This is a genomic window from Comamonas testosteroni (assembly GCF_014076415.1).
Lineage (GTDB): Bacteria > Pseudomonadota > Gammaproteobacteria > Burkholderiales > Burkholderiaceae_C > Comamonas > Comamonas testosteroni_F.
Window position 1 is genome coordinate 3869839 of the sequence record NZ_CP043568.1, and the last position, 922746, is coordinate 4792584.

Below are 922746 nucleotides of genomic sequence, written 5' to 3' on the forward strand. Positions count from 1 at the left end.
CAAGGACTTTGGCTACATCGTCGATTACAAGGACTTGTTCAAAAAGGTGGAGAAAGCCATTGCGGTGTACACCTCGGAGATCGACCACAGTGCAGGCGGTGCCGACCCCGAAGTGATGCTGCAGGATCGGCTGACGTTGGGCCGGGAACGGCTGGATGCTGCGCTGGAAGCCTTGTTCTTGCTGTGCGAGCCAGTACAGCCGCCCAAGGGTGAGCTGGAGCACATTCACTACTTCTGCGGCAATACCGAGATTGCCGACGACCTGAAAACCCACGAACCACAGCGCGTAGCTTTCTACAAGGGTGTGGTTGCGCTGCTGCGTGCCTATGCCAATGTGGCCGATGAAATGGCTGCAGCCGGGTACAGCGAACAAGACGCCAAGTCCATCAAGACCAAGCTGGATCGGTACCTTGCCATCCGCGAGATCATCCGCAAGGCCAGCGGCGAGACCTTGGACCTCAAGCCTTTTGAGGCAGACATGCGGCACTTGATAGACACCTATATCGAAGCCAGTGAGCCACGCAAGATTTCGCCATTTGACGGCATTGGATTGCTGGACTTGATCGTGAAGACAGGCATTGCGGATGCGATTGCCAACAAGCTGGCCGACATGCAGGGCAACCAGCAAGCTATTGCCGAGACAATTGAAAACAACGTTCGCAGCAAGATCATCAAAGACAGCCTGACCGACCCGGCCTACTTTGAAAAAATGTCTGCCCTGCTCAATGAAATCATCACGCTGCGCAAGGAGCGCGCCATCGAGTACGAAGAGTATTTGAAGCGCATTGCAGACATTGCTACCAAGGTACAGACAGGTCCAGCAGACCCCACATCAGGCAAGCTCGACTCACCCGGCAAGCGCGCCATTTTCAACAACCTACAGAACTCGCCGGTGCTGCATGCAGTGAAAGTAGCAGAGGCGGATGCACCTTACGGCCCCGCATACAGCGATGAAGACCCTGCTGTGTCCCTGGCGCTCAAAATCGACAAATCGGTGCGGCTGGCCCGTCCAGATGGCTGGAGAGGCGTACAGGCCAAGGAGTTAGTGATTAAACGTGCGCTGTATGACACACTCAAAGACGTGGACGAAGTAGAGCGCCTGTTTCTCGTCATCAACGCGCAGCAGGAATATTGATGCCAGAGAGCATTGATCTGGGCGGCATCGCTGCCGAGGTGATCAGAAAGCGCATCAAGCATGTGCACTTGAGCGTGTACCCACCCGCCGGTCGCATACGGATTTCTGCGCCCGAGCACATGGCATTGGACACGATCCGGGTGTTTGCGATTTCCAAGCTGCCATGGATCAAAAGCCAGCAGCGCAAAGTGCGCGCACAGAAACGCGAAGCCCCGCGCGATTACATAGACCGCGAGAGCCACTATCTGTGGGGCAAGCGGTATCTGCTGACCGTGATCGAACGCGATGCCACGCCCGCCATTGACCTCCAGCACAAACGAATCGTGCTTGGTGTTCGCCCAAGCACCAGCACGGAACGCCGCGAGGAACTGCTGGATGCATGGTATCGCGAACAGGTCAAGACGGCATTGCCACCGCTGCTGCAAAAGTGGGAAGCATTGATGAACGTGAAAGCCTCCAAGGTTTTTGTGCAGCGCATGAAAACCAAGTGGGGAAGCTGCAACCCCGACAGCCGCGCCATTCGGCTGAACACCGATCTAGCAAAAAAGCCGCCCGAATGTCTGGAATACATCATCGTGCACGAGCTAGCTCATTTAATTGAACCTAGTCACAATGCACGCTTTATTTCAGTAATGAATTTATTTATGCCAAAGTGGGAATATTTCAGGGAAGAACTTAATAATCTACCCGTTCGACATGAAAATTGGTCTTATTAAAAATTAATCCTTTTTTTGAGATTTTTTCATCTTCCTGAGTTCGCCTCGATAGTCATCGAAATATGCCATTTTCCGATAATCTGCATCCCGAATAATGAGCGCTTCATCATATCTTTTCTCCATGGTTTCAACATAATTATCATCACTTCTAGATCGAGCAAAACCAGGCTCAATAGATATAATATCCTTTTTACTCTCCCCCATCAAAATTCTATCAAGAATTTTCAAATACTCTTTATATACACCTCCTTTATTTATGCTACCTTTCCCTTTGTACTCAAAATAAACCCCTCCTTTTTCTCTTGAAAAATAGTCGGGCTTCAGCTCCATTATCTCCAAGACAAAAGCTCTTTGCTCTTTTACAATCTTCTCCAATTGCTCCTTAAGATAATGCATTGGCTGCATTACATCTATTTTCAGAACAACTTCAGTTCTCTCTATATCCCCCACAGATATAGAACATGGCTTATTGCGAAAGTGCTCTGACTTTAAAAATTCTGCATACACCTCAAATTCTAGTTCTTCAAAAATATCAGTATCTGACTCAGGAAGTGGTGAGACCTCTGGATCAATCCACTTTTTCAAGCCAAATCTTTCTCTCGGCAAGATAGATGAAGAATGGCAAATTGTGAATCCCACCTCTTTTCTTATCTCTAGAGTGCGCTTATGCCATTCCTTTAAATTCTCCCCAGGCAAGGGCTCCACCCCTTTCTTTGGATGAAATGGACTAACAGCCGCGAAATCCTCTGCCTTACTCTTGCCACTCAGCTTCTCATGCCACGTGTCATCAAGCTGCTGCTGCTCTTCAACCACAAAAAAGGACATAGGAATTTCGTCGGACAGTGATCGGCAAAGGTCCTGTGCGTTGATGTTCAAGTTACGAACAGCCTCCGGAAGCGCCATCCACTGCGCATACGCATCTCTGTATGCAGGGTTGCGTCTAAGAAATTCCCAAGCCCATTGCCTGGATGACTTCGGCCCCACTGGCTCTTTGTCTGCTTGCACTGCGCTCATCGTGCCCTCCCAAGTTGAAAATCTATAGCCGTATCAGGTGGTCTGAATCGTGCCAAAACAGGGCCTAGACGCAAGCCCTCCGTGTCACAGCTATGTCACAGTTGAGGAAAAATTTCGGCACTATTCGGCATCAATGCGGGATGCTAAAATTGGTTTGTCTCGAGTGAAGACAGTAGTGAGCATCAATCGACGATACTTCGCGCCAGAGTTCGTAATGAGAAGGTCGCGTGTTCGATTCATGTCTCCGGCACCAGAATAAAAGCCCCAGGTTCGCAAGAGCCTGGGGCTTTTTATTTTGCTGCGCCTCGGTTTCATCACGATTTGCGCATAAAAGAACAATGCTTTATAATCTTCGGATTGCTGCGTGGCACTTGCCCTACGCAGTATTTCTCAGGCAGTTCTCACGTTGCCCACGCTTGGCTCCATACAGTCATAGCACTCCATGGCAAGAAGCTTAAGCCACCCGCAAGCGGCTGGCTTATTTGATCCCGGCTCATCAGAGCTGGACTCCTTCATTTTTCATTGGTCGGCATGCCCTGCCCTGGGTTTGTGCCGCCCGTTGACTCGATATGCACACAGAACAAATCACAGAGCGTGTCGGCAACTACATTGTGACTGCCCTCACCCAAATGACTCACTCCGGCAAGGTTGCTGCAGCGGTTTCCATCCGACGCGGAACCTATGACCGGATTTTCAGGTTTATCCGCCAGTTCGACACCCCGGATATGGCCAGCAAATATGCCCTCGCCGAGGGGCGCAGCATGGTGCTGGACAACCAGTTGAACTGACCTCTTTGTAGAAAGGAAATATTTTGGCCAAAGAAGAATTGATTGAAATGCAAGGCAGAGTGGACGAGGTTTTGCCGGACGCCCGTTTTCGTGTGACGCTGGACAACGGCCACCAGCTGATTGCCTACTCCGGCGGCAAGATGCGCAAGCACCGTATTCGCGTGCTGGCAGGCGACAAGGTAACGCTGGAGATGTCTCCCTATGATCTGAACAAGGGTCGCCTGACCTTCCGTCATATCGAGCGTTCCAACAACAGCAACCCTGCGCCGCAGCAGCGCCGCCACTAAGCCTCGGTGGTTGATATGGTGCGCTACGGCCACCAGTTCTGACATGCTTGCATCAGCTGCAGGATCACGGGGCCGCGCAAGCACCCGGCCTGCAGCTCAATTGCAAGCTCTGCCTGCTCCAGATGCAGATCGCAGCGGCCAGTTCTGGCTCTTCGATGCTCGCACTGCCTTCAGCGCGTGTCGATATGGATCGCTGAGGCACTCTCACGCCATTTGCTTGAGATTCCCACAGCCTGCACATCCAGCCTGACCAGCCTGGAATCAGGCATGCACAAAGTCTGCCACCAGTCATCGGTGGCGTTGCCATTGCCGACCTCGCCCCAGCGCCGACCCCTCGCAGCAAGTGTTGAACTTCCTTGTAGATCTGCGACCGTCCAGCGCGTAGCGCTGGCGTCGATGCAGGTCATAACCCTCCGAGTCAGCATCAACAAGCATCTACATGAAGCCCTGTCGTGAATCATGCGATAGGCCAACCTGCCTGCCTTCGCGGGCACCAGTGCTCAGGCCAGATATTCGCAGGAATACGCTAGCCGGCTCCGGTGCTTTTGCTGTGTCCTGCGCCGACCTCCTGACCATGGCTCGACAAATACCTCCAGGCAGCGCTCCCCTTTGGCAAGACTAGGGATTTGAAATGACGGCTCGCGCCCTCAGTTTGTCTGAATGTCGTCTAAGGATCCGAGAGACCAGCTCCGACAGTTCAGCACTCGACACGATTGCGCCCAGCCGCCTTGGCCCGATACAGAGCTTGATCGGCCGCTTCAACCAGATCCAGCGGACTCGTCAGTCCATGCCTGCCCTGCATGCTTGCCGCTCCTATGCTCACAGTGACATGGCCGAATTGGCTGGACTCATGGGCAATATCGAGTCCCCGTATGCACTTCAGCAACTCCTCGGCAACGCGCATGGCCCCCTCAAGCGCGGTATTGGGAAGAATGATGGCAAGTTCCTCCCCGCCGTAACGTGCTGCCAGATCCCCTGAACGCTTGGCCGACAGCTCCAGCTGCCGCGACACCGCTTTCAGGCATTCGTCACCGGCGACATGACCATAGCGGTCATTGAAGCCCTTGAAATGATCCAGATCGATGAGCAAAAGCGAGAGCACCGTCCCGTCACGCGCGGCACGCCGGACCTCCAGTTGCAGTACCTCATCGAAGCGTCGCCGGTTCGCCAGCCCTGTCAATGAATCCTGAGTGGCCAGCCGCTCCAGTTCGAGGTTGGCATCCAGTAACTTCTCACGCACTGCCATCAAGGATGTCTCGGCCTGCGCACGCTGTCGGATGAGCAGGATCAGGCGCCAGCCTATCAGTGTGACAACTGCCAGCAGTCCTAGCACCACACCTGTCGTCAGCAGCGCCTGGCTTCGCCAGGCTTGCAGTGCCTCATACCGCCCCCGGGCAACCACCGTGAAAACTGGATAACGATCATTGCTCCTGAAGGCATATAGCCTTTCCGTTCCATCTATGCCGGACTCAAACGACGCCGTGCCGGATTTCAGGTTTGAGTAATAGCGCAGAAAGTTAGGGGAACGAGAGAAGTCACGCCCCAGATCCTGTTCACGAAATGGATAACGCACCAGCAACTGTCCGCTGGTCGTTGCGAATCCAATAGACCCTTGCTCGCCGACATCGATCTTGCCGAACAAGTGCAGAAAGTTCTCTATCCCCAGCACGACAACAATGACCCCGGCAAAGTCGCCCTCTTGGTTCTCAAATCGCCGGCTGATGGTAAGCACCCATTCCCCCGTAGAACGGCTACGTATGGGTGCACCGATGAAGACCTCGTGCGACGGGTTATCGCGGTGGTATGAAAAAAAGCGACGGTCAGCGCTGCTGGTTCCCTCGAGAAATCCTCCTCTCGACGACATGAGCCATTTACCGCTCGCATCGAGGACGAGCAATTCATTGAGCTGGGAAAGCAGATGTTCCTGGCGACCGACCAGTTGCTGCATGCGCACAAGATGCCCAGGCGTGGTGCCCTCCACCTCCAGGCGCTCAAGCATGCCGAGCAGCAGCATGGAGCTCTGGGTGAAGACCCCCTCGGCATAGGTGTTCAGCGTCTGTGCAAGATTGCGATTGTTGGTATCAATCTCGCTCAGAGTGCGTTGATGCGCCGACCAGATTTGCCAGCTGGTGGCTACCAGTACAGAGACCCAGATTACCAACAACAGACTGGTCGCCAGCTGTGCATCGCGCTTGGCAGCCAGAACTTTGCACCCGCCATCACGACTGGTGACGCTGGCCTCCCTCTTCTTCTTTCGACACCACACCTCGACACTCCTCTCAACGTCAACCTGGCAAGAACAGCACTTTTGCATTGCCTGCAGCTTCCCTGCTTAGATTGGACAGGGTCGGACGGATTTTCCACCATCTCGTGAAACGACATGGGACAGAGCAGCAGACGAGGCCGAACATGAAGCAACGGTTCGGTCGCTGCCACCGAGGCCGCAGCGGTCATTCCTGCCCAAAGAAACTCCGACACAGCCCCAGGCCTGCAACCCAGCATGTTCAAGGTTTCTTCAGGCGCAAACGTGCCTCGAGCGGAAGCCGGCGATCCGATCCAACCCTGAGCGGCCTAGCGAGGCGCAGCTAACCGCGGTATCGGTTTGCGATGTCAATGCCCGATCCCAGAAGCCATGGCGTTCAAGTAGCTGCGTCTACCAGGGTCCAGGTCAAAACAGACATCCATTGAAAAGCTATCTTTTGAATAGCTTGTTTCGCCTGAATTTACTTAATTTCAGATAGAAATCATCTCGAAGCGAATGTATTTCAAGCGCAAGCAGCTCTCTTTCTTATAAGAACCAGCACCTCACGCACGTCCGGCGCACAACCACATCACAAGTCTCGCTCATGAATTGATACAGTCTCTTCGGTGCATTGCGCTTATGCTCGCAGCGTTTTGAAACCGATGCAGCCATGGCTCGGACCATGGACTGCCCCACCCACAATGAAGAAAATCCTTGCTCTTGTTTCCATCTGCCTGCCTGTGGTGCTGATTGCCACGCCACTGAGCAGCCAGGCACATGACCGCCATCACCACCACAAGCGCGAGCACAAGGAAGAGTACTGGGACGGCCACTGCAAAGTGGAGCGCAAGTGGAAGAGCAATGGCGAGTACAAGGAAAAGCGCAAGTGCAGAAACCGTCCAGATGCCTACTATGCGCCACAACCGGTTTATGCAGCCCCGCCCCAGCCGGTATATGTCGCGCCGCAGCCCCAAGGGCTGGTGATTGATTCACGCATCGTGCTCAGGCCCTGAGCCGCTATTCGCCCAGCAGGCCGACTGCCTCCGCTGCAATCAGGTCCCAGACCAGGTGCGCGACGGGCGATAGCTCGCGCTGCTGGCGCTTGACCAGCATGATGCTGCGCTGCACCTTGGGCACCAGGGGACGGCTGACCAAAGCGGCACTGCCAGCTGCCGCAGTCGTAGCAGTCCGAGCTGCCCAGGCCGAGGGAACGGCGAGACGCGGCACCACGCTCAAACCCAGACCTTGCTGCACCATGCTGTAGATGGTGGCCGTATGCCCCACCTCCTGCACCACCGATGCAGTCGCGCCATGCGCCTGCAGTGCGGCATCGATCAGGCGTCGGCTGCCTGATGCATGATCGAGCAGCACCAACGATTCACCAGCCAACTGTGCCCAGTGCACCTCTTTCTCACGCGCCAGGCCATGCGAGGAAAGGCAGATCAGACAAAAAGGCTCGGTCAGGATGGTCTGTGCATTCAGGTCCTGTTTCTCGGATGGGTCGATCACCACCCCAAAATCCACCTCCCCACTGCGCACGCTGAGCAGCACATCGCTTTGAATACGATCGAGCAACTGGATATTGACGCCCGGTGACAGTTGTCTGCCACGCGCAATGCATTGCGGCAACAGGTTGGCGGAAAGCGTGGGACTGCTGGCCACCTTCACGCGGCCCTTGCGCTGAGTCGCCAGGCCTTGCACTTCGAGCAGGCAGGCATCGAGATCCTCAAGCACGCGCGAGAGATTGCCCAGCAGCAGACGGCCGGCCTCGGTCAGTTCCACCTCACGCGTGGTTCGATGCAGCAGCAGCAAGCCCAAGGCCTGCTCCAGATCCGTCACATTGCGGCTGACGGCAGGCTGGGTCAATGCCAGGGCATCGGCAGCACGACTGAAACTGCTGCTTTGGGCTACTGCCACAAAGGCACGCAGTTGACGCAGACTTATATTCATATCAAAAAATTATAGGTCTATCGAATAAATCCATTTCTCTTTTAAATGGATTGCGTGTCCAATACGCAGCCATCGCGCACCGGCCCGGTGCTTTGCATGGATGGCTTCAGTTCAAGAATATGTCTCGCCCCCGCTTTGTCCCCGATAACTTCACGCTGGCACTGATTGCCACCGTCGTCCTCGCCAGCTTTCTGCCCGCCTCGGGCCAAGTCGCCAAATATGTGGAACTGACCACCACCGGCATCGTCAGCCTGCTGTTTTTTCTGCACGGCGCCAAGCTATCGCGCCAGGCCATCCTGGCTGGCATAGGTCACTGGCGCCTGCATATCTGGATCTTCATCGCCACCTTTGTGCTGTTCCCCGTTCTGGGACTGGCACTGCGCCCGGTGCTTTCGCCCATGGTCACCACCGAGATGTATATCGGTGTGCTGTTTCTTTGCACCCTGCCCGCCACGGTGCAATCGGCGATTGCCTTCACCTCCATGGCGCGCGGCAATGTGCCCGCCGCCGTGTGCAGCGCGTCCGCCTCTACCCTGCTGGGCATTCTGGTCACGCCGATCCTGGTGAGCCTGATCCTGCACAAGAATGCGGAAGGCGGCGACGCCTTGCATGCCATTGGCAAGATTGCCATGACGCTGCTGCTGCCCTTTGTCATCGGTCATCTGATGCGCCCTGTGATCGGCGGCTTTTTGCAGCGTCGTGCCTCCATCATCAAGCTGGTGGACCAGGGCTCCATTCTGTTTGTGGTCTATGCCGCCTTCAGCGCGGCCGTCATCAGCGGCCTGTGGAAGCAGACACCCATGCCCTCGCTGCTGGGCTTGATCGTGTTGTGCTGCATTTTGCTGGCCGTCGTGCTCTTCATCACCACCTGGGGTGCACGCCGCCTGGGCTTCAGCAAGGAGGACGAGATCACTCTCGTGTTCTGCGGCTCCAAGAAAAGCATGGTCAGTGGTATTCCCATGGCCAATGTGCTCTTTCCCGCCGCCTCCGTGGGTGCAATCGTGCTGCCGCTGATGCTGTTCCATCAGATCCAGCTCATGGTCTGCGCCGTACTGGCGCAGCGCTATGCCAAGCGTGTGCAGATCGCCGATCAGAGCGAAGCTCATTAAGAGCACAAGACCCATAAAAAGGGGCGCTTCATGCGCCCCTTGTTCTTTTCACGGAAGATCCATCATTTCAAGTAAGCAGCGTCAGCGCGTTTTGCTGACGCAGCAGCTTCGCAGCCTCCGTATTGACGACATCGGTCACCACCACTTGAATTCCAAGCCCGGTCGCAGTCTCGACGATGGCCTGCAGCAGATGCAAGGCACCAGGGCTTTGCGCAGCCTGCTCCGAGAATTCACCACCCAGTTTCACATAGCGCAGCGGCAAGGTATGGAGCTTGGTCAGGCCCATGGGCTGCTGATCCAGACGGCGCAGTCCCACGCCGACACCGGCCAATGCCATGGCCCGACAGAACTCGGCCACTTCCTCGGGATAAGCCGTCAGTCCATGCGCATCCAGCTCCAGACAGAGCAGGGACAGGCGATGCTCCCACTTCTGTGCACTCAGCTCTTCACGCAGCCGGCCCAGGAAGTCCGGCTGGGCCAGCGAGGGCAAGGAGATTCGAATGACCAGCTCGCAATCGTTCTGCTCAAGCCATGCAGCCCCGAGGGCCACCGCTCGCAAATCGAATTCTGCCGACAAGCCCAGGCGCACGGCGACCGGCAAGAACAGCGACCCCATCAAGGTCTCGCCGGAAGCAGTGCGCAGCGAGAGCGACGCTTCGCCGCGCTCCTGCATCCCGTTTCGGCCCTTGAATTGCAGTAGTTGAACGGACAGGGAAAGCGCATCCTGTGCCTCCAGGGCGGCAATCAGCATCTGACGCCACAAGGTTTCTCCGGCCAGATCGGAAACCACCTCATCATCGCCGTAGGCTACATATTCCACCTCGGCCTGGCCCGAACTCTCGGCTCGCATCAGACCGTAGTCCAGCCGCGCAAGCACACCTGTTACCGAACTCGATGCCGAGTAATCGGTCAGGGCAAAGCTCCAGCGGCACCATTGGCCGCTGCTCAAGGTCACACGCATGGACAGCAGCACCTGTCGGATCTGCTGCACCAACGACATGGCCTGGGGCCCGGCCAGGGCCGGCATGAGAACCACAAAGTCCGAGCCATTGAGGCGTGCCAGCTGAGCCTTGCACTCGGCATGACTCTTCAACACCTGATTGACCTGTTCACCCATCGCAGCCAACCATGCATCGGCACTGGCCCGGGACATCTGCGCATTCAGAGCCAGCAGATCACGCTGCCTGAACAGCATCACATGGCCATGTGCCGCAACGCCATCAGTTTCACTGAGCGCGCGACGCAACTCATTGACAAAGTACTTGCGATTCGGCAGCTGAGTAACTGGATCAAGATTGACCTCCAGCTCCAGTGATTCGATACGCTCCATTTGCTCCTGCGCCGTAGCCTGCACCCGCTCTCGGGTGTCTGCAATGGCGCTGAGTACGGGCACCAGCTCGGCAACCGCGGCCTTGACGGGCTTCGCCGGTGCCTCACTTCCTGCCTGACGTCCAATCGCTTGAACCTGCGCCGAGATTTCCTGCTGCAAGACCTTGCGAAACCATCTGAACAGCAAGACTACAAAGAAAGCCCAGGCCAGCCCGGCCAGCACCACCACCCCCGTCAAGCGCACGCTGCTGCCCCACAGTGCCTGGCTCGCATAGCTGTCGTCCACAACCAGCGTCAATTGCCCAACCTGCTTCCAGCCATCGCTGATCACACGCTCTGCCTTTGGCGAACGCAGCGGCAGCACCTCCACAAACCACGGCGGAGCAGCACCGTCCTTGAGCTTGGCAGAACTATCGGTAATGCCGTTGTCGCGTCTGCGCTCGAACAAGGTCTCGCCCTGCGGGGACGCCAGGCGGATCAGCTTGAACTGCCCGCCATCGAACAAGGCCATCATCAGCAGCTCCTGCGTGACCGGATCCTGGTTGGCCGGCTGCGACAGCGACAAGGCCAGCGAAGATGCGGCGTTCTCACTCTCGGACTGCAACTGCCCATCCAGATACTGACGCGCAGCACCAATGCTGAAAGCCAGGGTGCCGATCAGGATGGCCACGATGGCCACCGTCACGCTGATCAAAAGTTGTTTTAACAACGACATCTTGCTGCCTTATCTGTGTGGACCATTCAACATGGCTCCGCTGCCCGCACCGTCAAACATGGCATTCATGGCAAAAAACCTTCCTGCTTCATGCGCGCCAGCAGATCGCGCCAGCGCGTAATCCTGTCCACCGAAGCAGGCTGTGCGCCCGCGACATATACACCCTGTGCATTGAAGCTGAATACAGGAGTCAAGTCCTTGCGCTGGCTTGCCGGCATGATGTTGTCCAGCAGACTGTCCAGCACCAGCGGTTCGGCTGCAGGTGTCTCGTAGTAGCCCAGCACCATATGCGCAATGCTCTGCGTACTACCCACGCCCCCCAGGCGGGCACGCACATAGATCAGGCGCAGTTTCTCTACCGCGACGCCCAGGCGCAGCAGCGAGAAATACTTGCCAATCACGTAATCCTCGCAGTCTCCAGCACCCCTACCCAGGGTTTCAAGAGGCGTTGCCCAATAGTCCGACTGGGACCAGAGGACGCTGTCCTCCGACTGCAGCACTGCGCGATTCCAGAACGTGTTGACGGCCGGCAGTTGCTGCTGCAGCGACCTGTCTTTCTGGGCTTGCAGCATCGCCAGCCACTGACCCAGTCTCTGGACACCTGCGGCGCCATAGCGGGACTGCATGCTGCTCTGCAGCCGCTCGCTGTCGAAATCCAGCGCGACGGCTTCAAACCCCTTCTGCAGCGCCCAGGCTCCGAGAATCGCCGAGCCATACAAAAGCATGCCTCTGCGCGACAGACGCTGCATTTTTTCCACGGGCTGTGGAAACAGGAGGCTAGGCGAAGTACTCAAGCGAGTTGCAAAAAGGGCAAGCGCGCAAGACATAAATAGCTTGAGACGCCTGTAAATACTGTGATGACCGCTATGAATCTTGAAAGGTTGACGGGAACACAGTCAAGGTCCAATGCTCACAAATGTAACCAATCAAGCAAGCTCTTGAAACAACCTGCCGATCACAGCCGAGCGAAGAGGTAGAAGACTTGATATTTCAAGACTTCTACCTGACCTCGCCGGGGGCTGCTTATCAGCTGTGGTCGATCTTGAGCTTGCCTTGATCGATCAGCTCCTTGATCAAGGCGTTCTGATCCGCCGTGGTGGTCAACGAGTGCCCAGCGGTGAGATCCACTCCCTTGAATGTGATCAGTTGATCGTAGTTGGAGCCTGCAGCACCCAAATTTCCATCGGTAGAGACCTTGAGTACGGTATCTGCACCACTCTTGGAGAAATTCAGGAACTTGGACAGATCCTTGCTGCCCTCCTCCCCTTGCAGCAGATCATGCAGGTCCAGCACATCATTGCCGTTGGTGTCGGAGCCGCCTTTACCGAAATCGTTGATCACATCCTTGGCAGGAGCCGCAGTGGTTCCCTGATCGCCCTTGAACCACAGGAAAACATCATCTCCTTCGCCGCCAATCAATGTGTCATCGCCCTTGCCACCGACCAGCACGTCATTGCCCTTGCCGCCACTCAGCGTGTCATTGCCGGAGCCAGCCATCAGGATTTCGCTATCGTTGGTGCCCACCAGGTGGTCACCCGACTGGTAGCTTACTGAGACATTAGCGCTGTCGCTGTGACCGTCGGCCGTCTGTATGGTGTACGAGCTGTTGGCGGTAGCGCCGTCCAGGTTGACGTTGCTGTAGTCGACGTTCATCGTCAGCGTGTAGGTCTCCGCGGCGTTGGAGCCATTTCCGTTGTCGAGAACGTTAACGACGTGGATCTCATAGTCGCCCGACTCCGTCACCGGGATCTTGCCGCCACTCGGGACGACGGTATATTGATCGCCCGAGCCGGCTAGGCGGTACTCCACCCTGATCCAACCGCCGTTCAGGTTGTGGCTCAGCGTCAACACCTCACCCGCAACCAGCGGAACCAGCAGCGTATCCTGATCGTTGCCGTTACTGGCGCCGACCTTGTCCAGATAGCCCTTGACCGCCAGTTGTGCCTTGTTCTCGCCTGCGCCAGTTTTCGTGAACTCGCCGCGCGCGATCGTCAGTTCCTTAGTGTTCTTGTTGTTGGAGATGTCATAGGTCCTCAACGTGCTGCGCGTGAAGTCCTTGCCTTGATCCCAGCCCGTATTCACTGTCAGCGGGCCCATAGTCAGCGCACCCGTACCGCGCACGTCGTTGGCCAGCAGTGCGCCGGACTGAACCGTGAGCTGCGTGCCCAAGATGTTGGTAATGATCTTGTCATTCACCGCATCCGGGGTCTGGTACACCGGCGGGGTCACGTTGACCGTGATGCTGGAGCTTGCCGTGTCGCCGTCGCCGTCCTGCACCGTGAACTGGATGATGTCGGTGCCGGCCGTCTTCGGCACGTAGCGGTAGTTGCCCAGATTGTCGCCGGCCAGGTCCAGCGTGAACTTGCCATGCGCGGTGGTCACGGTCAGTTCGGACGTGGCTGCGTCGAAGCTATACGTGGCGCCCGAGGTGGCGGTCACCTTGTTGGTTGCGGCATCGTAGTTGTAGGTCTTGCCTTCGATGACCAGCTGCGTGATGCGCGCGCCGCTCAGGTCGGCGCCCAACGTGCCGCCCGCGGCGATGTCGCCGTTGATGGGTGGTGCGATGGTGCCGTCGATCGCAGCGTCCAGACCGTTCAGGTTCGTCACCAGGATGGTGTTGCTGTCGCCGGGACGGTCGGGATTGTAGGAGACCGGATCAATGTAGCCGCCAGTCGCACCAGTGCCCAAGCCGATGCCATAGGAATTGATATGGTTGTCGGTGAGGAACGTCTCCCAGGCCGCCTGCTGGGTCGAACCAACCGAGCGATTGCTGTCTGGTTCCCCGTCGGTAAAGAAGTAGGAGATGTTCTGGACGTTGTTTCCTTCAAGCTTGCCCGTGGCAGAGCTGTTCCAGGCGGCCATTGCCTTGTTCAGCGCATCCTGATAATTGGTGCTGCCGCCATAACCTAGGGCATTCACAAACACCTTGGCTTCTGCCAGGGACATCCAGCCGCTGCCCTTTTGCGTGGCACTGCTGTTGAATTCCAGAACCAGAACGCGCACGTCGCCGGCCTCTCCGTACTTGTCGAGCAGGCTGTTGACCGAGGACTTCAGCACGGCCAGGCGGGACAATTGTGTCGAACCGTTGTACACGCCGCTGGCGTAATTCATGCTGCCGGACGTATCCAGCGTCAGCATGATGTTGGTGCCGTGCGAAGACAGCGCCGAGCTTTCCGCGATCGGTTTGAGGCTGGGGGCCGTGTCGGTGATCAGCACGCCCAGGTCGCCCGTTGCCTTGCCGCCGAACTTGTCTTCCACCGTAATCTGGAAGTGGTCCTGCACGTTGGTGTCGTCACCGGTGTGCGCCTGCTGGCCGCTGGTCTGGTAGGTGTAGCTGACCTTGCCGGTCGTGGCGTCGTATCCGGTCAGCGTCAGCGTGCCTTTGCTGGTCGTCAGCGTGACCGGATTGTTCACCAGGTCGGCCAGACGGTCCAGCGTCAGGGACGCGTCGGCGTTGCCCGGGCCGTCGAGCGTCAGCGACTTCAGGCCTGCGCTCGCGGTGATCGTGAACGTGCCGCTACCGGAGGCCAGGGCTTCCGACACGCTGATGGCGCCCGGCGCAGCGAGGTTGTAGTCCTCGATGTTGACGCTGGGAGCAGGAGGTTCCACACCCGCCACTTCGAAGTGGCCAGCAGTGGAGTCACCGTCGGCATCCGTCACCTTGTAGGTGAAGTCGAGCTTGCCGTCCGCAGTGCCTTGCATCGGCTTGTATTGATAAAACTCCCACTTGCCGGTGGCCGGCGTCAAGCGCATCTCGAAGATGAGGTTCCCCGACGGGTCGCGGCCTTCGATCAGATTGCCGTTGCTCAGCGTCGTCGTGATGTTCGCGCCTTCGCGCGTCTTCAGGCTACCTTCCGCGCCCGTCAACTCCAGACGGCCTGCGCCGTCGGCGCCGTAACCGTAGTTCAGCGTGCCTTCGCCGTAGGCGATGGCCTGGACGGTATTGCTACCCAGGAAGGTGATGCCGGTAACGGTGAAGTCGCTGTTGTCGCTGGACGAGTTCTTGTGGTTGTCCGTGGCCGAAATCACGATCGTGTCGAAACCGCCTTCTTCGACGCGGAAGTTGGCTGCGTAGTCGCCGCCGTTCTGGTCGGAGGTGAAGGTGCGTTCGGCGATCAACACGCCATTGCGGTAGAACTTCGCGACGCCGCTTTCCACCTCGCCGCCGTACATGGCGCCGAAATCGATAGTGGCGCCATAGGCAACCTTGCCACCAGTCAGGCGTATGGTCAGTTCTTCGGACGCGCCCTTGCCATCCGGTCCAACGCGGTAGTCGATTTCGTTGGCGATGTTGTGATACGGCGCATCCTTGCTTGCGACACCCAGGCCGGTCTTGCTTTGGTTGACATTGGCGTCGATCAGCGTCAAGTCAGACTTGGACGTGAAGCCCTTGGCCGTGACTTCGATCGCGCCATTGCCGAAGGTCATCTTCATCTGGTTGGTGCTGGTCTGGGAACCAGCGAAGCTCACCTTGCCCGTGTAGACATCAGGGATGTTGGTGGTTTGCACCGAGACGGGGTCGTTCGGTTGCACCACCGGCGAGTCGTCCTCGATCGTGATGTTGATGTTGGTGGACACCGCCGGATTGACGCCATCCGACACCTTGACGCCGACCGACAGGCCCAGCGTGTCTTCACGCGAGGTGTCGGGGTGGTCGACCGGAGCCAGCAGCTTCACGTTGTAGGCGCCGTTATCGTCGATCATGATGACGATGGCGTCCGTGCCGCCCGCGCGGCCCGTCAGCGTGTGTCCATTGTCGGACAGCGTCCAGACTATGGGCGTGCCGTGGGACGTCAGGGCGCCATTGGCGGGCGCAACCAGCGTAATGCTGTAGGTGGTGTTGTTGTCGTCGGTGATCGACAGTTGGCCGTTCGCCTGGGGCGAATCGGTCGTATCCGATGTGCCGTTGCTGTCTTTGATGCCACCAGCCAGGCCTTCTTCGGAGACGGCCGTGTTTCCACCTCCAACGACAGGCGGCTTGTTGATGTCGACGATTGCGGCGTTGCCGCCATCGGTGATGCCCGAGGGCAGCGCGGTGCCGCTGGCGGTGGCACCGGTCAGCGTCGCCGTCAAGGTCATGCTCTCACGGCCTTCGTAAATGCCGTCGGGCGTGGTCGGAACCGTGACCACGATGCCGCCGGTGGTGCCGGCCGGGACCTGGAAGCTGTAGGTGCCGTCGCCGTTGTTCACCAGGGTGACCGTGGTGCCACCGATGGTGACCACGGGCGTGCCGATGTCGTCGGATTCGATGTCACCACCCAGCTTGAAGGTGATGGTGGTGGCGGCGTCGACGGCCTTGCCCAGCGTGATGTTGAACGTGGCGTCGGAGCCTTCGTGGACATTGCCCGGATCGGAGACGTCCAGGGTCGGGACGTCAGCGCCCGGACCTTGGCTGTCGACGATGGCGGCGTTGCCGGTGTCGGTGATGCCGGCGGGCAGATCCACGCCGCTGGCGGTCTTGCCGCTCAGCGTGGCTTCGAGGGTCAGCTTCTCGCTGCCTTCGAAGACGGCGTCGTCGGTGGTCGGAACGGTGACCACGATGCCGCCGGTGGTGCCGGCCGGGACCTGGAAGCTGTAGGTGCCGTCGCCGTTGTTCACCAGGGTGACCGTGGTGCCACCGATGGTGACCACGGGCGTGCCGATGTCGTCGGATTCGATGTCACCACCCAGCTTGAAGGTGATGGTGGTGGCGGCGTCGACGGCCTTGCCCAGCGTGATGTTGAACGTGGCGTCGGAGCCTTCGTGGACATTGCCCGGATCGGAGACGTCCAGGGTCGGGACGTCAGCGCCCGGACCTTGGCTGTCGACGATGGCGGCGTTGCCGGTGTCGGTGATGCCGGCGGGCAGATCCACGCCGCTGGCGGTCTTGCCGCTCAGCGTGGCTTCGAGGGTCAGCTTCTCGCTGCCTTCGAAGACGGCGTCGTCGGTGGTCGGAACGGTGACCACGATGCCGCCGGTGGTGCCGGCCGGGACCTGGAAGCTGTAGGTGCCGTCGCCGTTGTTCACCAGGGTGACCGTGGTGCCACCGATGGTGACCACGGGCGTGCCGATGTCGTCGGATTCGATGTCACCACCCAGCTTGAAGGTGATGGTGGTGGCGGCGTCGACGGCCTTGCCCAGCGTGATGTTGAACGTGGCGTCGGAGCCTTCGTGGACATTGCCCGGATCGGAGACGTCCAGGGTCGGGACGTCAGCGCCCGGACCTTGGCTGTCGACGATGGCGGCGTTGCCGGTGTCGGTGATGCCGGCGGGCAGATCCACGCCGCTGGCGGTCTTGCCGCTCAGCGTGGCTTCGAGGGTCAGCTTCTCGCTGCCTTCGAAGACGGCGTCGTCGGTGGTCGGAACGGTGACCACGATGCCGCCGGTGGTGCCGGCCGGGACCTGGAAGCTGTAGGTGCCGTCGCCGTTGTTCACCAGGGTGACCGTGGTGCCACCGATGGTGACCACGGGCGTGCCGATGTCGTCGGATTCGATGTCACCACCCAGCTTGAAGGTGATGGTGGTGGCGGCGTCGACGGCCTTGCCCAGCGTGATGTTGAACGTGGCGTCGGAGCCTTCGTGGACATTGCCCGGATCGGAGACGTCCAGGGTCGGGACGTCAGCGCCCGGACCTTGGCTGTCGACGATGGCGGCGTTGCCGGTGTCGGTGATGCCGGCGGGCAGATCCACGCCGCTGGCGGTCTTGCCGCTCAGCGTGGCTTCGAGGGTCAGCTTCTCGCTGCCTTCGAAGACGGCGTCGTCGGTGGTCGGAACGGTGACCACGATGCCGCCGGTGGTGCCGGCCGGGACCTGGAAGCTGTAGGTGCCGTCGCCGTTGTTCACCAGGGTGACCGTGGTGCCACCGATGGTGACCACGGGCGTGCCGATGTCGTCGGATTCGATGTCACCACCCAGCTTGAAGGTGATGGTGGTGGCGGCGTCGACGGCCTTGCCCAGCGTGATGTTGAACGTGGCGTCGGAGCCTTCGTGGACATTGCCCGGATCGGAGACGTCCAGGGTCGGGACGTCAGCGCCCGGACCTTGGCTGTCGACGATGGCGGCGTTGCCGGTGTCGGTGATGCCGGCGGGCAGATCCACGCCGCTGGCGGTCTTGCCGCTCAGCGTGGCTTCGAGGGTCAGCTTCTCGCTGCCTTCGAAGACGGCGTCGTCGGTGGTCGGAACGGTGACCACGATGCCGCCGGTGGTGCCGGCCGGGACCTGGAAGCTGTAGGTGCCGTCGCCGTTGTTCACCAGGGTGACCGTGGTGCCACCGATGGTGACCACGGGCGTGCCGATGTCGTCGGATTCGATGTCACCACCCAGCTTGAAGGTGATGGTGGTGGCGGCGTCGACGGCCTTGCCCAGCGTGATGTTGAACGTGGCGTCGGAGCCTTCGTGGACATTGCCCGGATCGGAGACGTCCAGGGTCGGGACGTCAGCGCCCGGACCTTGGCTGTCGACGATGGCGGCGTTGCCGGTGTCGGTGATGCCGGCGGGCAGATCCACGCCGCTGGCGGTCTTGCCGCTCAGCGTGGCTTCGAGGGTCAGCTTCTCGCTGCCTTCGAAGACGGCGTCGTCGGTGGTCGGAACGGTGACCACGATGCCGCCGGTGGTGCCGGCCGGGACCTGGAAGCTGTAGGTGCCGTCGCCGTTGTTCACCAGGGTGACCGTGGTGCCACCGATGGTGACCACGGGCGTGCCGATGTCGTCGGATTCGATGTCACCACCCAGCTTGAAGGTGATGGTGGTGGCGGCGTCGACGGCCTTGCCCAGCGTGATGTTGAACGTGGCGTCGGAGCCTTCGTGGACATTGCCCGGATCGGAGACGTCCAGGGTCGGGACGTCAGCGCCCGGACCTTGGCTGTCGACGATGGCGGCGTTGCCGGTGTCGGTGATGCCGGCGGGCAGATCCACGCCGCTGGCGGTCTTGCCGCTCAGCGTGGCTTCGAGGGTCAGCTTCTCGCTGCCTTCGAAGACGGCGTCGTCGGTGGTCGGAACGGTGACCACGATGCCGCCGGTGGTGCCGGCCGGGACCTGGAAGCTGTAGGTGCCGTCGCCGTTGTTCACCAGGGTGACCGTGGTGCCACCGATGGTGACCACGGGCGTGCCGATGTCGTCGGATTCGATGTCACCACCCAGCTTGAAGGTGATGGTGGTGGCGGCGTCGACGGCCTTGCCCAGCGTGATGTTGAACGTGGCGTCGGAGCCTTCGTGGACATTGCCCGGATCGGAGACGTCCAGGGTCGGGACGTCAGCGCCCGGACCTTGGCTGTCGACGATGGCGGCGTTGCCGGTGTCGGTGATGCCGGCGGGCAGATCCACGCCGCTGGCGGTCTTGCCGCTCAGCGTGGCTTCGAGGGTCAGCTTCTCGCTGCCTTCGAAGACGGCGTCGTCGGTGGTCGGAACGGTGACCACGATGCCGCCGGTGGTGCCGGCCGGGACCTGGAAGCTGTAGGTGCCGTCGCCGTTGTTCACCAGGGTGACCGTGGTGCCACCGATGGTGACCACGGGCGTGCCGATGTCGTCGGATTCGATGTCACCACCCAGCTTGAAGGTGATGGTGGTGGCGGCGTCGACGGCCTTGCCCAGCGTGATGTTGAACGTGGCGTCGGAGCCTTCGTGGACATTGCCCGGATCGGAGACGTCCAGGGTCGGGACGTCAGCGCCCGGACCTTGGCTGTCGACGATGGCGGCGTTGCCGGTGTCGGTGATGCCGGCGGGCAGATCCACGCCGCTGGCGGTCTTGCCGCTCAGCGTGGCTTCGAGGGTCAGCTTCTCGCTGCCTTCGAAGACGGCGTCGTCGGTGGTCGGAACGGTGACCACGATGCCGCCGGTGGTGCCGGCCGGGACCTGGAAGCTGTAGGTGCCGTCGCCGTTGTTCACCAGGGTGACCGTGGTGCCACCGATGGTGACCACGGGCGTGCCGATGTCGTCGGATTCGATGTCACCACCCAGCTTGAAGGTGATGGTGGTGGCGGCGTCGACGGCCTTGCCCAGCGTGATGTTGAACGTGGCGTCGGAGCCTTCGTGGACATTGCCCGGATCGGAGACGTCCAGGGTCGGGACGTCAGCGCCCGGACCTTGGCTGTCGACGATGGCGGCGTTGCCGGTGTCGGTGATGCCGGCGGGCAGATCCACGCCGCTGGCGGTCTTGCCGCTCAGCGTGGCTTCGAGGGTCAGCTTCTCGCTGCCTTCGAAGACGGCGTCGTCGGTGGTCGGAACGGTGACCACGATGCCGCCGGTGGTGCCGGCCGGGACCTGGAAGCTGTAGGTGCCGTCGCCGTTGTTCACCAGGGTGACCGTGGTGCCACCGATGGTGACCACGGGCGTGCCGATGTCGTCGGATTCGATGTCACCACCCAGCTTGAAGGTGATGGTGGTGGCGGCGTCGACGGCCTTGCCCAGCGTGATGTTGAACGTGGCGTCGGAGCCTTCGTGGACATTGCCCGGATCGGAGACGTCCAGGGTCGGGACGTCAGCGCCCGGACCTTGGCTGTCGACGATGGCGGCGTTGCCGGTGTCGGTGATGCCGGCGGGCAGATCCACGCCGCTGGCGGTCTTGCCGCTCAGCGTGGCTTCGAGGGTCAGCTTCTCGCTGCCTTCGAAGACGGCGTCGTCGGTGGTCGGAACGGTGACCACGATGCCGCCGGTGGTGCCGGCCGGGACCTGGAAGCTGTAGGTGCCGTCGCCGTTGTTCACCAGGGTGACCGTGGTGCCACCGATGGTGACCACGGGCGTGCCGATGTCGTCGGATTCGATGTCACCACCCAGCTTGAAGGTGATGGTGGTGGCGGCGTCGACGGCCTTGCCCAGCGTGATGTTGAACGTGGCGTCGGAGCCTTCGTGGACATTGCCCGGATCGGAGACGTCCAGGGTCGGGACGTCAGCGCCCGGACCTTGGCTGTCGACGATGGCGGCGTTGCCGGTGTCGGTGATGCCGGCGGGCAGATCCACGCCGCTGGCGGTCTTGCCGCTCAGCGTGGCTTCGAGGGTCAGCTTCTCGCTGCCTTCGAAGACGGCGTCGTCGGTGGTCGGAACGGTGACCACGATGCCGCCGGTGGTGCCGGCCGGGACCTGGAAGCTGTAGGTGCCGTCGCCGTTGTTCACCAGGGTGACCGTGGTGCCACCGATGGTGACCACGGGCGTGCCGATGTCGTCGGATTCGATGTCACCACCCAGCTTGAAGGTGATGGTGGTGGCGGCGTCGACGGCCTTGCCCAGCGTGATGTTGAACGTGGCGTCGGAGCCTTCGTGGACATTGCCCGGATCGGAGACGTCCAGGGTCGGGACGTCAGCGCCCGGACCTTGGCTGTCGACGATGGCGGCGTTGCCGGTGTCGGTGATGCCGGCGGGCAGATCCACGCCGCTGGCGGTCTTGCCGCTCAGCGTGGCTTCGAGGGTCAGCTTCTCGCTGCCTTCGAAGACGGCGTCGTCGGTGGTCGGAACGGTGACCACGATGCCGCCGGTGGTGCCGGCCGGGACCTGGAAGCTGTAGGTGCCGTCGCCGTTGTTCACCAGGGTGACCGTGGTGCCACCGATGGTGACCACGGGCGTGCCGATGTCGTCGGATTCGATGTCACCACCCAGCTTGAAGGTGATGGTGGTGGCGGCGTCGACGGCCTTGCCCAGCGTGATGTTGAACGTGGCGTCGGAGCCTTCGTGGACATTGCCCGGATCGGAGACGTCCAGGGTCGGGACGTCAGCGCCCGGACCTTGGCTGTCGACGATGGCGGCGTTGCCGGTGTCGGTGATGCCGGCGGGCAGATCCACGCCGCTGGCGGTCTTGCCGCTCAGCGTGGCTTCGAGGGTCAGCTTCTCGCTGCCTTCGAAGACGGCGTCGTCGGTGGTCGGAACGGTGACCACGATGCCGCCGGTGGTGCCGGCCGGGACCTGGAAGCTGTAGGTGCCGTCGCCGTTGTTCACCAGGGTGACCGTGGTGCCACCGATGGTGACCACGGGCGTGCCGATGTCGTCGGATTCGATGTCACCACCCAGCTTGAAGGTGATGGTGGTGGCGGCGTCGACGGCCTTGCCCAGCGTGATGTTGAACGTGGCGTCGGAGCCTTCGTGGACATTGCCCGGATCGGAGACGTCCAGGGTCGGGACGTCAGCGCCCGGACCTTGGCTGTCGACGATGGCGGCGTTGCCGGTGTCGGTGATGCCGGCGGGCAGATCCACGCCGCTGGCGGTCTTGCCGCTCAGCGTGGCTTCGAGGGTCAGCTTCTCGCTGCCTTCGAAGACGGCGTCGTCGGTGGTCGGAACGGTGACCACGATGCCGCCGGTGGTGCCGGCCGGGACCTGGAAGCTGTAGGTGCCGTCGCCGTTGTTCACCAGGGTGACCGTGGTGCCACCGATGGTGACCACGGGCGTGCCGATGTCGTCGGATTCGATGTCACCACCCAGCTTGAAGGTGATGGTGGTGGCGGCGTCGACGGCCTTGCCCAGCGTGATGTTGAACGTGGCGTCGGAGCCTTCGTGGACATTGCCCGGATCGGAGACGTCCAGGGTCGGGACGTCAGCGCCCGGACCTTGGCTGTCGACGATGGCGGCGTTGCCGGTGTCGGTGATGCCGGCGGGCAGATCCACGCCGCTGGCGGTCTTGCCGCTCAGCGTGGCTTCGAGGGTCAGCTTCTCGCTGCCTTCGAAGACGGCGTCGTCGGTGGTCGGAACGGTGACCACGATGCCGCCGGTGGTGCCGGCCGGGACCTGGAAGCTGTAGGTGCCGTCGCCGTTGTTCACCAGGGTGACCGTGGTGCCACCGATGGTGACCACGGGCGTGCCGATGTCGTCGGATTCGATGTCACCACCCAGCTTGAAGGTGATGGTGGTGGCGGCGTCGACGGCCTTGCCCAGCGTGATGTTGAACGTGGCGTCGGAGCCTTCGTGGACATTGCCCGGATCGGAGACGTCCAGGGTCGGGACGTCAGCGCCCGGACCTTGGCTGTCGACGATGGCGGCGTTGCCGGTGTCGGTGATGCCGGCGGGCAGATCCACGCCGCTGGCGGTCTTGCCGCTCAGCGTGGCTTCGAGGGTCAGCTTCTCGCTGCCTTCGAAGACGGCGTCGTCGGTGGTCGGAACGGTGACCACGATGCCGCCGGTGGTGCCGGCCGGGACCTGGAAGCTGTAGGTGCCGTCGCCGTTGTTCACCAGGGTGACCGTGGTGCCACCGATGGTGACCACGGGCGTGCCGATGTCGTCGGATTCGATGTCACCACCCAGCTTGAAGGTGATGGTGGTGGCGGCGTCGACGGCCTTGCCCAGCGTGATGTTGAACGTGGCGTCGGAGCCTTCGTGGACATTGCCCGGATCGGAGACGTCCAGGGTCGGGACGTCAGCGCCCGGACCTTGGCTGTCGACGATGGCGGCGTTGCCGGTGTCGGTGATGCCGGCGGGCAGATCCACGCCGCTGGCGGTCTTGCCGCTCAGCGTGGCTTCGAGGGTCAGCTTCTCGCTGCCTTCGAAGACGGCGTCGTCGGTGGTCGGAACGGTGACCACGATGCCGCCGGTGGTGCCGGCCGGGACCTGGAAGCTGTAGGTGCCGTCGCCGTTGTTCACCAGGGTGACCGTGGTGCCACCGATGGTGACCACGGGCGTGCCGATGTCGTCGGATTCGATGTCACCACCCAGCTTGAAGGTGATGGTGGTGGCGGCGTCGACGGCCTTGCCCAGCGTGATGTTGAACGTGGCGTCGGAGCCTTCGTGGACATTGCCCGGATCGGAGACGTCCAGGGTCGGGACGTCAGCGCCCGGACCTTGGCTGTCGACGATGGCGGCGTTGCCGGTGTCGGTGATGCCGGCGGGCAGATCCACGCCGCTGGCGGTCTTGCCGCTCAGCGTGGCTTCGAGGGTCAGCTTCTCGCTGCCTTCGAAGACGGCGTCGTCGGTGGTCGGAACGGTGACCACGATGCCGCCGGTGGTGCCGGCCGGGACCTGGAAGCTGTAGGTGCCGTCGCCGTTGTTCACCAGGGTGACCGTGGTGCCACCGATGGTGACCACGGGCGTGCCGATGTCGTCGGATTCGATGTCACCACCCAGCTTGAAGGTGATGGTGGTGGCGGCGTCGACGGCCTTGCCCAGCGTGATGTTGAACGTGGCGTCGGAGCCTTCGTGGACATTGCCCGGATCGGAGACGTCCAGGGTCGGGACGTCAGCGCCCGGACCTTGGCTGTCGACGATGGCGGCGTTGCCGGTGTCGGTGATGCCGGCGGGCAGATCCACGCCGCTGGCGGTCTTGCCGCTCAGCGTGGCTTCGAGGGTCAGCTTCTCGCTGCCTTCGAAGACGGCGTCGTCGGTGGTCGGAACGGTGACCACGATGCCGCCGGTGGTGCCGGCCGGGACCTGGAAGCTGTAGGTGCCGTCGCCGTTGTTCACCAGGGTGACCGTGGTGCCACCGATGGTGACCACGGGCGTGCCGATGTCGTCGGATTCGATGTCACCACCCAGCTTGAAGGTGATGGTGGTGGCGGCGTCGACGGCCTTGCCCAGCGTGATGTTGAACGTGGCGTCGGAGCCTTCGTGGACATTGCCCGGATCGGAGACGTCCAGGGTCGGGACGTCAGCGCCCGGACCTTGGCTGTCGACGATGGCGGCGTTGCCGGTGTCGGTGATGCCGGCGGGCAGATCCACGCCGCTGGCGGTCTTGCCGCTCAGCGTGGCTTCGAGGGTCAGCTTCTCGCTGCCTTCGAAGACGGCGTCGTCGGTGGTCGGAACGGTGACCACGATGCCGCCGGTGGTGCCGGCCGGGACCTGGAAGCTGTAGGTGCCGTCGCCGTTGTTCACCAGGGTGACCGTGGTGCCACCGATGGTGACCACGGGCGTGCCGATGTCGTCGGATTCGATGTCACCACCCAGCTTGAAGGTGATGGTGGTGGCGGCGTCGACGGCCTTGCCCAGCGTGATGTTGAACGTGGCGTCGGAGCCTTCGTGGACATTGCCCGGATCGGAGACGTCCAGGGTCGGGACGTCAGCGCCCGGACCTTGGCTGTCGACGATGGCGGCGTTGCCGGTGTCGGTGATGCCGGCGGGCAGATCCACGCCGCTGGCGGTCTTGCCGCTCAGCGTGGCTTCGAGGGTCAGCTTCTCGCTGCCTTCGAAGACGGCGTCGTCGGTGGTCGGAACGGTGACCACGATGCCGCCGGTGGTGCCGGCCGGGACCTGGAAGCTGTAGGTGCCGTCGCCGTTGTTCACCAGGGTGACCGTGGTGCCACCGATGGTGACCACGGGCGTGCCGATGTCGTCGGATTCGATGTCACCACCCAGCTTGAAGGTGATGGTGGTGGCGGCGTCGACGGCCTTGCCCAGCGTGATGTTGAACGTGGCGTCGGAGCCTTCGTGGACATTGCCCGGATCGGAGACGTCCAGGGTCGGGACGTCAGCGCCCGGACCTTGGCTGTCGACGATGGCGGCGTTGCCGGTGTCGGTGATGCCGGCGGGCAGATCCACGCCGCTGGCGGTCTTGCCGCTCAGCGTGGCTTCGAGGGTCAGCTTCTCGCTGCCTTCGAAGACGGCGTCGTCGGTGGTCGGAACGGTGACCACGATGCCGCCGGTGGTGCCGGCCGGGACCTGGAAGCTGTAGGTGCCGTCGCCGTTGTTCACCAGGGTGACCGTGGTGCCACCGATGGTGACCACGGGCGTGCCGATGTCGTCGGATTCGATGTCACCACCCAGCTTGAAGGTGATGGTGGTGGCGGCGTCGACGGCCTTGCCCAGCGTGATGTTGAACGTGGCGTCGGAGCCTTCGTGGACATTGCCCGGATCGGAGACGTCCAGGGTCGGGACGTCAGCGCCCGGACCTTGGCTGTCGACGATGGCGGCGTTGCCGGTGTCGGTGATGCCGGCGGGCAGATCCACGCCGCTGGCGGTCTTGCCGCTCAGCGTGGCTTCGAGGGTCAGCTTCTCGCTGCCTTCGAAGACGGCGTCGTCGGTGGTCGGAACGGTGACCACGATGCCGCCGGTGGTGCCGGCCGGGACCTGGAAGCTGTAGGTGCCGTCGCCGTTGTTCACCAGGGTGACCGTGGTGCCACCGATGGTGACCACGGGCGTGCCGATGTCGTCGGATTCGATGTCACCACCCAGCTTGAAGGTGATGGTGGTGGCGGCGTCGACGGCCTTGCCCAGCGTGATGTTGAACGTGGCGTCGGAGCCTTCGTGGACATTGCCCGGATCGGAGACGTCCAGGGTCGGGACGTCAGCGCCCGGACCTTGGCTGTCGACGATGGCGGCGTTGCCGGTGTCGGTGATGCCGGCGGGCAGATCCACGCCGCTGGCGGTCTTGCCGCTCAGCGTGGCTTCGAGGGTCAGCTTCTCGCTGCCTTCGAAGACGGCGTCGTCGGTGGTCGGAACGGTGACCACGATGCCGCCGGTGGTGCCGGCCGGGACCTGGAAGCTGTAGGTGCCGTCGCCGTTGTTCACCAGGGTGACCGTGGTGCCACCGATGGTGACCACGGGCGTGCCGATGTCGTCGGATTCGATGTCACCACCCAGCTTGAAGGTGATGGTGGTGGCGGCGTCGACGGCCTTGCCCAGCGTGATGTTGAACGTGGCGTCGGAGCCTTCGTGGACATTGCCCGGATCGGAGACGTCCAGGGTCGGGACGTCAGCGCCCGGACCTTGGCTGTCGACGATGGCGGCGTTGCCGGTGTCGGTGATGCCGGCGGGCAGATCCACGCCGCTGGCGGTCTTGCCGCTCAGCGTGGCTTCGAGGGTCAGCTTCTCGCTGCCTTCGAAGACGGCGTCGTCGGTGGTCGGAACGGTGACCACGATGCCGCCGGTGGTGCCGGCCGGGACCTGGAAGCTGTAGGTGCCGTCGCCGTTGTTCACCAGGGTGACCGTGGTGCCACCGATGGTGACCACGGGCGTGCCGATGTCGTCGGATTCGATGTCACCACCCAGCTTGAAGGTGATGGTGGTGGCGGCGTCGACGGCCTTGCCCAGCGTGATGTTGAACGTGGCGTCGGAGCCTTCGTGGACATTGCCCGGATCGGAGACGTCCAGGGTCGGGACGTCAGCGCCCGGACCTTGGCTGTCGACGATGGCGGCGTTGCCGGTGTCGGTGATGCCGGCGGGCAGATCCACGCCGCTGGCGGTCTTGCCGCTCAGCGTGGCTTCGAGGGTCAGCTTCTCGCTGCCTTCGAAGACGGCGTCGTCGGTGGTCGGAACGGTGACCACGATGCCGCCGGTGGTGCCGGCCGGGACCTGGAAGCTGTAGGTGCCGTCGCCGTTGTTCACCAGGGTGACCGTGGTGCCACCGATGGTGACCACGGGCGTGCCGATGTCGTCGGATTCGATGTCACCACCCAGCTTGAAGGTGATGGTGGTGGCGGCGTCGACGGCCTTGCCCAGCGTGATGTTGAACGTGGCGTCGGAGCCTTCGTGGACATTGCCCGGATCGGAGACGTCCAGGGTCGGGACGTCAGCGCCCGGACCTTGGCTGTCGACGATGGCGGCGTTGCCGGTGTCGGTGATGCCGGCGGGCAGATCCACGCCGCTGGCGGTCTTGCCGCTCAGCGTGGCTTCGAGGGTCAGCTTCTCGCTGCCTTCGAAGACGGCGTCGTCGGTGGTCGGAACGGTGACCACGATGCCGCCGGTGGTGCCGGCCGGGACCTGGAAGCTGTAGGTGCCGTCGCCGTTGTTCACCAGGGTGACCGTGGTGCCACCGATGGTGACCACGGGCGTGCCGATGTCGTCGGATTCGATGTCACCACCCAGCTTGAAGGTGATGGTGGTGGCGGCGTCGACGGCCTTGCCCAGCGTGATGTTGAACGTGGCGTCGGAGCCTTCGTGGACATTGCCCGGATCGGAGACGTCCAGGGTCGGGACGTCAGCGCCCGGACCTTGGCTGTCGACGATGGCGGCGTTGCCGGTGTCGGTGATGCCGGCGGGCAGATCCACGCCGCTGGCGGTCTTGCCGCTCAGCGTGGCTTCGAGGGTCAGCTTCTCGCTGCCTTCGAAGACGGCGTCGTCGGTGGTCGGAACGGTGACCACGATGCCGCCGGTGGTGCCGGCCGGGACCTGGAAGCTGTAGGTGCCGTCGCCGTTGTTCACCAGGGTGACCGTGGTGCCACCGATGGTGACCACGGGCGTGCCGATGTCGTCGGATTCGATGTCACCACCCAGCTTGAAGGTGATGGTGGTGGCGGCGTCGACGGCCTTGCCCAGCGTGATGTTGAACGTGGCGTCGGAGCCTTCGTGGACATTGCCCGGATCGGAGACGTCCAGGGTCGGGACGTCAGCGCCCGGACCTTGGCTGTCGACGATGGCGGCGTTGCCGGTGTCGGTGATGCCGGCGGGCAGATCCACGCCGCTGGCGGTCTTGCCGCTCAGCGTGGCTTCGAGGGTCAGCTTCTCGCTGCCTTCGAAGACGGCGTCGTCGGTGGTCGGAACGGTGACCACGATGCCGCCGGTGGTGCCGGCCGGGACCTGGAAGCTGTAGGTGCCGTCGCCGTTGTTCACCAGGGTGACCGTGGTGCCACCGATGGTGACCACGGGCGTGCCGATGTCGTCGGATTCGATGTCACCACCCAGCTTGAAGGTGATGGTGGTGGCGGCGTCGACGGCCTTGCCCAGCGTGATGTTGAACGTGGCGTCGGAGCCTTCGTGGACATTGCCCGGATCGGAGACGTCCAGGGTCGGGACGTCAGCGCCCGGACCTTGGCTGTCGACGATGGCGGCGTTGCCGGTGTCGGTGATGCCGGCGGGCAGATCCACGCCGCTGGCGGTCTTGCCGCTCAGCGTGGCTTCGAGGGTCAGCTTCTCGCTGCCTTCGAAGACGGCGTCGTCGGTGGTCGGAACGGTGACCACGATGCCGCCGGTGGTGCCGGCCGGGACCTGGAAGCTGTAGGTGCCGTCGCCGTTGTTCACCAGGGTGACCGTGGTGCCACCGATGGTGACCACGGGCGTGCCGATGTCGTCGGATTCGATGTCACCACCCAGCTTGAAGGTGATGGTGGTGGCGGCGTCGACGGCCTTGCCCAGCGTGATGTTGAACGTGGCGTCGGAGCCTTCGTGGACATTGCCCGGATCGGAGACGTCCAGGGTCGGGACGTCAGCGCCCGGACCTTGGCTGTCGACGATGGCGGCGTTGCCGGTGTCGGTGATGCCGGCGGGCAGATCCACGCCGCTGGCGGTCTTGCCGCTCAGCGTGGCTTCGAGGGTCAGCTTCTCGCTGCCTTCGAAGACGGCGTCGTCGGTGGTCGGAACGGTGACCACGATGCCGCCGGTGGTGCCGGCCGGGACCTGGAAGCTGTAGGTGCCGTCGCCGTTGTTCACCAGGGTGACCGTGGTGCCACCGATGGTGACCACGGGCGTGCCGATGTCGTCGGATTCGATGTCACCACCCAGCTTGAAGGTGATGGTGGTGGCGGCGTCGACGGCCTTGCCCAGCGTGATGTTGAACGTGGCGTCGGAGCCTTCGTGGACATTGCCCGGATCGGAGACGTCCAGGGTCGGGACGTCAGCGCCCGGACCTTGGCTGTCGACGATGGCGGCGTTGCCGGTGTCGGTGATGCCGGCGGGCAGATCCACGCCGCTGGCGGTCTTGCCGCTCAGCGTGGCTTCGAGGGTCAGCTTCTCGCTGCCTTCGAAGACGGCGTCGTCGGTGGTCGGAACGGTGACCACGATGCCGCCGGTGGTGCCGGCCGGGACCTGGAAGCTGTAGGTGCCGTCGCCGTTGTTCACCAGGGTGACCGTGGTGCCACCGATGGTGACCACGGGCGTGCCGATGTCGTCGGATTCGATGTCACCACCCAGCTTGAAGGTGATGGTGGTGGCGGCGTCGACGGCCTTGCCCAGCGTGATGTTGAACGTGGCGTCGGAGCCTTCGTGGACATTGCCCGGATCGGAGACGTCCAGGGTCGGGACGTCAGCGCCCGGACCTTGGCTGTCGACGATGGCGGCGTTGCCGGTGTCGGTGATGCCGGCGGGCAGATCCACGCCGCTGGCGGTCTTGCCGCTCAGCGTGGCTTCGAGGGTCAGCTTCTCGCTGCCTTCGAAGACGGCGTCGTCGGTGGTCGGAACGGTGACCACGATGCCGCCGGTGGTGCCGGCCGGGACCTGGAAGCTGTAGGTGCCGTCGCCGTTGTTCACCAGGGTGACCGTGGTGCCACCGATGGTGACCACGGGCGTGCCGATGTCGTCGGATTCGATGTCACCACCCAGCTTGAAGGTGATGGTGGTGGCGGCGTCGACGGCCTTGCCCAGCGTGATGTTGAACGTGGCGTCGGAGCCTTCGTGGACATTGCCCGGATCGGAGACGTCCAGGGTCGGGACGTCAGCGCCCGGACCTTGGCTGTCGACGATGGCGGCGTTGCCGGTGTCGGTGATGCCGGCGGGCAGATCCACGCCGCTGGCGGTCTTGCCGCTCAGCGTGGCTTCGAGGGTCAGCTTCTCGCTGCCTTCGAAGACGGCGTCGTCGGTGGTCGGAACGGTGACCACGATGCCGCCGGTGGTGCCGGCCGGGACCTGGAAGCTGTAGGTGCCGTCGCCGTTGTTCACCAGGGTGACCGTGGTGCCACCGATGGTGACCACGGGCGTGCCGATGTCGTCGGATTCGATGTCACCACCCAGCTTGAAGGTGATGGTGGTGGCGGCGTCGACGGCCTTGCCCAGCGTGATGTTGAACGTGGCGTCGGAGCCTTCGTGGACATTGCCCGGATCGGAGACGTCCAGGGTCGGGACGTCAGCGCCCGGACCTTGGCTGTCGACGATGGCGGCGTTGCCGGTGTCGGTGATGCCGGCGGGCAGATCCACGCCGCTGGCGGTCTTGCCGCTCAGCGTGGCTTCGAGGGTCAGCTTCTCGCTGCCTTCGAAGACGGCGTCGTCGGTGGTCGGAACGGTGACCACGATGCCGCCGGTGGTGCCGGCCGGGACCTGGAAGCTGTAGGTGCCGTCGCCGTTGTTCACCAGGGTGACCGTGGTGCCACCGATGGTGACCACGGGCGTGCCGATGTCGTCGGATTCGATGTCACCACCCAGCTTGAAGGTGATGGTGGTGGCGGCGTCGACGGCCTTGCCCAGCGTGATGTTGAACGTGGCGTCGGAGCCTTCGTGGACATTGCCCGGATCGGAGACGTCCAGGGTCGGGACGTCAGCGCCCGGACCTTGGCTGTCGACGATGGCGGCGTTGCCGGTGTCGGTGATGCCGGCGGGCAGATCCACGCCGCTGGCGGTCTTGCCGCTCAGCGTGGCTTCGAGGGTCAGCTTCTCGCTGCCTTCGAAGACGGCGTCGTCGGTGGTCGGAACGGTGACCACGATGCCGCCGGTGGTGCCGGCCGGGACCTGGAAGCTGTAGGTGCCGTCGCCGTTGTTCACCAGGGTGACCGTGGTGCCACCGATGGTGACCACGGGCGTGCCGATGTCGTCGGATTCGATGTCACCACCCAGCTTGAAGGTGATGGTGGTGGCGGCGTCGACGGCCTTGCCCAGCGTGATGTTGAACGTGGCGTCGGAGCCTTCGTGGACATTGCCCGGATCGGAGACGTCCAGGGTCGGGACGTCAGCGCCCGGACCTTGGCTGTCGACGATGGCGGCGTTGCCGGTGTCGGTGATGCCGGCGGGCAGATCCACGCCGCTGGCGGTCTTGCCGCTCAGCGTGGCTTCGAGGGTCAGCTTCTCGCTGCCTTCGAAGACGGCGTCGTCGGTGGTCGGAACGGTGACCACGATGCCGCCGGTGGTGCCGGCCGGGACCTGGAAGCTGTAGGTGCCGTCGCCGTTGTTCACCAGGGTGACCGTGGTGCCACCGATGGTGACCACGGGCGTGCCGATGTCGTCGGATTCGATGTCACCACCCAGCTTGAAGGTGATGGTGGTGGCGGCGTCGACGGCCTTGCCCAGCGTGATGTTGAACGTGGCGTCGGAGCCTTCGTGGACATTGCCCGGATCGGAGACGTCCAGGGTCGGGACGTCAGCGCCCGGACCTTGGCTGTCGACGATGGCGGCGTTGCCGGTGTCGGTGATGCCGGCGGGCAGATCCACGCCGCTGGCGGTCTTGCCGCTCAGCGTGGCTTCGAGGGTCAGCTTCTCGCTGCCTTCGAAGACGGCGTCGTCGGTGGTCGGAACGGTGACCACGATGCCGCCGGTGGTGCCGGCCGGGACCTGGAAGCTGTAGGTGCCGTCGCCGTTGTTCACCAGGGTGACCGTGGTGCCACCGATGGTGACCACGGGCGTGCCGATGTCGTCGGATTCGATGTCACCACCCAGCTTGAAGGTGATGGTGGTGGCGGCGTCGACGGCCTTGCCCAGCGTGATGTTGAACGTGGCGTCGGAGCCTTCGTGGACATTGCCCGGATCGGAGACGTCCAGGGTCGGGACGTCAGCGCCCGGACCTTGGCTGTCGACGATGGCGGCGTTGCCGGTGTCGGTGATGCCGGCGGGCAGATCCACGCCGCTGGCGGTCTTGCCGCTCAGCGTGGCTTCGAGGGTCAGCTTCTCGCTGCCTTCGAAGACGGCGTCGTCGGTGGTCGGAACGGTGACCACGATGCCGCCGGTGGTGCCGGCCGGGACCTGGAAGCTGTAGGTGCCGTCGCCGTTGTTCACCAGGGTGACCGTGGTGCCACCGATGGTGACCACGGGCGTGCCGATGTCGTCGGATTCGATGTCACCACCCAGCTTGAAGGTGATGGTGGTGGCGGCGTCGACGGCCTTGCCCAGCGTGATGTTGAACGTGGCGTCGGAGCCTTCGTGGACATTGCCCGGATCGGAGACGTCCAGGGTCGGGACGTCAGCGCCCGGACCTTGGCTGTCGACGATGGCGGCGTTGCCGGTGTCGGTGATGCCGGCGGGCAGATCCACGCCGCTGGCGGTCTTGCCGCTCAGCGTGGCTTCGAGGGTCAGCTTCTCGCTGCCTTCGAAGACGGCGTCGTCGGTGGTCGGAACGGTGACCACGATGCCGCCGGTGGTGCCGGCCGGGACCTGGAAGCTGTAGGTGCCGTCGCCGTTGTTCACCAGGGTGACCGTGGTGCCACCGATGGTGACCACGGGCGTGCCGATGTCGTCGGATTCGATGTCACCACCCAGCTTGAAGGTGATGGTGGTGGCGGCGTCGACGGCCTTGCCCAGCGTGATGTTGAACGTGGCGTCGGAGCCTTCGTGGACATTGCCCGGATCGGAGACGTCCAGGGTCGGGACGTCAGCGCCCGGATTGGGGTTGCCCGGATCCGTGCTTTCGGTGTCGACGATTACGGCATTACCCGAGTCGGAGATGCCGGACGGCAGCGTGCCACTGGACGTTTCCCCGGTCAAGGTAGCCGTGAGCGTCATCTGCTCACGGCCTTCAAAGACTGCGTCGTCGTGGGTCGGAACCGTGACCACGATGCCTCCCGTGGTGCCAGCGGGAAGCGTGAAGCTGTAGGTGCCGTCGGCATTCGCTGTGACCTGGACGGTCTGGCCCCCGATGGTGACCGTCGGCGCTCCGTGATCGGCCGTTTCGATCTGGCCGTCCAGCTTGAGCGTGACCGTGGTGTCCTTGTCAAGGTCGACCGTGTTTTGCAGGCTGATGTTGAACGTGGCCGAGGAACCTTCGTTCACGTCACCGGCGTCGGAGACGGTAATCGTGGGTACGTCGAGGACCGGCGTGACACCGATATTGATGATCGAAGTGGCTTTGCCGCCATTGCCGTCGTCGACGATGACCGTGAACTGGTCAGGACCGTTGTAATTCTCGTTCGGCGTGTAGGTATATTCACCCGTGGTCGGGTTGAACACCAGCGTGCCATTCTCCGGCTGCTTGTCGACCGTGTAGGTCAGGTTGTCGCCATCGACGTCGGTGCCGACGACCTTGCCTCTAACGGGCTGTTCCTCGGGCGTCGTATGCTCATAATTGGGAACCAGCGGTGCGTCATTGACCGGGGTGACGCCGATCTCGATGACGGAAGTGGTCTTGCCGCCGTGGCCGTCATCGACGATGACCGTGAACTGATCGGGGCCGTTATAGTTTTCGTTCGGCGTGTAGGTGTACTCGCCGGTGGTCTGATTGAATTCCAGCTTGCCATGCTCGGGCTGCTTGTCGACCGTGTAGGTCAGCGTGTCGCCATCGGGATCGGTGCCGGTGACCTTGCCGCTGACGGGCTGGTCTTCCGGCGTGGTGTGCTGATAGTTGGGCGCCACGGGCAGATCGTTGGTGCCGGTGATGGTGACGGTGATAGTCTGAGTCGCTGTGCCGCCGTGACCGTCGTTGACGGTCACGGTGATGGTATCGGTGACCTTCTGACCTTCGGCCAGGGCCTGGACCTTGGGGTCTTCGTTGTTCAGCACATAGGTCCACTCGCCGTTCTGGTCAACCGAGAAGTTGCCGTACTGGCCCTTACCTTCGTTGCTGACGCTCCAGCTGTGGGTATCGGTGATGTCGACATCGGCCACGTCGAGCTTGCCGGTGACCACCGACACGCCGTCTTCGGCCAAAGCCCCGTCGGCCTTGCCGGTGAGGACTGGATCGTCGTTGGTGCCAACGATGGTGACAGTCAATGTCGAGGAAGAACTGGCCCCGTCTTTATCGATCAGGGTATACGTAAAAGTTTCGACCAGGGTCTCACCCACACCCAATGCCTGCACAACATTCAAGCTGCTATCAAGCTGATAGCTATAGCTGCCATCGGAATTGAGGGTAATCTTGCCGTACTGCCCTTGATCTGCGCCAACCAGAACAACTCGATGCTCTGTCAGAGTCCCCTCACCCAACCTATCGTTGGCGAGCACATTGCCTTGCAAGGCAGATACGGCATCTTCGAAGATCACACCCGAATCAGCACTTGCCTGGGGAATGCTTGTGGCAGGCTGGATCGGCGTAACTTGATCCGTGCTGTCCGCCAAAGCGCCCACCCCACTAAAAAGTGGAAGTACCGTAGTCGCTGGTACAGAACGTCCGTACTCCAGCGCCAGCGGCGACACTGCCTCAATGATGCTGGAAAGGCGCACAAAAGTGCTGCCACCCTCGCTGCCGCCAGACAATGTGGCCGCCGTGGGATCCAGCTCATCGAACGGATCCTGGCCGGCGTTGATGGCCGCAATGATCTGGTCAATCTCTGCACTCGCGGGACTCGCTACAGCAGCCTCTTCCACTGTAGGCGGCTGAATCAGGTCTGCGGTGAGATGCACATCCTGGTTCTCGCCCACCATCAGCGGTGGCTGGCCGTCCGCCTGCAACTGCACGGTGCTGCCGGAAGCCGTCACTATCTCGGCGTCAGCGGGAATGCGCATGCCTTCACGGAGCACCGTCAGATTGCCATCAGAACCACGCATCCAAGCCTGGCCAGTGAGTTTGGTAACGAGAACGGTTTGAGCTGCCATGAGGGTCTGCCTATCCAGTCAGATTAAAAAGTGAAGGTGCACAAAGGCACCTCTCCAATATTTCAGCTGAATGGTAGAAGCCAAGGCCCCACAGCACTATTGGCGCCAAAGCCAATCGGGATCTGTTTTATTCGATCTCTGCTGCTGTAAATCAAAAAAAGCCTGAAGCCTGCATATTGCAGGCTTCAGGCTTTTCAGCAACAGGCACTCCAGAGGAAAGAGGTGACTAGGTATTCATCAGTAACCCAAAAATCAGGCTCAAGCCAGCTGCTTGCGCCCGATACCGTGAACCTTCAATGTCAGCATCAATCGATCCTGTACCTGCAGTTTCTCAAAAACAGCAGACAGATGGGCCCGCACAGTACGCTCGCTGATGGACATGCGTTCGGCAATCTCCGCATTGCTGTCACCCAGCGATGCATAGCGGGCAACCTCCTGCTCGCGTGCAGACAATGGTTCGGCCCAGTCCGACTCATGCTCAGGCAGACGGGCGTCCACATCGCGCAACAAGCGCTGCAACAGAGAACGTCCAAGCCAGATGTTGCCGCCAGCCATGCTTTGCAGCATCCGCGATAACACCTCCGGGCTCGATTGCGCATGGGCATAACCACATGCTCCGCGGGACAGCAGGTTTCGACCCTCCTCATCGCTGGGGCGGTTGCTGAGAACCAGAACCTGAAGATCCTTCAGCAGCTCAATCCAGCGGGCCGCAGTCGACTCTGGCAAGGATGGCAGGGCTGCATCCAGCACCACCACACTACGACCTTGCTGCTTCCAACGTTGCAAATCGGCCAGGCTCTGGCCGCGCGCAGGCATCCACTGAGGGCCTGCGATCTGCTGCCATTCCTGCCACAGCGTGGCATCCTGAGTCAGCATCAATACAGGCAAGGCATTCATAGAGTTCCTTTGTAATTGTTGGCGATCCATGAACTAACGTTCGATCAATGCATTGGACTTGGCACGCAGAATCGGCTTGAGCAGATACTGCATCAAGGTGCGCTTGCCCGTGAGGATATGCACCTCGGCCTGCATACCGGGAATGATGGGGCGCGAGTCATCGCCCACGTGAGCCTTCTCCGTGCGCACCTTCACGACATAAAAGGAGTTCCCCTTTTCGTCGGTAACGGTGTTGGCACCGATCTGCTCCAGTTTCCCCTGCAGACCTCCATAGATGGCAAAGTCATAGGCAGTGAACTTCACTTCAGCCTGCTGACCAAAATGCAGGAAGCCGATATCGCGCGGATTGATCTGCACTTCCATCAACAAGGTGTCATCCAGCGGCACGATGTCCAGGATGTCCTTGCCCGGCTGCACAACACCGCCGACGGTATTCGCCATCAAGGTGTTGACCGTGCCGCGCACGGGTGCGCGCACTTCGGCCAGCTTGACGCGATCCTCCAGCGCCACCTTGCCCTGCTCCAGGGTCCCCAGTTTGGCCTGGGTTTCCGAGAGCTCGGAGCGAGACTGATTGCGCATATTCAGCTCCGACTCCTGAATCTTGCGCTCTGCTTCCTGAATCGCAGCCTGAATGCGCCCGATCTGCGCACCGGCCGCCTTGGCCTCGCCACAGAAGCGAGCCACATCACGCTGCAGGCGCAGCAAATCCACTTCGGACACTGCTCCACTCTTGAGCAAGGGGCGAGTCACCGAAAGCTCTTCTGAAGTCAAACTGCAGCTGGACGAGGCCTGATCGCGGTTGGCCTGGGTTTCACGCAGCTCTTGCTGACGTTGGCGCAACTGGTCACGCGCAATATTGACGTTGGTGTTGAGCTCCTGGGAACGGCTCTCCCACATGCGCCGCTCCATCTCCACCAGCTGAGGTGCCAGAGCCTGCACATCTTCCGGAGCCTTGAAAGGCTCGCCCGATGCAAGGGCCTGAAGACGCGCGGCTTTCGCCTTCAACGCCAGAAGTTCGGCCTTGTTCTCGCCCAGGGACGAGCTGTAGCGCGTTGGATCGATGCGCAAGATGACCTGGCCCTGCTCCACATGCTCGCCGGGGTGCACCAGAATTTCCTTGACGATGCCGCCATCCAGGCTCTGCACCACCTGAACCTGACGAGAAGGAACCACCTTGCCCTGGCCTCGCACCACTTCATCAATGCGCCCCAGGCAAGCCCAGAGCAGCAGAACCACCACGGTGACCAGAGATACCCATATCAACAGACGCGAACCACGCGCCTGCTGCTGCCCTGCAGCCCACTGCGCATCTGCCTTGAGGTCATCCGGCTGATGCGTTCCGACAACCTCGCTGCCGTCAAGCAGCCACCGCTCCAGTCGCGTCCAGCGCGCCTTGAGCGCATCCTTGAAGTGCGACGGCTTTTTTTCTGGTTTGGACTCGCTCATGCTCGCCCTCCTACTCCACCAATCCGCCCCTGCTTCAGGGCCTCTATCACCTGATCCTTGGCTCCATCGGCAACAATTCTGCCGCCATCAATCACGATCAGCCGGTCAACCAAGGTCAACAGGGCCGTGCGATGCGTGACCAGCAAAATGGTCTTGCCCTGGGAAGCCTCTTCCAGGCGACGCTTGAGTTGTGCTTCGCTCTGGTTGTCCAGATTGCTGCTGGGCTCGTCCAGCAGCAATATGGCCGGGTCGTTGATCAGGGCACGAGCGACAGCGATGGATTGACGCTGGCCGCCAGAAAGTGACTCGCCCCGCTCGCCAACCAACATGTCGTAGCCCTTGGGATTGCGCGCCGCAAAATCATCCACACCCGCGATGCGGGCCGCATGCAGCATGTCTGTCTCATCCGCAAATGGAGCCCCCACCAGCAAGTTGTGCTTCAAGCTGCCATAGAACAGCATCGGGTCCTGAGGCACATGCCCGATGGCCCGACGCAGATCCACCGGGTCTATCTGGCGGGCATCCATGCCATCGATGAGAACCGAGCCTTCACTGGGCTGATACAGGCCCAGGACCAGTTTTTCAAGCGTGGTTTTGCCTGAACCGATACGCCCAATGATGCCAACCCGTTCTCCGGGTCGAAGCGAGAAGCTCACCCCCGAAAGACTGGCCTGCTCGCTTCCCGGATAGCTGAAGCTGACATTGCGAAACTCGATGGCGCCACGCAGATCCGGACGTGAGACGAACTCGCGCTCAGCTTCGTGCTCGACCGGCATCTTCATATAGTTGTCAATGGAATTGAGCGAGGTGCGCGCATTGTGAAACTGCATCATCAGCCCCGCCACCTGACCAAAGGGGGCCAGACAACGCCCTGCAATCATGGAGGCGGCAATGATGCCGCCCATGGAGAGCGCCGAATCCTGCACCTGGTACACGCCGATGACGACCACCGCTATGGTGACCAGTTGCTGCAAGGTCTGAACGAAGTTCACCGTACCGGACGAGATGAACTTGATCTTGCCCCCCATATAGGCGATGTACTGAGTGGAGCTCTCCCACAGACGCTGCACTCCGCTTTGGGCATTGAGCGTCTTGACCGCCTCCAGGTTCGTCAGCGACTCCACGAGCAGCGCGTTGCGCTGAGACGAAGCCTGAAAGGTCTTGAGCGTCAGACTCTCCATGCGCGCCTGAGCCCAGAAGGAAACCAGCAAGATCGCTGCGATCGCCACCACAGGCGGGATCAGCATCCAGGGCGAAACCCAGGCAATCGCCACCAGAAACAGAAGCACGAAAGGCAGATCCACCAGGGTCGTAAGACTTGCAGACGCAATGAAGTCACGGACCGATTCAAACGAGCGCAGATTGGCCGCAAACGAACCAACGGATGCGGGTCGGCTCTCCATGCGCAAGTCCAGAACGCGCTCCATGATCTGCGCGGACAACTGCACATCCACACGCTTGCTCGCGGCATCCACGACATAGGCACGCGTCGTCGTCAGCACAAAGTTGAAGATCAGCACCAAAGAAATGCCGATAGTCAGCACCCACAATGTTTCCACCGCGTTGTTGGGCACGACCCGGTCATACACGTTCATGCTGAACAAGGGCATTGCCAGCGCGAAGACATTGATGAGTACGGCTGCCAGCAAGGCATCGCGGTACAGGCGCCGATTCTCCAGAATCACAGCCCAGAACCAGTGACTGCTGCGAGGCTCCAAGCCTTGCTGCACGGAGCGCGGCTCGAAGCGAAACTGCGGACGCACAAAGCACATCAGCCCCGAGTAGTCCTGCAGCAAAGCCTGGGCCTCTACCTCGACCGGCCCCTCCGACTCCGGATATTGCAACAGGAAGCGACCGCTCTCCAGCGCTCTGAGCAACAGACAGGCACGATCTCCATGGAGAATCAAAATTGCCGGCAGCAAGCCCTGAGGGACATCGTCAAGACTGCGCTGCACGATACGCGTGCTGAACTGCGCGCGAGCCGCAGCCCGAGCCAGCAATGAAGGCGTCAGGCGCTGATCCACCAACGGCAGACCATTGCTCAGTGCCTGCGCGGTGTAGGGCTTGCCATGCAGGTTGGTGAGCTGCACCAGGCAATCCAGCAAGGGATCCGCATGGGTCTCATGGGCCGGCATGCGCCAGCCCTCCGCCGGTTTACGCGCCGAGCTTCGCGCCCCCAGAAAGGCCGGGCCGGCCTGCTCCGCCGCCGCTGCGGCTTCCGGCAAAGAACCTTGCCCGGCCTTCTGAGTCGCATCCGTACCGTTGCTCGATGCCAATGAAGGCTCAAAGTCTGGTCTGCTCATCTTCAACAATCAACCTATAAAAGCTCTTCGTCGTCATCAATCAAGTCCAGCGAATTACGCATACGCTGGCGCGCCCGCTTGCGCTGGTTCAGCTTCTCCAGCGCCTGCGGCGGAAGATCCGTCAAGCGCAGAGTCCCATTGGCAAGCAAGGCGTCAATCAAGTCCTCGAGAACGCGGATGAAATCCGCATCCAGTGCCGACAACTCCTGCCGGGAGGACTGCTCCGAAGGTGGTGAATCGCTTTTATCCATCTTGTTCATCAACTCCCACTAAAAGGTGCGCCAGGCGCCACCGGCTATCACTGGCGGCCAGCCGCACCAGATACCGGCGCTTGTGCTGGAGCTCCCAGATCAACCGCCGCGCTGGCGGGCACAGGCGTCAGATTGCTGGTGTCCGGCACCGAGGATTTGCAGCTACGCAGCAGATCATCCGGCAAGTTCAGCGCCTGCTGCTCATCCGGACGGCTGTCGTCATGCGGCTGCGCAAGCCCCAGCACAGGCAGAATTTGGCTGGACAAAGTCAGCCACTGGTACTCGGCCTTTTTCAGGTCATATTGAGCGTTGACCAGAGCGCGCTGGGCATCGAACAACTCGTTTTCCGTATTGAGCAGATCCAGCAGCGAACGCTGACCGATCTTGAATTGCTGCTGATACGCCACTCGGACTTTGGCCGTGGAAAGAACATGCTCACGCAGGAACGGCGTTTGCTGACGCAGGCGGGCCATGTTGTTCCAGGTAATCGACAGCTCCTGCTGGAGGTTGCGGCAGGTGTAATCGCGCACGTCCTGTGCGGCATAGCCCTGGGCAATCGTCTGACGCAGGCGTGCCTCGTCCGCACCACCGCGATACAGGTTGTAAGTCAGCATCAGCTGCACTCGCGAGCTCTGCACATCCCAGTAGGCTGGCGAGTTCTGATCACGATCACGCCCCGTGGACGCCAGCAGCTCGAGCTTGGGCATATGCGCCCCCTTGGCAGCCTTCTGACCGGCCTCTGCCGCCTGCACCAGAGCCTGCTTCGACAATAGCAGCGGACTCGCGCGCAGCGACTCGCCGAAATCCTTGGCCACCCCGGAAGCTGGCAGCTTGGCACTCACATCGGGCACCGGGTCCAGCGTGGCCGCAGGATACTCCCCCACCACGCGGCGGTAGCGCTGCAGCACATCGTTGAGGTTGTTGCTCTCGGTCATCAGATTGGTCTGCGCCAGCGACAGACGACCACTTGCCTGCTCCAGGTCAACACCGCGGCCCACGCCAGACTGCTGGCGTTCACGCAACTGCCCCAGCGTCACCTGGTGCGTGCCGAAATTCTCACGGGCCAGCTTTTCCATTTCGCGATAACGCTGCACGTCCAGGTAGGCGGCGACAACATCATTGGCCAGATTTTCAGTGGTGGCGCGCAGATCGTAGAACTTGGCCAGCTTCTCAAAGCCCAACTGACGGATATTGCTGCTAGTGGTGAAACCATCAAAGATCAACTGACGCAGCTGCAGGTTCCAGCCCGGACGATTCCAATTCTGCGATGGAGCATCCTGAATATGGCTGCGCCACTCGCGACCGACCCAACCTTGCGCGGTGACTTGTGGACGCCAACCTCCCCGGGCCACGTTCTGACCTTCAGCGGACGAAGTGAAATCCTGAAAGCGCGCCTGCACTTCCGGATGAGTCATCAGTGCCTGCTCGACAACCTTTTGCAGTGCAACACCCTGCTCGTTGGCTTGTTGCGCATTCATGGTCGTCTGAGCCATACCCCCCATGGCCCACGAGGCCACACCCAGAGTGGCTACCACTTGTGCAATCTGACTGAATTTCATTGTTATCCCTCTTGTTTGACTCCGACAGGGCAATGCGACGCCTGGCCCGCCAACAAATTGGCGAGAGCAATCGGTGCGACTTCTACAAATCGTTCCCGCGGAAGCTGGTTGTTAATGTGGATCGGCTCGCTGCCGCCCGACAAGGCATCGCATACGGCCTCAGAACTCGCAAAATGGAATTCTGTAACTCTCGTGCTCACAGCCTTTGGCGTCATGCCAACACCGCACAGGAGACTGACGGTCAGGTCAAGCTTGTTGCCTGATCGAAAAAACTCACTATTTTTGCTTGACGAGCCACCACGTGGCAGTGGTGAAGGGATGACATCGCCAACCCCTTGGCCAAACAAATCGCGCGGACAGGCTGTGGAGCGTCTACAGGCTAGACACAGCGCATTTGGAGATGTTCCTTTCCACGATAGCAAGGCGGAGCCTCCGGTTTCCGGCCGGTGTTCTTGACGCATAACCCTGCATGCGAAGCCGTGCGTTGATGGCAGATCTCCTGGCAACACCATCAAACAAATGGATTCGGTTGCAAATCTAGCACAAGACATGCAATGATTTGTTTCAAAAAACCACTCAACCAGCCGAACTTCGAATTTTTTACCGGGAATTGGCAATTCTTTTCATTTCTTCTTTATATCAAAGAAATTAAGAATCAATACCGCTTCTGGCACTGCAACCATAGCAGCGTACGCGTTCCAAAGTGAAGTCAGCCTACGTCCAAAGCCTTAATCGAACAATTGACAATGGATTGAGCCGCAATAGAAAAAGGGCTCCTGACTGAATAGTCAGAAGCCCTTGTCTAATTGGTCGGAATGGCGGGATTCGAACTCGCGACCCCTTGCACCCCATGCAAGTGCGCTACCAGGCTGCGCTACATTCCGAAGACTTGAATTATACACAGAAATTCGACTTCAAAGAGAAAGCAGCGCCCTGATCTGCAAAAGCTCTTCTTTGACCTCCTCCATGCCCATTGCACCTGCAGGCTCCGAGCGGCCCTGCTCCAGCATTGCAGTCAGCAGATGGCTTTGCGCCAGCTCTTCACCTCGCAGGGGCAGGGCCGGATGCACAAGCACCGGCTGCGGCTCGACTGCCCTGCCGTGACCCGTCACCAGTTCACGCAGACGGTTTCGTGCGCCGCTGATGGTGAAGCCCTGCTCGTAAAGCAGCTCGCGAATGCGACGCACCATCAACACCTCATGATGCTGGTAGTAGCGACGGTTGCCACGACGCTTCATGGGCTTGAGCTGCACAAACTCCTGCTCCCAATAACGCAGCACATGAGGCTTGACGTCGCAAAGATCCGCGACTTCACCGATGGTGAAATAGCGCTTGGCGGGAATTGCTGGCAAAGAAGAAGCCATGGCTGGTTGCAAGCGGTCAGTGAAGGAATGGGTGAAAGATATGCAATCACGATTTGCGCAAATCCGGATCAGCCACGGTGTTTTGTCGATAGAAATGCCCGCTATGCATTCCTGTTTGCGCAAGTCCTAGCAATATAGCGCGAAGAGCTGACAGGACCTTGCACCGCGCGCGACGCAAGACTGTCAGCTCTTCAGTGACCGATGCTCCGCTTGACAGTGCATCAGCCGTGTGCCAATCGCCTTAAGACCCCGAACTCTCGCCCTGGATCAGCTCCTTGAGCTTGCTGCTGGCATGGAAGGTCACCACGCGGCGCGCAGCGATGGGAATCAGCTCGCCGGTGCGCGGGTTGCGACCGGGCCGAGGCGCCTTGGTACGGATCTGGAAGTTGCCGAAGCCCGAAAGCTTGACATCTTCGCCGTCCACCAGCTTTTGCGAGATCAGGTCGAAAAATGCATCCACCATGTCCTTGGCTTCGCGCTTGTTCAGACCGATTTCGTCAAACAGCAGATCGGCCAGCTGCGCCTTGGTCAGCGCGGGGCTGTCGATGCTCTCTACGGCAAGCTCCATGGGTCGATCTCCTTGTGGATTGAACATATCAGCGCAGACGAGCCGCAACGCGTTCAACCAGAGCCGCAATTGTGCCCTGCATGGCGGCCTCGATTTCCGCATCGGTCAGCGACGCGGTGTCACTGCCCAACGTCAGACGCACGGCCAGGCTCTTTTCGTCCTGAGCCAGGCTGCCCGGCGCCGCCTCCTCGCCCGCCTTGAGCTTCTTGGGACGGAATACGTCGAACAACACGGCCGAGCGCAGAATGCCGCCCTGCACACCTTGCTGTACGGCCTCCATCACCTGGGCGTGGGTCACGGCTTCCTTGACCACCACAGCAATGTCGCGCTCCACTGCCTGGTGCTTGGCCACGGGCTTGAACACAGGGACCTGGCGGGCCAGCACGGCATCGAGCTCCAGCTCGAACATCACGGGAGCCTGGGCCAGATCCCATTCCTGGCGCCATTGGGGGTGCAGCTCACCGACAAAGCCGATGGCCTTGCCGTCCAGCAGCACGCGCGCGCAGCGGCCGGGGTGCATGGCGGGGTGCTCGGCAGGCTCGAACACGGGCTTGGCCGGAGCCAGCAGTGCTTCCACATCACCCTTGACGTCGTAGAAGTCGACCTTGGCTTCTGCCCTGCCCCACTGCAGCTGGTCGGCAGCGCCGCAGGCGAGACCCGCCACGCGCATGGGCTGATAAAAGCCCTTGACGGTGGTGTCGGAGTCGACCACGGACTCGTCCTTGAAGAACACGCGACCCAGCTCGAACACGCGCACGCGCTGAGCCTTGCGGTCCACGTTGAACTTGAGCACCTGCAGCAGCGAACCCAGCAGGGACGAACGCATCACGCTCAGATGGCTGGCGATGGGGTTGAGCAGCTTGATGGCGTTGTTGTTGCCGGCCAGCTCCTGCTCCCACTTTTCTTCTACAAAGCTGAAGTTGATGGTTTCCTGGTAGCCCAGGCCCGCCAGCTCGTGGCGCACGGCATAGGGGCTGCGCTCGTTCTCGGCGCGCAGCTTGGGCGAGATCGGGGCCAGCGGCTTGGTGGTCGGCAGGTTTTCGTAGCCGATCATGCGGGCCACTTCCTCGATCAGATCTTCTTCCAGATTGATGTCGAAGCGGAAGGTAGGAGCAGTCACCGAAATCACGCCTTCCGAAGCCACGGAGGCGGGCAGACCCAGGCCGTTCAGGGCGTCCAGGCATTGCTGCTGCGTCACGGCCATGCCGATGACCTTGGCCGCACGCGCCACGCGCAGTTGCACGGCCTTGGAGGCGGGCATATTGGGCTGGTGGTCGTCCATGGCACCGACCTGCGTCTCGGGCGTGCCGCAGATTTCCAGCACCAGCGCAGTGATGCGCTCGATGTGCTCGGTGGTGAACTCGGGGTCCACGCCGCGCTCGAAGCGGTGACCGGCATCGGTCGAGAAGTTGAAGTGGCGCGAACGGCCGGCCACGGCCTTGGGGAACCAGAACGCAGCTTCGATGTAGATGTTCCTGGTGCCGTCGGACACGGCCGTGGCGTCGCCGCCCATGATGCCGGCCAGCGATTCGACCTGCTTGTCATCGGCAATCACGCCGACCTTCAGGAAATCGTCGATCTTGATGGTGTTGCCATTGAGCAGCTTGAGCGTTTCGCCCTCCTTGCCCCAACGCACATTCAGGCCGCCGCTGATCTTGTCCAGATCGAAGATATGACTGGGACGGCCCAGCTCGAACATCACATAGTTGGAGATGTCCACCAGCGGGCTGACCGAGCGCTGGCCGCAGCGCGCCAGACGGTCCACCATCCACTGGGGCGTCTTCACTTGCGTGTTGACATTGCGCACGATGCGGCCAGAGAAGCGGCCGCACAGGTCGGGGGCTTCAATCTTGACGGGCAGCTTGTCTTGCGAAGCCACAGCGGCAGCGGGGAAGGACAAGGCTTTGAGCGGCGTGCCGGTCAAGGCCGACAACTCGCGAGCCACGCCATAGACGCTCAGGCAGTGCGCCAGATTGGGCGTCAACTTCAGCGTGAACAGCGTGTCGTCCAGGTTCAGGTACTCGCGCACGTTCTGGCCCAGAGGCGCATCGGCGGGGAACTCCAGCAGGCCGCTGGCGTCTTCGTCGATGCCCAGCTCCTTGGCCGAGCACAGCATGCCAAAGCTCTGCACGCCGCGCAGCTTGCCGATCTTGATCTTGAAGGGCTTGCCATCGGCACCGGGTGGCAGCTCGGCGCCCACGGTGGCGCAGGGAATGCGGATGCCCACGCGCGCATTGGGCGCGCCGCAGACGATGTTCAGCAGCTCGGGCTGGCCGTCCACATCGACCTGGCCAATATCTACCTTACATACGCGCAGGCGGTCGGCGTCGGGGTGCTGCACGGCTTCCTTGATTTCACCGACCACGATGCCGGTGAAGGGAGGCGCCACAGGATCCAGCACTTCCACTTCCAGACCGGCCATGGTCAGGGTATCGGCCAGTTGCTGGGTGGTCAGATTGGGGTTGCAGTATTCGCGCAACCAGGATTCAGGAAATTGCATAGTCAGACTCTTTGGCGTTCATGCCAGTCGCACCGCAGGCGGTCTGCAACTGGCTGGGCATGCGTATTTCAAAAAGATGAGCTATCAGCGCTCGGCGTATATAGATTTCATCATCAAAACCATCTGAAATCGTTTCAGAGTATGCGCTAGCAGCTCACTTTTCAATTACTGAAACTGCGACAGGAAACGGATGTCGCCGTCGAAGAACAGGCGCAGGTCGTTCACGCCATAACGCAGCATGGTCAGGCGGTCGGGGCCCATGCCAAAGGCAAAGCCGATGTATTTTTCGGGATCCAGCCCCATGTTGCGCACCACATTGGGGTGCACCTGGCCGGAGCCCGCCACTTCCAGCCACTTGCCGGCCAGCGGGCCGCTCTGGAACTGGATGTCGATTTCGGCCGAAGGCTCGGTGAACGGGAAGAAGCTGGGGCGAAAGCGCAGCACCAGATCATCCTGCTCGAAGAAGGTCTTGCAGAAGTCGGTGAACACCACCTTCAGGTCCTTGAAGCTCACGTTCTCGCCGATCCACAGGCCTTCGCACTGGTGGAACATGGGCGAGTGGGTGGCATCCGAGTCCACACGGTAAGTGCGGCCGGGGGCAATCACGCGGATTTCGGGCATGGTCTGGCCGGCGTCGAGCGCGTTGCGATAATTCTTCACATGCTGCACGGCATGGCGCACCTGCATGGGGCTGGTGTGCGTGCGCAGCAGATTGGGCGCGTGCTGGGTGCCGCCTTCGACATAGAAGGTGTCGTGCATGGAGCGCGCAGGATGGTCTTCGGGCGTGTTCAGCGCCGTGAAGTTGAACCAGTCGGATTCGATCTCGGGGCCCTGGGCCACGTCAAAGCCCATGGAGCCGAAAATGCCCTCGATACGCTCCATGGTGATGGAGACAGGGTGCAGCCCTCCTGCGCCACGACGGCGACCAGGCAGAGTCACATCCAGCACCTCGGCCTTCAGATGGGCTTGCAGCTCGGCATCGGCCAGGGCCTTGCGGCGGGCGGTCAGAGCCGCTTCGATCGCCTGCTTGGCCACGTTGATCGCAGCGCCGCGCGACTTTTTCTCTTCGACGGAAAGCTGCGCCATGCCCTTCATGAGCTCGGTCATCTTGCCCGACTTGCCCAGAAACTGCGCCTTGGCATTTTCCAGATCAGCGGGGGTGTGGGCTTGCGCAAACAGTTGCTGTGCGCTTTCGACCAGAGAATCCAACTCGTTCATATCGACTCTTTATCGACTTGTAAAAATAAACAAGGGCTAGTGCCTTTTCAAGCCCTAGCCCTTGCTGTTTGTGCATCAGCAGCTACTGAACAAGACACGACTTCTGCAATCAGGTTCAAGCAAGATGCTCGCCCATCGGCAAATGCCTTTGAGGATTCTTGTCTGCAAAAGTCCTACAAGAGTAACTACCGATCGTGACCTCAGGCAGCCAGCTTGGCCTTGACTTGGTCGACGATAGCTGCAAAAGCAGCCTTGTCGTGCACGGCGATATCGGCCAGCATCTTGCGGTCGATTTCGATGGCAGCCTTCTTCAGGCCGTTGGCGAATTGGCTGTAAGTCAGACCCAGTTCACGTGCAGCAGCGTTGATACGAGCGATCCACAGCTGACGGAACACGCGCTTCTTGGTACGACGGTCACGGTAGGCGTATTGACCAGCCTTCATGACCGCTTGCTTGGCAACGCGGAAGACGTTACCACGGCGACCGCGGAAACCCTTGGCCAGATTCAGAACTTTTTTGTGACGGGCGCGAGCCGTTACACCACGTTTGACGCGAGGCATGTGTTTTCTCCTAGTTCGTCAGTGAATTACAGGCCTGCGGAAGGCAACATCTTTGCGATGGAGCCCATATCGCCGGAATGCACGTTGACAATGCCACGCAGGTGACGCTTGTTCTTCGTGGTCTTCTTGGTCAAGATGTGACGCTTGAAGGCTTGACCGCGCTTGACGGTACCACCGGGACGAACGCGAAAACGCTTCTTCGCGCTGCTCTTGGTCTTCATTTTGGGCATATGAATGCTCCTATTGAATTTGTGCTCGCAAGGCGGTGTGCAACCCGCACACACTTCGCTGGCCTCCGAGGCACTTGTTTGTCAGTCCGGCCAGGCCGGGCTGACGTCTTGCAGGCAAGCCTGCAAATTCTTTATCTGCCGCACAAAACAAAAGTGGGCCAAGCCCACTTTTGCCGACAAGGCAAAACCGCAATTATGCCTTATCTGCAGCCTCAGGTGCAGCTACGGCACCATCAGCCTGTGGTTTTGTACCACCGGCAGGCTTCTTGCCGCCTGCACGAGCCGGCGCAACCATCATGATCATCTGACGGCCTTCCAGCTTGGGGAACTGCTCCACCTGGATGGAATCGGCCAGGTCGTCGCGCAGACGGTTGAGCAGATTCAGACCCAGCTGCTGGTGCGTGATTTCACGGCCGCGGAAACGCAGCGTGATCTTGCACTTGTCGCCCTCCGCCAGGAAACGGCGGATATTGCGCAGCTTGATGTTGTAGTCACCATCATCCGTACCAGGGCGGAACTTCACTTCCTTGATTTCGATGACGGTCTGCTTGGCCTTGGCTTCAGCAGCCTTCTTCTGTTCCTGGTACTTGAACTTGCCGTAATCCATCAGACGGCAGACCGGAGGAGATGCGTTGGCCGCAATTTCCACCAGGTCGACATCCAACTCGCCGGCCATGCGCAGCGCTTCTTGCAGCGGCACGATGCCCAGAGGCTCGTTGTCGGGACCAGACAGACGCACTTCAGGCGCCATGATTTCTCGGTTCAGTCGATGCTTGCGCTCTTCACGGTGGCGCCGATCGCGAAATTCAGTAGCTATGGTTTTCACCCTTGGATTGAAATGGCTACAACAGCGTAGCCGGCTAGCGTGCCTTGCACGCTGACCGGCCCGCCACAAAAATTAATCTGCTTCAGGACTTGGCCGCGATGTCCTTGGCGAGCAATTCAATGAATGCATCGACCGACATCACTCCGAGGTCTTTGTTACCCCGGGCGCGCACTGCAACCGCACCAGCAGCCTTCTCCTTGTCGCCTGCGACAAGGATGTAGGGCAGCTTCTGCATGGAATGCTCGCGTATTTTATACGTAATCTTTTCATTGCGCAGATCTGTCACCACTCTAAGGCTTTGATTCGGCAATGCTTTTTGCAGCTTCTGCGCAACTTCCTGCGCATAGTCGGCCTGAGCGTCCGTGATATTGAGCACGGCAGCCTGCACGGGAGCCAGCCAGGCAGGCAGCGCGCCCGAGTGATGCTCGACCAAAATGCCGATGAAACGCTCGAGCGAACCCAGAATCGCGCGGTGCAGCATGATGGGTCGATGGCGCTCGCCGTCCTCGCCCACGAATTCCGCATCGAGACGCTCGGGCATGTTCGGGTCCACCTGGATGGTGCCGCACTGCCATTCGCGACCCAGCGCATCCTTCAGGGTGTACTCGATCTTCGGGCCGTAGAACGCACCCTCGCCCGGCAGATACTCGAACTCGCAACCCGATGCGCGCAGACCTTCAGCCAGCGCGTTCTCGGCCTTGTCCCAGGCTTCATCGGTGCCGATGCGCTTCTCGGGACGGGTAGACAGGCGATACAGGATGTTGGTGAAGCCAAAGTCGGCATACACCTTCTGCAGCAGCGAGGTGAAAGCCGTCACCTCGGCCTGGATCTGGTCTTCGGTACAGAAGATGTGACCATCGTCCTGCGTGAAGGCACGCACGCGCATGATGCCGTGCAGCGAGCCCGTGGGCTCGTTGCGGTGGCAGTTGCCGAATTCGCCGAAGCGCAGCGGCAGATCGCGATAGCTCTTGATGCCTTGCTTGAAGATGATGATGTGGCCCGGACAGTTCATGGGCTTGAGGGCATATTCACGCTTTTCCGAATCGGTGGTGAACATGTTTTCGCGGTACTTGTCCCAGTGGCCGGTCTTCTCCCACAGACCCTTGTCCAGAATCTGCGGAGCCTTGACTTCCTGGTAGCCGTTGTCCTGATAGACGCGGCGCATGTACTGCTCGACCTGCTGCCAGACCGACCAGCCCTTGGGATGCCAGAACACGGTACCGGGCGAGTGTTCGTCGATGTGGAACAGATCGAGTTCGCGCCCGAGCTTGCGGTGGTCGCGCTTCTCGGCCTCTTCCAACCTGAACAGATAGTCCTTGAGCTCGTCTTTGGTCGCCCAGGCGGTACCGTAGATGCGCTGCAGCATCTCGTTGCGATGGTCGCCGCGCCAGTAGGCACCTGCCACCTTCATCAGCTTGAAGTGCCTGAGCTTGCCGGTGCTGGGCACGTGAGGACCACGGCACAGATCTTCAAAAGCGCCTTCTCGGTACAGGCTCACATCCTCGTTGCTGGGGATACTGGCAATGATCTCGGCCTTGTAGGCTTCGCCGATGCCCTTGAAGTACTGCACGGCCTCGTCGCGCGGCAGCACGCGGCGCACCACCTGCTCGTCCTTGTTCGCCAGCTCGGTCATCTTCTTTTCGATGGCGGCCAGATCTTCGGGAGTGAAGGGACGCTTGTACGAGAAGTCGTAGTAGAAGCCGTTTTCGATAACGGGACCGATGGTGACCTGCGCATCGGGAAACAGCTCCTTGACAGCATAGGCCAGCAAGTGAGCGGTGGAGTGGCGGATCACCTCCAGACCGTCGGCATCCTTGGCGGTAATGATGGACAGCGGCGAATCCTGTTCGATCACAAAGCTGGTGTCCACGACCTTGCCGTTGATCTTGCCGGCCAATGCGGCCTTGGCCAGGCCGGAGCCGATCGAAGCAGCGACTTCAGCGACCGAAACCGGGCCCGGATATTCGCGCTTGGAGCCATCGGGGAGCGTGATATTGATCATGAAATTCCTTGTCAAACCAAATTTGTGTGGGGGAGGGCCAGCGCCAGAGCTTTGGAGTTGCCTGAAAGCAAAAAGCGCGGAACCAGTCCGCGCTTTGATGAGGGTGTCGAAAAATCTCGGGCAGGCGCGAACCGCCAGCTGCCATCAGCAGCTGAAGTACATCTCCGATGTAGTTCGCGGTGTCATAACCGTTGATGCCTTTCTCGCCCTTGTGAATTGAAGTCGCGACATTTTAACCCGGCAAACAAAAAAGCGCCCGAGACTTTCGCCCCGGGCGCATAACCCCTTTTTTACCTAGACAGAATCACGATTCATCGTGGCTCAATGGAACTGCTCTTCCTCGGTGGAACCGGTCAGCGCCTTGACGCTGGAAGAGCCGCCCTGGATCACGGTGGTCACGTCGTCGAAGTAACCTGCGCCCACTTCCTGCTGGTGCGAGACAAAGGTGTAGCCCTTGTCACGTGCCGCGAATTCGGGCTCCTGGATCATTTCCACGTAGTGCTTCATGCCTTCGCCGCGAGCGTACTCGTGAGCGAACTTGAAGGTGTTGTACCAGTTGCTGTGAATGCCGGCCAGCGTGATGAACTGGAACTTGTAACCCAGTGCGGACAGGTCTTCCTGGAAGGAAGCGATCTGGCTGTCGTTGAGGTTCTTCTTCCAGTTGAACGAAGGCGAGCAGTTGTAGCTCAGCAGCTTGCCGGGGCAGGCTGCGTGCACGGCCTGGGCGAATTCGCGGGCAAAGCCGATATCGGGCACACCGGTTTCGCACCACACCAGATCCGCATAGGGAGCGTAGGCCACGCCACGGCTGATGGATTGCTCCAGACCGTTCTTGACGCGGTAGAAGCCTTCCTGGGTACGCTCGCCAGTCAGGAACGGGATATCGTTCTCGTCATGGTTGCTGGTGATCAGATTGGCCGCTTCGGCATCGGTACGGGCCAGCACAATGGTGGGCACGCCCATCACGTCGGCTGCAAAACGGGCGGCAATCAGCTTCTCGACCGCTTCGCGGGTGGGCACCAGTACCTTGCCACCCATGTGGCCGCACTTCTTGACGGCAGCCAGCTGGTCTTCGAAGTGCACGCCGGCAGCACCTGCCTGAATCATGTTCTTCATCAGCTCGAACGCGTTGAGCACGCCGCCGAAGCCGGCTTCCGCATCGGCCACGATGGGCAGGAAGTAGTCGATGAACTCCTTGTCGCCAGGGTTGATGCCCTTGCCCCACTGGATTTCATCGGCGCGCTTGAAGGTGTTGTTGATGCGGCGCACCATGGTGGGCACGGAGTCATAGGCGTACAGAGACTGGTCGGGGTACATGGTCTCGGAGGTGTTGCCGTCGGCAGCTACTTGCCAGCCCGACAGGTACACGGCTTCCAGACCGGCCTTGGCCTGCTGCATGGCCTGGCCTGCAGAGATGGCGCCGAAGGCGTTCACATAGCCCTTCTTCGAGCTGCCGTTGATCTTGTCCCACAGCACTTCGGCACCGCGCTGGGCCAGCGTGTACTCTGGCTGCAGGCTGCCACGCAGACGCACCACATCGGCAGCGCTGTAGCCGCGCTTGACGCTCTTCCAGCGTGGGTTCTGTGCCCAGTCTTTTTCGAGGGCTGCGATTTGCTGTTCACGGCTCAGTTGCTGAGTCAGGGATTGGGGCATGGTGCACTCCTTAGCGGTTAAAACAAGATGAATTGGTGTTCGTCCTTGGGATCTACTTTATGTCTGCAACGCTCTTCCACAGAGTCTTATGTCTTATAAAAGACTGAAATTTATATTCAATAAAATCAATGTCTTATTTTTATTTTTCACAATAAGAAAACGAATTTCTCATATTGAGAAATTTTGCGGCAGCGCAACATTTACATTTTTCATAATAAGAAATCGGAATCTTGCTTCATGAAAAATTTGCGCAAGCACGGTCACCGGAGTCGGCATCCTTCAAACGCAGTACGAAAAAAGTCCCGACGCCTGCCTTGATCTGCTCATTTACCCGGCACGAGACAGGCCAAGACACTTGAACAAAAACAGGTGACACGACAAAGACACAGCGCCCAAGGCGGCGAGAACCAAAAAACAACAGTTCCCTCCTCTGGGTCAAATGCATGCAACAGCCCTGCCACACTGCTTTGCATCACCTTCTCCTGTCATTGAAATCCATTTCGCCATGCACACGCCCAGCCGCCCCATCGCCTATCTCTGCCTGGCGCTCAGCATGTCTCTGGTAGGAAGCTATGTGGCCTTGTCCAAGCCTCTGGCTGCCATCTTTCCGGTCATGCTGCTGGCTTGGCTGCGCTTTGGCATCGGAGCCGTGGCCATGCTGGGCTGGCTCAGGCCACCAGCGCACGAGACAACTCTGACCAGACAGACCAAGTGGCTGCTGTTTTTTGAGTCCTTCTTCGGCAATTTCCTTTTCACGCTCTGCATGATCAGCGGCGTGGCCTTGACCAGTGCGGTCACGGCGGGCGTGACCATGGCCGCCATTCCTGCCGCAGTCGCCATCATGAGCTGGCTTTTCCTGCGCGAAGCCGTTGGCGCGCGTACATGGACAGCCATTGTTTTCGCAGTGGCCGGCATAGGGCTGAATGCCTTGAGCAAGACCGAAAGCAGCAGCCTTGCCCCGCACCCTCAGCAAGGCCTGGGTCAGTTGCTGCTGATTGCCGCCGTGCTGTGCGAGGCCGCATATGCCGTGATCGGCAAAAAGCTCACCGCCAGCGTAAGCCCCAAGCGCATTACGGCGCTGATCAATCTCTGGGGGTTCGTGCTTTCCACGCCCGCCGGGCTGTATCTGGCCTGGCAGTTTGATTTTTCCCGGGTTTCGGTGCCTGCATGGGGTCTGCTGCTGTTCTACGCCCTGGCCGCCTGTGTCTGGACGGTGTGGCTGTGGATGACAGGGCTGCGCGCCGTGCCCGCATCGCGAGCCGGAATTTTTACCGTCCTGCTGCCCATCAGCGCCGCTGTGGTGGGTATGCTGGCCCTGGGCGAGCGCATCGGCAGCATGCAACTGCTGGCCTTCGGCATTGCCCTGACCAGCGTTGTGATTGCAACCTGGCCCGGTTCATTACAGATCAGGCGCTAGGCGCCATCGATTTCAATCAGGAAAGCAGGTTGCGGCGGCTCAGCACAACGCCGTCGGCGTCGGCATACAGCCAGTCGCCCGGGCGAATCCACAGGCCTGCGATCTGCACATAGACATCGCGCAGTCCCTGGCCTTGCTTGACGGTAGGCATGGGGTTGAGCGCCAGCGCATACAGACCCACGGGCGTGGATTTCAGCTCGGCCACGTCACGCACGCAGCCATAGACAAGCACCCCGGCCCAGCCGTTCTGGGCCGCTGATGTCGCCACATTACCCCCCACCAGAGCCCGGCGCAGCGAACCGCCGCCATCGACCACCAGCACACGACCACCCCCCGGCTCGGCCAGCGCCGCTCGCACCAGGCTGTTGTCATCCAGACACTGCACGGTGCTGACCTCCCCCGTAAAGCTGACATGCCCGCCATAGCTGTGGAACACGGGCGGCAGCACACGGAAATCGCTGCTGTCGTCGCTGATGTGCGCATCGCACAAATCGCAGGTGCTGAAGCCAAGAGAAGCCGAGGAATCGCTCATGAAAATCTCCACAGAACCAAGTTTCCCGCATCTTGCCCTGAGCACCCGACATAGCACAAGCACCAGCGGACACACACAGGGAGCAACTTTTTCACAACACTCTCGAGGAAAAACCCGTGAAAACGGACACTAAAGGGCCTGAGAGCAACAAATCGAGGCAAAAAAACAGCCCACTAGCTTGGAAGAGCGATTTTTTGCCATTAGCATCAGACTCAGCCAGTGGATTGCAGCTGTATTTCGCTGGTGATAAGTCCACTACCCAATTAGGAATAAGCAATATGGCAACTGCAAAGAAGGCACCCGCTGCAGCACCGGCAGCAGCTCCCGCCGCTAAGAAGCGCACCCCCAACGCTGCCTTCATGAAACCTCTGACCCCCAGCGCCGCTCTGGCTGCCGTGGTTGGCAAGGACCCCCTGCCCCGCACTGAAATCATCAGCAAGCTGTGGGTCTACATCAAGGCCAACAACCTGCAAGACGCAGCCAACAAGCGCATGATCAACGCTGACGCCAAGCTCAAGGAAGTCTTCGGCAAGCCCCAAGTCTCCATGTTCGAGATGGCCGGCCTGATCGGCAAGCACGTCAAGTAAGCACTGCGCTTGCGCTGACCACAAAAAAGCTGGCCCGAGCCAGCTTTTTGTATTTCTGAGGCAAGTGTCGCGTGCAGGCCGGCGCGACTGGGGCTGCTGCACCGCAGCAATGCATGCGTGCATGCCTCGGTCTCGACACCGACGGAATCACGGCCGCGAACGCTGGTCAGGACGGAAGCAGCCAGCAGGTCTTTCCGACAACCGCGCGGCCCACCGATTGGCGCAGCCCTCACGAAGCTCACCCCGGGCTATCTCCGGCATCGTGCCCCGCCATGCTTCCACCCTGAACCACACAGGCCTGCAAGACTGCAGCTGCCGAGCACCCAGTACATGGGCTCCAAAGACATGGAGACGCGTGCGCGGGTTCGGATTTCGGTGCGGCGAACGCCTCCCCGGCAGCCCCGGTCATGGGAGGTGCCCAAGCGAGCGCTGTCCCTCAGTAACCGTCCAACGCCGTCACGACGCCGGCAATACCCATGAGACATCCGCTGAGGAGACCGGCCAAGAAAATCAGTGCTGCAATTCCAAAGCTCATTGAATTCCTCCCCTGCCGCGCAGGGCGGTGTGATTGCGGCACGCCGTGCGACTCATGGTGCCCCCCTTGCGATACGCGCGTCCGCGCCTTCTGGGCGTGTGCAGCGCAGTGCATGGCGCTCGTTGACAGGCGGCCAGAGCATGTCGACGGGCATGCCTGTGATTTCTGCAATGCGCTGTCGAATGCGGGCCGATACCGCACGACCGCTGATGACTTGCGACACGCTGCTGTTGGCCACGCGCATTTCGGACGCCAATGCCGTGGGGGAAATGCCTTTCATGCGCAGCGCCGCTTTGATTTGCTCGGGATGCATCTGGTAGCCTTTCGCCTAATTATTTAGGTGAAAGCACGTCGTCGTGCTTTTGGAGAATTATGGGAAAGATTTCTTTCCCATGCAATAGATCTTGGACAAGTTTTTATGACCCTAGGGGAACGGCTGCGCGAAGAAAGAAACCGGCTGGGCATGAGCCAGCCGGCCTTCGCTGCACTTGCTGGCACTACGAAGCAAACTCTTTTTTCCTGGGAATCCGGCAAGACAGCGCCGGATGGCTTTCAGATGACCGCGCTAAGCGCACACGGAGTGGACCTGTTGTATGTGCTGGCAGGACACCGCACACCGGCGGTTCACCCTGCAGAGGCTCTGTCAGAGGATGAACTCCGCCTCCTCCACCGGTATCGCAGGTGCAACGCGGATGGAAGACAGCACCTCATACGATCCGCAGAACTGCTGTCTGCGGCCCATGCCATCTCCGCCGAAGACCGCAAGCAGCCCCCACATCTATCGGGTGAAGACGCCCTCTGATCCGTCCTGCCCGATGTCCCAGCGGTGCGGCACCGGAAGGATTCGGTGCAGGTCTGCTCCAGGACGGTGACAGCGCCTGCTGCCATCCCCCGCCTGGACGTGCTCAGTAAACATCTCGCCGGTAGCGGCCCGAGCCCAACAGCTCGGCCACCTTGGCCTCGCCCAGAATGGCCTGCAGCGTCAGATGTACGCCCTGCCCCATGCCGTTCAGGCTGCCGCAAACATAGATGGCCGCGCCACGCTCCACCCATTGCCGCACCTCCTCTGCGTGGCTGCGCAGCAGATCCTGTACATAGCGAGAGTCCTTGCCGTTGCGCGACCAGGCCTGATCCAGACGCGCCAGCCTCCCCTGCTCCGCCCAGGCCGCCAACTGGTCGCCTAAGATGGCGTCATGCCGAGGGCTGCGCTCCCCGAACAACAGCCATTGATCATTGCAGTCTTGCTGGACACGCGCCCGGATATGGCTTAGCAGACCCGCCAGTCCTGAGCCATTGCCTATCAGAATCAGCGGTCGCCCGGCGTTGTCACCGAGCCGGAAGCCTCGGTGCTCGCGCAAGGTCAGCGGCAGTACATCCCCCTCGGCCATGCCGCAGCACAGCCAGTGCGACGCAAGGCCCGGTGAACCATCGGCACGCGTGCTCTCGCGCACCAGCAGCTGCAGGCTGCTGTCGGCCGTGATCGAGGCGATCGAATAGTCGCGCGCACGCTCAGGGTCGGCAGGCACGCACAGAGACACCAGATCGCCCGACTCCCACCGCGGCAGCTCGCCGGACTGCGGCGTCCACTCCAGCAGGTACAGCGCCCCGCCTTGACTGCCGGGATTGAGCAAACGCCGCCGACTGAGCACAAAAGGTATGCTGGCCGGCGTCTGCAACCAGTCCGAATCCAGCTCCTGGGCTGGCGCAGACTCGCCCAGCAAGCCCTGCCGCATCTGAGCGACCTGGGTCTGCCAACTCTGCAAGCTCGAGGCATCCATATTGTCCACGCAGACCAGATCGCTGCGCGCGCCGCTGGTCTGCAACCACTCGTGCACTTGCACACCAAACGCACAGAACTCCTGGTATTCACGATCACCCAGCGCGAGCACCAGGCTTTGGTGCCGGGTCAGCGCAGGCGGCGTGGCCATGAGCTGCTGGACAAAGCCCAGCGAATGGTCGGGTGCATCACCCTCGCCCGTGGTGGACAGCAGCCACAGGCTGTGTGCATATTGCTGCAGCATCTCGGTCGTCAGCTTCTCGACGGGCAGTAGCCGCACCTGCAGACCGCCATCGACCAGCATCTTGACCGTGGCCCGGGCCAGAGCCTCGGCCTGCCCCGTCTGGCTGGCATAGGCGACCAGGACGGCAGGCGCAGCAGCATCTCCCTGCGAGACATTGCTCTCGGCCTCATCGGCCAGGCGCTGCTTTCGTACCTTGGTGCCAATACCCCAGCACATGCCTGCATAGGCCGTGACCAAACCCATAGCCCCATAGATGCGCTCCGGCGTCAAAATCCATTCCACTGTCATGCCTCAAATTGGTTGATCCAGGCCGGTGTCTTGAGCACCTGTCTGCGGGCCTCATTGCCATCGGATGCGAGATGCGATGTGAGCACGGCTGCAATCTCATGTTCACGGGCAAAGTCCATGCCTTGCTGCGGACCCAGCACCGTGAGCACGGTGGCCAGCGCATCGGCGTGCATGCATTCCTCATGGAACACGGTCACGCTGGCCAGATCATGTGTCACCGGCCAGCCGGTGCGCGGATCCAGCGTATGCGAGTAGCGCCTGCCAGCCTGCGTGAACTGATGCCAGAAATCGCCCGAGGTGGCAAAGGCGCCCTCCCTGCAGGCCACGACCAGCGACTCGGCATCGGCAGAACCGCCCGTGCCCAGCTGCACCCGCCAGGGCCGCCCATCAGGGCGCTGCCCCCAGCTGCGCAGCTCACCGCCGATTTCGAACATGCCCGCCGCCCAGCCTGCGACCTGCAGCTTTTGCACTACCCAGTCCACGGCAAAGCCCTTGGCAATGCCACACAAATCCAGCTCCAGACCACCGCTCTGCTGCAACTGCCGGGTTTGCGCATTCCAGCGCAGATGACCATGGCCGCTGCTCTTCAGCAAGCGCTCGATCTCCTCGCTGGGCGGTGCCTGCCCCGAATGCGGCTGCAGCGGGTTCTGGCGCGGCCCGAACCCCCATAGCGAGACCAGCGCTCCCATGCAGGGGTCCACCGCCGCACCTGAAAGCCTTGCCCAATGCAAGGCCGCTTCAAGTACCTGAGCAAACTCCGTAGGCAGAACATATATTTCACCGGGCCTTGAACGATTGAACCGGGTGATCAGCGAATCCGCCTCCCAGTTGCTCATCTGGGCAATGACATCCTCAAACACCTGCTCCAGCAGGGCCTGCACCGGCTCCGTGGGCAGGTAATCGGGATTGACCAGACGCAGCGACCAGTGCGTGCCCATGGTCTGGCCGGACAGGCGGTGAATGCGCCCGTCCTGCTGGTGCTGCAGGCTTGCAGGTCTCCAGCGCTGCACGCCGAAGTCCGGCGCCGGCGTCCGGGGACGAGCCTGACTCTGTGCCGCCGACGAGGGCAGTTGCCAGAGACTGGCGTCAAAGCGTACGCGGGGGGGGGTGGGCATGGGCATCCAGACAACGGCGAAAACAGCAGCGAAAACAACGACGCGCCCGGATCGGGCGCGCGTATTCATCCATCAAGCGCCAACGCTTAAGGCAGGACTTCCAGAGTCGCGATATAGCCCAGGCGGCGTTCTGTTGCCTTGGCAATGCTGGTCTTCTTGTCCGTGGCATCGGCATTCAGCCAGAACAGACCTGCACGGGGGAACTTGATCTTGACCTGACCCTTGGCATCGGTCTTGAGCTTCATGGCGTCCACACCGTCGCGATAGCGGATGCCATCAGCCACCAGTTCCAGTTCCAGATCGGCGGCGGGCTTGCCGTCAAGATGGAATTCGAAGGTCGCCTCTTCGCTGGCCACCAGGTCATTGGGGTGGGTCACGGGCTTGAGCTCCAGGCCCTTGCCGGTCAGCGCCAGCGCCGAAGGCTTGCCCAGAGACACAAAGGTTTCCATGCGGCGCAGATTCTCGGTCACGCGCACTTCCTTGGCATCGGCAGGAATCTGCTTGAGCACTTCTTCCACCGAGCCGCGCAGGCGCTTGGGCTGGCCGTTGGCATCCTTGTAGCCGCCCATCACGCCGGTCATCAGCATGGTGACGCGGTAGGTGCCGGTCTTTTCTGGCTTGAAGTCGAACATGCTGCGCAACTCGCCCTTGGCGACATTCTTCATTTCCACGGCTGCGCCATCGGGCGCGGTCACCTTGACGGCTTCCAGACCCAGCGGGCGGTGGTTGAAGAAGAACACATCGTTGGACACAGCGGCATCCACCGTCACCCAGTCGGACTTGGACAGCACGGTGCTGGAGGGCTTGAACCACAGATCATGCGCCTGGGCGCCCAGTACGGTCAGAGCCAGAGCGGCTGCAGCGAGAGCACGTGTTTTGAACTTCATATCGGGTCCTTGAGAACAAAAAGGGTGACAAATCAAAAGAGAGAGGTGTGACGGCCAAGCAACACCCTAAAACTGGCGCTACGCAGGCAAGAGACACCAAGGAAGGGCCGCCCCGCACCGAGCGTGTCGTCCCCTCCCGCGAAGCGAGAGAGGGGGAAGCGGCGGGGCAGCCTAGGCAAAGCCCCTCAGGGGGTGAGAATCAAGATCAAGGCTTCAATTCCAGCTTGATCGCGCCCAGCTCGGTGCTGCCATTGGCGCTCAGGCTGGTGGCCTGCTTGACGGGCCACTCGAAGGGAATGGACACCAGCTCGCGGCCGCCGACTTCACGCGCGGCTTCCACCATCAGCTTGTACTGGCCGGGAGCCAGCTGGGGCAGCGGGTTCTTGCCTTCGGCAAAAGACAGCGCATGGGTGCCCACGGGCTTGGTCGGCTGGGTCACGCCGTCGATGGGAAAGCTCAGCTCGCGACCGGTACGACGCCACCACTGGCGCATGTCCTTGAGCCACTTGGTGCCCTCGGCATTCTTCATCTTTGCGTCGTACCAGACGGACAGATTGGCTGCCACGCCACCATCGGCCTTTTCCAGCCACACAGCAACATAGGGCTTGTGGTATTCGGCCACCTGCAACTGGGGCACGGTCACCGCCACATTCATGCCGCCGGCGATTGCCGGCAGGCCCACCACGGCGCTCAATGCCACCGAGGTTTTGAAAATCCGCTTCGCCATTTTCTCTTCCTTCACAAAATTCTTGGACTCAGTGCACGAGCAGCAGAACCAGCAGGGCCGGCAGCACCAGCCCCAGACCCACCATGGGCCAGGTCATGGGCCGGCGCTGTGCATGCATCTTCAGGATCAGCAGACCCGTGATGCAGAACACCAGGCAGCCAATCGCAAAGACGTCTATGAACAGGCTCCAGGCTCCGCCCGTATTGCGCCCCTTGTGCAAGTCGTTGAGGTAGGAGATCCAGCCCCGGTCGGTCTTCTCGTACTCGACCAAGCCCTCCTTCAGATCCACACGCAGCCAGGCATCGCCTCCCGGGCGCGGCATGGGCACATAGGCCTCGTCTTCGCTCCACTCCACGGCAAAACCCTCGGCACTGACCTTGATCTGCTGAGCCAGCCAGCCATCCACCTCGGCAGGCAAGCCCACGGCATTCTTGTCCGCCGCTTCCACGCCCTGCCTCTGGGCTTGCTGCAGTTTTTCGAGCAAATCCCGAGGCAGTTGCGCATCACGCGATTCGACCCTGGGCTTGGACTCGATCTGCCCGGCGTGATTCAAGGTGAATCCCGTCACGGCAAACAGCAGCATGCCGATCAGGCAGATGGCGGAGCTGATCCAGTGCCACTCATGTAATTTTTTGAGCCAGTACGCCCGCTGCGGGGCGTTGGAGGAAGCCGCGGTCATTCAGAACTTTCTGGGATTGCGTTGCCGCCGGGCCGGGCCGAGCCGACCTTTGGGACATAGCGCCACAAGGCCAGGCCTTGCTTGCACAGCAAGGCGGCATTCTAGTTGTGCAAATTCTAAATGCATCTCACTTTTATTTACTTTACTTGACGTAAACAAAGCGCCCACCCAAGGCCAGGGCGTTTACGCCACCTTGAAAACTCGTGGCTGCATAGATCGGCAGGACCAGCACCACCTATCCAGACAGCCTGTCTGTTGCCGTACTGCAACAAAACGTAGATTGCCGGCACTCATTATTGAATGGTATCGAGAATTATTATCAATATCACCTAGAATCCGCACGCTTTTTCAAAAAACCGACTCTTCATCAAAAGCATGTCCAACAACCATCTGACCCCGACCGACTCCAACGGCTTGCGCTGCGAGCTCAAGCAAATCGTGATTGCCGCAGGCCTGTGCCTGATTGGCGCCAGCGCGATGGCTCAGCAGGAAACCACCTTGTCCACCGTGAATGTGGAAGCCACCGCCGACGCCAGCTTCAAGACCGAAGCCAGCCCTCAAGGCAAGTTCACCGCCCCTTTGCTGGACACGCCCAAGACCGTTCAGGTCATCAATGAAGAGATCATCAAGCAGACGGGGGCAACCAGCCTGCAGGATGCCCTGCGCTCCACCCCCGGCATCACCTTCGGCAACGGCGAAGGCGGCAACCCCACCGGCGACCAGCCTTTCATCCGCGGCATGGACGCCCAGTCCAGCACCTTTGTGGACGGCATGCGTGACATCGCCTCCGGCACCCGCGAGCTGTTCAACGTCGAAGCCGTGGAAGTCATCAAGGGCGCGGACTCGGCCTATGCCGGTCGTGGCGGCGCTGGTGGCTCCATCAACATCACCACCAAAAAGGCCAAGAACGAGAACTTCATCTCCGGCGATGTGGGCCTGGGCACCGACAACTATCTGCGCGGCACGCTGGACATCAACCGCAAGATCAACGAGACCACCGGCATTCGCCTGAACGCCATGGGCCACAGTGCCGACGTTCCTGGCCGCAACGGTCCTGACAACAAGCGCTGGGGCATTGCCCCCACCGTGACCTTCGGCATGGGCACAGCCACCGAAGTGACCCTGTCCTGGCAGCATCTGCAGACCGACAACACCCCCGACGGCGGCGTGCCTTATCTGTATAGCAACGGTGTCAACGCAGCCGGTTCAACCAACGCAACGCAACTGCCCGGTGGCTCCAAGATTCGCCCCACTTACGGCAACAGCCGCGACAACTGGTATGGTCTGAACAACCGTGACTATGAGAAGGAAAAGAGCGATCTGTTCACGGCCTCGGTCACCCACAAGTTCACCGACACCAACAAGATCCGCAACAGCCTGCGCTACAGCAAGACCAAGCAGGACTATGTCTGGACACAGCCCGACGACTCCAAGGGCAATGCCCTCAATGGCTATGTCTGGCGCCGTGGCAACTATCGTGTCTATGACACCACCACGCTGCAGAACGTGACCGAATTTACCGGCAAGGAACAGACCGGCTCCATCGGCCACAGCTATGCCTTCGGCCTGGAACTGTCCAAGGAAAAGGCCGACGGCAGCTCCGGCGCAATCCAGAGCGGCACCGGCGTGTGCACCTCGGTGTCCGACCCCTGGTGCACCACTTTGAGCAACCCCGGCGGCGCCAATGCCCCCTGGAACTTTGCCTGGTCACTGCCTGCGCAATCCACCGTCAACAAAATCGACACCATTGCTGTCTACGGCTTTGATACTCTGAAGCTCAACGAGCAATGGCTGGTGAATGCCGGTCTGCGCGTGGACCACTACAAGCTCAACGCTTCCGGCCCCGCCGGCGGCCGTGGCGCCAGCGCCTACCCGGCGTATGACCTGAGCCGCAGCGATACGATGTTCAACTACCAGCTGGGTGTGGTCTACAAGCCCGCATCCAATGGCAGCATCTACGCCAATATCGGCACCTCTTCGCGCCCCGGTGGCTCGACTCTGGGCAACGGCAGCGAGGACCTGACCACGACCACAGATGCGCTGATCAGCCTGAAGCCGGAAAAGACCAAGTCCATCGAGCTGGGCACCAAATGGGACCTGCTGGACAAGAAGCTGAACCTGACTGCCGCAGTCTTCCGCAATGAAGTGACCAATGTGCGCATCAGCGATGCAACCGGCACGTACATGGGCGGCAACAAGGAAGTCAATGGCATCGAACTGGGCTTTACCGGCCAGATCCTGTCCAATCTGAGCGTGTTCGGCGGCTATACCTATATGGATAGCGAATTCAAGAACATGGGCAAGGACGATGTTCGCAATGGCCTGCCCTTCTACAACACGCCCAAGCACAGCTTCAGCCTGTGGACCAGCTACAAGCCCATGGCCAAGCTGACCTTGGGTCTGGGCATCTATGCTCAGAGCGACGTTGCTGCCAGCTACATTCAAGGCAAGGGGGGCATCGTGACCAAGGGCGCTTCCGGCTATGCCCGTTACGACGCGATGATGGCCTATCAGATCGACAAGAACCTGAGCTTCCAGCTGAACGTCTACAACCTGGGCAACAAGGTGTACTACACCGGCGTGCGCTCGCCCCACTACGCCAATATGGGCGCCGGCCGCTCTGCCGTGGCTTCGCTCAAGTTCACGTACTAATTCATGTACTGACAGGAGCAATGACAGTCCTGCCTGCGCTTGATCTGGCGCAGCCTGGCTGCAAACCATGCCCCGAAGCCCCGCAGATTCCTGATGCCAGCGGGGCTTTTTACATGCACACTTGGCGGGTCAAGCGCATTGCCGCTGGCTCGCAAAGCCTGATCTTCGCCATCAAAACCATAGCTGGTAGCACTTTTCCATAAATGTTTTCAAGCCAATAAGTCATTGAAAGCTATAGGTATCAAACGCTACCAGCTATGGTTAATGATGTAACCCAGATCATCAACAGATAGATATCGCCTCACTTCCGCCATGTTGCTACGCATCCCCTGCCTGCTCACTCCCGATGAAGTACGCCACTGCCGTCAGGCGCTGGAAGCCGCCAGCTGGCAGGACGGCAAGGCCACGGCCGGTCATGTGGCCGCGCAGGTCAAGCGCAATCTGCAGCTGCCGCTGGACAGCAAGACCGGCCAGCAGATAGGCGATCTGATCCTGGACCGACTGGGCCGCAACCCACTGTTCATGTCGGCAGCCCTGCCGCTCAAGGTCCTGCCACCGCGCTTCAATCGCTATGAGGGCGGAGGTACCTATGGCAACCATATCGACAACGCCTTCTTCACCATTCCGGGCACGGCCATCAAGGTCAGAACCGATGTCTCCACCACGGTGTTCTTCAGCGATGCCGACGAATACGAAGGCGGCGAGCTGATCGTGGAAGACACATTCGGCCAGCAAAGCGTGAAGCTGGCCGCCGGCGACGCCATCGTCTACCCCGGCACCAGCCTGCACCGAGTCAACCCCGTGACGCGCGGCACGCGCTATGCCTCGTTCTTCTGGACGCACAGCCTGGTCAAGTCGGCGGAGCAGCGCCGTCTGCTGTTTGATCTGGACCAGAGCATTCAGCAACTCACGCAAGAGCAGCCCGAGCACCCGCGCATCGCCGCCCTCTCGGGTACCTATCACAATCTCTTGCGCATGTGGTCTGAAAGCTAGCCCCTCCTGAGCGGCTTTGCCGCCTCCCCTCAAGGGGGTCTGCAGCCTTTGCCGGGGCTGCCTTCGCTGGCTACCCCACTGAGCCATGCCTCTGCTTTGCTGCCTTGTCCCCATCCAACCGGCTTGATTTATGACTGTTGAACCTTTGAATGCCGCAGGCCAGCCCGTCAAACCGCCACTGACGCAGATTTCCGCGCAGATAGGCTCCCTGGCGGACTACGCCCGGCTGGCCCGCGAGCATATGGAGGCTCAGGCCTGGGCCCACCTGGAAAGCGGTGCGGACCAGGGTCTGACCCTAGGCCACAACCGCCAGGCCTTCGACCGCATCCGTCTCTGCCCTGAGCCGCTGGCCGATCTGTCCGCCGCGCATACGCGGCAAAGCCTTCTGGGTCAGAGTCTGGACTGGCCGTTGCTGCTGGCACCGGTTGCCTATCAGCGGCTGGCGCATCCCGAAGGCGAACTCGCCACGGCGCGAGCGGCCATGGCCATGCGCACCGGCATGGTGGTCAGCACCCTATCCAGCTGCACGCTGGAGGAAATCGCCCAGGCCGCGCAAGCTGCAGCGCAGGAGCTGGGGCGCAGCGGCCCACTGTGGTTCCAGCTCTACCAGCAGTCAACGCGCGAGCATACGCTGCAGCTGATTCGCCGCGCCGAAGATGCCGCTTATCAGGCCCTGGTCTGGACGGTGGACGCCCATATCAAGCGCTCCAGCTACCCGCTGCCGCCAGGCGTGGAGGCCGTCAATCTGCGTGGCATGCCCCAGCAACGGCAGAGCGGCGATCTGATGAGCGAGCACATTCTGTTCGGCAGCGAGCTGGCCCGAGGCGTGCCCACCTGGGACGACCTGGTCTGGCTGCGTCAGCAAACCCGGCTGCCCCTGATCGTCAAAGGCCTGCTCTCGGCCCGCGCCGCCGCGCAAGCCGTGGAGCTGGGGGCCGATGCCATTGTGGTCTCCAACCATGGCGGGCGAGTGCTGGACACCGCCGTTTCCGCCCTCGAAGTGCTGCCTGCCATTCGCGCGGCCACGCCTGCCCATATTCCGCTGCTGATGGACGGCGGCGTTCGCCAGGGCACCGATGTACTCAAGGCCATCGCCCTGGGTGCCAGTGCCGTGCTGCTGGGCCGGCCGCAAATGCATGCCCTGGCGGCTGCCGGCATGCTGGGGGTTGCACATATGCTGTATCTATTGCGCGCCGAGCTGGAGCTGGCCATGGCCCAGACCGGCTGCGCCAGCCTCGATCAGATCGCCCCCCGGCTTTTAACCACTTGCTGATTGTGCGTAATTTGGTGGCATGCATTGCAAATGCGATGGATTCTCATTTATACTCCGCCTATTACATCAATAGCCAGCAACAACTGCCTGTAGCCATGATCGTCTGTGTATGCCGCCGGGTTTCTGACCGAGAAATAGCACGCCACGCGCATGCGGGGATGAGCTTTGACGAAATCCAGTTTGAATTGGGTGTTGCCACACAATGCGGGCGCTGCGAAGGCTGCGCACGCGATGTCGTCGCCCAGTGCAGTGCAAGCCATCCGATCGCGGCCATCCACAACGAAGCGCAATCCTGCGCGTCGGTGCAGACGGTTCAGCTTGCCACCAACATTCTGGAAAGCAAAGCATGGCCCACCTCTCCGTCCTCTCAGCCGTCTTTGGCAGTCTGATTCTCGTGATGGTATGCACCTGGTGGATCCTGCGTGAATGATGCGATCCTGTCGGCGTGCCCTGCTTCCTGCGCCTGCTATTGCCGGTTGACCAGCGCTTCTCCTTTCTGATCCCAGCCTGCGCTGGTTGCTCTTCTCGTTCTTATGTCCCAGTCTGATCGATTTGCACCTGCCAGCGGCCCGAGCCGCAATATGGCAGTTGCTGGTGCTGTGGTTGTCGTGCACGCTGCCGCCCTGTGGGCCATGCAGCATGGCCTGGCACAGCAAAAGCCGCCAGAGATAGTGATTCCCGCCAGCGTGATCGCCCAGTTTGTGGCACCGCCGGCTGCCGAACCTGCCCCGCCGGCCCCTCCCCCTCCTCCCAAGCCTCCGGCGCCAGCACCCAAGCCCGAGCCCAAACCGCAGCCCAAGCCCGAGGTCAAGAAGGCTCCGCTGCCCAAGGCCATCAAGGACCCGACACCGGCACCGGCTGCACCTCAGGGGGCATTGGAGGACAGCGACAGCAAACCGGACAAGACACCGCCAGCGCCACCCGCGCCCCCCGCACCTCCGGCTCCGCCTGCGCCTCCCGCACCACCGGCCCCGCCCAAGATCGAGCAGCCATCGAGCAATGCTGCCTATCTGAACAACCCCGCTCCCGCTTATCCTTCAGTCAGCAAGCGCATGGGGGAACAAGGCAAGGTGCTGCTGCGCGTCTATATCAACGAACAGGGCCAGCCCGAGAAAATCGAAATCAAGCAGTCCAGCGGCTTTGACCGCCTGGATGACGCCGCCGTCAACACCGTGCGCCAGTGGAAGTTTGTCCCCGGCAAGCGCAACGGCGTGGCCGAACCCATGTGGCACATCGTGCCCATCAACTTTGTTCTCAAATAAATCTGCAGTTCTCAGGAGTACCCATGGAATCCCAATTCGGCATTGCCCACGTCTGGACACAGGGCGACTTCGTGACCAAAGGCGTGGCCATCATCTTGCTGGTCATGTCGGTGGCCTCTTGGCTGGTCATCATTCTCAAGGCGCTGGATATTGTGAAATTCAAGAAGTTCGCCACCCAGGCGCAGGACTTCTGGCACAGCCCCGATCTGGCCACTGGCCTGGAAAAGCTGGGTGACGACAAGCAGAACCCCTTCCGCTTCATGGTGCTCGAAGGCCGCGAAGCCTCCGCCCACCACCGCAAGACCAGCGTCCACCTGCATGACACGCTGGACATCAGCGACTGGGTGACCCGCTGCCTGCGCAACGGCATCAACGAATTCACGGCCCGCCTGCAATCCGGCCTGGCCATTCTGGCCTCCGTGGGCTCGACCGCTCCCTTCATCGGCCTGTTCGGCACCGTCTGGGGCATCTACCACGCCCTGGTGGCCATCGGCATGTCCGGCCAGTCATCCATCGACAAGGTTGCCGGCCCCATCGGCGAAGCGCTGATCATGACCGCCCTGGGTCTGGCCGTCGCCATCCCCGCCGTGCTGGGCTACAACGCTCTGGTGCGTGGCAACAAGGGTATCCTGAATGCGCTGAACAGCTTCGCCCACGACGTGCACGCCTACTTCGTGACCGGTGCCCGCGTTTCCGTGGACGGCCAGGTCTCTGGCAATGTGCTGCCCCTGAAGAAAGGCGCCTAAGCCATGTCATTCGGAACCATGGACGATGGGGACAGCGATGATGTGATGAACGAGATCAATATGACGCCTTTGGTGGACGTCATGCTGGTTCTGCTCATCATCTTCATCATCACCGTGCCCGTGATGAAACACTCGGTCAACGTGGACCTGCCCCGCGCCACCAACCAGCCCGAGGACACCAAGCCCGCCACCGTGCAGCTGGGCATCACGGCCGACGGTAAATATTCCTGGAACGGCCAGGAAATCAGCGACGAGCAGCTGGAGACCAATCTTCAGACCGAGGCCGCCAAGGAACCCCAGCCCGACCTGCATATCCGCGGCGACAAGGAAGTGCGCTACGAGCGCGTGGCCCAGGCCATGGCCGCCGCCCAGCGCGCTGGCGTCAAGAAAATCGGCTTTGTGACCGATCCCTCCAAATAAGCCCATGCTTGCAAAAAACGGCCCTCACAAGGGCCGTTTTTTATTGTGGAACCAGCATCGAACCCGCATTCAAGCAGCTCGGCATAGGCACAGACTGCTGATGGACCGCAGCCAAAAATCCTCAGATGCGGCTGGCCAGATTCCATATGAAAAATAAATGGCAGTTTTTTGCGAATGAGACTAAGTATCACTTGCTTTTCAATTGAGAATTGTTATCATTACACCAGTTTTTGATCTTAAGGAATCACGGCATGTCTGCACCGCTTGTTGCGACCTCACAGCCCAACAACCGTAGCACCTCCTCCATGGCTGCTGCAAACCCTTCAGCCGCTGCCGGCTCCAGCCTGGGCCTGGACAGCGCCCTGCTGCTCAACGGCCAGAAGGCAGTCACCATCCTGCACAACGGCACGCCCTATCGCCTGCAGGCCACCAAGCTGGGCAAGCTCATCCTGACCAAATAGACCGTTTCATCGTGGGGCGACACCGCAAGTGTCGATTCGCCAGCCAACGTCGTTGTAGAGCACCTGCCCTCTCTTGTGCTCACACTTCACATAGCCACGCGTTTTTTCCTCATTCGCAACCCGCCAAAACAAAACCCCTGCGCGCATCAAGCGGCAGGGGTTCTGTTTTGGTCTCTGCCACCGCAGTGGCAGAGTCAGCAATTACAGGCCCAGGGCTGCGATGCCGGCCTTGGCAACCTGTGCGTCTTCGTTGGCCTTCACACCGGAGACGCCCACGGCACCCAGCACCTGGCCATCCTTGACGATGGCCACGCCACCTTCGAGCAGGCCGTCCACAAACGGAGCGCTCAGGAAAGCGGTGCGGCCGTTGTTGATCATGTCTTCAAAAGCCTTGGTGTCCTTGCGGCCCACGGCTGCAGAACGTGCCTTGGCAGGGGCGATATGGGAAGAGATGGGAGCAGCACCATCCATGCGCTGCAACAGCAGCAGATGGCCGCCGTCGTCCACGATGGAGATCGTCACGGGCCAGTTGTTCTTCAGTGCTTCAGCTTCGGCAGCCGCAGCGATGGCTTTCACATCGGCCAGTTCGAGTTCGTGCTTGGTCTTCATAAGATAAAAAGCTCCGTTGGATTGTCAATGCAGCAAGCATATTCTGTACTTTGCAGGCAAAAGTAGATGCGATGTGAAAAACATTCCATCCTAAAACTGCCGCATTGCAACGGGGTATTGCAAAGGCTTCTCAAGACCCCCACCTAGAATGACAATGTTTCAACACACGATTCCTGAAGGAGGAATGGCTACATGAACGAACAAGTCACCACACTGGGCTCTGCGGGCTACGGTGTCTCGCAGCAAGAGCGCAACCGTGTCTTGCGCAATACCTACTGGCTGCTGGCACTCAGCCTGATCCCCACCGTGCTGGGCGCTTGGCTGGGCGTAGCCACTGGCATGACTCGCGCGCTGACGGGCGGCGTGGGCCTGATCGTGTTCATGGCCGGCGCCTTCGGTTTCATGTTCGCGATCGAAAAGACCAAGCACAGCGCCGCTGGCGTGCCCGTGCTGCTGGCCTTCACCTTCTTCATGGGCCTGATGCTATCGCGCCTGATCGGCATGATTCTGGGCTTCTCCAACGGCACTCAGCTGATCATGACGGCCTTTGCCGGTACCGCTGGCGTGTTCTTCGTGATGGCCATGCTGGCCACCGTGATCAAGCGCGACCTGTCGGGCATGGGCAAGTTCCTGTTCGTGGGCGCCCTGGTGCTGATGGTAGGCGCCATCATCAATGTCTTCGTGGGCTCCACGGCAGGCATGATGGCCATCTCCATGCTGGCCATCGGCATCTTCTCCGCCTACATGCTGTATGACCTCAAGCAGATCATCGACGGCGGCGAGACCAACTACATCAGCGCCACCCTGGCCCTGTATCTGGACCTGTTCAACGTGTTCCAGAGCCTGCTGGCCCTGCTGGGCATCATGGGCGGCGATCGCGACTAAGCCTCGCGGCTGCCCAGTCTAGAAGGAGTGCCTTGCGCACTCCTTTTTGTTTGCAGTAATCTGATGTCGGGCGCGGCCATCGCCGCAATGGAAATTTCAGCCATGGCCTAAATTCCCGGCTGCCGCTGCCGATAAGCAAACAAGATGAAGTCAAACCACCTTCCCCGCGCACTTGCCATTGCCCTGCTGCCTCTGGTACTGGCAGGCTGCAAGATCGAAGACATTCCGGGCCTGGGCCCTGATCCACGCACCGTGGCGCGTGAATCCGAAGCCAAGGCCATTGGCGGCGCCTGTAGGCACGCCATGCGCGGACTGGAAGACTGCTACGTTCTCAACCCCAAGGCACCCAAGGCGCTGGTGTTTGCGGGCTGGAAGGACATGGATGAATACATGCGCTCCAACAAGATCGAAGGCGTACCCTCCGTGCTGGGACAGAGTGCCGCCGAGAAACGCGGCGCTGCGGAGCCCGACAACGGCAGCAGCCGCAATCGCAGCTGAGACATCCATGGCCGCCCCCGGCCATCGTCCGTACAAGCCGCAGCAACCGCTGCGGCTTTTTTCATTTCACCATGACCCTGGCAGGCCGTCGCCGAGCGGCATCAACCTGCTCCGCAAACCTCAGGGCTGGCTCAGGGGGCGGCCAATACTTCAAATGCAATTGATTATCATTTAATATGCTCTAAATCCTGCCTGACGGCGCTACCAAGGAATCTCATGAGCACTACTCCAGACCCCGACACTGCTCCCTGTCCTGCGCGGACTGCAGCGGCCTTCAGCATGAAACCGCTGATGTTCGAGACCTTGGTGTGCACACTGGCAATGATGTCCTTCGTGGCGCTGATCGGCCCGATCAGCCGGGTGCTCGGGCTGTCGCCCTGGCAGGCGGGACTGGCCGTGACGGTGGGCGGCATTGCCTGGGTGCTGCTCGCGCGCCGCTGGGGCGCGGCAAGTGACAGGCTCGGGCGCCGCAAGATCATGCTGCTGGGGCTTGGCGGCTTCGTGCTGTGCTATGCGGCGATGTGTGTCTTCATCGTGCTGGCACTGCGCCAACCGCCGCCGGTCTGGGTGGCTTTTGCGGGGCTGGTGGTACTGCGGGGCAGCGCCGTCGGCTTTTACGCGGCCGTGCCGGCCACGGGGGCTGCGCTGGTCGCGGACCATGTGTCTGCTGACAAGCGCGCATCCGCCATGGCAGGACTGGGAGCCGCGAGCGGAATGGGCATGGTGGCCGGGCCGGGTATTGCCGGAATGCTCGCCAACCACAGCCTGGAGTTGCCGCTGTTCATCACGGCCATGCTGCCTCTTGCCGCGCTTGCCGTGATGTGGCGCTGGCTGCCACGTACCGAACATCATGCCGCGCCGGATGCCACGCCGCTGAGAATAGGCGACAAGCGCTTGCGCCGCCCTCTCGCCGCAGCCTTCGCAGCGATGTTCAGCGTGACGGTGGCGCAGGTGATCGTGGGCTTCTTCGCGCTCGACCGCCTGCACCTGGACGCCACGGCAGCGGCGCGCGCCGCCGGCATTGCCTTGGCGGTGGTCGGAGTGGCCCTGATCCTGGCCCAGTTGCTGGTGCGCAGCCTGAGCTGGCCACCGCAGCGGCTGATCAGCATCGGCGTCGTGGTGTCCGCAGCAGGCTTCGCTTCAGTGCCTTTCGCCACCACGCAGCCGGCCTTGTGGGCTGCGTACTTCGTCGCTGCCGCAGGCATGGGATGGGTGTTCCCGGCCGTGACTGCCCTGGCCGCCAACTCGGTGAATGGGAACGAGCAAGGCGCCACCGCTGGCACGGTGGGCGCAGCACACGGAATGGGAATGGTCCTCGGGCCGCTGGTGGGCACATTGGTCTACGACATCGACCCGGGTGCACCATATGCGCTGATCGCCCTGCTGCTGCTATCGGTGCTGGCCATGTTGTGGCCCACGCGGCCGACGACGCCACAGGCAATAGTGGCCCAGCACTGAAGAGCGGTTGACGGCCGGGCGCTTTCGAGCACCGCCCATCTGCGCCGAGCTGCTGCGCACTGCACCCAGGTCCAATCCTTGCTGTGCCTGGGCTCGACGGTTCGCAGCCCCATGCAGCTGACGCACACCAAGGTCGCATTTGAGGGCCGCAAGAACCATGTCCAAGCCATTGGCGCACGGGCATTTCCTCCGCAGCCTCTTCCACCAAGGGTCTGACGGCAGCCATTTCCCACAATTCCCAGCCAGTCTCATGATGCTGATCTGGATGTCATATTTTCCTTGTGGACATTGAATACAAACCATTCTCATTTATATTTATGAATTATTGATTCCATTCTTAGCTGCACATACGCGCATCCCAGCGACGAGTTCTGTTGTGCTCTCAACCATGGGGACAAGACTGCCGTGCCAGATGATGACTTCAACCAAATACGCCTTGAGCATGAGGCCCTCATGCTGACCTATATGGAAGTGCAGACCCGCTGCACGGCACAGATGCAATCGCTGGCACGCGAAGTGGAGGCGCTCAAGCGGCAGCTTGTGCACCTCAGGGCCAAGGTCATTGTCCGCGACAGCGCTCTTGCCTGGGAACGTGAACAGCGCAACGCCCTGGCCCAGGCGATGGCACTGAATCTGCTGCAGCAAGAACCTCAACCTGCAGCTGAACAGGCAACGTCCGGCGTCGACTGGCCTCTGGTCGAGGATGCCGACAGCCAGGCCCTGTCCGAGCAACAACTCCTGGAAGCCAGTCTGCACGCCGCCGACCTGGTGATTTGCCAGACAGGTTGCATCAGCGACGGAGCCTACTGGCGCGTAAAAGATCACTGCAAGCGCACCGGCAAGACCTGCCTGCTGGTGGATCAGCCGACAGCCTTGCGGGTGGTACGCATTCACCCATCAGGAGAGGATGGAAAAGTCGTTGCTGCCCAAGCCTGCATCGAGGGTGCGTCATGAGCCACGGCACAGGAAACACCTGGGCTGCAGATTTGCTGTCTGCCTGGAAGCTGCACACTTGCACGGCGCTGACGGCAACGCGGGAGCTTCGACATCTCTCAGCACTTGAACACTACCGGCATGCACAACAGCTTGGCTTGCAGTTGCTGGTCGCAGAGCCCGGCGATATTGCCGACGATGACCGCATCGCCGCTTTTGTCGTTGCCCACCTGAATCTGGCAGATGCCCTCGCCGAAGCAGATCGGCCGGGAGCAGCATATGAATGCCTGCATGAGGCGCAACAAGCCCTGATGCCATTTCTGCAGCAGGACTCCACCAGGCAGTCCCTGAGCCTGGCGATATACCGTCATCTGCCCCAGCTCCTGGCCGCACGGGCCGAGCACGGTACAGCAGCCGCAGGCGTCTGCGCCTCGACATCCGCCCCTCTTCTCACCCACCCCGCCAGCGACAGGCAGTCCCGCCTTGCCAGCTTCGAGTCCGTGCATTCATCGCTGCACTGACTCCCTCTCCCTCACTGCCAAGGCTTTTACTCATGAGCTATACCCTGCCTCCACTGCCCTACGACTACGCAGCGCTGGAGCCGCATATCGATGCGCAAACCATGGAGATTCACTACTCCAGGCACCACCAGACCTACGTCAACAACCTCAACGCGGCACTCGAAGGCAGCAAGTATGCGCAATGGCCGCTGGACGATCTGCTCGTCAAGATCGAATCGCTGCCTCAGCCGCTTCGCCAGGCCGTGCGCAACAATGGCGGTGGCCATGCCAATCACAGCTTGTTCTGGCAAGTCATGTCTCCCAAAGGGGGTGGCCTGCCACAGGGCGCTCTTGCGGCAGCCATTGACAGGGACCTGAGAGGCTTCGAGAACTTCAAGACCGAGTTCACCAAGGCCGCCATCAGCCGCTTCGGCAGCGGATGGGCCTGGCTCGGTGTGGACCGCAGCGGCAAGCTGCATGTGGAGAGCAGCGCCAATCAGGACAACCCTCTGATGCTTGGCATTGGCAGCGGCAACACGCCGATTCTGGGCCTGGACGTCTGGGAGCATGCCTATTACCTGAAATACCAGAACCGACGTCCCGAATACATCGCTGCTTTCTACAACGTCGTGGACTGGAATGAAGTGGCGCGCCGCTTCGCTGCCGCCACCCAGCCTAGCAGGAGCTGAACCATGGGCCAGGACGGACTGCAGAGCACATCTTCAAGCCAACCGCCCCTGCCGCTCAGAACCCGGCTCGGGCTGCTGATCTCCGCTGCAGGCGCTCTGGTGCTTGCATCCATGGCCTGGAAGCAGCTGCAGATGAATCCAGCAGCACTGAATGCGCTGCTGGGCGGCAGCGTGGCGGCGCTGGCAACGGCGCTGGGCGCTCTGCCTGTGCTGCTGACCCAAAATCCATCCGAGCGGACTCAGGACACTCTATTCGGCTTTGGCGCAGGCGTGATGCTGGCTGCCTGCGCCTTTTCATTGATTCTGCCCGGGCTGGAAGCCGCCAGGGCAGTCACCCCGAGCGGGAGCAGCGAATGGCTGGGTGGTGCCCTGATCGGCGTCGCCATCTTGCTCGGCGGTGCCACCCTGCTGGCCATGGACCGCCTGCTGCCGCACGAGCATTTCATCAAAGGCCGCGAAGGCAGCCATGCGCGCCAGCTGCGACGCACCTGGCTGTTTGTGATTGCCATCACCCTTCACAACCTGCCCGAAGGTCTGGCCATCGGCGTGGGCTATGCTGCCAACGAGGGGCTGCGCGCCAGCTCGCTCACGCTGGGCATTGCCATACAGGATGTACCCGAGGGTTTCGTGGTCGCAGCCTCTTTGCTGGCTGCTGGCTATACCCGAGGCTTTGCGGTAGTGCTGGGCGCACTGACAGGGCTGATCGAGCCTCTGGGCGCCGTGATCGGCGCCATCGTGGTCAGCAGCTCCACCATGCTGTTGCCCTGGGGCCTGGGCTTTGCCGCCGGGGCCATGCTGTTTGTCATCAGCCACGAAATCATTCCGGAATCCCACCGCAAGGGCCATGAAGCCTGGGCCACCACAGGACTCATGCTGGGCTTTGTGCTGATGATGATTCTGGATACGTCCCTTGGCGGCTGAACTGCGCCGCGCAGGCGCAGTTCAGGGCATGCTCGCTTATGCGCGCTCGAAAACGGCCATGGATTCCACATGCGCCGTATGCGGAAACATGTTCACCACACCCGCCGCCACACAGCGATAGCCGGCCTGGTGCACCAGCAAGCCTGCATCACGCGCCAGCGTGGCCGGGTTGCAGCTCACATAGACAATGCGCTTGGGGAACTGCCAGCTTTCCTGACCCTCGGGCAGCGGAGGCAGCAAATCGGGCTGCTCTTCGCTGGCAACGCCGGTCTGCTTGGCGCCGATGCGGATCTGGTGAATATCGGCAAGTGCCTTGGACAGGGCAAACGCACCTTCACGCGGAGGATCGACCAGCCACTTGTCGGAATTGCCGTCGGCAATCAGCATGGCTGGGGTCATCTCGAACAGATTGCGGGCCACGAAGCTGGTGGGAGCCAGCTTGTCGTCTTCGCTGCGCGTGGCATTGTTGCCCGCATAGTTCTCGTGCGAGCGCTTGACCAGTGTTTCAGAGCCTTCAATGCCCAGTACCTCGCGCGCCATGGTGGCAATCGGCAACGTGAAGTTGCCAAGACCGCAGAACCAGTCGATGACGCGCTCGTCCTTTTTCGCATCCAGCAGGCGCAGCGAGCGCGTGACCAGCACGCGGTTGATATGCGGATTGACCTGGGTGAAGTCGGTCGGCTTGAACGGCATGGTGATGCCGAAGTCCGGCAAACCATAGGACAGCTGTGTACCGCCTTCTTCCATCAGATGCACGGTATCCGGGCCCTTGGGCTGCAGCCACCACTGAACGTTCTGCTCGGCAGCAAAGTCGCGCAGGCGCTGCTTGTCGGCATCCGACAGAGGCTCCAGATGACGCAGCACCAGGGCAGTGACATGGTCGCCGCAAGCCACTTCGATCTGAGGACAGGTTTCGCGCGCATCCATGCTGGCGATCAGTGCGCGCATGGGCATGAGCATGGCATCCACATGGGGCGGCAAAATCTTGCAGACCTCCATGTCCGCGATGTAGCGGCTCTTGCGCTCGTGGAAGCCCACCAGCACCTTGCCCTTCTTGGCCACATAGCGCACCGACAGGCGCGAGCGGAAGCGATAGCCCCAGGCCGGGCCCTCGATGGGGCGCAGCAGCGTCTCGGGCTTGACCTTGGCCAGATGCCAGAGGTTGTCTTCCAATACACGCTGCTTGATGGCGACCTGGGCCGCCACATGCAGATGCTGCATCTTGCAGCCACCACAGGCGCCGGCGTGCAGCCCGAAATTAGGGCAGCCGGGCGTCACGCGCTGCGAGGATTCGCGGTGGATTTCAGTCAGCGTGGCCGCTTCCCAGTTGTTCTTCTTGCGATGGGTGTTGGCACTGACGATTTCACCGGTCAGGGCGCCGTCGATGAAGACCACCTTGCCATCGGGCTTGCGGGCTACACCCTGGGCATCCATGTCCATGGACAGCACTTCCAGCCAGCCCTCGGGCAGCGCCGGGGCATCAGACGGGACTTCGGGCAGGTTTTCGGGAATTTTGTTGTCGCGGGATTCACTCATGGTGCCCGATTGTCTCAGGCCACCCCATACCCGAGAGCCGACCACGGCAAAAAACTGCATGGGAGCCCATGGCACGCGCCCAGCCAATCGGCCTTCTGCAAGGCAAAATCAAGCCTCAATGTGCCGCCAACGCTTGGCTCACAGCTATGCAATCAGAAGCGTTGTTCTTCACGCAGGCGGCGCTCGCGGCTATTGCGCGCCGCAGCAATCTGGGCGCGCTCGGCGAGCAGGTTGACCTCGGTGGCACAGTTGTACTCGTCGAGCGAGAAAAACATGCGGGCTCCGGGGGCGAGTTGCGACACCGTCTGATGCAGGGGCAGAGACAGGTCGACCGGCGCCACATTGGAGCGATAGATCAGTTCGTTATTGGGTGCATAGACAAAATAGCAGGCAGCCGATGCGACCTGGGACCAAGCACAGGCTGACAGAACCAAGGCGGCACGCAAGACGGATGCAGCGGTCATGAACTCTCCCTTCCCTGACGGGGCTCCATGCCCCTGTAATGCGGCTATTTTACGAGTAGCGACGCCGCGACCAGGTTGATGTGAAATTTCTCTATCTCAAGAAAATTTCTTACCGCTCCGGCTCCCATGCCCAAAGCCTGCACAAACACCTTGCCGATCCCATTCAGGCGCTCGCACAATTTTAAATTTCTGTATTGACAGAAATTTCAAGCAAGACCACACTTCGTTTCATGCAACTGAGTCCTATCGCTGAACGCTTTGTGCACCACTGGGGAGATATGGGCAACGCCTGGGGCGTGAATCGCACGGTGGCGCAAATTCATGCACTGCTGTTCTTTCATGGCCGCCCCCTCAATGCTGACGAGATCTGCGAAACCCTGGGTGCGGCACGCTCCAACGTCAGCAACAGCCTCAAGGAGCTACTGAACTGGAACCTGATTCGCAGCAGCCGCAAGAGCGGTGACCGGCGCGAGTATTTCGAGACCTCGGCCGATGTCTGGGAGTTGCTGCGCACCATTGTGCGAGAGCGCAAGCAGCGCGAGTTCGACCCCACCAGCGCGCTGCTGCGCGAGCTGATCGCCCAGCCCGAATTCGAGCAGGAAACGCCCGATGCCCAGGACCGTGTGCACGAGACGCTGCGCCTCATGGATTCGCTGGGCATCTGGACCGACGAAATGCTGCGCCTGTCTCCAGCCACTCTGGACAAGATCCTGCGCCTTGGCGCCAGCGTCCAGCGCTTTGTCCGAGGCAAGGATGGCTACCGAGAGAGCGGCAGCGATTGAAGCCAAACTGAATTCTGTCAAGGCAGAAAAATGCAAAGGAGTAGCGTATGCGAGTTCTGATCTGCGGCGGCACAGGCTTTCTGGGCCGACATATCGTGAATGCGCTGGCCCTGCTGGACCACGACCCCGTGGTGCGCAGCCGACACAGCCAGCCGCCTCTGGACTTCAGCGCCTGCACCACAGCCGAGGCATGGCTTGAGCATCTGCAGGGCATTGATGCCGTCATCAACGCCGTCGGTGCTCTGCGAGACAAGCCCGACCAGGATCTGCAGACCCTGCACTCTCTGGCTCCCATCGCGCTGTTCGATGCCTGTGCCCAGGCCGGCGTGCGCCGCGTGGTGCAGGTCTCGGCCCTGGGCGCGGCTCAGGGCGGCACCCAGTACGCAAGCACCAAGCGCGCGGCCGACGAGCATCTGCTGGCGCTGGGCAGACAAGGCGGACTCCGTCCCGTTGTCGTGCGGCCCAGCATCATCTTTGGTGCGGGTGGAGCCAGCAGCCAGCTGTTCCTGAATCTGGCCAGACTGCCCGTGTTGCTGCTGCCCGAACTCATGCGCAGCAGCCAGATACAGCCCGTGGCCGTGCGCGACCTCGCCGAAGTGCTCGCGCATATGGCGACATCGGACACCTCCGAAGGTATCGTCGAGATCGGCGGCCCCCAGCCGCTTTCGACAGAGGCCTTCATCGCCAGCCTGCGCAGCCAGATGGGCTACGGCCCGGCATCGGTGCATGCCCTGCCCGACTGGATGAGCAAGGGCAGTGCCAGAGTCGGCGACCAGTTCCCCTCCCTGCCCTGGTGCAGTGAAACCATGGCCTTGCTGGAAAACGACAACGTTACCGATCCCCGGACCCTGGCCTCGCTGCTGGGGCGCGCTCCCGTGGCTCCGGATGCCATGCTGGCCACCTTGCCCAAGGAAGGCCGCCGCCATGCCTGAGGTGCAAAACAGCAGCAGAACCAACCCGCAGCAGCAAGCTGCCAGACTCATGCACGCCAGTCTGGTCGTCGTCTGGCTGGGCACGGCCCTGGTCAGCGCGCTGGACTATCTCGGGCTCTCGGGCCTCAACCACGAAGGTGCCCGCTTGCTGGACCAGGGCGGCATTGGCGATACACGCTGGCAGGCACTGCTCATCTGGTCCGGCCTGCTGGCCGATTTGGCTCTGGGCCTGGCCTTGCTGCTGCGCCCCGGGCGGGCCAGCTATCTGACAGCCCTGTTGCTTATGGTGGCCATGACCGTGATCGGCACGGCTCTTCAACCCGCGCTGTGGCTGCATCCGCTCGGGCCGCTGCTCAAGAACCTGCCCATCGCCGCCATGCTGTGGTTCCAGCTGCAAACAGGTCACTCGCACAACAGGCTTGAATCATGAATACCTATCTGCTGCTCAAGACACTGCACATCCTCTCCAGCGTGCTACTGGTCGGCACCGGCCTCGGCTCGGCCTTCTACATGTTCTTTGCCAACCGCAGCGGCTCGGTCGCGGCCCAGGCAGTGGTCAGCCGCCTGGTGGTGCGGGCTGACTGGTGGTTCACTACTCCCTGTATCTTCATTCAGCCGGCCACAGGCATTGCCATGGCCTATCTCGCAGGCTGGCCGCTCACCACTCCCTGGCTCGCGCTTTCGCTGGGCCTGTATGCGCTGGCCGGCATCTGCTGGCTGCCTGTGGTCTGGCTGCAGATCCGCATGGCGGCGATGGCGACCCAGGCGCATAGCCAGAGCCAGGCCCTGCCGCCGCTTTTCCAGCAGTATCAGTTGCGCTGGGAGGCCCTGGGCTACCCCGCCTTTGTAGCCATGGCCGGTACCTATTATTTGATGGTGAACAAGCCACAGCTCTGGGGCTGAGACGCTTGTCGCGGGCAGATCGCGTGCCTCCCGCTCAAACGCGGGAGCACCCGGCTGCCGATGGCCACCATGGCCCGGCCCCGGCTGCATGGCGGCGCTTCGCTGCGCGGGCTAGCGGAACACGCCAATCGCTTCCACGAGATTTTTCACCTGCCATTGCAGGCTGCTCGACGCCTGCGTCCCCTGGGTCACCAGTTGCGCGTTCTGCTGCGTCAGATAGTCCATGTCCGCCACCGACTTCCCGACCTGGCTGATCTCCTCGCTTTGTTCGCGCGTGGCCTTGCTGATCTCGGCAATGAAGTCCGCCACGCTGCGCGCCTGAGAGACGATATCCCCGATATTGCTCCCCGCATCGCTGACCACCAGAGAGCCCGCCTCGACAGTGGCCGTGCTGGCCTGAATCAGCGCCTTGATCTCCTTGGCGGCATCGGCGCTGCGCTGCGCCAGGGCCCGCACCTCACCGGCAACCACGGCAAACCCCCTGCCATGCTCGCCTGCGCGGGCGGCCTCCACGGCCGCATTCAGCGCCAGCAAGTTGGTTTGAAAGGCAATGCTGTCAATCACGCCGACGATGTCGGCAATGCGGCGGGAGTTGGCCGTAATCGACTCCATGGTGGAGACGATCTGATCCATGGACTGGCCCCCGCGCAAGGCCGCCGCGCTGGCTTCGCTGGCCAGCACACCGGCTTTTTGGGCTGTATCGGCGCTGGACTGAACCCGGGCCGTGATCTGCTCCATGGAGGCCGAGGTCTGGGCCACATTCACCGCCAACTGCTCCGTCTGCCCGTGCAGATAGCTGTTGCCCTGCTCGATCTCGTTACAGGCCTGCTGAACATTGAGCGCCTGCTGATTCACATCGTCCACCAGCCAGCGGAACATGAGACCGATCTGGTTGACCGTGCGCAGCGTGGTGCCGATTTCATCCGTGCGCTGCAGGTATTGCGTCTGCCGGTTGTTGCCGGTGGCCACGTTCAGCGACTGACGCTTGAGCAGCTCCAGCGGCGTGGCGAACTGGCTCTCGAGCAATAGCGTCATCACCATCAGGGCCACCGTCATGAAGGCCGCCATCGACAGGAACTGCATCTGGCTTTGAGCCAGCAGCCAGGCCCCAAGCACCAGAGCGCCCCACAAGGCCAGCGAGTTCAGGCGAATGCGCCGGCGCACCCCCATGTGCCGCCAGATCGACAGCAGCTTCCCCAGCCCCTTCTGGGAGACTATGCCTTTGTGCAGCTCGGGAGCTGAACCGCCCTTGTCGTGCATGGACTCATACAGCTTTTGCGCCGCCTCGACCTCTTTGCGCTCGGGCTGGGTGCGCACCGACATATAGCCCTTGGCCTTGTCATTGCGGATGATGGGAATGGCATTGGCCCGAACCCAGTAGTGGTCCCCGTTCTTGCGCCGGTTCTTGACCAGTGCGCTCCAGGGCTCGCCGCTTTTGAGCGTGGCCCACATGTCGGCAAAAGCGGCCGGGGGCATGTCCGGGTGGCGCACCAGATTGTGCGTCTGCCCGAGGATCTCTTGCGGCTCGAAGCCGCTGACCTCCATGAACGCCTGATTGGCATATTTGATGTAGCTCTCCGTGTCCGTGGTGGACATCAGAGTTGCATGCTCATCAAAGCTGTACTCCCGCTGTGTCACTGGTGCATTGACTCTCATAGATGCCGCTTTTTGGTCATTAATCGAGAAAAACTGCACAGCTTGTGCCGCAGCCTGCACTGCGGCAACCACCTCTGTGTGTATCAATTATTTACATGTTTTTGGCGGCCCATCCATTCCTGAAAAAGCAGTTGTTGCTAGCCTGCGTCAACGCGGATACAGAGTCCTGAGTCCCTCATTCAAACGCGCTTTTCTCCTACAGAGGCAGCCGCGCATCGTCCTTGATCTCCTCCATCACCGCATAGGTTCTGGTCTCGCGCACGCCCGGAAGCTGCCACAGCACCCGGCCCGCGAAGTCACGGTAAGCCGCCATATCGGCCATACGGGTCTTGAGCAGATAGTCAAACCCCCCTGCCACCATATGGCACTCCATGATGGCCGGGTAAGCCAGCACGGCGGCCTTGAATTCGTCAAACACATGGGGCGTGGTTCGGTCCAGCAGCACCTCGACAAACACCGTCATGCCCACGCCCAGCTTCTGCGGGTTCAGCCGCGCTTCGTAGCCCAGGATGTAACCATCGCGCGTAAGCCGGGCCACACGGGCCTGTACGGCTGTGGGCGACAGCGCCACCTGCTCTGCCAGGCGCAGATTGGATATGCGCCCATCGGTTTGCAGAATTGCCAGTATTTTTCGATCAATCCTGTCGATATCCACTTCTGAAGCATCGATCATTGGTGAATTCCTCTTTTTAATTCACTCAATATAGTGATTCATTTTTCGACAAACCAGCAATGATTTTCCCTATGTAGACAGCTGCGCCCGAGCCGCATGCAATGCAGCTGTGAACATGGTGAAGGCCGCGCACCCGCTCGCGTCCAGGCTCTACGACACCTGCACAGACATGCCGACTTTCACTGCGCTGCCAGATTCCAGCCGCCCTGCCGATGAACTGCGTCAAGCCATCAGTTGCGCCACCCGCATGGCCGAGTCCGATGCCGTGGCCCGGCTGCTGCCTGCAGCCACGCTGCCGCCCGCCGAGGCAGCCCAGGTCGCAGACCATGCGCAAAAGCTGGTCGAGCAGCTGCGCGCCCAACCCGCCAGCGCTGGGCGCCAGGGGCTGGTGCAAGGTCTGCTGCAGGAGTTTTCGCTGTCCTCGCAGGAAGGCGTGGCGCTGATGTGCCTGGCCGAAGCCTTGCTGCGCATCCCCGATGCAGCCACCCGTGATGCGCTGATCCGCGACAAGCTGCGCGGCGGCGACTGGCAGGCTCATCTGGGAAAGAGCCCCTCGCTCTTTGTCAATGCTGCCGCCTGGGGACTGGTGGTCACCGGAAAGCTGGTCGATACGCATAGCGAGTCAGGCCTGCTCGCGGCGCTCAAACGCATCACAGCCAGGGGCGGCGAGCCGCTGGTGCGCAAGGGCGTGGACATGGCCATGCGCTTGATGGGCGAACAGTTTGTGATGGGCGAGACCATTTCCCAGGCTCTGGAGCGCGCTCGCGAACTGCAGACCAGAGGCTTTCGCTATTCCTACGACATGCTTGGCGAGGCCGCCCTCACCGCCGAGGACGCGCAGCGCTACATGCAGTCCTATGTGAATGCGATTCATGCGATCGGCAAGGCCGCTGACGGCAAGGGCGTCTATGAACGGCCGGGCATTTCCATCAAGCTCAGCGCCCTGCACCCACGCTACAGCCGCGCGCAATGGCAGCGCGTGATGGGCGAGCTGCTGCCGCGCGTGCTGCAACTGTGCGAGCTGGCACGCAGCTACGACATAGGACTCAATATCGATGCCGAAGAAGCCGACCGCCTGGAGCTGTCGCTGGACCTGCTGGAACAGTTGGCCCACGCACCTGGCCTGGCGGGCTGGAACGGCCTGGGCTTTGTGATTCAGGCCTATCAGAAACGTTGTCCCTATGTGATCGACTATCTGATCGACCTGGCCCGTCGCAGCGAGCGACGTCTGATGGTGCGCCTGGTCAAAGGCGCCTACTGGGACAGCGAAATCAAGCGCGCCCAGATCGACGGTCTGAGCGACTACCCGGTCTACACCCGCAAGCACCACACCGATGTGGCCTATATCGCCTGCGCTCGCAAGCTGCTGGCCGCACCCAGCGCCATCTACCCGCAATTCGCCACCCATAACGCCCAGACCGTGGCCAGTATCGAATCATTGGCCGGTGCCCAGCCCTACAGCGCCGGACGTTACGAGTTTCAATGCCTGCACGGCATGGGCGAGCAGCTCTATCTGCATGTGGTCGAGGCCGAGGACAAGGCCGCACGCCGCCCCTGCCGCATCTATGCTCCCGTGGGCACGCACGAGACACTGCTGGCCTATCTGGTGCGCCGCCTGCTGGAAAACGGCGCCAACAGCTCATTCGTGCACCGCATCGCCAATCCCGACTGGCCCATCTCTGATTTGATAGCAGCCCCTGCAGACCAAACCTGGGCCGAGGGCCAACCGGATCCCCAAACCCGAACCGGGGTGGAGACACTTCTTGCGGCCGATGACATAGGCCTGCCCCACCCCCGTATAGTGCTGCCGCGCGATCTGCTGGGCGAACAGCGCCGCAACTCCTCTGGTCTGGACCTGAGCGATGACGGTGTATTAAGCGCTCTGTCTCAAGCGCTTGCGCAAAGCCGGCCCGCACCACTTCGCCAGGGTATCCATGCCGTGCATGCCGCCGACACCATCGGCACAGCCATAACCAACCCGGCCAGCCATCAGGAGCTGCTGGGCTATGTCAGCGATTCCGGGCCCGCGCAGATTCAGCAGGCACTGCAGACGGCCGCACAGGCCCAGCCCGCCTGGCAAGCCAGCCCGGCCGAGCTGCGTGCCAGTCTGCTGCAGACCGCAGCCGAGCTCTTTGAAACGCAGATGCAGCCGCTGATGAGCCTGCTGATGCGTGAAGCCGGCAAGACTGCGGCCAATGCCGTGTCCGAGGTGCGCGAGGCCGTGGACTTTCTGCGCTATTACGCGGCTCAGATTCGGCGGCAGGCCGATGCAGATCTGCTCGCCCCCGGCATAGGCCCAGTGGTCTGCATCAGCCCCTGGAATTTTCCACTGGCCATCTTCACCGGCCAGGTCGCTGCCGCCTTGGGCGCCGGCAATGTGGTGCTTGCCAAGCCCGCCGAGCAGACCCCGCTGATCGCCCTTGAAGCCGTGCGCCTGCTGCATCAGGCCGGCATTGCGCCAGACGTTCTGCAGTTGCTGCCCGGCCGGGGCGAGACCGTGGGCGCCGCGCTGGTGGCCGATGCGCGCGTGGCTGGCGTGCTGTTCACCGGCTCCACCGAGGTGGCGCGACTGCTGGCTCTGCAGACCGCCGCCAGGCTGCGCCCCGACGGCCAGCCTGTAGTGCTGGTGGCCGAAACCGGCGGTCAGAACGCCATGCTGGTGGACTCATCCGCCCTGGTCGAGCAAGCCGTGCAGGACATTGCTGCATCCGCCTTTGACAGCGCGGGCCAGCGCTGCTCGGCCTTGCGCCTGCTGTGCGTGCAAAACGACTGCGCCGACCGGCTGCTGGCCATGCTGCGCGGTGCCATGCAAGAGTTGCATTGCGGCAACCCGGCCGAACTGGCCACCGATGTGGGGCCCGTGATCGATGCCGATGCCAAGACGGGTATCGAGCGGCATATCGCCAGACTCAGGGCTCTGGGTCTGCGCATCCATCAGTCGCCGCTGAGCCCGGAAACTGCTGCACAAGGGCATTTTGTGGCGCCCACGCTGATCGAGCTGCCCGATCTGCATCAGCTCAAGCGCGAAGTCTTCGGCCCCGTACTCCATGTACTGCGCTATCAAAGGCGCGAGTTGCCGCAGTTGCTGGAGCGCATCAACGCCCTGGGCTACGGCCTGACCATGGGATTGCACACGCGCATCGACGAAACCGTGCAGCAGGTCGCCCAGGCGGCACATGTCGGCAACCTGTATGTGAATCGCAATATGGTAGGGGCCGTGGTCGGTGTTCAGCCCTTTGGCGGCGAGGGGCTGTCGGGCACCGGTCCCAAGGCTGGCGGCCCGCTGTATCTGCCGCGCCTGCAGCAGATACCCGGCTCGCCCCTGAGTTTGCTCAGTCTGCTGCTGCATCAATCCGGAGAGGCACAGGCCAGTGTCACGCCCGTCACGGCAGCAGCGGCGACCGCCTTGCGACAGCTGGGCCACTGGGCCAGGCAGCATGGTGAGGCCATCGTCAGCCACGATTGCGAGCGACTGCAATCGGCCCTGCCCGATCTGCATGCCGCGCGCCTGCTGCCCGGCCCCACAGGCGAGCGCAATCTCTACCAGCTGCTTGGCAAGCCGCGCACACTGTGCCTGGCGCAGGAGAGAACCATGCTCCTGCAGCAACTGGCTGCCGCACTGGCCAGCGGCTCGCAAGCACTGTGGCTACCCGGCCCGCTAGGCACCGCAGTTCACGGCAAGCTGCCGGAGCCACTGCGCCGCCATGTGCTGCTGTTGCCTGCCGAGCTCAGTGTCGAGGAAATTGCAGAGACCGAGCCCATGGATTCAGCACTGCTGGAATGCGATGCCCCCCAATTTCTACGCTGGGCGCAGGCCCTGGCAAGACGCCCTGGCCCGTTGATACTGCCCACACGCTGTGTGGCAGGCCAGCCCGTTCGGCTGGAGCGGCTCTGGCATGAGAGAGCTCTGTCGCACAACACGGCGGCAGCGGGCGGCAATGCGGCATTGATGACGCTGGAATAGGCCCCCCCGAAGCGCTTTGCGCCTTCCCCCTCTCAGCTTCGCGGAGGGGGACGACAGCCTCGCTGCGGGCGGCGGGGCCACCAAGGCCCTTGCTTGCTGTCCACTGCTCATAGGCCATGCCCGTTCGGCGCTGTGCGCCCGATACTCACCACGCCCCTCGGAGCCGTTGACACCACCCAGCCAACTGCAGGTCTACTATTGAGGCCAGGCGCGAAGCCGCAGACAGTACAAAGCACGGCAAGGCGAAGCAACGACATATCAAAAGTGGTATTAACGGGTCCAAAAAGAAAGCACCCGGCGCAAGCAGTACCTGCGCTGGGTGCTGTTTCGATATGAATTCTGAGATTTACAGCTTGGCGATGGACACCTCGGTGGACTTGACCAGGGCCACCACTTCCGAGCCCACTGCCAAGCCCAGATCATTGACCGAGCGCGTGGTGATCACCGAAGTGACGATGCCCCAGGGCGTCTCGACATCCACCTCCGAAACTACGTCACCACGGATGATTTCCTTGACCTTGCCCTTGAACTGGTTGCGCACATTGATGGCTTGAATAGACATGTAGATTCTCCTGAGAAAGCGTGAAGGTTTTGAAAACAGCGCTTGCTGCACTGCATGAAAACAATTCTGAAACCTTGTCCAAAAAACTCAAAAGAATAAAAAATCAAATTTTTATATCAAAAACATCTTAGAAATCAGAACCCAAGCCGGCAAGGCATCGGACAGCGGCGCCATCACGCCTTTGGCGAGGCGCAGCCTCGGTGGGCTAGCACGCGAGGTGACCATGAGCGCAATTCGGGCCAGAGCCATCCGCTTTCAACAGGCTTCAGGCACTGTTCCAGCGCGAGCTTGAGGCCCTTTCCGGCAAGCTGAAGCCGGACTTCAGCCTTCGGCAGACTGCAGTGCCGCACGCACCACCTCAGGCTTCAGTGTGGGCACAAAGCTTTCGATGAAGGCATAGGCATAGCCACGCAGCCAGGCATCGCGGCGCAGGGCCAGCCGTGTGAGATTGACCTCGAACAGATGGCGCGCATCGATGGCGCGCAGATGGCGGTCACGCTCGGCATCGAAAGCGATGGAGGCGATGATGCCCACGCCCATGCCCAGTTCCGCATAGGTCTTGATCACGTCGGCATCCATGGCGGTGAGCACCACATCGGGCACCAGCCCGGTCGCCGCAAACGCCTTGTCGATATGGGCACGCCCGGTGTAGCCCTGTTCGTAGGTGATGATGGGGTGGCGCGCCAGCGCCTGCAGCGTCAAGGCTCCTTCTGTATCGAGCAGTTCATGGCCGGGCGGAACGACCACGCTGTGCGACCAGCGGTAGCAAGGCAGGGTCACCAGGTTCTCATAGCTTCCCAGCGCCTCGGTGGCCACGCCGATATCGGCCTCTCCCGAGAGCAGCATCTCGGCCACCTGGCGTGGCGAGCCCTGATGCAGATGCAGCGAAACCTGGGGGTAGAGCCTGCGGAAATCACGCACCACCTGCGGCAAGGCATAGCGTGCCTGGGAATGCGTGGCAGCAATCGACAGGCCGCCGCGCTCGCTGGCGTGGAAGTCATCGCCCGCGCGACGCAGATTGTCGGCTTCCAGCAGCATGCGCTCGACAATAGGCAGCAAGGCCGAGCCTGGCGGCGTCAACCCCGTCAGACGCTTGCCGGCGCGCACAAAGATATCGATGCCCAATTCCTCCTCGAGCTCGCGAATCTGCCGGCTCACGCCGGGCTGCGAAGTGTGGAGCATGGCCGCCACTTCGGTCAGATTGAAGCCACACCTTGCCGTTTCGCGGACCGAACGCAGTTGCTGAAAATTCATATCTTGATGGCAGGCGGCACAGCTTGCGGCTGCGCCAGCCGCCTGTTTCTCTTTGTTTTCGTTGGATGCTCAAATCGCCCAGCGCAGACCCGTAGCCGGCACACCAGGCCAGCTCGGCAATCCGCTTGCCTGTTCTGACTCGGGCTTTTGCAGCACACGATCCAGAATGCGCGTCTCCAGCGCAGCAAAGCGGGCATCGCCATGCACACGCGGGCGCGGCAAATCAATGCGCTCATCGAGCGCAATGCGCCCATCCTCGATCAGCACCACGCGGTCGGCCAGGGCCACGGCCTCCTGTACATCGTGAGTGACCAGCAAGGCCGTGAAGCCATGGCTGCGCCACAGACCTTCGATGAGGCGGTGCATCTCGATGCGCGTCAGCGCATCGAGAGCGCCCAGCGGCTCATCGAGCAGCAGCAGCCGTGGCTGGTGAACCAGGGCACGGGCCAGGGCCACGCGCTGGCGCTGACCGCCCGACAGCCTTGCCGACCATTCGTTTTCGCGGTCAGCCAGGCCCACCTGCGCCAGCACCTTGCGGCCGCGCTCGCGTGCCGAATCGGGCAACCCCAGAATCACGTTATCCAGCACCCGCTTCCAGGGCAGCAGACGCGCATCCTGAAACATGATGCGCGTATCCCTGTTCTGCCGGCGCTGCTCGCGCGCATCGCCCGCATCGATCAGCAATTGCCCCGCACTGGCCTCTTCCAGCCCGGCCACAAGGCGCAGCAAGGTGGACTTGCCGCAGCCGCTGCGCCCAACGATGGCGATGAACTCGCCGGGCTGTACATCGAGCTGCACCTGTTTGAGCACTTCACGCTCGCCATAGCGCTTGGTCAGCTGCAGCGTCTGCAGATGCACACCCTGGGCCGCTTTCTGCTGCACATCCGGCTGCTTGCTGTTGCCCTGCTGCTCTTCTTCCTCATCCTTGGTCCGCTGCCACAGCTTTCCACTCGCCTGCAAGGCCTCGGCCTCGTCCCAGGAAGCCTCCCAGGCCACCAGCGGCTGACGCGCATTCAGCGCACCTGCACCCACCAGCGACTGCGTCAAACGACTCCACAAACTGCTCATCACCAACTCCCGTCTTTGTCTGTTCAAAACTGGCGCAGCACATGCGCGTGACAGCGAGCAAGCGCCGCCGCGCAGCGAGGCTGTCGTCCCCCTCCGGGGGAAGCCGCACCGCGGCTCAGGGTGCTCCATAGCTCGGATGCCAGCGCAGCCACCAGCGCTCGAGCGAACGGGCAAACACATCGGCCAGCTTGCCCAGGATTGCGTAGAGCAAGATGCCCACCAGCACCACGTCGGTCTGCAGGAACTCACGTGCATTCATGGTCAGGTAGCCGATACCTGCCTGGGCCGAGATGGTCTCGGCCACGATCAGAATCACCCACATCAGGCCCAGCGAAAAACGCAAGCCCACGAGGATGGAAGACAGCGCTCCCGGCAAGACGATGTCGCGATACAGCTGCCAGCGCGTGAGACCGTAGCTGCGGCCCATCTCGATCAGACCCGGATCCACGTTGCGAATGCCGTGAAAGGTGTTCAGATAGATGGGAAAGAACACCGAGACGCTGATCAGAAACAGCTTGGCCGATTCGTCGATGCCGAACCACAGAATGACCAGCGGAATCAGCGCCAGCGCGGGGATGTTGCGCACCATCTGGATCGTGGAATCGAGCAGCGTCTCGGCCCAGCGCAGCGAGCCTGTGAGCAAACCCAGCAGCAAGCCCAGGCTGCCGCCAATGGCCAGCCCCGCCAGCGCACGCCCGGCACTGACCTTGACATGGGTCCATAACTCGCCCGACTCTGCCAGAGCCCAGGCTGCCCGCAACACATCCAGCGGCGCGGGCAGTACCCGTGTGGACAGCCAGCCATAGGCCGATGCGGCCTGCCAGGCAGCGATCAGCGCGACCGGCAACAGCCAGGGCAGCAGCCGCAAGGCGAACTGACGCACCAGCAACTCCAGGCGCGGCACCGGCGGGCTTGCAGGCTGGGCCGCAGATGGCAACGTCAGCGTTTGAACATCACTCATACACACTCCTTCAGCTTTGCGACACTCGGACCTGCTCGCGCTCCGAAGCGGCGGCTCCCGAAGCGGCGGCTCCCGAAGCGGCGGCTCGCGGCGAGTACAGATTGGCCACGGTTTCTCCAAACGGGCCGCCCGGATTGCCGCCGCCCAGCTTTTCCTGCACGTTGACCGGCAACAGCGGGAAGACCAGCTCGGCAAAGCGATAGGCTTCCTCAAGATGCGGGTAGCCCGAGAGCACAAAGGTGTCTATGCCCAGATCTGCATATTCCTTGATGCGGTCGGCCACAGCCTGGGCGCTGCCCACCAGGGCCGTACCCGCACCACCACGCACCAGACCCACGCCGGCCCATAGATTGGGGCTGATCTCCAGGTCCTTGCGGCTGCGCTTGGTGCCGCCCGCATGCAACTGAGCCATGCGGCGCTGGCCTTCGGAATCCATGCGCGCAAATGCGGCCTGGGCCTGTACCACGGTTTCGTCCTTGAGGCGGCTGATCAATCGCTCGGCGTCGGCCCATGCCTCCTCATCGGTTTCACGCACAATCACATGCAGGCGAATGCCGAACTTGACCTGGCGGCCACGGCGCTCGGCCTTCTCGCGCACATCGGCAATCTTTTTGGCGACTTCGGCCGGTGGCTCGCCCCAGGTCAGATAGGCATCGACCTGCTCTGCCGCCAGCTCGTGGGCGGCAGGCGAAGAGCCGCCGAAATAGACGGGCGGATAGGGTTTTTGCAGCGGCGGGAACAGCAGCTTGGCCCCCTTGACCTGCAGATGCCGACCTTCGAAATCCAGCGACTTTCCCTCATGGCTGCGTGCCAGAATCTCGCGCCATATCTCGATGAACTCGGCCGATTGTTCATAGCGCGTCGCATGATCGAGAAACACACCGTCGCCCTCCAGCTCGGCCTGATCGCCGCCCGTGACCAGATTGATCAGCAGCCGCCCGCCGGAAAGCCGGTCGAAGCTGGCTGCCATGCGCGCAGCCAGGCTGGGCTGATGCAGACCGGGGCGCACAGCCACCAGGAACTTGAGGCGCCTGGTGACGGGCAACAGGCTGGACGCCACTACCCAGGGATCTTCGCAGGACCGGCCTGTGGGAATCAGCACACCTTCGTAGCCGAGGCTGTCGGCCGCAACGGCCACCTGCTTGACATAGTCATGGCTCAGCTGGCGTGCGCCTTCGCTGCTGCCCAGGTAGCGGGCATCACCATGGGTGGGAATGAACCAGAACACTTGCATGACGAAATCTCCTTGAACCTGACTTAGAACCTGGATGCCACGGCGGGCGTGATGGATGAAGCGGCGGGGCTCCCCTGGCCATGGCCGGCGTATTCCGCCGGGGTGGGCTGCCAGACGATGTCGGCCACCTTCACCTGGCGTGGAATCACGCCCAGACGAAAAAAGGTATCGGCCACGCGCTGCTGCTCGACCACGATGGCGGGGTTGAGCAGCGTGGTCGGCGAGCTGGGCCTGCGGCCGATAAAGCGGCTGACCACATTCGCATCCAGCCCGCTGAAAGCGGCCAGCAATTGCACGGCCTCCTTGCGTGAGGTCTGCACCAGCTGATCGGCGCGCGTGAGCTCGTCGAACAAGGCCTTGATGAGCTGGGGATGACGCTCGACCAGGCCGCGCGAGGCCAGATAGAAAGAGTTGTTGCCAGACAGCCCCTCACCGCTGGTCAGCACGCGCGGCCGGATGCTCAGCTCGGTGGCCGCATAGAACGGGTCCCAGATGGCCCAGGCATCGACGCTTCCGCGCTCGAACGCTGCGCGTGCATCGGCCGGAGCGAGATACACAGGCTGAATGTCGGCCCAGGCAATACCCGCCTTGTCCAGCGCACGCACCAGCAGGTAATGGGCGCTTGAGCCTTTCTGCAGCGCCACGCGCCTGCCTTTGAGCTCGGCCAGGGTTTTCAGCGGCGAATCGGCGAGCACCAGAATGGCCGAGCTTTCAGGCTTGGGCGGCTCGGCCCCCACGTAGCGCAGATCCTTGCCCGCAGCCTGGGCAAACACGGGCGGCGAATCGCCGGTCAGGCCAAAGTCCAGGCTTCCGGCCGACAGCGCCTCCAGCAACTGCGGCCCGGCTGGAAACTCCAGCCAGCTGATCCTGGTGCCTGGAAAGCGCTTTTCCAGAACGCCATGCTGCTTGAGCACGACCAGATTGACGGCCGACTTCTGATAGCCGATGCGCAACTGGGCCGGAGCTGCAATAGCCGGCACAGGCTGGGCCAGTGCATCGTTGGCGTAGTACGCGGCCAGGGTCCAGCTGAAAGCCGTGGTGCCCAGCAGTTGCAGAGCCTGGCGACGGCCGCGATGGAAACGGGGTGAAGAGGATGCTGAACTCATGGCAATGACCTTTTCATGAATCAGCGGCTGGCCAGCAAGTCCACGGGCGCGGCATGCAGCAAATTGAGCTTCTTGGGGATCAGCTTGAGATCGAAGAAGGTGTCGGCAATCCTTTGCTGCTCACCCAGGATTTCGGCATTCACGGCCTTGGTGCCGAACTCGGCGCGGCTCAGGTACAGCTCGGTTACGGCGGTATCCAGGCCCAGGATCTGCGACAGCTCTGCCGCTGCTGCGCTCTTGTTCTTGCCGGCCCAGGCATCGATGGCGGCAATTTCCTCGATCGCGATGCGCAGCACATCGGCATTGCGGCTCGCATAGTCACGCGAGGTAAAGTAGTAGGCACGGTTGTTGACCACGCCCTTGGCATCGGCCAGCAGACGTGCATCCAGAGCCTTCTGGGCCGAGGCCAGGAACGGGTCCCAGATCACCCAGGCATCGACCGAGCCTTTCTCGAACGCGGCACGCGCATCGGGAGGCGCCAGAAAGACCGACTGCACATCGCCGTACTTGAGGCCATGCTTTTCCAGCAGCTTGACCAGGAAGTAATGAACGTTGGAGCCCTTGTTGTAGGCAATGCGCTTGCCCTTGAGGTCGGCCACGCTGCGGATCGCCGAGCCCTTGGGCACGATCACCGCCTCCAGACCGGGGCGCGCCACCGTGGCCCCCGCATAGACCAGGGGCGCACCGGCGGCCTGGGCAAAGATGGGGGGAGCCTCGCCCACATCGCCAAAGTCAATCGAGCCGACATTGAGCGCTTCCAGTTGCACAGGGCCGGCATTGAATTCAACCCAGCGCACGGCCACGCCCAGCGGGGTCAGGCGCTTTTCCAGCGTGCCTCGATTCTTGAGAATCGACAGCCAGCCTTTTTGATGGCCCACGCGCAGCACGCGCTGCCCGCCTGCCGTGCCATTGCCCTGCTGCGCATGCAGTCCGCCCGAGGCCAGGGCCAGCGCCGAGGCTGCCGTACCCGCCAGCCACTGACGGCGTGTGCTGTTCAGCAATTGCGACGAAATGACGTCAGAAGTGTTGTTGCGATCGGTCATGAGAAATCAATCCTTGGAGCTTGCAGTCCACACACTTCAGGCGCACCTTCGGCCTGATTTCAGGCCAACTCGGCCTTCGCAGTGCGGGGACTGCTATCAAAAAAATGGTAAATGCGTCAACGCTGCGAGAAAGGACGGCCAGCAAGGGCCTAGGCGGCCCCGCCGCCCCGCAGCAAAGGTCGTCGTCCCCTGGGGGAAGCGGCAAAGCCGCTCAGGGGGACCTACTTAAACGCTACATCGCACGTCGGAGAACGCGATGCTTTCAAAGTCATTGGCTGCGGCCCATTGGGCACTGCGGCGCAGATCGGTGGCCAGCAACTGGGCTGCATCCTCGACGCGATCGGCGATCTTGGGGGCCAGGCCATAGCCGCCTTCAGGCAGCAGGGGCACCCCCTGGTCGGTGGCATAAATGCCGGGCAATATGTGGCGCGCGCCAAGCGACTGCAGCACGGGGCGCAGCGCATAGTCCAGCGCCAGCATATGGTGAGGGCTGCCGCCAGTGGCCAGAGGCAGTACCAGCTTGCCCTTGAGCGCCGTCTGCGGCAGCACATCGAGAAACACCTTGAGCAGGCCGCTGTAGGCCGCCTTGTAAACGGGTGTGGCCACCACCACCGCGTCGGCCCGGGCCACTCTATCGGTCACGGCACGAATCTCGGGGTGATCGAAGCGGGCATGCAACAGCGCTGCAGGGTCCAACTGGTTGAGCTGCAGCACGGACTCTGTGCTCAGGCCCTGTGCCTGCAGGCGGGCAGCCACGGCATTGAGCAGGGCACTGGAGCGCGAGGGCTGCGAGGGGCTACCGGCAATCAGCAAAATCGACATGGCTTGGCTCTATCTTTTAGTTATTGCAAAGACAGGAGCACTCATGGTGCCCCCGTCTTGCGTTTCACTTATTTCTTGGTATAGATCTGATCAAAGCTGCCGCCGTCGGCAAAGTGAGCCTTGTCTGCCGCTGCCCAGCCGCCAAAGGCCTTGTCGATGGTGAACAGCTCCAGCTTGGGGAACTGGCCGGCAAACTCGGCTGCCACCTTGGCATCGGTCGGGCGGTAGAAGTTCTTGCCGGCAATGCGCTGGGCCTCCTCGGAGTACAGATACTTCAGATAGGCCTCGGCCACGGCACGCGTACCCTTTTTATCGACCACCTTGTCGACCACGGCCACCGAAGGCTCGGCCAGGATGGACAGCGAAGGCGCGACGATCTGGAACTTCTCGGGGCCGAACTCCTTGAGTGCCAGATAGGCTTCGTTCTCCCAGGCCAGCAGCACATCACCCAGGCCGCGCTGCACAAAGGTCACGGTGGAGCCGCGCGCGCCGGTGTCCAGCACGGGCACGTTCTTGTAGAGCTTGGTGATGAAATCCTTGGCCTGTGCATCGCCGCCGTACTTTCGCTTGGCAAACTCCCAGGCTGCCAGATAGTTCCAGCGTGCACCACCCGAGGTCTTGGGGTTGGGCGTGATCACCTGAATGCCGGGCTTGACCAGATCGTCCCAGTCCTTGATGCCCTTGGGATTGCCCTTCTTGACCAGGAACACGATGGTGGAGCTATACGGCGCGCTGTTGTGCGGCAGTCGCTTTTGCCAGTCGGCCTTGACACTGCCGTTCTTGACCAGGGCATCGATATCGCCTGCCAGGGCCAGTGTGGCCACGTCGGCCTCAATGCCGTCGATAATGGAGCGAGCCTGCTTGCCCGAGCCGCCATGCGACTGCTTGATGGTCACATCCTGGTTCTGCGCAGCCTTCCAGTACTTGGCAAACGCCTGGTTGTAGTTCACATACAGCTCGCGTGTGGGGTCGTAGGAAACGTTGAGCAGTTGAACGCCGGTTTGTGCAAAAGCGGGCAATGTGGGCAGAGCCGAGAGGGTCAAGCCAGCAATCAGACCGGCAGCCAGAGGAAACTTGATAAAGTTGCGACGATTTTTCATTGGACTGTGTTCTTGGAGTGAATGGTTAACGGGCTTCTGCCCCGTTGCTGTGCATTCTTGAGCCGCATTCTTAAAACTCAAACTACTAAGATTTCAGTTTGTTATTACCCAAACATCTGAAATCAACCAAGAGGACCCTACACATGGCACGTACCGTTCACTGCATCAAGCTTGGTCAAGACGCTGAAGGCCTGGACTTCCCTCCTGCCCCTGGCGAGCTGGGCAAGCGTATCTATGAAAGCGTGAGCAAGCAGGCCTGGGCCGACTGGCTCAAGCACCAGACCATGCTGATCAATGAAAACCGTCTGAACCTGGCCGACGCCCGCGCCCGCCAGTATCTGGCTCGCCAGATGGAAAACCATTTCTTTGGCGGCGGTGCCGATGCCGCAGCCGGCTATGTGCCTCCCAGCGCCGAGTAAGCTCTTCTGACTCGGACACCAAGCCCCGTGGCCCCCTGCCCCGGGGCTTTTTCATGTGTGAATCCGCTGCCGTGGCGACGAGGCCACGCGGCTGGTCCGCATGCGGCCGCCCTCTCCTTATGCCAGGCTCCATCCGTTACGTCCTCCCGACGACCCAGCTCACAAGAGATGCCTGAAAATCAGCATCCTGCGACAATTCGCCTCGTTTGCGGCCCGCTCCATTTCAATGCCATGGCCCCGACCGTCGCCACCGAGCAGCTGATCGGCTCCCGCGCATTGCTCCTGGCCGGGCGGCTCTCGCGCGAACCCCACCCGCGCTGACACATCCATTGTCCATGGCTCTCGACCCCTTCACCCTGCTCGTACTCTCCGCGGCCATGGCCGCCGCCTCGGCGCTGTACCTGGCTGCAGAATGGAGCAGCGTTCGCGAACGCTCCCTGCTGCTCTGGAGCGCGGGGTTCACGATCATCGCCGTGGGCAGCGTGCTGGCCCTGCTGCGTTCCAACGGCTATGTACTGTTCGGCATCTGGTTTCCCAACGGCTTGCTGATCGTCGCCCACTGGCTGTTCCTGGCTGGCGTTGCCGGATTCACGCGCACCCGGCTGCCGCGCACCTGGTGGCTGCTGGCCGTCGTCTGGCTGGCGATGCTGTTTCTGCCCGACGGGCCATGGTGGTCCAAGACCATGCTGGGCATCCAGTCGCTGCTGATTGCCGTCATCACCCTGCGCGCCGGCCTGCTGCTGCGCCCACATGGCCGAGCGCTGAGTGTGGGTGCGGCGCAGCTGCGTTTCGTCCTGCTGGCACACGGCCTGTTCTACCTCGGCAAGGCCGGCTCGGCCGTGGCGCCGGACGCTTTCGTCAACCTGGCCAGTTTCCGAGGCGTGGTGATACTGGTCTCGCTGGTGGAAGGCGTGATGGCGATCATGCTGCTCGCGATGTCCATGACCGGCACCGAGCGCCATCGCCGTGAAGAGCGTATGGCGCAGATCGCCGCCCGCGACCCGCTGACCGCCCTGGACAACCGCCGAGCACTCTATCTGCGCGCACCTGAGCTGCTGCGGCAGGCCTCGCCAGCCAGCCCCGGTGCCCTGCTGCTGATCGACATTGACCACTTCAAGCAGGTCAACGACCTGCATGGTCACGATGCCGGCGACCGCCTGCTGGTGACACTGAGCGACCTCATCCGCAGCTTGCTGCCCCACGGCGCGCTGGCAGCGCGACTGGGCGGAGACGAGTTCGTGATTCTGCTGCCCAGTGTCTCCGGTGCCGCCGCGCAGGTGCTGGGGCAAAACCTGCGCGAGTCGTTCGCACAGCAGGCGCGCGCCATGTTCGCAACACCGGAGCCAGTGTCCCTGAGCATCGGTGCGACCTTGTTCGACCAGCCCGAGACCGAGCTGTCACATTGGCTCAAGCGGGCCGACGAAGCCCTATACGCGTCGAAGCGCAAGGGACGGGACCGGATGGAACTCGCCCCGCTTCCGCCAGGGCGGTCGCAATGATGCTCCCCTAGCCTCGACAGGAGCCAGTGTGGCAGCCCAGATGTACTTCACCTTCGGCGACGCGCCCTGGCCCCATTGTCGTTACCTTGATGCTCCCGAAACGGATGCTCCTAGAGAGAAATCATGGACAGGTATTGAGTTTTAGACATTGGCTCGGTTGAAGATTTGATGGCTGCGTCGGGCTGGACTGCGACAGTCGCAGATCGCCCCATCGCAGACCTTCGCGTGCAGTCGTCCCAGGTCTGCTTTGCAGAAGTTGCCGACAGAGTGGACGCTCAGGCCCGCACTGGACCAGACTGGGTCTGGACGCTACGTTTCAGAAAATGCTTGAGCCGGAGCTTGAAACCGGAAGCCGGCGGCAGCTTCCGTATCTGGATGCCGACAGCTCAGCTCGAAGCCTTGGCCAGTTGCTGAAGCTCAAGCTGCCTGGCAGCGCTGGCTTCGAGGTTTGCACGCTCTTCATCCAGATAGCGATAAATGCTTTTGAGGTCGGCGATTTTCTGTCTGATCTCCGCCATCTTCTTTTCAATGAGCTTGGCACCGTCAGCACAATCGATCGTCTTGTTCCGCTGCGCATCCAGAATCTGCCCTATTTCCCCCAGGGAAAAACCCATGCTTTGCGCACGCTGGATGAAGTTCAGATCCTGCAGGGTTTGCGCAGTGTAGACGCGATAGTTGTTGGTTCGTCGCGTCGGCGAGATCAGGCCGATTTGCTCGTAGTAACGCAAAGTATGGCGGCTGGCGCCGCTGCGGGTCTCAAGTTCGCCGATTCTCATGAAAATACCGCTTGACTATAGAGTTGGGTCGACACTCTACATTTGATTTCTCACCTTACCAAGGAGCAAGAGAATGAGCGTGGAGTGCTTTGTCACGGGAGGGACCGGCTTCATCGGTCAACATTTGCTGGCGAACCTGAGTGCCAAGGGTCACACCGTCCGGGTGTTGATGCGTCGCCCAGAGCGACTGGCTGCACTGCGTGAGCAAGTCGACAATCTGGGAGGGATTGCAACCCGGATATTTGCCGTTGCTGGCGACCTTGAGCGGGACGACCTCGGGCTGAGTCCTGCCGACCAAACAGTGCTAAAGCAGGCCAGAGTCGTATTCCACCTGGGTGCCCACTTCGCTTGGGGGCTTTCATTGGAGCATTCTCGTGCGGTCAATGTCGAAGGAGCAAAGCGCGTGGCGCTGCTGGCGGCTGGGCAAAAGAGCCGCTTGGTGATGATCGGCGGCTACATGCTGAAGAATCATGAACATCTGCTGCGCATCGGAATTGACCCTCGTCAACCGGAACTGACGAATTGGCCTGCCGTCTACCGGCACGTCGGTGCTTACGAGGCGAGCAAGCTGGAGGCGCACTTTGCGACCCTGCGGGTCATGTCCGCCAAGGGCGGGGAAGTTACCGTAGTTCACCCCGCGACGGTCTGTGGCCACAGCCGTACCGGGCATATCCTTGACAGTCAGCCGCTGGTGGCACTGATACGCAATCTTGCGCAGGGAAAGCTGGCTGCAGTGCCCGGAACCGCCGAGCATTGGCTCCCACTGGTCACCGTGGATTACCTGGTCGAGTTGGTGGCGGCTTGTGCTTTCGATCCGGCCATGGCGGGCAAGGAACTGCTGGCGCTTGATGACCAAAGTCCCAACTTGCGAGAGCTCCTGGAACAGGTCGCACAACCCATGGGCTTGAAGCCTCCCAGGCATCACATTTCCCTGCGATTGCTGAAGTTGCTGCTGAGTATTCCTCCCGTCGCACGGTTCTTGAATACAGACGCCGAAGCCTTGGACTTTATCCAGACCACTCGCTTCGATACGGCGGCAGTCGAGCAATTTGCCAACAGGCATGGAATAGCCAAGCCGGATATACGCCAGTCTTTGCAGCACACTGCAATGTTCGTCAACTCATATTACGTAGCCAAGGACAGGACTGCCTGAATTATTCCTTGGGGCAGCAGCCCAAAAAGAAACGACTGTCTTTCGAGCCCGGGGACACTTTTTTGGGGATCTATCGCAGCCTGTATCCATACAAGTGGATGCCGGATGCTTTAGCGCTTGAGACTTTTGCATCGATGGTCAAGAAAGCGTATGGCATCAGTCTTGCCAATGTCTGGAATGACAAGCTGACACTCGAAAAACTGTTCTCTCCTACCCAGAATAAGACAGGCTTTGAGTGAAGCCACATGACTGCTCGGGGTCGTCACCACTAGCGAGCCTGCGTCCCGATCCCTGGTCTCGCCAATCAGAGCAAGGTGGCTTTCCTGCAGGGGCAGCACCTCGTCTCAGCCGCAAACCTTCGGTTTGCTGGCTCGTGCCAGCCACAGTTTATTTATAGCTGATGACAAAGGTAGCATCTGCATTCGCGCTGCCGGGCGTCGGCCTCTGCACGAGCGACGTCCAGGTATAACGGGCCTTCAGTTTGATATCCACCGGCCCATTACCAAATTCGCCGACCTTCCATTGATGGACCTCCTCCGATTCGGGCCCGAATCTCACGAGCTGGTCATTTTCTCGTTGAATTTCGATACCTACATTTTTGGCCACCGAATCTCCGGAAAGGGACAGCGTCGTTGATCGATTCGCCGGATTCTGCGCATCCGAAAATACAATGAACATTCTTGTGGTTGCACCTGTACCGCCCCCGCTACATGTAAGGTTCAGAGTGAAATCCTTCCATGGCCCTTTGCCGTTATCCATCAGGTCGGAGACACTGATCCCATCGAGAGGTACCGTAACCAGTGAGGTATTGAGCTTGCATGTCGGCACTTTAGGCTCAACCGCGATGCCGCGTCCTTCTATGTAGAATCTTCTAAAGGTATATTGCAGGTCGACATATCTGCCCTCACCGATCAGTCCGCCGATATACCCCCCTGACGTGATGGGCCCCGTCTTCACCAATTCCACAGTAAGTTCCTGAGTGTCCGTCAGATAATACCTCGTACGGTTGTCATACCATGTCTGGGGCCACCATTGTAAACTGGGCATTAGCTTCATTCGGATCCCCACGCCAGCAATGGAAGTCGTGAAGGTGTCATACGAACCCGGCTGGCCGATCCCGCTGTAGCGCGTGGCGCCGAATGGTGTCTTGCACTCGATGAACCCGCTCTCGCCGGTGAGCCGGATTTTCTTCGTATTAATGACTGATCCCACGGGGACCGACGGATCAAAATCCCCCGTGTCCCAGGACTGAATCTGCCAGTCAAGCACCGAAAGCAGCCGACCGTCGTTCATCGTGATAATGCAGATACCTTCAGCCTTTGCCACCATTGGTGCAGCCACAAGAAACGAAGTGCACAAGAATTGCAAAATGACTGGCATCAGTCTGCGTTTTCGAAATCGTTGATTAGCCATTGAGATTCCACGAATACCTTTTCTGAGCATGGTATTTGTGGTTCAGATGACGATTTCTAGGATTTTTCTCAAAAGCTTGGCGTGGGCCGGCTCTCACCGGGTTTTGTACTTCCCTCACTCAGGCTTGCAACAGTGACCGGTCTGGGGGGCGCAGCAGTCATCCCACCTGACGGACAGCGGCTCTACCTTCAATGGGCCATCGGATGTCAGCTGCTCGCAGATTCGAACTGACGTCGGTGCATTTCAAGTAGATGACTGCTTTGAGCCGGATTGCGCTCCTCCCCGCGAATCATCCTCCAAGCGCATTCAAGAGAACCAGTGCAATAGTCAATGTTTGTGGTCGTGCTGATGATGAATGTCCGGGAAATGCTCATGGCTGTGAGTCATAGGCTCATGAGTGTGCAAATGCGCATGCTTACCGGTTGCCGGCAGCCCATCCGCATGGACATGCTGATGATGCTCATCATGTTCGTGCTCATGGCTATGCTCCATCAGCTCATGGGTGTGCTCGTGCTGATGGGTTTCAGTAAGGTGCAACCAAACCCCGACCCCCATCAGGACACCCGCGATGAGCAATCGAGGCGATGCAGGCTCACCCAAGAAAGCAATGGCCAGCACGGCTCCAAAAAACGGTGCGATGGAGAAGTACGCGCCTGTGCGAGCTGTCCCCAGGTAGCGCAAGGCAATCACAAACAGGACCAGGCTCGTGCCATAGCTCAGGAAGCCAATCACTGTGCCCAAGGCCACGATTCCTGGTGACGGCCAGACTGCACCAGTTGCCAGAGCCAACACTAAATTGGTCGCGCCGGCGGCTAAACCCTTCATCATGGCGATGAATGAGGCATCTGCAATCGACACCTTACGGGTCAAGTTGTTATCAATCGCCCAGGATAGGCAAGCCCCCAGCACTGCAAGTGTTGGCCAAAGACTGGCAGTGCCTGTTTGACTTGGCCAACTGAGCACGACTGCACCAGCGACGATTGCAACCATACCCAAGGCAATACGGCGATCAAAATTTTCCTTGAACACAAACCAGGCAAGAACAGCTGTCAGCACACCTTCTGCATTGAGCAGCAGAGAGGCATCGGTTGCAGCCATCCCGGACAAGCCTGTCATCAAGAGCAGCGGCCCCATCATGCCGCCTGCTACAACGGCTCCGGCCAGCCAGCCCATCTCATTACGTTTCAGGGCTACGGCAGGAGCTTTCGTAATCAGCCTGTAGATCAGCAAGCCGATGCCAGAGCCGAGGTAGAGAATGCCTGCCATCAACCAGGGACTGGCATGCTCCAGCAGCATCTTGACTGCTGGTGTACCTGCTCCAAATAGAACTGCTGCGCTGAGTGCGGCGACAACTCCACGGTTTGCCAGAACATTCATAGCTACCTCGTCTTACCTTTGGGTATTACTTCATCGAGAAGCGTACGGTGACAGTTTGGCCTTCAACACCGGTGATGGTCGCAACAACTTTGCTGCCCTTCGCAACCTTGACGCCCGTTGTTTCGAGCTTGTTTCCACCAGCAGGCTTGATGTCAGCTTCAGACTTTTCTGCGCCATTGAGCACAGTCAGTTTGCCGCCCATCTTGCTCACGTCAGCAGGATCATCATGATCAATAACGTAGATGGCAGCACCATTGGACTGTTGAACCAGTTCAAAGGACAGATCGCTGGCCGACTGGACAATGCCACCGTGCTGAGGCTTGGCAGTGCCATGCGCTATGGCATTCATGCTGATCAGAGAAAGGCCCAGTACAGCTGCAGACAGCAGTTTTTTCATAACTATTCCTAGCTAAAGCGAGGCGCATCAAGGGCTGCGCCTCAAAGCCCGTCATTGCCTTAAAACGCTTCTTGCTGCTCAGGTGTGCCCTCGGCATCTGGATTTGATGCCAGAAGCCTTTCGGTGGCCTTTTTGCCAAACGCCAGATACATCAAGGGGGTCAACAGGGTGTCGAGGAGAGTGGAGCTCACCAAGCCACCGAAGATGACCACCGCGACTGGGTGCAGGATTTCCTTGCCTGCGGCATCTGCTGACAGCAGCAAAGGCGTCAGGGCAAACGCAGCGACCAGCGCGGTCATCAGCACAGGCGTCAAGCGCTCCAGCGAGCCTCGGACAACCATGGGCTGGCCGAACTGCTCCCCTTCAAACTTGCAGAGGTTGATGTAGTGGCTCACCTTGAGGATGCCGTTGCGAACCGCAATACCCGTCAAGGTAATAAAGCCGACCATGGACGCAACGGAAAGCGTGATCCCTGAAAGCCACATGGCAATCACGCTGCCTACCAGTGCCAATGGGATATTGGCCATGATGATCAAGGCCAGCGTGGTTGAGCGGTAGCGCGTGTACAGCACCAGGAACACCAATGCCAGAGACATCAGTGAGAGCCAGACAATCTTCTGCGTCGCCTGCTCCTGAGCCTGGAACTGACCTTCCAGAGAGATGGAGTTGCCGGTCGGCAGCTGGGTGCGATCGATCGCCGCACGAATGTCACGCACGATACGACTCATGTCCGAGCCATCCGTGTTGGCATAGACCACGATGCGACGGCGGCCGTTTTCCCGGCCGATCTGGTTGGGTCCATCCGTCTCGGAAACCGTCGCGATAGCCGAGACGGGAATGCGGCCGGCCGGTGTGTCGATCAGGGTTCGAGCCAGGTCTTGCGGGCTGCGACCTTCATCAGGCAAACGCAGCACCAGCTCGTAGCGACGCGGGCCATCCACGATCTGTGCACCATGAGCACCATCCGTCAGCGCTTGCAGCACACGAATAGCCTCTCCAGGAGCCAAGCCCATCTGAGCTGCCTTCTGATGGTCAAGACGCACAGTAATCTGAGGAATCAGCACTTGCTTCTCGACGGTCAGGTCAACCAGGCCAGGGATGCTTGAAAGACTTTGGCGCATCTGTTCGGCCAAACCACGCAGGGTGTCGGTATCGTCACCGGAAATCTTCAAGGCGATCTGAGCGCGGACACCAGACAGCAAATGATCCAGTCGGTGAGAAATCGGCTGGCCTACAGCAACTTGTGCAGGCAGCACGGACAGCTTTGCGCGAATATCAGCCATTACGGCTTCACGATCACGCTCGCTGCGCTTCAGATCCACGTCGATCTCCGCAGAGTGAACCCCTTCGGCATGCTCGTCCAGCTCGGCTCGACCTGTTCTGCGCCCGACTTGGGTGACCTCGGGCACCTCCATGATCAAGGTCTCAGCCAAGGAGCCCATGCGATTGGCTTCTGCCAATGACGTCCCCGGATTGAACACCATGCCCAGAACCAGCGAGCCTTCATTGAAGGCTGGCAGGAACGCCCTTGGGAAGAAAGGAACGCTGGCTAGTGCAATCACTACTGCGGCCAAGGCCGCAGCCATCAGCGCCTTGCTTCTTGGGAAAGACCAGGCCAGCAGCTTTTCATCCCAATGCTTGAGGCGCTTGACGATGGGACTGTCTCCATGATCGATGCGCCTCATCCTTGGCAGCAGGTAGGAACACAGCACCGGCGTCACTGTCATCGATACCAGCATGGATGCCAGGATGGAGATGATGTAGGCGATCCCCAGCGGCGAGAACAAGCGGCCTTCGACTCCTGGCAGGGCAAACAGCGGCACGAACACCAGCACCACGATGGCCGTGGCATAGACGATGCCGGAGCGAACCTCCACGCTGGCTTTGCGGACAACCTCAAGCGTCGGCATCGGGTGCTCCAGCTCCCGGTTTTGCTTGAGTCTGCGCAGAATGTTTTCCACGTCCACCACCGCATCGTCAACCAGCTCTCCGATGGCAATGGCAAGTCCACCCAAGGTCATCACATTGATGGATTGGCCCAACCAGTGGAATACCAGCGCCGTGGCCGCCAGCGACAGAGGGATCGCGACCAGTGAGATCAACGTGGTTCTGGCTGAAAGCAGGAAGGCAAACAGCACGATGGCGACCATGATGGCCCCGTCACGCAGTGCTTCTGTCACATTGCCAATGGAGGCTTCAATGAAGTCTGCCTGCCGGAACAAGGCTCTGGGTTCGCTGATTCCTTCGGGGCGACCTTTACTCAGTTCACGAAGCGCTTGCTCGATGTCACGAGTCACGCGAACGGTATCGGCTTCAGGTTGCTTCTGAACGCTGACGATGACCGCAGGAGAGCCGTTGTAACCACCGTCACCGCGCTTCATGGCCGCAGCGAAGCGGACATTGGCAACTTGCTCCAGGCGGATCGGACGGCCATCGCGCCAGGCCACTGCAGCGGACTGCAGGTCCTCGACCTTGTTGGTACGCCCAATGTGGCGGATCAGATACTCCTTGCTATTGAGGTCGATGAAACCACCGCCTGCGTTGCCAGCAAACCCCTTGAGAGCCGTTTCCAGCTGAGAAAGGGTGACGCCGAACTGAGCCATCCGGGCGGTGTCAGGCTCCACACGCAATTGACGTACTTCACCCCCGATGGGAATGACTTGCGAAACCCCTTGGACAGCCAGCAAGCGGGGGCGCAGCACAAAGTCTGCATACTCCCGAGCCTGCATGGGGGTTGCGGCCGATGCGCCTTTTTCGCTCACATTCAAGGGCAAGGCCAGCAGCATGACCTCACCCATGATGGAGGACACAGGTCCCATCACAGGCACCACATCAGCGGGAAGTCGTTCTCGCACAAGGGCAAGCCGCTCCGCCACCAACTGGCGATTACGGTAGATGTCAGTGCCCCAGTCAAACTCGGCATAGAGAATCGACAAGCCGACCCCAGACATGGAGCGCACGCGAGTCACCCCCGGCATGCCATTCAATGCGGTTTCAATGGGGAAAGTCACCAACTGCTCGACTTCTTCAGGAGCCATGCCCCCGGCTTCAGTCAGAACGGTAATCAGAGGTTTGTTGAGGTCCGGGAAGACGTCAACAGGCGTTTTGACTGCCGTGATGATCCCGTAGATCATCAATATCGCAGCGAACGCCAGCACAAACAGCCGGTTATGCAGGCTGCTGCGAACAATCCAGTTGAACATGTGTCACCTCACAGTTCAGCGGATTTGTGCGATCAGCGCCGCACCTTGAACCACGACCCGGTTTTCATCGCCAAGTCCCTTGGTGACGACGATCCGGTTCGCGTCCAGCGCTTGGTACTGCACGGGTTGCGGGATATAGCGCTCTGCACCTGACTTGATCCAGATGACTGGCTCATTGGCTGGATTGCGGGTGACTGCCTGTGCAGGCAGAACAAAGCCTTTGACACTTTGCTTGGAGTTGGCAATGACGGTGACGGGCTGGCCGATAGCAATCGGCATTTGCTGAGTACCATCGGCTGCGACCGCCTTGAAGGTCAATGGCAGCACGCCGTCACGCAAGCGACGACCGGCACCAATGAGCTCCAAACGGACACCTGGCGTCGCTTTGATCGTTGCTGTGCTGATGTTGGCTGCTAGAGCAGGATCTGCGGTTGTGGCCTCCACCATGATCTTGGATGGATCCGTAATCTCAAACAGGACATCCTTGGATTCGACAACCTGGCCAAGCACCACGTTGGCGCTGGCGATGACACCCGAGACGGGCGCCACCACGCTTTCCTTGGCCGCCAGGCCGCCACCGATTGCGCTTTCACGCGCCTTCAGGCTTGAAAGTTCTGTCTGAGCCGCCTCGATCTCTTTGCGTGGAACAGTGCCTTCAAGCCCCTTGAGTCGCTCCACACGCTTTTGCGCGATTTCTCGGGCGCCTCTGAGTTCGGCCAACTGGGAACGCTGCCCAGATAAGGCAAGGGGGTCTGCGTGATGGGCCACAACCGCCAGGACTTCTCCTTTGCGCACGCTCTTGCCCGCGAACGGCAGGCCTTGGGCTGCGGCCTCAATCTTTCCGCCCACAACCGTCTGAACCAGGCCACTGGCATTGGGGTCTGCAATGACTTTGGCTGGCAGTTCGGTGGTTGCGCTTGCTTCGGACATCGAGGCAATTTCCGTGCGAATTGCCAATCGACGCTGGGACAGCATGGGCACATTGACGCTGCCATCAGGCAGGCGACTCAAGCCTGCTGCCGATGGAGTGGCCGAGGCCGTATCCAGATGCTCTCCGTTGGGGCCATGAGCGCCGGGAGAAGCCTGAGCCATGGTGGCGGCCAAGACCGCAGACATGATGACGATGCGCTTCATTGGGCGCCTCCCTTTACTAGCTTGCTGTTAGAGCCACGGCCCAAGAGCCATCCCAATCCACCGACTGCCGCCAACGCTGCAATTGCCAGAGCGCCAAGCAGCAAAGCGTTTTCCTCTCCATGAGCATGGGCGGCCTCAGTAGCAGCCGTTGTTGCTCCGACCACCAAGGTTCCATCCAGCAAGTCAGACTCTTTGCCATCCAGGATCGTGATCACCAGTGCGTGTGAACCTTTCTTGCCCAGTTCTGCCAAGAACTTCTCGTCAGCCACGGCATAGTCGCCCTGGTCCGAGTGATAAGGCGCAAGGGCTTTCAGCTGACCCAGCTCGACTTCCACCTTGGCCTGGTCAACAGGTTCATTGGTCGCGAAGCGGTTGATAAACATGGAGAACTCGCCACCTTGGAGACGGCCAACCAGCTCATAGCTCTCGGACTTGGCCTCGAGTCGTGGTGAAGAGGAAGTAGCTCCCGCAGTAGGGGCGGCGTCCAAATGCTCTCCATTGGGGCCGTGTGCACCAGGGGATGCGAAAGCGAACCCCGAAGAAAGAGCGAAGCTGCCCAGTAAGAGCAAGCGTTTAGCAACGCGAGGAATTGAAAGCGGGGAATTCATGGCAGTTGTCCGTAGGCTTGTTGAAGGCGTGCTCGTGCGAGGCCAAATGCAGCCTCCTGGCGAGCAGCGCTGTAGTCGGCTTGAGCAGCCGCACTGGCTGCGCGCAGGAGTTCCGGGAGAGATGTTTCGCCTGCGTTGAAAGAGGCGCGAATCAACCCGGCTCTCTCGTTGAGCAAAGTGGCTTTTTCGCGCTCTGTCTGCAGCTGCGTCTGGCTTGCTTGTGCTGCCGCCTTGGCGCTCTCCATGCGAGCAGACAACTGAGTGCGAAGCACCTGCTCCTTGCTTTGAGCCACTTCCAGCTCGGTCAAGGCGGCAGCCTGCAATGGCGCATTTCTATCGTCAGTGCCAAATGGGATACGAACAGCAAGCCCCAGGCTGTAGGCGGAACCCTGGCCATGGCCCGGCATGTCCTGCCTGAGCTTGGTGATCAGCTCTGGAGCACTGCGATTCGATTTGGCAACCAAGCCCACACGCTTGCGTGCCAGGTCTACCTGTTGTTGCGCACGCAACAACTCGGGGTGCTCAGCCAACTGGCGAGGAGACGGGCTTTCAACACTTGCCAACGTAGCGTCAGGCGTCTGAGCCAGGCCCGTCAGCGCTGTCCACTGACGCTTTGCTGCTTCAAGCTGGGTTTCAGCCTGCGACTGAGCTGCTTGTGCGCTTAAAAGCTCCCCTTTGGCTGCCAAGGCATCTGCTCTTGCCAGATCACCGGCTTTGACACGCTTATCCACGTCGGATGCGATGGCCGCAAAAGTGCTGGTCTGTTGCTTTGACAGCGATTGGTTGGCCTGCAGCTCCGCAATCTGCCAATGAAGCTCACGGACGACTTCAGCAATACGCAGCTTCCCCTCGGCCTCAGATAGCAAAGAGAGAGATGACAGCGAGTCCGCGGCCTGCTGTTTGGCACTTTTCTGCCCAGGAAGCCAGAGAGGGACGGCCAACGCGACTTCCGTCTCGCGGACACCGTTGTTGCTTTGCAGACGATCGTTTCGGTGGCTCAACTCCACTGAGGGAGGTGCCGCCCAAAGAGCACTTGATGCTGTCTTTTCTGCAATGGCCTGCCGAGAAATGCCTGCTGCCTCCGCAGAGGCAACGGCGCGATTCCAGGCCGCCTCAACGGCAGATGCCAGGGTTGTTTTTTGAATGTTGCTGCTCAAACTGGACGCAGCAACGCCTTCCGCCGGCTGTGCATAAGAAGTGCACGCCGACGTCAGCCCTGCAAGGATGCAGAGCCTCCATTTGAATTTGGGGTTCACAAAGCCTCTAGATGCTCTGAGTGCGATGAAACGCCGTCGCTATGTACTGCGACAGACATGGCATGCACGAACGAAGGGATGGCTTCAGGCGAATGAAGCCGACCTAAAGAGAGCTAGGCTGTATGTCTGGGAGGCCGTCGAAGGCCTTCCAAGATGGGATATGGGAGTATGGAATCGAGGGTTGGGCTGGGCGAAGAGCTACCCCAGTCCGGTGCAGGAACATTCAAGGCAAACACCTCGAGCGCTGCGGATGGCATTCCATCGGCCATCATGTGCAGTTTGGAGTCAGAGGAGTCATCAAGCTCCACGACACCATCATCATGGTGGTGGTGACCTTCCTCTTGCAGATGCATCGCCGCGTGCTCGAGTTCTTCATGAGACGCGAAGACAGGCATCTGACCAGCCACAGCAAGGGCTTGCCAGAAGATGCTCAGCATCACGAAGAACATGGCCAGACGACGGGTCATAGTGTGGAAATTATATGCGGCAGAGTTGCCCCACGACCTTTGTGGCTGCTGAGAAATTGTTGGTGGCGATGGCCGAATCGGCGTCGCTCATCGTGGCTGAGTTTGAGTAACGCCTCCTTTGAGGCGGGAAGCTGTCACTCGATAAAAAGCCATGAAAGTCAGCTTCTGGCCGAACGCTCCATTCACTTGTGACCCCGAAATCAGGCACAGGAAGATCTGGCGCTCACATCAAATGTCTGCTCCAGGAATTCATGACGCCGCAGCCTTCCGGCCATGAGCCAGCCTGAAGGGCTTGAAACAGATGATTTCCGATCAATCCAGCGTGAACTTGCTCGCGGCTTATTGAACCCACAGCACCTCGAACTGCGGTCGGACCGGAGCGGCCTGTACCGACACCTCATCACCCTCGCACTTACCCAGCATAGCCCTGCCCAAGGGGGCTTTGCTGCTGATGACCTGGATGAGCTCAGCGCCGTTGAGCAACTTCATGTTCCCCCCAGCCGGGCCGAGAAAGATCTGTTGTTGCTTGTCGTCCGAATCCACCAGGCAGATCAGTGCGCCGAGCTGTATACCTTGGCTGGCGTTGTAGGGCTGCGGGCGGAACTTGCGCCAATTGGCCATTGCTTGGCGGATGGCCTCCGCGCGGCGAGCTTGGCCAGCAGCCAGATAGGCAGCTTCGAGACCCAATGTGTCGTATTTGTTTTCGGCGATATTTTCCTCATGAGTCGCCGCTTCATGGGCAACCCTCGCTGCCTGCTCGACTTGCAGAAGGTCCTCGGCCAGCCGTTTCAGCACCAGCTGCTGCAACAACAATTTATCCATAACGAAAAGTAGGCATCTCGAACAAGTTGGAGGCCTTGATTATGAAGGCCCCCTCCCCCTTTCGAGGCTTCCATTGGCTACAGGTCCATGGGTTGCCAGCGCCCGCCCCGCATCCGTGTCTATCACTTGGCCAACAGTTGCCAGACCGAGCTCCCACGGACCGCATTGAACAAATACACTGCTTTTCACTCTGACTCGGGTGATAGCAGCCTCCAAGGCCTTGCTTCAAGCAGAGTCCGGATCTTGACTTCAAACGCTACTCAATAGAACTACCAAGGAGACCTCAATGAACCGTCGACTGATACTCGCCTCAATTGGCGCCGTAGGTGCGCTCACCACCATGGCAACCGCTCGCGCAGAAGCAGCTTTCCCGCAAAAACCCATTACCTTTGTCGTTCCCTATCTGGCTGGAGGAACGACCGATCTTGTGGCACGAGTCGTGGGTGAGCACATGGCACGCACACTGGGTCAGCCGGTGGTGATCGAGAACAAGCCTGGCGCCGGAGGCAATATCGGCATGGATGCCGTGGCCAAGTCCAAGCCCGACGGCTACACGATCGGTTTCGGAGCCATCTCCACCAATGCGCTCAACCCGCACATCTACAAATCGATGGCGTTTGATCCCCGCAAGGACTTCACTGCAGTCTCCATGCTGGGCTATTCCACCATCGTGCTGGAAGTGGGCAAGGGCTTCCCGGCAAACAACGTGCAGGAGCTCATCGCCTATATCAAAGCGAACCCAGGCTTTCAGTACGGTACGGCCGGCGCCGGAACCAGCATGCACCTGGCTGGCGTGATGTTTGCGCAAATGACAGGCCTGGATACTGTCCATGTGCCCTACAAAGGCAGCGTACCGGGTATTACCGACATGCTTGGCGGCCACCTGCCCGCCATGTTTGATAACCTGCCCGCGTCCCTGCCGCACATTCAGGCAGGCAAGCTCAAAGCACTGGCCGTGGCTGGTAGCGAGCGCAGTCCATCCTTACCCAATGTGCCGACAATCGCGGAGAGCGGCCTCAAAGGCTACGCAGTCGATCCATGGTTCGGCGTATATGGCCCAGCCAAGCTGGATCCAGCGATCACAGCCAGACTCAATACTGCCATCAACCAGGCCCTGAGCGATCCCGCCGTCAAGGACAAGCTGGTACAGGCCGGATTCACCCCCAAGGGGTCTGCGGCACAAGCCTTCGAAGCACTGACACAGTCCGAATACAAACGACTGGGCGATGCGGCACGCAAGGCCCAGATGCAGGTCAACTGACGACAAGGCCTCCAGACGCCTGGCAATAGAGAACCGAAGCCGGGCCTCTCAGCACCTCGACACGCTCCAAAGCAAAAGATATTTCCGCAAAGTAGCCGAAATAACTATCCAGACGAATGCGCAGACCATCCAGGTAGGTTTTGCCTTCCGCGAGGAAACCGCGCATGAACAAGTTGTTGGCACTGGTCTGGGCAGCGCCCCATACGCGCGAGCCAATATAGCCAGGCAGCCGACTCCGAGGACGAAGCGCCGCTCAAGACAGACGACGCTCCCAAACAGGTATTGGCGATGGAGGCCGCTCAGGTAGCGGTCCGTGATCGGCAACCACAAGCCCCGTAGCGTCAATGAGTCCAGGGAAGGCGGTTCTCGACCGAAGCCATCTCTCTCTTTTTGGACCTCAACGAGTGAGTTCCGCAAAGCGGTGCAGAAGCGACTAGCGCAGCTCCTGCATTGCTCGATAGGCCACCTCAAAGCGGGGGTCCAGCATGGCACCTACATTGCAGCGCGACCAAGGCGATGTCTGGCTCGGATCGAGGTTGAAAACATGGCCCGGAGCCATGGTGACTTTGTGGGCGAGCAAACGCTCGGCTAGACGCACGGCATCGGGATTGCCGGGGAACGTGGCCCAGAGGTATAGCGACTGAGGGTTACGCGCAAACACCTTGCACTCGTGCATCTCCAACCAATCCAGCGCCTGCTCCGTTGCCTTGCCCAAACGTTGGCGCAAGCGCACGAGATGCCGCTCGTAATGGCCTTCGCGGAGCATCACATCGACCATGCGCTCGCAGTATTCGGACCCGCTCACATGGATCAGTGATCGCAAATCTGCCAGGTCGCTGGCTAGAGCAGCGCTGCAGGCGATGAATCCCACGCGAAGGGCTGCAGAAAATGACTTGGAAAAACTGCCTATATAAATCGTGCGTTCCAGCTGATCCAGCGTGGACAAACGCACTGACGAAGTCGGTTTGAAATCGGCCAATGGGTCGTTCTCTACCAGCAAGAGGTTGTGCCGTTCTGCCAGCTGCAGGACGCGGTAAGCCTTGGCAGCGCTGATGTCCGAGCCAGTGGGGTTGTGCGCCAGAGACTGGGTAAAGAACAAGCGCGGGCGCTCGGTCAACAGCAACTGCTCCAAAGCCTGGACATCGGGCCCATCGGCTTGCCTGGGGACTCCCAACACGCGTGCTCCTGCCAGCTTGAGCTTGCCGAACAGCAGGTAGTAGCCAGGATCGTCCACTAGCACCGTCGCGCCGGGAGGAACGAAGTAGCGAATCACCAGATCCATGGCTTCATTCGCACCTTGGGTCAGGACCAGTTGCTGAGGTGTGACACCCAGGCTGAACACACCCAGCTTGCGCACCAGGCTATCGCGCAGCGGCGCATAGCCAAAGCGGCTGCCATAGCGAAACAGGGACCCCAGTCCGGTTCGCACCACTTTCTGGTGATAGCGATCCATGCGCATATCGGCCAGCCACTCTATAGGCGGAAATCCATCGCCAACCGCGACAGCATCTGGCAGGGTCTTGAGTTGCTCGCGCATCAACCAGACCACATCCATCGCACGATTGAGCTGCCCTGCGTCTTCATCCTGAACCGCATGGCGGGCCTGGGGTTGAACATAAAAGCCGGCACCGCGCCGTGACTCCACCAAGCCGCGCGAGACCAAAAGGTCAAAGGCTGCCACCACGGTGTTTTTGGCGTAACTGTGCAAATGCGCCAGCTCACGCAAGGACGGCAGCTTGTCCCCTGCACGATACACGCCATCGGTTATTTGCTGCCCTATCAAATCAGCTAAACGCTCTGCAATAGGGGCCTGACGCTTGCTACCACCCGCCATTCAAGTCTCCTAGATCGTGAGTTGCCAGTATGTATGCAGATGGGTCCAATGCTGCATTGTGGTAGTACTGTTCTTGCAAACTGTACCTGTATTAAAAGGTACAGTTTGAATAAATTCTCGGCCAACCGTCCCCTTGTATTGATATCCAGATTTGGATCTGTAGGAGTTTTCATGGCCGTCGATTCGCGTCTTCCCAATTTCCGAGCTCTCACCCCCGCACAGCGCTGGGAGCATGTCGCCACCGCGTGCAATCTCAGCGCCGAAGAACGCAATCTACTGACCCAAGCGGGCGCCCTGCCCGCCACCTTGGCTGACGGCATGATCGAAAATGTGGTGGGCACGTTCGAGCTACCCATGGGCGTCGCAGGCAACTTCCGCATCAACGGCCGCGATGTGCTGATTCCGCTCGCAGTGGAAGAGCCCTCCATCATTGCTGCTGCTTCCTTTATGGCCAAGCTGGCCCGTGAAGACGGAGGCTTTGAAACGTCGAGTACCTTGCCGCTGATGCGTGCGCAGGTGCAAATCGTCGGCATCAGCGACCCCTATGGTGCAAGACTGGCCTTGTTCAAGGCTCGCGATGAGATCCTCGCGCAAGCCAATAGTCGAGACAAGGTGCTGATCAGCCTGGGCGGCGGCTGCAAGGACATCGAAATCCATGTCTTCCCTGATTCTCCACGCGGCCCTATGGTCGTGATGCACTTGATCGTGGACGTGCGCGATGCCATGGGTGCCAACACCGTGAACACCATGGCTGAATCGGTCTCGCCATTGGTGGAAAAGATTACCGGTGGCTCGGTACGCCTGCGCATTCTCTCGAACCTGGCAGATCTGCGCCTGGCCCGTGCTCGTGTACGCCTGACACCACAAACCTTGGCCACAAAAGAGCGCAGCGGCGAAGCAATTATTGAAGGCGTGCTCGACGCCTACACTTTCGCAGCCATTGACCCCTACCGCGCCGCTACCCACAACAAGGGCATCATGAATGGCATCGACCCCGTCATCGTCGCTACAGGCAACGATTGGCGCGCGGTCGAAGCCGGTGCCCATGCCTATGCCAGCCGCAACGGCCAATACACCTCGCTGACGCACTGGGAAAAAGACAATGCCGGTGCTTTGGTGGGAACCATCGAACTGCCCATGCCCGTGGGCTTGGTGGGTGGGGCCACCAAGACCCATCCGCTGGCGCGCCTGGCACTCAAGATCATGGAGGTGAAGTCCGCCCAGGAACTGGGCGAGATTGCCGCCGCCGTGGGTCTGGCCCAGAACCTGGGTGCTTTGCGCGCGCTGGCCACCGAAGGCATTCAGCGTGGCCATATGGCACTTCACGCTCGCAATATTGCGCTGGTCGCAGGTGCCGTTGGTGAAGAAGTAGAGATCGTCGCCAAGCGCCTGGCTGCCGAGCATGACGTGCGCACCGATCGCGCACTGGAAGTGCTGCAAGAAATTCGCGCCCAGCACTAAGCATCCTCAGCCTCGCCAGGCACATCCGGGCGAGGCTTTTTTACCCGAAACGGGAACAACAACAAGCAAGGAGACAAGGCTATGAGTTCCGACAAGCAAGCCTCGCACAGGCAACTCGCTGAGGTCTGGGGCGATACCGTCGACCTCAAGCACCTGAGCTGGTCCATCCTGATTGGCATCGGCATCAGCGTGCTCGGATTTTTTGCAGCCAGCCGCTGGCTGAGCTCGGTGGTCGAGTCCAAACAGCTGGCTCATGCCTACGCCATGCTCGCCGGCCTGGCCGGCTGTGTTCTGGCTGGCGTTATTTGCGCCCGCATCTTCCCTCCCAAACGTGTGGTGACCGAAGAAGACATCTCCAGCAACCCTGAATGGCGCGCCGAGGTGCTGCGTGAGCTGGAGCAGCAGCCCGGTGGTCTGGGTTCGGTGTCTGACCTGCCCCAAGTCGTGATTCAGGAGCTCAAGGAACTCAAGCTCTACGAGCTTTTCGTCACGCCCAATGCAACCCCAAGCCGTGATGGCCAATAACCCAAGGAGTACACGGCATGGATCCTCAACTCATTGAACAAATCGGCGTCGCCGCGGGCATGGGCCTGATCGGCGCCATCGTCTTTGCTGCAATCGGACTGGTTTCCGGCACCGACGAAACCACGACACTGGCACCACTCACCCTGCTTGTCGTGTTGCTCGGCGTTCCGCCGGCAGGCGTCTTTACCTTCTTTCTGGCTGGTGCCGTTGCCAAGCACATGACCCATGCCGTTCCGACAGCGCTGCTGGGCATTCCCGGAGATACACTCGCCACGCCTTTGCTGCAGGATGCAGACTTGCTGCGCAAACTTGGCGTGCCGCATATTGCCTTGCGCAAAATGGTCTCGGGAGCCATTGTAGCGGCCTTTGTCGCCGTGCCGCTGGCGGTGCTGTTTGCCGTGATGCTGGCTCCATTCGGCTCAACCATTACCAAGACTGCACCCTGGATTTTTCTGGCCGCAGCCGTGCTGATTGCTTATTTCTCCAAAGGCCGCTGGGGTGCAATTGCTTTGCTCGTGCCCTTTGTGATGGTGATTCTGGCTCTGCAGGCACTGACGGCAAAGTACGACACCAAGCTCAGCATCAGCTACTTCCTGGGTATCGCCATTGGACCTCTGGTCGCCGATCTCTTTACCGTCATGGCGCCCGCAGGCCGCAAGAGCATGTTGCGCGACAAGGTTCGCCAGTTCAACCTGGCTCCTGATGTCAAGGGTTGGTCGGGATATTTCCCCAACCCTCTCAAGGTTCTGGATCGAACCCAGACCCGTTGGACGTTGACGACTGCCGCCATTTCCAGCGCAACTTTTGTATTCAGCCCTGTGGCCATGACCGTGGTGCTGGGCGAGTTGGTGGGCTCTCGCATCAAACACGCCTATCACCGCCTGACCACGGTGCTCAGCGCTCGGAACGGCGTGACGGAAGCCACCTACATTGCTGAAACGCTGATCCCGCTGATCGCCTTCGGTTTGCCCCTGAGTCCTGTGGCTGCCGGCCCTGCCGCACCGTTGTTCAATGCACCTCCACGCTTCACGGTGGATGCGGCTACGGGCCAGACCCACAATCTGCACAACCTGCTGAGCCACTGGGAGTTTCTGGGCTACGGCTTGTTGTCTGTGTTGCTTGCCGCAGTGGTGTCCTATCCGTTTGCGATGAACTACGCGCGCCGTGCTGCAATGTTTGTCTCGCGCAAAGTCAGCCACGAAGCCATCATTGCCACCTTTGTCGGCCTGATCATCGTGATCAGCGTCTGGGAAGGCGGCCTGCTGGGTCTGCTGGTAATCTTGACCATGGGCCTCATGGGTGGCTTGCTCTCCCGTACCTTCGGCTTCAATACCGGCGTGCAGTTCATGGGCTATTACACAGCCGTGCTCAGCGTTCCTGCTCTGCTCAAGCTGTTCTGAAAGCGAGGACAGCAATGTCGAATGCATCAGAGCGCCAGGTCAAGATCGTGGAAGTCGGGCCACGCGACGGCCTGCAAAACGAAAAGCTGCCTGTACCATTGAATGCCAAGATCGAGCTGATCAACCAGCTCAGCAGCGCAGGCCTGCGCTTTATCGAGGCAGCGTCGTTTGTGTCGCCCAGATGGGTGCCGCAAATGGCCGGCAGCGCCGAAGTGATGGCCTTGATCGAACGTAGCCCTGGAGTTCGCTACAGCGCATTGACGCCCAATCTGCAAGGACTGGAAGCTGCTCTGACTGCTCGCTGTGACGAGGCGGCGGTCTTTGGTGCGGCTTCGGAAACCTTCTCGCAACGCAATATCAATTGCAGCATTGCGCAGAGTCTGGATCGCTTCAGACCTGTGGTGCAGAAGGCGCTGGAGGCAGGAGTCCCCGTGCGTGGCTATGTGTCCTGCGTGTTGGGCTGTCCCTATGAGGGCGATGTTGCTGCAGAGGCAGTCTTGCAGGTTGCGCAAGAGCTTCTGGCCATGGGGTGCCATGAGATTTCTCTGGGCGATACGATTGGCCGCGGTTCGCCCAAGTCCACACGCAAGCTGCTGGAAGTCTGCCTCAGGGACCTTCCCGGCGCGCGCCTGGCGGGCCATTTTCACGATACCTATGGTATGGCGGAAGCCAATGTCTGCACTTCGCTGGAGATGGGACTGCGCATTTTCGACAGCTCTGTGGCGGGCCTGGGCGGCTGCCCCTATGCCCAGGGAGCCTCAGGCAATCTGGCCACCGAAAAGCTGGTCCATGCCTTGCATGCCATGGGCTATGAAACCGGTGTAGATATGTCCAGGGTTCAAGCCGCAGGTCGCTATATCCGGCAAGTGTTGAGCGATTTGCATGGCCAGCAAGTGGTGCGGCACTGAAACCTGCGCTCTACATAAACACCAGCGCAAAAAGGCCTTGAGATCTCAAGTCTCTCGGCCTTTTCCTTGAAGGCGTCAACGCCCGCTGTCAGAACAAGTCCCGACTTCTACACGCAAGTCTGCAATGCGATGCAGCAGCCGTTGGTGTCTCTGATATGAACTGTCTCAACCCACCAGACGCACTCACCAGAGAGAAGGCCTTCAAGGACTGCTCCTGGCTATCTTTCACCTCAATTATCGCGATGACTGGCTCATACTCGTCAACAGAGTCGATTGCGGTGCGCTTCCAGCGCCAGACAGCTCACCTCCCCTCTTGCTGAGGGACAGTAAAACTGAGCGTCGCGGTATAGCGTACATCGTTATATTTTTTACCGCCCACAGTAACCACTGCATCATTGACACGAGCCGATACCTCAAGCACATACAGGCCAGGGAAAGACGGCGTGAAGCTAACCGTACCGTCCTTTGACGGGGTCAGTGAACGGCGCCACCCTTCCCCCGTTTCGATATTCACTTGACTCGCAGCAACAGCTCGTCCCTTGAATATCAATCGAAAGGTGTTTCCGTCAGGGTGGGTCGGAACCAGCTCCAAGTCGTTTCTAGCCTGAATGTCCTGGCGACCGTAGCGAGCTTGATAGTAGATAAGAACTCCATCATCGAACCCGGTTGCGGAGAAGCGCAGATCGCTGAAGGGCTTGGGAGCAGCAATATGGTTGACCGCAGTCTGAATTGGCAATGATTTGCCATCAGCTTGCATTGCCTTGGGCTCCAGCAATCCAGGCAACTTGTCTAAAGGTCTGTGCAACTCTCCTACGTAGGCTCGGACCTCCATCCCATCGGGCTGTACCCAGAGATACCCCGCTTGCGCCTGTGAGCACCACAGGCCACTGACTAGCAGGCACAAAGCCATTCGATGAAATACAGGAAGCAATTGCACTCGGCGATCCTCATCTTCAAGGTTGTATCCAATGCGCTCGGCGTCTTGGCGCCTTTTGGATTTCTTCCTGTTCGACGCAGGGCCTGCAGTCCAGGCCCTGCGTCGAACAGCACATAACAAAGGCTGGGCAAGCTTGTTGCCTGTCAGCGCGGGGTTTCTATCCGCCTTACCCATAATCAGTGGAGGTCCACCATTGCGAGTCCCAAGGCAGCGAAGTACCAACATTCAACTTTGAATATAGGCATTCAGAAGTCATAACGCATTCCGACATTGACGCTGCGCGGAGCACCCCAGGTGTAGAACAAGCCTGCCGCGGTAAAGTTGGTGAGCCCGGCCATGTACTTCTTGTCCAGTGCATTGTTCACGTTCAGGCTGAACGACAGGTGCCTATCGACCTGATAGCGCGCCATCAGATCTAGCACCGCATAACCCCCCTGCGACAAAGTGGCAGCGCTATTGCTCATCGAGGTCTTGCCCTGCCAGCGTGTGGCCGCACCCACAGTAAGTCCCCGCAACGAGCCTTGATCAAAGCGATAGGTCGTGCCTAGCTTGAACTGGTACTTCGGATATTGACTGGCGCTGGTGAGCGAGCTGCTTTGCTGCACCAGACTGCCCTGCGCTTGCCATCCGCGCGCGAGTTCGCCCGCCAACTCCAGTTCCCAGCCACGCCGCGTTGCAGACGAGACCGCACGGTAGGCCGTGTTGCCCGCAGGAGTGAGATCACCACTTTCCTCTGCGGTGTTTTCCGTCTTCATCCAGAAGTGAGCGATGCTGGCATTCAAGCGCTTGTCGAAAAACTCGGCCTTGGCGCCGACCTCATAAGTGTTGCCCTTCTCCGGTGCCAGCGTTGCACCCCGCGCATCCTGAGCCGTCTGCGGCTGGAAAATGTTGGCATAGCTTGCGTACAACGACACGTTCGGCTGCACCTCGTAGACCAACCCGGCATATGGGGTGATCACGCCGTTTTCCTTCATGTCATAGTTCCACCAGTAGGGTGTGATGTCACGCTCTTCAAACCGTGTAACGCGCAACCCCGTGATCAACTGCAGAGGATCAGCCACCCGGAAGCGCCCTGCAGCATAGGCATAACGCTGCTTCTGACTGAATTTGTTGTTGCCGTAGTTCAAGACACTGAAATCGGGCTGAGGCAGCACCGCCCCACCCTGTGCCATGTTGATACCGAGATTGCCGAGCGGCACCAGATTCAATGCATTCAGCGGCAGTTGCACATTGCTGTGAAAGCGCGATACGCCTGCGCCGGCCAGAATTTCATGCGAGCGGCCCAACAGCTCGAATGACCCCTTCACATCCAGATTGATGCTCCAGTTATCGGTTTCCATGTTGCGCCACCGGCCGAAGCTTGCGCGGTCCTGGTCGTAGAAGTAGCCAGCCTTCATATCGTCCATGGATACGTTCTGATGTGAAAACTTGAGCGTGGCTGTCCAGTCATCCACCAGACGTTGCTCAAGACTGCCGAAGAGATTGAGACCTTTCTGGGAATATCCGCCCCAGGGGGCACCGGTGTTGAAAGAGCGCGGCATCCACGCCACCTCACCACCTGTCCGCGTGTAGCGCTGGATCGGCTGCGTAGTGCCGATGCCTTGTGCATCGCGTTCGCGATAAGTCATACCTAGGTTGAGGACCGTGCCGGGAGTGATGTCCGCTTCGAGTGCCCCGAACAGCATCTTGCTGCTGCTCTTTTCATGATCGCGGAATCCCCCTGCGTCCATGGCAGAAGCGACCAGACGCCCCCGTACCGTACCCGCCTCGTTCAGTGGACCGCTCACATCGGCCTGTGTTCGATACGTGTCCCAGCTTCCCACATTGGCACGCACACTGGCCTGAAATTCACGGGTCGGGCGTTTACGGACCATGTTCACCGTGGCGCCATAGTCGCCCTTGCCGACAACCAGACCGGATGAACCCTTGAGGACCTCGATCCGGTCGATCTCGGCCATATCGTCGAGTGAAAACATGGTGCTGGTAAGGTAGTACCAGCCACTGCTCAGCTGCGCCATGCCATCGGTCTGCAGGTTTACCTTTGCCCCACGCGCTTGAAAGTCAGTGGCATTGTTCTGCCTGTAGACGGCAATGCCGGGTGTCTGTTCCATCACATCGGTCAGCGTCTCCAGCTTGAAGTCATCCATGCGCTGACGCGTCATGACGGTCACGGATTGAGGTGTCTCGCGTAGCGAGAGATTCAGACCCGTTGCCGTCCGGCTGGGACCCGTCTGGGTGTAGCTGCCCGTGCCCTCGGTAACGCCGTCCCTCTCAAGCTGTGCAGTCACCGTGACTGTGGCCAGCGATGCGGAATCATCGTTTGACACGACGGCCTTGATGATCAGGCCACCCCCTTGAGTCACGGCGACCAAACCGCTTCCAGCCAGCATCTGCTCCACAGCCTGCTTCAGCGTGAGTGCTCCATGGACGGGGCGCGCTGTCTTGCCGGCAACCAACGCGGGAGCAAACCCGATCGAGGTGCCAGAGGCTGCTGCCAGCTCATTGAGTGCGCTCCCCAATGGCTGGGAGGTGATCGAGAAACTGATGCTTTTTGCACTATCAGCAGCGGGTTGCGCCTGCGCAATCATCGGGGAGAGGACTGCCAGGGCTGCGGCCAAAGCAAGAGGAGCGGGCTGGAAATGAGGCTGCGTGAAGCGCATGGAGAGGGATTCCGAACGTCGAGTAATGAATGAAAATGAAACTCACTACTCTTTAAGACGCATCAGATCACCAGAAATACACCCCTAGTCCGAAAAAATTCGAAATGGCCGCATTGAGCATGAAGTGCTCAATGCGCACTGACGATTTCAGTCTTCCCCGATGACATGCTGACCAGCTTCACAGGCAGGATCTGGGTCAGCATGCGCGCAAACTCCCCAGGTCTATCAATCGGGTAGCTGCCGCCGATGGTCAGAGCGGCAACCGCCGGGTCGCGGATCTCCAGGCCCGTAGGGCCATAGCGTTCCAGCTCCAGCAATGCATCAGCCAGTGAGGTGTTATCAAAACGCACCAAGCCCTTGCGCCATAGGGCGACACTGCCGGGAAAAACGCTGGCTACCTGGCCTAGCATCCCACTGGATGACACCCTCAGGCCTTGTCCTGCCAGCAAATCGACAGGCAGATCAGCCTTCGCGCTGGCGGTGCTGTGGGAGTTGGCGACCCGTACATGGCCCTTCTCCACCGAAACATTGACAGCCCCGGCATCGGCCCCCTGGTTGCGATAGCGAACGGAAAATCGTGTCCCGAGTACCGTGACACGCGCAGGCCCTGCGAGAACATGAAATGGTTTCTTGGGATCGGCGGCAACAGAGAACATGATTTGTCCATCAGCAATCCGCACTTCTCGGCGGTCGCGGTACATGGTGACCTGAGCCTGGGTGTCAGTGTCCATGGCGAGCTCGGTGCCATCTGGCAAGATGACGAGCCTTTGCTGCCCCTTCTGCGCAACATAGCTGCTCTCGAATGTCGGCTGCAGCATCCATTGATGCCATCCAATCCCTGCCGCAAAGACCGCAGCACAACAGGCAGCGACCAAGGCAGAGCGCGGCTGCATCCAGTTCAACAGAGCGCCTGCGCGCGCCCGTCCCTCCATCGCCTTCGGCTTCACGGGCTCCCCGCAAGACTGCGCAGAAGATCCACCACTGGCAATGGCTTCGCGCTTGAACGAGGAACGCGCTTTTGCAACCATGTCGGCAGGAGCAGAACGCAGCAGTGCCATGTCTTGCGTCAGAGGACGAAATGCCGCGTCATGTGCAGCATCCTCAGCCAACCACTGACGCAGGGCTTCATGCTCGCTCTCGCTCAAGCCTTGCTCCCAGCGCGAGTGCCATTCGACGGCCGCCACATCCACCGGATTCTGTCGACTGAAAAAATCCGCAAGCTCGCGCGCTTCCGCAGCCTCGTCAAAGGAGGCTGGCACATTGCGCTGGGATGCAAAAGAGTGACTCATCTTAGGGATACGGATGCGCGGGGTGGGGCAAAAATTCACCCTCGGCGAAACAGCTACGCAAAACGCACGCGAATTTGCGATCACTCGACATTATCAAGTTCCATTCTGCGCGCAGCACAAGCAAGTTTTCCGCGGCTGATGTACTGATTCACCATGCTCAGCGACACCCCCATCCGCTCTGCAATTTCCTTGTTGGGCAACTCATCGAAGATGTACATGCAGAAGGCATCACGACACCGAGGCGGCAGCCCCTCGATAGTGTCAAGATACGCTTGAATGCTCTGAGACGATGCATAGGCATGCTCGGGCTGCAGATGCAGAGGACTCGCAGGCTGATCCAGCTCCTCCAATGAATCGATACTTTGATGCTGGCGCACCTCAGCCCGTCTATCCATATCGATTTTGGCGCGCAAGGCCACCTGCCTCAGCAATGCACCCGGCTCAAGAATGACCTGCCCCTTCTGCTGCATGGAAAGCACACGGGCATAGCTTTCCTGCGCCAAGTCAGCCGCAGTATCGCGGTCTCTCACTTTGCGCATGCAGAAATTCAACAGGTCTCTGTAGTAGCGGGTCAGCACGATCCAAAAAGCCAGTAGCAATGAGTGAGGTCGAACGTGCGCGGCGATAAGACAGCCCTGGAGCCCAGGCGCAAAGAGTTGCGATCAACTACACGGCAAAAATTATAAGTTGCTAATGCGACTTATTCTCAATAAACGTATCCGATGTGATGCGAGCTGCAGGTACTGATCGGTCGTGACCCCTGTTCGGCTCAATGTCGACTGGCATACCTGATGAGAACCGACAGCAAACGCCTCAAGCCGCCGTTCGGAAACCTGCGGTGGCGGCTGCTAGTGGCCGATCACTGCCAACCGACAGAGACTCGGAGCTAGGCTGGTGTCGCTTCAACTGCTTCCCAAGGTGCCAATGTCAGCAGCCGCTCTGCCCCTTTATTTACCCAGCCTGCCACTGGTCGCTACACAACTTTCAGCCTCTGCGCACCACACGTTGGTATTGCGTGGACGATCAAAGAAAAGACCGTTGCATGCCTCGATCCAAACAGAGCACATCCACGCTGGAGGCGTGTACAGAGCGCAGCGGCTTGATGGCTGTGCCTCCAAAGAAGAGCAAAGTACGAAGTTGGACTGATCTGAAAAACCGGCTCCTGAAGGCAGACGTTCACTAGTCGGTAGTGAATGAACTACGTGGCCATCAACGCAGATTACCGCTCTGTCGCCATAAAGTTTGACGGCTTACTCCCGAGCCTCTTGCGAAACATCGTGGAGAAGGCACCCGGACTGTCATAGCCCAGTTGAAGCGCCACTGATGTCACCGAATCACCGGTCCCCAGTTTGGACATTGCAAAAAGAAGACACACCTGGCTTCTCCACTCTGAAAACGATATTCCGGTTTGCGAGCGAAAGAACCGGCTGAAGGTGCGTTCACTCTGGTGCAGCTGCTGCGCCCAGGCCAGTGGCGACAAGCGCACGTCGGGCTGGTGAAGGAAAGCAATGCATAGCGTCGCCAGCCGTTCATCTCGCGGTAGCGGCGCAAAGAACGGCAGTGCTTCAGCGCGGCCGACCTCCAACAGCAAAAGCGACATCAGCACGCCATCGCGACCGCACTCGTCATACAGCGCCGGCAAGTCGATGGCTTCGACAAGCAGTTGCCGTAGCAGCGGGGACACGGCCAGCACCTCGCAATGCGATTGGCTCCGTGGTACCTCGTCAGGCTCAATGTACAGGCTTCGAGTGTTGACTCCCACCATCTTCACCTTGTGCGGCTTGCCTGCTGGAATCCACACGCCACAGTGGGGAGGGATCACCCAGGCGCCATCGTCAGTACCGACCTCCATCAATCCGGTCGCACCATAGAGGAACTGTGCTCGGCGGTGGCTGTGAGTATCCAGAACGGTGCCAGGCGCGTAGTCGGTGCCAATGGCCACAACGGCGCGAGGCGTGGCATCGAGGGAGTTCAGTGATTGATTGCGCACAGCGAGACTGCAAGAAGCGAATGGCCGAAATGCAAATATTGTTGACCAAACATCGAAAGCGCGCCACTCCAGTGCCATCTACTGTGACGACTCCTGCATCAATGGAGTTTTCCGTGTCCTTGTATTTGTTGTTGGCGGTCTGTGGATGTGTGACGGGCGTCACTACCGTTCTCTTTGGTTTTGGTGGCGGATTCGTGGTGGTTCCACTGCTGTACCGCTTGTTGTCTACATCGAATGCCCCAGACAGCGCAGTGGGGCAGTCGGCCATGCAGATTGCCGTTGCAACATCCACCTGCGTGATGGTCTTTGGTGCGCTTCTGGCAACTTGGCGTCACCAACGCGCAGGAACAGTGGATTGGACGAATGTCAGGCCTTTGCTGGGACCGATTGGCGCGGGGGCCGCACTTGGCGCACTTGCGGCAACCGTTGTCCAAAGCGAATGGCTGCGTTGGGTCTTTGCGGCCTATATGGTGCTGACCATTCTGGACTGCTGGTTGAGACCTGGGTTTCTTGCTCAGCCCGCAGCAAAGCAGCACCGCCCTGGGCCGCTGGCGAATGCACTGTCCGGCCTGGTGATCGGGTGGGTTGCTGCATTGCTGGGGGTCGGCGGCAGCGTGATGACCGTTCCCCTGATGCGCCGCCGTGGAATCGAAATGACACGAGCTACCGCCATGGCGAATCCGCTATCACTGCCGGTCGCACTGGCAGGAACAGGGACTTACATCGTCCTGTCCACTCAATCTCCGTTACCTCTTGGCGAGTGGCACCTCGGCTATATCGACATACGAGCTGCTGCTGTGCTCGTGGCCGCTTCCTGGATTGGTATCCGTGCAGCATCGCTTTGGATCGGGCGCATTCCAGATCGAGTTCACGCGAAGGTCTATTTGGGACTGTTGATCGCAGTTCTTTTGGCTATGGTGACAACATGACCGTGATCTACTCTGCCTTCATCCCGAACGTCGGCTTGTGAACGAAAGCTCTATTTCGCCAGAGCCTCTGAAGCAGTCTTAAGACGACTTGCTACGTGCATCGAACGTCTGCTGACGCAGGCTTCTATAGAACCCGCACTACCGGCCATTGGCATTCGTTCGGGTGAGAAGCCTGCAGAATCTACCAAGAGCCGCATGTGCGATATGGCCTGATGAGGCCTCTGATAAAGGTATGGCTCAGGCGATAAATCGCTTCAGGATCAACGACGCATTTACACCGCCGAAACCAAATCCGTTGAGCATGGCGTGCTCTATTGCATGAGCACGCGCACTCCCGGCGATCAGGTCCAGGCCGTCCGCCAAAGGGTCTGGCTGCTCCAGGTTGAGCACGGGTGGCGCGATCTGGTCGCGCAGGGCCAATACTGTGAAGATCGCAGCAGCTCCGCCTGCAGCTCCCAGCATGTGACCCACGGCTGATTTGGTAGCCGTGATGGAGGGGCCGGAGCCTGCTCCAAACACTTGACGAATGGCTGCCAGCTCTCCCCGGTCACCCACGGGAGTGGAGGTTGCGTGAGCATTCAGGTGTTGAACATCACGAGCGTGCAACTGTGCCTGTCGCAACGCGGCGCGCATCGATCGCGCTGCGCCTGATCCATCCTCGGGACCTGAGGTGACATGGTATGCATCGGCAGAGGTGCCATAGCCCACGACCTCGGCCAGTGGCCTGGCGCCGCGCGCCAATGCATGATCCAGTGCCTCCAGCACCAGCAGGCCAGCACCTTCGGCCATGACAAAACCGTCCCGTGCCTGATCGAAAGGTCGGGAAGCCTTCGCGGGATCGCCGCCGCAGAAAGTGGTCACTGCTTTTGCCGCAGCAAAGCTGCCGAGCGCAACTCGGTCAATCGTGGCTTCGCTGCCACCGCAGAGCGCCATGTCCGCTTCGTCATTGCGAATCAGACGCGCCGCATCGCCAATGGCCTGTATGCTGGCAGCACAAGCCGTCACCGGAGCACCCAGCGGGCCCTTGAGCTGGTGCCTGATCGACACCTGTCCCGAAGCCAGATTGGCCAGGAAGGCAGGTACGGTGAAAGGCGACAAGCGCTGCGGCCCTTTGCCATCCGTGGTTCGCACCGCTTCAACAATGGTGCTGAAACCGCCCACGCCGGAGCCGATGACCGTTGCCGCGCGCTCCTGTTGCTCGACGCCTGGATGAGCCCATTGCGCGTGTGCCAGAGCCTGGTCTGCCGCCCCCAATGCAAACGCGATGAAGCGATCCATGCGGCGTAGCTCCTTGGCCGAGATCACGGCTTCGGGGCTCCACCCGGCTTGCGGATCTTCCTCCAGGCCAGGCACCCGTCCGGCGATGGAGACGCCTGTGCCTTCACCCACTGCGGCGCTCAAGGCGCGTACCCCGGACTGGCCGGCCAGCAGGCGTTGCCAGGCCAGCTCTACATTGCACCCTAGAGGAGAGACCAAGCCCAAACCGGTGATGACTACCCGACGACCCATGCTGCACCTTCCGCTATTGAACCCAGGATCTGAGCCCAATTTTATTGATGATGATCGCAATCATAAATGAGTTTTGATGATGAGTATCATCTAACGTATGAAAGTGAGCAAAGCACAGGCCGCCGAGAACCGCGAAGGAATCGTGGATGCCGCTGCGCGCCTTTATCGAGAAAAGGGCCTGGATGGCGTGGGCGTGGCAGAGATCACACGCGATGCGGGCTTGACACATGGCGGGCTGTACCGGCACTTCGAGTCCAAGGATGCTCTCGCACGCGAGGCCTGCCTGCGTGCATTTGAGTGGACCATCACGCCGCTAGACGGATTGGAGTCCCCGGAGGTGGATGGCGCGCCTGCAACCAGACTCCGCGCGCTGGTGCATGGCTATCTTTCTGCGACGCATCGCGATCACCCCGGAGAAGGCTGCCCCGCTGCGGCATTGGCAGCAGATGCAGCAAGAGCGGGGCCTGAGATGTCTGAGGTTTTTGCCCAGGGAGTGGAACGCAATATCCAGCGCTTTATGAGCGTGCTCCAAGGCGATGATGCAGCCAAACGTACCCAGACTATCGTGACCCTCAGCAGCATGGTTGGTGCCTTGGTTCTCGCGCGTGCCACGGCAGCAGGCAACCCTGCGCTTTCTGAAGAAATATTGGCAACCTTGCGGGAGCAGTTAGCCCCGTAGCCGCCCGAATTAGGCATGCGCTCGCACATCTGATGCGCATCTCAATTTTAAGCGTGGCGGCTGTCACGGTCTGGCCCGGGGCGCACTGGATATCCAGACCGTTGAAGCACCAGCGCAGGTCGCTGTGCACCGCGTCAACACTGCCTCCCTGCGAGCGGGCTGACTGGCGCCAGTACGGCGTCCAGGGCTACAGCGGACAGCGGCTTGTGCAACCGCTGTCATTCAGAGAGCGCCGTATTCGCTCAACTTCTTGCTGAGCCTGAAGGTCCACAGTCGCTGCGCACGATCGTTGACGTCATTGGTGGTGAAGCGCGGGCTCGCCGCGCCCTTGGCGCACTTGCCATCGTTCACGATCTTGCCGTCGGCATCCACCATGCATTTGGTGACGTCCGAGCCTTCGATCTCCTTGCCGCTTGCGTCCAGCACGGCCAGCGAGACACCGAAGTCGGTGTCGTTGGTCAGCGCCAACGTGTAGTCATCGACCAGTGCCAAACCCTCGGCCTTCTCGGCCACCCAGCCGGTGGCGTTCAAGTTGAAGAGCCGGGTCTTCTTGAGCGCCACTACCTTGGAATAGTGATCTTGCCCCCGTAGTTCCGGACACCGTCCTGTCGCTAAGCTAGCCCTGATGGGAGGGGTGATTCTGCCGTCGTCGGAACTCCCTGGGCGACATCATCTTCAAACTCGAATGCGGGTGGATTTCGTTGAAGTGCTCGAACACACCCGGCAATTGCGCCAGCACCGTCGGCGCGTCACGCAGGTATGTAGTCGCGCTTGAAGGTGTTGACGAAGCTCTCGGCCATGCCGTTGCTCTGCGGGCTACACACGGGCGTGTTGATCGGCTTCAGGCCCAGCGATCTAGCAATGCCACGCGTCTCGTGCGCGATGTAGGCGCTGTCGTTGTCGGTGAGCAACTCCAATTCACGCTCCAGGGGCACGGCTTCAGCCGTGCCAAAGCGCCGCTCCACGGCTTCCACCAGCATGTCGCGCACAGGCTCTCCCGCAAGTCCCTTGCCCTCCCAAGCTCGCCAGGCCAGGATCTCCCGGTCGCAGCAGTCCTTGGCGAAGGTGGCTGTGACCGTCTCGCCCGAATCGCACTTGATCTCAAAGCCGTCAGAGCACCAGCGCATGTTGCTCATCGGCACACTGACCTGGCCATTGTGAATACGGCTCGAACGCCGTCGCTTGGGCGCCTTGGGCAACAGCAGTCGATGCTGCGCCATGACCCGGTAGATGCGCTTGTGGTTCAGCACCTGTTGACCTTGCGAACGTCGCTCTCGATTGAGCAGCGCACCGGCGCGGCGATAGCCATAGCTGGGCAACTCGGCAATGTGGCGCCTCAGGTCAGCCAGCAAGAGCTCATCCTGGACCGGAGTGCGGCCTCTGCGGCTGTCCTGCCAGTGGGCAGAGCCGTGATGTCGCACATGCAGATTCGAGCGCGCCACGCTCAGCACCGAGCAGACCGACTTCATCGGTCGTCCCCAGGCAACAAGGGCGAGCGCGCAATCCACTTTTTTGCTGCGGCAAGCTCCACGGCTTCCTTGAGGATCTGGTTCTCCAAGGGCTTTTGCCCAGCACACGTTGCAGCTTGGCGATCTCGGCGCGAGCTGCGGCCAGCTCCGAAGCCGGCACAACCGCTTCGCCGGCGCTCACGACCACCAGTGCGCCTTCGCGATCCAATCGCCGCCAAGTGCTCGCCGACACGCCCTCCTGGCGGGCCACGAGCGAGACGCTCATGCCCGGTTCATACGATTTGCGAACCAAGGCAGCCTTCTCGGCAGCCGACCAGCGCCGCCTGCGCTGGTCTCGGGTGATGACCTCAATCGTCTCTGTATGCCTAGTCATACGCACAGTCCTATGCCTATCTCGAAGATAAGCGATGGACCGTGTCCGGAGATTCAGGGGGCTATCTCACGCCAGGGCGATCATCGTTAACGATATATCCAAAAGCGCTCAAGAGTACCTGTCAACGAAGGTGGTTGACTGTTCCAGGTTCGATTCGATATTGCTGACGTATTCACGTCAACTGAAGCGATGAAGCGGGCACCCGTCGTTGCAGGCAGTGAAAGTGGGTGCTTGTAAAAAGCTGCGCTCGGAGGTCCGCTACTGGCCGATAGCGTGAGCACACGGATATGCCAGGAAGTGGACACCCCGGCATGCGATCCCCGCCGGAGAGGTCAGGCTGTCAGCGGAGTCCACAGACTGGCGCTACCGGCCTGAGCAGGCGGCCTGCATCATGCATTGCTGCGCAGGCAAGCCAGAAAACGTCCATAAGCAAGCATTGCCAATGGTCGAGGTTGCGTCAGCCTTGAGGCATCTGGCTCATGTCCATGAACATGATTTCCCAAATGTGGCCGTCTACGTCCTCGAAGCTGCGGCCATACATGAAGCCGTGGTCTTGCAAAGGGTTCACGTCCGCCTTGCCTCCATGAGCGGAAACGGCCTCAATCATGCTGTCAACGGCCGCGCGGTCGTCGGCGCTCAGGCACAACATAACTTCGCTGGCAGCATGGGCGTCGACGATAGGCTTTTGGGTGAACGTGGCCCACTTCGGATGGGTGAGCAGCATCACGTAGATGCTGTCGGAGACGACCATGCAGGCGGCTGTGTTGTCGCTGAACTGCGGGTTGTTGACGGCGCCGATTGCTTCATAGAAGGACTTGGCCTTCGGCAGGTCAGCGACGGGCAGGTTGACGAAGATCTTCTTGGACATTGGAGACTTTCAAGGTCTGTGTTGAGAGGGAATCTTCAGGCGTTGGCGAGCGACGTCAACAGTTCGTCTAGGAGCAGCGTGCTGGATGTGAGGCCGTCTTCCTGCCCAGGTAACCACAGCTTCCCTGTTTCGGCGCGAGTGGTTATTGATACATCGTATCCAGCTGCACCAGCGTCAGCCAACCGCGTTAGCTGTCGTTCAGGTCGCAGAGTCGCCAGTGTTCCAAGGCAGCTATCGCCCCGTTGCAGCCGCTCAAGCCTCGTTGATCTACGACTGCTGTACAGCGATTGCCGCTGTTCCTGGCCCTATCGCGACCTATCGGCCACCGTTCCATAACGGCCATCCTAACATTGACACCGACAGCTACGCGGCGTTGTTCAGGCGCTGCCATACAGGCGGATTGCCATAGTGCCTTCTGCTGTTCCAGGCCGAAGAATGCACCATGACTTCCCAGGACCGTACATCCAAGTGATCCTATTGAAGCGGAAATAGGAGGCTTTGAATCATCTACAGACTCTGGTCGATCTAAGCTGAAGAATTTAAGACCGAGGTAATCAAGAGAGGTTGAGCCTCCGCCCCGTCAGCGTCCCAGCTCTTTGGCACTGACGCCGGCAATGCCCCAGTTCTCCTTGGGCACATCGTGTATCCAGACCCGCACATTGGCGGCGGGAGCGCCAACGGCCTCGACCAGGGCCTGGGTAACCTTTTCAATCACCGCCTTTTTCTGTTCCTCGCTGCGACCTTCCAGCATGTAGATTTGTGCGAATGGCATCTGGCACCTTTTTTTCCATCAGTTATCGATTGCGCTGAGCTTGGTGGGCAGCCCCTCATCCAAAAGGATGAGGTAGCAAAGCTCAGGCCCGGGGCACAGCACCCAAAACCTCCCTGGCCCACCAGGGGGACGTAGCCCCACCCCCAAAGAGACAGGAGGAGGCCGCGCAGGAGTTCAGGGGGTACTTACGCTTTAATCCCCAACTTGCGAATCAAGTCTCCCCAGCGCTTGTTCTCGGCACGGATGAAGTCGGCGAACTGCTGCGGCGTGGTGACGCGCAGATTGCCCGAGATGTTGTCAAAGGCCTGCTGTACCTCGCCCGTCTTGGCACCGAGCTCCCAAGCCTGGTGCAGCTTGGTGATCACGGCCTGGGGCGTGGCGGCCGGCGCGACCAGGCCGAACCAGGTCTCGACCTCGAAGCCGGGGTAACCCGACTCGGCCACCGTGGGCACATCAGGCAAGGCCTTGGAACGCTGGGGCGAGGTCACGGCAATGACCCGCAGCTTGCCAGCCTTGATGTGCTGCAAGGTCGTGGCCAGCGAGCTTTCCATGCTCATCATTACCGTGCCCGACAGCAGATCGGGCACGATCTGGCTCGAGCCCTTGTAGGGCACATTGGTCAGTTGGATGCCGGCCACGGACTGCAGCAACTCGGCCGCCAGGTGGTTGCTGGTGCCAATGCCAGAGGTCGCGTAATTCACCTTGCCGGGATTGGCCTTGGCATAGGCCACCATGCCCTTGAGGTCGGAGAACGGCGCCCCCGGGTTGATCACCAGCGCGCAAGGCGTGGTGCCGACCAGGGAGATGGGACGCAAGTCCTTCTCCACATCAAAGGGCACGCTGTTGTACAGGTGGGGAGCAATGGCCAGACTGCTGATGGCTGTGAGCCCTATGGTGTAGCCATCGGTTGCGGCCTTGGCCACGGCGTCCGTGCCGATATTGCCGCCGGCCCCTGCCTTGTTCTCCACCACAAAGGGCTGGCCCAGCTTGTCGGACATGGCCTTGGCAGCCGCGCGGCCCATGACGTCCGTGGGGCCACCCGCCGGAAACGGCACGATCATGCGCACCGGGCGCGTGGGATAGCCGGCCTGCGCCAGGGCGCGCCCGGGCAGGCCCATGGCCATGGCAGCCATGGCGACCGCTGTCATCAACTCTCTTCTTTGCATTGCTTGTCTCCGTTGTCGTTCTGAAAAAACTTGAGGGTGCGCATCGTTTGGAGGCGCCAAGACAGCTCTGACTCAAATCCCAAACCCCTCAAAGCCTGGTGCTTGGCCTTTAAAACTGACGCGGCTAAGGCCTGGGAGGCCGAGCAAGGGCCGGCCCGTAGCGAGGACAGCGCCCCCCGAAGAAAGAGGGGGAAGGTGCGAAGCGACTTAGGGGGCGAACTGAATCGAGGTGCTGCCCATCCCCTGCACGCGCAAACACACATGGTCGCCAGCGGCCACGGCCACGGCCTCGGTGGCGCCGCCCGACAGAATCAGGCTGCCCGCCGGAATTTCCTGGCCACGCCGGCCCAGGTGGTTGGCCAGCATGGCGATGGCCGCAGCCGGGTGGCCCAGCACCGCCGCACCAGCCCCCATGGCCACGGGCTGACCGTTTTTCTCCAGCACCAGGCCTACTGTGCGCAGGTCCACGGCGTCGGGGCGCAAGGGCTGGCCGCCGACCACAAAGCGCGCGGCCGACGTGTTGTCGGCCACCACGCTCTTGAGGTCGAACTTGAAGTCGCGGTAGCGGCTGTCAATGACCTCGATGCCGGGCATCACAAAGTCGGTGGCGGCCAGCACAGCGCCGATATGGCAGCCAGGCCCTTTGAGCGCATGCTTGAGCACAAAGGCGATCTCGGGCTCCACCTTGGGGTGGATAAGCTCCGAGGTCTTGACCGTGCCGCCATCAGGCACGCTGAAGTAGTCCACCAGAAAGCCGAACACCGGGTCGGTGACGCCCATTTGCTTCATCTTGGCGTGCGAGGTCAGCCCGGCCTTGAGGCCCACCACGCGCGCGCCGCGCGCCAGCTTGCGAGCCAGGATGGCGGCCTGAATGGCGTAGGCATCGTCCCAGTCCATATCGGGATGGGCGTCGGTGATCTTCAAGGTATCGTGGGCCTGCAACTCGCAGGTCTCCAGATGCTCGGCAAGTTGTTCAATGGTTGCGGGGTTAAGTGCCATGTGGTGCTCCGAATATTGAAAATGAATGGACGGGCAAGGCCTGCTCAGGTCTGATCCTGTGTGAGCTAGGCCGTGACGGGAGTGAAGGGCGAGTGCGTGTTGTCCACGACTTCCAGCTCCCTGCAGCCCTGTGCGTTATTCAGCCATTGACCGCCCACGGCGGGTGTGGAGCAGACGTTGCGGCTGGGCATGCGGCCTGAGAAGCTCAGCGGCCCGACCACGATCCTGGCCTTGACGCGGCCTGCACGGCCAGATCGACCATGGCATGGGAAAAGCGCATCGTCTGCACCCTGGGCTTGCCGGTGCGCGTCTCCTGCTCGCGCGCCGCCTGGGCCGAACTCGCGCTGGTATAGCCCGAGCTGAAAGGCCAGGCCGGCGACCACCAGACTTCGTTGGTCAGTGCAAGACACGGCTGACCTATCTGGCCCACGGTGTCCGCAAATGCAAAGGCCTTGGCCAGGGAGAGCATGCGTAGCTGGTAGCCGACCTAGCGCGCGGCCGCGTGAAATGCGATCACCATGGGCGGCTGCAGGGCGCCCGTGACCATGGATACGGCATCGCGCAAAGGCCGCCAGCGCCCCGGTGTTGGGCGAGATGATGGCAATGCGCAGCGCGCTGCCATCATCGGCCGCAGAGGCCCGGGGGGACTGTGCCAGACCCCAGGCCGCCGATGCCTTGAGCAGCGCACGGCGCTTCATGCTGCGACCTTGATCCCGCGCGCACGCGCCATGGTCAGCGCCGTGTCTTCGATCATGTCTTCCTGGCCGCCGACCATGCCGCGCCGGCCCAGTTCGACCAGCAGATCACGAGCCGGAATGCCGTACTTCTTCTCGGCCCGCTTGGCGAACAGCAAAAAGCTGCCGTACACACCCGCATAGCCCAGGGTCAGCGCGTCGCGGTCAACGCGAATGGGGAAGTCCATCAGCGGCACGACCAGGTCTTCGGCCACATCCTGGATCTTCCAGACATCGACGCCGGTCTCAATTCCCATGCGCTCGCACACGGCCACCAGCACTTCCATGGGGGTGTTGCCCGCACCAGCGCCCAGGCCTGCGGCCGCCGCATCAATGCGGTTGGCGCCTGCTTCCACGGCAGCGATGGAATTCGCCACGCCCATGGCCAGATTGTGGTGGCCGTGAAAGCCCAGCTCAGTCTCGGGCTTGAGCGCAGCGCGCACGGCGGCAATGCGTTCCTTGACCTGGTCGGGCAGCAGATAGCCTGCCGAGTCGGTCACATAGACGCAGTTGGCGCCATAGCCTTCCATCAGCTTGGCCTGCTTGACCAGACCTTCGGCGCTGTTCATATGCGCCATCATCAAAAAGCCCACGGTGTCCATGCCCAGCTTGCGTGCGGCGGTGATGTGCTGCTCGCTCACATCGGCCTCGGTGCAATGCGTGGCTACGCGGATGGTAGACACGCCCAGTTCATGTGCCATCTGCAGGTGCTCCACGGTACCTATGCCGGGCAGCAGCAGGGCCGAGACCTTGGCCTGCTTCATCAGCGGGATCACGGTGGACAGGTATTCCTCGTCGCTGTGCGCGGGAAAGCCGTAGTTCACCGAGGCTCCGCCCAGGCCGTCGCCGTGGGTGACCTCGATCAGCGGCACGCCGGCCCCATCCAGGCCCTGCGCCACGCTCTTCATCTGCTCCAGCGTCATCAGATGGCGCTTGGGGTGCATGCCGTCACGCAGCGTCATGTCGTGAACGGTGATCTTCTTGCCTTTGAGTTCCATGTTGCCTCTCCTTCAGGCGGCTAAGGGGGCCATGGGTGCGAGCGTGAGCTTGCCGGCCAGCATTTGTTCGGCGAACATCTCGGCTGTGCGCGCGGCGGCGGCGGTCATGATGTCCAGATTGCCCGCGTACTTGGGCAGGTAGTCGCCCAGGCCTTCGACCTCGAGGAAGACGGAGACGCGCTTGCCGTCAAACACCGGGCCGTTGACCAGGCGGTAGCCGGGCACGTATTTCTGCACCTCGGCCAGCATCTGGTGGATGGAGACGGTGATGGCGGCCTGGTCGGGCTCGTCCTCGGTCAGGCAGTGCACGGTGTCGCGCATCATCAAAGGGGGTTCGGCCGGGTTGATGACGATGATTGCCTTGCCTTTTTTGGCACCGCCTACCTTCTCCACCGCACCTGCCGTGGTGCGCGTGAATTCGTCAATGTTCTTGCGCGTGCCCGGTCCCACGGACTTGGAGGACACGGTGGCCACGATTTCGCCATAGGCGACGGCCTGCACGCGGCTCACCGCCGCTACCATGGGGATGGTGGCCTGCCCCCCGCAGGTAACCATATTCACATTCATGGCGCCGCTGCCCAGGTGCTGTATCAGGTTGACCGGGGGCACGCAGAAAGGGCCTATGGCCGCCGGCGTGAGGTCAATCATCAGCGCCCCCTGTTCGTTGACCTTGCGCGAGTTCTCGGCATGCACATAGGCGCTGGTGGCGTCGAACACGATTTGCACGCCATCGGCGTGCATATGCGGCAGCAGTCCATCCACGCCCTCAGCCGTAGTCTTGATGCCCATTTCACGCGCCCGCTTCAAGCCATCGGAATCGGGGTCTATGCCCACCATCCACACCGGCTCCAGCACGGGGCTGCGCTGCAGCTTGGCCAAGAGGTCGGTGCCGATATTGCCCGGTCCTATTAGCGCACATTTGATTTTTTGACTCATCACTGTTGTCTCCAAATAAATTTGCTATTCACATCGCCGCTCACATGCCACGCAACTGGCGCGGCCCAAGTCAGGGACAGCGAGCAAGGGCCGCCCCGCCGCAAGGCTGTCGTCCCCCTCGGGGGGAAGGCGCGAAGCGACTCAGGGGGGGTCATATGAACCTTACGGAACAACCGCCGATGCCACCGATGGAAACGCACAAGTTGTCCCCGGCCTTGACCGGCACCATGGCGGCCAGCGAGCCGGAGAGCACGACTTCTCCGGCCTCCAGCGCAATGCCGTAAGCGCCCAGGGTGTTGGCCAGCCAGGCCACGGCATTGGCCGGATGGCCCAGGGCCGCGCTGCCCGCGCCCGTGGCCACGATCTCGCCGTTTTTCTCCAGCACCATGCCGCAGGTACCCAGGTCCACATCGCGCGGGTCGACCAGGCGATCGCCCAGCACAAAAACGCCGCAGCTGGCGTTGTCGGCCACGGTGTCCTGGATCTTGATCTTCCAGTCGCGGATGCGGGAGTCGACGATCTCGAAACAGGCCATCACCCCCTCGGTGGCGGCCAGCACATCGGCTGCCGTCACGCCCGGACCCTGGAGCGTTTTCTTGAGCAAAAAGGCGATCTCGCCCTCGGCCTTGGGCTGTATCAGGCTGCTCGCCAAGACAGCCTCACCTTGGTTGAAGACCATGCCATCGGTGAGCCAACCAAAGTCGGGCTGGAACACGCCCAGCATGTCCATCACGGCCTTGGAGGTCACGCCTATCTTCTTCCCAACCACGCGCTCACCCGCCTCCAGGCGACGCGCCAGCATGCGCTGCTGTATGGCGTAGGCATCATCGACGGTGATGTCGGGATGGCGGTTGCTCAAAGGCTCGACCACCCTGCATTCACGCAGGGCCGCATACAGCTCATCGCCCAGGGAGTGTTGCAGTTCAGTGTTCATAGGAATGGCTCACGAAAAGATAAGAAGACAAAGTGGCGCTGCATTTGAACTGGCACGCCTCAACTCAGGGACACCGCGCAAGGGCCGCCCCGCCGCGCCGGTGTCGTCCCCCTCCGGCGCGTAGCGCCAGAGAGGGGGAAGGCGGGGCCGCCTAGGCGCACAGCGCCTCAGGGGGTGTCTAAAGTTTTATGCAAACATTCTTGAGCTCGGTATAGAACTCCAGCGAATGCACACCGCCTTCGCGGCCGATGCCCGATTGCTTGGCGCCGCCAAAAGGCGTGCGCAGATCGCGCAGAAACCAGCTGTTGACCCAGGAAATGCCCACATGCATGCGCTGGGCCACACGGTGGGCGCGGGCCAGGTCTTGCGTCCAGACGGCGCTGGCCAGGCCATAGACGTTGTCATTGGCCTTGGTCAGCACCTCTTCTTCAGTATCGAAGGAAGCGATATGACAGCAGGGACCAAATATCTCTTCCTTGATGACGCGTGCCGTCTCGGGCAGGCCGGTCCAGATCGTGGGCTGCACCCAGGCGCCGTCCGCATACTGGGCGCCCAGGTCGGGCACGCCGCCGCCGGTGACCACGGTGGCGCCTTCCTGCACCGCCAGCTGGTAATACGACAGCACCTTGGCCTGATGCTCCTTGCTGATCAGCGGGCCCAGCTTGGTGTCGTCGTCTTCGGGCACACCGATCTTCCACCCCTCGATCTGCTGCTTCAGCGCGGCCACAAAGCGCTCGTAAATCGGGCGCTCCACATAGACACGCTCCGTGCCCAGGCAGACTTGGCCGCTGTTGACAAAGGCCGAGCGCAACGTTCCTTCGATGGCCGCCTCGAAATCGCAGTCGGCAAAGACGATGGCGGCGTTCTTGCCCCCCATCTCCAGGCTCACGGGGCGCGCGCCCTTGGCAGCAGCCTTCATGATGGCCTCGCCAGTGCGCGTCTCGCCGGTGAAGGTGATGGCATCCACGCCGGGGTGGCTGGTGACGAACTCGCCGGCGGAATCGGGGCCGAAACCATGGACCACGTTGTAGACGCCGGGCGGAATGCCGGCCTCGTTCATGACCTCGCCCAGCAGGGCGGCAGTCTGGGGCGATTCCTCGGAAGGCTTGACCACCACGGTGTTGCCGCAGGCCAGCGCCGGGCCTACCTTCCAGGTCATCAGCAGCAGGGGCAGATTCCAGGGGCAGATCACGCCCACCACGCCCACCGGGCCACGGTGGCCGTAGTTGATCGCACCGCGCCCGTCCGGCGTGGTCATTTCGAAGAACTCCGTGGGCACGTTCTTGACCACGTCGGCAAAGATCTTGAAGTTGGCCGCACCACGCGGAATGTCGATATGGCTGGCCACACTGCGCGGCTTGCCCGTGTCCGCACATTCTGCGGCCAGAAACTCCTCGAAGCGGCGGTTGATGCCATCGGCCACGGCATAGAGTTTTTCCACGCGCTCGGCCACGCTCATACGGCCCCAGGGTCCGTTCAACGCAGTGCGCGCTGCAGCCACGGCGGCATCGACTTCGCTGCGGCCGGCCTCATGCACCTTGGCAATCACCTGGCCCGTGAGCGGTGAGTGCTTGTCGAAGCTGCACCCCGTGGAAACGTAGGCACCGTTGATGAAGTTCTGGATGTCTTTCATGGTTTTCTTCCTGTCACGCATGCTTTTGCAGCAACGATAAATTCGGTGTTCAATACTGTCCAATACTGAATTTTCCAAAATAGATACCTAAAAGGTATCAAGGAGCCACCCCATGGACTTGAGGCAGATGAGGTACTTTCTGGCGCTGGCTGAGGAGCTGAATTTCGGCCGGGCCGCGGCCCGGCTGCACATGGCCCAGCCACCGCTGACGCGGCAGATACGCGCCATCGAAGAGGAGCTGGGCACCGAGTTGTTTGTGCGCACGCCCAAGGGAGTGGAGCTGACGGCGGCAGGCCAGACCCTGCTGGACGAGGTGCCCAACATCCTGTCGCTGGCCGAGCGCGCCCGCGAGCGCACGCAAAGAGCCGGTCAGGGACTGACTGGCCAGCTGGACGTGGGCATTTTTGGCTCCGGCGTGCTGGACGTGATTCCGCGCCTGCTGGCGGCGTTTCACCAGGCCAGGCCCGAGGTGCGCATAGCGCTGCACAACCAGACCAAGGACGAGCAACTGCAGGCGCTGCGCGAACGCAGAATCACCATTGGCTTCAACCGACTGGTGCCTGCAGAACCTGGCATAGGCGTGCAGACCGTGCTCAAGGAAGCCCTGGTCGTGGGCCTGCCGGCCACGCACAGGCTGTGCGCGCGCAAAGAGGTCGCTCTGTCCGAGCTCGACAACGAGCCCATGATCCTCTACCCCAATCTCTCTTTGCATGGCCTGGCCCAGGAAGTCAGCAATGCCTTCCACCGCGAGGGCCTGCGTCTGAACGTGGCCCAGTCGGTGGAAGATGTACTGACCTGCGTGGCTTTGGTGGCAGGCGGGTTTGGCGCCTGCATTACCACGCGTTCGGCCACCAGCTTGCGTCTGCCCGGCGTGGAATACCGGCCGCTGCACTCGCGCCACTTGCGTGACATCGAGCTCAGCTGCCTGTACCGCAGCGACGATGCATCGCCGGTGCTGGCGGCCTTTCTGGACGAGGTGCGTACCTTTGCGGACCAGGGCAAAACCTAGGCCTGAGGGGGCAGGCAGGCGCCAGGTTTTAGCCACCTTGCTGGTCCTCAATCAGGCCCAGGGCCTGCAGGCCGGCCTCGGCAATGATCTCGTCCTGCTGCTCGCTGCCGCCGGACACCCCGATACCGCCAATGCGTGCGCCCTCCACCACGATGGGCCGCCCACCGCCAAAGCCCACAAAGCGCGGTCGCAGGACCAGGCCCTGGCGCACGGCCGCTGAATGCTGGGCCAAGGCCTCTTGCCACTGGCCCGTGGGCAGGCCAAAGCTCACGGCCGTATAGGCCTTGTCCGTGGCGATGTCCATGGAGTGCAGGGGTGCGCCCGTCATGCGCACAAATGCAGCCTGCACCCCTGCCGCATCCACCACGGCCACATTGACACGCACACCCAATTCCACGGCCTTGGCTACGGCCGCACCCACGGCGCGCAAGGCGGCTTCGGTGCGGATCACGGGCTGAGAAACCATCAGTGAGTCCAGCATGTCAAGCCTCCTCAAAATGCTTTGACTACTGTGAAGCGCACCAGCGAACCCTTGGGCAGGGCCCCCGTGCCGGCCGTGGCGCTGACTTCCTTGTAGACCGCGCCCTTGAGGAACACGCCTGCACCCGGCACCGGGTAGACCAGCTCGGCGCCCAGTGCATGGCGCGAGGAATGCTGGTTCGTGGCACCCGGGCCTTTGTCATCGCTGATCTGCCACTGGCTGTAACCCACCAGGCCGGCATGCACGGCACCAAAATTCTTGCCCAGACCCCATTCCAGCGTCACCTGGTTGCCGTTGCGAAAGCCCATATCGTTCTTGCCGTTGCGCTCAAAACGCATCAGACCCGAGGCCGAAACAGTCTTGGCAGCGTCAAAGTAATAGGTCAGGCCACCGGTGAGCATGGTGCTTTTGTAACCCTTGCCCGGCGAAGCCGGGTCGCGGCTGCTGGCCGAATCCAGCCAGATACCGGCACCGGCCACAGCGTCCCACTGCGGGCCATGCCAGCCCAGCACCAGTGGACCCAGATAAACGTCGCCCACGCCCGAACGGCTATCGGAAATGCCGGCCGCATTCACCGTGAGTGAGGTACGCATCACCGGCACGATGGCCTCCATGCCGTAGTCGGCACCGAGCAGCTTGTAGTTGGTGATCCAGACAAAACGGTTGGCCAGGGCCGTCACGGTTCCACGGTTGTGGCCGGGCAGGTTGTCGCTGCTACCCGGCGCGCGGAAATCGTCGATGCTGTAGTTCACCATATAGCCCAGGTAGTACACGCCGGGCGGCGGCACGCTGGGGCCCTGCATGCCCTCCACACCGGGGACGTAATGGCCTTCGGCCTGCACGGCCGTGGCTGCCAGCGTACCCAGCAGGGCCAGGGCAGCAGATGCAATCTTGTGCTTCATCTCTATCTCTTTCTTGTGGGTTCACAGATGTCTCGGGGGTCCATGGGGCTGTGCAGGGGGGCTACGCAAAAAGCTGGCGCGGCCCATATCAGGGCTGCCGCGCAAGGGCCGCCCCACAGCGCTGGCAGCGTCCCCCTGCCCGCATTGCTTGCGATGCCAAGAGCGGGGGGAAGGCGCGAAGCACCTCAGGGGGTGTTCCCTTTCAGGTGTACACATCCGTAAATGACGCCACGAGCTCACCCGTGTGATAGAAAATGCCGCTGCCAAGACGGTCCTCGCTCCAGGTGGTAACGGGGCGATCGGGCTGGGCCAGATAGCCCAGGCCGGCAAAGGTCTCGTTGCGGTTGCCGCTGGGGTCGAAGAAGTAAATCGTCTCGCCGCGCGTGATGCCGTGGCGTGTGGGAGCCACGTCGATGCGCACCTTGTTCTTGGCCATGACGTCGGCGGCCTTGAGCACGTCGTGCCAGGAGTCCAGAAAGAAGGCAATGTGGTGCAGGCCCGAGGTGGGGCCGCCCACAAAGGCGATGTCGTGCGGCGTGGTGGAGCGCGCCATCCAGGTCGCGGCTTGCATATTGCCTTCTGGGCCGACCAGAATCTGCTCGGTCAGGAAGAAGTCCATGCACTCTGCCATGAAGCGGGTGTTGTCCTCCACGGTGTTGATACCGGCCTCGGGATTCATCTCGCACATCAGCAGACAGTGATCTATCCAGTGCGCGCCTGCGCCCTTGAGGCCATCGGGCCAAGGGTCGGGGTTCAGAGAGCCCACATCCGTGCCCACGCACTCCTTCTTGGCGTACAGGCGCATCTCATGGCCGCTGGGCAGATTGAACTGCAACATGCGGCCCACCGTGGGCTGGCTGCCTTCGGGCAGCATGGTGGTCTTCACACCCCAGGCCTCGATGCGTGCCTGCAGGCTGTCGAGGTCGGCATCGTTTTGCACCTTGTAGGCCACATGGTTGAGGCCGGCGCGATCACTTTGCGTAAGGATGAGGGAATACTTGTCCCACTCGTCCCAACATTTGAGGTAGACATTGCCCGCTGCATCGCGCAGCGTGACCTTCATTCCCAGCACGTTTTCGTAGTGCTTGAGCGCAGCATCCATGTCCATCACGCGCAAGTTGGCGTGGCCGATTCGCATTACACCCATGTTTGTCTCCTTAGTTGCTTGTTGGTGTGTCGTGGGTTGTGGGCGCCGTGGAGGCCGCCCGCAGAAAAAATGGTTTGTGCAGGCGCTGTGCCACCGCAATGCGTACGGCCTCCAGCGGGGCTACACGACAGGCCAGGGTGTAGCCCTGATCGCGTTCGAGATCGCTCACATGGGCACAGCTCACGGGGCCCAGATGGCGTACCGCACCTTCGAGCACCTGCACCTTGCAGACGCCGCAGCCACCGTTGACGCAGCCCACCGGAATGCCTTTGCGCCCCAGGCGCAACATGCCACTCAGCAGGCTTTCGTGGGTGCCGCAGGCATAGGTATCGCCGGTTTGCTCCACGCTGACTTGCACGTTTTGCATGGCTGTCATGGCGGCCTCAGACACGCTTGAACAAGGGGCTGCGCGCGCCTTGCGCATCGGCGGCAGAGAGGAATTTCTCGGTGTAGATATCGCGCTCAAACAGCCGGCCCTGCATCAGGGTGGAAATACAGGCCTCGACCATGGGTGGAGGCCCGCACAGATAGGCTTTGCAACCCGCAAAGCCGCCTTGGAAATGGGCTTGCGCAGCCTCATGCACAAAGCCACGCGCGCCTTGCCAATCCCCGCAGTCCTCGCCCGATATTGCGGGGATGTAGGTGAAATGCGGGTGCTGCTCGGCCAGGGCGCGAAACTCGTCGTCGTAGTACAGCTCCTCGCGCGAGCGCTGGCCGTAGACCAGTGTGATGGGCTGCTCGCAACCCTTGGCCAGCAGCTCCAAAATCATGGCGCGCGGGCTGGAAAGCCCCGAGCCCCCAGCCATGAAGACCATGGGCTGGCGTGCCGAATGGCGCACAAAAAAGCGTCCATAGGGCCCGGCCAGCTGCAGGCTGTCACCTTCGCTCAGATGCTCGTGCAGCCAGCCCGTGCCCGCACCGCCCGGCACCAGCCGCACATTGAGCTCGATCTCCTGGGCGCAGCCGTCGGCGCCAGGCGCGTTGGCGATTGAAAAAGCGCGCGAGCCGCCCTGCTCCTCGCTCAGACCGGGTATGCGCAGCTGCACATACTGGCCCGCCTGGTAGCGTATGGGCTGCTCCAGGCGCAGGTGCAGAGCCTTGATGGTGGGCGTCAGATCGACGATACGCACCACTGTGGCTGCGAAGTCGCGCACGGGGATGATTTGCGCATCGGGCTCGTCCTCGAAATCGGCCTCGATGGTGGCATCGGACTGCAGCGTGGCGCAGCAGGCCAGCGTCATGCCGTCCTCGCGTTCCATGTCCATCAACGCGAAGGGATTGGCCGCGCCGTGGTCCACGTCGCCGTCGCAAACCTGGACCTTGCAGGTGCCGCACAGGCCATGGCCGCAGGCGTGGGGAATGTAAATACCCTGGCGCAGCGCGGCGTCCAGCAGGGTCTGGCCTTCCTCCACTTCAATCGAGGCGCCCAGGGGTTCTAAGGTCAGTTGGTAGCTCATATCGTCTCGCTCTCATTCCTGCAGCGCCGGCCAGGCCAGCGCTGCAACCGCCAGGGTGGTTAGCTGTAAGAGCCTTGGATGCCGATCAGGCCCGGGGTGCGAAAGCGGATCACGTCCTTGTGCGTCAGGCCGTTGTCGGCCAGCGACTTGGACGCATCGGGCGACCAGGGCTGGCCCGACTTGAACCACTGCACCTCGCTCCAGTCGATGCGTGCAAAGTCGGGGTGGGCGCCATAGACGTCGGGCAGCACGGCCTGGGCCAGCGCACCGAAAGGCATATCGGGCGGCAGCGGCAGGGCCACGGGCGAGCAGAACATCAGGTGGTCTTCCCAGCCGATATAGAGCAGAGGCGCGGGAAAGTTCTCGCGCACATCCTTGGCGGGAAAGCGATAGGGCTTGAGTGCGGTGACGCTCATGGCTGGGCCTCCTGGCTGGGGTTGGCGGAAGCGTTAGTGGCTGCGTTGTTGGCCGAGGTTGCCGGTGGCGGGTCGCCGCGCCAGGCCGCGAAATTGCGCTGGTCCTCCGATCCCTCAAAGTCCATGTTGTCGCGGCCCACATTCATGCCGTACCAGTCCAGCACCGCAGCCAGCGGGTCAAAGCCTTCGGCCGTGGGGTCCACATCGGGCTTGAAGCAGTTGCCCTGGTAGATCTGGTGCACGGGCAGCCAGGACTGGACAAACTTCTCGGGCTCGTCGTCGAAGACATGCTTGCAGCCGTCGCTGCAGAAGTGGTACTTGCTGCCCTCGTAGTCGGACTCGCGATAGCAGATCTTGGTGGCGTCACCGGGCTCGGTGAAGCCCATAGGGATCTGGCAGGTGGTGCACAGCATGGGCAGGGTCTTGCTGTAAAAGCGCTTGCCGGCCTGCTGCTCTGCACGATAGTGCTCCAGGCGGGGACGGTAGTGCTTGTCAAAGCTGTCCGGGTATTTTTCAGACAGCCACTGCATCTCCTGCTCGCCGGGCACCCAGGTGTGAAAAGGTGCGGCCGCCGTGTAGTTGTAGAAGATGTTCCAGGCCTGGTGGCTGATGTGGTCCTTGCCTTCGCAGGCCAGCTTCCAGCCTGCGGGCTCTCGGATGCCGTAGCGCGCCAGATCGCGGAACAGAGCGCCGCCGTTTTCCTCGGCATACATCTCCCAGGCTTCCTTCCAGCTCATCACGCGCTTGGGCAGCATGTAATCCTGCATCATGGCCACCAGGGTCAGCACGCGGTAGCCGCGCCAGAACCATTTGTCGATCCAGCGCTGCACGATGGGCACGTTGCCCGGGTCCTGCTCCAGCATGAACTTGATGCATTCGATGCCCAGCGTCATATGGCGCGACTCATCGCTTTGCGCCGAGAAGCCAAAGGTCACGGTGGACAGATCGCCGTTGTGCGCCGCGCCCGACATAAAGGGAACGAACAGCAGATTGGTCAGCACATATTCGAAGGAGAAGCTCACTGCCGTGAGGAACTCGAACGGGCCTGCGCTCAGCGCATCTTCAAAAAAGGACTTGGGCACCGACAAAAACCAGACCCGGTCGAACCAGTGACTGGAGCTGTGCATGCCGTTGAAGTACTTGTTGTAGTTGGACAGCGCATGGGTCTCGGTCTGGAAGTGGCGCAGCTCGTCGATGGACTGCATCTGCGCCGCCACGCGCGCCCCCGCACCGGTGAAATGCCGGCCCGCATGGGCAAAACCGCGGTGAGCGTAATACTCCAGCGGCACAACGCCCTGGATGAACAGCTTGAGCGCGTTGAGATAGCGCGCATCGGTCACGCCCAACTGGCCGTTGTTCTGGGCAAAGGCCTCGATCACGGCGTAGAGCTTTTTCTCTTTTTCGCCCTGGTACTTCCAGTAGGCGTCCATGGTCAGGCGGAAGGGGTCTTCCCACTTGTCCCAGTCGTGGATCTTGATGCCCTCGAACTTGTCATAGGGGAAGACCTTGTCCATGGGCTGGTAGCTGGTCTCCCAGCCCAGGCCACGTGTCATGGCGGTGTAGCGGTCCTTGAGGCCCAGCTTTTTCTTGATTACGGGTGCGTCCATGGTGTCTCCTTGGATGGCGTTGTCTGGTGGTGTTCGGTGAGCGGCTCTTACTGGTTCCAGCTCAGGGAGAATTCGTCGTCGTCCTCCTCCACATGGCCAGACAGCGTGACCAGATTGATCTGGATCTGCTGCAGCTCGTAGGGGCGACCGGTCTGCTCTTCAATGCTGGCGCGACGTATGACCAGGCGGCCGGGGGCGTCGATCTTCACGAGACCGGGCGAGTACACGGCTTGGGCGTGGGTGTTGTCGGCGAGGATGGCGTCCACCACGGGGCGCGATTCCTCGTTGTCCTGAAAGGCGATGAACACCTTGGAGACGGGGGTGCTGGCAGATGTGCTCATGGCGCTGCTCCTCAGATGTCCAGACCGGCCTTGCGGGCACGGGCATCCAGGCTTTGGCGAACTTCGCTGAGCACGGCTGCGCCACGCGCACCCAGGGCCAGTTCGGCCACGGCGGCCAATGCCACGCCGGCATGCTCGGCATAGCTCAGATACCAGTGCGACAGCTGGCTGCGGTTGTCTGCGGATTCGGCTGCAGCTACCTTGACCACGGCATCGATCCAGCGTGCGGTCTCGGTGTGCCACTCGGGCATGAAGGCCGTGAGCATGGCCACGGCCGTGCCGCCCTGCACCGTGACATGCTCGTCGACGAAGTGGTTGTAGATCAGGGGATAGAGCAGTCCGTCGAGCACCATATTCTGGGCAACGAACAGCTCCATGGGGTCCTGCACCACAAGCAGGTCTTCCACCAGATGGCGCAGCGGCTGCCAGGCCGGGTGCTGCATCCAGTCGTTCTTGCCGGCCTCGAGCACGCCGGGCTCGTCCATGACCAGGCCCAGTCGCGTGAGGTACTGGGCCACACCCAGGTGGTCCATGGCATGCATCATGGCCGGAGCCGTGAAGGGCGTACCGTAGCCGCGTGAGCAGATCTGGCTGTTGTTCATATTGCCGCCCCAGGCCACATGGCGTAGCGGCATCAATACATCGCAGGCCTTGGCGCGCAGGGCATCGGACATCTTGCCGGCCAGATTGCGCGACTCCACAAACTGGTAGTTGGCTTCCACAGCCTCCTGCTGCCTGGCGCGGGTCATGGTCCAGGTGGCGTAGTAGTACTGACGTGGATCGCGCAGCGCGTTCCAGTCCGCCATGCGGATCGCCGTGCGGCCGGTGTCGAACAGCTCGAACTCTGGCTCCCACAGCGGCCGGTAATGGAAGTGGTGCGTGGGCTGCACGCCCAACGTGGCCTCCAGATAGCGCGACGCGGGCTTGTCTCCCGTGTAGGTTGCCACGCGGGCAAAGGTATGGCGCAGCGGCTGTATCTCGCGCGCCGAAAGCTCGATATTCATGGGCTTGTCTCCTGTGTTGTCGTGGGATGCGTGAGTGATGGTCAGAGCAGCCTGGCTTTCTGGACCTGGCAGAAGGCCTCAAAGTCGGCCTCTGTCATGGCCAGCTCCACCGTGAGTTCGGGCCAGCCCACGGAGAACTCGAAGTCCACAAAACCGTTGGCGCGCCTTTGCAGCACGCGCACCGAACGGCGCGTGAGATCGCAGGCGGGAAGATCGAGAGTGCTTGTTTCCATGAGGGGCTCCTGGCGGGTCTATGGCTTTTGCAATTGCACAGCCCGTGCCAGTTCATGAAAATATCGATAAATTCAGGGTTACTCCCTAAATTTGCGCGTGTTTGAGCAAGCTGGTGATCAGTAATTCCCGGGCAAACCCTAGGACAGCAGTCACAGTGCTTCAATGCCTACTGCAGTGCAGCATGATCAAATGATCAAGTACCCCATGCAAAGGTTCGCAATTCATCAATTGCGCCAGCAGTTCAAGGCCGAGGATGCGGGTCAATCCCGTAGCCAGAATTCGATGCTTTATCGATAGTTTTCTCATGCCCCACACTCCCCCCGCCTTACCCTCCGATGCCGATTTGCGCAGCCAGGTCCGCTTCTCCACCGAAGACGGACTGATCTGGCTCGCGGGCCAGCGCATGTTGCTGCTGCACCTGGCCTCTCTTCACGCCCTGCGCCGCGAAATGATGAACACCATGGGGCCCGATCACACGCGGCGCCTGCTGCTGCGTGCCGGCTATGCCGCAGGTGAGCGCGATGCACTGCTGGCACGCCAGATACGACCCACGGCCAGCCTGTTCGAGATGTTTGCCGTAGGCCCCCAACTGCACCGGCTGGAGGGTGCAGTGCGCGCCACGCCGGAAATCTTTGAGGCCGATGAGCAGGCCGGCCACTTTCAATGCGTGGTGCGCTGGGAACACAGCTGGGAAGCGGAAATCCATTTGCGCGAATGGGGCCCCCAGGACCAGCCCTCGTGCTGGATGCTGCTGGGATATGCCTCGGGTTACTCCAGCGCGTTCTTCCGTCGACCGGTGTTTTTCAAGGAAATGCAGTGCTCCACCTGCGGCCACGCACACTGCCTGATAGAAGGCCGGTTTCAACATGAGTGGCCCGATGGCGAACAAATCGCACGCGACTACGACCCCGACTCCATGCTGGTACGCCTGGATGAGCTGCAGTCCCAGGTCGAGGCCTTGCGCACCGGCCTGGCCCCTTTCGACAGCCAGGGCCCGTTGCTGGGCCATTCACGCGCCTTTCAGGCCGCGCTGGAGCTGCTATCCAAGGCTGCTCCCACCCAGGTCACGGTGTTGTTCACGGGTGAGACCGGCGTGGGCAAGGAGCGCTTTGCGCGCGCCCTACATGCCATGAGCCCGCGTGCCGACAAACCCTTTGTGGCCGTGAACTGCGCGGCTCTGCCCGCCGACCTGATAGAGAGCGAGCTGTTCGGCGCCGAAAAAGGCGCGTTCACCGGCGCCACGGCAACGCGCATAGGGCGCTTTGAACGCGCCCATGGCGGCACGCTGATGCTGGACGAGCTAGGCGAGCTGCCCCTGGCCGCCCAGGCCAAGCTGCTGCGCGTGCTGCAAAGTGGCGAAGTGGAACGCCTGGGCGGCCACCGCAGTACCCAAGTCGATGTGCGCGTGATCGCCGCCACCAATGTAGACCTGGAAAAAGCCGTGGAACAGGGGCGCTTTCGGCGCGACCTGCTCTACCGCCTCAACGTCTACCCCATACGCATCCCCGCGCTGCGCGAGCGCGTGGACGATATCGAGCTGCTGGCCATGCATTTGCTGCAGAAATACTCGGCCTTGCACGGCAAGCCGGCCCCGGGCTTCAGCGACCGGGCGCTGACCGCACTACGCGGCCACAGCTGGCCCGGCAATGTGCGCGAGCTGGAGAATCTGGTGGAACGCGGCCTCATCCTCACGCCGGCCGGCGAACCCATCGATGTGGCTTGCCTGTTCCCCCAGTGGAGCGACAACGGCCAAAGCACCATAGACGACCAAGGCCATCTGGCCCAGGCCTGCGGCGCAGATGGCAATCTGCACACGGCCGGGGTGTACGACAGCATGCAGCACCAGGGGCTTTCGCTGGATGCCCTGGAAGACGGGCTGCTGCAAGAAGCCGTGCGCCGCGCCAGCGGCAATCTGGCCGCAGCAGCCCGCGCCCTGGGCATGACCCGCCCCCAACTCAGCTACCGGCTCTCACGCATCCGCGAACGCACCACAGGCACGGAGGAGTAAACGCTTGGCCAAGAAATCCTTTATGCAATGCCTGGCCCTGCCCGAGGCTGAATCCAGCGGCGGCGAGGCATCGCGCACCCTGACCGAGCAAACCTATGCCCGGCTGCGCACCGACATTGTCGAAGGCCGCCTGCTGCCTGGCAGCAAGCTGCGCATAGAGCATCTGCGCCAGGCCTACGAGGTCGGTGCCGGCACCTTGCGGGAGGCGTTGACGCGCCTGGTCAGTGATGCCCTGGTCACAACCGAAGGCCAGCGCGGCTTTCGCGTCTCCACCATCGCCATGGACGACCTGCAGGACATCACCCGGCTGCGGGTACATATCGAAACCCATGCGCTGCGTGAATCCATACGCCATGGCGACGCGGCCTGGCGGGCCCAGTTGCAGGCCAGCTATGACGAACTCTCGGCGGCCGAGCAACCGCTGTCCAGCGACAACCGCCGCCAGTGGGAGGCCCTGAACCTGCGCTTTCACGAGACCCTGCTCTCCGGCTATGCATCCCCTTGGACATTGAAGGTGCTGCGCCTGCTGGCGCGCCATAGCGAGCGCTACCGCTGCTACGCCATGGAGCAGCCCGCGCTCACCCGCGATGTGCATGCCGAGCACCAGGAAATCTTCGAGCTCGCCATGGCTGGCCACGAGGCTCGCGCGGCCCTGGCCCTGGAAGCCCATATTTGCACCACCCCCCATCTGCTGCTGCAGGCCATGCGCGAAGGCAAGCTGGTGTTGCCTGGCACCCGGCCGGAAGGGGAGGTATGAACTGCAGCACAGCTTTATCATTTTTATAGCTGTCTGTGCTGGATGGCAAAATGCCAGAGGACGGACAGGGCATGTCTACCTGTCCAATGGCTGTCCATCACTCGATTGCCGCTGCCATTCAGGTCACTGACCAGAATGCCTCTGTAGGCCAGCCTTCGTCGGAGGCTTGCAGGAATCAAGGTGACCTCCGCTTTTGAGCGGTAGCAGCCAGCCGCCGAGGGCTACTCAGGACCCACTGCTGTCGTTCGTTCCTCGGCAGTCAATGCTTGCATAGCAGCGATTGCTACTGTTCATGGCTGCTATGCGACCTATCTCCAACAGCTACATAGTGGTCATCCGTGCGTCTACGCGGACGACTGCCCAAGGACAGTTTTCAAGTGTGCAGCGGACAGCGGCTATTAGGTGCAGGCATATAGGTCGCTTGACGTCTGCTGTCACGTCGTGAGAGCAGGCTCTTGCGATCCCAAGGTGACTCGCTGTGCCAAAAGCTGCCGGCCGCACACACCATTTCAGTGGCCCATTGCCAGTGCCTTACTTCTATATCCAAACGTCGTTAGGAGCCCGTCGCTCCGAATCGCTATACCCGGTGTTGGGAACCCCCATGGGCTCGATCATCAGCAATTTGGCTTCCGTTGCCGCAAACGTTTTGTGCTCAGCCCCTCTAGGGACCACAGCCATTTCGCCCGCTTGCAACTCTATGCTGTGGTCTCGAAAGTCGATTCTCAACACACCTGCCAGCACAATAAATGCCTCGTCGGTATCGTCATGTGCATACCAGATGAAGTCACCTGCGATCTTCACGACCTTGAACTGATAGTCGTTCATTTCAGCGACAACATGCGGCTGCCAATGGTCGTGAATAAGACCAATTTTACGCACCAGGTTTATGGGCACCTGCTGCCCGCGATCCTTGGCAGGGGAAGAAATGCTTACCGCCATGACTTGTCCTTTATCAATCAAAGGGCCAAGCGTAGACAAAGCAAGCTGTTAGATCTTGAACGTTTGTGCGCCAGAAGACATGGATGTGTGGTTGCACATCATCCGCAACCATCGTCCAGGCGAGATGCCAAAGGTCTGGGTGAAATGACGTGTCATATGAGCCTGGTCCGCAAACCCGGTGGATGCAGCCGCATCTGCGAGCGAAGCCCCTGAGAGCATGCGTTGTCGTGCCACATCAAGCTTGCGCAAGATCAAAAATCGCGAAGGGCTAGTGCCATAGAACATGCGGAAATCGCGCGACAGACTCCAGCGGTTCCGCCCTGTGACGACACTGAGATCCTCCACCGAGATGGTGGATTGCCAAACGTCACACAAAAAATCATGAGCCAGTTTGGTGCTCTCGAAGTCCCTGGCACGCTGCCCTCTGGTACAGCCTGCTTCGGCATGGAGCGCGAGAGCAAGCTCCACAATGGCGTCCATTTCTTCCATTGAGTTAGTTGGCCCCTGCTGGTTGTCCAGCATGGCTTTGGTGGCCACCAGAAGACGTTGGGATTGCGTGATACCGCCTTCTATGTAGGGGAGCTCCAGCCCTCGGAATACCTCCTGAATTAACGCCGGATTCACATAAATCATGCGGTAATGAAATCCGTCCTCAGTTCCTGCTTGACCGTCATGCGCTTCATCGGGATGCAGCACCATGGTGTGGCCTGGCAGGCTCTGTCGGTGAGCGCCTCGGTATCGAAAGGCTTGCACCCCTGCCATCGTGCAGCCGATGGCATAAGTGTCGTGTCGATGCATGCCATAAGCGTTGCCCTGAAAGAAGGCCTCAATGCGCTCAATTCCATGCATCGCATCGGTACGACTGAGCCAGTTGTTTTTCACTAGGCTGTCGTTCTCGTATTGCCCGTCATGCGCTTGAGGCTTCCGGATAGCTTCAGGAGGCAAAGGATTTGCGGTTGACTGATGGACGAGGATCACCTTTGGTACTTGTAGTGCTCCAATGGGACTCTGGTTCAAGCAGCCTGGCGCAAAGCTTGATCCAGCACGCCGATGGCCGCCGCTGAGGCCGCCAGCAGGCGCGAGCGCGATATGCCGTCACGGGCCTGTACTGAGATGCCATGCAACTGTGTGGCGTAGAAGTCGCCAAGAGCCTGCACATCTGCGTCTTGTCGCAACTCACCTTCGTCCATTGCGCGTTGCAGTCGGTTGATGATGGACTGCGTTCGCTCGCTACGGTGCACGGCAAGCCAGGCTGCAACTTCCTCGTTCTCTTGCGCGAAATTGGTCGCAGCCATGACAACCATGCAACCTTGTGGCCGGCTTGGTTCCGTATAGGTGGTCGCCGCATCGCGCAGCATGCGTGAGATGGCTTCACGCACCAGTGACTCTTCAGCCAGGGCCCGATCGGCAAAGCAGCCGGCCCCGGACTCATAGCGTTGTATGGCTTCGCGGAACAGTGCCTGCTTGCTGCCAAAGGCAGCATAAATGCGGGCCGAGGCGATGCCCATGGCCTGGACCAGGTCGGCCATGGATGTGCCCTCGTAACCACGCTGCCAAAACGCCAGCATGGCGCGCTCCAGCGCCTGGTCCCTATCAAATTCCCTGGGTCTTCCAGCCATCTTCCTTGTTCCTCTCAAAAGTCGGTGCGGCATCTTAGCGGCGTGTCATCCACGCCGCAGCACACCTACCTGTCGAAAAAGACTGCATTTGCGTGATAATATTCTTTGTCGATTGACAAACAATACATCAAAGCGAGGAAAAACACATGCAGACAATCAAGGGGCCAAGCCTTCATCTTGCGCAGTTCGCCGATGACAAGGCACCGTTCAATTCGCTGGAGGACATTGCGCGATGGGCCGCGGGCGTGGGCTTCAAGGCTTTGCAGATTCCTGCTTGGGATTCGCGCCTATTCGATCTGAGCACGGCTGCGCAGAGCCAGAGCTATTGCGAAGATGTCAACGGCATGCTCGCCTCGCACGGCCTGGTGGCCAGCGAGCTGACCACGCACATCTTCGGCCAGCTCGTCGCCGTGCATCCTGCCTACGACGCAATGTGCGACAGCTTCGCCCCCGAGGCCCTGCGCGGCAACCCCCAGGCGCGCACGGCCTGGGCGCTGGAGCAGCTCAAGCGCTCGGCCCGCGCCTCACGCCGCATGGGCCTGACGGAGATGGGTACGTTCTCGGGCTCCTTCGCCTGGCCCTATCTGTTCCCGTTCCCGCAGCGCCCGGCGGGCCTCATCGAGACCGCCTTCGAGGAGTTGGCGCGCCGCTGGCGCCCCATCCTGGACGCCTGCGACGAGCAGGGCGTGAACCTGTGCTACGAGATCCACCCCAGCGAGGACCTGCACGACGGCACGAGCTTCGAGCGCTTCCATGAACTGGTCGGCCAGCATGAGCGCTGCAAGATACTGTTCGATCCCAGCCACTTCGTGCTGCAGCAGCTGGACTATCTCGACTACATCGACATCTACCGCGAGCACATCCGCATGTTCCATGTGAAGGACGCGGAATTCCTGCCCAGCGGGCGCCAGGGCATCTACGGCGGCTATTCCTCGTGGCTCGAACGGGCGGGGCGCTTCCGTTCTTTGGGTGACGGGCAGGTGGACTTCAAGACCATCTTCTCCAAGTTCGCCCAGTACAACTTCCAGGGCTGGGCATCGCTGGAATGGGAGTGCTGCCTCAAGGATCAGGAGGACGGCGCACGCGAAGGCGTGGACTTCATCAACCGCCACATCATCCGAGTCACCGACAAGATCTTTGACGACTTCGCCGGTGCCCCTGTGGACCAGCGCCAGATCAACACCATGCTCGGCATCGCCTGATGCATCCCCGGCTTCCGATTCGAACAAGGAAACAGACCCATGAATGCTTTACCCTCCACCCTTGCGCACGCCCAGGATGATTTCACGCACGACTATGTGCGCATCGACGGCCGCCGCATCCACTGCATCATGGCCGGCCAGGGCTCGCCGGTACTGCTGATCCCGGGCTGGCCCCAGACCTGGTATGCCTGGCGCCATGTCATGCAAGCGCTGGCTGCGCAAGGTTTTCAGGCAATTGCCGTCGATCCGCCGGGCACCGGTTTTTCGGATCGGCCTGAGACGGGCTACGACACGGGCTCCATCGCGCAGACCATGCACCGCACCATGCTGGCGCTGGGCCACGAGCGCTACCAGGTCGCGGGCCACGATGTGGGAATGTGGGTGGCCTATGCCCTGGCCAGCGACCAGCCCCAGGCCGTGCAGTCGTTGGCGTTGACGGAGGCCGTGATACCTGGCTTGGCGCCTGAGCCCGGTATCTTCGCACCGCCCGAGCAGAGCATCTTTCTTTGGCACTTCATGTTCAATCAACTGGCCGATCTGCCCGAGACCCTGATCGCGGGCCGCGAACGCGCCTATCTGGAATTCATGTTCAATCGATGGTCGCTGCGGCGCGACAGCGTGGCCGTCGATGTCTACGTCGACGCCTATGCGGCACCGGGCGGGCTGCGCGGCGGCTTTGCCTATTACCGGGCGATTCCAGAGACCATTCGACAGAATCGTGAGCGCGCACAGCGCCCGCTGCGCATGCCGGTGCTTGCCATAGGCGCCGAGCACGCCACAGGCGATGCGCCGCTGGCCACCTTGCGCGGGCATGCCCATGATCTGTCCGGCGTGGTCGTGCCCGGCTGCGGCCATTTCATCATGGAGGAGGCTCCACAAGCCTTCATTGCTGAACTGCTGCCCTTTCTGCAAAGGACACGATGACCATGGCCCTCGATGCAGACATCGCCCGCTATCTGCGGGAGCAGGCACAAATGCCACAGCCCCAGATGCCGCCCACGCTGGCGCAGATGAGGCAGGCCACTGAGCTCGAGCTGCGTGCGCTGCATGGCCCAGCTGAAGCCGTTGCGCGCTCGGGGGATTTCACGCTGCGCGCGCGCGACGGTGCTCCGCTGCGCCTGCGTGTTTACTGGCCATCGGCACCCGACGCACCCCAGCCCGCCCTGGTCTTTGCCCATGGAGGGGGCTGGTGTCTCGGGTCCATGGAGCTGTATGACAATCCCTGCCGCGCGCTCACCGTGGCGACGGGGGCGGTGGTGATCTCGGTGGACTATCGGCTGGCGCCCGAGCACCGCTTTCCGGTGCCGCTGCAAGACTTCTGCGACGCCTTGAAATGGAGCTTCGAGCAGGCAGAAAGACTGGGACTGGACCGCAAGCGCATCGCCGTGGCCGGGGACAGTGCGGGTGGCAATCTTGCTGCTGCCGCCTGTCTGCTTGCGCGGCATAGCGACGGCTGGGGTCCGGCCGGAGCTCCGGCCATTGCCCATCAACTGCTGCTGTATCCGGCACTCGATGCAGCCATGGACTCGCCATCTTTTGACCTGTTCGGCGAGGGTTACTACCTGAGCCGCTCGGCAATGGCGTATTGCTATCAAGCCTACCTCGCAGATCCTGCCCTGCAACGGCTGGAGCAGGTGTCCCCGCTGCACGCCGCAAGCTTGGCCGGCTTGCCGCCGGCTACGGTGATCAGCTGCGAGTACGATCCGCTGCGTGACGAGGCTGAGGCCTATGCTCGGCGCCTGCAGAATGAAGACGTCCCCGTAACGGCTCTGCGGTTGCCGGGCATGGCTCATGCCTGCATCCACATGCTGGGGCTGACACAAGCAGCACGCCGGCTGCTAGATGAGGCAGGAGCAGCCGTGCAGCGCGCTCTTGGGTAGGGCAAATCGGCCGAGTCTTGAAAAGTCCACCGTCTGCTGACGGTGGGCGATGAGGAGACGAGGTTTATTACACCAATTGACAGGATCTAAAGCCGGACATAACCGCTGCTGCCCCCAGAAAGCTGGTGGGAGGAGAGGCTGAAAAAATCTCTGAAAGGGTGGTTATATTTACGCCCGAAAAGACAGTGCAGGGTCTTCTTGGTAATTGCTGAAAAAGGGCTGTGGAGATGCGGCGAGCATAGCGATAGAGATAGGTCAGTTTGTTGGGTAGTCCTCACAGCAGTTTTTGAACAGCAAGTTCATGCGTTGCGCCTTGGTGGCCTAGATGTGCAAGATTCTGCGATCTTGGCCAGCGCGATTGAAAACATAGAGCAAAACTACCGGGATGCGGCTGCATGTGTAGGCGCAGAGTCATCGGAAAAATGACTGCTTGGGGTCTACACAAGCCTGTCGAGGCACACTGAAGCGATCCTTCGTTGAGATACTCCGATAACCACGCAATCGAGTGACCGGTTCTGTGAGTGACGCGGCCCTGCGAGGCAGACGGTGCTCAACGGCAGGTGCTGGAGATTGCTGTGGCTCAGGCCTAGGGCCCTGAATAGCTCTGATGAGCCTGCACCAAACGCTGAAGTGCACCAAGCGGCTGACTGCCTCTGGCCGAAAGGAGCCTGCTAGGGAGCGACCGCGGTAGCCAGGGATGATCATCCTCAGCCAATCCTTGATCGAAGCTGTCGGCGCACTGATAGCGAGCATTTGGTACAGATGATCAATGTTGCCGGTACACCCATTTCAATCGACCCGTACAGAACGAAGGTGCTCGACTGCTATGTCTTTGAATCGTTGCAGGAAGTGCGCTCGATGACCGAGGGCTGGCTGCATCGCTACACCCCCCCTCGCCCACATGAATCGATAGGCCGGATTCCGCTGGTCGCGTATCGTGTCAAACGTTTCCCCAACCTCTGCTTCTAGGTGGTGCAGGAAAACGAGGAGGCTTCACTGACCTACCGGGGCTCCGCCTTGATCGCCGTATTCAGGGTAGTCCACAGCTCCTTGGTGACGGGCACCATGTCCTGCCTGAAGTACCACCAGAAGTGACCGCCCACGTAATTCGGGGTAGTGATCTTCATCGTGTAATAGCGGGTCAGGTACTCGGCCTTCTTGGCTTTGCGTGAGGTACCCACTTCCCCGAACCCGATCTTGGAATTGGGGAACATCACGCGCAGCTTGTCAAACACCTGCTGCCAGTTGGGCTTGAGTCCATTGCAGTCATCCTCATAGTAGGAAATCCAGACGTAATCCAGGCCCTGCTTCATGTAGGCAGGGACATTGGTCTCGGCCCACTTGAACATTTCATTGGAGGATTGAGACCAGCAGCCCTGGTTGTAGTAGAGCGTGATCGCGGCCGTCTTGTTCTGTGCCTTCACGATGTTGTAGGCATTGGTCATCTTCGCCACCACATCGGCATTGGCCCCCAGCCACTCGCCGTTGACCTCGTTGGCTACTTCCCAGATATCCACTACATCCGACAACGCATTGAGGTATTGATTAGTCCGTTGAATGTACGCATCCACGCTGTACTGCTTGACGTAGTACGAGTCCAATATCTCACCCATCACATAGGAAACCTTGGAGATTTCCACTGCTGGCTTGCGGTAATAGTCCGGGTTCACGAACTCATCGAAGACGATGCGCGTGGTAGGCCGGTAGGCCAGCGACGACAGGCTGCGCGTGATGTCGCCAAGCCTGCTCACATCATCCACGGTGACACCGTAGATGGGAGTCGGGACTATGCGGCCCGAGGGTACGTTGGTCTGAGCAGATACTACGGAGCACAGGGAGGCAATGCAGAATGGGATAACTGCTTTCATGCGGTATCCCCCAATGAAGGGTTCAATGAATTTTTTCACTTGGATCAATATGAATCGAGGCATGGCAAGGGCAGGATGTGACTGCTTCTAGCTGGTAGCACCAGCTCAGACCGACCCTCAGTTGACTCTCGATAATTAGCTAAACGAACGACTTTAGTCCATGAAGTTTGGCTAACAGTAGCCAAATGAAACGAAACACGTCCCATGGGCCAGCGCACATATCGAGTTCACGGCTACTCGGCCCTTGTTGACGCGCTCAATGCTTTGCGGCAGCTACCAGTCAATGAGTTGATTGCCAGAGTTGATGTGCCAGCCTGGGTAACGTGGGTGAGCCATCTACATGAAGCGTTACGTGTGTTGCCTACGATATGGGTCGTTTACAAAAATGAGCGCATCGAGGAAATTGTCATCGTGCGGTTGCCAGTCGGATGATATGAACCGTGCTTTATGTGGTCACTTGTCCTTTGCTTCGCAGTCCGCTTTTGGCCGAGAGTTCCATTTCACTCATGTCCCCAAAAACAGTCACTGGATGACTTGCCGTTCACATCGAGCGCCTGCTCCGGGGACTCATGTGGACCTCACGCTCCCGGCCAAGAACAGTCGGTCAGAGGTTTTTCCAAGCCGACCGGCTCTCAATACTTCAAGCTCACCAGCTGACCTATAGGGGAAGCTGAATTCAAGCGCAATCAAACCACTGCCAAAAGAGCCTTCTTCAGTCGCAAAGTGCTAATTAACCGACCTTTGGGTGCTTATGCCAGAAGGGAAGGAAACGGGCGCTTACCGCAATGCGGCTATCGCCGCCTGCAAGCGCTTCGGGCGCAAACGATGCAAGTGCCAGAGTGGGTATCACCGATGCAGCCTGGTGGAGACCAGGAGCCACTGCATCAAGCGACTCGGTGAACAGATGATGTCACGTACGCTCGAGCGGCAGGTCAAAGAACTTCATATCCGAGCCGCTCTTTTCAATCGGTTCACTGAGCTGGGCTGCCCGCAGACGATGGCTGCGGCATAGCCACGTCTGGGGTCATGGGTAGTATGGCCCGGCGCTGATTTATGAAACAACACCATGCACCTAGAGACATGCCCAGTTATAAGATACATAACTAATGAATCTTATGTACAGCTACGACAGCGAAAGGAATTGTGCAATGAGGATTCATGAGCTTTGCACTGAAGAGGAAGTCGTCAGCTTGGTGCACTCCTTCTATGCGCGAATACGCCAGGACGAGGTGCTCGGCCCCATCTTCGATGCACGTATAGCGGACTGGGACCATCATCTGACCAAGCTGGTGGATTTCTGGTCGGCCATTTTGCGACGCACAGCACGCTTTTCAGGGGCCCCTATGCCCAAGCATGCTGCGCTACCGGGTCTAAGCCAAGAGCTGTTTGAGCGCTGGCTGGGCCTGTTCGAGATCACGCTGGCCGAGCAACCCAACCGCGCCATGGCCGATCAAGCGTGCCAGGCGGCGCGCCGTATTGCACAGAGCCTGTGGTCGGGCTACCAGATGAGCCGTGATCCCAAGGCACTACCGGCGGTGGTGAGCCATGTCTGAGCTGCTGCAGATCGAGGAGCCGATGGGGTCTGTGCCCAAACCCAAGACACCTGCACCCCAGTGGAAAGCCTTACTGGAGCTTGGCTTCAGGCCCTTGTACATGGCCGGTTGTCTGTGGGCTGCGGTGTCGGTCGCGCTGTGGGTGTTCGCGCCACAGTGGCTTGCGGGGCGTTTGGGCGGCGTGCTGTGGCATGCGCACGAGATGCTGTGGGCCTTTGTGGCGACGATTGCCGTGGGCTTTCTGCTCACGGCGGCTAGCAACTGGACTGGAAGCAACCCTATGCAGGGCCGGGCGCTGGGCGGGTTGTGCGCACTGTGGCTGCTGGCGCGCGCGGGTTTCCTGGTGGTGGGTGATACAGCTTTTGCTTTTGCCGTAGTGTGTGAACTGCTGTTTTTCGCCTCCGCTGCCGTAGTGCTGGGCCGGGTGATCTATGCAGCACGCAGCCGACGCAATTACGGCCTGCCGCTGCTGGTGTCGGGTCTGGGCGTGGCCGATGCACTCTTTCTGCGCTCGGTATGGCAAGGCAGCGACTACGCAACGCTGATGCATTACCTCTATACAGGGCTGCTGTGCATGGCTGTGATTGCACTACTGGTGGCGCGGCGCGTTATTCCATTCTTCGCGATGCGGGCGGTGACGGATCTGCAGATTCCCATGCACACGGCCAGCGGGCAGTGGCAACTCTGGGCTGGCGTGCTTTGCATTGTCTGCCTGTTGCTGGGATGGGTGCCGGGTATGGTGGCCGCATTGGCTGTCACGGGGCTGATCACCCTATGGCAGGTGTTGGCCTGGAAACCCTGGGCTGTGCGTCAGGTGCCGTTGCTGTGGATTCTGTATCTGGGTCATGCGGCCTTGGGCACGGGCCTGCTGGTGGCATCGCTCCAGGCGAGCAGCTGGGTACTGCGCTTGGCATGGCCAGTCCATGTGATCGGCGTGGCCGGCTTTGCAGTGCTGATAATCGGCATGGTGACACGTACGGCTTTGGGCCACCTGGGGCGACCATTGCGCGCCGATGGGAGCATCGTGGTCATGTATGCGCTGGTGCTTGCCGCCGCTTTGTTGCGCCTGCTGGCACTTCTGCCTGCGGGGCTCCCCCAAGCCGCACTGCATGCCTCGACGCTTGCATGGGTGCTGGCCTTTGCTTTGTACCTGTGGCGATTTGTACCCTTGCTGATTCGGCCGCGCCTGCCACCAGCTGGACTCTCAGCGGCTCAGCCCTCAGGACATGTCGCCAGCAAGTCCAGAAAATCTGTTTGAACGAGATCACTCAATGCGTCTAACCCTGATGACCGACTATGCGCTGCGGCTGCTCATGCATGTAGCCCAGCGGCCAGAGCGCCTGTGCACGATTTCCGAGGTTGCGCAGGCTTATAGCATTTCCGAGCCAAATCTGATGAAAGTCACGCATCAACTGGCCCTGCAGGGTTGGATAGAGACGATACGTGGAAAGGGAGGCGGCATGCGCCTCGCCCGTGAACCAAAGCAGATCCATATCGGTACAGTGATACGTGGACTAGAGTCCGACTTCACGCTGGTGGAATGCTTTGGCAACGACAACCGGTGCACGCTGACCGGCGACTGCCGCCTCGCTGGCATGTTGCAAGGAGCTCTGCACAGCTTCATGGCGCATCTGGATGGCTTCACTCTTGCGGACCTGATACCGCCAACGTCTGCCAGCGCAGTGCCATTGATTCCTGCCATCCGACTGACAAGAAAGGAGGCCCAGACATGAGCTATGGCCTGCTGATCACACTACACCTGCTGGCCGCCGTGGCGTTTGCAGGCACAGTGTTCTTCGAAGTCGTGCTGCTCGCCAACGTGCACAGCCGAGTGCCGAAGCAGCACATGCTCCCCGTGGAGCAGGCGCTGGGGACACGCGCCACCGCCGTCATGCCCTGGGTGTTGCTAGTGCTGTATTCTGCGGGAGCAGGCTTGGCCTGGCAGCACCGCTCGGTACTGGCGCACCCCTTGGCCAGCAGTACAGGCATGCTGATGGTGCTCAAGATTGCGCTGGCGCTTAGCGTTCTTGCGCACTTCGCCAGCGCCATGTGGTGGCGCCGCCAAGGGCAACTCAATGGGCGACGCTCGCACCGATTGCATCTGAGCGTGTTCTGCCATGTGCTGGTCATTGTCTTGCTGGCCAAGGCCATGTTCTATCTGCACTGGTAAGAGCCTAGCGACAGATGCCAAGCCGCTGCATCCAAATGCGTCATGGCAGACTTTCTCCTTGATCAGAGAGGAGTCTGCCAATTCAATATCCAAAGAACTCCTCACTACGCACATCGTCCTCATCAATACCGGCTGATATCAGCAACCGCTGCATTGACGCAACCATGGAAGGTGGGCCAGCAACATAAAAGATCGGATTAGCCAAGCCCTCAATGGCCTGCTGGAGCCACTCTCTATCGATCGTTTGTGTATCACCACTCCAATCCACGGCAGAGTGCGCCATATCCGTCATGGTGGCCTTGAGCCGGAATTTTGGATTCTTCTTTTCGAGAGCTTGAAGCTCAGAGAGAAACGCCGAATCTTCTGGACGACGATTGGAATACAGCAGAAGCAAATCCTGCTGTGACTGCTGCATTGCAGCGTTTCGCAGCATGCTCATGAACGGCGTCACGCCAATCCCACCGGCGATGAGCACACCCGCTCGCGCGGTGTTTTTGTGCAAGGTAAGCGAACCAAATGGTCCATCGATATCCAACTCAGCACCTACAGGCAGAGCTCCCAAAGCGCGTTTGTAAACGCTGTCCCTCATCCTCGTAGCAAACACTAGTTCACTCTCGTGTGGCGCGCTGACAATGGAGAATGCGTGACATCGCTCCTCTTTACTCTCCCCTGGGACCGCGCCCGGCAGCTGGATTTCAAACGCCTGTCCAGGACGGAAATCAAACCCCGCCGGTTTGGCGAGATGAAATGCCATCGTACCCTGCGCAACCTCCTCGCGTTCGAGGATTTTGCTGTGCTCTGTGCCCATGATTCACTCCTTCGCAATCGATGGATCTACACATTGGATGCGTCCAATGGAGTAAATATTCCCGTCAATCGATACCCACCGTGAGAAACGGGTCGAAATGGGCACTCTCATTGAACCGACCACCTCAGCCTGCTATGGCCGCGTTCGGCCAGAAGCAGCCCCGTTCAGCTTGATAGTGCAAACTCTCACCGAGCTTTGAACTCCCCCCCACTCAGGCTTGCAATCAAGTCGGCTTTAGGCTGACCTGAGTCACTCACAGACCCATGCCGAAGCGGCGGCAATCGCCAACACCAGTTGCTGCACGCCGCCTGTCCTTAACAGCTGTTTTACGCTCCAAGCCGGCTGTTCGAATCGCATGGCCGCCACGTACCGGCTCAAAGGGCCGCTTCTGCGTGCCACGACAGGTTCGTGTCGTCCCCAAGCAGTCTGTCAACGCCTGAAGAATGAGCGAGCCTTCGAGAGCACCGCTTGTCATGGCGGGCGGCTTGACAGACGAAAACGCGGACTTGCGCGAGCCACGGCGGGTTCAGACTGGGCCTCCGCGCCCCAGCTCGGCAGCCGCAGAACCACATTAATACAGGTATTAACCCGAATAAAGTCACTGAAACTGGCTAGAATCGCGCCCATCCTGCGGGAGAGCGGAGCCTTTCGAGGGTTCCCGCCGAAGGCGCAAACTCCCATAATCGCTCAGGCAATAAGTACCGCAGGTGGGTCTGACAGGACCCGGATATCGCCAACTGGAGAGCAGCCCGCAACCACAAGTCTGCAGGGCTCACCGAAGGGGCAAGCATGGCCACCGCGAAGGTGCTCATGCGCAACTCTCAGGTAAAAGGACAGCGGGAGAGGCAAGCCGGACACTCCCGCCGATGTGAGTGGCTGGTCTATTTTCAAGTGCCTTCATGCTTCCTTCCGTCTCTTTGCTGGACTCGTTCCAGGCCTCCAACTTCACCGTCATGCTGGTCATCTATCTGGTGGCCATTACCGCCGAAGCCATGTCCGGCGCACTCGCCGCAGGGCGGCGAAATATGGATATCTTTGGTGTCGTCGTCATCGCCTTCGTCACTGCCCTGGGCGGCGGCACCATCCGCGACATGGTGCTGGGCCACTACCCCATCGGCTGGACCCAGCACCCTGAATATGTGTATCTGGTCATCAGCTTCGGTCTGCTGACCACTGTGATTGCACGCCATATGCACAGGCTCAAGCAGGTGTTTCTGCTGCTGGACGCCATGGGTCTGATCGCCTTTTCGCTGATTGGCTGCAATACCGCGCTGGAGCTGGGCTACCCCACCATCGTCATCATCATGGCCGGCATGATTACCGGCATCAGCGGCGGCATCTTGCGCGATGTGCTCTGCAACCAGGTCCCCGTGGTGTTCCGCCGCGAGCTGTATGCGAGCGTGTCGCTGTCCGTATGCCTGATGTTCCTGGGCCTGCGCTATCTGGATGTCAGCCCCAATATCAGCACCATCGTGTGTTTTGCCGGCGGTCTGGCCTTCCGTCTTGCCGCCATTCGTTTCAAATGGCGCCTGCCGGTTTTTTCGTACCAGCAGCGCTGGGAGTGATCGAGACTCCCCCTCTCTTGCTACGCAGGGCGGCCCTTGCTTGGCTGCTCTGACCTAGACTGCGCCATGCGTTACCCATGTAGTTTCACTTTCCATGTCTGAACCCATCACATGGATGCCGGATGGCACCCCCTACAACACCCGATTTGGCGATCGCTATCACAGCGAGCTGGGCGGCCTTGACCAGGCCCGCCAGGTTTTTCTCGGTGGCTGCGAGCTGCCAGCCGCCTGGGCTGATACAGCGCAGTGGCGCATTCTGGAAACCGGCTTTGGCTTCGGACTGAACTTCCTCGTCACCTGGTCGGCATGGAAAGCCGACCCCAGACGCCCGCGCATTCTGCATTTTGTCTCGGTGGAGGCCTACCCTGTCTCGCGCGAGGATCTGCTCGCGTTTTTGCCGGCCGATGAGGAGCTGCGCCCGCTTGGCGAACAGCTGGCCGAGCAATGGTGGGGACTGCTGCCCGGCGTGCATCGCCTCTCGTTTGACGACGGCCAGGTGCTGCTGACGCTCTATATAGGCGATGCCAGGACCATGCTGCGCAAGCAGCAAATGACGGCGGACAGCGTGTATCTGGATGGCTTCTCTCCCCAGCTCAACCCCGAGATGTGGGATGAAGATGCCATGAAGAACATTGCCCGCCATTGCCGCCGGGGCACGCAGCTTGCCACCTGGTGCGTGGCCGGCCATGTGCGCCAGGCGCTCAAGGCCCAGGGTTTCGAAGTCAAGAAGCACGCTGGCGTGCCGCCCAAGCGCCATAACCTGCATGCAGCCTACAACCCGGCATGGGAGCCGCGCCATCGCCCGGACGGCCTGCCTGCGCCCGTGGGCCAGGCCGGCCACTGCCTGGTGCTGGGTGCGGGCCTGGCGGGTGCTGCCGCTGCTGCCAGTCTGGCCAGGCGCGGCTGGGAAGTGACGGTGCTGGATGCGGCGGCCGAGCCTGCGGCAGGAGCTTCAGGCCTGCCAGCCGGCTTGTTTTGCCCGCATATTTCGCCCGATGACAGTGTTCTATCGCGCTTGTCCAGAAGTGGCGTACGCACAACGCTACAAAATCTGCAGCAACTGAGCCAAGCGCAAAAGTTGCATCCAGCACAGGACTGGGCCCATGGCGGCGTGCTCGAGCACGACCTGAACGAGCCCTCCCATCTGCCCAAGTCATGGCTGCAGCCCGGAAGCGAGACCTACCCCTGGGGCCTGCACTGGAGCGCGCCCGTGCAGCCGGCTCAGCTGGCTGCGGCCCATCTGCCCGCAGACAGTCAGGCCGTCTGGCATGAGCAGGCTGGCTGGGTGCGCCCCGCACAACTGGTGCGCGCGCTGCTGCAAGCCCCCGGTATTCATTGGCAAGGCCATGCCCGAGCTTCGCGCCTGGTGCGCGATGAAGTGCGCAATATCTGGCAGGTGCTGGATGCTCAGGGCCAGACCCTGGCCGAAGCCCCCATGCTGGTGCTGGCCCTGGGTCCGGACACCAAGCCCTTGTTGCAAGCCAGCGGCCTGGCAGCGGGGGAATGGGAGCTGCAAGCCATACGCGGCCAGGTCAGCGTGGCCGAGCATGATGCAGGGACGCTGGCGGCCATGCCGCCCTTCCCCGTCAACGGTCATGGCAATCTGGTGCCGGACTTCCCCTCGAGCGACCGGGCCGGCGCGCACCAGTGGATCATGGGATCGACCTTCGAGCGCGATGTGACCGAGCTGCCGCCCACCGCTGACGACCAGCAGGTCGCCCATGCCAGCAATGGCGAAAAACTGGCCGCTTTGCTGCCCGGCTGCAGGCAGGCGCTGCGCTCCTTCTTCGATGCTGACCAGCGACCCGCCACCTGGGCGCGCCTGCGTTGCGCGGCCTATGACCGTTTGCCGCTGGCAGGCCCGGCCGGGCAGTCGGCAGCCGATCTACCGGGCCTGTGGGTGCTGACGGGGCTGGGCTCACGCGGGCTGACGCTGTCCATGCTTTGCGGCGAGCTGTTGGCGGCACGCCTGCATGGCGAGCCGCTGCCGCTGGATGCCAGGCTGGCTCAGGCCCTGGGTACGCAGCGCCTGTGGAGTCGCTCCCTGCAGCAACCCAGGTAAGTAAGCCACTCGCAAAAAAAGCACGCAGCGCTTACGGAGAAATGCTGCGTGCCGTTTCGGGCCTGATTCTGAAGCCGGGTTTATTCGCTGCTTAACGATGCCACGGTGACCAGGGGCTCCAGTCTGGTCGCCAGCACCTTGTCCAGCGTCTTGCCGTCCATGTCCACGACTTCAAAGCGCCAGTCTTCCCACTCCACCACGTCGGCCTCGGTGGGCACGCGGCCCAGCAGCAGCATGATCATGCCGCTCAGGGTGTGATAGCGGCCGCGCTCTTCCTCGGGCACGGCATGCAGGCTCAGGCGGTCCTTGAGTTCGGGCACGGGAATATGGCCGTCCAGCAGCCAGCTGCCGTCTTCGCGCTGCACGGCCCAGCTGGTTTCAGGATCACGCGGCTGGAATTCGCCGGTAATCGCCTCGATCAGGTCCTGCAGCGTGACAATGCCCTGCACCTCGCCGTACTCGTCGATCACAAAGGCCATATGCAGATCGGAGGTGCGGAAGTTGTCCAGCAGCTCCATGCCGGTAATGGTCTCGGGCACATAGAGGGCAGCCTGCAGAGGCTGGTCCTTGAGCGCCTGCCTGCCCTTGTTGAGCAAGGCCTGCGTCAGCCACTGGCGGGCATTGAGCACGCCCACGATATTGTTCATATCGCCACGCACGACGGGGAAGCGCGCATGGTCGGCCTGTTCGACACGGGCCAGAGTCTCTTCCAGGCTCTCGTCGATATCGAGACAGATGACATCGCTGCGCGGCACCATCAGCGAGCCGATCTGGCGATCGTCCAGACGGAACACATTGCGCACCATGGTGTGCTCCTGCGACTCGATCACGCCGGCCGTGTGGCCTTCCACCAAAATGGCCTGAATTTCCTCTTCGGTCACCACGCTGCCATTGCTCTCCTTGACGCCCAGGACCTTGAGCAGGCCGCGCGTCGATGCCGACAGCAGCCAGACAAAGGGCTTGGTGGCCAGGGCCAGGAAGTTGATGGGGCGCGAGATCAGGCGCGCCAGGGCCTCTGGATGGGTCTGACCCAGGCGCTTGGGAACCAGCTCGCCCACGACGATGGAGAAGTAGGTGATCAGCACCACCACCAGGCCGGTGGAGAGGTAGTCGGCATATTTCTGGGTCATGCCCACGGTGATCAGCCAGTTCTCCAGCGGGCCGGCCAGAGCCGCCTCGCCGACAATGCCGTTGAGCACGCCGATGGAGGTGATACCGATCTGGATGGTGGAGAGGAAACGCGTCGGATCTTCTCCCAGTTTGATAGCAGCTGCCGCGCCGCTGTCGCCCTCATCCACCAGTTTCTGCATGCGGGTTTTGCGGGCGGTGACCAACGCAATTTCCGACATGGCGAAGACGCCGTTCAGACAGATGAGAGCGAAAAGTATGGCTATTTCCATAGTCAGGCACCCGCTTTCAATCCAGGCGCCTCAATCATTGAACAAGCCTTGATTCTAGAGAATGCCCGGCGCAGGGCCGCTCACAAAATGCAAGCGCGCAGAAAGGAAATTGGCTCAAGCGCTCCGTACGGGCGTTCTGGCAGCCCTTCACATATTCAATCAGATATATATGAAGCACTAAATAATCGTTTGTTTTTATATAAAGCCTCTCTACAGTTCTGACCAACGATCAAAGTGCAATGCCACCCGAGGCAAGGCATCCGCTCCACGGAAGAACTGAAGACATGTATCAATACACCGATTTCGACAAAGCGTTCGTCAAGCAACGCGCCGACCAGTTCCGTGACCAGCTCCAACGCTGGCAGGCAGGCAAGCTCACGGAAGACGACTTCCGCCCGCTGCGCCTGCAAAACGGCTGGTATGTGCAGCGCTATGCCCCCATGCTGCGCGTAGCCGTGCCCTACGGCGAGATCAACTCGGACCAGATCCGCGTGCTGGCCAAGGTGGCCCGTGAGTACGACGAGCCAGAGGCCGAAGTCTTCAAACAGGCTCTGGAAGGCCAGGGCAAGCTGGGCACGACCTATCTGCCCAAGAACTGCGCCCACTTCACCACCCGCACCAATGTGCAGTTCAACTGGATTCCGCTGAGCAAGTCCGCCGATGTGATGGATCTGCTGGCATCGGTGAACCTGCACGGCATCCAGACCAGCGGCAACTGCATCCGCAACACCACCACCGATGCGCTGGCCGGTATCGCACCCGACGAGATCATCGACCCCCGTCCCTACGCAGAAATTCTGCGTCAGTGGACCACGCTGCATCCCGAGTTCGCGTTTCTGCCACGCAAGTTCAAGATCGCCATCACCGGCGCCAGCGAAGACCGCGCCGCCACAGGCTGGCATGACGTGGGCCTGCACATGGTCAAGAACGAAGCCGGCGAGATCGGCTTCAAGGTCTTCGTGGGTGGCGGCATGGGCCGCACGCCCGTGATCGGCACCGTGATCCGCGAGTTCCTGCCCTGGAACCAGATCATGAATTACATCGAGGCCATCGTCCGCGTCTACAACGAGCTGGGCCGCCGCGACAACAAGTACAAGGCCCGCATCAAGATTCTGGTCAAGGCCGAAGGCCAGGCCTATATCGATGCCGTGGAAGAGGAATTCCGCCAGATCGTCGAAGTGGACGGCGGCCCTCACACCGTGCCCCAGGCCGAGTTCGATCGCGTGTCTGCCATGTTCACCACGCCCGCCCTGCCCGTGGTGGTCGATGCTGCAGCCGATGAGCAGGCCCTGATTGCCCAGACCGCCAAGGAACCCGCCTTTGCACGCTGGATTGCCCGCAACGTCCACGCCCACCGCGTGGCCGGTCTGCGCGCCGTGACCCTGTCCTTCAAGCGTGTGGGCCAGGCCCCCGGCGATGCACAAAGCGAACAGCTCGATGCACTGGCTCACCTGGTGGACAAGTTTTCCGCCGGTGAAGCCCGCGTGACGCACGACCAGAACGTGATGCTGCCCTGGGTGCAGGTCGGCCAGCTGCATGCGCTGTGGACCGAGGCCAAGGCCCTGGGCCTGGCCAGCACCAATGTGGCGCTGCTCACCGACATGATCGCCTGCCCCGGCGGTGACTTCTGCGCGTTGGCCAATGCCCGCAGCCTGCCGATTGCCGACGCCATCACGGCCCGCTACCAGGATCTGGACGAGCTGGACGACATCGGCGAGATCGATCTGCATATCAGCGGTTGCATCAACAGCTGCGGCCACCACCACAGCGGCCATATCGGCATCCTGGGCGTGGATAAGGACGGCAAGGAGTGGTACCAGGTCACGCTGGGCGGCTCCGACGGCTCGACCCTGTCCGGCCCGGCCGTGGCCGGCAAGGTCATCGGCCCCTCGTTCAGTGCAGCCGAAGTGCCCGATGTGATCGAAGCCGTGCTCAGCACCTATCGCGACCTGCGCCAGCCCGGAGAGCACTTCATCGACGCCGTGCGCCGCATCGGCCTAGACCCCTTCAAGGAGGCCGGCAAGGCAGCCCGCCACCCTGTGGAAGCCGAAGAAGAAGCGCTGGCCTGAAGCCATAAGAACAAGGATAGAGTCATGAAAATTCTGGCAAGCAACGAATACCAGGCCCCCACCGAAAGCACCGGCAATGTGCTGGTGCTGGCCAACGATGTGAACGCCCTCGAGGTGAATCTGGACGGCATCACGCAGGTGGATCTGCATTTCCCCAACTTCACCGATGGCCGTGCCTTCAGCCAGGCCTATCTGCTGCGCCGCCGTCTGAAGTTTGCGGGCGACATCCGCGCCACCGGCGATGTGCTGATCGACCAGCTGGTTCAAATGGAGCGCACGGGCTTCAGCAGCGCCGTGCTGCGCGAAGGCGTGGACGCCGCCGATGCCCAGCGCCAGTTCGAGCGCTTTGGCGGTTTCTACCAGGCCGATGCCGTGCACACACAGCCCCATTTCGCAGAGGTGCAAGCATGAGCCAGCTCGCCCCCGTCAGCACCAACGACCTGGATCTGGCACAGATCAATGCCGAGCTGGGCCGCGACGCCCAGGCGCTGGTGAACTGGGCCGTGGGCCTGGGTCAGCCCGCCATAGTCACCACCAACTTCCGCCCCTTCGAGGCGGTGATCCTGCACATGGTGACGCGCGCCAACCCCGACGTGCCCGTGGTCTGGATGGACAACGGCTACAACACCGAAGCCACCTATCAGTTTGCCGATGCGGTGACCAAGCAGCTTGGGCTCAACCTCAAGATCTACCTGCCGCTGCGCTCACGCGCCCACCGCGAGGCCGTGGAAGGCGCCACGCCGGCGCTGGACAATCCGCGCCATGCAGCCTTCACAGAAGAAGTGAAGCTAGAGCCCTTTGCCCGCGCCCTGCGCGAAACCGCTCCCAAGGTCTGGTTCACCGCCCTGCGCGCCACCGACACCGCCGTGCGAGCACAGATGGAGCCCGTGAGCATCAATCCCGACGGTCTGATCAAGGTTGCACCTCTGCTGCACTGGTCGTCCAAGGAGCTGTACGAATACTGCGAAAAGCACGGCCTGCCCAACAACTTTGACTATGTGGACCCGACCAAGGGTGAAGACAACCGCGAATGCGGCCTTCATTTGAGTCACTGACGTGCTCCCCCTGAGCCGCTTTGCGGCTTCCCCCTCTCTCTTCGGGAGGGGGACGGCAGCCTCGCCGCAAGGCGGCTCTTGCTTGCTGCCCCTGGAATTGCAGCGCGCCCGTTTTGTAAGCCGTCGATTTAAAAAAGATAGCTGCTAGCCAAATATCCATAAGCGCTACAGCATTATTTGATTGGATAAAGAATGAACGCTCGTGTGGATACTTCCGTGTTGAGCCATCTCAGCAACCGCCACCTGGATGCACTGGAAGAAGAAACCATTTTCATCCTGCGCGAAGTGGCCGCCACTTTTGAACGCCCCACCCTGCTGTTTTCGGGCGGCAAGGATTCGCTGGTCATGCTGCGCTGCGCCGAAAAGGCCTTTGGCGCTGGCCGCATTCCCTATCCCTTGCTGATGATCGACACCGGCCACAACTTCCCCGAAGTGACCGATTTCCGTGACCAGCGAGCCAAGGAACTGGGCGCCGAGCTGATCGTGCGCAGCGTGGAAGACTCCATGGCGCGCGGCACCGTGCGTCTGGCACACCCCGGCGAATCGCGCAATGTGCACCAGTCGGTGACGCTGCTGGAGGCAATTGAAGAGTTCCGCTTTGATGCCCTGATCGGCGGCGCGCGCCGCGACGAGGAAAAGGCCCGCGCCAAGGAGCGTATCTTCAGTCACCGCGACAGCTTCGGCCAGTGGCAGCCCAAGGCCCAGCGCCCCGAGCTGTGGACGCTGTTCAACACCCGCATTGCACAGGGCGAGCATTTCCGCGTCTTCCCCATCAGCAACTGGACCGAGCTGGACGTGTGGCAGTACATCGCCCGTGAAAACATCGCCCTGCCATCGATCTACTACACCCACAAGCGCGATGTGGTTGAGCGCAAGGGCCTGCTGGTGCCCGTGACCGAACTGACCCCGCCGCGTGACGGCGAGGAAGTCGTGCAGCGCGATGTGCGCTTCCGTACCGTTGGCGACATCACCTGCACCTGCCCCGTGGAAAGCACGGCAGCAACCGCCGAAGACATCGTGATCGAAACCCTGGCTGCCGAGGTCAGCGAACGTGGCGCGACGCGCATGGACGACAAGACCAGCGAAGCGTCCATGGAAAAGCGCAAAAAAGACGGTTACTTCTAACGCTCCCCCTGTGGCGCTATCGCGCCTTCCCCCTCTCTCGTCAGGCTTCGCCTTAGGGAGGGGGACGACACCAGCGCTGCGGGACGGCCCTTGCGCGGTGTCCGGGGTTGGGCCATGCCTGTTCAAGGATCACGCCCAGGCTTGATCGAAGAAAGAATGCGATGACTGAAACTATTAATTCCGTAGCTGCTAGCGCAAACCCATCAAGCGCTTCAAGCCAATTTGATGCACATAACAGCAGCGCGCTGCGCTTTATCACCTGCGGCTCGGTCGATGACGGCAAGAGCACGCTGATCGGTCGTCTGCTGGTGGACACCCGCGCCGTGCTGCAGGATCAGCTGGCCGGCGTCACCAAGTCCGGCGAGACGGATCTGGCCCTGCTGACCGACGGCCTGGCCGCCGAGCGCGAGCAAGGCATCACGATCGATGTGGCCTACCGCTACTTCGCCACCGAGTCGCGCAAGTTCATCATCGGCGATGCTCCCGGTCACGAGCAGTACACACGCAATATGGTGACGGCCGCATCGAGCGCCGATGCCGCCGTGGTGCTGGTCGATGCCACCAAGCTGGACTGGAAGAACGCCGATCTGGAGCTGCTGCCCCAGACCCGCCGCCACAGCCTGCTGGCCCATCTGCTGCGCGTGAATTCGCTGGTGTTTGCCGTCAACAAGCTCGATGCCGTGCAGGATCCGGCCCTGGCCTTTGCCCATATCAGCGCGGCGCTGCAGAAGTTCACGGCCTCTGCGGACATCAAGATCACGGCCACCGTGCCCGTGTCCGCGCTCAAGGGCTACAACGTGGTCAGCAGCACTGACGGCTGGGCCGGCTACCACGGCCCGAGCCTGCTGCAACTGCTGGAGCAACTGCCCAACACGCCCACCGACAGCAATCTGGCGCTGGCCTTCCCCGTGCAGTGGGTGGAGAAGTTCTCTTCCTCGTCCGACACCAGCCAGGGCCGCCGCGTGTTCTGGGGCCGTGTCGCCACGGGCGTGGCCCGGGTCGGTGCCCAGGTGCAGATTCTGCCCAGTGGCCAGCTCGCGACCGTGGCCCAGGTCATCGACCATGCCCGCGCCCCCAAGGAAGTGGCTGCAGGCCTGTCCGCCGGCATCACGCTGGACCGCGAGGTCGATGTCTCGCGCGGCGACTGGATCATTGCCGCCCCCGTGCAAGCCGAAGTGGCCGAGGACGACTTTGATGCCCCTGCTGCCGCAAGCCCCTGGCCCAGCAGCCGCGAGATCACCGCCACCGTGGCCTGGATGGACACCGAACCCCTGGTGCCCGGTCGCGTCTACTGGGCGCTGCATGGCCATCGCTGGGTCAAGGCCAAGGCGCGCCGCTTGGTGCACCGCCTCAATATCAATACACTGGACAAGGAAGATGCCCAGCAGCTCGAGGCCAATGCCATCGGCCAGGTAGAGCTGGTGCTGCAGGAAGCCATTCCGGCCGCCCCCTTCACCCAAGCCCGCCAGCTGGGCTCGCTGATTCTGGTGGACACAGCCAGCAATGCAACCGCCGGTGCTGCGCTGGTGAACTGAAGCCCATGAAGACAGGGCCGCAACGGCGATCTGACCGTCAAACCAGATCTCCATACGGCCTTATCCAGCCAGGCACTGGCGCTGCGCGGGAAAAAACCTAAAATCACGGGGTTTTACCAATCCCCACCCAAGAAGAAGATTCTCAATGACTCACGTCGTTACCGAAAACTGCATCAAGTGCAAGTACACCGATTGCGTGGACGTTTGCCCCGTGGACTGCTTCCGTGAAGGCCCCAACTTTCTGGTGATCGATCCCGATGAATGCATTGACTGCGCCGTCTGCATTCCCGAGTGCCCGGCCAATGCCATCTTTGCCGAAGAAGATGTGCCTGCCGATCAACTGGCCTTCATCAAGCTGAACGTGGATCTGTCCCAGCTCAAGAGCTGGAAGAGCATCACCAAGCGCAAGGCTTCGCTGCCCGATGCCGACGAGTGGAATGGCAAGCCGAACAAAGTGGATTTGCTGGAGCGCTAAGCCAGTCTTGGCGCGGACTGCGCTACGCTTGCCGGCATGAGCCTGTCCAACGCAACGACCAACGCTTCCCTCTCACTACAACCCGCCGTGGAAACCGACGCCATCATCATTGGCGCAGGTCCGGCGGGTTTGTTTCAGGCCTTTCAGCTTGGCCTGCAGGGCATTCAAGCCCATTTGATCGATGCCCTGCCCCATGTGGGCGGCCAGTGCAGCCAGCTCTACGCACACAAGCCCATCTACGACATCCCCGGCATTCCCGTCTGCACGGGCCTGGAGTTGGTGCAACTGCTGGAGAAGCAGATCGCGCCCATGCAGGTGACCCGCCATCTGTCCCAGCAAGTACAGACCCTGCAGGCCCTTGAGGACGGGCGCTGGCAGCTCGGCACCGCGGCAGGGGCGCTGTTCCATACCCGCACCGTCTTCATCGCCGCAGGCGTCGGCGCGTTCGTGCCCAAGGCCCTCAAGACGCCAGGAGTGGATGGACTCAAACCAGGTCAGCTGCACTATCACCCGCAGCAGCTGGATATGGCTGCAGGCCGCCAGGCGCTGGTCTATGGCGGCGATGAGCAAGCCGTCGCAGCAGCCATTGACTGCAGTTCAAGCACGGCCCGAACCGTTCTCATGCACCGCCGTGACAGCTTCAATGCCGAGCCGGCACAACTGACCCGGCTTCAGCAGTTGCGCGAGTCTGGCGCTGTCGAAGTGCTGATCGGCCAGATCACCGGAGTGCGGCACGGCGATGGCCGACTGGAGGCCGTGCAATGGATGGACGGCGAAGGCAATGAACATCTGCAGCCTGTCGAACAGTTGCTGGTCTACCAGGGCATTTCACCCAAGCTGGGCCCTTTGACGGAATGGGGACTGGCCCTGGAGCGCAAACAACTGGCGGTGGATCCTGCAACGCTTGCCACCAGCGCCCCGGGGATTTATGCCATTGGCGACATCGTCAGCTACAGCGGCAAGAAACGGCTGATCCTCTGCGCCTTCCACGAGGCCACCATGGCCGCGTTTGCAGCCGCCGAATACCTGCAAGGCAGCAAGCCGTTGCTGGAATACACGACGACCAGCGCGCGCCTGCATGCCATCCTGGGCGTGTCTCACTGAAGAGCTGCCAGCGCCTTGCCTCGGACTCCTTGGAGTCTGCAGCTTCTGAGGCAGGCATAAAAAAACCGCCATCCCTCGGGATAGCGGTGTAAATCACGACGGGGTCAGACCCCACCGCGCGCACTTTGATCTCGTCTCAATGGCCATGTGCAGGCTTGACCGGAATGATGGGCACTTCCTTGCCTTCCTTGTCGTAGACCTTGCCACCTTCGACGCGGTCGCCATCGGCCAGGGCTTCCAGCACATGCTGGCTCAGGGCGCGGCCATAACCGGCTTCAAAGACGGAAGGCTGATCGGAATTGCCTTGCTTGAAGTGGTTGTAGAGCAGGTTCAGGGTCACGGCAACCAGGGCCGTTGCGCTGATGCCCGAGTGGAAGATCGTGGCAAACCATTCGGGGAACTGGTCGTAGAACTTGGGAGCTACCACCGGCAGCAGGCCCGCGCTCACCGAGGTGGCAACAATGATCAGATTCATGTTGTTGTTGTATTCCACCTTGGCCAGGGTACGGATGCCGCTGGCAGCCACGGTACCGAACAGCACCAGGCCGGCGCCGCCCAGCACGGAAGGAGGCACGCAGGCCACGATGCGGCCCATCACCGGCAGCACGCCAAACACGATCAGGATCAGACCGGAAAAAGCCACCACGAAGCGGCTCTTGATACCGGTCACGGCCACCAGACCCACATTCTGTGCAAAAGCGCTTTGCGTGAAGCCGCCAAAGATGGGTGCCACGATGCTGGAGAGCATGTCGGCGCGCAGACCATCACCCAGACGGCGACCGTCCACGGGGCTGTCCACGATTTCGCCCACGGCCAGCACGTCGGCCGAGGTTTCCACCAGGATCACCAGAATCACGATGAACATGGAAATGGTGGCTGCCATGTCGAAAGTGGGCCAGCCGAAATGCAAAGGTGTGGGCACCGCAAAGATGGGGCCGTTGAACACCTGCGAGAAATCGGCCTTGCCGATGAACACGGCCGTGATGGTGCCCACCACGATCGCCACCAGAATCGACAGGCGCGACAACATGGCATTGCCCAGCTTGCTGAACAGCAGCACCATGAACAGCGACAGACCGGCCAGACCGATATTGCCCATGCTGCCGTAATCGGCAGACTTGGCATTGCCACCCATGGCCCAATGCGCGGCTACCGGCATCAGCGACATGCCAATCACGGTGATTACGCAGCCATTGACCAGCGGCGGGAAGAATTTGGTGATGCGCGAGAACACCGGGGCAATGATCAGGCCCAGGATCGAGGAGTACATGACGGCACCCAGCACGCCAGCCATGCCGCCACCTGTGTGCAGAATGCTGACCATGGTGGCCACGCCTGCGAACGAAACGCCCTGAACCAGAGGCAGACGGCAGCCGAAGAAAGGAATGCCCAGCGTCTGCAGCAGGGTTGCCACACCGCCCATGAAGAGGCAGGCAGTCACCAGCAGACCGGCATCGGCAGCAGACATGCCAGCCGCTTCAGCCACAATCAGAGGCACCGCCACGATGCCGCCGTACATGGTCAACACATGTTGCAAGCCATACATGAGGTTGGCGGTGACGCCAAGATTCTCATCTTCGGGGCGCTTGACGGCCGCATCTCTGGATGCTCCGGTCTGATCGTTCATCTTTGTCTCCTAAATTACCTACTCACCAAGGCTCTAGAGGCCTTTCGCTCTGTCCGGTCGACTTGCAGCAACTCTTTCGGCAGCGATCTTTTCCGGTCGCCCCGGCGAGGCCTTGTGCTGCAGCCAGTCGCTCTTCTTCGAGAGCGATCCGACCTATAGAAAAGAGCAAACCACTCTTTCATTCACCCAAGTCAGTCTTTCAATCTCCTTTGATTGCGGGGCATCCGCCGGACGGACTATTCCATTACGCAATCAAAGCCATACCCAGAAGGGCATGAGTCGAGACTGTACGTTGCCAGGACACCAAAATTGTCTACAGTTTTGTATACAAAGTCCTGACCAGAACCTTTCCAAAGCAAAAAACAGCCTCATTGGCTGCGATCGGGCACTTGAAATTGATGCAGATCATGCCTATCGAGGCATTCATGCTCTCTATAAAGAACAAAAGGATGCAAGACACATTCCCAGTTGTGTCTTGCATCCAGCAGAGAAGAGAAAAGAGAGATCTGAAGCGCTTGTCAATGGCCGATCAGTCTTCCTCGGCCTGGGCGATGCCGGGAAACAGCACATCGGTATAGCCGAAACGACTGAAATCGCGCACCCTCATCGGATAGAGCTTGCCCCAGAGGTGGTCGCACTCATGCTGAACCACGCGCGCGTGAAAGCCCTCGACCGTGCGGTCAATCGGGTCGCCGTAGATATCAAAGCCGGTGTAGCGCACCTTGTTCCAGCGTGGCACCATGGCTCGCAGACCGGGAACAGACAGACAGCCTTCCCAATCCAGCTGCTCCTCTTCACCGATGGGTGTGACGACTGGATTGATCAGCACGGTGCGGGGCACTATGGGGGCATCCGGATAACGCGGGTTGGGCTCACCCGAGCCAAACACCACCATCTGCAAATCCTCACCGATCTGCGGCGCCGCCAGGCCGGCACCGTTGGCAGCATGCATGGTGTCCAGCAAATCCTTAAGGAGCAGATGCAGCGCATCCGTATCAAATTCAGTCACCGGCTTGGCAAGCCTCAGCAGACGGGGATCACCCATCTTCAAAATGGTACGTACAGTCATATATCAATACGGCGTGCAGCAACCACCGGGTCACCGCACTGTTCAATCATCAAAAGCATAGCGTCGCGACCAATCCACGTGAACGGTGCGGCCAGTTCGGGTATCAGGCACAGAGAATTTAATGAAATTGTGATGAACTTCCTGCGAGCTCATTTTTACACCCTATAATCTAGGTCTTCTTCCTCAATAGCTCAGTCGGTAGAGCGCCGGACTGTTAATCCGTAGGTCCCTGGTTCGAGCCCAGGTTGAGGAGCCAAGAATTTCGATGCTTTGCGGATATCAAAGCATCACACCGACATATTCCTCAATAGCTCAGTCGGTAGAGCGCCGGACTGTTAATCCGTAGGTCCCTGGTTCGAGCCCAGGTTGAGGAGCCAAAATTTAGTCGCCTTGCAATCGCTCAAGGCATGTCACACCGACACATTCCTCAATAGCTCAGTCGGTAGAGCGCCGGACTGTTAATCCGTAGGTCCCTGGTTCGAGCCCAGGTTGAGGAGCCAAAATTTAGTCGCCTTGCAATCGCTCAAGGCATGTCACACCGACACATTCCTCAATAGCTCAGTCGGTAGAGCGCCGGACTGTTAATCCGTAGGTCCCTGGTTCGAGCCCAGGTTGAGGAGCCAAAATTTAGTCGCCTTGCAATCGCTCAAGGCATGTCACACCGACACATTCCTCAATAGCTCAGTCGGTAGAGCGCCGGACTGTTAATCCGTAGGTCCCTGGTTCGAGCCCAGGTTGAGGAGCCATTCAAAAGCCTGTATGCAAACCATACAGGCTTTTTCTTTTATCTGCTCAGGCAGCTCTCACCACGCCCACCGAAGCACCCACGGGTGGCGCATCTACGGCGACGGCCTTGTGTGCAGAGTGAGGGACATAGGGATAGTGATGCGGCACCACGGGAACATGCTGCTCGCCCTGCTCCCAGGCTCGCAATTCATCCTCCAGTCGAGCAGCACGTTCGGCGTACATCTGAGCGGAGGACTGGTAGTACTCCGCCGCGATAGTGTGCTCCAGAACAGCCATGCGTGCCTCTTGCAGATAGGCACGCGTACGGCGGATATAGCGCGGTTCGGAACGTCCAAAACCGAAGATCTTGCCGAAAAACATGACCAACCTCCTTTTCCGGTAACAACGCAAATCCGTCACGACTCCTCAACCGATGGAGCAATGTTGCCAGCGTAATGTCTCCGGTTCAAGACATCTGTCCCACAGCAAGAGTTCGCCTCGTAGGAGGGGCACCCGCCACTTGCGGCCGCTCGCCCAAGGCCAGCTCCAGACAGGGCTTGAGACACTGCTTTCCAGTCACAAAGCCCAACTCAGGAATCAATCAGACACATTGTTCGGGTATTTCCGCCCCCATCGCCCGGCGAGCAAGGGCCTGCTTAGCGATTCAAGCGAGGGCAAGCCCACAGGACTCCCTCGCCGCGAGCTGCTGCCACCCCCGGCCTGCCCATGCACTGCTGCAGGCAAGAGCACCCGCCATCACGACGGGATCACTCCAGAATTCGATGCCGCGCCCCTGCCGCACAGACAAGCACGAGCTCGCGAGTCAGCTGCCCTGCAGAAAGCTCTGCACCCCCTCGGCCACACGAACGCCAGAGGACATACAGGCCGTGAGCAGATAACCGCCCGTGGGCGCCTCCCAGTCCAGCATTTCTCCCGCACAGAAGACACCTGGCAGAGCGGCACACATTCCCCTCGCATCCAGCGCCTCCAGACGAACTCCGCCTGCAGTGCTGATGGCCTCATCGATCGGGCGCGGTGCGATCACCATCAAAGGCACGGCCTTGATCGTGGACGCCAGGCGCTTCATGTCCGCCATGCCATCCTTGCCGAGCACCTCATACAGCAAGCCCGCCTTGATGCCGTCAAGACCCAGGCGCCCCTTGAGATGACTGCTGAGGCTGCGCGAGCCGCGCGGCCGCATCACCTCCTGCTGCACACGCTCAGCACTCCACTGCGGCAACAGATCCAGCTCGAAGCGCGCAGTGCCCTGACGGGCAATGCAATCCCGCAACAAGGAAGAGACAGCATAGATCAAGCTCCCCTCCACCCCGGTCTGCGTCGCAACAAATTCACCTTGACGCTCAAAGCTGGCACCTTGCTCGTCCACAAACTTCAAGACGACCGACTTGAATGGCTGCCCGGCAAAGCGCTGTGCAAAGACCCCGCTCCAGCCGGCTTCACGCCCTTGCGGCCAGCCCACATCGAAGCCGCAGTTGGCCGCCTGCAACGAAGCAATGCCCACCCCCTTGTCCTGCAGCAACGAAACCCAAGCACCGTCCGAGCCCAGACGCGCCCAGCTGCCTCCGCCCGTCGCCAGCACCAAAGCCTTGCAGCCAATCTTGACCCTGGCAGTTTCTGTCTGGAGAGCCGGCTTGCCATCCTCTGCCCAGCCGATCCAGCGGTGACGCATATGAAACTGCACGCCCTGCGACTTCATACGCACCAGCCAGGCACGCAGCAGCGGCGCAGCCTTCATATCCGCGGGGAACACTCTTCCGGATGTCCCCACAAAGGTATCAAAACCCAGCTCTTTGACCCAGGCCTGAAGCTCGCTCGCACCCCACTTTTCGAGCCAGGGAGTCAAATCTGCAGAGCGGCCGCCATAGCGAGTCACAAAGCTCGAAAACCCCTCGGAGTGCGTAAGGTTGAGACCGCCCTTGCCGGCCATGAGGAATTTGCGAGCCGCCGAGGCTTTCGCCTCGAACACTCTGACCGACAAGCCGGCCTTCGCCAATTGCTCGGCCGCCATCAAGCCTGCAGGCCCGGCACCGATCACAGCCACATCACAGACCCATTCGGAATCGGCCATCAAGGGCTCCGAGACACTCATACTTCTACCACCTCAATCTGCCGGCAGCCACCGGCCGCCAAAGGGTGCGCAGAATACCACCGACAGCATTTCTGCAATATTGCGGGCACTATTAGCGCGATAGCTGCAAACAACCAGCCACACACAGTGACGGGAGATGAGTTTCTGTCACAATCAAGTCACTAGGCGAATAGACCGCCTACCTTTTTGATTCAAGAAAATCCAGGACTACAAATGGCCAGCGAATTGATCAAGCACATCACGGATGCAAGCTTTGAGTCTGACGTACTGCAACCCGGCACGACCGTGCTGGTGGATTACTGGGCTGAATGGTGCGGCCCTTGCAAGATGATCGCCCCCATCTTGGACGATGTGGCCGAAGGCTACAAAGGCAAGGTGCAGATCGCCAAGATGAATGTGGACGAAAACCGTGAAATCCCTGCCAAGTTCGGCATTCGCGGCATTCCCACGCTGATGTTGTTCAAGGACGGCCAGCTGGCCGCCACCAAGGTTGGCGCGCTGAACAAGACGCAACTGTCCGCCTTCCTCGACCAGCACATCTGATGCATTCAACAAACAGAGCTCCCAATGGAGCTCTGTTTGCTTCTGGGCACCCTCTGCCCTCCTTCATTGCATCTGTTACAGACCCGGCACAGGCTGCAGATGACAAGTCCTCGATAAATTGCTTGCAAGCTGCGCCAGTTTTCCTGTCATAATGTATGAACCGCCGGCCACCGCATGGGACCGCGCTGGATTTTCTTCAGGCAAGCCTGCCCACTTTCACAGTGTTTCGTTAGGCTCTACGCCTCCCCCCCTGGTTATTCTCACTCCACGCTTGGAGTCATTTCATGCACCTTAATGAACTCAAGGCACTGCACGTGTCTGAAGTCTTGAAGCAGGCCGAAGCGCTTGAGATCGAAAACGTCGGTCGCATGCGCAAGCAGGAACTGATGTTCGCCATCATCAAAAAGCGCGCCAAGGCCGGTGAACAGGTCTTCGCCGACGGCGTGCTGGAAATCCTGCCCGATGGCTTCGGCTTCCTGCGTAGCCCCGATACCAGCTACACCGCCAGCACCGACGACATCTATATCTCGCCCAGCCAGGTGCGCCGCTTCAACCTGCACACCGGCGACATGATCGAAGGCGAAGTGCGCATCCCCAAGGACGGCGAGCGCTACTTTGCCCTGACCAAGCTCGACAAGGTCAACGGCGGCCCACCCGAGCAAAACAAGCACAAGGTGCTGTTTGAGAATCTGACCCCTCTGTTCCCCAAGGAGCAGATGCGCCTTGAGCGCGACATCAAGGGCGAAGAAAACATCACCGGCCGCATCATCGACATCATCGCCCCCATTGGCCGCGGCCAGCGCGCGCTGATCGTGGCACCGCCCAAGAGCGGCAAGACCATGATGATGCAAAGCATTGCGCACGCCATCACCGCCAACCATCCCGATGTGCATCTGATGGTGCTGCTGGTGGACGAGCGCCCTGAAGAAGTGACGGAAATGCAGCGCTCGGTCAAGGGCGAAATCATTGCCTCCACCTTTGACGAGCCGGCTACCCGTCACGTGCACGTGGCCGAAATGGTGATCGAGCGCGCCAAGCGACTGGTGGAACTGGGCAAGGATGTGGTCATCCTGCTGGACTCCATCACCCGCCTGGCCCGCGCCTACAACAACGTCGTGCCCTCGTCAGGCAAGGTGCTGTCGGGCGGTGTGGACTCCAACGCACTGCAGCGCCCCAAGCGCTTCTTCGGCGCGGCCCGCAATGTGGAAGAAGGCGGCTCGCTGACCATCATCGCTACGGCACTGGTCGACACCGGCAGCCGCATGGACGAAGTGATCTTTGAAGAATTCAAGGGAACCGGCAACAGCGAACTGCACCTGAACCGTCGCCTCTACGAAAAGCGCGTGTTCCCAGCCATCGAACTCACCAAGAGCGGTACACGCCGCGAAGAGCTGCTGCTGGCTCCCGAGATTCTGCAAAAGACTCGTATCCTGCGCCAGTTCATGTACAACATGGACGAGATCGAGTCCATGGAACTCATGATCAAGAACATGAAGGCCACCAAGAACAACGTGGAGTTCTTCGACATGATGCGTCGCGGCGGCTAAGGCCTCTTCGTGCATCGAGACAACAAAGCCCCGCCTCGCGGGGCTTTGTTGTTTCTGCCGCTTGACTCCATTAATTGACATAGCTCAAACTGGCTTGCAAGCCGCCCCTCAATACTAGGGATATACATCTATACAAATCTTGCGATAACCGGAAGCCAAAAGCTTTCAAGTCGCAGGTTCTGCATTCATGGCCCTTTCAGCAAATCGCACACCACCCTACAACACCACATCGACGCGCCTGCTGGCAGCAGCCACATTGCTGGCAGCGCTGGCAGCCTGCAGCCCGACGGTGCCGATTCTGCAGCCACAGGCCCAGGCCAAGCTCCCGGACAAGTGGCCTCAGGAGTGGACAAAAAAGCAAGAGAACGCTGCGGCAGCAAATACGGCATCGATTGGCTGGCAAGACTTCTACCTTGACCAAAACCTGCAGGAGCTGATTCGCGCAGCTCTTGCCCACAATCAGGACCAGCGCCTCGCCTTGCTGCGTGTGCAGGAAGCCCAGGCCGCCTATGACATACAGAGTGCTGCTCGACTGCCGACGATCGGCCTTGGCAGCAGTCATGGCAGAGCACGTGTTCCCGCCGACCTCAACGCCAGTGGCCGCTCCGTCGTCGCCGGCGATCAGCAAGTCTTTGTCGGCCTCAACAGCTGGGAGCTCGATCTCTGGGGCCGTGTCAAAAGCCTCAGCGATGCCGCTTTAGGCAATTATCTGGCGCTGGATGCCACGCAGCATGCGGTTCAATCCAGTCTCGTCAAGCAGGTAGCGCTGAATTATCTGGCCCTGCGCAGTCTGGATGAACGCCTGACCCTGACCCAGCGCACGATTGCCAGCCGCGAGGAATCGCTGCGCATCTTCAAGCGCCGCACCGAGGTGGGGTCCACTTCACGCTATGCGCTCACGCAGGTACAGACTCTGGTTCACCAGGCCAAGGCCATAGGCACCCAGCTGGCACAGCAGCGCGCGCTGCAGGCCAATGCATTGCTGCAGCTCACGGGAATGGATGCAGACCGCTTGCCGCAAAGCAGCTCCACCGCCGTGATCCTGAAACCCATTCCCGAAGGTCTGCCGTCCGATCTGCTGACACAGCGCCCCGACATCATTGCCGCCGAGTACGGCCTGCAGGCCGCCAAGGCCAATGTATCGGCCGCGCGCGCTGCGTTTTTGCCTCGCATCGCCCTGACCGGCAGCTGGGGCACAGCCAGCGCGGAGCTCGACGGCCTGTTCAGAAGCGGCAGCCGTGCCTGGCAGTTTGCTCCCACGATTTCGCTACCGATCTTTGACGGCGGCCAGCGCCAGGCCAACCTGAATCTGCAGGCCGTGCGACAGAACATGGCGGTCGTCCAGTACGAAAAAACCATAGAGACCGCAATGCGCGAAGTGCTGGATGCACTGTCCAGCCGCACCATGCTCGAGCAGCAGCTCGTGGTGCTGACCGATCAGCGCGCTGCACTCAAGGAGCGTGCCCGACTGGCGCGGCTGCGCTATGACCAGGGAGCCTCGCCCTATCTCGATGTGCTGGATGCCGAACGCGACCTGCTGAGCGCCGAGCAGCAACTGGTTCAGGGCCGTGAAGCCTTGCTGTCCACCCAGGTCGCTCTCTATGCCGCTTTGGGTGGAGGCTACTTTGCTCAAGGCCAGAGCAGCGCCCCCACCTCTGCGGCCCTCCAACCTTGACCAGCGAATCCATGTCCATGAACAAGAAATTGACCATCGCCGCGCTCATCGTTGCCGCAACCGCCCTGGGCGCTTATGGCTGGCAGCAATGGCGCAGCGCACAGGCATCCGAAGGCCTGATCAGCGGCAACGGCCGCATCGAGGCCACCGAAATCGACGTCGCCACCAAATATGCGGGCCGCATCGCTGAAGTCCTGGTGCAGGAAGGCGAGTTCGTGAAAGCCGGTCAGCCACTGGCGCGCATGCAGATCGAAAGCCTGCAGGCCCAGCAGCGCGAAGCCATTGCGGGCCGCGAACGCGCCTCTCATGCGGTGACCTCGGCACGCGCCGAAATCGCGCTGCGCGAAAGCCAGTACGCGGCCACCATGGCCACTGTGGCCCAGCGCGAAGCCGAACTGGATGCAGCGCTGCGCCGCGTCAAGCGCTCCGAGACACTGGCACGCGAAGGTGCTTCATCGGAGCAGGAACTGGACGACGACCGGGCCCGGGTCCGCGGCGCCCAGGCCGCACTGAAGGCTGCCGAGGCACAGGCCACGGCAGCCAAGGCGGCCATCGACGCGGCCAAGGCCCAGACCATAGGTGCGGAATCGGCGGTGACGGCCGCTGCCGCCACCGTCCAGCGCATCGATGCCGATGTGAAGGACAGCGAACTCACCGCCCCGCGCGATGGCCGCGTGCAATACCGGCTGGCCCAGCCCGGCGAGGTGATCGGCGCCGGCGGCAAGGTGCTGAACATGGTGGATGTCTCGGACGTATACATCAGCTTCTTCCTGCCCGAGACCGTGGCTGGCCGAGTGGCCCTTGGCACCGAGGTGCGCATCGTGCTGGATGCGGCCCCGCAATATGTGATCCCGGCTCAGGTGTCCTTTGTCGCCAGCACCGCCCAGTTCACGCCCAAGACCGTGGAGACGGCCAGCGAAAGACAGAAGCTGATGTTCCGCGTCAAGGCACGTATTGCACCGGACCTGCTGCAAAAGCACCTGACTCAAGTCAAGACAGGCCTGCCCGGCGTGGCCTGGATCAAGCTCGATAAAGAGCGCGAATGGCCGACCAAGCTGGAGCTGCGCACCGGCGACGCGTCGGCCTCGTGAACATTGCGGTCCCATTTGCCATGACCCAGCATGTAGCCACCTTGCGCGATGTGACGCTCGCCTACGGCAAGACGCAGGCGCTGCGCGGACTGAGCCTGGAGATTCCTGCAGGCATCATGGTCGGCCTGATCGGCCCTGACGGCGTGGGCAAGTCAAGCCTGCTGTCTTTGATTGCCGGAGCGCGCGCGCTGCAGGGCGGCGAGATACAGGTGCTGGGCGGCGACATGCGCAGCAAAAAGCACCGCGATGCCGTCTGCCCCCGCATTGCCTACATGCCTCAGGGACTGGGCAAGAACCTCTACCCCACGCTGTCGGTCGAAGAGAATCTGCAGTTCTTCGGGCGCCTTTTCGGTCATGACGCGGCCGAGCGCCGGGCGCGCATTGACGATCTGACCCAGAGCACCGGACTGCAGAAATTCCTCTCCCGCCCTGCCGGCAAGCTCTCGGGCGGCATGAAGCAGAAGCTGGCGCTGTGCTGTGCCCTCATCCACGACCCCGACCTGCTGATTCTCGACGAGCCCACGACCGGCGTGGATCCGCTGGCGCGCGCGCAGTTCTGGGATCTGATCAACCGCATCCGCGGCCAGCGCCCGCAGATGAGCGTGATCGTGGCCACGGCCTATATGGACGAGGCCCAGCGCTTCGACTGGCTGGCGGCCATGGATGATGGACTGATTCTGGCCACCGGCACCCCCGCCGAGCTGCTGGCGCGCACCGGCATGCCGGCGCTGGAAGCCGCCTTCATCGCCCTGCTGCCCGAGGAAAAAAAGCGCGGCCATGCCGCCGTGGTGATCCCGCCGCTGCAGACCAGCGATGACGACATCGCCATCGAGGCGCGCGATCTCACCATGCGCTTTGGCGATTTCGTGGCCGTGGACCATGTGAATTTCCGCATTCGTCGCGGCGAGATCTTCGGTTTTCTGGGCTCCAACGGCTGCGGCAAATCGACCACCATGAAGATGCTGACCGGGCTGCTGCCCGCCAGCGAGGGCGATGCCTGGCTGTTTGGCAAGAAGATCGATCCGCATGACGTGGCCACACGCCGGCGCGTGGGCTATATGTCCCAGGCCTTCTCGCTCTACGGCGAGCTGACCGTGCTGCAGAACCTGGTGTTGCACGCCGAACTCTTCCATGTGGATCCGGCCGAGATCCCTGCGCGGGTCGAGGAAATGCTCACCCGCTTCGGGCTCACAGAGGTGCGCGAGACGCTGCCCGGCAACATCCCGCTGGGCATGCGCCAGCGCCTGTCTCTGGCCGTGGCCATGGTGCACAAGCCGGAGCTGCTGATTCTCGACGAGCCCACCTCGGGCGTGGACCCCGTGGCGCGCGACCAGTTCTGGCGCTTGCTGATCGAGCTCTCGCGCCGCGACCGGGTGACGATCTTCATCTCCACGCACTTCATGAACGAGGCCGAGCGCTGCGACCGCATGTCCATGATGCATGCGGGCAAGGTGCTGGACAGCGACCGGCCCGCAGCCCTGACCGCCAAGCGCGGCGCGGCCACACTGGAGGAGGCCTTCATCGGCTATCTGGTGGAGGCCTCGGGCGAGGCAGCGCCCGTGCTTGATATCAAAAAGGAAGCTGCTACCGCTGACTCGGCCTTATCCTCCGCATCAAAAATATCTACTATCAATACAGATAAAGCGCAGCAAGCTCCTGTTTCAGAAGCACACAAAGGCCCTGGCTTCAGCCTGCAGCGCCTGTGGAGCTATCTGTGGCGCGAGTCGCTGGAGCTGCAACGCGATCCCGTGCGGGCCACGCTGGCCCTGGTGGGCTCGCTGGTCCTGATGGTGGTGATCGGTTTCGGCATCAGCATGGACGTCGAAGACCTGCACTTCGCAGTGCTCGACCGCGATCAGAGCACCATCAGCCAGAACTATGTGAACAATCTCGCAGGCTCGCGCTATTTCATTGAAATGCCTCCCATCCAGGACTACGCGGACCTGGACCGGCGCATGAAGAGCGGCGAGCTGGCGCTGGCCATCGAGATACCGCCCGGCTTCGGCCGTGATGTGCTGCGCGGCTCGAAGGTAGCCGTGGGCGCCTGGTTCGACGGCGCCATGCCCCAGCGCGGCGAGACCGTCAAAGGCTATGTCCAGGCCATGCATCAGCTGTGGCTGGTACAGCAGGCGCGCGAGCGACTGGGCATACAGCTAGCCAGCCAGGTCAGCCTGGAAACCCGCTTTCGCTACAACCCCGATGTGAAAAGCCTGCCCGCCATGGTGCCGGCCGTGATTCCGCTGCTGCTGATGATGCTGCCCGCCATGCTCACGGCCCTGGCCGTGGTGCGGGAAAAGGAGCTGGGCTCCATCGTGAACCTGTACGTCACTCCCGTGACCCGCATCGAGTTTCTGCTGGGCAAGCAACTGCCTTATGTGGTGCTGGCCATGCTGAACTTCTTTCTGATGTGTGCCATGGCGGTATTCGTGTTCGGCGTGCCCATGACCGGCAGCTTCCCCCTGCTCGTCATGGCCGCCCTGCTCTTCAGCGTCATTGCCACGGGCATGGGACTGCTGGCCTCTGCCGTCACCAGCAGCCAGATTGCCGCCATGTTCTTTGCCATGCTGGGCACCTTGATTCCAGCCACGCAGTTCTCGGGACTGACCGATCCGGTGTCCTCGCTCGAAGGCGCCGGTCGCTGGATTGGCGAGATCTACCCGGCCACCTATATGTTCGCCATCAGCCGCGGCGTCTTCAACAAGGCGCTGGGCCTGCACGACCTGGCACCGACCTTGCTGCCGCTGCTGATTGCCGTTCCCGTGATCATGGGCGTGGCCATCTGGGCTCTGCCCAAGCAAGAAAAATGATGAAGCTCCCCCTGAGCTGCTGCGCAGCTTCCCCCTCTCTCGCTAACGCGGGAGGGGGACGACAGCCTCGCTGCGGGGCGGCCCTTGCTCGCTGTCCTGGCGGTGGGCCAGCGCCAGTTTCAGCAGCAGCCCCTCGTTTTCGTCATGGAGAAACACCATGTGGCATAGCCTGAAAAATATCTGGCGCCTGGGCGTCAAGGAGCTGTGGAGCCTGTGGCGCGACCCGGTGATGCTGGTGCTCATCGTCTACACCTTCACGGCCTCGGTGTACACCGCGGCCACGGCCATGCCCGATACGCTGCACAAGGCGCCGATTGCCATCGTCGACGAAGACCAGTCGCCACTGTCCGCACGCATCACCTCGGCGTTCTACCCGCCTCAGTTCATGCCGCCGCAGATGGTGGATTTCAGCCATGTGGATCCCGGGCTGGATGCAGGCGATTTCACCTTCTCGCTGACCATTCCTCCCAACTTCCAGCGCGATGTGCTGGCCGGCAGAAAGGCCGAGCTGCAGCTGAACGTGGATGCCACGCGCATGAGCCAGGCGTTCTCCGGCAGCGGATACGTGCAGCAGATCGTGCTGGCCGAAGTCAACGAGTTCGTGCAGCGTCACCGGGGAGGCAGCGCACTGCCCGTGGACCTGGAGCTGCGCGCCCGCTTCAACCCCGGACTGAACAAGATCTGGTTCGGCGGATTGATGCAGATCATCAACAACGTCACCATGCTCTCCATCATCCTCACGGGCGCGGCGCTGATCCGCGAACGCGAGCATGGCACCATCGAGCATCTGCTGGTCATGCCCGTGACGCCTACCGAGATCATGCTGGCCAAGGTCTGGTCCATGGGCGCCGTGGTGCTGCTGGCGGCAGGCGTCTCGCTCAATCTGGTCGTGCGCGGCGCGCTCAAGGTGCCCATCGAAGGCAGTCTGCTGCTGTTCATGGCAGGCTCGGCCCTGTGTCTTTTCGCAACTACGGCCATGGGCATCTTCCTGGCCACGGTGGCGCGCAGCATGCCGCAGTTCGGCCTGCTGATGGTGTTGACGCTGCTGCCGCTGCAATTGCTGTCTGGCGGTATGACACCCCGCGAATCCATGCCCCAGCTGGTGCAGGATGTGATGCTGTTCGCCCCCACCACGCATTTTGTGGAGCTGGGTCAGGCGATTCTGTATCGCGGCGCTGGCATAGAGACCGTGTGGAAGCCCTTTCTGTGGCTGGCAGGAATCGGCGCCGTGCTGTTCTGGCTGTCGCTGATGCGGTTCAGAAAAACCTTGTCGAGCATGGCCTGAGTTCTGGCCGGGCGCCACGGCAACCATGGCGGGCGTATCGCCTGTTTCTGCTGAAAGTCTTTTGCCTTCCAGCTTCAAAGCCTCGACCCATGCCATTCACCATTGAAGAACGCCAATCACTGCTTGCCCTCAAGGGCGTGGGTCCGGCGGTGCTGAGCCGGCTGGAATCCCTGGGCTACGGCTCGTTCGCCCAGTTGCGTCAGGCCAGCGCCCTGGACATCGTCGCCAAGGCCTCGGCCCTCACAGGCTCCAGCTGCTGGAAGAACAGCCCTCAGGCACGCGCGGCCATCCAGGCGAGCATCGATGCGTCCAGGCAATGCCCGGTGCAAGAGAGCGAAGCCATTCGGTAAGACGCGCAACCGCCCAGTCTCTGCTCTGGGCCACCATGAATACCTGCATGGCGCCGTCAAGCCCGGCCGCCACTCGATGCATGTCAAAAAGACTATGAGTGCGCGAGAAGCCGCACCGTATCGCGGGCGGCCACCCACTCCTCATTCGTGGGCTCAACCCCCACCAGTACCCGGCTGTCTGCAGATGAAATGACCGGTGCATGGGCTGCATTGGCCCGCTCATCCAGCCCCAGGCCCAGCCATGCCAGATCGGCGCAGACGCGGGCACGAATCTCCTCGCTGTGCTCGCCAATCCCCGCCGTGAACACCAGCATGTCCAGCCCGCCCAGCGCAGCGACCAGAGAACCGATCTCGCGCACGATGCGGCGTACAAAGAGGTCCAGCGCGATGCACGCCCGCTCGCCAGCCTCACCGGAATCCCGGACATGGCGCAGGATCACACGCGGCTCGGACGAGACGCCCGACACGCCAAGCAGCCCCGAGTCGTGATAGAGCAGATGCCCCACCTCTTGAAGCGTCAGCTTCTCGATCTCCATCAGATAGAGCACGGCCCCCGGGTCCAGCGCCCCGGTGCGCGTGCCCATCATCAATCCGTCCAGGGCCGAGAAGCCCATGGTGGTCGCCATGCTTTGCAGCTGCTGCATGCCGCACAGGCTGGCGCCACTGCCCAGATGGGCGACGATGGTGCGCCCCCTGGCCCTGTCGCCATGACGCTCGGCCAGCGCGGTCGCCATATAGGCATACGAGAGCCCGTGAAAGCCATAGCGGCGCACGCCACGCTGCCACCATTCGTAGGGCAGAGGAAGGATCTGCTCCACCTTGGGCAAGCTGTGATGAAAGCCTGTATCGAAGCAGGCAATCTGCACGATGTCGGGCCGCTCGCGCAACAGGATCTCGATGGCCTCCAGCGCAAACGGCTGATGCAGCGGTGCCAGCGGCACATAGCTGCGCAAGTCTCGCAACACGCCTGCATCGATGCGGGTGGACTCGAAATACTTGCTGCCGCCATGCACCACCCGATGGGCGATCGCCGCCACGGGCCGATCCTCTAGCCGGGCCGTGATGCGCTCGCGGATGACGCGCAGCGCATCGCGATACGGATGCTCTGTGCCCAGTTCGATGGCAAAGGGCTGGACGCCGGTTTCGCCGAAGTCGGGACCGGGCCCGCCAATCCCCTGTACCTTGCCGTTCCACAGAGGCTTGCGCGGCAGCGGTGGAGCGGCCTCGAATACGGCGAACTTGATGCTCGACGAGCCACAGTTCAGGACGATGATCACGGAATTGCTCATGGCAGTACCTTTGTCTGCCGACAGGGCACAGGCTGAAGCAACGGCCAGCCTGGCGCCATCGACCATGCTTTTCAGGGCGGCGTCTGCCGGTAGTGATGTGCGAGCAGCAGCGCAATCGCGCAGGATGCAATGCGGGATTCGCGCGAATCCGCGCGGCTGGTCAGAACGATGGGCACCTTGGCGCCAAGCACGATGCCTGCGCTGGCGGCGCCGCCCAGGTACATGAGCTGCTTGGCCAGCATATTGCCGCTTTCCAGATCGGGCACCAGCAGGATGTCGGCCTGACCGGCCACCGGCGAAGTGATGCCCTTGGTACGCGCAGCCTCCATGGAGACTGCATTGTCGAAAGCCAGCGGTCCGTCCAGCACGCCTCCGGTGATCTGGCCCCGGTCGGCCATCTTGCACAGTGCGGCAGCATCCAGCGTCGCGGGCATGTTGGGGTTGACCGTCTCGACGGCGGCGAGGATGGCGAGCCTGGGCCTGGCCACCCCCAGAACCTGTGCCAGCTCTATGGCATTGCGCGCGATATCGGCCTTCTGCAACAGATCGGGGGCCAGATTGATGGCCGCATCGGTGACGATGAAGGGGCGCGGGTAGCTGGCCGTCTGCAACACAAAGCAATGGCTTACACGCCTCTTGGTGCGCAGCCCGGCACTGCTGGCAACGACAGCCGCCATCAGCTCGTCGGTATGCAAGCTGCCTTTCATCAGTGCCTCGACTTCACCGCTGGCAGCGAGCCTGGCACCATGCTCGGCAGCTGCATGGCTGTGCGGAACGTCCTCGATGCGCAGGCCCTGCAGCTCGAACCCCTGTGCAAGAGCAACCGCCTCCAGCCTGGCGCGCGGAGCAATCAGGACCGGCTCGATCAGCCCCAGCCGATGCGCATCAAGCGCAGCGGACAGGCTGGTGGCATCGCAGGGATGGACCACCCCCACGCGAACCGGCGGCAGTTCCTTGACAGCCGCCAGCAGGCGGCTCAGGCCGTGATGGGAGGCAACGTCAAGCGGCTGCGCTGCGCCGCCGGATGACATGGAAACCGCTTGCTGCGGGGATGGCTGCCGGGGCTGTGCATCGTGGACGCAGAGCAGCGTCAGCGTGCCCGCGTCACGGGAGGCAACGGTGACGCGCAGGCTGTCGCCGACGGCTATGCCCTCAAACGGCTGCTGCGCCATGTCTGGGCTCGGTTGACTCATCGCGCTCCTTTCTTGCCGCGTGATGCGGCCGGTTTACGTCGCTCGGCAGCCGCAGCCCGCTGGGGAGCTGCAGGAGCCTGTGCCAAAGCCGGCGCCAGCTCCAGAGGCTCCTGGATACGAGGCTGCTGCGCCAGCGCGGCCTGCTCGAACAAGGCCTGTACCTGCTGCAAGGCCTGTCTCACGGCATCATCCTCCGCGCCTGGCTCCTTATCGATGGCTGCCATCTGGGTGATGGCTTCAGCGGCCTTGCGGATGGTGTCGGCAGGCGTGTTCTTCAGCAGGCCGGGAATGGCTTCGATGGCGGCGCTGCCGCATTGCCTCATCACCAGGGTCTGCTCGCGGATGGCGGCTCGCAGCTCGGCCAGAGTCCAGCGCCCAGGCGCTTGCTGCTCCAGCAATTGCGCAGCCAGGTGGTAGTAGCGCTCGTCCACAGCGCGACGCTGGGACAGCACGCTCAGCAAACCGCGCAGCGTGGCTTCGAGCACGCCCCCCTGATCCACACTGCTCTCGATCTGTCGCTGCCTGTCCGCCATCAGAGCCAGATGCTCGGGGGTGGAGCCAGGATGCTGGCGCACCGCTGCGCTCTCGCCATGAGCATGCCCCGCCAGCGCCTGCATGAGCGGCGAGCCATAGAGCATGTCGAACCACAAGGCGTAGATATGATCTCGCCGGTCGCGGAAATCATCGAGAGCGCGATCCAGTGCGGCCGAGCACCGCTGCTGCATCTGCAACCAGGGATTGGCCTCATCCACGGGCTGGCGATGTTCGCGTATGTATTCGGCGCTGCTGCGTATCAGGCAAGCCAGCGGATGCTGGCTGCTCCAGGCCTCGAATTGCAGGCGCATGGGATGCAAGGTCTGCAGCCAGTGTGCCGATTGGGAAGTACTCAGCGCACGCACCCAGGGTTGCCATATGCTGCGATACAGAGCCAGGTTGATGTCGGATACCCGGGCCGCCGCGTCGAAACGGCGATCGGACTCGGGATCGGGCTTGACGATATCGCGCACTTCATCGATGCCGCTGGCACGGATGCTCAACAGATAAGGATCATGGAGCAGCTTTTGCTCCTGCTTCGTGGCATCGTCCACGCTGGCGCGATAGATGCCTGCCGGCAGCAGATTGATCTGCTCGATGGCACTGGCGAACTTGCGGTGCTGCTTGCTGCCGACGGCGCCCGAAACAAAGATGCCCAGATGACCGATGCTGTCGTGCGTGCTGAAGATGATGGTCTGGTCATGAGCGCGCACATCGTCGTCACTGGCGTACAGATCGGTGATCCAGCCCAGAGCCTGGGCCGGCGGCGTGATGTTGTCGCCATAGGAGCAGAACACCAGGATGGGCGAACGGATATTGCGCAGATCGATGCGCACCCCGTCCGATGTCAGCAACTGGGCCGTCGACAGCTTGTTGCCGATGAACAGCTTGTCGACGATGTACTGCATCTCCACATCGTTGAGGAAGACATAGCCGCCCCAGTATTTCTCGAAGTCTATATAGCGCTCGGCTTCGGTGTCGGCATTCGCATAGACCTTGTACTGCTTGCTCCAGAGCGTGTTGGCCGGATCGAGCTGCTCGAAGTTCTGCACCAGATGGGCGCCGTCGAAGCGGCCGTTACCCAGATCGCTGGCCAGTGCCGTCATCCAGCTGCCCCCGAGAAGCCCGCCCGAGTAGCGCATGGGATTGTCGCCGGCCCAGTACGACAGGGGCGCTCCGGCAACAATGATGGGCCCGAACAGCTCGGGCCAGACAGCGGCCGTCATCAGGATCTGCCAGCCCGCCTGGCAGTTGCCGATGACCGCCGGCTTGCCCTCGCTCTCGGGGTGAAGCTCGGCCACGCGACGCATGAACGCGGCCTCGGCACGCATCACGTCCTCCACCGTCTGACCAGGTACGGGATCGGGCAGAAAACCGACGAAGTAGCAAGGGTGACCGGCATCCAGCGCCGCACCGATCTCGCTATGGGGCTTGAAGCCACCTATGCCCGGGCCATGCCCGGCGCGTGGATCTATCACGACGAATGGACGCTTGGCGGGGTCGGCAGGTCGATCTTCGGACGCCTGGATACGCACCAGGCCATAGTTGACAGGTCTTGGGAGGTCCAGCCCCGACATCACGAGTTCCGCGGGAAAATGCAGCACGTTCGGCATCCTGGCCTCACGCTGAGTCCGGTACTGGTCGCCCACCTGCCGCTCGATGTCGGCATACAGCACGGCACGTTGAGCGGCATCCACCGCATAGGCCCCGGCGGCCCGCCACCATGCAAAAGGATCAACAGACCCGTTGGTCGACGGACCGATCCCGCTGGGTTTGTTCATGTCGTGCTCCCAAGGTCACAGTCTTCTCTCTCAAGAAGATTCAAAAACAATAGCTTCCAGCGCTTTATGGATCACCACAAAACGCCGAAAACATCGGATTTTTACAATGGAGAGCCAGCTGACCAGCCGGCCCGCAGGCGGCAGCGCCGCCATCTTTGGCTGAAGCTGCGCCAGCCTGTTGCCTACTTCTGCGCCGCTTTGCCGCTCTTGCCCTGGGCAGGGTCCTGAGTTGCCGGCGCCCAGGCAGACAGCCATTGCTTGAAGATGTCCTGCAGTGGCAAAGCGGGCAGATTGCGCGCGCCGTCTGCACGCAGGGCCTCGGCCACGGATTTTTGCCAGGCCTCCAGGGCCTGCTGCAGACCGCTGGCAAAAGCCTGCTGGTTCTTGATCGCGATATCACTGGCGCTCTTGGCATCACTCATGCGGTCTTCGAGCCTGCGCATGAAAGCCTCGGCGGGCAGGCTGGCCAGTGATTGCCAGTCTTCGGCACGCAGCAGGCTTTGCAGCTCCGCCGTGGTTTCACTGATGCCTGCAGCACTGGTCTGCTGCGCGGCTGCCAGCCAGCGATGGCCACTTTCACGCATAAGCTGAGCGATGCGCAGTTGCAGCTCGGCATTGGCCTTGAACAGATTCAGAGGGGTCGCTTGAATGCTCATATCGTTCTCCCTATGGTGATGGTAGAGCCTATCGAGAGGCTGGCGGGCCGTCCGGCATATCACCGTGACCAAACGGCTTTTGAAAACTCAATGCCCGAGCACGTACTGGCCCGGAGCGTCATACAAGGGCCCGCCGCTCGTGCCGCCCATGCGCGGCGGAGCTATCGGTGTGCCGGATCTGTTCTTGAGCCACTCGTCCCATGCCGGCCACCAGGAGCCCTGGCGCTGCTCGGCCTCCTGCAGCCACTGCTGGGCGACAATGTCCCGAGCGCCGACAGGCCGAGTGAGCAGCTGATAGCGGCGTCGCGGATGACCGGGCTCACTGACAATGCCGGCGTTGTGGCCGCCACTCGTCAGCACAAAGGTGATTTCAGCCGCAGTGTGATGGTGGAGCTTGAATACCGATTGCCAAGGCGCTACATGATCGGTAAGCGTTCCCACACAGAAGATGGGCACTTGCAGATTGAGAAGCGAGACCGGCTTGCCATCGACCGGATAGCGGCTTTCACTGAGATCGTTATTCAGAAACAGACGGCGCAGGTATTGCGAGTGCATCCTGGCAGGCATGCGCGTGGCGTCGGCATTCCAGGCCATGAGATCGCTCATCGGTGCCCGCTCGCCCAGCAGGTATTGATTGACCATGCGCGACCACAGCAGATCATGGGAGCGCAGCATCAGGAACGCGCCCGCCATCTGATCGGCGCGCAGATAGCCTTGCTGGGCCATCTGAGCCTCAAGCAGGCTGACCTGCGCTTCGTCGATGAACAGCGCCAGCTCGCCAGGTTCGGTGAAATCGGTCTGCGCGGCCAGCAAGGTCATCGATGCCAGACGCTCGTCTCCATCGCGCGCCATCGCGGCCGCCACAATGGCCAGCAAGGTCCCACCCAGACAATAGCCCGCTGCATGCACCTTCTGCCCCGGGACGATGGCCGTGACGGCATCCAGCGCAGCACGCCAGCCCAGCTCGACATAGTCGTCCATGCCCAGATCTCGATCGCCGGCATCGGGGTTCTTCCAGGAGACGCAGAACACCGTATGTCCCTGATCGACCAGATACCTGATCAGCGAATTGTGCGGCGACAGATCCAGGATGTAGTACTTCATGATCCAGGCCGGCATGATCAATACCGGCTCGGGATGGACCTTGTCGGTTGTCGGCGCGTACTGGATCAGCTCCATCAGCGAGTTGCGCAGCACCACCTTGCCAGCGGTGACGGCCACATCGCGCCCCACCTGAAACCCCTCGCAGCCCGCAGGCGGCATGTTTGCGAGCTGCGCGTGCACATCTTCCATCAGGTACTGGAAGCCACGCACCAGATTCGCCCCGCCCTCTTTGACGGTGCGCTCCAGAACTATCGGGTTGGTGGCCAAAAAGTTCGCAGGCGAAAGCATATCCAGCCACTGCCTGCCCCAGAATCCGACCAGACGCTCGTGGTGTCTTTCAACACCCGGAACGCCTTGGGCGGCAGCCTGCCACCAGCGTTGCTGAGCGGCAAGGCCCGCACTCATGACCGTGAACGGCCATTGCTTCCATTCAGGATCCTGAAAGAGACGCTCCGCCTCCTGTGTCTGTGGCCCGCCATAGCAAAGCCTGACCCATTCCTCCAGCGCCAGCCTTGCCAGATCCAGACGCTTTCCCGGACTGATGGCAAGGTTGCCCGCCCAATCCATCCAGGCCTGCCATTGGGACTCGGGGGAAACCGACAGCCATTGCTGCGCCCACATCGCACGCACAGCTTGATCAAGTTGCTGGCTGGAACTGAACTGAGCTTCGGCCTTGCGGTCAACCATAGCGGCCCCTTTTTTGCTGCATGGCAATAACGCAACATCTTATGCGCTGCAGAAGTTGTTGCATAGTCACGACCTACCGGGGGTTGAGCCACATCAAGCTCCCGCAGCCGGAAGCGCTCCGGCATGCGGCGGCCGGCCCCAAACACCGGGCTGCTGCAGCTAAAAGAACTCTGCAGCCTTGTCTGGATCAGGCCTGCCACCGAAGCTATTGGTCATGGTTTGCAAGCTGAACGCACACCACCGCCTGCTGACGCAAGCAGCGCTGTTTTCTCATTGTGTGCAATAATGGAGAGCTTTTATGCGGAAAGTACACCGGACAGGCTGGTGCGGCTCCCGCACTTGACCAAAGGAAAGATCATGAAAGAAGGCATTCACCCCAATTACCGCGAAGTTCTGTTCGTTGACATGTCCAACGGCTTCAAGTTCGTGACACGTTCTTGCGTTTCCACCAAGGAAACCGAAAACTTCGAAGGTAAAGAGTACCCTCTGTTCAAGCTGGATACCACTTCTGAATCGCACCCCTTCTACACTGGCACACAAAAGTCGGTGGACAACATGGGTGGCCGCGTGGAGAAGTTCCGCAACCGCTTCGGCAAGAAGTAATTCTTACTTTTTTGCTGAAAAGGCAGCCCGGGCAACCGTGCTGCCTTTTTCTTTTTTGGGTGCCGCTCGACGGAATCCCAATGCTCCTATCATCGGAGCACCAAGCGCTTTGACCTCAAGCGCTTTCGCCTGATCTGGCCGTGCAAATTCGCACAGCCGCTACTGGATTGATTGCGTGAACCAGCCCACACCCGCCATCGTTGCCCAAAGCGCTGTACGCCGCCTGCCGCGCTGGGCCCTGCTTTTGCTGTGCCTGGCCTATGTGATTCCCGGCTTTGTCATGCGCGGCCCCTGGCGCTCCAACGATATGGAGGCCTTTGGCTACATGCGCGAGCTGGCGCTGGGCAAGACCGACTGGCTGGCCCCCAAGCTCTCGGGCCTGGCTCCCAGCATGGACGGTCTGCTGCCCTACTGGCTGGGTGCCTTGTCCTTGCAGGGTTTCGAGTGGCTGCTCGGCGCCGAAATGGCGGCGCGCCTGCCCTTCATCGCCTTGCTGGTCGTGACCCTGGGCGCCACCTGGTGGGGAGCCTACTACCTTGCACGCACGCCTGGTGCGCAGCCCGTGGCCTTTGCCTTTGGCGGGGAAGCCCAGTTGATCGACTATGCCCGCGCCATGGCCGATGCAGCTTTGCTGGCCCTGGTTGCCTGCCTGGGCCTGGCCCAGCTCTCGCATGAAACCACCAGCTATGTCACGCAGCTGGGCTGCACGGCGCTGCTGTTTTTTGCAGCTGCGGCCATGGCCTATCACCCCAGGAAGTCAGCCGCGGCACTGCTATTCGGCCTGCTGGGATTGGCCCTGAGCGGCGCCCCCACTCTTTCCGTGCTGTTCGGACTTGGCTGCGGCGTGATCGCCTTCACTCAGCGCAGCTGGGGCGACAATCCCGGCCGCGCCCACCGTCAGGCCCGCACCTGGGCCGCAGCCTGGCTGGCCGCCACGGTGCTCGCAGCCAGCCTGACCACGGCCCTGGATCAATGGGTCTGGCATCTGGTGGACTCGTTCAAGGACTGGGAAGCCCTGCTGCAACTGCTGCTGTGGTTCTGCTGGCCTGCCTGGCCCCTGGCTTTGTGGACGTTGTGGGTCTGGCGCCGCCAGATTGCCTTCCCCGGCCACAACCCGCATCTGTCCATCGCCCTGCTGTTTGCCACAGTCCCGGTGGCTGCCTGCCTGAGCAGTACCCCGGCCGATCGGGCACTGCTGCTGGGGCTTCCCGCCATCGCCACCCTGGCCGCCTTCGCCCTGCCCACTTTCCGCCGCAGCATCAGCGCGCTGATCGACTGGTTCACGCTGCTGTTCTTTACGGCATCCGCAATTGCCATCTGGGTGGTCTGGCTGGCGTTTCAGACCGGATTCCCGCCCAAGATCGCAGCCAATATTGCGCGTCTGGCTCCGCAATTCGAGGCCAGTATCTCCTGGCCCACGGTCATCGTGGCACTGTTCGCCACGGCCGGCTGGTTTGTGTTGGTGATCTGGCGCACCTCGCGCAATCGCGCAGCCATCTGGAAGAGCCTGGTGCTCCCGGCCGGAGGCGCCACACTGAGCTGGGTGCTGCTGTCCACACTCTGGATGGAGCCGCTGGATCATGCTCGCAGCTATGAATTCCAGATGACACAGCTGGGCAGCGAACTCAGGCAGAACGGCGCCACAAGCTGCGTGCTGACCTACGGCCTGGGCCGTTCGCAGATTGCGGCCGTGCGCTACTACACTCATGTGGACACCGCGCTGCTGCGCCGCAGCGCCCCTGGCGACTGCGGCTGGGCGCTGGTCGATGCAGACCGCTGGGCGGGCGATCACAATCGCAAGCTGCGCCAAGGCTGGAATGAAGTCAGCCGCATCACCCGTCTGGCCGGTCAAAAAGAAGTTCTGGTACTGCTCAAGTACACCGGCCCCAAAGCCGCACCATGAAAGGCGAGCTGCAATACATAGGCCGGCATGCAGGTACCGTGCTGGCCGGGCAGCTGGCCGTCATGGCCTTTGGCACCACCGATACCATCGTGGCCAGCCGCTATTCCAACGATGCCGTGGCCGCCCTCTCCGTAGGGTCGGCCATTTTCATCAGCGTCTATGCCTCACTGATGGGCATTTTTCAGGCTCTTCTGCCCTTGTGGTCCGAACAGCGGGGTGCCGGTCTGCCGCAGGCCATCGGCCATTCGCTGCGCCAGTCCATGTATCTGTGTGCACTGGCCTGCGTGCTTGGCATGGCGGTGCTGCTCATGCCCGGCGCACTGCTGCGCTGGACCGATGTGCCCGATGCGCTGCAACTGGAGGTCAAGCGCTATCTCGCCGTACTGGCCTGGGGCTTGCCACCGGCGCTGCTGTTTCGCATCTACAGCGCGCTCAACCAGGCGCTAGGCCAGCCCAAGCTGGTCACCTGGCTGCAACTCATCTCGCTGCTGATCAAGATTCCCTTGTCCATCTGGTTCACCTTTGGCGGCTTGGGCCTTGCCCCCCTGGGAGCAGTGGGCTGCGCACTGGCCACGCTGCTGGTCAACTACACCATGTTTGCCGTGGCCCTGTGGCTGATGCGCACTCAGGATTTCTATGCTCCGCTGGCGCTTTGGCAGAGGCTGGAGCGCCCTGACTGGCTGCAGCTGGGCCGCTTCTGCCGCCTTGGCATCCCTGCAGGCCTGGCCATTCTGGTGGAAGTCACCTCCTTCACCCTCATGGCCCTGTATGTGGCAAGGCAGGGCTCGCTCTCGTCTGCCAGCCACCAGATCGCCGCCAATCTGGCCGCCATCTGCTATATGGTTCCGCTGTCCCTGGCCATTGCGACCAGCGCCCGCGTCAGCTACTGGCGCGGCGCCGGTGACGAAGCCCGGGCCAGCACGCTGATTCAACAGTGTTTCAAGCTTGCTCTGCTCATCGGTATTGCGACAGCAGCTACGCTCTTGATCGCTCGCACCTGGATTGCAGACATCTACACCGACTCCCCGCGGGTGCTGGCAATGACGTCCTGGCTGCTGATCTGCGTGGCTGCATACCATGTGGCGGACTGCGTGCAGACCTATTGCATTTTCGTGCTGCGCTGCTATCGCGTGACCGTTGCGCCTCTGGTGATTTATTGCCTGCTGCTGTGGGGCGGCGGCCTGGGCCTTGGCTACTGGCTGACCTACCGATGGCAAGCAGCCGAAGGCTGGCTGGACTGGCAGGCCACGCCCATGCCCTTCTGGGTTTGCAGCGCGGCAGCCCTGTTTGTCACAGCCATGGCCTTCAGCAGCATTTTGCACAGAGCCATACGACCTCCAAAGCTGCAGGCCCAGCCCAGGGCCTCCTAATGAGAAAGTGCCTTGGCGGGTACTTCAGCAGCTGCCCGCACACGGCTGGGCGGGAAGGTGACGGCGAATTCCGACCCCTTGCCCAGCTCACTCTGGATGCTGAGCCTGGCGCCATGCCGCTGCAGCACATGCTTGACGATGGCCAGCCCCAGGCCAGTGCCGCCCGTATCGCGTGAGCGGCTGCGGTCCACGCGATAAAAGCGCTCCGTCAGACGCGACACGTGCTTTTCGTCGATGCCGGGGCCGGAGTCCTTGACGGCAAAGCGGGCCGATCCATCGGGCAGCAGTTGCCAGCGCACATCGATCTGCCCACCGGCCGGCGTGTAGCGCATGGCATTGGCCAGCAGATTGGAAAACGCACTGTGCAGCTCTGCGCTCGCACCTGCCAGATCTCCGGCCTGCCGCAGCGCCTGCTCATCAGGAAAGTTCAGCACATGGGGTTTGGCCTGTTTGCGCGTCAAGGCATTGGACAGGCCGCGAGCCTCGTTCTCACAGCGATTGAGCAGCTGCGCCACCGACACCCAGTCATTGTTGCTGGGCAGCGGGCTTCCCTCCAGGCGCGACAAGGTCAGCAAGTCCTCGACCAGATGCTGCATGCGCTCGGCCTGCTGGGCCATCAGCTCCAGATAGCGCCTGCGCTCGTCTTCCTCGAGCGGCAGGTTCTGCAGGGTCTCGACAAAACCGGCCAGCACGGTCAGAGGCGTGCGGATTTCGTGCGAGACATTGGCCACGAAGTCGCGGCGCATGGCCTCGGCCTGCTCCAGCGCCGTCACATCGCGCGCCAGCAGCAGCTTGCGCCCTTCACCGTAGCCGTAGAGCTGCACCGACAGCTTGACCGGCCGCGAAGGTGTGCTTTCGCGCCCCTGCATGACCAGGTCATGGCTGAAGTCCTGCGCCGCAAAATAGGCACTGAACTGAGGATCTCGCACCAGATTACCAATGCTTTGCAGCACATCGCGCTCGGCATCAAAGCCGAACTGCTTGGCAGAAATCTGATTGCACCATTCGATGCGGCCCTGTGCATCGAGCAGCACCACACCATTGGGACTGGCCTGCAAGGCAGACAGAATGTCATTGAGCCGCTGATCGCCCTGCTGCACCTGCTGCACGCTCTGGCGAATCCAGCGGCGCATGCGCACGCTGGCCTCGCCCCAGATCCCTGCCAGATTGGGCACCGCGCCCAGCTCCGACTGACGCAGCCAGTGCAGCAGACGCGCGCCATTCCAGCTGTCCACCAGCCACCATATCCAGCCGCCGATCAAGGCGCCCGTCATGGCAGCCACGCATTGCTGCAGCACCGTCGCACCGGGTGCAACGAGATAGGCCCACAGCAGCCATACCACCAAGGCTGCCGCGACCTGAGAAGCCAACAATCGAAAACCACGCCACCCCATATTTGCTTTCAGTTGTGATTTTTGACGACCCAGCCAGGCCGGGCCGAGGTTCGGGGGGAAGTGCTGTCAGGCCATGGCCTGGGCGCTGAAGCGGTAGCCCGCACCGCGCACGGTCTCAATCAGAGCACCCGCCACACCCAGCGATTCTCGCAAGCGCTTGACGTGCACGTCCACGGTGCGCTCTTCAATGAAGACATGATCGCCCCAGACCTTGTCGAGCAACTGCGCACGGCTGTGCACGCGCTCGGGGTGCTTCATCAGATAGTTGAGCAGCTTGAACTCGGTGGGACCGATCTTGAGCAGATCGCCCTGCCAGCTCACGCGGTGGGCCGCAGCATCCAGCACCAGCTCGCCAATGCTGACCTTGTCCTGCACCTGCTCAGGCGCACGGCGACGCAGCACGGCACGAATGCGGGCCAGCAGCTCCTGGGTGGAGAAAGGCTTGGTGATGTAGTCATCCGCACCGGCATCCAGGCCAGCCACCTTGTCGGGCTCGTCGCCACGCGCCGTCAGCATGAGGATGGGCACGGCCTTGGTACGGCTGTCGGCACGCCATTTGCGAGCCAGAGACAGTCCGCTGGCACCGGGCAGCATCCAGTCGAGCAAAATCACGTCGGGCAGCACGGCATCGAGCTCGCGCTGCGCCGAAACACCGTCTTCCGCCCATACGGGCTGGAAGCCGTTATGCCTCAAATTGACCGCGATCAACTCTGCAATCGCAGGTTCGTCCTCCACGATGAGGACCATGGGCATCTTCTTCATCCCTGAGTAGCCTCCGTCTTACAACACCGCAGATTCGATTTCGGCCATGGTCTGATGGCGCACATCCTTGCCCTCGACCAGGTAGATGATCAGCTCGGCCACGTTCTTGGAGTGGTCGCCGATACGCTCGATGGCCTTGGCCAGGAACAGCAGGTCCAGGCTGGCGGAGATGGTGCGCGGATCTTCCATCATGTAGGTGATGAGCTTGCGCACAAAGCCGTCGAACTCTTCGTCGATCAGATCGTCTTCACGCAAGATGGCAACCGCCGCCTTGGTGTCCAGCCGGGCAAAGGCATCCAGGGTCTTGCGCAGCAGCTCGGAAGCCATCTGTGCCGCCATGCGCAACTCGCCGCTGGGCAGCGAACGGGCAGCGCCGCTTTCGATGATGGACTTGACCATGCGGGCCATCTTGCAGGCTTCGTCGCCCATGCGCTCCAGGTTGGCCGTGGCCTTGGAGAAGGCGATCAGCAGGCGCAGGTCGCGGGCCGTGGGTTGGCGGCGTGCAATGATGGACGACAGCTCATGGTCGATCTCGACCTCCATGGCGTTGACGCGCTGCTCGGTGCTGATGACCTGCTCAACCGCCTCGGTACTGAAGCTGGTCAGTGCATAGACGGCATTGCTGATCTGCGACTCGACCAGACCGCCCAGCTCCATGACGCGGGCAGAGACACGATTGAGTTCGGAGTCGAACTGCGTGGACAAATGTTTTTCTGTCATTTTTAAGTCCTTAGCCGAAGCGGCCTGTGATGTAGTCTTCCGTTTCCTTGCGCTGGGGCTTGAAGAACATTTTTTCGGTGTCGCCAAACTCCACCAGATCCCCCAGGTACATATAGGCCGTGTAATCGCTGCAACGGGCGGCCTGCTGCATGTTGTGTGTCACGATGACCACGGTGTAGTCGTTCTTCAGCTCCGCAATCAGCTCCTCGATCTTGGCCGTGGAGATGGGGTCCAGCGCCGAGCAGGGCTCGTCGAGCAGCAGCACCTCTGGCTTGATGGCAATGCCGCGCGCGATGCACAGACGCTGCTGCTGCCCGCCCGACAGACCAGAGCCGCTTTGCTGCAGCTTGTCCTTGACTTCGCTCCACAGTGCCGCCTTGCGCAGCGCCCACTCCACGCGGTCGTCCATGTCCGAGGCGTTTAGATTCTCGAACAGCTTCACGCCGAAAGCGATGTTGTCATAAATGGACATGGGGAACGGCGTGGGCTTCTGGAACACCATGCCGACCTTGGCACGAATCAGGGCCACATCCTGCTTGCTGGTCAGCAGGTTGTCGCCGTCCAGCATGATCTGACCTTCGGCGCGCTGCTCGGGATAGAGCTCGAACATGCGGTTGAAGGTGCGCAGCAGCGTGGACTTGCCGCAGCCCGAGGGGCCGATGAAGGCCGTGACCTTCTTCTCGGGAATATCGAGATTGATGTTTTTCAGCGCGTGAAACTTGCCGTAGTAGAAGTTCAGGTCGCGCACGGCCAGCTTGATGTTGGCGGGAGCAGTGGTTGCAGTCATGATCTTGAACTTTCGAATTATTTCTGGCGGGTGATGAAACGCGCCAGGATATTCAGACCCAGCACAGCCACAGTGATGAGGAAGACACCGGCCCAGGCCAGTTGCTGCCAGTTCTCATACGGGCTCATGGCAAATTTGAAGATGGTGACCGGCAGGCTGGCCATGGGCTTGCTCATGTCTGCATTCCAGAACTGGTTGTTCAGCGCCGTGAACAACAGCGGAGCGGTCTCGCCAGCAATACGGGCCACTGCCAGCAGCACACCGGTGATCACGCCGGCGCGGGCTGCGCGCAAGGTCACCATGATGATGACCTTCCACTTGGGCGTACCCAGCGCATAAGCTGCTTCACGCAGGCTGGCCGGCACCAGCACCAGCATGTTTTCCGTGGTGCGGATGACCACGGGAATCACGATCAGCGCCAGCGCGATCACGCCGGCCATGCCGGAGAAGCTCTTGAAGCGCACCACCACCACGGTATAGACAAACAGACCGATGACGATGGAGGGTGCCGACAGCAGAATGTCGTTGACGAAACGCGTGGTGGAAGCCAGCCAGCCTTTTTTGTCGTACTCGGCCAGGTAGACCCCTGCCATCACGCCGATAGGCGTGCCCACGAAAGTGGCCAGCGCCACCATCATCAGCGAGCCCCAGATGGCATTGGCAATACCGCCCTCCTCGTTGGGGGGAGGCGTCATCTGCGAGAACAGGGCGAAGTTCAGACCGCCCAGGCCCTGGCGAATGGTTTCCCAGAGAATCCAGACCAGCCAGAACACGCCAAACAGCATGGCTGCCATGGACAGGGTCAGCGCGACCTGATTCAGATGCTTGCGCCTGTTGTACTTGGCCTGACGCACCGCAGCCAGATCGGCTGCATCGAGCATTTTGGAGGAGGTGGAAGTCGGGCTCATGAGCGGGCTCCCTCGTTCTTCTGCAGACGGTTGAGCAGCAGCTTGGACATGGCCAGAACCACGAAGGTGATGAAGAACAGCACCAGACCCAGATAGATCAGCGACGCCTGATGCAGGCCCTCGCCCGCTTCGGCAAACTCATTGGCCAGCGCCGAGGTGATACTGTTCGCAGCCTCGAACACGGACAGGGAATTGAGCTGGTTCATGTTGCCGATCACAAAGGTCACGGCCATGGTCTCGCCCAGTGCGCGGCCCAGGCCCAGCATGACACCACCCAGCACGCCGGTCTTGGTATAGGGCAGCACCACTTTCCAGACCACTTCCCAGGTCGTGGAGCCCAGACCGTAGGCCGACTCCTTGAGCAGCGCCGGCGTGACTTCGAACACATCGCGCATCACGGAGGCGATGAAGGGGATGATCATGATGGCCAGAATGATGCCGGCCGACAAGATACCGATACCCACGGGAGGGCCGGAGACAAAAGCGCCCAGATAGGGCACACCGGTCAGCAGGTTCTGCAGTGGCTGCTGCACATAGGTGGCCAGCACGGGGCCGAACACCATCAGGCCCCACATGCCGTAAACAATGGAGGGAACTGCAGCCAGCAACTCGATGGCAGTGCCCAGAGGGCGCTTGAGCCAGGCAGGCGAGAGTTCCGTCAGAAACAGGGCAATGCCGAAGCTCACGGGCACTGCAATGATGAGCGCGATGGCCGAAGTGGCCAGCGTGCCGTAAATCATGACCAGACCGCCGTATTGATCCTGCACGGGATCCCAGACACTGCTGGTCAGAAAGCCCAAACCATATTCGGAGATGGCGGGCCAGGCACCGAAGATCAGCGAAACCATGATGGCCAGCAGCAGCACCAGCGTCAGAATCGCTGCGCTGCGTGCCAGGCCACCAAACAAACGATCCGCCATACGTCCCGAGATCATCGGAGCACGTGGCGGAGAGGGAGAGCGTCGCTTGGCGGCATCGGTGGGGGCTGCAGCCAGCGAACTGGAGGGCGACGTAGTGGACACGTGAGCGCCTTTATTCGCAAAGGGTTGAAACAAGCAGCGAACATACCGTCCGGCACGGCAGCCCGCTGCTCACTGATGACACGAAATTACTTGGAAACAACCTTGCCCGAAGTGTCCTTGATGTCGTTCCAGGACTTGAAGATCACGTTCTTGACAGCGTCGGGCATGGGCACATAGTCCAGGTCGGCGGCAGTCTTGTCACCTTGCTTGTAAGCCCAGTCGAAGAACTTCAGCGAGGTGGCGGCCTGAGCAGGCTTTTCCTGAGTCTTGTGCATCAGGATGAAGGTTGCCGAGGTGATGGGCCAGGCGTTCTTGCCGGGCTGGTTGGTCAGGATCTGGTAGAAGCTCTTGGCCCAGTCAGCGCCAGCAGCAGCCGCCTTGAAGGTCTCGTCGTCAGGAGAGACAAAAGTGCCTTCCTTGTTCTGCAGCTGTGTGTAGGTCAGCTTGTTCTGCTTCACATAGGCGTACTCGACATAGCCGATGGAGTTGGGCAGGCGACCCACAAAGGCGGCAACGCCTTCGTTACCCTTGCCGCCGGCACCGGTGGGCCAGTTCACGGCCTTGCCTTCGCCCACTTTTTCCTTCCACTCGGCATTGACCTTGGAGAGGTAGTTGGTGAAGCCGAAGGTGGTGCCGGAGCCGTCAGCGCGGCGCACGGGAGCGATGGCCGCGTCAGGCAGCGCCACACCGGGGTTCAGAGCCGTGATGGCGGGGTCATTCCACTTGGAAATCTTGCCCAGGTAGATATCGCCCAGCACCTGGCCCGACAGCTTCAGCTGGCCGGGAGCCACGCCCTTGATGTTGACCACGGGAACAATGCCGCCGATCACGGTGGGGAACTGAACCAGGCCCTTCTTGGCCAGTTCCTCATCCTTCAGGGGCTCATCGGAAGCACCGAAGTCCACGGTCTTGGCTTCGATCTGCTTGACACCGGCGCTGGAACCCACGGACTGATAGTTAATCTTGACGCCGGTGGCCTTGTGATAGTCGGCAGCCCACTTGGAATACAGAGGAGCCGGGAAGCTCGCACCGGCACCTGTGGCTTCCTGGCTGGCGTTGGCAATACCCGCTGCAGACAGAGCACCAGCCACCAGAACGTGAATCAAGGACAACTTCATGAAACGACCTCTTAGGGTTGAAAGATTCGATGGAGTGAACTTTAAAAACCTTTTATGACAAGGTCGTGACATGAAAATTTCAAGGCGCAACCGAGTGAAAGACCTCCAGCGCAGTCATGCGAGTGTCATATTTCATTCGCAAACTGCTGAGCCTTGACCCTCAGACCCGACCCGGGTAACAGCTTGTCGCAAGGCTGGAGTCTGATCGCCGGCAATGTATGACATAGTCTGTCACACAGCGTGACCGCACTCTGACGGCCCAATCCGGCAAAAACCTGCAAATACCTGACTTGGCAGAGGTTGAACCCAGCGCCCAACAAGCTCGATGACGGCCCATATTGCATATTCCACTGCCCAGTGCATGTGTCGCCAGTTCCATCACGCTCATGCTCTGCCCGTGCCCCAACCCGCATAACAACAACGCATTGATTGGCTCAGAAATGGCTCCTGAATCGCTGCTTGCCGCCGTAGACCTTGGCTCCAATAGTTTTCGCCTTGAAATAGGCCGCATCGGCTCGCATCAACGCATCGAGCGTGTGGAATATCTCAAGGAAACCGTGCGCCAGGGCAATGGCCTGAACTCGCGCCAGGAACTCTCCCGCGAAGCCATGGAGCGCGGCTGGGAATGCCTGGCTCGCTTTGGCGAGCGCCTCCGGGGCTTTGATGCCTCGCATGTCCGCGCTGTAGCCACCCAGACTCTGCGCGAGGCACTGAATGCCGACGAATTCGTGACGCGTGGTAGCCAGTTGCTGGGCTTTCCCATCGAAGTCATTGCCGGCGAGGAGGAAGCCCGGCTGATCTATCGCGGCGTGGCCAGCTCGCTGCCGCCCAGCCAGCAAAAACGCCTGGTCATCGACATTGGCGGACGCTCCACCGAAATCATCATCGGCCAGCACAGCCAGCCCCTGCAAGTGGCATCGTTCGCACTGGGCAGCGTCTCCTGGAGCAGCCGTTTCTTCAGCGACGGCGCACTGAACAAGGCCAACTTCCAGGCCGCCGTTGCCGCCGCCAAGCAATGCCTGACCCAGGCCCAGTTCGCCTACCCGGGCACGGCCTGGGACTGCGCCTATGCCTCCTCCGGCACGGCCAACGCCGTGGCCGATGCTCTCACAGCCCAGGGCCTGGACGGACAGGTGATCACGCCCGCCAAGCTGCGCTACCTCTACGAGCTGCTGCTGGACATCGGTCATGTGGAGCGCCTGCGCATGCCGGGCCTCAAGGAAGATCGCCGCCCGGTGGTCGCAGGCGGCATCAGCGTGATGATGGCCGTGGTCGACCTGCTGGGCATTACCGAGCTGGAAGTCGCACAGGGCGCACTGCGCCAGGGAGCTTTGCACGACCTGCTCGACCATGAGCCCCCTGCCGACAAGGAAGCCGCGGAAGTCGGCGCGCTGCAGCTGGACTTCGGCGTGGACGTACCCCATGCCCAGCGCGTGCAGCGCATTGCCACCCAGCTGTGCCAGCAAATCCTGCCCGCAGAAACCGCACCGCTGAGCACTCAGGCCCTGGCCATTGCCGCGCAGCTGCATGAGGTGGGCATGCGCGTGGCCCTGAGCGACTATCACCGTCACGGCGCCTATATCGTCGAGCATTGTGGCCTGGCCACCTGGGAGCCCGAGCTGCGCCAGCGCATCTGTCAGCTGGTGCTGGGTCACCAGGGCAAGCTGCGCAAGCTGGAGGACGCCATCGAAGAGCCGCAGCTGGCCCTGCCGCTGATGGCACTGCGCATTGCCGTGCAGTTGAGCCATACCCGCCGCGACCCTGACATGCAGGGCATGCAGATCAAGCGTTCGGGTTCGGAATGCAAGCTCTCCACTCCTTCGGGCTGGATGCTGACCTACCCGCAATCCGCCCGCCTGCTCGAGGAGGAAGCCATGGCCTGGAGCAAGACGCCCTGGAGCCTCAAGCTGCAGCTGCGCTGATATCACCAGCCAGGCCGCAGCGCGGCCTGCAAAAGACAAAGGGACTGCGAGGCAGTCCCTTTGTCTTTTGCTCTGTAGAGCCCCCTCAAAAAGATAGCTGCAAGCACCTGTCAAACAATGATTTCAATACTAGGGTCTGTTGAGATTTGATTTTTACCTTCCGGGGTGGCGTCACAATCGCGCTGTGATGCGATACGTTTTGACAGATGAACAATGGGCTCGTATGAGCCCATTGTGTTTAGGGAAGATTGGGGATCGAGGACGCAGTGGCTCCAACAATCGACTGTTCTTGGAAGCAGTGCTTTGGGTTGCGCGTACAGGTAGCCCTTGGCGAGATCTGCCGCCTGAATTTGGCAAGTGGAACACCGTCTTCAAACGGTTTCGCGACTGGGTCAAAGCTGATGTCTTTCAAAAGCTGTTTGACGCGGTCAGCGATCAACCGGACATGGAATACGTGATGGTGGATGCAACGATTGTGCGAGTGCACAGGCATGGACAGGGTGCAAAAGGGGGTCTGCGAGCCAGGCCATAGGTCGCAGTCGAGGTGGTTTGACCACCAAGATATTGGCGCTGACGGATGCCCTTGGAAACTTGATCCGATTTGTGTTGCTGCCAGGCCAACGGCATGATCTTCAAGGTGTAGAACAGCTGCTCGAAGGCATAGACCTGCGGACATTGCTGGCCGACAAAGCGTTTGACGCAGACTGGCTGAAGCAACACTTGCTGGCACAGGGTTGCCAAGTGGTGATTGCACAAAAGGCCAATCGTCGAGCGCCCTTGCAGATTGATATAGAGGTCTACAAGTGGCGGCACTTGATCGAGAACTTCTTTTGCAAGCTCAAGGAGTTCAAGCGCATTGCAATGCGCAGCGACAAGACAGACAGCAGCTTCGCTGCTGTCATCACGCTGGCATCGGCTGTGATCAATTCACGTTAAATCTCAACACGTCCTAGAAATATCTGAAAACATTGCATATCAGGCGCAAGACGCTCCTCTTTTCAGCGTATTCAAACGCTCTTGCTGCCGTAGCGCACCATCAGGGCCTGCTGGGCGCCCTTGCCCTCCAGCGGACGCACAGGCTTTTGGTAAATGCCCGAGGCATCCAGCGTCCAGGCATCGCGGTCGTCGCCCAGATAGGCCACCAGGCACTCGTCGATCACGCGCTGGCGCAGCTTCTTGTCAAGCACCGGCCAGGCCAGCTCCACGCGGCTGAGCATATTGCGATTCATCCAGTCGGCACTGGACAGCAACAGCTCTTCTTCCTGCCCCCAGGCAAAGTAGAAGACGCGTGAATGTTCCAGAAAACGGCCGATGATGGAGCGCACGCGGATATTGTCCGTCACGCCCGGGCGCTGTGCCGGCAGCATGCAGGAGCCGCGCACGATGAGATCGATCTGCGCGCCCTTGCGACCGGCCTCTACCAGGGCGCGAATCAGGGGCTCATCGGTCAGCGCATTCATCTTGAGCACCATGCGCGCCTTCTCGCCCCGCGCCGCTGCGGCGGCCACCAGGCCGATCAGCTCCAGCATGCGGTTTTGCAGATGGAACGGCGCCATGACCAGCTTTTGCAGCTTGGGCATGGTGTTATGGCTGGACAGGTGGCGAAATACCGCATCCATATCGGCCGTGATCTCGTCATCGCAGGTCAGCTGGCTGATGTCGGTGTAAAGGCGCGCGCTGCGGGCGTTGTAGTTGCCCGTGGACAGATGCGCATAGCGCTTGAGCTGGTTGTTGCGCTTTTCACGACGCGTGATCAGCAGCATCTTGGCATGGGTCTTGAGGCCAACCACGCCGTACACCACCTGCACGCCCAGCGACTCCAGCTTTTCCGCCCAATTGATGTTGGCCTCTTCATCAAAGCGTGCCTTGAGCTCCAGCACGGCCAGCACTTCCTTGCCGCGGCTCACAGCCTCGGCCAGCAGGCTCATGATCTCGGAGTCGGTGCCCGTGCGGTAGATGGTCTGCTTGATGGCCAGCACCTGCGGATCGTTCACGGCCTCGCGCAGCAACTCCAGCACGCCATCAAAGCTCTCGAAGGGCTGGTGAATGATGATGTCGCTCTTGCGCATCTGCGCCAGGATGGAGCGGCCGGGCACGAGCTGCGTGGGCCAGGCAGGTTTCCACTTGGGAAACAGCAGGGCCGGGTCGTCGACCAGATCGATCAGCTGCATCTGGCGCACCAGATTCACCGGCCCCTTGACGCGGAACAGCGCCTCGGCGGGCAGCCCGTACTGCTCCAGCAACAGGTCAGAGAGCACCACCGAGCAGGACGAGGACACCTCCAGACGCACCGCCTGGCCGTAGTGGCGGTGGTGCAGGCCCTGGCGCAGGGCCATGCGCAGGTCGACCACATCGTCTTCATCCACGGCCAGATCGGAGTGGCGGGTGACACGGAACTGCGAGAACTCCGACACTTCGCGCCCCGGGAACAACTCGGCCAGATGGGCACGCACCACGCTGGAGATGCTGACAAACAGCTTTTGCTTGCCCGAGATCTTCTCGGGCAGGCGGATCAGGCGCGGCAAGGCACGAGGCACCTTGACGATGGCCACTTCATTGGCCCTCCCGAAGGCATCCACACCATTGAGGCGCACGATGAAATTCAGGGCCTTGTTGGCGACCTGCGGAAAGGGATGCGACGGATCCAGCCCCACTGGCATCAGCAAGGGCTGAACCTCGCGCATGAAGTACTCGCGCACCCATTTGCGCTGCGCCACGCTGCGCTCGCCGTGAGAAACCAGGCGAATCGCATGCTTGTCGAACGCGGGAATGATGGACTGGTTATAGAGCTGGTACTGCTTGGCAACCAGGCCGTGGGCCGTAGTCATCAGTCGCTCGAAGCTGGCGCGCGAGTACGGCCCCTGTTCATCACCGACCTTGGCGGCCGAGACATGGGGGGCGCAGCGCACCTCGAACCACTCGTCGAGATTGGAAGACACGATGCACAGATAGCGCAGGCGCTCGAGCAGCGGCACATCCTCGCGCTCGGCCCAGTTCAGCACGCGCTCATTGAAGACCAGAATGCTTTGATCGCGGTCCAGCAGCTCCAGAGTCGGCTCGATCACAGGCGGCATGGCTACCTCGTTCTTGGACGCCGCTCGGCGTCGGCGCGGCGCTTTGGCAGGGGCAGAAGAAACCGGTGTCGCAGCGTCGGAAACGGCACCGGGCACACCATGGTGCCCGGCCGCCCCGGCTTGCGCAACTGCAGCCGGCTCGCTCGCGGAGTTGACGACCGCCGTCGTAACGGGAGACACAAGCGAGATATGCGCCAGACCCAGGGAGGCAGGTCCCGCCTCATGCACCTGACTGTCGGTCTGCGAGGTCACTGAAGAAACTGCAGCCGGATCCTGCCCTGAAGATGAAGTGATGGAAGTGGGAAAAAAAGAGTCGGAACCAGATACGGATTGGGACATGTGGCAGCAGCCTGCGAAAGCTTGAAGCACCCCTGAGGGCATGTCCGCAGTCTGCCCATGGTTTATGACAATTAGATGACCAAAAGATGACTGTCATCATTGTTCATGACAGTCATCAGGGTTTGCACAACTTCAGCTGGCCCTGACCACCTCGGCCAGGCGCTCGGCACAGTTGCTGGCCATGTCCGCACTCCTGGCCTCGACCATGACTCGCACCAGGGGCTCGGTACCGCTGGGACGGATCAGTACACGGCCATCGCTGCCCAGCAGCCTTTCGACCGCTGCCTGCTCACCAGGCAGCTTGGCGTTGCTCTTCCAGTCCTGGCCAGGCTGCAAGCGCACATTGATCATGACCTGGGGAAACAGCTTCACGGACTCCAGCCACTGGGCAATGGTCTTCTTCGAGCGCACGCAGGCCTGCAGCACCTGCAGTGCGCTGACCAGGCCGTCACCGGTCGTGTGCTTGTCCAGCGCCAGCAGGTGGCCCGAGCTTTCGCCGCCCAGCTGCCAGCCCTTGGCATTGAGCGCTTCCAGCACATAGCGGTCCCCCACCTTGGCACGGACAAAACCCACGCCCTGCTCCTTGAGCGCCTGCTCCACCGCCATATTGGTCATCAGGGTTCCAGCCACACCGCTGACTACGTCGCCGCGAGCCAGGCGATCGGCCGCCATGAGATAGAGCAGTTCGTCGCCGTTGTAGAGGCGGCCTTGCGCATCGACCAGCTGCAGGCGGTCGGCATCGCCGTCCAGCGCCACGCCATAGTCGGCATTGTTGGCTCGCACCGCCCTCACCAGCGCTTCGGGATGGGTCGCGCCAACTCCCTCATTGATATTCAGGCCGTCCGGCGAGCAGCCTATTTCCACCACATTGGCACCCAGTTCGTGAAAGACCTTGGGAGCAATCTGATAGGCCGCCCCATGGGCCGCATCCACTACGATCTTCAGGCCGCGCAATGACAGGCTGTGATCGAAAGTGCTTTTGCAGAACTCGATATAACGGCCGGCGGCATCGGCCAGACGTCGCGCCTTGCCCAAAGAGGCTGAATCCACCCAGACGGGATCTTCCTTGAGAGCGGCTTCCACATCCTCTTCCCAGGAATCAGGCAGCTTGGTGCCCTCGGCACTGAAGAACTTGATGCCGTTGTCATAGAACGGGTTGTGGCTGGCACTGATCACCACCCCCAGGCTGGCGCGCTGGGCGCGCGTCAGATAGGCCACGCCCGGTGTCGGCAAGGGGCCAAGCAACATGACATCGACACCGGCAGAGTTGAAGCCCGACTCGAGTGCACTCTCCAGCATGTAGCCGGAGATGCGGGTGTCCTTGCCGATCAGCACCAGAGGGCGCTCTTGCGTGCGGCGCAACACGCGCCCCACGGCATGCGCCAGGCGCAGGGCAAAGTCAGGCGTGATGGGCGACTTGCCCACCGTGCCGCGAATCCCGTCGGTGCCGAAATACTGTCGTGCCATATTCTCGTTGTCCTTTTTAGATTCAATATCTCTGTCATCATGCCTGCAGCGCTTGCGCATCATGCATGGCCTGCCAGACTGCCAGCGCAGCCACCGTATCCCTCACATCGTGGACACGCACAATTTTGGCCCCACGTTCGACCGCCAGCAATGCCGCCGCGACGCTGGGCACCATGCGCTGATCCACAGGCAGGCTGGTCACCTGCCCCAGGGAGCCCTTGCGCGACCAGCCCGCCAGCAGGGGGAAGTCTAGGCCCAGCAGCTCACGCTGATGTGCAAGCAAGGCAAAATTTTGTACCACGCTCTTGCCAAAACCAATACCGTAGTCCCAGGCGATGCGGGAGCGAGCAACGCCGGCCTCGAGCAAAGGCTGAGTCACCTGCAGCAGAAAGTCCCGAACTTGAACCACGGCATCGCCCTGCATATGCTCCAGATGCATGTCTTGCGGTGTCTTGTGCATATGCATCAGGCACACGCCACAGCTGGCGTGCCTGCTCACCACCTCAAAGGCACCGGGCTGGCGCAGCGCCCAGATGTCGTTGATGATGTCCGCCCCCAGATCCAGAGACGCGGCCATGACTTCGGGCTTGTAGGTATCGATGGAGATGGGCACGTTGAGCTTGACGGCTTCGCGCAGCACGGGCAGAACGCGAGCCAGCTCGTCTTCAAGGCTCACAGCGGGCGAGCCCGGCCTGGTGGACTCGCCACCTATATCCAGAATATGCGCCCCTTGCTCCAGAAGCCGCTCCGCATGAGCCATGGCCTGGGATACACCGGCATGCCTGCCTCCGTCCGAAAAGGAATCCGGAGTCACATTCACGATGCCCATGACCTGAGGCTTGTCGAGCTGCAAGAGAAAACGCGAGGTTTGCCACTGTTGCGACATAAATCTTCCGATATCTGAGAGTGCAAAAACAAAAGGCCCCTGAGGGACCTTTTGTGTATGAGGCTTGGCGCTCAAGCCGTAGTCGGCGAAGGCTCGGCATTCGATGCGGGATTGCCTCCCGAGGAATTGCCACCATCCGACGAGGGTGGGTTGCGAGGCGTCCAGTCCTTGGGAGGACGAGGCTCCTTGCCTGCCATGATGTCGTTGAGCTGCTCGGCGTCGATCGTTTCCCAGTCCAGCATGGCCTTGGCCATGGCATGCATCTTGTCGCTGTTGTCTTCGATCAGCTTGCGCGCCAGAGCATATTGCTCGTCGATGATGCGACGCACTTCGTCGTCCACCTTCTGCATGGTGGACTCGGACAGATTGGAGCCACGGCTGAAGGTTCGGCCCAGGAAAGGCTCGCCTTCCTGCTCGGAGTAGACCATGGTGCCCAGCGCATCGCTCATGCCGTAGCGCGTCACCATGTCACGGGCGATCTGGGTCGCACGCTCGAAGTCGTTCGACGCACCAGTCGTCATCTGGTTCATGAACACTTCTTCGGCAATGCGCCCACCAAACAGCATGGCGATCTGGTTGAGCATGTACTCCTTGTCATAGGAGTAGCGGTCCTTCTCGGGCAGGCTCATGGTCACGCCCAGCGCACGGCCGCGCGGGATGATGGTGACCTTGTGTACGGGATCGCACTTGGGCAGCAGCTTGCCGATGAGAGCATGGCCGGCTTCATGGTAGGCCGTATTGCGGCGCTCTTCCTCGGGCATGACCATGGTCTTGCGCTCGGGGCCCATGATGATCTTGTCCTTAGCCTTCTCGAAGTCCTGCATCTCCACGGTGCGCGCATTGCGGCGTGCCGCCATCAGCGCAGCTTCGTTGCAGAGATTGGCCAGATCGGCACCCGACATGCCGGGCGTGCCGCGCGCGATGATGGCGGGGTTCACGTCCTGGCCCACGGGGATCTTGCGCATGTGGACATTGAGGATCTGCTCGCGGCCGCGGATATCAGGCAGCGTCACATAGACCTGGCGGTCGAAACGACCGGGACGCAGCAAGGCGGCGTCGAGAATGTCGGGGCGGTTGGTTGCCGCCACCACGATCACGCCGAGATTGGTCTCGAAACCATCCATCTCGACCAGCATCTGGTTCAGAGTCTGCTCGCGCTCGTCATTGCCGCCGCCCATGCCGGCGCCGCGCTGGCGGCCAACGGCGTCGATTTCGTCGATGAAGATGATGCAGGGTGCATTCTTCTTGGCGTTCTCGAACATGTCGCGCACGCGGGCTGCGCCTACGCCGACGAACATTTCAACGAAGTCGGAACCCGAGATCGAGAAGAAAGGCACCTTGGCTTCGCCCGCGATGGACTTGGCCAGCAGCGTCTTGCCGGTACCGGGAGGGCCGACCAGCAGCAGACCGCGGGGAATGCGGCCACCGAGCTTCTGGAACTTGTTGGGGTCCTTGAGGAAGTCCACGACTTCCTTGACTTCTTCCTTGGCCTCATCGGCACCCGCCACATCGGCAAAGGTAACGGTGTTGCTGTTCTCGTCGAGCATGCGCGCCTTGGACTTGCCGAAGCTGAAGGCGCCGCCCTTGCCGCCGCCCTGCATCTGGCGCATGAAGTACACCCATACGCCGATCAACAGCAGCATGGGTCCCCAGCTCACAAGCAGCGTCATGAGCAGCGAGCCTTCTTCACGTGGCTTGACGTCGAACTTGACGTTGTTGTTGATCAGGTCGCCCACCAGACCGCGATCGAGGTAGGTGGCGGTGGTGCGGATCTTGCGATCATCGATGGTGGTGGCTACGACCTCGGTACCACCGGCACCTTCCTGAATGGTGGCGCTCTTGATACGGTTGTTGCGCACTTGCTCCAGGAATTCCGAGTAGCCAACATGAGAGGCACCGCCAGCACCTCGGGTGTCAAACTGTTTGAACACCGTAAACAGCACCATGGCGATGACCAGCCAGACGGCGACTTTTGAAAACCACTGATTGTTCAAGCGGGGCTCCAATGGAATATTCAGACGTAAAGGCCCGGAGGGGACTCCAGACCTAGTTGAGGTTCATTTTAGGTGTTTCAAGCGCCCAGGACGCCTATTTCCCCCTATAGCGGCCATAGGCAAGGTACGGCCCTGCGGGCAATCGGCCCTAAGCCTGTGTTTTATCAAGGCTTTGCGCTATCAGTTTCACTGGTTTGCTGCAGCAAACCATGAGGTCAAATGCCCCTATGCAAGCCGGCAACTCCGTCAAGAGCCCTGCTTGAGACCCATCCCCACCAGGAAAATCTCGGCAGACCGGTCGCGCGATGCCTTGGGCTTGATGGGCTTGACCACCTTGAAGGTCTGCTTGAACAGATCCACCAGCTCGTTATAGCCGCTGCCGTGGAACAACTTGACCACCAGCGCGCCCTCGGGCTTCATGTTGTTGATCGCAAAATCGACGGCCATCTCGATGAGCACCGCAACTCGCGCACCGTCCGTGGCACCATGGCCCGACAGATTGGGCGCCATATCCGAGACCACCACGTCGGCCTTGCCGCCGCCCATGGCCTCTTCAAGTTGCGCCAGCACCGCCTCTTCACGAAAGTCGCCCTGGATGTAATGCACGCCCTCGATGGGCTCCATGGGCAGCAGGTCCAGCGAGATGATGCGGCCGTTGAGTTCGCCCACAGCCGCACCGCTGGGCGAGAGACGGCGGCGCACATACTGACTCCAGGCGCCGGGCGCGCAACCCAGGTCCACCACGGTGTGGCCGGGCTGAATCAGCTTGAGCGACTCGTCAATTTCCTTGAGCTTGTAGGCCGCGCGCGCACGATAGCCGTCCTTTTGGGCAGCTTTCACATACGGATCATTGATGTGATCGTGCAGCCAATTCTTATTGACCTTCTTGCTTTTGGTTTTGGTTTTCATGCCTGAATTCTCGCAGCCTTGATAATACGGGTATGCCCCAAATTGAATTAACTCCCGCACAGCGCCGGGAACACCGCGCCGAAGCCCACCATCTGGACCCCGTCGTCCTCATCGGTGGCGATGGTCTGACCACTGCCGTTCAAAAGGAAGTGGACGCCGCACTCAATGCCCATGGTCTGATCAAGGTCCGCGTTTTCGGCGACGACCGTGCAGCCCGCGAGCAGATCTACCAACAACTCTGCGACGAGCTGAACGCAGCTCCCATCCAGCACATCGGCAAGCTGCTGGTGCTGTGGCGCCCTATTCCCGAAAAGGAAAAGGCCTTTGACGAAGACCGCATGCCCGGTCCTCGCGACGTCAAGGTGCTCAAGTTCGGCCGCGCCGGCCAGAAGCCCGAAGTCAAGCAGCTGCGTGTGCTGGGCAACCAGCGCCTGACCGCCGGCGGCACCATCAAGCGCGCCAAGCCCAAGCAGAAGTCGGTCAAGAAAGGCCGTCAGGACTGATCTGCCGATCCGCCCGCCCACCCGCCTTTTTTCTTCGCCTAGACCACCAAGCCATGGCTCAGACCACACAGCAGCAACGCCACATTCTTTGCATGAAATGGGGCACCAAATACGGCCCGGAGTACGTCAACCGACTCTATGCCATGGTGCGCCGCCATCTCAGCGGAGATTTTCGCTTTGTCTGCCTGACCGACAGCACAGAGGGGATTCGCTCCGAAGTGGAGTGCTTTCCCATCCCCGACCTGAACATCCATCTGGCGCCCGGCCAGCGTGACGGCGCCTGGAAGAAGCTCACCACCTTCGAGCGCGACCTGCATGGCCTCAAGGGTCAGGCTCTGTTCCTGGACCTGGACGTGGTGATTGTGGGCAGCCTCGACGAGTTCTTCACGCTGCCCGGCGAGTTCCGCATCATTCACGACTATCCGCGTTTCTGGCGCTTTGGCGAACGCATTGTCGGCAACTCATCGGTCTACCGCTTCGAGCTGGGCGCCCATGCCGATGTGCTGGAGCATTTCCGCTCGCACACCGAAGAGATGCGCGGCAAGTACCGCAACGAGCAGGAGTATCTGTCACACTTTCTGCACAAGCAGGGCAAGCTCGACTACTGGCCTGCCGCCTGGTGCCCCAGCTTCAAGTACTACTGCATTCCGACCTGGCCCAGCAACTACTGGAAGGAGCCAGTGCCGCCGGCCGATGCGCGCATCGTGATCTTCCACGGCGAGGTGAACCCGCCCGATGCCCTGGAAGGCCGTCGCAACAAGCGCTTTCGCCATATCGAGCCCGCCAGGTGGATAGAGAAGGCCTGGGGCTGACTGGCTGCCGATGCAGCCGTAAAAACAAAAGGCGTTGACCGCGAGGTTCAACGCCTTTTTTGTGCCTGCCTTACCGATGGATCAGCGATATTTGGCATCAACCAGCGGATGCCCCTTCATGCGCGAGAGAATGGACAGCGGGCTGGCAGCCGGGTTGTATTCGCTGCCTGGCGGCAGAAACAAGGTCTGCTCCAGCATGTACTGCCCCGACATGACGGCATGCACTGCCTGATCGGAGAAACACACCCAGGTGGAACCTGCCGCGAAAGGCACGGTCTCCTGGGGAGCATTTTTCTGATAGTCAGGATCGCCCTTCATGCCGTCATGCAACTGCAGCATCAGATGATCGTATTCGCTGCGATAGGACTTGGTCACATGCAGCAGCTCCAGCGCCTTGGCCTGCCAGGCACTGTAGGGCTTGGCACGCGGCACAAAACGCTTGGCTACATCGGTGAACGGCTCGCCCACTCGCCAGACCCGGGGCTGGCCATCCGGATTGACATTGGTGAAGACGCGCAGAATGCGCTCGCCATAGTTGGGCCGCGAAGGAAAGGCATCCACATGCATGCGCTTGTCGTCGGCACGCCAGGACTGCGCCCGCGTTTCCACCTGCGAAGGGCGGTAGCTGGTGGGAGCCATGCGTACCACCGGCATATAGGCGGGGAACAGGCCGGCGATCAGCGCCGTGGCCTGCTCGCGAAAGCGTCCGACCATGGCCGCCACCTGCGCCTGCATGGCCTCGTCGCCCGCAACGCCCTTGATCGAGCCATCCACATTGAGGCTGATATTGCGCGTCTTGGGATCGCGCACATCGGGGCGCAGCAGCGCTTTTTCCTGCTCGGTCAGCTGGAAGCCCAGCCGGGGAAAGTACAGCACCTTGCCGGCCTCGACAGCAGCAGTCCATTCATCGCGCCCCTGGACATTGCTCCAGTCGGTCGCGTCGATTTTTACGATTTGAGATTCCATGGCTTCGGCAGTGTACTCCCCGCAGTCGGAGCGGGCTTGCACTGGATCAAGCCGGCTTGCGGGCACCCGCCACACGCCACAGCACGATGGCGGCGCACAGCCACTGCAGCGCATACATGCCAGTGCCCACGCTGTGCCAAAGTTTGAGATTCTCGCGCGCCACGATCTTGGGCGACACGCCATACTGCACCAGCAGGGCCAGCAGCATGCCTGCGATCACAAAACCGATAGCTGCTTGCGCCCATTGTTCAAGCTTTTCAGCATGTTTCCGCTTTGCAAACACCAGCAGGAGAGCGCAACACGCTATGGAAATCCATGTCTGCGCCGCAAACAGCTTGGCAGCCATAAAGCCCGCCAGAGCCGGCGTGGGCAGATGGGCAAACAGCATGGGCACAGCCACAAAGCCGATGGCGCTCAGGCTGCCCCACCACAGAGCCGCAAAAAAGAAAGGCAAGCGTTCAAACATAGTTACTGATCCAGGTAATCGGCGCGACACCCAATTCAGCAGAGACAGCAAGCAAGGGCCGCCCCGCAGCGAAGCTGTCGTCCCCTTGAGGGGAAGGCGCAAAGCGCCTCAGGGGTGGTCAAATATATTTAACGCCTACGATCTCGTAGCGACGCTCGCCGCCAGGTGCCTGCACCACGGCGGTATCGCCCTCTTCCTTGCCGATCAAGGCGCGGGCAATCGGGCTGGACACATTGATCAGGCCGTGCTTGAGGTCGGCCTCGTCCTCGCCCACGATCTGGTAGGTCACGGCCGAGCCGCTGTCTTCATCTTCCAGGTCCACGGTCGCACCGAACACAACGCGGCCGCCGGCATCCAGCTCGGTAGGATCGATCACCTGCGCGGCAGACAGCTTGCCTTCGACCTCGATGATGCGACCCTCGATGAAGCCCTGCTGCTCCTTCGCGGATTCGTATTCGGCGTTTTCGCTCAGGTCGCCCTGGGCACGGGCCTCTGCAATGGCTTGAATGACGGCGGGACGATCCACCGTCTTCAGGCGTTGCAGTTCCACCTTGAGCTTTTCTGCTCCGCGCTTGGTGATTGGGATGGTGGCCATGATCGAGTCTCCAAATTCAGCAAACGCCGCGCCCAGCGCGGCACCTCTCGCACAGGCCTGAGTGACAACGTCAAACAGGGGCCTGTGCCCCAAAAGCAAACCGCCGCACGTTGCCGCGCGGCGGTTCAAATACATTACCGCAGATTATGCCGTGTTTGCCGCGGCACAAGTGCGGTAAAAACCCGGCAGCCCTTGCGGGCTGCTTCGGGCGTCAGCCTTTTCAGGCCTTGGTCAGCATGGCATGCAGCTCTTGCACCGAGTGCACGTCCAGGCTGCCGCGCATGGCCTTCATGCCTTCCACGGCCGCTTCCGCGCCGAAGATGGTGGTGAAGGTGGTCACACGTGCCAGCAGTGCGCTGGTACGGATCTGGCGCGAGTCGGCGATGGCGTTGCGGCGCTCTTCCACGGTGTTGATGACCAGGGCGATTTCGCCATTCTTGATCATGTCCACGATGTGAGGACGGCCTTCAGTCACCTTGTTGACCGCTTGCACTTCCAGGCCAGCTTCAGCAATCGCTGCAGCCGTGCCGCGTGTGGCGCACAGGCTGTAGCCCATGGCAACCAGTTCCTTGGCCACGGCCACGGCACGGGTCTTGTCGTTGTTCTTCACCGACAGGAAGACCTTGCCTTCGGCAGGCAGGTGCACGCCGGCGCCCATCTGACTCTTCACAAAGGCTTCGCCAAAGGTCTTGCCCACGCCCATGACTTCACCGGTGGACTTCATCTCGGGGCCGAGAATGGTGTCCACGCCAGGGAACTTCACGAACGGGAACACGGCTTCCTTGACGCTGAAGTAAGGCGGTGTGACTTCCTTGGTGATGCCCTGCTCGGCCAGTGTATCGCCGGCCATGCAGCGTGCAGCCACCTTGGCCAGTTGCACGCCGGTGGCCTTGGAGACGAAGGGCACGGTGCGCGAGGCACGGGGGTTCACTTCCAGCACGTAGATCACGTCGTGGCCGTCCGCTTCCTTGATGGCGAACTGCACGTTCATCAGGCCCACCACATGCAGGCCTTCGGCCATGGCTGCGGTCTGGCGCTTGATCTCAGCGACGGTTTCGGCCTTCAGGTAGTAAGGGGGCAGCGAGCAGGCGGAGTCACCGGAGTGAACGCCGGCTTGCTCGATGTGCTCCATCACGCCGCCGATGTACACGGCACCGGTCTTGTCGCGCACGCAGTCCACGTCGCACTCGATGGCGTTGGACAGGAAGTGGTCCAGCAACACGGGAGAGTCGTTGGAGACCTTCACGGCTTCGCGCATGTAGCGCTCGAGGTCGCGCTGCTCGTGCACGATTTCCATGGCACGGCCGCCCAGCACATAGGAAGGACGCACCACCAGGGGGTAACCCAGGCCGGCTGCCTTTTCCAGGGCTTCGGCTTCGGTACGCGCAGTGGCGTTGGGAGGCTGGCGCAGACCCAGTTCGTTGAGCAGCTTCTGGAAGCGCTCGCGGTCCTCGGCAGCATCGATCATGTCGGGCGTGGTGCCGATGATCTTCACGCCTTCGCGCTCCAGGCCCAGGGCCAGCTTCAGAGGCGTCTGGCCGCCGTACTGCACGATCACGCCTTCGGGCTGCTCCACGTCCACGATTTCCAGCACGTCTTCCAGCGTCAGGGGCTCGAAGTACAGGCGGTCGGAGGTGTCGTAGTCGGTGGACACTGTCTCGGGGTTGCAGTTGACCATGATGGTTTCGTAACCATCTTCGCGCATGGCCATGGCGGCGTGCACGCAGCAATAGTCAAACTCGATACCCTGGCCGATACGGTTCGGGCCACCGCCCAGCACCATGATCTTCTTCTTGTCCGTGGGAGCGGCTTCGCACTCTTCGTCATACGTGGAGTACATGTATGCGGTGTTGGAAGCGAACTCTGCCGCGCAGGTGTCCACGCGCTTGAAGACGGGACGCACCTTCAGCGCCTTGCGCGCTTCGCGCACGGCCTTGTCGCTGGTGTGCAGCAGCTTGGCCAGGCGGCGGTCGGAGAAGCCCTTTTGCTTGAGGCTGCGCAGGGTCTGGGCATCCAGAGCCGCCAGGGCGCCTTCGCCCTTTTCTTCGTAGAGCTTGTCCAGCTCGAGTTCGATCTTGACGATCTCTTCGATCTGCACCAGGAACCACTTGTCGATCTTGGTGATGTTGTGCACCTCGTCCAGCGACCAGCCGGCAGCGAAAGCGTCGCCCACATACCAGATGCGGTCGGGACCGGGCTCGCCCAGTTCCTTTTCCAGGATTTCGCGATCCTGGGTCTTTTCGTTCATGCCGTCCACGCCCACTTCCAGGCCGCGCAAGGCCTTCTGGAAGGACTCCTGGAAGGTACGGCCGATGGCCATCACTTCGCCCACGGACTTCATCTGCGTGGTCAGGCGGTTGTCGGCAGCGGGGAACTTCTCGAAGGCGAAACGCGGGATCTTGGTGACCACATAGTCGATCGAGGGCTCGAACGAAGCGGGGGTCTTGCCACCGGTGATTTCGTTCTTGAGCTCATCCAGCGTGAAGCCCACGGCCAGCTTGGCCGCGATCTTGGCGATGGGGAAGCCCGTGGCCTTGGAAGCCAGTGCCGAGGAACGCGAGACGCGGGGGTTCATCTCGATGACGATCATGCGACCGTCCTTGGGATTCACCGAGAACTGCACGTTGGAGCCACCCGTGTCCACACCGATTTCACGCAGGACGGCCAGAGATGCATTACGCATGATCTGGTATTCCTTGTCGGTCAGTGTCTGGGCCGGCGCCACGGTGATGGAGTCACCGGTGTGCACGCCCATGGGGTCCAGGTTTTCGATGGAGCAGACGATGATGCAGTTGTCGGCGGTGTCGCGCACCACTTCCATCTCGTACTCTTTCCAGCCCAGCAGGGATTCCTCGATCAGCAGCTCGTTGGTGGGCGAAGCCTCCAGACCGCGCTTGCAGATGGTTTCGAATTCCTCGGGGTTGTAGGCAATGCCGCCGCCGGTGCCGCCCAGCGTGAAGCTGGGGCGGATGACGGTGGGGAAGCCCATCTGCTTTTGCACGGCCCAGGCTTCGTCCATGGAGTGGGCGATGCCGGAGCGTGCGGAGCCCAGACCGATCTTGGTCATGGCGTCCTTGAACTTCAGACGGTCTTCGGCCTTGTCGATGGCTTCGGGCTTGGCACCGATCAGCTCCACCTTGTACTTGTCCAGCACGCCGTGCTTCCACAGGTCCAGCGCACAGTTCAGCGCGGTCTGGCCGCCCATGGTGGGCAGGATGGCATCGGGGCGTTCCTTGGCGATGATCTTCTCGACCGTCTGCCAGGTGATGGGCTCGATGTAGGTGACGTCGGCGGTGGCCGGGTCGGTCATGATCGTGGCAGGGTTGCTGTTGATCAGGATGACCTTGTAGCCCTCTTCGCGCAGGGCCTTGCAGGCCTGCACGCCGGAGTAGTCAAACTCGCAGGCCTGACCGATCACGATGGGACCGGCGCCAATGATCAGAATGCTTTTTAGGTCGTTGCGCTTAGGCATTTTTGTGTTTCTCCATCAGCGCTGTGAAGCGGTCAAACAGATAGCCGATATCGTGCGGGCCGGGCGATGCTTCGGGGTGACCCTGGAAGCAGAAAGCGGGAACATCGGTGCGCTCCAGGCCTTGCAACGTGCCGTCAAACAGGCTGATGTGCGTGGCGCGGGCATTGGCGGGCAGCGACTCCAGTTCCACCGCAAAACCGTGGTTCTGGCTGGTGATGCTGACGTGGCCGGTGTCCAGGTCCTTGACGGGGTGGTTGGCACCGTGGTGGCTGTTCTGCATCTTGAAGGTCTTGGCGCCGGAGGCCAGAGCCATGATCTGATGACCCAGGCAAATGCCGAACACAGGCATCTTGGCAGCCATGATCTCTTGCACAGCGGCAATGGCGTAGTCGCAGGGCGCGGGGTCGCCAGGGCCATTGGACAGGAACACGCCGTCCGGATTCAGGGCCAGCACGTCCTTGGCGGGCGTCTGGGCAGGCACCACGGTCACGTCGCAGCCACGCTCGGCCAGCATGCGCAGAATGTTCTTCTTCACGCCGAAGTCATAGGCCACAACCTTGAACCTGGGCGATTCGAGCTTGCCGTAGCCTTCACCCAGCGTCCACTCGGCCTCGGTCCATGGATAGGACTTGTCGGTGGACACGACCTTGGCCAGATCCAGACCCTTCATGCTGGGTGCGGCCTTGGCGGCGGCAATGGCCTCGTCGATCCTGGCCTGGGTGACTTCTTCACCAGCGGCCAGACCCACGATTGCGCCGTTCTGCGCGCCTTGATCACGCAGCAGTCGCGTGAGCTTGCGGGTGTCGATGTTGGCGATGGCGACGGTCAACCCTTCGCTCAGGTACTCGGACAGCGTCTGAGTGCTTCGGAAGTTGCTGGCCAGCAAAGGCAGGTTCTTGATGATGAGACCTGCGGCATGGATCTTGTCAGCTTCGACGTCTTCAGGATTGACACCGTAGTTGCCGATGTGCGGATACGTGAGCGTCACGATCTGCTGGCAATAGCTGGGGTCTGTGAGGATTTCCTGGTAGCCGGTCAGCGAAGTGTTGAAAACGACTTCGCCAACGGTGGTGCCTTGCGCACCAATCGAGTTGCCAATAAAGACCGTGCCGTCTGCGAGCGCCAGAATGGCGGATGGGAAATTTCCCTTGAGAGACAAAAGCACTGGGTTCTCCGGTTTTTTAATTACGGTTACGCCCAACGAAGCCCCGGCGTGTGCGCTGGGACATTTGTGTCTGCAGGGAATGGCGAGGAAGCGTCGCTAGGCGTATGAAGGAATGCTTGAAAGCCGCCCATTATAGGCTCTGTCCGCTTCACCCCTTTGAAGTGCCCCGGGATTACCCTCTACGGCGTAGCATGCTTACGCTGCTCGCATGCAGGCAGATCGCGGCGGCAGCAGCCACATTGAGTGACTCCTCACCTCCGGGCTGCGCAATGCTGATGCGGTGGCTCGCCATCTCCATCAGCGCATCGCCCACGCCCTGCCCCTCATGGCCCATGGCCCAGGCACAGGGCCATGGCAGATCTGCCTCATGGATCAATGTCCCCTGATGGGAGCTGGTCACTACCAGGGGGACTTGCAGGCCTTGCACATCATCGACCGATGCCGCCTCGACCAGATGCAGCCCGAAGTGAGCACCCATTCCAGCGCGCAGCACCTTCTGGCTCCACAGCGCGGCCGTGCCCTTGAGCGCCACGATCTGGGTGAAGCCGAAGGCCGACGCGCTGCGCAGGATGCTGCCCACATTGCCGGCATCCTGGACGCGGTCCAGCACCACGGTGGCAACGCCCGGCTGCACCTGCACACCCGCATCCCAGTCCATCACATAGCCCATGCGGGCGGGAGATTCCAGAGCGCTGATCTCGTCGAACAAGGCATCTGCCAGCACCACGACCCTGCTGGCGACCTGCACCCACTCCTCGGGTGCCTGAGGCCAGAAAGACTGCGCAAAAACGGCAAGCTTCGGTTTCAGACCCCGCACCAGGGCCGCACGGCAAAGATGATCGCCTTCAAGCCAGACCTGCCCCTGTTTGCGATAGGCCGTGCTGTCCTGGGACAGACGGCGCAGTTCTTTGACGAAAGCGTTGTCGCGCGAATGAATGTCCGTGACCTGGGGGCGTGCAGCCATTTCGACCTCTGAGAAAAAACAAGAACCCGGCATGCAAGCACCTGGCCGAGCCTGAAACGAGAACACGACTTACGCAAAACGGGTTCAGGCCGGGCGACTGCCTCAGAAGGCAGGCCGTTGCGGCACTCTTGTTTGCGCAAGCCCCAAAGAAGATAGAACGCCCGAAGCGGCCCTGCACCGTACTCGGGAATGCAGACAATGTCGATCAGGCGCGCATCAGACGTAGAGCGATGCCTGCGACATCTGCAGGCTGGACGTCACACCCGACAGCCCGGTCTCGCACAGCACAGGCTGCGCCGTGCCGCCTGCACACACCTGGCCAGCTTGCAGCACCTGGGCCACGGGTGCAAAGGAGCGCCGATGCTCTGCCGTCGCACCATGGGCGCGCAAGGCCTGCAGATGCGCGGCCGTGCCATACCCCTTGTGTCCGGCGAAGCCATACTGCGGGTACTGGGCGTCCAGGCGTTCGCACCAGCGGTCGCGCGTGACCTTGGCCAAAATGGACGCTGCAGAAATGGCCTGCACCAGCGAGTCCCCCTTGACGATGGCCTCGGCCTGCACATCGATCTGCGGCAGCTGGTTGCCATCCACCAGCACCAGCACGGGCTTGAGACGCAAGCCCATCACCGCACGACGCATGGCCAGCAGCGTTGCCTTGAGGATGTTGATCTCATCGATCTCCTGCACCGAAGCCTGAGCTATGCAAAAGCACAGCGCCTTGGCACGGATTTCGTCGTAGAGCACCTCGCGGCGGTTGGCCGTGAGCTTCTTGGAGTCATTAAGCCCGGCAATGGGCTTCAGATCGTCCAGGATGACGGCGGCAGCCACCACCGGGCCGGCCAGCGGGCCGCGCCCTGCCTCATCCACCCCGGCAACCAGCCCGGGCGGATGCCAGGGCAGGCAGCCTTGCTCAAGCAGTGGGGGTGGCAATGATTTTTTGGATCGCATGGGCAGCCAGTTCGGCAGTATCGCGGCGCAGTTCGTGATGTAGCGCGGTGAAGCGCTCAACCAGCGCTTCAATGGTGGCAGGAGAATCCTGGCTGGCTCTGAGCCAGCCCAGTGCGGCCTGGGCCAGTGCCTCTGGAGTTGCAGCATCCTGCAGCAGCTCGGGCACGACAAAATCGCCGCACAGAATATTGGGCAGCCCCACCCACGGCTGTAGCTGTTTGCGCTTCATGAGGCGCCAGCTCCAGGGATGCATGCTGTAGCTGATGACCATGGGGCGCTTGTAGAGCGCGGCCTCCAGCGTGGCGGTGCCGCTGGCGATCAGCGTGCAGTCGCAGGCTGCCAGCACATCGTGGGACTGGCCCTTGACGATGAGGCATTTGCCCTGCATGCCGGCCTCGGCAGCAATGCGCTGCACCTCTTCGTACAGCGAAGGCACGGCCGGCACCACGATCCGGGTCTGAGGCAATGCCTTCTGGACCAGCGCCGCCGCCTTGAAAAAGCCTGAGGCAATGTAGCGCACCTCGGAGCGGCGGCTGCCGGGCAGCAAGGCCAGCACCAGACCCTCTTCGGCCAGGCCCAGGCGCGCACGCGCGGCCGCTCTATCGGGGTGCAACGGAATCACCTGCGCCAGCGGATGACCGACGTAGGTGGCTTCAATGCCGTGCTGGGCCAGCAGTTCGGGCTCGAACGGAAAGATGCACAGCACATGGTCGGCAGCGCGACGGATTTTCTCCACGCGATCGGCACGCCAGGCCCAGATCGAAGGGCAGACAAAGTGCACGGTCTTGATGCCGGCTTCACGCAGGCTGGTTTCCAGCCCCAGGTTGAAGTCGGGGGCATCCACACCGACGAAGACCGAGGGCGGATGCGCAATCAGGCGCTGACGCAGCTTTTTGCGAATACCAAGCAACTCGGCCACGCGAGCCAGCACTTCCCAGCTGTAACCGTGCACGGCCAGGCGCTCTGACTGCCACCAGGCGTCAAAGCCGCGCTCCTGCATTCTGTCACCGCCTATGCCCATGGAGCTCGCATCGGGCCAGCGCTGACGAAGACCGTCCAGCAACAGCGAAGCCAGCAGATCGCCCGAGGCCTCGCCTGCCACCATGGCAATGCTGGGCGCTATGGAATCTGGAGCAGCTTGCGCCTGCTTATTAGACATTTCAGAGCTATTCACGTCTCAAACTCAGATAGGGACAGCGCGAGTCGCTATCAACGTGTAATGCCGTTGCTTGCCGATGCCAGAAAGGACTGCATGAAGTCCACGTCCTGCACGGCTTCAGGCGTTGCCGACTTGATCGCATCCATGGCCGCAATGGCATGTTCCAGCGTCAGACCCTGGCGGTACAGCAGCTTGTGCATTTCACGCACGGCGGCAATTCGTGCATCCGAGAAGCCACGACGCTTGAGACCAATCAGATTCACACTGCGAGCGGCCAGCGGATTGCCATCCACCGTCATGAAGGGCGGCACATCCTTGTTCACATGGGCCTGAAAGCCCACCATGGCATGTGCACCTATGCGCATGCGCTGCAGCACACCGGTCAGGCCACCAATCGTCACCCAGTCGCCGACATGCACATGGCCCGCCAGCGTGGTGTTGTTCGCCAGCGTGGTCTGGTTGCCAATGATGCAGTCATGCGCGATATGCACATAGGCCATGATCCAGTTGTCATTGCCGATGGTCGTCTCGCCGCGATCCTGAGTGGTCCCCGTATTGAAGGTACAGAACTCGCGCACCGTGTTGCGATCGCCGATCACCAGACGCGTGGGCTCGCCCGCATACTTCTTGTCCTGGGGCTGCGCACCCAGCGACGCAAACTGGAAGATGTGGTTGCCTTCACCAATGGTGGTGTCGCCTTCGATCACGCAATGCGCACCCACCTTGCTGCCGGCGCCAATGCGCACCCTGGGGCCGATGACGGCATACGGCCCTACCGACACCGAGGTGTCAAGCTGGGCCGCAGGGTCCACCACGGCGGTGGGATGAATCAAGCTCACAGCCGCCATCAACGCTTATCCCACGTGACGCATGGTGCACATCAGCTGAGCTTCAGCGGCCACTTCGCCATCCACGCTGGCGACGGCGTTGAACTTCCAGATGCCGCCGCGCACGCGGTCGATGGTGATCTCCAGAGCCAGCTGGTCTCCCGGCACCACGGGGCGCTTGAAGCGAGCCGAGTCGATGCCCACGAAATAGTAGATATTGTTTTCATCGGGCACCTGGCCCATGGCGTCGAAGGCCAGCAAGCCGGCTGCCTGGGCCAGAGCTTCAAGAATCAGCACGCCGGGCATGACGGGACGGCCGGGGAAATGACCGGTGAAGAACGGCTCGTTGAAGGTGACGTTCTTGATCGCCTTGATGCGTGTGTTGCGCTCAAGCTCCAGCACCCGGTCCACCAGAAGAAAAGGATAGCGGTGAGGCAGTTGCTTGAGAATTTCTTGAATATCCATCATCAATTTCCGTTGTTGCTTTGCCGGCCCTCAGCCAGCGCTTGTTCAAGCTTCTTGACCCGCTCCCGGAGCGTGTACAACTGCCTGAAGGTTGCAGCGTTCTTTTCCCATTGCTCGTTCTCTTGCAACGGAAAGATGCCTGTATAAAAACCTGCCTTGGGCAAGGAGCGAGTGACCATGGAGGTCGGCGAAATCACCGTACCATCCGCAATCGTCAAATGCCCCAGAATATTGGCGGCTCCACCGATCTGGCAGCGCTTGCCGATGCGCGCACTGCCGGCAATACCGGTGTTGCCGGCAATCACCGTATGCGCACCAATGTGCACATTGTGGGCAATCTGCACCAGATTATCGATCTTGACGCCATCTTCAATGACTGTGTCATCAAGTGCCCCACGATCCACGCAGGTGTTGGCACCGATTTCCACATCGTTGCCGATGCGCACGGCCCCCAGTTGCTCTATCTTTTCCCATTGGCCCGCCGAGGGCGCAAAGCCGAAGCCGTCGGCTCCGATGACCACACCGGGATGCAGAATGCAGCGCTCGCCCAGTACACAGCCCTGGCTGATGGTGACGCGCGATTTCAGCACCGTATCGGCACCGATGACCGCGCCTGCCTCCACCACACATTGCGGCCCCACATAGGCACTTTCATCCACCTGGGCCGTGGCATGCACCACCGCAGTCGCATGGATGCCGCGCGGCTTGCCGCCCTGCTGGTGCGCCTTCCACCACTGGGTGGCCCGCGCGAAATAGGCATAAGGATCGGCCGTGACAATGCAGGCGCCACGCTGCGCAGCTTCATCACGCATCGTCGGCGCCACAATGACACAGGCCGCCTGTGAGGCGGCCAGTTGCTGGCGATAGCGGGGATTGCTTAAAAAGCTCAGATCACCGTGACCCGCAGAGTCCAGCGGCGCGATGCGCGAGATGGTCATCTCGCGCTCGCCGCCGATCAGTTCTCCACCGAGCGCATCGAGAATCTGTCCCAATAGAACGCTCACAAAAGTATCCTTGGGATTACTTTGTGCCGTTCAGGGCCTTGATGACCTTGTCGGTGATATCAAACTTGGGGTTGATATACACGGCCTCTTGCAAGATGACGTCGTACTTTTCAGTCTCGGCCACTTGCTTGACAACCTTGTTCGCACGATCCAGCACGGTGGCCAGCTCTTCGTTCTTGCGAGCGTTCAGGTCTTCCTGGAATTCACGGCGCTTGCGCTGGAATTCACGATCCTGATCCACCAGCTGACGCTGGCGCGAAGCACGCTGGCTCTCGGACATGGTGGTGGCTTCACGCTCGAACTTGTCCGAGGCGCTCTTCAAGGAATTGCCCTGATCGACCAAATCCTTTTCACGCTTAGAAAACTCCTGCTCAAGCTTGGCTTGGGCAGCCTTGGCAGCGGATGCCTCACGGAAGATACGATCCGTGTTCACAAAACCGGCCTTGAATTCCTGTGCATGCGCAGAGACGGCCATGGCGCCAAGCAGCACAGCCAGAGAAAGATGGCTAGAGAGAGATTTCATTAGAAAGATGTTCCGATTTGGAATTGCAGTTTCTGGATTCTATCGCCGGTTTCCTTACGGATTGGCTGAGCATACGCCAAACGCAGAGGGCCCAGCGGCGAAATCCAACTAATACCGATACCGGTGGAAGCACGCAAAGTTCCCAGATCCATGCTTTCACCTTCCGCCCACACATTACCCACGTCCACAAAGCCGAACAGACGCAGTGTTCTGTCATTACCGGCACCTGGGAACGGAACCATGAATTCGCCATTCAAGGTCAGCTTGCGCGTACCACCCAGGGCCAGATTGGTGTTCACGGAATCGTGCTTGCCCAGGGAGCCTTGCTCGAAGCCGCGCACCGAGCCCAGACCGCCCGAGTAGAAGTTCTTGAAGATGGGATAGGGATTGCCGCCAAGACCCTTGCCCCAGCCCAGTTCACCGTTCAGGGCGATGGTGTACTTCTTGTTCAACGGGATATATTGCTGAATCTGGTAATTGGCCTTCGCATAGCGCATGTCGCTCATGAACGACGCTTCCAGATTCACACGCTGATAGCGGCCGGCATTCGGAGCCAGCGCGCTGTCGCGATTATCGCGAGACCATCCCAGCGTCAGAGGGATACCGGTCTTGGAGCAGCCGATATTCGCACCGACGGCGCCACCGCAATATTCGTTGTAGACCTCGGGCATATAGGTGCCCGGCTTGATCTCATTGCCTTCGACACCGGCACCGAAGAAGACGGTGTCCACTTCGCTGAAGGGCACGCCGAAGCGCACGCTGGCACCCTTGGTGATGATCTTGTAGGCGCCATCGTCATAGTAGGGACGGATGGTGCGGTAGTACAGGTCATAGGTGCGCGAGATACCGGTATCCGTGAAGTACGGATTGGTTGTCGACACCACCATGGTGCGGTTGTATTTGCTGGTGTTGATGTCCAGGCCCAGATAGTTGCCCGAGCCAAAAACGTTTTCCTGCTTGATACCGAAGGACAGCGAGACCTTTTCGGCGCTGGAAAAACCTGCACCCAGCTGAATCGAGCCCGTGGGCTTTTCAACCACATTGATCATCAGGTCGACCTGATCGGGAGAGCCTGGCACTTCCTGGGTTTCGATTTCAACCTGGGTGAAGAAGCCCAGACGGTCGACACGGTCGCGCGACAGCTTGATCTTCTGGCCGTCATACCAGGAGGCCTCGAACTGGCGGAACTCGCGGCGAATCACTTCGTCGCGGGTCTTGTTGTTGCCGCTGACGCTGATGCGACGGATATAGGCGCGACGCGAAGGCTGCGCTTGCAACACGATGGCCACGCGATTGTTGGCGCGATCGATCTCGGGCACAGCTTCGACCTTGGCGAAAGCAAAACCGAAATTGCTGTAATAGTCGGTAAAAGCCTTGATGGTCTCGGAAACCTGGTCGGCGTTATAGGGTTCGCCGGGCTTGATCTTGACCAGCGACTTGAACTCGTCGTCGCGATCCAGGTAGTTGCCTTCGAGCTTCACGCCGGAGACCACATACTGGTCGCCTTCGTGAATGTTCACGGTCAGGCCGATATTTTGCTTGTCCGGAGAAATGGCAACCTGTGTGGACTCCACACGGAACTCCAGATAGCCTCGCTGCAGATAGTAGGAGCGCAGCGACTCCAGGTCGGCATTGAGCTTGTTGCGCGCATAACGGTCAGACTTGGTGTACCAGCTCATCCAGTTGCCGGTGTCCTGGTCGAACAAGTCCTTGAGCGTCGATTCCTTGAAGGCCTTGTTGCCCACAATGTGGATTTCGTTGATCTTGGCCGGCTCGCCTTCGGAGACGGTGAAGGTCAGGTTCACTCGGTTGCGCTCGATAGGCGTCACCGTGGTCACCACTTCAGCGCCATACAGGCTGCGGTTGATGTACTGGCGCTTGAGCTCTTGCTCGGCGCGATCAGCCAGCGCCTTGTCGAAAGGACGGCCATCGGCCAGGCCCACGTCACGCATGGCCTTGAGCAGAGTGTCCTTGTCGAACTCCTTGGTGCCGGCAAAGTTCACCTCGGCAATGGTGGGGCGCTCTTCCACGACCACCACCAGCACATTGCCATTGGCTTCGAGGCGCACGTCCTTGAACAGACCCAGAGCAAATAGCGAACGAATGGCAGCAGCGCCCTTTTCGTCGTTGTAGTCATCGCCCACGCGCAAAGGCATGGAAGCGAACACCGTACCGGGCTCCACTCGCTGCAAACCCTCGACGCGGATATCTTGAACTTTGAAGGGCTCCAATGCCCATGCCGCTTGCGCAGCTAAAACCATAGCAGCCATGGCAGTTGCAGAGCGCACGCCCAAGCGATTGAAATGTTTTTTCATGAGTGGAAATCGCCGCGAATGCGGCCTACCGTAGCGGTAAAAATTAGCCCCAGAGCCGGTTGATATCGTTGAAAAAGGCGACTGACATCATCAGCAATATGACTGCGACGCCTGCACGCTGCAGTCTTTCAGCCCAGACATCAGAGACACTGCGCCCCGTCAAACCTTCCCAAAGATAATACATCAGGTGCCCACCATCCAGAACGGGCAATGGTAGCAGGTTGAGAACGCCCAGGCTGATGCTGATCAGCGCGAGGAACGACAGGTATTGCACCAGTCCCATGCTGGCGGACTTGCCCGCATAGTCTGCGATCGTCAAAGGACCGCTGATATTCTTGAGCGAGGCCTGACCGATCAGCATGCGCCCCATCATGCGCAGTGTCATGGAAGACAGCTCCCAGGTCTTGTGCACACCGGCACTCAGGCCATCGAGAAAGCCGCGGCGCACCAGCACCATTTCCGGCTGGCTGCCGATGACGGCGTTCACACGTGCAGTTGCAGCTTGCCCATCCTTGCCAGGTACTATTTCCGGCTGCACCCGCAGATTCAGACGCTGGCCCGCGCGCTCCACAACCCACACCTGCGGCTCAACCTGTCCAGATGCACCCGAGGCTCGAATCGCGGCACGCGCCTGCGCGCCATCCAGAACTGCCTGAGCATTGATGCTGAGCAGCACATCGCCTTTTTGCAGGCCCGCCTTGTCTGCCGGGCCTCCTGCGACAATCTCGTCAATGACCGCGCGGCTCCAGGCTCCCTGCAGCCCCACCTTGTCAAAGAAAGCCGCATCTGGTTCCTTTTGTTGCAAAGAAGCGAGATCCAGCGGCACGATGCGCGCCGCGCCATGCGCCTGGTCAGCCACTTCCAGCTGCAGGGACTCGCCTTCAATGGCCGCCGTCGTCACCAGCCAGCGCAAATCACCCAGAGCACGCACAGGCTGCCACTCCTGGCCTCCCACTGCGGCACGCTGCACCCAGTCGCCACTTTGAATACCGGCCTGATGCAGCAACGTGCCTTCCGGAGGAGCCGCGAGTCGGGCTGCAGGCTCGTTGGCCCCCACCCAGTTGACCACCGCCAGCAGCACCACGGCCAGCACCAGATTGGCTGCCGGCCCCGCGGCAACAATGGCTGCACGTGAACGCAGGGGCTGATTGTTGAAGGCCAGATGTTTTTCCTCGGGCCTGACCTCGCCCTCGCGTTCATCAAGCATGCGCACATAGCCGCCCAGAGGCAGCGCTGCGATCACATACTCGGTGCCCGATTTCTTGCCGGCCCAGCGCAACAGAGGCTTGCCAAAGCCCACGGAGTAACGCAGCACCTTGACGCCGCAAGCCACGGCAACGCGATAGTGGCCCCACTCATGCACTGCAATCAGAACACCGAGCGCCACGATGAAAGCCACAACCGTCAGCAACACCTGAAACTCCTTAATGCCAATCAATGCTTGGAGTGTGCAGCAAGCCGCAAGTTCAACCGCAACTCCTCAAGCACCCGAACCCGGCGCCAGATCAGCGCGCCCACTGCCTGGCTATGTCAGCCGCACGCTCGCGCGCTCGCTCATCGAGCGCCATCAACTCTTCCAGACTGCCTACGGCACCGGGCTGCACGGATTCCAGCGTCTGCAGATTGACGGCATGAATGCGGTCAAACGACAGGCGACGCTCCAGGAATGCGGCGACCGCCACTTCGTTCGCTGCGTTGAGCACCGTGGTTGTGCCCTCGGGCGCGCACAGCGCCTGCCAGGACAGATGAAGGCCCGGAAAGCGCTGCGCATCCGCCTCCTCGAAGGTCAGCGCCGCCAGCTTGGTGAAATCCAGTACAGGTGCGCCGCTCTCGATGCGCTTGGGCCAGGCCAGACCGCAGGCAATCGGCACCCGCATATCAGGCGTTCCCAGCTGGGCGAGCACCGACGAATCCTTGAACTGCACCATGGAGTGCACGATCTGCTGCGGATGGATCACCACCTTGATCTTCTCGGGCGCCATATCGAACAGCCAGCGCGCCTCGATCACCTCCAGCGCCTTGTTCATCATGGTGGCCGAGTCCACCGAGATCTTGCGCCCCATGGAGAAATTCGGGTGAGAGCACGCCTGCTCAGGAGTGATCTCGGACAGCGTCGCCGGGTCGCGTTGACGGAAGGGACCGCCGGATGCCGTCAACAGCAAGGAGTCGACGCGATCAGTCCAGGTGCGGCTGTCTTCGGGCAGACACTGGAAGATGGCCGAGTGCTCGCTATCAATGGGCAGCAAGGTGGCACCATGGCGCTTGACGGTGTCCATGAACAGGGCACCGCCCACCACCATGGCCTCCTTGTTGGCCAGCAGCAGACGCTTGCCAGCCCTGGCAGCCGCCAGACAGGGCGCCAGACCGGCCGCTCCGACAATCGCCCCCATGACGGCATCCACATCAGGATGCGACGCAATCACTTCAAGAGCATCCCGCTCCTGAAGAACCTGTGTTTGAAGCCCGTTATGCTTGATTGCCTCAGCCAGTTGACGAGCATGGGGCGCACTGGCCATCACAGCGAACTGCGGCTTGAACTGCGCGCATTGCCTGAGCATCAGATCCACTTGCGTGGCTGCGCTCAGCGCGAAGATTTCGTATTGTTCAGGGTGGCGTGCCACCACATCCAGGGTATTGGTTCCGATGGAACCGGTAGAACCCAGAACCGTGATTTTCTGCTTCATGGATGCACAAAGGATGAGAGCATCATCGCCAACGGCAGTGTGGGCAGGAGAGCATCAATGCGATCCAGGACACCACCATGGCCGGGCAGCAAGCCGCTGCTGTCCTTGACACCGACGCTGCGCTTGATGAGGGATTCGACCAGGTCGCCCACCACACTCATCGCAGCCATAAACACCGCAGCCAGCAGCAGGAACCAAAGTCCGCGCGACTGCAGCACCGAATAGAAACTGGGAACACCGGCGCCGTAGTGACGATCTGCCCAGCTCCAGACCAGAGCCAGAACAATCACCCCCAGCATGCCGCCCCAGACACCTTCCCAGCTCTTGCCGGGACTGATGGAAGGAGCAAGCTTGTTCCTGGTGAACTTCAGGCCGAAAGTGCGACCCGCAAAGTAGGCAAAAACATCGGCCACCCAGACCAGCACCAGCACCGACAGCAGGAAGTTGATGCCGATATTGCGCGCCTGCACCACGGCCAGCCAGGCCAGCCACAATGCCAGCACGCCGCCGACCAGACGGACTGCTGCCGGAATATGCGGCCAGCCCGCCACACCAGCGCGCAGCAGCAAAACGCCCCCCAGCACCCAGAGGGAACCCGCAATCAGCCACACCGTGGGCAGAGGCTGATCCACCCAGCCGGCCCACCAGGAGCCAGCGCACAGCGCCGTACAGACAGCACCCAGAGCCAGCGAGCCTGCCTGTCCAAAACCATTGAGTCGCCCCCACTCCCAGGCACCGGCCGCCATGAACAACAGCATCAGTGCGGCAAAAGGCACGGTGCTGGCCGTATAAAACAGTGCCGGCAGCAAAATGGCCAGCAGAATCAAGGCGGTAATGACGCGCTGCTTGAGCATGGCACCTCTTATGGTTAAGCCGTCAGGGTGACGGTGGATGATGGTTGAATCTGCTCGGAAGTCTGGCCGAAGCGGCGCTCACGACCGCCAAACACGGCAATGGCCTCGTCAAGAGCCGCCTCGTCGAAATCAGGCCACAGGGCATTGCTGAAAAAAAGCTCTGTATAAGCAGCCTGCCAGAGCAGGAAATTGCTGATGCGGGTTTCACCGCCGGTGCGGATCATGAGATCAGGATCCGGCACATGGGCCAAGGCCATGGCCCTGTCCAGATTCTCGGGAGTCAGCTCCAGCCCCTGGGCCACCAACTTCTGTGCAGCCTGGGCTATATCCCAGCGGCCGCCGTAGTTGAAGCAGACGTTGAGAACCAGACGCGTGTTGTGGGCGGTGATGCGCTCAGCCTCGGCCAAGCCCTCTCGAACCTTGTCGCTCAGCCCCTGACGGTCGCCGACAAAGTACAGACGCACGCCGTCGCGGCTGAGTTGAGCGACTTCCTTGGCCAGGGCATTGGCCAGCAGGCTCATGAGCCCCGAAACCTCTTCCTGAGGCCTGTTCCAGTTCTCGGAGGAAAACGCAAACACCGTGAGCACCTGCACGCCGCGCTCGACGCAGGCGCGAGCGCAGCGGCGCAGGGACTCCACCCCCTGCTTGTGACCGGCAAGACGTGGAAGCAGACGGCGCTTGGCCCACCGTCCGTTGCCGTCCATGATGACGGCGATATGGCGCGGAACCGCGCCGTTTTTCTTGGATGTCAAAAGTGCAAGTCCTTTGGAAAGACTCAGACCGCCATGATGTCCTGTTCCTTGGCCGCCACCAGCGTATCGACCTCGGCAATATGCTTGTCGGTGATCTTCTGGATTTCGGCTTCGGAGCGCTTCTGATCGTCTTCAGAGGCTTCCTTGTCCTTGACCAGCTTCTTCACGCCTTCGTTGGCATCGCGGCGCAGGTTGCGAACGGCAATCTTGGCGTTCTCGCCTTCGTTGCGCGCCAGCTTGGTCATTTCCTTGCGGCGCTCTTCGCTCATGGGAGGCATGGGCACGCGAATCAGATCGCCCATGGAGGCAGGATTCAGGCCCAGATCACTCTCGCGAATGGCCTTTTCCACCTTGGCAGCCATGTTCTTTTCCCAGGGCTGCACGCTGATGGTGCGGGAATCCAGCAAAGACACATTGGCCACCTGAGACAGAGGCACCATGGAGCCGTAGTACTCGACATGAATGGCATCCAGCAGCGCGGGATTCGCACGGCCGGTACGCACGCGAGCCAGGTTGTTCTTCAGAGCCTCGATGGACTGACCCATCTTGGTTTCGGTGTTCTTTTTGATTTCAGCGATCGTCATGTTCTTGTTCCTTTGCGGGCATGTGGCGGCAAAACGCTCAAGCGTACACCAGAGTGCCTTCGTCTTCACCCATGACCACGCGCTTGAGTGCGCCGGGCTTGACGATGGAGAACACGCGAATCGGCAGCTTCTGGTCGCGGCACAGCGCGAAAGCCGTGGCATCCATGATGCCCAGATTGCGCGAGATGGCCTCATCGAAAGCCAGCTTGTCGTAACGCGTGGCCGAAGGATCCTTGACCGGATCAGCCGTGTACACGCCATCCACCTTGGTGGCCTTGAGCACGACTTCGGCGCCGATTTCAGCACCGCGCAGCGCAGCGGCCGTGTCGGTGGTGAAGAAGGGATTGCCCGTGCCGGCAGCGAACACCACGACCTTGCCCTCTTCCAGGTACTGCAGCGCCTTGGGACGCACATAGGGCTCGACCACCTGCTCGATACCGATGGCGGACATCACGCGAGCCGTCAAACCCTGCTTGTCCATGGCATCTGCCAGAGCCAGGGCGTTCATCACCGTGGCCAGCATGCCCATATAGTCGGCAGTCGCACGGTCCATGCCGACCGAGCCACCTGCCACGCCGCGGAAGATGTTGCCGCCGCCGATCACCACGGCAACCTGCACACCCACCTTGGTCACTTCCACGATCTCAGCCACCATGCGTTCGATGGTTGCACGGTTGATGCCGAACTGGTCATCTCCCATTAACGCCTCCCCCGACAGCTTGAGCAAGATGCGCTTGTGGGCTGGAATGGCGTTGGACATGGTGTTTCTCCGATGGAAGTTGAATGAGTATGAAAACGGGAGGGGAATAAATCAATCGCGGCTCTAGGCCGCGATTGTTGCTAAGGCTTAGGTTTAAGCACCAGCCTTGGCTGCTGCCACCTGGGCAGCCACTTCAGCGGCGAAGTCATCAGTCTTCTTCTCAATGCCTTCACCCACGACATACATCGTGAACGCCTTCACATTGGTGTTGGCAGCCTTGAGCATCTGAGCCACGGTTTGCTTGCCGTCAGCAGCCTTCACGAAGACCTGGTCAGCCAGGGACACTTCCTTCAGGTACTTCTGCACGGAGCCTTCCACCATCTTGGAAACGATGTCGGCAGGCTTGCCGGATTCGGCTGCCTTGCCTTCGGCCACAGCGCGTTCCTTGGCGATCAGGTCAGCAGGCACGTCAGCGGAAGTCAGAGCCACGGGCTTCATGGCAGCCACGTGCATTGCCACGTCCTTGGCAGCAGCAGCGTCGCCGTCGAACTCGACCACCACGCCAATGCGGGTGCCGTGCACGTAGGCAGCCAGGCCAGCGCCGCTGAAAGCCTTGAAGCGACGGAAGGACATGTTTTCGCCGATCTTGCCGATCAGACCCTTGCGCACGTCTTCCAGAGTGGGGCCGTAGCCGTCTTGTTCGTAGGCCAGAGCGCCCAGAGCGTCCAGGTCAGCAGGGTTGTGCTCAGCGACCAGCTTGGCAGCGGCGTTGGCCATGGCCAGGAAGCTGTCGTTCTTGGACACGAAGTCGGTTTCGCTGTTCACTTCGATCAGGCCGCCCTTGCCGCCGTCGATGAAAGCAGCCACAACGCCTTCAGCAGTCACACGGGAAGCGGCCTTGCCAGCCTTGGTACCCAGCTTGACGCGCAGCAGCTCTTCAGCCTTGGCCATATCGCCATCAGCTTCGGTCAGAGCCTTCTTGCATTCCATCATGGGGGCGTCGGTCTTGGCGCGCAGTTCAGCGACCATGCTTGCAGTAATTGCCATCGTATTTCTCCAGTATCAGTTCGATTCGTTACAGGAACGACTTACGCAAACTGGCAAAGGCACGAAACTCGCCTTTGTGACACACCGCCGGTGCATTCTTTCTTGCGTAAGTCCAGTCAGGATTCCGGCTAAAAAAACGGGGCTACCTAGAGCCCCGCTTTTTCTCGCGATGCGGTCGCGCAGCCGGACTTCGCTTAGGCGGCGGATTCTTCCACTTCCACGAACTCGTCGCCGTTCTCACCGGCAGCAGCCTTCACCACGTCGTTCAGACGAGCTTCACGGCCTTCCAGGATTGCGTCGGCGATGCCTTGGGCATACAGCTGCACAGCCTTGGCGGAGTCGTCGTTACCAGGGATCACGTAGTCGATGCCGTCGGGGTTGTGGTTGGTGTCAACCACGCCGATCAGAGGAATGCCCAGCTTCTTGGCTTCAGCGATAGCGATCTTGTGGAAGCCCACGTCGATCACGAAAATGGCGTCGGGCAGACCGTTCATGTCCTGAATGCCGCCGATGTCCTTTTCCAGCTTTTCCAGTTCGCGAACGAACATCAGCTGTTCCTTCTTGGACATGGATTCCAGACCAGCTTCTTGCTGAGCCTTCATGTCCTTCAGACGCTTGATGGAGGTCTTGACGGTCTTGAAGTTGGTCAGCATGCCGCCCAGCCAGCGCTGGTCAACGAAGGGCACGCCAGCGCGCTTGGCTTCTTCAGCCACCAGCTCACGGGCTTGACGCTTTGTACCCACCATCAGGATGGTGCCGCCGTTAGCAGTCAGCTGCTTGGCGAACTTCTGGGCTTCCTGGAACATCGGCAGGGACTTTTCCAGGTTGATGATGTGGATCTTGTTGCGGGCACCGAAGATGAACGGAGCCATCTTGGGATTCCAGAAACGAGTTTGGTGACCGAAGTGGACGCCGGCTTCCAGCATCTCGCGCATTGTTACTGCCATGTTAATTACCTCAAAGGTTGGGTCTAAAATCCGGCCCAACGATTGCAGCCGCCTTGAAAAAGCGTCTGCAACACCTTGAATAGGCCGGTTTGCTATTTGCCTTGCCGACTTAAAAGCAATTGTTGCAACACACAAAACGCCATCGCATCAACCACTTTCAGAGCTTTTCAAGTCAATCCTCACGGACTAACCCTTAGCAAAGCCGCAAAATTTTAGCACACTGCCATGCAACTCGACCTCAGTCACGTCGCTCTTGAGATTCGCGAAGGCCGCCAAAGCGCCGCAAACCTCATGCAAATGAGCATTGCTGCCGCCCAAAGCCCCTTGTGCGCCAACGTTTTCAGCCAGACTTTTTTTGACGAGGCACGCTGGGCTGCTGCAGAAACGCCATCCGCTGCCCCCCTGGCCGGCCTGGCCATCTCGGTCAAGGACCTGTTCGACACGCAAGGCACACGCAGTGCCGCCAGCTCCCTGGTGCTGCAGGATGCGCCTGTCGCCCAGACAGACGCCACGGCCGTCGCCCGCCTGCGCGCAGCAGGTGCCGCCATCATCGGCCGCACCCATATGGTCGAGTTCGCTTTTTCCGGCGTGGGCGTGAACCCGCATTTCGGCACCCCCGCCGCGCTGGACGCCCGCCACCCCGCCAACCCTCAGCTGGCGCCCACGTGGCCGGCCCGCATTCCTGGCGGCTCCTCTTCAGGCGCTGCCGTTTCCGTCGCCAGCGGCGCCGCCTGGGCGGCGCTGGGCTCGGATACCGGGGGCTCCATTCGCATTCCCGCTGCACTCAATGGACTAGTGGGCTTCAAAAGCACGGCCAGGCTGGTTCCCACGGAAGGAACAGTGCCACTCGCGCCCACGCTGGACACCGCCTGTGCCATTACCCGCAGCGTGCGCGATGCCGTGCTGCTGCACGAGATTCTGGCCGAGCGCAAAGTCGCCAAGGACGAACGCAGCCTGAGCCAGTGGCGCCTGGCAGTGCCACGCCCCCTGTTCTTCGAGCAGATAGAACCTGCCGTGCGCATCGCCTTCGAACGCAGCATTGCCAAACTGCAGGCCGACGGCGCACAGATCGAGTGGATTGACCTGCCCGAGCTGGAGGAGTTGGACGACATCAACACCATCGGCGGCTTCTCGCCCACCGAAAGCTATGCCTGGCACCGCCACCATCTGCAGGATCCCGCCAAAGCCGCGCTCTACGATCCCCGGGTTCGCTCCCGCATAGAGCGCGGCGCGACCATGAGCGCTGCCGACTATCTGGATCTGCTGGCCGCGCGCAAGCGCTGGATTGCCAGGATGGAGAGCGTCATTGCCGGCCATGACGCCCTGCTATCGCCCACCACGCCGATCACGGCACCCACGATTGCATCCGTCGCCCCGGCCAACGGCTTCGATGCTGCAGCCGACCTCAGGCGTGACGAAGAATTTTTCCGCGTCAACAGCCTGCTGCTGCGCAATACCAGCGTGGTCAACATGCTGGACGGCTGCGCCCTGTCACTGCCGTGCCACAACGCGAACGAGCTCCCCATGGGCCTGATGATCTGGCATGCCGCCCTGCACGACGACGCCGTCCTGAATATCAGCGCGGGCATAGAAGCCGTGCTCAATCGCGTCTGATTTCACTTTTTGTAGCTACAACCGCTTATGGTCACTGGTCTACAAGGCAAAAATCATCAAAACCCACAAATGCGCGACCTGAGGCTATCCTCGGACCATGCTGCGCATTTCCCCCACCGAAATCCCGCCCGCCTCCATGGCGACCGGCCAGGGCTGGCCGCTATTCAGCACCGCCGCCACACGCCAGATCGAGCAGGCTTGCGCCATCAGCCTGCCGCCTCACCGGCTGATGGAGCGCGCAGGCCTTGCGATCGCAAAACTGGCGCTGGCAATAGCCCCGCACGCACAACGCATCTGGATTGCCTGCGGTCCGGGCAACAACGGCGGCGACGGCTTTGAGGCGGCAGCTCAGCTCAGGGCCATGCTGCCCCATGCGCGAATCATGGTCAGCGAAGTGCGCGCACCTGCCGAACTTCCGCCCGACGCACAGATTTCCCGGGGCAAGGCCTTGCAGGCTGGCGTGCAGTGGCTCGATGACGCCCCCGTCGATCTGGGACCACAAGACCTGTGCATCGATGCATTGCTGGGCATAGGACTGAGCCAGCGCCCTGCCGACAAGGCCTCGACTTCCGATCAGCGCCTGCGGCAGTTGCTGGCCCAGGTTCGGCATTGCACCTGCAGCTCACTCTGTGTAGATGTTGCCTCCGGCCTCGATGCCGATACCGGCCAATATCTGAGGGAGTTCGCGCCTGGCCATATCGCCACCAACCAACGACGCTACACGCTTGCCTTGCTGACCCTGCAGCCCGGCCTGTTCACCGGTCAGGGCCGCGATGCCTGCGGAGAAATCTGGTGGGACGACCTCGGCTGCGGCATTGCCAGCGCACCCGACATAGCCAAACCCGCCGCAGCGCGGCCCACGGCGCATCTGAGCAACTCAGGGCTTGCCTCCCCAAGAGCACGCCCGCACGCCACTCACAAAGGCAGTTTTGGCGATGTGGCCGTGCTCGGCGGCGAAGGCCTGGGCTTGCGCGGCCTGTCGATGACGGGCGCAGCCTGGCTGGCGGCTCTGGCCGCACTGCACGCCGGCGCCGGCCGCGTCATGCTGGCCTTGCTGGACGAGCAATCACCGCAAGGCATTGCGCCCTGGCCGGAAATCATGTTGCGCCGGCCCGCCGAGCAGGACTGGAGCCAGGCCACTGTGGTCTGCGGCTGCGGTGGCGGCGAAGCCGTGCAGGCCTGGCTGCCCCACATACTGGCACAAGCACCGCAACTGGTGCTGGATGCCGACGCACTCAACGCCGTTGCATCCAGCCCGGCACTGGCACAGCAGCTGAGCCAGCGCGCCTCACTCCAGCAGACCACGATCTTGACCCCCCACCCGCTGGAGGCCGCGCGCCTGCTGCAAACCAGCACCGCTCAAGTACAAGCCAACCGCCTTCAATCCTGCCTGCAGCTTGCCAGCAAATTTCAGTGCACGGTGCTGCTCAAGGGCTCGGGCACGGTTGTTGCCAATCCACAGCAGCAAGTCTGGATCAATGCCAGCGGCAATGCACGCCTGGCCACGGGCGGCACGGGCGATGTGCTGGCCGGATTGATAGCGGCGCTATGGGCACAGGGTCAAAGTGCCGATATGGCTGCGACTCAGGCTGCCTTCCGCCATGGCCATGTTGCAGATTGCTGGCCAGCAGATCTCCCATTCAGCGCCAGCGCACTGGCTCTGCGTCTGGGCAATCAATAAACTGCCCAAAAACAAAGGCCTTGCCATCATCTGGCAAGGCCTTTCAGCTCTTGGCAGGAGAGCAATCAGCGCTCAGTCTTGCGCTTGCTGGTTTTGCTTGCCGGCGCAGCCTTGGCACCTGCCGCAGGCTTGGCAACCACCTTTACGGCTTTGGAAGCCGACTTCGCCACAGACTTCGCTGCGACCTTTGTTGCGGGCTTTGCAACCGACTTTGATTCGGGCTTGACCGCAGCCTTGGCAACGGAGATGGCCGGAGCATCAGGCGCAAGCAGGGCTGCAACCTTTTTCCTGCCTGCCGCCTTGCGGGGCTTGGCTTGCTGCACCGCAGTGACGGACTCCATCACAGGCTCAGGCTTGGGCACGGCGTGCTCTTGTGCGTACTCTGCCTCCAGTGCAGCCAGATTCACGCTTTTCAGCATGGCTTTCTTGGCGGCCTTTCGACCCTGCTTGGCGCGATCGGGCTCGGGGGCAGAAGCAGGACCCGCAGCGGCATTGCGCTGCGCACGATTGGCCTTGGCATCGCGGCGGCTCCACTTGTCGGCATAGCCGCCCGCACTGCGCTCGTCACGCGAATCACGGGCATCACGGCGACCACGCCCCTCATCCTTGGCTTGGCCACGACCGCTGCGTGGTGTTTGCACCAAGCCATCCTCGCCATCGCGAACCAGGCGGAAGTCGATGCGACGTCCATCCAGATCCACGCGACTGACCTGCACCCGCACTCGTGCGCCGATGCCATAGCGGACACCCGAGCGCTCGCCACGCAACTCCTGCCGGGCTTCGTCAAAGCGGAAGTAGTCGCCGCCAAGCTCGGTGATATGCACCAGGCCTTCCACATACATGGCATCCAGTGTCACAAAGACTCCAAAGGTCGTGACCGAGGAAACCGTGCCCGCGAACTCCTCGCCCAGATGCTCGCGCATATATTTGCATTTGAGCCAGGCCTCCACATCGCGGCTGGCCTCGTCGGCGCGGCGCTCATTGGCACTGCAGTGAAGGCCGGCAGCCTCCCATGCCTGGAATTCCTTGGCCGCCGAGCGCTTGCGCGGCTTTTGACCCGGCTCCACCACACGCGAAGAGAGGCGCTTGGCCATCTTTGCTTCGGCTTCACCCGGCGTGGGCAGGCTGGGCAGCTTGTAGTGCGTGCCGTTCAGCTCAGCCTTGATCACGCGATGCACCAGCAAGTCCGGATAACGACGAATCGGGCTGGTGAAATGGGTATAGGCCTCAAAGGCCAGGCCGAAGTGCCCCGAGCCTTCCGGCGTATAGAAGGCCTGCATCATGGAGCGCAGCAGCATGGTGTGAATCTGCTGCGAGTCAGGGCGGTCCTTGGTGGCATTGGCAATCTGCTGAAACTCCTTGGTCGAAGGGTTTTCGCTGATGCTCATGCTCACACCCATGGCCTTGAGGTAGTTGCGCAGGATTTCCTGCTTCTCCAGCGAAGGCTTGTCGTGCACGCGGAACAGTCCAAGCTGCCCGCTCTGGTCGATGAAGTCTGCGCTGCAGACATTCGCCGCCAGCATGGCTTCCTCAATCAGCTTGTGCGCATCGTTGCGGGTGCGCGGCACTATTTTTTCGATGCGACCGTTGTCGTCGCAGACGATCTGCGTCTCGGTCGTCTCGAAGTCCACGGCACCGCGCGCCTCGCGCGCCTTGAGCAGGGACTGGAAGACGCCATACAGATTCAGCAAATCCTGCACGCGATCCTTGCGCTTGGCTGCTTCCGGGCCTCGCGTATTGGCCAGGATTGCCGCCACCTCGGTATAGGTGAAGCGCGCATGGCTGTGCATGACTGCCGGGTAGAACTGATAGGCGTGAATCTCGCCTTGCGCCGTGATCAGCATGTCGCAGACCATGCACAGCCTATCGACGTCAGGGTTCAAGGAGCACAGCCCGTTGCTGAGCTTTTCCGGCAGCATGGGAATCACTCGGCGCGGGAAGTACACGCTGGTGGCGCGATCGTAGGCATCCACATCAATGGCGCTGCCCGTGGTCACATAGTGACTCACGTCGGCAATCGCCACAAGCAGGCGCCATCCCTTGCTGCGCCCCACCTTGGCGGGCTCGCAATACACGGCATCGTCAAAGTCGCGCGCATCTTCGCCGTCAATGGTGACCAGAGGAATATCGGTCAGATCAATGCGGTGCTTGTAGTCTGCAGGTCGGACTTTCTCGGGCAGCGCCTTGGCTTGCTCGAGACAGGCGTCGGAGAAGATATGCGGCACGCCATACTTGCGCACCGCAATCTCGATTTCCATACCTGGGTCATCCACCTCACCCAGCACTTCGACGATGCGGCCCACAGGCTGACCGAACAGCGCCGGCGCCTCCGTCAATTCGACCACCACCACCTGCCCCGGCTTGGCCGCGCCTGTGGCGTTGGAAGGAATCAGAACATCCTGGCCGTAGCGCTTGTCTTCAGGGGCCACGAGCCACACACCGCTTTCTTGCAGAAAGCGACCAATGATGGGCTGGTCCGGACGCTCCACGATCTCCACCACACGGCCTTCGGGGCGACCGCGATGGTCATGACGGGCGATGCGCACCTGGACCTTGTCCTTGTGCAGCACCGCTCGCATTTCATTGGGGGGAAGGTAGATGTCACGCTCACCATCGTCACGGACGACAAAGCCGTGTCCGTCGCGGTGGCCCTGCACAGTGCCCAAAATTTCTTCGTTCATATCGGCAACTTTTGCGCGAGGGTTCATTTTCTTGATATACAATCTATGTCTTTCCTGAGATGCCCAGGTGGCGGAATTGGTAGACGCACTAGTTTCAGGTACTAGCGGGTAACTCCGTGGAGGTTCGAGTCCTCTCCTGGGCACCAAGTTTAACGACAACCTGCAAGGGTTGAAACAAACTTGGAAAACATTCCTCAAGGGAATGTTTGCAAGCCAGACGGCATCTTAGAAAATTTGAAGATTCGGATTGAATGCAAAAAAAATGCATTACAATGCGAAGCTTCCCTGAAAGCCCAGGTGGCGGAATTGGTAGACGCACTAGTTTCAGGTACTAGCGGGTAACTCCGTGGAGGTTCGAGTCCTCTCCTGGGCACCAAACACGACAAGCCGTTGCATGCAAATGCAGCGGCTTTTTCGTTTTCGTCGCCATCCTAGCTGCCGCGCAAAGTTTTCTGAAAAACCCACGTAAACCGGCATGAGCAGTACTCAAGCCGCTATATAATTCACTCACTCTGAAATGCCCAGGTGGCGGAATTGGTAGACGCACTAGTTTCAGGTACTAGCGGGTAACTCCGTGGAGGTTCGAGTCCTCTCCTGGGCACCAAACACGACAAGCCGTTGCATGCAAATGCAGCGGCTTTTTCGTTTTCGTCGCCATCCTAGCTGCCGCGCAAAGTTTTCTGAAAAACCCACGTAAACCGGCATGAGCAGTACTCAAGCCGCTATATAATTCACTCACTCTGAAATGCCCAGGTGGCGGAATTGGTAGACGCACTAGTTTCAGGTACTAGCGGGTAACTCCGTGGAGGTTCGAGTCCTCTCCTGGGCACCAAACACGACAAGCCGTTGCATGCAAATGCAGCGGCTTTTTCGTTTTCGTCGCCATCTCAGCTGCCGCGCAAAGTTTTCTGAAAAATCCACGTAAACCGGCATGAGCAGTACTCAAGCCGCTATATAATTCACTCACTCTGAAATGCCCAGGTGGCGGAATTGGTAGACGCACTAGTTTCAGGTACTAGCGGGTAACTCCGTGGAGGTTCGAGTCCTCTCCTGGGCACCAAACACGACAAGCCGTTGCATGCAAATGCAGCGGCTTTTTCGTTTTCGTCGTCATCCCAGCTGCTGCGCAAAGTTTTCTGAAAAATCCACGTAAACCGGCATGAGCAGTACTCAAGCCGCTATATAATTCACCCACTCTGAAATGCCCAGGTGGCGGAATTGGTAGACGCACTAGTTTCAGGTACTAGCGGGTAACTCCGTGGAGGTTCGAGTCCTCTCCTGGGCACCAAACACGACAAGCCGTTGCATGCAAATGCAGCGGCTTTTTCGTTGACGAAGCCCCCACCTCCTCTGACAGGACGCAGCACATATGAAAAAGGGAGCCTAACGGCTCCCTTTTTCTCTTTAGCAACCGCCCCCATCGAGGCGATAGTCGCTTACTTGCGCAGCAATTGCTTGAGTGCGGCCTGCAGGCGACGGGCAGATGCCTCATCGCTGGCACTGCCCAGCACTGTGGCAACGTCCTGACCCCAGGTCTGCTGGGGCGAAGGATCATTGCGGCGGGTCAGCATCTGCAGCTGCAGCGCACGGCGTGCAGCCAGCTGATCGGCCGGGGTGTGCACGTCAGCAGCCATTTCCAGGCGCAGCAGGGCTTCCGCTGCATTGCCCTTGGGCGCAGCAGCCACAGCCCCGGTCCAGGAAGAGCGCACAGGTGCCGTCACCTTGCCGCCCAGTTGCTGAGCCGATGGCAGCTGCGCCGCATCACGCGCCTGCCAGGCACCCAGCAACTGGGTCAGCGCTTCGCCATGGGCCTGGGCTGCAAGCTTGCGCAAAGCCTCCTGGGCATGCTCCACAGCATCACGCTGGGCACGGAAGGCTGGATCGGCCAGGCGCGGTCCGCGCTCCTCGCGCGTGAACTCGCGACGACCACGGCCGGTATCACGGCTGTCGCGACCATCACGGCCACCGCGCGCGGCATCGCGTCCACGGCCGCCGTCCTTGCGACCGCCTGGACGACCACCTGCAGCAGCTGCCGCTTCCTTCCTCATGCCAGGGCGGTCATCGCCACGCACGGCCACCACGGGGCGTGCCGGCTTGGCCACTGCAGCAGCTTCGCTCGCTTGCGCCTCAACAGCTTCAGACGCTTGCCCTGTCTGGGCCTGGGGCTGGTTCTCATCAGACTTGGCGGGCTGAGCCTTGATGGCTGCTTCGAGCTCGGCCAGCGCTGCGTGAATCTTTTGCGCATCACCGCTGGCATTGGCTGCCTCGACCGCCTTGGACGCGTCCAGCACCCGACGATCATGCTCGGACAACTCAACCGCCACCTGACTGCGACCACCACGCTCCACGCTCTTGCGATTGAAGGCATCGTCCAGCGGCTTGCGGAATGCATCCCAGAGCTTTTGCTCGTGCTTGCGATCCAGCGGCACCACCTGGGCTTCGGCCTGCCAGCGCTGCTGCAGCGCCTTCACGGCGTCGATGCGCAGGCTGGGAGCTGCCCCCAAGGCTGTCGCCTCGTCGATCATGGCGTGGCGACGCTCCAGGCTGGCCTTTTGTGCAGCCTGCAAGGGCGCTTCGGCAGCAGCCATGGCCTGCTTGAACAGGGGCTGCAGTTCGGCAAACAGCTTTTCGCCGATATGACCGCTTTCACGCCAGCGCTCGCCAAACTGGCGCAGCGCGCGCAGCATGTTCTTCCAGTCCTGGCTGGCCGCATTGGCTGCAGCCCAGGCCTTGATTTCCTCGATCAGCGCCAGGCGTTGAGCCTTGGCCTGCGTGCTGTCCTGACGAATCTTGTCGTGCCAGGACTCGACCACCTTGTAGGCTGCGTTGCAGGCCTCGTCAAACTTCTTCCACAGCGCATGATTGGCCACGGCACCTTGGTCGGCCTGCTTCCACTGTTCGCGCAGGCTGCGCAGGGTTTCCTGGATCTTGCGACCACCCAGTGCCTGACCTTCGGGGCGGTTGAGCAAGGCTTCGGCCTTGGCCACCAGATCTTCGCGCAGCTTCTCGGCCAGATGGCGCTGCCAACCTTCGGCTTCACCGGCGGCCAACAGGGCCTCATGCACTTCGCCCACCAGCGCTTCGTCCACAAAGCGACCATGGGCCTTGATGGCTGCGCGCATGGCCTGGACGGCTTCGGAGCCGGCCTGGCTGTTGCCAGCTGCAGTTTCAGCCTTCAGCGCCTGCAGGGCCTGATCCAGGCCAGCCTTGGCGGCTTCCACCTGCTCGGTCGTGGGCTTGCCACGACCGGCAGCAGCTGCACGCGGTGCAGCGGGCTTGGCCACTTCCACAGCAGCGGCTTCGGGAGGCAGACCGCGAGCCACGCGGATTTCGTCAGCCCAGACAGGAACCGTGGGCAACGGCGCTGACTCGTCGGCAGCAGCGGCCTCGGTCTGTGCCAGTGCAGACTGGAAAGCATCCCAAACCAGCGCCAGCTGCGCAGAGGCGGCTTCCAGCTGAGGAGGGAAACGTCCGTCCACGCTGCTCCAGCTGGCGTCGCCGGTCAGCTCCTTGGCCTGCTCCTGCCAGCGCGCGACATCGACCCCCAGGGCTTCCAGCACTGCCTTGGCATCCTTCCAGGACTTGGTGGACAGTACTTCGATGCGCTGCGCCAGCAGCAGCGCCACTTCGCGCTGCACCTGGGTGCGATGCTGCAGGTCTTCCACAGCCTTCACGCGCTCGCCCAGTCGGGCCTTGAACTGCGACAGAGGCTCGCGCGACAGCGCGGCACCGGCCTTGGCGGCATCACGCTGCCAGGCGGCTGCAGCCGCGGCATCGAAGGGCTCTGCAGCCAGCAGGGCCTGAGCCTTCTCGGCCCATTCCACGGAAATTTTTTCCTGATTCGCGGTGCGACGGATTTCGTCAAGGCGCTCACGCACGGCACGGGCAGCACTCTTGTCGCCCTTGCTCAGTTCCTTGTGAACGTCCTGGAGTTGCTCGACCGTGGGCTGAGTCGCCAACCAGTCGCGAATGCGCGCGGCGCGATCACCCGACGTCTCGGCGGAGAAAGCACCACCCGTCAATGCATCCAGCGGATGTTGCTCAGTATTCTTGGCAGAGGCCGGGTTCACTTCAGATGCATCAGACATGGTGCTGCTAGGAGAAATAGATGTCATGTAAGGGTCAGAAAATGCTTGGCAGCCAGCGCAGTCAACGCTGCAACAGGCCGGTGCCAACCCACATGAGGGCAGACTTTCCAAGCGCAAGCCCAGGCACATGAGCACCTGGGCAAACCGGTATTTTCGCCTTTATTTAAAGGCAAGCCAAAAAATGCGAAATCGCAAGGCGTTTCGCAGCACTTTCATCACTGCGCAGACAGGCTCAACTGGGCACGTGGCGTCCAGTCCTTGTCCTGCACATCCAGCTTTGGAGCTCCCAGGAACAGACGCTCCAGCGGCAGCTGTTGCGTTGCCAGATAGTCCCGCACAGCCACGCCGCGCGCCAACGCCAGCTCGCGCATGGCATCGTCGGGCACCTTGATGCTGGCCACCAGCAGCGCCGTCATCTGGTCAGCAGGCAGGTCCTTGGCCATTCCGACCATGTTGCGGGGCTTTTTGATGTCGGCACGACCGTAAACGGCCTTGAGCAGAGCTGGGCGCTCGGCTTCGCTGAACTCCATAACCTCGTCGCCCCCCTTGCCTTCGCGAATCGCGTTGCGGCGCTTTTGAGCCAGCAGCAGACGATCCAGCTCTTCAGTCTTCCAGGCCTCCTTGTCTTCCGCCTCACGCGACTCTCCCACCACCGTCATCTTGAGCGCCGGGCGGTCATTGAGTGCCTTGACGATCTTGGCCAGTTGCTCCCGGGCCTTGCCGTCGAGCTTGGCACTGCCCGGAGCAAAGTTGACTGCGCCCGACTCGTCGCCACCCGAGAACGCTCCCGACAGCAGCGCAAACGGCGCAGTCACGGCCTTCATGATGATGTTGCCGATCACCTTGAAGATGATGGGCGCCAGACGGAACTGCGGGTCGTTGAGCGAGCCGCTCAGAGGCACATCGAGATCGATCACGCCGTTGCGGTCGGACAACAGGGCCACAGCCAGCTTGACGGGCAGCGATGCGGGCGCGCCTTCCACCTTGTCGCCGAAGGTCAGTTGGCGCAGCACCAGCTTGTTCGACGCCGTGAGCTGCCCATCAGGCTGCACCTTGTAGTTCACATCCATATAGAGCTTGCCGCGCTCGATGCCATAGCCCGCATACTTGATGGAGTATGGCGACAGCGGCGATAGCTCCAGGTCATTCATCTGGGCGCGCACATCCAGCGCCAGAGGCTTGGCCAGCGGGTTGACCTTGCCGCTGATATCGAGCTTCGCCGTGCCCTGGGCCTTGCCCTTGATTTCAAGATCGGCCATTTGCGGCTCGACCTGGCCTGCAGGAGCCTGCGAAGAGAAGGCGCTCAGACGGCCGGTCAGCTCGCTCAGATCGGCCGAGTAGTTGGGCTGAATGAAGTAGTCGGAGAACTGTACCTTGCCGCCCGTCAACACAATGGGCCCGACCTTGACGATGGGCGCGGGGCCCGCATCTTCGGGCTTTGCAGGCTCGGCCACGGGCTTGCCGAGCTCGGGCTTCTCGCCGGCAGCCGCCTTGGCGTTAGCCTCTTCGTTCTGCGCGACGGACTCCTCGGATTTTTCGGTCTTCAGGATGTCCTGCAGATTGATACGGCCGTTGCGCTGCACGATGACGCGCGCAAAAAAGTCGCTCAGCGCGGTTTCGCGCACGCTCACTCGCAGCGGCTGGGCCGGTTGCATATTCAGGTCCAGGCCGCGCACGACCAGTGTTTTCCAGGCCAGCAAATCATCGCCCAGGCCCAGGCCGGTGCGCGCGGCCAGTGCCTTGGCACGGTCTGCCGTGGAGTCATTGAGCACCGCCGTCAGCGCGCCCTTGGCGGTACTGGGCTTGCCCACCTCCTCCTGCACCGGAGCTGCAAGCGTGGAGCGTACGCGCAGGTCGTTGAGTTCCACATCGCCCGACACAGACAGCTGCGGCCCCTTGGCATGGGCCAGATAGTTAAGCTTGCCCCGGAAGTTGCCGTCGGCACGTACCAGGTCGACATTGAGCTTGTGACCGAAATACGGCTCCAGCGCATGCAACGGCACGGCACGGGCCTGCAACTGACCCTGAGCCGAAACGGGAGTCAGACCCAACTGCCCCTTGAACTGAACATGACCAGCTTGCACACGGCGACCGGCAGCGAGCTGGGCCGAGACCTCCAGCGGAGTCGGCGCCGCCTTGGCTGCGAGAGGCTCGAAAGCACCCAGGCGTACGCGCAATGCGCTCACATCCAGCTGCACAGGCCGTGCATTCCCGCCTTGCACAGGTGCCGCATCGCGAAACTGCAGCGCACCACCATCCACGGCAATCGCTGCCAGCTTCACCGACCAGGGCTTGCCCGGCTCCGCCTTGCTGTCCTTCGTTGCAGGCTTGGCTGCAGGCGCCGCCACGGGCAACCAGCGCTCGTACATCCAGTGCCCTTGTGCATCACGCAGAGCAGCGAGCTGCGGCTTCTGTACGGCAATGGCCTCCACCTGCACCTGCCGGGCAGCAAGATCGACCTGAACGCCGCTGACCTTGATCTGCTCGATATTGACAGGGGCCTGCTTGTCCTGCAGTTGCAGCTTGTCGGCGGTCAGCTCTGCCACCTCCGCCACCACCCCGCCCTCACCCCAGGAGATCCGGGCATCGGTGCCCAGCATGGCGCTGAGCTGCGGCTTGAAGTGCGCTTCCAAATAGGGCTGAACCCATTGCAGCGGCATCTGCTGCAGCTTGAGATTGAGCTTGCCCGCCTTGTCCGTGGCTTCCCCATCCACAACCAGCCTGGCCGCCCCTTCCGCCCGGGCCTGCTCAGCCGCTTGCAGACCCGCAGTGGCCGTCAGTTGCAAAGGCGCATTCATGGGCCAAGCCAGATTCCTGGCCTGCAGCATCAAAGGGGCCAGAGTCAGGGCTGCAGGTGCCGCGCCTGTAGCCGCATCCCTCCAATGCACTGTAGCGCCATCAATATCGAACTGCTTCACGCTCACTGCGAGGGACTGGGCGGGCGTCTCGGCCTTGCCCCCCGCCTGGACCGAAGCCTCGGTGCCGGAGGAATCAGACTCAGGTTCTGCATTCTCGGCGGGCGCTGCCGCAGCGGCGGACGGCGCATTCAGCCCCAACCAGTTGATCACGCCTTGCGCATTGCGGCTGGCATGAATCTCGGGTTTGACCCAGCGCACAGTCTCAAGCGCAATCTGGTTTTGCAGAGGCTGAGCATTCTGGAGCTGCAGCTCCAGCGCCTCAAAGTTCAGCAGCGGTGCACTCTGGCGGTCTTGCAATGCCACATTGCTCAAGGCCAGCTTGCCGCTGATGCTGACCACAGGCTGGTCTTTTTGCTCGAAGCTGATCTGCAGATCCGTATCGAGCACTCCAGAGAGGGGTTGCACGGGAACGCTGGCAGGCACATAACCCAGGTAAGGAGCCAGATCGATATGCTCCCATTTGAGTTGCATCGCCGTCTGGCGGGTCTCGGTGAACGGCGTGCTCTCGCCCGACGTGTCGAACTTGCTGCCGTTGAGATCGAAAGCCAGATGCGGCAGCACCTTGATCTCGCGCTTGGACGCCAGATTGCTGATGAAAGGAATGCTCAGCTGCAAGTCCTTGAGTTCATGCTTGCGCTGCACAAACTCGTCATTGAGTTGGACACGGCCATCACGCAATGCAATGTTATAGAGCGCAAAGCTCACGGGCTTGGACGGCTCTTCCTTATCTGGCTCGGAGAGCCTGGCAATCACATCGTCGATATCGAGCCTGCCCAGTGAATGCTGGGTCAGTCGCACCACCGGGGCATCGACCTCGATTGCATCCAGCACAGGAGCGAGCCTGAACAAGGACTGCGCACTGGCATTGATGAAGATGCGCTTGATCTCCAGCTGAGGCTCCGCTGACGACTTCAGATCTTTTTGCTCTGAAATGCTTTCCGCATCGGAACCATCAGCTACTTTTTTTATAGCTTTATCAATCACCAGATCATGCAAGGTGATGGACATGGCCCAGGGAGCAAACTCGATCCTGCCTACATGCACGCCACGCCCCAGCTTCTCGGAAGCCTGTTTTTCCAGCTGGCTCTTGGCGACCCAAGGCACTACTGCCCAGAGCAGCAGCCATAACAGCAAAAGAGCAAGAACAGACCAGATCAGCCGACGAAGCCAGCGATTCGATGTGAGCAAGGACATGGGCAATTGTTATTGATGCAGAGATTGAAAGCCTTCCAAGACTCTCAGGGGCGGGACCCGCCACGCACCCGAAACACCACTGTACCTTGAGCGTACCCTGGTGTATCTAGATTGCGCTCCATATATAGATAGAGGCAAGAGGCGTTTCCAGGGAGAAGTTTGCGCTATCGGAATACCCGCCAGAGGCAGATGAGCGCGAAAAAATGCAAACAATGCGCTGCAGAAAAAGACATCGCCGGAAATGACAAAGCCCGGAAGTGGAGAAACCGACTTCCGGGCTTTACGGCCGGTACCAGACCGGGCCGTTTTTCGCGGTTCAAGGAGGGTGTGGTCCTTGCCGCTGGAAGCAACGATTGCTCCCTTTTGTGCCTCAAGCGAAGATAAAGAGCAAGTGCCAACAGCCCATGGAATCAAAGGCCTCGGCGGAGTTTGCTTTTCCTTTCCTTTGGCAAGCACCTGCAACGTGCAGGCAGATTCACTATATCTGTGCTCGTGTAGGGCTACCAGGCTTTTTGCACTTTATTTCGCCTTGATGACAAATAAAACGATGTGAGCGTATACACCTCTTGAATCCGTGATTTTTTGCTGTAATTTTTTGAGCAAACTGTACATTCATACAGTTTTTATATAAATTTAAAATCTAAGAAGCATTCTTGTTAGTGTTGACTGAATATTTAGGGCGCTTCTAGAATCCGCCAGCGCTCGAAATGAGCGTTTTTTGTTTCCGCTGCCTCACGACTGAGCAGACCGATCGGCGCCCCAAGGGGCGCTTTTAATCGGCCCGCAGCAAACCTCATCGGCCAGTTGTCCTGGTTGCACCACGAGATTGATCCGGTGCGACCTCGGGCGATAGCCAAGAAAGGACAAGCTATGCCAGCGTCAGGAAAATTAATCGCCTCCGCGCGAACGTTGGGCCATAAGACGGCTCACGGTTTTCTTGCTCTCACTCACAACGGTTTCGCCCTGCTGGGCTTGGCCGTGGCCATTTCGGCCCTGATTTTGATCTCTCGTCCGGACCTGCGTCTGGCCGGTGCAACCGAGCTGCGCGAGTGGCTCGACACACGCCTGCCCGCAAGCACTGTTGTGGCCGCCGCCGATGTCGAAGAAGCTCCCGCTTCCGCCAGCATCGTCGTCGCCAGCGACCGCGCCACGGCCGTCAATCCCAAGAACCTCCCCAAGGAGCAGGCGGCTGTGGCCTACTGGCTCAGCAAAAAGTACCGCGTGGCACCCGAGCCGATTGCCGCCCTGGTCAGCGAAGCCTATGCCCAGGGCAAAGCCAACAAGCTGGATCCGACGCTGATTCTGGCCATCATGGCCATTGAATCGAGCTTCAACCCGTTTGCCCAAAGTTCGGTCGGCGCCCAGGGCCTGATGCAGGTGATGACTTCCGTGCACACCGACAAGTACGAAAGCTTTGGCGGCCAGCACGCGGCCTTCGACCCCGTGACCAATCTCAAGGTCGGCGTCAAGGTGCTCAAGGAATGCATTGCACGCGCCGGCTCCATCGAGGGTGGCCTGCGCTATTACGTGGGCGCAGCCAATCTTCCTTCGGACGGCGGCTATGCTGCCAAGGTGCTTGCCGAACACCAGCGCCTGCGCCAGGGCGTGGGTCTGCAGGCCAGCCCGCTGATGACGGCCAAGTCCGACGAAGCCACCAAGGTCTCTCACGCTCAGCAAGTGGCACTGGCCAACTCCAACCTCTAAGCGGCAGATCCCTGCATTTCTCAAGCTGGCTGCGGCCAGCTTTTTTTATGCCCCGGCCAGGGCCTGCGGGAAAAACGGGCATAGGCTCTGCAGCCATGCCGGCTCAGCTACACTAGCGGGTGTACGCAACTGGCGATAGGCGCAGAATTTTCTGCCGCTGACGTGGAATCCGGCAGACTGCAAGGTCTGTGAACCACCGGGGAGCGTACCGCCCAGAGCCGCAGCGACTGCAGCCTGCAAGCGTTTCAGCCGTTCGCCTGGGCAGCCCTTGGCCTCAAGGGAATTTCTAAGTTCACAGGACTGCCATGTTTCAACGCACCGATACCGTCGCGAAAGTCGACCCCGAACTGTTTGCAGCTATTGAAGCTGAAAACCATCGTCAGCAAGAGCACATCGAGCTGATTGCCAGCGAGAACTACTGCTCGCCCGCCGTGATGGAAGCCCAGGGCTCCCAGCTGACCAACAAGTACGCCGAAGGCTACCCTGGCAAGCGCTACTACGGCGGCTGCGAGCATGTGGACGTGGTCGAGCAACTGGCCATTGACCGCATCAAGCAGATCTTTGGCGCCGAAGCCGCCAACGTGCAACCCAATTCCGGCTCTCAAGCCAATCAGGCAGTGCTGATGGCTTTTGCCAAGCCAGGCGACACCATTCTGGGCATGAGCCTGGCCGAAGGCGGTCACCTGACCCACGGCATGGCGCTGAACATGTCCGGCAAATGGTTCAAGGCCGTCTCCTATGGCCTGAACGCCGACGAAGCCATCGACTACGACAAGCTCGAAGAACTGGCCCGTGAACACAAGCCCCGCATCATCGTGGCCGGCGCTTCTGCCTACGCCCTGCGCATCGACTTCGAGCGCTTCGCAAGAATAGCCAAGGAAGTCGGCGCCATCTTCTGGGTGGACATGGCCCACTATGCCGGTCTGATCGCCGCAGGCGTGTACCCCAACCCCGTGCCCCACGCCGACGTGGTCACCACCACCACTCACAAGAGCCTGCGCGGCCCCCGTGGCGGCGTGATCCTGATGAAGGCCGAGCACGAGAAGGCCATCAACAGCGCCATCTTCCCCGGCCTGCAAGGCGGCCCCCTGATGCATGTCATCGCCGGCAAGGCCGTGGCGTTCAAGGAAGCCCTGACTCCCGAGTTCAAGGCCTACCAGGAACAGGTCGTGAACAACGCCAAGGTGTTTGCCGAAACGCTGACCGAGCGCGGTCTGCGCATCGTCTCCGGCCGCACCGAAAGCCACGTGATGCTGGTGGACCTGCGCGCCAAGGGCATTACCGGCAAGGCAGCCGAAGCGGCCCTGGGTCTGGCTCACATCACCGTGAACAAGAACGCCATCCCCAACGACCCCGAGAAGCCCTTCGTGACCAGCGGCATCCGTATCGGCACCCCTGCCATGACCACCCGTGGTTTCGGCGAGGAAGAAGCCCGCATCACCGCCAATCTGGTGGCCGATGTGCTGGACAAGCCCGAAGACGAAGCCAATCTGGCCGCCGTGCGCGCCAAGGTGGCCGCGCTGACCGCCAAGTTCCCTGTCTACAGCAAGTAAATCCTGCTGCACTGAGCTGCCATGAAGTGCCCCTTCTGCAACCACCCGGACACGCAAGTGGTTGAAACCCGGGAGTCCGAGGACGGGGGCTTCATCCGCCGCCGCCGCCGCTGTGGCGGCTGCGACAAGCGCTTCACGACCTACGAGCGCCCCGAGGTCAGCTTTCCGACCGTGGTCAAGAGAGACGGCCGCCGTATCGAATACGAGCGCGCCAAGCTGCAAGGCTCTTTTCAGATCGCGCTGCGCAAGCGCCCCGTGAGCACCGAGCTCATCGATGCCGCCATAGAGCGCATCGAGGACAGGCTGCTCAATCTGGGCCAGCGTGAAATCGATTCCAGCCGCCTCGGCGAGTTGGTGATGGATGAACTCAAGGGCCTGGACAAGGTCGGCTATATCCGCTTTGCCAGCGTCTACCGCAGCTTCGAGGATGTGGACGACTTCAAGAACATCATGGATGAGGTTCGCAGTCCCAAGGCCAAGGCCGCCAGAAAGCCCCAGGCCTGACCGCCGCCATGCCAAAAGCCACCCGAGGGTGGCTTTTGTTTTGCGCGCCTGACGACAGGCATTCGCTATTAATTTATGAGCATATAGTGCTTAATTTCAAAGGAAATCAGATAGGTTATTATCTGATTTCCTTAATGAGCGCGCGTGATGCGCTCCTTCAAAGGTAGCGCCATCGGGCCGCTGCGGCTTTGCTCGCGCACATGCCCGGCCAGGGCATCCAGATCCAGCATACCGCCCACCACATCGATGCCTTGCGTGAAGATGCTGAAGTTGTCGCCGCCGCTGCCCAGATAGCTTTGCAGTCCCACGCGGTAGCGCTGCGACATCTCGAGCCGCCGGCCCTCGAGGCGCAGCTCGCTCACGCGCCGTCCTGCGGGCTGGCTGCGGTCAAAGCGGTAGCTGAAGCCCTCGGAGACCTGCAGAATGCGCGGCGCATTCACGGTGTTGCTGCCGCTGTCGAATTGCTGCTCCAGTGCCTGGCGAATCTGTTCGCCCGTCAGACTCATCACCATCAGCGTATTGCCGAACGGCTGAACGCTGAACAACTGTCCATAGGTCACGCTGCCGTCGCCCGCAGGCACCAGGTCGGCACGCACGCCGCCGGGATTCACAAAGGCCAGCTGCGCCCCTCCCGCAGCGGCATCGCGCGTGGCAGCGAGTATGGCGTCGGCCACGATGCGCCCCATCACGCTTTCGCCATTGGCTTGCGGCATGCGGCTGACAGGTCCGGCCAGCCGCCCTGCAACGGCCTCGGCCAGCGGCTGCGCCGCAGCCTTGTAGCGCGCCACCAGCGCCGCCACTTCGGCATCGGCATCAAAGACCGGAAACTCGGGCTGCAAGCCCACCTGGCTGCCGGCGCTGCGATAGCCCTCGCCCTGCACGATGGTCTGGTGCGCCGATTTGCGGCTGACGCGGCCGGTGCGCGCATCCACTGTGAGTCTGACCTCTGTCAGCAGCGTGCCGTACTGGCCGGCACTGGTCAGCAGAAACGGCTTGCGGGGATTCACCCTGGCGTAATCGCAGATATAGGAGCGATGGGTGTGACCGGAAATCACCACATCGACCTCGCCGGAGAGCTGCTCCAGAATCGGCACAATGGCGCCGGACAGGCCCTGGCAGCTATCGTCCTGCAGGCCCGAAGTGGTGGCCCCGCCCTCATGGATCAGCAGCACGATCACATCGGCGCCCTGCGCCCTCAGCTGGGGGATCAGCGCATTGGCCGTCTGTGCCTCGTCGGCGAATGTCAGCCCTCTGACCCCGCTGGGCCGCACCATATGTGGCGTGTTCCTGAGCGTCATGCCAATGAAGCCCACGCCTATGCGCAGACCGTCTTGCTCGAAGAACTTCACCCCGGTCGCCGGAAACAGCGGCCGGCCGTCTTCACGCAACGTATTGGCCGCGAGAAAGGGGAACTGCGCGCCCCTGAAGGGCTGGCTGATCTGGCATGGCTGCTTGTTGGTGAACTTCTCACAGCCACCGTTTTGCATGCGCAGCAGCTCGGCCACGCCCTGGTCGTATTCGTGATTGCCGGTGGCCGCAAAGTCCACCCGCATAAGGTTGAGCACCTCAATCGTCGGCTCATCGAGAAACAGCGCCGAGACCATGGGCGAAGCCCCTATCATGTCCCCGGCCGTGACCAGCGCCACATGGCGGCTGGCCTGACGGCGCTGGGCGATGACCCGGGCCATGTAGGCCACGCCGCCAGCGGGCACGGCGACGCTCTGCCCCTGCGCATTCTGCGCCGTCACCGCCAGTCCGGGCGGCTCCAGATGGCCGTGCAGGTCATTGAAGCCCAGCACGGTGATCTCCATACTGGCCGGCCTTGTCACGCCACCGCTGCATGCGCTCAAGCCCAGCGCGAGCAGCGCAGCGCAAAGGGGGACGGCGACCTTGCGAAAAGCACAACGCCAGCCTGGCGACAGGGCGCGAGACTGGCGTTGATCCGGTTTTTTGTCAGTTGCAACCATCGGACTCTCCTGAGTCAGAGGTTTTAACGCACAAAGCGGTCCGGACGATGTCAGGTGGCCGATGCCGGAATCGGGGCCAGCCCCGAATCCACATCGGCATTCTGCGCACGGTGGCGCAGCGCATGGTCCATCACCACCAGCGCCAGCAGCGCCTCGGCGATCGGCGCGGCGCGGATGCCCACGCAGGGGTCATGGCGCCCCTTGGTGATGACTTCGGTGCTCTGGCCGTGCACGTCGATGGACTCACGCGGCGTGATGATGGAGCTGGTGGGCTTGATGCCGATGCGCACTTCCAGATCCTGGCCGGTGCTGATGCCGCCCACGATTCCGCCCGCGTTATTGCTGCGGAAACCCTCGGGGCTCAGCGAATCGCCATGCGTGGTGCCGCGCTGGGCCACGCTGTCAAAGCCTGCACCGATCTCCACGGCCTTGACGGCATTCAGGCCCATCATGGCGTAGGCGATATCGGCGTCCAGTCGGTCATACAGGGGCTGGCCCAGGCCGACCGGCATATTGCTGGCGTTCACACGCAGCGCCGCACCGCAGGAATCGCCGCTCTTGCGCAACTGCTCCATGTATTCCTCGAAACGGCTCACATCGGCCACAGGCGCGAAGAAGGGGTTGTGGGGCACATGCTCCCAGCTCTCGAAGCCTATGGGCAGCTCCCCAATCTGAGTCATGCAGGCACGGAACTCGGTGCCGAATTTTTCCTTGAGCCATTTCTTGGCCACGGCACCCGCAGCCACGGTAGGGGCCGTCAGGCGTGCCGAGGAACGGCCGCCGCCACGCGGGTCGCGGATGCCGTACTTCTGGAAGTAGGCGTAGTCGGCATGACCGGGGCGAAAGCTCTGCGCGATATTGGAGTAATCCTTGCTGCGCTGATCGGTGTTGCGGATCAGCAGGGCAATCGGCGTTCCGGTGGTCCTGCCTTCGTACACACCGGAGAGAATCTCCACCGCATCGGGCTCGTTGCGCTGCGTGACGAACTTGCTGGTGCCAGGGCGACGACGATCCAGATCATGCTGGATATCCGCCTCGCTCAAGGCCATGCCCGGGGGGCAGCCATCAATCACACAGCCAATGGCCGGACCGTGGGACTCACCGAAATTGGTGACCGTGAAAATTGTGCCGAAGGTATTGCCGCTCATAGGCTGCTGATTATCGTTGAAGTGATGATTGACGGCTGAGCGCCGCCATGCCTGAAGTCTTTTCACCAGGCTCGGACCTGCATTTATTCTGGCCTCGGCCCTGGTCAGTCCATGCTCGTCGTGCTGGCGGCCTGCGGGCTGGGACTGCGCCGCCTGCCGCCCCCATCAGCGCGAGACATGAAAAACCCCGCCTCGGCGGGGTCTGCAGCAGTCGCAGGGCTTATTCGGCGCCCTGGCGCTCGCCCTCGGGCCAGTCGCGGATATAGGCCTTGAGCATGCGGTTCTCGAAGTTCTGGCTGTCCACCACGGCCTTGGCCACGTCATACAGCGAGATCACGCCCATCAGCATGCGCTTGTCCATCACGGGCATATAGCGCGCATGGCGATCCAGCATCATGCGGCGCACCTCGTCCATATCGGTTTCCATGGTGCAGGTCATGGGCGCGTCGTCCATGGCGCCGCGCACGGTGATGTTCTCCACGCCGCCCGTCTTCACAAAGCCCTGAATCACCTCCCGGAAGGTGAGCATGCCCACCACATCGCCGTGATCCATCACGACCAGCGAGCCGATGTCCTTCTCCGACATCACCTGCACCGCCGCAGCCAGGCTTTCATCGGGCGACACCGTGTACAGGGTATTGCCTTTGACGCGCAGGATGTCACTAACTTTCATTGCTGTTCTCCGAAATCTGTTTGGCACGCTGTGGCAGCTTTTGTCCTGCATGTGTCAGCACATGGGGCATCGCTTTGCTCAGAATGCAGGTGCGTGCACAAATATAGCCCACAATGGCTTGCATTGAGAAAAACTAAAGCAATGACGAAACATATGAATTTCTACATATTCATTCGTCTATCTGACCAAATTGATATTTGATTGCATGCTCAATCACACATTTCGTCGATCAATACCAGCCATGGAGACACAACATGCCCGGCTACTCTGACCCCGGCTTCGACACCCTGAGCCTGCATGCAGGCGCTCAGCCCGACCCTGCCACCGGCGCACGTGCCGTCCCCATCCATCTGACCACGTCCTTTGTCTTCGAATCCAGCGACCACGCGGCCAGCCTGTTCAATCTGGAGCGACCCGGCCATGTCTACAGCCGCATCTCCAACCCCACCAACGCAGTGCTCGAACAACGCGTCTCGGCTCTGGAAGGCGGCGTGGGCGCGATTGCCGTGGCCAGCGGCCAGGCGGCGCTGCACCTGTCGATTGCCACGCTGATGGGCGCGGGCAGCCATATCGTGGCCAGCACGGCGCTGTATGGCGGTTCGCAGAACCTGCTGCACTACACGCTGGCGCGCTTCGGCATAGAGACGACCTTCGTCAAGCCCGGCGACATCGATGGCTGGAAGGCCGCCGTGCGCCCCAACACCAGGCTGTTCTTCGGCGAAACCGTGGGCAACCCCGGCCTGGATGTGCTGGACATTCCCACCGTCAGCCAGATCGCCCACGAAGCCGGCGTGCCGCTGCTGGTCGACTCCACCCTCACCTCGCCCTGGCTGATCAAGCCTTTCGAGCATGGCGCGGACATCGTCTACCACTCGGCCACCAAGTTCCTGTCCGGCCACGGCACGGTGATCGGCGGTATCGTCGTCGATGGCGGCAGCTTCGACTGGGAAAAGTCGGGGCGCTTTCCCGAGCTGACCCAGCCCTATGACGGCTTTCACAATATGGTATTCAGCGAGGAATCCACCACGGGAGCCTTCTTGCTGCGCGCGCGCCGCGAAGGCCTGCGTGACTTTGGCGCCTGCATGAGCCCGCACAGCGCCTGGCTGATCCTGCAAGGCATAGAGACCCTGCCGCTGCGCATGGAGCGCCATATGCGCAACACCGAGAAAGTGGTGCAGTTCCTCGCCAGCCACCCGCTGGTCAGCCGCGTGGGCCATCCCATGCTGGAGACCCACCCCTCCCACGCACTGGCGCGCAAGTTGCTGCCGCGCGGCGCCGGCTCTGTGTTCAGCTTTGACATTGCGGGCAACCGCAACCAGGGCAAGAAGTTCATCGAGACGCTGAAGGTCTTCAGCCATCTGGCCAATGTGGGCGACTGCCGCTCTCTCGTGATCCACCCCGCCAGCACCACGCATTTCCGCATGAGCGACGAGGCACTGGCCCAGGCAGGCATCGGCCAGGGAACGATCCGGCTGTCTATCGGCCTGGAAGACGCCGACGACCTGATCGACGACCTCAAGCGAGCACTGAAGGCGGCCGAGAAAGCCGTCTGAGAGACCTGAACAAAATGGTTGCCACAACTTCTGCATCGCTGGACTGGAAGCAGTTTGAACAGACTTTATTCAGCATCTACTGGCAAGATGCTCAGGCGTTCCTTGCCGCTAACCCTCAAGAGAGCATCTACGCACTGGCACTGAACGGCCTGTACCGTGAGCAGGATGGCCCCATTTACCTGCCCACGCTGTCTGCCAACAGCGAGCAGGCCTATTCACAGATGGTGAATGCCCCTGAGCCGCAGGGTCGTTTGTCCGAATTCGACCTGGATACCGGCAAGTTGGGCAGTCTGCGCTGGAACCCGCCGGATTGGGAATGGGAAGAGCTGGATTCGGCCTCGGACTCTCAGGAGTTGCAGCAACTGGAGCAAGCCTTGCTGGCCGAGGCCAATAAAAGCACGCCTGCCCACTGGTTGCGTACCGAGGCGCACCTGATCAAGGCGCTGATCCGCATCTGCAAGCAGCTGACCAAAGCCTGTCAAAAATCGCCCTGGGCCAGCCAGCTCACTCCAGGGTTTGCGGTGCTGATCCATGTGGAAGACACTCAGGAATGCGAAGCCATGGCACGCGAGAGCATGGGGGAGGCACGCTTTCTTGCATTGTTTCCCAGCCATGACCAGGACGCGCAAAGACGCGCCAGAGTTGCCGCGCTCTCCCCCGCTCAACAGCTGCAATACCATCTGAGCTGTCTTGAAGGGATCGGGCGCCCGGAACTGGGACTGAGCCGAAAAGAGGCGCAATTGCTGGGCGAAGAGGCCGAGACTGCGCTGCTTGCCATGGATCACCGCCAGGTGGCTCATGCGCTGCTGCCCATGCTGACTCGGCCCGGCAAACAGTGGCGTGCGGCCATGTTGCTGGCCCAGATGGCCTACCGGGACGAACAGGTACTGGCTGCACTGCGTCAACAGGTTCAGGCCCCCGTCCACAGCCCCAGGGAAGAAAGCGAGCGAGGCTGGTGTGCCAGTGCCTTGGGGTCGTTAGGCGACCAGGAGTGGCTGCAGCAGCAAATAGGCGCCACGGCCGTGCCTGTGGACAGGATCGCGCAAGGCATTGCCTACCCCTACCGCGCCTGGAACAGCAAGCCGGGAACCACGGCCCTGCACCTTGATTACGCGCCTCTGGAGCGGGCGCTCGACCTCAAGCACCCGGCCTTGGCCCAGGCGCTGAATGAAGAGCTATCACCCGGAACCGGCTATTGCAGCCTTCGGGTTGAGGATTTGGAGCAAGCCCTGTGCGCTATGCAGTCCGTTCACGCTCTGGTGCGCGTGCATGCTGCATGCATCATGGGAGAGCGAAGCCTTGGTGCCGCCGCGGGCAGGCGCGTCACCCCTGTACTGGCACAAGCCCTGAGTCACGACAGCAACGAAAACGTACGTTATCAGGCCATGCTGGGCCTGCGGTATTGGAAAAAAGCCGGCGCAGCGCAGCGCGCTGCGATTGAGCATGCCGCCGAACACGATGCCTGCGACAACATACGTGAGCTGGCTCGGCAATGGCTGCGTGAACACTGCTGAACCACAAAGAACAGAACCGGAGACAAACATGCAAATCAATGTGCAAGGCGCAGACATCTACGCCTACACCGGCGGCAAGGCTTTCGACGCGGCCAAGCCCACGGCCATTTTCATCCACGGTGTGCTCTGCGATCACAGTGTCTGGGCGCTGCAAAGCCGCTACATGGCCAATCACGGCTGGAACGTACTGGCCGTCGATTTGCCTGGCCATTGCAAAAGCGGCGGCCAAGCACCGGAATCCGTCGATGAGGCAGCAGCCTTCATAGGCGCGCTGATGGATGCGGCAAACCTGCAGCAAGCTGCACTGATCGGCCATAGTTGGGGCAGCCTGATTGCCATGGAGACTGCGGCCAGGCTAAAGAACCGCATCAGCCATCTGGTGCTGGTGGGTACGGCCTTTCCCATGAAGGTCTCGCCCGCGCTGCTGGAGTCGGCCCTGAACACGCCCGAGAAGGCCATACAGATGGTCAACACCTTCTCGCGCGCCACGCTGGCACCGCCCAATGGCGCAGGCAGCTGGGTGTTTGGCGCCGGCATGGCCCTGGGCCGCCGCGTGCTGGCCAGCAACACTCGCACGAATCTGCTGCATGCAGGCTTCAAGGCCTGTGACAGCTATGCAGGTGGCGAAGCAGCCATGACGCAGGTCACCTGCCCGCTTCTGTTCGTACTGGGCGAACAGGACCAGATGACACCGCCCAAGGCCGCAAAAGGCTTGATAGAAGCCGCCAAAGGCGCGGGCAAAGCAGTCAAGGTGCAGGTGATTCCAAATGGCCACAACCAGATGACGGAGTCGCCCGACGCGACGCTGTTTGCGATTCGGGATTTTCTGGCTGCATGAGCCATTAAGCTTGGGCCATGAGCCAAACCTTCCAGCACCACGGCCAACTGGCTGCCGCCTGCGCCGAATGGGCCAAGATTTCACTGACCGGTTTGCAGCCCCGGCGCAATCTCAACCTGAGCGATAAAAATGCCGACTGGAAGGAGGCACTGAGCACGCTCAAGCGCTTTGCCGGCAGCGACAGCTATAAAGCGCCCCAGGATTTCAAGGCACATGCCGCACTGGAAAACTGCTGGAAATGGAAGGAAGTAGGCGCGCAAGCGCGCTGGCTGCTGATCTACGGCATCGATCTTGGTCTGAGCGGCGATGTGCTGCGCCCCATCTACCAGGAAGTGGCCGCGCTGTGGATTGACGCTGCCTCAGTGGCAGAGCATGCGCGCGCCTGCATGGCGCAGGAAACCGGCGAGGACTATGGCGTAGCTGCGCCAGTCAACACACGCACTGATGATTACGCTATTGCCGTGACCCTGCTGTCACTGGCCACACTGCTGGATGCTCAGGACGACGTCCCGGCGATTGATGAGCATGTACTGGCCTTCGATACGGACCAGTTGCTGGATTATCTGTGCGCCGGCGGTCTGCAGCTGCAGCAGGTCAGCGAGGAGCTTTTCCACAAACGCCCTTATGGCGCCATGAAGCCTTTCTTTGAACAGCTCGAAGCCCTGCCTGACCCATTGTTGCCCTATCTGCAAACCCAGTACCAGGAGTTTCACAGGCTCTCGCCCAAGCAGCAGAAAAAAGGCGGCCCATGGCTGGGCACGGGCTACTGGGCGCTGGAGGTCGCAGCCCTGGCCGTGCTCTACGACTGGGATGACAGCGCCCTGCGCAGCAGCCTCCACTATCCGGCCGATCTGGTCGACTACGCCCGCGGGCGACTGGCTCAAGCAGAGTCAGGCGATTCTTGACAGAAAAGCGGCGATGCGGCTGCTGATGCGCTCGGGCAGCTCGCGGTGCGGCACATGGCCTCCGCCGGCAATGATTTCCGCCTCGCAAGGGCCCTGCGCCCAGGTGCAGATGTTCTCCGGATGCACGAGGGAGCCGAATTCATCGAGCTCGCCGTGAATCGCCAGCACCGGGCAATGCACCTGTTTCAATGCTGCATCCAGCCGGTAATGTGCAAACGGCGGGCTTAGCCAGGTGTCCACCCAGGCCGACAGCACCCAGGCTGCCTTGTCGCCATGGTAGCGAGCGAGTCGCTCCAGCTGGCCGGGCTGGGCAAAGCTGTCGCGCGCCGCCCTGATGCCCTGCAAGGTGCGGTCTTCGACAAAGCTCTGGGCCGATTCGGTAATCAATGCCTGGCATTGCCGCCCATACGCAGCTGCCACCATGGCCGCCATGCCACCGCCCACGCTGTGTCCCAGCATCACGAAATCGCCCAGGCCCAGCGCCCGGTGAAGCGGCGTGAAGCCGGCATCGACCTCGCTTTCCACAAAACTCGGTTCAAGCCGATGCGGATTGGGGTCTGAATGGCCGAAGCCCAGGCGGTCATAGGCAATGACTTCACGCCCGGTGGCCGCGGCCAGTTGCGCGGGAAATTCGCGCCACAGATCCACGCAGCCCAAAGAGTCGTGCATCAGCACCAGCGGCGCCCTGGCCGCCCCGTCCTGCACTTGCCAGCGTTTGACATGGAGCTGCCCGCAGGGCGCCTGAACACGGGTTTCACTGGAGCTGATCACAACGGGCGGCATGGTGTCGTCAAACATGGGCAGGGTCTGGGTTGAATGGCGATGAGATGTGCGGCTACCTTAGCAAGAGACCGCTCATGGCAGCTCGGCCAGAAGCTGGAGTGGCCGCAAAGATGGCAAATCTGGCCGATTTTGAGCAGTCTTGCCGTATATAGCCTGTCGTTCAGGTGACGAAGACCTCCGACCGCAACTTGCAGCACTCGCTAACCCGCTGGCCTGAGCATGCGGTCGGCAGTATAAAAACAGCATCCACTTCACCGGGGGTTGCCATGTCACAGACCACGACCTCAGAGCCGGACGGCGCTGCCAAGGCCAGCGTGGACCCGCGCCAGTTCAAGAGCTTTGCCGAGTTCTACCCCTTCTACCTGGGCGAGCACAGCAACGCCACCTGCAGGCGGCTTCACTTCATCGGCACCAGCCTGTCGCTGGTGTTTGTGCTGGCGCTGTTCCTGACGGGCGACTGGTGGTATTTGCTCGCAGGCCTGATCTGCGGCTATGCCTTTGCCTGGGTCGGGCATTTCGGCTTTGAGAAAAACAAGCCCGCCAGTTTCAAGCGCCCGCTCTACAGCTTTCTGGGCGACTGGATGATGTGGCGCGACATCTTGCTGGGACGCATCAAGATGTAGTGCCACATCTCCTCCGAAGCGTGCCCGCTGGCCTGCTTTGCGGGCAGCGAATCGGCCGTCCGGCCTTGAGTGCAGATATTCATAGATGTCCTCCCACCGCCATCAAACTCTATGAATATTTCCTCCAGGCACGGCAATCAGCTCGGCTACGGTCATGGCATCGAGCTGGGCACGCTGCCACAGCGGCCGCACGGCCTCTGAAGGCTCGAGCAACAGGCTCTGCACCAGGGGCTCGACCCGCGTGGCATGCGGATCGACCAGCAGCACATAGCGCGGCTCGGTGCTCTCCAGCGACACATAGGCATCGGGCGGCTGCACGGCCCCGACCCAGTCGAGCTTGGCCAGCGCCTGCAGCACGGGCTGAATCTGGGACGCTTCCACACGCAGGCGCCGCGATAGCTGATGCACATACAGGCCCTTGTGCGGCAGCTCACGCTCCTTGGCCAGGCACTGCAGCACCTCGACGGCCAGCTCGAACTGCCAGCCCCGATGTCCTGTCAGCCGTTCCACCCCGGCAAGCACCGTGGGCAGATAGGCCGTGACCAGCGCCCCCAGCAGCACAATGCTCCAGGCCACATACATCCAGATCAGCAAAATGGGCAGCGTGGCAAACGCGCCGTAGATCACCGAGTAGGTAGGAACCGATGACAGATACAGACCCAGCACCTTCTTCGCCACTTCCATGAACACGGCCACAAACACGCCCCCCACCAAGGCATGGCGCCAGCGCACCGGCGTGTTGGGCACATAGTGGTAGAGCCCGGCCATGCCTGCGGCCAGCACCACGAACTCTATGGAATCAAAGACAAATCGCAGGCTGCCGGGCAGTGCATTGACCAGGCCCTTGGACGCCGACATCACATAGGACGACAGCACCAGGCTAAGGCCCAGCAGCAGCGGCCCCAGCGTGATGGCAGCCCAGTAAATCAGCACCCGCTGGCCCAGCGGCCGCAACTGGCGCACGCGCCAGATGTTGTTGAGCGTGCGGTCGATGGTCAGGATCAGCGCAAGGGCCGTGACCATCAGGATGGAGAAGCCGACCAGGCCCAGCTGACTGGCCTTGGAGGCGAACTGCGTGAGATAGCCCAGCACCTGGCGCGCAATGGTCTCGGGAATCAGGCTGTCCATCAGCCAGCGCTCCAGCACCTTCTGCGCCTTGCCAAAGATCGGGAAGGCCGTGAACAAGGCCAGCGCCACGGTAAAAAACGGCACCAGCGCCAGCAGCGATGTGAAAGTAAGACTGCTGGCGGTCACGCCCAGACGGTCTTCCTTGAAGCGCGCCAGCAGCACCTGGGCCGTGTTGTGCCAGGGGAAGGTACGCAGGCGCTGCTGCGCACGGCGGCTCCTGCGGCGCAAGGCCGTCTTGAGTTCCTCCTGGCTGGGCATCTGGGGCTTGGGGATACGCCCGGCCAGATCCTTGCAGCTAGCCGCCAGCGCCCTGGCCTTGTCGAGTCTGCTGCTGCGCAGGCTCTCGGCAACGCGCTCCGAGCTGTCGCCAGGACTGTCTGTTGTGCCTGAAACAGAAGCATGCATCGCTTTTTGATCCTGGGCTTGCGTTGCATTCGGCATTGAAGAGCTGGTCCAGCCCTGAGCTCCCGTGCTGAATGCCGCCGCAGGCGATACGGCAGGAGCTGGCACGGATTCGGGCCGGGCCGAATCGTTGCCAAGATCGGGCATGGGCTCGAACACCGGCTCCAGCGGTAGGCCCGGACCATCGAGGCTGGGTTCCTGGCGCTGCTCGAACTGTCTGAGCTCGGCTGCAGCAGGTGAGGCCGCCGACGCCGGCGATGCCGCACGGTCCCGATCTTCCGTCACCGGCCTGGCTTGCTGTGCCTTGCCTTCCAGCGCAGCCCAAAAGCCGGCACGCTCGTTTTTCTTCATGACGGCGCTCCTTCACGAACGCAAAAGGAGGACGGGTGCTGCGCAACATCAAGCGCAGAACGCAAAACAAAACAACCGGATTCAAACAGAGCTGGCATGACCGATATGATGCCACTGCTATGACCGACGCCCTCTCGCCCCAAGCCGCCGAAAACACTTCTTCACCAATCCAGCAGCCCGGCTCCGACGTGGCCGCCACGCGCTGGTTGGCCGTGGGCAGCCTGCTGGCACTGATGCTGCTGTGCGTGGCCTGGGAGCTATGGCTGGCACCGCTGCGCGAAGGCGGCACCTGGCTGTTTCTCAAGGCCCTGCCGCTGGCGTTTGCCGTGATCGGCCTGCTCAAGCGCCGCATGTACACCTATCGCTGGCTCAGCCTGCTGGTGTGGCTCTACTTCACCGAAGGCGTGGTGCGGGCATGGAGCGATGCCGCGCCCAGCCGCTGGCTGGCGCTGGCAGAGGTGGCGCTGTGCGTGCTGCTCTTCATCGCCTGCGCAGCCCATGTACGCCTGCGCCAGCGTGCCGTCAAGGCGGCCCGGCTCAATCAGGCGTGATGCCTTCAAACTGCGCCAGCGTCCGCACCTGCGCCGCCAGCGCATCGAATAGCAGCTGGGCGGCCGGCGACAGCGCACGGCGCGGACGCTGAATCAGCAGCGTGCGGCGCAGAATGCGCGGCTCGTCCAGCAGGCGAAAGCCCAGGTCGCCCTGCAGACCCAGCAAGGGATGGCGCGCCGTCAGCGCCGGAACGATGCTGACACCCAGACCCAGGCTCACGGCCTCGAACAGCAATTGCGGATTGGACAGGCGCAGCGGTGTCTGCAGCAGGTTCTGCGGCATGCCCGGGGCCGAAGCCAGCAACTGGCTGATGGCGGTATCGGTGGTCAGCCCCACAAAAGCCAGATGAGGCAGTTGGGCCAGATCGGCCGCCGTCAGCCGCCCCGCCTGCAGCAAAGGCTCATCGAGCCTGGCCACCAACCCCATGGCATCGCTGATCAGCGGCTGGGTCAGCAAATCGCCGCCTGCCGGGTGCGCCGCTCCCACGCCGAAATCCACGCTGCCGGCCTGCACGCGCTGGGCGATGCCTTCGGCGCTGTCCTCGATCAAGTCGACCTCGATGCCCGGATGCCGGGCCCTCAAGGCTGGCAGCACCGGTAGCAGCAACACCGCCAGCACCGACGGAGCGGCAGCAATGCGCACCTTGCCGCGGCGCAGAGCGGCCAGATCGCCAAGATTCTGAAAGCCCTGCTCAAGGGTCTCGAAAGCCTGACGCACATCGAGCAAGAAGGCCTGACCGGCGGCCGTCAACCCCACGGTGCGCGTGGTGCGGTCAAACAGCCGCAGGCCCAGGGCATCTTCCAGCTGTCGAATGGACTCGGACAGGGCCGACTGCGTCAGGCACAGCTCGCGTGCCGCTGGGGCAAATGCGCCCTGGCGCGCCACCTCGTCAAAGGCGCGCAACTGGCGCAGGCTGACATTATTCGGAAAAACCGGCATAACCAAGCAATTTATTTCGATTGTCCCGTAGTCTGCCATGCTCTACGCTTGGGGCTTCATGGTTTTCCTGCAGCCGCCCCCTTGCCTGGCTTAGGATTTCCGTCTGTCTCCCCTCTCTGCCGCCCCTGCTGCGGCCTGCTTGCCATGACTTCCACCGCTTTGCTTGAATCCCTGCGCCAGATTGTGGGCGCCACCCATGTGCTGACCGACGGCGACCTCAGCGCCTACGAACAGGACTGGCGCAAGCGCGTGCACGGCAAGTCCCTGGCCGTGGTGCGTCCCGGCAACACGGCCGAAGTGGCAGGCGTGGTCAAGGCATGCGCTGCAGCCGGCGTACAGATCGTGCCCCAGGGCGGCAATACCGGGCTTTCCGTAGGCTCCACCCCCGACGACAGCGGCCAGCAGGTCGTGCTCAGCCTCACGCGCCTGAACGCCGTGCGCCATATCGACAAGGACAATCTGACCTTCACCGTCGAAGCCGGCTGCATTTTGCAGAACCTGCAGGAGCTGGCCGACCAGCAAGGCCTGCTGTTCCCGCTGTCGCTGGCCGCCGAAGGCAGCTGCACGATCGGCGGCAATCTGGGCACCAACGCCGGCGGCACACAGGTGGTGCGCTATGGCAACACCCGCGATCTGTGCCTGGGCCTGGAAGTGGTGACGCCCCAGGGCGAGATCTGGGACGGCCTCAAGGGCCTGCGCAAGGACAACACCGGCTACGACCTGCGCGATCTGTTCATCGGCAGCGAAGGCACGCTGGGCATCATCACCGCCGCCACCATGAAGCTGTTCCCGCAACCAGCGGCCCAGCTCACGGCCTTTGCCGCCGTCCCCTCCATGGAAGCCGCCGTGCGCCTGCTGGGTCTGGCGCACCAGCATCTGGGTGCAGGACTGACGGGCTTTGAAGTCATGGGCCAGTTTGCGCTGAGCCTGGTCGTCAAGCACATGCCGCAGTTGCGCGTGCCCTTTGCCGACATGGGCGACGAAGCACCCTACTGCGTGCTGCTGGAGAACAGCGACAGCGAGTCCGAGCAGCATGCGCGCCTGCGCTTCGAGCACTTGCTGGAGCTGGCCTTTGAAGACGGCTGCGTGGTCAACGCCGTGGTGGCGGAAAGCCTGACCCAGGCCCATGACCTCTGGCATATCCGCGAGAGCATTCCCCTGGCCCAGGCCGAGGAAGGCCTGAACATCAAGCACGATATCTCGGTCGCCGCCTCGCGCATTCCCGCATTTGTCGAGCATGCCGACGCCGTGCTCAAGCGCGAGATTCCCGGCGTGCGTCTGGTCAACTTCGGCCATCTGGGCGACGGCAATCTGCACTACAACGTGCAGGTACCCGAGGGCGAGGACGGCAAGGCCTTTTTGCGCGACAAGGAGGCCCTGGTCAACCACCTGGTCTACGAGGCCGTGGACGCCTTCGGCGGCTCGTTCTCGGCAGAGCATGGCGTGGGCGCACTCAAGACGGACAAGCTCGAAAAATACCAATCCCCTGTTGCCCTGCAGATGATGCGCGCCATCAAGCAGGCACTGGACCCGCAGGGCATCATGAACCCCGGCGTGGTGCTGACGCGCGGCTGATCCTGGCATCGCCGACCAAAAAGCCCTGCATTGTTGTGCAGGGCTTTTTGCATTGATAGGGCTTTAGCGAGAGGCAACGATATTGCGCAGCATGTTCTCCACCGCGCTGGGCCAGGGGATGTCTGCGCCATCCACATCGGTGAATACGGTCTGCCTTCCCTCGCTGAGCAACCAGACACGCAGGCCGTTGCGTACAGGATCAATCACCACGGCGGCCATTTCCTCGCCCCCCTGGTGCTGGCGATTGCCCATCACATACAGCAGGTCTGCGGAAGGCTCCAGCGGACCCAGGGCCTGCAGGTTCTTGAGCAGCGTGTCGTACTGATGGCCCATCAGCGTCTTCAGCCGCTGGGCCAGCACGCCATCCTTCACATAGTCCACGCCATCCCAGCGGTACTTGCCCTGCAGCGGCCTGAGGCTGTCCAGGCTTGGCTCGCCGTCCTTGGCCACATGGGGAACACGCACTTCCTCGATGGAGACCGTGGCCGCCTCCTCGATCTGCGCCATGGCAGCGGGCGGGGCCGCCGCCGCAGCAGCCGCTGCCCGGACATCCTCTGCAGCGGCGGTGGGAGACGGGGCCTTGGTCTTGTCGCAAGCGACCAGCAAGGCCGCAGCGGCCAGGGCAACCGCCGCGGTGCTCACAAAATTGCGTGACATGAACTCACTCTCCTTGTTCGGCTCGGTTGTTTTCCATGACATTGTGAAGCCAGCTGCAGCAGATTCGAGGCTGTCAGGGCCGCAGGACGGGTCATTGACAGCGGGCAACTCGGCATGCTCCGGCACGTGGCACACTTCGGCTATCGCGGCCCTGCGGGCCCACCCTCTTCAAGAGCTGCGGCACCTTGTGTACGCTGCCAGCACAGCCAGTCTTTGCCAGTCTTTGACCGCTTTTTGCACCATGAACTCCAGCACCTGCACCCTGCGCCCCGTGCGCTGCCAGTACGAAACCTTTATGCGCCATGTGTTCGAGCACGGCGCGTCCAAGACCGACCGCACGGGCACGGGCACGCGCAGCGTGTTCGGCTATCAGATGCGCTTCAACCTCAATGAAGGCTTCCCCCTGGTCACCACCAAGAAGGTGCACCTGAAGTCCATCATTCTGGAGCTGCTGTGGTTTCTTCGCGGCGACAGCAATGTGAAGTGGCTGCAGGAGCGCGGCTGCACCATCTGGGACGAGTGGGCCGACAAGCAAACCGGCGACCTGGGCCCGGTCTACGGCGTGCAATGGCGCAGCTGGCCCAAGGCCGATGGCACGCATGTCGACCAGATTGCCGAAGTCGTCAAGCAGCTCAAGAGCAACCCCGACAGCCGGCGCATCATCGTCAGCGCCTGGAACGTGGCCGAGCTGGACCAGATGGCGCTCATGCCCTGCCACTCCTTCTTCCAGTTCTATGTGGCCGACGGCAAGCTCAGCTGCCAGCTCTACCAGCGCAGCGCCGACATCTTCCTGGGCGTACCCTTCAACATCGCCAGCTATGCGCTGCTGACCCATATGCTGGCCCAGCAATGCGGCCTGGAAGTGGGCGACTTCATCTGGACCGGCGGCGACTGCCATATCTACAACAACCACTTCGAGCAGGTGCAGACCCAGCTGTCGCGACAGCCCTTCGCCTATCCGACGCTGAACATCAGGCGCAAGCCCGACTCCATCTTCGGCTACGAGTACGAAGACTTCGAAGTGCTGGACTATCAGCACCATGCCGGCATCAAGGCGCCTGTGGCGGTCTGAGCCGCCCCTTCGGATCACTATAAAAATCAAAGCTGCTTGCGCTTTTCATCCTGCGATTTCAAATACTTTCATATCTGAAGTCAATGAATAGCAAGCGCCAGCAGCTTCATTATTGATAGCTATGGCCATTCAACTCATCTATGCCCGCGCGGCCAACGGCGTCATCGGCAAGGACAACACCATGCCCTGGCACCTGCCGGAAGACATGGCGCATTTCAAGGAACTGACTCGTGGCTGCGCCGTCATCATGGGCCGCAAGACCTGGGACTCGCTGCCGCCGCGCTTTCGTCCCCTGCCAGGCCGCAGCAATATCGTCGTCACCCGCCAGGCCGACTGGCAAGCCGAGCCGGCATCCGACCAGGTTCTGCGCGCCGCCAGCCTGCCAGAAGCGCTGGAGCTGGGCCGCAAGCTCTCGCAAGACGTCTGGGTCATCGGCGGCGCGCAGATCTATGCCCAGGCCCTGCCGCTGGCCGATGCCGTGGAAGTGACCGAAATCGGCCGCGACTTTGAAGGCGATGCCTTTGCCCCCGAACTGGGCGAGCAGTGGCAAGCCGTAAGCCGCAGCGAGCATGTCTCCGCCAATGGCCTTCCCTACTGCTTTGTGCGCTTCGAGCGCCGAGGCTGACCCTTGTCTCGTGCCGTGCGGGATCGCATCCGCACGGGGCGGCCAGCAGTCCGGCAAGAGACAAAACTCTCTTGCCCTCGCGGTGTTGCGTTGCAACAATTGTCAGCTTCATTGCATGACAACCGTATGACAATGGCAAGGCAGCCTGCTGCTGCCTGAGCCCTCCAAACCCGCAAGCCTATCGCCTTTCATCATGAGCCTAGTCCAGCCCCTGCCCCCTGGCGCCCTCGATATCGTTGGTGATATCCACGGCGAATACGCCGCGCTGGTGCAATTGCTGGGCCATCTGGGCTACGACCTGCAGGGCAATCACCCCGAAGGACGGCGACTGGTGTTTGTCGGCGACTTCTGCGACCGCGGGCCGGACAGCCCTTCGGTGCTCGCGCTGGTCGGCGCCATGCTGGCCTCGGGCACGGCCCATGCGGTGCTGGGCAACCATGAAATCAATCTGCTGCGCGAAGATGCCAAGGATGGCTCTGGCTGGTTCTTCGACAGCCGCATCGACTCCGACCAGCCCAAGTACGCACCTTTCGCGCGCATGCCGGCCGAGCAGACTCCCGCCATGCTCGAGCAACTCGGCCTGTTGCCGATCGCGCTGGAGCGCGAGGACCTGCGCATTGTTCACGCCGCCTGGAGGCCCGAACAGATCGCCATGATTCGCCAGCTGCCCAGCGGCAGTGCACGCGCTGCCTACGACCACTTCGAGACGATTGCCGAAGAACAGTCCGTCGCCCAGTGCGTGGCCGAACGCATGCGCCAGGAAGCGCTGAGCTGGCCCTACAGCCTGGAAGACTATCGCCACGAGCCCCCCTTTTTGCAAGCGCACAGCGAAAACGAGCTCAACAAGGCCATGGTCAACCCTTTGAAGGTGCTGACGGCCGGCGTGGAGCGCGAATGTCGCAACCCCTTTTACGCGGGCGGCAAATGGCGTTTTGTCGAACGTGTGGGCTGGTGGAATGAATACGAAGAAGCGCCCGCCGTCATCGTCGGCCACTACTGGCGCCGCCTGCGCCCGGCCGACGCGCCCGCGCATGGCTCGCAGTTTGAAAACCTGTTTGGCGCAACGCCCCCCCTGTCATGGCATGGTCTGCGCGGCAATGTGTTCTGTGTGGACTATTCGGTGGGTGCCCGCTGGCTAGACCGCCTGCGCGGCGACAACCCCGTGCAGCGCAGCAAGCTTGCCGCCATGCGCTGGCCCGAGCGCGTACTGGTGTTTGACGACGGCACACAGGCCATATCGGAGAATTTCGAGCAGGCCGTGGTGCTGCGCGATTGAAGCCATCTTCCACGCCTGGCATGCCTTGCAGCGACAAGACAGCTCTCGCCTGGGCAGCGCCTTGCCAATGCCTGAATCCAGGTCTGGGCTCCAGCCTATTTCGCGGGCGGCTGCCGCGCATGCTGCACCCACTCCTCAAAGGCAGATCCATCCGGCAGCACGCAGGTATTTCGATCAGCTTCCGTCCCCTTCTCCGTGTGCAGCACCCCGCCCTGCTTTTTGCAGTTGGCTTCCGAGGGGTTGCCAAAATTGACGGAAACCGATTGCGCGCAGCCGCTGACTGCCGCAACGACGATCATCATTCCTGCCAGGCTTGAAGCATGTTTCATGCGTCCAATGTAGCAAACCCCTTCACATCGGGCTTCAGGCCCGCAAAGGCCAAGCTCCGCCACCGCAGGGATCACGGCGCACAGCCTTGCCGGCGCCAGAGAGGGCCAGGCTTGCTATGCTGTCAGTCACAGTGAAAAAAATGCCCCCAAGGGCTCAGTTCGAGTAGCTAGGCTGGTAGCCAGAGGCCTTTTTCAAGAATCCGCCCCCTTGGAACCCGCATGCAATAAGGAAAGTTGAAGAAGATGAAAATTGCCACCTGGAATGTGAACTCCTTGTCCGTACGGCTGCCGCAGGTGCTGGACTGGCTTGCCGCCAACCCCGTCGATGCACTGGGACTGCAGGAACTCAAGCTCACCGACGACAAGTTCCCGCACATGGCGTTCGAGGAAGCTGGCTACAAGGCCGTCAGCCACGGCCAGAAGACCTATAACGGCGTGGCCTGGATCACTCGCGACACGGGGCGCGATGTGGTGCGCAACATCCCCGGGCTTGACGACGAACAGGCCCGTATCATTGCCACGACCATAGACTCGCCAAACGGCGAAATTCGTCTGATCAACGGCTACTTCGTCAACGGCCAGGAACCTGGCTCGGAAAAATTTGCCTACAAGATGCGCTGGCTGCAGGCGTTGCACGATTGGATCCAGAACCAGATGGCGCTGCATCCGCGCCTGGTGCTGGTGGGTGACTTCAATGTGGCACCTGAAGATCGAGACTCCTATGACCCCGTCGGCCTCAAGGACACGATCCACCACACGGTGGAAGAGCGCGACCATTTCCAGCGTCTGCTGCAGCTGGGCTTGAGCGATGCCTTCCGCATGTTCGAGCAACCGGAGAAAAGCTACTCCTGGTGGGATTACCGCATGCTGGGCTTTCAGAAGAATCGCGGCCTGCGCATCGACCATATTCTGGTCAGCGAGGCTCTCAAGAGCAAGGTCAGCGCCTGCAGCGTGGATCGTATTCCGCGAAAGAACAAACAGCCCAGCGACCACGCCCCCGTGATTGTCACACTGGACTGAGGCGCGGCGGATCAGACGGCGCCATGGCTCAGCCACTGCAAGGCCTGCAACTGGCCGCGCAACAACATCACATGGCGTTTGAGCAGCTTGGCGACTTTGACCGGCAAATCCAGCTGAACAGCGTGCTCCGTGTGCTCCAGCCAGGTCTGCAAGCGCCGCAGCACATCCATCCAGGTTTCGGCCACCGTCTCTCCCAGGTAGTCAAGCCATGTCTTGCGCACTCGCTCCAGCAGACCGCCCTCATTCAGGGCCAGGGATAGCGGGGCCACCGGAACACCATCAAGAAGCTCCTCCAGCTCGGAAACCAGCTTGTGTGAATCCCGGGAGAAACGACGCAGGGCATCGACAGCCATGCTGGAGTCCGCAGTCGTCAAGAACAGCCTGGAGCTTTGCGCAAAACGCAGTCCTGCCTGTAACGCCAGAGCAAGACTGTTCTTCGCCCTCTGACCCAGTACGACCTCCGCGCAAGGCTTGGACACGGGTGGAACAATCGCGCGGCGCCAGGCTGCCTTGACGGCTGCTCTGACCTGAGACCAGTCCAGCAGACTGCCCCCGCAATGCAGCGACCAATGCTGGCGTAGTTCGGCCTCCAGGGATTCGAAACTCCTGCTCCTCCCCGAAGCCGTCTGCCGAACCCGATATCTGCCGGCCTGCCAGCCCAGCAGATAGGCGGGGTAATACTGATCAAAGCTACGCCCCGGGACAAAGTAAGGCTCGCACATATAGCGCTCGTGCCAGAAGGCCTCCTCGGCCTCCGGCATCTGCAGCAATGGCGACAAGGTGTTCGCATCCCGCGGGAAAGACCCCGGTGCAGGCGGGAAAGTGATGGATAAAGGCAAGGCAGACAACGCAAACAGTCCAATCAACAAAAGGCCTGTTGATTGTTATCCCTGCGCCATCTGCCTCATGTCGTCAACCGTGATTGCACCATGTAGGACTAATGAAACTCACCCAGAGAGCAAGTAATCACTTCACCGATTCAATCAAAGTTCTCGTTCTCCAACCCCAGTTCCTGCAGCTTTCGGGTGATGGTGTTGCGGCCAATCCCCAGCCGGCTGGCGGCCTCCACTCTGCGACCATGCGTGGCGGCCAGAGCTGTTCGCAGCAACTGTGCTTCGAACTGATGGGACAGCTGATCCCATACATCGTGGTGGCCTTGCGACAGCAGCTCCTCGGCCTGCTTGCCCAACCCTTCCAGCCAGCCCTCGGTCAATGCCGGAGCTTCGTTCAAAGGCGTTGCCGCAGTGCCTGGCACGGACATGGCTGCCGCCTCAGGCAGGTTTGCCTTGGAGTGATCCAGGCCCACACCACTGCTCAATGCACCGGCAAAGACTGCCGTGTTCATGGATGCAGAGCTGCCCAGCACTTCGGGCGGCAAGTCCTTGAGTGCAATCTGCTGGGCCGGAGCCATGACGGTCAACCAGTGACAGATGTTTTCCAGCTGGCGCACATTGCCGGGGAAGTTGAAGGCCTGCAGGCGGCTCATGGCGGCCGTGCTCATGCGTTTGGGCTCCACCCCCAGCTGACGCGCGCTTTGCTGCAGGAAATGCTGGGTCAGCATGGGGACGTCTTCCTTGCGCTCGCGCAACGCAGGCAGGCGCAGGCGAATCACATTCAGACGGTGGAACAAGTCCTCGCGGAAAGCGCCGTCCTTGACGCGCAGCTCCAGATCCTGGTGCGTCGCCGCGATCACACGCACATGGGCCTTGACAGCCTGATGTCCGCCAACCCGGTAGAAATGACCGTCGGAGAGCACCCGCAGCAGACGCGTCTGCAGCTCGAACGGCATGTCGCCGATTTCATCGAGAAACAGCGTACCGCCTTCGGCCTGCTCGAAACGCCCCCTGCGCTGGGTCTGCGCGCCGGTAAAAGCACCGCGCTCGTGACCGAACAGTTCGGACTCCAGCAGGTCTTTCGGAATGGCAGCGGTATTGATGGCTACGAACGGTCCACCAGCAACCGGAGAATGCTTGTGCAGCGCTCGTGCCACCAGCTCCTTGCCGGCGCCGGACTCCCCGGTTATCAGCACCGTGACATGACTCTGACTCAGTCTGCCGATGGCGCGAAACACGTCCTGCATGGCAGGTGCCTGCCCCAACATTTCCGCCTGCACCGGAGCCTGCACATCGGCCACCTCCTCGCGCTGACTTTCCTCCACGGCACGCCGGATCAGCTCCACAGCCTTGGGTACATCAAATGGCTTGGGCAGATACTCGAAGGCCCCGCGCTGGAATGCAGAGACTGCGCTGTCCAGATCGGAATAGGCCGTCATGATGATCATGGGCAGTCCGGGCTGCTGCGCCCTGACCTGCTCCAGCAACTCAAGGCCCGAGCCGCCAGGCATGCGTATATCGCTGACCAGCACCTGAGGAGCCTGGCGCTCGGGATCGCTGTTGTCCACATCAGCCAGGGCCTTGAGCACATCGCGCGGCTGGGTAAAGCTGCGAATGGGCCAGCCTTCACGCCCCAATGCTTTTTCAAGCACAAAGCGGATGGAAGGGTCGTCGTCCACAATCCAGATTGGCTTCATTCGTGCAACATCCTTCCCTTCTTCTGCATATTGATAATGTCAGGCTTTATGGCAGCGGTATCAGGATTCGGAAATCCGTCCTCCCCGGCTGGCTCTCGCATTCGATCAGGCCATGGTGACGCTGCACAAAGGTCTGAGCCAGCGTCAGCCCCAGGCCGGATCCGCCGTCTCTGCCTGAAACCAAAGGATAGAAAATCCTTTCCTTGATGGCATCTGGCACGCCTGACCCGTTGTCGATTACATGCAATTCCAGTGCCAATCTGTAGCGCTCGCGCCCCAGAGTGACCTGTCTGGCCACACGCGTCCTCAGAATGATCTCGGCATCGCCCTCTGCAATGCGCCGCCCCAGCGCCTGGGCCGCGTTCTGAACGATATTGAGCAGGGCCTGTATAAGCTGTGCGCTATCACCTCTGAACTCGGGAATGGAGATGTCATAGTCACGCGTGATCTTGAGCCCCTGAGGGTGCTCGACCAGCACCAGCGAACGCACGCGCTCGCAGACCTCGTGAATATTGACATCGCCCACCTCATGCGGATGGCGATGCGGGGCCAGCAATCTGTCCACCAGCGCCTGCAGGCGATCGGCCTCGTGAATGATGACCGTGGTGTATTCCAGCAGCTCGGGCGTGACCAGATCCATCTGCAGCAGCTGGGCTGCCCCGCGAATGCCGCCCAGCGGATTCTTGATCTCGTGCGCCAGATTGCGAATCAACTCCTTGTTCGCCAGCGCCTGCTCTCGGATGCGCTCCTCGCGATCCTGACGGGCCTGCTGTTCCAGCGGCCACATCTCCACCATGACATGGCCGGCCTTCTCGGCCAGCGAAACGGCCGCGTGAATCGGCAAAGGTTCCTGCCCCAGACGCAGCAGGCTGGCCTCAAAGCGCAGCGCAGCAAAGTCGTTGGAACGGGCGCCGCTGAGCGCCTTGTCCAGCAAGGCAGGCTCGGCAAAGCAGGTGGCGAAATCACTGCCCACCATGATGCGGCGCGACTGGCCCAGGGCGTTTTCCAGCGCCGCATTGACAAAGCGCACCATGCCGTACTCGTCAAGCACGGCAATCAGGGTGCAAAGCCAGTCCAGCGACTGGTAGCCGTGACCGTTGGCCTGATCTGGATCAGGCCTGGAGATATCGGGGAGCGGGGCTGCAGTGGAACTCATTCGATAGACCAAAAATGACCAGCCCCAGGGGCCGGATTAATTGACCGCAGGCAGCCGGTCCAGCTCTCGCCTGATGCCTGCGATATCACTTTCCTGGCGAGTGATATCGGCCTTCAGCTTGGCCACCCGCTCCGGGTAGCCCTGAGGATTGCGCAACTCCAGCGCCGTACGCACGGGGTTGCCATCGTTGTACTCGGCCTTCAACTCGGCCAGTCTGGCCTGGGCCTTGTTCAGCTCGCCTTGCAGGATGGCTCGTGCATCGGAGTCACGCGCTTTCTGCGCGGCACTGTCGCTGCGGGCCGGCGCCGGCGCGCTCGATGCAGCGCTACTTGCCGGCTTGGGCTTGGCCGCAGCCGCAGCGGCGTTGCCACCCGAGGGCCTGGTGCCGTGAATCACCGTCACGCCACTGCCATCGACAGGCTTGCATCCCTTGGCCTTGGCCTGCGAAACATTGTTGGTGTACTCATTGCCGCAGCGGTAGATCACATCCTGGGCAGAAACCAGCCCGGATGCAAGACACAGCAGCGACAACACATAAAACTTCTTCATTCGGTCCTCTCAGGCAGACTGCGGCCGCAAGTCCGCAACACCCTGAGTATCGCTCCAAGCCTGCGGCTTTTATTGACTACTTGACCGCCACCAACCCGTTTGGTTCCTTTGCTGCTGCCCCCGCAGCAGCGGGTGTGCAATAAAAAAGGCGGCTTGCGCCGCCTTTTTTGACCTCTGCTTTACAGCGAGAAGTACATATCGTATTCGACAGGGTGCACCGACTGGCGATAGCGAGTCACTTCGCCCATCTTCAGTTCGATGTAGGCGTCCAGCATGCTGTCGGAGAACACGCCACCCTTGGTCAGGAACGCACGGTCGGCGTCCAGGGCTTCCAGAGCCTGATCCAGGCTGTGGCAGACGGTAGGCACCAGCTTGTCTTCCTCGGGAGGCAGGTGGTAGAGATCCTTGGTCGCGGCTTCGCCGGGATGGATCTTGTTTTCCACGCCGTCCAGGCCGGCCATCAGCAGAGCTGCGAAACCCAGGTAGGGGTTCATCAGAGGATCGGGGAAGCGAGCTTCCACGCGACGTGCCTTGGGGTTGCTGACGTAAGGAATACGGATGGAGGCCGAGCGGTTCTTGGCCGAGTAAGCCAGCTTCACGGGCGCTTCGAAGCCGGGAACCAGACGCTTGTAGCTGTTGGTGCCGGGGTTGGTGATGGCGTTCAGCGCACGAGCGTGCTTGATGATGCCGCCGATGTAGTACAGGGCGAAGTCGGACAGACCGGCATAGCCGTCGCCGGCGAACAGGTTCTTGCCATCCTTCCACACGGACTGGTGCACGTGCATGCCGGAGCCGTTATCGCCAGCGTAGGGCTTGGGCATGAAGGTTGCCGTCTTGCCGTAGGTGTTGGCCACGTTCCAGATGATGTACTTCTGCAGCTGCGTCCAGTCGGCACGCTCGACCAGAGTCGAAAAGCGTGTGCCGATTTCGTTCTGACCGGCGCCAGCCACTTCGTGGTGGAACACTTCGACAGGAATGCCGACCGCTTCCAGCAGCAGCGACATCTCTGCACGCATGTCCTGGGTGCTGTCGACTGGAGGAACGGGGAAGTAGCCACCCTTGACGCGAGGACGGTGACCACGGTTACCGGTTTCGAACTTGGTGCCGGTGTTCCAGGGAGCCTCGTATTCTTCGATTTCGAAGAAGGGGTTGTGAGGCTCGGTGCCCCAGCGCACGCCGTCGAAGATGAAGAATTCGGGTTCGGGACCGAAGTAAGCTGTATCGCCCAGGCCGGAAGCCTTCAGGTAGGCTTCGGCACGCTTGGCGATGGAGCGGGGATCGCGGTCGTAGGCCTTGCCGTCACCGGGTTCGATCACATCGCACTGCAGAATCAGTGTGGTTTCTTCGAAGAAGGGATCGATATTGGCAGTGTTGGGATCGGGAACCAGCTGCATGTCCGAGGCTTCGATACCTTTCCAGCCGGCAACGGAAGAACCGTCGAAAGCATGGCCCGAGGTGAACTTGTCCTCGTCGAAGTGCGACACGGGCACGGTCACATGCTGTTCCTTGCCGCGGGTATCGGTAAAGCGCAGGTCCACGAACTTGACCTCGTTATCCTGCACCATCTGCATCACGTCTGCAACGGTCTTCGCCATTAGATCTCTCCTGCCAACTTTGGCTGATCAAATAAAGAATGAATAGTATCTAGCAGTTTGCGTGCCAACTCGACCTCAGTGCCTCACAACAACATCTGCGCACCGAAACCGAGCCTTGGTGTAAAGATATTCGGCACAAGACATAAGCACTTAACAGAGCTGTATCTGCAAACTGCACCAAACAGACGCGCATTGTCTCACTGCCAGAGCACGTCTCACAGCTGCACCAACTTGGTGAACATATTTGCACCAAGATGGTGCATTTCTGAAATAAGATTGTTTTTGGTGCATGACACCTGATTCAACCTGCAGCAGATGCTGCTCAGCGAGCCACCGAAGCTGCAGCATCCGAATCATCTGCACCAGGTGCAAACGGGACCTGCGGGTCCGCAGCATTCGGCATGGTCTGCGCCCTCATCTGCTCCAGCGCAGCCAGGCAGAAGTGAGCAAACCACAGTGCAGAGAAGGCAAACACCAGCGCATAAATCCAGATCGCAATCGGAACCAGAATCCAGAAAGCGGCCAGGAACAGCAGCCCGGAAATCCAGACCACACCGGGTGCTGCGCCCAGATAGCCGCAGATCACCCCCATCAGGATGAGCGACATGCGGTGACGGGCAAAAAGGGCCCGGCGCTCGTTCTTGCTGGCATGCTCGGACAAGGCGTCAAATGCCATCACCCGGTAAGTGAGCCACCCCCAGATCAAAGGTGCCACCACCAGCATCAGCGGCGGGAACACCCAGAGCGGCAGAGTGACAAACAAGGCCAGCAGCGCAATCAGCGTGGAGCCACCCGACCAGATCAGGCTGGCGACGGTAGAGCCGCCATGTTTTTTCTCCAGCCCGGCAAAGCGTTTCTCGGCCACCAGCTGCGTCAGCACAGGCGCCATGAACAGACCCACCAGCAACAAAACCAGCACCACGAGTACCGGCATTGCTCCCAACACGACAAAAATGGAAGCCACCACCTCCGAGGCATAACCAAGGCCCTGCCCCTGCAGCCATAGCCACAGGGAATGCAGCCATCCCACCCCGTCCAGCAGACTTTGCACCTTGAGGACCGCATCGGCCCAGAAGAAGTAACCCAAAAGCCAGGCCATCAAGGCCATGGCCAGCAGCGGCAAGAGTGACCAGACAATGACCCGCTTATGCAGGCAATACGCCAGGGCACGCCAAAAAGAGTCGAGTAGCAAGCTCATGCTGGCAAGCATACTCAAGGATTGACTTATGCGCGACCCATCAATCGCAGGACAGCCAGCCACTGCTGCGCCCAGAAGCCGCGGCCATAGTCGCGCAACTGTCCTTTTGCATTCGCTTGCACCTGGTCGCGAATGCCAGTGGGGTCATAGCGCAGATCAAAGTTGGCCGTGCCAAACAATATGTCCCACCAGGGCAGCAATACGCCGAAGTTGTTGCCATGCACCTTCTTGTTGCGTACGGGCGCCATGGGTTCGTGGCCAATACCGATGGCGTGGTGGCGGCGGTGAAAGCGCGGACTGATCCACAGGCGTTCGCCCAGCTGGCCAAACCAGATACGCACATTGGCATGCTGAAAGCTCTCGCTGAGCTGGGTCAGGGCCACGATGGCCACGAACTGCCCCGGAGCCACGCCAATCAGCTGTGCCACCAGCACGATGATGGCGTCATGGATCACGTCGTCGAGCAGGTGATTGCGGTTGTCGCTCCACACCGTCATCTGACGCTGCGAGTGGTGCACGGCATGCAGCTTCCACCACCAGGCAAGGCCGTGCTGACCTCGATGAATCCAGTACTCGACCAGATCGAAGACAACCAGATACATCAACAGGCTGACCCAGGCATTGTCCGTCACGCCCGGCCAGATATCGTCCAGATGAAAGCCAGGCATGCCCAAGACATGAAGCCTGCCCATGAGGGCATCCCACAAGGGATCGATCGTGAAGAACAATGCCAGCCGGAAAAATCCCAGCCGGTGAATCAGCGTGTAGAGGATGTCCACGCGAATCGCCTGGCGGTCCACCACGGGCTCGACCGGCCTCCAGCGCTGCAGCGGCACAATCACCGCGACCATGACCGCTATCTGCAGCAAGCCCACCAGCAGCCAGCCTGTGGCCGTGTAGCCATCTTCAAGCAGGTTCGCCATGCCGAAATGGAACAGAAACGGCTGAACCACGCCTTCAAACAAGCGTTGCTGCGCCTCTCCAAACATCTGAACCAACCAATCCACAACTCACTCCTCTTGCAGCACTCAGCGGTGCTGCGCAATCCAGCCCTGATACGCCGGATGCTCGGCCAGCGTACGAAAGCAAAAGCCCTTATCCAGCAGACCGACGATCAGTGGCTCCAGCACCGCCGGAGCCCAGGGGTCCTGGCGTGACCAGATGCCGAGGTGGGCCAGCAAGATATCGCCGCTGCCTATATTTTTGAGTGCCTGGGCCAGCAAGCGTTCATTCGGATATTTGTCGCTGGGCAGCTCATCGCCCAGAAAGCCTGCCGGCGCCCAGCCCACATGCTGAAAGCCGCCCTGCTGCGCTGCAGCAATCAGCGCGGGCGATGTCTTGCCGCCGGGCGCACGATACAGCGGCAAGGTCTTGCGGCCCGTGATCTGGGTCAGCCGCTGGGCGGAACGGGCAATCTCCTGGCGGTATTCATCGGCAGATACCACATAGCTCTGACCGGCTCTGGGCCCGGCCGAGGGCTTGACCTTGAAATGTGTGACCTGGCCCGTGGTCTTGTCGCGAATATCGGCCAGCCAGTACATATGGTCGAAGGTATGGGATGCGAGCTGGTGACCTTCGTCGGCACGCGCCTTCCACCAGGGAGCCCAGAAATCACCCAGACTGCTGCCCCCCTCCTTCGTGGCCTCATTGGCCGCAAAGAATGTGACGGGTACCTTGTACTTTTGCAGAACCTGGGCGATCAACTGGGCTATGCCCATATGCCCGGTGTCGAAGGTCAGGTAGAGCGCCTTGGAGCAAGCGCCTGAAGCCATATTCTTTGCAGCTTCGGCAGCAAAGGCTGGAACGGCAGACAGGCCGCCAACCAGCGATCCGAGCATGAAACAACGTCTTTGCATCCACCCTCCTTGAGGTGGTCAACACGGAGACCAAGCCATCCCTGCCGTTTCGATGCAGCAGGGACAAGCACCTTAGCGCGCAGCGTGGGACAGCGTCCAGACACCGTGAGGCGACTTGCCCACATTGACCTGATTGACCACCTTCTTCTCCACCGTGTCGATCACCGACAGCTTGCGTGCCCAGCGCGAGGCCACGAAGATGTAGCGGCCGTCGGCCGAGACATCCATGCAGTCGGGGCCACCAGGCGCCGGGTAATTGGCAACGACCTGGCTGCTGACCATATCGATCTTGCTGATGGTATTGGCCACGCGATTGCTCACGTAAAGATGGCGTTCATCACCGGCGGCGCGAAAGGCATGGGCGCCGGCTGCCGTCTTGATCTGACCCAGGCTGCGTGGCTCGGGGCCGGTGATGTCGAACACTTCGACACCATCGCCGCCCGTCAGGCCGACAAACAGCTTCTTGCCGTCAGGGCTGCCATAGACGTCCGCAGGCATGGGGCCGGTGGGCACACGAGCCTTGATGGTCTGGGTGGCGATATCGATGGCCACCAAGGCGTCGCTGTCCTGCATGGTGGAGTACAAAGTCTTGCTCTGCGCGTCGATGAACAAATGGCTGGGCGTCTTGCCGGTGGAGACGCGCTTGACCAGCGTCGGCGTCTGCGTGGCCGCATCCCAGCGGTAAAAATCGATGTGATTGAGGCGGTTGGCAGCCGTGACAAACCACTTCATATCCGGTGAAAAGCGCAGGTGGTATGGGTCCACGATATCGCGGATCACACGCTGCACAGCTCCCGTGCGCGGATCCACCAGAGTCAGCGAATCGCCCAGTGCATTGGCCACCACCAGCGACTTCTCATCTGGCGTCAGATACAGGTGATGAGGCTCCTTGCCCGTGGGAATGCGCGACTGCTCCTTCCAGGTCTGCGGATCGATCACGCTGATGGATGCATCCAGGGAGTTGAGCACAAAGATGGGCGTAGGGCCTTGCACGGCACGCGCAGCCTGCGCGGGCTTGACAGCGGCTGGGGGCTGAGGCGCTGCACCAGCGGCCGGTACAGCAGCAGCGGGCGTGACTGCAGGCACTGCCGCGACCGCTGGTGCGGCTGCCTTCGCAGACTTGAAACCTGGCAAGGCCGAAGCCCCCAACCATGCCGCAGCGCCCACGCCCACGACCAATGCCACAGCAGCGCCAGTGCGCCCAATAGAAAGACGTCCCACAACCACCACCTTCTCAGAATCCATGCAGTGTAGCTGCGTCAATGCAGCCACTGCCAACACAAGCCTTCTGGTTTACAAAGCTTGTTGAAATGCCGCGCAACCTTGCCTGATCGGCACAGGCCGCATCATGACAACAATTCAAAAACAGGAGCAGCTAGCGCCTGCTTTTATTACAGTACAGCTTTAAAAAAGCTTGAAACCGTTGGAATAAAGGCACATGGCGCTCATTTATTGATGAACATCATTGCTCTATAAAAAAAGGAGCCCCAAAAGGGCTCCTTTGCCAACGTCGGTGACGGGTCCTCAGACCTTCCACTTCTCCGCAAGCTTTTCAGGATTCAGCGTGTCATAGCCTTCGAAAGGCTGGTGAATCCAGGGGTTGGTGGCCAGGAAGTCCACCGAATAGTCAGGCTCGAAGGTCGACACGCCCTTGGTCCAGATCACGGCACTGCGCAGCTCGGTGATCGGTGCGTAGTTGGTCTTGAGCATGGCGATCACGGCCTTGAGCGTGGCGCCCGAATCAGCCAGATCGTCCACCAGCAGCACGCGGCCGGAAATATCGCCCTTGGGCGTGGCGATGAAGCGGCCGATGTCCAGATGGCCCTGCACCGTGCCGGCTTCGGCGCGGTAGGAGCTGGTGGACATGATGGCCAGAGGCTTGTCGAAAATGCGGCTCAGGATGTCGCCGGGACGCAGACCACCGCGTGCCAGGCACAGGATGGTGTCGAATTCCCAGCCGGACTGGTGGATCTTGATGGCGAGCTTTTCGATGAGACCGTGGTACTCGTCGTAGCTCACATACAGGTGCTTACCGTCTTCTGTCAGCATGGGCACAGTTCCTTTGAAAGTTCAGTAAAACCCGGCCCGATCAGGCGGCGCTGTACGGGTTGTGCATCAGGATGGTGTGGTCGCGGTCGGGGCTGGTGGATACCATCGCAATGGGCACACCGGTCACTTCGGCGATACGGTCCAGATAACGGCGAGCATTCACGGGCAGCTTGTCGTACTCGGTCACACCCACGGTGGAGTCTGTCCAGCCGGGGATGGATTCGTAGATGGGCTTGCAGCGCTCGATATCGTCCGCACCCAGAGGCAGCAGGTCGATCTTCTCGCCGTCCAGCTCGTAGCCCACGCACAGTTGCAGTTCTTCGATGCCGTCCAGCACGTCCAGCTTGGTGATGCACAGACCGGACAGACCGTTGATCTGGGCCGAACGCTTGAGCAGCGCAGCATCGAACCAGCCGCAGCGGCGCGAGCGGCCGGTGGTCACGCCCTTCTCAGCGCCCACGGTGGACATGACCCAGCCGGGAGTGCCTTCCTTTTCCCATTCCAGCTCGGTAGGGAAGGGACCACCGCCCACACGGGTGCAGTAAGCCTTGGTGATGCCCAGGATGTAGTGCAGCAGACCCGGGCCCACGCCAGCGCCTGCGGCGGCATTGCCAGCCACGCAGTTGGACGATGTGACATAGGGATAGGTGCCGTGATCCACGTCCAGCAGCGTGCCTTGCGCGCCTTCGAACAGCAGGTTGCCGCCTTCGGCGTGCACAGCATTGAGCTCGCGCGACACGTCGGCAATCATGGGCTTGAGCAGCTCGGCATGACGCATGGCTTCTTCGTACACGGCGTCGAACTGAACTTCGCCTTCCTTCATATAGGGAGCCAGGCCGGCACCGAAGTCGAAGTTCTTGGAACCCAGCACATTCACCAGAATGTGGTTGTGCAGGCTCAGCAGCTCGCGCAGCTTGGCGGCGAAGCGCTCGGGGTGCTTCAGGTCCTGCACGCGCAGCGCGCGGCGGGCGATCTTGTCTTCGTAGGAGGGGCCGATGCCCTTGCCGGTGGTACCGATCTTCTGCACGCCACCCTTTTCACGGGCCGCTTCACGGGCCACGTCCAGAGCCTGGTGGAAAGGCAGGATCAGCGGGCAGGCTTCGGACACGCGCAGGCGCTCACGCACTTGCACGCCGGCCTTTTCCAGACCTTCGATTTCTTCAAACAGCTTGCCCACGGAGAGCACCACACCGTTGCCGATGTAGCACTTCACGCCGGGACGCATGATGCCGCTGGGAATCAGGTGCAGAGCCGTCTTCACGCCGTTGATGACCAGTGTGTGACCGGCGTTGTGACCGCCCTGGAAACGCACGACGCCGTTGGCGCTCTCGGTCAGCCAGTCGACCAGCTTGCCCTTGCCCTCATCACCCCACTGGGTGCCGACGACGACCACATTGCGACCTTTGGATGTATTCATATTCCAATCCGATAAATCGAAGAATTAGTCAAATGCCTTGAATGGCTTGCACGACCCATTGCCCGCCGACATTGGCAAGCTCACGGTCGCAGTGGAACTCATCCACTTCGCTTTCATGCCCTGGCAGCACGCAGACCACCGTCTCGCCCTGCTGGCGCAATGCGGCAATGGCGGCAGCCACTTGCGCGTCATCACCCCAGGGGGCGCGAATGGCAGCCTTGAGCGGACGCTCGGGCACGACAGCCACCAGTTGTTTGATATCGAGACTGAAGCCGGCAGCTGGACGATTGCGCCCGAACACTGCACCGACTTCGTCGTAACGGCCACCGCGCACCAGGGCATCGCTGCCGCCAGGCACATAGATCGCAAAGCGCGTGCCGCTGTAGTAGGAGTAGCCACGCAGATCGGCCAGGTCGAAGCTGACCTTGACGCCATCCAGATGCTGCACCAGCCAGCGCAAATGTGACAGCACATTGCGCACGCCTGCAGTGCGCTCCAGCCGCTTTTCAGCCTGGTCGAGCACTTCCATCCCGCCGTACAACTGCAGCAGCGCCATCAGGCCCTCACGCGAGGCTTCGGGGAAATCGCGGGTCAGCTGAGCCAGCTCGGTTGCATCCTTGGAGGCCAGGGCCGCATGCACGCCGCGCAGCACCTGCACGTCCACCATCACGCCGGCCAGCAGGCTGCGCACGATGCGTACATCGGCCAGATCCACGATGACGTCCTTGACGCCCGCTCCCTTGAGGCAGTCGAGAGCCAGATGCAGGGCTTCGAGATCGGCTTCCAGGCCTTCATGGCCGTAGATTTCTGCACCGAACTGGAGCGGCTCACGCGTGGCACGCGGACGCTCGGGGCGCGCATGAACGACAGGACCGCAGTAGCACAGACGGGTTATGCCCTTGCGATTGAGCAAATGTGCATCAATGCGTGCCACCTGCTGCGTCATGTCTGCACGCAGGCCCATGGTGCGACCGGAGAGCTGGTCAATCAGTTTGGAGGTTTGAAGGGCAAGAGCTTCGCCTGTACCCGTCAGCAAGGACTCCAGATACTCCAGCATGGGTGGCATGACAAGCTCATAGCCATAGCTGCGCGCAGTATCGAGCAATCCTCGACGCAATTCTTCGATGTGCCGTGCCTCGGAGGGCAAAACATCGGCAATGTGATCCGGCAGGACCCAAGCAGACATGGAGAAATGGGGAGGCTGTTAAAAATGCGATTCTACCGGCTTTGCCAGCCCTGCCCAATTTGACCGCTAAGGCCTAGCCAGTATCGGCAGTATTTAAAGCAGCACCAGCATGATGGCGCCTGCTGCGATACAGAGCAATCCGCAAAAGCGCAGCTGCCCATCCCTGAGTTGCAACAACTGGGAAAACAGCTGGCGCCACAGCCCGGGCGCGAACAGGGGTAGCAGCCCCTCCAGCACCAGCAGCATGGCGATCGCCAGTCCCAGGATCTCCCACCAGTCCATTGCCCCCCCAATAGGCAATGGCCCTCAAGGGGCCATTGTTTGTATCGTTGTCAAAGCTTTCCGAACTTGCGCAAACAAGGATGCACAACAGGCATTTCTATCGGCAAAACACCATGCCTGATCCGAATTTGCGCAAGCCAAGGCCTATTTGCCAGCGGAGCCGCCACTGCGATATGCCTTGAAGAAGTCGCTTTGCGAAGGATCTAGCACCAGCACATCGCTCTTCTTGGAGAAGCTCTCCTTGTAAGCATCCAGACTGCGATAGAACTGCGCAAACTGCGGATCCTTGCCAAAGGCTTCTGCGTAGACCCGTGCCGCTTCAGCATCGCCCTCACCCTTGATCTTCTGTGCATCGCGGTAGGCATTGGCAATGGTGATGTCACGTTGACGGTCGGCCTCGGCGCGAATCTTTTCACCCTCAGCCGCGCCTGTGGAGCGCAACTCGTTAGCCACGCGCTTGCGTTCGGCCTCCATACGGCGATAGACGGACTCGGTGATGGTCTCGGCATAGTCCACGCGAGTGATGCGCACATCGACGATGTCGACACCCCAGGGCTTGGAGCCGCGCACGGTTTCCAGCACTTCACGCTTGACGTCGGCCATCAGCGTTTCACGCTTGGAAGACAGCAGCTCACGCACGGTGCGGCGGTTGATCTCTTCCTGAAAGGCATTGCGCACCACACGGTTGAGCTGCATGGCACCGGCAGATTCATCCAGACCCACGTTACGGATGTATTCCGAAGGCTCGGAGATGCGCCAGCGCACATACCAGTCGATGACCACGCGCTGCTTTTCAGCCGTGAGCATGGGCTCGGTATCGGTGCTGTCGAGCGTCAGCAGACGCTTGTCGATGTAGCGCACATTCTGCAGCGGTGGCGGCAGCTTGAAGTTAAGCCCGGGCTCGGTGATCACTTCCTTGATCTGACCCAGCGCATAGACCACACCGAACTGACGCTGATCCACGACAAACAGGGTCGAGCTCAGCAAGGCCAGCACCACGAGAATGCTGGTGACAAAAAATCCGATTCGATTCACTGCATTCTCTCCTAGCGTGCGTCACGGTCACGGCTGCGCGCATCGCGGCTGCGAGCGTCACCGGCGGGATTGGGTACTACACGTACATTGGCAGGAGCCGAAGCTGCGCCGCCTGCAGCTGCATCACCCGACGCAGCGGGAGCAGCGGCGCTGCCACCCACGTTCTGCATGATCTTGTCCAGAGGCAGGTACAGCAGATTGGAGCCCTGGCGCGACTCCACCAGAACCTTGGTCACGCTGGTGTAGACCTGCTGCATCGCATCGATGTAGAGACGGTCGCGTGTGACCTGAGGAGCCTTCTGGTACTCGGAATACAGCGAACTGAAGCGTCCGGCATCACCCTGAGCCTGGGCCACGATCTTGGACTTGTAGGCTGCTGCCTCCTCACCCAGACGCGCCGCGGCACCCGCAGCACGAGGCACCACATCGTTGGCATAAGCCTGGGCCTCATTCTTGGCGCGCTCACGCTCCTGACCAGCCTTGAGCACATCGTCAAACGAGGCCTGCACCTGCTCGGGCGGCCGCACGCCGCCTTGCTGCATATTGATGCCCACCACCTCAACGCCCACCTTGTAGCGATCCAGAATGGACTGCATCAGATCGCGTACTCGCGGCGCGATCTGGTCACGCTCCTCAGCCAAAGCCGCGTCCATCTTCATCTTGCCGACGACTTCACGCACAGCGGACTCTGCCACCTGGATCACGGCCTCGGAAGGACTGCGGCTCTCGAACAGCCATGCTCGCGCATCGCTCAGGCGGTACTGCACGGCAAACTTGATCTCGACGATGTTCTCGTCCTCGGTCAGCATTGCCGATTCACGCAGCCCCGTGCTGCGCACGATGTTGTCGCTCCCCACCTCCGCAGAGCGAATCTGCGAAACATAGACCAGCTCATGCTTTTGAACAGGATAAGGCAGGCGCCAGTTGAAGCCCGCTCCCACGGTGCTCTTGTACTTGCCGAACTGCGTGATGACGGCCTGCTGGCCTTCCTGCACGATGAAAAAGCCCGTACCCAGCCAGATCAGCACGGCCACGCCGGCAATCAGGAAAATTCCTTTGCCAGGGTTGAAAGGCTCGCCAGGCTGACCGCCGCTGCGGCTGGGGGGCACACCACGGCCGTTGCCGGAGCCACCACCGAACAGGCCGGAAAGCTTGCGATTGAGATCACGCCACACCTCTTCCAGATCAGGCGGCTGGCCTTGCTGAGGAGAGGAAGGACGGGGTCGCTGCTCGGGTGCGGGCGGCATCGGAGGACGCTCCCCTTCGGGTGCCGAGCTGTCCGGCTTGGAACCATCTTCGTTGTTGTTATCGCCACGACCCCAGCGCGGATCGTTCAAATTGAACATCCCGCGAATGCGTTGCGGCAGCACCGCCAGGCGATGGACGCGTTGTGAAAAATTCATGCGAGACGTCTCTGTGTTTTCAAAAAGACATGGACCATGGCAAGCATTGTGCCCAATAGGAACGCAAGCCCCTAGTATTGCGCGTCGTCATCAGGGGACATCCAGTACGTATCGTCCTGCCCCTCGACTTCTTCGCGTGCCGCCTCTTCACGTACCTGCAAAACCCGGTCAGCCAACATCTGCCGCAGCTGCGCCAGCCCCTGCCCCGAGCGAGCACTGACAAACACACGCGGCACCGGCGTGCCATCGAGCTCATACATATCCTGCAGCATGGCAGGCTGACGCTCGGGCTCAATGGCATCCAGCTTGTTGAAAACCAGAATCTGGGGCACATCATCGGCCCCGATTTCACCCAGAACTTTTTGGACTTGTTGTATTTGTTCGGGGAATCCGGGGTTCGATGCATCCACGACATGCAGCAGCAGATCGGCGTCAATCGCCTCCTGCAAGGTGGCCTGGAAAGCATCCACCAGACCGTGCGGCAAGTCACGAATAAAACCGACGGTATCCGACAGGGAAACCGACTCCTCGGCCTCCGCCAGATACATCTGCCGGGTGGTGGTATCCAGCGTGGCAAACAGCTGATCTGCGGCATAGGCGCGAGCCTTCACCATGGCATTGAACAGCGTGGATTTGCCAGCATTGGTATAGCCAACCAGGGAAATGTTGAAAACTTCGCGACGCGAGCGCTGGCGCCTCTGCGTAGAGCGCTGCTTTTTGACCTTTTTCAGGCGCTCCTTGGTGCGCTTGATGGCATCGTCAATCATGCGGCGGTCAAGCTCGATCTGCTTTTCACCGGGGCCGCCACGGCCACCGATACCGCCAGCCTGACGCTCCAGGTGACTCCAGCGGCGCACCAGGCGCGTGCTGATGTATTGCAGGCGAGCCAGCTCCACCTGCAGCTTGCCTTCATGACTGCGTGCACGCTGGGCGAAGATTTCCAGAATCAGCATGGTCCGGTCGTTGACCGGCATCTGGATATGGCGCTCCAGATTGCGCTGCTGCGCCGGGCTCAGAGCCTGGTCGAACCAGACTTCCTTGGCGCCGTGCATCTGGGCCAGCATGCGGATCTCATCCGCCTTGCCACTGCCCACGAACAACGCAGGATCGGGAGCTTTGCGCTTGCAGGTCAAGCGCGCCACGGGTTGCAAGCCAGCGGTCTGTGCCAGCAGGCCCAGCTCTTCCAGCTCGTCATCGAAATGGGGAACACCAAAATCCACGCCCACCAGCAGCACTGGCGCAGACGCGGAACGTTCAAAGGATTCAGAACTCAAATACCTGTCCCGTAGGGTAAGAGCCGCGCCGGACTAGCCGGCGGGCGTTGACGCAAGAAAGCTTAGGCAGCAGCGGCGTCGTTGTCAGCCGGAGTAGCGGCCGAGAAGTTCACGGCACGACCGGGAACGATGGTGGAGATGGCGTGCTTGTATACCATCTGGGTCACAGTGTTGCGCAGAAGCACCACATATTGGTCGAACGACTCGATTTGGCCCTGCAGCTTGATGCCGTTGACCAGATAGATGGAGACCGGCACATGTTCACGACGCAGTGCGTTCAGGAACGGATCTTGGAGGAGTTGACCTTTATTGCTCACGATATTCTCCGTGTTCGAAGAGTGTTGTTGTAAACCGACACATTACCACAGGGCCCGGGAAAAACAGCGAAAAGGGTTTTCCCGCAGGCACCAGCAGACAGCTATTAATCCTTGTCGGCGTAAGGATTATGGGAGGTTTTCAAGTCGATACGCAACGGGGTGCCGACAAGATTGAACTCCTTGCGGAAACGACCTTCCAGAAAGCGCTTGTACGCATCGGTGACCAGTTCCAGCGAGTTGCCATGGATCACGATGATGGGCGGGTTCATGCCTCCCTGGTGGGCATAGCGCATCTTGGGACGATAGGCTCCCACCTTCTTGGGCGTCTGGAACTGGATCGACTCCATCAGAATGCGGGTCAGCACAGGAGTAGGCATCTTGCAGGTGGCTGCACGATGGGCCTGGATGATGGATTTCCACAGCGGCTCGAGACCCTGGCGCTTTTGCGCCGAGATGAAGTGCAGCGGCGCAAACTTCAGGAAGGACAGGCGCGTCTCGATGGAGCGCTCCAGCATCTGACGCTGGTAGTCATCCACGGCATCCCATTTGTTGATGCCCAGCACGACCGAGCGGCCGCTTTCCAGGATATAGCCCGCAATATGGGCGTCCTGGTCGGTCACGCCTTGCGTGGCATCGATCAGCAGCAGCACGACGTTGGCACCTTCGATGGCCTGCAGCGTCTTGACCACCGAGAATTTCTCGATGGCTTCAAATACCTTGCCCTTGCGGCGCAGACCGGCTGTATCGATCAGCTCGAACTTCTGGCCATTGCGCTCGAAAGGCACGGTGATCGCATCGCGCGTGGTGCCGGGCATGTCAAAAGCCACCAGGCGCTCTTCACCCAGCCAGGTATTGATCAGCGTGGACTTGCCGGCGTTGGGACGACCTGCCACTGCCAGACGCACGGGCTTCTGGTCTTCCTCGCCAAAGACCTCTTCTTCAGGCTCGGGCAGATTCAGCAGACCCAGAGCCGCATCCACCAGGCTGCGCACACCCTGACCATGGGCTGCGGACACAGGCATGACCTCGCCGAGGCCCAGCTCATAGAACTCGGACAGGTGCACGCCGTCCTTCATGCCTTCGGCCTTGTTGGCCACCAGCAACGTGGGCTTGCCCAGGCGGCGCAGGTAGTTGCCGATTTCGTGATCCTGACCGGACAGACCGGCGCGCGCATCCAGCACGAAGATCACGACATCGGCTTCCGCCACGGCTTGCTGCGTCTGCTTGGCCATCTCCTTGAAGATGCCGCGCGATGCATCCGGCTCGAAACCGCCCGTATCGATGACGATGTACTCATGCTTGCCCTGACGGCCCTGGCCGTAATGGCGGTCACGCGTCAGCCCTGCAAAGTCGGCGACGATGGCATCCCTCGACTTGGTGAGTCGATTGAACAGCGTCGACTTGCCCACATTGGGGCGCCCTACCAGGGCAATAACTGGCTTCATTCCAAAAACAACCTATCAATCCGGCTTGAAGCCATACACAGTTCCGCTTCGGCTAACGACCACCAGAGTATTGGCGGCAACAACCGGGGAAGTGGCAACTCCTGCCTTGTCAGTTTCCAAACGGGCCAGTGCAGAGCCGTCCTCACGCGAGAGCATATGCACTGTCCCCAAATCATCGGCCAGCACCACGGAGCGGCCCAGCACCAGAGGCGCCGCCAGCTTGCGGTACTGCAGCTTGTCGATGGACCACAGACGCTGACCGTCTGCGCGATTCCATGCCTGTACCGTGCCATTGCTTTCGGCACCGAACACAGCCTGCTCGTCACCGGCCACGCCGTCGCTGCCCTTGGAGGTCTGCGTCCAGCGCACATTGGCCGCGCTCACGTCCACGCACCCCACCGAGGCCTGGAAGGCGCGTGCGCAGACGCTGCTGCCCACACGGCTGACGGGTCCGACCAGATCCACCAGTCGCTCCACATCGTTGGTGCCGCGCGGTGCGGCCAGAGGCGCCATCCAGCGCACCGAGCCATTGTCGGGATCGACACCGGCCAGACGTCCGGACACGCCTACCACCAGATTATTACCAACGGCCTGCAAAACGCCTGGCTGTCGCAAAATAAGCGGCTCATTGCTGGGGCCTTCAACCGACCACAGCTCGCGACCCGTGTTGGCATCGAAGGCTGCCAGAGAACGGTCAGCCGCCATCACGAACACGCGCCCGCCTGCCACCAGGGGCGGCGTATAGACTGCTGCAGTCAGATTGTTCTTCCACAGCTGCTTGCCTTCGGCAAACACCATGAGCTGGTTGCTGCGTGTAACCACCGCTGTGCGCTGTCCGTCGCTGCCCACGCCGGTGGTCAGCGGCTCGCCCGCACTGAACTTGCCCAGCTGGCTGCCGGTATTGCCATCAAGCGTCGTGACGCTGCCATCCTTGGTGACCACGGTGACAGTATTGCCCTGCACCAGAGCAGGCATGGCCAGAGGCACTTCGCTGCCGAGCTTGGCAGACCAAGCCTGATGCACCGCAATCTTGCCGGGATTGGGCCCCAGGTCCAGAGGCTTGGGCTTGTCCTTGCTGCCGAACATGGAGCAGGCAGCCAGCGACGCGGCCACAGCAGTCAGCACCAGCACACGGGCTGCGGATTGCGCTGCAGGGGCAGCGGACTTCACTTGATGGGCAAAAGTCTTCAAGATTATTTCTCCGACGGCGTTGTCTTGACCAGGGTCGCGGCTTCAGGAGCCACGCCCAGCGCATTCAGCTTGAATTCCACCAGATGGCGGTAGTCCAGATCCTTGTCCAGTGCCTTGTAGGCAGCCTGGTACTGGGCAACCGCCTCAGCCTGCTTGCCCTGCGCGACATACAGATCGCCACGGCGATCAGCCTGCAGACCGGCATAGGACTCGGGCATGGCCGCCTCAAGCACCTTCAGGCCTTCGTCATAGCTTTTTTGCTGCTCCAGCACGGAAGACAGACGAATGCGAGCGAGGGCCTTGAAGCTTTCGTCGCCCTTGTCTGCCACCCAGCTCAGCTGAGCCTTGGCGTCATCGAGCTTGCCGGCATCCACCGAAGCCTTGGCCGCCAGCAACGCCGTCTGGGCAGCCTGCGCTGTACCCGAGTACTTGTCCTTGAGTTCGCTGAGAGCCAGATCGGCACGAGCTGCATCCTTGGCCGTGAGTGCCTGGTCCACCGCGAACTCCAGCGCCGAAGCCTGGGTCGCCTGACGCTTTTGCCAGTATTGCCAGCCATTCCAGCCGGCCAATCCGAGAAAGACCACGACCAGCACGCTGGTGATCAGAGTTCCCCAGGAATTCCAGAAATGCTTGAGCTGCTCAATTTGCTCTTGTTCTTCAAGATCGAGATGATTTGCCATGGCTACTTAGATTGTGTGGAACGCTGGTCGGAAAACGAGGAGCGGAAAATCAAACCGCCGATTTTAGGCTGCCGGCCCACAGGGCCACGTCCGCCAGAGCTTGCTGCACCTGCTGGCCTTCGCCGTCGCGCAGCGACTTCACGGTGACCTTGCCCTGGGCCAGCTCGTCAGCACCGAAGATCAGGGCATAGCGTGCACCCGAGCCATCGGCCTTCTTGAACTGGGACTTCATCGAGCCCATGCCCTCGGCCGAGCCGCCGGCCGCTGCATGCATCTGAACCGCCACACCGGCTGCACGCAGCTGCTGCACGGTCTTGAAGACCTGAGGCAGCGCCGAGGCGTCTGGAATGATGGCGTAGACATCGGCTGCGGGCAGGGGAATCTCTGCCCCCACCTCCTTGAGCACTTCGAGCACGCGCTCGACACCCATGCCCCAGCCCACGGCCGGAGCGGGCTTGCCGCCGATTTCCTCGATCAGATAGTCGTAACGACCACCGCCGCAGATGGTGCCTTGCGAGCCCAGCTTGTCGGTAATGAACTCGAACACCGTGAGGTTGTAGTAGTCCATACCGCGCACCAGACGCGGGTTCAGGCTCCATGCCACATCGTTGGCATCCAGGATGTCCTGCACAGCCTTCAGATGCGCCCTGGATGCGTCACCCAGGTAGTCCATCAGCTTGGGAGCTGCGTTGACCATATCCTGCATGGCCGGATTCTTGGTATCCAGCACTCGCAGCGGGTTGCTGTACATGCGGCGCCTGGCTTCCTCGTCCATCACATCGGTATGCTGCTCGAAGTAGGCAACCAGGGCTGCGCGATGGGCTTTGCGCTCCTCGGGCTGTCCCAGGCTGTTGAGCTCCAGGCGCACACCGTCGATGCCCAGTTCCTTCCACAGCTGCACAGCCAGCAAAATCACCTCGGCATCCAGCTCGGGACCGGCAAAGCCCATGGCCTCCACACCAACCTGATGAAACTGGCGATAGCGGCCGCGCTGGGGACGTTCGTGGCGGAACATCTGGCCGATGTAGAACAGACGCTTGCCGCCTTCGTAGAGGAGATTGTTTTCCACGACCGAGCGCACGACGCCGGCCGTACCTTCGGGGCGCAGGGTCAGGTGCTCGCCGTTGAGCTTGTCCTCAAAGGAGTACATCTCCTTCTCGACGATATCGGTCACCTCGCCCAGGCCGCGCACGAACAGGGCCGTGGGCTCGACGATGGGGGTGCGGATATTGCGATAGGCAAAGCGCCCCATCAGATCGCGCACCTTGGCTTCAAACCATTCCCAACGCGCCGAGTCGGGAGGAAGGATGTCGTTCATGCCTTTGACGGCAGTCAGTTTTTCGTTCTTGGCCACGTGAAATCTCACACTTGGGTCACTAGCAAAACGAGAGCACATTGCGCCTGGCAACTATGCCTTCTAGCTAGAAACCTAATTCAAATCCATACAGATAGTGCGCAAGCAGCTATCAATTCCAAAGTCTTGGCTCGCTGTCATTGTGCCAGCAAGCGCAATCACCACCCGCATGCCGGGCCGCTGCAAGCGCTCGATTCGCTCAGGCCTTCTGGCCGTAGCGGCGCTGCACATATTCCAGCACCAGGGTCTGGAACTCCTCGGCGATATGTTCGCCGCGCAGCGTCAAGGCTTTCTCGCCATCGATGAACACCGGTGCCGCAGGCGCCTCGCCATTGCCGGGCAGGCTGATGCCGATGTCGGCATGCTTGCTCTCGCCGGGGCCGTTGACGATGCAACCCATCACCGCCACCTTCATGGCTTCCACGCCGGGGAACTGGGTGCGCCAGACCGGCATTTCACCGCGCAGAAAATCGTCGATCCTCTTGGCCAGTTCCTGGAAGGTGGTGCTGGTGGTGCGGCCGCAGCCCGGGCAGGCGGTGACGCTGGGCACGAACACGCGCAGCCCCAGGGCCTGCAGAATCTCGGAGGCCACCACGACCTCCTGCGTGCGTGCTTCACCCGGCTGGGGCGTGAGCGAGACGCGAATCGTGTCACCAATGCCCTCTTGCAGCAGCACCGACAGCGCAGCGGTGGATGCCACCGTGCCCTTGGTGCCCATGCCGGCCTCGGTCAGACCCAGATGCAGCGCATAGTCGCAGCGGCGCGCCAGCTCTCGATAGACCGAGATCAGATCCTGCACGCCGCTGACCTTGCAGGACAGGATGATGTTGTCGGGATTCAGGCCGATATTCCTGGCAAGCTCGGCCGAGCTGATGGCCGAGGTGATCAGTGCCTCGTACATGACCTGGCGCGTTTCCCAGGGCTGGGCAAGCTTGCTGTTCTGGTCCATCAGCTCGGCCATGATTTCCTGGTCGAGCGAGCCCCAGTTCACGCCGATGCGCACGGCCTTGTCGTACTTGGCGGCGATCTCGATCATCTGACCGAACTGCTTGTCCTTCTTGTCGCCCTTGCCCACATTGCCAGGGTTGATGCGGTACTTGGACAGCGCCTGGGCGCAGTCGGGATAGTCGGTCAGCAGACGGTGGCCGTTGTAGTGGAAGTCGCCCACCAGCGGCACATACTCGCCCATGCGGTCGAGCTGCTCGCGGATATAGGGCACGGCTGCCGCCGCCTCGGGCGTGTTCACCGTGATGCGCACCATCTCCGAGCCGGCCTGGGCCAGCTGGCGCACCTGGATGGCGGTCTCCACCGCATCCACGGTGTCGGTATTGGTCATGGACTGCACGCGCACGGGCGCATCGCCCCCGACGGTGACCACGTTGTTGCGCCACGCCACACGGGCCTGGCGCGATTTGCGCTGCAGCGGGCTGGCGATGGCTATCGCCTGGCTGAGCTGCTGCGAGCTTTGAGAATCTTGCACTCTTGTTTACCTCGAACGGTTACTTCACCTCGAAGCGAGCCACATTGTCGCGTGTGCTCGAGATATCGAAGGGTTCGCCACGTACCGTCACCTGCGTGCCCTTGGCATTGCCCACAATCACCGACAGGGGCAACTGACCTTCGGCAGTCGCAGATTCATCCTTGGACAGGGTCTTTTCCAGCACCACCTTGCCAGCACCATCCCTGACCTTGACCCAGGACTGGCCAGTATTCACCTTCAGCACCAGCAGGCCGGCAGCGCCGGTCGCGGGCGTGGCCGCCTCGGCGACCGGGGCTGCGGTTTGGGCCGCTGCCACAGGTGCGGAAACGCTTGCTGCAGCGCCATCGCCAGGCATGCCGGCAGCACCAGCAACCGGCACAGACTCTGTCACCGTCGCCGCGGGTGTGGCAGAACTGCCCTGTGCACCGCCCTCGGCGGGGGCAAGCGGTTCTGCAGCCGGAGCGCTCGCCGCAGCCGTCTGGCCAGACTGGGCCTGAGCCGGCGCTGGCGCGCCTGCCCCATCGGCGCCGTCCACCATCTGATGGAATGGCACAAAGTACACGGCAGCGGCAGCTGCCAGCAGAATCAGCACGCCTGCCGCGATCTTGCGAGAGCTGCTATTGCCGGAGTCCAGCGGCGTACCCGTGACCTTGAAGCTGCTGCGCACCTTGACGGTCTCGTTGATGCCAGGACCCGCATTGGCAAGGCTTTTGATCTCGCTGCGTGGCAGCTTGGCCAGCACCGATTCGGCATCGATATGCAAGGTCCGGCACATCCCCATGGCCAGAGCACGCATGAACACATGATCGGGAAAGGCCGCATAGTCATCGGCCTCCAGCGCTTCCAGCTTGTGCTGCGGCACCTTCAATGTCGCAGCCATCACGGGCAACTGCATCCGGGCTGCTTCCCGTGCCTGACGCAACAAGACTCCGGCCGTGGCCTGACCCTGAGTTGGCACCTGCTCTTCGCTTTGCATAGTTTCCTCTTCCACCGCAGCCTCATTCATTGAAAGCTCCACGTTCATAGGCCAGCCACTGACGCGATTGAGGAAAACGCTCGTGCAACTGATCGGCCTGTTGACGCACTCCAATGTCGTCGTGCAATGCCCTGTCTATTTTGATCCCCAGCCAGAGGCTTTCCGCACTGGCCTGATTGCTATTGTTATTCAAGCGCCGGATGTAGAACTGCGCCTTCTTCAGATCACCTTTGAGCCAAAGCACATTTGCCAGGTTGTAGCCTGCGGCGGGGTTGCCCACATCCATCTCATAGGCACGAAACATGTTCTGGTAGGCCTGCTCCAACTGTCCTGCCTGCTGGTAGCACATGCCCTTGGCCAGCAGGGTCCTGGGCTGTTCACGGTAGCCCGGAGCCTGCAGGGCTCTATCAAACCACTGCTGGGCTGGGTCGAAATGCTTTTGCTGGCATTGCATCCAGCCGTAGTTGTGAATCTGGTTGCCGTCGCGCGGATTGAGATCCACGGCCTTGCGCATGGCGATCTCCGCCTGCGTCCAGTCCTGGTTCTGCATGAGGATCAGGCCCAGCAGGCCGTATGCATCGGCGTAATCGGGCTTGGCAGCCAAGGCCTGCCCCACCTCATCCATGGCCACATCCAGGCGCCCGGCCTGAAAGTAATTGGCAGCCAGCTCCAGGCGAATCTGGGCACGGCGACTGGCATCGGCGACCTGGGCACCGCCCGTGCCGACCACGGAAGCCTGGGGGACGGACGTAGAGGACGTGGTGGTGGTCGTTGTCGAAGTACAACCCACAAGTGCCGCGACCGCAACCGGTACCCCCCACCGGGCCAACAAGCCCCAATGTCGCCAAACCGGTCGCTGTACCACTGCCCTCATTGATTGTCCTTTATTCAAAACTCCGTCAAGACACCTGCTTGAGCGGGATGGTGCGCTGCCTGGCCATACGCTCGGCAGCGCGAGTCCTGTCCTTCACATCGCCCGCGAGCTGACCACAGGCCGCATCGATATCGTCACCCCGGGTCTTGCGCACCGTGGTCACGATGCCGGCATTGCTCAGCAACGTAGCGAACTCGGTCACGCGGGCCGAAGGCGAGCGCAACAGACCCGAAGCGGGGAAGGGATTGAACGGGATCAGATTGAACTTGCACCAGCTCTTGCCATCGCCGCGCGCGCGCACCAACTCTATCAGCTGGCGCGCATGCTCAGGCTGATCGTTAACGCCGTCGAGCATGCAATATTCAAAGGTGATGAAGTCACGTGGCGCGAACTCCAGATAGCGCTCGCAGGCGTCCAGCAGTTCGGCAATCGGGTACTTCTTGTTCAGCGGCACCAGGTTGTCACGCAGCGGATCATTGGGCGCGTGCAGCGACACCGCAAGTGCCACGGCACAGTCCTGCGACAGACGATCCATCATGGGCACCACGCCCGAGGTGGACACCGTCACGCGGCGGCGCGACAGGCCATAGCCATGATCATCCAGCATCACGCGCAGGGCAGGCACCAGCGCACTGTAGTTCTGCAGCGGCTCACCCATGCCCATCATCACCACGTTGGAGATGATGCGATCTTCGGTACCGAAGCGCTTGCGCAGCGAATGCTCTGCATACCAGAGCTGGGCAAGGATTTCGCCGGTATTGAGGTTGCGGCTGAAGCCCTGATGCCCGGTCGAGCAAAAGCGGCAGCCCACGGCGCAACCTGCCTGGGACGAGACACACAGCGTGCCACGGTCGTCCTCAGGAATGAAAACGGATTCAACGGCATTGCCGTCACCCACATCGAACAGCCACTTCACGGTGCCATCGGCAGAGACATGCTCGGTCACCACGGGCAAAGCGGTAATGTGGGCCCGGCTTTTGAGCTTTTCGCGCAAAGACTTGGCCAGATCGGTCATCTGGTCGAAATCGGATGCGCCACGCTGGTGAATCCAGCGGAACAGCTGCGTCGCACGGAAACGCTTCTCCCCGAGCTGCTCGCAATAAGCGGTCAGTCCTTCGAGGTCAAAATCAAGCAAATTAGTAGTCATATCGGCATGTGGCGAGGCGTCTTGCGAACGGTGTTTGCCACGCCGTGGCCAGCATCTTCAAGTGCTGACACCCGCTTTGCACGAATGCAAAGCGCTGGCGTCAGCGAGAGCATGCTGTAAAGCTAGCGTGGGATTAACGCGAGTACACGTTCATGCCGGGGAAGAAGAAGGCAACTTCCACAGCAGCAGTTTCAGCAGCGTCGGAGCCGTGCACGGCGTTGGCGTCAATGCTGTCGGCGAAGTCGGCGCGGATGGTGCCCTTCTCGGCCTTCTTGGGGTCGGTGGCGCCCATCAGTTCACGGTTCTTCAGGATGGCGTTCTCGCCTTCCAGAGCCTGGATCATCACGGGGCCGGAGACCATGAAGTCCACCAGATCCTTGAAGAAAGGACGGGCAGCGTGCACAGCGTAGAACTGCTCGGCTTCGCCGCGCGACAGGTGCACCAGCTTGGCTGCCACGATCTTCAGGCCAGCAGCTTCGAAGCGGGCGTAGATTTGGCCGATCACGTTCTTGGCAACTGCGTCGGGCTTGATGATGGAGAGGGTACGTTCGATAGCCATGATGATTATTTCCTAATCAGGGTTACTATGGGTTTTTGCCGAAAAAGCAAAACAGTTGATTTTAGCGGTGCCACCATAGACCTTGAAGTCCGGGCAGCACTCAAATCCTTACGGATACCTTTTTAGCGGCCGCCGCGGCGACCGCCGCCACCGCCACCACCAGGGCGACGCTTGGCGTTCTGGCGGGCACGCGACAGGCTGTCGCTGCCGATATAGCCCACCGAGGTGCGCATGGGGTCGGGCTGACCGCCCCCCTGCGAGCGACCCGAGCCACCGGAGCGGCCGCCGGACTTGTTGCGCGGGTTGTCGCCCAGCATGCCGCTGGGTGCCGGACGATTGCCGTCCCACTCGCCACGGCGCTGGCCGCCGCCTTCACGGCGCCCCTGGGGTGCTCGATCGGCATTCATGCCGTTGCCGCGACCGCCGCTGCGGTTGTTGCGGCCGCCACGGTTGTTGGCGCCACGGGCACCGCCGCTGTTGCGCTCGACGGGAGCGCGCTCCTTGACGCCGGCTGCCGACATCAGCGCCTGGATATCGGCCTGATCAAGTTCCACCCAGGCGCCGCGCTTGAGACCGCGCGGCAGCATCATGGCGCCGTAGCGAATGCGGATCAGACGGCTGACGGCATGGCCCACAGCCTCGAACATGCGACGCACTTCGCGGTTGCGGCCTTCGGAGATGGTCACGCGGTACCAGCAGTTGGCACCTTCGCCACCGCCATCTTCCACGGCACCGAAGCTGGCTTCACCGTCTTCGAGCTGCACGCCGTCCAGCAGACGCTGCTTCTCTTCCTTGCTCAGCGCGCCCAGCACGCGGGCCGCGTATTCACGCTCCAGGCCGAAGCGGGGGTGCATCAGCGAGTTCGCCAGCTCGCCCGAGCTGGTGAACAGCAGCAGACCTTCGGTATTCAGGTCCAGGCGCCCCACCGACTGCCACTTGCCATGCTGCAGCTTGGGCAGCTTGCGGAACACCGTGGGACGGTTCTGAGGATCGTCATGCGTCACCACTTCGCCCACGGGCTTGTGATAGGCAATCACGCGTGCGGGCGGCGGGTCGATACGGAAACGGATGGGCTGGCCGTTGACCTTGACGATATCGCCGAACTGAATGCGCTGGCCGACGTGGGCAGGCTCGTTGTTGACCGAGATGCGCCCTTCCAGGATCAGTTGCTCCATCTCCAGGCGCGAACCCATGCCGGCCTGGGCCAGCACCTTGTGCAGCTTCGGAGAATCTACCTGGGGCGCAAGCACGCGCTTGGCGGGCATGGCGCTGCCGTTCTCTTCCTCATCGTCGAAGTCGCCCGAGATCACATCGGCAAAGTCGATGTTCTGGCTCTTGCGTCCCCTGGGCCCATGAGGAGCGGCAACGCTCTCAACAGCCACTTCGGCAACGACGATATCCGCTGCTGCGTCCTGGTTCTGGCCCTGGTCCTGGTCCTGGGACTGCACCTCCTGCTCAGCCGCGGGCTGAACAGACTCTTCGACGGCCACGGCTTCTTCGGCACGCGGCTTGGTCACACGCTTGCGCGCTGGCTTGGCCTCGGCAGCAGCGTCCTTTTTGACGCCGGCACGCTTGCGCGGTGCTGCTGGCTTCTTGGCCTCGGCGGCATCCTTGGCGCCATCGGCCTTGGCTGCGCGGGGCTTGCGAGTCTTCTTGACCGGCTCGGCTTCGGGCGAAGCGGCTGCGGACTCGGGCATCGGGTTCGATGTCTCGTTGTTCATTCCAGTTTTCCTTCGGGGATGACGCCATCGTCACCCTCCACAATTCCTTGTTCTGCTGACCCGACGGCATCGTCGGCCCGCGCTTTCGTCTTTGTGTCCTCGGCCTCGTCGTCGTCGCTGCCATAGTCATCCTCGAGAAACGCCTTCAGGCCCACCCACTCGGTACGTCCGGCTTTCTTGGCCGCCGGTTTGGGCTCCGGCTCTGCCGCCTTGGCTGTCCTGACGGGCCTGACCGCCTTGGGCTTGCTCACGGACGGCGGCTCCTCTGTCGGCCCTGGCTCCGCATCCGGCAACTCAACAGCTATCTCTTCAGTAGCAGCTTGTGCAATATCAATCGGCGTTTGGTCCGGATATGACTTCAACTCTGGCGCATCCACCTCGGGCTGAATCTCCGACACAAGCCCTGCAGGCGCTTGCACCACTGGGTCGACATCGGTGTCCGGCAGCTCCTGCGCCCCCTCTTCCTCACCCGAGGCACGCAGGATCTCACTCTCCGCCGCATCGGACTCTGTCACGACATCCACCGACTCTGCGGCCTCCACGCCTTCCTGGCGCTGGGCCTCCTCGACACCGGCCTCCGGCACGGAGGCTGGTTCGCCCTCCTCCCCATCCAGCGCCTTGAACAGACTTTGCTGGGCCTGTGTTTCCTCCAGCATGGGCAGCTGATCCAGCGACTGCAGACCCAGATCATCGAGAAACTGGCGCGTGGTGGCAAACAGCGCAGGCCGCCCCACGGTTTCACGGTGGCCGATGACCTCGATCCAGCCCCGGTCTTCCAGCTGCTTGATGATCAGGCTGTTCACGGTCACGCCGCGGATGTCCTCTATATCACCCCGCGTGACCGGCTGACGGTAGGCAATGATGGCCAGCGTCTCCAGCGTCGCCCGCGTGTACTTGGGCGGCTTCTCGGGGTGAAGCTTGTCCAGGTAGACGCGCATCTCGGGCCGGCTCTGAAAACGCCAGCCAGAAGCCACCTGCACCAGTTCCACGCCCTTGAGGGCCCAGTCCTTTTGCAGGTCCAGCAGCAAATCCTTAACCGTGTCCGAGCCCAGCACATCATCAAAAAGTGAGCGCAATTCCCGCAGCGTTACAGGCTGCGGGGCACAAATCAATGCTGTTTCAAGAACCCGCTTGGCATCTACCGTATTCATGGGCGCAGCGTTTCGGGAGCGGCTGTCGCACCGACTGCGGTGGGACGCCTGATTCTAAGAAGAGAGGGAAGCGCCCCAAAGATGCCATGCGAGTGATGGTCAGAGGCTTTCCGGCAGATTGTAACGCAGACCCCATAAATCCAGTGCACCAGCCATGTCTTGCGGCAGCGGCGCATAGTGGACCAGCGGCTTTTTCGTCACCGGGTGCTCGAAGGCCAGTCTGAAGGCATGCAGTGCCTGGCGCTCCAGCCCACCCTCGGGCTGACCGCCATACAGCGTGTCGGCTATCAGCGGATGGCCGAGCGAAGCCATGTGCACCCGGATCTGGTGCGTGCGACCGGTGTGCAGCGTGCAGCGCACCAGGCTGTGAGCTGCATCGCCATCGAGCAGATCGAAATCGGTGCGCGCCTGCTTGCCGGGGTGCAGATTCAGATCCACCACCGCCATGCGCAGGCGGTTGCGTGGATCGCGGCCGATCGGCGCATCGACTTCGCGGCGCTTGCGGCTGCCCCATTGCTTGTGGGCAAGCGCCAGATACTGACGGCTCACATCGCGCGCGGCAATCATCTTGATGAGCGCATCCATGGTGCTGCGATTGCGCGCCACCACCATCAAACCGCTGGTATCCTTGTCCAGACGGTGAACAATGCCGGCGCGCGGCACCTGACGCGCTTTTTCGTCACGCGCCAGCAGACCATTGAGCAATGTGCCCGTCCAGTTGCCGGGCGCCGGATGCACCACCAGACCCGCAGGCTTGTTGATGACCAGCAGATCATCGTCCTCATAGACCACCTGCAGATCCATGGCCTCGGGCTGGAAGGCCATGCTCTGCTGGGTAGGACGCATTTCCACGCGCAGGCGGTCGCCCACGGCCACCTTGACCGAGGGCTTGAGCAGAACCTTGCCATTGAGCGTGACCGCGCCGTCGGCCAGCAACTGCTGCAGATAGCTGCGCGAGAACTCGGACACCCCCAGCGCCAGCACCTTGTCCACACGCTGACCGTGATGCTCGGTGCCGACCGAGAGTTCGCGGTTCTCGACCTCGGCCGAGGCAATGGCGTCTTCGGCTGCTTCGTCCCAGCTCTGCTCTGCCGCGTCAGAAGGCACAAGCCCCTGCTGGGCAGGGGCTTGTGCGGCTTGCTTGCGTTGCGTGGCCATGCTCAGCGCGAAGGCAGATAGCGCGAAGGATCGACAGGCTTGCCCTGGCGACGCACCTCGAAGTGCAGCTTGACGCGATCGGCATCGGTGCTGCCCATCTCGGCAATCTTCTGCCCCTTTTTGACGGCCTGATCTTCCTTGACCAGCAGAGACTGGTTGTGGGCGTAGGCCGTCAGATAGGTGTTGTTGTGCTTGAGGATGATCAGGTTGCCATAGCCACGCAGGCCGGCACCGGCATACACCACACGGCCGTCGGCCGCAGCCACCACGGGATCACCGGCCTTGCCGCTGATGTCGTAGCCCTTGTTGCGCTGCTCGTCGAAGCCGGCAATCAGCGAGCCGCTGGCAGGCCAGATGAAGTTCACATCATCGGCTCCCTTGGCAACAGGCGCAGGGCTTGTTGCTGGCGTGGATGGCACTGGCGTTGCGGTTGCAGCCGGGGGAGTCACGGGGGTAGTCGTCGTTGCAGTGCTGCCACCGCCCACGACCACGGGCGCGACACCGCGACCCGAGCCGGACGATGCGACAGGCGCCTCGCGTCCGGGCGGCACCACACGCACCACCTGACCGACTTCAATCACATTGGGATTGTCCAGATTGCTCCAGCGAGCAATGTCCTTCCAGCTCTGGCCGTGCTCCAGACCAATCCTGATCAGAGTGTCGCCAGGCTTGATGGTGTAGTAACCCGGCTTGCCGGCATTTTCAGCGCCGGGCAGCGACTTGACGTCTACAGTTGAAGACGAGGAGGCCGACTGTCCGCGATCCTCCACAGGAGCCCTGTTTGCCTGGGCAGCACAACCGGCCAGGATGACACCTGCCAGCACGGCCGTTCCCCATGCACCAAGACTTCGCGATACCAACATAAGCTATTCCCTTCTAGGCGATCCCCGATTTTAGAGGGACAAAGTTGACTGCTTCCAAAACTGTCTGCGTAAAACCGTGTGAACTCTTGTCAATCACCAGCAGTGCCTGCTTACCCGCACCAACCACAACCGGAGCCACCAGACGCCCGCCCACCGCCAGTTGGTCGCACCACTCCTGCGGCACCACATCACCGCCGGCAGCGGAGATGATGCCCGCATAGGGCGCGCCACTGGCAAAGCCCACCATGCCGTCACCGAGAATTAGATGCACATTGGACAGGCGCATGGGACGCAGATGGCCGCGTGCTTTCTCATGCAGGCCGCGCAGCCGCTCTATCGAATAAACCTCTTTGGTGAGCATGGACAGCACGGCGGCCTGATAGCCGCAGCCCGTACCGATCTCCAGCACTCGTCCTTGCCCGTTGCGGGCTGCATCCGAGTCGAGCAGCAGCTCGATCATGCGGGCCACGATGCTGGGCTTGGAGATGGTCTGACCCAGGCCGATAGGCAGACTGGTGTCTTCATAGGCCTGATTGACCAGAGCACTGTCGACAAAGCGGTGACGCTCCACCGTGGCCATGGCCTGCAGCACGGCCGGGTTGCTGACGCCCGCCGCACCGATGCGCTGTGCCATGCGGGAGCGCACCGTGGATGAGTCCAGCCCCACCCCCACAGGCGAAGCAGCCACACGCAGCGGATTGATGGGCTTGGGAGTAACGGGCGGCCGCGCCGCGCTGGTGCCCATCTGCACGGAACGTGCAATCCAGCCCGGAACCTGAGGCGGACGACGCTCGCTCACGATGCGGCCGCCGATGTGGTGGATGGACCGGCCAGCTTGCTGGCCGTCTGCGCCCAATAGCCGAGGTTTTCATGGTCGGTCAGATCGACCTTGAGCGGCGTCATGGAGACATGGCCATGGGCCGTGGCATGGAAGTCCGTGCCTTCGGAGTCGTCCTTTGCTGCGCCGGCGCTGCCGATCCAGTACATGGTCTCGCCACGTGGACTTTGCTGCTGAATGGCCTGCTCGGCCGCATGACGTCGCCCCAGGCGACACAACTTGACGCTTTTGAGTGCATGCAGCGGCATATTGGGAATATTCACGTTCAACAACCAGGGAGCAGTACCGATCAACTGCTGGGCCAGCATCTCCTGAACCATCTGACGGGCCGTGGCAGCTGCCGCCTCCAGTTCGGCCCAGCCCTTGTCCACCTGGGAGAAGGCAATCGACGGAATGCCGAACAGATAGCCTTCCATGGCCGCCCCCACGGTGCCCGAGTAAATCGTGTCGTCGCCCATATTGGCGCCGTTGTTGATGCCCGAGACCACCAGATCGGGCCGGTAGCCCAGCAGGCCGGTCAGCGCGATATGCACGCAGTCTGCAGGCGTGCCGTTCACGTAGCGAAAGCCGTTATAGGCCTGGTGCACATACAGCGGCGCGTTCAGCGTCAACGCATTGGACTTGGCGCTGTTGTTGTGCTCGGGCGCCACCACTTCGACGTCTGCCACGGTGCGCAGCGCATCGTGCAAAGCCACGATGCCTGGGGCCTGAAAGCCGTCGTCATTGCAAATAAGAATCTTCATGGATGAGGCGGATTGTAGGCGGCTCCAAGGTCACGACAGAGACACGCGGCATTCGCACCACACTTCTATCATCTGCGAGCCGATTCCCCTCAATCTCACCTCAAGAAGATCAGGAGACAAGATATGCACGCATGGCTTTGCACCACCCCTACCGGCGTCGAGACCCTGAAATGGACCGAGCAGCCCACACCGCAGCCCGGCCCCGGCCAGGTGCTGCTGGAAGTCAAGGCTGCCAGCCTGAACTTTCCCGATCTGCTGATCGTGCAGAACAAATACCAGATCAAGCCGGCCCTGCCCTTTGTGCCGGGCTCGGAATACGCCGGCGTAGTGCAGGCCGTGGGCGAAGGCGTCAAACATCTCAAGGTAGGCCAGCATGTGGCCTGTCTTTCGGGCACGGGCGGGTTCGCCACACATACGCTGGCACCCGCCGCCATGTGCATGCCGCTTCCGGCCGACTTCCCCTTTGTCGATGCCGCAGCCTTCATCATGACCTATGCCACCTCCCACCATGCGTTGATCGACCGCGGTCAGCTCAAGGCCGGCGAGACCGTACTCGTACTGGGCGCGGCAGGCGGCGTTGGCACGGCAGCCATACAGATTGCCAAGGCAGCTGGCGCACGGGTGATTGCAGCGGCCTCCACCGACGAGAAATGTGCGCTGTGCAAGGCTCAAGGTGCAGACGTCACCATCAACTACAGCCAGGGCGATCTGCGGGAAGCCATCAAGGCCGCGACCGACGGCAAGGGCCCCGACGTGATATACGATCCCGTGGGCGGCGAGTTCGCCGAGCCCGCCTTCCGCTCCATTGCCTGGCGCGGCCGCTATCTGATCATCGGATTTGCCTCCGGCCCCATCCCCTCTCTGCCGCTGAACCTGCCGCTGCTCAAGGGCGCTTCCCTGGTCGGCGTGTTCTGGGGCGACTTCGCCAAGCGCGAGCCTCAGAACAATGCAGCCATGATGCAGGAGCTGTCGCAATGGTGGGCCCAGGGCAGGATCAAGCCCGTGATCGACCGCACCATGCCCATGAGCGAGCTGTTCGCCGCCTACGAGCGCATGGGCTCGCGCCAGGTACAGGGCAAGCTGGTGCTGGTCAACGCGTAAAGCTGCGGTAAACCGCGGCGATGTCTGCGGGGTCGGGGATACTTCCAGCCACTGGCTACAAGAACCCGACACCACAGCATCGCCATGTTTTATCCTCTTCACACGCCGGCGCCGGATCGCCGGCGCTTTCTGATTGCCTCCAGCCTTGCCACGGCCGTGGGTGCCCTGCCAGCCTGGGCCCGTGCCACGGAATCGCTGGCCCACAACCCGTTCACTCTGGGAGTGGCCAGCGGCGACCCGGAGCCCGACAACATCCTGATCTGGACGCGGCTGACAGCACCTCTGTCCTATCTGGGTACAGCGGCCGCGCCAGACCTGGCAGCACAGACCGTCCACTGGGAAGTGGCGCACGATGCCCAGTTCCGCCAGGCCGTGGCCCATGGGCAGGCCCAGGCGAGGGCCGAATGGGGCCACGCCGTCCATGTGCAGGTCAACGGCCTGAGCCCTGACCGCTGGTATTTCTACCGCTTCCGCTGTGGCAACGCCTTCAGCGCCACCGCACGCTGCCGCACCGCCCCGGCAGCCGGAGCCGATGTGCGCAAGCTGCGCCTGGCCGTGGCCTCCTGCCAGCGCTGGGAACACGGCTTCTACAGCGCCTGGGCCGATGCCGCGCAGGCCTCGCCCGATCTGGTGCTGTTTCTCGGCGACTACATCTATGAATATGCGCAACCGGCCAAGCCCGATGGACTGGCTCGTCCGCAGCCGCTGCGTACCGCCCAGACCTTGCAGGACTACCGCGACCGCTATGCATTGCACAAGAGCGATCCTCATCTGCAGGCCGCCCATGCCGTGTGCAACTGGTCCGTCATCTGGGATGATCACGAGGTTGAAAACGACTATGTAGCCCAGTACGGACGCGGGGACAGCGCTCACTTTCTGGCCAGGCGCATGGCGGCCTGGCAGGCTTTCTACGAAAACATGCCGCTGCGTGACAGCGCATTGCAGCGCAACTTTCAAGGCCTGGCGCTGTACCGCAGTCTGCAGTGGGGCAAGCTGGCCAGGCTGCATCTGCTGGACGGCCGCCAGTACCGCGATCTGCAGGCCTGCCGCCCCGAGGGCAAGGCCAGCACCGGTACCGTGGACCCGGCCGAATGCCCTGCCCTGCAAGATCCGGCACGCAGCTTCCTGGGCTGGGATCAGGAGCGCTGGCTGGCCCGGCAGTTGCAGGACGATGCTCGCCAGAGGGCCGAGGCCACCCGCTGGAGCACCGTGGTGCAGACCACCTTGTTCTCGGCCCGCAAGCATCCCAATGGCCGGCAGTCGACCGACAGCTGGGACGGCTACCCTCAGGCTCGCCAGCGCCTGGTGCGCCAGATTGCCGAGAGCCAGCCACGCAACAGCGTGCTGCTCGGCGGAGACATTCACCAGAACTATGTCTGCTCCATTGCAGCCCGGGCCGATCAGGCCCCGGACAAGGCCAACCCGGTGATTGCCAGCGAATTCTGCGGCACCTCCATCAGCTCGCACAGCGGCACGACACAGGCCAGGGTCGATGCCATCGTGGCCCACAATCCACAGGTGGTTTTCGCGCGCTGTGAGGAGCGCGGCTACAGCCTCGTGGAGATCACGCCACAGTCCATGAGCACCGAGCTGCGCGCCGTGAGCAACCCGCTCCAGGCCGACAGCAGTCTCTATACGCTGGCACGCTTTGTGGTGGAAGATCGCCGCCCCGGCCCTGTGAAGATCGCCTGATGCGCTGCGGCATACTCGGGTCATGCAAAACACACAGGCCTCGAGACCCGAAATTCCCCTGTGGCGCGGTACGGCGACAACCCTGCTGATTGCGGGATTGCTCGCAGGCTGCGGCCTGCCGCCCATGCCGGATCGCACTGCCACACGGGCGCTGAGTGCCGAGCAGGCCCTGCAAACCCGGCTCGGCCAGGCTCTGGAGCCGCTGCTGCAGGCACATCCTGGGCAGAGCGGTATCCATATGCTGGCCGATGCCCATGACGCCTATGCTGCCCGCGCCCTGCTGGCCCGAGCCGCGCAGCGCACCCTCGATGTGCAGTACTACATCTGGCGCAACGACACCACAGGCCATTTGCTGCTCGATGAGCTGCTGCTCGCGGCAGACCGCGGCGTGCGCGTACGCCTGCTGCTGGACGATGGCGGCACCGGCGGCATGGACGCCATGCTGGCAGCCCTGGACCAGCATCCGCAGATCGAGGTGAGGCTGTTCAACCCCTTTGCCCTGCGCACGCCCAAGGCGATCGGCTATGTGACGGACTTCGCGCGCACTCAGCGGCGCATGCACAACAAGAGCTACACGGCCGACTCCGCCGCCACCATCGTGGGCGGGCGCAATATCGGTGACGAGTACTTTGCCGCCTCCGACGGCGTGCTGTTCGCCGACCTCGATGTGGTGGCCACTGGCTCGGTGGTGGGCGAGGTGGCAGCGGAATTCGACCGTTACTGGAACAGCCCCTCGGCCTACCCGGTAGTCAGCCTGCTGCCCGCCATGCCACAGCAGGCCGTGGACAAGGTCTACGCAAGCCTGCACGCCGATGTAAACCGCCCCGAATCCCAGGCCTATGTGCAGGCCGTGGGCCGCAGCCGCTTCAGCACCGATTTGCTGGAAGGCCGACTGCCGCTGCAATGGGCCGAGACCACCCTGGTCAGCGACGACCCGGCCAAGGTCCTGCGCAAAGCCGCGCCCGAAGACTTGCTGCTGTCCCAGCTCCAGCCGGTGATTGGCCAGCCGCAGCAGTTGCTGGAAGTGGTGTCACCCTATTTCGTGCCCACCCAGGCCGGAGTCGACGCCTTTGCCCACCTGCGCCAGCAAGGTGTGCGAGTGCGCATTCTGACCAACAGCCTGGAGGCAACCGATGTGGCCGTGGTGCACGCGGGCTACGAGAAATACCGCAAGCCGCTGCTGAAGATGGGCGTGGAACTCCACGAAATGCGCCGCCAGATCGATCTGCGCAATCAGCTCGCAGCCGACGAGCCGGACAAGACCCGAAAGAGCAAGCCTGCCGAAAAGACCCCAAAGCGCGAAGCCCCGTCACCTGCAGCGCTGAGCGGCAGCTCCGCCACCACGGGCAGCTCGGGCGCCAGCCTGCATGCCAAGACCTTCGCGGTCGACGGCAAGCAGCTCTTTGTCGGCTCCTTCAACTTCGATCCGCGCTCGGCCGTGCTCAACACCGAAATGGGCGTGGTCATCAAAGATCCGGCCTTGAGCCAGCAAGTCAGCACCAGCCTGGATCAGCATCTGCCGTATATGGCCTACAAGGTGCAACTGGACCCGCAGGGCAGCCTGAGCTGGACGGGCCAGAATCCGCAGCCGCCCCACGAAGCCCAGACCTTCAGTGCCGACCCCGGCACCAGCTGGTGGCAGCGTTTCATGGTGCGGGTGCTGAGCTGGCTGCCCATCGAAGGGCTTTTGTAGCTCAGTCCAGACGGATGGAGGGCCGCAGCCGCGCGTTCATCAGGTCGATCAGCCACAGCAGGCCACCGCGCCAGAAGCCGTAAAGCCGCGCTTGGTGCGAGCGGTACAGCATGATGTGGCTGAGCATGGCCATGCGGCCACGGATCACGCCGCCGTTGAACAGACCGAACTTTCCCAGCGAGCCATAGGCGTCGTAATGCGCGAGGGACACCAGGGCACCAAAGTCGCGATAGGCAAAGCCTACGGGCTTGGCCCCAGGACGCTCCAGCACATGGGGCAGGGTCTCGATCAGATAGCGGGCCTGCTGGTGGGCCACCTGGGCCGTAGGAGGCAAGGCCTCCTGCTTGCCCGGCAAGGTATAGCTGGCGCAGTCGCCCAGGGCATAGATATCAGGGTCACTGGTCTGCATCTCGTCATTGACCAGCAACTGATTGCTGCGCGTGGTCTGCAAACCCAGCTGCATCAGGAATTCCGGGGCCTTGACCCCGGCAGCCCAGACACGCAGGCTGGCGGGAATCAGCTCGCCATTGGCCAGCTCGAAACCCTGCTCGGTCGCACGGCTGACGCGGCCGCCAACGATCACGGAAACGCCCAGGGCCTGCAGCCGCACGCGCGTGGCCTCGGAGATTTCTTCGGGAAAGCTGGGCAGCAGGCGCGAGCCTGCCTCGATCAGCACGATGCGGAACTTTGCCGCCTCGCCCAATGCGCCGTAGGCCGTGGCACTCTCTGCAAGCTGAACCAGCTCTGCGGCCAGTTCAACCCCTGTGGCACCGCCGCCCACGATGGCGACCTGCAACTGCTCGCCACTGGTCATGCAGCGCACCATGCGCAAACGAATTTCCTGGTTGAAGGCATCGGCCTTGCGGCGCGAATCGATCATGAAGCAATGTTCATGAACGCCGGGCGTGCCGAAGTCGTTGGCACCGCTGCCCACCGCAATCACCAGCTTGTCATAGGCAAGACGCCGCCCCGCAACGAGCTCGCGACCATCGGGGGCATAGATGGGGGCCAGCAGAATCTCACGTGCCTCACGGTCCAGACCGCACATCTCGCCGGGCTGGTAGGCAAAGTCGGCATCGGTGGCCTGGGCAAGATAAGTGGTCTGCTGTTGGGCCAGATCGCGGGTGCCGGCGGCAATCGTGTGCAGCATGGGCTTCCAGACATGGGCGGAGTCGCTGTCCACCAGCGTCACCGTGTCAATGCTCTCGCTCTTGAGCTTGCCCAGGGCTGTGGCCACCTCCAGCCCCGCCACGCCTCCGCCCACGACCACGATGCGGGACCCTTGCCCATCGTGTGGAGGCCGAGGCTTTCGAGCTTGCGGCTCCTGGGATTCGGTGACGAGCTGCTCGCCCTGCCCTGCTTGACTGACTGCGTTTTCCATGAACGACCCTGACTCCTCGTCTGTTGTGACCGGACGCCAGAACATCCCAAGATGTCTGGCACGCATTGATTGTTCTTCAATTTTTATAGCATGAAACTCAATATGGACAAGGCAAATACTGATGATATATATCTTTTATAAGACTTGAACGGCACGAATACCAGGCTTGTCTCGAAAGCTTTCAATTTTCTGAATGCCCCTGGCTGCAATCAATGCCAATCAAGCGCAGAGCGCTATCAACTTCTTGGGCACCATGTCGCACGACAAGGCCTTAAAACCCGGTTCGACGAACAGCGCTTGTCAAACAGTTGCAAAACCGCTGCTTCAACCATGCAATTTGCGTTTGTCAATATACGAAACGTATACAGCCTTTATGATGCTGGGCCATGGGAATCGTCAAAATTTCAGACCAGTTGCACGACCAGATTCGTGTCTCCAGCGCGGCCCTCGGCCGCTCCATCAATGCCCAGGCCGAGCACTGGCTGCGGGTAGGCCAGCTGGCCGAGCATCACCCCCAGCTCAATTACGAAGGCATCTGCGCCCTGCTGCTGCAGCAAGCCGAGCGCGAGCTGCAGCCTGCCAGCGCGCATGAAGCCGACACGGTCGTGCGCCGCCCCCGTCCGGTGCGCCTGGTGGGAGGCATGCAATGAAGCGCGGCAAGCAGAAAGTCGTGCCCATTCATGACGCTACCGACATTTACCTCTCGCGCAAGGCCGGCGGCCTGGCCGCCAAGGTGCTGGCCATGCTCACGCCCCATGTGCAGCCCGGCGTGAGCACCGAGGAGCTGGACAAGATCTGTCACGACTACATCGTCAACGAGCTGAAATGCACGCCCACCAATGTGGGCTATTACGGTTTTCCCAAGACCGTGTGCACCTCCGTCAACCATGTGGTCTGCCACGGCATCCCCGATGCCAAGCAAGTCCTCAAGGACGGCGACATCATCAATGTCGACGTCGCAGTAACCACGCCCGAAGGCTGGATCGGCGACACCAGCCGCATGTATTACGTGGGCCAGCCCAGCAATCTGGCCAGGCGCCTGGTCAACACCACCTATGAGGCCCTGGTGGCCGGCATCCGCGCCGTCAAGCCCGGGGCCACACTGGGCGATGTAGGCCATGCCATCCAGACCGTGGCCCAGCGTGAGCGCTTTTCCATAGTGCGCGAGTACTGCGGTCACGGTATCGGCAAGGTCTATCACGACGAGCCCCAGGTGCTGCACTACGGCACGCCCGGCCAGGGACTGCTGCTGCAGCCCGGCATGATCTTCACCATCGAGCCCATGCTCAACGCAGGCAAGGCCGCCACCCGCGAACTGGCGGACGGCTGGACCGTGATCACCAACGACAAGTCACTCTCCGCCCAGTGGGAGCATATGGTGCTGGTGACGGAAACCGGGTTCGAGGTGCTGACACCCTGGCCTGAGGGTACAGGCGACTACCCCGCCATCTGACCAGGCGCGGCAAACCACGCATATTGCCCTCGGCAATGTGCGCACAGCCGCTGGATTTTGGCAATAACGGCCAGAAGCGGTCCGGGGTCTTGGAACCAACCTGGAAACAGCCCGGCCCCGGCCGCACTACAGTGCCCGGCATGACAAATTACCTGTATCTGGGCCTGGCCATCATCTGCGAGGTGATTGCCACCTCCTTCCTCGCCAGGTCGGAAGGCTTCTCCAAGCTCGGCCCTACCGCAGTTTCCCTGGTGGGCTATGCAATTTCTTTCTATCTGCTGTCGCTGACGCTGCGCACCGTTCCCACGGGCGTGGCCTATGCGATCTGGTCCGGCGTGGGCATCGTGCTGGTCTCGGCCGTCGCCTATTTCTGGCAAGGCCAGAAGCTTGATGCACCCGCTCTGGCCGGCATGGCCATGATTGTCGGCGGCGTGCTGGTGATCAATCTGTTTTCAAAGACCGCCGGTCACTGATCGCCCTCGACCCCGAAGTCATCCGCTGACTGCGTCAGATCCTGCAGCCACTGCATGCTGGCACGCAGTTCCTCGGGCCGGATCTCATGGGCGCCCGGATACTCTTGATAGCTCAGCTGCAGGGGCAAGGAAGCCAGGCGGTCACGCACGGCATGGGCGCTGGTCAGCGGAATCACATTGTCATAAGTACCGTGGCTGACCCAGGCCGACTTGCCCTCGAATGCGGCAGCGGGCGCATGCAGCGACGCGATCTCGGGCAATAGGCGGCTGTGCCAGACCAGTGCGGCACGCAAGGTCTGGGGCTGCGTCAGCAACTGGCTCAGACTCATGATTCCGCCCTGGCTGAAGCCACCCAGCACCACCCGCTCGGGCGGGATGTCCAGCTGCTGCGCGGCCTGCTCCACCGTCTGCTGCAGCAAGATGCGCGCCTGCTGCTCCTGCGGCACATTGATATGGCGCGTGCCATCGGCATCCACGGTGAACTGAAACCAGGCATAGGCGCCCATGCCCATGGCAAAGGGCGCGCGCAGACTGAGCACATGGAACTGCGGCGGCACATAGGGCACCAGGCCAAACAGGTCCTGTTCATTGCTGCCCACGCCATGCATGAGCACCAGCAGCCAGGCAGGCTGACCGGCGGCAAGCTGCGCGGGCCGCTCCAGATAAGTCAAAGGCAATGTGCTCATGAACAACTCCCGAAGGCAGCACGGAATTCTATGGGTAAACAGGCTGTAGCGCCTTTGCATTCTGCGACTGCAGCTATCAAAAACAATATAGCGCAGACCCGCAGCCGGCTAACCGATCCACACCAGGCCCGACGGGGTACGCACATGCCTTTTGATACAACTGACTGAGCCGAGCGTGGCTTTGCCGCTACAGAAGCTCAGTCATGCACCCGGCCGCGCAAGGCCTTGATGCCGGAGCGCAGGCTTTTGCCCTGCAGGCGTCTTTGCTGCGAGCCCCAGGTCGGCTTGGTGGGTTTGCGCGTGCGCGGCGGCCTGGCCACCGAGGCCACCAGCGCATTGAGGCGCTGCAACCCATCCCACAGGTTGTGCTCCTGAGTGCGGTATTTTTGCGCCTTGATGACCACCACTCCATCGGTGGTGATACGCGAATCACCCAAAGCCAGCAGGCGCTGCTGCACATCGGCAGGCAGACGCGAGGCTCGGATGTCAAAGCGCAGATGCACGGCGCTGGCCACCTTGTTCACATTCTGGCCACCAGGGCCTTGCGAGCGCACGGCGCTCCATTGCACATCGGCTTCGCTCAGCTCGAAGGTGGCAGCATTGCTCACGACAGAGCCTCCTGCAGCGCGGCGCAGAAGGCGGTCGGGTCCTCGTGCGGGGCCCAATGGCCCACGCCTCGCATCACCTGCCAGTCCAGCGCCCCCCCGCACTGACGCTGCATCAACAGTCGCAGCTCTGCAAGACACCCCGCATACAGAGGGTCATGCTCACCATAGATCGCCGCCACCGGCACCTTGACGCGGTTCAGGGCTCGGGCCAGCACATCGGTGCGCGACAGCCGCCTGCGCGGCAGCCGGTCACGAGCCACATTGAGTGCATGCAGCGCCAGCGTCTCTTCGTCGATCAGAGCCGCGTCATGCAGCATCAGGGCCGCAATATTGTGGCGATGGGCCTGCATCTGTGCCTCCAGCCCCGGCAGGTGGCGCCAGCCCAGCAGGCGCACGGTCCGTCCTTCGGTCATTCCCATGCCAGGAGCACCGACCACCACCAGCTTGCGGACCAGCTCCGGATGCTCGGCGGCCAGCAGACCGGCGGTCATGCCACCAAAGGAAAAACCGACCAGATCGCAGACCGGGCCCGCACCGACATTGCCCAGCAGCTGCTGTATGCCATAGGCCAGAGGCTCCAGCATGGTGTCCACATCCATGCCGCCGGGCACGCCATCGGATTCGCCAAAACCCGGCAGATCGGCCAGCCACAGGCTATAGCCCGCCTCGGTCAGCGGCTCAATTACGCGCAACCAATGCGTCCAGCTGCCGCTGCCGCCATGCAGCAGCACCAGCGGCAAGCCGCGCTGCGCCACTCCCGCCGGGGGCTGCCAGCCATGCCAGATCATCGCGCCACTGTCGGCGGCTTCGCCAAGCCTAGTCTGCATGCGCTGCGCCGTGGCCTGCAGCCGGGCAATCGCTGCCGGCACGTCGACGCCCAGCTCCCGCGAGGCCTGCTGCAGGGAACAGGCTGCTTCAAGCGCCGATGTCACCACTGCGCCACCGCATCGATGGCCAGGCCGTAGCCGGCCACGCCAAAGCCGCACATCACGGCGCGCGCCGTGGCCGACAGATAGGAATGGTGGCGAAAGCTCTCGCGCGCATGGACATTGCTGATGTGCAGCTCTACCAGCGGCACGGCCGTGCCCTTGACGGCATCGAGAATTGCCACACTGGTATGGGTATAGGCTGCGGCATTCATGATCAGGGCCTGCAACTCCCCCTTGGCGTGCAGACGGCCTGCCTCGTGAATCCATTCCACCAGCTCGCCCTCATGGTTGCTCTGGCGGAACTCCAGCTTCAGGCCATGGCGCACGCAAGCCTCCTCGCAGAGCTTCTGGACATCGGCCAGCGTGGCCGAGCCGTAGATGGCGGGTTCGCGCATGCCCAGCAGATTGAGATTCGGGCCATTGAGGACATAGACGGTTTTCACGGAAGCACTCTCCTGATTTTTTGAGGACTGCCCCGGATTATGCGAGCGCGGCACCCGGCCTGCAGGCATAAAAAACGGCTGCCTGAGCAGCCGTCTGTGGTGCAGAGTCTTTCAGGGCTCTGCCATCGATGCCATCAACGATAGTGATGATGGTGATGACCACGCCAGCGCGGGCCGCCACCGTAGTAGACCGGGCCGGGCACGACCATCACGGGTGCGGGACGATACACGGGAGGCGGCGGCGCATAGTAGACCGGTGCCGGAGGCGCATAGTAGACGGGGCGCGGCGGCATATAGACCGGGGCTGGCGCGATATAGGGTGTGGCGTAAACGGGAGCGCCGACGCCCACGGCCACGCCGGGCACGCCGATGCCGACCGACAGGCTGACGCCGCCATGCGCCTGTGCACCTGCGGCAGCCATCAGGCCAGCAATAGCGATAGAGCCAGCAGCAAGCAGCTTGGCCATGCGGGGGGAAGTTGTTCTGGACATCACAATCTCTCCTCTGTTTATGAGTCACCGGGGGCAAGCTTGCAAATCTGTGCAGCGCCTTCGGCCCTTGGGGATATAACGTTTCAGAGTCCCGTCAGGATGGCATGGTTCCTCAAAAACATTGTGTCCAAATGCACACGAGGCAAAGCTGCAGTGTCCGCAGATCGGCATGAGGTCATGGCAGCCGGCCTAAAATGGTGCAATGAGCTCTGCTGACGCCTCCAAATCCAACAACTCCGCCCCCGAAGCGGTCAAGCCCACCAACTTCCTGCGCCAGATTATCGAATCGGATCTGGACAAGGGCACTTATGCCACCCGTCACTGGGGCGGCGCGCCCGGCGATGCCCAGCATCACCAGAGCGGCCAGGTCGACGAAGCCAAGATCCGCACCCGCTTTCCGCCAGAGCCCAACGGCTATCTGCACGTGGGTCATGCCAAGTCCATCTGCCTGAACTTCGGTCTGGCACGTGACTTCGGTGGCGTCTGCCATCTGCGCTTCGACGACACCAATCCGGAAAAGGAAGATCAGGAATATGTGGACGGCATCATCGATGCCGTGCGCTGGCTGGGCTTTGACTGGAAGGATGCCGACGGGCACGAGAACCTCTATTTCGCCAGCAACTACTTCGACTTCATGTACCGCTGTGCGGTCTACCTGATCGAGCAAGGTCTGGCCTATGTGGACGAGCAGTCGGCCGACGAGATGAAGGCCAACCGCGGCGATTTCACCCGTCCCGGCGTGAACAGCCCCTTCCGTGACCGCTCCGTGGCCGAAAACCTGCAGCGCTTTGCCGACATGAAGGATGGCAAGCTCGCCGATGGCGCCGCCGTGCTGCGTGCCAAGATCGACATGGCCGCGCCCAATATCAATCTGCGCGACCCGGCCATCTATCGCGTGCGCCATGCCGAGCACCATAACACCGGCAATCAGTGGTGCATCTACCCGATGTATACCTTTGCGCACCCCATCGAGGATGCCTACGAGCACATCACCCATTCCATCTGCACGCTGGAGTTCGAGGATCAGCGCCCCTTCTATGACTGGCTGCTGAACCACCTGCGCGAAGGCGGTCTGATTGACGCCCCCCAGCCCCGCCAGTACGAGTTCTCGCGCCTGAACCTCACCTATGTGATCACCAGCAAGCGCAAGCTCAAGCATCTGGTGGACAACCAGTTCGTCACGGGCTGGGACGACCCGCGCATGCCCACCGTGGTCGGCCTGCGCCGACGCGGCTACACGCCTGCGTCCATCCGCAATTTCTGCGAACGCATCGGCGTGACCAAGGACTACGCCTGGATCGACTACGGCACGCTGGACGGCTGCCTGCGTGAAGACCTGGAAAACAAGGCCCACCGCGCCATGGTCGTTCTGGACCCTGTCAAGCTCGAACTCAGCAACTGGGCCGAGGTATTTGGCAGTGCCGAACATCTGGAGGACTGCCACCTGCCCGCCCTGCCCCACGCGGCAGAAGGTGAAACCGTGCCGGAGCGCCGTTTCACCCTTGGCCGCGAAGTGTGGATCGAGCGCGAAGACTTTGCCGAAGTGCCGCCCAAGGGCTACAAGCGCCTCTTCCCCGGCAACAAGGTCCGTCTCAAGGGCGGCTATGTGATCGAATGCACGGGCGCCGAAAAGGATGCCGATGGCAATGTGACCAAGGTGCTGGCCACCGTGGTGCCCGACACCAAGAGCGGCACGCCGGGTGCCGACAGCGTCAAGGTCAAGGCCGCCATCACCTGGGTGGGCGTGGCCGACGGCCTGCAGGCCGAAGTGCGCATGTACGACCGTCTGTTCACCGATCCGCAACCCGATGCCGGCGGCAAGGATTTCCTGAGCCTGCTGAACCCCGACAGCCTGCAGGTGGTCACCGCTTATGTGGAGCCTTCACTCAAGGCGGCCCAGGCTGACGACAAATTCCAGTTCGAGCGTTTTGGCTATTTCGTGGCCGACCGCAAGGATCACCGGAGCGACAAGCCCGTGTTCAACAAGATCACCGGACTCAAGGACAGCTGGGGCAAGTAAACGTTCCACCCAGTCTCAGCAAGGCTGCCAGGATTCACTGGCAGCCTTTTTTATTGGGCAAACCATCTCGGCATTTATCAGGATAAACAGCGAACCAGGTCTTCCAATCAGAAAAAGAAACAAGCCCCACGGATTGGTTGTTACATATTGAAATAATACTAGCGGTATTAGTTTTCAATACCCGAAAATCATTTTCATAAAATGTTCTGAAATCCAGAGCATTTCATTATTTTCTTTCTAGAATCCTGCTCACCACAACATTACCAATCCGCAATTCATTCGCGGATTTTTTATTATCATCAAAGGTCAAGAATGAACAGGAAAGCAGGAGCAGGGATTGCAGCGGCCGTCGCAGTGATCGTGGCAGGAACACTGGGCACCAGCTACTACATGGGCGGCAAGCTTCAGCAGAGCTTTACCGAAGGCCTGGACAAGTGGAGCGAACATGGCGTGAAGATTCAGGTCACCAGCTATGACCGTGGTGCTTTTTCTTCCACCGCCAAAACGGTATGGACCCTGGACAGCGGCGACGAGCCCGTACAGTTCACGGCCGAGCACAAGATCAGCCATGGTCCGCTGCCCCTGGGCCATGCCGCCGAGATTCACACCAGCTTCAATCTGCCCGAGGACGCGGACCCGGCGCTGAAAGCTGCGCTCAATGGCCGCTCGCCACTGGAAGTCGACACCAAGGTCGGCTGGGGCCGCAGCAGTTCCAACGTCATGACATCGCCGGCCGTGAGCAGCAAGATCAAGGACAGCGAAATGAACTGGGGCGGCATGAAGATCGTCTGGGACATGCCCGCCGACATGAAGGCAGCCAAAGGCTCGGGCAACTTTGCCGGCCTGCAGTTCAAGGACGAGGAAGGCAGCGTGACACTGGACAAGGCCGATATGCGCTTCGACATGAAGCAGCCTGCGGGCCAGCAGTTCTGGACCGGCCCGTTTGCCATGACGATTGCCAAGATTGCCGCCACCAAGCAGGAAGAGGAAGGCAAGAGCTCTGCCAGCCACTTCGAAGGCATCACCATGGATTCGGACACCATCCTCAAGGGCGAGATCGTGGAAATGACGCTCAAGACCGGCATCAAGACCGCCAAGCTCGAAGACAAACAGGCTGACGATCTGGTGCTGGACATGGCGTTCAACAATGTCGATGCCAACTGGATCAACCAGGTCGTGGAAATGAGCAAACGCAAGAACCCGCTGCTAGCTGCTGCTGGCGAAGCCGGGGACGGTGAAGACAGTGACGAGCAGCAAAACGGCGATCTGCGCGAGAAAATGCTCAAGTCGCTGACACAGGCGCTGGCACGCCAGCCCGTGATCGAACTCAAACGCCTGTCCATGCGCACCCCCGACGGCGTGAGCGAGTTTGCGGCAGCCATTCAATATCTGGGTGATGGCGAGAAGATGGGCACTCTGCTGCAGGACCTGAAGGTCAGCCTCAAGGCCGATATGCCCAAGCCCTTCATGGAAAACATGATGCTCTCACGCAGGCGTTCCAGCCTGCTGGCCGTGTTTGAAGGCGAGAGCGAGTACAAGCCCGAAGATATCGAGGAAACCGCCAAAGCCCAGACTCAGGCCAGCCTGGACATGCTCAAGGAGCAAGGCATCTTCGAAGACAAGGACGGCAAGATGCGCACCGAGATCGTCTATGCCAAGGGTGAATTCCAGGTCAACGGCAAGCCGCTGGATGCCATGGGTACGAGCACACTCATGGGCACCATGACCGAATGATGTGACCGGCGTGTTGCTTCGCGGATAGCTCCAAGGCCTGCCTCGCGCAGGCCTTTTTCATGGGAAGAAATCGCCCCGAGCGTGGAGATAAGGGCGAGCAAGCGCCCTCTGAATGCTTTGCCCAGAGCTTTTGGCATTTTCAGCCCTCAAGCCTTACCCATACTGCGAAAGAAGCTATCAAAATTTATATTCTCTCGTGGAGCATGGCCTGCAGCCACACGCTTTATTTGCTTACAACACTCTGTCAACAACGGCTCAACACTGGCGTTAAAACAGCATCCGCCAAAGCACCGTGATTTGCACGGCACGGCGCAAGGAGCGTCAGATGTCGCATTCCCCCCCGACCCGGCCTGAGCAGCCAGAACCGCAGGCAAACACGGTCGCCCGCCACTGGCATCCGGGCATGATCGCCCTGGCCGCCGCCATGGCGCTGAGCGCGTGCAACGACAAGGATTCGCCGATCAAGGCAAACAGTGCGCAGCCAGCCTCGGCACCTGCCGCCACGCCCGATGCCGCCCAGCCTCAGCCCGCAGCCTATGTGCCACCCGATGCAGACGCGCTCTACCGGATGGTGGCGCCGATTGCGCTGTACCCGGACAAGCTGGTGGCCCAGATCCTGGCCGGAGCCACCTATCCAGACCAGATCAGCGCCGCCGAAACCTGGCTGGGGCAAAACCCCGGACTGCAGAAGACGGCGCTGAGCCATGCCGTCAACGCCCAGAACTGGGACCCTTCCGTCAAATCATTGACCCAGTTTCCCAACGTGCTGGAACAGCTGGCCTCCAACCTGCCCTGGACCACGGCGCTGGGCAAAGCCTATTACAACGATGCTTCGGATGTGATGAACGCCATACAGGTCATGCGCAGCCGGGCCTACAAGGCCGGCACGCTCAAGACCTCCAGCCAGCTCAAGGTCAGCCTGGCGCCCACGCCCGCCGCCGTTGCCTATACGCCTGGAGCCGCGGTCACACCGTTGCCCGACCCGGTCATAGAGCCACCGGAGCAGTTCATTGAAATCGCCCCCTCCCAGGTAGACACTGTCTACGTTCCCCAGTACGACCCCGGTGCAGTCTACGGTCAGCCTCTGCCCGTATATGGCGGCTACCGCTATGTGGAAGTTCCGCCTCCGGCTCCCGTAGTTGGAGTGCCTGTGATGGCCGGTCTTCTCGGCTTTGGTGCCGGCATAGTGCTGGCCGAGTCCATGGACAGGCATCCGTCCTGGGGCTGGAATGCCTGGAATATGCACTGGGGCGATCCCGAAAAGCCCTGGCGCCACGGCGAGCGTCCCCCGCCCCCACAGGCCCGTCCGGCCGTGGTCTACAACAACACCACCTATATATCGCAGTCGCGAACCGTGGTGCAGAACATCCATCGCACGGACAACACCTACATCAACAACATCCATGAAAATGCCGCAGGTGAGCACCGCAGGCCGGTCGGGCAGCCACAGGCTGCAGGCGTCCTTGCTGGTCCGGGCGCGATGCCCGCGAGCGCAGCAGCGAGCGCAGCAGCGAGCGCAGCCGCCGGAGCTGCTGCCATGGCAGCCGGTGGCCATGGCCTGAACCTGGGCCAGCCGGCGCAGGGCCCCCTGGCGACACAGCCACAGGGCAGATCGGGCTTTGCCCAGGGACCCAGCCAGGCTCCAGGCGGGCCACGCGCATCCAGTGGCAATGCCTCGCAAGACCCGCATGATCGCCATCCACAGCAGGCACCGCAGGCACCGCAGGCACCGCAGGCACCGCAGATGCAGGCTGCCATGACGGAGAAGGCCTTGCAGCAACGCACACAGGAGCAAGCCCAGCGCCAGCAACAAATGCAACAGCAACAGGCTCGTGAACGACAGCAGCATCAGCAGCAAGCCCAAGAACAAGTTCAGCGCCAGCAACAAATGCAGCAGCAACAGGCTCGCGAACAACAACAGCGTCAGCAGCAAGCCCAGATGCAGCAGATGCAACAGCAGCACGCCCAGGAGCAAGTTCAGCGCCAGCAACAAATGCAGCAGCAACAGGCTCGAGAACAACAGCAGCGTCAGCAGCACGCCCAGGAGCAAGCTCAGCGCCAGCAACAAATGCAGCAGCAGGCCCGTGAACAACAGCAGCGCCAGCAGCAGGCCCAGATGCAGCAGATGCAGCAGATGCAACAGCAGCACGCCCAGGAGCAAGCTCAGCGCCAGCAACAAATGCAGCAGCAGGCCCGTGAACAACAGCAGCGCCAGCAGCAGGCCCAGATGCAGCAACAGCGGGCGCAGGAACAGGCACAACGCCAGCAACAGGCTCAGCAGCACCAGGCCGAACAGCAGGCTCGCATGCAAGCGGCGCGCGCCGAAGGCCGCTCGCGCGGGGATCACGAGCACCGCTGAAACACCCTTCACTTTCGTACCATGCCGCCTGCTATGCAGGCGGCATGTCAGCGTGCAGCCTGCATGGCAGGTATAAACAAGCTCATAAAAGCTCATTCGTTTTTGCACCACTCATTGCAGCAGCCTTCATGTACAACCCCAGCCATTTCAAGATCGATGATCCTGCCCCTCTGCATGACTTGATTCAGGCCCATCCTCTGGGCTGCCTGGTCACCCAGTCCGACGCGGGGCTGGACGCCAATCACCTGCCTTTCGAGCTATTGCAGGACGAGGACGGCGTCTTGCGCCTGATAGCCCACGTGGCGCGTGCCAACCCTGTGTGGCAGCAGGTCCGGGACGACAGCTCCGTGCTGGTGATCTTCCGTGCCGAGCAGGCCTATATCTCCCCCAGCTGGTATCCCAGCAAGCACGAGAACCATGAGCAGGTCCCGACATGGAACTACCGTGTGGTCCATGCGCACGGCCGCATCCGTGTGCGCGATGATGAAAAGTTCGTGCGCGGCGTGGTGGGTCGGCTCACCCGCCGCCATGAGGCTCGAAACAATGCCGAGGCCCCGTGGAAAATGAGCGACGCTCCGCCCGACTATCTGCAACGCATGCTCGGCGCCATCGTGGGCCTGGAGATTACCGTCGACCACCTGGAAGCCAAGTTCAAGCTGAGCCAGAACAAGCTGCAGCGCGACCGGCTCGGTGCAGTGCAGGCCCTGGAGCAGCTTGGGCAGCTGGATCTGGCCCGGAACATGCGCCTGCCCTGATCGCCGCTGCCGACCTGCAAGGCATAGGCATACGTAAAGCTCTCATGCCTGTATCACCTTTAGCTCCGCTATCGATAGCAATACAGCACAATGCCTGCAAAACCCGATAAGCACCATGCCAACCGAAAAACTTTCCAGCCCTTCCCTCCCGCCCGAACGCCGCCGCCTGCTGCAATGGATGGCGCAATCGGCGCTGTTTGCCGCCGCACCGGCCTGGGCTGCACGCAGCGCTACCTCGGACAGCGCGCTCTGGCCGCAGGACAGCAGGGTTCCCGGCGGCGTCGCACGTCTGTCGCTGGGGCCGGCTTCTGCACGCCCCCTGGCCACGGCCGCAGAGGCCGAGGTTCTGGTGGTGGGCGACATGATCGAGTGGACCGCGCTCGTGGGCATACCGCTTGCAACCACACCGGGTGAACAAAGCATTGGCGTGAAGACCGACGGCCGCTTGCGCACCATGAGCTATACGGTACGCGACAAACAGTATGTTGAGCAGCGTCTCAAGGTCTCGCCCAAGACGGTGGACCTGTCTGCCGAAGACAATGCCCGCTACGAACGCGAGGCCGCCCACCTGAAGACCGTGATGGCCACCTTCACCGAGCCGCCGCCTTCCGGCAGCCTGCATATGCGCGTGCCGGTGCCGGGTCGCCGCTCCAGCAGCTTCGGCCTGCGCCGCGTCTTCAACGGCCAGTCGCGCAATCCGCACAGCGGCATGGACATTGCCGCTCCCACCGGAACGCCGGTGCGTGCACCGCTTCCCGGCAAGGTGATTGATGTGGGCGACTATTTCTTCAATGGCGGCACGGTCTGGCTGGACCATGGCGGCGGCCTGCTCACCATGTACTGCCACCTGAGCCAGGTTGACTGCAAGCCGGGCGACCAGTTGCAGACGGGCGATGCCTTTTGCAAGGTCGGAGCCACAGGCCGCGTGACCGGCCCCCACCTGCACTGGAGCGTGATGCTGAACCGAGCCATGGTGGATCCGGCGCTGTTCATCTGAACGGATCTCGAAGACGAAAAAAGCGGCTCCACGAGCCGCTTTTTAGTTCCTGCTACCAGATCAGAATCACAAGCGCCCACCTACCAAGCGCTACAAACTGGTTTGCTCAAAAGCTATGGTGCATCCTGATCCTGCTTCAGATAGTTTTCCACCAACTCAAAGAAACTGTCGTAGAAGCTGCGTTTGGAAATGGTCTCGCTGCCTACCTTGACCAGCGAATCGTTGCTGGAAGAAAACGGCAGAGACAGCGAACCCAGAGCGCTCACGCCCACGCTGGCCGAGGTTGCGCTCTTCTTGAGCGAATAGCGATCCTGCAGCGCCGTCGCAAAGCCCAGGCTGACCAAGCCGTCGCTGGTCTGCGGCACGCAGACCACGCGGAAATTGATTTCCAGATTGGTCTCCGTATTGGGCTGGAAGTTCTTGCGTCCTTCGATCAGCTCCTGCGTCCTGGCCGTGGCGATATAGCCCTGACTCAACAAGGCGCGGCGCGCAGCCTCGCAAGTCTGTGCCGGTGTCGCCTCAAAGCCGCGGGAGAACGTGGAACTGGAGTCGAAAGTCTCCTGTACCGGCATATGCTGAGGGGCAGTTGCCGAGCAGGCCCCCAGCAAACCTGCCAATATGCCCGCAGAACCCAGCCGCCCCCAATTCAGTCCAAACAAAGCAACACCACCTAAGCGCACAAAAACTCCTTGATGCCTGGGCCATAGTTTCTTCATAGCCCGAACCTTTGAAGCGTAGCAGCTTGGCAAAGACTAATTTGACGAAGCGCTGTCTAGTCGTACGGATTTTTTCGATCTTTACAGGGGCTTCACGCCCGAACGGCATATCTGATTTCTCCGCCCGTCAGCGTGCAGCATTTGTTGACACTCTGAGGCTGTCGAAGCGCAAAACAACAGCATCGTTGGGTTAAGGTCAGATAAAACCCGCAGGGAACTGATAAGGTCAGCGAGACTCTATTTCTGCTGACACGGTTTGCCGTATTCCTCTATTCCACCTTAAGGAAACCCTATGAAATTTCGCTGGACCTGGTGCCTTCCCCTTGTTGCTTCCATGACGCTTGCCGCCTGCGGTACGACAAGCGGCGGCGGTGCAAGCAAGCCCGGCCCTACAGGCCCCGCAGGCGATGCCGCGTCGCTGACCGCCTATCACTGGAAATTGCAGGAGGCCTTCACGCCAGCCGGCAACGAGGACCAGAGCTGGTTTCTGAGTTCCAGCCAGGCCCCTATCGAACTGGACTTCGTGGACCAGCGCGTCGTCGTCAAGAATCTGTGCAACGTCATCTCGTCGGCTTACACCGTTGAAGGCCAGCGCATCAATCTGCAGCGCGGCATGAGCACCCTGCGTGCCTGCAATGACAACCAGCTGATGATGCTGGAGCAGAAGGTAGCGCGTATTCTGCCTACGGCCAAGCAGTGGAATGTGCAGCTCGGCGGCTCCACCACCGAACAGCCTCGCCTGACGCTGCAGTTCATTGATGGCACGCGCTGGCAGCTCAACGGCAAGCCCACGGCCCAGACCCAATACGGCAGCGCGCCCGAACGTATATTTCTCGAGGTCGGTCCCGAACGCAAGGCCTGTAGTGCTGGTGCAGGCCGCCATCAGTGTCTGCAGGTGCGCGAGATCCGCTACGGCGACAATGGCGTCAAGACCTATACCGGCCAGTGGGAGAACTTCTACAGCGAGATTGAAGGCTACAAGCACGAAGTCGGTGTGAGCAATGTGCTTCGCATCAACCGCTTCAAGCGCCAGAATGTACCCGCCGATGCTTCAAGCTATGTCTATGTACTGGACATGGTGGTGTCCTCGGCCATCGCTGACAAGCGCAAGTAAGCGAGCGCTCAGGCATTGAAAAGCCGGCCCAGGTGCCGGCTTTTTCTATTTTCATGCGTACATTCAATGCCGATGTTTCACGCACCATGCTCCATCAATCGGATTCGTTGCCAGAGGATGATTTTCTTTTGGCAATAACCACTTAGGGAATGTTTTGTGAACGCAGCAGTTCGGAAAACAGGATTGCAGGTTATGCCCAGCGTCTGTGGAGCCGCCTGTGGACAAGCCTCGGGAAAACAGGGCCAGGCCGCACAGGCATTAACTTCTGGCCCTGCGATCAAAAAATACGCAGGGATGGTTGAGCCGGCGATGTTTCACGGAGAAAAAAGCCGACACCTTTCGGATGTCGGCAAGAGAGGAAAGTCACTGACCTCACACACACAAATCATTGAGTTGGCTCTTACCCCCGCTCCATGCCCTGGACAAGAGCCGACAGATTCAACGCAGACGGAAGCGGCCTTCCACAAACATGGAGGAACGATGGCCGCTTTCACACTGGTTGTCAGCGTAGGACCAGAAAGCCTGAACCGTGCCCTTGGCCGAGTCTATGACCTGGCTGACCGTGAAGCCGGTTTTCTCGATCCAGTTCAAGAAATGCAGGTGGTCGCTGAGTTGCAGATAGCTGAGGTTCTCGCAGCCCTCGGAAATATGCCCTTGCGAGTCCACCACGCGCCAACGCATCTGACCGCTGGTGGTGTAGCGGACTTGGGCCTGGCTGTCCGGGAATTCAATGACTGCTTCGCGGCCCAGAAGAGTTCCTGCGTATTGCATCGAAAGCATGGACATGATGTGACTCCTTGAGAGAAAGATTTGCTATTCATAACGCAAAACCATTTGTGTGAAGCTATGATGAATCGCAGCCGTTTCTTTGCGTGTGGGAAAGTGACTCATGCCTTCGTCGGTAAACATTTTTTGACAAACAAGGCTTCTCTCCTGCATGGCGTGAAGGTCAATCCGCAGCCTGCTTGCCGGATATGAACCGCAACAGAAGTGAATGCCCAGAACGGGCACAGGCACTGCAGAAAACAGGGCGATCGCGCATACTCGGCCCTCTGACATTTCAGGTCGCCAAGGCAGGAAGTCGGCCCAGGCCAACTCCCGCCTCCCCAAGCCGCACTCACTGATCTCATCTTGTCCACCCCCGTCACCTCTACAGCGCCTCAGGCCTCCACCACCCCGCCATTGCGCGATCCCGCTTTTGTCAATTTCGTGCTGGCACGCATGCTTGCCATGTTTGCCCAGCAGATGCAGGCCGTGGTGGTGGCCTGGCAGGTGTATGACATCACGCGCGAGCCGCTGTCTCTGGCCTATGTGGGGCTGGCGCAGTTCCTGCCCATGGCTGGTCTGCTGATTCCCGCTGGCGATCTCAGCGACCGCATGAGCCGCAAGCGCCTGCTCGGTATCAGCTGGCTGGTGGCCGCAGTCTGCTCAGGCCTGCTCTGGCTGCTGGCCGAGAGCGGCACGCACAATGTGCACTGGATTTATGCAGTGCTGGTGCTGTTTGGCTGCAGTCGCGCCTTCAGCGGTCCGGCGCTGCAAAGCCTGTTGCCGCAGATCGTAGCGCGCGAGCAACTGGCCCTGGCCCTGGCCACCAACAGCATGCTGATGCGTATCTCGGCGATTGCCGCTCCCGTGCTGGGTGGCCTGCTGTATGCGCTCGGCGGCGGCGTGCTGACCTATGCGGTCTGCGGCGTCGCTCTGCTTCTGGGCGCAGGCCTGCTGAGCCAGGTTCCAGTGCACTTTGCCAGCCCCAGGATCGTCACTGACGTGCAAACCACCATGTGGCAACGCTTTGCCGAAGGCCTGCATTTCATGCGCACCCGCCCCATCATCCTTGGCACCATTTCGCTCGATCTGTTTGCTGTGCTGCTGGGCGGCGTTGTGGCCCTGCTGCCCGTCTATGCGCACGAGGTGCTTCAGGTAGGCCCGCAAGGCCTGGGCCTGCTGCGCTCCTCCATGGCTGCGGGAGAGGTCTGCATGGGCCTGTGGCTGGCATCACGCCCCATCAACCGCCGCGTGGGCAAGGTGATGTTTGCCGCCGTAGCAGTGTTCGGACTGGCCAATCTGGTGTTTGCGCTCTCGCACTGGTTTGTGCTGTCCATGCTGGCTCTGGCCGTGGCCGGCGCAGCCGATATGGTCAGCGTCTACATTCGCGGCGCATTGGTGCAGTTTTCCACGCCCGACCATATGCGCGGCCGCGTGAATGCGGTGAACATGCTGTTCATCGGCTCCTCCAACGAGCTCGGCGAGTTCCGCGCCGGCAGCAGCGCCTCCTGGTTCGGCGCAGTTCCCGCAGCCATTCTGGGCAGTCTGTGCACGCTGGGCGTGGTGGGCGGCTGGATGACGCTGTTCAAACCACTGCGCGACGTGGACAGGCTCGAAGATGCGGCACGCGTGAGCGGCCTCGAGCCCTCGCAACCACTTGCAAATCAATAGCCGCCGACAATCGGGCAATTGGCGCTGCAGCCCGTTTCGGCACCAAAAAAGCCTCGCAGACCCTGCGAGGCTTTTTGCTGATGGCGACTGATTTACAGCAGCTCTGCACGCAGTTGTTCGGCGCTCTTGGGCGAGAGCAGTCCAGGGGCCACGTCAAACACGGTCTTGCAGCCATGCTGGCCGGCCTGGGCCAGGCGATGCACGGCGCGGGCATAGGCCACAAGCACGCTGGAAGTGAACTCGGGGTTGCTGTCCAGTTGCAGGCGGTATTCGATGACCTGCTTGCTCTCGGCACTGGTATTGCCGCTGCGGATCACAAAGCCACCATGGGGCATGGAAGAGTGATCGCGGGCCAGCTCTTGGGCACTGATGAAGTGGACCGTGGTGTCGTACTGGTCGAAGTAGTGAGGCATTTCCACAATGGTCTTGCGCACGACTTCGGCGTCGGCGCCATCCTTGAGCACCACATGGCATTCACGCTGGTGCTTCTCGCGGGTGGACAGCTCGGGACGCACGCCGGAGCGCACCTTGTTGACGGCCTCTTCCACGGGGATGGTGTACTGCACGCCGCCGGCCACGCCTTCCACGCGGCGGATGGCGTCGGAATGGCCCTGGCTCAGGCCCTTGCCCCAGAAGGTGTAGGTAGCACCGTCAGGCAGCAGGGCTTCACCCAGCACGCGGTTGATGGAGAACATGCCGGGGTCCCAGCCGGCCGAGATCAGGGCCGTGCACTGCCCTCCCTGAGCGGCCTTGTCCACATTGGCAAAGTGTTCGGGGATGCGGGCATGGGTGTCAAAGCTGTCGACCAGATTGAAATGGGCCGCCAGTTCGGGCGCCTGCCTGGGCAAATCGTCCTTGGAGCCGCCGCAGAGAATCAGCACATCGACCTGACCTTTGTGCGACAGCAAAACATCCATGGAATGCACAGGCGTACCTGCATTCAGGGGCTGGAGCTGGGAAGGGTCGCGACGGGTGTAAATCCCCTTGAGCTGCATATCGGGGTTCTTGGCGACAGCAGCTTCCACGCCGCGGCCCAGATTGCCGTAACCGACGATAGCAACGCGGATAGGGGATGGGGTCAATGCCATGACGAGCTATTCCTTCAAACAAAACAAAACTTCAATTATTGCCCTGTGATGCACCAACTTGGGGCTGAAACTGCAGCAATCTCAGTCCGATGTGTGTGAACGCCCACGCCATGAATGCCGCAAGCCGTCGCCGATCAGCAGGCCCACGGCGGCAAAGATCAGCGCATAGCTCAGTTGCTGCTGCGGCTCCATGCTCTCGCCCAGCAGCCAGGCCACCACGACCAGCAGGACCGGCTCCACATAGGACAGCAGACCGAACAGGCCCAGCGGCAGCCAGCGACTGGCAATCATGTACAGTGCCAGCGCCGCGGCGCTGACGATACCCAGCAAGGGCAGCAGGCCCCATAGCGTCGGATGACCCGCCACCAGCGGCCAACTGTCGGGCGTGCGCAGCGTGAAGGCAATGGCCGCCGGAACCAGCAGCGCCATGTCTATCCAGTGACCGGCCAGGGTATCGGTCTGCAGCCAGCGGCGCAGTGAGAAATACACCGTGTAGCCCAGAGCCACCACCCAGGTCTCCCATGACATGCCGCCGGCCTGCCAGAGCTCATGTGCCACTCCCGCTGCCGCCAAGAGCGTAGCCAGGCTCTGGCCCAGCGTCAGACGCTCGGCAAACAGCACACGCCCGGCAACGACCATCACCAGCGGCAACAGAAAATAGCCCAGCGACACTGGCAACGCACGCCCGTTCATGGGTGCCCACATGAAAATCCATAGCTGCACGCCCAGCAGCGCCGAGCTCAGCACCAGCAGCATTCCAAACCGGGGCTGAGCCAGAGCTCGCGCCAGCAAGGTACGTACTGCCACCACCTCCTGGAGGACGAACAGCAAAGCCGTGGTAAAGGGCAGCGTCACCAGCACGCGCCAGCCAAAGATCTGCTCGCCATCGAGCGGAGCGAGAAAAGGCGAGAGGTAATACAGCGAGGCGAAAAGCACGGACGCGAGTACCGAAACCACCACGCCCTTGAACATCACAGACACAAAATCAAGCCTCCAAATGGCTGCCAGCATTTTTCCGTCAAGCGCTGACACCTCAAGAAATTGAGCCGACGTAGAGCGGCCCGCACCGATTCTCGGCCACGAAGCAGCCTGTCGGCAGGCAGACCCTGGTCAGCAAAGCTTTGCACTGTGCGCTAGAGTGCGGCTCGCCCTCTTCTGTCTGCCTTCCACATGCCCGATACCGCCTTGCCCGACGGCTCTGCCAAACCGCCTTTGCACATACTCTGGCAGGATGAGCATATGGTCGTGGTCTACAAACCCGCTGGCTGGCTGGTGCATCGCACGGGCCTGGATGCGCACGAGACCCGCTTTGTCATGCAGACGCTGCGCGACCAGTTGGGCCGCCATGTCTGGCCCGTGCACCGGCTGGACAAGGGCACTTGCGGCGTGCTGGTCATGGCGTTGCACAAGGAAGCAGCCCAGGCCCTGGCGGCCCGCTTTGCAGCCCATGAGACCCGCAAGGAATATCGGGCCCTGGTGCGCGGCTGGCTGCCCGAAGCGTTGGAAGTCGATCATCCCCTCAAGCCCGACGATGCGCCCGAGGATGCCCCGGTTCAGGAGGCGCACACGCGCTTGCGCTGTCTGGCACGCCTGTCCTGGCCCGAAAGCTATGACGGCCGGCACCCCGAGACCCGCATCAGCCTGGTCGAAGCCCTGCCCACCACGGGCCGCAGACACCAGATCCGCCGCCACCTCAAGCATGTGGCCCACCCCATCATCGGCGACGCCACCCACGGCAAGGGTCCGCTGAACCGCTGGTGGGCCGAGCGCCTGGGTCAGCAACGACTATGGCTGCATGCCAGAGCGCTGGAGATTGCCCACCCCGTGAGCGGACAGCCCATGCGCTTCGAGGCCGACTGGCCCAGCCTGACTCAGCTGCAGGAAGCGCGGGACTGGCAAAAGCTGCTGGCGCTGCCGGGCTGGCAATCCATAGTATAAAAATAGCTGCCAGCGCTTGTGTCTCAAGCGCTGGCAGCTATGATTTTCTGGAATTACGCAGACTTGGGCGTTTCGCGAATCCACTTGCCCTCTTCGTCAAACTGCAGGCTGGGAGCGGCCAGGAAATCGTACTGCGCTTCGGGGTCGGCCTTGAGCTCGCCCTGCAGCAACTCCACCAGGCGCTCATTGCCCATCTTGAAGCCACAGGCCTGGGCGTGACCGCCGCCTCCAAAGCTCTCGGCCAGAGGAATGCAATTGAACTCCGAGCGCGAGCGCAGGCCCACCTTGGTGCCCTTGTGATTGGCATGCCACATGAGGGCAAAGCTGCCACTCTGGCGCGCCAGCAAATCACCCACCTGGCTGTGGAACATGCCCGGGCAGTTGACCATCAGGCCCTGCATGCCGTTGAAGATCAGCACCTGGGCGCCGTCGGCAATATCGGCACAAAGCTTCTGGAATTTCTCGTCCATGGCGCCGCCACGGGCCATGTAGACGGTTTCCTGCTCGGGCGTGAATGCCGCAATCTCGGCCCAGCGCTCAAAGCTGCGCACGGGCTCCATGTCCAAAGCCGCGAGAAACGCCGCGCTTTCGGGGAATTCCCATTTCCAGATATCGCGGTCCTCGATGTAGCGAATCAGGCCGGGAACGGGCTTGTCGGCCTGGAAAAACTCCCAGGCCAGACGGGCGCCGGACTTGCTCATATCGAAATGCACCACGCCGCATTGGCATTGGTAGCCGCTGAGTTTCTCGGCTGCGCTCTTGTGATGGTCCAGCACCACGAGCTTGGCCACGCGCGACTCGATCTCGGCCATCAGCGTGGGTTCGAAGGCAAAGTCCAGTACATAGACGGCGCGACCGGTCAGATCGCCCAGGTCGTCGGCCGTCTGAATCTCGCCGTGATCCAGACCGCGAAACTCGGCCTGACCTTCATAGAACAGCCAGGCCGCCAGCGCCGCGCCGAAGCCGTCGGGGCAGCGACGGCCATGGTAGAGGATGAGAGGGTTGGGATCGTTGCGATCGGGGCGCACCAGCAACTGCTGGAACAGGGAAATTTTGGCGTTCTGTGCGGTCATAACCCGGTATTTTCGCCGGTTGCGCCGGAACGAGGCGACGCACGGGGCATTGCGGTTTCACGGCTGACTGCATCTGCCAGGTATTTTGACCTGCCAGACACGGCCAGCAGAGCTCATCCGGCCGCCCGCAAGAGGTCTCACGCCTGGTAAGTCACCGCTTGCTTTTTTCCCGGTTAGCACAAGCGCTGAAATCCCTGATTTCGGTATCTACCTAAGCCCCCACTCTTCGCATACGCCTATGATGGGGGTCTTGCTATTGAAATGCTGCGGTCACCGGCAGGCCCGCAACGCTTGCCTGCCACGACAGTTACAGCGCTGGGTGCTCCGCGGCCCCTGTATGCGATCTACACCCGATATCACTCCTCACCTCGGTACGCTGCTCAGTTTTCGCCGCGACCTGCACGCCAATCCTGAGCTCAAATACGAAGAGCACCGCACCGGCGACAAGGTCGCCGCATACCTCACGGCCCTGGGCCTGACCGTGCATCGTGGCCTGGGCCAGACTGGCATTGTCGCCAGCATCTACGGCAAGGGCCGCAGCAAGGACAACCCCGGCCGCAGCATCGGCATCCGCGCCGACATGGATGCCCTGCCCGTCACGGAAATCAACACCTTCGGGCACATCAGCCAGAACAAGGGCCGCATGCATGCCTGCGGCCACGACGGCCACACCACCATGCTGCTGGGAGCCGCCACCACCCTGGCTCAGCAGCCCGACTTTGACGGCACGGTACACCTGATCTTCCAGCCAGCCGAAGAAGGAGGCGCTGGCGCCAAGGCCATGATGGACGATGGCCTGTTCGACAAATTCCCCTGCGAAGCCGTGTTTGCGCTGCACAACTGGCCCTCGCTGCCGGCCGGCCAGATGGCCGTTCGCGTTGGCCCCATCATGGCCTCCACCCTGCGCTTTCAGATCAGGGTCCACGGCAAGGGCGGCCATGCGGCCATGCCCCACACCACGCTGGACCCGATTCCCGTGGCCTGTGCCATCGTCAGCCAGTTGCAGACCCTGGTCTCGCGCAGCACCGACCCCCTGGATTCGGCCGTGCTCACCGTGGGCAAGATCACCAGCGGCACCGTGGAAAACATCATTCCCGATGACGCCATCATCGCCGGCACCGTGCGCACCCTGAAGAAGGAAACGCGCGAGATGTTTGTCGAAGGCCTCAAGCGCATCAGCAGCCATGTGGCAGCCGCCCATCTGTGCAAGGCCGAATTCACGCTGCGCCCCGGCGCCTACCCCAACACCACCAACCACGCCCGCGAAGCCAAGTTCATGGCCGCCGTGATGCGTGAAGTGGTCGGTGATGACAACGCCTTTGACGATGTGCTGCCCGCCATGACCTCCGAAGACTTCGGCTTCATGCTGGAGGCCGTCCCCGGCGCCTACGGCTGGATTGGCAATGCCAAGGGCGACCAGCCCGGCGTGAGCCTGCACAATCCGGCCTACGACTTCAACGATGACAACATCGGACGCGGCTCCAGGTTCTGGGATCTGCTGGCACGTCGCTATTTTGAGCAGCCGGCCGCCTGACAACAGCCAAGAACTACGCTATTCATGGCTGATAGCCCTCAACCGGCAATGGTTGTGGGCTTTTTTCATATCTTGGCAGCGGCATCGGGCTCGCCCAGCACCTCGACCAGCCAACGCTGCTGCGGCATGGGCATGCCGAGCAGCATGCCCTGCAGCACGATGTCCGCGTTCCACTGCGTCAACTGCAGCGCCTGCTCGGACAGTTCCACGCCTTCTGCCACCACGCGCAGTTGCAAGCGGCGCGCCACCAGCAACATGGCCTCCACCAGGGCGGCATCTTTTTCGGAGCGATGGCTGCCGCTGACAAAGCTTCTGTCGATCTTGAGTTCCTGAATCGGCAGGTGCTGCAGGCTGTACATGCTGGAATAGCCGGTCCCGAAGTCATCGAGAGAAATCTCTATGCCCAGGCCGCGCAGTGCCAGCATGCGCCGGCGTGCCTGATCCAGATCTCGCAGCAAGGTGCCTTCGGTGATCTCCAGTGTCAGCTGGCGAGAATTGGCACCGGTTTCCCTCAAGACCTTGTCCAGCGTGGCCATGAAGTCGTCATGCGCAAATTGCTGAGCGCTGACGTTGACCGACAGACGCAGTCCACGCTCTGCCATGGCCGGCCTGGCCAGCAGCATGCAGGCCTGACGCAGCACCCAATCGCCCAGACGCACGATGAGCTCGGACTCCTCGGCCACCGGAATGAACTCTCCCGGGCTTACCAGCCCCCATTCGGGGTGCTGCCAGCGCACCAGCGCCTCGGCACCCACGCAGTGGCCATGTGCATCGGTCTGGCTCTGCAGATACAGACGCAACTCCCCGTCGGAGATGCCGTGGTACAAATCTCTGGCAATGCGCACGCGCCGATACACATCCTGGGCCATGCGCGGCTCGAACAGCACCACACTGCCCGGACCGCCCAGCTTGGCCTCATGCAAGGCCACACTGGCAAAACGCAGCACGTCATGGCTGTTGCCACCTTTGATGGCCGGCTCCAGCACCGCACCGCCAATGCAGCAGCTGACAAACTCGGTTTCCACCCAGCTATTGAGAGAAAAGGGCTTTTGCAAGGCCTTCTTCAAGGTCTGCGCATACAGCAGCAGTTGCTCCTCCACGCCCTGGACATGCTTGTGCAGGTTGTCGAAGACAATGGCAAACTCCGCAGCCGCGATACGCGCAATCCAGGCATCGTCGGGCAGCACCTCGACCAGTCTGGCCCCCATGGCCTGCACCAACTCGTCGCTGTGCTGCATGCCATGCACATCGCTGAAGACGGAAAAGCGATCTACGTCCAGCAGCAGCAGGCCATGACTGACATCCTGCCGAACCAGGGCCAGTTCGCGCAGATGCAAGGTCAGCGAATGGCGGTTGGGCAGACCCGTGAGCGGGTCCAGGTAGACCAGGTCGTGGATGCGCCGCTCGGCCAGCACGCGCTCGGAGAGATCGCGCTTGAGCTCCACATAATTGACCACCTCTCCCTGCGGCGTGCGAATCGGCGTCACCTGCACCGATTCGCGCAAGGCCTCGCCCTTGCTGGTGCGATTGGTCATCTCGCCGCGCCACAGCGAGCCCGTGGCCAGCTGCTTGAGCGCGCGCTGGCGGTGACTGCGATCCATGCCCATGGTGGATACCAGTTCGGTAGACTGGCCGAGCACCTGCTCGCGCGTATAGCCCGAGCGTAGCAGAAAGGCCTCGTTGACATAGATGACCTTCAACTGCGGGTCGGTGATGACGATGCTCTCGGGACTCTGTTCGACCGCCCGATAGAACTTGCGCAGCTCGTTCTGGCTGGCCTCCAGCGCCGCCAGCATCTCCTGGCTTTTCTGTACGCGCCGTCCCAGGCTGGCTCTGGCCTGCAGGCAGATGATGAGCACCAGCATCATCATGCCCAGCACATGGATCAGTGCCAGCAGATGCTCGGTGGCAGACAGCGCCGCAGAGGGCATGCCGATCTGCTGAGCCAGCCACCACAGGGCTGCGACGACGAGGGTGGACAGGAGCAGCATCGCCAGGGCGGCACGCGTGCCCTGCACCCAGACCGCAACCACCAGCCAGGCCGGGAAAGCCATCACGGCCGGCCCATAAAGCCCTCCCGTGTGCCAGGCCCAGAGCAGGCTCAGCAGCCAGTTGCCCCAGACAAAACAGTACACGGCCCAGGCCCACTGCCTGGCCTTGGCCAGCCCCATGCACAGCAGCGACAGCAGCATGACGCCTCCGGACAGGGCCAGATCCATGTTGTCCACCGCAGGCGCGAGCAGCCAGACCAGACTCATCAAGACGCCCAGGGCCCACATCCAGAGACAGCCCAGCCACACCATGCGACGCATGGGCAACCGGTATCTGGCCTCGACAAAATGACGCCGCATGCAAGCCCTTCAGCATTCAGACTGGATGACGAATGCTAGGGGCAGTTGCCAATTAGTTCAATTGTCTGGAGAGCCAGGTCTTGAAAACCCAGACACGCGGCCTGCCCGGCTTGAGCGCATGCCAGCCATGGCAGCATCGGGCTTGTCGTCAGCAGCCTAACGCTGCTGCTGCTGCCGCCGCGCGCTCCGGCGCGCTTTGGTCTGGGCGTCCTTCCTGGCCTGGCGCTCCGCATCCTTTTGCCGGCCCTCGGCAAGCCAGGCCTCGAATTCGGCCGGAGTCTCCAGCGTGATGCGGCCTATGCTCAAATCACGGAAGTCGGTCAGCACCAGCTCGGCCGCCTTTTGCAGATTCACGCGACCGCCGCTCATCACGGCACCACGCTTTTTGCCGATCAGCGTCAGCAGCTCGTCATCGTGCAGTGCTGCGATCTCCTCGGCCGAGATTCCCAGCTTGTAGCGCGCCTCCAGCATGGGAGCGTAGTGCTTTTGCAGATACAAAAGCAGCTCCAGAGCCACCAGGTCTTCGTCATAGGCATTGCGCCCCACGGCTCCGCTGGCAGCCAGGTTGTAGCCGCTTTTCTCCACGATGATGCGCGGCCACAGCATGCCGGGCGTGTCCCAGAGGTAGAAGTCGTCGGCCAGCACGATGCGCTGCTCCAGCTTGGTCACGCCGGCCTCATTACCGGTCTTGGCCTGGGTCTTGCCACTCATGGAGTTGATCAGCGTGGACTTGCCCACATTGGGTACGCCACATATCAGCACGCGCATGGGCTTGGCCAGACCGCCGCGCGAAGGCGCCAGCAGCTTGCACTGCTCGATCAGGCGCTTGGTGGGAGCGGGTTCCGAGGCATCCAGCGCAATGGCGCGCGTCTCGCTCTGGGCGTTGTACCAGTCCATCCAGGCCTTGGTCTGGACCGGATCGGCCATGTCCTGCTTGTTGAGTATCTTCAGGCGCGGCTTGTGGCCCGTCATCTCCTGCAGCAAGGGGTTGGCGCTGGAGCCGGGCAAGCGTGCATCCAGGACCTCGATGACCACATCGATTTCCTTGACGCGCTCCGTGATGGCCTGACGCGTCAGATGCATGTGACCGGGAAACCATTGGATGGCCATAAGCGGAGATCTTTCTTTTTTGCAGGGTGTGGGCGCGCAATGGGCGCAAACACCCTTTTATGTCAGTGAATTCAGGCGCGCAAGGATAATCTCCCTCTGCTTTTCTGACCTGCCAGCTCGCTTATGCCCCTGCCCTCCGCCCCCCAAAAGTCCAAAGCCCGCAACGAAGTTCTGATCAAGGGCCTGACGATTGCACTGATCGGCATCATCATCTTGCTGGCCCCGGTGTTCAAGCCTGAAAGCGGCATTGCCCAGCTGTTTGCCCAGTCCCATATCGTGGGCTGGTTCGCCCTGGTGCTGGGTCTGGCCTTCATAGCCCAGTTTCTCTGGGTTCGCTTCAAGAAATGAGCGATGCGGCCCTGCTGCAGCCGCTGACCCAGGCTCGCAGCCAGATAGCGCTGTGGCAGCAGCGCGCCGCAGCAGCGGCGGTGACACTGCGTCAGCCGCCGCCCGAGCCCACGAGTTGCTGCGGGCGCGGCTGCAACGGTTGCGTCTGGGAAGGTTACTACGGTGCGCTGACTTTCTGGCTGGAGGATGCGGCCCAAGCCCTGACCGCCGCCTGAAACCGACTACTCGGGATTTATGCCATTTCGGCTTCCAGCGCAGCCAGGCGAGGCACATGGACTTCTTTTTCCATGACATCTACCTCGATATCGGCGATCTCGTTATCCAGCGCTTGATAGTCGATACGGAAGCGCCCCGCCCCGGCCTCCAGCCTTTGCGCCTGATGGAATAGCTCGCGCGCTGCCGCGCTGGACTCTGCCACCAGACCGGCGTTCTGGCTGGTCATGTGGTCCAGCGCCTGCACCGCCTCGCTGATCTGTGCGATACCCTGGTTCTGCGCCTGAGCCGCCTCGGTGATCGATGCGATCAGACCGCTGACCGTGCGCACATCGCGCACGATATGCTCCATGCGCTGGCCGGCCTGCAGCGCCAATGTCTGTCCCGACTTCATCTGCTTGGTGGAGTGTTCCATGAGATGGCGGATCTGCTTGGCCGCTTCGGCACTGCGCTGGGCCAGCTCGCGCACCTCGGCCGCCACCACGGCAAAGCCACGGCCCTGAGTGCCTGCCCGCGCCGCCTCCACGGCGGCATTCAGTGCCAGGATATTGGTCTGGAAGGCAATGCCGTCAATCACCCCCACGATGGCCGCCACCTGCTGGCTGCTTTGCGCCATGTGCTCCATATTGCGAACCACCTCCTGCACCACGCTGCCTCCGCTGGCCGCCGCCTCGGCGGCGCTGCGCGCGCTCTGGTCGGCATGGCGCGCACTGTCGGCCGAATGGGTGACCAGGGTGACCATGTTTTCTATGCTGCTGACCGTGGCCTTGAGTTGCTCTGCAGCATGGGCTGTGCGATCGGAGAGATCGCTGTTGTCCTGTGCCATCTGGCTGGATGCGGCAGCCACTGCCTCCACGCCCCCCTGCACCTCGCCGACCAGGCCACGCAACTGCCGAGTCATCAGCGCCAGCGACTGCATGAGCCGACCCAGCTCGTCGCTACGCCCCGTTGCCGGCGGTGCATAGCTGAGATCGCCCGCAGCAATGGTCTGTGCCAGCTGCACCGCCTCGCTCAAGGGCGTGGTGATGGAGCGAATCGTCGTCAGCGACAGCAATGCCCCCACCAGGCCCATGAACAGGCCCACGCCCACGGCCATGCGCTTGGCGATGGCGGTTTGCTCGCGGCCATGCTGCTCGGCGTCCAGGCGCTGCTGCTGCTGGGCATCGATAAAGGCATCCTGCGCCTGGACATAGCGCCTGGAAGCGGGGATCAGTTGTTCGTCCACCAGCTTCTGCGCCTCCCAGGCCTTGCCCAGATCACGCGCCTGATAGGCCTGCTCGTAGATATCGAGCACTGCCTTGCGTTCCTGCTCCACCCTGGCCAGCCCGCTGCGATCGACGTCGCTCTGAGCCTCAGCCTGCACCTGTTGCTGCAGACCACCGGCATGTTGCATCAGCCCACGCGCTTTCTGCGAGAGCTGAGCAATCAGATGCTCTTCCGAAGAGAGCACGCTGGCCAGCGCCGCCTCCACGCTCTGCAGCGTCAGCGCCTGCCAGCGCAGCGCAAGATTGATGCGCTTGTCCGTGGCCTGAACAGCGGCGCTGACCCGCTGCTCCACATTCTGCAGATAGCTGAACAGGCCGCCTGCCACCAGCACATTGCACAGCAACAGCCCCAGGAACAAGGCCCACATCTTGCGAGCCACCGATAGGTTCTGGAATTTCTTCAACAACATGAGCACACCGCCGATCAAGCGCGGAGCGCAGTGCTCCGCTGATCGTTACGATATGAAACACAGATGACAGTGACGTGACAGCCGCAGCACCGAATGCAATAAAAAAGCGCCTGCAACCCAGAGATTGCAAGCGCCCCCAGCTATCAAATTCCAAGAATTACAGCAGGCTGGCTGGATCCATATAGCGCTGGCGCCACTCTTCGAACGTCATGGTGTCGGCAGCCTCGATGGCTTGCTGCGCGGTCACCGACTCCTGGCTCATCTGCTCGTAGCGTGTCTGCTGCTCGGCCGTCCAGGGCATGGCCAGCAAGGCATCGCGCGCCTTGGCGGACTGCATGGTCATGAAGTCTATGAAACGGTTGTCATAGGCGCCGGTAAGCTCCTGCAGCACATGGGCCGAGGGCGTGGACTGCGCATCCTGCACGCGAGCCAGGGCCTGATCCAGCGCAGCGCTGTAGTCGCTTGTGCCGTGCGCAGCATCCAGCGCCTGGGCATAGGGACGGCATTGCTCGAGCACATCCTGTGCCCAGTCGGTCAGCAGCACCTGCTGGCCGTTGCGCACCAGCTTCAGGCCCGGCTCGCGGCCCTGCTCCGCGGCCAGATGCTGGTTGTGCTTGAGGTCGGCAATTTCCTGGGGCGTGTCGTCGGGGCTGTCGCTGTACAGGCAGTGCAGCAGAAAGACGTCGATCATGCGCATGGTGGCCGGGGCAATGCCCACGGTTTCATAGGGATCGATGTCCATGAGCCGCACTTCCACATATTCCACACCGCGCTCGCGCAGCGCGTGAAGCGGGCGCTCGCCGCTCTTGACAGTACGTTTGGGGCGGATGGTGCCGTAGAACTCGTTCTCGATCTGAAGCAGGCCCGTGCCCAGCTGGTTGTAGTCGCCACCGGGGTTCCTCACGCCCAGTTGCTCGTAGGCCGGGTAAGGACGGGTCAGCGCCTCATGCAGCGAGTCCGCATAGCCGTCGAGTCCGTTGTAGCTGACATTGATGCTGGACTGCGCGTCGCTCTGATAGCCCAGGCGTCCCATGCGCAGCGATGTGGCATAGGGCAGATACAGCGCATGCCTGCCATCGCCCAGCGGTTGCAGGCGATGCTCACGCCCTTCCACAAAGCAGGGACACAGCGCGGGAGAAGCGCCATACAGATACAGCAGCACAAAGGCGTTGCGGCGGAAGTTACGGATCAGCGCAAAGTACTGGTCGCTGCTCACCCCAGGCAGCGACCAGTTGTAATGAATCCCCGAGATGGTCTGCATGCGGCGGCCATAGCGGTGGCCCAGACCCATGCGGTACACACTCTTGGAACGGCCCGAGTGCGAGCTGCCATAGCGGCCCAGCGGAATCGTCTCGTCCGTAGGCAGGCGGCAGGGCATGCTGGAGTTCCACATCAACTCGCCGCTTTCGCTGAGGTTGCGCAGCACGAACTGATGGACTTCGGTCAGCTCGTCCAGACATTCCTCGACACCCAGGCGTGCGCCGGTGATGAGTTCCAGCTGGGACTCGCTGTAATCGGTGGTGATGTGCGGGTGCGTGAGAGCCGAGCCCAGTTCCGCAGGGTGCGGCGTCAGGGCCAGCGAGCCCGTGGCCAGTGCCCGCAGCCCCTCTTTCTCGATGCCGCGACGAATGCCCAGCAGCCTTTCGGCGGTGGGCATATTCACGGCGGCCTGCGATGTCTTCATTGTTCTTACCTTCTTAGTGAAGACGCTGACGACAAACTTCGTCTGCCCAATCGCGCCCAGACGGCGAATGATAGAGAAACAAGACGCAACGCGATGGCGGCTGGCCGCTTAACCACGTTTTTCGGCCTGTTGAGCTGCCAAGAGCCAGGGCCTCTGCCAGAAGTTTGTCAGGTTAACAGCAACCCAAACATGAGCACATGCTCACTCCAAAACAGAAAAAGCCCTCGCGAGAGGGCTTTTTTCAGCTGTGCTAATCGCAACCGCCAGCCGCTCTTGCCGCTCGTACAGGGCCAAAAATGCGGCGACTTTGGCCTTGATCAATGTCCATGCGCTTTCATGGCCTTGCCCACTTCCACCTGTCCCTGGACGGCGCCGCTGGCCGGCACCTGCTGGCCCTCGCTGGCCGTGACCTCGGCCAGGCGCGCGGCCAGCTCCTCGGGGACGGTCTCGCCCATGCCCAGATAGATACCCTCGGTCATGGTGATGTGCGCCGCCTCGAAACCGCCGGCGCCGGCACAGACAATGGTGCGCGTAGGCGCGCTCTCGTGCGCCAGCACCAGCATGGCGGGCACCACGGCCTCCGGCTTCAGGGCCTCCAGCACCGGCTCGGGCAGCAGGCCCGCCGTCATGCGTGTGGCCGCCGTGGGAGCCAGCGCATTGACCCGGATATTGTGCTTGGCCCCTTCGATGGCCAGCGTCTGCATCAGGCCCACCTGGGCCAGCTTGGCCGCGCCATAGTTGGCCTGGCCGAAATTGCCGTAGAGGCCCGTGGACGAAGTCGTCATCACGATGCGGCCATAGTTCTGCTCCTGCATATAGGGCCAGACGGCCTTGCAGCAATTGGCCGCGCCCATCAGGTGCACGTCGACGACCAGGCGGAAGTCCGCCATGTCCATCTTGGCAAAGCTCTTGTCGCGCAGAATGCCGGCGTTGTTGACCAGAATATCCACGCGCCCCCAGGCCGTGATGGCCTGCTTGACCATGGCCTGCACGGCTTCGAAGTCGGTCACGGAGGCCGCGTTGGCAATCGCCTCGCCGCCCGCCGCACGGATTTCATCGACCACCTGCTGCGCCGCCGTGGCCGAGCCGCCCGAGCCGTCCACCGCGCCGCCCAGATCGTTGACCACCACCTTGGCGCCGCGCCTGGCCAGCGCCAGTGCATGCAGACGCCCCAGACCGCCGCCCGCCCCCGTCACGATGGCCACACGACCTTGAAAATCCATTGCCATGATGTCTTGCTCCTTGCTTGTGCATTGATGCGGCCACTTTAAGCGCCCATGCTGCAGCGCAACGTAGCGTTTGCGACTGCCTGCGGGTAAGTCAGGAGAATGCTACCAATATGAAAGCATCCACCGCAGGTTACAAATTGATTTCAATAAGAAAAGCATTCAAATTTCAACATTAACAATCGCTACAAGCTATATCTCTAATAGCAAACATCGGTCATCCACAATCGCTGCTCTGGGTAATTAAAGTCGTAAACACAGGCCGAGCATCCATGCGCCTTCCAGAGCATCACTTGCGCAGCCCTGTCGAACTAAAGTCGTAAACACCCTCCAGAGTCCATAAAAACGGACACCTACAAAAGACCGCATTCGTCAAATTTTTTCAAGTTAACGCCTTCCAGGTGGTTCGCTGTCAAGAATTTGATAGTGCCAATCTCCCGGTTACCTGACCGCTGTGTCAGCCGATTGACTCTCCCTTGGCCAGAGACTGCTGCAAGCGCGATCGGCGTCTCGCAGATGGCCGGTCCACTCAGGACGGAGTGAACGGAGGTGTGCTCAGCCAGGCTGCTTGCCGATCTCGTGCATGCTATCGCCGACTTTCAGCAATACCACATCAGTACTTTCTGAGCTTCAGCGGAGTCCCCCTGTCCTTGCTTCATGTCCCGCCGGAGGCAGTCGTTGCGTTGCATTGATCAGTTGAATCCACGCTCAACACCTTGAGGATGAAAGTGCCTGATTTATTCGGCAAGAACGTGCGCAATCAGCAGGGATCTGACAACCATCTAGAAACCGCTGGTCAGAATCACACCTGATGCTCTAGTGCGCATCCAAACTGATAGCAAACATTGCAGAAGCAATGACCATCATTGCCCTCCTCGTTAAAGCGCGATCTTTTAAGACTTGTCCAACTCACCAATGCATCGCTGAACTTCTTTGCTGCAGGAGACAGTGAATGCGCGGAATGAAGCACCAGCACGACTTCTCGCTCCACTCGAGGTTGGGAAATGGGCTTAAGCACGAGCCCCATCGACTCCGAAAGGCGGCGGGTAGAGCCCGTCAGAACACCTACACCTAGTCCCCCTGCAACCATACCGACAACGGTCAGCGGCAGTGCAACTTCATGCACGTATTTCAGCGACACGCCTTCACTAGCCAGAGAAAACTCCAGCGCCGTTCTTACCGGATTTCCCTTGCGAGACCCTATCAAGGGGTGTTTTTGCAATTCCTTCCAGGTCACGCTTCTTTTTTTCGCCAAAGCATGGTCATGCGGCATCACGGCAAAGAAAGGTTCTGACCACAGTGTTTTCATAGACAGATCTCCATGGTCACCAAATGCCGTACCCACGCCAAAATCCACAGCACCGCCCTTGACCATCTGGATGACATCGTCCTGGGTAACATCGAGCAGCTCAATCTTGATGCCCGGATGCATCTCGCAGAAGAACTTGACCATTCGGGGAAGCACCAGAGCCGCCTGCATGGAAGAAGCCGCAATCGAAACCCGCCCCCTCTCCAGCGTCTTGAGCTGCGCTGAGCCGTCGAGCATGGCCGCCAGATCTGCCAGTGTTTTGCGCGCCAGCGGCAGTATCTGCATGCCGCCCTCGGTCAGGCGCAGCATGCGCGTGTGACGATCAAAGAGCTTGAGGCCAAGCAACCCCTCCAGTTCCTTGAGTTGCGTGCTGATGCTGGACTGCGGCAATCCCAGCGATTCACCGGCTCTGGTGAGACTACCCTCCTCAGAAACCGCGACGAACACTTCCAGCTGACGTAGGGTAATCGACATGTATTTATCGCCAAATCATATGAATCGGCAATGAATATATAAGCCCTCGATAGTTTTACAAAGCTTCACCTTCTGCCAGCATTAACTCATCCCCGTGACGAAAGGGCTTCGTCGGGCCGGTTTTCCTAAGCAGGAGGCCAGGATGCTGTGCTCTACCCTAATATTCTCAAGGGGAGCTTCAGATCTTGCAGCCAGCGGCACTCGCCGCAGCAGATCGAGCCAGGTATTTATCGAGCCACTCACAGAGCATCCCCACTTGCACGCGTTCGGCTTGCAGCTCGGACGCTTGAATCCGGGCTCTGAGCTGCGCAGCATCGCTCACCCGCTCCATCATGGGCTTCAGCGCACGGCGAACCTGACGCAGTGGCTGCACCACCTGCGCACGCCAATCGCGCACGCAATCATCAGCCTCTTGCCTGTCCCGGGCATCGAGCCGGAATCCACGAGCCTGCAAGCATTCGCAGAAAAGCTCCAGAACCACATCCACCCCGCGCTCGTCCTGCTGCAGCAGCAGCTCAGCCGCACGACCGGGAACCGCATAGCGCTCACCGATTTCCTTCCAGGCCTGTTCCGGGGTCATGGCTTTCATATGTCTTGGAGAGTTTCATGAAGATGCAGCAGCTCAACCGTCAGCGTCTGATCGTGGCCATCTCCGGAGCATCCGGATTCATCTATGGCCACAGGCTACTACAGCTTTTGCAGGGTACGGACATTGATGTGCACCTGATCCTGAGCCGCGCCGCACTAATCACCATGGGCGCGGAAACCGATCTCAAGCTGTCTCAGGTCACCGCATTGACGGCACAGGTTCACAAGAACGAAGACATCGGCGCCTGCGTTGCCAGCGGCTCCTGCAAATCACTGGGCATGGTGATTGCACCTTGCTCGATGAAAACGCTGGCCGAGATTGCCAACGGCATTGGCTCCACGCTGATTTCTCGCGCTGCCGACGTGATGCTCAAGGAGCGCCGCCGCCTGGTGCTGATGGCAAGAGAGACGCCGCTGACACTCACCCACCTCAGAAACATGCTGGCCGTGACGGAAATGGGCGCCATCGTCACCCCTCCGGTGCCCGCCTTCTACACCCGCCCAGCCAATCTCGACGAGATGGTGGACCACTCGCTGGGCCGGGTTCTGGATCTTTTCGACATTGAAGTGAACACCGTTAAGCGCTGGCAAGGGCTTTCGGCCATCCGCCGCAGCGAAGTCTCATGAAACAGGAGTCACGAGCATGAAGTTCTTTGAGTATGCAGAACCCGCCAGCCTGCAGGAGACCGCAGAACTGCTGCAAAGCTGCGCAGGCACTGCCAGCCTGATGGCCGGAGGTACGGATTTGCTGGTGATGATGAAAGAGCATGCGCGAGCACCGTCGCATGTGGTCAACATCAAGAAGATTCCGGGCCTGGATGACTTCAGTTTCACTGCGGAAGGCGGTCTGTGCCTGGGCGCACTGGTGACCACCCGACAGATCGAGACCTCGGACATCACACTCAAGCACTACGCCAGTCTGGCCAAGGCCTGCACAGACTTCGCCTCCATCCAGGTCCGCAACCGCGCCACGCTGGTGGGCAATGTCTGCCGTGCCTCGCCTTCGGCAGACAGCCTGCCGCCACTGATTGCCGACGATGCCGTGCTGCACATCTACGGCACGCAAGGGCGGCGCCAATGCCGGGTAGAAGATTTTCTGCAAGGCAGGGGGCGCACCACCTTGGCGACCAATGAAATTGTCACCCATATCCAGCTTCCCGCACCGGCTCAGCGCACCGGCAAGGTCTACATCAAACATGGCCGACGCAGCCAGATGGAACTAGCCACCGTCGGCGTGGCGGTCAGCGTGACGCTCAACGCAGCAGGAAAAGTGGATTCCATATCCATCGTTCTTGCCGCAGTGGGGCCCACGCCTTTGCGGGCTGCAGCCGCAGAGGCTCTGCTCAAGGGGCGCATACCTGATGAACAAGATATCGCAGCAGCAAGTCTGGCGGCAGCTATTGCAGCGACACCCATCAGCGATGTGCGCGCCAGCGCTGGCTACCGCCGGGACATGGTGCGCGTGCTGACTGCTCGCTCACTGACACAAGCCATCAAGGAGGCACAACAATGAACAAGCTCAATGTTTCCTGCACGGTCAATGGTGACCTGCTGGAGTTCGATGTCGCACCCAACCGCAGTCTGCTGGACGCGCTGCGCACCGAGATGGGCCTCACGGGCACCAAGAAAGGCTGCGATGTGGGCGAATGCGGCTCCTGCACCATCTTGTTCAATGGCCGCCCTGCCAACGCCTGCCTGATTCTGGCTGCAGAAGCCCAGGGCGCCGAAATCACCACCGTTGAAGGTCTGCAAGGTGCAGACGGCAAGCTCCATCCCTTGCAGGAATGCTTTATGCAATGCGGCGCGGCGCAATGCGGCTTCTGCACACCCGGCATTCTGATTGCAGCCAAAGCCTTGCTGGACGAGAACCCCTGCCCCAGCACCGAAGACATCCGCTTTGCCATCGCCGGCAACATCTGTCGCTGCACGGGATACACCAAAATTCTGGACGCCATTGCCGCAGCCGCCCCCGTCGCACAGGAGGCCAGCGCATCATGAGCCAAAAATCCATCATCGGAACCAGCGTCAGGCGCAACGACTTGCTGGCCAAGGTCACAGGCGACGCCAAATATGTGGCTGACATGCATCTGCCCGGCCTGCTGTATGCCAGGACCAAGCGCAGCAATGTCGCCCATGCCCGCATCGTGAAGATCGACACCAGCCGGGCTCTGGCCCTGCCGGGAGTGAAAGCCGTTCTGACCCATGAGAACGTACCCCGCGTGCTGCACGCAGGCTCACCACACCCACGCTCTGCATCGGTCACCTGCGATCAGTACATTCTGGACAGCAAGGTCAGGTACTGGGGTGAAAGTGTTGCCGTGGTCGCGGCAACAAGCGAAGAAATTGCAGAGCAGGCTCTTGATCTCATTGATATCGAGTATGAGCTACTTCCGGCTTTTTTCACCACCGAAGAAGCTCTGGCCGCACCAGCCTCCCAACGCATTCACGACCGAGAGCCTGGTGGCAACCTGGTACTGCCACCGGTTCGGGTACAGCGCGGGGATATCGTCAAAGGCTTTGAGGAAGCCGACTTTGTCCTCGAAGGCGAGTATGAAGGCGGCCGCCCTACTCCCGCCTATATGGAGCCCAACGCCTGCATGTGCCAGTGGGATGGCAACGGCAATCTCACGGTCTGGATCTCCACGCAGACGGCTTTCATGGTGCGCGGCATCATGGCCGAAGTGCTGGGCCTGCCGCTGCACAAGGTGCGCGTGCTGGTTGACCATATGGGCGGCGGTTTCGGTGCCAAGCAGGACTTGTTCCAGAGCGAGTTCCTCTGCGCACTGCTAGCCAAACAGACGCGCCGCCCTGTGCGCATGGAGTTCTCTCGGGAAGAAACCTTCCTCGGAGGCCGCACCCGACACCCCTTCAAGATCTGGCTCAAACAGGGTTTTCGCAAGGACGGCAGCATCACCGCGCGCCAGGCCCGCGTGGTCTTCAACTCAGGTGCCTACGGCTCACATGGCCCGGGCGTGACCAACGTGGGCACAGCATCCCTGACATCGCTGTACCGCTGCGAGAACGTGGACCTGGAAGGGTTATGCGTCTATACCAACAGCCCCATCGCTGGTGCGTTTCGCGGCTATGGCGTCGTTCAGACCTATTTTGCGCTGGACCTGCAGCTTGATGAAGCGGCGCAGGTCTTGGGCATGAACCCGGCAGAGCTCAAGCTGATGAATGCCGTCAGCCAGGGCGATCTGGCCCCTTCGGGCCACCCCATCGTAGGCCACGGCTTGCCCGACTGCATACGCCGCGGCATGGAAGAGGTGCACTGGCCGCGTGGCTCAAGCCCGAAAGAGGGCCCGGTACGCCGGGGCTGGGGCATGGGCTGCGAAATGCATGGCAGCAGCGCCTACCCCGGCATCAAGGAGCAAGGCAATGCCATCGTCAAGATGAATGAAGACGGCACGGTAGTGCTGCTGACGGGCACCGCTGGTCTGGGCACAGGCGCCCATACGGCGCTGGCACAAATCGTGGCCCAGGAGCTGGGCCTGTGCTTTGAAGCCGTCAGCGTCATGCATGGAGACACCGACGTCGTTCCCTGGGACATTGGCGCATTTGCCAGCCACACAACCTATATGGGTGGGCGAGCAGCCCAGATGGCGGCAGCGAAGGTCAAAGAGCAACTGCTGGAGCGCGCTGCAGGCTATCTTGACACTGCAGCCTCCAACCTCCAGGTGTCACAGGGCGTGATATGTGGCCCCGATGGCAAAAGCATGAGCGTGCGTGATGCCGTCGCAGCGCGCAAAGGCATTCCGGCTGCGCAACTGGTGGGCACAGCCACCTACCACCCGACCAAGGCCTATTCCTTCGCGGCCCACTTTGCCGAGGTCAGCGTGGACACCGAAACCGGCCAGATCACGGTACTGCAGGTTGTACCCGTGCATGAAATTGGCAAGGTTATCCATCCGATTGCCGCTGCCGGCCAGATCGAAGGCGGCATACAGCAGGGCATAGGTCACACGCTTTACGAGGACTACCAGATCGACATGAGTACCGGGCGCTCACTGAATGCCAACTTTGTCGACTACAAGATGCCGCTGTCCATGGACATGCCTCAGATACGCACCGTGCTGCTGGAGACCGCGCCCGATCCAGGCGGGCCGTATGGCGCCAAAGGCGTGGGTGAGGACCCCATCATCGCCATCGGTCCGGCCATCGTGAACGCCGTGTATGACGCCATCGGCGTGCGCTTTCGTCACTACCCCATCCGTCCCGAGCAAGTGCTGCAAGCGCTCAAAGCCCGGACTGCGCAAAGCCACCGTGTCACAGAAGGAGCTTACACATGACCTCGACCTCTCAACGCCCCATTCCCGTCACCATACTCACTGGCTTTCTGGGGGCTGGCAAGACGACGCTGCTCAATCACATCCTCACGGAAAAGCATGGTCACCGCATCGCTGTGATCGAAAACGAGTTCGGCGAAATAGATGTGGACTCCGATCTGGTGATGGCCTCCGAAGAGGAAATCTTCCAGGTCGCCAATGGATGCATCTGCTGCGTGGTCGATGTGCGCAACGATCTGGTGCAGATTCTGCAGAAGCTGCTCGACCGCAAGGACCAGTTTGACCACATCCTGGTGGAGACCAGCGGACTGGCGGACCCCTCGCCCGTGGCCGCCACCTTCTTCATGGACAACGACGTGGCCAAGAAAGTGATGCTGGACGGCATCGTAACTCTGGTAGATGCCGTACACGTCCAGCCTCACCTGGACGATCCAGCCTTGGCCGAGTATGACAACCAGGCCGTCACGCAAATTGTGGTTGCAGACCGAATCCTGCTGAACAAGTCCGATCTGGTCGGCGAGTCCGAGCTCAAGGAGCTGGAGCGCCGCATCCGCACACTCAACAGCATTGCACCTGTGATGCGCACTGTGCAGGCCCAAGTGGACCTCTCCCAGATTCTGGGATTGCAGACATACGAGTCCGATGCCCTGTCCATGACAGACCCCGACTTTCTGCACAGGCCAGCCATTGGCGGCCATATCGGTGCCCATGCCTGCGATGAGCATTGCACGCACCAGGAACACGATCATCTGCCGGCCATTAGCCAGTCCGCTGACCATGCTCACACACACGACCCGTCCGTGAACTCCGTGTCGTTCACCTTTGACCGGCCCTTCGATATCGATGCCCTGATGCCCACGCTCAATGCACTGCTGAGCGAACACGGCGACGACATCTACCGCGTCAAAGGAATTTTGCATGTGCAAGGCGATGACCGCCGCCATGTGCTGCAAGGGGTTCACCGCCTGCTCGAACTCAAGCCCGCCCTGCCCTGGTGGGATGAAACACCCGGCAGCAAGCTGGTCTTCATTGGTCGCCATCTCAATGCCTCGCAACTGCGAAGCGCACTCACTCGCCACCTGGTTTCCATCGAGGCTCAGGAAGCCGCCTGAAGCGCTTCAACCGTCATCACAGAAGGAGAGACACATGATCATCGACATCAGTTGCTACCCCACCGACCAGGTTGACCTGGCTTGGTGGCACGACGGCAAACCCTATACCGTGGACCGGCTGCTCAAGACCATGGATGGCCCCTACTACGTCAATGGCAAACCCCGCCGTATCGACAAGGCCTTCATCCAGCCGCCCCAGGGCAACACCATCTACACATGGAGCGACGGTGAGAAGTCGGGCCGCGAGTCCATCGACGATTACATGGCTTACACACTCAAATGCGTGCAGGAGCATCCCGACCGCTTCATTGGCTGCTTTGTCTACAACCCTCGCTGCGGCGTCAAGAACGGCGTCGAAGCCATAGAGCGCTATGTCAAGGAGCATGGCTTCAAGATGGTTCAGATGCAGGCCAATATGCATGCCTACCGGCCTGACCGCGCGCTGGACTGGGTGCGCCCGGCTTTCGAAAAATGCGCCGAGCTGGGTGTGCCGGTAAAGCTGCATACGGGCGACGGCCCCTACAGCATCCCCTCCGAATGGATTCCCATGATTCAGGAGTTCCCCAAGGTGAACTTCATCATGGCCCACTTCGGCGTGCAGACCGGCGGTGTCTATTGCTTTGAACCCTTTCAAGCCGCCATGGATCTGCCCAATGTCTATTGCGAATCCGGCTGGTGCCTGCAGTCGCGCATTGTGGAGTTTGCCAAGGTACTGCCCAAGCACAAGATCATTTTTGGCACCGACACCCCACCCAACGAGCCCGGCATGTGGCTGCGCCTGCTGGAAGTGCTGTGTACCAACCCCCCACAGGGCATGAACCTCGACGAGGAAACGTTAGAGGACTACCTGGGCAACAACATCGCCCGAATGATCGGCATCGAACCCACGCCAGCCCCTCGAACCTTTGAGGAGGCTGAGCAGATGCTGGGCCACAAGGCCGAGCGCCAGCCCGTGATCGAACTGTATTAATTCAAGCCAGGAGACACAAAATGATTATCGACACTCACCTGCACCCCACCAATCTGGTGGACGAGGCGTGGCGCCACACAGGTACGCCCTTCAATGGCGAGCGCATGCTCAAGCTCATGGATGGTCCCTACATGATCAACGGCAAGCCGCGCCGCATCGACATGGGCTTCATCCAGCCCCCGCCCGGTAATACCGGCTACCGTGATGGCAACCGCCGCGGCCGTGACGGTATCCGTGACTATATGTCTTACATTGCCGAGCTCACTCAGAAGTACCCTGACCGTTTCATCGGCAACTTCACCTACAACCCCCGCTGGGGGCCCGAAAACGGTGCTGCCGAAATCGAGTACCACCATCTGGCCTATGGCTTCAAGATGATCAAGCTGCATGCCAATATGCATGGCTACCGGCCTGATCGCGCGCTGGAATGGCTGCGCCCGGCAATGAAGGTCTGCGCCAAGTACAACATCGTTGTGCTGATCCACACCGGTGACGGCCCGTTCACCATTCCCACGATGTTCTACCCGATCATTCGCGAGTTCCCCATGGTGAACTTCGTGATCGCGCACTTTGGCATTCAGACGGGTGGCAACTATTCGTTCGAGACCTTCTGGATGGCCATGGACACTCCCAATGTCTATGTCGAATCCGGCTGGTGCTTCCAGGCGCGCATTGCCGAGTTTGCCAAGGAACTACCGCGCAACAAGCTGGTGTTCGGCACGGACAGCCCTCCCAACGAGCCCGGCATGTGGCTTCGCGAGCTGGAAATGCTGTGCCGCCCCGCACCGCACGGAATCGACCTCGACGAAGACACGCTGGAAGACTACCTGGGCAACAACATTGCGCGACTGGTGGGCATTGAAACCACACCTCCGCCGAAAAGCCAGGAAGACGCAAAGGCCCGTCTGAAAGCCACCTACGCAGGTGTCGAAAGAAAAGAAGCCATGACCTTCGCCGCAGCCAAGTAGTGCGGCTCTCGCCCATCGCCTACGGGCGGTGGGCATCCCATACAGAGAAAGTGCCAGCAATCACTGGCTCCCCGTTTCGCTTTGCCGAGGAGACACTCGATGAATGCCAGAACAACAATGATGGACACCGGTCAGGATTTGCACGACTTCTATGCAGCCTATGCCGACAGCTGGCCGGAGGATGTTCTGTCCATCGACCACCCCGCCGGTCGGGACCAGGATGTCACTGCCATCGTCTGGTCCCTCGCCGCTCAAGGTCTTCACCCCTTGCTACGCTTCAACCAGATTGACGACCTGCAGCGCCCATTGATTACCAATCTGTTTGCCTCACGTGAACGCGTGGGCCGCATGCTGGGCGGAGTGGGCGCAGCAGGCCTGCACGCCGAATACCAAGCTCGCAGCAGAAACCTGCTGCAGCCGCAGTTGATTCAGGACGGCAAAGTCCTGCAGCAAGTCAAGACTAGCCAGATCAATCTGCATACCGATATCCCGACCATCAAGCATTTCGCCAGTGATCGCGGCCCCTACATCACCAACTCCATTCTGATTTCCGAGTTCGATGGCATAAGCAATGTGAGCTATCACCGCTCCATGGTTCACTCAGAAACGGAGATCGCCACCAGCCTGCACTCGCGCGGTCACCTTTGGCGCATGTTGCGGGCCGCCGAAACCCAAGGCAAACCCCTGCCAGTGGCCATGGTCATCGGTGCACATCCGCTGTTCATGCTGGCCGCGGCTGCACGCCTGCCTTATGGCATCGATGAGCGCCACGTGGCGGGTGGGCTGATCGGTGCGCCGCTGCAAGTCGTCAAAACGCCAAAGTACGGCATTTCCGTGCCTGCCCATGCTGAGTTCGTTCTTGAAGGCGTGATTGACCCCAGCATGCGCGCCGAAGAAGGGCCTTTCGGCGAATTCACCGGCTACTCCTCGGACCGCTCCACCAACAACGTCTTCAAGGTCGAGGCCCTGATGCAGCGCAGCGATGCCTGGCTGCTCGATGTGGTGGGAGGCAATTCGGCCGAGCACCTGAATCTGGGCCGTATCCCCAGAGAGTCCGAGATGGTGGAAAAGCTCAAGGAGCGCTTTCCAGGCGTGACTGCAGTGCACTACCCCAATTCCGGAACGCACTTCCACGCCTATATCGCGCTCAAGCAATCACGCCCCGGAGAAGCACGCCAGGTCATGCTGGGCCTGCTGGGCTGGGACCCATATCTGAAGACAGTGTTTGCCGTTGACGAGGATGTGGACATCACCCGCGATGAAGAAGTGCTCTGGGCCATGGCAACGCATTTCCAGCCGCACCAAGATCTGTTCATGGTGGACGGACTACCTGGCAGCCCTCTGGACCCTTCCTCTTCCGCCGATGGAACTACCTCACGCCTTGGCATCGATGCCACGCGGGGACCCAAGTTCGACGGCTTGCGGGCACGCATCAGCCCCGAAGCCATGCAGCGTGTTCAACCCTTGATTCTCTCCAGCCTGCGCAACGAAACATGAGACAGCCATAAACCTTCTGGGACACACAGAGCTGAAAAAGCCAGGTGTTTCCAGACCGCTCGAAACCTGTTCAGGAGACAAACCATGACGACGAGCACCCCGAACCATAGTCCGCCCGCAGTACATCCAGTCGATGAAAAACTGCCTTTGCCCCAACTAGCAGCACTGGGACTGCAGCATGTGCTGGTTATGTATGCGGGGGCGATTGCCGTTCCCCTCATCATTGGAAGCGCCCTCAAGCTCACCAAAGAAGACACAGCATTCCTGATCGCAGCAGACCTGTTCTGCTGCGGGCTGGTGACCATCATCCAGAGCATGGGCATTGGCAAGGTTGGCATACGCCTGCCCATGATGATGGGAGTGACCTTCACCGCAGTCGCTCCTATTATTGCAGCAGGCAGCACACCAGGGCTAGGTCTTAGAGCGGTTTTTGGCGGAGTCATCATAGCGGGCATATTCACGCTGCTAGTTGCTCCTTATGTCAGCCGTCTACTGCGCTGGTTTCCACCCGTGGTCACCGGCTCCGTCGTTCTGATCATTGGCATTTCGCTGATGCGCGTGGGAATCAACTGGGCAGCGGGTGGAAACCCCACCATCCCCGGCCCCAACGGCCCCATCAACAACCCAGCCTATGGCATTCCTTCGCACATAGCCATCTCCGGCATCGTGCTGATGACCATTCTCTTCATCATCGCCTGGTGCAAGGGCTTTCTGTCAAACATTGCCGTCCTGATCGGCATCGCCGTTGGCTTTTTGATCACGCTGGCATCAGGCCAGGTCAACTTCGTGGGCATGCAAGCCACACAGTGGGTACGCATCATCACGCCGTTTCACTTCGGCATTCCCACCGTTGACGTAATGACCACGGTCACGCTGTGCGTGGTGATGATTGTCATCATGATCGAGGGCGTGGGCCAGTTCCTGGCACTTTCAGAAGTGGTGGAGCGTCCGTTGGAGAAAGACGATATCGCCCGCGGCCTCCGCGCCGATGGTGTTGGTGCCATCGTGGGTGGCATCTTCAACACCTTCACATACACCTCCTATGCGCAGAACATCGGACTGGTGCAGGTCACCGGGGTACGCAGCCGCTGGGTCTGCGTAACAGCCGGGGTAATGCTGATCGTGATCAGCAGCTTTCCCAAACTGTCTTTCATCGCCGCATCCATTCCCCAGTATGTTCTAGGCGGCGCAGCCATGGTGATGTTCGGCATGGTGGCTGCGACGGGCGTGCGCATCCTCAGCCATGTGGATTTTGTCGAAAACCGCAAGAACGCCTACATCGTGGCCATCAGCCTGGCCATGGGCATGATTCCTCTGGTCGCGGACCGCTTCTTCATGCGCCTGCCAGATCTGCTGGCCAAATTCTGCCAGAACGGGATTTTGCTGGGCACCTTCACCGCCGTGCTGCTGAACGTTCTGTTTAACGCCAGCACCAGCCAGGAGCCATCCCTTCACGCTCTAGAAAAGGCGGCCTGATATGCCAAGCCTTATCCCTTCTCAAGGCAAACCCCAGCTGGAGCTGCGAGGCATTCGCAAGGTCTATTCCTCCGTGGTTGCCAATGATGGCATCGACCTGGTCGTGGCACCCGGTGAAATTCAAGCCATCCTTGGCGAAAACGGCGCGGGAAAGTCCACGCTGATGAAAATCATCTATGGGGTGACTACTCCAACCGACGGAGAGATCTACTGGCAGGGCGAGCGCGTGCAGATGGGCAGCCCCGGCCTGGCTCGCGCACTGGGCATTGGCATGGTGTTTCAGCATTTTCAGCTGTTCGAGACACTGACCGTCGTGCAGAACGTGGCCCTCGCCTTGCCGGGTCGCCCCGACCTGGCTGACCTGTGTCAGCGCATTCATGCGGTCGGCCAGCGCTATGGCTTGCCCATAGACCCGCTGCGGCTGGTGCACACCCTCTCCGTCGGCGAGCGCCAGCGCGTGGAAATCATCCGCTGCCTGCTTCAAAATCCAAAGCTACTCATCATGGATGAGCCGACCTCGGTACTCACGCCGCAGGCCGTGCGCAAGCTATTTGAAACCCTGCGCCAGCTGGCCGATGAAGGCTGCAGCATTCTCTACATCAGCCACAAGCTGGATGAAGTTCAAGAGCTTTGCCACAGCGCTACTGTTCTGCGAAACGGCCGGGTGACGAGCCATTGCATTCCGGCCCAGGAGACACCAGCCTCCATGGCCCGCATGATGATTGGCAAGGAGCTGGTGCCCTGCCAGCGCCCCAAGCCCATGGCAAATACGGCAGATACTGCCAGGTTACAGGTTCATTCTCTGTCCCGCGCTGCCAGCCACCCTTTCGGCACTGCGTTACAGGACATCAGCTTTAGCCTCAAGCCCGGTGAAATCCTGGGCATTGCCGGAGTGTCCGGCAACGGCCAGCAGGAGCTGCTGTTTGCCCTATCGGGAGAAGACCCGCTTCCGCCGCGCGATGCCGCCATGATTCATCTCAATGGCCAGCCAGTCGCGCACCTGAACAGCGCCAGCCGCCGCACACAAGGCTTGGGCTTTGTTCCGGAGGAACGTCTAGGACGTGGTGCGGTTCCAGCCATGAGCCTGGCCGAAAACACCTTGCTGACTGCCTATGACCAAGGCCTGCTGCAGCGTGGTCTGATTCGCAAAGACGCGGTGACCCAGTTTGCGCAGAACTGTATAGCAGGCTTTCACGTCAAATGCTCAGGACCGCAAGCGCCTGCCAACTCGCTCTCGGGTGGCAATCTGCAAAAGTTCATCGTGGGAAGGGAGCTGATGCAGAAGCCTCAAGTACTCATCGCAGCCCAGCCCACCTGGGGCGTGGATGTGGGAGCGGCAGCTTTCATTCGCCAGTCGCTGATTGAGCTGAGAACCAGCGGCGCCAGCCTGCTGGTGGTCTCCGAAGAGCTGGACGAGCTATTCGAAATCTGCGACCGCATTGCCGTGATTGCTGATGGCCGCCTATCTCCCGTGGTTGCCATTGACCAGACCGATGTCGAGACCATAGGCCTGTGGATGAGCGGAATGTGGCCTCAAGAGAGTGCCCTCCTTCCCCAGGCCGCACCGCCCACTCTTCCTACAGAAAGAGAGGTCTACCGTGTGGCTCAAGCTTGAAAAACGCCCCGAAGCCTCGCACTCCATGCGCTGGCTGTCGCCACTGCTGGCCGTGCTGCTAACCGTGCTCAGCGGAGCACTGCTTTTTGCTGCGCTGGGTCAAAAACCGCTGCAAGGCATTCATGCCTTCTTCATTCAGCCCATCAGTGACCTATATGGTCTAAGCGAGCTGCTGCTCAAGGCCACACCGCTCATGCTGATCAGCATGGGGCTTGCCATCGGCTTTCGTGCTGGAGTCTGGAATATCGGCGCAGAAGGTCAGTTCATTCTTGGCGCCGTGTTTGCCAGCGGCATTGCGCTGATGGTGGGGGACCGAATCGCTTTCTGGGCCATGCCCGCAATGGTGCTGGCCGGCGCCTTGGGCGGGGCTCTGTGGGCTGCCATCCCAGCCTGGTTGCGCACACGCTTTGGCACCAATGAGATCCTGGTGTCGCTGATGCTGGTCTATGTAGCCCAGTTGCTGGCATCTTGGCTGATCTATGGCCCATGGAAGGACCCTGACGGCTACAACTTTCCCCAAACCCGCAGCTTTGGCGACAGTGCGCTATTGCCCGTGCTGATCGAAGGTACACGCCTGCATGCTGGCTTCATTCTGGCGTTGTTTGTGCTGCTGGCAGGCTATGTGTTTCTGCAATTGAGCATGCAGGGCTTTCGCATGCAGGTCGGTGGCCAGGCACCTGATGCCGCTCGCTATGCCGGTTTTTCGGGAAAGCAGGCCATCTGGGTCGGGCTACTGGCTGGCGGCGCGCTGGCCGGCGTGGCCGGGATGACCGAGGTTTCAGGTCCCATGGGCCAGTTGACGGCGCAAATCTCCGCCGGCTATGGCTTTGCAGCCATCATCGTGGCCTTTGTCGGACGCCTGCACCCCGTGGGTATCCTGGCCAGCAGCCTGATCATGGCCTTGTTCTTTCTGGGCGGCGAGCAAGCCCAGCAGCAACTGAACCTGCCATCCTCCATCTCCAAGGTTTTCCAGGGAATGCTGCTGTTTTTCCTGCTGGCCTCGGATCTGTTCATTGCTTACCGTCTGCGCTGGCAAGGCGGTCTCCGGAGGGCCTGACCATGGATACCTCGCTGATTTCCTCCATCCTGGCGGCCACCTTGGTCGCAGGCACACCACTGATCATCGTCGCACTGGGCGAGCTGGTCGTCGAACGCTCTGGTGTGCTCAACCTTGGTGCAGAAGGCATGATGTCCGTGGGCGCGGTTGCGGCTTTTGCCGCTGCCTTTACAGGAGCTGGCCCCTGGGCCGCGGCCGCAGTGGGCATGCTTGCAGGTGCAGCACTGGCGCTAATCTTCGGCTATCTGTGCCTGACCATGCAGGCCAACCAGGTCGCCAGCGGGCTGGCCCTGGCCATCTTCGGAGTGGGTCTGTCGGCCTTTTTGGGCAAGTCCTATGAATCAGCACCACTGACGGCCGTGCCCGTTCCCACCATTCCCATACTTGGGGACATACCTTTTCTGGGCACCGCATTGTTTCACCAGCACTGGCTAGTCTACGGTTCGTGGGTACTGGCAGCCGCAACAGCCTGGTTTCTGGATCGAAGCCGCGGAGGTCTGGTGCTGCGCGCCGTCGGAGAATCACCCACCGCAGCCCACGCCATTGGCTACCCGGTGATCGCCATCCGCTACATGGCAGTGCTCTATGGCGGAGCCATGGCCGGTCTGGGCGGAGCGTTTCTGTCCGTGTTCTACACGCCACTGTGGGCGGACGGCATGGTCGCAGGCCGGGGCTGGATTGCGCTGGCACTGGTGGTTTTTGCCACCTGGCGCCCCCTGCGCATTCTGGTCGGCGCCTATCTGTTCGGCGGCGTGCTGGTCTCCCAGCTGTTCGTCCAAGGTTCAGGCCTGGCGCTGGAGCTCCCTTCACAATGGCTGTCCGCACTACCCTATATCGCCACCATCGTCGTGCTGGTGCTGATATCGCGCAACAAGACCACGATCAAGCTGAACTCTCCCGCCTCGCTGGGACAGAGCTACAAGCCGGAAAGTTGAAGTTTCAAAGCATCGCGTTCCCTACGACCAGAACCAAGGAGGCATGACCATGAACAGCAACAACGTGCGCCACACGCATAGATCAACCGCATTTCCCTGTCTTGCAGCATGGAGCGCAGCGTCGCTCTTTGTGCTGGGCCTGGGCAGCGCCTCAGCCGCCGAGCCACTCAAAGTCTGTTTTCTCTATTCCAACCCGATTGGAGAAAGCGGATGGACCTATCAGCATGAGCTGGCGCGCAATGAACTGGTCGCCGCCCTGGGCGACAAAATCAGTACCAAATACGTAGAAAACATAGCAGAGGGCCCAGACGCAGAGCGCGTTGTACGCAATTTTGTGAAAGACGGCTGCAAACTAATCTTCACGCCCTCCTTTGGTTTCATGGAGCCCACGCTCAAGGTGGCGCGTACCGCTCCCAAAATCATCTTCATGAACGGCACCGGCTACAAGACAGCCACCAATGTCGGCACCTACAACGCCCGCTGGTATGAGGGCCGTTATCTGGAAGGTGTGATCGCCGGTCATATGACCAAGAGCAATGTGGTCGGCTATGTGGGCGCCTTCCCTATTCCCGAGGTGCTGCAAGGCGTGAATGCTTTCGCACTAGGCATGAAAAGCGCCAATCCAAAAGCTCAGTTGCGCCTGATCTGGGTAAATTCCTGGTATGACCCGGGCAAGGAGCGCGATGCCGCCAATGCTCTCATCAAGCTGGGTTCAGACACTCTTGCCTATGCCACCTCGGGCGTTTCCATCGTCACCACAGGCGAAGAGAAAAAGGTCTACACCCTGGGCTACTACTCGAACATGTCCAAGTTCGGCCCCACGACCAATCTCACCTCTATTACCCAAAACTGGGGCAACTTCTACATCAAGGTCGCCAACGAAGTACTAGCGGACAAATGGAAGCCCGAAAGCGTCATGGGCAGCCTCAGCGACGGCATCATCAAGCTGGCACCGCTGAACTCAGCCATTCCGGCCGAGGTGCGCAACCAGGTTGAAACCCTCACCAAGGAAATTGCTTCAGGTCAGCGCCAGATTTTCACCGGCCCTTTGGTCGATCAGCAAGGCACGACACGCGTTCCAGCGGGCCAGAATATCTCGCCCGGTGATCTGGCCAATATGAACTATCTGGTTCAAGGCGTGGACGGCCTGATGCCCAAGAACTGAGAGCCCCATGAAAAACAATATTCTGATCCGCAATGCGGCAGCCATCATGACGGGGCTGTCAGGAAGCAAGGCCAGAAGCCCTGCCCGCGACATCCGCATAGAGAGCGGCGTCATCACCGAGATGGGCAACGGGCTACCGCCCCTGCCCGGCGAGGAGCAGCTCAATGCCAGCAACTGCGTCATCTACCCCGGCTGGGTCAATACCCACCACCACCTGTTCCAGTCTTTACTCAAAGGTGTGCCTGCAGGCATCAATCTGACGCTGAGCCCGTGGCTGCAGGCTGTGCCCTTCAGCTACCGGCGCAGCTTTGATGAAAAGCGTTTGCGCATAGCCGCACGCATTGGTCTGGTGGAGCTGCTACGCTCAGGCTGCACCACCGTAGCCGACCATCATTACCTGTTCCAGCCAGGACAGGACTTTGATGCAGCCGCCATTTTGTTCGAGGAAGCCAACGCGCTGGGCATGCGCTTCATGTTGCTGCGTGGCGGTGCCACCGTCACCCGCAAGCTGGAAGCCGATGAAAAGCTGCTACAGGCCACCGAAACACTGGATCAGATGCTGAGCTCGGTACAAACCACGGCCAAGTACTTCCACCAGACCACCCCCATGGCCATGAGCAAAGTGGCCATGGCCCCCACCTCTGTCCATGTCTCGCTGCCCAAACCGGAGCTCAAGGAAGTGGCCAGAGCCGCGCGCTCCATGGGCTTGCGACTGCACAGCCATATGTCGGAGTCCGTGGCCTATATCGAGCATTGCCGTGAAAAATTCGGTTGCCTACCCATCGAATATCTTGCCCGCAATGAGTGGCTGGGGCCCGATGTATGGCTGGCCCACCTGGTACACCTAAGCCCCGAGGAAATCAGGATGCTGGGAGAAAGCCGTACCGGTATTGCCCACTGTCCGCAGAGCAATGCCCGCCTGGCCGACGGAATCGCACCCGCACCTGCGCTAGCCAAAATGGGCTCCCCCGTTACGATGGGCGTTGATGGCGCGGCCTCCAACGAAGCCGCAGACATGATCAGCGAGCTGCATTTTGCGTGGATGCTACACCGCGCACAGGCTGGCGCGCTTTCCCGCGCCATACCCGAAGGGCTAGGCGAAGAAGGCGGTGACGCCACCACCGTGGAGCAAATCATCCACTGGGCCAGCCAGAGCGGCGCGCAGATGCTCGGCTTTGAAGGTGTCGGTCATCTATCCGCCGGTATGGCTGCCGATTTGGCCGTATATGCACTCGATGACCCCCGATATTTTGGACTGCACGACCCTGCCATCGGCCCCATCGCCAGCGGCGGGCGTCCCCACCTCAAGTGGGTGCTGTGTGCAGGCAAGGTCATACTCGAAGACGACTTGCCAACAGGCCTTGATCTCGAGCGACTCGGGATACAGGCCAAGGCGGAAGTCCAAGCATTGCTGGTACTGCAGAACTGAGCCAAGCTCGTGCTGGCGTAGTGGTGGCGTTCCTATGAAGAGCCGCAGCAGGAGCGTCCGTTGAAGCAACCTCTACTTTTAGGGACGCGCAGGAAAACGAGGATGCTTCACCGTGTTTACGGCTTGAGTTACCCAGAACAACAAGCGCCAGGCTTTTCCCCAATTTTTCTCAACAAGCCTGTGGACAAGCCTGAATAGCTTTTGCAGCAATGTCTCAAGCACTTGATTTATCAGGAATTTCTCAAACTGCCTATTTTTTGATCAGCCCCTATCCGACAGACAGACACTTATCCCGTCCTACGCTGGACATCCTTGTGAACAACTGCACCGGTCCAATGAATAAGTCAGGCAAGTCATTGATTTCAAAAGGTTCATTTTTCAGCGCTGAAAAAACAGGCAATCCGCACCGGGCCCACGGCCTTGGCAAACCGGCTACAACAACGGGTTTTGCAAAGAATCACTACAGCGCCTCATGTCCAACGACTCTGCTTTTGCCCCTCCCTTCTTCATCGCCAAGTGCGAGCCCAGCGGCCAGCAGGTCGACGCCTGGACCGACCAGTCGCTGCTGGACTCGCTGGAGAGCGGCGGCGTGAACTGGCCCAGCTCCTGTCGCAACGGCACCTGCCGCACCTGCATGGGACAGCTGGTATCGGGCAGCGTGCACTACGACATCGAGTGGCCGGGCGTGACGACAGAGGAACAGGCCGAAGGCTATGTGCTGCCCTGCTGCGCCTATCCCGACAGCGATGTGGTGCTCAAGGATCACGAGTACTAAAAATCCCCCTGAGCGGCCTCGCCGCCCCTCCCAAGCAGGACGGCATCATTGCTGGGCTGCGGGGCGGCCCTTGCTTGATGCTGCGCATTGGAGCTGCGTCCCGTTCTTGCACTGCATCATGGTTTCAGGGTCGGCTCGCGCGCTCAAAGCTCGCTCTGCAATAGAATGAGCGCTTTCCGCAAGGCCTTACCCTGCAGAAAGCGGCTCCGCCCAGGCGGCCTCCCGCCTCACACGTTCTTTGGAAGTCCTGCCTGCGCCCATGGCGGCGTCGGCAATGCCTCACTGGTGCGTGTCATGCGCCAGCCGCCGACTGCAGTGCATCGCATCCAGTTCACGTCCAAGAAGGCATTCCATGAACAGCTCCCTCCAACCTGTGCCCATCTCGCCCGTCGAAGAAATCGTGGCGGAAATGCGTGCCGGCCGCATGGTCGTTCTCGTTGACGAAGAAGACCGTGAGAACGAAGGCGATCTGGTTCTGGCATCCGACCATGTCACAGCGGAGGCCATCAACTTCATGGCCCGCTTCGGCCGTGGCCTGATCTGCCTGACGCTGACCCGCGAGCGCTGCGAATTCCTCAAGCTGCCGCCCATGGCCGCGCGCAACGGCACCGTGTACAGCACGGCCTTCACGATCTCCATCGAAGCCGCCGAAGGCGTGACCACCGGCATCTCGGCCGCCGACCGTGCGCGCACCATCCAGGTGGCCGTGAACAAGAACAGCCAGCCCAGCGATCTGGTACAGCCCGGCCATGTCTTCCCGCTGCAGGCCGTGGACGGCGGCGTGCTCATGCGCGCCGGCCACACCGAGGCCGGTTGCGATCTGGCAGCGCTGGCAGGCTGCACGCCCTCGGCCGTCATCTGCGAGATCATGAAGGACGACGGCACCATGGCCCGCCTGCCCGATCTGCAGCTGTTCTGCGCCGAGCACGGCATCAAGATCGGCACCATTGCCGACCTCATCGAATACCGCAGCCGCAACGAATCGCTGCTACAGAAAGTGGGCAGCCGCCCCATGCAGACGGCCCATGGCGAATTCATCGCCCATGCCTTCCGCGACGTACCCAGCGGCTCCGTGCACCTGGCACTGGTCAAGGGCGAATGGCAGCCAGACACCACCGTGCCCGTGCGCGTGCATGAGCCGCTGTCGGTGCTCGATGCGCTCGAAACCGGCCGCAACCAGCATTCCTGGTGCCTGGACGAGAGCCTCAAGTACATCAATGGCAATGGCCAGGGCGTGGCCGTGCTGCTCAACTGCAGCGAGTCCGGCGAGCAGCTGCTGACCCAATTCGAAGGCAAGGCCCGTTCGGCCCAGGCGCCCGAACGCGGCCGCATGGATCTGCGCACCTATGGCGTGGGCGCGCAGATCCTGCGCGAGCTGGGCGTGAGCAAGATGCACCTCATGGGCCAGCCCCGCCGCATGCCCAGCATGGCGGGCTACGGCCTGGAAATCACGGGTTACATCCCCAAAGAATAAAAGACGGAACACCAGATGCAAAACGCAGAAAAAGGCCAAGGCCAGAACCTGAACGGCGCCGAGCTGAAGATCGGCATCGTGCAAGCACGCTTCAACGAAAGCATTACCAACACCCTGTTTGCCTCCTGCCGCGACGAGCTGCTGGCACTGGGTGTGAAGACCGAGAACATCGACCATGTCACCGTCCCCGGCGCACTCGAAGTGCCCGTGGCGCTGCAGACACTGGCCGACACCGATCAGTACGACGCCCTGGTGGCGCTGGGCTGCATCATCCGTGGGGAGACATACCACTTCGAGCTGGTAGCCAACGAATCGGGCGCAGGCGTGACACGTCTGAGCCTGGACTACCGACTGCCGATCGCCAACGCGATCATCACCACAGAAAACATGGAGCAAGCCATTGCCCGCCAGGTCGAAAAGGGCCGCGACGCAGCCCGCGTCGCCGTGGAAATGGCCAATCTGCTCAACTCCTACGACGATCATGAGTGAAGAACAATCCAGCGAGTCCGGCTCGCGCCGCCCTCCCCAGAAGCGCACCGGCCTGACCAGCACCGGCGCACGCAAGGCGGGCTCCAAATCCAATCGCAGCCGCGCACGCGAGTTCGCACTGCAAGGCCTGTATCAGCACATCGTGGGCCGCAATGCGGTGCTCGACATCGACCGTTTCACGCGCGATCTGGCCGGCTTTCACAAGGCCGACGTGGTGCACTACGATGCACTGCTGCGCGGCTGCGTGGAAAACGAAGCTGCACTGGATGCACTGATCACGCCCAAGCTCGATCGCGGCCTGACCGAAATCTCGCCTATCGAACATGCCTGCATGTGGATTGGCGTGTATGAATTCCAGAACTGCCCTGACGTACCCTGGCGCGTGGTGCTCAACGAGTGCATCGAGCTGGCCAAGGAATTTGGCGGCACCGACGGCCACAAGTATGTCAACGCCGTGCTCAACGGGCTGGCTCCCGAGCTGCGTGCCACCGAAGTGGCGCATGACCGCGCCAACAAGTCTGCCAGCTGAAGCGCTTGACCTGCAGCGCCGCGCCTGCGCGGCCCTGCTGCCGCTGCATGCATAGTCAAAGCAAACACTGCAACAGGGCCGCTGGTGCTATCGTGCACCCGCTGGCTGGTTGCAGTTTTTTTATGGGCGCAAAGCTGCTGCAGCGTACGCCCTGCAGTTGCCCGATTGCTCCCGAACGCTGATTGATTGAAAGAATAACGTCGTCCATGTCCGTCATCGAGCTTTCCCGTCGCGCCCAACGCATCGAGCCTTTCTACGTCATGGAAATGGCCAAGCACGCGCAGGAAGTGGCCCGCCAGTCCAGCGCCAGCGGCACGCCCATGATCTATCTGAACATCGGCGAACCGGACTTCAGCGCCCCGCCTCTGGTGCAGGAAGCTGCAGAACGCGCCATCCGCGGCGGCCGCACGCAATACACCCAGGCACCGGGCCTGCCCGAGCTGCGCGAGCGCATCAGCGCCTGGTACGCCAGCCGCTTCGGCGTGAACGTACCGGCGCGCCGCATCATCATCACGGCCGGCGCCTCGGCCGCGCTGCAGCTGGCCTGCCTGGCGCTGATCGACGAGGGCGACGAGGTGCTGATGCCCGATCCCAGCTACCCCTGCAACCGGCACTTTGTCTCGGCGGCCGAGGGCAAGCCGGTGCTGATTCCGTCCTCGGCGGCAGAGCGCTTCCAGCTCAGTGCCGCCAAGGTCGAAGCGGCCTGGGGCGAGCGCACGCGCGGCGTGATGCTGGCCTCGCCGTCCAACCCCACGGGCACCTCGATTGCCCCCGACGAGCTGCGTCGCATCCACGACGTCGTGCGCGCCAAAGGCGGACTGACCATCGTCGACGAAATCTATCTGGGCCTGTCGCATGACGAAGCCTTCGGCCAATCGGCACTCCAGCTGGGCGATGACATCATCTCCATCAACAGCTTCAGCAAATACTTCAATATGACGGGCTGGCGCCTGGGCTGGATGGTGGTGCCCGAGTCCCTGGTCGCGCCCATCGAGATGCTGGCCCAGCATCTGTTCATCTGCGCCAGCACCGTGTCGCAATACGCGGCCCTGGCCTGCTTCGAGCCCGAAAGCCTTGCCGAATACGAACGCCGCCGCGCCGAGTTCAAGGCCCGCCGCGACTACTTCATCCCGGCTCTCGAATCGATAGGCCTGCCCGTGCCCGTCAAGCCCGATGGTGCGTTCTACGCCTGGGCTGACTGCCGCGCTGCCGCCGAAAAGCTCGGCGTGAAGGGCAGCTGGGACTTTGCCTATGCGCTGATGAACCAGGCACACCTGGCCATCACCCCCGGCCGCGACTTCGGTCAGGCCGAGACGGCGAACTATGTGCGCTTTTCCACCGCCAACTCCATGGAGCAGTTGCAGGAAGCCATTGCTCGCATGAAAAAGCTCTTCTGCTGAATCCGTGATGATGCAGAGCCAACCAGCGCCTTTGCCTGACGGGGCCGATGCGATGCAAGCCGCCGCAGCCGGGGTGTTCACATTCCCGCTGCGCGTTTACTGGGAAGACACCGATGCCGGCGGCGTCGTGTTCTATGCCAACTATCTGAAGTTCTTCGAGCGCGCCCGCACCGAGTGGTTGCGCTCGCTGGGCATCGCCCAGCAAAAGCTGCGGGAACAAACCGGCGGCATCTTTGTCGTAACGTCTGCGCAGCTTGAATATCTGCACCCGGCGCGACTCGATGACCAACTCTTTGTTACCGCTAGCTTGAAAAGTGCCGGCCGCGCTTCGCTCACAATCGAGCAGCAGGCGCTGCTGGTCCATTCCAACAGTCAAGCCCAAGAGCCCACGCCACTGTGCACGGGCTCCATCCGAATTGGGTGGGTGGATGGCAAGACCATGCGCCCCGCGAGAATTCCGAACCATATCCTGGAGCAACTTTCATGAACTCCCAAGACATGTCCATCCTCAGCCTCATCATGCAGGCCAGCTGGGTGGTGCAACTGGTCATGCTGATCCTGGTGATCGCATCCATAGCGAGCTGGGCCACCATTTTTCGCAAGGCCCAGACCTTGAAGCGCGTGCGCTCGCTCAACGACAGCTTCGAGCAGGACTTCTGGTCGGGCACCAGCCTTAACGACCTCTATGCCTCTGCCGCGCAGAACGCCAAGACCGGCGGCCCCATGGAGCGCATCTTTGCCAGCGGCATGCGTGAATACCAGAAGCTGCGCGAGCGCCGCATCGGCGACGTCGCCACTCTGATGGACGGCACGCGCCGAGCCATGCGCGCGAGCTTTCAGCGCGAACTCGACGAGATCGAATCCGGCCTGTCCTTTCTGGGCACCGTGGCCTCGGTCTCGCCCTACGTCGGCCTGTTCGGCACCGTATGGGGTGTGATGCACGCCTTCACCGGCTTTGCCAACATGGAGCAGATCACGCTGGCCACCGTGGCCCCGGGCATTGCCGAAGCCCTGGTGGCCACTGCCATGGGTCTGTTTGCAGCCATCCCCGCCGTGACGGCCTATAACCGCTACGCCCATCACATCGACCGCATCGCCAGCCAGGAAGAAACCTTCATCGAAGAGTTCTCCAATATCTTGCAGCGCAATGTCGGCTCCACCGCCAGCGGCTCCGCCTCCGGCCATTGAAATGAAGCACCCCCTGAGCCGCTTCGCGCCTTTCCCCTCTCTCTTCGGGAGGAGGACGACAGCTTCGCTGGGGCAGCCCCTGCTGCGGGGCGGCCCTTGCTCGGTGTCTTCAGCCTGCGCTATGCAGTCTATTTGTAAGGAGTGAGTGATCCATGCCAGCCATGAGTTCACGCGGTCGCAATCGCCGCACCGTCAATGAAATCAATATGGTGCCCTTCATCGACGTGATGCTGGTGCTGCTCATCATCTTCATGGTGACGGCCCCCATGCTCACGCCCGGCTCCATCAATGTACCCAGCGCCGGCAAGTCCTCGCGCCCGCCGACCAAGAACATTGCCTATGTGCTGCTCGACAAGGACGGCAGCATCCAGTTCAAGAACGGCAGCAATACCCAGACCATCAAGCCTGGCGACCTCATGGGCCTGGCCCAGTCCTGGCAGCAAGGCCAGGGCGAGGACAGCGCCATCCAGATCATCGCCGACAAGGGTCTGCCCTTCGATGACGTCATGAAGGCGCATACCACGCTGTCCAAGGCTGGCGTCAAGCGCATAGCCTTCGGCGTTGTTTCCTCTTCCAGCAACTGACCCATACATGAAGCTCTGCCGCCAGCCGCGACTTTGATGCCTTGAAGCCGCAGCCCGCGCAGACCACCAATTCACCATGCCTAACCAGCAAGATCGCGATCAGTTTGCCCCGCCCCGCCCCAAAGGCCGGGCGCGCTCATGGTCGCTCGCCCTGGCCGCGCACGGGTTGCTGATCGCGGCCCTGCTGTGGACGGTGCGCCCCCCCAAGGAAGCCGAAGAAGCCATGGTCGAAGCCGAGGTCTGGAGCAGCTCCGCCCCGGCTTCCGCAGCCGCCGTGACACCACCGCCTCCCGCTCCGGAGCCCACGCCGGAGCCAGCCCCGGCTCCCGAGCCGCCACCTCCTCCGCCGGAGCCCGTGGCTGCACCGCTGCCTCCTCCTGCGCCGGCCCCCAAGGCTCAGGCCCATGACGATGATCATGAGGCCGAGATTGCCCTGGCCAAAAAGAAAAAGCAGGAGCAGCTGAAGAAGGAAAAGGCCGAGCAGGAAGCCCGCGAACAGCGCGAAAAAGAGCGCAAGGAAAAAGAGCGCAAGGAAAAAGCCGAGAAGGACAAGGCCGAAAAGGAAAAGGCTGAAAAGGCGCAGCTGGAAAAGCAAAAGGCCGAGAAGGCTGAAAAAGCGGAAAAGGAACGCAAGGAAAAGCTCGAGCACGAGAAAAAGGAAAAGGCCGAAAAGGCGGCCAAGGACAAGGCCGAGAAGGAAAAAGCGGAAAAGGCTGAGAAAGAGAAAGCTGAAAAAGCCGCCAAGGACAAGGCTGCCAGGGAAAAAGCCGAGAAGGACAAGGCTGAAAAGGAAAAAGCGGCCAGGGAAGCCAAGGAGAAGGCTGCCAAGGACGCCAGGGATGCCAAGGCAGCCGATGATCGCCGCAAGGCTGAGCTGGCACGCCTGCAAGGGCTGGCCGGCGGCTCCGGCAGTGCTGGCGGCAGCGGTGGCAGCGATCACAGCGGCGCTGGCGGCAGTCGCACCGGCGGTACGGGCAGCAGTGCCAGCGGCGGCCCATCGGCCGGCTACGGTGCCAAGGTGGCCGCACGCGTCAAGCCCAACATCGTCTACCCCGATGCGGTCAGCGGCAATCCGCGTGCCGAGGTTCGCGTGCGCACGGCACCGGACGGCACCATCACCAGTGCCACGATCTCCAAGTCCAGCGGCAACGCGGCCTGGGATGAGGCCGTGGTCCGCGCCCTGCACAAGACCGACAAGCTGCCGCGCGATATCGACGGCAAGGTACCGTCGGATCTGGTCATCGGCTTCAGGCCTCAGGACTGACGCAGGACTCCCCCCGCGCTGTCCCTCAAGCCCCGCAGGCATGGCCTGCGGGGCTTTTTCATATCTGTTGCCAATCCACAACGCATCGACCTGCACGGCTTGCGCCGCCGCTCGCCAGTCCATAGCATGCCTTTCTTTGCCGCAATCCACGAAGGGTTGCGCGCCTTCCCCCACTCACGCAAAGGAGAGAGACATGTCCCAGACGACAAATCCCTTTGCAGTCGTGCACGCCTAAAGCCTTCTAGCGCTTCCCGCCACGCTGCAGACCCTGGCCGACCCATGGAACGACATGGAGTCAGTCTTTGCGCTGCGCGTGAATTCCCGGATGCCTCTCGGCCGAGCATGTCGCGACTGCCCCATCGCTGATTTCATGCATTCGACCAAGGGCCATTCATGGGCAATTCTTTTTCGGACACCTATGTCAAGGTGTTCGCCAACCGCAGCGTCTGGATCGAGGACGCTGCCATCCAGCAACTTCACACCACAGCCGCCAATCTGGACGGCATCCGCGCCGCCGTGGGTCTTCCCGACCTGCATCCGGGCCGGGGCTATCCCGTGGGCGCGGCCTTCTTCTCGACAGGACGCTTCTACCCGGCCCTGGTCGGCGGCGACATAGGCTGCGGCATGTCCCTGTACGCAACCGAGCTGGCCGTGCACAAGACCTCGGCCACCAGGCTCGAAAAAGCCGTGGGAAATATCGACGGCCCTCTGCCTCAGGAGCTGCTGGAGACCGTGGACATGGAGCAGCTGCAGCAGATCGCGCAGACCAGCGGCGTCGCCGATCTGGCCTGTCTGCTGCAGAATCTGGGCACCATCGGAGGCGGCAACCACTTTGCCGAACTGCAGCAGATCGAGACCCTCTACGAGGAAGGCGCGCTCGACAAAAAGCGCGTGCACCTCATGGTGCACAGCGGCTCGCGCGGCCTTGGCGGCTCCATACTGCGCGAGCATTTACAGCGCTTCAGCCACGACGGCCTGGCCGCCGGCAGCGAAGCCGCAAGGCAATACCTGCTGCAGCACGATGCAGCCATTGACTATGCGCGGCTCAACCGCCGCAGCATCGCCCAGCGCCTGCTGCGCGCGATCCGCACCCAGGCAGAAGCCGTGCTCGACATCACGCACAACCATGTGCTGCCCCACCACTGGCAGGGCCAGGACGGCTTTCTGCACCGCAAGGGCGCCACGCCGGCAGACCGGGGGCTGGTCGTCATTCCAGGCTCGCGCGGCGACTACAGCTATCTGGTGCGGCCCATCGCCGGCCGGCACGAGGCCCTGGATTCGCTGGCACACGGCGCCGGCCGCAAATGGGCGCGCACGGACTGCATGGGCCGGCTGCGGCCGCGCTTCACGCTGGACGAGCTGCTGCGCACGCGCTTCGGCAGCGCCGTGGTCTGCGCCGACCGCGAGCTGGTCTACGAGGAGGCTCCCCAGGCCTACAAGGACGTGGACTCCGTGGTCGCCAGCCTGCAGCAAGCCGGCCTGGTGGAGCTGGTCGCGCGCCTCAGGCCCCTGCTGACCTACAAGAAGGGAGCCCTGCAATGCTGCTGATGCAACTGAGCTCGGCCCACGGCCCCGCCGAATGCGAGTACGCACTGCAGCTGACCCTGCGCAAGCTGCTGCAGGCCTGCGCCGCCGAGGACCTGGCCGTCGAGGTGCTGGAGGAGTTCCGCACCCCGGCCGGCTACAGGTCGGTGCTGCTGCGCTGCGAGCGCGAGACGCCGGCACTGCGCGAATGGCAGGGCACCATCCAGTGGATCTTCGCCAGCCCCTTCCGACCCCGGCATCCGCGCAAGAACTGGTTCGTCGCCGTGCAGCGCTGCGAGCCGCCGCGCCAGCTGGCCATGGACGGCGAGATCCAGTTCCAGGCCTGCAAGGCTTCAGGCAAGGGCGGCCAGCATGTCAACACCACGGACTCGGCCGTCCATGCCCTGCATGTGCCCAGCGGGATTGCCGTCAAGGTCATGAGCGAACGCAGCCAGCATGCCAACAAGCGGCTGGCACGCGAGCTGCTGGCCATCAAGCTGGCGCAGCACAATGCGCGCAGCCAGGGGCAGGCCCAGCGCCTGCGCAGCCAGCAGCACTGGGAAGTCGAGCGCGGCCAGGCCGTCAAGGTCTTCCGCCTGTAACCGTCCCGGGACGACATTGCCGCCTTCCTCCCGAACCCTGGGGTGGCGGCAATGTCGCTGCGGCCCCTGCCACTCAGAAGCACAGGTAGACACCCAGAGCCAGAAGACTGAGCATCAGCAGCTTCCGGAAAAGCTCGGGCGAGAGTTTTTCGCGCAGCAGCTCGCCCCAGTGCATGCCGGCCAGGGCCGGAATCAGCATCAGGGCCGAAGCCAGCAGTCCCAGCCCCATCTCCTGCGCCTGCGCGCCCAGTCCCTGGCCCTGCCAGAGCAAACCGGCCCCCAGGGCCAGCGTGGAGGTGGTAAAGCACAGGCCCATGGCCTGCATGAGCGCGGGGCGGGACAGGCCCAGCGACTGCAGAAAGGCCACGGCAGGCACGACAAAGACACCGGTCACCGCCGTGATGGCGCCCGTCAGCAGGCCGCATACTGCCCCCAGCCAGGCCTGGTGCGGCGCCGGCGTCTGCCAGCGCAGGCCCGACAGCCCCCACAGGGCGTACATCACCAGCGCCAGGCCCAGCGCCGGTCTGGCTGCGGACAGGCTGCCGACTCCACCCCAGAGGGCCACACCTCCCAGCGTGCCCAGCACGATGCCCAGCTGCATCCAGCCCAGACGCTGCAGCAAGGGCCGCAAACCTGCCACGGGCCGCATCTGCACCAGATTCGTCACCAGCGATGGCAAAAGCAGCAGGGCCGCCGCCTGCGCGGGCGGCATGAACACCGCCAGCAAGGCCATGGAAACTGTGGGCAGGCCCAGACCCACCACGCCTTTGACACAACCCGCCAGTCCAAACACGGCAATGGCTGCCGCAGCCATCCAGCCTTCATTCCACATCATCAATCCTTCGTATTATCCGAACTATCAAACCTCAGCAAAAATCATTGCTCTATTGCCTAGCATTGATAATCCAGCTATGGAAGATGCTTTACCAGCGGGATTTGCCAAAACCAGACTTCGTATAAACCTTAGGCTTGAACACCATGCGCTTTGACCTGACCGACCTCCAGCTGTTTGTGCACATCCTCGACAGCGGCACGCTGACAGCGGCCGCACAGCGCAGCCATCTCACGCTGGCCTCGGCCAGCGAGCGCGTGCGCGGCATGGAGGCGCTTCTGGGCACGGCGCTGCTCATTCGCCAGGCACGCGGCGTGCAGCCCACGGCTGCAGGCCATACTCTGGGCCAGCATGCGCGCCAGGTGCTCAGCCAGATGCAGCGCCTGCGCGGAGCCATGGGTGAATTCGGCGCTGGCCTGGCCGGGCAGATCCGGCTGCGCGGCAATACCTCGGCCGTGCGCGAGCATCTGCCGCTGGCCGTCAGCGGCTTTCTGCGCCAGCACCCGCAGATTGCGCTGGAGCTGCAGGAATGCCCCAGCAGCGAAGTGCTGGCCGGACTGCGCCAGGGCCTGTGTGATATCGGAGTGGCGGCCTGGGATGCCGAAGACAGCTGTGCCCTGGCAGGCCTGCACTGCCTGCCCTGGAGGCCGGACCCGCTGGCCGCCGCCTTGCCGCTGGGCCATGCGCTGGCCGGGCGCCTGCAACTGCCGCTGGCCGAGCTGCTGCATGAGAACTGGGTCGGCCTGCCCCGTGACTCCGCCTTGCAGCAGCTGCTGCAGAAACAGGCCTTGCGGATCAATGACAGGCTGCTGCGCATCCAGGTCCAGCTGCAGCATTTCGAGGGGCTGTGCCAGCTCGTGGGCCAGGGCGTGGGCATTGCCGTGCTGCCGCTGGCCGCCGTGCAGCGCCACGGCGCCGCCACCGGCGTGGTGGCCGTACCTCTTTCCGACGCCTGGGCACAGCGCAAGCTGCTGCTGTGCACGCCCGCCGCGACGGCCTCCCAGTCATTGCCTGCGCAGCAACTGCACGCGCAACTGCTACAGACCACGTAGCCTTAGCAAGCCACAGTGAAAAGCGCTATGCGGGACAATAGCGCCATCATGACCCTCAAAGCCCCCGAACTGCTGCTGCCTGCCGGCTCGCTCGACAAGATGCGCGCCGCCTACGACTTTGGTGCCGACGCCGTCTACGCCGGCCAGCCGCGCTACAGCTTGCGCGCGCGCAACAACGAATTCCGCCTGGAGCAGATCGGCCAGGGCATTGCCGAGGCCCATGCGCGCGGCAAGAAGTTCTTCCTGACCAGCAATCTGATTGCGCACAACGACAAGGTCCGCACCTATCTGCGCGACATCGAGCCCATCATCGCCATGAAGCCCGACGCCATGATCATGGCTGACCCCGGGCTCATCATGATGGTCAAGGAAAAGTGGCCCGAGCAGGAAATTCATCTGTCCGTGCAGGCCAACACCACCAACCACGCCACCGTGAAGTTCTGGCAGAAGATGGGCGTCTCGCGCATCATCCTGTCGCGCGAGCTGAGCCTGGACGAGATCGAGAAGATCCGCCAGGAATGCCCCGACATGGAGCTGGAAGTGTTTGTGCATGGCGCGCTGTGCATCGCCTACTCGGGTCGCTGCCTGCTGTCTGGCTACTTCAACCGCCGCGATCCCAACCAGGGCACCTGCACCAACGCCTGCCGCTGGGACTACAAGACGCATGACGCGGCCGTGGACCCCAACACCGGCGAGGCACTGGGCCAGACCATGGAGAACGGCTTCAACTTCGAAGAAGCCAAGAACGATCTGGACAACCAGTTCACCAGCACCTGCGGCGACCAGCAGCGCCATCCCAAGGCCGATGCCATCTATCTGCTCGAGGAAAAAGGCCGCCCTGGCGAGATGATGCCCATCATGGAAGATGAGCATGGCACCTACATCATGAACTCCAAGGACCTGCGCGCCGTGGAGCATGTGGAGCGTCTGACCAGGATCGGCGTGGACTCGCTCAAGATCGAAGGCCGCACCAAGAGCCTGTACTACGTGGCCCGCACGGCCCAGACCTACCGCCGCGCCATCGACGACGCCGTGGCCGGACGCCCGTTCAACCCCGAGCTGATCACCGAACTCGAAGGTCTGGCCAACCGCGGCTATACCGGCGGCCTGCTGGAGCGCCGCCCTGCCAACGACTACCAGAACTACGAAACCGGCCACAGCGTGCTGCAGCGCAGCCACTTCGTGGGCGCGGTGCGCGGCTGGGCCGACGGCATGGCCGAGATTGAAACCATGAACCGTTTCGCCGTGGGCGACACCATCGAAGTGATTCATCCCCAGGGCAACCGGCGGGTTTTGCTGGAGAAGATGTTCAACCTCGAAGGCCAGCCCGTGGAAGTCGCACAGGGCAACCCCGTGCGCGTGCGCATTCCGCTGGAAGGCCCTGTGGAAGGTGCGCTGATTTCGCGACTGCTGTAAGCTCGACCGGCTTTGCTTTTCCAACGCCCCATACGCTGGGGCGTTGCTCTTTTGTCTATAGCTGCTTCCGCTCGCCCTCTCTTGAATTCACATTGATTTCATGCTGAAAACGAATACGAACAAGCGCAAGCAGCTCCTCAATTTAAAGAACACACATGGAACTGAAGATTGACGAAGGCCTGAAGGCCTATATCGACCCTCTGACCCCGGACGAGCACGAATCGCTGGAGCGCAGCATCCTCGCCGAAGGCTGCCGCGACTCCCTGGTGGTCTGGGGCGATCTGCTCATCGACGGCCACAACCGCTACGGCATCTGCCGCAAGCACGGCCTGCCCTTCAACACCGTGCAGGCCACGCAGTTCAAGAACATGGATGACGTGCATCTGTGGATGATCGACCAGCATCTGGGCCGCCGCTCGGTCTCCGACTTCCAGCGCGGCGTGCTGGCGCTGCGCAAGCGCGAGATCATTGCCGAGCGACGCGCTGCCGCTGCAGCTGCCGTGAACGCTGCCAAGGCCGCACAGCCGGCCAGCGAGGAAGCCCCCTGGGAAGGCGAGACCGACCCCGTGGTGGCCCAGGCCCTGGCCAGCGTGGCCAAGGTGCCCGACGAAGCGCTGGACACGCGTGAAGCCCTGGCACGCGCCGCCCGCCTGTCGGCCGGCCAGGTCAAGATGATCGAGACCATCCAGGAAAAGGCAGCGCCCGAAGTCGTGGCTGCGGTCAAGGCCGGCGAACTCTCGCTCAACGCCGCTGCCGTGGTCGCCACCCTCCCCGAGGAAGAGCAGCAAGCCGTGGCCGCCGAAGGTGCCGACGCGCTCAAGCAGGCCGCCAAGCGCGTGCGCGATGCCAAGAAAAAGCCCAAGGCCGCCAAGTCCGAAACCGAAGAATCGGCAGAAGCCGCGCCAGCTGCCAGCCCCGAAGAGCTGCAGGCCCGCGTCACCGAGCTGGAAGCCGAGAACGAGCGCCTGCGCCTGCAGGTCAAGACCTTGCAGGACCTGCTGGCAGAACAGGGTTAAGCCGCTACAGCTGCGATGACCCCTGTCTGCAGCTCAGAACGCGTCGAAGCCATGGGCGCGCAGGCTTTTGCGCATGAGCTGCACGACCCGGCGCTGGCGCTCGCGCGGCATGCGATTTTCGGAGGCAGCCACGCTGATTCCTGCCAGCACATCGCCGCTGGCATCGCACACCGGCATGCCCACCGCCAGCACATTCTGGGTCGCATGGTTGCCCACCAGTGACCAGCCTCGCTCCCGCGTTGCCTGCACCAGCAGTCTCAGGCGCTGCTGGGTCATGCCGCCGTACAACGCGAGCGCTGGCGCGTTGACGTCGAGCACCGCTTCCACCTCTCGGTCTGCCAGTGCCGAGAGCAGCGCCAGTCCGGCGGCCCCGACCCCTAGGGGCTGGCGCGTACCCACCTGTATCACCAGAATCTGGATGGGGTAGTTGCCCACGTGCCGCGCAATGCAGTGGGACAGACCACCATCGCGTACCACGGCAAATGCAGCATCCCCACACCCTTCGCTGATGGCTGCAAGAACAGGCGCAAGCCGCTGCGCCAGATCCTCGCGTTGCTTGCTGCTGGGCACCAGCGCCTGCCAGCGCTCGCCGGGCCCGTAGCGATAACGTGAGACCAGCGTCACATAGCGAGCCTCCTGCAATGCCGCCAGCAGACGATAGATGGTGGCCCGCTCAAGACCTGTCTGTCGACACAGCTCGACCACACGCATCCCCTCCTGCGGCCCGGCAAGCACGGCATCCATAACCGCCAGGCCACGACTCAAAGTCTTGCTCTCCTCTCCTGCAGAGGGTTTTCGCCTAGTGATTTCGTCCGGCAGGCAGACGTTTTCATTCATTCATTTCCCCGCTCATTGAAACAATCGCCGACAAGCCATGGCTCTCGGCATATGGGGTTCGACAGCGCTGAAGAACCCCCATAACCCTTTCAAGGAGACAATCATGAAGCAGGAAAGGCATCGCAGAAACATCTGCATCGCCATCGCCGCAACGCTGGGCCCATGCCTGGCATCAGCGGCACCGGCCGTGGAAACCAGCTGGCCCACCAAGCCCATCAAACTTGTCGTCGGCTATGCGGCCGGCGGCGCTACCGATATCGTTGCGCGCCTTGTGGCCAACCGGATGGGCATGGAGCTGGGGCAGTCCATCATCGTGGACAACCGTACCGGCGCCAACAGCAACGTGGGCGCAGAAATCGTCGCCCGCGCTCCTGCCGACGGATACAGCCTGTATGTCTACACGATCGCCAACACCATCAACGCATCGCTGTACAACAAGCTGGGCTACGACCCCGTCAAGGACTTCGAGCCGGTAGGCCTGATCGCCAAGATTCCCAATCTGCTGGTGGTCAATCCGGGCCTGCCGATCCACTCGGTGCAGGACTACGTCAGGTTCGCGAAGAATTCCAGTGACGGCCTGACATTCGCCTCCTCGGGCAGCGGCTCCTCCATCCATCTCTCCGGCGAGATGTTCAAGATGAAGACCGGGCTGAACATGCTGCATGTTCCCTACCGGGGCAGTGCGCCAGCCGTCTCCGACCTGCTTGGCGGGCAGGTGCAGTCCATGTTCGACAACTCGCCCTCGTCCATGCCGCATGTGAAGGCAGGAAAGCTGCGCGCACTGGCCATTACCAGCAAGGAGCGCTCCCCCTTGCTGCCCGATGTGCCGACCTTGGCCGAATCCGGCTTCCCCGGCTTCGAAGTGCAGTCCTGGTTTGGCATTTCCGCTCCGGCTGGCACGCCGCAAGCCGTCATCAAGCGTCTGAACACCGCACTCAACCAGACGCTGAAAGACCCCGGCATCAAGCAAAGACTGGATGAACTGGTCGCAACCACGGCACCGGGAACGCCCGACGACATGCGCAAATTCGTCACCAGCGAACTCAAGAGCTGGAGCGAGGTCGTGAAGGCATCGGGCGCCAAGGCGAACTAACTCACCAGGACAAGGCTTTATGTATCCCATCGATTTCTTCTGGCGCGCGGTGCAGCGCTGGCCGCAGCGCATCGCCATCGACACGCCGCGTGAGCAGTTGAGCTTCGAACAGCTGGCACAGCAGGTCTGTGCCACGGCCAGCGGATTGCTGGCGCTGGACCCCAGGCCGCAATCGCGCGTGGCCATCTGCGCCACCAACAGCGCCGAGCATATCGTTGCACTTCTGGCTGTGCTGGCCTGCGGCAAGGTGTGGGTGCCTCTGAACCCCAAGAGCACGCAATCCGAGATCCGCCGCATCACGGACATCGTCGACGCCAGCATTCTGATCGTAGAAGCTGGCTACGAGGATCTGGTCAGCGACGCACGGGCTCGGCGCATCCTGATCGGCACGGCCGAGGCAGAGCAGCCCACTCTGGCACAGCTGATATCCCGGCACGCAGGTGCACCGATTCCAAGCTTCGATCTGCACGAAGACGCAACGCAAGCCATCAAGTTCACGGGAGGCACCACCGGAGCGCCCAAAGGGGTGATGCAGCCCTACCGGGCGTGGATGGCCAACATCGTCAACCAGATCCATGCCTGGTCATTCGATGAACAGGACCGCTATGTCATGGCCGCCCCCATCACCCACGGCACCTCGACCTATGTGCTTCCTATTCTTGCGCAGGGCGGCTGCCACGTGATCATGGACGGTTCCGGCGCGCAGGCGGTGCGCGACACGTTCAAGCACCGTGGCGGCACGGTGTGCTTCATGCCGCCAACCCTGGTGTACATGCTGATGGGACTGCAAGGCACGACGCGCGCCGACTTCCCTCACCTCAAGCGCCTGATCTACGGCGGCGCACCGATGCCCCCGGAAAAGATTCGCGAAGTCCGGAATTTCTTCGGCCCCGTGCTCGGCACCACCTACGGACAGACCGAAGCCCCCCAGATTCTGACCGTGATGCGACCCGAGGACTTCGAGCACGAAGCCAACTGGGCCGCCGTCGGACGACGCACCTGGTACAGCGACGTGGCCATCATGTCTCCCGAAGGCCGCTTGCTTGAAACCGGCGAGGTGGGCGAGGTCGTCGCGCGCGGGCCGCTGGTGATGACCGGGTACTGGAACTTGCCCGAGAAGACGGCAGAGACGCTGGTCGACGGCTGGTTGCACACCGGCGACCGCGGCATGTTCGACGAACGCGGCTACCTCTATCTGAAGGATCGCCTGAAGGACATGGTGATCACGGGCGGCTTCAACGTCTACCCGATCGAGGTCGAGAACGCCCTCGCCCAGCACCCGGCCGTGCATGAATGCGCCGTCTTCGGCATTCCTGACGACAAATGGGGCGAAAGCGTCCAGGCGGCAGTGCAGCTGCGGCCTCACCAACAGGCCACCGAGGCCGATCTCGCGGCCTTTCTACGCGAACGGATCGGCCCTGTCCAAACCCCGAAACGCATCCACTTCATGAGCGAACTGCCGCGCTCTCCCGTGGGCAAGGTTCTCAAGAATGCCGTGCGCGACCTGGCCATTGCCAACGGCAGCAACACCTGAAGAAAGCAAGCCATGAACCCAAGGAAAAAGCCCCCCACCACCAGCCTGTGCACGCATACGCTCACCAGCCTGACTTACGGCGATGCCGATCTCGTGCAGGACCTCATGGGCAAGAAGACCTTCACGGAGGTGATGCTCATGCAGATCCTCGGACGCAGCCCACGCCCCGTGGACCTGCGCATCACCGATGTGGTGCTGATCGTGCTGATGGAGCATGGACTCACTCCAAGTGCCATTGCCACCCGCGTCGTCTACATGAGCGCACCGGAGAATCTGCAGGGAGCCGTCTCTGCGGGCCTGCTGGCCGTGGGCAGCTCGTTTGTCGGCACCATGGAGAACTGCTCGGGACTGCTCGACCGCATCATCGCAGCCTCCAGCCCCATGGAGGAAGCCCGCAGCATCGCCAGCCACTACCAGTCGCAGAAGTCGCCCGTCCCCGGATTCGGACACCATCTTCACAAGCCGGTCGACCCCCGCGCCTACAAGCTGCTGGAGATGGGACGCGAGGAGGCGGATCTGAAAGGTGACAGGATTCGCGCCCTGGAGATGCTGTCCAAGGCCGTGGACGAAAGTGCCGGCCGCGCGATCACCATCAATGCCACGGGCGCCGTGGCTGCCCTGCTGGGGGAGATCGGTGTACCCACCCGCATCATGCGCGGGTTCGCCGTGATCTCGCGCGCGGCAGGACTGGTTGCGCATATCGCCGAAGAGCAGCAGAACCCTTCGGGCCGATTCATCTGGGAAACCGTCGAGCATGCCATTGCATACGTAAGCCCTGGTGCGGCAGGGGAGCAGTGAAATGTCCGGCACCACTCCCGATGCTGCGCCACCTTTGCGCGCACTGCTTGATCTGACTGGCCGCACGGTCGCCGTCGCCGGTGGCGGCTCCATCGCTCCTGGCTGGAGCATCGGTCGCGCATCGTGCATCACCTATGCACGACAGGGAGCGACGGTATGCGTGATGGACCGCGATCTTGACTCTGCCAAGGAGACCGTGCAACTGATCGAGGCCGAAGGTGGCAGCGCCTTTGCCTATCAGGCCGACATGGCGCGCGAAGAGGACATCTTCTCGGCCTTCAGAGACATGGCTGCCAGGCACCAGGCCATCGACGTGCTCCATCACAACGTGGGCATAGGCAAGACGGGTGGACCGCTGGAAACCAGCGCAGAGGACCTGGACCGCATTCACAGCGTGAACGTGAAAAGCCTCATGCTGAGCTGCCAGGCCGTGCTGCCTGCGATGGTGCAGCGCGGCTGCGGCAGCATCATCTCGATCGCATCGGTTGCGGGACTGCGCTATCTCGGCTATCCGCATCTGGCCTATTGCACAACCAAGGCCGCTGTCATCCAGATGACGCGCATGATTGCGCAGCAGTATGCGCCGCACGGAATTCGGGCCAACACGGTCGTGCCCGGCCTGATCGATACGCCGCGCGTGAGCGCCAATGTGGCACATATGTTCTCCGACAGCCTGGACGAGGCCAAGGCTGAGCGGGCACGGCAGGTGCCGCTGCAGCGCATGGGGACTGCGTGGGAAGTGGCGAACGTCTGCGCCTTCCTGGCTTCGGATGCCGCCAGCTACATCACGGGCACGGAAATCGTCGCCGACGGCGGCTTGACCGGAAAGTACGTCTGAGCCCCTGCCAGGTGATGCAACGGGGCCGCGCCGGCCGCCAGGCAGGCGGCACGGCCCCGAGACCGCCGGACAAGGTTGATCAGGCCTCGGCCGTGAAACCCACCTGCTTGACGATGGGCGCCCACTTGGCCAGATCTTCCTTGATCAGCGTCGCCAGCTCGGCGGGTGAGGACGACATGGCTTCCAGGCCGAACACGGCCAGGCTGTCGACCACATCGGGGCTGGCCAGGGCCTGGCGCATCTGTGCGTTGAGCCGCTCCACCTGATCGGGCTTGGCCCTGGCTGGCAGGAAGAAGCCGAACCACTCGCTGTGGGCCATGTTCTTGTAGCCCTGCTCGGTATAGGTGGGCACCTTGGGCATGAAGCGGTTGCGCTTGGCACCGCTCACGCCCAGCAGGCGCATCTTGCCGCTGGCCGCGTGCTGCATGGCGTCGCCCACGGGGCAGCTCACTGCAGCGATGTTGCCGCCCATCATGTCCATGAGCGCAGGCTGCGAGCCGCGATAGCCCACGTGCTTGAAGTCCACGCCCGCCTGCTGGCCCAGCAGGGCGCCGACGAAGTGCGGCGTGGAGCCCGCGGCAGGCGAGCCGAAACTGGCACCGTCGGGATGGGTCTTGGCCCAGGCGAAGAACTCGGGCACGGTGGTCACGCTGGCCGGCACCATGGGGCCGACGGCAAAGCCGAAGTCGAAGATGCAGCCCACGGTGACGGGCGTGAGATCGGCCACGGGGTCGTAGCCCAGCTTCTTGTAGATATGCGGGTAGATGGTGAGCATGGAGGTGGGCGTCTGCAGCATCACCGAGCCATCGGCCGGACGGCCCTTGACGTAGTTGATGGCGATCTGCCCGCCCGCGCCCGTACGGTTCTCCACCACCACTGCCTTGGCATAGGCGGCGAGCTTGGTGCCCACGCGGCGGCAGATGGCGTCCGAGGTACCACCGGCCGCGAAGCCGGTGATGATGTTCAGATTCTCGAGCGGCGCCTGGGCCAGCGCGGGCAGGCCAAGGCCCGAAAGCAGCGCTCCCGCGCTGCCCGCACCTGCGGCCTGCAGCCATTCACGGCGGTTGAAGTTCATATTGGTCTCCTTGGTGTTTTGAGTCGTCGTTGGCTCGGTTCGTCAGCCCCAGGAGTGGTTTCATGCTCCCGGGTCGCCGCTTTTGCAACTGTGCGCATCACTTGCTGTCGCGCAGCCAGGTCACCGCCCCCGAATGCGTGACCGCGCCCTGGTGGGCGGGGCGCACGGTCAGCGCGTATTTCTCCAGCAGACCGCCCAAGGGTCGCTGGCGCGCGCGGCTGACCCGGGCGGCTTCCAGCCGTGCGGTGATGACAGCGGGCTCCAGCTCCACCGTGATGCTGCGCGCGCCGGCCCGCGCATCGATGGCGATGATGTCGCCGTCCTGCAGCGCGGCGATCGGCCCACCGTCAGCGGCCTCCGGCCCCGCATAGCCTATGCACAGGCCCCGCGTGGCGCCCGAGAAGCGCCCGTCGGTAAGCAGTGCCACCTTGTCGCCCATGCCCTGGCCATAGAGCAAGGCAGTGATGCCCAGCATCTCCCGCATGCCGGGGCTGCCCTTGGGACCTTCGTTGCGTATCACCAGCACATCACCGCTCTCGTAGGCCATGGCCTGCACGGCGTCCTGCGCCTGCTCCTCGGAGTCGAAGACGCGGGCCGGACCGCGGTGTACCAGGGTCTTGAGCCCTGCGGTCTTGAGCAGGGCACCGTCCGGGCACAGATTGCCCTTGAGCACCGTGAGCCCGCCGTCGGCCGAGATCGGGTTGCCGGCCTTGCGCACCACTTCGCCGTCGGGCTCGGCGGCATCGGCCACTTCCTCGGCCAGCGTGCGGCCCGTGAAGGTGAGCGCGTCGCCATGCAGCAGGCCCTGCTCCAGCAGGGTGTGCAGGATGACGGCCGCACCGCCGATGTAGTAGACATCGCGTGCCAGGAAGCGGCCACCGGGCTTGAGGTCGGCGATCAGCGGCGTGCGCGCGAAGATCTCGGCCACGTCGTCGAGGTGAAAGCGTATGCCGGCCTCATGCGCGATCGCCGGCAGATGCAGGGCCGCATTCGTGGAGCCCCCCGTGGCACAGACCACGGCGCAGGCGTTCTCCAGGGCCTTGCGCGTGACGATGTCGCGCGGCAGCACGGCCTCGCCCCTGGCGCTGGCCCAGACCATTTCCATCAGCTGGCGGCCCGCGCGGCGCATCAGCGGCGCGCGTTCGCTGAACACGGCCGGCACCATGCTGGAGCCTATGGGCGCCAGGCCCAGGGCCTCGCTGACCATGCCCATGGTGTTCGCCGTGAACTGCCCGGCGCAGGCCCCGGCCGAGGGCAGGCAGGAGCGCGTGACAGTGTTCAGCTCCTGCAGGGTGGAGGTGCCGGCCAGCACCTTGCCTATGGTCTCGTAGGTATCGACCACGTTGAGATCGCGCCCCGAGACGCTGCCCGGCATCTGCCCGGGCAGGGCCGAGCCGCCATGCACGAAGACGCTGGGCACATTGCAGCGCACCATGGCCATCATCAGTCCCGGCAGGTTCTTGTCGCAGGCGCCCACGGCAAAGATGCCGTCCCACTGGTGGCCGCGCACCGAGGCCTCCACGCTGTCGGCGATCAACTCGCGCGAGATCAGCGAAAAGCGCATGCCCGAATGCGCCATGGTCAGGCCGTCGCTGACCGAGACCACAGGGCACTCGTGCGGCATGCCGCCGCCCGCATAGATGCCGGTCTTGGCATGCTGGGCCTGGTCGCGGAGATTCATATTGCAGGGACTCATCTCCCCGCCCGTATGGAACACGCCCACATGCGGGCGTGCGATCTCCTCATCGTCCTGGCCCAGCGCATGCAGAAAGCTGCGCGCGCTGGCGCGCAAGGTGCCGCGGTGCACGATGGCCGAGCGCAGGCCCGGGGCGGAGGATGGCACGGAGGAGTCGGAGGGTTCAGCGGGGCCGCTGGCAGCGGCCTGGGGATCGGTGGAGCGGGAATCAATCATGGGGCGCGAGCGGAAGCGGGATGAAGTCCAGCGGCTGCAGGAATGTGCCGGAACTTCGCCGCATGTTTATGAACGATAACGGTCAGCCCCGGTCCTGAACATTGGCGTTTCACCTTGCCGCAGCCCGGCTTGCCGCAAGAAAAGCCCGCTGGCGCAGCATTGCGCAGGGGCTTGGGTCAGACGCCCGCAGACCGCAGGCGCCGCTGAGACCTGCCGGGTCAGGCCGGCAACTGCGCGCCCTGGCCGGACGAAGAGGCTGCTTTTTTGTATCTCAAGATAACCACATACAGCCAAATGACAGCAATTCTCATTAATATTCGCGCCTGCCAATAAACGCCACATAGCCCCCTCCGGCCCCGACTGAAGACAAGAGATGCCGCCAGCGCAAGGCTGGCGCAGCGCGCTGTTCATGCCAGCCAGGTGCTGTGTGCCCTCCTCTACAACACCTATGGCCAAGCTCCCTCTTTCCGTCCCCCCCGCTTTTCGCCTGAGCAGCGCCGCCGCTGCCGTTGCCGCAGCCCTTGGCGTGCTCGCCAGCCCCGTTCATGCACAGACGGCCAGCGCCGCAGCTGCCGAAGTCGCCCTGGACTCGGTCACCGTCACCGGCAACTGGCTGGATGGCGATATGTCCAGCGCCGAGAAGGTGCTGGAGCATCCCGGCGCCCGCACCATCGTAGAGCGCGAGCGCATTCAGGAAAGCGGTGCGGCCACCTTGCGCGAAGCACTGCGTCTGGTGCCCGGTGTCCAGGTTCAGGACAGCAACGGCACGGGCGGCAGCGATATCTCTCTGAACCTGAGCGTGCGCGGTCTGACCGCGCGCCTCTCGCCACGCTCCTATGTGCTGCAGGACGGCGTGCCCGTCTCCTACGCACCCTACGGTCAGCCTCAGCTGTCGCTGGCGCCCGTGGCGCTGGGCAATCTGGACTCCATCGATGTGGTGCGCGGTGCAGGCTCGGTGCGCTACGGCCCGCAGAACGTGGGCGGCATCATCAACTTCACGACGCGCGCCATTCCCAAGACCTTTGCGGCCGAAGCCTCCATCGGCACCGAGATCTACAGCCACGGCGGCAACGTGAAGACCACGCCCAGCTTCTTTGTGGGCGGCACCAACGAGTCGGGCCTGGGCCTGGCCGTGCTGTATTCGGGCACGCACGGCAAGGGCTGGCGCAGCAGCAACGACAAGACCGACATCGACGATCTGCTGGTCAAGGGCAGCTACAGGCTCAGCAACAACAGCAGCATCTCCGCTTCGCTGCACCACTTCGAGGGCAAGGGCCAGATGCCCGGCGGCCTGACCACGGCCCAGTACGCAGCCGACCCGTTCCAGAGCACGCGCAGCTATGACCAGTTCACGGGCCGCCGCACCGACGGCTCGCTCAAGTACAGCTACAAGGACGGCCGCAACAACTTCGAAGTACTCAGCTACTACGTGGACTCCTTCCGCGGCAGCTATATCGAACGCGACGCCACCGGCGCCAATGCCGGCAAGCGCAGCCTCACGGCCGCGCCGCGCGACTACAGCTACTACGGCGTGGAGCCGCGCTACTCGCGCATTTTCGAGACCGGCTCCGTGGTGCAGGAAGTCAGCGTGGGCTATCGCTACCTGAAGGAAAAGAGCTCCGAAACGGCGCTGGCCACTTCCGGCTTCTATGTGCCCGGCCAGGTCGATGCCATGGCCCTGCCGCTGAACACCACCCAGACCAGCCAGGGCGGCACCACGGCCAATGCCTTCTATATCGACAACCGCATCGATGTGGGCAACTGGACCATCACGCCCGGCGTGCGCTACGAGCGCATCCGCTCCTTCAACAATGTGGTGGACTACAAGGGCGCGACCGCAGCGGCCATCTACCCGACGGCGGCAGCCAACGAACTGCTGCCCACGCTGTCGGTGCTCTACCGCGTCGACGGCCACTGGTCGGTGTTCGCCAATGCCGGCAAGTCCTTCGGGCCCCAGCAGTATGCACAGCTGGCGCAGTCGTCCAACAACCAGCTCTATCCCGAATCAGCCAAGACCTATGAGCTGGGCACGCACTACAAGAGCGACACCTGGAATGGCGAGCTGACGCTGTTCAACATCGACTTCAACAAGGAGCTGTTCCTGGACCGCCCGGGCGACGGCACCGGCAACGGCATCTGGACCGATCTGGGTGCCACGCGCCACCGTGGTCTGGAATCGGCGCTGCGCTATGACTTCGGCAAGAACTACCCGGCACTCAAGGGCCTGTCGCTGGGCATGAGCTATACCTTCACCCAGGCCACCAGCCAGGCCGGCCCCTTCGCAGGCCGTGACCTGCCGCTTTATTCGCGCCACACGGCCGGACTGTCGGCACGTTATGCGATGGAGCGCTGGACCTTCAATGCCGATCTGAACGCCCAGTCCAAGCAGCGCTCGCCCGGCACGCCCGGCACCAGCGCCAAGCCCAATTCCTACATCACGCAGGAAGACGCCAACGGCAACCTCGGCGATATTCCCGGCTTTGCCATTCTGGGCCTGCGCACCAGCTACCAGGCGGGCAAGGAGCTGAACAATCTGCGCCTGACCGTGGGCATGAAGAACGTGTTTGACCGCCGCTACTTCACCCGCTCCACCGACAACAACGGCGGCGGCAAATACGTGGGCATGCCACGCACCCTGTACGTCCAGGCCACCCTGCCGTTCTAAGCGGCGGCCCCGCGAGTCCACCCTCAAGGCCGGTCTCGTGGGGCATCACACCATCAAGCGCAATGACTTCGCTCCGTTCTCTGTGGCTGCGGCTGCATCGCTGGTTTGCCCTGGGCCTGGGCTGGATCCTGATTCTGGCCGGGCTCACCGGCACCCTGCTCATCATCGGCCAGCCGCTGGACCGCATGTCGCACCCCGAACTGTTCCAGGCCCGCACGACGCATGCGCAGCAGGCCCGGCAGGCCGCAGCGCTGACGCCGATACTGGCAAGAGCCCATGAGGAGTTCGGCAGCAAAGCCACTTTGCGCTTCAGGCTGCCGCAGCAGGCACAGGACAGCCTGTGGCTGCGCGTGCAGGCGGCCAACTGGCGCGGCACCATTTACCTGGACCCCGTCACCGGACAGGAGCAGGGCCGGCGCGGCGAGACCGAGGGCTTTGTCAACACGCTGTTCAAGCTGCACAGCACCTTGCTGCTCGACGCCAATGGCAAGGCCATACTGGCCTGGACCACGCTGGCCTATGTGCTGCTGCTGCTGACGGGCGTCATTCTCTGGTGGCCCAAGCGCTGGCCGGGCAACTGGCGCATAGAACTCAACAAAAGCCTGGTGCGCGCACTGTTCGACATGCACCGCATCGGCGGCGTGATCATGGGCCTGCTGATCGCGGTCTCGGTCGTCACCGGTGCCTATATGGCATGGCGGCCGCTGGGCGACTGGCTCAATGTGCTCAGCAGCAGCACGGCAATCAAGCCGCCCAAGCTGCCCGCACTGGCTGCGCAAGACGCCGCCCAGCCGCTGCCCGCCAATGTGGACGCCATGCTGGCCTCCGCCCGCGCGGCCATGCCCGATACCCAGGCCAGCTTCGTGCAGCTGCCGCCCAATGCCAAACAGGCCGTACGCATCCGCTTTCGCGCCCCGGGCGAGCCGCACCCCAACGGCATCAGCTCGGTATGGCTGGACCCGCGCAATGGTGCCGTGCTGGACGTCAGGCACTGGAATGAACTCGACCCTGGCGCTGCGGCGGTGGCCGTGGCCTATCCGCTGCACACGGGCGAGCTGGGTGGCGTGCTGATGGAAATCCTGGCCGGCCTCAACGGTCTGGTGCTTGGCGGCTTGGGAATCAGCGGAATCTGGCTCTGGTGGCACCGCCGCAAGGCCAGAAAGCTTGCGAAGCCCTGAGAGCGCGGACCGGAGCCCGGCCCTTGCCGAACGTTCCAGGCTAGGATACCCCTGTTCAGGGCCGAGCCTGCTTCTATCACAGTCTCTGCGGCCTCTGCATCTGGACTTTCACCGATAAGCATACAAGGAGCTGAAGATGGCCATGAATCCCGTTGGCTGGTTCGAGATCTACGTGCAGGACATGTCGCGCGCCAGAAGCTTCTACGAAGCCGTGCTGGGCTGTCAGCTGCAAGCACTGGCCATGCCGGAAGGCGGCGAGCACCCCGATATGGAAATGTGGACCTTTCCCGGGCAACCGGATAGCGCCGGCGCCACCGGGGCGCTGGTCCGCATGCCGGAATGCCCCTCTGGCGGCGGCGGCACGCTGGTCTATTTCGTCTGTGAAGACTGCGCCGAGCAGGCCGCCCGCGTCGCACGCAACGGCGGCAGCCTGCACCGCGACAAGGTCTCCATAGGCCCTTATGGCTTTATTGCCCTGGCCATCGACACCGAAGGCAATATGTTTGGCCTGCACTCGATGAAATAGGACTGGCGCCAATCCACGAAAAAGGCCTGCCTCCAAGGAGAGCAGGCCTTTTGACTTGGCAAGCGGGCGCAATCAGGCCAGCAGTTGCCTCAGCACATAGGGCAGGATGCCGCCATGGCGGTAGTAGTCCACCTCAATGGGAGTATCGATGCGCAGCTTCACGGTCACGGTTTTCTTGCTGCCATCGGGCCTGTTGATCACCAGCTGGGCATCGCTTTGCGGCGCCAGGTCGGCGGCAGGGATCACATCAATGAACTCCTCGCCCGTCAGGCCCAGGCTTTGCCAGCTGTCATTGCCCTTGAACTGCAGCGGCAACACGCCCATGCCCACCAGATTGGAGCGGTGAATGCGCTCGAAACTGCGCGCCACCACGGCCTTGATGCCCAGCAGCTGCGTGCCCTTGGCCGCCCAGTCGCGGCTGGAGCCCGTGCCGTATTCCTCGCCGGCCAGCACCACCGTGGCGCGGCCTGCGGCCTGGTATTTCATGGCCGCGTCGTAAATGGCCATCTTCTCGGCCCGGCCATGGTCGTCGCGGAACAAGGTGACACCGCCCTCCTCGCGCGAGCCGTCGGCTGCGGCAGGAATCATCAGGTTCTTGATACGCACATTGGCAAAAGTGCCGCGCATCATCACCTCGTGGTTGCCCCGGCGCGAGCCATAGCTGTTGAAGTCGGCCTTCTGCACGCCATGCTCGAGCAACCACTTGCCTGCCGGCGAAGACTCCTTGATGGAGCCTGCAGGCGAGATATGGTCGGTGGTGATGGAGTCACCGAACAAGGCCATGATGCGAGCACCGTGCACCGCGCTGGAGTTTGAGCCTTTTTGACCTGCAGTGCTTTCCCCGCCTGCGGATGGCGCTTTCAAATCCAGAGCAAAGTCGGCGAAGAACGGCGGCTCGGCGATATAGGTGCTCTCGGGCCAGGTGTAGGTGGAGCCCGTCACCCCCCGAATCTTTTCCCAGAGCTTGCCCGGCTCGCTGGCCACCTGCTCGTAATTGCTGCGGAAGGCCTTGCCGTTCATGGCGAACTTGAGCAGCTCCTGAATCTCCTCGCTGCTGGGCCAGATGTCGCCCAGATACACGTCCTTGCCGCCCTTGCCCTTGCCCACGGGCTCGGTCATCAGGTCCTTGCGCACCGTACCGGCAATCGCGTAAGCCACCACCAGCGGAGGGCTGGCCAGGAAGTTGGCCTTGATATTGGGGTGAATGCGGGCCTCGAAATTGCGGTTGCCCGAGAGTACGGCCGCGCAGACCAGATTGTTCTGCGTGATGACGGCATTGATCTCGGGGGTGAGATCGCCGGCATTGCCGATGCAGGTGGTACAGCCGTAGCCGGCCAGCGCAAAGCCCAGTTTTTCCAGATAGGGCAGCAAGCCCGCCTCGGTCAGATAGCGGGTGACCAGGCGGGAGCCCGGGGCCAGCGAGGTCTTGATATGCGGCTTGACCTTGAGGCCTGCCTGCACCGCCTTCTTGGCCAGCAGGCCTGCCGCCAGCATGACGCTGGGGTTGGAGGTATTGGTGCAGCTGGTGATGGCGGCAATCAGCACATCGCCGCTGCCGATATCGAAGCTCTTTTCCGGTGCTGCAACCGCATGGCTGGCATCAACAGCAATCGCACTGGCCTCGACCTTGCCGGTCTCTGGCGTGTTGCTCACCATCTCGGCCTTGTTGCGCTCCGCACCGGCCGACAGGGGCTTGCTCTCGGGCTTCAAGGCCTCGGGACCGTCGGGACTCACCAGATGACGGCGCACCAGCTGATCGGCGGGGAGATTGAAACCATTCTGGGCCACGGGAGCACTGAACAGCTCGTCGAACTGCCCAGCCACATGGCCGATCTCGATGCGGTCCTGCGGACGCTTGGGCCCGGCCAGGCTCGGAGCCACCTTGCCCAGATCCAGCTTGACAACATGCGAGTAGTCGATTTCGCCGGCCTTGGGCACGCCGAACAGCTGCTGGGCCTTGAAGTAGGCTTCGAAGGCCTGGATCTCGCTCTTGGTACGTCCCGTTCCCTTGAAGTACTCGATGGTCTTTTCGTCGACCGGGAAGAAACCCATGGTCGCCCCATATTCAGGAGCCATATTGCCGATGGTGGCGCGATCCGGCAGGGACAGGCTGCGCGTGCCTTCACCAAAGAACTCGACGAACTTCCCGACCACTTTTTCCTTTCGCAGCAGCTCCGTGACAGTGAGCACCAGATCGGTGGCCGTCACACCCTCACGCAGCTGGCCGGTCAGCTCGAAGCCCACCACATCAGGTGTGAGGAAGTACACGGGCTGGCCCAGCATGGCCGCCTCGGCCTCGATGCCGCCCACGCCCCAGGCCACCACGCCGATGCCGTTGATCATGGTGGTATGACTGTCGGTACCGACCAGGGTGTCGGGGTAGTACACCGCATCACCCTTGCCGATCCTGGCCTTGTGCACGCCGCGCGCCAGGTATTCCAGATTGACCTGGTGCACGATGCCAAAGCCCGGCGGCACGACACCGAAGGTGTCGAAGGCCTGCATGCCCCATTTCATGAACTGGTAGCGCTCCTGGTTGCGCTGGAACTCCAGCTTCATGTTCAGGTCCAGCGCCTTCTTGGTACCGAAGTAGTCCACCATGATGGAGTGGTCCACCACCAGGTCCACGGGCACCAGCGGCTCGATGGACTTGGGCTTCTTGCCTAGCTTGGCAGCCGTGCTGCGCATGGCGGCCAGGTCGGCCAGCAAGGGCACGCCGGTGAAGTCCTGCAGCACCACGCGCGCGACGACAAACGGAATCTCGTCGACACGCTCGGCCTTGGGTTGCCAGCGCGCCAGCTGCGCCACATGCTCCTCGGTGATCTTGTTGCCGTCACAGTTGCGCAGCACCGATTCGAGCACGATACGAATCGAGACCGGCAGGCGCTTGATCTCCGGGAACTGCTTGGCCAGGGCCGGCAAGGAATAGAACTTGCCTTTCTTGCCCTCGGCCAGTTCAAAGGACTTCAGGGTTTTGGCAAAAGCATGCGACATCGTGAGACTCTCCATGGACAGAACACAGGGAAAACGCTTTTGCATTCCATTGTGCACACAACTCCCGGGAAAAGGGTGGGACAGGGCGCCGGCAACGCAAACCGGCTCACATGAGCGCAAAAAAGAAAGCCCGCACAGTGAACTGACCCCTTAAAGTTGGACAGTTAAATTACGGGCACATGGCCTGAGTTCGGTATTGCACCGGGCTCAGGCCTTTTAACTTCATCTTGATTCGATGATGGTTGTAGTAACGGATGTAGTTCACCAACTCACCGCGCAGATGCTCGGCGCTTGTGAACTTCTGCATGTAAAACAACTCCGTCTTCACTGTCGCAAAGAAGCTCTCCATCGCAGCGTTGTCCAGGCAATTGCCCTTGCGTGACATGCTTTGGACCACACCTTTGGTGGCCAGGTGGCGGCGATAGGCCGGCATCTGGTATTGCCATCCCTGATCGGAATGCAGCACAGGCGCAGTCTGGCCTTTGAGTTTGCCAAGCGCCTTTTTCAGCATGTTGCCCACCAGTTGGAAGTCTGGCTTGTCACGCATCTCATAGGCCACGATCTCGCCGTTGTACAGGTCCATGACCGGCGACAGGTAAAGCTTGCTGCCACGAACATTGAACTCCGTCACATCCGTCACCCACTTCTGCTGCGGCGCATCCGCCTGGAATTGGCGCTGCAGCAGATGAGGCGCCTGAGCATTGACTGGGCCTCGGTAGGCACGGTACTTCTTGGGTCTGACCAGAGACTTCAAACCTTGCACCTGCATCAAGCGCTGGACGGCTTTGTGATTGATGACGCATCCCGCTTGGCGCAGATGCGCTGTGATGCGGCGATAGCCATACCGCCCCTTGTGCTTGTCGAAGATGCCTTGGATCTGGGCCTTTAGGCCCGCACAGGAGTCACCGCAGCGAAGCACCTGGCACTGGTAATAGAACGTGCTGCGAGCCAGCCTTGCAGCCTTGAGCAATTGCGCCACAGAGTATTCATGCCTCAGTTCAGTCACGGCTTGCGCTTTGTCAGCATTGCCTGTTGCTTTGCCCGAACCAAGGCATCCAATTTTTTTAGGTACGCCACCTCCGCGCGCAGGTATTCGTTTTCTTTGCGCAGTGCTTGCAGCGCTTTGGACTCGTCTACGGATGTGGACGAAGACTTGAGTGGCTTGGGAGGTTTGGGGGCGGGCATCTTCTTGGGGCGGCCACGGCGCTGGGGTTCAAGCGCCTCTGGGCCGCCCTCATGATACTGACGCTCCCACCTGGCAAGGATGCCTGTGCCGCCGCGCAGATTGAGTAAAGCGACTACCTGTCGGTACGTCAGGGCCTCACGCCACATGCGCTTGAGTGCTTGGAGCTTGAATTGAGCGCTGTAGTGCGCGCCCTGTCCTTTGCGGCACAGACCATCATCTCCATGCCACCGATAGACATCTACCCATTGGCGCACGGTGGAGCGGTCTATCCCATGCTTGGTTGCAAGCACTCTGAATCCACCAGTGCCATCCAAATATTCCCGGACTACGGTCCTTTTGAAATCTAAATCATGCCTCGCCATGAACAACACCTCTTCGGTTGGATCAGTGTCCAACTTTTGGGGTGCAGTTCACAGGGCGGGCTGGAGCTACGGAGAAACAAGCTCAGGCGCCGGCGTCCGGCAGAAACTCCTCTCCTTCGCTCAAGGGCGCAAAGCGGTAGCTGGCTGGCGTGCGGCTGAGCTTGACCGGGGCGCCCAGTCCCTGATACTGGCCCATGGTCACCACCATCTCGCGGTGCGCCGTATGCGGATGCTCAAGCGCCTGGGCGACGTCCAGCACCGGCGCGGCAGGCACGCCTATGGCCATCAGCTCGTCGGCCAGTTTCAGGCCGTCAAGCGGCGCAAACGCCTGCTGCAGCAAGGGCTTGAGCTCGGCACGATGAACGGAACGCTGGCCTGCGGTGGCAAAGCGCTCGTCCTGCGCCAGCCCCTCCTGCCCGACATGGTTGCACAGCAACCGGAACTGCCTGTCGTTGCCCACGGCCAGAAAGATGGGGGCACCACCCGTGCTGAGCACGTCGTAGGGATAGATATTGGGATGGGCATTGCCCGAGCGCTGCGGCACCTTGCGTCCCATGAACCAGTTGGCGGCATGGGGGTGGAGCAGCGACAGACCGGAGTCATAGAGCGAGGCATCCACCAACTGGCCCTGCCCACTGCGCCCCCGCTCGTGCAGGGCCAGCAGCACGCCTATGGTGGCATTCAGCCCCGTCACCATGTCCACCACCGGCAGGCCCACGCGCAGCGGATCACCGTCAGCCTCGCCGTTGATGCTCATGATGCCGGCCATGGCCTGGATGGCGGCGTCGTAGCCGGGCAGGCTGCCCAGAGGGCCGTCGGCGCCGAAGCCCGTGACGCGGCACCAGATCAGATGCGGCAGCTCTTCTCGCATCTGTTCAAAGCCTATGCCCCATTTCTCCATGGTGCCGACCTTGAAGTTCTCCACCACCACATCGGCCTGGGCCATCAGCTCGCGCACACGCTGCTGGCCTTCGGGCACGGACAGATCGAGAAACTGGAGGCGCTTGTTGCGGTTCAAGCCGAAGTAGTAGGAGGCCACGCCGTCGCGAAACGGAGGCCCCCAGGTGCGCGTGTCGTCTCCCTGCGGCGGCTCCACCTTGAGCACATCGGCGCCATGGTCGCCCAGTATCTGGCCACAGAACGGACCACCCAGAATGCGTGACAGATCAAGCACCTTGACGCCCTGCAGGGCTCCGGCGCCAACCGTGGCTGGATTGTGCATGTTTCACTTTCCGACAGAATGCGGGCCCATGGCCCGCGTGTTGATCAAAGATTGCTCGAAGGCTTGCGCCGCCAATCGCAGTAGCCCATGCCTCAGGCCAGAGGCTTTCGGCCCACGCCGCGCACCAGCGCGCTCAGGCGCTGATGGATCGCATGGAAGCTCTGGTCCGCCTCTACCTGCGAGGCAACGGGCTGGCGCAGGTGCTTGCCCTCCAGCTCGAGCTTGGCGCGGATTTCCGGATTCACCAGCGCCTGCCCTATGGCGCTGCGCAGCGCGGCCACGCGGTCGGCGGGTGTGCCCTTCTTCACGAAGTAACCCGCACTGACCGTGTATTCGAAATCCGGGCTGAGGCGGCTTTGCGATATCAGCGGCACATGGGCCAGCTCCTTGGGCAGGGTCTTGGAGAAACTGGTCAGAATTTTCAGGCGCCCCTGCTTGGCCATGCCTTCGAAGCTTGCCTGATAAGGCAGGATGGCGAAGTCCACCTGCCCTCCTGCCAGGTCCTGCAGGGCCGGCGCGCCGCCCTTGTAGGGCACATGCAGAAACGGCAGCTTCAGTCTGGCTGCCAGGGCGTCGCCCATGAGGTTGTACATGGAGTCCACGCCCACCGTTCCATAGGTCAGCGGGCCGCTTTTGCTGGCGCGTGCATATTCGATGAACTCGTCATAGCTGTCGACAGGCAGCCCGCTCTTGACCATGAGCACGATGGGCGACTCCGTCGTGGGAGCCGCCAGCGTGAAGTCGCCTGGCTTGTAGCGCGCTGCCGTATTGAGCATGGGCGCCAGGAAGATCTCGTTGGCCGAACCATGGAAGAACATATAGCCGTCTGCAGGGGCGTTGAGCACCTTGGCCGCGGCAATCAGTCCCGTGCCACCACCCAGGTTCTCCACCACCACCGGCTGCCTGATGCTGCGGCCTATGGATTCCGCAAAGATTCGCGCCGCCACATCGCTGGCCCCGCCGGCGGGAAAAGGCACCATGAGAATCAGTGGCTTGGCCGGAAAGCTTTCTGCAGCCCGGACCCCGGCCGAAGCTGCCGCCAAGGCTGCCGTCTGCCACAGCGTGTGCCGCATAAAGCCGCGGCGGTTCCATGTGTTCATCTTTTCTCTCCCGTTCAGGGGCTGACCGCTCAAGCCAGATAGCTTTGCACCAAGTGCGTCCAGAAGGCTGCTCCTATGGGCAGAGCCTTGTCGTTGAAGTCGTACAGGGGGTTGTGCACCATGCAGCCTCCATCCTCGCCCACGCCGTTGCCCAGCCGGATATAGGCGCCGGGGCGCTTTTGCAGCATGTAGGCAAAGTCTTCGCTGCCCATGGTGGGCGTGCGCTCGCCCACCTTGTCCTCGCCCAGCAGGCGTATGGCCACCTGTCGCGCGTATTCGGTCTGGGCTGCGCAATTCACGAGCACCGGGTACTTGTGCACGTAGTCGATCTCGCAGCTGAGCTGATAGCTCTCGGCCTGGGCTTGCACAAAGACCTTGATGCGCTTTTCCACCCAGCTGCGCACGTCCGGGTGCAGGGCGCGCACGCCGATCTTGAGCACGGCGCTCTCGGGCACGATGTTGAAGACCTCGCCGGCCTGGATGGAGCCCACCGTGATCACGGCCGCATGCTGGGCATCGATCTCGCGCGTGACGATGGACTGCAGCCCCAGCACGATGCTGGCCGCGCACTGCATGCTGTCTATGCCGTGGTGCGGCATGGCGCCATGGGCGCTGCGCCCGCGCAGCGTAACGGTCACGCGGTCGAACGAGGCCATGGCCGGTCCCTGGCTGATGGCCATCTGACCCACGGGCAGACCTGGTGCGTTGTGAAGCGCATAGATCTCGTCACAGGGAAACAGCTCGAACAGGCCCTCGTCCACCATGCGCATGGCGCCGCCTTCGTTCTCCTCGGCCGGCTGGAAGATCAGGTTCAGCGTACCGTTGAAATCGAGCGTCTCGGCGACGTACTTTGCCGCGCACAGCAGGATGGCGGTATGTCCGTCATGGCCGCAGGCATGCATTTTCCCGGGCAGGCGGCTGGCGTAGTCCAGGCCTGTTCTTTCATGGATAGGCAGGGCATCCATGTCCGCGCGTATGCCCAGCGACTTGCTTCCCGAGCCCTTTTTGAGCACGCCTACCACCCCGGTGACACCCAGGCCGCGGTGCACGACATAGCCCCAGCGAGCCAGGGATGCGGCCACCATGTCGCTGGTGCGCGTCTCTTCAAAGGCAAGTTCGGGATGAGCATGAATGCTGCGGCGGATCTCCACGAACTCGGCAGCCACGGACTGCAGTTGGGCGAGCAGAAGGGAAGTTGAAGATGTCATGGCTATGGATAGGTGAAATACCCCGGCTCATGCCTTGCATGGGCTCTCGGGCAGTGGCAGGCAGTGCGAAACAGTGTCCTCCTCGCGGCCTAGGCGAGGAGTTTCGAAAAGTTCTAACACGTCCAACCTTTGATGGCATGCCTGCGCTTGCACCCAAGCGACAGGGCCATCAGTCAAGCTTCACGCCAGCCTTTTGGACCACCTCGCTCCATTTGTCGAGTTCGCTCTTCACGAAGCCGGCCAAGTAGGCAGGCTTGGCATCCGTGCCGCGCTCCAGGCCCTGGGCCGCAAAGGCTTTCTTCACATTCTCGGAATCCAGCGCTTTGGCATAGGCCTGATTGAGCAGCTCCACCCGCTCTACCGGCATGCTCTTGGGGCCGACCACGCCGAAGAACACGCTCACGTCGTAGCCAGCCAGTCCCTGCTCGGCGATCGTGGGGATCTGGGGCATGGCACTGGAGCGTTTGGCCGTGGCGACGCCCAGGGCCTTGACCTTGCCGGCCTTGATATAGGGCATGGCCGTGAGGATGTCGGTGAAAGTCATGTCCACCTGACCGGCCAGCAGGTCGTTAAGTGCCGGCCCCGTTCCCCTGTAGGGCACATGCTGCAGCTGGGTCCCGGCCAGGCCGTTGAACAGCACACCCGCCAGATGGGATGAAGCGCCATTGCCCGAAGACGCGAAATTGAGCTTGCCGGGCTTGCTCTTGTCCAGCGCGATCAGCTCCTTGACGTTGCCGACGCCCAAATCCGGCCGAACCACCAGCACATTGGGCAGATAACCAACGTAGATGATGGGCGTGAAGCTGGTGCGCGGGTCGTAGCTGATGGACTTGTACAGCGGTTTGTTGATGGCCAGCGGACCCGAAGTCCCGAACATCAGCGTATAGCCGTCAGGCTTGGCACGTGCCACGAAGTCCGCTCCGATATTGCCGCCGGCGCCGGACTTGTTCTCCACGATCACGCTCTGGCCCAGCTCCTTGGTCAGCTCGGTCGCCAGAATGCGCGCCATGGCGTCGGTAGGGCCGCCAGGCGGAAACGGCACGATGAACGTGATGGGGCGCGTCGGGTATTTTTCCTGGGCAAGTGCGGGCAATGCTGCCGACAGGGCGGCGGATGCCATCAGGCCCAGCGCTGCGCGTCTGGCTTTATGCATGTCTGTCTCCTTGGAAGGGTGTTGCCGATGAATCGGTCAAATCACTGCGGGGTGCCGCCGGCAACGGCCTTGAAGTGCTCCATGCGCGTCTTCTCGCGTGCGTAGGCGCTCCTCGCGTACTGCTCGAACTCTTGCGGGCTGCGGTAGTTCAGCGGCTGATTGAGTTGTTCGAGGATCTTGCGCCCCTGTGCCGACTCCAGCCCCGCCTTGAAGGCGTCATGAATGATGCGCAACCGCGCCAGCGCCAGGCCGGCAGGGGCGGCAATCCCATAGGGCGACTCGATCACCGCGTCCACGCCCAACTCTCTCAAAGTGGGCACCTGAGGGAACTGCGGAACACGGCTGGACGTGAACATTGCCAGGTAGCGCAATCGACCCCACTGGATATGCAGGGAGGCTACGCCGGAGAGCACGCCCGCATCGATGTGACCACCCAACAGGTCGCTGGCCTGCTCCGCGTCTCCCTTGTAGGGCACTCGATTGAGCTGCAGGCCCGTGGACTGCACCAGCTCGCTGAGCACGATGCTGGGCGTTTGCACCGGGCCGGCCGCACCGATGGATATCTGGCCGGGACGCCTGCTCGCATCTTCGGCAAACTCCTTCCAGCTCTTCCACGGCGCTTCCCGACGCACGGCCAGCCCGAAGGTGTAGTCGGTCATGCCGATCACGTAGCTCAGCTTCAAGGGGTCGAAGCTCACCCGGTTCAGATACGGTTCTCGATAGACACTGGCAGGCAGCACCGCCAGGGTGTAGCCATCCGGCTGAGCCCGCGCCAGCTCCACAGCTCCAAACGTTCCATTGGCGCCTGGCTTGTTCTCTATGACCACCAGTTGCCCCAGCAGCTGCGAGGCTTGCTGTGCCACCACCCGCAAATGCGCGTCCGTCGGTCCGCCGGCGCCATAGGGCACGACCAGGCGTATCGGCCGAGCCGGATAGGGGTCGCCCTGGGCCTGCGCGGCAGAATGGACTGCCGCCAGCAGCACTGCTCCCGAGGCTGCGGCCAGCAGCCTTCGGCGCTCTCTTGCGTGATTGCGCATATTTGTCTCCTTGCAGAAATAATCCGGGAGCCGATAACGCCTTTTCATGAAGCGCTTCAGCCGTTTCTTCTACTTATTTCAAGGCCGCCGGCAATCACTCCAGCCACTGCACCGGCACGGCAGCCGCATCGACCAGCGGATCGCGCGGCAGCACACGGTGCAGCAGCACCAGTTGCGACAGGCGCAGGCGCTCGGCCGAGCCGGTCTGTGCGGCTTCCCAGGCCATGGCGATGGCCGTGGTGCAGTTGTACAGAGCTGTGGCGGCCTGACGGGCCAGCACTTCGCCGCCGTCCTGAGCGGCCCTATGGGCCAGGGTGCTGGCACGGGCCAATGCATCTTCCAGCGCCTGGCGGTAACCGGGCACCAGACGGGCATGCTCGAGAAGGCCATGCAGATACTGCTGCAGCACAGGCAACGAGCCTTCGCGCCTGATGGCGCGGATCACGTCCAGCGCGACGATATTGCTTGTACCTTCCCAGATGGAGCCCAGGTGGGCATCGCGCACCAGGCGCGGATCGCTCCACTCCTCGATATAGCCGCAGCCGCCGCGCACTTCCATCGCATCGCCAGTGACCTTGCGTGCATCGCGGCAGGCGCGGAACTTGATCAACGGCGTCAGGATGCGTAGCAAGGCATAGGCATCCGGCTGGCCCGCGTCGGAGCGCATCAGCGTCTGCGCGGTCTGGAACACCATGGTGCGCGCCTGCTCGGCGGGCACGCGCAGCTTGTCCAACTGGCGCTGCATCAGCGGCATCTGCTCCAGACGCTTGCCAAAGGCAATGCGTTCATGGGCGATGAATTCGGCCTCGGCCACAGCGCGGCGCATCATGCCGGCGGAGCGCACACCGTTGGACAAACGCGAGTTGTTGACCATGTCGGCCATCTGCACAAAGCCCCTGCCCTGCTCGCCCACGAGATAGGCCACGGCGCCGTCCATACGGATCTCGCCGCTGGCCATGGACTTGGTGCCCAGCTTGTCCTTGAGACGGATGATGCGGTAGCGGTTGGTGCTGCCATCGTCCAGGGAACGCGGCAGCAGAAACAGCGAGATGCCCTTCATTCCCGGCGCCCCGCCCTCCACACGAGCCAGCACCATGGCGAACTCGGCATCGGGGTTGGAGCAGAACCACTTGTCGCCGGAGAGAAGCCAGGAGCCGTCGGCCTGCGGGGCCGCCATAGTCAGCGTGTTGGCGATGTCCGAGCCTGCGGCCTGCTCGGTCATGAACATCGCGCCCTGGGCCTGGCTTTCCCAATCCAGCGAGAGCAGCTGAGGCAAATACTTGTCCACCAGCTCGGGGGTACCGTACTTCTTGAGCGTGCGCGTCAGCGAGTCGGTCATGGACAACGGGCAGCACAGGCCGAACTCGGACTGCACAAACAGAAAGGTCAGTGCGTACTTGACGATGGGCGGCATCTTGCCGCTCCAGCCCAGCATGTCTTCCCGGTGCGAGATGGCCTGCAGGCCGAACTCTCCGTAGGCGATGCGCTCAAGCTCTTCATAGGCTGGATGCTTGATGATGCGCTGGCTGTCCTGGCCGGCGCGGCTGCGGTGTTCGAGCGTGGGCGGATTCCTGTCGGCAATGCCGGCCAGCTCGTCGATGCGCCCACCGGCCAGCTCACCCATTCGCTGCAGATAGGGCTGCAGATGGGCCAGCAGATCGGCTGGCAGATAAAGCGCCAGCAGCGACTGCAACTCAGGATCGGTGGCGTAGAAATTGGCACCGTGGCGATCAGGCACGGGATGTGCCGCAGCGCGGACAGCCTGGGCCAAGGCGTGCATCTGACTCTTATCGTTGGCGGACATGAACGTCTCCTGCTGAATTCGAATATCCCCTGAAGCGCTGCGCGCCCTCTCAACGAAAAGAGGACGACAACCTCGCTACAGGGCTTAGCTTGCTTGCCGTCTCTGGTTTGGGCCGTGATGAATTCAGGCGATATGTACCGCACACAAAGCCAGCAATGGAGGCAAGGACTGCCACGAATTTCAGCACCCTCATCTATTCACGTCAAATATTATTAAAATCTTTCTCAATATTTTTTAAATATCATGAAATCATGGAACTGAGGCTGCTGCACTACTTCGTCACCCTCGCCGAAGAGCTTCATTTCAGCCGTGCGGCCCAGCGGCTGTCGATCTCCCAGCCCCCGCTGTCCGTGGCCATCAAGCAGTTGGAGCAGGAGCTGCAGGCCCAGTTGTTCGAGCGCAGCAGCAAGGGCGTACGGCTGACTGCGGCCGGTGAACATCTGCTGGACAAGGCGCGCCAGCTATTGGCTCTGAGTCAGCAGGCCGCACAGGAAACGCGCGACGTGGCCCAGGGCACGCGCGGCCATCTGCGCCTGGGCTTTGTGGGATCGAGCCTGTACCGCGGCTTGCCACAGGCGCTGGAGCGGTTCCAGCACGACCACCCCCTGGTGCGCGTTGACATGCTGGAGGCCAACAGCGCAGAGCAAGTCCTGGACCTGCAGCAAATGCGGCTGGACATGGCCCTGGTCCACTCCATACAACCTCCCGAAGGCATTGCCAGCCGGCTGCTGATGGAAGAGCCTTTCGTGGTCTGCCTGCCCGACCACCACCCGCTGCACGCCAGCGCCGCCATCGATCTGGCCGAACTCAAAAACGACCGCCTGATCCTGTTCTCCAGCCTGGTCTCGCCCACCTATCACCAGCGCATCTACGAGATGTGCCTGGCCCATGGCTTTGCACCCGAAGTACGCCACGAGGTACGACACTGGCTGTCGGTGATCTCGCTGGTTTCGCTGGGTCAGGGCGTGGCCCTGGTGCCCCAGGCGCTGACGCGCGTTGGCATGCCGCGCCTGGTGTTTCGTCCGCTCAGAGGCTCGCACCCATCTTCGGAGATGCTGGCCATGTGGCGTCGTACGCCGGCCAATCCGCTGGTGCAGGCATTGCTGGCCTGCCTTCAGCAGGCGGTGATAGAACTATGATGCCGGTCAGGACTGATCATCGCCGACCGGCAGCCCTGCCCGGATCTACTTCAACGCTTCACTGCCGAATTCTTCGAGACAGCATTGACTGCCCACAAGAAACTCTCGTCTGAATGGAAATAAGAGGCCAGGACGATTGACACAACTCCGGGCAATTCATCCTGCGACTTGGCTAGCGAATGGGAAGCCGGTCACGCGCTTGGCCCGGGGGGGAGCGTAGGTACGGACCTTGGAGGTGCTCAGGCCCAGGCGCACGAGCGACTCGGCAATGGTCACGGCCGCAGCTACTCCATCGACCACTGGTACACCGGTCAGTTCACGGATCTTGGCATCCAGTTCGGCCATGCCTCCACAGCCGAGGCAAATGACTTCAGCATGGTCTTCGCTGACGGCAAGGCCCGCTTGACGAACAATCGCTTCAACCGCGCGCTCGGGTTGAGTTTCCAACTCCAACACAGCCATGCCGCTGGCGCGAACCGATGCACAGCGCTCGTCCAGGCCAGCAAGCTTGAGTCGGTCCTCGATCAATGGCACAGCGCGATCCAGCGTCGTGACCACCGAGTATTTGTGGCCCAGGAACATGGCCGCAGTGGCCGCCGCCTCGGTGATGTCCACCACGGGAACGTCCAGCAACTCCTGCAGGCCCTCGCGGCCATGTTCACCGTAGCCGGCTTGAATGACTGCATCAAAGGGTTGTCCATAGCTCATCACTGCATCCATGACACCGACTGCGGCAAGATAGCTCTCAAAATTACCCTCGACCGATTCGGCGCCAAAGCGCGGGGTCAGCGCGACTATCTCTGTTCCAGGCGCAGCAACTTTCCGAGCTTGCATGCCAATCGCATGGGTCATCGACTCGGTGGTGTTCACGTTCACGATCAAAATGCGCATGATTTTCAACTTTCCTTCTCAGTGTTTGGCGGAGGCTACGGAAATGGCTTCGCCATCCTGGTCTTCGTAGGCGAGACCTTTCGGTGCAAGCATCCAATAGAACAAGGCGCCCAGTCCGGCTGCGATGAACCAGGAGAACTGGGACAGCGATTGCAGCGTCGGCAGGAATGCAAAGAGCAGCGAGATCAGGGATGAAGGAATCAGAGCCTGAATTGCCTTGGGGTTGACGCCATTGCGGTAGTGATAGGGGCCTGCAGGGTCCTGTGTATAGAGCGCCGGAACGTTCACGCGCTGTTTGCGGATCAGCCAGTAGTCGGCCATCACGATGCCGAACAGCGGTCCCAGAAATGAACCCAGCCCTCCCAGGAAGTAGACGATGACCAGTGGAGAGTTGTAGAGATTCCAGGGCAGGATCACGAAACCGAGAACTGCACTGACAAGAGCTGCCCGGCGGAAGTTCAGATGCCTGGGCATGAGGTTTGCCAACGCCAGGGCCGGAGCCACGAAATTTGCCATCAGGTTCACGGCAATGGTCAGGATCAGCAGTGAAAGACTGGCCAACATCAACAGTGGCTTGTTGGGAATGTTCTGGACGATGTCGGTCGGGCTTTGAATCAGCGTGCCGTCGATGGCAAGTTGTCCCCCCGTCAGAATGACGACGATCAAGCCAAAGATCAGCATATTGATCGGAATGCCCCAGAAATTGCCTTTCACCACAGCGCTGCTTGAGGTAGCTGCCCGTGTGAAATCACAGAAGTTCAGCACGAAGGTGCCATAGATGGCTACCCACAGTGACGCTGCGCCCAGGATCTGCAGCCACATGGCTTTGCCGCTGCTTTCAAAAGGGGCGGACCAGTGCAGAGTCCACTTGGCGCTGTAGAAGATCCATCCTGCCAAGGCAATGAACGTCAGCAGAATTACAGGTCCGGCAAAGGCCTCGTACTTTCGGATGCTCTCCATGCCCCAGCAGGCAATGAGCACCTGCACAATCCACAAGATGGAAAAGCTGAGCCAACCCAGCAATGGCAGGCCCAGTACGACTTGCTCTTTCAGAGACTGCAAGCCGGGAAACAGCGTGATCAGCATCACGTCGAGGACCATGGATGCCAGGTAGGTCTGAATGCCGAACCAGGCAATAGCGACTCCGCCGCGGATCAATGCAGGAATCTGTGCACCGCGTGTACCAAAGCTGATACGGCTCATCACCGGAAAGGGAATCCCTGTACGGGTCCCCATAAAGCCCGAGAGGGACAGCAGCACGAATAGAAATGCCGCACCCAGCAGAAGCGCCATCAGGATCTGATGCCCTCCCAGCCCAAGCGTAAAAAGACCAATGGCAAACGCGTAGTTGCCGAGGCTATGTACATCGTTGGCCCAAAGAGTGAACAGACTGTAGCTCCCCCAGGTACGCCCCTCTTTTGAGGTTGGTGCCAGATCGTGGTTGTACAGCGCCGGAGAAACTCCGGCCGGCAAGCCTTTATCTCGCTTTGGGCTTGTGGTGTTGGCCCCCGGGTTTAGTGACTCACCATGGGTGTCCAGTACTAGGTTGTTCATATGCCGCCTTCCATCAGGGTGTTCCGTGGAGCCCCTTTGCCATGACCTCATTTCGGCTGAGGAGGCCATGCTTGTCTACCGTTATTAGCGGCTACGGGCGACGCAGGCCTGCAGCCATGTTTTCGCTGCTGAAGAGCTGTGATGCGTATGAAGCGAATCTGCCCCATATCCATCTGCGTCAGCAAGCTTGTTCAGCAATGCTTTGAACACATCACTGACATGCATGCAATGTATACAAGACATGAATTCAAGAAGCTAGTAGGAACCCTGGTTCTATCGGCCAGAGATATTGGTTCGATGGAGTCCTCAGGCGGGAGGACAAACAGTCACAAGCAGGCGCAGCAAGCCCTGGCGTGCATTTCTGCACTGGACGAGGTGCAGGAACCTACACTTTGATCATGGCTGTTTTGCGCAGATATCCTTCTATGAACTTCTCCACGATCCGCGCTGAGCAAAGCCAGCTTGCTGTGCGTATCCAGGGGCCATAGAAAACACTGCCGAAATCACACTGGATTGAGTGCCGGTAGTCACCGGTCAGTTGTTGCAAAGCTGGCACTCAGCCCTTGCCCATCGCTGCAATATCGCTCGCCAATGAGCAATCGGCGCTGGTGCCCCATGGCTTTGAGATCAGTTGGAATGCAGGGCAAGACCTTGGCAGCTGCATTCACCAAGTGCGGCAGCAGTCGAGATAGATGAATAGTCCATTCGGCAGGTAATGCGGAGACGAGCGCTTTGTTGCGATCGGTGGCAATGGCAATTCTTGCTGGAAGACCATTCCACGATGCGATGGCTATCCATGTGGTTTCATGGCCCTCATTGAAACCGCGACGGCCTGTATCTGCAACGCGAGCCATTCCAAGTCTTGGTCGAGAAACTGGCGTAGCGCCGATGCCATGATCACCATGGACCGAGGCGGCTCCTTGATGAATGCTGCCGGGCACGATCAGCGAACGCTCAAGTCATCACCGGCACAGATGGCGAGCTCAATCGCTCCCCGGAAGCGGCAAGCGCTTCCAGCTTCAATATTGGCTTGCCGGAAAGTGTTGGGAGCTCAAGATCAGCGAAGCGGCCGAGCGGCTCAACCGGGCTGGATCCCGCCAAGGACTCCCATCGACGTTGAAACGCCTATTTGGCTGAAGACGAATCCTCAGGAGCCAGAATGGAGCGGAGTCGGTTGCGTGCTCCACGACGACCGATCAGGCTTTCATCAAGGCGCGATGCCAATGCATCGATGTGAGCAATCATTAATTGTTCAGCCCTCAGATTGTCTCCAGCCGCCAGCGCTTCAACAATGGCGGCGTGATCGTCATTGAAGACTCTGGCCTCAGTCTTCGACTGGTACAGATCCGAAATCAGAGTTGTTCGTGCCGAGAGATCGACCATCATAGAAGTCAGGAACCGATTGCCGAGACACTCTGCCAAGCAAATATGAAAGTCGGCCAGCAACCAGCTGCGGGCTTCTGCGTCCCCACAGGCAATGGCTTTGCGCTCTTCGGCGATGTGCTTGCGCAGGCGTTTCAGTGTTGCCTGCAAGGGTTGACCAGCATCACGCAGCATGCCTGGCTCAACGACGCGCCTCGCTGCATAGGTTTCCTGAGCCTCCTCAAACGAAGGCTCTGCAACATACCAGCCCACCCTGGAGCGGACCTCCACAAACCCCCTGGTCTGAAGGTGCATCAATGCCTCGCGGACCAGGGTGCGGCTGACCTGAAACAAGTCCGCAATGTCTTGTTCACCAAGTTTCTCTCCCGGACGGAGCTTGGCTGTCAGGATCGACTCTATGAGACGCTCGGCGATCTTGGTTTTGGTGATGACTGGAGTACTCATTAAATTGATTTTATGCGACCGAGCTGTTACGAAGTTGAGGATAGGAAGAGTCAATAAATTCGACCATGCCCGCAATGGCAGGTGATACATCTTGCGCTGCAGAGAGCATGAGGCAGAGCTGGCAGAAGGAGGAGCGTAAGTTAAATATGCCTGGCGGGCTATCCATCTTTCTTCTCCTGCGATTGCCTCAAGAAACTCCCGATACGCCTTAAGGGAGAACACCTAGCTTTTCCTCAATCAACGTTGTATACAGGTGTTGAGTTCAAGATCTATGATGAAGCAATGGAAACCTCACTCACCTGGTCCATTGCAGAAAGTCTGACCAAAGCAATTGTTGAACATCGACTGATGCCCGGCACCAAGTTGCCGGAACAGAAGCTGGCCAATCATTTTGGTGTTTCCCGCACTCTGGTCCGCCAGGCTTTGTTTCAGGCATCACAGAACCGGCTGATCAAGCTTGAGCCCACGCGCGGTGCCTTTGTGGCAACGCCTTCGGTGGACGAGGCACGCCAGGTGTTTGCCGTGCGCCGCATGCTCGAAGCCGAAATGGTGCGCAATTTCGCCGCTCAGCAGACACCCTCCCGCTTGTTGGAGCTCAAAGCGCATGTGGCTGCTGAAAGGAAGGCCATGGAAGCCAATGACCTGGGCCAGCGCACCGAGCAGCTGGGCGACTTCCACGTGCGCATGGCCGAACTCATGGGCAACGAGGTGCTGGCCCAGCTGCTGGGCGAGCTGATTTCCCGCTGCGCATTGATCACCCTGATGTACCAGTCTGCATCGGCGGCCGAGCATTCGCACGAAGAACATGCCGACATCGTGACCGCCCTGGCTGCGGGCGATGCCGAACATGCGGTGCAGCTGATGCAGCTGCACCTGGACCACGTGGAAGCAGGCCTGACCTTCGACCGCGATTTGCCAACGAACGATTTGTCGATGGCACTTTCATCCGTATCCCTATGACTTACGATTCCACCGCCTCCTATCCACGCGACCTGATTGGCTACGGCCGCAACACGCCCCATCCCGAATGGCCCGGCAAAGCCCGCGTGGCCGTTCAGTTTGTGCTGAACTACGAAGAAGGCGGTGAGAACCATATCCTGCATGGCGACCCGGGCAGCGAGCAGTTTCTGTCGGAGATGTTCAATCCCGCCAGCTACCCGGCCCGTCACATGAGCATGGACGGCATCTATGAATACGGCTCGCGCGCCGGCGTCTGGCGCATTCTCAAGGAGTTCGAGAAGCGCGGTCTGCCGCTAACCGTGTTCGGCGTGGCCACGGCGCTGCAAAAGCATCGCGAGCTGGCCCAGGCCTTTGACGAACTCGGTCACGAAGTGGCCTGCCACGGCCTGAAGTGGATTCACTACCAGAACGTGCCCGAGGAGATCGAGCGCGCCCACATGCAGCAATGCGTGGACATCTTTGAAGAGCTGTACGGCACGGGCGGCGACCACGGCCTGGGCTGGTACACCGGCCGCGACAGCCCCAACAGCCACCGCCTGGTGGCCGATGCCGGCCGCTTCAGCTACGACAGCGATTACTACGGCGACGACCTGCCCTTCTGGATGAAGGTCGCCAAGAGCGACGGCACGACGCACAAGCAGCTCATCGTGCCCTACACGCTGGACGTCAACGATATGCGCTTTGCCCTGCCCCAGGGCTACTCGCATGCCGATCCGTTCTTCCAGTACATGAAGGACACATTCGATGTCCTGTACGCCGAGGGCAATGCCAGCGGCGTCAACGCCCCCAAGATGATGAGCATCGGCATGCACTGCCGACTGCTGGGCCGTCCCGGCCGGATTACAGCGCTGCAGCGCTTCCTCGACCACATCCAGAAGCACGACAACGTGTGGGTGTGCCGCCGTATTGATTTGGCTCGTCACTGGGCCGAGCGTTTCCCCTGCAATGAAGCAGTCTCGGCCTGACTGTCCGATCCGAGAACCGCAGGAGCTTGAGGAAGGCGGGCTGGGCACTCGATTTTTTCGAGACATCATCGCAGCCAGTTGCAAGCAGTGCCGCCCTGGAACATCCCTGCCCTGTGGGCAGGGGTAGCCTCTGCGGAGGCTTGCCAAGTGCTGTCCCTGCTTTGTCGTTGATCCGTCTATGCTGAGCATAGCCAAGCGCAATGATCAGCCACAATATGCACCGAGCAATGCGAATGCATCTGCTTACAGCCCGCATCCAGAGCGCGTGCGCTCGGGAATTGATACCTGCCTTTGATTCCCGAAGCCGGTCGCGGGATACTTCAGGCTTCGAAAACTCACCGAGAACAACAACTATGCAAGGTCATCCCGAAGTCGTCGACTACCTCAAGGACCTGCTTCGCGGCGAGCTCGCGGCGCGCGACCAGTATTTCGCCCACTCGCGCATCTATGAAGACCAGGGGTTCACCAAGCTCTTCACGCGCCTGGACCACGAGATGCAGGAAGAAACCCAGCACGCCGATGCACTGCTGCGCCGCATTCTGATGCTGGGCGGCCGCCCCGACATGCGCCCCAAGGAGTTCACGCCCGGCGAGACCGTGCCCGAGATGCTGCGCAAGGACCTGGACACCGAATACGAAGTCCGTGCCGGTCTGCAGCAAGGTGTTGCGCTGTGCGAGCAGCACCGCGACTATGTGAGCCGCGACATCCTGCTGGCCCAGCTCAAGGACACCGAGGAAGACCATGCCTACTGGCTGGAAAAGCAGCTGGGGCTGATCGACAAGATCGGACTGCAGAACTATCTGCAAAGCCAGACCTGAGCCCCTGCAGAGCAGCGCGGAGAAATACTGAGGCCGTCCTTGAAAGACGGCCTTTTTCATGGACTCGAGACGAGTTCAGAAACCACCGTCACCACCAATGACGGCGGAGCGGCCTTCTGCCGGATGGTCGATCCGGCAAGGCTCGCCCAGCCCCATCTCCCGGAGCGAGTCGCCACCAGAATTCACGCCCTTGTGGCGCCCCAATGACTCGTTGACAAACGACATGTCAGAGCAAGCCCGGGCGGCTCGACCATCATCACCGAATGTCATCCGGGACTGCCGCTAGTCGCCTCCAGCCTGGCCGAGCCGCAGCAGCCTGCAGGACCTGGCGCTGCCGATGCACATGTCGCCCATGACAGACCTCTGCACCCAGGCATGCCCTGTAACTGCATCCTCAGCGGATTGCCGTTGCGGGCGTGACCTGCACCTTCATGCTGCGCACGATGGCAGCCAGCACCACGCCATAGGCGGGAACAAACAACAGCAGACTCACCCCCAGCTTGATGACATAGTCGACCATGGCGATTTCAACCCAGTTGGCCGCCATGAAGGCATCGGAGCTATGCCAGAAGGCGATCGAGAAAAAGGCTGCCGTGTCCAGCACCTGGCCGAACACCGACGCAGCCGCCGGAGCCAGCCACCAGGAATGGCTTTTCTGGCGGATGCGGTCGAAGACCTGAATGTCCAGCAACTGGCCCAGCACATAGGCGGCAAAGCTGGCCAGTGCGATGCGGAACACAAAGCCGTTGAAGCTTTGCAGCGCTTCCCAGCCATTGAAGCGGCCCTCGTGGAACAGCACACCCACCACATAGGACACCACAAGCGCTGGGAGCATGGCGCGCATGATGACGCGTCGCGCCGCAGTCTTGCCGATCAGGCGCACGGTCAGGTCGGTGGCCAGAAAGATGAAGGGGAAGCTGAAGGCGCCCCAGGTGCTGTGAAAGCCCAGCAGCGTAATGGGCAGCTGTACCAGGTAGTTGCTGGCAATGACCAGGGCGATATGGAACGCCACGAGAACGGAGAGATAAAACGGCACACGCGACGCTTGCGTCTGCACGGCATGAGCGGATGTCATGACAGTCCTTTTTGGTCGATGGGGGCGAGGGAACCCATGGTTGCGAAGAGTGCGCCAGCGCGGCGCAACCGTGAATTTTATGCGGTACGGAATTATCTCCGCCTCCCCCGGCCCGCTTATCCGCCCGGAGACATGGCGAATATAAGAAAAAGCATAGCTTGCAGCGCCTGCCAATCCATGTTTTCAGTATTAAATCATTCTGATTTCAAAGAATGACAGGCGCTAGCCGCTATCCTTTTTTGCATCACTCAAAGCGCGAGATGCGCCTCCTGCCGGGCCGCATGGCGAGAGGCACGCAACCCTGCCCACTGCAGATCGGCCAGGACCAGCACCACGACGGCCTGCGCCGCCACCCAGGCCAGACCCCAGACACTGAGCGCCAGCCCGGAGGCAAACACCAGGATCGCGCAGCCTATTGCCCAGCCCAGATTGCCAAGAGCCACCAGACCGATCAGCGTGCGCGGCAGTGGCTGGCGACGCGCCATCCAGGCGGCGGCCGATGCATAGGCCAGCAGGAAGAGCCCCGTTCCCGTCAGCAGAGCGGCCGGCAGACCTGTCAGATCTACCAGCGTCTGCGTGACAACCAGTTGCAGTGCGCCCGTGACGGCGCAGGAAGCCGCATCGGCCCACATCACATGGCGCAGAAACCGGGGAGAAGCAAAAATGGACATGGGAAACTCCTTTTCTATGACGAAGGCCTGCGGCCGACCCTGTGTCGGCTGCTGGGGTTCATGATTGCCATCCGCGCGCACTGCGTCGATAACCTCGCAGGTCATGGCCGCATGTGAGGCCTGCCACTACGATGCAGCCATGAACTCCAGCACCGCGCCCTCCTTTCATGCCTCGCCTATGCCACTTGGCGCACGCGCGCCGTTTGGCGAACACCTGCGCCACTGGCGCCAGCACCGCCGGCTGAGCCAGCAAGGACTGGCACTGGAGGCCGAGATCTCGACGCGCCACCTGAGCTATGTGGAAACAGGCCGCGCCCAACCCAGCCGCGAAATGGTGCTGCGCCTGGCCGAACGCCTGTCGGTGCCGCTGCGCGAGCGCAATGCACTACTGGTGGCTGCAGGTTTTGCCCCCATGTACCAGGCCCGCCCCCTGGACCACCCCGATCTGGCGGCCGCGCGCCAAGCCGTGGAGCTGGTACTCAAGGGCCACGAGCCCAGCCCTGCCCTGGCCGTGGACAGACACTGGAACCTGGTGGCCGCCAATGCCGTCGTGCCGCTGCTGCTGGACGGCGTGGCACCCTGGCTGCTGGAGCCACCCGTGAATGTTCTGCGCCTGAGCCTTCACCCCGAGGGGCTGGGTCCACGCCTGGCCAATTCCGCGCAGTGGCGCGCCCATCTGCTGCACCGCCTGCAGCAACAGATCGCGGCCACGGCAGACAGCGAGCTGCAGATGCTTCATGACGAGATTGCAGCCTACCCGTTCACCAAGGACAATGACTCCCCTCTGCCCAGCCCCATCGCCGTCCCCTTCGAATTGCACACCCATCTGGGCACACTGAGCTTCATCAGCACCATCACCATCTTCGGCACGCCCGTGGACGTGACACTGCAGGAGCTGGCCGTCGAATCGTTCTTTCCCGCAAATGCCGAGACACAGCAGGCGCTGCAGCGGCTGCAGGCCCGGCGCAGGGCCTGAAAAGCAAAAAGCCCGCAGGACTTGCATCCTGCGGGCTTTTGGGGTTCGGGCCCCTGAAGGCCCTGTCATCTGGCGCCCGAGCGCTTAGATCTTGGCCGCCACTTCAGCGTACTCGGCGATTTCGTTGAAGTTCATGTAGCGGTAGACGGAGGCCTTGTCGGCATCGATCACGCCCATTTCCTTCAGGTACTCTTCCTTGGAAGGCAGGTAGCCCAGACGCGAAGCGATGGCCGCCAGCTCGGCCGAGCCCAGATACACATTGGTGTTCTTGCCCAGACGGTTGGGGAAGTTGCGAGTGGAAGTCGAGATGACAGTCGCACCTTCACGCACCTGGGCCTGGTTGCCCATGCACAGCGAGCAGCCGGGCATTTCGGTACGTGCACCGGCAGTACCGAAGGCAGAGTAGTGACCTTCCTTGATCAGCTCGTCCTGGTCCATCTTGGTGGGAGGAGCCACCCACAGCTTGACGGGGATGTCGCGCTGGCCGCCCAGCAGCTTGGCTGCAGCGCGGAAGTGGCCGATGTTGGTCATGCAGGAACCGATGAAGGCTTCGTCGATCTTGGCGCCGGCCACGTCAGACAGGGTCTTGGCGTCATCGGGATCGTTCGGGCAGCAAACGATGGGTTCCTTGATGTCGGACATGTCGATTTCGATGACGTGAGCGTACTCAGCGTTCTTGTCGGCTTCCAGCAGATCGGGCTTGGCCAGCCATGCTTCGACCTTCTCGATACGGCGCTGCAGGGTCTTGGCGTCGGCGTAACCGTCGGCGATCATGTTCTTCATCAGAACGATGTTCGATGTCAGGTATTCCTTGATCGGCTCGGGGTTCAGCTTGATCGTGCAACCGGCGGCAGAGCGCTCGGCAGATGCGTCGGACAACTCGAATGCCTGCTCGACCTTCAGATCGGGCAGACCTTCGATTTCCAGGATGCGACCCGAGAACTCGTTGATCTTGCCAGCCTTGGCCACAGTCAGCAGACCTTGCTTGATGGCGTACAGAGGGATGGCATGCACCAGATCGCGCAGGGTCACGCCAGGCTGCATTTCGCCCTTGAAGCGCACCAGCACGGATTCGGGCATGTCCAGAGGCATCACGCCGGTAGCGGCGCCGAAGGCCACCAGACCGGAGCCTGCGGGGAAGGAGATGCCGATGGGGAAACGGGTGTGCGAGTCACCGCCGGTACCCACGGTGTCGGGCAGCAGCAGGCGGTTGAGCCAGCTGTGGATCACGCCGTCACCAGGACGCAGGGCCACGCCGCCGCGGTTGCTGATGAAGTTGGGCAGTTCGCGATGGGTCTTCACGTCCACGGGCTTGGGGTAAGCCGCCGTGTGGCAGAAGGACTGCATCACCATATCGGCGGAGAAGCCGAGGCAAGCCAGATCCTTGAGTTCATCGCGGGTCATGGGGCCGGTGGTGTCCTGCGAACCCACGGTGGTCATGCGAGGCTCGCAGTAGGTACCGGGGCGCACGCCCTGGCCTTCGGGCAGACCGCAGGCGCGGCCGACCATCTTCTGGGCCAGCGTGAAGCCAGCCGTGGAGGCAGCGGGCGCCTGGGGCAGGCGGAACACGGTGGATGCGGGCAGACCCAGGGCTTCGCGAGCCTTGGCTGTCAGCGAGCGACCGATGATCAGGTTGATACGGCCGCCGGCTTGCACTTCGTCCAGCAAAACGTCGGACTTGAGCTGGAAGTCAGCCACGGTTTCGCCGTTCTTGACGATCTTGCCGGCGTAGGGCAGCACGTCGATCACGTCGCCCATCTCCAGCTTGGAAACATCGACTTCGATGGGCAGGGCGCCGGAGTCTTCCTGCGTGTTGAAGAAGATGGGAGCGATCTTGCCGCCCAGCGTCACGCCGCCAAAGCGCTTGTTGGGCACGAAGGGAATGTCCACGCCCGTGCCCCAGATGATGGAGTTGGTGGCCGACTTGCGCGAAGAACCGGTACCGACCACATCACCCACGTAGGCAACCAGGTGGCCCTTCTTCTTCAGGTCTTCAATGAACTGCATGGGGCCGCGCTTGCCGTCTTCTTCGGGCTTGAACGCCGCGTCGGGACGCGTGTTCTTGAGCATGGCCAGGTAGTGCAGAGGAATATCGGGACGGCTCCAGGCGTCGGGAGCGGGCGACAGGTCGTCGGTATTGGTCTCGCCGGGCACCTTGAAGACGGTGACGGTGATCTTTTCCTCGACCTTGGGACGCGAAGTGAACCACTCGGCATCGGCCCAGCTTTGCATCACTTCCTTGGCCTTGGCATTGCCGGCCTTGGCCTTGTCGGCCACGTCGTTGAAGAAGTCGAACATCAGCAATGTCTTCTTCAGCGCGTCGGCAGCCACGCCGGCCACTTCGGCATCGTCCAGCAGCTCGATCAGGGGGTGCACGTTGTAGCCACCCACCATGGTGCCCAGCAGCTCGGTGGCCTTGGCCTTGGAGATGAGACCCACCTTCAGGTCGCCGTGAGCCACGGCAGCCAGGAAGGAAGCCTTGACCTTGGCTGCATCATCCACACCGGGCGGCACGCGATGAGTCAGCAGATCCATCAGGAATGCGTCTTCACCAGCGGGTGGATTCTTGATCAGCTCGATCAGGTCGGCGACCTGCTTGGCATCCAGAGGCAGCGGGGGGATGCCCAGTGCGGCGCGTTCTGCCACATGGTCACGGTAGGCTTTCAACATGGGTTCTCTCCAATGGTTTTTTGAAAAAGGCTGCGCGTGGAGCGCGAATTACAGGACTGGCGCATGTGCGATACGCCAGCCCTCAGCCTCGCCAGACTTATTTGCTGTCCAGCAGGCTGGGAGGTGGGTTCTTGCGGATGGCTTCGGCCACTTGCTGCTGCTCGGGGCTCATGCACTCATCCGCCAGACGCTGGCCGGCCTTCTGGTTCATCAGCATGGACTTGTTGGCGATCTGCAGCCACACGGCACCGGCCGCCTTGTCTTCCAGGCGCACGGTGCCCGTGGAAGTCTTGACGGGAGACATGTGGTACTTGAAGCCACGGCCGTCCACGATGAAGTAACCGGGGTTGGCTGCGTCGGCGTTCACGTTCACATAGGCGCCCAGCTCGCAGGCAATGCGGCCCTTGTGCACGCGCTCGGCCACGGCCAGCTCTTCCGTGCCCAGTGCGGCGGAAGCCGGGCCGGCGGCCACGGCGGCGGCAGCACCCGCGCCACCTGCAACTACGGCAGCGGCAGCCTTGCCCTTCTTGGAAGTAGTGGTTGCCTTCTTGGCGGCGGGAGCCTTCTTGGCGGCGGCAGCCTTGGCCTTGGGAGCGGTTTCTGCCACGGCAGAGTGGCTGATTGCGACCAGGGGAGCGGCAATCATCAAAGTGGCGATCAGGGTCTTCATAGGAATTAGCTCCTGCAGACTTGTTATGAGTTCAACGGATTGAGGCCGGGGCAAACCAGGGTTGAACTTCAACCGGCAAGACCTGCCCCGTCTGGTGAGCGCGCTCCAGCAACTGCCAAAAATAGCGGTAGCTCGCGCGGTCGTGTAGTACACCACCAAAACTGATGGGCGCCCAATTCTGCACCGCTGCAGAGGTAAGTATTTGTGCCGCCTGTAGAACTTCGTCTTCGGCTGGCGCAAATGCACGCAGAATCGGGCGAATCTGGTCAGGATGAATGCTCCACATGCGTGTGTAGCCAAGCTCACGCGAGGCTTTTTGCGCACAAGCGCCCAAAGCGTCAGGATTCCTGAATTCAGTGACAACGCAGTGCGACGGCACCTTGCCATGGGCATGGCAGGCTGCCGCGATCTCCAGCTTGGCACGAACGACCAACGGATGCTCGAACTGGCCCTGTGCCGTCATGGCGGACGCGGGGATGGCCCCGCCATGGGCCGAGACGAAATCCATCAGCCCGAAGGAAATGCTTTGCACGGCCGGATGTGCGGCGATGTCGAAGGCCTGCTGCACGGCAGCAGGAGACTCAATCAAGACATGCAGCGGCACACGCTTGTCTGTCGCGCGCTGCAGGGCTGCTTGCGCCTTGATGACGTCATCCACAGACTCCACCTTGGGAATCATGATGTGGCAGAGCCTGTCTGCCGCGCCGCCGGCGATGATGTCCATGTCCGCCTGGAAATGAGCATGCTCCACCGCATGCACCCGGGCCGCCACGCGCGCGCCTCGAGCCGCTCCATTCGCCAGCTCGACCACCAGACGCGCGTGCTCGGCCTCCCGGCCGACGGGAGCGCCGTCCTCGCAGTCCAGCGTCACGTCGAACACGCAGGTACCGAACTCCTGCATCATCTCTGCCTGCAGCTGCAGGCTTTTGCGCATGCGCGCTTCCACGCCGCTGTAGTGATCGCAGACGGGCAGACGCTGAGCGCCACCCTGAGCATCGAGAAGCACGGTGGCGGGATGAAGCAGTTCTTTCGTCATGACTTGCGCTGAGCCACCATGAAAAGTCGGGGAAAAGCCAGCAGACGCTTGCCGTCGGCTCGCTCCGGATAAGCCGCATCGATGCGGCTTTGATACTCGGCCAGGTACTCGGCCTGCAGCTCCCGGGGCAAAGCTTCCACGAAAGGCTTGAGGCCCGTGCTGCTGAGCCACTGCACAATCGCTGCGGCCGAGTCCATGGGATGCTGGTAGACGGTGTGCCACACATCCACGCTCGCGGCCTCATTCGAGGGAGCAGCCGGCTGGGGTGCCCCCAGCAGGTCGTAATACACCCCTATGGGCAAAATCTCGGTACGCACCTTGCTCGCATCCCCGATGTGCGCCACAAACCGGGGCAGTTGCGCGACTTCGCGCATGTTTCGGTGCGAGGGTTCCTGACGGTTGTCAGGCATCTGCACGGCCAGCACGCCACCAGGTGCCAGCAGCGAAAACAGACGTGGAATCAGGCTCTCATGCTCGCCCACCCACTGGATGGAGGCATTCGCATAGATCAAATCAGGTGCTGGCTCGCCTTCGGCAGGTGCCCAGGAGGCAATATCACCGGCCTCGAACCTGGCCTGCGGCAACTGCTTGCGCGCAGTCTCCAGCATGGCTTCGGAATTGTCGACACCGAGCACATCGGCGCCGGGAAACCGCTCCACCAGAAGTTCGGTGGAGTTACCCGGCCCGCAGCCCAGATCCACGATGCGGAGGCTGCGAGCGGGTGAATGCAAGCTGGAAGGTACTCTTGCCAGCAGTTCTGCCGCAGGGCGCGTGCGCTCATTGGCAAAGCGCAGATACAGCGCAGGGTTCCAGTCTTGCATAGGTTTTGCGCTGATTACAGCAGGTGCTTGACGCCGTCTTGCTCGCCTTGCAGCTCAGCCAGTGTCTTGTTGATGCACTCTTGCGAGAAGGCATCGATTTCCAGACCTTCGACGATCTTGTATTCGCCGTCAGCCGTGGTGGTCACGGGGAAGCCGAACACGATACCGGCGGGGATGCCGTACTCGCCGTTGGAAGGCACGCCCATGGTGACCCATTCGCCGTTGGAGCCCAGGGCCCAGTCACGCATGTGGTCGATGGCAGCGTTGGCAGCCGAAGCAGCCGACGACAGGCCGCGAGCAGCGATGATGGCTGCGCCGCGCTTGCCCACGGTGGGCAGGAACACGTTGGCATTCCATTCCTGGTCGTTGATGGCTTCCTTCACGGACTTGCCGTCCACGGTGGCGAAGCGATAGTCGGCGTACATGGTGGGCGAGTGGTTGCCCCACACGGTCAGCTTCTTGATGTCGCCAACCTTGAAGCCGCCCTTGGCAGCCAGCTGGGAAGCAGCGCGGTTGTGGTCCAGGCGCAGCATGGCGGTGAAGTTCTTGGCAGGCAGATCGGGAGCCGACTTCATGGCGATGTAGGCGTTGGTGTTGGCGGGGTTGCCCACAACCAGAACCTTGACATTGCGCGAAGCCACGGCGTTCAGAGCCTTGCCCTGGGCGGTGAAGATCTGGGCGTTGGCAGCCAGCAGGTCAGCACGTTCCATGCCGGGGCCACGAGGACGGGCGCCCACCAGCAGAGCGTAGTCGGTGTCCTTGAAGGCGGTCATGGGGTCGGCGTGGGCTTCGATGCCGGCCAGCAGGGGGAAGGCGCAGTCTTCCAGCTCCATGATCACGCCCTTCAGAGCGTTTTGAGCCTTTTCGTCGGGGATTTCCAGCAGTTGCAGAATAACGGGCTGATCTTTACCCAGCATTTCGCCGGAGGCGATGCGGAACAACAGGGCGTAACCGATTTGGCCAGCTGCGCCGGTAACGGCGACACGGACGGGCTTCTTGCTCATGGTGAAACTCCAAGATTGGAAAAAAGTGAGATGTTATGGGCGCCAGGTTGCACCAGCGTAACCACCAGTAGCGCAAGCTCCGCAAACATGCGGCAAGTGTACTGCTGAAATCAAAGCCCGGTCAATTTGTCTTATGTCTTATATAAGATATGATCTTCACTTAGCGACCAGAGTCAAATCGACTGTTTTTTGTGCATCGCATCGCGGAGGCGATACCTTCAAAACCAACTATGCCGAGCCCTCACAACACAGCCCCGGACAACAACGCCAGCCATAGCGGTGGCGCCGGCGTCTCCACCCCGGCCTTCAGTCCTCTGTACCAGCAGATCAAGGGCCTGATCCTGCAAAGCCTGGAAGCTGGCGAATGGCGCCCCGGAGAACTGATCCCCAGTGAAATGGAGCTGGCAGCCCGTTTCAAGGTCAGCCAGGGCACGGTGCGCAAGGCAATCGATGAACTGGCCGCCGAAAATCTGGTCATGCGCCGCCAGGGCAAGGGCACGTTCGTGGCCACTCACGCCGCCCAGCAGGTGCAGTACCGCTTTCTGAATCTGCGCCCCGATGCCGGCGACCTGCAGGGCGAAGGCCGCGCAGAGCGCCACATCCTGGAGTGCCGCCGCCTGCGCGCGCCCGCCGAAGTGGCCCGCGCCCTGGCCCTGCGCACCGGCGACGCCGTGATGCATGTGCGCCGCACCCTGTCCTTTGCCGCAATCCCGACTATTTTGGAGGACATCTGGCTGCCTGGCAACGCCTTCAAGGGGCTGACGGCGGAGCAGATGTCCAGCTACCAGGGCCCCACCTACGCCATGTTCGAGCTGGTCTATGGCGTGCGCATGGTTCGGGCCGACGAGAAAATTCGCGCCGTTCTGCCGGATGCCGAGCAAGCCCAGCTGCTGAACATCCCCAGCACCACGCCGCTGCTCAGCGTGGAGCGAACTGCTTACACATACAACGATGTTCCCATGGAGTTACGGCGCGGCCTGTACCGCACCGACACCCATCATTACCGCAATGCTTTGAACTGAATCCCCCCGTAAAAGCGTTGATTGCAACAGAGCCCAATCATCTGCTATGCAAATTCGGCTAACGGATTCTGCTGCATTGCAATAGAATTTTGTGTCGCTTCGCACTAGCGATTACAACGCAGTTACATCCACGAAAGTACCCTGCCATGACAGAGCAAAAAGCAAAACAGCGGCCAGAGTTCCGCAATATCAACTTCTTCTCGGACCTACCGACCTATCGCCTGCCCCTGGCAGGCATTGTGTCCATCCTGCACCGCGTCAGCGGCCTGCTGATGGCGATCCTGCTGCCGTTCATCATCTGGATGTTCGACAACTCGATCTCGTCGGAAATTTCGTTTGATTCCTTCACGTCGGTATTCGCAGGTCCCTTTGGCTGGTTTGCCAAGCTTGTCTGCCTGGCTCTGATCTGGGCCTATCTGCACCACTTCTGCGCAGGTGTCCGCCATCTGGTGATGGACGTGAACCACCATGCCGTGAACAAGCAGACCGGCAAATCCACCGCCGCAGTCGTGCTGTGCATCAGCGTTGCCCTGACCGTGGTGCTTGGCGCCAAGCTGTTTGGTCTGTACTGATCAGCGCCCAGTCAATAACACCTCACGATAAGGAAACAACCATGTCCGTGAATTACGGCTCCAAGCGCACCGTTGTCGGTGCGCACTATGGCACCCGCGACTTTCTGGCCCAACGCTCTACCGCCGTCCTGATGGCGCTGTACACCGTTGTGCTGCTGGTGCGCTTTCTGACGGTCGGCGGCCCCGTGGGCTACGAGCAGTGGGCCGGCATTTTTGCTCCCCAGTGGATGAAGTTTCTGACCCTGGCCCTCTTCGTGGCTCTGGGCTGGCATGCCTGGATCGGCGTGCGTGACATCTGGATGGACTACGTCAAGCCCGTGGGCCTGCGCCTTGCACTGCAAGTGGTCACCATTGTCTGGCTGGTCGGCTGCATCGGCTGGGGCATCCAGGTTCTGTGGCGTCTCTGATTGAGACACAGTCTCCACGATTGAAGGTTAAGAATGAGCTACTCCAAAGCAAATATCACCAAGCGCAAGTTTGACGTCGTGATCGTCGGTGCCGGCGGCTCCGGCCTGCGCGCTGCGCTGGAACTGTCGCGCGCCGGTCTGTCCGTCGCCTCGCTGTCCAAGGTTTTCCCCACTCGCTCGCACACTGTGGCTGCTCAAGGCGGCGTGTCCGCATCGCTGGGCAACATGAGCGAAGACAACTGGCACTATCACTTCTACGACACCATCAAGGGCTCCGACTGGCTGGGCGACCAGGACGCCATCGAGTTCATGTGCCGTGAAGCGCCAAACGTCGTGATCGAGCTCGAGCACTTCGGCATGCCTTTCGACCGCAATGCCGACGGCACCATCTACCAGCGTCCCTTCGGCGGCCACACCGCCAACTACGGCGAAAAGCCCGTGCAACGCGCCTGCGCCGCTGCTGACCGTACCGGTCACGCCATGCTGCACACGCTGTACCAGCAGAACGTCAAGTCCAAGACCAACTTCTTCGTGGAGTGGATGGCGCTGGACCTGATCCGCAACACCCAGGGCGATGTGGTCGGCGTGACCGCACTGGAGCTGGAAACCGGCGACCTGTACGAGCTGCACGCCAAGGCCGTGCTGCTGGCCACCGGCGGTGCCGGCCGCATCTTCCAGGCTTCGACCAACGCCTTCATCAACACCGGTGACGGCCTGGGCATGGCTGCTCGCGCAGGCATTCCTCTGCAGGACATGGAGTTCTGGCAGTTCCACCCCACCGGCGTGGCCGGTGCCGGCGTGCTGCTGACCGAAGGCTGCCGCGGCGAAGGCGCGATCTTGCTGAACAGCGAAGGCGAGCGCTTCATGGAGCGTTACGCTCCCACGCTGAAGGATCTGGCACCGCGTGACTTCGTGTCGCGCTCGATGGACCAGGAAATCAAGGAAGGTCGCGGCTGCGGTCCCAACAAGGACTACATCCTGATGAAGCTGGACCACCTGGGTGCCGAAACCATCCGCAAGCGTCTGCCTTCCGTGGAAGAAATCGGCCACAACTTCGCCAACGTGGACATCACCAAGGAACCCATTCCCGTGGTTCCCACCATCCACTACCAGATGGGCGGCATCCCGACCAACATCAACGGTCAGGTCGTGGTCTGGGACGGTCAGCAGAACAATGTGGTCAACGGCCTCTACGCCGTGGGCGAATGCTCGTGCGTGTCCGTGCACGGCGCCAACCGCCTGGGCACCAACTCGCTGCTGGACCTGCTGGTCTTCGGCAAGTCTGCCGGCAAGCACATCGTGGAATTCGTCAACGGCTTCGGCGCTCACCACGAAGTGCCCGCCGACGGCGCTGACCGCACCCTGGCCCGCCTCAACCAGCTGCAAGACTCCAAGGACGGCACGTACGCCCAGGACGTCGCCGGCGAGATCCGTCAATCCATGCAGACTCATGCTGGCGTGTTCCGCACGCAAAAGAGCATGGACGAAGGCGTGGAAAAGATCAATGCGATCCGCGAGAAGGTCGGCTCCGTGACCCTGAAGGACAAGTCCATGGTGTGGAACACCGCTCGCATGGAAGCCCTGGAAGTGGACAACCTGATCGAAGTGGCACAAGCCACCATGACCTCGGCCGCAGCCCGCAAGGAATGCCGTGGCGCACACACCGTGTACGACTACGAGCACCCTGCCGACCACGCCGAATTCCCCCTGGGCCGCAACGACAAGGAATGGCTCAAGCACACACTGTGGGACAGCGCGACCAACAGCCTGACCTACAAGCCTGTGAACCTCAAGCCCCTGACCGTTGCCAGCGTTCCTCCCAAGGTCCGCACGTTCTAATTCAGCAGCCCACGAGAGAAGATCAAAATGAAGCGCACATTCAAAATCTACCGCTACGATCCGGACAAAGACGCCAAGCCCTACATGCAAACAGTGCAAGTGGAGCTGGACGGTCACGAGCGCATGCTGCTGGACGCCCTGGTCAAGCTCAAGGCCATGGATCCTTCCATCGCCTTCCGCCGCTCCTGCCGTGAAGGCGTGTGCGGCTCCGACGCCATGAACATCAACGGCAAGAACGGTCTGGCCTGCCTGACGAACATGAACACCCTCAAGGGCGACATCGTTCTCAAGCCCCTGCCCGGCCTGCCCGTCATCCGCGATCTGATCGTGGACATGACCCAGTTCTTCAAGCAGTACCACTCGATCAAGCCCTACCTGCAAAGCGATGTCTACGCCTCGCCCAGCAAGGAGCGCCTGCAGTCGCCCGAAGAGCGCGAAGAGCTCAACGGCCTGTACGAGTGCATTCTGTGCGCCAGCTGCTCCACCAGCTGCCCCTCGTTCTGGTGGAACCCCGACAAGTTCGTGGGCCCGGCCGGTCTGCTGCAGGCTTACCGCTTCATCGCGGACAGCCGCGACACAGCCACGGGCGAGCGCCTTGACAATCTGGAAGATCCTTACCGCCTCTTCCGCTGCCACACCATCATGAACTGCGTGGACGTGTGCCCCAAGCACCTGAACCCCACCGCAGCCATTGGCAAGATCAAGGAGCTGATGGTTCGTCGAACCGTCTGATGCTGATGACGAATACTCTGCTCGACGAACGTGAGCGCGACCTGCTGAGGTGGCGCAGCCGCCGTGGCCTGGTTGAGAACGATCTGTTCATCGAGCAGTTCTTCGCCACCTACGGAAGCCAGCTCACGCGGAGACACGCGACTGGCCTGTCTGCCTTGATGGATCTGGCAGACAACGACCTGATGGATCTTTTCTTGCGTCGCAAGGAACCTGAAGGACAACTCGATACCCAAGAAGTCAGGGAAGTGCTGGAGATGGTGCGCAAGCGCCAGCCCGGTAACTGTCCCCAGTAGGCTAGGCAAACTAGAGAAGGAAGTTTGGAAATGAAACTCGCTGACAACAAAGCAACGCTGTCTTTCAGCAATGGCGCTCCCAGTGTGGAAATGCCGGTGTACCAGGGCAATATCGGCCCGGATGTGATCGACATCCGCAAGCTCTATGCCCAGACTGGCATGTTCACGTATGACCCGGGCTTCCTCTCTACCGCCGCCTGCCAATCCGCCATCACCTACATCGATGGCGACAAGGGCGAGCTGCTGTACCGCGGCTACCCCATCGAACAACTGGCCAAGAACTGCAACTTCCTGGAAACCTGCTACCTGCTGCTGTACGGGGAGCTGCCCAACGAGAAGGAAAAGGCCAACTTCGAAGAGCTGGTGACCAAGCACACCATGGTCAACGAGCAGATGCAGTTCTTCCTGCGCGGCTTCCGTCGTGATGCACACCCCATGGCCGTGCTGACCGGTCTGGTGGGCGGCATGTCGGCCTTCTACCACGACAGCACCGACATCACCAACCCAGAGCACCGCAACATCGCTGCGATCCGCCTGATCGCCAAGATGCCTACTCTGGTCGCCATGGCATACAAGTACGGTATGGGCCAGCCCTACATGTACCCCAAGAACGACCTGTCGTATGCCGGCAACTTCATGCGCATGATGTTCGGCAACCCCTGCGAAGAGTACAAGGTCAACCCCGTGGTTGAGCGCGCTCTGGACCGCATCTTCATCCTGCACGCCGACCACGAGCAAAATGCCTCGACCTCCACCGTGCGTCTGTGCGGTTCTTCGGGCACCAACCCCTTTGCCGCCATCTCCGCTGGCGTGGCCTGTCTGTGGGGCCCTGCCCACGGCGGCGCCAACGAAGCCTGCCTGAACATGCTGGAAGGCATCCAGGCCAACGGCGGCATCGAAAAGGTCGGCGAGTTCATGGAACAGGTCAAGGACAAGACCAGCGGCGTGAAGCTGATGGGCTTTGGCCACCGCGTCTACAAGAACTACGACCCCCGCGCCAAGCTGATGCAGGAAACCTGCAACGAAATCCTGGCCGAGCTGGGCCTGGAAAACGACCCCCTGTTCGCCCTGGCCAAGAAGCTGGAAAAGATTGCACTGGAAGACGACTACTTCGTCCAGCGCAAGCTCTACCCCAACGTGGACTTCTACTCCGGCATCGTGCAGCGAGCCATCGGCATCCCCGTCAACCTGTTCACCGGCATCTTCGCTCTGGCCCGTACCGTGGGCTGGATCGCTCAGCTCAACGAACAAATGGCCGACCCCGAGTACAAGATCGGTCGTCCCCGCCAGTTGTTCACCGGCTCCGTGTCGCGCGACGTCAAGCCTATCGCTCAGCGTTGATCGGCGCACCCAGGCCCGGATTTCCGGGCCCGATGGTGGCAAAAAGCCCGCAGACTGCAAAGTCCGCGGGCTTTTTTACTTGATCCATCGACCTCAGCCTTGGTAAAACCATAGCTGGTTACGCAAGACACAGGTTGATTTCAACCTTAAATCACCCCAGTATCCTTTGATACAAAGCGCTAGCCGCTATAGAAATTCATGGCCCGTGCCTGAACCGCAATCAGAGCCAGTCCTGCCATCCATTTTTCATACTCGTTCCCATGCATGCAAAACGACAACGCAATCTGGAGCTGGCCCATGCCGTGCTCGACTGGAACCAGCGCCACCTGAACCGTCACACCACGCTGAGCCGCGAGCAGGTCGCCGAGTGCTTTGCCGAGCAATTCGTGGTCGAGCCTAACGGCCGCCACTATGCTGCCAGCCTCGAGAGCTATCGCGAATTTCTCGAAGGCATGAAGCTGGACATGGAAGGCATTCGCTACGACATCCGGCACACCACGGCCGACGAGGACTCCGTGGTCTTTTCCATGGATGTATGCATCACCAAGACCGATGGCAGCACCCAGCACTTTGTCGCCATGCTGCTCATGCGCTTTGACGAGCATGGAAAAGTCAGCCTGTGGCACGAGGTCTATCTGCCACGACCCCAAGCCGGCGCGCAGCAAGACCGCTGACGCAGATGGCCCCCGTCAAGGCACGAGCAAAATGGGCTGCTGGGCGCCATGCGCCTCCAGCTGCCTGTGGGCCTGCGCCGCATCGGCCAGCGCAAACTCCTGCGGCTCGCCCATGCGGAAATGCTTTTTGCGCAGCGCCTCGAACAGGCGGGCGGCCATGGCATCGCGCTCTTTGGGCTTTTTGACGAAGTGAAACACCATGGGCCGGCACACGCTGTTCGACTTCGCGGCCAGACGCGCAATCTCCAGCGGCGGCACCGGACCGGAAGACTGCCCGTACATCACCAACTGGCCGCCGATGCCGAGACTGGCCAGCGAGGCGTCAAAGCTGTCCTTGCCCACGCCGTCATAAGCCACATCCACGCCTTCGCCGCCAGTCAGCTGCTGCACGCGCGCAGCCACATCCTGGGCGCCCGCACCGCGATAGCGGATCACCTCCACGCAGCCGGCCTGATCGGCCTTTTTTGCCGTGGCATCGCTGCCCGCCGTACCGATCACCATGGCTCCCAGCTGCGTGGCCCACTGGCTCAGAATCTGCCCCATGCCGCCACCGGCGGCCTGCACCAGAATCCGCGAGCCCTGACTTACCCGGGCCACCCGGTGCAGCAGCACATCGGCGGTCAGCCCGCGCAGCAGGCTGGATGCGACCAGAGCGTCGCTGAGGTCATCGGGCACGGCAATCAGCTCGTCGGCCGCAATCACGCGCTCGGCGGCGTAGATGGAATAGGCGCCAGAGACATAGCAGACCCGGTCTCCTTGCTTGAAGCGGGTCACGCCCTCCGCCACTTCGACCACGACCCCCACGGCTTCGATGCCGGGCGTGCCCGGCAGTGCCAGCGTCTTGTAAAGCCCCGAGCGCACATAGATATCATGAAAATTCACGCCAATGCGCGTGTGCTGCACGCGCACCTGACCGGCCGCCAGTGACTGCGAAGCGACCGAGGCGATCTTCAGAACCTCGGGGCCTCCGTATTCCGTCATGACAATGGCTTGATGCGTGGCCTGAATCATGATTTGCGCTCCTCTATGGTTGGAATCCTCCGAATGTAGCCTGCCGCCGCACTTGTCCCTGCGCCCCGCTGCGACGCGGCAATTCCCGCACAATGCGCCTCCTGCACACCGCTATTGATTCTTCTATGTCTTTTGCCCCCCTAGGCCTGCGCGCCGAGCTTCTGGATGCCACACTCGATCTGGGTCTGCGCGACGCGACGCCGATTCAGACCGAGGCCATCCCCGCCGTGCTGGCCGGGCGCGATCTCTGGGCCTGCGCGCCCACGGGCTCGGGCAAGACCATGGCCTATCTGCTGCCCCTGCTGCAGACCTGGCTGGCGCAAAAGCGCGGCCACACCGGCTTTGTGCGGCCGCTGGCCAACTTGATTCTGGTGCCTACGCGCGAGCTGGCCCTGCAGGTTCATGAAAGCCTGAGCGACATCACACGCCAGCTGCGTGAGCAACCACGCAGCCGCGTGGTCTATGGCGGTGTCTCCATCAACCCGCAGATGATGCAGCTGCGTGGCAGCGCCGACTTTCTGGTCGCCACACCGGGCCGCCTGCTGGATCTGGTGGAACACAATGCCGTGCGCCTGAACGCGGTGCAGCATCTGGTTCTGGACGAGGCCGATCGCCTGCTGGACCAGGGCTTTGCCGAAGAGCTCAACCGCGTGCTGGCCCTGCTGCCCGCCAAACGCCAGACCCTGCTGTTCTCAGCCACCTTCCCGCAGAACGTGGAGGCGCTGGCCACCCGCCTGCTGCACGACCCCGTTCGCGTGCAGGTCGATGCCGACCAAGCCGCCGAGCACTCGACCAGCCCCGAGAACATCAGCCAGCGCGCCATTGCCGTGGACAGCACCCGCCGCACCCAGCTGCTGCGCCTGCTCGTCAAGGAGGGCGAGAACCAGCCCGAATGGGAGCGAGCCCTGGTCTTTGTCGCCAAGCGCCACACCGCCGAAATGCTGGCCGACAAGCTCTACAAGGCAGGCATCTACGCCACCACCTTCCACGGCGATATGAGCCAGGGTGCGCGCAAGGACGTGCTCGACCAGTTCAAGGCCAAGCGCTGGCAACTGCTCATCACCACCGACCTGGCCGCGCGCGGCATCGATATCGCACAGCTGCCCACGGTCATCAACTACGACCTGCCCCGCTCGGCCGCCGACTATATTCATAGAATTGGCCGCACGGGTCGCGCAGGACATGTGGGTTCCGCTATTACCTTTGTTCCCCCCGCAGAAACCGCACACTGGAAACTGATCTGCAAGCGCAACCAGCTCGAAATCGCTCTGGAGCAAATTCAGGGCTTTGAGCCCACCGAAGCCGTGCCTCCACCGCCGGTTGCACAAGATGGCAACGGAGGTATCAAGGGTCGCAGACCCAGCAAGAAGGACAAGCTGCGCGCCGCAGCTGCAGCCGCGAAACAGCAGCCAGCCGATTAAGCGCTGCCAACAAGGCCGAGACTCCCTCGCCCAAGCTCATCCAAAGGCCGCCCATGCGGCCTTTTTTGCGTCTGACAGAGAGCGCCTTCAACCAGGCCGGACGCAGCCGCGCCCCCTCCTTCCGCTTTTTCGACAGTGAAATCTCCAAATTTTCATAAACCCAATTGAAATTCAATCACCAATAGATAAGAGCTATTCCTACACCGCAAAACACGATAGTCAAAGACATTGAGAAACATGGTTTACATGAATTTCTTAAATAGAAATTGGTAAGCCTGGTCCCTTGCCATCGCAGCGAATGCGAGCCAAGGATGTCACTGACCTGTCTGCATGCGCCTGTAAAGCGATGCGGGGGGAACGGCAATGAAATCGTTAAAAGCACTGGCAGGATTGACCATCGTCATTGCCTGCTCCGCAGCCCAGGCCGATGAAGCCAACCAGACTGCCGAAGCCAATCCGCCTGCCGAGGCCACTCAGTCCGCCGAGGTCAATCAGCCTGCTCAGGCCAGCCAGTCTGCGGGCGCCTGGCATATCAACCTGCACACCGTCAGCCATCATTTCAGCGAAAGAAAACATGGCAAGAAATGGAACGAGGAAAACCTGGGTCTTGGTATCAGACGAGAGTTTTCCAGCGATTTCTCCGTGCAGGCCGGCTTCTATCGCAACAGCATCGACCGCTGGAGCACCTACGCCATAGGCGAGTACACGCCCCTGAATTTTGGCAATCTGCACTCCGGCGTCTATGCCGGTTTGCGCACCAACTACACACGCCCCGTCATGGTGGCTGCAGGAGCCCTGGTGCGCTGGCAGGGAGAGCGCTACAGCGTTACGGTCCGCGCTGCACCGAAGACCTGCGGCCAATGCTCGGCTTTCATTGCGCTGGAGTTCGGCTGGAAACTGTGACCAATTTGTAAAACGGGTACGGAACCGCAGTGCGCACATTGCCAATCAGCATCATCAGCACCAGGGAGCGCGCTAAAGTGCCAGCTCACTGTGCTTTTTGATGCCCCATGCACGCAGACTCGAATTTCGCCCTCATCACCCGCCAGCTCGAAAAAAGCCGCCAGGCGCTGCTGGACCTCTCCACACGCAACCGGCTGCTGAGCCTGCCTCAGGCCACCACGGCACGCGTGCTGCATTTTTCGGATGAACGCACGGACGAGGTCTATCGCCTGCTGGCGGGCGAAAGCAAGGCCATGAGCTTTGCGCCGGCAAAGGCCGAAGAGGGGCCTGCGGCCGCCGACCAGGCAAAGGTCCAAGAGACACAAAGCCCCCCCGCCCTGCCCCAGCCCGAAGATAGCGTCGACGAGCAGCTCGATGCGCGCGGTGTGGCCCAGCGCCATCGCGACCTGAAATTGCAGACACGCCTGTCCAGCGAGAAGCTGCAGCGCCGGCTGCTGGACATGTATTCCGATGCCCGCACCTTCATCGAGGAACAGGGCGTCAACATCCTGTTTCTGGCGCTGGGTCAGCTGCAATGGTTCGACCGCAATGCTCCCGACAAGCCGCGTTTTGCACCGCTGATTCTCCTGCCCGTGGCACTGGAGCGCAAAAGCGCGGCCGAGCGCTTCACCCTGTCCTGGTTGCAGGAAGATGCGGCGGAGAACCTGTCGCTGGCCGCCAAGCTCAAGGCCGACTTCGGCCTGGAGCTGCCCGAGTTCAATGCCGGCGACGACTTCGACCCCAACGCCTATCTGGCCGCGGTCGCCACCATGGCCGCCGCCCAGCCCGGCTGGCAAGTGCAGCCCGACGCCATGACGCTGGGCTTTTTCAGCTTTGCCAAATTCCTGATGTACCGCGATCTGGACGCTGCGACCTGGCCGCCGGAAAAGCGGCTCGACCGGCAGGCGCTGATTGCCGCCACGCTGCAGGACGGCTTCGAGACTCGCGAACATCTGTTCCCCGAAGACGCCGATGTGGACCAGTTGATCCCCGTCGACAGCCAGCGCCATGTGGTCGATGCGGACAGCTCGCAGTCACTGGCCATCGAGGCCGTGCGCCGCGGCGAAAACCTGGTCATTCAAGGCCCGCCTGGCACGGGCAAGTCCCAGACCATCACCAACGTGATTGCGGCGGCGATTGCCGACGGCAAGAAAGTGCTGTTCATCTCCGAGAAGATGGCCGCGCTGGAGGTGGTGAACCGGCGCCTCAAATCCGTGGGCCTTGGGCCTGCCTGCCTGGAACTGCACAGCCACCACACCCACAAGCGCAAGGTGCTGGAGGAACTCAAGGCCACGCGCGACCTGGGCAAGCCGCGTGTGGAGCACCGCGAGCAAATCATCCATGAGCTGAGCAGCGTGCAGCAGCAGCTCAACGCGCACAGCCGGACCATGCATCTTGCGCTGGTGCCCTGCGCACTCACGCCCTACCAGATCCTGGGCCAGCTGGCGCGGCTGGATGCAGTGCAGATCGCGCATCTGCCCGATCTGCTGCAAGACGCACAGAACTGGTCGCCCGAGGACTTTCATTCACGCCAGCAGATTGCCCTGGCCCTGCGCCAGGCGGCGTCCAAGGTGAGCCCGGTGGCCGGGCACCCGTGGCGCGGCGTATGCCATCCGGCACTGCTCAAGCTGGATGCGCAACGCTTTGCCCAGCAACTGCCGACGCTGCAAGCAATGCTGGCCCGGTTGCAGCAGGATGGCGAGCTGCTGGCGCAATCCCTGAGCGCGCTTGCGGCACAGTCCATTCAGGCCCTGCATGAGCAGATCACGCTGGCACAGCAGCTCGCCAGTGCCCCGGCCATAGACCGGCAGGCCGTCGCCAACAGCATCTGGGATCAGGGCCTGGGCCCGTTGCAAAAGCTGGTGGAATGCGGCGCACGGTTCAGCCTGAAGGCACAGAGCCTGCGCAGCAGCTTTGCCGAATCCGCCTGGACAGCGGACTGGAACACCCCACGCCAGAGCATTGCGGCACATGGCGACTCGCTGTTTCGCATTTTCAACAGCGGCTACCGCGCGGCGATGGCCAGCCTCAAGGGCCAGCTCAAGACGACATTGCCAAGCTCGCATGCAGAGCGTCTGAACCTGCTCGACAACCTGATCGAAGCCCAGCAACTGCGCCAGACCCTGAGCCAGCAGCAGGCCCAGGGGGCAGATGCCTTTGGCAGCCTGTGGCTGGGCGAGCAAAGCGACTGGGCGCAATTGCAGGCCGTGCTGGGCTGGATGGCCGGCCCCGACGGACAGGGTCGTAGCGCCGCCTTCCGCCAGCTTTTTGCCCAGCTGCCATCACCCGAACATTGCGCGGACCTGGCCGCCCGGGCCAGCGCATCGCTGCAGGCATTCGGGGACTCTGCGCAAAGCTTGCTGGACGGCTATCGGCTCGATACGCAGCAAGCCTTTGACACCGCCGATCTGGCCCGCGTCCCGCTGGCCGACTTTGGCGAGCGCCTTGGGCAATGGATCGCCGAGCCCAATGCCTTGCTGGACTGGACCTCATACCACGCCACCCGTGAGCAGGCGCGTGCAGCCGGCATGGCCGCCCTGGTGCAGCAGTTCGAGAATGAATCCATTGCGCTAGACGCCCTTCCCTCCATCCTCGAGCGCGCTTACTACGAGGCGCTGCTGCGCCAGGCCACGCAGGCCCACCCCGAGCTGGTCGCCTTCAACGGCGATCAGCACAGCCAGAAGGTGCGCCAGTTCCGGGCGCTGGACCTGGAGCGCATCGAACTCGCGCGCGCCCAGTCGGCACTCTCGCATTACGAGCAGGTGCCGCGCAGCGCATCCGGCATGGGCCCGCTTGGCGTGCTCAATGGCGAGATTGCGCGCAAGCGCGGCCATATGCCGCTGCGCAAGCTGTTCAAGCTCGCGGGCGAGGCCGTACAGGCCATCAAGCCCGTGTTCATGATGAGCCCGCTGTCCGTGGCCCAGTTTCTGGAACCTGGCTCGGTCGAATTCGATCTGCTGGTGATTGACGAGGCCAGCCAGATCGAGCCCGTGGATGCGCTGGGAGCCATCGCCCGCTGCAAGCAGCTGGTGGTCGTGGGCGACGACCGCCAGTTGCCGCCCACGCGATTTTTCTCGCGCATGACCAGCGAGCAGGACGACTTCGACGACGAGGACGAGAATGGGGACGCCAGCCAGTTCATCGCCACAGCAGCCGATGTGGAGAGCATTCTGAGCCTGTGCCTGGCCAAGGGCATGCCCCAGCTCATGCTGCGCTGGCACTACCGCAGCCGCCACCAGTCGCTGATTGCGGTGTCCAACCAGCAGTTCTACAACAGCGGCCTTTACGTCGTGCCCAGCCCCTACACGGCCCGCTCGGGCATGGGGCTGCGCTTTCACCATCTGCCCGAAGGCCGCTTTGACAGCGGCGCCAGCCGCATCAACCGCATCGAGGCCCAGACCATTGCACGCGCCATCATGGAGCACGCACAGCAGTCGCCGCAGCTCAGCCTGGGCGTGGCCGCTTTTTCGTTGCAGCAAAAAGTCGCCATTCAGGACGAGCTGGAACTGCTGCGTCGCCAGCAGCCCGAGGCCGAGCCCTTTTTTGCCGCCCATCCCAACGAACCCTTCTTCATCAAGAACCTGGAAAACGTGCAGGGCGACGAGCGCGATGTGATCTTCATCTCGGTGGCCTATGCGCGCAACGCGCAGGGCTATCTGCCCATGCGGTTCGGTCCGGTGAGCGCCGACGGAGGCGAGCGCCGCCTGAACGTACTGATCTCGCGCGCCAAGCAGCGCTGCGAGGTGTTTTCGTCCATCACCGCCGACGATATCGATCTGGAACGCGGCAAGGGCAAGGGCGTGGCTGCGCTCAAGGTATTTCTGCAATACGCGGCCACCGGCCAGCTGGCCCTGGCCGGTGTCAGCGGACGCGATCTGGAATCGCCGCTCGAAGAAGATGTGTACGAAGCGCTGACGGCACAGGGTCTGCAGGTGCAGACTCAGATCGGCATTGCGGGCTTTTTCATCGACCTGGCCGTGGTCGACCCCGAGCAGCCTGGCCGCTACCTGCTCGGAATCGAGTGCGACGGCATGAGCTATCACCACAGCCGCAGCGCGCGCGACCGTGACCGCCTGCGCCAGTCGGTGCTGGAGAGCCAGGGCTGGACGCTGCTGCGCATCTGGGGCTGCGACTGGTTCCGCCAGCCGCGCGCCCAGACCGAGCGCGTGCTGGCTGCCGTCGAAGCTGCCAGGCTGCGCAAGGATGCCGAACCAGCTCAACCGGCAATAGCCACTTATCAGTCACAGACAGCCACAGAAGTCGTAGAGCGCGCAGCGCAGTCCGATGCCGGCAGCGCCGAGACGGAATCGGCCTCCGGCCCTGACGACAGCCTCTATCAGGAAGCCCGCTTTGCCGTTCCAGCCGGAGAGCTGCATCAGCAATCCACAGCGCAGCTGGCCCAACTGATGCGCCGCGCGGTGGAGCTGGAAGGACCGATTCATTTTGACGAGCTGGTCACCCGCATGCGTACGCTCTGGGGTCTGCAACGCGCCGGCAGCCGCGTGCGCGATGCGCTGGAGCAGGCACGTCAATCGCTGCTGACCGATAAGGCACTGGCCGCAGAGGGTGAGTTTCTCGACCTGCCGGGACGAGCGGTGCGGGTGCGCAATCGCGCAGAAGTAGGCTCGGCCAATCTGCGCCGCATCGATTGCCTGCCGCCAGCCGAGATCCGTGCAGCGATTGCCCTGGCCCTCAGGACAAGCCTGGGCGGCCAGCGCGACGAGCTGCCCGCTGCGGTGACGCGGCTGCTGGGCCTGAGCGCTGTCACCGCGCCGGTACGCGAGCTGGTGCTGACGCAGCTCGATGCGCTGCATGGCAGCGGCGCCGTGGCATTCAACGGGACGCTGTACCGGCTGCCGACCTGAGTCCCGAGTCAGCAATGAAAACGCCCTGACTTTCTTCAGGGCGTTTTCATTGCACCAGGCCCCATGTCTGCAACGCGCTCTGCGTCAGCGGTCGTTGCTGACCTTGCGGTCCTCACTCTTGGCCTCCTCCATGGCCTCGGGCTCCAGCTCCTCCGCCGAACGATTCAGGTGAACAAATACCCCCCAGCCGACCATGAGCATGCCGACGGCGATGACCAGGGCAGCGGAATACAGCAGCTTCTCGGGCTGCTCCTGGGCCTTGAAGGTGGCAACCAATCCCTCGATGGCAAGAGCGACCACCAGCACCACCATAAAGCGCGAGAGAAAGCGTCGCACTCTTGTCGGTCCGCTGATATGGGCGTCGCGCACCACCTCTTCTTCAATCACGGTCTGGGAAATCTGCAGGGCCACCACGCCTGAGGCCAGAATGCCCAGCGCCTCCACCACATGCAGCGTGGCCTCCGGCTGCAGGCCGGCCGCAATCACGGCCCAGGCCTTGGTGACGGCCATCCAGATCAGGCACAACGCAGCCAGGCCGAACAGCAGGGCTATCAGCGAATGGGCCAGGGTGTAGAGCCAGTGAACAAGCTTCATGAGCAACTCCAAGACCGTGTTGACGATTCATCGCCGTCCATGCTTGCAGACTTGATCTGGCATCTTCGTAGGACAGTCAAGAAAACTGGTGACTCAATGCAAAGAGCGCCCTGTTTGCCCTGAGCACTCCCCAAATTTGCCTACCATTGGCATATGCCTCGCCAGAACACCAGTCCCGCAGAGTTTCCGCCCGCCATTCTTTTGCAGATAACGCAGCTGGCCCAGCACATCGTGGCCCAGCGCAAGAGTCGGGGCGAAACACAGACGCAGTGGGCACAGCGGCTGGGTATTTCCCAGCCCACCATGGCACGCATCGAGCGCGGCGACCCGGCCGTTGCCATGGCAACCTATGTGTCCTGCCTGTGGCAGCTCAATCCCGAGCTGGATCTGACACGGCTGCTCGCCCCCAAGGCCCCAGCGCTGGCACCCGCATCCCGCCTGGATGCACCCTGCCTCGACATGCAAAGAGCCGTGGCGCCAAAGAGGGCAAAGTCCGCCGCCGAGCCTGCCATCAAGACCGCACACCACGATGAGCAGCAGGCTCAGATCGAGCGCAATTTTGCGGCCGCCAAGGCAGCTCTGGATTTCTTCAAGAGCCCTCTGTTCTGACCGGCATGCCAAATAGCCGGCTGCCTGCAACAGGATGCCGCAGGCGCATCAGTCCCCGAACCGCTCCCGGTAAGCGACAGGTGTGATGCCCAGCTTGCGCACGAACAGATGTCTCAGCGCCTGCTCCGAACCCAACCCGACCTTGGCGGCCACGGTCTTGAGCGGCAGAGAACCCAGATTCTCCAGCAGCTGCTTGGCCCGCTCCAGGCGAGCGTTTTCCACAAAGCTGCTGGGACTGCAGCCGGTCTCCTGCTGAAAGACTCGGCGAAAGTTACGCTCGCTCATCGCGGCCTTGTCAGCCAGCAGCGCCAGCGGCATGGGCTGCTCCAGATGCTCCAGCACCCACTGCTGGGCAGCCCGCACTGCGCTGTGCTGCGTAGCCTGCGCGGCCAGGGATACGCTGAACTGCGACTGGCCGCCCGGACGTTTGAGATACATGACCAGGTCGCGCGCCACCTGCAGTGCCAGCGCATGGCCGAAATCATGCTCCACCACCGCCAGCGCCAGATCAATGCCGGCGGTGACACCGGCCGAAGTCCAGAGCTGACGCATGCCGTCGCTGTCCTTGATCTCGTCGCACACATAGATCGCATCGGCATCCACCTGAACCCGCGGATAACGCTGGGCAAGCGCTGCGGCCACACTCCAGTGCGTCGCCGCGCGGCGATCATTGAGCAGACCGGCTGCCGCCAGAAAAAAGCTGCCGCTGCACAGCGCGATCATGCGCCCGACCCCGGGAGCCACTCGCGCCACCCAGTCCACCAGTTCGGGCGAGGCCGCCAGCACCTGCTCGATATGGCGCGCGCCCACCAGCAGCACCGTGCACCCTGTACCCTCGGCCTCGACCTGCGCCAGGGTATGGCTGGCCTGCAAGCCCATCAAGGTATCCGAAGGCACCAGGCCGGCCTGTGAGGCCACCACCCGCACCACATATCCGTCAGGCAGGCCTTTGTGCCGCAGATGCACATTGGCATAGTCAAACACGGACATGGGGCCTATGGCCTCCAGCGCCTTGAAGCCGGGGTAGACAACCAGATCGACGCGGTGGGCGCCAGCGTGATGGTGTTCCATACAAAAATCAGAGCAGTTCGAGCATATACAACCAGCGCTGCAGGCACTTGCAGCGCACAAGCCTCGACTATACGCAAGCCCTCTCGGCAGCTAGCGCTGGCAGGCTCATCCACTGCTAAAGTCCGGGGCTTCTGCTCCTTTTTCTGCCCATGATTCCTGGACCTCTTTTCACCCTGCCCATGCTGTTGCTGCTGCTCGCCCCCCTGGTGGCAGCCGGCCTGAGCCTGTGGCTGCTGCTGCGCGGGCTGTTCTGGTGGCTGCGCCATAGACGCACACCCGCCTCTGAACGTCCGCCGTTCTGGCACTGGCTCGTCGTGGTGGTGGCGATACTGGCCCTGGCCGGCGACCTATGGGGCCTGGTGCTGGCGCGCAAGCTGGTGCAGATTGAAAAGGCCGTGACGCTGCGGGCCCACTATCGCGAGAGCCGACAGCGCTTTGTGCTGCCCGAGGACTTCCGCTATGGCGAGCAGCTATTCCCCAAAGGCACCTTGATCAATCGCTACGACGCCTTTGACAACGGCGAGCGCCAGCGCCCGCTTGGTCTGCGAGGACTGAGTGCGGCGCGCTTTGCGCAGCCGGTCCAGATCGCGGGCGCCTGGGTCAGCGCCATCGGCAACGGCGCGTTGGAGCTTGCCCGCGACCAGCGCCTCGGCCCGGTATTCCACTTCGATCCCGACGCTAATCCAGGTTATGGCGCCTGGGTGGTCGACCCTAAGCGCCCCTACCTGGAATGCCGCAAGGGCGATATCGCCAGCCTGCATGTGCCCTTGATCGACTATGACATCCAGGCCGAGTTTCTGGTCGGAGCCCCTGACGGCCCCGAGGCGCGCTACCGTCCCAGCCAATGGGGGTTCATCGATTGCCAGGCTGGCAAGCCCGCGATTGAGGTGCTGCCGGCCTATGACGGCCCGGCACCGCCAGGCGCACAGCTGCCGGTATGGGGAACGCTGATACCGAACGAGGATTGAGCGGAAGACGCGAGGCACGCCAATACGCTCTGTGCTGCTTGGGATGATCCGACTCGGGCATGGCGACCAGATCTCCCCCGATCATTGGCGCGCCTTGCAGCCCCGGCCTCGCCTTTGCCTGGAACGAGGCAAGCCAGCGCCATGACCCCATTTGCCGATGCGGTCAACACACCCAAGCCGGTTACGGTTTGACGACAGACCTGACGAGCAGCCCTTCATTGTGAGGAACTCCCCTATCAACCTCGCGGGATCAGCCGGCTCATAGGCAGTGTCAGGCAATACCGGGCAATGCCGAAAATTTCAGTGCTGCGACGCATGCAGCCTGAACCGCCAGCAAGAACGCGGTCAAGTTGCTGATGATGTTCAAGGGCCCAGCCGCGGCAGGATGGACGGCGGCCATGCCGCCCCGATGATGGAGGCCTCAGCCGGAGTGCAAAGCGATTGTTCAGGATTCATGGCATCGCCAGCCGACGAAAGACGATCCAGCGAACCGTGTGACATTCGGCCAAAGAGCCTCCATCTGCGGCCACGAATTTCCATAGGGCTGCGGGATCGCCTACATTCACACTTCACAACCGGTGCGCCCGGCCAGGCCTCGGCCCTGCCCCGGGCGGCCACCGCATCCTCAGCCTTCCAAGAAAGACCTGCCCATGAAATCACGCGCCGCCGTAGCCTTCAAAGCCGGAGAACCCCTGCAAATCGTCGAGATCGACGTCGCGCCGCCCAAGGCTGGCGAGGTGCTGGTCAAGATCACCCATACCGGCGTCTGTCACACCGACGCCTTCACCCTGAGCGGTGATGACCCCGAAGGCATCTTCCCCGCCGTGCTGGGCCACGAAGGCGCAGGCATCGTGGTGGAAGTGGGCGAAGGCGTGACCAGCGTGAAGCCCGGCGACCATGTGATTCCGCTGTACACCGCCGAATGCGGCGAATGCCTGTTCTGCAAGAGCGGCAAGACCAATCTGTGCGTGGCCGTGCGCGCCACCCAGGGCAAGGGCGTGATGCCCGATGGCACGACACGCTTCAGCTACAACGGCGAGCCCATCTATCACTACATGGGCTGCTCCACCTTCAGCGAATACACCGTAGTTGCCGCCGTCTCGCTGGCCAAGGTCAACCCCGATGCCAACCCCGAGCAGGTCTGCCTGCTGGGCTGCGGCGTGACCACCGGTCTGGGCGCCGTCAAGAACACCGCCAAGGTGCAGGAAGGCGACACCGTGGCCGTGTTCGGCCTGGGCGGCATCGGCCTGGCCGTGATCCAGGGCGCCAAGCTGGCCAAGGCCGGCCGCATCATCGCCGTCGACACCAACCCCGGCAAGTTCGAGCTGGCCAGGACCTTTGGCGCCACCGACTGCGTGAACCCCAAGGACTTCGACAAGCCCATCCAGCAAGTGATCGTCGAGATGACCGGCTGGGGCGTGGACCACAGCTTTGAATGCATCGGCAATGTGGACGTGATGCGCGCCGCGCTGGAATGCGCCCACCGCGGCTGGGGCCAGTCGGTCATCATCGGCGTGGCCGGTGCCGGCCAGGAGATCAAGACCCGCCCATTCCAGCTGGTGACCGGCCGCAAGTGGCTGGGTACGGCCTTTGGCGGCGTCAAGGGCCGCAGCGAGCTGCCCGGCATGGTGGAAGACGCCATGGCCGGCAAGATTCAGCTCGAACCCTTCGTCACCCACACCATGGGCCTGAAGCACATCAACGAAGCCTTCGAGCTGATGCACGAGGGCAAGTCGATTCGCTCGGTCGTCAACTACGCCGACGCGGAGTAACGCCCCCCTGAGGCGCTGCGCCTAAGCGGCCGCGCGCCTTCCCCCCTCTCTGTTCGGAAGGGGGACGACTGCATCACTGCGGGGCGGCGGGGCTGCCCAGGCCCTTGCTTGCTGTCCCCTACCAAGGATGTGCCAGCTTTAGTGCAATACCCTGTACTTTCAATTTCATAGCTTCTTACGCATGAAATGACTGGATTTCAGATACAAAACTGCTGCAATCGCTTTACAAACAAGCGCTAGCAGCTTTTCTTTTAGGAGTAAGCGCCATGGAACTCAAAAACGCCCACGCCTGCTTTGGTGGCGCCCAGCGCTATTACGAGCACCATAGTTCCGAGATCGGCCTCGCCATGAAGTTCTCGGTCTATCTGCCGCCCAAGGCCGTGATGGGCGAGAAGGTCCCGGCCCTGCTCTATCTGGCCGGCCTGACCTGCACCGAAGAAACCTTCATGATCAAGGCCGGAGCCCAGCGCCTGGCCTCCGAACTCAATATCGCCCTGATCTGCCCCGATACCAGCCCGCGCGGTGCGGGCCTGGCGGGCGAGGCCGACAGCTGGGACTTTGGCGTGGGCGCCGGCTTCTACCTGGACGCGACCACCAGGCCCTGGGCGCTGCACTGGCGCATGGAAAGCTACATCCTCAACGACCTGCTGCCCCTGGTCGGCAGCAAGCTGCCCGTGGACCTGCAGCGTCTGGGCATCTTCGGCCACAGCATGGGCGGCCACGGCGCGCTGACCCTGGCGCTGCGCCACCCCGGCCGGTTCAAGTCGGTCTCGGCCTTTGCACCGATTGCCAACCCGCTCAACTGCCCCTGGGGCCACAAGGCTTTCAGCGGCTATCTGGGCGAAGACAAGGCCGAATGGGCCAGGCATGACGCCAGCGAGCTGATGGGCGCGCAAGCCTCCGCCCCCTACCCGGCAGGCATCCTCATCGACCAGGGCCTGGCCGACAAGTTCCTGATCGAAAAGCAATTGCTGCCCGAAGCCTTCGAAGCCGCCTGCGCCAAGGCCGGTCAGCCGCTCACGCTGCGCCGGCATACGGGCTACGACCATGGCTACTATTTCATCCAGAGCTTTGTCGACGACCATCTGCGCCACCATGCGCAGCAACTGGGCGCCTGATTCGTCGGGCCTGGTCCGGGCACCCAAGGGGGCTGGCCGCAGCTGTCACACCTCAAGCAATGCAGTGGTCCGCCTGGCCCCGATCCGCCACGACCGCCCGGTGCCCGCCCTGCATCTTGGCGCTGTACAAGGCTTGATCGGCACGGCGCATGATGGCCTCCAGGCTGCTGTCAGTCGGCACGAAATGCGCAATCCCGACACTCAATGCAGGCATGGAGCTTCCCGTGGCATACCGCTGCAGCGCCTGCTGTCCGGCCTCCAGCAGCTCCCGCGCCAAACCTGAAACCTGGGCAATATGGCGATCGCAGCACAGAATGGCAAACTCGTCTCCGCCCAGACGACAGAACACATCCTCGGGAGCCAGCAACCAACGCACGGCAGCAGCCAGATCGCGCAGTGCCTGGTCACCTGCAGGATGTCCCAGACCATCATTGATGGCTTTGAAGTGGTCTACATCAAAGCTCATGAGCCAAGCTGGCCGCCCCTGCAGCCTATGGGCCGTATAGGCTTGAGCCAGCTCGCGCATAAAACCCCGGCGATTGCATAGACCCGTCAACTCATCATTCAAGGCCTGCTCCTGCAACTGCTGCTGCATGCGCTTGCTGGCCGTGATGTTGCTGGCCACCCAGACAACGGCTCTCTCGCCCCAGAAGAGCTCGCCCAAGGCACTGACGCGACCTTCAAACCAGATCGCTTCGGCAGGTCCTTCCAGGGGCAGACCCAGCACATCGTGCGCACTCAGCTCATACTCCACGACCTGCATCTTCTGGCTGCTCAGCGCCTCCCGAATCTGCTGAATGAACCACTGAGCCTTGACGGGAGCCAGCACATCGCCAATGGATTGGCCGACCAGGGACGTTCCGTCATGGTAGTAGCGCTGGTCCTTGCCGCCCAGAACTGCCGCGTAACGCCCCGACTCCGTCAGGATGAAGGTCGGATCCGGCAAGCCGTTGCAAATGTTTTCGTACTGGCTGGCTGTGAAGAATGTGGTGTCTGACATGAGCACAAGCGAAGCGGGAACGACAAATTCTCGCAGAATCATTTTTTCACCTGCCACCAGCCCAGCTGGGTGTATCCACAAGCAAGAAAACCGCCTGACGGCGATTTCTCCTTGATGCGGTCCAGCGCCGGATCAGTCCTCGGACCGCTCGGTTCTTCTCGCACGCCGCTGCTGCTCGCGCTCATCGGCACGTTGGGTCTGCACATACAGCTGCTCAACCTGTTCGCGCGCCCAGGGCGTCTTGCGCAGAAACTTCAGACTCGAGGAGATGCTGGGATCCAGATTGAAGCAGCGCACGGGCACGCGGCGCCCCAGCTCGCGCCAGCCGTAGTAATCCACCAGGTCGGTAACGATGCGCTCAAGCGTCAGCCCATGCAGCGGGTTGCGCGGTTGTTCTTGGGAAGTCATGGGCGCATTGTCAGGGAATCACCCTCCAGGCGTCTGCTCCGGGGACAAGTGCCAGGCCGTGCAGGCCGCAGCGCCTCTCCCCGCCCAGCAATGGACATGGAAAATGCGCCACGCCAATGACATGGGTTTGGCTTTGCTGTGCGCCAGCAAGAGATCACACTTTTGGCAACCGGCCTGAGCGAAGACAGGTTCGCTTCAACGGCCATGACGAGGCGCGAAGGAGCAAAGAATGTCCAAGCAACAGCAAGTCCCCCAGACCAGGGGGGTGGCCGTGCAAATGCTGGCCACGCTCGACCTGGGCCCCGAGATCGAAGGCATGGCGGGACGCCAGCTTCGCATGCGCCTGGTGACCATGGCGCCAGGCGGCGTCTTCGGCCCGGTTCATGACCACAAAGACAGACCCGGCATGGTCTACATCCTCGAAGGATGCATCACCGACCATAGAAATGGCGTGGCCACCGACTATGGCCCGGGCGTTGGCTGGCCCGAAGACAGAAACACCACGCACTGGCTGGAAAACCGTTGCGCCGTGACGGCGGTGGAAATTTCGGTCGACATCATCAAACTGCAGCAGGCTTCAAACTAGGCGCTCTCACGCCAAGCATCTTCCGCCCGCTCAGGTGGCGCGCGGGGCCTGCACCTCGTAGAGCCGCAGATCCCGCTGCCCGATCCCCAGCTCCGGCCAGGCGGCACGCCAGGTCTGGATATGCGCAGATGCGAAATGTGCATCCAGCGCCGCCTGATCCGACCACAGCTCCTTCACATGGATCAGCCCCGGCACCAGCACATCCTCGGCATAGCCGTATTCAAGACAGCCGGGCTCCGCGCGCGAGGCCTCCACCATGGCACGCATGGCAGGTCGGGCAAGGGCCAGGTTCTCGGATGGCAAACGCACCGTCCCCACGATCAGCAGCATGTCTTCTCCTCTTGAGCACAGGCACGCATCGTAGCAAGCAGCGCTCACTCGCTCTGCCCGGGCGCAAAAAAGGGAGGGTCAAGCCCTCCCTGAAACACCTTCCAGGCGTTGATGCTGACCGGCAGTCCTTGGCTGAGGCTCTCAGGCCCGCATGAAGGACTCGAAATAGGCGCTCAGCGCAGCGTGGTCGCCCAGGGGCAGAACCTGGGCCACATACTGGTCGGGACGCACCACCACCAGAGCGCCCTGCTGGCGGTCGATGCCGCGCAGCTCGAAGATGTCCTGGCCGGCATTCTTCAGATCGGGGCTGAACACTTTTTCGTAGTCGATCATTCCCAGCTCGCCCTTGCGCGGCAGCAGCAAGGCGGGCAATGTCTCCAGCGCCACCTCGGTATAGGCCTGCGGGAAGATGGCGCGCAGATCGAAGATGCTGTCGATATCCTGGCCGGCCGGCGTGAAACGGCGCAGCGGCGATGCCGCATCGCCCTCCAGGAAGCGGCACAGCGCCAGCAGGCCGGACTCGGGCTGCGCCAGGTCGTTCTGGCCGACGAACGCATACAGGCGCCAGCGGCCATCGGCCTTGCCGCAGTGGCCCAGCTGCACGGGCTTGGCGTCGGAGACACGCACCACCGGCGCGGAATGGAAACGCATGCCCACCGTGAAGCCGCTGGCCAGTGCCTGATGCGTGGCCTGCCCTGTCAGCAGCGAGGGCGCATAGTGCGTGCCGACGCCGGCCGTGAAGCGGCCATGCTGCTCGAAGTACTTCTGGAACTCCTTGGGGTCCACACCGCCCTGGCCGCCTTCCTTGGCCGGGTCGCTGAACATCTTGGCCCATTCGCGGTCAAAGTCGATCAGCTGCTGGGCCACGACCTGGCGCTCTGACGAATAGGTATGCAGCAACTCGGGCGCACATTGCTTGCGCAGCACGGCGGCCAGCTTCCAGCCCAGGTTGAAGCTGTCCTGCATGGAGAAATTCATGCCCTGGCCGGCCTTGGGGCTATGGGTGTGGCAGGCATCGCCGGCGATGAAGACGCGCGGCAGGGGCGAGTCCGGCGTGGCCACGGCATCGGCCACATCGTCATATTTGGCGCAGATGCGCTGGCCGATCTCATACACCGACCACCAGGGCACATTCTTGACTTCGAGCTTGTAGGGATGGAGCACGCGCTGGGCGCTTGCAATCAGTTGCTCCACCGTGATGTTGCGGCTGGCCACACGCTCGTCGGCATCCAGCTTGTCCATCTCCACATAAAAGCGCACCAGATGACCGCCTTCGCGCGGGATGATGAGCACATTGCCCTGCTCGGACTGGATGGCCACCTTGTAGCGCACATCGGGGAAGTCCGTCACGGCCAGCACATCCATCACGCCCCAGGCCTGATTGGCCGAATCGCCGACCAGCTGGCGGCCGATGGCCCGGCGCACATTGCTGCGCGCGCCGTCGCAGCCCACCACATAGCGGGCCTGCACCGTTTCGATCTGACCGGCATGGGCGGCGTCGCAGCGCTCCAGCGTCACGGTGACCGGATAGTCCGCTGCGCCGTTGTCGACCTTCACATCCAGCACGCGGCGGGCATAGTGCGGCTGCAGACGACTGGGCGAGTTGCGCATGCGCTCCAGATAGTGGTCGTGCACGCGCGCCTGGTTCAGGATGACGTGAGGGAACTCGGACAGACCGTCTTCCGTGTCCTGCACGCGGCCATGGCGGGCGATCCGGCCGGGCTGGACAGGATCGGGCTTCCAGAAGGTGACGTCGTTGATCCAGCATGCCTCCTTGAGGATGGAATCGGCGAACTCGAAGGCCTCGAACATCTCCATGGTGCGGCAGGCAATGCCGTCGGCCTGGCCCAGCTCCATCGGTCCTTCCTTTTGTTCCACGATGCAGGTGCGGATATCGGGGAAGGCCGCCAGCTGCGCGGCCAGCGTCAGGCCGGCAGGGCCGCAGCCCACGATCAGCACATCGACCTGCGATGGCACGGTCTCGGTATGGGCAGGGGCCAGCGGCGAAGCTGGTGCGATCAAGGGGTTGCCAGGACGAAAACCGTTCAAATGAAACTGCATGGAGGCCTCAAGTTCTTCAAGTGCGCAGACGCCAGTGTCTGCTAAATCAGTACGCACACAAATAGTATGTACACATACCAAATGCATGCATCGTATTATTCGAAACTTGAAATGCCAACCCCACCTAGGGAAAACCATGATTAGCTCTGCACTGCCAAACGCTGCCTCAGACAGCGCCAGCAGCCACACCGTCTTTCCACGCCTGGAGGTGGAAACCTTTCCCGGCCACGGCATACGCCGCCTGCAACAGGTGGCCGTGGCCGTGTTCAGCCAGGCCACCGAAGCCTGGGGCGTGACGCCGCTGCAATTTGCCGTGCTGCAAAAACTGGTGCATCTGCCGGGCATAGACCAGCGCACGCTGAGCATGGAAGTGGGCTTTGACAAATCCACCATCGGCGGCGTGATCGACCGCCTGGAAGCACGTGGTCTGCTGTTGCGCCAGCACACGGCCAAGGATAGGCGCGTACGTCTGCTGTCCCTGACTCCCGAGGGCCAGGCCCTGCTGACGGATGCCGGCCCCTCTGTGCTGCAAGCCCAGCAGCAGATGCTGGACCCGCTCAGCGAGACCGAACGCGAGCTCTTCACGCAGCTGATGCGCAAGGTCATAGAGCACCACGAGCAGCTCGATCCCGAGGCACAGACGCCCGCAGGCTGAGCGCAAACCGCAAGAAAAGCCCCGGGCCGTCAGGCCTGGGGCTTGGCTGGTCAGAACCGGGCTTGCATTCGGGTCTGAAAACTCCCGAACTGTGCTTCAGAACGGCATTTTTCCGGCACGCATCTCGGCCGCGATCTGCGCCAGCACGGCCGGCAGATCGGCCACGCTACGTACCACGTAATGGGCTCCGGCCTTTTTGAGCTTGGCTTCGGCCACGGCGACACGGGCCTCGACCTCCTCCTCGGGCGCATTGGCAAACTCCTGCACGCTATAGCCGACCTCGTTGCCCGACAGGCTCAGGCCCACGGTCCACATGCCTGCGCACAGACCTTCCGCGATGCCGGGCACGGTGTCGTCCACCTTCACGCAGGCACGCACATCGCCAATACCCAGGGCCAGCACATTGGCAAGAGCCATGAAGGGGCCGGGGCGGCCGCCGGCTTCGAGCTCGTCGCCCGCCACCACATAGTCGGGCTTGAGGCCTGCGCCTTCGGCCTGCGGCAGCAACTGGTTGAGCACTTCGCGCGGGTAGCCCGAGCAGGAGCCGACCTTCAGGCCCTGGGCGCGCAGCCATTGCAGCGTCTGCACAGCGCCTGCTATGGGAGCCGAGAACTCGCCCACCTTGGCAATCTGCAGCGGCATGAAGCGCGCGTAGATGGCATCCACGTCCTCGTTGGTCGGCGTCCGGCCAAAAGCGGTCTGCCATTGCGCGGCAATGCTTTCATCCTGCAGCAGCTGGTGGATATGGTCCCATTTGGACAGGCCCATGGGGCCGCGCGCCTGGGTCAGGGTGATGCTGATGCCGAAGCTGGCAAAGGCTTCGACAAAAATCTGCGTGGGTGCGAGCGAACCGAAGTCCACCAGCGTGCCGGCCCAGTCAAAGATGACGGCTTGCAGCGGCGACAGATCGGCGGTGGGCTGGGACAGCACCAGGGTTTCAGCTTGAGCGATGGAGTTCATGGTTTTCAGTGGTGGCTTCAACAGGATGGAAAGCGGAAACCGGTTCAGGTTCCGGGACTCAGTTCAGAGAGCGAATGAAGTTGCGCCCGCGCGGGCCGCTGGCGGCTTTTTGCACCATGGCACTCCAGGCCTGGGACGGCACGCCATAGTGGGCCGGATCGGTGGCAACGCCCAGCCCTTGCAGAACGCCGCGCAGACGCTCGACGGCTGCGGCAGGCGTGCCGGCATCGAAGATGGAAAGCAAGGCCGCATCGGCCGCCGCATCTGCACCCAATGCCATCTCCAGCACCAGGGGCAGGCTGAACGAGCAGGCCAGGCCGTGCGGCACGCCATGCTGCAGCGTGATGTCGTAGGACAGCGAATGCGCGAGCGCGGTCTTGGTGTTGGAGAAAGCCAGACCGGCCATCAGCGCTGCCTCGGCCATCTCGCTGCGCAACTGCGCGCTGCCCAGATCCTGCATCAGCGCGGGCAGCGTGGCCAGGGTACGGCGGGCAGACTGCACGGCCAGCGCCATGGAGACGGGGTTGCGGTTCACATTCCAGATGGATTCCAGCGCATGCGACAGCGCATCCAGCCCCGAAGCCAGAGTGGCACCCGCCGGCAGGCTGATCATCAGCTCGGCGTCGATCACCGCGGCCTCGGGCCAGGTGCAGGACTGGTGCAGCGAATACTTCTGGCCGGCGGCTTGATCCCAGATCGTGGCCCAGGGCGTGACTTCGCTGCCCGTGCCGGCCGTGGTGGGGATGGCGATCAGGGCCTTGTGCCCTTCCGCCCCCAACTGGCCGCCCCGCTTGAGCAGCGCCAGCAGGTCGGCAAACCGGCCACTGGGCGTATGGCAGATCAAGGCCTTGGCGGAGTCGATGGCACTGCCGCCCCCCAGGGCCACGATCACGGGCACCTCGGCATGGTCACGCTGCACCTGCTCGTACAGCGGCGCCAGCCACTGCACATCGGGATTGGGGGCAATGCTGTCGATCACTCCGTGCAGCTGCGCTCCCAGCAGCTGGTGCATGCGCTGCACCAGGCCCAGGCTTTGGGCCTCGGGAAAAGTGACCAGCAGGCAGCTGCGCCCGGCCAGCAGGGCCGGCAGCTGATCGAGACTGTTGCGACCCACGCTGATGTGCACGGGGTTGTGATAGGTCCACACGAGAATACCCTTTGACGTTTTTTGAGCGAAATCAGCCCTTGACGCTTATGCGCCAAGCGCTGATAGCTCATATTTTTGATATCTCAAGCACTGCGGCGCACACCGGCGCCGCAGCGAAATCAGTGGCGCGCGCCCTGCTGTATGCGGCTGCGCAGCCAGTTGGACGCCATGTCGGCGGCAATCACCATCACCGTGATGACGATGATGCAGGTCGCGGTCTCCTGGTAGCGGAACAGCTTGAGGCTGCTGACCAGCTCGAAGCCCAGACCGCCCGCGCCCACCATGCCCAGCACGGTGGCCGAACGCAGATTGACTTCGAAGCGGTAGAGCACCACGGCAATCCAGGCGGTGATGACCTGGGGCACCACGCCAAAGGCGATGATCTGCAGCTGGCTGGCACCGGCGCTGCGCAGGGCCTGCAGAGGGCCGTCGTCGATCTCCTCGATCGCTTCGGCAAAGAACTTGGCCAGCATGCCCATGCCATGCAGGGCCAGGGCCAGCACGCCGGGAAAGGGCCCCAGGCCCACGGCCGAGACAAACACCAGCGCCAGAATCAGCTCGTTGATGCTGCGGATCACATTGAGAAACTGACGCGTGATGCGGCGCAGCCAATGCCAGCCATGCAGATTGCCGGCCGCCACAAAGGACAGCGGCAGCGCCAGGATTACGCTGAGCAAAGTGCCCCAGATGGCGATCTGTATCGTCTCCAGCGCCGGAGCCCACAGGCGCGGCAGCATGCTCCAGTCGGGCGGCACCGAGCGCGAGAGAAAGTCGCCAATCTGCGGCATGCCGCCCGCCAGCTCGCTCCAGCTCATCTGCGCGCCCGCAGCGCTCCAGTGCAGCACCCAGCCGATGACCAGGGCCAGCGCGGCATAGCCCAGCCAGCCGCCCTTGCCTTGCGGGCGTGCGGCCGTCCATTGCCAGCGGTCTGGCTGCTTCAGGCTATGACTGTTCATTGCAGACCTCCTGCGGCAGTGGCGGGCGACATCGAACCGGGCAACCAGTTGCCGGCCGAGGTGCTGCTGACATTCAGCACAACGCCCTGCCCTGCGGTGGGGTCGGCGGGCTGCGGCTCGCCGCTGTAGATGGCGTTGAGCGCGGCCTCGTCCAGCATGGCCGGCACGCCATCAAACACCATGCGCCCCTGCGACAGGCCGACGATGCGATCGCCAAACTCCCGGGCGTAATCGACCTGGTGCAGATTGCAGACCACGGCAATGCCCAGCTCGCGCGTGGCATCGCGCAGATACTGCAGCACGCTGCGCGCGGTCTTGGGATCCAGGCTGGCCACGGGCTCGTCGGCCAGAATCACCTGCGGCTGCTGCGCCAGCGCACGGGCAATGCCCACGCGCTGCATCTGCCCGCCCGAGAGTGCCTCGGTGCGCTCATCGGCCTTGTGGGCCAGGCCCACGCGCTGCAGACATGCATCGGCCAGTGCGATATCGCTTTGCCTGAACAGCTGCAGCACCGAGGCCAGCGTGCCGACCTGGCCCAGCCGCCCCGTGAGCACATTCTTGCGCACCGAAAGGCGCTGCACCAGGTTGTGGTGCTGGAAGACCATGGCCACATGGCGGGACAGCTCACGGCGCGAGTGCCTGCGCATCAGGTCGATGCCGCCCACCTGCAGCTGGCCGCTGTCGGGCTGGTTCAGCCCGTTCATGCAGCGCAGCAAGGTGGACTTGCCCGCGCCCGACAGGCCCAGCATGACCACGAACTCGCCGGCCTTCACATCCATGTCAATGCCATGCAGCACATGGTTGCTGCCATAGCTTTTGCGCAGATTGCGGATGCTGATCATTTCATCTTCCCGAGGTCCAGGTTCAGCGCCTTGGCGGTCTGGCGCACCACGTCATAGGCCTGATCGTTGGTGGGCGCAAAACCATTGAGCTCGCCACGGTCGCCCCAGGGCAGGCCCTTGATCTCGGCCAGAGCCGCAGCCACTTTCTTCTTGGTGGCTTCGTCCAGATTCTTGCGCCAGGCCATGGGCGACTCGGGGATGTCCTTGGAGTGCCAGATGACCTGGAAGTCCTCGGCCTTCACATGGCCCTTGGCCACGGCCGTCTGGAAGATGGGATCGGCCACGGCCGCCGCATCCACCTTGCCGTTGGCCACGGCCATGATGCTGGCGTCATGCGAGCCCGAGAAGATCACCCGAGAGAAATACCTGTCGGTATCGATGCCCTCGCCCTTGAGGCCGGCCTTGGGAAACAGATGGCCCGATGCCGAGCTGGGATCGACAAAGGCAAAGGTCTTGCCCTGCAGCTGGGGCACGGTGCCCAGGCCCTTGTCCTTCTTGCTGATGATGATGCTGTTGTACGAGCTCTTGCCGGACTTCTTGGCCACGGGAATGGCGAAGGCCTCGGCATTCGCCAGCTGGCTGGCCAGCACATAGGAGAAGGGGCCGAAATAGGCCACGTCGATCTTGCCCGAGCGCATGGCCTCGATCACGCCGTTGTAGTCATTGGCCACAAAGGGCTTGATCTTCAGGCCGGTCTTGGCGGCCAGCTGGTCCATCACCTGCTGGCTGGCGCGCATCATGGCCTGGGCATCCTCGGAAGGGATCAGGCCCACGCGCAGCTCGGTGGGCTGCTGCGCCATGACGCCGGTGGTGGCGGCCAGGGTCAGGCTGGCGACTGCGGCCTTGAGCCATGTTTTGCGGGTCATCGTCACGGAATTCATCCTTTGCATGTGCGTGTGAAGTACAGCTTTTCCGGGCTGCCGTCGCACCGTCATTGCAGTGCGTTGACGCAAATATTAGGGTCGACATATGACTGTCATGTGAAGGTTTCAGAATCAGTTTTGACAGTTTCCATAGATCAAACCTTGAGATGAGATTGGCATGAGCACCGCCCGCTACCGAGCTTTTATCGCCGTGGCCCAGCAAGGCAGCCTGAGCGCCGCCGCCCGCGCCTTGGGACTGAGCCAGCCCACGATCTCCAGCCAGATCGCCACGCTGGAGCGGCAAAGCCAGATCGAGCTCTTCCATCGCCAGGGCTATCGGATGACGCTCACCGGCGCCGGCCACAAGCTCATGACGCTGGCGCAAAAGCTGCTCGCGCTGGAAGCCGAAACCGAGTTCTTTCTGCGCGACTCGGGCCAGCTCAACCAGGGCGAACTCAAGATCGGCGCCGTGGGGCCGTTTCATGTGATCGAGATGGTGGCCGCCTACAGCGCCCGCCATCCCGGCATGAAGCTGTCGATTCGCATGGGCAACTCGCAGCAGGTGCTGCACGATCTGGAGCACTACACCACCGATGTGGCAGTGCTGGCCGGTCTCTATGACAGGCCCGAGCTGCTGGCGCGCGAATATGCGCGCCATGCCATCATCCTCTTTGCCCATATCGATCACCCGCTGGCAAGGCGCGAGCAGGTCGAACTTGGCGAGCTGCACGGCCTGCCGCTGCTGCTGCGTGAGCAAGGCTCGACCACGCGTGCGGCCATCGAAAAGGCTCTGCAGGCGGCCGGCGTGAAGCCACGCACCCAGCTGGAGATCGGCAGCCGCGAAGCCATACGCGAGGCCGTGGCGCGCGGCCTGGGCATCGGTGCCGTGTCCGAGGCCGAATTCATTGCCGACCCGCGCTTTCGGCCTGTACGCATTGCCGGCGACCCGGCCAGCACCACCACCTATGTCTATTGCATGAAGGAGCGCAGCGAAAGTCTTCTGGTGCGTTCCTTCCTCAAGGCCATTGAAGGTAGCGCTGCTCCCAATCTGCCTGTACTACTGACCGCTCCAAAACCCTTGATCGCTCCAACGGCCAAGAAGCTGGCGTAATTCGTCAAACCCTCTGCCCCCCTTGCGCCGAGAATTTTTTGACAGCGCTGCCCGGGCACGACAGAACTCTCTCGCCGGGACAGTGCGGCGGCACGGTGCACTGGCACAGCGGCGGCTGCCGGGCAGTCAAAAAACAGAGGAGACAATGATGAAGCAAACCATGCTCTGGAGGGCCGTTGCTCTGGCAACCGGCCTGAGCCTGAGTGCAGCGGCCATGGCGCAGCAAGCGCCCTGGCCCGTCAAGCCCATACGCCTGGTGGTGGGCGGCCCTGCCGGCGGCAATGCCGACTCGCTGGCACGCCTGTTGGCCGACGGCATGCAAAAACAGCTGGGCAAGCCGGTGATTGTCGAGTCCAAGCCCGGCGCGGCCGGCGTGCTGGCCGTCAACGACCTGCTCACCAACGGCAAGGACGCCCACACGTTCTTGCTGATCCAGGGCGGCATAGTCAGCGAGACGCCGCTGGCCTACAAAGTCAGCTATCAGCCCTTCAAGGATCTGAAACCCCTGGCCCAGCTCAGCCGCAACGGTCTGGTGCTGATTGCCAACAAGGACTTCCCGGCCAGCAATCTGCAGCAGCTAGCCGAGCACGGCAAAAAGCAGGCCGACGGACTGGACTTTGCCTCGTATGCCACGGGCATGCGCGGCCATACCTCGGGCATGCTGCTGGGGCAGTTGCTCAATATCAAGATGAAGCACCTGGGCTACAAGGGCTCCCCTCCAGCGCTCAGCGACCTGATGGGCGGCCATGTACCGCTGATGATGGACGGGCTCACCACCGCCCTGCCCCTGATCAAGGCAGGCAAGGTCAAGCCGCTGGCCGTGAACTACCCCACGCGCATGGCGCAACTGCCCGATGTGCCCACCTTCAAGGAACTGGGCTACCCACAACTGGCCGAGGTGAGCTGGTTCGGAGTCTGGTCGCGCCCCGATATCCCTGCCGATGTGCAGGCCAGGGTCAGAGAGATTGCGCTGCAGTATTTCAAGCAGCCCCAGATCGAGGCCAGGCTCAGGGACATGGGCATGGAGTCGGGCACCGACGCGACCCCGGAGGCACTGATGAGCGAACTACAGAAGGCCTATCAGCGCCAGCAGGCCTTGCTCAAGTCAATTGATTACCAACCTCGGTAAACCGTTCAGGGGCCAAAAGGCCTGGGTCACGCCAGATTCCGGCTTTTTGCAACTGGACAGCCACAGTTCGCTGCATCGACCCACTCCGAGTCGGCGCGCAACAGAACGAGACGAGACATCAGAAAAGACTTTGCTGCGGTGACAGCAAGGAATGATGGTACTGATCGCAGTCCAGATGCACGCGCTCACGGTTCAGCCCAAGCTTGCGGCAGGCCAGTGCAAAGCGTTGCGCCAGCATATCGGCCCAGGCGCCCGTTCCCTTCATGCGCTGGCCAAAGCGGCTGTCGTAGACCTTGCCGTCGGCTCTGCCCGCTTCGCTGATCCCATGCAGATCCCGCACCCGCTCCATCACGCGTTGGGCGCGCTCGGGATAATGCAGCGTCAGCCATTCATTGAACAGCGGAGCCACTTCCCACGGCAGACGCAGTACGGCATAAAAAGCCTGTCTTGCACCGGCCTCGCCGGCTGCGGCCAGCACCTGCTCCATATCGTCGTTCAGGAACGGAATCTGCGGTGCCAGGCTGACGCCGACGGGTATGCCTGCCTCGCTCAGGGTCCGAATCATGCGCAGCCGCCGATGCGGCGCGGCGGCGCGTGGTTCCAGCTGCCGGGCCAGCTCGGGCTGCAAGGTGGTCAGCGTCACATAGACGGCCACCAGATGCTGCTGTGCCAACGGCACCAGCAAATCAAGGTCTCGTTCAATACCACTGCCCTTGGTGACGATGGAAAACGGATGCCTGGCCTGCGCCAGAACCTCTATCACGCGGCGCGTCAACCCGACTTCGCGCTCCACAGGCTGGTAGCAGTCAGTGACCGAGCCGAGCATGATGGGGGCTGCCACATGACTGGACCGGGATAACTCGGCGCGCAGCACCTCGGGCAGGTTCCGCTTGGCAATCAGCCGGGTTTCGAAATCCAGCCCCGGCGAATAGCCCAGATAGCCATGCGTGGGCCGGGCATAGCAATAAATGCAGCCATGCTCGCACCCTCTGTATGGATTTAACCCCAGATGAAAAGGCAGATCGGGCGATTCGTGCCGGCTCAGGGCTGATTTAGCCCGCTCCCACTCCAGTTGGGTGCACCAGGTCTTGACCTCCTCATCCTCTTCGCTTCCTTCATCCTGCTCGGACTTTCCCCAGCCGTCATCGAAGCCCTGGCGCAGCTCCCGTGCAAACCGGTGCGTGATCTGGCTGGCAGCCCCTCGACCCTTGATGAGCTGCACCGGCACATCGGTCCGAATGGACTCCAGTCCAGAGGATGAGGAAAGTTTTTGCATAAGACAACTGTACATAAATACAGTTATTCGTTGCAAGAATTAGGCACTGACCATGGCTGCATTCCGGTCAATACGGCGAGAGTTGATTGAGTCAGATCTAGATAAAAAATGACTGTGCCCATTGTTTTATAGGCATAACACGCTCCATTAACTAGAGCAAGTTCAAAGTCAATCCGCACTCAGTGAGTGCGAGATGGCTTGGCAGTTTGCGATTCAGCGCCGACAATCCCTTCAATGCACCAAGTTGGTGCCTTTCACTGAATGCCTTGGCCCGGACAACACCGTTGCCCGGGCTTTTGTCCGTTTGCGCAACGCCAAAGCGCCAACCACACCATCTCGCAAGGGAGTTACTACATGGAGCGCAAGCCCAATATCACTCTGTCCTCCTTGGACCTGGATCGCATTGAATCGCTGCTGGAAAGGAACAATAGCCAGTTCCCCGGCCGTGATGCACTGGAGGCGGAGCTGGACCGTGCGGATGTACTCGACCCCGCAGAAATACCCGCCAACGTGGTGACGATGAACTCCACCGTGCGCTTCACCATTCTCGAGATCGCCAAGACCAATACACTGACACTGGTCTACCCCAAGGATATGGATGGCAGCGCCGACAAGGTTTCCATCTTTGCGCCGGTAGGCATCGCCCTGCTGGGCCTTTCAGTGGGCGATGAGTTCAAGATGCCCAGCCCTACCGGCCAGGTAACCGTGCGCGTGGATGCGATCGAGTTCCAGCCCGAAAGCGCGGGCGAGCTCCATCGCTGAACCGGCTCACCCAGCAAAAAAGCAGCTCACCGGAGCTGCTTTTTTGTTGCCTGGATCAGACTCAGCGCAAGCCGGCCAGCATGGTGGTCAGCAGACCCGCGCCGATCAGGCCTGCCTGCCAGCGCAGGGCCTGACTCCATGACGAAACATGACGCTCCACCAGTTGGTACAGCGCGTAGCCGGCTGTCAGTGAAAGCACAAAGGCCAGCGGAATGCCCAGCACGGCGGCTGTGACCGAACCGTGCCAGAAATGGTTGACCACTGCGTTGACCAGCAGGCAGATGGAAAAGTGAATCAGGAATACCGAGTAGGAAATCTCTCCCAGGCGACGCAGCGGCGCAAAACCCTGCCAGCGGGCAATGACCTCGGTACGCATGCAAACGATCAGCAGCATCGCGGTCACGCCGGCGAGAAAAATGCGGTCGCGCCACTCATGGACCAGCGCGCCGATGATCAGAGCAGCAATCAGCAGGCCCCAGCTCCAGGCCGTCAGGCGCTTGTCTGCCGCCACTGCCCAGAAGGCCATCATGCCGACGCCATAGGCGCCCATGAAATAAATCGCCCAGACATCAAGGTCTGCATCGAGATTGAAGCTCAGCAACGAAGCTGCCGTCCCCACAACCACCAGCCCCTGCATGCCAGTCACGGCCCAGGGCCACCAGCGCTTCATGGCCGTATCGCCCCAGCGCCTCAGCGCCCATTGCTGCAGCCAGCGCACGCCGGCCAGCAGCAGCACGGTCGCTGCGAACAACTGAAAGTCTATGGACACATACCAGACGCCAGCCGACAGTGACTCCTCGCCCACAATGCCCTGCAGCAGCAAAGCATGGGCCATGAGCTGCCATAGATCGGGGTCGGCAGACACGGACTCGTGGTCGAACCAGGGACGAATCGCCGCAGACACCACAATCGTCACCACCAGCGCCACGGCATAAGGCACGACCAGGCGCACAAAGCGCTTGCCGATCTTGGACCAGGGTGAATCAAACCGCGCCAGCCCCATGGGAGCCAGGCTGGCTGCAGCCAGAAAACCGCCGATCACCAGAAAGATCTGTACAGCCATGCGGGCGTACTCATAGAGCCAGTCAAGCAGGTCGGGCATGACGGGGTGAGCCACATCGGACATGGGACCGTAAAAGGCCAGGTGATGCCAGACGATGGCTGCACAAGCCAGACCCTTGGTGCAGTCGATCAGGGCACTGCGGGAATGAGAGGAAATAGAACTTTGAACCATCAGATCACGGCCGCCTGCAGCCCATGGACTGACCGGCGGCAGGGTGAGTTTGCCCGGCAACAGGCAACGTAAAAAAGCCGACTTAAAACAGGATGGCAATTTTGCGCCGATTCCCAACAATTTGCTGACAGCGTTGCAAGTTTTACGAAACATATCTGCGCAGGCTTCTTGCGCCAAGCATGAAAAAAACAGAGCGATTGCACTCCGGCTTGATTTCCCTGCCCCACTGGAAACCCCGGGCAAAGGCACAATGGAGGCCATGACGCAAGCCAAACCACTGTCGGAGCTGAGCCGACAATTTGTTTCGCATTTCGGCGAGATGGGCAGCCGCTGGGGCATCAATCGCACCGTCGGGCAAATCTATGCCCTGCTGTTCATTTCGCCCGAGCCGCTGAACGCAGACCAGATTGCCGACACGCTGGAATTCTCGCGCTCCAATGTGAGCATGGGGCTCAAGGAGCTGCAGGCCTGGCGGCTGGTTCAGCTGCGTCACCAGCCCGGCGACCGGCGCGAATACTTCCAGGCACCCGAGGATGTCTGGGAAATCTTCAAGCGACTGGCCGAAGAGCGCCGCCGCCGCGAGATCGAACCCACGCAATCCATGCTGCGTGCTGCCATGATGGAAGAAGCCAGCACCGACGAAGAACGCTATGCCCAACAGCGCATGCGCGATATGCACGAGCTCATCGACAAGCTGATGAGCTGGTTTGACGATGTACAGCGTCTGTCGCCAGAGACCGCCATGCAGCTCATGGGTATGGGCTCGGCCGTGACGCGACTGCTGGACCTGAAGGACAAGATTACCGGGCGAGGCAAGTCAGGCACGGAAGCCTGACGCCGACAACTCAGGTGCTGGCCCTGGGCACCAGCCTGAAGCCCAGATCCACACTGGCCTCTCTGACGGTGTCCCCGGCCAGCAATTGCAGCAACATGCTGGCAGCTTTTCTGCCCACTTCATCCCTGGGGGTATGGATGGTGGTCAGAGGCGGCACCATCTGATCACTGCCAGGCAGGTCGTTGAACCCGGCGATCGCCACCTGCTGCGGCACCTTGACCCCCATGCGATTGGCCTCCAGCAATGCGCCTTGTGCAATGTCGTCATTGCAGAAAAAGATGGCATCCACCGTAGTCTGCGCCTTGAGAAGTGTCTCAAACTGCCTTGCACCCAGCGCCAGCGATGAGCGCTCGGGATTGAGAATCTCCAGGCTCTGGTCATACAGGCCGGCCTGTTTGAGCACCTGCCGATAACCTTCCAGACGCTGCATGACACGCGCGTCGAGCTGGGCTCCGCAAAATGCGATACGTCTGTATCCCTTGTCCAGCAGATGGCGGGTCATTTCAGCGCCAGCTGCAATCTGAGAGAAACCCACGCTGTAGCAATCTGGGCCCGTGCCGGGCTCGCGCAACTCCATGAGATGCACGCGAGGCACGGGATTGGCGGCCAACAATTTCCTCGACTCTTCGCTGTGGTCGAACCCGGTCAGCAACAGGCCAGCAGGCCGCATGGGCAGATAGGCCCGCAGCAACTGCTCTTCTTCCACCGGGTCGTAGTGGGTCACGCCGATCAGCATGTGATAGCCCTGGGCAAACAGCACCTTGTGCACAGCCTCCAGGACCTCCACGAACAAGGTGTTCGATAGCATGGGCACCAGTACCAGCACCTGTGTGCTTTTTTGCGAGGCCAGTGCACGCGCTGCCAGATCGGGCACATAACCCAGAGAGGCAGCAACCTCACGCACTTTGTCGACCAGGGCAGCAGCCACTCTGCGCTCTCCGCGCAAGGCTCGGGAGACCGTCATCGGACTCACGCCCGCAGCCTGTGCCACATCGCTGAGGGTGACTCGCCCGCTGGCACGAGATCGCCTTGAAGAAGCGCTGTCTGCCGGGGTTTCACTCTTGGTACGGGTCTCGGGAGGCAAGGGAATCTCCTAATCAGATGACTGAGGTTTTTTGAGTATGATAGCGCTATCCAGACTTGAAATGAAGTCTGTGGAAGCAGCTTGATGGAAGCACTGACTTGCCTTCGACCAAGGTCTGAAGCCAATCGCAGAAAGCAGCAGGCTGCTCATTTTTTTAACCATACCGGATAGCGCTATCCAAAAATGAATCAAAGCAAGATCCAGCCTCAGGGCTCCATGTCGGCACTCGTCGTCATGGGAGTTTCCGGCTGCGGCAAATCGAGCGCGGGAGAAGCCATCGCCCTACAACTGGGGTGGACCCTGGTGGAAGGAGACAGCTACCACTCCCCCCAGAGCGTGGCCAAGATGCAGGCCGGCATTGCCCTGACGGATGCCGACCGCGAAGGCTGGCTGGAACGCCTGGCGCAGCGGCTGGCACAGGCAGATGCCGAACACGGCCTGGTGCTGACCTGCTCGGCGCTCAAGCGCAAGTACCGCGACCAGTTGCGCAGTGCCCAGCAACTAGGTTTTGTGTTTCTCGACCTCGACTACGCCACGGCCCTGGAACGGGTCCAGACCCGACCCGGGCATTTCTTCTCGCCCGACCTGGTGGCCAATCAGTTCACGACGCTGGAAGACCCGCGTCAGGAGCCTGATGTCCTGACCGTCAGCGCCACCATGAATCTCAACGATATCGCGCTTGCGGCCCGGCAATGGGCAAGGCGCGAATCCCACGCATAAAAGACAGCAGGAGACAGCCAATGTCTGAAGATCGCAAAGAGGCACAGGGCCGCAAGCCATGGCTCAAGCGCCTGGCCGAAGGCCTGATGGTGCTGGCCCTGGCCGGCATGGTGGTTGCCGTTTTCGTCAACGTGGTACTGCGCTACGTTTTCCACACCAGCATCGTCTCCTATGAAGAGATCTCGCGCCTGCTGTTTGTGTGGCTGGTGGCCATCGGCGCCATCGTGGCGGCTTTCGAAGGCGCCCACCTGGGCTTCGACATGGTGACATCGCGGGTCGGCCCGATCACCCGCAAAGTCCTGTTCTGGGTCTCGCAACTGCTGATCGGCGCCTGCATGGCCCTGCTGCTATGGGGCTCCTGGGAGCAGGTCGTTGCCGGCTGGAGCAGCTACAGCACCGTGCTGGGCTATCCCCTGGCTCTGGGCGCAGCGGCGACGCTGGTGCTGGCCATAGGCATGCTGCTGGTCGTGGTGCGCGACATGCTGCGCGGCACCCCGGCCGAATCTTCTGAAACCAGCGTGGAGTAAGGAGAGCACCATGATCGTTACCCTGATTTTTCTCGCCGTGCTGATCGGCGGCATGGTGATCGGCATGCCGATTGCCCATGCACTGATACTCACCGGCGTCGCCCTGATGTGGCACCTGGACTTTTTCGACACCCAGCTGCTCGCACAGAATCTGCAAGCCGGGTTCGACAACTTCCCGCTGCTGGCCGTGCCCTTCTTCATCCTCGCGGGTGAGCTGATGAATGCGGGCGGCCTGTCGCGCCGCATCATCGATCTGGCCCGCGCCTTTGTCGGTCATATTCCGGGCGGCCTGGGTTATGTGGCCATCGGTGCGGCCGTGCTGCTGGCCTCGATGAGCGGATCGGCCATTGCCGACACTGCCGCGCTGGCCACCATCCTGCTGCCGATGATGCGCGACCAGAAGTATCCCGACAGCTACAGCGCCGGCCTGCTGGCTTCGGGCGGCATCATCGCCCCCATCATTCCGCCTTCGATGCCGTTCGTGATCTACGGCGTCACCACCAACACCTCCATCAGCAAGCTGTTTCTCTCAGGCGTCGTGCCCGGCCTGTTCATGGGCAGCTTTCTGATTGCCGCCTGGTGGTTCATTGCGCGCAAATACCAGCTGACCTCGGGTGAGCGCGTGAGCTGGGGCCAGCGCCTCAAGGCACTGGCCAAGAGCTTCTGGGCCATGATGATGCCGGTCATCATCCTGGGCGGCCTCAAGGGTGGCGTTTTCACGCCGACCGAAGCCGCCGTGGTGGCCGCGGTCTACGCGCTGTTTGTCTCCATGGTGGTCTACAGGGAGATGAGCTGGAGCAGGCTCTACGAAGTCTTCCTGGGCGCATCCAAAACCACCGCCGTGGTGATGTTCCTTTGCGGCGCAGCCACCGTGACCGCCTACATGATCACGCTCGCCGACCTGCCCAATATGCTGGCCGACAGCTTCTCGGGCCTGCTGGATCAGCCCATGCTCTTCATGGCCGTGATGATGCTTTTCCTGCTCGTGGTCGGTACCGCCATGGATCTGACCCCGACCATTCTGATCTTCGGTCCGGTCTGCGCGCCGCTGGCCGTCAAGGCCGGCATCGATCCCGTGTACTTCGGCTTCATGTTCATCTATGTGGGCTGTATCGGCCTGATCACCCCCCCGGTGGGCACGGTACAGAACGTGGTGGCCGGGGTAGGCAGGCTGCGCATGGAAACCGTGATCAAGGGCACCAATCCCTTCCTCATGGTCTATGTGCTGCTGGCCGTGCTCTTCGTGATCTTCCCGCAGTTGGTCACGGGCCCGCTCAAATGGATGCACTGAGAACGGCGTGCCATCCATGAAAACTCTTAAGTTCACAGCATGGTGCGCACTGCAATCAAGCGCATCACGGCAGTTCCAATTTCATCAAAGGGCCCTGGCCCAATCAAGCAAGGAGACGGGTATGCGTATCAAATTTGCAGTCGCGGGCCTCACGGCAATGTTGCTGGCCGCAGGTGCCGTTCAGGCACAGGACTTCAAGCCCCGCCTGGTGCGGTTTGGCTATGGTCTGGTGGAGGACTCCAACCAGGGACGTGCCGTGCGCATGTTCGCCAAGGAAGTGGAAAAGGCCAGTGGCGGCAAGATGAAAGTCCGCGCCATCGGCAATGCCTCCCTGGGCTCGGACACGCAGATGCAGCAGGCCCTGATCGGCGGCGCCCAGGAAATGATGGTCGGCTCCACCGCCACGCTGGTGGGCCTGTCGCCCGAGATGGCGATCTGGGACACTCCATTTCTGTTTGCCAACACCAAGGAGGCCGATGCCGTGCTGGACGGCCCCGTGGGAGAGAAGGTCAAGGCCACTCTGGAGCCCAAGGGCATGGTCGGTCTGGTCTATTGGGAAAACGGCTTTCGCAATCTGACCAACAACAAGCGCCCCATCACCAAGCTGGAAGATCTGCAGGACGTGAAGCTGCGCGTGATGCAGAACAACGTCTTCCTGGACAGCTTCAAGACCCTGGGCGCCAATGCCGTTCCCCTGCCCTTCTCCGAGCTGTTCACGGCGCTGGAAACCAAGGCCGTTGACGGTCAGGAAAACCCCTTCAACACGGTGCTGTCGAGCAAGTTCTATGAAGTGCAGAAGTACCTGACCGTCTCCAACCATGTCTACAGCCCCTGGATCGTGACGGTCAGCAAGAAGTGGTGGGACACGCTGAGCCCTGCCGAGAAGAAGGTGCTGCAGGATGCGGCAATCAAGAGCCGTGAATTCGAGCGCAAGGACACGCGCGAAGAAGCCGCCAAGGCCCTGGCCGAGATCAAGACCAAGGGCATGCAGGTCAACGAACTGCCAGCCGCCGAAGCAGGCCGCATGCGCGACAAGCTCGGCACCGTCAATGCCGGCATTGCCAAGTCCGTGGGTCAAGGCACCTGGGATTCTGTGCAGAACGCCGTCAAGCAAGCCCGCGCCAAATAAGCGCGCAACCATGGAGCCATGCCCCGGGCATGGCTCTCACTCATTCCAAGACAATGCCTGCACCCCAAGCACAGGCACTGCTGCCCAAGGACTTTCATCATGGCACTTCACCCCGTTCTGGACCAGGTGACGCGGCGCATCCAGGAGCGCAGCCGCGCCAGCCGCTCCGACTACCTGGCACAGGTCGATGCCATGGCCGCGCGCCCTCCACAAGTACGCACCATGGGCTGCGCCAATGTGGCCCATGCCTTTGCGGCTCTGCCCGGTACGGACAAGATCCGCATCATTGAGGAAAAAGGCCCCAATGTCGGCATCGTCACGGCCTATAACGATGTGCTCTCCGCCCATGCGCCGTTTGCGCATTACCCCGATATTCTGAAGGACGAGGCCAGACGCAACGGCGCAACGGCCCAGGTCGCCGGCGGTGTACCCGCCATGTGCGACGGAGTGACCCAGGGCATGCCCGGCATGGAGCTGAGCCTGTTCAGCCGCGACACGATTGCCATGTCCACCGCCGTGGCTCTCACGCACGACACTTTCGATGCGGCCCTGATGCTGGGCGTCTGCGACAAGATCGTTCCTGGCCTGCTCATCGGCGCCCTGCATTTCGGCCACCTGCCCATGGTGTTCGTGCCTGCAGGCCCCATGACTTCGGGCCTGTCCAACAGCGACAAGGCCAAGGTGCGCGAGCAGGCGGCCCAGGGCCTGGTCGGCCGGCAGGAGCTGCTGGCCGCAGAAAACGCGGCCTACCACGACCAGGGCACCTGCACCTTCTACGGCACGGCCAACAGCAATCAGATGCTGCTGGAAGCCATGGGCTTGCATGTTCCCGGCACAGCCTTCATCAACCCCGCCGACGCGGAGCGCGAACTGCTTACACGAGAAGCCATGCGTACCGTGCTGTCCATCACCCGGGGCCGTCGCTTTGCCCCCATAGGGCATGTCGTGGACGAGCGCTGCATCGTCAACGCCATGGTGGCCCTGCTGGCCACCGGCGGCTCCACCAATCACCTGATCCACTGGGTCGCCGTGGCCCGAGCTGCCGGCATCGTCATCGACTGGGATGACTTCGAGCAGCTGTCTGCGGTAGTTCCCCTGCTGGCCCGCGTCTACCCCAATGGCAGCGCCGATGTGAATCAGTTCCAGGCCGCAGGCGGCCCCGGCTACGTGATCGCCCAGTTGCTTCAGGCCGGACTCATGCATGGCGACGTGCTCACGGTGAGGCCCGAGGGACTGACGGCCTTCGGGCGCCTCCCCCATGTCGAAAACCATCAACTGCAATGGCGAGATGCGGGCAGCTCCGGCGATGAAGCCGTGCTGCGCCCTGTCAGCCATCCCTTCAGCCCTACGGGTGGCTTGAAACTGCTCAAAGGCAATCTTGGCCGCAGTGTCATCAAGATCAGCGCCGTACCTGAGGATCGCCACGCATTGCGGGCACCGGCATGGGTCTTTGATTCGCAGGATGAATTGCAGGCGGCCTTCAGATCCGGTGCGCTGGAGCAGGCCTGCCAGACCAATGGTTTCAATGGTGTCGTCTGTGTGGTGCGCTGGCAGGGACCGCAGGCCAATGGCATGCCCGAGCTGCACAAGCTCACCCCTCCGCTGGCCGTTCTGCAAGGCAAGGGCTATGTCGTGGCCCTGGTCACCGACGGCCGCATGAGCGGCGCATCGGGCAAGGTTCCGGCCGCCATTCATGTCAGTCCCGAAGCACTGGCCGGCGGCCCGCTGGCCAAGGTGCAAAGCGGCGACATCATCGTGCTCGATGCCCCCACCGGCCTGCTGCAGGCCGAGCTGACGGATGCCGAATGGGAAACCAGGCCGCTGGCCATCATGCCGACCGCGCTGCAACAAGCCAATCACCGCGGCCTGGGCCGTGAACTGTTTGCCGGATTCCGGCGCAATGCGCTGAGCGCAGAGGAAGGAGCTTGCACATGGCTGCTCAAATGACCGCCTTGTCCATCATGCAGGATGCACCGGTGATTCCGGTCATCGTGCTGCACAAAGCAGAGCATGCAGTGCCCATGGCCGAAGCACTGCTGGCAGGCGGCATCAGGGTTCTGGAGGTCACGCTGCGCACGCCTCAGGGCCTGGCCTGCATAGAGGCCATCGCCAGGCAGCTGCCCGAAGCCATCGTCGGTGCGGGCACCGTGCGCAATGCGGCCGATGCCGCAGCGGCGGCCCGGGCCGGCGCCAGGTTTGCCGTCAGCCCCGGCTACACCGGCAAGCTGGGCCAGGCCTGCCGCGATCTGAACCTGCCGCTGCTGCCCGGCGTCGCAACCAGCAGCGAAATCATGATGGCTCAGGAAGATGGTTTTACCGAGCTCAAGTTCTTCCCCGCCGTGCAGTCGGGCGGCATCCAGATGCTCAAGGCCTGGCAAGGTCCGTTCGGAGAGCTGCGTTTTTGTCCCACTGGCGGCATTTCGCCCAGCAACGCGGCGGAGTTTCTGGCGCTGTCCAATGTGGTCTGCGTGGGCGGCTCCTGGCTGGTCCCCGCCAGTGCCGTGGAGAGTGGCAACTGGTCACTCATCACCGAACTGGCCCAGGCCACGCAGGCGCTGAGAAGCCCCCGAACGGCCTGAGCAGGCCAAGGCCTGATTCATAAAAAAAGCCCGGTCAACTCAAGCTGACCGGGCTTTTTCACGTCTTGGCGACTCAGGCGTCCGGCAGCGAATTGGTTCGCTCCAGAAGCTTGCGGCGCGTTGCCTCGTCATCCATCAGTTCGAACCAGATCGCATTGAGCACGGCAAAGGCTGCTGCCAGCGGCAGACCCAGCAACCAGGCGAAATACCACATAAGTTTCCTTTCATTCGGCCCATCCAACGCATGGGCCAACAATATTCGAACTGCCCCTCGCACAGACTGAAGATCGCAGCATGGCGTCTGAGGGGCGTCCCATCTCAATACGAGTGGCCCTGGCCGGTCACGATGGCTTTCACGTCCACCTTGCCTCGCAGCACCGAGTACACCCAGCTGGTGTAGGCCAGGATCAAGGGCAGGAAGATCAGCACGCAAACCAGCATGATGAAGAGCACGACATGGCTGGAGGACGAGTCCCAGACCGTCAGACTGAAGCGCGGATCGATGCTGGAGGGCAGGATCATGGGGAACATGGCTGCACCCACGGTCAGGATGATTCCGGCAATCGCCAGGCCGCTTGCCAGCAGTGCCAGCCACTCGCGACGGCTGCGCAAGCCGGCAGCCACGATCAGCGGCATGAGCAGGCCGATACCAGGCACCAGCCAGAGCAAGGGATAGGACTTGAAGTTGGCCATCCATGCACCGGCCGCCACGGCTGCAGTCTTGTTCAAGGGGTTGGAGGGACCGACGGGGTTGATCTCGCTGGTAATCACATAGCCGTTGATGCCCGTAGCCAGCCACAGGCCGGCAGCCGCAAACAGCAAGGTGGTCAGCACGGCAAACAGGCTGCCATAGCGGACCGCGCGGCTCGCGACTTCGCCATCGGTCTTGAACATCAGCCAGGCCGCACCATGCATGAGCAGCATGGACAGCGAGACCAGACCACACAGCAGTGCAAAAGGCGTGAGCAGACCAAAGAAACTGCCATCGTAGTAAATGCGCATATCGTCACCCAGACGAAATGGCACGCCGAGAATCACATTGCCCACGGCCACCCCGAACAGCAGTGCAGGCACCAGACCCGTGATGCACAGCACCCAGTCCCAGCGGTTGCGCCAGGCCGCATCTTCATGTTTGCTGCGGAACTTGAACGCCACGGGACGCAGGATCAGGGGTACCAGCACGGCAAACATGGCCAGGTAGAAGCCCGAAAAGGACACGGCATAGAGCTGAGGCCAGGCCGCAAAGATGGCGCCGCCACCCAGAATCAGCCACACCTGATTGCCTTCCCACACGGGTCCGACGGAGTTGATGGCCGTGCGGCGCTCGACATCGGTCTTGGCCGTAGCGCGCAACAGGCCCATGGCGCCGAGGTCGAAGCCATCGGTGACGGCAAAGCCCACCAGCAGCACGCCAAGCAGCAGCCACCAGATGAGGCGCAGCACGTCATATGAAATCAGTTCATGCAAGATCATTTGATTGCTCCTCTCAGCTTTGGCCGCGTGCCAGCTTCTTGATCATGGGTTCGTAGAGGCTGAGGTGGGGTTCGCTCTCATGCTCGGGGCCCTTCTTGATGGCCTTGACCATCAGCTTGAGCTCGATAACCAGCAGCACGGTATAGATCAGCACGAAACCGGCAATGGTCAGCAACAACGTCTTCGCGCCCAGATTGGAAACCGCCATGGCCGTGGGCAGCACGCCCTCGATGATCCAGGGCTGGCGACCCAGCTCGGCCACCACCCAGCCGCATTCGGCGGCAATCCAGGGCAGCGGAATCGAGAACACTGCGACCTTGAGCAGCCAGGGGTAGGCATCCAGTCTGTGGCGTGCAGCCAGCCAGAAGAAGGTGCCGGTCAGCACGATGAAGAACATGCCCAGAGCCACCATGATGCGGAAGGTCCAGAACAGCGGCCCCACAGGCGGCACGGTATCCATTGCCGCCTGGTGGATCTGCGCTTCGGTCGCCTTGCGCGGGTCATCCACATAGCGCATCAGCAGCAGGGCATAGCCAAGATTGGCGCCATTGTTCTCAAAGCGCAGGCGTGCCTCGGCAGGAATCTCGGCATCGGTCCTGGCCTTGCGAATGGTCTGCAACGCATCATAGGCGTCGATACCGTTGCGGATATTGCCCTCGGCGCTCTTGACCAGTTCGTTGATGCCGGGAATTTGGGTGTCCAGCGAACGCGTGCCGATCAGACCCATGACCCACGGGATGTGCACGGCAAAGTGGGTCTCGCGGGCCTCGCGATCGGGGAAACCAAAGGCCGTGAAGGAAGCAGGTGCGGGCTCGGTCTCCCACATGGCTTCGATCGACGCCAGCTTCATTTTCTGATGTTCGGATGACAGATAGCCGGATTCGTCACCCAGCACGACCACCGACAGCGAAGCCGCCAGACCAAAGGACGCGGCCACCGTCATCGAGCGCTTGGCCAGATGGATGTGACGACCCTTGAGCAGATACCACGCCGAAATGCCCAGTACGAACAGGGAGGCCATGACGTAGCCCGCCGACACCGTGTGCACAAACTTGGCCTGCGCCACGGGATTGGTGAGCACGGCAAAGAAGTCATTCACTTCCATGCGCATGGTCTGGGGGTTGAAAGTCGCCCCCACGGGGTTTTGCATCCAGCCATTGGCGACCAGAATCCATAGTGCCGAAAAGTTGGTGCCTATGGCCATCAGGCAGGTGACGATAAGGTGCTTGACCTTGGAGAGGCGATCCCAACCAAAGAAGAACAGGCCGACAAAGGTCGCTTCCAGGAAGAAGGCCATCAAACCCTCGATCGCCAGTGGCGCACCAAAGATGTCGCCCACATAGTGGCTGTAGTAGCTCCAGTTCATGCCGAACTGGAACTCCATCACCACGCCGGTTGCCACACCCATGGCGAAGTTGATGCCGAACAGCACGCCCCAGAACTTGGTCATGTCGCGCCAGATGGCACGGCCGGTCATCACATACACCGTCTCCATGATGGCGACGAGTATGGACAGGCCCAGTGTCAGCGGCACAAACAGAAAGTGGTAAAGCGCCGTTATCGCAAACTGCAGTCGCGATAAATCGACGATATCGAGGTCCATGGTCAGGTCCTTTCTCTCGGTACTTCAAAAATCAATCGGAAAAACATATGGACTGCGGTGCCACAGCACTCAGCGCATCGGGCCGCAGCCTTGCCATCAGCTGCTCGAACTCAGGGGTCCCGCGCAGGGCCTGCGCTTTCACCTGTCCTGCCTGCAGATACACAATGCGATCGGCAAGGCTCGCCTCACGCTGCCAATGCGTGGCAAAAATCAGCGTTCGCGCGCCGCTCTCAGCTGCCTGCTCCAACCGCTTCAGCACATCGGCAGCAGTGACGGCATCCAGCCCCTCGGTCACCTCATCGAGCAGCCAGCAACGGTCGGGGCTCAGCAGCAGCCTGGCCAGTGCCAGCCGGCGCGACTGGCCTCCGGACAGACCCAGGCCGCCTTCACCCAGCATGGTGTCAAGCCCCTGTGGCAGGGCCATGACGTCGCTTCTGAGACCCGCAGCCTGCAGGACGTCCCACAATTGCTCATCGTCGGCCTTGGCATCGGCAAGCCTCAGGTTGTTGCGCAGGCTGTCCTGAAAAAGCTCGGTTCGCTGTGTCATCCAGCTGCAGCTGCGGGCCTGAACCACACCTTCGTCCGGCTGCAGCTCACCCGCCATCAAATGCAGCAAGCTGGTCTTGCCTGCACCGCTGCTGCCGATCAGCGCCACGCGCTCGCCCTGGCGCACATTCAGGTCTATCGGCCCCAATTGACGAAGCCGGACAGCCTGCAGGCTGACGACCAGCTTCTGCATGGGCTGCTGCAGGCTCTCTGCCGCTTCGACCTTGGCCGCCAGCGGCGGAGCCAGCCTGCGCAGCGCCAGCCAGGTACGCCCGGCCTGCTCTGCCCCTCTGCGCAGAGCGGCAAAAGGCTCCATTGCCGACAGTGCCAGCAAAATACCCAGCGCAGCAACCGGCGCGTCGATGCGGCCCTGCTCCATCAACCAGGCCATCAGCAGCACGGATGCGCTCAAGGTAACGGCAGACACCGCACCATAAGCCAGGGCAGCGGCCGCTTCGGATTGATAAAGCCGCTCATCAGCCAGGGCGCTGCGCGCATCACTGTGCAGCACCTGTTGCACCTGGGCAGGCAACTGGCCCGCCATCAGCAGCTCGGTCTGGCCGGCAACCAGATCCACGGTCTGGGCACGCATGGCCTCCAGTGCCATGGCACGGCGTACGACAGCCTTGCGGCTGCGCAGACCATGCCACAGGGCAATACCCCAGCCGGTTGACAACAGCCATGCCAGGGCCAAAAAGCCCAGCCACCAGCGCATGAATCCGTAGGCCAGAGCCGCCAGCAAGGCCGCGCCCAGCGCCGCTACGGCCGGCACCAGCAGGCGCAGATAAAGATTGTCCAGGGCATCCACATCGGAGGTCAGACGCTGCAACAGCCTTGCCGGGCGCTGCAGCAGCAGGCGGGCAGCCTGCGGTCGAGCCCAGCTCAGGAACAGTCTCTGGCGCAAAGCGGCCAGCACGGCCAGCGTGGCATCGTGGGTCACCAGGCGCTCGGCATAGCGGGCACCGGTGCGGCCCACAGCCAGCAGGCGAATGCCGGCCGACGGCATGAACACATCGAACACCAGGGCCGTAGCAGGCACCAACCCGGCCAGGGCCGTGGCCGTGATGAACCAGCCCGACAGGCCCAGCAATGCCATGCCCATCAGCACCGTGAGCGCAGCCAGGGCAGCACCGCCCAGCCAGAGATTGCGCGGTGCCATCTGGCCCAGCAGCTTCAGCATTTCGCGCATTGAGATGTCCCGTGTCTTCATACCTGCTGCTCCTCTTGCCGTAGCAGCAGTGGCAGCTCGATCACGCGATCCATGGCAGCGGCCAGCTGTGCATCGTGGGTCGCGACCAGCATGGTGCGGCCCCTGGCCAGATGGCGCAAGGACTGCGTGATCTGGGCCGCTGTCTCGGGATCCAGATGAGCGGTAGGTTCATCGACCAGCAGCAGTCCGGCCTGTGTCTGCGCGGCCATGCGCGCCAGGGCCAAACGTACCACCTCGCCACCGGAGAGGCCTGCGCCGCCCTCACCAAGACTTGCACCGGGACGATGCGCCAAGGTCTCGTCGAGTGCCGCCTGCTGCGTGGCTTCGGCAATCTGTTCGGGTCCTACAGCGCAGCGCCCCAGCGCGATGTTGCGCGCGGCCGAGCCGGCAAAGACATGGGGCAACTGACCCAGCCAGGCCATGCGCTGGCGCAGCTGTATTGCGCTGCGGGCATCAAGCGCTCGCCGATCGACTTCGATACGACCTTGCTGAACCGGCAAAAGGCCCGCAATCTGAGCCAGCAGTACGGATTTTCCGCTGCCACTGGGACTCCACAGCGCCACATGTTCGCCGGCCTGTATGTGCAAAGACAGTGGCGCAAGACTGGAGTCACTGCCTGGTGCCTGAACCTTGAGTTCCGAAACGCTTACGGACACAGGCCGGCCAGGCGAGGAATGATCATTTTCCGGGAGTGCTGGTTCAGCAGCATGCTGTGCACCAACGATCTGCACAGACTGGGCCTGCATGCTCTGCAAGGTCTGCAGCGCTGCCTCGCCGGCGGCTCTGTCATGCCAGACGGCCGAGAGATCGCGCAAAGGCTCGAAAAATGCCGGTGCCAGCAGCAGCACGAACATGGCCTGACCCAGGCCGAGCTTGTCGCCCCAGGCTCCGAAATTCAGCGTGCCCAGCAGGTGAAAGCCTATATAGACGGCCACCATGGCCACGCCCAGCGCCGAGAAAAGCTCAAGCACCGCAGAAGACAGAAAGGCAATACGCAGCACGCGCATGGTGCGGGCGCGCAGATCTTCGGCATGCTCACGCAGCCGCTGGCCTGTCAGTTCCACGGCATGCAGAGCACGCAGTGTGCTCAGACCGCGCAGGCGGTCCAGCAAAAACGCATTCATGTGGCCCAGCTGCAGCATCTGCTCTTCGCTGGCCGCCTTGGCACGCCAGCCCACGATCGCCATGAAGAGTGGAATCAGCGGCGCGGCAACCATCAAAATCAGAGCCGCTACCCATGACTGCAAGGCCACGGCAGCCAGAATCACCAGAGGCAGCACACGCACACGCCACATCGCACTCTGGTAGCGCGCCAGCCACGGAACAATGGCCTCGGCCTGCTCGGCCATGGCGCTGGCGGCCTGACCCGAGGCAGGGCGGCTTTTGTCCAGCGGCGATGTCTGGGCCAGCGACTGCGCCACCTGGGCACGCAAGCTGCTGAGCTGTGCGCGCGCTGCACGATTGGCCAGCATGCCGCCATGGCCTTCTGCCCAGGCTCGCAGCAAGCCCAGCAGCAACACGCCAGCCGCCATGGGCCAGACGGCCGCCATGCCCTGACCGTTGGCCATGAGCTGTACAGCCCAGGCCAGCAAGGCTGCCTGCGGCAGCCATATCAGTCCGGCAAGCACCTGCCACACAGCTCCCGCGCTGGGGCGACGGATGACGCTCGCCAACTCGGCATGTGCTGTATCGACCTGATTGTCGGTGGAGGAAGAAGGGGTGTGCTGCATTTCTCAATTTTCAGTATTTACTGAAATTAACGGAATACTACTCTTCTTTTGACAATCATCATGACTTGATATGCAAAAGCCAATTGCAGGACCAGGCCTACATTGATACGCATCAACTCCGAAGCGATTTAACAAGGGTTAACCCTTGTCAAAGTCGTGCTTGAGCAACATCAAGCGAGCAAGCCGCCCATAAAAAACGGCGTCCGAAGACGCCGTTGGCACAGAAAGATAGTGAACTGCCTCAGGCAACCAGCAGGCTGGCCTTGGCTTCGGCATATTCACGCTTGAGGCGAGCCACCAGCTCGGCCGTGGGCTGCACCTTGTCGACGGCACCGATGCCCTGGCCGCAGCCCCAGATGTCCTTCCAGGCCTTTTGCGCGCCGCCGCCAAAATTCATCTTGCTGGGGTCGGACTCGGGCAGGTTCTCCGGATCCAGACCTGCCGCACGAATCGACGGTGCCAGATAGTTGCCATGCACGCCTGTGAACAGATTGCTGTAGACCACGTCGTCGGAGTTGCCCTCGACAATCGCCTGCTTGTAGGCTTCCACGGCACGCGCCTCGTCGGTGGCGATGAAGGCCGAGCCGATATAGGCAAAGTCCGCACCCATCGCCTGGGCCGCGAGAACCGCTCCCCCCGTGGCAATCGATCCGGACAGCGCCAGCGGGCCGTCAAACCATTGGCGAATTTCCTGCACCAGGGCAAACGGGCTCTTCACACCCGCATGGCCGCCAGCACCGGCTGCCACGGCGATCAGGCCGTCGGCACCTTTTTCAATGGCCTTGCGCGCAAACTTGTTGTTGATGATGTCGTGCAGCACCACACCACCCCAGCTATGCACGGCCTGGTTCACATCTTCACGCGCGCCCAGGCTGGTGATGATGATGGGCACCTTGTACTTGGCGCAGACCTGCATGTCGTGCTCGAGACGGTCATTGCTCTTGTGCACGATCTGGTTGATGGCGAATGGAGCCGAAGGGCGATCGGGATGGGCCTTGTCCCAGGCAGCCAGAGTCTCGGTGATCTCTGCCAGCCAGTCTTCCAGCTGCTCGGCCGGACGGGCATTGAGCGAAGGCATGGAGCCGACGATACCGGCCTTGCACTGCTCGATGACAAGCTTGGGATTGCTGATGATGAAAAGCGGCGAGCCGATGACAGGCAAAGCCAGCTTTTTGAGGGCTGGTGGCAGCTTGGACATATGTTGTCTCCTTCTTCGTTTTATGAATAAAAAAGGTCTGCAGCGTTGGTTCCAAATACGCTGTCAGCTCTTGTTTCAGAAGCAGTTCGAAGGGCGCCTCACTATTTGCACTCCTGTGCCGACGGTGAAGTCGTCCGACTGGCCTTTGGCCAGTTTCGCCTGCCATGGCGCCACTCCCTGTCCCCAGGGCAACAGTTTTTGCTTTCTCTGTGTACGGAGGATCATCGTGAGGGGAGCGGCCGCAAAAAAGGCCTGAACGCGGTACTGCGTCAGGCCTTGGTTTCTTACTGCGTCACACGCCCGGCGGCATTGACGATGGACAGGTCCACATATTTGGATCCCACTTGCCCGGGCTTGAAGTTCACCCAGTAGCCGCCCAGGTCATAAGACTCCAGTCCGCGCAAGGCAGCACTCATTTTTTCCGGCGTCAGCGGCTGGCTGCGACGCATGGCCTCCACGATGACTTTGGCATTCACAAAGCCTTCCATCATGGCAAAGCTCACCGGAACGTCCAGGGACTTGCCTGCAGCAATCGTCGCGTCGCGAAACTCCTTGTTGAGCTTGCCCGAGACCTTGTAGGGACTGGGCACCACCTGGGCAATCGACAGACCGCTCATGTACTCCACAGGAAGACGCTTGGCCAACTGCTCGATATCGGCCTCGGCCGTGGCATAGACCTGGGCGGTACCGCCCTCCATGCGATACGCCTCGACAAATGCCGCTGTGGCAGGGCTGGAAGCCACCAGGAGAATGGCTTGAGGCGAAGTCTTGGCGGCCCGCAGCTCCTGCACAGCCTTGCCCGAGCCACCTCGGCTCTTGAGCATGGCCGAAGCCACCAGCTTGGCCCCGCTGGGGTTCACGGCCTTGGTCACCAAGGCCGTCAGCTCCTGTGCATCGGGACGCTCCTCGAACACCAACGCCAGCCGCGTGATGCCGACGGTGGCCAGGTGGGTGGAAATCTTTGCAACCTGCTCGGCAAGCCCTGCACGCGTGGAGAACATCTGCGGCGATGCCAGCACTCGGGTGTCCGTGCTCTGATAGCCCACCAGCGGAATCTGCGAACCATCCAGAGCCTTGCTCTCCAGCAAGGCCGAGAGATTGCGATTGCCGAAATAGCCTGCCAGCACCACGGGCTTGGATTCGCTCAGCAGCTTGCGCGTCTTGGTCACGGTCTCTTCAGGGTGGCCCACATCATCGAGCACAGCCAACTCCACAGGTTGGCCCTGCACGCCACCGGCCTTGTTGACCTGGTCAAAGTACAGACGCATGCCCTGCGCATAGGCCCGTCCCTGACTGGCTTCAGCCCCCGACATCGGGGCCACCTGCCCAACCGTCCAGGCCTGCGCCACCAAAGCAGCACCTGCACACATCGCGACCAAACCGACTCGCGCCAACACCCAATGCTTGCGATTCATTCAGAGTCTCCCTCTCCATCAATGCAGTGGGTCTGAAGCGCCCATGCAGCTGCCGAATTATTGTTGATGACCTGACCTGTACGAGCCAGGCGCCCATGGAAAAAGAGGGGCTTGAAGCCCCTCTTTTGATGTGCGCCAAATTACAGCGCGTTGACCAGTTCGGGCACTGCCGTGAACAGATCGGCTTCCAGACCGTAATCGGCCACCGAGAAGATCGGTGCCTCCGGGTCCTTGTTGATCGCCACGATCACCTTGGAGTCCTTCATGCCCGCCAGATGCTGGATCGCTCCCGAGATGCCGCAGGCAATGTACAGCTGCGGCGCCACGATCTTGCCCGTCTGGCCCACCTGCAGGTCGTTGGGCGCGTAGCCCGCATCGACAGCCGCACGGCTGGCACCGATGGCCGCTCCCAGCTTGTCGGCCAGGGGGGTGATCACTTCGGTGAACTTCTCGGCCGAGCCCAGAGCACGGCCGCCGGAGACGATGATCTTCGCTGCCGTCAGTTCGGGACGGTCGCTCTTGGTCACTTCGCTGCCCACAAAGGCGCTCTTGCCGCTGTCGGCCACGGCAGCCGCCGTTTCCACCGCCGCCGAGCCGCCAGTGGCAGCCGCTGCGTCAAAGCCCGTGGTACGCACGGTGATGACCTTGACGGCATCGGCGGACTGCACGGTGGCAATGGCGTTGCCCGCGTAGATGGGGCGCTCGAAGGTGTCGGCGGAGTCGACCTTGGTGATGTCGCTGATCTGGGCCACGTCCAGCTTGGCGGCCACGCGAGGGGCTACGTTCTTGCCCGAGGCGGTCGAGGGGAACAGGATGTGGCTGTAGTTGCCGGCACCATTTCCAGCAAGTGCCAGCACCTGGGCCGCCACGTTCTCGGCCAGGCCGTCCTTGAGGCTGGCGCCGTCGGCATGGATGACCTTGGAGACTCCGGCGATCTGGGCGGCTGCAGCGGCGGCAGCGGCTGCACCTTCGCCAACGACCAGCACATGCACATCACCGCCGCAGGCCTTGGCGGCCGTCACGGTGTTCAGGGTCGCGGTCTTGATCGAAGCGTTGTCGTGTTCTGCAATAACGAGAGAAGTCATTTCAGTCGTCTTTCTCTAAAATTTTTCATGATGCCTGCATCACCCGCGGCCGGCTAATCTGGCGCGGCGCAAGTGCAGGACACCGAGGAAGGGCCGCCCCGCACCGAGGGTGTCGTCCCCCTGCGGGGGATGACGCGAAGCGGCTCAGGGGGCCTTAGATGACCTTCGCTTCGTTTTTCAGCTTGTCGACCAGGGCGGCCACATCGGCCACCTTGACGCCAGCGCCACGCTTGGCAGGCTCGGAGACCTTCACGGTCTTGAGGCGGGGCGTCACGTCCACACCCAGGTCTTCGGGCTTGAAGGTGTCCAGCTGCTTTTTCTTGGCCTTCATGATGTTGGGCAAGGTGACGTAGCGGGGCTCGTTCAGGCGCAGGTCGGTGGTGATGACGGCGGGCGTGGACAGGGCCACGGTTTCCAGGCCGCCGTCCACTTCGCGGGTGACGTTGACCCGGGGCGCGTCAGCCTTGTCGCCGGCGACTTCGACCTTGGAGGCGAAGGTGGCCTGGGGCAGGTCGGCCAGGGCCGCCAGCATCTGGCCGGTCTGGTTGGCATCGTCGTCGATGGCCTGCTTGCCGCAGATGACCAGACCGGGTTGCTCCTTGTCCACCAGGGCCTTGAGCAGCTTGGCCACGGCCAGAGGCTGCAGCTCGACATCGGTCTCGACCAGGATGCCGCGATCGGCACCGATGGCCATGGCCGTGCGCAGGGTTTCCTGGCACTGGGCCACGCCGCAGGAGACGGCGATGACTTCGGTCACCACGCCTTTTTCCTTCAGGCGCACGGCTTCTTCGACGGCGATTTCGTCAAAGGGGTTCATGCTCATCTTGACGTTGGCGATGTCCACACCCGTGCCGTCCGACTTCACGCGGACCTTGACGTTGTAGTCCACCACGCGCTTGACAGGGACCAATACCTTCATTGCTGCGGCTCCTTAATGATTACTGCATTGACGTTTACGTAAACTGGATTCATTTTATGCGGCACCGCAACACTCTCTGCACAATTTTCCAGACAATCTGCCCGGAGATCTGTGCAGCAGCCTTCGCAGGTGGAACGGCATAAAAAAAGAACGACCGTTCAATTTTATGCACAAGCCTTGCGAAATCATGGGTCTCAGATGGGTCAAATCAGGGTAAAACCTAGGATTTGAGCCCATCAATGCCATGCCTGCATCCAGATAGGCCTCACGGTAACACTGCCGGAAAGCAGCCTCGTCGTTCAAATGGACGGGCCGAAAACACAAGACTTCGCGCTGCAAACGACGCCATCCACGCAGCTCAGCCTCCCCAACCACGACGGCCGGGGAGTGCAAATCCAGGGTTTAGCGCCAGCGAGGCCTGCGCTTTTGTGCAAAAGCCTGAGCGCCTTCCTGCGCGTCGGTATCCAGCATATTGGCGGCCATGGTCTGACCCGCCAGCTGATAGGCTGACTCCAGGCCCATTTCACGCTGGCGATAGACCAGTTCCTTGCCCATCCTGACGGCCACCGGGGGCTTGCTCACAATGGCAGACACAAGCTCTTCCACGGCAGCATCGAGCCGCTCCGGCTCGACCACGCGATTGAGCAGACCGTAGTGCAGAGCCGTCTGCGCATCGATGAACTCACCCGTCAGCAGCATTTCCATGGACTGTTTGATGGGCATGTTGCGCACCAGGGGCACGCTGGGCGTGGAGCAGAACAAGCCGTATTGAATGCCGCTGGTGGCAAAGCGAGCCTCGTTGCTGGCCACGGCCAGATCACACTGCGCCACCAGTTGGCAACCTGCAGCCGTTGCAATGCCCTGTACTCTTGCAATGACGGGAACAGGCAGCTTCTGAATCGAGAGCATCATGCGGCTGCACTGGGCAAACAGCTGCTGGTAGTAAGCCAGCTCAGTATGGGCCGCCATGTCCTTGAGGTTATGCCCGGCGCAAAAGGCCTTGCCCTGGGCGGCAAGCACCACTACACGCGCCTGCTCGCTTTTGGCCACGGCATCCAGCGCCGACTGCAGGGCCACGAGCATTTCACTGCTCAAGGCATTGAAACGCTGCGCGTCGCTCAGCGTGATGCGAGCCACGCCGCGCTCGTCCTGACTCAGTTGCACCAAGGAATCGCTCATTGCTGTCACCATGCTTTCGGACTAGATATCGGCCAATACGCGCAGATGTGCTTCCACGCTGCGCGCCAGCGGGTCCATCACGTAACCGCCTTCGAGACAGGAAACAATGCGGCCCTTGGAAAAACGCCGTGCGATGTCCTTGATGCGAGTGGTGATCCAGGCAAAGTCGTTTTCCGTCATGCCGAGCTGACCCATATCGTCTTCGCGATGCGCATCAAAGCCGGCGCTGATGAAGATCATCTCGGGCTTGAATGCCTCGAGGCGCGGAATCCACATCATCTCGATGATCTCTCGAATGTCCATGCCCTTTGTGTAGGCAGCCACGGGCACGTTGAGCATATTGGGGGCCGGGTCCTTGTCGCCGCTGAACGGATAGAAGGGATGCTGAAAAATGCCGCACATCAGCACGCGCGGATCACCGGCCAGGATGTCTTCCGTGCCGTTACCGTGATGCACATCAAAGTCGATCACGGCCACGCGCTTGAGATGGTGGCGCTCCAGCGCATACTTGACGCCCACAGCCACATTGTTGAAAAAGCAGAAACCCATGGCCTGGTTGCGCGTGGCATGGTGACCAGGCGGGCGCACGCTGCAAAAGGCGTTTTCCAGTTCGCCGGCCAGCACGGCATCGGTAGCCGCCAGTGTGGCCCCCGCAGCGCGCAGTGCGGCCTTGAAGGTGTGGCGGTTGATGGAGGTATCGGTATCGAGCTGCTTGTGCTCGGGCCCGCCAGCCGCCAGCTCCTGCTCCAGCCTGTCGGTCAGTCCCTGAAGGGCGGCAATATGCATGGGATCGTGCGCCAGCTCGATCTCGGCCAATGATGCCAACGGCACATTGCAGCGCTCCAGCGCATCGCCCACTCCGCTGACCAGCAGCCTGTCTTCTATCGCGTCCAGCCGCGCCGGGCATTCAGGGTGGCCCGGCCCCATCTCGTGCAACCAGCAATCCCGGTGGGTGAAATAACCTGTCTTGCCCACAGTCATGTCTCCGCTATCGCTTATTTAGGATATGTTTCTGCCATGCATGCACAGAACACAATTAATGCGCTTTTGAGTCAGCTTAACACGGTGATGGAGGGCAAGCCGGATCAGGTCAGAGACGGTGTCGCCTGTTTGCTGGCAGGCGGTCACTTGCTGATCGAAGACGTTCCCGGTGTAGGCAAGACCACGCTGGCCCATGCGCTGGCACACAGTTTCGGCCTGCAGTTCTCACGTGTGCAGTTCACTGCCGACCTCATGCCCAGCGACCTCACAGGGGTCTCCATCTACGATCGCGGACAAGAGGCTTTTGTGTTCCACCCCGGGCCGGTGTTTGCCCAGGTATTGCTGGCCGACGAAATCAACCGCGCCAGCCCCAAGACCCAGAGTGCGCTGCTCGAAGCCATGGAGGAGCGCCAGGTCACGACCGAAGGCAAGACCCACAGCCTGCCCGCCCCTTTCTTTGTGATTGCCACCCAGAACCCTCTGGAGCAGCTGGGCACCTTCCCGTTGCCCGAAAGCCAGCTGGACCGTTTTCTCATGCGCATCAGCCTGGGCTATCCCTCGCGCGATGCCGAGCGCAAGCTGCTCGCTGGCAACGGCCGCCGCGCCGCTGCCGATGCACTGCTGCCCGTCATCTCCCAGCAGCAGCTGCAGCAACTGCAGGCCGCGGCCCTGGCCGTGCATGCCAGCGACGCCCTACTCGACTATGTGCAGGACCTGATTGCCGCCACACGCAACGGCCAGTGGTTTGCCCAGGGCCTGTCGCCACGTGCAGGCATCGCGCTGCTGCGTGCGGCCAAGACCATCGCGCTGATGGAAGGCCGTGACTATGTGGCGCCCGACGATGTGCAAGCCATACTTCCCCAGGTGATTGCCCACCGCCTCGTTCCCGTGGGCCATGCCGGCCGTGGTGCCGTGGAGCAGGTGCGCGCCATGATGCAATCCGTGCCGCTATCTTGATGCTGCCGATGTATTTCGTCATGAGTTTCATAGCATGAAGCGCTCCGCATCAAAGGGCGAACGGCCAGAGACATCCAATATCTTCCAGCGGCTCTCACCCCGCGCCAGGGTGCGCGAGTGGATGTTTGCACGTCTGCCGCGCAGCGACCAGCTCACGCTGACCCAGGGCAATGTCTACATCCTGCCCTCGCGCGCGGGCTGGGCCATGCTGGCCACGCTGATCGTGCTGTTGATTGCTGCCATCAACTACCAGCTCAACCTGGGCTACCTGCTCACGTTCCTGCTAGCAGGCAGCGCGGCCGCCAGCATGGTTGTAGGCCATGGCAATCTGCGTGGTCTGCAGCTGAGCCTCGGCGGCGCAGGTTCGCAAGGCAATGCATCGGGCGGCTGCTTTGCCCATGCGCCCTGCCCCATGCATATCAGTCTGCACAATGCCCGCCGCTCGCGCCGCTGGGGCATAGGCCTCGCCTTGCACCAAACCCGGCGAAGCGCCGATCACTCTGATGCCTGGACCTGGGTCGATATTCCCGAGCAGGGCAGCACCGCCGTGCAGCTGAGCTTCATGCCCACGCGCCGCGGCCGGCAGGAGCTGCCCGCCGTCTCCATACTCACTCGCTACCCGCTGGGCGCATTTCGCGTCTGGGCTCTGTGGCGGCCCCAAACCCTGGTCTGGGTCTATCCCGAACCAGAAACCCATGCCCCGCCACTGCCAGCCGCCAGCCCCGAAGTCGGCGGCCGCAGCAGCGCCCAGATACGCAGCGGTGATGAATTCGATGGCGTGCGCAGCTATCAGACTGGCGACCCGCTCAAGCTGGTGGTGTGGAAGAAAGCGGCTCAGTCCTTTGCAGCAGGCGGCCACCAACTGGTCAGCCGCGACCGGACCATGGCTCACCATCACCGTCTCTGGCTCGATGCGCGCCATACCGGCCTGGCCGACCATGAGGCGCGGCTGTCGCGCCTCACGGCCTGGGTGCTGATGGCTCAGCAGCAAGGCCGTACCTGGGGCCTGCGCCTGCCGGGCGGCAAGGAAATCGCACCGGCCAGCGGCGCACAGCACACCACGCGCTGCCTCGAAGCATTGGCCGCCTGTCCATGAAAGCAACCGCCTCTTCTGCCGGCAGCAACTGGCTGCAGCGCCTGACTGCCCTACCGCGCGATGCACGGGACACGCTGTTTCTGCTCGCCGTCATCGCCTGGATCATGCTGCCTCAGATTCAGCACACACCTTGGTGGACCAGCGCCTTTGCCGCAGCCCTGTTGCTGTGGCGTGCACGCCTGGCACTGACCAGCGCCCCCCTGCCCGGCCGCTGGGTGCTGGCGGGCGCACTAGCCATCGCCATTGGGGCTACCTGGGCCACGCACAAAACGATTGTGGGCCGCGATGCCGGCGTGACCCTGGTCGTCATGCTGCTGGCACTCAAGACACTGGAGTTGCGCGCGCGGCGCGATGCCATGGTGGTGTTCTTTCTGGGATTTTTTGTACTGCTCAGCAACTTTTTCCATTCGCAGTCCCTGCCCACAGCCATGGCCATGGTGCTCGGGCTGATGGGCCTGCTCACCGCCCTGGTCAACGCCCATATGACGGCTGGCAAGCCTCCATTGACGCAGGCTCTGCGCACTGCGGGCTGGCTCGCACTCTGGGGCGCGCCCGTGATGGTGTCGCTGTTTCTGTTCTTTCCGCGCATGGCTCCGCTATGGGGCGTGCCATCCGACGATATGGCCGGACGCTCGGGCCTGTCCGAAAGCATGCGCGTAGGCGAGGTTGCCTCGTTGGCCATGGACGATAGCGTGGCCCTGCGCATCCGTTTCGATACCCCCGAGGGCAAAGAGCCACCGGCCAACACCTTGTACTTTCGCGGCCCGGTGCTCAGCCAGTTCGATGGCCGCAGCTGGCAGGCCGACCCTGTGCTTGACGCCATGGCCATGCCTCAGCTGCGTGTGAGCGGTGAACCCGTTCGCTACCAGATGCTGATCGAGCCCAGCAAGCGCCGCTGGCTGACCCTGCTCGATGCCGTCAGGACCGAACCGCAGATTCCGCCGGGCGCCTCGGTAGGCAGGCTGCGCATGAGCTCCAGCCTCCAGTGGCTGAGCGGGCGCCCGATTACCGATGTGCTGCGTGTCGATGCCCAAAGCCATCTCGACTTCAGCCACGGACCGCTGCAGCTCACGCCAGAGCTCAAACGCCATCTGCAGCTGCCGGCCGGCAGCAACCCGCGCACACGGGCTTTGGGCGAACAATTGCAGGCCGAATTACGAGCCCAACCGGGCGCTGACACGGATACGGACAGGCTGATCGCCTCCGCCCTGCAGCGCCTGAAAACCGGCGGCTACACCTACACACTGGAGCCCGGCGTGGTCGACAGCGTCCACACCGCCGATGACTTCTGGTTTGACAGCAAGCAAGGCTTTTGCGAGCACATCGCCTCAGCCTTTGCCGTGCTCATGCGCGGTATGGGAGTGCCCGCGCGCATCGTGACCGGCTACCAGGGTGGCGACCGCAACAGCGTGGACAATTACTGGACCGTGCGCAACAGCGATGCCCATGCCTGGACAGAAGTCTGGATTGCCGGCCGGGGCTGGGTCCGTGTAGACCCCACAGGCGCTGTCGCACCCAGCCGGGTCGGGCAGCTCCAGCGCCTGAGCGCTCCCCCCGGCGCCTTTGCCAGCGCTGTTGGCAACTTCGTCGATACCGGCACGCTGGAGAAGCTGCGCGCCGTCTGGGAGGCCATCAACAACCGCTGGAACCAGTGGGTGATCAACTACACGCAAAGCCGTCAGCTCAATCTGCTGCAGAGCCTGGGCTTCGAATCGCCGAGCTGGACGGATCTGCTGCGCCTGCTGGCGGGCAGCTTGAGCGCTCTGGCGCTGCTGTGGCTGATCTGGGCCCGCGCCACACGACCGCAGCGCGACGGCTGGAGCCAGCTCATGCACGCTGCCAGGCTGTGGCTGCAGCGCGCAGGCATAGCGAGCGGTGCCAGCGACTCCGCTCGCAGCCTGTCGCGCCGCGTGCAGGAGCGCTGGGCCAAGGAATCTGCATCCGCGCCCCTGGCTGCAGCCTTATCCGACTGGCTGCTGGACATGGAGAGGCTACGCTATGCGCCATCCTCCGACACCGAAGCCACTGAACTGAAGACCTTGCGCCGACGCTGGCTGTCCATCCGACAGCAGCGCTGGCCCTATCCCCTCAAGAAATAAAACATGAGCATCACTCTCAATAACAGCAAACACCTCAAGGCTAAAGCACTGGGCACTCTGGCACTGTGCCTGCTGACCGCCGGCGCCATCGCCGCACCGGCCAAAAAAGCCGTCCGCAAGGCAGCACCGGCTGCCGTAGCCACGGCTGCAGCCGCCACGGCCGTGGCCTATGCCGGTCGGGACGACGCCATGCAACTGGCCGAAGAAATCGCAGTCCGCCGCAATCTGCCTGTCGACTGGGTGCGTGCGCAGCTGAGCGAAGCACGCAACCTGCCCGTGGTCACACGCCTGATGACGCCGGCCGGCAAGACCTTCGTGAAGAACTGGACTGTGTACCGCAGCCGCTTCATCGACCCCGTGCGCATACGCGCCGGCGTGCAGTTCTGGCAGGCCAACCACCAGGCGCTCGCGCGTGCCGAGCAGCAGTTCGGCGTGCCCGCAGAGATCATCGTCGGCATCATCGGCGTGGAAACCATTTACGGCCGAAACATGGGCAACTTTCGCGTGATGGATGCTCTGGTCACGCTGGCACTGGACTTTCCGCCATCCCACCCCCGCGCCCAGGCCCGCACCGACTACTTCCGTGGCGAGCTCGAGCAGGTGCTGGTCACGGCCAGCCGCACCGGCAGTGACCCGTTTGCGCTACGCGGCAGCTATGCCGGTGCCATGGGCCTGGGTCAGTTCATGCCCACCAGCTGGGACAAGTATGCCGTCGACTTTGACGGCGACGGCCGCATAGACCTGTTCAACAGCACCACCGACGCCATCGGCTCGGTCGCCAACTACTTCGTCGGCCATGGCTGGAAGCCGGGCCTGCCCACGGCCTTTACCGTGGACATGCGCGCCCAGGGTGAGAATCTGGCAACCCTGCTCGCACCCGATATCAACCCCACATTCACTGCCGCGCAGATGGCAGAACGCGAAGTACGTGTGCTGGGCGCCGACAACTATGAGCGTCCGCTGGCACTGATCGAGCTGAAAAATGGCAGCTCCGGCCCCACGGAGTACATCGCGGGTACCGAGAACTTCTACGCCATCACGCGCTACAACTGGTCGGCGTTCTATGCGCTGTCGGTGATAGAGCTGGGGCGCGAGGTACATGAAGCCTATCTGGCCAGCCAGACCGCCTCGGCCAAACGCAACTAGATGAATTAATTCGGGCGGCAGCGCTTTTCCAATAAGCGCTGGCAGCTATTGATCCGATAGTTCTTCAGCCACTCAGAAGCGCTTCATCTGGCACTGACCAGGCATCTCAGCTCTGGCCGCCGCAATTTCGCGCACGACCTTGAATCCGTAGCCCGAACCTTCCACATCGAAGTCCACGCCTGCGCTGCCTCTCTTTTCCATCATGCCGACCACCAGCGATTGCTGAAACTGGTGGTCTGCCGCCCGCATGCTGCCCGAGCGGCCCGCCATCTGCACCCTGGCATGCTCCATGGCGTGGGCCACGGCGACGGTGTCCGTGCTGCCGGCCTTTTCGAGGCTCTGCGCCAGAGCCTCGATCATGAGCTGCATGCGCATATGCACATAGTCGTCCTGCGGCCTGGGAAAGCGCTGACGGAAAGACTGGTAGAAGGCACGGCTCTCGGCCGTGGGTACATTGGGCAGCCAGTCGGCCACGGCCAGCACCTTGCCCACGCCGGCATCACCCAAGGCCGCCGGGGCGCCCAGGGCATTGCCGTAGAAGGTGTAGAAACGCCCTTCATAGCCGGCCTCGCGCGCAGCCTTGACCAGCAGCATCAGATCGTTGCCCCAGTTGCCCGTGATCACGGCCTGGGCACCGCTTTGCTTGATCTTGACCGCATAAGGCGCAAAGTCCTTGACGCGGCCCACGGGGTGCAACTCGTCGCCCACGATGCGCACATCGGGCCGTTGCATGCCAAGCTGACGCCTTGCTTCGCGCAACACGGCCTGGCCAAAGCTGTAGTCCTGCCCGATCAGATAGGCACTGTGTACGGCCTTGTCGTCCTTGATGACCTCCATCAGCGCAGCCATGCGCATATCGGCATGGGCATCGAAGCGGAAATGCCAGAAACTGCAGCGCTCGTTGGTCAGCGCCGGATCCACGGCCGAATAGTTCAGATACAGCACACGTCGCGAAGGATCCCGGCTGTTGTGCTTGTCGATGGCGTCGAGAAGCGCCGCCGCCGTGGCCGACGAGTTGCCCTGCATGATGATGCGCGCACCGCTGTCTATGGCCGCACGCAGCGCCGACAGTGCCTCTTCGTTCTGGCCCTTGCTGTCATAGCGCTCTATCACCAGCTCATGCAGACCGTCGGCCAGACACACGCCGCCGCGCGCGTTCACCCGCTCGGTCGCCCACAGCAAATTGCGGAACACGGCCTCGCCCGTGTTTGCAAACGGGCCCGAAAGACTCTCCACCAGTGCCAGCTTTATGGGTTGCGCAAGCTTGGCTTTGGCTGCAGCCACAGCAGCGCCAGCAATGCCGAACTGCGCGCATAGTAGTGGCAATTGCAGGTATTTCAAGGCATCACGGCGCAATTTATTCATCAAAAAAAACCTCTTGAAATGCGCTTGCCACCACCTACCTATGAGTCAAGCGGCAACAACGCAAGCCGCGCAGTTTAAAGGAGTTAAACACCATGTTCTTCGCCCCTGTGATGAGCCGTAATACCTTTGTATCTCCTCGCGCCGCCGACCTGGCCCTGCAACGCTTTCTGCAGGAAACCCTGGGCGCTGCAAGCCCCGTACAACGCCAGGTTCAAGTCAGCCGCGATGACCAATTCACGACCCTGACCCTGGATGTGCCTGGCCTGGCACGCGAGCAACTCAGACTCTCGCTGGAAGGCTCTGTCGCCAAGCTCGAAAGCGTGGAAGGCGCAGCCCGCCAGGTCAAATACAGCTGGGATCTGGGCCATGAAATCGATGCGGCCAACAGCAAGGCCAAGCTCGAGCATGGAGTGCTGACACTGACCCTGGCCAAGCTCGAGCCTCAGAACAAGGCCGTGACACTCAGCATCGAATAAGCGCTGTTTACGCCGACCGGCCAGCCTCATCCTTTCTTCCATCTCCTCTTAGCAAGAGGTCGGCCGGAAAGCACAAAGCCCGCACTGCCTTGGCGTTGCGGGCTTTTTTCATGCCAATGCCATGACCGATTCCTGGAGTTGAGCTGATTCGGCGCCTTGGCCTACAGGCGCACGCTGCCAGTGCGTGCCGCGCTGCCATCTTGAATTCCTACACTGTGGGTTCAGTCGGGCGCACCATTGCTGCACCGCTTTCCAACCCCGTTTGAGGAATTCATCCATGGCGAAAGTGCTGGTTCTCTACTACTCCATGTACGGACATATCGAAACCATGGCTCAGGCCGTGGCCGAAGGAGCCCGCAGCGTCAGCGGTGCCGAGGTCACCGTCAAGCGCGTGCCCGAAACCATGCCCGAGGATGTCTTCAAGAACGCAGGCGGCAAGGCCAATCAGGCCGCAGAAGTCGCCAGCCCCGCCGAGCTGGCCGGCTACGACGCCATCCTGTTTGGCGTGCCCACGCGCTTTGGCAATATGCCGGGCCAGATGCGCAGCTTTCTCGACCAGACCGGCGGTCTCTGGGTCAAGGGGGCCTTGATCAACAAGATCGGCAGCGTCTTCACCTCGACCGGCACCGGCGGCGGCCAGGAAATGACGGCCACGACCACCTGGGCGACGCTGGCCCATCACGGCATGATCATCGTGCCGCTGGGCTATCCGCTGCCCGAACAGACCAATCTGAGCGCAGTCAAGGGCGGCAATTCGCCTTATGGCGCTTCGACGATTGCGGGTGCCGATGGTTCGCGCCAGCCTCATCCCGACGAACTGAGCATTGCCCGCTACCAGGGCCAGAACGTAGCGAAGCTGGCCGTAAAGCTGGCCGGATAAGCGCAGGCAACCATGAAAAAAGCAGCCACCTGGGCTGCTTTCTATTGCACGGATTCACCTGAGAGAATCCAGCGGCCAGCGCGGCTTCACATCAAACGCATATTCATGCAGTGCCTGCTCGCGTCCCGCCTGTATCCGCATGGCGGCAGCCATGGCAATCATGGCGCCGTTGTCGGTACACAGATGCAGCTCGGGGTAATGCACGCGAATCTTGTGCTTGGCACAGGCTTCATTGAGCTGCTCGCGCAGCTGCTTGTTGGCCCCCACACCTCCCGCCACCACCACGCGCTTCATGCCGGTCTGCTTGAGTGCGGCCATGGTTTTCTTGACCAGCACATCCACAATCGCGGCCTGCGTGCTGGCGGCCAGATCGGCCTTGCGCGCTTCCAGCTCTTCACCCAGCTTCTTGGCCTGGGTCAGGACGGCCGTCTTGAGGCCGGCAAACGAAAAGTCCAGGTCACCCGAATGCAGCAAGGGGCGAGGCAGCTTGAAGGCCTGAGGATCGCCGCCCTCCGCCAGCTTCGAGAGCACGGGACCGCCCGGATAGGGCAAGCCCATGAGCTTGGCCGATTTGTCGAATGCCTCGCCCGCCGCATCGTCGATGGTTTCACCGAGGATTTCGTATTCACCCACGCCGTCCACACGCATGAGTTGGGTATGCCCCCCCGAGACCAGCAGGGCCACAAACGGGAACTCGGGCGGGTCGGCACTCAGGAAAGGTGAGAGCAGATGGCCTTCGAGATGGTGCACGCCCAGCACAGGCTTGTCCAGCGCGGCTGCCATGGCGCAGGCTGCACCGGAGCCGACCAGCAAAGCCCCGGCAAGGCCGGGTCCGCGTGTAAAGGCAATCACATCGACGTTTTCGAGCTGCTCCCCGGATTCGGCCAGCACCTTTTCGGTCAGCGGCAGCACACGGCGAATATGGTCACGGCTGGCCAGCTCCGGGACCACGCCGCCATAGGCGCGGTGCATTTCAATCTGGCTGTGCAGCGCATGGCTCAGCAAGGTGGGCACACCTTGGCCGTCCGGCGTGCGCACCAGGGCCACACCGGTTTCATCACAAGAGGATTCGATTCCCAGGATCAGCAAACTCATGGCCGCAAGTGTAGGACTTGCGCCTTCCAGATGCAGAAAAGGCGGACATTAGCCCTGCCCGCCCTCGCTATTCAATTCATAGCACCCTAAGGCTGATTCACATTGGGTGTCCCGGAAATATAGTGTTCCAGCTGATGAATCGTGAACTGTTGGGCCGAGATGATTTCCTTGACGATGTCACCAATCGAAATCAGCCCTTGCAATTCGCGGGTCTCATTGATCACGGGCAGATGGCGCATGCGATTGCTGGTCATCAGCGACATGCACTCCTCGCTGGTCTGGCGCGGCAGCACGCAATGCACCTTGCGCGTCATGACCTCATCCACTCGCGTGCTGGCCGAGCTTCGGCCCTGCAGCGCGATCTTGCGCGCGTAGTCGCGCTCCGTCACGATACCGGCGATCTCGCCACCTTCCAGCACCAGCAGCGCGCCAATGCTTTTTTCCGCCATGAGCTGCAGCGCAGCCAGCATGGTGTCGGAGGGAGAAACGCTGTAGATAGTGCTGTTGCCCTTGGCGCGCAGAATTTCGGCGACGGTCGTCATCTGGTTCTCCTTTCTGGATCGTCCTGTCATGCAAAACGCATGACGACATGACCAGTGTGAGAATCCTGCTGCATTGCGGCAATCAGGCTATGCCCGTATACAAAAACAAAAAAGGCAGCCAAAGCTGCCTTGATGCTGTCACCAAGTCCTGTGCTCAGCGCCGACCGCCCAGCAAACCCGCACCCAGCTTGAACAGATCTCCGGCATCAAGCTTGCCGTCGCCATTCTGATCGAGCAGGCTGCCGAGGATGCCGCCCGCCATGCCGCCTTGTGACTGGATCTGGCCGCGCTCCTGATCCAGAGCATTGCCCAGGTCGCCGGCCCCCATGCCCTGAGCCTGGACCCGATTGGCCAGGAAAGACATCACCAGGGGAGCCAGCATGGCCAGCAACTGACCTGCATTGCCACCCAGACCCGTGGCCTGACCCAGCCGTGACTCGGCCTGCTGCTGCTGACCGCCAAAGATATTGCCCAGGATGGCGCCCGCATCGAGCTGCGAGTTGCCGGCACCGGAGCCGCCTTCCAGCACCGAGCCCAGAATACTGCCCAGCCCACCCAGGCCGCCAGCCGCACCGGCGCCGCCGCCCGCGCCGCCCAGCAGGCCACCGAGCCCGCCCAGCAGACCTCCCATATCCATCGCGCCATTGGCACTGCTGTGATCGCGCTGCAGCGCACCGAACAGATCGGCGGCTCCTTGAGGCTCAGCCGTGTTCTGGCCCAGCGCCCCAAACAACATGGGCAGCGCCACACCCACGGCCTGCTCGGCCTGCACGGAGTCGATGCCCAGTTGCTGGGCCAGGCCCTGCATGGGAGCGCCCTGCAACTGGCCCATGAGTTCGTCGGTCAAAGATGCGTTAGCGGTCATTTCAACACTCCTCAAAAACAGCGCACATGGTACGCGCGCCCTGCGTCCCGAAATGTGATCAATGTTCATTCACTGCGCAAGCCCCTCCCGGGCTATAGACCATTGAAGCGGCCCGCGCCCTGGACTGGGCCTCCTGCAGGCCGCAGCGTCCGGTGACGGCCTGGCTCAGAAGGAGTGCGAAATGCCGACCAGCAGCGAGCGCGGCTTGCTGCCCTTGGGAACCGAAGGCCCGGCATTGCTGGCGCTGTTGATGGTGAAAGCTGCATCCGCCTCGTTGCGGATCGCGGAGACGCCCGCATACAGCTTGGTGCGCCTGGACAGCGCATGGTCATAGCGCACGCTCAGGGCGCGGGCATCGCTGTTCGCGCGCGCACGCCCCTGGAACTGCCCATAGGACAGCAGCACCTGCCCTGCCGTGCTGACCGGTATGGTCATGCTGGCTTCAAAGAAGCGCCCTCGCTTGCTGGCGGCATCCGGCAGATCATCCTCCCGGGTGGACAGCAGCAAGGCCGCCCGGGCCACCTTGAAGTCATAGGAGCCGCCCAGCAAGCGATAGCGGTCGGTGTTCTGGGCGGTGGTGCGTCGCTCCCACAGCGAGGCTCCCAAGCTCCAGGGGCCGCGCGTGTAGTCCAGCGAGCCGCCGAACTGGCGCCCTGCATTGGTGCCGGCGTTCTCCCCGAACGAGTACATGCCCCGCACCACCAGTCCTGCCATGGAAGCCGACTGAAAGCGCAGCGAGTTGTCGGCGCGCAGCACCGTGCCGTCACGGAAATAGTTGGCGGCGTTGCCCCAGATCAGGCCCGTCAGGGCGTAGGAAGCCAGCGAGGTGTGAAACGTGGTGTAGTGGCGGCCCACCGTCAGCTGACCCCAGCCGCCGCCCATGCCGACGAAGATCTGTCGACCGAAGGCCAGCCCTCCCTGAGCGCGCTCGCCGGTATCGGCATTCAGTCCGGCCTCCATCACGTACAGCGCACGCAGGCCTGCGCCCAGATCCTCGGTCCCGCGAACGCCCCAGCGCGAGCCGGCCAGGACACCGACTACTTCGACCGCACGGTCGCGCTATGTGCCGAGGCCGGCTTCACTCCGCTGATACGCCACGAAGCGGGGCAGCTCGTGAATGTGCTGGCGCTCGTGGCCTGCGGTCTGGGCGTGGCCATCGTGCCGGCATCCTTCGCGATGTTCCACCGCGAGCAGATCGTGTTCCGGCCGCTTCGGGCTTCGCGCCAGGTCAGCCGGCTCGCCGTCCTGGTGTCTGCCCAAGCGCTCAAGAGCAACCCCATGCTGGAGCTTGTCGCCCAGCTCGCGCAATCCCAGCTGCAGGCACTGGCTGCACAGCTGGCTCAACAGGGAACGACGGCTTCTCGACTACAGCCGGTTTGATTTATATAACCAAATCGTCTGACAACTCATGGTTTTTATAGCGACAATTACGTTAATCATGAGCATCAGCCACTACATCAAGGAAATCGGTCGCGGCACCAAGGGCGCGCGCTCTCTTTCGCGGACCCAGGCCCGCGATCTGATGGGCCAGGTGCTGGACGGCAAGGTCAGCGATCTGGAGCTGGGCGGCTTTTGCATTGCCATGCGTTTCAAGGGCGAAAGCACCGAAGAGCTGGCCGGCTTTCTCGACGCCACCCAGCAACGTCTGCCCGCGTGGCCCCAGGCACACAAGGCCCGGCCCGTGGTCGTCATCCCCAGCTACAACGGCTCGCGCAAGCTGGCCAATCTCACGCCGCTGCTGGCAGGTCTGCTGGCGCAGCAAGGCCTGCCGGTGCTGGTGCACGGCAGCCATACCGAGGACAAGCGCCTGGGTACGGCCGAGGTATGGCAACAACTGGGCTGGACGGCCATCGAACGCCCCGTCGCTCTGGAGCCTGGCGACAAGGTCTGGATGCAGACCCGTCACCTGCTGGCACCGCTGGATCGGCTGCTGCAGATTCGCCGCCAGATGGGCCTGCGCAATCCCGCGCACAGCATCGTCAAGCTGCTGGACCCCATCCATGGCAGCAGCAGCGCGCAATCGGGGCTGGTGCTGGCCAGTTATACCCACCCCGCCTATGCCCAGCCCATGCTGCAGACGCTGGCCATGCGCGCGACCAGTGCGCTGCTGGTGCGCGGCACGGAAGGCGAGGCCGTGGCCGCCCCCCACCGCGAACCCGTGAGCACGGGTGTGATTGCCGGAGAAATCTGCTTTGAACGCTCTTCCCTGCACAGCAGCCAGCTCGCATCCGGCACCGAGATCAGCGCCCCCGAGCAAGACCTGAATGCCGAGCAGACAGCCAGGCTGACGCTGGACATTCTGAACGGCCAGCTGCCTGTGCCGGCCCCCATCGCGCAACAGCTGGAACAGATACAAGCCCTGCACCAGGCCATGCAGGTCACCGATGCCGGCGCTGCCGCCAGCCGCGCCGCACTGCAAGCCTATAACCGCAGCCCCGACTGCCGCAGCCCCGACTGAGACCCCACAATGACTGCCATTTCCCATAACTCCAATCAGTGCGGCTCGTGCACCCTGGTGGGTGCCGGCCCCGGCGACCCCGAGCTGCTGACCATCAAGGCCGCCAAGGCCATTGCCTCAGCCAGCGTGCTGTTTGTCGACGATCTGGTCAGCGATGGCGTGATGAGCCACGCCTCGCCCAGCGCCCGCGTGGTCTATGTGGGCAAGCGCGGCGGCTGCAAGAGCACCCCCCAGGCCTTTATCGAAAAGCTCATGATTGCGGCCGTGCAGGACGGCGAACGCGTGGTGCGCCTCAAGGGCGGCGACCCCTTCATCTTTGGCCGCGGCGGCGAAGAGGTCGAACATCTGCGTCAGGCCGGCATCGAGGTGGATGTCATCAATGGCATCACCTCCGGTCTCGCGGGCCTGACCAGCCTGGGCGCCCCACTGACCCACCGCGACCGCGCGCATGGTGTGCTTTTCATGACCGGCCATGCCAAGCCCGGCGACAGCGGCCCCGACTGGCGCCAGATCGCCGCCACGGCCCATGCTGCCAAGCTGACGCTGGTGATCTATATGGGAGTGAGCAGCGTCGAGCGCATCAGCGACGAACTGCTCAGCGGCCTGCCCGGCAGCACGCCAGTGGCCGTGATCCAGCATGCCAGCCTGCCGCAGCAGCGCCATGCGCTGACTTTTCTGAAGGATTTGCCGCAGAGCATTGCCGACCATCAGCTGGGCAGCCCCAGCATCATCGTCGTCGGCGATGTGGTCCAGGGCATTGCCGCCTGGCAGAACCAGCCCCAGGCCTTGCCGCAATCAGCGGCGGCCTGAGCCAGGACCGCCCCCGGGCTGTCCCGCGCAGCCCGGGCAGGCGGCAAGCGCCGCCCTGCATCAGGGAGTACGGGTCTCGGCGAAGCGCTCGGCCAGCTCCTTGCGCAGCTCCTTGCGAATGATGGCGGCGTCCCAGCGGCGCTTTTCCTCGTCGGTCTCAAGCTGCAGCGGGGGCACGGGGGCAGGCTTTTTGTCATCATCCACGGCCACCATGGTGAAGAAGCAGCTGTTCACATGGCGCACCACCTGGCTGCGAATCTCCTCGGCAATCACCTTGATGCCGATTTCCATGGACGACTTGCCGGTGTGGTTCACGCTGGCCAGAAAAGTCACCAGCTCACCTACATGGATAGGCTGCAGAAACATCACCTGATCCACGCTCAGCGTCACGACATAGCGGCCCGCATAGCGGCTGGCGCAGGCATAGGCGACCTGGTCCAGCAATTTCAGGATGGCGCCCCCGTGCACATTGCCGGAGAAGTTGGCCATGTCAGGCGACATGAGCACGGTCATGCTCAGCTGGTGGGATGGTGTATTCATGGGGCGCGATTCTAGAAGTGATCCGGGACGCACGCTGAACCCTTGCGCATACCCCAATGGGACAACGGGCTGGCGACTGCGCAGGCATCACGATCCGCGCATTTCGGGACTTTGTCAGCCCCTAGAGCACCAGTGACCAGCCATCTGGGACAATGACCGGCTTTGTTGTTCGTGCCTCAGCGCCCTGCCCGCCGTGTCCTCCACCCCACAGGTCCCCTTCCAGATTTTTGACGCCATCATCATCGGCGCCGGTGCCGCAGGCCTGTTCTGCGCGGCCCAGGCCGGCCAGCAGGGCCTGAAGGTGCTGCTGATCGATCATGCGCCCAAGGTGGCCGAGAAGATTCGCATCTCGGGCGGCGGACGCTGCAACTTCACCAATCGCGATCTGGACGTGCGCGCGCCACACAAGCATTTCGTGGGGCAGAACCCTCAGTTCTGCCGCTCGGCCCTCTCGCGCTTCACACCCGCAGATTTCATCACGCTGATGGACAGGCATGGCATTGCCCACCACGAAAAGCACAAGGGCCAGTTGTTTGCCGACCATTCGGCCGAGGACATCATCGCCATGCTGCTGGCCGAGTGCACGGCGGGCGGCGTGCAGCGCTGGCAGCCTTGCCAGGTCAGGAAAGTAGTGTTTTCGCCGTCAAACGCAGATGCAGAAATCGATTGCAGCTATCAGATTGAAACCGATCGCGGCATAGTGCAAGCTGCCAATCTGGTCATTGCCACCGGCGGCCTGAGCATTCCCAAGATAGGCGCCACCGACTTCGGCTATCGGCTGGCCCAGCAGTTCGATCTGCCGCTGATCGAGCGCACGCCCGGCCTGGTGCCCATGACCTTCGACGGCGAAGGCTGGCAGCCCTACGCGGGCCTGGCCGGTCTGGCCCTGCCTGTGGAAATCAGCACCGGCAGCAAAAAGGAGCGCATGAGCTTCCATGAGGATTTGCTGTTCACCCATCGCGGCCTCTCCGGTCCTGCGGTGCTGCAAATCTCCAGCTACTGGAAGCCCGGCACCCCGCTGCAGATCAATCTGCTGCCTGGCGTGGATCTGGCCGAAGTGCTGGCCCAGGCCAAGCTCCACTCGCGCAAGCTGGTCGCCAACGAGCTGGCCGCCCACCTGCCCGCGCGCCTGGCCGATGCCTGGGTCGGCCGCATGCCCGAGCTGCAGCGCCCCATCAACGAGGCCGGCGACAAGGCCCTGGCCAGACTGGCCGAACAGCTGTCGCGCTGGGAAATCACCCCCACGGGTACCGAAGGCTACAAAAAAGCCGAGGTCACGCTGGGCGGCGTGGACACCAAGGTGCTGTCACAGCAAACCATGGAGTGCAAGAGCCAGCCTGGCCTGTACTTTATCGGCGAGGTGGTGGACATCACCGGCTGGCTGGGCGGCTACAACTTCCAGTGGGCCTGGGCCAGTGCCGCCGCCTGCGCCCAGGCCATGGCGGAAAAGCAGCCAGTCATGGCTTGAGCGACTGAAGCCGCAGCGCCTGCCGCCATGAAAAAAGGATGGTTGAGCCATCCTTTTTTTGCTGCCTGCGCCTGCGGCGCATCATCCGGTCAGGCAGAAAACTCCTTGCCTTCATAGTGTTCGGGAACCTTGAGCTGCCCCGAGGCGATGGCAGCCGACGCCTTGGCCACGCGCTCGCGCACAGCGGCTGACACGCCCTGGCCCATGCTCAGGCGTACGGCGGCCGGGTCGCTCAGGCCGATCTTGCGAATCCCCGGGCCCGGCGCACCGCGCTCCTGCATGTCCTTGACGGCCAAGAACGCGCCAATGCCCACATCGGCCCAGGCGGAAGCGACAAACACCTGCGGATCCACCGTGGTCCAGTCGATCACATTGCCGATCTGGCGTGTGCCCGCCTCGCGGCAGGCCTGGGTCACGCCATCGCGACCGGAGTTGAGCATGGTGAAGATCACATCAGCACCGGCAGCCATCTGGGCCTTGGCAATGCGGTGCGACAAGGCGTTGTCGTCCTGATCGCCCGAGAAGTTCGTCAGCAGCTTGACCCTGGGGTCGGTATCGCGCACGCCGGCCGCATAGGCGGCACGGCCCTTGAGTCCCGGCGGCACGCGAATGCCCGACATATGACCGACCACACCGGTTTTGGTGGTCAGCGCCGCCAGCACTCCGGCCAGATAGGCCGACTCCTCCTGCAGCACGTCATAGCTGCAGAGATTGCCTCCCTGCACCGCGCCCTGGGTCACAACGAACTGGGTCCTTGGAAAGCGCGCCGCAACTTCGGCTGCGGCCTGATTGTTCTGCCCGCCATGGGCAATCACCAGCTGCGCGCCCTGCTCCGCGAGCTGCGCGAGAGCCGGCACCAGCAACTCCTTCCTGGGCGCCATGCCGTCCAGAAAATAGGTCTGCACACCCAGTTCCTGACGCGCCTTTTCCAGGCCGCGCCAGCCGGCCTCCATAAAGCCCTTGTCGCTGCGCGAGCCCGCAAACAGACCGCCCACCACCAGGGTACCGCCGGATGCGGCAGGCCCGGAAACTCCGGCCCTGCCGGCACAGGCCGTCAATGCCAGCAAGCCCGGCACGGCGACGGCCGAAGCCATCCACTGGCGACGCGAAATCAATGAGGAATGAGAAGCACTGGACAAGATGGAAGCTCCTTGAACACGGAAAGACAGCGACGCGCACAGGCACGAAGCCCATTTATTCCTTGACCTTGGTCACGAAATAAAGCTTCCAAACTGTATGCAATTTTCGTGTACACGATACTCCCAAGAAACCCCAGAGCCCAGCCCGGCCTTGCTCCGCGCAATGCACGCGCCTGGAGTGCGCCGGCAGGCGCAAATGCACAAAACGGAGCCTGGACCTGGCCTTGGGCAGCGCGCCCCTGCAGCCGCAAAACCGCGCAGACCTGTCCGACGCCGGATTGCTTCGCGCGCCAATCAAGACGCCGCTCAAGTCTTGGTCTATAATGCTCGACTTTGCTGGCATTACCCCGTCGGCCATACTAGTTAAAAAGTGGCGGGGAAACCGCTGTTCACGGCTCTCAGGCCCGATCTTCCCGAGAACCCTCTGTCAGCACAGATATATCTGGAAATTAAATGACTACCATCCGCGTCAAAGAAAACGAGCCCTATGAAGTTGCCCTGCGCCGCTTCAAGCGCACCATCGAAAAGCTGGGTCTGCTGACCGATCTGCGTGCTCGCGAGTTCTACGAAAAGCCCACAGCCGAGCGCAAGCGCAAGAAGGCTGCTGCCGTGAAGCGTCACTACAAGCGCGTTCGCAGCATGCAACTGCCTAAGAAGCTGTACTAATCGTTGATTAGGACCAGTCGGCCTTAAAACAGCCGCAAACCCGCGCTCGGGACGCCAGGCGCGGGTTTTTTGTTTTCTGGCCACTGCCAAGCCTGCCTGGCTGCGCAGTGACCTCCCTGCGAATGGATAGTCAACGCCGTTCACACTGCGCGCCACCATTCGCCAACCCCAAGGAGAAAGCCATGAGCCTGAAAGCCCAGATTACCGAAGACATGAAGACCGCCATGCGTGCCAAGGACAGCGCGCGCCTGGGCACCATCCGCCTGCTGCAGGCCGCGATGAAGCAAAAGGAAGTGGACGAGCGCATCGAGCTCGACGACGCTGCCGTCATCGCCATCGTCGACAAGCTGATCAAGCAGCGCAAGGACTCCATCGCCGCCTTCGAAGCCGCCAATCGCAGCGATCTGGCCGATGTGGAAAAGGCCGAAATGGAAGTGCTCAAGGTCTATCTGCCCGAACGCATGGGCGAAGCCGAGATCACCGCAGCCGTTCAGGCCATCGTGGCCGAACTGGGCGCCTCCGGCCCCGGCGACATGGGCAAGGTGATGGGCGCCGTCAAGACCCAGCTGGCCGGCAAGGCCGATATGGGCCTGGTGTCCGCTGCCGTGAAGGCCGCGCTGACAAAGTAATTGGCCACCGGCCTGAGCCATCACGCGGCATCAGGCTCAAAAACAGAAGCTGCTTGCGCTTGCTTTACATATCTTTCAGATTCAAAAGACTCTGAAATTCATGTATATCAATCGATAGCAGCTTCTTTTTTAATAGTATTCCTGAATCCCGTTGGCGCCTGTTTGCTGAAGAACTCCTGCAGGAACTCGACGCAGACCCGCACCTTGGCCGAGCGCTCCAGCCGCGTCGGATAGACAGCCCAGATATTCGCCTGCTGCCGCCACTCGGGCAGCAACTGCAACAGGCTGCCGGAGTGCAGATCGGCCGCCACATCCCAGAGCGAGCGCAGCACGATGCCATGGCCATCTCGCGCCCATTGCACGGCCATCTCGCCATGATTGGTGGACAGCGGCCCGGTCACTTTCACGCTGCGCTCCTGACTGCCAGAGCGCAGTTTCCAGACACCGAAGGGATGGTCGCGCTCCTTGATGACCAGACAGTCATGGGCGGCCAGTTCGTCGAGCGTGCGCGGACTGCCACGCCGCTGCACATAGGCCGGGGCCGCGCACAGCACGCGGTGGTTGTCGGCCAGATGCCGCGCAATCAGGTGCGGTGCGATCTCGTCGCCCACACGCACATCGAGATCGAAGCCCTCGGCCGCGACATCGACGATGCGGTCGAACACTTCCAGGCGCAGCTGCAGCGCCGGATATTGCCCAATCAGCTGCGACAGCGCGGGTGCCACCACATTGCGGCCAAAGCCGAAGCTGGTGGACACCCGCAGCAGGCCGCGCGGCTGGCGGCGCGTCACATCCACCTCCTGCAGCAGATGCTCGACCTCGTCCAGAATGCGCTGCGCCCAGTGGTAGACGCGCTCGCCCTGCTCGGTGACGGCGACCCGCCGTGTGGTGCGATGCAGCAGCTTCACGCCCAGCTCCTGCTCCAGCAGGCGGATGCGCTTGCTGACAAAGGCCGGCGAAGCATTGTGCGCGGCCGCAGCCTCGGCAAAGCTGGCTTTGCGCACCACGGTGGTGAAGACACGCAGGTCTTCGGGCGAAGGCATTTTCTGCACGATCTGTAAACAATCAGGCCACGATCAGTCAATTGTATTCAGTTATGCAAGGTGCAAAAATACCGCCAGGCACAGGCCGAGCCGCTGCCTCGCCACCCAACACATTCACGAGAGAGCACCATGTCCACTCCCAAAAAGATCGCAGTCATTGCCGGCGACGGTATCGGCAAGGAAGTCATGCCCGAAGGCCTGCGCGCGCTGGAAGCCGCAGCCAGGCGCTTCGACCTGCCGCTGGAGTTCCACCATTTCGACTGGGCCCACTGCGACTACTACGCCGAACACGGCCAGATGATGCCCGACGACTGGAAGGCCCAGCTCTCGGACATGGATGCCATCTTCTTCGGCGCCGTGGGCTGGCCCGCCACCGTGCCCGACCATGTCTCGCTGTGGGGGTCCCTCCTCAAGTTCCGCCGCGAATTCGACCAGTACATCAATCTGCGCCCGGTGCGCCTGTTCGAAGGCGTGCCCTGCCCCCTGGCCGGCCGCAAGCCCGGTGACATCGACTACTACGTGGTGCGCGAGAACACCGAAGGCGAGTACACCGCCCTGGGCGGCATCATGTTTGAAGGCACGGACCGCGAGATCTGCATCCAGGAATCGGTCTATAGCAAGCATGGCGCCGATCGCCTGCTCAAGTACGCCTTCGATCTGGCCCAGAGCCGCGCCAAGAAGCACGTGACGCTGGCCACCAAGAGCAACGGCATCGCCATCAGCATGCCCTGGTGGGACAAGCGCGCCGACGCTGTGGCCAAGGACTACCCCGAAGTCACGCTGGACAAGCAGCACATCGACATCCTGACCGCCCGCTTCGTGCTGCAGCCCGGCCGCTTCGACGTGGTGGCCGCCACCAATCTGTTTGGCGACATCCTGTCCGACCTGGGTCCTGCCACCACGGGCACCATCGGCCTGGCACCGTCGGCCAACCTCAACCCCGACCGCAACTTCCCCTCGCTGTTCGAGCCCGTGCACGGCTCGGCGCCCGACATCTACGGCAAGAACATCGCCAACCCCATCGCCATGGTCTGGTCGGGCGCGCTGATGCTGGACTTCCTGGGCCGCAGCGAAGGTGCCTGGCGCCAGGCCCATGACACCATCGTGGCCGCCATCGAGCACACGATCAAGGCCGGTCCGCTGACGCCCGATCTGGGCGGCAAGGCCAACACCACCGAGGTGGGCAAAGCCATCGCCGCGGCCATCGCCAAGGCCTGATTCAAGATGAGAGGCACCCCGCGCAGGCTGAACCTGCACCGGGGTGCTTTTGTACACCTGCACGCCTGAACGCCCAGGGCCGACGGCGGCGGCGCAGGCCTCAGGCCGGAGGTTTGGCTTTGGCTTGCGAAGCGGATTTTCTGGCCGACCGTGCCTGGGCATTGCGCTGTGCAGCGGCCTGCACCAGCGCCTGGAACGCTGCGGCGTCGAGCACTTCGCCGACATGCAGGTCTATGGCCCGGCGCGTGGCGCCTTCAAGACTGGCATTGAACAGACCTGCCGGATCGGCCAGGGCCGCGCCATGCGCGAAGGTCAGCTTGACCACGGCCTTGTAGGTCTCGCCCGTGCACAGAATACCGTCCTGCGACCATACAGGCGTGCCGCGCCATTTCAGCTCCTCCGTCACGGCGGGCAAAGCCTCGCGGATCAGCCCGCGCACGCGGGCCAGCATGGCGCCGCGCCAGTCGCCCAGGCCGGCAATCCTGGCGTCGATCAGAGCCGAAGCCTCAGGGCCGCTGACAGGCTCGGCCGGAGGTGCAGGCATGGGCGGCAAGGCAGTCATAGATGGGGCTCCATGGTGTTACCTGGTACCGTGTCCGGCACAAGGCTCAAGACATGGGACAAGGATTGCAGCACGGTAGCACGCCAGAGCAGAGCGGCCCCAGAGGGCCAGCCCGCCCTATATCAGGCTCATACCGGGCTCAGCCCAACTCCTGCGCCACCTCGCGCAGGCATTCGAGCAGCAAGCCCGTGGTCGGCGTCAGCGGCTGGCCGCGCAAGGTGATCAGCCCCACGGGCGGCAGATCTATGGGCACGACCAGATCCAGCATGGCCAATGTACCCAGGGCGGCATGGCAGCGGGCCACGCCACGCGCCATGAAGGCCACGGCGCCGCGCTGGTGCACAAAGGTCAGCTGCGAGAGAAAGGACGCGGTCTCCACGATGTCGGCCGGCGGATGCAGGCCGTGGGCATAGAACTGCTGCTCCAGCTTCACGCGCAGAGAGGCCCAGGGGGGCGGCAGCACGCAGGGCTGGTCCGCCAGGGCCTGCCAGCCGGCCGCGCCCGGCGCCAGCAGCGCATGGCCGGGCCGCACCACGGCCACCATGGGGTCGTCGTACAGCGCCTCGGTTTCCAGGTCGGGCGCAGCATAGCCGGGCTCCAGCCGTCCCACGAACAGATCCAGCTCGCCCAGGCGCAGCTTGGGCAGCAAGCGCGTCAGATCCCCTTCCTCCACCATCACCGTAGTCTGGTCCGAACGCGCTTTTAACCGCTCCACAGAGCGCGCCAGCAGCACCGGCGTGGCCACCACCATGGCGCCCACGCTGGTGCGCCCGCGGGCACCGCTGGCCTCGGCCGCCATCTCGTCACGCGTGCGTTCGAAACCGGCCAGCACCGAGCGCGCAAACCGCACCATGCTGACACCGGCTGCCGTGGGCTCGGTGCCGCGCGTGGAGCGCTCGAACAGCACCATGCCCAGCATGCGCTCTACCTCGGCCAGGGTCTTGGAGACGGCGGGCTGGGTCACGGCCAGAAACTCGGCCGCACGGCCCAGGTGACGAAACTGGTCCAGCGCCACCAGCAGTTGCAGATGGCGCAGCTTGAGGTTGGAGCGCAGCACACGATCGATCTTGCTCATGGGGCTTCATTACTTATCAGTTATGAAGACAGTCTATCTTTTCATTGGATTGTCATGGAGCAGTTTTGAACAATCGGGGCTGGCAGTTCAAATAACGACAGGAGACAAGCGATGATCCCCCCACGCAGCAGCCGACGCAGCTTTGTGCTTGGCGCCCTCGGCGCAGCCACACTCGGCAGCTCCGCCCGCCTGCTGGCCCAGACCTGGCCCGAGCGCCCCATCACCTTCATCTGCCCCTGGCCGGCCGGCGGCACGGCCGACCAGTCCATGCGCGCGCTGTGCACCGTGGCCGGCCGCATCCTGGGCCAGGCGATTGCGGTGGAAAACCGCGCCGGAGCCTCCGGCATGATCGGCTCCAAGGCCCTGGCCTCGGCCAAGCCCGACGGCTACACCATCGGCCAGATCCCGATCTCGGTCACGCGCTTTTCCCAGCTGGGCACGCTGCAGGTCGATCCGCGCAAGGACTACACCTATATCGCGCGCACCTCGGGCCAGACCTTCGGTATCGCCGTACCGGCCAACTCGCGCTTCAAGAACCTGCAGGACTTCGTCGCCGCCGCCAAGGCCAAGCCCGGCAGCATCACCTACGCCCACGCCGGCGTGGGCGGCGCCACCCATGTGGGCATGGAAGAGTTTGCGGCCGCAGCCGGCATCCAGCTCAGCCATGTTCCCTACAAGGGCGGCGCCGAGGCGCTGCAGGGCGTGCTGGGCGGCCATGTGGATGCACTGGCCGACTCCAGCTCCTGGGCCCCGCATGTCGAAGCCGGCAAGCTGCGCCTGCTGGCCACCTGGGGCGAGCAGCGCACGCCGCGCTTCAAGGACGTGCCCACGCTCAAGGACCAGGGCTACAACGTGGTCGTCGATGCGCCCAACGGCATCGGCGCGCCCAAGGGCCTGCCGCCCGCCGTCGAAGCCAAGCTGCGCGATGCCTTCCGCCAGGCCGTGGCCAGCCCCGAGTTCAAGTCCGTGGCCGACAGGCTGGACGCACCCTTGCTCTACCTGGACGGCCCCGACTACGCCAAGTATGTGAACACGGTCTACCAAAAGGAAACCGTGCTCATCGACAAACTCAAACTGCGCGACCTGATGCGCTGACGCGCCGCGTCCCCACCGCCTCAAGCCCGCCATCCCCGGACTCCATGATGCTCTCCTCCTCTTCTTCCCTGCTGCACCTGCACCCCAACGACAACGTGCTGGTGGCCAAGACCGCCCTGGCCCTGGGCCAGGACATTCCCGAGCTGGGAGTGCGAACGCGCGCCCAGGTGCCGGCCGGCCACAAGATCGCGGCGCGCCGCATCGCAGAAGGCGAGCAGGTCAAGAAGTACGACACGGTGATCGGCGTCGCCACACGCGACCTGGAGCCTGGCGACTATGTGCACAGCCACAACCTCAAGCTGGTGGACTACTACCGCGACCCGTCGTTCGGTGCCGACGTGCGCCCCGTGGACTACGTGCCCGAGGAACAGCGCGCAACTTTCCAGGGGTTTGTGCGAGCGGGCGGCGGCGTGGGCACGCGCAACTTCATCGGCATCCTGTCCTCGGTCAACTGCTCGGCCACCGTGATCAAGCGCATCGCCGCCCACTTCACGCCCGAGCGGCTGGCAGCCTTTCCCAATGTGGATGGCGTGGCCGCCTTTGCCCAGAGCAGCGGCTGCGGCATGTCCTCGCCCAGCGAACACTTCGACGTGCTGCGCCGTACCCTGGCCGGCTATGCGCGCCACCCCAACCTGGCGGGCGTACTCATCGTGGGTCTGGGCTGCGAGCGCAACCAGGTCGATGCATTGGTGGATTCGCAAGGCCTCAAGGAAGGTCAGTTGCTGCGCACCCTGGTGATGCAGGAGGTGGGTGGCACGCGCGCCACCATCGAAGCAGGTATTGCCGCCATCGAAGAAATGCTGCCCATCGCCAACCAGGCGCAGCGCAGCACCGTCAGCGCCGCCCACCTCAAGATCGGCCTGGAATGCGGCGGCTCGGATGGCTTTTCGGGCATCACGGCCAACCCCGGCCTGGGCGCGGCCATGGACATCCTGGTGCGCCACGGCGGTACGGCCATTCTGTCCGAGACGCCCGAGATCCACGGCGTGGAGTTCATGCTCACACGCCGCGCCATCAGCCCCGAAGTCGGCCAGAAGCTGCTGGACCGCCTGGCCTGGTGGGAGCGCTATGCCGCCGGCCAGAACGCCCAGTTCAACGGTGTGGTCGGCCATGGCAACCAGGCCGGCGGACTGGCCAACATCTTTGAAAAATCCCTGGGCAGCGCCATGAAGGGCGGCACCACACCGCTGCGCGCTGTCTATGAATACGCCGAGCCCATCACCGAACACGGCTTCGTCTTCATGGACTCGCCGGGCTACGACCCGGTGGCCTCCACGGGCCAGATCGCCAGCGGCGCCCAGCTGATCTGCTTCACCACGGGTCGCGGCTCCATGTTCGGCAGCAAGCCCGCTCCCACCATCAAGCTGGCCAGCAACACGCCCATGTACCAGCGCCTGCAGGAAGACATGGACATCAACTGCGGCGTGGTCGTCGACGGAGAGCTGACGGTGGCCGAGCTGGGCCAGCAGATCTTCGAGCAGATCCTGCGCCATGCCAGCGGCGAACAGACCAAGAGCGAAGTCCTGGGACTGGGCGACCATGAATTCGTACCCTGGCACCTGGGCATCGTGAGCTGAAGGGAACGCCTCTTCCCGAGCTTTCCGCCCATATCCGATCTTCACTTTCTGCGATTTCCACCATGAACGCCACGCCACTCAGACTGCGACGCACCGAACTGCAGCGCAGCGCCAACTTCATCGCCGGCGCCTGGGCGCCCGCTGCCAGCGGCGCCAGCTTTGCCGTGACCGACCCGGCCACGGGCTGCACCATCACCGACGTGCCCGATTCAGCTGCGCCCGATGCGCGCGCCGCCGTGGACGCCGCCCAGGCGGCCCTGCCAGCCTGGCGCAAGCTGCCGGCCAAGCAACGTGCTGCCATCATCAAGCGCTGGAACGACCTGGTGCTGGCCCATCAGGACGATCTGGGCACGCTGATCTCGCTGGAGCAGGGCAAGCCCCTGGCCGAAGGCAAAGGCGAAGTGGCCTATGCCGCCAGCTACATCGAATGGTTCGGCGAGGCCGCCACGCGCATGAACGGAGAAGTCATTCCCGCGCCCGTGCCGGGCCGGCGCATGTTCGCCCTGCGCGAGCCCGTGGGCGTGGTCGCCGCCATCACGCCCTGGAACTTCCCGGCCGCCATGATCGCGCGCAAGATCGCGCCCGCCCTGGCTGCGGGCTGCACCGTGGTCTGCAAGCCGGCCGAGGACACACCGCTGACATCGCTGGCCCTGGTGCTGCTGGCGCACGAAGCCGGCGTGCCGGCCGGCGTGCTCAACATCGTCACGGCCTCGCGCGAGCACACGCCCGAGGTGGTGGACCAGTGGCTTCAGGATTCCCGCGTGCGCAAGATCACCTTTACCGGCTCCACTCCCGTGGGCAAGCACCTGGCACGCCGCAGCGCCGACACGCTCAAAAAGCTCTCGCTGGAGCTGGGCGGCAATGCGCCCTTCATCGTCTTCGAGGATGCCGATGTGGCGGCTGCCGTGGACGGCTTCATGGCCGCCAAGTTCCGCAACGGCGGCCAGACCTGCGTCTGCCCGAATCGCGTCTTTGTGCACCGCTCGGTGTACGAGACCTTTGCCCAGCAGCTCAGCGCCCGTGTGGCAGCCTTGCACGTGGGCCCGGCCAGCGACCCGGCCTCGCAGATCGGCCCCATGATCAATGACCGCGCGGTCGAGAAGATCGCCCGCCATGTGGAGGACGCGGTGGCCAAGGGCGCCAAGGTGCTCACGGGCGGCAAGCACATGACGGATCTGGGCCCCACCTACTACGCCCCCACCGTGCTCTCGGGTGCCACTGCCTCCATGGCCTGCGCCTGCGAAGAAACCTTCGGGCCCGTGGCTCCGCTGACCGTGTTTGACGACGAGGCCGAGGTCATCGCCGCCGCCAACGACACGCCGTTCGGTCTGGCCGCCTATTTCTACAGCCAGGACATACGCCGCATCTGGCGTGTCGCCGATGCCCTGGAATCGGGCATCGTGGGCGTCAACGAAGGCGCGCTGGCCGCCGAGGCCGCCCCCTTTGGCGGGGTCAAGGAGTCGGGCTACGGCCGCGAAGGCTCCACTCACGGGCTCGACGATTACCTGCATATCAAATACGTCTGCCAGGGACAACTGGATTGACGCAACACGGTCGCCAGAACCATTCGCAACAGGAGACAAACCATGAGCAAATCCCGATACCTCACCCGCAGGCCCGTGCTGGGCGCGCTGGCAGCACTGGCCCTGGCCGGTGCCATGCCGCTGGCACAGGCGCAGGGCAACTTCCCGAGCAAGCCCATCACCTTTGTGGTGCCCTATCCTGCGGGCGGCGCCAATGACATGCTGGGGCGGCTGGTGGGCCAGAAGATGGGCGAGGTATTGGGAACCGCAAGCGTGGTGGACAACCGGCCCGGTGCCGGGGCCTTGCTGGGCGCGGGCATCGTGGCGCGCGCGCCGGCCGACGGCTACACGCTGCTCGTCGGTGGCCTGGCCACGCACGCCGCCAGCCCGCATCTGATCAAGACCGAGTACGACCCCGTCAAGGACTTCGAGCCCATCGGCATGATCGGCAGCGCCCCCATCATCGCCATCACCGCCAACGACTCGCCCTACAAGTCGCTCAAGGATGTGGTGGAAGCGGCCCGCAAGGACCCTCAGGCCGTGATGTACGGCTCCTCGGGCAACGGCTCGCCGCTGCATCTGGCCGGCGAGCTGTTCGTGTCCATCGCCAAGGTCCCCATGACCCATGTTCCCTACAAGGGCGGCAACGCCCATATCGTGGACCTGATCGGCGGGCGCATTCCGGTCATCTTCGATACCGCCACCAACTCCATGCCGCTGCTGCGCGGTGGCAAGGTGCGTGCCCTGGCCGTGGGCTCCGCCAGCCGCCTGCCGGAACTGCCCAATGTGCCGACCTTCGCCGAAGCCGGCTACCCGCAGTTCGAGTTCTCGGCCTGGTATGCGCTGTTTGCACCGTCCAAGACCAGCGCCGATGTCAGCGCCAAGCTCTCGGGCGCACTGGCCAAGGCCCTCAAGCAGCCCGAAGTGGCCTCCAAGCTACGGGATCTGGGCGTGACCCCGGGCAGCGGCGATGCCGCAGAGCTGCGCGCCTTCGTGCCCCGTGAATACCAGCGCGTGGGCGGCCTCATCAAGACCGCGAAAATCAAAGCTGATTGACCCCATCATCTCCCGAGCGGTGATGCAGCCTGTCCCTTTCTCGCTTCGCGGCAGAGGGACAGCGCCCACTCCCCGACCGCAAAGAGTCATGAAAGACCAAGGAAAACCAATGCTTGATGGATTGCTGCGCCCACACCCCGAAGACCCGGGCCGCCTGGTGGCGGACCTGCCCTCGCCCTGTGTGCAGGCCCATGCCGCCAATCTGATGGTGCTCGACGACGGCAGCCTGGGCTGCGTGTGGTTCGGCGGCTCCATGGAGGGCCGCTCCGACATCTCGGTCTACATGTCGCGTCTCGCACCCGCAGCCGCGCAGTGGTCCGAGCCCATCCAGCTCTCGCACGACGCCGAGCGCTCGGAACAGAACCCGCTGCTGTTTCCCGCGCCGGGCGGCGCACTGTGGCTGCTGCATACCGCCCAGCACTCGGGGCACCAGAACACCTCCGTGGTGCGCCGGCGCCTGTCCCGTGACCAGGGCCTGAGCTGGGAGCCCGCCGAGACGCTGGCCGATGCGCCGGCTGGCACTTTCGTGCGCCAGCCCATCCACGTCCACACGGACGGCAGCTGGCTGCTGCCGGTCTTCCACTGCCGCGCCCAGCCGGGCCAGGCCTGGGATGGCAGCCACGACGACAGCGGCCTGCTGCGCTCCGCAGATCAGGGACGCAGCTGGCAGCGCATTGCCGTGCCCGGCAGCGTGGGCTGTGTACACATGAACATCGTGCCGGCCTCCGACGGCGGCCTGCTGGCATTCTTTCGCAGCCGCTGGGCCGACCATGTCTACCGCAGCCGCAGCGACGACGGCGGCCTGAGCTGGCAGGAGCCCGAGGCCACGGAGCTGCCGAACAACAACTCATCCATCCAGGCCTTGCGCCTGGCCGACGGGCGTCTGGCCATGATCTTCAACGCCAGCAGCGCCGCCGATGCCACGGAGCGGCGCGAGTCGCTGTATGACGAGCTGGGCGACAGCTCGGCAACACCGGCAAAGGCTGCGGCCGGCGAGCGCCGCGCCTTCTGGGGCGCACCGCGTGCGCCCATGACGCTGGCCCTGTCGGCCGACGACGGCCTGAGCTGGCCCTGGCAACGCAACCTCGAGGTGGGTGACGGCTGGTGCATGAGCAATGATTCCGAACGCGGCCGCAACCGCGAATATTCCTACCCCTCCATCCGCCAGGGTGCCGACGGCGCGCTGCATCTGGCCTATACCGTGTTCCGCCAGCATATCCGCCATGTGCGCGTGCAGCCGGACTGGGTGAACGAACAAGCATGACCTCCACCTCCACTTCATTCAATGTTCTCGTCACCGCCGAGCACTGGGCACCCGAAGCCCAGGCCGTGGTGCAGCAAGCCGGCGGACAGATCCATTTCATGGCCGAGCCCATCACTGCGGAAAGCCTGGCCCAGCAACTGGCGCAGACCGGCGCCCAGGCCCTGGTGCTGCGCGGCTCCAAGCCTGTGAGCGCCGCCGTGCTGCAGGCAGCCCCCGCCTTGCGCATCGTGGCCAAGAACGGGGCCGGCGTGGACAGCGTGGACATGGAAGCCGCGCGCGCCCAAGGCGTGGCCGTGGCCGTGGCACAGGCCGCCAATGCCCCGGCCGTTGCCGAGCATGCACTGGCGCTGATGCTGGCGCTGGTGCGCCAGTTGCATCAGCTGGACCAGCAGGTGCGCGCTGGCGGCTGGGCCGGCAGCAACTGGCAGGGCCGCGACTTCCGCGGCTCCACGGTGGGCATCGTCGGTTATGGTGCCATCGGCCGCGCCACCGCGCAGCTGGCTGCAGCCCTGGGCGCCAAGGTGCTGGTGCTGCGCCCCGCAGGCCAGGCAGATGACTTTGACTGCGAGCCCGATCTGCGCCAGCTGCTGCCCCGCGTGGACATCCTGAGCCTGCACTGCCCGCTGACCGAGCGCAGCCGCGGCATGATAGGCGTGAACGAACTGGCGCTGCTGCGCCCCGGCAGCCTGCTGATCAACACCGCACGCGGCCCCGTGGTCGACGAGGCCGCTCTGCTGGCGGCACTGCAAAGCGGCCACCTCGGCGGCGCCGGCCTCGACACCTTCGACACCGAGCCGCTGCCCCAGGGCCACCCGCTGGCCCGGCTGCCGCAGGTGCTGCTGACGCCGCATGTGGCCGGCGTGACGCGCCAGGCAGCGCTGCGCGTGGCGACGCTGACCGCCGCCAATATCGTCGACCACCTGGCAGGCAGGCCACTGCCCGCCGGCCACCTGCTGTGAGCCCAAGCCTCCTGCATCGCCGTGGCCCCATCCCACGCCATGAATAGTCAAACCGAGAAAAGCATGCCTGCATACAACCCGTTCAAGACCGCCCTCTGCGCCCGCCAACCCCAGATCGGGCTGTGGCTGTCCATGGCCGACCCCTATCTGGCCGAAGCGGCCGCCACCACGGGCTACGACTGGCTGCTGATCGACGGCGAGCATGCACCCAACGATCTGCGCAGCACCCTGGCCGCCCTGCAGGCTGTGGCCCCGCACCCGGTCCAGCCGGTGGTGCGCGTGGTGGAAGGCAGCACGGCCCTGATCAAGCAGATGCTGGACATAGGCGTCAAGACCCTGCTCGTGCCCATGGTGGACACGGCAGACCAGGCCCGGACCATTGTGGCCGCCACGCAATACCCGCCCATGGGCGTGCGCGGCGTCGGCAGCGCCGTGGGACGTGCCTCTCGGTGGAGCAGCCGCGCCGACTACCTGAATGTGGCCGACGACGAGATCTGCCTGCTGGTGCAGGCCGAGACCACCACGGCCCTGCAGAATCTCGAAGCCATCTGCGCCGTGGACGGCGTGCATGGCGTCTTCATAGGCCCGGCCGACCTCGCGGCCTCCATGGGCCACCGCGGCAACCCCGGCCACCCCGAAGTGCAGGCCGCCATCGAGGCAGCGATGCGGACCATTGTTGCCAGCGGCAAGGCGGCAGGTACCTTGACCTCGGACCCCGCGCTGGCACAGCGCTACCTGAATCTGGGCTGCAGCTTTGTGGCCGTGGGTGTGGACGTGCTGATGTTCGTGAACGCTGCGCGCAAGCTGCGCAACCAGTTCGCCGGCTCCACGGTGGCGGCCCCGGCACGGCCAGGAGCCGCCTACTGAAGCCTTGAAGCACCACGCAGAAGCTGCAACCACGCTCGCATATGCTGACGAAGATGCCGCACAGCCGCCAAAGCCAGGGCAGCATAACAATGCGCGTGGCCTCTCAGCCACATCTGCACATCACTTAATCGCTGCCGCAGCGATCCGTTCCGAACTTCTGCACGGCAAGTTCATGCGGCGACGGCGTCTGGCGCGGTCGGCACCGGGGAAGCCGGGTTGGCAGCCAACCAATGCTCAAACTCCTTCGGTGCCAGCGGCCGGGCGAACAGAAAGCCTTGCGCCACCGGGTAGCCCTGCTCGCACAGCATCACGCTCTGCGTCGGTGTCTCCACGCCTTCCGCCACCACGGTCAGGTGCAGACTCTTGCCAATGCCCAAAATGGCACTGCTCAACGCCCGCGCCGCCTCGTCATGTTCAAGATCGGCCACGAAGCTGCGATCCAGCTTGAGTTCGCTGACCGGCAGACGGCGCAGATAGCTGAGGCTGGAATAGCCGGTGCCGAAGTCATCCATGGACAGGCGCACGCCATGCGCATGAACCTCGTTGATGGTCTTCATGGTGCTGGGGTTGGTGTCCAGCAGAATGCTTTCCGTCAGCTCCAGGGTCAGGTCCTGCGGCACCAGATCGTTGCGGTCCAGCGTATCGGCGATCATCCGTGGCAGATCCAGGTTGTGAAAGCTCGAAGGCGACAGATTCACCGACACTGCGGGGACCTCCATCCCCTTGGCGCGCCACTGCGACAGCTGGCGGCAGGCCTCCTCCAGTGCCCAGCTGCCCAGGTCGGCAATCAGCCCGCACTCTTCGGCCAGCGGGATGAAGCGGGCTGGCGAAATCTCGCCCAGCTCGGCATGGGTCCAGCGCGCCAGGGCCTCCACGCCATACAGACGGCCGGTGGCCATTTCGATCTGGGGCTGATAGTGCAGGCGCAGACCACCGCTTTTGAGCGCCTTGCGCAGCGCCGTCTCCAATGCCAGACGCTCCTGGGCCAAGCGGTTCATTTCGCTGCTGAAGAAACAGAAACGGCCGCGCCCCTTGCTCTTGGCCTGGTACATGGCCATGTCGGCACGGTGCACCAGGGTCTCCATATCCCGTCCGTCCATGGGAAACATTGCAATGCCCACGCTGGCAGATATGGCCAGCGAGGTGTCGGCAATATTCAGGGGCTCCGCCAGCGACTCCTGCAGGCGTTCGATGGTATTGGCAACATGCTCCGCATCGCATTGCGGCAGCACGGCAACAAACTCGTCACCCGACAAACGCCCGGCAATATCGGAGCTGCGCAGCACGCGCTGCAATCGCGTCGCGACATTGCGCAGCAATTCATCCCCCACAGGATGACCCAGAGAGTCATTGACCTGCTTGAACCGGTCCAGGTCGATGAACAGCACCGCCAGCTGTTCGTCATTGCCGGCAGCTGACGCAATCGCCTGATCGGCCTTGGCCTGCAGCAGGCTTCGATTGGGCAATCCGGTCAGGCCGTCATAGAAAGCCAGCTGACGAATGCGCGCGCGCGACAGCTCACGCTCCAGCGCCAGGGCGCACAGATGGATACAGGCATCCACCAGTTGCTGGTGAAAAGCCGAGGCATCCCCGGTCAGCTGCTCCCGGTAATAGAACGCGAAAGTACCGATCGGCTTGCCACCGCTGTTGCAGATGGGAGTGGACCAGCAGGCCTTGAACCCCAGCGGCAGGATCAGGTGCTTGAAATCCGTCCACAACGGATCATGTGCAATATCGTCCACCAGCACCGGCGCGTTGCGCCAGGCCGCCGTTCCGCAGGAGCCCACATTCGGCCCTATGGCCACCCCGTCCAGCAGAGCGGAATAAGAATGCGGCAGGCTTGGTCCAGCCAGCGGATGGAGCAGCCCCTGGGCATCCACCTCGAGAATCGATGCCGTCACCTCCGGGGCAATCCTCTCGACCTCCAGGCACACCATCTCCAGCACCTCCACCAGCGGCCGCTCGCGCGCCATGGCTTCCAGCACGCGGTGCTGCAAGGCCTCATGCATCTTGGACCGCGTGATATCGGTCAGCATCGAAACCGTGTATTGCCAGCGCCCGTCAGCGTCGAGGATGGGGTTGCTGATGACCTTGGCCCAGTAGCGCTGTCCATGCTTGCCGACCACGATTTCCTCACGCCCCACAGGCTGGCCGGCGCGCAATTCCGAGCGATAGTGGTCCACAAAGGCCTCGGACGCCTGAGGAGCCAGCAAGGCAATCGGCATGCGGCCCGCGACCTCCTCGGTGCGCCAGCCGAACATGCGCGTAAAGCCGCCGTTGACATGCACGATGCGTGAGCTTCCGTCACTGATGACTACTGCCGTGTCGGAGGCATCGGCCACCAGGGACAAGCGACGCAAGTGCTCCTGCTGCGCCTGCTCCCGGGCTCGCCGCTGCGTGACGTCGGTAGCGATCTTCAGAATATGCATCACCCGGCCCTGGGCATCCATCACTGGTGAATAGGTAGCCTCCAGCCAGCAACTGCTGCCATCGCTGCGTAGTCGCTCCACCACTCCGGAGTAGGCATTGCCTGCGCACAGATGCGTCCAGATTTCCCGATACCTGGCACTGTCGGCCAGACGCGCAGAGCAAAAGCTGCGATGTGGGCGGCCCAGAGACTGCTCACGCGTAAACCCCATTAGCTGCAAATAGTTGTCATTGGCACGTTGCAATGACCCATCCAGGCCAAATTCAGCCATGGCCATGACCCTGTCCAAAGCCTGCAGCTGGGCCAGCTGCAGCTCAGGAGGCATCGCGCCAATATCTCCCTCTCGCATCATCATTCCTTTGCATATTCGCATCCCAGGCCGGCTCAAATCCGGAATGGAAAAGTCATGCTTTTATCTGGATGCAGGCAATAATAATGACGAAAACGAGATTGAATATTCGTGATTCAGGCCAAGTGTTCAAAAAAAATCGTTCGACAACAGCTATTGACTTGCGAGCCTGTGCTGCGCTGGCAAAGTGCTCTGCCGGGCAGTCACAGGCCGCTCCGGCAAAGCAGCGGTGTGCCCTGCTATCAGCCAGCCAGTGTCTCAGCGTCGCCATTTGCCGCCAAACTGGTTGACCACCATGCCCAGCAGAACGCCCAGCGTACCCAGCCATTGCAGGCCATTGGGCGCCTCTCCCAGCAGCAGCATGGCCGACAGCAGACCGATCACCGGCACCAGCAGCGACAAAGGGGCCACGGTGCTGGCCGCATAGCGCTGCAGCAACCGCGTCCACAGACCATAGCCCAGCAGGGTGGACAAGAAAGCCAGATAGGCGATCACCCCAAGCTCGCTCCAGCCTATGGACTGCAGCTGCGAAGCCACCGAATCCGCACCATCCACCCACAGGGACAGCAACAGCAGCGGCAGCATGGGGAAAACGCTGGTCCAGACGATGAAGGACACCGGCTCATACGAGCCTTGCTTGGCCGCCATCCGCGTCAGCAGGTTCGAGCCGGCCCACATGGCAGCGGCGCCCACGGTCAGCACAAAACCGATCAGCGTCATATCCGATGTCCCCTCACCATGGGCTGCACCGATCAGCAGCAATCCGGCAAGAGCGATGAGCAAGCCCAGCCATTGCCAGCGCTGCGGTTTCTCGTGCAAGAACGCAGCCGCCAGCAACATGGTGATGAAGGCCTGGGTCTGAAGCACCACGGATGCCATGCCGGCAGGCATGCCCAGCTTCATGCCGGTGAACAGCAGGCCGAATTGCCCAACCCCTTGCACCAGACCGTAGGCGGCCAGCAGAACCCAGGAAAGATTTTTGGGCGGGCGCACGAACAGCAGAAATGGCAGCGATGCCGCGGCAAAGCGCAGCGCGCACAGCAGCAGGGGCGAGAGCTTGGCCAGCCCCCACTTCATGACCACGAAATTGAGACCCCAGACCACGATGACGATGATGGCGCTGAGCCAGTCCGGACGGCTCATGCCGGAGGTGGGCGAGGATGCAGAACTCATGACACTGACGACTGTTATTGGGTTTTCTGGATCAAGCCCTCTAGTATGACCCGCCCTCCGCCAAGCAGGCGGCGGCGGGGGCAAATCGAACACCGGCGCCGGTTGCCCACCGCAGACGAGGCTCTCACTTGAGCAGATAGCGATCCATCTTGATCGGCAGCATGAGCAAGGCCTTGAAGACATACAGGACGATCAGCGTGCCGGTGAAATCTCCCAGCAGCATCACCAGAAGCTGGTCCAGCTGGAAGCCATCGCCGATGACCACGGACCATGCCTGATGCAGCAAGGCATTGCTCAGCCCGTAGATGGCACTGAGCCAGAGCAGGCGCTGCGGCGTCAGATCACTGAGGGATCGGCCCAGCCCCATCCATTTGCGGGCCGCACAATAGGTGCCGTAGGGGGCCAGCGTGGCCATGACGCCGCCCGCAAACGCACGCAGTCCGTCATCCGGGAAGAAGTAAAAGCCGCAGACCAGCCAGGACACGACGAAGAGCCCGACCACGCCCGCTTCTGCAAACAAAAGGGTGCACAGCAAACGCACACCTGCAGGCAGGTAAATCCAGTTGACGCCCCGGACAAACTCCAGTTCGGAGAAAATCCATTGATTCAAGGCCAGCATCGCCAGGAACAGCAAAGCCGTGATAACCGCCACCGAAAATTGCGTCCAAATGTTCTTCATACGCTGCCGCCGCCCCTGTTCACTGTCTGCGCAGTATTATGAGCGCCGTTGATTCGTTCCTCATTAGCGACGCGTCGTCTGTTTTTGCCTTCCCATGCCAAAGTCCCTGTCTGCCGATATCTATTTACGCTTTCTGCACCTGGCAGCGACCATCCGCAACCTGCCAGTGCTGCCCGCACTGGATCCACTGGAGGAACGCCTGCTGGAGCAAATCGCCAATGCCGGCACGCGCCAGGAGCGTCTTTGCGTCCGGGACTTGATGGCCCAGCGTGAACTGGGGTCTCCGGCCACGATTCACACCCGTCTGAAGTCCATGCGCCAAAAAGGCTGGATCCTGCTGGCCGATACCGAGGATGCCAGGCGCAAGCAGATCGAGCTCAGTGCCGACGCGCACAAGCATTTCGAGAAACTCTCGCACTGCATAGTTCAGGCCGCGGCCGAGAGCTGATGCAGAAATGAAAAAAGCAGCCACCGGGCTGCTTTTTCCATGGAGCGATCGACAGCGATCAGCTGCCTGCCACCTTCATGCGATTGATCAGCATGGAGCCCACGGTCTTGGCACCGTAGTTGTAGGCGTCGGCTCCGATGGCCTCGATGCCCTTGAACATGGTCTTGAGGTTGCCTGCAATCGTGATTTCGTCCACGGGGAAGGCGATCTCGCCGTTCTCCACCCAGAAACCGCTGGCGCCACGCGAATAGTCGCCGGTCACATAGTTCACGCCCTGGCCCATCAGCTCGACCACGAACAGACCCGTGCCCAGCTTCTTGAGCATGGCGTCCAGATCGTCGCCCGCCTTGGTGCGGCGCGAAGTCATGACCAGATTGTGCGAACCGCCGGCATTGCCCGTGGTCTTCATGCCCAGCTTGCGCGCCGAGTAGCTGGACAGGAAATAGCCTTCCACGCGGCCGGCATCCACCACCTTGCGGGCCTGCACGCGCACGCCTTCCTCGTCGAAGGGCGAGCTGCCCTTGCCGCCCAGCACGAAGGGGTCTTCCTCGATGTCGATGTGCTTGGGGAAGATAGGCTTGCCCATGGAGTCCAGCAGGAACGTGCTCTTGCGATACAGCGCGCTGCCGCTGACGGCCTGCACAAAGCTGCCCAGCAGGCCGGCGGCCAGGGGCGACTCGAACAGCACCGGGCATTCGGTGGTCGGAATCTTGCGGCTGCCCAGACGGCTCAGCGTGCGCTCTGCGGCATAGCGGCCCACGGCCTCGGGCGAGGCCAGATCGGCCGCATTGCGCATGGAGCTGTACCAGTAGTCGCGCTGCATCTCGCCATTCTTGCCGGGCAGCTTGGCGATGGGCGCCACCGACATGCTGTGGCGCGAGCTGGCATAGCCGCCGCGAAAACCGTTGGTATGGGCCGTGAAGAAATGGCTTTGCTGGGCCGAGACGCCCGCGCCTTCGCTGTTGCTCACGCGGCGGTGGGTCTTGAAGGCGGCCTGCTCGCAGCGCAGCGCCATCTCGGCGGCCTGCTCGCTGGTGATGTCCCAGGGGTGGAACAGCTCCAGATCACGGTGCGTGCCGGGCAGCGCGATATCGGCGCTGTCGGGCAGGCGGGCAAACGGGTCTTCGGCCGTGAAGCGCGCGATGTCGTAGGCGGCCTGCACGGTCTGCTTGATGGCGGCCTCGGAGAAGTCCGAGGTGCTGGCATTGCCCCGGCGCTGGCCCAGATAGACGGTCACGCCCAGCGATTTGTCGCGGTTGCGCTCCACGGTCTCCAGCTGGCCCTTGCGCACGCTGACCGACAGGCCGCAGCCTTCGGAAGCCTCGGCGCCTGCGTCCGTCGCACCCAGCTTCTTGGCGTGCTGCAGAGCCTGGTCCACCAGCCCCTCGAAAAAGGCTTGGCTGAAGCTGAAACCGGCTTGCGGTGCGGATTGGGCCTGTGCACTGGAAGTGCTTGTATTGCTGGAGCGAGGTTTTTTCATAGCGGCGGATATGATAGCCGCCACTGCGGCGCCCTCTGCGCTGCCACCGATATTGCCCCCTTACCATGTCACGCAAACCTACCAAAGGCTATTTTGTTCGCGGAAAGTTCGTTGCCGAAGGCAGCGAGCTGGACCTTGAGCTGAAGGCCGAACTCAAAGGCACTTACGACTCCACCAAGACCGACCTCAAGCGCGAAAGCGATGCGCTGCAGGATCTGGGCAAGGAGCTGATGACGCTGCGCAGCGACCTCTTCAAGCGCCTGCAACTGTCAGACCAACTGATCGACGCGCTGGCCGAGGCCAAGCGCATCACCAACTTCGAAGGCAAGCGCCGCCAGCTCCAGTACGTGGGCAAGCTCATGCGCAAGCTGACGCCTGAACAGGTCGCGGCCGTCAAGCAGGCGCTGGACGAGCAGCGCAATGGCTCGGCCAGCGAAAAAATGTCGCTGCAAGTGGCCGAGCAATGGCGCGACCGCCTGATCGTCGAGGAAGCGGCCCTGTCCATCTGGCTGGAGCATTTCCCCGGCTCCGATGTGCAACAGCTGCGCTCGCTGATCCGCCAGTCGCGCAAGGACATCGAGAAAGCCAAGGAACAAGCTGCCGCAGCGGCCGCTGCAGCCGGCCCCGATGCCGAGCCCAAGGAAGTCAGCAAGGGCCGCGCCTACCGCGACCTGTTCCAGCTGGTGCGCGAGCAACTGGCCAGCGCCGGCAAGGCCGATGCGGCCGCCGAGGACGACGGCGATGAGTGATGCGCCCGTATATCTTCACGATGCCGTGAAGATCGGCATTGTCTCCATCAGCGACCGCGCCAGCAGCGGCGTCTATGAAGACAAGGGCCTGCCCGCGCTGCAGGACTGGCTGAGCCGCGCGCTCAAGAACCCCATCCAGTTCGAGCCTCGCCTGATTCCCGACGAGCAGGCCGGCATCAGCGCGGCGCTGATCGAGCTGGTCGATGCGGGCTGCAGCCTGGTGCTGACCACCGGCGGCACCGGCCCCGCGCTGCGCGATGTGACGCCCGAGGCCACTTTGGCCGTGGCCCACAAGGAGATGCCGGGCTTTGGCGAGCAGATGCGCCAGATCAGCCTGGCCTTTGTGCCCACGGCCATCCTCTCACGTCAGGTGGCGGTGATACGCGGCAGCAGCCTGATCATCAATCTGCCGGGCCAGCCCAAGGCGATTGCCGAGACGCTGGAAGGCCTCAAGGACGCGGACGGCAAGCAAAAGGTCAACGGCATTTTTGCCGCCGTGCCCTATTGCATCGACCTGATCGGCGGCCCCTATCTCGAGACCCATGACGAGATCTGCAAGGCCTTCCGCCCCAAGACCGCGATTCGCGCGCCTCGCACGGCATAGCCTGCAGCGCCAGGTGCAATCCCTGCCAAAACATCCACCAAAGCAGCCTACGGGCTGCTTTTTTCATGGCACGGACGCGGCCTGAATCTCCAGGATTTCTCTCTGCGGAAGCTATCAAAATAAAAGCTAATTGCGCTCTTCATTCATGCATTTCAGACTTAAAACCATCTGAAACCAAACAATGACAGTCGTAAACAGCTATTGAATTAACCGAAGTCCTTGGGATTTCCCGCAAGTGCTTGCCCCGATGCCAGACGCAATCGCCGCCCCTAGCATGTTTGCTGCGATGCAGCGACGGCGGCCACCCGCCGACCGGACGCTGCACGCCCTCTCCACATTTCTCATAATTTTCAGGAGACTCCATGCATCGCTTGTCCCAGTCTGCGCCCACTGCTTCCCTGCTGGCTCTCGCCCTGACGGCGGCCTTCGCGGCTCCCGCCATGGCACAGGAAAAAGTCAAGATCGGCTTCATCACCGACATGTCCAGCCTTTATGCCGATGTGGAAGGCAAGAACGGTGCCGTTGCCATACAGATGGCAATTGACGACTTTGGCGGCAAGGTGCTGGGCAAGCCCATCGAGCTGCTCACGGCCGACCACCAGAACAAGGCCGATATCGCGGCCAGCAAGGCCCGCGAATGGATAGACACGCAAGGCATCAGCCTGGTGTTCGGCGGCACCAACTCCGCCACGGCCCTGGCCATGGCCAAGGTCGCCCAGGAGAAGAAGCGCGTCTTTATCGACAATGGCGCGGGCAGCTCGGCCCTGACCAATGAGCAGTGCAGCCCCTATACCGTGCACTACGCTTTCGATACCGTGGCCCTGGCCAAGGGCACGGGCGGCGCCGTGGTGGACACGGGCGGCAAGAGCTGGTTCTTCGTGACGGCCGACTATGCCTTCGGCCATGCCCTGGAAGCCGACACCAGCAAGATCATCGAAGCGCGCGGCGGCAAGGTGCTGGGCTCGGTCAAGACGCCACTCAACGCCAGCGACTTCTCCAGCTTCATGCTGCAGGCACAGAACAGCAAGGCGCAGATTCTGGGCCTGGCCAATGCGGGCGGAGACACCATCAACTCCATCAAGGCGGCCAAGGAGTTCGGCGTCACCAAGAACATGAAGCTGGCCGGCCTGCTGGTCTTCTTCAGCGACATCCACAGCCTGGGCCTGAAGAACACCGAAGGCATGCAGTTCACCGCCCCCTGGTACTGGGACATGAACGATGGCTCGCGCAAGTTTGCCGATGCCTTCATGGCCAAGACCCAGCGCCGCCCCAGCGAGATCCAGGCCGCCGACTACTCGGCCACCATGAACTACCTCAAGGCCGTGGAAAAAGCCGGCACGCTGGATGCCGACAAGGTCATGGCCACCTTGAAGAGCACCAAGATCGACGACTTCTTCGGCCAGGGCTACATCCGCGAAGACGGCCGCTATGTGCACGATATGTACCTGATGCAGGTCAAGTCGCCAGCGGAATCCAAGGGCACCTGGGACTATTACAAGATCATCAAGAAACTGCCTGCCGATCAGATCTGGACCACCAAGGCGGAAAGCAAATGCCAGTACTGGCGATAAAGCCGATTGCACGGGCAGAACAAGATGGGAGCTCAGGCTCCCATTTCTTTCCCACCATGAGCAGCGCGATCAGCAGGCCAGGATTGCCCCCTAGCCCTGAAACCAGCGCACGCAAAGTATCCAACCAGCGAATTACTCACATATTTAAAACATAAATTACAAAATAAAACATATAGATTTCTCATTCTGTTCTTTAGCTATTTATTTGATAGCTTCAGATGCTCTGCAGTCATCGCATTTATTTAATTTTTATCAGTAAAATTAATACCATACTCAGAACGCAGAAGTCATTATCAAAACACCTGAATGTGTTTTATTTCGTGGTCTAGGCTTGTGCTGCGTCAATAACTGTCTGCTGCGCCATCCCGGGGTCGGGGCAATCTCCATGAGCCATGATTCATGACGCTCTCGGGCAAGGCTACACTGCGCCGCGCTTTATCGGCTTTACGCCTGTCTCACTACCTAAAAGAAGGTAGTTTTCTTGACCCGTAATAACGCAGCAAGACTGCAAGTTACGGCGCCCTGACCTCCAAACTCATGTTTCCTCGCTGGACTCTGACTCTCCTGGCAAGCCTTGCCCTGACCGCCTGCGGCGGTGGTTCTGGTGATTCCTCACCCTCCACGCCCCCCGTCACCGAAACCCCTGTACAACCCGGCACTCCGGGCGTCACGCCTCCCGAGGTCGCACCTCCTGAAGTCGATCCGCCTGCGGTGCTGCCACCGACCACCGAGCCGCCTACCAGCAGCCGCATAGAACAGGCATTGCTTGCCGGCGACAGCCACCTGCTGCAGGCCGAAGATCAAACGGAGCTGCTGCAATCGGCCACGCAGCTGATCCAGCAAACCCGGCTGCAGCAGCAAAGACTGCTCGCCCAGTTGCTGGACGACAGCACTGCCGCAGCCCTGGACTTCGGCAACAACAGCCAACGCGTCAGCCCATTGCTATCGACCAGCGCCAGCCCGCTGCTGGTGGCCAACAACGGCAATGTGCTGGCCAGCATGGCAACGGCCCAGAATGGCCGCGCCCTGGCCTATGGCAAAGACCTGATGGGACAGCTGGCCACGGCCTCGGGCGCCAATCAGGCGCAGTTGCCTCTGTTCAGGCGCAGCTTCACCTGGCTTGCCACCGGCAAGGCGCAAGGCCCGCTGCCGGCCACGCTGCGCATGGCGGCGCAGAACTACAGCCAGGCCTCGGTCACGAATCTGGTCGCACGCCTGGGCAGCAAGGCCGAGATGGTGAACTGCGCCATCACCGACCCCGCCAACCGCTGCTGGGAAAGCATCGATGTCTTTGTCTTCGGCCAGGACACACCTTTCTCGGCTTCGCTGAGCAACCAGGTCAGCCGCTACCTGCAGGCCGGCAAGGGAGTGATCTATCTGCACAGCAACTGGGGCGACTCGGCCGGCGGCCGGCAGGTGCTTCAGGCCATGGGCATGGAGCTGGGCGGCTACGCCGGCAATTACTGGGCGCCGGCCGACGGCTACCAGATCGGCGGCAGGACCGCTGCCCAGCAGCGCCAGGCGGCCGACAGACTGGGGGCGCATGAGGCCGCGCTGGCAGCCCTGAAAAACGGCAGCAGTGCCGACTTCTCTACGGACACCAGCCTGATCAGCGCTCTCGACGGCATCCGCAACGATCTGCTGGGCCAGGAAGGCCAGGGGATCAACCTGTTTGCCGACAGCTACTACCTCAAGCCCTATATGGCCGCGCATCGCCGCCTGGTGCTCTGGGCCGATCTGGCACGCCGGCAGGTGGACTATGCCCGGGTGCGACGCTCCGATGCCAGCACCTTTTTGCGCACCATGGCGGCCGACACGCTGAGCTATGCCGTGCGCGAGCATGAAAGCACGCCGCTGAATTTTGCAGACTGGATGCCCAAGGCCTCGACCAGCCTGGCCACCAGCGACAGCTGGGAAACCATCGAGGTCACCATTGCCCAGGCCGATGGCCGCACGGCCATCGGCCGCGGCGCCGTGCCGGGCAAGACCGTGCAGGTGCAGATCGTGGATGCCGCAGATGCGGGACTGGCGCTGCGGGTGGGCAATATCCGCACGCGCGGCAATCCCCTGGCGCAGGAAAACTACACCAGGCCGCGCTTTCCGGATGGGCACCAGGCGCGCCTGAACAAGGGCCAGACGCTGAGCTACACCACGGCCTGGGGCGGCCCGCTGTTTCTCAACTACTCGGGGGCCAAGGCCGGCAGCGTGGTCACGTTGCGCGTACGCGGCAGCGTCAAATACGCACATTTCGACTTCACGCGCAATCCTGGCGCACAGGAAATCGACGAGGCAGTGCAGGCGCTGCAACGCGGCGACTTTGGCTGGCAGACCTCCAAGATGGTGGGGGGCGAGGTGCAGCAGACCATTGGCTACGCCAAAAGCGCCATCGGCAGCCACTACCCGCGCACCTATGTCGTGGAGCGCCTCAAGGGCATGATCTTCGACAGCAACCACCTGGCCAACGGCTACAACAATATGAGCGCCAGCGCCAATGTGAACAATGTCTGCGCCATGCTGGGCTGGGATTGCAGCGGCAGCATCCAGCGCGCTCCGGGCGTGCAGCATTTTGTCGGCTGGCTGGCGGCCTGCGGCTTTCTGTGCTCGGGCAATCCTTCGGACGGCGCAGCAGGCCTGGCTCCCGGCTGGGGCTGGTGGCATGAGCTCGGACACAACACCGTGATGCGCCATATGACGCTGCTGACCGACACCGACGGCCAGGGCGGCAAGAACCCTGGCGGCGGCTGCCCCGTGGAATGCGACAACAACATCCTGGCCAATGCCAGTGCCCTGCGCCAGTACGCCATCACCAACGGTGCCGAGAACAACAGCGGCGAGCGCATCGACCATAAAAAGCTCTACCTGGACATCCAGGCGGCACGCGCCACGGGCAAGAGCGGCGACGCCTTGCAGGCCGATATGTTCCAGCGCTTCTGGACGGCTGCCAAAAAAAGCGACAACGCCATGCGTGCCGTGCACTTCCAGCTGGCCTTTATCTACACCAAGGAGCGTCTGGGCCAGGGCCAGCCACAGCCTGCCGATGTGATCGACTTCCTCGGCATGCTGGGCCGTGGCGAGCGTCTGATCTTCAACGATGCGTACTGGATTGCCAACAGGAATGCGCTGGGCATGGGCAGCTATACCAAGCGCGAGATCAGCAACCATGAACTGCTGTATGTGCTGTCCAGCCGCATCATCGGCCGTGACATGCGCCAGGTCTTTGCCCACTACGGCATTCCGCTCAGCAGCACTGCGCTGGACTCGATTGCCGCCCACGGCATGCCTCAGCTCAGCCCCGAGTTCTATGCCATGGTGCCCGGCCAAGGCAACCAACTGGAGCGCGGCCAGTGGCTGAACTTGGCAGGCGGCGTCCCCGCCTACCCCTTCTGATACTCGCGTATCTCGGCACAAAAAAAGGCAAGCCCTCAAGGCTTGCCTTTTGTATTTTGATAGCTATCAGCGCTTATCAGATAAGCGCCAGAGCCCTATTCAACCTTTAATCAACGCGCCGTGGTATCGGTCGAGGCGTTGACAATGGGGATATAGAAGTCGCCGCCCGCCTTGTTGAACTCGCCGGCCTTGGCCTGCATGCCTGCGACCAGTGCCTGCTCTTCGGCAATGCCCTTGGCGGCAGCAAAATCGCGCACTTCCTGGGTGATTTTCATGGAGCAGAACTTGGGTCCGCACATGGAGCAGAAATGGGCCACCTTGGCGCTGTCCTTGGGCAGGGTCTCGTCGTGGTAGGCCTGGGCCGTGTCGGGGTCCAGGCCCAGGTTGAACTGGTCCTGCCAGCGGAAGTCGAAGCGCGCCTGAGACAGCGCATCGTCACGCGAGCGCGCGCCCGGATGGCCCTTGGCGACATCGGCGGCATGGGCCGCAATCTTGTACGCGATGATGCCCTGCTTGACGTCGTCGCGGTCGGGCAGGCCCAGATGCTCCTTGGGCGTGACATAGCACAGCATGGCCGTGCCGAACCAGCCGATCATGGCCGCACCGATGGCCGAAGCGATATGGTCGTAGCCAGGGGCGATGTCTATGGTCAGCGGGCCTAGGGTGTAGAACGGAGCCTCGTGGCAGTGCTTGAGCTGCTCGGTCATGTTCTGCTGGATCATGTGCATGGGCACATGGCCCGGGCCTTCGATCATGGTCTGCACATCGTGCTTCCAGGCGATCTGCGTCAGCTCGCCCAGCGTGGCCAGTTCGGCAAACTGTGCTTCGTCGTTGGCGTCCGAAGCGCAGCCGGGACGCAGGCCGTCGCCCAGCGAGAAGCTGACGTCGTACTGCTTCATGATGTCGCAGATGTCTTCGAAATGCTCGTAGAGGAAGCTTTCGCGATGGTGGGCCATGCACCACTTGGCCATGATGGAGCCGCCACGCGAGACGATGCCGGTGCGACGCTGCGCCGTGAGGTGGATATAGGCCAGGCGCACCCCGGCGTGGATGGTGAAGTAGTCCACGCCCTGCTCTGCCTGCTCGATCAGCGTGTCGCGGAAGATGGGCCAGGTCAAGTCTTCGGCAATGCCGCCGACCTTCTCCAGCGCCTGGTAGATGGGCACGGTGCCGATGGGCACGGGCGAGTTGCGCACAATCCAGTCGCGTGTGGTGTGGATGTTCTTGCCGGTGGACAGATCCATGACATTGTCCGCACCCCAGCGAATGGCCCAGACCAGCTTTTCCACCTCTTCCTCGATGCTGGAGGTCACGGCCGAATTGCCGATGTTGGCGTTGATCTTGACCTTGAAATTGCGGCCTATGGCCATGGGCTCGATTTCAGGATGGTTGATATTGGCCGGAATGATGGCGCGGCCGCGCGCCACTTCGTCGCGCACGAATTCGGGTGTGATGATCTTCGGGATCGATGCGCCCAGGCTGTTGCCGGCCAGGCGCAGCTCGCGCGCCGCATCCTGCTGGTACTGCGCCATCCATTCGCGGCGGCCGTTCTCGCGCAGGGCCACATACTCCATCTCGGGCGTGATGATGCCGCGCTTGGCATAGTGCATCTGGGTCACGTTCTGGCCGGATTTGGCACGGCGTGGCTGGCGCTGCAGCGCGGCCGCCTCGGCACGCAGCTGGGCCACGCGCGCATCTTCCTCACCGCGCTTGCCGCCGTCGTCCAGCGCCACGCGCTGGCGACCCACATAGTATTCGCTGTCGCCGCGCGCTTCGATCCAGGCACCGCGCACACTGGGCAGGCCCTGGCGCACGTCGATCTGCACGGCGGGGTCGGTATAGGGGCCCGAGGTATCGTAGACGCTGACCTGCTCTCCATTGGTGAGCGCAATATCGCGCACCGGCACACGCAGCTGCGGATGCAGCGCGCCACTCAGATAGCTCTTGGTCGATGACGGAAACGGCTGGCGCGACTGGGCCAGCAGCTCGGCAAAACGAGCGGCATCGGGGGCATGGCCTGCAGCAGGCGTGAAAATGGAATCAGGGGCGTTCATCGCAGTCTCCTCAAAGCGGTTGAAATGCATCAAACGCTCCGTGGAGTGCGGCCCTGCTCTGATCTTGCCCTGCACTGGCCCGGTCCCGAATGGGTGTCCGGCCTATGCCGCTGAGTTCTGCAACTTCAGCCCTGACCTCCACGCACCGGGCTGCCCGAAAAAGACAAAACCCCAGTGCGCGAGGCGCCTGGGGTTTGCTGTGCCCATGGTTTTCAGGGCTGGCACTGATGCCGGCTGTCCTGTCCATCCATCGGCCCTGCGTCAGGGTCCCGCTCTTCTTCCGCCGGTATGAACCGGATCAAGTTCGTCGGGTTCGCCGCACTGTTTTCACAGTGACTGGCATCTCAGCGCTTTTGCACACCCCGGAGCTGTACGCAGTATAGGCTGGTTTTGCCGCAATTTGCGCACCATTGAAGCTGTTTAACTATCCTGACCCTCAAGCGCCTAATCCGCAGCCTCGTCTAGCCCTTTCAGCGCCAGCCATTCATGGCTGGCCGCACGGCTTGCGCGCCACTGGTTGATAGGTGCGCTGACATCCTCGTAGCCCAGGGCAATGCCAAAGGCAATCTGGTAGCCATCCGGCAATGCCAGCTGTTCGATCAGCATATCGTTGTACATGCGCCAGAAGCCCTGGGCACAAGTGGCCAGACCTTTTTCCACGGCCAGCAGCATGAAGGACTGCAGATAGATGCCCAGATCCACCCATTGCGCATAGCCCATGCGTTCCTCCACGGCCACAAAAATGCCTACGGGCGCACCGAACATCTGGCCGTTCTTGGCCAGCTGGGCCAGACGTGCAGCCTTGTCCTCGCGGCCGATATTGATTGCGCGGTACAGATCTTCTCCGTTTTCAAAGCGGCGACTGCGGTAGGGCTCCCACAAACCGGGTGGATAGGACAGGCCGGGGCGCTGCACGGCCTCGGTCTGCCTGGCCTTGGCGCACAGATCCTTGAGCGCCTGTCCGCCCACGGCGGTCACACGCCAGGGTTGCATATTGCCGCCGGACGGCGCCTGCGCGGCTGTCTCCAGCAAGTCCCGCACCGTGGCAGCAGCCACGGCCTGCGGCAGAAAAGCGCGCACCGAACGACGCTGCTGCAATGCTTGACGAATATCCATTTCTTCTTCTTTCCTAAATCGCTGCCCTGCAGTGTAAAAGCTTGCAGCATTTTCCCGAGTCGCCGCGGATACCTTGTCGCGGCCCCGGTGCTTGCCCTGATGGCGCGCCCTGCTCCAGCTGCGACCATGCTGGCTGCCCGTCGCAGTGACCGGGTACTCACCACCTCAGGAGATGACTCTGATGAAGCCTCGTTCTGTTTGCTCCGCTCCCGTTTTTTCCGCAAGAACATTGACGCTGGCACTGGGATGCCTGCTGACCGCTGCAGGCGCTCAGGCGCAGGACAGGATTCGCATCGGCTTCATCACCGATATGTCGGGCCTCTATGCCGATGTGGACGGCAAGGGCGGCGCCCTCGCCGTGCAGATGGCCGTGGACGACTTTGGCGGCAAGCTGCTGGGCAAGCCCGTCGAGGTACTGACGGCCGACCACCAGAACAAGGCCGATATCGCGGCCAGCAAGGCACGCGAGTGGTTCGACACCCAGGGCATGAACATGCTGATCGGCGGCACCACCTCCAGTGCCGGTCTGGCCATGGGCAAGGTGGCCGACGAGAAGAAAAAGGTCTACATCATCAACGGCGCGGGCACTTCGGCTCTGACCAACGATCAGTGCAGCCCCTATTTCGTGCACTATGCCTATGACACCGTGGCGCTGGCCAAGGGCACGGGTAAGGCAGTGGTGGAGCTGGGTGGCAAGAGCTGGTTCTTTCTGACGGCCGACTACGCCTTTGGCCAGGCGCTGGAGGCCGATACCACCCGCGTGGTCAATGCCGCTGGCGGCAAGGTGCTGGGCAGCGTCAGGCACCCGCTGAACACGGCCGACTTCTCCTCCTTCCTGCTGCAGGCCCAGAACTCCAAGGCCCAGATCCTGGGCCTGGCCAATGCAGGCGGCGACACCATCAATGCCATCAAGTCGGCACGCGAGTTCGGCCTGACCAAGACCATGAAGCTGGCTGGCCTGCTGCTGTTCAGCTCCGACATCCACAGCCTGGGCCTCAAAGCCACGGAAGGCCTGATGTTCACCGACAGCTGGCATTGGGACCTGAATCCCGAAAGCCGCAAGTTCTCGGATCGCTTCTTTGCCAAGTTCAAGAAGATGCCCACCTCGCTGCAGGCAGCCAACTACTCGGCAGCCATGCAGTATCTGAAGCTGGCCGAGAAGCTGGGCACTACGGATGCCGACAAGATCATAGCTGGCTTCAAGGCCACGCCGCTGTCGGACTTCTATGCCAAGGGCGTGATCCGCCCCGACGGCCGCTACGCTCACGACATGTATCTGCTGCAGGTCAAGGCGCCGGCCGAATCGAAGAAAGCCTGGGATTACTTCAAGGTGCTCAAGACCCTGCCCGGCGACCAGGTCTTCACCACCAAGGAAGAGAGCAAGTGCGCTCTGTGGAAGTAAGCGGCCGGTATTGAGAAAAAGAAGCCGGGCTGCCGCTCTGGCGCCCGGCTTCACCCCTGCGCTCCGGCATCTTGTCCCTTGCTACATGAAGAGAAGCACCCAGCGCTTATTCATCCTGGATTAAATCCAGTTTTCATTCAAAACCACGCATCTCGCACCAGTCCTCAAGCCCGGCCCGGGTGGAACGCCACTGATTGATGGGCGCGGCCACATCCTCATAACCCAGTGCCATGCCAAAAGCGATCTGGTAGCCCTGTGGCAGCGCCAGATGCCGGCTCACAAAATCGCTGTAATTGCGCCAGAAGCCCTGGGCGCAGGTGGCCAGTCCCCTTCCGGTCGCCAGCAGCATCAGCGATTGCAGATAGATTCCCAGATCCACCCACTGCGCATGCAGCATGCGGCTCTCGACGGCGACGAATACGCCCACAGGCGCGCCAAACATATGGGCGTTGCTGGCCAGCTGCAGCAGCCGCCCATTCCTGTCCTCACGCCCCACGCCTATGGAACGATAGAGATCCTCGCCGTTGTCAAAGCGGCGGCTGCGATAGGGCTCCCACAGCCGAGCCGGATAGACCTGGGCCGGATCGGAGTTGGGCGTCGCTGCAGGCATGGCCTGGCGCAGGGCTTGAAGGCTGCCCCCCGTCAGCGCCATCACGCGCCAGGGCTGGAGGTTGCCGCCGGAGGCCGCCTGTCCGGCCTGCGCCAGCAAATCCCTGACCAGCGCAGCATCCACCGTCCTTGGCAAAAAAGCACGCACCGAATGGCGCTGCTGCATGGCCTGTTCCACATTCATCATTGCTTGCCTCGGGTTTGAGTCGGCAAGCAGTCTCGGCCGGACAGGCAGGACTTTCACCCCTCAAATCGACTACGGGCAAGCACCATGAGAAAAGCCAACGACAGGCGTTGGCTCTCATGGCGGAACAGAAGCGTCAAGCGGTCCATGGACAAGCGCTTGGGTTTACTTACCCAGAATCTGATCGATCTTGTCCTTCTGGAATGCCTCGGGTCGTTCGGATTCGCAGGGCATACAGTCCTTGACATGGCCTTGAATCGAGAGCTTCTCGATAGCGGCCCACAACAGTGCAATCTGCTTTTCATGGCCGGCAGCGCCTTCGGACAGAGAGCGCATGGCCTGGGCCACGGGGTCGACTTCGGCCGTCACGCCATAGGCGGTGAAGCCGCTCTTGCCGCAATCTTCGTCGACCACGCCGGCCGCTTGCGTCTTGGCATCGACCTTGGGAGCCAGCTCATGCTCGGTCACATCGGCACTGTGCCCGGTCTTGCTGGGAATGATGCGCGCCGGAATGCCCACGGCCGTGGCACCTGCAGGCACGGGCTTGATGACCACCGCATTGCTGCCTATCTTGGCACCATCGCCTACCTCGAAGCCACCCAGCACCTTGGCGCCGGCACTGACCACCACGTTCTTGCCCAGGGTCGGGTGGCGCTTGGCGCCCTTGTAGAGCGAGGTACCGCCCAGGGTAACGCCGTGATAGATGGTGCAGCCATCGCCCACAACGGCAGTTTCGCCGATCACGACACCCATGCCGTGATCGATGAAGACCTCGCGACCGATGACGGCACCGGGGTGGATTTCAATGCCGGTGAACCAACGCCCCATATGCGAGATGAAGCGGCCCAGCCACTTGAAGCCATGCGTCCAGCACCAGTGCGCAGGGCGCTGCAGCCAGATGGCGTGCAGCCCCGGATAACAGGTGATGACCTCCCAGGTGCTGCGAGCCGCGGGGTCGCGGTCAAGAATGCACTGGATGTCGGAGCGCAGGCGATCAAGCATCAAATAACAACGTGAGGAATGTTTAGCTTGTGAAGTCTAGCGGGTTGGTGGCTGGCTCTGCAGCATGGCTTTGGCAACACCGCGAAGAATATGGATTTCTTCCTGGGTCAGCTGCGCGCGGTTGAAAAGCTGGTTAAGCCGGGGCATAAGCTTCTTGGGCGCTGCCGGGTCCAGAAAGCCGATATGGGCCAGGGCCTGCTCCCAGTGGCCCAGCATGCCCTGTACCTGGTCCATGTCGGCGCGATGTGCCTCGGGCGTGTGCTCCACCACGGGAAAGCCGCCCAGTGCCACGCGCCAGTCATAGGCAACGACCTGAATGGCCGAGCCCAGATTGAGCGAGCCGAACTGCGGGTTGGACGGAATCGACAGCGCCACATCGCAGCGGTAGACATCGTCGTTGCTCATGCCAAAGCGCTCGCAGCCGAACAGAAAGGCCACGCCTTTCTGGTTGCAGGCAGCATTGGGCGTGGGCTGGTTATCGGTCAGACCTGTGTCCTCCGAGGGTACAGAGCGTGCATCAAGCTCTCCTTTCAGGAGCAACTCGAAATGCTCGCGCGGCGTGCGTGTGGGCGGGCCGAAGTCGCGTGGCGTCATGGCCGTCGCGCACATATGGCTGATGCCGTCCAGGGCTTCCTCCAGGGTGTCGACCACGCGTGCCTTGTCCAGCACATCCAGTGCTCCGCTGGCACGCTGAATGGTTTCTTCCTTGCGCAGCACGTTCTTGTAGCGCGGGCGCACCAGCACCAGGTCGTCGAAGCCCATGGTCTTGAGCGCTCGGGCGGCCGCGCCCACATTGCCGGCATGGCTGGTTTCAATCAGTACGAATCGGGTTTTCATCAACGCAGAACAATGCAAAAGGCCCCACTTGTGGCCTTGATAAGACAGCAGACTACGCCACCTGTTCCCTCTCGCATCCGCAAGTGCCGCAGAGAAGACCTTCGGGTCGCCGGGACGAACGAGCAAAAAAAGTGCAGGCTGGGTAGAATTGCGCCCATTGTCGCCGCCCCGCATCGCCGGTCGCGGCTTCTACGTTCTTACCCGCGTAGTTCAGCCCAGTTTTGCTCCGGGCTGCATCGCCAACGCACTCACAATTTATGTCGAACTCCCTGCACCCCATGCTCAACGTGGCCATCAAGGCTGCTCGCGCCGCTGGCGCCCTCATCAACCGTGCCGCACTGGATGTGGAATCGGTGCGCGTTGCGCAAAAGCAGGTGAACGACTTTGTGACCGAGGTAGACCAGGCTGCGGAGCGCATCATCATCGAGACGCTGCTCAACGCCTACCCCCAGCATTCCATCCTGGCCGAAGAATCGGGCAGCGAGCACGGAGCCAAGAACTCCGACCATGTCTGGATCATCGATCCCCTGGACGGCACCACCAACTTCATCCACGGCTTCCCCGTGTACTGCGTGAGCATTGCCCTGGCCTACAAGGGCAAGATCGAGCACGCCGTGATCTATGACCCCAGCCGCAACGACCTGTTCACGGCCACCAAGGGGCGCGGTGCCTATCTGAACGAGCGCCGCATCCGTGTCTCCAAGCGCACTCAGCTGCGCGACTGCCTGATCTCCACAGGCTTCCCCTTCCGCCGTGGCGACAACTTCAAGCAATACATGCTGATGCTGGGTGAAGTCATGCAGCGCACCGCCGGCGTGCGTCGCCCCGGCTCTGCCGCCCTGGACCTGGCCTATGTGGCCGCCGGCTTTGCCGACGGTTTCTTTGAGTCCGGCCTGTCCATCTGGGACGTGGCTGCCGGCTCTCTGCTGGTCAGCGAAGCCGGTGGTCTGGTGGGTAACTTCACGGGTGAAGCCGACTTCCTGGAACAACGCGAAATCCTGGCCGCCAACCCACGCATCTATGGTTCGCTGATTCCCGTGCTGGGCAAGTTCAGCAAGTTCGCCACCGCTGGCGAAAAAGCGGCTGTGCGTCAGGCTGTCAAGACTGGCGAATTCGAAGCCCCCGCCGAAGAAGACACCGAGGCGGTGGCCGAAGAAGGCCAGAAGAACGCAGAATAAAAAAGGCGGTCGCCCCACGACTGTGCAAAGGGCCTGGTCCGATGGACTAGGCCCTTTTTATTGCCGCAGCGCAATCAACGCTTCTTGACCAAACACAAGAGGCAGACGTCAGGGTTTGCTGCTCTCCACAGAATCCACAAACTCCCGGTCCAGAATCTGCCCGACGACAAATGGGCGAAACAATATGATGGATTTCTTCAGCCAGCACTGGACGCTGGCCATTGACTGGGTATCCGTGCATGCGGTGACACCCGTGGTCAACGCACTCCATATTGCAGAGGCAGCGGGCGATCCGCGCGAGATTGCCGCCGGCATCCTGATCGCGCTGCTACAGCTGTTTCTCATTAGTGGCGTGATGCGGCCGCTGGAGAGCCTGATCCCGGCCGAACGCTGGGCCGACCGCCGACACACCACGGTGGATCGCAACTACACCCTGCTCATGCTGCTGGGCCTGTTTCCGCTGTTCAGCTTTCTGATCCTCATGCCGGTCGCCCATATGCTGGGCGGAGGCCCATCCACCTCGGAAGCCAGCGGCCTCAAGGCCTGGCTGCCCTGGTTTGAAGACCACCCCTATGTATTGTTTGCCGTGTACTACGTGGTCTACGACCTCACGTATTACTGGATGCATCGCGCTCAGCACGTCATTCCCTGGTGGTGGGCCATGCACAGCATGCACCACAGCCAGCGCCAGATGAGCTGCTGGAGCAACGACCGCAGCAACTATCTGGACGGCATGCTGCAAAGCTTTGTGCTGGCCAGCGTGGGGTTGGCCATGGGCGTGGAGCCGTCCGAGTTCGCCATGCTGGGACTGCTCAGCGAGCTGGTGCAGAACTTCTCCCATGCCAATGTGGCGCTGCGCCTGGGCTGGCTGGGCACGGTGGGCGAACGCCTGCTGGTCGGCCCGCGTTTTCACCGCAACCACCATATGCTGCGCGATGCCGAGCGCCCCGAACGCCACAACTGCAACTTCGGCCAGGTCCTGCCCTGGTGGGATCAGTTGTTCGGCACCGCCCTCTATCACGACGAGGAGCTGCGCCCCACGGGCGTGAGCGACCCGGAAGTGGATGCCGACAACGAGCGCGGCCTGATCGCCATGCAGTGGTACACCCTGAAGCGCTTCTGGGGCGCGGTGAGCTGCCGCGCAGGCTGGCGGCTGGGCGATGTTTCCTTCGGCCCGGGCTATCGCCCCATTCATGACAGCGATCAAGGCTCTGGCTCTCAATCCGAGCAAGGCGTGCAGACAGCCTCTGCCAAATAGTTCAAAAAACAGCCATGCCCCCTGCTATTGGGCATCACGGATAATGCAGCATTCGGCGCCCGCCCAGCACCGGCGCAGCGCCCCCTGTATTGCATACCGCTGAAGCGATGACCCAGAAAAGCACAGAATCCCCGTCGCTGCCCTATTCCCCAGACATGGCTGACCTCTCGGCGCATACGCCGATGATGCAGCAGTACTTCAAGCTCAAAGCCGACTACCCCGACACGCTGGTTTTCTACCGCATGGGCGATTTCTACGAGCTGTTCTTTGGCGATGCCGAGAAGGTCACGCGCCTGCTGGACATCACGCTGACCACGCGCGGCCAGACCGCAGGCCAGCCCATTCCCATGGCCGGCGTGCCTTTCCACGCCCTGGAAAACTATCTGGGCCGCCTGATCAAGATGGGCGAGTCGGTGGCGATCTGCGAGCAGGTCGGCGAGATCGGCGTGGGCAAGGGTCCGGTGGAGCGCAAGGTCGTGCGCGTGGTCACGCCAGGTACGCTGACGGACAGCGAGCTGCTGTCGGACAAGAGCGAAGCCATTTTGCTGGCCCTGCACACCGCCGGCCGCCAGCGCGTGGGACTGGCCTGGATGGCAATGACCCAGGGCCGCATTCACATGGCCGAATGCGCGGCCGATGAACTGGGCGCCTGGCTGTCTCGGATCGCGCCCAGCGAGGTGATCTACAGCGCCGGAGTCACCGAGCGCTTCGAGCAGACCCTGTTTGCCGTCAAGCACAGCGGCGCCATCAGTTGCCCTCTGTCACCCCGCCCTGACTGGCAGTTTGACTCGGGTCTGGGCGAGCGCAAGCTGCTGGAGCTGCTGGGCGCGGCCAGCCTCAAGGCCTGGGAGGCCGAAGGCCTGCCGCTGGCCCATGGCGCCAGTGCCGCCCTGCTGTCCTATGCAGAACATACCCAGGGCCGCAACCTCACCCACATCCACGCCATCCAGGTGCAGCGCGACGACGAGCTGATTTCGCTGCCGCTGGCCACGCGCCGCAATCTGGAGCTGGTCAAGACGCTGCGCGGCGAAGATTCGCCGACGCTGTTCTCTCTGCTGGACAGCTGCATGACGGGCATGGGCAGTCGTCTGCTCAAGACCTGGCTGCTGGAGCCCGAGCGCAATCGCAAGTCCGCCATGCAACGCCTGGAAGCCATAGGCGTGCTGCGCGGCACGGGTGCGGGCATGGCACCCTGGCAGGCCCTGCGTGCCGAGCTCAAGGGCGTGAGCGATGTGGAGCGCATCACCGCCCGCATCGCCCTGCGCCAGGTGCGTCCACGCGAGCTGGTGGGCCTGTCCAAAACGCTGGAAAAGGCGAAGCTGCTGGCACAGTCCGGACAAGCTCCATCCGCCTATCTGACGCAGATTTTCAGCGACCTGATTCCGCCCGAAGGCTGTGCCGAGCTGCTGGCCCGCGCGATTCTCGAAGAGCCGGCGGCTCTGGTGCGCGACGGCGGCGTGATTGCCACGGGCTTTGATGCCGAACTCGATGAGCTGCGCGCCATTCAGAACAACTGCGACGAGTTTCTGCTGGAGCTGGAGGCCAAGGAAAAGCTGCTCACCGGCATTCCCAATCTGCGCGTGCAGTTCAACAAGGTGCATGGCTTCTATATCGAGGTCACCAACAGCTACAAGGACGCGGTGCCCGAGCGTTTTCGTCGCCGCCAGACGCTCAAGAACGCCGAGCGCTACATCACGCCCGAACTCAAGGCTTTCGAGGACAAGGCCTTGTCGGCCCAGGAGCGAGCGCTGCAGCGCGAGAAGTTCCTGTTCGAGCAGCTGCTCGACCAGCTTCAGCCCCATGTGCCCCAGCTCACGCGTGTGGCCCAGGCGATTGCCGCACTGGACGTTCTATGCACTCTGGCCGAGCGCTCTCTGACGCTGAACTGGGCCGAGCCGCAGTTCGTCAGCCAGCCCTGCATAGAGATCGAGGCCGGCCGCCACCCCGTGGTGGAAGCACGCATGGCCGAGACCTCCAGCGGCAGCTTCATCGCCAACCACACGCGCATGAATCTCAACACGCGCATGCAGATCATTACCGGCCCGAACATGGGCGGCAAATCGACCTATATGCGCCAGGTGGCCTTGATCGTGCTGCTGGCCAGCATGGGCAGCTATGTGCCGGCCGGCGCCTGCCGCCTGGGGCCCATCGATGCCATCCACACGCGTATCGGCGCCGCCGACGATCTGGCCAATGCCCAGTCCACCTTCATGATGGAGATGACCGAGGCCGCGCAGATTCTGCATTCGGCCACGCCCCACTCCCTGGTGCTGATGGACGAGATCGGCCGCGGCACCAGCACCTTCGACGGATTGGCCCTGGCCAGCGGCATTGCCAGCCAGCTGCACGACAAGACCAAGGCGTTCACGCTGTTTGCCACGCACTACTTCGAGCTGACCGAGCTGCCCGCCAAGGCCAAGGCCGCCGTCAACGTGCATGTCAGCGCCGCAGAGTCGGGCAGCGACATCGTGTTTCTGCACGAGATTCAGGCCGGCCCCGCCAGCCGCAGCTACGGTATTCAGGTGGCCAAGCTGGCCGGCATGCCCGCAGGCGTTCTCAACCATGCGCGCCACGCCCTGGAAGCACTCGAATCCCAGGCCGGCGAGAACGAGCTGCAGGTCAATCTCTTCGATGCACCGGAGCTGGTGGACGCATGCGCCGCCCCCAGCCCGCTGGAGCAGGCCATGGCCGCCCTCAACCCCGATGCGATGAGCCCGCGCGAAGCGCTGGAAGTGCTCTACCAGCTCAAGAAACTGAGCACCAGCGCCGCCTAAGAACAGGTTCCAGGCCTTGCGCACCCAAGCCCGGGCCTGATCTCTTCAGGCCCGGCTCGTGTTCAGGCCTCCAGCAGTTGCGGCTGCCGCTGCTGCAGGGACAGGTGGCTCTGGGGCCCGTCGCCGAGCTTGAAGGCAGACACCTCGCCCATCAGGCGTGCGGCCTGCTCGCGCAGGCTGATTGCCGCAGCAGCCGATTGTTCGACCAAGGCGGAGTTCTGCTGCGTGGCATCGTCCAGCCCGGCCACGGACTGGTTGATCTCGGCAATGCCGCGCCCCTGAGTCTGCGAAGCATTGCTGATCTCCTCGATGATCCGCGTCACCTTGGCCACGGCGTCCAGCAGCTCCTGCATGGTGGCTCCCGCATGCGCCACCTGCTGCGATCCGCTGCCCACCTGGGTCACCGAGTCAGTGATGAGCTGGCGCACTTCCTTGGCAGCCTCGGCCGAACGCCGAGCCAGGCTGCGCACCTCGGCCGCCACCACGGAAAAGCCCCGGCCCTGTTCGCCGGCACGCGCGGCCTCCACGGCTGCGTTCAGCGCCAGGATATTGGTCTGGAAGGCGATGCCGTCGATCACTCCGATGATGTCGGCAATCTTGCGCGACGAGTGGTTGATGCCCTCCATGGTCATCACCACCTGCTGGAAGGCCGTTCCGCCACGCTCGGCCACGCCGCGCGCCGACTGAGCCAGGTCGCCCGCGCTGCGCGTGGCTTCGGTATTGGCCTGCACGCTGTCCGTCAGCACCGACAGCGATGCCGCCGTCTGCTGCAAGGCACTGGCCGCCTGTTCGGTGCGCTGGCTCAGATCCTGGTTGCCCTGGGCCACCTCGGAGCTGGCCACAGAAATCGAATCTGCGGCCTGGCGTACGGCCCCCACCATACGCTCCAGCGATGAGACAAAGCGGTTGAAGGCCGACGCCAGCGCCCCCACCTCGTCATTGCTCTCCACCTGCATGCGACGGCTCAGGTCGCCATGGCCGTCGGCAATCTCCTCCAGCATGCGCGCCGCGCGCCCCACAGGTGCCGCAATTGCCCGGCTCACCAGCCAGATCACCAGCAAGCCTATGCCGCCGCCCACCAGGCCGGCCACGGCAGAGGTCAGCGCAATGGTTCGTCGCACGCCGCCCAGCACCTGGGCCTCGGGCAGCTCGGCGATCACGTACAGGTCCAGCTCGGGCACGTAGGAGGAAGCGATCAGTTGGCGGCCCGCGGGCGCCTCGTACATGGCATGGGCAAAGCGCTCGCGGTTCAGCAGCGCAGCGCTGAGCCCGGCGCTGAAACCGGGCCTGTCCTTGAGCCAGTGCTTGCCATCCACCAGTGCCGGATCACGGTGCACGAGAATGCTGCCGTTGCCGCGCACCAGGGACACCGAGCCTGACTCACCCACCTGGTAGGCACGCACGGCCTGGGCCAGCTCATCCACCGACAGGCCCAGGCCTGCAATGCCCTGCCTGCCCTGGCCTGCATCGAAGCGGACATTGATGAACAGCATATAGGCGTTGGAGCTGACGTCCTTGTCGATCTCCAGCACCTGCGACTTGTCGCCGGCCAGCAGCTCGTAGAACCATTGGTCTCCCTGGCCCTTGGGCGCCAGCTTGCGCAGCGGCCCCTGCTCGCCGAAATACTGGCCCGTGGTTCCCGACACCCAGAACACCGATGAGGCCCCGGCCTGCTGCTTGACGGCCTGGGCATATCTGGCCCACGCGGCATTGCCGTCCTCGGGCTCGCCCGCGGCCTCCCAGTCGAGCACAAAGCTGTTGCCGGCCACCGACCTGGCCATGGCCAGCGGCGTACCGATATGGCGCAGGATGTCGTTGCGGATCTCACCCACCACGGCTGGAAGCTCCTGACCCACCACACGCTCGCGCAGGCTGGCGCCCGTCAGCACAAAACCCAGCGCCGTGGAAATCGCCACGAACAGCAGCAGGCAGGCCAGCATGCTGGACATGAGCTTGGTCCGTATCGACAGGTTGGGAAATGCGTGCATGGGAGGCCCTCTTCTAACCAGCTGTAAGCAAGTGTTCGATCAAGGGGCGGCATCTTCTCACGCATACAGGCTGCGCAGCTCAGGGACTTCCTCAGCCCGGCCCCGCAGCCGTGCCTGGGCAGGGCATCGGCAACAGTTACAGGGGCGCCGACGGCACTATTAAAACCCTTCTAAAATCGCGTTGCAGCCTGCGTTTACAGCTATACATTCAGAAGCACTCGACGCTTACTGCATCTGGTGTTCATACGTTTTTCATTATTGTCTCTATCACCCATGACATACTGCGTCGCCCTCAAGCTCAACGCCGGCCTGGTGTTTCTGTCCGACTCCCGCACCAATGCCGGACTCGACCAGATCAGCACCTTCCGCAAGGTCATGCTGTATGAGCAACCGGGCGAGCGCTTCATGGTGCTGCAGTCGGCAGGCAATCTGTCCATCACCCAGTCGGTACGCGAGCTGCTGGAGAGCTTTCAGTTGCACGACACGACCACGGACGAGATGCTGACCATCTGGAATGTGCGCAGCATGTTCGATGCCGCGCGCGTGCTGGGTGCTGCCGTGCGCCATGTGCATGAGCGCGAGGCCACGGCCCTGCAGCGCGCCGGGGTGGACTTCAACGTCTCCATGATTTTTGGCGGCCAGATCCAGGGCGAGCGCATGCGCCTGTTCCAGGTCTATTCGGCGGGCAACTTCATCGAGGCCACGGGCGAGACGCCCTACTTCCAGATCGGCGAATCCAAGTACGGCAAGCCCGTGCTGGACCGCGTCATCACCTCCGAGACCCCGCTGGACGAAGCCGCCAAGTGCGCGCTGGTGTCCATGGACAGCACGCTCAAGTCCAACCTCTCGGTGGGCCTGCCGCTGGATCTGATCGTCTACGAGAACAACCGCTTTGCCACGGACCGCATTGTCTGCCTGGACGCCGACAACCCCTATCTGCGCATGCTGCACGATAGCTGGGGCGAGCGCCTGCGCCATGTCTTCGACAGCATCGAGGACCCGGCCTGGGACGGCGGCCAGACCGATACGCCGATTCGCATCCACAGCCCGCGTGCGCATCCTCTGGTCAAAGTGGGAGCACCCGTTGCCTCACGCTCGGCCCATGGGCTGGGCGCAGGCAATATTCCGCCTGCTGCGCTGCGCCAGCCCGTAGTGCCGGCTCAGGCCGGCCTGAGCATGGCCGATGAATACCAGCGCCTGCAGAGCGCCGAAGAACAGGCACGCGTGCAAAGACAGGCTTCGCTGTCCAGGCGCTAAACTGATCGGCGCATCCAACGCCCCCATGGGGCGTTTTTACTGTCCAGCCCGTTCAGCGCCATGTCCCAGCCCACTGCCACCGCCAGCACGACGAACACCTTGCCCGTGGTCTTCGCGCATGCCAACAGCTTTCCCATAGGTACCTATCGCCTGCTGTTTTCGCTGCTGCGTCAGCGCGGCATCGACGCCGGCGGCGTGCAGCGCTTCGGCCATGACCCCAGGCGCCCGGTCACCAACCACTGGCCGCATCTGGTGGACGAGCTCATCGAATATATCGAGCAGCAGGTCGAGCGGCACGGCCAGCCGGTCTATCTGGTGGGCCACTCGCTGGGCGGCATTCTGAGTTTTCAGGCGGCCTCCAAACGCCCCGATCTGGCGCGCGGCGTACTGCTGATCGACTCGCCCCTGCTGGGTGGCTGGAAAGCGAACGCCGTGGGCCTGGCCAAGCAGACGCAGATCGTGGCATCGGTCTCCCCCGGCAAGATCAGCCAGCGCCGGCGCACCACCTGGGCCAGCAACGAGGAGGCGCTGGAGTATTTTCGCGGCAAGAAGGCGTTTGCCCAGTGGCACCCGCAGGTGCTGCAGGACTATGTGCAGCACGGTCTGGAGGACGACCAGGGCAAGCGCAGCCTGCTGTTCAGGCGCGAGGTGGAAACCGCCATCTACAACACCCTGCCCAGCAATCTCAACAACCAGCTCAGGCGTCACCCCGTGCGCTGCCCGGTGGCCTTCATCGGCGGTCGCTCGTCGGTGGAGATGCGCCAGGTGGGCATGGAGATGACGCAGCGCATCACCCGCGGGCGCATCACCATGCTGGACGGCGGCCATCTGTTTCCCATGGAACGCCCCGAGGCCACCGCCGCCGCCATCGAGGCTTCGCTGCTCAATATGGAGCAGACCATTTTGCAGAAATCCGCTGGCAGCACTCATAAATAGATAGCTTGCACCGCCTTCTGCATCTAGATTTCAGTATCAGATCAAGTTGAAGTTAAATCGAATCAGGCGCTGGCAGCTATTAAAAAAGCCGCTTGCAATCACGCAAGCGGCTTTTTTGTGGGCGGTGCCAAGGCACTCAATGGTGCCAGTCCACGATGCCGGTATAGGCCGTCACCAGCACGATGACGCCGAAAACGATGCGGTACCAGGCAAAGGGCACAAAGCTGTTGGTGGAGATAAAGCGCAGCAGCCAGCGCACGCACAGCCAGGCGCTGATGAAGGAAAAGATCAGACCCACGGCAAACAGCGGCACATCCGCCATGGACAGCAGCGCACGCTCCTTGTAGAGGCTGTAGACGCCCGCACCGATCAGCGTGGGCATGGCCAGGAAGAACGAGAAGTCCGTGGCCGCCTTGCGCGACAGGCCCATGAGCATGCCGCCGATGATGGTGGAGCCGCTGCGGCTGGTGCCGGGCACCAGGGCAAAGCACTGCACCAGGCCGACCTTGAGCGCATCGAGAGCTGTCATATCGTCCACCGACTGCACGCGGGTGGCGGCGGCGGGGCGGTTCTCGGCCCAGAGAATCACGAAACCGCCGAGGATGAAGGTGGTCGCCACGATGACCGGCGTGAACAGATGCTCCTGCACGTATTTGCCGAACAGCAGCGCCAGCACCACGGCGGGCAGGAAGCCGATGATGACGTTGAGCGCAAACTTCTGCGCCTGGCGGCTGCTGGGCAGCTCTACCAGCGTGTCCCGGATCTTCTGCCAGTACACCAGCATCACGGCAAAGATGGCTCCGGTCTGGATCGCGATCTCAAACACCTTGGCCTTGCCGCCGACGAAGCCCATCAGCGACCCCGCCAGGATCAGGTGGCCGGTTGAGGAAATCGGCAAGAACTCGGTCAGCCCTTCCACAATGCCCATGATGGCGGCCTTGACCAGCAATAAAGTATCCACGCGAATCGTCCTTTGGATGCAGGGTTGAAGCAAAGCCGCTCATTATCCGCTCGCCATTTTCCCGTTCGCGCTCACAAGACCTTTTCCGCCCGCCAATCGACAGACAATCGCAAACTTTTACAAGACAAGGTCGACGCTTCTGGGCAAAGTCACGCGCTTGTGCTGCAATAGCTGCGCGCCGGTTGTCGGCGTTTTTTCAAAAATCACACCATCATGAAAAAATTTGTGGTCCTGGCTATCGTGTCCCTGGCCTGCAGCATGAGCATGGCTGCCGGCGACAAGCCCAAAACCGCCCAGCAGCAGCTCATGGGCACCTGCAACACCGAAGCCACCGGCAAGAAGGGCGATGAACGCAAGGAGTTCATGAAGTCCTGCCTGTCCGACGGCAAAAAGCGTCAGCAGGAACGCATGAAGAGCTGCAATACCGACGCCGCTGGCAAAAAGGGCGACGAGCGCAAGGCCTTCATGAGCGAGTGCCTGAAGAAGGACTGAGCCGCCTGAGCGGCTCTGCCGCTTCCGCGCAGAGCGCAATGCACAAAGCCACCGCAAGGTGGCTTTGTGGTTTCAGGCTGAGGCAGCGGCCAGGGCCGTTCGCCGGGCGCGGCGTTTTTTCCACCAGATGACGACGCCGGTGATGGACAGCATGGCCACCATCACGCCGACCACCGATATCAGCACACGCCCGAAGGTGCCCAGGATGCGACCGCTGTGCAGCGGCAGCTGCAGTTGGACGAACACATCGGCTCCCGTGCCATGCCAGGGACGATAGCTGCCCAGCACCTCGCCGCTTTCCGAGCTCACATAGACATTGGACAGCCCCATGCCCATGGCACCGGTTTCGTCGTCCGGATCGAAGAAGGACACGTTGTAGAACGGGAAATCCCCGCCATACCAGATGCCTCCGGCCTCGGTCTTGATGCCCAGCTGCACCGCCTCCTGGCGCGCGATCTCGATGGCCGTGGCAAAGCCGATCTTGGGCTCGATAAAGCTGCCCAAAGGTGCAGGCTTGAGCGTCTCGTAGGGGCCGGGCGTGGTGGTCGAGACCTTGCTCATCACGGGATAGAACACCTCGCGGTAGAGATTGATCGAAAACGAGGTAAAGGCCACGATGACGATCACGCCCCAGATCCACAGCCCGCCGGCGCGGTGCAGATCGAAATTGAGCTTGTAGGCACCGGTGCCCCAGCGTATGCGCCAGGACGGCATCCAGCGTGCCCACCAGGACTTGCCGGCGGCCCGGGCGGGCGCGTCCTGCACCCCGGCCGCAGCTGTCTTCTTTTTCACCGGCAGGGTCAGCACCAGTGCCCAGAAGCTGTCGGCCAGCCACAGCAGCGCGAGACCGCCCATGAACCAGTAGCCCCAGCGGTTGCTGCCCGCAAAAGTGGGACTGAGCAGGCTTTCATGCAGATGGCGCAGCCAGGGCATGAGATTGCGCCAGCTCAGGGCCAGGCTCCTGGAGTCGCGGTGGCCTGTGATGGCACCCGTCACCGGGTCCACGAACACCGTGTTGTAGCCCAGCACATGGGGCTTGCCCGTGCCCTGGTCCACCAGCGGCCGCACCAGAAAGGAAGCCGCCTCGCCCTCGCGCAGGCCCAGGCTCATATAGGAGATCTCGACGCGCGGGTCGGCCGCCTGCACGGCCTGGGCCAATTGCAGCGGCGTCTGCAGCGGACCGCGTCCCGCCGTGTGCAGCATGTCGGCGTTGAGCCAGTCGTCGATTTGATGATCCCACGAGAGCACTGCTCCCGTGAGACCGGTCATGACCAGGAAGGCCGCGAGAAACAGGCCTACCCAGCGATGAACCACAGTCCACAGAGCTCGCATATCCGCTCAGCCTCAGAAGTTGACCGTGGCGCTGACCGACAGGGTGCGCGGAGCCGACTGCACCAGATAGTTGGCCCCTGGATAGCCGCCCACCGAAGCCCAGTAGTTCTTGTCGAACACATTGTCCAGACGGGCCCTCAGCGTCAGCATGCGGTCATTGCCCAGATCGACCAGGTAGCGCGCACCGATGTCGGTGCGCGTCCAGCTGGCGACTTTCAGGGTGTTCGCGGCATTGGCGTACTGGCTTGAGGTATGCGTAACACGCGCATTGAGTGCCAGACCGGACACACCAGGCACGTCCCAATCCACACCCAGCGTGGCCTGTGTCTTAGGTACGCCGATCGGATAGCGGTCGACCTGGGAGGCGTCGGCCGCCTGCTTGATCTTGGCCTGGGTCAGCGTCAGACCACCGAGCACGCGCAGCCCCTTGGTGGCTTCGCCGAAGACCGTGAATTCCATACCCTGGTTGCGCTGCTTGCCGTACTGGCCGTACATCTGGTTGACCACATAGCTACTGGGAACATCGGTCGTGTACAGGGCCGCCGTCGCGCCCAGAGTGCCGCGCTGCCATTTGACGCCCAGCTCTTTTTGCTTGGACTTGTATGGCGAGAACACCTGGCCGGCATTCAACACGGGCAGGTTATTGGCCGTGGCAGGTGCCACGGCGCCCTTGGTCAGGGCCTCGATGTAGTTGGCGTAAACCGAGACATCGTCGGTGGCCTTGAATACCACGCCCAGTGCGGGTGTGGTGGCGGACTTCCTGTAGCTGTCGGTCTGCAGGCCGCTGGTGTAGTCGTAGCTGCTCTGGTCTATGCGCTGGTGGCGAAGGCCCAGCGTCACGCGCAGGCGGTCGTCAAACATGGACAGCGCATCTCCCAGGGCCAGACTATCGAAGCGGGTCTCGCCCACCTTGTAGGGATTGACCATGGAGCCACCGAAGAAGGTGTTCTGCGGCATGAGGCTGGCATAGGGGTTGTAGAGGTTGTTGCTCACGCCCGAAGCCATGGCCCAGGCACCGGTCTCCGTGGCGGAATAGGTACTGGCCGAGGCAACCAGCTCATGACCTATGCTGCCGGTCTGCAGTCGGGTACGAATGCCGGCTTCGGCTGTGCGCACGCGGTCCTTGCGCAGATTGTCGAAACGCGTGCCCGTGGTATCGCCCTGAGCATTGAGCACGGTCACATTGCTGTTGATATTGTCTTCCTTGCTACGGCGTAGGCCACCGGCAGCCCAGGCTGTGGTCGTGGAGTTGATGTCCCACTCTCCCCGCAAGGTGGTGAAAACGTCACGTTCGATGGAGGAGGCCCAATTCTGAGCGTAATTAGTCTTGTTGTCCGGCACGACAGGGATGAAGTCCGAAGGCGTGACGCTGGGCCGCCCACCGCGATAGCTGTTACGCTGATAGCCCACATCGGCCGACAGACGCAGGTCACGGCTGCGCCAGTCCAGACCCAGGCCCAACGCTGTTAATGAACGATCCTCTCCCTTGACGCCTGTACCGCCGTCGCGACGCACGGCATTCAAGCGTACGCCCATGCTCTGATCCGGGCCGAAACGGCGCGACAGATCTGCCGAGGCATATGCCTGGCCGCCCGTTTGTATGCCCGTGCTCACCTGAGTCAGTGGCTCCCTGCCTGCGCGCTTGGGCAACAGGCTGATCACGCCTCCCACGCCGCTGCCGCCCGGAGCCGCGCCGTTGAGGAAGGCATTCGCACCGCGCAGCACCTCGACACGCTCGAAGAATTCGGATGCCACATACTGGCGCGGCAGCAAGCCATAAAGGCCGTTGTAGGCAATGTCATCGGAATAAACCGGCATGCCGCGCAGCATGTACAGCTCCTGGAAATTGCCATAACCGCGCGCCTGGCGCACCGACGGATCGCTCAGTAGCACATCACCCACACTCTTGGACTGAGTGTCTTCGATGAGCTGACTGGTATAGGCCGTCGACGAAAACGAGGACTCCTTCCAGTCCCGCGTTCCCAGAATGCCGTTGCGTGCTCCGGTAGCTACCTGCCCACCCGCAAAAGGCCTGGCCAGACCCTGGGCCGAAGCATCGGCGCTGGCCTCCACAGTCACGGTCTGCAGGGCAGCTTCTGATTCAGTGCTGGAAGTCTGGGCAAAAACGGTCTGCTGGCTGCACAGTGCGAGGGCAGCCAGGGAAATCGGTCGGAACAGGAACATTATTAAAGTTATTGAGAATGATTTTCAGAATCGTTAATTTTAATAATCAATCTCCTTGCCGATGCCAAACACCCTGAAATCTCAACGGGATCCAAGGCAGGCTGCAAGTTCTGAAACTGCTGCGTGATATGTGTGCGCGCACAAACAAACACAAGCCAAACCAGTACACCACTCACACCTGCGGAGATGCAACTGGCTCCCGTGTCTGGTCACTTCGTCGCAAAGCACTGGTCGGCAGCAGGCCCGGCTTGCACAGTCATGTGCAAGCACCAGGAGCCAGCCATGCAACTCACGCCATTGATTGCCTTTCACATGAGTTCCGCCATCGCGGCCACTCTGACCGGAGCCATTGCACTCTGGGCCAGGCGCCAGGCCAGCCCGCTACCCTGGGTGCACAGACTTGCAGGCTATGGCTTTGTGCTGCTCATGCTGGCCACTGCCATCTCCGCATTGTTCATACGCGACTTCAAGCTGCCCAACTGGGCAGGCTTCACGCCCATTCATCTGCTGATCCCCGTGACGCTCGGAGGCCTGGCCTTGTCTTTCTGGCATCTGGCCCATCGACGCATCGCCCAGCACCGCAGCGTCATGCGCAAGCTGTACTTCGGCAGCTGCGTGGTCGCAGGGCTGTTCACGCTGCTTCCGGGCCGACTGCTCGGCAATCTGCTGTGGAAAGGACTGGCCTGATCCCCGCACTCATCCCAAGCACTACTAGGAAAAGACATGCACCCGATCTCTGAAGACGCCCTGCACCGCCAGGCACGCCGCCGCGCCGGCATGAAGCTGGCCTGGTATATCCATGCTGCGGTCTATGCCGCAGTGAATCTGGGCCTGATGGCCCTGGCTCTGAGCCAGGGACGACACTGGGCCATCTACCCGGCTCTGGGCTGGGGTCTGGGCCTGCTGATACATGGCGCCGTGGTCTGGCTGCTGGCACCCGGCAGTCCGCTCTTTCAGCAACTGCTGGAGCACGAACTGAAAGCGCTGCAGCGCAGCGAAAAGCGCTAGATGCCAGGCCACCCATCACCTACCATGCCTGTCATGTCCATGTTTGCGCCCACACCCCTCTTCCGTCACGCCGGCATCACCGTGGCGGCCTGCCTGCTGATCGCTGCAGCGCTGACGGCACTGGGCCAGGGCCTGTGGGATGTCAACCTTGCCTATTCGCTGGCCATCGGCCTGATCAGCTGGCTGAGCATCGATCTGCTCAGGTTGCGCTGGCGCGAGTCCGACGACATTCCCTGGCCGCGCGGCATGCGCGGCATGGCCTTGGTGCCGCTGGGAATTGCAGCCGGTCTGGTTCTGGGCAATCCGCTTGGCAGCCTCTATGTTCAGCAGTTCCATCCCGAACTGTCTGCCGCAGCCCGACCCTCGCTATGGCTGCCGTTTGCCATCACCATGGCGACCAGCATTGCCATGTCCTGGGGCTTTTATGTGGTGGGCAAATCGCGCCATCTGCAAATGCAGGCAGAGCAGGCCCAGCGCCAGGCCGCCGAAGCGCGGCTGGGTCTGCTGCAGGCCCAGCTGGAGCCACATATGCTGTTCAACACCCTGGCCAATCTTCGCGTGCTGATTGCAAGCGATGCGCCACGTGCGGAGCAGATGCTCGACCATTTGATCGCCTACCTGCGTGCCACGCTGGCCGGCTCGCGCAGCGGCACCCATAGTCTTGCCAGCGAATTTGCCTTGCTGACCGACTATCTGGCCCTGATGCAGATCCGCATGGGCGACCGGCTCAGCTACTCCTTGACGCTGCCCGCCGAACTGGCCGCACTGCCCGTGCCAACCCTGCTGTTGCAGCCGCTGGTGGAGAACAGCATTCGCCATGGACTGGAGCCCCAGCTGGCCGGCGGCCACATTGCCGTTCAGGCAGGCATGCTGGATGACAGCCGCCTCCTGCTCAGCGTGCATGACAATGGCCTGGGCCTGCCCGTGGTGGCGGGCCAGCTGCCTTCGGGCTCCGGCTTTGGCCTGCAGCAGATTCGCGAGCGTCTGGCCAGCCGCTACGGCGGCGCTGCCCGCTTCGACCTGACAGCAGATAGCGCAGGCGGAACCAGGGCCTGTATCGTATTACCCCTGAAGTCCCAGCCATGAACACCAGTCCGCCGCGCGCCCTGATTGCCGAAGATGAACCGCTGCTGGCCCTGGCATTGCAGCAGTTGCTGGGCCAGCTCTGGCCCCAGTTGCATATAGAGGCCAGGGTGGCCGACGGCATCAGCGCCGTGCAGCAGGCGCTGACCCTGCTGCCCGATCTGCTGTTCCTGGACATTCGCATGCCCGGCCAGACAGGGCTGGAAGCCGCCGCCGAAATCGCCGATGCCTGGCCTGAGGAACAAGCACTACCGGCGATTGTCTTTGTCACCGCCTACGACCAGTACGCCCTGGCGGCCTTCGAGGCCTGCGCCATGGACTATGTGCTCAAGCCGGTGCAGGCGGCCCGCCTCGGCCAGACCGTGCAACGCCTGCAGCAGTGGTGGCAGCAGCGCCAGCCGGCGCAGGGCATGGACCTTGCCATGCAGAATCACCGTCAGCTCGAGCAGTTGCTCGGGCTGCAGCAGCAACTGCTGGGGCAGGGCCCCGCAGCCCTGCAGATCATTCAGGCCAGCGTCGGCAACCAGATCCATATGGTGAGGGTGCAGGACATCGTCTACCTCGAAGCCGCCGACAAGTACCTGCGCGTGCTGACGGCCGGTCAGGAGTATCTGATCCGCACCCCGCTGAAGGATTTGCTGCCGCAACTAGACGCGCGCGAGTTCTGGCAGATCCATCGCGGCACCGTGGTGCGGGCGCAAGCCATTGCCAGCGCCCAGCGTGACGAGTCCGGACGCCTCAGCCTGCTGCTGCGCGAGCGTCCCGAAAAGCTGGCCGTCAGCCGTCTGTACGCAACACGGTTCAAGGCGATGTAGCCAGCACCATCACATCCTCCCAGTCCACACCCTGCATGGCATCCCAATGCGCCACGATGACGCTGCGGGGCCGTGCCGGATTCTTGAGCTCGGCGGCCATGGCCGCCAGCGCATGCTGCACATAGCGCTCGGACGGTTTGTCCAGCGCCGCCAGCGGCTCGTCGATCAGCACCAGCTCGGCGGCGCTGGCCCAGCCAGCGGCCATCCACAGCTTGCGCTGGGTGCCCGAGGACAGGGCCAGCAGCGGCTTGTGCAAATGTGGCTCCAGCCCGAAGCCCTGCACATGCTGCTCGAACTGCTGCTGCGACCAATGCGGATACAGCGTGCGCTGCAAAGCCACCCAGCTCTGGGCCGGCATCTGGTTGTAGACATCGTTGAGCGGCTGGCGTGGGTCCTGCCAGAAGCAGGAGCTTGCAGTCAGGCTACCATCGTCGGCGAACGGATAGTGCAGCAAGCCCATGCGCAGCGGCAATTGCCCGGCCAATGCCTTGAGCCAGCTGGTCTTGCCCGTGCCTTCGTCACCTTGCAGCAGACACAGCCCGGCATGCCAGCAATGCGAGGCCTCTTGGGCCACAACACGGCCGGGGTAGCCAAAGCTCACCTGCAGAGCCTGCACCATGCAGAGCGGCTCGCAGCCATCATCGAGTTCAGAATTCATAGCTGACAACGCCTTGTATATATATGTCTACGGCTGATTGTGTCCAAAGAACCCAAGGCTATGCGCATAGCAAGGCCCAGGCACAATGGCGTCCCCCTCAATAACGCGCAATATGCCATGGCTCTCGATTATTTGGAATTCGACTACAGCGAAGATGAAGAAGGCACAGGCACCTGGGATGCCATGGCCAGCGTCAAGGCCGAGCGCGCTCCCGCTCTGGCCGCTGAAATCGAAGCCCTGCTGCGCTGGGCCGGCCAGAAGTTTGTGGGCCGTCAGGGTGCCGTGGAAGATGGCTTTGATTGGGACTACGACCTGCAGGCTCAGGATGATGATGGCAAGCCATTGAACGCACGCTTTGACAAGGCGGCTGGCACGCTGGAGCTGCAGGCATCGGCCACGGGCCGCACCACGGTCAACCTGTCGCTTTCTGGCTCCATGCAATTTGGCGATGCGCTGCGCGCAGCCTTCGATCTGGAGAGCTGAAATTCCGGCTTGAAGTCAGCTGAGTGCTGTGCACAATGGAATGCCTGACGCGACCTGCAAAGGCATCTCCATGACCGAGAAACTCTCAGCCCCGTTTGTTTTCGAGCAATTCGTCAAGGCTCCACGCGAGCTGGTCTACGCGGCCTTCACGCAGGCCGAGCACCTGAGTCAGTGGATGCGCCCGCCCGGCATGGTGATGACGCAATGCGAAGTGGATGCACGCGAAGGCGGCAGCTTTCATTACGGCATGCGCGCCGAGGCCATGACCCAGGCCCCGGTCATGTGGGGCAAGTGGACTTTCAGAGAGCTGAAGGCCCCCGAACGCATCGTCGTCGTGGTGCAGTTCAGCGATGCTGCCGGTGGCGTCACACGCCACCCCATGGCGCCGCAATGGCCGCTTTACACCTTGTCGAGCACCACACTGACCGAGGAGGCCGGCGGCACGCGTATCCACCTTGAATGGCGCGCCCTCAATGCCAATGCCATGGAGGAAGCGGTGTTCAACAGCTCGCACGCGAGCATGACCATGGGCTGGAGCGGGAGCATGCAGTTTCTGGCCAGCTATCTGGCCAAGGCTCAGGCGGCGTAGGCCGCCCCTGGGAGCCCAGCTCAGTTGTCCATATCCTGGCGGCGCCTGGGTGCCTCCGCCGCATTCTTGCGGCTGGCCCCGGCACGCCCGGCCTTGCTCCATTGGTAGTCAAAACCGTCGGGGGTCTTGCCGTCTTCCACAGCAGACACGCCCACGGGCCCGACCATATCGCGCAACTCCGACGAAATCACCACATGGGCATTGCGTTCGTCCTTGCGCAGTTGCTGGCACAGGGCCAGCGCCTCGCCCATCTGCGCATCGGAGAAGGCCCGGCATTGCGGCTGCCAGACCGGAGTCTGCCCTTCGGGCTCGGAATTGCGCAGGTAGAAAACAGCAATGCTCATGGTTTGATCTTCACAACAACAGAGCCACGGTTGTAACCCAGACCACAAGCCTGCACGGCGCGCTCACTCTTTGCGCAGCCCCGCATCCAGCGGCTCCCAGCGCCCAGCCACGTTCTTGAGCAAGGTGTTCACGGCGGTCAACCTGCGGTTTCTGACGCTATTGAGGCTGTTCTGGGCGCTGAGCACCGTCGTCTGGGCCGAGAGCACGTTCAGATAGGCCACGATGCCGGCCTGGTACTGGTTGTTGGCCACGGTCAGCGACTTCTGCGCTGCGGCCAGGGCCTCGGTCTGCACCTGCTCCTCCTGCGCCAGATTGACGGCGGCAACCAGGTTGTCCTCCACCTCCTGCAGCGCTGTCAGCACCGTCTGCTTGTAGGTGGCGGCATTCAGGTCCAGCGCGGCACGGGCCGACTCCACGGCCGCCGAGCGCGCTCCACCGTCAAACAGACTCATGGCCAGCGCCGGTCCCAGCGACCAGAACAGATTCGGAGCATTGAGCAGATCGGAGAGCACGGAGTTGCGATAGCCGGCCGATGCCGACAGGGTCAGCGACGGGAAGTAGGCCGCACGCGCCACGCCGATCTGCGCATTGGCCATGGCCACGCGGCGCTCCGCGGCAGCAATGTCGGGGCGCCTCTCCAGCAGAGTGGAGGCCAGCATCTCGGGCACTGCAGGCGGTGTCGGCAGGTGGCCGGTGACCGGCAGGCTGAAGTTGGCCGGAGCCTTGCCCAGCAAGGCCGCCAGCGCATGCTCGTACTGAGCGCGCGTGATGCGGGCTTCCAGCAGGCTGGCCTGCGTGCTCTTGTACTGGGACTGGGCCTGGGCCACATCGGCCGACGACACCACGCCCGCCTGGTAGCGATTTTGCGTGAGCTTCAGGCTTTGCTCATAGGCCTGCAGGCTTTCCTGCAGATACTTCATCTGCGCCTCGGCGGCACGCAGCGAGAAATAGGTCTGGGCCACCGATGCCTGGGCCGACAGACGGGCCGCAGCCAGATCGTCGGCACTGGCCTGGGCCGAAGCCCTGCTGGCGTCCACCGCGCCCGAGAGCTTGCCCCAGAGATCCAGCTCCCAGCTGGCGCTCAGGCCCAGCGAGAAGTTGTTGTTGATGCTGCCGCTGCGCGCCACGTTCTCGCCGTTGGTATTGCTGTAGGTGCCGCCGCCGGTCAAGGCACGCGAGCCGCTGCCCGTGGTGCCGAGCGTGGGCAATTGCGCGGCGCGGCTGCTGGCGACGGCGGCCTGGGCCGAGCGCAGACGGGCCACGGCCTGTTCCACGCTGGGATTGCCCGCGGCTGCCGCTTGCTGCAGCTGATCCAGCGTGCTGTCGCCATACACCGTCCACCACTGGTCGGGCACTGCCGTGGCCGGGCTGCCCCCCGAACTCTGCGCCGGTTGCCAGACGCCGAACTGCGCGGCCTCGGGCGTGGCCTCCTTGAACCGGGCCGGCACCTCCAGCCGGGGCGACTGATAGGCGGGCTGGGTGGAACAGGCTGCCAGCGCCAGCGCCGTGGCAAGCGGCAACAGACGCGGCATCCAGCGGGGCAGCGCCCTGGAAGAATTCTTCATAAAAGTGAGCTTCTTACGCTTACCTTGATTGGGTTTGAAGCCGATCTGATTCAAAAACTGTGCTGGCATATTCATCTCACTTTGCCGCAGCCATGGCAGAGGCCGGGCCGCCGCGCCTTCTGGCCGGACGGCGCGCCCAGAGGCGTAGCACGCTGCGGCGCACACGGTCCAGCAGCACATAGACCACGGGCGTGGTGTAGAGCGTGAGCAACTGGCTCAGCAGCAGGCCGCCCACGATCGCAATGCCCAGGGGCTGGCGCAGCTCGGCACCATCGCCCCGGCCCAGGGCCAGGGGCAGCGCACCGAACAGGGCCGCCATGGTGGTCATCAGTATGGGACGCAGGCGCAGGTGGCAGGCCCGATAGATGGCCTGGGCCGCCGTGGCATGACCGCCTTTCTCGCGCTCCAGCGCGAAGTCGATCATCATGATGGCGTTCTTCTTGACCAGTCCGATCAGCAGGATCACGCCGATGAAGGCGATCAGCGAGAACTCGGTCTTGAACCACATCAGCGCCAGCAGCGCCCCCACACCTGCCGAGGGCAAGGTGGACAGAATCGTCAGCGGGTGAACCAGGTTCTCGTAGAGGATACCCAGCACCAGATAGATGGTGAGGATGGCTGCGAGAATCAGCAGGGGCTGGCCCGCCAGCGCCTGCTGGAAGGCACCGGCCGAGCCGCTGAAGCTGCCGCGGATGGATACCGGAACGCCCAGCTCCAGCATGGCATTGCGGATCGCGTCATTGGCCTGCGACAGCGAGACATTGGGCGCCAGGTTGTAGCTCACGGTGCTGGCCGGCGTGCCGCTCTGGTGCTGCACGGACAGTGGCGTGGTCGAGGTGGTGATCCTGGCAAAGGCCGTCAGCGGAATCTGCTGGCCCGCGCTGTTGACGAAGAAGAAGCCGCGCAGCGTCTCCGGGCTCTGCAGATACTGGGACGAGGCCGTCATCACCACGCGGTACTGGTTGAGCGGGTTGTAGATCACGCCCACCTGGCGCTGGCCAAAGGCATCGTTGAGCGTGTTGTCGATCTGCGCCACCGTCAGGCCCAGACGCGTGGCCTGGTCGCGGTCTATGACCAGCTTGGTCTGCATGCCGTTGTCCTGCACATCGCTGTTGACATCGGTCAGCTCCGGCAGCGTGGACAGCACCTGACGGATGCGCGGCTCCCACAGGCGCAGCTCGGCCGTATCGTCGGCCTGCAGCGTGTACTGATAGGAGGACATGCTCTGGCGCCCGCCGATGCGCACATCGCTCTGCGTCATCATGAACAGGCGCGCACCGGGTTCGTCCTTGAGCTTTTCACGCAGGCGGTTGATGACCTCGTCGCTGGACACCTTGCGCTCGGCCATGGGCTTGAGCGACATGAACATATTGGCCGCATTGGCCTGACCGCCGCCGGTAAAGCCGGTCACATATTCCACGGCCGGGTCCTGCTGCACCACATCGAGAAAACGCTTGATGCGGCGCTCCATGGCCTGAAAGGACGTGGACTGGTCGGCACGGATGAAGCCCATGACGCGGCCCGTGTCCTCGCTGGGCATGAAGCCCTTGTCTATGGTCTGGTAGAGATGGATGTTGAGGCCGATGACCGCCACCAGACTGAGCAGCACCACGGGCTGGTGGCGCAGCCCCCAGGCCAGGGTGTGACGGTAAAGCGCCGTCACGCGCGCCTCGAAGCGATCCATGGCCAGCGAGACGCGCAGCCAGAAGGCATCCCAGCGGCGCGTGAACGGGCGCCGGGCACGTTCGACGCGGCGGCGCTCCTCGTCAGCAGGCGTGCGCAGCAAGGCCGCACACATCATGGGCGTGGTGGTCAGCGAGATGATCATGGAAACCAGAATCGCTGCCGACATGACCACGGCGAATTCACGAAAGAAGCGCCCCACGATGCCGGCCATGAACAAAATGGGCACGAACACTGCGATCAGCGACAGACTCATGGAGACCACGGTGAAGCCGATCTCGCGCGCGCCTTCGATGGCCGCCTGCATCGCGGACTTGCCGCGCTCCATGTGGCGCATCACGTTCTCCAGCACCACGATGGCATCGTCCACCACAAAGCCTGCGGCCACCGTCAACGCCATCAGCGAGAGGTTGTCCAGCGTGTAGCCGCACAGGTACATGATGCCGAAGGTGCCCATCAGCGAGGCGGGCACGGCCACGGCCGGAATCAACGTGGCGCGCAGCCGGCGCAGAAAGACGAACACCACCATGATGACCAGCGCTATCGAAATCAGCAGCGCGTTCTGCACCTCCTTGACCGAGGCGCGCAGCGTGGGCGTGCGGTCCGAGATCACCGTGACATCGATGGCCGGGTTGATCGACGCCCTGAGCTGGGGCAGCATGGCGCGCACCTTGTCCACGGCCTGCAGGATGTTGGCGTCGGGCTGCTTGAACACCTGCAGCAGCACGGCGGGCTTGCCATTCATCACGCCGTAGTTGCGAATGTCCTGCACGGAGTCGGTGACATCGGCCACATCGGACAGCCGCACCGCATTGCCGTTGTTCCAGCGCAGCACCAGCGGCGCGTATTCGGCGGCAGTGCGGGCCTGGTCGTTGGTCGCCACCTGCCAGTAGTGGTCTTCACGCTCCACGGCGCCCAGGGGGCGGTTGGCATTGGTGGCGGTGATGGCCGTGCGCACCGCATCCAGCGATACGCCATTGGCGGCCAGACGCACCGGATCCAGCTCCACACGCACGGCCGGCAGCGCACCGCCATTGATCGAAGCCTGGCCCACGCCTTCCACCTGGGCCAGCTTCTGTGCCAGCACCGTGGAGGCCGCGTCATACATCTGGCCGCGCGTGAGGGAGTCCGAAGTCAGCGCCAGAATCATGATGGGCGCGTCGGCCGGGTTGACCTTGCGATAGGTCGGGTTGCCCGGCATGCCCGAAGGCAGCAGCGTGCGCGCCGCATTGATGGCGGCCTGCACGTCATGGGCGGCGCTGTCCACCGTGCGCGTCAGATCGAACTGCAGCGTGATGCGCGTGCTACCCATGCTGGAGCTGGACGTCATCTCGTTGACGCCGGCAATCGCGCCCAGGGCGCGCTCCAGCGGCGTGGCCACGGTGGCCGCCATGGTGTCCGGCGCCGCGCCGGGCAGGCTGGCGGTCACCGAAATCGTCGGATAGTCCACCTGCGGCAGCGGCGCCACAGGCAGCAGAAAATAGGCCACGCCGCCCACCAGGGCCATGCCTATGGTCAGCAGCAGGGTTGCAATGGGCCGGAAGATGAAGGGCGTGGAGATGCTCATGGACGCGCCCCGCTCTGGCCGCCATCGCCTGCCTCGCCCATGACTTCGGCCTCGGAGTGCGGCACCTGCTTGACGGCCGGCAGGCCGCGCCGGGTGCGCCAGCCCTCGGCCCAGTTTTCAAAGGTCAGATAGATCACCGGCGTGGTAAACAGGGTCAGCAGCTGGCTCAGCAGCAGGCCGCCCACCAGGGTCACGCCCAGCGGCTGACGCAGCTCGCTGCCCACGCCGGTTCCCAGCATCATGGGCAGCGCGCTCAGCAGGGCAGCCAGCGTGGTCATGAGAATCGGGCGGAAGCGCAGCAGACAGGCCTGGTAGATGGCGTCGCGCGCGTTCATGCCCTCCTCGCGCTGGGCGTCCAACGCGAAGTCGATCATCATGATGGCGTTCTTCTTGACGATGCCGATCAGCAAGATGATGCCGATGATGGCGATGATGTCCAGATCCAGCCCCGCCACCAGCAAGGCCAGCAGCGCCCCCACGCCCGCCGACGGCAGGGTGGAGAGAATCGTGATCGGGTGAATCGTGCTCTCGTAGAGCACGCCCAGCACGATGTACATGGTGATGATGGCGGCCAGCACCAGCAGCAGGGTATTGGACAGCGAGGCCTGGAAGGCCAGCGCCGCACCCTGGAACTGCGAATCCACCGACAGCGGGATCTGCCCTTCGTCGCGCAGCTGCCCGATGACGGCTTGTGCCGCTTCAACCGCATGGCCCAGCGACACGCCGGATGCGGTGTTGAACGAAATCGTAGCCGCAGGCAACTGCCCCACATGGTTGACGGCCAGTGCCATCGGACGCTCGCTCACCGTGGCAATCGAAGACAGCGGCACCGGCGCTCCGTTGCTCGATGCGGCATAGATGTTCTGCAAGGCCTCAGGCCCGATCTTGAACTGCGGCGCCACCTCCAGCACCACCCGGTACTGGTTGGATTGCGTGAAGATGGTGGAGATCAGGCGCTGGCCGAAAGCGTTGTAGAGGGCCGAGTCCACCGACGAGACCGTCACGCCGAGGCGGCTGGCCTGGGCCCGGTCGATCTGCACATAGGCCTGACGGCCCTGGTTCTGCAGATCGCTGCTCACATCCAGCAACTGGGGCAGTTGCTGCAGGCGCTCCACCAAAATCCTGGTACTGGCCGTGAGCTGGTTCATGTCCGGCGAGGAAAGCAGCAGCTGGTACTGGGTGCGGGCCTGGCGGTCCTCTATCGTCAGGTCCTGCACGGGCAGGGCATAGAGGCGGATGCCGGGCACAGCCAGGGAGTCTTCGGCCAGTCGATTGAGCACCACGGGCAGGCGGTCGCGCTGGGCATGCGGCTTGAGGTCGATCTGGATGCGGCCGGTATTGAGCGTGGTATTGGTGCCGTCGACACCGATGAACGAGGAGATGGAGGCCACGGCCGGGTCCTTGAGCAAATGCTCGGCCAGCGCCTGCTGGCGCTCTGCCATGGCGGCAAAGGAGATGGACTGGTCGGCCTCGGTGGTCGCGGCAATCGTGCCCGTATCCTGCTCGGGGAAGAAGCCCTTGGGCACGACGAAGTACAGCAGCACCGTGACCAGCAGCGTGGCGATGAACACCAGCCATGTCAGCTTGCTGTGATCCAGCACCCAGGTCAGCATGCGGCCGTATTCGGCAATCACCTTGTCGAAAAAGCGCGCGACCGCAGCGCCGAAGCCCTTGGACTCGGCCTTTTTCTTCTCGGCCTCTGGCTGGTGGCGCAGCAGGCGCGCGCACAGCATGGGGGTGAGCGTGAGCGAAACCACGGCCGAGATCAGAATCGCCACCGTCATGGTGATGGCGAATTCGTGGAACAGACGGCCCACCACATCCCCCATGAACAGCAGCGGAATCAGCACCGCGACCAGGGAGATGGTCAGCGAGATGATGGTGAAGCCGATCTGCTTGGCGCCCTTGAGCGCGGCCTGCATGGGCGGCTCGCCCTTTTCCACATAGCGGGCGATGTTCTCGATCATCACGATGGCATCGTCCACCACAAAGCCCGTGGCAATGGTCAGGGCCATCAGCGTGAGATTGTTGATGGAAAAGCCTGCCAGATACATGACGCCGAAGGTGCCTATCAGCGACAGCGGCACCGCCACGCTGGGAATCAACGTGGCCGATGCGCTGCGCAGGAACAGGAAGATCACCATCACCACCAGAGCGATGGCCAGGGCCAGCTCGAACTGCATGTCCTTGACCGAGGCGCGAATGGTCACGGTGCGGTCGGTAAGCACCTGCACGTCGATGGAGGCGGGCAGGGTCTCCTTGAGCTGGGGCAGCAGGTTCTTGATGGCATCGACGGTGTCGATCACGTTCGCGCCGGGCTGGCGACGGATATTGAGAATCACGGCCGACTTGGAGCCAGTCTCGGGTGTGCCCGACCAGGCGGCCAGACGCGTGTTCTCGGCGTCGTCCACAGTCTGCGCCACATCGGACAGGCGCACGGGATTGCCGTTCTTGAAGGCGATGATGAGGTTGCGGTACTCGGCCGCCGACTGCATCTGGTCGTTGGCATCGATGGTCGACGCGCGGTTGGGGCCGTCAAAGCTGCCCTTGGCGGTCTTGACGTTGGCCGCCGAGATGGCGGTGCGCACATCGTCCAGGGTCATGCCGAAGCTGGCCAGCGCTGCCGGGTTGGCCTGGATGCGCACGGCCGGACGGCGCGCACCGGCAATGGCCACCAGGCCCACGCCCTTGACCTGGGAGAGCTTGGGCGCCAGGCGGTTCTCCACCAGGTCGTTGATCTTGATGACGGGCAGCGAAGGCGAGCTGATGGCCAGCGTCAGCACCGGCGCATCGGCCGGGTTGACCTTGCTGTAGAGCGGGGGCATGGGCAGATCGCTGGGCAGCAGATTGGTGCCCGCGTTGATGGCGGCCTGCACCTGCTGCTCGGCCACATCCATGGACATATCGAGCGCAAAGCGCAGGCTGATGACCGATGCGCCGCCCGAGCTTGTCGAGGACATCTGGTCCAGGCCCGGCATCTGGCCGAACTGGCGCTCCAGCGGTGCCGTGACGTTGGAGGTCATCACATCGGGGCTGGCCCCCGGATACAAGGTAGTGACCTGAATCGTGGGGTAATCCACCTCGGGCAGGGCCGAGATGGGCAGCAGGCGGTAGGCAAGAATGCCCGAGATCAGCACCGCCACCATCAGCAAGCTGGTGGCGATGGGCCTGAGAATGAAGAGGCGCGAGAGATTCATAATGGCCGCAGGCTCTGGCTATGCTCAGCGCGCCGCGCCGCTGGTCTCAGCCTTGCCGCCTGCTTCGCGCTCGGCGCGCAGCTTCTGGAAGAAAGCGCGGCGCTCTTCGGGCGACAGGGCCTCCAGCTTGGCGCGCTGCTCGGGAGTCAGCTGGGGACGGTCACCCCGGCCCTCGGATCTTTCCGTGCGAGCCTCACCGCCTTCACCACGCTCGGCGCCGGCCTGGGGCCTGGCCTCGTTCCCAGCTGCAGGCTTGGCATCCGGCTTGGCTTCTGCCTTGGGGTCCGGCTTGGAGGGACTGCCCTGCGCCTCGCGCGGCTGATCGCCACGGGCGTCCGTGCCACGCGGTCCCTGGCCGGGACCTGCATTGCCGCCATTGGCACCGCGCTCGGCGCGCAGCTTCTGGAAGAACTCCTTGCGTTCCTCGGGCGTCATCTTGGAGACTTTTTCACGCTGCTCGGGACTGAGGTTGCGCATCATCCCGCGCGGCTGGTTGGCGGCATCCTGCACGGCCTGGTCGACCTTCTTGACTTTTTCCGAGTCCACCACCGTCACCTGAGCACCTTCGCGCAGACGGTCGATGCCGTCGGTCACCACCTTGTCGCCCGGCTCCAGCTCGCCGCGTACGCTGACATAGTCGCCGTCCGTCACCCCCACGGTGATCTTGCGCTGCGTGACCGTGTTGTCGGGCTTGACCAGATAGACGAAATTGTTTTGCACGGCATTCGCGGGCACGACCAGCGCCTGATCGATCTGGCGCAGCTGCAGCTTGACGTTGACGAACTGATTCGCGAACAGCTTGCGCTCGGCGTTGTCGAACGAGGCCTTGACCTTGACCGTGCCCGTGGTCGTGTCGATGGTGTTGTCCAGCGCATTGAGCTGGCCCTTGGCCAGCATCTGCTTTTGCTCGCGGTCCCAGAGTTCGACGGGCATGAGCTTGCCCTCGCGCAATTGCTGGGCCAGCATACCGACATGGGCCTCGGGGATGGAGAAAACAGCGTCGATGGGGCGAATCTGGGAGATCGTCACCAGTCCGTTGGCATCGGAAGGATTGACCACGTTGCCGAGGTCGGCCTGGCGCAGACCCAGGCGGCCCGAGATGGGAGCCGTGATCCTGGTATAGCTCAGCTGCAGCTTGGCCGCATCGACCTGCCCCTGATCGGCCGCCACCGTGCCCTGCAGCTGGCGCACCAGTGCGGCCTGGGTATCGACCTGCTGGCGGGCAATCGAGTCCTGTGCCTGCAGCTCCTTGTAGCGCTGCAGATCCAGCTGCGCATTCTTGAGCTGGGCCTGATCGCGTGCCAGAGAGCCCTGCACCTGCGCCAGCGAGGCGGCAAAACTGCGCGAGTCGATCTCGGCAAGCAACTGACCGGCCTTGACTTCGTCACCTTCCTTGAAGTGCAGCTTGAGCAGCTCGCCCGAGACCTTGGCACGCACCACAGCCGTGGCACGTGCATTCATGGTGCCGATGGCGCTGACGAGCACGCGCATATCACGCTGCTCCACCACACCTACGCTCACAGGCTGAGCCTGGCTCATGCCACCGGGGCCTCCAGGCCCCATGCGACCATTGCGCCCGGCACGTGCACCGGGCCCGCCCGCTCCCTGTTTAGGAGCTGTAGCCGAAGACGTATCGCCGCTTGCACCTTGCTTTTGCGCATACCACCAATAGCCACCGCCAGCGGCTGTCAGGGCGATCACCACCGTGGCAAGCAGTGCGGGCCGGACCTTGCCCAGCTGTAGAAAATGGCGGTTGGGGTACTGATTGGATGTGCTGGACATGGTTGAGCGCAGGAATTTGGAGCCTGAATTGGCGCCAATGGTATCCAGTTGCAATCAAACCCCGGGTCAGGCAGCGCCGGCTTTGCCAGCATTTACCCCCGCTTTACCTCGGGTTTACCTGCTGAAGTTCCGCATTCGGAGACTTAAACAGTGCTGACTTTCATAGCCGCAATGATCGCCTTGGCAGGCCTCATGCTTGGAAGCTGCTGACACTGCCGTTGTTGCGTCCGCCATGCGGCGCAAGGAATCCGGCTCCTAGGAGAAACCCATATGACCACCGAACGTCTGACCAATCACCCCGAAGAAGCCGCCGTGCGCGTGCCGCTGGAGCTGTACATGCGCGGCCATGCCGAAGACAAGGCCGAGCATATGCGCGCAGCCTTCATGCCCACGGCACGGCTCGAATCCGTGCGTGAAGGCCCTCTGACATCCTGGGACCTGGACTTCTACTGCCAGCGCTTCAAGAACACGCCCGCCGCCGACGAAGCCACCCGTCGCCGCGTCATCGACTCTCTGGACATCGTGGGCACGGCCGCCATGGCCAAGGTAACGCTCTACCATGGTGCCGTGACCTTTACCGACTACTTTGTGCTGCTCAAGACCGAGCAGGGCTGGAAGATTGCCAACAAGGCTTTCCACGCCCAGCCTCAGTAAGGTTTGGCCATCTGCACCCAGCCCCTGGCCTCAGGCTCAGGGGCTTTTTTCATGCACTGGTCAGCGAGTCAGCAGCCAGAGCGCGCCCAGCACGATGACAGCCCCCAGGCCCCAGGCCCAGACGGGGATGCCTGACGATTCGCGCGGCGGCGCCGAGGGCGTAGCGTCCAGCGGGGCGTAGCTGGTGGAGGCCGCGTCGTGCTCCCAGGAGCGTGTATCCAGCTCCTCCGCAACGCCTTCGTCTTCGGGCGGCTCGCTCGGGTAGCGCTGCTGCATCAAGGCTTCGAAGCGTGCAAAGAAGTCCTCCGCCATGCTCTTGGCCGCGCCGTCGATCAGGCGCTGGCCCAACTGGGCAATCTTGCCACCGACCTGGGCCTGAACCTCGTACTGCAGCTCGCAATGCCCTGCATCGGTGGGCGTCAGATCGACCTTGGCCTGGCCCTTGCCAAAGCCGGCCACACCGCCCTGCCCTTCAAAGGCGATCGTGTAGCTCTTGGGCGGCTGCACATCCGACAGCGTGACCCGGCCATTGAACTTGGCCGATACCGGACCGATCTTCACGGACATGATCACGGCATAGGAGCCATCGCCTGCATCCTCGAACTTCTCGCAGCCGGCCAGGCATTGCTGCAAGGTTTGCGGATCGTTGAGCGCCTCCCAGGCCTGCTGCTGGCTCACGGCAAGAGGACGGCTGGCATGCATTTCCATGGTGTTCTCCTTTTCAATCTCGGTGCGGCAGCTGCAGCAGCTTCGCCAGGTGGGCAGCCAGTTGCTGCAATGACTGCAGGTTGTGCACGGCCAGCATGGCATGGCTGTGACGATGCAGCACCTGCGCGCCTTTGGCCAGCGGGGCATACCCGTCAAAGCGCAACAAGGGGTTGAGCCAGACAATGCGCGCACTGTGCCGCGCCAGCCGTTGCAGCTCCCGCTCCAGCAGCGCACTGTCGCCTGTATCCAGCCCGTCGCTAACCAGCAGCACCAGGGTGCGCCTGCCCACCAGATGGCGCGCTCCCTGCCGGCGCAGCTGTGCCAGGCATTCCCCAAGGCAGGTGCCGCCGCCGAAGTCGTCGATGTCATGATTGAGCTGGGCCAGCATGGCATCGGGGTCGCTGTGGGCAAAAGCCCGGTCCAGCTCCTGCAGGCCGGTTCCCATGCTGTAGACATGGCGGCGCAGCTGCGGATAGCGCCGGGGGCTGGTGGCCTGGTGCAGAAATGCCAGCAGCAGACGCACATAGCGCTCCATGGAGCCCGATACATCGACCAGCGCCAGCCAGGGCATGGGCAGCCGCTTGCGCCTGCGCCATTTGAGTCTTGCCAGCTCGCCGCCCGTGGCTGCCGCAGCCTTCAGGCTGGCGGGCCAGTGCACACGCAGCCCCGAAGCGCGCAGCTCGCTTCTTCGACTGCGATAGCTGGGCAGCGGCAGGCGGATATCGCGCACCAGCTGCTGCACCAGGCGGTACTCGCTGGCACTGAGCTGGTTGAAGTCCGCATGCTGCAGCCTGTGCCGGTCGCTGGCCGACATGGCGGCATCCAGCGCCAGCTCCTCGCTCGCGGGCTTTTGCCGTGCGGCGCGAATCGCCGACAAGGCCTCCTGCACACGCGGCCTGTGACGCGGCCTGGCCGCCTCCGGCGCCCCCGGCAGCAACTGGCTCAGCAACTGCTGGGCCACCTCGGGATTGCGAAAGTAAGCCGCAAACAGCTCGCGAAAGACCGCCAGGTCCTGTTCGCGCGAAACCAGCACGGCTTCCAGTGCGGCGGCCACGTCCTCCCGGCTCATGCCCACCAGCATCAGGCTTTGCTGGGCCAGGGCCAGGCGCTCAGCATCCACCGCCAGCCCCGCGCGGCGCAGCGCGCGGCCAAACCCCAGCAGATTGATGGGCAGCTTGCCGCTGCGCACGTCCCCCCACCAGCTCACGCTTGCGGGCCGCGCTGGCGACTGCGCCTGCAGCTCAGGCTGTGGCATCGGGCTCCAGCAATTGCTGCAGACGCTCTGGCGTGAGCGCCGCCACGTCTTCGCGCTGCTTGAATAGAATGCCCGCCGTCTCGTGCACCAGCTCGGGGTCTATGACCAGGGTGTCGAGTGCCACCAGCGCCTTGGCCCACTCCACGCTTTCAGCAATGCCGGGCGTGCGCTCGAACGCATCGGCAAACGGGCGGCTGCGCAGCCGGTTCACAAAGCGGGCGATCTGTTCGGTCAACGCGGCCCCGGCTTCGGGCACCTTGGACTGGACAATGGCCAGCTCTCGCTCGCGCTCGGGATAGTCCAGCCAGTGATAGAGGCAGCGGCGCTTGACCGCATCATGCAGATCGCGCGTGCGATTGCTGGTAAGAATGGTGACGGGCGGCACCTGGGCCCTGACGACCCCGAGCTCGGGAATGCTGACCTGGTACTCCCCCAGATACTCGAGCAAAAAGGCCTCGAAAGGCTCGTCGGCCCGGTCCACCTCGTCAATCAGCAGCACCGCGCCGGGCGCGGGGGTCTGCAGGGCCTGCAGCAGAGGACGGCGCACCAGATAGCGCGGCTGATAGACCTCCTGCTCGACAGCCTCCAGCTCCGTCGCACCACGCAGCTCGGCCGCGCGCAGATGCAGCAGCTGCGCCGCGTAATTCCACTCATACAGTGCTTCACGCTGCTCCAGGCCGTCATAGCACTGCAGCCGGATCAGTTGCCGCTCCAGCACCCGGGACAGCGCCTGGGCCAGCGAGGTCTTGCCAACGCCCGGCTCGCCCTCCAGCAGCAGGGGGCGTTGGAGCCTGAGAGCCAGAAACACGGCCGTAGCCAGACGCCGGTCCGCGAAATAGCCAACCTCCTGCAAGGCGGCCAACAGCCCATCCACCGACTCCAAAGCGCGGTTTACTTCAGTATTCATAGCATCCTGCGCTTTACTTATAGGGATAAAACCACTTTCTCTTCAAGAATCACTCCTCTCAAAAAAACACTGCAGCAAAGGAACAGCGAGCGAGGGCCTATGCCGACCACCCGCCCGCCCGTAGCGGGGGTTCCCTCCCTCGCCCTGGCGCACAGCGCCCGGCCAGCGAGGCGGGGCCGCCAAAGAGCGGCCACTCCGACGAAGCCGCTCAGGGAGAGAGCAGCTGATCCACCGCCCGCTGCGTCAGAACGCTGATCAGTTGCGCCCGGTAGCGCGCACTCGCGTGCAGATCGCTGTTGAGTTCGCTGTCGTCGATCGGCACCGCAGCGGCTGCTGCGGAAGTGAAGCTCTGATTGAGCGCAGCTTCCAGCTCCGCATGTCGGAAGACCGACAGCCCCGCACCTGTCACAGCCACGCGCACGCCCTGCGCCGTCTGCGCCACAAACACGCCCACCAGCGCAAAGCGCGACGCGGGCTGCTTGAACTTGATATAGGCCGCCGTCCTGGGCACCGGGAAGCGCACAGCCTTGATCAACTCGCCCTCTTCCAGTGCCGTGGTGTACATGCCCTGAAAGAAGTCGTCTGCCGCAATCTCGCGCCAGCTCGTGACCACCGTGGCACCCAGCCCCAGCACCGCGCAGGGATAGCAGGCCGCAGGGTCGTTGTTGGCCAGCGAGCCGCCAATCGTGCCGCGCGCCCGCACCTGGCGGTCGCCGATACCGCCGGCCAACTCGGCCAGGGCGGGAATCGCGGCCTGCACCTCGCGGCTGGCGGCGACATCGGCATGACGGGTCATGGCGCCGATCTCGACCTGATCGCCGCCGACTCGGATTCCCGCCAGGCCATCGACCTGATTGAGATCCACAATCGCGCCGGGCTGGGCCAGGCGCAGCTTCATGGAAGGAATCAGGCTCTGGCCGCCGGCCAGAAACTGACCGCTGGCAACGCTCACCTCATCCAGCGTCCGGGGATTGGAGTAACTGAAGGCATACATATGTGTTGTCCTCTCTTCCTCTCAGTCGGGTGTGTTCAGGCAGCGGTCAGGGGCGTGCGGCATCGATGGCTTCCCACACGCGGTGCGGGCTGGCAGGCATGTCCAGATCCTTGACACCCAGCGAATGCAGGGCATCGAGCACGGCGTTGATCACGGCCGGCGGCGAACCTATGGCCCCGGCCTCGCCGCAGCCCTTGGTACCCAGCGGGTTATGGGTGCAGGGCGTGCAGACCGTACCCAGCTTGAAATCGGGCAGATCGTCGGCGCGGGGCATGGCGTAGTCCATGAAGCTACCGGTCAGCAACTGCCCCGAGTCACGGTCGTAGACGCAGTTTTCCAGCAGCGCCTGACCTATGCCCTGGGCCAGTCCGCCATGGACCTGGCCCTCCACGATCATCGGGTTGATGATGGTGCCGAAGTCATCCACGGCACTGAAGCGGTCGACACGCACCACGCCCGTGGCCGGGTCGACCTCGACCTCGCAGATATAGGTGCCGGCCGGAAAGGTGAAGTTGGTGGGATCGTAGAAAGCGGTCTCGTCCAGCCCGGGCTCCAGCTTGTCCAGCGGATAGTTGTGCGGCACATAGGCCGTCAGCGCAATCTGGGCGAACGGCAGCTTTCTGTCGGTGCCGCGCACCGTGAACTCGCCTCCCGCGAAATCGATGTCGGCATCGCTGGCCTCCATCAGGTGGGCGGCGATCTTCTTGGCCTTGGCCTCGATCTTGTCCAGCGCCTTCATGATCGCCGCGCCCCCCACGCTGATGGAGCGCGAGCCATAGGTTCCCATGCCAAAGGGCACGCGGCCCGTATCGCCGTGGACGATCTCTACATGCTCGACGGGAATGCCCAGCCGGGCCGCCACCACCTGGGCAAAAGTCGTCTCATGCCCCTGACCGTGGCTGTGCGAACCCGTGAACACCGTCACGCTGCCCGTGGGATGGACGCGCACCTCGCCACACTCGAACAGACCGGCACGCGCGCCCAGTGCCCCGGCAATATTGCTGGGAGCCAGACCACAGGCCTCGATATAGCTGCTGTAGCCCAGGCCACGCTTGAGGCCTTTGGCCTCGCTGGCGGCACGCCGCGCCGCAAAGCCCGCCACATCGGCCAGTTGCTCGGCCTGATCCATGCAGGCCTTGTAGTCACCAATGTCGTACTGAAGCGCCACCGGCGTCTGATAGGGAAAGCTGGTGATGAAGTTGCGGCGCCGGATCTCGGCCTGCGACAGATTCATCTCCCAGGCACAGCGACTGACCAGACGCTCAAGCAGATAAGTGGCCTCGGGGCGGCCTGCGCCCCGGTAGGCATCCACGGGCGAGGTGTTGGTGAACCAGGCATCGACCTCGATATGGATTTGCGGCGTGGTGTATTGGCCCGCCAGCAAGGTTGCATAAAGAATGGTGGGCACTGCGCTGGCGAAAGTGGACAGATAGGCGCCCAGATTCGCATCGGTGTGCACACGCATGGCGAGGAACTTGCCGTCGGCATCCATGGCCATCTCGGCATGGCTGACATGGTCGCGGCCATGCGCATCGGTCAGGAAGGATTCGCTGCGATCGGCCGTCCACTTGATATTGCGGTTGAGCTTTTTGGCGGCCCAGGTCAGGCAGACATCCTCGGCATACAGAAAGATCTTGGAGCCGAAGCCGCCGCCCACATCGGGCGCAATCACACGCACCTTGCTCTCGGGCAGGCCCATGACGAAAGCCGTCATCAGCAGCCGCTCCACGTGCGGGTTCTGGTTGGCCACGTACAGTGTGTACTCGTCCATGGCGCGGTTGTAGCTGCCTATGGCAACGCGCGGCTCCATGGCATTGGGGATCAGACGGTTGTTGACCAGATCCAGCCGGGTCACATGGGCGGCGCCGGCAAACACCGCATCCACTGCTGCCTTGTCGCCAATCGCCCACTGGTAGCAACGGTTGTCGGGAGCGATATCGTGGACCACGGCGCCGGGCTTTTTGCCGCCCGCCGCATCGGCCACATTCACGACGGCAGGCAGCACCTCATAGTCGACCTCCACCAACTCGGCCGCATCGCGCGCCTGCTGCAGGGTCTCCGCGACCACCATGGCCACCTGGTCGCCCACATAGCGCACGGTATCGAGGGCCAGTATCGGGTGCGGTGGCTCCTTCATGGGCTCGCCATTGGTGCTGGTGATCAACCAGCCACAGGGCAGGCCGTTGATGCCGGCTGCCGCCACATCGGCGCCCGTGAGCACACCGATCACGCCCACCGCTGCCTTGGCTGCATCGATGTTGACACTGCGCAGCCTGGCATGGGCATGGGGCGAGCGCACAAATACCGCATAGGCTTGTGCGCCCATCGTGATGTCGTCCGTGTACTGGCCAGCGCCGGTCAGAAAGCGATCATCCTCGCGGCGCAGAACGGCTTCGCCGATATGCGGCAGCTTGGAAAAGTCAGATGCACCCATGGTGTGTCTCCTCTTCTAGTTGTGATGCGCAGCTCAGGTGGCGCTCATGCCGTCGCGACCCGCCTTGACGGCGGCGACGATGTTCTGGTAGCCCGTGCAGCGGCAGATATTGCCTTCGAGCAGTTCGCGGATCTCGGCATCGGTGGCGCCGGGCTTCTGGCGGCACAGATCCACCGCACTCATCACCATGCCGGGCGTGCAGAAGCCGCACTGCAGGCCATGGCACTGCTTGAAGGCCGCCTGCATGGGATGCATGGTGCCGTCGGCGGCGGCCATGCCCTCTATGGTCTGCACCTCCGCACCCTGGGCCTGCACGGCCAGCATGGTGCAGGACTTGATGGCCTTGCCATCGACCAGCACCGTGCAGGCTCCGCACTGGCTGGTATCGCAGCCCACATGGGTTCCCGTCAGGCGCAGCTGTTCACGCAGCGCCTGCACCAGCAAGGTATTGGGGGGGACGTCAATGCTGGCCGCGCGGCCATTGACCGTGAACTGAACATTCATCGTGATGCCTCCTGCCTATATCCGAAGAATTGGGTAACAAAGCACAACCGCACTCTCTATGGTGGGCAGTTACCGCGATGCAAGGCGCTAGGGTTGACCCCCAAGCCAGGCGAAACACGCACAGATATTCTCAAAATGAAACACTGTCCGGAGTCCGCATGCCGCCCGCCAGCCTCGCCACATCCGCGCAAGCCGCAGCCCGTCCAGGTGCACGCGACTCACTGCTTGTCCTAGCCAGGCAGCAGTTGCTGGCGATGGACTCGTCCCATTCGCTGGCACCGTCTGGCCTGGCTCCCTGGCTCTGGCGCTCGTGGCAGCGCTGCGTGGCGCAGGGCCGTCATCCCGCGCAAACCGTGGAGTTCGAGGCCGTCGGACCTCACGCGCTGCGCCACGCCCAGGACAAGCACCAGCTGCTGCTGCAGGCCGCACGCCCGGTCATGACACAACTGGTCGCGGCCGTGGGCGCCATGCGCTACTTCTGCCTGCTGACCGATGCCCTGGGACTGACACTGGAAGTGCAAGGCCCCGTCGACCACAGCGATCTGCGCGCGCTGGCCGTAGGCCGTGTCGGCGTGGACCTGTCCGAGCGCGGCGTGGGCACCTCGGCCATAGGCGCGGCACTGGCCGAACTCGGCCCGGTATGGCTGCACAGACAAGAGCATTTTTTTGACGATCTGCGCGACTACAGCTGCGCAGGTGCTCCGGTATTCGGCCCTCAGGGCGAATGCCTGGGCATGCTGGACATCACCGGCATCGATGTCCCCGAGCGCCCCGAGCTGCTGCTGCTGGCGCTGCGCTGTGCACGCGCCATCGAAGATCGTTTGCTGCGGGCCCTGCCTCATACCCTGCTGCTGCGCGTGAACTGGCCAGGCGGGCCGCTGGGCCAGGAAGGCGAAGGCCTGATGGCATTTGATGCCGAAGGCCGGCTGCTGGGCAGCAATACCGTGGCCAGGCAACTGGTGCCACGTCCTCTGCAAGCTCCCGGGGAGGACTCGCTCATCCAGAGCCATGAGCTGCTGGCCCTGCCCTGGAGTCATCTGATCGAGCACGCACGCCGGCGGCCCGAGGCGCCGCTGCAACTGCCGCTGTGGTCCGGTCTGCGCCTGCTGGCACTGGCACAGGCCGGCCCCCTGCTGCGCGCTCCAGCCATGACGGGTTCCGGCGCAATCTGCCGGGGAACATCTGCCAATGCCATGGCCACGCCGCTGCGCACCAGCGAGCTGCTGCTGATTCAGCAGGCCATGCAGGAAGCTCACGGAAATGTAACCGTGGCAGCCCGCAATCTGGGATTGAGCCGGGCCACGCTCTATCGCCGGCTGGCCAGCAAATAAAAGGTGGTGAACCCAATTGATGCAGTGTGGCTCTCTACGGATTTGCCCTAGTTCCGGTGTGAAACACCCTCGACGACAGCAGGCGCACACTACCAAGCAAGCCCATGACAAACCCAAAATACCTCAATAAAACAATCATCTAAGCTGCACCAGCCATGCACTTCCAGCTATCGTACGCATAGCAAGCACAACTGACGCTCGGGCGCCACATTTGCGTGCGCATTTGTAAAAAACACTATACCTGCGTCCGTAGAATCTCCAGTTTGGTTCAAAAACTCAGATCGCCCTGAGGCTTACCAGCCCCAACAGCGCGACGCATACACAGCCTACTTTTTGGAGACACCATGCAGGCTTTACTCGCCCTGTCCAGGGCTATCGACAGGCTCAACGCCTTTGTCGGCAAATATTCCATCTGGCTGATATTTGCCGCCACCTTCATCAGCGCCGCCAACGCCATTGTTCGCAAGGCCTTTGACACCAGCTCCAATGCCTTTCTGGAAGTCCAGTGGTATCTGTTCGCATGGTCATTTCTGATTGCTGCGGGCTACACCCTGCTGCATCGCGAGCATGTGCGCATCGACGTGATCAACAGCCGTCTGTCCAAAAAGGCCCAGGTCTGGATCGACATCATCGGCTTTGCCTTCTTTCTCACCCCGCTGTGCCTGACCATTCTGTGGCTGAGCATGCCGGTGGTGATTCAGATGTACCAGTCCGGCGAAATGTCGGGCAACCCCGGCGGGCTGATCCGCTGGCCCGTATGGACGGCGATTCCTGTGGGCATCACCTTGCTGTTGCTGCAGGGCATCTCCGAACTGATCAAGCGCATTGCCTTCCTGACCGGTGACGGCCCCGACCCCATGGGCAAGCTCAGCGACAAGAGCGCCGAGGAAGAACTGGCCGAGGCCCTGCGTGCCGAAGCCGATCGCAAGCAGGCTGAGGCGCTGGCCGCCCAGGCCAAGGCATAACGGTAGCGGGAGACAATCGATGGAATTTATCGCTACCAACTACGCCCCCATCATGTTTGCGGGGCTGATCTGCTTTCTGCTGCTGGGATTTCCCGTGGCCTTCAGCCTGGGTGCAGCAGGCCTGGCCTTCGGCTTTCTGGGCATCGAACTGGGGGTCTTCCCTTCATCCGTGATGGCCTGGCTGCCCCAGCGCCTGATCGGCATCATGGCCAACGACACCTTGCTGGCCGTTCCCTTTTTCACCTTGATGGGCCTGATTCTCGAACGCTCAGGCATGGCAGAGGACCTGCTTGACACAGTCGGCCAGGTGTTCGGCCCCATCCGCGGCGGCCTGGCGCTGGCCGTGATCTTTGTGGGTGCACTGCTGGCCGCCACCACCGGCGTGGTTGCTGCTTCGGTGATCTCCATGGGCCTGATCTCTCTGCCCATCATGCTGCGCTATGGCTATGACCGTCGCCTGTCCTCCGGCGTGATTGCAGCCTCGGGCACGCTGGCACAGATCATCCCGCCCTCGCTGGTACTGATTCTGATGGCCGACCAGTTGGGCAAGAGCGTGGGCGATATGTACAAGGGCGCCTTCATTCCTGGCTTCATGCTCATGGGCCTGTATGTGCTGTGGGTGGTGATTCTGGCCATCTTCAAGCCCAAGATGGTGCCTGCCCTGCCTGTGGAGGCACGCATCTATCGCGAAGCCAATGGCAACGGCGGCTATACCTCGCTGGCCGTGGTCATGGGCATCTCGACCATCGTGGCCATCTTCCTGGCCAATCACATGGCCGACCTGCACACCTGGTGGCAGGGCAAGGAAGTGCTGGATGTACCCACTGACGAGAAAATCGTCACCGCCATGTGCGGCGGCACATTCATCGCCTTCGTGATCGCCTCGCTCAACCGGGTCCTCAAGCTGGGCCTGCTGTCCAAGCTGGCCGAGCGCGTGACCTTTGTGCTGATCCCTCCGCTGCTGCTGATCTTCCTGGTGCTGGGCACCATTTTCCTGGGCATTGCGACTCCCACCGAAGGCGGCGCCATGGGAGCCATGGCGGCACTGATCATGGGTTTTGCCCGCCGACGCCTGAACATGGACCTGCTCAAGCAGGCCCTGGCCTCGACCACCAAGCTGGCAAGCTTCGTGATGTTCATCATGATAGGCGCCACGACCTTCAGCCTGGTATTCCAGGCCGCCGACGGCCCCAAGTGGGTGGAGCATCTGCTGACCAGCCTGCCCGGCGGCCAGGTGGGCTTTCTGATCGTGGTCAACATCATGATCTTCTTCCTGGCCTTCTTCCTCGACTACTTTGAGCTCTCGTTCATCGTGGTGCCGCTGCTGGGGCCCGTGGCCGAGAAGATGGGCATCGACCTGATCTGGTTCGGCGTGCTGCTGGCCGTGAACATGCAGACCTCGTTCATGCATCCGCCCTTCGGCTTTGCACTGTTCTTCCTGCGCTCGGTTGCGCCAGACAAGCAATACGTCGACAAGGTCACGCACAAGGTCATCGAGCCCGTCACCACCATGCAGATCTACAAGGGTGCCATACCCTTTGTGCTGATTCAGCTGGTGATGGTGGGTGTGCTCATCGCCTTCCCCGGCATCGTGACCGGCGCGCTCGACAAACCGGTGGTCGTGGACATGAACAAGGTGGGTGACGAGATGCTCAACCAGCTCAACGATGCTGGCGGCGGCTATGGCGCAGACAACCCCTTCGGGGCCCCTGAGGGCGGCGAAGAAGGCTCTGCAGTACCCGCAGCCCCTGCCGAGGGCAGCCAGCCTGCCCCGGCCGCACCCGATGCGGGCGGCTATGGCTCGGATGATCCGGCCAAGGCCTTGCAGGATTCACTGAACGCAGCTCCTGCGAGCAAGTAAACCGGCGCCCCTTCGTTGATACAGCCCCGTCTCGCCAGAGCCGGGGCTTTTTTCATTGAGCAGAGATTGCCGAGTGATAGATTTGCTGCTTTCCCAGGAAACCGACATGACCATCGCCGAATTGCTGACGGCCATCCGTCAACCATACGCAGACCTGCTGTCACAGGCAGCCAATGCTCAGGACTCATATGTGGAGCCGGCCTATCGCAACAGCGATGGAACGCTGGCCACCGAAGGTGCATGGAATCTGCCCTGCCGTGTCGATGCCATCCCCGTATCGGAAGACAGCGCAAAACCTGTACAAGTGGATTCACAGACACGGCTCGAGTTCGAACCCATTCATTTCCGCATCGGTAATTCCGCAGTGGAGCTGCAGCCCTTTGTCTGGGACTGGCTGTCGCTGGAAGTGCAGGGTCTGGCGGAAGAGAAGGCCTCCAAGGCGCTCATCGACTGGTTCAACGACTGGTTTGATGGGGACGATGAGAACGAGCCGGATGAGGCGGGGCTGCAGCAAGTCGTTCACTTCATGTCAGACCCGCAAGCCCTTGCAGGAGGAGTGAAAGCAACCATAGACCTTGGCTCTGCACCTGTCGAAGCCCTGGAGGATTTACTGTTTGCGCTGTCCGACGCAGGAGCCGCTCAACTCAGGCTCGCATAATTTCGGACGCATGCAAAAAAACCGCAGCAAGCTGCGGTTTTTTTGCAGCCAGCGCATGGCGCTGGCAGTCTTGAGGCCGACCGAAATCAGATCTTGGCAGTCGCCATGTACTGATTGAAGGGATACTCGGAGAAGCGGTTCCACAGAATCTGGTCACGCTGGAAGGCACGCATGTCCTGGTGGATCTTCTTGAATTCGGGCGACTTGGCTTCGTGCTCGGCAAACACTTCCATGGAGGCCTTGAAGCCGGCGTCCATCAAGGGCTTGGGGAACATCTTGAGCTGGGTCTTGTTGGCCACCAGGCGCTTGATGGCCTGAGGATTCAGCACCTGGTACTTGCTGGTCATGTCGGCGGCAGCCACGCGGGTTGCAGCGTCCAGGATCGCCTTGTTCTCGGGCGACAGCGCGTTGTACTTCTTGATGTTGATGAAGAACTCCAGCTCGGCAGAGCCTTCCCACCAGCCTGGGTAGTAGTAGTAAGGCGCAACCTTGTTGAAGCCCAGCTTCTCATCGTCGTAGGGACCGACGAATTCCACGGCGTCCAGCGTACCCTTTTCCAGAGCCTGGTAAACATCGCCAGCAGGCATGTTCTGCGCAACCACGCCCAGCTTGGCCATGGCCTCGCCGAACACGCCGCCGCCCAGACGCATCTTCAGACCCTTGAGGTCTTCCACGGTCTTGATTTCCTTGCGGTACCAGCCACCCATCTGGGTCGTGGTGTTGCCGGCCGATGCGGTCTTGAAGTTGTACTTGGCAAAGAAGGCATCAAGGAGCTTGCGGCCGTTGCCATGATCCTTCCAGCCGTTCATCTGCAGTGCGGTCAGGCCGAAGGGCACGGCGCAGCTGAAGGCGAAGACGGGATCCTTGCCGGTGAAGTAGTAGGCAGCGGTCTGTGCCATGTCAATGGTATCGCCCTGCAGCGCATCCACCACACCGAAAGCAGGCATCAGCTCGCCAGCGGGGTGCACCGAAATCTCGAACTTGCCGCCCGACATGGCCTTGACCAGTTGCGACAGCTTTTCAGCACTGCCGAAGATGGTGTCCAGCGACTTGGGAAAGCTGGAGGCCAGACGCCAGCGCACAGCGGCCTGGGCGTGAACAGCAGGTGCTGCACCCGCGGCCAGCACGCCGGCGATACCGGCATTTTTCAGAATGGAACGACGATCCACTTTAGTCTCCTTGAGGAACGAATTGAGCTGATACAGACCACTGATCTATGCCAGCTTGTTTTATGCAACAGGCACAAAATGTACACGAGCCAACCGTTTCACAAGCGCTAAAAAGTGACCGTTCGCTTAAGAAGTTCTACCTAGTGATGCGCATCAAGCCTGGCACCCGATTGAAAACAATCACTCACTACAGCCGTACCGCACTCATGTAGCTGGCATAGCGGAACTCGGAGAAACGGTCCCAGAGCAACTGGTCATGCTGAAATCCGCGCATGCTTCTGTGAATTTTCTTGAACTGTGCCGACTTGCCTTCATGCTCGGCCATGGTGGCCATCACGGCCTTGAACCCTGCATCCATGAGCTCGCGCGGAAAGGCTCGCAGTTGCACGCGTTCGCTGAGCAGCTTCTTGAGCGCTGCAGGGTTGTAGGCCAGGTACTTGGCTGTCAGATCCTTGGCGGCCAGCGCCGCTGCAGCCTCCACCATGGCGCGCAACTCGGGCGTCAGGGCAGCAAAGGCCTTGGCATTGATGAAATAGGCCAGCTCGGCGCCCCCCTCCCACCAGCCCGGATAGTAGTAGTAAGGCGCGAACTTGCCGAAGCCCAGCTTCTGGTCGTCATAGGGGCCGACAAATTCCACAGCATCGAGACGACCTTTTTCCAGGGCCTGCTGTGCGTCGCCAATAGGCATGTTGACAGCCTGCACTCCCAGCTTTTGCAGCGCATCGCCCAGCAAGCCGCCGCCGGCGCGCATGCGCAGGCCGTGCAGATCCTGCACGGTCTTGATTTCCTTGCGGTACCACCCTCCCATCTGCGTGCCGGTATTGCCGGCACTCAGACTCTTGATGTTGTACTGGGCGTAGAAATCATCCATGAGCTTGCGCCCACCGCCATATTCCATCCAGGCATCCATCTGCCGCGCCGTCAGACCGAAGGGCACGGCACAACCCAGTGCAAAGCAGTAGTCCTTGTCGGTGAAGTAGTACGGTGCCGTCAGGGCCATGTCGACCATGCCATTTTGCACGCCCTCCATCACGCCAAACGCGGGCATCAGCTCGCCGGCAGAGTTCACGCTGACCTCGATCTGGCCGCCTGACATGAGGCGCAGCGACTGCGCAAATTTCTCGGCCCCGCCAGAGATGGCGTCCAGGACTTTGGGAAAACTCGTCACCAGGCGCCAGCGCAGCACTTCCTGGCTGCGCACCGCAGGAGCCACGCCCGCTGCCAGCACACCGGCCATGCCCACATGTTTGACGAGTGAGCGACGATCCATGAATATTTCTCCGCTAGTAGTTGTCTATTGCCAAGCCGGCTGCAACAGTCTGATCACAGGCCGACAGCCACAGGCATTCTAGGAACGCAGACGCCGGCCGTGTGGCGATTCACGGTTGCCGTCAGTTTTCTTGACGACAAGCAATGAAAAAGGCCCTTCATAGAAGGGCCCGGTGTCAATCCGTTGGACTTGCGCAAGCCAAGTCCATCTTGCGTCAGCCCGCAGCCAGACGCTTGCGGATGGAGGCCTCGATGCCTGCAGCATCAAGCCCCTGCAGCGCAAGCAGCTTGGCGGGGTCGCCATGCTCGATGAACTCGTCGGGCAGACCCAGTTGCAGCACGCTCTTGCTCAGGCCATGGGCGGCAAGGCATTCCATGACGGCACTGCCCGCGCCGCCCATGACGCAACCTTCTTCCAGCGTGACGATGAGTTCATGCTCGGCGGCGATCCGGAGCAACAATTCTTCATCGAGAGGCTTGGCCCAGCGCATATTGGCCACGCTGGCATCCAAGGCCTCGGCGGCCTGCAAGGCCGGGTACAGCAAGCTGCCGAAGGCCAGAATCGCCACCTTTTTGGAAGCTGACTCACGGCGCATCTCGCCCTTGCCGAAGGGCAAACCTTCCAGATTGTCCAGCGGAGTCACGCCCACACCTGCGCCGCGCGGATAGCGCACGCAGACAGGGTGATGCTGCTCATAGGCCGTGGTCAGCAACTGGCGTGTTTCACGTTCGTCGGCCGGGCAGGCCATGCTCATATTGGGAATGCAGCGCACAAAAGCGATGTCATAAGCACCGGCGTGCGTGGCACCGTCAGCGCCCACCAGACCAGCGCGGTCCAGCGCAAACACCACGGGCAGGTTCTGCAGCGCAACGTCGTGGATCAACTGGTCATAGGCACGCTGCAAAAAGGTGGAATAGATGGCGACCACCGGCTTGACGCCTTCGCAGGCCATGCCGCCAGCGAAAGTGACTGCATGCTGCTCGGCAATGCCCACGTCGTAGTAGCGGCCGGGAAAGCGCTTGTGGAATTCCACCATGCCCGAGCCCTCGCGCATGGCAGGCGTGATGCCGACCAGACGCTGATCCTTGGCCGCCATATCGCATAGCCAGTGCCCGAAAACCTGGGTGAAGGTCTGCTTGGCAGGCGTGGCTGGCTTGACCAGACCGACGGCAGGGTCGAATTTCCCTGGGCCGTGATAGGCCACGGGGTCGGCCTCTGCCAGCTTGTAGCCTTGACCCTTTTTGGTGACCACATGCAGAAACTGCGGGCCCTTGAGACCCTTGATGTTCTCCAGCGTGGGAATCAGCGAATCGAGGTCATGGCCGTCGATGGGACCGATGTAGTTGAAGCCGAACTGCTCGAACATGGTGGCAGGCACGACCATGCCCTTGGCCTGTTGCTCCAGACGCTTGGCCAGCTCCAGCAAGGGCGGCACCTGCTTCAGGACGCTCTTGCCCACATCGCGGGCCTTGGCGTAGAACTGACCACTCATCAGCTGAGCCAGATAGCGATTGAGCGCCCCCACGGGCGGGCTGATGCTCATGTCGTTGTCATTGAGGATGACCAGCAGGTTGGCATCATGCACGCCGCCATTGTTCAGCGCCTCGAAAGCCATGCCGGCCGTCATTGCGCCATCACCGATCACGGCAATGGCCCGTCGGTCTTCGCCCTTTTGCTTGGCAGCCAGAGCCATGCCCAGCGCCGCAGAGATGCTGGTGGACGAGTGCGCTGTGCCAAAGGTGTCGTATTCACTCTCGGCCCGCTGGGGAAAGCCGGACAGGCCGCCGAACTGGCGCAGCGTGCCCATGCGATCGCGGCGGCCGGTCAATATCTTGTGCGGATAGGTCTGGTGGCCCACGTCCCAGACGATGCGGTCATAGGGTGTGTTGAACACCGAGTGCAGCGCCACGGTCAACTCCACCGTCCCCAGATTGGAGCTGAGGTGCCCGCCGGTCCTGGAAACGCTGTCGATCACATAGGTGCGCAGCTCTGCGGCCAGGCTCTTGAGCTGGGAGCGCGAGAGACGGCGCATATCTGCGGGATCGTTGATGTTGTGCAGCAGGGAAGAGGTATTCGTGGACATGTTCTATATTTTTAATAGCTGCTAGTGTTTACCAATACTGGATTACAGGGCTTCTCTATTAAATCTCAGTGGGTGCGCTGCACGACCATATCAGCCAGTGCACCCAAGGCCTGCGTGTCGGCCAGACCGCTGCGCGTCAGTGCAGCATGAGCCTGCTGACGCAACTGCTCGGCATGGGCTCTCGCGGCCTCCAGCCCCAGCAGCGACACGAAAGTGGGCTTGTCATTGGCCGCGTCCTTGCCGGCCGTCTTGCCCAGCGTTGCCGAGTCAGCTACCACATCCAGAATGTCGTCCACCACCTGGAAAGCCACGCCCAGCGCCTGACCATAGTCGGTCAGCGCGACCAGTGCCCTGGCATCGGTCTGCGCATTGCAGGCAGCCCCCATGAGCACGCTGCCCAGCAGCAGCGCACCGGTCTTGAGGCGGTGCATTTCGCGCAGTTGCGCCTCGCTCAGTTGCCTGCCCACGCTGGCCAGGTCGATGGCCTGGCCGCCGGCCATGCCCTGGCTGCCCGCCGCCGCGCCCAGCAGGCGGCACAGCCTGGCCTGCATGGAGCAGGGAATGCCTTCGTCTTCAGGCAGCAGCAGCTCGAACGCCAAGGCCTGCAGAGCATCGCCGGCCAGCAGGGCCGAGGCTTCGCCAAACTGCACATGCACGGTGGGCTTGCCACGGCGCATGGTGTCGTTGTCCATGCAGGGCATGTCGTCGTGGACCAGGGAATAAGCGTGAATCAGCTCAACGGCGCAACCGGCGCGCAGCGTGGCCGCAGCCAGACCACCTACCGCCTCCGCTGCCGCCCAGACCAGCAGCGGTCGCAAGCGCTTGCCGCCATCAAGCACGGCGTAGCGCATGGCTTCGCCCAGACCCGCTGGTGCATTGATGCCCACCCAGCGCGACAGCGCGTCTTCGGTGCGCGCCAGTCGCTCCTGCATCCAGACGGAAAAATCAAGGGCAGGCTTGCCCTCGTTCAAAGGCATCGATGGTTCGGCAATCATTGATTCATTCATGGGCTGCATCTTCAAGGCAAAAAGCGCGGACGCCGGGATCAGTCCTGGGTCCAGGCAGATAGCTTGCCTTCGTCCAATACCTTGACCTGCTCCTGCACGGCCTCGAGCTGGCTGCGGCAAAAACCAAGCAGCTCCGCAGCGCGCTGGTAACCGCTGAGCATCTGCTCCAGCGGCAGCTGACCGGATTCGATCTGTGCAATCAGTTGCTCCAGCTCCTGCAAGGCAGCTTCATAGCTGGCAGGCTGTTCAGATTTTTTGGCGGCAGCGGCCTTGGGCATGGATGGTGTGGTCAATGTTGGACGGAAGCGACGATTTTAGGCGCCCCTGCACCATTGGCGCGCAATGCCCGCAAAGCCGGCTGGCGCGAGATGTCTTGGATGTGACCTCCGGCCAGGTCGACACTGTCCGTGCCGGCCTTTCTGACGACCTGCCGCGGTTTGCGAGTGGCTGGCAGCTTTCTGACAGGAGCCACCGCCCCATGGACGAAACAACGTCAATACACGTACCAGAAAAACGGAAATAACCCCACAGCCTATAATCCCATTCCCGTCAAGCCGGCCCCGTGCCTGGTCATCCTGGTCGGGCAAACGAGTCGGCAGGCCATGCGCCACCGCCTATTGCCTGAGGCCCATGTCCAGACAAGGCCGGTTTCGTTTTTTACCGTGTGCGCACGTGCACCCTCCCTGTGGGGAGTCTTTAGGTCAGGTCATCCATGACTGATTTAAGTCTTCAACTGCAGCAGGCCGCAAGCCAACTACCAGTTTCAAGTTATTTCGACGAAGCGCTGTTCCAGCGCGAGTTGGAAACGATTTTCAAGCGCGGCCCGCGCTACGTGGGCCACCAGCTGGCCGTTCCCGAGATAGGCGACTACTACGCCCTGCCTCAGGAAAAAGAGGGGCGAGCGCTGGTACGCAATGCCAAAGGCGAGATCGAGCTGATCTCCAACGTCTGCCGTCACCGCCAGGCCGTGATGCTCAAGGGTCGCGGCAATCTGCTGTCCGAAGGCAAGAGCCATGCCGGCGGCAACATCGTCTGCCCGCTGCACCGCTGGACCTACAGCACCAGCGGCGAGCTGCTGGGCGCCCCGCATTTCAGCCACGACCCCTGCCTGAACCTCAACAACTACCCGCTGCGCGAGTGGAACGGACTGCTGTTCGAGGACAACGGCCGCGACATCGAGGCCGATCTGGCCGGCATGAAGCTGCGCGAGCAGCTCCGGTTCGACGGCTTTGTGCTCGACCATGTCGAGATGCACGAGTGCAACTACAACTGGAAGACCTTTATCGAGGTCTATCTGGAGGACTATCACGTCGGCCCCTTCCACCCCGGTCTGGGCAACTTCGTCACCTGCGACGATCTGAAGTGGGAATTCGCCAGCGAGTACTCGGTGCAGACCGTGGGCGTGGCTCCGAGCTTCGGCAACCCGGGCTCGGACATCTACAAGAAGTGGCACGAGGTGCTGCTGGCCTACCGCAACGGCGAGCTGCCCGATCGCGGCGCCATCTGGCTGACCTACTACCCGCACATCATGGTGGAGTGGTATCCGCATGTGCTGACCGTCTCGACACTGCACCCGCTGGCCGTGGACAGGACGCTGAACGTGGTGGAGTTCTTCTACCCCGAGGAAATCGCCGCCTTCGAGCCCGAGTTCGTGCAGGCCCAGAAGGCCGCCTACATGGAAACCTGCATCGAGGACGACGAGATCGCCGAACGCATGGACGGTGGCCGCAAGGCCCTGTATGAACGCGGCGACAACGAGGTCGGCCCCTATCAGAGCCCCATGGAAGACGGCATGCAACATTTCCATGAGTGGTATCGCCGCATCATGGGTGACAGCGTTCCCCAACGCTGAATGAGGTAAACCTCAAGACTGATAGCTGCTATCGCTTACCCCATAAGCACAGCAGCTATTTTTTATGCTGAATTGAGTGAGATATGCAAGCCCTGTGGATGGTGTTGGCCGCGTTGATTTTTGCGGTCATGAGTGTGTGTGTGAAGTTTGCCTCCCAGGACTTCAATGCGGCGGAGATCGTGTTCTACCGCGGTCTGGTCAGCATGGCGCTGCTGATCTGGCTGGCCAGGCGCAGCGGCGTGACGCTGACCACCCAGTACTCGCGCGAGCATGCCTGGCGCAGCTTTGTCGGCGTGATCTCCATGGGTGCCTGGTTCTACGCCATCGGCCATCTGCCGCTGGCCACGGCCACCACGCTGAACTCCATGAGCAGCATCTGGATGGCGGTGTTTCTCATCGCACAGGGCCTGTGGATGCGCCATACCCTTCGCAAATCCTATGCGGCCGAGCCCGAAACCCGCCGCGCCATTCCGCCCTTCCCCTGGGGCCTGGTGTCCACGGTGGTGGCGGGTTTTGTCGGCGTGCTGCTGGTGCTGCGCCCGACCAGTGCCCCGGCCAGCGAATGGGTGGCTGCGCTCGGCGGCCTGTTTGGCGGCATGTTTGCGGCCATGGCATATATGCAGGTGACCACGCTGTCGCGCCTGGGTGAGCCTGAAACCCGCGTGGTGTTCTATTTCTCGGTGGGCTCGGCCGTTGCCGGCGGCATCACCATGCTGTTCACCGGCATCTCGCCCTTCCCCGGCTGGAGCGCGCTGTGGCTGGTGCCCGTGGGCGTGCTGGCCGCCGTGGCCCAGGTCTGCATGACCAAGGCCTATGCCTCGGCCGGCAGCAAGACCAACACCCTGGTCGTCGCCAATCTGCAGTACTCTGGCATTGTGTTTGCCGCCCTGCTCAGCCTGGTGCTGTTCGGCGAGAGCATCCCCCTGATCGGCTGGGGAGGCATCGCGCTCATCGTCGCCAGCGGAGCCGCAGCAACCGCCTTGCGCTCCAGGGGCTAGCCCGTGCCAGCGGTGCCTGGCGCCTTCGCCATGCACGTGAGCAGCCCCAGCCTGCCGCGCAGTCCACGCCGGATCTGCGCGGCTTGCCATATCCAAACAATGAAGCGGCGGGGCTCGGGCGCTACGGCCCGATCGCATAATGGTCTGCATGCCGCAAGACTGCACGCCATGCCGTCTGCAGCCGTTCAATCTTTGGAGCAGCAAGCCATGAACCACTCGACGTCCGAGCACTACAACACCCTGATTTCCGTCGAACAGCTGGCCCGGCTCAAGGCCAGCGGCAAGCCCTTGATGGTGTTTGACTGCAGCTTTGACCTCATGAATCCGCCCGCCGGCCGCGAGCAGTATCTGCAGGTCCATATCGATGGCGCCCTGTTCGCCGATCTGGACAAAGACCTCAGCGCACCCCACGGAGCCCCCGGCGAAGACGGCCAGGTTGCCACCAGCGTGCAGTCGGCCTCCGGTGGCCGCCACCCCCTGCCCACGCGCGAGCGCTTTTCCGCCTGGCTGTCGTCCATAGGCTTTGCCAACAATATGCAGGCCGTGGTCTATGACCGCAACGCTGCCAATTACTGCGGCCGCCTGTGGTGGATGCTGCGCTGGGCGGGCCACGATGCCGTGGCGGTGCTTGATGGAGGACTGCAGGCCTGGCAGGCGGCCGGCCAGGCGGTGGGCAGCGGGGAAGAGCCCGGCCATTTCCAGTCCAACTTTGAACTGGGCCAGCCGCTGGAGACGCTCAAGACCGTAGATCAGGTCGAGGCCGATCTGGGTCAGGCCACCCAGACCCTCATCGACGCCCGGGCCCCGGCCCGCTACCGCGGCGAGGTAGAGCCCCTGGACCCCGTGGCAGGCCATATTCCGGGTGCGCTGAATCGCCCGTTCAGCAGCAATATCGCCGCCGACGGACGCTTCAAGCCCGCAGCGCTGCTCAAGGCCGAGTTTGACCAGTTGCTGGCCGGACGCGATCCCTCCAGCGTGGTGCACCAGTGCGGCAGCGGCGTCAGCGCCACCCCCAATGTGCTGGCCATGCGCATTGCCGGCTTTGCGCCCACGGCCTTGTTTGCCGGCAGCTGGAGCGAGTGGTGCAGCCAGCCTTCGCGGCCGGCCGAGCGGGGCTGAACCTGTCGCATGCCGGTGTCGCGTCAGGCACCGGCCTCGAACTGACATGCCCGCACACCGCGCTTGCCGGCTTCACTCCCTGGGCCACGGACAGAGCTCACGGTGATCACGGCAGACAGGCGCAAACTCGGTGCGGTGCGGTGCGGTGCGGTGCGCTTGATCAGCGCCAAGCCAGGCCAGACCAAGCCAGACCAAGCCCACTCCTTCTCGGTGCTCCGGGCCTTGGCGCAATGGCCAAGGCCCATGTCCGCACTCGCATGTCGATGCAGCCTGGCTGCCCGAATTCGGGCCGCTATCACAGGCAATCCCAGCGGCCTTTTTTCATAGGCGATCAGATACCGAATAAAAAGCCGCCTATTTGCTCGTTTGTCATCTTCCGGACAGATTCACAATACATGCACCAGTGGAATCCGGCCTGACGCAATGTCAGCCCCCACCCGGCACTCCAAGTCATCCCGAAAGACGGCAAGGCAGTAAGGGAAATCCTACATGCCTGCCTGTGAAACCAGACCGGCGATACCGACGCTCCCCGACTTCAGTTCGATCAGGGCTTGAAACACAATTCATTTCAACAGATCGAAACACTTTTAACGTCTTGTTTGTGTGCGCCGTGACGGTCTGTCGAGATTGAAAGGACTGGACCCATGAACAACGAACAACTGCTTGCCGAGATCCGCGAAGCCAACCTCACCTATCTGATGCTGGCCCAGACCCTGATCCGCCAGGACAAGGCCGAGGCTGTGTTCCGTCTGGGTCTGAACGAAGAGTCCTGCGACCTGCTGGGCTCGCTGTCTTCGGCCCAGGTGCTCAAGCTGGCATCGCGCAACACCTTGCTCGCCAGCTTCCGCGCCGACGACGAAATGGTCTGGAGCCTGCTGACCAACCACAGCAGCAACAAGATCGGCAACGCCGCCACCAATACGCTGCACGCCAACATCCTGATGGCCAGCCGTGTCTCCGAAGTGCTCTGAGCACCCGCTAGCGACTACCTGGTTTTAAGGAGAGATTGATGCCCGCCGCCAAGACTGCCACCAAAAGCGTTCTGAACGAATCCAAGCAAATCGAGCGCGCCGCCATGCTCATCGAGATGGGTGCCCGCATGCAGGTGCTGGAGTCCGAGACCACGCTGTCTTATGAACGCCTGATCCGGCTGTACAAGGAAATCTCGGGCAAGTCTCCCTCCAAGGGCCAGCTGCCGTTTTCCACGGACTGGTTTCTGACCTGGCAGGAAAACATCCACAGCTCGCTGTTTCTCAATATCTACGAATACCTGTCCAAGGGCGTGGAGCTGGACTCGGCCGAGCAGCTGACCAAGGCCTATCGCCTCTATACCGAACAGATTCAGGCTGCCGAACTCGAGGTGCTGCTGTCCTTTACCCGCGCCTGGCGCCTGGTGAAGTTTGTCGATGCACAGATGCTGACGCGCACCCAGTGCTCGGTCTGCAAGGGCCAGTTCGTGACCGAGCCTTACGAGAATGCGCGCCACTACCAGTGCGGCCTGTGCAATCCTCCCGCTCGCGCCGGCAAGAGCAAGGCCGCTGGGTCCTTGATGCTTCACTGAGGGGCTGACTTCCCCTGAGCCGCTTTGCGGCTTCCCCCTGGGGGGGGCGGCCTCGCTGCGCGGCGGCGCTTGCTCGCTGCCTCCGCCTTGGAGCACGTCAGTTTTAAATAGCAACTTTCGTAGCTGCTAGCGCCATGCAAAAAAGGGTTTTGAGTACTTATATACCTCAAACCCTTTATTCATTATCGATACCAGCTCCTGATTCAGGAGCTTGCATTATCTGCCTCAACCCGTGTTGCGCACTCCGGCAGCAATGCCGTTGATGGACAGATGGATGCCGTTCTTGACCCTGTCGTCGGTCTGTCCCGCACGCCAGCGGCGCACCAGCTCCACCTGCAGATGGTTGAGCGGATCGATATAGGGGAAGCGGTGGCGGATGGAGCGCGCCAGCGCCGAGTTGTGTTCCAGGCGCTGCTTGTCGCCCGTGATCTGGTTGAGCGCCTCCACCGTGCTCTGCCACTCGGCCTCGATGGCGCCGAAGATGCGGCGACGCAAGCGCGTGTCGGTCACCAGCTCGCTGTAGCGCGAGGCCAGGTTCAGGTCGCTCTTGGCCAGCACCATGTCCATATTCGAGAGCAAGGTGCGGAAGAACGGCCACTGGCGGTACATCTTCTGCAGCAGCGCCAGCTGCGCCTTGGCATCCTTGCCAGGACGGTGGATGAAGGCCTGGATCGCCGAACCGAAACCGTACCAGCCCGGCAGCGTCAGGCGGCACTGGCCCCAGCTGAAGCCCCAGGGAATGGCACGCAAGTCCTCGATGGCCTGGGTCGCCTTGCGCGATGCAGGGCGCGAGCCGATATTGAGTTCGGCGATCTCGCGAATCGGCGTGCTGCTGAAGAAGTAATTGGTAAAGCCCGGAGTCTCGTAGACCAGCGCGCGGTATGCCGCCATGCTGGCTTCGGACAGAAACGCCGCGGCCTCCAGAAAGGCCTTGGTCGCCGGCTTGGTCGGCTGCAGCAGCGTGGCCTCCAGCGTGGCGGCCACCAGGGTCTCCAGATTGCGGCGCCCGATCTCGGGGTTGGCATATTTGGAGGCGATGACCTCGCCCTGCTCGGTCAGACGGATCTGACCGCGCACCGTGCCCGGCGGCTGCGCCAGAATGGCCTGATAGCTGGGGCCGCCGCCACGTCCCACGGTGCCGCCGCGGCCATGGAACATGCGCAGCCGGATGCCGTAGTGGTCGGCCAGATCGTCAAACAATTCGACCAGCGCAATCTCGGCCCGGTACAGCTCCCAGTTGCTGGTGAAGATGCCGCCGTCCTTGTTGCTGTCACTGTAGCCCAGCATGATGTCCTGCTCGCCACCGCTTTTTCTGACCAGCTCGGCAATGCCGGGCAGTTGGTAGTAGCGGCGCATGATGGGCGCGGCATTGCGCAGATCCTCGATGGTCTCGAACAGCGGCACCACGATCAGGTCGCATTGCGCACCGTCCTGCAGGGTGCCGCGCAGCAGGCCCACTTCCTTTTGCAGCAGCAGCACCTCGAGCAGATCGCTGACGGTCTCGGTGTGGCTGATGATGCAATGGCGAATCGCCTCGCTACCCAGGCGCTCGCGCAGGCGCTTGGCGGTCTCGAAGATGGCCAGCTCGCTGCGCGTGTGGTCGCCGTAGTCGCCGCCCATCACGCGCAGAGGGCGTGCGTCTTCGAGCAGACGCACCAGCAGCGCGCATTTGGCATCCTCCTCGAGAAGGCTGTAATCGAGCTCGACCTTGGCGACCGAGAGCAGCTCGCGCACCACTTCTTCGTGCTTGTCCGAGCTTTGGCGCAGGTCCACCGTGGACAGGTAGAAGCCGAAGACCCGCACCGCACGCATCAGCGGGCGCAGGCGCTGCGGCGCCAGGGCATCGCCGTGATAGCGCGACAGCGAGTCGTCGATGATCTGCAGATCGGCCAGAAAGGCGTCGGCCGATGCATAGGCATTCTGCGGCGCCACGGCGTGGCGTGCCGCCTCGCCGCCCGTCAGCTGCCTGAGCGTAGCGGCCAGCCGCGCATAGATGCCCGTCAGCGCCCGGCGATAGGGCTCATCGCTGCGGTGCACATTGTGGTCGGGCGAAGCATCGGCCAGTGCCTGCATCTCGGGCGTGATGTCCACCAGATTGGCCGACAGTGACAGCTCGCCGCCCAGATAGTGCACCTCGCGCAGATAGTGACGCAGTGCCACGTCGGCCTGGCGCGACAGGGCCAGCTCCAGACTATCGGCCGTCACAAAGGGGTTGCCGTCACGGTCGCCGCCAATCCATTGGCCCATGCGCAAAAAGCTCTGCTCGGGCAGCTTCTCGCCCAGTTCCTGCTCCAGCTGCTCGTAGATCTTGGGGATCTCCTGCAGGAACGTGGCCTCGTAATAGGACAGGGCGTTCTCGATCTCGTCGGCCACCGTCAGCTTGGAATGGCGCAGCAGCCGCGTCTGCCACAGCTGGGCCACGCAGGCTCGCAGCTGCGCCTCCACCCGCGTCAGCTCGCGCGGGGTCAGCGCGTCCTTGGCGCTGTTGTAGAGCTGGGCGCGCATCAGGATGTCGTCGCGCTCGGCCAGCAACTGTGCAATGCGACGCTCGGCCGTCAGAATGCTCTGGCGCTGCACCTCGGTGGGGTGGGCTGTCAGCACGGGCGAGATGAAACTCTTGGCCAGCGTGTCGACCACGGTGGCAGTCGAGATGCCCGCCCAGCGCAGGCGTGCCAGTGCCACCTCGATGCTGCCTTCCTGCGTGTTGCCGGCACGCTCGTGCACGGCGCGGCGGCGGATGTGGTGGCGGTCTTCGGCCAGATTGGCCAGGTGCGAGAAATAGGTGAAGGCGCGAATCACGCTCACCGTCTGATCGCTGGAAAGGCCCTTGAGCAGCTTCTTGAGCGCCTTGTCGGCCGCTTCGTCGGCATCGCGCCGGAAGGCCACCGATAGCTGGCGCACCTGCTCGACCAGCTCATAGGCCGGCCCGCCTTCCTGCTCGCGAATCACGTCGCCCAGAATGCGCCCCAGCAGCCGTATGTCCTCGATCAGCGGCAAATCCTTGTCGGTCTTGCGCACCGGCTTGTCGCCATGTTTGTCTGTATGTGCGGCGCTCTTGGGGCGGGCGGAAGGCATGAACTATTCTCCTTGGGCACGGTATAGGGCAACTTGCCATGCTAGCATTCCCCGTTACCCGCTTGAGACCGCGTCGTCATGAAATTTTCTGCATCCTCACCCACATCTATCGTCATTGCCACACGTGAGAGCCAGCTGGCCATGTGGCAGGCCGAGCATGTGCAGGCGATCTTGCGCGGGCGCGGCCACAGCGTCGATCTGCTGGGGATGACGACCAAGGGCGACCAGATTCTGGACCGAGCCCTGTCCAAGGTGGGTGGCAAGGGTCTGTTCGTCAAGGAGCTTGAAGTGGCTCTCGAGGAAGGCCGCGCCGATCTGGCCGTGCATTCCTTGAAGGATGTGCCCATGGAGCTGCCCGAGGGCTTTGTGCTGGCCTGCGTGATGACGCGCGAAGACCCGCGCGACGCCTTTGTCTCCAACCGATATGCATCGCTGGACGAGCTGCCCCAGGGTGCCGTGGTCGGCACCTCCAGCCTGCGCCGCCAGGCCCTGCTGCAGGCGCTGCGCCCCGACCTCAGGATCGAGGCCCTGCGCGGCAATGTCAACACCCGCCTGCGCAAGCTCGACGAAGGCCAGTACGACGCCATCGTGCTGGCAGCCGCCGGCCTGATGCGCCTGGAGATGAGCGAGCGCATCCGCGCCAGGTTCGAGCCGGCCCAGATGCTGCCCGCCGCCGGTCAGGGCGCATTGGGCATCGAGGTGCGCGCCGACCGTCAGGACATCATTGACGCCCTGGCTCCGCTGGCCCATATGCCCACCTGGCTGACCGTGACTGCCGAGCGCGCCGTCAGCCGCTGCATGGGCGGCAGCTGCTCCATGCCGCTGGCCGCCTACGGCCGCTTTGAAGGCGACACCCTGCACATGGATGCGGCCTGGGGCGATATGGAGGGCAGCAAGGGCCTGGTGCGCGTGCAGGCCAGCGCCAGCGTCACGGACTTTGCCAGCGCCAACGCTCTGGGCGAGCAACTGGCCGCGCAGCTGCAGGCTGCAGGGGCCGTGCCTGCGGCGCCCAGGCAGGACTGAGCCGCGCCTGCCCATGCGCCGCGTTCTGGTCACCCGCCCCTTGCATGATGCGAAACCCTGGGTCGATGCGTTTCGCGCCCGCGGCCTGCAGGCCGAGGCCTTGCCGCTGATAGGCATAGGGCCCTGCACAGACCCGGCTGCACACCAGGCTCTGCTGAGGGCGCGCCAATGGGCGCTGAAACCCGGTCACTACCGGGCCGTGATGTTTGTCAGCGGCAATGCGGCGCAGTATTTTTTTGCACAGAATTCACCTCAAACACATACTGGTCAAGCGCTACTAGCTCCTGATACAAGAGCTTGGACTCCGGGTCCGGGTACGGAGCGTGCCTTGCTGGAGCTCGGGTTGAGCTCCCGCCAGATCGACGGTCCCTCCCCCGATGCCGCCCAGTTCGAGTCCGAAGCGCTGTGGCAGAACGTGCAGGGCCAGGTTCGAGCCGGAGACCGCGTGCTGATCGTGCGCGGCACCAGCCCTGCGACCGCTCCCGTCATCGGCAATGCCGGCATGCCAATCCCGTCCACACAAGGCGCAGGCCGTGACTGGCTGGCAGCCCGGCTGCGCGAAGCCGGGGCCGAGGTGGAACTGCTGGCCGTGTATGAGCGCCAGCTTCCGCCATGGACGGCGCAACAGCTGGATCTGGCCCGGCAAGCCGCCAGCGACGGCAGCCTGTGGCTGTTCAGCAGCTCGGAAGCTGTTGCCAACCTGCAACAGCTGCTGCCCCAGCAGCAATGGCACTCGGGGTTAGCGCTCACCACCCATGAACGCATTGCCAGCAAAGCACTTTCAGCAGGTTTCGGTCGGGTTTTGCACAGTCGTCCAAGTCTGGACGATGTAGTTGCGTCTATAGAATCGGCTCTATGAGCTCCGATGCCATCCCCACCTCCGACAAGCAACCCATAGCCCCACCGCCCAGCCAGGACCATCCCGCCTCCGCTCAGACCGGGCGGGGCGCGCCCACGGCTCTGGTGCTGACGCTGGGAGCGGTGGCTGCCGCAGCCCTGGTCGCCTGCGGCATGCTGTGGCAGCGCGTGGGCAATATGCAGGAGCAGCTGGCGCGCCAGTCGGCGCAGTCCGGCGCGCAGTCGGTGGAGGCTCGTACCCTGGCCAAGGACGCTCAGGATCTGGCTCGCGACAGCGCAGCGCGTGTCTCCGTGATGGAGGCGCGTGTGGCCGAACTCAGCCTGCAGCGCAACCAGCTCGAGGAACTGATGCAGAGCATGTCGCGCTCGCGCGATGAAAACCTGGTGGCTGATATCGAATCCTCGGTACGCATGGCCCAGCAACAGGCTGAACTCTCGGGCAGCCTCCAGCCATTGGTGGCGAGCCTCAAATCAGCCAGAAAGCGCGTGGAAAGCACGGCCCAGCCACGCCTGGCCCCGGTGGTGCGCGCCATCGATCTGGATCTGGACAAGCTCTCGCGCATGAGTGTGACGGACACCACGGGGGTGCTCAGCCGTATCGAAGACCTGATTCGCCAGGTGGATGACCTGGCTCTGATCAACGATGTGGGTCGCCCGCGCGCGCGCGATGCCCAACCCCGCAAGACGGCGGCCGCCCATGACACGCCCGAGGAAGCCGGCATCTCCCCTACGCAGTGGATCTGGTGGCAAGGCCAGGGTCAGCGGGTCTGGGACTCCTTCAAGGATGGCGCGGCCGATCTGGTGCGCGTGCGCCGTATCGATCACCCCGAGGTGGCCCTGCTGGCCCCCGAGCAGGGCTATTTCCTGCGCGAGAACCTCAAGCTGCAACTGCTCAACGCTCGTCTGGCCCTGCTGTCGCGCCAGTGGGAATCGGCGCGCGCCGACCTGAGCGCTGCTGGCACCCTGCTCAACAAATACTTTGATGCACGCTCGCGGCGCACCCAGATCGCCCAGGCGCAGTTGCAGCAGATTCAGGCCAATCTGCATGCGGGCGGACGCGTGGAGCTTGAAGACACGCTGAACGCTCTGACCACAGCGGCCGCCGGCCGCTAATCGAGGAGGACACAGAGATGCGCGCCGCCTTGTGGTTGATGGGTCTGTTTGCCGTGGCCGTGGCCATGGCACTGTTTGCCGGCAATAACCAGAGCTCGGTGACCTGGTTCTGGTCGCCCTACCGGGTGGACATGTCGCTGAACCTTGCCCTGGTTCTTCTCGTTCTGGCTTTCGTGCTGCTTTATGCCGCGCTGCGCGCCCTGGCAGTGCTGCTGCAGATGCCGCACCAGGCACGCCGCTGGCGCATGCAGCAAAAAGAGCGTGGCATGAACCAGAGCCTGCTTGAAGCGCTCTCGCATCTGCAAGCCGGCCGCTTTTTGCGCGCCCGCAAATCGGCTCTGGCCGCCTTGTCCACCGAGCAATCGCTGCGCGAGGCAAAGGCCGGCCTGCCTTATGGCGAACGCCTGAACGCCACGGCCCACCTGATCGCCGCCGATGCCTCCCACGCCCTGCAGGATGCCGCCTTGCGCGACAAGCACTGGCAACAGGCTCTGGACGTACTCCCCATCCCCGGCAACACCCAGGACATGGAAATTCGCGAAGGCGCTCAGATGCGCGCCGCCCGCTGGGCACTGGATGACCGCGATGCCGCCGAATCGATTCGCCGCCTGGGCGAGCTGCCGCTGGGCGCGGGCCGCCGCACGATTGCCCTGCGCATCAAGCTCAAGGCCGCACGCCTTTCCGGCGACACGCAGGCGGCGCTCGACACCGCCCGTCTGCTGGCCAAACACCGCGCCTTCTCTCCCGCGGCCTCGGCCAGCGTGGTTCGCGGCCTGCTGCTGGCCAGCATCCGCGACGCACGCGACACCTCGTCACTGCAGCAGTTCTGGCTGTCGCTGGACGAAGACGAGCGTGCCATGCCCGAAGTGGCCATCCCTGCCACGGAACGTCTGATCGAGCTGGGTGGCGAAGCCCAGCAGGCGCGCGCCTGGCTGCTGCCGGTGTGGGAGCATTTGCTGACCCAGCCCGGACCGCGCACGGAAACCCATCTGCCCAAGCTGGTGGAAGTGCTGCAATCGAGTCTGGGCAAGCTGGATGGAGCCTGGTTGGCTCGCATGGAAGCCGCCGCCAATGCCAACCCGCGCGAGCCGCGCCTGCAATATCTGGCCGGCATGGCCTGCGTGCAGCGCGAGCTCTGGGGCAAGGCCCAGCAGTTGCTGACCCGCGCCGCACCGCAGCTGCAGGACCCCCAGCTGCGCACCCGTGCCTGGCAGCGCCTGGCGCTGATGGCCGAGCACCGTGGCGATATGGAGGCCTCGGCCATTGCCTGGAAACTCGCAGCCCAGGCCATGGTGGTGCTGCCGGACAATCCGGCGCAGGACGAATAGGCGCGCTCAGCTCCGGCTCATGAACACCTGAAAACCAGATGCTCCAGCATGGAGCGGCCCCGGTTCGGGCCACAGTCCCCTCGTGACTTCATGCGCACAAAGCAAAAGGCCACGGCCGCCGCGGCAAGCCGCGAGCGACCGTGGCCTCAGGCCAGGCCTGGACTTACTTGCTGTGCTCTATGGTCTTCACATGCTCCGCCACCTGCGCGGCGGTCACGTCGCCAGGGCGGCCGCCCCAGGTCTGACGCATGTAGTTGACCAGATCGGCCATCTCCTCGTTGCTGAGCTTGTCGGCATAGCCGGGCATGGTCTGCATGCGTTCGCCATGGGCCAGGTCACGCTCGTGCACGCCTTCGCGGATCACGCGGATCAGGTTGATAGGCGTGGGGAACATGGCCGTGGTGTTGGTGCTCATGGGCACCGACGAATGCGGCTGGCCCTGGCCCTGCGCACCGTGGCAGCCCGCGCACAGGCCCAGGTACATGTTCTCGCCCTTGACGCTGGTCTGCCCCTCGGCAGCCTTGAGCTTGGGCCCGGGCATCTCGCGGTTCTGGGTCAGATAGGCGGCCATGGCGCGCACATCGGCCTCCGCCATGCGCGAGGTGGAATGCTCGAGCACCGAGGACATGCGGAAAGTCATCACTCCTTGCGGCGACAGTCCGGTACGGAAGAACTTGACCAGATCGTCCTTGGTCCAGCCGCGCTCGCTCAGGGCATCGGGGGTCAGCGCCGGAGCGTAGGAACCTTCGATGGTGTTGCCCTCGAGATAGCGCGAGCCATCCATGGCGAAGGTGGCCTTGGTGCGCGGGCTGTGGCATTCGGCACAGTGGCCCAGCACATCCACCAGATACTTGCCGCGCACCAGTTCGTCCACCGACATGTCGAACTCCTTGGCTGCGGGGCGATTGAGCGCATTCCACATGGCAACGGCAGGACGGATGCTGAACGGGAAGCCCATCTCGCTGGGCTTGTTGGCGACCTCCACGGCCGGCTGCTTCATCAGCCACACCCAGAGCGCATCGACATCGGCACGCGTGATCTGGTGGTAGCTGGCATACGGCATGGCCGGATACAGGTTTTTGCGCCCTGGCGCCATGCCGGCAGCCACTGCCCGGTACAGATCATCGGCCGTCCAGCCGCCGATGCCGTGCTTCTTGGAAGGCGAGATATTGCTGCCGTAAAGCGTTCCCATGGGAGTGACCATGGGCACACCGCCCGCCAGCTCCGCACCCGTGACCGGAGAGCTGTGACAGGCCGCGCAGTCACCGGCGCGGAACACCTGCTCGCCACGCTTGTACAGCGCATCGAACTCCTGCGGACCCAGTTTGGCAAAGTCCACCGTGGCCGGCGGGACGTCGCCGCTTGCGCTGCCGTACAGATACATGCACATGCCCCCGGCCACGAGCACGCCCAGCACGGCGGCTGCGCCCAGGCCCTTGATCCAGGTCTTAGCCATTGTTCACGACCTCCTTGCTGCGCTTGCCCGTGGTCAGGCCCGGCGTCTTCAGGATCACGTCGCGCACGGCGTTGTAGTAGCGCACATAGCCGGTGCAACGGCAGATATGGGGCTCCAGTTGCTCCTCGATCGCCTTTTCCACCTCATCGGCGGGCACGGGGTGCTTCTGGAGCTTTTCCACCAGCACGGTGGCCGAGTTCACGAAACCGGGCGTGCAGTAGCCACACTGGAAGGAGTAGTGCTCGAGAAAGGCCTTCTGCACCAGCGAGGGATGGACCACGCCCTTGTCGTCCACCGAGGCAATGCCTTCCACGGTACGAATGGTCTTGCCGTTGAGCCAGGTCACGCCGGTCACGCAGGCGGGCACGGTGATCGAGCCTTTTTCAGGGTCGTCGACGATGATGGTGCAGGCGCGGCACACGCCCTGGCCGCAGCCCAGGCGCGTGCCGTTCATGCCCGCGTACTCCTGCAGGAACTCGATCATCATCAAGTCCTTGGGAACGTCGACGGGGCCTACCTGTTTGCGATTGATGGTGGCGGAGAATTGAATACGGTCCTGCATCACAGTGCCTCTTTGATTTTGTCGGGGGTCACGGGGGTCGCATGAAAGCGCTTGCCCGTGGCATGGGCGATGGCGTTGACGCAGGCGGCGACCACCGGGATCATCACCACCTCGGCCATGCCCTTGGGCGGATCGGTGCGCGACAGCGGCGGCAGCACCACGCCCTCGGCCTTCCACACAGCCACTTCGCTGGCGCGCGGCACGTGGTAGCGATTCAGGTTCCACTGGCCGTTGCCGGGGCCGGTCTCGTGGCGCGGCAGGTCTTCGTACAGTGCATGGCCAATACCCATGGCCACACCGCCCTGGATCTGGCCGGAGACCAGCTCGGGCACGATCTGCGTGCCACATTCCAGCCAGGTCTTGTGCGAGAGGAGGTTCACCTTGCCCGTGCCCGGGGACACGGACAGCTCCACCATGGTGGCGCAGGGCGCGTAGTACACCGTGCCCGCATTGGTGCGCTGCACCGGCGGGTAATAGACCCTGTCGCGTGCGATGAAGGCATAGCCGCCGGATTTCATCGCGGCCTTCCTAGCCTCGCTCGCACCCTTGCCGTACTGCACGGACAGGGCGTCGATCATGGCCTGGAACTTCCTGCCCTCGACCGTGAAGTCGGCCTTGGCCCAGGCCCAGCGATTGAAGGCGTGCACGCAGACGCCGGTCACGATGCCCAACTCGTGTGCGCGGGCAGCCAGGCGCTCCAGGCTCAGCGGCTCCAGGCCCTCGGCCACGAGCATGCGTTCACGCCACTCCAGCATGTCTTCGGTGACGGTGCTGGGCAGCATCTGCCCCCCACCCTCCTTGCCGGACCAGATTGACTGGGCCGCAGGCCACAGGCAGAGCTTGAGCAGCAGTTGCGCCGCCTGTTGCGTGGCGTGGCGGAAGTAGTAGGCCGAGTTCGATGCCGATACCGGCGACACCAGGCGCGGTGTCCAGGTCGGATCCCGCGCCAGCTCGTCCTCCTTGGCCTGGGGCGTGGTGTAAGGCTCGTCCTTGGTATGCAGCGGCAGGTTGTCCCAGTGGTTCACCGCGAAGTCCACGTCGTCCGCCGGGCGCCCCAGGAAGGGCTCGACCGCCACCAGCTGCGCCGTGGTGCTGCCGGTACCGATCTCGGTGGCGATGTGACGCATCTTGATGCGGCCCTCGGGCGTGATCTCCAGCTGCGCGATCGAGGCCTCCGCCCCCGTGCCGAAGTCCTTTTGCACGGCACCGAAGCCTATGCCGTAGCGCAGGCCGGGGTTGGCCGCCTCGAAGTCGGCCTTGCGCTTGGCGCGCTCGATCCACATCGGGTCCTTGGCGGCCATGTCCAGGATCTCGCCTATGCGCAGATGACCCGAGGGCGAGGCACCCTGGGTGTTCTTCATGCTGCTCTTGAGCACATTGCGCCGGCGCAGCTCGATGGCGTCCAGGCCGATCTCCTGGGCGATCTCATCGACCAGCATCTCGGTATAGGCCATGGATTGCACCGTGCCGTAGCCGCGCATGGAGCCGGCCGTAACGCCGATGGAGGGGTAGACCTCGGTCGACAGGTCGCTCTCGGGGAAGTAGTAAATGGATTGCGCCGCCGTCACCGCCACCGTGCCCACCGAGGGGCTGAAGTTGGTCACGCCGCCGCCATCGCCCACCATGTGGCAGGTCAGCGCGTGGAACTTGCCGTCCTTGTCCACCGAGATCGCTGTCTCCACGTCGAAGGGATGGCGCTTGAGGGCGAACTGGAAATGCTTCCAGCGGTCCAGCGCCAGCCGCACCGGACGGCCCTGGGCGTACAGCGACGCCAGTGCCACGTAGAACGGGAAGGGATGGTGCTCCTTCTGGCCGTAGCCCACGGTGTAGGAGCTGATGTAGTCGAGCTGGTTCAGCGGCAGCTTGCTGTCCTTGAGCATGTGCATCACATGCTCGGCCGTGCCGTAGGGCGCCTGGCTCGCGGCGACCATGTGCAGTGCACCGCTGCCCTGCTCATACCAGGCCAGGCCGTTTTCCATTTCCATGGCCACATGCTCGATGGACTGGCTGTAGTACTTGCGTGCAAACGCGCGCAAGCCGTCCTTGGGCTGTTTCATCTCGGCCTGGATACGGGCCGACTCGCCCATCAGCGCACCGAAGGCGGGGTGGCTGCTGTCGGGCCAGTGCACGCCTTTTTCATCGAGCTGAGGCCAGATGACGGTGTTCTTCATGGGCGAGAACCTGTCCTCGCCATAGCCGTCCTCGCCTTGCACGCGTACATAGCGCGCGGCCACATAGGGTGCGCGCGGCGGCTGGGCAGCCTCGGCTCCGAAGCGGAAGATCGCGTCATTGAAGCGCAGGCGCTGGTTGGCCACGCGGAACTTCTCGTAGTCGTGCCAGATGGCCACGGCCACCGGGTGGCCCAGCATGGGCGAAACCTGGCCCTTCCTGACGAAGAACTCGCCGTAGAAGCCCGGCTCGGGCATTCCTACCCCGTCGGCGGCGAGGGACTCGGCGTCGATCAGCACATCGGGCTGGTAGTCGCTGCCCAGCACCGACAGATCCAGGCCTTCGTAGATGCGGTCGGCGCGCGGGATATGAATGGTCAGCGCGTGCGACTGCTGCGCGGGCCAGCCCTGCATGTCTCTGGCGCGCAGGTCGATGGCAAAGACCTTCTGCCCGGTGACCTTGGCCATGCCGTCGCGGCGGTAGTTGAGCGTGTTGCCATTGATCCAGTGGGTCTCCTGACCGCTGGCGGGCGTTATCAATTCCGCAAGCGCGTCTTTGACCGGGCGCACACTCGCAATCACGCCCATGGCGGCGGCAGCCTTCAGAAAACTGCGCCGATTCAAGTCCAGTTTGGACACGGTTCCAACTCCTTGCTGCAATGCGCACAGCAACAACAAGGACTGGCGTGGGCACATCGCTAGATGACTATGTATTCCCGAACGTTGTATGCGTCCAAGAGTCAAAAAGCAGGTGATAACGGCTGCAGTTGTTGTCGGCATTTCTGCCCACATATCGCCAGCCTTGGCCGTCCGCCACGCTTTGGTCTTTTAAAAGACTAAGAGGCGCGGAGTATAGAAACAGCGGCTTGCATGATTTTTCGCCGCCTAAATTCACAAGTTAAATACTCGGAAAATTGATGTTCATCAATGCCAACTTCCTTCATTGATGCTTGTCGTGCAAAACGGCATGCGCCCACTTCGCTCTGTACAGGATGCTCGAGAACCTTGTAGAAGCCAGAGCTTTTTGGCTCGGGCATTCAGCTTTTTTGAATCGAGCCCTCAATCCTGCTGAACCTTTTTGCATTCCCCGCTTCATACACTGCATATCAATTTCAGCAGGCCCCAGCGCCCGCAACCCGCACTTTCTGATTGCAGTTTCCATGAATTCAAGCCCCCGCTATACCGGTACCGCCATCGCCCTGCACTGGGTTCTGGCCCTGGCACTGATAGGCATCTTCGCCTTTGGCCTCTATATGACGGGGCTGCCTTTCTCGCCCACACGCCTCAAGTACTTCAACTGGCACAAATGGGCCGGCATGACGATTCTGATCCTGTCCGTGCTGCGCCTGGTCTGGCGTGTCACCCACCGGCCGCCGGAGCTGCCCGAAGCCGTCACCCGCACCATGCCCGCCTGGCAACGCGTAGCCCACCATGGCGTGCATCACCTGATGTATGCGCTGTTTTTTGCCATCCCGCTGGTGGGCTGGATGTACAGCTCGGCAGCAGGCTTTCCCATCGTGCTGTTCGGTCAATTGCCTCTGCCCGACCTGGTGAGCAAGAGCCCCGAACTGGCCGAAGCGCTCAAGCCCTGGCATGGCTATCTGGCCTATGCGCTGGCGGCTCTGGTGGTGATGCATATCGCAGCCGTCATCAAGCATCAGATCATTGACCGCGACGGACTGCTGTCACGCATGATTCCGGGGAAATAGTCCCCCCTGAGCGGCCCCGCCGCTTCCCCAGGGGACGACAGCTTTGCTGCGCGGCGGCGCTTGCTCGCTGTCTCGCACCTTCAAGGCGCACCGGTTTTTGAGTTTTTTGTATGTTCATCACAAGGAGTTTTTGATGAAAGTCCTTTTTTCCTCCGCACTGATCGCCACCGCCTTCATGGGCACTGCTGCCCAGGCGGCTCAAGCCCTGGTGCCTGCGCAGAGCGCCGTCAACTTTGAAGCCAAGCAGATGGGCGTGCCGCTCAAGGGGCACTTCAAGAAGTTCGACGCCCAGATTGCCTTCGACGCCGCCAAGCCTGAGAGCAGCAAGATCCATTTCACCGTCGATACCGGCAGCGCCACCATGGGTGCCAAGGAAACCGATGCCGAACTGCCCAAGGCAGACTGGTTCAACGTTGCCAGATTCCCTCAGGCCACCTTTGACTCCAGCGCCGTCAAGGCTCTGGGAGGTGGCAAGTTCCAGGTAGACGGCACGCTGACCATCAAGGGCAATGCACAGAAGGTGAGCCTGCCCGTGACGCTGACCCAGTCCGGCGCCACCACCACGGCCGCTGGCACGCTGGCGCTCAAGCGCCTGAACTTCAAGATCGGCGACGGTGACTGGAAGGACACCTCCATGGTGGCCGACGAGGTCAATGTGCAATTCAAGCTGGCTCTGACCGGCGTCGGTAAGCTCTAAGCGTTTTTCGGCTCCAGCCCTTGATAGTCAATCGCTGGTAGCTCATGTTTTGATAGTTCCAATCCCTGAAGGAGTATTCACCATGCGTTCCACCCTGTTCGCCCTGGCCGCTGCGTCCCTGTTTGCCACTGCTGCCCAGGCAGCACCTGCCACTTACGCCATCGACCCCACACACACTTTCGCGACTTTCGAGATCGATCACTTTGGCGCCTCGACCAACCGTGCCCGCTTTGACAAGAAGAGCGGCAACGTGCAGTTCGACAAGGCAGGCAAGACCGGCAAGGTCGATGTCGAGCTGGACATGACATCGGTGAACTCCGGCACCGCCGCTTTCAACAAGCATCTGCAAAGCGCCGACATCTTTGACGCCGAGAAATTCCCCAGCGCCAAGTTTGTCTCCGACAAATTTGTCTTCGACGGCGACAAGCTCAAGGAAGTGACCGGCCATCTGACGCTCAAGGGCAAGACCGGCCCCGTCACTCTCAAGGCCAACAAGTTCACCTGCTACGAAAGCCCCATGCTGCAAAAGCGTGAAGTCTGCGGCGGCGACTTTGAAGCATCCATCGACCGTACCCAGTGGGGCGTGGACTACGGCATCCCCTATGGCTTCTCCAAGCAAGTGCGCCTGGTCATGCAGATCGAAGCCGTGAAGCAGTAATCCAGGTCCGTAAAGACTCTCGAGTGAAGCCCTTTGCGGGCTCTCTCTTTGGCCTGGTCCGTGCAAGCGGTCCGGGCTTTTTTGCGTCTGCGGCCTGCTTCAGACACAAATCCCTTTCATTAAAAAATTTACTTTAGGTTAATCAATTACGAATAGTAGAATAAATCCACTCACACAATTGAAGGAGACATCGCATGAGCCAAGCCGCCCCTACTCCGGTTTACTCCCAGCCCCGGCGCGCGGACATGAGCCAGCTGCCCGCACCTGCCGCCGTGCAGCAGCTGCACCACTACGCCTACAAGGCCAAGGATGCAGAAGAGACTCGTCACTTCTACGAGGACATTCTGGGCCTGCCGCTCTACCACATCATCCAGAGCGACTACGTCCCCTCCACGGGCGAGTACTGCCCTTACACCCATTTCTTCTTCCGCCTCAAGGACGGCTCCTTCATCGCCTTCTTCGACATCGGCGACGACGAAGCGGCCCTGCCCTCACCCAACACTCCGATCTGGATCAATCACATCTCCTTCCGTGTGGACTCCGTGCAGGAGCTGGAAAACACCAAGGCCCGCCTGCAGGCCTGCGGCGTGGAAGTGCTGGGCGTGACAGATCACCACATCTTCAAGAGCATCTACTTCTTCGACCCCAACGGCATTCGCCTGGAGCTGACGGCCCAGTTGGCCGACGAGCTGCAGATGCTCAAGGAAAGCAAGACCGCCCATGCACGCCTGGACGAGTGGACGGCCCGCAAGCAGCAGTGGCGCAAGGAACGTGCCGAAGGCAAGTCCAGCGCTCCGCTCAAACCGCAGAACAACGACCGACCGGAGTTTGTTCCCACCAAGTAAGCTCCCCACTGAGGCGCCATGCCTAAGCGGCCTCGCGTCTTCCCCTCTGTGCTTGGCGGAGGGGGACGACAGCCTCGCTGCGGGGCGGTTGGGGCCGCCCCCAGGCCTTGCTTGCTGCCCCTTGGCTGGGGCATGCATATTCAAAGTGCAGCTAGCTCAATCGGTATCGGTTTTATAGCTGCAAGCGCCTGATAAATAAGCGCAGAAGGGCGAAATAAGGCCTACCGCGCTCATCACTGGATCGGATCGCTAAAATCATTGGCAATCCGTCCTTATCTTTCATGCAGACGGCATCCCTTTTCAGGATGCCGTTTTCATTTCCAGAGTTCTTGTAACGCAGCCATGAGCGACACCATTCAACAGCCCGGCCTCGACAGCCTCTCCAAGTCTTTTGAACCTGCCTCCATCGAAGCCCATTGGGGGCCAGAGTGGGAAAAGCGCGGCTACGGCAATGCCGGCTATCGCGGCACGGGCAAACCCGGTACCGAAGCTACCGCTGCAGGCAACAACTTCTCCATCCAGCTGCCCCCACCCAACGTGACAGGTACGCTGCACATGGGCCACGCGTTCAACCAGACCATCATGGACTCGCTGACACGCTACCACCGCATGAAGGGCTACAACACGGCCTGGATTCCCGGAACCGACCACGCTGGCATCGCCACCCAGATCGTGGTGGAGCGCCAGTTGCAGACTCAAGGCGTGAGCCGCTATGACCTGGGCCGTGACGAGTTCACCAAAAAGGTCTGGGAATGGAAGGAAAAGTCCGGCAACACCATCACCACCCAGATGCGCCGCATGGGCGATACCGTGGACTGGAGCCGCGAGTACTTCACCATGGACGACAAGCTGTCCAGGGTGGTGACCGAGACTTTTGTGAAGCTGTACCAGCAAGGCCTGATCTACCGCGGCAAGCGCCTGGTGAACTGGGATCCGGTGCTGCAATCGGCCGTGTCCGACCTGGAAGTCGAGAATCAGGAAAAAGACGGTTCGCTCTGGCATATCGCCTACCCGCTGACCAGCGGTGAAGGCAATCTGGTGGTCGCCACCACCCGTCCCGAAACCATGCTGGGCGACGTGGCCGTGATGGTCCACCCCGAGGACGAGCGCTACAAGCATCTGATCGGCCAGACCGTGACCCTGCCGCTGGTAGGCCGCCAGATCCCCATCATTGCCGACGAATACGTGGACCGCGAGTTCGGCACCGGCGTGGTGAAAGTCACGCCTGCGCACGATCAGAACGACTACCAGGTGGGCCAGCGCCACAAGCTGCCCATGATCTGCGTGCTGACGCTGACCGCCAAGATCAATGACGAAGCGCCCGAGAAATACCGCGGCATGGACCGCTTCGTGGCCCGCAAGGCCATCGTGGCCGACCTGGAAGAGCTGGGCCTGATGGTCGAGATCAAGAAGCACAAGCTGATGGTGCCGATCTGCGATCGTACCGGCCAGGTGATCGAGCCCATGCTGACCGACCAGTGGTTCATCGCCATGAGCAAGGTCAGCGACCAGGATCCGACAGGCAAGTCCATTGCCCAGAAGGCCATCGACGCCGTGGCCTCAGGCGAAGTTCAGTTTGTGCCCGAGAACTGGGTCAACACCTACAACCAGTGGATGAACAACATCCAGGACTGGTGCATCTCGCGCCAGCTGTGGTGGGGCCACCAGATTCCGGCCTGGTATGACGAAGAAGGCAATATCTACGTTGCCAAGAACGAAGCCGAAGCCCAGGCCCAGGCTCCCGGCAAGCAGCTGACCCGCGACGCTGACGTGCTGGACACCTGGTACTCCTCCGCCATGGTGCCTTTCAGCACCATGGGCTGGCCCGAGCAGGGCCATGCGGCCGATGACGACTTCAACCTCTACCTGCCCTCCTCGGTGCTGGTGACGGGCTACGACATCATCTTCTTCTGGGTCGCCCGCATGATCATGATGACCACGCACTTCACGGGTCGCGTGCCGTTCAAGCATGTCTACATCCACGGCCTGGTGCGTGATGCGCAAGGCAAGAAGATGAGCAAGTCCGAAGGCAATGTGCTGGATCCCGTGGATCTGATCGACGGCATCTCGCTGGAGCCTCTGCTGGACAAGCGCACCACAGGCCTGCGCAAGCCCGAGACCGCGCCACAGGTGCGCAAGAACACGCAAAAGGAATTCCCCGAAGGCATCCCCGCCTATGGCGCCGATGCTCTGCGCTTCACCTTTGCGGCCCTGGCCTCGCTGGGCCGCAGCATCAACTTCGACAGCAAGCGCTGCGAGGGCTACCGCAACTTCTGCAACAAGCTCTGGAACGCCTCGCGCTTCGTGCTGATGAACTGCGAAGGCCATGACTGCGGCCTGGCATCTCACACCAAGGAGCAATGCCAGCCCGGCGGCGAGTTTGCGGGTTATATGCACTTCAGCCAACCCGACCGCTGGATCGCCTCTCAGCTGCAAAAAGTCGAGGCCGAAGTGGCCAAGGGCTTTGCCGAGTTCCGCCTCGACAACGTGGCCAATGCCATTTACGACTTCGTCTGGAACGAGTTCTGTGACTGGTATCTGGAAATCGCCAAGGTGCAGATCCAGACCGGCAACGAGGCCCAGCAGCGCGCCACGCGCCGCACGCTGATCCGTACGCTGGAGGCGATTCTGCGTCTGGCCCACCCCATCATTCCGTTCGTGACGGAAGAGCTGTGGCAGCAGGTCGCCCCCGTGGCCGGACTCAAGGGCGAGTCCATTGCCGTGGCACGCTACCCCGAAGCACAGCCGGAGAAGATCGACGAAGCCTCTATCGCCTACGTGGGCCGCATCAAGCAGATGGTGGATGCCTGCCGCGCGCTGCGTGGCGAGATGGGCGTGTCGCCCGCTCAACGCCTGCCGCTGCTCACCGTGGCCGGCAATGCCGAGGATTCGGCATTTCTGCGCGCCAATGCCGACGTGCTCAAGAACCTGGCCAAGCTCAGCGAAGTCAAGGTGTTCGATGACGAAGCAGCATGGGCTACCGCCGCACAGACCGCTCCGGTCAACGTCCTGGGCGACATCCGCCTGGCTTTGTTTGTCGAGATCGACGTGGCAGCCGAGAAGGCCCGCCTGTCCAAGGAAGCCAAGCGCCTGGAAGGCGAGATCGTCAAGGCCAACGGCAAGCTGAGCAACGAGGCCTTCTGTGCCAAGGCTCCTGCCGCAGTGCTGGAACAAGAGCGCAAGCGCCTTGCCGACTTCGGCTCGACCTTGGTCCGCATCAACGAGCAACTGGCTAGACTGGGCTGATCCCTAGTAAACTTTCGCAACGACAAGGCGCAGGCAACTGCGCCTTTTTTCCATCCAGAACAGACAAGCACATGAGCAATCAAACCCGCGTCCGCAAAGCCGTGTTCCCAGTTGCAGGCCTGGGCACCCGTTTTCTGCCCGCCACCAAGGCTTCACCCAAGGAAATGCTGCCCGTCGTGGACAAGCCGCTGATCCAGTACGCCGTGGAAGAGGCCTATGAGGCCGGAATCCGCGACATGGTCTTTGTTACCGGCCGCAGCAAGCGGGCCATCGAAGACCATTTCGACACTTCGTACGAGCTCGAGAACGAGCTGGAGAATGCCGGCAAGCAAGCCATGCTGGACCTGGTACGCAGCGTCAGCCCTGCCGATATGAATTGCCTGTTCGTGCGCCAGCCCCGCTCCCTGGGCCTGGGCCATGCCGTTCTGTGCGCACAACCCCTGGTCGGCAATGAGCCCTTTGCCGTCATTCTGGCCGACGACCTGATGACAGGAGAGAATGGCGGCCCCGGCGTGATGGCGCAGATGACGGCCGCCTTCCAGAAACAGGGCCGCTCACTACTTGCTGTTCAGGAAGTTCCGCTTGAGCACACCAAGCGCTATGGCATCGTCAAGGGCGAGCCTGCAGGCGGACCTCTGATGCGCATCGACGAGATCGTGGAGAAGCCCGCTCCCGAGAAAGCGCCATCGCGCATGGGTGTGGCCGGCCGCTACGTGCTGACTCCCGCCATCTTTGACGAGATCCGCAACCAGCCAAAGGGTGTGGGTGGCGAGATCCAGCTGACCGATGCCATCGAACGGCTGATGGCTCATGAAGCCGTCTATGCCTTCCAGTATGCGGGCAAGCGCTATGACTGCGGCAGCAAGGAAGGCTTTTTGGAGGCCACGGTGGAACTGGCTCTGCAGCACCCCGATGTGGGTGACAGCTTTCGCGAATACCTCAAGAGCCTGAGCCTATAAGCGAAATCTACCAAAGCCGCTCTGATGACAAAAGGCCTGCAAACGCAGGCCTTTTGTGCGTCTAATGCTCTCAGCGCCGACGCAGGATATGGATGAATTCATCACCAACCGTCTGCTGCTCGACCAGCTCGTTGCCGGTCTGCTTGGCAAAGGCCTGGAAGTCCCGGATGGAGCCGGTATCCGTGGCCACGACCTTGAGCAATTGGCCGCTTTGCATGGCAGCCAGCGCTTTCTTGGCCTTGAGAATGGGCAGCGGACAGTTCAGGCCGCGGGTATCAACTTCTTGGTCTACGTGCATGGGGTGGATTCCTCGTCAGCACCGATTGTAGAAAAACCGGGCGCTGGCAGCGCCAGCGCGGTCTTTGCTCAAACCAGAGCCGGGGCCACTGTAAAGCGCGGATCCTCGCCCCAGCGTCGCACAGGCCATTTGGCAGGGTCAGGCTCGGGGTTCTGGCCGGGACGAAAAGCACCAAAACGTGGCTCGAAGCCTTTTTGCTTGATCCACTCGGCCAGAGCGTAGCCCGTGCCTGCAGGCCAGCACAGCGACTCCTGGGCCGTCTGCCAACGGTATTCCAGCAACTCGGGAGAAAGCTTCACATCCTCAGGCCGGCCTTGCACGCGCACATGGTAGGCAATCAGCACCTGATTCATGCGCAGAAACTCCGAGCAGCACAGCAGACGCAGTGCCTTCACGCGCAGCCCCGTCTCTTCCAGAACCTCGCGGCAGATACCTGCTTCAGGCGATTCACCGGCCTCCATGAAGCCGGTGATCAGACCGAAAACGCCCTCCTGCCACAGCGCATTGCGCGCCAGCAGCACCCGGCCGTCATCACCCTCCACCACGGCCGCCAGCACCGGCGTGGGATTGCCCCAATGCGTAAACCCGCAGCTCGGGCAGCGCAGACGCTGTACCTCGCCGCTGTCCTCGCTGGCCACAATCCATTGCAGCTCAGTCGCGCAGTTGGAACAAAAGCGCACTTCATAAGCCATGAGGCTCTCCGTATTCTTCACGACTTACGCAAAACGGGTTCAGGCGAGGCGTCTGTCTCAGAAGGCAGGCCGCTGTTGCATTCTTGTTTGCGTAAGTCCTATTCTTGATATTGATAGCAGTCAGCGCTTGATGGATAAGCGCTGACGGTCATTTGGAGCTTTGATTCTCTTTTGCGCTATCACGCAAAAGACATGGCTCATGCCGGAAACACGCCTGTGGAGAGGTAGCGATCGCCGCGGTCGCACACCACAAACACGATGGTGGCGTTCTGCTCGCGTTTGGCAATTTCCTGAGCCACCCACAGTGCACCGGCAGCAGAAATGCCCGCGAAAATGCCCTCTTCGCGCGCCATGCGGCGGGCCATGTCTTCGGCATCGTCCTGGGTTACATAGACCAGCTCGTCGACCAGAGAAGCGTCATAGATCTTGGGCAGATATTCCTCGGGCCACTTGCGGATGCCAGGAATGCGCGAGCCCTCGGAAGGCTGAGCGCCGATGATCTTGATATTCGGGTTCTTTTCCTTGAGGAACTTGGCCACGCCGGTAATGGTTCCGGTAGTACCCATGGCACTCACAAAGTGGGTGATCTCACCACCCGTCTGCTCCCACAGCTCCGGCCCTGTGGTTTCATAGTGGGCCCGAGGATTGTCGGGGTTGGCAAACTGGTCCAGCAGCACCCCCTTGCCCTGCGCCACCATCTGGTCGGCCAGATCGCGTGCATATTCCATGCCGCCGCTCTTGGGCGTCAGAATCAGTTCGGCACCGTAGGCCTTCATGGTCTGGGCGCGCTCGATGGACAGGTCCTCGGGCATGATCAGAATCATGCGATAGCCCTTGATGGCTGCTGCCATGGCCAAGGCAATGCCGGTGTTGCCCGACGTTGCCTCGATCAGTGCATCGCCAGGCTTGATCTCGCCGCGCTCTTCAGCACGCTGGATCATGGACAGCGCAGGCCGGTCCTTGACGGAGCCGGCAGGGTTGTTGCCTTCGAGCTTGCCCAGTACCACGTTTGCACGTTCACGGTTGGCATCCGCGCCGATGCGTTGCAATGCCACCAGCGGCGTGTGACCGATAGCATGTTCGATGGTCGAATAAGTTTTCATGTCCAATACTGTGCCATAATTCGCGTCTGCGCTAAGCGAAGCCCGGGTGGTGAAATTGGTAGACGCAGGGGACTCAAAATCCCCCGCCGCAAGGCGTGCCGGTTCGATTCCGGCCCCGGGCACCACATACTGAAAGCCGTTAAGTCTCAAGGACTTAGCGGCTTTTTCTTTGCCCATTTATTTTTTGATTCCCCCTTGCGCGTTCGTGGTTGAGTTTTGCTGCGTTCGTGAAAAGATCCGGTTGCAATGACCACTCTGCAAAAAATGGGCACCTAGCCTTAGGCCGCGGCCGATTGATATACTGTATTTATGTACAGTCATCGACTCTTGAGCGGCATGCCCGTCCAACTCACTGCCTCCCCAGTTGCTTTGCCTCTGGCAGATTGCAGCGTGCGCGCAGGCTTTCCCTCACCAGCCGAGGACTTCTCAGGCAAGCGGCTAGATATTGCCGAGCTGTTGGTAGAACATCCACAGGCCACATTCCTGCTGCGCGTGGCCGGGCCGTCCATGCGCGAGTACGGCATTGATGATGGCGACATCATCGTGGTCGACCGGGCACTGCGCGCACGCCATGGCAGCATCGTCGTGGCCGTGCTTGACAATGACTTCACCGTCAAAGTCTTGTACAACGCTGGCGGCAATTTCAGGCTCCGGGCCGGCAACCCCACCTACCCCGACATCGTCCCCAAAGAAAACCAGGAGCTGGAAATCTGGGGCGTGGTCAAGTCCTGCATCAAGCGCTTTGCATGAGCATGTATGTTCGCGCTTATCGATGGAAACAACTTCTACGTCAGCTGCGAGAGGGCGTTTAGACCCTCTCTGCAGGGCATTCCTGTTGTTGTCCTGAGCAATAACGACGGCTGCGCCATCTCACGCTCCGACGAGGCCAAGGCCTTGGGCGTGAAGATGGGGCAGCCATTTTTTCAGTTGCGCGACCTGGTCGAGCACAAGGGTCTGGTCTGCCTCTCTCCAAACTTTGAGCTGTACGGCGACATGAGCGACCGCATGATGTCGCTGGCTGCCGGCCTGGGGCCCACTCAAGAAATCTATAGCATCGATGAATCATTCATTGGGGATCTGGATGGCGTGCGGGATCTGACCCGGCGCGCTTTTGCCATTAGGGCGCGCATCCTGAAATGGACCGGCATCCCCACCTGTGTGGGCCTCGCTCCCACCAAGACCCTGGCCAAACTCTGTAATCATGTCGCCAAGGATTCGGAGCGCAAACCGGGCAGCTACCCTGCAGAGCTGCAACGGGTCTGCAACTGGGCCGAGCTGTCCGACCAGCAGCGCACCGATATCCTCGGCCGCACGCCTGCCGGCGAGATCTGGGGCGTGGGCCGGCGCATCTCGGCCCAACTGGCCGAGCAAGGCGTGTTAACGGCGCTGGACTTGGCCAGGATGCCGGCACATGCCGCGCGCGATGGCTGGAGCGTCGTGCTCGAGCGCACGGTGCGCGAGCTGCAGGGCGTGAGTTGCATGAGCTTGGAGACAGCTCCCGCCGCAAAAAAACAGATTGCATGCACCCGCAGCTTCGGCCACCCCATCACCACCCTACCCCCACTGATTGAAGCCGTGAGCGAATTTGCAACCAGGGCCGCAGAAAAGCTGCGCGCTGGCAGCTTACGCGCAGGCGCTCTGCATGTTTTCGCGCATACCTCGCCATTCAGATCAGGCCGCAGGTTTTACGAAACGGCAGTGATTCAACTCCAGCCGCCCTCCTCCGACACCAAGGCGCTAGTGAATGCGGCCGTGCGCGGCTTGCGATCGATCTACCAGCCTGGCTACCAACTATCCAAGGCCGGCGTCATGCTGCAAGACCTGTGCCCTGCAGAAGTACAGCAAGGCGATCTGCTTTTTCAGGAACCCAGCCGCGATCAGAGCAAGCTGATGGAAGCCATGGACAAGGTCAACAAGCGCTTTGGCAAGGGCACGGTGCATGTCGCCAGCACTGGCATGCCCGAGCAGGACGAGAGCGGCTGGCGCATGCGGCAAGAACGCCGCACACCACGCTACACCACCAAGATCGAAGACATCCCCATAGCGAGGGCCTGATGAGACGAGTCGATGCACAACAAGCCATTCTGAGCCACTGGGTCAACTGGCAAGAAAGACTGGCCGATGCCGACATGCACCCGCACCCAGGCACTGCCATGCACCTTTTTTATGAGTTCCTGCAGGCCCAGCACCCCACCTGTCTGGACTTCGCCAGCCATTCCCCCTATCTGCAAATGCGGCAGTGGCTTGCAGAAGATTGCGAGCCCTAGAACTATTGCAGCTGCTCGATCAGCGCCCTGTCTACCTGCACCTGCCCTTTCAGGGCGCTGACTTGGGCGTCTCGGCGCTCGACCAGTCCGACAAGCTGGCCAACCATGCCCGCGCCTCCCGCAGCAAGGGCTGCGAGTCGCTGGTGCTGATCTGCGAGATCTCTGCTGGCAGCGGCGTCACTGGCAAGCTGGGCGTTGCGGGTCGCGGCACTGCGGATGTCGTGCTGCAGGCTTGCAATGCGGGCAGCATCAGCAGCGCGGCCAGCCTCCAGGCGGGCCATTTCGTGTGTGTAGTCATGGGTGTTTTCCTGTTGGGCAGCGCCGTGCGCCACCACGGCAACCGCTTTCGTTTCAGTAGCGACTTGCGATTGCTGGGCGATCTCTACAGCCTGCTTTGCTTGGGAAATCTCAACCTTAGCCAGCCACTGGGTCTGCACAGCCAGCAGCAGGGCAAGGGCCAGGGCCAGCCACGGCCAGATTCGAGATGCGCCGGTCATGCCAGCCCCCGCTCGCACAATTGACGCTCTGCAGCACGACGCTTGACCAGGCCGGGCAGTTGCTTGCCGCCGGCGAATGTCCAGCGGCTCAGCTCGGCACAGGCGCCGTCAATGTCGCCCGCATTGGCCTTGCGCACCAAGGTGCTGCGGCAGAAGGCGTCATCGCCCACGTTGAAGGCAAAGCTCACAAAGGCCGCGCGCTGGCCATCGGTCAGCGGCACGCTGATGCAGTTCAGTGCATTGGCATGCTTGGCCAAGTCCTTGTAAAGCATCTCCTCGCACTGCTCACGAGTGAACGTCTGCCCATCGCGCAGCTCGGGGCCGGTATGCCCAGTGCAACTGGTCAACACGTTGACCGGGTCGCGGTAGCTGCGCAGCACGGTGCCCTCGTACTTCTGCACCAGGGGCACAGCCAGGGCCACGGCAGCGCCGCCAATGGCCGCAATAAGTCTTTCTTTCCAGCTCATCGGCTTGTCACTCCTTTGATTGCGGTCCAAAAGCCCACACAGGCACCGCCCAGCATGACGATGGCCGCCAGAGGCTTAGCTACCTTGCCAACCCAGTTCAGCACCTTGAATGCACCCTTCATGGCGGTGAAAAACTCCAGCATTTCCGCCAGCTGCTGCTTGAGTTCCTGCAGCTCCTGACGCTCTTCATAAAGGCCCTGCGCAAGGGCTTTCAGATCGCGCTCGATGGTTGCCATGCGCTCACTCCCTTCGTCCAACCGTTCTTTAATCTGCTCATGCTCCAGCACGGGCAGTTCATCGATTAGCTCCTCCATCAGCCCCTCCTATGGCTTGGTTGTAATGAACAGCAGCAGGCAAAACAGCGCCGGTGCCAGCGCATCCAGCCCACTGGCCCAGTTCCATACCCTGGGATCAAACCCTCCCCACCAGGGCATGCCCGTGCGGCGCCCGCCTGCAAACGCCTGAATCCAGCGGTATTCGGCTTGGGTGTGCTCGCGCGCCAGCCACCAGCTGCAGGCCAGCGCGCCACCGAGCCACCAATTGCCCGCTACCAGGCCGACCAGAGCCTGTACCAGCATTGCAATCAGGGCATGAATCAAAGGTGTCCAGTCCATGGCTACAGCTCCAGCGCGTGCGCGTAGATAAAGCGCTCATCCACCTGTTGAGCCGTAAGCCCGAGCTGCTCGGCAACCCACAGCACCGTGGGGCTGTAGCGCTTCCAGTTCAAGACCTCATTCATGGCCGCATCGAGCATGGTCTGCTGCTCGGTATCCGTGAGCGATTCACGCAGCTGCTGCAGGCGATCCCAGAGAGATACGCCTTGCCCATCCACCTGGTGCATCAGGGCCAGCTTGGCTTGCCAGCGAGCCACCTCGGTCGGTACTCGAGGCGGTTGCGACTCGCTGCTGCCAGCGAAGACGCGGTCTGGGTTCTCGGGCGGCTCGATCTCGAACTGCTGCAGCTCTGGAATGCGATCGCTCAGGTTGATGTGGAAGCCGGGCACTGGCGCCATCACTGGGACTTCTCCATCCTGTGTCTGAATCAGTTCGCCGGTTGGTCGAAAAATCACGCCAACCACATCCACAGCCACAGCACCGATATAGGCGGGCAGGCCGTCATCAACAATCCAGCTGTCCAGCGCGGAACGTGCCGCAGATTCCATTGGGAAACGTAAATACGCGGTCATGCCGTGATCCTTTGCAGTTGGCTATCGGTAATGCGGGCGGCGTAGAGCGCACACCTCTCGATGTGGCCCGAGAAAAATTGGGTATTCAGCCGGTTCCCGATATCTAGCCTGTTCATGGGAGCCGGCAAGGTTATGGCTCCACTTGGCGCGGCAAGTACACCATTGGTTGCCACCCTTGCTGAGGCCTGCCCCCAGGTAAGTGCACGAGACAGTCGGCGCAATGGCAGGATGGCGCTTTCCGCTGGCCCATACTGGAAGTTCCCAGCCGCAGTGACCACTGAAGCGATGGACCCATTGCCATTGGGGCTCAAGTGCAGGGCCACGCAGTTGGCTGTCGTGCCATCTGTCAGCGACACAAAGCGAGCATCAGCACCTGACCAGCCATTGGGCGTTGCCGCCACAACCAAAGCTCCGGCCGACACTGGAGACGACAGCTGCAACGTGACACTGTCAGCCGCCCGCGTTGCCGCCGCTGAAACAGTGGGAATATACGAAGAGGCGAAAGCACCGACCTCTGTTTGAACATTCCTGAACCACACACCTGAAACACCGTCGCCAGCGAACACCTCGGCGCCGGCACCTTCTCCAGATGCAAGAGCCAGCACAGTGCGACCAGCAGAGCCCGATGCTCCAGCCCCCAGATTAAAAGTTGCTGAGCATCGGTAGACGCCACCCCCTAGCGACCTCATGCTGGCGGATATAGCTCCACGCAGTGATGCCGCCCCCGTAAGGAGGTTAAAGGTTGCGGAAGGGAAGCTGCCCGCCTTGTTAACACAACGCAGCCAAAAGAAGTTGGCTCCATCTGCCTTCGCCTCAACTGAGATCGTGAGCAGAGTTTCATCGGCAAACCCTATGGACGAGGTAGCCGAATACAGCTCGTGTGTTCGATTCTCGGTCGTAGCGACCAGTTTCGTCATAAGGTTGGCGTCTGGGGCTCCAATGCCGACCAAGGCCGATTGCACCCAGTCCGCATGCGAAAACTCGTTGCTGCGCCTTACCAAATTCGTGCGATCCCCCTCCACCAGCAGACCCAAGCATTTGCCGGTCGCTGGGTCGTAGTCGATACGCGGCACGCCGGCCGGAACAGTCTCCCGCACGCCAGCTGCATTCCAGCGCGTGGCGGCGGACGCACGCGTGAACGAGATACGCGGATCCACCTGCCCGCTGTTGGCGAAGTCCAGCAGCACCGCGGGACGCAACTCAGGCATATTCAGAATTGTTGCCATATCAGATCAGCTCAAAGTAAGGGTTGCGGAACGCGCGATGCCATCGTCACCGCGCAGAAATAGCTTGATGGTTGTGTCGCTGACACGCTCGGTCCAAAAGGATCCGATGGCAGCGGGCTGGTTCTTCGAGACCATGAGCGTGCCCAAGACATCCAAGAAGGCCAGCCGACCCAGTAACTGGACGGAAGGGACCTGAGCAGGATCGGGGCCCACAGCAGAGGTAGGCACCGATGCCGCGGCAGCTGCATTGATGGCATCTTGCTGAGCCGTGCTGACCGGCGCCTTGGTCACTGCATTGCCGGTGGGCGTGCCATCTGCAGCGATCTGCAGATGCGCAACCCCGCCGGTTACCAGCTGCAGAACATCGGACCCAGGCAAGTTCAGGCCAGTGTTTTCGTCGGCCGCACCACGCACACTGGGAATCAGCTGCAGCGTCTGCCCCGATCCCGTAGTGGTACCCGCAGGAAACTTGCCGGCCCCAGCGCCATCTCGCACCGCCTGATAGCTGTTGACCAGCGCAGCAGCCTGCGCAGCCAGATCACGCAAATAGCCTTGGGTGGGCATGATTGCGTAGGCTTGGACCGTGGCCGTGCTGCCTTTGTAGTTAGGGCTGATGCGCAAGCTGGTGCCGCTCACGATGGACGTGATCTCATAGACCTGCGCGTCAGGCCCCAGGAAGGTTTCACCAACCGCTGCACCATCCACCCATGAGGTGCCTGTGCCGGTGATGACGTTGCTGTTGTTGGTCACCGCGACGGTGCCAGTTCTGTACCATGCCATTTAGCAGTCCTTCATGGTTATCTCTTGATCGAGATGGTTGTGATCTTGATGTTGTTCAGCGAGCGCTGACCTTCGGGCGAATTGCGTGAAATCGGCGGCATATTCACGAGCACACCGGTGGCCCCCAAGGGCACCGCGAACATGGGAGTGATGACGTAATTCCCAATGCCCTGAAAGACCTCTACGGATGCAGTCCCCATATAAGAGCCATTGGCATAAAACTGCAGCTCTACGCGGGCATAAGCGCCCGGATAGAGAACGCCCACAGCCGAACTGTTTTCCCCGTCACCCCTATAGGCCATGACATACAGGCCGTCGCCACCGATGTTGTTCACCCATTCCAGATAGATGATGTTTTGATACTCTGGAGACACTGCAAACTCATCGAGCTTCCGACTGACGGACACGAAAAATGCAACATTGCCGCGCCACCGCGGAGTCACGGAAGTAAGAGCTCCGCTCTTGATCTGCAGGGTGTCAATGATGTTGGCCTGGTGGACGGTCATCACACCACCAACGACATTGAAGCCCGGCGTGTAAATATCACCATCGGCAGTGACTTGCAGATACTTGCCGTTGTTGGCATTCCCGATCAGCAGGCCGCTTGGCCCAAGATGGAAGCCACTTTGCCCAGCTGCAGGCCAGCCGTAGCCCGTATAGGCACCGCCGTTGATCTGCCCTCGGATGTTGAGGCCGTTGAAATAGGCCTCTCCGTTGGCCCGAATCGCCCAGCCCGTGCCAGTAGGCCCGTAAACGCCGTTCCAATTGCTGGAATGCAGCTCATTGCTTGCAATCGTGACGCCCCCCACCTGCCCCGATGAGGCATACACGGTCCCGCGCACGATCACCCCCGAGAACTCTGCCATGCCGTCTGGTCGCAGCGTCCAGCCGCTGGAGCCGGCCACGTAGTTGCTGGATTTCAGGGTGCCGCCAATCACGCCATTGCCGGCAGTGAGCTGACTGGCACTGATAGCCGTGGCCTGCACCTTGTCCGCAAACAGCGAGCCGAAGCGACCTAGCAGCACGTCGACATTGCCAATTCGCGCGGAGTCCATGAAAACCCCAGCAGGTACCAGTTGGCCGTTAATCACCTGGTCCTGCGGCTGCACGTAAAACGGTACGCTGGACTTGGACCCATCAGGTGCGGCGATCCAAAACGAGTCCGTCGCAAATGCAACAGCAATCTTGGCACCCTCCTCGCCCTCTGCGGCGCCGGTGATCTGCATGCCACCCACCACCACCTGCCCCCCGCTGGCCACCTGCACGGCCAGTGAGTATTTGGCAGCCAGATACCCATTGATGCCGGCCTGTGCCGTGAACTGCTGCTGCACTGCTGCATGGTTATCACCCACGATGGCCGCCAGTTGTGCGCGCTGTGCGGCCTCTGCTGCGATGTCCGTAGCCCTTGTTTGGGACTCGGCGGTGATCTGGGACTGAATCGCCTCCTGATCTGTTTGCACCTTGGCCGCAAGCTGCTGGCGGGCACCGGCTTCGGCCGCATCTGCGTCTGCGCGTGCTTGCCTCTCCTCCTGAATCTGGGCCTGAGTCTGCTCCTGCCCGCGCTGCACCTGTACCGCCAAAGCGGCTCGAGTCGCCGACTCTGCTGCATCGTTGTCGGCCCGCACGCGGGACTCCTCCGCCAGCGCCGCCTTTTGCCCATCCACCATGGCCGCCAATTGGGTGCGCTGCAGAGCCTCCGCACTCAAGCCTTCCTGGATCTGCGTGGCCAGCTCAGACTTGGCCAGAGCCAGTGTTGCCCTGGCCTCCTCCTTATTGCGCTCACCAGTCAGGATGTCTTGCAACAGCGCCTGCGCCGTGCGCTCGCTCTCTTTTTGGCTCAATGCCCGAGATGCCGAGATCTGGCTTTCGCGCGAGGCGGTCTCTGCACGGTCACCCTCAACACGGGCGGTGGCTTCATCCGTGATCTGGGCCTGCAGTAAGGACTGTGCCTGCTCCACTACTGCCGCCAACTGCTGGCGGGCCTGCGCTTCAGCCGCGTCGCCAGCGGATCGAGCGCTTTGTTCGTTGGTGATTTGCGACGAGAGCGAGGCATCCACACCATCGAGCCGGGTGGCCAGCTGCTGGCGGGCCAGGGCTTCGGCCTGATCACCCGCCACGCGGGCAGACTGCTCTGCCGTGACTTGTGCAGCCAGATCGCTGTCCTTGCCATCCAAGCGGGCGGCCAGAGCGCTGCGGGCAGCTGCCTCGGCTTCATCGGCGGCAATGCGGGCATTGCGCTCGTCTGTCACTTGCGCGCCCAGGGCGCTTTCCGCCTGCTGCAGCTGTGCGGCCAGTTGCTGCCGGGCCGTGGCTTCGGCACTGTCCGCCGTGGCGCGGGTCAAGGCCTCCTCCTCCAGCAACGCCGCCAGCGTGTCGGTCTCGCCCTGCATTTGCGCGCGCAGGGCTTCACGCTGTGCCGCTTCGGCCGCATCGCCATTGGCTCGGGCCGTTTCCTCGGCCTCAATCGCGGCAGCCGTTTGCTGCTGGTGGCCCTGCACCGTGGCCGCCAGGGCTTGGCGTTGGCTGGCCTCGGCTGCATCCGCCGTTGCGCGCGTCAGCGATTCCTGCTCCAGTGCTGCCGCTTGCTGGCCCACGGTTGCCGCCAGCTGAGTGCGTGCCGCCGCCTCTGCTGACAGCCCTTCCTGTATCGAAGCGCTCAGTTGGTTGCGCGCAAACGCCAGGGCATCCTGGGCCTGCACCCGGTTGTATTCACCGTTCAGGATGTCCTGCAGCAGAGCTTGTGCGGTCTTGTCTGATTCACGCTGCAACTTGCTCACAGCAGTTACCGTAGCCGTGATAGCTGGCACATCCAACGCCGACAAGGTCAACTCGGCACTGCCAAGCCTGGTTTGCAGAGCGTCTTGGGCGGCCTCATACTCGGCCCGCGTCACGCGCAAAGCGATCTGCGCGCCCAGGGCATCGAGATTGCTTTCTGCGGTGGTCAGCCGGGCAACCGCATTCTGCAACTCAAGTGCCTCGGCCTTACTGCTGAGCGTGCCGTTGATGCTGTCGAGCTGCTGCACCACATTGATGAGGCGTGCATCCAGCCCCTCATACAGCAGCAGATCTGCCGGCGAAAGCACTGCCTCGGCAATCCTTCCGTCCACGTATGCCGTGGAAGCCTTGAGCTGCAACTGACCAGACAGCGCATCCAGCAGCACCTCCAGATTGGTGACCTGGGTTTTGGTGGTCTCTAGCCCATAGATCTTGACCTGGCCAGTAGCTGGATCGACATACACACCAGCATCGGTGATGCGCTCGAGCGCAGCGTCGGCAGCCAGCGCAGCTTCCAGCAAGCCTGTGGCCATATCCTCCATATTGCCGCGCACCTGCTGGTTCAGCGCATCTTGCTGAGCTGCTGCGGTCACCAGGCTTTTGCCCAGCGGACCGCCCTCAATGTCAATCAGATCAAGGCGCTTGAGATCTACCTGCGCCACAGACTCCAACTGCTCTAGGCTGAAATCGTTGAGCGCGTCAATGCGATCAAAGTCGATCAGATCAATCTGGTCGATCTTGTCCACCACTATCGGCGTGAGCTGCTCTGGCCCAACCTTTCCAGCCAACACCTCCAGCAGGCCGGCCACATCCTCGCCCGTAACTGCGGCTACGGGGCCAACCCAGCTCCCCGGCACACCATCGACACTGACGTTGCGAGCCCAGATATTCCAGCTTTGTGCCGGCTTGGCACTGAAGCTGATAGGCCCTGCATAGCCCTCGCCCACCTGGGCGGCTTGCTGCAGATCAGCACCCTGCCCGGCCCAGATCTCCGTGCGGGCATGACCATGACCCACGGTATAGAGTGGGACATCCCATGCCACCTGCACCGAAGTGAGCATGCCTGTCGCCATCAAGCCTGTTACCAAGGGTGGAGGCGTCAGATCCGGCTGCTGGATCTGGTCAAAGCTCTGATCCAGATTGATGGAAAAGCGCACGATACCGTTGGCCAGCTGCCCGGCTGTATCGATCGCGCGCAGGCCGAAGGTCCACACTCCCGCCTGGGGCTTGCTCGCCTCAAACTGAGCGGTATAGATGTCGTCAGCCTCACCCAGAGGCTGCATGGCATCCCACATGTCCACGCTCAGCGGGATATCGCCCGGCAGGTAGCGGATCTGCACACCGGCCAATGCGGCAGGCTTGTCGCCGGCGTACATCCAGGCAAAGCGGCGCAGACCGCCGGTGACCTGTTGGACCACAAAGGTGCCAGGATTGCGAGGCGGCACCTGCGTCATTGTGGTGATGTAGAGCTTCTCGGCAGACTGTCCGGCCTTGCCGCTGGCATTGAACGGCCGCACGACAATCAACCACTCCCCCGCCCCATCGATGCGGAAGGTGCTGCGGGCGCCCTGGGCGTTGCCGTCCACCAGGCGCAGCTCGGAGCCGTCACGGCCGGCCCACACCTGGGCATGGTCGCAATCGCCCTCTACGTCCCAGACGCAGGACAGCTCATACCACTCAGTATCGCCCTGCAGATTGACCTTTTCGGACACGCGCAAGTTCTTGACCACGGGGCGGCCCAGCTGGGGAATGCTGCTCTGGTTGGGCGCGGGCACATAGGTGCCGTTGAGCACGTAGTCCCAGAACTCGGGCCCTTCGGGCACGGCCGTGATGCGCGCGCCCTTCAGATCCGACTCGGGATCGATGCCAGTCACGCGCACGCGATAGCCTGGCGTGGCCTTGAAGTCATAGCACCACAGGGTGTCGTGCGCGGGGTTGCCGACGCCTTCGCCGGGGAAGTCCAGATCTGCGGGCCATTCGCCCACCAGGGTGACAACATCCGACTCAGACGCCAGCGGCTGCACGGGCCACACACGGTAGTCACGCGCGCCAGGCACACGCAGGCCGATGTAGGCAGAGGCCAGGGCCGGCACCGGCTCATCCAGGGTCAATTGCACCTGGGCGCCGATGCGCTTGGCAGCCATCACCCTGCCGCCAAAGCCCCATTGCGTCAGGTCATGGGAGACCGACAGCACCGACAGTCGGCGATAGTCCAGATGCTCAATGTCTGCCGTGTAGTGCACGGTCTTGTACTGGTACAGGCTCTGGGCCAGGTGGTAACGAGCCATGACGGCGGCGTGCTGCTCGCTGGTGATGCCCTCACCTGTCACGCGGGCCGGGCTCAGCATGGTGGTCACGCCGGGGGCCATCACGCGCAGGGTCGTCATCTCCCATGTGTCGCGATTCAGCCATTGGTACTCGATGCCGTCAGCGGCGTTGCTCAGCGCGTAATCCACGCTGAAACCGCCCTTGAGCATATTGGCCATGTTGACCACAGCGCTGTTGGGCTGGCCGTTGGTCACAAAGACGGCCGTGGGCCGGCTGCCATCGGTCCAGGCAAATTCGCCCATACCGGCCAGGGCGACCTCTTCGCAGAAGGCGCCCAGAGACACGTTGGAAGTAATCCACTTGTCGTAGGTGTAGCCACGCGCCTCGCAGTGCAGCATGAAAGCCTTCAGGCCCTCGATGTCGATTTGCTCGTCAGACAGGCCAAAGCCAAACTGCAGGATGCGCTTCCCTTGGAAGTCCGTCACCCACACGCCGCGCAGTGTCTGCAGCAGGATGGCTCCAGGGTTGGACAGACCATCAGCGCGGGTGGTGGCCGTGGCCCAGCCGGTACCCGTCCAGATCGGCATAGGCTTGGCGCGATAGGTGGCACGCACTTGATCCAGGCTGCCGCTGAGCTGGCCGGAGGCACGGATCTTGATGCCGATGCGCCCCCACTGGCTGTAATCGGTGGTGTCGGCCTGCACACTCTTGAGAGACACCCAGGAAAACTTGCAGGCGTCGCCAGAGCCGCCATCGTTCCAGCGCGGCAGGCCCAGCTTGGCACGCACCTCATACTGGCCGGGCGCCACATCAAACGATAAGGTGCGGCGCAGCACATCGGTGCTGGCATTGCTCAGCGTGCTGCTGCTCAGCGTAGTCCAGGCAGGGGCACCGACTAAACGAGCCTGAATCGTCAGATCGACCCAGTTGGCATTGATGTTGCCTTTGCCGCCTACGTCATACAACTGCCCCTCAATGTCCAGCTGCAGCACGCCTGCCCCCGCAGATCCCGTGCGCGTGATCCAGTCACCGCCATTCACAAACTCGGCGCCGGCGACAGCATCCACATTGCTGTATAGCGGCACGCTCTGGCTTGCCATGCCGGAAAATCCGTTGTAGTAGACGCTCACATCGGAGTAGTTACCGATGGGCGTATCACCGATGGCGAGATCTGCAGCGCTGTGCACATTGATGCCGCCGAGCAAGATGGTGCTCAGGTACTGGTCGTCGCCCTCGTACCATGCATAGGCCTTGCTGGCCAGGTCGGGCGTCACACGCATCTCACCCCAAAGCACGGGGATAGGCTCATACGGCCGTGCGGTGTTTCGCTGATCGCTCAGACTGTAGATCTGCTTCTGGGCCAGAGACTGTACCGACGGGATCTTGGGGCCCAGAACCTTGTTGATCAGCACCGAGCCCGCAATGAAGACACCGGCCTGAATGGCAGAGATCCAAGTGCCCGCTGCCGCTGCCACATAGGTGCCGCCTGCAGCGCCATAGATTGCAGAGGCTATCCCGCCGGAAAAGTAGGTCAGTGCGGCAAGAGCCACCAGCTGCAGGGCGGAGCGGCGCAGCACAGCGCGGCATGCGATCAACTGCCCATGCTTGGGGAAGGTCCGCGCCCACATGGCCTGAGGCACCACGGCCCCACCAATCATGACGGTCCAGGCGCCCGAGCGAATTCCCGGCACATGGCGATCGAGGAAAGAATCCAGGCTCTCACCAGGCTGCAGGTCTGCCGGCACGTTGCGCTGACCGTCCAACGTCAGCGCATTGGGCGAGACGACCAGACGCCCCGCCATGTCCAGCACATCGGCGGAGACTCCGCCAACGGCAGCCACAGCAGCAGATTCAGCGCGATTCAGTTCCATCGGTAAAAGCCCTCAACGACCAGGCCGTAGCCCTGCAAGTCCTGCACGCGGTGCAGCACAGACGCCCCCAACTTGTGAGAGGTGTGCAGCACATGCGGTGCGTAATTGGTAAACACGTAAATGCCGATGTGGCCGGCCTGCGCGGCATCAAAGTCGCGCATCAGCACGGCATCACCGTCCTGGGGCTGCCCCACGGCCGTACCCAGCTCATCGCAGTAGCTGGCAATGGCGGCTGCCTGATCGACTGCCCCCAGTGGACGCGCGCGCTTTCCGGCCAGCACCACCTGACGGCCAAACAGATCGCGCTGCACCAGCAGGGCCAGGTCTGCGCAGTCCATGTGGCGCGGGCAATAGGGGATGCCGACAAATCGGTCGAGTTGCAGGGCGTCCAGCATCAGAAGATCCCCGGCAAGGTGTGAGGGTTGACGATCTGCTGACATGCGGCACGCCGCACGATCTCATCGACGCTGCAAGAGGCCTGGGCAGCAGCGCCGCTGATACTCACGCTGGAAATGGGCAGCCAGTAAACGTGCTGATGCACATCGGCCTTATCGCGCGGAACGATGATCAGCTTGGCCATCGTGGTCGTACCTGGCTGCAGGCGTTCCAGTTCGTCGCTGACGCCTCGACCCACGTTATCGATGCTCAGGCGCATGCGCGGTGCCTGGCCGGAAACGTCATCAGGCAAAGTGAAGCTAAAGGGCAGGCCTATATAGCTGACACCCTGGCTCACAAAGTCCTGCACGTCATTGCAGATGCACATGGACTCTGAAAAGCTCCGATTTGTGATCTCCAGCAACTCGATATGCCCGACATCGTTGGTAAGGCGCTGATTGCGCGTGCGGAAGTCGGTCATCGCAGGTACTCCAATGTGGCGCTTCGGCGGCTCAGCCCAAACCCGCCAGACATAGGCTGGAGCTGACCCAGCGCACCATCCTTGAAGCGAACGGAGCGCAGCGCATTCGTGCGAGGGTCTTGAAAGTCAAACCAGCCAATACGCTTGATGTCATTGAAGTACCACGCCTCAAAGCGATTGACATCGTCCGCCGACTCGAAAGCGAGATTCACCGCCACAGTCGTCACTACCCTGCTCTGACCAACCCGGTACTTGCTCAAACCGCGCTCCATATCGCTCTTGATGACACCCGCGTCAAACTCTTCGGAATAGCCATCGAGAAGGACAACGACATATGAAGGAAGTGCTGCCATGTCTTAGCCCCCCAGCCCAAAACGCCGCTTGGCGCTCGTGTAAGGCGCTCCACTGCCAGAATCAAAGCTCTCTCCCACCACATCAAGAATGAAGCGTTTAAACACAGAGCCATCGGGCATGGCGCTGGTTTCTTCACGCTGGCGAACCTCCGCGCCCGAGTAGTTATTGACCTCGAACTGAACATTCACCAATGGACCACCAGACCGACCAGGTCCGCCCGAGGCACGCACGCCAAGGTTTCCATCCGGGCCGCGCGTCAGCGGCATGATTGCCTCCTCACCAGCCTCTGCAAACACACCCATACGAGGCGCACCCCCCTTGGCGAAGGCAAAGAACTTTGGCGAGCTGTGGATCTGATTTCGATACTGGCTCAGGCTCGGGCTGTTGCTGAAGACATCACCCTTAGCGAACACGCCGAGGTCTTGCAAAGCAGACATGACACCCGAGCCGGTTGCAGAGCCTGTGGCCTTGCTCTTGGCACCAACCATGCCGCCAAGGAAGCCCAACAGACCACCGCCACCACCACCCAAGGCGCTTTCCATCATCAAGCGCCCTTTCATCACGACGTATTCGGAAACGATGGTGCCGAACAAGTCCTTGACTTCGACCTTCCCTGTTTTGACAAAGCTGCGCAGCATGTCCTCGGCCCCCTGATATGCGGTCATCCAGAGGTTTTGCGTTTGGCCTGCCACATCGCGCGTGGAGTCGAGATAGTTCTCGGTTGCACGCATCGCGCCCGTGATCCAGTTGGATTGGCTCTCAGAAATACGGTCGTAGGTTTCGTCGTAGATGCGCTCTTCATCAGCCAGCTGCCTCACGAGAGTGGCGCGCTTGGCCTTGTAGAACTCCTCGTTTTCAGGCGTCCAGACGGCAGCCATGCCCTTGTGATCATCGAGCTGGGTCAGTTGGGCCTGATAGTTCTCACGAATACTGCTCAAGCCTTGAACATGACCACGGCGACGGTCACCCATGCTCTGCCCAGCCACCTCCAGATCAGCGCGGCGCTGCAATTGAGTCACATAGGCTTCATAGGCCGTGCCCAGCTGCTGAATGGATGCAGCATGCTGACGCGCAGCCTGTGCGGCCTGCTGATCTACTGCAGCCAGTTCGTTCTGTGTCTGAATCTGGCGCACAGCCAGCTTGCCGCGCAGATCCACAATCTGCTTTTGCACATTGAGCGCATCAGCACCCTTGGTCTTTTCCTGCTCCAGGCGATCGATCTGCTGCTGCGTGCCAGCCTCATCAAGGCCGGCATTCTTCTGAATCAGCCCACGCTTTTGCCGGTAGTAATCCTCCAGAGAGATCAAACCTGCACTGCGCGCCAGCTCCAATTGCTGCTGTTGCTGGCCAAGCATGGCCTGCTCTTGCCGCATTGCATTCTGGAGTTCACTCAGATCCAGGCGACGATCTGCAGACTGCACCGAAGCGCCACCCTTACCCTTGTCCGCGTACTGCTTTCGCAGAGCATCTTCAGCGGCCGCAATTCTCTTTGGATCGAGGCGTTTCTCAAGTTCGGCTCGATCTTTCGATGTTGTAAGCGGATCATCTAAGGCTGCACGTATCGCCTTGATGCTGAGCCTGAATTTTTGTATCGCATCATCAGCTTTTTCCGCATTGGTGCGAGCCTTATCAAAGACAGAGTCCGCATCCTTCAAGGCAGAATTGCCTGCATTTTGGATAGCCCGGCTGGCTGCAGTTTGTGTTGCATTGCCGTTCTTTGACGCCAACGTCTTTTCCAGATTCGCAATCTGCGCTTCCAGCTTGGTATTGCCAGCCTGCCAAGCTGCATCGTTGCCAACCGTGGGAGACTGCGCCTTTCGAGTCTCCAGCTGCTTGCGCAGCCGTGCAAGCACATCATCCTCAGTCTCAGGACGGCCGACATTGAGCATGGCATTCCATGCACTCGATGCCGCACCCTTGATGCCTTCCCAGGCACGCTGGATATAGCCAAGATTGGAAGTGAGCTCTTTGGTTCGCCCCGCCATGGCATCTGCATAGGCCTGCTGAGCCTTGGCGGCAGCCTCAGAGCTGCGACCCTCATCCTCCAGAGCCTTGATCTGGGCCAGGGTTGCAGTGGTCAGATATCCATACTGCTCATTGAGCCGCATCGAAGCCTGCACGGGCTCCTTGCCCAGCGCGGCCATGCTTTCAACGGTCTTGGCGATTGGAATGCCGGCGCGCTTTTCCAGATCCATGGCCACGGCCGCAAAGCGCTCCAGCTGCTGCTCGCCAACCTTGCCTGTAGCCACCAGCTGAGACAAGACATCTGCCGCGCCTGATTGGCTGTAGCCCTTGGAAGACAAGGACTTAGCCATTTCCGCCAACTTGGACGCAGTCACCCCCGCCAAGTTGCCGCTAATGACGATGGATTGATTGAACTTGTCTTGTTCCTGGCTGCCTTGGTAGTACGCCACGCCAAGTGCGGCGACCGCACCGGCGATCAAGGTCAGCGGGGTTAGCAAACCTGCGACATACGATGCCAAGGCTCTTGCAGCAAGCCCAGCACCGCCAAACATATCCTTGAGCTGCCCGCCCTGCTGCAGAAGCACCGTCAAGGGCTGCTGACCAGCCTGCAGCGACACCACAATGTCGGTGAACTGTGCAGGCACCTGGCGCAACGCGGCAGCGGTCTGGGCGGCAGAAACCTGCATGGTGCCCAGTTGTTGCGTGGCAGCTCGTGCGCCGGCCTGGCTGGCCGGGCCCAGGGCATTAAGCCCCGAACCCACGGCCTTGAGGTCAGTCTGAGCCTTGCCGGCGCCGAACAGATCGAGGTAAATGCCAATGCGCTGCCCTTCACTCATCAGGCGACTCCTCGGCTATTACTTGCGCAGCTTGTCTCGCTGCTTTTCGCGCTCACGCTCAAGCGCACGCTCTTGCTCATCAGCCTGCCAATGCTCGGCATAGACAGTGAGCGCTTCGAGTTCGCACTCTTGCAAAAGTGCATAAAGGGCTTCGCGCTCGCCATCCGCAACACCAGATAGCTCCATGTAGGCCTGCACATCAGCCACCCGGAGGCCGCACCGCCACCCGCCATCTGTGGCCCACATGGTTTGCACATTGAGCCAATGCCGCCAGGGCTGCACATTGCAGCTCCAGAGCGCAAAGCGCTGTGGAACTGCTGCAGACTCAGCCTGATCGCTGCTGGGCGGAACCAGGCGCGCAAGCTTTGCCAGTGCATGACTGGCATCAACCGGCGCAGCAGCAGGCTGCTGTTTTTTGGCATGGGCTTTGGACTCACGGCGTTGCTGCTCAAGACTCAGACGGACGAGCGCTCGAAGTTTTTTGCCTGTACCCCGGCATGGTTGGCATAGGCCACCCAGACCATGTTTGTCATGCCGGGAATGCGCAGAAAGCGCTGCAGTGCCTCTGGGCTATAGGGAACGGAGACGCCTTCACGGGTGAGCACTTCATCCCAGCCGCGGGCCTCGCGGGTCACCAGGGTCTTGGTGTCGATGCCGGGGTTCGACAATTCCTTATCGAACTCATCCTGATCCATGCGGTGCATGTCGATCTTGAAACTGAAATCAACACGCTGGCCTGCCTTGTCGACCAGTTGGCCTTCCACAGGCACACGCACCACGTCATCTACTTCAATGAGCACACTCATTCTTGGTCTCCGATCACGATTCGAGAGTGGTGGGCACGCCCTGGCATTCGATATCCACAGGGGTTTGCACGACGCCCTGGGCTTGTCCGGTAGGCACGCCCGTTGCTGCAGGAGCGCCCACCAGCAGAATCTTTGGGCCGGTACCGAAACCAAGCTGAATCACGCGCGTGGTCTTGCTACGGTGAGCCTTCACGCATTCCTTGAAGCCAGGGTCACCCATGTCAAACAGATTGGTGAAGGCGAAGGTGACAGGGTTCTGCACCGTAGAGCGACGGCGGCGCAGCATGCCGTGCACCGTTGTGATATCGGCCTTTTCAAAGTCGCCGCCCGAGGCATTGACCTCCTGCACAGAGCGGAAGTCAGCTCCAAGCGTGACCACGACAGCCGAACCGCCCGTGAAATTGCCGTAGTCGGTGGTGTCCTCACCTTCCAGAACGAAAGTCTTAGCGGCACCGTCGAAAGACTTGACGCGGAATGCACGGTCATTCACTGCAACCATGCCGTTCACATCAGTCAAGCGCACGATGGCACCAGATTTGAGCTCAGCGGGGGCAACTCCCGCGAACTTCACCAAGCCTTCGACTGCTTTGCTGATGCTTTCAATGGAAAAGGCGTCAGACACTGCGGTCTGCACGCTGATACTCACATTGGTCCAGAAAATCGGTTCCATAACGGCCCCTTTCAAAAATCAAACACGCACGCCGCCGCCACGGGGGCCGGCATGACGCAATTGGTAAGAAATCGAGATGCAGACAGACGATTCGCCGTCGTAGTCGTCATCCCAGTCAATTTGCGAAAGTGACAGACCTGCACTCGGCGTTTCCTTCACTGCGTCCGGCCTCAGTGCCTCAATCACCGATGCCATCAAGGCATCAGCTTCGGCATCAACATCACCACCCGCGCGCACCAGGCAATCCACCTGCAAATGCGTTCCCCACAGGCCAGGAGCAGCAGCCCCCACACCAGCCGTTGACCGTGCCTGCGCGACACGAACGACCACGCATTTCTTGACGGACTGAGAGAGCCCCCTTGCCCGACGCTCAAACACCCTCACCGATGGACCGAGCACATCCGCAAGACGCGCAGACATATCGGAGGCAACTCGCCAAAAGATGGTTTGCTCATTTGCCATAGCTACGCCTCCACCACTTCCAACTTGACCCAGCCACTGGCATCAGGAACAACAGGCGAAGCGATGCAGTAGGCAATGCCGTCAACAGAAAGGCCCAGAGCACCGTCGTCAATCCCAGGACACAAATGAACCGACAGCGATACAGAGCAGCGCACTGCAGAAACAGGTGCGCCAGGAACCCATTCACTCCCATTTCTGCGGGAGAAGACCACGCCGAACGGCTCCCCTCCCTGCCAGGTGGCACTCGCGTTTGCCAGATGGCGCGTGACTGCACCGCGAACACGCGATGCGCGATCTGCACCAGGACTCATCACGCCATCCATTGCTTAGGCCGCCACAGTGCCGAGCAGACCAGGCAGCAACACCAGGGCACTGGTGGCGGCAGAGGCGGCAGCTTCCCAAGCCACAGCAGCACCAGTGACATCGCCTGAGGCCGGCGCGCCGGAGCCGGCGAAAGCGCCCGCCGAGGCATCCCAGTACAGGGGCTGACCCTGTGTGAACGCGGCACCACCCACTTTGGGCACCTCAAACACGCCGCCGCGCGTGGCGTTGTAGGACTCACCAGCAGCGGCGGAACCATTGGCAATCGCCAGAATCGCGCCGATCACCACGACCTGGCCGGGCGCCACGGCCGCAGCTGCTGCGGGCACTTCAATGACGTTGCCAGGCTGAACATAATTTCGCATTGATTTCTCCTTGAGTTTCAGGACGCGAGCAGCTGCTTACTTGCCTGCAGCCATGGTCAAACCACGGTGCTCCATGGCTTTGGCGGCAAAGTCCAGCGAGGCGCGCAGCTTCACGCCGTCAATGTCTTCACTGGCGAAGGTCTCGGTGCGCAGACCTTCATAGCCATCGACGTAGGCGAATTCCACGGTGTCGATGCGTTGATTGGCAGCAGCCAGGAACCAGCGAGTGGGCTCGGTGTCCAGCAGTGGCTCAACAATGGGCTCCAGTGCGGTACGACCGCCCGCACGGAATTCGTTGACATCACCAGGCTTAGCCGGCATGTAGTTCGAGCTGGTGAGCTGGTAAGCCTTGGTTTCCAGGTCAGAGGGAACCAGCAGGAACGAGGGAGCAATGTTCAGGCTCTCCTTGTCAGGCCCCACTTGCTTGCGCATCAGGGCACGCGCATCAGACAAGGCCTCCAGCGACAGCTCGGAACCCGCACCTGTCAGCGTGTTTTTGTGCACAGCATCAAACAACGCCTTGCCGTCAGACAGGATCGGATTGCCCAGCAACTGCTCATACACCAGACGGTTTTCCAGACGCTTGGCAGCGTCAGCAAAGCGCGGCCCCACGCGAGAGAGAGAGTCCAAGTCATCATTGACAATCATCACGCGAGTGATAGCCAAAGAGCGGCCAAAGGTGAATGCGCGGTAGCCTGCGGCGTCTTCGGAAAGCTTTCCGTAGGTGTACTCGCCGTGCTCGTTAAGCTTTTTCAGCTCAACATCACCCGAGACGCCAATAGCTTGGCGAATGCGGAAGTCGGGCAGGTTGGCTGCACGACGCGCCCACAGGGCATAGGTGCTTTCCGCTTGATCGTAGGCCGCACGCAAAATGCGCTGACCAACACCACCAAGCAGAGCCGGGAAGTCACCCGAGCCCATGTAACCCGAACGCATGCGCAGAGCGGCGTCCACAATCTGGGCGCGGCTCATATTGCGGGTTTCAACGCCCAGACCTTGAACCACTGCGCGAGCCATCTCCACCAGGGTCATGGCTCGATACTGGCGACCGTTGTCATCCAGGGCATTGCCAGGATTCACGCGGTTCATCAGCGCGTTTTCGATGCCTCGCACACGGGTTTCATGCTCATCACCCGTGGTGCGAATACTGGTCGTAGGGCCGGTCGTGCTGCCGGCGGAGCGCTGGTCCAATGCATCGAGGACAGCCGCGCGGGCCTCATCCATCGTGGCCTGACGGCGCAGCAGATCCACCTGCAGATCATTCAGGCCGTGACGCTGGCACAGACCAACAATCTCAGCAGCGCGCTGACCGTCGAATGCAGCTGCAGGTGCTACGGCAGGAGCCGCAGGCGCCGAAGGAGCTGCGGGAGCCTGGCGGTTGACAGGCTCTGATTGGTTTTGAGGCGCTGCGGGGGCTGTGTTGCCGCCGTCAGGGGCGCTGTTTACTTGGGGCATGCGTTGTTGCTCCTGTGTAGATGGTTGGGCGGCTGCCCGTTGGATGAATTCGCAAGGAGAGCCACCGCGAGTGGCGCCACCTGGCGAAGCTTGAGAACCCGGTTGATTGCGAGTGCCCGCACCGGCATCGGCCGGCACAGTCACGAAAGAGATTTCTTGAGGCGTCCAGCGAGCTGCGCGATAGAGATCGACATTGACGCCGTCCGTGCGATCCTGGGCGCGGGTGATTTCGTAGCGCTCGACGCTGTAGCCAAAGCTGATGGCACGAATCACACCAGCGCGGATATCGGCCACAACGCCCGCCAGCTCGGGGCGCTGGCTCAGTCGAATAACGGCACGCCCTTCACCGTTTTCGATCCAGCCACGTTGAGCGATGCCGAGAATTGAGCTCACGCCGCCCCAGGTGCGATGACCGTCCAGCACCTGCACGGTGCCAGCCTCGAATCGCGCCATGTCCACCGCTTCGGGCGTAACGTCAAGGGCCTCGTCGTAGGGCCGTTCATTCCACCAGTCGTAACGGCGAACCGTGGCCCCCTGGGTCCACACGATCTCTACGGTGTTGTCGGCTTCGCTGAAAGTGCTGGGCACCAGCGTTGCATCGCGCGTTTGCACCGGCAGATCGTGAACCTGGGATGCTTGGGATTGAGCGTTGGCTTGTGGCATGGCGCTCAGTTTTCCGGGAATGCTGTCTCATTTCCCGGAAAACTGAGACGATCTTTATGACGGCTCTTTGCTCCCCACCTGTGCCGCGAGTTCAAGGGGGTCCTTTGCACCCCACAGAGATGCCAGCAAGGGCAGGATTCCCTCGCTCTGCAGCCATTTCAAATCGCTTGCCAGTTCTTCGCGGACTTGCTCAGGGTCGTAGCCACGTCGACGGATGGTTTCGCTAAGGCTTTGCAGGCCGCCCTTGATGGCACTCAGATCGCTGACTACATCCTGCACAGGGTTCGGGCTTGCCCATTTAGGGGTGCTCCAGTCTGGCGGCTCCACATTGACCGGCAAAGCAGCCACCAGCTCGCAGGCAGACAGCCACCACGCCGCGATTGGCTCACACATCCGGGGCACAGTGATGGTCCATTGCTCGGACTCAACCTCGGCACGGAACTGATTCATGCGCACGCGTGAGCTGCTGAAGTTCACTTCAGTCAAATCGCCTGTCATGAGTTCATATGGGCATCCGTAGCCTGCCGCAACCTCTTTCCAACCGAACTTCATGTAAGCCTCATAGCCAGGCACAGGCTTGGGCTCAATGAATGTCGGGTTGGTCATACCCGGCGGGAGCCCGACAATGGCGCCGCCCGCCAAATCCCCCAAATCCATCAGACCCGGCTCACCCTCTTTTCCTTGCTCATCAGGCAATTTGGGAAGCTGGCTAGACCCATCCATCTCAGCCAGCACCCCCATGCGCGACTCCAGCTGCTTGCGCTGCAGCTCGGAATCACCATAGGTATGCAGATCCCGCACCTTGGCAATGATTGGTGCCAGGCGGGTGATGCCGTCCTGCTGCCCCGGCCGTTCTGGGTTGAAATAGTGAATGACCTCATCTGCAGGCACCCGCTTGCTGGAGCCGCTGCGCCCCATAGTCCAATTGCCCGCATCGCCGGGATGACGGTCAAACAGGTAGTAAGCCACGCGCCGCCCGCGCTTGTCATACTCGATGCCACCGATGATCTCGGCACCGCCAGACAGCACCGCGCTCCTCTGCTCGTCCAGATAATCAATCTCCAGAACCTGCAGACGCAAAGGCACGACAGACCCCATCTTCTGGATGTGCTTGCGAATGATGACCGCACCGTCCACATCCCGCGTGCGCTCGATCTTCGCCTCCAGCCCATAGAAGTTCAGCAGGCCGTCATAGTCGGCAAGAGGCACCCACTCTTTCCAGCGCTTGGCGAGGCCAGGATCTGTCCATACCGGAACAATGCCTTGCCCAACTCGACATGCCAGCACCGCCGCGACGGCGCGCGTGATGTTGGGCACGTTCTGCACCAGTGAGCGAGCACGCACCCGCAATTCACGAGCATCAGCCAGATGGTCAGCCCTTGCGCTGGCCCCCGTCCTCTTGACGAACCAGCCATCTTTGCGGTCCGCACCTTCATAGGCCCGCACCAACATTTCCCGAGCAGCCTGGCGGCGCAAACCCTGCAGAGGCGAGAAATAGCCCACCAAGCGATCAAACGCAGTTGGAGACGCTTTTCTTGAAAGTGGCTTCTTCTGCATGCTTAACCTCGGCGCAAGGTTGCGTTGCGAAAGCGGGCCACGACCGCCGTCGGGCGCCGAGAAGAGACAGCCGCTGCAATCTGGATCTCCAGATCGCGGCGAGCTGCCAGCATCTCCTTGTAGTCCCGATAGGTGACGGAGGCACCGTCCTCGGTAGTAATGGAGCGCTCACCACTATGGATGGCGGCATTGAGGCGTGCTAGACGCGCTTGAAGTTCTTGGGGCGTGCTCATAAGGCGCACGCTACCGAGGCGCGCGTCTCATTTCCCGGAAAACTGAGACAGTTTTAGCCAGGCTGCTTGAGGTATCGGTACACCGTCGCCCTGCTGATACCCAGTGAGCGGGCAATCGTGGTGGCATTGCGCCCGTTCCAAAGCTTGAGCACCGCCCTGCGCTCCTCTGCTTTGCTCACTGAGGACCGAGCGGGGATATAGACCTCCTGCCCTGCGAACTCTTTGCGCAAAGCCGCCTGCACCCTCTCCAGTCCCGTCTCGCTGCGCTGGATCTCGGGCACCAACTCCACCAGATACTCAAACATGCGGTCTACAAGATCAGGCACAAAGTCTGGGTCCGGCTCTCCACTCTTGGCGGTATCAATGACAGCTTTGGACTGTGGCTCGTTTTTATTCATAGACTTCACCAAGAGCGAGAAAAGCCACCAGGGCGGCGCGCGGTAGCATGACGGCGGGCCGGTGCGGGACGCACCGATGGCACGGCCGCAGCGGGCTGAGCAGGAGGCTGAACCACATGAACTACTTGAGGCAGCGGATCTGCAGCCTCTATGGCTTCGGCTGGCGTGGATTCAACCTCAGCATCACCGTCAGCAGCAACGGCAGGCACCGCAGCAAGCAGCGCTGATGCGTCGGGCTCTGAATCAGGCCCAACCGAAACAGGCAGCTCTGGCGGACTGAATAGATCCCGTGGCGGCTGCACCATCTGCTCAACCTGCGCCCAGCGAACGTCTGTGTACTTGTGCAGGCCCAGAGTCATCGCCGCATGGATGGCATAGTTTCGGCAATCGAGATCCTCATTTCGAGGACGCTTTTTGACCCACTTGTAGCCATCCTTTGCAGTGGATTTAGACAAAACCCGCTGCTCGGCAGTCAACTGCTCGTAGTATTCGCGCGGCAAGTCCTGACTGAAGTGGACATAGCCAGGACCAGGCTTCGGGATGGCCAACTGCCCGAGCAACAAATCCTTGGCGTTATCCACACCAACAAGCCAGAGCTTGACGCCGTGCTTGACCTTCGAGCCCCGCCAGTCAATATCCTTCATGCTGGCCGGCCCGAGGATGGGCCGGTTGTCGTTGGTATCACCCTTGATTGCACGCAGATTGGGCAGCAAGTGCTGATGGGTCCGCACGTAGTTATAGACGGCGTGCGTCTGGTCAGATGAGTCAATGCTGATGGCACTAGTGCCCAGCGAGCCGCCATGCCATGCCTGTTTGTAGCGGCGCCTCAGGAAAGCAGTGACAGGCGCCCAATCAGCATCAACAGCTGGATTGCCTTCAATGAGGATGCGATCAACGAGCCAGCTCTCCATGCCTCGCGCCCACGCCCACACATTGATCTGCCACCATGTACGCTGCACGTCGACACCCGTACTAAGGACCAGGCCACCCACGGGCACAGTGCCCAAGGAGTATTTCTCTGCACGCGCTTGCAACACATGATCGTCTGCACCCTCACCACGGAGTTCCCAGGCCTCGCCCAAAGTCTCATTGGTGAAGGTGGTCATAGGCCCTGCATCACCTTCTTCCAGGGCACGGCACGCCTTCAGGAATTCATCAACAATGTCTGACCACGCACGCTGCGGGCTGTAGGCTGCCCAGATATGTACGCCGAGCGTGCTGGGCGGGCGGCATACCTCACCCGCTGCATCACGCCAGACACAATCCGCGCCGTAACGCTTGCCTGACCTTCGGCACACCCAGGCACCGACCAGCGGCCAGCCCCCAGGCAAGTAATCAGCCTGTGATATCGATTCGAGGCAGTGCGGGCACACATGGCGGACCGTCTCGGGCTTCCCCTCATCCCACTTGAAGCCGTGACGCACATCCTTGCCGCCCCAGCGCAGCGGGTGCTCAAGACTGCAATGCGGGCACTCGATGAGGTAATCCACCTCATCCTCGGAATCCTCACAAGCACGGCTGACGTGGCACAAGCCTTTGATGCCAGGGGTGCTGCCCCCCACAAACTTCGGGTAAGCGGCCCCCTCAAGACGCCCCTTTGCAAGAGATCCGGGAGAGCCCGAGTTCTTGTCCTTGGTGCCGCCTACGGTCTGGTCGAATGCCGTCCACTCATCGAGGATTGCCACGGCCACAGTGATACGACGATAGGCACGAGCCGCCTTGCCACCCAGAAGGTGCAAAACGCTGTCTCGAAACGGCTTGTACTTGATGGTTTCTTCAACTCGGGTATCACGCTTGCGAGCTGCAAGAACGGAGGGGACACCTGTTTTTGGGTCTAGCAGCGGCTCAATTTCTGATTTGACAAAGCTGTCCCGGTCATCGTCCGTGGGCTGCCACAACGCCTGCTTACGCCGACGGTGAGCAATGTTGTAACAAATGAACGCGGTAATCATCTTCGAATAGCCTACGCGCTTACTTTTCTTCACCGCCAGATCTTTGATCCGGTCATCGCTCATGAAATCCAGCACGCCGATCTGAAAAGGCCAAGCAAACCATCCGCCCTTCTGGTGGCTTGACTCGCCTGCCAGCTTGAAGTGCTCGGCTGCCCATTCGCTCAGGGACTGGGGAGGCTCAGCCCTGAGACTCGATAGGCCGAGCTCAACCGCCTTTTTCATGGCCTCTACGGCCTCCACGCTCAGAGGTGCACTCATCCCTGCCCCTCCTCATCTCTGATATCAGGTAGGTCGCCCTCGTCTTCTTCATCCTGCGCCATCGCGTCCACAGCAACGGCAACCAGGCGAGCGGTCGACTTGATCCACTCATTGCGTGCGCCGGCCATCACGCTCATCACGACCTTGCGCACATCCTCGGGCAGATCTGGGCAGGACTTGCTCAGCAGGCTATCGAACTGGTCCATACGGTCCACCACTGCAGAGGATGCGAGGCCGAGCACATCAGCCAGCAGGCCAATCGGCGCGTACTCGCCGCGCGCAACTTGGTTCTTCAGCTCTTGTGCCTCGCGCTGGGCCTTTGCCAGCCCCGCCCGTTCCTGCACGATATCGAGACCCTGGCTTTCACCGAGCCGGCCTGCGGCTTGGTCCCGCAGATGCTCGCAGTAACCCACCAGCCATGCATGCGCGTTGTCACCGCGAGAGATCACGCCCTCGCTGACTCGCTTGCTTATGCTGGCTTCGCTCACCCCAACCATCTGCGCAAACTCTGCTTGCGAAACGATAGCATCCAAGTAAGGCAGCACCTTCACTTAACCCCCCTAGCAAGGTTGCGCAACAGTCCGAAAGGGCGGCCCGAATTACCCGCTCCTGAGGTGCCCCAGGAGGACCCACGACCTGCCACTTTTTTAAGCACACCCGCCCTCATGCCGCCAGCACTCCCATACCTGGGCGACCGCTGTCCCAAGAGAACTTGAGCACGGCACCACCATCCTCACGCAGGCGATCCACCACGCGCTCCCCCAGGTACTTGCTGCTCAGATCCTCGACCGTGTGATTGGTCAGCAGCAGCGAGGGCTTGCGCTGCTCATAGCGATCATTGAGAACGTCGAACATCACATTGCGCTCGAACTCCGTACCCTGCTGCACGCCTACCTCGTCCACGATCAGCAGATCCGGGAACACCATCTGCGCTACCACATCGCTCTCGGTCACGCCTGAGTTGCGGGCCCAGCTGTCCTTGACCATGCGCACCATGCGGCCCGCCGTCGCAAACAGCACACTGGCCTTGTGCTCGCGCATCACCTGCAGGCCAATGCCTACGGCCAGGTGCGTCTTGCCAGTGCCGAAATTGCCCATGAAGATCGCGCTGCGTCCCGTCTTGCGCACCCTGACAAAGTCATCGGCGTACGCCTGGGCGAAGTCCAACGCCATCTGCTGACCCTGATGGCTCACCACGTACGACTCCAACGTGCGATCACGAAAGCGCTCAGGGATACCGGCGCGGCCCATCCTGGCCTCCCACTCCTGCACCCTCACCGCGCGGCGCTGCTGCTCATCACGCAGCCTCTCTGCCTCACGCTCAGCCGCTGCGCATGCTGGGCAGCCCAGCCAGATGTCGCCCAGATGGCACAGCGACTGGAAGGGGCCATGCCTATCGCATTCGGCCTGCTTCACCAGCGGGGGACGATGCACACCCGACTGGATGGCAGCAGACAGCGAGCGGATACCGGGTTGGCGATTCATTTCATTCATCACAGCGCATGCACTCCTATGCCTTGGTGGAGGGTTTTGATGGGTGGCTCACTACGGCCAGGACGAGGCTTGATCGGTGCCGAGGCAGTCGCCAACACGCGATCAACGTAGGACGGCAGGTACGAGATCGGCTCACGCGCCTCGGCGCGGGCACGGGCCACAGCCACCCGCATCTGCCCCACCGTCACGCGACTGGTGCACCAGCTGTTGGCCAGCGGCCAGAACTTCTTGCGGTCGTGGATGCTGGTGTGGTCGACCTGCACGCCAAACTCTTCAAACACCGCTGCCCATTCGGCTTCACGAGCAGGCACCACGGCATCCGTGCGCGCCCTTTCTTCATCATCGATATGGTTCTGGTTCTGGTTCTGGTTGGTTGTACGTTCGTTCAACGTCCGTTCAACGTCCGTTGCACCGGGTTCACCGTCACCAACTTGGCCCGGTTGACCAGTAGCAGCACCACCAGCCAGAGGTGGCGCAGGCTTCTTGCCGCCCTTGCGTTTAGCCGCAGACGCTTTACCAGCAAGCGATTGCTGCTCCTGTTTTTTCAGGTACGCGGCCAACTCGATATCACAGCGGTCGTTATGCCAGCCGTCATCCTGCAGGGTGAAGAACTCATCAAGCAGCCCTTGCAGAGCCTTGCGCAGCTCATCAGACGTTGCCAGCACACGGCGCGCCAGCTTGTCAAAGTCCGGGTTCAGCGGCTGCTCGGTGTCGTAATACAAATCCAGCAGTTCCCGGTACAACGCCCGTTCAACGAACGTTAAATGCCGGGTTGCATTGTTGAAGTCACCAATGTGGTGCGGGTAGTGATTCATTGCCCTAGGCCCAACTGATATCAGGCAATCGCTTGCTGCTGCGCCTTGCACTTCACAGGCACCACATCCCGCTGACGCGGGGACATGCTGCAGCGGCGTGCAGCCCCCTCCTCCAGTCGTCCGGCAGCCACCAAGGCATTCACCGTGCTGGCCACACTGGAAAGCTCCAGCCACTCGCCGGTCTGCTGGTTGTGGTACTCGCGCAGCTCACGTCGGCTCATATCGCGCACGCCGTGCTGATGGGCATGGCGCAGCGTCTGGTAAAGCTTCTCGCTCAAACGGCGGCGCGATTCGTTGCCCAGCTCGGCAAAAGCCTCGGCGCTGGTGTCTTTGCCGGTCACAACGGCTTGGGGTTGCTGCATGGTTGAAGCTCCTGATATCTGTGTTTGGGTCTGCGGCTGCTGCGCCGCGTTGAATGTCTTGTTGGTCACACGCCTGCCGCCTGCCTGATGCGGTAGCGCATGCGCCGCGCCAGCTGCTCATCCAGCTGGGCACGCGAGGCCACCTTGTCCATGTCGAATCGGGGCGTGTAGCGGCCAGCCTTCACGAACATCACCACGGGCCGAATATCTGCGCCCGTTCGGCCCACCACCGCCCAGATGCCTGGGGCCAGGTTGGATGCACGCGCATCGTTCTCACCCTTGGCCGTCCAACGGGCGCCGCCGCGCAGCTTTCCGTAGGCCACGATGTAGCGCCGGCCAATCGAAGGGCCGACCAGCCTGCGCTTGGCGCCGCCGTTCTTCTCGATGGCCTGCTTGCGCTTGTCTTTCATGTTGATGTGATGGCCCCGGCCCTGCTCGCCAAACGCCTGCAGATAGCTCAGCACCTGCACCAAGAACGCGCCACGCAAATTGCCGTGGCCGTCCTCGCTGCCGGGGAACGGCACGTCAGGAATGGCCGTCTGATAGCCCGCAGGCAAGATGCCAGCACGCTTCAAGGCCACCTCGGAGCGCTTGTCTCCACGGCGCCCGCCCCACACCTGGGCGTCCAAAATCTTTTGGGGGTCAACCCCGCCACCTCGGGTGTCCCTCGGGGCCACCAGCGCATAAAGGCGGGCATCCGTCGCCGGCTGCACCCAAGGGCTGCGCAAGATGTAGGCCGTAGGCCGGTCAAACACCGAGCGCATCTCCTCGGCCATGGCTGGGCGCAGGTTCTGGTAGGCCACATCGTTCACGGCCTTCACCTGTGCCTGCTGCAGACCACCTGCAGACAGCGCATCAATGCGCCGCTGCACTGCCTGCAGGCCCTTGGTGTTGATGTCAAGCCTCATCGCGCACCTCCGGCACCCGCTGAGCCACCACCGCCACCATGTAGCCCACCAGGGCCATCAGGTCGCCGGCACGGGCCTGCACGCGCCTGAACTCGTTGCGGCTGGTCGCATCACCATCCAGCAGCGAATCGGCCACGGCCGCAGTGAACTCGCCCAGGCCCTGCTGAAAGCGCATGAACGCCTCCACCGCGTTGCCGCCCGACTGGTCCGGCACCTCTGGCATGCAGCTGTGCGCCATCGCAGCCGCCATCGCATGCAGCACAAAGGGCATCCCCGATACCTGCTGCATCGCCAACGCCTCATCCAGCGTCAGCTTGTGCGTCTTGTTATTCGGGTTCAGCTTGTGCTGCAGCGTGTTGGCAGATACGCCCATGGCCTCGGCCAGTGCCGGCACCCCGCCCTTGAAGCGATCGGAAATCAGTCGTGCCGCATCCTGCAGGCACATGCCGCGTGCAATGTCGGAATCAGCCGCTGAAACGCCATAGCCAAAACCTGCCCCGATTGCGAAAGTAGAGCCCATAGCAGACCTCCTCAAACAAAGGCAGCCATGAGCACACAACCCACAGCCACACCAGCCAAAGAAAAAACCAGCCCCGCGCCATTGGCTACCATGGCGAAAACCGCCCCGATATCAGAGCTGATCAAGACGAAAAAAATGGACAAGCAACCAGACAGACCAGCCACGCCCGACGAACGCATCGACGCCATCGAGGCCATGCTCGGCCACTTGATATTCATGCTGGAGGTAGAGCCCAACTTCACAGCAGAGGCCCTGGTGAAGTGGATTGCGACCTGCCGCCAGGCTGAGCGCGACAAGGGCATTGCAGACCCTCGCCAGCAGGTGGTGTTTGCGCAGCTGTGCGAAAAGCTTGGTCTTGTGGAGACCGATCCTCAGGAATCAGATCCAGCAGCAAAGCAAGCCGCGCACTCTGCTCTTCAGAGAGCGAAACGCCAGCCTGCTGCAGACTGAGCAGCCAGTTGCGCTCAGCCAGCAGCATCAGAATGGCCAAATAGACGCACTGACGCGGTATCCCAAACTGGGCTGCCAGCTGAGCATGATTGCGACCATTCCAGGCGCGTGCGATATCAGCTGCAAGTGCGTCAAGCATTGGCGACCTCAGCCATCGCAGTCGACTGGCCCTGCTGTCCCAGCTCAGGCCAATACATTTGCCAGTCGTTAGGACGGCAGTCTTGACGACCTACCATACCGCCAGTCTCGCGTTCGATCACGAGGCAAAAGCGCACTGGTATCGGTCTTGCGCCCTTCATCCAGTCCGAGAGATCTGATGCGTGCGCACCAATCTTTCGGGCAAAAGCAGACTTGCCACCACGTTCGAGCTGATTGAGGTAATCCGATAGCTTCATCCCTCCATTTTTAGCCAAGGGCTAATGCAAGTCAATAGCTCATGGCTCATTGCTCTTATTAGCCTTTAGCTAAATACTCAAACAATGCAATCTGTAGACGTCACCCGCCGAGAAAATCTGAGCCTTCTCATCAAGGAAGCCGGCAGCCAGGCCGCACTTTCAGAAGTAATCGGGAAGGCACCAGCTCAGATCAGCCAATGGCTGAATGCCTCTGCCAACTCCCGCACCGGCAAGCCCAGAGTGATGAGCAACGCTATTGCCCGCGAGATAGAAGAGAAAACTGGAAAGCCCACAGGCTGGATGGATCAGCCCGCATCAAGCACAGACCTATCAATCCCTGGCGGCTCGAATGTTGAGCTTGAGCTACCGCAAGGGGTGCGACGGGTTCCAGTCATCTCCTGGATACAGGCCGGCATCTGGACGGAAATCGTTAACACCTTTGCACCAGGCGATGCGGACGATTGGCTGATAACCAGCGACAGAGTTTCGGACAAGTCTTTCGTCCTGAAGATTCGCGGCAACTCCATGGAGCCAGACTTCAAAGAAGGCGACACGGTAGTCATTGACCCGAGCGTTACACCCCGCCCCGGTTCGTTCGTAGCCGCAAGAAATGGCCGCGAAGAGGCAACCTTTAAAAAGTACCGCCCTCGATCAATCGACATAGTCGGAAATGAGATCTTTGAACTCGTCCCTCTCAACGAAGACTACCCAACCATGCGATCAGACGAAACACCAATCTCGATCATCGGGACCATGGTCGAGCACCGCAGGTACTTTAGATAGTTTGATAGCACCAACCATACGCACGGCCTCTTCAAGAGGCCATTTTTTTAGCCCCTGCATATCGATTAGCACCAATAAATTAGCCCATGGCTATTGACATGAATATTAGCCCTTGGCTAAAGTGCACCCTATTGCAGCAATGTGATGGGCGCCACGGCATCGACCGGGTTACGCCCGGTCTTTCAAAATTTCGCGCCCAAAAAGTTCGCATCACCAATGCGGTGCGCACCGGGCAAATAGCACCAGCGGGCACGGCCGCTGCTCTGCGCGGCATCCCTGCCGTAACCAGCCGCCTAAGTGCGTAAACGGTCAAAAGGGTGAGGCGAAGGCGGCCAAGAGCAACAACGGTCATGCCGGTTGGAATCCCGGCGACGCCCGCCCCGTGCGCCACGGGGCAAACCAGAGCACCCTGCTGCAGGGTGCTGCGGTTTAGGTCAGATTGCTTCATGTGCTAAAAACCCTTGTAGATCAGGGAGGAAACACATGAAGACACGCCAGCAAACACTGGCTGCAGCTGCCTTGGCATTCAGCGCAATCACCCCCGCTTCGGCGCAGGTGAAGTGCACGATGCCAAATCAGAAAGTCATTACGCTACAGACAGCCACCAGATGCCCGCCCGATGCATTGAAAGCGGAAACGCTGGACGGCAAGGACATCACACCACCAGCAAGCCAGCGCCCGCCGCCACCTCGCACAAGTGCGCCACCAAAGATTGAAGCACCGAAGCCAATCGAAAACCACATCGTCCAACCTCGACGCGTAGAGCGCGTAGAGCCTTTCGATGCGGCCCGCACTATATGCACCGTCATTCATGACAAAAAAGCAGGTCGATGCAATATTGATCAAGAATCCGGCCCCACCAGATCGCCAGTCATTCGCGTCACCACAGACGGCACAGTCGACGAATTGCGCAGGCTATGCCAAATGCTTGCAACAACATCGAAGGACTTGAGCAAAGGCAGCATGGAAGGCATCTGGTCAATCAAAATATTCTCCAGACACGACATCTTTACCCCGGTGGCCACCTGCAGGGTGTGACCCACAACAAACTCAACACCAGCCCGCACGGCACGCGCCCTGCGGGCTTTTTTTCGCCCTCATCACAGGAGATACCGCATGTGCAATTGCCGCGCAGACATTGAAAAGAGGCTTACCGATCACTACGCAGCCAGGCTGACATGTTCGCGAGACGTAGATGCCAAGCTGATGGGGTTCGCACTTCGGCTGGGTAAACACATTGGCCTCCACCCATACATGCCTGTCGAGATCCGCCACACCGTCGTCGTCAAAGCAACGGGAGCCGACAAGCGCAAGACGGTGAATATCAACATGTATTTCAGCCATTGCCCTTTCTGCGGCGAGAAGCTGCAAAGGGATGACTAAAGGAGATTCAAAAATGTGAGCAAGTAGCCAGCATGCGGCGTGCATGTGCCTATCCCCGCAGGGCAATAGCGGGGCCATTTGGTGTGACCACTCAAGCAGGTGCGGCAGCTCAGGAATTCGCCTGGGCTGGCGTCAGTTGAGAGCTTGGCAAGAGTGGTCACACCAGATGGTTTCAGTTTTCGCCGGGCCTGGGAGATCTCCGCCTCCCTCATAACCACTTCCCCCAGGCATGCCCAACAGGGCACCGGCACTTTTCACCACGCCCGCAAGCAACCGCTGAGCGGGCTTTTCTCTGTCCAAGGAGCCACCATGATTGATAGCAACATCACCTACCCCGCGCTCACCTACACCGAGCACGACCCTCTCCGAGTTTTGGCCTATTTCTTCATCCTGGCCGACGGTCACAGCCATGGCGCCGCAAGGGCAGCAGCAGGCATGCTGCTGAGCTTCTACAACGGCCACCGCTTCCAGTTTGATCTGACGGATCTGCGCGTACTTGACGAGAGGCACCTGCAGATGGCCTTGGTGCTCATGAAGTTCGACGCTCACATACGGCGAGAGGTGCACGAACACCTCAACCTAATGTATGGCCGCACCGACTTTGGCACGCGCTTTGAGCACATCGCTCACAAGTGGCGCATGAAGGGCAAATGCAAACGCGATCACCTCACCCCTATCGAACGCATCGTCCTGGCAGACCCATTTAAGGACTGACCACCCCATCCCCCACCAAGCCCGCCACTGAGCGGGCTTTTCTTTTGCCCTCAACCGGAGAACCCATGCAAGCAACACGCACCACCTGGCCCAGCATGCGATGCACAAACCCGGCATTCGAGTACCGCGATGCCTTGCGCACCAACATTGCTGACACCTTTGCCAAGGCCCGCGAGCGCATCGCAGCCGAGCAGGCAGCCCAGGCCAAGAAGGCGCGCCGCCGCACCCAGCATGCCCCGGCGCTGATGACGATCAACCGCGTGCGCGCCGGCACAACCAACCACCTGAATTTGCAGCTGTTCTAGGAGCCCCGCCATGCGACTTTTCGTCCTGACATGCGGCGGCGTCTCCATCCAGCACATCGCCCGCAACACCACCGAAGCGTTTGAGCACGGCTTCAACGAGCTGGGCCAGCTGGGCATGGGGATCTCTTGCCGATGCATCCGATAGACACCGTGCTGCACGAGCTGCAGCACCGCGACCGACAGCGCAGCCGCCTGCTGCGCCTCATGCAGAGCCAGGCGGCAACCGCCGCCACGCCTGCGCCCTCTCTCAATACCTACTTTCAAACCGAGCTGCAGCAAGCGCTGCGCGCCATGAAGCATGCAAAGGAGCAACGCCATGTCCACCCGTTCTATCGTGATCTTCGGCCCTCGCGGCTGCGGTAAAGCCAGCCAGGCAGCGCGCCTGCAGCAGCATTTCGGCCTCAGCAAGGTTTATGACACCGACTGCGAAGGCCTGACCAGCGCCCGCCAGCTGCCGCGCCATGACACCTTGATCCTGGCAAACACCCAGCCGCAGCATTGCCCCGTGCGCAGCATGAGTTTTGAGCAGGCTGTGCGCCAGATGGCCCAGGCACCCAATCAAGTCCATGGCTGAAACCTTCAAGTCCACCTGGGCCGGTGGCGAGGTGCTGATCCCCAAGGCCCAGGTGGAGGCCGAAGCCCGCGAGGCCTATCACGCAGGCCGCACACCCAACGAGGCCTGCCCCTACCCCTTCCACACCGACGCCGGCCTGCAGTGGCTGGCGACCTTCAACCTCTGCATCCCGCTACCCGTCAACAGGTAGCCATACCCCATGACCACCACCCACATCCCCAAAGGCGGCATGTGCACAACCTGCACCAATGGCTCCAAAGCCTGCGCAGATCTGCAGTTTGCAAGCATGCAGCCAATCCAGCGCTACCCCGACGGCATCACCGCCGTGAAGTGCAGCAGCCACTGCGCCCCAGCAGCGGCGCCGCCCCTGTGCATCAGCTGCGGCGCCCGCAACCACCCGCTGCCCGACGGCAGCCTGCCCTGCGGTCACTGACTGCGCTACCCATCACAGCCCGCCACTGTGAACTGACCCCTTAAAGTTGGACAGTTAAATTACGGGCACATGGCCTGAGTTCGGTATTGCACCGGGCTCAGGCCTTTTAACTTCATCTTGATTCGATGATGGTTGTAGTAACGGATGTAGTTCACCAACTCACCGCGCAGATGCTCGGCGCTTGTGAACTTCTGCATGTAAAACAACTCCGTCTTCACTGTCGCAAAGAAGCTCTCCATCGCAGCGTTGTCCAGGCAATTGCCCTTGCGTGACATGCTTTGGACCACACCTTTGGTGGCCAGGTGGCGGCGATAGGCCGGCATCTGGTATTGCCATCCCTGATCGGAATGCAGCACAGGCGCAGTCTGGCCTTTGAGTTTGCCAAGCGCCTTTTTCAGCATGTTGCCCACCAGTTGGAAGTCTGGCTTGTCACGCATCTCATAGGCCACGATCTCGCCGTTGTACAGGTCCATGACCGGCGACAGGTAAAGCTTGCTGCCACGAACATTGAACTCCGTCACATCCGTCACCCACTTCTGCTGCGGCGCATCCGCCTGGAATTGGCGCTGCAGCAGATGAGGCGCCTGAGCATTGACTGGGCCTCGGTAGGCACGGTACTTCTTGGGTCTGACCAGAGACTTCAAACCTTGCACCTGCATCAAGCGCTGGACGGCTTTGTGATTGATGACGCATCCCGCTTGGCGCAGATGCGCTGTGATGCGGCGATAGCCATACCGCCCCTTGTGCTTGTCGAAGATGCCTTGGATCTGGGCCTTTAGGCCCGCACAGGAGTCACCGCAGCGAAGCACCTGGCACTGGTAATAGAACGTGCTGCGAGCCAGCCTTGCAGCCTTGAGCAATTGCGCCACAGAGTATTCATGCCTCAGTTCAGTCACGGCTTGCGCTTTGTCAGCATTGCCTGTTGCTTTGCCCGAACCAAGGCATCCAATTTTTTTAGGTACGCCACCTCCGCGCGCAGGTATTCGTTTTCTTTGCGCAGTGCTTGCAGCGCTTTGGACTCGTCTACGGATGTGGACGAAGACTTGAGTGGCTTGGGAGGTTTGGGGGCGGGCATCTTCTTGGGGCGGCCACGGCGCTGGGGTTCAAGCGCCTCTGGGCCGCCCTCATGATACTGACGCTCCCACCTGGCAAGGATGCCTGTGCCGCCGCGCAGATTGAGTAAAGCGACTACCTGTCGGTACGTCAGGGCCTCACGCCACATGCGCTTGAGTGCTTGGAGCTTGAATTGAGCGCTGTAGTGCGCGCCCTGTCCTTTGCGGCACAGACCATCATCTCCATGCCACCGATAGACATCTACCCATTGGCGCACGGTGGAGCGGTCTATCCCATGCTTGGTTGCAAGCACTCTGAATCCACCAGTGCCATCCAAATATTCCCGGACTACGGTCCTTTTGAAATCTAAATCATGCCTCGCCATGAACAACACCTCTTCGGTTGGATCAGTGTCCAACTTTTGGGGTGCAGTTCAACTGAGCGGGCTTTTTGTTTTCAACCGAGGAGCATCCATGCATATCGCACACGCCGAGAACATTCACATCCACCTGCCCACAGGCCTCACCCTGGGATCGCCTCTGTCGACATTTCTGGACACCGCAAGCGCAGTCTCGCCCATCGCGATCAGCGAAGCATTGGCCATTCACTCCGTGGGCCACGGCGAGTACTGGGCCGGCCAGGGCGGTCACTTCATCTGCACGCTGCCCGCAATGCACGGACTTCCAGCCCGCCACCTGATCGCGGCAGCAGAGGAGAACGAATGCACTTGGGGCAAGGGCGGCGAGGACGTGCCCGGCGCCGCCAGCCAATACGACGGCAAGGCCAACACCGCAGCCCTTGTCGCGCACGGCGGTCACCCTGCCGCCGAATGGGCTGCCAGCTATGAGGCGAACGGACTCAAGGACTACTACCTGCCCAGTCGCCTCGAGCTGCTGATGTGCTACCTGGCCGCCCCCCAGCTCTTCAAGAAAGAAGGCTACTACTGGAGCAGCTCGCAGTCCTCGCGCTTCAACGCCTGGTGCCAGGACTTCGAGGACGGCGGCAGCGACTACGACGACAAGGTCAACGAGCTTCGCGCTCGCCCCGTCCGCACGATTCAACTTTAAGCCTTCATCCCTTCATCACTTCCGGCGCGCAGCGCCGGTTCTTTTTTTCTGCAGGACATTTTCATGAACACCATCCAACTGCCAGCCATCGGCTGCTTCATCGTCAGCCAAGGCGGCTACCTGGGCGCCATCATGCGCGGCCCTGCCGCTGACGGCAGCCAGGACTACGCACTGATCGTGCCGGCTGCTACAGGCGCTGAAATCGAGGCTATCGCCTGGACTCCCGAGTACGTGAAGATCGAAGGCGCCGATAGCAAGACTGACGGCGTTGCCAACACAGCCGCCATGACTGCAGCTGGTCTGGAGCTGGCAAAGCGCATCACTGAGCTGGATCTGCACGGCTTTAAGGACTGGCATCTGCCCGCCACCCATGAACTGCGCGCCCTCTACCTCAATGTGCCGGAGCTTTTCTCCAAGGATGGCTGGTACTGGAGCAGCACGCAGTACTCGCGCAGCCTCGCCTGGTGCCAGGACTTCGAGTGCGGCCTCAGCAGCTTCAGCGGCAAGGACCTCGAGCTTCGCGCTCGCCCCGTCCGCCAGATTCCACTTTCCCACTTCAACTCTTGATTACTTCCGGCGCGCAGCGCCGGTTCTTTTTTTCCACAGGAGCATTCATGCGCACTATCACATTGCCCGCACTGGGCAGCTTTATCACTGGTCAAGGCGGCTATCTGGGCGCCATCATCCGTGGCGCAGCCGCCGACGGAAGCCTGGACTATGCAGTCATCGTCCCCGAGGAGGAAGGCGCAGAACTCAAGGATGTCGCCTGGTCTGAGGAGTACACCACCATTGAGGGCGCCAGCAGCAAGATTGATGGCGCAGCCAACACTGCCGCCATGGCTGCCGCTGGCCTGGAGCTTGCCAAGCACATCACCTCGCTGGAGCTGCACGGGCACAAGGATTGGTATCTGCCATCTGCAGGCGAGCTGCGCGCACTCAGTGCCAACGTCTCAGACCTGTTTCACTTCGATGACTACTACTGGAGCAGCACGCAGTACTCGCGCACCAGCGCCTGGTGCCAGGACTTCGAGCTCGGCAGCAGCTACGACCTCGGCAAGGTCAACGAGCTTCGCGCTCGCCCCGTCCGCCAGATTCCACTTTCGCACTTCAATGCTTAACCACTTCGACCGGCGCTTGCGCCGGTCGCGTAATTTTTCATGGCACTGACCACTGATCTTGATATCTACAAGCAAGCCAGCGGACTGCTTTCGCTGGCCATCGACGTGCAGGCACAAATCCCCCGAGCCTTTCGAGCCTCGATGGGATGCCGAATCGCTGATGAATGTGTTGAACTGCTGGTTCTCATTGGCCGAGCCAATGCCGCACGCACGGGCCCCGCCCGTGCCGCACACATCGACGCATTGCTTGAGCGGCTGGAAGTCGCCCGCTTTCTGCTGCGTGCTGCACATGACCACAAGCAACGGCTGATCAGCACGTCGCTATGGACTCGCAGCATCGCCATCAGCGACAGCATCAGCAAGCAGGCTCACGGATGGCTAAAGTCAGCGCGCCAGCGCCCATGAAAACCGCAGCGCCTGCTGCATGACGGTCAAGGCCTTCATGCCCGTGCGTTTTTGAATCTGGTCGGGCCGCTGGACCACAAACCCACCGCCAGGTGCACCAAGGGAACGATCCGGCAAGCCGGACACGCCCTGCACAGTGGCCGCACTGATCGGCAATGCCTTCGGCGCAGCCATGTAGATAGCCCGACACGTCGCAGTACTCGCGCAACAACGCCTGGTGCCAGGACTTCGAGAACGGCAACAGCAACAACAACGACAAGGACAACGAGCTTCGCGCTCGCCCCGTCCGCAGATTCAATCCCGGCCGGCCTCGCGCCGGCCACCTCTCACCATGAATACACCTGCCACCTTCGAGGAACTCACTCAAGCCTATCTGGACTGCCGCCGCAACAAACGCAACAGCGCAAGCGCGTTGGCCTTCGAGTTGCATCTGGAGCGCGGCCTGTGCGAACTGTACGAGCAGTTGTTGGCTGGAACCTACCGGCCCGGCCACAGCATCTGCTTTGTCATCACCCGCCCCAAGCCCCGAGAGGTCTGGGCTGCCGATTTCCGCGATCGCATCGTGCACCACCTGCTTTACAACCGAATCGCCCCACGATTCCATGCGGCGTTCACCGCAGACTCATGCGCCTGCATACCTGGGCGCGGAACACTGTACGGAGCCAAGAGACTGGAGCAGCAGGCGCGCAGCGTCACACGAAACTGGAGCAGGCCAGCGCATTACCTCAAATGCGATTGCGCCAACTTCTTTGTATCCATAGACAAGCTGGTCTTGCGTGAGCGCATCGCGCGGCGAGTGCATGAGCCATGGTGGCTTGAACTGGCCGACACCATCCTGTTTCACGATCCACGCGAGAACGTGGAGGTACGCGGCAACGCCCACGACCTGCGCAAGGTGCCGCCACACAAGAGCCTGTTCAATGCACCGCCAGATACCGGCCTGCCGATTGGCAACCTATCCAGCCAGTTCTTTGCCAACATCCTGCTGGACGGGCTGGATCAGCATGTCAAGCACCGACTGCGCGCACCCCACTACGTGCGCTATGTCGACGACTTCGTGCTACTGCATCACTCTGCACAATGGCTGAGCAGCGCACTCAAGCACATCGAGGAATGGCTGCCACAAAACCTGCGTCTCCAGCTCAATCCACGCAAGACCATCATCCAGCCCGCCGAGCGCGGCATCGACTTCGTGGGCCAGGTCATCAAGCCTTGGCGGCGCACCACACGCCCGCGCACCCTCCATTCGGCGCTAAAGCGACTGGAGCACATGCCCACAGCAGAAGTCTACGCAGCAGGCAACAGCTATCTCGGCCTGGCGCGTCAGGCCAGTCACAGCCACAAAGAACAAGCGCAGATCTGCAGAGCCTTGCTCAAGCGAGGCCATGCCATCGAAGGTCTGCACCTATCCAAAGCCTTCAGGAACCACCAATCATGAAGTTTCAACCGATCCACCGCGCACGCATCGTTGCAGCCCTGCAAGAGTCAGGTCCGATGACATCAGCAGAGGTTGCCGAGTATCTGGATTTACCCCATAAGGTCGTGCGCGCCTGCATCGCATCGACGCGATGGCTGTTACCGCACCAGGTGTTTCGCATAGTTCGTTATCAGCCCGTCACAGGCTACCGTGGGCGCGATCTTCCTGTCTACGCTGCAGAAACAGGACCCGATGCAGCCCACATCGTCAACCCCGCAAAACGCCGCAAGCAGGCCGAGGCACGCTACCGAGAAAAGCACCGCGCATCGATCAACGCGCGCGGCCGCACCACGGTCACGGCACCAGCCAACCCTTGGCTGCAACTGGCTCCGCCGGAAATCAGGGGTGCCATGTCCCTTCAAGGCCGAATCTAAAGGCCACGCACCACCAATCACAGCCCGCCACTGAGCAGGGTTCATTTTTGGTGTGACACCGGCAAGCGCTTTGTGCTCGCCATGCTGCGCAAATATAACTGTATATATAATCAGTATCGATTAAAAGGAGTCAACCGTGAGCGAAGCACAGCACACTACGGCACTGGCGAACCTACGCCATCTGTATAGAAACCTAGCTACTGGTGGAGTTCAAGATGCTGAGGCAGCCAAGCGCATTGCAGAGGGTCTGCTTGCACCTGCAATTTCCGCTCTAGAAAGTGGACAAGCGCCCAAGCGCTCGCCACTCACACTTGAGCAGATAAGCAAGGTTCTGGGCGGTGATGTGCAAGAAGGGTCGTTTCCTTTCGCATGCACACGATTGATTGAGAGAGCACACGGAATTCTTGAACCGGGCACGGACGCCAGCACCGAAGGATCTGCAACGGGATGCAAACCCAATCTGAATGGATTGGGCATTCTTCCCGCTGAACTCCAAGACTTGGTTACCGCACTCCGCTTAGGTGACGCTACTGCATTGAAAGCAGCGGAAGTGATTGAAAAGCTCAGCCAGATCAAGACATCCAGCCTGCGCCGCATCCCGGTGCTGGGCGAGATCGAGGACGAGGCGGTATTTATCAAGCGACTTGAAACGCCACCTGGCACAACCTGGGCCGAATAGCAGCCCTTCCCACAAACACCAAGCCCCGCCTAGTGCGGGGCTTTTTCGTTAATGGAGCTTTTATGACCGGATTTCTCACGAAAGAAGAACGACGCGAGCTGACCGGCTATCGCAACAAGAACCCGCAAATCGCCTGGCTCAAATCGAAAGGCCTGCCATTCCAGATTGATGAAGATCGATTGATTGTGATGCGCAGCCATGTGCAGCAGTGGATCGAGGGCAAGCCCCTAGTCAAGTCTAAAGGCGTGAATTTCTCAGCAGTGAAGTAGGGAGCGTCCGATGCCCAAAAGAACAAAATATCCTCGACTCACCGCCCTGTCGCGCAAGAACAAGAACGGCAAAGTTCGGGTCTATTACTACTACTACCGGCGCGATCTTGGGCACAAAGACATCCCCCTGGGCAAAGACTTTGAAACTGCCGTCAAAAAATGGGAGGAGCTGTCAGAAACCGGAACCATGCGCTCCGGCACTATTGGTGAGGCCTTGGATCGCTGGGAAGAAAAGGAGCTCATTAAGTACGAGAGCACAGAGACCAAGAACGGCTACATCAAGCATTTGCAGAAGCTCAAACCAGTGTTTGCCAATGCCACTTGGGATGACGTTGACCTTCCCACCTTGCGCCAGTATTTAGATCTGCGCACCGGCAAGACCCAAGGAAACCGCGAAATGTCTTTGCTTTCGATAATCTGGCACAAAGCACTGGTTTGGGGGATGACAAAAAAACCGTGGCCCGCCCAAGGCGTCAAGAACTGGAAAAATGCTGAGCAGGCACGCGAGTTCGAGGTGACTGCCGAGCTATTTGCCGCAGTCTACGCCCAGGGCGACCAAGTCTTACGCGATGGCATGGACATCGCAACAGCGACGGCCATGCGGCTCAAAGACGTCGCAGACGTGGATCTGCCCGTCAACGGCAGACTCAAGCGCCTGGCCAACAAAACCAAGCGACTCAAGGGCGCAATTGAATTCATCGTCGCTGATTCGCCAGTACTGACCCGAATCCTTGCGCGTCGATTAAGCATAGAAACGGACTGCACCAAACTGCTATGCACGCCTGAGGGAAAAGCTGTCTCACAGCGCATGCTTTCCGACCGCTGGACCGAGGCCCGCGATGCAGCGGCATACCGCGCCGAAGTCATGGGAAACAAAGAGCTTGGAACAACCATTCGCGCCATGTACTTGCGCGACATGCGCAGCTTTGCCGCCGACCTTGCCGAAGACCTTGACGCCGCCTCCAAGCTGCTCGATCACAACAGCAAAGTCACGACGCGCAAGCACTACCGCACGAAGGCGCAACTGCTCAAAACCACCCGCTAATTCCGTTCGTGTTTAAGCCCTCTCCATAGCGAGAAAGCACCAAACAACCACGAACGGAATGCAGCGCTAAGCCGCTAAAACACTGGAATCTACACGGGACTCAAAATCCCCCGCCGCAAGGCGTGCCGGTTCGATTCCGGCCCCGGGCACCACAGATGTAATGCTATAACTCTTGAAGACGCTCCGGAAAACTTTCCGGAATGTGTTCCGGTTTGGCAGAAAGAATGCCTGCACGATGACCCATCTTGCAGGCATTTTTTTTACAGCACCCAAGTTCAAGACTGTAGATATCCAGGCACCATTGATCGCGCTTTGGTAAGCCACTGATCTATGTGTCGGCGCGGCTTTTTTGAGACTCTCAAAAGTCGCACCGACACGAAACCTATCCCTTACCTACTTGCGTTCAACCAGCGCCTCAGAGTTCAGGACTGGCGCAGCTGTTTCGGACTCAGCAGCTTTGCGCTGAGCCTTCTCAGCCTTCTTTTTCTTCTTCTCCAGCTCCCGCTGCCTTTTCTCGAATTGGTAGTTAGGTTTTGGCATCAGGCGATTCCTTAGTGGTTTAAGTTACCCACCATAACCGATGAACCGTTCTGCGAAGCCCTAGTTCGTCTGAACTGCTTTGTGTTTTGTTTCCTGCAGGCTAGCGACCTGCATGCTGATGCCAAGGATGAGGCCACAAGCATGGACGTTTCGAGCTTGCCATCAGCCAATGCAACCACAGGCTAGACCTGACAGGCTGCCTTCCTCAAAACCCGTACCTCATAGAAGGCCCGCCAGTGGCCTGCAAGTCGTAGCAATCGGCCCACTCACTAGAACAAAAACGCCCTCGAACTGAGGCCGTTTTCTTGAGTTCGCAACTAGATCACCAGCCCCCATAGCCATCGATGCCATAGCCAACATTTGGACGAGAGCTGGCACGGAATTCGCGGTTGCCACCGAACCCACGACCTTCTTCACGAGGCTTCGCAAGATTGACAACGATCGAACGTCCATCGACGGACATGCCATGCAAACCAGAAATAGCTGCTTGGCATTCGTCCGCAGAGGTCATTTTTACGAACGCAAAGCCCTTAGAGCGTCCAGTCTCACGATCCATCATGACTTTGGCAGAGGTTACGGCTCCGAACTCTGCAAAGTTGCTTCGCAGGCTGGAGTCGGTCACGGAGTAAGGCAGGTTGCCAACGTAAATTTTTGTGCTCATGGGAGCCTTTTCTAGTGGTGACGCATCAAGGATTGACGCATCGTTTGAATGTGGCGGCGCGAGTGAGAGTCCACAGCAACCGAATCAAGTGGAGAGCTCGTTAGCGGCTCAGCACGTCGATGGCTGCATGGTGGTATGCAGCCAGCCATCAGGGAACCTATAGCTAGGCTGCCCCACCTCCCGCACTGTCCCCGCCAGCCGCTGATCAATGTCATGCATCTCGGTCAGGATCACGCTGCGCTTGTCCTGCTGGTCCACAGGCAGCTTGGGAGTCTGGCCTGTGCATGCGACTCATCAAGGGATGAGAGTCGGTATTGAGACTAGATAGCAAATGACGCATGTATGGAGTGATCTAGTCAACGAAACTCGAAGTGCTCCCTGTGCAATTGCCAGCTAGCAGCTGGCAACGATTGCTCCAGTGCTTGCTCCAGCTGCTTGCCCATGGAAGCTGGGCCACAGAACCACACCTGCAATGGCTTGTCGGCTTGATAACGTTGAAGCACCTCTTTGGGCGTCCAGCGATGGCCATCGGAAAAGATATCGAGATGCACATCGGGATGAAGCGCCGAAGCCTCTTCCAGAGCTCGAGCAAGAGGATCGGCAGCATGCTGACAGGCGTATTGGAGCCAGGCTTGGGGAGCATGGCCGTCATGATGAAGCTGGCCCAACCAGGATAAAAAAGGAGTCGCGCCAACGCCAGCACCGACCCAAACATGCACAGCACCATCGTCGTGGTCCGGAGGCACAAAGCGGCCATAAGGACCATCTAGCTCCACAACGGCTCCGGGCTGAAGACGCTCGGGCAAGCTGCGTGTCCAGTCGCCTAGTTGCTTGATGTGAAAGCGCACGACGTGATTTTGCTGGCCCGCATCGGACAGCGTGAAAGGGTGAGCCTCTTGCTCCCCTGACAGGCGCAAAAAGGCGAATTGCCCCGCAGCATGGCCCGGCCAGGAATCATCCATGCGGCATTGCATCTCCAGCACATCACCGAGCTGCGTGAATGACAGTACGGTGCCCACATGGGGATAGCGCGGCCGCAGGTCACGTTTCAGTTGAATCACTGCAGCCACGATGCCGAAAACCATCGTCAACGCCAGCAGCCAGCCGCCCACACCGCTCCAATAGCCAGGGGGAGTCAGCACAAGGCCATGAAACACCAGTAGCAGATATGCCAGGGGCATGAATCGATGAAACCAGTACCAGCGCTTGTATGGCACCGCGCGACGAGCAAGCGTAATGACCAACATCAAGATCAATGCATAGAAGGTCCATTCGCCCAAGGTTTTCGCATAGGGCTTTAGGAGGCTGACCCACTCGGGCACGGGTACCTTGGCCAGCCTGCCAGTGCTACCAATAGCCGTCGCGATGAGGGGCTTGGACTGCTTGGCCAGCCAATGCGCCAAGCTCAACACAATGGCAATGATGCCCAGCCATTTGTGCAAACGGTATGCCTTATCCATGCCACCCAAAGGCGACTCTACCCACCGAGGGCGCAAGGCCAAAACCATGATGGCCGTCATGGCCCCCAAAGCCAAGATACCAGTGAGCAGCATGCCTTCTTGCCGCATCACCCACAGCAGATCGCCTGGCGGCGACGGTGACAGCCAAAAAGCCTCCACTGCCCAGATCAAAAAGAAAGAAGCAAAGACAAGAAGAATGGAACGGCGCAAGACAACACTCCTGTTTGCTCGATTGCCGACAAAACCAGAGTGCGGAAACAGACACACGCAGTAGCGCTGGATCGTTCACCGCAGGCAGCTTCAACACATTCGAGGCTTGTTCAAGGCTGATCCAGTTAAGGCTAACATGGCGCTCGATAGACGCTTTCCATGCCTAGCCGCTTTGCTGAGAAATATTGCTGTTTGTCAGAAAGCGTAGAGTCCGCCCCTGGCTGTGGATTCAACTGGTCAATGCAACACAATGACTGCCTCTGGTGGATGGAGTGTGGGCATGAAGCAAAGACTGCGGATTTACTTCACCGAAGCTCAGAAGGCAGTGATGTGGGATCGCTGGAAAGCTGGCGATACCTTGCGCGAGATCGGCAAGCTGTTTGAGCGACCGTACACCTCGATTCACAACATCCTGAGTTCGACAGGAGGTATCCGGCCACCAGCAAGGCATCGGCAGCGTTTGTCCCTGTCTCTGGCCGAGCGCGAGGAGATCTCTTGCAGCTTGGTCGCAGGTGAATCCATCCGCTGCGTTGCCAGGCGCTTGAAGCGAGCAGCATCCACCATCAGTCGAGAACTCATGCGCAATGGCGACAAGACTTGCTACCGAGCGACAAAGGCAGATGAGGCAGCCTGGCAGCGAGCGCACCGCCCAAAGACGTGCAAGTTGGCCTGCAATCCTGCGTTGGAGCAGATCGTGGCGGGTAAATTGCAGAGTCGATGCTCACCTGAGCAAATAGCAGGACGGCTCAAACGAACTTACCCGGGCGCATATCTTGCAGCTCAATCGGGATACTGCAATACAAAAACCACCCAGATACCGTGCATCCCGTGCATTAGCGCGGGTTCGAGATATCCCGACCAGCTCGTAATTCGCTCCTCACGAAGCAAAAAGGCGCTACGGAAACGTCATGGCGCTCCGAAGGGTGAAAGGAAATCAAAAGACTCATGGAATACAAATCGTTCGTATTCGACAACAATGTCAGTGCCAATCCTACATTGGATATAGCTATCAGAAATCAATACTTATCGCATTAATTAACACTAGCTCATCCACCAAACACCCGAGCTCAAGAAACCACATGTCTACGGATAGCACGTCACGTTTCACTAAGAATGTCATCTCTATGGATGAGGTTCTGACACGGACTGGGTTATCAAGATCCATGCTCTACAAGCTGCTGCGCAAGGACAAGTTTCCTCATCCCACCCCAATGAGCAACAGAGCAGTTGGCTGGTTCGAAACGGATGTCGAAAGCTGGCTGCAGGCGAGCAAGGCAATTCACCAAGCAAGCCAGGTTCTACCTATCGTCTACATGGCGGGAAAAATGGGGGCAGCTTCAGACAATGGGAAGCCGGGCGGGGAGTTTTCATGTTGGCGAATCTTCGACGTATCCAAGTCCAAGGCGCTTGGTGATCTGGGGATCGAGAGTTCAGATACCGATGTACTGATCGCACCGCCGGAAGAAATGCTATTTCACGGAACTTGTACAAGGTTCATGTATTCAGGTCCGTGGAAAGCGAGAAATGGCAACCATGGACACATGCATGGCGCGAATTCTTACTCTCCCACCAACCCACAAAGCGCCGCCTATCGCGGAGCTCTTCAAGGCATCTCACGGGCCGACGTTGTTGTTGCCTATCTCGAAGACCTGGAGGCTTTTGGAACGCTGGTTGAGATCGGCTATGCAAGAGCGGGCAATAAGAGAGTGATCGTTATTACTGCACCTGCCCTCAAGAAGCAGCGACGAGGCAAAGACTGGGACCATGGCATTTGGTTCGCTATTCGAGCTGCTGATAGACACATCGAACTACCAGACCTTCCTGGCTCCAGCCAGAACGACCTCTGGCGATCAGCACATGCACATGCTGCCTCGGTCATTTCGGAGTGGTATCCCCATTCATTGACTCCCCCTCCTAGCGCCGCCGAATAGGGTGTAGTGGCCAGCTCGGGCCTGCCTCATAAGGAAGAAGCCTCACAACCTTCCGTCCCGCCCACTTGTTGAACATCTCGAACAGCTCTTGCAACGGGGCAACCTCATTCTTGTCACCGGCAATGAAGAGGCCGGCAAACGAATCCGCACCATGCCTATGTGCGACATGCGCAACTTCACGGCCGCCCCATCCATGACTTTGATGAAGCGTCAAAGCTGCTGGATCGCAGCCATGTGAAAGCAGCGCGCAAGCTTTGCCCAAGAAGGACCACATGATCGAAATCAGTCAGGTACAACTCCTTCCACCTCATGAAAGAAATTTCCCTATCAAGAAACCTTCAAACAAATACTTCAAATTCAAATATCATTTCAATTTCCAATGTCAGACAAAGTATTCTTACGTATAAGAATCGAACGCAGCCAATAACAGCATTCAAATAATTCCTATCAGGATTGCACATCTGACGGCTTGCGCTCTGGTTCTTACTTGCATTTTTCCGTAAATATTTTTTATATGCGTTGACACAGTCAAAGGGCTTATTTGCAAGGAGGAAGCAACCTCGAGAGAGCTCTTCCCTTGAGCTATCAACTTCAATATTTCCACCTCTCTTTCAGTCAGCGACTCAAAGCTCTTGTTTTTGAAGGTACTTTCCTCATGCAAATTGGCTTTGAATATTTTCGGAATGATTTTCTTCGCCACTACTGGAGATATAGCCGCTCCACCATTGGCCACTTCCAGCACCGCTTGCGAGTAACTTCCAAACCATGAGTTTTTCACCAGGTATCCAACAGCGCCTCTTTTAAGAGCATTCATTGCCGCATCATCGTTTTCACTTGCAGAAATTGCAATGCTCAGCACGTCGGGCCTCTTTAGTTGGATCGATTCCAGTAACTCTGTTCCTTGGCCTTCACCAATAGATAGGTCAATGAGGAGCACATCGAACTCTTGCAAAAAGACGTTCTTACGAGCCTCTCTGTAGCTGCAGGCCTGCCCGACCAGAAGAGTGCGCGGGTCACGCATGAGCTCCTGCGAGATCACATTGCTGACATGGCTGTCTTCGTCAACCAGAAAGACCTGCACGGGCTGGTTCTGCTGCCCCTTCATGTCGGACGGCCACATGCGCCCAGAGACTGTAGATGTGACTTCTGCACTTGCTGCATCATCAAACCGTGAGTTCATAAATGCGTCGGATAGATACATGTGACACTCCATTTGATGAGTCGATTGCCTAGGAATCTCGCGAAAAATAGAATTCGTCTCATTGAAAATCCACAAAAAACAAATAAAGAAAAATAAGGTTCAGATTTTTACAAATTAATACTGGAATACAAGGTATTAAGCTGTTTTCATCAGAAAATAGATGTAAACCCTTTATTTTTGAAACAATGGATAGATGAAATAAAAAGAAATATAGATTACATTTTTTAGCATTGTAAGAATTTTCCAACAAGCACTATTATTTCAATAGCACATCACCCACAAACCACAACAAATCAATCATTTTTTTCATCATTTTTAATTCTTCAAAAAACATCTTTGAATGGGGGATTACTGTTTCCCCGTCGTTTTCTGAAACTGCCTTCACCGAAAGCAGTTTTGGAACGTAACAAAGCACTCCAGAACTTGTTGACGGTTAACACTGGCCTTTGCGAAATTGCATAGGTCTCTCGCTCACACACTCTCAGTTTTCTGAGAACTCGCTATTCAAAGGAATGATCATGAAAAAGTCTCTGATTGCCATGGCGGTTATTGCGTTGGCTGGTGTTGCATCTGCTGCCGTGAGCAGCTCAAGCATTGCAGCCACAAACACGACGTCGAGCGCATCGTCTGCCACGCTGTCGGGAGCTGCCAGCTCGGGCAACGGAAGTGCGCTGAGCATGAATAGTGCAACCTCCGGTGCAACGTCGAATGCAAACGCTGCTGGAGGTGCGATCGGCGCAGGCGGTTTTGGCATCGGTGGGGCAGCTGTCGACGGTAGCGCAACTACTTTTGGTAATGTGAAGAGCCTTTCCGCAACCACCGGCAACGGTGTTGCTGGCGGCGTAGCGGCTACCAATGCCAATGCGGGCTCGGCTGCTGCTGCCGGCTATAACGCAGGACCCGTCAACGGTACTGCGTTCGGCGGCGCCTCTTCTCAGACCGCGAATGTTGCTGCAACTGGCGCAGGCCCTGGCGGCGGCTTGGCCTACGTCAACAACAATGCTGGCACCACCTCCGGCTACAACGCCACATCGGGAGCCATTTCCTCACCTTGGGGCTCGTTGACCAACACCACATCGAACGCAGGCTCTGTGGGTACCGTCCACCAAAATGCCGGCTCCTGGGGTAACGCGGGCTACTTCTCCAACGGTGGCGGCACCTCCGGTACTGCTGGTGCAGGCTCTACTGCCAATGCCAACTAAGGCAGCTGTCCCAAGATAGTTGTGTTTGTCCCGGGCCTGGCTGCCTGGCCGGGCTCGGGCAACGTAGGAGCAAAGCATGAAATTCTCAATAGCTCTGTTAAGTCTTTGCGTTCCTTTGTGCAGTTATGCGCAAAATGCCGACAGCAGCGCGCAAAGCTCCTCTAGCTCCTCTTCCGTGGGGGCGCAACAGAATCAGTCGGTCACCATTGTCAATCCGGTCGTTGCCCCGGCGGAAAGTCGATCTGTATCCACGATGGACAGCAGATCCACTTCAACCTCCGATCAAAACATAACAACGAACGGCACGACCACCCAGAACCTGAACAGCACTGTGTCCGGAACGTCCAAGAACATTGTGGAGTACACAGGCACTTACACCATGAAGAACGTTCCCAGCGTGAACGGCCCCAACCTCACGACCAGCAACGACACCTGCATGGGTAGCAGCAGCGGCAGTGCCAACGGCCCTGGCTTTGGCGTGAGCTTCGGCACAACCTGGACGGACGAGCATTGCAAACGCCTGAAAATGAGCCGTGAGCTCTGGAACAAGGGCATGAAGGCAGCCTCGCTGGCTATGGACTGCATGGATCCTGCCGCTCGCGTGGCACTGGAGATCACGGGTTCGAAGTGCCCACAATCCATGACCGTAGAAGAGCGGCGCAACAACTACGGGCCGGATGCTTCGGCACAAGGTAGCCCCACGCCCGCTTCAGTCCCCGCAGAGGTTCAGTCAAGTTTGGCACCTGAAGTCACTCGCCCCTCGCTTGTAACATCTGTGATGGAAGATCCACGTACAGCACAGCTGTACGACAATTAGTGGGCGTGATTCCTAATCTAGGAGGCCGCGATGGGCAAGACTCTAGCTCTTTTAGCGATTGCACTATGCTGCGCTTCGTCTTTGGCTGCACCCGACTCCAGGGCCATCAATGAACCGTTGAGCATTCAACGCCAGATCTTCGGAAGTGGCGAGCAAGGTGCAGCAGGCTCGCAGCAAGCAGAGCCAGTAGGTGACTATGGGGTATGGCATGTGCCGCAGTACCTGCCTGGTTACCCTACTGCAGCAACTATCTGGCCCCGCGCCATACCTGTGAAATGCAAGGACAGGCAATGCGAAGGCTATGTGATTACCCCGCAGATGGGGCCAGGTGAGTACCTGTTTTTCGTGCCTACAAGCGAATAGACTGGTCAAAGGCATAACAGGACGGCAGCACCCCATTGGTGCTGACAGCAACTCACCTAACAAGGGCGGGCTTCAACCCGCCCTTGTTGATTGGTGCTCTGCAAATATGCTGCCACTCAGCACCGATAGCGACACCAGAAAAGTATCTGCCGATAAAGCGACTTAGCCTCGCCCCCCATGTCGACATCATGGGCGCAACGCGTTTTTGTCCAAAGGAACGCCACGACAATTTTTTGCGCCTAAATATCGAATACAATCCGCATCCCTCCAGGGCGAGTGCTGGGAATTGAAATCCCGCAGCAGGGCGTTCCGGTCCAATCCGGCACGACATACCCAAGCCGAGAAGGCAGCCTCGCGCCATCCAGCCTTCCGTTCTCCACGCGAAAAGCCGGCGAATCAATGACGCCACAGCCGCATGCCTTTCCCTTGCCGGGGTAAGGCAGGATCTCTCTTGCTCGCTCATCTTTTCGAAGTTGCACAGTCACTGTGCATAACTTTGCATAATCTGGTGCAGACCTATATCTTGCAATGCCATGCTCAGCACCGACAGCATCACCCATCTGGCAAACATCCATTCGCTTCCAGCCTTTAGCACATAGCAGGTCACCAGGTTCATTTCTCTCTGAAAAATGCTTTTTGAGCATCGCTGCGCCAGTACTGTCAACGAGATCCTTTGCTGTCAATCCGAGCAACCCTGGCTTGAGTCAAGCCACAAAAAAAGCGCTGTCCATGGCAGCGCTTTTTTCCACAGATCATGTGGACATGATTGTGGATATCCGGTGAAATCCTGGTGATAACAGCACACAAGCCCTTGTACTTGCGGGTTGAAAGGTAGGTTGCCTCCAAATCAGGCAATTGCAAATCAAGGGTTAACCCCGGGCATTTCAGAGCTGGCGCCGGATCACCATACGTCCCGACTCGGTGATATGCCAGTGCTTTTCTGCATCCTGCTCCACCAGCCCCCGCTCCAGCAGGCGCCTGGAGAGATATTCCTTGGCGGCAGACCACAGGGAGACATCCTCACCCAGCTCCAGCTTCTTGAGTGTTTCCAATTCATCGACCGTAGGTTCATACACAGGTGCGCGATAGACTGCGGTTTGCATGGTGACTTCTCCTAAGCTCGTGCGATGACTGGCCGCTCCGGCTCCTAAGCGCCTGAGATCCAAGATAAACCTGTCATCTGCGACGCGCAATAGCTGCACGCCTGCTTTACCTTTATTCACCCGACAATCCCCACCACACCGACCTGGCAGCCCAGCCATCGGCTGCGACTCTTCATTTCAGGAGCTGACCACCTTTATGCTGTATGCGCTTGCTGTACTTTTCGCCTTTCAGCTACTGGGAGAGTTCCTGGCCCGCGTCACGGGCCTACCCCTGCCCGGTGCGCTGATCGGCATCCTGCTTTTGCTGCTGGGTCTGCTGTTTTACAAACGCCTACCCAAGACACTGGAAGATACTGCCCAGGTTCTGTTGCAGAACATGATGCTGCTTTTCATCCCCGTCATTGCGGGAGTGATGCTGGAATTCGACCACCTGCGCCGCGAATGGCTGCCGTTTGTGCTGGCCTGCATTGCCGGAGCTGCCATCACATTCACCGCAACCGCCCTCACCTTCCGCTTCTGCCTGCAGCGCCAGCGCACTCGCAAGCCGGATGACGATTCCGCCGCAAAGCAGGAGCCCGGCGCATGAGCACACCTTTGCTTGAACGCCTGCACACCGCCTGGCTGAGCCTGGCCGAAGGCTCGCCCCTGCCCTGGCTGGTGCTGACCATGCTGGTCTATATGGCGGCCATGGCCATCTACCGAAAAAGCGGCAACCGCCCCATGCTGATTCCGGTGTTTACCGGCGTGGTCGTCATCGTCGCGATTCTGTTGCTCACGGGCACGCCTTATGAAACCTATCGAAACGGCGTATCCCTGCTGGGTCTGATGATAGGCCCGGCCACCGTGGCCCTGGCGATCCCGCTGTACGCCCAGCGCGAGCGCATCAGTCAGCTGTGGTTGCCCATCAGTGTCGCGTTGCTGGTGGGCTGTCTGGTCGCTCTTTTTTCAGCGCTGGGCATTGCCTGGGCCTTTGGCGGCTCGCAAGCTACGCTGATCGCCGTGGCGCCCAAGTCGGCCACCATTCCCATCGCCCTGCCCATGGCCGAGCGCTTTGGCGGAACACCCTCGCTGGCCGCCGTGGCCGTGGCCATTACCGGCATCAGCGGCACCATGATGGCACCGCTGCTGTGCCGCGTCCTGCGTCTCAAGGATCCAGCGGTTCAGGGCTTTGCCATCGGACTTACGGCCCATGCGATTGGCACGGCACGCGCCATTCAGCTCAACCCCACGGCCGCAGCATTCTCCGCTTTGGCCATGGGCTTGAACGGCGTGGCAACGGCTGTACTGATGCCACTGGTGCTGGCGATTACCCCTTGGATCTAAAACAATAGCTGCCAGCGCTTGGTAAATAACCGCTGGCAGCTATTTTTGACTAACTTTTACGCTCGCTACGTCGGTAGGCTGCAAGCGCCCCAAGAATCAGCGCCATCCCCAGCCACTGCACCGGCTGCGGCTTGGCACCAAACCAGAGCAAATCCACCAGCAAAGCCATGACGGGGTAAATAAAGGACAGGCCGGCGATCGCCTGCGCCTGAAGTCTTTGAAATGCCGTGTACATCAGCGTGTACATCCAGGCCGTATGCACCAGGCCCAGCAACAGCACCGCAACCCAGACCTTGGGACTGAAGAGTGCCTGGGCGCGCAGCTCCCACACCCAGGGCAGCAAGCTCAGCGCCCCCACCAGCATCTGCAGCATGGCAATCTGCGCCGGCGCAAGCCGCCTGAGCCGCTGTGTGGCCAGGGTGGCCATGGCATAAAGACCGGCGGCCAGCAGTGCCAGCACAATGCCCAGGGATTGCCCTTGCGACGCCTGCTGGTCAGTCAGCCCGATCAGACCGCTGCTCAAACCTACGCCTACCAGTGCCAATACCAGCCATGGCAGCCGACTGAGAGGCAGAGGCTCGCCCTGCAACAGAGCCGCCAGCAGCAACAGCAAGAAGGGCTGTACGTGATAGACCACCGTGGCAATGGCAATGCCGCTGTATTCATAGGCACGAAACAGGCACAGCCAATTGACGATGAGCGCCGCCGCCCCTAGCAAGAGCCAGCCGCTCTCGCGCCAGGTCGGCCTGGACCACTGGCCAGACCAAAGCACCCAGGCTGCCAGCCCGAGGCCGCCGAGCAGACAACGCAACCACACCACCCACAGCACAGGCAGGCCGCTCTCCAACACCAGCAGGCCAATGGTTCCGGAAAGCGCCATGGCCAGCACCATGCGCCAGTTGCCGCCAGCTGCATTGGACGGAGAGGTGGCGGCCAAAGCTGGTTTGGAAGCCAGCACTTGCAAAGAGGAAGAGGTCTGGGAAGTCATGATGGCATGGTCCATCAATCACACTCAAGCATCAATACAGCCTTATTCCACTTACTATTACCTATAAATCAACAATCAATCCGAACCATGAGCACAGAGCCCGGCCTGCTGCCTGAAATGCTGGTTTTCGCCAAGGTAGTCGAGCTGCGCAGCTTTGCCGCCGCCGCACGGCAACTGGATCTGACCACCTCGGCCGTCAGCCGCAGCGTGGGACGACTGGAAGCCCACTGGGGCGTGCAGCTGCTGCATCGCACGACCCGCTCCCTGTCCCTGACCGAGCTGGGTGCCGAGATCTATGCCGCCTGCAGCCAGCTGGCTCAGACCGCCAGCGATATCCATGCCATTGCCGGCCATTACAGCGGCGTGCCGCGCGGCACGGTGCGGCTGACGGCACCGACCATCTTTGGGGAAATCTGGCTCAGCGCACAGCTGCCCGCCCTGCGCCGCCAATGGCCCGAGCTCGAGGTCGCCGTCAGCCTCAGCGACCAGATGCAGGACCTGGCTCAGCAAGGCCTGGATCTGGCCATTCGCCTGACCCGGCCCGAACAGCTGCCGCCGCATATGGTGGCGCGCGAGTTGCGCCAGGTGCGCTATATCGCCGTGGCCTCGCCAGCCTACCTCAGGGGCCTGATCAAGCCGCCCGAGCATCCGCAAGAGCTGGGACGCGAGCATGGCGTGGCATGCATCACGCTGGGCTATGGCGACTTTCAGAGCCGGCTGCAATGGATGCACGGCCATGCTCGCAGTCCAGAGGCTGTCGTGACCGAGGTCGCTGTTCACTCTCCTTTGTCCATGGACAGCAGCACCGGAATCATCAATCTGGCGCTGCAGCACCAGGGCATAGGCCTGGTGGCAGACTTTGCCGCCCAGGCCGTATTGCACAGTGGCGCGCTGGTACAGGTTCTGCCCGACTGGCAGCTGACGGGCAACTACGCGCCGCGCACCGCTTATGCACTGTATATGCCCTCGCGCCACCTGCCGCTCAAGGTGCGGGCGCTGATCGATCATCTGGTCGAGGCAGGCAAGCATTAAACCCATGACTCAAACTGGCCCAGTCGCAGCGGCCTGATGGCCAGCCGTATCGACAGTCGCTGCAGCGGCTTGCGGCCAGAAAAGAGCACGCACGTCAGCGCAGGCATAAGGCAGGATCAGAGCCATACCGCTCAGCAGAGTGCCGACACTGGCGACAGCGCTGCCCAGACCCGATTGCAAGACAGGCCCCGTAAAACAGGACACCAGCAAGCAGGCTAGCGTCGAGCTGACAGCCAGACTCGGCGCCCAGTTCCTGAAGCGCAGCTGCCCGTAAAAAGACACCAGCATGGTCACAGTCACCACCGCCATGGCAAGCCATACCCCTGGCGGATGACTCTTGATGCCACCGAACTGCGCCATGCTGTCATACACCGACTTCAGACTCGCCGGGATCAGTGGGTAAAAGGAATCCAGGCACAGGCCCGCCACAGGGATGAGCATGGAGGCAAGAACAATGGCCCGGTATGTCGATTTCGTCAATTCCCTCTCCCTCGATGCTTTACCGGGCATCGTATCGGGATATCCCCATTCGCCCGCTACAAGCTTGTGGACAATACCAACCACTCACCGGGATAAGCATATCAAGCCATTGTTCTGCAACGACTTTTCAATACGCGCTTAAATTTTAAGCAAACCACACCACAAGACACTCAAAGCCTGCCAACTCCGCATTTCATAGCAGCTCATGCTTGCCAAAATTGGACTGCAGCCCAGTTTTCCCCATCAAATCACTACAAGCTTGTGGACAAACCCCGGCAACACCTTGAATAAGCAAGCTAAGTCCTTGTCAGCGCAGGACAATCGGGAGGCTGATCATTTTTTAATCAACCCCCATCGGGCCACCAGGCTCTCAGCGCAGCGGCCCTTGCCAATCGGCCAGGCGATGGGCACTGTCCCAGAACTGCCATTCCAGCCGGGCCGCATCCTTGTAGGCTGCATGCATGGCCGCACGTGTGGCCTCGCTCGCATCGACTGCCAGACGATCCACCGTGGCGCAGACGCCGCGCACCGCCGCGTGGAACTCCTCGCTGGCATAGGTATCGACCCAGGCCTGATATGGATTGTCTTTGGCCGAGCGCGCATGAATGTCGCGCCCCACCTCGGCATAAATCCAGAAGCAGGGCAGCAGCGCGGCCACGGCCACCGGGTAAGTGGCGCTCCAGGCCGTGGCCAACAGATAGCTGGTGTAGTGATGGCAGGCCGGCGTCAGCGGCGTGGCCGCAAACTGCTCGGGCGTGATGCCGAAATCGCGCATGAAGCCGCCATGCAGGGCCCGCTCCACCACCACGGCCTCATTGGCGGCATTGGCAAACTGCACCACGCCTTCGGCGTTATCGGATTTGGCCGCCGTCACGGCCAGCGCGCGGCCATAGGCTACGAGGTAGTGCGCATCCTGAATCATATAGTGGCAAAAACGCTCCCGACTCAGCGTGCCGGCCGCCAGTTCCTGGTTGAAGGGCAGCTCCAGGGTGCTTTGAAACAGCGCCTGGTTGGCATTCCACAGGCTTTGGCTGAAGGACATGATTCGACTCTCCACTGCAAAAATTCATAGCAGCCAGCGCTTTGCTGACTGCTCTAGAAACTGTTTTTACCTGAAATAAGCCATTTGCTATTCATACCGCTGCGGCTTTGAGGTCAAAGCTGTATTGCAGCGGATGTGCTCCATTCCCCCTCGAACTTGTCCGTCGACTCACACGAGCGCCAAAGCGATGAACAAGGCAGGGGAAACCATAGGCTCCAAAAACCTCGTCAGCCCCATTGACCGACTGATCAGTCAGTTCATAGACTTGAATCAAGGAATCACCAAAACATCACATGTATTGCAAGGAGGCAGGGGAATGGACATCCATTTTGCAAACGAGCTTTACCGCCGCGCCACACATGCCATGCAAACCGGACTGGCCGACGCCGATACACAGGGCGGACAGGTCGCAGTCTCCCAATACACCAGCGACGAGCAGACCACCCAGGAATTGCGCTTGTTGCGCCAGTTTCCCCAGCCCGTGGCCGGTAGCTCATCCATTCCCACGCCCGGCGCCTGGCTGTCGCTGACTCCATTTGATGTTCCGCTGCTTTTGGTCAGGCAGTCCGACGGAGCCGTCCACGCGTTCTTGAATGTCTGCCGCCACCGCGGCGCACGCGTTGTGGCCGAGGGCAGCGGCACCGAAACACGAGCCTTCACCTGCCCCTACCACGCATGGACTTACCAGCCCGATGGTGGCTTGCGAGGTGTTCCCGACTCCTTCGGCTTCCCCCAACTGAAGAAAGAGAAATCCGGTCTCAAAGGGCTGACCGCCGTCGAGCGGGGCGGCATCATCTGGGTGGTGCTGGACCCCACATCACCCATCAGAGATATCGACACACACCTGGGTCCGCTCATGGAAAACCTGGAGTCGCTGGACGGGCTCCACTCCCCCGTGTCCTATGCGCAGCGCTCGCTCGAAGTCAACGCCAACTGGAAGCTGCTGACAGATGGCATCTTTGAAGCCTATCACTTCAAGGTTGCGCACCGCCAGACCATTGCCCACATGTTCATGAACAACCTGCAACTGGTGGACGAATTTGACCTGCACCGGCGCTTGTACCTCATCAAGTCCCGCTTTCCAAAAGAGCAACCCGAAGCAAACGGCTTCGACCCGCGCAAGTATGGCAACCTGACTTATTACTTCTTTCCCAACACGATGATCCTGGTCCAGCCCGACCACGGGCAGCTCAGCTACCTGGAGCCGCTCAGCGCCTCCCGCACACGGATTCATGAGATCACACTGATTCCGACCGAGCCCGCCACAGACAAGGCCGCAGCGTACTGGAACGCCAACGTGGACCTTTACCGCCGAACCCTGGCCGAAGACTACGCCCTCGCTGAGTCCATACAGGCCGGCCTGGCATCAGGCGCCAATGACAGCCTCACCTTTGGCTCCTTCGAGTACAGCGCGCCCCGCTTTCACACGCAACTCCAACAGCAGCTGGACTCGCTCCACCCCCGCCCTCTGAGCCATAAGCCTGTGAAGACAGCCTCTAGCTGACCCCTGACCTCTGCATTTGCCTCTGCGTTTACTGCTGCATTAGGTTGAGCCACGACCACCTGTTGTGCTTGAAGATTCGGACGCCCGCGTGCTGATCATCGACACGAAGTTTCTGGACCGTATCGGCACTCGCAGCACTTCGTCAGGCAAGTGGGGTACGTCAAACGCCCGAAAAGCATGGACTTTCTGACAAGCCTACCGCGCACGGAATCAGGCAAGCTGCTCAAGCGCCAACTGCGCGCACCGTACTGGGCGGGACAAGAGCGGGCCATCAACTGAACGAGCCACTGCACACGCGCCGCCCTCCGGCCTGTGCCCTCCCATTTCTATAATCACTGGATGCCCTGCAAACCGCTCTCTCGTAAAGAACTGATCCTGGATCGTGCCGAACAGCATTTTGCCGACCACGGATTTCAGGGGGCATCACTATCGGCCATCGCCCGGGACTGCCAGATCGGCAACCCCGGCCTGCTGCACCACTTTCCCAGCAAGGAAGTGCTGTACCGCACCGTGCTCGAGGCTCAGGCACACGAGCTGATGCAGCGCATGGAGCAAGGCGTCCAGTCCGAGGCGCTGCTGCAACAGCGCCTGCAGGCCTTCATCTTGCTGCAGATCGAATGGATGCAGGCCCGCCCTTCGGGCTTCAAACTCATTACTCGCGAGCTGTTGGACAATTCCGAGCGCATTGAACTGGCTCATACCCGGCCGCTAGAGACCTTTTTGCTTCTGAGTGTGGCCTTGATTGAGGAAGGTCAGGCAGCCGGATTGCTACGTCAAGACATCGCTGCCGTTGCTTTGCTGACCATTATTCTGGGCAGCCTCAATTACGCACAGATTGTGCGCCCCACCTTCAGCAGAGCCTTTACCGAGCCAGACCTCAAGATCAACAGCCACTGGATGCGGCGTATCGCTGCAGATGTACTACTACTCATCAGCACTTCAAGCTTCGTCTCAAAAAAGGCATAACGCAGCCAGTTCAATCACTCTGTTTTTCCACCACGAATTTCCTGTGCGCGGCCCTGCAGCCACTGGCTGAACACCCGCAGCGCCGGAGATGGCTGTGCCTCGGTCGCCAGCGCAGGCGTTACCAGGTAATAGGCGCGGTTGCCGCGCAGCGGCTGGGGGCAGGCGATGATGAGATCGCCACGCGCGATCTCCTGCTCGATCAGCATGGGCGGGATCAGCGCCACGCCCAGCCCCTGGCTGGCGGCCACGGCCAGCATGGAAAACAGTTCGAGCCGCATGCCGTCGAGCGCGCGCGGTGCATCGACATGCATCGCGTCGAACCACTGGCGCCAGCCCTGGGGGCGCGTACTTTGCTGCAGCAGCGGCAGGCGCGCAATCACCTCGGGGCCCACCGGCAGCCAGGCGCGGCCTGGATCACGCTGCTGGGCCGTGGCTAGCAGTTGCGGGCTGCACACGGGCACAACTTCCTCGTCCATCAGCCACTGCGCTTGCACGCCGGGCCAGCGGGCCACCTGCTCGGGCGTGCCCGCATAAAGGGCTGCGTCAAACACGGTGTCGGCAAACAGAAACGGCCGGGTCTGCACGTCGATGTGCACTGTGATGTCAGGGTGCTGCTGGGCCAGTTGCGGCAGGCGCGGCAGCAACCAGCGTGTGGCAAAGGTGGGCACTGCCGCCAGATTGATGGGGCCACCCTCGCCCTGATGACTCATCAGATCCAGCGTGTCGCGCTCCAGCCCCTGCAGCCAGCGACCAACCTGGGTGGAGTAATGCCGGCCCGCATCGGTGAGCAGCACGCCATGGCGCGTGCGCTTGAACAGGGCCACGCCCACAAACTCCTCCAGCGCAATGATCTGGCGCGAGACGGCACTTTGCGTCAGCGACAACTCCTGTGCGGCCTTGGTGTAGCTGACATGGCGGGCGGCCGATTCAAAGCAGGCCAGGGCCTGGGTGGAAGGGAGAACTCTGCGCATATCTCTTGTGCCTAGAACGCATCAATCAATTTCAAAACAACGGGAAAACCCTGAATAATTCGTTTATACATGCGTTTTACTCATCCATAGATGATTATTCATCGTTTGCCAGCCCCTGTTCTGCAAACCTAATATGTGTGCAAGCACTCAGGCGGAAATGCGCCTGCAACCCGACACCTTGCATTCAGGAGATGAACATGGCCAATGGCTACCAGTGGGACGACTGCTTCCAGCTCGACCAGCAACTGACCGAAGACGAGCGCATGATCCGCGACGCAGCGCGCGAGTACTGCCAGGACAAGCTCAAGCCTCGCGTGCAAGCCATGTTCCGCAACGAGTCCGTGGACATCAGCATCTTCCGCGAGATGGGTGAGCTGGGCCTGCTGGGCCCCACCATCCCCACGCAATACGGTGGCGCGGGCCTGAACTACGTGAGCTACGGCCTGGTGGCGCGCGAGATCGAGCGTGTGGACTCGGGATACCGCTCCATGGCCTCCGTGCAATCGTCTCTGGTGATGGTGCCCATCAACGAATTCGGCACCGAAGCGCAGAAGCAGAAATACCTGCCCAAGTTGGCCTCAGGCGAGTTCATCGGCTGCTTCGGCCTGACCGAGCCCGACCACGGCTCCGACCCTGGCTCCATGGCCGCACGCGCCTACAAGGTCGACGGCGGCTATCGCCTCAAGGGCAACAAGATGTGGATCACCAACAGCCCTGTGGCCGACGTGTTCGTGGTCTGGGCCAAGGAAGTGAGCGAAGACGGCACTGTGGGTCAGATCCGCGGCTTTGTGCTGGAAAAGGGCATGAAGGGTCTGTCCGCCCCGGCCATCCACGGCAAGGTGGGCCTGCGCGCCTCCATCACCGGTGAAATCGTGATGGACGATGTGTTCTGCCCTGAAGAGAACGCCTTCCCCGATGTTCGCGGCCTCAAGGGCCCTTTCACCTGCCTGAACAGCGCCCGCTTCGGCATTGCCTGGGGCGCGCTGGGTGCGGCAGAAGACTGCTGGCACACCGCCCGCCAGTACACGCTGGACCGCAAACAGTTCGGCCGCCCACTGGCCGCCAACCAGCTGATCCAGAAGAAGCTGGCCGATATGCAGACCGAGATCACGCTGGGCCTGCAAGCCGCGCTGCGCGTGGGCCGCATGAAGGACGAGCACCAGAACGTGATCGAGATCACCTCGCTGATCAAGCGCAACAACTGCGGCAAGTCGCTGGACATCGCCCGCATGGCGCGCGACATGCTGGGCGGCAACGGCATCAGCGACGAGTTCGGCGTGGCCCGCCACCTGGTGAACCTGGAAGTGGTGAACACCTATGAAGGCACGCACGATGTGCATGCGCTGATTCTGGGTCGCGCCCAGACCGGCATTGCGGCGTTTGCCAACTGATGGCTCCCCCTGAGCGGCTACGCCGCTTTCCCCCTCCCTGGCGCTTCGCGCCGGAGGGGGACGGCAACCTCGCTGCGGGGCGGCGGGGCCGCCCAGGCCCTTGCTTGTTGCCCTGGCCTCGGGATGATGGCAAAGATTGCTGTCACCGTCACCTTCTGCTCACTATCTATTAACGAGCTAGTACCGTTTGATTTGTCTGGGTTTTGAATAGTTTTCAGCTCAGAACCCAGACAAATAAAGCGCAAGCAGCTATTTATTTCATTGTTTCGCTTTACGGGATCATCCGACATGAACGCAAGCTCCACCACTCCCACCGGCGCACTGGCAGGCATCAAGGTGCTGGATCTGTCGCGCGTGCTGGCGGGTCCATGGGCCACGCAGATGCTGGCCGATCTGGGTGCCGATGTGGTCAAGGTGGAGCGCCCGGTTGCCGGCGACGATACGCGCCACTGGGGCCCTCCGTTCCTCAAGGACGATGCGGGCAACGACACCCGCGAAGCCAGCTACTTCACGGCCTGCAACCGCAACAAGCGCTCCATCACCGTGGACATGGCCCACCCCGAGGGCCGGGCTCTGCTGCAGCGCATGGCGCAAGAGGCCGATGTGGTGGTGGAGAACTTCAAGACCGGAGGACTCGCGCAATACGGCCTGGACTATGACAGTCTCAAGGCTCTGAACCCGCGCCTGGTGTACTGCTCCATCACAGGTTTCGGCCAGGACGGCCCCTACGCCGAGCGCGCCGGCTATGACCTCATGGTGCAGGCCATGTGCGGCCTGATGAGCATCACCGGCCATGCAGATGGCGAACCCGGCGGAGGCCCGCTCAAGGTCGGCGTGGCCGTGATCGACGTGTTCACGGGGCTCTATGCCAGCAACGCCATCCTGGCCGCGCTCAACGCCCGTGACAATGCGAGAAACGGCAGCGGTCAGGGCCAGTACATCGATATGGCGCTGCTGGATGTGGGCATGGCTGTGCTGGCCAACCAGGCTGCAGGTTTTCTGGCCACCGGCCAGGCGCCGGGCCGCGCCGGCAACACCCATCCCAGCTTGGCGCCCTATCAAGACTTTCCGACATTGGACGGCAATGTGCTGCTGGCCATCGGCAATGACGGTCAGTTCGCGCGCTTCTGCGCAGCCATCGGCCAGGACGGCTGGGCCCAGGATGCACGCTTTGCCACCAATACCGCCCGTGTACAGAACCGTGCGGCACTGCTGGCGTTGATGAAGCCACAGATGCTTCAGCGCAGCACGGCTGACTGGATTGCGCTGCTGGAAGACAAGGCCGTGCCCTGTGGCCCCATCAACACCGTTGCCCAGGCCTTTGAAGACCCCCAGGTCAGGGCGCGCGGCATTCAGAAAAGTCTGCCGCGAAACGCCAGTGACGGCATTGGCCATATTGCCACCGTCGCCAATCCCATACGTCTGTCGGCCACGCCGGTGACTTACCGCAACGCCCCGCCTGCCCTCGGCCAGCACACCGATGAGGTGCTGCGCGAATTCGGACTTGATGACAACGCCATTGTTGCGTTGCATGAGCAGGGAGTGGTTTGAGGCCTTCACGGCCAAAGCAACCTCCTGACAACAAAAGAGGGCCCAAGCCCCGAAAACCGCAGGCAATTTCAGCAGAAATGCACTGCCAATCACACTTTCCAAGGAGACATTGATGTTCAAGTTCACAGCCACCGTTCTGGCTGCCATGGCTTTTTGCGGCGCTGCACAGGCACAAGGCGCTTATCCCAACAAGCCCATCCGTCTGCTGGTTCCCTTTGCCGCTGGCGGCACGACCGACCTGATTGCCCGCGTCATTGCCGAGCCACTGAGCCGTGAGCTGGGCCAGTCCGTGGTGGTGGAAAACAAGGGCGGCGGCGGCGGCACCATTGGCGCAGCTGAAACGGCACGCGCCAAGCCCGATGGCTACAACCTGGGCATTGCCACCGTGTCCACAACGGCCACCAACCCGGCCATCAACCCCAAGATCACCTACAACGTCGCCACCGATTTCACGCCCATCGTGAACATCGCCGCCACGCCCAACATCATTGCCGCCAATCCCAAGTTTGCGGGCAAGGATTACAAGAGCTTCCTGGCTGAGGTCAAGAGCAACCCCGGCAAGTACTCTTACGCATCGCCCGGTCAAGGCTCCATCACCCATCTGATGATGGAAATGTTCAAGCTGGAAACCAAGACCGACATAGCCCACGTGCCTTACCGTGGCTCCGGCCCTGCGCTGAACGACGCGGTTGCCGGCCAGGTGCCGCTGATTTTTGACAACCTGCCCTCTACCCTGCCCTTCGTCAAGGAAAAGCGCCTGACGGCCCTCGTCGTCGCCGCTCCCCAGCGTCTGGCTGCACTGCCTGATGTGCCTACCTTCAAGGAAATGGGTCTGCCCCAGGTCAACCGCATGGCGTACTACGGCATCGTTGGCCCCAAGAACCTGCCAAAGGAAGTGGTGGACAAGATCAACGCCGCCGTGCGCAAGGCGGTGCAAGATCCTGCGGTGAAAAAGCGCATCGAGGAAAGCGGCTCCATCATCATGGCCGACACACCCGAAGCCTTTGCCAAGCAAATGGCCGAAGAGCTGGCCGTCTACAAGAACGTGGTGCAAAAGCAGAACCTGAAGATGGAAGACTAAGCGTCTTCATCCCCAAGAAGTCCTCGCAGGTGTGAATGCCTGCGAGGACTTTTTCTTTGTACCGCTCATGCACAAGCAAGGTGCTGGTGCATGAAACTGGTGCAGCTTAGAAACGATGGCGGATACCCACCACCGCGCTGGTGCCGGACTTGTTGGGAATGTCCATGCTCACGCGGTCGTACATGGCCACGGCATAGACATCGGTGCGCTTGGACAGGAAATGGTCGTAGCCCAGGCTGACTGTGGTGCGCGTGCCGCTGACGCTGCCCACTTCCGACTTGGTACGTGCAGCCGCTGCCTTGAAGGTACCGGGCGTGCCGCTGACGGGGATGTCCAGACCCAGTGAGTAGGTGGTGTTCTCGCGATCCTGGGCGTTGATCTTGGCCTGGCCATAAGTGGCATAGAGCTTGGCCACGCTGAAGTCATAGCTGCCGCCCACCATCCAGTTGCTCTTGGTCGGCATCACCGCCAGCGATACCGGGTTGTTGATCTGCGCACGCTCGTAGAACGCGGTCAGGCTCAGCGGGCCGCCGAAGTACATCAGGTTCAGGCCCACATTCTTCTTGCCCTTGTTGCCACTGCTGGTCTGCTCGCCGAACTGGTAGTGCACATTGGCCTTCAGGCCGCCGAAGCTGGGCGTGGAATACAGGATCTGGTTGCTCCAGCCGGTGTTGGAGGCTGTGGTCAGGCTGTCCGTTCCCCAGGCCGCAGTCGTCATATTCGCATGCAGCACCAGTGGCGAGACCGTGAAGGAGTCGCCGAACGGGTTGGTCAGCACCGTGGGCAGGAAGTTCGGTGCCAGGCCACGACCCAGGCTCACGCGGCCAAAGCCGCCGGCCAGGCCCACATTGGCATCACGCGAGAAAAAGGGATCGGCATCAAAGCGGCCGGGGGTACCGGTATCGGCACGAAAAAAGCTGGTGATATTGAAGTCGGCCTTGAGACCGCCGCCCAGATCTTCCACGCCCTTCACACCCCACCAGGAAGTGGTCAAACCGCCGGAGCCGACCGAGGCCACACGCTCCTGCCCTGCCAGCTTCATGGAGCCCGCATAGCTATCGATGGTGCCGGTGAGCTGCACGGAACTCTGGGCCTGGGCCGACAGGCTGGCCACAGCCAGGGCGATGGTGGTGAAGGTAGCGACAAACGCTTTCATGGGTGGTTTCCTCTCTAAAAAATTTGAGACAAACCACCCATGCAAGAGTCAGGCCAGTTTTGTATACAAAACTAGGACTTCAAACGGAAGCTGTCGGCCAGCTTCAGCATCATGAACAACCAGAGCGCACCGCCCATGGCAATCAGCAGGCCGCCCACCAGGCCGATATGCGTCATGCCCCATTGCTGGCTGACGATGCTGCCCAGCAGTGCGCCGCCGCCAATGCCGATATTGAAAATGCCAGAGAACATGGACATGGCCACATCGGTGGCATCCGGCGCCAGATTCAGCACCTTGGACTGCATGGACAGCGCAAAGCAGATCATGGCAATGCCCCAGACCGAGCTTTGCAGATACAGGCTCCAGACCTGCGTGCTGCTCATGACCAGCAGCAACAGGCTCAGCGCCAGCACACCGATGGAAGCCAGCAGAAAGCCGCGCGGAAAGCGCAGACCGAACCAGCCGAACAGCACGCTGCCCACAATGCCCATGCCGCCATACAGCAGCAGCACAGCCGTGGTCACATCGCCGGCGTGGCCGGCAACGTCCTGCACAAAGGGCTCGATATAGCTATACGCCGTGAACTGGCCGGTAATCACCAGCACCAGCAGCACATAGATGCCGACCAGGGCCGGGCGCCTGAACAGCATGGGCACACTGGACAGGGAGCCGGCGTTCTCGCTGGGCAGCAGAGGTAACAGCTTGCCCAGCACCAGCATCACCGCCGCCGCCACCGCGCCAATGGCCAGAAACGTCATGCGCCAGCCCAGCCATTCGCCCACGATGCGACCCAGCGGAATGCCCAGCACCATGGCCACGGAAGTGCCCGTGGCCAGCAGGCTCAATGCCATGGCCTTCTTGCCCGGAGGCGCCACCCGCACGGCCAGCGAGGCAGTGATGGACCAAAACACAGCATGCGACAGCGCAATGCCGATACGGCTGATGACCAAAGACGCATAGCTCCAGGCCACACCCGAGAGCAGATGGCTGAGTACGAACACCGCGAACACGCCCATCAGCAGCTTGCGCCGCTCCACCTTGCGCGTGAGCAGCATGAAGGGCAGCGAGGCCAGCGCGACCACCCAGGCATAGATGGTGAGCATAAGCCCCACCTGCTCGACCTGCATGTCAAAACTGGCGCCGATGCTGCTGAGCAGGCCGACCGGCACGAACTCGCTGGTATTGAAAACAAAAGCCCCCAGCGCCAGCGCAATCACGCTGAGCCAGGCCTGGGTGGGAGATCGGGTCGATTCGATAGGGGCAGTCAAGGTTTCTGTCATGCAATAAGGGCTTGCCGGCGTCTGGCGCCGCAAAACCCGAAATTGTGCGCTTGCAGCATGACAGCGGACAGACAGCCCGGCCTTGCCCCGCCAATCAATGGGGTCGGGCCTGGCGAAGGCAGGGCCTGATCAATGCGCGACGGTGAAGCGTGCCTTGACGTGTTTGCTCCTGTCCAGTGCATCGATCAGCGCCACGGCCAGGTCCTGCACCGAAATATCGCCGGGCTGACCGTCAGCCTGCATCAACGGTTCGTCCTTGCCCGTGCGGTACTCGGCAGTGCGGCCCCTGGATTGCGCATCGGAGCCGCCATGAAAGCCCACGGCCGGGCTCAGCATGGTCCAGTCCAGAGCGGACTCCTTTTGCAACTCGGCAAACATGTCGCGCGCCGCCGAGGCTCCGGGCTTGATAAACGCCGGGAAGTTGGGCGAATCCACCAACTGCTGGCCATTCACATACAGGCTGCCGGCGCCGCCCACGACCAGATAGCGCTTGATGCCCGCAGCCTTGACGCCTTGCACGATGGCACGCGAGCCCTGCATGAAATCGTCATAGATATTGGGATTTTTCCAGCCTGCGTTATAGGCGCTGACCACCGCGTCGCAACCGGTCACGGCACGCTGCACCTCGTCGGCCTTGAGCACATCGGCCTTGACGAACTGCACATGCTCGCGTGCGGCAGCGGCCTTGCGAACCAGGGCCACGACTTCATGACCGCGACGCAGCAGCTCATCCAGCAATCCGGCACCGACAAAACCCGTGGCGCCAATCAATGCAACCTTCATGGAAAAACCCCTTGTATCTTCAAAAGAGCTAAAGATTAATCGGCATCAATCGCGAGAAAAACCCCTTTCAGCCACCATGACCTTGAAGCAGCACTTCAAAATAGCCTCATGGAAGATTTCAGACGCATGGCCATTTTTGCCGCCGTGGTGGAGCGCGGCAGCATGAGCGCGGCCGCCCGCCAGCTCGACATGACGCCCTCGGCCGTCAGCCAGCATATCCGTCAGCTGGAGCACGATGCTGGCCTGACGCTGCTGCACCGCTCCACGCGCCAGCTGACGCTGACAGATGCCGGCCAGCGCTTTTACATACAATGCGCCGCCATGTGCGAAGCGGCCAACCGGGCTCGCGCCGAGTTGGCCGCCGAGCATCAGCGGCCCAGCGGCGAACTGCGTCTGGCTGCCCCGGCCGGCTTTACCCAGCATGCGGCCCCTGCGCTGCGCCGATGGCTGGCCATGCATCCTGAGCTACGGCTGCGCCTGCTGATGGATGACACTCCCATAGACCTGATCCAGGCGCGCGTGGATCTGGCGCTGCGCTTCGGCAATCTGCAGGATTCCAGTTGGGTGGCCCGCCACCTGGGACGCAGCGCCACCGTGCTCTGCGCCTCGCCGCATTGGATCAAGGCCCACGGCAGCACGCCTCGACACCCCAGCGAGCTGGCACAACTGCCCTGGCTGGAAATGAGCCGCAGCGACGATCCCCAGGCCGACTTTCTGTGGCGCCAGCAGGGCACGGCGCAGGAGTACCGGCTGCAGGTGCGGCCGCTCATGGTCAGCAACCACCGCAGCGCGGTGCAGCAGTTCTGCGAAGCGGGCCTGGGGCTTGCCCTGCTCTCGGCCCATGACGTGGCGGCAAGCCTGGAAACGGGCAGCCTGGTGCGCCTGCTGCCTGACTGGGATATGGGTATGCTGGATATCTGGGTCGTCACCGCCAGCCGCGACAGCCTGCCCGCCAAGGTGCGCGAGGCCATCGAGGTGCTGCGCGAGTATTTCGCGCAGCTAGAGGGCATGCAGAACTAGCGCAATCCTCGCACACGCAAGGACCCAACCAGCAGCCATCCAGGCCCGCCCCCCAAGGGTCGAAAGCAAAAAAGCCTGCAAATGCGAGGCATCCGCAGGCTTTGCAAAACAGGCCACACCACATGGCCCGGTGCACTCAAGGCAATCAGTTCAGGTCGATAGGCGTCTTGTTGCCGTTCACATAGCGGCTCAGCGTATAGCTGGGGTTCTTCATCTCGCCATTCTTCTCGAACTGGATCTTGGAGGTCACCCCCGAGAAGTCGGACTTCTGCAGGAAGGGGATATAGACCTTGGGGTCCCATGAATTGGCACGTTTCATGGCGTCGGCCAGCAGCATGGTGCCGTCATAGAAATAGGGGCTGTAGACCTGGAACTGGCCAGGATACTTGGCGTCATAGCGCTTCTTCCACTCCGTGCCGCCAGGCATCTTGGCAATGGAGGCACCGCCATCGGCGCAGACCACGTTCTCCAGCGGCTTGGCGCCGGCAGCCACCTTGGCCAGCTCGGTCACGCAAATACCGTCACCGCCAAACATCTTGACGTCATTCATGCCCAGCTGGGCCATCTGGCGCAGCATGGGGCCGGCCTGACCATACATGCCGCCGTAGAAGATGGCATCGGGTTTCTTGGCCTTGATGGAGGTCAGAATGGCCATGAAGTCCGTGGCCTTGTCGTTGGTGAACTCGTTGGCCACGATCTTGATGCCGTGCTTTGCGGCATCCTTCTTGAACACATTGGCCAGGCCCTGGCCATAGGCCGTGCGGTCGTCAATCACGGCCACATTCTTGAGCTTGAGATTCTTGGCCGCATAGCTAGCCAGTGCCGCACCCAGGGCGTTGTCGTTGGCAATCACGCGGTAGGTGGTGTTCCAGCCGGGTTTGGTCAGATCGGGATTGGTCGCCGCGCCCGTGATCATGGGAATGCCACAGTCCTGGAACACCTTGGAAGAAGGAATCGCCACACCGGAGTTCACAAAGGCCACTGCACCGGCCACCTTGTCATCGCACAGTTTTTGCGAAGCCGCCGTGCCCTGCTTGGGATCAGCCACATCGTCCTCGGCCACCAGCACGAACTTGACCTTCTTGCCGCCGATTTCCATGCCTTTGGCGTTCAGGTCCTCGATGGCCATGCGCACGCCGTTTTCATCGTCCTTGCCGAAGTGAGCCTGAGGGCCGGAGGTCGGGCCGATATGGCCGATCTTGATGATCTGCTCCTGGGCCATCACGCCCCCTGCCATACCTGCTACGACTGTCGCGATACACAACTTGCCAAAATTCTTCATTGCGCACTCCACTCGGTTGAGACAAGACGCAACCTTATGCCCCGCGGCAGGCAATTGGCAATGAGGCAATCACATAGGTGCGGCGAGTGCTACACCGGCACAACAATCAGTGTTTTCAGGGATCGGCAAGTGCGCCGGGCTGTGCTGGACAAACCCGCCGCCAGCCCTTGCTCGCAAAATGGCAGCAGGGCCCCAAAAAAACGCCCCAGACTGGGGCGTTCTTGCATCAACACGTGCCGCTCAGGCTGCCTTGGCCTGCAGGATCGCATCCACCCTGGCATGCTGGTCCAGCGTGCTCAGGCAGGCATGAGCCACCTCCACGCCCTTCTTCACGAAGTGCTGGCGGAAGAACTCCACATGATCGCCATGTTCATGGAAGTCACGCGGCGTCAGCACGGCGGAGAACACGGGCACTTCGGTATCCATCTGCACGCGCATCAGGCCGTCGATCACAGCCGTGGTCACGAATTCATGGCGATAGATGCCGCCGTTGACGATCAGTGCCGTGGCGATCACGGCGTCGAAACGACCGCTTTGCGCCAGCTTCTTGGCCAGCAGCGGGATTTCAAAGGCACCGGGCACGCTGAAATGCGTGATGTTGCCAGCCTGCACGCCCTGCGCCTGAAGCTCGGCCTGGGCAGCATCGCGGGCCTGGTAGACCACTTCGGTGTGCCAGCTGGCGCTGATGATGGCAATGCGGCTGCGGCCTGCTACGGTCTTCCAGGGCGTACCTTCGGAAGTCGCGTGAGTGGCAAAATTCATGGAGATAGGGGTCTGATTCATGGTGGTATTTCCAGAAAATTCCAATGAATCAGGGCGTGCGCTGGTACACCTGCCCATGCGGCAGCGATAGCTGCTGCACCACGGACCGATGCTGCGCGATCTCTTTCATCCGGACTATGACCGTCGGCTCTGGCATCTCACCAGATCTGCTGACCCTTCAGCCTCTGGCGAGACTTCAGGCGCTCGCGGGCTGCCGCAGTCAATGCAATGCATTGCCGCAGATACCGCCGGTGGGGAATTGCACCCCGCCCTGAGAACGCTGCTTTGCAGTGAACCTGAATTCACCGCAAGACGAAGTCATTCTAGCGACGCTTTGGCAGCGCTTTTGACAAAAGGGTCACTATGGCGTCCATCCAAAAATCAAGGTAAAACCGCCCATATCGCACACCCAAAAAGCGAATCAAGCTCTCATTTAATGAGCACTCTGCATCATGAAGTCAACCCGGAACAGCCGCCGGACGTTAAGAGCACAAGGGATTGCGCCCACCCACACCTCACCAGACAAGCCATGAGACCATCCTTGCAGGCATTGATGTCCACCCCCACACGCTGGGCCAGCATGGGGGCTTTGGCCGCCCTGTGCACGGCCTGCGCGGTTCCCGGCGAGTATGACTCCGGCTATGGCGGAGGCTACGGTGGCAGCTATGGCTCCACCACCATCTACAACAGCCAGCCCGTTTATCCGGCCTATCCCGCCTACCCGGTGTACCAGGGCCAGGACCGCAATGACTGGGCATGGCGCGAACGTGAGCGCCGTCAATGGGAGCGCCAGCGCGAGCTGGAACGCGATCGCGCCCAGAACATGCGCGATCGTGAGCAATGGCAGCGTCAGATGGAACGCGACCGCGACCAGCAGCGTATGCAGGATCAGCAGCGCCGCGAATGGGATCGTCAGCAATCCCAGAATCGTCGTGACCAAGACCAGATGCGCCGCCAGCAGGAGCGCGAGCAGCAGCAGCAGCAGTCGCAGCAACGCGAGCGTGACCGCATGCAGGCCGATCGTGATCGTGATCGTGATCGCGATCAGCGCCAGCAGCAACGCCAACGCGAAGGCCAGCAACAAGGCTTTCCTCCTCGCGGTGACTGGCGCTGACCGGACGCTGCGGCACGGCACCGCTTCTGCTTTTCTTGCCGCCACTTCATAATTTGCAGGCACTTAAACGCCTTTGAAGGAGCGTTCATGTCAGAGCCTCTATCTCCCGCCGCCATCATGCGCAAGCTGCCGCTGGGCTTGCTGCTGGGCTGGGCGCTGATCGCAGGCACGGCCCAGGCTCAGGTCATGCGCTGTGTCGATGCCAAGACCGGCGAGGTGACCTATACCAACGGCCGCTGCATCTCGGGCGAAATGAGCACGCAGATTCAGGCGGCGCAAAGCGCCGAGGAAATTGCGACCGAGCGTGCCAATGCCAGCCAGGCTCGGGAGCGCAGCAAGGCCCAGATGGCGCGCGACGATGCCCAGCGCCGCCAGCGTGAAGAGCAGGAGCGCAAGGAACGCGAGGCCGCCGAGAGAGCCCAGGCCCGGGCCGGAGTCAATCTGGAAAACACGCCCGCCTGCCGCCAGGCCCGCGAGCGCTACAACGCCATCCTGGCCGAAGCCAGCCCCGACCCAGCCACCTGGGGTGAGCGCAGCCAGGCAGCCCAGGCCCAGATGGAGATGAGCTGCCTGGGTGCTGCCGCCTACCAACAGTTGCAGCAAAGCCGGGCCCTGCATCCCAATGCCATCAACCGCCCGCAGTGGGGCTATGGCTATCCTCCCAACCGCTACCCGCCGGCACGTCCCACGCCATCGCAGCCGCCCGCCAAGATCGTCAACTGCAATGTCTTCCGCTGCTATGACAACCGCGGCGGCGTGCATCCGATACCGTAATCCCCTGAAGCGCTTTGCGCCTTCCCCCAGGGGACGACAGCTTCGCCGCGCGGCGGCGTTTGCTTGTCACCCCTTGCTTGGCCGAGCCCATGTTTGAGGGTTGTGCTCTTGGCTCTGCCTAGCTTTGCAGGCCCTCGGTCACCGTGGGATAGCGCAGCCTGAGTCGCAACTCACGCTTGAGCCGCTGATTCGACAGCCGCCGCGACTCGCTCATGAAGCTCAGCAGACTTGCCGGCAGTTCTGTCTGCGCCTGCTCGCGCGAAATGCGCGGCGGCCGGGCCAGGCCGTAGAGATCGGCCGCCAGATCGAAGTAATCCCCCATCTTCAGCTGCGTGTCGTCGCTGGCGTGATAGATGCGCTGCGGCTTGCCGCGCCACAGCGCAAGCAGGCAGGCACGTGCCAGATCGTCGGCATGAATATGGTTGGTATAGACGTCGTCGTCGGCCTGCAGCACGGCGGTGCCTCGCTGCAGCCGGGCGCGGGGCGTACCGCCCTCACGATCCGGTGCGTAGATGCCGGGAATGCGCAAGATGCTGGCCCGCAGACCCAAGCGACCGGCAAAGCGCACGGCGAGCTCGGCATTCACACGGCGCTGAGCTCTGGCGGTCGTCGGCGCAACGGACCGGCTCTCGCTCACCCACTGCCCCTCGCAGTCGCCATAGACCCCCGAGGTCGATGCATAGACCAGGCTGCGCGGCAGACTGCGCAGGCGCAGTGCCCGCATGAGAGCCGTGGTGCGGGTGTCCAGCCACCTGTTGGCATCCTCGGCAGCCAGTGTCGGAGGCGGTGCCAGATGCAGCACCCGCGTCGCGATACCTGCCAGCCTGCGCAGACTGGCCGGATCGTCCAGATCTCCCCACAAAGGCCTCACGGACTGTGCGTGCAGCACCCCGGCCCGCTCCGGGTTGCGGCTCAAGGCCAGCACCTGAATGCCGTGCCTGCCACGACCCGAAGCAACCAGCAATCGGGCCACGCGCCGACCCACATCGCCGTGGCCGACGATCAATAAGCGTTCACGACGAAAGCGCGCTGGCAGCGCGCCCAATGGGCTTTGGTTTGAAGGCAAAATCGGGACCTGCTGCGTACAAGTTCTAAGGAGCCACTGGCGTTGCTGCGACTGCAGCATTGCCGACAAAAAGGCTGCCGTATACGCCTTCAAGGATAACCAAAACGTCATGACCGAGATTGCCCACGCTTCGTTTGAAATTACCGTCCAGCCCAGCGGACGTGCTTTTGCCACTCAGGGCGCTGAAACCATTCTGGCCGCAGCCATTCGCACCGGCGTCGGCCTGCCCTATGGCTGCAAGGACGGTGCTTGCGGCTCCTGCAAGTGCAAGAAGCTCAGCGGCGAAGTCAGCCACGGTACGCACTCGGACAAGGCTCTGACAGCCGAAGAGGAAGCCAGCGGCTATGTGCTGACCTGCTGCGCCACGCCCCACAGCGATGTGGTGCTGGAGTCGCGCCAGGTCACGGACGCCAGCTCCTTCCCCATCAAGAAGATGCCCGTGCGCGTGGCCGCTCTCGAGAAGAAGTCGCATGACGTGATGCAGGTGCGCCTGCAGCTGCCGGCCAGCGAGAAGTTCCGCTACCACGCCGGCCAGTATGTGGAGTTCATACTGCGCGACGGTGCCCGCCGAGCCTATTCCATGGCCACCGCGCCCCATGTGCAGGAGACGGCGCCCGGCATCGAGCTGCATATCCGTCACATGGAAGGCGGCAAGTTCACCGATCATGTCTTCGGCGGCATGAAGGAAAAGGAAATCCTGCGGGTGGAGGGCCCGTTCGGCAGCTTCTTCCTGCGCGAGGACTCGGACAAGCCCATCATCCTGCTCGCCTCGGGCACGGGCTTTGCCCCTATCAAGGCACTGATCGAGCATATGCGCCACAAGGGCATCAACCGCCCCGTCACGCTGTACTGGGGTGGCCGCCGCCCCACCGACCTGTATGACGCCAGCTGGATTGCCGAGCACACGGCCGCCATGCCCCAATTCAGGTATGTACCCGTGATCTCCGATGCCCTGGCCGAAGACGCCTGGACGGGCCGCACAGGCTTTGTCCATCAGGCCGTGCTGGACGACTTTGCCGACCTGTCCGGCTACCAGGTCTATGCCTGCGGTGCTCCCATCGTCGTGGATTCGGCCCGCGCCGCTTATACCAGCGAACGCGCGCTGCCTGCCGAAGAGTTCTACGCCGACGCCTTTACCTCCGAAGCGGACAAGTAAGAACGCTGTTTTGCGCAAACCCCGATGCATTCCATGCCGCATCAGGGTTTACGCGCATTTTTCTTGCACAAGTAACCGCCAGTTCCGGAGCCGCTGCAATTTTTTGCACAATAGAACTCTATGAACCGTAGAAACAGCCTTCTCTCGGTCATGGCGGCCGCTGCTGCCTTGGCCTCTCCCCTCTCCCAGGCCCAAGAACCCATCCGTCTGATCGTGCCCTATGCGCCCGGTGGTCCGCTGGACATCACCTCCCGCGCACTGGCAGAGCGGGTGCGCGATTCCCTGGGCGTCGTCATCATCGACAACAAGGCCGGTGCAGGCGGCAACATCGGCGCAGACGCCATTGCCAAGGCCCAGCCCGACGGCATGACCATCGGCCTGGCCGCCACGGCCACCCATGCCGTCAACCCCTGGCTCTACACCAAGATGCCCTATGACGCGGGCAAGGACTTTGCCGGCATCACCCAGATGGTGCGCGTGCCCAATGTGCTGGTGATGAATGCAGCCAAGGCCGAGCAGCTCAAGATCCATGGCGTGGCCGATCTGATCGCCTACGCCAAGAGCCATCCCGGCAAGCTCAACTACGGCAGCGGCGGCAATGGCTCTGCAGGCCATCTGGCGGGCGAGATGCTCAAGCAAAAGGCCGGCATCTTTGCCCTGCACGTGCCCTACCGTGGCGCCAATCCTGCCCAGCTGGCCCTGCTGTCTGGCGAGGTGGACTTCAATATCGACAACCTGGCTGCGGCCGCGCCCAATATCAAGAGCGGCAAGCTGGTGGCTCTGGCTGTGACTTCGCTCAATGCCTCGCCGCTGCTGCCCGGCGTGCCCGCGCTGTCCAAGACCTACCCCGGTTTTGCCATCGACACATGGTGGGGACTGGTTGCCCCGGCCGGCACCCCCAAGCCCGTGCTGGACAAGCTGAGCAAGGCCTTCAATGATGCCCTGCAAGCACCGGAAACCAAGACCCGCTTCAACGCCCTGATGGCCGAACCCGTGGGCTCCACGCCCGCCGAATTCGACAAGTTCATGGCCTCCGAGCGCGCCAAATACCAGCCCATCGTCAAGGCCTCCGGCGCCAAGGTCGACTGACTGGCCCTGACGCTGATTGAAAAAGCCCCGGCAGCCTTACGGCCCCGGGGCTTTTTTATAGGTGATTTCAGTCTCTATCGATTGCCAGGCAATCCCAACAAGCTATTAAATCAGAACTGCGCTGACTGCTCTGTCCACCAACCCTGAGCCAGACTGCGTTCTATGCCCTGGTCTGCCACGGCCTGCAATTGCTCGGCGCTCACGCAGCCTGGCGCAATTTCGGCCAGCGGCAGCAGCACAAAGGCTCGCTGCCACATGCGCGGGTGGGGAAGGATCAGCTCGGGATCCTCCGACTGCCGGTCCCCCCATAGCTCGATATCCAGATCCAGAGTGCGCGGCGCATTGCGGTAGGGACGCTCACGTCCGGCCTGCAGCTCGATCGCCTGCAGCGCGTGCAGCAGATCCAGCGGCTCCTGCCCGGTGCGCAGCAGCGCCACCGCATTCAGATAGTCAGGCCCGGACGAATCAATGGGTTTGCTGCTGTAGAGCGAGGACACGGCCAGCAGCTCGGTCCGGGCCAGCCCGGCCATCGCCGCCACGGCCCAGGACAGGGTCCGGCGTGCATCGCCGAGGTTGGCCCCGAGACCGACCGCAACCATGTCGGCCGCCAAGGCGGCCGGTTTACTCATCACCACCGGCGGCAGGAGCAGCACCGGCAGATGGCTTGCGGCGACGGCGGCGGCGCTTTTTGGGAGCGGCTGCATCGCCTTCTGCGGCGACCTGATCCAGCGGGCTGTCCTGATCGCCTTCGGCTTTTTTCTTGGCCACGCGATGGACCTTGGGAGCCGTTTGCTGCTGGGCACGCTGGCGGGCGCGCTGCTCGTCGCGTGCCTGGGCAATCAGGTCATCGCGCTGGGCATCGTCGGCCTGCTGGAACTCCTGCCACCAGCTGGCCAGACTTTCCTCGACCTCGCCGATATCGGCACGCAGGCGCATGAAGTCAAAACCGGCACGGAAGCGCGGCTGCGCCACCATGGAGTGCGGGGTGGCTCCGGTGCGCTTGTCAAAGCGCGGCTGCATGACCCAGATTTCGCGCATATCGGCAGCCAGCTTGCCCCGGCCCGACACATCGCCGATGCGCTGATCGAACACTTCGTCGATCGACTCCTGCAGCGCCGGGAAAGGGTGATAGCTCTTGGCCAGACGCTTTTCCCAGCCTTGCTTGACATCCTGCCAAAGCACGCAGGCCAGCAAAAAGCTGGGCGCCACGGGCTTGCCTTCGGCCACACGGCGGTCGGTATCCATCAGTGCGGCCTGCACGAAGGGATGGTCGGCGCGCTCCATGACCACGTCCAGCAGCGGATAGATGCCGCGCGACAGGCCCAGCTCCTTGAGTTGAGCCACCGAGGCCAGCGCGTGACCAGTCTGCAGCAGCTTGAGCATTTCGTCGAACAAGCGGCTTTGCGGCACTTCCTGCAGCAGCGGCTCGCACTCGACCAGAGGCTTGGCGGTCTTGGCTTCGAGCTTGAAGCCCTTGCCGCTGAGCTTGGCGGCAAAACGCACGGCACGAATGATGCGCACCGGATCTTCGCGGTAGCGCGTGGCCGGATCGCCGATCATGCGCAGCACCTTCTTCTTGGCGTCCGCAATGCCGCCGTGATAGTCGACCACGATCTGTGTCTCGGGATCGTAGTACATGGCGTTGATGGTGAAGTCGCGGCGCGTGGCATCCTGATCCTGCGGGCCCCAGACGTTGTCGCGCAGCACGCGGCCGCTGGCATCCACGGCATGCTTCAGCCCCGCCAGCTGATTCTTGCTGGTACGTTCGTTGCCGCTGACCTGCTCGGCCGCGCTGTTGTCCAGAAAGGCGCGGAAGGTGGAAACCTCGATGACTTCGTTTTCACGGCCGCGGCCGTAGACCACGTGCACGATGCGAAAACGCTTGCCGATGATGAAGGCGCGGCGAAACAGGTTCTTGACCTGTTCAGGCGTGGCATCGGTGGCCACGTCGAAGTCCTTGGGACGCAGGCCCAGCAGCAGATCGCGCACGGCGCCGCCGACGATATAGGCCTCGTGGCCCGAGCGCTTGAGGGTCTGCACCACGTCGATGGCGCGACGGTCAACCAGATTCGGGTCTATGCCATGCACCTGAACCGGCACTTCCTCACGCTTGCCGAACTTGGGCTTGCGCGAGCGGGGGGCTGCGGGCGCCTTGCCCAGCAGCTTGTCAATAATGGTCTTGATCATGGTGCTTCGCTAAATAGGTCCACGATGCGCCAGCCGCGTTCCTCGGCCAGGGCACGCAAGCGCGCATCGGGGTTGGTGGCCACAGGGTGATCCACTTTTTCAAGCAGGGGCACATCGTTCATGGAGTCGCTGTAGAAGGTCGCCTCGACATCCTCCCAGCGCAGGCCGCGCTGGGTCAGCCATTCGGTCATGCGCACGACCTTGCCCTCGCGCATATTGGGAGTGCCGGCGATCTCGCCTGTGAACCAGCCGCTGCCATCACGCACCAGCTCGGTCGCCAGCAGATGCTGCACACCGAAAGCCTGGGCGATGGGACGCGTCACAAACTCGTTGGTGGCCGAGGTGATGACCACGGTATCGCCTGCATCCAGGTGCTGCTGCACCAAGGCCAGGGCGGCAGGCTTCATTGCAGGGCGAATCACCTCGTCCATGAAGCGCTGATGCGCGGCCGTGGCCTCGGCCTCGCCGCGCTGCACCACGGCAGCCGTGGCAAAGCGCACATAGTCGGGGATGTTGAGACGGCCGGCCAGATAGTCGTCAAAAAAGGCATCGTTCTGGCGCCCGAACTCCTCGCGGTCGCACCAACCGATGGCAATGGAGAACTCGCCCCAGCCATGGTCGGAGTCCAGCGGCAGCAGCGTATGGTCCAGGTCAAACAGGGCCAGCCTGGGCTTGATAGCCAATTCAGAAGTCGACATTCAAATCCAACAAAAAGTGCTGTGGCATGGCCAAAGCGGTGAGCGTGACCGGGGGCCTCACTCGGTTTCCAGCATGGTCTTGAGCAGCGGGATGGTGATGGCGCGCTTGTTACGCAAGGCAAAACCGTCCAGCATGTCCAGCAGCTGCATCAGCGAGCCCAGATCCCGCGAAAAGCGTCTGAGCATGTAATCCATCACTTCGTCGCTCAGGAACACGCCACGGGCATCTGCCTCCTGACGCAGCACGGCACGCCGTGCCGATTCATCGAGCAGATGCAGCTGATAGACATGCCCCCAGCCAAGACGGGTGCGCAAGTCCTCGCGCATCTTGAGATCGGCCACCGGCAACTGACCCGCAGCCAGCACCCAGCGCGGCAGGCCGGTGGCGGGGCTGGTGGCATTCACAAACCAGTTGAAGGCACGCGCCTGCTGGAACGGGGTGTAGATGTCCACATCGTCCATGAGCACGGCGGCCCAGCGTTCGTCGAACTCGGGCGGGAACGGCGTGGATGCATCCATCCAGCCCACCATGGCTCCTTGCTCGCGCAGGGCTTCACGCACCGCCTTGAGCAAATGACTCTTGCCGGACCCGGCCTCTCCCCAGAGATAGGTGGGCACCGGCGTGCGCGACTGCTGCAACTGGCCATCGCCCACCCAGTGACGCAGGTGATCGATCAATGCAGCATTGGGGCCGACAAAGAAACGCGCAAGCGTCGGGCCGGGCGCCATGCTGATATCCAGAGCCAGCTGCTTCATCTGCGACATACGCGCAGCGCCCCCTTTCCTGGGCACTCAACAGCCCATGCGGCGAAATCTGGCAGGAGATTCATCAGCATCAATGGTGGAAGATACAAAGGCCCGGACGCGCACCAGAACGTGTTGACAATCTCCTCGCACCGCGACAGCGGCTTTGCGGAGTGGAATGCTAGGCGCGATACCGCAGCAATAGCGCTGCTATTGCGAGGATTCGCAACGCCGCAGACCGTCCGCCAAGCCGCTGTCCCGAAGGGTTGGAGCGAAATCGGGCGATTTCTGCGCGCTGACTCTTGCTTGCACCCCGGTGCAAGCGGCGAGCCATCGCATCAAACTCATCCCGATTGCGCTCCAACGCGGCTGCGTAGAGATCGTCAACACGTTCTTAGATCAGGCCCTGCAATATGCCCTAGCATGATCACTCGGTAACAAAAGCACCAATTTTAGTCTGCACTCGCAGCCCCCGAGCGGCTTCGGGCTGATTTTGCCTACTGCCGTTGTTGTAGTCAGGCCATGAATGCTCCAGCAAAACCCTTTGACGCATGTCCGGGCGCCCCCGCTGCACGGGCAAGCGCCGTAGAATCCCGGGGTTTCCGCCCAGCAGGGCGCCCCCGCACCGGATCCATCGATGAGCTCTTCCGCATCCTCCTCTACCCCCATTTCCTACAAAGACGCCGGTGTTGACATCGACGCAGGCGACGCCCTGGTCGAACGCATCAAGCCCCTGGCCAAGAAAACCATGCGCGAAGGCGTGATGGCCGGCATCGGCGGCTTCGGCGCCCTGTTCGAAGTGCCCAAGCGCTACAAGGAACCCGTGCTGGTGTCCGGCACCGACGGCGTGGGCACCAAGCTCAAGCTGGCCTTCGAGTGGAATATGCACGACACCGTGGGCATCGACCTGGTGGCCATGAGCGTGAACGATGTGCTGGTGCAGGGCGCCGAGCCCCTGTTCTTCCTCGATTATTTCGCCTGCGGCAAGCTGCATGTGGACACCGCTGCTGCCGTGGTGGGCGGTATTGCCAAGGGTTGCGAGCTGTCCGGCTGTGCACTGATCGGCGGTGAAACCGCCGAGATGCCCGGCATGTACCCCGATGGCGAATATGATCTGGCCGGCTTTGCCGTCGGTGCAGTCGAAAAGTCCAAGATCCTCAGCGGTCAGAACGTCAAGCCTGGCGATGTGGTGCTGGGTCTGGCCTCGCACGGCGTGCACTCCAACGGTTTCTCGCTGGTGCGCAAATGCATCGAGCGCGCCGAGGCCCAGGGCAGCCTGCCCGAGACTCTGGACGGCAAGCCCTTCAAGGCCGCCATCATGGAACCCACCCGTCTGTATGTGAAGAACGTGCTGGCCGCACTGGACAAGCACCCCATCAAGGCCCTGGCCCACATCACCGGCGGCGGCCTGCTGGAAAACATTCCCCGCGTGCTGCCCGAAGGCACCGCAGCCCATCTCAAGGCTGGCAGCTGGCCTCAGACCGAGCTGTTCGCCTGGCTGCAAAAGACCGCCGGCATTGACGACATCGAGATGAACCGCACGTTCAACAACGGTATCGGCATGGTGGTTGTGGTGGCCGCTGAAGACGCGGAAGCCACGACGGCCACACTGGCCGAACTGGGCGAGAAGGTCTACAGCATTGGCGCCATCACGGAAATCGGCTCCGGCAAGCCCGTTGAAGTTCGCTAAGCAAATCTTCATCACAGCCCCTCTACCCCGAGCCTGAATGACGCAGCATTTGCCCGCCCCCATCACTACGCAACCGGGCCCTTCGCCCAAGGTCATACTGGCCAGTTACATATTGATGGGAGCAGCATTGCTGCTCGTCATGCATCAGGGAATACTCCCCGGCCTGCTGTGTGTGTGCGTAGGCTTCATGCTTACCCGCTCGCTGTCGCGTCTGCTGTCACGCGCCAACCCTCGCGCCTTTGCCAGCCACCAGCTGCCACGCTGGGCCCAGGTGGTTGCCACCACCATCGTGATTCTGGCGCCGCTGGCCCTGCTCAGCGGCGCACTCTCCCAGACCCGAACCTATATCACCGAAGCCCCCGCCCAGTACAAGGAACTGCTGGACTATCTGGCGGCCACGGTGCTGGAGCTGCGGGAAAAACTGCCTTCGGACATTGCCGACCAACTGCCTGACGGCGCTCAGGAAATTCAAAGCAAGCTGGCCGGCTATCTGGCCGCCAAGGCCGGTGTGCTGGCCACTGCAGGCAGGGCCTGGCTCACTGGCTTGCTCTATGCCTATGTGGGCCTGATCATCGGCGCGCTGGCAGCCGTTCGCCCCATCGCCACGCGCCACCCGCCGCTGGTGCAGGCCCTGCAGCAGCGCATCGGTCACTTTGCCCTGGCCTTCAAGCAGATCGTGGCCGCCCAGTTCTGGATTGCGGCCTTCAACACTCTGCTGACGTCCATATTCCTGTTGGCCATATTGCCGATCTGGAAGCTGCAACTGCCTTACACCCCCGCGCTGATCACGCTGACTTTTATCGCCGGGCTGATCCCCATCGTCGGCAACTTGCTGTGCAATGCCGTGCTGACGCTGGTTGGCCTGTCCGTATCGCCCATAGCTGCCGCCGCCTGCCTGGGCTTCCTGATCCTGATTCACAAGGCTGAATACGTGATCAACGCCAAGGTGGTGGGAACACGCACGCATATGGGCGTATGGGAGCTGCTGGCCGTGATGTTTGTGGCCGAGTCCGTCTTCGGCCCCGCTGGTCTGGTGGCAGCGCCGCTGTTCTATGCCTATCTCAAGAAAGAGCTGGAAGCCGCACAACTGGTGTAAGCAAGCTGCCTGCCACCAAGGCGCTCAACCCGCGCGGCGCAGCCGGGCAATGGTTTTGGCGATGTAATTGGCCTCCTGCCCCTGTGCGGCAGGCGCATAACGCTCCAGATCCGATAGCGCTCTTTCAATCACTCCCCATTGGGCATACGCCATGCCGCGGTCCCGGAACAGCTCCTCGCGGCCGGGCTGCAGCAGGATCAGGCGATTGAGCACGGCCACCAGCATGGGCCAGTCTTTCTGGACCTGATGAATCTCCTGCAGATTGCGCAGCATGCGCGCCACGACATCGCGCGGATGAGCGGCCTGCAGATACAGACCCAGCGGCGGCGCATCATCGGGCGTTATGCCTGCCTGATCAAGAAACGGCTGCAGGCGCTCTGCCAAGGCGCTTGCGGAATAGGAATCGCCTGTCAACGGATCCTGCACCACCTGCCCCTGCGGCAGCATGACCTTGACCAGAAAATGCCCTGGAAAGCCTATGCCCTCCACCGTCAGACCGATGCCGGCAGCCAGCTCCAGCCAGATCAGCGCCACGCTGATGGGAATGCCGCGCCTGGTCTGCAGCACATGGTGGATATAGCTGTTGGCAGGGTCGTAATAGTTGTTGAGGTTGCCGGCAAAGCCCAACTCACCGTAGAAGAACTTGTTGAGCGCACTGAGCTTGCGCAAACCATCCTCCTCGCCAGCCAGACGCTGCACCAAGCGCACTTGCAGCCTGTCCAGTTCCGCCAGCACGGCCTGCAGGTCAAGATCAGGTTCGGCATCCTGAGCAATGCTGATGGCGGCTTCCATCAAGGCAAAGTTATCGTCGCTCTGCACCAGGGACGCAAAATACTGCAGGGCCGTGGGGTACTCGTCTATCGTCCAGCTCATAGGCTGATTTGTAAGCCGCCTTGGCAGGTCATGCAAGCGAAATCCCCTTGATACGCCTGTAAAACCTGCGCTGACCGCTCACTTTTCCATGAGCAGCCCAAGCTTTAGCGGCGCAGCAATTGACGCAGATTCAGGCCCGACAGCATCAGCACGCCAAAGTAAAGCACGGCGGCACCGACCATCATCACAGCCAGCAGACCTGCGCGCAGCAAGCCATTGCTGCGCAAGCCCACCCAGTCGAAGTGCTGACTGCCCCAGAGCAGCAGCACCGCCAGCAAGGCACTGGCCGCAATCACCTGCACGATGAACTTCAACCAGCCCGGCCTGGGCTTGTAGGTACCGCGACGCAGCAAGCCCGTGAGCAACCAGCTCGCGTTGACCAGTGCAGCCAGACCGATGGACAGGGCCAGCCCTGTGTGCTTGAGCCAGGGCACCAGCACCAGATTGAGCAACTGCGTAATCACCAGCACCACGATCGCAATCTTCACGGGTGTGCGGATGTCCTGGCTGGCGTAGTAGCCGGGGGCCAGCACCTTGATGGCCACCAGGCCCAGCAGGCCGGCGCCGTAGCCCATCAGCGCCAGGGCAATCTGCCCCACATCGCTGTCATGCAAGGCACCGCGATGGAATAGCGTGGCCACCAGCGGCGTGGCAAAGGTCAGCAGGCCCACGGCGCAGGGCACGGCCAGCAGCACGACCAGGCGCAGACCCCAGTCCAGCATATTGGAATAGCGTTCGCCATCACCTGCCGCCTTGGCTGAAGCCAGCTGCGGCGTCAGCACCACCCCCAGAGCCACGCCCAGCAAGGCCGTGGGAAACTCCATCAGACGGTCGGCATAGAACAACCAGGTCACGCTGCCGGGCGCCATATAGGAAGCGATCTGGGTGTTGATCATCAACGAAACCTGGGCCACCCCTACCCCCAGCAGCGCCGGCCCCATCAGCGTCAGGATGCGACGCACGCCCGCCTCATCCCAGGCTGCGCGAACGGCTGCAGGCGAAAAGCCGATGCGCGGCATCAGCCCCATGGAGCGCAACGCAGGAATCTGCACCGCCAGTTGCAGCACGCCGCCCAGCATCACGCCGCCAGCCATGGCATAGATGGGTTCTATGCCCTGCTTTTCGAACCAGGGCGCTCCCAGCAGGGCCGCCACGATCATGCTGAGATTGAGCAGCACGGGCGTGGCTGCCGACACCGCGAACTTCTTCCAGGTATTGAGAATGCCTGCCGACAGAGCCACAAGCGACATAAAACCGATATAGGGGAACATCCAGCGCGTCATCACCACGGCTGCGTGATAGCCGTCGGGTGACTGGCGCATGCCGCTGGCCAGCAGCCAGACCAGCAGCGGCGCGCCGATCACGCCCAAGACGCAGACCACCAGCAGAGCCCAGAACAGCATGGTCGCGACATGGCTGATCAGGTGGCGCGTGGCCTCCTCGCCATCCCGAGTCTTGCTGGCGGCCAGCACCGGCACAAAGGCCTGGCTGAAAGCCCCTTCGGCGAAGAGGCGCCGGAACAGGTTGGGAATTCTGAAGGCGACATTGAACGCGTCTGTAAGGGCATTGGCTCCAAACATGGAGGCCATGAGCAGATCGCGAACCAGCCCCGAAACACGGGAGGCCAGCGTCATCAGGGATACGGTGGAGGCGGCTTTGAACAGTGACACGCAGCGAAGTGTATGCGTTCACGCCAGCCGCTGCTTGCCCAGATCGCGGTGCCTTGCACTCTGTAGCAAACCACACTCTTCGGCCAGGCACACCTCACACCAGGACAGCGAGCAAGAGCCGCCTCGCAGCGCAGCTGTCGTCCCCCTTTGGGGGAGGCGGCGCAGCCATTCAGGGGGTATGCTACAATCCACTGTTTTGCTGACATCATCCTCAGACACACAAGGAAATAAATCATGGCAACTAAAGCCAAAAAGAACCCCCGCCTGGCTTCTGGCCGCAAGCGCGCCCGCCAGAACGTCAAGCTGAACGCTGCGAACACTTCGCTGCGTTCCAAGTACCGCACTGCTGTCAAGAATGTCGAGAAGGCTGTTGTGGCCGGCGACAAGACCAAGGCAGCTGAACTGTTTGCCAAGGCTCAGTCCGTGATCGACACGATCGCTGACAAGGGCATCTTCCACAAGAACAAGGCAGCTCGCGACAAGAGCCGCCTGTCCGCCAAGGTCAAGACCCTGGCTCTGGCTGCTTAATACCAGCCTCCCTCAAGCACGGATGACTTCGGTCATCTGCCGTTTGTAACGGGTGCGCTGTCAGCAAAAACATCAAAACCGCCTCATGGCGGTTTTTTTGTTGCCTGTACCCGACGGTGACTGCCTCATCAAGGCATGCACAGATGCGCCACACGCCTAGCACAAAGCGCCCTAATACGAATTGATTAGCGTCATATTTTGACTTCCCTAGGACAATCCCTAGGTCGGGGAGTCTCATGTCTTTTATAGGACTTGCCCCGTATCTTCGCAAAAAGCCTGCCGCCTGCCCGCAGGCTTTTTTGATAGTCAAGTCTAGAAAAAGTCATGAAAAAGTCGATCAAAGCAGGACTGGGAGCCGTCGCGGCCCTGGTCCTGGCCGCGCTGTTATTTTTGTTTTGGCCAATATTTCCTCGCTCCGTGCCCAAGGCCGAGAACGAGCAGCCCGTCGATGTGGTGATGGTAGGCGCCGGCGTGATGAGCACGACGCTGGCCACCTACCTGCAGGAGCTGCAGCCCGACTGGAAGATCGAGGTCTTCGAGCGCCTGGACGGCGTGGCCCTGGAAAGCTCCAACGGCTGGAACAACGCCGGCACCGGCCACTCCGGCTTTGCCGAGCTCAACTACACGCCCCAGCTGCCCGACGGCAGCGTGGAAACCAAGCGTGCCGTGAGCATTGCCGAGCAGTTCGAGGTGACGCGCCAGTTCTGGGCCCACCAGGTCGGCCGCGGCCACCTGCAGTCGCCTGAAACTTTCGTGAATGCCACGCCCCACATGAGCTTCGTCTGGGGTGACGACAACATCGCCTTCCTCAAGAAGCGCCAGCAGGCCCTGGTCCAGAACCCCCTGTTCTACGGCATGGAGTACTCCGAAGACCAGGCACAGATCAAGAAGTGGGCCCCGCTGATGATCGAAGGCCGTGACCCGGCCCAGAAGATCGCCGCCACCTACATGCCCCTGGGCACCGACGTGAACCATGGCGTCTGGACCGAGCAGCTGATGGCCTCGCTCCAGAAGAGTCCCAACTTCCAGCTGCACCTGCAAAGCGAAGTCACGGCACTGCGCCAGAACGCCGACAAGACCTGGAACGTGACCGTGGCCGATCTGGCCAAGGGCGGCCAGGAAAAGACCGTCAAGGCCAAGTTCGTCTTCGTCGGTGCCGGCGGTGCCGCACTCAAGCTGCTGCAGGCCTCGGGCATCCCAGAATCCAAGAACTACGCCGGCTTCCCCGTGGGCGGCCAGTTCCTGGCCATCGAGAACCCCGAGCTGGCCAAGCGCCACGACGTCAAGGCCTACGGCATTGCCTCCACCGGCTCGCCTCCCATGTCCGTACCCCATCTGGACGCCCGCCAGCTCGACGGCAAGCCCGTGGTGCTGTTCGGCCCCTTTGCACTGGCCACCACCAAGTTCCTCAAGAACGGCTCCTGGTGGGACCTGTTCTCCTCGGTCACCCATGACAATCTGATGGGCATGCTGCGCGTGGGCATCCACAACCTGGATCTGGTCCAGTACCTGATGCAGCAGGCCGAGCTGACCGACGCAGACCGTCAGGCCGTGCTGGCCCAGTACTTCCCCGAAGCCAAGCGCGAGGACTGGAAGCTGGTCACCGCCGGCCAGCGTGTGCAGATCATCAAGCGCGACCCTGAAAAAGGCGCCGTGCTGCAGTTCGGCACCGAAATCGTGGGCTCGGAAGACGGCAGCATCGCCGCCCTGCTGGGTGCATCGCCCGGCGCCTCGACCGCTCCGCACATCATGCTGAACCTGCTCAAGAAGTCCTTCCCCGAGCAGATGGCCAGCGCCGAGTGGAAGACCCACATCCAGCAGATCGTGCCCTCCTACGGCCGCAAGATCAACGAGGATGCTGCCTATACCAACGAGATCCGCCGCATGACCAGCTCGGCCCTGAAGCTGCCCTATGTGGATGTCCCTGCCGATCTGGGCAAAAAGGCCGAAGCGGCTCCCGCGCCTGCCGCCGCCCCCCAGAACCCGACCCAGCTCAACAAGGAAATGCAGGCGCTCTAAGCCCGGCTCTCCCCGCACCGGCCCGCCGGTGCCCACCCCGCCGGCCTGTGCCGCGCGGGGTTTTTTCTTGCCAAGCCCCAGCGCTTGAGCTTGCGCCGCCTCCTTTTGTCCATGCACCAGCCACTGACCCACGCACCGATAGGCCGCGCCCTGCTGCGTTTTTCCCTGCCTCTGTGGGGCGGTTATGTGCTGCAGTCGCTCAATACCTCGGTCAATGCCTTCTGGATCGGACGCCATCTGGGCGAAACCGCGCTGTCCGCGGCCGTGCATGCCAACAACCTGCTGTTTGCGCTGATCGCCCTGGTCTTCGGCATCAGCCAGGCCGCCAATCTGCTCGTGGCTCAGGCCGTGGGCGCGGACCGCTGGGCCCTGGCACGCCGCATCACGGGCACCAGTGCCAGCCTGTTTCTGGGCATGTCCCTGCTGATGGCCACCCTGGGCTGGCCGCTTGCCGCCCCCATGCTGGGCGCCATGGGGGCTGAGCCTGCCACCGCCACACTGGCCGTGGACTATCTGAGGGTGCTCTTTCTCGCACTCCCACCCATGCTGCTGCTGATCTTCGTGACCGCCGTGCTGCGCGGCACGGGCGACAGCCGCACACCTTTCGTAGCCCTGCTGGGCGTGGCGCTGGGCGATGCCCTGCTCAACCCCTTGTTCATCTTCGGCGCCGGCCCCCTGCCCGGTCTGGGTATGGCGGGCTCGGCACTGGCCACCCTGGCGGCCAACAGCCTCGGCCTTGCGGGCCTGCTGGTCTGGCTGCGTCGACGGCGCCTGCCGCTATGGATAGGCTGGCGCCAGCGCCGCCATCTACGGCCCGAACCGGCACTGGTGCGCTGCCTGGTCACCAAGGGCCTGCCCATGGGCCTGCAGATGCTGGTGGTCTCGCTCTCCCTGGTGTTGATGCTGGCCCTGATCAACACCCATGGCGCCCAGGTTTCGGCCGCCTACGGCGCGGCCCTGCAGCTGTGGGCCTATGTCCAGATGCCGGCCATTGCCGTGGCCTCGGCCTGCACCACCATCGCTGCCCAGAACGTGGGCGCCGGCCACTGGCCGCGTGTGGCGCGCACCGCACGCGCCGGCGTGACGTGCCACCTGTTGCTGACCGGCGCCTGCGTGGCCCTGATCCTGGCCTGCGACCGCTCCGTGCTGGCCCTGTTCCTGCCCGAGGACAGCAAGGCTCTGGAGCCCGCACGCCACCTCAACCACATCGTGCTGGGCTCGTTCATGCTGCTGGGCGTGAGCAGCGTGCTGGCCGGCGTGGTGCGCTCCACGGGCGCGGTGCTGGCGCCCCTGAGCATCCTGGCCCTGGCGCTGTGGGGACTGCGCCTGCCCCTGGCCTGGGGGCTGCAGCCGCTGTGGGGGCAGGATGCGCTGTGGTGGAGCTTTCCGCTCAGCGCGCTGGCATCCATGCTGCTGTCCATCGCCTACTACCGCTGGGGCCCGTGGCGCCGTTCACGGCTGCTGGACAGCACGACAGCGCAGAGCTAGACCCGCAGCGCACAGATACAAAAAAAGCTTCCCGTGGAAGCCTTTGTCGTTTGCGCGGCGCCTCTGGGCACCTGAAAAATCACTTCTTGCCGGCTGGCAGCTTGTCTGGCAGCAGGCAGGCCTCGGCCACTTGCAGATCGTTGTCCTTGGCGAAATTCAGGCAGAAGTCCCATGCCATCGGTTCGTAGTCGCGCAGATCCCGGTTGATGACCACGCATTTGGTGCCGTTCATCACCGTGGGCACACACCAGGGAGAGTAGCTCAGATGGCTTCCGGCGCAGGCACCACCAGGGCGGAACTGACTCATGACACCGGCCAAGCGCTCGGCCCAGTCGCTGGGTCGAAAGGTTTTTCCGGCATGGGTCATACCCATGATGAACAGTTCTTTGCTGGAAGGGGTAACCATCAAATATTCGCCAAAAAGATCCGGCAACCAGGCGGGATCCCCGCCAACATGCCTAAACGAGCATTCTAACTCTTGTATAAGAGCCATGCTGTCAACCCCACAATGGCGTAGGTTGATTGCATGGCAGCGATGCGCAATCCGCAATGTTGGGGTTATCCGGGCACTCTAGAATCAAAGCTCTCATTTTTCAGGCGCCGCCGTGCGCCATTGACCTTCCTTCTCAGGAGATTCTTGCAATGACCGCTTTCATCGAGGCAGCTTCGCCCCACGTTATGCCCACTTACGGCCGCGTACCCATCGCGCTGGAGCGCGGCCAGGGCTGCCGCGTTTGGGACGTGAACGGCAAGGAATACCTGGACGCGCTGGGCGGCATTGCCGTCAACACCCTGGGGCACAACCACCCCAAGCTGGTGCCCGCGCTGCAAGAGCAGGTGGCCAAGCTGATCCACACCAGCAACTACTACCATGTGCCCGGCCAGGAGACTCTGGCCAAGCTGCTGACCGAGCGCTCGGGCATGACCAATGTGTTCTTCTGCAACACCGGCCTGGAAGCCAACGAGGCGGCGATCAAGATCGCCCGCAAGTACGGCGTGGACAAGGGCATTGCCAAGCCCGAGATCGTGGTCTATGACCATGCTTTCCACGGCCGCTCCATCGCCACCATGAGCGCCACGGCCAACCCCAAGGTACGCAACGGCTTTGGCGATCTGCTCGCCGGCTTCACCCGCATCGCCCCCAATGACTACGAAGCCCTGATCGACGCGACCGAAGGCAATCCCAACATCGTCGCCATCATGATGGAGCCCATCCAGGGCGAAGGCGGTCTGCATCCCATGCGCGCCGACTATCTGAAGAAGGTGCGCGAGCTGTGCGATGCCAAGGGCTGGCTGCTGATCATGGACGAGGTGCAGGCCGGCATGGGCCGCACCGGCAAGTGGTTTGCCCACCAGTGGGCCGGCATCACCCCCGATGTGATGACCCTGGCCAAGGGCCTGGGCTCTGGCGTGCCCGTGGGTGCCGTGGTGGCGCACAAGGCGGCTGCCGAAGTGCTCAAGGCCGGCAACCATGGCTCCACTTTTGGTGGCAACCCGCTGTCCATGCGCGCCGGCGTGGAAACCATCCGCATCATGGAAGAAGATGGTCTGCTGGCTCACACCACTGAAGTGGGCGAATATCTGAAGGCTAAACTGCAGGCTGAACTGGGCAGCCTCGAAGGCTTTGTCGAAGTGCGCGGACAGGGTCTGATGATTGGCGTGGAGCTGACCAAGCCCTGTGGCGAGCTGATTGGCCAGGCCGCAGAAGCCGGCCTGCTGCTGAGCGTGACCGCTGACACCGTGATTCGCCTGGTGCCGCCGCTGATCCTGAGCAAGCCCGAAGCCGATGAAATCGTCGCCAGGCTCAAGCCCCTGGTTCAAGCCATTCTGGCTGCCTGATCCTCCAAGGAATTCCGCATGAAGCATTACCTGCAATTTAGCGACTTCACCGCCGACGAATACGACTACCTGCTGGAACGTGCAGCCCTGATCAAGAAGAAATTCAAGGGCTACGAAAAGCACCACACGCTGACCGACCGCACCATGGCCATGATCTTCGAGAAGGCCAGCACGCGCACGCGTGTGAGCTTCGAGGCCGGCATGTACCAGCTAGGCGGCTCCGTGGTGCATCTGACCACGGGCGACAGCCAGTTGGGCCGTTCCGAGCCCATCGAGGACAGCGCACGCGTCATCAGCCGCATGACCGACCTGGTCATGATCCGCACCTTCGGCCAGGACAAGATTGAGCGCTTTGCCCAGTACTCGCGCGTGCCCGTCATCAACGGTCTGACCAACGAGTTCCACCCCTGCCAGATCCTGGCCGACATCTTCACCTTCATCGAGCACCGCGGCTCGATCAAGGGCAAGGTGGTGGCCTGGGTGGGCGACGGCAACAACATGGCCAACACCTGGCTGCAGGCCGCCGATCTGCTGGGCTTCACGGTCCATGTCAGCACGCCCGGCGGCTACGAGGTGGACGAACAGCTGGCATTCAACGGCAAGCCCGTCAACCCCGGCTGCTACAAGGTATTCAAGGACCCTCTCGAAGCCTGCAAGGGTGCCGACCTGGTCACCACCGATGTGTGGACCAGCATGGGCTACGAGGCCGAGAACGAAGCGCGCAAAAAGGCTTTTGCCGACTGGTGCGTGGATGCCGAGATGATGGCCTCTGCCAAGGCCGACGCCCTGTTCATGCACTGCCTGCCTGCCCACCGCGGCGAGGAAGTGGAGGCCGAAGTCATCGACGGCCCCCAATCCGTGGTCTGGGACGAGGCCGAGAATCGCATGCATGTGCAAAAGGCTCTCATGGAGTACCTTTTGCTGGGCCGCGTGGACTGATGGCGCAGACATCGGTCCACGCGGCGGCTCGCCAGAGCCCGCATGCGATTCAGGCGCAGGCTCATACCCGCTTCGCGGGTGTGAAGCGGCAGCATGCCGCGTGCCATAGCCAAAATCGCATGCATGTGCAAAAGGCTCTCATGGAGTACCTGCTGCTGGGCCGCCAGCCAGGCTGATTCGCCGCGTCCGGGCTCATCTGCATACCACCACACCCATGCACCTGAGCCACATCACATCCCCACACCGCCAGCGGGCCCTGCGCCAGCTGGCGGTGTTTCTGTTTCCGCTGCGCCCCGCCCAGGGCGATGCCCGCTACGGCCAGCGCGGCGGCCTGCTGGCACTGCGCCAGCCGCATATGGCACGCCACACGCGCGTGCCATCCGTCTTCGGCCCGCGCAAATCCTTTGCTGCGCGCGTGCGTGCGCTTTATGTACGCATCCACACCTTCTATCTGAAGTTTCTTCAAGGCCACACCTAGTGACCCAGGCACCGGAAGCCGCAGGCAAGCCTGCGCACCGGTCTCCCTCGCTCCCTCACAAGCCGTCCTCGCCCGAGGAGGACGGCGCGACCCCGATGCCTGAACCCTTGAAGAAACACCATGTCCGAATCCGTCCACCCCTGCCTGCGCTGCGGCGTCTGCTGCCAGAACTACCGCGTGGAGTTTTCCATCTACGAGCTGCAATCCATGGGCGGCACCGTCCCCGATGAGCTGGCCCATGAGGTGCCCGGCAAGGGCAACCGCGCGCGCATGAACGGCACGGAGCGCCACCCGGTGCGCTGCGTGGCGCTGCGCGAGCTGCCCGAGGTGGGCGCGGGCTGCATAGGCTGCGGCATCTACGAACAGCGCTCGCGCCCCTGCCGCGACTTCCCGTTTGCCTCCTACGGCTGCCACGACACGCGCGAGAAGTTCGGCCTGTCGGCACTCAGCGTCGAGGAAGTCCAGCCCTGGCTGGAAGCCGCCTGAGCTTTCGACAAACCAACAGGTGCTATCAAATAAAAAGCTGCCTGCGCTTGCCACTTAAGCATTTCAGATACAAAAGCATCTGAAATGCAGATATGACAAGCGCAGGCAGCTATGTTTTTATGCAAGGTCGGTACCACCTCAAGCCTTGCGCGTATCCGAGCAGCTATCGCCGCCACAGGCGCTGCAACCTCCACAGCTGCCGCTCTTGGCCGCCGGCGCCAGCGAAGGATGAACCCGCGTCAGCCTGCGGCGCAGACCGGCGGGCATGAAACGCCAGGTCAGCGACACGGCGGCCACCAGGACGATGGCGCCCACTATCAGTTCCTGCCACATAGACAATCCTTTCTCAGCCCCAGCCCAGGGCCACGGCGACGCGATAGGTCACGAAGCTGGCCAGATAGGCCAGACCAAACAGATAGCCGGCCATCAGCAGGGGATAACGCCAGCCATTGGTTTCGCGCTTGACCATGGCCAGCGTGGAGATGCACTGGGGCGCAAACACAAACCAGACCAGCAGCGACAGCGCGGTCGCCATCGACCAGCTGCTGGCGATCAGCGGGCTCAGCTGCTGGGCCATGGCATCGTCGCCCACGGCCGACAGCGCATACACCGTACCGAGCGCCCCCACAGCCACCTCGCGCGCGGCCATGCCGGGCACCAGCGCAATCGCGATCTGCCAGTTGAAGCCGATGGGCGCCAGCACCACTTCCAGCGCACGGCCGATCTGGCCCGCGAAGCTGTAGCGAATCGCACCTTCGGTCACGCCCTCGGGAGCGCCGGGGTAGCTGGAGAGGAACCACAGCACGATGCTGACGGTCAGGATGATGCCGCCGACGCGGCGCAGGAAGATCATGGCCCGCTCGTACAGGCCCAGCACCAGGCTGCGCAGGCTGGGGATGCGGTAGGAAGGCAGCTCCATCAGCAGCGGCGTGCGGGTCTTGACCTTGGTGGCCAGCTTGCCCACCCAGGCCACGGCCATGGCGCTGGCAATGCCGCCCACATAGAGGGCAAACAGCACCAGACCCTGCAGATTGAAGAAGCCGGCCACGGTCTGCTCGGGGATGAAGGCACCGATCAACAGCGTGTACACGGGCAGGCGTGCCGAGCAGGTCATCAGCGGCGCGATCATGATGGTCAGCAGACGGTCGCGCCAGCTGGAGATCGAACGCGTGGCCATGATGCCGGGCACGGCGCAGGCAAAGCTGGACAGCAGCGGAATGAAGGAGCGTCCGGACAGGCCCACGCTGCCCATGATGCGGTCCAGCAAAAACGCGGCGCGCGGCAGATAACCCGAGTCTTCCAGCACCAGGATGAAGAAGAACAGAATCAGGATCTGCGGCAGAAAGACCACCACCGAGCCGGTGCCGGCGATCACGCCGTCGACCAGCAGGCTGCGCAGCACGCCATCGGGCATCACGCCATGCACCCACTGGCCGAAGTCGCTGACCAGGCCTTCGATGCCGTCCATCAGGGGCTCGGCCCAGCTGAACACGGCCTGGAACATCAGGAACAGCGTCACCACCAACAGCAGAGTACCCCACAGCGGGTGCAGCACCACGGAATCGATGCGATCGTCACGCTGCGTGGGAGCTGCGGGCTCCTGCACGGTCAGGCGCATGATCTCGGCCACCTGCTGATGCAGGGCCAGCAGCTGGGCGCGCGAGTTGCTGCCCGTCACGGGCTTGAACTGGCCTTCGAGCGTCGGAGCCTTGAGCTGCCTGGCCTGCTCGCTGTCCAGCCAGGCCAGCAGATCCCTGGCACCGGACAGATGCACGCCCACGCTCTCCACCACGGGCACGCCCAGCAGCTCGCTGAGCCGGGCCTTGTCGATGACCAATCCCTGGCGACGCGCCATATCGCTCATATTGAGCACCACCACCATGGGCAGACCCAGGGCGCGTGCCTCCAGCACCAGGCGCAGGTTCAGGCGCAGATGGGTGGCATCGGTCACGCAGACCAGCAGCTCGGGCGGAGCTTCGCGCGGATGCTGGCCCTTGACGATGTCGCGCGTGATGCGCTCGTCCTCGCTGTGCGCATCCAGGCTGTAGGTGCCAGGCAGGTCCAGCACGCGCACGCGGCGCTTGCCGGGCGTGCTCAGCCAGCCTTCCTTGCGCTCCACGGTCACGCCCGCGTAGTTGGCCACCTTCTGGCGGGCGCCGGTCAGCAGATTGAACAGCGCCGTCTTGCCGCAGTTCGGGTTGCCCAGCAACGCGGCGCGCAAGGGCGCCTGCTCCGCGGCCTGAGGGCTCATCATGGTGATCTGGGATTCGCGCGCGTTCATGCTGCGGCCTCCAGTTGCACCAGCACCTGGGCCGCCTCATGGCGACGCAGCGCAAATGTCGCCTGACCTATGCGCACGGCCAACGGATCGGGGCCGGGAAAGCCGGTGGCCACGATGCGCACGGACTCACCGGGCAGAAAGCCGATTTCCATGAGTCTGAGCAGCAGGCTTTCATCCTCGCCTTCGCAGGAAGCCAGATCCACCACCCGGGCCGGCTGATTCACCACCAGCTGATCCAGGCCCATCACCGGTGCGCTGGCTGCGGCCGTGGCCGCTGCGCCGCAAGATTGCACGCCGGATTCAGACGCTTGAACAGAAAGAGCATTCATGGACGAAGTAACTGACACTGCCTCAGACCTCGCCGAGGGGGACTGCAAAGAACTCATAGCGCATTATTAATTGATTTTGATTCTCATTTTCCATTTACTGTAGGCGATTGGGGGACAGCGGTGGCGAATTGACACCAGCAGCATGGATTTTTGGGCGGGTATTGCGCAAGGCGGTTGACAAATCTGCAGCCCAGCGCGCGCAAAGGGCTTGCACAGCTGCGAAAATCTCACCCCTCACCGGAAGTATTGCGCCCCTGCCATGACCCATCCCTGCCTCAGCTGCGGCGCCTGCTGCGCGTCCTTTCGTGTCGATTTTTCCGTACACGAGTCCCAGGAGCATGGGGGCAGCGTCCCTGCAGGACTGATTGAGGAAGTCACCGACTACACCTGTCGCATGCGCGGCACGGACTGGGCCAGGCCGCGTTGCGCCGCCCTGGTGGGCAAGGTCGGAGAGAAGGCATACTGCGGCATCTATGAATGGCGCCCTTCCCCTTGCCGGGAATTTGCTGCGGGTTCGGACGCCTGCAACCGCGTGCGCCAGCGCCACAATCTGCCTCAGCTGGAAAGCGGTCTGATCTAAGAGTTCCCGCCAGATCCGGGGATCAGGCGTCCTGCTCGATCAGCACCACACCGATATTGTCCTTGCCGCCCGCGGCGTTGGCCGCTTCGATCAAGGCCTCCTTCAATCGCGCCAGCGGCAGGTTTTCCTCGAACAGGGATTCAAGACTGGCGTCGCTCAGCATATCGGTCAGGCCGTCCGAACACAGCAAAATGCGATCTCCCTGCTGCAGCAGCCAGTGACTGAGCTCGGGCTCCACCTGGGGCATCACACCCAGCGCTCTTGTCACCAGATGACCGTAGCGAGAGGTCTTGGCATCTGCCTCGGTGATCAGGCCTGCATCGATATCCTGCTGTACCAGGGAGTGATCCCGCGTCAGGCGCTGCAGCCGACCGGCACGCCAGGCGTAGGCCCTGGAGTCGCCCAGATGCGCGATCAGCACCTCACGTGCCAGCACGAGGGCGACCACCACCGTGGTGCCCATGCCACTGTAGCCGGGCGTGGATTGCGCGGCAGCATAGATGGCCGTATTGGCCATGTGCAGGGCGTCGGCCAACTCCTTGGCAACCAGATCCGGCGAATCCTCACTATCGGAGCAGTGCTGTACTGCCGCCGCAATCAGGTCCACCGCCATGGTACTGGCCACCTCGCCCGCGTTATAGCCGCCCATGCCATCGGCCAACACGGCAGCAGGCCATGGCTGAAGCTGGGGATGGATGCCAACGGCGTCCTCGTTATTGAGGCGCTGCTGGCCAATATCGGCACGGGCCACCATGCGCACGGCGGGCCACACGCTGGAAGAACCGGGGGGGGCAGCTAGGGACATCTGAGAATCAGGGGACGACGAAAAATAGTGTCAGCCCTCAAGCGTAGCGCAGCCAATGGCAGACCAGACATCAGAATATTCCCATATTTTAGGCTGCGCGAAGCCTTACGTGCTCCTAGGCCCGAAACGTCTCTCACAGCGGCACCGGCAGGCCTCCTATGCGCCCCTTGAACTCCTGCAGCGAGAAATGCGTGTGCACCTGGCGCACGCCCGGCAGGCGGTGCAGCTTGCGTTGCAGCAGGTCCGAATAAGCATCGAGATCGCGGGCCACGATGACCAGCAAAAAGTCCTCGGGACCCGAGATGCCGTGGAACATCACCACCTCGGGAATAGCGCACACGGCCTTCTCGAAGTTCAGCGACGACTCTTCGTTCTGGTGATCGATCGCCACCATCACAAAGGCCAGCACGCCAAAGCCCACGGCCCGCCGGTCCAGCGCAGCGTGATAGCCGGTGATCACGCCCTCGTCCTCGAGATGCTTGATGCGCCGCCATGAAGGCGACTGCGACAGATTGACTCGCTGCGCCAGCTCGCCGGAAGTCAGCCGTGCGTTGTCCTGCAGCGCGTGGACCAGCAAACGGTCGGTCTTGTCAAGCTCACCTTGCATAAAAACACTCATTCATCTTTAACAATTAAATTAATTATCCAATTTAATAGAAGTTTATGGATAACCATTAAATCATCCCACAAGCCGGCAAATAGCATGGCTCTCCAAAGCCAAAACCACCACGGAGACACCCATGCCGGCCTTTGAGGAAATCGTCCAGCGAGAGTCTGGACTCAAGCAACAACTGTCCGCAGGACAGATGACCATGATCGCCATCGGCGGTGCCGTCGGCACCGGCCTGTTCCTGGGCAGCGGCTTCGCCATAGGCTTTGCCGGGCCTAGCGTGCTCATCAGCTATGCCGTCGGCGCCGTGATCTCGCTGTTGCTCATGGGCTGCCTGGCCGAGATGACCGTGGCCCACCCGACCTCTGGCTCGTTCGGCGCCTATGCAGAGCACTACATCGCGCCCATCGCCGGCTTTCTCGTGCGCTATGCCTACTGGGCAGCCGTGGTGCTGGCCGTGGGCACCGAGGTGACGGCCATAGGCCTGTACATGGGCTACTGGTTCCCCGAAGTGCCGCGCTGGACCTGGGTGGTACTGTTCTCGGCCCTGCTGATAGGCGTGAACATGATGAGTGTCAAGGCCTTCGGTGCCGTGGAGTACAGTTTCTCCCTGGTAAAGATCGTGGCCATCGTGGCCTTCATACTGATCGGCGCCTGGGTCGTCTTCGGCACTCGGCCCGCCGGCGTGGGTTTTGGCAACTACGTCAACAACGGTGGCTTCTTCCCCAACGGTGCCTGGGGAACCTGGGTGGGCGTGATCATCGCCATCTTTAGCTACCTGAGCATCGAAATGATCGCCGTCGCTGCAGGCGAAGCCAAGGACCCGCAACGCGCCGTCACCAGTGCCTTTCGCTCCACCATGGTGCGCCTGGTGGTTTTCTACCTGACCACCATCGCGCTGATGCTGGCCATCGTGCCCTGGGCCACGGCTGGCAAGGAAGGCAGCCCCTTTGTAAAGGTGATGGAGATCATCGGTATCCCGGGCGCGGCCAGCGTGATCAACTTCGTGGTGCTCGTCGCCGCACTGTCGGCCATGAACAGCCAGCTCTACATCACCACACGCATGATGTTCAGCCTCGCGCGCGCCGGCCATGCGCCCGCCGTGCTGGGACGCGTCAACTCGCGCGGCGTGCCCCTGCCAGCGCTGCTGCTGTCCTGCCTGGGAATTGCCGTGGCCACGCTGTTCAATATCGTGAACCCCGAGCAGTCCTTCATGCTGATGATGGCCGTGTCCATGTTCGGAGCCATGTTCACCTGGTTCATGATCTTCGTGACCCACCTGTTCTTCCGCACCCGCCGCGCACGCCAAGGCGCTGCGCCGCTGGCCTTCCGCATGTGGGGCTTCCCGGCGCTGACACTGCTCGGTGCCGCACTCATGCTGGCCGCGCTGGTGTCCACGCTGTTCACAGACATATTCCGCCTCACGCTGCTGACCGGCGTGCCTTTCTTGCTGCTGCTGGCTGCCGTCTATGGACTGTGGTATCGCAAGCCCACCGCAGCGGCCACTGCGGCCCAGACCATTGTCTAGGCCGCAGCCGCCCGTTCTATCCGATTTCATCTGCAAGCAAACAACACCATGACGACTGCCTCAGCCTCCGTTTTCGCCCATGTCCCCTCCTACCCCGGCGACCCCATACTCTCGCTGATGGAAGCCTTCCAGCAGGATGCACGCGCCGACAAGGTCAGCCTGAGCATCGGCCTGTACTTCGACGAGCAGGGCCGCCTGCCCGTGCTCAACTGCGTGCGCCAGGCCGCCCAGGCCCTGGCAGGGCACATCATCCCCTGCGGCTATCTGCCCATCGAAGGCATTTGCGAGTATCGCCAACTGGTGCAGAACCTGGTGTTCGGTGCCGACCACGAGGCCGTGCACGCAAAGCGCATCGCCACACTGCAGACCTTGGGTGGCTCTGGCGCGCTCAAGGTCGGCGCCGATTTCATCAAGCACTATTTCCCCGATGCCGAGATCTGGATCAGCGACCCGACCTGGGAGAACCACCTGGCCATCTTCGAAGGTGCAGGTCTGCACACGCACAGCTACCCCTACTACGACCCGGCCACGGGCGGCCTGCGTTTCGATGCCATGCTGGATACGCTGCGCGGCATCCCCTCGGGCAGCGTGGTGCTGCTGCATGCGAGCTGTCACAACCCCACGGGCGTGGACCTGTCACGCGAGCAGTGGCAGCAGCTGATTCCCGTGATCGTCGGGCGCGGCCTGATCCCCTTTGTCGACATGGCCTACCAGGGCTTCGGCGACGGGATCGATGACGACGCCTGGTCCGTGCGCGCTCTGGCTGCTGCCGGTGCCCAGGCCTTTGTGGCCAATTCGTTCTCAAAGAACTTCTCGTTGTACGGCGAACGCGTGGGCGGCCTGAGCGTGGTCTGCAACGACGCGGCCACGGCCTCCAATGTGTTGGGCCAGCTCAAGGCCACGGTACGCCGCAACTATTCCTCGCCGCCCACCCAGGGCGCGCGCCTGGTGCAGCAGGTGTTGCAGTCTGCCGAGCTCAGCCAGTTGTGGGTCGAGGAGCTGGCAGAGATGCGCGGCCGCATCAAGGACATGCGCGCCCAGCTGCAGCAAGCGCTGCACGAGCGCTTCGGCGAGCGCCGTGACTTCGGCTTTCTACTGAGCCAGCGCGGCATGTTCAGCTACACCGGCATCCCCGAACCCCAGGTCAACCGCCTGCGTGAGGAGCACGGTGTCTACCTGATCCGCTCGGGCCGGATGTGCATGTCGGGCCTGTCTCGGGCCAATGTGCAGCATGTGGCCGACTCCATCGCACACGTGCTGGCCTGAGGTCCGCCATGAAGCAAGTGATTGATATAGGCCTGCCGCCACTCAAGCAGCCCTTCTCCTGGGCCGTCAAGGCCGGCGGCAGCATGCTGTTCACGGCCCATGGTCCCGTGCGCGAGGACGGAAGCATAGACACCGGCACCATAGCGGAGCAGGCGCGCCTGACATTTGCCAACCTGCGCCGAGCCGTGCACGCGGCCAATGGCACGCTCGCCGACGTGACACAGGTGCTCATCTACATGACCGAGGTAGGCGACATGCCTGTGATCGACGCCGTGTATCGCGAGTTCTTCGATGCCCCCTACCCCAACCGCTCCAGCATGGGCGTGGCCGCGCTCGTCGTGCCGGGCATGAAGATCGAAATCGTGGCCTACGCCATGCTACCCTGACGAGCACTGGCATGCCAGCCCGCCGAGCGCAATTGCGTTCAATACAGGGCTGGTGCGCCGCGCGACACTGCAGCCCTTGTGCAGTTCCGCGTCCGCGCGCATCCTCATGTCCTCCTCACTGCTCGCCATGGGCATCTTCACCCTCGTCGGAGCCATCACCCCCGGCCCGGTCAACGTGCTGGCCCTTCGCCACGGCGCAGCAAGGTCCCGCCTGGCCTGTGCCTGCTATGTGCTGGGCGCCAGCGGAAGCTATGCCGCTGTGGTCTGGGCCATGGGCCAGGGTGCCCATTGGCTGATGCAAGCCCTGCCGCACCTGTCCACTGCGGCCGAGTGGCTGTGCGCCGCCTATCTGCTATGGCTGGCCTGGCGGCTGGCCAATGCGCCCGTGGAGACTCCTGTCACTGAAGCGCAGAGGCACAACGATTCGGCCCGCATGCTCCAGCTTCTGCTGCAGGGGGTGGCCGTCCAGGCCCTCAACCCCAAGGCCTGGCTGGTGGCGCTGGCCGGTATCGGCCTGTTCGTGCTGCCTCAGGCCAATAGGGCCATGGCGCAGTGGCAGTTCTGTACCATGTCACTGCTGGCCTGCCTGATCGGTGTGGGCTGCTGGGCGCTGCTGGGCCAGTGGCTGTCGGGCTGGCTGCAGACACCGCTCCGCCAGCGGCGGTTTTACCGGCTGCTGGCCCTGCTGCTGGTGGCCAGCGTGGCGGCCATGCTGGCATGATGGCCGACAGCGCTCACCGACACAGCCATGACTACCTCGCCACACCGCTTTCACCGCCACCCAGCCGCCCCCTGGGCCGAGCTGCGAGAGAGCACACCTTCGCCACATTGTTTCCGGCTGCACATGCATGCCGAGTATTCGATAGGCATCGTCGATGCGGGCTGCACCGTCTTCCACCATGCGCATGGACCGCAGCCCATCGAAGCCGGAGGCGTAGTACTGCTAGAGCCCGGTGCCTGGCATGCCTGCAATCCCGAGCCCGGCGCCCCCTGGGCCTACCGCATGCTGTTCGTCGATGCTGACTGGCTGCACGCGCGGCTGGGCGTCACCGCGATGCGCTTTGCGCAGCGGGCGCTTGCCGACGCGAACATTGCCTGCCTGGTGGACAGCCTGTGCCGTCCCGTCAACGGACCGACCGCGGCGCGGCGACTGGCCCTGGGATTGGAGCGGTTGATGGCCCGCTGTGCTGAACCTGCTGCAGCGCCTTTGCACGCCAATAGTGCCGAACTCCAAGCCGCTTTGAGGCGCCTGCATGCAGAGCCCGATGCCGGGATCACCGTGCAGTCCCTGGCCCAGGAATGCGGCATGAGCGCCACGCGCTTCATCCGCCGCTTCAAGGCCGCCACGGGCATGACTCCCGGCAGCTACCGGCTCAATCTGCGCCTCAACGGAGCTCGCCGCCTGCTGGCCCAGGGCGAGCCCCTGGCCTCGGTCGCGCAACAGATGGGCTTTGCCGACCAGGCCCATATGCAGCGCGCCTTCAAGGCCCACCATGCGCTGACCCCCGGCAACTACGCCGCGATGCCGCGCTGAGCCGGCAGCTCCTTCGCCAGGGACATTCGCCGCCACGCCGCTTTGGCCGACCATTCGCGGGATACTTGCCGCTTCGATTTTTTCGCACGCCCAAGTCAGCAATGGCCAACTTTGACAGTATTCAGCAACGCGAGACAGGCTTGCAGCAGCACCTGAACTCCGCCCAGATGACCATGATCGCCATCGGCGGCGCCATCGGCACAGGCCTCTTCATGGGCAGCGCCTTTGCCATCGGCTTTGCCGGCCCCAGCGTGCTCATCAGCTACGCCATCGGCGCCTTCATCGGCCTGCTGCTCATGGGATGCCTGGCCGAGATGACCGTGGCCCACCCCACCTCGGGCTCCTTCGGTGCCTACGCCGAGCACTACATCAGTCCGCTGGCCGGCTTTGTGGTGCGCTATGCCTACTGGGGTGCCGTGGTGCTGGCCGTGGGCATGGAGGTCACGGCCGTGGGCAAGTACATGGCTTACTGGTTCCCGGCCGTGGACCCCTGGATCTGGGTGGCGCTGTTCTCGGTCCTGCTGGCCGCCGTCAATGCCACCAGCGTCAAGGCTTTCGGCCAGGTCGAGTACTGGTTTTCCATGGTCAAGGTGATTGCCATCGTGGCTTTTATCCTGGTTGCGGCCTATGTGGTCTTCGGCACGCGCCCCGAGGGCGTGGGCTTCGACAACTACTTTGTCGACGGCGGCTTCTTCCCCAACGGCTGGTGGGGCACCTGGGTGGGCGTGATCGTGGCCATCTTCAGCTATCTGAGCCTGGAATCCATTGCCATTGCTGCCGGCGAGGCCCAGAACCCCAAGCAGGCCGTGACCCGCGCCTTCCGCACCACGGTACTGCGCCTGGTGCTGTTCTATCTGCTGTCGCTGGCCCTGATGCTGGCCGTCGTGCCCTGGAGCCATGCAGGCACCGACAAGAGCCCCTTCGTCAAGGTGATGGAGATTTTGCAGATCCCCGGCGCGGCTGCGGCGCTCAACTTCGTGGTGCTGCTGGCCTCGCTGTCGGCCATGAACAGCCAGCTCTACGTCACCTCGCGCATGATGTTCAGCCTCTCGCGCGGCGGCTATGCCCCCAAGGGGCTGAGCAAGCTCAGCAAAAGCGGCGTGCCGCTGGGCGCGATTGCCGTCTCCTGCCTGGGCATGGCCGTGGCCATGGTGCTCAATGTGCTCAAGCCCGAGCAGTCGCTGGAGCTGATGATGTCTATCGCCATGTTCGGCGCCATGTTTGCCTGGTTCATGGTGTTCGTGACCCATCTGTTCTTCCGCCCGCGCTGGCAGCGCGAGCATCCGGGCCAGAAGCTGGAGTTCCGCATGTGGGGCTTTCCCGTGCTGACCCTGGTCGGGGCGCTGCTGATGGCGGGCGTGATCATCACCACGCTGTTTACCAAGGAGTTCCACACCACCGTGCTGGTGGGCGTGCCGTTTCTGATCGTGCTGGTACTGGTCTATGCTCTTTGGTATAGGAAGAAGAAGGTGGCCCCCTGAGCCGCTTCGCGGCCTCCCCCTCTCTAACTTGCTTCGCAAGGGAGGGGGACGACACCATCGCTGCGGGGCGGCCCTTGCTCGGTGTCTCTGACATAGGCTGCGCTGCTTGTCACGCTCCCGCTGAAATACACATATTGCTAGTTGCACCATGACACGCCAGATCTGGGATATTTCTCCTGCCATCCATCCTGCCGCACCGGTGTTTCCGGGCGACACGCCCTATAGCCAGGAATGGGTGGCCAGCATTGGCCCGGGCTGCCCGGTCAATGTCAGCGCCATTCATCTCTCGCCCCATGTGGGCGCGCATGCCGATGCGCCCCTGCACTACGATGCGCAGGGCGCGGCCATTGGCGCCGTCGATCTGGATGCCTTTCTTGGCCCCTGCCGCGTGATCCACGCCATAGGCTGCGGGCCGTTGATCGAATGGCGTCACATAGCGCATGCCATCGATGCCGGCCTGCCCGGGCGTGTGCTAGTGCGCACCTACGAGAAAGCGCCCACCGGCTGGGATGCCGACCTCGCCGCCTATGCCCCCGAGACCGTGCAAAAGCTGGCCGACCTGGGCGTCAGGCTGATCGGCATAGACACAGCCAGCATCGACCCCGCCACCAGCAAGAGCCTGGACAGCCATATGGTGATCCGCCAGCGCGGCCTGCGCGTGCTCGAGAACCTGGTGCTCGACGAGGTCGGCGAAGGCGACTATGAGCTGATCGCTCTGCCGCTCAAGCTCACCGAAGCCGATGCCTCGCCGGTGCGTGCCGTGTTGCGCAGCCTGCTCTGAGGCGCTTGGCGCGAGGCAGCGGGGCCGCTCCAGTCTCGGACACCATGGACGAATACAAGTCCAGCCATATTTGAATCAGAACCGGCTCTGACGTAGACACAATCATCGTCAGTAGCTATCAAAATGAGAGAAGGAAGACAATGACCACTTTGCAAGACTGCCAGGCTCTGGACACCCAGGACCCGCTGCGCGCGCTGCGCGAGCGCTTTGCCCTGCCCCAGGGCGTGATCTACCTGGACGGCAACTCCCTGGGCGCCCAGCCCAAGGCCGCCGCCGCGCGTGTGGCCGAAGTGGTGACGCAGGAATGGGGCCAGGACCTCATCACCTCCTGGAACAAGGCCGGCTGGATCACGCTGCCCGAGCGCCTGGGCAACCAGTTCGCACCCTGGCTGGGCGTGGGCCAGGGCGAGCTGGTGTTCACCGACACCACCTCCATCAATCTCTACAAGGTGCTGAGCGCTGCCGCACGCATCGCCCGCGAAGATGCGCCCGGCCGCAAGAAGCTGATCAGCGAGCGCAGCAACTTCCCCACCGATCTCTATATCGCCCAGTCCGTCTGCCAGGAATACGGCCTGGAGCTGGTGCTGCTCGAGCCCGAGGAAATCGCCGGCGCGCTGCAGACCGATGTGGCGATCTCCATGCTCACCCATGTCAACTACCGCACGGGTGCCATGCACGATATGGCAGCCGTGACGGCCGCCGCCCATGCCAAAGGCATTCTCTGCGTCTGGGATCTGTGCCACAGTGCAGGTGCCGTGCCCGTGGACCTCAAGGGCGCCGATGCCGACTTCGCCGTGGGCTGCAGCTACAAATACCTCAACGGCGGCCCCGGTGCGCCGGCCTTTGTCTGGGCGCATCCTCGCCTGATCAACCGCTTCTGGCAACCGCTGTCGGGCTGGTTCGGCCACGCCGAGCCCTTCAAGTTCGTGCCCGACTACCACCCCGCCCAGGGTATCCAGCGCTATCTCTGCGGCACCCAGCCCATGATCAGCATGAGCGTGCTGCAGTGCGGTGTCGACATCTATACCGAGGCCGAGGCTTTCGGCGGCATGACCGCGCTGCGCAAGAAATCGCTGGCGCTGACCGATCTGTTCATCCAGCTCGTGCAAGAGCGCTGCCAGGGCCATGGCCTGGGTCTGGCGACACCGCGCGAGCATGCGGCACGCGGCTCCCAGGTCTGCCTGACCCGGGAGGAAGGCCTGGGCCTGGACGGCCAGGGCAGCGGCGCCTACGCGATTGTCCAGGCGCTGATTGCACGCGGCGTGATCGGCGACTTCCGCAAGGGCGACGGCGGCACGGGCAGGCACAAGGACATTCTGCGCTTCGGCTTCACGCCGCTGTATGTGGGCTTTGCCGATGTCTGGAATGCCGTCGAGCATCTGCGCCAGGTACTGGAATCGGGCGAATGGCAACGGCCCGAGTTCAATACCGTGCACGCCGTGACCTGAGGGCTTAGGCCCGGGCACAGGCCGGCCGGCATCCGCTCAGGCCCGCGCCCAGCTCCAATTGAGTACGCCCATCAGCGCCACGGCGGCCAGGTCCAGCATCAGCACGCTTTGCTGCACCCAGCGCCGCTGGGCAGCGCCTTGCGCCAGCAGTTGCACCGCCATCTCCACCTTGCCGGGCGAAGCCATGAGCAGCAGCGAGGCACTGACGTTGTGCACCGCCATGAATGGCAGCAGCGGCGCGCCCAGTGCAAGGGCGATCTCGGCCTGCGTGGCCGCAAACATGGCATTGGCCCCGGTATTGGAGCCGGTCACAAAGCCGCCCAGCGCTCCCACAAACGGTGCAGCCAGCAGATACAGCGGCCCGCTGCCGGCCAGCGCCTGCGCCAGCTGCGCGGCCATGCCCGAAACCGCCATCAGCACGCCCAGCACAATGAACAGCGCCGTGACCGGTGCCACCTGCAGCCAGGAGCGCCAGACCTTTGCCAGCGATGGGCGCGCCGGCCGACATCGCGTGAAAAAAGCTGCCGCCACCAACAGCCACAGTCCCGGCGAAGCCAGCCCATGCCAGGCAGCAGGCAGATCCAGGACGCGCAGCAGCGCTGCGGCCGCCAGCACGCCGCCCAGCAGCAGCGCATAGGCGGCCAGCGCACGCCGCCCCGGTGCGCTCAGGGGCGGCTTGCCCGCGTCCGCCCGCGACACGCGCAGGCGCAGCAGATGCCAGCCCACAACCAGCAAAGCACCGAGCGCCCCCGCGGGCGCCGTGCCGGCAAGGGTATTCATCAAGGCCACGGCCGCCGTCAGAGACAGACCCGACAGCAGGCCCTGCAGCAGAGCCGGCCAGCGACGCCCCGGCGCACTCGCCAGAGCCGCCGCCGCCATGCCGGTGATGACAAACGGAATCACGCTGACCAGGGCCGAAGCCTGACCCAGTTCCTTGAACGGCAGACCTGCCATGGTGGCCGCCACCAGAGTCCCCGGCCCCATGGAGCCCCAGGGAACGGCGCAAAGGCCCAGCAGGCCGATCAGCACCACCTTGCGCGGCGACAGCCCGAAGTGGGCGAGCAGCGGTATGCCTATGGTCACGCCCACGCCAAAGCCGGTGACCGACTCGGCAAACGGCGTGATGCCATGCACCACCAGCAGCACGGCGCCCGTGCCGCTGCCGGCCCTGGCCAGCAGCCAGTCGGCCAGGGCCTTCTGCGCTCCCGACGCGCGCAGCACCTCGGACAGCAGCAGCCCGCCGGCCACGATCAGCAGCACTTCCAGCAGCACCGGCGCCCAGTGCATGCCCGCGGCCAGCCATGCTGAAGCGGGCTGCGCAAAGGCTGCGGCAATCACCAGCAGCGCCACCGCCACGCCCAGCGCTGCGGCATGCAGCGAGCGCCAGCCCGCCAGCAGGACGGCGATGACGGTGGCCACGGGCAAGGCACTGATAAACATGTACATTGCATTCATCCTCGAAAAATAATTTCCTATACGCAAAATTATTTTCTCATAGGAAAATTTTCAACACAAGAACAGACGCCATGACAAGGAGCCAGACTTGAACTCCACCACCGCATCGCAGGCATCGGAGCAGGATGCGCTTTTCGGCGCCGCCGTCCGCGCGCGCCGCGCCCAGTTGGGCATCACACTGGATCAGCTGGCCCAGGCCAGCGGTGTTTCGCCGGGCGCGCTATCGCGCGTGGAGCGCGGTCTGCTGGCCACCAGCCTGCGCAATGCCATGGCGATTGCACAAGGTCTGGGCTGCGAGCTGGGCGAGCTGGTGCAAAGCGCGCCCAGTGCGCAGATCACGCGAGCCGGCGAGAATCTGCGCTTTGTCGACGAGACCAGCGGCGTGGAGCGCCTGGCCCTGGCCAGCCCCAGCGCGGGTGTGAACCTCGTGCATTACCGCTTTCCACCGCATGCCGTCTCCAGCCATTTCGCGGCCCATCGCGCAGGCACACGCGAGGTCTTTCACGTTCTCGAAGGCAGCATCGAAGTCTTCACCGCCCAGGAGCAGGTACTGCTGCATGCGGGCGACACGGCCACGCTGGTGGTGGACAGCGAGCACCAGCTGGCCAACGCCTCGGGCCAGCCCGCACGCCTGCTGCTGCTGGTGCTGTCGCCAACGCTCTGAAGCGCTGCCGCCTGTCGCCTCTCAATAGGCGCTGTCGGCCAGCGAGGCCCAGAGGTGCGCGGCCACCAGCGCGCGCCAGGGCCTGAACTGCTCCAGCCAGTCGCTGGCGGCGCGCGCATCGGGTTTGGCGCCACCCGTGAGCAGGCCTATGGCCCGGCGTACCGCCACATCGCCGTGCAAGCTGCCGTCAGGCCAGCCATAGCCGCGCAGCAAGGTGTAATTCACCGTCCACGGCCCTATGCCCTTGACCGCCAGCAATTGCGCCGAGGCAGCGGCCACATCCTCCTCGCTCCAGCGCCCGGCGGCGCTGCGGGCGGCCCAGTCGTCCAGCGGCAGGCTATCGTCGGCGACGGCCTGGGCCACGGCCAGCAGGGTCTGGGCCTTGGCCTGGGAAAAGCCCGCACCGCGCAGCGCGTCCAGCCCCAAGGCCGCCACGCGCTGTGCATCGGGATAAGCGTGCAGGGCCGGCATGCCCCCGCATTGCGCCAGCGGCTCGCCCGCCAGCGCTATCAGCTTGCGCCGCAGCGAAACGGCCACGGCCACCGTGATCTGCTGGCCGGTGATGGCCCAGGTCAGCGCCTCGAAGGGCGTGGGCGAGCCGGGCACATGCAGGCCGACCTGGCGCGACAGCAGCACTCCCAGCTCGCGGTGATCACCATGCGCCTGCTCCAGCTGGTCGGGCCCGTAGATCAGCCCCAGCATGCGTTTCACCATGGCTTGCAGCACAGCCCGGTCTGCCTCGGCCGGCTCTGCCTGCGCTGCATGCAAGCTGGCCTGCACCTGTCCGGTCTGCCATTGCAGCTGCAGCAGGGCGGGGCTGCGTTTCCACATGATGGCCTTGTGCAGGCTGTGCGCTCCGGCATCGACCCGTTCGGCCAGTTGCTGCTCGTCGCGATCATGGAAATGCACGAATTCGTCAAAGCGGTAACGCGCGGGCAGGGCAATGGAGACTTCAAGCAGCATGCGGTTTTCTATCACACGGGCAGCGCCGTAGCGCGCCTGTGCCTCATTCGTGAACTTAATAGCTGCTGTCGCTCATCAATCAATGGTTTCAGATAGATATCCATTCAGAAACATTGAAGAGCATGCGATAGCAGCTCTCTTTAAGAGAGCTTGATTTGGGCCTGCTGGGCCTCGCGCAGCAGCAGCGCACGCTTGCGCTCCACACCCCAGCGATAGCCCGAGATGCTGCCGTCGTTGCGCAGCACGCGATGGCAGGGTACGGCCACGGCAATCGGGTTGGCAGCCACCGCGCTGGCGACGGCCCGCGTGGCGCTCGGCTGCCCCAGCTGCCGGGCCAGTTCGCTGTAGCTGACGGTCTGGCCGGCCGGAATGCTCTGCAGCGCCTGCCACACGCGCTGCTGAAACGCCGTGCCCTGAATATCCAGCGGCAGGGCCAGCCCCAGCCTGGGCTGCTCCATCAGCGCCACCACCTGGGCCACGGTCTGCTCATACTGGGCATCGGCTCCGATCAGTTGCGCCGCCGCAAAACGCTGCTGCAGATCGTCCACCAGCGCATGCGGGTCATCGCCAAGCAGCACGCAGCACACGCCCTTGTCGGTGCTGGCCACCAGCAGGCTGCCCAGCGAGCATTCGGCAAGCGCAAAGCGGATACGCTGGTTCTGCCCGCGCTTGCGATAGGACTGCGGCGCCATGCCCAGCATGGCCGGTGCGTCCTTGTAGAAGCTGCTGCTGGCTTCATAACCGCTCAGATAGGCCGCATCGGTGACCGACTCGCTGGCCTCCTGCGCCAGCGCGGCACGCACATGCCTGCCGCGATAGGCCTTGGCATAGGCCTTGGGCGTGAGCCCCGTGGCGCGCTTGAAGTTGCGGTGCAACTGCCAGGGACTGAGCCCCAGGCGCTGCGCCAGTTCTTCCAGAGCGGGCATGGGCTCCTCGCTCTCCAGCCAGCGGCAGCACTGGATCATGCGCTCATCGGTTTGCGAATTTGCAGCGGCGGTGGAAGGCAGAGGACTGGGCATGGCGTGAATCTCGGCGGAGTGCGTTTTCTGTCATCGGTCTGTGTCTGGCCTGACTTTACGCAAAGCTATGGCAGCTTGCATCCACGTTCTTGCAGGCTTTGTGTGCCCGGATTCGGTTACGCTGCGCGCACCTGTCCATCAACAATGACTTCACCATGACGAATGAATCCTCCGGCTGCCCTATGCATGGCGGCGCCGCCATCGTCCGCGACGAGAAAGCCCAGCTCGACTTCAGCCGTGACATGAGCTATGGCGACTATCTGCATCTGGACCAGATTCTCACGGCCCAGCACCCGCTGTCGCCTGCCCATGACGAGATGCTGTTCATCGTGCAGCACCAGACCAGCGAGCTGTGGATGAAGCTGATGCTGCACGAGGTGCGCGCGGCTACGGCAGCCATTGCCAATGCCTCGGGCGAGACCAAGCCCGATGCCTTCAAGATGCTGGCTCGCGTCTCGCGCATCATGGAACAGCTGGTCAGCGCCTGGACCGTGCTGTCCACCATGACGCCGCCCGAGTACTCGGCCATGCGTCCCTATCTGGCCAACTCCAGCGGCTTTCAGAGCTACCAGTACCGCTGTATCGAGTTTGCGCTGGGCAACAAGAATGCGGCCATGCTCCAGCCCCACGCACATCGCTCGGACCTGCTGGCCCAGGTACAGGCTGCCTACGAATCGCCGTCGCTGTACGACGTGGCCCTGCAGTTGCTGGCGCGCGAAGGCATCGCCGTGCCTGCCGACCGCCTGCAGCGCGACTGGACCCAGCCCTATGAAGCCAGCGAGGGCGTGAAACAGGCCTGGATCACCGTCTACCGCGACCCGCACAAGTATTGGGATCTGTACCAGTTGGGCGAAAAGCTGGCCGATATCGAAGATGCCTTCCGTCTCTGGCGCTTCCGCCACCTGACCACGGTGGAGCGCGTCATCGGCTTCAAGCGCGGCACGGGCGGCACCGGTGGAGTGAGCTACCTCAAGAAGATGCTGGACGTGGTGCTGTTCCCCGAGATCTGGAGCCTGCGCACCGAGCTCTAAGCCGGCCATCAAGGCCATCGCCATTCAGGCTGCCCCTGCTGCTCTTTCGTGACAGCGCGGGCAGCCTGAATTCTTTAGGCTCCGTGCAAAACCTAACATCGCAACCAACTGCCCATGCCCTCCGATCACAGCGCCGTCCCGCCAGGGCCGAACACCAGTCCAAAACCCGACTCTTCCGCCTGGGCCATGCTGGTCTGCCTGCTCACGGGCTTTGCGCTGAGCCAGGCCTTCAGAACGGTCACCTCCGTCATCGCCGATGGTCTGCGCACGGACTTTGGCCTCTCCGCGCAGTCGCTGGGCTCGTTTGCCGGGCTGTTTGCGCTGTCCTTCGGCGTGGCCCAGCTGCTCATGGGCATAGGCATGGATATCTACGGCTTGCGCCGTACCGTGCTGCTGGCCTTTCCGCTGTCGATTGCGGGCGCCGCACTGTCCGCACTCGCACCCAGCTACTCCTGGCTGATGCTGGGCCAGCTGCTGATCGGCGTGGGCTGCTCGCCCGCCTTTCTGGCCAGCACCATGTTTATCGCGCGCCACTTTCCGGCCGACAAATTTGCCTACCTCTCGGGCATAGGCCTTGGCCTGGGTGGACTGGGCCTGCTGTTTACCGGCACGCCCATGGCCTGGCTGGTTCAGCATATGGGCTGGCGCGCCGGCTTTGCGCTGCTGGCGGTGCTGAGTGCGCTGTCCTGGCTGCTGATTTTCTTCAAGGTGCACGAGCCCGCGCTTCCCGGGGACTCCCAGCCCAAGCCCGGCTTCATGCAGGCACTGCAAGGTTTTGGCAGCCTGCTGCTGCTGCCCCATACCTGGGGCATTGTGCTGCTGGGCATGGTCAGCTATGCCTCGTTTCTCACCGTACGCGGCCTCTGGCTCAGTCCCATGCTGATGGACCGCTACCAGTTTTCATTGGTCACGACCGGCAATGTGGCACTGGCCTGCTCCGTCATTTCGCTGTTCGTGCCTTCCATGTTCGGCCGGCTGGACCCCGGTCCGGCCAGGCGCCGCCAGCGCATTGCACGCTTTGCGCTGCTCATGGCCGCCGTTTTTGTAGCACTGGCCCTGGTCCATCAATCCGTAGGCAGCGTGCTGCTGCTGCTGGTCATGAGTGTGCTTTCAGGCTATGGCACGCTGATCTATGCCGATGTGCGCTCCTCCTACCCACCGGCCACGACGGGACGCGCGCTGTCCATCTTCACCATGGCCATGTTTCTCGGAGCCGCGCTCATGCAGTGGCTGTCCGGCCTGGTTGCAGGCGTTGCGGAACGCCAGAATGCCGACATCTATCAGGCCGTGATGCTGATGATTGCCGCCATGCTGGGCAGCGGTGTGCTGGCTTACCAGCTCATCAAGCCTTCGCCGCTGCTGCTCAAGGCCAGCCACTGAAGCAATCTATCTGACAGGCAGGCACCGGCGCGAAGACCATCCCGGTTATGGTGACCTGTCGCTAGAGCGCGCCCTCATACAGCCAGGGCACATCCATGATGCGCCCGCCCAGGGCGCGCAGCGACAGATCGCGACCCCAGCGAATAGGCCCTGTCGCATGGAAGATCCGGCCATTGCGCAGCGAGCGTTCCTGCACCCTGGCATTGCGCTGCCAGCGATTCAACGCATAGCGGCGCAGCCGCAGACTGACATCCAGATCATGCATGGACAGAGCGCCCTGCAACTCGGCTGCATCCTCGATGGCCATGCCCGCACCCTGCGCCAGATAGGGACGCATGGGATGGGCCGCATCGCCCAGCAGGGCTACAAGGCCCTGCGCCATCTGGGTCTCTGACGACACCGGCTGCCGGTCGGCCACCGGCCACAAACGCCATTCACCACCCACATCGGGAACATGTTGAACCAGATCCTGCAGGTAACCACATGCGCCCTGAAGATGCTGCAGCAGATCGGGCAGATTGGCCGAGTGATCCCAGTTGTCCAGATCCTCGGGGGCCGGCCCCTGCACAATGACCACCAGATTCTGCAGCTCGCCCCGGCGCACGGGGTACTGAATGGCATGCAATTGCGGCCCCATCCAGGCCGTGACCTCGCTGGTGCGCAAGCGCTTGGGCAGATTGGCCTGATGCACCAGGGCACGGTAGGCCAGATGTCCGGTCACACGCGGCGGGCCATCGCCCAGCATCTGTGCACGCACGGCGCTGCGCACGCCATCGGCGCCGATCAGGGCATCGCCCTCGATGAGCTTGCCGGCACTGGTACGAATAGTGACCACACCGTCCTGCTGGCTATAGCTGCTGACGCACTGGTCGAGGTTGAGGTGAGCCTCTGGCAGAGCCTGCAAGGCCTCCAGCAGAATCTGGTGCAGGTCGGCGCGATGAATGGTGAGGTAGCTGGCCCCATAGCGCTGCACCATGTCTGCGCCCAAGGGCAATCGCCCCAGCTCTTGCCCCGTCACGGCATTGCAGGCTCGCAAGGACAAAGGGCAGGCCACGACCTGCTGCAACGATCGCTGCAGCCCCCATGCCTGAAGACAGCGCACCACATTGGGTCCCAGCTGAATACCGGCTCCAACTTCGGAAAACTGCGCCGCACGCTCGAACAGGCGCACATCCCAGTCAGCCCGCACCGCCGCAATGGCTGCTGCCAGACCGCCAATACCGCCACCCGCAATCAACACCTGCTTGTTCATGGACTCTTATTGTGCCGCTTAGTCGCCAGCATCGAGGAGAACTTTGGTTTGCGCTGCCGCAAACCTTGCAGCCATGAAAAAAGCCCGCCAAGGCGGGCTCTTTCAACGTGCGCAAACAGCAGATCAAATAGCGAACTTTTCGCGATCCTGGTCTGCAATCCACTTTGGCGGCTTGCCACGACCGGTCCAAGTCTGACCCGTTGCAGGATCACGATACTTGGGGGCCACCTTGGCGCCCGCATTGGCGGAAGAGCGCGCACGAGCAGGAGGAAAGACATCTTCAGCAGTCAAGCCGTACTCGGCAATCAGGCTGCGAACCTTGCTCACAGCTTCAGCCAGTTCACGCGAACGAGCTTCGTTGATTTGCTGTTCCAGCTCTTCTCTCTGCTTCAGGAGTTCCTTGTAAGTGCTCATGATTTGCGCTTCTTGGTTGATTAAAGTGACTTCATTATAAATGCCGGAATTTCAAATTCATGATTTTCCGAGTAAGCAAAAACCACAATTCAGAATATTTATAAAATGCAACTACGTGTTAATAAATAGCTATACCGCCTCCGGAACCGCCAATATCTTGGCGATCCGCTTTCATCCAGATCAACCGCCTCGAATATCCAGCCGCCACACAAGACCTTCTCGCCCAGAACGGACCAATGACTGCCTGGGCGGAGAATAAACCGGCCAACGTGTTATGGATCTCCCCAGCCTTCGTCTCGCAATACTCCAATAGTCAGCCTGGCCTTCAATTCAGGAATAGCCAGCAGACCCTCAAGCAGCCAGAATCCGTCTTCTCTGCGAGTTGCACAGGCCTCAGCCTCCTCCAAGGAGCAAAGCTCTCCGGCACCGATTTAGAGCCAGTCACGCGGTGTGGTGATGCTCTGCAGCACCTCATATTTCTCGATGACAAACACCACGCCCAACTTTGGCGCTCAGCTGATCAAGCCATGCCATCCCGCACAGAGTTTCAGGCAAAAATTTCGAAGCCAGCACCTGCTACCACTGCAGGTCCTGCAATTTCTTACCGGCTACCTGCTTCCTGGGCAAGCCGATGATGCCTGTATCTCGTCCGGCGAGCCGCGGGTTACATGAACCAGGAAGGTCTTCTCATCTCTCCATCCGGGCACCGTCAGGCACGGGCCTGCAGAACCCGAAATATCGCCATTTCGCCACCAATGCCATACATATCGACAAAACAGACATCAAATATGCCATATAAATAACGTCCAAATGAAATATGCTTGTGCTACCTGATGTCCATGCGCTTCCTTCAAACCCACTTCCCCCTTGCTCCAAACCAGCTGCGATTTCTTGCTCGGTCATTGCTGGGCAGGCGAACTCATTAATCCGTAGAAAAGTCAATATGACATGCGTTGAAAATGACAACAAACGCACAAAGGGCTTTGCGATAGATGCAACCCAGACCACGGAGCGTCTTGCTATGCCGAAACCAGCTCCCGACAGGGCAGCCCGAAACGCTTTTGAGCCCGTACCCGGAAGATAATCGTTATAAATGTAATAGCATTTACGACGACAGTCGTTGCCGAAATGTCTGCTGTCTTTTCCTATATTCCCGGAGATATCAGCCAAACGGCCAATCCATCGCTGATCGCAACACCACCCAAATACCGTTGGGCGCCCGATGGAGGTAATTCCCAACTGTACGAAAGACAGAAACTGTGTGGACTCTCAAGCAACTCCACCACAGCTTGGGCCCCCTTGCTCACGAGCTTTGCCAAAGCCGGCAATCTTGCCCTGCAACCGCAAGGCCAGTGCCAATTTCGACGCCACATACACCCCGCCTAGCGGTGTCAGCAATGCAAACAGCAGAAAATCCCTGACTCGTCCACCAGAAAGAAGACCATGGCACTTTACTGTATCGGAGACATCCAGGGCTGCGATGACGCCTTCGAGCGCTTATTGCAAACCGTGGATTTTTCCGCAAGTCGGGACACACTTTACGTGCTCGGCGACCTTGTCAATCGCGGCCCCAAATCCGCCGAAGTATTGCGCCGCTGCATGCAGGCCGGCGATGCCATTCGCCCTCTGCTCGGCAATCACGACCTGCACCTGCTGGCTGCAGCCCGAGGCCTTCGCCGTCAAAGCAAGCGCGACACTCTGGCCCAGGTTCTGAGCGCACCCGATTGCGATACCCTGCTGCACTGGCTGCGCCTGCAGCCTCTGGCCCGCTTGCACACCAATGCGCTGGGTGAGAACCTTCTCATGGTGCATGCCGGCGTACTTCCTCAATGGGGTGTGCAGGATGCAATGGCCTTGAGCACCGAAGTTCAGACCGTGCTCCAGCATGCCGACCATGTGCACTTTTTGCAGAATATGTATGGCAACCAGCCCGATCGCTGGTCCGCCGACCTGCAAGGCGATGACAGACTGCGATGCATCGTCAACGCCTTCACCCGTCTGCGTTTTTGCAGTGCTGACGGCGTCATGGACTTCGAGAGCGCTGAATCCGCCGATCACGCGCCCGAAGGACTGATGCCCTGGTTCGATGCGCCGGGCCGGCTCACTGCCGATACGCCCATGGCTTTTGGCCACTGGTCCACGCTGGGCCATATCAACCGGCCCGATCTGATGGCCATGGACACCGGTTGCGTCTGGGGCGGCTGCCTCAGCATGATGAGAATCGGCGAGCGCATGGACGAACGAGAACTGATACAGCTGCAGTGCCCGCAGGCTCAGGTACCTGGCGCCAAAGGCTGAAGCTTCAAAAAAGAAACGCCTGCATCCGCAGGCGTTTTCTGTGGCGCGACGACCCGGTGTTCAGGAAGCCACTACAGGTGCTCTGAACAAGGCAGCGACCTTGCGCTTGGGCTTGATGCTCGCGCTCTTGACCGGGGCGGCATGCTTACTGTCCCAGGATGCGGTCTCGGCCACGCTGCTGGCCTCGTAGGGCTTGTCAAAGAAGGGATCCACGTTGCCAGGACGCTGAGCCATGCGCGAAGGACGATGCGCATAGCCGCCACGGGGCGCTGCATCGAACTCGCGTTCGCGACGAGGACGATATTCCTCATCGCTGCGGCTGCGGCGTGCCGGACGGAAGTCCTGCATGGGCGCGGGTTCTACTTCAATCTTCTTCTTGATGAGCTTTTCGATGTCGGCCACATTGCGGCTGTCATGGTCGGTCACCAGAGTCACGGCCAGACCCGATGCACCGGCGCGACCGGTACGGCCGATGCGGTGCACATAGTCTTCGGCGTTGAAAGGCACGTCGTAGTTGAACACGGCGGGCACGTCCTTGATGTCCAGTCCGCGCGCGGCCACATCGGTACAGACCAGCAGATCCACCTCACCGGCCTTGAAGGCCTCCAGTGCCTTCAGACGCTCGTCCTGGCTCTTGTCTCCATGCAGTGCGGCGGCACGCAGTCCGTCACGCTCCAGGGCACGCGTCAGACGCGCACAACCCAGCTTGCTGTTGGAGAAGATGAAGGCCTGGCGAATGTCGCGCTCCTTGAGCACGGAGCGAATCGCGTACCGCTTGTCGTCATCCGTGACCTTGTAGAAGCGCTGCTCCACCGTGGACGCCGTCTCGTTGGGACGAGCCACCTCGATGGTCACGGGGTCCTGCAGATAGCTGCCGGCCAGACGCTTGATCTCGGGCGAGAACGTGGCCGAGAACAGCAGCGTGGTGCGGCTCTTGGGCAGATAGGAGAGGATACGCTGCAGATCGGGCAGAAAGCCGATATCCAGCATGCGGTCGGCCTCGTCCAGCACCACATATTCCACCTGATTGAGCACCACATTCTTGGCCTCGATGTGGTCCAGCAGACGACCGGGCGTGGCCACCAGCACCTCGACGCCTTTTTTCAGCTCGATGGTCTGAGGCTTCATATCCATGCCGCCAAACACCACGGTGCTGCGCAGCTTGGTGTGCTTGGCATACAAGGCAATCTGTTGCGCCACCTGGTCGGCCAGCTCACGCGTGGGCAGCAGCACCAGGGCACGCACCGGATGGCGGGCAGGCGATGCCGAGGCGTTTTCATGGCGCATCAGGCGCTGCAGCAGGGGCAGGGAGAACGCCGCCGTCTTGCCTGTGCCGGTCTGGGCTGCGCCCATGACGTCCTTGCCGGTCAATACCACCGGAATGGCCTGCGCCTGAATCGGAGTCATGGACTCATAGCCCATGTCGGCCACTGCGCGTGCCAGGGGCTCAGCCAAGTGAAGATTGGAGAAAGAGCTTGTCATTGAGGGCGTTATTGTCGCACCGAGTGGGTTTTTCGCGTTGGCTTTGTGATTTTCTGCAGACGAAAAGCCTTCGTCCCCTCTGTTTTCGCGCGTAAGAAGCCTTGCCAATATCCCGTGCAATCTATCGGGATAACCCGGATTTCCACATTCTGCAGCTCCAAAAACAAAGGCGTGTGACAGTGCGCACGCCTGACTCAAACCCGCTTGTGGCTCAAAGCGACTGAGCTGCGAAGGTGTCGCAGGCCTTGACGCTGCCGGTCTTGTAGCCCTGGGTGAACCAGCGCACACGCTGGGCGCTGGAGCCGTGGGTAAAGCTGTCGGGGCGCACCGTACCCGTGGCTTCACGCTGCAGCTTGTCGTCGCCGATCTGCTGTGCGGCATTCATCGCCGACTCGATATCGCCCTGCTCCAGCCAGCTCTTGGCCTGCTGCGACTTGTTGGCCCAGATGCCGGCCAGACAGTCGGCCTGCAGCTCCAGGCGCACGGACATGGCATTTTGCTCGCGCTCGCTGACACGGCCCCGCATGCTGTCCACCTTGCCCGAGATGCCGAGCAGGTTCTGCACATGGTGGCCGACCTCGTGGGCCACCACATAGGCGCGCGCGAACTCACCGGGAGCGCCAAGCTGGCGGCTCATGGTGTTGAAGAAATCCATGTCCAGATAGACCTTGTAGTCACCCGGGCAGTAAAACGGCCCCATGGCCGACTGCCCCGTGCCGCAGGCCGTGCGCGTCACGCCGGTGAACAGCACCAGCTTGGGGTTCTGATACTGAGCACCGCCTTCACGGAAGATCTGAGTCCAGACATCCTCGGTTGAAGCCAGCACCGTGGAGACAAACCTGGCCCCCTGGTCATCGCCAGCCGGGCGATGCGCCGGAGCCTGCTGCACCTGGGGCGAGCCACCACCGGAGAGAACGCCAATCGTGGTCAGCGGGTTGATGCCGAATACGCCCCAACCAATCAGCGCCAGCACCACGGTGCCGATGCCGATGCTGCGACCACCAATGGGGAAACCACCGCCGCCACCACCCTCTCCACGGCGATCCTCGACGTTGTCCGACTCGCGGTTACCTTCCCATCTCATGGTGCTTACTCCTTTGCTGTGTTGCACACGGCCTGCGCCGGGTGGCGATATTAAGGGTTGCGGCCTCGACTGGAGGTATCAAGCTGTGCTTTTGCCGCCCCAGTCAAGCTGCAGCGCAGCATTGTTGACGTTTGGACTGGTGTTCAGCGGCCGGCAGGCGTGGACTGAGGCTGGTTGCGGGCCACCTGCTCCTCCACCACATCGACCATGCTCAGAAACAGAAAGGCCACGGCCAGCAGACCCACCACCGCCAGGACGGCCGATGCCCAGAATTTGACCGAAGAGGATTTGCGCGGTGCAGCTGCCTGCTGCTGGCTGGGCTCATAGCTCGCAGCCGAGCCGCCATCCCGCCAGACAGGCTCGACATGACCACGGCTGGAAGGCGCTTGTGTCCAGGTAGGGTCCTTACGTTGCCCGGAGCGGGGAAAAAAGCCAAACATGTGTACGACAGAATCGATGGATAAGACAGTGGCTATTGTGCGCGCAGGCAGCCTTCGCCAGAAGCGTTCGTGCAGCGACATTCTGTCGGTCAACATCGGGCCGGGCTTGCAATTCTGTAAGCTCAGAGGCTTGTCCGCTGCCTCTATACGACTGCCCATGAATGCCCAGACCCAGCCCTCGACAGCGTCTCTGGACGCCCGCGCCACTGCCGCACTGCTGCCATGGTCCGCCCTGGCCGATGAGATCGAAGCACTTTTGCGCCAGCTGCAAAACAGTTGCAATGTCTCGGTCCCACCACGCATCGTCATGCCGACAGCTGCGGGCAATTGCCTGTTCTGCATGCCGGCCACCGATGGCCAGGTAGTCATGACCAAGCTCATCAGTTTCACGCCAGGCAATGCCCAGGCGGGCAGACCTACCATTCAGGGCGACATCGTGGTTTTTGATGCATCAACAGGAGTGCGTCAGCTGATTCTGGACGGCCCCACCGTCACGGCCAGACGCACTGCAGCCGTATCGCTGCTGGCAGCGCGCCGCCTGGCCCCCAGGCCTCAAGGCGCGCTGCTCATCGTCGGCGCCGGCGTGCAGGGCAGCGCCCATATGCAGGCTTTTGCCCAGGGCCTCGGCACGCAGGAGGTCTGGATTCACTCGCGCAGTGCCAGCAGCGCGCAGCGGCTTGCAGACGAGGCCCGCGACCTGGGTCTGCATGCGCGCATCACCGACGACCTGGAGGAGGCCGCCCGGCACTGCCCGCTGATTGTGACCTGCACGCCCGCGCAGGCCGTGGTGCTGCATGAGGCGGCAAGACCCGATGCCTTTGTCTGCGCCGTCGGAGCCTTCACGCCGCAAATGGCGGAGCTGGATCCCGAGTTGTGCCGGCGCTTTCTGCACCAGGGCCAGATCGTCGTCGACACCGTCGATGCCGCGCACGAGGCCGGCGACCTGCTGCAGGCCGGCATTGAGGTGAGCACCCTGCCCACGCTGGCCACCGTGGTGCATCAGGACTGGTCGCGCTCCACGAAGCCTGTGCTCTTCAAATCCTGTGGCTGGGGCGGCTGGGATCTGGCCGCTACCCGCCTGGCCCTGCGCCAACACCTGCTCAGGCAGCCCACCTGAACATCCTCCATTTGCTCATTTTTCAGAAGCATCAAGCCATTGATGAATAAGCAATCCATCCATTCCCAGGATTGCTTTCCCGAGCACTGACTGCGCTGAAAGCGACACCTTCCTGCCGAATTTGTCTCCCTGGTGACAAATCCCAAAAAAGCGGTTTTAATAATACTCATATTGAGTATAAATATTTAACAGCACAACTCAGGATGGAGACGATGACGATCAAAACCGTGGAATTCGACCAGCCCGCCCCAGGCAGCAGCGCCCAGTGCAGCCCAGGCCAGGCCTGGGCCAGGGTGCTGCCGCAGCAGGACAGACAGCAGCAGCGCGAGACGGCGCAGCGCATCAAGGCTCTTCTCAAGGAACGCAATGCCGTCATGGTTGCCCACTACTATGTGGACGGTGCGCTGCAGGATCTGGCACGCGATACCGGCGGCTGCGTGGGCGACTCGCTGGAGATGGCGCGCTTTGGTGCCAACCATCCCGCCAAGACCTTGATCGTGGCCGGCGTGCGCTTCATGGGCGAGACTGCAAAAATCCTCAGCCCCGAAAAGACCGTGCTCATGCCCGACGGCGATGCCACCTGCTCGCTGGACCTGGGCTGCCCGGTCGACGAGTTCAGCCGCTTCTGCGACGCTCATCCGGACCGCACCGTGGTCGTCTATGCCAACACCAGCGCTGCCGTGAAAGCCCGGGCCGACTGGGTGGTCACCTCGTCGGTAGGGCAGGACATCGTGGCCGCCCTGCACGCACGCGGCGAAAAAATCCTCTGGGCACCCGACCGCCACCTGGGCAGCCACATCCAGCAGCAGACCGGCGCCGACATGCTGCTGTGGCAGGGCAGCTGCGTGGTCCATGACGAATTCAAGGCAGACGAGCTGCAAGCCCTGGCCAACGCCCACCCCGAGGCCGCGATTCTGGTTCACCCAGAATCGCCGGCGGCCGTCACTGCGCTGGCCGATGTGGTGGGCTCCACCACCCAGCTGATTGCCGCCGTGGGCAAGCTGCCCACCGACACCTTCATCGTGGCCACCGATCAAGGCATTCTTCACGACATGCGCCAGCGCTATCCGGGCAAGCGCTTTCTGGCTGCCCCGACAGCGGGCACGGGCGGCAGCTGCAAAAGTTGTGCCTTCTGCCCCTGGATGGCCATGAACAGCCTGCCGGGCGTGGAGCGGACCCTGCTGCAAGGCAGCGGTGCCATCGAGCTTGATGCGATGCTGGGCCTGGCCGCCCGCAGGCCCATACAGCGCATGCTGGATTTTGCCGCTGCCCAGCGCCAGCCGATACGCGCCAGCGGCGAGCTGGAACGCGACGCGGCCCTGTTCCAGAACTTCGGTCCAGCCTGAGAAAGGACAAGCACCATGCCTCAATCTCAGACTTGCAGCGATGTTCTCATCATCGGCTCTGGACTGGCCGGCCTGACGCTGGCGCTCAGCCTGCCCAGCAAACTGCGCATCACCGTGCTCAGCAAAAGCAGCGCCGACGAATGCGCCAGCGCCTGGGCCCAAGGCGGCGTTGCTGCCGTGCTGGATCCCGCCGACAGCCTGGAAGCCCATGTTCAGGACACGCTGATCGCCGGCGCCGGCCTCTGCGACGAAGGCGCCGTGCGCCGCATTCTGGAGCAGGGCCCTCAGGCGATCGCCTGGCTGCAGGCCCTGGGTGTACCCTTCAGCACCGATGCAGACGGCCGCCTGCACCTGACGCGCGAAGGCGGCCACAGCGCTCGGCGCATTGTGCATGCGGCCGACCGCACCGGGCAGGCCGTACACCAGACCTTGCTGCAGGCCTGCCGAGGTCTGAAGCACATCACCTTGCTGCAGCATTGCACTGCCATGGAACTGCTGCAGGACGTGCAGCAGCGCTGCGTGGGTGCCAGCGTGCGCAATGCCGATGGCCAGCTGCAGCCTATGCTGGCCAGCCATACCGTGCTGGCCACGGGCGGCATGGGCCAGATCTACCCCAGCACCACCAATCCGGCCACGGCGACCGGCGACGGCATTGCCATGGCCTGGCATGCGGGCTGTGTCGTGCGCGACCTGGAGTTCATGCAGTTCCACCCCACGGCCTTGCAGGTGGGCGGCCGGTCCGTGGGCCTGGTCTCGGAAGCGCTGCGCGGTGAAGGAGCCCTGCTGTGCCTGCCAGACCGGCAAGGCGGGCCCGGCGAGCGCTTCATGCTGCGCCACGACTCGCGTGCCGAATTGGCGCCGCGCGACATCGTGGCCCGCGCCATCGATGGCGAGATGCGGGCACACCAGTTGCCCCATGTGCTGCTGGACATCACACACCGCAGCCGCGACTGGCTGGCCCGGCATTTCCCCGGCGTCATGGCACTGTGCGCGGCGCACGGCATAGACATTGCCACCCAGCCCATCCCCGTAGCTCCCTGTGCCCACTATGCCTGCGGCGGCGTGCAGGCTCACGTGGACGGTCGCACCGCCGTGGCCGGGCTATGGGCAATTGGCGAGGTGGCCCGCACCGGCCTGCATGGCGCCAACCGTCTGGCCAGCAACTCGTTGATGGAGTGCGTGGTCATGGGCAGGTCTGCCGCGCTGCGCATGGCCGAACAGCCCCTGCACAAACCTGCTGCCATTCATGACAGGCCGCACAAGCCCGGCAAGAACCTGAGCGCTGAAAGCCAGCAGGAGATGCGGCAGTCGCTGCAGCAGCTGATGCTGCACAACGTGGGCATTGTGCGCAGCAACCACAGCCTGATTGCGGCGGCCAAGCAACTGGTGCTGTGGCGTTCCCAGTGGCGCGGCGCCGACCCAGCACTGCGCAACCAGCTGGCCCTGTGCAGCCTGATGGTGGACGCTGCGCTGCAGCGCCATGCCAGCGTGGGCGCGCACTGCAATCTGGACTGGCCGGCGCTCGAAGCGGCAGCCGCCTGATCTCGCCCAGCCGCCTCCCGGGAAAGCAAAAAGCCCGCTGTATCCGCAGCGGGCTTTCTGGCGCAGCAGCAGGCTTCAGGCCTTGGGCAGGGTCACGCCATGCTGGCCCTGGTACTTGCCGTTGCGGTCCTTGTAGCTGACTTCGCATTGCTCGTCGCCCTGGAAGAACAGCACCTGGGCACAGCCTTCACCCGCATAGATCTTGGCCGGCAGCGGCGTGGTGTTGGAGAACTCCAGCGTCACATAGCCCTCCCACTCGGGCTCGAAGGGCGTCACGTTGACGATGATGCCGCAGCGCGCATAAGTGCTCTTGCCCAGGCAGACGGTCAGCACGTCGCGGGGAATGCGGAAGTACTCCACCGTGCGGGCCAGTGCAAAGCTGTTGGGCGGGATGATGCAATAGTCGCCCTCGAAGTCGACAAAGCTCTTCTCGTCAAAATTCTTGGGGTCCACCACCGTGCTGTGGATATTCGTGAAGACCTTGAATTCGCGGGCGCAGCGGATGTCGTAGCCATAGCTCGAGGTGCCGTAGCTGATGATCTTCTTGCCGTCGACCTGGCGCACCTGGCCAGGCTCGAAAGGCTCGATCATGCCGTGCTGCTCCGCCATCTGACGGATCCATTTGTCGCTCTTGATGCTCATTAGAAGTCCTGTATCGCTTGATTTTTCATAGCGTTGTGCGCTCACAAATCAAGCGCAAGACCGCTATTTTGCTTGAGAAACAATGGTTTGCTCAATCAGGCGGTCATCTCCGAGGATGATCATGGCAAACAGCAGCTCGTCCAGATTGCGTGCCTGGGCCGTCTTGCGCGCCAGCAGCGGCGTGCAGCCGGGGTTGATGACGACCAGGTCGGCCTCGCAGCCGGGTTGCAGATTGCCGATGACGCCCTGCAGGCCCAGTGCACGCGCAGCGCCTGCCGTGTGCTGCCACCACAGGTGTTGCGGCGACAGGCTCTGGCCCTGCTTGGCATGGCCCTCGCGCCCCACCACATAGGCGGCCTGCATGGTGCGAAACGGCGAGAAGCTCATGCCGCCGCCCACATCGCTGGCCAGGCCATAGAGCATGCCGGCCTGGTCGGCCTTGAGGTAGTCGAAATAGCCGCTGGCCAGAAACTGGTTGCTGGTCGGGCTGATGGCCGCCGCAGAGCGTGTGTCATGCATGAGCTGGCGGTCGGTTTCATCGAGCCAGATGCTGTGCGCATAGACGGCGCGCTCGCGCATCAGGCCGAAGTCGTCGTAGACCGCCAGATAGCTGCGCGCGGCGGGGAACAGCTCCTTGACCCAGGCAATCTCGTCGAGGTTCTCGGCCACATGGGACTGGATCCAGACATCGCCATACCTGGCTGCCAGTTCGCCCGCACCGCGCAGCTGCTCGGGCGTGCTGGTGGGCGCGAAGCGCGGCGTGATCGCATAACCCAGGCGGTCCACGCCATGCCAGCGCTGGATCAGGGTTTCGGTGTCGATCAGGCCTTGCTCGGTGTCGTCACGCACGCCTTCGGGGCTGTTGCGGTCCTGCAGCACCTTGCCGGCAATCATGCGCATGCTGCGCTTTTGCGCTGCCGTCATGATGGCATCCACCGATGCCGGATGCGAGGTTGCAAACGCCAGCGCCGTGGTCACACCGTTGCGCAGCAACTCGTTGATGAAGAAATCGGCCACGCCATCGGCATATTCGCGATCGTGGAAGCGCGACTCGTGCGGGAAGGTGTAGTTCTCCAGCCAGGGCAGCAGACCCGGGGCCGGTGCGCCGATCACATCGGTCTGCGGGTAGTGGATATGCAGGTCGACAAAGCCCGGTGCCAGCAGCTTGCCGGGCAGGTGAATGACTTGCACGCCTTCGCGCTCAAGATACTGGTCGGCCAGCGCCTGCCAGCTGCCCGCAGCCACCACACGCTGCACGCCCGCGGCATCGGGAGCAATCGCCAGCAAGGCGTCGGAGTCATAAACCGCTTGGCCGTCATCGGCGAAGCGCAGCAGGGCACTACGATAGATTTTCATGGACCAGAGCTTACGCGCCCAATCTCGCCTGCGGAACACGGCAGCGCTTATAGAGGCTATACGGCTGCGCACAGGCCAGGGCTAGCGCTATCAATAACAAAGCTGGTTTCGCCTGCAGTGCATTGAATTCCTTGCAATTCAAATCCAAAAACCAATATCAGTAATCGATAGCAGCTATTGTTTTAGGCAGTTCAACATCCTGAACCCTGCGCTGCAACACCGCCCTGCCCGCAGCCGTGTAACTAGGCGGCGCAGCTTCTGGCCACGGCCAGAAAGGCGCGCACCGCAGGCGAGTTCTCGCGCTCGCGGTAGGCCAGCGCCATGTGCACGTTTTCCTTGAAGTCGCGCAGCGCCCTGAAGGCCACGCCCGGCTGATTAAGCAGGCGGTTCGACTCGGGCAGCACCACAATGCCGTAGCCAGCAGCAGCCAGGCTAGTCGCCGTGACGAAGTCGTTGACGCGATAGGCCTCGCGTGCCGAAAACCCGGCCGTCTCGGCCAGCCGCGCCAGCACCTCGGCAAAGCCTTCGCTTTCGTTGATGAACTGCGGCGCAATAAAGGTCTGGCCGCGCAGATCGGCCACGCTGATGGATTCATGGCGTGCCAGCGGGTGGTTCTCGGCCAGCGCCACCATGAAGGGCTCGCTGTGCACGATGACCGCCTTGACTCCCTCGGGGTAGCGACGGCGTGGCCGCAGCAGACCGGCATCGATCTCGCCCTGCTGCAGCGCCTGCAGCTGGCGCGGCGTCTCCATGGCCAACACCTGCATATGCACCTGCTCATGGCCGGGGCGGAACTGCGTGAGCATGCGCGCCAGCACCCCCGAGGTCACGGACGAGGAGATATAGCCCAGCTTGACATGGCCGCTCATGCCCTGGGCCGCCAGTTGCCCGATCTGCTGGGCCCGCTCCATATGGCGCAGCACGGCCACGGCCTCTTCGTAGAGCAGCTCGCCCGCATCGGTCAGCGTGATGGGTTTGCGCTTGTTGCGCTGCAGCAGGCGCACGCCCAGTTGCTGTTCCAGCTGCTGCACCTGCACGCTGACGGCGGACTGGGCCACGCCCAGCTTGTCGGCGGCACGTGAGAAATGCAGCTCCTGGGCCACGGTGACGAAGTGCTCGAGTTGGCGGTAGCTGAGCATGGATTTAATCTGAAATTCTTATTAAAAAATGCATTTAACCCTGTAGATCGTATCAAACAAGAAGTGTTCAATCACACCATTCCTGATTGAAGTACCCACCCACCATGAACGCTACGACCCCCCAGCAACTGATCCAGCCTGCCGCCTACGAGATCAGCACTCATCCCGAGCATCCTCGTTTGCTGAAACTGACGCTGAACGCTGAAGCCCTGAACGCCTTCCTGGCCGATGTGCGCGATATCGACGTGCAGAACCTCGAATACGTGCCCTTCATGCGCTTTCACCTGGCGCGCCGCCTGAAGGCCCACATGGGCGCCGACTTTGGCAAGACGCTGGTGAACATCATCAAGGACCGCAGGCATGGCGGCTTTGTGCTGGGTCTGGAAGGCGTGAGCCAGGATAGCGACGACTACGTGAAGTTCGGCACCGCCATCGGCCATATCCTTGGCCCGGCCAACCACGACTCCATGTCCAACAAGTACTACGCGCGCTTTCTGGTCAAGCACACCGACGCCAGCGACTCCTATCTGCGCCAGGCCTATCGATTGTTCACCATGCACACCGACGGCACCTTCGTGACCGAAGCCACCGACTGGCTGCTGATGATGAAATTCGACGAGCAGAACGCCGTGGGCGGTGAGTCGCGCTTTCTGCACCTGGACGACTGGAGCGAGCTGGACCGCTTCGTGCAAGACCCGCTGGGCGCCAGGCCCCTGCTGTACAAGGCTCCGGGCTCCAAGAACGTGAACGAACGCGTGGAACGCCCCGTGTTCTTCCACGGCGAGTTCGGCCTGTCGATCTCCTTCATCGACCAGTTCGTGCAGCCCGCCAACGACGCCGAAGCCGAATACCTGCAGAATCTGTCGGAATCGATGGAAAATTCGCCCGGCACCCGCACCGTCAGCCTGCCCGCTGGCGACCTGGTGGTTCTGAACAACTACTTCTATGTGCACGGCCGCGCACCGTTCGAGCGCAACGAGCAACTGCACCGCGAGCTGATGCGTCAGCGCGGTACATTCGCTCAGTAAACCTTGAACACCTGATGTTTCTGTCACGCCCCCGTGCACCGCAAGTGTGCGGGGGCGTAGCCAGTCAAACCCCTGAATTTCGCTCCCGAGGCGCCCTACCATGGCATCGTCACAAGCCCCTGCTGCAAACGCAGCCTCCGCCCCCAAGGCGCAAGCCGCCTACGGCCAACGCGCGGGGCTTCCCCGTCATCTGCAGAACATCTTGTCGCTGCATGACTTCGAGGCCGCCGCACGCAGGCACCTGCCCCGCCCTCTGTTTGGCTATGTCTGCGGCGCGGCCGAAGACTGCGTCTCGCTGCAGGCCAACCGTGACAGCTTCCAGCAATACGGCTTCAGCTCCAAGGTCATGGTGGACGTGTCCAAGCGCAACCAGAAGGTCGAGCTGTTCGGCCAGACCTGGGACTCGCCGTTTGGCGTGGCCCCGGTGGGCATCAGCGCCATCTCGGCCTACCGTGGCGATCTGGTGCTGGCTCGGACTGCTGCAGCGAATCGCATTCCGGCCATCATGAGCGGCACCTCGCTGATCCCCATGGAAGATGTAGCCAAGGCTGCACCGTCGACCTGGTTCCAGGCCTATCTGCCCGGCGACACCACGCGCATCGACGGCCTGATCGAGCGCATCGAAGCCGCAGGCTTCGGCACCCTGGTCATCACCGTGGACATTCCCGTCTGGGCCAACCGCGAAAACAATGTGCGCACCGGTTTCTCGATGCCGCTGCGCCCCTCGCTGCGCCTGGCCTATGACGGCATCACCCGCCCGCGCTGGATGGTGGGCACCATGCTGCGCACGCTGATCAACCACGGCATGCCGCACTTCGAGAACTCGTTTGCCACGCGCGGCGCGCCTTTGCTGTCGGGCACCGCCATCCGCGACACCTCGGGCCGCGACCACCTGAACTGGAAGAACATCGAACGCATTCGCCAGCGCTGGAAGGGCAACCTCATCATCAAGGGCATCCTCAACGAAGACGATGCCGTGATGGCCACCGATATCGGCGCGCAAGGCATCGTGGTCTCCAACCACGGCGGCCGTCAGCTCGATGGCGTGGTCGCTCCGCTGCAGATGCTTCCCTATGTGGTGGACCGCGTGGGCCACCGCACGGCCGTGATGATGGACAGCGGCATACGCCGCGGCAGCGATGTGCTCAAGGCCGTGGCCCTGGGCGCGCGCATGGTGTTTCTGGGCCGCCCCTTCATGTACGCCGCCGCAGTTGGCGGTGCACAGGGCGTTCATCACGCCATCACCTTGCTGCGTGACGAAGTGGACCGCAATATGGCCATGCTGGGCGCGACATCCATGGCAGAAATCACCAAGGACTGCCTGCGCGCGACGCCGCGCTGATTTGCGGCTGGGCCTAAGATAGAACGCTTGAACCATAAAAAAGGAGAGCGTCATGCCCATGTTTGTAGACCACTCGCCCCCCGGCGAGTGCATTTTCTGCAAGCTCGTCAAAGGGGAGATTCCATCGGCCAAGGTCTATGAGGACGATTTGACCATTGCCTTCATGGACATCGGCCAGGCCACGCGAGGCCATGTGCTGGTTGCCAGCAAGCGCCATGCCGTCAATCTGCTGGAGCTGACGCCCGAGGAAGCCGGCGCCGTGATGCAGACGGCCCAGCGCGTGGCGGCCGCGGTGAACAAGGCTTTCGATCCCGACGGAATCAACATCTTCCAGGCCAATGGCGCGCCAGCGGGGCAGACGGTGTTTCACTTTCACCTGCATGTGCTGCCGCGCTTCGAGGGCGATGGCCTGTCCGTGGTCTGGCAGCGCGAGGAACCGGGCTTTGCCGTGCTGGGCGAGCTGGCCGAGAAAATCAAAGCCGAATTCGCCTGAATCGAATCACTATTAAAAAAAGAGCTGCCAGCGCTTGATGGATAAGCACTGACAGCTCTTTTTACTTGAAACCGCTATCAATGTGATTCGGCGGTCCTGATGACATCGGCTACTTGCGCCGGCGTCACATCGCCCTTCTGACGACCCCAGCGCAGGCGCATGTAGTTCACCAGATCGGCCATGTCTTCGTGGCTGAGCTGATCGGCAAAGCCGGGCATGGCCTGCATGCGCTCGCCATGGGCCAGATCGCGCTCGGGCAGGCCTTCGCGGATCACGCGCACCAGATTCAGCGGCGTGGGGAACATGGCCGTGGTGTTGGTGTCGAGGCGCAGCGAGGAATGCGGCTGACCCTGACCATCGACGCCGTGGCAGCCTGCGCACAGACCGACGTAGATGCGTTCGCCATTGGCCGAGGTCGGGGTCTGAGGCGCTCCGGCCGCTAGCTTTACTGCGGGCTTCTCCCCCTGCATCAGATAGGCGGCCATGGCCTTGAGGTCGGCTTCCTCCATATGCGCACCCGAATGCTGGAGCACGGGGAACATGCCCATGGTCATCACACCCTGGGGCGAGAGACCGGTGCGCAGAAACTGCAGCAGATCCTGCTCGCTCCAGCCGCGCTCGGCCATGGCCTTGGGGCGCAGGTCGGGGGCGTAGGCGCCTTCGATCACATTGCCGGCGAGCGACTGCCTGAGGTCCATGGCAAAGCTGCTGGTGCGCGGTGTATGGCATTCGCCGCAGTGGCCCAGGGTGTTGACCAGATAGGCGCCACGTTCCAGGGAGTTGCTGGCCTCGGGGGCCGGCGCCCCCGCAGGACGCTCCAGCGCATTCCACAGTGCGAGGCCGGGGCGGATGCTGAACGGGAAGTGCATCTCCGGCTGGCGGTTGGCCACTTCCACCGCAGGTTGGGCCTGCAGCCAGACCCAGAGCGCATCGACATCGGCGCGCGTGATGTCGTGGTAGCTGGCATAAGGCATGGCGGGGTACAGGTTCTTGCGCCCCGGTGCCATGCCGCGCGCCACGGCGCGGTACAGGTCGTCGGCCGACCACTGGCCTATGCCATGCTCCTTGGAAGGCGAAATATTCGTGCCGTACAGCGTGCCCATGGGCGTGACCATGGCCATGCCTCCGGCCAGCTCGGCGCCCGTGGTGGGCGAGCTGTGGCAGGCCGCGCAGTCGGCAGCGCGAAACACCTGCAGGCCGCGGTCGAACAATTTCTGCTTTTGCTCGGCACTGATGTTGGCAAAGTCCACCGTGGCAGGCGGCACGCTGCCGCTTGCACTGCCCGCGATATACATGCCGCCCAGCACCACCACGGCTGCGGCGGCAAGGCCTGCGGCGATCTTGGTGAACTTGCTGCGTTGAGCTTTATCCATGACGGCTGACCTCCCGCGTGCGCTGGCCCGTGGTCAGGCCTGGCGTGACCAGAATCAGGTCGCGCACGGCGTGGTAGTAGCGCACATAGCCGGTACAGCGACAGATATGCTTGTCCAGCGCGGCTTCCACGGCTTCTTCCACGGCGTTGGCATCCACGGGCCTGGCCTGCAGCTGCTCCATCAGCACGGTGGCCGAGTTCACAAAACCCGGTGTGCAGTAGCCGCACTGGAACGAGAAATGCTCCAGAAACGCTTTTTGCACGGCAGAGGCCGTGATCTGGCCCTGCTCATCGCTGCGGGCCGCGCCTTCGATGGTGCGCAGGCTTTTGCCATTGAGCCAGGCCACGCCGGTCACGCAGGCGGGCACGGTGTGCGGGCCCTTGCCGGGCTCGTCCACGATGATGGTGCAGGCGCGGCACACACCCTGGCCGCAGCCAAGGCGCGTACCGTTCATGCCCGCATATTCCTGCAGGAACTCGATCATCATCAGGTCCTTGGGCAGCTCATGCGGGCCGGTCTTTTGACCGTTGATGGTGGCGGAAAACTGGATACGTTGCTGCATCACAATGCCTTCTTGATTCGCTCCGCGCTCAGCGGCAGTTGATAGAAGCGCTTGCCGGTGGCGTGGGCCACGGCGTTGGCGCAGGCAGCGACGACGGGGATCATCACCACCTCGGCCATGCCCTTGGGCGGGTCGGTGCGCGAGACCGGAGGCAGCACATGGCCCTCGGCCGTCCACACGGCCAGCTCGCTGGCGCGCGGCAGGTGGTAGCGGTTGAAGTTCCAGCTGCCGTTGCCGGGGCCGCTCGGCCCCAGGGGCAGCTCTTCGTACAGAGCGTGGCCGATACCCATGGCCACGCCGCCCTGCAACTGGCCCGAGACCAGCTCGGGTACGATCTGCGAGCCGCATTCCAGCCAGGTCTTGTGCCCCAGCAGCGTGACCTTGCCGGTGCCCGTGGATACGGCCAGTTCCACCAGCGTGGCGCAAGGCGCGTAGTACACCGCGCCCGCCGCCAGACGGTGCACCGGCGGATAGCTGATCTTGACGCGAGGCTGGAAGGCGTAGCCGGCACTGTCCATCGCGGCCTTTTTGGCGGCATCGGCACCATTGCCAAAGCGCAGGGACAGGGCATCGATCTCGGCAGCAAAGCGCTTGCCGCCCAGCTCGAACTCGGCACTGGCCCAGGAGCGGCGATTGAAGGTGTGGACGCAGACACCGGTGACCAGACCCAGCTCATGGGCGCGTGCGGCCAGACGCTCCAGCGTCAAGGGCTCCATGGCGCCGGCCACCAGCTTGCCGTCCTTCCACTCGGCCTCGTCGAGCGAGACCGGCATGCCTTGCAATGGACCGCCAAACGGATTGCCCCAGATGGACAGGGCTGCCGGCCACAGACCATGGGCCAGCAGCAGCTTGGCGGCCTGGCGCGTGGTGTGGGTGAAGTAGTAGGCAGAATTGGAGGCCGATTGCGGCGAAGTGAAGCTGGGCACCCAGTACGGGTCCTGGGACAGGCGATCCTCTTCGGCCTGGGGCGTGGAGTTGGGCTGCTCCTGCGTGTGCAAGGGCATCTCGGGCCATTTCTGGGCCGAAAACTCCACCTCGTCCACAGGGCGACCGAGAAAAGGCTCTGCCGCCAGCATCTGGGCCGTGGTGGTGCCGGTGCCGATTTCCGCCGTGATGTGCTTCATCTTGAGCTTGCCCTCGGGCGATAGCTCGATCAATGCCAGCGCGGCTTCGCCGGCGGTACCAAAGCTTTTTTGCACCGAGGCAAAACCCACGCCGTAGCGCATGCCGGGATTGGCGGCTTCGTACTCGGCCTTGCGTTGGACACGGTTCACCCACACCGGGTCCTTGGCGGCCAGGGCCAGAATCTCGCCGATGCGCAACTGGCCCGCAGGCACGGCGCCCTGGGTGTTGCGCAAGCCTGTGCGCAGCATATTCTTCTGGCGCAGGGCGATGGCGTCCATGCCGATCTGCTCGGCAATCTCATCGACCAGCATCTCGGTGGGGGCCATGGACTGCAGCGTGCCGTAGCCGCGCACCGATCCCGCAGTGACTTCGCTGCTGGGGAAGACGGCCACCGACAGATCGCTCTTGGGAAAGTAGTACACCGACTGCGAGGAAGCGACACCGAGCGTGCCCACCGAAGGGCTGAAGTTCATGGTGCCGCCGCCGTCGCCGCGCATGTCCACCGAGAAGGCCTGGAACTGTCCTTCGGCATCCACGGCAATCGTGGTCTTGAGGTCAAAGGGATGGCGCTTGAGCGCGAACTGGAAATGCTGCCAGCGGTCCAGCGCCAGCCGCACCGGGCGACCTTGCGCATACAGCGCCGCCAGACCCACGTAGAACGGGAAGGAGTGGTGCTCCTTCTGCCCGTAGCCCACGGTGTAGGCGCTCAGATAATCCATTTCCTTGAGCGCAAAGCGGCTGGCCTTGACCATGCCGACCACATGGCCTGCCGTGGCGTAGGGCGCCTGGGTGGCGCCCACCATATGCATCACGCCCCTGCTCTCTTCATACCAGGCCAGGCCGTTTTCAGGCTCCAGCGCGGCAGGCTCCATGGACTGGCTGTGGTAGTCGCGCGAGAAGACCTGGGTACCCTCGGGCGGCTGCTTGAGCAGTTGCTGGATCTGGGCCGAGTACTGCATGGCCTTGCCATGCTTGGCATCGTCCACGCCGGGCCATTGCAGCTCGGGGCCGGTCAGCTGCGGGCGCACGATGCCGTGGTACAGCGGCGCATGCAGATCGGGCTCGTCATGCCTGTCAGCTCCCATGCGCACATAGCGCGCGGCCACATAGGGCTTGCGTTTGGGCGGCGTGGCGGCTGCGCCCCACCGGAAGATGCCCTCGTTGAAGCGCAGCAGGCGCACGGCTTCGCGGTAGCGCTCGTAGTCGTGCCAGATGCCCAAGGCCACGGGCTGGCCCAGCATGGGTGAGACCTGGCCCTTGGGCAAGAAGTAGCTGCCGTAAAAACCGGGCTCGGGCATGTGCACGCCGTCGGCAGCGGCACGCTCGGCGTCCACCAGCACGTCAGGGGCAAAGTCCTTGCCCAGCACGGACAGGTCCAGACCTTCGTAGATACGGTCGGCACGCGGAACCATGATCAAAAGCGCATGGGACTGCTTGTCGGGCCAGCCCGCCATGTCGCGCGCGCGCAGATCGATGGCAAACAGCTTCTGGCCCATGACCTTGGCCATGCCGTCGCGGCGGTAGCGCAGCCGGCCGCCGTCCATCCAGCCAGCGTCCTGACCGTTTGCCGGCTCGACCATCTGCGCCAGCGCCTGCTCCAGCGGGCGCACTCCGGCAACCACCCCCAGGGCGGCCGCAGCCTTCAAAAAGCTGCGCCGGCTCAAATCCGATTTGGGCACATTCATTCTCCAGTGAGCAAACCGAAGCGGCGGCAGGCCAGCACTCCGGTCGCAATTGACTCGCAGCGCTACCCCGCAACCGGGGCAGCGCTCGGATATCTGCACGTCGGCCGGCACTGCGACCGGCCGTCAAGGCGATATCGTTTCCAAAAAGAAAATCGATTTGGCACTTGAATTTCATCAATCTCATTTATGAATAATTGATGCAATTCCAAATTAACCAAATCGATTTGGGCAAAGTAAAGTATACAAAAACTTCTGCAATGCCTGCCGTGCGTTTCGCAATGACCGCCCGCACTCTTGAGGAATTCCATGGCCGACACGCCCAGCCAACGCATCACCATCTCCGACGTGGCTCGCGAGGCCGGTGTTTCACGCACCACGGTCTCCCACGCGCTCAATGGCCGCGGTCAGGTCGACCCGGCCACACGCCTGAAGGTGGAGGAAGCTGCTCGCAGCCTTGGCTACCGGCCCAATCGCCATGCGCAGCGCCTGCGCACAGGCGGCGCCAGCATGATTGCGCTGATGTCGTCCATGCCGTTCACGGTCTCGGGCGGGCCGTCGCGTTTGGGGTTCTTCATGGAAGTGGCTGCTGTCGCTGCCTCGTCGGCGCTTGAGCGCGGCCTGGTCATGGCGCTGGTTCCGCCCCACAAGCCCGGCCAGACCTCGCTGAACCTGCTCGATATCGACGGCGCCCTGGTCATAGAGCCGCAGGCCGGCGACCCCCAGCTGGCAGAGCTGCTGCAGCAGGGCCTGCCCGTGGTATCCATCGGCCGCCCGGGCGGCGACCATGTCAACGTGCCCTATGTCGATCTGCTGTCGGGTCCGGCTACGCAGATGCTGCTCACGCATATGCTGGCGGCCGGAGCCAGGCAGATAGGGCTGGTGGTCGGCGCCTCGGAGCGCACCTCCTACAGCCAGGCCGAGCAGGCCTATGCAGCCATGGCAGCCGGTCATGGCATGCAGCCTGTGGTGTTGCGCATGGACGAGGCCGAGGGCGAGGACGGCGGCCATGCCGCAGCCCAGCAACTGCTGGGCGAACACCCAGAGCTCGATGCCCTGCTGGTCATGGTCGATGCCTTTGCCGTGGGCGCGGCCCGCTACGCCCAGCAGGCAGGCCTGCGCATTCCCGAAGATCTGATGCTGGCCACGCGCTACGATGGTCTGCGTGCGCGCAGCTGCGAGCCGCCGCTGACGGCACTGGACCTGCATCTGGAAGACATCGCACAGCTGGCGGTCGATCTGCTGTTCGAGCATCTGCGCGGCGACACCACTAGACGCATGGCCACCGGACCTTTGCCGACCCTGGCACTGCGCCGCTCCACGCAAAGAAAGCCCGGCTGAACCGCTTCAACCGGGCTTTCAATCACCGGACCCCAGGCTATCGGCGCTTGTGAAGACGGCCGCTGCGCCGCTCAGCAGTCACTTCGTCAAGCCGCGGCATATTCCTGAAACACTTCGTCCAGGCGTGCAATCCAGTCCTGCTTCTGCGCCTGGCTGGCAAAGCTCGCTTCCAGGCTGTTGCGCGCCAGCTGATAGGCCTCGGGCGCGCCCATGCCCGTGGCGGCAAAGAGCTGGGTGTAGTTCTCGTTGACATAGCCGCCGAAATAGGCCGGGTCGTCCGAGTTGATCATGACCTTGAGCCCAGCCGCCAGAAGGCGCGGCAGATTGTGATCGGCCAGGTCCTTGATCACGCAGAGCTTGAGATTCGATAACGGGCAGACCGTCAGCGGTATCTGCTCCCTGACCAGCCTCTGCATCAGCAGCGCATCCTGCTCGGACTGCACGCCATGGTCGATGCGCTCCACGTTCAGCACATCCAGTGCCCCCCAGATATAGGCGGGCGGCCCCTCCTCCCCGGCATGGGCCACCAAGCGCAGGCCCAGCTGCTTGCAACGTGCAAACACGCGGGCGAACTTCTCGGGCGGATTGCCCAGCTCGCTGCTGTCCAGCCCCACGCCGATAAAGCGATCACGCAGCGGCAGCGCGGCCTCCAGCGTCTGCAGGGCGCTTTCCTCGCTCAGGTGGCGCAGAAAGCTCAGGATCAGCGAAGAGGAAATGCCCTGCTCGATCTGCGCGTCGCGGCAGGCGCGATACAGACCGTTGATGACGGTCTCCATGGCCACTCCGCGTTCAGTGTGGGTCTGCGGATCGAAGAAGATTTCCGTGTGCACCACATTGTCGGCCACGGCGCGGTCCAGATAGGCGCGCGCCATGTCGTAGAAGTCCTGCTCGTGCAGCAGCACGCTGGCACCCGCGTAATAGATGTCCAGAAAGCTCTGCAGATCCGTAAAGGCATAGGCCGCGCGCAGTGCCTCCACACTGTCATAGGCCAGAGGTATCTGGTTGCGCTGCGCCAGCGCAAAAATCAGTTCGGGCTCCAGCGACCCCTCGATATGCATATGCAGCTCGGCCTTGGGCATGGCTCGCAGCAGCTGTGGCAGACGGGAAGCATCTACGGCAGGCACGGTGTTCATCTTTATTCTCCTTGGCGCTACGCGCCGTTCAATCTCTAGCCTATCAAACCGGCACAGCTCCAGCCATATGGCCAGCCCCGACAGGTCTGCGACTTCGGGCTTGCGACCGCAAGCCCGTGGCGCAGCCTCCCGGCGAGCCGCATGGACGCCCGTCCGGGGAAGGCGGCAAAGCCTCTCAGGCCTGTCTCAGCAGGTTCCGAAGGCGATCTCCTGAGCCTTCAGGAAACGGCGATAGGCCGACGACATGCGGTCGGCCGCCGAGTGCATTTCTGCGCGCGGATCCAGCGGCAGGGCCTTGGGCAGCTGCGACTCCAGCACCGGCTGGTCCTGCACAAAGATGGTGTGCTGGAAGGTCTGCAACTGCTCATCGGTCGATTCGAAGTCCGCGACCGCCAGACGGAACCAGACGCGACTGGTTTCGGGCGTGACAGGGCAGATGAACAGGCCGATCTGCTCGCGCCAGCCCTGTTTGGAAGTGCCCTCTTCGGGAATCTTGGTCAGCACGGCGGTGTAGGCAGCAGTCACCTCGTAGGTGTATTCCACCTCGGCCGCCTGGGTGGAGTGCAGATTAGACTGGGGCTGCACGGCCTTGCAGCCTGTCGCCAGCACGCCGGTGGAGGTGCTCTCCACCTTGTAGGCGGCAATGGCCGTGGCTTCACGGCTGCCCAGCCAGCCTTCGTGCACAAAGCCGAAGTGGGACATGTCGAGGAAGTTCTCGATGATGCGCGGCGCACTGGCCGCCACATCGTAAGGCCCGCAGTTCACCTTGCGAAGATGCTCGTCCGTCTCTGCCGCGAACACCGGCAGCTGGCTGTCGGAAGACTCCAGGCGCACCCAGATCAGTCCGTAGGCTTCCTGCACCTCGAAAGCCTGCACGCGCTGCGATGCAGGGGGTGTGAAATCTGGCACGGCGGGCACCTTCACGCACTGGCCCCCGGAAGAGAATTGCCAGCCGTGATAGGGGCATTCCAGATGCCCGTTCTCCACACGGCCCATGGACAGGCGTGCACCGCGATGCGGGCAGCGGTCCACAAAGGACTGCACCAGCCCCTCGGCATTGCGCCACAGCACCAGCGGCTGTTCCAGCAGCCGCACGGAAAACGGCGCGCTCACCACATCGGAGGATTGGGCAACAGGATGCCAGAGGGTACGTTCAGTCATGGGGATACTCGTCATTATCGAAATACAAAGGGCCGCTCTGCGGCGGCCCTGTCGCTGCAAGTCGTGTCTGCACAACTGCTAACAGCCAACACTACCCGGCAAACCCCGGGGTCTGCCTGAAGACATGCGCCACAGGCCGCAATCGGTGCGACGAGGCGGCGCCATGCCTGACCAGCAGTGCTTACTTGGCGTCGCCACCTGGCACTTTGCCTTCAACGCCCTTGACGTAGAAATTGATGCCTTTGAGGAAGCCGTCATCGGCAACCTTGTCGGCAGCGATCAGTTCCTTGCCGTCCTGGCCGGTGATAGGGCCCTTCCAGATGGTGAATGTACCTTCCTTCAATCCCTTTTTCACATCCTCAACCTTTGCCTTGAGTTCGGCAGGAATGTCGTCAGCCAGTGAAACGATGTCGATCACGCCCTCCTTGACGCCCCACCAGGTCTGACGGCTGGTCCACTTTCCTTCCAGCGCGTTGCGGGTGGAATCGATGTAGTAAGGCGCCCAGTTGATGATGGACGAGCCCAGGTGAGCCTTGGGACCGTAGGCTGTCATGTCCGAATCCCAGCCGAAGGCACGCTTGCCCTTTTCCTCGGCCGTCTTCAGCACTGCAGGCGAATCGGTGTTCTGGAACAGGATGTCGGCGCCGCCGTTGATCAGGCTGGTCGCAGCTTCGGTCTCCTTGGGAGGGCTGAACCATTCGTTGACCCAGACCACCTTGGTCTTGATCTTGGGATTCACGGACTGGGCGCCCAGGGTGAAGCTGTTGATATTGCGGATCACTTCGGGAATAGGCACAGAGCCCACCACGCCCAGGGTGTTGGACTTGGTCATGCCACCGGCAATGATGCCGGCCAGATAGGCACCTTCGTAAGTGCGGCTGTCATAGGTGCTGACATTGGCGGCGGTCTTGTAGCCGGTGGCGTGTTCCCACTTCACATCGGCGAACTCGGGGGCCAGCTTCTGGATCACGTCCATATAGCCGAAGGTGGTACCGAACACCAGCTTGTTGCCCTGCGAAGCCATGTCGCGCAGCACGCGCTCGGCATCGGCACCTTCGGGCACGCTCTCCACATAGCTGGTCTTGATCTTGTCACCGAACTCTTTTTCCAGGGCTTTGCGGGCCTGGTCATGGGCAAAGGACCAACCACCGTCGCCCACCGGGCCGACATACGCAAAAGCAATCTTCAGAGGCTCCGGAGCAGCGGCCGCAGGAGCGGCAGCGGGGGCTGCTGCCGGCGCAGGTGCTTCTTCCTTCTTGCCGCAGCCTACGAGAGCGGCCGAGGCCACAGCCGTCAGTGCGGCGACCTTGATCAATGAACGCTTGTGCAAATCAGTCATTAAAGTTTCCTTGGAACAAAGAGTGAGGTTTGAAACCGATAGGAGCGCAAGCCCATGGATACCGGTTACACCTTGGGCAATATATGCATAAACTGCGCCAAATTGCAGATAGGTATCCTGAAAACGACAGCGCAAAAAGAAAGGCCCCTCGGGGCCTTTGATCGGACGCTGGTCAGACGTCCCGCAAACAGTGCTTATTCGGCACCAGGCACCTTGCCTTCGATGCCGTTCACATAGAAGTTGATGCTGCGCAGCCAGGCATCATCGGCAACCTTGCCAGCTTCCAGCAGTTCCTTGCCGGTATTGTCCTTGATGGGACCTGTCCAGACGGCGAAGGAGCCGTCCTTCAGGCCGGCGCGGGCCTTATCCACCTTGTCCTTGATTTCCTGGGGCACGTCGTCAGCGATCTTCTTCAGGTCGATGGCGCCTTCCTTCACACCCCACCAGAAGTTGCCGGTCTGCCACTTGCCTGCCAGCGTGTCTTCCACCACCTTGCTGTAGTAGGGAGTCCAGTCGATCACGGCAGAGCCCAGATGAGCCTTGGGCGCGAAGCCGCTCATGTCGCCGTCCTTGCCGAAGGCACGGGCACCGCGCTCCTCGGCCGTCTTCAGCACGGCGGGAGAATTGGTGTTCTGGTACATCACGTCCACGCCGCCGTTGATCAGGCTGTTGGCGGCTTCGGATTCCTTGGGAGGAGCAAACCACTCGTTCACCCAGACCACCTTGGCCTTGATCGATGGGTCTATGCTCTGAGCGCCCAGCACAAAGCTGTTGATGTTGCGCACCACTTCGGGGATTGGCACCGAAGCCACCACGCCCACGGTCTTGGTCTTGGTCATGGCACCCGCCACGATGCCGGCCAGATAAGCGCCTTCAAAGGTCTTGGTGTCGTACACGGCTGCGTTGTCGGCCGTCTTGTAGCCGGTGGCGTGCTCGAACTTCACATCCTTGGCATCGGCGGCGACCTTTTGCACAAAGTCCTGATAGCCGAAGCTGGTGGCAAAGACCAGCTTGTTGCCCTGGCCGATCATGTCGCGCATCACGCGCTCGGCGTCGGCAGACTCGGGCACGCTCTCGACCATGGAAGTCTCGATCTTGTCGCCGAACTTCTCCTGGATGGCCTTGCGGCCCAGCTCGTGCTGGTAGGTCCAGCCGCCGTCGCCGATGGGGCTCACATACATGAAGCCGATCTTGAGCTTGTCGGCAGCAGGAGCAGCCGCAGGTGCGACGGCAGGAGCCGCTGGTGCCTCCTCCTTCTTGCCGCAAGCGGTCAGCACAGCCATGGAAACAGCCGACAGGCCGATCATCTTGATCAGAGCGCGTTTGCCCAGAGTTGTCATTGGAGTTGTCCTCTCGTTATTTTTGAAAAGCGGATTGCACCACATTTGGGCATCACGCTCCAGGGTAGAAGGGTTTTCCCAGGGAGGCCGGCATATTGGCCCGAATCCAGGTCGGATTGCGCGAGATCAGCACCAGCACCACGATGGTGGCCAGATACGGCAGCATGGACAGAATCTGGCTGGGCACCTGAACTCCGGTGGCCTGCAGATGGAACTGCAACATGGTCACGCCGCCAAACAGATAGGCGCCCAGCAGGACGCGGGCTGGTCGCCAGGTCGCAAAAGTCGTCAGCGCCAACGCGATCCAGCCTCGACCCGAAACCATGTTTTCCACCCACAGCGGCGTGTAGACCACCGAGATGAAGGCACCCGCCAGACCGCACATGGCACCGCCAAACATCACGGCCATCAGACGGATGCGGCGCACAGGATAGCCCAGGGCATGGGCTGACGAGGGCGACTCGCCGACCGAACGCAACACCAGGCCCGCACGCGTGCGGTAGAGAAACCAGACCATCAAGGCGGCCAGCACGATGGCGCCATATACCAGCGGGTGCAGCGTGAACAAGGCCGGGCCCACGAGCGGCAGATCTGCCAGGCCCGGGATGGAGTACTTGGGTAGCTCAGGCAGCTTGGCCTGTACATAGCCCAGGCCCACGAAAGCCGAGAAGCCAGCGCCGAACAGCGAAAGCGCAAGACCGGTTGCATACTGATTGGTGTTGAACCAGATCACCAGTCCCCCGAAGATGGCGGCCAGCAAGGCCCCTGCCAGCATGCCCGCACCAAAGCCCATCCAGGTGTTGCCGGTGTGTACGGTAGCGGCAAAACCCGCAATGGCAGCGCAGAGCATCATGCCCTCGGCACCGAGATTGACGATGCCCGATTTTTCATTGATCAACAGGCCCAGGGCCGCCAGCGCCAGAACAGTGCCGGCGCTGAGGGTGGAGCCCAGCAGCAGTGCATAGGATTCCATGGATCAGGCTCCCTTCACTGCAGAAATGACGCTACTGGCTTTTTTCGCCGCCCAGCGGATGCGGTAGGCCACCAGCGTGTCGCAGGCCAGCAGCGCGAACAGCAGCAGACCCTGGAAGACGCCTGTCAGCGCCTTGGGCAGGCCCAGGCGCGACTGCGCCAGCTCGCCACCGATATAAAACATGCTCATGAGAATGGCCGAAAAAATCATGCCCACAGGATGCAGGCGCCCCACAAAGGCCACGATGATGGCCGCAAAGCCGTAGCCGGCGGGCACATAGGGCGTGAGCTGACCCAGAGGGCCAGCGACTTCCAGCGCTCCCGCCAGACCGGCTGTGGCGCCGGAAATCAGCAGCGCCGTCCACAGTGCCTTGCGCGAGGAAAAACCGGCATAGCGTGCCGCCGATGGCGCCAGGCCGCCGACTTGCAAGGCGAAACCCGCACGCGTGCGAAACAGGAACGCCCACAGCAGACCAGCTCCCACCAACGAGATGATGACGCCGATATTCATGCGCATGCCCTGCACCAGCCGAGGAATCTGGGTAACACGCTCAAAGCTCTTGGTCTGCGGAAAGTTGTATCCCATGGGGTCCTTCCAGGGACCATAGACCAGATAGCCCAGCACCAGCGTGCCCACATAGACCAGCATCAGGCTGACCAGAATTTCGTTGGCGTTGAAGCGGTCGCGCAGCAAGGCCACGATGCCCGCCCAGAGCATGCCGCCCAGCATGCCGGCGATCAGAATGGCTGGCACGATCCAGGGACCTGTGGTCTTGTCGGCCAGCAAGGCAATGCCGCCTGCAGCCACCGCCCCGATGACGAACTGACCTTCGGCACCAATATTCCAGACATTGGAGCGAAAGCATACGGCCAGCCCCAGTGCAATCAGCAACAAGGGCGTGGCCTTGACAGCCAACTCGCCCAAGGCATAGCCCGATTTGATGGGTTCCCAGAAAAAGGCCTGCAAGCCCTTGACCGGATCCTTGCCCAGCAGGGCGAACAGGCAGACCCCGACCAGCACGGTGATCAGCAACGCCAGAATCGGCGAGCCATAGGTCCAGAACTTGGACGCCTGGGGACGTGGTTCCAGCTTAAGCATGGGCACCTCCCTGCACGACCGCCGCATCCCACAGGCCGCTCATCCATTCACCTATCTGCTGCACCGTGGCAGCCGCTCTATCCACCGATGGACTCAGGCGGCCCTTGGCCACCACATGCAGGCGGTCACAAATCTCAAACAACTCGTCCAACTCCTCACTGACCACCAGCACGGCGCAACCCTGGTCGCGCAGCTTGAGAATCTCGCCCCGAATCTGCGCAGCAGCTCCCACATCCACCCCCCAGGTGGGCTGAGAGATGATGAGCAGACGTGGTTTGGCATCAATTTCACGGCCCACGATGAACTTCTGCAGATTGCCTCCCGACAGCGACTGCGCGGCCGAATTCGGGCCGCCGGCCTTGACGTTGAAGCGACCGATGATGTCCCGCGCCTGCGCCTGCAGAGCCGCCATGCGAATCCAGCCGCCCTTGCCAACTGCGGTCTTGCGCGTCAGCAACAGGTTGTGGGCCAGACCCATGCTGGGCACGGCTCCACGCCCCAGGCGCTCCTCTGGCACAAAGTGCAGACCCATGCCACGGCGCCTGCCCGGGCCCATACGCCCCACGCCTTTGCCCAGCAACTGCACGGCCTCTGCCTCGGAACGCGTGTCCTCGCCGGACAGCGCATACATCAGCTCTTTCTGGCCGTTGCCGGAGACGCCCGCAATACCGACGACTTCGCCCGCACGCACCTGCAGCGCAATGCTCTGCAGATCGACACCGAAAGGGTCCTGGCTTTTGAGCGACAGGCCCTGCACACGCAGCACGGTATCGCCGGTATTTGCACTGCGGTGCTCCAGCTCCGGCGGCTCCGAGCCGATCATCATGCGCGACAGAGAAGCATTGGTCTCGTTGGCCGGGTTGCACTCCCCCGTCACCACACCACCTCGCAACACCGTACAGGCCGTGCACAGCGAGCGGATTTCATGCAGCTTGTGGCTGATGTAGAGGATGGAGCAGCCTTCCGCGGCCAGGCGGCGCAACACCACAAACAGCATTTCCACGGCCTGGGGCGTGAGCACCGAGGTGGGCTCGTCCAGAATCAGCACGCGGGGATTGGTCAGCAGGGCACGGATGATTTCCACGCGCTGCATTTCGCCGACGGAAAGCGTGTGTACAGGACGATGCGGGTCCACCTCCAGCCCGTAATCACGGGCCGTGGCCTGAATGTTCTCGATCACCCTGGCCAGTGCAATGCTCTTGTCCAGGCCCAGCCAGACGTTCTCGGCCACGGTCAGCGTGTCGAACAGGCTGAAATGCTGGAACACCATGGCAATGCCCAGTGCCCGGGCTTCCTGCGGATTGCGGATCTGCACCGGCTTGCCGTCGACCAGGATGGCTCCCTCGTCAGGCTTGACCGCACCATAGATGATCTTCATCAGCGTGGACTTGCCAGCGCCGTTTTCGCCCAGAATGGCGTGGATCTCGCCGGGCTTAACTTTCAGCGATACCTTGCTGTTTGCAACCACAGCCGGGTACCGCTTGGTAATACCCTCCAGCTGCAAACGCGCAGGCGCACTCGCAGATGGGGAATGTGTCGGGGGGGGATTCATCGCTGGATTGTCTCTCAATTCAAATAACAAATTGACTCAAACAGGCTCTACGCGCTGAACAGGAATACGATACAAGCTATTGATTTCGCAGCGTTAGTGCAACGTTGCGAACCACCTCTCGCAGCCAGCGTGTGGCGGCTCCGGCATGCGAACGCGCATGCCAGAGCTGGTAATAGACCAGCGGAGGGAATTCCACAGGGCAAGGCAGTATGGCCAGGGACAGACGTTCGCTGAAACGCTCACAGAACAATCTGCCCGAGGTCATGACAAGCAAGCTTGATGCCACCATGTCGGGAATCAGACTGAAATGCGCGCAGCGTGCCACCACCTGGCGGCTCAAACCCATGCCTGCCAACTGTTCGTCTATCACGCCCAGGGCACCGGGATAGGCCGGGGTCGGCGCAATATGCTCGGCCTGCAGCCATTGCTGTACATCCCAGCCCCTGCGCACTGCCGGATGCTTGGGACTGACCAGACAGACCACCTCGTCCTCGAACAGCTTGGCCATGTGCAGGCCTTCCGGTGGCTGCGGCCAGTTTCCGATGACGACGTCGATCTCGCCATCGGCCAGTTGTCCCTCGTAATGCGCCTCGGCGCTCAGCGGCAGAAAGTCCACCGGGCAATGCGGGGCCTGCGCCTTCATGGCCGACATCAGCCGCGGCAGGAACTGGGGATCCAGATAGTCGCTGGCCGCAATGCGGAAGGTACGAGTCGAGGTGCGCGGATCAAACTGCCGTGCATCGCTGAACAGCCCTTCGGCTGCACGCAGAATGTCTGCCGAGGGTTGCACCATGCGCAGCCCCACATCGGTAGGCTGCATCTGTGCCCCGGAACGCACCAGCAAAGGGTCGCCAGCGAGCTCGCGCAGACGCCGCAGTGCGGCAGACACCGCCGGCTGGTGCATGCCCAGTCGCAGCGCTGCCCTGGAGACGCTGCGCTCCGTCAGCACCGTGTGCAGCACCCTGATCAGGTGCAAATCTATCTTGTCGAACAAGGTCTGGTCACGCATAGGTCACGGCCATCCGGGCGCTTTGGCACGGCCAGCCTCATCCATTTTGTATACAAAGCAGCCGCAGAGCGTAACTCAGTCAGCCCCTTTGAGCAGCCAAGGGATTGCCCTCTAGGCTGTCATATCTGCCCTGAATTCAGCATGCGCAATCCGGCTCAGACCGCCGCAGTCATCACTTCCACGCGGTTGCGCCCTTTGCGCTTGGCTGCGTAGCAGGCCATATCGGCCCCCTTGAAGGCGCTGGCCGCCGTGTGGTAGCTGGCGTCCAGCAACAGCATGCCGATGCTGGCACTCAACATATAGCGCTGCCCCTGATAGGAGCCCTCCCAGTCCTGTATGGCCATGCACAGCAGTTGCGCATGGCGCATTCCCTCCTCACGGCTGATTCCGGCCATGAGAATCGCAAACTCATCGCCCCCAACCCTGGCCACCCAGCCATGAGGGCGTACTGTTGATTCGATCAACCGGGCGATATGGCCGAGCACCTCGTCACCCACTTCACGCCCGCCCTGGCGATTGACCTGAGAGAAGTGGTCCAGATCCACATACAGCACGATGCCATGCGCCTTGGGCTCGCTCTGCGATCGGGCGATGACATTCGCGCCTCCCAGGTTCTCCAGATAGTCGGGAGTCGTATATTCGCGCAGCCATTCCTTGAGCCGCAGAGCAAACGCCGTTCGGTTGGGCAGGCGGGTCAAGGGATCGTGCATGGCTTTCCAGCTCGATTGCTCGCGCAACTGCCGCTGCGTGGTCACATCCTCCAGCTCCCAGACCAGGTATTGACCATCCAGCGCCTTGCCCGACTGCTCCCAGGCCCTGTGCATGCGCTGCATGCTCTGACCATGAATTCGCACCCATATCGGCCTTGCATCCTTGCGTACCAGGCAGACTTCGCTATCAAACTGTCCATAAGTATCCAGAGCCCGCCGAATCCGCCCCATCAGATCCTCGTAGTCGGCATCGCTGGCACACAGATCACGCACAGCCAGGCCCTGCATTTCCTGAGGCTGATAGCCAAGTACTCTGGCTGCCTGCATGCCCACACGCTGCACCTTCGAGCCATGCGTCACGATCAAACCTACGGGGGCATAGTCCATCAAGGTCTGCAACTGCATCTGCAAATCACGCTCCAGCTCGCCATGCGCCTCATATCCACCACCCAGGGCCTGCAAGGCAGTGCGCAGGGTCTGAGCCTCTCCCCAGTCGTGATCGGACAGGCCATGCCACCAGTTGCCCCCCCGGCTGCCTAAGTCCACTTCCAGCATCAGCCCGTGTCGAGAAGCCTGCTCTGCAGAGCGGAACAAGGCCGTCAGCGGATAGGCGATCAGGCAAAGCACCGCTCCAAGCAGTCCAGCCAGTACCAGCAGGGCCGTGGCCAGCCAGCCCATCATCTTGGCCGAGACTCCCGGCACCCATTCCTGAACGTTGCTGACCTTCAGCAGAGTCCATTGCGCCCAAGGCAGCGGCATGGCGCTCCAGAGCTGGCTATTTCTCTGCTCACTGACCGCACCGGTCTGGGCCGTCTTGAGCCAAGCTTGATCCAGCCCTCGAGGTAGCGCAGCATCGCCCAAGGCTGGGGGCAATTGCCACTGCCCTTTGCTGCTGAGGGCCAGCGGACGCAGGTCACGGTCGATCAGCAGCAGCTGGCTACCCGCTTCGGCAGAGGCGACTTCCAGCGAAAACAACACCGACAAAGGCGTCCGGTAGCTGCCACCAAGAACGCCCTGCAACTTGCCTTGCAGATCACGCACCGGCACGACATTCTGAAACTCCAGCTGCAGGCCCGCTTCACCGGGACGCACCCAGGCTTGGGTGATAGGCTTGCCCTCTGCCAACGAACGCTTGAGCACTTCGCGCAGCGGCTCTTCAAGCTGTTCTGCGGCCAGCGCCTGCTCCTGATGCAGATTGACCAGCAACTGCCCTTTTCCATCAGCCAGTTGAAGTTGCTCATACTGCTGTGCCATGGATGTGGGCTGCTTGAGCATGGCCTCCAGTGACTCCTGAGAATCATGCATATGGCCCGCCAGCACAGAGGACAGACTATGCAGGGGCTTTTGCTGCTGCTCGACTCTGAAGGCCAGCGAACGAGCCGCGTATTCCAACGCCTTGGTCTGCGCCGGCAGCGCTCCGTCCATGACCGCCCGACGCAGGGAATAAGCCACCCAGCCCGCAGCGCCAGCTCCTGCCAGCAGCACTGCAATCATGGCAACAAGCACCATGCTGCGCAGCATGGGGCCTGGGCCTCTGCGTATCCGCCCAGACTGTGGCGCGGCAGCTACCTCCTCTGGCTGCGACGGCGCAACCCATGGCGGCTCTGCTTGCAGGGAGAAGACAGCATCTGACATGGGCCTCAATATAGAGAGCCGATGTCTGCAACCCAACGAGAGGAAACCCCGGAGATTGTCGACAAATGCTACGCCGCAAGCTCCTTCTCAGAGCAAAAGCCAAGCGCTGCATGGCCTGCAACCCGGCCCGGTATTTACCCGAGCGCCAGCACCTCCAGTGCGCCAGGCTTGGGTAATTCAATCACATTGCCTCGCCCGGCAATCAGCCCATGCTCTCGCAACTGCCTGAGCACGCGCGAGAATGTTTCCGGCGCAATACCCAGTTGCGCTGCAATCAGACGTTTGCGTGCCTTGAGGGTGACATGCAGGGCATTGCCATTTCCTCCCGGGCTCGCATGGTTCAGCAGCCACTGGGCGCAGCGAGCTTCGGCGTCCTGAGCCAGGCGACTGACCGCCAGCTCGGTCTGCGAGCAATAGGCCCTGGCCAGATCTTTGAGCAAGTGCTGCACGGCGGGTGCAAGCTCCGCCACAGAGCCTAGAAAGCGCGCCAGAGGAATGATGTAGATGCGCCCAGCCGTCTGCGCCTGCATATCGAGGCAGGAAGGACGCTCCTGCAGCGCAAAAGCGGCATCCAGCCAGGTCGGCCCTTCCACCTGCCCCAGTTGATGGCGCATGGCCGAATCCTGCCCGACTCCGAGCATCACGCTGCCGCTTTCCAGATACAGCACCGAATCGAGGGGTTGGCGACGTTGCCTGAGCCAAGAGCCTGGAGCAAAGCTCTCAGGCTGCCCAAACGTGGAAGCGATTTGCGACATGGAGGGCATGGTGAACATGCACCACACTGTGCCGGGCTTTGCCCCGGATCATATTGAGCCAAGTCAACAAGCCAGACCGACCAGCAAAAAGGGCCGCAGTCGAAACTGCGGCCCTTTGGACCTAACAAGTCGATATTCCAGATCGACAAGGTCGTAAACACAACCCAGCCCCCGGAAACAGACTCGTCCAGGCGCCTCCTATCGCAGCATCTTTTTGCCCGTCGACCAAGGATTGCCGATAGCTGTCATTCCTTACCGGACGCAGCAAGCCAGCTTAAGGCAGCAGCTCCTCAGGGAGCGCTGATCGAAATATGGCAGCAGTAGCCGCAGTGCCCCTACGTCAAGACAGCCCAATCAGATCAGGCACTGCTGTCCAAAGCACCGCCATTCTTCGATCGGCTGGTATGACGCGCATCTACCAAGTGTGTGCATAGCTGACTCGCAATACCGCGCCCGCTGCAGGCAGGCGGCTGGTGTTGTTGCTATTGCGAAGCAACTGGCTGTATAGCGGGAAGTAGCTGCGGTTGAGCAGGTTTTCCACACCGAGCGATACGCGGTTCTTGGAATCGATTTTCCATTGGCTGATCAAGTCCACTGTGGTGTAGCCTCTGGTGTCATGGCGCCCAAAGCTGGTCTTGCCATCCAGGCGGTAATCCTTGGAGGCATATGTGCTTGCCTGGATGCGGTGGCTCCAGCTGGCATTGGGGCGGTATTCCACATAGGCAGTCAGTTTGAGGGGCGGAATACGATAGCCCGTCATGTCCTGATAAAGGCTTGAGCCCTGCGGGAGTTCACGACCCTTCATCCAGGTAATGCTCCCACCGCTGCTCCAGCGGTCATCGTCGCTGAAGTAGTCGAGGCCACCTTCGATACCCCGGATTTTTTCTTTGGTTCGCAGCAGCGTGAGTCCGTTGTTGAAGCTCTGCACGGCGCCGAGGTCGGAGCTCGATTGAAAGGCTCCCAGGCTGGCAATGGCGTTGGAAAACTTCCCGCGCCAACCGACTTCCACGGTATCTGTTTTGACTGCATGCAGGTTGGAGTTGCCGATGTTGAAGCCCGCTGTGGCATTGCGTACCACGACCCCGATATCCGGCAGCTCAAAGCCCTGGCTGTAGGACGCATAGAACTCGTGTCCCTTGACAGGTGCAAAAACCGTGCCCAGGTTGTAAGACCATGAGCCATATTTAACGGTACCGCCAGAGACGGACTGGGGACTGGGCAATTTCGATTGCGACAAAGGGGTGAAGTCGTTGAAGCTGGCCTGAGCCCGGTCGTAGCGCGCCCCGCCCTCCACAGACCACTGATCGCTGAATTTGTGTTGCAACTGGGCAAAAGCGCCAATGCTCCTGGTCGTGACCTGAGGCATATAGATCAAGCGGCCAATCTTGTTGAACACCAGACCTCCACTGGCGTCATAGGCCTTGGGATCAAAGATATCGATCGGCATGTCGGTGCGCTCGTGATTGAAGTCCGCTCCCCAGATCAGCAAGGTGTTCTTCTCTTGTCCTAGAGGTGTTTTGATGGTCAGGCGACCACCAAACACATCGGAGTTCTGCATGGACTGATCGACGTTGGCGCCTCGCACGGGAACGGCGCGTGCGTCGAAGGGCGCAAAGCGCGTATAGAAATCCCGGTAATAGAGTTGAGCTGCCACGGCGCTGCCTGCGAGATCGCGGTTCTCATAGTCAAGACCCAGCATGGTGTTCTTGATCTGGTTTTGATCTGCAAGTACCAAGCCCTTGATAGGCCTGGCTGCAGCCGTACCTGCGGGCAAGCGGGCCACGGAGGGATCGGATGCATAGTCGGTGTCCTGGCTGGCGTTGTAGTGGCTCGCGGAGAATTGAAGCCGTTGATTTTCGTCCAGCTTGAAGCCGATCTTGGCGGACGCGTTGTAAATATCGGAGTCGAACAAGTCTCCCTGGCTGGGCTCGGGTGCAATGCGGCGCCCCTTGGCATCGAATGAGCCTCCGACATGCTTGGCGCCCAGGCTGACGGAATAGTCGACCACATCGCCGCCGCCAGAAAGATAGTGCTGGACTTCGGCTCCAAGTCCGGCGCCTCTGAGTCTGGACAGCGGTGCAGATCCCGTCACTATGGTCTCTGCTTTGGTCTCGCCCGAGGGACGTTTGGTACGCACAGAGATGATGCCGCCTGCTGCGCCGCTGCCGTAGATGGCACTGCTGCCGCGAAGCACCTCGATCTGCTCGATGTCCGCAGGATTGATGTTGGCAAGGTTTCTGGATGAGTCGCGATTGGTGTTCAGTGGAACCCCGTCCACAAGGATAAGCATGTTCCGGCCGCGCAGAGTCTGCCCATAGTCGGTGATTGTGTGGCTGGAATCTGCCATCCCTGGGACGACTTTGCTGAGCATGGTTGCCAGACTGTCGGAGCCTTGCCGAAGTTGCTGAACTTCTTCGGCTTCGAGAATACTGACCTGCCGGGACGGTGCAACGAGATTATTCTGGGTACGTGCCGTCACCGTAACGGCGGCCAGCTCCGGAGAGCCTTGGCCACTGGCGGGCACGGAAGCACTGCTCTTTTGTTCGATGGATGCCTTGGTGGTCCCCGGGACTTCCAGTGCATAGTTGCCTTCACCTAGACGACGCGCACTCAGTCCCGAGCTTTCCAGCAAATGTGCAAAACCGCCATCGACGGTGTGGAAACCGGACAGGCCGGGGGTACGCTTGTCCTTGAGCTTGCTCAGATCCATGCCCAGATTGATGCCCGCCTGAGCTGCAAAGTCCATCAGCGCGGGACCGAGTGGGCCAGCGGCCACCTGATAGGACTTCTGCGCGGGACTGGTAACTGTATCTGCAGCAAAAGCCGCTGGCATGTGCAAACCGATTGCGGCTGTGCCGACGATGGCAACAAGAATTCCTCCGACTGCCGTTGCGACCGGGCGCACTCGCGTCGCTTTGTCGTTCCTGTTGAGTTTCCGGACGTACTTTTCGGGCATTTGCTCAATCCTCTTGGCTGTCAATAAACGGGTCTTGATGCACTTGACAGGCGAGATTGAAAAACAGGACAGCAATTTAAAAGAGTCATCGCTCCGGCCTGAATTTCGGAGGACGGCATGCGAGAACCTGACACTGAAAAACTTCAGGAACGCGTGACGGTTATCCAGTAACGGGTGCGCTGCTGCCTATGGATTGGCAGGGTCCGAGCCAGCAACTCGAGAATGCGATCTGTATCGCGCAAATGGAATGTGCCGGACACGAGCAGCTCAGCAGCACTGGGATCGCAGCGCAGGATTCCTTCGCGATAGCGCTGCAACTCCTCCAGGAAATCAGCCAAACGCATGTTCTCGGCATACAGCACCCCCTGAGTCCAGGCATCGGCGTGGGATGGCAGCGCGGTGAGAGCCCCCACCTTGTGAGCATCGAAGCTCACTTGCTCGCCAGCCTGCACGACAAGGGATTGCCTGGAATCCGCAGGCATTACCTGCACCGCTCCTTGCAGCACTGACAGCGTCGTGCTCCGTGCATGCTTTCGAACGATGAATTTGGTGCCCAGTGCCTGCAGCCGCCCATCGGCAGTCTGGACGACAAAGGGCAAAGTCCTGTATTCGCTCAGGTGTGCGGTTTCCACCAGAATCTCACCTGCAAGATGCTGGATCAGACGTTCTATGCCATCGAACTGAACGCTTATTGCGGAAGCTGTATTCAGCAGCACCTGACTGTTGTCAGCCAATGTCAGTTCGCGTCTTTCGCCTGTTGCTGTTCTGAAGTCCGCATTCCAGGTGCGCCATGGCAGATAGCGGTAGGAGAACCAGCCAAGCATTGGAGTTGCCAGAGCGAGTGCCGATGCACGCAGAATCTGCCGGCGATTTCCTGCAGCACGTGGACGATCCAGAACAGCCATGCCAACTGCCGAGGGAACACTATCCATTCGGAATTTCAGTTGCTCTATGCGTTGCCAGATTTCCTCGTGAGTTGCACTGAGGCTGCGCCATCGGGCAAGCTCCGCCTGCTCTGCTTCGCTGAAGTCCGATGCATGCCGGCGAGCCAGCCATTGAGCGGCCTCATCGAGAATGCTTGCATCGATGGCACTCATTTCAGGCACCCAGCATCACGCGCAGACATTGCCGAAAGCCCTGTGCCATATAGCGGGTGACCGTACGCACGCTTACCTGCATCTGCGTGGCGATCTCCTCATAAGCAAGCCCTTCGAGCTGTGAAAGTAGGAATGCAGTGCGAACTTTCGCTGGAAGCGCTCCCAGCAATGCATCCAGCTCCTCCAGGGTCTCCCGCAAGATGGCTCGAGCCTCTGCGGAGAGCGCGGTGGCTTCAGGCAATAGCTGCAAGGAGGCAAGATATGCCTGTTCGAGCGAGCGGCGTTCCAGGTGATTGATCATCAATCGCCTGGCAACGGTTGTCAGATAAGCCCTGGGTTCTCTGATGTCTTCGATTGCTTGCGTTCTGGCAGTTGTCCAAATGCGCGTGAATGTGTCCTGCGCGATGTCTGCCGCATCATAGCGGTTACCAAGCTTGCGCTGCAGCCAGGAGATCAGCCAGCGGTTGTGCAGTGTGTACATGCTGTCAAGTGCTTCACTGGCGATGCTGTTGGCGTGAGTAGGCACCGAAGTCTCTCGTGCATTGGAAATGCAACGATTCTACATAAATGATACCCATTCTCACTTATTGAAAACCCCGCTGCCCTCCGCCCGGCCCGGCCAAGCGTCATTGCAGCCATGAAAAGCGGTCGCGCAGATGCATCAACTGCGCAGCCGCCGTCAAAGGATCTCGGATCCATCTCTGCTCGGAATTAGCTGGAGCGTCGTCGACCTGGAGGCCAGAGACCTGCCTGCGAACTCCAGCACACCCGCGTCAGAAGTCAATCGTTGCCGACAGCGCAAGCGTGCGTGGCGCCCCCAGTGCCAAGCTGGACAGCAGTGGCATGCCCCAATAGGCCTTGTTGGAAACGTTCAGCAGCGTCGCGCGAAACGTGACAGGGTTGCCGGCAACCTTGGCTGCATAGCGTGCACCGAGGTCGTAGGTCACACGACCTGCCGCCCAAAGGCTGTTGTCCGCACTGATATATTGCTTGGACACCGCCGTTGCATTACCCGTCACAGTCAGCCCCGGAATGGCAGGAACATCCCATTCAGCACCCAATTTTCCCTGCAGCTTGGGGACACCCGTGGCGACTTTGCCCTGATTGACGCCGCCTGCGGTCTGCGTCAGCTTGGGGGCGGTATAGGCAATCCCGCCCATCATGCGTACGCCACGCAGCGGTGATCCCCAGAAACCCCATTCGATGCCTCGATTGCGCTGCTCTCCGCCGAACGAGAAGATATTGGTGACCGGGTCCGTATAGCTGCTGGGACGTGTGATCTCGAACAGACTGAGCGTGTGCGCGAATTCCCCAAGATCAAGTTTGACACCCACTTCTTTCTGCTTGGTCTTGTAAGGCGCAAATACTTCGCCCGCATTCGCCGCAGTCATTGGCGCGGTTGCGCCCTGACTCAGGCCTTCGATGTAATTGGCATAGGCCGAAACATGTTCTGTCGCCCTGAACAGCAATGCAGCAGCAGGCGATGTCGCGCTCTGGTCATAACGCGAGGTGCGCGCCCCCGTGCCGATGTTGAAGGCGTCGCTGACCACTTGCTGGCGGCGCATACCCAGGGTGAGTTGCACGCGACCTCCGGCAAATGACATGGTGTCCGCCAGACCGTAGCTGGCCAGGCGCACCTCGGTGTGCGAGATATGCGGTGCAACAAAGGGCGCTTCCGGCCCCCAGACCGGGTTGTAGAGGTTTGTGGTCCAGTCTGCGCCCGGCACGCTGCGGCGACCATAGTCGTCCTGCTTGTGAGCATAGTGCGTTGCATTGAGCGCCCATTCATGCTTGATGGCTCCGGTTTGGAGCCTTCCCTTGAGACCAATTTCGGCCGAACGCTTTTTCTGCTCAAAGGCCAGTTGTCCCATGGCTGTCTTGAAATCGCCCGCCGCGTTGAACACCTGAGCCGACGTCGCCCCGTTGTATTCATAGTCGGTTTTGCTGACGCCGAAGGCCACATAGGCCATTACCTGATCGCTCACATCGAATTCACCGCGCACCATCGCAGCCTTGTCCTGGTTGTGCACATGTGACCAGTTGGGGTTCAGCAAGGTCTCAGGCTTGGGTGGCCTTGGAACGGCCACACCCGGAGCCAGATTGATGCCGCGTATCACGCCGTTCACGCGGTCATCGCTGGAGTAGAGGTCGGCGGAAATCCGGGCTCGGTCGCCGCGCCAGTCAAGGCCCAGCGATGCCAGCCTGGATTTCTTGTCCTGCTGGTTTACCGCCCCTTCACCTCCACGGTAAACACCATTGAAGCGGATGCCGAACTGCTTGTCTGCGCCAAACCTGCGTCCCAGATCAATATGGCCGCCAAACTGCGAATCCGACATATAGGTAGTGGTCAGCCGCGTGATGGGGTCGCTGGCAGCGCGTTTGGGAACCAGGTTGACGGAGCCCCCTACCGATCCTCCAGGGGGCATGCCATTGAGCAATGCGGACGGTCCTTTGAGCACTTCGATGCGCTCGAACATCTCTGGCGTGGTGCGGTAGTAGGGAGCCATGCCATAGAGACCGCCCAGCGTCATGTCGGAGCTGCCGGAAGAGAAGCCGCGAATCGAGTAATTCTCGCTCCATGACGCTGCAACCCCATTGCTGAACACCGTGGGATCGGTGGCAGAGATCACGTCGGTAATGGTCTGCGCCTGACGATCCTGCGTGAACTTATCGGTATAGCTGATCGTGTTGAAGGGCGTCTCCATGAAGTCCTTGTCCCCCAACAGGCCGACACGACCGCCGGAATTGACCTGGCCTCCCGCATAGGGAGCAGTGACGGGAGCAATTTTTTCTTGCACGATGACCTGTGGCAGCGTGGCCTCGGCCTCGCTGGTCTGCACTTGGGCATGCGCCGCTCCCGCCAGCTGACTGCCCATGGCCAGTCCCAGCAGCACATAGGGGCACATCACGCTGCGTCGGCACGCAAATGGAGGAGTCGTCAGAGAGTTGAGTGAAAGTAGACCTGGGTTCTTGGGCATACCCGATTCCTGTCGATATATGCATGGCGTTTGTGCGCCGCATGCTGAATAGAACTGCTGGCTGGGTATGAACCTGGCTACGACAAAGAGAGAAGCAATCAGCGCGAATAGCCCTTGAGCACATCGCTAAACAACAGCTTCAGTGAGCTTGGGCTGGCGCCCGTGGTGTACCAGGCATCTGCATCGACAAACACCACGCGCCCGTTCTTCCAGGCCTTGGTCTGGCGCAGCAAGGGATTGGCAATGCCATCGGCATTGATGACGGGGCGGCGCTCCATCACCGCGGTGCGATCCACCACATACAGGATCTCCGGATCCGCCTGCTGGATGAATTCGCTGGAGATGGGTTGCCCATGCAGACTGGTTTCCAGCGCAGAGCTTGCGGGCTTCACACCCAGCGCGCTGAACACAAAGCCGTAACGCGATTGCAGACCGAAGGAGCTGAACGCTCCGTTGTTGTGCAACACGATCATGGCCCGCTCTGGTCGACCTTGCGTGATGCGCCGCACCTGCTGAACCTGTGCATCCAGCTCGGCAGCCTTGGCGCTGGCAAGCCCTTCCCTTTTGAATATTCGGCCCAGGGTCAGCAGATGATTCTTGACGACTTCGATATGTCCCTTCTCGCTGTTCTTGAAGTCCACCTCGTAGTACAAGGCAGGAGCAATTTCAGCCAGTTCCTCGTATTTGCCGGCCTGCAGCGATGTCATCAGGATGAGATCCGGCCGCAGCGCGTGCACACGCTCCAGATTGGGCTGTACGATGGCGCCGAGATCCTGCACCTTGGCGTCGCCCTTGTATTTGGCAAGGAAATGGGGAACGTAGTCCTTCACCATTCCCGCAACGGGCACGCCAAGCTGATCGAGGAAGTCCACCTCGTTCATCTCCAGTGCCGCCACACGCTGCGGCAGACGCTTGATAAGCGTGGTACCCAGCTTGTGGTGGATGGAAATAGGTTCATAGGCGTGAGCCATGCGGGGCGCGGAGGACAAAGCCGCCATGCCGCAAGCAGAGAGCAGGAGTTGCCTGCGCAACGAATTCATGGGTGATCCTCCCTGGATGTGAAGTAATTGCAGAAACAGCCACGCTGATTGCGCGTGATCTCGAAATCCAGCTCGTACAGATCGGCCATGCGGGTCTCGGTCACCACGTCCCGAGCGGGGCCGCAAAAGCGCAGTGCTCCGTTCTTGAGCGCGACTATGTGGTCCGAGTAATTGACCGCAAAGTTGATGTCGTGAATCACCAGAATCACGGTGCGGCCCTGTTCGTCGCAGAGACGACGCAGCGCGCGCATGATCTGTACGGCATGCCTCATGTCGAGGTTGTTGAGTGGCTCGTCAAGCAGCAGCACATCTGTCTGCTGCGCAATCGTCATTGCGAGAAATGCCATCTGCCGCTGGCCGCCACTGATCTCATCGATGAAAGCGTGACGCAGCGGCTCCAAAGACAGAAAGGCGATTGCCTCATCCATGGCTCGGCGATCCTGAACAGTCAGCGCGCCACGGCTATGCGGGAAACGCCCAAAAGCGACCAGCTCTTCCACAGTCAGGCGCATATTGAAGCCGGGGGCCTGACGCAGCGTGGCAACATGCCGTGCGTATTCGGCAACGGGAATTCGGCTGACCTCACGGGCCTGCCACTGAATCTCACCGCTGCTGGGCTCCAGCAAGCGCGCCATCAGCATGAGCAGCGTGGACTTCCCCGCACCATTGGGTCCGATCAGCGATGTGACGCGCTGAGCAGGAAACTCCACGCTCACGTCTGACAACACCGCCCTGCCGCCATATTGTTTGCAAAGATGGTTGACACCTATCATGCTGCACCCCGCTTGCGCACAATCAGTGCCAGGAAATACACACCGCACACCAGATTCACCAGAATGCTGACGGTGGTCTTGTAGTTGAAAACATGCTCCACCAGCAGTTGAGCGACAAGAAAAATGGCAATGGCAACCGCACACCCCAGCGGCAGCGTGACGCGGTGGCGTGCATGCGGCACCAGGGCATAGACGATGTTGGCCACAAAGATGCCCATGAAGGCCGTGGGCCCAACAAGGCTGGTGGACAACGCCACCAAAATGGCGATCAACGCCAGGTAGAGCTGCAAATACCTGCCATGCGGCACGCCCAGAGAAATGGCCTGCTCACGCCCCAGGGCCAGCACATCCAGCACCGGCAACGTCTTGCGGACCACGACGCAGGCGACCGCCACTGCAATGGCGGCATAGAGCAAAGTCTCTGGCTTGGCACGATTGAAGGATGTGTAGCTCACGCCCTGAAACACTGCAAACTCACCGGGGCTGATGCGCAACTGCACAAACTGGGTGAACGTACCGATCACCATGGTCAGCACCAGACCGAGCAGCAGCAGCACATAGACATCATTGCGTCCGCGGCGCAACAGCCACCATTGAAGTGCCCAGGAGTAGGTCAGCATCAACAGCACGGAGACGAGGAAATTCCCGTGTACGCCAGGCATGCTCAAGCCATGTGTACCCAGCAGCAACAGCAGCATGGCTTGCCACAGCAGATACACGGCCTCGTAACCCATGATGGAGGGCGTCAGAATGCGGTTGTTCACCAGCGCCTGAAACACTATGGCCGACACAGCCACGCAGATGCCGCCAATGACAATCGACGCAAGGCGTACAAGGCGCTTGGGGATCACATAATCCATATCCAGTCCGGAGCCCAGCAGCACAAAAGCAAGCGCCAGGAGCGCAATCGACAGCGCTGCGAGCCAGCAGGTCTTGGTCGACGATATGCGCATCAGCGAAGACCCCGCACAATCAGCGCCAGGAACATCACACCGCCCACTGCACCGGCAGTAAGGCCGATGGGCACCTCGAACGGGTACATCACCAAGCGGCCCGCGATGTCGCAGGCCAGCAGCAGGGATGCACCTCCCAAAGCCACCAGTGGCAATGTGCGTCGCAAGTTCTCACCACAGCGCATGGCAACCAGCTGGGGCACAACAAGGCCCACAAAAGGAATCGCCCCCACGGCAATCACCGTGGCAGAAACCGTCAAGGCCACCAGCACCAAACCGACGATGGCCGTGGCTGCATAACCCAGGCCCAGACTCGTGGCCATGTCTTCACCCATGCCCAGCACAGTGAAGCGGTGCGCATATAGATAGGCCAGCATCACCACCGGCAAAATGATGTAGAGGATCTCGTAATGGCCTTGCACCACGCGGGAAAAGTCGCCCAGCAACCAGCCCTGCATGCTTTGCAGGATGTTGTGGCTGTATGCATAGAACTCGGCAATGGAGGTGAGCACGCTGCCGTACATCAGACCGACCACGGGCACCAGCACCAGATTGCGAAACTGGATGCGCCGGATCACGGCGATGAACAGCAGGCTTGCCATCAGGCAGAACACCAGCGCAAACAGCATCCGGCTCATGGTGCCCGCAGCAGGCATCACGGTCAGCGCCACCAAGATACCGAGCTTGGCCGCATCCAGCCCCCCTGTGGTGCCCGGCTCCACAAACTTGTTGCGCACGATGTGCTGCAGGATCACGCCGCACACCGACAGACCCGTCCCCGTAAGCACCAGCGCCGCCAAACGCGGCAAGCGGCTTGCAGTCAGGGTGAGCCAGGCATCACCGGAGAATGAAAGCAGATCCGACCACACCATCTGCCGCGCGCCCAGCAGAACGGACAGCACGCACAGCACAGCGAACACCAGCAACCAACGCTTGCGCATCACACGGCATCCCCGGACATCTGCACTGCGTCCATGCGCCAGCCTTTGGCAGCGCGGCTTCGTGCAAGAAACTGGGCATAGCGCCCCTGCCTTTCCTTTAGCTGCGCAGGTGCTCCGCTCTCTACAACGCCGCCACCTTCCAGCACCACAATCTGATCGGCCATGGCAATGGTGGAGAGCTGGTGTGCGATCACGATGAGCGTGCGCTGCCCCTTCAGCCGTGCAAGTGTTTGAGCGATGATGGACTGGTTTTCTGCGTCCAGCGCAGCAGTGGCTTCGTCCACCAGCAGGATGGGGGACTCCTTGATCAAGGCCCGGGCAATCGCTATGCGCTGGCGTTCGCCTCCGGAAAGACGTGCTCCGTTTTCGCCCACCATCGTCAGCACCCCGTCCGGCAATCGCGCAATGACTTCATCAAGTCCGGCCTGCTGCGCAGCTTGCAGAACTTGCGTATCGCTGGCGTCCGATTTGCCAATGCGGATGTTGTCGGCAATGCTGCCGCAAAGCAGATAGCTTTCCTGAAAGATCTGACTGATTTGCCCGGCCAGTTGCGCATCACCAATGTCACGGACATCCACGCCTGCGATCAAGACCTCGCCCTGCGTGGTATCGAAGAAGCGGGCAATCAACCGCATCACCGTGGACTTGCCGGAACCAGATGCTCCTATCAGCGCCGTCATGCTGCGCGGCGGCACATGCAAGCTCACACCGTGCAGCACTTCATCTGCAGACCCGGGATATCGAAACCGCACATCACGCAACTCCACGGAAGAATCGCCGACAAGAGCTGCCTGCTTCGCTTGCGGCAACGGCTGCACGGCAAATAGCTCCTGCACTGCTTGCAGCTGCGAACCTGCACTCCTAAGCACTTCTGCATAGCCGGCAATTTCCTGCAAGGGCTCGATAAAACGCACCACAAGCAATAACGCAACCGTCAAGGCAATGATTCCCGCTGTGGACAAGGAGCCACCGGATGCTGCGTTCAAACCGGATATCGCGACCACCAGCAGCACGGCAAAGATCAGCTGCACGGTCCATACACAGAATACGGAGGACAGCGATGACAACACCACCAGCCGCAGTCCGGATTGACGTTGCTCGGTGATGGCCTGCTCCAGAAAGCGCGCGCTGCGGCCATCGCCGCTGAACGCGCGCAGCACGGATTGGGCCTGTGCGAACTCCACCACACGCTGACTGGCTTGGGCAAAGTCACGCTGGAAAGCTGTATTGGCGCGTGCCGACATGGACGATGTCAATGCGAACGATCCTGCAAGCAATGGCAGCGCAAACAGCGCGGTCAGCCCCAGGACCGGACTCACAACCAGAAGTGCAATCAACACGATCAAAGCCGTGGCCGCACCACTGATGAGTGGAGTGAAAACATGCGCTGGCAATTGCGCAATGCCCATCATCCCCTGCGTCACCACATGGCCGATGCGCGCGGTATTTTTCGGCGTATACCAGCCTATGGGCAGGCTCGCCATATGGAGGCCCAGGCGATGGCGTCCGCTTTGCAGAACCGCCACGCCGACACGGATGCCCGCCTGCTCCACTACGCGTCTGGCAATCCATGACAGCAGCACCCCCACCAGCAGCGCGCATAGCCAGCCCATGGCTGCACGCCAGTCACCTTGCAACCAATGCGTCAGCAACGGCTGCAGCGCCGCCATCGTCAGACCGCACAGCACACCGTAGGCAACAGCCATCCATGCGTAGCGGCGCAGCAGGCGTGCATCATCACCCAGCAACTTCAAAAAGGTCTTCAGCATGGCAGCTCACCCTTTGGCATCGGGCCGGCATAAGCACCAAGCTGCCACAGCCGCGCATAGAGGCCGTCCTCAGCCAGCAGTTGCGCATGTCTGCCCTGCTCCACGATCTCTCCATCGCGCAGCACCAGAATGCGATCCGCATGCACGATGGTGTCGAGCCTGTGTGCAATCACCAGCAAGGTGCGCCCGCGTGCAAAGCGCGAAAGTGCGTCCTGAATGAAGGCTTCGCTTTCCACGTCTGCAGATGCGGTAGCTTCATCCAGCACGAGAATGGGCGGATTCAGCAGCACTGCCCGGGCAATGCTCAGGCGCTGGCGTTCACCACCGGAGAGCTGCGCATCTTCGCCCACCACGGAGTCGTAGCCACGCGGCAGCGCCAGAATGCGATCGTGGATGTGGGCTGCGCGGGCTGCGGCCTCGATTTCCTCAATAGTGGCCGATGGACGGGCCAGCGCAATGTTCTCGCGCACACTGGCGTGAATCAGCTGCACTTCCTGCAGCACAAAGCCAATGCGTTGATACAGGGCGGTGCTGGTGATCTGCCGCAAATCGACTCCACCCAGAGTGATGCGCCCTTGTGCGGGATCGAAAAACCGCAGCAGCAAACGTGCCAGCGTGGATTTTCCGGAACCCGAAGGGCCGACCACGGCCGTGACGGTGCCGGGCTGCATGTCGAAGCTGATCCCGGACAGCACCCGATGCTCTGCCGCATACGCATAACCCACTTGCTCGAAACGCACGGCATTGCCTTCAGGATGCGATGGCTGCCCCGGCGCCGGTTGCGGCAGCACAGGAGTGTCCAGCAATGCCAGCACGCGCTGGGCCGCACCGGTTGCACCCTGCAGGTCATGCAGCAAGGTATGCAACAGCAAAAGAGGTGCACAAATACCGGGCGCGACAAGTGCGAACGGCAATACATCAAGAGGCTGCATCCAGCCCATGGCGACAAACGCAGCGCCAGAAGCCAGCACCACACCGAGAACGGTCACAGGCGCAATCAATGCATGCGCACGGGCCATGGAGATCACCAGTGGGCGAGTGAAATCCGTAAAGGCACTGGCAAATCCATCCACGGCATCTCTGTAACCGGCGTGGACCGGACTCGCACCACCAAAAGCCTTGATGACCGGAATCCCGCCCGCGAACTCCACCGTAGCGCTGTTGATCCGCCCAAGCCGTGCAACGAACTCCTGCATGTGAGCATTGCTGGCTTTCATTGCGCGCTTGAGAAAAACGAAGAATCCGGGAAATGGCAGCAGCGCAAAGATCGCCATGCGCCAATCCAGCACAAACAGATAAATCACTGCAATCACAATCGCCCCGGCCGCACGCCCCACGGCGGTATAGAAATGCGCGGTCAGGCTGTGCAGCGTCGCGATATCGTCCTGCAGTGCCTGCTTGACCTCCCCCGAGGCGCGGGCTGTGAACCAGCCCAGAGGCACTTGCGATAGCCGCTTGATTACAGCAATGCGCAGATCGTAAGTGAGACGGTTGTCTGCCAGATGCGCGATCAGCTCGGCGACGATCACCAAACCCATGCCCACGAACATGCACAGCACTCCGACAGCGATGCTGACCCATATGCCACCCAAGTCATCAAGCAAGGCTTGCTTGACGATATGCGCGATGACCGCCAGTGGCACCAGCGTGAACATGGTGCCAACCGCAGCGCTCAGACCAGCGAGCATCAAGCGCCCGCGAACAGGCGCGAATATCCGAGCGATCGGCTGCGCGGGTCTGGCAGCAACTGCAAGCGATTCAGAGGTAGACATTCGATATGGAAGAAAGCTATCTCTCACAAAAATGCGAATGAGAAGCTAGATGCGAATTAGTTGCATGATGATAAACTAATTCAAAACGATTCAAGCAATAGGTCTACGACAAGTGATGTGAATCACCGACAATCTCGCCCAGAGACTGAGAACAAGCGTATGCCCCACACATCCAAGCCCTCGACTCGTGGGAGACCACGCTCCATCACCAGAGAGAAGATTGCAGACGCCGGAATTTCCATCGGCCTTCCTGGCATTACGTTTGTCGGCGTTGCCGCTGCACTGGGCGTCAGCCACATGGCGCTCTACAAGCATGTGCCAAGCCTGGAAGCACTCAAGCACCTGATTGCAGAAGAAATCTTCAAGCGCTGGGAGTTGCCGCAGGCAACAAGCCCTCAGCAGATCGGGCTGGAGGAATACCTCATGGGGTTCACTGCGTCCACACGACAGTTCGTAAAAGCGCACCCCGGCGTCACTCCCTTCGTGATTCGCCGCCTGGCGGCCACACCGGCCATGCTGGAGAAGATCAGCGCCCATCAGGCCCATATTGCACAGGCCTACGGCATCACCAAGGAACAATCACGCTGGCTGCTCTCCACCGTGACCTTCTTTTGCATCTCTGCCGCCGACACGGTGTATTCCGCAGCCCGTCTGGAGCCGCTTGACGAAGCGGACTGGCAACTGCAAGAGGCAGAAATGGAGGCAGAATTGCTGGAGGGAACCCATGCCTTGATAGCAGGGGCCCTGGGGTTACTCGAAAACAGGCCAGACCCCAGATCGGCGCCCGCATAAACAAGAAATTCGAGTCCTGCGAGACCGGAGGGCAAGCGGCAGAGACGGACAGAGATAGAGCGAAGCTGTGACCGCTCAATAAAGCTCAGTTCTTACGGCTCTTGAGTAGCGCTCATTTGCGTGAACGACCTGTTCTGATGTGAGCTGAGCGTCACCCTGCAATTGGGCCAAGCCAGCCATCACCTCTCCGACCGTAGGTAGATGATTTGGGTCCAGATGACTTTCGCCACACCACAACCGGGCGCGATTGATGGCTCGTCCACAGTGGAACAACACTTCATCGATCCGAATCACTATTGCAGTTTTTGGCAGCTTGATCCCTTCTCGCAACTCTTGCATCAAGTCACCGTCTGATGAAACTCGACCACGTCCATTGATTCGCAAAAAGGTTTCCAGACCTGGGAAGAGAAACAGCATCGCCAACCGGTCGTCATTCTGAAGATTGCGCAAGGAGGCAATGCGATTGTTGCCGGGCCAGTCCGCAAAAGCCAAGGTGCGTGCATCCAGTACCCGCACGAAACCGGGAGGACCTCCGCGTGGCGATGCATCCAAGCCATTCCCATCTCCCGTGGCAAGACAGAAAAACGTAGCTTTTGCCAAATATTCCTTGTGGAAATCCATCAAATGATCGAGAACCGCGTTTTGAATTCGCTCCGTTGGGCGCGCGTATAGCCGATTCAGATCAACCATATCTGACCGACTGCTCTTCTGCAATCCTTGATCCGCCGAGTCTTTTGATGAAGGCACGTGAAACTCCTGTGTTTGAGGAAAGTTGCAAGCGTAGGCCTGGGTGATATGGCGGCTGTAGAATTTATCGGCCATTAGATAACTCAAATCCGCCATGTCCGATCTCATGCATCTGTTGGGCTCCTATATGGACTCCCCTGATGGGCCCAGCGTTGTAGCAGACACTCGGATGCTGGAAAGCGAACTGTCTTCCGAGATGCATCAGCATGCACGCGGTCAATTGTTTGGCTCAATCAAAGGCTTGATCTCCGTGCAGGTCGATGGCGGTTTCTGGGTGGTGCCGGCCATACATGCCGTTTGGCTTCCTCCCCATCATGCTCACGCGGGGCGCTCTTTCGGCCCCTACCATGGCTGGAGTGCCTATGTGACAGAAGCCGCATGCGCCAACCTGCCGGCACAACCCTGCATCATCAGGGTATCGGGCCTGCTGCGCGAAGCGGTGCTGCGTATTGCCAGCTCCATGCCGCAAGCCTCCGATCTATCGAGTCAAGCACAAGCACATATATGCGCTGTGGTTCTGGACGAGATCAGAAGCCTGCCGATTGAGGAGTTTGGCCTGCCTATACCAGCAGATGCTCGTCTGCAGCGTATCGCCAGAGCGTTGATAGCCAATCCGGCCGACGAGCGCAATATCGATGACTGGGCAAGTTTCGGGGCCATCAGCTCGCGCACTCTCAGTCGCAGGTTTGTCAGCGAGACAGGCTTTAACTTCACTGCCTGGCGCCAGCGTGCACGACTATTGCGATCACTTGAGATGCTTGCCGAAGGCATAAGCATTACAGCCATTGCACTGGATCTCGGCTATGCGAGTATCAGTGCTTACATCAGCCTGTTTCGCCGGACCTTCGGTGAAACGCCGGCATGTTATCGATCACGCTTGAAAGCCGCTTAGCAGGGATAGATTGAGTCCTCAGCCCGAGGCTGACTTCGCACTTTCATTTGCTGCAGTTGTCTCGCTCGACACTGCGTCACCGAGACTTGAGTGTTGAATTTCAATAAAAAAGCGCTCGCAAGGAGCGCTTTTTACGAGGAGAAGGAGCCTAGTCTTTGCCGACGCAACCTGGCTCCACAAAAAGCCGCATGGATACCAGATCGCTGCCTACGACTTCAATTACCCCGAACAGCTGATGATCAGTTCACGGCAGCGCCGGACTCATACCAGGTCTTGATCAGGTTGCGCTCGTCCTCGGACAGTGCGCCAGGATTGCCAAAAGGCATCTTCTTCAGCTGCACCACCTGCTGGTAGATCTGCTGGGCGTGCGACTTCACCGCTTCGGGGGAGTCCAGACGAACCGCCTTTTGCTGGATGGCCGTGCCGTGACACACCACGCAGTGCTGCTGGAAAACGGCATTGACCTTGGCAAAGCCTTCTCCGCCAGCGGCTGCGGGTGCAGCAGCAGGTGACGCGGCTTCGGCTGCAGGAGTTGCGACTTCAGCTGCAGGGGCCGCGGGAGTTGCAGCCTGCCCAGCTGCGGGTGCCGCAGGAGCAGCCGCCACCGGAGCAGTTGCAGCCACAGGAGCAGGCTTGAGCCAGACAAACACAGCCAGCAGAGCAGCTACGCCGACAGCAGCGTAAGGCCAGGGGTGGATGTTGCGACCCAGCTTGTAGCCGTGGCGCATCACGAAGAACTGGCGAATGGCAGCACCGGCAAACATCATGCCGATCAGCACCAGCCAGTTCAGCTTGTGGCTGTACAACCAGCCATAGTGATTGGACAGCATGGCGAACAGCACGGGCAGCGTGAAATAGGTGTTGTGCACGCTGCGCTGCTTGGCACGTTGACCGTGACGTGGGTCCACAGGCTCACCAGCCTTGAGCGAAGCCACCACCTTGCGCTGGCCAGGAATGATCCAGAAGAACACGTTGGCGCTCATGGATGTCGCGATCATCGCGCCCATCAGCAGGAAGGCGGCCTGGCCGGGAAAAATGTGGCAAGCCAGGTAGGCTGCGATACACACCAGAACCAGAACCATGGCACCGACGGTGGCGTCGCCATTCTTCTTCTGGCCGAAGGTGCGGCAGATGAAGTCATACAGCAGCCAGAAAACCACCAGGAAGCCCAGAGCCGAAGCCACAGCGGCGCCGGTGCTCATGGCATTGGGGTCGCCGGGAGTGACCAGATAGATATTGGCGTTCCAGAGGTAGGAGACCGTCAGCAGGGCAAAACCGGACAGCCACGTGGTGTAGCTTTCCCAGTAGAACCAGTGCAGGTGATCCGGCATCTTGGGAGGAGACACATTGAACTTGACGGGGTGATAGAAACCGCCACCGTGCACAGCCCAGAGTTCGCCGTTAACGCCCTGTTTCTTCAGGTCGTCATCCACGGGCGGCGTCAAGCTGCTGTCCAGGAACACAAAGTAGAAGGAGGAACCGACCCAGGCGATCGCGGTAATGACGTGGAGCCACCGCAACAGCAGGCCGGCCCAGTCGAGAATGTAGCTTTCCATAGCTCTCAACCTTGGCAGCGTGGGGCTGCCGAACAACCTGCTCACCACTGCGGGCGCTCTGAGCAGAAGAAAAGGCCGCGCTCCCGGACGTTACACACGGGGCACCGCTGCGACCATTCTGTCGACCGAAAGTGTATGCAATTTTTGCTGCCACAACTCTCGAATCAGGGATAAACCATCCTAGAGATTTCCCTAATACAAGAGCGATATGCAAGGATCGGGCCTGATTTTTAGGGCAGGTAACAGCATGTTTGCGGCAACATGCACCAGATCAGGACATTCCTTGCACCATCAGCTCGCAGGCAAGCGCTGCAGAAGCTGTGCAGCCACCGCCACAGCGATCACCTCGGGCTCCTTGCCGGTAATGCCCGGCACGCCGATCGGGCAGATGATGTGAGCCAACTCTGCATCGCTGAACCCTCGACTGCGCAAGCGGCTGCTGAAGCTGGCCCATTTGGTCTTGCTGCCAATCAGCCCCACAAAAGGCAGATCTCCTCGCTCGCGCTGGCGCAGCAGGCATTGCGCAACCACCTCCAGGTCTTCGGCATGGCTGAAGCTCATGATGAGCACCTGCGACTGCGGCGGCAGCTGTGCCACCGCAGCCTGCACCGGATCGGAATGCTCGCACTGCACCCCTATCTGCTCCTCCACGGGAAAGACTGCATCACGGCTGTCCACCCAGATCACGCGGTACGGCAAGCTGCGCAAAATGCGCACCAGCGCATGCCCCACATGGCCCGCGCCGAACAAGGCCACATATTGCGACGGCTCGGGCATCAGGGCCCGCAGACGTTGGGCATCACGGGCATCAAACCATGCAAAGTGCAGCTCCAGCGCACCGCCGCAGCATTGACCCAGACTGGGGCCAAGCGCATACCGCTGGATATGCTCGCGCAGCGCTGCAGGGTCTGCGTCCCACTGCGCCAGCAACTGGCGCGCCTGGGCAATGGCCTGCCACTCCAGATGACCACCGCCGATCGTCCCCATCACATCGTCGGCGAACACTGCCATCCAGGCCCCCTCCTCACGGGGCACGGAGCCACGAGTGGCCTGTACCTGCACCAAGCACAGCGGCTGCTGCACCAGGCGGTTCAAGATTCCTTGCTGTGTTTCACTCCACATGACCGAACGCCGATTGCTTTGATGACCGATGTTCATGCATTTTGCGAGTCGCAATAGACAGACAAGCGTATGAGCACATTAATCGGATGCATATCCGGACCGGATTTGACGAGTCGTTGCAGATTTTTCACGAGGAGGCGTCAGAATTGCGCCCCCAGGCAGCTGCCTCCGTCCATTTGCGGCTACGCTTGGCGGCATGTCTGAAACCCACGACCCCACCCGCGCCACACCAGCCCGCAGCCCCCTGAACTGGCTGCGGACCGGGATGATGGCTGCCGTTGCAGCGGTGCTGACCGCCTGTCAGATCGCACCTCAAAGCCCATCCATCGGCACGACGCCTGCCGACAAGGCCAGCCCCGGCTATCGCAAGCAGGCCGCCCAGCATCTGTATGAACGCAACTCCGGCCGCATCTACCAAGGCATGCTGCCGCCCATGCTGTATGCGATCGGCGTGCTCCAAGTTCAGCTTGACGGCCAGGGCCGCGTGAAAAACCTGCACTGGATGCGCAAGCCAAGCCATGCCCCCGAAGTGGTGGCCGAGATCGAGCGAGCCGTGCGCTCCGCTGCCCCCTTCCCTGCTGCGGGCCGCAGCGTGACCTATACCGACACCTGGCTGTGGGACAAGTCGGGACGCTTTCAGCTCGACACCCTGACCGAAGGTCAGTTGGGCCAGTAAACGCATCACAGCGATGCAGCGAGCTGCATCGGACAACAAAAAAACCGGCCAAGGCCGGTTTTTTTGTTGCGAAAAGACAGGCGAGGCTTATTCGACCACTTTGGTGATCTTGGTGCCCTGCAGCGATACGCCCGCTTCCAGACCCGCGTTGGTCAGCACATAGCTGGTGACCGGAGCCTGGGCGGTCGTGGTGTCCACGCTGCCGTTGGCACCGATCTTGCCTGCGGCCACGGTGGCATCAGCCCCCACGGACCAGCCGTCGCTCTTGAGGAACTTGTCCAGTGCTTCCTGTGTGTTGAACACATAGATCACAGCCTTGGACTGACCACCGGCTTGCCATCCGATAGAGGCCGCTGTCGTGCTGTAGAAACCACGGTTGTGACCGCCCACGCGCAGCACGCCGCGACCATGCTCCACCCCGACCACAAAGCTGCCGCCAATCACCGACGGGAAGATCAGCACCCCCTTGGCGCGTTGCACCATCTCTTTGGATCCTGGTGCGGTCTGGTACAGGCGCTCCAGAGCTGCATTGGCACGGGTATTGACCGTTGTGGAATCGGCACGGGGAGCCGATGCCGTATCAGGCTTGGTCGTGGTGCAGGCCGTCATGGCCATGGCACCGGCAGCCAGTGCTGCAGCCATCGCAACAGAACGCAGAGAAATTTGACGCATACCTATATCCTTTCATGGGATGAATGTGTAGACACATTTCAGAGGTAGAAGGTCCTGCAGTCCGACATTGAGTCGCTTTTGCACATCCCCCCGATGCAAAGCTGTCAGAAACAGGGTTGGCACGATGCTAGTGCGCAGCGTTGCCGATAAAACTCAGCGGTTACAGCTTGCGCCATTGGCCTACAGAAGGCAAGCGCAGTTGTCGAAAAATACCTACAACATGAACACAAGACAACACTTGGCCTCATCCATGGGCAATCAGACGAATTGTCTGAAACAGGCGCTAGCATTGTTGATATAAGCATCGCGCGGACGACTGGAAATTCATGAAGTTCTGGAATTACTTTCACCACCCCAAGGCAGCTCTGGTTGTGCTGCGTGTCACCCTGGCCCTGCTCATGCTGCTGCACGGCTGGGCCAAGATTCGTTATGGCATAGGCAGCATCGAGGCGAAGATCGAGAGTCTGGGTGCACCGGGGTTTCTCGCCTATGCGGTCTATCTGGGCGAAGTGATCGCGCCCTTGCTGTTGCTGGTGGGCCTGTGGGTGGTACCGGCCGCACTGGTGATTGCGGTGAATATGGTGGTGGCATTTGCGCTGATGCACACCCGGCAGATTCTGATGCTCAACAACACCGGCGGCTGGGCGCTGGAGCTGCAGGCCTTTTATTTCGTGAGCGCCCTGGTCGTGGCCATGGCCTATTCCAAGGGCAAATAAGTCCACAAAAACAGGAGCGGCTTGCGCCTGTCATATCTTGGTTTCAATGCCTTTTCATGCTGAAACCTCGAAATAAAGTACGCAAGCCGCTCTTGTTTTTGCCATGTCTCCCTGGTCGAGAGACCTGCGACCCGGTCAGGAGCCGCGATAGGTGGAGTAGCTCCAGGGGCTGACCAGCAGAGGCACATGGTAGTGCTGCTCCACATTGGCCACGCCGAAGTCCAGGCTCACCTTGTTCAGAAAGCTGGGCTCGGGCAGTTGCACGCCACGGGCCTTGAAGTAGGCCGCAACATCAAAGGTAAGGCGGTAAGTGCCGACCTTGAGCGTGTTGTTGTCGAACAGTGGCGCATCGGTGCGGCCGTCATGATTGAGCACCAGGCTCTTGATCAGCGTGGCCTTGTCGCCTTCGGTGGAAAACAGCTCGACGGCCATGCCTGCGGCGGGGCAGCCATTCATGGTGTCGAGAACGTGGGTGCTCAGGCCCATTGAAATCTCCTCACAGGCAGTTTGCCACTGCCCTTGGTTGTATCAAACACACGACTTACGCAAAACGGGTTCAGGCAGGACGACTGCCTCAGAAGGCAGGCCGTTGTTGCATTCCTGTTTGCGCAAGCCCTGAAACATCTATGCCATCACAAAGCCTTCCCGCGCGTGAGCGCAGCGCTTTGATCGCTAAAGTGTATACAGTTCTTGTACTCCATCAAAGGCTTTTCTGCCTTGACTTTCAGGCACATAGCCAGCTCTGTCCGGTTGGCTTCTTTATCAGCCTCTATACACTGGCCCGATTCATCAAGCGAACAGGAGACAACGCATGCAATTGCGCAACACCGCCCTGGCAGCCAGCCTGCTCATCGCTCTGGCCGGCCTGAGCGCCTGCAGCAGCACGGCCACGCTAGAGCCCGCCAGCAACGAACGCGCGGCCATCCCTAACGATGCCGCTACCCAGGCTGCAGCACCGGCCGTCACCCAGACCGCCGCCGCCCAGGCAGCCGCTGCCGCATATGACTTCGAGCTGGATGTCTTTCACCCCGTCATCGCCAAGAACGGCATGGTGGCCTCGGAGCAGGAGCTGGCCACACAGATCGGCGTGGACATTCTCAAGGCCGGCGGCAATGCCGTCGATGCCGCCGTGGCCGTAGGCTTTGCGCTGGCCGTGGCCCTGCCCAATGCCGGCAATATCGGCGGCGGCGGCTTCATGATGGTGCACGACGCCAAGAGCGGCAAGGACATTGCACTGGACTTCCGCGAAGTGGCCCCCAGGGGAGCGTCACGCAATATGTATCTGGATGCAGGCGGCAAGGTCATCGACGGCAAATCGCTCTACACCCACTACGCCGTGGGCGTGCCCGGCACCGTGGCAGGCATGACGCACGCGCTATCGCGCTGGGGCAGCATGCCTCTGGCCAGGGTCATGGCTCCGGCGATTGCACTGGCGGACAAGGGCTATCCTGTCAGCGTCACCCTGGCCAAGACTCTGGATCAGGAAAAAAAGAACATGGGCCGCTGGCCGGCCACCCAGGCCGTTTTCTGGAGGAGCGGCGCGCCGCTGCAAACCGGCCAGAGGCTGGTGCAAAAGGATCTGGCGCAATCCCTGCGCCTGATCAGCCAGCAGGGCGCCAGGGCCTTCTATCAGGGCGCGATCGCGCAGAAGATCGCTGCTGAAATGGCTCCGCATGCCAATGCCATCACCCTGCAGGACCTGCGCGACTACAAGGTGGCCGAACGCGAACCCGTTCGCGGCAGCTATCGCGGCTACCAGATCGTGACCATGCCCCCGCCCTCTTCGGGCGGCGCGCACCTGATTCAGATCCTGAACATGATGGAGCGCTGGCCCATGAATCAATGGGGTGCCGACAGTGCGCAAAGCGTGCACTACATGACCGAGGCCATGAAGCTCGCCTATGCCGATCGCTCGGAGTACCTGGGCGACCCGGACTTCGTGAAGATTCCGCTCAAGGGACTGATCTCCAAGAGCTATGCGAGCGAACTGGCTGCAAGCATCAGGCCCCAGCAGGCCAGATCCGGCAAGGACATCCGGCCCGGCAGGCCCCAACCTTATGAAAGCGACCAGACCACCCATTACTCCGTGGTGGACAAAGCCGGCAATGCGGTGGCAGTGACCTACACGCTGAACACCAATTTCGGCAGCGGCATCGTCGCCAAGGGCACGGGGATCTTGCTCAACAACGAGATGGACGATTTCTCGGCCAAGCCCGGTGTGGCCAATGCCTATGGCCTGGTGGGCGGCGATGCGAATGCCGTGCAGGCTGGCAAGCGGCCGCTGTCCTCCATGACGCCAACCCTGGTGCTCAAGGACGGCAAGCCGGTTCTGGTCACCGGCAGCCCGGGCGGAGCGCGCATCATCACCACGGTGCTGCAGCAAGTCGTCAATCACATCGACTTCGGCATGAACCCGGCAGAAGCGGCAGCCACCCCGCGCTTTCACCACCAGTGGACGCCTGACGAGCTGCGCGTCGAAAAAGGCTTCAGCCCCGATACGCTGGCCCTGCTCAGGCAATGGGGCCACAAGGTGGCACTGAAGGCATCCATGGGCCGCACGCAGACCATCGAGATCCGTGACGGCCTGCTGCGCGGTGCCTCGGACCCGCGCAACCCTGACGGAAAGACCATGGGGTACTGACGCTGAACAAAAAAAGCCGCGCTCCCCCGAGCGCGGCTTTCACTTGAGGCGGCTGCTGGCCGTACGCTTGGCCAGTGGCCGCCCTCCCCACCTCTCTTTATTCAGCCTTCTGACCGATTTCGAAGTTGGCCTGGATTTCCAGGGCACGCACCATGCCCGAATGATCCCAGGCTGCGCCTCCGTGGGCCACGCAGCTGTTGAACAGTTCCTGTGCCTGAGCCGTGTTGGGCAGGGACACGCCCAACTGACGTGCGCTGGACAGGGCCAGGTTCAGGTCCTTCTGGTGCAGGGCAATGCGGAAGCCGGGATCGAAGGTACGCTTGATCATGCGTTCGGCATGCACTTCCAGGATCTTGGAAGAGGCAAAGCCGCCCAGCAGGGCTTCACGCACGCGGGCAGGATCTGCACCGGCGCGCGATGCGAACAGCAGGGCTTCGGCCACGGCTTCGATATTCAGTGCCACGATGATCTGGTTGGCCACCTTGGCTGTCTGGCCGTCGCCGTTGCCGCCCACCAGGGTGATGTTCTTGCCCATCTTGTCGAACAGGGGCTTGACGCGCTCGAAAGCGGCATCGGGGCCGCCGACCATGATGGACAGGGTACCGTTCTTGGCACCGACTTCACCGCCGGAGACGGGAGCGTCCAGGTACTGGGCGCCAGCGGCTTCGATGCGCTTGGCAAAGTCCTTGGTGGCCATGGGCGAGATGGAGGACATGTCGACCACGATCTTGCCGGAGCTGCCCTTCAGGCCGGCTGCCACGCCGTCTTCACCGAACAGCACCTTCTCCACGTCGGGAGTATCGGGCACCATGATGAAGATGATGTCGGCGCGCTCGGCCACACCGCGAGCGGTGGTGCACTGGGTGGCGCTGGTTTCGGCGATGTTGGCAGGCACCTTGCCCACGGTGTTGACGAACAGCTGGTGGCCGGCCGCAATCAGGTGGCCGCACATGGGCGCGCCCATGATGCCCAGACCGATAAAGCCCAGCTTGAGAGACGATGCGTTCATGGTTGTACTCCTCAGTTTTCTTGATACTCAACACGACTTACGCAAAGCGGGTTCAGGCAAGACGACTGTCTCAGGAGACAGGCCGTTGTTGCATTCTTGTTTGCGTAAGTCCTACTCAAATTCGATGGCCGATGGCGCTTTGCGAGCGGGCGCCACAGGCCATTTCATCCGTTCAGGCAGCCACGGCGACCTTGCTCCAGCCGCCGATCTTCTGCAGCCAGCCCAGGCCGGACTCGGTGCCGTTGGCGGGCTTGTATTCGCAGCCGATCCAGCCGTCGTAGCCGATGCGATCCAGGTGTGCGAACAGGAAGGGGTAGTTGATCTCGCCGGTGCCGGGTTCGTTGCGACCGGGGTTGTCAGCCAGCTGGATGTGACCGATGCGGCCCAGCTGCTTTTGCATGGTGGCAGCCAGTTCGCCCTCCACGCGCTGGGCGTGGTAGATGTCGTACTGCACAAAGGCGTTGGACGCACCCACTTCGTCCAGGATGGACAGCGCTTCATCCGTGCGGTTCAGGTAGAAGCCGGGGATGTCGAAGGGGTTGATGGGCTCGATGAGCAGGCGGATGTTGGCGGCGCTCAGGGCGGCGGCAGCAAAACGCAGGTTTTCCACGAAGGTGCGGCGCACCACGGCAGCGTCAACACCGGCAGGAACCTTGCCGGCCAGGCAGTTGAGCTGGGGCACACCCAGGGCGTGGGCATAGGTCACGGCCTTGGCCACGCCGGCGCGGAACTCGTCCACGCGCTTGGGGTCGCAGGCAATGCCGCGCTCGCCCGCGTCCCAGTCGCCGGCAGGCAGGTTGTGCAGAACAATCTTCAGGCCGGTGGCGTCCAGGCGCTCCTTGATCTCTTCCACGGTATGAGCGTAGGGGAAGAGAAACTCCACGGCTTCAAAGCCTGCGTTTGCGGCACGCTCAAAACGCTCGAGGAAAGGTACCTCGGTGAACAACATGCTCAGGTTGGCTGCAAAACGGGGCATGATAAAAGTCTCCGGTAATCGTTAATAGTGGGGCTGGCGGACGCCCAGCAAGGGCCTGAGCCGGCCGCGCCGCCCCGCAGCGAAGGCGTCATCCCCCTCCCGCCAAGAGAGGGGGAAGCGGCGGGGCCGCCTAGGCACAGCCGCTCAGGGGGAGTTTTCCTATCAGTCCAGCAGGGCCAGTGCGCTGGGCGCGTCGGCCTTTTCGGTCGCCAGGTCTTCGAACTCGACCACGTTGTCGATTTCGGCGCCCATGGAGATGTTGGTCACACGCTCCAGGATGCACTCGATCACCACAGGGGTCTTGTGCTCGGCCATCCAGGCTTCGGCCTGCTGCATGGCGGGGGCAAAGTCTTCGGCGCGATGAACGCGAATTGCCTTGCAACCCAGACCTTCAACGACCTTAACATGGTCAACGCCGTAGCCGCGGGTCGCATCACCCTCATCCATGTTGATATTGTCGAACGCCAATTGCACGCAATAGTCGATCGAGAAAGCTCGCTGTGCCTGACGGATCAGACCCAGATAGCTGTTGTTCACCAGCACGTGAACATAGGGCAGCTTGAACTGCGCGCCCACGGCCAGCTCTTCGATCATGAACTGGAAGTCGTAGTCGCCGGACAGTGCCACGATCTTGCGCTGGGGATCTGCCACGCGCACGCCCAGGGCGGCGGGAGTGGTCCAGCCCAGAGGACCGGCCTGGCCGCAGTTGATCCAGTTGCGAGGCTTGTACACGTGCAGGAACTGGGCACCGGCGATCTGCGACAGACCGATGGTGGACACATAGGTGGTGTCGCGGTCCAGGGTGCGGTTCATGCACTGGTAGACGCGCTGGGGCTTCATCGGCACGTTGTCGAAGTTCGTCTTGCGCAGGTACTCGACGCTGTTCTTGCGACCCTGGCACTCTGCCACCCAGGACTTGCGGCACTTGAGCTTGCCGGCAGCCTTCCACTCCTTGGCGACGGCAACGAATTGCTCCAGAGCCGCCTTGGCGTCGGAGACGATGCCGTAGTCGGGCGCGAACACGCGGCCGATCTGGGTGGGCTCGATGTCCACGTGGATGAACTTGCGGCCCTTGGTGTAGACCTCGACCGAGCCGGTGTGGCGGTTGGCCCAGCGGTTGCCGATGCCGAACACGAAGTCCGAAGCCAGCATGTTGGCGTTGCCGTAACGGTGGCTGGTCTGCAGACCGCACATGCCGACCATCAGGGGGTGATCGTCGGGGATGGTGCCCCAGCCCATCAGGGTGGGGATCACGGGCACGTTCAGGATCTCGGCCAGCTCGACCATCAGCTCGGAAGCATCGGCGTTGATCACGCCGCCACCGGAGACCAGCAGAGGACGCTCGGATTCGTTGAGCATCTCTATGGCCTTCTCGGCCTGCTTGCGCGAAGCAGCTGGCTTGTAGGCAGGCAGGGGCTCGTAGGTGTCGATGTCGAACTCGATCTCGGCCAGTTGCACGTCGATGGGCAGATCGATCAGCACGGGGCCGGGACGGCCGGAGCGCATCAGGTGGAATGCCTGCTGGAAGGCACGTGGCACCTGGGCTGGTTCCAGAACGGTGGTGGCCCACTTGGTCACGGGCTTGGCGATGGAGGCGATGTCCACGGCCTGGAAGTCTTCCTTGTGCAGACGCGAGCGAGGTGCCTGACCGGTAATGCACAGGATTGGAATGGAGTCGGCGCTGGCCGAGTACAGACCGGTGATCATGTCGGTGCCGGCGGGGCCGCTGGTGCCGATGCACACGCCGATATTGCCGGCCACCGCACGGGTGTAGCCTTCAGCCATGTGGCTGGCGCCTTCAACGTGACGGGCCAGAATGTGGCCGATGCCACCATGGTCCTTCAGCGCTGCGTACAGCGGATTGATGGCAGCACCGGGAACGCCGAATGCAACGCTAACACCTTCTTTTTCGAGCACGCGGACTGCGGCTTCGATTGCTTTCATTTTGGCCATGAGGTCTCCTTCAAACTGAAATGAACTTTAGTCAAGACCCTTGCTTGCCGGAAGCCGCTTGCAGACCATAAAATTTATTCCATCCAAGAATAAATAGGAGATGAGCCCATGGACAGACTCGACGCGATGCACATGTTTGTGCGCGTGGTGGAGACCGGCAGTTTCACCAAGGTCGCACAGGAATTCGCCACCACCCAACCCACCGTCACCAAGCAGGTCGCTGCCATGGAGGCCCGCCTCAAGGTGCGCCTGCTCAACCGCAACACGCGCGGCGTGAGCCTGACCGAAGCCGGCGCGCTGTACTACGAAAAGTGCAAGATCATCGTCAGCGACGTGGCCGAGGCGGAGAACGTGGTCAAGGTGCGCCAGACCCAGGTTCAGGGTCAGCTGCGCATCGGCAGCTCGGTGGCCTTCGGGCGCCGTGTACTCATTCCGCTGGCCATGGACTTCATGAAGCACAACCCGCAGGTGCAGGTCGATCTGAGCTTCGAGGACCGCTACACCGATCTGGTGGCCAACGGCATCGACGTGGCGCTGCGCCTGGGCAAGCTGGCCGACTCCTCGCTGGGCGCGCGCATGCTGGGCGTCAATCCGTGGGTGCTGGTGGCGTCCAACACCTATCTGCGCAAGCACGGCACGCCGCGCCGCCCCTCGGACCTCAAGGAGCATTCCACGCTGATCTACAGCAGCGTGCAGGGCAACGACATCTGGCGCCTGCGCAATGCCAGCGGCGAGCCGGTGTCGATTCCCGTCACCGGGCGACTGCGCTCCAACAACCTCTCCGCCCTGCTGGCCGCGGCCCGCTCGCACATGGGCATTGCGGCCCTGCCGCGCTACGTGGCCCAGGACTCGCTCAAGGACGGACGTGTGGTGGAAGTGCTCAAGACCTGCCGCCTGCCCGAGCAGGAAATCCACGCCGTCTACCCCTCGCCGCGCCTGGTGCCGCAGAAGGTGCAGTCCTTCATCGCCTTCCTTCAGGGTAAATTCGACGATACCTGGTGGGAAGATCTGCCACGAGGGGGCTAGCCCCCCTGAGGCGCTTCGCGCCTTCCCCCTCTCTGTACGCGCTGTGCGCTAACGGAGGGGGACTGCTCCTTCGCCCGAGGCGGCTCTTGCTCGGAGCACTGGGATAGGTAGCGCCAGTTCTACACTGCAGCTATATAAAAAATAGCAGCTACCGCTTGATGAGCAGCAGCTACAGATATTTTTCTATTTGAAACCGTTGAATAGCCTGCGCAAGCAGCTATTCAATTTGATGGTTTCAAAGAATCAGAATTGCGCGGAAGTCGTTGACATTGGTGTGGGTGGGGCCGGTGATCACCAGATCGCCCAGGGCCGAGAAATAGCCATAGGCATCGTTGCGATCCAGGTGATCGCTGATGCGCAGATTCAGCTCTGCCGCGCGCCTGAGCGTGCAGGGCGAGACACGGGCTCCCGCGTTGTCCTCGACACCGTCGATGCCGTCGGTGTCCGCGGCCAGCGCCCAGACCTTTTCCTGACCCTGCAGGGCCTGGGCCAGACCCAGGCAGAACTCGCCGGCACGCCCGCCGCGCCCCTTGGCGGCACCGGGTTGACGCGGACGAATAGTCACCGTGGTTTCGCCACCCGAGAGAATCAAGCAGGGTTTGGCAAAAGGCTGGTCATGCCTGGCCACGGCACGCGCCAGCGCTGCATGGACCTTGCCCACCTCGCGCGATTCGCCCTCCATCTCGTCGGACAGCACGTGCACGGCAATGCCGGCCGCGCGGGCGGCGGCGGCCGCCGCTTCCAGCGACTGCTGAGGCGTGGCGATCAGATGTACCTCATGGCCTTCAAAGCGGGCATCGCCGGGCTTGGGCGTCTCCAGCTCGCCGGCTTGCAGCGCAGCACGCACGGAATCGGGAATGCCGATCTGGTAGCGGTCCAGGATGGCCAGTGCGTCGGCACAGGTCGAAGCATCCGGCACCGTGGGTCCGCTGGCGATCACCGAAGGATCGTCGCCGGGCACATCGCTGATAGTCAGCGTCACCACCTTGGCGGGATGGCAGGCGGCAGCCAGACGACCGCCCTTGATGCGCGAGAGATGCTTGCGCACGCAGTTCATCTCGCCAATCGCCGCGCCGCTCTCCAGCAGCGCCTTGTTGATGCGCTGCTTCTCGGCCAGGTCAATGCCTTCGGCGGGCAGCGTCAGCAGGGAGGAGCCGCCGCCGGAGATCAGGCAGATCACCAGATCGTCGGCCGTCAGCCCCTCGGTCAGCGCCAGGATGCGCTCGGCTGCAGCCAGACCGGCCGCGTCCGGCACGGGGTGGGCGGCTTCCACCACCTCCAGGCGCTGGGCCAGCCCTTCGGGGCGTGGGGGAATATGCGCATAGCGGGTCACGACCAGGCCCGACAGCGGGGCATCCTGGGGCCACAGAGCCTCCAGCGCCTGCGCCATGGAGCCGCCGGCCTTGCCGGCGCCCAGCACCAGCGTGCGGCCCTTGGGCGGCTTGGGCAGATGACGCGCCAGACCCTCGATGGGCAGGGCATTGCGCACCGCCACGTCATACAGATGACGCAGAAAGCCAGCCGGGTCTTGCTGGGGAACAGGCGTTGCCGCGGCCTGCGCGCGCGAGGATGTATTCTGTGCTTGCATAGCTGCGCATTGTGCATTCGGGCTTTTTTGCCTTACAGAGGGCCCCAAGTCACAACACTGCTGATCTTTGCAGCACCAATGATGCAAGCCCTTGCGCCCATTGGGTTTGCGCGCTTGCGCACAGCTTTCTGCGCCTGAACATCGATACAAACACCATGTTTGGTGAACAGAAACTGTATACAAAACTTGTCTTCAACCGCTATGATGGATTTATGGAAACTTCCACCACCAGTTTCATTGTCGAAAGCCTGACCAAGGCCATCGTCGAGCATCGCCTGATGCCCGGCACCAAGCTGGCCGAGCAAAAGCTGGCCGACCACTTTGGAGTTTCCCGCACCCTGGTGCGCCAGGCCCTGTTCCAGCTTTCGCAAAACCGTCTCATCCGGCTCGAGCCCGCCCGCGGCGCCTTTGTGGCAACGCCTTCGGTGGACGAGGCACGCCAGGTGTTTGCCGTGCGCCGCATGCTTGAGGCCGAAATGGTGCGCAGCTTTGTCAAGCAAAGCAGCGCCGCCAAGATTCGCGCCCTCAAGCAGCATGTGGCTGCCGAGAAAAAGGCCATGGAAGCCAATGACGTGGGCCAGCGCACCGAGCTGCTGGGCGACTTCCACGTGCGCATGGCCGAACTCATGGGCAACGAAGTGCTGGCACAGCTGCTGGGCGAGCTGATTTCCCGCTGCGCATTGATCACCCTGATGTACCAGTCTGCATCGGCGGCCGAGCATTCGCACGAAGAACATGCCGACATCGTGACCGCCCTGGCTGCGGGCGATGCCGAACATGCGGTGCAGCTGATGCAGCTGCACCTGGACCACGTGGAAGCAGGCCTGACCTTCGACCGCGATTTGCCAACGAACGATTTGTCGATGGCACTTTCATCCGTATCCCTATGACTTACGATTCCACCGCCTCCTATCCACGCGACCTGATTGGCTACGGCCGCAACACGCCCCATCCCGAATGGCCCGGCAAAGCCCGCGTGGCCGTTCAGTTTGTGCTGAACTACGAAGAAGGCGGTGAGAACCATATCCTGCATGGCGACCCGGGCAGCGAGCAGTTTCTGTCGGAGATGTTCAATCCCGCCAGCTACCCGGCCCGTCACATGAGCATGGACGGCATCTATGAATACGGCTCGCGCGCCGGCGTCTGGCGCATTCTCAAGGAGTTCGAGAAGCGCGGTCTGCCGCTAACCGTGTTCGGCGTGGCCACGGCGCTGCAAAAGCATCGCGAGCTGGCCCAGGCCTTTGACGAACTCGGTCACGAAGTGGCCTGCCACGGCCTGAAGTGGATTCACTACCAGAACGTGCCCGAGGAGATCGAGCGCGCCCACATGCAGCAATGCGTGGACATCTTTGAAGAGCTGTACGGCACGGGCGGCGACCACGGCCTGGGCTGGTACACCGGCCGCGACAGCCCCAACAGCCACCGCCTGGTGGCCGATGCCGGCCGCTTCAGCTACGACAGCGATTACTACGGCGACGACCTGCCCTTCTGGATGAAGGTCGCCAAGAGCGACGGCACGACGCACAAGCAGCTCATCGTGCCCTACACGCTGGACGTCAACGATATGCGCTTTGCCCTGCCCCAGGGCTACTCGCATGCCGATCCGTTCTTCCAGTACATGAAGGACACATTCGATGTCCTGTACGCCGAGGGCAATGCCAGCGGCGACAACGCCCCCAAGATGATGAGCATCGGCATGCACTGCCGACTGCTGGGCCGTCCCGGCCGAATTACAGCGCTGCAGCGCTTCCTCGACCACATCCAGAAGCACGACAACGTGTGGGTGTGCCGCCGTATTGATTTGGCTCGTCACTGGGCCGAGCGTTTCCCTTGCAAGGATTGATTGCGACATGGCTTTGACCCTGGAACAACTGAATGCCGCCGATGCGGCAACCGCCACCGACCTGCTCGATGGCCTGTACGAGCACTCGCCCTGGATTGCCGCCAAGGCACTGGAGCAGCGTCCCTTCAAGTCCATGGCGCATATCAAGCACGCCATGGCCAAGGTGCTGGCCGAGTCCAGCGAGCAGGCCCAGCTCGATCTGATCCGCGCTCACCCGGAGCTGGCCGGCAAGCAGATGGAGACCAACACGCTCACCGCCGAATCGACGAATGAGCAGAAGAAGGCTGGCCTGACCAACTGCACGCCCGAAGAGCTGGAGCACATCCGCAAGCTCAACGCCGAATACGGCAAGCGCTTCGGCTTCCCCTTCATCCTGGCCGTACGCGGCGCGCGCGGTCTGGGTCTGAGCAAGGCCGAGATCATTGCGACCTTCGAGCGTCGCATGTTCAACCATCCGGCATACGAACAGGCCGAGGCACTGCGCAACATCCACCGCATCGCCGAGATCCGCCTGAACGACAAGTTCGGCTACGAACCCGTCGAAGGCAACGAAGTCTGGGACTGGCAGGAACGCCTGTCCACCAACAGCGACCCCGGCTACGCCGAAAAAGGCCAGCTGACGGTGACTTACCTGACCGACGCCCACCGCGCCTGCGCCCAGCGCATCAGCCACTGGATGCGTGAAATCGGCTTCGACGAAGTCGAGATCGACGCCGTGGGCAATGTGGTGGGTCGCTACAAGGCCGCCCCAGAATTTGCGGACAAGGGCGCCAAGACCCTGCTGACCGGCAGCCACTACGACACCGTGCGCAACGGCGGCAAGTACGACGGCCGCCTGGGCATCTTCGTGCCCATGGCCTGCGTCAAGCAACTGGCCCAGCAAGGCAAGCGTCTGCCCTTCAACATCGAAGTGGTGGGTTTCTCGGAAGAGGAAGGCCAGCGCTACAAGGCCACCTTCCTGGGTTCGGGCGCCCTGGTGGGCGACTTCAAGCAGGAATGGCTGGAGCAAAAGGACGCCGACGGCATCACGCTGCGCGAAGCCATGCTGCATGCCGGCCTGTGCATCGACGACATCCCCAAGCTGGAGCGTGATCCCGCCAAGTATCTGGGCTTTGTGGAAGTGCACATCGAGCAGGGCCCCGTGCTCAACGAGCTGGACATTCCCCTGGGCATCGTCACCTCCATCAACGGCAGTGCCCGTTACACGTGCGAATTCATCGGCATGGCCAGCCACGCCGGCACCACGCCCATGAACCGCCGCCGCGATGCCGCAGCCGGCGTGGCCGAGCTGTCGCTGTACATCGAAAAGCGCGCCGGCCAGGACGGCGACAGCGTGGCCACCATCGGCCAGCTGAACGTGCCCTCGGGCTCGGTCAACGTGGTGCCCGGCCGCTGCCAGTTCTCGCTGGACCTGCGCGCCCCCACCAACGAGCAGCGCGACGCCATGATCAACGACATCATGGCCGAGATGGCTACGATCGCCGAACGCCGCGGCCTGCGCTACACCACCGATCTGTCCATGAAGGCAGCGGCTGCACCCAGCGCTCCCGAATGGCAGAAACGCTGGGAAAACGCTGTCGACGCACTGGGCGTGCCCCTGTTCCGCATGCCCAGCGGTGCCGGTCACGACGCCATGAAGCTGCACGAAATCATGCCCCAGGCCATGTTGTTCGTGCGCGGCATGAACGCCGGCATCAGCCACAACCCGCTGGAAGCCTCCACCTCCGACGACATGCAACTGTCCGTGGATGCCTTCACCCACCTCCTCCACCAACTGGCTCAAGAACAGCAATGACCAATATGAATCAAGACAAGCAAGCCACCTACGCCGCCATCGATGCATGGATTGACGAGCACTTCGACGAAGAAGTGAAGTTTCTGCAGGCCATGGTGCAAGTGCCCACGGACACGCCTCCCGGCAACAATGCCCCCCACGCCGAACGCACTGCCGAGCTGATCAAGGGCTTTGGCTTCGACGCCGAAAAGCACGTCGTGCCCGAAGCCGACGTCAAGGCCTACGGCATGGAATCCATCACCAACCTGATCGTGCGCCGCCAGTACGGTGCGCAGGGTGACGGTGGCCGCACCATCGCCCTGAACGCCCACGGCGACGTGGTGCCTCCGGGCGAAGGCTGGACCAAGGACCCCTACGGCGCCGAGATCGAAGACGGCAAGCTCTATGGCCGCGCCGCTGCCGTGAGCAAGAGCGACTTCGCCTCCTTCACCTTTGCCGTGCGTGCCCTGGAAGCCGTGGCCAAGCCCAGCAAGGGCGCCGTGGAACTGCACTACACCTACGACGAAGAGTTCGGCGGCATCATGGGCCCCGGCTGGCTGCTGGAAAAGGGCCTGACCAAGCCCGACCTGATGATCGCAGCGGGCTTCAGCTACGAAGTAGTTACCGCTCACAACGGCTGCCTGCAGATGGAAATCACCGTGCAGGGCAAGATGGCTCACGCCGCCGTGCCCCACACCGGCGTGGACGCGCTGCAAGCCACTGCGGTGCTGCTCACGGCGCTGTACGCCGAGAACGTGAAATACAAGCAAGTCACGTCCAAGGTGCCCGGCATCAAGCACCCCTACCTGAACATCGGCCGCATCGATGGCGGCACCAACACCAATGTGGTGCCCGGCAAGGTCATGCTCAAGATCGACCGCCGCATGATTCCTGAAGAGAATCCCGTGGAAGTCGAAGCCAGCATCCGTGCCGTGATCGCCAAGGCCATCGCCGACTTCAACACCCAGGGCGGCTACACCGGTGAAGATGCCGTGCGCGTGGACATCAAGCGCCTGCTGCTGGCCAACGCCATGACTCCCCTGGACGGCAACAAGCCCCTGGTGGACGCCATCCAGAAGCACGGCGAAGCCATCTTTGGCGAAGTACCTCCTGCAGTGGGAACGCCTCTGTACACCGACGTGCGCCTGTACGTCGAGCGCGGCATCCCCGGCGTGATCTACGGCGCAGGCCCCCGCACCGTGCTGGAATCGCACGCCAAGCGCTCCGACGAGCGCCTGGTGCTGGAAGATCTGCGCCGCGCCACCAAGGTGGTGGCCCGCTCGCTGGTGGACCTGACTGCATAAGCGCTGCCCGCCTTTTGAACGCCTAGCCTTCTCCAGCCTGGATGGAGGTTTTTCAAGGAGCCTGGATTCGTCCAGGCTCTTTTTTTATGCGCGCCCAGGCAGCAGGCCGGCGGGCATTTGCTCGGCATGGCTCAGGTCCACATGGCTGGCCAGAAAATCCAGCACTGCCCGCGTCCTCACCGGCAGCTGGCCGGGCTTGCCCACATACACGGCATGGATGGGCTGCAGATCTCCGGGATTGAAGTCTTCGAGCAGCGCCTGCAACCTGCCCGCGTGCAGATCCTCCCAGGCGTGATAGAGCGACAGCCGCGCCAGGCCCGCCCCGGCCTTGGCCAGATTGGCCATGGCTTCGCCATCGTTGACGCGCAGCACCTCGCCCATGCTCACCGTCACCGCCTTGCCCGCCACCACAAACGGCCAGTGCGGTATGGCCCGCGGATAGTTCCAGCCGATGCGCACATGGCCTGCCAGCTCGTCGGGATGCTGCGGCCTGCCAAAGCGCTGCAGATAGTCGGGCGAGGCCACGATCACCTGGCGCGTGTGACCCAGCTTGCGCGCCACCATGTCCGAAGACGGCAGCTCTCCCCAGCGCAAGGCGATATCGGCACGGGCCGCTATCAGGTCCACGACATGATCGGTAAAGCTGAGGTCCAGCTGCAGTCCCGGCCAGGTACGCATCAGCGGGCCGATCAGTGGCACCAGCAGGCGATTGCCCGTGGACGAGCTGGCATTGATGCGCACCACACCGGTGGGCTGGCCCTGCCGGGTGACCGAGGACTCCAGCGCCAGCCAGTCCGCCAGCAGCTGCCGCCCCTGCTCCAGCAACTGCTCTCCCTCGGCCGTCAGCTCCAGCCGCCGGGTGCTGCGGCGCAGCAGCTGCACGCCCAGCCGGGTCTCGAGCCGGGCCACGATCTTGCTGACGGCCGAGGGCGAGACCTCGCGCAGGCGCGCCGCTGCCGAGAAGCTGCCCTGCTGGGCCACCTGTACAAAGGTCTGCAGCTCCACAAAGCGGTCCGCGCTGTGCTCCTGCAGCAAAGGCATAGCCATGGATTTCTTCATGAATCACATCATAAAGATGCGATTTATTCCCCACAGGAACAAATGCATGTCCGCATCAAGGGCTAGCGCGCCTTCTGCCGCAGGTTCACAGTTCAGCCCTTCGCGGAATTTTCACAAGGACGTTTTCATGCCTGCAGCATTGCTTGCGCTGGCCGCCGGTGCCTTCGGCATCGGCACCACGGAATTCATCATCATGGGCCTGCTGACCCAGGTCAGCCAGGATCTTCATATCTCCATCCCCACGGCGGGCACGCTGATCTCGGGCTATGCCGTAGGCGTCGCCGTGGGCGCTCCCGTTCTCACGCTGGCCTCGCGCCGCTGGCCGCGCAAGCTGCTGCTGCTGAGCCTGATGCTGCTGTTCATCGCCGGCAATGCCGCCGCCGCTCTGGCACCCAGCTATGGCTGGCTGATGGCGGCACGCGTGCTGACCTCGCTGACCCACGGCACCTTCTTCGGCGTCGGTGCGGTCGTCGCCACGCAACTGGTGGCCCCCGAGAAGAAGGCCTCGGCCATTGCGCTGATGTTTTCCGGCCTGACCCTGGCCACGCTGCTGGGCGTTCCCTTCGGCACCTGGATCGGCCAGCACTGGGGCTGGCGCATGGCATTTGCCAGCGTCAGCGGCATCGGCGTGATCGCACTGCTGATCCTGCTGCGCCATGTGCCACGCGCACTCAGCATGCCCAGCCCTCAGGGTCTGACGCAGGAGCTGGCCGTGCTGCGCAATGGCGCCATGTGGCGCGGCCTGCTGTTGACCGTGATCGGCTTTGCCGGCGTCTTCACCCTCTATACCTATATAGAGCCTCTGCTGACCCAGATCACGGGAATGGACAACCGCATGATCGCCTTCACCCTGCTGCTGTTCGGGGCGGGGCTGGCCTTGGGCAACCATGCGGGCGGCAAGCTGGCCGACCGCTTTGGCGTGCAGCGCGCACTGTGGGTGTCGCTGGCCGCCTTGATGCTGGTGCTGCTCGCGGGCCGCTGGATGTTTGCAAGCACGCCCCTGGCGATTGCCTTTGTGCTGCTGCTGGGCATTGCCGCCTTTGCCACTGTCGCGCCGCTGCAGATGGGTGTGCTGCAATCGGCTGGCGAAGCGGGCATGAATCTGGCGTCCAGCCTCAATATCGCGGCCTTCAATCTGGGCAATGCCCTGGGCGCCTGGCTGGGCGGAGCGGTGATTGCACAGGGCCTGGGCCTGACTTGGCTGGCCTGGGCTGCCGCCATGCCTGCTGCAGCGGCGCTGCTCATGGCCAGCCTGGCACCACACCGGGCCAGCTCCGGCCAGTCACCTGCCATGGCGGCAGGCATGCATTAATGGAAGCGCGGCAAGACTGAAGCAAGCGGTGGCTGCCCCGGCGGCCGCTACAACGCATTCCCGCAGCGCATTCCACACCCAAGGCGACCTCGAGGTCGCCTTTTTTGCGTGCGCACCACTTCGGCATGGTTCTTGCACCGCTTTGGCTCCTGTTGCAGCGCAACGCCTCTTGTCGGGTCTCCATGGACGCTTTTGCACGAAGGTGCACCAATTCCGGGCTTGATGCCTTTTTTTGCACCTTCCTCAACGCTAATGCATGCGAGTGATCGTCGCCTGGCAGCCCGCTTTCTTTCACTAGATGTTTCAAGACCCGAAACCTGCGCGCGCATAACCGCAGTCAGATCCCTTGCGATTGCATATCGCGCAAGATTTGCTATGAAAAACAAAGCATCTAGCGCTTGATATCAAAAGGTTTCAATATGTTTTATTCTGAAAATCTGAAAAACAAAGCGCCATAAGCTACATATTTGATAGCAATCGGTAATTACCTTAGATGGTTATGCGTGAAAAACATAACTATTAACTTCCTATCCAGAAACTGAATTTTGAGCAGGGTTTACCGCTAGATGCTGCGCGTTATGAGCTGTATACACTTTTTGTATGGATTGCATGCCATTCGCAAATCGCATGCCAACCTGAAGCCAATATAGAGTGAGGAGACATGTTTTTATGACATCCCAAGTGCATCCCGTGGATGAGGTTCTGCCATTTGGCAAACTCACCGCCTTAGGTCTGCAGCACGTTCTGGTCATGTATGCCGGCGCCGTCGCCGTGCCACTGATCGTGGGCCGTGCCCTGAACCTCCCCCCTGAGCAGGTCGCGCACCTGATCTCCGCCGACCTGTTCGTCTGCGGCCTGGTCACCCTGATCCAGGCCATGGGCGCGACCCAGTGGTTCGGCATCAAGCTGCCCGTGATGATGGGTGTGACCTTTGCCAGCGTGGCCCCCATGGTGTCCATGGCACAGAGTACCGGCGGCAATGCCGGCGCAGGCCTGATCTTTGGCTCGGTGATCGGCGCGGGGGTGATCTCCATCCTCATTGCGCCGCTCATCAGCCGCATGCTGCGCTTCTTCCCCCCGGTCGTGACCGGCACCATCATCGCCGTCATCGGCATCAGCCTGATGCGTGTGGGCATCAACTGGATCTTCGGCAACCCCGTGGGCCCCACTGCCCCTTCCGTGCCCAACCCCGAGCACCTGAAGTGGCTGGCCGAGGCCCAGGCCATGGCCGGCGCTCCCGGCTCCTCGCTGCCCGCCATCCCCAAGGGCTTCTCGGTGCTGCCCACCATGCCCAACCCCAAGTACGCCGATCTGCAAGGCGCTGCGGTCTCGGGCATCGTGCTGCTGTCCATCTTGCTGATCGCTCGCTTTGCCAAGGGCTTCCTGGCCAATATCTCGGTGCTGATGGGCATCTTGATCGGCGGCGTGATCTCCGTGGCCATGGGTCTGATGAACTTCGAGAAGGTCGCCAAGGCCGAGTGGTTCACCCTGGTACTGCCCTTCCAGATCGCCATGCCCGTGTTCGACCCCATCCTGATCCTGACCATGAGCCTGGTGATGGTGGTGGTGATGATCGAGTCCACCGGCATGTTCCTGGCCCTGGGCGACATGGCCAAGCGCGACATCACGCAGGACGAGCTGACCCGCGGTCTGCGCACCGACGGTCTGGGTACCCTGATCGGCGGCATCTTCAACACCTTCCCCTACACCAGCTTCTCCCAGAACGTGGGTCTGGTGGCCGTGACCGGCGTGCTCAGCCGCTGGGTCTGCGTGGCCGGTGGCGTGATCCTCATCGTTCTGGGCGTGCTGCCCAAGATGGGGGCTCTGATCGAATCCCTGCCCACCGTGGTGCTGGGCGGCGCCGGCCTGGTGATGTTCGGCATGGTGGCTTCCACCGGCATCCGCATCCTGGCCAACGTGGATTTCCGCAACAACAAGAACAACGCCATGATCGTGGCAGTGTCCATCGGCGTGGGAATGATTCCTCTGGTTGCCCCTAATTTCCGTCAGTGGATGCCCCATTCCATCCATCCACTGATTGAATCCGGTATCCTGCTGTCCTCGATTACCGCCGTGGCATTGAATCTTTTCTTTAACGGAGCCGCCAAAGACAACAGCGCTGCCATCAACGCAGCACGTGAGGCTGACGCTCACTAAACGCCAGCCCAAAGCGAACGCTGACTTACCCGCCAGCCCAAGCCCCCTGCCGCCCCACAGTGCGCCAGGGGGTTTGTTGTCGATACAGTTGAAGCAAAACAGACCTGACTCAAAATGCTTCTTGCCATCCGGTAAGCTCCGAGAAGCAACTTGCTGATAAATATTTCGTATGACACAAAACCTGTCCTCCGCCGAACAAGCCCTGCGCGATGCGGCCCGCGAATACCACCGCAGCCCCGTCAAAGGCAAGATTTCCGTCACTCCTACCAAGCCCCTGTCCAACCAGCGTGACCTGTCCCTGGCCTACTCGCCAGGCGTGGCCTACCCCTGCCTGGACATCGAGGCGGACCCCTCCACTGCAGCCGAATACACCTCGCGCGGCAACCTGGTCGGCGTGATCACCAACGGCACTGCGGTGCTGGGCCTGGGCGATATCGGCCCACTGGCTTCCAAGCCCGTGATGGAAGGCAAGGGTTGCCTGTTCAAGAAGTTTGCCGGCGTGGACGTGTTCGACATCGAACTGGCCGAGCGCGATCCCGACAAGCTCATCGACATCATTGCCTCGATGGAACCCACCCTGGGCGGCATCAACCTGGAAGACATCAAGGCTCCCGAGTGCTTCTACATCGAGCAGGAGCTGTCCAAGCGCATGAACATTCCGGTGTTCCATGACGACCAGCACGGCACGGCCATCATCTCCAGCGCCGCCTTGCTCAATGGCCTGGAACTGGTGGGCAAGGACATCGGTGCCGTCAAGGTGGCAGTCTCTGGCGCCGGCGCGGCAGCCATTGCCTGCGTCGACGTGATGGTGGGCCTGGGCATCAAGCGCTCAAACGTCTACATGGTGGACTCCAAGGGCGTGATCTATGAAGGCCGCCCCGGTGGTCTGGACGCCTCCAAGCAGCGCTACGCGCAGAACACCGAAGCCCGCACCCTGGCCGACGTGGTCGACGGCGCCGACGTGTTCCTGGGCTGCTCCGCTCCCGGCGTGCTGACGGCCGACATGGTCAAGACCATGGCCGACAAGCCCATCATCCTGGCCCTGGCCAACCCCGAGCCCGAAATCCGCCCCGAACTGGCCAAGGCCATCCGCCCGGATTGCATCGTGGCTACCGGCCGCTCCGACTATCCCAACCAGGTCAACAACGTCCTGTGCTTCCCCTACATCTTCCGTGGCGCGCTGGACTGCGGCGCCACCAAGATCACCGAAGCCATGAAGCTGGCCTGCGTGCGTGAAATCGCCGCCCTGGCCAAGCAGGACGTCAGCGACGAAGTCGCCGCCGCCTACCAGGGCAAGGAGCTGACCTTCGGCCCCGACTACCTGATCCCCACGCCCTTCGATACGCGCCTGATCCTGCGCATCGCTCCCGCCGTGGCACAGGCTGCCGCCGAATCCGGTGTCGCCACCCGCCCCATCGAGGACATCGCCGCCTACCGCGAAAGCCTGACGCGCTTCGTCTACCAGACCAGCATGTTCATGCGCCCCGTGTTTGCAGCCGCCAAGGCCAATCTGCAACGCGTGGCCTATGCCGAAGGTGAAGACGAGCGCGTGCTGCGCGCCGTGCAGGTTGCCGTGGACGACGGCCTGGCCAAACCCATCCTGATCGGTCGCCCCGCCGTCATCGAAGCCCGCATCGCCAAGGCCGGCCTGCGCATGCAGCTGGGCAAGGATGTGGAAATCTGCAATCCCGAAGACGACCCCCGCTTCCGCCAGTACTGGGAGACCTATCACAAGCTGATGGGCCGCAACGGCGTCACCCCCGAAGCCGCCAAGGCCGCAGTGCGCCGCTCCAACACCCTGATCGCCGCCCTGATGGTGCACCTGGGTGATGCCGACGCCATGCTGTGCGGCCTAGTGGGTCGCTTCGACAGCCACCTGGCCCATCTGGAAGACGTGCTGGGCCTGAAGAAGGGTGCCAACGAGTTCGCAACCGTGAACGCCGTCATGCTGGAATCGGGCACGCTGTTCGTGGCCGATACCTACATCAACGACGCCCCCAGCGCCGAAGAGCTGGCCGAGATCGCCAAGATGGCTGCCGACGAAGTGGCGCGCTTCGGCCTGCCCCCCAAGGTGGCCTTCCTCTCGCACAGCAACTACGGTTCGTCCACACGCGGCTCGGCCCGCAAGATGCGCGCTGCCCGCGACCTGTTCGCCGCCGCCAACCCCGGCATCGAATGCGATGGCGAAATGCACGGCGACGCTGCACTGGACGCCAACGTACGCAGCCACTCCCTGCTGGAGTCCTCGCTGACCGGCGCAGCCAACGTGCTGATCTGCCCCAACCTCGACGCCGCGAACATCCTGTTCAACGTGCTCAAGACCACAGGCGGCCATGGCACCACCATCGGCCCCATCCTGATGGGCTGCTCGGCTTCCGCCCACGTGCTGACCCCCTCCTCCACCGTGCGCCGCGTGGTCAACATGACCGCTCTGGCAGCCGCTCAGGCCATCGCACTGCGCAGCTGATCCTGCGGAATCTCTCGGGCATCCCGCCCGAGGCTGCAACAAAACGCCCTCAGGGGCGTTTTGTTTTGCCCCATGCCGAGCCTTGAGCTTTGAACCCTTCGTTCATTCACAGCGACCTGTAACGCGCGCAGCAAACGCTCATGACAGACGCCATGATGAAAAGTGAGCCAGTCGATATACAGCAAGCGCCATACGCTATGGTTTTCATAGATAAGGCAAAGATGCGCACAATGCCGAACGGCGCACAATCCTTGTGTAGAATCCTGCCATCCGGAGGTTTGGGTGAGTGGTTTAAACCAGCAGTCTTGAAAACTGCCGAAGGAGTGATCCTTCCGTGAGTTCGAATCTCACAGCCTCCGCCAGTCATTAGGAAAAGCTGCAAGCATGGCTCTCAAGCCGTCTGCAGCTTTTTTTTCGTCCTCGTTTTCTGAGTCGTTCAGGTCTTCAAGCATGGAGGCAACGAACGCATGCGCCGGGTCTTCACCCGCTACGGCACGTAGTTTTCCTCGGACTCTCCAGTTCACTGGTCGCTTTCCCTGCTTCATTTGTGTGATGTGACTTTTGGGGATGCCGACTATGTCGGCCAGCCTCGTTTGGCTGCCAGCTGCCTTTGCTGCTTTCTCGATCAGCACATTGATTTCACAAACTGTTGCCATTTTGATAATTCCTCTGTAACATCCGCGCTGTTGCCATTTTGATAATTAATCAATTTGGTTACTCCAAAGTCTACAGGAGCGGCCATGTCTCAAAACTCTTCCCCGGATAACGTCCCCGGCGCCAAGCAAGGCACCGCCGATAGCCTGGCCGCTCCTGGCTGTGTCGGCGCTGGGGGCACCAATGAGCCTCGCAATAAGGCCGCATGGTTGTCTATCTCTGACTTCCTTACCCGTCAAAACCTCGGCCTCGTGCTGCAAGCGCGTCAGCGTTCTGTAGCGGCCGGCGTGGCGGGTGCGGCGCAAGCCGCAAGCGCCGCGCAGGGCGCGTCCCATTTCATCCCCGTTGGTAATCACGGGGAGATCGTTGGCATGGGAGTGGGCCTGTGAAATACGACGTTCTTGATTACTCGCAGTTTGTCGCTCGTCGTGCGCTTGGTGGCCGTCCATCCAAGAATGCGTCTTTGGTTCTGGATGGAAACGAAGTGAAGCTGCGTTTGCAGGCAGAACGTCGAAAGTCCGGTGGTGCTGTTCATGTTGACTGGCTGCGCTTTACCTGTGAGCTGAAGAATGCGCCGGTCCCCTCGGTTGAGGTCTTGTTTCCCAAGGCTATGACCTATGAGGATGCTCGCAATGGAGTGACTGAGGCTGATCTTGATTTCAAGTACAGCATTGCTCGCTACCGCCGAGAAAAAATCTGTGAGCTGCTGCGTGATCTGCCGGATCAGGACTTCGCGGCAAGTGCCCAGGCACATGCTCTGGCGCTCAAGGTCTGCAAGGTCTTGGGGCCAGAGTTCAAGATTGAACCCGAAGTCAAAAAGGGTCATGACTTCTACCGCTTCCGCTGGTCGATCACGCGCAATGACGCGGAATGTGCATGGGTGGGCTTCCTGGCCTCGGGCGAAAGCCCAAGACAGCAAGCTCAGGCCAAAACAATCCACGCCAATGTGTACGGCTCTGCCTGCACGTTTGCGCGTGGTGACTGGCGCCATCGCATGGCGAACCTTATCGAAGATGTGGGAGCCAAGATCACCCGCATTGACTACGCCTTGGACTTTTTCGACGGCATCCGGGGCGGTCTTGAGCGCATCCGCGATGACTGGCATGCAGGGCTTATGGATGTGGCTGGCCGGACTCCAAAACCCAACACCGTTGGCCCTTGGGTCGATGGTGGGCGCGGTCGCTCTTTCTACTTCGGTAGCAAAGAAGCGGGCAAGCAAACCAACGTCTATGAAAAGGGTGTCCAGCTCTTTGGCGAACTGGATGCAACACGCTGGGAGCGTGTTGAGCTGCGCTACGGCAATAAGCTGCGCGACTTGCCGGTCGACATGCTCCGACGCGCTGATGACTTCTTTGCCGGTGCCTCGGACTGGCATCAAAAGATGCTGGCCGAGCACGGCAAATATGCCCAAGGCGAGGGCGTCAAAGTTCGCTCAAAACAGGCCATCCAGACCGTCAAGGCTGAAGTCACCCGCGCCGTGCGCTGGCTGACAAACACCGCCGGTGCAAGCGTAGCGCTGGCCTTTGAATTCCTCGGCCAGGACGAATTTCTAGAAATCGTCACCGGCCGCAAAAAGCCGGGACGGCTTGCCAAGTTCTCTAACTCTGAAATCAGCGCCGCCTGTGCGTCGCTGCATGCCCAAGTTTTCCAACCCAAAGTCCGGTCAGTCGGACTAGCCATCTAAAGGAGCGGCTCTCATGAAAATGCAATCCCAAGCACTGCTGTTCGGTATCGAATCCAGCAAGGGCGAATTCCAAGGCACCGCCTACGACTCCACCAAGTTCCATCTGTCGGTGGACATGGGCACAAAGTCCAACGGCAAGACCATCGGCGTCGTCACGCGCCCCTTCAAATTTGGTGACTCCACCGAGATTGAAAAGTGGGTCAACCTGACCCCGCACCTGTCCTCGGGCAAGCCCATTGCCTGTAACTGCGAGTTTGATGTGGTCGCCTCCAGCGATGGCGTCAAGCTCACGCTGCTGGCTATCCAGCCTGCCCCCCAAGCCAAGGCCGCTGCGGCCTCCTGACCATGGCGCGCTACGTCATCCAGTCGGCCTCAACTGGCCGTTTCCTAACGGCAGACCCTGAAGGGGGTGAACCCCTTTGGGTGTCTCTGCTTCAGCAAGCAGGTGGGGGCGTCACTGATGACATGGAGCGCATCGCTCAGCTCGTCGGTGACTACTGCGAGCCTGAAGACTTCCCGCAGGTGGTCGACCTCGACCGCCTTGGTACTGCCAACGATTACACGTGAGGTTCTATGGCTGTCACAAAAGAACGCATTGAAGAAGTCCGCGCTGCGATGGCTGCTGACAGGCAGACACGGAGAGCGGAATTCAAACGCGATTGGTTCCTGCACTTGGTTCATTTCTCAGTTCAAACGGGACTGGGTGTGATTTTGGGTATCAGCGCGGTTCTCTGGGCTGTCCAGCGCTACTCCTGAAATTGAAGCCTGAAGACCTGCGTGCAGGTCTTTGGGGTGCAATTTCTGCACCTGTTCTGAAACCTTAAAAAGGGAAACCTATGTTCCAAAAGACTCGTTCCATCGCTGCTAAGTACGGCGCAAAAATCGCAGCTCCTGCTGCTCTGTTGTTGCCTTTCGCAGCTCGTGCCGAGGGTGAAGACGCTGGTGCCCAGATCCTGGCGAAGGTCACTTCGTCCATGACTTCCGGTGCTGGTATCGCTACCGCCATCGTTCTGGGCCTGTTTGCCATCTGGGCAATCAAGCTGCTCTGGCGCTCCAAGTAAGGACAGGATATGTGGCAAGTAGGCGGTACGTGCTACGGCACGAAAACCAAGGCTCTGCAAGCGATGGCATCGGAGCAATCCGGTGCTGTTGTGCAGCAGGGCGGTTCTGCCTACGTCGTCACGGTCACTGCGGTGGCTGAGGACGGCGTGCAGTACTCCCTCCAGCCTCTGGGGGGTGGTACTGCCGTTGTCTCTCAGGTGCTGCAGGAACCCATGCCCTGCAATCTCCTAACCATGGCCGACGGTCAAGCTATCGCGTGGTCGATAGCTGCCGGATGGCTCGCTATCTACGGGATCATGTCCCTCTTGAATGCGAGGACGGAATGACGCCCGGATTCTGGATTTCAATCATTGCCATCTTGGGGGCCGTATGGATCATCGTGCAGCGCTGATACTTGCGGCCTCTCTGCTTTGTGGCTCTGCGCATGCCACATATGCCACGTTGTCGGCTCCAGCTGGGTGGACTCCCGGTGCTGGTGCTGCGGCTACTTATTCATCTCCTGTTTCGCCTGCTCAAATTGCTGTCTCTGAGCTGGCACGCATCAATGCAAATGCTGCATTGACTGTCAATGGAACTAAGGTAACTGTCCCGGCAAAGCTTCCCATCGTGAAGTCGGCTGCAAAAAAGGTGGCTGCTGCTGCGATCTATCTTCATCCCGGTCTTCGTACTGCAGCGACAGTTGCTTCTTGGATTGGTGCTGCCGGCTTTGCTTATGACGTCGCTAACGGTTGGCAGCGTCCTGAGAGCGGTACTGTCTCTGACGGCTATTCATACTACGCAGTTGATCGTACGAGTGCGGGAGCCGCAGCTACGCCAGAAGCGGCGGCTCAGTTTTGGGTGACTTATCAGAATCAGATGAATGGCAAGACCACGAGAAGTGAGTTGTCTGGGAGCTGTGAGCCCTTTAAGACTTCAAATCAGACCCGCTGTCCATTCACTGATACCGATATTAAAACGGGCTATTCATACGTTCGCTATGCGGCTGTAAAGCGCTCCCCTGTTTGCCCTGCGGGCTGGTTTCACACACCTGCTGGATGTGTGCAGAGCGTTCCTATGGTTAAGGTGCCAAAAGAGGACTTTATAAAGCAGCTCGAAGCTGACCCTCGTATTGAGCCTGACGACTTGCCCAATGTGGTTTGGCCCGCGTCCTGGCCTGTTGAGCTTCCCCAGGTACAGCCCATGTTTGTTCCTACGGGCAACCCAGTACCCAATCCCAACTATGACCCGGCTAAGGCCCCCAGTCCCACAAATCAGCCTTTCAATCAGCCCGGTGTAAAGGTTGTTCCTGCGCCTACGACGGATAGGCCTTGGCAGGTTGATTTACAGCCTGTAAATAGACCTGTCGATAAGGCAGACCCGAGCCCAGAACCTAAGGTCGACCCGCCACCAGAGCCTGGCACTGATGGCAATGGCGATAAGCCTCGCGAGCCAGATAAAGAGACTCAGGATCTTTGCGAAAAGCATCCTGAAATCATTGCCTGTCAGAAGTTGGATGAACCGGAAGACCCCGGAGAGCTGAAAACCAAAGCCGCGGACTTGGATTTTCAAGTGCAAAGCGGCTATGCAGGTTCTGCGGTGTGTCCAGCTCCAATGACTTATGAGGCATTCGGCCATGTCCTCTCGTTGTCCTGGCAGCCTTTCTGTGACTCCCTTTCGATGGTCAAAAACCTGTTGCTTGCGTTTGCGTGGATTTCCGCGGCCTTCATCCTCCTGGGAGCCAAGAAAGAATGAGCACCATCATCAGCCTCATCATCAAGTTTGCACTTATCCGCTTCTTGATCAGCCTCGGCGTCGGGATCGTCACATACACGGCAGTGATCGTGGCGATCAACAATTTTTTGGACTATGCCAAGGCTGCCTACAACTCCATGCCAGTGGTCACGCTCAATTTCTTGGCGATCGCTGGCGTCCCTGAATTCCTCGGGATCATGACTGGTGCCGTCATAGCCCGGGTCTCCCTGCAATTCGTGCGCCGTCTGGCATTCATCGGGGGCTGATGTGCTGACACTGTTTACTGGAAACCCCGGTGCGGGCAAGACTGCCTCCATGCTTGATCTGGTCATGAGGGAGCTGCGGGACCGTCCGCTGTTCGTTCATTTCGATGAAGCCGAGCGCTTGAGGCCAGAGCAAAAGCTCCTGGCTGAAACGCTCACGATTCCTCATACCAGATGCAACGCTAAAAACTGGCCTGATGAAGTCCCTGATGGCGCGGTGCTGCTGATTGATGAAGCCCAGGGGCCTTTCAGGCCACGGGGTTCGGGCTCTGCGGTACCCAAAGCTATCCAGGCTTTTGAAACCCATCGGCACGCTGGTATTGACGTGTTCTTTACCACTCAGGGGCCTAAGTTGGTGGACTCCAACTTGCGGTCATTGATTGGCCGCCATGTGCACATTCGTGACACTGGCTGGATGGGGCGATGGTGGTACGAATGGCCTGAATGCAATACAGAGCTGGCCTGGAAGCGCTGTGAAAACAAGCGCAAGTACTCTCTGCCTAAAAAGGTGTTTGAGATTTACCGCTCTGCCAATGAGCACACCAAAGTGGAACGCAAGATTCCGCCCCTGGTCTATCTGTGCGGTTTGGCCGTAATCCTGGCCATCAGCCTTTTGGTCTACATGTTCGGCGGCTTTCGCTCCGATCAGACCTTGAATACTCTCCCGACACTGGAACAGAAAGCCGCTTCTACGGCTTCTGCTCCAGCTGCTGGCAATGCTGATGTACCTAAGGTCTATGACTATGGTGAATTCATCCCACGGGTGAGCAATCGACCCGAAACGGCCCCTGCCTATGACGAGATCCGAAAGGTGGTCGTCATGCCGGTGGTGGTTGGTGGCGCTTGCTATCGCGGGCAATGCACCTGCTTCACCCAGCAAGGCACGCTCGCGGGTCTTTCCAATCAGGAATGCAAAGACTGGATGGAAAGGCGGCCATTTGACCCTTACACCCTGCCCCCGCCGCCGCCTCCTGCGCAAGCACCTAAGCCCGTGCAGCAGGCAAAGCAGGAAGAGGGGCCGCAAAGCGTCCCTATGCCTGCTGCGCCTGTCAAAGCGGGCAATGAAGTCACCCTTCATGAAGTTACCAGAGCGGCGCGCACTGGTCGGCTGAATGAGCGGGGAATGCTTTAAGCGTTGATTCCACGGCGGCGCCATGCCGCAATTTTGATCAGTTCTGGATCTCCAGATGCTTCTTCGTATTTGATGATTTCCAAAATCAGCAAGCGGCGGTGTTTGGCTACGGTCATGACCTTCCCTTCGTACATTTCACCAACTTCAGGGATTCGCTGGTGCTGCTCTACCAGGTCAAGATTTAGCTGATGTTCGCGCATGAATTTAGTTAGGGCACGCAATCGCGTTTGTGCATCTTTCCACCACTGAGGGATTGCTTTCTCCGCTGCATATTCCACCAGGCCGCGCGCCTTCATCGCCTTGGTGATGTAAGCGCGAATCTCGCGCCCCAGCTTCGTCGTAGGGCGCGAACCATTCCAGACCGGCTTGCCAAAAGGCAGCACCAGCTGCAGCGCCATTGCCTCTGCATACTTTCTGAAATTTGCTGCTATTGCCATGATTCGCCGCCTTTCTGGTGTACCGGGCCCCTAGATTCGGAGCCGGGTCGTCATCTGTCTGCTGCCCGTTTAACTGTCCCTTGCTTGCACCGTTCCCCTGAGTTCTTCGCCGTGCCTTTAGCGTTATCAGGATGGCTTTTTGGAGTGGGGAAGCTTTGTAAAGCGAAGCTTTATGAATACCCTCGGAGAAAAGACAAGGCCGCAGGCCGCTCCTGATTTAGCGTAGGCCGAAGAGGCGAAAACTCTGGGGAATGGTGCTGGGCGCGATGTATCACGGGCAGCGGACGCCGCGCGGCGAGCGCATAGAGCACCGAAGAGTGCTCAGTATTTGGAAGTTGTGCGGGAGCACTCCTGGCCTATGATTCCGCCAAAGGGGGAAACATGGGACAGATGGACCGCGATTACTGGCGTGATCGCTATAACAAGAGAACTTCTGGGAGTAAAGATCCCACGCATTGGCGTGAGGACGAGCTAGCAGAGGTGAATCGTCATGAGCCTAGCCGCGCGCATCAGGTTCATCAGATGCCGGAGCCTAATGCTCAAACCAATGAACTTAGCTTCATTGGGAAGTTTTTTACGACAATCTTCGTTCTGTTGATCTGCGCTATTACTTACCGCTATCTTCGCTGAGCCCGCGAAAGGGATCGTTAGTAGCTCGTCTATTGAGACCCAGGCTCAACCGTAGGCCAGAGCCCGGTTCTTGCGAAGCAAGAATTCGCCCTTCAAGGTATTTTGATTTATCTGAGAAATCCCATTAAAGCTATTAAAATGATAGCTTCGTATCTAATCAATGCTTTGCTTTTTAGAGTATTTGCAAAACTTCTGCTTTTCGTTAAAGGGAATTATTTGTGTTGATTGGATATGCTCGCGTCAGTACTCAAGAGCAAGATACTTCTGTGCAAATTGCTGCTTTGAAAGCAGCTGGAGTGCAGAAGATTTTTGAAGAAAAAGCCAGTGGAGCTAAGTTTGATCGACCTGTTTTGAGGCAATGTCTTGCTTCATTGAAATCTGGTGATCAGTTTGTTTTTTATAAGCTGGATCGTGTTGCCAGATCTTTATCTGACTTGCTGAAGATCCTTGACCGCGTTGAACGGGCCGGGGCTGCGATTCGCTCTCTTACTGAGCCTATTGATACAACTACGCCTACTGGGCGGCTGATGCTGCAAATTTTGGGCGCTATGGCTGAGTTTGAGCGGTCGTTAATTCGTGAGCGATGTATGGCGGGGCAGAAAGAAGCCATGGCTCGGGGAGTGCACTGTGGTCGTGCTCTTTCTGTCGATCCTGCAACAGCAATTGCAATTGTTGATGCCTATGCAACCGGCCTATATACCTTGAAGGGTGTAGGTCAGCGATTTGGGGTATCTGACTCCGTTGTAAAACGTCTTGTCTACAAGAAGACGAAGCCCGATTACCGCTCTTGAGACCCATGATAGGCTGTCCTTTAGGTACAGCCTCCGCCAAGATCTAGAGTAAGTTATTGATTTGTAACGATATTTTAAAGAAACAACATACCGTTATACGCTTGGTTATACGAAGTTACTTGCACAAAATATAGGCAAAAACTCCTTAACTACTCTGCACACAAAGCCCTGAGCACCAACCGCTCAGGGCTTTTTTCTGGTTCATCGCGCATTACCGGGGAAGGCTGCGCGAATCTTCAGAAAGAAATAGTCCTGATCGCGGTAGCCATAGGCCCGGCGCTTGATGACCTTGATGGTGTTGTTGATGCCCTCGACAACACTTGTGTTCAACGGATGCCGGCATCGGGCGATGATCCCGTGCAGGTAGCTTTGCAAGCGCTGAGCAAAGGTGCTCAGTGCTGTAATACCGCTTTGGCGCGCTTGCTCACACCAGTGCTGCCAGGCGCGATGCGCCCAAGCCGGACGACGGTAAAACCACAGCTGTTTTAGCTCATCGCGCAAGACGTATACCGCCATTAATGGCTCATTGGCCGCCAGCAGCTCCTTGAGCTGCACTGCTTGTTGAGCCTGCAGCTTGTTGCGATTGCGCAGTAGCAACCAGCGGCTGGACTTGAGCACCTTGCGCGCCAAGGGCTGTTGGCGCAGCAAGTTGGCCTGATCGACACGCACTCGGTCGATAACCTCCCGGCCATACTTGGCCACGACATGGAACAGGTCATAGACGATCTCGGCGTTGGGGCAGTTGGCCTGGATCTCCAGCTCGTAGGCAGTAGTCATGTCGATAGCAACCGCGCGAATGCGCTGGGCAACGCCAACGGGCAACTGCTCGAAGAACTGGCGGGCCGTCTCGCGTGAGCGCCCTTGCCCCACCCACAGCACCTGCCGGCTGATGGGGTCGATGACGACTGTGGCGTAGCGATGGCCCTTGTGCAACGCAAACTCGTCCATTGCCAAGTACTCGATCCGCTCCCATTGCGGCTGCGCGGTAGTGGCCAGCAATAAGGTCTTGTCGATGGACTTGACCGTGTGCCACCCAAGATCGAAGAAGGCCGCGACTGCCTTGATGCTGCTGCTGCGAAGCAACTGGCTGCACGCCTGTGCCAGACGGTCTGTGACGCGCTGGTAGCGACCGAGCCAGCTGAGTTTCTCCAGGCGCGGGCCACCACAGCTATCGCACCACAGACGCCGACGCGGCACATGCAGCACCACCTTGTACTCGAACAATGCCAGATCGCGCACGCGCCGTGTCGTGGTCTCATGGACTTGGCTGCACTGCGCACCGCAGCGTTCGCAATGCATGACGCTGGCCTGCGGCTTCAGATAGATCGACACGGTGCGGCTATCGCCCTGGGGCCACTGCACACGTTCAACCTCGTAGCCCTCCCAGCCGCCAAGAGCCTGCAATAACTTCGAGTCCAGCATTTGATTTGTTCTCCGATGTCAGCTTCGCTGCCGTCAGATTACAAAACGAACGGGCTCATCTCCACGGAATTCCTCGATGAACCTTTTTTCTTGCCTGAAACTCGGTGAGCATGCCTTTCAACAACTGCACATATTCCATCACCTGCAGCGCTGTATCCGTGGCCCAAGCCATCACCTCAACCTGGTCAAGACTTGAGGGCTTCCATAGCCCGTCACACCAGCAGCAACTGACTTCCCATTGGATGGCACTGATGCGCTCAAAAACTGGCGGCTGTAACTGCTCCGCTTTCCAGCGTTTAGCAATGTCCAGTTGCATATGAGCTGGTAGTACACCTTCACCTTGCAGCAGCAAACGCAGCCTCAGTCCTGATCTCCAGCCTTCTTGCCGCAGTTGCACCATGGTCAAGTTGGGCCACGCCGGTGCAGCACCAAACGCACGAGGCAGCTGAATCATCAGCATGGGCTGTCCTTGCCGCAGGTGCATGGCCAATGAAAGCGGCACAGGTTCTGTCATGCCCTGCACCTGCAGTTTGGCCAAGGTGGCGTTGGTTAATTGAGACTGCAAAGTGCGCTTCGCACATCGCCACCATACCAGCCGAAGCTCAGGCACATCGCCCAAAGCTTGGAACAGCCGCTCATGCCACGCGATGCGCCTTGCCAGAGTCTTGGCACTGAGGTCCATGGCCTCGGCCATTTCCTGAACCGCCAGCATGATGTGCCCATGCGCAGGGGCCTGGCCCAACACTCGCCTTGCAAACATCAGCACCCAGGGCACATCGCAGCGCCCGCTGTCCAAGTGCCACAGCAAAGCGTTGATCGTGCCTGTCGGCAGATGTTGTGTGCCTTGCAGGACAGCTTGCGCATCTGCCGTATCCCGCCACTGCAGCCAACTGGCGGCATTGGTAATGCCCTGGCCTTGCAAGAACGCGACAAGACTACGCAAACGCTGCACAGCCTTGATGACAAATGCCGGGGAGGCGATTTCACCTTGCCACAGCAACAGGGCCAACTCAGCATCTTCCTCAGGCCCATATTGTTGCAGCAGCACCTCCAACCGTGCCAAGCTGCCCAAACCCAATTGCGGCACCGCACACCGTGCAAAGGATTGCCATGCAGCGGTGCGCTGACTGATCGGCTCAACCGCCTGCAAAGCCGCATCGGCCAATTCCAGCACCATGGCCGATTGCGGCTCCATGCTGGGCTTTAAAGCATGCACATAGCGGCCAGCTTCGGCACAGCCATTGGAGCAGCACGGCCACTGCCCACTCAATTCATGCGGAACAGGCCTGGAGGCATCCAGTGCAGGCAGCATCATCACCGCAGCCAACAAACGCCGGTAGCGGTACCACCTCAAGTGATAAGGGTGCATGGTCAAACTTTCAAAACAGGCACGCCGCAACGGCACCTGAGCGCAGCTTCAAAAGCCAAGCACCAGGCATACAACGTGCACAAAGGGAAATCAGAAGAAAGAGAGCGAGAAACTGAAACTCAAGCCAGCGCGATGGCCGTGCCACGGCGGCTGCGCAAACCGACTTGCACCACCTTGTCCAAGGTGGCTTTTTCTGACCAGCGGGCATTGGTGTTGCGCAGCTTCTTGCTGCCCCAATGCTCCAGCAAGGCATTCCAGGGAGTGAGCGGCACACCGTCCATCAAAGGGTCAAGCACAAGCAAGGAATGTGGCTTGCCATCGGCATACATCACACCCACTGCCAGCACCCAATGGCTGTAGCTGGGGGAAGTGAAGCGCACCAGGCACACATGGTCAGATTCCAATGCAGCCACCGTGCGGGCCTCAACATTGCGACGCAGCTGGCGGCACTGCAGTTGCTCAGAAAACGGCGCAAACTGTTCTCTGATGGCAGCGCTGCTACAGCCGCTAAAGTACAAAGCTTGGCCCATGGCGCTCACTTCCATCAGGCGAGCATCAAGGTCGCTTTCATACAGCGCATCGCGTGACACCTGGCCCAACAGCATCAAAGCCATCAGCACGCAATGGTGCCCGCAAGCCATGTCGTTCTCGCCCTGGCGCAGCAGCAGCTTGTTTTGATAGGCCATTGCACCTGAGCGGCCCACACTCAGCTGCGAGTGCACCACAAAGTGCCGCCCCAGCATCAGTACTCCTCGGGCAACAACAGCGTGGTGCTACTACGGTCAGCCTCCGTAATGATCCACAAGCGTTCTGCCTTGGAAAGCACATACACCGACATCAGCCTGTAGCCGTACTGCAAAGCGTCAGCATTGCTTTGCCTGTCTTCGGCACAGATATCGCCCCAATCACCCGAAACATGGCGCAGCACAAACGGTAGTGCTGTCAGTTGATGGGTTTCCAGAAGTTCCAATGCCCCAGGTGTGGCCAGTACCTGCCCCAAAGCAAACAAGGGCCTACCAACAGCCTTGTGTTGAGAACCAGGAGAGGGATCGTTCGGGCATGCGGCGGCCTGACTTGTATCAGTCATAGAAAACTCCAAAAGGGAAAAGTGGGAAAGAAGTGCCCTGTGCTGCCCAACACTTCCCCCAAGGCTCACGACCTCAAATTGACAGGCATGGCTACGCCGCACAAGCGTTCAAAACGCATGCGCGAGCAAACTACCTGCTCAAATCAGGTGTACAAAACGGGGGGAAGCTTAGGACGTCGAGCGAGAGAAGCAGCTGATCAATGATCGAGCGGCCGATTGCGCTGTGCAACACAAGCACATAATCATTTTAAACAGTGCCAATATTTTGCATATCAAATATATTTGATATATATGCATGGATATTTAAATTTTACAAGCATGCAAAATAAAAGTTCTAGGCTAAAACAGCCTTCCAAATTTTCTATGCCTATTCCAACTAATGTGATCCGTTGGTACTAGCACATACCTGTAGAAGCTTATTTCGACCATTGATATATATTTATATTGACATATAAGAACTTAACCATCAATTATTGACTTGCCAGAACCTTGCACACTTGCAAGTTTCTATACACATACTCGTCCCATGAGTAAATTCGTACGAAGCGCTTTTTAAATTGAACATCAATCCGACAGACGTCTGGACGCTCCAGGTAAATAGAGCAGTGCTTTGTGGACTCCTCAAAATACCTGCATGTCCCATCACCACGGTCTAAAAAAAGAGTTTCATCGGATAATTGAACATTTTGGCAGCATCTGCCGCACTCAGTACATGGAAATTTCTGGATCACGGAGGTGTATGAGTTGAAGCAAGCGGAGAAAGATATAAAACTATCAACCGCTTGCTGAAGCGGCAATCGTCAGACGTTGATCGCTTCTGCGATTTCATTCACTCGCTTTTGTGTGGACAGCACGAGTTTTCCATCAGTATCCAAAATAGGAGTATCAATCATCGCCTTGATCAGCTGGGCATACTTTACGGTTTTGAAAACCACTTCACGGGATTCTTTGGCGAATGCCTTGAAGTCTTCACCATAGGTGTCAATCACGTCTTCAAGAGATTGCACAGCGCGACGGAGCTCGCGGTTGACCTTGCTGAAAGTGGTGTCTGCCAGCAACGCCACTTCTTGGATGGCTTTCAGAGAGGTCACCACGAGCTTAGCTTCCTCCTGGATCGTCTTGGCTTGTTCCAGGTTGCTTCGCGCTGTGTTCAGCGCTTCTTCTCCCTTGTTGCCCATGATATGACCAAAAATTGCTAATGCTGGGCCTGCAACAATACCGCCCAGAACCATCGTTCCTAGAGCCATTCCGCCCCCACCAGTTGCAATCGCGCCTCCGCCAAGCCATGCTAATGTGGCATTGGTTGCTGCTGCACCACCCAGCGTCGAAATTGCTGTTCCAGTGCTGGCAGTAGCCAACATCATGGTACCGTTGTATGCACCAAATGCGAGTGCAGCACCTCCTGAAACTCCTGCACCTAGACCCAGGCCAGCGTCTTTCAAAGCTTGATAGTCGCCGCGCAAACCACTTAAAGTCTTGTTAGAGAAGTCCTCCATTTTCAGCTTCTCTAGTTCTGGGGAATCAACTAGTTCAACGTTTTTAAGGCGTCCGAACGTAACCAGAAAATCCTCGATGACACCATCGAATGCGCGCAGCTTGCGCTTGCCATACTCTTCCAAAGTCTCGGAGGTCGATTGGCGCTGAACGTCGACCTCACGATTGGCCTTATCGACAGTAGTGCTGGCCTCTTTATTGATGTCGCTCGCGTTGCTTTGATCAATGGCACCACTGACACCTTTATACGCCCCATAGAGAGCTGTTCCAGCGGCGACCGCGCCAAGAATTATAGGTACTGGCATGTTGATTCCTCCTTAGTGTTTATTCAAGAACTAGATTGACGGAGCGTTTAATTTCCTTATGAAGAGCTAGTGCTTGAGCCAGCAATTCGTTGAAGGACTCACCGTCGATACCATACGCCACGCTGGCGACTTGCAGTAAATTTCGCTTTGAGTCTGTCAAAACTCCGCTGAGTCGCATTGCTTCAAAAAGGACGATTCGCGATTTTTTTTCTTCTGCGCGTGAGCTATTTATTGGCTCTGATGATATTTCTTCAGTGATGCCACCGTTTGAAGTAGGAAATGGCCAAGCTCCTTGAGGAGAAAGCCTACCAGGAGCAATCTTATCAAGTTCATGACTAATTATCTTTTGCAAAATAGCCGTTGCGACTTTAAGTCGCTCTTCGTTGTCATTCTGACGTGTAATACGAAGTCCACAGATCTCATCAAGCAATTTTTCGATGACTCCGGTGGAGTCTTTTTCATTCCAATCTTGATCATCTCCATAAATACCTACTGCATTTACCCACATTTCTTTTAGAGAATCGGATATTTTAAACGAGATGTCGCTGAGATCGGTATTTCCCGTAATTTCCTCTTCCGTCTTTCCATCCCATAACAGTGGAGCCTCAAAAGTTTGGAGTAAACGGATTATTTTTAACAATTCCCGCTTTTTTGTATTGGGAAGCGATTGTGCAAACATTTCTATCCTTTGAAAAAATCAGGTATAAATTTAAAGCTTTAGCGTGTCCGAGCTCAGCATGAAATCTTCAAACTCTTGCATATTCTGAAATTGCAACTTCTGCCCCAGCAACTCAGAAAAATCATTGATAGCTGCGGACATCTCGTCTGCGCTGACGTTTGTATTTGAAATAAGCAACATGCCTAGTGCTTGCGTACGGCTATGTAGCTCAGGCAGCTCTTTTGCCAAAAAAGCATCAAGCTGTGCTTGCTCTGATGCAAGACGATCGCGAGCCGCTTTCTCAATCGCTTGCGTGCGTTTGAGCATTTGTGCGGAAAGCTCTGCTCCACGCGCTGCATCTAGTGCGCTCTGATAAAAAAGCGACGACATTGCGTAGCCAATCATTCCGCCAATAGCGGCACCTACAACTGGAATAGGTATGGCTATTTGTCCTAGGGCAGCCATCATGCCCCCTGAGAGCATTCCTGAGCCTTTTTCACCCACTTCTATAAGCAGGTCAGCCTCCGTGATTTCGCCTGTCACGTAGCGTTTAACTGAGCTTCCCAAGGAAAGGCAGATGCTCACCGCAAGTGCTGGAGCGTTTGTGGCTGAAAGCGCTCGTAATGTGCCACTGCTGGACTGTTGCAGTGTTCCCTTAATGGCTGATCCAGCAAATCCAGTGGCGTAACCTAGCGTAGCTGCCTTGCCTGTGTCGGAGGCAACGGACACCATCACATCTTTTATATCCTTCTTACCTTGAGCACATTCAAAAATGTTGCGCAGTGTTGAAATGCATGCACCAACTGCTGCTCCATATTTGGCTGCTTCAACCCCTGCGCCATGGCTGGTGCGTGCGATATCTAGTGCTGTAGCCAGTTCGGGGTACTCACGATAAAAAATCGCTTCGTCAGTCGTGAGCCCACTATCGCGGACGTTCTCTGCAAGCTGCTCATAGTTGTCGGCTTTTGCTCTTAATTCTGCAGCCACCTGAGGCTTTCCAGCACTTTCAACTTTAAGTGCTTGCTCACGCAACTCGCTAGCCTGTTTCTGGCAGTACTCTCCCGCACCCTCGAATTGCTCTGATGGCAACTCCAGCTTTACGCCTCGGTAACGTGCAAATTTTCCATCCTCCTTAGCGATACGCTCAAAGAGTTGATTGCGATCACCCACAAATTTCATCTGTGACTGGCTGCCTTCAACAATCTCGCCATTCAACACTTGCACACGATCTACTACATTGTGATTTCGGCCATATTCCGGCAGATCGTCACTACGCCAAGTACGTTGCTCTGATCGCTCGATGATGGCCTTTGCATTGTCACGGCTGGTCGAGGCGATTTCTGCAGAAAAACCCGCTTGTTGCTTGATGTTCTTCGCTGCTTCAGCGGGATCGCTGTTGAGCTTATGCTTAGAGACCTCAGACAACCCCTTGGCCATCTTTTGGCCGGTTTCGTTGTCCATCCCTGTGTAGCCTTTAACGAACTCAGCGTTTGCACTGCCAAAACGAGAAACTGTCTCGCTGCCAGCCATGCTCACTCCTACTCGCTCCATTTCTATTTGGCTACTGTGTTGAATCTCCACGGTCTTCTTTTTATTGGAATTTTCGTTATTCATCCTGCCTCCTTCATATGATGCTGCTTACTGAGGTTTTTGAAACCAGTTTTCAGTCTTGATATGGGTTTGTTTTTAAAGACTGAGACGCACTAGACTCCCAGTGAAATAGTGCATGTCGTAAGCTCGACAACAGGTTCTCGTGCCATTCCGCAGGCTGAACAATCCGCACATGTGGCAACCAATACCGCACCACAGGTAGCAGCTGGTCGATGTGATTGATATGCGTGGTAACTAGCAACGAACCGTCACGATCTTGCCGTTGCTGCTGTTGAGGCAGCAACGGGCGACGAATAAAGTAATACGCTGCCTCTGGGGCCACACGCAACAGGACTTCCGTGGTCTCTTCAGTAAACCAAACGTCGTCCTTGGCGTCGATATATTCCTTGTGGTTGCTCTTTTGTACAAAGAAACTGCGTTGGTCTACCAGTAAGTTTTCGATCAAGCCAATACTGAAATTTTTCAGCTTTGCACCTTCTTCCGCAGCCAGGTACCACACACCGTTTTTGTGAATGAGCTTGTACGGTTGAACGTTGCGCTGTTTGCCCTTGTAACTAAAACTGCATGGATGTTTTTGCTCGATGGCAGTTTGTAGTTGCACAAACTCTTGGGTACGCGGACGCAAGTCTTCATGTGCGATAGCCTGCACATGCGTTGTGCGCTGCTGTTCAGGGGTATGAAGTTGTTCCAACAGATAGCGCAAGCTGTTATCCGGGAACAAGTACTCCGTCCCAGACATACGTGCATAGCCATGCAGGTGCTTGGCTGGGATACTGCTTCGCGCAGTGTGCGTCAGTTGCCACTGACCATTGGCACTTCGCTCAACGATCCCGCACAGGCGCTCGCCAAGGTCGCGTTCAATGGTACGCACATCCACTTGAAAATCTTGTGCAAGTTGGTGCTTGTCAACCGCATCACCTTGGTGCAGGCGCGCAAGAATTTGAGACAAGCGCTGTGCCAGTTTTTCGCCTTTTGATGCTGAGGCTGAGCTAGCCGAGGTTGAAGCAGACATTCAAGAGCTGGGAAGTAATTCAATGAATGTAACTATAGGTGGCTTTTGAGACAGGTTGTGTCGCACCCAGAATTTCAATACGCCAAGCTGGCTTGTGTGAATCAAGTTGGTTGTGGCTCACTACCTGTTCAGCACTCACAGCTTTGGCATTCATCCATGCCTCTAGGGCGCTAACTAGCTCAGTCAGCTTATGCTGCAGCGAGTTGCTGCAAACCATCAAATGAAGCAATGCCATACTGATCTGGTGCGCCAACGCCTCTTTTTTGCAAGCGTTATTAGGGCTGAGCGCACCACCCAAATCGCATTGCAATGCCGTACGCACACCCATTAGGCGCAACGTGTCTTGCACAGCCTTGGAGCTATTCAAATAGGAAGTACGTTCTGAAATTCTTTGCTTGAACTGCCCGATGCGACGCAGTGCTAACTGGTAGTACAAAGCGATGAAATCCCCATCCAGAGGATCTGCGCCATCAAGTGCCAGGATCCTGGGGCCGAAGTGCGCAAGTGCTGTTGATATTTCTTGGGACAAGTGAAGATCCAGTTCGCACTCACGTACCTGAAATCCTTTTAATCGTGCGTAGAGGTCTCTTATCACAGTATCGCTAGCTGGCATGGAGGCTCTTCCAATACAAAAAGCTGAAGGGAGTTCAAACTTTAGGTGTCGATAACGACAGCATGTGTCGCTTGAGCCTGCCCTGCGACTGCATCGAAGCTGAAGTTGAGTATCAGCAGCGGCGCTGTTGCATAAACCTGCATAAGGGTGAGCCTCCCCTTACCCCAGACGCAGTTATGCCACGCGCACAGCCTCAGGCGTTCCCAGGCAGGTAAACCTGTTGAGGATGGATGCACGGACCTGTAGCTCCGTGACCTGCCGATCGAAGTCTCGGGCCATCACCCACTCATCTGTAGAAGTTCCGATCTGATCTGACAGTTGCTCCCGTTTCGGACGGTACGGCTGTCAGATTAATTCAGCTCTTTTACCTTGTCGTCCCACACCTCCTTTGCATCCATCAGCGTTTGCATCGGCGTCCTGCCGCAGCACATCTTGCCCTGATGCGTGCGCTGGCTGTTGTAGTAATTGATCCAGTCGTCCAGATCCGTTTGCAGCTCGTCGATGGACCGGTAGATCTTGCGCCTGAACGTCACCTGGTAGAACTCCTGCAGGATGGTCTTGTGGAATCGCTCGCAGATGCCATTAGTCTGCGGGTGACGCACCTTGGTCTTGGTGTGTTCAATGTCATTGACGGCTAGGTACAGTTGGTAGTCATGCGTTTCGGCCTTGCCGCAATACTCCGTGCCCCTGTCGGTCAAGATTCGCAACAGCCCCATGCCTTGCTCGGCCAGGAACGGCAGCACCCGGTCATTGAGCAGATCAGCACCTGTGATCGGCGTTTTTGTGGTGTAGAGCTTGGCAGCGGCCCATTTGGAATAGGTGTCCACAAAGGTCTGCTGGTAGATGCGCCCGACTCCCTTGATCGAGCCCACATAGAAGGTGTCCTGGCTACCCAGATAACCGGGATGGGCGGTTTCGATTTCTCCGCAGGCCAGCTCATCTTCACGCTTTTTCTCCAAGGCTGCCACCTGGGCTTCGGTGAGCACAGCGCCAGTCTTGGCGACCTCGGCCTCCAGGTTTGACAGACGCTGTTTGAAGCTGGCCAGTTGATGGCGCATCCAGATGGAGCGTACACCGGATGGCGACACAAAGATGCCCCGCTGGCGTAATTCATTGCTGGCACGCAACTGTCCATGCGCTGGCTGCTCCAGGGCATAGGTAATAACGGTCGCTTCGATGGCGTCATCAACCCGGTTCTTGAGATTGGGCTTGCGCCTTGAAGTCTGGATCAGGGCCTCGACGCCGCCTTCTTCGTGGGCATGCTGATAGCGGTAGAAAGTGTCACGGGAGACGCCCATGACTTTGCACGCCTTGGAGATGTTGCCCAGCTCGCTGGCCAGGTTGAGCAGGCCGACCTTGTGCCGGATGATGGTTTGGTTGAAACTATTCATGAGGTTTCTCCGTTGGGCGCTTGCGCGCCCGGATTGATAAAGATTCGTACCCTTATCAAAACGGGAAACCTCACCTGTTGGCAAGGCACACTGTCAGATCAAGTCTGAACTTCTACAACTCATCCATCCGCTTGAAGCAGCCCATCTTGGCTTCCACCAGGCTGCGGCGCTGGTAACCGCTCCATTTCTTCCAGATCGTGCGCCCGAGCTTGCGCGTCGTTCTCAGGATCTCGTTGCGGGCCTGTGCTCCCGCTCTGGCATCGGTCCACGGCTTCGCATTGCGGCGAGTCGGGATGATCGCTGCGGCTTGCCAGCCTCGTGGCAAGTTTGGTGTCATAGGCTCCATCAGCACTTACCTAGCACACGGGCTCGTCAGGTGGCATCCGGGCCAGTAGTTCCGGCAGCATGGGCGCATCGCCAATGGCGTTGTCCGTGATTTCGATGGTGCGGATCTCTAGCGTTTGTGCATCAATACCTAGGTGAACCTTGCGCCGCTGTCGCCGATAGTCAGCGCCATGCTTCTTGGTCTTCCACTCCCCTTCGCCCAGCATCTTCACGCCGGTACTATCGATCAGCAGGTGCAGGCCCGTCTTGTTGGGACGTGCGGGGATGGTCACGCTCAAGGTCTTCTGGCGCCGACACAAGGTGGTGTAGTCGGGTACAGCCCAATCAAGCCTGGCGAGCCGCAAGAGACTCTCAGCAAGGCCTGTCGTTTGTCGCAGCGCTAGACCGAACATGCGCCTGAGCGTCAGGCAGAACTGGATCGCCGCCTCGCTGAACACAGCCGGCCGTCCGCTCCTGCCACTCGATGGAGCCTGCCATTGAAGGTCCGCATCAAGCCATACCATCAGCGAGCCCCGGCATCTGAGGGCAGCGTTGTACTCGGTCCAGTTCGTCGTGCGTTACTTCGCCCGCAGCGGCTTGCTCATGGGCTGCCAAGTCGCGGGATCTCGCATGCATGCCTCAGCCGATTTATGCAACAAGGCCCTTTGATCGCGGAATGACTGCGAATGCCGCCCCCCGCAGCTGGAAGTCTTGTTGCTGAGCCACTCAACTTTGAAGCAGATAGCCAGACTCACGCCCCTGTCTGCCGTTGTGATGCACAACACCCAGCCTGCTTAGCTGTGCTACTACCTGCATGACGGTTCCCACACTGACAGGAGTCCCCCGAAGGTATAGCTGGCGATATATCTCATCTCTGCTGAGAGCGTGGGGAGCAGAACTCAGCAGGACTTGAAGCACGCCAATTCTGGCGACGGTCGGTCGCAGTCCTGCTGCCCTCAACCGTTGCATTACGCTCAGGCCCCTCAACTCTCGGGCCCTTCCGGCAATCGCCTCCAGCCGCCTCCCAGGGCCCGGTATAGAGCGATGCTCGCCTGCAGACGCTCCTGACGGATCTGAACGGCCAGATCCCGGCTCTGATAGGCCACACGCTGCACATCCAGCAAGGTCTGCAGATTGTCCGCCCCGGCCTTGTATCGGCTTTCCGCCAGTGATAGAGCCCTCTGGGCCTGAGCCACTTCCTGCGCCTGAACCACCGCCTGTCTTTCCGCGCCGTCCACCGCATTCAATGCAGTTTGAACATCATTGAAGGCTTGCAGAATGGCCTTGCGGTAGCCGATCACAAGCTCCTGCTTTTGCGCTGCAGCCAGGTCCCGGTTCGAAGCAAGTCGCCCTGCATCAAAGATCGGAGCCAGAATTCCCGCTGCCAGAGACGACAGGGGACTCTGCAACAGCCTGCTGAGCTTTTCGCTCTCGGAGCTCAGGCCCGCAGTCAGCGTCACGCGGGGCAGCATGGCTGCTCTGGCAGCGGCAAGATTCGCATCCGCCGCGAGCAGTTGAGCCTCCGCTTTCGCCACATCCGGCCTGCGTGTTATCAGATCCGCAGGCGTACCCTGGCGAACGCCTGGAATCGCCAGATTCGAAAGACTGGTCTCGCTCACAAGATCCGTAGTCCATTGCCCCGACAGCAGTGCCAGCACCGCGTGTGCATCTGCAATCTGTTTTCGGAGCAAAGCCACAACACGCTGCTGAGCAGCAACCTGACCACGCTGCTGAGCCAGCTCCACGGAGGTCGCTGCCCCATAACGGGCTCTGGACTCGACCAGCTTCAAGAGCCGCTCGGAAATCTCCAGGTTGAGCTGGGCAATCGAGGCGCGCTCGCGCAAGCCCACACACTGAAGCCATGCCTGGGCGACTGAGGCAGTGACCGTCAGTCTCACGGTCTCACGGTCAAACACGCTGGCCTGCCTGTTGGACTCTGCGGCATCTCGCAAAGCACGCTGACGCCCCCAGAAGTCCAGCTCGTAGCTACTCGACAGGCCCACTCGCCAAGTGCTGGCGTCTCTTTCCGTATGACTGTCCATCGCTGCAGACCTTGTGGCTCCGAAATCTGCATTCAAATCCGGCACCAGGACCGCACGAGCATAAGATGCCCGGGCATCCGCCTGCTGCACTCTCGCGACGGCAGCCGCCACATCCAGACTTTGAGTACGGGCTTGCTCAACCAGTGCGCTGAGCTCCGGGCTGCCAAAGCCGTGCCACCACCCGGCGCTGACTTGTTCGTTTTCCGCCCCCTGCTCCTGCGTCCAGGCATGAGGAATATCGAGAGACACTCCCCAGGTCTCGTCACTGGATTGCGTTGTCGCGCATCCAGCCAGAGCAAGAGCCGCCAGCACTACGTTCCATTTGTACATGCCTACTCTCCCGCCAATGCTCGCACGGGCTCCAGACGCGCCGCCGTCCGGGCAGGCATGAAGCCAAAAACCAGGCCGGTGAACACCGCACAGGCAAATGCCCCCAACATGGCTTTCACCGAAAAAATCACAGGTACGCCCGAGACAAGAAGCGTCATCCCGATGCCCAGCCCCACAAGCAGACCAACGCCTCCACCCACAATGGTCACCATGCTGGCTTCCGTCAGGAATTGGCGCAGGATGTCACGCTGGCGAGCCCCAACCGCCATGCGAATGCCTATCTCCCTGGTCCGCTCGCGCACCGTCATCAGCATCACGTTCATGACTCCGATACCGCCGACCACCAGCGAAACTGCTGCAATCAGCCCCAGCATCACGGCCATGCTCTGGCGAGTTGCTGCTTCGGCCTGAATACGAGCTGCTGCATTGCCGATGCCAAAGTCTTCCCGACCCCCGTGCCGCGCCAGCAGAAGGCTGCGGATCGATCCCTCGGCTTCATGGACCAGCTCCGAGGAGCTGGCCTCCACAACCACGTAATCGGGCTGTGTCTGCGCTTGATAGACTCTCGCGCGCCCCGACTGATAGGGAATGAAGACCATGTCGTCATAGTCCTGGGCGCCGGAGTCAGCCCCACGCTCGCTCATGACGCCGATGACTTCGAACGCCGAGTTCCCGATGATCAGCTGCAGCCCCAGGGGATTGGCCACCTCCGGGAAAAAATGCTGGTGCGCCTTGTGGCCTATCACCACCAGCGGAGCCAGATCGCGGTCCTCCACATCCGTGAAGTAACGCCCCTGGGCCACCCTCCAGTGGTGAACCAGCGGCATCTCCTGGCTGGCTGCAAACACATAGACCTGCTTGTCGGCCTTGCCATAGCGCACCGTGACAGGGTCTCCGATGACGGGCATGACTCTGCGTATCGCCGGCAACTCCCGCATGGCGGCCAGATCGTCTTCGGTGATCTGGCCCGCTGGTCCACCGCTGGCCGGTGGTTTGCTGCCCATATAGAGAATGGCTGTTCCCATGGTGCCCATCTGCTCGACCACTTTGCGCCGTGCGCCTTCACCGATGGCCAGCATGACGATCACCGAGGCCACACCGATCACGATGCCCAGCAAGGTCAGACTGGTGCGTACCCGGTTCATGCGCATGCCCCGCCAGGCACTGCGTGCAGCTTCGGAAATCTCAGCCACCCAGGATATTGCCGACGTTGCGGTGTTGCGCTGCGGGGTCAGCGGAGGCACCTCTGCTCGGCTCTGAATACCATCGGGAGCGCTGTCATTGACGACGCGTCCATCGCTGATTTCGATGACACGCCTTGCCTGAGCCGCAACGTCGCGATCATGCGTAATCACAATGATGGTGTGTCCCGCATCTGCCAGCTCGCGCAGCAAAGCCATCACCTCGGCGCCACTATGCGAGTCAAGAGCCCCGGTCGGCTCATCGGCCAGGATGATGTGGCCGCCGTTCATCAACGCCCGCGCAATGGACACGCGCTGCTGCTGACCGCCCGACAGCTGGTTGGGACGATTGCCCAGACGCGCCCCCAGCCCCAGAAGCTTGAGCAGGAGCAGGGCTCTTTGCACCCGCTGCTCCTTGGCCAGGCCTGCGTATATCGCAGGCATCTGCACGTTCTCCGAGGCACTTTCACTGGGAATCAGGTGATAGCCCTGAAACACGAAACCGAAGGCTTCGCGACGTAGCCAGGCCAGGGCATCCGAGTCCAGCGTGGACACATCCTTGCCTTGAAATTGATAGCAACCTTCGCTCGGTTTATCAAGGCAACCCAGGATATTCATCAAGGTGGACTTACCCGAACCGGAGCTGCCGACGACGGCCACATACTCTCCCGCGCGAATATCAAGATCAATGCCGTGCAACACGGTCACCGACGGCTGCTCGCCCACTCCGCCATAGTGCTTGCGAATGCCACGCAGCGAAATCAGCGGAACCTGATCCATCGCACTCACCATTGCAGCCACCGCAGACCGCCAGGAATCAGGGTTTCGCCGACGATGACCCGCTCGCCCTCAGCCACGCCGTCGAGCACCTGCACCTGATGGCGACTTCGTACTCCGAGCTTCACGTTTCGCTGCTCAGGCTGCCGCTTGGCTGTCAGCACCCGAACGCTCTGCGATTGCTGATCTTTCTCAGACTGAAGAGCTGTCAATGGAACCGTCAAGGCCTGCTGCGCACTGCCGGTCACAAAGACCACCTGGGCCGTCATTTGCGGCAGCAGTTCCGCGTCCTGGTTATCCACATCGAACAATGCGGTATAGGTCACGGCCTTGGTGGCCACCGCAGGTGCCGCCGCATTGCCTGCGGCGGGGGCAACGCTGGCCGGCGGCGCAGGCAGCACCTGCCTCACCCGGCTGTTCCACCGGCGCGCCTGTTCCTGACCTGCACTCCCCAGAGTCGTGAAATACACGGACATGTCCGCTCTCACGCGCCGCACGTCGGCCTCCGATACATCCGTCCAGACCGTCATGGCAGTCAGATCGGCGATGCGCAAAATATTGGGTGTCTGATAGGTCGCATTCAGGGTCTGCCCTTCACGTGCATCGACGGACACCACCGTACCGGACATCGGTGCATAGATGCTGGTATAGCCCAGACGCGCTTCGTCAGCCTTGAGGCTGGCCTGTGTTTGCTGCATCTGAGCCTTGAGATGGTCGATGCGCGCCGCAGCCCCGGCGACCTGGGCCTCGGCAATCTGCACATCCTCCTGCCTTGTGGCCTCTTCGGCGGCCAGTTGCTGCTGTCGTTTCAACTGCTGACCTGCAAGCTTCAGCTGCGCCTGCTGCTCCGCGATCTGGGCCCGCAGGCTCGCCAGCGATGCTCTGCCTGCATCCACCGTGGCGCGCTGCACGCTGGGGTCGATCTCCACCAGCAATGCACCTTTCTCGACCCTGGCTCCTGGACTGACCAGCAAACGGGTGATCTGGCCCGAAACCTGGGCCCCTACATCCACATAGGTTCTGGGCTGCAAAGTACCGATGGCAGTGACGGTGGACTCCACATCGCCGCGCTGCACCGCAACACTTTGGTACTCGACCCTGGGCCGACTCCCCCACCACAAGGCAATACCTGCAGCACAGACCAGCAGCAGCCCGAGGCTGCCCCAGCGTTTGATTTGTCCGACCGTCATGAACGTTGCACTTTCCAGAAAACAATTCGCAGTCGCTGCTGAAACCCATGGCCACGGCATGAATTGGAGCGATTGAAGATCAGAAGCCTTGCGGGCTTCAAGGGATCCGTCACCAGAGGCAGCTGACGCCCCCCAGCAGCACCGTCACGGCGGCTGCAACAGCCAGGTGTCGAGCCGACCAGGAAAGCCCCGCGACCGTCGCGAGAGCCCCCAGACTCCAGAAGCCCAGCACGAGCAAGGTGCTGGCCGTTGCACTCCATCCGCGGATGCTCGGTAGCCAGACGGCCAGCAAAAGCAGTCCCCCCAACACACGCAGCGCCATACGATGCGCTGCCGGCACCTCGTCCAGAGATGCCAATTGCGCGTAATGGCGGTCCATGGCAAAAGCGAGAGCCGTCATGCCTCCCATCGAAAGAGCAAAGGCCTGCAAGGATGACTGCCACAAGGTCATGACAGGCTCCCCTGCTTCGCGGCACTTGCATCCGCAGCCACAGGCAGGTCTCTCGACAATTCACGAGCCGACAGTTCACGAGCCATTTGCTTTCGCGCAGGCTTCAGGTTCGATGCCTTGCGCATCCAGGCCCAGGCAGCAGCCGCCGCCACTCCGACAGCAACGGCGAAAAGCTCTACCCCCGCGCTCTCCCAGTCACCATCGAGAAGGTATGCAGCAAGTTGCTCTCCAGTCGTCACGAGATTCAGCAAGGGCAACAGAAGACAAAGCACAGCCAGCGCTGCCATCTGATCACGCCATGCCAGTGGCGGCGACCTCAGCAGCGCATGTGTGAGAGCCAGAATCCACAGCGCAAAGAACACCACCAACTCCCATCTGGAGCGTTGCGAGATTTCGACAGGCAGCAAGCGATTGGCCCACAAAAATCCCACACAGGCGATGCCCAGTCCCGTGATGGCCGCCACATTCGCTGCTTCAATCATCCGGTAGACCGCGGAGGTGCTGGAGCCAAACTCCCCATGATGCTTGGCGCGCCGTTTGACCATGAAGAGAATCGCCCCCGTGGCCATCATGGCGCTTCCGGCCAGCCCGAAAATGAAGTACAGCCACTTCAGCGGTCGCCCGCCATAAGTCGCCATATGCATCCCGCCGATCACCGATTGCGTAAGCGATGCCGCACCGCCATCCACACCTCCTGGCAAGCGCAACTGCTGCAACTCTCCAGTGGCGGCCGAGAACATGGCCATGCCGCTGCTGGGGCTGAGACGCTTGCTCAGATCGTCGGCTTCATTCCATCCGTAAATGCCGATGCGTGCAGCTTCATCGCCCGGGTAATCAATCACCACCACTCGCACCGCTTGCCCGATCAAGGCCTGCCCGCGCAGCACGAAGGACTCCAGATCCGGTACGGGCATGGCCTGACCCGAACGCTGTGGCTTGCCTGGTTCATTCAGCGCCACCTGGAAAGACTTGACGGCTTCGGCACTGCTGCCGAAGTAGGCCGCAATGCCGGCAGGCATGAAGGTCGCGCAGGATATGGCGATGCCTGTATAGGCGATCATGAGCAGGAAAGGAAGCGTCAGCACCGCCACGGCGTTGTGCATGTCCAGCCAGCTTCTCTGCCCTTTGCGAGCGCGGAAGGTGAAGAAGTCCTTGAAGATTCGTCTATGGGTAATCACTCCGCTGACCAGTGCCACCAGCATGGCAAGCGCGGCGATGCCCACAATCCAGAGTCCGAGCTGTCCTGCATGCAGCTGATAGTGGAAATCCACGAAATGATGGCCACCCAGTGTCTGGCGCACCTTGGGAACGTCAGCGGCATCCATGGCACTGCCGGACTTCGGGTCCAGCTGGGCCGCCGCATACTGTCCCTCGTGATCGAACCAGTAGACGCGTAAATCCCCGCCCCCTTGGGAGTCTGCAGGCCACAGCTCCCACATGTCTGCGCCAGGGTGCTGCCGCTCCATATAGGCCATGCCCCATTGCAGACGCTGGTTCAGGGAAGACTGCGCTTGCGGCACAGTACCCGCCTGCCTGGCCTCTGCTTGTTCATGGGCATGATGCTCGGGGGTCATCCAATGGGTGATGGGCTCCTCGAAGACGGCCAGGGTCCCCGTCAGAAAAACGGCATACAGCAGCCAGGAGAACCACAGGCCGCACCAGGTATGCAACCATGCCTGTGCCTGCCGGAAGCTGCCTTTGCCTGCGCCCGATTCCTTCTTTGCCGGCTGCATCAGCGTCCCTTCAGAAAGATCAACGCTGCGGTGCCAAGAAGCATGCCGATCATCACGATGCCCAGCACGCCCCATATCCGCCGTGGCGATGCCGGAGAAAAAGCCCAAATCACGGCAGCCACGTACCAGAGCCAGCTGGACTGCATGCCCCCCAGAATGGTCTCCACACGAGATTGACTCATCGCACCACATAAAACCACCCAGGCACTGGAGACGGCATAGCCTCCCAGCACTGCAGCAGCCAGACGCGATCCCAGTCCCCAGTCAGAGCGACACCCATCAGATTGCGACATTGCCACGCCCCGTCAGAAACGGCCCTTGAGCGACACGGTAACCGTACGCTTTTCGCCGTAGAAGTTGCCGTAACCCGCATAGCCGACCGTGCTGTAGTAAGTCTTGTCAAACAAGTTCCCCACATTCATCGCAAGGCTCCAATCCTTGTTGAACGCATAGGCCACACGAGCCGACCAGATGGCATAACCCGGGGAAGTGAAGTTGTACGGCGTCCAGGCTCCGTCATAACGGCCCGTTGCCGGGTTGTAAGCGCTGATGCCCGAAGCCCGGTAGTTCGAGCTCTGCGCCACCACACCGCCGCCCACGCTCCAGCCGCGCAAATCGCCGCTCAAGCGATAGTCCGCCCAGGCCTTGAACAGATGGCGCGGCGTGACCGTGCTGAACTGGGCGCTGTCCTTGCGTCTGTCTTCATTGCTGTTGTAGGTATAGCCCACCGCCAGCTGGAGATTGGGAGTGATTCGCCCCGTCATCTCCAGATCGATGCCCTGGCTCAGCTTGAAGCCGTCGCGGAAGTAGCAGCAACCGCCGCGCCAATCGGTCTGGGGGTAAGCGGGGTCGTAAACGGCCTCGCCTTTTTTATCAGTACGAAACAATGCCGCACTGGCAATCAGATTGGGGGTCAGCTCGCTTTTGACACCCAGCTCGTAGGTACGACCACGCACCGGATCAAGAGGCGTTCCAGGTAGCGGTGCAGAGAATTTTCCGGCCTGAGACTGATAGATCTCGGCGGTGCTGAAATACAGATTGGTGGACCTGGTCAGCTCATGCATCAGCCCCATATAGGGCACAAAGACATTCGACTCCCGGCTGCTGGCCGTGAGCGCACCGTTCATGTCATGCTGGGTATTGCGATCCTGCAGCACATAGCGTCCGCCAAGCACCACGGACCAACGCTCCACGGGACGTAGACGAACGGAGCCATAGAGGCCGCTCTTTTGCGTCTTGGTCTGCGAGCCACTGGTCCAGTCACCGAGCGGATAACCGGGGTCCTGCGGTGGAATCCGGTTGAATACGTCGGCCGGCCCCACTCTGGGCCACAGACTTCGATTGGTATTGCTGTTGCGGTGCTGATCGAAACCCAGGATCACATCGTGGCGCTGACCCAGGGCATCAAAGCTGCCCTGCAAATTGATATCGAAGCTGGTTTCACGCTCGCGTGACTTGGCTTGATGGATCCACCAGTCCGCCCCCTGCAGCGTGACGGGATCCGGCGAACTTTCGATCTCTGCGCCGTTCACGCCTTCATTGAAGCGGGTGTATCTGAGCTGGGTCTTGAGCAGCCAGTCGTTGCCGAGCTGCTGCTCCAGCTTGGCAAAGACCGTGGTGTTTTCGCGATTGATCCAGTTCCAGGGCGCGCCAAAGTTGGTATTGCGCGCAAAGCCGATATCGCTGCCGTCCGCATAGCGCGGCAGGCTGGCATTGAAGCCCGTATTTCTGTCTTTCTGATAGCTGGCCCCCAGCGTGGCAACCGTGCTGGACGTCAGGTCCATCTCCAGCGCCCCATACAACATCTGCCGCTTGAGCTTGGATGGCGCGGCCATTTCCTTGCGGTCATGGTTCACGGCCACGAAACGGCCACGCAGAGTTCCGCTTTCGTTCAACGCCCCCGTGGTGTCGAGCTCAGCGCGATAGTTGCTCATGGTTCCGCCGGAAAGCAGCACCTGCGTCTGACGTTTGGCCTGTGGCCTTTTGTAGGTGAAGTTCAGAACCCCACCAGCCTCACCTGCACCAAACAGGCCGTCGGCCCCGCGCAGCACACTGACGCTGTCGAACTGCGCCATGTCCAGGCTGCGACTGCCCGAGCGAGAGGAGCTGGCAGCACCGCCATCAAACCGGAAATTGGTGATATTCATGCCGCGGGACAGATAGGTCGTATCCAGCCAGGTCTCTTCGCGAGTGATTCCGGTGGTGTAGTTCATCACATCATCGAGCGTGCGCATGGCCTGATCGTCCATGCGCTGACGGGTTACCACCGTCACCGACTGCGGAACTTCACGCAGCGACTGCGCCGCCTTGCCGACCTCCACTCCGCCAGCCACATAGGAGTCCCTGGACTCTCCATATACATTGGGAATAGCCTTCTCCTGCACGGTCACTTCCGCAAGTGTCGATGCAGCATCCTCCTGTGCATGGCTGACAAAGGGCAGCAGGCAGACCACACTGACGGCCGCAGCCGTGGCGTGAAGACGAAATGGCAAAGCCCCGACTACGGGGCAAAACGAACGTTCCAGCATGAGCGTTTCAAAGAAAAACCAGGGTGCTTTCTTCAGGCAAGAAGTGCCGAAGAACAAATGACGCTGTGGCTGGAACGGAGATACCGTATAGGGGCTGGCAGCAAAGAAACATAACGAGAATCAATCTCAGTTCTATTTCTTCGCGGATTGTAAAGCTCAGGTAAAAAAAATACCACTGTTTTGTAAAACAGTAGCTCCTGTCTCTGCCGATGTATCGCTGCGCATCTGCCAGCCTGTTGTCTGACCGATATACAGCTGATGCTATTTACACACCGGCATCAAGCTGGCGTCACTGCCGCAACGATGCGGTCTGGCGCTACGTGGCGCCTCGCCCGGCGAGGTTCCGATTGATAAGTGGATTTTTGCGAAATGCCCCGTGCTTCTGGCGCATAGAAGATACATGGCATGAGCGTCACTCAATGGAGATCGCAGGCCCGCCTCCAAAGATGGCAGATGCGCATCGTGCACAAAGAAAAAGCCCCGGCTGCATAAACAACCGGGGCTTTTATATCTTGGCAGGGGAAGAAGGATTCGAACCTTCGCATGCTGGAATCAAAATCCAGTGCCTTAACCAGCTTGGCGACTCCCCTAAAGAGAAAGCGATTATAGCGCGGTTTTCTCAACTTTGAGAGAACTCCGGCGATCAGGGCCTGAAGGCGAAAATGCTCAGTGCCTGCCAGGTGCTTCCATCAGTCCAGCGTGACCTTGGCCTCGCGAATGACCTTGCCCCATTTGGCAGTTTCGGCGGCGATGAAACGATCGCACTCCTCCGGCGTCGAACCTTCTGCAAACGTGCCCATGGTCTGCTGCATGCGCTGGGAAATCTCAGGACTGCGAATGATGCGAGTGACTTCGGCGGACATGCGCTGCACGATCTCCTTGGGCACTCCTGCCGGTGCAATCATTGCTGCCCAGGTGCTGCCCATCAGGTCGGGGATGCCTTGCTCGGCAAATGTCGGTACATCGGGCAAAACAGCCAGTCGCTTGTCGCTGGCAACGCCAATCAGACGAATGCGACCTGCCTTGGCAGGCTGGATCAGATTGGGCGGAGGATCGAGGAACAACTGGATCTGACCGCCCATGAGGTCGGTCAGTGCCGGTGCGGCCCCCTTGTAGGGCACATGGGTCATATCCGTCTTGGTCAGCAGCTTCATCAACTCGGTTGTCAGATGCGCGCTGGAGCCGCTTCCCGAGGAGCCAAAGCTGACCTTGCCAGGATGTGCCTTGGCATAGTCAATCAGCTCCCGCGTGGTCTTGAACGGAGCATTGATGGACACTGCTGCAACCAGGGGCGAGATTCCCATCAGAGACACGCCGACCAGATCCTTGCCGGGGTTGTAGGGCAGCTTGGGATACAGCGTGGTGTTGGCCGCATAGGCGGCAATCACCACTCCGAACGTGTAGCCATCAGGTGCGGACTTGGCCACCTGATCCACACCGATGAGACTGTTCGCGCCGGGCTTGTTGTCTATGACTATGGGTTGGCCCAGCGCTTTCTGCAAACCCACTTGCAGCAGACGAGCCATCTGGTCGGTGAAGCCGCCCGCCGTGTAGGGAACGACGATGCGTATGGGTTTGGAGGGCCAGGGGCTCTGAGCCCAGACCGAGGGAGCCAGCATGGCGGCGCCGGCTGCGGCGCTTGATTGAAGAAAGCTGCGGCGAGATGTCGAAGGCATGAATGTCTCTTGGTTCTTGCAAGGATAAAGCGCCGCGCGGCAGCGCGACAGGGAAGGGAATATACGTCTCAGTATCCGCGGGTCACGTCCACCAGGTTGAGCAAGGGCTCGCCCGCACGCAGGCGGCGCAGATTCTCCAGGCACTGGCGGGCCACGGTATCGGCCGAGGCCTGGGCCGCAATATGCGGAGTGACAAAGGCCTTGGGGTGCCCCCACACCTTGTTGCCGGGCTGGGGCGGCTCCTCGCGCAGCACGTCCAGCGCGGCGCCGGCCAGATGGCCTTCGTCGAGCAGGGCCAGCAGGTCGTCTTCCTCCACCTGCTCGCCGCGCCCCACGTTGATGAAGTAGGCGCCACGTGGCAGCAGGGACAGGGTGCGGCGGTCCAGCAGGTCGCGCGTCTCGGGCGTGAGCGGCAAGGCGCAGACCAGGATGTCGCTGCCGGACAGCAGCAGCTGCAGACCCTCGGCACCGCTGTGCGTGGCCAGGCCTGCAATGCTCTTGGCGCCGCGGCTCCAGCCTGCGACGGGGTAGCCGATGGCCTGCATGGCGCCAGCCACGAAGCGGCCGACCTCGCCCAGGCCCAGGATGCCCACGCGGCAGTCTGCGCTGGCGCGTACGGGGCGGCGCAGCCAGTCGCCGGCCTGCTGCTGGCGCGCGAACAGGTCCAGCTCGCGCGTGTGGCGCAGCGCCGTGCCGACCACATACTGGGCAATCTCCACATGCTGCTGCGGATCGACCGTGCGCGCCACGGGCAGGCCGGCCGGCAGGTCGGGCACGGCCAGCAGCTTGTCCACGCCCGCGCTGGGCGCGCACAGCAGCTTCAGGCCCGGATAGGCCGGCAGCACGCCCGGCTTGAGGCTCCAGGCGAGCATGGCCTCGACCGCATCGGCCGGTGCTTCGTCGCGATGGGCCCAGACCTGTACGTCGGGCGCCAGCGCTCGCAGCGAATCGACGATGGGTGCGCCCATGCTCGGGTGGATGTTGACCAGGATTCCCATGTTTCTATCAGTCCTTGTAACTTGGATCGAGACGGTCCAGGCGGCGCAGCAGGCCGGGCCAGGCGAGGCCTGCGCCCTTGCCCTTGGTGACCTGGCGCGACTGGTTGACCGCATCGGCAATGATGGTCTGCGGGATACGCATCAGCTCGCTGCCGCCCGACTGCGCGAGGATCTGGATGCGGCAGGCCGACTCCAGCGTGTACATGGCCAGCACGGCCTCGGCCACGCTTCGGCCGCAGGTCAGCAGCCCGTGGTTGCGCAGGATGAGGAAGTTGCTCGCACCCAGGTCATCGACCAGGCGCGGCTTCTCGTCATCGCGCAGGGCCACGCCCTCGTAGTCGTGGTAGGCCAGACGCACCAGCGGGAAGATGGACTGCTGCGAGATGGGCAGCAGGCCATCCTTTTGTGCCGACACGGCCACGCCGTAGCGAGTGTGCGTGTGCAGCACGCACTGCACCTCGGGCCGGCCGTCATGGATGGCGCTGTGGATGACGAAGCCGGCGGGGTTGACGTCGTACTCGGTCTCCATCAGCGGCCGGCCCTCGTGGTCCACCTTGACCAAGCTGGACGCAGTGATCTCATCGAACAGCATGCCGTAGGGGTTGATCAGGAACTGGCCGGGCTGGCCCGGCACGCGCGCCGAGATGTGGGTGAAGATCAGGTCGTCCCAGCCGAAGTGGGCAACCAGCCGGTAGGCGGCAGCCAGCTCGACGCGGGTCTGCCACTCTTCGGGCGTCACCTGACGGCGGACCTCGGACATTGTGGTGTCATGGCTCATGGGATTTGTCTCGTGATGGGCATCATGGAATGGAAGACAGGCTCAGCGCCCCGCCGCGTACTGGTCGCGCAGCTCGCGCTTGAGCACTTTGCCAATGGCGCTTCGCGGCAGCTCTGCGATGAAGCGCAGGTCGGCCAGACGCTGGGTCTTGCCGGCTTGCTGGTTGTACCAGCCCATGATCTCCTCGGGCCGGGCCGGCTGGCCCGTGCGCGCCACCACATAGGCCACAGGCGTCTCGCCCCACTGCTCGGAGGGCACGCCGACCACGGCCACGTCGTCCACGGCCGGGTGGGCGCGCAGCTGGGTTTCCAGGTCGCTAGGGTAGATGTTGAAGCCGCCGCTGATGATCATGTCCTTGCGGCGGTCGAACAGGGTCAGGAATCCGTCGGCGTCAAAACGGCCCACATCGCCCGTGCGAATGAAGCGCTTGCCCGTGGCATCGAACCATTCGGCCTCTCGCGTCTTGGCGGGCTGACCGTGGTAGCCGCTCATCATGCTGGCCGAATGGCCCACGACCTCGCCATCCTCGCCCGGGGCGACCTCGCGGCCGTCCTCGTCGATGAGGCGGATGTCATGGCCTTCGGCGGGCCGGCCCACGGTATGCAGCTTGTCCGGGTGCAGATGGGCTTCGAGGATGCAGGTGCCGCCGCCTTCGGTCATGCCGTAGAACTCGGTGAGGCTGCCCGGCCAGCGCGCCACCACATCTGCCTTGAGCTCGGCCCGGAACGGTGCGCTGGTGCAGAACTTGGCCTGAAAGCTCGACAGGTCATGCTCGCTGAACTGAGGCAGCGCCATGATGCGCTGGTACTGCACGGGCACCAGCATGGTGTGGGTGACGCGGTGCTGCTGGGCCAGTTGCAGGTAGCGGGCCGCATCGAACTTGGGCATCAGCACCACGCAGCCGCCACTGCCCAGCGTGGGAAAGAACACCACCAGCGTGGTGTTGGAGTACAGCGGCGTGGCCAGCAGCGTGGTGCCCTCGGGGCCGTAGCCGTAGACGCCGCCCCGGTTGATATGGGTCCAGCGCATGCCGTGCGACTGCACGATGCCCTTGGGCGTGCCCGTGGTGCCCGAGGAATAGATGATGTTGAACGGCGCGGCCGGCTCCACGCTCACGGGCGCGGGCTGCGCGCCTTCGGGCGCCAGCCAGTCGTCAAAGGCCCGGCCGGGAGCGGCGCCATCCAGCGAGATGCATTGCAGGGCGCTGTCGGCAGGCACCAGATCCTGGGCCGCCTTGTCGAGGAACAGGTGACGCGCCTGGGCATCGCGCAGCATGCAAGCCAGGCTCTCGGCTGTGGAGGATGGCGCCAGCGGCGCGACCACCACGCCCGCGCGCAAGGCGCCCAGGAACAGGGCGGCATAGCGCACCGAGTTCAAAGCGCAGATGGCAATGGCCTGACCCGGCAGCACACCTTCGCGCTGCAAGGCTGCGGCCACGCGGTCCATGAGGGCGTCGAGCTGGGCGTAGCTCAGGGTCTGCTGGTCGTCGCGCAGGGCCGCATGGGCAGGCTGCTGGCGCGCATGGCTGCGGATCAGCTCGGCCAGCGTGGTGAAGGGCGCATCGGGCGAAGGCAGGGTAACAGTCATGAGGGGCTCCGTTTCAGGAATTCACGAATCTCAAGCGAACTGCGCCTGCGAGCCCCCGGCCCTGCAGGCGCTTGGGCAGACGGTGGCTTATTTGGCAGCCAGACCCAGGCGGTCGATCAGAGCCTTGTCCTTGGTAAAGGCCTCCCTGGCCCATTGCGCATAGTCGGCGCCCGAGCGGTACCAGACGTCCTGGTTGAGCTGCTTTAGCACCTCGACATGGCGCGGATCGTCCATGGCCTTCTTGAAGGCATCATGCAGCTTGCGCACCACCGCCGGGTCCATGCCCTTGGGGCCGGCCAGACCGTAGGGCGAAGTGGAGACCACGCCATAGCCCAGCTCCTTGGCCGTAGGGACATCGGGCCAGCGCTGGGTGCGCTTTTCGCCAAAGGTCATGAGCAGACGCATCTGGCCGCCATTCACATAGGTGTCCCAGCCCGAGGCATCGCTTTGCGCGGCCACATGACCGCCCAGCAGGGCCTGCTGCAGGTCGGCGTTGCCCTTGAAAGGCACATGATTGAGAGTGACCTTGGCATTCTCGGCCAGTTCCTCCATCAGCAGATGCGGCGAGGAACCTATGCCTGTGGAGCCGTATTCGATCTTGCCGGGAGTCTTGCGTGCGGCGGCAATGTACTCGTTGAAGCTCTTGTAGGGAGAGTCCGAGCGCACCGTGAAACCGAAGGTATATCCCGAGACACCGATGATGTAGGTGAAATCGGTGACCGGGTTCCAGGCGGTTTTTTGCATATGTGCCATGCGCAGCATGGACATGGGGAACTGGGTGATGGTGTAGCCGTCGGGCTTGGCTGTGCGCGCCATGGCGCCGGGACCCAGCGTGCCGCCTGCGCCGGGCTTGTTCTCGACAATGATGGGCTGGCCCAGGTGCTTGCCCGCGATGTCGGCCAGCGTACGCATATGGCGGTCGGTGGGGCCACCGGCCGGGAATGGCACGATCAACGTGACTGGCCGCGCGGGATAGTCGCCGGACTGAGCCCAGGCTGATGCGCCGGTGCCTGCGGCAGTCAAAAAGGCGGCCGCGGCAAGCACCAGGCTGCGGCGGTCAAGGGAAATCTGCATGTCTTGTCTCCTGAATCTCTGAACCAGGTGGGGCCGGGGCACATGCCTTGTGTGCCGCTCTGGCCAGGGCCCGGACACCTGTGTCCGGGCCGCGCATTGCTATGGCAACGCTTAGATCGCCTTCACCAGCTCCGGCACTGCCGTGAACAGATCGGCTTCCAGACCGTAATCGGCCACCGAGAAGATCGGTGCCTCCGGGTCCTTGTTGATCGCCACGATCACCTTGGAGTCCTTCATGCCCGCCAGATGCTGGATCGCTCCCGAGATGCCGCAGGCAATGTACAGCTGCGGCGCCACGATCTTGCCCGTCTGGCCCACCTGCAGGTCGTTGGGCGCGTAGCCCGCATCGACAGCCGCACGGCTGGCACCGATGGCCGCTCCCAGCTTGTCGGCCAGGGGGGTGATCACTTCGGTGAACTTCTCGGCCGAGCCCAGAGCACGGCCGCCGGAGACGATGATCTTCGCTGCCGTCAGTTCGGGACGGTCGCTCTTGGTCACTTCGCTGCCCACAAAGGCGCTCTTGCCGCTGTCGGCCACGGCAGCCGCCGTTTCCACCGCCGCCGAGCCGCCAGTGGCAGCCGCTGCGTCAAAGCCCGTGGTACGCACGGTGATGACCTTGACGGCATCGGCGGACTGCACGGTGGCAATGGCGTTGCCCGCGTAGATGGGGCGCTCGAAGGTGTCGGCGGAGTCGACCTTGGTGATGTCGCTGATCTGGGCCACGTCCAGCTTGGCGGCCACGCGAGGGGCTACGTTCTTGCCCGAGGCGGTCGAGGGGAACAGGATGTGGCTGTAGTTGCCGGCACCATTTCCAGCAAGTGCCAGCACCTGGGCCGCCACGTTCTCGGCCAGGCCGTCCTTGAGGCTGGCGCCGTCGGCATGGATGACCTTGGAGACTCCGGCGATCTGGGCGGCTGCAGCGGCGGCAGCGGCTGCACCTTCGCCAACGACCAGCACATGCACATCACCGCCGCAGGCCTTGGCGGCCGTCACGGTGTTCAGGGTCGCGGTCTTGATCGAAGCGTTGTCGTGTTCTGCAATAACGAGAGAAGTCATTTCAGTCGTCTTTCTCTAAAATTTTTCATGATGCCTGCATCACCCGCGGCCGGCTAATCTGGCGCGGCGCAAGTGCAGGACACCGAGGAAGGGCCGCCCCGCACCGAGGGTGTCGTCCCCCTGCGGGGGATGACGCGAAGCGGCTCAGGGGGCCTTAGATGACCTTCGCTTCGTTTTTCAGCTTGTCGACCAGGGCGGCCACATCGGCCACCTTGACGCCAGCGCCACGCTTGGCAGGCTCGGAGACCTTCACGGTCTTGAGGCGGGGCGTCACGTCCACACCCAGGTCTTCGGGCTTGAAGGTGTCCAGCTGCTTTTTCTTGGCCTTCATGATGTTGGGCAAGGTGACGTAGCGGGGCTCGTTCAGGCGCAGGTCGGTGGTGATGACGGCGGGCGTGGACAGGGCCACGGTTTCCAGGCCGCCGTCCACTTCGCGGGTGACGTTGACCCGGGGCGCGTCAGCCTTGTCGCCGGCGACTTCGACCTTGGAGGCGAAGGTGGCCTGGGGCAGGTCGGCCAGGGCCGCCAGCATCTGGCCGGTCTGGTTGGCATCGTCGTCGATGGCCTGCTTGCCGCAGATGACCAGACCGGGTTGCTCCTTGTCCACCAGGGCCTTGAGCAGCTTGGCCACGGCCAGAGGCTGCAGCTCGACATCGGTCTCGACCAGGATGCCGCGATCGGCACCGATGGCCATGGCCGTGCGCAGGGTTTCCTGGCACTGGGCCACGCCGCAGGAGACGGCGATGACTTCGGTCACCACGCCTTTTTCCTTCAGGCGCACGGCTTCTTCGACGGCGATTTCGTCAAAGGGGTTCATGCTCATCTTGACGTTGGCGATGTCCACACCCGTGCCGTCCGACTTCACGCGGACCTTGACGTTGTAGTCCACGACACGTTTGACGGGTACAAGGATTTTCATGAGAAAGCTCTTTCCTGGTTTTGAAGAGTGAAAGGCTTAGCGGGCCAGACCCGCGAGCCGCTCGTTGATCAGTGCATGGGCCTGGTCCATGATGCCGGCGATCAGTTGCGCCACCGTAGGCACATCGTTGATCAGGCCGGCCACCATGCCGCAGGACCAGACGCCCGCGTCCATGTCGCCGTCGTGCATGATGCGCGGATAGACGCCGGCCACTTCGGGCGCGATGTCGGCAAAGGTGATGGCCGCGCCCAGCTCGCGCTCCTTTTGCAGCAGGCGCTCGGTCGCCGGGTTGGTCAGCACGCGTTCAGTGTTGCGCAGCGGGCGCATGACCAGGCGGGTGTCGAGCTCGCTGGCCGCCACGATGGCCTGCTTGACGTTGGCGTGTACAGGAGCCTCTTTCGTAGCGATGAAGCGCGTGCCCATGTTGATGCCCTCGGCGCCCAGCGCCAGCGCGGCCACCAGCGAGCGGCCGTCTGCCATGCCGCCCGAGGCGACAAAGGGAATCTTCAGCTCTTCTGCCGCGCGCGGCAGCAGGATGAAGTTGGGAATATCGTCCTCGCCCGGATGGCCGCCGCATTCGAAGCCGTCCACGCTGATGGCGTCGCAGCCGATGACCTCGGCCTTGAGCGCATGGCGCACCGAGGTGCACTTGTGAATCACCTTGATGCCGGCTTCCTTGAGCGCGGGCAGCCATTTCTGCGGGTTGTTGCCGGCCGTCTCGACCACCTTGACGCCGCCTTCGATGATGGCCTTGACATAGCCCGGGTAGTCAGGCGGGTTGACCGAGGGCAGAAAGGTCAGGTTGACGCCAAAGGGCTTGTCCGTCATCTCGCGGCAGCGCGCGATCTCGCGTGCCAGCAGCTCGGGCGTGCGCTGGGTCAGGCCCGTGATGATGCCCAGCCCCCCTGCGTTGGAGACGGCAGCGGCCAGCTCGGCCAAGCCTACATGGTGCATGCCTCCCTGGATGATGGGGTGCTCGATGCCAAAGAGTTCGGTGATGCGTGTCTTCATGTCCGTGTTACTCCACTGCAATGCCCTTGTCGCGGATCAGTTGGCCCCAGCGCGTGTAGTCCTGCTGGATGCGCTGACCCAGTTGGGCGGGATTCTGGAAGGTGGCGATGGCGCCCGCGTGGAGCAGCTTGTCCTGGATGTCCTTGTCGGCCAGGATCTGCTGGACTTCTGAGGCGATGCGGTCCACCACGGCCTTGGGCGTACCCTTGGGCGCGAGCAGACCGCCCCAGGAGACGGCGTCGTAGCCCTTGATGCCCTGCTCGGCAATGGTCCTGGTGTCAGGCAGCATTCTCACGCGCTGGGGCGAACCCACGGCGATGGCGCGCAGCTTGCCGGCCTGGATGTGGGGCAGCGCGGCCACGAGGTCTGCATACATGATGGGCACCTGGCCGCCGATGGTGTCGGTGATGGCGGGCACGCCGCCCTTGTAGGGCACATGCTGCATGTCGAAGCCGGCCATCTGCTTGAGCAGTTCCATGCTCAGGTGGCCGAAGCTTCCGGCGCCCGAGCTGGTGTAGTTCAGCGGCGACTTCTGGGCTTTGGCGTGGGCGATCAGACTCTTGAGGTCGGTAACGTCGGGCAGCAGCGCAGGATTGACCACGATGACGATGGGCAGGTCATAGACCGTAGCCACGGGCGTGAAGTCCTTGACGGTGTCGTAGCCCGCCTTCTTGTACAAGTGCGGCGCCAGCAGCGTGGGCGTGGCCAGCATCATCAGCGTGTAGCCGTCGGCCGGACTCTTGGCGACCTGCACTGCCGCGATCGAGCCCGAGGCGCCGGGGCGGTTCTCCACCACCACGGTCTGCCTGAGGCGCTCGCCCAGCTTCTGGCCCACGATGCGCGATGCGGTATCGGTGGGTCCACCCGCCGGGAAAGGCACGACCAGGCGCAGCATCTTGCTGGGCCAGTCGGTCTCGGCCAGCGCGCCGCCGGCCATGCCGGCCAGCAGCGGCGCTGCGGCCAGGGCCAGAACGCTGCGCCGGGTGGCTCCGGCCTGAGGTGCGGTATTGCGCGTGTACATGAAGTCTCCTCTCAAAGCTGCCCAGAGCGTGCTCTGAGTCGTCGGTGGTGGCCCGCTACCGCAGGCCAGGTAAATCAGTTGTCCATGGCGCTCGCGCCGCCTGCAGCCCATGAAATCGGCACGGCCCAAAGCCAGTGACAGCAAGCAAGGGCCTGAGCCGGCCACGCCGCCCCGCAGCGAGGCTGTCGCCGGCCGCCCGTATGCCCCCTTCAAGGGGGAAGGCGCGAGGCCGCCCAGGCGAAGCGACTCAGGGGGTTCAATCAAGCTTCGCGCCGGCTTGCTCGACCAGCGCCTTCCAGATCGGCATATCGCGCTGGTAGTTGTCACGGAAGGCCTGGGGGCTGTTCATCATGGGGATGAAGCCGGCGCCTGTAATGCGCTCCAGCACCTTGGGGTCCTTGATGATTTCACGCAGATGGCCGTATAGCTGGTCCACGACCTCCCTGGGCGTGCCGGCGGGCGCGCCCATGGCCACCCAGCCGTAGATCGAATAGGCGTCGTCGGTCACGCCCTGCTCGAAGATGGTCGGCAGCTTGGGCAGGATTTCCATGCGCTCCTTGCCGGTCACGCCGATGGCTTTGAGACGGCCCGACTCAATGAAGGGCTTGGTGTTGAGCGCGCTGGAAAAGCACAGCTGCAGCTGGCCGCCGATCAGCTCCTGGATCATGGGTGCATCGCCCTTGTAGGCAGCGTGGTTCATGTCGGCATCCATGGTCTTGCTCATATAGGCACCGGCCAGATGGGCATATGAGCCCACGCCCCAGGAGCCGTACGAAAGCTTGCCCTTGTGCGCCTTCACATAGGCCAGCAGCTCCTTCATATTGTTGGCAGGCACCGAAGGATGGACCACCAGCGTGACGGGCGCCGCGGCGATCTGGCTGATCAGCGCGATGTCCTTTTGCGGGTTGTAGGGCAGTTTGGTATAGAGGAACTGGTTGATCAGCATGGAGGTGCTGAGCGACAGCAGCAGCGTATGTCCGTCGGGCGCTGCCTTGGCCACGGCCTCGGTGCCGAGGATGCCAGCCGCACCGGCCTTGTTGTCCACCACCACGGGCTGGCCCAGGCGCTTGGCCAGCACCTCGCCGATGGTGCGCGCCATGATGTCGGTGGCACCGCCCGCGTTGAAGGGCACGACCACGCGGATGGGCTTGCTGGGCCATGCCGGCTTGCCGGCCTGTGCGAAGGCGCTGCTGGCGCCAGTGGTCAGCAGGCTGCCGCCGCCGATGGCGGCGAGTCCTTGCAGAAGATCGCGGCGTGTGACTGGGATGCTCATGGTTTGTCTCCTATGAAGTCGCTGTCTTTGTTTGCCGTCTTGTGCGGCCTTCAAACTTGCTTTTCAGTTATTTTTGGCTCTATGAGATGTCCGCTGCCTGTGAGCCTGACACGGCCCAACGCAGCGACACCGAGCAAGGGCCTATGCCGGCCGCGCAGCGGCTCAGGGGTGCTTCATGAAGGCTCCTGGGGCAGCGTGAGAACGCCCCTGGCTTGCAGGTCCTGCAGTTGCGCATCATCGAGCGTCAGCAGGCGCTGCAGCACTTCGCGCGTGCCCTCACCCAGCGTGGGCGGTGCATGGCGGATGGGCAGGCGCTGTCCGTCCAGGCGATAGGGCGGCGCGAACACGGGCGTGGTGCCGACCACGGGATGGGGCATGTCGCGCAGCAGACCGCTGCGGCGCGTGCGCTCGCTGGTCAGGGCCTCGTGCAGGCCGGCCACACGGCCGCAGGGAATGCCGGCTGCCGTCAGGCGCTCCAGCAGCAGATCGCGCGGGAAGCTGCCAATCAGTGCCTTGAGCATGGGCAGCAACTCCAGCCGGTTCCTGGCCCGGTTGACGTTGGTGGAGAAGCGCTGGTCCTCGACGATGTCGGGGCGCATGATGACCTGGCGGCAGAACTTGTCGAACTGGCTGTTGTTGCCCACGGCAATGATCAGCGGGCCGTCGGCGGCCTCGTACATGCCGTAAGGCACGATGGATGGATGGGCATTGCCGTAGCGCTCGGGATCATGGCCCAGTTGCAGGGCATCCAGGCCGTAGTAGCCGGTGACCGTGATGCCGCTGTCGTACAGTGCCATCTCGATGAGCCGGCCCTTGCCCGTGCGCTCGCGGCGGAACAAGGCGGCCAGCACGGCCTGGGCTGCATACATGCCAGTTACCAGATCCACCACGGCCACGCCGAATTTGAGCGGCGGCATGCCTGCCTCACCATTGAGTGCCATCAGGCCCGCCTCGCCCTGGATCACCAGATCGTAGCCAGGGCGCTTGGCCTCGGGGCCGCTGCTGTCGTAGCCAGCCACTGCGCAGTAGATCAGGTCCGGCTTGATGGCCTTGAGCTGCTCGTAGCCCAGGCCCAGCTTCTCGGCGCCGCCGGTCTTGAAGTTGTGGATGAGCACGTCGAACTGAGGCAGCAGATCATGGAGAATCTTCACGCCCTCGGGCGTTTGCAGATCCAGCGTGATGGACCGCTTGTTGCGGTTCATGCTGTTGTAGTAGGTGGTCTCGGTCTTGCCGATGCGAATGCCCCAGTCACGCGTGTCATCGCCGCGACCCGGGTGCTCGACCTTGACCACTTCGGCGCCGAAGTCGGCCAGTACCATGCCGCACAGCGGCCCGGCGAAGACGCGGGACAGATCGAGTACTCGCACCCCCTCCAGCGGGAAGTCGATGTCCTGGTTCTGTTCGGTATTGCTGTCGGCCATCTGCCTTGTCTCCTTGGAAAATCTTGGTTTCGTCGAGCGCTCAAGCACGCAGTTTGGTGAAATCGGCGCTGCGCTTTTCGAGAAAGGCGGCAATGCCTTCACGGGACTCCTCGCTACCTTGCGAGTTCACCATGTGCTGCGCTTCCAGCTCCAGCTGCTGCTCCAGCGTATTGCGCGGCGCCCGGCGGCACAGGTCCTTGATCAGGGCCATGGCCCGGTCCGGGCCGGTAGCGATCTGGGCGGCCAGCGCGATGGCATCGACCAGCGCCTGGCCGGGCTCGGCCAGGCGGTTGACGGGGCCCAGAGCGTGCATGCGTTCGCCGCTGATGCGCTCGCCGGTCAGACACAGCTCGGTCAAGACCTGCCGCGAGACGAACTCGGCCAGAAAGGCCGTGGCGCCGCCATCGGGCGTCAGTCCCACTTTCACATAGGCCACGGAGAACAGGCTGTCGCGGGCGGCCACCAGCATATCGCAGGCCAGCGCCAGCGACAGACCCGCGCCCGCTGCCGCGCCTTCGACGGCGGCGATGACGGGTTTGGAGCAGTCGCGCACGGCGCGAATCAGATCGTGCAGGCCTTCGAGCTTTTCTCGGCGCTGCTCCACGGGCAGTTCGCGGCGCCTGGCCAGTTGGCGCAGATCGCCACCGGCGCAGAAATGCCCGCCCTCGCCCGTGAGCACGACCGCCCCCACGCCGGCATCGGCCGCAGCATCCGCCAGCGCGGTCGTGACGGCCGCGTAGAACTCGGGCGACAGCGCATTGCGCGCAGCCGGGTTGTTGTTGCTCAGCACCAGCACGGCACCTTCGCGGCGAATCAGCAAAGCGTCACTCATTGATATTCTCCATGTCTAATGAAACCGCAGCACCTCAGGCGCTGAAGTTCATGCCTGGGTCAAGGCCATGAAACGCGCCAGGTGATGGTCCTCGTCGCCAAACTGGTGGTCGATCATGATCAGTCGCTTGGCGTAATGCGCCAGCGGCAGCTCCCAGGTCATGCCGATGCCGCCATGCATCTGTATGCTTTCCTCGGCCACCAGGGTACCCACGGAGCCCACGGTGTACTTGGCGGCAGACAGCATCTTCTCGCGCTCGGTGCCCTGGGCATTGTCGATGGCATCGGCCGCATTGATGACGGCAGAGCGCACCTGCTCCACCTCCAGCAGCAGATCGGCCATGCGGTGCTGCAGCGCCTGAAAGCTGCCGATGGCCACGCCGAACTGCTTGCGCGTCTGCAGATACTCCAGCGTGTTCTGCTTGGCCACATCCATGGCGCCCAGCGCCTCGGCAGCCAGTGCCAGCAGGGCAAAGCCCTGCACATGCTCGAGCACGGCATGGCCCTGGCCCTCGGCACCCAGCAGCGCCTCCTCGGCCAGCTGCACATTCTCGAAAGTCAGCTCGGCGGCACGACCGCCTTCCATGCGGCTATAGCCACGCTTGGCAATCCCGGCGGCGTTGCCGTCGACCAGGAACAGGCTGATGCCGGCAGTATCGAACATGCCGCCTGCGGTGCGCGCGGACACCAGCAGCAGATCGGCTTTTTCGCCAAAGGCCACCACGCTCTTGGCGCCGTTGAGCACCCAGCCCGTGGCGCTCCTGGCCGCCGTGGCCGTGACCTTGTTGAGCTCGTAGTGGCTACCCGGCTCATCGTGTGCCAGGGCGGCGATCACGCCTCCTGCGATGATGTCTGCCAGCTGGCGCTTGTGCGCTTCGGTGCCGGCCGCAATCAGGGCCTGGCCCACGACCAGCGCACCCAGCAGCGGCTCGGCCACCAGGCCGCGGCCCAGCGACTCGAACACCACGCTGATGTCAAAGCCCGAGCCACCAAAGCCGCCCTCCTCTTCGGGGAACAGTGCGCCGATCGCGCCCAGCTCGGCAAATTGCGCATACAGCGCGGGGCTGTGACCTTCTGCGCCATAGGCCAGTTGGTTGCGCTGCTCGATGCCGTATTGCTCGGCCACAAAGCGGTTCAGGCTGTCCGCCAGCATGCGGCGGTCTTCGGTGTGTGTGAAGTTCATGACAAATTCTCTCTACCCAATCGAACGAATCGGTGTCGCATGCCACCGCCCGGTTCGCCAGGGATGCCCGGCAAGGGCCTAGGCCGGCCGCACCGCCCCGCAGCGAGGGCGTCGTCCCCCTTGGGGCGTCCGGCTAGGGGCGTCCGTCTAGGGGGCGCCCGGCCAGGGGAAGGCGCGGGGTCGCCCAGACGAAGCGACTCAGGGGGTTACAGGTTCACAGGCCCAGAATCATCTTGGAGATGATGTTCTTCTGGATTTCGTTGGAGCCACCGAAGATCGACAGCTTGCGGTAGTTGAAGTAGTTGGCCGAGGCCGTGGCGGCTTCGTCGATGCCGCCCACGGGCGCCTGGTCATAGCCTTCGTACTGGGCCTCGTCGATATAGGGCACGGCATACACGCCCATGGCGCGGCGGATCAGAGACAGGATTTCCTGGCGGATCTCGGTGCCTCGGATTTTCAGCATGGAGCTTTCCGCACCGGGCACGCCGCCACCGGCCACGGCCGCGATCACACGCAGATTGGTGGTCTTCATGTTCTCCAGATCGATCTCGACGCGCGCCATGCGGGTGGCGAACAATGGGTCCTGGTTCAGCGGCTGGCCGTTCTTGTGCATCTTGGCGGCGATGACCTTGAGCTTGGCCAGGGCCGAGATGCAGAAGCCCACGCCCGCAATGCCGGTGCGCTCATAGGTCAGCAGATACTTGGCATAGGTCCAGCCCCGGTTCTCCTCGCCCACCAGATTCTCGACCGGCACCTTCACATCGGTGAAGAAGACTTCGTTGACTTCCTTGTCACCGTCCAGCGTGCGGATGGGACGCAGCTCCACGCCGGGACTGTTCATGTCCACCAGCAAAAAGCTGATGCCGGCCTGGGCCTTGGCTTCGCGTTTGGTACGCACCAGGCAGAAGATCATGTTGGCGTGCTGGCCCTGGGTGGTCCAGGTCTTCTGGCCGTTGACGATGTAGAAGTCTCCATCGCGCACGGCCGTGGTCTTCACCGAGGCCAGATCGGAGCCCGCGCCGGGCTCGGAATAGCCCTGGCACCACCAGTCCTGCCCGCTCAGAATGCGCGGCAGCCAGTACTTTTTTTGCTGCTCGTTGCCGTACTTGATCAGCACCGGCCCCAGCATGTTGACGCCGAAGGGCACGATGCGCGGGCCGCCAGCCAGGGCGCATTCGGTGTCGAAGATGAACTTCTCGACCGCTCCCCAGCCCGGACCGCCATGCTCCTGGGGCCAGTGATTCGCATACCAGCCGCGCTCGTTGAGAATGGCATGCCATTCATCCTGATCGGCCTTGCTCAGACGCTGGCCGGCCTTGACCTTGAGCGAAATATGCTTGGGCAGCTTCTCCTTGAGAAAGCTCTGCACCTCGGCGCGAAACGCCTCTTCCTGGGGGGTGAATTGCAAATCCATTGCTGTTTCCTGGTGATCCATGGCTCATTGCGCCTTCGCAGCCTCTGACACCGGCACACTCTGAACCAGAGATGCCGAGCAAGGGCCTGGGCGGCCCCGCCGCCCCGCAGCGAGGCTGTCGTCCCCCTTTGGGGGAAGGCGCGCAGCGCCTCAGGGGGTCTTAGTAAATCTCGAACAGGCCCGCAGCGCCCATGCCGCCGGCGATGCACATGGTCACCACGCCCCACTTGACCTTGGGGTTGCGGGCCTTGCGGCGCTGGCCTTCGAGCAGGATGTGGCCGGTCAGGCGTGCACCCGTCATGCCGAAGGGGTGACCGATGGCAATCGCGCCGCCGTTGACATTCAAACGCTCGTTGGGAATGCCCAGCTGACGCTGGCAATACAGGGCCTGCGAGGCAAAGGCCTCGTTCAGCTCCCAGAGGTCGATGTCATCCACCGTGAGGCCGTGACGCTTGAGCAGCTTGGGCACGGCAAACACGGGGCCTATGCCCATTTCGTCAGGCTCGCAGCCGGCCACGGCAAAGCCGCGGAAAGCGCCCAGGGGCTTGAGGCCCAGACGCTCTGCCAGCCTGGCTTCCATCACCACGCAGGCGCTGGAGCCGTCGGACAGCTGCGAGGCATTGCCGGCCGTGATGAAGTTGCCCGGGCCCTTTACAGGCTCCAGCCTGGCCAGCCCCTCCAGCGTGGTACTGGCGCGGTTGCAGTTGTCCTGCGTGGCCACCACGTCGCGGTAGGTGACTTCGCCGGTTTCCTTGTTCTTCTCCATCATGCGTGTGGAGCAGGCAATGATCTCGTCCTTGAACAGATCGGCGGCCTGGGCCGCTGCCGTGCGCTGCTGGCTTTGCAGCGAGAACGCATCCTGGTCTTCACGCGTGATGCCATAGCGCTTGGCCACCACATCGGCGGTGTCGATCATGGCCATGTACAGCTCGGGCTTGTGCTCCACAAGCCAGGGGTCCATGTCGGTGGGCAGGTTGTTGCCGGCCCGGATGCCGGAGATGGTCTCGATACCGCCGGCCAGCATCACGTCCACGCCCTCGGCCACGACGCGACCCGCCGCAATGGCGATGGATTGAAGACCCGAGGCGCAAAAACGCGTGATCGTGGTGCCGGCGATCGACAGCGGCAGCCCGGCGCGCAACACGGTCTGGCGACCCAGATTGCGGCCCTGGAAACCGTCGGGGTTGCCGCAGCCCAGAATCAGGTCCTCGATCATTTCGGGATCGACTCCCGAGCGCTCCACCGCCGCCTTGACGGAGAAAGCTGCCAGCTGGGCGGCGGGAGTGACGTTGAACTCGCCGCGATGCGACTTGGTCAGCGGTGTGCGGGCGGTGGAAACGATAACGGCTTCACGCATGGTGCTTGTCTCTGTGAATGTTGAAAACTATTTTTGATAGCTTCAAGCGCCTGTCATTACCTGCTTTCAGATATTTTTCATACTGAAATCAATACAAATAAAGCGCTAGCAGCTACTTATTTTGATTAATCGCTCAAAAACTGGCACACCCCATCGGCGGACTGCCGAGCAAGGGCCTAGGCGGCCCCGCCGCCCCGCAGCGAGGGCAGTGTCCCCCTCCCGCGAAGCGAGAGAGGGGGAAGGCGCGGAGCGCCTCAGGGGGTGTTACTTATTCAGGCTTTCGAAGTTCCTGCCCTCGGCCACCAGCTTCTGCAGCAGCGGCGCGGGCTTCCAGAACAGCGCGTCTTCCCTGGCAAAGGCCTCGATATCGGCCAGCACCTTGGGAAGGCCCTGCATATCGGCCCATTTCATGGGGCCGCCGCGGTGGCGCGGAAAGCCGTAGCCGGAGATAAAGGTCACGTCCACATCCAGCGGGCGCAGTGCAATGCCCTCGCCCACCACCTTGGCGCCTTCGTTGACCATGGCAGCCATGTAGCGGCGCATGATTTCCTCGGCCGTGAACGAACGCGGTGTCACGCCCTTCTTGGCGCGCTCGGCATCCACAATGGCCAGCACTTCGGGGTCGGGCTGACCGATGCGCGCACCTTGCGGGTAGAGATAAAAGCCGCGGCCCGTCTTCTGGCCGAACCAGCCATTTTCGCAGATGCGGTCGGCAATCTCCACATAACGGGCCTTGGGGTCGCGCGTGGCAGCACGGCGCTTGCGTGTGGCCCAGCCGATATCACCGCCGGCCAGGTCGGTGACCTGGAAGGGCCCCATGGCAAAGCCGAAGCCGCGCACGGCCTCGTCGATCTCGTAGGGGCTGGCTCCGTCTTCCATCAGGTAGTCGGCGGCCTGCTTGTAGGTGGCCAGAATGCGGTTGCCGATGAAGCCGTCACAGACGCCGGCGCGCACCGGCACCTTCTTCATCTTCCTGGCCAGTTCGAAGGCCGTGGTCACCACATCGGGCGCCACCTTGGCGGGCACGACGATCTCCAGCAGCTTCATGATGTTGGCCGGGCTGAAGAAGTGCAGACCGATCACATCCTGCGGGCGGCTGGTGACGGCGGCAATCGCATCGATGTCCAGATACGAGGTGTTGGTGGCCAGCACGGCGCCGCTCTTGCAGACGCGGTCCAGTTCCTTGAACACCGCCTTCTTGACCTCCAGGTCTTCGAAAACCGCCTCGATCACCAGATCCACGTCGGCAATGTCGTCATAGCGGGTCGATGGCGTGTAGCGCGCCATGATGGCGGCCTTGGCCTCTTCGCTCATGCGGCCCTTGGCGATCAGGCCGTTGTAGACCTTTTCCACATTGGCCTGGCCGCGTGCGATGGATTCGGCATCGCGCTCGATCATGGTCACGACCAGGCCGGCATCCAGTGCCGAGACGGTGATGCCCGCGCCCATGGTGCCGCCGCCGATGATGGCGATCTTGCTGAAGGCGCGCGGCTGGGCGGCGCGGGCCTCGGGAATCTTGGCCGTCTCGCGCTCGGCAAAGAAGGCGTGGATCAGACCGGCGCGCTGCGGGCTGTCGATACAGGCCAGAAACTGGGCACGCTCGAACTTCAGGCCTTCGGCAAAAGGCAGATCCAGAGCGGCCTGCACGCAATCGATGATCTTCAGCGGCGAGAACAGGCCACGCGACTTCTTGGCGGTGTCGGCACGCAGCACATCGAGTTCCGCCTGGGCCGCGGCCTTGTCGGCCAGACGGCCCGGCGTGGCGCTGACGGGACGCAGCGGCGCGCCCTGGGTCAGCAACTCACGCGCATAGGCGAGGCCGGCCGCCACGGGGTCCGTGCCCTCTTCCAGCTTGTCCACCAGGCCGGCTGCCAGCCCGGCTTTGGCGCCGATCTGCTGGCCGCTGAGCATCAGCTCGGTCGCCGCCTTCACGCCCATCAGGCGCGGTGCACGCTGCGTGCCGCCGGCGCCGGGCACCAGACCCAGAGAGACCTCGGGCAAACCCAGCTTCGCGCCAGGCAGCGCCAGGCGGTAATGCGCCGACATGGCGATCTCCAGACCGCCACCCAGTGCCGCGCCATGAATCACGGCCACCACGGGCTTGCTGCAGGCCTCGATACGGTTGCAGACATCGGGCAGGAAGGGCTGGACCGCAGGCTTGCCGAATTCGCGGATATCGGCACCAGCGATGAAAGCCTTGCCCTGACCCACGATCACCACGGCCTTGACCGCGGCGCTGGCATCGGCCTGCTCCATGGCCGCCATCAGACCCTGGCGCACGGCAGCGCCCAGCGCATTGACGGGCGGATTGTTGACGCTGACGAGCAGGACGTCACCGTCTTGCTTGAGTTCAACGACAGAAGTGCTGGCTTCGGCGGTCATGCATGTCTCCTGAATCTCTTTATGGAATGGGCTTTATTTTTACGACGACAATGTTTTCTAACAATCCCATGAATCATTGACAGACTGTCAAAGAAAATTAGACAAATACACCATGGACTCCCAATCGCTGACCCTGCTGGTCGAAATCATTGATAGCGGCAATCTCAGCCAGGCAGCGCGCAAGCTCAAGATGACGCGTGCCAATGTGAGCTATCACCTGACCCAGCTGGAAAAGGCGGCGGGCGTGCAACTGGTCAAGCGCACCACGCGCCGCGTGGAGCCCACGGAGATCGGCATGCGTCTTTACGAACATGGGCGCAACATCCACAACGAAATGCTGGCCGCACGCGAGGCCATCACGGCGCTGGGCCAGAGCCTGCAGGGCCGCGTGGGCATCAGCGTGCCCAGCGGCTACGGCCAGATCGTGATGAGCGAATGGCTGATCGAGTTCAAGCGCCTTTATCCGGGCATCGTGCTCGACGTGCTGTTCGAGAACCGGGCCGACAATCTGCGCGACGATGTGGACATCATCGTGCGCGTGATCCAGGAGCCGCCCCTGTCCCTGGTGGCGCGCAGCCTGGGCACGGTGCGCTACCTGGCCTGCGCCTCACGCGAATATGCGCAGACCCACGGCCTGCCCAAAACCCTGCATGCCCTGCGCGCCAGTCCGCTGATCACCGCCGGAGTCACGGGGCGGCAATTGCGCCTGGCCGCCTATCTGGGCGCCGAGCGCCACGAAGTGATGCTGGAGCCCACCATGATCTCCGAGCATTTCCCTTTTCTGCGCGACGGCATCCTGGCCGGTCTGGGGGTAGGTCTGGTGCCCGACTATGTGGTGCAGGACAAGCTGGCCACGGGCGAGGTGCTGAGCACGCTGGACGAGTACCGGCTCAGCATCTTCGGCACCCATATGTATCTGCTCTACCTGCCCAACCGGCATCAGACCAAGGCCGTGCGCACCTGTATCGATTTTCTGCTGGCCAAGGCCCAGCCCGAGGCAACCCAGCTGGCCGCGATGCCCCAGCCCTGAGCGGCAACGCAAGACGCCAGCGACCAAGCTGGCGTTTTCATTCGGACAGCGCTCTCAGGACAGGCTGCGATTCAGATTCTGCTGGCGCCAGCTGCTGGGGCTTTGCTGAAAATGCTTGCTGAACCAGCGCGTGAACGAGCTGTTCTCGGCAAAGCCGGCCTGGGCTGCCGCTTCGCTCACCGACAGCTGCGGATTCTGCAGCGCACGCAGCGCTGCCTGGCTGCGCACGGCGTCCAGCGTTTCCTGAAAGCTGGTGTTCTGGGTTTCGAGGTGCCGCTGCAGCGAGCGGGCCGTATAGCCAAGCGCGCCGGCCACATGGGCAATGCTGTGGCGGCCGTGGGGCAGCAGCGACTGCAAGGTGCTGCGCACCTGCTGCTCCAGCGATCTGGCCATGGGCCGCGGTGCATGGCTCTCCATCAGGCTGCGGGCGTGGCTCTCCATCAGGCTGTCGTGATCGGCATCGATGGCCTCCAGATCCTCGTTGCTCACCACGATGCCATCGAAGTCCGAGCCGAACACGATCTCGCTGCCCAGCACGCGGCGATGGCTCATGGTGCTGCCCGGTGCGCTGTGCGAGAAGTGGATGCTGGCCGGGCTCCAGTGCTTGCCCAGCTGATAGCGGCACAGGCTCATCAGCGCCGTGATGCCCAGCTCCACCGGGTGGCGACCCGGGTTCTCGCGCTCGGTATCCAGGTTCAGCTGAATGATGGAATAACGCCCCTGGGTCACCACCTCCGTGCCCACGGTGGTGCTGATCATGTGGTCGTAGTCCTTGAAGGTCTTGAGCATGCTGGAGAGGCTGGCCTGGTGCTGCAGCAGCAGGCTGATCGGCCCGAAGTCGGACAGACGCCAGTGCGATCCCATGAGCAGGCCCAGCGAAGCATGGCCAGCCTGGGCGGACGAAGCCTCGAGCAACTGCGCAAACGCAGCCTCTGGAACCATGAGGTCGGGAGAGCTCAGACAGCTGTGATCCAGCCCCACCTGGCGGAACATGCGCAGCGGATCGATGCCGAGCTCGTTCGCCACCTTGGCGTACTTGCACAGGCTCACACTTCGGATACGGGGCTTCATCGTGACCTGGAAAACGGTTGACCCGGGTCCTGCACAACAGGCCCGGATTTCATGGACGGAGACAGGACCTGGGGTCATTTGCCATTTCGGGCATTGATGTTTATCAATATCAAGACAAGCAGTCAATCAATGGATACCAGTAGATCGCGACAGATATGACGGTTTGGTGCGCAGATGCGTCCACTTCATGACGACCCGGGCCCGCCCTAGGGTTTTCCTTGCACCCACCCAAGAGGGCAACAAGCTGACGCGTTTGGTCAAGCCCTGCGGCTGTTGCTGCGCCGAAAATTTTTCCATCAGACGGCGGCGCCCTGCATCAAGGCCTTGCCGGGTACTTAGGAGAAGACCATGAAAGTCGAACAACTGACCTGCAGCATCGGCGCTGAGGTTTCCGGCATCCACCTCGGCGATGCGTCCCGCGACAAGGGCCTGGCCGAGGAAATTCGCGCCCTGCTGCTGCAGCACAAAGTGCTGTTCTTCCGCGATCAGGACATCACGCGTGCCGAGCATGTGGGTTTTGCCCGCCACTTCGGCGATCTGGAGGACCACCCCGTGGCCGGCAGCGACCCCGACCACCCCGGTCTGGTGCAGATCTACCGCAGCGAAAAGCGCGAAAACTACGAGAACACCTATCACACCGACGGTCAGTGGCGCGAGAACCCGACCATGGGCTGCGTGCTGCGCTGCATCGAAGGCCCTGCCGTCGGTGGCGACACCATCTGGGTCAACATGGCCGAGGCCTACCGCAACCTGCCCGAGGACATCAAGCAAAAAATAGCCGGCCTCAAGGCCAAGTCCAGCATCGAGCATGGCTTCGGTGCCGTCATGCCCGAAGAAAAGCGTCTGGAGCTGGGCCGCCTGCATCCTCCGGTCGAGCATCCCGTGGTGCGCACCCATCCCGAAACCGGCGAGAAGATTCTCTACGTCTGCAGCTTCACCACCCACTTTGCCAACTACCACACGCCCGAGAACGTGCGCTATGGCCAGGACAAGACGCCCGGTGCCAGCATGCTGCTGAACTATCTGATCAGTCAGGCGGCCATCCCCGAGTACCAGGTGCGCTTTCGCTGGAAGCCCGGCAGCGTCGCCATGTGGGACAACCGCTGCACCCAGCATTACGCCGTGCAGGACTACTGGCCCGCCGCGCGAAAGATGGAGCGTGCTGCCATCATCGGCGACAAGCCCTTCTGACAAGCCTTTTTTGACGGGCCAATCCCAGCCGGCACCACCGCACCCCGGCGCCGCGACATGGCGCACAACATTTGGCAAAACGCCTGTGCTGCATAAAAAACAATAGCTAGCATCGCCTGACTGACATCGAGGATAGAGACATAGCTGCCCGAAACGCTTTGAAAACAAGCGCAGGCAGCTATTATTTTTTGCCATCACCCGCAACATGGATGCGCGCCCAACCGGGCCCTGCCCTGTCTTGCGCCAATCTCGCCCTGAAGCCGGAACGCAGAACCCAGACCCGGGAGGGGGCGACAGCGTCGCCAGGTACAGCCTGTCATTGCTGTGCCCCCTGGCGTGCGGAGACTATGTCAGGCCTGCCCTCACCCTGGCCAGGGCCATTTTCCGGGCCCGCCAGAAATCATCCTGGCATGAAAAAGGCCTCCATCGCGGAGGCCGTTTTTTGCGCATGTCGGTTCAGCAGAGACCGCTTGCAGGCGAGGCCGTGATCGCCTTGCCTGCAAGCCTGCCCCGGAAGATCAGGAGGTCTTCCTGAGAAAACCCTGGTTGGCGCCGGGCCGGTTGGGCGCAAAACCGTTGGCGGCCAGGCTTTCCTCCACGCTGTCGTAGAACACGCCGATCTTGCTGATCTCGCGCGCCTGCCTGGCGGTGGCGACAGGACGACCGAACTCGCGCGAGATGCGCACCAGCTGCTCGATCTGCGAGACGGTGCTGGCCTTCTCTGTGCGTGTCTGGTTCCACAGACAGTCCTCGGTGCCGCAGCGCACATGCAGACCGGCGGCGATGCCCCACATGTTCACGGGCAGCACGTTGCGCACATTGCTCTCCACGGTCAGCACGGCGCCATCGGGCACGGCGCGCACAAAGTTGGCCAGGCTGTACAGGCTGGGCGTGTCCATGCCGCCGGCAATCGCCACCCAGTTCATGACCAGCGGGCCCATGTAGAAGCCACGGCGCATCAGGCGCTCCACCGACTCGAAGCTGTTCAGGTTGTAGCACTGGAAGGCGCTCTGGATGCCGGCCCTGGTCAGGCGGCGCACATGCTCTTCCACCCAGCCCGGCTGCGCGGGCACGGTCATTTCCTTGTAGGCATTGAACAGCGTGGGATTGGCGCGCGAGGTGCCCGCAAAGTCCGCATCTTCGGCCTGGTCGGTCACGTTCATCTGCGAGGTGTTCACCGTCACGGTCACCTGATCGGGCACCGGGTCCAGATCGGCCAGCATGTGGCGGGTGTCGTCGGAGAGCCATTTGGCCGCCTGACCTTCGTCCTCGGGAGCAAAGCTGATGGAGCCGCCGACCTGGATGATCATCTCGGGCACGGCCTTGCGCACGCCGGCGATCAGTTCGTTGAACTTGGACAGGCGCTTGCTGCCCTTGCCGTCCAGCTCGCGTACATGCAGGTGCAGCACCGTGGCGCCCGCGTTGTAGCAGTCCACGGCTTTCTGAATCTGCGCCTCCATGGTGACGGGAATGTCCTCGGGAAAGTCCGAAGGCAGCCAGCCCGGGGCATAGGGCGCCGCTGTGATGATCAGGGGTTGCTGGTTTTCGGGGAACAGATGGCCGTCGAGAAAGTTCATGACATGTCTCCAAGTGAATGCGGGCTCCGACGCACAGCCACGGCCGCGGCTTGCCCGCCCTGAGCAATGCCGCCAGGCATTCAAAAGACATGGGCAACAGCGGCCGGCAGGCACCGGGTCGTCGAAATTGAAAGCAATTTCACTGTAGGAGAGCTGTCTGCAAAGCGTTTGCCCCAGGACGCTCAAAGCTTGGCAAAGTGCGCCAGCGCACGCGGGCGCCCCGATGCCTGCTTGCACCGGACCGGCCCGTCGGCCTGCCGCCGCCTTGCTATCGCAGCGGGCCGCCTAGCCGCGCCAGGCAGCCTCGATAGCGGCGATATCGATCTTCCTCATCTCCATCATGGCTTCAAAAGCCCGCTTGGCGGCGGCGCGGTCCGGATCGGCAATGGCCGTGGTCAGCACGCGCGGCGTGATCTGCCAGGACAGCCCCCAGCGGTCCTTGCACCAGCCGCACTGGCTTTCCTGGCCGCCATTGCCGACGATGGCGTTCCACAGGCGATCCGTTTCCTCCTGACTGTCCGTCGCGACCTGAAACGAAAACGCCTCGCTGTGCTTGAAGACAGGGCCGCCATTCAGGCCCAGGCAGGGAATGCCCATGAGCGTGAATTCGACCGTCAGAACATCGCCCTGCTTGCCGGACGGGTAGTCGCCCGGCGCATGGTGAACCGCGCCCACGGCGCTGTCGGGAAAAGTCCGGGCGTAGAACCTGGCGGCTTCCAGTGCCTCGCTTTCGTACCAGAGACAAATCGTGTTTTTGCTGACCATCTTGGCTCTCCTGAACAGGGACTGATGAATGTCTGCAAACCCGCAGACCGCGAACCCCTCTCTATCGATGCACTGGCGGCATTCGGTGTCCGTGCATTGAAGCCCCATTTCTGCGCCGCTTCAATCCCCAAGTCGGCAGGCGCGTCCCATCTCCACGCAAACAGCATGGCTTCCCGGCTCTGGGCATGGCCCCGGATCGGATCAGTCCATAGCGGCGCAGCCGGCTTCCGGGGCGGGCCTTCATCCGGGGCAGGCCTTCTCCCGGGACGGGCCTGTCCCTGCCGCCGTATCTCGGGCCAGCAAGTCGCCGCCCGGCGCAGGCCGAGCCTGCCTCGGCTAGCGCACACCAGAGCAACAGCGTCTGCTTTATATCAAGTGAACTTCTTTTATTTTTGTCTAGTCATATAATTGACTACACATATATAAGACTGACTCTTGAAACCTACGTCATGAAATTCACTCTGAACGGCCAGGAAGTGAACGCGCAAAGCGCCACTGCCGACACACCTCTTTTGTATGTGCTGCGCAATGACATGCAGCTCAACGGCCCCAAGTTCGGCTGCGGCCTGGGCGAGTGCGGTGCCTGCGCCGTGCTGATCGACGGCAAGGTGGCGCGCTCCTGCTCCGTGCCCCTGAAGGCGGTCGACGGCAAGAAGGTCACCACGCTGGAAGGCCTGTCGCCTGACGCCAGCAAGGCCGCCAGCGCGCAGGCCCTGCAGGACCGCGCCGTGCTGGATGTCAGCGCCGCCGAGACAAAGGCGCCTGCCACCGCACGCACCTACACCCTGCATGTGGTGCAGCAAGCCTTTGTCGATGCACAGGCTGCGCAGTGCGGCTACTGCACCAACGGAATGATCATGGCGCTGGTCGCCCTGTTCAACCAGCAGCCCAAGGCCAGCGACGAAGAAATCAGGCACGCCCTGTCCGGCCATCTGTGCCGCTGCGGCACCCATGTGGAAATCATGCAGGCCGCCGCGCGCGCCCGCGAGCTGATTGCCAAGGGCCACAGCCCGGCCCTCCCCGCCGCCGGCGCATCCACTACCGCAAAGGCTGCCTGATCATGAAATTCTTCACCAAAGACAATCACGCTCAACTGACCCGTCGCCAGCTGCTCAAGGCCGGCGGCATGCTGATGGTCGGCTCCGTGGCAGGCGGCCATCTGCTGATGGCCCAGACCGCCCCCGAAGCGGCTGCCAAGGGCGCTTTCCCCATTCCCTCGGCCAAGCTGGTGGACAGCTTCATCGCGATTGGCGCCGACGGCTCCGTCACGGCCTACAACGGCCACGTGGACCTGGGCACGGGCGTGCGCACGGCTCTCGGCCAGTTGGTGGCCGACGAGCTGTATGTGGACTTTGCCGCCGTGACCATGGTGCTGGGACACACCGCCCGCACCCCGGACCTGGGCCCCACCATTGCCAGCAACACCATCCAGGTATCGTCCCTGCCCATGCGTCATGCCGCAGCGCAGGTGCGCCAGCTGCTGATCAAGCTGGCCAGCGAAAAATCCGGTGTTCCCGCCGAGCGCATCACCACCCAGAAAGGCTTTGTCATCGCCGGCGGCAAGCGCTACGGCTATGGCGAGCTGGTTCAGGGCCAGGATCTGCAGATCGAGGTCGACGACAAGATCGAGCTGCGCAAGTCCGGCTTCGAGTACATCGGCAAATCGGTGCAGCGCGTGGACATCCCCAACAAGGTTCTGGGCGCGCTGACCTATATCCATGACCTGCGCGTGCCCGGCATGCTGCACGGCCGCGTGATCCGTCCTCCCTACACCGGCGCCGATGCCACGGCGCCCCTGGGCTCCAGCCTGGTGTCGGTGGACGAGAAGTCCATCGCCCATCTGCCCGGCATCGTCAAGGTCGTGGTCAAGGGCGACTTCGTGGGCGTGGTGGCCGAGCGTGAAGAGCAGGCCATCGCTGCCATGCGCCAGCTCAAGGTCACCTGGAAGGAATGGAACGGTCTGCCCGATATGTCGCTGAGCGGCCTGCATCAGACCCTGGTGGACCACGCCAAGACAGACCGCGTGCTGCAGGAAGACGAAGGCGCGCTGCAGGCGATCGAGCAGGTCAAGACTGCACTGACCCGCGACTATGTCTGGCCCTATCACGCTCACGGCTCCATCGGCCCGTCCTGCGCGATTGCCGAAGTGGGCGACGGACAGATCCAGGTCTGGACCGGCTCGCAAAACCCCCACGACGTGTGCAAGGACATTGCCAAGCTCATGGACGTGAATGCCGACAACATCAACGTCACCCGCCTCGAAGCCTCCGGCTGCTACGGCCGCAACTGCGCGGACGACGTCTGCTCGGATGCGGTGCTGATGTCTGCCGCCGTGGGCAAGCCCGTGCGCGTGCAGCTGATGCGCGAGCAGGAAGCCGGCTGGGAGCCCAAGGGCACGGGCCAGCTGATTCGCGTGCGCGGCGGCCTGGACGAGCAAAACAATGTGGCCGCCTATGAGCTGCGTACCTGCTACCCCTCGAACAACGCCTCGGCGCTGGCTCTGATCCTCACGGGCAAGGTGTCTGCCAAGACCGAAGCCCAGCAAATGGGCGACCGCACTGCCATTCCGCAGTACGAGTATCCCAAGATGCGCGTGATCTCCCAGGACGCCGTGCCCATCGTGCGCGCCTCGTGGATGCGCGGCGTCTCCGCCCTGCCCAATGTGTTCGCCCATGAGTCCTGGATCGACGAATGCGCTTACCTGGCCAAGGCCGACCCCATCGAGTACCGCCTGCGCTATCTCAAGGACCCCCGTGCCGTGGCGCTGATTGCCGAGGCCAAGAAGCAGTGCAACTGGCAGGAAGGCCCGGCACGCCGCAATGCGGCAGCTGACGATCAGCGCCTGGTCAAGGGTCGCGGCTTTGCCTATGCCCGCTACTTCCACAGCAAGTTCCCCGGCTACGGTGCGGCCTGGGCAACCTGGGTGGTCGACGTGACCGTGGACCGCGAAACCGGGGAAGTCAAGGTCGACAAGGTCTTTGTCGCCCAGGACACCGGCGCCATGGTCAACCCCGCAGGCGTGCGTCATCAGGTGCACGGCAACGTGGTGCAGTCCACCAGCCGCGTGCTCAAGGAGTTCGTCACCTTCGACAAGAGCGGCGTCACCTCCGTGGAATGGGGCGGCTACCCCATCCTGCGCTTTGACGAGCTGCCCGAGATCGACTCGCTGCTGGTCGAGCGTCCCAACGAGGCACCCATGGGCGCCGGCGAATCGGCCTCCGTGCCCAGCGCCGCCGCCGTGGCCAACGCCATCTTCGACGCCACCGGCGTGCGCCTGCTGGAAGTGCCGTTCACGCCCAGCCGCGTGCTGGCCGCGCTCAAGGCTGCCAAGAGCAGCGCCGCCTCGTCCAAGTGACTCCACCGATAAAGAACATAGATATGCGAACGTTCCAAAAGATTCTGGCGGGCGGTGCGGCTGTAGTGGTCGTGCTGGCTGCCGCCGGCCTGGCACTCACCCATCAGGGCGAGATTGCGCCCCAGTCAGCCATTCCTGCAGCAGACTTCACGCCCCAGCAGATTGCCAAGGGCAAGCTGCTGGCCGCCATGGGCGACTGCGCCGTCTGCCACACTGCGCCCAACGGCAAGACCAATGCGGGCGGTCTGGCCATGCCCAGCCCCTTCGGCACCATCTACACCAGCAACATCACGCCCGATCTGCAGACCGGTATCGGCAGCTGGAGCTATGAAGCCTTCGAGCGCGCCATGCGCCACGGCGTGGACCGCGAAGGCCAGTACCTCTACCCCGCCTTCCCCTACACGGCCTTCAGCCGCGTGACGGATGAGGACATGAAGGCCTTGTACGCCTTTCTGATGAGCGAGCCCGCCGTGGAGAACCAGCCGCCCGAGACGGCGCTGAACTTCCCCTACAACGTGCGCCGCGGCATTGCGGCCTGGAACTGGCTCTACCTCAAGCCCGGCGTCGTCAAGGACGATGAAAAGCAGGCTCCCGAGTGGAATCGCGGTGCCTATCTGGTCGAAGGCCTGGGTCACTGCAGCGCCTGCCACACACCGCGCAACGGCCTGGCTGCTGAAAAAACGGGTGAGTTCCACCTGAGCGGCGGCAGCGCCGAAGGCTGGGATGCTCCCGCCCTGACGGACAAGACGGCCTCGCCCCTGCCCTGGACCAAGCAGGATCTGGTCGACTATATGAAGACCGGCTTCTCTGCCCGTCACAGCGTGGCAGCCGGCCCCATGGCTCCAGTGGCCCACGGCCTGTCGCAGCAAAGCGATGCCGATCTCGACGCCATTGCCAGCTATCTGATGAGCTACCGCAAGGCCGACGCCGCCCCTGGCGATGCCAAGGCACTGATAGCGGAAAAAACCGCCAAGCCCAAGCTGGCACTCGATGCTGAAGGCTACCGCCTGTACCAGGGCGCCTGCATGGCCTGCCACAAGGCAGACCCCTCGGGCAGCAGCTTCGGCGTGCGTCCCCAGCTGGCGCTGAGCACCAGCCTGCACTCCGCATCGCCCGACAACGCCATCATGGCCGTACTCGAAGGCGTGCAACATCCGGCGCATGCCGACCTGGGCACCATGCCGGCCTTCCGCCATGCGCTCAGCGATGCACAGATCGCCACCCTGCTCAACACCATGCGTGTCCAGTACGGCGTGGACGAGTGGAAGGACCTGCCTGCCAAGGTAGGCCAGTTGCGCAAGCAGACCCAGGCGCATTGACAGCAGGCGCTGCCAAAGCGCTGCACAGCTCTGCACAAGCCGGCCTTCCCTGTCCTTCAGGCCTCGGAAGGCCTTTTTACGGGTGATCATTTACGGGTAGCGCCGCTACCCGGTGCCCGCCTGATGCTTCAAAATTGCAGCGAGCGAGAGAAACAGAGAAAGCAAGCAATGGACAATATCGACGTCTTGGTACTCAAGGCATTGCGCGACTGGCGTTCGGCCGGTCAGCACGCCTTGCTGGCCACCGTGGTACGCACCTGGGGCTCGTCCCCGCGCCCGGTGGGCTCCATGATGGCCTTGCGCGAGGACGGTCGCGCCATTGGCTCGGTATCCGGCGGCTGCATCGAGGACGATTTGATAGCCCGCCACACCAAGGCCCTGAACCAGAGCCTGGGCATTCCCGACGGCCCGCCGCAGCTGGTGCGCTATGGCGTGAGTGCCGACGAAGCCCACCGCTTCGGTCTGCCCTGTGGCGGCACGCTGGAGCTGCTGCTGGAATTCAACCCCGATGCGGCCAGCCTGCAGCAACTGGTGGCCGATCTGGAAGCCGGATCACTGGTGAAACGCAGCGTCGACTGCAGCAGCGGCGAAGTCCGCCTGCAGACGGCCGAGCACCCCGACGCGCTGGAGTTTGACGGCCAGCAACTCGTCAACCACCTCGGCCCCGGCTACCGCATGCTGCTGATCGGCGCTGGGGCCCTGGCCGAATACCTGGCCACCATGGCCTTGTTCAACGGCTTCACGGTCACCGTCTGCGACCCGCGCGAGGAATACATGGGCAGCTGGTCGGTGGCGCAGGTCAGCACCGTCACCGACATGCCCGACGATGCGGTCATGGCCTTCAAGCCCGATGCGCGCAGCTGCATCGTCGCCCTCACCCACGACCCCAAGCTCGACGACCTGGCCCTGCTCGAGGCCCTGCACAGCCCGGCCTTCTATGTGGGCGCCATCGGCTCGCGCCGCAACAACCACGCAAGGCGCGAGCGCATGATGGAGCATTTTGGCGAGACCGAAGCCTCGCTGGCCAGGCTGCGCGGCCCCATCGGCCTCTATATCGGCAGCAAGACTCCGGCAGAGATTGCGGTGAGCGTGATGGCCGAGATTCTGGCCGTGAAGAACGCCGTGCCGCTGCCCCAGGCCATGTCGGTGGAAGTGGCCAAGCACGAGCATGACATTGCCATGAACGAGGCCGGCACGCATTGCGCCATTCCGCAAATCCTCCAGCCGGGCTCTGCGCACTGATATCCGGCAGTTCAGGCCCGCAGCGCAAAGTCCACGGCCGCTGCAGCATGCAAGGCCGTGGTGTCCAGCACCGGCAGCACGCTGTCTTCGCTCTTGATGAGCAAGCCGATCTCCGTGCATCCCAGCACCACGGCCTGCGCCCCACGGGCCGCCAATGACTCGATGGCACGCTGATAGAGCTTGCGCGACACATCGCTGATCTGGCCCGCGCAAAGCTCCTCATAGATGATGCGGTGCACCTGCGCGCGCTCGGTCTCGCCCGGCACCAGCACCTTCAGGCCGAACTGCTGCTCCAGCCTCTCGCGCATGAACGGCTGCTCCATGGTGAAGCGCGTACCCAGCAGCCCCAGCACCTGCACACCGGCTGCGCGCGCAGCCGCCCCGACCGGGTCGGCTATGTGCAAAAACGGAATCGACACGGCTGCCGCCACCTGATCCGCCACCTTGTGCATGGTGTTGGTGCAGAGCAGCACGCAGTCGGCGCCTCCGGCTTGCAGGCGACGGGCGGCATCGGCCAGCAGCGCCGCCGCGTCATCCCAGCGGCCTTCATGCTGGGCCTGTTCGACAGGGCCGAAGTCCACGCTGTACATCAGCAGCCTGGCCGAGCGCAACGCGCCCAGACGGTCCCGGACACCCTGGTTGATCAGGCGGTAGTACTCGGCGCTGGACTCCCAGCTCATGCCGCCGATCAGGCCTATGACCCCATGCGGCCCGGCGCTTGTTTGCAGGTTTTGATTCATGAGCAGCAGTGTGACGCCGGCTGCCCGCCATCGTCTATCATGAAATTTCAGCCCGCCATGAAGACCCACCTGATTCAGCCTTCGGCAACCGATATGCCAGCCGCGCAGATCCATTTGCTCGGCCGCGCCGCCTACAGCAGCCGCGACCCGGTGCGCATGCATGCGCTGGGCATTGCGCTGCAAAGACAGCAAGGCGTGCACGCGATTGCCTCCGACAGGCGCGTGGACTTCGACACCTGGCCCGGCACCCTGAGCTATACGCCGCCGGGGGTGGAAGTATTTTCCGAATCGGCCACCGGCGGTGAATATCTGGTGCTGCGCTATGCAGCCCATGAGGCCGACGCGCCCGGGCCGTCGCAGCGCATCTCGCGACATGGCCAGCGTGCGGCCTTGCAGATGGCACAGCATCTGCGCCTGCTGCTGCTCAATCCTCGGCCTGACGCCCTGGCCATCGAGCAGGCTGCGCTGCAGTTCATGGCCTGCCGGGATGGCAGCGACTGCGAGGCAGACGCCCGCCCCGGTGCCAGCTATGCGCGCGTGCTGGACCGCATTGCCGCCGAGTTCGAGCGGCAGCTGAGCATTGCCGATCTGTCCGCCATGGTGGACACCAGCCCCTTGCGCTTTCTGCGTGAGTTCACACGGCTCACGGGCATGACGCCACATGCCTGGATCACGGAGACCCGGCTGCAGGCTGCCCGCGCCATGATTCGAGGCGCCGATCTGCCCCTCACGCAGATCGCGCTGGAATGCGGCTTCAACCACCAGTCGCATATGGGCCATGTGTTTCGCAAACACCTGGGGCTGACGCCTGGCCAGTACCGGCAACAGCAGGGCCGGAAACAAACACTCGATCCTTGAATCACCTGCCTGCACGCAGGCAATTCACATACGGTTTCATTGCCGGACACACAAAGTGCGGCCGGCGGCCCGCATCACGCCTCAAGCAGCATTCAGGCAGCGTACCATTGCCGCCTCAATGACGACCGCCAAGAAAAAGAAAACGCCTGCGCGCAAGCGCGGCACCGCTTCCAAGACTGCTCGCTACAGCCTCTCCCGCATCAGGCGCTTTGCCCTGTCTGCGGGAGCCGCGGCACTGGCCAGCTTCCAGATTGCCAGCTGCAGCTTCAATCCCAGTGTTTCTGCCGAAAGACTGCTGGGCCAGGCGCTGGCCGCCCTGCATATCCCCGCACTCGATGCACTCGGCCAGACCCTGCAGGCCTTTCGCAAGAACGGCTGGCCGGATCTGGATGGCCTGCATTCCAGCTCCGGTGCCCACACGCCCAGCGTGGGCGGCAAGGTGGACAAGGCCGATGTCACGGCCACGGCCCTGCCCACGCACTTTGCCCGCTGCCCGCAGTTCTTTCCCGGCGGCAAGGCTCCGGCCCTGCAGTTGCAACCCCGTGAGCGCGAGCTGTGTTTTTCGGGTTTTGCCGTGCTGCACAACGGCAGTACCAAGACCCCGGTGTTCGTCGCCGAGCGCCTGAATCGTCAGGTGCTGCAGCAGGCCCAGGGCTTGCAGCGCAGCGACAGGTTCTATGCCGACGCCCGCCTGCCGCGCGCCGAGCGCTCCGAGCTCGACGACTACAAGCGCTCCGGCTTCTCGCGCGGCCATATGGCCCCGGCTGCCGACATGAGCACGCCCGAGGCCATGGCCCAGAGCTTCAGCCTCGCGAACATGGTGCCGCAGAACCAGGTGCATAACGCTGGCGCCTGGAGCCAGGTGGAACAGGCCACGCGCAAGTATGCGCTGCGCGCCCGGGGCGATGTCTTTGTCTTCACCGGCCCGGTGTTCAGCAAAAACGCCTCCACCATCGGTGAGAGCAAGGTGGCGGTGCCCGATCACCTCTTCAAGCTGGTCTATGACGCCAGCACCGGCAAGAGCTGGGTGTACTGGCAGGCCAATAGTGCCGACACCCGCATGGGCCCGCCCATCAGCTACGAGGAGTTCACGCGCCGCACCGGCATGCCGCTGCTATCGGCAGTGCATCTGCCGCAAGCATAAAAAATGAGCTGACTACGCAATTCATTCAATGGTTTCAATGACATTCAAACTTGAAATCATTGAATGACGAGCGCATAAAGCTCACTTTTCAATAGCTACACAGCTCCGCAAAGACTGCGGGACTCAAGCCGGCTCGCCCGCCAGCCGTCGCACCACCCCGGATAGCCGCTGGGCCTTCTGGCGGGTGCGCTCATTGGCCATGCCCGTGAAGCCACGCTTGCTGGCCGTGTGGTGCAGCGTATGGCCGACCTGCCGGCGGTACAGCGCACGCGCCCGGTCGCGCATGGTGCAGGCACGCTGCAGCTGCAGGCGGCGCTGGGCCGGGCTCAGCCTGACCAGGGAGGCATCGGACCGGGAAAGGTCGTAGACTCACACTAGAAAGTGATGACCTTGTCGGCCGCCAGCGTCCAGTCGGCCAGTTCAGGCAGAGTTCCTATTTCCAAGCCTGCAATCAGTGTCAGATCGGCCAGGCCTCGCGCCAGTGCACAGGTACGGCACAGCCTGACGCTCACGCCCTCGGCAACCAGATGCTCGACCATGGCCTGCAGACCGCTGCCCGCGCCATCGTGCTGATTGGGCAGGCCGACCACGGTGGCGTCGGACATCAAAAAGATTTTTACCTCAGGCCTGGCATCATGGCCGCGCAAGGCTGTCGCCACGCGCAGCGCCGACAGGCAGCGCTCGCTGCCATAGGGCGCGGCGTGAACGATGATGACGATTTTTTGTGTCATGGCGAAATCTCAAACAATGATGCAGGGCACAGCGCCTAAAACTGGCACAACCCGACAAGGGGACAGCAAGCCAGCGCCGCCGCGCAGCGAGGCTGTCGTCCCCCTCCGCGAAGCAGAGAGGGGGAAGGCGCTCAGCGCCTCAGGGGGAGTTACTTCCTGATCAGGTATCGAATCGTCGGCCCGTCCTGCTGAATCTCCAGCACCTCATAGCCGTGGTTCCTGGCATCCAGCGGAATATTGTTGATGGACTGCGGGCAGTCCGAGACCACTTCCAGAATCTGGCCCGGCTGCAGGCTGGGCATGGCTTCCAGCGTGGCGACGGCGGGGTATGGGCAGGGCTCGCCCAGCATGTCGAGGCGGAAATCGGGAAGGTATTTGGAGTCACTCATGATGGATTCCTTGAGATTCAGGCAATGCGGGCCGCAGCAGCGGCCAGACGGGATTTTTTGGCAAAGAAACGCTTTTCCCACCACAGCACCAGAGCCAGCGAGATACCCAGCATCACATAGGTCAGCAACAGGCCGCCCTGCGGGCCCAGCGCCTTGAGCAGATTGACCTTGTCGTAACTGGTCGCCAGCACGGGCGAGATGTCGTCCCAGACCAGCGCCAGCAAGGTCGATCCGATCACATTGCCCAGACCCACCCACCAGTAATGCACCTGGCCTTCGACGGCACGGTACATCCAGCCGGTTTCACAGCCGCCGGCCAGCACAATGCCGAAGCCGAACAGCAGGCCGCCGATGACGGCATTGGGGCCGGCCCAGAAAATCTTGGGGTCCATGCCCAGCTGCACATAGCTGTAGATGCCGATGGTGCCCACGGCCATGCCCGCGATGATGGCCTTGGCCATCTGAGTGCGGCCCGTGATCCACAGATCGCGAAAGGCCGATGTAAAGCAAACCTGGGCGCGCTCGATGATCAGGCCGAAGGCCAGACCGAACAGAATCGCCATGCCCAGCCTGGGCGCTTCGGCAGCCTTGCAGATGCCCCAGACCACACAGGCCAGGAACAGCGCCACGCCGATGCGAAAGCGCCGCCTGGCCTGGGCCTCGCTTTGCTCCAGGGGCTTGGGTGCCGTCACTTTCTGCAGCTTGACGGGAATCCGGAACATCGGCAGCAGACTGACCTTGGCACCGGCCAGCGAGCCGATGGCCGTGGCAATGGCGAAGAACCAGGCATGCAGCGAAAACTGCGGAATGCCGGTAAAGAACGCAGCCAGATTGCAGCCCATGGCCAGACGCGCGCCAAAGCCCGCGATGATGCCGCCCACAATGGCCTGAAACACGCGAATACGGTGATTGGGCAGGCGCAGCTTGATGTTGTTGGCCCAGAGCGCAGCCGAGAAGCAGCCGACAAACATTCCGATGATCATCAGCCCGTCCACGCGCGTGAGCGGCGTGCCTTGCAGACCAATGACCTTGAAATAGCCCCAATCGGAGAGATCGACACCGAGGAACTGCAGGATATGCCCGCCCCAGCGGGTGAATTCACCGGTCACGGCCCAGAAGGTGCCGGTAATGCCGAAGTAATATGCAGAAAGGACGCCGGCCGCAATCACTGCGGGCACGGGCGACCAGAAACGCACCAGATATTGGTGCTTGAAATCTTGCCAGCTCATTGCCTTGCTTCCTGCCACGCGAAACCGCATGGACGTTTTTCCAGTCGCACCAGCAAAAAAGACGCAAAAACCCTTGGCTTTTGCGTCTTCAGCAAGCTGGTGGATGGCTACAAAAGTGGCCCGCTCAGGGGCTAAAAATCAGGGTTAACCCTTGATTCAAACATGGCTGGCGATTATCCATCTGCACTCTGGCACATGCACAAGGCAGCTGTGCTTACCTTACCTTGCTGCTGCGCCACCTGCAGGTGCAGCTGGCTCCATGGCCGCGGCTGCGCTAGCAACTGCAGAGCCGTGCTGCCAGCTGACGGGCAGCAAGGCGTCCAGCCAGTGCATGCGCCAGGCCAGCAACGCGGCGGCTGCCACCAGAGCCAGCACACACAGGCTGTTGCGCAGGCCGTGACTGTCCGCATAAGGGTCGGCAATATTGCGCTTGGCGTTGACCGGTACCTTGGCCGTCTGCGACAGGCTGCGACCCAGGCCCAGGTTGATGTTCATGCGGCCATTGATGGCCCAGCCGCTGGCATCCAGAATCGGCCCCAGGCTGCGCTGACGCAGCTTGAGCCAGGCAATCAGCATGCTGGGACCGGAGATGGCCAGGATAAGGCCCAGTATGGCCACCGGAATCCACGGCCCCAGTTCGATGAACTTGCCGAAGATGCCAACGATCACGGCACTCAGCGAGCCCAGTGCCACGCCGATGGCGGCCACCGTACCCACATCGGTCTTGCGCGCGGCGGCAGGTGCCTGGGCCAGGTCCTTGGGTGCCGTCACCAGCTTGGTCGCGTTGTCGCTGAGGCTGGTATTGACCACATCGCTCTTGGCTGCGGCATGCTTGGCGACCTGCTCCTCGATCAGGCGCAGGAACTTCTTGTAGGGCGAGAAGAAGGCCTGGCCGATGCTGGTCGGGTTGTCGATGAGCTTGACGATGGTGGCGTCCCAGTCATTGCCCGCACGGTCGTAGAACACGCCGTTGCGTCCCACGAACAGAAAGTCCACATCTCCTGCCGTGAAGGCCGCGACGATCGTCTTTTTCTGCCCTTCGCGCTTGCATTCGCAGTAGGCCAGATAGGTTTTGGCCATGGCGGCCAGCGTGGAATGGGCCGCAGCATCGGCAACCTCCACGGTCAGATCGCAGCTGCGGCCGTCCAGGAACAAGGTTCCGGCCTGAAAGGCCGCGCCTTCGCGGCGATAGAAGCGGGAGAAGGAGACAAAGTTGTTGAGCAGCTCCAGCAGATCGCGCTGCAGGCGGATCAGCTTTTCCAGGGCCATGGCCTGCACGGCATGCTCTTTTTCGGCATCGTCATGGTCCAGCAACTGCATCACTGCGTCTTTCAACCCGCTGGACAGCAACTGCTGAATTTCAACCTCGCTCACTGCGCCCAGCGGCGTGGCCGGGCACTCCGACAACCATTGCTGGCAATGGGCCAGCATGGTCTTGAGCTGATCCCACTGCACCTCGGTCAGCGCCGTCAACGCTTCGCCGAACACGGGTTGTACGGCCTGCTCGCGCAAGGTCTGCAAGGCAGCAGCCCAGGCGGGGTTGACGCCATTCACCAGCGGCAGGCTGCGCTCGCCGGTCACTGCGGCCAGCGGCAGCGCGGCCAGAGACTCCGATGCATTGCTGAGCACTTGCGTCCCCAGAGCGGCATAGCCTTCTTCCGTGGGGTTGAGCGGTGCCCGTGCATTGGCATCGAACTCCACCAGTCGCGTGCGGGCAAAAAAGTCATCGACTTTGGCCTGCACCGCGTTCACGGCCTCGGCCGCCGCCAGCGCCTGCGCGCGCGGCTGCAGATTGCAACCCAGCTCTGCCGCCCGGGCAAACCAGTTCTGCAGACTTTGCACGTCTTCCCAGAAGGCCTCGGCCTTGCTGCGATCGATGCCGGGCACGCCATCGCTGCCGTCCACCGCACCGTAAAGCTCCTGAATGCGCGCAATCAGACCGGCCAGGGCCTCATCGCCTTCCGCCGTGGCTGCACTAACGACGCCGTCGCCATTGAAGCGCAGGGCCTGCAGCGAGGCCATGCGCTCCTGCACCTGGGCCAGCGTGATGGCTGGGGCATCAGGCAGGCCCGCAAGCTCCAGCACGCGCCTGGCTTCTGCCAGCAACAGCGCACCTTCTTCCGTCGCATCGTTGATGCTGTTCAGCTGCAGCACATCGCCGCCATCGGCCAGAACCTGCGGGTCACGCACTCTTGCCACGGCCCATTCACAGGCGGCCACCAGCTCCGGAGGACGAATACGGCCGTCCTTGCTTTCGTCAATCAAATCCAGCGTTGCGCTGTCGAACTCGATACCTCTGGTGGGACAGGCCAGAGCCACCCACAGCTTCTGATCCAGCTCACCAATATGGGCAATGTCCTGGCCCGTGCGAATCACCACCTGGTCCACCTCGCCGGCGCGGAAAAACTGCCACTCGTACTGCTTGTGCATGAAACTACCAACTCCCAGGCAAGGATTGCCCTTGTCAAAGCGCATGGCAACCAATGGTTGCCTGCACTATCCGCTATCAAAAGCGAGGAGTTTAAAAGTCATTTGCACCGTCTGAATGGTGACATTTGTGAACTCTTGCGCTCCTTGGGGCCGGTTTGCACTCCCTCCCTCTGCCTTGCTGCGCCATCTTGATGGGCTGCTTGTTTTCTTTAATAAAGTACTTTTTTAGATACTTTATTTGCTACACTGCCCCGCAAAACCGCGCCTATGACTGCTACGTCCACCGCCTCCCAATCTCGCGACAAGCTGCACCTGCAGCTGGCCCGGCTGTTTCGCAACAAGATCGCGACGGGAGAGTGGCCGATCGGACAAAGCATTCCCACGGTCGAAGAGCTCGAGGCTCTGCACAGCGTCTCGCGCACCACGGTGCGCATGGCCGTACATGGGCTGATCGATGAAGGCCTGCTGGAGACCCGCAAGCGCGGCGGCACCAAGGTCGTGAGCCAGCCCTACAAGCCCCCATCCTTTTTGCTGCCCACGACCTGGCAGGAACTGGTGGCCTTTGGCGAACAGATTCAGCAGACCACGCTGCAGCAAGCAAATGACTGTGTGCCGCCCATTCCGGCCGGCTTTCCTTCCCCTGGCGAGCTGGCCCCTGCCTATACCTATTTTTTGCGCGTGCACAAGCACGGCGATGCACGCTTTTGCCTGTCCGAGCTGTACCTGGAACAAAACCTCTACCCCAGGCTGCAGGAACAGCTGGAGCGCACCACGCTGGCTCAGGCGCTGGGAAATGATCCTGCGCAGATCGCCACGGCCCGCCAGTACCTGAGCGTAGCCCCGGCCGACGAGCTGATTGCCGAGCATCTGGGCGTGCCGCTGGGCACGCCGCTGATGCAGGCGCTGCGCTGGGCCTGCAATCCACAAGGCTTGATCGTCTACTGGGCCAAGGTACGCTTCATCAGCGAATATGTGCATATCGAAATGGACCTGCTCAAATGACCACCGTCCTGCCCCAAGTCCGGCAGCTCTCCAGGCCCCATAGCGGCCGTGTGGCCTGGATCACCGGCTCCACCAGCGGCATAGGCTGGGCCATTGCCAGACAGTTGGCCAGCGAAGGCGCCGCCATTGCCCTGCATGGCAGAGCCCAGGCGTCTGCCAGCACCGGTGCACAGCTGGCCGAGCTGCAGGCACTGGGTGTGGCAGCCCGCTATTACGCGCTCGACCTGACTGACGGCGAAGCCATTGCCCCCCTGGCCCGGCGTATTGCCGCCGAGCTGGGCGCGGTGGACATTCTGGTCAACAACGCGGGCATGCAGCATGTGGAATCCGTGCTCAGCTTTCCGCCAGACCTATGGAACACCATGCTGGCCCTCAACCTGAGCGCACCGTTTCACACCATACAGGCCTGCACGCCGGCCATGCTGGAGCGCGGCTGGGGGCGCATCATCAATATGGCATCCGTCAGCGGCCTGGTCGGCGTGGCCCACAAGCCCGCTTATGTGGCCAGCAAGCACGGCCTGCTGGGCCTGACCAAATCCGTGGCGCTGGAGCTGGCCACCACGCCCGTGACCTGCAACGCCATCTGCCCCGGCTGGGTGCTCACGCCGCTGGTTCAGGCCCAGATCCAGGCCCTGGCGCTGCGCGAAAACCTGGACGAGCCCACAGCCCGGACCAAGTTGCTGGGAGCCAAGCAACCCTCGCAGGCTTTTGTAACGGTGGAACAGGTGGCGGCACTGGTCAGCTTTCTGGCCAGCGACAACGCCGCCCAGGTGCGTGGCGCACAGTGGAATATGGATGGAGGCTTTACCGCGGCATGAAAGCTCCACAAGCCAGATCCCATCGATCAGTCATAGATCGGTCATAGATCAACGGCTGGCAGCGCACAGCAGATAAGCGCTGCAGCCTGTTTTTATTCAAATCGTTTAAGGAGACGAACATGGCATTGAACGAAACCCACGACGCCGGCCTGCAAAGCTGGGTCGCCAGCGCCAACACGGGCAGCAGCGACTTCCCCATCCAGAACCTACCGTTTGCAGTCTTTCGTCGCAAGAGCAGCAGCGAGGCTTTTCGCGGCGGCGTGGCGATTGGTGACCAGGTGCTGGACATGGCGGCCGTTCGCGATGCCAAGGCGCTGGGCGGCGATGTGCAGGCCCAGGTCGAAGCAGCGGCGCAGGGTCAGCTCAACCGCTTGATGGCCATGGGCCCCGCGTCTTGGTCGGCTCTGCGCCTGGCCCTGTCGCGCGCCCTGCGCGCCGGCGCTGCCCAGGAAGCTGCCCTCAAGGCCTGCCTCGTGCCCCAGGCCGATGTGGAATACAGCGTGCCCGCACAGGTGGGCGACTACACGGACTTCTACACCTCCGTACATCACGCCACCAATGTGGGCAAGCTGTTCCGCCCCACCAACCCGCTGATGGAAAACTACAAGTGGGTGCCCATCGGCTACCACGGTCGTGCTTCCAGCATCCGCGTCTCTGGCGTGGACTTCAAGCGCCCCAACGGCCAGCTCAAGGCCCCCGATGCCGACCCCGTGCTCAAGCCCTGCAACCGCCTCGACTATGAGCTGGAGATGGGCATTTACGCAGGCTCGGCCAATGCCTGGGGCGAGGCCATCGGCATCAAGGATGCCGAAAACCATATCTTCGGCCTGTGCCTGCTCAACGACTGGTCGGCACGCGACGTTCAGGCCTGGGAATACCAGCCACTGGGCCCATTCCTGTCCAAGAACTTCGCCACCAGCATCTCGCCCTGGATCGTGACGCTGGAAGCGCTGGAGCCCTATCGCACGGCCTTTGTCCGCCCATCCGAGGACCCACAGCCCCTGCCCTACCTCAGCTCCGAGGCCAACTCGCAGCGCGGTGCGCTCGATGTGCAGCTCACGGTCGCCATCCAGACCGAGAAGATGCGGGCCGAAGGCAAGGCCGCCGAACAGATCACCCGGACCAGCTACCGCCACGCCTACTGGACCATGGCCCAGCTGATTGCCCACCACACCGTCAACGGCTGCGATCTGCAGCCCGGCGACCTGCTGGGCACGGGCACGCTGTCCGGCCCCACCATGGACCAAGCCGGCGCCCTGCTGGAAATCACCGAAGGCGGCAAAAAGCCCTTGAGCCTCAGCAATGGCGAAACCCGTACCTTCCTGCTCGACGGAGACGCCGTGGTCTTTACAGGCTGGTGCGAAAAGCCTGGAGCCGCGCGCATCGGCTTTGGCGAATGCCGCGCCACCGTGCTGCCCGCGCACCAGGCCTGAGCGCGCCTCGGCCATCCCCCAAAGAACCGGCCTGGCGCCGGTTTTTTGTTGGGAATCTGCCTTCGGCCTACTCGTAACGCCATGACACAATTGCAGCCATGCCTTCCGCTTCGGACACCCCACCCCCTGCGCTCGCCCCTGCCCGCCAGGAACCTGTGCTGGACCAGCCTCTGCGCTCGGACGCCAGCCCCCTGCCTGCCTCCATTGCCGGAGCCTTTGCAGCAGCAGCCTATTCCATGCAGCACAGTCTTCAACACGAGGCCGAGCAGACCGCTGCGCCCGAAGAAGAGGACAGCGGTCTGCTGCCTCAGCTCTATGCCAGCCGCCTGAGCCCACGTTCACGCGACTTTTACCTGGCCCAGTTCAAGCGCTTCGATGCACTGGACCGCAGCCTGCCCAGCTGGAACATGGCGGCCGCCTTGCTGACCCTGGCCTGGTGCAGCCTGCATGGTTTATGGCGCGAGGCTGCGAAATACCTGGCAGCCGTCACGGCAACCGCGTTGATCTGGTGGTTTGGCCTGCGCCCGGCTCTGCCCGAGGCCATGGCCCTGGGCCTGGGCATTGCTCTGTGGCTGGTCGCCGTGGCCGTACCCGGCTTGCTGGGCAATGGCTGGTACTGGCGCAAGATCAGGGCCCAGACGCTGCAGGCGATTACGGACGCGCCCAATATGGCCGCCGCCCATGCAGCCTTGCAGGCGCAGGTCGACGCTCCTCGCAACAGAACCGCAGCCATGCTGGTGCTGGCCCTGCCTGTTGCAGCGGCCGCAGGCGCGGGCCTGGCCTTGCTGCCCGCCGAAAATACGGCGCCGCAGCCAAGTGCGGCACCCGCAGCCATCGCCCGGCCCGCTGCCGACAGCGCCACCGGCGCCGCCGCTCCTCGCCCCATGACAAGCCCGGCGCCGGCAGATCCTGCGGCCACCCAGCCCGAAACCCGACCGCCGGAGCCAGTGCCCCCCCCCGCAGCCGGGACGGGCAGCAGCGCCGGCAAAGCGGCGCCCCAGGCCCCTGCCCCGGTGCCAGACAAGACAGCAGTCCTAGCCGAGCCCAGCGACAAGCCGCCGGCAACACAGGCTGACCGGCCTGCGGCAGAGACCAAAGAGCAGCCCGTAAAAGAGGCCTCGAAGGCGGCGCCGCAAGCCAGCTCGGATCTGGTTCCTGGCAAGTTCTATCTGAATCTGGGCGTCTATTCCGAGGCCGGCAATGCCGACAAGGTACTGGCGCAGCTGCAAAAGTCCAGATTGCCTGCGCTGACGCAGAAGATGGCCAGCAACAAGGGAGAAGTCACCCGAGTACGCAGCGGCCCCTTCGAGAGCCGAAAGCGCGCTGAAAAGGCTGCGCGCAAGCTGCAGGCCGCAAATATCGATGCCGGCATCTTTCAAAGTGCAGAAGGCGCCCACAAGCCATAGACCCTGGCGCCGAAATTGACAATCAAAGTGCAATCATTCCCTTTATGGAATTGCGCATGAAGCTATCAAATTTGCGCATTGCTTTGTTGCACCCGCTTGCACATCAAGGCTTGGTCTGGCATGCGCGAGCACCTGGGGGCGCTATGGTGTGGGGCATGAAGCATCGAACACCCACTCTGCATATCTCCACCCGCCCTTTGCTGGGTATGGCTGCTGCCAGCATGGCTCTGCTGATGGCTGGCTGCGCCAGCAACGGCATGGTCGCAGGCGGCACGGCCGCCCCGGCTGCGCGTCAGCTGCAGGTATGCCACGCGGAACCGGTACAGATCTATATCGGCCACAACACGGTGGCATCGACGCTGGAAACCATCCGCCAGAAATCCGGCTCCTACCTGCTGCGCGTGCTGCGCGAGGGGCAGCCCACAACCATGGAATACAACCAGGAGCGCCTGAACGTCATCACCAATGACGCAGGCAAGATCACGGCGCTGCGCTGCGGCTGAGCACCCACCAGGACTTACAGGAACATTTCCTGCAGGTCGCTCAGAAAGTCAAAGCCGCGTTCGGTAGGAACCACCCGGCCCAGATCGCGGCTGATCAGGCCCTTGGCCTGGGCCTGATCGAGCCCCTTGGCGATGGCCGACATGGGCAGACCCGTGCGCTCCATGAACTCCTGCAAGGCAAAGCCGCCGCGCAGGCGCAGCGCGTTGAGCATGTATTCGAACGGCAGATCGGCACGCTTGACCTCGTTGTCCTGTGCCAGCGGCGTGCCGGCCAGCGCCATGTCCATATAGCGGGCCGGATCGCGAAAACGCACCTGGCGCACGATTCGGTGGGCAAAACTCAGCTTGCTGTGCGCTCCGGCGCCAATGCCCAGATAGTCGCCGAACTGCCAGTAGTTGCTGTTGTGAAAACACTGGTGGCCATCCTTGGCATAGGCCGAGACTTCATAGCGCTGCATGCCGGCTCTCCGGGTGCTGGCCGTGATAAGGTCCAGCATCTCATAGGCCGTATCGTCCTCGGGCACCAGGGGCGGGTATTTGGCGAAATAGGTGTTTGGCTCGATGGTAAGGTGATAAATCGACAGATGTGGCGGCGCAAACGACAGTGCCGTGTCCACATCGCGCTGCAGATCGAGCAGGCTCTGGCCGGGCAGCGCATACATGAGATCGATATTGAAGGTCTCGAAATTGTCCGCCGCCTCGCGCACCGCAGCCTGGGCCTGCGCCGCGTCGTGCACACGGCCCACAGCCTGCAGATAGCGGTCGTCAAAGCTCTGCACCCCGATTGACAGGCGGTTCACACCGGCCGCACGGAAGGCCTTGAAACGGTCCTTCTCGAAGGTGCCGGGGTTGGCTTCCATGGTGATTTCGCAATCGGGCTCCATGCGCAGGCGCGCGCGCAAACCGGCAATCAGCTTGTCTATGGACTCGGGCGAAAACAGGCTGGGCGTGCCCCCGCCCATGAAGACGCTGTGCACCGTACGTCCCCAGATCAGCGGCAGTGCGCTCTCCAGATCGGCCATCAGCGCATCGATATAGCGATCCTCGGGCAGCGCCCCCCCCTTGGCCCAGGCATGCGAGTTGAAGTCGCAATACGGGCATTTCTTGAGACACCATGGCAGGTGCACATACAGCGACAGCGGCGGCAAACTTCCCAGCTGCAGCGTGCCGGGACGCATGTAGTGCTGAATGTCGCGCTGCACCGCAGCTTCGGCAGTCTCTGTTTGAGGCTGAATGGGGATCATGGGAAATATGCTTTTCTAGCGTAAACAAAACCGACGCCGCTAAAACTAGCACACCCCAACCAGGGGACAGCAAGCAAGGGCCTAGGCAGCCCCGCCGCCCCGCCTCGAGGGCATCGTCCCCTTCCATAGCGCGCAGCGCGTAGAGAGAGGGGCGCCCGGCTAGGGAAGGCGCGGGACCGCCTAGGCAAAGCGCCTCAGGGGGAGTGCGGTCAAAAACCGCTGGTTATAACCATCTCTCTTTCACCATCGCAATCATCTTCCGAGAAGACAGTCCACGATGGCTGTGCGCATGCTTGAGCTCGGGCTCCATCTCGGCAAAGGTCAAGCCCAGCTCGGGGATCAGCAGTACCGGGTCAAAGCCGAAGCCATTGCTGCCACGGCGCTCGGTCGTGAGCAAGGCCTGCACGCGACCTACTGCAATCAGCGGCTCGGGGTCCTTGGGCGAGCGCACGCCCACCAGGGTGCTGACCATGGCGGCACGGCGGTTGGCCACGCCCTGCATCTGCTCGAGCAGCGCACGCACATTGTTGTCGTCGCTTTTCTCGTAGCCGAACTGGGTGCAATAGTAGGCCGTGTCCACACCGGGCAGACCGCCGAAATGATCCACACACATGCCGGCGTCATCCGCAATGGCGGGCAAGCCGGTCTTCTCGGCCGCAAAGCGCGCCTTGGACAGAGCATTCTCTACAAAGGTGCCATAGGGCTCGGGAGCTTCTCCCTCGAACAGATCGCCCTGGCGGATCAGCTCCACGCCCAGCGGGGCAAACATGGCCTGCAACTCGACGAGCTTTCCGCGGTTATTGGATGCCAGCACAATTTTCATAATAAAAACCCATGGAAGCGCTTATGGCGCTTGCGCAATCAGCTATTGATTCAGTATTTTCAAGCCAGCGCCTATTGCAGCGCGCAACCGTGTTCAGGTCTTGGCTCTCTGGCGCTGCGCCGAACGGCGTATGGCCTCGTTGATTTCGGCAATCGATCGCTCGATGGCCTCGTCGTCGAGTTCATCCTCGCATTCATTGATCGGCCCCACCTGTATCGTGGACTCGAAGCCCTGATCCTCGATCTCCTGTGTGGAGATGGAAGACGGTTCGAAATTATTCGGTGTTTCCCATACCAGTGCCAGCACGGTGACATTGTCGCTGCCGTCTCCGGCTCGCTTGAGTGCCGTATCGACCAGCATGGGCACGAAATGGGCCACTGCCTTGCCATTCATGATCTGGAGAATTTCCGGCGTCGGCACCGCCCCCCAGAGGCCATCGGAGCACAGCATCAGCTGATCGCCCTCCTCAAGCCGCCTTGTCTCGCTCACATCGAAGATGGGCTTGGAAGGCGAGCCCAGGCAGGTGAACAGCACATTGCGGCTGGCCGGCGCCAGCGCACCGGAGACCTTGCGCATCTCGCTATAGGAATGATCACGTGTTCGCTCCACGAGCTGCCCGTCGCGCACCCAGTACAGGCGCGAGTCGCCGCAGTGTATCCAGGTCACCTTGCCGTCCTGCAGCACGGCCGCAACCAGCGTGGTGCGCGGCGTGTCCATCATGCCCTTGGTACTGGCATAGCGCAGGATCTGGCGATGGGCCTGCAGCAGCGCCTCTTCCAGAAACAGGACAGGCTCTTCCAGCATGGGCTTGGCCTTTTGCTGAAAAAGCGTGGAAACCACCTGCAATGCTATCTGGGCGGCCACTTCGCCATCCGGATGCCCGCCCATGCCGTCCGCCAGCACGAACAATGCCGCCTCTCGCGTATAGCAGTAGCCCATGCGGTCTTCATTGAGGGCACGGCCTCCGCGGCGGCTGAGCTGGAAGACGGAAAATTTCATGGTTTGCGATTGCTGTCGGTCACCGCTCCACGTTCGGAGCCGCCGAGTTTCTGAAGATTCTTCCTGGCGTCATGCACCATGTTGTCAAACTGCATGCGCATGCGCTCCTGCATGCTGAGCTTGGTATAGCGACGCTCGCCTTCGCGGCTCAGCTCTTTTTGCAGCGCAAACACCGACTGCGGCCGCGAGAGCGGATCCATGGCCATGCACCACTCCACCACCTCGATCAGATTGTCCGAATACACGCCGCGCAGCTTGTTCAAGGCAAGGGCCAGTCGGTCCTTGTCCTGACGCTGCGGAGCTTCATTGGGCGGTATGCCCTGCATGCAGGCATAGATGCAGGCGCCAATGGCATAGATATCGGTCCAGGGACCCAGCTGGGAATCGCGCCGGTACATCTCAGGGGCAGCAAAGCCCGGCGTGTACATGGGACGAATGAAGTTGCCCTCCTTGGACAGCACTTCACGCGCCGCGCCGAAATCGATCAGCACGGCCTTGTCGTCATTGGTGATGAAGATATTGGCGGGCTTGATGTCCAGATGCAGCATCTTGTGCTGATGCACGATGCGCAGGCCGCGCAGCACCTCGTCAAACAGAGAGCGGATGGTCGACTCCCTGAACACCTTGTCGGCCTTGAGCTCGCGCGCCGTAACGATGAACTCCTGCAGGGTCGCCCCTTCCAGGTAGTTCATCACCATGTAGACGGTTTCGTTTTCGCGAAAGAAGTTCAGCACGCTCACCACGGAGGCGTGGGAAATCTGCGCCAGCGAGCGCCCTTCCTCGAAAAAGCTCTTGAGCCCGAGGCGATACAGGGACAGTTTTTCTGGCGCCACCATGGGCTGCAGTTCGGCAGGCGCCCGAGTGGCAAGCGAAGCCGGCAGGTACTCCTTGATCGCAACCTGCTGGCCATCGGCGTCCAGAGCCAGGTAGACAATCCCGAACCCCCCCGAGGAAATCCTGCGCACCACCCGGTATCCACCTATTGTGCTGCCCGACGGTAGGGGCGCTGGCTTGGTTTTTGTAGACATTTTTTACCGGTAAACCTCAAGGATGATACGAAACCCGGATAATCGGGAAATTGCAAGCATCCATCAAAAGTCCAATGCCAGTTTACAGCATGACCGGATACGCCAGTGCCCAGCACAGCGCATCCGTTGAGGGTGGTCAAGAGTCCCAGTCCAACAGCCGTCTGGGCCTTGAGATCCGCGCGGTCAATAGCCGCTTTCTGGATTTGTCCTTCCGCCTTCCCGACGAACTGCGCGCCCTTGAACCGGCACTGCGCACCTTGCTCACCGCGCGCCTCAAGCGCGGCAAGGTGGAAGTACGAGCCGCCATCGACGTCTCCAGCAACCAATCCCTGCCCATTCCCTCGGCCACCCAGCTGCAACGCCTGGTGACGCTGCAGGACTCGGTTCAGGCCTGGCTGCCCAAGGCACGCGACCTGTCCGTGGCCGATGTGCTGCGCCTGTGCAGCGGCACAGCCACCGCCGGCACGGACTGGAGCGAGATCGCTCCGGCCCTGGCCGAACAGGCCATCACCGAGCTGCTCGCGGCTCGCGCCCGCGAGGGTGAGCGCCTGGCCGACATGCTGCTCGACCGCATCAAGCAGCTGCGCGCGCTGGCCAAGACCGCCGTGCCGCTGGTGCCGCAACTGGTGGAACAGCAGCGTCAGAAGTTCCTTGAGCGCTGGAAAGAGGCCATGGCCCTCGGTGAAGGCTCGGTGGCCCCCGAAGCCGCCCAGGACCGTGCCCTGGCCGAAGCCACGGCCTTTGCCATCCGCATCGACGTGGCTGAAGAAGTCACGCGCCTGGGCTCTCACCTCGACGAAATCGAGCGTCTGCTCAAAAAGGGTGGCGACATCGGCAAGCGTCTGGACTTTCTGATCCAGGAATTGCACCGCGAAGCCAACACCCTAGGCTCCAAATCAGCCACGCTGGAGCTGACCCGCATCAGCGTCGACATGAAGGTGCTGATCGAGCAAATGCGCGAACAAGTGCAGAACATCGAGTAAGCAAGCCCTGAGCGTACCTACCCCGTACGCTCGATTCATGCCCAAAGTCATGCCCAAAGTCATGGACCATCCCGGAAATCTATTTGTCGTGTCGGCACCCAGCGGTGCCGGCAAATCCTCTCTGGTACGCGCTCTGCGCGAATTCGACGCACGCGTCTACCCCTCCGTCTCTCACACCACGCGCGCGCCGCGCGGCCAGGAAAAACATGGCCGTGAGTATTACTTCGTCTCGGACGCCGAATTCGACGCCATGGTCGCCAACAACGGCTTTGTCGAATGGGCCAATGTGCACAGCCGCCGCTACGGCACGGCCAAGAGGTCTCTGGAAGAGCGCATCCAGAGCGGCACCGACGTGCTGCTCGAAATCGACTACCAGGGTGCATTGCAGGTCAAACAGGCGTTTCCCAATGCCGTGCTGATCTTCATCCTGCCGCCCAGCTGGGACGAGTTGCGCGCCCGCCTGGAAAATCGCGGCGAGGACGCCCCCGAAGTCATCGAGCTGCGCCTGAAAAACGCCGAAGAGGAAATGGCGCAGGTCGCAAAATTCGACTTCGTTATAATCAACGAACTGTTTGAGAGTGCGCTCTTTGATCTCAAGGCGATCATCCACGCGCAACGCCTCAAATATGCGGCCCAGCGGCGCCTTCGCGCCGACACCTTCGAGTCGCTCAATATCCCTGAATCCAACTGACCGTTCCCGGAGTTCCTGATGGCACGCATTACTGTTGAAGATAGCCTGGAGCAGATCCCCAACCGCTTCCAGCTCGTTTTGGCCGCGACTTATCGCGCCCGCATGCTCAATCAAGGCCATACCCCCAAGATTGAAACCAAGAACAAGGCCAGCGTCACTGCCCTGCGTGAAATCGCAGACGGCAAGGTAGGCCTGGAAATGCTGAAGAAGGTGCCGGGTTGAGCTGTTGCATCGCAGCACCAAAATAGACAATTAAGCACCGCTCGTCGGTGCTTTTTTGTGCCTATCAGCTTGCACTACATACTTGCAGGCTACATTTAAGGAATATGACAGCGGCCCAGAACTCGACGATTGCTCCTTCCTCTACGGCACCGGCCAAGCCTCAGCGCATGCCCGCTGAACAGGCTGCACGTGTGTCGGCTGCTGCTTTTGAGGGCTTGATGGAGCATCTCGGCTACCTGGATGCCGACAGCGCCGAGCGTGTGCGCCAGGCGTATGTCTACGCAGATCAAGCACATACGGATCAGTGGCGCAGCAGTGGAGACCCCTATATCACCCACCCCATCGCGGTCACGGGAATCTGCGCCAACTGGAAGCTCGATGCCCCTGCCCTGATGGCGGCCCTGCTGCATGACTCCATGGAGGATTGCGGCATCACCAAGCTGGATCTGAAGGAGCGCTTTGGCGAGGATGTGGCCGAGCTGGTGGACGGGCTGACCAAGCTGGACAAGCTGCAGTTCAATACCCGCGAGGAAAACCAGGCCGAGTCCTTTCGCAAGATGCTGCTGGCCATGGCACGCGATGTGCGCGTCATCCTGATCAAGCTGGCCGACCGCACCCACAATATGCGCACCATGAGCGACATGCCGCGCAGCAAGTGGGGCCGCATCTCGTCCGAAACGCTGGAGATCTACGCCCCCATCGCTCACCGCCTGGGTCTGAACCAGACCTATCGCGAGCTTCAGGACCTGTCGTTCAAGCATCTGCACCCCTGGCGCTATGCCACGCTGGAAAAAGCCATCGGCCGCTCGCGTACACGCCGCCGTGATCTGGTCCATCGTGTGCAGGATGAAGTCAGCACCGCTTTTGCCACGCACAGCCTGCCGGTTCGCCTGCTGGGCCGCGAGAGCACGCTGTATTCGCTGTACCAGCGCATGCAGAAGAACCAGCTGAGCTTTGCCAAGGTCACCGACATCTACGGCTTTCGCATCATCGTCCCCAAGACGCTGGACTGCTACACGGCCCTCGGGGTGCTGCACCAGAAGTACAAGCCCATGCCGGGCCGCTTCAAGGACTACATCGCCATCGCCAAGAGCAATGGCTACCAGTCGCTGCACACCACGCTGGTCGGCCCCTCCAGCGTCAGCATCGAATTCCAGATTCGAACGGAAGAGATGAACATCGTGGCCGAGGCCGGCGTCGCGGCCCACTGGCTGTACAAGGCGCAGCAAGGTCATGACTCCGAGCATCTGTCCACCCAGTGGCTGCAGTCCCTGCTCGACATCCAGAACGAGACCCGTGACGCGGCGGAGTTCTGGGATCACGTCAAGGTCGATCTCTTTCCCGATGCCGTGTACGTGTTCACGCCCAAGAGCGAGATCATGGCCATGCCGCGCGGCGCCACGGTGGTGGACTTTGCCTATGCCATCCACAGCAAGATCGGGCATCGCACCACGGCAGCCAAGATCAATGACGAAGAAGTGCCGCTGCGCACCGAACTCAAGAGCGGCGATGTGGTGCAGATCATCACCTCCGAGACCTCCACGCCCAATCCGGCCTGGCTGAGTTTTGTGAAAACCGGTCGCGCGCGATCCAAGATCCGCTCCTACCTCAAGAATGCAGCCCAGACCGAAGCCGGTCAGCTCGGAGAAACGCTGCTGGCCCAGGCTCTGCGTGCCGAAGGCATTGACAGCGTACCGTCGCAGGACGATGCCAACAAGAGCGTCTGGGACGAGATTTTGCGCATCACGGGCAACCGCACGCCCGCAGACCTCATGGTCGATATCGGCATGGGCCGCCGCATCGCCTCGCTGGTGGCGGCGCGCATGACCGCCTTCATGACCAAGCAGGGCGTGCGCCCGGATGCCCTGCTCATCACGCAGGAGCGCTTCAACACGCACAACCGCCCCTTCCAGGGCGCGGTCACGCTCAACGGCGACGAGAGCAGTTCGGTCTATTACTCGCACTGCTGCCGCCCCGTGCCGGGCGACCCGATTCTGGGCTACCTGGGCGGCCAGGGCCTGGTCGTGCACCACGCCCACTGCAACAATGCCATCAAGCTGCGCGAAAAGGATGCCGACCGTTTCATCACGGTGGACTGGTCAGACGACATCACGCGCCTGTTCGAGGCGGGAATCGTGGTCACTGTGCAGAACAACAAGGGCGTGCTGGCCCGTGTGGCGGCCGAGCTATCAAACGCCGAAGCCGATATCGTGCGCGTCGAGATGACCGACGAAGCCGCGATCGGCACCACCGATCTGCGCTTTGTCATCTCCGTGCAGAACAGCGTTCAGCTGGAGAATGCGCTGCGCAATCTGCGTCGCCTGCACTCGGTCATTCGCGCCAGCCGCGTCATGGCCTGACTTCTCTCATGCTCCGCAGGGCCGCCGCGGGCGGCCTTTTTCATGGGCGAAAGATTTTGTTGCATTCTGCGGGCGCTATCCCGTCATGCAACAGCCCCCAGGCCACGACAGCAAGCGACAATGGCATTCATGCTCCAAACCGCACCTTCGCTTCTGAATGTCCGTCAGCCGTTGCTGATCACCGCCGTCGCAGCAGCCCTGCTCGCAGGCTGCGCCACCCGGCCCGAACCTCCAGCAGCGGCGGCGTACGAACCGGTACAGCCTGCCAAAGCAGAGCAAGCCACCGACGAAGCGGCGATGGAAAGCCCCATACAGGCCAGCAACTTCGCGCACTGGAAGCAGGAATTTGCCCCACGCGCACGCGCAGCAGGCATTTCGGAGCGCACGCTGCGCAGCGCATTGGCCGGAGCCAAGCTGCAGCCCAGCATCGTCAAGCTCGACCGCTCACAGCCCGAGTTCACGCGCACGCCCTGGCAGTATCTGGATAGCGCCGTCTCCGCACAGCGCATCAGGACCGGCAAGCTCAAGATGCAGGAATACGTAGCCAGTCTGCAAGCGGCCAGCCAGCGATATGGCGTGCCTGCGCCCGTGATTGCAGCCATCTGGGGCATGGAGAGCAATTACGGCAGCAACTTCGGCAGCTTCTCGGCCGTGGATGCACTGGCCACTCTCGCCTTCGACGGCCGCCGTGCCGAATGGGCGCAGAAGGAGCTGATTGCCGCGCTGCGCATCATCGACAACGGCGACATCGACGCCGCCCATATGATCAGCTCCTGGGCCGGCGCCATGGGCAACACCCAGTTTCTGCCCTCGGTCTTCCTGCAATATGCAGTCGATGCCGATGGAGACGGCCGCCGCGACATCTGGGGCTCCATGGCCGATGTGGCCGCATCCACGGCCAACTATCTTGCAAGCTCGGGCTGGAACCCCGGCGAACCCTGGGGTGTGGAAGTGCGCCTGCCAGCCGATTTCGATTACGCGCGCACCGAGCTTTCCACGCGCCAGAACAGCACTGCCTGGGCTGCAGAAGGCGTGCAAAGCGTGAACGGCCAGGCCTTGCCCGCGATGGCAGGAGCCAGCATCATTGCACCGGCCGGTGCCCGTGGTCCGGCCTTCATGGTGGGCAGCAACTTCCGCGCCATCCTGCGCTACAACAACTCCACCAACTATGCACTCGCCGTGGGCCTGCTCGCATCGCAGCTGGCAGGCAATGGAGGCGTCAGCGCCGAATGGCCGCGCGATCTCGGCGCCCTGACGCGTGAGCAGACACGGGCGCTGCAGACCGCCCTGACGCAGCTCGGCTTTGCCACCGGAGCGGCCGACGGCGTGATGGGTCCGGCCACCCGTGCCGGACTTCGTCAGTACCAGCAGAGCCAGGGTCTGGCGGCAGACGGCTACCCCACGCTGGAGCTGCTGCAGCGCCTGCAGGCTGGCAATCAGTCTCAAAAACAATAGCTTTTAGCGCTTGTTAATCAATGATTTCAATACTGAAGCTATCCGAAATCATTGAAAACCAGGCGAGTACAGCTCACAAAATAAAAGCGCGGCTTCCACACGGAAGCCGCGCTTTTTTGTTGCTCCTGAACTCAGGATCGCGTTGTGGGCTGAGGATAGCTGACGTCCAGAATCTCCAGCATGCGCACGCCGGCCGGCGTGGGCAAGGCCACCTCGTCGCCCACACGCGCCTTGAGCAGCGCGCGCGAAACCGGGGCAATCCAGCTGACCTGGTTCTGCGCGCTGTCCGCCTCGTCAATGCCCATGATGGTGATGGTGCGCTCCACGCCCTCGTCATCCACGTAGCTGACCGTGGCGCCGAAAAAGACCTGGTCGCTGCCTGAGTGCACGGCAGGGTCGACGACCTCTGCGATTTCCAGTCTCTTGGTAAGAAAGCGAATGCGGCGGTCAATCTCGCGCAGGCGCTTCTTGCCATAGAGATAGTCGCCGTTTTCGGAGCGGTCGCCGTTGCTGGCCGCCCAATGCACGATCTCCACGATCTTGGGGCGCTCGTTGTCGATCAGATCCAGCAGCTCGTCCTTGATGCGCTGGTAGCCCTGTGGCGTGATGTAGTTCTTGCCGCCGGCGGGCAATGGCGGCAGAGCTCCGACGTCTTCATCGTCGTCGCCATCCGATTCTTTGGTGAAAGCCTTGCTCATGAGACCGATCTTCACACAGATCCTGGCCTGATCAGGCCAGGGCTCGTCAAAGCCCGGAAACGAAAAAGCCTCAGAACCTTGCAGTTCTGAGGCTTGTCGTTTGGTGCGGCTGGCAGGAATCGAACCCACGACCCCTTGGTTCGTAGCCAAGTACTCTATCCAGCTGAGCTACAGCCGCTAAGCCTCGAATTATATACAGTTTTTGAAGCTCCTCGGTGAAAACCCGGATTTTTCTTCAAATGCACTAAACCACCATCAGTCCGTCAACAGCACACCTGGCAGAAACGAAAAAGCCTCAGAACTTTTCAGTTCTGAGGCTTGTCGTTTGGTGCGGCTGGCAGGAATCGAACCCACGACCCCTTGGTTCGTAGCCAAGTACTCTATCCAGCTGAGCTACAGCCGCTAAGCCTCAAATTATATACATATTCTGGGGCTTGCAGAAAAGTCTCCCAGGATTTTCAAGTTCCGGACGCCGCTGCGCGCGTGCAACCACATGAAAAGCCTGATTCCAAGCACATGCATATGCGCTAATCTCGAACGCTGAAACCGGTCCGCCAGCAAGCTGCTGGCGGCCTCTGCGATGCCTCGGTCATGGACCCCAAGGAACCAGACCCCGCGCGTCAGGGCAGCCGGTCGCTCCAGGCCACCACGGGCTGCGGCAGTGCATTCAGAACCATCAATGACGACAGACAGAAAACAGGCCTCGCCTTCGATTCCTCCATCCGTGGCCATGTGGGAGCAGTTGTTTCGCCGCAGCGCCAGGCCCTCGCTGAGCCTGCAGGGCCAGATTCGCGAAATGCTGGTCGATGCCATCCTCACCGGCATTCTCGCGCCCGGTGATGCCATCCCCTCAAGTCGAGAGCTGGCCAAGCTGCTGGGCGTGGGCCGCATCACCGTGGTCATGGCCTACCAGCAGTTGACCGAAGAGGCCTTTTTGCTGAGCCGCGAGAGAAAAGGCCATTTCATCCACCCCGATGTGCTGCAGGGCCGCACCGCAGAGCGCAACCCCGGCAATGTCAGGAATGCGGACGCCGAGGTGCACACGGACTGGTCTCGCCGCCTGTGGCTGCGCCCCAGCCTGCAGCGCAGCATCGTCAAGGAAGACGACTGGCAGCAGTTCCCCTATCCGTTTCTCTACGGCCAGTTCGACAAGGAGCTGTTTCCCACGGCCGCCTGGCGCGAATGCTGCCTCAAGTCCCTGGGCGTGGTGGACATCCGCATGTGGGCACCCGATCACATCACCCGCGACGACGACAGCCTCATCCAGCAGGTCCAGACCAAGATCCTGCCGCGCCGCGGCGTCTGGGCCTCACCCGACGAAATCATCATCACCGTCGGAGCCCAGCATGCGCTGTACATGGTGGCCGATTTGCTGATGCGCGAGGGCACCTCCATCGGCATCGAAAACCCCTGCTACCCCGATGCGCGCAATATCTTCAGCAGCCGTACCTCTCAGGTCATCCCCATTGGCGTGGATGGCGATGGGCTGCCTATCGTCAATGCCATGCGCAAGCTCGAGTACCTCTACGTCACGCCCAGCCATCAGTGTCCCACCGGCGTCACCATGCCGCTGGAGCGGCGCGAAGCCTTGCTCGAGGCCGCACAGAAGCACGATCTCATCATCATCGAGGACGACTACGAAAGCGAAAGCAGCTTCGACGAACAACCCATCCCGGCACTCAAAAGCCTGGACCGCAACAACCGCGTAATCTATATCGGCAGTCTCTCCAAGAGTCTGGCACCCGGCCTTCGCGTGGGCTATATCGTGGCCCCGCCCGAGCTGATCAAGGAGCTGCGTGCCCTGCGCCGTCTGATGATCCGCCATCCGTCCACCTTCATCCAGCGCACATTGGCCATGTTCATCTCGCTGGGCCACTACGAAGCCCAGTTGCGCCGCCTCGGTCAGGCCCAGAAAGAGCGTCATGCCGAGCTGACGGCAGCCATGGCTCGCTACCTGCCCCAATGCCGCATCACGCCGGTACGCGGCGGCGGCTCGTGCTGGGTGCAACTGCCCGACCATGTGCCCGCGCAGGCACTGGCTCGCCAGGCCGCCGAGCACGGAGTGCTGATCGAGCCCGGCGATGTGTTCTTCACTTCCACTAGCAACACGGGCAACTTCATTCGCCTGGGCTACCAGTCCATTCCTGCGGGACAAATCGCCCAGGGCATCAAGGCCCTGGCAGAAGCCATGCACTGCATGTAGAGGTGCCAAACAAAAGGTTCATCGAGGAATTCCGTGGAGATGAGCCCGTTCGTTTTGTAATCTGACGACAGCGAAGCTGACATCGGAGAACAAATCAAATGCTGGACTCGAAGTTATTGCAGGCTCTTGGCGGCTGGGAGGGCTACGAGGTTGAACGTGTGCAGTGGCCCCAGGGCGATAGCCGCACCGTGTCGATCTATCTGAAGCCGCAGGCCAGCGTCATGCATTGCGAACGCTGCGGTGCGCAGTGCAGCCAAGTCCATGAGACCACGACACGGCGCGTGCGCGATCTGGCATTGTTCGAGTACAAGGTGGTGCTGCATGTGCCGCGTCGGCGTCTGTGGTGCGATAGCTGTGGTGGCCCGCGCCTGGAGAAACTCAGCTGGCTCGGTCGCTACCAGCGCGTCACAGACCGTCTGGCACAGGCGTGCAGCCAGTTGCTTCGCAGCAGCAGCATCAAGGCAGTCGCGGCCTTCTTCGATCTTGGGTGGCACACGGTCAAGTCCATCGACAAGACCTTATTGCTGGCCACTACCGCGCAGCCGCAATGGGAGCGGATCGAGTACTTGGCAATGGACGAGTTTGCGTTGCACAAGGGCCATCGCTACGCCACAGTCGTCATCGACCCCATCAGCCGGCAGGTGCTGTGGGTGGGGCAAGGGCGCTCACGCGAGACGGCCCGCCAGTTCTTCGAGCAGTTGCCCGTTGGCGTTGCCCAGCGCATTCGCGCGGTTGCTATCGACATGACTACTGCCTACGAGCTGGAGATCCAGGCCAACTGCCCCAACGCCGAGATCGTCTATGACCTGTTCCATGTCGTGGCCAAGTATGGCCGGGAGGTTATCGACCGAGTGCGTGTCGATCAGGCCAACTTGCTGCGCCAACAGCCCTTGGCGCGCAAGGTGCTCAAGTCCAGCCGCTGGTTGCTACTGCGCAATCGCAACAAGCTGCAGGCTCAACAAGCAGTGCAGCTCAAGGAGCTGCTGGCGGCCAATGAGCCATTAATGGCGGTATACGTCTTGCGCGATGAGCTAAAACAGCTGTGGTTTTACCGTCGTCCGGCTTGGGCGCATCGCGCCTGGCAGCACTGGTGTGAGCAAGCGCGCCAAAGCGGTATTACAGCACTGAGCACCTTTGCTCAGCGCTTGCAAAGCTACCTGCACGGGATCATCGCCCGATGCCGGCATCCGTTGAACACAAGTGTTGTCGAGGGCATCAACAACACCATCAAGGTCATCAAGCGCCGGGCCTATGGCTACCGCGATCAGGACTATTTCTTTCTGAAGATTCGCGCAGCCTTCCCCGGTAATGCGCGATGAACCAAACAAAAAGCCCCGGACTCAGGGTCCGGGGCTTTTGCTGGTCTCATCAATTCTTGCGCAGCTTGGGCGGTGCCAGCTCGTCTAGCAGGCCCTCGGGACTCATTCCGCGCCGCAACGCCTGGCGCACGCGATAGGCAATCAGCAAGATGCACAGGCTGGCCACACCCAGGGCAAGCGGAGTGCGCTGTTCGGGAATGAAGCCCATGGCCACCACGATGGACAGCATGCCCGCAATCGCCAGCCAGGTCAGATAAGGGAAGCACCACATGCGCACCTTGAGCAGATGCGGCGCTTCGCGCTCCAGACGCGAGCGCAGGCGCAGCTGGGAGATCGCAATCAGGATATAGACAAAGATGGCAACCGTTCCGTAGGAGTTCACGAGAAAGGCGAACACCTTGTCGGGAGACAGATAGGACATGACGATGGCACCGTAGCCGAACAATGTGGCCACCAGAATCGCGTACACGGGCACGCCATTGCGGCTGACCTGGGCCAGCACCTTGGGTGCATCGCCGCGTCGCGTCAGCGCAAACAGCATGCGCGACGAAGCATAAAGCCCGGAGTTGAGCGCCGACAGCACGGCGGTCAGCACCACTGCATTCATGATCTGGGCAGCGGCCGGCACGCCCATGGCATCGAGAGCGCTGACATAGGGCATGGACATGCCCGTGGAGTTCCATGGCACCAGGCAGGCCACCAGCAGCACCGATCCCACGTAGAACACCAGCACGCGCAGGATGACCGAATTCGTGGCCTTGGCCACGGCCTTCTGAGGCTCGGCGGTTTCAGCCGCCGCAATCGTCACGATCTCCGCGCCGAAATAGAAGCCGGTCGCGGCCACGGCCCCCGTGAGCACCGGAACAATGCCGTTGGGCATGAAGCCGCCGTTCTGGCTCAGATTGGCGACATGCATTCCGCCACTCCCCGGAGTCAGGCCCAGCACATAGACACCGGCGATGAACAGAAACACCACGATGGCCGCCACCTTCACGGAAGCCAGCCAGAACTCGCATTCGCCAAAGGACTTGACCGAGACCAGATTGGTCAGCGTCATCATGACCAGCAGGACCAGGCTGATGCTCCAGGCCGGTACGTCGGGCAGCCAGTAGCGCACCAGCTCTGCCCCCGCCACCGCTTCGATCGCCACGACGATGACCCAGAAATACCAGTACATCCAGCCCGTCAGAAATCCCGCCAGCTGACCCACGGCGGGCCGGTCGCGCCATGCTTCCCGGGCGTACTCGTAAAAGGAGCCCCCTGTCATGGAGCAGGCCATCTCGCCCAGCATGCGCATGACCAGCACCACCAGCAGGCCGGTGATCAGAAAAGAGATGACAGCCGCCGGCCCGGCCGACTTGATGACCACGCCGCTGCCGACGAAGAGCCCGGCACCGATGACGCCGCCCAGGGCAATCATGGTCATGTGCCGCTGCTTGAGACTGTGCGACAGCCCGTCCGGCGACGAATGCGGATTTCCAATCATTTTTGTCTCCTGTCTTGCCGGCCTGGAAATGCCGGTCGCCACGGCTTTATGTATCGGATCGCGCCTTGCTGTTCATGCAGGCCGTTGCCGTGGTCGTTCAGTTATCTGCTTGAAAATTGTCGTGTGAAGCCCTGCGTGCAACACCTCCCACCGTAAGGCAGGAAGGTGTGCACGCATGCCTGGCGTGTGTCAGGAAAGCGCCACTGGAGGACGATCCTTGCGGTAGGCGTTCTTGACGGCGATCTTGCCGTCGCGGAAGGTGAACACATCGACCATGCGAGCTTCCACACGCAGGCCGTCGGCCTTGGTGCCTTTGAAGGTGCTTTCAGAAACACCGCGCGCGCCCTGGACAAAATGCTCTCCATCCACCCAGGCGGCATCGGGGAAGACCTGCCAGGCCAGCTGAAAGCCTTCGCGCACGGCCTCGCGGCCCACGAAGCTGCGCCCCATCAGATCAGGGCCGGCAACGGCGTGAAACTCGCATTCGTCGGCCATGAAGTCCATCAATGCGTCAATGTCATGCCGATTCCACGCGTCGGAGAAACGCGCCAGGAACTGGACATCGGGTTGGGATTCTTGCTTGCTCATATGCTCTCCAGATTGCTGTCATGTCATGGGGGCCGACCATCGCAAAAGCGACCCCTTTCGATCGAAAAATGCCTGAAATTCCGATGGTTCATGGTAGGTAGCACTGGCTCCATTTCGTAGGGCCAGTTGCCGGCTATCGTTAAGTCCAAGACCTTGTCGCGCAAGGCGCGGATACCTCGCGAAATGACGGCGGCGCGCACCGGAAAATGCCTTGAGAAAGTCCGCTTCTCCTCTGAGCGCGACGCTCTGCCGCAGCTCTTGCGGACGCAGACCGAAGCCCGTCGGCAAACGCCTCTTCTGCCGCTTCCTTTAGGTGAAAACGATAGGAGAGCATCAACACGCTCAATGCGGTCATCGCCGCCACAGGCGCAGGGAAAGTTCACGGCCACGCCCGCTGGCTGCACGGGTTTCGGTGGGCTCCAATGCATTCCCTGAGGTTGCGACCGACACAGCCAGGTCATTCCGGCCTGAAGCAGGCCTGCCCGACGAGCGCGACTCTATGGGTCGCCCAGTTGGCAAGAGACTCGCCGCAACCCACCTGCGGCAATCCCGAGATTCGGATGGCCAGGCTTGCATGCTGGCTCCATCAAAACCTGTGCCGTGGCCCTAACCAGCGACACAGGGGGCTGGCTATGCTGCTCTCGACATCGCAAGCAGTGCATCTGCATTGACTTTGCGTCCATCAATTCCATAGCAATAGAGCGCCGCTTCAAACGCAGCCACACCAGGAGACGACCGCCATGAAAGCCGAGGACATCCGCCCCAGCCATCTGAATCCATACGACCCGCAGTACGACCCCCTGGTTGCAAGAAACCCCGGACATGGCGCCGGCTACGCTCCGACCTACTGGGTAGGGACGGCAGGCCGGCCACCCGAGGACGATGGTCCGGTCTGCGGCGACATGGAGGCCGATGTGGTCATCGTGGGCTCGGGCTTCACGGGCCTGTCCACGGCCCTGTTCCTGGCCCGCGAACACGGCATTCGCGCCGTGGTTCTCGAAGCCAACCAGAGCGCCTGGGGCTGCACCAGCCGCAACGGCGGCCAGGGCCAGAATGCCAGCGGCCGCCTCTATCGCTCGCAGTGGATAGAGCGCTGGGGCAAGGACACAGCCCTGAAACTTGATGCGGAAATCCGCGAAGGATTCGACACGTTCAAAAAACTGGTTGCGGAGTTTCCAGAATGCGAGCCGCAGCCGGGAGGGCATTTGTATATTGCCCACCGCGACAGAAAAATGGATTTTCTGCGCAACGAGACCCGCGTCATGCGCGAAGTCTTCGGCTACGACGCCCGCATACTCAGCGTCGACGCAGTGCGCCGCGACTATGTCGACGACGCCGACTGCCGTGGCGCGATGCATGAGCCCGACGGCATTGGCGTGCATCCGCTCAAGCTGGCATTCGGCTATCTGCGCAAGGCCCGCGAGCTGGGAGTGAAGGTGCATCCCGCCAGTCCCGTGCTGGGCATGGAGACACGCAACGGCGTGCATTACCTCCAGACACCGGGCGGCACGGTCAAGGCACGCGCCGTCGGCTTTGCCACCGGCGGCTATACCAGCAACGGCCTGCACCCCAGCCTGCGCTCCAAAATCATGCCGATTCTCTCGAACTCGCTGGTCACCAGGCCCTTGACGCAAGAAGAGCTGGCCGCCACCAATTTCAAGACCACGCAGGTCATCACCGACACCCGTACCCTGCGCTTTTACTACCGCAAGCTGCCCGACAACCGCGTGCAGATCGGCAGCCGCAGCTCGATCACCGGAGCCGATGCGCCCAATCCGGTCCATATGGCCAAGCTGGTCGAGGGCCTGCACCACAAGTTCCCGGCCCTCAAGGGAATCCAGGTGGACTACTCCTGGTGGGGCTGGGTCGATGTAAGCCACGACATGATGCCGCGCATCACCCAGCCCGATCCAAGGGAAAGCGTCTTCTATGCGGTCGGCTATGGCGGCAACGGCGTGTCGTTCTCTGCGCATGCAGGCCGTCGCATGGCCCAGCGCATCGCAGGTCAGAACCTCAAGGCCTTCGAGTTGCCAATCTACAACTCATCGCTCGAATATCCGAATGTGTTCAATATGGTGCGCTCGGAGGCGTTTGCACCATTTCGCCGCATGGGCCAGCGCTTTCTCTACCACTGGTATCACATGAACGACGAGAAGAGCTGACCCTGCCAGCCGCCGTTCGGGCTTCACGCAACGAAAAGCACCTTCCTCGAGGAAGGTGCTTTTTTTCATCCTATCTGCGGATGCGGTACAGCGCACACCCCGGCGCCCCGGCCACAGGAAAACCGCCTCTCTGGCATGCATATTGCGCAAGCATTCATGCCTCTCGGACAGCCCGATCCTCCCGCATCTGTCTGCGATCAGTGAAACCACCTAAGCCCATGCAGACGTCGCAAAAATGCCCTCCACCAGAACCGAGATATCCCGCGCAAGCCGCGCCATGCAAGGCTTTGCAATGCACGGTCGCGGTGCACGCCAATCCATGCTGCACGCACCATCCGGGACCATGCGCGACTGGACCTAACGATTCACATCAACTGGCCCTACTGGCTTCACAAGGTTGCTCACTACGATCCGCTGAGAAAGCTCTTTGAGCCTCGCGATGCGGCTTTCAACCGGTTCAGCCAGAAGCGGGAATGGGAAAACAGTCAGCAAGAGTGAGCACAGCAAGGGTTCTCTGGTCTAAGTCTTCAACCGATATCGCTCTAACCATGGAGAAATTGGCAATGAAAATGCAAAAACGATGGATGCTGAAAGCGGGTGTTGCGACGGCGGCACTGGCCATGACAGGCTTCGCGCTGGCGCAGCAGAAAACCGTGACCTTCGCCAACCAGGACATGCTGGTGCCTCTGCGCCTGGTCATGGAATCGGGTGAAGTGGAAAAGGAGACGGGCTACAAGATCAACTGGCGCATGTTCTCGGGCGGCGGCGACGTGATACGGGCGATGGCCTCGGGCGACGTGCAGATGGGAGAGGTGGGCTCCAGCCCGCTGACCGCAGCGGCCAGCCAGGGGCAGGACATCAAGCTGCTCTGGATCTCTGCAGACATCGCCAGTGCCGAAGCCCTGGTGGCACGCGATGGCGGCGGCATCAGCAGTTTCAAGAGCATGGAGGGCAAGCGCATAGGCGTGCCGTTCGTCTCCACCGCGCACTACCAGCTGGTCGCTGCCCTGGGCAAGGAAGGCGTTGACGCACGCAAGGTCAACATCATGAACATGCGCCCGCCAGAGATTGCCGCAGCCTGGGAGCGCGGCGATATCGACGGCACCTTTGTCTGGGATCCGGTACTGGCCAAGGTCAAGCAAAAGGGCAAGGTGATTGCCACCTCCGGCTCCATTGCGCAGATGGGCTATCCCACCTTCGAGGGCATTGCCGTGAGCAGCAAGTTCGCCCAGGAAAACCCCCAGTTCATGGTGGCGTTCATCAAGGCCCTGAATCGGGCCAGCGCCCAGGTGCGCGACAACCTGGCCACGTGGACTCCCGATTCGCCCGAGATCAAGGCCATTGCCAAATGGAGCAAGGCCGACCCCAAGGACGTGCCCGCAGCCATGGCGCTTTACCGCTTCCCCAGCGCTGAAGAGCAGCTCGGCGTGCAGTGGCTGGAAGGCGGTGCGGCCAAGGCCATGACCAATACCGCAACGTTTCTGAAGTCACAAGGTCGGATTCAGGAGGTCAAGCCCGACTACGCTGCGTACGTGACCAGCAGCTATGTCAAGCAGGCAATCGGCCGCTGACTGCCCGCCCACGACGGCCAGCGCCGTCGTGGCTCCCAGCTTTGTTTCACATAGGAGGGCAATGTCATGCCGACTCTGGATATACGTGACCTGACCGTCAATTACGAGGTCAAGGGCGGACACTTGCAAGCCCTGGCGCCCGTCAACCTGACCATGAACGAAGGCGACTTCGTGGTCGCTCTGGGTGCATCGGGCTGCGGCAAGACAACACTGCTCAACTGCATGGCTGGCTTTCTGGCACCGTCCAGCGGCCAGATCCTGCTGGACGGCAAACCCATTCAGGGCCCCGGAGCCAATCAAGGGGTGGTGTTTCAGAAGCATGCGCTGATGCCATGGCTCAATGTGATCGACAACGTCGCACTGGGATTGCGCATGCGCGGCATGGATCTGAAGGCGCGCACACAGATCGCCGAAGAGAAGCTGGCCGTCGTGGGCTTGCAGAGCTACGCCAGGCGTGCCGTCTATGAACTGTCTGGAGGCATGCAGCAGCGTGTCGGCATTGCCCGTGCGCTGGCCAACGATCCCGCACTGCTGCTGATGGACGAGCCCATGGGTGCACTGGATGCCTTCACGCGCGAGCAGGTTCAGGAAATCCTGCTGCGCGTATGGCATGCCACCCACAAGATGGTGTTCTTCATCACCCACTCGGTGGAAGAGGCGCTGTTTCTCGCCAGCCGGCTGATCGTCATGAGCCCCAGCCCGGGCCGCATCTCCCATGTCTACGACGACATGCCCTTCTGCCATGAGTTTCTGCGCACCGGCGATGCGCGTGCCGTCAAGTCGCGCCCCGACTTCATCAGGATGCGCGAAGAAGTTCTGAGTCTGATTCACCACCGGGAGCCTGCCAATGTCTGAAGCAGTCCAAATCAACCATCTGCCCACCGCGACAGCGCGCGTGCAGCCCAAGGCCACTGCCCCGCAGGCGTCAGGACCGGTGAAGACCAGTCGCTTCAAGACCCCTGGTGAAGGCTCCAGCCTCTCTATCAGCATCGTCACCGTGGCCGTGCTGCTGGCACTGTGGTTCGCCGCCACCAATCTCGGCTGGATCAAGCCCTTGTTCCTGCCCAGCCCGCAGGCGGTGTTCCAGCAGTTCTATGAGTACCTGACCGGGCAGGCCAACGACAAACCGCTGTGGCAGCACTTCTCGGCAAGTCTGCTGCGCGTGACCGTGGCGTTCTGGCTGGCCTTCCTGATTGCGGTTCCGCTGGGCATTGCGATGGGGATGTCACGCATCGCACGCGGCATCTTCGACCCACCCATCGAGTTCTACCGCCCTCTGCCGCCACTGGCCTATCTGCCGCTGATCATCATCTGGTTCGGCATCGATGAAACGCCGAAGATTCTGCTGATCTTCCTGAGCTGCTTTGCGCCCTTGGCCCTGGCGGCCCGCTCGGGCATGCGCAGCGCAGCACAGGAGCAGATCAATGCCGCCTATTCGATGGGTGCGAGCTACTTCCAGGTGATCCGCCATGTGATCTTGCCGGCGGCCCTGCCCGACATTCTGGTGGGCATGCGCATTGCCATCGGCTTTGGCTGGACAACTCTGGTTGCCGCCGAAATGGTGGCAGCGAACGTGGGTCTGGGTCAGATGGTGCTCAACGCCTCGAACTTCCTGCGCACCGACATCGTGATCATGGGCATCATCGTCATCGGTGTGATCGCCTATGTCTTCGACCTGTTCATGCGCTGGGTCGAAAAGCGCCTGGTTCCATGGAAGGGGCGCATGTAAGTCCGGCCGATTCCCCGACGGGGATGTCTGCGGCAAGCAGACAGCGGGCAGGCATTGCGCCTTCCCGCTTTTCTGTTTTCCGTTTTTTCGGCTTTTCGGCTTTTCGGTTTGTTGCCTGGGCTTGCCCGGCCTTGTGCGATACCTGTCGCACCCTCCGTCCGGGTCATCGCCGGCACAGCATCTCGGCCACCGAAAACAGCAAGGCCTCGTCGACATCGTGCTGCAGATCGACAGCAAGCCTTTGACGGTAGAAGACCCCCAGATCCAGCCCGACGCCCAGGGCGCAGACCTTCACGCCGCCCATGCGCTCCTGGGCGGCAAGAACCTGCCGCAGATGCTGATCCAGATAATGCTCGTCATTGGCCTGATGGGTCGCCGTGTCCATGGGACAGCCATCGGAGACCACCAGCAGGATGCGACGCTGCGCGGTCTGGGCGCGCAGTCTCTGGCACGCCCATTCCACGGCCTCGCCGTCTATGCCCTCTCGAAAGATGTCGGGCTTGCGCAGTGCCGCAATGCCATGCCGGGCGTGACGCCAGGGCCTGGCCCCGTCCTTGAAGACAATGTGCAGGCGCTCGTTGAGACGCCCCGGAAACTGGGGCTGGCCCGCGCGCTGCCAAAGGCGGCGCGTTCTGCCGCCATTCCAGGCGTGGGTGGAAAAACCCAGTATCTCCACGCTCGCACCGGCCATCTCCAGCGCCCGCCCCAGCACGTCGAGCAACAGCGACAGGGGCCTGGCAAAGGTTTTCATGGAGCCCGAGCAGTCCATGAGAATGGTGACTGCGGTCTCGTTGACGGGGCGCTGCATCTCGTCCTTGAAAATCGCACGCTGCTGCGGGTCCGTTACCAACAGGGACAGGCGGCTGCCGTCCAGATGGCCTTCCTCCAGTCCGAAGTTCCAGCCATTGCGCTGCGTGCTGGCCAGGCGCTGCTGCAGATAGCGCGCCAGCCTCCCGGCCTGCTGCAATCCCGAGCGCGCCAGCTCCTCGTCCATCTGCTCCCGGAACTGGGCCAGCTGCAACGCGCGGATCAACTCAGCGGCCTGCACTTCCCTATCGAACTCGCGCGTGAAAACCCGGTAGCTTTGCGCGGTGCCGGCCCAGGCCCGGCTGTCGCCGCTTTGCGCCACGGGCATGCCGTCCTGACTCTGGGACTCAAAGTGCAGAGGCAGGGCAAAGCTGCTGCGCCGCCTGGGGCCACCGGCACCGCGCGGCGCATCGTCCTGCGCCGCACGCACCGCCATTCCAACCCAGCGGCTGACGGCCAGGGCAGGCTCGACAAACTGCTGCTGCCGGTCTCTGAAGCGCCGCAGCCCATCCCAGTGCCGGCCCAGCGGGGAAGCCAGGGACATCCGCGTGGACTCCACCAGATCGGCCATGCGCTCAGGTATCTCATGCCCGGTCAGCCGGCTCCAGGCCGTGATGGCCACCGCAAACAGCAAGATGCCCAGGCTGCTTTCCGTGAGGCCGGAATCCATGAAGGCCTGGCACCAGTTCACAAAGCGCTGGCGCATGTTCTCGCGCGCTCCGGGCCAGGCCTCGGGCACCAGGCTCTCCACACGCAATTGCTCGAGCAGCTCGAACACCATGCGCTCCACCGGGTCCTGGGGCAGATGCGACTGGAACAGGGCCTGGTCGCTCCACTGCAGACGCAGTCCCATGCTGTCGAGCAGGCCGCGCTGATCCGTCTGCTGCACCGGCACCTGGCTATGGTGGGCCGCCGCCTGGGGTATGGGCGTGGTGCCGCGATACAGCGTCTGACCGCTCCATTGCAGGCCGGCGTCGCCCGTGATGGCGCGCAGCATGGCTCCGCCCCAGGCCTCCATGCGGGACAGAGACAAGGAGGTGGGCGTCTGCGTGCTCATGCAAGAAACGCCAGCGCTGGTTCTTCGGGCTGCGTCAGCTCCTGGGCAAAGCAGCGCTGGAAATACTCGCTCACGATGGCGCGCTCGGCAGGCTCGCATTTGTTGAGGAAGGACAGCTCGAAGGCCAGCTTCAGGTCATGGAAGATGGAAATGTTCTCAGCCCAGGTGATCACCGTACGCGGAGACATCAGCAAGGACAGATCCCCCACGGCAAAGCCCTTGCGCGTCAGCCCGGCCAGCGCCACCATGGCGTCCACCTTGCGGCGCCCGTCGGCAGTGGCCAGCTGCGGCACGCGCGCCAGCACGATGGCCGCTTCCTCCTGCGGGGGAAGATAGTTCAGGCTGGTGACAAGATTCCAGCGATCGAGCTGGGCATGGTTGAGCTGCTGGGTACCGTGATAGAGCCCGTTGAGATTGCCCTGCCCCAGGGTGTTCATGGTGGCAAACAGCCGAAAGCAGGGATGCGGCTGGATCACCCGCTTCTGATCGAGCAAGGTAAAGCTGCCTTCACGCTCCAGAACCCGCTGGATGACGAACATCACATCGGGGCGTCCGGCGTCGTACTCGTCAAACACCATGGCCACGGGCCGCTGCAGCGCCCAGGGCAGGATGCCCTCCTGAAACTGGGTCACCTGCTTGCCATCCTGCAGCACGATGCTGTCCTTGCCCACCAGATCCAGGCGGCTGATATGGCCGTCCAGATTCACGCGCATGCAGGGCCAGTTCAACCTCGCCGCCACCTGCTCTATATGCGTGGATTTGCCCGTGCCGTGCAGGCCCTGAACGACCACGCGCCGGTTGTGCGCAAAGCCCGCCAGAATGGCTTGCGTCACCCGCGGATTCAGCCGGTAGGCCTTGTCAATGGCGGGAACATGTTCGCCCGGCTCGGCAAAAGCCGGCACGGTCATGTCCGTGTCGATGCCAAATACATCGCGCACGCTGACGGTGCGGGTGGGCTGCAGCTGGCTCAGGTCAGTCATCATCGGCTTCCGGTGGAACGTCATCGTTAATGCGGGCGATCGCCTCGACGGCCGCCTGCAGCTTGGGAAGAAAGGACAGGGCCTTCTCCTTGGAAAAACGCATGATGGGGGCCTGCACGGCAAGCCCCATATTAGAGTTGCCCAGGGGCGCGGGCACCAGCACGCCAAGGCACAGCAGACCGGGCAGGAACTCCTCGTTGTCGAAGGCATAGCCCTGCGCCCGCACCTGATCGAGCTCCTGCTCCAGCGCCTCGAAGGTCGTCAACGTATTGCCGGTAAACGCTTCCAGCGGCACATTGGCCAGCAGCCGGCGGCGCTGGGCGGGCGACATCTGGCTCAGGAACAGCTTGCCCGTGGCCGAACAGTGTGCAGGCACGCGCGAGCCCGGATGCAGATAAAAGCGCAGCGGCGCAGGCGTCTCCACACGGTCCAGATACAGGACCTCGCTGCCCGAAAAAGCCGTGATGTTGCAGCTCTCTCCGAGCTCGCGCACCAGCTGGGTCAGCACCGCATGCCTTGCACCATGCGTGGTGTTGTTGAGCAACACGTTCTCCGCCAGTCGCATCAGCCGCTGGCCCGTGCCGTAGTGGCGACCGTTGCCATCTCTTTGCAGGATTCCGGCGCTTTCCAGCTGCGCAAGCATGCGGTGCATGGTCGGCTTGGGCAGCCCTGTCTCTTCCACCATGGTCTGCAGGGTGAAGGGCTGGCTCTTCTGCGCCACGGCTTCCAGCAGCGCGAACAAACGCAGATTGGGCGTGTCTCCGTCCAGGCGAGCCGAGGGGGTGTCTTCGCTGTGCTTCATATCGTTGTCGATCATATTAATTTCCACTTTTCGAGTCAATTTATTCCATAAAAAGAAATTTATTTGCACGAAAACAAAAAAATGCCATAGACTGACATCGTTATTTCTTTTTTCGGAACCATAGGTTTCAAATTTTCAAGGAGACAGAGATGGCTGCAACGGACAATCGTAAAGTGGTTGAAGGCGTTCACAAGATGACCCCTTCGGAAGCATTCGTGGAAACCTGCGTCGCCAATGGCGTCAGCGAGATGTTCGGCATCATGGGTTCCGCCTTCATGGATGCCATGGACATCTTCGCCCCCGCAGGCATTCGCCTGATCCCGGTGGTGCATGAACAAGGTGCGGCCCATATGGCCGACGGCTATGCCCGCGTCTCGGGCCGCCACGGCGTGGTGATTGGCCAGAACGGCCCCGGCATCAGCAACTGCGTGACCGGGATTGCCGCAGCCTACTGGGCGCACAGCCCGGTGGTGATCGTGACCCCCGAGACCGGCACCATGGGCATGGGCCTGGGCGGCTTCCAGGAGGCCAATCAGCTGCCCATGTTCCAGGAGTTCACCAAGTACCAGGGCCATGTCTGCAACCCCAAGCGCATGGCCGAGTTCACGGGCCGCGTCTTCGACCGCGCCATGTCCGAGATGGGCCCGACCCAGCTCAATATTCCGCGTGACTACTTCTACGGCGAGATCGAGTGCGAGATTCCCAAGCCCATGCGCGTGGACCGCGGCCATGGAGGCGAAGCCAGCCTGCAAGCCGCCGTGGATCTGCTCAAGACCGCCAAGTTCCCGGTGATCCTGGCCGGCGGTGGCGTGGTCATGGGCGATGCGGTGGAAGAAGCCAGGCAGCTGGCCGAGCGCCTGGGCGCACCCGTGGCCACCGGCTATCTGCGCAACGACGCCTTCCCTGCCAAGCACCCGCTGTGGGCCGGCCCTCTGGGCTACCAGGGCTCCAAGGCCGCCATGAAGCTGATCGCCCAGGCCGACGTGGTGATTGCGCTGGGCTCGCGCATGGGTCCCTTCGGCACCCTGCCCCAGCACGGCATGGACTACTGGCCCAAGACCGCCAAGATCATCCAGATCGAGGCCGATCACACCAATCTGGGCCTGGTCAAGAAGATCGCCGTGGGTATCAACGGCGATGCCAAGGCCGTAGCGGCCGAGCTGAGCAGGCGTCTGGCCGATGTGACGCTGGGCTGTGACGCCACCAAGGCTGCGCGCGCCGACACCATCGCCACGGAAAAGGCCGCCTGGGAGAAGGAGCTCGACGGCTGGACCCACGAGCGCGACCCCTACAGCCTGGACATGATCGAAGAGGCCAAGGGCGAACGCACGCCGACCGGCGGCAGCTATCTGCATCCCCGCCAGGTGCTGCGAGAACTCGAAAAAGCCATGCCGGCGCGCGTCATGGTGTCCACCGACATCGGCAATATCAATTCGGTGGCCAACAGCTATCTGCGCTTCGACGAGCCGCGCAGCTTCTTCGCTCCCATGAGCTTCGGCAACTGCGGCTATGCCCTGCCCACCATCATCGGTGCCAAGTGTGCAGCCCCCGATCGCCCGGCCATTGCCTATGCAGGTGACGGTGCCTGGGGCATGAGCATGATGGAAATCATGACCGCCGTGCGCCACGACATCCCCGTGACCGCCGTGGTGTTCCACAACCGCCAGTGGGGCGCGGAAAAGAAGAACCAGGTGGACTTCTACAACCGCCGCTTCGTGGCCGGCGAGCTGGAGAGCGAAAGCTTCTCCGACATCGCCAAGGCCATGGGTGCCGAAGGCATCGTGGTGGACCATATCGAGGACGTGGGCCCGGCACTGCAAAAGGCCATCGACATGCAGATGAAGGAAGGCAAGACCTGCGTGATCGAGATCATGTGCACACGCGAGCTCGGCGACCCCTTCCGCCGCGACGCCTTGTCCAAGCCCGTGCGCATGCTGGACAAGTACAAAGACTTTGTCTGACACCGTCTGACACCCCCTGAGGCGCTGCGCGCCTTCCCCCTCGTTGCACGGCGCCTCTCTACCCGCTTCGCGGGGGAGGGGGACGACACCCTCGGTGCGGGGCGGCGCGGCCAGCCCAGGCCCTTCCTCGGTGTCCCTGGGTTGGGCCGCGCCGGTTTCATGCACCTGAGTGAAGCGCAAGGCCCTCGAAAGCCGACTCCCAGACCCCCTGCGTTGCTCACGCCGGGCCCCGTACTTCCCGCAGGAGCGTTCATGACTCCCCCACTCTCACATGCCGTGGCCGCCGACGATGCACCCGCCACGCCGCGTCCCCATCTCCAGCAATTGATCGACCAGGCCCGGGCCCGCGGCCCGATTCCCGTGGCCGTGGCCTACCCCTGCGATGCAGGCTCTGTGCAGGCAGCCATGCAGGCAGCGGAGGCCGGCCTGATCAAGCCCCTGCTGGTAGGGCCGCAGCAGCGCATCGAGGCTGCGGCTCGCTCTGCCGGTCTGGATCTGTCTGCCGCCGAGATCCACTCCACAGCGGACGACGCCCGCATCGCCGCGGCCCAGGCCGCAGCACTGTGCCGCGATGGCCAGGCCCGGGCCCTGATGAAGGGCAGCCTGCACAGCGACGATCTGCTGGGTGCGGCCGTGGCGCGTGAAGCCGGTCTGCGCGGCAGCCGCCGGGCCAGCCATGTCTTCATCATGGACGTCCCCGGCTACGACCGCCCGCTGCTGATGACCGACTGCGTGGTCAACATCTTCCCCAGCCTGATGGAAAAGCGCGACATCGCCCAGAACGCAGTCGATCTGGCCCATGCCATCGGCATAGTCCAGCCACGCGTGGCCCTGCTGTCGGCGGTGGAGACCGTCAACCCGGCCATTCCCGGCACCATCGATGCGGCAGCCCTGTGCAAGATGGCCGACCGCGGCCAGATCACAGGCGGCATATTTGACGGTCCGCTGGCTTACGACAACGCCATCTCCCTGCACTCGGCGCACAACAAGGGCATAGTCTCCGATGTCGCCGGTCGCCCCGATATCTTGCTGGCCCCCAACCTGGAAGCCGGCAACATGATCTACAAGCAACTGGTCTACATGGCCAACGCCGAATGTGCGGGCCTGGTGCTGGGCATGCGCGTGCCCATCGTGCTGACCAGCCGCTCCGACTCGGTGGCCAGCCGCATCGCTTCCTGCGCCCTGGCCGTGCTGGCCAGCTCAGGGATGCAGCCATAGAGCGAGACCTGAGCAAGGCCCGGCCGGACACCACGGTGTCCGGGCCTTTCTGCCAAGCGCATATCTCCCGCAGACGCCAGAAACGAAAAAGCCTCAGAGTATTTCTACTCTGAGGCTTAACGTTTGGTGCGGCTGGCAGGAATCGAACCCACGACCCCTTGGTTCGTAGCCAAGTACTCTATCCAGCTGAGCTACAGCCGCATTGGCGGAGAGGGTGGGATTCGAACCCACGGTACGTTTGCACGTACGCCTGATTTCGAGTCAGGTACATTCGACCACTCTGCCACCTCTCCTGTGTCGAAGCATCTATTGTAGCCTAAAAAATCAGGCCTTCAGCAAAGTTTTGCCGCCCATGTACGAAACCAGTGCTTCGGGCACGGTGATCGAGCCGTCGGCGTTCTGATAGTTCTCCAGCACGGCGACCAGCGTACGGCCCACGGCCAGGCCGGAGCCGTTGAGCGTGTGCACCAGCTCGTTCTTGCCCTGCGCATTCTTGAAGCGGGCCTGCATGCGGCGCGCCTGGAAGGCTTCGCAGTTGGAGACCGAGCTGATTTCGCGGTACGTTCCCTGTGCCGGCACCCAGACTTCCAGGTCGTAGGTCTTGGCGGCGCCAAAGCCCATGTCGCCCGTGCACAGGCTCATCACGCGGTATGGCAGGCCGAGCTTCTGCAGCACGGCTTCGGCATGGCCGGTCATTTCTTCCAGCGCTTCATAGCTCTTTTCGGGATGCACGATCTGCACCATCTCGACCTTGTCGAACTGGTGCTGACGGATCAGACCGCGCGTGTCGCGACCGCCGGAGCCGGCTTCGGAACGGAAGCAGGGGCTGTGTGCGGTCAGCTTGATGGGCAGGCGGTCTTCGGCCAGCACTTCGTCGCGCACCAGATTCGTCAGCGGCACTTCGGCTGTGGGAATCAGGTACAGAGCCGCGGTATCGGGCAGGGGCTCGGCATCCTGGCCGCCCTTCTGGGCAGCAAACAGATCGCCTTCGAACTTGGGCAACTGGCCCGTGCCCTTGAGCGAATCGCTGTTGACGATGTATGGCACATAGCATTCGGTGTAGCCATGCTGCTCGGTCTGCAGGTCCAGCATGAACTGGGCCAGCGCACGGTGCAGGCGCGCGATCTGGCCCTGCATCACGGTAAAGCGGGCACCGGAGAGCTTGACGCCGGCTTCGAAGTCCAGGCCGATCGGCGCGCCCAGATCCACGTGATCCTTGATATCGAAGTCGAAATTCCTGGGCGTGCCGAAGCGGCGCACTTCCACATTGCCTTCTTCGTCGGCGCCCACGGGCACGGACTCATGAGGCAGATTGGGCACGGCCACCAGCATGGCCTGCAGCTCGGTCTGGATCTGGTCCAGGCGTGTGGCCGATTGTTCCAGCTCGGTCTTCATGGCGGCCACTTCGGCCTTGGCGGCTTCGGCGGCATCCTTTTCGCCCTTGCCCATCAACATGCCGATCTGCTTGGACAGCTGGTTGCGCTTGGACTGCAGCTCCTCCGTGCGCGTCTGGATGGACTTGCGTTCGGATTCCAGCGCCTTGAAGGCTTCCACGTTCAGGAAGGCTTGGGGGTTTTTGCGGGTTTGCAGTCGGGCGACGACTGAATCCAGGTCTTTGCGGAGAAGTTGAATGTCGAGCATAGATGGGGATTTTAGAGCGACTGGCCGCACCCGGCCGGTACACGGGGGATGGCAGCAGTCAGCTATCAAAAGCAAAGCGCCTTACGCACGCTATTCATAGATTTTCAGATAAAAATCATCTGAAGTCATTGAATACCATGCGCAAGGCGCTATGAAGTTACAAGCATTCAGCTTGTCAGAGCTCAATGTCCGGTCTCGGGCGCCTTGCGCACTTCGATCTCCAGGCCCGTGGCCGCATCGATCTTAAGCCCCTTGGGCAGCGGGAACTTGATGGTTTCCTCGATACCGTCCATCTTGCGCACGGCGACGGCCCCCAGCTGCCGGATGCGGGCGATGACCTCGTCGACCAGCACTTCGGGCGCCGAGGCACCGGCCGTCAGGCCCACGCGGGCTGCATCGGCAAACCACTCTTCCCTGAGCTCGAGCGCGTTGTCCACCATATAGGCGGGCGTGCCCAGGCGATCGGCCAGCTCGCGCAGGCGGTTGCTGTTGGAGCTGGTCGGACTGCCGACGACGATGACCAGATCCACCTGAGGTGCCAGCACCTTCACGGCGTCCTGGCGGTTTTGCGTGGCATAGCAGATGTCCTGCTGCTTGGGCTCGCGCACCATTGGAAAGCGCGCCTTGATGGCGGCCTTGATGCCTGCGGCATCATCGACCGACAGCGTGGTCTGCGTCACCACGGCCAGCTTTTCGGTCTGGCGCGGCGCCACCTTGGCCACATCGCCCTCGTCCTCGACCAGGTGAATGCCTTCGGAGAGCTGGCCCATGGTGCCTTCGACCTCGGGATGGCCCTTGTGGCCGATCATGAGAAACTCGTAGCCTTCCTTGGCCAGCTTGGCGACTTCCACATGCACCTTGGTGACCAGCGGGCAGGTCGCATCGAAGATGGCAAAGCCGCGGCGCTCGGCCTCCTGCTGCACGGCCTTGGAGACGCCGTGGGCCGAGAAGATCAGCGTGGCGCCGGGCGGCACTTCGTCCAGCTCCTCGATGAAGATGGCGCCCTTGGCCTTGAGGTCGTTGACCACAAAAGTGTTGTGCACGATCTCGTGGCGCACATAGATGGGCGCACCGAACTTGGCCAGTGCCCGCTCCACGATCTCGATGGCGCGATCCACTCCGGCACAAAAGCCGCGCGGTTCGGCCAGCAGGACTTCCTTGGCTCCCACCATTTCAATACCCCCTGGCGCTACGCACCACTCGCACGGCATGACACTGGCGCGCTTGAAGCGCGGGACGGCGGCACGGGCCGACCGCAGCAAGGGCCGCCCCGCAGCAAAGGCCGTCGTCCCCCTTGAAGGGGGAAGCTGCGCAGCAGCTCAGGGGGTGTGTCATTTCAGAGCACCCCGATCAGCTTCACTTCAAACGTCACGGGCTGGCCGGCCAGCGGGTGGTTGAAGTCGAACAGCACGGCGCCGTCCTCGCGCACCTGCACCACGGCGCCGGCGTAGCTGCCGCTGCCATCGGGCGTGGGGAACTGCACCACATCGCCTGCGGTGTATTGCTCATGCGGGTCGCCGAGCTCGTTCATGAGCTTGCGGGCCACCCACTGCATCATGTCGGGGTTGCGCTCGCCAAAAGCCTCGCCTGCGGGCAGCTCGAAAGTCGTGTGCGTGCCCTCGGCCAGGCCGATCAGCTTGTCTTCCATGGCCGGCGACAGCTCGCCCGCACCCAGCGACAGCGTCGCCGGCTTTTCGTTGAAGGTATTGATCACATCGCCCGCAGGGCCCGCCAGGCGGTAATGCAGCGTGAGAAAAGAGCCTGCCTGCACGACGGGCAGATCCGAAGGGGTTGCGCTTGTGGTCATGAAAGTCCCGATAAACTGGGCTGCATTGTAAGAGCGAGCCTATAACCTCTTCGCCTCTGCGTTGAGATGGCCGGCCCGCCCCTTCCCCGCCTTGTGCAAGCGAGCACTGACACCCATGCCCATCAAAGACCTGCCCCTGGATGCCCAGCCGCGCGAAAAGCTCGCGCAGCGGGGCGCGGCTGCGCTCTCGGATGCCGAGCTGCTGGCGGTCATTCTGCGCACCGGCATGGCCGGCAAGACGGTGCTGCAGATGGCACAGGAGCTGCTGGAGCTGCCCGGTGATCGCCAGGGAGCAGGCGGTCTGGCCGGACTGCTGGCCGCCGACTACCAGGCTTTGACCGCCGTCAAAGGCCTGGGGCCTGCCAAGCGCGCCGAGCTGATGGCCGTGCTGGAGCTGGCCCGGCGAGCCACGGCACAGCAGCTGCGCGAGCGGGAAGTCTTTTCCTCCCCCGAAGCCGTCAAGCACTATCTGCAGCTGCATCTGGCGGCCAGGCCTCACGAGGTGTTTGCCGTGCTGTTTCTGGACAGCCAGAACCGCTTGCTGGCTCTTGAAGAAATGTTTCGCGGTACCTTGACGCAAACTTCCGTCTACCCTCGTGAAGTCGTGCTGCGCGCCCTGCACCATCAGGCCGGCGCGGTGATCCTCGCGCACAATCACCCCAGCGGCAACGTGCAGCCCAGCAGTGCCGACAGCTCTCTGACCACCACGCTCAAGGCCGCCCTGGCCTTGATCGATGTACGCGTGCTCGACCACATCATCGTCGGGCCGGGCGCTGCCTGCTCCATGGCCGAGGAGGGTCTGCTATGAGCCACGCACACCGCTCGCTGCAGGATCTGGCCGGCATCTCCCGCCATCTCAAGCAGCTGCGCGAACAGGCCGAAGCCCTGGCCCTCGCGCAGGCCGAAGCGCGTGCAGCGCGCGAGCGTGAACGCAATCTGTTTGCGCTCAGCGTCGGCAAGGTCACGCCGCTGCGCTCGCGCAACGAAGTCAGCTTTCTGGAGCCGGCGCCCTCGCCGCTGCCGCTGCAGATGGTGCTGGACGAACAGAATGTGCTGCGCGAAGCCATGAGCGACGAGTTCGATGTCAGCACCCTGCTGGACGTGGACGATCAGCTGAGCTTTCGCCGCCCCGGCATCGGTCTGGACGTGACGCGCAAGCTGCGTGGCGGCCACTGGAGCATTCAGCGCCAGCTGGACCTGCACGGCCTGCGCTCGGACGAAGCCCGCGAGGCGCTGGGCCAGTTCATCCGGCTGTCGCACCGCACGGGCGTGCGCTGCGTGCGCATCGTGCACGGCAAGGGCCTGGGCTCGCCGGGCCGCACCCCCGTGCTCAAGGGCAAGGTACAGCGCTGGCTGGTGCAGAAGAAAGAGGTGCTGGCCTTTGTCCAGGCCCGCCCGGCCGACGGAGGCGCGGGCGCGCTGGTGGTGCTGCTGCAGCCGGGCAAGCGCAAGCTGTTCTAACAGTTTCAGCATCCAATCTGATAGCCACCTGCACCTATGTGCATTGGGTTTCAGACCTGAAACAGCTTATCTTCCCTGCGGCACGGTGTTGAGCGGCAAGGGCAGCGGTCGCATGTCGCGGCCGTAGATGCGACGTATGCGTTCGGGCACCGTGGGGTGGGACTCCAGCCAGTGTTCGAGCCGGCTGGCATGGGGGGTTTCGGCCAGCAGCATGTGCTGCACGATGCGCTTGTCCAGCCCCTGGTGGCTGCGCGTGTCCTGCTGCCAGCTGCCGTACTGCTGCTCGGCCAGCTCACGCTGCGTGAGCACCTTGCGCAGCACACCGCCCAGGCCGTCCTTGCTGCGCGTCCACTGCACGGCACGGGCATCTGCCAGATACTCGCGCTGGCGCGATACGGCAGCCTTGAGCAACTGGCCGCCGAGCCAGCCGACAAAGCCCGCAGCCTGGATGAAGACGCCGAACCATTGCGCAAGGATGCTGTCGCGCTCGCGCAGGGTCTGGCCGAAGTTGTGAATCAGCTCCAGTCCGTAGACCATGCCGGCCAGCTGCATGTTCAGCCGCGTGTCGCCCTCACGCAGATGGGACAGCTCATGCGCTACCAGGCCTTGCATTTCCTCGCGGCTGAGCTGGTCCAGCGCCCCCTGGGTCACGGCAATGACGGCGTCCTGCGCATCCCAGCCCGCCGCAAAGGCATTGATGGCCTCGGCTCGCGCCAGCACCGCGACCTGGGGCGCAGGCCAGTGTGCCGCAATGCACATTTCATGGACGATATTGCACAGTTGCTGCTCGGCCAGCGAGCTGCCGGGTCTGGCCTCGCGCGCTCCTACGCGCTGGGCCAGTTTGCGACCGCCATGGCGCAGCTGGTCCAGCTCTATCCAGCAGCCGCCCAGCACCAGCAGCAAGGTCACGCCGATATTCACCGTCGCAAAGCCCGTGGGGTAGTCCCAGCCGCCGAATACCAGAGTGCCCAGCCACCAGGCCAGCATCAGGCCCAAGTGCACCGATGCCACCACGGCCAGCACGCACAGGCCGAACACCAGCAGCAACCAGCGCGTGCTGCGCCTGGCTTCGCGCTGTCGCTCCCAGAAACGCATGCGCTCAGAACCTGACCTGAGGGACGGCGCGTTCCTGCTCGCTCTGGGTCGAAGCCAGCATGTCCATATGCACAAAACCCACCAACCGCGCCACGATCAGATCAGGGAACTGTCCGGCCTGGTTGTTGAATTCCAGTACCTCGTCGTTATAGGACTGACGCGCAAAACCGATACGGTTCTCGGTGCTGGTGATCTCTTCGCTGAGCTGCTGCATGCGGGCATCGGCCTTGAGCGTGGGATAGGCCTCGGCCAGCGCCATCAGACGGCCTACCTGACCTCCCAGCACCTGCTCCGCAGCCATCAGTGCCCCCATGGCCTGCGCCTTGCCCGGCGACCGACGGGCCTTGTCGGCCGCGCTGACGGCCTCGCCTCGCGCGCGAATCACGGCCTCCAGCGTCTGGGCTTCGTGCTGCATGTAGCCACGGGCGACTTCCACCAGATTGGGTATCAGGTCATGACGGCGCTTGAGCTGCACATCGATCTGCGCAAACGCGTTCTCCACCTGGTTCTTGTGCGTGCGCAAGCGGTTGTAGAGGGCAATTGCCCAGATCACGATCACCACAACCACTGCCAGCGCGATATATGCCGTCATACCCTCTCCCTGAAAATTTCCTCGCATCATAGCCAGTCCCAGAAAAAAGCCGCCGTGGCCTCTGGAGCCACGGCGGCAGCAATTGCGGCAACGCCGCCTACTTGGACAGATCGAGCTGATATTTGCTCATGCCCTTGCCTGAGCCGTCATCGGCCGCGAGAACAGACACTCCCGACAGGCCTGCGGCCTGGGCCACGCTCAAAGCATTGGCTCCGGAGCTGAACACCACCGGACCGGCCGTCGTCACCTTGGCAAAGCGCCAGCTCTTGGCTGCGCCATTGGCCGCCCTGGTGATCTGCGGGTTCTTGCGCACATACTCGATCACCACATCGCGGTTCGCATCGGGCGATGCCCAGATGGCCGACGAGCCGTCGAGCTTGGGGATGAAGCTGGCACCGCTGGTGGCACGGTAGTTGTTGGTGGCGATCACAAACTCCTGCGCCGTATCCATGGGCTTGCCCAGATAGCTCAGGTTCCTGATGCGGCTGCCCAGCGGCTGGGTCACATCGATCTCGTACTGCACGTCGGCAGTGGTGAACATGTCGAAGTTGTAGCCCGGGAAGCTGCTGATCAAGGGCTGCTCGCTCGTCTTGTTCACATCGATCTGGTTGAAGCGCTTGGCTGCAGCTTCCAGCCAGCTCTTGATGTCGGCGCCGTTGACCTTCACCGCGTACACGGTGTTGGGGTAGAGATACAGGTCAGCCGCGTTGTTGATGGCGAGCGAGCCGGCAGCCACATCGGTGAAGTCCTTGCCGCCCTGGAAGCCGGACTTGAACGGCGCACTCACCGACAGCACGGGCAGGCTGGCGTACTGGGGCAGATTGGCCTTGATGTAGCTGGCCACATAGGCCTGCTGTGCCTGGTTGACGATCTGGATCGCACCGGGGTCGCCCACATCGGCAAACAGCGTGCTCATGCGGAAGTCGGTGCTGCCGATGGGCGTCTTCACATAGCTGATGGCCGCCTGGTGCTGTGTCTCGATCAGCGGCGCCACGGCCGGGTCGGCATCCACAAACACCGCGGCACCTGCGGCATCCTTGTTCTGGATGTTGCGCAGCTCGCTCTTGCTGCCGGTCTTGGCCACACTCCACTTCTTGCCGTCCCATTGCAGCGGCAGCTGGATCACGCCCAGAGCCTTGCCCCAGGAGCTGGCCATGACCGCAGGCACGCCGTTGATGGTGCCAGCCTGGTTGTCCACACCGCTCTGGCTGTAGGCCGGCTTGGCCGACAGATCTGGGAACACGCTGTGCTGATGGCCCATGACCATGGCATCTATGCCCGCCACCTTGGACAGATACAGGCCGGGGTTCTCCATGGTGGCCGAATAGGCCGAGCCGTCCAGACCGCCATGCAGCAGCGCCACCACCACATCGGCGCCCTTGGCGCGCAACTCTGGCACGTATTTGCCGGCAGCTTCCACCGCGCCCTCGGTGTAGACCTTGCCTTCGAGATAGCGCTTGTCCCAGTTCATGATGCCCGGCGTGGTGAAGCCGATCACGCCGATCTTGATGGGCAGCCTGACTTCCTTGCCATCGCTGCCCTTGGCCACCATGGTCCGCTCCAGCACGGCATAGGGCTGAACCAGCGGCTTCTTGGTCTTGCTGCTGTAGACATTGGCCAGTACGGCCGGATAGCCGTTGCCCGCGCATTTCTGGCTGGTATCCACGCCGTCCACATCCAGGCCTCCGCCCAGCACCTGGTTGAGAAAGGGCAAGCCGTAGTTGAATTCGTGATTGCCCAGCGTGCCCGCGTCAAAGCTCAGCGCACTCATGGCCTTGTACATGGACAGCTGCTGCGTGCAGGGTATGGGCTTTACCTCTGCCTCGTAGTCGGCCAGGGCCGTGCCCTGGATGGTGTCGCCGTTGTCCACCAGCAGCGTGTTGGCAAATTCCTTGCGCGCTGCACGGATCAGCGTGGCCGTGCGCTCGAAGCCATAGGTCTTGTCTTCGGCCAGCTTGAAATAGTCATAGCTGCGCACATTGAAGTGCAGATCCGTGGTCTCCAGAACGGCCAGCGTCGCCGTGGCAGGCTGCGCGCTGACAGGCGTTGTGCTGCTGTCGTCGCTGCCGCCGCAGGCAGCCAGCAATGCTGCACAGCCCACTGCCGTCAGCACATGGCGGCGTTGCTGCAATGCCGAGAAGAAACCGCCCGAGCGCAGCTTTGCGCCAGGCAAATCGAAATCCTGCATGGTTGACCCTGCTTGTTGAAAAACAGGCAGTGTCTACAGGGCTTTTTACAGCGTCATGAAGGAAATTTGACGCTTTGAAGCCAAGGGCAAGAACTCAGGCGCCGCGATTGCGCATCCAGTCCGCCGTGTTCATGAAGCTGGCCTTGAGACGCGTGCGCAAGGCCTCGGGTACTTCGGTCTCGCCCATGGCCTGATCCATGCAGGCCACCCACTGGTCGCGCTCCTGGATGCCAATGGAAAACGGCATATGGCGCATGCGCAGACGCGGATGACCGAAACGATCCTGGTAATAGTCGGGGCCGCCCAGCCAGCCGCAGAGAAACCAGAACAGCTTCTGGCGCGCGTCATCAAGCGTGCTGCCATGGGCGGCGCGCAGCTCCTTGTAGCCAGGCTCCAGATCCATGAGGTCATAGAAACGGGCGACCAGCTGCTGGACTTTGTCTTCGCCACCTATCCATTCGTAGGGGGTCTCAAACGGGGGCTTTTCTTCAATCTGCATGTGTAGCGGCTTTGCGAGTCAGTCCCGATTGTCGGACATGCGGCATGTCCGTACCCGAGCGCAGGAATGCGAAAACCCCAATGGCCGTCAGCACCGTCACGCCGGCCAACACATCGAGCAAGCTGGAAAAGGCCAGGCCATAGGCCTTGAGCAGCACTGGGGCTGATGCGCCTTGCATCAGCCCCAGTGCTGCCTGCATATTGCCGGTGACCAGCATCTGGGCCACGGCCGAGCCATGCTGCATGGACGGCCAGATGGCCGTCAGCTCCCGCGCCAGCAGCGCTGCCAGCACCGCCCCGACCACGGCCAGGGCAATGCCTTCGCCTGCCACACGCACGGTGCTGAAGATGCCCGTGGCCATGCCGGCACGCTCGCGCGGAACCACCGTCACGGCCAGCCCGTCCATCAGCCCCCAGGGCAGGCCTATGCCCAGACCGATCAGCAGCAGCGGCGCGGCCATCTGCGTCAGGTCCGAGCCGGGGACGCAGCGGCCCAGCCACAGCAAGCCCATGGCACAGACCAGCAGCCCCGCCCCACAGAGCAAGGCAGCCGACAGCCAGCGCGAGAGCCAGCCCGCCAGCAGTGGTACGAACAGCATGGGCAGCGACAGCACGAACATGCGCTGCCCGGCCGCGAGCGGCGCCAGACCTTCCACGCCGATGAAGCGAAGCGGCAGCAACACCAGCAGCACCACGAAGGCGTAGGCAGGTGCTGTGGCCAGCAGTTGCACGCCGACAAAGCGCGGATAACGGAACAGCGACAGGTCCAGCATGGGGTGGGCGCTGCGGCGCTCGATCTGTACAAAGGCCGCTGCCGCCAGCAGGGCAGCCGCCAGGGGCAGCCATGTGCGGCCATGCGACCAGCCCGTTTCCGGGACTTGCAGCATGCCCCAGGTCAACAGAGCCAGCGCCAGCGTGAACGACAGCGCGCCCGGCAGGTCCAGCCGCTGTGCCTGCGGATTGCGCGATTCCGGCATATGGCGCAGACCCAGCAGCAGCGCCGCGAATGCTGCTGCAGCCGCGCTGAGCATCACGCTGCGCCAGCCCCAGCTCTGCAGCAACCAACCCGACAGCAAGGGTCCGAAGGCGAGTCCCACACCAAAGGAGGTGCCCACGAAACTGAAGGCCCGGGTACGCCAGGCACCATCGTAGGCCTGGGCCAGGCCGGCCGTGCCTGCCGCCAGTGCAGCGGCCGCGCCCAGTCCCTGCAGCGCCCGCAGCAGATTGAAGCCGATGATGGCCTCCCTGCCTTGCAGGCAGACCTGCAGCAGCACGCTGCCCACCACGACGGCCAGCCCCGCAAGAAACACGCGCCGCCGCCCGTAGACATCGGCCAAGGCTCCTGCCGCCATCAGTGTGGCGCCGAAGCTCAGCATGAAGGCATTGGTGACCCAGTTCAGCGCCAGAGGGCTGCCGCCCAGCGCCTCGCGCAGCGCCGGAAGCGCCACGGCCGGCCCGGTAAAGCTCAGCGGCATGGCCAGAGCAGCCAGGCAGACTGATAGCAACACCCAGGCAGGCGATGCACGGCGAGCGCAAACCGGAAGATCCGCCTGTGGGCAGGATGGAGAAGTGGAGCAGGACATGGAGGACTGGCTTCGTGAATCAATCAGACATGAACGATAAAAGCGCTCCAATCAAACGAAAATAGCGGTAAAACTCCCCACAATCCCAACCCAAGGTTGCCAATCACCATGGACAGCTTCAGCGGACTTGAGTCCTTTGTACGTGCCGCCGATCTTCTGAGCTTTGCCGAGGCAGGCCGCGCGCTTGGCATCTCGGCCTCGGCCGTGGGCAAGAACGTGGCGCGCCTGGAGCAGCAACTGGGCCTGCGCCTGTTCCATCGCACCACACGCCAGGTGCGCCTGACGCAGGAAGGCACTCTGTTTCACGAACGCTGCCGGCGCATTCTCGACGAGCTGCATGATGCACGCGCGGCCATGCAGGCCGCCGCCCAAGCGCCACGCGGCCGGCTGCGTGTGAGCCTGCCCACCATCGGCTACCGTTTTCTGCTGCCCGTGCTGCCCGAATTCCAGGCCCGCTATCCCGAAGTCGAGCTGGATCTGGACTTCAACGACCATCTGGTCGATGTCGTCGAAGCCGGCCTCGATGTGGTCATCCGTAGCGGCGAGCTGGCCGATTCGCGGCTGGTGGCGCGCCGACTCGGACCGTTTCGCTTCATTCTCGCGGCCTCGCCGGCCTATCTGGCCGAACGCGGTCTGCCGCTGACGCCGGCCGACCTTGCCCGACACTCCAGCCTGCGCTATCGCTTTCTGAACAGCGGCAAGCTCGAGGAGTGGACGCTGCCCGGGCTGCCGGCCATGCCCATCTCCCTGGTCTGCAACAACATGGAAGCCATGCTGGGCGCAGCCGTCTCAGGCCTGGGCCTGGCCTATATGCCCGACTTCCTGGCCCGCGACGCACTGGCGCGCGGCGAACTCAGGCAAGTGCTGGCCGAGCAGCTCACGCATAGCGGGCAGTTCTCGGCACTCTGGCCCTCCAGCCGCCAGCTCTCGCCCAAGGTCCGGGCCTTTGTGGACTTTGCGAGCGAGCGGCTGTTCAAGGGCTAGCCTTAGAACGTGCTTACGATCTCTACGCAGCCGCGTTGGTGCGCAATCGGGATGAGTTCGAAGCGATGGCTCGCCGCTTGCACCGGTGTGCAAGCAAGAGTCAGCGCGCAGAAATCGCCCGATTTCGCTCCAACCCTCCGGGACAGTGTCTTTGCGGACGCCCGGTCAGGGACGCCCGGTCAGGGACGCCCGGTCAGGGGCAGTCTGCGGCGTTGCCTCGCCGGCCGCGCGAATCCTCGCAATAGCACGGCTATTGCTGCGGTATCGCGCGCGGGGGGCCGCCCCCTTCCATCCCATCCCGCAAAGCCTCTGTCGCGGCGCGAGGAGATCGTAGGCACGTTCTTATTCCGCCGCCTGGCGCAGCGTGATCATCACGGGGCGGCTGACTACCTCGCGCAACGCCCACCAACCGGCCAGCCAGGCCAGCAATGCGCCCACCAGCGCGCCCGCCAGAGGTACCCACCAGAGCACATTCCATTCGAAATCGAACACCCAGCGCGCCAACGCCCAGCCCACGGCCAGGGCCACGCAGCTGGCCAGAAAGCCGGCCATCAGGCCCACTCCGGCGAGCTCGGCGCTTTGCACCTGCTGCAGCAGGCCCGATCTGGCGCCCACGGCGCGCATGATGGCGTACTCGCGCGCTCTTTCCTCACGGGTGCCGGTGACGGAAGCAAACAGCACGACCAGACCCGCCACCAGCGTGAAGCCGAACAGAAACTCCACGGCGCGTATGACCTGGTCCATCACCTGCTGCACCTGGGCCAGCGTGCTGCTCAGGTCGACATTGGTGATGTTCGGAAACTCATTGACCAGCGCATTGTCAAAGCCCTTGACGTCGGGCGCGCGATAGGCCGCCAGGTAGGTCACGGCCACGTTGTCCAGATGTTGCACGGGGTAGATCACAAAGAAGTTGGCGCGCATGGAACTCCAGTCCACCTTGCGCAGACTGGTGATACGGGCTTCGCTCTCCTCGCCGCCGATATCGAAGCGCAGCGTGTCGCCCAGCTTCAGATCCAGGGTCTTGGCAATGCCTTCTTCCATGCTGATCGCGCCCTGCTCGCCCGCCTGCCAGCGGCCTCCCACGATCTGGTTGTGATCGGGCATGGTTTCGGCAGTGGAGATATTGAACTCCCGGTCCACCAGGCGCTTGGCGCGGTCCTCCTCATAGTCATCGGGGCTGACGGCCTTGCCGTTGACGGCGATCAGCCGGCCGCGAATCATGGGATACCAGTCATAGCTGTGCACGCCGGCCTTCTTCAGCGCGGCCTGAAAGTCCTGCGCCTGATCGGGCTGGACATTGATGACAAAGCGATCCGGCGCATTCGCCGGCGTGGCCTTGCGCCAGCTGGCAATCAGATCGGTGCGCAGCAGCACCAGCAGCACCAGGGCCAGCAGCCCCACGGCCAGCGAGCTGACCTGTACCACGGCATACACGGGTTTGGCCGATACCTGGCGCGTGGCCATGACCAGCCAGCGCGGCGCCGTGCTCTCATTGACCACCTGCCGCAGCAGCTTGACGGCCAGCCAGGCCAGGCCCGCGAACAAGAGCACGGCTACGGCAAAGCCGCCCACTGCAATCAGGCCCAGCTTGATGTCGCGGCTGGCCACCATCAGCAAGGCCGCAAAACCCGTAACGCCCACACCCAGCACCAGCCAAGATGCTGGCTTGAGCGCCCCCAGATCGCGCCGCATCACGCGCAGCGGCGGCACCTGAGCCAGCTGCAGCACGGGCGGCAGGCCAAAAGCCAGCAGCAGGGTCAGCCCCATGCCCATGCCGAACAATGCGGGCCACAGGCTCGCCGCAGGCAGAGCAGACTCGACCAGTCCGGCCAGCAGCCAGACAAACACATGGTGCACGGCCCAGCCCAGCAGCACGCCGGCCGCGCTGGCGGCCAGGGCAATGCTCACGAACTCCACCACATAGGCCAGAGCGATCCGGCGCTGACTCTGGCCGAGCACGCGCAGCATGGCCGACGCATCGAGATGGCTGTTGGCAAAGGCACGCGCGGCCAGTGCCACGGCCACGGCCGAGAGCAGCGCCGAGAGCAGCGCCACCAGACTCAGGAACTTCTCGGCCCTGTCAAGGGTCTGGCGCATCTCCGGGCGGCCGCTTTCCAGCGATTCCACACGCACGCCGTGCAGGCTCTTGGCCAGTTCCTGCGCCCAGTCCAGATAGTCCTGCGCGCCGCGCCCGGCGTCTGCCTGCGCCGCCACGGCCAGCCGGTAGGTGATGCGGCTGGCCGGCTGCACCAGGCGCGTTGCGGGCAGGTCGGCGCTGTTGATCATTACGCGCGGGGCAAAGCTCATGAAGCCCGCGCCGCGATCGGGTTCGATGGCAATGATGTGCGAGATATGAAAGCTCGCATCGCCCAGCAGCAGCCGGTCGCTGAGCTTCAGGCCCAGCGCCTCCAGCAGCGGCGCATCGACCCAGGCATGGCCGCGTTCAGGAATCGCCCGCACTTCCAGGTCTGGCTGGCCCGGTCCCTGATTCAGGTGCAGCATGCCGCGCAACGGGTAGCCGGGGTCCACGCTTTTGAGCGCCACCAGCCGGCTGGCTCCGCCCTGCTCCTGGCTGGAGCGCGCCATGGTCGGAAAGCTGGCCGTGGCCACGGTCTGCAGCCCCTGCTGCTGTGCCTGCTGCACAAAAGCCGCGGGGGCAGGATTGTCGCTGACCACCACCACATCGCCGCCCAGCAGCTGACGGGCGTCGCGCTGCAGGCCGGCTTGCAGGCGGTCGGCAAAAAAGCCCACCGAGCTCAGTGCCGCCACGGCCAGCAGCACGGCCACGATGATCAGGCGCAGCTCGCCAGCGCGCAGATCGCGCCAGAGATTGCGCAGTCCCAGAATCCAGACAGATGATGCTTGCATGGTCTGCACGATAGCGCAGCGGCCTGGCGCCATGCCAGAACTGCATGGCAATGCCCTGCTTGAGCGGGACGATAATCGATGCCTTCAGACGGAGACCAGAGCGTGGAAGTGATCTTGGTGGTGGCCCTGGGGGCTGCAGTGGCAGGCTTTGTGCAGGGACTGTCGGGCTTTGCCTTCGGCATGGTGGCCATGTCGTTCTGGGCCTGGGTGCTGGAGCCGCAACTGGCAGCCGTACTCTCGGTGTTTGGCTCGCTGACGGGACAGATCATTGCGGCCTTCACCGTGCGCCGCGAATTTCACTGGAAGTCGCTGCTGCCGTTTATCGCCGGCGGTCTGGCCGGCATTCCCATGGGCGTGGCCGTGATGCCGCATCTCAATATGGACTGGTTCAAGTTCGGCCTGGGCTGTCTGCTGGTGCTGTGGTGCCCCACCATGCTGCTCAGCGCCCACCTGCCCCGGCTGACGCTGGGCGGCGGCCTGATGGCCCGCCTGAGCGATGCGCTTGCGGGCCTGATCGGTGGCGCCATGGGCGGGCTGGGCGGCTTCAGCGGTACCGTGCCCACACTGTGGTGCACGCTGCGCGGCTTTGAGCGCCATGTGCAGCGCACGGTGATCCAGAATTTCAACCTCTCGGTGCTGGCCGTCACCATGGCCAGCTATCTGGCCACCGGCCTGGTCAAGCCAGCCATGTGGCAATCGTTTGCCGTGGTGCTGCCCGCAGTGCTGGTGCCTGTGATCTTCGGAACCCGCGTCTACAAAGGCGTCAGCGATGCCCGCTTTCGCCAGATCGTGCTGAGCCTGCTGACCTGCTCGGGCATCGCCATGCTGGCGGCGTCCGTGCCGCGGCTGCTCCTTGCACCCTAACGTAAAACTGCCTACGGCAAGGCTGATCACAAGCCACTACCATCTGCGGCATGAATGCCGCGCCTACCGCCCCCACACCTGAACTGACCGCCTTTGCCCACACCATCCCCAAGATGGAGTTGCACTGCCACCTGCTGGGCACGGTCAGAAAAAACACCTTCATCGAACTGGTGCAGCGCGCCAAGGCGCCGCTGACTGCCGAAGAGATCGAGGCCTTCTACACGCGCGGCGAGAAGCCCGTGGGCGTGCTGCGCGTGCTGCGTGCTCTCGACGAGTGGCTGTTGCAGACGCCGGCCGATCTGGAGCGCATTACCTATGAATATCTGCAGGATGCCGCCGCCCACCATGTGCGCTATGCCGAATTCTTCTGGAACCCCACGGGCACGGTGCAATGCTCTGGCATGAGCTATGCCGCCGCCCAGCAAGCCATCCTGGCCGGTGCCGCAGCTGCGCAAAAGGATTGCGGCATACGCGGCCGCCTGGTGCCGTCGATCGACCGCGAAGCCCCGGCCGAGGCCGCTGTACAGATGGTGCAATGGATGCTGGAAAACCGCCATGACGATGTACCCGGCATCGGCATCGACTACCGCGAAAACGAGCGCCCGCCCGAGCTGTTCGCCGAGGCCTATGCACTGGCGCGTCGCAACGGCCTCAAGACCACGGCCCATGCCAGCGAATTCGGCCTGCCCTGGAACAACCTGCAAACAGCCATTGAGACGCTCAAGGTGGACCGCGTCGACCATGGCTACACGGTCATAGACAACCCCGAACTGGCCAAGCGCTGCGCTGATCTGGGCATTGTGTTCACCGTGGTGCCAACCAACTCCTACTATCTGCGCACGCTGGCACCCGAGCGCTGGGCGCTGGACCACCCGATCCGCCAGATGCCTTCCATGGGCATTCGCATCCACCCCAACACCGACGACCCCACGCTGCACCATGTGGACCCCACAGGGGCCTGGACCAAGATGGTCAGCGACTTTGGTTTTTCGAAGGCCGACCTCAGGGACTTCATGCTCAACGGCATCGATGCGGCCTGGGTAGACGAGAGCGAAAAGCGCAGCCTGCGCCGGCAGTGGAGCGACGAGTTCGATGCATTGAGCGGCACACACCACTTCTAACCAAACATCGCCGCATCACTTGTCCATCAAGCGCTCTCAGCTATCAAAATAGATTCAGGCCGGTGTAACACCGGCCTCCTCTCTTAACAACCACCTGCCCTATGCCGTCAGACAAGCCAGCCAGCCTTGAAGAGATTCAGGCTTCCATTGCCAAGCTCAGAGTCACCGAACAGCAGCTCGAAGCCACCGCGCAGAAGTACGAAAGCAAGATGCAGAGTTCAAGGAAGTGGAACTATCTCGCCGTCGCCATGGCCGTGGTGGTCTGCGCCGTGGCCTGGATCAACCAGGCATCGCCCTGGCTGCGCTGGGGCGTGCTGCCCGTGGTGCTCTTCATGGTGCTGTTCTTCGAAGGCATGCGTCGCCTGCTGGGCGTGACCATGCAAAGCAGCATGCGCCAGCTCAAGACCCAGATCCGTACACTGGAAACCAGGATGGCCGAAGTACAAGCCGCTGCGACAGATCAGCCATGACTGCCGCCAGACCCGTTCGCGTCCTGATGGTCTGCACCGGCAACATCTGCCGCAGCCCCACTGCCCATGGCGTGCTGGAAAAAATGGTGGCCGATGCGGGCCTGCAGGATCTGGTTCAGGTCGACTCGGCCGGCACGCACGGCTATCACGTTGGCGAGGCCCCCGATGCCCGCAGCCAGCAGCATGCACGCCGCCGGGGCTATGACCTCAGCGGGCAGCGTGCGCGGCAGCTGACAAAGCAGGATTTCGACGCTTTCGATCTGGTGCTGGTGATGGACAGCGCCAATGAGGTGGCGGCGCGCCGCCTTGCCACGCCCGCCCAGCAGCAGCGCATGAAGCGGCTGACCGATTACTGCCAGCGCTTTGACGAGCCCGAAGTGCCCGACCCCTACTATGGCGGCGACCGAGGCTTTGAGCATGTGCTCGATCTGATCGAGGACGCCTGCCAGAACCTGCTGCATACCATCGCAAAGAAAAGTCCACGCTAAAAGGAGCATTCCATGGATTTGCCGAAATTTCGTCTCAGCCCCAATGCCTATGCGCTGGATCTGTTTGTGGCCGAAAGCGGTATCTGCTCCTGTTGCGGCCAGGCGCGTGAGCTCAAGTACAACAGCTCTTTTTACAGCCGCGAAGAGCCGGACTATCTCTGCCCCTGGTGCATTGCCGACGGCAGCGCGGCCAAGCGCTATGAGGGCGAATTCAACGACTACCTGGGCATTGAAGGCGTGAGCGCCGAGCCCGGCGAACCTGACAGCATCGTCATGGATCGTGTGCTGCTGCTGGAAGTCTGCGAACGCACGCCCAGCTATCACAGCTGGCAGCAGGAGCAATGGCTGGTGCATTGCAACCAGCCCTGTGCCTTTCTCGGCTATACCGACTACGCCGAAATCCAGACCCTGCAGGCCGAGCTGCAAGGTGATATCACCGACATTCCCGAGCGTTATCTGCAGGCCATCAGCAAGACCGGTGATCCCGTGGGTGGCTATCTGTTTCGCTGTATGGAGTGCGGCACGCACCGGCTGCATACCGATTGCACCTGAGGCATGAACACAGACATCATGCGGGTGGAGTGCAGCCACCATATCGACGCCAGCGAAGCTGATGCCGAAGGCTTTTACGAGTACTACTACGAGTACGACATCTACCGCTTTACGCTGGGCGGCCTGAGCCTGGTGGTGCGCAGCTATAGCGATACCTGCGAGCAAGCCAGCGTGCTGCGACTGGAAGAAGCTGGCAAGTCACGCCCGCTGCAGCCCAAGGATCTGAAAAGGCCTCTTGTCCAACAGGCGCGGGAGCATCTCCAAGGCCTGGGCAAGCAGGAACTGCGCTGGCTCAACCCCAGGCACGCGCGCTACGACCCGCTTTGAGCAAGCCGCTGAAGCGCTCGGGCTACGACACCCCCGCCTCCAGCTCATGACGGCCGCAGACCCCCTGCACCTTGGCGTCCGGGAAACACCAGGCCATGAAGACGCACATCCAAGCAGATCTGGCTGCTGCATGTGCAAGGCTCCAGGTCCATAAATGCATATGGGCTTGCACAAACAAGGGTGCTCCAAGATGGTTTCCCTGAGGCAAAGCGCTTGCTTGGGCCTCGTTTACGCAAGTCGTGATTTGCAAGCTCAGCCTTCCGTTCGGGCTGGCAGCACCGTGCCCCGGCATTCGCCGAAGCCGATGCGGCGCGCGCCTGCACCTTCGCAGTAGGCGCGCAGCACGACGGTATCGCCGTCTTCCAGAAAGCCCCGCGTTTCGCCGTTCGACAGCGTGATGCGGTTCTTGCCGCCCGTGGTCAACTCCAGCAGGGAGCCGCTCTGCGCCAGGGTCGGCCCCGACAGCGTGCCCGACCCCAACAGGTCACCCGCGCGCAGTGCGCAGCCGTTGACGGTGTGGTGGGCCACGAGCTGCGCCACGGTCCAGTACGCGGCCTCGGCGAAGTTGGAGCGGCTGATCACGTCACCCGCATTTCCCTCTATGGCCATGCGCGCCGTCTGTAGCACCACTTCCATCTGGATGGCGATGGCACCGCGCGTGCGGTTGTCGGCAGAGTCCAGGTATGGCAGCGGATCGGGGTCGCCTTCGGGGCGGCTGAACGGCTGGCGGAACGGCTCCAGTGCCTCCATCGTCACCATCCAGGGCGAGACCGTGCTGGCGAAGTTCTTGGACAGGAAAGGACCCAGCGGCTGGTATTCCCAGGCCTGGATGTCGCGTGCGCTCCAGTCGTTGAACAGCGTGATGCCAAAGACATGCTGCTCGGCCTCCCTCATGGACACGGGCACGCCCTGGGCGTTGGGCTGGCCGATGAAGATGCCCAGCTCCAGCTCGATGTCCAGCCGCGCACAGGGAGCCAGCACGGGCTGAGCCGCGTCGGGCGCCTTGGACTGCCCCATGGGACGATGGAAGGACGAGCCGCTGGCCTGCAGCGTGGAGGCACGGCCGTGGTAGCCGATGGGCACCCATTTGTAATTGGGCAGCAGCGGGTTGTCAGGGCGGAACTGGCGGCCGATTTCGGATGCGTGGTGGATGCCGACGTAGAAGTCGGTGTAGTCACCCACCTCGCAAGGCAGGCCCAGCTCCACGGCAGACTGGGGCAGCAGCGCTGGCTCCCATGCCGACTGCTTGGTGCTGCCCGCGCGCAAGCCTTCGGAAAGCGCCTGGCGCAGGGCCTGGCGCTCTTGCCGCGTGGCCTGCATCAAGCGGTGCATGTCCGCATGGTCGATCAGGCCGGCGGTGCGCAGATCCAGCACCTGGTTGCCGATGGCGACGCCGATACGCCAGCCGCTGGCGCCCGGCGTGCGGAAACGGCCGAAGGGCAGGTTCTGGATGGGGAAGTCGCAACCCGCAGCGTTGGCCGAGACCACCCAGCTCTGGAGCTGGGGGTTCAAGGTTTCATTCAGGACCGCGCTCATTGCCGGAACTCCCTCTCGTGCAGGAAAGCCGCATGCTTGGGCGCACGCTTGGTCTTGCTCCAGTCTTCGAGCATGTCCCATTTCACGGCACCAAGCCTCTTGATCATGGCTTCCTCGTCCGGGTCGGGGCAGGCCAGTTCGACGCGGTGGCCATTGGGGTCGAAGAAGTAGATGGAGTGGAATGCACCATGGTCCGTCACGCCCAGCACATCGACACCATTGGCCTCCAGGTGAGCCTTGAACTCCAGCAGCTCGGCTCGATCCTTCACACGGAAGGCGATGTGTTGCACCCAGGCCGGCGTGTTCGGGTCGCGGCCCATGGGCGGCTGGGTGGGCAGCTCGAAAAAGGCCAGCACATTGCCGTTGCCAGCATCCATGAAGATGTGCATATATGGGTCGGGCGCCTTGGTCGATGGCACCTGGTCCTCGGCAATGGCCAGCACGAAGTCCATCTTCAGCATCTGATTGTACCAGAGCACGGTTTCCTTGGCGTCCCTGCAGCGGTAGGCCACGTGATGGATGCGGTCGATCTTCATGGTGCTCATTCCTTGGCGGTGTCGAGCACGCCGCGGTTGATCTGGTCGCGTTCCATGGACTCGAACAGCGCCTTGAAATTGCCCTCGCCGAAGCCTTCGCGGTAGTTGCCCTTGCGCTCGATGAACTCGAAGAACACGGGGCCCAACAGCGGCTCGGAGAAAATCTGCAACAGCAGGCGTGGCTGGCCGCCTTCGGTGGTGCCATCCAGCAAGATGCCACGCGACTGCAGCTCGCCCACGGCCTGGCCGTGGCCGGGCA

Annotated in this window: 817 protein-coding genes, 19 tRNA genes, 7 pseudogenes and 5 riboswitches (2 of these 848 cut by a window edge); of the genes and pseudogenes, 375 read left to right on the forward strand and 468 right to left on the reverse strand. The window is 61.8% G+C overall.

Annotation, left to right across the window (positions count from 1 at the left end):
• Both F0P97_RS17900 and F0P97_RS17905 read left to right on the forward strand, forming a co-directional pair.
• Positions 1 to 1135: the 3' end of a type I restriction endonuclease subunit R gene (locus F0P97_RS17900; RefSeq protein ID WP_182283359.1), read on the forward strand. Its footprint begins 2000 nt before the window's first position; 1135 of the gene's 3135 nt are visible here — the last part of the coding sequence; its start codon lies beyond the left edge, outside the window; the stop codon is at positions 1133 to 1135.
• Entirely contained in the window at positions 1135 to 1851 is a 717-nt protein-coding gene (locus tag F0P97_RS17905; protein WP_182283360.1) for a M48 family metallopeptidase, read from the forward strand. Before F0P97_RS17900 ends, F0P97_RS17905 begins: the two co-directional genes overlap by 1 nt.
• 3 nt (positions 1852 to 1854) lie before the next feature.
• Here the strand turns inward: F0P97_RS17905 and F0P97_RS17910 are convergent, their stop codons facing one another.
• Positions 1855 to 2865, reverse strand: a complete 1011-nt coding sequence (locus F0P97_RS17910) for a transcriptional regulator domain-containing protein (RefSeq protein WP_182283361.1) — start codon at positions 2863 to 2865, stop codon at positions 1855 to 1857.
• 569 nt (positions 2866 to 3434) lie between these two features.
• Here F0P97_RS17910 and F0P97_RS17915 point away from each other — a divergent pair.
• Positions 3435 to 3653, forward strand: coding sequence for a hypothetical protein (locus F0P97_RS17915; protein WP_003053604.1), 219 nt, complete (start codon positions 3435 to 3437; stop codon positions 3651 to 3653).
• Between the two features lie 23 nt (positions 3654 to 3676).
• A complete protein-coding gene (gene infA, locus F0P97_RS17920; protein WP_003061434.1) occupies positions 3677 to 3940 on the forward strand; it encodes a translation initiation factor IF-1 in 264 nt (87 codons plus the stop codon).
• 697 nt (positions 3941 to 4637) lie between these two features.
• On the opposite strand, the gene F0P97_RS17925 is transcribed toward infA, so the two are convergent.
• The gene (locus F0P97_RS17925) at positions 4638 to 6206 is read right to left on the reverse strand and encodes a sensor domain-containing diguanylate cyclase (protein ID WP_182283362.1); all 1569 of its coding nucleotides are present in this window, start codon (positions 6204 to 6206) and stop codon (positions 4638 to 4640) included.
• Between the two features lie 677 nt (positions 6207 to 6883).
• Between F0P97_RS17925 and F0P97_RS17930 the strand changes: the two genes are divergently transcribed.
• Entirely contained in the window at positions 6884 to 7195 is a 312-nt protein-coding gene (locus tag F0P97_RS17930; RefSeq protein ID WP_182283363.1) for a hypothetical protein, read from the forward strand.
• A gap of 4 nt (positions 7196 to 7199) precedes the next feature.
• Here the strand turns inward: F0P97_RS17930 and F0P97_RS17935 are convergent, their stop codons facing one another.
• On the reverse strand, positions 7200 to 8132 hold the full coding sequence (locus tag F0P97_RS17935; protein WP_182283364.1) for a LysR family transcriptional regulator: 933 nt from the start codon (positions 8130 to 8132) through the stop codon (positions 7200 to 7202).
• A gap of 119 nt (positions 8133 to 8251) precedes the next feature.
• Between F0P97_RS17935 and F0P97_RS17940 the strand changes: the two genes are divergently transcribed.
• The gene (locus F0P97_RS17940) at positions 8252 to 9241 is read left to right on the forward strand and encodes a bile acid:sodium symporter family protein (RefSeq protein ID WP_182283365.1); all 990 of its coding nucleotides are present in this window, start codon (positions 8252 to 8254) and stop codon (positions 9239 to 9241) included.
• Between the two features lie 67 nt (positions 9242 to 9308).
• On the opposite strand, the gene F0P97_RS17945 is transcribed toward F0P97_RS17940, so the two are convergent.
• From F0P97_RS17945 to aceA, 18 genes are all read right to left on the reverse strand, one after another.
• Positions 9309 to 11285 carry a LapD/MoxY N-terminal periplasmic domain-containing protein gene (locus F0P97_RS17945; protein ID WP_034361216.1) on the reverse strand — a complete coding sequence of 659 codons (1977 nt, stop codon included), beginning with the start codon at positions 11283 to 11285 and terminating at the stop codon, positions 9309 to 9311.
• 65 nt (positions 11286 to 11350) lie between these two features.
• Positions 11351 to 12034, reverse strand: a complete 684-nt coding sequence (locus F0P97_RS17950; RefSeq protein WP_182287239.1) for a transglutaminase-like cysteine peptidase — start codon at positions 12032 to 12034, stop codon at positions 11351 to 11353.
• Positions 12035 to 12311: 277 nt separating this feature from the next.
• Positions 12312 to 35543, reverse strand: a complete 23232-nt coding sequence (locus F0P97_RS17955; RefSeq protein WP_182283366.1) for a tandem-95 repeat protein — start codon at positions 35541 to 35543, stop codon at positions 12312 to 12314.
• 258 nt (positions 35544 to 35801) lie between these two features.
• On the reverse strand, positions 35802 to 36440 hold the full coding sequence (locus F0P97_RS17960; RefSeq protein ID WP_182283367.1) for a response regulator transcription factor: 639 nt from the start codon (positions 36438 to 36440) through the stop codon (positions 35802 to 35804).
• 33 nt (positions 36441 to 36473) lie between these two features.
• Complete coding sequence (locus F0P97_RS17965; protein ID WP_182283368.1) at positions 36474 to 37886, reverse strand: HlyD family type I secretion periplasmic adaptor subunit; 1413 nt, start codon at positions 37884 to 37886, stop codon at positions 36474 to 36476.
• Positions 37883 to 40021 carry a type I secretion system permease/ATPase gene (locus F0P97_RS17970; protein WP_182287240.1) on the reverse strand — a complete coding sequence of 713 codons (2139 nt, stop codon included), beginning with the start codon at positions 40019 to 40021 and terminating at the stop codon, positions 37883 to 37885. Before F0P97_RS17970 ends, F0P97_RS17965 begins: the two co-directional genes overlap by 4 nt.
• 182 nt (positions 40022 to 40203) lie before the next feature.
• On the reverse strand, positions 40204 to 40449 hold the full coding sequence (locus tag F0P97_RS17975; protein ID WP_182283369.1) for a hypothetical protein: 246 nt from the start codon (positions 40447 to 40449) through the stop codon (positions 40204 to 40206).
• A gap of 38 nt (positions 40450 to 40487) precedes the next feature.
• Entirely contained in the window at positions 40488 to 41999 is a 1512-nt protein-coding gene (locus F0P97_RS17980; RefSeq protein ID WP_182283370.1) for a TolC family outer membrane protein, read from the reverse strand.
• Positions 42000 to 42806: 807 nt separating this feature from the next.
• Positions 42807 to 42883 (reverse strand) — tRNA-Pro (locus tag F0P97_RS17985).
• Positions 42884 to 42913: 30 nt separating this feature from the next.
• Positions 42914 to 43363, reverse strand: coding sequence for a MerR family transcriptional regulator (locus F0P97_RS17990; RefSeq protein ID WP_182283371.1), 450 nt, complete (start codon positions 43361 to 43363; stop codon positions 42914 to 42916).
• 241 nt (positions 43364 to 43604) lie between these two features.
• Entirely contained in the window at positions 43605 to 43931 is a 327-nt protein-coding gene (locus F0P97_RS17995; protein ID WP_003069978.1) for an integration host factor subunit alpha, read from the reverse strand.
• Positions 43932 to 43959: 28 nt separating this feature from the next.
• Entirely contained in the window at positions 43960 to 46431 is a 2472-nt protein-coding gene (gene pheT, locus F0P97_RS18000) for a phenylalanine--tRNA ligase subunit beta (RefSeq protein WP_182283372.1), read from the reverse strand.
• 165 nt (positions 46432 to 46596) lie between these two features.
• The gene (pheS, locus tag F0P97_RS18005; protein WP_003069975.1) at positions 46597 to 47649 is read right to left on the reverse strand and encodes a phenylalanine--tRNA ligase subunit alpha; all 1053 of its coding nucleotides are present in this window, start codon (positions 47647 to 47649) and stop codon (positions 46597 to 46599) included.
• Between the two features lie 200 nt (positions 47650 to 47849).
• A complete protein-coding gene (rplT, locus tag F0P97_RS18010; protein ID WP_003053572.1) occupies positions 47850 to 48209 on the reverse strand; it encodes a 50S ribosomal protein L20 in 360 nt (119 codons plus the stop codon).
• Between the two features lie 26 nt (positions 48210 to 48235).
• On the reverse strand, positions 48236 to 48439 hold the full coding sequence (rpmI, locus tag F0P97_RS18015; protein WP_003053571.1) for a 50S ribosomal protein L35: 204 nt from the start codon (positions 48437 to 48439) through the stop codon (positions 48236 to 48238).
• Positions 48440 to 48632: 193 nt separating this feature from the next.
• Positions 48633 to 49265: a translation initiation factor IF-3 gene (infC, locus tag F0P97_RS18020; RefSeq protein ID WP_182283373.1), complete on the reverse strand. Its 633-nt coding sequence runs from the start codon at positions 49263 to 49265 to the stop codon at positions 48633 to 48635.
• A gap of 82 nt (positions 49266 to 49347) precedes the next feature.
• Complete coding sequence (gene thrS / locus F0P97_RS18025) at positions 49348 to 51267, reverse strand: threonine--tRNA ligase (RefSeq protein WP_182283374.1); 1920 nt, start codon at positions 51265 to 51267, stop codon at positions 49348 to 49350.
• A 321-nt stretch (positions 51268 to 51588) separates the two neighbouring features.
• On the reverse strand, positions 51589 to 52920 hold the full coding sequence (gene aceA / locus F0P97_RS18030; RefSeq protein ID WP_003053566.1) for an isocitrate lyase: 1332 nt from the start codon (positions 52918 to 52920) through the stop codon (positions 51589 to 51591).
• Between the two features lie 505 nt (positions 52921 to 53425).
• Between aceA and F0P97_RS18035 the strand changes: the two genes are divergently transcribed.
• Positions 53426 to 54337 (forward strand): DMT family transporter, encoded by a 912-nt coding sequence (locus F0P97_RS18035; RefSeq protein WP_182283375.1) that lies wholly within the window; start codon positions 53426 to 53428, stop codon positions 54335 to 54337.
• A 16-nt stretch (positions 54338 to 54353) separates the two neighbouring features.
• Here the strand turns inward: F0P97_RS18035 and rraA are convergent, their stop codons facing one another.
• Positions 54354 to 54869, reverse strand: a complete 516-nt coding sequence (gene rraA / locus F0P97_RS18040; protein WP_182283376.1) for a ribonuclease E activity regulator RraA — start codon at positions 54867 to 54869, stop codon at positions 54354 to 54356.
• A gap of 278 nt (positions 54870 to 55147) precedes the next feature.
• Between rraA and F0P97_RS18045 the strand changes: the two genes are divergently transcribed.
• On the forward strand, positions 55148 to 55456 hold the full coding sequence (locus F0P97_RS18045) for an SWIB/MDM2 domain-containing protein (protein ID WP_003053560.1): 309 nt from the start codon (positions 55148 to 55150) through the stop codon (positions 55454 to 55456).
• Positions 55457 to 56043: 587 nt separating this feature from the next.
• Here the strand turns inward: F0P97_RS18045 and F0P97_RS18050 are convergent.
• On the reverse strand, positions 56044 to 56304 hold the full coding sequence (locus F0P97_RS18050; protein WP_182283377.1) for a helix-turn-helix domain-containing protein: 261 nt from the start codon (positions 56302 to 56304) through the stop codon (positions 56044 to 56046).
• A 105-nt stretch (positions 56305 to 56409) separates the two neighbouring features.
• Between F0P97_RS18050 and F0P97_RS18055 the strand changes: the two genes are divergently transcribed.
• Positions 56410 to 56793: a helix-turn-helix domain-containing protein gene (locus F0P97_RS18055; protein WP_182287241.1), complete on the forward strand. Its 384-nt coding sequence runs from the start codon at positions 56410 to 56412 to the stop codon at positions 56791 to 56793.
• A 103-nt stretch (positions 56794 to 56896) separates the two neighbouring features.
• On the opposite strand, the gene F0P97_RS18060 is transcribed toward F0P97_RS18055, so the two are convergent.
• The 5 genes from F0P97_RS18060 to F0P97_RS18080 all read right to left on the reverse strand — a co-directional run bounded on the left by F0P97_RS18060 (position 56897) and on the right by F0P97_RS18080 (position 61708).
• Positions 56897 to 58300 carry a sulfite reductase subunit alpha gene (locus tag F0P97_RS18060; protein WP_182283378.1) on the reverse strand — a complete coding sequence of 468 codons (1404 nt, stop codon included), beginning with the start codon at positions 58298 to 58300 and terminating at the stop codon, positions 56897 to 56899.
• Positions 58297 to 59415, reverse strand: a complete 1119-nt coding sequence (locus tag F0P97_RS18065; protein WP_232537984.1) for an FAD:protein FMN transferase — start codon at positions 59413 to 59415, stop codon at positions 58297 to 58299. Before F0P97_RS18065 ends, F0P97_RS18060 begins: the two co-directional genes overlap by 4 nt.
• 86 nt (positions 59416 to 59501) lie before the next feature.
• Entirely contained in the window at positions 59502 to 60302 is an 801-nt protein-coding gene (locus F0P97_RS18070) for a DUF4198 domain-containing protein (RefSeq protein WP_182283379.1), read from the reverse strand.
• 205 nt (positions 60303 to 60507) lie between these two features.
• Complete coding sequence (locus F0P97_RS18075; RefSeq protein ID WP_182283380.1) at positions 60508 to 61029, reverse strand: DUF2271 domain-containing protein; 522 nt, start codon at positions 61027 to 61029, stop codon at positions 60508 to 60510.
• 28 nt (positions 61030 to 61057) lie between these two features.
• Complete coding sequence (locus tag F0P97_RS18080) at positions 61058 to 61708, reverse strand: PepSY-associated TM helix domain-containing protein (RefSeq protein ID WP_182283381.1); 651 nt, start codon at positions 61706 to 61708, stop codon at positions 61058 to 61060.
• A gap of 375 nt (positions 61709 to 62083) precedes the next feature.
• Between F0P97_RS18080 and F0P97_RS18085 the strand changes: the two genes are divergently transcribed.
• The 8 genes from F0P97_RS18085 to hemP all read left to right on the forward strand — a co-directional run bounded on the left by F0P97_RS18085 (position 62084) and on the right by hemP (position 69515).
• Positions 62084 to 64360 carry a TonB-dependent receptor gene (locus tag F0P97_RS18085; RefSeq protein ID WP_182283382.1) on the forward strand — a complete coding sequence of 759 codons (2277 nt, stop codon included), beginning with the start codon at positions 62084 to 62086 and terminating at the stop codon, positions 64358 to 64360.
• Between the two features lie 312 nt (positions 64361 to 64672).
• A complete protein-coding gene (locus F0P97_RS18090; protein ID WP_182283383.1) occupies positions 64673 to 65353 on the forward strand; it encodes a Fe2+-dependent dioxygenase in 681 nt (226 codons plus the stop codon).
• A 145-nt stretch (positions 65354 to 65498) separates the two neighbouring features.
• Entirely contained in the window at positions 65499 to 66626 is a 1128-nt protein-coding gene (locus F0P97_RS18095; protein ID WP_182287243.1) for an alpha-hydroxy acid oxidase, read from the forward strand.
• 95 nt (positions 66627 to 66721) lie between these two features.
• The gene (locus tag F0P97_RS18100; protein ID WP_034358951.1) at positions 66722 to 67015 is read left to right on the forward strand and encodes a (2Fe-2S)-binding protein; all 294 of its coding nucleotides are present in this window, start codon (positions 66722 to 66724) and stop codon (positions 67013 to 67015) included.
• A gap of 144 nt (positions 67016 to 67159) precedes the next feature.
• Entirely contained in the window at positions 67160 to 67888 is a 729-nt protein-coding gene (locus F0P97_RS18105; protein ID WP_182283384.1) for an energy transducer TonB, read from the forward strand.
• Positions 67889 to 67911: 23 nt separating this feature from the next.
• Positions 67912 to 68634 (forward strand): MotA/TolQ/ExbB proton channel family protein, encoded by a 723-nt coding sequence (locus F0P97_RS18110; RefSeq protein ID WP_003069935.1) that lies wholly within the window; start codon positions 67912 to 67914, stop codon positions 68632 to 68634.
• Positions 68635 to 68637: 3 nt separating this feature from the next.
• Positions 68638 to 69054, forward strand: coding sequence for an ExbD/TolR family protein (locus F0P97_RS18115; protein WP_182283385.1), 417 nt, complete (start codon positions 68638 to 68640; stop codon positions 69052 to 69054).
• 251 nt (positions 69055 to 69305) lie between these two features.
• Positions 69306 to 69515 carry a hemin uptake protein HemP gene (gene hemP / locus F0P97_RS18120; protein ID WP_182283386.1) on the forward strand — a complete coding sequence of 70 codons (210 nt, stop codon included), beginning with the start codon at positions 69306 to 69308 and terminating at the stop codon, positions 69513 to 69515.
• Positions 69516 to 69716: 201 nt separating this feature from the next.
• Here the strand turns inward: hemP and F0P97_RS18125 are convergent, their stop codons facing one another.
• Positions 69717 to 70124 carry a GlcG/HbpS family heme-binding protein gene (locus tag F0P97_RS18125; protein WP_003053536.1) on the reverse strand — a complete coding sequence of 136 codons (408 nt, stop codon included), beginning with the start codon at positions 70122 to 70124 and terminating at the stop codon, positions 69717 to 69719.
• A 192-nt stretch (positions 70125 to 70316) separates the two neighbouring features.
• On the opposite strand from F0P97_RS18125, the gene F0P97_RS18130 reads away from it, so the two are divergent.
• The 7 genes from F0P97_RS18130 (at position 70317) to F0P97_RS18160 (ending at position 76008) form a co-directional block, all read left to right on the forward strand.
• Complete coding sequence (locus tag F0P97_RS18130; protein ID WP_182283387.1) at positions 70317 to 71009, forward strand: Bax inhibitor-1/YccA family protein; 693 nt, start codon at positions 70317 to 70319, stop codon at positions 71007 to 71009.
• Between the two features lie 144 nt (positions 71010 to 71153).
• On the forward strand, positions 71154 to 71507 hold the full coding sequence (locus F0P97_RS18135; RefSeq protein ID WP_043004078.1) for a hypothetical protein: 354 nt from the start codon (positions 71154 to 71156) through the stop codon (positions 71505 to 71507).
• 216 nt (positions 71508 to 71723) lie between these two features.
• Positions 71724 to 72965 (forward strand): MFS transporter, encoded by a 1242-nt coding sequence (locus F0P97_RS18140; protein ID WP_182283388.1) that lies wholly within the window; start codon positions 71724 to 71726, stop codon positions 72963 to 72965.
• 453 nt (positions 72966 to 73418) lie between these two features.
• Complete coding sequence (locus F0P97_RS18145) at positions 73419 to 73919, forward strand: DUF2325 domain-containing protein (RefSeq protein ID WP_182283389.1); 501 nt, start codon at positions 73419 to 73421, stop codon at positions 73917 to 73919.
• Positions 73916 to 74419 (forward strand): hypothetical protein, encoded by a 504-nt coding sequence (locus F0P97_RS18150; RefSeq protein ID WP_182283390.1) that lies wholly within the window; start codon positions 73916 to 73918, stop codon positions 74417 to 74419. The genes F0P97_RS18145 and F0P97_RS18150 overlap by 4 nt, the downstream gene beginning before the upstream one ends.
• 32 nt (positions 74420 to 74451) lie before the next feature.
• The gene (locus F0P97_RS18155) at positions 74452 to 75087 is read left to right on the forward strand and encodes a superoxide dismutase (protein WP_182283391.1); all 636 of its coding nucleotides are present in this window, start codon (positions 74452 to 74454) and stop codon (positions 75085 to 75087) included.
• A gap of 3 nt (positions 75088 to 75090) precedes the next feature.
• Positions 75091 to 76008, forward strand: a complete 918-nt coding sequence (locus tag F0P97_RS18160; protein ID WP_182283392.1) for a ZIP family metal transporter — start codon at positions 75091 to 75093, stop codon at positions 76006 to 76008.
• Positions 76009 to 76044: 36 nt separating this feature from the next.
• On the opposite strand, the gene rlmD is transcribed toward F0P97_RS18160, so the two are convergent.
• Positions 76045 to 77544: a 23S rRNA (uracil(1939)-C(5))-methyltransferase RlmD gene (gene rlmD / locus F0P97_RS18165; protein WP_034358953.1), complete on the reverse strand. Its 1500-nt coding sequence runs from the start codon at positions 77542 to 77544 to the stop codon at positions 76045 to 76047.
• A 152-nt stretch (positions 77545 to 77696) separates the two neighbouring features.
• Positions 77697 to 78008 (reverse strand): hypothetical protein, encoded by a 312-nt coding sequence (locus F0P97_RS18170; RefSeq protein ID WP_182283393.1) that lies wholly within the window; start codon positions 78006 to 78008, stop codon positions 77697 to 77699.
• A 230-nt stretch (positions 78009 to 78238) separates the two neighbouring features.
• Between F0P97_RS18170 and F0P97_RS18175 the strand changes: the two genes are divergently transcribed.
• The 4 genes from F0P97_RS18175 to F0P97_RS18190 are packed head-to-tail and all read left to right on the forward strand — an operon-like array spanning position 78239 to position 80625.
• Positions 78239 to 78790, forward strand: coding sequence for a GbsR/MarR family transcriptional regulator (locus F0P97_RS18175; RefSeq protein ID WP_182283394.1), 552 nt, complete (start codon positions 78239 to 78241; stop codon positions 78788 to 78790).
• A 47-nt stretch (positions 78791 to 78837) separates the two neighbouring features.
• Complete coding sequence (locus F0P97_RS18180; RefSeq protein ID WP_182283395.1) at positions 78838 to 79722, forward strand: NAD-dependent epimerase/dehydratase family protein; 885 nt, start codon at positions 78838 to 78840, stop codon at positions 79720 to 79722.
• On the forward strand, positions 79715 to 80152 hold the full coding sequence (locus tag F0P97_RS18185; RefSeq protein ID WP_182283396.1) for a DoxX-like family protein: 438 nt from the start codon (positions 79715 to 79717) through the stop codon (positions 80150 to 80152). Before F0P97_RS18180 ends, F0P97_RS18185 begins: the two co-directional genes overlap by 8 nt.
• Positions 80149 to 80625 carry a DUF2269 family protein gene (locus tag F0P97_RS18190; protein WP_182283397.1) on the forward strand — a complete coding sequence of 159 codons (477 nt, stop codon included), beginning with the start codon at positions 80149 to 80151 and terminating at the stop codon, positions 80623 to 80625. Before F0P97_RS18185 ends, F0P97_RS18190 begins: the two co-directional genes overlap by 4 nt.
• A gap of 111 nt (positions 80626 to 80736) precedes the next feature.
• On the opposite strand, the gene F0P97_RS18195 is transcribed toward F0P97_RS18190, so the two are convergent.
• Positions 80737 to 82281 carry a PAS domain-containing methyl-accepting chemotaxis protein gene (locus F0P97_RS18195; protein ID WP_182282964.1) on the reverse strand — a complete coding sequence of 515 codons (1545 nt, stop codon included), beginning with the start codon at positions 82279 to 82281 and terminating at the stop codon, positions 80737 to 80739.
• A 196-nt stretch (positions 82282 to 82477) separates the two neighbouring features.
• Entirely contained in the window at positions 82478 to 82954 is a 477-nt protein-coding gene (locus F0P97_RS18200) for an Lrp/AsnC ligand binding domain-containing protein (protein WP_034356242.1), read from the reverse strand.
• 115 nt (positions 82955 to 83069) lie between these two features.
• Between F0P97_RS18200 and putA the strand changes: the two genes are divergently transcribed.
• Positions 83070 to 86918 (forward strand): trifunctional transcriptional regulator/proline dehydrogenase/L-glutamate gamma-semialdehyde dehydrogenase, encoded by a 3849-nt coding sequence (gene putA / locus F0P97_RS18205; RefSeq protein WP_182283398.1) that lies wholly within the window; start codon positions 83070 to 83072, stop codon positions 86916 to 86918.
• Between the two features lie 346 nt (positions 86919 to 87264).
• On the opposite strand, the gene F0P97_RS18210 is transcribed toward putA, so the two are convergent.
• The 9 genes from F0P97_RS18210 to F0P97_RS18250 all read right to left on the reverse strand — a co-directional run bounded on the left by F0P97_RS18210 (position 87265) and on the right by F0P97_RS18250 (position 96068).
• Entirely contained in the window at positions 87265 to 87480 is a 216-nt protein-coding gene (locus F0P97_RS18210; protein ID WP_003053517.1) for a TOBE domain-containing protein, read from the reverse strand.
• Positions 87481 to 87801: 321 nt separating this feature from the next.
• Positions 87802 to 88734, reverse strand: a complete 933-nt coding sequence (locus F0P97_RS18215; RefSeq protein WP_182283399.1) for a CysB family HTH-type transcriptional regulator — start codon at positions 88732 to 88734, stop codon at positions 87802 to 87804.
• Between the two features lie 69 nt (positions 88735 to 88803).
• Positions 88804 to 89802, reverse strand: a complete 999-nt coding sequence (locus tag F0P97_RS18220; protein ID WP_182283400.1) for an ATP-binding cassette domain-containing protein — start codon at positions 89800 to 89802, stop codon at positions 88804 to 88806.
• Positions 89803 to 89917: 115 nt separating this feature from the next.
• On the reverse strand, positions 89918 to 90763 hold the full coding sequence (gene ssuC / locus F0P97_RS18225) for an aliphatic sulfonate ABC transporter permease SsuC (RefSeq protein ID WP_182283401.1): 846 nt from the start codon (positions 90761 to 90763) through the stop codon (positions 89918 to 89920).
• Between the two features lie 10 nt (positions 90764 to 90773).
• A complete protein-coding gene (ssuD, locus tag F0P97_RS18230) occupies positions 90774 to 91997 on the reverse strand; it encodes an FMNH2-dependent alkanesulfonate monooxygenase (protein ID WP_182283402.1) in 1224 nt (407 codons plus the stop codon).
• A gap of 23 nt (positions 91998 to 92020) precedes the next feature.
• On the reverse strand, positions 92021 to 93103 hold the full coding sequence (locus tag F0P97_RS18235) for a sulfonate ABC transporter substrate-binding protein (RefSeq protein WP_182283403.1): 1083 nt from the start codon (positions 93101 to 93103) through the stop codon (positions 92021 to 92023).
• Between the two features lie 20 nt (positions 93104 to 93123).
• Positions 93124 to 94146 carry a sulfonate ABC transporter substrate-binding protein gene (locus F0P97_RS18240; protein ID WP_182283404.1) on the reverse strand — a complete coding sequence of 341 codons (1023 nt, stop codon included), beginning with the start codon at positions 94144 to 94146 and terminating at the stop codon, positions 93124 to 93126.
• Between the two features lie 225 nt (positions 94147 to 94371).
• Positions 94372 to 94968 carry an NADPH-dependent FMN reductase gene (ssuE, locus tag F0P97_RS18245; RefSeq protein WP_182283405.1) on the reverse strand — a complete coding sequence of 199 codons (597 nt, stop codon included), beginning with the start codon at positions 94966 to 94968 and terminating at the stop codon, positions 94372 to 94374.
• A gap of 68 nt (positions 94969 to 95036) precedes the next feature.
• Complete coding sequence (locus tag F0P97_RS18250; protein ID WP_182283406.1) at positions 95037 to 96068, reverse strand: sulfate ABC transporter substrate-binding protein; 1032 nt, start codon at positions 96066 to 96068, stop codon at positions 95037 to 95039.
• Positions 96069 to 96211: 143 nt separating this feature from the next.
• Here F0P97_RS18250 and F0P97_RS18255 point away from each other — a divergent pair, with 143 nt between their 5' ends.
• Positions 96212 to 96487, forward strand: coding sequence for an oxidative damage protection protein (locus F0P97_RS18255; protein ID WP_003053502.1), 276 nt, complete (start codon positions 96212 to 96214; stop codon positions 96485 to 96487).
• A gap of 335 nt (positions 96488 to 96822) precedes the next feature.
• Positions 96823 to 97986 carry a GGDEF domain-containing protein gene (locus F0P97_RS18260; RefSeq protein WP_182283407.1) on the forward strand — a complete coding sequence of 388 codons (1164 nt, stop codon included), beginning with the start codon at positions 96823 to 96825 and terminating at the stop codon, positions 97984 to 97986.
• Positions 97987 to 98372: 386 nt separating this feature from the next.
• Here the strand turns inward: F0P97_RS18260 and F0P97_RS18265 are convergent, their stop codons facing one another.
• Positions 98373 to 98762, reverse strand: coding sequence for a MerR family transcriptional regulator (locus tag F0P97_RS18265; RefSeq protein ID WP_003081449.1), 390 nt, complete (start codon positions 98760 to 98762; stop codon positions 98373 to 98375).
• A gap of 73 nt (positions 98763 to 98835) precedes the next feature.
• Between F0P97_RS18265 and F0P97_RS18270 the strand changes: the two genes are divergently transcribed.
• Positions 98836 to 99915 (forward strand): SDR family oxidoreductase, encoded by a 1080-nt coding sequence (locus F0P97_RS18270; protein WP_182283408.1) that lies wholly within the window; start codon positions 98836 to 98838, stop codon positions 99913 to 99915.
• 8 nt (positions 99916 to 99923) lie between these two features.
• On the forward strand, positions 99924 to 100154 hold the full coding sequence (locus tag F0P97_RS18275; RefSeq protein ID WP_182283409.1) for a hypothetical protein: 231 nt from the start codon (positions 99924 to 99926) through the stop codon (positions 100152 to 100154).
• Between the two features lie 148 nt (positions 100155 to 100302).
• On the opposite strand, the gene F0P97_RS18280 is transcribed toward F0P97_RS18275, so the two are convergent.
• The 9 genes from F0P97_RS18280 to F0P97_RS18320 form a co-directional block, all read right to left on the reverse strand.
• Positions 100303 to 101328, reverse strand: a complete 1026-nt coding sequence (locus F0P97_RS18280) for a fimbrial protein (protein ID WP_182283410.1) — start codon at positions 101326 to 101328, stop codon at positions 100303 to 100305.
• Positions 101329 to 101655: 327 nt separating this feature from the next.
• Positions 101656 to 102705: a DMT family transporter gene (locus F0P97_RS18285; RefSeq protein ID WP_182283411.1), complete on the reverse strand. Its 1050-nt coding sequence runs from the start codon at positions 102703 to 102705 to the stop codon at positions 101656 to 101658.
• A 25-nt stretch (positions 102706 to 102730) separates the two neighbouring features.
• Positions 102731 to 103102, reverse strand: a complete 372-nt coding sequence (locus F0P97_RS18290) for a hypothetical protein (protein ID WP_182283412.1) — start codon at positions 103100 to 103102, stop codon at positions 102731 to 102733.
• A gap of 59 nt (positions 103103 to 103161) precedes the next feature.
• A complete protein-coding gene (locus F0P97_RS18295) occupies positions 103162 to 106305 on the reverse strand; it encodes an efflux RND transporter permease subunit (RefSeq protein ID WP_182283413.1) in 3144 nt (1047 codons plus the stop codon).
• A 15-nt stretch (positions 106306 to 106320) separates the two neighbouring features.
• Complete coding sequence (locus F0P97_RS18300; RefSeq protein WP_182283414.1) at positions 106321 to 107439, reverse strand: efflux RND transporter periplasmic adaptor subunit; 1119 nt, start codon at positions 107437 to 107439, stop codon at positions 106321 to 106323.
• Positions 107436 to 107822 carry a hypothetical protein gene (locus F0P97_RS18305; protein WP_232537985.1) on the reverse strand — a complete coding sequence of 129 codons (387 nt, stop codon included), beginning with the start codon at positions 107820 to 107822 and terminating at the stop codon, positions 107436 to 107438. The genes F0P97_RS18300 and F0P97_RS18305 overlap by 4 nt, the downstream gene beginning before the upstream one ends.
• A gap of 221 nt (positions 107823 to 108043) precedes the next feature.
• Entirely contained in the window at positions 108044 to 109303 is a 1260-nt protein-coding gene (locus tag F0P97_RS18310; protein ID WP_232537986.1) for a TolC family protein, read from the reverse strand.
• A gap of 113 nt (positions 109304 to 109416) precedes the next feature.
• Positions 109417 to 109770: a hypothetical protein gene (locus F0P97_RS18315; protein WP_182283415.1), complete on the reverse strand. Its 354-nt coding sequence runs from the start codon at positions 109768 to 109770 to the stop codon at positions 109417 to 109419.
• Between the two features lie 339 nt (positions 109771 to 110109).
• Positions 110110 to 110592, reverse strand: a complete 483-nt coding sequence (locus tag F0P97_RS18320; RefSeq protein WP_182283416.1) for a GreA/GreB family elongation factor — start codon at positions 110590 to 110592, stop codon at positions 110110 to 110112.
• Positions 110593 to 110878: 286 nt separating this feature from the next.
• Here F0P97_RS18320 and F0P97_RS18325 point away from each other — a divergent pair, with 286 nt between their 5' ends.
• A complete protein-coding gene (locus F0P97_RS18325; protein WP_182283417.1) occupies positions 110879 to 111853 on the forward strand; it encodes a Bug family tripartite tricarboxylate transporter substrate binding protein in 975 nt (324 codons plus the stop codon).
• On the opposite strand, the gene F0P97_RS18330 is transcribed toward F0P97_RS18325, so the two are convergent.
• The gene (locus tag F0P97_RS18330) at positions 111846 to 112082 is read right to left on the reverse strand and encodes a TonB-dependent receptor plug domain-containing protein (RefSeq protein WP_332839912.1); all 237 of its coding nucleotides are present in this window, start codon (positions 112080 to 112082) and stop codon (positions 111846 to 111848) included. The two genes, F0P97_RS18325 and F0P97_RS18330, sit on opposite strands and share 8 nt — an antisense overlap.
• Positions 112083 to 112286: 204 nt before the next feature.
• Positions 112287 to 113687, reverse strand: coding sequence for a PLP-dependent aminotransferase family protein (locus F0P97_RS18335; RefSeq protein WP_182283419.1), 1401 nt, complete (start codon positions 113685 to 113687; stop codon positions 112287 to 112289).
• Between the two features lie 171 nt (positions 113688 to 113858).
• Between F0P97_RS18335 and F0P97_RS18340 the strand changes: the two genes are divergently transcribed.
• The 4 genes from F0P97_RS18340 to F0P97_RS18355 all read left to right on the forward strand — a co-directional run bounded on the left by F0P97_RS18340 (position 113859) and on the right by F0P97_RS18355 (position 117981).
• The gene (locus F0P97_RS18340) at positions 113859 to 115148 is read left to right on the forward strand and encodes a hydroxymethylglutaryl-CoA reductase, degradative (protein ID WP_182283420.1); all 1290 of its coding nucleotides are present in this window, start codon (positions 113859 to 113861) and stop codon (positions 115146 to 115148) included.
• Between the two features lie 81 nt (positions 115149 to 115229).
• The gene (locus F0P97_RS18345; RefSeq protein ID WP_182283421.1) at positions 115230 to 115673 is read left to right on the forward strand and encodes a hypothetical protein; all 444 of its coding nucleotides are present in this window, start codon (positions 115230 to 115232) and stop codon (positions 115671 to 115673) included.
• A gap of 17 nt (positions 115674 to 115690) precedes the next feature.
• A complete protein-coding gene (locus tag F0P97_RS18350; protein ID WP_182283422.1) occupies positions 115691 to 117073 on the forward strand; it encodes a tripartite tricarboxylate transporter permease in 1383 nt (460 codons plus the stop codon).
• Between the two features lie 14 nt (positions 117074 to 117087).
• A complete protein-coding gene (locus tag F0P97_RS18355; RefSeq protein ID WP_182283423.1) occupies positions 117088 to 117981 on the forward strand; it encodes a hydroxymethylglutaryl-CoA lyase in 894 nt (297 codons plus the stop codon).
• Positions 117982 to 118282: 301 nt separating this feature from the next.
• Here F0P97_RS18355 and F0P97_RS18360 read toward each other — a convergent pair whose 3' ends face one another.
• From F0P97_RS18360 to F0P97_RS18380, 5 genes are all read right to left on the reverse strand, one after another.
• Positions 118283 to 118738 (reverse strand): DUF4198 domain-containing protein, encoded by a 456-nt coding sequence (locus F0P97_RS18360; protein WP_232537987.1) that lies wholly within the window; start codon positions 118736 to 118738, stop codon positions 118283 to 118285.
• 425 nt (positions 118739 to 119163) lie between these two features.
• Positions 119164 to 121578 carry a TonB-dependent siderophore receptor gene (locus tag F0P97_RS18365; protein WP_182283424.1) on the reverse strand — a complete coding sequence of 805 codons (2415 nt, stop codon included), beginning with the start codon at positions 121576 to 121578 and terminating at the stop codon, positions 119164 to 119166.
• 128 nt (positions 121579 to 121706) lie between these two features.
• Positions 121707 to 122867 carry a FecR family protein gene (locus F0P97_RS18370; protein WP_182283425.1) on the reverse strand — a complete coding sequence of 387 codons (1161 nt, stop codon included), beginning with the start codon at positions 122865 to 122867 and terminating at the stop codon, positions 121707 to 121709.
• Positions 122868 to 122947: 80 nt separating this feature from the next.
• On the reverse strand, positions 122948 to 123445 hold the full coding sequence (locus tag F0P97_RS18375) for an RNA polymerase sigma factor (RefSeq protein ID WP_034362310.1): 498 nt from the start codon (positions 123443 to 123445) through the stop codon (positions 122948 to 122950).
• A gap of 641 nt (positions 123446 to 124086) precedes the next feature.
• Complete coding sequence (locus F0P97_RS18380; protein WP_182283426.1) at positions 124087 to 124857, reverse strand: AraC family transcriptional regulator; 771 nt, start codon at positions 124855 to 124857, stop codon at positions 124087 to 124089.
• A 20-nt stretch (positions 124858 to 124877) separates the two neighbouring features.
• Between F0P97_RS18380 and F0P97_RS18385 the strand changes: the two genes are divergently transcribed.
• A complete protein-coding gene (locus tag F0P97_RS18385) occupies positions 124878 to 125786 on the forward strand; it encodes a sulfite exporter TauE/SafE family protein (protein WP_182283427.1) in 909 nt (302 codons plus the stop codon).
• A gap of 237 nt (positions 125787 to 126023) precedes the next feature.
• On the opposite strand, the gene fabF is transcribed toward F0P97_RS18385, so the two are convergent.
• Positions 126024 to 127295, reverse strand: a complete 1272-nt coding sequence (fabF, locus tag F0P97_RS18390) for a beta-ketoacyl-ACP synthase II (protein ID WP_182283428.1) — start codon at positions 127293 to 127295, stop codon at positions 126024 to 126026.
• Positions 127296 to 127392: 97 nt separating this feature from the next.
• Here fabF and F0P97_RS18395 point away from each other — a divergent pair, with 97 nt between their 5' ends.
• Positions 127393 to 127974, forward strand: coding sequence for a TetR/AcrR family transcriptional regulator (locus F0P97_RS18395; RefSeq protein ID WP_182283429.1), 582 nt, complete (start codon positions 127393 to 127395; stop codon positions 127972 to 127974).
• Between the two features lie 222 nt (positions 127975 to 128196).
• Here F0P97_RS18395 and F0P97_RS18400 read toward each other — a convergent pair whose 3' ends face one another.
• The 12 genes and pseudogenes from F0P97_RS18400 to F0P97_RS18450 all read right to left on the reverse strand — a co-directional run bounded on the left by F0P97_RS18400 (position 128197) and on the right by F0P97_RS18450 (position 138856).
• Positions 128197 to 128505, reverse strand: a complete 309-nt coding sequence (locus F0P97_RS18400; RefSeq protein WP_232537988.1) for a hypothetical protein — start codon at positions 128503 to 128505, stop codon at positions 128197 to 128199.
• Positions 128506 to 128590: 85 nt separating this feature from the next.
• A pseudogene (locus F0P97_RS18405) lies at positions 128591 to 129816 on the reverse strand (IS3 family transposase).
• 457 nt (positions 129817 to 130273) lie between these two features.
• Positions 130274 to 130684 (reverse strand): VOC family protein, encoded by a 411-nt coding sequence (locus tag F0P97_RS18410; protein ID WP_182283430.1) that lies wholly within the window; start codon positions 130682 to 130684, stop codon positions 130274 to 130276.
• Positions 130685 to 131264: 580 nt separating this feature from the next.
• Positions 131265 to 131456: a 2-hydroxymuconate tautomerase AphI gene (aphI, locus tag F0P97_RS18415; protein ID WP_182283431.1), complete on the reverse strand. Its 192-nt coding sequence runs from the start codon at positions 131454 to 131456 to the stop codon at positions 131265 to 131267.
• A gap of 185 nt (positions 131457 to 131641) precedes the next feature.
• Positions 131642 to 132622, reverse strand: a complete 981-nt coding sequence (locus F0P97_RS18420; protein WP_182283432.1) for a tripartite tricarboxylate transporter substrate binding protein — start codon at positions 132620 to 132622, stop codon at positions 131642 to 131644.
• A 207-nt stretch (positions 132623 to 132829) separates the two neighbouring features.
• Positions 132830 to 133621, reverse strand: coding sequence for a 2-oxo-3-hexenedioate decarboxylase (gene dmpH / locus F0P97_RS18425; protein WP_182283433.1), 792 nt, complete (start codon positions 133619 to 133621; stop codon positions 132830 to 132832).
• A 65-nt stretch (positions 133622 to 133686) separates the two neighbouring features.
• Positions 133687 to 133812, reverse strand: coding sequence for a hypothetical protein (locus F0P97_RS27845; protein WP_256494151.1), 126 nt, complete (start codon positions 133810 to 133812; stop codon positions 133687 to 133689).
• A 14-nt stretch (positions 133813 to 133826) separates the two neighbouring features.
• A complete protein-coding gene (locus F0P97_RS18430) occupies positions 133827 to 134090 on the reverse strand; it encodes a hypothetical protein (RefSeq protein ID WP_182283434.1) in 264 nt (87 codons plus the stop codon).
• A 225-nt stretch (positions 134091 to 134315) separates the two neighbouring features.
• A complete protein-coding gene (gene aphG, locus F0P97_RS18435; protein WP_182283435.1) occupies positions 134316 to 135353 on the reverse strand; it encodes a 4-hydroxy-2-oxovalerate aldolase AphG in 1038 nt (345 codons plus the stop codon).
• Between the two features lie 12 nt (positions 135354 to 135365).
• A complete protein-coding gene (gene aphF / locus F0P97_RS18440; RefSeq protein ID WP_182283436.1) occupies positions 135366 to 136289 on the reverse strand; it encodes an acetaldehyde dehydrogenase AphF in 924 nt (307 codons plus the stop codon).
• Positions 136290 to 136440: 151 nt separating this feature from the next.
• Positions 136441 to 137223 (reverse strand): 2-oxopent-4-enoate hydratase, encoded by a 783-nt coding sequence (gene dmpE, locus F0P97_RS18445; protein ID WP_182283437.1) that lies wholly within the window; start codon positions 137221 to 137223, stop codon positions 136441 to 136443.
• Between the two features lie 178 nt (positions 137224 to 137401).
• Positions 137402 to 138856, reverse strand: coding sequence for a 2-hydroxymuconic semialdehyde dehydrogenase (locus tag F0P97_RS18450; RefSeq protein ID WP_182283438.1), 1455 nt, complete (start codon positions 138854 to 138856; stop codon positions 137402 to 137404).
• Positions 138857 to 138968: 112 nt separating this feature from the next.
• Here F0P97_RS18450 and F0P97_RS18455 point away from each other — a divergent pair, with 112 nt between their 5' ends.
• On the forward strand, positions 138969 to 139865 hold the full coding sequence (locus F0P97_RS18455; protein WP_182283439.1) for a LysR substrate-binding domain-containing protein: 897 nt from the start codon (positions 138969 to 138971) through the stop codon (positions 139863 to 139865).
• A 28-nt stretch (positions 139866 to 139893) separates the two neighbouring features.
• On the opposite strand, the gene F0P97_RS18460 is transcribed toward F0P97_RS18455, so the two are convergent.
• The 10 genes from F0P97_RS18460 to F0P97_RS18505 form a co-directional block, all read right to left on the reverse strand.
• Positions 139894 to 140346 (reverse strand): GlcG/HbpS family heme-binding protein, encoded by a 453-nt coding sequence (locus tag F0P97_RS18460; RefSeq protein WP_182283440.1) that lies wholly within the window; start codon positions 140344 to 140346, stop codon positions 139894 to 139896.
• A gap of 11 nt (positions 140347 to 140357) precedes the next feature.
• Positions 140358 to 141248, reverse strand: a complete 891-nt coding sequence (locus F0P97_RS18465) for a SphA family protein (RefSeq protein WP_182283441.1) — start codon at positions 141246 to 141248, stop codon at positions 140358 to 140360.
• Positions 141249 to 141450: 202 nt separating this feature from the next.
• Positions 141451 to 142395, reverse strand: coding sequence for a catechol 2,3-dioxygenase (locus tag F0P97_RS18470; protein ID WP_182283442.1), 945 nt, complete (start codon positions 142393 to 142395; stop codon positions 141451 to 141453).
• A 10-nt stretch (positions 142396 to 142405) separates the two neighbouring features.
• Positions 142406 to 142771, reverse strand: coding sequence for a 2Fe-2S iron-sulfur cluster binding domain-containing protein (locus F0P97_RS18475; RefSeq protein ID WP_182283443.1), 366 nt, complete (start codon positions 142769 to 142771; stop codon positions 142406 to 142408).
• Between the two features lie 7 nt (positions 142772 to 142778).
• Positions 142779 to 143852 carry an NADH:ubiquinone reductase (Na(+)-transporting) subunit F gene (locus tag F0P97_RS18480; protein ID WP_182283444.1) on the reverse strand — a complete coding sequence of 358 codons (1074 nt, stop codon included), beginning with the start codon at positions 143850 to 143852 and terminating at the stop codon, positions 142779 to 142781.
• Between the two features lie 59 nt (positions 143853 to 143911).
• Positions 143912 to 144268, reverse strand: a complete 357-nt coding sequence (locus F0P97_RS18485) for a phenol hydroxylase subunit P4 (protein WP_003066651.1) — start codon at positions 144266 to 144268, stop codon at positions 143912 to 143914.
• A complete protein-coding gene (locus F0P97_RS18490) occupies positions 144265 to 145875 on the reverse strand; it encodes an aromatic/alkene/methane monooxygenase hydroxylase/oxygenase subunit alpha (protein WP_182283445.1) in 1611 nt (536 codons plus the stop codon). The genes F0P97_RS18485 and F0P97_RS18490 overlap by 4 nt, the downstream gene beginning before the upstream one ends.
• 47 nt (positions 145876 to 145922) lie before the next feature.
• A complete protein-coding gene (locus tag F0P97_RS18495) occupies positions 145923 to 146216 on the reverse strand; it encodes an MmoB/DmpM family protein (protein ID WP_182283446.1) in 294 nt (97 codons plus the stop codon).
• Positions 146217 to 146227: 11 nt separating this feature from the next.
• A complete protein-coding gene (locus F0P97_RS18500; protein ID WP_182283447.1) occupies positions 146228 to 147220 on the reverse strand; it encodes an aromatic/alkene monooxygenase hydroxylase subunit beta in 993 nt (330 codons plus the stop codon).
• Positions 147221 to 147261: 41 nt separating this feature from the next.
• Positions 147262 to 147453: a phenol hydroxylase subunit gene (locus tag F0P97_RS18505; RefSeq protein ID WP_182283448.1), complete on the reverse strand. Its 192-nt coding sequence runs from the start codon at positions 147451 to 147453 to the stop codon at positions 147262 to 147264.
• A gap of 305 nt (positions 147454 to 147758) precedes the next feature.
• Here F0P97_RS18505 and F0P97_RS18510 point away from each other — a divergent pair, with 305 nt between their 5' ends.
• Positions 147759 to 149462 carry a sigma-54-dependent Fis family transcriptional regulator gene (locus tag F0P97_RS18510; protein WP_182283449.1) on the forward strand — a complete coding sequence of 568 codons (1704 nt, stop codon included), beginning with the start codon at positions 147759 to 147761 and terminating at the stop codon, positions 149460 to 149462.
• 4 nt (positions 149463 to 149466) lie between these two features.
• Positions 149467 to 150219, forward strand: a complete 753-nt coding sequence (locus F0P97_RS18515) for a GntR family transcriptional regulator (protein ID WP_182283450.1) — start codon at positions 149467 to 149469, stop codon at positions 150217 to 150219.
• A gap of 537 nt (positions 150220 to 150756) precedes the next feature.
• Here F0P97_RS18515 and F0P97_RS18520 read toward each other — a convergent pair.
• Genes F0P97_RS18520 through F0P97_RS18530 form a run of 3 tightly spaced genes read right to left on the reverse strand, consistent with a single transcriptional unit; the run spans position 150757 to position 152777 of the window.
• Complete coding sequence (locus tag F0P97_RS18520; protein WP_182283451.1) at positions 150757 to 151158, reverse strand: cupin domain-containing protein; 402 nt, start codon at positions 151156 to 151158, stop codon at positions 150757 to 150759.
• 48 nt (positions 151159 to 151206) lie between these two features.
• On the reverse strand, positions 151207 to 152136 hold the full coding sequence (locus F0P97_RS18525) for an AraC family transcriptional regulator (RefSeq protein WP_232537989.1): 930 nt from the start codon (positions 152134 to 152136) through the stop codon (positions 151207 to 151209).
• Positions 152137 to 152171: 35 nt separating this feature from the next.
• Positions 152172 to 152777 (reverse strand): TetR/AcrR family transcriptional regulator, encoded by a 606-nt coding sequence (locus tag F0P97_RS18530; RefSeq protein WP_182283452.1) that lies wholly within the window; start codon positions 152775 to 152777, stop codon positions 152172 to 152174.
• A gap of 146 nt (positions 152778 to 152923) precedes the next feature.
• Between F0P97_RS18530 and F0P97_RS18535 the strand changes: the two genes are divergently transcribed.
• The 4 genes from F0P97_RS18535 (at position 152924) to F0P97_RS18550 (ending at position 156828) form a co-directional block, all read left to right on the forward strand.
• Positions 152924 to 153979: a sugar phosphate isomerase/epimerase family protein gene (locus tag F0P97_RS18535; protein ID WP_182283453.1), complete on the forward strand. Its 1056-nt coding sequence runs from the start codon at positions 152924 to 152926 to the stop codon at positions 153977 to 153979.
• 39 nt (positions 153980 to 154018) lie between these two features.
• On the forward strand, positions 154019 to 154903 hold the full coding sequence (locus tag F0P97_RS18540; protein WP_182283454.1) for an alpha/beta fold hydrolase: 885 nt from the start codon (positions 154019 to 154021) through the stop codon (positions 154901 to 154903).
• 2 nt (positions 154904 to 154905) lie between these two features.
• On the forward strand, positions 154906 to 155859 hold the full coding sequence (locus F0P97_RS18545) for an alpha/beta hydrolase (RefSeq protein ID WP_182283455.1): 954 nt from the start codon (positions 154906 to 154908) through the stop codon (positions 155857 to 155859).
• 762 nt (positions 155860 to 156621) lie between these two features.
• A complete protein-coding gene (locus tag F0P97_RS18550; protein ID WP_182283456.1) occupies positions 156622 to 156828 on the forward strand; it encodes an integrase core domain-containing protein in 207 nt (68 codons plus the stop codon).
• 32 nt (positions 156829 to 156860) lie between these two features.
• Here the strand turns inward: F0P97_RS18550 and F0P97_RS18555 are convergent, their stop codons facing one another.
• A complete protein-coding gene (locus F0P97_RS18555; RefSeq protein WP_182283457.1) occupies positions 156861 to 157727 on the reverse strand; it encodes a hypothetical protein in 867 nt (288 codons plus the stop codon).
• 204 nt (positions 157728 to 157931) lie between these two features.
• Between F0P97_RS18555 and F0P97_RS18560 the strand changes: the two genes are divergently transcribed.
• The 6 genes and pseudogenes from F0P97_RS18560 to F0P97_RS18585 all read left to right on the forward strand — a co-directional run bounded on the left by F0P97_RS18560 (position 157932) and on the right by F0P97_RS18585 (position 161450).
• Positions 157932 to 158159, forward strand: a complete 228-nt coding sequence (locus F0P97_RS18560) for a hypothetical protein (RefSeq protein ID WP_182283458.1) — start codon at positions 157932 to 157934, stop codon at positions 158157 to 158159.
• 343 nt (positions 158160 to 158502) lie between these two features.
• Positions 158503 to 158739, forward strand: a pseudogene (locus F0P97_RS18565) (IS5/IS1182 family transposase); the annotation flags it as partial.
• Positions 158740 to 158875: 136 nt separating this feature from the next.
• Positions 158876 to 159280 carry a group III truncated hemoglobin gene (locus tag F0P97_RS18570; protein ID WP_182283459.1) on the forward strand — a complete coding sequence of 135 codons (405 nt, stop codon included), beginning with the start codon at positions 158876 to 158878 and terminating at the stop codon, positions 159278 to 159280.
• The gene (locus tag F0P97_RS18575; RefSeq protein WP_182283460.1) at positions 159273 to 160538 is read left to right on the forward strand and encodes an NnrS family protein; all 1266 of its coding nucleotides are present in this window, start codon (positions 159273 to 159275) and stop codon (positions 160536 to 160538) included. Before F0P97_RS18570 ends, F0P97_RS18575 begins: the two co-directional genes overlap by 8 nt.
• A 13-nt stretch (positions 160539 to 160551) precedes the next feature.
• Positions 160552 to 161013 carry an RrF2 family transcriptional regulator gene (locus F0P97_RS18580; protein ID WP_182283461.1) on the forward strand — a complete coding sequence of 154 codons (462 nt, stop codon included), beginning with the start codon at positions 160552 to 160554 and terminating at the stop codon, positions 161011 to 161013.
• Positions 161010 to 161450 (forward strand): CopD family copper resistance protein, encoded by a 441-nt coding sequence (locus F0P97_RS18585; protein ID WP_182283462.1) that lies wholly within the window; start codon positions 161010 to 161012, stop codon positions 161448 to 161450. Before F0P97_RS18580 ends, F0P97_RS18585 begins: the two co-directional genes overlap by 4 nt.
• An 82-nt stretch (positions 161451 to 161532) precedes the next feature.
• On the opposite strand, the gene F0P97_RS18590 is transcribed toward F0P97_RS18585, so the two are convergent.
• Positions 161533 to 162258 carry a ferredoxin--NADP reductase gene (locus F0P97_RS18590; protein WP_182283463.1) on the reverse strand — a complete coding sequence of 242 codons (726 nt, stop codon included), beginning with the start codon at positions 162256 to 162258 and terminating at the stop codon, positions 161533 to 161535.
• Between the two features lie 621 nt (positions 162259 to 162879).
• A riboswitch (glycine riboswitch) is annotated at positions 162880 to 162972 on the forward strand.
• Between the two features lie 13 nt (positions 162973 to 162985).
• A riboswitch (glycine riboswitch) is annotated at positions 162986 to 163105 on the forward strand.
• A gap of 52 nt (positions 163106 to 163157) precedes the next feature.
• Between F0P97_RS18590 and F0P97_RS18595 the strand changes: the two genes are divergently transcribed.
• Positions 163158 to 163823 carry a trimeric intracellular cation channel family protein gene (locus F0P97_RS18595; protein WP_003069687.1) on the forward strand — a complete coding sequence of 222 codons (666 nt, stop codon included), beginning with the start codon at positions 163158 to 163160 and terminating at the stop codon, positions 163821 to 163823.
• 115 nt (positions 163824 to 163938) lie between these two features.
• The gene (mnmC, locus tag F0P97_RS18600) at positions 163939 to 165885 is read left to right on the forward strand and encodes an FAD-dependent 5-carboxymethylaminomethyl-2-thiouridine(34) oxidoreductase MnmC (RefSeq protein WP_182287248.1); all 1947 of its coding nucleotides are present in this window, start codon (positions 163939 to 163941) and stop codon (positions 165883 to 165885) included.
• 80 nt (positions 165886 to 165965) lie between these two features.
• On the opposite strand, the gene F0P97_RS18605 is transcribed toward mnmC, so the two are convergent.
• Positions 165966 to 167285 carry a hemolysin family protein gene (locus tag F0P97_RS18605; protein WP_182283464.1) on the reverse strand — a complete coding sequence of 440 codons (1320 nt, stop codon included), beginning with the start codon at positions 167283 to 167285 and terminating at the stop codon, positions 165966 to 165968.
• Positions 167286 to 167569: 284 nt separating this feature from the next.
• On the opposite strand from F0P97_RS18605, the gene F0P97_RS18610 reads away from it, so the two are divergent.
• The 7 genes from F0P97_RS18610 (at position 167570) to F0P97_RS18640 (ending at position 174648) form a co-directional block, all read left to right on the forward strand.
• Positions 167570 to 169354: a nitrite/sulfite reductase gene (locus F0P97_RS18610; RefSeq protein ID WP_182283465.1), complete on the forward strand. Its 1785-nt coding sequence runs from the start codon at positions 167570 to 167572 to the stop codon at positions 169352 to 169354.
• A gap of 24 nt (positions 169355 to 169378) precedes the next feature.
• Positions 169379 to 169765, forward strand: coding sequence for a DUF934 domain-containing protein (locus F0P97_RS18615; protein ID WP_182283466.1), 387 nt, complete (start codon positions 169379 to 169381; stop codon positions 169763 to 169765).
• Positions 169762 to 170409, forward strand: a complete 648-nt coding sequence (locus tag F0P97_RS18620) for a phosphoadenosine phosphosulfate reductase family protein (RefSeq protein ID WP_182283467.1) — start codon at positions 169762 to 169764, stop codon at positions 170407 to 170409. Before F0P97_RS18615 ends, F0P97_RS18620 begins: the two co-directional genes overlap by 4 nt.
• Positions 170410 to 170601: 192 nt before the next feature.
• Entirely contained in the window at positions 170602 to 171534 is a 933-nt protein-coding gene (gene cysD / locus F0P97_RS18625; protein WP_182283468.1) for a sulfate adenylyltransferase subunit CysD, read from the forward strand.
• A gap of 161 nt (positions 171535 to 171695) precedes the next feature.
• Positions 171696 to 173069, forward strand: coding sequence for a sulfate adenylyltransferase subunit 1 (locus tag F0P97_RS18630; protein ID WP_182283469.1), 1374 nt, complete (start codon positions 171696 to 171698; stop codon positions 173067 to 173069).
• Positions 173070 to 173214: 145 nt separating this feature from the next.
• Positions 173215 to 173544, forward strand: a complete 330-nt coding sequence (gene fdxA, locus F0P97_RS18635; RefSeq protein WP_003053491.1) for a ferredoxin FdxA — start codon at positions 173215 to 173217, stop codon at positions 173542 to 173544.
• 36 nt (positions 173545 to 173580) lie between these two features.
• Positions 173581 to 174648, forward strand: a complete 1068-nt coding sequence (locus F0P97_RS18640; protein ID WP_182283470.1) for an NAD(P)/FAD-dependent oxidoreductase — start codon at positions 173581 to 173583, stop codon at positions 174646 to 174648.
• A 136-nt stretch (positions 174649 to 174784) separates the two neighbouring features.
• Here the strand turns inward: F0P97_RS18640 and F0P97_RS18645 are convergent, their stop codons facing one another.
• Together F0P97_RS18645 and def are read right to left on the reverse strand one after the other, a co-directional pair.
• The gene (locus F0P97_RS18645; protein ID WP_182283471.1) at positions 174785 to 176275 is read right to left on the reverse strand and encodes a nucleobase:cation symporter-2 family protein; all 1491 of its coding nucleotides are present in this window, start codon (positions 176273 to 176275) and stop codon (positions 174785 to 174787) included.
• 529 nt (positions 176276 to 176804) lie between these two features.
• Complete coding sequence (gene def, locus F0P97_RS18650) at positions 176805 to 177344, reverse strand: peptide deformylase (protein ID WP_182283472.1); 540 nt, start codon at positions 177342 to 177344, stop codon at positions 176805 to 176807.
• 180 nt (positions 177345 to 177524) lie between these two features.
• Between def and F0P97_RS18655 the strand changes: the two genes are divergently transcribed.
• The 5 genes from F0P97_RS18655 (at position 177525) to F0P97_RS18675 (ending at position 178090) form a co-directional block, all read left to right on the forward strand.
• Positions 177525 to 177600 (forward strand) — tRNA-Asn (locus F0P97_RS18655).
• 45 nt (positions 177601 to 177645) lie between these two features.
• Positions 177646 to 177721, forward strand: a tRNA-Asn gene (locus F0P97_RS18660).
• Between the two features lie 47 nt (positions 177722 to 177768).
• Positions 177769 to 177844 (forward strand) — tRNA-Asn (locus F0P97_RS18665).
• A gap of 47 nt (positions 177845 to 177891) precedes the next feature.
• A tRNA-Asn gene (locus tag F0P97_RS18670) sits at positions 177892 to 177967 on the forward strand.
• A gap of 47 nt (positions 177968 to 178014) precedes the next feature.
• Positions 178015 to 178090: transfer RNA gene (locus F0P97_RS18675), tRNA-Asn, on the forward strand.
• Between the two features lie 46 nt (positions 178091 to 178136).
• Here the strand turns inward: F0P97_RS18675 and F0P97_RS18680 are convergent.
• Positions 178137 to 178451 carry a hypothetical protein gene (locus F0P97_RS18680; RefSeq protein ID WP_003080190.1) on the reverse strand — a complete coding sequence of 105 codons (315 nt, stop codon included), beginning with the start codon at positions 178449 to 178451 and terminating at the stop codon, positions 178137 to 178139.
• Positions 178452 to 178893: 442 nt separating this feature from the next.
• Complete coding sequence (locus tag F0P97_RS18685) at positions 178894 to 180180, reverse strand: TIGR03862 family flavoprotein (protein ID WP_182283473.1); 1287 nt, start codon at positions 180178 to 180180, stop codon at positions 178894 to 178896.
• Positions 180181 to 180393: 213 nt separating this feature from the next.
• Between F0P97_RS18685 and trxA the strand changes: the two genes are divergently transcribed.
• The 7 genes from trxA (at position 180394) to F0P97_RS18720 (ending at position 189478) form a co-directional block, all read left to right on the forward strand.
• A complete protein-coding gene (gene trxA / locus F0P97_RS18690) occupies positions 180394 to 180723 on the forward strand; it encodes a thioredoxin TrxA (RefSeq protein WP_003053480.1) in 330 nt (109 codons plus the stop codon).
• 284 nt (positions 180724 to 181007) lie between these two features.
• The gene (gene rho / locus F0P97_RS18695; RefSeq protein ID WP_003053478.1) at positions 181008 to 182270 is read left to right on the forward strand and encodes a transcription termination factor Rho; all 1263 of its coding nucleotides are present in this window, start codon (positions 181008 to 181010) and stop codon (positions 182268 to 182270) included.
• 187 nt (positions 182271 to 182457) lie between these two features.
• Complete coding sequence (locus F0P97_RS18700) at positions 182458 to 183945, forward strand: efflux transporter outer membrane subunit (protein WP_182283474.1); 1488 nt, start codon at positions 182458 to 182460, stop codon at positions 183943 to 183945.
• An 11-nt stretch (positions 183946 to 183956) separates the two neighbouring features.
• Entirely contained in the window at positions 183957 to 185036 is a 1080-nt protein-coding gene (locus F0P97_RS18705; RefSeq protein ID WP_182283475.1) for an HlyD family secretion protein, read from the forward strand.
• A gap of 20 nt (positions 185037 to 185056) precedes the next feature.
• Positions 185057 to 187843, forward strand: a complete 2787-nt coding sequence (gene rbbA / locus F0P97_RS18710) for a ribosome-associated ATPase/putative transporter RbbA (RefSeq protein ID WP_182283476.1) — start codon at positions 185057 to 185059, stop codon at positions 187841 to 187843.
• Positions 187844 to 188000: 157 nt separating this feature from the next.
• On the forward strand, positions 188001 to 189128 hold the full coding sequence (locus F0P97_RS18715; protein WP_087081958.1) for an ABC transporter permease: 1128 nt from the start codon (positions 188001 to 188003) through the stop codon (positions 189126 to 189128).
• An 89-nt stretch (positions 189129 to 189217) separates the two neighbouring features.
• Positions 189218 to 189478, forward strand: a complete 261-nt coding sequence (locus F0P97_RS18720; protein ID WP_182283477.1) for a helix-hairpin-helix domain-containing protein — start codon at positions 189218 to 189220, stop codon at positions 189476 to 189478.
• A 92-nt stretch (positions 189479 to 189570) separates the two neighbouring features.
• Here the strand turns inward: F0P97_RS18720 and F0P97_RS18725 are convergent, their stop codons facing one another.
• From F0P97_RS18725 to F0P97_RS18745, 5 genes are all read right to left on the reverse strand, one after another.
• Positions 189571 to 190767: an acetate/propionate family kinase gene (locus F0P97_RS18725; RefSeq protein WP_182283478.1), complete on the reverse strand. Its 1197-nt coding sequence runs from the start codon at positions 190765 to 190767 to the stop codon at positions 189571 to 189573.
• A 71-nt stretch (positions 190768 to 190838) separates the two neighbouring features.
• Positions 190839 to 191960: a bifunctional enoyl-CoA hydratase/phosphate acetyltransferase gene (locus F0P97_RS18730; protein ID WP_182283479.1), complete on the reverse strand. Its 1122-nt coding sequence runs from the start codon at positions 191958 to 191960 to the stop codon at positions 190839 to 190841.
• Positions 191957 to 194275 (reverse strand): DUF3141 domain-containing protein, encoded by a 2319-nt coding sequence (locus F0P97_RS18735; RefSeq protein ID WP_182283480.1) that lies wholly within the window; start codon positions 194273 to 194275, stop codon positions 191957 to 191959. The genes F0P97_RS18730 and F0P97_RS18735 overlap by 4 nt, the downstream gene beginning before the upstream one ends.
• Positions 194276 to 194457: 182 nt before the next feature.
• The gene (locus tag F0P97_RS18740) at positions 194458 to 194931 is read right to left on the reverse strand and encodes a phasin family protein (RefSeq protein ID WP_182283481.1); all 474 of its coding nucleotides are present in this window, start codon (positions 194929 to 194931) and stop codon (positions 194458 to 194460) included.
• An 87-nt stretch (positions 194932 to 195018) separates the two neighbouring features.
• Positions 195019 to 196722, reverse strand: coding sequence for a PHA/PHB synthase family protein (locus tag F0P97_RS18745; RefSeq protein ID WP_182283482.1), 1704 nt, complete (start codon positions 196720 to 196722; stop codon positions 195019 to 195021).
• A 357-nt stretch (positions 196723 to 197079) separates the two neighbouring features.
• Here F0P97_RS18745 and F0P97_RS18750 point away from each other — a divergent pair, with 357 nt between their 5' ends.
• From F0P97_RS18750 to F0P97_RS18760, 3 genes are all read left to right on the forward strand, one after another.
• A complete protein-coding gene (locus F0P97_RS18750) occupies positions 197080 to 197325 on the forward strand; it encodes a type B 50S ribosomal protein L31 (protein ID WP_003053459.1) in 246 nt (81 codons plus the stop codon).
• A 175-nt stretch (positions 197326 to 197500) separates the two neighbouring features.
• Positions 197501 to 199228 carry a hypothetical protein gene (locus F0P97_RS18755; protein WP_182283483.1) on the forward strand — a complete coding sequence of 576 codons (1728 nt, stop codon included), beginning with the start codon at positions 197501 to 197503 and terminating at the stop codon, positions 199226 to 199228.
• Positions 199225 to 200598: an MATE family efflux transporter gene (locus F0P97_RS18760; RefSeq protein WP_182283484.1), complete on the forward strand. Its 1374-nt coding sequence runs from the start codon at positions 199225 to 199227 to the stop codon at positions 200596 to 200598. Before F0P97_RS18755 ends, F0P97_RS18760 begins: the two co-directional genes overlap by 4 nt.
• On the opposite strand, the gene phoR is transcribed toward F0P97_RS18760, so the two are convergent.
• The 7 genes from phoR to pstS form a co-directional block, all read right to left on the reverse strand.
• The gene (gene phoR, locus F0P97_RS18765; RefSeq protein WP_182283485.1) at positions 200595 to 201971 is read right to left on the reverse strand and encodes a phosphate regulon sensor histidine kinase PhoR; all 1377 of its coding nucleotides are present in this window, start codon (positions 201969 to 201971) and stop codon (positions 200595 to 200597) included. The two genes, F0P97_RS18760 and phoR, sit on opposite strands and share 4 nt — an antisense overlap.
• An 87-nt stretch (positions 201972 to 202058) precedes the next feature.
• On the reverse strand, positions 202059 to 202754 hold the full coding sequence (gene phoB, locus F0P97_RS18770) for a phosphate regulon transcriptional regulator PhoB (protein WP_182283486.1): 696 nt from the start codon (positions 202752 to 202754) through the stop codon (positions 202059 to 202061).
• Between the two features lie 18 nt (positions 202755 to 202772).
• The gene (phoU, locus tag F0P97_RS18775) at positions 202773 to 203474 is read right to left on the reverse strand and encodes a phosphate signaling complex protein PhoU (RefSeq protein ID WP_003067322.1); all 702 of its coding nucleotides are present in this window, start codon (positions 203472 to 203474) and stop codon (positions 202773 to 202775) included.
• A gap of 10 nt (positions 203475 to 203484) precedes the next feature.
• A complete protein-coding gene (gene pstB, locus F0P97_RS18780; protein ID WP_182283487.1) occupies positions 203485 to 204261 on the reverse strand; it encodes a phosphate ABC transporter ATP-binding protein PstB in 777 nt (258 codons plus the stop codon).
• Between the two features lie 17 nt (positions 204262 to 204278).
• Positions 204279 to 205169 carry a phosphate ABC transporter permease PstA gene (gene pstA / locus F0P97_RS18785; RefSeq protein WP_182283488.1) on the reverse strand — a complete coding sequence of 297 codons (891 nt, stop codon included), beginning with the start codon at positions 205167 to 205169 and terminating at the stop codon, positions 204279 to 204281.
• On the reverse strand, positions 205166 to 206104 hold the full coding sequence (pstC, locus tag F0P97_RS18790) for a phosphate ABC transporter permease PstC (protein ID WP_182287249.1): 939 nt from the start codon (positions 206102 to 206104) through the stop codon (positions 205166 to 205168). The genes pstA and pstC overlap by 4 nt, the downstream gene beginning before the upstream one ends.
• 173 nt (positions 206105 to 206277) lie before the next feature.
• Positions 206278 to 207309 (reverse strand): phosphate ABC transporter substrate-binding protein PstS, encoded by a 1032-nt coding sequence (gene pstS / locus F0P97_RS18795; RefSeq protein ID WP_182283489.1) that lies wholly within the window; start codon positions 207307 to 207309, stop codon positions 206278 to 206280.
• A 440-nt stretch (positions 207310 to 207749) separates the two neighbouring features.
• Between pstS and F0P97_RS18800 the strand changes: the two genes are divergently transcribed.
• Positions 207750 to 209231, forward strand: a complete 1482-nt coding sequence (locus tag F0P97_RS18800) for a Ppx/GppA phosphatase family protein (protein ID WP_046462525.1) — start codon at positions 207750 to 207752, stop codon at positions 209229 to 209231.
• Positions 209232 to 209454: 223 nt separating this feature from the next.
• Positions 209455 to 210167: pseudogene (locus F0P97_RS18805) on the forward strand (IS5 family transposase).
• Between the two features lie 71 nt (positions 210168 to 210238).
• On the opposite strand, the gene ppk1 reads toward F0P97_RS18805, so the two are convergent.
• From ppk1 to F0P97_RS18830, 5 genes are all read right to left on the reverse strand, one after another.
• Complete coding sequence (gene ppk1 / locus F0P97_RS18810) at positions 210239 to 212305, reverse strand: polyphosphate kinase 1 (protein ID WP_182287250.1); 2067 nt, start codon at positions 212303 to 212305, stop codon at positions 210239 to 210241.
• 471 nt (positions 212306 to 212776) lie between these two features.
• Complete coding sequence (gene glmM / locus F0P97_RS18815) at positions 212777 to 214111, reverse strand: phosphoglucosamine mutase (RefSeq protein WP_182283491.1); 1335 nt, start codon at positions 214109 to 214111, stop codon at positions 212777 to 212779.
• Positions 214112 to 214148: 37 nt separating this feature from the next.
• Positions 214149 to 214997 carry a dihydropteroate synthase gene (gene folP, locus F0P97_RS18820; protein ID WP_182283492.1) on the reverse strand — a complete coding sequence of 283 codons (849 nt, stop codon included), beginning with the start codon at positions 214995 to 214997 and terminating at the stop codon, positions 214149 to 214151.
• A gap of 71 nt (positions 214998 to 215068) precedes the next feature.
• Positions 215069 to 216991, reverse strand: a complete 1923-nt coding sequence (ftsH, locus tag F0P97_RS18825) for an ATP-dependent zinc metalloprotease FtsH (protein ID WP_182283493.1) — start codon at positions 216989 to 216991, stop codon at positions 215069 to 215071.
• A gap of 246 nt (positions 216992 to 217237) precedes the next feature.
• Positions 217238 to 217900: an RlmE family RNA methyltransferase gene (locus F0P97_RS18830; RefSeq protein ID WP_003053442.1), complete on the reverse strand. Its 663-nt coding sequence runs from the start codon at positions 217898 to 217900 to the stop codon at positions 217238 to 217240.
• A 32-nt stretch (positions 217901 to 217932) separates the two neighbouring features.
• On the opposite strand from F0P97_RS18830, the gene F0P97_RS18835 reads away from it, so the two are divergent.
• Positions 217933 to 218403, forward strand: a complete 471-nt coding sequence (locus F0P97_RS18835; RefSeq protein ID WP_003067342.1) for a YhbY family RNA-binding protein — start codon at positions 217933 to 217935, stop codon at positions 218401 to 218403.
• A 53-nt stretch (positions 218404 to 218456) separates the two neighbouring features.
• Positions 218457 to 219215 carry a glycosyltransferase gene (locus F0P97_RS18840; RefSeq protein ID WP_182283494.1) on the forward strand — a complete coding sequence of 253 codons (759 nt, stop codon included), beginning with the start codon at positions 218457 to 218459 and terminating at the stop codon, positions 219213 to 219215.
• Between the two features lie 81 nt (positions 219216 to 219296).
• Here the strand turns inward: F0P97_RS18840 and F0P97_RS18845 are convergent, their stop codons facing one another.
• From F0P97_RS18845 to rpsB, 21 genes are all read right to left on the reverse strand, one after another.
• A complete protein-coding gene (locus F0P97_RS18845) occupies positions 219297 to 220181 on the reverse strand; it encodes a Kdo hydroxylase family protein (RefSeq protein ID WP_182283495.1) in 885 nt (294 codons plus the stop codon).
• Positions 220182 to 220227: 46 nt separating this feature from the next.
• On the reverse strand, positions 220228 to 220647 hold the full coding sequence (locus tag F0P97_RS18850) for a DUF4149 domain-containing protein (RefSeq protein WP_182283496.1): 420 nt from the start codon (positions 220645 to 220647) through the stop codon (positions 220228 to 220230).
• Positions 220648 to 220765: 118 nt separating this feature from the next.
• Positions 220766 to 221242 (reverse strand): transcription elongation factor GreA, encoded by a 477-nt coding sequence (gene greA / locus F0P97_RS18855; RefSeq protein WP_003053437.1) that lies wholly within the window; start codon positions 221240 to 221242, stop codon positions 220766 to 220768.
• Between the two features lie 220 nt (positions 221243 to 221462).
• Complete coding sequence (gene carB, locus F0P97_RS18860; protein WP_182283497.1) at positions 221463 to 224714, reverse strand: carbamoyl-phosphate synthase large subunit; 3252 nt, start codon at positions 224712 to 224714, stop codon at positions 221463 to 221465.
• Complete coding sequence (carA, locus tag F0P97_RS18865) at positions 224707 to 225879, reverse strand: glutamine-hydrolyzing carbamoyl-phosphate synthase small subunit (RefSeq protein ID WP_182283498.1); 1173 nt, start codon at positions 225877 to 225879, stop codon at positions 224707 to 224709. The genes carB and carA overlap by 8 nt, the downstream gene beginning before the upstream one ends.
• A gap of 172 nt (positions 225880 to 226051) precedes the next feature.
• On the reverse strand, positions 226052 to 226843 hold the full coding sequence (locus F0P97_RS18870; protein WP_182283499.1) for a TrmH family RNA methyltransferase: 792 nt from the start codon (positions 226841 to 226843) through the stop codon (positions 226052 to 226054).
• Positions 226844 to 227059: 216 nt separating this feature from the next.
• Positions 227060 to 227791, reverse strand: a complete 732-nt coding sequence (rnhB, locus tag F0P97_RS18875) for a ribonuclease HII (protein ID WP_182283500.1) — start codon at positions 227789 to 227791, stop codon at positions 227060 to 227062.
• Complete coding sequence (gene lpxB, locus F0P97_RS18880; protein ID WP_182283501.1) at positions 227754 to 228950, reverse strand: lipid-A-disaccharide synthase; 1197 nt, start codon at positions 228948 to 228950, stop codon at positions 227754 to 227756. Before lpxB ends, rnhB begins: the two co-directional genes overlap by 38 nt.
• 50 nt (positions 228951 to 229000) lie before the next feature.
• Positions 229001 to 229789: an acyl-ACP--UDP-N-acetylglucosamine O-acyltransferase gene (gene lpxA, locus F0P97_RS18885; protein ID WP_171832531.1), complete on the reverse strand. Its 789-nt coding sequence runs from the start codon at positions 229787 to 229789 to the stop codon at positions 229001 to 229003.
• A gap of 15 nt (positions 229790 to 229804) precedes the next feature.
• Positions 229805 to 230245, reverse strand: coding sequence for a 3-hydroxyacyl-ACP dehydratase FabZ (gene fabZ / locus F0P97_RS18890; RefSeq protein ID WP_003053425.1), 441 nt, complete (start codon positions 230243 to 230245; stop codon positions 229805 to 229807).
• The gene (gene lpxD, locus F0P97_RS18895) at positions 230245 to 231246 is read right to left on the reverse strand and encodes a UDP-3-O-(3-hydroxymyristoyl)glucosamine N-acyltransferase (RefSeq protein WP_182283502.1); all 1002 of its coding nucleotides are present in this window, start codon (positions 231244 to 231246) and stop codon (positions 230245 to 230247) included. Before lpxD ends, fabZ begins: the two co-directional genes overlap by 1 nt.
• A gap of 16 nt (positions 231247 to 231262) precedes the next feature.
• Positions 231263 to 231769, reverse strand: a complete 507-nt coding sequence (locus F0P97_RS18900; RefSeq protein ID WP_034358744.1) for an OmpH family outer membrane protein — start codon at positions 231767 to 231769, stop codon at positions 231263 to 231265.
• A complete protein-coding gene (bamA, locus tag F0P97_RS18905; protein WP_182283503.1) occupies positions 231769 to 234084 on the reverse strand; it encodes an outer membrane protein assembly factor BamA in 2316 nt (771 codons plus the stop codon). Before bamA ends, F0P97_RS18900 begins: the two co-directional genes overlap by 1 nt.
• Before the next feature lie 43 nt (positions 234085 to 234127).
• A complete protein-coding gene (gene rseP / locus F0P97_RS18910; protein WP_182283504.1) occupies positions 234128 to 235498 on the reverse strand; it encodes an RIP metalloprotease RseP in 1371 nt (456 codons plus the stop codon).
• 91 nt (positions 235499 to 235589) lie between these two features.
• Positions 235590 to 236768 carry a 1-deoxy-D-xylulose-5-phosphate reductoisomerase gene (ispC, locus tag F0P97_RS18915; protein WP_182283505.1) on the reverse strand — a complete coding sequence of 393 codons (1179 nt, stop codon included), beginning with the start codon at positions 236766 to 236768 and terminating at the stop codon, positions 235590 to 235592.
• Positions 236765 to 237622 carry a phosphatidate cytidylyltransferase gene (locus F0P97_RS18920; RefSeq protein ID WP_182283506.1) on the reverse strand — a complete coding sequence of 286 codons (858 nt, stop codon included), beginning with the start codon at positions 237620 to 237622 and terminating at the stop codon, positions 236765 to 236767. The genes ispC and F0P97_RS18920 overlap by 4 nt, the downstream gene beginning before the upstream one ends.
• Positions 237623 to 237636: 14 nt before the next feature.
• Positions 237637 to 238374 (reverse strand): polyprenyl diphosphate synthase, encoded by a 738-nt coding sequence (uppS, locus tag F0P97_RS18925; protein WP_003067377.1) that lies wholly within the window; start codon positions 238372 to 238374, stop codon positions 237637 to 237639.
• Between the two features lie 23 nt (positions 238375 to 238397).
• Positions 238398 to 238958, reverse strand: a complete 561-nt coding sequence (gene frr, locus F0P97_RS18930; protein ID WP_003067379.1) for a ribosome recycling factor — start codon at positions 238956 to 238958, stop codon at positions 238398 to 238400.
• A gap of 37 nt (positions 238959 to 238995) precedes the next feature.
• Positions 238996 to 239718 (reverse strand): UMP kinase, encoded by a 723-nt coding sequence (pyrH, locus tag F0P97_RS18935; RefSeq protein WP_003053409.1) that lies wholly within the window; start codon positions 239716 to 239718, stop codon positions 238996 to 238998.
• A gap of 93 nt (positions 239719 to 239811) precedes the next feature.
• A complete protein-coding gene (tsf, locus tag F0P97_RS18940; protein ID WP_003067381.1) occupies positions 239812 to 240705 on the reverse strand; it encodes a translation elongation factor Ts in 894 nt (297 codons plus the stop codon).
• Positions 240706 to 240899: 194 nt separating this feature from the next.
• Positions 240900 to 241652: a 30S ribosomal protein S2 gene (gene rpsB / locus F0P97_RS18945; RefSeq protein ID WP_003067383.1), complete on the reverse strand. Its 753-nt coding sequence runs from the start codon at positions 241650 to 241652 to the stop codon at positions 240900 to 240902.
• Positions 241653 to 241877: 225 nt separating this feature from the next.
• Between rpsB and F0P97_RS18950 the strand changes: the two genes are divergently transcribed.
• Both F0P97_RS18950 and F0P97_RS18955 read left to right on the forward strand, forming a co-directional pair.
• Positions 241878 to 243266: an amidase gene (locus F0P97_RS18950; protein ID WP_182283507.1), complete on the forward strand. Its 1389-nt coding sequence runs from the start codon at positions 241878 to 241880 to the stop codon at positions 243264 to 243266.
• A gap of 97 nt (positions 243267 to 243363) precedes the next feature.
• Complete coding sequence (locus tag F0P97_RS18955) at positions 243364 to 244947, forward strand: NAD(P)H-hydrate dehydratase (RefSeq protein ID WP_182283508.1); 1584 nt, start codon at positions 243364 to 243366, stop codon at positions 244945 to 244947.
• Between the two features lie 65 nt (positions 244948 to 245012).
• Here F0P97_RS18955 and rnr read toward each other — a convergent pair whose 3' ends face one another.
• Positions 245013 to 247655: a ribonuclease R gene (gene rnr, locus F0P97_RS18960; RefSeq protein WP_182287251.1), complete on the reverse strand. Its 2643-nt coding sequence runs from the start codon at positions 247653 to 247655 to the stop codon at positions 245013 to 245015.
• Positions 247656 to 247689: 34 nt separating this feature from the next.
• Between rnr and F0P97_RS18965 the strand changes: the two genes are divergently transcribed.
• The 6 genes from F0P97_RS18965 to F0P97_RS18990 all read left to right on the forward strand — a co-directional run bounded on the left by F0P97_RS18965 (position 247690) and on the right by F0P97_RS18990 (position 248916).
• Positions 247690 to 247774: transfer RNA gene (locus tag F0P97_RS18965), tRNA-Leu, on the forward strand.
• Between the two features lie 145 nt (positions 247775 to 247919).
• Positions 247920 to 248004 (forward strand) — tRNA-Leu (locus tag F0P97_RS18970).
• Positions 248005 to 248147: 143 nt separating this feature from the next.
• Positions 248148 to 248232, forward strand: a tRNA-Leu gene (locus F0P97_RS18975).
• A gap of 143 nt (positions 248233 to 248375) precedes the next feature.
• Positions 248376 to 248460, forward strand: a tRNA-Leu gene (locus F0P97_RS18980).
• Positions 248461 to 248603: 143 nt separating this feature from the next.
• Positions 248604 to 248688, forward strand: a tRNA-Leu gene (locus tag F0P97_RS18985).
• Between the two features lie 143 nt (positions 248689 to 248831).
• Positions 248832 to 248916: transfer RNA gene (locus F0P97_RS18990), tRNA-Leu, on the forward strand.
• Positions 248917 to 249064: 148 nt separating this feature from the next.
• Here the strand turns inward: F0P97_RS18990 and F0P97_RS18995 are convergent.
• Both F0P97_RS18995 and F0P97_RS19000 read right to left on the reverse strand, forming a co-directional pair.
• Entirely contained in the window at positions 249065 to 251716 is a 2652-nt protein-coding gene (locus F0P97_RS18995; RefSeq protein ID WP_182283509.1) for a DUF349 domain-containing protein, read from the reverse strand.
• A 215-nt stretch (positions 251717 to 251931) separates the two neighbouring features.
• On the reverse strand, positions 251932 to 255828 hold the full coding sequence (locus F0P97_RS19000) for a DUF748 domain-containing protein (protein WP_182283510.1): 3897 nt from the start codon (positions 255826 to 255828) through the stop codon (positions 251932 to 251934).
• 870 nt (positions 255829 to 256698) lie between these two features.
• Here F0P97_RS19000 and F0P97_RS19005 point away from each other — a divergent pair.
• From F0P97_RS19005 to nrdR, 3 genes are all read left to right on the forward strand, one after another.
• A complete protein-coding gene (locus F0P97_RS19005; RefSeq protein ID WP_182283511.1) occupies positions 256699 to 257532 on the forward strand; it encodes a lytic transglycosylase domain-containing protein in 834 nt (277 codons plus the stop codon).
• Between the two features lie 115 nt (positions 257533 to 257647).
• A riboswitch (ZMP/ZTP riboswitch) is annotated at positions 257648 to 257802 on the forward strand.
• 35 nt (positions 257803 to 257837) lie between these two features.
• A complete protein-coding gene (glyA, locus tag F0P97_RS19010; RefSeq protein WP_003063740.1) occupies positions 257838 to 259085 on the forward strand; it encodes a serine hydroxymethyltransferase in 1248 nt (415 codons plus the stop codon).
• A 21-nt stretch (positions 259086 to 259106) separates the two neighbouring features.
• A complete protein-coding gene (gene nrdR / locus F0P97_RS19015; RefSeq protein WP_087081895.1) occupies positions 259107 to 259589 on the forward strand; it encodes a transcriptional regulator NrdR in 483 nt (160 codons plus the stop codon).
• 131 nt (positions 259590 to 259720) lie between these two features.
• Here the strand turns inward: nrdR and F0P97_RS19020 are convergent, their stop codons facing one another.
• The 3 genes from F0P97_RS19020 to F0P97_RS19030 form a co-directional block, all read right to left on the reverse strand.
• A complete protein-coding gene (locus F0P97_RS19020) occupies positions 259721 to 261556 on the reverse strand; it encodes a bifunctional metallophosphatase/5'-nucleotidase (protein WP_182283512.1) in 1836 nt (611 codons plus the stop codon).
• A gap of 50 nt (positions 261557 to 261606) precedes the next feature.
• On the reverse strand, positions 261607 to 262704 hold the full coding sequence (gene aroC / locus F0P97_RS19025) for a chorismate synthase (RefSeq protein WP_182283513.1): 1098 nt from the start codon (positions 262702 to 262704) through the stop codon (positions 261607 to 261609).
• 220 nt (positions 262705 to 262924) lie between these two features.
• A complete protein-coding gene (locus F0P97_RS19030) occupies positions 262925 to 263377 on the reverse strand; it encodes a CBS domain-containing protein (RefSeq protein ID WP_182283514.1) in 453 nt (150 codons plus the stop codon).
• 254 nt (positions 263378 to 263631) lie between these two features.
• Between F0P97_RS19030 and F0P97_RS19035 the strand changes: the two genes are divergently transcribed.
• The 4 genes from F0P97_RS19035 to F0P97_RS19050 are packed head-to-tail and all read left to right on the forward strand — an operon-like array spanning position 263632 to position 268187.
• The gene (locus F0P97_RS19035) at positions 263632 to 264930 is read left to right on the forward strand and encodes an O-acetylhomoserine aminocarboxypropyltransferase (protein WP_182283515.1); all 1299 of its coding nucleotides are present in this window, start codon (positions 263632 to 263634) and stop codon (positions 264928 to 264930) included.
• A gap of 14 nt (positions 264931 to 264944) precedes the next feature.
• Positions 264945 to 266444 (forward strand): DUF4303 domain-containing protein, encoded by a 1500-nt coding sequence (locus tag F0P97_RS19040; RefSeq protein WP_182283516.1) that lies wholly within the window; start codon positions 264945 to 264947, stop codon positions 266442 to 266444.
• Positions 266445 to 266472: 28 nt separating this feature from the next.
• Positions 266473 to 267282 (forward strand): alpha/beta fold hydrolase, encoded by an 810-nt coding sequence (locus F0P97_RS19045; protein WP_182283517.1) that lies wholly within the window; start codon positions 266473 to 266475, stop codon positions 267280 to 267282.
• Between the two features lie 17 nt (positions 267283 to 267299).
• Positions 267300 to 268187 carry a PoNe immunity protein domain-containing protein gene (locus F0P97_RS19050; protein ID WP_182283518.1) on the forward strand — a complete coding sequence of 296 codons (888 nt, stop codon included), beginning with the start codon at positions 267300 to 267302 and terminating at the stop codon, positions 268185 to 268187.
• On the opposite strand, the gene F0P97_RS19055 is transcribed toward F0P97_RS19050, so the two are convergent.
• Positions 268173 to 268985 carry an alpha/beta fold hydrolase gene (locus F0P97_RS19055; protein ID WP_182283519.1) on the reverse strand — a complete coding sequence of 271 codons (813 nt, stop codon included), beginning with the start codon at positions 268983 to 268985 and terminating at the stop codon, positions 268173 to 268175. The genes F0P97_RS19050 and F0P97_RS19055 overlap by 15 nt on opposite strands.
• A 251-nt stretch (positions 268986 to 269236) precedes the next feature.
• On the opposite strand from F0P97_RS19055, the gene F0P97_RS19060 reads away from it, so the two are divergent.
• Positions 269237 to 269593 carry a DUF962 domain-containing protein gene (locus tag F0P97_RS19060; protein WP_182283520.1) on the forward strand — a complete coding sequence of 119 codons (357 nt, stop codon included), beginning with the start codon at positions 269237 to 269239 and terminating at the stop codon, positions 269591 to 269593.
• A gap of 102 nt (positions 269594 to 269695) precedes the next feature.
• Here F0P97_RS19060 and F0P97_RS19065 read toward each other — a convergent pair whose 3' ends face one another.
• Complete coding sequence (locus F0P97_RS19065; RefSeq protein ID WP_232538268.1) at positions 269696 to 270979, reverse strand: YihY family inner membrane protein; 1284 nt, start codon at positions 270977 to 270979, stop codon at positions 269696 to 269698.
• 530 nt (positions 270980 to 271509) lie between these two features.
• On the opposite strand from F0P97_RS19065, the gene F0P97_RS19070 reads away from it, so the two are divergent.
• Positions 271510 to 272025 (forward strand): DUF2069 domain-containing protein, encoded by a 516-nt coding sequence (locus F0P97_RS19070; protein ID WP_003063757.1) that lies wholly within the window; start codon positions 271510 to 271512, stop codon positions 272023 to 272025.
• Here the strand turns inward: F0P97_RS19070 and F0P97_RS19075 are convergent.
• On the reverse strand, positions 272012 to 272965 hold the full coding sequence (locus tag F0P97_RS19075) for a LysR family transcriptional regulator (protein ID WP_182283522.1): 954 nt from the start codon (positions 272963 to 272965) through the stop codon (positions 272012 to 272014). The two genes, F0P97_RS19070 and F0P97_RS19075, sit on opposite strands and share 14 nt — an antisense overlap.
• A gap of 144 nt (positions 272966 to 273109) precedes the next feature.
• On the opposite strand from F0P97_RS19075, the gene F0P97_RS19080 reads away from it, so the two are divergent.
• Complete coding sequence (locus F0P97_RS19080) at positions 273110 to 274540, forward strand: FAD-binding oxidoreductase (protein ID WP_182283523.1); 1431 nt, start codon at positions 273110 to 273112, stop codon at positions 274538 to 274540.
• 63 nt (positions 274541 to 274603) lie between these two features.
• Here the strand turns inward: F0P97_RS19080 and F0P97_RS19085 are convergent, their stop codons facing one another.
• The gene (locus F0P97_RS19085; RefSeq protein WP_182283524.1) at positions 274604 to 275197 is read right to left on the reverse strand and encodes a hypothetical protein; all 594 of its coding nucleotides are present in this window, start codon (positions 275195 to 275197) and stop codon (positions 274604 to 274606) included.
• Positions 275198 to 275438: 241 nt separating this feature from the next.
• Here F0P97_RS19085 and F0P97_RS19090 point away from each other — a divergent pair, with 241 nt between their 5' ends.
• The 3 genes from F0P97_RS19090 (at position 275439) to F0P97_RS19100 (ending at position 278170) form a co-directional block, all read left to right on the forward strand.
• Positions 275439 to 276269, forward strand: a complete 831-nt coding sequence (locus tag F0P97_RS19090) for a thymidylate synthase (protein ID WP_182283525.1) — start codon at positions 275439 to 275441, stop codon at positions 276267 to 276269.
• 121 nt (positions 276270 to 276390) lie between these two features.
• Positions 276391 to 276894: a dihydrofolate reductase gene (locus F0P97_RS19095; protein ID WP_182283526.1), complete on the forward strand. Its 504-nt coding sequence runs from the start codon at positions 276391 to 276393 to the stop codon at positions 276892 to 276894.
• 193 nt (positions 276895 to 277087) lie between these two features.
• The gene (locus F0P97_RS19100) at positions 277088 to 278170 is read left to right on the forward strand and encodes a metallophosphoesterase (protein WP_182283527.1); all 1083 of its coding nucleotides are present in this window, start codon (positions 277088 to 277090) and stop codon (positions 278168 to 278170) included.
• Positions 278171 to 278265: 95 nt separating this feature from the next.
• Here F0P97_RS19100 and F0P97_RS19105 read toward each other — a convergent pair whose 3' ends face one another.
• Positions 278266 to 278499 (reverse strand): DUF333 domain-containing protein, encoded by a 234-nt coding sequence (locus F0P97_RS19105; protein ID WP_232537990.1) that lies wholly within the window; start codon positions 278497 to 278499, stop codon positions 278266 to 278268.
• 243 nt (positions 278500 to 278742) lie between these two features.
• Between F0P97_RS19105 and xth the strand changes: the two genes are divergently transcribed.
• Positions 278743 to 279519, forward strand: a complete 777-nt coding sequence (gene xth / locus F0P97_RS19110) for an exodeoxyribonuclease III (protein ID WP_182283528.1) — start codon at positions 278743 to 278745, stop codon at positions 279517 to 279519.
• A gap of 11 nt (positions 279520 to 279530) precedes the next feature.
• Here the strand turns inward: xth and F0P97_RS19115 are convergent, their stop codons facing one another.
• The 32 genes from F0P97_RS19115 to surE form a co-directional block, all read right to left on the reverse strand.
• A complete protein-coding gene (locus tag F0P97_RS19115; protein WP_232537991.1) occupies positions 279531 to 280298 on the reverse strand; it encodes a hypothetical protein in 768 nt (255 codons plus the stop codon).
• A gap of 200 nt (positions 280299 to 280498) precedes the next feature.
• Positions 280499 to 282049, reverse strand: coding sequence for a nitrogen regulation protein NR(I) (ntrC, locus tag F0P97_RS19120; RefSeq protein ID WP_182283529.1), 1551 nt, complete (start codon positions 282047 to 282049; stop codon positions 280499 to 280501).
• A gap of 46 nt (positions 282050 to 282095) precedes the next feature.
• Positions 282096 to 283205, reverse strand: a complete 1110-nt coding sequence (glnL, locus tag F0P97_RS19125) for a nitrogen regulation protein NR(II) (protein WP_182283530.1) — start codon at positions 283203 to 283205, stop codon at positions 282096 to 282098.
• A 36-nt stretch (positions 283206 to 283241) separates the two neighbouring features.
• Positions 283242 to 283754, reverse strand: a complete 513-nt coding sequence (locus tag F0P97_RS19130) for a hypothetical protein (RefSeq protein ID WP_182283531.1) — start codon at positions 283752 to 283754, stop codon at positions 283242 to 283244.
• A gap of 179 nt (positions 283755 to 283933) precedes the next feature.
• Positions 283934 to 285349, reverse strand: a complete 1416-nt coding sequence (gene glnA / locus F0P97_RS19135; protein WP_003077519.1) for a type I glutamate--ammonia ligase — start codon at positions 285347 to 285349, stop codon at positions 283934 to 283936.
• A gap of 322 nt (positions 285350 to 285671) precedes the next feature.
• Entirely contained in the window at positions 285672 to 286559 is an 888-nt protein-coding gene (locus F0P97_RS19140; protein ID WP_182287254.1) for an EI24 domain-containing protein, read from the reverse strand.
• A 14-nt stretch (positions 286560 to 286573) separates the two neighbouring features.
• On the reverse strand, positions 286574 to 287554 hold the full coding sequence (locus F0P97_RS19145) for a sterol desaturase family protein (RefSeq protein ID WP_182283532.1): 981 nt from the start codon (positions 287552 to 287554) through the stop codon (positions 286574 to 286576).
• 21 nt (positions 287555 to 287575) lie between these two features.
• Positions 287576 to 288403, reverse strand: a complete 828-nt coding sequence (locus F0P97_RS19150) for a polysaccharide deacetylase family protein (protein WP_182283533.1) — start codon at positions 288401 to 288403, stop codon at positions 287576 to 287578.
• A 72-nt stretch (positions 288404 to 288475) separates the two neighbouring features.
• Positions 288476 to 289648, reverse strand: coding sequence for a YncE family protein (locus F0P97_RS19155; RefSeq protein ID WP_182283534.1), 1173 nt, complete (start codon positions 289646 to 289648; stop codon positions 288476 to 288478).
• A gap of 279 nt (positions 289649 to 289927) precedes the next feature.
• Entirely contained in the window at positions 289928 to 290452 is a 525-nt protein-coding gene (locus tag F0P97_RS19160) for a phosphoribosyltransferase (RefSeq protein WP_003063794.1), read from the reverse strand.
• A gap of 40 nt (positions 290453 to 290492) precedes the next feature.
• A complete protein-coding gene (locus tag F0P97_RS19165; protein ID WP_182283535.1) occupies positions 290493 to 291869 on the reverse strand; it encodes an adenylosuccinate synthase in 1377 nt (458 codons plus the stop codon).
• A gap of 28 nt (positions 291870 to 291897) precedes the next feature.
• Complete coding sequence (locus F0P97_RS19170) at positions 291898 to 293055, reverse strand: ATP phosphoribosyltransferase regulatory subunit (RefSeq protein ID WP_182283536.1); 1158 nt, start codon at positions 293053 to 293055, stop codon at positions 291898 to 291900.
• Positions 293056 to 293148: 93 nt separating this feature from the next.
• The gene (locus F0P97_RS19175) at positions 293149 to 293337 is read right to left on the reverse strand and encodes a DUF2065 family protein (RefSeq protein ID WP_012839168.1); all 189 of its coding nucleotides are present in this window, start codon (positions 293335 to 293337) and stop codon (positions 293149 to 293151) included.
• Positions 293338 to 293481: 144 nt separating this feature from the next.
• Positions 293482 to 294372, reverse strand: coding sequence for a protease modulator HflC (gene hflC, locus F0P97_RS19180; RefSeq protein ID WP_003063801.1), 891 nt, complete (start codon positions 294370 to 294372; stop codon positions 293482 to 293484).
• Positions 294373 to 294383: 11 nt separating this feature from the next.
• Positions 294384 to 295775 (reverse strand): FtsH protease activity modulator HflK, encoded by a 1392-nt coding sequence (gene hflK / locus F0P97_RS19185; RefSeq protein WP_182283537.1) that lies wholly within the window; start codon positions 295773 to 295775, stop codon positions 294384 to 294386.
• Positions 295776 to 295846: 71 nt separating this feature from the next.
• Complete coding sequence (gene hflX, locus F0P97_RS19190) at positions 295847 to 297010, reverse strand: GTPase HflX (RefSeq protein WP_182287255.1); 1164 nt, start codon at positions 297008 to 297010, stop codon at positions 295847 to 295849.
• 101 nt (positions 297011 to 297111) lie between these two features.
• Positions 297112 to 297366 carry an RNA chaperone Hfq gene (hfq, locus tag F0P97_RS19195; protein ID WP_012839170.1) on the reverse strand — a complete coding sequence of 85 codons (255 nt, stop codon included), beginning with the start codon at positions 297364 to 297366 and terminating at the stop codon, positions 297112 to 297114.
• 104 nt (positions 297367 to 297470) lie between these two features.
• Entirely contained in the window at positions 297471 to 298811 is a 1341-nt protein-coding gene (gene der / locus F0P97_RS19200; RefSeq protein WP_182283538.1) for a ribosome biogenesis GTPase Der, read from the reverse strand.
• 15 nt (positions 298812 to 298826) lie between these two features.
• Positions 298827 to 300002, reverse strand: a complete 1176-nt coding sequence (gene bamB, locus F0P97_RS19205; RefSeq protein ID WP_182283539.1) for an outer membrane protein assembly factor BamB — start codon at positions 300000 to 300002, stop codon at positions 298827 to 298829.
• Positions 300003 to 300004: 2 nt separating this feature from the next.
• Positions 300005 to 300682, reverse strand: coding sequence for a YfgM family protein (locus tag F0P97_RS19210; protein ID WP_182283540.1), 678 nt, complete (start codon positions 300680 to 300682; stop codon positions 300005 to 300007).
• Between the two features lie 49 nt (positions 300683 to 300731).
• Positions 300732 to 302000, reverse strand: coding sequence for a histidine--tRNA ligase (gene hisS, locus F0P97_RS19215; protein WP_232538269.1), 1269 nt, complete (start codon positions 301998 to 302000; stop codon positions 300732 to 300734).
• Positions 302001 to 302235: 235 nt separating this feature from the next.
• Positions 302236 to 303516 carry a flavodoxin-dependent (E)-4-hydroxy-3-methylbut-2-enyl-diphosphate synthase gene (gene ispG / locus F0P97_RS19220; protein ID WP_182283542.1) on the reverse strand — a complete coding sequence of 427 codons (1281 nt, stop codon included), beginning with the start codon at positions 303514 to 303516 and terminating at the stop codon, positions 302236 to 302238.
• A gap of 19 nt (positions 303517 to 303535) precedes the next feature.
• A complete protein-coding gene (locus F0P97_RS19225; protein ID WP_182283543.1) occupies positions 303536 to 304522 on the reverse strand; it encodes a helix-turn-helix domain-containing protein in 987 nt (328 codons plus the stop codon).
• Positions 304515 to 305366, reverse strand: coding sequence for a type IV pilus biogenesis/stability protein PilW (gene pilW / locus F0P97_RS19230; protein WP_332839860.1), 852 nt, complete (start codon positions 305364 to 305366; stop codon positions 304515 to 304517). Before pilW ends, F0P97_RS19225 begins: the two co-directional genes overlap by 8 nt.
• Positions 305367 to 305391: 25 nt before the next feature.
• Positions 305392 to 306513 carry a 23S rRNA (adenine(2503)-C(2))-methyltransferase RlmN gene (gene rlmN, locus F0P97_RS19235; protein WP_182283545.1) on the reverse strand — a complete coding sequence of 374 codons (1122 nt, stop codon included), beginning with the start codon at positions 306511 to 306513 and terminating at the stop codon, positions 305392 to 305394.
• 133 nt (positions 306514 to 306646) lie between these two features.
• A complete protein-coding gene (gene ndk, locus F0P97_RS19240) occupies positions 306647 to 307072 on the reverse strand; it encodes a nucleoside-diphosphate kinase (RefSeq protein ID WP_003053316.1) in 426 nt (141 codons plus the stop codon).
• Positions 307073 to 307194: 122 nt separating this feature from the next.
• Complete coding sequence (locus F0P97_RS19245) at positions 307195 to 308793, reverse strand: pseudouridine synthase (RefSeq protein WP_182283546.1); 1599 nt, start codon at positions 308791 to 308793, stop codon at positions 307195 to 307197.
• The gene (gene scpB, locus F0P97_RS19250) at positions 308790 to 309944 is read right to left on the reverse strand and encodes an SMC-Scp complex subunit ScpB (RefSeq protein ID WP_182283547.1); all 1155 of its coding nucleotides are present in this window, start codon (positions 309942 to 309944) and stop codon (positions 308790 to 308792) included. Before scpB ends, F0P97_RS19245 begins: the two co-directional genes overlap by 4 nt.
• A 99-nt stretch (positions 309945 to 310043) precedes the next feature.
• Positions 310044 to 311102: an RluA family pseudouridine synthase gene (locus tag F0P97_RS19255; RefSeq protein WP_182283548.1), complete on the reverse strand. Its 1059-nt coding sequence runs from the start codon at positions 311100 to 311102 to the stop codon at positions 310044 to 310046.
• A gap of 2 nt (positions 311103 to 311104) precedes the next feature.
• Positions 311105 to 311965 (reverse strand): peptidoglycan DD-metalloendopeptidase family protein, encoded by an 861-nt coding sequence (locus F0P97_RS19260; protein WP_182283549.1) that lies wholly within the window; start codon positions 311963 to 311965, stop codon positions 311105 to 311107.
• Between the two features lie 13 nt (positions 311966 to 311978).
• The gene (locus tag F0P97_RS19265) at positions 311979 to 312821 is read right to left on the reverse strand and encodes a protein-L-isoaspartate(D-aspartate) O-methyltransferase (protein WP_371878493.1); all 843 of its coding nucleotides are present in this window, start codon (positions 312819 to 312821) and stop codon (positions 311979 to 311981) included.
• Complete coding sequence (surE, locus tag F0P97_RS19270; protein WP_182283551.1) at positions 312761 to 313546, reverse strand: 5'/3'-nucleotidase SurE; 786 nt, start codon at positions 313544 to 313546, stop codon at positions 312761 to 312763. The genes F0P97_RS19265 and surE overlap by 61 nt, the downstream gene beginning before the upstream one ends.
• 123 nt (positions 313547 to 313669) lie before the next feature.
• On the opposite strand from surE, the gene F0P97_RS19275 reads away from it, so the two are divergent.
• The 3 genes from F0P97_RS19275 (at position 313670) to F0P97_RS19285 (ending at position 318032) form a co-directional block, all read left to right on the forward strand.
• Positions 313670 to 314647 carry an NADPH:quinone oxidoreductase family protein gene (locus F0P97_RS19275; RefSeq protein WP_182283552.1) on the forward strand — a complete coding sequence of 326 codons (978 nt, stop codon included), beginning with the start codon at positions 313670 to 313672 and terminating at the stop codon, positions 314645 to 314647.
• 84 nt (positions 314648 to 314731) lie between these two features.
• On the forward strand, positions 314732 to 316339 hold the full coding sequence (locus F0P97_RS19280; protein ID WP_182283553.1) for an alkaline phosphatase D family protein: 1608 nt from the start codon (positions 314732 to 314734) through the stop codon (positions 316337 to 316339).
• 22 nt (positions 316340 to 316361) lie between these two features.
• Positions 316362 to 318032, forward strand: a complete 1671-nt coding sequence (locus F0P97_RS19285) for a phospholipase D family protein (protein ID WP_182283554.1) — start codon at positions 316362 to 316364, stop codon at positions 318030 to 318032.
• A gap of 1 nt (position 318033) precedes the next feature.
• On the opposite strand, the gene F0P97_RS19290 is transcribed toward F0P97_RS19285, so the two are convergent.
• Positions 318034 to 319413, reverse strand: coding sequence for an NAD(P)/FAD-dependent oxidoreductase (locus tag F0P97_RS19290; protein ID WP_182283555.1), 1380 nt, complete (start codon positions 319411 to 319413; stop codon positions 318034 to 318036).
• Positions 319414 to 319799: 386 nt separating this feature from the next.
• Here F0P97_RS19290 and F0P97_RS19295 point away from each other — a divergent pair, with 386 nt between their 5' ends.
• The 3 genes from F0P97_RS19295 (at position 319800) to F0P97_RS19305 (ending at position 321339) form a co-directional block, all read left to right on the forward strand.
• Positions 319800 to 320063 carry a ParD-like family protein gene (locus F0P97_RS19295; RefSeq protein ID WP_003063854.1) on the forward strand — a complete coding sequence of 88 codons (264 nt, stop codon included), beginning with the start codon at positions 319800 to 319802 and terminating at the stop codon, positions 320061 to 320063.
• Positions 320060 to 320866, forward strand: a complete 807-nt coding sequence (gene map / locus F0P97_RS19300; protein WP_182283556.1) for a type I methionyl aminopeptidase — start codon at positions 320060 to 320062, stop codon at positions 320864 to 320866. Before F0P97_RS19295 ends, map begins: the two co-directional genes overlap by 4 nt.
• Before the next feature lie 140 nt (positions 320867 to 321006).
• Complete coding sequence (locus F0P97_RS19305) at positions 321007 to 321339, forward strand: SMR family transporter (protein WP_003077588.1); 333 nt, start codon at positions 321007 to 321009, stop codon at positions 321337 to 321339.
• Here F0P97_RS19305 and F0P97_RS19310 read toward each other — a convergent pair.
• From F0P97_RS19310 to F0P97_RS19330, 5 genes are all read right to left on the reverse strand, one after another.
• Complete coding sequence (locus tag F0P97_RS19310) at positions 321333 to 322025, reverse strand: alpha/beta hydrolase (protein WP_182283557.1); 693 nt, start codon at positions 322023 to 322025, stop codon at positions 321333 to 321335. The genes F0P97_RS19305 and F0P97_RS19310 overlap by 7 nt on opposite strands.
• Positions 322026 to 322222: 197 nt before the next feature.
• Positions 322223 to 322633 carry an alternative ribosome rescue aminoacyl-tRNA hydrolase ArfB gene (gene arfB, locus F0P97_RS19315; protein ID WP_182283558.1) on the reverse strand — a complete coding sequence of 137 codons (411 nt, stop codon included), beginning with the start codon at positions 322631 to 322633 and terminating at the stop codon, positions 322223 to 322225.
• On the reverse strand, positions 322630 to 323568 hold the full coding sequence (locus tag F0P97_RS19320; protein WP_182283559.1) for an alpha/beta fold hydrolase: 939 nt from the start codon (positions 323566 to 323568) through the stop codon (positions 322630 to 322632). The genes arfB and F0P97_RS19320 overlap by 4 nt, the downstream gene beginning before the upstream one ends.
• Entirely contained in the window at positions 323562 to 324005 is a 444-nt protein-coding gene (aroQ, locus tag F0P97_RS19325; protein ID WP_256494229.1) for a type II 3-dehydroquinate dehydratase, read from the reverse strand. Before aroQ ends, F0P97_RS19320 begins: the two co-directional genes overlap by 7 nt.
• A 134-nt stretch (positions 324006 to 324139) precedes the next feature.
• A complete protein-coding gene (locus F0P97_RS19330) occupies positions 324140 to 324472 on the reverse strand; it encodes a hypothetical protein (RefSeq protein ID WP_182287256.1) in 333 nt (110 codons plus the stop codon).
• A gap of 226 nt (positions 324473 to 324698) precedes the next feature.
• Here F0P97_RS19330 and F0P97_RS19335 point away from each other — a divergent pair, with 226 nt between their 5' ends.
• From F0P97_RS19335 to F0P97_RS19355, 5 genes are all read left to right on the forward strand, one after another.
• Positions 324699 to 326516, forward strand: a complete 1818-nt coding sequence (locus tag F0P97_RS19335; protein ID WP_182283561.1) for a glutamine--tRNA ligase/YqeY domain fusion protein — start codon at positions 324699 to 324701, stop codon at positions 326514 to 326516.
• Positions 326517 to 326828: 312 nt separating this feature from the next.
• Positions 326829 to 328250 carry a YdgA family protein gene (locus tag F0P97_RS19340; protein ID WP_182283562.1) on the forward strand — a complete coding sequence of 474 codons (1422 nt, stop codon included), beginning with the start codon at positions 326829 to 326831 and terminating at the stop codon, positions 328248 to 328250.
• Between the two features lie 325 nt (positions 328251 to 328575).
• Positions 328576 to 330609, forward strand: coding sequence for a DUF3300 domain-containing protein (locus tag F0P97_RS19345; protein ID WP_182283563.1), 2034 nt, complete (start codon positions 328576 to 328578; stop codon positions 330607 to 330609).
• Positions 330610 to 330737: 128 nt separating this feature from the next.
• Entirely contained in the window at positions 330738 to 331364 is a 627-nt protein-coding gene (locus F0P97_RS19350) for an FMN-binding negative transcriptional regulator (protein ID WP_182283564.1), read from the forward strand.
• A gap of 115 nt (positions 331365 to 331479) precedes the next feature.
• Complete coding sequence (locus F0P97_RS19355; RefSeq protein ID WP_182283565.1) at positions 331480 to 332361, forward strand: M23 family metallopeptidase; 882 nt, start codon at positions 331480 to 331482, stop codon at positions 332359 to 332361.
• A gap of 113 nt (positions 332362 to 332474) precedes the next feature.
• On the opposite strand, the gene F0P97_RS19360 is transcribed toward F0P97_RS19355, so the two are convergent.
• Positions 332475 to 333041: a DUF2242 domain-containing protein gene (locus F0P97_RS19360; RefSeq protein WP_182283566.1), complete on the reverse strand. Its 567-nt coding sequence runs from the start codon at positions 333039 to 333041 to the stop codon at positions 332475 to 332477.
• Positions 333042 to 333369: 328 nt separating this feature from the next.
• On the opposite strand from F0P97_RS19360, the gene F0P97_RS19365 reads away from it, so the two are divergent.
• Positions 333370 to 334191: an META and DUF4377 domain-containing protein gene (locus tag F0P97_RS19365; protein WP_182283567.1), complete on the forward strand. Its 822-nt coding sequence runs from the start codon at positions 333370 to 333372 to the stop codon at positions 334189 to 334191.
• A 438-nt stretch (positions 334192 to 334629) separates the two neighbouring features.
• Here F0P97_RS19365 and F0P97_RS19370 read toward each other — a convergent pair whose 3' ends face one another.
• Positions 334630 to 334977, reverse strand: coding sequence for a MoaF-related domain-containing protein (locus tag F0P97_RS19370; protein WP_182283568.1), 348 nt, complete (start codon positions 334975 to 334977; stop codon positions 334630 to 334632).
• A 345-nt stretch (positions 334978 to 335322) separates the two neighbouring features.
• Between F0P97_RS19370 and F0P97_RS19375 the strand changes: the two genes are divergently transcribed.
• Positions 335323 to 336627 carry an MFS transporter gene (locus F0P97_RS19375; protein WP_182283569.1) on the forward strand — a complete coding sequence of 435 codons (1305 nt, stop codon included), beginning with the start codon at positions 335323 to 335325 and terminating at the stop codon, positions 336625 to 336627.
• 92 nt (positions 336628 to 336719) lie between these two features.
• On the opposite strand, the gene F0P97_RS19380 is transcribed toward F0P97_RS19375, so the two are convergent.
• Both F0P97_RS19380 and rarD read right to left on the reverse strand, forming a co-directional pair.
• Positions 336720 to 337715, reverse strand: coding sequence for a diaminopimelate dehydrogenase (locus tag F0P97_RS19380; protein WP_182283570.1), 996 nt, complete (start codon positions 337713 to 337715; stop codon positions 336720 to 336722).
• Positions 337716 to 337796: 81 nt separating this feature from the next.
• On the reverse strand, positions 337797 to 338687 hold the full coding sequence (gene rarD, locus F0P97_RS19385) for an EamA family transporter RarD (RefSeq protein ID WP_182287257.1): 891 nt from the start codon (positions 338685 to 338687) through the stop codon (positions 337797 to 337799).
• Between the two features lie 198 nt (positions 338688 to 338885).
• Between rarD and F0P97_RS19390 the strand changes: the two genes are divergently transcribed.
• A complete protein-coding gene (locus tag F0P97_RS19390; RefSeq protein ID WP_182283571.1) occupies positions 338886 to 339653 on the forward strand; it encodes a pseudouridine synthase in 768 nt (255 codons plus the stop codon).
• Positions 339654 to 339706: 53 nt separating this feature from the next.
• Here the strand turns inward: F0P97_RS19390 and F0P97_RS19395 are convergent, their stop codons facing one another.
• Positions 339707 to 340726, reverse strand: a complete 1020-nt coding sequence (locus F0P97_RS19395; RefSeq protein ID WP_182283572.1) for a DHH family phosphoesterase — start codon at positions 340724 to 340726, stop codon at positions 339707 to 339709.
• Between the two features lie 337 nt (positions 340727 to 341063).
• Here F0P97_RS19395 and F0P97_RS19400 point away from each other — a divergent pair, with 337 nt between their 5' ends.
• On the forward strand, positions 341064 to 342260 hold the full coding sequence (locus F0P97_RS19400; RefSeq protein ID WP_182283573.1) for a M20 aminoacylase family protein: 1197 nt from the start codon (positions 341064 to 341066) through the stop codon (positions 342258 to 342260).
• Positions 342261 to 342325: 65 nt separating this feature from the next.
• Here F0P97_RS19400 and F0P97_RS19405 read toward each other — a convergent pair whose 3' ends face one another.
• Both F0P97_RS19405 and ylqF read right to left on the reverse strand, forming a co-directional pair.
• Positions 342326 to 344611: a putative bifunctional diguanylate cyclase/phosphodiesterase gene (locus F0P97_RS19405; RefSeq protein ID WP_182283574.1), complete on the reverse strand. Its 2286-nt coding sequence runs from the start codon at positions 344609 to 344611 to the stop codon at positions 342326 to 342328.
• A 156-nt stretch (positions 344612 to 344767) separates the two neighbouring features.
• Positions 344768 to 345721 (reverse strand): ribosome biogenesis GTPase YlqF, encoded by a 954-nt coding sequence (ylqF, locus tag F0P97_RS19410; protein ID WP_182283575.1) that lies wholly within the window; start codon positions 345719 to 345721, stop codon positions 344768 to 344770.
• Positions 345722 to 345844: 123 nt separating this feature from the next.
• Here ylqF and F0P97_RS19415 point away from each other — a divergent pair, with 123 nt between their 5' ends.
• Both F0P97_RS19415 and F0P97_RS19420 read left to right on the forward strand, forming a co-directional pair.
• Positions 345845 to 346069: a hypothetical protein gene (locus tag F0P97_RS19415; protein WP_182283576.1), complete on the forward strand. Its 225-nt coding sequence runs from the start codon at positions 345845 to 345847 to the stop codon at positions 346067 to 346069.
• The gene (locus F0P97_RS19420) at positions 346066 to 346284 is read left to right on the forward strand and encodes an oxidoreductase-like domain-containing protein (protein ID WP_182283577.1); all 219 of its coding nucleotides are present in this window, start codon (positions 346066 to 346068) and stop codon (positions 346282 to 346284) included. The genes F0P97_RS19415 and F0P97_RS19420 overlap by 4 nt, the downstream gene beginning before the upstream one ends.
• A gap of 17 nt (positions 346285 to 346301) precedes the next feature.
• Here F0P97_RS19420 and F0P97_RS19425 read toward each other — a convergent pair whose 3' ends face one another.
• The 5 genes from F0P97_RS19425 to F0P97_RS19445 all read right to left on the reverse strand — a co-directional run bounded on the left by F0P97_RS19425 (position 346302) and on the right by F0P97_RS19445 (position 353230).
• Positions 346302 to 347957 carry a methyl-accepting chemotaxis protein gene (locus tag F0P97_RS19425; protein ID WP_232537992.1) on the reverse strand — a complete coding sequence of 552 codons (1656 nt, stop codon included), beginning with the start codon at positions 347955 to 347957 and terminating at the stop codon, positions 346302 to 346304.
• Between the two features lie 157 nt (positions 347958 to 348114).
• The gene (gene gshA, locus F0P97_RS19430) at positions 348115 to 349641 is read right to left on the reverse strand and encodes a glutamate--cysteine ligase (RefSeq protein ID WP_182283579.1); all 1527 of its coding nucleotides are present in this window, start codon (positions 349639 to 349641) and stop codon (positions 348115 to 348117) included.
• 317 nt (positions 349642 to 349958) lie between these two features.
• Entirely contained in the window at positions 349959 to 350870 is a 912-nt protein-coding gene (locus tag F0P97_RS19435; protein ID WP_034376464.1) for an SDR family NAD(P)-dependent oxidoreductase, read from the reverse strand.
• Between the two features lie 799 nt (positions 350871 to 351669).
• Positions 351670 to 352650 carry a LysR family transcriptional regulator gene (locus tag F0P97_RS19440; RefSeq protein WP_182283580.1) on the reverse strand — a complete coding sequence of 327 codons (981 nt, stop codon included), beginning with the start codon at positions 352648 to 352650 and terminating at the stop codon, positions 351670 to 351672.
• Positions 352651 to 352828: 178 nt separating this feature from the next.
• Positions 352829 to 353230, reverse strand: coding sequence for a TIGR02444 family protein (locus F0P97_RS19445; protein ID WP_182283581.1), 402 nt, complete (start codon positions 353228 to 353230; stop codon positions 352829 to 352831).
• A 26-nt stretch (positions 353231 to 353256) separates the two neighbouring features.
• On the opposite strand from F0P97_RS19445, the gene F0P97_RS19450 reads away from it, so the two are divergent.
• From F0P97_RS19450 to prfH, 25 genes are all read left to right on the forward strand, one after another.
• Positions 353257 to 353865 (forward strand): UbiX family flavin prenyltransferase, encoded by a 609-nt coding sequence (locus F0P97_RS19450; RefSeq protein ID WP_182283582.1) that lies wholly within the window; start codon positions 353257 to 353259, stop codon positions 353863 to 353865.
• 16 nt (positions 353866 to 353881) lie between these two features.
• Positions 353882 to 354751, forward strand: a complete 870-nt coding sequence (locus F0P97_RS19455) for an FAD binding domain-containing protein (RefSeq protein ID WP_182283583.1) — start codon at positions 353882 to 353884, stop codon at positions 354749 to 354751.
• Positions 354748 to 355236 carry a (2Fe-2S)-binding protein gene (locus tag F0P97_RS19460; RefSeq protein ID WP_182283584.1) on the forward strand — a complete coding sequence of 163 codons (489 nt, stop codon included), beginning with the start codon at positions 354748 to 354750 and terminating at the stop codon, positions 355234 to 355236. The genes F0P97_RS19455 and F0P97_RS19460 overlap by 4 nt, the downstream gene beginning before the upstream one ends.
• Positions 355233 to 357527, forward strand: coding sequence for a xanthine dehydrogenase family protein molybdopterin-binding subunit (locus F0P97_RS19465; RefSeq protein WP_182283585.1), 2295 nt, complete (start codon positions 355233 to 355235; stop codon positions 357525 to 357527). Before F0P97_RS19460 ends, F0P97_RS19465 begins: the two co-directional genes overlap by 4 nt.
• Entirely contained in the window at positions 357524 to 358636 is a 1113-nt protein-coding gene (locus F0P97_RS19470) for a CobW family GTP-binding protein (RefSeq protein ID WP_182283586.1), read from the forward strand. The genes F0P97_RS19465 and F0P97_RS19470 overlap by 4 nt, the downstream gene beginning before the upstream one ends.
• A 34-nt stretch (positions 358637 to 358670) precedes the next feature.
• Positions 358671 to 359606: an amidohydrolase family protein gene (locus F0P97_RS19475; protein ID WP_182283587.1), complete on the forward strand. Its 936-nt coding sequence runs from the start codon at positions 358671 to 358673 to the stop codon at positions 359604 to 359606.
• Positions 359607 to 359626: 20 nt separating this feature from the next.
• Complete coding sequence (locus tag F0P97_RS19480; protein WP_182283588.1) at positions 359627 to 360574, forward strand: amidohydrolase family protein; 948 nt, start codon at positions 359627 to 359629, stop codon at positions 360572 to 360574.
• A gap of 99 nt (positions 360575 to 360673) precedes the next feature.
• On the forward strand, positions 360674 to 362071 hold the full coding sequence (locus F0P97_RS19485; protein ID WP_420093892.1) for a UbiD family decarboxylase: 1398 nt from the start codon (positions 360674 to 360676) through the stop codon (positions 362069 to 362071).
• Between the two features lie 84 nt (positions 362072 to 362155).
• Entirely contained in the window at positions 362156 to 363547 is a 1392-nt protein-coding gene (locus F0P97_RS19490) for a nucleobase:cation symporter-2 family protein (protein WP_182283589.1), read from the forward strand.
• 1 nt (position 363548) lies between these two features.
• A complete protein-coding gene (locus F0P97_RS19495) occupies positions 363549 to 365162 on the forward strand; it encodes an ABC transporter ATP-binding protein (RefSeq protein WP_182283590.1) in 1614 nt (537 codons plus the stop codon).
• Positions 365163 to 365187: 25 nt separating this feature from the next.
• Complete coding sequence (locus tag F0P97_RS19500; protein WP_182287259.1) at positions 365188 to 366219, forward strand: ABC transporter permease; 1032 nt, start codon at positions 365188 to 365190, stop codon at positions 366217 to 366219.
• A 2-nt stretch (positions 366220 to 366221) separates the two neighbouring features.
• On the forward strand, positions 366222 to 367154 hold the full coding sequence (locus tag F0P97_RS19505; RefSeq protein ID WP_182283591.1) for an ABC transporter permease: 933 nt from the start codon (positions 366222 to 366224) through the stop codon (positions 367152 to 367154).
• Between the two features lie 49 nt (positions 367155 to 367203).
• Positions 367204 to 368319, forward strand: coding sequence for a BMP family ABC transporter substrate-binding protein (locus F0P97_RS19510; protein WP_182283592.1), 1116 nt, complete (start codon positions 367204 to 367206; stop codon positions 368317 to 368319).
• 7 nt (positions 368320 to 368326) lie between these two features.
• Entirely contained in the window at positions 368327 to 369748 is a 1422-nt protein-coding gene (locus F0P97_RS19515; RefSeq protein WP_182283593.1) for an amidohydrolase family protein, read from the forward strand.
• A 472-nt stretch (positions 369749 to 370220) separates the two neighbouring features.
• A complete protein-coding gene (locus tag F0P97_RS19520) occupies positions 370221 to 370523 on the forward strand; it encodes a 2Fe-2S iron-sulfur cluster-binding protein (RefSeq protein WP_149356639.1) in 303 nt (100 codons plus the stop codon).
• A gap of 352 nt (positions 370524 to 370875) precedes the next feature.
• Complete coding sequence (ribBA, locus tag F0P97_RS19525) at positions 370876 to 371997, forward strand: bifunctional 3,4-dihydroxy-2-butanone-4-phosphate synthase/GTP cyclohydrolase II (protein ID WP_039048770.1); 1122 nt, start codon at positions 370876 to 370878, stop codon at positions 371995 to 371997.
• 15 nt (positions 371998 to 372012) lie between these two features.
• A complete protein-coding gene (gene ribH, locus F0P97_RS19530; protein ID WP_182283594.1) occupies positions 372013 to 372486 on the forward strand; it encodes a 6,7-dimethyl-8-ribityllumazine synthase in 474 nt (157 codons plus the stop codon).
• The gene (gene nusB, locus F0P97_RS19535) at positions 372479 to 373015 is read left to right on the forward strand and encodes a transcription antitermination factor NusB (RefSeq protein WP_003063915.1); all 537 of its coding nucleotides are present in this window, start codon (positions 372479 to 372481) and stop codon (positions 373013 to 373015) included. The genes ribH and nusB overlap by 8 nt, the downstream gene beginning before the upstream one ends.
• A gap of 206 nt (positions 373016 to 373221) precedes the next feature.
• On the forward strand, positions 373222 to 374415 hold the full coding sequence (locus tag F0P97_RS19540; protein ID WP_182283595.1) for a pyridoxal phosphate-dependent aminotransferase: 1194 nt from the start codon (positions 373222 to 373224) through the stop codon (positions 374413 to 374415).
• A 52-nt stretch (positions 374416 to 374467) separates the two neighbouring features.
• On the forward strand, positions 374468 to 374902 hold the full coding sequence (gene ybgC / locus F0P97_RS19545) for a tol-pal system-associated acyl-CoA thioesterase (RefSeq protein WP_182287260.1): 435 nt from the start codon (positions 374468 to 374470) through the stop codon (positions 374900 to 374902).
• Positions 374899 to 375603 carry a protein TolQ gene (gene tolQ, locus F0P97_RS19550; protein ID WP_182283596.1) on the forward strand — a complete coding sequence of 235 codons (705 nt, stop codon included), beginning with the start codon at positions 374899 to 374901 and terminating at the stop codon, positions 375601 to 375603. The genes ybgC and tolQ overlap by 4 nt, the downstream gene beginning before the upstream one ends.
• 152 nt (positions 375604 to 375755) lie before the next feature.
• Positions 375756 to 376187, forward strand: coding sequence for a biopolymer transporter ExbD (locus F0P97_RS19555; protein WP_003077683.1), 432 nt, complete (start codon positions 375756 to 375758; stop codon positions 376185 to 376187).
• Positions 376188 to 376263: 76 nt separating this feature from the next.
• A complete protein-coding gene (gene tolA / locus F0P97_RS19560; RefSeq protein WP_182283597.1) occupies positions 376264 to 377451 on the forward strand; it encodes a cell envelope integrity protein TolA in 1188 nt (395 codons plus the stop codon).
• A 393-nt stretch (positions 377452 to 377844) separates the two neighbouring features.
• Complete coding sequence (locus F0P97_RS19565) at positions 377845 to 378999, forward strand: RNA ligase RtcB family protein (protein WP_182283598.1); 1155 nt, start codon at positions 377845 to 377847, stop codon at positions 378997 to 378999.
• Positions 378990 to 379577 carry a peptide chain release factor H gene (gene prfH / locus F0P97_RS19570; RefSeq protein ID WP_182283599.1) on the forward strand — a complete coding sequence of 196 codons (588 nt, stop codon included), beginning with the start codon at positions 378990 to 378992 and terminating at the stop codon, positions 379575 to 379577. The genes F0P97_RS19565 and prfH overlap by 10 nt, the downstream gene beginning before the upstream one ends.
• Positions 379578 to 379650: 73 nt before the next feature.
• Here prfH and F0P97_RS19575 read toward each other — a convergent pair whose 3' ends face one another.
• Positions 379651 to 380409, reverse strand: a complete 759-nt coding sequence (locus F0P97_RS19575; RefSeq protein WP_182287261.1) for a sulfite exporter TauE/SafE family protein — start codon at positions 380407 to 380409, stop codon at positions 379651 to 379653.
• Positions 380410 to 380555: 146 nt separating this feature from the next.
• Here F0P97_RS19575 and F0P97_RS19580 point away from each other — a divergent pair, with 146 nt between their 5' ends.
• The 3 genes from F0P97_RS19580 (at position 380556) to F0P97_RS19590 (ending at position 383893) form a co-directional block, all read left to right on the forward strand.
• The gene (locus F0P97_RS19580; RefSeq protein WP_182283600.1) at positions 380556 to 381461 is read left to right on the forward strand and encodes a LysR substrate-binding domain-containing protein; all 906 of its coding nucleotides are present in this window, start codon (positions 380556 to 380558) and stop codon (positions 381459 to 381461) included.
• 27 nt (positions 381462 to 381488) lie between these two features.
• Positions 381489 to 382877 (forward strand): tRNA 5-hydroxyuridine modification protein YegQ, encoded by a 1389-nt coding sequence (gene yegQ, locus F0P97_RS19585; RefSeq protein WP_182283601.1) that lies wholly within the window; start codon positions 381489 to 381491, stop codon positions 382875 to 382877.
• Positions 382878 to 383032: 155 nt separating this feature from the next.
• A complete protein-coding gene (locus F0P97_RS19590; RefSeq protein ID WP_182283602.1) occupies positions 383033 to 383893 on the forward strand; it encodes a plasmid replication/partition related protein in 861 nt (286 codons plus the stop codon).
• A 33-nt stretch (positions 383894 to 383926) separates the two neighbouring features.
• Here F0P97_RS19590 and F0P97_RS19595 read toward each other — a convergent pair whose 3' ends face one another.
• Positions 383927 to 384730, reverse strand: a complete 804-nt coding sequence (locus tag F0P97_RS19595) for an IclR family transcriptional regulator (protein ID WP_182283603.1) — start codon at positions 384728 to 384730, stop codon at positions 383927 to 383929.
• Between the two features lie 103 nt (positions 384731 to 384833).
• Between F0P97_RS19595 and F0P97_RS19600 the strand changes: the two genes are divergently transcribed.
• From F0P97_RS19600 to F0P97_RS19615, 4 genes are read left to right on the forward strand one after another with little or no spacing between them, the layout of a single operon-like run.
• Positions 384834 to 385823 carry a Bug family tripartite tricarboxylate transporter substrate binding protein gene (locus tag F0P97_RS19600; protein ID WP_182283604.1) on the forward strand — a complete coding sequence of 330 codons (990 nt, stop codon included), beginning with the start codon at positions 384834 to 384836 and terminating at the stop codon, positions 385821 to 385823.
• A 19-nt stretch (positions 385824 to 385842) separates the two neighbouring features.
• Complete coding sequence (locus F0P97_RS19605; RefSeq protein WP_182283605.1) at positions 385843 to 387357, forward strand: class I adenylate-forming enzyme family protein; 1515 nt, start codon at positions 385843 to 385845, stop codon at positions 387355 to 387357.
• A 12-nt stretch (positions 387358 to 387369) separates the two neighbouring features.
• Positions 387370 to 388155 carry a citryl-CoA lyase gene (locus tag F0P97_RS19610; RefSeq protein ID WP_182283606.1) on the forward strand — a complete coding sequence of 262 codons (786 nt, stop codon included), beginning with the start codon at positions 387370 to 387372 and terminating at the stop codon, positions 388153 to 388155.
• 1 nt (position 388156) lies between these two features.
• Positions 388157 to 388993, forward strand: a complete 837-nt coding sequence (locus F0P97_RS19615) for an SDR family NAD(P)-dependent oxidoreductase (protein WP_182283607.1) — start codon at positions 388157 to 388159, stop codon at positions 388991 to 388993.
• 79 nt (positions 388994 to 389072) lie between these two features.
• On the opposite strand, the gene F0P97_RS19620 is transcribed toward F0P97_RS19615, so the two are convergent.
• Together F0P97_RS19620 and ilvD are read right to left on the reverse strand one after the other, a co-directional pair.
• Positions 389073 to 390068: a Bug family tripartite tricarboxylate transporter substrate binding protein gene (locus F0P97_RS19620; protein ID WP_182283608.1), complete on the reverse strand. Its 996-nt coding sequence runs from the start codon at positions 390066 to 390068 to the stop codon at positions 389073 to 389075.
• A 97-nt stretch (positions 390069 to 390165) separates the two neighbouring features.
• Positions 390166 to 391980, reverse strand: coding sequence for a dihydroxy-acid dehydratase (ilvD, locus tag F0P97_RS19625; protein ID WP_182283609.1), 1815 nt, complete (start codon positions 391978 to 391980; stop codon positions 390166 to 390168).
• Between the two features lie 448 nt (positions 391981 to 392428).
• On the opposite strand from ilvD, the gene F0P97_RS19630 reads away from it, so the two are divergent.
• From F0P97_RS19630 to F0P97_RS19640, 3 genes are all read left to right on the forward strand, one after another.
• A complete protein-coding gene (locus F0P97_RS19630) occupies positions 392429 to 394645 on the forward strand; it encodes a TonB-dependent receptor family protein (RefSeq protein ID WP_182283610.1) in 2217 nt (738 codons plus the stop codon).
• A 62-nt stretch (positions 394646 to 394707) separates the two neighbouring features.
• Complete coding sequence (locus tag F0P97_RS19635) at positions 394708 to 395823, forward strand: PepSY-associated TM helix domain-containing protein (RefSeq protein ID WP_182283611.1); 1116 nt, start codon at positions 394708 to 394710, stop codon at positions 395821 to 395823.
• Between the two features lie 136 nt (positions 395824 to 395959).
• Positions 395960 to 396349: a VOC family protein gene (locus F0P97_RS19640; protein ID WP_182283612.1), complete on the forward strand. Its 390-nt coding sequence runs from the start codon at positions 395960 to 395962 to the stop codon at positions 396347 to 396349.
• Between the two features lie 72 nt (positions 396350 to 396421).
• On the opposite strand, the gene F0P97_RS19645 is transcribed toward F0P97_RS19640, so the two are convergent.
• The 8 genes from F0P97_RS19645 to F0P97_RS19680 form a co-directional block, all read right to left on the reverse strand.
• A complete protein-coding gene (locus F0P97_RS19645) occupies positions 396422 to 399343 on the reverse strand; it encodes an aconitate hydratase (RefSeq protein WP_182283613.1) in 2922 nt (973 codons plus the stop codon).
• Between the two features lie 169 nt (positions 399344 to 399512).
• A protein-coding gene (locus F0P97_RS19650; RefSeq protein ID WP_182287200.1) for an IS3 family transposase occupies positions 399513 to 400891 on the reverse strand; the annotation gives its coding sequence in 2 pieces (ribosomal slippage) (positions 399513 to 400399 and positions 400399 to 400891; 1380 coding nt in all).
• An 82-nt stretch (positions 400892 to 400973) separates the two neighbouring features.
• On the reverse strand, positions 400974 to 402113 hold the full coding sequence (locus F0P97_RS19655; RefSeq protein WP_182283614.1) for a CaiB/BaiF CoA transferase family protein: 1140 nt from the start codon (positions 402111 to 402113) through the stop codon (positions 400974 to 400976).
• Positions 402114 to 402205: 92 nt separating this feature from the next.
• The gene (locus tag F0P97_RS19660; RefSeq protein ID WP_182283615.1) at positions 402206 to 403213 is read right to left on the reverse strand and encodes a tripartite tricarboxylate transporter substrate binding protein; all 1008 of its coding nucleotides are present in this window, start codon (positions 403211 to 403213) and stop codon (positions 402206 to 402208) included.
• Positions 403214 to 403242: 29 nt separating this feature from the next.
• Positions 403243 to 404421, reverse strand: a complete 1179-nt coding sequence (locus tag F0P97_RS19665; RefSeq protein ID WP_182283616.1) for a M20 aminoacylase family protein — start codon at positions 404419 to 404421, stop codon at positions 403243 to 403245.
• Between the two features lie 169 nt (positions 404422 to 404590).
• Complete coding sequence (locus tag F0P97_RS19670) at positions 404591 to 405574, reverse strand: Bug family tripartite tricarboxylate transporter substrate binding protein (protein ID WP_182283617.1); 984 nt, start codon at positions 405572 to 405574, stop codon at positions 404591 to 404593.
• 41 nt (positions 405575 to 405615) lie between these two features.
• Positions 405616 to 406611 (reverse strand): tripartite tricarboxylate transporter substrate binding protein, encoded by a 996-nt coding sequence (locus tag F0P97_RS19675; RefSeq protein ID WP_182283618.1) that lies wholly within the window; start codon positions 406609 to 406611, stop codon positions 405616 to 405618.
• A 94-nt stretch (positions 406612 to 406705) separates the two neighbouring features.
• Positions 406706 to 408415, reverse strand: a complete 1710-nt coding sequence (locus F0P97_RS19680) for an acyl-CoA dehydrogenase family protein (RefSeq protein ID WP_182283619.1) — start codon at positions 408413 to 408415, stop codon at positions 406706 to 406708.
• Between the two features lie 251 nt (positions 408416 to 408666).
• On the opposite strand from F0P97_RS19680, the gene F0P97_RS19685 reads away from it, so the two are divergent.
• Positions 408667 to 409554, forward strand: a complete 888-nt coding sequence (locus F0P97_RS19685; protein WP_182283620.1) for a LysR family transcriptional regulator — start codon at positions 408667 to 408669, stop codon at positions 409552 to 409554.
• A 156-nt stretch (positions 409555 to 409710) separates the two neighbouring features.
• Here the strand turns inward: F0P97_RS19685 and F0P97_RS19690 are convergent, their stop codons facing one another.
• From F0P97_RS19690 to F0P97_RS19705, 4 genes are all read right to left on the reverse strand, one after another.
• A complete protein-coding gene (locus F0P97_RS19690) occupies positions 409711 to 410445 on the reverse strand; it encodes an aspartate/glutamate racemase family protein (protein WP_182283621.1) in 735 nt (244 codons plus the stop codon).
• 18 nt (positions 410446 to 410463) lie between these two features.
• Entirely contained in the window at positions 410464 to 412068 is a 1605-nt protein-coding gene (locus F0P97_RS19695) for an NCS1 family nucleobase:cation symporter-1 (protein ID WP_232537993.1), read from the reverse strand.
• Between the two features lie 458 nt (positions 412069 to 412526).
• On the reverse strand, positions 412527 to 412853 hold the full coding sequence (locus F0P97_RS19700) for a hypothetical protein (protein WP_182283622.1): 327 nt from the start codon (positions 412851 to 412853) through the stop codon (positions 412527 to 412529).
• Positions 412854 to 413124: 271 nt separating this feature from the next.
• A complete protein-coding gene (locus F0P97_RS19705; protein WP_003063980.1) occupies positions 413125 to 413826 on the reverse strand; it encodes a GntR family transcriptional regulator in 702 nt (233 codons plus the stop codon).
• Between the two features lie 282 nt (positions 413827 to 414108).
• Here F0P97_RS19705 and F0P97_RS19710 point away from each other — a divergent pair, with 282 nt between their 5' ends.
• The 3 genes from F0P97_RS19710 (at position 414109) to bfr (ending at position 416569) form a co-directional block, all read left to right on the forward strand.
• The gene (locus tag F0P97_RS19710) at positions 414109 to 414786 is read left to right on the forward strand and encodes a GntR family transcriptional regulator (RefSeq protein WP_182283623.1); all 678 of its coding nucleotides are present in this window, start codon (positions 414109 to 414111) and stop codon (positions 414784 to 414786) included.
• On the forward strand, positions 414783 to 415751 hold the full coding sequence (puuE, locus tag F0P97_RS19715; RefSeq protein ID WP_182283624.1) for an allantoinase PuuE: 969 nt from the start codon (positions 414783 to 414785) through the stop codon (positions 415749 to 415751). Before F0P97_RS19710 ends, puuE (F0P97_RS19715) begins: the two co-directional genes overlap by 4 nt.
• A gap of 353 nt (positions 415752 to 416104) precedes the next feature.
• Positions 416105 to 416569, forward strand: a complete 465-nt coding sequence (gene bfr, locus F0P97_RS19720; RefSeq protein WP_182283625.1) for a bacterioferritin — start codon at positions 416105 to 416107, stop codon at positions 416567 to 416569.
• 394 nt (positions 416570 to 416963) lie between these two features.
• Here bfr and F0P97_RS19725 read toward each other — a convergent pair whose 3' ends face one another.
• Entirely contained in the window at positions 416964 to 417644 is a 681-nt protein-coding gene (locus tag F0P97_RS19725; protein WP_034356835.1) for a 7-cyano-7-deazaguanine/7-aminomethyl-7-deazaguanine transporter, read from the reverse strand.
• A gap of 248 nt (positions 417645 to 417892) precedes the next feature.
• Positions 417893 to 418315: a hypothetical protein gene (locus F0P97_RS19730; RefSeq protein ID WP_182283626.1), complete on the reverse strand. Its 423-nt coding sequence runs from the start codon at positions 418313 to 418315 to the stop codon at positions 417893 to 417895.
• A 139-nt stretch (positions 418316 to 418454) separates the two neighbouring features.
• Between F0P97_RS19730 and F0P97_RS19735 the strand changes: the two genes are divergently transcribed.
• Positions 418455 to 419291, forward strand: coding sequence for a helix-turn-helix domain-containing protein (locus F0P97_RS19735; protein ID WP_182283627.1), 837 nt, complete (start codon positions 418455 to 418457; stop codon positions 419289 to 419291).
• Between the two features lie 84 nt (positions 419292 to 419375).
• Here F0P97_RS19735 and acnB read toward each other — a convergent pair whose 3' ends face one another.
• The 5 genes from acnB to F0P97_RS19760 form a co-directional block, all read right to left on the reverse strand.
• Entirely contained in the window at positions 419376 to 421961 is a 2586-nt protein-coding gene (gene acnB, locus F0P97_RS19740) for a bifunctional aconitate hydratase 2/2-methylisocitrate dehydratase (protein WP_182283628.1), read from the reverse strand.
• A gap of 97 nt (positions 421962 to 422058) precedes the next feature.
• A complete protein-coding gene (locus F0P97_RS19745) occupies positions 422059 to 422631 on the reverse strand; it encodes a hypothetical protein (protein ID WP_182283629.1) in 573 nt (190 codons plus the stop codon).
• Between the two features lie 31 nt (positions 422632 to 422662).
• Complete coding sequence (locus F0P97_RS19750; protein WP_182283630.1) at positions 422663 to 423667, reverse strand: HpcH/HpaI aldolase/citrate lyase family protein; 1005 nt, start codon at positions 423665 to 423667, stop codon at positions 422663 to 422665.
• Positions 423664 to 424488, reverse strand: a complete 825-nt coding sequence (gene tam / locus F0P97_RS19755; RefSeq protein WP_182283631.1) for a trans-aconitate 2-methyltransferase — start codon at positions 424486 to 424488, stop codon at positions 423664 to 423666. The genes F0P97_RS19750 and tam overlap by 4 nt, the downstream gene beginning before the upstream one ends.
• A 14-nt stretch (positions 424489 to 424502) precedes the next feature.
• Positions 424503 to 425492: a malate dehydrogenase gene (locus F0P97_RS19760; RefSeq protein ID WP_003063568.1), complete on the reverse strand. Its 990-nt coding sequence runs from the start codon at positions 425490 to 425492 to the stop codon at positions 424503 to 424505.
• Between the two features lie 230 nt (positions 425493 to 425722).
• Here F0P97_RS19760 and F0P97_RS19765 point away from each other — a divergent pair, with 230 nt between their 5' ends.
• From F0P97_RS19765 to F0P97_RS19800, 8 genes are all read left to right on the forward strand, one after another.
• Complete coding sequence (locus tag F0P97_RS19765) at positions 425723 to 426514, forward strand: GntR family transcriptional regulator (RefSeq protein ID WP_182283632.1); 792 nt, start codon at positions 425723 to 425725, stop codon at positions 426512 to 426514.
• A gap of 146 nt (positions 426515 to 426660) precedes the next feature.
• Entirely contained in the window at positions 426661 to 427086 is a 426-nt protein-coding gene (gene sdhC, locus F0P97_RS19770) for a succinate dehydrogenase, cytochrome b556 subunit (RefSeq protein WP_003063573.1), read from the forward strand.
• Positions 427087 to 427127: 41 nt separating this feature from the next.
• Complete coding sequence (gene sdhD / locus F0P97_RS19775) at positions 427128 to 427493, forward strand: succinate dehydrogenase, hydrophobic membrane anchor protein (RefSeq protein WP_003063575.1); 366 nt, start codon at positions 427128 to 427130, stop codon at positions 427491 to 427493.
• 33 nt (positions 427494 to 427526) lie between these two features.
• On the forward strand, positions 427527 to 429332 hold the full coding sequence (sdhA, locus tag F0P97_RS19780; RefSeq protein ID WP_012839256.1) for a succinate dehydrogenase flavoprotein subunit: 1806 nt from the start codon (positions 427527 to 427529) through the stop codon (positions 429330 to 429332).
• Positions 429333 to 429359: 27 nt separating this feature from the next.
• Complete coding sequence (locus F0P97_RS19785) at positions 429360 to 430064, forward strand: succinate dehydrogenase iron-sulfur subunit (protein WP_003053210.1); 705 nt, start codon at positions 429360 to 429362, stop codon at positions 430062 to 430064.
• Positions 430064 to 430357: a succinate dehydrogenase assembly factor 2 gene (locus F0P97_RS19790; RefSeq protein ID WP_003053208.1), complete on the forward strand. Its 294-nt coding sequence runs from the start codon at positions 430064 to 430066 to the stop codon at positions 430355 to 430357. Before F0P97_RS19785 ends, F0P97_RS19790 begins: the two co-directional genes overlap by 1 nt.
• 30 nt (positions 430358 to 430387) lie before the next feature.
• Positions 430388 to 431698 (forward strand): citrate synthase, encoded by a 1311-nt coding sequence (locus tag F0P97_RS19795; protein ID WP_003063579.1) that lies wholly within the window; start codon positions 430388 to 430390, stop codon positions 431696 to 431698.
• A 260-nt stretch (positions 431699 to 431958) separates the two neighbouring features.
• Positions 431959 to 432372 (forward strand): nuclear transport factor 2 family protein, encoded by a 414-nt coding sequence (locus tag F0P97_RS19800; RefSeq protein WP_182283633.1) that lies wholly within the window; start codon positions 431959 to 431961, stop codon positions 432370 to 432372.
• Positions 432373 to 432387: 15 nt separating this feature from the next.
• On the opposite strand, the gene F0P97_RS19805 is transcribed toward F0P97_RS19800, so the two are convergent.
• The gene (locus F0P97_RS19805; protein ID WP_182283634.1) at positions 432388 to 433383 is read right to left on the reverse strand and encodes a quinone oxidoreductase family protein; all 996 of its coding nucleotides are present in this window, start codon (positions 433381 to 433383) and stop codon (positions 432388 to 432390) included.
• A gap of 125 nt (positions 433384 to 433508) precedes the next feature.
• Between F0P97_RS19805 and F0P97_RS19810 the strand changes: the two genes are divergently transcribed.
• The 3 genes from F0P97_RS19810 to F0P97_RS19820 all read left to right on the forward strand — a co-directional run bounded on the left by F0P97_RS19810 (position 433509) and on the right by F0P97_RS19820 (position 440611).
• Positions 433509 to 434804 carry a DEAD/DEAH box helicase gene (locus F0P97_RS19810; protein WP_182283635.1) on the forward strand — a complete coding sequence of 432 codons (1296 nt, stop codon included), beginning with the start codon at positions 433509 to 433511 and terminating at the stop codon, positions 434802 to 434804.
• 363 nt (positions 434805 to 435167) lie between these two features.
• Complete coding sequence (locus tag F0P97_RS19815) at positions 435168 to 435707, forward strand: hypothetical protein (protein WP_182283636.1); 540 nt, start codon at positions 435168 to 435170, stop codon at positions 435705 to 435707.
• A 107-nt stretch (positions 435708 to 435814) separates the two neighbouring features.
• A complete protein-coding gene (locus tag F0P97_RS19820; RefSeq protein ID WP_182283637.1) occupies positions 435815 to 440611 on the forward strand; it encodes a DUF3320 domain-containing protein in 4797 nt (1598 codons plus the stop codon).
• Positions 440612 to 440695: 84 nt separating this feature from the next.
• Here F0P97_RS19820 and F0P97_RS19825 read toward each other — a convergent pair whose 3' ends face one another.
• On the reverse strand, positions 440696 to 441205 hold the full coding sequence (locus F0P97_RS19825; RefSeq protein WP_182283638.1) for a hypothetical protein: 510 nt from the start codon (positions 441203 to 441205) through the stop codon (positions 440696 to 440698).
• Between the two features lie 153 nt (positions 441206 to 441358).
• Here F0P97_RS19825 and F0P97_RS19830 point away from each other — a divergent pair, with 153 nt between their 5' ends.
• Positions 441359 to 441814, forward strand: coding sequence for a helix-turn-helix domain-containing protein (locus F0P97_RS19830; protein WP_182283639.1), 456 nt, complete (start codon positions 441359 to 441361; stop codon positions 441812 to 441814).
• 48 nt (positions 441815 to 441862) lie between these two features.
• On the opposite strand, the gene F0P97_RS19835 is transcribed toward F0P97_RS19830, so the two are convergent.
• Positions 441863 to 442885, reverse strand: a complete 1023-nt coding sequence (locus F0P97_RS19835) for a GlxA family transcriptional regulator (RefSeq protein ID WP_182283640.1) — start codon at positions 442883 to 442885, stop codon at positions 441863 to 441865.
• A gap of 179 nt (positions 442886 to 443064) precedes the next feature.
• On the opposite strand from F0P97_RS19835, the gene F0P97_RS19840 reads away from it, so the two are divergent.
• The 3 genes from F0P97_RS19840 (at position 443065) to fghA (ending at position 446743) form a co-directional block, all read left to right on the forward strand.
• The gene (locus F0P97_RS19840) at positions 443065 to 443853 is read left to right on the forward strand and encodes a hypothetical protein (RefSeq protein ID WP_182283641.1); all 789 of its coding nucleotides are present in this window, start codon (positions 443065 to 443067) and stop codon (positions 443851 to 443853) included.
• Between the two features lie 650 nt (positions 443854 to 444503).
• A complete protein-coding gene (locus tag F0P97_RS19845) occupies positions 444504 to 445625 on the forward strand; it encodes an S-(hydroxymethyl)glutathione dehydrogenase/class III alcohol dehydrogenase (protein WP_182283642.1) in 1122 nt (373 codons plus the stop codon).
• Between the two features lie 266 nt (positions 445626 to 445891).
• A complete protein-coding gene (gene fghA, locus F0P97_RS19850) occupies positions 445892 to 446743 on the forward strand; it encodes an S-formylglutathione hydrolase (protein ID WP_182283643.1) in 852 nt (283 codons plus the stop codon).
• Between the two features lie 52 nt (positions 446744 to 446795).
• Here the strand turns inward: fghA and F0P97_RS19855 are convergent, their stop codons facing one another.
• Both F0P97_RS19855 and F0P97_RS19860 read right to left on the reverse strand, forming a co-directional pair.
• Positions 446796 to 447743 carry a GGDEF domain-containing protein gene (locus tag F0P97_RS19855; RefSeq protein ID WP_232537994.1) on the reverse strand — a complete coding sequence of 316 codons (948 nt, stop codon included), beginning with the start codon at positions 447741 to 447743 and terminating at the stop codon, positions 446796 to 446798.
• A 132-nt stretch (positions 447744 to 447875) separates the two neighbouring features.
• Entirely contained in the window at positions 447876 to 448151 is a 276-nt protein-coding gene (locus F0P97_RS19860; protein ID WP_003074820.1) for a VF530 family DNA-binding protein, read from the reverse strand.
• Positions 448152 to 448380: 229 nt separating this feature from the next.
• Here F0P97_RS19860 and F0P97_RS19865 point away from each other — a divergent pair, with 229 nt between their 5' ends.
• Complete coding sequence (locus F0P97_RS19865) at positions 448381 to 448737, forward strand: cupin domain-containing protein (protein WP_182283644.1); 357 nt, start codon at positions 448381 to 448383, stop codon at positions 448735 to 448737.
• Between the two features lie 30 nt (positions 448738 to 448767).
• On the opposite strand, the gene F0P97_RS19870 is transcribed toward F0P97_RS19865, so the two are convergent.
• Positions 448768 to 449067 (reverse strand): putative quinol monooxygenase, encoded by a 300-nt coding sequence (locus tag F0P97_RS19870; protein ID WP_182283645.1) that lies wholly within the window; start codon positions 449065 to 449067, stop codon positions 448768 to 448770.
• Between the two features lie 141 nt (positions 449068 to 449208).
• Complete coding sequence (locus F0P97_RS19875) at positions 449209 to 451128, reverse strand: FAD-binding monooxygenase (protein ID WP_182283646.1); 1920 nt, start codon at positions 451126 to 451128, stop codon at positions 449209 to 449211.
• Between the two features lie 136 nt (positions 451129 to 451264).
• Here F0P97_RS19875 and F0P97_RS19880 point away from each other — a divergent pair, with 136 nt between their 5' ends.
• Entirely contained in the window at positions 451265 to 451783 is a 519-nt protein-coding gene (locus F0P97_RS19880) for a MarR family winged helix-turn-helix transcriptional regulator (RefSeq protein ID WP_182283647.1), read from the forward strand.
• A 96-nt stretch (positions 451784 to 451879) separates the two neighbouring features.
• Here F0P97_RS19880 and phnX read toward each other — a convergent pair whose 3' ends face one another.
• The 5 genes from phnX to phnD all read right to left on the reverse strand — a co-directional run bounded on the left by phnX (position 451880) and on the right by phnD (position 456554).
• A complete protein-coding gene (gene phnX / locus F0P97_RS19885; RefSeq protein WP_182283648.1) occupies positions 451880 to 452743 on the reverse strand; it encodes a phosphonoacetaldehyde hydrolase in 864 nt (287 codons plus the stop codon).
• Positions 452744 to 452801: 58 nt separating this feature from the next.
• Entirely contained in the window at positions 452802 to 453890 is a 1089-nt protein-coding gene (gene psrA, locus F0P97_RS19890; protein WP_182283649.1) for an iron-containing alcohol dehydrogenase PsrA, read from the reverse strand.
• 119 nt (positions 453891 to 454009) lie between these two features.
• Complete coding sequence (phnE, locus tag F0P97_RS19895; protein WP_182283650.1) at positions 454010 to 454846, reverse strand: phosphonate ABC transporter, permease protein PhnE; 837 nt, start codon at positions 454844 to 454846, stop codon at positions 454010 to 454012.
• On the reverse strand, positions 454843 to 455688 hold the full coding sequence (gene phnC / locus F0P97_RS19900; RefSeq protein ID WP_182283651.1) for a phosphonate ABC transporter ATP-binding protein: 846 nt from the start codon (positions 455686 to 455688) through the stop codon (positions 454843 to 454845). The genes phnE and phnC overlap by 4 nt, the downstream gene beginning before the upstream one ends.
• A complete protein-coding gene (gene phnD / locus F0P97_RS19905; RefSeq protein WP_182287264.1) occupies positions 455685 to 456554 on the reverse strand; it encodes a phosphonate ABC transporter substrate-binding protein in 870 nt (289 codons plus the stop codon). The genes phnC and phnD overlap by 4 nt, the downstream gene beginning before the upstream one ends.
• 175 nt (positions 456555 to 456729) lie before the next feature.
• On the opposite strand from phnD, the gene F0P97_RS19910 reads away from it, so the two are divergent.
• On the forward strand, positions 456730 to 457662 hold the full coding sequence (locus F0P97_RS19910) for a LysR substrate-binding domain-containing protein (RefSeq protein ID WP_182283652.1): 933 nt from the start codon (positions 456730 to 456732) through the stop codon (positions 457660 to 457662).
• Between the two features lie 148 nt (positions 457663 to 457810).
• Positions 457811 to 458791: a Bug family tripartite tricarboxylate transporter substrate binding protein gene (locus F0P97_RS19915; protein WP_182283653.1), complete on the forward strand. Its 981-nt coding sequence runs from the start codon at positions 457811 to 457813 to the stop codon at positions 458789 to 458791.
• Between the two features lie 118 nt (positions 458792 to 458909).
• Here F0P97_RS19915 and F0P97_RS19920 read toward each other — a convergent pair whose 3' ends face one another.
• Positions 458910 to 460067 (reverse strand): PA0069 family radical SAM protein, encoded by a 1158-nt coding sequence (locus F0P97_RS19920; protein ID WP_182283654.1) that lies wholly within the window; start codon positions 460065 to 460067, stop codon positions 458910 to 458912.
• A 354-nt stretch (positions 460068 to 460421) separates the two neighbouring features.
• Between F0P97_RS19920 and rnk the strand changes: the two genes are divergently transcribed.
• Positions 460422 to 460829, forward strand: coding sequence for a nucleoside diphosphate kinase regulator (gene rnk / locus F0P97_RS19925; RefSeq protein WP_182283655.1), 408 nt, complete (start codon positions 460422 to 460424; stop codon positions 460827 to 460829).
• A 61-nt stretch (positions 460830 to 460890) separates the two neighbouring features.
• Here the strand turns inward: rnk and F0P97_RS19930 are convergent, their stop codons facing one another.
• Positions 460891 to 462063 (reverse strand): acyltransferase family protein, encoded by a 1173-nt coding sequence (locus F0P97_RS19930; RefSeq protein WP_182283656.1) that lies wholly within the window; start codon positions 462061 to 462063, stop codon positions 460891 to 460893.
• A gap of 250 nt (positions 462064 to 462313) precedes the next feature.
• On the opposite strand from F0P97_RS19930, the gene F0P97_RS19935 reads away from it, so the two are divergent.
• A complete protein-coding gene (locus F0P97_RS19935) occupies positions 462314 to 462898 on the forward strand; it encodes a GbsR/MarR family transcriptional regulator (RefSeq protein WP_034376636.1) in 585 nt (194 codons plus the stop codon).
• Positions 462899 to 462908: 10 nt separating this feature from the next.
• On the opposite strand, the gene F0P97_RS19940 is transcribed toward F0P97_RS19935, so the two are convergent.
• Entirely contained in the window at positions 462909 to 463982 is a 1074-nt protein-coding gene (locus tag F0P97_RS19940) for a LacI family DNA-binding transcriptional regulator (RefSeq protein WP_182283657.1), read from the reverse strand.
• Between the two features lie 183 nt (positions 463983 to 464165).
• Between F0P97_RS19940 and F0P97_RS19945 the strand changes: the two genes are divergently transcribed.
• From F0P97_RS19945 to eda, 6 genes are all read left to right on the forward strand, one after another.
• The gene (locus F0P97_RS19945; protein WP_182283658.1) at positions 464166 to 464702 is read left to right on the forward strand and encodes a gluconokinase; all 537 of its coding nucleotides are present in this window, start codon (positions 464166 to 464168) and stop codon (positions 464700 to 464702) included.
• Positions 464703 to 464722: 20 nt separating this feature from the next.
• Positions 464723 to 465229, forward strand: coding sequence for a TRAP transporter small permease (locus tag F0P97_RS19950; RefSeq protein ID WP_182283659.1), 507 nt, complete (start codon positions 464723 to 464725; stop codon positions 465227 to 465229).
• Positions 465230 to 465239: 10 nt separating this feature from the next.
• Positions 465240 to 466520 (forward strand): TRAP transporter large permease, encoded by a 1281-nt coding sequence (locus tag F0P97_RS19955; RefSeq protein WP_182283660.1) that lies wholly within the window; start codon positions 465240 to 465242, stop codon positions 466518 to 466520.
• Positions 466521 to 466641: 121 nt separating this feature from the next.
• Entirely contained in the window at positions 466642 to 467649 is a 1008-nt protein-coding gene (locus tag F0P97_RS19960) for a TRAP transporter substrate-binding protein (RefSeq protein ID WP_087081605.1), read from the forward strand.
• Positions 467650 to 467748: 99 nt separating this feature from the next.
• Positions 467749 to 469596: a phosphogluconate dehydratase gene (gene edd, locus F0P97_RS19965; protein ID WP_182283661.1), complete on the forward strand. Its 1848-nt coding sequence runs from the start codon at positions 467749 to 467751 to the stop codon at positions 469594 to 469596.
• Positions 469581 to 470228: a bifunctional 4-hydroxy-2-oxoglutarate aldolase/2-dehydro-3-deoxy-phosphogluconate aldolase gene (gene eda / locus F0P97_RS19970; protein WP_182283662.1), complete on the forward strand. Its 648-nt coding sequence runs from the start codon at positions 469581 to 469583 to the stop codon at positions 470226 to 470228. The genes edd and eda overlap by 16 nt, the downstream gene beginning before the upstream one ends.
• A 73-nt stretch (positions 470229 to 470301) precedes the next feature.
• On the opposite strand, the gene cydX is transcribed toward eda, so the two are convergent.
• The 11 genes from cydX to F0P97_RS20025 form a co-directional block, all read right to left on the reverse strand.
• Positions 470302 to 470442 (reverse strand): cytochrome bd-I oxidase subunit CydX, encoded by a 141-nt coding sequence (cydX, locus tag F0P97_RS19975; RefSeq protein WP_182283663.1) that lies wholly within the window; start codon positions 470440 to 470442, stop codon positions 470302 to 470304.
• A gap of 104 nt (positions 470443 to 470546) precedes the next feature.
• Complete coding sequence (gene cydB, locus F0P97_RS19980; protein WP_182283664.1) at positions 470547 to 471701, reverse strand: cytochrome d ubiquinol oxidase subunit II; 1155 nt, start codon at positions 471699 to 471701, stop codon at positions 470547 to 470549.
• A gap of 13 nt (positions 471702 to 471714) precedes the next feature.
• A complete protein-coding gene (locus F0P97_RS19985) occupies positions 471715 to 473304 on the reverse strand; it encodes a cytochrome ubiquinol oxidase subunit I (RefSeq protein ID WP_003053058.1) in 1590 nt (529 codons plus the stop codon).
• 31 nt (positions 473305 to 473335) lie between these two features.
• On the reverse strand, positions 473336 to 475060 hold the full coding sequence (locus F0P97_RS19990; RefSeq protein ID WP_182283665.1) for an amino acid ABC transporter ATP-binding/permease protein: 1725 nt from the start codon (positions 475058 to 475060) through the stop codon (positions 473336 to 473338).
• The gene (cydD, locus tag F0P97_RS19995) at positions 475057 to 476790 is read right to left on the reverse strand and encodes a thiol reductant ABC exporter subunit CydD (protein ID WP_182283666.1); all 1734 of its coding nucleotides are present in this window, start codon (positions 476788 to 476790) and stop codon (positions 475057 to 475059) included. The genes F0P97_RS19990 and cydD overlap by 4 nt, the downstream gene beginning before the upstream one ends.
• A 241-nt stretch (positions 476791 to 477031) precedes the next feature.
• Positions 477032 to 477988, reverse strand: coding sequence for an NAD(P)H-dependent flavin oxidoreductase (locus tag F0P97_RS20000; RefSeq protein WP_087081593.1), 957 nt, complete (start codon positions 477986 to 477988; stop codon positions 477032 to 477034).
• A gap of 284 nt (positions 477989 to 478272) precedes the next feature.
• On the reverse strand, positions 478273 to 479403 hold the full coding sequence (locus F0P97_RS20005; protein ID WP_182283667.1) for an ABC transporter substrate-binding protein: 1131 nt from the start codon (positions 479401 to 479403) through the stop codon (positions 478273 to 478275).
• A 140-nt stretch (positions 479404 to 479543) separates the two neighbouring features.
• Positions 479544 to 480488 carry an electron transfer flavoprotein subunit alpha/FixB family protein gene (locus tag F0P97_RS20010; protein ID WP_182283668.1) on the reverse strand — a complete coding sequence of 315 codons (945 nt, stop codon included), beginning with the start codon at positions 480486 to 480488 and terminating at the stop codon, positions 479544 to 479546.
• A 154-nt stretch (positions 480489 to 480642) separates the two neighbouring features.
• Complete coding sequence (locus F0P97_RS20015; RefSeq protein ID WP_053284412.1) at positions 480643 to 481407, reverse strand: electron transfer flavoprotein subunit beta/FixA family protein; 765 nt, start codon at positions 481405 to 481407, stop codon at positions 480643 to 480645.
• A 402-nt stretch (positions 481408 to 481809) separates the two neighbouring features.
• Positions 481810 to 482586 carry an enoyl-CoA hydratase gene (locus F0P97_RS20020; protein ID WP_182283669.1) on the reverse strand — a complete coding sequence of 259 codons (777 nt, stop codon included), beginning with the start codon at positions 482584 to 482586 and terminating at the stop codon, positions 481810 to 481812.
• Positions 482587 to 482607: 21 nt separating this feature from the next.
• Positions 482608 to 483567 carry a histone deacetylase family protein gene (locus F0P97_RS20025; protein WP_182283670.1) on the reverse strand — a complete coding sequence of 320 codons (960 nt, stop codon included), beginning with the start codon at positions 483565 to 483567 and terminating at the stop codon, positions 482608 to 482610.
• 36 nt (positions 483568 to 483603) lie between these two features.
• Here F0P97_RS20025 and F0P97_RS20030 point away from each other — a divergent pair, with 36 nt between their 5' ends.
• From F0P97_RS20030 to mltB, 4 genes are read left to right on the forward strand one after another with little or no spacing between them, the layout of a single operon-like run.
• Positions 483604 to 484524: an AAA family ATPase gene (locus tag F0P97_RS20030; RefSeq protein WP_182283671.1), complete on the forward strand. Its 921-nt coding sequence runs from the start codon at positions 483604 to 483606 to the stop codon at positions 484522 to 484524.
• A gap of 34 nt (positions 484525 to 484558) precedes the next feature.
• Positions 484559 to 485620 (forward strand): DUF58 domain-containing protein, encoded by a 1062-nt coding sequence (locus tag F0P97_RS20035; RefSeq protein ID WP_182283672.1) that lies wholly within the window; start codon positions 484559 to 484561, stop codon positions 485618 to 485620.
• Positions 485617 to 487719, forward strand: a complete 2103-nt coding sequence (locus F0P97_RS20040; RefSeq protein WP_182283673.1) for a transglutaminaseTgpA domain-containing protein — start codon at positions 485617 to 485619, stop codon at positions 487717 to 487719. The genes F0P97_RS20035 and F0P97_RS20040 overlap by 4 nt, the downstream gene beginning before the upstream one ends.
• Before the next feature lie 3 nt (positions 487720 to 487722).
• A complete protein-coding gene (mltB, locus tag F0P97_RS20045) occupies positions 487723 to 488865 on the forward strand; it encodes a lytic murein transglycosylase B (protein WP_182283674.1) in 1143 nt (380 codons plus the stop codon).
• Positions 488866 to 488937: 72 nt separating this feature from the next.
• Here mltB and F0P97_RS20050 read toward each other — a convergent pair whose 3' ends face one another.
• Positions 488938 to 490230, reverse strand: a complete 1293-nt coding sequence (locus F0P97_RS20050; protein ID WP_182283675.1) for a branched-chain amino acid ABC transporter substrate-binding protein — start codon at positions 490228 to 490230, stop codon at positions 488938 to 488940.
• A gap of 92 nt (positions 490231 to 490322) precedes the next feature.
• On the opposite strand from F0P97_RS20050, the gene F0P97_RS20055 reads away from it, so the two are divergent.
• Together F0P97_RS20055 and wrbA are read left to right on the forward strand one after the other, a co-directional pair.
• Complete coding sequence (locus tag F0P97_RS20055) at positions 490323 to 490706, forward strand: Hsp20/alpha crystallin family protein (RefSeq protein ID WP_182283676.1); 384 nt, start codon at positions 490323 to 490325, stop codon at positions 490704 to 490706.
• Positions 490707 to 490983: 277 nt separating this feature from the next.
• Positions 490984 to 491586 carry an NAD(P)H:quinone oxidoreductase gene (gene wrbA, locus F0P97_RS20060; protein WP_034380050.1) on the forward strand — a complete coding sequence of 201 codons (603 nt, stop codon included), beginning with the start codon at positions 490984 to 490986 and terminating at the stop codon, positions 491584 to 491586.
• A 54-nt stretch (positions 491587 to 491640) separates the two neighbouring features.
• On the opposite strand, the gene tsaD is transcribed toward wrbA, so the two are convergent.
• From tsaD to F0P97_RS20080, 4 genes are all read right to left on the reverse strand, one after another.
• Entirely contained in the window at positions 491641 to 492681 is a 1041-nt protein-coding gene (gene tsaD / locus F0P97_RS20065) for a tRNA (adenosine(37)-N6)-threonylcarbamoyltransferase complex transferase subunit TsaD (RefSeq protein ID WP_034352676.1), read from the reverse strand.
• Positions 492682 to 492767: 86 nt separating this feature from the next.
• Positions 492768 to 493223: a CBS domain-containing protein gene (locus F0P97_RS20070; protein WP_003053023.1), complete on the reverse strand. Its 456-nt coding sequence runs from the start codon at positions 493221 to 493223 to the stop codon at positions 492768 to 492770.
• Positions 493224 to 493377: 154 nt separating this feature from the next.
• The gene (locus tag F0P97_RS20075) at positions 493378 to 494088 is read right to left on the reverse strand and encodes a DUF937 domain-containing protein (RefSeq protein ID WP_182283677.1); all 711 of its coding nucleotides are present in this window, start codon (positions 494086 to 494088) and stop codon (positions 493378 to 493380) included.
• A 165-nt stretch (positions 494089 to 494253) separates the two neighbouring features.
• Positions 494254 to 495117 (reverse strand): porin, encoded by an 864-nt coding sequence (locus F0P97_RS20080; RefSeq protein WP_332839913.1) that lies wholly within the window; start codon positions 495115 to 495117, stop codon positions 494254 to 494256.
• A gap of 60 nt (positions 495118 to 495177) precedes the next feature.
• On the opposite strand from F0P97_RS20080, the gene F0P97_RS20085 reads away from it, so the two are divergent.
• The 3 genes from F0P97_RS20085 to cobA are packed head-to-tail and all read left to right on the forward strand — an operon-like array spanning position 495178 to position 497356.
• Positions 495178 to 495468: a hypothetical protein gene (locus tag F0P97_RS20085; protein WP_232538272.1), complete on the forward strand. Its 291-nt coding sequence runs from the start codon at positions 495178 to 495180 to the stop codon at positions 495466 to 495468.
• A 58-nt stretch (positions 495469 to 495526) separates the two neighbouring features.
• Positions 495527 to 496546, forward strand: coding sequence for a DNA-binding protein YbiB (gene ybiB, locus F0P97_RS20090; RefSeq protein WP_182283678.1), 1020 nt, complete (start codon positions 495527 to 495529; stop codon positions 496544 to 496546).
• 9 nt (positions 496547 to 496555) lie between these two features.
• Positions 496556 to 497356, forward strand: coding sequence for a uroporphyrinogen-III C-methyltransferase (cobA, locus tag F0P97_RS20095; RefSeq protein ID WP_182283679.1), 801 nt, complete (start codon positions 496556 to 496558; stop codon positions 497354 to 497356).
• Positions 497357 to 497416: 60 nt separating this feature from the next.
• Here cobA and F0P97_RS20100 read toward each other — a convergent pair whose 3' ends face one another.
• On the reverse strand, positions 497417 to 497896 hold the full coding sequence (locus F0P97_RS20100; RefSeq protein WP_003069412.1) for an acyl-CoA thioesterase: 480 nt from the start codon (positions 497894 to 497896) through the stop codon (positions 497417 to 497419).
• 193 nt (positions 497897 to 498089) lie between these two features.
• Here F0P97_RS20100 and F0P97_RS20105 point away from each other — a divergent pair, with 193 nt between their 5' ends.
• Positions 498090 to 499364, forward strand: coding sequence for an NAD(P)/FAD-dependent oxidoreductase (locus F0P97_RS20105; RefSeq protein WP_182283680.1), 1275 nt, complete (start codon positions 498090 to 498092; stop codon positions 499362 to 499364).
• Between the two features lie 89 nt (positions 499365 to 499453).
• Here the strand turns inward: F0P97_RS20105 and F0P97_RS20110 are convergent, their stop codons facing one another.
• The gene (locus F0P97_RS20110; protein ID WP_232537995.1) at positions 499454 to 500503 is read right to left on the reverse strand and encodes a BMP family protein; all 1050 of its coding nucleotides are present in this window, start codon (positions 500501 to 500503) and stop codon (positions 499454 to 499456) included.
• Between the two features lie 453 nt (positions 500504 to 500956).
• Between F0P97_RS20110 and rpsU the strand changes: the two genes are divergently transcribed.
• Positions 500957 to 501169 (forward strand): 30S ribosomal protein S21, encoded by a 213-nt coding sequence (gene rpsU / locus F0P97_RS20115; RefSeq protein WP_003052999.1) that lies wholly within the window; start codon positions 500957 to 500959, stop codon positions 501167 to 501169.
• 182 nt (positions 501170 to 501351) lie between these two features.
• On the forward strand, positions 501352 to 501798 hold the full coding sequence (locus F0P97_RS20120; RefSeq protein ID WP_003079000.1) for a GatB/YqeY domain-containing protein: 447 nt from the start codon (positions 501352 to 501354) through the stop codon (positions 501796 to 501798).
• 107 nt (positions 501799 to 501905) lie between these two features.
• On the opposite strand, the gene F0P97_RS20125 is transcribed toward F0P97_RS20120, so the two are convergent.
• The gene (locus F0P97_RS20125; RefSeq protein WP_182283681.1) at positions 501906 to 502841 is read right to left on the reverse strand and encodes a LysR substrate-binding domain-containing protein; all 936 of its coding nucleotides are present in this window, start codon (positions 502839 to 502841) and stop codon (positions 501906 to 501908) included.
• Between the two features lie 129 nt (positions 502842 to 502970).
• Between F0P97_RS20125 and F0P97_RS20130 the strand changes: the two genes are divergently transcribed.
• Positions 502971 to 504059 carry a tartrate dehydrogenase gene (locus F0P97_RS20130; RefSeq protein WP_182283682.1) on the forward strand — a complete coding sequence of 363 codons (1089 nt, stop codon included), beginning with the start codon at positions 502971 to 502973 and terminating at the stop codon, positions 504057 to 504059.
• A 100-nt stretch (positions 504060 to 504159) separates the two neighbouring features.
• Here F0P97_RS20130 and F0P97_RS20135 read toward each other — a convergent pair whose 3' ends face one another.
• Both F0P97_RS20135 and F0P97_RS20140 read right to left on the reverse strand, forming a co-directional pair.
• Positions 504160 to 504621 carry a DUF1801 domain-containing protein gene (locus F0P97_RS20135; protein WP_371878495.1) on the reverse strand — a complete coding sequence of 154 codons (462 nt, stop codon included), beginning with the start codon at positions 504619 to 504621 and terminating at the stop codon, positions 504160 to 504162.
• Positions 504622 to 504760: 139 nt separating this feature from the next.
• On the reverse strand, positions 504761 to 505696 hold the full coding sequence (locus tag F0P97_RS20140; RefSeq protein WP_182283683.1) for a LysR substrate-binding domain-containing protein: 936 nt from the start codon (positions 505694 to 505696) through the stop codon (positions 504761 to 504763).
• Between the two features lie 111 nt (positions 505697 to 505807).
• On the opposite strand from F0P97_RS20140, the gene F0P97_RS20145 reads away from it, so the two are divergent.
• The 7 genes from F0P97_RS20145 (at position 505808) to hpaI (ending at position 514037) form a co-directional block, all read left to right on the forward strand.
• A complete protein-coding gene (locus tag F0P97_RS20145; protein WP_182283684.1) occupies positions 505808 to 506791 on the forward strand; it encodes a Bug family tripartite tricarboxylate transporter substrate binding protein in 984 nt (327 codons plus the stop codon).
• Between the two features lie 47 nt (positions 506792 to 506838).
• Complete coding sequence (locus F0P97_RS20150; RefSeq protein ID WP_182287267.1) at positions 506839 to 508368, forward strand: UxaA family hydrolase; 1530 nt, start codon at positions 506839 to 506841, stop codon at positions 508366 to 508368.
• 62 nt (positions 508369 to 508430) lie between these two features.
• Positions 508431 to 509912, forward strand: coding sequence for an NAD-dependent succinate-semialdehyde dehydrogenase (locus F0P97_RS20155; protein WP_182283685.1), 1482 nt, complete (start codon positions 508431 to 508433; stop codon positions 509910 to 509912).
• 42 nt (positions 509913 to 509954) lie between these two features.
• A complete protein-coding gene (locus F0P97_RS20160; RefSeq protein WP_182283686.1) occupies positions 509955 to 510947 on the forward strand; it encodes a Bug family tripartite tricarboxylate transporter substrate binding protein in 993 nt (330 codons plus the stop codon).
• A gap of 109 nt (positions 510948 to 511056) precedes the next feature.
• Entirely contained in the window at positions 511057 to 512211 is a 1155-nt protein-coding gene (locus F0P97_RS20165; protein WP_182283687.1) for a sialidase family protein, read from the forward strand.
• Positions 512208 to 513170, forward strand: a complete 963-nt coding sequence (locus F0P97_RS20170) for an NAD(P)-dependent oxidoreductase (RefSeq protein ID WP_182283688.1) — start codon at positions 512208 to 512210, stop codon at positions 513168 to 513170. The genes F0P97_RS20165 and F0P97_RS20170 overlap by 4 nt, the downstream gene beginning before the upstream one ends.
• A 63-nt stretch (positions 513171 to 513233) precedes the next feature.
• Positions 513234 to 514037: a 4-hydroxy-2-oxoheptanedioate aldolase gene (gene hpaI, locus F0P97_RS20175; RefSeq protein WP_182283689.1), complete on the forward strand. Its 804-nt coding sequence runs from the start codon at positions 513234 to 513236 to the stop codon at positions 514035 to 514037.
• Positions 514038 to 514207: 170 nt separating this feature from the next.
• On the opposite strand, the gene F0P97_RS20180 is transcribed toward hpaI, so the two are convergent.
• The 3 genes from F0P97_RS20180 to F0P97_RS20190 form a co-directional block, all read right to left on the reverse strand.
• The gene (locus F0P97_RS20180; RefSeq protein WP_182283690.1) at positions 514208 to 516814 is read right to left on the reverse strand and encodes an EAL and GGDEF domain-containing protein; all 2607 of its coding nucleotides are present in this window, start codon (positions 516812 to 516814) and stop codon (positions 514208 to 514210) included.
• A gap of 258 nt (positions 516815 to 517072) precedes the next feature.
• Positions 517073 to 517957, reverse strand: a complete 885-nt coding sequence (locus tag F0P97_RS20185; RefSeq protein WP_420093915.1) for an EamA family transporter — start codon at positions 517955 to 517957, stop codon at positions 517073 to 517075.
• A gap of 154 nt (positions 517958 to 518111) precedes the next feature.
• A complete protein-coding gene (locus tag F0P97_RS20190) occupies positions 518112 to 518666 on the reverse strand; it encodes a hypothetical protein (RefSeq protein ID WP_182283692.1) in 555 nt (184 codons plus the stop codon).
• 94 nt (positions 518667 to 518760) lie between these two features.
• Here F0P97_RS20190 and F0P97_RS20195 point away from each other — a divergent pair, with 94 nt between their 5' ends.
• On the forward strand, positions 518761 to 519114 hold the full coding sequence (locus tag F0P97_RS20195; RefSeq protein ID WP_003069365.1) for a hypothetical protein: 354 nt from the start codon (positions 518761 to 518763) through the stop codon (positions 519112 to 519114).
• Positions 519115 to 519172: 58 nt separating this feature from the next.
• Here the strand turns inward: F0P97_RS20195 and pmbA are convergent, their stop codons facing one another.
• Positions 519173 to 520594 carry a metalloprotease PmbA gene (gene pmbA / locus F0P97_RS20200; RefSeq protein ID WP_182283693.1) on the reverse strand — a complete coding sequence of 474 codons (1422 nt, stop codon included), beginning with the start codon at positions 520592 to 520594 and terminating at the stop codon, positions 519173 to 519175.
• 65 nt (positions 520595 to 520659) lie between these two features.
• Between pmbA and yjgA the strand changes: the two genes are divergently transcribed.
• The 4 genes from yjgA to F0P97_RS20220 all read left to right on the forward strand — a co-directional run bounded on the left by yjgA (position 520660) and on the right by F0P97_RS20220 (position 526905).
• Positions 520660 to 521343, forward strand: coding sequence for a ribosome biogenesis factor YjgA (gene yjgA / locus F0P97_RS20205; protein WP_043004782.1), 684 nt, complete (start codon positions 520660 to 520662; stop codon positions 521341 to 521343).
• Positions 521336 to 521947: a molybdopterin adenylyltransferase gene (gene mog / locus F0P97_RS20210; RefSeq protein WP_182283694.1), complete on the forward strand. Its 612-nt coding sequence runs from the start codon at positions 521336 to 521338 to the stop codon at positions 521945 to 521947. Before yjgA ends, mog begins: the two co-directional genes overlap by 8 nt.
• A 362-nt stretch (positions 521948 to 522309) precedes the next feature.
• Positions 522310 to 523518, forward strand: a complete 1209-nt coding sequence (locus F0P97_RS20215; protein ID WP_182283695.1) for an ABC transporter substrate-binding protein — start codon at positions 522310 to 522312, stop codon at positions 523516 to 523518.
• Positions 523519 to 524055: 537 nt separating this feature from the next.
• Entirely contained in the window at positions 524056 to 526905 is a 2850-nt protein-coding gene (locus F0P97_RS20220; protein ID WP_182283696.1) for an ImpA family metalloprotease, read from the forward strand.
• A gap of 110 nt (positions 526906 to 527015) precedes the next feature.
• Here F0P97_RS20220 and thiC read toward each other — a convergent pair whose 3' ends face one another.
• Both thiC and F0P97_RS20230 read right to left on the reverse strand, forming a co-directional pair.
• A complete protein-coding gene (thiC, locus tag F0P97_RS20225; protein ID WP_182283697.1) occupies positions 527016 to 528959 on the reverse strand; it encodes a phosphomethylpyrimidine synthase ThiC in 1944 nt (647 codons plus the stop codon).
• A 258-nt stretch (positions 528960 to 529217) separates the two neighbouring features.
• Positions 529218 to 529334: riboswitch (TPP riboswitch) on the reverse strand.
• A gap of 69 nt (positions 529335 to 529403) precedes the next feature.
• Positions 529404 to 530075 (reverse strand): nitroreductase, encoded by a 672-nt coding sequence (locus tag F0P97_RS20230; protein WP_182283698.1) that lies wholly within the window; start codon positions 530073 to 530075, stop codon positions 529404 to 529406.
• A gap of 181 nt (positions 530076 to 530256) precedes the next feature.
• Here F0P97_RS20230 and F0P97_RS20235 point away from each other — a divergent pair, with 181 nt between their 5' ends.
• Entirely contained in the window at positions 530257 to 531477 is a 1221-nt protein-coding gene (locus F0P97_RS20235; protein ID WP_182283699.1) for an ABC transporter substrate-binding protein, read from the forward strand.
• Between the two features lie 133 nt (positions 531478 to 531610).
• Here the strand turns inward: F0P97_RS20235 and F0P97_RS20240 are convergent, their stop codons facing one another.
• The 3 genes from F0P97_RS20240 to F0P97_RS20250 form a co-directional block, all read right to left on the reverse strand.
• The gene (locus tag F0P97_RS20240) at positions 531611 to 532270 is read right to left on the reverse strand and encodes a nitroreductase (protein WP_182287268.1); all 660 of its coding nucleotides are present in this window, start codon (positions 532268 to 532270) and stop codon (positions 531611 to 531613) included.
• Positions 532271 to 532435: 165 nt separating this feature from the next.
• The gene (gene cysE, locus F0P97_RS20245; RefSeq protein ID WP_182283700.1) at positions 532436 to 533272 is read right to left on the reverse strand and encodes a serine O-acetyltransferase; all 837 of its coding nucleotides are present in this window, start codon (positions 533270 to 533272) and stop codon (positions 532436 to 532438) included.
• Between the two features lie 36 nt (positions 533273 to 533308).
• Positions 533309 to 534109: an RNA methyltransferase gene (locus F0P97_RS20250; RefSeq protein WP_182283701.1), complete on the reverse strand. Its 801-nt coding sequence runs from the start codon at positions 534107 to 534109 to the stop codon at positions 533309 to 533311.
• Positions 534110 to 534366: 257 nt separating this feature from the next.
• On the opposite strand from F0P97_RS20250, the gene F0P97_RS20255 reads away from it, so the two are divergent.
• The 3 genes from F0P97_RS20255 to mutS all read left to right on the forward strand — a co-directional run bounded on the left by F0P97_RS20255 (position 534367) and on the right by mutS (position 539319).
• A complete protein-coding gene (locus tag F0P97_RS20255; RefSeq protein WP_034380124.1) occupies positions 534367 to 535287 on the forward strand; it encodes an inositol monophosphatase family protein in 921 nt (306 codons plus the stop codon).
• Between the two features lie 184 nt (positions 535288 to 535471).
• Positions 535472 to 536545, forward strand: coding sequence for a sterol desaturase family protein (locus F0P97_RS20260; RefSeq protein ID WP_182283702.1), 1074 nt, complete (start codon positions 535472 to 535474; stop codon positions 536543 to 536545).
• Positions 536546 to 536700: 155 nt separating this feature from the next.
• Positions 536701 to 539319, forward strand: coding sequence for a DNA mismatch repair protein MutS (mutS, locus tag F0P97_RS20265; protein WP_198424701.1), 2619 nt, complete (start codon positions 536701 to 536703; stop codon positions 539317 to 539319).
• A 62-nt stretch (positions 539320 to 539381) separates the two neighbouring features.
• Here mutS and F0P97_RS20270 read toward each other — a convergent pair whose 3' ends face one another.
• Positions 539382 to 541307: a methyl-accepting chemotaxis protein gene (locus F0P97_RS20270; RefSeq protein WP_182283703.1), complete on the reverse strand. Its 1926-nt coding sequence runs from the start codon at positions 541305 to 541307 to the stop codon at positions 539382 to 539384.
• Between the two features lie 273 nt (positions 541308 to 541580).
• Here F0P97_RS20270 and F0P97_RS20275 point away from each other — a divergent pair, with 273 nt between their 5' ends.
• Together F0P97_RS20275 and F0P97_RS20280 are read left to right on the forward strand one after the other, a co-directional pair.
• A complete protein-coding gene (locus F0P97_RS20275) occupies positions 541581 to 542564 on the forward strand; it encodes a proteasome-type protease (RefSeq protein ID WP_182283704.1) in 984 nt (327 codons plus the stop codon).
• A 60-nt stretch (positions 542565 to 542624) separates the two neighbouring features.
• Positions 542625 to 543500 carry an alpha/beta fold hydrolase gene (locus tag F0P97_RS20280; RefSeq protein WP_182283705.1) on the forward strand — a complete coding sequence of 292 codons (876 nt, stop codon included), beginning with the start codon at positions 542625 to 542627 and terminating at the stop codon, positions 543498 to 543500.
• A 136-nt stretch (positions 543501 to 543636) separates the two neighbouring features.
• Here F0P97_RS20280 and F0P97_RS20285 read toward each other — a convergent pair whose 3' ends face one another.
• Complete coding sequence (locus F0P97_RS20285; RefSeq protein ID WP_182283706.1) at positions 543637 to 544461, reverse strand: undecaprenyl-diphosphate phosphatase; 825 nt, start codon at positions 544459 to 544461, stop codon at positions 543637 to 543639.
• Between the two features lie 213 nt (positions 544462 to 544674).
• Between F0P97_RS20285 and F0P97_RS20290 the strand changes: the two genes are divergently transcribed.
• A complete protein-coding gene (locus F0P97_RS20290; protein WP_182283707.1) occupies positions 544675 to 544953 on the forward strand; it encodes a PsiF family protein in 279 nt (92 codons plus the stop codon).
• A 72-nt stretch (positions 544954 to 545025) separates the two neighbouring features.
• Here F0P97_RS20290 and F0P97_RS20295 read toward each other — a convergent pair whose 3' ends face one another.
• On the reverse strand, positions 545026 to 546285 hold the full coding sequence (locus F0P97_RS20295) for a PepSY-associated TM helix domain-containing protein (RefSeq protein WP_182283708.1): 1260 nt from the start codon (positions 546283 to 546285) through the stop codon (positions 545026 to 545028).
• A gap of 12 nt (positions 546286 to 546297) precedes the next feature.
• Entirely contained in the window at positions 546298 to 548469 is a 2172-nt protein-coding gene (locus F0P97_RS20300) for a TonB-dependent receptor (protein ID WP_182283709.1), read from the reverse strand.
• A 282-nt stretch (positions 548470 to 548751) separates the two neighbouring features.
• Here F0P97_RS20300 and F0P97_RS20305 point away from each other — a divergent pair, with 282 nt between their 5' ends.
• From F0P97_RS20305 to F0P97_RS20320, 4 genes are read left to right on the forward strand one after another with little or no spacing between them, the layout of a single operon-like run.
• Positions 548752 to 549156, forward strand: a complete 405-nt coding sequence (locus F0P97_RS20305) for a DUF2306 domain-containing protein (protein ID WP_182283710.1) — start codon at positions 548752 to 548754, stop codon at positions 549154 to 549156.
• Positions 549157 to 549192: 36 nt separating this feature from the next.
• Complete coding sequence (locus tag F0P97_RS20310; RefSeq protein WP_182283711.1) at positions 549193 to 549477, forward strand: 2TM domain-containing protein; 285 nt, start codon at positions 549193 to 549195, stop codon at positions 549475 to 549477.
• 24 nt (positions 549478 to 549501) lie between these two features.
• Positions 549502 to 550563 carry a sensor histidine kinase gene (locus F0P97_RS20315; RefSeq protein WP_182283712.1) on the forward strand — a complete coding sequence of 354 codons (1062 nt, stop codon included), beginning with the start codon at positions 549502 to 549504 and terminating at the stop codon, positions 550561 to 550563.
• On the forward strand, positions 550560 to 551375 hold the full coding sequence (locus F0P97_RS20320; protein WP_182283713.1) for a LytR/AlgR family response regulator transcription factor: 816 nt from the start codon (positions 550560 to 550562) through the stop codon (positions 551373 to 551375). Before F0P97_RS20315 ends, F0P97_RS20320 begins: the two co-directional genes overlap by 4 nt.
• Here F0P97_RS20320 and F0P97_RS20325 read toward each other — a convergent pair.
• The gene (locus tag F0P97_RS20325) at positions 551362 to 552033 is read right to left on the reverse strand and encodes an ABC transporter ATP-binding protein (RefSeq protein WP_182283714.1); all 672 of its coding nucleotides are present in this window, start codon (positions 552031 to 552033) and stop codon (positions 551362 to 551364) included. The two genes, F0P97_RS20320 and F0P97_RS20325, sit on opposite strands and share 14 nt — an antisense overlap.
• Before the next feature lie 117 nt (positions 552034 to 552150).
• On the opposite strand from F0P97_RS20325, the gene F0P97_RS20330 reads away from it, so the two are divergent.
• Together F0P97_RS20330 and F0P97_RS20335 are read left to right on the forward strand one after the other, a co-directional pair.
• Entirely contained in the window at positions 552151 to 552516 is a 366-nt protein-coding gene (locus F0P97_RS20330) for a hypothetical protein (protein ID WP_182283715.1), read from the forward strand.
• A gap of 70 nt (positions 552517 to 552586) precedes the next feature.
• Positions 552587 to 553105, forward strand: a complete 519-nt coding sequence (locus tag F0P97_RS20335) for an SRPBCC family protein (RefSeq protein ID WP_182283716.1) — start codon at positions 552587 to 552589, stop codon at positions 553103 to 553105.
• Positions 553106 to 553125: 20 nt separating this feature from the next.
• On the opposite strand, the gene F0P97_RS20340 is transcribed toward F0P97_RS20335, so the two are convergent.
• From F0P97_RS20340 to F0P97_RS20360, 5 genes are all read right to left on the reverse strand, one after another.
• A complete protein-coding gene (locus F0P97_RS20340; RefSeq protein ID WP_182283717.1) occupies positions 553126 to 553449 on the reverse strand; it encodes a hypothetical protein in 324 nt (107 codons plus the stop codon).
• 63 nt (positions 553450 to 553512) lie between these two features.
• Entirely contained in the window at positions 553513 to 555090 is a 1578-nt protein-coding gene (locus F0P97_RS20345) for an efflux transporter outer membrane subunit (protein WP_182283718.1), read from the reverse strand.
• A gap of 1 nt (position 555091) precedes the next feature.
• Positions 555092 to 558265 (reverse strand): efflux RND transporter permease subunit, encoded by a 3174-nt coding sequence (locus F0P97_RS20350; RefSeq protein WP_182283719.1) that lies wholly within the window; start codon positions 558263 to 558265, stop codon positions 555092 to 555094.
• Positions 558262 to 561462 (reverse strand): MdtB/MuxB family multidrug efflux RND transporter permease subunit, encoded by a 3201-nt coding sequence (locus F0P97_RS20355; protein ID WP_182283720.1) that lies wholly within the window; start codon positions 561460 to 561462, stop codon positions 558262 to 558264. Before F0P97_RS20355 ends, F0P97_RS20350 begins: the two co-directional genes overlap by 4 nt.
• Positions 561463 to 561486: 24 nt before the next feature.
• Positions 561487 to 563244 carry an MdtA/MuxA family multidrug efflux RND transporter periplasmic adaptor subunit gene (locus tag F0P97_RS20360; protein WP_182283721.1) on the reverse strand — a complete coding sequence of 586 codons (1758 nt, stop codon included), beginning with the start codon at positions 563242 to 563244 and terminating at the stop codon, positions 561487 to 561489.
• 270 nt (positions 563245 to 563514) lie between these two features.
• Here F0P97_RS20360 and F0P97_RS20365 point away from each other — a divergent pair, with 270 nt between their 5' ends.
• Positions 563515 to 563898 (forward strand): nuclear transport factor 2 family protein, encoded by a 384-nt coding sequence (locus F0P97_RS20365; RefSeq protein WP_043004737.1) that lies wholly within the window; start codon positions 563515 to 563517, stop codon positions 563896 to 563898.
• Positions 563899 to 563958: 60 nt separating this feature from the next.
• Here F0P97_RS20365 and F0P97_RS20370 read toward each other — a convergent pair whose 3' ends face one another.
• From F0P97_RS20370 to F0P97_RS20395, 6 genes are all read right to left on the reverse strand, one after another.
• Positions 563959 to 564606: a CoxG family protein gene (locus F0P97_RS20370; RefSeq protein WP_182283722.1), complete on the reverse strand. Its 648-nt coding sequence runs from the start codon at positions 564604 to 564606 to the stop codon at positions 563959 to 563961.
• Between the two features lie 13 nt (positions 564607 to 564619).
• Positions 564620 to 565861, reverse strand: coding sequence for a vWA domain-containing protein (locus tag F0P97_RS20375; RefSeq protein ID WP_182283723.1), 1242 nt, complete (start codon positions 565859 to 565861; stop codon positions 564620 to 564622).
• Positions 565848 to 566768, reverse strand: a complete 921-nt coding sequence (locus F0P97_RS20380) for an AAA family ATPase (RefSeq protein ID WP_182283724.1) — start codon at positions 566766 to 566768, stop codon at positions 565848 to 565850. The genes F0P97_RS20375 and F0P97_RS20380 overlap by 14 nt, the downstream gene beginning before the upstream one ends.
• Before the next feature lie 208 nt (positions 566769 to 566976).
• A complete protein-coding gene (locus F0P97_RS20385) occupies positions 566977 to 567762 on the reverse strand; it encodes an FAD binding domain-containing protein (RefSeq protein ID WP_182283725.1) in 786 nt (261 codons plus the stop codon).
• A gap of 46 nt (positions 567763 to 567808) precedes the next feature.
• Positions 567809 to 570196, reverse strand: a complete 2388-nt coding sequence (locus F0P97_RS20390) for a xanthine dehydrogenase family protein molybdopterin-binding subunit (RefSeq protein ID WP_182283726.1) — start codon at positions 570194 to 570196, stop codon at positions 567809 to 567811.
• Between the two features lie 33 nt (positions 570197 to 570229).
• On the reverse strand, positions 570230 to 570700 hold the full coding sequence (locus F0P97_RS20395) for a (2Fe-2S)-binding protein (RefSeq protein ID WP_182283727.1): 471 nt from the start codon (positions 570698 to 570700) through the stop codon (positions 570230 to 570232).
• A 158-nt stretch (positions 570701 to 570858) separates the two neighbouring features.
• Here F0P97_RS20395 and F0P97_RS20400 point away from each other — a divergent pair, with 158 nt between their 5' ends.
• The 4 genes from F0P97_RS20400 (at position 570859) to F0P97_RS20415 (ending at position 575515) form a co-directional block, all read left to right on the forward strand.
• Complete coding sequence (locus F0P97_RS20400) at positions 570859 to 572031, forward strand: helix-turn-helix domain-containing protein (protein ID WP_182283728.1); 1173 nt, start codon at positions 570859 to 570861, stop codon at positions 572029 to 572031.
• 344 nt (positions 572032 to 572375) lie between these two features.
• The gene (locus tag F0P97_RS20405; protein WP_003069181.1) at positions 572376 to 572996 is read left to right on the forward strand and encodes a TRAP transporter small permease subunit; all 621 of its coding nucleotides are present in this window, start codon (positions 572376 to 572378) and stop codon (positions 572994 to 572996) included.
• A gap of 19 nt (positions 572997 to 573015) precedes the next feature.
• Positions 573016 to 574857, forward strand: a complete 1842-nt coding sequence (locus F0P97_RS20410; protein WP_182283729.1) for a TRAP transporter large permease — start codon at positions 573016 to 573018, stop codon at positions 574855 to 574857.
• A 106-nt stretch (positions 574858 to 574963) separates the two neighbouring features.
• Positions 574964 to 575515 (forward strand): hypothetical protein, encoded by a 552-nt coding sequence (locus tag F0P97_RS20415; RefSeq protein ID WP_182283730.1) that lies wholly within the window; start codon positions 574964 to 574966, stop codon positions 575513 to 575515.
• Between the two features lie 86 nt (positions 575516 to 575601).
• On the opposite strand, the gene F0P97_RS20420 is transcribed toward F0P97_RS20415, so the two are convergent.
• From F0P97_RS20420 to xseB, 5 genes are all read right to left on the reverse strand, one after another.
• Positions 575602 to 576684, reverse strand: coding sequence for a TRAP transporter substrate-binding protein (locus F0P97_RS20420; protein WP_182283731.1), 1083 nt, complete (start codon positions 576682 to 576684; stop codon positions 575602 to 575604).
• A 187-nt stretch (positions 576685 to 576871) separates the two neighbouring features.
• On the reverse strand, positions 576872 to 577954 hold the full coding sequence (dctP, locus tag F0P97_RS20425; protein ID WP_182283732.1) for a TRAP transporter substrate-binding protein DctP: 1083 nt from the start codon (positions 577952 to 577954) through the stop codon (positions 576872 to 576874).
• Between the two features lie 214 nt (positions 577955 to 578168).
• A complete protein-coding gene (gene dxs / locus F0P97_RS20430; protein WP_182283733.1) occupies positions 578169 to 580037 on the reverse strand; it encodes a 1-deoxy-D-xylulose-5-phosphate synthase in 1869 nt (622 codons plus the stop codon).
• A gap of 65 nt (positions 580038 to 580102) precedes the next feature.
• Positions 580103 to 581044: a polyprenyl synthetase family protein gene (locus F0P97_RS20435; RefSeq protein WP_182283734.1), complete on the reverse strand. Its 942-nt coding sequence runs from the start codon at positions 581042 to 581044 to the stop codon at positions 580103 to 580105.
• Positions 581045 to 581082: 38 nt separating this feature from the next.
• Positions 581083 to 581322 (reverse strand): exodeoxyribonuclease VII small subunit, encoded by a 240-nt coding sequence (gene xseB / locus F0P97_RS20440; protein ID WP_182287270.1) that lies wholly within the window; start codon positions 581320 to 581322, stop codon positions 581083 to 581085.
• Positions 581323 to 581756: 434 nt separating this feature from the next.
• On the opposite strand from xseB, the gene F0P97_RS20445 reads away from it, so the two are divergent.
• From F0P97_RS20445 to flhC, 5 genes are all read left to right on the forward strand, one after another.
• Complete coding sequence (locus tag F0P97_RS20445; RefSeq protein WP_182283735.1) at positions 581757 to 582896, forward strand: aromatic ring-hydroxylating oxygenase subunit alpha; 1140 nt, start codon at positions 581757 to 581759, stop codon at positions 582894 to 582896.
• Positions 582897 to 582979: 83 nt separating this feature from the next.
• Entirely contained in the window at positions 582980 to 583894 is a 915-nt protein-coding gene (locus F0P97_RS20450; protein ID WP_182283736.1) for a DMT family transporter, read from the forward strand.
• Between the two features lie 207 nt (positions 583895 to 584101).
• On the forward strand, positions 584102 to 585013 hold the full coding sequence (locus tag F0P97_RS20455) for a sulfurtransferase (protein ID WP_182283737.1): 912 nt from the start codon (positions 584102 to 584104) through the stop codon (positions 585011 to 585013).
• A 644-nt stretch (positions 585014 to 585657) separates the two neighbouring features.
• Positions 585658 to 585984, forward strand: coding sequence for a flagellar transcriptional regulator FlhD (gene flhD / locus F0P97_RS20460; protein WP_003069145.1), 327 nt, complete (start codon positions 585658 to 585660; stop codon positions 585982 to 585984).
• Between the two features lie 38 nt (positions 585985 to 586022).
• Positions 586023 to 586574 (forward strand): flagellar transcriptional regulator FlhC, encoded by a 552-nt coding sequence (flhC, locus tag F0P97_RS20465; RefSeq protein WP_003052834.1) that lies wholly within the window; start codon positions 586023 to 586025, stop codon positions 586572 to 586574.
• A gap of 225 nt (positions 586575 to 586799) precedes the next feature.
• On the opposite strand, the gene ppc is transcribed toward flhC, so the two are convergent.
• The gene (gene ppc / locus F0P97_RS20470) at positions 586800 to 589649 is read right to left on the reverse strand and encodes a phosphoenolpyruvate carboxylase (protein WP_182283738.1); all 2850 of its coding nucleotides are present in this window, start codon (positions 589647 to 589649) and stop codon (positions 586800 to 586802) included.
• Positions 589650 to 589727: 78 nt separating this feature from the next.
• Between ppc and hemC the strand changes: the two genes are divergently transcribed.
• From hemC to F0P97_RS20490, 4 genes are read left to right on the forward strand one after another with little or no spacing between them, the layout of a single operon-like run.
• Positions 589728 to 590672, forward strand: a complete 945-nt coding sequence (gene hemC, locus F0P97_RS20475) for a hydroxymethylbilane synthase (protein WP_182283739.1) — start codon at positions 589728 to 589730, stop codon at positions 590670 to 590672.
• 13 nt (positions 590673 to 590685) lie between these two features.
• Positions 590686 to 591531, forward strand: coding sequence for a uroporphyrinogen-III synthase (locus tag F0P97_RS20480; protein WP_182283740.1), 846 nt, complete (start codon positions 590686 to 590688; stop codon positions 591529 to 591531).
• Complete coding sequence (locus F0P97_RS20485) at positions 591528 to 592643, forward strand: uroporphyrinogen-III C-methyltransferase (protein ID WP_182283741.1); 1116 nt, start codon at positions 591528 to 591530, stop codon at positions 592641 to 592643. The genes F0P97_RS20480 and F0P97_RS20485 overlap by 4 nt, the downstream gene beginning before the upstream one ends.
• Before the next feature lie 17 nt (positions 592644 to 592660).
• Positions 592661 to 593971, forward strand: coding sequence for a heme biosynthesis protein HemY (locus tag F0P97_RS20490; RefSeq protein WP_182283742.1), 1311 nt, complete (start codon positions 592661 to 592663; stop codon positions 593969 to 593971).
• A gap of 163 nt (positions 593972 to 594134) precedes the next feature.
• Here F0P97_RS20490 and F0P97_RS20495 read toward each other — a convergent pair whose 3' ends face one another.
• From F0P97_RS20495 to F0P97_RS20505, 3 genes are read right to left on the reverse strand one after another with little or no spacing between them, the layout of a single operon-like run.
• Entirely contained in the window at positions 594135 to 595427 is a 1293-nt protein-coding gene (locus F0P97_RS20495; protein WP_182283743.1) for a cytochrome c, read from the reverse strand.
• On the reverse strand, positions 595420 to 595989 hold the full coding sequence (locus F0P97_RS20500; RefSeq protein WP_050872197.1) for a (2Fe-2S)-binding protein: 570 nt from the start codon (positions 595987 to 595989) through the stop codon (positions 595420 to 595422). The genes F0P97_RS20495 and F0P97_RS20500 overlap by 8 nt, the downstream gene beginning before the upstream one ends.
• Positions 595989 to 598796 carry a xanthine dehydrogenase family protein molybdopterin-binding subunit gene (locus F0P97_RS20505; RefSeq protein ID WP_182283744.1) on the reverse strand — a complete coding sequence of 936 codons (2808 nt, stop codon included), beginning with the start codon at positions 598794 to 598796 and terminating at the stop codon, positions 595989 to 595991. The genes F0P97_RS20500 and F0P97_RS20505 overlap by 1 nt, the downstream gene beginning before the upstream one ends.
• A 521-nt stretch (positions 598797 to 599317) precedes the next feature.
• Here F0P97_RS20505 and F0P97_RS20510 point away from each other — a divergent pair.
• The 6 genes from F0P97_RS20510 (at position 599318) to galU (ending at position 606271) form a co-directional block, all read left to right on the forward strand.
• On the forward strand, positions 599318 to 599866 hold the full coding sequence (locus F0P97_RS20510; RefSeq protein WP_182283745.1) for a cytochrome b: 549 nt from the start codon (positions 599318 to 599320) through the stop codon (positions 599864 to 599866).
• Between the two features lie 133 nt (positions 599867 to 599999).
• Entirely contained in the window at positions 600000 to 600563 is a 564-nt protein-coding gene (locus F0P97_RS20515) for a YceI family protein (RefSeq protein ID WP_182283746.1), read from the forward strand.
• A gap of 82 nt (positions 600564 to 600645) precedes the next feature.
• On the forward strand, positions 600646 to 601221 hold the full coding sequence (locus tag F0P97_RS20520; protein ID WP_182283747.1) for a YceI family protein: 576 nt from the start codon (positions 600646 to 600648) through the stop codon (positions 601219 to 601221).
• 194 nt (positions 601222 to 601415) lie between these two features.
• The gene (locus F0P97_RS20525; protein WP_182283748.1) at positions 601416 to 602066 is read left to right on the forward strand and encodes a VOC family protein; all 651 of its coding nucleotides are present in this window, start codon (positions 601416 to 601418) and stop codon (positions 602064 to 602066) included.
• A 342-nt stretch (positions 602067 to 602408) separates the two neighbouring features.
• Entirely contained in the window at positions 602409 to 605312 is a 2904-nt protein-coding gene (locus tag F0P97_RS20530; RefSeq protein WP_182283749.1) for a valine--tRNA ligase, read from the forward strand.
• Between the two features lie 71 nt (positions 605313 to 605383).
• Positions 605384 to 606271, forward strand: a complete 888-nt coding sequence (gene galU, locus F0P97_RS20535; RefSeq protein WP_003069120.1) for a UTP--glucose-1-phosphate uridylyltransferase GalU — start codon at positions 605384 to 605386, stop codon at positions 606269 to 606271.
• Positions 606272 to 606341: 70 nt separating this feature from the next.
• Here the strand turns inward: galU and F0P97_RS20540 are convergent, their stop codons facing one another.
• The 3 genes from F0P97_RS20540 to cysM form a co-directional block, all read right to left on the reverse strand.
• Entirely contained in the window at positions 606342 to 606569 is a 228-nt protein-coding gene (locus F0P97_RS20540) for a sulfurtransferase TusA family protein (protein WP_003052800.1), read from the reverse strand.
• Positions 606570 to 606637: 68 nt separating this feature from the next.
• Positions 606638 to 607261, reverse strand: coding sequence for an NUDIX domain-containing protein (locus F0P97_RS20545; RefSeq protein WP_182283750.1), 624 nt, complete (start codon positions 607259 to 607261; stop codon positions 606638 to 606640).
• A gap of 197 nt (positions 607262 to 607458) precedes the next feature.
• Positions 607459 to 608364, reverse strand: a complete 906-nt coding sequence (cysM, locus tag F0P97_RS20550) for a cysteine synthase CysM (RefSeq protein WP_003078715.1) — start codon at positions 608362 to 608364, stop codon at positions 607459 to 607461.
• A gap of 40 nt (positions 608365 to 608404) precedes the next feature.
• Here cysM and F0P97_RS20555 point away from each other — a divergent pair.
• The 4 genes from F0P97_RS20555 to F0P97_RS20570 all read left to right on the forward strand — a co-directional run bounded on the left by F0P97_RS20555 (position 608405) and on the right by F0P97_RS20570 (position 610631).
• Positions 608405 to 608489 (forward strand) — tRNA-Leu (locus F0P97_RS20555).
• 211 nt (positions 608490 to 608700) lie between these two features.
• Positions 608701 to 609114 carry a LexA family protein gene (locus tag F0P97_RS20560; protein WP_182283751.1) on the forward strand — a complete coding sequence of 138 codons (414 nt, stop codon included), beginning with the start codon at positions 608701 to 608703 and terminating at the stop codon, positions 609112 to 609114.
• A gap of 6 nt (positions 609115 to 609120) precedes the next feature.
• Complete coding sequence (locus F0P97_RS20565) at positions 609121 to 610419, forward strand: Y-family DNA polymerase (RefSeq protein ID WP_182283752.1); 1299 nt, start codon at positions 609121 to 609123, stop codon at positions 610417 to 610419.
• The gene (locus tag F0P97_RS20570; protein WP_182283753.1) at positions 610419 to 610631 is read left to right on the forward strand and encodes a hypothetical protein; all 213 of its coding nucleotides are present in this window, start codon (positions 610419 to 610421) and stop codon (positions 610629 to 610631) included. Before F0P97_RS20565 ends, F0P97_RS20570 begins: the two co-directional genes overlap by 1 nt.
• A gap of 2 nt (positions 610632 to 610633) precedes the next feature.
• On the opposite strand, the gene F0P97_RS20575 is transcribed toward F0P97_RS20570, so the two are convergent.
• The 28 genes from F0P97_RS20575 to F0P97_RS20710 all read right to left on the reverse strand — a co-directional run bounded on the left by F0P97_RS20575 (position 610634) and on the right by F0P97_RS20710 (position 638951).
• Complete coding sequence (locus F0P97_RS20575) at positions 610634 to 611128, reverse strand: hypothetical protein (RefSeq protein ID WP_182283754.1); 495 nt, start codon at positions 611126 to 611128, stop codon at positions 610634 to 610636.
• Positions 611125 to 611595, reverse strand: a complete 471-nt coding sequence (locus F0P97_RS20580) for a lysozyme (RefSeq protein ID WP_182283755.1) — start codon at positions 611593 to 611595, stop codon at positions 611125 to 611127. The genes F0P97_RS20575 and F0P97_RS20580 overlap by 4 nt, the downstream gene beginning before the upstream one ends.
• Positions 611592 to 611882 (reverse strand): hypothetical protein, encoded by a 291-nt coding sequence (locus F0P97_RS20585; RefSeq protein ID WP_232537996.1) that lies wholly within the window; start codon positions 611880 to 611882, stop codon positions 611592 to 611594. Before F0P97_RS20585 ends, F0P97_RS20580 begins: the two co-directional genes overlap by 4 nt.
• A 36-nt stretch (positions 611883 to 611918) precedes the next feature.
• Positions 611919 to 612209 carry a hypothetical protein gene (locus tag F0P97_RS20590; RefSeq protein WP_182283757.1) on the reverse strand — a complete coding sequence of 97 codons (291 nt, stop codon included), beginning with the start codon at positions 612207 to 612209 and terminating at the stop codon, positions 611919 to 611921.
• Between the two features lie 2 nt (positions 612210 to 612211).
• On the reverse strand, positions 612212 to 612781 hold the full coding sequence (locus F0P97_RS20595) for a hypothetical protein (protein ID WP_182283758.1): 570 nt from the start codon (positions 612779 to 612781) through the stop codon (positions 612212 to 612214).
• The gene (locus F0P97_RS20600; RefSeq protein WP_182283759.1) at positions 612778 to 614007 is read right to left on the reverse strand and encodes a phage head spike fiber domain-containing protein; all 1230 of its coding nucleotides are present in this window, start codon (positions 614005 to 614007) and stop codon (positions 612778 to 612780) included. Before F0P97_RS20600 ends, F0P97_RS20595 begins: the two co-directional genes overlap by 4 nt.
• A 6-nt stretch (positions 614008 to 614013) precedes the next feature.
• Positions 614014 to 614787, reverse strand: a complete 774-nt coding sequence (locus F0P97_RS20605) for a hypothetical protein (RefSeq protein ID WP_182283760.1) — start codon at positions 614785 to 614787, stop codon at positions 614014 to 614016.
• Between the two features lie 17 nt (positions 614788 to 614804).
• A complete protein-coding gene (locus tag F0P97_RS20610) occupies positions 614805 to 621701 on the reverse strand; it encodes a host specificity factor TipJ family phage tail protein (RefSeq protein ID WP_182283761.1) in 6897 nt (2298 codons plus the stop codon).
• Complete coding sequence (locus F0P97_RS20615) at positions 621692 to 622096, reverse strand: hypothetical protein (protein ID WP_182283762.1); 405 nt, start codon at positions 622094 to 622096, stop codon at positions 621692 to 621694. Before F0P97_RS20615 ends, F0P97_RS20610 begins: the two co-directional genes overlap by 10 nt.
• The gene (locus F0P97_RS20620) at positions 622096 to 622557 is read right to left on the reverse strand and encodes a DUF1833 family protein (protein ID WP_182283763.1); all 462 of its coding nucleotides are present in this window, start codon (positions 622555 to 622557) and stop codon (positions 622096 to 622098) included. The genes F0P97_RS20615 and F0P97_RS20620 overlap by 1 nt, the downstream gene beginning before the upstream one ends.
• Positions 622554 to 622910 (reverse strand): hypothetical protein, encoded by a 357-nt coding sequence (locus tag F0P97_RS20625; RefSeq protein WP_232096890.1) that lies wholly within the window; start codon positions 622908 to 622910, stop codon positions 622554 to 622556. Before F0P97_RS20625 ends, F0P97_RS20620 begins: the two co-directional genes overlap by 4 nt.
• Positions 622911 to 622913: 3 nt before the next feature.
• Entirely contained in the window at positions 622914 to 625712 is a 2799-nt protein-coding gene (locus tag F0P97_RS20630; RefSeq protein ID WP_182283764.1) for a phage tail tape measure protein, read from the reverse strand.
• Positions 625713 to 625730: 18 nt separating this feature from the next.
• Positions 625731 to 625919 (reverse strand): hypothetical protein, encoded by a 189-nt coding sequence (locus F0P97_RS27925; RefSeq protein WP_332839861.1) that lies wholly within the window; start codon positions 625917 to 625919, stop codon positions 625731 to 625733.
• 248 nt (positions 625920 to 626167) lie between these two features.
• On the reverse strand, positions 626168 to 626518 hold the full coding sequence (locus F0P97_RS20640) for a hypothetical protein (RefSeq protein ID WP_182283767.1): 351 nt from the start codon (positions 626516 to 626518) through the stop codon (positions 626168 to 626170).
• A 13-nt stretch (positions 626519 to 626531) separates the two neighbouring features.
• Positions 626532 to 627188, reverse strand: coding sequence for a phage tail tube protein (locus F0P97_RS20645; protein WP_182283769.1), 657 nt, complete (start codon positions 627186 to 627188; stop codon positions 626532 to 626534).
• An 18-nt stretch (positions 627189 to 627206) separates the two neighbouring features.
• Entirely contained in the window at positions 627207 to 627650 is a 444-nt protein-coding gene (locus tag F0P97_RS20650) for a hypothetical protein (protein ID WP_182283771.1), read from the reverse strand.
• Positions 627651 to 627976: 326 nt separating this feature from the next.
• Positions 627977 to 628336, reverse strand: a complete 360-nt coding sequence (locus tag F0P97_RS20655; RefSeq protein WP_182283773.1) for a DUF2190 family protein — start codon at positions 628334 to 628336, stop codon at positions 627977 to 627979.
• A 36-nt stretch (positions 628337 to 628372) separates the two neighbouring features.
• The gene (locus tag F0P97_RS20660) at positions 628373 to 630454 is read right to left on the reverse strand and encodes a prohead protease/major capsid protein fusion protein (protein WP_182283775.1); all 2082 of its coding nucleotides are present in this window, start codon (positions 630452 to 630454) and stop codon (positions 628373 to 628375) included.
• Between the two features lie 54 nt (positions 630455 to 630508).
• The gene (locus F0P97_RS20665) at positions 630509 to 632011 is read right to left on the reverse strand and encodes a phage portal protein (protein ID WP_182283777.1); all 1503 of its coding nucleotides are present in this window, start codon (positions 632009 to 632011) and stop codon (positions 630509 to 630511) included.
• A gap of 2 nt (positions 632012 to 632013) precedes the next feature.
• A complete protein-coding gene (locus tag F0P97_RS20670; RefSeq protein WP_182283779.1) occupies positions 632014 to 632244 on the reverse strand; it encodes a phage head-tail joining protein in 231 nt (76 codons plus the stop codon).
• Between the two features lie 53 nt (positions 632245 to 632297).
• Positions 632298 to 632642 (reverse strand): Mor transcription activator family protein, encoded by a 345-nt coding sequence (locus F0P97_RS20675; RefSeq protein WP_182283780.1) that lies wholly within the window; start codon positions 632640 to 632642, stop codon positions 632298 to 632300.
• A gap of 5 nt (positions 632643 to 632647) precedes the next feature.
• Positions 632648 to 634852 carry a phage terminase large subunit family protein gene (locus F0P97_RS20680; RefSeq protein ID WP_232537998.1) on the reverse strand — a complete coding sequence of 735 codons (2205 nt, stop codon included), beginning with the start codon at positions 634850 to 634852 and terminating at the stop codon, positions 632648 to 632650.
• Positions 634849 to 635403 carry a hypothetical protein gene (locus F0P97_RS20685; RefSeq protein WP_232537999.1) on the reverse strand — a complete coding sequence of 185 codons (555 nt, stop codon included), beginning with the start codon at positions 635401 to 635403 and terminating at the stop codon, positions 634849 to 634851. The genes F0P97_RS20680 and F0P97_RS20685 overlap by 4 nt, the downstream gene beginning before the upstream one ends.
• A 112-nt stretch (positions 635404 to 635515) precedes the next feature.
• Entirely contained in the window at positions 635516 to 636346 is an 831-nt protein-coding gene (locus F0P97_RS20690) for an ATP-binding protein (protein ID WP_182283782.1), read from the reverse strand.
• Positions 636346 to 637161 carry a YdaU family protein gene (locus F0P97_RS20695; protein WP_182283784.1) on the reverse strand — a complete coding sequence of 272 codons (816 nt, stop codon included), beginning with the start codon at positions 637159 to 637161 and terminating at the stop codon, positions 636346 to 636348. The genes F0P97_RS20690 and F0P97_RS20695 overlap by 1 nt, the downstream gene beginning before the upstream one ends.
• 20 nt (positions 637162 to 637181) lie before the next feature.
• Complete coding sequence (locus F0P97_RS20700; protein ID WP_182283786.1) at positions 637182 to 637523, reverse strand: hypothetical protein; 342 nt, start codon at positions 637521 to 637523, stop codon at positions 637182 to 637184.
• A gap of 65 nt (positions 637524 to 637588) precedes the next feature.
• Positions 637589 to 638431, reverse strand: coding sequence for a hypothetical protein (locus F0P97_RS20705; RefSeq protein ID WP_182283787.1), 843 nt, complete (start codon positions 638429 to 638431; stop codon positions 637589 to 637591).
• Positions 638421 to 638951: a phage regulatory CII family protein gene (locus F0P97_RS20710; RefSeq protein WP_182283789.1), complete on the reverse strand. Its 531-nt coding sequence runs from the start codon at positions 638949 to 638951 to the stop codon at positions 638421 to 638423. The genes F0P97_RS20705 and F0P97_RS20710 overlap by 11 nt, the downstream gene beginning before the upstream one ends.
• 27 nt (positions 638952 to 638978) lie before the next feature.
• Between F0P97_RS20710 and F0P97_RS20715 the strand changes: the two genes are divergently transcribed.
• On the forward strand, positions 638979 to 639401 hold the full coding sequence (locus F0P97_RS20715) for a hypothetical protein (RefSeq protein ID WP_182283790.1): 423 nt from the start codon (positions 638979 to 638981) through the stop codon (positions 639399 to 639401).
• Between the two features lie 131 nt (positions 639402 to 639532).
• Here F0P97_RS20715 and F0P97_RS20720 read toward each other — a convergent pair whose 3' ends face one another.
• A complete protein-coding gene (locus tag F0P97_RS20720) occupies positions 639533 to 639796 on the reverse strand; it encodes a transcriptional regulator (RefSeq protein ID WP_182283792.1) in 264 nt (87 codons plus the stop codon).
• An 84-nt stretch (positions 639797 to 639880) separates the two neighbouring features.
• Here F0P97_RS20720 and F0P97_RS20725 point away from each other — a divergent pair, with 84 nt between their 5' ends.
• Together F0P97_RS20725 and F0P97_RS20730 are read left to right on the forward strand one after the other, a co-directional pair.
• Entirely contained in the window at positions 639881 to 640579 is a 699-nt protein-coding gene (locus tag F0P97_RS20725; RefSeq protein ID WP_232538000.1) for a LexA family protein, read from the forward strand.
• Positions 640580 to 641062: 483 nt separating this feature from the next.
• Positions 641063 to 641617 carry a hypothetical protein gene (locus F0P97_RS20730; RefSeq protein ID WP_182283793.1) on the forward strand — a complete coding sequence of 185 codons (555 nt, stop codon included), beginning with the start codon at positions 641063 to 641065 and terminating at the stop codon, positions 641615 to 641617.
• Between the two features lie 12 nt (positions 641618 to 641629).
• On the opposite strand, the gene F0P97_RS20735 is transcribed toward F0P97_RS20730, so the two are convergent.
• Complete coding sequence (locus tag F0P97_RS20735; RefSeq protein ID WP_182283795.1) at positions 641630 to 642007, reverse strand: hypothetical protein; 378 nt, start codon at positions 642005 to 642007, stop codon at positions 641630 to 641632.
• Positions 642008 to 642271: 264 nt separating this feature from the next.
• On the opposite strand from F0P97_RS20735, the gene F0P97_RS20740 reads away from it, so the two are divergent.
• From F0P97_RS20740 to F0P97_RS20765, 7 genes are all read left to right on the forward strand, one after another.
• A complete protein-coding gene (locus F0P97_RS20740) occupies positions 642272 to 642676 on the forward strand; it encodes a DUF7673 family protein (protein WP_182283797.1) in 405 nt (134 codons plus the stop codon).
• A gap of 65 nt (positions 642677 to 642741) precedes the next feature.
• The gene (locus tag F0P97_RS20745) at positions 642742 to 642981 is read left to right on the forward strand and encodes a hypothetical protein (RefSeq protein ID WP_182283798.1); all 240 of its coding nucleotides are present in this window, start codon (positions 642742 to 642744) and stop codon (positions 642979 to 642981) included.
• Positions 642982 to 642991: 10 nt separating this feature from the next.
• A complete protein-coding gene (locus F0P97_RS27850; protein WP_269780054.1) occupies positions 642992 to 643126 on the forward strand; it encodes a hypothetical protein in 135 nt (44 codons plus the stop codon).
• On the forward strand, positions 643114 to 643344 hold the full coding sequence (locus F0P97_RS20750; protein WP_182282946.1) for a hypothetical protein: 231 nt from the start codon (positions 643114 to 643116) through the stop codon (positions 643342 to 643344). Before F0P97_RS27850 ends, F0P97_RS20750 begins: the two co-directional genes overlap by 13 nt.
• The gene (locus F0P97_RS20755) at positions 643298 to 643555 is read left to right on the forward strand and encodes a hypothetical protein (protein WP_182283800.1); all 258 of its coding nucleotides are present in this window, start codon (positions 643298 to 643300) and stop codon (positions 643553 to 643555) included. The genes F0P97_RS20750 and F0P97_RS20755 overlap by 47 nt, the downstream gene beginning before the upstream one ends.
• Positions 643548 to 643745, forward strand: a complete 198-nt coding sequence (locus F0P97_RS20760; RefSeq protein WP_182283802.1) for a hypothetical protein — start codon at positions 643548 to 643550, stop codon at positions 643743 to 643745. Before F0P97_RS20755 ends, F0P97_RS20760 begins: the two co-directional genes overlap by 8 nt.
• Before the next feature lie 9 nt (positions 643746 to 643754).
• Positions 643755 to 643988: a hypothetical protein gene (locus F0P97_RS20765; protein WP_182283804.1), complete on the forward strand. Its 234-nt coding sequence runs from the start codon at positions 643755 to 643757 to the stop codon at positions 643986 to 643988.
• A 59-nt stretch (positions 643989 to 644047) separates the two neighbouring features.
• Here F0P97_RS20765 and F0P97_RS20770 read toward each other — a convergent pair.
• Positions 644048 to 645426, reverse strand: a protein-coding gene (locus F0P97_RS20770) for an IS3 family transposase (RefSeq protein ID WP_182287200.1) whose coding sequence is annotated in 2 segments (ribosomal slippage) — positions 644048 to 644934 and positions 644934 to 645426 — 1380 coding nt in all. Because the reading frame shifts where the segments join, the coding sequence is not laid out codon by codon here.
• A gap of 88 nt (positions 645427 to 645514) precedes the next feature.
• Here F0P97_RS20770 and F0P97_RS20775 point away from each other — a divergent pair.
• The 4 genes from F0P97_RS20775 to F0P97_RS20790 all read left to right on the forward strand — a co-directional run bounded on the left by F0P97_RS20775 (position 645515) and on the right by F0P97_RS20790 (position 647631).
• Entirely contained in the window at positions 645515 to 646108 is a 594-nt protein-coding gene (locus tag F0P97_RS20775) for a DUF1566 domain-containing protein (RefSeq protein ID WP_182283805.1), read from the forward strand.
• Between the two features lie 63 nt (positions 646109 to 646171).
• On the forward strand, positions 646172 to 646675 hold the full coding sequence (locus F0P97_RS20780; protein ID WP_182283807.1) for a DUF1566 domain-containing protein: 504 nt from the start codon (positions 646172 to 646174) through the stop codon (positions 646673 to 646675).
• A 47-nt stretch (positions 646676 to 646722) separates the two neighbouring features.
• The gene (locus F0P97_RS20785; protein WP_182283809.1) at positions 646723 to 647226 is read left to right on the forward strand and encodes a DUF1566 domain-containing protein; all 504 of its coding nucleotides are present in this window, start codon (positions 646723 to 646725) and stop codon (positions 647224 to 647226) included.
• A 39-nt stretch (positions 647227 to 647265) separates the two neighbouring features.
• Entirely contained in the window at positions 647266 to 647631 is a 366-nt protein-coding gene (locus tag F0P97_RS20790) for a four helix bundle protein (RefSeq protein ID WP_182283811.1), read from the forward strand.
• On the opposite strand, the gene F0P97_RS20795 is transcribed toward F0P97_RS20790, so the two are convergent.
• Positions 647611 to 647805: a hypothetical protein gene (locus tag F0P97_RS20795; RefSeq protein WP_182283813.1), complete on the reverse strand. Its 195-nt coding sequence runs from the start codon at positions 647803 to 647805 to the stop codon at positions 647611 to 647613. The genes F0P97_RS20790 and F0P97_RS20795 overlap by 21 nt on opposite strands.
• Before the next feature lie 157 nt (positions 647806 to 647962).
• Between F0P97_RS20795 and F0P97_RS20800 the strand changes: the two genes are divergently transcribed.
• The 5 genes from F0P97_RS20800 to F0P97_RS20820 all read left to right on the forward strand — a co-directional run bounded on the left by F0P97_RS20800 (position 647963) and on the right by F0P97_RS20820 (position 651475).
• Positions 647963 to 649069, forward strand: coding sequence for an RNA-directed DNA polymerase (locus F0P97_RS20800; RefSeq protein WP_182283815.1), 1107 nt, complete (start codon positions 647963 to 647965; stop codon positions 649067 to 649069).
• The gene (locus tag F0P97_RS20805) at positions 649066 to 649482 is read left to right on the forward strand and encodes a hypothetical protein (RefSeq protein WP_182283817.1); all 417 of its coding nucleotides are present in this window, start codon (positions 649066 to 649068) and stop codon (positions 649480 to 649482) included. Before F0P97_RS20800 ends, F0P97_RS20805 begins: the two co-directional genes overlap by 4 nt.
• Positions 649483 to 649618: 136 nt before the next feature.
• Positions 649619 to 650161, forward strand: coding sequence for a hypothetical protein (locus F0P97_RS20810; protein WP_182283818.1), 543 nt, complete (start codon positions 649619 to 649621; stop codon positions 650159 to 650161).
• 62 nt (positions 650162 to 650223) lie between these two features.
• Positions 650224 to 650430, forward strand: a complete 207-nt coding sequence (locus tag F0P97_RS20815; protein WP_054076006.1) for a DUF4224 domain-containing protein — start codon at positions 650224 to 650226, stop codon at positions 650428 to 650430.
• 10 nt (positions 650431 to 650440) lie between these two features.
• A complete protein-coding gene (locus F0P97_RS20820) occupies positions 650441 to 651475 on the forward strand; it encodes an integrase (protein ID WP_182283820.1) in 1035 nt (344 codons plus the stop codon).
• Between the two features lie 393 nt (positions 651476 to 651868).
• Here the strand turns inward: F0P97_RS20820 and F0P97_RS20825 are convergent, their stop codons facing one another.
• The 3 genes from F0P97_RS20825 to F0P97_RS20835 form a co-directional block, all read right to left on the reverse strand.
• Positions 651869 to 652015 carry a hypothetical protein gene (locus F0P97_RS20825; RefSeq protein WP_182283821.1) on the reverse strand — a complete coding sequence of 49 codons (147 nt, stop codon included), beginning with the start codon at positions 652013 to 652015 and terminating at the stop codon, positions 651869 to 651871.
• Between the two features lie 322 nt (positions 652016 to 652337).
• The gene (locus tag F0P97_RS20830) at positions 652338 to 652676 is read right to left on the reverse strand and encodes an RNA recognition motif domain-containing protein (RefSeq protein ID WP_182283823.1); all 339 of its coding nucleotides are present in this window, start codon (positions 652674 to 652676) and stop codon (positions 652338 to 652340) included.
• Between the two features lie 356 nt (positions 652677 to 653032).
• Entirely contained in the window at positions 653033 to 654346 is a 1314-nt protein-coding gene (locus F0P97_RS20835; RefSeq protein WP_182283825.1) for a ferric reductase-like transmembrane domain-containing protein, read from the reverse strand.
• Positions 654347 to 654626: 280 nt separating this feature from the next.
• Here F0P97_RS20835 and F0P97_RS20840 point away from each other — a divergent pair.
• Both F0P97_RS20840 and F0P97_RS20845 read left to right on the forward strand, forming a co-directional pair.
• Positions 654627 to 655112: pseudogene (locus tag F0P97_RS20840) on the forward strand (transposase); the annotation flags it as partial.
• A gap of 313 nt (positions 655113 to 655425) precedes the next feature.
• Positions 655426 to 656277 (forward strand): AlpA family phage regulatory protein, encoded by an 852-nt coding sequence (locus F0P97_RS20845; RefSeq protein WP_182283827.1) that lies wholly within the window; start codon positions 655426 to 655428, stop codon positions 656275 to 656277.
• 433 nt (positions 656278 to 656710) lie between these two features.
• Here F0P97_RS20845 and F0P97_RS20850 read toward each other — a convergent pair whose 3' ends face one another.
• Positions 656711 to 657478 carry a LuxR C-terminal-related transcriptional regulator gene (locus F0P97_RS20850; RefSeq protein ID WP_182283828.1) on the reverse strand — a complete coding sequence of 256 codons (768 nt, stop codon included), beginning with the start codon at positions 657476 to 657478 and terminating at the stop codon, positions 656711 to 656713.
• Positions 657479 to 658056: 578 nt separating this feature from the next.
• On the opposite strand from F0P97_RS20850, the gene F0P97_RS20855 reads away from it, so the two are divergent.
• The 3 genes from F0P97_RS20855 to F0P97_RS20865 all read left to right on the forward strand — a co-directional run bounded on the left by F0P97_RS20855 (position 658057) and on the right by F0P97_RS20865 (position 659860).
• Complete coding sequence (locus F0P97_RS20855; RefSeq protein WP_232538001.1) at positions 658057 to 658680, forward strand: hypothetical protein; 624 nt, start codon at positions 658057 to 658059, stop codon at positions 658678 to 658680.
• Positions 658681 to 658756: 76 nt separating this feature from the next.
• Complete coding sequence (locus F0P97_RS20860; RefSeq protein ID WP_182283832.1) at positions 658757 to 659497, forward strand: hypothetical protein; 741 nt, start codon at positions 658757 to 658759, stop codon at positions 659495 to 659497.
• Positions 659498 to 659527: 30 nt separating this feature from the next.
• Positions 659528 to 659860, forward strand: a complete 333-nt coding sequence (locus F0P97_RS20865) for a hypothetical protein (protein ID WP_034349562.1) — start codon at positions 659528 to 659530, stop codon at positions 659858 to 659860.
• Between the two features lie 481 nt (positions 659861 to 660341).
• On the opposite strand, the gene F0P97_RS27855 is transcribed toward F0P97_RS20865, so the two are convergent.
• A complete protein-coding gene (locus F0P97_RS27855; RefSeq protein WP_269780055.1) occupies positions 660342 to 660476 on the reverse strand; it encodes a hypothetical protein in 135 nt (44 codons plus the stop codon).
• 268 nt (positions 660477 to 660744) lie between these two features.
• On the reverse strand, positions 660745 to 660963 hold the full coding sequence (locus F0P97_RS20870) for a hypothetical protein (RefSeq protein WP_003078700.1): 219 nt from the start codon (positions 660961 to 660963) through the stop codon (positions 660745 to 660747).
• A gap of 196 nt (positions 660964 to 661159) precedes the next feature.
• Between F0P97_RS20870 and F0P97_RS20875 the strand changes: the two genes are divergently transcribed.
• Entirely contained in the window at positions 661160 to 661549 is a 390-nt protein-coding gene (locus F0P97_RS20875) for a CidA/LrgA family protein (protein ID WP_182283834.1), read from the forward strand.
• Positions 661546 to 662286 (forward strand): LrgB family protein, encoded by a 741-nt coding sequence (locus F0P97_RS20880; protein WP_182283836.1) that lies wholly within the window; start codon positions 661546 to 661548, stop codon positions 662284 to 662286. Before F0P97_RS20875 ends, F0P97_RS20880 begins: the two co-directional genes overlap by 4 nt.
• Before the next feature lie 49 nt (positions 662287 to 662335).
• Here the strand turns inward: F0P97_RS20880 and F0P97_RS20885 are convergent, their stop codons facing one another.
• A complete protein-coding gene (locus F0P97_RS20885) occupies positions 662336 to 663274 on the reverse strand; it encodes a DMT family transporter (protein WP_232538002.1) in 939 nt (312 codons plus the stop codon).
• 87 nt (positions 663275 to 663361) lie between these two features.
• On the opposite strand from F0P97_RS20885, the gene F0P97_RS20890 reads away from it, so the two are divergent.
• Positions 663362 to 664306 (forward strand): LysR family transcriptional regulator, encoded by a 945-nt coding sequence (locus F0P97_RS20890; protein ID WP_182283840.1) that lies wholly within the window; start codon positions 663362 to 663364, stop codon positions 664304 to 664306.
• A 9-nt stretch (positions 664307 to 664315) separates the two neighbouring features.
• On the opposite strand, the gene F0P97_RS20895 is transcribed toward F0P97_RS20890, so the two are convergent.
• Both F0P97_RS20895 and tenA read right to left on the reverse strand, forming a co-directional pair.
• On the reverse strand, positions 664316 to 664786 hold the full coding sequence (locus F0P97_RS20895) for a hypothetical protein (RefSeq protein ID WP_182283842.1): 471 nt from the start codon (positions 664784 to 664786) through the stop codon (positions 664316 to 664318).
• 370 nt (positions 664787 to 665156) lie between these two features.
• Positions 665157 to 665828 (reverse strand): thiaminase II, encoded by a 672-nt coding sequence (gene tenA, locus F0P97_RS20900; protein ID WP_182283843.1) that lies wholly within the window; start codon positions 665826 to 665828, stop codon positions 665157 to 665159.
• 316 nt (positions 665829 to 666144) lie between these two features.
• On the opposite strand from tenA, the gene F0P97_RS20905 reads away from it, so the two are divergent.
• Positions 666145 to 667332 carry an aromatic ring-hydroxylating oxygenase subunit alpha gene (locus F0P97_RS20905; RefSeq protein ID WP_182283845.1) on the forward strand — a complete coding sequence of 396 codons (1188 nt, stop codon included), beginning with the start codon at positions 666145 to 666147 and terminating at the stop codon, positions 667330 to 667332.
• 312 nt (positions 667333 to 667644) lie between these two features.
• Positions 667645 to 668298, forward strand: a complete 654-nt coding sequence (locus F0P97_RS20910; protein ID WP_182283847.1) for a TetR/AcrR family transcriptional regulator — start codon at positions 667645 to 667647, stop codon at positions 668296 to 668298.
• A 14-nt stretch (positions 668299 to 668312) separates the two neighbouring features.
• Here the strand turns inward: F0P97_RS20910 and F0P97_RS20915 are convergent, their stop codons facing one another.
• A complete protein-coding gene (locus F0P97_RS20915) occupies positions 668313 to 669269 on the reverse strand; it encodes a LysR family transcriptional regulator (protein WP_182283849.1) in 957 nt (318 codons plus the stop codon).
• Between the two features lie 197 nt (positions 669270 to 669466).
• On the opposite strand from F0P97_RS20915, the gene F0P97_RS20920 reads away from it, so the two are divergent.
• The 3 genes from F0P97_RS20920 (at position 669467) to F0P97_RS20930 (ending at position 673292) form a co-directional block, all read left to right on the forward strand.
• Complete coding sequence (locus tag F0P97_RS20920; protein ID WP_182283851.1) at positions 669467 to 670660, forward strand: acyl-CoA dehydrogenase; 1194 nt, start codon at positions 669467 to 669469, stop codon at positions 670658 to 670660.
• A gap of 288 nt (positions 670661 to 670948) precedes the next feature.
• A complete protein-coding gene (locus F0P97_RS20925; protein WP_182283853.1) occupies positions 670949 to 672211 on the forward strand; it encodes a CaiB/BaiF CoA transferase family protein in 1263 nt (420 codons plus the stop codon).
• A 112-nt stretch (positions 672212 to 672323) separates the two neighbouring features.
• Complete coding sequence (locus tag F0P97_RS20930) at positions 672324 to 673292, forward strand: tripartite tricarboxylate transporter substrate binding protein BugE (RefSeq protein ID WP_182283855.1); 969 nt, start codon at positions 672324 to 672326, stop codon at positions 673290 to 673292.
• 106 nt (positions 673293 to 673398) lie between these two features.
• On the opposite strand, the gene F0P97_RS20935 is transcribed toward F0P97_RS20930, so the two are convergent.
• The 3 genes from F0P97_RS20935 to F0P97_RS20945 form a co-directional block, all read right to left on the reverse strand.
• The gene (locus tag F0P97_RS20935) at positions 673399 to 674448 is read right to left on the reverse strand and encodes a porin (RefSeq protein ID WP_182283857.1); all 1050 of its coding nucleotides are present in this window, start codon (positions 674446 to 674448) and stop codon (positions 673399 to 673401) included.
• Between the two features lie 71 nt (positions 674449 to 674519).
• Positions 674520 to 675728 carry a sugar transporter gene (locus F0P97_RS20940; protein ID WP_182283859.1) on the reverse strand — a complete coding sequence of 403 codons (1209 nt, stop codon included), beginning with the start codon at positions 675726 to 675728 and terminating at the stop codon, positions 674520 to 674522.
• Between the two features lie 129 nt (positions 675729 to 675857).
• Complete coding sequence (locus F0P97_RS20945; RefSeq protein WP_182283862.1) at positions 675858 to 676511, reverse strand: NAD(P)-dependent oxidoreductase; 654 nt, start codon at positions 676509 to 676511, stop codon at positions 675858 to 675860.
• A gap of 108 nt (positions 676512 to 676619) precedes the next feature.
• Here F0P97_RS20945 and F0P97_RS20950 point away from each other — a divergent pair, with 108 nt between their 5' ends.
• Positions 676620 to 677531 (forward strand): LysR family transcriptional regulator, encoded by a 912-nt coding sequence (locus F0P97_RS20950; protein ID WP_182283863.1) that lies wholly within the window; start codon positions 676620 to 676622, stop codon positions 677529 to 677531.
• A gap of 145 nt (positions 677532 to 677676) precedes the next feature.
• Here F0P97_RS20950 and F0P97_RS20955 read toward each other — a convergent pair whose 3' ends face one another.
• Both F0P97_RS20955 and F0P97_RS20960 read right to left on the reverse strand, forming a co-directional pair.
• The gene (locus F0P97_RS20955; RefSeq protein WP_182283873.1) at positions 677677 to 678813 is read right to left on the reverse strand and encodes a branched-chain amino acid ABC transporter substrate-binding protein; all 1137 of its coding nucleotides are present in this window, start codon (positions 678811 to 678813) and stop codon (positions 677677 to 677679) included.
• Between the two features lie 240 nt (positions 678814 to 679053).
• Entirely contained in the window at positions 679054 to 679596 is a 543-nt protein-coding gene (locus F0P97_RS20960) for a 6,7-dimethyl-8-ribityllumazine synthase (protein WP_182283875.1), read from the reverse strand.
• A 93-nt stretch (positions 679597 to 679689) separates the two neighbouring features.
• Positions 679690 to 679858, reverse strand: a riboswitch (FMN riboswitch).
• A 246-nt stretch (positions 679859 to 680104) separates the two neighbouring features.
• Here F0P97_RS20960 and F0P97_RS20965 point away from each other — a divergent pair.
• Together F0P97_RS20965 and F0P97_RS20970 are read left to right on the forward strand one after the other, a co-directional pair.
• Complete coding sequence (locus F0P97_RS20965) at positions 680105 to 680689, forward strand: hypothetical protein (RefSeq protein ID WP_182283877.1); 585 nt, start codon at positions 680105 to 680107, stop codon at positions 680687 to 680689.
• 87 nt (positions 680690 to 680776) lie between these two features.
• Positions 680777 to 681463 carry a DUF4124 domain-containing protein gene (locus tag F0P97_RS20970; RefSeq protein ID WP_182283879.1) on the forward strand — a complete coding sequence of 229 codons (687 nt, stop codon included), beginning with the start codon at positions 680777 to 680779 and terminating at the stop codon, positions 681461 to 681463.
• Positions 681464 to 681581: 118 nt separating this feature from the next.
• On the opposite strand, the gene F0P97_RS20975 is transcribed toward F0P97_RS20970, so the two are convergent.
• On the reverse strand, positions 681582 to 682469 hold the full coding sequence (locus tag F0P97_RS20975; protein ID WP_182287274.1) for an SDR family oxidoreductase: 888 nt from the start codon (positions 682467 to 682469) through the stop codon (positions 681582 to 681584).
• A gap of 169 nt (positions 682470 to 682638) precedes the next feature.
• Between F0P97_RS20975 and F0P97_RS20980 the strand changes: the two genes are divergently transcribed.
• Positions 682639 to 683685: a CDP-6-deoxy-delta-3,4-glucoseen reductase gene (locus tag F0P97_RS20980; protein WP_182283882.1), complete on the forward strand. Its 1047-nt coding sequence runs from the start codon at positions 682639 to 682641 to the stop codon at positions 683683 to 683685.
• 120 nt (positions 683686 to 683805) lie between these two features.
• Entirely contained in the window at positions 683806 to 684774 is a 969-nt protein-coding gene (locus F0P97_RS20985; RefSeq protein ID WP_232538003.1) for a Bug family tripartite tricarboxylate transporter substrate binding protein, read from the forward strand.
• Between the two features lie 110 nt (positions 684775 to 684884).
• On the opposite strand, the gene folK is transcribed toward F0P97_RS20985, so the two are convergent.
• The 4 genes from folK to hda are packed head-to-tail and all read right to left on the reverse strand — an operon-like array spanning position 684885 to position 688415.
• Positions 684885 to 685403, reverse strand: coding sequence for a 2-amino-4-hydroxy-6-hydroxymethyldihydropteridine diphosphokinase (gene folK / locus F0P97_RS20990; protein ID WP_182283884.1), 519 nt, complete (start codon positions 685401 to 685403; stop codon positions 684885 to 684887).
• Positions 685396 to 686961: a polynucleotide adenylyltransferase PcnB gene (gene pcnB, locus F0P97_RS20995; RefSeq protein ID WP_182283901.1), complete on the reverse strand. Its 1566-nt coding sequence runs from the start codon at positions 686959 to 686961 to the stop codon at positions 685396 to 685398. The genes folK and pcnB overlap by 8 nt, the downstream gene beginning before the upstream one ends.
• Positions 686958 to 687659 carry an HAD family hydrolase gene (locus F0P97_RS21000; RefSeq protein WP_182283904.1) on the reverse strand — a complete coding sequence of 234 codons (702 nt, stop codon included), beginning with the start codon at positions 687657 to 687659 and terminating at the stop codon, positions 686958 to 686960. The genes pcnB and F0P97_RS21000 overlap by 4 nt, the downstream gene beginning before the upstream one ends.
• 57 nt (positions 687660 to 687716) lie before the next feature.
• On the reverse strand, positions 687717 to 688415 hold the full coding sequence (gene hda, locus F0P97_RS21005; RefSeq protein ID WP_003070849.1) for a DnaA regulatory inactivator Hda: 699 nt from the start codon (positions 688413 to 688415) through the stop codon (positions 687717 to 687719).
• 625 nt (positions 688416 to 689040) lie between these two features.
• Between hda and purM the strand changes: the two genes are divergently transcribed.
• On the forward strand, positions 689041 to 690093 hold the full coding sequence (purM, locus tag F0P97_RS21010; protein ID WP_182283907.1) for a phosphoribosylformylglycinamidine cyclo-ligase: 1053 nt from the start codon (positions 689041 to 689043) through the stop codon (positions 690091 to 690093).
• A gap of 37 nt (positions 690094 to 690130) precedes the next feature.
• Positions 690131 to 691189, forward strand: coding sequence for an AI-2E family transporter (locus F0P97_RS21015; protein ID WP_182283910.1), 1059 nt, complete (start codon positions 690131 to 690133; stop codon positions 691187 to 691189).
• Positions 691190 to 691213: 24 nt separating this feature from the next.
• On the opposite strand, the gene F0P97_RS21020 is transcribed toward F0P97_RS21015, so the two are convergent.
• Complete coding sequence (locus F0P97_RS21020) at positions 691214 to 692062, reverse strand: SirB1 family protein (protein ID WP_182283912.1); 849 nt, start codon at positions 692060 to 692062, stop codon at positions 691214 to 691216.
• A gap of 104 nt (positions 692063 to 692166) precedes the next feature.
• Positions 692167 to 693732: a murein biosynthesis integral membrane protein MurJ gene (murJ, locus tag F0P97_RS21025; RefSeq protein ID WP_182283916.1), complete on the reverse strand. Its 1566-nt coding sequence runs from the start codon at positions 693730 to 693732 to the stop codon at positions 692167 to 692169.
• A 234-nt stretch (positions 693733 to 693966) separates the two neighbouring features.
• On the opposite strand from murJ, the gene rpsT reads away from it, so the two are divergent.
• The 3 genes from rpsT (at position 693967) to F0P97_RS21040 (ending at position 697767) form a co-directional block, all read left to right on the forward strand.
• Positions 693967 to 694260: a 30S ribosomal protein S20 gene (gene rpsT / locus F0P97_RS21030; protein ID WP_158392819.1), complete on the forward strand. Its 294-nt coding sequence runs from the start codon at positions 693967 to 693969 to the stop codon at positions 694258 to 694260.
• A gap of 324 nt (positions 694261 to 694584) precedes the next feature.
• Positions 694585 to 696279, forward strand: coding sequence for a malate dehydrogenase (quinone) (mqo, locus tag F0P97_RS21035; RefSeq protein ID WP_182283919.1), 1695 nt, complete (start codon positions 694585 to 694587; stop codon positions 696277 to 696279).
• 111 nt (positions 696280 to 696390) lie between these two features.
• Entirely contained in the window at positions 696391 to 697767 is a 1377-nt protein-coding gene (locus F0P97_RS21040; RefSeq protein ID WP_182283922.1) for an MATE family efflux transporter, read from the forward strand.
• Positions 697768 to 697846: 79 nt separating this feature from the next.
• On the opposite strand, the gene F0P97_RS21045 is transcribed toward F0P97_RS21040, so the two are convergent.
• Positions 697847 to 698173 carry a DUF3579 domain-containing protein gene (locus F0P97_RS21045; protein ID WP_003052588.1) on the reverse strand — a complete coding sequence of 109 codons (327 nt, stop codon included), beginning with the start codon at positions 698171 to 698173 and terminating at the stop codon, positions 697847 to 697849.
• 236 nt (positions 698174 to 698409) lie between these two features.
• Between F0P97_RS21045 and F0P97_RS21050 the strand changes: the two genes are divergently transcribed.
• From F0P97_RS21050 to F0P97_RS21065, 4 genes are all read left to right on the forward strand, one after another.
• Positions 698410 to 699606 (forward strand): aspartate aminotransferase family protein, encoded by a 1197-nt coding sequence (locus F0P97_RS21050; protein WP_182283924.1) that lies wholly within the window; start codon positions 698410 to 698412, stop codon positions 699604 to 699606.
• Positions 699607 to 699624: 18 nt separating this feature from the next.
• Entirely contained in the window at positions 699625 to 700545 is a 921-nt protein-coding gene (argF, locus tag F0P97_RS21055; RefSeq protein ID WP_182283926.1) for an ornithine carbamoyltransferase, read from the forward strand.
• A gap of 214 nt (positions 700546 to 700759) precedes the next feature.
• Positions 700760 to 701023, forward strand: coding sequence for a hypothetical protein (locus tag F0P97_RS21060; protein WP_182283928.1), 264 nt, complete (start codon positions 700760 to 700762; stop codon positions 701021 to 701023).
• A gap of 120 nt (positions 701024 to 701143) precedes the next feature.
• Positions 701144 to 701509 carry a YkgJ family cysteine cluster protein gene (locus F0P97_RS21065; protein ID WP_182283930.1) on the forward strand — a complete coding sequence of 122 codons (366 nt, stop codon included), beginning with the start codon at positions 701144 to 701146 and terminating at the stop codon, positions 701507 to 701509.
• 138 nt (positions 701510 to 701647) lie between these two features.
• Here F0P97_RS21065 and F0P97_RS21070 read toward each other — a convergent pair whose 3' ends face one another.
• Genes F0P97_RS21070 through F0P97_RS21080 form a run of 3 tightly spaced genes read right to left on the reverse strand, consistent with a single transcriptional unit; the run spans position 701648 to position 704119 of the window.
• A complete protein-coding gene (locus F0P97_RS21070; protein WP_003078625.1) occupies positions 701648 to 701842 on the reverse strand; it encodes a hypothetical protein in 195 nt (64 codons plus the stop codon).
• Between the two features lie 13 nt (positions 701843 to 701855).
• Positions 701856 to 703790, reverse strand: coding sequence for a ferrous iron transporter B (gene feoB, locus F0P97_RS21075; protein ID WP_182283931.1), 1935 nt, complete (start codon positions 703788 to 703790; stop codon positions 701856 to 701858).
• Positions 703787 to 704119, reverse strand: coding sequence for a FeoA family protein (locus tag F0P97_RS21080; RefSeq protein WP_182283933.1), 333 nt, complete (start codon positions 704117 to 704119; stop codon positions 703787 to 703789). Before F0P97_RS21080 ends, feoB begins: the two co-directional genes overlap by 4 nt.
• Positions 704120 to 704378: 259 nt before the next feature.
• Here F0P97_RS21080 and F0P97_RS21085 point away from each other — a divergent pair, with 259 nt between their 5' ends.
• The gene (locus tag F0P97_RS21085; RefSeq protein WP_182283935.1) at positions 704379 to 704699 is read left to right on the forward strand and encodes a YkgJ family cysteine cluster protein; all 321 of its coding nucleotides are present in this window, start codon (positions 704379 to 704381) and stop codon (positions 704697 to 704699) included.
• Between the two features lie 22 nt (positions 704700 to 704721).
• On the opposite strand, the gene F0P97_RS21090 is transcribed toward F0P97_RS21085, so the two are convergent.
• Both F0P97_RS21090 and F0P97_RS21095 read right to left on the reverse strand, forming a co-directional pair.
• Positions 704722 to 705453 (reverse strand): Stp1/IreP family PP2C-type Ser/Thr phosphatase, encoded by a 732-nt coding sequence (locus tag F0P97_RS21090; RefSeq protein WP_182287276.1) that lies wholly within the window; start codon positions 705451 to 705453, stop codon positions 704722 to 704724.
• Between the two features lie 184 nt (positions 705454 to 705637).
• Positions 705638 to 706111 carry an Lrp/AsnC family transcriptional regulator gene (locus tag F0P97_RS21095; RefSeq protein ID WP_182283938.1) on the reverse strand — a complete coding sequence of 158 codons (474 nt, stop codon included), beginning with the start codon at positions 706109 to 706111 and terminating at the stop codon, positions 705638 to 705640.
• 133 nt (positions 706112 to 706244) lie between these two features.
• On the opposite strand from F0P97_RS21095, the gene F0P97_RS21100 reads away from it, so the two are divergent.
• From F0P97_RS21100 to kynU, 8 genes are all read left to right on the forward strand, one after another.
• Entirely contained in the window at positions 706245 to 707642 is a 1398-nt protein-coding gene (locus tag F0P97_RS21100; RefSeq protein WP_182283941.1) for an amino acid permease, read from the forward strand.
• Between the two features lie 48 nt (positions 707643 to 707690).
• Complete coding sequence (locus tag F0P97_RS21105; protein WP_182283944.1) at positions 707691 to 708908, forward strand: aromatic amino acid transaminase; 1218 nt, start codon at positions 707691 to 707693, stop codon at positions 708906 to 708908.
• Positions 708909 to 708916: 8 nt separating this feature from the next.
• Positions 708917 to 709294, forward strand: a complete 378-nt coding sequence (locus F0P97_RS21110; protein WP_182283947.1) for a RidA family protein — start codon at positions 708917 to 708919, stop codon at positions 709292 to 709294.
• A 106-nt stretch (positions 709295 to 709400) separates the two neighbouring features.
• The gene (locus F0P97_RS21115; protein ID WP_182283950.1) at positions 709401 to 710015 is read left to right on the forward strand and encodes a LysE family translocator; all 615 of its coding nucleotides are present in this window, start codon (positions 709401 to 709403) and stop codon (positions 710013 to 710015) included.
• A 27-nt stretch (positions 710016 to 710042) separates the two neighbouring features.
• Entirely contained in the window at positions 710043 to 710828 is a 786-nt protein-coding gene (locus F0P97_RS21120) for an AraC family transcriptional regulator (RefSeq protein WP_182283953.1), read from the forward strand.
• Positions 710829 to 710929: 101 nt separating this feature from the next.
• Positions 710930 to 712309, forward strand: coding sequence for an amino acid permease (locus F0P97_RS21125; protein ID WP_182283955.1), 1380 nt, complete (start codon positions 710930 to 710932; stop codon positions 712307 to 712309).
• 148 nt (positions 712310 to 712457) lie between these two features.
• Positions 712458 to 713090: an arylformamidase gene (kynB, locus tag F0P97_RS21130; RefSeq protein WP_182283958.1), complete on the forward strand. Its 633-nt coding sequence runs from the start codon at positions 712458 to 712460 to the stop codon at positions 713088 to 713090.
• A gap of 140 nt (positions 713091 to 713230) precedes the next feature.
• Positions 713231 to 714538 carry a kynureninase gene (gene kynU, locus F0P97_RS21135; protein WP_182283961.1) on the forward strand — a complete coding sequence of 436 codons (1308 nt, stop codon included), beginning with the start codon at positions 713231 to 713233 and terminating at the stop codon, positions 714536 to 714538.
• 36 nt (positions 714539 to 714574) lie between these two features.
• Here kynU and F0P97_RS21140 read toward each other — a convergent pair whose 3' ends face one another.
• Positions 714575 to 715984, reverse strand: a complete 1410-nt coding sequence (locus tag F0P97_RS21140) for an SLC13 family permease (RefSeq protein ID WP_182283964.1) — start codon at positions 715982 to 715984, stop codon at positions 714575 to 714577.
• Positions 715985 to 716081: 97 nt separating this feature from the next.
• Between F0P97_RS21140 and F0P97_RS21145 the strand changes: the two genes are divergently transcribed.
• Positions 716082 to 716657, forward strand: coding sequence for a helix-turn-helix domain-containing protein (locus tag F0P97_RS21145; RefSeq protein WP_182283967.1), 576 nt, complete (start codon positions 716082 to 716084; stop codon positions 716655 to 716657).
• Positions 716658 to 716678: 21 nt separating this feature from the next.
• Here the strand turns inward: F0P97_RS21145 and F0P97_RS21150 are convergent, their stop codons facing one another.
• Positions 716679 to 717620: a DNA-3-methyladenine glycosylase family protein gene (locus F0P97_RS21150; protein WP_182283969.1), complete on the reverse strand. Its 942-nt coding sequence runs from the start codon at positions 717618 to 717620 to the stop codon at positions 716679 to 716681.
• A gap of 140 nt (positions 717621 to 717760) precedes the next feature.
• Entirely contained in the window at positions 717761 to 718639 is an 879-nt protein-coding gene (gene ada, locus F0P97_RS21155) for a bifunctional DNA-binding transcriptional regulator/O6-methylguanine-DNA methyltransferase Ada (RefSeq protein WP_182283972.1), read from the reverse strand.
• A 155-nt stretch (positions 718640 to 718794) separates the two neighbouring features.
• Between ada and kynA the strand changes: the two genes are divergently transcribed.
• A complete protein-coding gene (gene kynA / locus F0P97_RS21160; RefSeq protein WP_182283974.1) occupies positions 718795 to 719670 on the forward strand; it encodes a tryptophan 2,3-dioxygenase in 876 nt (291 codons plus the stop codon).
• 114 nt (positions 719671 to 719784) lie between these two features.
• Entirely contained in the window at positions 719785 to 721050 is a 1266-nt protein-coding gene (locus F0P97_RS21165; RefSeq protein ID WP_182283977.1) for an MFS transporter, read from the forward strand.
• Positions 721051 to 721111: 61 nt separating this feature from the next.
• On the opposite strand, the gene F0P97_RS21170 is transcribed toward F0P97_RS21165, so the two are convergent.
• From F0P97_RS21170 to F0P97_RS27725, 3 genes are all read right to left on the reverse strand, one after another.
• A complete protein-coding gene (locus F0P97_RS21170) occupies positions 721112 to 722302 on the reverse strand; it encodes an FAD-dependent monooxygenase (RefSeq protein ID WP_182283979.1) in 1191 nt (396 codons plus the stop codon).
• A 123-nt stretch (positions 722303 to 722425) separates the two neighbouring features.
• Positions 722426 to 722716, reverse strand: coding sequence for an H-NS family nucleoid-associated regulatory protein (locus F0P97_RS21175; RefSeq protein ID WP_046461545.1), 291 nt, complete (start codon positions 722714 to 722716; stop codon positions 722426 to 722428).
• 687 nt (positions 722717 to 723403) lie between these two features.
• Positions 723404 to 723886, reverse strand: coding sequence for a hypothetical protein (locus F0P97_RS27725; RefSeq protein WP_232538004.1), 483 nt, complete (start codon positions 723884 to 723886; stop codon positions 723404 to 723406).
• A gap of 273 nt (positions 723887 to 724159) precedes the next feature.
• On the opposite strand from F0P97_RS27725, the gene F0P97_RS21185 reads away from it, so the two are divergent.
• Positions 724160 to 725014, forward strand: a complete 855-nt coding sequence (locus F0P97_RS21185) for a symmetrical bis(5'-nucleosyl)-tetraphosphatase (RefSeq protein WP_182283981.1) — start codon at positions 724160 to 724162, stop codon at positions 725012 to 725014.
• 60 nt (positions 725015 to 725074) lie between these two features.
• Here F0P97_RS21185 and F0P97_RS21190 read toward each other — a convergent pair whose 3' ends face one another.
• The 3 genes from F0P97_RS21190 to F0P97_RS21200 all read right to left on the reverse strand — a co-directional run bounded on the left by F0P97_RS21190 (position 725075) and on the right by F0P97_RS21200 (position 728020).
• Positions 725075 to 726496, reverse strand: coding sequence for a DEAD/DEAH box helicase (locus F0P97_RS21190; protein WP_182283983.1), 1422 nt, complete (start codon positions 726494 to 726496; stop codon positions 725075 to 725077).
• A gap of 211 nt (positions 726497 to 726707) precedes the next feature.
• Complete coding sequence (locus F0P97_RS21195; RefSeq protein WP_182283985.1) at positions 726708 to 727580, reverse strand: neutral zinc metallopeptidase; 873 nt, start codon at positions 727578 to 727580, stop codon at positions 726708 to 726710.
• A 143-nt stretch (positions 727581 to 727723) separates the two neighbouring features.
• Entirely contained in the window at positions 727724 to 728020 is a 297-nt protein-coding gene (locus F0P97_RS21200; RefSeq protein ID WP_182283986.1) for a hypothetical protein, read from the reverse strand.
• Between the two features lie 157 nt (positions 728021 to 728177).
• Here F0P97_RS21200 and F0P97_RS21205 point away from each other — a divergent pair, with 157 nt between their 5' ends.
• The 3 genes from F0P97_RS21205 to nadB all read left to right on the forward strand — a co-directional run bounded on the left by F0P97_RS21205 (position 728178) and on the right by nadB (position 732025).
• A complete protein-coding gene (locus tag F0P97_RS21205) occupies positions 728178 to 729137 on the forward strand; it encodes a delta(1)-pyrroline-2-carboxylate reductase family protein (RefSeq protein ID WP_182283988.1) in 960 nt (319 codons plus the stop codon).
• Positions 729138 to 729340: 203 nt separating this feature from the next.
• Positions 729341 to 730483, forward strand: a complete 1143-nt coding sequence (nadA, locus tag F0P97_RS21210; protein WP_371878498.1) for a quinolinate synthase NadA — start codon at positions 729341 to 729343, stop codon at positions 730481 to 730483.
• 15 nt (positions 730484 to 730498) lie between these two features.
• Positions 730499 to 732025 (forward strand): L-aspartate oxidase, encoded by a 1527-nt coding sequence (nadB, locus tag F0P97_RS21215; RefSeq protein WP_182283992.1) that lies wholly within the window; start codon positions 730499 to 730501, stop codon positions 732023 to 732025.
• Positions 732026 to 732100: 75 nt separating this feature from the next.
• On the opposite strand, the gene dcd is transcribed toward nadB, so the two are convergent.
• The 3 genes from dcd to F0P97_RS21230 form a co-directional block, all read right to left on the reverse strand.
• The gene (gene dcd, locus F0P97_RS21220) at positions 732101 to 732667 is read right to left on the reverse strand and encodes a dCTP deaminase (RefSeq protein ID WP_003052512.1); all 567 of its coding nucleotides are present in this window, start codon (positions 732665 to 732667) and stop codon (positions 732101 to 732103) included.
• A gap of 63 nt (positions 732668 to 732730) precedes the next feature.
• Positions 732731 to 734023, reverse strand: a complete 1293-nt coding sequence (gene guaD, locus F0P97_RS21225; RefSeq protein ID WP_182283995.1) for a guanine deaminase — start codon at positions 734021 to 734023, stop codon at positions 732731 to 732733.
• 242 nt (positions 734024 to 734265) lie between these two features.
• The gene (locus tag F0P97_RS21230) at positions 734266 to 735162 is read right to left on the reverse strand and encodes a LysR family transcriptional regulator (RefSeq protein ID WP_182283997.1); all 897 of its coding nucleotides are present in this window, start codon (positions 735160 to 735162) and stop codon (positions 734266 to 734268) included.
• Positions 735163 to 735266: 104 nt separating this feature from the next.
• Here F0P97_RS21230 and glaH point away from each other — a divergent pair, with 104 nt between their 5' ends.
• From glaH to F0P97_RS21245, 3 genes are all read left to right on the forward strand, one after another.
• Positions 735267 to 736190: a glutarate dioxygenase GlaH gene (glaH, locus tag F0P97_RS21235; protein ID WP_182283999.1), complete on the forward strand. Its 924-nt coding sequence runs from the start codon at positions 735267 to 735269 to the stop codon at positions 736188 to 736190.
• 100 nt (positions 736191 to 736290) lie between these two features.
• On the forward strand, positions 736291 to 737532 hold the full coding sequence (locus F0P97_RS21240; RefSeq protein ID WP_182284001.1) for an alpha-hydroxy acid oxidase: 1242 nt from the start codon (positions 736291 to 736293) through the stop codon (positions 737530 to 737532).
• Positions 737533 to 737584: 52 nt separating this feature from the next.
• Positions 737585 to 738025: an HIT family protein gene (locus tag F0P97_RS21245; RefSeq protein WP_182284003.1), complete on the forward strand. Its 441-nt coding sequence runs from the start codon at positions 737585 to 737587 to the stop codon at positions 738023 to 738025.
• Between the two features lie 77 nt (positions 738026 to 738102).
• Here F0P97_RS21245 and F0P97_RS21250 read toward each other — a convergent pair whose 3' ends face one another.
• Genes F0P97_RS21250 through F0P97_RS21260 form a run of 3 tightly spaced genes read right to left on the reverse strand, consistent with a single transcriptional unit; the run spans position 738103 to position 742770 of the window.
• On the reverse strand, positions 738103 to 739398 hold the full coding sequence (locus tag F0P97_RS21250) for a cytochrome c (RefSeq protein WP_182284005.1): 1296 nt from the start codon (positions 739396 to 739398) through the stop codon (positions 738103 to 738105).
• Positions 739391 to 739960: a (2Fe-2S)-binding protein gene (locus tag F0P97_RS21255; RefSeq protein WP_182284007.1), complete on the reverse strand. Its 570-nt coding sequence runs from the start codon at positions 739958 to 739960 to the stop codon at positions 739391 to 739393. The genes F0P97_RS21250 and F0P97_RS21255 overlap by 8 nt, the downstream gene beginning before the upstream one ends.
• Positions 739960 to 742770 carry a xanthine dehydrogenase family protein molybdopterin-binding subunit gene (locus tag F0P97_RS21260; RefSeq protein WP_182284009.1) on the reverse strand — a complete coding sequence of 937 codons (2811 nt, stop codon included), beginning with the start codon at positions 742768 to 742770 and terminating at the stop codon, positions 739960 to 739962. The genes F0P97_RS21255 and F0P97_RS21260 overlap by 1 nt, the downstream gene beginning before the upstream one ends.
• Positions 742771 to 743076: 306 nt before the next feature.
• Between F0P97_RS21260 and F0P97_RS21265 the strand changes: the two genes are divergently transcribed.
• Positions 743077 to 744108 (forward strand): LacI family DNA-binding transcriptional regulator, encoded by a 1032-nt coding sequence (locus tag F0P97_RS21265; protein ID WP_182284011.1) that lies wholly within the window; start codon positions 743077 to 743079, stop codon positions 744106 to 744108.
• 86 nt (positions 744109 to 744194) lie between these two features.
• On the opposite strand, the gene F0P97_RS21270 is transcribed toward F0P97_RS21265, so the two are convergent.
• The 21 genes and pseudogenes from F0P97_RS21270 to F0P97_RS21365 all read right to left on the reverse strand — a co-directional run bounded on the left by F0P97_RS21270 (position 744195) and on the right by F0P97_RS21365 (position 771008).
• On the reverse strand, positions 744195 to 745241 hold the full coding sequence (locus F0P97_RS21270; protein WP_182284013.1) for an adenosine deaminase: 1047 nt from the start codon (positions 745239 to 745241) through the stop codon (positions 744195 to 744197).
• A gap of 186 nt (positions 745242 to 745427) precedes the next feature.
• Complete coding sequence (locus F0P97_RS21275) at positions 745428 to 746402, reverse strand: aromatic ring-hydroxylating oxygenase subunit alpha (RefSeq protein WP_182284015.1); 975 nt, start codon at positions 746400 to 746402, stop codon at positions 745428 to 745430.
• A 181-nt stretch (positions 746403 to 746583) separates the two neighbouring features.
• Positions 746584 to 747741, reverse strand: coding sequence for a BMP family ABC transporter substrate-binding protein (locus F0P97_RS21280; RefSeq protein ID WP_182284017.1), 1158 nt, complete (start codon positions 747739 to 747741; stop codon positions 746584 to 746586).
• A 194-nt stretch (positions 747742 to 747935) separates the two neighbouring features.
• Positions 747936 to 749081: a BMP family ABC transporter substrate-binding protein gene (locus F0P97_RS21285; protein ID WP_182284019.1), complete on the reverse strand. Its 1146-nt coding sequence runs from the start codon at positions 749079 to 749081 to the stop codon at positions 747936 to 747938.
• 52 nt (positions 749082 to 749133) lie between these two features.
• Positions 749134 to 750054, reverse strand: coding sequence for an ABC transporter permease (locus F0P97_RS21290; RefSeq protein ID WP_003073332.1), 921 nt, complete (start codon positions 750052 to 750054; stop codon positions 749134 to 749136).
• Between the two features lie 3 nt (positions 750055 to 750057).
• Positions 750058 to 751152, reverse strand: coding sequence for an ABC transporter permease (locus tag F0P97_RS21295; RefSeq protein ID WP_182284021.1), 1095 nt, complete (start codon positions 751150 to 751152; stop codon positions 750058 to 750060).
• Positions 751145 to 752704 (reverse strand): ABC transporter ATP-binding protein, encoded by a 1560-nt coding sequence (locus tag F0P97_RS21300; protein WP_182284023.1) that lies wholly within the window; start codon positions 752702 to 752704, stop codon positions 751145 to 751147. The genes F0P97_RS21295 and F0P97_RS21300 overlap by 8 nt, the downstream gene beginning before the upstream one ends.
• A gap of 76 nt (positions 752705 to 752780) precedes the next feature.
• Complete coding sequence (locus tag F0P97_RS21305; protein ID WP_003067150.1) at positions 752781 to 753713, reverse strand: LysR family transcriptional regulator; 933 nt, start codon at positions 753711 to 753713, stop codon at positions 752781 to 752783.
• Between the two features lie 155 nt (positions 753714 to 753868).
• Positions 753869 to 755944, reverse strand: a complete 2076-nt coding sequence (locus F0P97_RS21310; protein ID WP_182284025.1) for a sensor domain-containing diguanylate cyclase — start codon at positions 755942 to 755944, stop codon at positions 753869 to 753871.
• Between the two features lie 248 nt (positions 755945 to 756192).
• A complete protein-coding gene (locus tag F0P97_RS21315; RefSeq protein WP_182284027.1) occupies positions 756193 to 756831 on the reverse strand; it encodes a Crp/Fnr family transcriptional regulator in 639 nt (212 codons plus the stop codon).
• A 397-nt stretch (positions 756832 to 757228) separates the two neighbouring features.
• Entirely contained in the window at positions 757229 to 759646 is a 2418-nt protein-coding gene (locus F0P97_RS21320) for a TonB-dependent siderophore receptor (protein ID WP_232538005.1), read from the reverse strand.
• A 266-nt stretch (positions 759647 to 759912) separates the two neighbouring features.
• The gene (locus F0P97_RS21325; RefSeq protein ID WP_232538273.1) at positions 759913 to 760593 is read right to left on the reverse strand and encodes a FecR domain-containing protein; all 681 of its coding nucleotides are present in this window, start codon (positions 760591 to 760593) and stop codon (positions 759913 to 759915) included.
• A gap of 177 nt (positions 760594 to 760770) precedes the next feature.
• Positions 760771 to 760866 (reverse strand): annotated as a pseudogene (locus F0P97_RS27730) (iron dicitrate transport regulator FecR); the annotation flags it as partial.
• Position 760867: 1 nt separating this feature from the next.
• A complete protein-coding gene (locus tag F0P97_RS21330) occupies positions 760868 to 761347 on the reverse strand; it encodes a sigma-70 family RNA polymerase sigma factor (RefSeq protein WP_182284033.1) in 480 nt (159 codons plus the stop codon).
• Between the two features lie 292 nt (positions 761348 to 761639).
• A complete protein-coding gene (locus F0P97_RS21335) occupies positions 761640 to 763844 on the reverse strand; it encodes a TonB-dependent receptor (RefSeq protein WP_182284035.1) in 2205 nt (734 codons plus the stop codon).
• Positions 763845 to 763942: 98 nt separating this feature from the next.
• A complete protein-coding gene (locus F0P97_RS21340; RefSeq protein WP_182284036.1) occupies positions 763943 to 764884 on the reverse strand; it encodes a siderophore ABC transporter substrate-binding protein in 942 nt (313 codons plus the stop codon).
• Positions 764881 to 765657, reverse strand: coding sequence for an ABC transporter ATP-binding protein (locus F0P97_RS21345; protein WP_182284038.1), 777 nt, complete (start codon positions 765655 to 765657; stop codon positions 764881 to 764883). The genes F0P97_RS21340 and F0P97_RS21345 overlap by 4 nt, the downstream gene beginning before the upstream one ends.
• The gene (locus tag F0P97_RS21350) at positions 765654 to 766610 is read right to left on the reverse strand and encodes an iron chelate uptake ABC transporter family permease subunit (protein WP_182284040.1); all 957 of its coding nucleotides are present in this window, start codon (positions 766608 to 766610) and stop codon (positions 765654 to 765656) included. Before F0P97_RS21350 ends, F0P97_RS21345 begins: the two co-directional genes overlap by 4 nt.
• Positions 766610 to 767551: an ABC transporter permease gene (locus tag F0P97_RS21355; protein ID WP_182284042.1), complete on the reverse strand. Its 942-nt coding sequence runs from the start codon at positions 767549 to 767551 to the stop codon at positions 766610 to 766612. The genes F0P97_RS21350 and F0P97_RS21355 overlap by 1 nt, the downstream gene beginning before the upstream one ends.
• On the reverse strand, positions 767551 to 769320 hold the full coding sequence (locus tag F0P97_RS21360; protein ID WP_182284044.1) for an ABC transporter ATP-binding protein: 1770 nt from the start codon (positions 769318 to 769320) through the stop codon (positions 767551 to 767553). Before F0P97_RS21360 ends, F0P97_RS21355 begins: the two co-directional genes overlap by 1 nt.
• Positions 769314 to 771008: an ABC transporter ATP-binding protein gene (locus F0P97_RS21365; protein WP_198424702.1), complete on the reverse strand. Its 1695-nt coding sequence runs from the start codon at positions 771006 to 771008 to the stop codon at positions 769314 to 769316. The genes F0P97_RS21360 and F0P97_RS21365 overlap by 7 nt, the downstream gene beginning before the upstream one ends.
• A gap of 243 nt (positions 771009 to 771251) precedes the next feature.
• On the opposite strand from F0P97_RS21365, the gene F0P97_RS21370 reads away from it, so the two are divergent.
• Complete coding sequence (locus F0P97_RS21370) at positions 771252 to 771884, forward strand: TetR/AcrR family transcriptional regulator (protein ID WP_182284048.1); 633 nt, start codon at positions 771252 to 771254, stop codon at positions 771882 to 771884.
• 75 nt (positions 771885 to 771959) lie between these two features.
• On the opposite strand, the gene F0P97_RS21375 is transcribed toward F0P97_RS21370, so the two are convergent.
• Positions 771960 to 772727, reverse strand: a complete 768-nt coding sequence (locus tag F0P97_RS21375) for an MSMEG_1061 family FMN-dependent PPOX-type flavoprotein (RefSeq protein WP_182284050.1) — start codon at positions 772725 to 772727, stop codon at positions 771960 to 771962.
• On the opposite strand from F0P97_RS21375, the gene F0P97_RS21380 reads away from it, so the two are divergent.
• On the forward strand, positions 772726 to 773523 hold the full coding sequence (locus tag F0P97_RS21380; RefSeq protein WP_182284051.1) for an AraC family transcriptional regulator: 798 nt from the start codon (positions 772726 to 772728) through the stop codon (positions 773521 to 773523). The genes F0P97_RS21375 and F0P97_RS21380 overlap by 2 nt on opposite strands.
• Positions 773524 to 773762: 239 nt before the next feature.
• On the opposite strand, the gene F0P97_RS21385 is transcribed toward F0P97_RS21380, so the two are convergent.
• Both F0P97_RS21385 and xdhC read right to left on the reverse strand, forming a co-directional pair.
• Positions 773763 to 775079: a urate hydroxylase PuuD gene (locus F0P97_RS21385; protein WP_182284052.1), complete on the reverse strand. Its 1317-nt coding sequence runs from the start codon at positions 775077 to 775079 to the stop codon at positions 773763 to 773765.
• 291 nt (positions 775080 to 775370) lie between these two features.
• Positions 775371 to 776201 (reverse strand): xanthine dehydrogenase accessory protein XdhC, encoded by an 831-nt coding sequence (gene xdhC, locus F0P97_RS21390; RefSeq protein WP_182287277.1) that lies wholly within the window; start codon positions 776199 to 776201, stop codon positions 775371 to 775373.
• A gap of 265 nt (positions 776202 to 776466) precedes the next feature.
• Between xdhC and F0P97_RS21395 the strand changes: the two genes are divergently transcribed.
• Positions 776467 to 776877, forward strand: a complete 411-nt coding sequence (locus F0P97_RS21395) for a hypothetical protein (RefSeq protein ID WP_003073284.1) — start codon at positions 776467 to 776469, stop codon at positions 776875 to 776877.
• Between the two features lie 87 nt (positions 776878 to 776964).
• Here the strand turns inward: F0P97_RS21395 and F0P97_RS21400 are convergent, their stop codons facing one another.
• On the reverse strand, positions 776965 to 777549 hold the full coding sequence (locus tag F0P97_RS21400) for a YSC84-related protein (RefSeq protein ID WP_182284053.1): 585 nt from the start codon (positions 777547 to 777549) through the stop codon (positions 776965 to 776967).
• A 326-nt stretch (positions 777550 to 777875) separates the two neighbouring features.
• Between F0P97_RS21400 and F0P97_RS21405 the strand changes: the two genes are divergently transcribed.
• Positions 777876 to 778265: a DoxX family protein gene (locus F0P97_RS21405; RefSeq protein ID WP_182284054.1), complete on the forward strand. Its 390-nt coding sequence runs from the start codon at positions 777876 to 777878 to the stop codon at positions 778263 to 778265.
• 135 nt (positions 778266 to 778400) lie between these two features.
• On the opposite strand, the gene uraH is transcribed toward F0P97_RS21405, so the two are convergent.
• On the reverse strand, positions 778401 to 778751 hold the full coding sequence (gene uraH / locus F0P97_RS21410) for a hydroxyisourate hydrolase (RefSeq protein ID WP_003070903.1): 351 nt from the start codon (positions 778749 to 778751) through the stop codon (positions 778401 to 778403).
• Between the two features lie 325 nt (positions 778752 to 779076).
• Here uraH and ggt point away from each other — a divergent pair, with 325 nt between their 5' ends.
• The gene (gene ggt, locus F0P97_RS21415) at positions 779077 to 780906 is read left to right on the forward strand and encodes a gamma-glutamyltransferase (protein ID WP_182284055.1); all 1830 of its coding nucleotides are present in this window, start codon (positions 779077 to 779079) and stop codon (positions 780904 to 780906) included.
• A 97-nt stretch (positions 780907 to 781003) separates the two neighbouring features.
• On the opposite strand, the gene glxR is transcribed toward ggt, so the two are convergent.
• The 3 genes from glxR to gcl all read right to left on the reverse strand — a co-directional run bounded on the left by glxR (position 781004) and on the right by gcl (position 784844).
• Positions 781004 to 781915: a 2-hydroxy-3-oxopropionate reductase gene (glxR, locus tag F0P97_RS21420; RefSeq protein WP_182284056.1), complete on the reverse strand. Its 912-nt coding sequence runs from the start codon at positions 781913 to 781915 to the stop codon at positions 781004 to 781006.
• Positions 781916 to 782087: 172 nt separating this feature from the next.
• Positions 782088 to 782891: a hydroxypyruvate isomerase gene (gene hyi / locus F0P97_RS21425; RefSeq protein ID WP_182284057.1), complete on the reverse strand. Its 804-nt coding sequence runs from the start codon at positions 782889 to 782891 to the stop codon at positions 782088 to 782090.
• Positions 782892 to 783053: 162 nt separating this feature from the next.
• The gene (gene gcl, locus F0P97_RS21430) at positions 783054 to 784844 is read right to left on the reverse strand and encodes a glyoxylate carboligase (RefSeq protein ID WP_182284059.1); all 1791 of its coding nucleotides are present in this window, start codon (positions 784842 to 784844) and stop codon (positions 783054 to 783056) included.
• 108 nt (positions 784845 to 784952) lie between these two features.
• Here gcl and F0P97_RS21435 point away from each other — a divergent pair, with 108 nt between their 5' ends.
• Positions 784953 to 785870, forward strand: coding sequence for a LysR family transcriptional regulator (locus F0P97_RS21435; protein WP_034353716.1), 918 nt, complete (start codon positions 784953 to 784955; stop codon positions 785868 to 785870).
• A 235-nt stretch (positions 785871 to 786105) separates the two neighbouring features.
• Here the strand turns inward: F0P97_RS21435 and F0P97_RS21440 are convergent, their stop codons facing one another.
• Entirely contained in the window at positions 786106 to 787458 is a 1353-nt protein-coding gene (locus F0P97_RS21440) for a glycerate kinase type-2 family protein (protein ID WP_182284061.1), read from the reverse strand.
• Positions 787459 to 787670: 212 nt separating this feature from the next.
• Here F0P97_RS21440 and F0P97_RS21445 point away from each other — a divergent pair, with 212 nt between their 5' ends.
• Genes F0P97_RS21445 through F0P97_RS21460 form a run of 4 tightly spaced genes read left to right on the forward strand, consistent with a single transcriptional unit; the run spans position 787671 to position 792379 of the window.
• Entirely contained in the window at positions 787671 to 788348 is a 678-nt protein-coding gene (locus F0P97_RS21445; protein WP_019043607.1) for a GntR family transcriptional regulator, read from the forward strand.
• A complete protein-coding gene (gene puuE / locus F0P97_RS21450) occupies positions 788345 to 789301 on the forward strand; it encodes an allantoinase PuuE (protein ID WP_182284063.1) in 957 nt (318 codons plus the stop codon). The genes F0P97_RS21445 and puuE (F0P97_RS21450) overlap by 4 nt, the downstream gene beginning before the upstream one ends.
• A gap of 7 nt (positions 789302 to 789308) precedes the next feature.
• Positions 789309 to 791096, forward strand: a complete 1788-nt coding sequence (uraD, locus tag F0P97_RS21455; RefSeq protein ID WP_182284065.1) for a 2-oxo-4-hydroxy-4-carboxy-5-ureidoimidazoline decarboxylase — start codon at positions 789309 to 789311, stop codon at positions 791094 to 791096.
• The gene (locus F0P97_RS21460) at positions 791093 to 792379 is read left to right on the forward strand and encodes a M20 family metallopeptidase (RefSeq protein WP_182284067.1); all 1287 of its coding nucleotides are present in this window, start codon (positions 791093 to 791095) and stop codon (positions 792377 to 792379) included. The genes uraD and F0P97_RS21460 overlap by 4 nt, the downstream gene beginning before the upstream one ends.
• Before the next feature lie 84 nt (positions 792380 to 792463).
• Here F0P97_RS21460 and F0P97_RS21465 read toward each other — a convergent pair whose 3' ends face one another.
• Complete coding sequence (locus F0P97_RS21465) at positions 792464 to 793420, reverse strand: LysR family transcriptional regulator (protein WP_182287278.1); 957 nt, start codon at positions 793418 to 793420, stop codon at positions 792464 to 792466.
• Positions 793421 to 793565: 145 nt separating this feature from the next.
• Here F0P97_RS21465 and F0P97_RS21470 point away from each other — a divergent pair, with 145 nt between their 5' ends.
• The 4 genes from F0P97_RS21470 to F0P97_RS21485 all read left to right on the forward strand — a co-directional run bounded on the left by F0P97_RS21470 (position 793566) and on the right by F0P97_RS21485 (position 799736).
• Positions 793566 to 794750: an MFS transporter gene (locus F0P97_RS21470; RefSeq protein ID WP_182284069.1), complete on the forward strand. Its 1185-nt coding sequence runs from the start codon at positions 793566 to 793568 to the stop codon at positions 794748 to 794750.
• 669 nt (positions 794751 to 795419) lie between these two features.
• The gene (locus tag F0P97_RS21475) at positions 795420 to 796907 is read left to right on the forward strand and encodes a nucleobase:cation symporter-2 family protein (RefSeq protein WP_003063711.1); all 1488 of its coding nucleotides are present in this window, start codon (positions 795420 to 795422) and stop codon (positions 796905 to 796907) included.
• 169 nt (positions 796908 to 797076) lie between these two features.
• On the forward strand, positions 797077 to 799374 hold the full coding sequence (locus F0P97_RS21480; RefSeq protein ID WP_003063708.1) for an NADP-dependent malic enzyme: 2298 nt from the start codon (positions 797077 to 797079) through the stop codon (positions 799372 to 799374).
• A gap of 272 nt (positions 799375 to 799646) precedes the next feature.
• A tRNA-Ser gene (locus F0P97_RS21485) sits at positions 799647 to 799736 on the forward strand.
• Here the strand turns inward: F0P97_RS21485 and F0P97_RS21490 are convergent.
• The gene (locus F0P97_RS21490) at positions 799722 to 800030 is read right to left on the reverse strand and encodes a hypothetical protein (RefSeq protein WP_182284071.1); all 309 of its coding nucleotides are present in this window, start codon (positions 800028 to 800030) and stop codon (positions 799722 to 799724) included. The genes F0P97_RS21485 and F0P97_RS21490 overlap by 15 nt on opposite strands.
• 84 nt (positions 800031 to 800114) lie before the next feature.
• On the opposite strand from F0P97_RS21490, the gene F0P97_RS21495 reads away from it, so the two are divergent.
• From F0P97_RS21495 to F0P97_RS21535, 9 genes are all read left to right on the forward strand, one after another.
• The gene (locus tag F0P97_RS21495; RefSeq protein ID WP_182284073.1) at positions 800115 to 800417 is read left to right on the forward strand and encodes a hypothetical protein; all 303 of its coding nucleotides are present in this window, start codon (positions 800115 to 800117) and stop codon (positions 800415 to 800417) included.
• The gene (locus tag F0P97_RS21500) at positions 800414 to 801712 is read left to right on the forward strand and encodes a replication initiation factor domain-containing protein (protein WP_182284075.1); all 1299 of its coding nucleotides are present in this window, start codon (positions 800414 to 800416) and stop codon (positions 801710 to 801712) included. Before F0P97_RS21495 ends, F0P97_RS21500 begins: the two co-directional genes overlap by 4 nt.
• Positions 801713 to 801725: 13 nt before the next feature.
• The gene (locus F0P97_RS21505; RefSeq protein WP_182284077.1) at positions 801726 to 802055 is read left to right on the forward strand and encodes a hypothetical protein; all 330 of its coding nucleotides are present in this window, start codon (positions 801726 to 801728) and stop codon (positions 802053 to 802055) included.
• Between the two features lie 2 nt (positions 802056 to 802057).
• The gene (locus F0P97_RS21510; protein WP_182284079.1) at positions 802058 to 802279 is read left to right on the forward strand and encodes a hypothetical protein; all 222 of its coding nucleotides are present in this window, start codon (positions 802058 to 802060) and stop codon (positions 802277 to 802279) included.
• A 269-nt stretch (positions 802280 to 802548) separates the two neighbouring features.
• Positions 802549 to 802773, forward strand: coding sequence for a hypothetical protein (locus F0P97_RS21515; protein ID WP_182284081.1), 225 nt, complete (start codon positions 802549 to 802551; stop codon positions 802771 to 802773).
• A 9-nt stretch (positions 802774 to 802782) separates the two neighbouring features.
• A complete protein-coding gene (locus tag F0P97_RS21520) occupies positions 802783 to 803100 on the forward strand; it encodes a hypothetical protein (RefSeq protein WP_039048580.1) in 318 nt (105 codons plus the stop codon).
• A 43-nt stretch (positions 803101 to 803143) separates the two neighbouring features.
• Positions 803144 to 804505 (forward strand): IgG-binding virulence factor TspB family protein, encoded by a 1362-nt coding sequence (locus F0P97_RS21525; RefSeq protein ID WP_182284083.1) that lies wholly within the window; start codon positions 803144 to 803146, stop codon positions 804503 to 804505.
• Positions 804502 to 804771, forward strand: coding sequence for a DUF2523 domain-containing protein (locus F0P97_RS21530; protein WP_182284085.1), 270 nt, complete (start codon positions 804502 to 804504; stop codon positions 804769 to 804771). The genes F0P97_RS21525 and F0P97_RS21530 overlap by 4 nt, the downstream gene beginning before the upstream one ends.
• A gap of 1 nt (position 804772) precedes the next feature.
• Entirely contained in the window at positions 804773 to 805900 is a 1128-nt protein-coding gene (locus F0P97_RS21535; RefSeq protein WP_182284087.1) for a zonular occludens toxin domain-containing protein, read from the forward strand.
• On the opposite strand, the gene F0P97_RS21540 is transcribed toward F0P97_RS21535, so the two are convergent.
• Positions 805897 to 806337: a hypothetical protein gene (locus F0P97_RS21540; protein WP_182284089.1), complete on the reverse strand. Its 441-nt coding sequence runs from the start codon at positions 806335 to 806337 to the stop codon at positions 805897 to 805899. The genes F0P97_RS21535 and F0P97_RS21540 overlap by 4 nt on opposite strands.
• 381 nt (positions 806338 to 806718) lie before the next feature.
• On the opposite strand from F0P97_RS21540, the gene F0P97_RS21545 reads away from it, so the two are divergent.
• Complete coding sequence (locus F0P97_RS21545) at positions 806719 to 806967, forward strand: hypothetical protein (protein WP_182284091.1); 249 nt, start codon at positions 806719 to 806721, stop codon at positions 806965 to 806967.
• Positions 806968 to 807185: 218 nt separating this feature from the next.
• Positions 807186 to 807758 carry a recombinase family protein gene (locus F0P97_RS21550; RefSeq protein ID WP_182284093.1) on the forward strand — a complete coding sequence of 191 codons (573 nt, stop codon included), beginning with the start codon at positions 807186 to 807188 and terminating at the stop codon, positions 807756 to 807758.
• A 201-nt stretch (positions 807759 to 807959) separates the two neighbouring features.
• Here F0P97_RS21550 and F0P97_RS21555 read toward each other — a convergent pair whose 3' ends face one another.
• The 38 genes and pseudogenes from F0P97_RS21555 to F0P97_RS21740 all read right to left on the reverse strand — a co-directional run bounded on the left by F0P97_RS21555 (position 807960) and on the right by F0P97_RS21740 (position 849257).
• A complete protein-coding gene (locus tag F0P97_RS21555; RefSeq protein ID WP_182284095.1) occupies positions 807960 to 809180 on the reverse strand; it encodes an ISL3 family transposase in 1221 nt (406 codons plus the stop codon).
• Positions 809181 to 809235: 55 nt separating this feature from the next.
• Entirely contained in the window at positions 809236 to 810549 is a 1314-nt protein-coding gene (locus tag F0P97_RS21560) for a hypothetical protein (RefSeq protein WP_232538009.1), read from the reverse strand.
• 119 nt (positions 810550 to 810668) lie between these two features.
• Positions 810669 to 811235, reverse strand: coding sequence for a hypothetical protein (locus F0P97_RS21565; protein WP_232538010.1), 567 nt, complete (start codon positions 811233 to 811235; stop codon positions 810669 to 810671).
• Between the two features lie 56 nt (positions 811236 to 811291).
• The gene (locus F0P97_RS21570) at positions 811292 to 811636 is read right to left on the reverse strand and encodes a type I restriction endonuclease subunit M (protein WP_182284099.1); all 345 of its coding nucleotides are present in this window, start codon (positions 811634 to 811636) and stop codon (positions 811292 to 811294) included.
• A gap of 470 nt (positions 811637 to 812106) precedes the next feature.
• A complete protein-coding gene (locus F0P97_RS27860; RefSeq protein ID WP_269780057.1) occupies positions 812107 to 812367 on the reverse strand; it encodes a YkgJ family cysteine cluster protein in 261 nt (86 codons plus the stop codon).
• A gap of 69 nt (positions 812368 to 812436) precedes the next feature.
• Positions 812437 to 813435, reverse strand: a complete 999-nt coding sequence (locus F0P97_RS21580) for a hypothetical protein (protein WP_182284101.1) — start codon at positions 813433 to 813435, stop codon at positions 812437 to 812439.
• A gap of 19 nt (positions 813436 to 813454) precedes the next feature.
• Positions 813455 to 814114 (reverse strand): hypothetical protein, encoded by a 660-nt coding sequence (locus F0P97_RS21585; protein ID WP_182284103.1) that lies wholly within the window; start codon positions 814112 to 814114, stop codon positions 813455 to 813457.
• 30 nt (positions 814115 to 814144) lie between these two features.
• A complete protein-coding gene (locus F0P97_RS21590) occupies positions 814145 to 815707 on the reverse strand; it encodes a hypothetical protein (protein WP_182284105.1) in 1563 nt (520 codons plus the stop codon).
• A gap of 49 nt (positions 815708 to 815756) precedes the next feature.
• On the reverse strand, positions 815757 to 816716 hold the full coding sequence (locus F0P97_RS21595) for a helix-turn-helix transcriptional regulator (RefSeq protein WP_182284107.1): 960 nt from the start codon (positions 816714 to 816716) through the stop codon (positions 815757 to 815759).
• A gap of 19 nt (positions 816717 to 816735) precedes the next feature.
• Complete coding sequence (locus tag F0P97_RS21600) at positions 816736 to 817329, reverse strand: hypothetical protein (protein ID WP_182284109.1); 594 nt, start codon at positions 817327 to 817329, stop codon at positions 816736 to 816738.
• Between the two features lie 174 nt (positions 817330 to 817503).
• Positions 817504 to 817617, reverse strand: a pseudogene (locus tag F0P97_RS21605) (IS5/IS1182 family transposase); the annotation flags it as partial.
• Between the two features lie 62 nt (positions 817618 to 817679).
• Complete coding sequence (locus tag F0P97_RS21610; RefSeq protein WP_182284111.1) at positions 817680 to 818720, reverse strand: IS481 family transposase; 1041 nt, start codon at positions 818718 to 818720, stop codon at positions 817680 to 817682.
• Positions 818721 to 818838: 118 nt separating this feature from the next.
• Positions 818839 to 819649: pseudogene (locus F0P97_RS27735) on the reverse strand (IS5 family transposase); the annotation flags it as partial.
• Positions 819650 to 819770: 121 nt separating this feature from the next.
• Positions 819771 to 820013 carry a transcriptional repressor gene (locus tag F0P97_RS28095; RefSeq protein ID WP_420093893.1) on the reverse strand — a complete coding sequence of 81 codons (243 nt, stop codon included), beginning with the start codon at positions 820011 to 820013 and terminating at the stop codon, positions 819771 to 819773.
• 14 nt (positions 820014 to 820027) lie between these two features.
• Positions 820028 to 821416 carry an efflux transporter outer membrane subunit gene (locus F0P97_RS21625; RefSeq protein WP_182284115.1) on the reverse strand — a complete coding sequence of 463 codons (1389 nt, stop codon included), beginning with the start codon at positions 821414 to 821416 and terminating at the stop codon, positions 820028 to 820030.
• A 2-nt stretch (positions 821417 to 821418) separates the two neighbouring features.
• Entirely contained in the window at positions 821419 to 823377 is a 1959-nt protein-coding gene (locus F0P97_RS21630; RefSeq protein WP_269780059.1) for an ABC transporter permease, read from the reverse strand.
• A gap of 5 nt (positions 823378 to 823382) precedes the next feature.
• On the reverse strand, positions 823383 to 824564 hold the full coding sequence (locus F0P97_RS21635; protein ID WP_182284117.1) for an efflux RND transporter periplasmic adaptor subunit: 1182 nt from the start codon (positions 824562 to 824564) through the stop codon (positions 823383 to 823385).
• A 109-nt stretch (positions 824565 to 824673) separates the two neighbouring features.
• A complete protein-coding gene (locus tag F0P97_RS21640; RefSeq protein ID WP_182284119.1) occupies positions 824674 to 825015 on the reverse strand; it encodes a DUF3325 domain-containing protein in 342 nt (113 codons plus the stop codon).
• Entirely contained in the window at positions 825012 to 826748 is a 1737-nt protein-coding gene (locus F0P97_RS21645; RefSeq protein ID WP_182284121.1) for a PepSY-associated TM helix domain-containing protein, read from the reverse strand. The genes F0P97_RS21640 and F0P97_RS21645 overlap by 4 nt, the downstream gene beginning before the upstream one ends.
• Positions 826748 to 827041: a hypothetical protein gene (locus tag F0P97_RS21650; RefSeq protein ID WP_182284123.1), complete on the reverse strand. Its 294-nt coding sequence runs from the start codon at positions 827039 to 827041 to the stop codon at positions 826748 to 826750. The genes F0P97_RS21645 and F0P97_RS21650 overlap by 1 nt, the downstream gene beginning before the upstream one ends.
• A 12-nt stretch (positions 827042 to 827053) precedes the next feature.
• Positions 827054 to 829276: a TonB-dependent siderophore receptor gene (locus F0P97_RS21655; protein WP_182284125.1), complete on the reverse strand. Its 2223-nt coding sequence runs from the start codon at positions 829274 to 829276 to the stop codon at positions 827054 to 827056.
• 513 nt (positions 829277 to 829789) lie between these two features.
• A tRNA-Gln gene (locus F0P97_RS21660) sits at positions 829790 to 829866 on the reverse strand.
• A 99-nt stretch (positions 829867 to 829965) separates the two neighbouring features.
• Entirely contained in the window at positions 829966 to 830952 is a 987-nt protein-coding gene (locus F0P97_RS21665; protein WP_182284127.1) for a tripartite tricarboxylate transporter substrate binding protein, read from the reverse strand.
• Between the two features lie 68 nt (positions 830953 to 831020).
• Complete coding sequence (locus F0P97_RS21670; RefSeq protein ID WP_182284129.1) at positions 831021 to 831950, reverse strand: 2-hydroxyacid dehydrogenase; 930 nt, start codon at positions 831948 to 831950, stop codon at positions 831021 to 831023.
• A 7-nt stretch (positions 831951 to 831957) separates the two neighbouring features.
• The gene (locus F0P97_RS21675) at positions 831958 to 832728 is read right to left on the reverse strand and encodes a class II aldolase/adducin family protein (RefSeq protein ID WP_182284131.1); all 771 of its coding nucleotides are present in this window, start codon (positions 832726 to 832728) and stop codon (positions 831958 to 831960) included.
• A 42-nt stretch (positions 832729 to 832770) separates the two neighbouring features.
• Positions 832771 to 834315, reverse strand: coding sequence for a class I adenylate-forming enzyme family protein (locus tag F0P97_RS21680; protein WP_182284133.1), 1545 nt, complete (start codon positions 834313 to 834315; stop codon positions 832771 to 832773).
• A gap of 87 nt (positions 834316 to 834402) precedes the next feature.
• A complete protein-coding gene (locus F0P97_RS21685) occupies positions 834403 to 835389 on the reverse strand; it encodes a tripartite tricarboxylate transporter substrate binding protein (protein ID WP_182284135.1) in 987 nt (328 codons plus the stop codon).
• Between the two features lie 111 nt (positions 835390 to 835500).
• A complete protein-coding gene (locus tag F0P97_RS21690) occupies positions 835501 to 836445 on the reverse strand; it encodes an electron transfer flavoprotein subunit alpha/FixB family protein (RefSeq protein WP_182284137.1) in 945 nt (314 codons plus the stop codon).
• A gap of 154 nt (positions 836446 to 836599) precedes the next feature.
• Positions 836600 to 837364, reverse strand: coding sequence for an electron transfer flavoprotein subunit beta/FixA family protein (locus F0P97_RS21695; RefSeq protein WP_182284139.1), 765 nt, complete (start codon positions 837362 to 837364; stop codon positions 836600 to 836602).
• A 36-nt stretch (positions 837365 to 837400) separates the two neighbouring features.
• On the reverse strand, positions 837401 to 838375 hold the full coding sequence (locus F0P97_RS21700; RefSeq protein ID WP_182284141.1) for an NAD(P)H-dependent flavin oxidoreductase: 975 nt from the start codon (positions 838373 to 838375) through the stop codon (positions 837401 to 837403).
• 7 nt (positions 838376 to 838382) lie between these two features.
• Positions 838383 to 839396 (reverse strand): Bug family tripartite tricarboxylate transporter substrate binding protein, encoded by a 1014-nt coding sequence (locus tag F0P97_RS21705; RefSeq protein WP_182284143.1) that lies wholly within the window; start codon positions 839394 to 839396, stop codon positions 838383 to 838385.
• A gap of 256 nt (positions 839397 to 839652) precedes the next feature.
• Positions 839653 to 840669, reverse strand: coding sequence for a Bug family tripartite tricarboxylate transporter substrate binding protein (locus F0P97_RS21710; RefSeq protein ID WP_182284145.1), 1017 nt, complete (start codon positions 840667 to 840669; stop codon positions 839653 to 839655).
• 173 nt (positions 840670 to 840842) lie between these two features.
• Positions 840843 to 842090, reverse strand: a complete 1248-nt coding sequence (locus F0P97_RS21715) for a CaiB/BaiF CoA transferase family protein (RefSeq protein WP_182284147.1) — start codon at positions 842088 to 842090, stop codon at positions 840843 to 840845.
• 40 nt (positions 842091 to 842130) lie between these two features.
• Positions 842131 to 842922 carry an oxepin-CoA hydrolase, alternative type gene (locus F0P97_RS21720; RefSeq protein ID WP_182284149.1) on the reverse strand — a complete coding sequence of 264 codons (792 nt, stop codon included), beginning with the start codon at positions 842920 to 842922 and terminating at the stop codon, positions 842131 to 842133.
• 48 nt (positions 842923 to 842970) lie between these two features.
• A complete protein-coding gene (locus tag F0P97_RS21725; protein ID WP_182284150.1) occupies positions 842971 to 844104 on the reverse strand; it encodes an acyl-CoA dehydrogenase family protein in 1134 nt (377 codons plus the stop codon).
• 214 nt (positions 844105 to 844318) lie between these two features.
• Positions 844319 to 845518 (reverse strand): acyl-CoA dehydrogenase family protein, encoded by a 1200-nt coding sequence (locus tag F0P97_RS21730; RefSeq protein ID WP_182284152.1) that lies wholly within the window; start codon positions 845516 to 845518, stop codon positions 844319 to 844321.
• Positions 845519 to 845678: 160 nt separating this feature from the next.
• Positions 845679 to 846875, reverse strand: coding sequence for an acetyl-CoA C-acyltransferase (locus tag F0P97_RS21735; protein ID WP_182284154.1), 1197 nt, complete (start codon positions 846873 to 846875; stop codon positions 845679 to 845681).
• Positions 846876 to 847139: 264 nt separating this feature from the next.
• Positions 847140 to 849257, reverse strand: a complete 2118-nt coding sequence (locus F0P97_RS21740) for a 3-hydroxyacyl-CoA dehydrogenase NAD-binding domain-containing protein (RefSeq protein ID WP_182284156.1) — start codon at positions 849255 to 849257, stop codon at positions 847140 to 847142.
• Positions 849258 to 849369: 112 nt separating this feature from the next.
• Here F0P97_RS21740 and F0P97_RS21745 point away from each other — a divergent pair, with 112 nt between their 5' ends.
• Positions 849370 to 850287 (forward strand): LysR family transcriptional regulator, encoded by a 918-nt coding sequence (locus tag F0P97_RS21745; RefSeq protein WP_182284158.1) that lies wholly within the window; start codon positions 849370 to 849372, stop codon positions 850285 to 850287.
• Positions 850288 to 850341: 54 nt separating this feature from the next.
• Here F0P97_RS21745 and F0P97_RS21750 read toward each other — a convergent pair whose 3' ends face one another.
• Positions 850342 to 851358 (reverse strand): AraC family transcriptional regulator, encoded by a 1017-nt coding sequence (locus F0P97_RS21750; RefSeq protein WP_232538011.1) that lies wholly within the window; start codon positions 851356 to 851358, stop codon positions 850342 to 850344.
• Positions 851359 to 851706: 348 nt separating this feature from the next.
• Here F0P97_RS21750 and F0P97_RS21755 point away from each other — a divergent pair, with 348 nt between their 5' ends.
• A complete protein-coding gene (locus tag F0P97_RS21755; RefSeq protein ID WP_182284160.1) occupies positions 851707 to 852549 on the forward strand; it encodes a TauD/TfdA dioxygenase family protein in 843 nt (280 codons plus the stop codon).
• A 518-nt stretch (positions 852550 to 853067) separates the two neighbouring features.
• On the opposite strand, the gene F0P97_RS21760 is transcribed toward F0P97_RS21755, so the two are convergent.
• Together F0P97_RS21760 and F0P97_RS21765 are read right to left on the reverse strand one after the other, a co-directional pair.
• Positions 853068 to 854126, reverse strand: a complete 1059-nt coding sequence (locus F0P97_RS21760; protein ID WP_182284162.1) for a 3-keto-5-aminohexanoate cleavage protein — start codon at positions 854124 to 854126, stop codon at positions 853068 to 853070.
• Positions 854127 to 854411: 285 nt separating this feature from the next.
• Positions 854412 to 854891 (reverse strand): VOC family protein, encoded by a 480-nt coding sequence (locus F0P97_RS21765; RefSeq protein ID WP_182284164.1) that lies wholly within the window; start codon positions 854889 to 854891, stop codon positions 854412 to 854414.
• Between the two features lie 449 nt (positions 854892 to 855340).
• Here F0P97_RS21765 and F0P97_RS21770 point away from each other — a divergent pair, with 449 nt between their 5' ends.
• The 4 genes from F0P97_RS21770 to F0P97_RS21785 all read left to right on the forward strand — a co-directional run bounded on the left by F0P97_RS21770 (position 855341) and on the right by F0P97_RS21785 (position 860807).
• Positions 855341 to 855949, forward strand: a complete 609-nt coding sequence (locus F0P97_RS21770; protein WP_182284166.1) for a (2Fe-2S)-binding protein — start codon at positions 855341 to 855343, stop codon at positions 855947 to 855949.
• A gap of 2 nt (positions 855950 to 855951) precedes the next feature.
• Positions 855952 to 858246 (forward strand): xanthine dehydrogenase family protein molybdopterin-binding subunit, encoded by a 2295-nt coding sequence (locus tag F0P97_RS21775; protein WP_182284168.1) that lies wholly within the window; start codon positions 855952 to 855954, stop codon positions 858244 to 858246.
• A 23-nt stretch (positions 858247 to 858269) separates the two neighbouring features.
• Positions 858270 to 859565, forward strand: coding sequence for a c-type cytochrome (locus F0P97_RS21780; RefSeq protein ID WP_182284170.1), 1296 nt, complete (start codon positions 858270 to 858272; stop codon positions 859563 to 859565).
• Between the two features lie 168 nt (positions 859566 to 859733).
• Positions 859734 to 860807 (forward strand): XdhC family protein, encoded by a 1074-nt coding sequence (locus F0P97_RS21785; protein ID WP_182284172.1) that lies wholly within the window; start codon positions 859734 to 859736, stop codon positions 860805 to 860807.
• 11 nt (positions 860808 to 860818) lie between these two features.
• On the opposite strand, the gene F0P97_RS21790 is transcribed toward F0P97_RS21785, so the two are convergent.
• Positions 860819 to 861547, reverse strand: coding sequence for an aspartate/glutamate racemase family protein (locus tag F0P97_RS21790; protein WP_182284173.1), 729 nt, complete (start codon positions 861545 to 861547; stop codon positions 860819 to 860821).
• 57 nt (positions 861548 to 861604) lie between these two features.
• On the opposite strand from F0P97_RS21790, the gene F0P97_RS21795 reads away from it, so the two are divergent.
• A complete protein-coding gene (locus F0P97_RS21795) occupies positions 861605 to 862405 on the forward strand; it encodes an AraC family transcriptional regulator (RefSeq protein ID WP_182287283.1) in 801 nt (266 codons plus the stop codon).
• Between the two features lie 118 nt (positions 862406 to 862523).
• Positions 862524 to 863549, forward strand: a complete 1026-nt coding sequence (locus tag F0P97_RS21800; RefSeq protein WP_182284175.1) for a DNA/RNA non-specific endonuclease — start codon at positions 862524 to 862526, stop codon at positions 863547 to 863549.
• A gap of 123 nt (positions 863550 to 863672) precedes the next feature.
• Here F0P97_RS21800 and F0P97_RS21805 read toward each other — a convergent pair whose 3' ends face one another.
• The 5 genes from F0P97_RS21805 to F0P97_RS21825 all read right to left on the reverse strand — a co-directional run bounded on the left by F0P97_RS21805 (position 863673) and on the right by F0P97_RS21825 (position 868328).
• Positions 863673 to 863834: a hypothetical protein gene (locus F0P97_RS21805; protein WP_232538013.1), complete on the reverse strand. Its 162-nt coding sequence runs from the start codon at positions 863832 to 863834 to the stop codon at positions 863673 to 863675.
• A gap of 89 nt (positions 863835 to 863923) precedes the next feature.
• Positions 863924 to 864280, reverse strand: coding sequence for a DsrE/DsrF/TusD sulfur relay family protein (locus F0P97_RS21810; RefSeq protein WP_182284177.1), 357 nt, complete (start codon positions 864278 to 864280; stop codon positions 863924 to 863926).
• A gap of 149 nt (positions 864281 to 864429) precedes the next feature.
• Positions 864430 to 864669 (reverse strand): sulfurtransferase-like selenium metabolism protein YedF, encoded by a 240-nt coding sequence (gene yedF, locus F0P97_RS21815; RefSeq protein ID WP_182284179.1) that lies wholly within the window; start codon positions 864667 to 864669, stop codon positions 864430 to 864432.
• A gap of 17 nt (positions 864670 to 864686) precedes the next feature.
• Positions 864687 to 865928, reverse strand: coding sequence for a selenium metabolism membrane protein YedE/FdhT (yedE, locus tag F0P97_RS21820; protein WP_182284181.1), 1242 nt, complete (start codon positions 865926 to 865928; stop codon positions 864687 to 864689).
• Positions 865929 to 866117: 189 nt separating this feature from the next.
• The gene (locus tag F0P97_RS21825) at positions 866118 to 868328 is read right to left on the reverse strand and encodes a hypothetical protein (protein WP_182284184.1); all 2211 of its coding nucleotides are present in this window, start codon (positions 868326 to 868328) and stop codon (positions 866118 to 866120) included.
• 267 nt (positions 868329 to 868595) lie between these two features.
• On the opposite strand from F0P97_RS21825, the gene F0P97_RS21830 reads away from it, so the two are divergent.
• The 5 genes from F0P97_RS21830 (at position 868596) to F0P97_RS21850 (ending at position 873490) form a co-directional block, all read left to right on the forward strand.
• Entirely contained in the window at positions 868596 to 869330 is a 735-nt protein-coding gene (locus F0P97_RS21830) for a GntR family transcriptional regulator (protein ID WP_182284185.1), read from the forward strand.
• The gene (locus F0P97_RS21835) at positions 869327 to 870148 is read left to right on the forward strand and encodes a 3-hydroxybutyrate dehydrogenase (protein WP_182284187.1); all 822 of its coding nucleotides are present in this window, start codon (positions 869327 to 869329) and stop codon (positions 870146 to 870148) included. The genes F0P97_RS21830 and F0P97_RS21835 overlap by 4 nt, the downstream gene beginning before the upstream one ends.
• 119 nt (positions 870149 to 870267) lie before the next feature.
• On the forward strand, positions 870268 to 871581 hold the full coding sequence (gene fahA, locus F0P97_RS21840) for a fumarylacetoacetase (protein ID WP_182284189.1): 1314 nt from the start codon (positions 870268 to 870270) through the stop codon (positions 871579 to 871581).
• A 98-nt stretch (positions 871582 to 871679) separates the two neighbouring features.
• Entirely contained in the window at positions 871680 to 872987 is a 1308-nt protein-coding gene (locus F0P97_RS21845; RefSeq protein WP_182284191.1) for an SPOR domain-containing protein, read from the forward strand.
• Between the two features lie 143 nt (positions 872988 to 873130).
• Complete coding sequence (locus F0P97_RS21850; RefSeq protein WP_182287284.1) at positions 873131 to 873490, forward strand: I78 family peptidase inhibitor; 360 nt, start codon at positions 873131 to 873133, stop codon at positions 873488 to 873490.
• 14 nt (positions 873491 to 873504) lie between these two features.
• On the opposite strand, the gene hemW is transcribed toward F0P97_RS21850, so the two are convergent.
• From hemW to F0P97_RS21870, 4 genes are all read right to left on the reverse strand, one after another.
• Complete coding sequence (gene hemW, locus F0P97_RS21855) at positions 873505 to 874734, reverse strand: radical SAM family heme chaperone HemW (RefSeq protein ID WP_182284193.1); 1230 nt, start codon at positions 874732 to 874734, stop codon at positions 873505 to 873507.
• A gap of 223 nt (positions 874735 to 874957) precedes the next feature.
• Positions 874958 to 875557, reverse strand: coding sequence for a non-canonical purine NTP pyrophosphatase (locus tag F0P97_RS21860; protein WP_034368809.1), 600 nt, complete (start codon positions 875555 to 875557; stop codon positions 874958 to 874960).
• A 93-nt stretch (positions 875558 to 875650) separates the two neighbouring features.
• Positions 875651 to 876556, reverse strand: a complete 906-nt coding sequence (locus tag F0P97_RS21865) for a PP2C family protein-serine/threonine phosphatase (RefSeq protein WP_182284195.1) — start codon at positions 876554 to 876556, stop codon at positions 875651 to 875653.
• Entirely contained in the window at positions 876553 to 877584 is a 1032-nt protein-coding gene (locus F0P97_RS21870) for a serine/threonine protein kinase (RefSeq protein WP_034358139.1), read from the reverse strand. The genes F0P97_RS21865 and F0P97_RS21870 overlap by 4 nt, the downstream gene beginning before the upstream one ends.
• 89 nt (positions 877585 to 877673) lie before the next feature.
• Between F0P97_RS21870 and F0P97_RS21875 the strand changes: the two genes are divergently transcribed.
• The 5 genes from F0P97_RS21875 to F0P97_RS21895 all read left to right on the forward strand — a co-directional run bounded on the left by F0P97_RS21875 (position 877674) and on the right by F0P97_RS21895 (position 883295).
• Positions 877674 to 878567 carry a YicC/YloC family endoribonuclease gene (locus F0P97_RS21875; RefSeq protein WP_332839914.1) on the forward strand — a complete coding sequence of 298 codons (894 nt, stop codon included), beginning with the start codon at positions 877674 to 877676 and terminating at the stop codon, positions 878565 to 878567.
• 61 nt (positions 878568 to 878628) lie between these two features.
• Positions 878629 to 879258 (forward strand): guanylate kinase, encoded by a 630-nt coding sequence (gene gmk, locus F0P97_RS21880; RefSeq protein ID WP_087084466.1) that lies wholly within the window; start codon positions 878629 to 878631, stop codon positions 879256 to 879258.
• A gap of 18 nt (positions 879259 to 879276) precedes the next feature.
• Complete coding sequence (rpoZ, locus tag F0P97_RS21885; RefSeq protein WP_003052081.1) at positions 879277 to 879480, forward strand: DNA-directed RNA polymerase subunit omega; 204 nt, start codon at positions 879277 to 879279, stop codon at positions 879478 to 879480.
• Between the two features lie 104 nt (positions 879481 to 879584).
• Positions 879585 to 881840, forward strand: a complete 2256-nt coding sequence (locus F0P97_RS21890; protein ID WP_182284199.1) for a RelA/SpoT family protein — start codon at positions 879585 to 879587, stop codon at positions 881838 to 881840.
• Between the two features lie 120 nt (positions 881841 to 881960).
• Positions 881961 to 883295 carry a lytic murein transglycosylase gene (locus F0P97_RS21895; RefSeq protein ID WP_182284201.1) on the forward strand — a complete coding sequence of 445 codons (1335 nt, stop codon included), beginning with the start codon at positions 881961 to 881963 and terminating at the stop codon, positions 883293 to 883295.
• A gap of 131 nt (positions 883296 to 883426) precedes the next feature.
• Here F0P97_RS21895 and greB read toward each other — a convergent pair whose 3' ends face one another.
• The 3 genes from greB to F0P97_RS21910 all read right to left on the reverse strand — a co-directional run bounded on the left by greB (position 883427) and on the right by F0P97_RS21910 (position 884396).
• Positions 883427 to 883993: a transcription elongation factor GreB gene (gene greB, locus F0P97_RS21900; RefSeq protein ID WP_182284203.1), complete on the reverse strand. Its 567-nt coding sequence runs from the start codon at positions 883991 to 883993 to the stop codon at positions 883427 to 883429.
• A 101-nt stretch (positions 883994 to 884094) separates the two neighbouring features.
• A tRNA-Arg gene (locus F0P97_RS21905) sits at positions 884095 to 884171 on the reverse strand.
• Positions 884172 to 884319: 148 nt separating this feature from the next.
• A tRNA-Arg gene (locus F0P97_RS21910) sits at positions 884320 to 884396 on the reverse strand.
• Between the two features lie 276 nt (positions 884397 to 884672).
• Between F0P97_RS21910 and F0P97_RS21915 the strand changes: the two genes are divergently transcribed.
• Positions 884673 to 886196: a PLP-dependent aminotransferase family protein gene (locus F0P97_RS21915; protein WP_182284205.1), complete on the forward strand. Its 1524-nt coding sequence runs from the start codon at positions 884673 to 884675 to the stop codon at positions 886194 to 886196.
• Positions 886197 to 886294: 98 nt separating this feature from the next.
• Positions 886295 to 887515: an ISL3 family transposase gene (locus F0P97_RS21920; RefSeq protein WP_182284095.1), complete on the forward strand. Its 1221-nt coding sequence runs from the start codon at positions 886295 to 886297 to the stop codon at positions 887513 to 887515.
• Positions 887516 to 887564: 49 nt separating this feature from the next.
• Here F0P97_RS21920 and F0P97_RS21925 read toward each other — a convergent pair whose 3' ends face one another.
• Together F0P97_RS21925 and F0P97_RS21930 are read right to left on the reverse strand one after the other, a co-directional pair.
• Positions 887565 to 889001, reverse strand: coding sequence for an amino acid permease (locus F0P97_RS21925; RefSeq protein WP_182284207.1), 1437 nt, complete (start codon positions 888999 to 889001; stop codon positions 887565 to 887567).
• 189 nt (positions 889002 to 889190) lie between these two features.
• Positions 889191 to 889589 (reverse strand): nuclear transport factor 2 family protein, encoded by a 399-nt coding sequence (locus tag F0P97_RS21930; protein ID WP_182284209.1) that lies wholly within the window; start codon positions 889587 to 889589, stop codon positions 889191 to 889193.
• Between the two features lie 740 nt (positions 889590 to 890329).
• Between F0P97_RS21930 and F0P97_RS21935 the strand changes: the two genes are divergently transcribed.
• From F0P97_RS21935 to F0P97_RS21950, 4 genes are all read left to right on the forward strand, one after another.
• The gene (locus F0P97_RS21935; RefSeq protein ID WP_182284211.1) at positions 890330 to 891751 is read left to right on the forward strand and encodes an NAD(P)/FAD-dependent oxidoreductase; all 1422 of its coding nucleotides are present in this window, start codon (positions 890330 to 890332) and stop codon (positions 891749 to 891751) included.
• A 563-nt stretch (positions 891752 to 892314) separates the two neighbouring features.
• On the forward strand, positions 892315 to 893322 hold the full coding sequence (gene tauA, locus F0P97_RS21940; RefSeq protein WP_182284213.1) for a taurine ABC transporter substrate-binding protein: 1008 nt from the start codon (positions 892315 to 892317) through the stop codon (positions 893320 to 893322).
• Positions 893323 to 893388: 66 nt separating this feature from the next.
• Positions 893389 to 894177, forward strand: coding sequence for a taurine ABC transporter ATP-binding protein (locus tag F0P97_RS21945; protein ID WP_182284215.1), 789 nt, complete (start codon positions 893389 to 893391; stop codon positions 894175 to 894177).
• A complete protein-coding gene (locus F0P97_RS21950) occupies positions 894170 to 895051 on the forward strand; it encodes an ABC transporter permease subunit (protein WP_182284217.1) in 882 nt (293 codons plus the stop codon). The genes F0P97_RS21945 and F0P97_RS21950 overlap by 8 nt, the downstream gene beginning before the upstream one ends.
• 163 nt (positions 895052 to 895214) lie before the next feature.
• On the opposite strand, the gene F0P97_RS21955 is transcribed toward F0P97_RS21950, so the two are convergent.
• The 3 genes from F0P97_RS21955 to F0P97_RS21965 are packed head-to-tail and all read right to left on the reverse strand — an operon-like array spanning position 895215 to position 898712.
• Positions 895215 to 896915 carry a cobaltochelatase CobT-related protein gene (locus tag F0P97_RS21955; protein ID WP_182284219.1) on the reverse strand — a complete coding sequence of 567 codons (1701 nt, stop codon included), beginning with the start codon at positions 896913 to 896915 and terminating at the stop codon, positions 895215 to 895217.
• On the reverse strand, positions 896912 to 897895 hold the full coding sequence (locus F0P97_RS21960; protein ID WP_182284221.1) for an AAA family ATPase: 984 nt from the start codon (positions 897893 to 897895) through the stop codon (positions 896912 to 896914). Before F0P97_RS21960 ends, F0P97_RS21955 begins: the two co-directional genes overlap by 4 nt.
• Positions 897888 to 898712, reverse strand: coding sequence for an IclR family transcriptional regulator (locus F0P97_RS21965; RefSeq protein WP_182284223.1), 825 nt, complete (start codon positions 898710 to 898712; stop codon positions 897888 to 897890). Before F0P97_RS21965 ends, F0P97_RS21960 begins: the two co-directional genes overlap by 8 nt.
• Positions 898713 to 898846: 134 nt before the next feature.
• Here F0P97_RS21965 and xsc point away from each other — a divergent pair, with 134 nt between their 5' ends.
• Positions 898847 to 900658, forward strand: a complete 1812-nt coding sequence (xsc, locus tag F0P97_RS21970; RefSeq protein WP_182284225.1) for a sulfoacetaldehyde acetyltransferase — start codon at positions 898847 to 898849, stop codon at positions 900656 to 900658.
• 252 nt (positions 900659 to 900910) lie between these two features.
• Complete coding sequence (locus tag F0P97_RS21975; protein WP_182284227.1) at positions 900911 to 901876, forward strand: bifunctional enoyl-CoA hydratase/phosphate acetyltransferase; 966 nt, start codon at positions 900911 to 900913, stop codon at positions 901874 to 901876.
• Between the two features lie 124 nt (positions 901877 to 902000).
• On the opposite strand, the gene F0P97_RS21980 is transcribed toward F0P97_RS21975, so the two are convergent.
• The 5 genes from F0P97_RS21980 to F0P97_RS22000 all read right to left on the reverse strand — a co-directional run bounded on the left by F0P97_RS21980 (position 902001) and on the right by F0P97_RS22000 (position 905324).
• Positions 902001 to 902077 (reverse strand) — tRNA-Arg (locus F0P97_RS21980).
• A 2-nt stretch (positions 902078 to 902079) separates the two neighbouring features.
• A tRNA-Ser gene (locus F0P97_RS21985) sits at positions 902080 to 902169 on the reverse strand.
• Positions 902170 to 902200: 31 nt separating this feature from the next.
• Complete coding sequence (gene serS, locus F0P97_RS21990) at positions 902201 to 903517, reverse strand: serine--tRNA ligase (RefSeq protein ID WP_182284229.1); 1317 nt, start codon at positions 903515 to 903517, stop codon at positions 902201 to 902203.
• 182 nt (positions 903518 to 903699) lie between these two features.
• On the reverse strand, positions 903700 to 904689 hold the full coding sequence (gene ispH, locus F0P97_RS21995) for a 4-hydroxy-3-methylbut-2-enyl diphosphate reductase (RefSeq protein WP_182284231.1): 990 nt from the start codon (positions 904687 to 904689) through the stop codon (positions 903700 to 903702).
• A gap of 164 nt (positions 904690 to 904853) precedes the next feature.
• A complete protein-coding gene (locus F0P97_RS22000; RefSeq protein WP_003052041.1) occupies positions 904854 to 905324 on the reverse strand; it encodes an FKBP-type peptidyl-prolyl cis-trans isomerase in 471 nt (156 codons plus the stop codon).
• A gap of 115 nt (positions 905325 to 905439) precedes the next feature.
• Here F0P97_RS22000 and radC point away from each other — a divergent pair, with 115 nt between their 5' ends.
• Both radC and F0P97_RS22010 read left to right on the forward strand, forming a co-directional pair.
• Positions 905440 to 906132: a RadC family protein gene (gene radC / locus F0P97_RS22005; RefSeq protein WP_182284233.1), complete on the forward strand. Its 693-nt coding sequence runs from the start codon at positions 905440 to 905442 to the stop codon at positions 906130 to 906132.
• Positions 906129 to 906785 carry a Smr/MutS family protein gene (locus tag F0P97_RS22010; RefSeq protein ID WP_182284235.1) on the forward strand — a complete coding sequence of 219 codons (657 nt, stop codon included), beginning with the start codon at positions 906129 to 906131 and terminating at the stop codon, positions 906783 to 906785. The genes radC and F0P97_RS22010 overlap by 4 nt, the downstream gene beginning before the upstream one ends.
• A 66-nt stretch (positions 906786 to 906851) precedes the next feature.
• Here F0P97_RS22010 and F0P97_RS22015 read toward each other — a convergent pair whose 3' ends face one another.
• The 5 genes from F0P97_RS22015 to F0P97_RS22035 form a co-directional block, all read right to left on the reverse strand.
• Entirely contained in the window at positions 906852 to 907880 is a 1029-nt protein-coding gene (locus tag F0P97_RS22015; RefSeq protein ID WP_182284237.1) for a M48 family metalloprotease, read from the reverse strand.
• A 4-nt stretch (positions 907881 to 907884) separates the two neighbouring features.
• Positions 907885 to 908472 carry a LemA family protein gene (locus F0P97_RS22020; protein WP_182284239.1) on the reverse strand — a complete coding sequence of 196 codons (588 nt, stop codon included), beginning with the start codon at positions 908470 to 908472 and terminating at the stop codon, positions 907885 to 907887.
• Positions 908473 to 908569: 97 nt separating this feature from the next.
• Entirely contained in the window at positions 908570 to 910660 is a 2091-nt protein-coding gene (locus F0P97_RS22025) for a bifunctional 2',3'-cyclic-nucleotide 2'-phosphodiesterase/3'-nucleotidase (protein ID WP_182284241.1), read from the reverse strand.
• Between the two features lie 94 nt (positions 910661 to 910754).
• The gene (locus F0P97_RS22030) at positions 910755 to 911159 is read right to left on the reverse strand and encodes a group II truncated hemoglobin (protein WP_182284243.1); all 405 of its coding nucleotides are present in this window, start codon (positions 911157 to 911159) and stop codon (positions 910755 to 910757) included.
• A complete protein-coding gene (locus tag F0P97_RS22035; RefSeq protein ID WP_232538276.1) occupies positions 911149 to 912633 on the reverse strand; it encodes an MFS transporter in 1485 nt (494 codons plus the stop codon). The genes F0P97_RS22030 and F0P97_RS22035 overlap by 11 nt, the downstream gene beginning before the upstream one ends.
• A gap of 216 nt (positions 912634 to 912849) precedes the next feature.
• On the opposite strand from F0P97_RS22035, the gene F0P97_RS22040 reads away from it, so the two are divergent.
• A complete protein-coding gene (locus F0P97_RS22040) occupies positions 912850 to 913725 on the forward strand; it encodes a LysR family transcriptional regulator (protein WP_182284245.1) in 876 nt (291 codons plus the stop codon).
• A gap of 342 nt (positions 913726 to 914067) precedes the next feature.
• Here F0P97_RS22040 and F0P97_RS22045 read toward each other — a convergent pair whose 3' ends face one another.
• Positions 914068 to 916626, reverse strand: a complete 2559-nt coding sequence (locus F0P97_RS22045; RefSeq protein ID WP_182284247.1) for an ABC transporter permease — start codon at positions 916624 to 916626, stop codon at positions 914068 to 914070.
• 45 nt (positions 916627 to 916671) lie between these two features.
• On the opposite strand from F0P97_RS22045, the gene F0P97_RS22050 reads away from it, so the two are divergent.
• The 6 genes from F0P97_RS22050 (at position 916672) to F0P97_RS22075 (ending at position 920415) form a co-directional block, all read left to right on the forward strand.
• Positions 916672 to 917457, forward strand: a complete 786-nt coding sequence (locus F0P97_RS22050; RefSeq protein WP_182284249.1) for a sulfite exporter TauE/SafE family protein — start codon at positions 916672 to 916674, stop codon at positions 917455 to 917457.
• Positions 917458 to 917507: 50 nt separating this feature from the next.
• Positions 917508 to 918578: an adenosine deaminase family protein gene (locus tag F0P97_RS22055; RefSeq protein ID WP_182284251.1), complete on the forward strand. Its 1071-nt coding sequence runs from the start codon at positions 917508 to 917510 to the stop codon at positions 918576 to 918578.
• 101 nt (positions 918579 to 918679) lie between these two features.
• The gene (locus F0P97_RS22060; RefSeq protein ID WP_182284253.1) at positions 918680 to 919048 is read left to right on the forward strand and encodes a hypothetical protein; all 369 of its coding nucleotides are present in this window, start codon (positions 918680 to 918682) and stop codon (positions 919046 to 919048) included.
• On the forward strand, positions 919045 to 919536 hold the full coding sequence (locus F0P97_RS22065) for a low molecular weight protein-tyrosine-phosphatase (RefSeq protein WP_182284255.1): 492 nt from the start codon (positions 919045 to 919047) through the stop codon (positions 919534 to 919536). The genes F0P97_RS22060 and F0P97_RS22065 overlap by 4 nt, the downstream gene beginning before the upstream one ends.
• Before the next feature lie 12 nt (positions 919537 to 919548).
• Positions 919549 to 920088 carry a CbrC family protein gene (locus tag F0P97_RS22070; RefSeq protein WP_182284256.1) on the forward strand — a complete coding sequence of 180 codons (540 nt, stop codon included), beginning with the start codon at positions 919549 to 919551 and terminating at the stop codon, positions 920086 to 920088.
• Between the two features lie 3 nt (positions 920089 to 920091).
• Positions 920092 to 920415 (forward strand): hypothetical protein, encoded by a 324-nt coding sequence (locus F0P97_RS22075; protein ID WP_182284257.1) that lies wholly within the window; start codon positions 920092 to 920094, stop codon positions 920413 to 920415.
• A 252-nt stretch (positions 920416 to 920667) separates the two neighbouring features.
• On the opposite strand, the gene fahA (F0P97_RS22080) is transcribed toward F0P97_RS22075, so the two are convergent.
• The 3 genes in view from fahA (F0P97_RS22080) to hppD are tightly spaced (at most 5 nt apart) and all read right to left on the reverse strand, a layout consistent with a single transcriptional unit that may run on beyond the window.
• On the reverse strand, positions 920668 to 921951 hold the full coding sequence (fahA, locus tag F0P97_RS22080) for a fumarylacetoacetase (protein WP_182284258.1): 1284 nt from the start codon (positions 921949 to 921951) through the stop codon (positions 920668 to 920670).
• Entirely contained in the window at positions 921948 to 922487 is a 540-nt protein-coding gene (locus tag F0P97_RS22085) for a VOC family protein (protein WP_182284259.1), read from the reverse strand. The genes fahA (F0P97_RS22080) and F0P97_RS22085 overlap by 4 nt, the downstream gene beginning before the upstream one ends.
• Positions 922488 to 922492: 5 nt before the next feature.
• Positions 922493 to 922746, reverse strand: the end of a protein-coding gene (hppD, locus tag F0P97_RS22090) for a 4-hydroxyphenylpyruvate dioxygenase (protein ID WP_003072755.1). 835 nt of this gene lie beyond the right edge of the window; 254 of the gene's 1089 nt are visible here — the last part of the coding sequence; the start codon falls outside the window, past its right edge; it ends in the stop codon at positions 922493 to 922495.

Bases quoted from the DNA above. Each gene is read 5' to 3' on its own strand.
- F0P97_RS20540 (WP_003052800.1), bottom strand. From the start codon at position 606,569: ATGCACGTAGACCAAGAAGTTGATACCCGCGGCCTGAACTGTCCGCTG.
- F0P97_RS21775 (WP_182284168.1), top strand. From the start codon at position 855,952: ATGAAATTCTTCACCAAAGACAATCACGCTCAACTGACCCGTCGCCAG.
- F0P97_RS19425 (WP_232537992.1), bottom strand. From the start codon at position 347,957: ATGTTGTTGAAGAAATTCCAGAACCTATCGGTGGCTCGCAAGATGTGG.
- F0P97_RS20830 (WP_182283823.1), bottom strand. From the start codon at position 652,676: ATGAGCACAAAAATTTACGTTGGCAACCTGCCTTACTCCGTGACCGAC.
- rlmN (WP_182283545.1), bottom strand. From the start codon at position 306,513: ATGACTACTAATTTGCTTGATTTTGACCTCGAAGGACTGACCGCTTAT.
- F0P97_RS18760 (WP_182283484.1), top strand. From the start codon at position 199,225: ATGAAAGGCGAGCTGCAATACATAGGCCGGCATGCAGGTACCGTGCTG.
- F0P97_RS20560 (WP_182283751.1), top strand. From the start codon at position 608,701: ATGCCCGTCCAACTCACTGCCTCCCCAGTTGCTTTGCCTCTGGCAGAT.
- F0P97_RS21525 (WP_182284083.1), top strand. From the start codon at position 803,144: ATGGATCATCGTGCAGCGCTGATACTTGCGGCCTCTCTGCTTTGTGGC.
- F0P97_RS18840 (WP_182283494.1), top strand. From the start codon at position 218,457: ATGGCTCAGACCACACAGCAGCAACGCCACATTCTTTGCATGAAATGG.
- F0P97_RS21735 (WP_182284154.1), bottom strand. From the start codon at position 846,875: ATGCGTGAAGCCGTTATCGTTTCCACCGCCCGCACACCGCTGACCAAG.
- F0P97_RS21190 (WP_182283983.1), bottom strand. From the start codon at position 726,496: ATGACAAGCTCTTTCTCCAATCTTCACTTGGCTGAGCCCCTGGCACGC.
- F0P97_RS21845 (WP_182284191.1), top strand. From the start codon at position 871,680: ATGCCTTCCGCTTCGGACACCCCACCCCCTGCGCTCGCCCCTGCCCGC.
- rnhB (WP_182283500.1), bottom strand. From the start codon at position 227,791: ATGCGATCCAAAAAATCATTGCCACCCCCACTGCTTGAGCAAGGCTGC.
- F0P97_RS22010 (WP_182284235.1), top strand. From the start codon at position 906,129: ATGAGCCACGCACACCGCTCGCTGCAGGATCTGGCCGGCATCTCCCGC.
- F0P97_RS19790 (WP_003053208.1), top strand. From the start codon at position 430,064: ATGCTGATGACGAATACTCTGCTCGACGAACGTGAGCGCGACCTGCTG.
- F0P97_RS18680 (WP_003080190.1), bottom strand. From the start codon at position 178,451: ATGTTTTTCGGCAAGATCTTCGGTTTTGGACGTTCCGAACCGCGCTAT.
- F0P97_RS21715 (WP_182284147.1), bottom strand. From the start codon at position 842,090: ATGGCCGACAGCAATACCGAACAGAACCAGGACATCGACTTCCCGCTG.
- F0P97_RS18850 (WP_182283496.1), bottom strand. From the start codon at position 220,647: ATGTTTGAACGCTTGCCTTTCTTTTTTGCGGCTCTGTGGTGGGGCAGC.
- F0P97_RS18195 (WP_182282964.1), bottom strand. From the start codon at position 82,281: ATGAGAGTCAATGCACCAGTGACACAGCGGGAGTACAGCTTTGATGAG.
- hflK (WP_182283537.1), bottom strand. From the start codon at position 295,775: ATGAATTTTTCACAACGCGTCCATCGCCTGGCGGTGCTGCCGCAACGC.
- F0P97_RS20670 (WP_182283779.1), bottom strand. From the start codon at position 632,244: ATGAGCACGCCCCAAGAACTTCAAGCGCGTCTAGCACGCCTCAATGCC.
- F0P97_RS20590 (WP_182283757.1), bottom strand. From the start codon at position 612,209: ATGGACTGGACACCTTTGATTCATGCCCTGATTGCAATGCTGGTACAG.
- F0P97_RS20545 (WP_182283750.1), bottom strand. From the start codon at position 607,261: ATGGCTTATGAAGTGCGCTTTTGTTCCAACTGCGCGACTGAGCTGCAA.
- nrdR (WP_087081895.1), top strand. From the start codon at position 259,107: ATGAAGTGCCCCTTCTGCAACCACCCGGACACGCAAGTGGTTGAAACC.
- F0P97_RS20785 (WP_182283809.1), top strand. From the start codon at position 646,723: ATGCGCACTATCACATTGCCCGCACTGGGCAGCTTTATCACTGGTCAA.
- F0P97_RS19290 (WP_182283555.1), bottom strand. From the start codon at position 319,413: ATGGAAAACGCAGTCAGTCAAGCAGGGCAGGGCGAGCAGCTCGTCACC.
- F0P97_RS21350 (WP_182284040.1), bottom strand. From the start codon at position 766,610: ATGCGCATATCGTCGACCAAGACCTGCTGGCTCGCAGCGCTGTCGATT.
- F0P97_RS21040 (WP_182283922.1), top strand. From the start codon at position 696,391: ATGCACCAGCCACTGACCCACGCACCGATAGGCCGCGCCCTGCTGCGT.
- F0P97_RS21920 (WP_182284095.1), top strand. From the start codon at position 886,295: ATGCTGGACTCGAAGTTATTGCAGGCTCTTGGCGGCTGGGAGGGCTAC.
- F0P97_RS19370 (WP_182283568.1), bottom strand. From the start codon at position 334,977: ATGTCCATGCTTTCGATGCAATACGCAGGAACTCTTCTGGGCCGCGAA.
- F0P97_RS21000 (WP_182283904.1), bottom strand. From the start codon at position 687,659: ATGTCGACTTCTGAATTGGCTATCAAGCCCAGGCTGGCCCTGTTTGAC.
- F0P97_RS21300 (WP_182284023.1), bottom strand. From the start codon at position 752,704: ATGAATCCCCCCCCGACACATTCCCCATCTGCGAGTGCGCCTGCGCGT.
- thrS (WP_182283374.1), bottom strand. From the start codon at position 51,267: ATGATCAATATCACGCTCCCCGATGGCTCCAAGCGCGAATATCCGGGC.
- aroC (WP_182283513.1), bottom strand. From the start codon at position 262,704: ATGAGCGGCAATACCTTCGGCACAATTTTCACGGTCACCAATTTCGGT.
- ndk (WP_003053316.1), bottom strand. From the start codon at position 307,072: ATGGCTATCGAACGTACCCTCTCCATCATCAAGCCCGACGCAGTTGCC.
- xseB (WP_182287270.1), bottom strand. From the start codon at position 581,322: ATGCCCAAGGCCGCTGCCGCCAAAAAATCTGAACAGCCTGCCAGCTAT.
- F0P97_RS21205 (WP_182283988.1), top strand. From the start codon at position 728,178: ATGAATGCCCAGACCCAGCCCTCGACAGCGTCTCTGGACGCCCGCGCC.
- F0P97_RS20365 (WP_043004737.1), top strand. From the start codon at position 563,515: ATGACCACCGAACGTCTGACCAATCACCCCGAAGAAGCCGCCGTGCGC.
- F0P97_RS22025 (WP_182284241.1), bottom strand. From the start codon at position 910,660: ATGCAGGATTTCGATTTGCCTGGCGCAAAGCTGCGCTCGGGCGGTTTC.
- pyrH (WP_003053409.1), bottom strand. From the start codon at position 239,718: ATGTCCAACGCCATTCCAGCCCACAAGCGCATCTTGCTCAAGCTGTCG.
- hyi (WP_182284057.1), bottom strand. From the start codon at position 782,891: ATGCCCCGTTTTGCAGCCAACCTGAGCATGTTGTTCACCGAGGTACCT.
- nadB (WP_182283992.1), top strand. From the start codon at position 730,499: ATGCCTCAATCTCAGACTTGCAGCGATGTTCTCATCATCGGCTCTGGA.
- F0P97_RS21805 (WP_232538013.1), bottom strand. From the start codon at position 863,834: ATGCGCGACCGGGCGCGTGCGCTGTACCGCCGGCAGGTCGGCCATACG.
- ispH (WP_182284231.1), bottom strand. From the start codon at position 904,689: ATGGTGGGAGCCAAGGAAGTCCTGCTGGCCGAACCGCGCGGCTTTTGT.
- cysD (WP_182283468.1), top strand. From the start codon at position 170,602: ATGAACGCTCGTGTGGATACTTCCGTGTTGAGCCATCTCAGCAACCGC.
- F0P97_RS21760 (WP_182284162.1), bottom strand. From the start codon at position 854,126: ATGAACTTTCTCGACGGCCATCTGTTCCCCGAAAACCAGCAACCCCTG.
- F0P97_RS20300 (WP_182283709.1), bottom strand. From the start codon at position 548,469: ATGTTCCTGTTCCGACCGATTTCCCTGGCTGCCCTCGCACTGTGCAGC.
- F0P97_RS21545 (WP_182284091.1), top strand. From the start codon at position 806,719: ATGGGACAGATGGACCGCGATTACTGGCGTGATCGCTATAACAAGAGA.
- F0P97_RS21790 (WP_182284173.1), bottom strand. From the start codon at position 861,547: ATGAATCAAAACCTGCAAACAAGCGCCGGGCCGCATGGGGTCATAGGC.
- F0P97_RS21100 (WP_182283941.1), top strand. From the start codon at position 706,245: ATGCCGGCCTTTGAGGAAATCGTCCAGCGAGAGTCTGGACTCAAGCAA.
- phnE (WP_182283650.1), bottom strand. From the start codon at position 454,846: ATGAACAGTCATAGCCTGAAGCAGCCAGACCGCTGGCAATGGACGGCC.
- F0P97_RS20155 (WP_182283685.1), top strand. From the start codon at position 508,431: ATGAACGCCACGCCACTCAGACTGCGACGCACCGAACTGCAGCGCAGC.
- pheS (WP_003069975.1), bottom strand. From the start codon at position 47,649: ATGAACGAGTTGGATTCTCTGGTCGAAAGCGCACAGCAACTGTTTGCG.
- F0P97_RS20885 (WP_232538002.1), bottom strand. From the start codon at position 663,274: ATGACTTCCCAGACCTCTTCCTCTTTGCAAGTGCTGGCTTCCAAACCA.
- F0P97_RS19800 (WP_182283633.1), top strand. From the start codon at position 431,959: ATGCATGCAAAACGACAACGCAATCTGGAGCTGGCCCATGCCGTGCTC.
- F0P97_RS18540 (WP_182283454.1), top strand. From the start codon at position 154,019: ATGAATGCTTTACCCTCCACCCTTGCGCACGCCCAGGATGATTTCACG.
- F0P97_RS21060 (WP_182283928.1), top strand. From the start codon at position 700,760: ATGCACCTGAGCCACATCACATCCCCACACCGCCAGCGGGCCCTGCGC.
- F0P97_RS20565 (WP_182283752.1), top strand. From the start codon at position 609,121: ATGTTCGCGCTTATCGATGGAAACAACTTCTACGTCAGCTGCGAGAGG.
- F0P97_RS21330 (WP_182284033.1), bottom strand. From the start codon at position 761,347: ATGTACACACTGCACAACCGCTGGCTGATCTCCTGGCTGCAGCGCAAG.
- F0P97_RS20165 (WP_182283687.1), top strand. From the start codon at position 511,057: ATGCTTGATGGATTGCTGCGCCCACACCCCGAAGACCCGGGCCGCCTG.
- F0P97_RS19705 (WP_003063980.1), bottom strand. From the start codon at position 413,826: ATGAGTACTCCAGTCATCACCAAAACCAAGATCGCCGAGCGTCTCATA.
- xdhC (WP_182287277.1), bottom strand. From the start codon at position 776,201: ATGTGGAGTGAAACACAGCAAGGAATCTTGAACCGCCTGGTGCAGCAG.
- F0P97_RS20275 (WP_182283704.1), top strand. From the start codon at position 541,581: ATGACATACTGCGTCGCCCTCAAGCTCAACGCCGGCCTGGTGTTTCTG.
- F0P97_RS20530 (WP_182283749.1), top strand. From the start codon at position 602,409: ATGAGCGACACCATTCAACAGCCCGGCCTCGACAGCCTCTCCAAGTCT.
- F0P97_RS18140 (WP_182283388.1), top strand. From the start codon at position 71,724: ATGAGCACTACTCCAGACCCCGACACTGCTCCCTGTCCTGCGCGGACT.
- F0P97_RS21825 (WP_182284184.1), bottom strand. From the start codon at position 868,328: ATGCACAAGCAGTACGAGTGGCAGTTTTTCCGCGCCGGCGAGGTGGAC.
- F0P97_RS20230 (WP_182283698.1), bottom strand. From the start codon at position 530,075: ATGGATATTCGTCAAGCATTGCAGCAGCGTCGTTCGGTGCGCGCTTTT.
- F0P97_RS21670 (WP_182284129.1), bottom strand. From the start codon at position 831,950: ATGGGAATCCTGGTCAACATCCACCCGAGCATGGGCGCACCCATCGTC.
- F0P97_RS20195 (WP_003069365.1), top strand. From the start codon at position 518,761: ATGCCAAAGTCCCTGTCTGCCGATATCTATTTACGCTTTCTGCACCTG.
- F0P97_RS18385 (WP_182283427.1), top strand. From the start codon at position 124,878: ATGGCCGAAATGCAAATATTGTTGACCAAACATCGAAAGCGCGCCACT.
- F0P97_RS18585 (WP_182283462.1), top strand. From the start codon at position 161,010: ATGAGCTATGGCCTGCTGATCACACTACACCTGCTGGCCGCCGTGGCG.
- frr (WP_003067379.1), bottom strand. From the start codon at position 238,958: ATGACGATCGCTGAAATCAAAAAGAACACCGAAACCAAGATGGGTCAG.
- F0P97_RS21020 (WP_182283912.1), bottom strand. From the start codon at position 692,062: ATGAGCTGGACGATAGACGAGTACCCCACGGCCCTGCAGTATTTTGCG.
- F0P97_RS17950 (WP_182287239.1), bottom strand. From the start codon at position 12,034: ATGCAGCGTCTGTCGCGCAGAGGCATGCTTTTGTATGGCTCGGCGATT.
- F0P97_RS19955 (WP_182283660.1), top strand. From the start codon at position 465,240: ATGATCGTTACCCTGATTTTTCTCGCCGTGCTGATCGGCGGCATGGTG.
- F0P97_RS20570 (WP_182283753.1), top strand. From the start codon at position 610,419: ATGAGACGAGTCGATGCACAACAAGCCATTCTGAGCCACTGGGTCAAC.
- F0P97_RS20610 (WP_182283761.1), bottom strand. From the start codon at position 621,701: ATGGAACTGAATCGCGCTGAATCTGCTGCTGTGGCTGCCGTTGGCGGA.
- F0P97_RS18365 (WP_182283424.1), bottom strand. From the start codon at position 121,578: ATGCGCTTCACGCAGCCTCATTTCCAGCCCGCTCCTCTTGCTTTGGCC.
- yegQ (WP_182283601.1), top strand. From the start codon at position 381,489: ATGCGGGACAATAGCGCCATCATGACCCTCAAAGCCCCCGAACTGCTG.
- F0P97_RS18270 (WP_182283408.1), top strand. From the start codon at position 98,836: ATGAGCGTGGAGTGCTTTGTCACGGGAGGGACCGGCTTCATCGGTCAA.
- F0P97_RS20500 (WP_050872197.1), bottom strand. From the start codon at position 595,989: ATGCAGGACCGTATTCAATTCTCCGCCACCATCAATCGCAAACAGGTA.
- rpsT (WP_158392819.1), top strand. From the start codon at position 693,967: ATGGCAACTAAAGCCAAAAAGAACCCCCGCCTGGCTTCTGGCCGCAAG.
- F0P97_RS21665 (WP_182284127.1), bottom strand. From the start codon at position 830,952: ATGCCTTCGACATCTCGCCGCAGCTTTCTTCAATCAAGCGCCGCAGCC.
- F0P97_RS19405 (WP_182283574.1), bottom strand. From the start codon at position 344,611: ATGCGGCGTCATTTTGTCGAGGCCAGATACCGGTTGCCCATGCGTCGC.
- F0P97_RS20240 (WP_182287268.1), bottom strand. From the start codon at position 532,270: ATGAATGTGGAACAGGCCATGCAGCAGCGCCATTCGGTGCGTGCTTTT.
- mog (WP_182283694.1), top strand. From the start codon at position 521,336: ATGAGTGATGCGCCCGTATATCTTCACGATGCCGTGAAGATCGGCATT.
- F0P97_RS18580 (WP_182283461.1), top strand. From the start codon at position 160,552: ATGCGTCTAACCCTGATGACCGACTATGCGCTGCGGCTGCTCATGCAT.
- F0P97_RS20640 (WP_182283767.1), bottom strand. From the start codon at position 626,518: ATGAGTGTGCTCATTGAAGTAGATGACGTGGTGCGTGTGCCTGTGGAA.
- F0P97_RS20880 (WP_182283836.1), top strand. From the start codon at position 661,546: ATGAGCACACCTTTGCTTGAACGCCTGCACACCGCCTGGCTGAGCCTG.
- F0P97_RS19635 (WP_182283611.1), top strand. From the start codon at position 394,708: ATGACTTCGCTCCGTTCTCTGTGGCTGCGGCTGCATCGCTGGTTTGCC.
- F0P97_RS18620 (WP_182283467.1), top strand. From the start codon at position 169,762: ATGAGCCAGCTCGCCCCCGTCAGCACCAACGACCTGGATCTGGCACAG.
- mqo (WP_182283919.1), top strand. From the start codon at position 694,585: ATGAAAAAGTCGATCAAAGCAGGACTGGGAGCCGTCGCGGCCCTGGTC.
- F0P97_RS18900 (WP_034358744.1), bottom strand. From the start codon at position 231,769: ATGAAATCTCTCTCTAGCCATCTTTCTCTGGCTGTGCTGCTTGGCGCC.
- F0P97_RS19640 (WP_182283612.1), top strand. From the start codon at position 395,960: ATGGCCATGAATCCCGTTGGCTGGTTCGAGATCTACGTGCAGGACATG.
- F0P97_RS19670 (WP_182283617.1), bottom strand. From the start codon at position 405,574: ATGCATAAAGCCAGACGCGCAGCGCTGGGCCTGATGGCATCCGCCGCC.
- F0P97_RS20255 (WP_034380124.1), top strand. From the start codon at position 534,367: ATGTCGAACTCCCTGCACCCCATGCTCAACGTGGCCATCAAGGCTGCT.
- F0P97_RS18490 (WP_182283445.1), bottom strand. From the start codon at position 145,875: ATGGACGCACCCGTAATCAAGAAAAAGCTGGGCCTCAAGGACCGCTAC.
- F0P97_RS19080 (WP_182283523.1), top strand. From the start codon at position 273,110: ATGACTTCCACCGCTTTGCTTGAATCCCTGCGCCAGATTGTGGGCGCC.
- F0P97_RS21540 (WP_182284089.1), bottom strand. From the start codon at position 806,337: ATGGCAATAGCAGCAAATTTCAGAAAGTATGCAGAGGCAATGGCGCTG.
- F0P97_RS19765 (WP_182283632.1), top strand. From the start codon at position 425,723: ATGCCGAGCCCTCACAACACAGCCCCGGACAACAACGCCAGCCATAGC.
- F0P97_RS20455 (WP_182283737.1), top strand. From the start codon at position 584,102: ATGAACCACTCGACGTCCGAGCACTACAACACCCTGATTTCCGTCGAA.
- F0P97_RS20295 (WP_182283708.1), bottom strand. From the start codon at position 546,285: ATGCGAGCTCTGTGGACTGTGGTTCATCGCTGGGTAGGCCTGTTTCTC.
- F0P97_RS21650 (WP_182284123.1), bottom strand. From the start codon at position 827,041: ATGTCGCAATCTGATGGGTGTCGCTCTGACTGGGGACTGGGATCGCGT.
- F0P97_RS21280 (WP_182284017.1), bottom strand. From the start codon at position 747,741: ATGACTGATTTGCACAAGCGTTCATTGATCAAGGTCGCCGCACTGACG.
- F0P97_RS20625 (WP_232096890.1), bottom strand. From the start codon at position 622,910: ATGGCAGCACTTCCTTCATATGTCGTTGTCCTTCTCGATGGCTATTCC.
- F0P97_RS20865 (WP_034349562.1), top strand. From the start codon at position 659,528: ATGGGCAAGACTCTAGCTCTTTTAGCGATTGCACTATGCTGCGCTTCG.
- prfH (WP_182283599.1), top strand. From the start codon at position 378,990: ATGCTGCTGATGCAACTGAGCTCGGCCCACGGCCCCGCCGAATGCGAG.
- phnX (WP_182283648.1), bottom strand. From the start codon at position 452,743: ATGAACTCCATCGCTCAAGCTGAAACCCTGGTGCTGTCCCAGCCCACC.
- F0P97_RS19910 (WP_182283652.1), top strand. From the start codon at position 456,730: ATGAGCACCGCCCGCTACCGAGCTTTTATCGCCGTGGCCCAGCAAGGC.
- F0P97_RS20955 (WP_182283873.1), bottom strand. From the start codon at position 678,813: ATGAAGAATTTTGGCAAGTTGTGTATCGCGACAGTCGTAGCAGGTATG.
- F0P97_RS20720 (WP_182283792.1), bottom strand. From the start codon at position 639,796: ATGAAGCTATCGGATTACCTCAATCAGCTCGAACGTGGTGGCAAGTCT.
- F0P97_RS22085 (WP_182284259.1), bottom strand. From the start codon at position 922,487: ATGAAGATCGACCGCATCCATCACGTGGCCTACCGCTGCAGGGACGCC.
- F0P97_RS20140 (WP_182283683.1), bottom strand. From the start codon at position 505,696: ATGAGCAAGATCGATCGTGTGCTGCGCTCCAACCTCAAGCTGCGCCAT.
- F0P97_RS22020 (WP_182284239.1), bottom strand. From the start codon at position 908,472: ATGACGGCATATATCGCGCTGGCAGTGGTTGTGGTGATCGTGATCTGG.
- F0P97_RS18740 (WP_182283481.1), bottom strand. From the start codon at position 194,931: ATGAGCATTCAAGCGACCCCTCTGAATCTGTTCAAGGCCAATGCCGAG.
- F0P97_RS19825 (WP_182283638.1), bottom strand. From the start codon at position 441,205: ATGAAGCTTGTTCACTGGCTCTACACCCTGGCCCATTCGCTGATAGCC.
- F0P97_RS22045 (WP_182284247.1), bottom strand. From the start codon at position 916,626: ATGGCGCCAGGCCGCTGCGCTATCGTGCAGACCATGCAAGCATCATCT.
- rraA (WP_182283376.1), bottom strand. From the start codon at position 54,869: ATGAGCGATTCCTCGGCTTCTCTTGGCTTCAGCACCTGCGATTTGTGC.
- F0P97_RS19340 (WP_182283562.1), top strand. From the start codon at position 326,829: ATGAACAGGAAAGCAGGAGCAGGGATTGCAGCGGCCGTCGCAGTGATC.
- F0P97_RS19880 (WP_182283647.1), top strand. From the start codon at position 451,265: ATGATTAGCTCTGCACTGCCAAACGCTGCCTCAGACAGCGCCAGCAGC.
- F0P97_RS21780 (WP_182284170.1), top strand. From the start codon at position 858,270: ATGCGAACGTTCCAAAAGATTCTGGCGGGCGGTGCGGCTGTAGTGGTC.
- F0P97_RS20340 (WP_182283717.1), bottom strand. From the start codon at position 553,449: ATGAGCATTGCTGTTTTCTACCTGCGCAATTCCGAGCCCGAAGGGCAG.
- F0P97_RS21570 (WP_182284099.1), bottom strand. From the start codon at position 811,636: ATGACTGATACAAGTCAGGCCGCCGCATGCCCGAACGATCCCTCTCCT.
- F0P97_RS19390 (WP_182283571.1), top strand. From the start codon at position 338,886: ATGCCCGATACCGCCTTGCCCGACGGCTCTGCCAAACCGCCTTTGCAC.
- F0P97_RS18320 (WP_182283416.1), bottom strand. From the start codon at position 110,592: ATGGATAAATTGTTGTTGCAGCAGCTGGTGCTGAAACGGCTGGCCGAG.
- F0P97_RS21275 (WP_182284015.1), bottom strand. From the start codon at position 746,402: ATGACTGAACGTACCCTCTGGCATCCTGTTGCCCAATCCTCCGATGTG.
- F0P97_RS19095 (WP_182283526.1), top strand. From the start codon at position 276,391: ATGGCCATTCAACTCATCTATGCCCGCGCGGCCAACGGCGTCATCGGC.
- F0P97_RS19555 (WP_003077683.1), top strand. From the start codon at position 375,756: ATGCCAGCCATGAGTTCACGCGGTCGCAATCGCCGCACCGTCAATGAA.
- F0P97_RS20890 (WP_182283840.1), top strand. From the start codon at position 663,362: ATGAGCACAGAGCCCGGCCTGCTGCCTGAAATGCTGGTTTTCGCCAAG.
- F0P97_RS19795 (WP_003063579.1), top strand. From the start codon at position 430,388: ATGAAACTCGCTGACAACAAAGCAACGCTGTCTTTCAGCAATGGCGCT.
- F0P97_RS20595 (WP_182283758.1), bottom strand. From the start codon at position 612,781: ATGACCGCGTATTTACGTTTCCCAATGGAATCTGCGGCACGTTCCGCG.
- F0P97_RS21365 (WP_198424702.1), bottom strand. From the start codon at position 771,008: ATGCTCGCTGGTCTGAGCGCTGCGGTTGGCACCATGTTCACGCTGGTG.
- phnC (WP_182283651.1), bottom strand. From the start codon at position 455,688: ATGATCAGCATCCGCAATCTGCGCAAAAGCTATGGCAGCAACCATGTG.
- F0P97_RS19020 (WP_182283512.1), bottom strand. From the start codon at position 261,556: ATGGTTGCAACTGACAAAAAACCGGATCAACGCCAGTCTCGCGCCCTG.
- F0P97_RS21110 (WP_182283947.1), top strand. From the start codon at position 708,917: ATGAAGCAAGTGATTGATATAGGCCTGCCGCCACTCAAGCAGCCCTTC.
- F0P97_RS21770 (WP_182284166.1), top strand. From the start codon at position 855,341: ATGAAATTCACTCTGAACGGCCAGGAAGTGAACGCGCAAAGCGCCACT.
- kynA (WP_182283974.1), top strand. From the start codon at position 718,795: ATGACGAATGAATCCTCCGGCTGCCCTATGCATGGCGGCGCCGCCATC.
- rpoZ (WP_003052081.1), top strand. From the start codon at position 879,277: ATGGCACGCATTACTGTTGAAGATAGCCTGGAGCAGATCCCCAACCGC.
- F0P97_RS18550 (WP_182283456.1), top strand. From the start codon at position 156,622: ATGATCAATGTTGCCGGTACACCCATTTCAATCGACCCGTACAGAACG.
- F0P97_RS21630 (WP_269780059.1), bottom strand. From the start codon at position 823,377: ATGGATCAGGTTCCGCTGATTTCGCTGCGTGGCATTCGCAAGCACTAT.
- F0P97_RS19395 (WP_182283572.1), bottom strand. From the start codon at position 340,726: ATGACCGCACAGAACGCCAAAATTTCCCTGTTCCAGCAGTTGCTGGTG.
- F0P97_RS19685 (WP_182283620.1), top strand. From the start codon at position 408,667: ATGGAACTGAGGCTGCTGCACTACTTCGTCACCCTCGCCGAAGAGCTT.
- F0P97_RS18430 (WP_182283434.1), bottom strand. From the start codon at position 134,090: ATGCTCTCCCTGGCCAAGGCCTTTGCATTTGCGGACACCGTGGGCCAG.
- F0P97_RS18450 (WP_182283438.1), bottom strand. From the start codon at position 138,856: ATGAAAGACATCCAGAACTTCATCAACGGTGCCTACGTTTCCACGGGG.
- glaH (WP_182283999.1), top strand. From the start codon at position 735,267: ATGAACGCTACGACCCCCCAGCAACTGATCCAGCCTGCCGCCTACGAG.
- F0P97_RS20970 (WP_182283879.1), top strand. From the start codon at position 680,777: ATGTCAGAGCCTCTATCTCCCGCCGCCATCATGCGCAAGCTGCCGCTG.
- F0P97_RS18685 (WP_182283473.1), bottom strand. From the start codon at position 180,180: ATGAGTGTCTCGGAGCCCTTGATGGCCGATTCCGAATGGGTCTGTGAT.
- F0P97_RS21115 (WP_182283950.1), top strand. From the start codon at position 709,401: ATGTCCTCCTCACTGCTCGCCATGGGCATCTTCACCCTCGTCGGAGCC.
- F0P97_RS19055 (WP_182283519.1), bottom strand. From the start codon at position 268,985: ATGTTTGACGACACCATGCCGCCCGTTGTGATCAGCTCCAGTGAAACC.
- F0P97_RS19310 (WP_182283557.1), bottom strand. From the start codon at position 322,025: ATGAGCACATTGCCTTTGACTTATCTGGAGCGGCCCGCGCAGCTTGCC.
- F0P97_RS19865 (WP_182283644.1), top strand. From the start codon at position 448,381: ATGTCCAAGCAACAGCAAGTCCCCCAGACCAGGGGGGTGGCCGTGCAA.
- F0P97_RS18090 (WP_182283383.1), top strand. From the start codon at position 64,673: ATGTTGCTACGCATCCCCTGCCTGCTCACTCCCGATGAAGTACGCCAC.
- ppk1 (WP_182287250.1), bottom strand. From the start codon at position 212,305: ATGCCGCCTGTGATCGAGCCGACTCTGGAGCTGCTGGACCGCGATCAA.
- F0P97_RS19860 (WP_003074820.1), bottom strand. From the start codon at position 448,151: ATGACTTCCCAAGAACAACCGCGCAACCCGCTGCATGGGCTGACGCTT.
- F0P97_RS21250 (WP_182284005.1), bottom strand. From the start codon at position 739,398: ATGGATAAAGCTCAACGCAGCAAGTTCACCAAGATCGCCGCAGGCCTT.
- putA (WP_182283398.1), top strand. From the start codon at position 83,070: ATGGTGAAGGCCGCGCACCCGCTCGCGTCCAGGCTCTACGACACCTGC.
- F0P97_RS18055 (WP_182287241.1), top strand. From the start codon at position 56,410: ATGACCCTAGGGGAACGGCTGCGCGAAGAAAGAAACCGGCTGGGCATG.
- F0P97_RS18155 (WP_182283391.1), top strand. From the start codon at position 74,452: ATGAGCTATACCCTGCCTCCACTGCCCTACGACTACGCAGCGCTGGAG.
- F0P97_RS18645 (WP_182283471.1), bottom strand. From the start codon at position 176,275: ATGAACGATCAGACCGGAGCATCCAGAGATGCGGCCGTCAAGCGCCCC.
- F0P97_RS18835 (WP_003067342.1), top strand. From the start codon at position 217,933: ATGCCCCAAATTGAATTAACTCCCGCACAGCGCCGGGAACACCGCGCC.
- F0P97_RS20435 (WP_182283734.1), bottom strand. From the start codon at position 581,044: ATGAATGAATCAATGATTGCCGAACCATCGATGCCTTTGAACGAGGGC.
- tolA (WP_182283597.1), top strand. From the start codon at position 376,264: ATGCCTAACCAGCAAGATCGCGATCAGTTTGCCCCGCCCCGCCCCAAA.
- F0P97_RS21385 (WP_182284052.1), bottom strand. From the start codon at position 775,079: ATGGAAAGCTACATTCTCGACTGGGCCGGCCTGCTGTTGCGGTGGCTC.
- F0P97_RS18995 (WP_182283509.1), bottom strand. From the start codon at position 251,716: ATGTCTGATGCATCTGAAGTGAACCCGGCCTCTGCCAAGAATACTGAG.
- F0P97_RS19990 (WP_182283665.1), bottom strand. From the start codon at position 475,060: ATGAAGACACGGGACATCTCAATGCGCGAAATGCTGAAGCTGCTGGGC.
- F0P97_RS19075 (WP_182283522.1), bottom strand. From the start codon at position 272,965: ATGCCGGTTTTTCCGAATAATGTCAGCCTGCGCCAGTTGCGCGCCTTT.
- F0P97_RS21955 (WP_182284219.1), bottom strand. From the start codon at position 896,915: ATGAGCACGCAGACGCCCACCTCCTTGTCTCTGTCCCGCATGGAGGCC.
- F0P97_RS22050 (WP_182284249.1), top strand. From the start codon at position 916,672: ATGCCTTCAGACGGAGACCAGAGCGTGGAAGTGATCTTGGTGGTGGCC.
- ssuD (WP_182283402.1), bottom strand. From the start codon at position 91,997: ATGCAAGTGTTCTGGTTCATTCCCACCCATGGTGATGCCCGCTACCTG.
- surE (WP_182283551.1), bottom strand. From the start codon at position 313,546: ATGAAGATTCTTATTTGCAATGACGACGGCTTTCAGGCCCCAGGCATC.
- F0P97_RS21925 (WP_182284207.1), bottom strand. From the start codon at position 889,001: ATGATTGGAAATCCGCATTCGTCGCCGGACGGGCTGTCGCACAGTCTC.
- F0P97_RS19445 (WP_182283581.1), bottom strand. From the start codon at position 353,230: ATGACCCCGGAACAGGCCTGGAAGGAAATCGGTGAGCGCTATGCGGTT.
- F0P97_RS20790 (WP_182283811.1), top strand. From the start codon at position 647,266: ATGGCACTGACCACTGATCTTGATATCTACAAGCAAGCCAGCGGACTG.
- F0P97_RS18500 (WP_182283447.1), bottom strand. From the start codon at position 147,220: ATGAATATCGAGCTTTCGGCGCGCGAGATACAGCCGCTGCGCCATACC.
- rbbA (WP_182283476.1), top strand. From the start codon at position 185,057: ATGACCCAGCATGTAGCCACCTTGCGCGATGTGACGCTCGCCTACGGC.
- nusB (WP_003063915.1), top strand. From the start codon at position 372,479: ATGAGTGAAGAACAATCCAGCGAGTCCGGCTCGCGCCGCCCTCCCCAG.
- F0P97_RS21830 (WP_182284185.1), top strand. From the start codon at position 868,596: ATGACTGCTACGTCCACCGCCTCCCAATCTCGCGACAAGCTGCACCTG.
- F0P97_RS19805 (WP_182283634.1), bottom strand. From the start codon at position 433,383: ATGATTCAGGCCACGCATCAAGCCATTGTCATGACGGAATACGGAGGC.
- F0P97_RS19580 (WP_182283600.1), top strand. From the start codon at position 380,556: ATGCGCTTTGACCTGACCGACCTCCAGCTGTTTGTGCACATCCTCGAC.
- F0P97_RS19170 (WP_182283536.1), bottom strand. From the start codon at position 293,055: ATGTCTGCTTGGGTCCTGCCGGATCACATTGCCGATGTTTTGCCCTCC.
- F0P97_RS19485 (WP_420093892.1), top strand. From the start codon at position 360,674: ATGAATGCCAGAACAACAATGATGGACACCGGTCAGGATTTGCACGAC.
- F0P97_RS21105 (WP_182283944.1), top strand. From the start codon at position 707,691: ATGACGACTGCCTCAGCCTCCGTTTTCGCCCATGTCCCCTCCTACCCC.
- F0P97_RS21610 (WP_182284111.1), bottom strand. From the start codon at position 818,720: ATGAATAGTTTCAACCAAACCATCATCCGGCACAAGGTCGGCCTGCTC.
- F0P97_RS17940 (WP_182283365.1), top strand. From the start codon at position 8,252: ATGTCTCGCCCCCGCTTTGTCCCCGATAACTTCACGCTGGCACTGATT.
- F0P97_RS27850 (WP_269780054.1), top strand. From the start codon at position 642,992: ATGCGACTTTTCGTCCTGACATGCGGCGGCGTCTCCATCCAGCACATC.
- fdxA (WP_003053491.1), top strand. From the start codon at position 173,215: ATGACTCACGTCGTTACCGAAAACTGCATCAAGTGCAAGTACACCGAT.
- F0P97_RS18215 (WP_182283399.1), bottom strand. From the start codon at position 88,734: ATGAATTTTCAGCAACTGCGTTCGGTCCGCGAAACGGCAAGGTGTGGC.
- F0P97_RS20405 (WP_003069181.1), top strand. From the start codon at position 572,376: ATGCAGGCTTTACTCGCCCTGTCCAGGGCTATCGACAGGCTCAACGCC.
- yedF (WP_182284179.1), bottom strand. From the start codon at position 864,669: ATGAGTGACTCCAAATACCTTCCCGATTTCCGCCTCGACATGCTGGGC.
- F0P97_RS18870 (WP_182283499.1), bottom strand. From the start codon at position 226,843: ATGGCTGCACGCCCCCAGGTCACGGACATTCATTCGCGCGACAACGCT.
- F0P97_RS21890 (WP_182284199.1), top strand. From the start codon at position 879,585: ATGACAGCGGCCCAGAACTCGACGATTGCTCCTTCCTCTACGGCACCG.
- F0P97_RS21695 (WP_182284139.1), bottom strand. From the start codon at position 837,364: ATGAAAATCCTTGTACCCGTCAAACGTGTCGTGGACTACAACGTCAAG.
- greB (WP_182284203.1), bottom strand. From the start codon at position 883,993: ATGAGCAAGGCTTTCACCAAAGAATCGGATGGCGACGACGATGAAGAC.
- aphI (WP_182283431.1), bottom strand. From the start codon at position 131,456: ATGCCATTCGCACAAATCTACATGCTGGAAGGTCGCAGCGAGGAACAG.
- F0P97_RS21435 (WP_034353716.1), top strand. From the start codon at position 784,953: ATGGACAGACTCGACGCGATGCACATGTTTGTGCGCGTGGTGGAGACC.
- F0P97_RS21730 (WP_182284152.1), bottom strand. From the start codon at position 845,518: ATGGATTTGCAATTCACCCCCCAGGAAGAGGCGTTTCGCGCCGAGGTG.
- F0P97_RS17980 (WP_182283370.1), bottom strand. From the start codon at position 41,999: ATGAAATTCAGTCAGATTGCACAAGTGGTAGCCACTCTGGGTGTGGCC.
- ylqF (WP_182283575.1), bottom strand. From the start codon at position 345,721: ATGGCCATCCAATGGTTTCCCGGTCACATGCATCTGACGCGTCAGGCC.
- F0P97_RS18125 (WP_003053536.1), bottom strand. From the start codon at position 70,124: ATGAAGACCAAGCACGAACTCGAACTGGCCGATGTGAAAGCCATCGCT.
- F0P97_RS20775 (WP_182283805.1), top strand. From the start codon at position 645,515: ATGCATATCGCACACGCCGAGAACATTCACATCCACCTGCCCACAGGC.
- F0P97_RS21395 (WP_003073284.1), top strand. From the start codon at position 776,467: ATGATGGCTGCCGTTGCAGCGGTGCTGACCGCCTGTCAGATCGCACCT.
- folP (WP_182283492.1), bottom strand. From the start codon at position 214,997: ATGTCGCAACAGTGGCAAACCTCGCGTTTTCTCTTGCAGCTCGACAAG.
- F0P97_RS17930 (WP_182283363.1), top strand. From the start codon at position 6,884: ATGAAGAAAATCCTTGCTCTTGTTTCCATCTGCCTGCCTGTGGTGCTG.
- F0P97_RS19085 (WP_182283524.1), bottom strand. From the start codon at position 275,197: ATGTCACGCAATTTTGTGAGCACCGCGGCGGTTGCCCTGGCCGCTGCG.
- F0P97_RS21725 (WP_182284150.1), bottom strand. From the start codon at position 844,104: ATGAACTTCACACACACCGAAGACCGCCGCATGCTGGCGGACAGCCTG.
- F0P97_RS20495 (WP_182283743.1), bottom strand. From the start codon at position 595,427: ATGGCTAAGACCTGGATCAAGGGCCTGGGCGCAGCCGCCGTGCTGGGC.
- F0P97_RS27855 (WP_269780055.1), bottom strand. From the start codon at position 660,476: ATGAACCTGGTGACCTGCTATGTGCTAAAGGCTGGAAGCGAATGGATG.
- F0P97_RS19420 (WP_182283577.1), top strand. From the start codon at position 346,066: ATGAGCGATGCGGCCCTGCTGCAGCCGCTGACCCAGGCTCGCAGCCAG.
- F0P97_RS20355 (WP_182283720.1), bottom strand. From the start codon at position 561,462: ATGAATCTCTCGCGCCTCTTCATTCTCAGGCCCATCGCCACCAGCTTG.
- F0P97_RS21375 (WP_182284050.1), bottom strand. From the start codon at position 772,727: ATGGCGGATTTGAGTTATCTAATGGCCGATAAATTCTACAGCCGCCAT.
- F0P97_RS18460 (WP_182283440.1), bottom strand. From the start codon at position 140,346: ATGCTGGACTCACTGATGGTTTCTCAGCCCGTGATCCGCACCGAAGCC.
- sdhC (WP_003063573.1), top strand. From the start codon at position 426,661: ATGACAGAGCAAAAAGCAAAACAGCGGCCAGAGTTCCGCAATATCAAC.
- F0P97_RS18730 (WP_182283479.1), bottom strand. From the start codon at position 191,960: ATGAGTCAACCGAGCCCAGACATGGCGCAGCAGCCGTTTGAGGGCATA.
- F0P97_RS19690 (WP_182283621.1), bottom strand. From the start codon at position 410,445: ATGCGCATTTTGATCGTGAACGTGAACACCACCGAGTCGATGACCCAT.
- F0P97_RS20395 (WP_182283727.1), bottom strand. From the start codon at position 570,700: ATGAATGTTCAGTTCACGGTCAATGGCCGCGCGGCCAGCATTGACGTC.
- glnL (WP_182283530.1), bottom strand. From the start codon at position 283,205: ATGAGTTCCACTGCAGCCCCGCTCCCCGATATCTCCAGGCCTGATCCA.
- hemP (WP_182283386.1), top strand. From the start codon at position 69,306: ATGTCTGCACCGCTTGTTGCGACCTCACAGCCCAACAACCGTAGCACC.
- rho (WP_003053478.1), top strand. From the start codon at position 181,008: ATGCACCTTAATGAACTCAAGGCACTGCACGTGTCTGAAGTCTTGAAG.
- gshA (WP_182283579.1), bottom strand. From the start codon at position 349,641: ATGAAGACATCGCAGGCCGCCGTGAATATGCCCACCGCCGAAAGGCTG.
- F0P97_RS20345 (WP_182283718.1), bottom strand. From the start codon at position 555,090: ATGAATATGCCAGCACAGTTTTTGAATCAGATCGGCTTCAAACCCAAT.
- F0P97_RS21285 (WP_182284019.1), bottom strand. From the start codon at position 749,081: ATGACAACTCTGGGCAAACGCGCTCTGATCAAGATGATCGGCCTGTCG.
- F0P97_RS20620 (WP_182283763.1), bottom strand. From the start codon at position 622,557: ATGACCGACTTCCGCACGCGCAATCAGCGCCTTACCAACGATGTCGGG.
- greA (WP_003053437.1), bottom strand. From the start codon at position 221,242: ATGGCCACCATCCCAATCACCAAGCGCGGAGCAGAAAAGCTCAAGGTG.
- F0P97_RS21140 (WP_182283964.1), bottom strand. From the start codon at position 715,984: ATGTACATGTTTATCAGTGCCTTGCCCGTGGCCACCGTCATCGCCGTC.
- F0P97_RS19845 (WP_182283642.1), top strand. From the start codon at position 444,504: ATGAAATCACGCGCCGCCGTAGCCTTCAAAGCCGGAGAACCCCTGCAA.
- F0P97_RS21255 (WP_182284007.1), bottom strand. From the start codon at position 739,960: ATGCAGCAACGTATCCAGTTTTCCGCCACCATCAACGGTCAAAAGACC.
- F0P97_RS19275 (WP_182283552.1), top strand. From the start codon at position 313,670: ATGCACGCATGGCTTTGCACCACCCCTACCGGCGTCGAGACCCTGAAA.
- F0P97_RS19700 (WP_182283622.1), bottom strand. From the start codon at position 412,853: ATGGCTCGCGTTGCAGATACAGGCCGTCGCGGTTTCAATGAGGGCCAT.
- F0P97_RS21690 (WP_182284137.1), bottom strand. From the start codon at position 836,445: ATGACTTCTCTCGTTATTGCAGAACACGACAACGCTTCGATCAAGACC.
- sdhA (WP_012839256.1), top strand. From the start codon at position 427,527: ATGAGCTACTCCAAAGCAAATATCACCAAGCGCAAGTTTGACGTCGTG.
- F0P97_RS20745 (WP_182283798.1), top strand. From the start codon at position 642,742: ATGCAAGCAACACGCACCACCTGGCCCAGCATGCGATGCACAAACCCG.
- F0P97_RS20005 (WP_182283667.1), bottom strand. From the start codon at position 479,403: ATGAATCGCAAGCATTGGGTGTTGGCGCGAGTCGGTTTGGTCGCGATG.
- F0P97_RS19505 (WP_182283591.1), top strand. From the start codon at position 366,222: ATGGATACCTCGCTGATTTCCTCCATCCTGGCGGCCACCTTGGTCGCA.
- rplT (WP_003053572.1), bottom strand. From the start codon at position 48,209: ATGCCTCGCGTCAAACGTGGTGTAACGGCTCGCGCCCGTCACAAAAAA.
- F0P97_RS18200 (WP_034356242.1), bottom strand. From the start codon at position 82,954: ATGATCGATGCTTCAGAAGTGGATATCGACAGGATTGATCGAAAAATA.
- F0P97_RS21380 (WP_182284051.1), top strand. From the start codon at position 772,726: ATGTCCGATCTCATGCATCTGTTGGGCTCCTATATGGACTCCCCTGAT.
- F0P97_RS20220 (WP_182283696.1), top strand. From the start codon at position 524,056: ATGTTTCCTCGCTGGACTCTGACTCTCCTGGCAAGCCTTGCCCTGACC.
- ggt (WP_182284055.1), top strand. From the start codon at position 779,077: ATGCAATTGCGCAACACCGCCCTGGCAGCCAGCCTGCTCATCGCTCTG.
- F0P97_RS20190 (WP_182283692.1), bottom strand. From the start codon at position 518,666: ATGAAGAACATTTGGACGCAATTTTCGGTGGCGGTTATCACGGCTTTG.
- F0P97_RS17955 (WP_182283366.1), bottom strand. From the start codon at position 35,543: ATGGCAGCTCAAACCGTTCTCGTTACCAAACTCACTGGCCAGGCTTGG.
- F0P97_RS20000 (WP_087081593.1), bottom strand. From the start codon at position 477,988: ATGTCCAAGCTGCCACCAGCCCTCAAAAAGCTGGCTTTGCCTGTCATC.
- F0P97_RS20145 (WP_182283684.1), top strand. From the start codon at position 505,808: ATGATCCCCCCACGCAGCAGCCGACGCAGCTTTGTGCTTGGCGCCCTC.
- F0P97_RS20870 (WP_003078700.1), bottom strand. From the start codon at position 660,963: ATGCAAACCGCAGTCTATCGCGCACCTGTGTATGAACCTACGGTCGAT.
- F0P97_RS19350 (WP_182283564.1), top strand. From the start codon at position 330,738: ATGTACAACCCCAGCCATTTCAAGATCGATGATCCTGCCCCTCTGCAT.
- F0P97_RS21230 (WP_182283997.1), bottom strand. From the start codon at position 735,162: ATGCTCAGCTACCGCCAACTCGAGCACTTCGTCACCGTGGCCCAGGAG.
- F0P97_RS19935 (WP_034376636.1), top strand. From the start codon at position 462,314: ATGGAGGCCATGACGCAAGCCAAACCACTGTCGGAGCTGAGCCGACAA.
- puuE (WP_182284063.1), top strand. From the start codon at position 788,345: ATGACTTACGATTCCACCGCCTCCTATCCACGCGACCTGATTGGCTAC.
- F0P97_RS19840 (WP_182283641.1), top strand. From the start codon at position 443,065: ATGCTGTTGCTGCTGCTCGCCCCCCTGGTGGCAGCCGGCCTGAGCCTG.
- F0P97_RS21175 (WP_046461545.1), bottom strand. From the start codon at position 722,716: ATGAGCACTTACAAGGAACTCCTGAAGCAGAGAGAAGAGCTGGAACAG.
- F0P97_RS20735 (WP_182283795.1), bottom strand. From the start codon at position 642,007: ATGCACGCCGCATGCTGGCTACTTGCTCACATTTTTGAATCTCCTTTA.
- F0P97_RS21750 (WP_232538011.1), bottom strand. From the start codon at position 851,358: ATGAAGCCCCGTATCCGAAGTGTGAGCCTGTGCAAGTACGCCAAGGTG.
- glxR (WP_182284056.1), bottom strand. From the start codon at position 781,915: ATGAACGCATCGTCTCTCAAGCTGGGCTTTATCGGTCTGGGCATCATG.
- F0P97_RS21795 (WP_182287283.1), top strand. From the start codon at position 861,605: ATGAAGACCCACCTGATTCAGCCTTCGGCAACCGATATGCCAGCCGCG.
- F0P97_RS20390 (WP_182283726.1), bottom strand. From the start codon at position 570,196: ATGGGTGCATCTGACTTTTCCAAGCTGCCGCATATCGGCGAAGCCGTT.
- F0P97_RS22030 (WP_182284243.1), bottom strand. From the start codon at position 911,159: ATGCAGATTGAAGAAAAGCCCCCGTTTGAGACCCCCTACGAATGGATA.
- F0P97_RS21470 (WP_182284069.1), top strand. From the start codon at position 793,566: ATGCCTGCAGCATTGCTTGCGCTGGCCGCCGGTGCCTTCGGCATCGGC.
- F0P97_RS21875 (WP_332839914.1), top strand. From the start codon at position 877,674: ATGACCGGATACGCCAGTGCCCAGCACAGCGCATCCGTTGAGGGTGGT.
- F0P97_RS18260 (WP_182283407.1), top strand. From the start codon at position 96,823: ATGGCTCTCGACCCCTTCACCCTGCTCGTACTCTCCGCGGCCATGGCC.
- F0P97_RS21315 (WP_182284027.1), bottom strand. From the start codon at position 756,831: ATGTTCACCATGCCCTCCATGTCGCAAATCGCTTCCACGTTTGGGCAG.
- F0P97_RS19475 (WP_182283587.1), top strand. From the start codon at position 358,671: ATGATCATCGACATCAGTTGCTACCCCACCGACCAGGTTGACCTGGCT.
- F0P97_RS21080 (WP_182283933.1), bottom strand. From the start codon at position 704,119: ATGAATGCTCTTTCTGTTCAAGCGTCTGAATCCGGCGTGCAATCTTGC.
- F0P97_RS18420 (WP_182283432.1), bottom strand. From the start codon at position 132,622: ATGCAAAGAAGAGAGTTGATGACAGCGGTCGCCATGGCTGCCATGGCC.
- F0P97_RS20360 (WP_182283721.1), bottom strand. From the start codon at position 563,244: ATGTCCAGCACATCCAATCAGTACCCCAACCGCCATTTTCTACAGCTG.
- F0P97_RS18610 (WP_182283465.1), top strand. From the start codon at position 167,570: ATGTATCAATACACCGATTTCGACAAAGCGTTCGTCAAGCAACGCGCC.
- F0P97_RS20075 (WP_182283677.1), bottom strand. From the start codon at position 494,088: ATGACCGCTAACGCATCTTTGACCGACGAACTCATGGGCCAGTTGCAG.
- dctP (WP_182283732.1), bottom strand. From the start codon at position 577,954: ATGGATCGTCGCTCACTCGTCAAACATGTGGGCATGGCCGGTGTGCTG.
- F0P97_RS21200 (WP_182283986.1), bottom strand. From the start codon at position 728,020: ATGTTTGGCTTTTTTCCCCGCTCCGGGCAACGTAAGGACCCTACCTGG.
- F0P97_RS21675 (WP_182284131.1), bottom strand. From the start codon at position 832,728: ATGAGCCATGACACCACAATGTCCGAGGTCCGCCGTCAGGTGACGCCC.
- glnA (WP_003077519.1), bottom strand. From the start codon at position 285,349: ATGGCGAAGACCGTTGCAGACGTGATGCAGATGGTGCAGGATAACGAG.
- F0P97_RS22060 (WP_182284253.1), top strand. From the start codon at position 918,680: ATGCCGTCAGACAAGCCAGCCAGCCTTGAAGAGATTCAGGCTTCCATT.
- F0P97_RS18705 (WP_182283475.1), top strand. From the start codon at position 183,957: ATGTCCATGAACAAGAAATTGACCATCGCCGCGCTCATCGTTGCCGCA.
- F0P97_RS19620 (WP_182283608.1), bottom strand. From the start codon at position 390,068: ATGAACTTCAACCGCCGTGAATGGCTGCAGGCCGCAGGTGCGGGCAGC.
- F0P97_RS18350 (WP_182283422.1), top strand. From the start codon at position 115,691: ATGGATCCTCAACTCATTGAACAAATCGGCGTCGCCGCGGGCATGGGC.
- F0P97_RS21590 (WP_182284105.1), bottom strand. From the start codon at position 815,707: ATGAATAACGAAAATTCCAATAAAAAGAAGACCGTGGAGATTCAACAC.
- F0P97_RS20750 (WP_182282946.1), top strand. From the start codon at position 643,114: ATGCATCCGATAGACACCGTGCTGCACGAGCTGCAGCACCGCGACCGA.
- F0P97_RS18220 (WP_182283400.1), bottom strand. From the start codon at position 89,802: ATGAGCAGTTTGTGGAGTCGTTTGACGCAGTCGCTGGTGGGTGCAGGT.
- F0P97_RS21150 (WP_182283969.1), bottom strand. From the start codon at position 717,620: ATGCTGCTTGAAGTCTCCATTGCCCTGCCCGCGCGTTACCGCTTTGAC.
- fabZ (WP_003053425.1), bottom strand. From the start codon at position 230,245: ATGATGGATATTCAAGAAATTCTCAAGCAACTGCCTCACCGCTATCCT.
- yedE (WP_182284181.1), bottom strand. From the start codon at position 865,928: ATGCGGTTTCGCGTGGCAGGAAGCAAGGCAATGAGCTGGCAAGATTTC.
- F0P97_RS20050 (WP_182283675.1), bottom strand. From the start codon at position 490,230: ATGAATAAATTGCGCCGTGATGCCTTGAAATACCTGCAATTGCCACTA.
- F0P97_RS20925 (WP_182283853.1), top strand. From the start codon at position 670,949: ATGAACGCAAGCTCCACCACTCCCACCGGCGCACTGGCAGGCATCAAG.
- F0P97_RS21860 (WP_034368809.1), bottom strand. From the start codon at position 875,557: ATGAAAATTGTGCTGGCATCCAATAACCGCGGAAAGCTCGTCGAGTTG.
- F0P97_RS20280 (WP_182283705.1), top strand. From the start codon at position 542,625: ATGTCCCAGCCCACTGCCACCGCCAGCACGACGAACACCTTGCCCGTG.
- F0P97_RS20480 (WP_182283740.1), top strand. From the start codon at position 590,686: ATGCGCCGCGTTCTGGTCACCCGCCCCTTGCATGATGCGAAACCCTGG.
- rnr (WP_182287251.1), bottom strand. From the start codon at position 247,655: ATGAACCCTCGCGCAAAAGTTGCCGATATGAACGAAGAAATTTTGGGC.
- F0P97_RS20510 (WP_182283745.1), top strand. From the start codon at position 599,318: ATGAATTCAAGCCCCCGCTATACCGGTACCGCCATCGCCCTGCACTGG.
- F0P97_RS19630 (WP_182283610.1), top strand. From the start codon at position 392,429: ATGGCCAAGCTCCCTCTTTCCGTCCCCCCCGCTTTTCGCCTGAGCAGC.
- F0P97_RS18535 (WP_182283453.1), top strand. From the start codon at position 152,924: ATGCAGACAATCAAGGGGCCAAGCCTTCATCTTGCGCAGTTCGCCGAT.
- F0P97_RS18335 (WP_182283419.1), bottom strand. From the start codon at position 113,687: ATGGCGGGTGGTAGCAAGCGTCAGGCCCCTATTGCAGAGCGTTTAGCT.
- F0P97_RS18355 (WP_182283423.1), top strand. From the start codon at position 117,088: ATGTCGAATGCATCAGAGCGCCAGGTCAAGATCGTGGAAGTCGGGCCA.
- pheT (WP_182283372.1), bottom strand. From the start codon at position 46,431: ATGCAATTTCCTGAATCCTGGTTGCGCGAATACTGCAACCCCAATCTG.
- F0P97_RS19415 (WP_182283576.1), top strand. From the start codon at position 345,845: ATGCCCCTGCCCTCCGCCCCCCAAAAGTCCAAAGCCCGCAACGAAGTT.
- F0P97_RS19130 (WP_182283531.1), bottom strand. From the start codon at position 283,754: ATGAAGAAGTTTTATGTGTTGTCGCTGCTGTGTCTTGCATCCGGGCTG.
- F0P97_RS17910 (WP_182283361.1), bottom strand. From the start codon at position 2,865: ATGAGCGCAGTGCAAGCAGACAAAGAGCCAGTGGGGCCGAAGTCATCC.
- F0P97_RS19255 (WP_182283548.1), bottom strand. From the start codon at position 311,102: ATGGCCACGCAACGCAAGCAAGCCGCACAAGCCCCTGCCCAGCAGGGG.
- phoB (WP_182283486.1), bottom strand. From the start codon at position 202,754: ATGAAGAAGATGCCCATGGTCCTCATCGTGGAGGACGAACCTGCGATT.
- F0P97_RS19040 (WP_182283516.1), top strand. From the start codon at position 264,945: ATGGTTGCCACAACTTCTGCATCGCTGGACTGGAAGCAGTTTGAACAG.
- F0P97_RS21095 (WP_182283938.1), bottom strand. From the start codon at position 706,111: ATGCAAGGTGAGCTTGACAAGACCGACCGTTTGCTGGTCCACGCGCTG.
- ribH (WP_182283594.1), top strand. From the start codon at position 372,013: ATGCAAAACGCAGAAAAAGGCCAAGGCCAGAACCTGAACGGCGCCGAG.
- F0P97_RS21685 (WP_182284135.1), bottom strand. From the start codon at position 835,389: ATGCAGATTTCCCTTGACCGCCGCAGCCTGGTGCTTGCCGCGGCCGCC.
- def (WP_182283472.1), bottom strand. From the start codon at position 177,344: ATGACTGTACGTACCATTTTGAAGATGGGTGATCCCCGTCTGCTGAGG.
- rpmI (WP_003053571.1), bottom strand. From the start codon at position 48,439: ATGCCCAAAATGAAGACCAAGAGCAGCGCGAAGAAGCGTTTTCGCGTT.
- F0P97_RS20780 (WP_182283807.1), top strand. From the start codon at position 646,172: ATGAACACCATCCAACTGCCAGCCATCGGCTGCTTCATCGTCAGCCAA.
- F0P97_RS19440 (WP_182283580.1), bottom strand. From the start codon at position 352,650: ATGTCGATTACCCTACGTCAGCTGGAAGTGTTCGTCGCGGTTTCTGAG.
- F0P97_RS20415 (WP_182283730.1), top strand. From the start codon at position 574,964: ATGACCATCGCCGAATTGCTGACGGCCATCCGTCAACCATACGCAGAC.
- F0P97_RS20695 (WP_182283784.1), bottom strand. From the start codon at position 637,161: ATGAATCACTACCCGCACCACATTGGTGACTTCAACAATGCAACCCGG.
- F0P97_RS21125 (WP_182283955.1), top strand. From the start codon at position 710,930: ATGGCCAACTTTGACAGTATTCAGCAACGCGAGACAGGCTTGCAGCAG.
- F0P97_RS20600 (WP_182283759.1), bottom strand. From the start codon at position 614,007: ATGGCAACAATTCTGAATATGCCTGAGTTGCGTCCCGCGGTGCTGCTG.
- ybiB (WP_182283678.1), top strand. From the start codon at position 495,527: ATGAGCATCAGCCACTACATCAAGGAAATCGGTCGCGGCACCAAGGGC.
- F0P97_RS20400 (WP_182283728.1), top strand. From the start codon at position 570,859: ATGCCGCCCGCCAGCCTCGCCACATCCGCGCAAGCCGCAGCCCGTCCA.
- F0P97_RS20615 (WP_182283762.1), bottom strand. From the start codon at position 622,096: ATGCTGGACGCCCTGCAACTCGACCGATTTGTCGGCATCCCCTATTGC.
- F0P97_RS18545 (WP_182283455.1), top strand. From the start codon at position 154,906: ATGGCCCTCGATGCAGACATCGCCCGCTATCTGCGGGAGCAGGCACAA.
- F0P97_RS18080 (WP_182283381.1), bottom strand. From the start codon at position 61,708: ATGACCGCGGCTTCCTCCAACGCCCCGCAGCGGGCGTACTGGCTCAAA.
- F0P97_RS18185 (WP_182283396.1), top strand. From the start codon at position 79,715: ATGCCTGAGGTGCAAAACAGCAGCAGAACCAACCCGCAGCAGCAAGCT.
- F0P97_RS20120 (WP_003079000.1), top strand. From the start codon at position 501,352: ATGAGCCTGAAAGCCCAGATTACCGAAGACATGAAGACCGCCATGCGT.
- F0P97_RS19520 (WP_149356639.1), top strand. From the start codon at position 370,221: ATGTCCAACGACTCTGCTTTTGCCCCTCCCTTCTTCATCGCCAAGTGC.
- F0P97_RS21165 (WP_182283977.1), top strand. From the start codon at position 719,785: ATGCCCTCCGATCACAGCGCCGTCCCGCCAGGGCCGAACACCAGTCCA.
- F0P97_RS21895 (WP_182284201.1), top strand. From the start codon at position 881,961: ATGGCATTCATGCTCCAAACCGCACCTTCGCTTCTGAATGTCCGTCAG.
- F0P97_RS18085 (WP_182283382.1), top strand. From the start codon at position 62,084: ATGTCCAACAACCATCTGACCCCGACCGACTCCAACGGCTTGCGCTGC.
- aphG (WP_182283435.1), bottom strand. From the start codon at position 135,353: ATGGAACTCAAAGGCAAGAAGATCACCGTTCACGACATGACGCTGCGT.
- cobA (WP_182283679.1), top strand. From the start codon at position 496,556: ATGACTGCCATTTCCCATAACTCCAATCAGTGCGGCTCGTGCACCCTG.
- F0P97_RS18150 (WP_182283390.1), top strand. From the start codon at position 73,916: ATGAGCCACGGCACAGGAAACACCTGGGCTGCAGATTTGCTGTCTGCC.
- F0P97_RS17975 (WP_182283369.1), bottom strand. From the start codon at position 40,449: ATGAACAAGATGGATAAAAGCGATTCACCACCTTCGGAGCAGTCCTCC.
- cysM (WP_003078715.1), bottom strand. From the start codon at position 608,364: ATGAAAACTTATTCGACCATCGAACATGCTATCGGTCACACGCCGCTG.
- F0P97_RS19005 (WP_182283511.1), top strand. From the start codon at position 256,699: ATGCCAGCGTCAGGAAAATTAATCGCCTCCGCGCGAACGTTGGGCCAT.
- dcd (WP_003052512.1), bottom strand. From the start codon at position 732,667: ATGAGCATCAAGAGCGACAAATGGATCCGTCAGATGGCGGAGCAGCAC.
- F0P97_RS21290 (WP_003073332.1), bottom strand. From the start codon at position 750,054: ATGGAATCCTATGCACTGCTGCTGGGCTCCACCCTCAGCGCCGGCACT.
- pstA (WP_182283488.1), bottom strand. From the start codon at position 205,169: ATGAGCCCGACTTCCACCTCCTCCAAAATGCTCGATGCAGCCGATCTG.
- F0P97_RS18045 (WP_003053560.1), top strand. From the start codon at position 55,148: ATGGCAACTGCAAAGAAGGCACCCGCTGCAGCACCGGCAGCAGCTCCC.
- F0P97_RS17990 (WP_182283371.1), bottom strand. From the start codon at position 43,363: ATGGCTTCTTCTTTGCCAGCAATTCCCGCCAAGCGCTATTTCACCATC.
- F0P97_RS18720 (WP_182283477.1), top strand. From the start codon at position 189,218: ATGCCATTCACCATTGAAGAACGCCAATCACTGCTTGCCCTCAAGGGC.
- F0P97_RS18715 (WP_087081958.1), top strand. From the start codon at position 188,001: ATGTGGCATAGCCTGAAAAATATCTGGCGCCTGGGCGTCAAGGAGCTG.
- F0P97_RS19210 (WP_182283540.1), bottom strand. From the start codon at position 300,682: ATGGCAAATCATCTCGATCTTGAAGAACAAGAGCAAATTGAGCAGCTC.
- F0P97_RS19695 (WP_232537993.1), bottom strand. From the start codon at position 412,068: ATGGCCTCCTCAGCCGAAATGAGGTCATGGCAAAGGGGCTCCACGGAA.
- F0P97_RS18070 (WP_182283379.1), bottom strand. From the start codon at position 60,302: ATGAAGTTCAAAACACGTGCTCTCGCTGCAGCCGCTCTGGCTCTGACC.
- F0P97_RS21505 (WP_182284077.1), top strand. From the start codon at position 801,726: ATGAAAATGCAATCCCAAGCACTGCTGTTCGGTATCGAATCCAGCAAG.
- F0P97_RS20980 (WP_182283882.1), top strand. From the start codon at position 682,639: ATGACCGAGATTGCCCACGCTTCGTTTGAAATTACCGTCCAGCCCAGC.
- F0P97_RS18950 (WP_182283507.1), top strand. From the start codon at position 241,878: ATGCAACTCGACCTCAGTCACGTCGCTCTTGAGATTCGCGAAGGCCGC.
- F0P97_RS20965 (WP_182283877.1), top strand. From the start codon at position 680,105: ATGAGACCATCCTTGCAGGCATTGATGTCCACCCCCACACGCTGGGCC.
- F0P97_RS20030 (WP_182283671.1), top strand. From the start codon at position 483,604: ATGCATGCACAGAACACAATTAATGCGCTTTTGAGTCAGCTTAACACG.
- F0P97_RS21740 (WP_182284156.1), bottom strand. From the start codon at position 849,257: ATGACCGCCGAAGCCAGCACTTCTGTCGTTGAACTCAAGCAAGACGGT.
- F0P97_RS20710 (WP_182283789.1), bottom strand. From the start codon at position 638,951: ATGGGCTCTACTTTCGCAATCGGGGCAGGTTTTGGCTATGGCGTTTCA.
- F0P97_RS20605 (WP_182283760.1), bottom strand. From the start codon at position 614,787: ATGGCATGGTACAGAACTGGCACCGTCGCGGTGACCAACAACAGCAAC.
- F0P97_RS17905 (WP_182283360.1), top strand. From the start codon at position 1,135: ATGCCAGAGAGCATTGATCTGGGCGGCATCGCTGCCGAGGTGATCAGA.
- F0P97_RS21915 (WP_182284205.1), top strand. From the start codon at position 884,673: ATGACGACAGACAGAAAACAGGCCTCGCCTTCGATTCCTCCATCCGTG.
- F0P97_RS22070 (WP_182284256.1), top strand. From the start codon at position 919,549: ATGGATTTGCCGAAATTTCGTCTCAGCCCCAATGCCTATGCGCTGGAT.
- F0P97_RS21850 (WP_182287284.1), top strand. From the start codon at position 873,131: ATGGTGTGGGGCATGAAGCATCGAACACCCACTCTGCATATCTCCACC.
- F0P97_RS20930 (WP_182283855.1), top strand. From the start codon at position 672,324: ATGTTCAAGTTCACAGCCACCGTTCTGGCTGCCATGGCTTTTTGCGGC.
- F0P97_RS18300 (WP_182283414.1), bottom strand. From the start codon at position 107,439: ATGAAGCGCATCGTCATCATGTCTGCGGTCTTGGCCGCCACCATGGCT.
- F0P97_RS18575 (WP_182283460.1), top strand. From the start codon at position 159,273: ATGTCTGAGCTGCTGCAGATCGAGGAGCCGATGGGGTCTGTGCCCAAA.
- F0P97_RS19815 (WP_182283636.1), top strand. From the start codon at position 435,168: ATGAAATCGTTAAAAGCACTGGCAGGATTGACCATCGTCATTGCCTGC.
- F0P97_RS19675 (WP_182283618.1), bottom strand. From the start codon at position 406,611: ATGCGCAATCACGCAAGAGAGCGCCGAAGGCTGCTGGCCGCAGCCTCG.
- F0P97_RS20135 (WP_371878495.1), bottom strand. From the start codon at position 504,621: ATGACTGCCTTGCCGCCCATGCCTGCACCTCCGGCCGAGCCTGTCAGC.
- F0P97_RS22065 (WP_182284255.1), top strand. From the start codon at position 919,045: ATGACTGCCGCCAGACCCGTTCGCGTCCTGATGGTCTGCACCGGCAAC.
- F0P97_RS19045 (WP_182283517.1), top strand. From the start codon at position 266,473: ATGCAAATCAATGTGCAAGGCGCAGACATCTACGCCTACACCGGCGGC.
- F0P97_RS19260 (WP_182283549.1), bottom strand. From the start codon at position 311,965: ATGTTGGTATCGCGAAGTCTTGGTGCATGGGGAACGGCCGTGCTGGCA.
- hpaI (WP_182283689.1), top strand. From the start codon at position 513,234: ATGCCTGCATACAACCCGTTCAAGACCGCCCTCTGCGCCCGCCAACCC.
- F0P97_RS19500 (WP_182287259.1), top strand. From the start codon at position 365,188: ATGCGCTGGCTGTCGCCACTGCTGGCCGTGCTGCTAACCGTGCTCAGC.
- F0P97_RS19605 (WP_182283605.1), top strand. From the start codon at position 385,843: ATGTATCCCATCGATTTCTTCTGGCGCGCGGTGCAGCGCTGGCCGCAG.
- F0P97_RS17945 (WP_034361216.1), bottom strand. From the start codon at position 11,285: ATGTCGTTGTTAAAACAACTTTTGATCAGCGTGACGGTGGCCATCGTG.
- F0P97_RS20905 (WP_182283845.1), top strand. From the start codon at position 666,145: ATGGACATCCATTTTGCAAACGAGCTTTACCGCCGCGCCACACATGCC.
- F0P97_RS20515 (WP_182283746.1), top strand. From the start codon at position 600,000: ATGAAAGTCCTTTTTTCCTCCGCACTGATCGCCACCGCCTTCATGGGC.
- F0P97_RS20385 (WP_182283725.1), bottom strand. From the start codon at position 567,762: ATGTATGCCTTCAGTTACTCCAATCCCCGGACGCTGGATGAGGTGAGC.
- fahA (WP_182284258.1), bottom strand. From the start codon at position 921,951: ATGAGCGCGGTCCTGAATGAAACCTTGAACCCCCAGCTCCAGAGCTGG.
- F0P97_RS18305 (WP_232537985.1), bottom strand. From the start codon at position 107,822: ATGTTTATCAACCGCTTCGCGACCAATGAACCTGTTGACCAGGCCAAG.
- F0P97_RS19245 (WP_182283546.1), bottom strand. From the start codon at position 308,793: ATGAACAACGAGACATCGAACCCGATGCCCGAGTCCGCAGCCGCTTCG.
- F0P97_RS20795 (WP_182283813.1), bottom strand. From the start codon at position 647,805: ATGGCTGCGCCGAAGGCATTGCCGATCAGTGCGGCCACTGTGCAGGGC.
- F0P97_RS18235 (WP_182283403.1), bottom strand. From the start codon at position 93,103: ATGAGTTCAGCATCCTCTTCACCCCGTTTCCATCGCGGCCGTCGCCAG.
- F0P97_RS18065 (WP_232537984.1), bottom strand. From the start codon at position 59,415: ATGCCCACCCCCCCCCGCGTACGCTTTGACGCCAGTCTCTGGCAACTG.
- F0P97_RS20760 (WP_182283802.1), top strand. From the start codon at position 643,548: ATGGCTGAAACCTTCAAGTCCACCTGGGCCGGTGGCGAGGTGCTGATC.
- F0P97_RS21520 (WP_039048580.1), top strand. From the start codon at position 802,783: ATGTGGCAAGTAGGCGGTACGTGCTACGGCACGAAAACCAAGGCTCTG.
- F0P97_RS18640 (WP_182283470.1), top strand. From the start codon at position 173,581: ATGAGCCTGTCCAACGCAACGACCAACGCTTCCCTCTCACTACAACCC.
- F0P97_RS18735 (WP_182283480.1), bottom strand. From the start codon at position 194,275: ATGAACAAACCCAGCGGGATCGGTCCGTCGACCAACGGGTCTGTTGAT.
- F0P97_RS21755 (WP_182284160.1), top strand. From the start codon at position 851,707: ATGAAAGTCGAACAACTGACCTGCAGCATCGGCGCTGAGGTTTCCGGC.
- xsc (WP_182284225.1), top strand. From the start codon at position 898,847: ATGGCTGCAACGGACAATCGTAAAGTGGTTGAAGGCGTTCACAAGATG.
- tsaD (WP_034352676.1), bottom strand. From the start codon at position 492,681: ATGAGTTTGCTGATCCTGGGAATCGAATCCTCTTGTGATGAAACCGGT.
- F0P97_RS21870 (WP_034358139.1), bottom strand. From the start codon at position 877,584: ATGTCTACAAAAACCAAGCCAGCGCCCCTACCGTCGGGCAGCACAATA.
- F0P97_RS21680 (WP_182284133.1), bottom strand. From the start codon at position 834,315: ATGACTGTTACCCTGCCTTCGCCCGATGCGCCCTTCACCACGCTGGCC.
- F0P97_RS22040 (WP_182284245.1), top strand. From the start codon at position 912,850: ATGGACAGCTTCAGCGGACTTGAGTCCTTTGTACGTGCCGCCGATCTT.
- F0P97_RS19380 (WP_182283570.1), bottom strand. From the start codon at position 337,715: ATGGCATTGACCCCATCCCCTATCCGCGTTGCTATCGTCGGTTACGGC.
- F0P97_RS21445 (WP_019043607.1), top strand. From the start codon at position 787,671: ATGGAAACTTCCACCACCAGTTTCATTGTCGAAAGCCTGACCAAGGCC.
- cydB (WP_182283664.1), bottom strand. From the start codon at position 471,701: ATGATCTTGCATGAACTGATTTCATATGACGTGCTGCGCCTCATCTGG.
- F0P97_RS21865 (WP_182284195.1), bottom strand. From the start codon at position 876,556: ATGAAATTTTCCGTCTTCCAGCTCAGCCGCCGCGGAGGCCGTGCCCTC.
- F0P97_RS21405 (WP_182284054.1), top strand. From the start codon at position 777,876: ATGAAGTTCTGGAATTACTTTCACCACCCCAAGGCAGCTCTGGTTGTG.
- pcnB (WP_182283901.1), bottom strand. From the start codon at position 686,961: ATGATCAAGACCATTATTGACAAGCTGCTGGGCAAGGCGCCCGCAGCC.
- F0P97_RS19820 (WP_182283637.1), top strand. From the start codon at position 435,815: ATGCACGCAGACTCGAATTTCGCCCTCATCACCCGCCAGCTCGAAAAA.
- radC (WP_182284233.1), top strand. From the start codon at position 905,440: ATGCCCATCAAAGACCTGCCCCTGGATGCCCAGCCGCGCGAAAAGCTC.
- F0P97_RS20450 (WP_182283736.1), top strand. From the start codon at position 582,980: ATGCAAGCCCTGTGGATGGTGTTGGCCGCGTTGATTTTTGCGGTCATG.
- F0P97_RS21335 (WP_182284035.1), bottom strand. From the start codon at position 763,844: ATGCCCAAGAACCCAGGTCTACTTTCACTCAACTCTCTGACGACTCCT.
- F0P97_RS21580 (WP_182284101.1), bottom strand. From the start codon at position 813,435: ATGCCAGTACCTATAATTCTTGGCGCGGTCGCCGCTGGAACAGCTCTC.
- F0P97_RS20170 (WP_182283688.1), top strand. From the start codon at position 512,208: ATGACCTCCACCTCCACTTCATTCAATGTTCTCGTCACCGCCGAGCAC.
- F0P97_RS18180 (WP_182283395.1), top strand. From the start codon at position 78,838: ATGCGAGTTCTGATCTGCGGCGGCACAGGCTTTCTGGGCCGACATATC.
- F0P97_RS21340 (WP_182284036.1), bottom strand. From the start codon at position 764,884: ATGAATTCGTTGCGCAGGCAACTCCTGCTCTCTGCTTGCGGCATGGCG.
- F0P97_RS19000 (WP_182283510.1), bottom strand. From the start codon at position 255,828: ATGTCCTTGCTCACATCGAATCGCTGGCTTCGTCGGCTGATCTGGTCT.
- F0P97_RS19760 (WP_003063568.1), bottom strand. From the start codon at position 425,492: ATGAGCAAGAAGCCCGTCCGTGTCGCCGTTACCGGCGCAGCTGGCCAA.
- F0P97_RS21625 (WP_182284115.1), bottom strand. From the start codon at position 821,416: ATGTACAAATGGAACGTAGTGCTGGCGGCTCTTGCTCTGGCTGGATGC.
- F0P97_RS18920 (WP_182283506.1), bottom strand. From the start codon at position 237,622: ATGCTCAAGCAGCGCGTCATTACCGCCTTGATTCTGCTGGCCATTTTG.
- puuE (WP_182283624.1), top strand. From the start codon at position 414,783: ATGACTTACGATTCCACCGCCTCCTATCCACGCGACCTGATTGGCTAC.
- F0P97_RS20100 (WP_003069412.1), bottom strand. From the start codon at position 497,896: ATGAATACACCATCCCACCAGCTGAGCATGACCGTGCTCATGTCGCCT.
- F0P97_RS17965 (WP_182283368.1), bottom strand. From the start codon at position 37,886: ATGAGCGAGTCCAAACCAGAAAAAAAGCCGTCGCACTTCAAGGATGCG.
- cysE (WP_182283700.1), bottom strand. From the start codon at position 533,272: ATGCTTGATCGCCTGCGCTCCGACATCCAGTGCATTCTTGACCGCGAC.
- F0P97_RS21935 (WP_182284211.1), top strand. From the start codon at position 890,330: ATGAAAGCCGAGGACATCCGCCCCAGCCATCTGAATCCATACGACCCG.
- uraD (WP_182284065.1), top strand. From the start codon at position 789,309: ATGGCTTTGACCCTGGAACAACTGAATGCCGCCGATGCGGCAACCGCC.
- F0P97_RS19590 (WP_182283602.1), top strand. From the start codon at position 383,033: ATGGAACTGAAGATTGACGAAGGCCTGAAGGCCTATATCGACCCTCTG.
- F0P97_RS18240 (WP_182283404.1), bottom strand. From the start codon at position 94,146: ATGACCGATCGCAACAACACTTCTGACGTCATTTCGTCGCAATTGCTG.
- F0P97_RS19480 (WP_182283588.1), top strand. From the start codon at position 359,627: ATGATTATCGACACTCACCTGCACCCCACCAATCTGGTGGACGAGGCG.
- F0P97_RS19305 (WP_003077588.1), top strand. From the start codon at position 321,007: ATGACAAATTACCTGTATCTGGGCCTGGCCATCATCTGCGAGGTGATT.
- F0P97_RS20015 (WP_053284412.1), bottom strand. From the start codon at position 481,407: ATGAAGGTATTGGTCCCTGTCAAGCGCGTGGTGGACTACAACGTCAAG.
- F0P97_RS19150 (WP_182283533.1), bottom strand. From the start codon at position 288,403: ATGCAAAGACGTTGTTTCATGCTCGGATCGCTGGTTGGCGGCCTGTCT.
- F0P97_RS20180 (WP_182283690.1), bottom strand. From the start codon at position 516,814: ATGCGAGAGGGAGATATTGGCGCGATGCCTCCTGAGCTGCAGCTGGCC.
- F0P97_RS21360 (WP_182284044.1), bottom strand. From the start codon at position 769,320: ATGCTGAAGACCTTTTTGAAGTTGCTGGGTGATGATGCACGCCTGCTG.
- dmpE (WP_182283437.1), bottom strand. From the start codon at position 137,223: ATGAACACTGAACTGCAACACTCCCTGGGCGATGAGCTGTATGCGGCC.
- F0P97_RS18560 (WP_182283458.1), top strand. From the start codon at position 157,932: ATGGGCCAGCGCACATATCGAGTTCACGGCTACTCGGCCCTTGTTGAC.
- F0P97_RS20850 (WP_182283828.1), bottom strand. From the start codon at position 657,478: ATGTATCTATCCGACGCATTTATGAACTCACGGTTTGATGATGCAGCA.
- F0P97_RS20715 (WP_182283790.1), top strand. From the start codon at position 638,979: ATGAGCACACAACCCACAGCCACACCAGCCAAAGAAAAAACCAGCCCC.
- F0P97_RS19510 (WP_182283592.1), top strand. From the start codon at position 367,204: ATGAACAGCAACAACGTGCGCCACACGCATAGATCAACCGCATTTCCC.
- F0P97_RS21120 (WP_182283953.1), top strand. From the start codon at position 710,043: ATGACTACCTCGCCACACCGCTTTCACCGCCACCCAGCCGCCCCCTGG.
- F0P97_RS19450 (WP_182283582.1), top strand. From the start codon at position 353,257: ATGAAGATGCAGCAGCTCAACCGTCAGCGTCTGATCGTGGCCATCTCC.
- F0P97_RS20730 (WP_182283793.1), top strand. From the start codon at position 641,063: ATGAAGACACGCCAGCAAACACTGGCTGCAGCTGCCTTGGCATTCAGC.
- F0P97_RS21070 (WP_003078625.1), bottom strand. From the start codon at position 701,842: ATGTGGCAGGAACTGATAGTGGGCGCCATCGTCCTGGTGGCCGCCGTG.
- F0P97_RS20130 (WP_182283682.1), top strand. From the start codon at position 502,971: ATGTCCACTCCCAAAAAGATCGCAGTCATTGCCGGCGACGGTATCGGC.
- F0P97_RS19615 (WP_182283607.1), top strand. From the start codon at position 388,157: ATGTCCGGCACCACTCCCGATGCTGCGCCACCTTTGCGCGCACTGCTT.
- ybgC (WP_182287260.1), top strand. From the start codon at position 374,468: ATGCAAGCCGCCGCAGCCGGGGTGTTCACATTCCCGCTGCGCGTTTAC.
- F0P97_RS19100 (WP_182283527.1), top strand. From the start codon at position 277,088: ATGAGCCTAGTCCAGCCCCTGCCCCCTGGCGCCCTCGATATCGTTGGT.
- F0P97_RS19855 (WP_232537994.1), bottom strand. From the start codon at position 447,743: ATGTCAGACACCACATTCTTCACAGCCAGCCAGTACGAAAACATTTGC.
- F0P97_RS18495 (WP_182283446.1), bottom strand. From the start codon at position 146,216: ATGAGCACATCTGCCAGCACCCCCGTCTCCAAGGTGTTCATCGCCTTT.
- F0P97_RS21640 (WP_182284119.1), bottom strand. From the start codon at position 825,015: ATGACCTTGTGGCAGTCATCCTTGCAGGCCTTTGCTCTTTCGATGGGA.
- F0P97_RS18160 (WP_182283392.1), top strand. From the start codon at position 75,091: ATGGGCCAGGACGGACTGCAGAGCACATCTTCAAGCCAACCGCCCCTG.
- F0P97_RS22035 (WP_232538276.1), bottom strand. From the start codon at position 912,633: ATGCCGCTGAGCTTTACCGGGCCGGCCGTGGCGCTTCCGGCGCTGCGC.
- carB (WP_182283497.1), bottom strand. From the start codon at position 224,714: ATGCCTAAGCGCAACGACCTAAAAAGCATTCTGATCATTGGCGCCGGT.
- F0P97_RS18520 (WP_182283451.1), bottom strand. From the start codon at position 151,158: ATGGCGGTAAGCATTTCTTCCCCTGCCAAGGATCGCGGGCAGCAGGTG.
- purM (WP_182283907.1), top strand. From the start codon at position 689,041: ATGAGCTCTTCCGCATCCTCCTCTACCCCCATTTCCTACAAAGACGCC.
- F0P97_RS20325 (WP_182283714.1), bottom strand. From the start codon at position 552,033: ATGAATTCTGAACTCGATGATGGCTGCGAGCCGCTCTGCATGGTGCAG.
- rlmD (WP_034358953.1), bottom strand. From the start codon at position 77,544: ATGAGTGAATCCCGCGACAACAAAATTCCCGAAAACCTGCCCGAAGTC.
- phnD (WP_182287264.1), bottom strand. From the start codon at position 456,554: ATGACCCGCAAAACATGGCTCAAGGCCGCAGTCGCCAGCCTGACCCTG.
- kynU (WP_182283961.1), top strand. From the start codon at position 713,231: ATGACCACTTTGCAAGACTGCCAGGCTCTGGACACCCAGGACCCGCTG.
- F0P97_RS21400 (WP_182284053.1), bottom strand. From the start codon at position 777,549: ATGCGTCAAATTTCTCTGCGTTCTGTTGCGATGGCTGCAGCACTGGCT.
- F0P97_RS19470 (WP_182283586.1), top strand. From the start codon at position 357,524: ATGACCTCGACCTCTCAACGCCCCATTCCCGTCACCATACTCACTGGC.
- pmbA (WP_182283693.1), bottom strand. From the start codon at position 520,594: ATGAAAAAACCTCGCTCCAGCAATACAAGCACTTCCAGTGCACAGGCC.
- F0P97_RS18100 (WP_034358951.1), top strand. From the start codon at position 66,722: ATGATCGTCTGTGTATGCCGCCGGGTTTCTGACCGAGAAATAGCACGC.
- F0P97_RS21270 (WP_182284013.1), bottom strand. From the start codon at position 745,241: ATGAACACCGTGCCTGCCGTAGATGCTTCCCGTCTGCCACAGCTGCTG.
- F0P97_RS18510 (WP_182283449.1), top strand. From the start codon at position 147,759: ATGCCCCACACTCCCCCCGCCTTACCCTCCGATGCCGATTTGCGCAGC.
- F0P97_RS19465 (WP_182283585.1), top strand. From the start codon at position 355,233: ATGAGCCAAAAATCCATCATCGGAACCAGCGTCAGGCGCAACGACTTG.
- F0P97_RS18615 (WP_182283466.1), top strand. From the start codon at position 169,379: ATGAAAATTCTGGCAAGCAACGAATACCAGGCCCCCACCGAAAGCACC.
- F0P97_RS19600 (WP_182283604.1), top strand. From the start codon at position 384,834: ATGAAGCAGGAAAGGCATCGCAGAAACATCTGCATCGCCATCGCCGCA.
- F0P97_RS21045 (WP_003052588.1), bottom strand. From the start codon at position 698,173: ATGGTTACCCCTTCCAGCAAAGAACTGTTCATCATGGGTATGACCCAT.
- F0P97_RS20580 (WP_182283755.1), bottom strand. From the start codon at position 611,595: ATGAGCTGGAAAGAAAGACTTATTGCGGCCATTGGCGGCGCTGCCGTG.
- bfr (WP_182283625.1), top strand. From the start codon at position 416,105: ATGCAAGGTCATCCCGAAGTCGTCGACTACCTCAAGGACCTGCTTCGC.
- F0P97_RS21065 (WP_182283930.1), top strand. From the start codon at position 701,144: ATGTCCGAATCCGTCCACCCCTGCCTGCGCTGCGGCGTCTGCTGCCAG.
- trxA (WP_003053480.1), top strand. From the start codon at position 180,394: ATGGCCAGCGAATTGATCAAGCACATCACGGATGCAAGCTTTGAGTCT.
- F0P97_RS20655 (WP_182283773.1), bottom strand. From the start codon at position 628,336: ATGCGAAATTATGTTCAGCCTGGCAACGTCATTGAAGTGCCCGCAGCA.
- F0P97_RS20985 (WP_232538003.1), top strand. From the start codon at position 683,806: ATGAACCGTAGAAACAGCCTTCTCTCGGTCATGGCGGCCGCTGCTGCC.
- F0P97_RS20920 (WP_182283851.1), top strand. From the start codon at position 669,467: ATGGCCAATGGCTACCAGTGGGACGACTGCTTCCAGCTCGACCAGCAA.
- F0P97_RS21565 (WP_232538010.1), bottom strand. From the start codon at position 811,235: ATGGCCTATCAAAACAAGCTGCTGCTGCGCCAGGGCGAGAACGACATG.
- F0P97_RS20660 (WP_182283775.1), bottom strand. From the start codon at position 630,454: ATGCCACAAGCCAACGCTCAATCCCAAGCATCCCAGGTTCACGATCTG.
- F0P97_RS18570 (WP_182283459.1), top strand. From the start codon at position 158,876: ATGAGGATTCATGAGCTTTGCACTGAAGAGGAAGTCGTCAGCTTGGTG.
- F0P97_RS21310 (WP_182284025.1), bottom strand. From the start codon at position 755,944: ATGCTGCGCAGCATGGTGCTTGTTGCCATGATTGCAGTGCTGCTGGCA.
- F0P97_RS19655 (WP_182283614.1), bottom strand. From the start codon at position 402,113: ATGCACAATCCAGCCACGGTTGGCGCCGGAGCCCTGCAGGGCGTCAAG.
- F0P97_RS20725 (WP_232538000.1), top strand. From the start codon at position 639,881: ATGCAATCTGTAGACGTCACCCGCCGAGAAAATCTGAGCCTTCTCATC.
- F0P97_RS21720 (WP_182284149.1), bottom strand. From the start codon at position 842,922: ATGAGTGACGCTTTGCTGATTCGCCGCGAAGGTGCCGTGCTGGTGCTG.
- pstB (WP_182283487.1), bottom strand. From the start codon at position 204,261: ATGACTGCAACCACTGCTCCCGCCAACATCAAGCTGGCCGTGCGCGAC.
- F0P97_RS18360 (WP_232537987.1), bottom strand. From the start codon at position 118,738: ATGCAAGCTGATGGCAAATCATTGCCAATTCAGACTGCGGTCAACCAT.
- F0P97_RS19725 (WP_034356835.1), bottom strand. From the start codon at position 417,644: ATGACATCCGCTCATGCCGTGCAGACGCAAGCGTCGCGTGTGCCGTTT.
- F0P97_RS18315 (WP_182283415.1), bottom strand. From the start codon at position 109,770: ATGACCCGTCGTCTGGCCATGTTCTTCGTGATGCTGAGCATCTTCTGG.
- F0P97_RS21835 (WP_182284187.1), top strand. From the start codon at position 869,327: ATGACCACCGTCCTGCCCCAAGTCCGGCAGCTCTCCAGGCCCCATAGC.
- hemW (WP_182284193.1), bottom strand. From the start codon at position 874,734: ATGATCCCCATTCAGCCTCAAACAGAGACTGCCGAAGCTGCGGTGCAG.
- pstS (WP_182283489.1), bottom strand. From the start codon at position 207,309: ATGAAGTTGTCCTTGATTCACGTTCTGGTGGCTGGTGCTCTGTCTGCA.
- F0P97_RS21240 (WP_182284001.1), top strand. From the start codon at position 736,291: ATGGCATCGTCACAAGCCCCTGCTGCAAACGCAGCCTCCGCCCCCAAG.
- ribBA (WP_039048770.1), top strand. From the start codon at position 370,876: ATGAACAGCTCCCTCCAACCTGTGCCCATCTCGCCCGTCGAAGAAATC.
- F0P97_RS21355 (WP_182284042.1), bottom strand. From the start codon at position 767,551: ATGCGCAAGCGTTGGTTGCTGGTGTTCGCTGTGCTGTGCGTGCTGTCC.
- F0P97_RS19515 (WP_182283593.1), top strand. From the start codon at position 368,327: ATGAAAAACAATATTCTGATCCGCAATGCGGCAGCCATCATGACGGGG.
- F0P97_RS19495 (WP_182283590.1), top strand. From the start codon at position 363,549: ATGCCAAGCCTTATCCCTTCTCAAGGCAAACCCCAGCTGGAGCTGCGA.
- F0P97_RS20820 (WP_182283820.1), top strand. From the start codon at position 650,441: ATGCCCAAAAGAACAAAATATCCTCGACTCACCGCCCTGTCGCGCAAG.
- ssuE (WP_182283405.1), bottom strand. From the start codon at position 94,968: ATGTCGATTTTGCTGATTGCCGGTAGCCCCTCGCAGCCCTCGCGCTCC.
- F0P97_RS18325 (WP_182283417.1), top strand. From the start codon at position 110,879: ATGAACCGTCGACTGATACTCGCCTCAATTGGCGCCGTAGGTGCGCTC.
- tam (WP_182283631.1), bottom strand. From the start codon at position 424,488: ATGCAAGACTGGAACCCTGCGCTGTATCTGCGCTTTGCCAATGAGCGC.
- F0P97_RS20645 (WP_182283769.1), bottom strand. From the start codon at position 627,188: ATGGAACCGATTTTCTGGACCAATGTGAGTATCAGCGTGCAGACCGCA.
- F0P97_RS21510 (WP_182284079.1), top strand. From the start codon at position 802,058: ATGGCGCGCTACGTCATCCAGTCGGCCTCAACTGGCCGTTTCCTAACG.
- F0P97_RS18395 (WP_182283429.1), top strand. From the start codon at position 127,393: ATGAAAGTGAGCAAAGCACAGGCCGCCGAGAACCGCGAAGGAATCGTG.
- eda (WP_182283662.1), top strand. From the start codon at position 469,581: ATGGCTGCTCAAATGACCGCCTTGTCCATCATGCAGGATGCACCGGTG.
- F0P97_RS18135 (WP_043004078.1), top strand. From the start codon at position 71,154: ATGAAGTCAAACCACCTTCCCCGCGCACTTGCCATTGCCCTGCTGCCT.
- F0P97_RS21440 (WP_182284061.1), bottom strand. From the start codon at position 787,458: ATGCAAGCACAGAATACATCCTCGCGCGCGCAGGCCGCGGCAACGCCT.
- F0P97_RS20035 (WP_182283672.1), top strand. From the start codon at position 484,559: ATGAAGCGCTCCGCATCAAAGGGCGAACGGCCAGAGACATCCAATATC.
- aphF (WP_182283436.1), bottom strand. From the start codon at position 136,289: ATGAGTCAAAAAATCAAATGTGCGCTAATAGGACCGGGCAATATCGGC.
- F0P97_RS19140 (WP_182287254.1), bottom strand. From the start codon at position 286,559: ATGCTTGCCAGCATGAGCTTGCTACTCGACTCTTTTTGGCGTGCCCTG.
- ada (WP_182283972.1), bottom strand. From the start codon at position 718,639: ATGCCCAGTCCTCTGCCTTCCACCGCCGCTGCAAATTCGCAAACCGAT.
- flhD (WP_003069145.1), top strand. From the start codon at position 585,658: ATGAACAACGAACAACTGCTTGCCGAGATCCGCGAAGCCAACCTCACC.
- F0P97_RS17960 (WP_182283367.1), bottom strand. From the start codon at position 36,440: ATGAATGCCTTGCCTGTATTGATGCTGACTCAGGATGCCACGCTGTGG.
- F0P97_RS18745 (WP_182283482.1), bottom strand. From the start codon at position 196,722: ATGGTTGACCGCAAGGCCGAAGCTCAGTTCAGTTCCAGCCAGCAACTT.
- F0P97_RS20650 (WP_182283771.1), bottom strand. From the start codon at position 627,650: ATGGCAAATGAGCAAACCATCTTTTGGCGAGTTGCCTCCGATATGTCT.
- F0P97_RS20215 (WP_182283695.1), top strand. From the start codon at position 522,310: ATGCATCGCTTGTCCCAGTCTGCGCCCACTGCTTCCCTGCTGGCTCTC.
- F0P97_RS18845 (WP_182283495.1), bottom strand. From the start codon at position 220,181: ATGGAATCTCAAATCGTAAAAATCGACGCGACCGACTGGAGCAATGTC.
- F0P97_RS20575 (WP_182283754.1), bottom strand. From the start codon at position 611,128: ATGACCGGCGCATCTCGAATCTGGCCGTGGCTGGCCCTGGCCCTTGCC.
- F0P97_RS19460 (WP_182283584.1), top strand. From the start codon at position 354,748: ATGAACAAGCTCAATGTTTCCTGCACGGTCAATGGTGACCTGCTGGAG.
- galU (WP_003069120.1), top strand. From the start codon at position 605,384: ATGAGCAATCAAACCCGCGTCCGCAAAGCCGTGTTCCCAGTTGCAGGC.
- hda (WP_003070849.1), bottom strand. From the start codon at position 688,415: ATGAAGCAGCTGGCTCTGGATATCAGCATGGCGCCCGGCCCGACGCTT.
- F0P97_RS20845 (WP_182283827.1), top strand. From the start codon at position 655,426: ATGTCTACGGATAGCACGTCACGTTTCACTAAGAATGTCATCTCTATG.
- F0P97_RS18130 (WP_182283387.1), top strand. From the start codon at position 70,317: ATGAACGAACAAGTCACCACACTGGGCTCTGCGGGCTACGGTGTCTCG.
- thiC (WP_182283697.1), bottom strand. From the start codon at position 528,959: ATGAACGCCCCTGATTCCATTTTCACGCCTGCTGCAGGCCATGCCCCC.
- fghA (WP_182283643.1), top strand. From the start codon at position 445,892: ATGGAACTCAAAAACGCCCACGCCTGCTTTGGTGGCGCCCAGCGCTAT.
- mnmC (WP_182287248.1), top strand. From the start codon at position 163,939: ATGCCGGATGGCACCCCCTACAACACCCGATTTGGCGATCGCTATCAC.
- ispC (WP_182283505.1), bottom strand. From the start codon at position 236,768: ATGAAGCAGAAAATCACGGTTCTGGGTTCTACCGGTTCCATCGGAACC.
- F0P97_RS18255 (WP_003053502.1), top strand. From the start codon at position 96,212: ATGGCACGTACCGTTCACTGCATCAAGCTTGGTCAAGACGCTGAAGGC.
- F0P97_RS20765 (WP_182283804.1), top strand. From the start codon at position 643,755: ATGACCACCACCCACATCCCCAAAGGCGGCATGTGCACAACCTGCACC.
- F0P97_RS22015 (WP_182284237.1), bottom strand. From the start codon at position 907,880: ATGCGTTTCTGGGAGCGACAGCGCGAAGCCAGGCGCAGCACGCGCTGG.
- F0P97_RS18175 (WP_182283394.1), top strand. From the start codon at position 78,239: ATGCAACTGAGTCCTATCGCTGAACGCTTTGTGCACCACTGGGGAGAT.
- F0P97_RS20270 (WP_182283703.1), bottom strand. From the start codon at position 541,307: ATGCACGCATTTCCCAACCTGTCGATACGGACCAAGCTCATGTCCAGC.
- F0P97_RS22000 (WP_003052041.1), bottom strand. From the start codon at position 905,324: ATGACCACAAGCGCAACCCCTTCGGATCTGCCCGTCGTGCAGGCAGGC.
- F0P97_RS18700 (WP_182283474.1), top strand. From the start codon at position 182,458: ATGGCCCTTTCAGCAAATCGCACACCACCCTACAACACCACATCGACG.
- F0P97_RS18035 (WP_182283375.1), top strand. From the start codon at position 53,426: ATGCACACGCCCAGCCGCCCCATCGCCTATCTCTGCCTGGCGCTCAGC.
- F0P97_RS19105 (WP_232537990.1), bottom strand. From the start codon at position 278,499: ATGAAACATGCTTCAAGCCTGGCAGGAATGATGATCGTCGTTGCGGCA.
- F0P97_RS19750 (WP_182283630.1), bottom strand. From the start codon at position 423,667: ATGACGAAAGAACTGCTTCATCCCGCCACCGTGCTTCTCGATGCTCAG.
- F0P97_RS20705 (WP_182283787.1), bottom strand. From the start codon at position 638,431: ATGAGGCTTGACATCAACACCAAGGGCCTGCAGGCAGTGCAGCGGCGC.
- F0P97_RS18605 (WP_182283464.1), bottom strand. From the start codon at position 167,285: ATGGAAATAGCCATACTTTTCGCTCTCATCTGTCTGAACGGCGTCTTC.
- F0P97_RS21600 (WP_182284109.1), bottom strand. From the start codon at position 817,329: ATGCCAGCTAGCGATACTGTGATAAGAGACCTCTACGCACGATTAAAA.
- F0P97_RS18455 (WP_182283439.1), top strand. From the start codon at position 138,969: ATGGACTTGAGGCAGATGAGGTACTTTCTGGCGCTGGCTGAGGAGCTG.
- F0P97_RS20935 (WP_182283857.1), bottom strand. From the start codon at position 674,448: ATGAAAGCGTTTGTCGCTACCTTCACCACCATCGCCCTGGCTGTGGCC.
- F0P97_RS18830 (WP_003053442.1), bottom strand. From the start codon at position 217,900: ATGAAAACCAAAACCAAAAGCAAGAAGGTCAATAAGAATTGGCTGCAC.
- bamA (WP_182283503.1), bottom strand. From the start codon at position 234,084: ATGAAAAAACATTTCAATCGCTTGGGCGTGCGCTCTGCAACTGCCATG.
- F0P97_RS21530 (WP_182284085.1), top strand. From the start codon at position 804,502: ATGAGCACCATCATCAGCCTCATCATCAAGTTTGCACTTATCCGCTTC.
- fahA (WP_182284189.1), top strand. From the start codon at position 870,268: ATGGCATTGAACGAAACCCACGACGCCGGCCTGCAAAGCTGGGTCGCC.
- F0P97_RS19730 (WP_182283626.1), bottom strand. From the start codon at position 418,315: ATGTCCATTTTTGCTTCTCCCCGGTTTCTGCGCCATGTGATGTGGGCC.
- F0P97_RS20330 (WP_182283715.1), top strand. From the start codon at position 552,151: ATGGCTCTCGATTATTTGGAATTCGACTACAGCGAAGATGAAGAAGGC.
- F0P97_RS20740 (WP_182283797.1), top strand. From the start codon at position 642,272: ATGATTGATAGCAACATCACCTACCCCGCGCTCACCTACACCGAGCAC.
- F0P97_RS21090 (WP_182287276.1), bottom strand. From the start codon at position 705,453: ATGGTGGCCCGTGCCGATATTGGCCAGCAGCGCCTCAATAACGAGGAC.
- F0P97_RS18060 (WP_182283378.1), bottom strand. From the start codon at position 58,300: ATGACAGTGGAATGGATTTTGACGCCGGAGCGCATCTATGGGGCTATG.
- F0P97_RS21645 (WP_182284121.1), bottom strand. From the start codon at position 826,748: ATGCAGCCGGCAAAGAAGGAATCGGGCGCAGGCAAAGGCAGCTTCCGG.
- F0P97_RS20315 (WP_182283712.1), top strand. From the start codon at position 549,502: ATGCCTGTCATGTCCATGTTTGCGCCCACACCCCTCTTCCGTCACGCC.
- F0P97_RS19365 (WP_182283567.1), top strand. From the start codon at position 333,370: ATGAAATTTCGCTGGACCTGGTGCCTTCCCCTTGTTGCTTCCATGACG.
- nadA (WP_371878498.1), top strand. From the start codon at position 729,341: ATGGAGACGATGACGATCAAAACCGTGGAATTCGACCAGCCCGCCCCA.
- F0P97_RS20055 (WP_182283676.1), top strand. From the start codon at position 490,323: ATGTTCTTCGCCCCTGTGATGAGCCGTAATACCTTTGTATCTCCTCGC.
- F0P97_RS21305 (WP_003067150.1), bottom strand. From the start codon at position 753,713: ATGCGTGACCAGACCTTGTTCGACAAGATAGATTTGCACCTGATCAGG.
- ntrC (WP_182283529.1), bottom strand. From the start codon at position 282,049: ATGAAGCCAATCTGGATTGTGGACGACGACCCTTCCATCCGCTTTGTG.
- F0P97_RS21015 (WP_182283910.1), top strand. From the start codon at position 690,131: ATGACGCAGCATTTGCCCGCCCCCATCACTACGCAACCGGGCCCTTCG.
- folK (WP_182283884.1), bottom strand. From the start codon at position 685,403: ATGAGTAAACCGGCCGCCTTGGCGGCCGACATGGTTGCGGTCGGTCTC.
- F0P97_RS20305 (WP_182283710.1), top strand. From the start codon at position 548,752: ATGCAACTCACGCCATTGATTGCCTTTCACATGAGTTCCGCCATCGCG.
- F0P97_RS20945 (WP_182283862.1), bottom strand. From the start codon at position 676,511: ATGAAGGTTGCATTGATTGGCGCCACGGGTTTTGTCGGTGCCGGATTG.
- F0P97_RS19835 (WP_182283640.1), bottom strand. From the start codon at position 442,885: ATGGAACACCATCACGCTGGCGCCCACCGCGTCGATCTGGTTGTCTAC.
- F0P97_RS18050 (WP_182283377.1), bottom strand. From the start codon at position 56,304: ATGCATCCCGAGCAAATCAAAGCGGCGCTGCGCATGAAAGGCATTTCC.
- F0P97_RS18480 (WP_182283444.1), bottom strand. From the start codon at position 143,852: ATGAGCTACCAACTGACCTTAGAACCCCTGGGCGCCTCGATTGAAGTG.
- F0P97_RS20940 (WP_182283859.1), bottom strand. From the start codon at position 675,728: ATGACAGAAACCTTGACTGCCCCTATCGAATCGACCCGATCTCCCACC.
- gcl (WP_182284059.1), bottom strand. From the start codon at position 784,844: ATGGCCAAAATGAAAGCAATCGAAGCCGCAGTCCGCGTGCTCGAAAAA.
- uraH (WP_003070903.1), bottom strand. From the start codon at position 778,751: ATGGGCCTGAGCACCCACGTTCTCGACACCATGAATGGCTGCCCCGCC.
- F0P97_RS20690 (WP_182283782.1), bottom strand. From the start codon at position 636,346: ATGAATGAAATGAATCGCCAACCCGGTATCCGCTCGCTGTCTGCTGCC.
- serS (WP_182284229.1), bottom strand. From the start codon at position 903,517: ATGCTCGACATTCAACTTCTCCGCAAAGACCTGGATTCAGTCGTCGCC.
- der (WP_182283538.1), bottom strand. From the start codon at position 298,811: ATGAAGCCAGTTATTGCCCTGGTAGGGCGCCCCAATGTGGGCAAGTCG.
- F0P97_RS21635 (WP_182284117.1), bottom strand. From the start codon at position 824,564: ATGACGGTCGGACAAATCAAACGCTGGGGCAGCCTCGGGCTGCTGCTG.
- F0P97_RS20375 (WP_182283723.1), bottom strand. From the start codon at position 565,861: ATGCCACAGCCTGAGCTGCAGGCGCAGTCGCCAGCGCGGCCCGCAAGC.
- F0P97_RS18285 (WP_182283411.1), bottom strand. From the start codon at position 102,705: ATGAATGTTCTGGCAAACCGTGGAGTTGTCGCCGCACTCAGCGCAGCA.
- F0P97_RS18555 (WP_182283457.1), bottom strand. From the start codon at position 157,727: ATGAAAGCAGTTATCCCATTCTGCATTGCCTCCCTGTGCTCCGTAGTA.
- F0P97_RS20185 (WP_420093915.1), bottom strand. From the start codon at position 517,957: ATGAGCCGTCCGGACTGGCTCAGCGCCATCATCGTCATCGTGGTCTGG.
- F0P97_RS18280 (WP_182283410.1), bottom strand. From the start codon at position 101,328: ATGGCTAATCAACGATTTCGAAAACGCAGACTGATGCCAGTCATTTTG.
- F0P97_RS20805 (WP_182283817.1), top strand. From the start codon at position 649,066: ATGAAGTTTCAACCGATCCACCGCGCACGCATCGTTGCAGCCCTGCAA.
- phoU (WP_003067322.1), bottom strand. From the start codon at position 203,474: ATGACAGAAAAACATTTGTCCACGCAGTTCGACTCCGAACTCAATCGT.
- F0P97_RS18470 (WP_182283442.1), bottom strand. From the start codon at position 142,395: ATGGGTGTAATGCGAATCGGCCACGCCAACTTGCGCGTGATGGACATG.
- F0P97_RS22075 (WP_182284257.1), top strand. From the start codon at position 920,092: ATGAACACAGACATCATGCGGGTGGAGTGCAGCCACCATATCGACGCC.
- F0P97_RS20040 (WP_182283673.1), top strand. From the start codon at position 485,617: ATGAAAGCAACCGCCTCTTCTGCCGGCAGCAACTGGCTGCAGCGCCTG.
- flhC (WP_003052834.1), top strand. From the start codon at position 586,023: ATGCCCGCCGCCAAGACTGCCACCAAAAGCGTTCTGAACGAATCCAAG.
- F0P97_RS18145 (WP_182283389.1), top strand. From the start codon at position 73,419: ATGCTGACCTATATGGAAGTGCAGACCCGCTGCACGGCACAGATGCAA.
- ppc (WP_182283738.1), bottom strand. From the start codon at position 589,649: ATGCCTTCCGCCCGCCCCAAGAGCGCCGCACATACAGACAAACATGGC.
- cydX (WP_182283663.1), bottom strand. From the start codon at position 470,442: ATGTGGTATTTCGCCTGGTTGCTGGGTCTGCCGCTGGCAGCAGCCTTT.
- F0P97_RS18505 (WP_182283448.1), bottom strand. From the start codon at position 147,453: ATGGAAACAAGCACTCTCGATCTTCCCGCCTGCGATCTCACGCGCCGT.
- F0P97_RS19175 (WP_012839168.1), bottom strand. From the start codon at position 293,337: ATGGACTGGTGGGAGATCCTGGGACTGGCGATCGCCATGCTGCTGGTG.
- F0P97_RS18595 (WP_003069687.1), top strand. From the start codon at position 163,158: ATGCTTCCTTCCGTCTCTTTGCTGGACTCGTTCCAGGCCTCCAACTTC.
- F0P97_RS21370 (WP_182284048.1), top strand. From the start codon at position 771,252: ATGCCCCACACATCCAAGCCCTCGACTCGTGGGAGACCACGCTCCATC.
- F0P97_RS18110 (WP_003069935.1), top strand. From the start codon at position 67,912: ATGGAATCCCAATTCGGCATTGCCCACGTCTGGACACAGGGCGACTTC.
- F0P97_RS17995 (WP_003069978.1), bottom strand. From the start codon at position 43,931: ATGGAGCTTGCCGTAGAGAGCATCGACAGCCCCGCGCTGACCAAGGCG.
- F0P97_RS21345 (WP_182284038.1), bottom strand. From the start codon at position 765,657: ATGATAGGTGTCAACCATCTTTGCAAACAATATGGCGGCAGGGCGGTG.
- mltB (WP_182283674.1), top strand. From the start codon at position 487,723: ATGAGCATCACTCTCAATAACAGCAAACACCTCAAGGCTAAAGCACTG.
- F0P97_RS19280 (WP_182283553.1), top strand. From the start codon at position 314,732: ATGTTTTATCCTCTTCACACGCCGGCGCCGGATCGCCGGCGCTTTCTG.
- wrbA (WP_034380050.1), top strand. From the start codon at position 490,984: ATGGCGAAAGTGCTGGTTCTCTACTACTCCATGTACGGACATATCGAA.
- F0P97_RS19345 (WP_182283563.1), top strand. From the start codon at position 328,576: ATGTCGCATTCCCCCCCGACCCGGCCTGAGCAGCCAGAACCGCAGGCA.
- F0P97_RS21185 (WP_182283981.1), top strand. From the start codon at position 724,160: ATGGCACTTTACTGTATCGGAGACATCCAGGGCTGCGATGACGCCTTC.
- F0P97_RS19985 (WP_003053058.1), bottom strand. From the start codon at position 473,304: ATGGACCTCGATATCGTCGATTTATCGCGACTGCAGTTTGCGATAACG.
- F0P97_RS18295 (WP_182283413.1), bottom strand. From the start codon at position 106,305: ATGTTCAACTGGATTGTTCGCAGCAGCCTGCATAACCGGCTGTTTGTG.
- F0P97_RS19565 (WP_182283598.1), top strand. From the start codon at position 377,845: ATGGGCAATTCTTTTTCGGACACCTATGTCAAGGTGTTCGCCAACCGC.
- F0P97_RS21170 (WP_182283979.1), bottom strand. From the start codon at position 722,302: ATGAACAAGCAGGTGTTGATTGCGGGTGGCGGTATTGGCGGTCTGGCA.
- hisS (WP_232538269.1), bottom strand. From the start codon at position 302,000: ATGAACGACATCCTTCCTCCCGACTCGGCGCGTTGGGAATGGTTTGAA.
- F0P97_RS20125 (WP_182283681.1), bottom strand. From the start codon at position 502,841: ATGCCTTCGCCCGAAGACCTGCGTGTCTTCACCACCGTGGTGCGCAAA.
- F0P97_RS18590 (WP_182283463.1), bottom strand. From the start codon at position 162,258: ATGGGCACAGAGCACAGCAAAATCCTCGAACGCGAGGAGGTTGCGCAG.
- F0P97_RS18725 (WP_182283478.1), bottom strand. From the start codon at position 190,767: ATGAGCAATTCCGTGATCATCGTCCTGAACTGTGGCTCGTCGAGCATC.
- ilvD (WP_182283609.1), bottom strand. From the start codon at position 391,980: ATGATTGATTCCCGCTCCACCGATCCCCAGGCCGCTGCCAGCGGCCCC.
- F0P97_RS19595 (WP_182283603.1), bottom strand. From the start codon at position 384,730: ATGAATGAAAACGTCTGCCTGCCGGACGAAATCACTAGGCGAAAACCC.
- F0P97_RS28095 (WP_420093893.1), bottom strand. From the start codon at position 820,013: ATGCAACGGTTGAGGGCAGCAGGACTGCGACCGACCGTCGCCAGAATT.
- F0P97_RS21260 (WP_182284009.1), bottom strand. From the start codon at position 742,770: ATGAATGTGCCCAAATCGGATTTGAGCCGGCGCAGCTTTTTGAAGGCT.
- F0P97_RS19950 (WP_182283659.1), top strand. From the start codon at position 464,723: ATGTCTGAAGATCGCAAAGAGGCACAGGGCCGCAAGCCATGGCTCAAG.
- F0P97_RS18340 (WP_182283420.1), top strand. From the start codon at position 113,859: ATGGCCGTCGATTCGCGTCTTCCCAATTTCCGAGCTCTCACCCCCGCA.
- F0P97_RS19155 (WP_182283534.1), bottom strand. From the start codon at position 289,648: ATGGATTCTGAGAAGGTGGTGGTTGTGGGACGTCTTTCTATTGGGCGC.
- F0P97_RS19400 (WP_182283573.1), top strand. From the start codon at position 341,064: ATGCGATCTACACCCGATATCACTCCTCACCTCGGTACGCTGCTCAGT.
- F0P97_RS21710 (WP_182284145.1), bottom strand. From the start codon at position 840,669: ATGAGCATCCCAGTCACACGCCGCGATCTTCTGCAAGGACTCGCCGCC.
- F0P97_RS20755 (WP_182283800.1), top strand. From the start codon at position 643,298: ATGTCCACCCGTTCTATCGTGATCTTCGGCCCTCGCGGCTGCGGTAAA.
- F0P97_RS19645 (WP_182283613.1), bottom strand. From the start codon at position 399,343: ATGTCGCATGCTTTTGCCAAAACCCTGAAGTCCTTTGAACTGGCCGAG.
- F0P97_RS20150 (WP_182287267.1), top strand. From the start codon at position 506,839: ATGCTCTCCTCCTCTTCTTCCCTGCTGCACCTGCACCCCAACGACAAC.
- F0P97_RS20320 (WP_182283713.1), top strand. From the start codon at position 550,560: ATGAACACCAGTCCGCCGCGCGCCCTGATTGCCGAAGATGAACCGCTG.
- F0P97_RS20960 (WP_182283875.1), bottom strand. From the start codon at position 679,596: ATGAATCAGACCCCTATCTCCATGAATTTTGCCACTCACGCGACTTCC.
- F0P97_RS20445 (WP_182283735.1), top strand. From the start codon at position 581,757: ATGACTGATTTAAGTCTTCAACTGCAGCAGGCCGCAAGCCAACTACCA.
- sdhD (WP_003063575.1), top strand. From the start codon at position 427,128: ATGTCCGTGAATTACGGCTCCAAGCGCACCGTTGTCGGTGCGCACTAT.
- F0P97_RS21655 (WP_182284125.1), bottom strand. From the start codon at position 829,276: ATGCTGGAACGTTCGTTTTGCCCCGTAGTCGGGGCTTTGCCATTTCGT.
- pilW (WP_332839860.1), bottom strand. From the start codon at position 305,366: ATGAGGGCAGTGGTACAGCGACCGGTTTGGCGACATTGGGGCTTGTTG.
- F0P97_RS21705 (WP_182284143.1), bottom strand. From the start codon at position 839,396: ATGTACACGCGCAATACCGCACCTCAGGCCGGAGCCACCCGGCGCAGC.
- ssuC (WP_182283401.1), bottom strand. From the start codon at position 90,763: ATGAGTGATGTTCAAACGCTGACGTTGCCATCTGCGGCCCAGCCTGCA.
- F0P97_RS19930 (WP_182283656.1), bottom strand. From the start codon at position 462,063: ATGGTTCAAAGTTCTATTTCCTCTCATTCCCGCAGTGCCCTGATCGAC.
- yjgA (WP_043004782.1), top strand. From the start codon at position 520,660: ATGTCACGCAAACCTACCAAAGGCTATTTTGTTCGCGGAAAGTTCGTT.
- F0P97_RS21585 (WP_182284103.1), bottom strand. From the start codon at position 814,114: ATGTTTGCACAATCGCTTCCCAATACAAAAAAGCGGGAATTGTTAAAA.
- F0P97_RS18530 (WP_182283452.1), bottom strand. From the start codon at position 152,777: ATGGCTGGAAGACCCAGGGAATTTGATAGGGACCAGGCGCTGGAGCGC.
- F0P97_RS19710 (WP_182283623.1), top strand. From the start codon at position 414,109: ATGGAAACCTCACTCACCTGGTCCATTGCAGAAAGTCTGACCAAAGCA.
- F0P97_RS19810 (WP_182283635.1), top strand. From the start codon at position 433,509: ATGTCTTTTGCCCCCCTAGGCCTGCGCGCCGAGCTTCTGGATGCCACA.
- F0P97_RS20380 (WP_182283724.1), bottom strand. From the start codon at position 566,768: ATGAATACTGAAGTAAACCGCGCTTTGGAGTCGGTGGATGGGCTGTTG.
- F0P97_RS21495 (WP_182284073.1), top strand. From the start codon at position 800,115: ATGTCTCAAAACTCTTCCCCGGATAACGTCCCCGGCGCCAAGCAAGGC.
- gmk (WP_087084466.1), top strand. From the start codon at position 878,629: ATGGACCATCCCGGAAATCTATTTGTCGTGTCGGCACCCAGCGGTGCC.
- F0P97_RS21950 (WP_182284217.1), top strand. From the start codon at position 894,170: ATGTCTGAAGCAGTCCAAATCAACCATCTGCCCACCGCGACAGCGCGC.
- F0P97_RS20335 (WP_182283716.1), top strand. From the start codon at position 552,587: ATGACCGAGAAACTCTCAGCCCCGTTTGTTTTCGAGCAATTCGTCAAG.
- F0P97_RS21765 (WP_182284164.1), bottom strand. From the start codon at position 854,891: ATGGTCAGCAAAAACACGATTTGTCTCTGGTACGAAAGCGAGGCACTG.
- F0P97_RS21785 (WP_182284172.1), top strand. From the start codon at position 859,734: ATGGACAATATCGACGTCTTGGTACTCAAGGCATTGCGCGACTGGCGT.
- rpsB (WP_003067383.1), bottom strand. From the start codon at position 241,652: ATGGCAGTAACAATGCGCGAGATGCTGGAAGCCGGCGTCCACTTCGGT.
- glyA (WP_003063740.1), top strand. From the start codon at position 257,838: ATGTTTCAACGCACCGATACCGTCGCGAAAGTCGACCCCGAACTGTTT.
- F0P97_RS21515 (WP_182284081.1), top strand. From the start codon at position 802,549: ATGTTCCAAAAGACTCGTTCCATCGCTGCTAAGTACGGCGCAAAAATC.
- F0P97_RS18345 (WP_182283421.1), top strand. From the start codon at position 115,230: ATGAGTTCCGACAAGCAAGCCTCGCACAGGCAACTCGCTGAGGTCTGG.
- F0P97_RS19090 (WP_182283525.1), top strand. From the start codon at position 275,439: ATGAACTCCAGCACCTGCACCCTGCGCCCCGTGCGCTGCCAGTACGAA.
- F0P97_RS17915 (WP_003053604.1), top strand. From the start codon at position 3,435: ATGCACACAGAACAAATCACAGAGCGTGTCGGCAACTACATTGTGACT.
- F0P97_RS20490 (WP_182283742.1), top strand. From the start codon at position 592,661: ATGCGCGCCGCCTTGTGGTTGATGGGTCTGTTTGCCGTGGCCGTGGCC.
- xth (WP_182283528.1), top strand. From the start codon at position 278,743: ATGAAAATTGCCACCTGGAATGTGAACTCCTTGTCCGTACGGCTGCCG.
- rarD (WP_182287257.1), bottom strand. From the start codon at position 338,687: ATGTTCAAGGGCGTGGTGGTTTCGGTACTCGCGTCCGTGCTTTTCGCC.
- aceA (WP_003053566.1), bottom strand. From the start codon at position 52,920: ATGCCCCAATCCCTGACTCAGCAACTGAGCCGTGAACAGCAAATCGCA.
- F0P97_RS19870 (WP_182283645.1), bottom strand. From the start codon at position 449,067: ATGCTGCTGATCGTGGGGACGGTGCGTTTGCCATCCGAGAACCTGGCC.
- F0P97_RS18210 (WP_003053517.1), bottom strand. From the start codon at position 87,480: ATGTCTATTCAAGCCATCAATGTGCGCAACCAGTTCAAGGGCAAGGTC.
- F0P97_RS20800 (WP_182283815.1), top strand. From the start codon at position 647,963: ATGAATACACCTGCCACCTTCGAGGAACTCACTCAAGCCTATCTGGAC.
- F0P97_RS18410 (WP_182283430.1), bottom strand. From the start codon at position 130,684: ATGTCCAAGAAGATCTTCGTCAACCTGCCCGTCGCTGACCTGCCGAAG.
- F0P97_RS19490 (WP_182283589.1), top strand. From the start codon at position 362,156: ATGACGACGAGCACCCCGAACCATAGTCCGCCCGCAGTACATCCAGTC.
- F0P97_RS20680 (WP_232537998.1), bottom strand. From the start codon at position 634,852: ATGAGTGCACCTCTGAGCGTGGAGGCCGTAGAGGCCATGAAAAAGGCG.
- map (WP_182283556.1), top strand. From the start codon at position 320,060: ATGAAGCGCGGCAAGCAGAAAGTCGTGCCCATTCATGACGCTACCGAC.
- F0P97_RS20815 (WP_054076006.1), top strand. From the start codon at position 650,224: ATGACCGGATTTCTCACGAAAGAAGAACGACGCGAGCTGACCGGCTAT.
- F0P97_RS19225 (WP_182283543.1), bottom strand. From the start codon at position 304,522: ATGAATGAGGCTGCGGTGGAAGAGGAAACTATGCAAAGCGAAGAGCAG.
- dxs (WP_182283733.1), bottom strand. From the start codon at position 580,037: ATGTCCACGAATACCTCTTCCCTGCTGCACAACATCAACGATCCCGCA.
- F0P97_RS18630 (WP_182283469.1), top strand. From the start codon at position 171,696: ATGACTGAAACTATTAATTCCGTAGCTGCTAGCGCAAACCCATCAAGC.
- F0P97_RS21050 (WP_182283924.1), top strand. From the start codon at position 698,410: ATGACCGCTTTCATCGAGGCAGCTTCGCCCCACGTTATGCCCACTTAC.
- F0P97_RS19165 (WP_182283535.1), bottom strand. From the start codon at position 291,869: ATGAATACATCCAAAGGTCGCAATGTGGTCGTCGTCGGCACCCAGTGG.
- F0P97_RS19830 (WP_182283639.1), top strand. From the start codon at position 441,359: ATGCCTCGCCAGAACACCAGTCCCGCAGAGTTTCCGCCCGCCATTCTT.
- F0P97_RS20025 (WP_182283670.1), bottom strand. From the start codon at position 483,567: ATGACTGTGGGCAAGACAGGTTATTTCACCCACCGGGATTGCTGGTTG.
- F0P97_RS19745 (WP_182283629.1), bottom strand. From the start codon at position 422,631: ATGAAGACCCTGATCGCCACTTTGATGATTGCCGCTCCCCTGGTCGCA.
- F0P97_RS19060 (WP_182283520.1), top strand. From the start codon at position 269,237: ATGTCACAGACCACGACCTCAGAGCCGGACGGCGCTGCCAAGGCCAGC.
- F0P97_RS18170 (WP_182283393.1), bottom strand. From the start codon at position 78,008: ATGACCGCTGCATCCGTCTTGCGTGCCGCCTTGGTTCTGTCAGCCTGT.
- F0P97_RS20410 (WP_182283729.1), top strand. From the start codon at position 573,016: ATGGAATTTATCGCTACCAACTACGCCCCCATCATGTTTGCGGGGCTG.
- F0P97_RS19540 (WP_182283595.1), top strand. From the start codon at position 373,222: ATGTCCGTCATCGAGCTTTCCCGTCGCGCCCAACGCATCGAGCCTTTC.
- F0P97_RS20485 (WP_182283741.1), top strand. From the start codon at position 591,528: ATGAGCTCCGATGCCATCCCCACCTCCGACAAGCAACCCATAGCCCCA.
- tsf (WP_003067381.1), bottom strand. From the start codon at position 240,705: ATGGCAATTACTGCAAGCATGGTCGCTGAACTGCGCGCCAAGACCGAC.
- F0P97_RS18750 (WP_003053459.1), top strand. From the start codon at position 197,080: ATGAAAGAAGGCATTCACCCCAATTACCGCGAAGTTCTGTTCGTTGAC.
- scpB (WP_182283547.1), bottom strand. From the start codon at position 309,944: ATGAATACGGTAGATGCCAAGCGGGTTCTTGAAACAGCATTGATTTGT.
- F0P97_RS19960 (WP_087081605.1), top strand. From the start codon at position 466,642: ATGCGTATCAAATTTGCAGTCGCGGGCCTCACGGCAATGTTGCTGGCC.
- F0P97_RS20825 (WP_182283821.1), bottom strand. From the start codon at position 652,015: ATGCCAAAACCTAACTACCAATTCGAGAAAAGGCAGCGGGAGCTGGAG.
- F0P97_RS18290 (WP_182283412.1), bottom strand. From the start codon at position 103,102: ATGAAAAAACTGCTGTCTGCAGCTGTACTGGGCCTTTCTCTGATCAGC.
- F0P97_RS20070 (WP_003053023.1), bottom strand. From the start codon at position 493,223: ATGACGACCGTCGCCGAAATTCTGCGCGCCAAGGGCAACAGCACTATC.
- F0P97_RS21945 (WP_182284215.1), top strand. From the start codon at position 893,389: ATGCCGACTCTGGATATACGTGACCTGACCGTCAATTACGAGGTCAAG.
- F0P97_RS19160 (WP_003063794.1), bottom strand. From the start codon at position 290,452: ATGCTGACAGAAGACGGTAAGCACCTGTATGTGAGCTACGACGAGTAC.
- rpsU (WP_003052999.1), top strand. From the start codon at position 500,957: ATGACTACCATCCGCGTCAAAGAAAACGAGCCCTATGAAGTTGCCCTG.
- F0P97_RS18370 (WP_182283425.1), bottom strand. From the start codon at position 122,867: ATGAGTCACTCTTTTGCATCCCAGCGCAATGTGCCAGCCTCCTTTGAC.
- F0P97_RS20370 (WP_182283722.1), bottom strand. From the start codon at position 564,606: ATGGAAATGCATGCCAGCCGTCCTCTTGCCGTGAGCCAGCAGCAGGCC.
- F0P97_RS21195 (WP_182283985.1), bottom strand. From the start codon at position 727,580: ATGAGATGGGAAGGTAACCGCGAGTCGGACAACGTCGAGGATCGCCGT.
- F0P97_RS20525 (WP_182283748.1), top strand. From the start codon at position 601,416: ATGAGCCAAGCCGCCCCTACTCCGGTTTACTCCCAGCCCCGGCGCGCG.
- F0P97_RS19435 (WP_034376464.1), bottom strand. From the start codon at position 350,870: ATGGCAATGGATTTTCAAGGTCGTGTGGCCATCGTGACGGGGGCGGGC.
- F0P97_RS18800 (WP_046462525.1), top strand. From the start codon at position 207,750: ATGGCTCCTGAATCGCTGCTTGCCGCCGTAGACCTTGGCTCCAATAGT.
- F0P97_RS21975 (WP_182284227.1), top strand. From the start codon at position 900,911: ATGACTCCCCCACTCTCACATGCCGTGGCCGCCGACGATGCACCCGCC.
- F0P97_RS19065 (WP_232538268.1), bottom strand. From the start codon at position 270,979: ATGCCCAGCCAGGAGGAACTCAAGACGGCCTTGCGCCGCAGGAGCCGC.
- F0P97_RS21265 (WP_182284011.1), top strand. From the start codon at position 743,077: ATGGCCGACACGCCCAGCCAACGCATCACCATCTCCGACGTGGCTCGC.
- F0P97_RS19680 (WP_182283619.1), bottom strand. From the start codon at position 408,415: ATGTCCGCCAACGATAAGAGTCAGATGCACGCCTTGGCCCAGGCTGTC.
- rnk (WP_182283655.1), top strand. From the start codon at position 460,422: ATGGAGCGCAAGCCCAATATCACTCTGTCCTCCTTGGACCTGGATCGC.
- F0P97_RS20020 (WP_182283669.1), bottom strand. From the start codon at position 482,586: ATGAGCGATTCCTTGGTGCAACTGAGTCAGGACGAGCGCGGCGTGGCT.
- F0P97_RS19920 (WP_182283654.1), bottom strand. From the start codon at position 460,067: ATGCAAAAACTTTCCTCATCCTCTGGACTGGAGTCCATTCGGACCGAT.
- F0P97_RS21480 (WP_003063708.1), top strand. From the start codon at position 797,077: ATGACACAAAACCTGTCCTCCGCCGAACAAGCCCTGCGCGATGCGGCC.
- F0P97_RS21555 (WP_182284095.1), bottom strand. From the start codon at position 809,180: ATGCTGGACTCGAAGTTATTGCAGGCTCTTGGCGGCTGGGAGGGCTAC.
- F0P97_RS17970 (WP_182287240.1), bottom strand. From the start codon at position 40,021: ATGCCGGCCCATGAGACCCATGCGGATCCCTTGCTGGATTGCCTGGTG.
- F0P97_RS27845 (WP_256494151.1), bottom strand. From the start codon at position 133,812: ATGCCCAGCCGCAACGTCTGCTCCACACCCGCCGTGGGCGGTCAATGG.
- F0P97_RS19875 (WP_182283646.1), bottom strand. From the start codon at position 451,128: ATGCAGTTTCATTTGAACGGTTTTCGTCCTGGCAACCCCTTGATCGCA.
- lpxB (WP_182283501.1), bottom strand. From the start codon at position 228,950: ATGTCTAATAAGCAGGCGCAAGCTGCTCCAGATTCCATAGCGCCCAGC.
- F0P97_RS21460 (WP_182284067.1), top strand. From the start codon at position 791,093: ATGACCAATATGAATCAAGACAAGCAAGCCACCTACGCCGCCATCGAT.
- argF (WP_182283926.1), top strand. From the start codon at position 699,625: ATGAAGCATTACCTGCAATTTAGCGACTTCACCGCCGACGAATACGAC.
- tolQ (WP_182283596.1), top strand. From the start codon at position 374,899: ATGAACTCCCAAGACATGTCCATCCTCAGCCTCATCATGCAGGCCAGC.
- F0P97_RS21560 (WP_232538009.1), bottom strand. From the start codon at position 810,549: ATGCACCCTTATCACTTGAGGTGGTACCGCTACCGGCGTTTGTTGGCT.
- F0P97_RS18075 (WP_182283380.1), bottom strand. From the start codon at position 61,029: ATGGCGAAGCGGATTTTCAAAACCTCGGTGGCATTGAGCGCCGTGGTG.
- F0P97_RS21245 (WP_182284003.1), top strand. From the start codon at position 737,585: ATGCCCATGTTTGTAGACCACTCGCCCCCCGGCGAGTGCATTTTCTGC.
- tenA (WP_182283843.1), bottom strand. From the start codon at position 665,828: ATGTCCTTCAGCCAAAGCCTGTGGAATGCCAACCAGGCGCTGTTTCAA.
- F0P97_RS20675 (WP_182283780.1), bottom strand. From the start codon at position 632,642: ATGAATAAAAACGAGCCACAGTCCAAAGCTGTCATTGATACCGCCAAG.
- F0P97_RS20260 (WP_182283702.1), top strand. From the start codon at position 535,472: ATGATGGATTTCTTCAGCCAGCACTGGACGCTGGCCATTGACTGGGTA.
- F0P97_RS21810 (WP_182284177.1), bottom strand. From the start codon at position 864,280: ATGACACAAAAAATCGTCATCATCGTTCACGCCGCGCCCTATGGCAGC.
- F0P97_RS20250 (WP_182283701.1), bottom strand. From the start codon at position 534,109: ATGAAAACCCGATTCGTACTGATTGAAACCAGCCATGCCGGCAATGTG.
- F0P97_RS20010 (WP_182283668.1), bottom strand. From the start codon at position 480,488: ATGACTTCTCTCGTTATTGCAGAACACGACAACGCTTCGATCAAGACC.
- F0P97_RS20290 (WP_182283707.1), top strand. From the start codon at position 544,675: ATGAAAAAATTTGTGGTCCTGGCTATCGTGTCCCTGGCCTGCAGCATG.
- F0P97_RS20875 (WP_182283834.1), top strand. From the start codon at position 661,160: ATGCTGTATGCGCTTGCTGTACTTTTCGCCTTTCAGCTACTGGGAGAG.
- F0P97_RS19945 (WP_182283658.1), top strand. From the start codon at position 464,166: ATGAATCAAAGCAAGATCCAGCCTCAGGGCTCCATGTCGGCACTCGTC.
- F0P97_RS19785 (WP_003053210.1), top strand. From the start codon at position 429,360: ATGAAGCGCACATTCAAAATCTACCGCTACGATCCGGACAAAGACGCC.
- F0P97_RS21800 (WP_182284175.1), top strand. From the start codon at position 862,524: ATGACGACCGCCAAGAAAAAGAAAACGCCTGCGCGCAAGCGCGGCACC.
- F0P97_RS20520 (WP_182283747.1), top strand. From the start codon at position 600,646: ATGCGTTCCACCCTGTTCGCCCTGGCCGCTGCGTCCCTGTTTGCCACT.
- F0P97_RS21085 (WP_182283935.1), top strand. From the start codon at position 704,379: ATGACCCATCCCTGCCTCAGCTGCGGCGCCTGCTGCGCGTCCTTTCGT.
- pstC (WP_182287249.1), bottom strand. From the start codon at position 206,104: ATGATCTCGGGACGTATGGCGGATCGTTTGTTTGGTGGCCTGGCACGC.
- F0P97_RS22055 (WP_182284251.1), top strand. From the start codon at position 917,508: ATGAATGCCGCGCCTACCGCCCCCACACCTGAACTGACCGCCTTTGCC.
- F0P97_RS18465 (WP_182283441.1), bottom strand. From the start codon at position 141,248: ATGAAGCACAAGATTGCATCTGCTGCCCTGGCCCTGCTGGGTACGCTG.
- F0P97_RS17935 (WP_182283364.1), bottom strand. From the start codon at position 8,132: ATGAATATAAGTCTGCGTCAACTGCGTGCCTTTGTGGCAGTAGCCCAA.
- edd (WP_182283661.1), top strand. From the start codon at position 467,749: ATGGCACTTCACCCCGTTCTGGACCAGGTGACGCGGCGCATCCAGGAG.
- F0P97_RS19735 (WP_182283627.1), top strand. From the start codon at position 418,455: ATGAACTCCAGCACCGCGCCCTCCTTTCATGCCTCGCCTATGCCACTT.
- F0P97_RS19355 (WP_182283565.1), top strand. From the start codon at position 331,480: ATGCCAACCGAAAAACTTTCCAGCCCTTCCCTCCCGCCCGAACGCCGC.
- F0P97_RS21700 (WP_182284141.1), bottom strand. From the start codon at position 838,375: ATGAAGACACGCATCACCGAACTCTTTGGCATCGAGCACCCCATCATC.
- F0P97_RS19660 (WP_182283615.1), bottom strand. From the start codon at position 403,213: ATGAACACATGGAACCGCCGCGGCTTTATGCGGCACACGCTGTGGCAG.
- F0P97_RS20860 (WP_182283832.1), top strand. From the start codon at position 658,757: ATGAAATTCTCAATAGCTCTGTTAAGTCTTTGCGTTCCTTTGTGCAGT.
- F0P97_RS19030 (WP_182283514.1), bottom strand. From the start codon at position 263,377: ATGAAAGTTAGTGACATCCTGCGCGTCAAAGGCAATACCCTGTACACG.
- F0P97_RS19575 (WP_182287261.1), bottom strand. From the start codon at position 380,409: ATGTGGAATGAAGGCTGGATGGCTGCGGCAGCCATTGCCGTGTTTGGA.
- F0P97_RS18115 (WP_182283385.1), top strand. From the start codon at position 68,638: ATGTCATTCGGAACCATGGACGATGGGGACAGCGATGATGTGATGAAC.
- F0P97_RS19035 (WP_182283515.1), top strand. From the start codon at position 263,632: ATGCCCGGCTACTCTGACCCCGGCTTCGACACCCTGAGCCTGCATGCA.
- F0P97_RS20235 (WP_182283699.1), top strand. From the start codon at position 530,257: ATGAAGCCTCGTTCTGTTTGCTCCGCTCCCGTTTTTTCCGCAAGAACA.
- F0P97_RS19915 (WP_182283653.1), top strand. From the start codon at position 457,811: ATGAAGCAAACCATGCTCTGGAGGGCCGTTGCTCTGGCAACCGGCCTG.
- feoB (WP_182283931.1), bottom strand. From the start codon at position 703,790: ATGAACGCGCGCGAATCCCAGATCACCATGATGAGCCCTCAGGCCGCG.
- kynB (WP_182283958.1), top strand. From the start codon at position 712,458: ATGACACGCCAGATCTGGGATATTTCTCCTGCCATCCATCCTGCCGCA.
- F0P97_RS19330 (WP_182287256.1), bottom strand. From the start codon at position 324,472: ATGGCCAAGCTGCTTGCTGCTGGCTCTATCGCTATTGCTGGCCTGATG.
- F0P97_RS20350 (WP_182283719.1), bottom strand. From the start codon at position 558,265: ATGAGCATCTCCACGCCCTTCATCTTCCGGCCCATTGCAACCCTGCTG.
- F0P97_RS19665 (WP_182283616.1), bottom strand. From the start codon at position 404,421: ATGACATCTTCAACTTCCCTTCTGCTCGCCCAACTGCAGTCCGTGGCT.
- F0P97_RS20310 (WP_182283711.1), top strand. From the start codon at position 549,193: ATGCACCCGATCTCTGAAGACGCCCTGCACCGCCAGGCACGCCGCCGC.
- mutS (WP_198424701.1), top strand. From the start codon at position 536,701: ATGGCTGACCTCTCGGCGCATACGCCGATGATGCAGCAGTACTTCAAG.
- F0P97_RS21295 (WP_182284021.1), bottom strand. From the start codon at position 751,152: ATGCTTAAGCTGGAACCACGTCCCCAGGCGTCCAAGTTCTGGACCTAT.
- F0P97_RS19610 (WP_182283606.1), top strand. From the start codon at position 387,370: ATGAACCCAAGGAAAAAGCCCCCCACCACCAGCCTGTGCACGCATACG.
- F0P97_RS18485 (WP_003066651.1), bottom strand. From the start codon at position 144,268: ATGAGCGTCACCGCACTCAAGCCCTATCGCTTTCCCGCCAAGGATGTG.
- F0P97_RS20950 (WP_182283863.1), top strand. From the start codon at position 676,620: ATGGAAGATTTCAGACGCATGGCCATTTTTGCCGCCGTGGTGGAGCGC.
- glmM (WP_182283491.1), bottom strand. From the start codon at position 214,111: ATGGCACGACAGTATTTCGGCACCGACGGGATTCGCGGCACGGTGGGC.
- F0P97_RS19285 (WP_182283554.1), top strand. From the start codon at position 316,362: ATGCAAAACACACAGGCCTCGAGACCCGAAATTCCCCTGTGGCGCGGT.
- F0P97_RS20700 (WP_182283786.1), bottom strand. From the start codon at position 637,523: ATGCAGCAACCCCAAGCCGTTGTGACCGGCAAAGACACCAGCGCCGAG.
- F0P97_RS18190 (WP_182283397.1), top strand. From the start codon at position 80,149: ATGAATACCTATCTGCTGCTCAAGACACTGCACATCCTCTCCAGCGTG.
- F0P97_RS21465 (WP_182287278.1), bottom strand. From the start codon at position 793,420: ATGCCTTTGCTGCAGGAGCACAGCGCGGACCGCTTTGTGGAGCTGCAG.
- guaD (WP_182283995.1), bottom strand. From the start codon at position 734,023: ATGAAAATCTATCGTAGTGCCCTGCTGCGCTTCGCCGATGACGGCCAA.
- F0P97_RS19050 (WP_182283518.1), top strand. From the start codon at position 267,300: ATGAGCCAAACCTTCCAGCACCACGGCCAACTGGCTGCCGCCTGCGCC.
- F0P97_RS20665 (WP_182283777.1), bottom strand. From the start codon at position 632,011: ATGCAGAAGAAGCCACTTTCAAGAAAAGCGTCTCCAACTGCGTTTGAT.
- F0P97_RS18105 (WP_182283384.1), top strand. From the start codon at position 67,160: ATGTCCCAGTCTGATCGATTTGCACCTGCCAGCGGCCCGAGCCGCAAT.
- F0P97_RS18265 (WP_003081449.1), bottom strand. From the start codon at position 98,762: ATGAGAATCGGCGAACTTGAGACCCGCAGCGGCGCCAGCCGCCATACT.
- F0P97_RS21320 (WP_232538005.1), bottom strand. From the start codon at position 759,646: ATGCCAGCGGCTTTTGCTGCAGATACAGTTACCAGTCCCGCGCAGAAG.
- F0P97_RS20915 (WP_182283849.1), bottom strand. From the start codon at position 669,269: ATGCGCAGAGTTCTCCCTTCCACCCAGGCCCTGGCCTGCTTTGAATCG.
- F0P97_RS18475 (WP_182283443.1), bottom strand. From the start codon at position 142,771: ATGACAGCCATGCAAAACGTGCAAGTCAGCGTGGAGCAAACCGGCGAT.
- F0P97_RS18955 (WP_182283508.1), top strand. From the start codon at position 243,364: ATGCTGCGCATTTCCCCCACCGAAATCCCGCCCGCCTCCATGGCGACC.
- fabF (WP_182283428.1), bottom strand. From the start codon at position 127,295: ATGGGTCGTCGGGTAGTCATCACCGGTTTGGGCTTGGTCTCTCCTCTA.
- acnB (WP_182283628.1), bottom strand. From the start codon at position 421,961: ATGTTGAAAGCCTACCGTGACCATGTGGCAGAACGCGCCGCACTGGGC.
- F0P97_RS19295 (WP_003063854.1), top strand. From the start codon at position 319,800: ATGGGAATCGTCAAAATTTCAGACCAGTTGCACGACCAGATTCGTGTC.
- F0P97_RS21960 (WP_182284221.1), bottom strand. From the start codon at position 897,895: ATGACTGACCTGAGCCAGCTGCAGCCCACCCGCACCGTCAGCGTGCGC.
- F0P97_RS21930 (WP_182284209.1), bottom strand. From the start codon at position 889,589: ATGAGCAAGCAAGAATCCCAACCCGATGTCCAGTTCCTGGCGCGTTTC.
- F0P97_RS18250 (WP_182283406.1), bottom strand. From the start codon at position 96,068: ATGAAAAATCGTCGCAACTTTATCAAGTTTCCTCTGGCTGCCGGTCTG.
- F0P97_RS21745 (WP_182284158.1), top strand. From the start codon at position 849,370: ATGGACTCCCAATCGCTGACCCTGCTGGTCGAAATCATTGATAGCGGC.
- F0P97_RS19335 (WP_182283561.1), top strand. From the start codon at position 324,699: ATGAGCTCTGCTGACGCCTCCAAATCCAACAACTCCGCCCCCGAAGCG.
- F0P97_RS19455 (WP_182283583.1), top strand. From the start codon at position 353,882: ATGAAGTTCTTTGAGTATGCAGAACCCGCCAGCCTGCAGGAGACCGCA.
- dmpH (WP_182283433.1), bottom strand. From the start codon at position 133,621: ATGGCACTTAACCCCGCAACCATTGAACAACTTGCCGAGCATCTGGAG.
- cydD (WP_182283666.1), bottom strand. From the start codon at position 476,790: ATGCAGCACACCCCTTCTTCCTCCACCGACAATCAGGTCGATACAGCA.
- hemC (WP_182283739.1), top strand. From the start codon at position 589,728: ATGAAATTTTCTGCATCCTCACCCACATCTATCGTCATTGCCACACGT.
- tauA (WP_182284213.1), top strand. From the start codon at position 892,315: ATGAAAATGCAAAAACGATGGATGCTGAAAGCGGGTGTTGCGACGGCG.
- F0P97_RS21595 (WP_182284107.1), bottom strand. From the start codon at position 816,716: ATGTCTGCTTCAACCTCGGCTAGCTCAGCCTCAGCATCAAAAGGCGAA.
- F0P97_RS21475 (WP_003063711.1), top strand. From the start codon at position 795,420: ATGACATCCCAAGTGCATCCCGTGGATGAGGTTCTGCCATTTGGCAAA.
- F0P97_RS20630 (WP_182283764.1), bottom strand. From the start codon at position 625,712: ATGAGTGAAGGGCAGCGCATTGGCATTTACCTCGATCTGTTCGGCGCC.
- F0P97_RS21490 (WP_182284071.1), bottom strand. From the start codon at position 800,030: ATGGCAACAGTTTGTGAAATCAATGTGCTGATCGAGAAAGCAGCAAAG.
- F0P97_RS21325 (WP_232538273.1), bottom strand. From the start codon at position 760,593: ATGCTTGGCTGGTTCTCCTACCGCTATCTGCCATGGCGCACCTGGAAT.
- F0P97_RS21965 (WP_182284223.1), bottom strand. From the start codon at position 898,712: ATGATCGACAACGATATGAAGCACAGCGAAGACACCCCCTCGGCTCGC.
- F0P97_RS20160 (WP_182283686.1), top strand. From the start codon at position 509,955: ATGAGCAAATCCCGATACCTCACCCGCAGGCCCGTGCTGGGCGCGCTG.